Genomic DNA, 922,746 nt, shown 5'->3' on the forward strand with positions numbered 1-922,746 from the left:
CTAATTCGCTGCGCCCGTAACCGCCGCACTAGAATCTCTTCCACAAACGCACGCGGGCTGAGATTAGCCAGTTCCTGATTAAACGGCAGCAGCACAAGCTGCTCTATTCCCATTGACTGGAGCTGAAGTGCTTTCTCCCGCAGGGGCGTCAGTAACGCACGGGATTTACCCGTAAAAAATTCTTGCGGATGGGGAAAAAACGTCACTACCGTTGAGATCGCATTTCCCGGATTTACCGCATTCGCCACCTCAGAGTGAGTCGGAGAGTGAACCGGATTTTGATCAAGCGTTGAGGCGCAAGTCTGCGTTGACGAAGGCTGATCGGTGCCATTTGCCACCCACTCTAATTCTTCACTCCATTCCATACCGTCCGAAAAGCTGTAGCGTGGTCGTTCCCAGCTCGACAGGCACTGGAGCGGCTGCCGATGGGAGTCAGGCACGACAATGGGTGGTTTTGCTGGGACTAGCAAAACCGGCTCGATCACTCGTCGATGACCGCAGTGAACGCCGTCAAAGTTGCCGAGTGCGATCGCAGTTGGAGTTTTAACCGTTTGGAGAGAAGATGTTACCCACACGCTTTACATTTTGACACAATCCGCCGCGATCGCGTCTTTCGCTTTCGCATCAACTCGACCTGGCTAGTTCTTGTAGGTGGCCTCATCGGCCCCGCTTTACCGTTTCTGCGACCGTGAGGTATGCGTGTGAACTCATACCAGTTTTGGCAAGTAGCGCTCTGGATGAGGCCAGTGCTGAGTGCTGAGTGCTGAGGATCAATTTGTAGCCATAACGGAGAGCAGCGATATTAACCCGTAAGGACGGGTTGTGTTGATCAGTTTCGGGTCAAACCAATTACATTTCGGCTAAACCCGCCCCTACAGTTCAACGTAACCCGCCTCTACCGTGCAGGCAATATAAACCTATGCTGAAACCGTCTTGGTCGAAACTGATACAGCCGGATCGGTTTCGGGGCTAATATCAAGTACCATGCCTTCCTTGGCGACAACGCTGTTAGGGAAATGAGCTTGGGTGAGCCGCTCAATTTCATCCATAAACTCATCGCCATGAGCCGGATCGTGATGGAAAATCACCAGTTTTTTTACATTAGCGGCTTTAGCAACTTTGACGGCTTCTTGCCAGGTTGAGTGTCCCCAACCGACTTTGCTAGTTCGTTCGTCGTAATACTCAGCGTCCGTATAGGTGGCATCGTAGACCATCACATCGGCGTTGCGGCAGAGCCAGAGCACGTTTTCGTCCAGCCGATCATGAAAATGCTCGGTGTCCGTGATGTAGGCCGCCGACTGGCCGCGCCAGCTCACGCGATAGCCAACGGCTTCACCGGGATGGTTGAGCAACGCATTGTCTACCACTACATCGTCGATTTGAACTGACTCACCCACTTCGATATCGCAAAACTTGAGGTCGGCCCCCATGATTTGGAGCGGCACCGGAAAGTTGGGATGGAGCATTTGGTCGTTCAGCCGCTGCTCAATTGTGGAACCGTTCGGTGCGATCGCACCGTAGATCTTAAAGCGGTTGCCTTTGATGAAGGCGGGGGTAAAGAACGGAAAGCCTTGAATATGATCCCAGTGTGAGTGGGTGAAAAACATATTGGCATCGACGGGCATGCGAGAGAGCATCTGCTGCCCCAGAACTCGCAGTCCCGTCCCACCGTCAAAGATTAAATCATGATCGCCTACCCGCATTTCAATGCAGGAGGTGTTGCCGCCGTAGCGAACGGTATTTTCGCCCGGACAGGCAATGCTGCCCCGGACTCCCCAAAAGTGGATTGTGAACCGATTTTGTGTATCAGCCATGAGATCGTTTTACCAGGCTTCACCAAGGTTTTTCCGTTACACCATCTTTCAGCGGTCTAGCGCGTATTCAGCATCAGTTGGTGTGATTGTAAAGTTGGAGAGGCACCACAAGTCGAGAACTGCTAGCGATGATCGAATCGAGGGTAATGATTCGTAATCGTAGATAAAAATATTTCTCTATTTTAGTACCTCAAGAAAGCGATCGCTGAATGCGAATCCAGGTAGCCAAATCTTGCAACAAGTTTGGCTGATTTACAACAGGTTGACAACTAGAGTTTTAGAGTTGCTTGCTGTAGGGAACGAGGCTGGGATAGACGTATGTCTAATGCTCATGGTGCCCGCATTTGCAGCTTCTGCGACAGATTTGGCTGGTTGGCCAGAGTAGATGCGATGCGGTGATGCCGCCCCGTTAACGCATCCGTTGATTAAGAATCTGCTGTAGAACGTAATGTTGCTCCATCAAAAGCAACAAAATGTCTTGTTCCCAATTCGGCAACTCCTCTTAGACAGGTCAAATTATATTGAAGTGGCGTAATTGTGATGTAATTCTCGCGAATTGCATGTACATCTGCCGCTACCGTATTTTTCTTTATTGAAGCGGCTGACGGCGAATTCGGCTGTGATCTCAGTTCTGCAGGGCTGGAATTTAGATCATCTTCTGTTTCTTCCAGCAGTTCGCCAGCCAGCCAATAGTAGGTTTTGCCCCGTGGGTCAGTACGCTTCTCGAATAGATCAAAGTAGCGACGCACGCCCTGCTGTGTGACTTTGACGCCCTGAATGTCTGACGCTTCGATGGGAGGAATATTGACGTTCAGCAGCATGGGCTGCTCGAGCGGCTGCTGTTCCAGTTGAGCCAGCAGCTTGACTGCAAAATCGGCTGCGGGCTGAAAGTTTTGGTAGGCAAAGCTGGCTAGGCTAAATGCGATCGCAGGTATGCCTTCAATCAGTCCTTCCATTGCGGCGGAGACGGTACCGGAGTAAAGCACATCGGTGCCTAAGTTACTGCCGTGGTTAATGCCCGAAAGCACATAGTCAGGTGGCTCCGGCAAAAGAGCGCCCAGCGCGAGTTTGACACAGTCTGACGGTGTTCCAGAACAGGCCCAGGCTTTGACATCTGGATGAAATACATGATCCACCTGCTCAGCCCGAATTGGGTCATGCAGCGTCAAACCATGTCCCGTTGCTGAGCGTTCTCGGTCTGGACAAACTACGGTTACCCGATGCCCGGCTTGGGCTACGGTGTTGGCTAGAGTGCGAATGCCAAGGGCAAAAACACCGTCGTCGTTACTTACGAGAATATTCATCAAACTGAACTCAAAAGGGAATTGGCTAGTCTGACTGTAACAAGTTTGGGGGGCAGTTCTCAGATCGCGACGTTTTGCGATCGCAGGTTGTGAGGCTGGCGACGCTGCGATCGCAAAACGTCGCAGAATATCACAAACATCGCAGAATGGCGAATGTTCATCAACCTAGCCTACGTTCACGCAAAAAGCGTCTGTCCGAGATAGGCAGACGCTTTTTACTGAGACTTACTCACTTGCTGCAACGAGCTGCTTTTTTTGCTTTTCAGGCAGTTCCCTGTATTTTTCCACTAGAGTCCGGAATTCTTCACCTTCTAGGATTTCACGCTCCAGTAGAGCATCGACAATGGCATCGAGAACCTGGCGATTCTCACGCATGACTTGACGCGCTCGTTGGTAGCAGTGATTTGCGATCGCACGCACTTGATTATCGATCTTGGTGGCCATCTCTTCCGAATATTCAGAGCGAGGCATCAAATCGCGACCTAAAAAGACGGAATCATTACCGCTTTCTAGAGCAAAAGGCCCCAGCTCTGACATACCGTAGCGGGTTACCATCTCCCGCGCCAGATTTGCCACAACTTGAATGTCGTTACTCGCACCGATGGTTACTTCATCTTCGCCAAAAACTTCATGCTCTGAGGCTCGACCACCCAGAGCAATAGTGATGCGATCCAAGAGCCAACTGCGGGTATATAAACCGCTATCAACCATGTCCTCATCAAAACTCTGCTGAGCGAAACCACCAACGCCACCGGAACGAGGAATAATCGAGACCTTATTGAGTGGGTCAGAATTATCCAGCAGCGTCATCAAAATGGCGTGGCCAGCTTCGTGATAGGCAATAATGCGCTTTTTCTTGCTGTCGAGTAGGGGCGTTAAGGCCATCCCGGCGGTGATGCGATCGATAGCATCCTCAATTTCCCCCATGCCAATGGCATCTTTCCGCCGCCGAGCAGTCAGAATCGCGGCCTCATTAAGCAAGTTCGCCAAGTCTGCGCCCGAGAAGCCAGGGGTGCGACGAGCCACTGCCGCCAGCGAAATTCCCTCTTCTAGACGCTTATCACGGGCATGAACTTCCAGAATTCCCAACCGTCCGCTGTAGCCGGGTAGGTCAACCGTGACCTGACGGTCAAACCGGCCTGGGCGGAGGAGCGCCTGATCCAGGACATCAGGACGGTTAGTGGCGGCGATGATGATCACCCCTGCATTGCCCTCAAAGCCGTCCATTTCGGTGAGGAGCTGGTTCAGAGTTTGCTCCCGTTCGTCATTGCCGCCGCCGATGCCAGCTCCCCGCTGACGGCCAACCGCGTCAATTTCGTCGATAAATACGAGACAGGGAGCGCTCTCCTTGGCTTTGCGGAACAGATCTCGCACCCGCGATGCGCCGACGCCGACAAACATTTCAACGAATTCTGAACCGGAAATGCTGAAGAACGGAACGCCTGCTTCACCGGCGATCGCTTTAGCTAAGAGCGTTTTACCTGTTCCCGGCGGGCCAATTAGCAGCACACCTCGGGGAATTTTGGCTCCTACGGCAGTAAAGCGCTCCGGCTGCTTCAAAAAGGTGACAACCTCTTGCAGTTCTTCCTTGGCTTCCTCAATCCCTGCCACATCATCAAACAGAATGCCAGTCTTGGCTTCCATTTGGAAGCGGGCTTTGGATTTGCCAAAGTTGAACGCTTGCCCTGACGCATTGGCCGAACGCCGGAAGATGAGCACCAAGCCCAAAATGAGCACCAGCGCTAGCAAGGCATTAGTCGCCAGCCAGGTCAATGCACCGTTATCGGCTGAGGGCGTGACCTGAAACTCGATATTGTTTGCTCTGAGGACATCAGACAGCTCACTGTTGTCCGTATCAAAAAGCTGAACTTCTTCGGGCGGTTCCCCTTCTTCTTGAGTCGTCAAGGTTACCCGCGCTAGATCGCGGTTGGGATCTAGCTCAACCTTTTCGACTTCTCCCGCCTCTACTTTTTCGATGAGTTCACCATAGCTCAATGGTTCTTCTGTTTCTTGGGTCTGCGCGATCGCAGGTGTGACAGGCAAAAGGCTCTGCAACAAAAACCATCCAATCGTCAGCATACCGGCAGATGCCGCACCTTTAGCTGCGGAGCGAGAAGTCGCTGATGACTGAGCGTGATTGGTTTGAGAAGAAGGCTGAATCATCGATAAATGTCTTTCCTCTGATGCCGTGCGGATGAACTCGGTTGGAACTATCAGGTCAATACACAGTGAGTTGTGTGACTGAGTTGGACTAAACCTGTATTCTCAGAACGCACTTGGTTGAGCCTGAATACCGAGTCAAGTTCAATACAGTTTACTTCGATCTATTGTCTAGTGTAGCTTCATGGCTCAATCACTGCCTGAGGTGATCGGAAGGGTTTTTTAAGATACAGCAGCAAGATGCAGTAGCGGTCATAGCAGCATTACGCCTTGGGGCCGTAGCATATCGTGCAAATCCGCAATGGGTTCGAGTGCAACGGAAAAATTTTTCGGCCCGGCGATTTTTGACATACGTCTACACAATACGTCTACATTAATCTGCACATCATCAACGGTTTCACCAACTGCGATCGCAGTTGTCCCCCATAAATTCACACCATCATGGTTTTGAGCAATGTGGTACATCTTTTCGCCACATCCCTGCGGCGCACGCATGGTCAGTTGACGTATGAACTTGGAGCAGTATGGATGGTTAAACCGCTTGACCGTTTAACTGTGACAAAGTCTCTTCCTGCTGTCGGACAGCGGCTAGTAGTTCGGCATTTTGAATAATCACGCCGACTTGGTTATTGAAAATTTGCAGACATTTGCGATCGCTATCGTCAAAACTGGTTCGCAGGACGTCGGGCACTTGTCCCTGCTGCATGAGAGCGTAATCCGGTATGACATTGGCCAGCTTTTTATTAACCAGTTGCGTCACGCCGATTAGCTCACCATCCGAGTCCAAAATCGGCATACAGAGCAGGCTACAGGTGCGATAGCCGGACTTCTGATCGGTTCGCTTCGCCGTGGCCGCGTCGGGATGATCGTACAGGTCAAAGGGAATATTCAGCACCTCACCTGTAGCGGCGACCTGTCCGGCAAAGCCTTGGCCAACATTGACGCGGATCTCCTGATAATCCTCTGCACCTGTTCCGGTGGGAATTTGCGTCCAAAGCTGCTGCCGTGCTTCATCCAGCAGCCAGAGCGTCCCCCGATCGGCATTCATCAAGTCTTTGGCTGCATCGATTACTCGATCCAGCAGTTCAGCTGGATTCACTCCATTACCAGACAGGGAACGAGTCGCCGCCATCAGGGCCGCCGCTACCCGCTGACCCCGTGTCGTCTTGTGATAGGAGCAAAAACTTTCCAGGATAAGCTGAATGGCGGCAGCATCGTGGGTGATTTTCTCCACATCGGCTTCATCGAATCCATTCGGATCAATCCGTTCGGCTAATGGTGCCCAGTGATGCGAGTGGGGCTTGAGCTTGTTGAGCAGTTGCACCACCGCCACCAGCTTGCGCTTGGGATTGATCATCGGCAGCGCCAGCATGGTGTAGGTGCGGTAGTTGTGTTCCTGATCTAACCGTCGGGCCACCGTCGAACGCGGATCGTCATAAAAATCGTAAGGGATGTTAATTTGCGATCGCGTTGCCGCTACTTCTCCGACAATGCCCTGATCGGCAGGAACGCGAATTTCGAGATGATTGTGGTCGGCATCGGACTCGGCAATAATGGTCCAAAACTCGTTCTGTTCCTCATCGAGCAGGAAAATCGACGTGCGATCGGCTCCCACGGCTCGGCCCAGCTTGTTGGTAATTGAACGCAAGGTGGTGTCTAAAATCTCGTCGAATCCCTGAGCATCCATCACCTGATTCAGTAGCGCTAGGGTACGACTAACCACGCTTTGGGGATGATTGGCAGCCTGCTCCTTGAGGGCCGCAAACCGCTTGGCATTTTGAATGGCAACGCCAACTTGAGTGTTGAATACTTCTAGGTGCTTCTGGCTATTGCTGTCAAAGCTAGCTTTGGAACAGTCCGGCGCTTCCGGCCACTGAGCGGGGTCATAGTCAGGGAAATCACCCAAGCGCCGCTTATTCACCAACTGCGTCACGCCCAGCAGTTCACCATTGGGACTAAAAATCGGCATACAAAGCAGGCTACAGGTACGATACCCAGTTTGCTCATCGGTTTGACGGGCCGTGGCGGAGTCGGGATGATCGTACAAATCAAAGGGAATATTCAGCGTTTTGCCCGTGGCGGCGGTTTGGCCCACGTAGCCCTTGCCGACCGGAATGCGAATTTCCTGCATCACGCCATTGCTGGTGGGGATTTTTGTCCAGAGGTCGTTTTGCTCACTATCCAGTAGCCAGAGCGTACTGCGATCGGCATTCATCAGCTTTTTGGCTGCATCCATCACCCGCTTGATAATTTCGTCAGAGTCCAGGCTGCTCTGGGAAATCGAGTTGGCCGCTTCATTCAGCGCTTCGGATGCCTGTAACCGCTGGGTGAGGCGATAGCAGTACTGACAGCGCTCCAGCACCCGTTGAATCGGCGAGGCATATTCCTCCAGCAGTCGCTGATCGCTGGCGGTAAAGCCCTGGGGATTGAGCTTATCGATCAGCGGCACCTCGGCACTGCGACCGGGCTGAATTTTGTTGACCAGCTTTACAAAAGCCACAGGCATATTGTTCTGGTCGTACAGCGGCAAAAACAGCTCGTGATAAATACGGTAGCTGCCTTCCTGGTGCGGTTGAGCTGTAACCTGCTGTTCTTGCCACTCTTTAAACTCGGTAATGCGGCCCTGGGCCTGCTCATTGCTGAGAATCCGGATTTCAGGCCGTTGGCTGTTGCTTTTGGAGACAATCGACCACAGATCATTCTTTTCCGGATCGACAAACACAATGCTGACCCGATCGACGCTGAGCATTTCCCGCAGCTTGGCGACAATCGAGCTCAAAATTTCATCCAGAATGTAGTCAAACCCCTGCCCCTCCATCAAACTGAGCATGGACAGCAGCTTTTGCTCCTGCCGCGCCACGGTTTGCATAAAGTCAGCCCGGATGCTCGACAGCGCCTGCTGAATCCACACCGAGTTAAACACCACGGCATAAATCCGGTTATAGACCTGGAGCTGACCACCTCGCTTCACCACCAGTCCCGCCATCTGTAGCTCAAGCTGCTCACTGCGGTTGCTAGCTGGAACCGCACCCTGCTCCAAAATCTGCTGATAGAACCGCAGAACTGGCCCCGTCCGATGAGCCACCCGCAAAACGCGATCGCGGATTGTCTTTAAATGCGGCGGTTCATCTTGAGCTTCCCAGTTGTCGATAATCTTGTCGTAAACTAGCTGATCAACCCACTCAGTCGTGCTCAGGTTGGGAGAAATGCGCGGCTGACTGACCACAAATTGACAGAGCTTTTGGGTCAAAAATGGCTGTCCTCCCGTCCAGTCCAGGATCGTCTTGAGCACCTGAAGCGGATTTTCAACCCGTTCGGCCAGTCCGTCCGCTAAGGGCAGGGCTTCTTCTAACTGAAATCCATGTAGATCAATTGGGCGACCCACATTAAACGGCGTGCAGCGGCTGTCCTGAATCAGCTCAGACGGAGTGGTGACACCGAGCAGCGCAAACGTTAGCCGATCATAGTCATCGCAGGCTCGGATAAACACAAAGAAATCATCCAGGTTGAACGGTAAGCTGCGGACGCTGTCGATTTCGTCAATAAACACCACAATGGGCGACTGCACCTCAACCAACAGCACCTGCTCAATCAGTTCACTCAGCCGCTCAATCGGCGACAGGTAATCTCGCTCACTCAGCCAGGTGCGTAGTTGGATCGACAGGTGAAAACTGCTAACTAGTCGTCGCATCACGCCCGCATACCACTGATCGCGGGTGATGTCCTGACTGCCAATTTTGGTCAAATCAATCGCGGCACAGGCAACTCCCTCCTGCTTCAGCCGATGCATGGTGCGCACGCGCAAACTGGTTTTGCCCATCTGCCGCGAGTTGAGGACATAGCAGAATTCTCCGGCCTTGAGCGCGGTGTATAGCTCTTCGTCAGCTTGGCGGACAACATAGCTAGGCGCATCAAGGGAGAGATGGCCGCCGACTTTGTAGTGATAGTAGAGGGAGGGGGGCATGGGAAAGGAGTGAGGAGTGAGGAGTGAGGGTGAGAAGCAAGGCGTGAGGGATGAGGAGCAAGGCGTGGAAGTCCGGCTCCCCTCTCCCATAGGAGAGGGGTTGGGGGTGAGGGCTATTCAGAGGTGGAAGATGGGAGTTGGATGCGATCGCAGAAATAGCGGCGGTAGAGTTCAAAGCTGGGGACGGCACCGTTGCCTTGCAGGTGGACGAGGCCCATGCTGTGCAGTTTGAAAATTTGCTCGGAGTCAAGCGGGACGGGGGCAGAGGCGTGCAGGATGGTGCTGTAGGCGCGGGCTAGGTTAGGATACTGCTCGAACTGCCAGAGGTGACGGCGCAAGTGGTCGCTGTAGATGCCCGCTTCGGTGGGGGCGGTGTCGTGTAGCTCGGCCAGGGTGAGCTGATTTTGGGCGATGTAGTACATGGCCAGCCGCACGAGATAGGGATGGCCACCCACCAGGGTCATCAAACTGTGTACGTTCTGGTCTGTCCAGTTGAGCTGATGGCGATGAGCCAGGTCAGCCACCTGTTCAGCCGTGAACTCGGACAGCTCAATCGGCAAACCCACGTTAAACGGCGACTGATTCACGTCCAGCGGAATGTAGACTTCGGTGGAATGCACAACGACCAGCCGCAGTTTTTCCCAGAGCTGGCTGTCGTCACTGCCGTAGCTGGCTTCTTCATACCAAGCGCGCAGCAGACCGAAAAAATCGTCGGCAATTTGCGGATACTGGAAGACGGCATCCACTTCATCCAGACCGAGAACGAGGGGGCTGGCGATCTCGGGCAGCAGATACTCCTCAAAGTAGGTCGTGCAGTTGTCCTTACTGCCGTAGGTGTCGTCCCAGTAGGTTTCTAATCGGGGCGGCAGGTGCAGCTTGCGAGCAATCTTGGCGCAGAACCAGCGCAGCAGGCTACCCAGATCCTGAAAAATCTCCCGATCGGCATGTTGAAAACTGAGTGGAATCGCCTGATAGCCTTTCTGAGTTTGAGCATGGTGGATAATCCGCGCCATCAGCGAGGTTTTGCCCATCTGCCGGGGCGCTTTGATGCGAATCAGCATCCCTGGTCGGCCAATTTCGTCATAGCAAGCTGGTTCATAGGGCGCACGTTCGACGTAGAAGGCCGAAGCCAAACGCACTTGCCCCCTAGGAATTTCCGGTTCCGCCGTCGGCAGCGGATAGGACGATAGCGGTGCCACCTGAGCAGATAAAGCGTTTGAGTGATCCAGATCTGAATTTTGCTCAATCCCGTACAGGTTCAGGTTTAGAAGAGATTGATCCGCATCGAAGGGTAGGTTAACTACGTTCAAGCTGAACTGGGTAGGATGCTGCGTTCGGCTTTGCCGTCTCGAAGAGAATCGCGATTCAGTATCCACCGTTGGCGCATCTAGCAGAGCATCGGTTAAGCTCACTAAATCGGACAGTTCCCCTTGTTCCAGAAACTGCTGAATGGCTTGGGCAATCGATTGGGTATCCACAACAGATCGGCACTGCCACTGCACTGCGCCTTGCAGATAATTCCGCAAGTCATGATGTAAAGCAACGTCAGCCTCCGGATCGGTACGCACTACGACTAGAAGCGGACGATTGCCGTCCTGATCGCGCCACTGACGCAGCCGCCGTAGTTCTTCCATCACCATTTCACTCACGGCAGATTGTTGCGATAGCAGCAGAATGAAGCAATTGCAGCGCTTGAGTTCCAGGTCAATTTGCGCCAGGTTAGCCGTATCGGAAAAGGGTAGCGGTGCGATCGCATCTAAATCACTGGCAAATGGTAAGTAACCAGCGGCCTCAAACGACTGGTAAAGTGCCTCGGCCACTACTCGATCCAACTCACAGTTGCGATAGCTAATAAACACTCGCTTCTGCCGCAGATATAGACGCTCCAGCGCCCCTCGAATACGCTTTTTGGAAATTTTTTCCCCAAGGGCTTCTGACAGCTTTTGCCACAGCCGATAGCCCACGGTTTTCTCAATATATTCGGGATTGCGTGGGTAAATCTTTTCATAGGTTTGTCCTTGCCAAGAACCAATGAAAACCCGTCGCTCTAAATCATTAAGGTGCTTGTTGGTTTTGGCATAGAGTAGTCGATCGACTAGAGAGAGCGCATCTTGAACGTCCATTGCAATTGTTCAACATCCTGATAACCCAATTTGGAGTAATGCACCTGATTAAACTATTTGCAAACAGAGCTGGGATACATGGCTATAACTGAATTCAATAAACTAAAGTAAACCATCATCTATTAATTGATTTTGATTTATACTCGCTTTTTTGCAAAATAAAACTGTCACTAAAACTTTTGCGATCGCAGTATCAAATTCAATTTGATCTATGCACTATTACATCTGAAAACCGCTATGAAACCTGTTTGTTGAATTCTAATAGTTAATGCCAATCAATCCTTGAAGACATATTGATTAATATAATTGAAGACCAAATAAAGCATTGAATAGTTGATGGGTAAATCATGAAAACAGTTTTTGGTAGAGAAGCAATAAACTGCTGAAATAGCTCTTTACTAGCTTGATGATAAGCCTATATGCTTAAACTAATTGCGATTTAGATCACAAATGATAACAGGAATGTGTCACAACATTGTCAACTGTAAATCACAAGTAGAGATCTGGCGAAAAACTCAACCTAAAAACACATCAGAAAATTGAAGAAGTCTGATTAATTAGGGCTAAAGAGAGGTTTTATGAGGTTTTATGAGTTATGAGATTAAGTCCTGATCTACAGTGGTAGAGGTCTGTATCCGATAGTTAATTGACTGAAATGGGATCAGTTAATATCTTCTAAATTCATTTTTTATTTTGATGAGGTTTTCTGGTTGTAGTTTCCCAAGGCGCATCACACACTAAAAGCATAGGTAGTGAGAAGCTATCGATCTGGCTAACAGAACAGATTAGATATTTGCCTCGCCGCATCAGGAGAACACAGTCATGTTTACAGTTCTAGAGATTACGACAATCGACCTATTGGAAAAAATTAAAGCAACCTATTATCAGCTTTATGGCAACCAATCGACTCAATCAATTGTCTTTTTGATTGAAGCTGCAGAGCGAATTTTAGCTACTTTGGTTCAGGGCAATGCCCCCTATCACAATGTCGAGCATACGATTTTAGTGACAGCTGTTGGGCAAGAAATTTTACTCGGTAAGCAGCGACTGGACGGACAGGTCACACCCCATAACTGGCTACATTACACCTTGGCACTGCTATGTCACGATATTGGATACATCCAGGGCGCTTGTCTGCAAGACGTACCTTGGGAAAGTCAGTATTGGGTCAGTTGCGATTCTCTTCGAGACGGCAAAGCTGATCACACCATCATGCTCAACTCTGGCGCAACCGATGCTAGCTTAGCGCCCTATCACATTGAGCGCAGCAAGCATTATGTACACGAACAGTTCAGCACGTACTCTTTCATCAATGTGGAGCTGATTCAGCGCTACATTGAGCACACTCGCTTTCCCGTCCCGACCCACTGCGGCCATCAATCCACGTCAGATTACGCAGGGCTGACGCGGGCAGCAGATTTGATTGGTCAGCTCAGCGATCCCCGCTATTTGCAAAAAACGGTGGCGCTATTTGCTGAGTTTGAAGAAACGGGCGCAAATCGGCGTTTGGGCTATAACAATGCCGATGATTTGTGGCTTGGCTATCCCACGTTTTTCCGCAAGTTGGTTTATCCCTATTTAGGTGATGCTATTCGCTATCTACATGCAACGTTTGCAGGTAAACAAGTTGTCGCCAGCCTTTACAGCAACGTGGCAACTGCGGAAAAGTGGTCACGGCTCAATTAGGTTGTCTTGTTGACTCAAGAGGTACTTGCAATTTGGGTCACCTCCATGAATTGGACTCACTCTCTGTGAAGACAGAGACATGCCCTTTGCACAACGACAGCATCCTCAGTTTTCCTACTTTCGTTAAACGAACTCATTACGACTTTATGTTAGCATAAGCTTAACACATGTTCATAAAGGAATCGTTCAATTATGGTCAAGATTGTTGGTCTAGCCGGAAGCTTACGCCCTGAATCCTATAGCTACAGGGCGCTGCAAGTCGCCGCAGAACGAGCTAAGCACTATGGCGCAAACGTCGAAATTTTGGACTTGCGCGAAATGAACTTGCCGTTTTGTGACGGGACGGGAGACTATCTCGATTATCCCGATGTGGAGCGGCTCCGTGAGGCAGTTAAGCAGGCTGATGGTTTAATCTTAGCTACACCGGAATATCACGGTAGCGTCAGTGGAGTGCTGAAAAATGCGCTGGATTTGATGAGCTTTGAGCATCTGTCCGGCAAAGTGACGGGCGTAATTAGCGTTTTGGGTGGCCAGTCCAACAGCAATGCGTTGAATGATTTGCGGGTCATTATGCGCTGGGTTCACGCTTGGGTGATTCCAGAACAGGTTGCGATCGGACAAGCGTGGCAAGCGTTTAACGAGCAGGGTCAACTTAAGGATGAAAAGCTGGCAGAGCGGATGGATGGCTTTGCGAAGAGCTTGGTGGAAAATACTCAGCGGCTGACAACTCATTCTGTGGCACTCGCTAGCAGCAGCAGCAAAAATTGAGGCAATATGATGAGGATATTCGTTAAACTTGAGCGATTGTCCACATCAGGTTATGGCAGTATCCGTGGGAACAACCCTCCAGGGCGGCAAGTACACCCTTGACCAAGAACTGGGTCTGGGTGGATTTGGTGTGACCTATAAGGCGACACACCACTTTTTGAACCAAACCGTCGTAGTTAAAACGCTGAATGAGGCTGGCAGACGCGATCGCAACTTTGAAGATCTGCGGGACAAGTTCCAGGCCGAGGCGCGTCGTCTTGCGATGTGCGTCCATCCCAATATTGTGCGGGTCAGCGACTTCTTCACCGAAGACGAGATGCCCTACATGGTGATGGACTACATTCCAGGCCAAACCTTGGGGGAGATTGTATTCCCTGATCATCCTATGCCGGAGGCGACAGCGGTTCATTACATCCAGCAGATCGGCTCTGCTCTGGAGGCCGTTCACCAGAACGGGATGCTGCATCGAGATATCAAACCGCAGAACATCATCTTGCGCCAAGGAACCGATGAAGTCATTCTGATTGACTTTGGTATTTCTCGCGAGTTCACCCTAGGCCAAACCCAAACTCATACCAGCTTGATTTCGGTAGGCTACGCGCCCATTGAGCAGTATATGACCCAGGCGCAGCGGACGCCCGCCAGTGATGTCTATGGCTTGGCAGCGACGCTGTATGCGCTGGTAACGGCTCAGGTGCCGGTTGCCTCGATCCTGCGCGATCGCCAACCACTGGTGCCGCCCAATGAAATTCGCCCAGATCTCAGTCCTGAAATTAGTCGCGCTATTATGCGCGGTATGGCGATGGAAATTGAGCATCGGCCTCAAAGCGTGACGGAGTGGCTCTCGCTGCTGTCCGCTGTCTATCCCAATGCATCCGCACAGGCCACAAATAATTCCGCTGCTGGCATTCCCCAATTTCCCAGACCTGCATCAACAACGACTGTGCCGACGATGGCTGTGTCTCCTAAGGCCCGTCCGCCCCGTCGTTCTGCACCCTCGGCCGCGTCTGGTGCAGCGATGCCACCTCAATCTCGCAGTGCCGCTCCGGTTGGACAACGCGTTTCGCCCCGCCCCGTTCGACGGCAACAAACCCAGCAGCAAATGCCTTGGCGATTGTGGTTAGGTTTAATTGCAACAGCGTTAATTGTGGGCAGCTTGGCCGCACTCCTCTTCCGGCCTCAGCCGGAATCGACCACACCGGATGAAACTCAACCATCGCCTACACCAACAGAGCCGGAGTCTCGCCCTTCTGCGCCTGTGGATGAACAGGAGGTAGAACCCGTCCCTGAGACTGAAGAAGAGTCTGAAGCCGAGCCGACTCCGGAAGAAACTGCCCCAGTCGATGAAACCGATACTGAATCGGTTGAAGAACCATTTGAGCCGCCGCCGCCTGAGGACACAGTTCCTCCCGGATCGGGATCGGATAATAATACTGCTCCTGAGTCAGATACTAACGGCAATACCGATAGCAGTGATACTGACGCTGTCCCTGGATTTCCGCCCGGTACTTCGGAGGAGAAAATCAAAGATGAATTGGGGGAGCCCCAGGCCAGTAGCCCATCGGGATACTGGCCCAATACACGCTCAGTTCGCTACGAAGTCGTACCGGACGAAATTACGCTCGGCTATATTTACGATCGCGATACCGCAAAACTGCGTCAAACAGAGGTTTCTTTTGCCCAGTCCGTTGCGACATCGACGATGCTCTCAACGTTAGACGGAATGATGGCTGGACAAACGCCGCGAAATGTACAAACCGCGCTCGCACAAATTAAAGACCGCCAGCGGCAAGAATACCCCTTTGATGCCGGAGGCCTAAAGGGCGTGATTCAGCGCAATGCTCAAGACCGGATTTACATTGGCGTTTGGGATCGAGATTTGCATTAAAAACCGGAGAAGGGGACTTTGTCGCCGGTTTGGATCTTGAAGATGGCGATAGGATAGAAACCCATACTATTGCTGACTGTTGTCATGACGGCTGATTTGTCTGCGGATACACCGAATACGCCTGAGTTTAAGCACGTTCCCGTTTTGAGCCGTGAGGTGCTGGTTGGGTTGGCACCGCAGGCAGGCGGTGTATATTTGGATGCCACGGTGGGTGGCGGCGGTCACAGTCGATTACTCCTAGAAGCTCATTCCGATCTCCGTATCGTCGCTATCGATCAGGACGATCAGGCGATTGCCGCTGCGCAGGCGAATTTGGCTGAATTCTGCGATCGCATTCAGTTTTTCCACAGCAATTTTGCGCAGTATCAACCAGGAGAGCAAAAGTTCAACGGAATTCTCGCAGATTTAGGTGTTAGCTCAGCTCAGTTCGATATTCCTGAACGTGGCTTCAGCTTTCGCCATGAAGCAGAGTTGGACATGCGGATGAACCGCAGCCAAACTACCACCGCCGCCGAGATCGTGAATCACTGGGATGAAAAAGAACTGGCGGACTTGATCTACACCTACGGCGAAGAACGACTATCGCGCCGTATCGCCCGCCGCATTGTTGAGAAGCGCCCGTTTACCACCACGACAGAACTGGCTGACGCCATTTTTTATTCCGTGCCGCCCAAGTATCGGCATGGTCGCATTCATCCGGCGACGCGCACGTTTCAAGCGCTCCGTATTGCCGTGAATCAAGAACTAGAGGTCTTGGAAACGCTGCTGAAGCGGGCACCCGACTGGCTCAATCTTGGCGGACGACTGGCGATTATTAGCTTTCATAGTTTGGAAGACCGCATCGTCAAATATGCCTTTCGGGAAGACGAGCGGCTCAAGATTATTACCAAAAAACCGATTACCGCTGAGGCAGATGAGGTGGCGGAAAATGTGCGATCGCGTTCGGCCAAATTGCGAATCGCCGAACGAATTGAAACCGAGTAATTCCATCTTGCGGTAGACGAATCGCACGTTCGGATGATAGACGCGCATCTGTTTATTCTTCAATAAGCTAGAGCCGATGCAGCAGACGAGGTATTGGCGCATGAGCTTTGAAACTAGCCCAAAGGATCGCAAGCGGTATTGGCTGCGGGGCTTATTAGCCATTGTGATGCTAACGGGCATGGCGGCCTGTAATACGCCTGAGACTGAGGTTGAGGTTGAGCAATCAGAATTTGATGTTGAAACTCAAACTGAAGACCTGGGTGCAGCGGCACGGGACGATGCTCCAGGCGGTTTTGATGACGATCAGGTAGAAGAGTTTATCCAAACCCAGATGTCAACCGTGCCAGAGGTTGATCTGAGTGAAGTGACTGTTGAAGTGACAAACGGCAGCGCGATTCTGTCAGGTAGCGTCAATTCCCTAGCTGGCCGGATCGAAGCAGAAGAGATCGCCCAGCAGACGGAAGGAATTACGGCAGTCACCAACAACGTTGAGGTCGTGGCGGCGAATTTAGCTGATGGAGAAGTAACGGCATCCGTCTTAGAAGCGCTGGAAACGGAACCGCTGCTGGAACGCTACGAGATTTCGGCTGAAACCACCAACGGCAACGTTGAACTGATTGGTCTGGTGGATAACTATCTTGAGAAACAGCAGGCAACCAAAATTGCTAGCCGCGTTACTGGCGTGAGAAATATTGAAAACGAGATTTTGATTGACAGCGACAACAGTCAGTCTGATGCCGAAATCGAAGAGCAGATTGATGCGCTACTACAAGAGGTTGAGGACGTTGACCTGAGCCAAATCGATGTTGCGGTAGACAATGGCGTCGTTACGCTAGCGGGTAGCGTACCCACCCTCTACGCTCAAAATACGGCAATTGGATCAGCCCTGGTTGAAGGAGTAGAAGCGGTTGATGCTGAGAATCTCACGGTTGAACCCAGTGGATCGGTTGAATAAAGTTGAACAGGTTGAGTGAGTTCAGTTGTCAAATCTGCTTTAAACACTCAATAGACTTTATTGGAAATAAAGTTTTTGGGGTTGGAAATTGTTTTGTAGCGCGGCTTAGCCGCGCTACAAAACAATTTCCGATAAAGTCTAATAGTCACTTGATCTCAACGGCCACTCGATATTAACCGCCGCCTGATATCATCAGGCCGCCTGTAACCGCCAGCGGTAGTCGAACTGAGAAGCAAGTGCCTTGACCTACTGCGCTGGTGACTGAAATTCTGCCATTGTGGCGTTGAGTAATGGCTTTCACAATGGCAAGTCCTAATCCTGTACCGCCTTCTTGGCGCGATCGCGCTTTGTCAGCTCGCCAAAAGCGATCAAAAATGTGGGGTAGCTGGTCTTCTGCAATGCCGATACCCGTATCTTGCACTTGCATTAGGGCAATGCGTCCTTGCCGCGTGGCCTTGACATGAACGGTACCGCCATCCGGCGTGTATTGAATGGCGTTGTGCACCAAATTGGAAAACAAGCGGCTCAACTGCATCCGGTCGCCAATCACGGGCAGAGTGGTGTTGCAGCTAAACTTGAGGCCAATATCCTTCATTTCCGCTGAAGGGCCTAGCAGCTCAATCACCTCTTGCAGCAAATGCTCTAGATTGACCATTGCCTGCTCATGCGGAGAGCTTTCTAACGGTGCATCCATGCGAGCTAGCAACAGCAAATCCTGCGCTAGACGGCTCATCTGCGTTGTGGCACTGGAAATCGCAGCTAGCTTTTTGGCATCCTTGGGATGAATCCGTTCTGGATGGTTTAGGATTACGTCAATTGAGGTTTGAATTGCCGTCAGCGGACTACGCAGTTCATGCGAAGCATCGGCAGTGAACTGCCGCAGTTGGCGGAAGCTCTGCTCGATGGGCTGAACGGATTTGCGCGTCAGCCAGAGACCACCGAGTCCGACAAAGCCAAGTGCGATCGCACCTCCTGCCCCCAGCCCCAACAGCATTTGGCTCTGAGCTGTCGCAATATCTTCAGTGGACTGGCTAGCCCGAATGTAGCCCACCAAATTAGGTTCTTCGTTGTCAGATTGGTCTTTAAATACCGAAATTGTGACGCTGCGAATCGACTCAAAATCATTGCTGCTCGACGAGTCCGCTTCATCTGGCGACTGGGCCGTTACATCCGATGCGCCTTCGTTCGGGGGCTCGTTGACCACATCAAGATTGGCACCGTCTACATCCTCATCTACGGCGACTAATATGGGCTGCCGGATTGTCGCTGGGCCTAAGCTGGGCCGTGAGTGGATTTCTAGCGTTCCACGTCGCGCAAGCTGATTGCCTTCAGCGTCAAACCACTCTAAGCTTTGCCGATCGCGGTTGAAAATATCGCGCCAGGGCACTTCATCAACCTGCTCCAAGTAAGCATCACCATCGGACTTCACAGCCGAAAACGATGGTGTCGCCGACTGGGCCAGTGTCAGCAGTTTTTTATCAAGCTGTTGATAAAGATTACGGCTGACAAACATGTAGACACCGACCCCAAACACACCCAAAATTGAGGCCATGACTAGCAGTTGGTAAACCAGCAGCCGCCATCGCAGGTTTCGAAACATTGCACTTTGTCTCGGTGATGGATTGGACTTGGGGGAAAAATTCAGCAATTTTAGCGATCACCTAATGATTAACGTCAGCTGTTTCTTCAGCAGCAACATCCTGCTTGAGACGATACCCCAACCCGTAGACTGTTTCAATTAAGTCGGCGGGGGCACCTGCTGATTTTAGCTTTTGGCGCAACCCACGAATATGGGCTTTGACCGTTGCCTCGCCTGGTGTGCTTTCGAATGACCACAGCTGGTCAATAATCTGGGATCGGCTAAAGACACGCCGTTCATTCCGCAAAAATAGCTCTAAGAGGCTGTACTCTTTAGGGCTGAGGGGCAGCAGTTCCCCGTTGTAGGTGACTTCACACAAATTGGGATCGAGCTTGATTCCTTGCCACTCTAGGACAGGTGGCAGCATAGAATCGCCCCGTCGCAGTAGCGCTCGAAGTCGGGCTGACAGTTCCTGCAGATGAAAGGGCTTAACTAAGTAATCATCGGCTCCAGCATCTAAACCTAAAACGCGATCGCTAATCGTATCGCGAGCCGTCAACATCAGAACGGGAATGGTATAGCCTGCCGAGCGCAACTTGCGGCACAGGGTAATCCCATCCATCTTCGGCAACATAACATCGAGCAGGATCAGATCATAGGTAAAGCTTTCAATGCATTCCCATGCCATTTCGCCATCGCCGATAATTTCAACCACATGGTGCTGGTCTGTTAAGTCTTCGGCCAGGGCATCTGCAATTCGTTCGTCATCTTCAACCAACAAAATTCTCATACTCAAACTCAGCAGCGCTACGCACGAACACGGATAACCACGATTCTAGAAATGCGATGGCTATCACCTGCTCTGTTATGTATCTCAAAGCGGGATACTTGACATCCGCATGAGGTTAGAGGTTGGGCTAATCCGGTTGAGCTTTGGGCAATACACAAACTCTAGCTACCTAAATACTAGATATACCAATGCAATATCCAAATTAGCCAAATCTAAATTAGCCGACTCTAGCAACTATAGCTATTCTGACATCTGGTTTCAAAACCTAGAAGGGCCATTCTGCCACCGCAGGGCAGCGGCAAAATGGCCGTTTCGAATTCTAGATTGACCAAATTAAATGCAAGCTGTCAGGTTGTTACCTAGAGAGCAAACGCTAAGAACGAGCAGAGAGCAGAATTAGTTGGCAGGAACGCCAGTGCTGTCTTCGGGAACAGCCGTTGGGTCAGTCGCACTGTCATCCATTGGCTCTTCCATCGATTCGCTAGTCGGGTCAGCTGGATCAACTGGATCAGTGACGCTGGAATCTGGAGCGGTGCCAGGAGCTTCCTCGTAGGATTTGGTCGGATCCTCAGCAGCGGGATCGGTATTTTCGATAGCCGGATCAGTGCCTTGAGCCGGATCGGTGGGTTCGTTCTCTGCACTACATGCACCAATTACGGCAGTAGTTCCTAAAACAAGAGCGAGAGTGGCCAATTTGCGGTTAAACATGAGCGTCCTCCTAACGGATTGATGTTGATAGTTGATTTATCGTTTTTTTCGTTATCGCAGCTGATTGCAATGTGCGATCGCAGATTGAACCAACTGGGACGTAAACTCTTAACGATGTATATAACTTGAGAATAGAAGTAAAAAGTAAAGAAATCGATTATTTTTGAGTAAATCTAATTCTAATCAGCGACTTTCAGCAGTTAGAGATATATCCAACGGGATAATCGCGAAATATGCTTGAATTGGCTTCAATATAGCCAAAAAAAGGGTGCTGATATTCAGCACCCTTGATGTGTCATCCTTGAGAGCGTCGGGTATAGTGTAATACCGTCTTAAAACTAAGGAGTTCCCGTTGGAGCTTCTGCTTCCTCAGCCGATTCAGCAGCCGGATCAACGGCTTCCATTTCTTCGGTTGCCTCAGGTGCTTCTACCTCTTCAACAGATTCAGTTGCGTCTGTCTCAGTTTCAACTTCGGCAGCATCCTTGGTGGCATCGGTTGGATCGGTTTCGGCGGGTGCCGCTTCTGGCTCGGTGCCGGGTTCAACTTCAGTCGCAGGTTCAACATCCTCTACGGGCTGTTCTCCCTGAGTTGCATCGGTTGGGTCTGCACTGCAAGCACCAACCAGAGTCGTCATTCCAAACACGAGCAGTAGTGCAATAAATTTCGTTGACATGGCTGTATTTCCTCCTCACAAATTGAGATTTGACATCACACTTGGCATCACCATTCTTGACCTGGACTACTGATCCAGAGGTCGGGTTGATGTGATGATTAAAACCCCGATTGAATTCGAGAATACAGACAAAAAGTAAAAAATCCGGTAAAAGCAAACTAGTAGAATTTAGTCTGGAACAACTGGCTAATCTTCAAACCAGCTAGAGCGCCAAGCTGATTCTGCTTCTGCGATCGCAAGCTGCTGCTGCTTCCGTTTATACTTACGCGATAGTCCCTCAAGCTGCTTCACGCTGCCGCGAATTTTGGTGCGCCAAACCGATAGCGTCGCGGTGGTAAATTCGATTTCAGATAGCCGCAGATGAATTGCCACGAGTGGAGTAACAGGCAGGCGGAGCGGCTCATCCTCATCCTCGTCCTCATCCTCATTTTCATCATCGGCTTCATCCAGATCGCTAGTTGGGCTAGCGGTTTCCGCAACCTCGACTAAAAGACGCAGCAGGTTCGGTGGCCCGGAAGACGGCCCTTCCGCCGCTTCCCCAGCTTTGGCCGCTGCCGCAAAGACGGGTTCCGGAAGCTGCCTTGGCAAAATATCCGCCTTTTGCAACAACCGATTAGCCGCTTGAGACGCCCCCTGCAAAATCTCAGCAATAAAATACTCTAGCTTCTCTAAAATATCCACCAACTGCATTGGACTCAGTGGCTCACCAGGCTTAACAGCAGATGAGAACGGAGAATCCTGGCGACCTGCGATCGCAAAATCTAAGCTCAACGCACTCGACAGCGGCAAAATTCGCGCACTCAATCCCGCATCCGTTGCCAAAGCCGGATTTTTCTCGATCTCCTGTACAATCCGAGCCAACGCCTCCGGTGTAATCGTCTCTAGCAGCTCAGAATCTGGAGAATTTTCCTCCTCATCCTTCCCATCACCCTCGACACCCTCAGCTTCTGCCCCCTCGCTCCCCTGTTCCCCTACTCCCTGACTCCCCTGTTCCCCTGCTCCCAACTCCCGATCACCTAAAGCCTCGGCCTCAAGCTCCTCTAACTCCTCACTCCTCTCGCCTAACTCTTCACTCTCCCCCAAATCCGCATCCATTTCTTCTTCCACAGGTTCATCGGCTAACCCCAACACCTGCTGAAGCACATCAGTTTGCTCAATCAACTGCTGTTCAGCCTGCTTGCCCAAGCCCTTGATTGCCTGCTGCAGTTTCTGTCGCTGGCTAAAGGAGAGGCGCAAAAATCGCTCTGGATAATTCTGAGTGCAGAGATGATAGCAAGCCAGAATTAACTGCTGCCGCACACTCTGACCTAACGTCGTCAAATAGCGAGCATACAGTTCTGAAACCTCATCCGCGATCGCAGATGTTGTGTTTTCTAATGCTTTGATTTCTCGTTTGATTTGCTCCGTGGATGCAACCATCGGCAGATCGGTTGGGAATGGGTGGACAGGTTAATTATGCGTTGCGCTGTAGCAGTTTTAATAGACTTTATCGGAAATTGTTTTGTAGCGCGGCTTCGCCGCGCTACAAAACAATTTCCAACCCCAAAAACTTTATTTCCAATAAAGTCTAATAAATAGTGCTGAGTAAAGGGGGAAATGGGTGAAAGGGTGGATGGGTGAAAGGGTGGATGGGTAGATCAGTGATGATATGACAAAGCTATCTAACCCTGTCACTCTATTACCCTATTGCTCTGTTACCCATCTACCCATCCACCCATCCACTCCCTTTACAGCCCTTACTCCTCTCGCCTCACTTTTTCACACCTCAGCACTCAGCACTCCACACTGCTACTGAGGCGTGCGCTGTAGGTTGGGCTGTTCCTCTGGCAAAATCGCACCCTCGACGGGGCAGACTTGCAGACAGATGCCGCAGTCAATGCAGGTGGCAAAATCAATCCAGTACCAGTCCGTTCCTTTTTGATTTTTGCCAGGGCCTTCATGAATGCACGCCACTGGACAAGCATCTACGCAATCTGCAACCCCTTCACAGGTGTCGGTCACAATCGTATGCGGCACAGTATTTTTCCTCTCTCAATCGGTATTGAATCACGCTTTTCTAAGCTAACTCAATTCCTATGCAGTTTGAAGCGTCGATCACGCCATCAATCCAGCTTCTGTCGATTTCTACCCGTTTTATACGGTCAGGCTTTCGACCTCTGGAGGAGTTTCGGCTGAGATCCAAGCAATTTGGCCAATATTGCGATCGCGGGCATACTGCCGCACGTCGTCCATCTCTATTGATTCATCTAAGAACAGTTCGACGCGCGCCTCTACCGCTGACCGACGCAGTTTCTGGGCATAGGTAAACGCCTTTGCCTGGGCTTGAGGCTCTTGAGCGACAACTAACCACTCGCTGCGCGGCGTTTGGCTCGGTAACAGGCCCATCGGCAGCAGGGTCTGATGAATATCTTCGATGTTGAGACAGAAGCCGATCCCTGGAATCTCAGTCTCTTCATCGGGATGATACAGTCCCAGCAGTTTGTCATAGCGTCCACCCTGGCCCAGCACCCGCTGACCGCTCAGCGTGGGGCTAACCACTTCAAAGGTGAGGCCCGTATAGTAGCTGAAGTTGCGAATCAGGCTCAAATCCAAGACAAACTTGGGAATGGTGGGTGACTCACTGCTGGCGAGGTTCTCATGCAGCAAATCCACTAGCGACTTGAGCTGGTTGACGGCTGTTCGCTGCGGCTCGTTCAGGTCAAGCGCCGACACCTGTTGCAGGACATCGGCAGGCTGTCCCCGCAGATCCATTAAGAACAGCGCTCGTTCTTGGAGTTCAGGCGATAAGGGCAACTGCTCTAGTCGCAGCCGATCGAGATTTGCGATCGCAGCCTGCACCCGATCTCGAATCTCTTCCGGAAAAGGCGACAGCAACGACTGGGTCAGGCTGGCTTCACCCAAAATCAGCGACCAGTGCTGCAAACCAACCCGGTTTAGGCTATCGGTTAATAGCAGCAGGATCTCCGCGTCAGCCAAGACGCCACCGCTACCCAGCAGCTCAACCCCTGTCTGGTAAAACTCATACTGACTGCTGTGACTGCCTTTAGCCGCTTGGCGAAAGATATTTGCGCTGTAGTAGAGCCGTTGAGGAAACGGTGATCCGGCCATGCGGGTGACTGCCGCACGGGCAATTGACGCCGTCAGCTCTGGCCGCAGCCCCAGCCGATCGTCATCCAGGCTTTGCAGTTGGATGACGGTGGCGCTGTCGATTGCTCCACCCGCCATCAACGTACTCAGCCGCTCTACGGTTGAGGTAATAATCCGGTGATAGCCCCAACTGTGAAACCCTTCTTGCAGGCGCTTCTCAATCCAGCGTTTCTGGGCAACGTCGATAGGAAGCAGATCGCGTGCTCCCGTTGGAGGCTGATAAACCATTATTTCTTCTTACCGCCAAACAATCCGAATAAACCACCTTTGGATTTTTCTTGAGCGCTAGATTTTTGAGCCGTAGCCTGGCTCTGCTTCTTACTAGCCTGCTCAAGCAATTTCTTCCCTTCCAAGGCTAGCTGATTTTGGGGGTCATACTCTAGTGCTTTGCCGAAATGAATTTTAGCCATTGTGCCCTGCTTGGATTTTAGATAGACCTGGCCCAGGCGAGCATGACAATCGGCGCTGCGAGGATTTGTTTGTAAGGCTTCACGCAGTTCTCGAACGGCGCTTGTGTAGTCTTTACGCAGCTCAAAGTCTTCAGCTCGCCGAACATATTGCTCCAGCAGCGTCACAGAGCGAATCGGCTCCGATGGTTGACCCGCTTGAGGTTTATACGCTTTGGCTTTTTCACCTTTGGTCGCCTTGGCACTAGCAGCAGGTTTGGCAGACGGAGCGCTTTCAGGCTGATTTGCCTTAGCCTCCATCTTGCCGCCTGCAGTCCGCATTAGGTAGACCAGATTTAATTCGCTAATTTGGCCTGTGATTTCGAGGACGCGGTCTAATGACTCGTACTGAGCGGCGGATAGAGCCTTCAGCTCAGTTTGGTAAATGTGATCAACATTGGCAGCGGAGGCTAACTTGCGTGCGGCATCGGTAGCAAGCTGAACGGTTTCCCCCTGACGCTGAAGCTGTTGGCCTTTGAGCTTCAGCAATACCGAGTATTCTGCGACTTCTTTCTCGTTGGACAACATTTCGTAGGCGGGATTGACCAACTTAGAAAGCAGTTCACTGGCCTTTTGTTTGGCCTCGTCCCCTTCTGAGGCATAGCTATCGGGGTGTAACCGACGCACAATTTTGAGATAGGGTTTGCGCACCTGCTTGGCATCGCTATTTAAGGGAATGCCCAAAATAGCATGGTGGTCAATCATATCGAGCCTGAACAGTCCTTGATCGATCTGTAGAGTCATGCTGTGCCATCACCTCCGAGCCGTTTACGTTTTAGAGCCTTGGTCGGGCCTGCCGGGAATACTCAAACAGTATGCCGTGAGCGTGAGCTTTTCTCTACTATCCAAAGCAACCAAGGGCTGGCTATCAGTCTTCGCTGTTGAAGATGAACGCTGTAAATTGTGCCTCATGTAACATTCAGCCGGAAGTTCAGCGGCTTTGATAACTGGCGCTGCCGAGCCGAATATTCCCTAATTGATTTGAGATTTTGGATTTTAGCTGAACGGCTTGCTGGATTTGAGAGGTATAAAAGCTTCATTGGCAACCACTGGTTCGGACTCATGCACCAGCACTAGCATGGTGTGACGGTATGAATCTGAAAGACCCAACAGCTGTGCTGAATGGGTTTCCCTGGGGTGACAAGGCTTCTCCTACTCTAATTTGCCCGAACCGATTTGCGGATTAACAGAGTTTGTTCGCGATATTTCAGTAACAAATCGCAACTGAAGCTGTCGATGAACTGCGATCTCAACACTGTTCAGATTCTACTGCACAGTTTTCGAGAATGCTCAGAAGTGATATTAAACGCGTGCTACATGATTTCTACGCTGATTGTCAGGCAGTTTAACAAGCGAATTACGATAAATTCGGTAGGAGCCGCAGAGCGTTTGTTGCTAAACTCTGATCGATTTGATTGATTGCTGTATCGTTCGCCGTTTAGGGTCAAGACCCTCTAGAATCACATACAGTGCAGCTTTCTGACTGCACTGGCAAGGTGACTAGATGGCGCTGTAATCATTGCCTTAATCATTGCCCTATGGTCGGAAAACAGATGGATACGTCCGAACCCTCCAACTCGTCAAATAACCCTTTAGACGACGAATTAGCACCGCCTGCCGATCCGTCAACACCATCGGTCGATGATGATATCCCGACGGCTAAGCGCGAGAGCGCCAGTCCGACAGCGAAGCGTTCAATCGGCTGGCCGTTAATGATCGGGGGGCTAGGTGCGATCGCAATCGGCGGTTTGGCTATTTTTGGCTTCCAGTCTATCACCGCCTCCAACGGCACTCCCGATCCCGACATGGCCACGAGTGGAGACAGATCAGACGATACAACCGATACAACGGCCTCAGGGACATCTTCAGATCCCGCGCAGGAAAATAATGTAGATTCCGGTTCCGGCAGCACAACTGAAACCCCCAATCCATCGGCTACGGAAGACACAATTCTGGGCCACAAAGCCTATGATGAAGCGTCTCAAGCCGACTTGGTGCCGCTGCGATCCAATGGCGGGGTGCTGGTGCATCAGGCGGCGGCTGAGAAATTAGATCAAATGATTGCAGCGGCCAATGTAGACGGCGTGAATCTGATGGTCATTTCAGGATTTCGCACCTTTGAAGATCAGCGCTATCTGTTTTTTGATGTTAAGGCGGAACGCGGCCAAACTTCCCAAGATCGGGCCGAGGTCAGCGCTCCACCGGGCTATAGTGAACATCACACAGGCTATGCGGTTGACTTCGCAGATGGCTATTATCCTGACACCGATTTACAAATCGATTTTGAAGATACGCCCGCTTTCCGCTGGTTAGAAGATAATGCTGCCTATTATGGGTTTGAATTATCGTTTCCCCGCGACAATGAGCAAGGAATTAGTTACGAACCTTGGCACTGGCGCTTTGTGGGTGATCCAGACAGTCTAGAAACCTTCTATAAAGAAACGGTACCTGCGGAGTCCTCTGGTAATCCGCCCGGCAGCACTGCACCCGAACGTCAGTCTGCACCCTCCGAAGATAGCGAGGCAGATCAGGCAAATGACGACGATCGGGCAGACAGAGGAACCAACCAGGCTCTGATCCATTTTGGCGATCGCAACTCCCAATCCAACTGATATAGCGGTTCTAGATAAGAATGAGAGAGGAGAGTGCCTCATTCTGAGGCACTCTCCTCTCTCGTTTTCTGGAATCACTAGACTTTATCGGAAATTGTTTTGTAGCGCGGCTCCGCCGCGCTACAAAACAATTTCCGACCCCAAAAACTTTATTGGAAATAAAGTCCACTATAAAACTTATGTTTACCTATCATCGTGCAAGGGCGTTTAACCAGGACGTTTAAAACTGCTGGGCAATTTGCACAAATCGCTGCACGACGGGAGACGGATCGTGGTGTCGCCAAACCAGTAGAATAGAAGCCTGGGGCGTCTGGGTGTTAATGGAGCGATACTCAACGCCTGTCCGCTGCAAATTTTGAATCGATGCAGGGACAATCGCGATGCCCATTTCGGCTGCAACTAGGCTGATAATGGTCTGCATCTGGACGGCTTCTTGGGCAACGACGGGACTAAAGTTGGCCGTCTGGCACAGGCTAATAATTTGGTCATATAACCCCGGAGCTAGCGGGCGAGGAAAGAGAATGAACGGCTCGGTAGCTAGCGCATTGAGAGACACCGTGGTTTGTTTGACAAGCGGATGAGCGGCTGGTAAAGCAACAACGAGGGATTCTTGCAGCAGCAGTAGAGTTTCAAACTGGGCGTTATCTACAGGGGGACGCATGAGGCCAACGTCGATTTCACCGTCGCTGAGCTGCTGGATCTGCTGGTCGGTGGTTAATTCCGCCAGGGTCAGCGTGACGCCTGGGACTTGATTGCGAAAGGTTTGCAAAATCCGGGGCAGTACGTTGTACATGGATGAACTAACGAATCCAATCACTAGCTGCCCAACTTCTCCCCGACTAGCCAACTGGCCTCGCTGAATGGCCCGATCCAACTGCCGGAAAAGGGGGCGAATTTCATCTAGAAAAATCTGTCCCGCCTCGGTCAGTTGTACAACCCGCTTTGTGCGATAAAACAGAGCAAATCCTAATTCATCCTCAAGTTGCCGGATTTGCTGACTCAGGGGTGGCTGCGCCATGTGGAGACGTTCGGCAGCCCGACCAAAGTGCAGTTCTTCCGCAACGGCAATAAAGTAGCGCAAATGTCGCAGCTCAATCAAAGTTAGTGGTTTAAACCTCCTTCATTTCTCTAATTTCTATCTTTTGTTAGTGGCGTTAATTGTACGTTTTGAGGTTAGATGCGATCGCACTTGCTCGCTCTCAATGCAGCTTACAAATTAAACCTTCATTCCACAACGATCTATGAAACCCTTGGATGGACAAATTGCCCTCGTTACAGGCGCTAGCTCTGGTATTGGTATGGCGGTGGCCGTAGCACTAGCGGAAGCAGGTGCCAAAGTTGGCGTCAACTATTACAAAGGTGAGGAGAGCGCCAATCAGGTCGTACAGCAAATTCAAAACCAGGCCGGTGATGCGATCGCGATTCAAGGAGATGTCAGCCAGGAAGAAGACGTCCTACGCATCTTTCAAACTATGAAAGATCAGTATGGCACAATTGACATCTTGGTCAACAATGCTGGCATCCAAAAAGATAAACCATTCATCGAGATGACCATTGATGATTGGAACAAGGTAATTGGCATTAATTTGACGGGGCAATTTTTGTGCGCTCGCGAGGCGATCAAAGAGTTTCTACAGCGGGGCGTTGTGCCCGAACGTTCCTGTGCGGCGGGCAAAATTATTTGCATGAGTTCGGTGCATGAAGAAATCCCTTGGGCGGGACACGTTAACTATGCTGCATCCAAGGGCGGCATCAAAATGATGATGGAAAGTATTGCGCAGGAGTACGCGGCTCAGAAAATTCGCGTTAATAGCATTGCGCCAGGTGCCATTAAAACTCCAATTAATCAGGATGCTTGGGATACACCGGAAGCGAAAGAGAAACTACTACAGGTGATTCCCTATCAGCGGATCGGGGCTCCAGAAGATATTGGCCAAGCAACCGTTTGGCTGGCATCCGATGCATCAGACTACGTCACTGGCACAACGCTTTATGTTGACGGTGGTATGACGCTTTATCCCGGTTTCACTACGAACGGTTAATCGGACATACGGTTTTGATCTGTACCGATTTGATCAATACCGAAAAAGCGCCGTGTCCCCACGAAAACCGTTCCTTACATGTGCAATGCCCAATCCTCAGCACTGCCTCATCTGTAGCGCTCAATCTGTAGCGCTAACTTTGAGAACTGGTATTTTGCTACCACTCCCGAAGTGCGATCGCAACTCCCTGACCCAGCGTGCTGTTCTCATCCAACTGCTGCTGAAGTTCCTGCAATCGTGTAAAAGCGGCATTGGGATTGAGCTGCTTTAAAGCTGCGATCGCATGGAAGCGCACCGCTGAATTGGTGTCGGCTAGAAGCTGAATCAACGGTTCCAGGGCCGTATCTTGGTCAAGCTGTCCTAAACCCAGAGCTGCCGCCTGCCGCACCGTATCGGAAAAAGACGGGTGAGTCATGGCGTGAGCCAATAAGGGAGCGGCCTGCGATCTCAGGTCAGTATCCTGAATTTGACTCAGTCCCCGCACGATTTCGACCTGTACGTCGTCCTGCTCTAGCTTCAAGCCCTCAGCTAGCCCGTCTAGTGCCGTTTGCGATTCAATCCAGCTCAGGGTACGAGCCGCATCAACCCGTAGCGGCATCGGCGTATTGGGTGACAGCAGCACCTGCTGGAGAGCTTCTGCTGCCGCATCTGTGCCTAAGCGTCCCAGCGCAATCATCGCCTGACCGCACACGTCCAGATTCAGATCCAGCAAGCAGGGCTGAATGTGAGCCACTAAGTCAATCTCGTTCAGCAAATCGCGTCGCCGACTCAGTCCAACCAGCGCTTCTCGCCGCACGGTGGATGCCGTATCCGCCAGCCTCTTCAGCAACACGGGTGTCACCGCCGGATGGTGGAAACTGCCCAGTGCTTCAACTGCGATCGCACGAATTTGGGGCTGAGGTGAGTCCACAACCCGCAGCAGCGGCTCAATTGTTTCCACGGTGCGGATTTGTGACAGTGCCTGTACGGCTGACAACTGCACGTCAGGATGATCCAGTAGATCCGCTAACGACTGAATGGCCGTGGAGCCGAGATTCGCTAAAGCCGAAGCAGCGATGGTCTGAAGTTCGTCATCCTCCGCTGTTTGTAGCAGTTCCGCCAGCACAAGAACGACTTCTGGCGCGTTGAAGTCACCCAGCAATCGCGCGGCAAACCAGCGCACTTCATCATCACAGTCTTCGTCCTGCACCAGGTCAATTAAAGGTGCGATCGCAGCGTTACCAAACTTCGGCACTAGTTTGGCGGCATCCCATCGGGACTGAAAATCCCCATCCACTAAGCTCTGGATAGCCAAATCTAACGCGGTTTGGGTGTCGGCATCTTCGGCAGTCTCGCTATCGGGATTAGTGGGTTCAGGGGATGCAGACTCTCGCCCCGACCGCTCGGGAGCGATGAAGCGTTCTAAATACTGATTGACCAACGACCAGTCCTGCTGCTGAGCCGCGGCTTGAGCCTGCTGCAATCCATCAACCATGCAAGATTCACCTAAACCAAGAGCGCTCTTTATTTAATCCTATGACATTTGACTGGTGCTTGATGTAAAAACTGCATAAAAGTAATGTTTTTAGTGCAACTAAATTGACCAGATTGCGAAATTTAATCGAAATCATATTTCAGTTTTTTGTGCAGTTGAAATTTTGATTCCATAACAACGAATTTCAGGATAATCACTAACTCAGCGAGGGTGAATACTATTTACTAGAAGGAAATCTTGGTGGAGATACTTCTCATTTAGGATTTAGGTTTCGCAGTAGCTTGTTTGCAATGATTAGTCCAATCATTGCTTTTATTTTCCCCGAAATCGGTTGTTTGTAAAACGAATTATTTTGTATATAGAGCTACAAAATAATTTGCGATTGCGAATTTTATGCGATACCTGCATGAAGAATGTGCATTTTTTGCAAAACCCTATTTTTTTTGTACTTAACTATACGAAAGGTACTGAATTACTTTTATAACCTTATTGGTGTAATAACTCCCAAGAGCTACTAAACAGATAGTGTGAGCAGTTGGCGTATTCGCCAGTTGTAGCTACTTTCAGTTGGCGGCGCAATTTGACGTGGGAATTTTACTTGAAAATCAAGAGGTAGTATGAGTGCCTTCCTGTGTTCTTAGTGTCAGCTAACACTGTATCTATTCAAGACAAAATCAGAACTGCGAAATAGAAATAATTGCTTTTTGCAGATTTCCGTTGTTAATGATTAAGGGGAGCGGTCTCACTGATGACTACAAAAACGGGGTTACAGATAGAGCTGCTAGAGCAGAGTTTCGAAAAAATTAAGCCTCAAGCAAACGATTTTGTTACTAGTTTCTACGATAATCTCTTCACGGATTATCCAGCCGCAAAGCCGCTGTTTGCTCATACAAATATGTCTGAGCAAGGTAATAAATTGCTGATGTCTTTGGTGCTAGTCGTTGAGAATTTGCGTAAGCCAGAAGTACTGAGCAATACCCTAAAAGGTTTGGGCGCACGCCATGTTAAATATGGTGCGCTGCCAGAACATTATCCGTTAGTTGGCAACACATTGCTAAAAACGTTCGAACAGTATCTGAGTGAGGATTGGACACCTGAAACCAAGCAGGCTTGGGTGGATGCCTACGGTGCCATCACCGAAATCATGCTGGATGGAGCTGATTATTCCCAAGTTGAGGTGGATTTGGCCTCTGCGCCTGCACCTGCTGTGCCCGCAACGGATACTGAAACGGGACTGAAGGTGGAACTGCTAGAACAGAGCTTTGAGAAAGTGAAGCCGCAAGCTAATGCGTTTATTACTAGCTTCTACGACAATCTGTTCATCGACTATCCAGCCGCGAAGCCGTTGTTCGCCCATACCAACATGGCGGAGCAGGGCAATAAGCTCTTGGCCTCTTTAGTTCTAGTTGTAGAAAACTTGCGCAAGCCGGACGTACTGAGTGGCAGCCTGAGAGGTTTGGGTGCTCGTCATGTCAAATATGGCGCACTGCCAGAGCATTATCCTCTCGTCGGCAATACGCTGCTGAAAACTTTTGAGCAGTATCTGGGTGAAGACTGGACGCCCGCCACCAAGCAGGCATGGGCAGATGCCTACGGAGCGATTACCGAAATTATGCTTGATGGTGCCGATTACTCTCAGGCGGATGTCCAGCTTGATTCGGTTGATCCTGCTTCTGTTGCAGCGGCAATGCCGACTGTTCCAGACGCATCACCAGCCGAACCAGCCAGCGAAGCTGCACCGATGAGTAGCAAAAAACTGGCTGCCTTTGGTGCCGGAGCACTGGGCATTATCGTTCTACTCATTCTCTTTTTGTAGACATCTTGGGGAGCTGTCATGGCTGACCAGCGCCGCCGAAGATCCAGTTTGCGATCGCTATTTACCGTCAAGACCGCCATTATTTTCATCTGCATCGTGCTGATTGGCTGGGTTGGCACTGCCTTTGCGCTAGATAAAAAGACCATTTTTTTGCCAGGCGAAACGTCCGAAGGTCATTTTTTATTTGAAGCCTCCTGTTCCTCTTGCCACGAGGGATTTAAGCCCGTCAGTAACGACACCTGTATGCGCTGTCATGAAGCTGAAATGGCGGAGGATGCCCACGGCCCCAAGAAGTTTCGCGATCCGCGCTGGGCGGCTGAACTTGAAAAGTTGGAGGTACTAACTTGTACGACCTGCCACAACGAGCATGTTCACATGTTTGGTCGGGGGGTACATCTGCAGCCCGATCTCTGTATGACCTGCCACGAGGGCATTATCAGCGGCGATCTAAAAAGTCACGACGGCTTTACCGCCGATGGCTGCTGGACAGCCGGTTGTCACAACTATCACGATCACCGCTCGATTTCCACCGGATTCATCCGCCAGAATCTCGATCAGCCGATGATGTTGCCAACTCCGACTATGCCGGAACGCTTAGTAGAAGCTGAGTTAAAGACTGCACCAAGCCCGGATCTGAGTCGTGAGTTCTTGGCGGGAGGTGCACCATGATGCACTCTCCAAGAAGCTTAATATCCCGTCTGATTGCAACCCTGGCAGCGGCTCCCACCCGCCTACTCGCCTACCCTTCCACGTTCACTACCTTAGCGAGAAACAGTCTAATCCTCTCCTTCGCAGTCTTAACTCTCGTCTTCAGCCCTGCCGTCCCAGCTGCTGCCGATATTACCGATGCTGAATTGGAGGAGATTACTCAGCTTTGGCAAGATAGTGCCCACGCTTTAGCCGATGTCAACTGTTCGAGCTGTCACTTGGCCGAAGAAACGAACGCGCTGATTGCTCAGCCGACTCACGAGAGCTGCCAGTCGTGTCACGAGCAAGCGGTGGAAACCTTTCTGCTCGGCAAACACGGTATTCGGCTGCTGGAAGGACAGTCGCCGCTGACTCCGGCAATGGCTCGTATTCCGATGCAGCCAGCCGCGCACGGCAAGCCGATGAACTGCAACGCCTGCCACAACGTGCATTCAGTTGATACCTACCAGGCGTCGGTTGATTCCTGTCTCACCTGCCACAACGACACCCACTCGTTGAACTACAAAAATTCTAAGCACGCCCAGCTCTTTCTGGCTGAAGGCGAGCTTCCCCGCCCGTCATCTGCATCTGTTACCTGTGCCACCTGTCACCTCCCTCGCCATGAATCGGCATCGGGCACGGTGCTCGTGAACCACAACAACACCTTCACGCTGCTACCCCGCGATCGCATGGTGAAAGAGGTCTGTCTGAACTGTCACGGCATGGAATATGGCTACAACAGCATCTTTGATGACGAACTGGTGGAATCCAATTTTGCCCGTCCCCCTGATCAAACCCTCCAGACTCTGGAGATGGTGCGCGCACTGGAGGAAACCCGGTCGGGTAGCGCATCAGCCTCGGATTCTCAATCAGAATCTACTCCAGAATCAGGCTCATGAGGTGCCAAACCTCATGACCTAACTAGCGGATGCTCGCTCCCACACTCAAACACCACATTCAAACCGATTTTAGTCCTGAGGCTAAAAACATTAGGAAGGAGAACGACATGATTGCAAATCACTATTTAAGCGGCTGGACGAGATGGCTACGCACCAAGACCGTTGCGTTTATTGCCATTATCCTCAGCGTTTGCGTTATTGCTGTGGGCTGTAGCAACAGCACCGCACAGCAGGATTCAGCGGATGGAGTTGCCCCAGAGTTGGTGGCGGATTATATTCACACCGCACTGGCGGCAGACCGCACGGCCTACACCAAGCACGTCGTCAACCGGGCTAAAACCCTAGAGGGCAAAGTCAAAGATGATGGTGTCCTCGCAGTTGAAGCGACTGAAGGCTGGCAGCAAACCAATGGTATTCCCCTGCCTGCTCAGATGTTCCGTCTGGGTTCTGAGATCGCCTCAGAGGATGGCACCTTTACCTATAACCTGATTTCGCCTTGGAATATTAATGACAGCCAAGCTCCTAAAAATGAGTTTGAGCAAACAGCGATGCAGCAGGTTTTGGACACCGGAGAACCGTATAAGGACTATCAGGAAGTAGGTGGAATGCGCTATTTCTCGGCGCTGTATCCCGACATCGCGGTCGCGGAAGCCTGCGTCACTTGCCACAATACTCACCCGGTTCACCTCGAACGCTATCCCGATAAAGTGTTCGAGATGGGCGACGTGATGGGCGGCGTCATGATTAATATTCCTCTAGAAGGGGCTTAAAGTTTTCCACAGAGGAGAAGGCTAGCCTTCTCCTCTGTGGAATCACAGCAAAATTATTGCGATCGCACCTTTTTAATCTTTCAACTTTCTAACTTTCCAAATTTCGGATTGCCTTTCTCAACGGTGCTTCAATAGGCTTGACCCACGCCATGAAACCCAGATTTTCTACGCTGATCATTTTGACGCTGGTGACGGCGGCCCTACTCCTGCCGTTTGCCTTTAGTGCAGGCTATTTAGATGCACTGAGAAATCGCTCGGTCGATCTGCATCACTTGTTGAGAGGCGAACTCTACAAGCAGGCTACGGGTTACTTATCGTTGGCCTTTGTTGGGCTAGAAATGGCGTTAACGGTACGCAAACGCAGCCTCGGCTGGAAATTCAAAATTCGAATCCCTGGCTCAATACAGTTTTGGCGCAGCTTGCACATCTTCGCCGGAGTGGGTCTGGTTGCCTTGACGCTGGTGCACACGATTGGCTCGACGGGCGCTAATTTTAACTCTGTTTTTCTCTGGGTCTTTTGGGGCGTAACGCTATCTGCCCTAATCGGTGCAGTGGCCGAAACGGGCATCTTGGAATCTCCCCGCAAATACTTTGGCCTGGCCTCACCCAAAGTCGGAAGCTTGACGCTCGGTACCACCAAAGGCCCTCTCATCCGAGGTTTACGCGCTTTCTGGTTATCGACGCACATCATCCTCGTCACCGTCTTCTGCCTCATGCTCGGCGTTCATATTTTTCTGGCCTACTACTACCAGTGAACAGCAGTAACGTTATGCTAAATCGACTCAACACTCGCCTAACCTGGGCCGTCGGCTTAGTGGTTATGTTCATTGTGGGTACTCTATTCCTGACGCGCCCTTCCGTGTCAACCAGCAGTCTGTCGCCGGTTTCGGGGCTGATGTCGTTGCGGCAGATGGCACAGAGTTCGATGTTGTATGAAACTGCGATCGCAAATCAGAAACCGACGCTCGTCGAGTTTTATGCCAACTGGTGTACCACCTGCCAGGGACTGGCACCGACGCTACATGAGCTACAGCAGGATTACGCTAACCAAGTCAATTTTGTCATGCTCGATATCGACGATCCGCGCTGGGCAGCACAGGTCGATCAGTATGGGGTTACTGGAGTGCCGAAAATTGTCCTGCTCAAGACCGATCAGCAAGTTTCAGATACCTTTATTGGCAGACTGCCCCGCTCTGTTCTTGCTGAAGCCATTGGTCAACTGCTGCGGTAGTAAGGATTGTGGATTAAATAGCCTGTAAACCTTTCGATCTGTAGGGACACGGCATTGCCGTGTCCCTACCCCAAAGATTTCCACCTTATTAAATTCACACTCCTCAGTACCTAAATTCCCAACGCACCATTCTCCTGTAGCCAGCCAATTTGAGCCAGCGTCAGTCCCGTTACACCCCCAAACACCGCACCATTCACCTGGGCATCTGACAAATCGACGCCTTCCAGGACGGCATTTTCTAAATTGGCATGTTGCAAATTCGCGCCCGTTAAATTTGCATAGGACAAATTGGCATCTTCCAAACAGGTGCCAAACAGGCTGGCGTTGGTCAAATCGGTATAGCTTAGATTGGCATCGGTCAAGTTCGCCCAGTCGAACTGAGTTTCCGTCAAAATTGCGTGAGTCAAATCGGCATCTGAGAGGTTTGCACCCAGCAGATCCGCATCGGTCAGATTGGCGCTGATCAGACAGGCTGCCACTAAATTTGCGTGCTCTAAATCAGCTCCATAGAAAGATGCTCCGGCCAAGTTGGCGTTGCACCACTGGCTGCGGCGCAGTATGGCTCCGCCAAAACTAGCCTGACTAAAATCGCTGCCGCATAGATTGGCTTCAATCAAGCTGGCATTTTTAAAGATGGCATTGCGTCCTATCGCCTGACTCAAATCGGCTCGATCTAAGTCAGCAAATAGGGCGTGGACACCATTCAAAACCGCACCGTGCAAATTTGCTTGTGCGGCTGTGATACCTTCCAGATTGCTTTGCTCTAGGCGAGCCCGCGTCAAATTGGCTTTCTTGAAAATGGCGTGTTTGGCATCTACCCGGCTCAGATTCGCCAGGATGAGCGTGGCGCGGCTGAAGTCGGCCTTCTGGCAAGACGCGTAGGACAAGTTGGCAAATCGCAGATATGCCTTTGTAAACTGGCCGCGATCCAACTGCTTCCCGCATAAATCAATACGACTCAGTTCAGCCCGACGCAGCGATTTGCCATCGTGAACGCGAGTTAAGACTTCATCTAGGGTGAGTTGAGCCATAGCCAGTTCCAATTCAGTGTTCTAATTAACAGTTTAAGAAAATAATTTGTGTAATCCATTACAGAATATCGGCTCTTGCCGGTTTGAGCTGTCTTCTGTCAAGAAATCGCCACATAAGATGAGATTTGCTTAACAAAACGAAAAGTAATTCATATGGCTGTAGTCAGCTCTGTTAGGACACGGACATTTTTGTGGCGCGGCTTAGCCGCGCCACAAAAATGTCCTAAACCATGTGCAATATCTATGGAATTTAAAGGCCATGAAGGGCGGTCAAATTCGCATCGCGAATTTGACCGCCCTTCATGGCCTTTAATGAGCTGTTCTATGCGTCTTCTAAATCGGAGTCGAATAGCGAATCTGCGTCAGTTGTAGAAACATCGCCAGCAGCGACGAGTGCTTGCTCGAACTGCAGCCGCTGTTCTGCGCCACGGAGGAAGTAGCCGCTCATCATGGCGGAGGCGAGTAGACGACCGAGTTGCTCGCGGTTAGTGGTAATGGTTACATCAAAATGCTCTGGAGGCAGTCCTCCCAATAGGCCAATAATGTTGCGCTCCATCATTTGGAACGTTTCGGAGGATGCAGGTTTGGACAACTTGGCAATCGTTTCGGGTGCCATTGACTGCACGTATTGCATCAGTGAGCTATCGGAGGCTGCATCACCATTGAAAAAATTAGAAGTTTGCTTGGATGCGTCTTTCACGGGATACCTCGTTGCGAACCGTTGAGTTAATCACTTGCTTATTCACTTATTTAGAGTGTAACGAGAGAAAAGCCGTCTGACAGTCGGTAGAACCGAACTCTTAATAGACGGCACTCCGGATAGAGTCATGGCTGAGTTGAAGATTGGGCGCAATCGGTAGGGTGACGGTAAAGGTGGTTTTGCAATCGCAACTTTCCACCTGAATCTCACCGCCCAGATGATGCACCAGTTCTCGCACCAGGGCTAAGCCTAAGCCTGTGCCGCCCTGCTGCCATCGGTCTGTGCTGGGCACCCGATAAAACTTTTCAAAAATATGGGGCAGTTCTTGGGTTGGAATGCTGGCTCCCGTGTTGCAGACGGTGATCTGGAGCTGATCGAGCTGATTGCTGTGCTGCGGCAGGATAGCTACTAGTTGAATCTGTTCATGGGGCGGCGTGTACTTACAGGCATTGTGCAGCAGTTCACCAACAATGCGGCTGATGCCATCCTGATTCGATTCAATCATGGGCAGCGGTTGCGGAATTGCGACCTCAAGCCGAAGCTGACGGGCATTGACACGGCCCTGGAAGGAATCGGCCAGCGTGGGCAAGAGCAGATTCAGATCAACCTCTGCTAGTTCTAGCGGTTGGCGATTGGCTTCCAAGCGCTGCAAGTCCAGCAGGTCGTTCACCAAGTTAATTTCTTGCTGACATTCTGCATTAAGGATTGTGAATTAAATAACCTGTAATTCTGGTTTTGCTGTGTAATTCCATTGCGGCAGAAGCTCGTCGAAGACAATCTTCATGTTGGCTTTGAAGTCCTCAGCAACTTTACGACCCTTGTGATACGTTTTATCGAGAATCGTCGTAAAGACCTTGAGACCTGTGCGAGTGGTTGCCTTTTCCATCAGCTCTTTTACCATCTGGACACTCTCAAAAATTACCCCTTGACACCTGCTTGAGACGTGAGGAAACAAGCGGTGTTCAATTGGATTGTACTTGGAGGTATAGGGGGGATAGTGAGCAATGCGAATTTCAATCCCTAACTCGTTGACCAATGCTTGCAAGTCTTGCTTAAAGATGTAGTAGCGAGAACTGTTACTGCCCCCACCATCGCAAAGCAGCAAAATCGAGCCAGCTAGGGGATAGCGTGCTTTGCCATAGGTGTTCCACCAGTAGCGAATCGATTCGCAGGCAAACTCACTGGTATCATGACTCGTGCCGATCTGGATGTAGCCAATATTATCGCTCAAGTCGTACAGTCCGTGGGGAATAGCGACGCCTTCTGCGAGCGTTGCCCAATCATGGTCAAACACTTCGACTCCCTGCTCTTGAGTGTACAGTTGCCCCGCTCGATACAACTTGCCAATTAATTCTCTTTTTTTGTGTCCATACTCATGACGGGATTGCCAGCAGCTTGATAGGTGCCTTTCAACTGCTCAATCCGCTCAAATTGTTCATTGCGATGTTCACTCTCCCCAGTTGCCAGTCTTTTCACCGCTTTGCGTTTACGAAAGTTGTGCCGCTCCAACAACTGATCGACCACCGTCACACTCACGTCAATTCCGTCCTCTTTCAGCAAGGCCACAATCTCATGGCGCTTGAGATTAGTCCACTTCACCGTCTCATCCATGGGTGAACCCGCCGTGTGTTGCTCCAACACCTGCAGAAATGACGCATCTAGCCCTTCAATGGTCTCAAATGCTGACTTCCGTCCACCTCCCACTTGACGAATCCGTTCCCGTTTGAGAGCAGGTTCATCATCCAGTTCTGCCAGTCCCAACGCTAGGGTTGCATGATGGCATCCGAACAACTCTCGGATATAGGCTTGCCCACCATATCCGAGTTTGATCGCTTCAATGGCGGCATAGCGACGACGATCCTTCTCAGACAACGATTGATAATAGCGTTGCATTTGAGCTTCAATTGGCGCAGGGTAGGGTTGCATTCAGGTTCTGCTTCATCTTCTATTGCTCTAGCTTACAAATACAGACGGTAAAATTACATCTTATTTAATCCACGATCCTAAGGATTTTGAGATACTGAGCAATGCGCCGCACCAGCGATTCTGGATGAGCCGATAAATCTAGGTCGAGGGCTGACTCTGCGCGAGAATTAGCTGGTGTCGCTGTGTGGGATTTGCCATTAGAGCCTATCCGAAAACCTCAGATGAGCGAAATGTGATGACCGCACTGGCAAGTTGTAAGAACGCCAGATAGTTTTCGGGCTTCTTCTCCCAGCGGATCAACAGACGGCGAAACCGATTCATCCACGAATGAGTCCGTTCGACCACCCACCGTCTGGCCCGATAGTTGGGAATGTCGTGAATCACTAGGTCACCCTCGTTTTGAGGCGGAATATGCCCTTGATAGCCCCACTGCTTGAGAATCTGGCGCACCGGGTGATAGTCGTAGCCGCGATCCAGACAGAGATGTCTTGATTCCTCGTCCTCCACATCCGGTGGCACCAGCGGTTGAGCCTCTAAAGTTACCTCAACAAGTTTCATGTCATGCCGATTAGCGGGTGCGAGCACAAAGGCCAGTGGGATGCCGTTGCCATCGGTTAAAACCGAGCGCTTGGTGCCCAACTTGCCACGGTCAGTCGGGTTGGGGCCTGTCTTTTTTTCCCCCCAGTGGTGCTTTGACCATCGCACCATCCATCGATTGCCAATGCCAGTCCACTCCTTGAGTGCGGGCATACTCCATCAATCCCGCCTGCCAAAAGCGAGCAAACGTGCCGTTGGTTTGCCACTCTTGAAAGCGGTCATGCACCGTACTGGAGGCCCCTAAACACCGAGGCAACGCATTCCACTGACAGCCGGTGCAAAGGATGTAAAAGATCGCATCTAAGGCTTGGCGATCATCCATGCGAGGGCGGCCTCCCTTAGGCTTGGGTGGCTCCTCTGGAATCAGAGGATGCAGGCGCTCCCACAGCTCATCGGGCACCCGATAACGAGGGTCAATTTCGACGGTTGAACGAGGAGGCGTCACGGTAGACATCTGGGACTGCTCCTATGGCGACACCTTCACCTTAAGCACTCATCTCTCGAACAACATCGGTTTTCGGATAGGTTCTTAGTAGGATTCGGGGCATCGACTCGCGTGGAATCGATTTCGTCTTGCGGCGACAGATGGGTCATGACCAGTTGGCGGAGCGTCAAGTTGAGCATTTGCAGCGCCATTTTCATATTAGTAATCGGCGATCGCAACTCGTGGGACACCGTACTGAGGAAGTCATCTTTGAGCTGATTAAGTTGCTCAAGCGCTTCCACCTGCATTTGGGCAGCGGCAAACAGACGGGCCTGCCGAATTGCGATCGCACATTGATTGGCCACCTGCTGCGCGAGCTGAATCTCGGGCTGGGTGAAAATTTGGTTTTTGGGGCGAGTCAACCACAAATCGCCGAGGATGCCCTGATCGTCAAAAATCGGACAGGCCAGGAACGTAATTTCTCCCCGCACGGGATGAAAGTCCACAAACTGCACCCATTGCCGCTGCAGCAGTTGAGCATAGACGTCTTTGCGGCCCGACATCGGCCAAATCTGGTTGACTCCAGTGGGCACTTCAACCGTCGCGTATTCGTAGCGCACCCGTGACTCTTGGCGCTCCAGGTCGTAAAATGCCGTATCGCAGGTTTGAGCGTCTAAGCCAATCGCTAGATCTTTAACGACGGCCTGCATAATCTGCTGCTCATCCAGGCTGTCTCGCACGTTGTCGGTAATCCGCTTGAGCAGCGCGTCAAACTGGCGAGCCTGCTGCAGTTGAGCCGTTCGCTCCTGTACCTGCTGCTCTAGCTTTTGATTAAATGCCTGCACGTGACCATAAAGTTGGGACTGCTGAATTGCGATCGCAACTTGGCTGGCTAGCTGTTTCAACAATTCGATTTCCATCTCCGGCCAGGGACGCGGCTCAGAACACTGATTGGCCAAGAGTAGCCCCCACAGTTGCTGATCAAACACAATCGGCACCACTAAATTGGCCCGCACCCCGAACGATTCCAGCAGTTCGACATGGCAGGGGGTGAGATTCGCTTGATAAACATCCTGAATCGACTGAATTCGCCCCTGCTGATACTGCTCGACATACCGCTGGGCAAAACAGTGGTCGGTAATCGTGCGGCCCAAAGCGCTGAATTGCGACTGCATCACCGATTCCACAATTACCGTACCGCTCCAGTCAGCATGAAAGCGGTAGATCAGCACCCGCTCAATCTGCAAAAACTGACGAATTTCCGTGACCGTGGTCTGCAAAATGGTCTCGAGATCCAGCGATTGACGGATGCGCTGACCAATATCAGCCACGAGTTTCGTCTGTTTGGCCTGCTGCCGCAGCAGTTGTTCCGCCTGGATATGGACGGTGATGTCCTGCACCACACCATCCCGCCGGAGCGGATTGCCGTCTACATCGCAAATGAGATAACCGCGATCGCGCAGCCAGCGAATGGTGCCATCCGGACGAATGATCCGATAAATGGCTTCGCCACAGGGATTCTCGACCCCGATTTGGGCAAAGATCTGCTTTGTGCGAACCTGATCGTCGGGATGAATCACCTCAAACCAAAGATTAGGATTGTCAAAAAATGCCTCAACTGGATAGCCATATACGGCTTCAGCGACCGGATTCAGATAAATCATGTACGATTTATCGACGGCAGTTGACCAGACCACTTCTTCCAGCGAGTTTAAGATACTGCTCAGGCGAGCTTCACTATCCTGTAGCGTTTGCTCAACCGCTTGGCGAACCCGGATCTCATGCAATAGCGCCTGATTCGCAGCCGTGAGGGCGGCTGTGCGTTCCTCCACCCGCTGTTCAAGGGTTTGATTGAGCTGTTCAATTTCGGCTTTAGCGGCCTGTAGCGCCAGTTGATTTTGAACGCGGAGGACGACCTCTTGCGGGTCAAAGGGCTTGGTGATGTAGTCAACTCCGCCCACCTCGAAGGCCTTAGCCTTGTCGCCAATGCTATCTAAGGCGCTGAGGAAAATAATGGGAATATGGCAGGTTTCGGGTGCAGCTTTGAGCTGTTGACAGAAACTGTAGCCGCTAATGTCGGGTAATCGAATATCGAGCAGGATTAAATCGGGCGGAGCGGCTTGAATTCCCATCAGCGCCATTGAGCCACTGATGGCCTTGCGGATGTCATAGCCTTGGTCGCTGAGGGTTTTCGCGAGGAGCGACAGGTTCTCCAGCGAATCATCCACAATTAAAATATGCGGTTGGGATTGGCAATCGGACGAATATCCAGTCTGCCCTGTCATGTCAAATCTCCCTGCTCGCTCAAGTTCGTTCCTGAGTCAGTTCCACAATTCGATCAAATCGCACCTGTAACACCAAGTCTGTGAGTGCGATCGCAAGTTCTACCTGCTCTGTTGGCATGGCGTTAATCAGCGCAAAGACGCGATTCTCGTCAAGTTGAGTGGCAGCCTCATATAATTGGTGCACCCAAGCAGATGGCATAGTGGCAAGCTGACTGGTAACTTCTTCGAATTGCTCAGGCGAACGGAGGCTATTGCATGAGCTTGGATTAAGAGAAGACGGTAAGCTTAGCGAATGAGCTGGGGGTGACGCTAAGTTGCCATTGGTGCCCGTACTTGTAACATCAAGATTTTTGATATCAAGATTATAGACGTGTTGATCATAGACGTATTGAACATCTAAATGTTTGGCTAATATGTTGAAGATTGCATGAGCTAAAACAGGCTTTCGTAAAAAGTCATCACAACCCGCTGCTAGCACCACGGCTCGCTCTTCTTCAAACGCGCTAGCGGTCACTGCAATGATAACGGGTGGTGTCAGATTCATCTGCTTTGCCCGAGCTTTAATCTGACGAGTGGCCTCATAGCCATCCAGCTCCGGCATATGCATATCCATCCAGATCAGGTGTGGTTGCCAATCCTGCCACTGTGCGATCGCATCATTGCCATTGCTAGCCTCGCGCACCTCAAACCCCACAGGCTCAAGATATCGTCGCAGAACGAGGCGGTTGGTTGACCGATCATCCACTACCAACAATCGGTAGATGGGCTGTTCCGCCGCTAAGCCAATCACGTTGCGCTGCGCTTTGGGGGAGTCCTGAGGGCTGCAAAGATCTGGCACCACTGCAATTGTGAACGTTACAATCGTGCCTTCTCCCAGCGTACTGTGAATTGCAATGTCTCCCTGCAGCAGCTGCACAAACTTTTTACTGATAGCCAGCCCCAACCCAGTACCCTGCTGAGACCGCCGACCGGCTTCCGTTTGCATAAACGGCTCAAATAAACTACCAATGTCGGTGGCTGCAATCCCAATTCCTGTATCAATTACCTGGAAGCGAAGCATGATGGGCTCGTCTGTAGGGATGTCTGGTGGGATCGGTACAGCAGCGATTATCGTTGGCTCGGATATAGCAGACGGTTTCACATCAACCCGCAGCGTTACACTACCCTTCTGAGTAAACTTAACAGCGTTGCTGATCAAATTCAGCAGGATTTGGCGTAGTTTACGTTCATCGGTATAGATAAACTGTGGTACATCTGGCGCATACTGAACGACGAATTGTAGCTCTTTGGATGCAGCCCGGAGCTCCATCATGTCTTCGATGGTGCCGAGCAAGCTATACAAGTTAAAGCTTGATGCTTCAACGTCAATGCGACCGGCTTCAATCTTCGACATCTCCAGCACATCATTAATTAGCTCTAGCAGATGTTCGCCGCTGCGGCTAATCACATCCAGGTCTGACTTGTGGGGGGCTAACGCTGGCTCATGGCTGAGCAGTTGTGAAAATCCCAAAATGGCGTTCAGCGGCGTCCGGAGTTCATGGCTCATACTCGCCAAAAACGCGCTCTTGGCCTGGTTGGCGGCATCGGCTGATTCTTTGGCCTGCTGTAGGGCTTGAAACTGCTGAACCAGGCTAGCTGCCATCAGCTTCACGTTATTGATTAAAGAGGTAATTTCTGTGATGTGGCTAGCTGGCCACTGCACAGGGCGCTGATCCGATAGATGTTTGGGCAGATTGGTGGTGACATGAGCCAGCTGAGCGACCGGACGAACCAGTTGGCGGCTGAGCAGAAACGCTAGACCTAGTGCGCCAGTGGTGAACAGTAAGAGAATGGCCAGATTTTTGATGTTGATTTCTTGAATCGCAGTGACGTAGGGGGCGGCTGGTAGTTCGATAATCAGCGTCCAGGGGATGCCTTCAGCCAGCGGCGTTTCTTGGACAAACATGGATTGGGCCCAACGCTGCATAAACAGTCCTGCTGGTGGCAACCACTGATAGGCGATCGCTGAATCTGCAATGGGAATAACTGTTCCCGTTTGCTTTAAATCAAAGGGGTATCCTAAGTTGCGATCGCGATGGCTACTGGTCACAATCTGCTGATTCGCATCAACCAGCGTGGCAAAACTATCAATCCCTTGATTTTCGTTCTCAATCAGACTCTGTAACTGCTGTAAGCCAACGATACCTATGGCAAATCCTTGTAGCTGATTGGTTTGAATCGGCGCAGCAAAGACAAGCTCGGTTGGTTCTGCCAGTGTCAGTAACGCCGCGTGAGGTGCATCCGAGCGTAACTGAGAACGAATCTGATCGAGGTCACTGGTCGCTAATGGGGAGAAGGTGGCTGATCTGGCTACTTGGGAGCCAGATGCTGCTGAATTCGGTTGCGGGTCAAGCTGTGAACGAGCCAATACGCTGGCTGATGCAATGGGGGCATCAGCCACGATCTCTCCGTTATCGGTCAAAATCAACAGCCGATGAAAGCTGGGAAATAACCGCTGCACAGCTCCCAATTCGATCTGAAGCAGATTCTCTTCTGTTATCAAACTGGTTGAGGACGGCTTGTTCTCGGCGATCCGAACCAGTTCAGTAATGGCCACTTGATGCTGCTGTTGCCATGCTTCTAGCTCGTGCTGGAGATGATTCGAGATATTTTGCAATTCAACTTGCTTATCGGCCACAATATCGCTGACAACCTGGCGACTATCAATTGCAACGAGGAGCAGCGTTGGAAAAAAAACAAAGGCAACGAGTAGGTTGAACAACGTTTGCTGAAGCGAAAGCGCCTCAATGGCTTTGGGCCGCTGCACCCAGCGGTGGATGGGAGAATAGATTAACAGTAGGCTGGCAATCAGGGCATTAAAAATGCCGTTGGCTGATTGCTTCAGCATGATGATTTGGGTTTGTACCAGGTCTACCCCCATCGCCCCCCGATAAAACAGCCAAATCAACGGCATGCCGATACACAGCCAATACACCATATCGAGCAGGACTAGATTTTGCCGATAGTGCCAGTAAAACCAGCCGACGAAGATGGCCTCAGCCGCAAAGATCAGAATTGAGTAAGGGTGTCCCCACAGAAAAAACGTGCAGCTAGCGGCAAAAATGGCTGCCGTAATTCCCCAGCGGTAGCCATAGAGACACAGCACTAGCCAAACTGCGATCGCACCGAACAAAAAGTCAATGTGAAAGAACAGCGACCAGCGGAAATAGTTACCGAGGAAGCCAGCCGCCACCAGGAACGCTAATCCGACAGTCGACTGATGATGTCGTGTCACTAATAAGACCTTGCTCCATCAATACGGGGAAACTCAGCCACACGCCTTGATCTTAGTGTTTAACGTCTTCTACCTTTGGGTAGAACTGTCATTCCTGGTACAAATCTAAATACTTTTTAACCGGCTTAAGCAAACTGCAACTGGCTTAGGATGATAATCACGCTCAAGAGGTCGGTCTGGTAGGAATGAAATGCCCACGGCATGGGCTTTTGAGCTTATAGTTGTTTTGGGATGTTAGGATGCTTTCTGTATAATTAGTAACATTTGCGGTGCTAGTCATAGAGGTTGTCGCCAGCGTGATGAGTTGAGTGAACCGCTAGTCGCGTGCGATCGCAAGAATCACCTGACTCAAGATCCGACCATCTTCAAGCTGATAGAGATTAAATTCACCGCCAATTTCCTGCGTCAGCCTTTGGCAGATCGCGAGGTGCAGGCCGGGTGGCTCATTCAACGGTGATGGTGCCAGCAAATCATGGGGCTTGCCCTGCTGAAGCTCAGCCAGCAGTGTGTCATCAACAGAGCCGTTATCGGTAATAGACAACTCTAGCCAGCGCTGATCAACCAAACGACACCAGATATCAATCCGGCCACCGGAGAGCGATCGCAAACAGGCCGATTCCATCATTTCATGCAGAATAAACTCAATTTTGGCCACATCGCCCGCCACATCTAAATTGAGTTCATTATGCACCTGCGTCCAAAGCTGGCGCTGATGCACCAACGTTTCAACCCGCTCCATCATCCGCTTCAGCAAACTAGCAATCGGCACCGTCTCATCCTGGGGCTGGAGCTGCCATTCTTCCGTTTCAATCGGACGTGCGATCGCATCCAGTGTCCCCTCAGCCTGGCGCAAAATTTGCTGCAGCCGCATCACATTCATCGTGGCGCTTTGGGGTTTCGTAATCTGCTGGCTAACCTCGGTCAGTCGTCGGACAACTCCACTCAAATTCCGCTGCAACTCCTCTAAGAAATGCTGCTTATACCAGTTCAACTGCTGGAGATGCTGCCGCTGTCCCGACAGCTGATTGACCAACATGATGTAGCGGCGGCACCAAGCATACTGTCCAGCCAGCGTACTGATCAGATCCAGGTGGCGCTCTGACCAAACCCGATCCGCTCGATCTGCCACTAGCAGAATTCCCGCCGGATGATGCATCGGTGCAGTGCGTAGCGCTGTCAAGATAACGGTGCCAATGCCTGCACCAATCAGCCACTGACGAGAAGCGGATGGTAAATCGGTGGCCATCAGCGGCAAGATTCCCTCTGCCTGGATCGCCCATTGAATCACGGCTTCCTGCCCGACAAACAGCGTTGCCTCAGCATCAATCTGGTAAGCTTTTTCCTTCAACACAACCGCTTCAATCTGAGCCGTTTCCGATCCCTTCGCCCAGGTAATCAAAGCCGCTAACGGCGCTTGAACGGCTTGTAGAATCTGCTCTAGGGCCTGTTGATCGAGCTGATCTAAATGGTGAATCCGCTGTAGAGTTTTGGTGCCCCACTGAAGATTTTGCTGGAGGGCTTGCTGTTGAGCAATATCCCGCTGAAGCTGCCACTGGTGTAAGATCACCCCAATTTGCTGAGCTACCGTTTTCACCAGATCGCGCTCAACTCGAATCCAACTGCGCGTGGCGTCATGAGCGACGATAATCATGCCCTCTAGCGGTTTGCCAATGGCAGTGTTGCAGGTCAGCAAAGACTTGACGCCAATATCCAGCAGCGGCTGCCGCCAAGCCATTAACTTGAGATCATCGTCTAGATTCTCGATGCCAATCGGTTCCGCCGACTTCTCTAGCATCTTCCGATCAACGTCATTCAGTACGCTAAATGGTTGGCGAATATGCTGGCGATGGTTGGGATGATACTGATAGCTCACCTCATAGCAGTGCTGATCCGGATCGTAAATCAACACAAAGACATGAGTAATCTTGAGTCGGCGACACAGTTGCTCAGCACAGGTATTCAGCGCTACTTGCCAATCGTTATCACTACAAATGGCCCGCGAAATTTCCGCCGTTAACCCCTGATCTAGCTTAATTTGATCAATGGTTTCTTCCATTTCCGAGAGGGGAGCTGCTAGAGCGACGAGCTGAGCAACTCCTTGGACATATTGTTTTTCTTCCTCTGTCCAAATCCGTGCTTCTTTGCCCTCGACAGCCAGAAAACCCAGCAGCTCATCTTGAAATAAGATCGGAGCCGCAATTCAGCGATCGCGCATTGATCTGCTGCATTAAGCGAGTGGTGGTGTCGGCTTTGAGGGAGCTTTGGGCTTCACCAATCGCCACCAACTGATCTGCCGCCAGGGCTTTATAGAACGTACTCACTTCCTGGACTGGAATATGCAATTCGGGCAGGGGGTCTCGTGGTGTGGTGAGTGATTTATTGGGATTACGCGAACCAACGCGCCGCCAGAAATAGCGTTGCTCACGGGCAAACCAGTAGATGTTGGTGCGATCGGGCTGCACAAAACAGTGGGTTTCCGCCACAATCGCTTCCAACCGCTCATCCAAGTGATTGAGATTCCGCAACTTACCCAGGAGCTTAAACAGCGGCTGTTCCGGGCGCTTGGTTTGCCGGCGCTGCTGCTCAATTTCAGACTGATAAAGCGCTTCTGCTAGCGAACCGAGTAAAACGGACAGGCGAGCCTTTTCGCCAGAATGCGGTGAAACCCCCCAAAAGCGTGACCCCAGCAGTGCTAAACCAAAACAGCGATCGCGATGCCGAATTGGAAAGATCATCGTGCCCTGAATTTGGTAGGTCTGAGCCGCTTTCCGCCATTCTCCTGTCCGTGATTCTTCTCGCAAATCCGGAATGCCAAGCGGTCGCTGCTGAATTACCACCTGTTCTAAAATATCGCCAGGATTGAGCGAGAAGCGCTGTCGTAAAAAATTCGATTCCCCATTGGGTGTAAATCCCCCTTGCCCGATAATCCGATGGGACATCCGGTCGTACAGCCCAATCCAAACCAAGGCATAATCAAACCCTTCCTGCATGTAGCGGATCGCTGTCTCAACAAGCACAGCAACGTCCTCCTCCTCACGCAGGGTTTGGAGGACGCGCCCTAATGCTACAAGCTGCTGCTCGTAAGCCGTTGAATCATTCGGCAGGGACATGCGATTGTAAAATCAGTAAATTCAGACTAGATGGAACTTAACCGTAAATCAAGTTGCGACCTGTAGATGCAAATCCCCAACAATTCAGTCAAAAAATTAAACTAACCTCATATAGCGCGAGCTTGTTGGAGATAGGGCAAGATGAAACCCTGCTAAAATCTAGATTTTTGGTTGGATTGCTGGTGAAATATGTGCACGATGTACAGTCTGGTTAATTAACTTGCCAATTAAAAAATGGAATGACATAACAGATTCAAAGAGCTCCTGTACGTTATATTTCACAGGAGCAGCATGAAATGCGCATATTAGGGGCAATTCTGCTCTGTGCCTTATTGTATCGGTGGCAAGTTAGGTTGTGTGGAGATAGTAAAGATTTGCGCTGCTGGCCTTTTGCGGATTCAATATTTTAGATGTTCAATCCAATGTTCATCAATGTAGAACGCAGTGGAACGTATCTTGGTAAACGCTGACCTTTATCGGCTATTGGTTCCTTCCATCTTATTCGCCTGGCTCAAGGCCGATCCAGAGTGGTTACACCAGAAAACGATGCAAAGTTTGCACTGGTTAGCCCAGGCGAGCGTGGCTGATAACCAGACTCAGGCCGCGATCGCAACCGGAATTCTGACTAGATTACAGCAGTCTTTGGTTTGCCAAGACGATCGGCTTCAGCAAAATCACTGGGGATTGACGTTTCCCAATCCAGTTGGTTTGGCAGCAGGATTTGACAAAGATGGTGTAGCGGCTCCTCTATGGGCTAATTTCGGCTTTGGCTTTGCGGAACTAGGCACTGTCACCTATCACGCTCAGCCTGGCAATCCCCAACCGCGCCTGTTTCGCCTCTTAGCCGATTACGCAGCTTTGAACCGTATGGGGTTCAACAATCGGGGAGCAGCCGATTTGGCGGAACGGCTCACGCAGCAGTGGCAGCAGCATCAGCGGCAGATTCCCATTGGCATTAACTTAGGCAAGTCCAAAGTGACACCGCTAGAATCCGCTGTGGATGACTATGTCGGTAGCTTTCGGCTGCTGGAAGAACTGGGGGATTACTTTGTGGTCAATGTTTCTTCACCTAACACACCCGGTTTGCGATCGCTCCAGGCCATCGAGCAGCTTAAACCCATTCTGACGACGCTCCAGCAGGAAAACACAGCGCAGAAACCATTGTTTGTCAAAATTGCACCCGATTTAGCTTGGGATGATATTGCCGCTGTCGTAGATTTAGCGCGAGATTGTGATCTAACGGGCGTAATTGCCACCAACACCACGATTCAAAAAGAGGGACTGAAGACCCAAATTCTACGAGAAACGGGCAATCCCATTACTGCAGAAGCAGGGGGGATCAGCGGTGCGCCACTGCGCGATCGCGCAACGGACGTGATTCGCTTTATCTGGCAGCACACTCAAGGGCAATTTCCCATCATTGGCGTGGGCGGCATTTTTACGGCTGATGATGCTTGGGACAAAATCACGGCAGGGGCGACTCTCGTGCAACTCTATACGGGCTGGATTTACGAAGGGCCAGGCGCATTGCGCCGCATCAACCAAGGATTACTGGCCCATTTACAAGCCAATGGCTTTTCTAATATTTCTGAAGCCGTTGGCTCCGCACATTCTTGATTCGACCCTTAATTCTTATTCTCAACCCTGGTTCTCAAGCTCGGATCGGATTTCCTGATCGGATGCTTGGTTCTACTTGAGCGGACTGATACCGATTCAACTTATAGCGATAGAGCGATAGCCATATTGGCTAGGACATTTACGAAATTCAACGTTTAAGCGTTTGGATGGTTTCAGAATTTTCTAACGTCTTAACCAATGTGACTACTGCTATATATATTCAGTGTATATCAGTATTTATTTTTGTGAAAATCTACGAGATATAAGTGAAATCACGCAGAATTATTTTTGCTGTCATCCTGATTGACAAGATTGATTTAAGCTCGCCAGCCAAAGATTTAAGATTGCTCTTATAAGTATAAAAAACCGCAATATCACTGAAAGCCGCTGCTCTCAAAGGAGTTACTTTTAATACATATGACTCCTAGAGGCTAACATGATTTTCCAACGATCTATTCGCAAAACTCCCTGGGTGGCTCTACCGCTGGCCATTGCGATCGCAGCTGGTGTTTCAGGCCGTGCAGATGCGGCATCTTTTGGGGTTGCCGATGACTACAATGTGTTTGTCTTTGGCGACATGAATCAAAGCTCTGATGCCGAAGGACGCGTCGCAGTTGGCGGCAATGCTACGTTTTCCAATTTTGGCATCGGTGACCGCTTAAGCAACTCCAATGGAGCAGATACGCGTTTAGTTGTCGGCGGTGATTTGACGTATAACGGGGGCCAAATCTTCGGTGGTGGCGCTGTTGTCGGTGGTCAGGTTAAAACCAACATCAACTTCAACTGCACCCCTAACTGTGGCGTTACAAGCGGTAAACCAATTGATTTTGATGCCGCCAAAACTTATTTCACAGGTTTTTCTGATCAGCTGAGCGACTTAGGCGCAACGGGCAATACCGAATACAAATGGGGTGGTATCTGGCTCCAGGGCAACAGCTCCGCCGACTTGAATGTATTCACCATTGACGGCTCTAAATTTAATGGTTCCAGCTACCTTAACCTAAATGGCATTGGCAGCAGTTCTACCGTTGTATTTAACATCCTGGGGAATGCGGTTAGCATTGCCAACTTTGGGATGAATTTGGGTGGGCTTGATCCGTCGAAGGTATTGTTCAACTTTGTGGACGCTACTCAGGTTCAAACCACGGGCTTTTCATTTGCGGGTAGCGTACTGGCACCGAACGCCAACTTTACGTTCAACAACGGTAATGTTGAAGGTCAGTTCGTTGCAAACTCTGTATCCGGTAGTGGTGAGTTCCACAACATCAGCTTTGAGGGACAAGTGCCAGACTATATCCCCCCCGATCTACCTCCGGAGCCTGAAGAGCCCGGTAATGGTGGCCCAACCGAAATTCCTGAACCATCAGCGATGGTGGGGCTAGCGCTAGTGGGCGCTGCGTTGAGCCTGCGTCGTCGCGCACAGAATCTTCCAAACTAGTGGTGCGTCAACAAATAGATGACGGCCAGCTAAAGTAAGAAAAACACCTCTTACTTTCGGTCATGGTCAAGAAATACATCGTGGATTTGAGTGCTGAAGAACGGACTTACTTAGAACAGTTCGCGACAACGGGCCGTCGCGCGGCGGATCACATTACCCGTGCGCGCATTCTGCTCAAAGCCGACTGCAATCAACCCAACGGCAGTTGGTCAGATCAGGCGATTGCGACGGCCCTCGACGTCGGGGTTCGCACGGTCGAACGCGTCCGCCGTCGCTTTGTGGAGTTCGGGCTGGAGGCATCATTAGTGCGACGCACCGGGGGTGGACGCAAACCAAGCTGCTTGAATGGCGAACAAGAAGCCCATTTGATTGCCTTGGTCTGTAGTGAGGCTCCGGCGGGTCAGGCACGGTGGACATTGCGCTTGCTGGCAAGTCACATGGTGCAACTCGGCCATGTTGAGAGCGTGAGTCATGAAACCATTCGGCAAACGCTGAAAAAAACGAATTACAGCCTTGGAAACAAGACTGCTGGGTAATTCCGCCAGAACAGAATGCCGAATTTGTCTGCCAAATGGAATCCGTGCTGGAAGTTTACCAGCGCCGCTATCACCCTGACTTCCCCATCATCTGCCTTGACGAAGCGATGAAACAGCTCGTCAAAGAAACCGTCGCACCAGTGCCGGCACAACCGGGACAGCCACAGCGACAGGATTTTCAATATGAGCGCAACGGCACCGCCAATCTATTCATGTTATGTGAACCGATAGCGGGGTGGCGACACGTTGAGGTGACGCGACAGCGCACCGCTGTTGATTATGCTCATTTGCTCAAAGATGTTGTCGATCTGCATTATCCCGATGCCCTGCTCATCACGGTGGTGCAAGACAATCTCAACACCCATACACCCGCCTCTCTCTACAAAGCCTTTGAACCGGCCGAGGCGCGTCGCATTCTCAATCGCCTGGAATTTTGCTATACCCCTAAGCACGGCAGTTGGTTGAATATGGCCGAGATTGAGTTGAGCATTCTGGCTCGTCAATGTTTAGACCGACGCATCGCTGAATTTGAACCCCTGCAACGTGAAGTTTCAGCCTGGGTAGAGACCCGCAATCAGCAGCAAACGTGGATTGATTGGCGCTTCACCACCGAGGACGCACGCATTAAGTTGAAACGACTTTACCCGTCAATTAATTCTTGACTAACCACTAGGCTGCTAGCGTTCAATTCACTGTAGAGCCTCAGCGCTCACATGAGTCTCGAATATCAGAAATTGAACTTAAAAGGGAGCTGCGGCATGCCGCAGCTCCCTTTTAACGCTGAAGTTTAACGCTGAACTAGCTGATCCGCTTTAGAGATCGCCGCCTCGTGCAGCCAACAAGAAAATGACTACTGGGCCAGCAACCACAACCAGCGCCAACATTGTCAGCTGGGCGATCAGCTCAAAATTGATACTCGACAGAGCTCCAGTGATACCTGATAGAAATTCCATTAATCCTCCCAAGCAAAGCAGGCAAAACAGTCAGAAAACACTTGTATAGTCGGTTAGTATTTTATCCGGTATCTGGCCTGAAATTTTAAGTAAGTTTACAAAAATCCAATTAACTATATCAGCTTGGCTGTCTTTCTCATATTCCGGATATGCAGGCCCGTATTGAGCAAGCTGCTTAACAGGTGAAGGCTACGTTGGGCAACATGCATTAGCCAACAAAACTCGGCTTGGTACAGCATTTCATTAGACCTGATGCACTGACACGACCCGTTTGACTAGTGTGCTTAGGCTAATGGTGGGCGAATGACAACGGCTCAAACTATTAATGCTTGTTGAATAGAAGTCAAAGCTTGCCCACCATCTCAAAATCCTGCTATTCCCAAAAAGCAGATCAACAAGGGATCTGCACCCGGTCGTCCTTGATAGCCTATAGCCTCTGACAGCCTTTTCCTACCACCAGCGCAGTTCCAAATATCCTCGCTCCGGCTGATTCTGCTCTTCCTCCGTCAGCCAATCCACGGCCTTGTAGGTACCAAATATATGATCCCACCAATCTACGCCGAGGCCAAAGTTATGATGCCACATGCCGTACTTGTGGTGAACATAGTGGACAGGCATCTTCATCCAAAAGCACTTCTTGGGGTTTTCGTGCTGGAGCTGATGAGCATAGGCGGAAAACGCTGCGTAGATGATTGCGCCAATGGCCCAACCAATACCAGCCTCAAGCGAAACGAAAAATGGGATCACCATCAGGACTAAACTACCAACGATGTAGTCTCGGAATTCCCAAATCACACCTTGGCCTTCATTTCGGCGATGGTGATCGCGGTGTCGCTGCCCCACCCGCTCGGAGGCATGCATGAGACGGTGTATCCAATATTCGACTAAACTTGCGAGCACAAATGCGATCGCACAACAAATCACTGCAACCATATGGCTCTCCTCACAGAAGACGAAACGGGACGCATCCCAATTCTGTACCCTATTACAAATCGTAAAGTACTAATGCTCCCATTGTGCCACTGACTCCAACTGGATGCAGTCGAACAATAGCCAGATCTTTGAGTGAACACTAATCTCCCGCTAAACCATCAGCCCGCGCCGCATGTTGAACCGCAGCCGATACCGTTGCCGCCACTCGATCATCAAATACCGATGGAATAATATGCTCCGGCGTTAAGTCCGAGGGTTTAACTAGAGATGCGATCGCTTCTGCGGCATCTAGATACATGGTGGTAGTCATGGCTTTGGCGCGACAGTCAATCGCACCGCGCAGAATGCCGGGGAAGGCCAGCACGTTATTGATTTGGTTGGGATAGTCGCTGCGTCCGGTGGCCATCACGGCCACGTCCCCAACGACGAGTTCCGGCTGAATTTCGGGAATTGGGTTGGCCATCGCAAAGACAATTGGATCGCGCGCCATTGACCGCACCATTTCTGGGGTCACAACACCGGGAACGCTAACGCCCATGAACACATCGGCTCCCTTCATCGCGTCCGCCAGCGAACCGGACTCTTCCACGGCAAACTCTTTTTTCTGGTTATTCAAATCGGTGCGGCTGTGGCAAATCACGCCTTTGGAGTCGCACATCAGAATAGTTTGAGTCCCGGCCTTGCATAATAGACGTGCGATCGCAACTCCGGCAGCGCCCGCACCGTTAATCACGACCCGAATTGAGCCGATCGGCTTGTCCACCAGCTTGAGCGCGTTCATCAGCGCCGCCAGGGACACAATTGCGGTACCGTGCTGGTCATCATGGAACACGGGAATATCCAGTTCGCGCTGCAGCCGCTCCTCAATCTCGAAGCAGCGGGGGGCGCTGATATCTTCCAAATTCACGCCGCCAAAGACGGGAGCGATATACTTCACGGCCTTAACGATTTCGTCCACGTCTTGCGTGTCCAGACAGATCGGGAAGGCATCCAGTCCAGCAAATTCTTTGAACAGCATCGCTTTGCCTTCCATCACGGGCAGCGCTCCGGCTGGGCCTAGATTCCCTAGTCCTAAAACCGCACTGCCGTCGGTGACAATGGCCACTGTGTTGCTCTTGATTGTCAAGCTATAAACCTGATCGGGATCTTCTGCGATCGCAGTGCAAATTCGGCCCACACCGGGCGTATAGGCCATCGCCAGATCAGACTGGCTCTGCAGCGGAATTTTGGACTCAATGCTGATCTTGCCACCCCGGTGCAGGTTAAACGTGCGGTCGTAAACGCTGAGCAGCTTTACATCCGGCAGCGCTTTGACCTGGGTGACAATTTGCTCGGCATGTTCGGCGCTGAACGCATCCACCGTCAGGTCGCGCACCACCAGCTTGAGATTGCGCTCGACAAGACTAATCTGCCCCAGGTTGCCACCCGCTTCTGCGATCGCAGTTGTAATGGTGGCCAACATGCCGGTGCGATTGGGAATTTGCAGCCGCAGGGTGAGGCTAAAACTAGAGTTGGGAGTCAGATTCGTCATTGTTAATTTTGTGTAAATGATAAGTAGGATACATGGACAGCCCACACCAGCAATCCGAGAATCCTGTGAAATTGCTTAACAGCATAGGGGAATCCTAAGTAGAAAAGTGTACTGAGTCACACCGACAATCACCAAGCCCATGCCCAGCTTTTACACTGAAATCGAAATCAACGCTCCTATCGACCGCGTCTGGGATGCCCTTGTGCACAAAGAAGACTGGCGGTGGTGGAACACCTTTCTGTTTGACTGCAATGCCAAGCTGCCCTTTGAGCCGCAGCAGGAAGTTTGGCTGGCCATTTGCCGATTGCCAGGGGATGAGGAAATCGAGTTTTGGCCGACGGTAACGGTGGTGGAACCCGGCATCTGTCTCCAATGGCGCTCTCAAATCCCTGGACTGCACAACGAACACAGCTTTGAGCTACTCAGCAGTAGTCGCGATCGCACGAAATACGTCCACCGCGAAACCTTCTCCGGCTGGCTCACCAAGCTCTTTCTGCCCCTCATCCGCCAAGACGAACAAGTCGGCATGCGCCGCATGGCCACCGAACTCAAACAATACCTAGAACAACTTCCCCCTTCTCCCCTCCTAATGCCCTAGAGTTTCCGGTAAAGTGGAGGGAGAAAAGACACGCTAATCAGCATAAGCTGTAGGTTTCCACATTCGTAGACGGCCACACGGTTCAGTATGACTAGTTCCACCACCGATCCCGCTTCCGCAACTGATGCGATCGCAGAATTGAAGACACAGTTCCAGTCTGCTACACCCAAAGTGCAGTTGGAGCTTGTAGAGACTTTGTTCGAACAGGGCGATCAGGGGCTGCAAGCGCTGATGGATCTGTTGCTGGATCGAGCCAGCGATGACGCTGATCCAGTGGACGGCAAAATATACCAAATTCTCTGGAGTACAGAGCAGTCCTCCTTTCAGTCCCTGTTAGAAGCCAATTGGCCCTCTGGCCTGATCTCGCTTGATTCAGAACAGGGCGTAGACTATCAGCCACTGCATGATCAGCTCGTTGAGCAGGACTATGAACTGGCCGATCGCACCACCCTCCAGCTTATGTGTGAACTGGCAGGTGCGGCTGCCGCTCGGCGCAAGTGGCTCTATTTTTCCGAAGTCAATAATTTTCCGCCTACTGACCTGCAAACGATCGATCGACTCTGGCGAGTTTTCTCCGTTGGCAAGTTTGGCTTTTCGGTGCAGCGAGAGCTGTGGCTCGGCGTGGGCAAAGATTGGGACAAGCTCTGGCCCAAAATTAATTGGAAAACCGGCAATCGCTGGACGCGCTATCCCAATGAATTCACCTGGGATCTTTCGGCACCACGGGGACACCTGCCGCTATCGAATCAGCTACGCGGTGTGCGAGTTATGGAATCCTTGCTAACCCATCCAGCTTGGACTGAGTGACATCACGTTCGCGTATCAGAAACCCAATTTAACTTTTTGAGCGGCTGGCTGAGCCAGCCGCTCAAAAAGTTAAATTGGGTTTTAAACAGACTTCGTATGAGAGCGCGATTAGCAGTTTTCAATGAAGCGCAGAATTTCGTTCAGATTGGGTGGCTTGGTGGCCGTGTCAGCCGAGGGAGCTGAGCTGGTAGAAGATTTGCGATCGCTGACTGCGGAGCGACGCGAGCGGCGGCCAAATTCAGGATGTTGATACAGCTCAATGGCTTGATTGCTGGAATTGGTGACTCGCACATGAGTGGGAGCCTGAAACAGCGGCGACTTTTGGACAAATTTCGTCACCATCTGAGAAAACTCAACTGCCTGAGCCGCTTCCAAGCCCTGTCGCGCAATCAGTGCCACATGATGAGCACGAATGGACTCCACTTCAGATAAGTCCACATTGCTCTTGGCGTGGCTTTCGAGCTGTTCTACGATACTTTGAATGATACTCAAGACAACATCGCGAGATTGAAACGGCAGCGTCACGATGGCAGCAATGGGGAGTAATTGCTGATCGTCCTTGACGCGGAAAATCAGCCGCGTGCGCCGATTATCAAACTGAATTTCGGGCGCACGATTCAAAATATCGCTTTTTTGGGCAATTTGCTGGTAAGTGGCTGCCAACGCAAGATGAGACTCTGGATCAAGCTCAAAATCAATATCTAGGCACATGGTCGGCGGTGTTTCGTTGAAAAAGCGCTGTACCTCTTCCTCGGTAAACCGGACAATTTTGGAATGATCGCCACCTGGACTTAAATCCAACCAGCCACACACTAAACCCTCTGTCTCTAAATCAAACCGGGAAACGCCATAGAGTTTGGCTCCAGTTAGCTTGGCCCCAGTCAGATCAGCGCCGCGCCATTCCGCTTCGATTAAATTGGCGCGAGATAAATCGGCATGAACTAGTGTGGCTCCGCTCAAATCGGCTTGGCTCAAATCAACACCGCTTAGGGTCGCGCCACTCAGCTTAGCCCCGCGCAAATTGGCTCCACAAAGTTTGGCCCCGCTGAAATCGGCCCAGCGCAGATTGGCTCCGCTCAAATTCGCATCTGTGAAATTACCGCCCCGAAAATCTGCGTGGCGCAGCTCTGCTCCCCGCAGATCGGCCCCCTGCATATTCGTCCGCACCAAACTGGCTCGGGACAGATTGGCATCAGTTAGATTGGCATCAACCAAGTTGGCTTCCGTTAAATCAGCCCGACTCAGATTCGCCCCACTGAGATTGGTCTGCCGCAGTTTGGCTTCACGTAGAGTCGCCTCACTCAGGTTGGCCTCAATCAGTTCGGCCTCACTCAGATCGGCCCGCATCAGTTCGCCCCGAATCAGCGATGCGCGATTCAAGATGGCGTGATTTAAATCGGCCAAACTGAGATTGGCCACGTTTAGATCGGCTCCTGACAGATTGACGTGGCTGAGGTTGGCGCTACCGAGACGAGCTACATTGAGCTTTGCACCTTGAAGATTCGCATGGCTCAGATTCGCCCCACTAAAATTGACCAGACTCAGGCTGGACTGACTGAGATCGATTTCACTCAGATTTGCGCCGCTCAGATTCGCTTCAGTGAGACGGATAGCGGTAAACCCTTTTTCCCCTGAAGCGCGGCGCTGGATAAGTTCCTTGGCGGTGATTGAGGCAATCTGCGGCATAAATTTCAGCGATAACGGCAAGATGCAACAACCCAAACATCCCCAGGTTAGAAATCTGCAGTGATCCAGAGATCTGAGGATTTCTAACGTGACCGGGGCTGAGGTACAGGATGTGATTTACTCTTTTGCTTTAGTAGTTTTCCCGAATTGACCCAACTGCGATCGCAATTTGTCATTCTGGCTAACTCAGCATTCGAGCGAATCGGCTAGCAGAGTTAGGACTTACAGGATTGTTCTGATTATGTCAGCAAGCTTCACCAACCAAACTCAGTAAGATGACCCAATTCATCTATCTTCTAGGCAGAATTCCCAGAAGAAGATTGAAAGAGCGGCAGTGAGGTAATCCTCCATATCTCATAGGATGCCCCAGTTCGGATAAAAATCAGCGTTACTTCATGCAAAGCGATACAATCCTGACGGCTTAAACAAATTTTTGCAGCATCAATGTTGACCATTACAAAGCCTGTATGAAGAAGCACTGCGGAGCTTTACGAAGCATAAACGCAGGTTTGGAGGTCGTTTGAAGGGGAGATTGAATCATGAAGATTGGGATTGTTGGGCTGGGATTGATTGGGGGGTCGCTGGGGCTCGACTGGTCGGCCTATGGTTATACGGTGCTAGGCGTCAGCCGGAAACAATCAACCTGCGAAACTGCGATCGCACGTCGGGCTGTCGCCGATGCCAGTCCCAATTTCGCCATTTTGGCTGAAGTCGATGTGGTGTTTATCTGCACGCCGATTGGGTCAATTTTACCGATGATCAAGGCCATCGCACCTCATCTCAAGTCAACGGCGATTGTGACCGATGTCGGATCGGTCAAAGGGGCAATTGTGCAACCTGCGACGGAACTGTGGCCCAACTTCTTGGGTGGACACCCAATGGCGGGCACGGCAGAAGTGGGTATTGATGCTGCACTGTCCAACCTCTTCGTCGATCGGCCCTATGTGCTGACGCCCACGCCCCAGACTCCCAGCGATACCGTAGAGCAGGTTAGCCAGCTGGTGAAAGCGCTGAACGCTTGCTTAATCCATTGCGATCCGGCGGAGCATGATCAAGCGGTGGCCTGGATTTCTCACTTACCTGTCATGATCAGTTCAAGCCTGATTCAGTCCTGCTTGAACGAGACGGATAAGAATGTGTTGAAACTAGCCCAACAGCTAGCCAGCTCTGGCTTTCGCGATACCAGTCGGGTCGGTGGCGGCAACCCAGAATTGGGTCTAATGATGGCGCAGTATAACCAGGAGGCACTGTTGCGATCGCTGTTTGCTTATCGCGATCAACTCGAACAGGTGATTCAGCAGATTGAAGCTCAAGACTGGTCGGCGCTCCAGCAACAGCTGATTCAAACGCAGCAGGAACGACCATTTTTTGTAGAGTAATGCGCAATCCGATTAAAACCCAGTAATTTATTGGGTTCTGATACACGGACTTGATATCAGCAACTGGCAGAAACCTAAAGAGGACGGCTCAGCCGTCCTCTTTAGGTTGAACTGAATTCGACTTAATTTATATAGTGATTCCAGTTAAGAGTGAGAAAGCGAGAGGGGAGAGTGCCTAATCCTGAGGCACTCTCCTCTCTCGCTCTTATGTAGAACCGCTATAGCAACAATTTACAGCAACGGATGGGCTGAACCCGCCAACCAAGCAATAACGCCGCCCAAGAGTGCGCCAGCAATCACCTGCACGGGCGTGTGTCCCAGTAGTTCCTTCAGGCGATCTTCGTTGAAATCTTTATGCTCGTAGAACAGCTCATCAATGATTTGATTCAGAATGCGAGCCTGTTTACCCGCCGCTTGGCGCACACCAGCCGCGTCATACATTACAATCCCTGCGAAGATAGCCGCCAAGGCGAAGTCAGCCGTTTCCCAGCCTTGAGTTTGGCCCACTCCCACGGCTAATGATGTCACCAGTGCAGAGTGAGAACTGGGCATACCTCCCGTTTCGACTAAAACCCGGACATTGAATTTGCCGTCTTTAGCTAGCTCAAAAATGAGCTTGAGCGCTTGGGCAATCAAGCAAGACAAGAGCGCTACAAGCAAGACATAGTTATTGATCACTTCGCTGAAGTCGTGCATGGATTTGGATACAGAAAAACGAAAGCTTTGAGCAGATGTCAACCACAATGCTTAGAGTTAGGGCTAGGGGAGCAGTCGTCAAGCAACCTGAAGATAAACTTGGCGCATTCCAGCTTAGCGCAACGATCTAATGCTTTCGGGCTGTAATGTAATCTGCGATCGCAATCAGCGGTTGAGCCGCTTCTCCATAAGGAGCCAACTCTGCCTTGGCGGATTGGATTAGTTCTTGGGCACGACGCTGAGATTCTTCGATACCCAAAAAGCTGGGATAGGTCGCTTTTTGAGCCTCTACATCTTTACCAGCGGTTTTGCCCAACTCTTCTGCCGTAGCCGTGATATCGAGCACATCATCAATAATTTGAAACGCTAGACCAATGTTTTGGGCATAGCGAGTTAAGCGCTCCACATCAGTTTGGTTCGCACCTGCTAGCACGGCCCCGGATACAACCGAAACTTCTAGTAGCGCTGCCGTTTTATGCTGATGGATGAAATTTAGGGTTTCTATGGTGACATCGGGATTGCCTTCTGACTCCAGATCTACCACTTGGCCACCTACTAATCCGGCTGCACCGACAGCCCGACCTAACCGCGCAATCACGTCCAGCACTCGGTCGGCAGCAACCCCTTTCGTTTGGGTGGCAATCCATTCAAAGGCCAGAGTTAATAAGCCATCACCTGCCAGAATCGCGATGTCTTCACCGTAAACTTTGTGATTGGTTAACTTGCCCCGCCGATAATCATCGTTATCCATTGCGGGCAAATCATCGTGGATCAGTGACATGGTATGCACCATTTCCATCGCACAGGCTGTTGGCATCGCCGCCTCAATTGATCCTTCCATCAGCTCGCAAGCGGCTAGACAGAGAATGGGGCGCAGTCGCTTTCCTCCCGCCATCAGGGAGTAGCGCATTGAGTTGTAAATGGTTTCGGGATAGACAACGGCAATCGACTGATCCAGAGCAGTTTCAACTTGGATACGCCGTTCTTCTAAGTAAGCTGCCAGGTCAAAAGACGCTTGCGGGGCAGAACTACGATTATCTGTGGATACCATGATTGATCTCTATGAGCGCTGTTTAACTGGAACTGAGTGGGGAAAGCAATTGGCTAATCTGGCCTGTGTTTGTGCTTGTGTTTTGTGCCTATGATTTATGTCTGTGATTTGTACTGCAAAAAACACTGGGTAACGCCCAACGTCATGATGATAAACGTTGACGGTAACTCCATACCGTATTGTGCAACAGCATGGTTACGGTCATGGGGCCAACTCCACCCGGAACGGGAGTTATCGAGCCTGCTACCGGTTCAACGGAGTCAAAATCAACGTCGCCGACCAGCCTCGATTTACCGTTAGTGTTGGTCACCCGGTTGATCCCCACATCGATCACGACAGCGCCTGGTTTAACCATCTCCGCTGTGATCATCTGGGGGCGTCCCACTGCCGCTACTAAAATATCAGCGCTGCGGGCAATCTCCGCTAAATTTTGCGATCGCGAATGGGCGATCGTCACCGTCGCATTTTGCTCCAGCAGCATCATCGCCAGCGGTTTGCCTACTAAAATACTGCGGCCTATTACCACGGCCTGCTTGCCCTGGCAGTCGATATCGTAAGCCTTGAGCATTTCCATCACGCCTGCTGGAGTGCAGCTCCGCAGACCCGGTTCACCGCGCAGCAGCCGACCCAAATTCATTGGGTGTAGGCCGTCTGCGTCTTTATCAGGCGCAATTTGGTTGAGCAATGCCACGGAATCCAAATGAGCGGGCAGCGGCAACTGGATCAAAATGCCATCGACTTGATCATCCTGATTCAGGTCGTCAATCAAACGGCTGAGGGCTGCCTGATCGGTATCTCCAGGCAAGTGTTTACCAAATGAGGCAATGCCGACGCGATCGCAAGCTCGCTCTTTATTGCGCACATAGGCAGCGCTGGCCGGATTATCTCCCACCATCACTACGGCCAAACCGGGTGGACGCCCACCTTGTTGAGTTAGACTTGTGACTTGCTGAGTTAGATCAGTTTGGATTTGCTGAGCTAGAGTTTTGCCATCGAGAATCTGAGCCATAATGACAGAAAAAATTGATTGATCAGATGGGCGTCGTAGTTGAACATGTCAGTCAGAATTGGCATGATTCGGATCTCAATCTGCGATCGCAGCTGAGTCACCAATATGCTCTAACCAGTGTCTCAGAAAATTTGTCCCCTACCGACAGTCGTGTTGCATTCCGATATGGAATCGGCTATGAAATCTCAGCCCAATCCCGACTTGATTGTGAACGAGAGGCTGATACCATTGGCATTCCATTCAGCAAAGTTGATTTGCCAAATTGATTTTTAATGGATTTTCACTGACGGCTTCGATACAACATTCACTTGTGACTAGGATCTTGATCATGCTTCAGCCCCTTATCCGATCCCTACGATCCCGCCCTTCTGTCGCTGCCCCAAACCGATTAACTCTACCTGCGGATCCGGATCAGTCTTGCTTTCGGTTCATGAAACATTCAACTCCTGGTGGGTTAATAAGAAGTGGATTGATCAGCCTGTTCACCGGCCTGCTGGTCACAGCAAATCTCAGCTGCAGTTCATCACCAACCCTAAGCACTGAGCAGACCGATGCAGACAACACCATCACTGCCAGTTCATCCGAAGTCGCAGTGGCTCGGCCTCACCGCAGCAATATCCAGCCCATTGCCCAACTCCTCGCCGCCGATCCCACTACTATAGTGGATACAACGGTTCATCTCAGCGGCAAGATTGTGCAGCAGATCCCCTTAGTCGATGGACGGATCTACGAGCTACAGGACGAAACGGGCAGCATTTGGGTCATGGCTGCATCCGAATCTGAAGCGCTCATTACGGGCAACAACATCCAAATTCAAGGCATCGTTGCTTATGAAAATATTGCGATCGCAGGTCAAGAACAGGGTGAGTTATATATCCAAGAGCAACAAATCTTTGACTGATTTCGGCCAGAACATGATTTGATAAGAATACAGAGTTAACAACCAGCCAGTCCCTACGTTTACTCAATTGATTCACCAGTTTTTTGCATCGTTACAGCCACGAAACTTCAATGACATCGACTCCAGTAGAAGTCGCCATTGCCATCCTTTATCGAGCTGATCAGTTCTTGATGCAGTTGCGAGATGATATTCCGGGCATCGCGTATCCCGGCCACTGGGGTCTATTTGGTGGACATTTAGAGCCAGGAGAAACACCGGAAGTTAGCATGAAGCGAGAGTTAATTGAAGAAATCGGTCATACTCCTAACCATCTATCTCTTTTTTCTAGCTACCCAACTCCCACTGTGATTCGACATGTATTTTGTAGCCCATTAACGGTTGATCCAGCAGATCTAACTTTAAATGAGGGGTGGGACTTGGGTTTACTATCATGTAGTGATATTCATCAAGGATATGCTTATTCTCAGCAGGCCGGAAAGATCTGCCCCATCGGTCAGCCCCATCAGCAGATTTTGATTGATTTTATGACCCAACAATATTCACTGTCTTAGTTCGTAAATTTGGTCATCAATTTGACAATCTGATGGTAAGTCAACCCAACGTTCTGAACTATCGAGTCCGCGAAAGCCGCCGGGCCAAGCATGTCAGCATCCGCATTTCGCTGCTGGGCGAAGTAGAGGTTGTTGTGCCCAAAGGGTTTGATCAAAGCTGCATCCCCGACTTGGTACAAGAGCGGCGCACCTGGATCACCCGCACCGTCCAGCAGCTCAGAACCGAGCGACAGTCCGTCACCCCGGAAGCCGATGCTCCACTGCCGGATGAAATTATTTTGCGATCGCCACCTGAACGGTGGCAAGTGGTTTATCAACCGACTGGTCAATCAACTGGCTCTCAACCGACAAATACGCAAAAGATTAAGGTGTCGATCCTCCCTTCTCATTATGTTTTAGTGACTGGGGACTTAAGCGACCAGCGAGCTTGTCGGCAAGCGCTTCAGCATTGGCTACGGCAATATGCCAAAGCCAAACTAGTTCCCTGGCTAGAACAGGTGAGCCAAGAGGTACAGCTTCCATTTCAGCGCGCCTCCGTTCGAGGACAGCGCACTCGTTGGGCTAGCTGTTCTAACCAGCAAACCATTAGCCTCAACTACAAGCTGCTGTTTCTGCCACCAGATCTAGTGCGCTACGTTTTTATTCACGAACTTTGCCACACACAGCAGATGAATCATTCATCTGCCTTCTGGTCGTTAGTTGAAGCTAAAGAAGCAAACTATCGAGACTTGGATGCAAATTTGCGCAAAGCATGGCGTTATGTACCTGCTTGGGCTGAGCGCAAACCCTAGCTTGAATAGCTGCTGCACATATTGTTACCTATGGCAGATGATTAGCTCTGTCGAATTCCTTATAATTTGAAATCGCATCTTGTCATCAGGAGCTAGCTACCGTTGCCTGCACAGTTTATTGATCTCAGTATTTACCTCAATATAGATAATCAATCGTGACCTGGTTGGCTTCTTTGAGGTAACCATTCGAGATATCAAGCTGCTCTTCTCAAAGAGGACTTTAAATTTAGGCAGTAGATATCAAAGCATTATAAATTTTGCTAATAGCTAGATGAATTTGATTGTTGATGTGTTAGTTGTTGTACAGAATATGCCAGTTCAAAATAAACAATTTCCAGTTTTTGTAGATTCGATTTAGTCGTTATTAACTCATATAAGTATTTTTAGCTAGGAAATAGGAGCCAATTTCAGATTATTCACTGAACGTTCAGTTGCACAGGGTTTTACCCATACGAAGTTTCATTTGCTTTTAAGTGGTTACACGTAATTGAAATGTAATTAAAATTTAAGAAGGCAAGCAAATTACTAATGGTTATTCGATAGGTATTTTGCTTTTCCAGCGTTTTTACTTAATCAAGTCAGGTGACTTGAAAATAATAAAAAACCTCCTTGTATTTAAAAAATACTTTTTATTCTAATAGCTTTAATTTTTACCTAACATTAACTTGACAAAGTAAGCTTAAATTTCGTTTAGACTATTAAGACAAGCCTGGCAGTTTGACACCAGTAGTAACTTACACTTCTAAATTCTTTATTCATTTTAGTTTAATTAAATGAATCGCAATCCGTTAGTCAGTCAATGATATTAAGTCATCAATGCTGAGAGCGATTTGTTTATAACTCATTGTTTTTTCTGTTAGCACTTCGTTTGATGAAGGTATATGTTGTTGTTAGCACCAACTGATCGGGATGTCCTAGGCTCTATGACTCTTGACTGTAGTCCCAGCACAAAACCAGCCAAAATTTTGGTGGTTGATGACACCCCGGCTAATGTGCGGTTATTGGCTGAGATTCTGTTGAGTGAGGGCTACCAGGTTCTGGAAGCCTACAATGGTGAAACTGTACTTGTGATGCTAGAGGAGTATCAGCCTGATCTGATTTTGCTAGACATTATGATGCCGGGGCTAAGCGGCTTTGATGTCTGTGAGCGACTAAAGCAAAATCCTCAGAGCGCCCAGATCCCGATTATTTTTATCAGTGCGCTGCATGAAGTTTTCGATAAAGTAAAAGCATTTAATGCGGGTGGTGCAGATTACATCACGAAGCCCTTCGAAATTCCAGAGGTACTGACTCGAATTGAGCATCAGCTGGCGCTGTATGAGGCACGGCAGCAGATTCAACAGCTCAATGCTGAGTTAGAAAGTCGAGTTGAAGAGCGTACTCAGCAGCTTCAGCAGGCTGTCGTGCGCTTGGAGACGGAAATTGAAGAGCGCCAGCGCATTCAAGACCAGCTGAAAGCGATGACGCTGCAAGATGCTCTAACGGGTCTGCCCAACCGCAATCAGCTGATGCAGCGATTGCAGGAAGTACTGAATCAGCGAAAACCACGGGTCGATGCGGAATTAGAAACATTTGCAGTTTTATTCTTGGATTGCGATCGCTTTAAAGTGGTCAATGATTCACTGGGGCATTTGGTGGGAGATGAACTGCTCGTCCATCTCTCCCGTCGTTTGACTCAAACCGTGCCTGTGCCTAATTTGGTTGCTAGATTGGGCGGTGATGAATTTGCGGTTTTATTGACTGATTTGTCAATGCCTGAGTTAGCTGACCCATCAATCAAAAAGCTAGTTGAGTCGCAGCCCAACAGTGAAGATTATGGTGAGGCTATTTCACCAGATTGCGTGGGTAGGGTAACTCAAATTGCGGATGCCATCATTCAGCAGTTTGCCCAACCGTTCCACATTCAAGGGCATGAAATTTTCATCAATGCCAGCATTGGCATTACGTTTAGCCATCCGCACTACCATAAGCCAGAGCAGTTGCTGCGGGATGCCGATATGGCCATGTATCGGGCGAAAGCTAGGGGGCGTGCCCGATACCACGTTTTCGATGCGGCCATGTATGACGAGGCAATGGAGCGGCTGCTGCTTGAAACGGATTTGCGAAAAGCTATCGAACAGGATGAGCTATTTCTATGCTATCAGCCAATTTTGTCGCTTGAAACACAGAAGGTTATTGGTTTTGAGGCTTTACTCCGCTGGCGGCATCCGAGCCGAGGACTGATTTCACCCGCAACGTTTATTCCTCTGGCAGAAGAAACGGGCCTGATTGCTCCCATTGGATACTGGGTTTTGCGAACGGCTTGTATGCAAATGCGGCAGTGGCAAGCACAACATATTATTGATGACTCTGTTTCGATTAGCGTCAATCTGTCGATTCGCCAGTTGGCCGATCCAGCCTTTTTGCGTCAGTTGGATGGCGTTCTGGCCGATACTGATTTCTCTCCCAATTTGCTAAAGCTAGAAGTCACAGAAAGCATTCTTGCCAATCAGCACCAAGTAATTCAGCTACTGCAACAACTGCATGAACGCCAGATTCAGCTCAGCTTAGATGACTTTGGCACGGGGTTTTCGTCTCTGAGCTATCTCAATACACTGCCGTTTGATATTTTGAAAATTGATAAATCCTTTGTGCAACCAGTTTCATCGGACTCACAAAGCTTAGGACTCATTCCAGCCATTTTAGCGATCGCACAAACGTTTAATATGCAGGTGATTGCGGAAGGAGTTGAAACGCTAGAACAAGCGGAACACCTCAAGCAGCTCAACTGTCCGTTGGGCCAAGGCTATTTCTTTGCGAAACCATTGCCGGCTGAAGAGATTGAGACGTATCTACAGCAACAAGGTGGATAACGCAGAGTTCATTAATTACATGACAATTACAGCAATCGTCAAACTAAAAGCCGTTTCGCTGCACTGCAGCGAAACGGCTTTTAGTTTTCGGTACACTTCTTCGTATACTTTTACTTCTGTCCAGAGAAAGTTGCGATCGCACCTCTCTTTTATGATTCTTCTTCGCTTTCCTCGGCTACTTCGTCGTCGCCTGTAGCCATTGCATCTAGCGCAGCAGCAACAGATGGATCAGCGGGCTCTTCGGTCTCTTCTCCAGTCGCCTGCAGTCTCGGTGCCAGTACCGTAGCGACAACCCGTTGGGGTTCATCGGCAGCTTCTACGCCCTTAGGCAGAATCAGTTCATGCACATGAATGGCATCACCAATATTGAGGTGAGACACGCCAATTTCAATGGCTTCGGGGATGGATTCTGGTGCGCAATTGACCTGTAGTTCCGTCATGATCGTATCCAACGAACCCTGCTCATCGGTGACACCAACCGGCTCGCCCGTAAAGTGCAGCGGTACAGTCACTTGTACGCTATCTTGAGCCGCAATCGAGAAAAAGCTGATGTGATACAGCTCATTTTTCCACGGGTGAGTTTGAACTTCCCGTAGCAGAGCCTTACCACTCCACGACAGTTCAGGCACCTTCACCATGATCAGTGAGTTATTGATAGAAGCCTTACGCAGTAGCGTATCTGCGGTTTTGGCATCCATCGTCAACGAAAGCGAGTTTGTGCCATCATGGCCGTACAAAACAGCCGGAATATGACCTTCTCGCCGCAGTGCGTTCGCTTTCTTGCCGTCTGGGCGTTTTTGACATTCAACCGTAAGTTCCATAATCGTTCCCTCGTCGTTCCCTAATTGGACATGATTGTTGGCTGAAAAGCACAACTGCCAGATAAAACTGTTAGATAAAGCAGCTTATGCTCTCCTATGCTCCTAATACCTGAGCGGAGTTGTTGGTGTCGAGCAGCGCTCGTTTTGGCCCATGAATGGGATCTTCCACAATGATGGTTTGATCGCGGCTCGCGCCTAGCGACACAATGGCGATCGGTACATCCATCAGTTCTGCCAAAAACTTGAGATAGTTCAGCGCTTCTTTAGGCAGGTCTTCTAGTGTACGACAATCCTTCGTAGACTGCTTCCAACCCGGCAGGGACTTGTAGATAGGCTGACAGCGAGCAAACCGCTTAGCATTACCTGGCAATTCTAAGCACTTTTGCCCATCTAGATCATAGGCTACGCAGACTCTGATCTCTTCTACCTCATCAAGGACATCAAGCTTGGTAATGGCTAAGCAGTCCAAACCGTTGATTCGTACCGCATAGCGACCAATGACGGCGTCAAACCAGCCGCAGCGGCGTTGCCGCCCTGTTGTGGTACCAAACTCCGCACCGCGATCGCACAATAGCTGACCAATGCCATCCTTCAATTCTGTGGGAAATGGTCACTTCACCAACGCGAGTTGTATAGGCTTTCGCTACTCCAATGACTCGATCAATCACCGTCGGCCCCACACCAGAACCCACACAGGCTCCCCCTGCAACCGGATTCGATGAGGTGACAAATGGATAGGTGCCATGATCTAAATCGAGCAGCGTTCCCTGTGCCCCTTCAAACAGGACATTTCGCCGCTGTTGAATGGCCTGATAAATCTTGACTGAGCTATCAACCACATGGGGCCGCAACCGCTCAGCATAGCCCTGATATTCCGCAATCACCTCTTCTGGATCGAGCGGTTCTAGACCATGCAGCCGCTCTAAAATGGTGTTTTTGTACTGAATTGTCCATTCGATTTGGCTCCGCAGCGCATCCGTATCCATCAAATCAACAATACGAATGCCAGTACGCTCCGACTTATCAGCGTAGGTCGGGCCGATGCCACGGCCCGTAGTGCCAATCTTGTTACTACCACGCCGCTCTTCCGATGCCTTATCGATCAAGCGGTGATAGGGCATCGTCACATGGGCTGTCTCAGAGATGTATAGCTTATCGGCTGAGATGCCAAGTTCAGCCAGCTGATCCAACTCCTCAATTAAAACTTTTGGATCGATAACCGTGCCGTTCCCGATAATACATTCGGTATCGGGATAGAGAATACCAGATGGAATCAGATGCAGCTTAAACGTCTGGTCTTTGACGACAACCGTATGGCCGGCATTTACCCCTCCCTGGTAGCGAACGACAACATCTGCTGAGCGGCTCAGCAGATCAGTGATTTTTCCTTTTCCTTCGTCGCCCCACTGGGCACCGATGACAACAACGTTAGCCAAGGGTTACAAGCCATAAAGTTCACACAAACTACAATTATCAGCAGGCTGTGTCACGAGTGTCAACTCTAAAGGCAAGTTATAAAGACAATTATTTCAGGATTCTTTGATATCATGCTGCCTCACACAGCATCAAAACACCAAAATCCAGTGCCAACGGTTGGCTTTCTTTGAATAACCCCGTCAGCAGCAATGACTAAACCTTGTTCAGTCATCATCCAGCAATAATCTTTATCAATCAGCAAATCCTGAATATGGTAAAACAGATGAAAATAGTATAAGCAGGTATTAATACTCATCAAGCTGATTAACTTCTTATTACGTTTCGGCATCCAAAGTGAGTTCAATGTATGAGTTCTATGACGCTGACCCAAACTCCGCGTGTTTTGCTCGTTGAAGCCAACGAGCTATTAGCCCAGCACATTGGGAATGACTTGAAGGAGTCGGGTTATGAGATTTGTATTGCTCAGGATGCTGAAACAGGCTTAGCTCAGGCTCAGGCGTTCCAGCCCTCGCTGATTGTGATTGATCGGCTGTTAGCAGGTGAGTCTGGCGCATGGTTGTGCAGCCATCTTCGTAGTCAAGGTAACCGTACGCCAGTGCTATTGATGATGGCGCGGGATGCGCTGGAAGATCGGATTGCCTGTCTGGAAGCGGGTGCGGATGATTATTTTCTCAAGCCCTACCAAACTGAGAAATTTTTGAAGCTGGTTCATCTTTATCTTCAGCCGGTTGAGACGGAGGTGGAGCAGCTTCAGTTTGGCGATATGATGCTGAATTTAGCCAATCGAACGGTGTATCGTAATGGCCGCACGATTGATCTAACCGTTAAGGAATTTGAGCTGCTGCGCTATTTGATGGAGCATCCCCGTGAGGTCATGACGCGAGAGCAGATCTTGGAAAACGTTTGGGGATATGACTTCATGGGTGAGTCAAACGTAATTGAAGTCTATATTCGCTATTTGCGGCTTAAGATCGAAGATGAAGGGGATAAGCGGCTGATTCAAACGGTACGCGGTGTTGGCTATGTTTTGCGGGAATCGTAAGTAAAGTTTAGACCTCGAATCCGTTTTCTGGAATTTCATTCCGGGTTTCGCTTCATGACTGAATCTTTTTGGCAGCCATTTCGTCAACGAATTGGTTCGTCAAACTAGCTTCCGTCGAATAGCTCAATGTAGGTTGAGCTACGCTTAGCTTGTCGGATTTGAGTTTGGACATAACCTTTATGAATGTGCTCAATTCTATTCAGGATAAGTTGTTAGGTTTCGCGTGGCTCAACCCACCTACAAAATGACAGAAGTTGGGTCTTACAGTTTGAAGAATGGTGGGCAGTGCCCACCCTAGGACGTGCACTGGTTTTGAATTACTATGCTGAAATTTTCTCGCTTCAAGTTTGTAAATGAATCGCGTGTGGTTAGCCTTGTTCCAGTTTTTCTGAGTATGGGACTGAGCGTTTTGCTACTGGGTTGTGCTGAGCAACCGTCGTCAACGAGCGCGGCTGATTTATCGGCAGAAGAACCCAACGGTCCGTCTGAAACCGTTACTTCATCCAGTGAAGGCGGACAAATGCTACCGATTACAGCTGAAGCAGATATGAATGGAAAAATCATTCAGCTTGAGGTGGCTGAAACGCAGCAGCAGCAGGCTATGGGCTTTATGTTTCGCTCCGAGATCCCCGATAATCGCGGCATGTTGTTTCCCTTTGATCCACCGCGTCGGGTGTCGTTTTGGATGAAAAATGTCCGTGTTCCTCTGGATATGGTGTTTCTGCGGGATGGTGAAGTCGTTGAGATCGCATCTAATGTTTCCCCCTGTACATCTGATCCCTGCCCCACCTATGGTTCACCAGAGGTCATTGATTCAGTGATTGAGCTGCGGGGCGGTCGTGCAGCGGAGTTGGGCTTACAGGCTGGCGATGCGATCGCAGTTGAGTTTTTAGAGTAAAAACTCTGAAAACTCAACTGTGAAATTCAATTTTCCATTGTCCAGGAAAAATATTTGGTAAAGTGGCGTGTTTGCGGCGAAGAAAGCATATGCTTGGATTTACCTAAGTTTCCCTCTTATGGCGCTGAGAGTTTAGCCGCCTTCGGGGAATACTGTTAGCAGGATTCAGATATTGCTTGCTAAGGCGACTGTGCCATCCATGTGGAAGAAACTGAAACATATTGTCCATGATATTCAGGCGTACAGCGACCTTAGTCCTGATTGGGCCCTGCGTCATCGAGTCAATCAGTCGCTGCAAGATCGTTCGGCTTTAACCCTGCCTGCTTGGGCTAAGACTTTCATGGACATCTACCAGGTATCGTATGAGACAACTTCGTTTGTCTATCGACGGTTTCCCGATTACTCCGGTATAGACTTCAGCCGAGTCCGACCAGGAGATCGAATGACTGAGGATCTGCAATTTCCGCTCGTATGTTGGTTTGATTGGGAACAACAGCTATGTGAAGATTTTGAAGCAGAATTTGGGGCTGATTTACTGGATCAACTCGATGAAATTTCCCTTGCTTTGACCATTGATGATTTGATTGTGATGTTGAATCAGAACTATTCTTGGGTGCCGTAGTGTAGCGCTAAGGATTGTGGATTAAATAGCCTACAAACCGTTCCATCCTTAGTGAAACGGCATTGCCATGTCATTACCCCAAAGATTTTACCCTATTAAATCTGCGTTCCTAAGGATTGTGAATTAAATAACCTGTAATTCTGGTTTTGCTGTGTAATTCCATTGCGGCAGAAGCTCGTCGAAGACAATCTTCATGTTGGCTTTGAAGTCCTCAGCAACTTTACGACCCTTGTGATACGTTTTATCGAGAATCGTCGTAAAGACCTTGAGACCTGTGCGAGTGGTTGCCTTTTCCATCAGCTCTTTTACCATCTGGACACTCTCAAAAATTACCCCTTGACACCTGCTTGAGACGTGAGGAAACAAGCGGTGTTCAATTGGATTGTACTTGGAGGTATAGGGGGGATAGTGAGCAATGCGAATTTCAATCCCTAACTCGTTGACCAATGCTTGCAAGTCTTGCTTAAAGATGTAGTAGCGAGAACTGTTACTGCCCCCACCATCGCAAAGCAGCAAAATCGAGCCAGCTAGGGGATAGCGTGCTTTGCCATAGGTGTTCCACCAGTAGCGAATCGATTCGCAGGCAAACTCACTGGTATCATGACTCGTGCCGATCTGGATGTAGCCAATATTATCGCTCAAGTCGTACAGTCCGTGGGGAATAGCGACGCCTTCTGCGAGCGTTGCCCAATCATGGTCAAACACTTCGACTCCCTGCTCTTGAGTGTACAGTTGCCCCGCTCGATACAACTTGCCAATTAATTCTCTTTTTTTGTGTCCATACTCATGACGGGATTGCCAGCAGCTTGATAGGTGCCTTTCAACTGCTCAATCCGCTCAAATTGTTCATTGCGATGTTCACTCTCCCCAGTTGCCAGTCTTTTCACCGCTTTGCGTTTACGAAAGTTGTGCCGCTCCAACAACTGATCGACCACCGTCACACTCACGTCAATTCCGTCCTCTTTCAGCAAGGCCACAATCTCATGGCGCTTGAGATTAGTCCACTTCACCGTCTCATCCATGGGTGAACCCGCCGTGTGTTGCTCCAACACCTGCAGAAATGACGCATCTAGCCCTTCAATGGTCTCAAATGCTGACTTCCGTCCACCTCCCACTTGACGAATCCGTTCCCGTTTGAGAGCAGGTTCATCATCCAGTTCTGCCAGTCCCAACGCTAGGGTTGCATGATGGCATCCGAACAACTCTCGGATATAGGCTTGCCCACCATATCCGAGTTTGATCGCTTCAATGGCGGCATAGCGACGACGATCCTTCTCAGACAACGATTGATAATAGCGTTGCATTTGAGCTTCAATTGGCGCAGGGTAGGGTTGCATTCAGGTTCTGCTTCATCTTCTACTGCTCTAGCTTACAAATACAGACGGTAAAATTACATCTTATTTAATCCACGATCCTAAGTCAGTTCTGACAGGTGTTACTGGGCTACTTCGTAGTTAAACGTGAAGCGAATTGCCAGTGTTTCAGCTTCGTATAGCTCAGGTAGAGGATTAAATGGGGTTGCAGCACGGACAGCTGCGATCGCAGCCTCATCTGCTGCCGCTAATCCAGAGGACTCAGTCAGTTCGACATGAATCACATTACCCGCCCGATCGACTACAAACCGTACTTTTGCCTGACGTGAAACCGTTACCGGCACTTCTTGCCAATATTGCTCAATGCGCTGATTAATTGCTTGCTGATAAGCTCCCATGACCTGATCTTGGGCTGCCGCAATGCTGGTCGTATCGGGGCTAGATTGACTGGCACGGGGAGTGCCGCTGAGTCCTGCTCCATCAAAACCGGACTCGGCAGCTGGGGCTGGTGAGGGTGTCGCTTCAGGCAATTCGCTCGGGCTTAGTGAAGGACTGGGTGAAGGACTCGGTGAGGTCTCAGGTTTAGGCAGCGGAGCCATTTGAGGGGTAGACAGTGCTGTTGATTCGTCAGGCGGTTTCGGCAATGTGTTGGGTGCCGCAGGTGGAGGAGAGGCTGGAAGAGTAGGGGTTTGAGGATTGTTGGCAGGTGGGACAGCAGACGGTGCTTTGTCCGGATCAGGTTCTGATGAGGCTTTGGGCGCAGCAGAGGGCAATGGAGTGACAGACGGAACAGTTTGCTGAACAGGTTTTCGATTGGGCTGGGTGGCACTGATTGGCCGTGTTCCAGACGATATTGGTTTAGGTGTCGGATCAGTCGTGGCTTTCGGGGCCAAAGGAGAGGGTTTACCCGCATCTGGCTTTTGCGCGGTGACCTCTGGGGCGGTATCCAGCGTTGTATTGATGACCGAGCGCCGCTGAGTAGGGGGAGGAGACGATTGAGGATCAGGTGCATCAATGTAAACAAACTCAATCGGTACGACATCCTCTTCAGCCTTTGGCTCTGGTAATAATGCTTGTAAAAGGTTCACACCAACTGCGATCGCACCAAGATGCAGAACGACAGCCGTAGCTAAAAACAGTACAAAGCGATCGGCCTGTCGGGTCGTGAACTGAGTTCGATACTTTTGAGCCAGAGTCATAGAGCAGAAACTGCTGCAAGTCGCCAATTCGTATCAACCTGGAAGGAAACCTCTCAGTTCCAACGAAACAGGGTTTAGAGGAAATTCCCAACTTGGCTATCTAATCACACTTTGTATAATTTGGCGACCGATATTCTAGTACCGGACTGAATCAACTACATCAAGTACAAGATAAAACTCAACATGTCGCAGGAGTAGACTGCCAATTATATTTGGCTCGGTTCTAAGGGTTGATGTACGGCTCTATGCGGTGCTCACATTACCACTTCGATCTCCTAAGCTGCAAGGTGCAAAATATATAGTGATTCCAGTTAAGAGTGAGAGAACGAGAGAGAAGAGTGCCTCAGGATGAGGCACTCTTCTCTCTCGTTCTTATCTAGAACCGCTATAAATACGAATCGATTGCTACGATAAGCCTCAAACAGTAAATACCAACCTATGAGCGCAAAAATTTTACTTGGATTTGATCCCGGACGTGATAAATGCGGGATCGCCGTTATGGACACCGATCAAAAACTGTATGATCACCAAGTTGTGCTATCTGCGGCTGTAATTAAGGCGATTCAAGACTATCAGCGCCATTATGCTATTGGTCAACTCATCATGGGCAATCAAACCTCCGCTAATCAGTGGCAGCAGCGATTGCAAACTGAATTACCCAATCCACCTGAGATCGCACTAGTAGACGAACGCTACAGTAGCTTAGAAGCCCGCGATCGCTATTGGCAAATGTACCCAGCCCAGGGCCTGGCGCGCCTGATTCCCCAGGGAATGAGAACCATTTCGCGCCCTATTGATGACATTGTGGCCATTTTGCTGATTGAACGATATTTGGCGGCTCAATCGATCAAAGCTGGGCCCGAATCGTAAACCAGTAGTCTCCACCAGGTTCTAGCTGATAGTCACAGCGCTCTAAAAAACGCCCTAACGGTTCCTGGATCAGTGCCCGCCCGAGCGAGGGTTGAATCAACAGCTTACCCTGCCGAAATCGCCACTGAAACTGCCATTCATATTCGCTTGCCCGCACCTCTCCTTCAATACGGCCCTGGGGCCAAGACTGATGCGTGATACGAACATGGGCGGTTGTTTCGGGTAGATACTTTGCACTCACAGACAATTTACTCGTCGCTTCAAGAACCACTCAGGCTGCATAGTTGATCTGATTTCCATTTCACTGAGCGAACTCAGCGCTTAATGGCATGAGGTACAGGCATGAGGCATGAGGAGTAAGAGCCGTAAAGGGCTGCAAAGGCTACAAGGGGCTGTAAAAACTCAGAACCCAAAACCTAGAACCTAGAACCCAATACCCAGTAACCAGTACCCAAAACCTAACACTCAGTCCTCAGCACTTTACTTTTTAGTAACCGTAGCCATTTGTGTGTCTATTTTCATGTATCTATGCGATCTTAAGACACGCTACACAGAACTCGCCACGCCTTCAGTAGCCTGTGAGTCATCCATACTGATTGTGAGTCATCTACACCGTTTTTGTACAGATTGAATGCAAAACCAAGAGCGACATCGCTAGCGATGTCGCTCTTGAGCATGCTTTGCAAAGTACTACTGTGAAGTACTACCGCGAAAAATATTATCGTGAATTATTATCATCCCCTAGTGCTGGAACTGTTCTTTCCGCAACATCGGGATAAAGCTCAGCCCAGTCCTTCACAGCTTCTCCTGCTTCTTTCGTAATTCTTTTGGCTCTTTCAACAGGCTGACCTTCCGTTTCACGAGCTTCAGCATTCCATTCACCCGTTGTTTTCGGGCGATCAGAATCATCATCCCGCAGAGCCTGCTTAACATTACTAGGCAGTGTTTCACGATTCTGACCAGCTAAAGCGGCTGCAGGTGCCACCGTTAGCAGTGTCATCATACCAATGAGTAAAAAAGTAAACAGATTTTTGAACTTGATTCTCTGAAGGAATGTTCCCAAACAGTTGGTAAGAGTCGTTAAATTAATCATCATCACAAAAATTAGGTTGATTTGCACAGAATTATGCTAGCTATGGAAAGCTACAGGCTAATCCTTCGAGAGTCATAATCTGTAGCTGCAAAAGAGTGAAAAGTTCTATGATTTGCCCACTGAAAGTTGCAGAAGTTGGGTATTCCGCCATCGAAAGGTTGGCTGAAATCGTTAAACTGATAAGGAGCAAAGCTTACAGCAAAACGTTGAAAACAGAAGGTTTAGGTGTCACTGCATGGTTCTTTTTGGATTTAACAAAAAAACGTCAATGCCATCCTCCGATCAAGCATTGCCGGGACGGAGCGAAACAATGCCCGTACCCGATAAGCACTATGTCAACGGCAATTCGCTCACGCCTCCTTTTCCCGAAGGCATGAAGATGGCGCTGTTTGGCTTGGGCTGCTTCTGGGGCGCTGAGCGCAAGTTTTGGCAGCAGGACGGTGTTTACTCTACCTCCGTTGGCTATGCGGCTGGCTACACGCCTAATCCCACTTATCAAGAAGTTTGCTCTGGTCGCACAGGTCACAACGAAGTCGTGCGCGTTGTGTACGACCCTAATGTGATTAGCTACGAGCAACTGCTCAAGGTCTTCTGGGAAAGCCACAACCCAACTCAAGGGATGCGCCAAGGTAATGACGTGGGCACACAGTATCGCTCCGGCATTTATGTCTACTCCGACGAACAGCGTAAGCTGGCTGAAGCGTCGAAGCAGATGTATCAGGACGCACTGAAAAAAGCTGGCTATGGCGAAATCACCACCGAAATCCTAGATGCACCTGAGTTCTACTACGCGGAAGAGTATCACCAGCAATACCTGGCCAAGAACCCCAACGGCTACTGCGGCTTAGGCGGTACATCGGTAAGCTGTCCGGTTGGAGTTCAGACCGCTTAAGGTTGATCCGACCACATCGGATGCCAGTAGGTCTTGAATAGTTGAGAAAGGGAGATTACGTTGCTGTCATCTCCCTTTCTCGGTTCTGGAGTAAAAATGGGAACCTTTAGCACAGGCAGTGCGTCACGACGATTACGGTTACGACTATTTGTTCATCTTTGTTCATTCACACACCAAACGTTAAGGGGGAAACATGGCACAAATGCCACAATCTAACGGGGTGCGATCGCACATTCGCTGGATCGCCTTGGGCACCAGCAGCGCTTTAATCCTGGGCAGTACAGCGTTAATGGCCGGCTCGGTTGCTGCCCAGTCATCACAAACTGAAGCGGAAGACGACGTTGCAGCGGCTGAAACCACCACGGACAGCGAAGACAGCCCGCGTTTTGCCTGCCAAATGGTTAACGGGCAACATACCGTCATGTATATGCCAGAAAGCCAGCCCGGTGAAGCCTATGCCTGGGCTACGCCGACTGAGTTGGGTGGCGGTTGGACGGAAGAGCGGCGCTGCGGCGAAATTGCCCGTCGTTTGGAAGAGTATCGCCCCGATGGTCTAGTTGAGCTGCAAAACTCGGTTGAAAACGGCTATGACATTGTCTGCGTAACATCTGAAGATAATCCGGCTTGTCGCATTGTCTTTACCGTTCCCCCCGGTCAAGACCCTGTGCAAACCCGCGATCGCGTTTTTGATAACATTGCTTCGGCTAACAGCGGTGAAGTAACCCAGAGCGTTTATACCTTCCAAGATGCTAATCAGGGCGGCGATATCCTTAACCAAATTGGTGAAGCACTAGATATCAATCTGCCGGGTATGGGTAGCCTCGGTAATACCTCTGGTTGTTCCGGGGATGGTATTTATCTGAAGCCATTCCTTGATGCGTCTGATCGCGGTACGGGTGAGTTCTTGCAAGAAGGCCGTTCATCCGGTGGTCGTCAACTGAACCCCGATAGCTTCCGCTAAATTTTGCTTGAGTTTCGCTGGTGCAAAGCGCCATACGAACTGTTCTCCTGATCTGAAAAACGAGTTGGCATACTATCAGCTAGCTCGTTTTTTTACGTTTTTTAGATTGAGTCTATACCGAAGAACCCATTTAGGCTTTGTGTAAGGCCAGCCAGCCTTGCACAAAGCCTAAATGGGTTCTTCGGGTTTTAATTTGTATTATGCGTCTCTGATCCGTCAACGTTTACGCTTCAGCACTCGTACTAGAACTGCTAGAACTAGAAGCCTGAGATCGGCTACTACTGCGGGTTTGACGACTGCGTGTGGTGCTGCGAGTCCGGGATGCTGTGGTCTTACGCTGTGATTTTTGCAAAGCTTTTTGAGCGAGGGTGGCCACTTCAGAGGGAGTAGATGCGATCGCAACTTTAGCGGCTTTCATGGCTGCAACTTTACCATCTGCACTACCCAAGGACGATTCGATTAGCTCCACGGGCACAGAGCTAGCCATAGCCTGGGAGGCAATAATCGCGCCCAAGTGACCGATATAGGTTCCACCCGGCACATAGCGACCTGAGATATAAGCCACTACGGGCTTGTCAATTGCTTCTTTAATGTAGGCCGCCGCCTGTTCCTCGCTTTCGCCACCCGTTTCCCCGATTAGGACAATCAGTTCCGTCTTGTCATCTTCTTCTAAAATCTGTAACCACTGGGGAAAGGTCGAACCAATCACCGCATCGCTACCAAGTCCCACACAAATCGACTGGCCTAATCCCGCTTGGCTCAACTCAGATGCTACTTCAAAGGTTAGAGTGCTGCTGCGGCTAATAATGCCGACAGAACCCGGTTGAAAACAGAAGCGGGGATAAGTGCCCAGTAGAAGCTGATCCGGCACAATTAGCCCCGGTGAGTTAGGGCCAAGAATCAACGTATCTGTTTCCTCAGCCCGACGAATCAACTGCACCATGTCGAGGGGCGGAATTCCCTTGCTAATTAAGACAATTTGTCGAATTCCAGCTGCGATCGCTTCCAGTGCTGCATCCAACGCTAAATGCGGATCGGTGCAGATCACGGTTGTATCAATCGGGCCAAACTCGTCCACCGCCTGCCTGACTAAGTCAAAGACAGGAATCTCTGCCAAGCTCTCACCGCCATGCCCCGGACTAATGCCCGCCACAATCGGCGATCCATAGGCTTTCATCACAGGCGTATAGGCCAAGCTAATCGGCTCCATGATGCCTTGAATGAGTATTTTGCTGTCCGTGGTAAAGTTCATAGCGATAAATCCTCAGAAACACCCAACAGGTTGGTGGTGGTACAACAATCGACGGGATAGGTTGAACAGGTCATCAATACAAACACAATACAAACGCCAGTCGGGCACAGTCAGTCAGTTGATGAAGCTGGAATCAGTGGGACAAAAGTCAACCTAATTTGCTTTGTCGCCAAGCTTGACGGCTTGCTGGATGGCTTTTTCGAAGCTAAAGACAACGTCAATTCCCGCCGTTGCTAGTTGCTCTGCGGCCTCAGCTTGTTGACTGCCCGTAAGCCGCAAAATGAAGTGAGGCGATGAGGTAGATTGCTGCTTCATGTAGTCCAAAATGATGTCGGCTACGGTCGTGCAGTCCGGGATGTAGCACAGAAGGTTAATCAGAACGACTTCGGGAGAGCCCGTTTTGATCACCTGTTCCAAACCTTCGCGAACGCGATCGCAAAATCCCTCCGCATTCCAATCGTGGCTAAACTCATGGCCCAAATTCAGGCAGTTGGCGGGTTGGCCGCCTGCTTGATAGATGCCGTCTAGTGTCGCCATTGCCACTCCCGCACCATTACAGAGCACGCCGATCGTACCCTGTTCAAACGAGACGAGATGAACAGCACGCAGTTGATCTTCTACGGGTTTGCTGCCTGTTTGATGCACAATCTGGCTAGTCAGCTCAATGAGATCGGGATGACGGCGGAGAGCATAATCATTAACGCTGATTTTGCCGTCTAGCGCCATAATCTCCCCAGTGGCACTGACCGCTAGCGGGTTGATTTCAATTGCGTCTAAATCCTTGTCTAGGAATAAGCCATACATTTTTTCCAGAATGGCGCTGATTGACAGAATCAGTTCGCCCTTGAGTCCCATCTTGACAGCCAATCGGCGAGCATAAAAGGGTGAAAATTCTTGATTCACCACGACTCGCTGCATCGTATCGATGGCTTTATCCACGCCGATGCCGCCCTGCTGGGTGCCGAGCAGGACTGGACGACGCAGTGACCGATCCAGAAATACGGCCAAGTAAAACTCCTGCTCAGCATCGTACTTCGCCTCTGCCAGCAAAATTTCGGGATATTCGCCCAGAATGGGCAGGTTGAAAATGGCCTGAGCGGCTGCGATCGCATCAATTGTATTTTCAACAAAGCGAATTCCGCCGGCCCGACCCCGACCACCGCGCCGCACCTGAGACTTCAGTACTACTGGATATGGAATACGCAACCCCTTAATCTCCGCCGGCTGGCGAATCCGCTGTGCAGGCAACACCGGGATGCCCTGCTCTGCAAATAAATTTTTGGCTTGATATTCCAGTAAATCCATGTTTCAACAATTAAATGGCGTTGGTTCGGCTCTCGTAGTTCTCGTAATCTTGGCTTTGCTGGACTTGTACCGAATCCGCTCCTAAACACTAATCTTAAGGTTTCACAAAAGGCTGGTGCCGCAACCTGTTTGCAAAAACTAATCTTCGGGTTCTATCACCAGGTTCTATTTGATCCCGACTGATACTGAATCCGACTCAAAAGAACCCAAATTGCTTTTATCTTTGTGAACGTTAGAGATAGCCTAACGTTCACAAAGATAAAAACTGGTTTCTTGAGTGGATTCGTATGATTTGCATCGGCAAGATTTCTCAGTCTTGCAGTTCTGGGTTAAGTTTGCACTAAGACGACAATGTGCGCAGTGATCCCAATCTTAAAAGACAGGTGCCCCCCAACTTAGCATTCGCTGATACAACAACCTGCGTTATTCTGAAGCTTAATTCTCCTGCTGTCACCGTTCTGCTGGGATATTTATCGCGGCATGGATATCTATTTTTATCTCCACGGCTTTGCATCCAGCCCTCAATCTCAGAAGGCACAGTTTCTCAAGGCTTGCTTTCAGCAGCATCAAATTGAGCTGCAGATTCCCGACTTGAATCAGCCGAGCTTTCTTGACCTGACGCTAACGCGGCAAATTGAACAGGCTAAACAGATACTTGCTCCGCTAGCAGACCAAGCTGTAACGCTAATTGGCTCAAGCTTTGGTGGTTTGACGGCGGCTTGGGTGGCGGAACAGTGCCCCCAAGTGCAGCGACTCATTTTGTTAGCTCCAGCATTCGATTTTTTATCTCATTGGACACCCAAATTGGGGTCGCAACAAATGCGGCAGTGGCGTCAAGCTGGGCAGATAGAGGTTTATCATCACGGTTTTCAAACGACTCAGCCATTGCGCTACGATTTCATCAAAGACGCTATGCAGTACGACGAGGAGGATTTACAGCGATCGCTACCGACGCTGCTCCTGCATGGTCGTCAAGATGACGTAATTCCTATCCGATCCAGTCGCGATCATGCAGCGGCGCGATCTTGGATCCAACTGATTGAACTGGAGGGCGATCACGGTCTGGTTTGCGATCGCACTGCCATTTGGGATGCCATACAAGCCTTCTGCCAATTATGCTAAGCGGGTCGCGCTACAGCACCACACTACACCTTGGCCTTTAGATTCAGCTTATTCGGCGGACGACGCGCCATGCGGATTGTGCGGGGCAATACACCAACCAATAGAGCAAAGGCATCGTCTGTAACCTGCTCAATGGTCGAGTAGCCAAAGTAATTTTCGAACTGAATGAGCAACATTTGCGCTCGTTTCAAAGCCGTTGACTCATCGGTAAACTGCTGCGTCAGCTTAATCCACTGGCGGCGAATTAAAAATGCTTCTTGCCGCTCCTGGTGGGACTGGGGCTTCAACATCGAAATATCACCTACGGGTACAACCTGCTGGCAGTCTTGGTCAAAGGGCCCACCAACCGCTGCGCCTGGGCCAGCAAATTCAGCATAAAACGGCTTAATGATAATTAGACCATTTCGCCGCCGCCGATCGACCATCAGCAGTTCTCCCTGCTTCAGTTGCTGAAGAATTTCGGTTGGAGTGTCAATAGGCATGGGATTCAATGCAACTAATGGATGATCACTCTAGCGCTAAGACAACAGTTTTTTCTGTAGCAACAGCCGCTCTGGCTGACCCAATAACCAGGAACCCAATCCAGAATCGACTGCGTGATGCCGATAGTCTAGCTTGCGATATAGACTTCTGGCTTTCACATTGGTTTCTAATACATGCAGATAAATAAACCGAAAGCGCCAGGTACGAGCCATCTGCTCACACTGCTGCAACAGAGCCTGGGCAACACCCTGACGTCGATATCCCGCCCGCACCGCCAGGTTTGAAATGTAGAGACTATCAGATGGTTGGATCTGCCAAGGATAGGTTTGCTTCAAAGCGATTTCAACGGTGCCTAAAATTAGGCCCGAGGAGGAGGAGGGGGCAACAGCGGTATTGCTCACAGGCGTATCATTCAAAGCATGAGCAGCATGAGTGGCGACTAAACAGGCATAGTACGGCTTCTGCGATCGCAGTCGTCCCCGCAAATCTTCACGAATGCCAAAATACAGTAGCGGATATAGCCACCGAGTCATGCCATCAAATGGGGTATAGAAGCTAGAAATGAGCAAATCGGTGAGTGCATCAACATCCTGCCGTCGAGCCTGCTGGATGTGATACGGCATTTCATTAGGAGGCAAATTAGGATGCGAAATTTCTGAAGTAGACTCTGCCAAATTAATCGCTAGCTCACGAAACATTCGTTGATTACGCTAATTACTCTTACTGAAAGTAAAACGTTTTGTAACAATCGAGCTGAATAAGGACTGAATCAAGCTCAACTAACGGGAACCCAGTCAACAAATCTCAACAATCCTACTATAGCGTCATGACTCAGTCATGCTGTTAGCGGTTCGTCATCAGATAAATCAATCTTGTCGCGAGCAATTTGTCAGATGATCGCTCAATCGTCGCTAAATCTGTTCCTGGAATACAATCTAGAGCTTTGGCTTTTTTAACATACCGAGTATTTTGTATTTGTAATACTTATATTTTTAGCCAGTCGATGTAATTTGCTAAACGCTGAAAAGTCTTCTGTTGCAAGGCTCACAGGATTTCTTTGTAAAATCAAAGCGTGAATTCACTTAAATTAACATCCGAAATTTAGGATGGGAAATTTTGAATTGCGTATATGTGTGGACGCCGAAATGGATGAGATAAGCGATTATAGTAATACATCTGGAGAACGCACTCAGAGGCGCACAGCATTAAGGGGGCAATTTAATCGCTGTTGTGCTTCTGGCTAGGAAAGCGTCCTTACAGTGAGACTGCCTGATCCTGGGGGCTTTTAGGGATCAGGCTATTTTCTTTTTAAACCTATCTCTACGGCTTCCCCGATGATGCAGTGGGTGGCGAGGATGAGCTATAGCGCTGTCACATTGGTTTGAACATTGGGAAGTTCTGAAAACGCTCAAGCGCTCGAACGTTCAAACGGTTGAGTGCTTAAATGTCGATCACTGATGTGTCTCAACTAAAATAGGCGATCGCTATAGCTGTAACTGAACTATCTTCGCTTAAGCGCTAAAACCCTAAGGCTCAGTGGGCAGGGGCGAATGGGTGAGGCGACTTTTCGCTTCGTCAACGGCAAACACTTTAACCTGCATGTCTTCCACACCAGGTAACTGCTTGAGACTCGTAAAGATTGGGCCATCCAAATAGGCTTGGGCACTAGTAGCATCTTCGAAAATGTAGATACCGCCTAGCTCCGATGTTTCAGCGTTATAAATCCAGGTTTTCCAGCATAGACCCGCCACATGTGCGATCGCATGTGCCCGCTCCATTGCCGCCTGCTGATCCGCTGGGTTAGACGCAGTGGGATGGCGAAAGTTGACTTGTAGCAACGTGAATTTAGTGGAGTGGGTCATGATGAGTGATAACGATGGACGGTGGGATTAAGGTTGAATCTCGAACTCTAGGTGATGTGTCGTCACCAAATTGCAAGTTTGATGATCCACGATGTTTGTGTCGCTAAGTTCTAGGTTGTAAAAATCAACCGTATCGGCCTCAAAATAAGGGCCAGCGTGCCAGGTGCCAACTTCCAGCTTGATGAAGCAGTTCCCAGGTATCCGGAATGCCCGAAGTTGCTCTAGATCCGGCTGGGCCATTTCTCCCGATGGTGGGGCGACCGCAATATACCAGGTTTGTCCAGCTAGCGATCCAAGACACTGGGTACAGCGCTGATGGCGGGTAATCGTATGGAATCTCAGTCCCCGCTGATGCAGCCGCATGATGTAAAAGCGGGGTATACCCTGACTCAGTTCAAGCTGGGCATCTTCCTCCCCATAAGTTGTGCCGTCTTCAGAAGGGAAAATGACCTGACCAAACGGTTGGAAATTGCTGGCTGTAATTTCTTGGGCTGCAAGCTGACGGGTGACGTGCGATCGCGAAGCAGAATCAACCATGATTATGCAAAGCCTTGGTTCAAAACAAGCTGAGTATTGTCTGCACGGCACTGTGCAGCACTAATTGGCTAACGTTCAGCGACGATCCCTACATCGGCATCGTCGGATAAGCAAATGAACTACGGGAACGGCGCTTTTCTCGTTCTTGTAACCGCGATCGCCAACTGCGGATCTGAGCTGCTGCCCGTTGGGTCGGGGTATGATAACCATTCGCGACACCGCGTCCTCCACCTCCCATTGACGGAACCTCGTCAGCATAGATTTGGCTAGCAGCCACACGATTAGCTAGTGTCGGATGGGGTAGCGTATGCATACACTGAGAAAGCTGATCTAGATGAGATTCTAAATCTAGGGCACGCAGAATTTCATCGACTCGCTGATAGCGCTCAGATAGAGATACCTTCATCATCTTGTCGAGAATAGCCGCAAAGTGAGGCGTCACGCTAGCGAGTGAATGCCAGTCGATTTCGCCAGTTTCTGCGTCGTATTCAAACTCTAGCGGCGTTTTGCCCGTAAGCAGATAGAGACAGGTAACACCCAACGCGTAAATGTCACTGGCAAATGTTGGTCGCAGTGCCACCTGCTCTGGGGGCGCAAAGCCAACCGTGCCGATGAATTGAGTCGAAGCTGCTTTAGACAGTTCCATTTCAGCCGTATTTAGCTGATCTTTCACAGCCCCAAAATCGATCAGCACCAGCCGCCCATCATCCCGACAGCGAATGATATTGGGTGGCTTAATATCGCGATGAATCACGCCTCGGTTGTGGATGTATTGCAAAACGGGTAGAAGTTCACGCAGAAACTGCTTGACGGCTGTTTCTGAAAACAGGCCAGAGCGACGAACTTCACGAGTGAGAGTTGTGCCGCGAACGTAGTCTTGAACTAGGTAGAACTCATCGTCAATGGTGAAATAATCGAGCAGCAGCGGAATTTGAGAATGATTTCCCACCTGACTGAGGGTCTTCGCTTCCTGCCAAAATCGCCGTTTGGCTCGCTCAAGTGCGATCGGAGTACTGACTTTTGGACAAAGCTGCTTAACAACGCAAAGGGGTGCAGAGGGGAGCGTTGCATCTCGAGCTAAAAACGTGACGCCAAATCCACCGCGACCTAATATTCGTAAAATTTGATAACGATTATGAAGCAGAGTTTCAGAACCACACAAATGCGCTAGCTTGGAGTCTTTCAAAGCCTGGTGCATATTTGGCAGAGATGGGGTGGAGCTATCCATAGGGGTGGAAGGGCGACAAGTTAGTCTTTGCTTTATACAAACTTTACTACATCCTTATATGAAACTGGCTGCGTGAAACCGCCGGATCATCCAGACTTCAGGCAGTAGCTTCACATTTTGTGAACCTATTCCCAACTTAGACGAAGTGCTGCATTCAATCTGTTGCATGCTTGGCTTAAGGATTACAGTCATTATGCATAGTGACTCGAATCGCTGTACTGATACGGATCACAAGTACGGACACAGGGACTATCACAAAACCTGTCATGACCGTCATTCATACTGAACAGATATTGAATCGACCAGTGAATCAGCCAGCGGTAAAGTGGCAATTGGCGAGGTTGAATGGCTTATTCTGCCCGCTTTTCACGAGTTTCTCCTCACTAAATCGGGAGGCATATTAGAGTCCTGCTTCTTCCCCTACCTCTCGTTACCCTACTTATTGATTGTAGAAAACATCGTCATAATTATCATCATCCTGAAAGTCAGGCATAACAGTTGTGGCCGATGGATCGGTGATTCTGCGATCGCGATTAATGCCAATGCGAACACATCCTGGCCCATAGCGTTGCCGAATAACAGCTTCGATCCGCTCTGCAATGTTACGGACAACTGACATAAAGTCAGGATGAACATCAACATGCAGCTCTACGTAGATGTGTCGACCGACCACCCCCTGCGATTTTAAACAGCGGCAGCGGGTAATGCCTTCATACTGGCTGACTAACTGATTAATCACATCGGGTGCGATCGCAGTTTGCTGAACAAACAGCGGTATCTGCTGGCTCAAAACCTGCCAGAAGCTCTGTATTGCCGCAAGTAGCAAAATAATCGTTAGCGGTGGGTCAATCCAGTTCCATCCAGCGGCGACAGCGGCCAAACCTGCCACGCTGGCAAACATCAACCAGGCATCGGATAGAACATGATTGGCATTCAGCCGCAGCGCTTCACTGTGCAAAACTCTAGCCTCATGGCGCTCAAATAGCGCGAGGCAGATAGTCACAACCGCAACAACTAGAACTAGCTGAACCAGCGGCCAAGACGCATCCACTGACCATAACTGTTGGGACGCTTGAGCAGAGTTTAGCAGAACCAAGATTCGCTGGATTGCCCCAATCAGCAAGCTAATGCCGACATAGCCAAGAATCGCGACCAATAGCAGCGTACCGAAGACCTCAGCACGACTGTAGCCCAGTACAACCCGCCCTGATGTGCGTTGAGGAAACGCAACAGCAATCAGGCTGAGAATGATGCTAAATATATCAATAGTTGTATGCAGCGCATCTGCGAGCAGCACAAACGAGCGAGCCGACCAGCCTGCCCAGAGCTTGATCATGACCATTAAGATGGTGATCCAGAGAGCAGCCAGTAAGACAAAATAGCTGGCTCGATATTGACCCTGTACCTCATTCATAGCCCAAAGGCTACCATGTGAGGAGTATCTGACCTGAGGGGATTGACCCCTCTTTTGGGTTCTATTGCTGATTTTTCTTTGAGAAAACTAAATTTATTGAATTGATGATTGCTAATCACTGGAGTGTCGGCCAGGTGGTCGCTCAATCTTTAGACCGTTCCGGCAACGTGCAGGTATTACAGCGACTAAGAAGATGTAGCTGACTGATTGCGTTAGCCGTATGAACGCTATCTGGGCTGTTTGCTTAAGGTTTCAATAGAGTTGCAAGAAATTTAAATGCAGAAAGGGCACCGACGACTGGCCGTGTTTCGTCTCGGTGCCCTCACTGGTTCGCTCCTCACACACAACAATAATATATGCCATCTTTTTGCGTTTGTCACCCCCTATTACAAAAAATGTTGGTTGGCGTGTGTCAGGGAATCGGCTGATCGAATGATTTGCTGGGTGGATAAAGTTCTTAGCATTTGTTCATAGAGAGAAATATGCAGAACGCACAGAGATAATCATTCATGATCCGACCCGATCGCAAGCAGCAAATCCAGAATCATATTAATTTGACGGCCAATATCAAGATGGGGTACGAGAATGATACTAAGTTCGTGACGCCTAGCTCATCGAGCTGGCAGTCTTTGGCGTCGTCTTCAGCGTCATCTCCACCGACAAAGCAGCGGGTAATGGAGCATGTTAAACGCACGATGGGTTAAGTTGCTCTATCGTTTTTCAGTCTGCGCGATCGCATCCAGTACAATCGGGTGCGATCGCGCTCATAGGTTTATGTGATGAAATGGCTTTTTGCCTTAACAATTTCCGGTTTGATGGCTGGTGGGCTAGCTACAGCGGTGCAGGCCGCTAATCCTGACCACGTCCGCCAGTTTTTACGCACCAATGCCTGTGAAGGCTGTGATTTAAGCGGTGTTGATTTTTCGGGATTCGATTTCACGGGGGCTAATTTGAGTGAGGCGAATCTCAGTGGTGCCCGCTTTGTCCGGACTGATTTAACGCGTGCCAATTTTAGCGGGGCTGACTTGAGTCAGGTGGTCTTGACGGGAGCCAATTTGCGGGGGGCGATTTTAGCCGGAGCCGATTTAACCGATGCATACAGTTTAGATATCTGCTCAACGCCGGGATTTGCTCAGGTCAATTCCAGTGATCCAACCAGTTGCCTAACGTTTACACTGCTGTCCGTTTTAGGCACTGATTTATGCGATCCGTCCTACGAGTTAGAGGATTTGCTAGGGGAAGATCAGTTCGCTGCTTTTTGCGAGTCAGAAACAGAGCAGTATGAGTTTCAGCGAGCGCTGATTGATCAATTTGCTTTTTTCGAGCCGCTTAATCTGCAGGCCGCAGATTTGACGAATGCCAATTTAACCAATGCGTCTTTGCCAGGGGCTGATCTGCGATATGCCACATTCATGGGAACGCAAATGACGGGGGTGGATTTAACCAATGCGTTTCTGATCGATGCTGAACTGGAAGACTCGGCGGTAGACTCGCTGCAGACCGCACTTGTAACGAAGGCTGATGTGCGATCGCGCATGCAGGGAATTCTGCAACAGCAGCAGGAAGCTGCTCGCCAAGCTGAAGGGAGACAGTATCTGGGTACAGTGAATCGGGCGCAGCAGGCATACTATCTGGAAAATAACGAATTTGCTGATAGCCTAGAGGCGCTGATGGTTAGCATTCCGGGTGAAACTGAAAATTACCGATTTTCAGTCGTACCGCAATCGGATGCAGCCAGAAGTGTAGTTGCGATCGCGCAGGCCAAAATCGAAGGACTGAACAGCTATTCAGGAGCCGTCTTTTTAGTTGATTTACCTAGCTCTACTGGTTCAGGTGGGCCGGAACAAACTACCGTCGCGGTTTTATGTGAGACAGAAGAACCGTCTATGACTCCACCTGGCCCGCCGGAGCTTGATGCCGCTGGTGACAATTTTGCAACTGCAATTGCCTGTCCCGCTGGTTCTCGTCAAGTTCAATAAAGGGCGGGGCTTAATCTGAAGCCGGAATGATGTGGAGCAGCGCTCCACATCATTCCGGCTAAAAATCCAGCACTATCCAATTAACGCTTGATTATGCAAAGCCCCACGCCACTCTGGCGCGGGGCTTTACTATCGATCTTTCTCGTTTAGCAATGAGTTCACTATTGTAGCCATAGTCATATTGGTTAGAACCTTTTGTGGCGCGGCTTTGCCGCACTACAAAAACGTCCGTGTCCTAACAGAGCTGACTCCAGCATGTGATCGGAATTATGTGATCGGAAATCCGCTGATCGACCCCAATTTCTTTTCTGTGCGAGTCAAGACATCGCCTGACTTTCACAGAAGACAGTGCGGGTTCTTTCTTGGCGGATCGGGTGTGAACTATTACTTGTTAGGTTGAGGTGTCATCCGCAGGTAGGGCTTCACTTCAGTTACCCCTTTCGGGAACTTCTGCTTGGCTTCGTCGGTTGGAATAGTGGGGACAACAACGCAGTCGTCTCCATCTTTCCAGTTAGCGGGAGTAGCAACACTATAGTTATCAGTCAGTTGCAGCGCATCAATCACCCGCAGAATTTCATCAAAGTTCCGTCCAGTTGCAGGTGGATAGGTCAGAGAAAGACGCAGTTTCTTCTGAGGATCAACGATGAAGACCGACCGCACCGTCACTTTCGCGTTGGCGTTAGGGTGAATCATCTCATACAGGTCAGACACCTTCTTGTCAGCGTCAGCCAAGATGGGATAGTTGATTGGGGTGCCTTGAGTTTCCTCAATATCCTTAATCCAGCCCATGTGAGAGTCAACATCGTCAACGCTGAGTGCAATGACCTTAACGTTGCGCTTATCAAATTCTGGCTTCAGCTTGGCAACCATACCGAGTTCGGTGGTGCAAACTGGCGTATAGTCTGCGGGGTGGGAGAATAGCACAACCCAGCTATCTCCAATCCACTCATGGAAGGAAATTTTACCTTCACTTGACTCTTGTTCAAAATCTGGGACGACATCCCCTAGTAACAGCGACATAACACAATTCCCCGTTTAAACATCACAACAAAATTCAGTTGTCTTTCAATCCTGCCATAAAACCCCGGTTTTCCGGTCGGAGTTTAGATCTTTTTACGGTTGTTCTTCAGCAACTGTGCGATCGCACCTCAGCCGCAACCCGATCAATGCCCTGTCAGAAAAGGGTTCTCAGCATCTTCGCTTGGTCAGAAGGCACTGAGTAGCAGGATGAATTAATCTCCATCTTGAAACCGGGGATTTAATCTAACCTGAGAAGCGGATTAGTTTTATGAGAAACGGATTAATTTCACCGTTGTCTGTATCCTGCTCTTGTACCCCTCTCTGAGAGCTGCTGGAAAACAAACCCAAAGTGAACGTTATTGTATGAGATCGCAATTGTATGAGATTGCATCTAACGATAAGACAAACCCTGAGATTTCCTTAAGCTCTTAGGAGGAATTGCCCAAGCTGAGTTTGGATTAACATGATTAGTTGACTGTACTAGATTACTTGGTTTATGCTGCCGCTTATTCATCAGGTTGCGAATGGCTTATTTGACGGCTTACGCGCCATTTTGGGGCCGATGGGATTTGTTGTTGGGACTGGACTGATTGGCCTGATGGCGTGGAATTTGCTTTCCGTGACTCGCGATACGGTTGCGATCGCAAAGCAAATGCACGAAATCCCTTGCCCAAACTGCCAGTATTATACGGGGGATCATCGCCTCAAGTGCCCCGTCCATCCCACCAAGGCCGCCTCTGAACAAGCGATTCACTGTCAGGATTATCAACCACTGCCGAGGATTTAGGCGTGCTGTCCACCAAGCTCCATCGCTGGGCAATTCCGTGGTTCGGGGTGGCATTACTCGGTATATGGCTGATGGCGCTGATGCTGCGCTTTTGGGGATTGGGTCGCTTCAACGACCTGGTGTTTGACGAAATTTATTTTGCCAAATTTGCTCATCATTATCTGACACAAACGCCCTTTTTTGATGCCCATCCGCCGCTGGGCAAATATCTAATTGCGATCGCAATTTGGTTAGGCCAGTATTTTCCCGGTATTGAGCAGGCTCCGTCCCATGATTTAGCTGGATTCACGCTCACGCCGATCAGCTATCGCTGGCTGAATGCCCTGAGCGGCTCGTTCATTCCGCTAATCGTGGCTGGTATCGCCTATCAGTTAAATGCTCACGCGCCCAATCGTCAGCTCTACAGCGTTGTCGCAGGTGGGCTAGCCACTCTAGATGGCCTACTGCTGGTGGAGTCGCGCTATGCCTTGTTAAATGTCTATCTCCTTTTATTTGGCCTGTTCAGCCACTGGTGCATGTTGCGATCGCTAACGGTTCAGCAATCCAACCGATGGCTTTGGCAAGTGGCGACTGGAGTTAGCCTGGGATGTGCGATCGCAGTCAAGTGGAACGGCTTAGGATTTTGGCTTGGTCTAGTCGTGCTGTGGTCATTTGCCAAACTCAGCCACTGGTTGCGCTCAGAAGATTCTCCCGTCCAGCGCTCTATCTTGCCTCGATTAGGGGACTATTCGGCTCACGCCGTCGCTGTGTACTGGATTGCGCTGCCAATTATCATGTACAGCTTGCTCTGGATTCCCCACTTGCAGTTCAACCCACGTAGCTTTTGGCTGCTGCATCAGGAAATGCTGGGCTACCACCAGCGAGTCGGCGGCGGCAGCGAAACTCATCCGTACTGCTCGACCTGGTTTACTTGGCCGCTGATGCTGCGTCCCGTCGCCTATTTCTACCAGTCGTTTACCGCTGGCGAATCAGTGCCAACTTGGGCAGAGGGGCTTGACTTAAACTCAGCCATCCTGCAGTCCCCGAATATCGTCCGTACGATTGCCTTTGATGTCCATGCGATAGGCAACCCGCTGCTGTGGTGGTTTTCAACCGTGGCGATGCTGCTGATTAGTCTCCAACTGGTGCTTCGACTGGGCCAAATTTTTGGTCGCTGGCTGATGATGATGCCACGGGTAAACTATCCGATTGGCTTTTTCGGTACCGGCATTAACAGCATCACCACGTGAACCAGTGGATATTTATTGGTTAACTACATGGCCAACTGGCTACCTTGGGCTTTGGTTAGCCGCTGTCTCTTTCTCTACCACTATATGGCGGCTGCCATTTTCGCGCTGTTGGCCATTTCAGAGGTGATCACGCGCTGGCTATTGAGCCGCTATCAGGCTCGCCGGCTGGCTGGCCTAGTGTTAATCGTGGGAGTTGCGATCGCATTTTTATTCTGGCTTCCCCTCTATCTCGGCTTACCCCTATCACCAGACGCCCTCCAACAGCGCTGGTGGCTCAAATCCTGGATCTAGTACGGCAAACTTTAAGTTGATTATGAACAGGCCACCCCAGCGGGGTGGCCTGTTCATAATCAACCCTGTTCATGATCAACTTAGTTTACTAGCTATTCAATAGAGCTATAGAGCTATAGATTTACAAAATACACTGATGCTGCTGCAGATTGAAAAGAGTTCGATATACTGGCAAGCACAAATTTCTAGCACGATCTCAAACTCCGCTTGCAGATCGTCGCCTCTTCCAGCCAACCCACATTCAGTCGAAACTTACGATACGGCCAAAGGCCAGCGCTTACTATGAGAATCAATTCAGCCGTTGTTTTTACTTTCATTTTGCTCTCTCTCATGATTGGAGCCGGAGTTGTTAGTTCAGCATGGGGCTATCGGCTTGGTCGCGAAGCGCTAAAAGGCATTACCCAACCGGATACACGCCCGACCAACAACATGGCGCGACGGAACAGTAACGGTGAAGGAACCCTCGTTTTCTTAAAAGAAAGTGACATTTTGGCCGAAGTTCAAGCCCGCATGGAAGGCAGGACTGGCCCAATTACGGCTCAGCGCCAGCAGCAGGCTCAACAGCAGCAGCAAGCCGCAGCTCCAGTCGCAGCAGATGAGAGCGCTCCGGCTAATTCCGATCAGTTCCCTATCAAAGCGGAAGACCGAGGCGTTACCTTTGAGGTTCAGGATGTGCGGCGGCAGGGAGCCACGCTCATTCTCGATGTCAAAATGCAGAATACAGGCGTGGAACCCTTTGAATTCCTGTATAGCTTCATGAACGTCACCGACGAAAACGGCCAGTCTCTCAGCGTCAGTACTGAAGGGTTGCCGACTGAAATTGAACCTGAAAGCCCTGTCTTTGCTGGTGAGGTGCGCGTTCCTGCCGACCTCTTGCAAACGTCCAAGTCTTTATCACTCACGCTGACCGACTATCCCGATCAACGACTACGCCTACAGCTCGACAACATTCCAGTTGCGCAATAGCCATTCACCCTGTTAGCCCAACCTACGATAATTTTTTGCCCTGTGGACGTTCGTCGTTTTATTCCCTTTCTCGATCCTGCCGTCAAAACCTGGTCATTTGAAGCGAGGCTCTTGCAGTGGCTGACCTTTCTCTGGCTTTCGGTGGGACTGATCGTTCTCTTTTCTGCCTCATATCCGATCGCAGATGCCGACTTTGGCGATGGCCTGTACTACGTCAAACGCCAGCTGGTCTGGGTCGCCATTGGCATGGTTGGTTTTGGCTTAATTGTGCGCACGTCTGTGCGATACCTAATGGGCATTGCGGGCATTGGCCTGATTATTTGCCTGTGCATGATTGTTGCCACTTTGCTACCGGGTTCTGGTACGACAGTGAATGGAGCCACGCGCTGGTTATCTCTCGGTAAGTTCCTGGTTCAGCCATCCGAGCTGATTAAACCCTTCTTGATTTTGCAGGGAGCCTACGTATTCGGGAAATGGCATCGTCTCACGCCGCTGGTGCGGGGTTTTTGGCTCAGCCTATTTGCACTGACCCTCGGCTGCATTTTGCTACAGCCCAATCTCAGTACCGCAGCCCTTTGCGGTATGCTGCTCTGGCTGATTGCTCTAGCAGCTGATATTCCCTACTTTTACCTAGCCGGAACTGCGATCGCAGGTTTAATGCTAGCAATAATCAGCATTGGCAGTAATGAATATCAGCGGAAACGGGTCACATCGTTCCTCAATCCCTGGGCCGATCCGCGACAAGACGGCTATCAGCTTGTGCAAAGTTTGCTTGCTGTCGGCTCTGGCCGCATTTGGGGCACTGGCTTTGGCCTGTCGCAGCAGAAGCTGTTTTATCTGCCGATTCAATACACAGACTTCATCTTTGCTGTATTTGCGGAAGAATTTGGTCTAGTGGGCTGTGCGCTACTGCTCCTCATGCTGGTGGCTTACGCCACTGTCGCCTTAAGAGTTGCGCTCAAATCCCAGCAGCAGGTCTACCGCTTGATTGCAATGGGCTGCACGGTTCTACTCGTAGGACAAGCGTTCCTAAACATCGGTGTCGCGACTGGCGCATTGCCCACAACGGGCTTACCCTTTCCCCTGTTTAGCTACGGCGGCAACTCAGTTCTGGCGAGTCTGATTACAGCGGCTCTGCTCGTGCGAGTGGCACGTGAAAGTAACGAAGCTGATGTTGTTTCAATTACTACTCGCCGCCCTCGCCGTAGCCGAGAAGAACGCCGCTCAGCCGTCAAGGATGCCCTAAATGAACCTTCACCCTGGGCTCGCTAATCGTCGTTATTCCTAGTTTTCGCTTAAATCACAGCATCCCAACCTGCACCAGCCGAAGCCACAATAGAATTATCCGTCTTGACTCCATTGTCGATAAACCAGCTCACGGCATTGTAGTTTGACTCATTGAACCACAGCAGGTCATCAACCACTCCATCTCCATCTAGATCACTCACACCTTCGACTTCCCAACTCGTCGGAGCTGTATCAGTAAAAGTGAAGTTGCCAGTCCTCTGGGTGCCATCGGTCGTCCAAACCAGAGTCTGTCCCGTTTGATAGTTGCGCCAGACGATGTCGTCAATGTTGCCATCGGCTTCAAAATCACCCACACCCTGAGCTTTCCAAGCGGTGCTGACTGAGCCAAAGTCAATGTTGCCGACCCTTGTGGTGCCATTCATGGTCCAGACAATCGTTTTGCCAGTGGTCTGATTGCGCCAGAGGATGTCATCAGCAAAGCCGGAGTGGTCAAAGTCACCGACGCCTTGAATTTGCCAATCTGTATTTGTGACGGCATCGAGTGGAGTACTCCCAACTTTGTTGACACCATCCATGAACCAGACGACATTGCGACCATCTGCCGTGTTGCGCCAGAGGATATCGTTGCGCTGGCCATCGTTATCAAAATCACCGACTCCGACAGTTGTCCAATCTGGGCTGGAGACCGTATCACCGGCGGGGCCACCTCCTAGTTTTTCGGAGCCATCGGTAAACCAGATGTTGGTCAATCCTCGGCTAGCGTTGCGCCAGACAATGTCAGGCTGATTATCACCGTCGAAATCTGTGATGTTTGTCGCTGTTGATGTTGACTGAATCTCAAAAGCACCAATATCGATACCGGTACCTTGCGATCGCAAAAATCCATTACCGCGTTGATCTGTTGTCAAACTATTTGGGTTACTGCCCGCATCAATCGCGGGACTACTTGTGAGGAGCGCATGAGTCTGAGTTAAACCACCGTTATCCGCTAATGCACCTAAAACCGGATCGATAGGATTTGCCCCCGTACCGACCAAATCGCCGTTAGTTCCATCGGTAAAGCCGCTAGCCCCAGCTCCATTCCCGATTAAGTTGTTGCCATTACTTGTAAAACTTGCGCCGCCAATGTCGCTGCCATTCACATTGCCCGCAATGATCGTACTGGTGACCGTTGATGTGGTGGTAACCGTTTGATCGGCGTTATAAACTCCACCCCCTCCGGCAAACGCTGAATTGTTGGTAATCGTGCTATTGCTAATTGTGGCGTTACCCACAGTGTTAGCAATGCCCCCACCAACTCCAAGATTCGCGGTATTTCCGCTAATGGTACTGTTGGCAATAACAAGAATACCGTCGTTGCGGATAGCTCCCCCGTTACGAGCTGCATTACCGCTGAGAGTACTGTTCTCAATGGTTGTACTGGCCCCAACTGTGTTGATGATGGCACCACCACCACTGGTAACAGTCGTGCCTACGGAGCTGTTACCCGCTAGCGTGCTGTTACTGATGAAGAGGGTGCCGTCATTGCGGATGGCTCCGCCATCATCAGCGGACGTATTACCGCTCAGAATACTGTTATTGAGGATTAAATTTTCACGGTTCCAGATGCCCGCACCATCATTACTACCAGTTGTTACTCCACCCGTAATCGTTAGACCACTAAGCGTGATATTTAGCTGAGTATTCGTCCCGTCATTAATATTAAACACACGGGCAGCGTTGTTTCCGCTGACGGTCAGTTGATCAGCCCCTAAACCACTGATCATGATTGCATCACTGATCGTCAGCTCTCCACCAGTCAGTAAAATAGTTTGACCGCTGAGGCTAGCATCAAACGTGATTGTATCGGTTCCAGGATTGGTATTAGCATCTAAAATTGCCTGCCGTAAAGAGCCGATACCACTGTCATTTGTGTTGATAACGGAATAGATAGTCGCAGCCATGTGTGTAGGGAATTAAATGACGTAATCCTGCTTATAATTCCCTTCAAAATGAGAAACTGGCTGCTATCAAGGCTAATACTTCACAGTCTGCTCATATTTTTCGACAAATCTAGAGTTCCCCATCGACACGATCTAGGGTGGAAGAAGGCCAACTAGGTTAGAGTGATGGCATCGTGACCTGATTGAAGTTTTGAAGCTGCGTAAAGTTGCGTCGTTTTTATCATGCTGGAACTGCACTGCCACACAACCTGCTCCGACGGTACTCTGACTCCGACTGAACTGGTGCAAGCTGCGATCGCAGCCGGAGTTAGAGCGCTTGCCATTACTGATCACGACTCCATTGCTGGCTGGGAAGAGGCGAATCAGGCTGCGGGATCACAGCTCGAAATCGTACCAGGACTAGAGCTAAGCACGGTGTGGCAAGAGCGATCCTTGCATATTCTCGGCTTTTATCCCAATCCGGCTAAACTTCAGTCCCCCCTGCAGGAGCGTGTTGCAGGCCGAATTCGGCGGGCTTATCAAATGGCTGAGAAACTGGCGGCTTTGGGCTATCCCATTGAGGTTCCTCAACCCAAAGGGAACCTAGCTCCCGGACGTCCCCACGTCGCCGCCGCACTCGTCAAGGCAGGTTATGTCAAGACCAGTCAAGAAGCCTTTGAACGCTGGCTGCGAGACGACGGGCCAGCTTATGTCCCCTATGAAAAGTTTTCGGCTACTGAGGGAATTCAGCTCCTGCGCCAATGTGGAGCTGTTTCGGTATGGGCGCACCCTTTTCTATTTCGTGGTGGAACGGTTAAACAGGTCTTACCCGAGTTAGTTAAGGCTGGCCTAATGGGAGTGGAAGTGTATCATCCCAGCCACTCTGTCTCAGACGTCAGACAGCTAGAAGAACTTTGTCATGAGTATGATTTGCTGATGACAGGCGGCAGCGACTATCACGGGCCAAATCCCGATTCTCTTGGTGCTCAGACTCAACTAAACCAGATGCAGCTACCGCTTGACTTACTAGAGCCTCTAAAACAAGCAGCGGCTTCACTGGATAGGTGATACGAAAACCAGAGTAGGGTAGGTGAGGAGTGAGGAGCAAGGCGTGAGGTGTCAGGCTAATTCAATTGCACTCAGTCCCACTACTCAGCGCTAATCTCATCTGTAGCGCTCATTCCTAGCTCTCGGTTGGGGACACCCAACAAAAAAGAGCCCCTTATCGAGGGGCTCTTTTCGCTATTCAAGCACTAACACATTGGGCAATTAGCCGTTGATGGCAGGTGCTTGTAGAGCCACAGGCTCAGCCTCAACAGAGGCCAGGTCAAGCGGGAAGTTGTGAGCATTGCGCTCGTGCATCACTTCCATACCCAGGTTCGCCCGGTTGATCACATCCGCCCAGGTGCCAATCACACGACCCTGTGAGTCGATGATCGACTGGTTGAAGTTGAAGCCGTTCAGGTTGAACGCCATCGTGCTGATGCCCAACGCGGTGAACCAGATGCCCACTACAGGCCATGCCGCTAGGAAGAAGTGCAAGGAACGGCTGTTGTTGAAGCTGGCATATTGGAAGATGAGACGACCGAAGTAGCCGTGCGCTGCCACGATGTTGTAGGTCTCTTCTTCTTGACCAAACTTATAGCCGTAGTTCTGAGACTCGGTCTCAGTGGTCTCACGCACCAGAGAGCTGGTTACCAAAGAACCGTGCATGGCGGAGAACAAGCTGCCGCCGAAGACGCCTGCCACACCCAGCATGTGGAAGGGGTGCATCAAGATGTTGTGCTCTGCTTGGAACACGAACATGAAGTTGAAGGTACCCGAGATTCCCAGAGGCATACCATCAGAGAAGGAGCCTTGGCCCAAGGGATAGATCAAGAAGACCGCAGATGCGGCTGCAACGGGTGCAGAGTAGGCTACTGCAATCCAAGGACGCATACCCAGACGGTAAGAGAGTTCCCACTCACGACCCATGTAGCAGAAGACGCCAATGAGGAAGTGGAAGATAACCAACTGGTAGGGGCCACCGTTGTACAACCACTCATCGAGGGAAGCGGCTTCCCAGATGGGGTAGAAGTGCAGACCGATAGCATTAGAGGAAGGAACAACAGCACCGGAGATGATGTTGTTGCCGTACATCAGAGAGCCAGCTACGGGCTCACGGATACCGTCGATGTCGACGGGGGGTGCTGCAATAAATGCAATCACGAAGCAGGTGGTCGCGGTTAAGAGGGTGGGGATCATCAACACGCCGAACCAGCCTACATAGAGGCGGTTGTCGGTGCTCGTTACCCACTGACAGAACCGCTCCCACAGGTTGGCGCTACTGCGCTGCTGTAAGGTAGTCGTCATAGTTTATGAGTGCTATATATTTCTAAGTACAAGCGGAACGTTGCGCTCCGTATCCTTATATTAACAGATAGTGAAGTTTTGTAAAGGAAAATGAGATTAGGCCTGCTAATCTGTGTGATTAAGTCAGCTTAATAGTGTTCCTCAGTAGCAGGCAGATACCGAATCGATTCTTCTGCGTTATCGGGATTCTGCGTTATCGGGAATTGGTAGTGCCGAATTCTACATCAGGTGGGATTGGCGAACCTGCTTCATCAAGTGGATCAAGCTCGACTGGAGCCAATTGCGATTCTAAGCTTTGAATGAGCTGTTGGGCCGATTCGTAGCCAGATGTGTCGGACGGAATCCGTTTGGCAATTGCGATCGCATCTTCTGGATCTGATATAGCTTCTGCATTGGCCTGTCGTAACAATTCCTGGCTCCATACATTCCGCATTTGGTTAGCTTCACTGCGGCTACTGCTACTAGCAGGCACCTGATCAGCCAGCTGAATGGCATCGGCTAGACCGTTGATGGTACCGATACTGGCCGAGCGATAGGCATCCTGGAGCACCTGCTGCCCTCGGACTTGATTCCGCCAGCGGCGAATTTCACCTTGTGCCTCATCATATAGCGTTCGCCCCGAGGTAATTCGCTCTGCTGTGGCAATGGCGGCATCAATATTGCCGGAGCGAGCCAACATCTTAGCTTCCTCCAGAATGGGTTGATCTTCAGCCGTTTCGACTCGCTGACGCCAAGCCCGAATCTTCGTTTGCGCATCGTCATAGAGCGCACGTCCTGAGCGAATATTGCTGGCCTCTGCGATCGCATTTTTTAATGAATTTGTATCGCCATTGGTCGCAATCTGCTCGGCTCGGTCGAGATAAGGCCGATCTTCAATAATTTCGACTTGGCGTGTCCATTGAGCAATTTCATCCTGTGCTTCTTCCCAGCGGGGATTTGTACGCGGAATCAGTTGCGCTTCTGCGATCGCAGCCGTCAGATCCCCTAGCGTACCGGGAGCCGCTAATTGACGCGCCCAGTTCAGCCGCGCCAAATCCTGAATTTCCAGTTCCCAACGGCTGATCAACTGCTGAGCCTTGCTATATAAGGCACTGTTGGCAGCCAGCTGCTGAGCTTCCAAGATAGCGCGCTGAAGATCGCCCTGCTGTCCTTCCCCGGCTTGACGAACGGCTCTGGCTAAGATCAGGAAATCCCGCACCTTGGTTTTCATGTCGCCTTCCGCCGGAATCTTATTGGCAATGGAGATGGCATCGTTGGAGTAGCCCTGGTCAAGCGTATCAATTGCCAGAACGTACATCCGTTCGATGAACTCACCAATTGCTTTTTGAGCTTCCTCGTAGACATAGCTCTCGGGCTTAATAGCTTTGGCCATTTCAATCGCTTTGAGGATCGCATCGGCTGTATTTCGACGAGCCATGCTGCGGGCTTCGACCAGTTTTGCACCGTCGCGCCGCGCGGAGGTGATGTTGTTCGTCAGCTCCTGATAGCGGGTTGTGGCCCAGTAGTCGTTGCCCACTTCTAGGAGGTCAACGGAACGGGCAAAGGCTTCTCGGAAGTTGCCATCCCGTAGAGCGTCCTCTGCCTGTTTATAAATTGATTCGGCCTCCGACCAGATGGTTTTCCAGCGCTGAATCCGCTCATCTACGAGTTTTGCAGACGAAGTCTGGGCCGGGATGCGTTTGGCAGTTGCGATCGCAGTTTCTAGATCGCCTTTGTGGAAGCTTTCTTCGGCAAGCTCCAAAATATCAACTGACCACAGCTCTAGTTGATGATCAATTTCTTGCCGCATCGGATGGTCGTCTGGCAGATCTTCAATAAGTGCGATCGCGGCCAGTAAATCCTCAATCGTACGCTTGTCAGCGGCAACCTGGGCGCAGTAGAGCCGCAGCGAGGCCGAAGCCGTCGGTAAGAAAATCGCGGGACAATTGGGCAATCCCGGCAATCGCAGCAGATAGGCCGCCGCAACACCTGCCACGCCCGTGGTGGAGATCAAAGCCACGATGCCCCAAAACTGCCAGCGCTTGAATACGCCTAATGAGGGTAAGAATGCGCGGAAGAAGGTTCTAGAGCTCGATTCATTCACTGGCGGCTGTACCCGATAATCTGGCTGAGCATTGAGTGATGGATCAGCCTCATCTGGATCAGAATCTTCGTATTCGTCGTAATCAGCCTCATCCGACCAGTCCGCTTGCTCATGGTTGCCGTAACTGCCGTACTGGTTACCAGAGCTAGAATAATGGGCCGCGACTGGCTGAGGGGGGACACCATAATTGCCAGTCCCATTGCCAGCCACATAATCACTCGCACCGTAGCTCCCTGCTGTCTGTCCTCGCGTTGGATAGCCGATGGCTTGGGGATTAACGGGCTGGCGGTGAACCGGATTGACGTTCATGTTGTGACCATTTGGCCCATAACCGTTGACTGGCTGACCGTGAGGATAAGCTTGACTGGTGCTCTGTCGGTTTACGGTATGGCCTGCCCCGTAATTACCTGGCTGTTGTTGACCTGACTGTTGTTGCCCTAACTGTTGTTGAAGAGACGGAGCGCTATCGGCGTGATATCGATTCGTTTCGTAATTGCTCGTTGCATCATTCGTCTCGTAGCCATTCGATTCATACCCATTGAGATGAGGTAACTGCGGCAGACGTGGAGAACTGTAGTGTTGAGCTTGATAAGGTTGAGCTTGATGATGCTTAACTGGATGGCTGCGACGAGTCGCGGATTCATCTGCAGAACCTGAAGCCGTCGTATTCCACGGATCATCAACGGGTAATGGAGGCTGAGTCGCATTGCTCTTCTGACCGTTTTGAGCTCTGGACTGACCGTATCCATGACCATTGGCACGGTTTGAAGACGGCGATGGGGACGGTTGCCCTTGACGAGGGTCAAACTCTGGGTTTGATTGTCTACCACGTTGAGTCATAGAGTTGTCGTCCACCAAATTTTAGATAGGTAGAGGCTAATTAGAGGTTAATTGAATACAGACGGGATAGTGCATCCGGCCTAGGAACCATTGTGGCTAGTATAACGGTCGGTATCCGAGAATCGATTGGGGATAGTTGGGCTAGATGGATCCGGTCGCAATGAGTAACGGCCATTAAAGATACCAGGCTGAGGCAGATTTGAATGTATATGTTCGAAATTATTAAGCGTCCTGATTGCGTCTTAGGATTGCTCTCGCCAGCGCTGAATTTCTTGCTGAGCCTGATCATAGGCAACCGTATTGGCTGGAACCAGTTGAGCGGCCTGAATGGCAGAGGCAAACTGACCCTGAGCGGCTCTGGCCCGTGCGATCGCAAGCATATCGCGGCTCCACTGGCTGATCAGCGGTTGAGCTTGGGAATATTCCGGCTGTTCTGGTCGAATTGGCTGGAGCCAACGAATGGCTTTTTGATAGGTATTCGCCTGTCCGGGCTGAATCAACGCTTTGGCCTCAGCAATACGCGCCTGAGCATCCTTCTGAATTTGCCACTGAGAGATGCGGGCTTGGGCTTGCCGATAGATTTCAGCTTGATCCGGCGGCACAAGTTCAGCGGCTGCGATCGCAGCATTTAAATTGCCCTGCGCCGCCCGTCCCTCAGCCAAGTCAAGAATGACTTGACTCCAGCGCTGAATACTTTGCTGTGCTTCGTCATAGAGCGGTTGATTGGGGGGAATCCGCCGAGCAGCTTCAATGGCTTGATTAAAAGTAGACGCTTGATTTAAGCGAATGGGAGCTTTCGCCGCATTGAGCAGTGCTTGGTTGGCACGCGTCGCGCTTTCCAATTGCGCTGCAACCGATTGCCGCAGCACAGTGTAGGCTTCATCTCGCCGTGATTCTGGCACCTGATCTAACCAGTTGAGCGCGTCTTGATAGCGTCCCTCCCCAGCCGCAGCTTGAGCATTTTCAATCGCCTGATTGGGGCGGACGTTGTCATTCTCACCCCGGTTGAACAAATTAGTTAGCGATCGCAATCCACCTGTCTCGGATTCACCTGCTTCTGTTTCACCCGTTTCAGCGTCAGGATTGGACTGATCTGTTTCAGCCGTATCTTCAGCCGTATTCCCAGCCGCATCGCCATTGGTCGCCGAGGGATCAGAGGGGGGGATAGCCGTTGTGTCTTCAGTTGGAGCCGGACTTTGATCAGTGCCCTCACCCGTCGCTTCACTAGGTTCGCCGTCCCCAACTGGGGTGATGGGTTCAACGATATCGGCATCAGGTTCAGATTCAGGATCGGAAAAAATTGGGAAATTGCGGGCAATCATCAGGACTGCGATGATGAGCGCTACCCCACCCCACAGTAAAAGCTGCTTCCAGAGTCCGTCTGAAAGGCTAGTACTAGTGGGTTCAGCCGTAGATTCAATCGTTACTAATGCTGAACTTTGCTGGGGGGGCGAGTTGGGCGCAATCGGATTAGGTGGCACCGTTGGTATGCCGCCGTTAGCGCCATTGGGGAACGCTGGCCTAGAGGTAGACCCTCCAGCGGTCGCTCCTGCCCCAACCATGATTGGCACAGCACTTGGCAAGAGCGCCATCTTCTGAGTGTGAGTCGGAATCACTGTCACAGGCTCCTGGACAGGTCGCCAGTGATGCTGACTCAGCTCAGGCAAGCGAGCGCTTAAGTAATTGGTCACATTATCTAAAGTGGGTGGCTGAGATTGGCGCAGACTTTCCAGCAGCGCATGGGTGAATAATCCCGCCCGCAGCATGATGGTTTCATGGGAAAACTGACCAGGCTGGCAGGACAGGATAGTTGCAACCTGCTGCTGGTCGGCTAACTCTAGCGTTTGCTGACCGACCGGAATTTCATCAAGCTGGCCCTGGCTGCGATTGATATCCAGCACCAGCAGCCGATGAGCGGTTGGTAACTGCTGCAGCTGGTCGATCACGTCAGAAAGCGCGATCGCAGATTGAGGCAGGCGGTTGGGATCACCATCGATCGGCATGAAATAATCCTGTCCCTGCGATCGCACCCCATAGCCACAGAGATAGAGCCACACCACATCATCGGCTTGAACGGCACCAAGAACACGACCGATCCAATCCCGGATTGTCGTTTGCGATGGATAGGTCGAAATGTCGTTAATAGCTGGCGAAAAATCACTGAGGAGGATACAGCGATCGGCTGCAATCTCTCCCGCTTCTATCAAGAAGCGGTGCAGCGTCTGAGCATCTCGCTGTGCATAGAGCAACGGTTGTAGATGCTGATAATTATTGATTCCAACAAGAAGCGCCCAATGCTGAGTCATGGCCAACTCACTAGCAGTCTAATTTTCGAATAATGTGCCCAGACAATAACACAGACTGACAAACTCGGCAGGACTTCATGACGAAAAGCTAAAGATCGATATGTTGAAGTTCATCACAATCACTAGAAGGAGCAGTTGGCGATGCTGTCCGCCCGTAACTAGCCGAGCATTTTTAGCGCCGATAGGCCAGGGCAAACCGATCGAGTCCTGCATAGTCTGGGTGAATCTGAACCGTGGTGAACCCCTCACTTTGCTGCAAAATCTGGGCCACATCCTCACCTTGTCCCGCCATAATTTCGAACAGCAAGAGCCCTCCAGGTTTCAAGTAAAGCGCTGCCGTTTTCACAATATGGCGAATACAGTCCAACCCGTCTTGGCCCCCGTCTAGTGCCAAATGTGGCTCATGCTCAACTACCTCAGCCTGTAGCGTCAGCACCGTCTGACTCGGAATATACGGCGGATTCGACAGAATAGCCGTGAACTGTCCTTGCAAATGCACCAGCGGTTCGAACCAACTTCCCTGATAAAACTGAATCCGCGATCGCAACTTATACCGCTCAGCATTCAACTGTGCGATCGCAAGGGCTTCGCGGCTGTAATCCACGGCATGAATGTGAGCGTCGGGCATTGCTTCGGCTAGACCTAGTGCGATCGCACCGCTGCCCGTACCCAAATCGGCCCAGTGGCCTTGTTCGGGATTGGCTAATTCCGTTTGCTGAATGGCAGAGATCGCCAAATCGATGATCGATTCCGTTTCCGGTCGCGGAATTAAGACCGCAGGTGAGACCACTAGCTCAAAATTGCGCCAAGGAGCTGAACCGATCAAATACTGGAGCGGCATACGCTGCTCAACCCGCTGCTGCCAAATTTGGTCTAATTCGGCCAGTGAAACTTTTGCTTTAACTTCCGACTGCTGAACATCGGAGCCGAGCCGCAGGGCTAAGCGATCCAGGGCCGTGACTGACGTGAGTAACCAATCGAGTTCGGTGGGAGGGATGTCAAATGCGATCGCAGATTGACGGGCCTGCCGTCGCCACTGAAAAAGTGCTGGTCCTTCAATAGAATGCACCCATCCCTGATCCAACAGAGATGGGTGCTGAAACTCAGAATCTGAGTTGCTCATGACAATAGGATTACTGTCCAGATGGCCCTGACTGCAGCGAGCGAATATACTCGACTGAGTCAGCCGGTGGAATCAGCATAATCTGTTCCAAATCAGGATTATCGCTGCTTTCCATGGTTGCAATTACACCCTGTAGGCTCACAACCTGAATTTCAACATTACCTGCTAGATCACTTTGCTGCTGTTCAACTCGATCCAGTAGACGCTGGAGTCCTTCCCGCTCAAAGTAAACCGGGATCACCTGCTGATTTTCGCTGGTTACGGTCAAATATCCGCCATCAGCCGTAGAGCGAGCCAAAAATAGCGGCACGCCATTGAACTGTTCAACGCTAATCTCTTGGCCGCTGCTTTGTAAAAGCTCAACCGCCGATTGAATTTGCGAATCATCTGCAAAATAAGCAAATTGCAGACCTGCATTTTCTTGGCTGCTGCGCTGTGCAAGCTGATAAACTTGACCGAGTGAAACGGGCGTCACCTGAACGTTACCGGCCACTTCGGGATCTTGCTGGGTTACACGATTGAGAAAGCTTTGAGCATCCTCTTGGCTAAGAAATACACCAGCCACGGCACCCTGCCCTTCTCCATCTTGGGGCGATGCAACTAAAGGCGAACCTTGTGCATCCGTAATTGTGAATACAGGGACAGCGGCCAGCTTCTCAATAATCTGCTCTTGGGTTAGCGCCAACGCTTCCAAACCACTTGCGAGAAGAGAACAGGCCACAGCACCACCGATTAAACCTGCTGTTTTTCCCCACCGGATCAATGCTTTCATAAGTTCTCCTGATAACGATATTGGAAAAATCGTCTCAATGGTCTCAATGTACGATCGACAAACTCGATTCCTTGCATGTTAACTGTAACCAAAGTTTGCTTTGGCTAAAGTCGATTCATTTAAAATCCATCTTCTGGATGATAATGCAAGAAAACTGAGACTGACTGAGCAAGTCCTGCAATCTGAGGACTCAGATTAACACAATTTAATTGTGTTATACACCGAAGACTATGAATCGGCTGCCTGAGTTCCAGTGAAACAAATAATGGATTTGATTAATAAATCGGGATGACAGGATTTGAACCTGCGACATCCTGCTCCCAAAGCAGGCGCGCTACCAAGCTGCGCTACATCCCGTAACACGTCCACCAGTATATCACAGGTTTCCCTAGAACGTGCTTAGGGCTTTCTGGACTAGATTTGGCCTGATCTGAATAGCCTAGTGTCCCCACTAGGAACGATGGCAATCAACAAGGAAACAACCGTAAGAGTTGAGGTTAGCCTCTCCCATGAGGCCAAGGAAGCGCTAGCCGCGATCGCAGCTAAGCAGGGCATACGCTAAGTCTGCTGATAGCAGAAGCAGCCCTAGAACGGCATCTATTGAACTGTAAGTGGGGTAGATAACCCTATAAGGATGCTGAGTCAGCAGATAGCAGCATTAGAGGATCGACTTAAGGAGATACAGCCAGCACAGCCAGTACCAGAGAAGCCACCAAAGGCCGTTAGGAAGCGTTCTAGGGCTGATTATAAGCTAGGCTTCCTAGGAGCGATTGAGGCCGATCCGGTAGTGGCTATAGATGATCCGGTAGCAGCTAGCAACATCAGGAAGCCCTAGCAGAGGGTAAGCCGCTCCATATCGATAACCTAGTGATCCGGTTCGGTGGCGATCGCAGCCTTAAGGCTAGACTCTGCCAGCTAGGGGAGAGATGGGAAACTGTTTGAGGGCGATCTAGGGAAAGCCCAGAAGGTAGAGGCTGTAACCTCTGGGCTAGATCCGGATCGGCTTCCTTGGATGCCTACGGCTGCTGATAGGGGTTGGTGGGTGCAAAGGGATGCCCCAGGGTTTGTGAGGGAGATCCTAGACAACTAGGAAGGATGTACGATAGTACGGTTATAGTACGGCTTTCTCTACTAGGCAAAATAAAAGTCTTAGCAATAACCTAGCGGCTATATGCACATAACAGTGCTTTATGCAAACAGAATCGGATGAGGGCTAAATATGTATACAAATGATATTCCGAATAGCGATCCGCTTAAAGAACTGATAGAGAAAATCCAGGGTAAGGGCTGGGAACTTCCTAAACTGCCTCCAGATGAGCTGCTGCTATTCCGAAACGAGGCCAAGAAATGTATGGAGGAGGGCAGCGATCCTAAATGGGCTTATTGGCGGCTATTTGTAGCAGCATTTGATGGAGCTGAGGCTAGGCCAAGTAATGAACCTATACTTCTATCCAAACCAAAAGGTGGTAAAGATGTGACTGCTGAGGAACTATTACATCTTTTTTCCTATTACATCATCATGCCGCCATTAGCAGAAGGGTTTACAGAGGGCTTTTTTATTGCGATGTTCAAAGGATGGGTACACCATCTACAGAGAGTAAATAAAGTGTCACAGAAAGCCTTTAAAAGCGGGATAGCCATCTATTGATGCTTTCTGTGTTGTAAGCACTTCCAAGTCAACATCTATGTTTTGTAACCCTATTCAGTCTCTTGGATGGGGTTTCTTTTATGCTGCCAACGGTACACCTTTAGCGGTTCACGGTTCATAGATGGGTGTACTAAGGGTGAACTGCCTTAAACCCCTGCTGTGCGTATGTTTCACCCCTGGCGATTCACGGTTCACCCTATAAATGCAAAGACTTTCATTGTTGAACAACGGCTGAGAATCCGAGATCTGCTTGCTGATAGTCCAAGCCTTCGTTCCTGTTTAGCCGCTGAAGTCGATCACTGCTACGGCAACGCCTGTCAACTTGCTGCTGCTGAAACGGGTTTGACGTTAGAGACATTTGCCTCAAACATTCCCTTTTCGAGATCGGGCATTCTGGTCGATGAGTTTTTCCCAGATGTAAGCTAACCATCAATTTCGTAAAGGTACTTTACGAAAACCCTAAGATAACTGGGTTTCTTACCGATGGAGTTGCCTCGCGATAGACTGAAACATATGAGTCCATCTTCTAGAGCAAAACCACAGCCATCGGATGCGTTTCCCTGTCGGTATTGGCGCATTCAGAACTTGCCAGGTTTATCGACTGAATATCAGCAGCGGTTAATTGATATTGGCATTGAGAACACGCTTCAGCTGTTGCAGCGGGGTAAAACGCAGGCGTTGCGGCAGCAGTTGGCCAACCAGCTTAATCTGCATGTGCAACATGTCAATCGCTGGGTGGCACTGGCAGATTTAGCGCAGGTGCCTGACGTTGGCTGTCAGCACTGCGGGGTGTTGCTGCATTCCGGCATTGCGTCAGTACAGGTTTTAGCCCATACGTCTCCACAGCAGCTATTTCGGCAAACCCGCAAGTTCTACGTTGCCAATTTGCAGCGGACGGATTTGTGTCCCAAAGTTGAAGACATCAGCCACTGGATCGCTCAAGCGCGATCGCTCTGTCAATCCGCCTATTAATCCTTAAACCTTAAGACTAAACCTGAAGAAGGGGAAATGCATCGCACTTCCCCTTGTATTTGAATCAAGGTATTTGAATACAATCGGCGTCCCAGCTTAGTCAGGATACCAAAACATTCCTTTGATGCCTTCAGGGTCGGGCATAAAGCCAAGCTGCTTATAAAATTCCACAACGTGAGGATCGGCAAACAACGTAACATTGCTAATGTCTTCGCTGCGGAGCTTCTTAATCAGTTGTTTCATGAGCGCTTTGCCTAAACCACGTCCTTGAAAATCGGGATGAACAACAACATCCCAAATTGTGGCATTGAAGGCATGATCCGATGTCGCCCGCGAGAATCCAATCAGGCGGCGACGATTGCCCCGTACCTCCCACATCGATACGACCAAAAAGCTGTATTGAATCGCTTTTTTGACCTTACGCAGCGGGCGGCGAGACCAGCCAACTGCGTCACAAAGCTCTTCTAGGTCATACAGGTCGATGTCTCGTTCAGTGCTGAACACGATCCGAGCCTCATCGTTGTTGTCCTCAGCAAGCACTTCGTCGGTCAATGTTGGTATGGACGTAGGGGACGAGTCTGGGGTGGTGAATAAGCTTTTCCAAAAACCCATGCAGACGTACGTGATGATTAGGCGTTAGAAACACAGTACTAGCTAGTATATCCTCGAACGCTTCTATCACGCCGCTAGACTTGCGATTTTCGACCTATCCTGGAATCAATTGAGATACTGGATGTTTTCCCGGTTTGCCCGCTGCTTTGAGATTTAGGATAGATAAGAGTTATAGTGTTGCGATCGCAGATCCAGATCGGTTTCGGATGGGTGTTCTACTATATGGATCGCTATATTAGGTCTATCTACATTAGATATATACTACATTAAAAATCTGCATCCATCAGTGCTTGAGTTTGGGTTTGTAATTCGGTAGTGATATTCACCTTTTATGTAGTATGGGCAGAAGCCCATACTACACGACAGCATTCAGACTACCTGTGATATTTCGGTCGGTTTATTTGGCAAGGAAGGCAAGATCCCCATCATGGCTGCGGGTTTAAAACCAGTAACGCTAGATCTGCTAAAGCGCTTCAATCGGGCTTTTCCTCAGTTCTATGAGCAATTTGTCAGCAGCGAAATTCAGCTGCAAAATCTTCGTTTGGCCTATCAGCTCTACAAGCGAAAGCAAGCCGTCATTGAACTGAAGCCAGAAGGAAACAAAAGCGCGCTCCATTTTGCCTATCGCAATCAGTCCTTCCTGCTCAGTGACATCTTTGGGGTGCTGGCAGCCTATGGTTTAACCATTCACAGCCTCAGCCTCTATGGGCAAATTTATCCTCCGATGCTGGTGTTTATCAAGCTGGTGGTTTCCCGCAGTGGCAAAGCGCTGACGGACAAGACGGCTGACAATGTCTGCCGCGCCATCCGGGAGGCGCTGGCGGGACGGTTTGAAGTGGAAGAAATGCTAGCCGTCGAATTTAACCTGGATGCAGGTCTAGAACAGGTTGAGACAGAATTTTACGTTGATCCGGTATTTCACCTGCCGGCGCTATTGATCGAAGCAGACAACCAGCCAGGGCTGTTTTACAAGGTTATGTACGCCGTTTGGCAGGAAGATTTACTGGTTGTAAACGCTAACTTACTGGTTTGGCGGGGACGTACCCGCCTAATTTTGTATCTGCTGGGGCCAAACGAAAACTTGATCCCAGAGTATATCGGCCACAAAATTGCCGAATGCATGAAACAGCGGCTGCTGGCCCAGGATTATTAGTCAGTATTCAAGACGTGAGGAGGTGCTGAGTGCAGTGTGAGGCGTATTTTGTTCACTCAGCACTCAGCACTGGATCCCTCTGTAGCGCCCAATTGCAGAACTGGTACTCGTAGCTTTTTCAGCTACAAACGCCCGCCCAGCTTGGTATCAATGATCACATTCGCTTGGTCAGGACATCAATTCATGCAATGATCGGTACAATTGCTTATTTATTGTGATTGCATCGGAATCAATGCCAGTCATTACGGTCAATCAGGTTTCTCATACCTATGAGCGCTTCGGCGATCAGGCTGCTCCGGCGCTGATATTTGTGCATGGCTGGTTGCTCAGCCGTCACTACTGGCAGCCAGTTGTGCAGCAACTCGTGGATCAGTTTCAGTGCATCACCTATGACCTGCGCGGATTTGGCGAGTCTTTGGAAACGGCGACGAATGAATCTGGTGCCGAGGATTGCGATCGCAACTACACCCTGCAAGCCTATGCTAAGGATTTGAGCGGCCTGTTGGATCAGCTTAATATTACGAATGCCTGGATCATTGGACATTCCCTGGGCGGCAGCGTCGCCATTTGGGCCGCCCATCTTGATCCGGAGCGAATTCAGGGCGTGATTTGCATCAATGCTGGCGGTGGGATTTACCTGAAGAACGAATTTGAGAAGTTTCGGGCCGTTGGTCAACAACTGGTGAAATTTCGGCCCCGCTGGCTCAGCCAGATGCCGCTCATCGACTGGGTGTTTGCCCGCGATAGCGTCGCTCGCCCCGTGGCCCGTCGCTGGGGACGGCAGCGTTTGATTGATTTTGTCAAGGCCGATGCCGCAGCGGCACGGGGAGCACTGCTCACGTCTACAACTGAGGAAGAAGTGCATCGACTGCCGCAAATCGTGGCGGGTTTAGAACAGCCGCTCCACTTTATCGCTGGAGCACAAGATACGGTGATGGAACCGCAGTACGTACGGCATTTAGCTAGCTTTCACCCATCATTTCAGCAACAGGCTGCGAATGTGACGGAACTGGACAACTGCGGCCATCTCTCGATGATTGAACAGCCGCTTCAGGTGGCGCAAACCATTCGCTCAGTTGTGCAGCAGCACCAGCAATCTGAGCAGCAGTCTAATACGCTGTCGGCTTGAGGGGAGATTGTGAAGGTTGTAAAGGGCTGTAGAGGCTGTAAAGGGCTGTAAAGACTTAGCACTTGGAATGGTGAGGAGAGAGGAGTAAGGCGTATTCTGTCACTCAACACTCAGGAGCTTGGATTTAATGAAGCCGTAACCTGTAGGGGCGGGTTTTGCCGTCAACTCTATGACAAGGTGCAGATGTATCTGCTAAACCCGCCCCTACCAGATATCGAACTGATTTAATTCATAATCTTCAGCACTCAGTCCTCAACACTCGGCACTGTACCTCATCTTCAGCAGTTCTGAGTTCTTCACAAAACGGATGAGCCATATAGCTCCATCACGCGGGTGATATCCAGGCGGGACTGCACCGACAGGCTCAGCGGCGATCGATGGCCCTGATTGAAGTGATCGGCAGCGGCGCAGCCAATCATGGCGGCATTGTCCGTACAGAACTTGAGCGGTGGAAATAGAACCTTAAGCTGGTGTTCGGCGGCGGCCTGCTGGAGATGATGGCGCAGGCGACTGTTCGCGGCCACTCCGCCACCCACGGCAATTGTTTCTAGACCGTAATCCAGCGCACAGCGAATGGCCCGCTTCGTAAGCGATTTAGCAACGGTTTCTTGAAAACTAGCGGCAATGTCGGCCACAGGTAATGGTTCCACAGCCTCTCGCTCCAGCTTTTCCGTTAGCCGCAGCACGGCTGTTTTTAAGCCGCTAAAGCTGGAATCGTAAGGATGAAAGCCACCTTTGGGTAACGAAATGTTACCTTCGGGCAGGGGAAATGCGATCGCATTTCCTTCTTTCGACAGCTTGTCGATCACTGGCCCACCGGGATAGCCCAGTTTTAGTAACCGCGCCACCTTATCGAACGCCTCACCTGCTGCATCATCACGGGTTTGACCAATGGTTTCGTACTCACCACAGGCTTTGACATGAATCAAGCTGGTATGGCCACCCGATACCAGTAGGCACAAAAACGGCGGTGCTAACTCCGGCTCACTCAGATAGGAGGCGTAGATATGCCCTTCCAGATGGTGAACACCCAAAAACGGCTTTTCATGCACCATCGCCAGCGTTTTAGCCGCCGTGACGCCAACGAGCAGTGCTCCGATTAACCCTGGAGCACAGGTGGCTGCGATGCCGTCAATATCGGCCCAAGTGGCATCTGCATCGGCTAGAGCCTGTGCGATCGCATCATTAATTGTCTCCAAATGATGACGCGAGGCGACTTCCGGTACAACACCACCGTAGCGACGGTGAATTTCAATCTGTGACGCAACAACATTACTCAGCACTCGACGATCATCAACCAGCGCCACCGCCGTTTCGTCACAACTCGTTTCAAGTGCCAAAATTTTTGCCATTAACTGGTACGTTTTTTAATACGTGTTCTAATGCGTAAACTCTTCTTACAAGCTCATCTTTACGCAGATGGCTTAGAAGAGTATGATTACGGCGAAGTTCGCCTCTAATTGCGTACAAATAACTTAACGTTTTGTACACCAAACTTTGTCCTTTGTAATAAAAGGAAATATTTCTATGCGACGACTGTTTGCTGTATTACTCATTGTCTGTTTGTGGTTTGGATTTGCTCCATCCGCATCTGCTGATGTTGCAGGATTAACTCCTTGCAACGAATCTCCAGCCTTCCAACAGCGTGCTGCTAATGCGCGCAATGAAGCTGCTGCAAAGCGGTTCGAATTCTATGGTCAATCTAATCTCCTCTGTGGCGAAGATGGGCTACCTCATCTCGTTGTTGATGGACGGTTAAGCCATGCTGGAGAATTCATCATTCCCAGCCTCATATTCCTGATCATTGCAGGTTGGATTGGTTGGGCAGGTCGCTCTTATCTTCAAGCAATTCGCAATGAAAAGAGCCCTGAGGATAAGGAAATCATTATTGATGTTCCGCTGGCAATTAAGTGTTCATTAGCTGGAGCAACCTGGCCGTTAGCTGCCATTAAAGAGCTAACGACGGGCGAACTCCTCGCTAAGGACAACGAGATTCCAGTATCCCCTCGCTAGTGTTTAACTAGTCCACCTCTATTGTAGGAGAATGCTTCATGGATAATTTCCTCAAATATCTGTCTACGGCTCCTGTCCTGGCAACTATTTGGATGTTCATTACGGCTGGAATTCTAATTGAATTCAATCGTTTCTTCCCTGATCTCTTGTTCCATCCTTTGCATTAGTGCAAATTGATGCGATCTAACGATCTAAATCGAAGTGGATGAAACGGTATTTTGTGCCGGATTAACGATCGTAATTCAGGTTAACTGTAGTAATTAACTTGTATATGGTTCTGGAAATAAAACGCGCCGATCTAGCCCTGGACTTTTTAGATCTAGCGTTTTAACGTCAGTTTAAATTGCAGGTTGTGAGTGCAACTTTCTATCGTTTTCCTGGTGCGATCGCATTCTTTGTGAATGGGTTGATGATGATCAACACATTTATTCCATTGAATTGAGAGTTTTAGAACAGGAGACAACACGCTATGACGTTTCCCCAAGTGGTTGGCCCCGCTGATGATCCTCAGATTGGCAACCTTGCAACCCCTGTTAATTCATCTGGGTTCACACAAGCACTGATTAATAATCTGCCTGCCTACCGCCCCAACTTATCACCGCTCCGCCGCGGTCTTGAGATTGGAATGGCTCACGGCTATTTGCTGTTTGGGCCATTTGCGCTGCTTGGCCCGCTGCGGGACTCCGACGTTCCCTATCTAGCAGGTTTATTAAGCGCTGCTGGTCTTGTGGTTATTTTAACGGTTTGCCTATCTATTTATGGCAGCACTGGAGTAAACCCACCCGTTGCAACCATCACCAATCCCAATCCTCCCGATTCCTTGAGCACCGATGAGGGCTGGAGTGAATTTGCCGGTGGTTTCCTGGTTGGTGGTATCGGTGGTGCAACATTTGCTTACCTGCTGATGTCGAATTTAACCGTTCTCCAGAGCATTGCAAATAACATTGCATAAGGCACGGTAGCAGATAAATCTGCTGAAGCCAAATTTGAGGTTTACATCATTCAGCAGGAGATCCACATTGGATCTCCTGCTTTGCTTTAAAGCGAGAGCTTGAGTGCGAAAATACAAACAGAGAATTTTGCCCACGCTGTCGAAAAACGCCCCGTTTTATAGCTGTAGTCAGCTTTGTTAGAACACAAGTATGTTTGAGGCGCGGCGAAGCCGCGCCTCAAACATACCCTGACCAATATATGACTATGATAGGTAAAGCTATGAAGCCGCAGCGTTTTCGAATGGCACAACGCCTAGTTTCTGGCGCACCTCATCTAGAGGTGTTGCCCAATCAGACTCAATGTCCCATTCAATTAAGCGATCGGCTAATCGACCATAGCGAATAGCATCGGCAACTTCCCTCAGCGTAAACCGCCGCCGAAATAAACCGACCAGCACAATGATGGCGCTTGATGGACGAAAGACTTGAGCACGAGTAAAGGCTTGCAGAACAAACTCGTCATGTTCAGACGGAGAAAGCCCAGTTAAGACATGCCACACATCATGGGTGCGCTGAATCCAATCACCTGATTCAAACGGCGTGAAACCATTGTCATCATAAAACCGAGCAAGTTCGCGACCAAGCGTACCTTCTGGCAACTGACGTAGTGTCGCCAAATCAATTTCGATTTCACGATGGGGGGCAACTTGAGGATTGATGGTTTGAGCGAGCTTGAGGACAGCATTTGTACGATCGTCTTGCATGGTAGATACTCCGGGGGCAGAGTTAAAACATCAACTACGATCTTCAACAAAGAGGCTGTTGTTTATTTCGGAGATAAACTATTCAATTAACCCGTTAGGGATAGTTTTTAAAGAGATTGATTGACAGATAGAGTCTTAGGTGCTGAATGCGATCGCACCTGTACCTGCACCACAATGAAATTCAGTTTCCAACTCGCATGAGCTATCTTTCATTGTCTACAATTCCACATCAAGCGACTCGTATCGTTACTTACAGTCCGGCATACACACTAGTGCCAACTTACGAGTGCTTTAATCGCTGCCAATACTGCAATTTTCGGGCTGATCCCGGTCAAGATGCGTGGATAACGATTGCGGAAGCACAGCGTCAACTCGAATGGGCGCGATCGCAGGGTGTGATTGAAGTGCTCTTTCTCAGTGGTGAGGTGCATCCCAATAGTCCACGCCGCAGCGCCTGGTTTCAGCGAATTTATGATCTATGTGCTCTGGCGCTGTTGTTGGGCCTCTTGCCTCATACGAACGTGGGGCCAGTCAGTCGAACAGAAATGGAGCAGCTTAAATCCGTCAACGTTTCGATGGGTTTAATGCTGGAACAGCTGACGCCCAAACTATTAGAAACAGTTCATCGCCACGCACCCAGCAAACAGCCCGATCTGCGTCTTCAACAACTAGAGCAGGCTGGCGAACTTCAGATTCCATTTACCACGGGTTTACTGTTAGGAATTGGAGAATCGCAAGCAGACTGGATAGAAACGCTAACTGCGATCGCACAGTGTCATCAAACGTGGGGCCATATTCAAGAAGTAATTTTGCAGCCCCATCGCCCTGGACAGACCCAGAATTGGCCGGGTGAATCGTTTACAACTGAACAATTACTAGATGCGATCGCACTGGCCAAACAACATCTACCTGCCGAAATCACGATTCAGATTCCGCCAAACCTGATTACCGATCCCGAGCGGCTAGGCGACTGTATTGCGGCAGGTGCCCGCGATCTGGGTGGAATTGGTCCCAAGGATGAAGTGAATCCAGACTACCCTCACCCCCACGATCAGCAGTTAACGGCACGGCTGAATGACTTAGGCTGGCACTTAAAGCCGCGATTGCCTATCTATCCCGCCTATGATCGACTGCTGCCGGATCATCTCCAGGCTCACATTCAGTCTTGGCGCAACCGTTTATCCCCGTCACAGCCATAGCAGTCGTTATCACCTGACGTGATCAAACTAGGACAGGTAGTTTTTGAAAAGCCGCGCTGAGCGCGACTTCTCAAAAACTACCTGTCCTGTTTCTACGCGCGTAGTGCTATGCACTATAGCTCTTCCTTGCTCTCTTGCTCCCCCCTACAGATTCTCTGCAGTTCAATCTATCGGTTGTGAGCGATGGCTAGAAACTTGAACGTCTGACTTACACAGTTGCTCAAGTACCTGCTCTGCGGTTATCAGGCGCTTTAGCACAACCTGTCCAATCGTACGCCCTGCTGCATTCCGCACTGCTGTCGTGGGTTTCACTTCCAGCATGAGTACTGCATCTTCAACCTGATACAGCCAGAGCGTTTCGCCCTGTTCCTGAATACAGAGATTGAGTCGCTGTAAATGGGGTTCTCGTCGCCAGCCCAGCTCTTCCCATAGGCCACCAAATCCCCAAATGCGACCGACCGTCCATCCGTCAGTTAAAAAGAAATACTTCATTCGCTCTCACACCATATTTGGCTCATCTAGAAACTATGGGATTTCGTAGCCAGATTTCGTACTCATCATACGGTTCCTGCACTTTTGTTAGCCAAACATTCAGAGAACATTCAGCTTTCAATCGCTCCAGAATTAATTAGATAGATCTCTCGATATGGTGTTGTAATCCTTAAATTTCCGTAATAATACGCAGTCAATATTTCCTGATGTGGTCTCGCACCCCTCGTAACAAGGGGTAGTAGACAACCAATAGGGAACAGCAATCTATGCGTACTCTGCCACTAATCGGCATCTTAATGATGTTGACGGGGATGACACTCATTTCAGAATCGCAGTCCATCTCATCTGCGATCGCACATCGATTTTCTATTCAAAAAAATGCAAATGCTCCAGCTATCGCTGATCGTGGCAGTGGACGGCGGGAATCTCAGTCCTTTTTCTATCTAAAAGATCAGTCAGTGATGTTTGCCCAACGTGGTAGTGGCCGATGCAACGTCTAAGCCATGCTCTCGCTAACGGTATGACCAAGCCAAACAGGTTGATTTAATCTCTGTGGGTCTAATTCCCCGTGGCTTGCCACGTTAGTGGTAGCGCGGGAGTGCGTCCCGAAGGGCAAATTCCGTAATGCCCCGTCCGCTTGCGGCGGGGATAGGAATTTGAGCGCCCCGCGAGATTTACTCTGCGGCTGATCCAAATCATTTATTTCTGTGTCTAAGATCATTACATTCATGTGTCATAGATATGGCATGAAATGAGTAGTTGGTGTATCGTAGACAGCACTTTCAACACGATCACGGCTGAGTAAGTTCAGTGTAAATCATGATGATCTAGCAAAAGACCTCTTTCGATTTACAGTCATTAGAAAATTGGTCTATTTATGCTAGATTCGAACCACAAACCTTGTGATAAGTCGTAAGAAATGGTTTAAGCTGATTATGCTCAGCTAGACGGTGGCTTTTGGGGTTGGAAAACCCTGATAAAGGACAATTTCGCCCACTAAGGCTGTTTATCTAAGGAGTACCCCCTCAAGTGCGATCGCACATCGATATGAGTCAAGATACTAATCTGATTATCCAAAGATTACATCCCAGTTCGATTGATCAGATTTTGCTATACCTTGCCTTCGTGGCAATGCGTACCAGCGGTCATCGACACGGTGCTTTCCTAGATGCAGCGGCTACAGCGGCTAAATGCGCAATCTATACCACTTATATTGAGCAGGGCGAAAACCTGCGCATGACGGGCCATCTGCATCACATTGAACCCAAACGGGTCAAAGTGATTGTCGAGGAAGTGCGGGAAGCCCTAACCGAGGGCAAACTGCTGAAGATGCTGGGATCGCAAGAGCCCCGCTACCTGATTCAGCTTCCTTACTTATGGATGGAAAAATATTCGTGGCAGCCGGGACGCTCTCGCATCTCTAGCACCAGCCTGACGCTAGACGAAAAGCGGCAGATTGAAGAGAAACTGCCGGATGATGTGCCCGATGCTGAGATCATCAATTCGTTTCAGTTTATTGAGCTAATCGAGTTTCTACATGCGCGATCGCAGGAGGAGTTGCCGCCTGAGCGCCGCATGAACCTGAGTGAAGCGCTGGCTGAGCATATTCGCCGCCGCTTGCTGTATTCTGGCACTGTCACGCGCATCGATTCTCCCTGGAGCATGCCATTCTATGCGCTGACGCGAGCATCCTATTCTCCTAGCAGTGACGAAGAGCGATCCTACGTGATGATGGAGGATACGGCCCGCTTCTTCCGCCTGATGCAGGATTGGGCTGATCGCCGTGTCCATACAATGCGAGTATTAGAAGAACTAGAAATTCCATCTGACCAAATTGGCACAGCACTAGATGAGCTAGACGAAATTATTCGTGGCTGGGCCGATAAGTATCACGACAAAAATGGTGAACCGATTGTTCTGCAAATGGCAATTGGTAACCGCGAAAACGAAGTTTAGACGCCCCCTTTTTGTAAAAGCTTCGCGCGGCGGGGCTTCTACAAAAAGGGCTTTGGCTTTCGGTAGCAGATTGTGTATGACTATATGTTGACTGCTTGCAGGCAAGCTTTCACTTGGTCGCGATCGCAGTCTTGCACATTTTTGAATACAACCATTGCTCCGGCTGCTTTGAGCTGTTGCGTATAGCGTTCAGCATAATCAGCTTCCGTTTGAGCATGAGGCGGCAAAATACCAATTCCAATCCAGGTACGGTCTGAATAAGCTTGCTGAGCATTTTTGACGGTTTGCATATCCGCCACGGTATCACCCAAGTACAGCACAGGTAGGTTATTGGGCTGTGGTTCTGGCTGTGCTGTGGAATCGGTCAATGAAGAATTTTGCCAGGATGCCTGAATTTGCTGCACGGTATCCATCAGTCCATTCGGGTCAGGCTTACCAGGAGCATCATCCATTGCAACCAGAATTGGTGATTGTAAACCAAGGCGTTTTTCCAGAATATAGCTAGCTGATCCACGGGTAGCGCCACTGAAAAAGCCCCAGCCAATGCCAGCTTGAGTCAGATGCTGAAAATACTGTGGCTCTGTCAGCAACGGTTCACTGCAAATGTACCCGTTCCACTGATCGGGATTATTTGGGTCTTGACCACGATAGCGGCTCTGGAAAAAGTCCACCATTGCGGCATAGTCGAGATCGAGTTGCGATCGCGCTTTGCCCTGCGCCTCAAAATAGCGGTAGACCATCTCTTGAGACGCTTCCCAATCGTTATTCCAAATGCCCTCAGACTTGAGCTGATCGATATCTGCTGTCGTTGGCCGATAGGCCCCTTGGGTATAGGCTTCAACCGTATCTGCCAGTGCTCGACGATAGGAACCGCTGACATCCCGGATCACCCCATCAATGTCAAAAACGACTAAACTCCACAATTCAGTTTCAGCTTGCATAATTCTCATTCACTTGCGCGATTATCCGGTATGATAAAGGTTTGTAGTCTAACAGTCCAAAATGGCTCTGGAGGTATTCTTGTCAAGGTTCGTACTCAAAGTGCTTTGGCTCGAAGAAAACGTTGCGTTAGCAGTGGATCAGGTTGTGGGAAAGGGCACTAGCCCCCTCACGTCCTATTTCTTTTGGCCGCGAAATGATGCATGGGAACAGCTCAAAGCTGAATTAGAAGGCAAGTCTTGGATTAACGAGACTGAAAAAATTGAAGTCCTCAACAAGGCAACTGAGGTGATTAACTACTGGCAGGAAGAAGGTCGGAAGCGCCCGATGAACGATGCCCAGCAGAAGTTTCCCGAAGTGATCTTCACGGGTAGTTCGTAACCCGTAATACACCTATTTTAGAGCAACGGTATACCAACAGGGAGCGGCATCAAAACCGCTCCCTGTTGCGTTTTGAGCGCTTAAAGTACAAATAAACTAGCACTAATCGGCACTAATCAAACATAATTAATCACTGTTTTTTAGGCCAAAATTTAGTCCAATGCTTGAGGGAAAGATTTCACAGGCAAACGGTAGGCTCAAATCAGCCAAGGTTGGAGTACGGATTGAGCAACGCGGATCGATGCTGGTTTTGCGGGCAACTCTGCCGCCAAAACCAACCAGCAACAAATCCAAGCCCTATCAGCAGAGGTTAGCGATAGGCATCCATGCAAATCCGGCAGGACTCCGGCAGGCAGAGAAGGAAGCGAGAAAAGTAGGAGCGCTGCTGGACTGTGGCGAATTTGATTGGAACGAGTATTTCTCTCCGGCCTCACCAGTGGCACCGATGATCGGTGATGAGATACGGAAGCTTGAGAGACAGTACTTTAAGGACGGTGGAACAATCACCACATGGAACGCAAACTACCAGAGAGCATTTAGAAAACTGGACATAGAACAGCCGCTAGATGTGGCGTATCTAGCGGCTGTGGTGGAGAAGTTGGAATCAGACTCAAAGACCCGTAAGCGTTGCGTGATGGCGTTCAACCGATTATTGAGAAACGCTGGGATAGAGTCTAGCATCTCACATTTAGCGGGAAAGTATTCCCCAAAGCGAGTTAGCCCCCGTGACCTACCCAGCGATGAACTGATTTCGATATATCGCTCAAAGATAGCAAATCCTGGTTGGCGATGGATCTACGGCATGATGGCGACCTATGGCTTGAGAAATCATGAGGTCTTTCATCTGGACTTGAGCGAATTTCCGATCGTGCATGTCATGGATGGGACAAAGACCGGATCGAGAGCGGTTTGGCCGTGCTATCCCGAATGGGCTGAGGATTGGAAGCTAGGCGATCGCATTTTCCCCAATGTCAATTTAAATCGTTTAAATGAGCAGCTTGGACGTGCAGTATCGGCGTATCTATCGCCCAAGCTGCCTTTCAAGCCGTATGACTTGCGACATGCTTGGGCTATCCGAACGGCGATCTTTTCATGGCCTAGTGAGATGGCAGCTCACCAGATGGGGCACAGTCTGAAGGTTCACACCCAAACCTATCAGCGGTGGATTACTGCGAACCATCATCAACAGGTTTATGAGCTACTGGTTGCCAGAGCCGACCGACCGCGCCCCCCAGAACTCCCATCGCTGAATCCATGACGGCTGCCGGACGGCAAAACCAGCTTGCCAGTGCTGGAGCAGTTCGAGGATTCTGGCATCTCGTGTCTCTGAAAGGGTTTCACCGTCTTCAAGAATGAACTCTATGCCAGCAGTTAAACCGCTGTGGGGGCTGGTGTATTCGCGTTTGTAGGCTGCGTTCATAGTGGCGTTACTCCTTGGCTTTGTGAACCCCAAGAAAACTCCCAATCTTCAACCCATTCGGGTTTTGGAATACGTTGGTTAGGGCAATACTGCTCTAAAACATCAGAAAGCTTAAATAAATGTTCATCGCCCGCCTTGGTGAGAGGTTTTAAAACGACTTTTACCTCAAAACCATCGGAAAGAAAGGAATGCAATCTCAAATGAATTCGATGCGGGTCTTTAGCAGGATCCAGGTAAACCACAGACAAATTAACCTGACCAAAATCTAAAGGGAGAGTAGTAGCCTGACCTGTAGAGAACAGAGTAAGTTCATTGAATAAATTGGCTGCATCAGCAGGCTTACGCTCTCTCTGTTCGGCTAGCACTCCAAAAGCCTGCACAATTCGCAGTGGATTTCGCTCTACAAATCGAAGATGAAAATCTTTCAGCATTGTTTAAAAGTCCTCAGTAGATAGCAGTTTCTCGATGTTTTTGACGTGCCATTGGTAGGTAGGCCGGTAGGCTTTGGGGTTTTTGTTGCGGTAGTGCGTGCCAGCTCGAAACAGTTTGGAGCTGTTTCTCAGCAGGAACTGGGGAGAAACACCCACAGCAGCGGCTGCGGCTGATGTGCTGACCCACTGCGATCGCTTAGTCATCGGTTACACCCTCTACCGTCACAGGTGAACCGAAACGAACGTGATTCATCGGGATTTCGTATTTTTTGCCCTGTATCTCTACTCGTGCCCAGACACCCAACTTGCCGCTGTCGGGCAAGATCTTCATGTTTTGGCGTTCGCCTAAAAATTTGGCTCGGTACCAACTGCCGTTTATTTTCGCTTCACAGTTGTGATCGCGATCACTGGAGAGATGATCGGGGTGATCTGGATGATCTGATCGGGTTGGAGGGTGATCATGAGGGTGATCACCTGTAGAACCCTGATTATTAGGTGAGTTTGGGGGTAAGTGATCAGTGATCAGTAGATCTCTAGGATTTTCTTTTGTATTTTCAGGAGATCCGCTGATCAAGCGATCACTTCTATCTGTAATCCTTCCTGTGTCTTTATTACAGAGAGTGATCGGGGTGTCACTGTGACAGTGATCACCTGCGATCACATTTAACGTTTCTTTACAAGCCAAGTAGTAAGCATATCCATTTTGGGTCTTGACACGCTCTACTAACTGCTTCGCATAAAGTTCATAAACTCGTCTACGAACCGTGTTGGAGTTTATCCCGGTCAACTCCGCCAGCTCCCTCGCTGTGAATCGACGGTTTTTATTTTGGTCTTCTCCTAGCCAGAGCAGTAAGCGATCGCTTCCCGCGCTGTCCTCATCTCCCTCTAATCCGAGGTAGTCAAAAGTCAGGGTGTCTTCGTCGAACTCTAGGGAATAATTCCCCGGCAACATTCCCGTTCTCGTTTTGTCCACAACCAGCTTGCGCCTATTGAGTACGTCTCCCTCCCTGAGATTCCAGACTGCATTGGCACTGTTTCTGATTGCGGTTGTGCCCCTCGCTCTCCCCAGTGCGCTGCTGTGATGGATGAGCAGGCAGGTACACGCGAGACGATCTAGTACGTCCGCCAGGTGAAGGAGAGGCCGAGCATATTCTGTGTCATTCTCTGAAAATAGGCAGTTGCGGTTAATGCCAGTTAGGGAGTCAATGAGTAAGAACTCGATCTGCTCTCTTTCTAGGAATCTTGCCAGTAGGGGTAGTTGCTCGATTTGCCACTCGTCCAGTACATCCAGTTCGCCAGACATATCCCTGAGATCTAATCTCTCTTGATACGTCCGCTCTGGCTCGTCTAGCTGTACTAATGCGCATTTGTGGGGGGCCAGGGGAAAGCCCCACAGGTCTCCCCCCTTCATGACTTTCTCTAAAATCTGATAGCCCAGTAGAGTTTTGCCGCTGCCGCCGTCGCCATGTAGAAGGATGAGTTCTCCTTTCACCATCCAACCTGGTACCAACCAGTTAGTTGTGATGTTCTTTTTTCGGATATCCTTCAGCTTTTTAACCTTCAGCTCTCCTTGGGCCAGTAGCGATTTGTTGAACGCTTCCAGCAACTGAGCAGGCGATCGCCTAACCTCTCTGGCCATCTGCTGAATCTTCCACGCCTGGAGGCCCGGATCTTCGATGTTTTCGTAGATGGACTTGATTCGCTCGACTGTTTTGCGGTACTTCACCGCGTCGGCATCAACGCCCAGTCGCTGACCAACGAGCCGTTTGGCGATGCCCTCCACCACTGACGTGCTAACGCCGAATGATTTTGCGATCGCACCTAATGACAGCTCAGGATTTCTGGAGGAGATGGCGGCCTCGAAGATCTCCTTCTCCATCGAATCTTCAATGTGCGATCGCACTGGGTTCGGTTCAAACGCTTGGGCTATCTCCTGAGTTTTGCGGTTGTGTTCGTCCAACCATTGCTTAGCCTCTGCAATTTCTTTATCTTGTCTAGACATAGTTCCTGCTCGAAGTTCACAAAAAAAGCCCCTGGTGGGGCTGCTGTAGGTAGAATTGAGTCCTCATTGAGGATTAGCTCTCAGTGGGTGGTTTGATTGACTTGAGAGAGGTTGCAATGTGTTCAAGGCGTCCTTTATCGGCCTCTGGAAATTTGTAGACCTCTCTCATCACCAGAATTAAAGAATTCTTGAGTGCTATGACTTGCCTCTCCAGTCGCTGAATACGTTGCTCAGGTGTCATCGTTTAGCCCACTAGCTCCATCGGTTTGAGTGCTGCATTCAGAGAAATGCAAGGGGTGACAATAAACGCTTCGTGGCGACAGTGGCCAGGGTATTCGTGCCAATCTGGATCGATGCTGATCGCATAGGTTTCGTTGATGTTGGGAATCAGAATCGCCTGAGTGGGAATGCGCGGCAATGTCGCCACGATGCAGTTGGCGAGCCGGTTCATTTCTCGCTCGATTAGCTGCAAGTCCTTTGGGTCTAAGTCGGGGTGACAGCTCTGGAAATAGAGACGGGAGAACCCCGTTAACCAGGATTTGAGATCTGCTGAATCATGGTTGGTCATTTCTAAAATTGCAAGATCGTGAAACAACTCAATCATGCTACATGAGATTGCATTAACTTGCAATCTCCCTTTTTTCTTCGGCTACATATTCCGAAAAACAGCGTACTTGGCTCCATGTCTAGCTTTTGAGCTAGCTTGTTTAATGTTGGCTCAGAGATGGGGTTGCCATTAAAGTATTTACTCCAGCGTGTTTTATCCATGCCTGAAGCCTCTGATAGCTGGTCTAAAGAGGCTGTTAGGAATTCTGCTAAGTTCATTTCAAGATACTGCAACAACTTGTTAATTTTAGTGCAAGCTTGCAATATGTGTAAGTTGCAAGTTAGTGCAACCCGCTCCATCATTGATCTACTAGATGGAGCGGTAAAAATGGATCAACGTGCTGCTTTGAATCAAACGATAAAACTCTTTGATATAAAGGCTTCTCAGCTCTCTACCCTCTCTGGAGTGGGGGAGAATCAGATCAGCCGTTTTCGTCAAGGAAAAGCCAGCTTGTATGCTGAGACGTTGCAGGCTATTGTCAACGCTCTCCCCGACCAGGCTAGAGCGTACTATTACATGCTTCTGCTATCCAACGGCTCGAACCATCATAAGGATGTTGCGTCCTGATGCAACTAGGGCACTTTAAATCAGATGTTTCTGATTTCGAGTAGACATGGAATTTCACCCGTTAAAACCTGATGTGGTTGTGTCTTATAAAGGCAGTGCCCGACTGGTTTCTGCTCAAACTTTTACTATTGAGGAGTTAAACAAGGTTGTCAGAAGCAATAGAGGGGTTCAGTATGATCAGTGGTTCGACGGCGGAATGCCCTGCACAGTGCTCCGGCCTGGTCAGGGTTGGCAAAAAGGACGATTGAGAATCACTGTTGAGTTTTGCCCAGATGAGTCGGTTACCATTGACGAGTAGCGTTTGACGACATCGTATAGAGAACAGAGCGATCGCACGGGGAAAACTGCGATCGCTCTTTTTCAGTTTTGGTCTTCAAAAATAAAACTTAAGGTTTTGTTCGGAACGCGGCATTGTACTTGGTAATCTGTCGATAATTTGCAGTTTGGATCGTCCAAGATCGATGAAAATTGATTTGATTCTCTTAGGGATACGTTTTGGGCACATCTCCACTTATCCGCATCCCAAACATAAAGCCCTAAAAAAGCGACACCCAGACACTGAATATCTGCCGTTTGTTTATCAATTGGCTGGAGTGTCCACATGTAAGGATGTAACCCCTTTTGCCACTCCCACGCCACCACCCCTAGCACCGCTAATCCGGCAGCAGCAAGTAATCCAAAGCTAAGTAGTTTAACTGTTCTAGTCATCAGTTCTATAATTAGATACTCATTACGGGTTTTCTAATTATGTCAGAACCAACGCTTAATGATGTCTTCGGTACTGGAGCCCAAAGGTTAGCCAGTGGAGCAACAACAACAGAAGCCGGGTTGTTCATACCTGCTTCCTTTTTTATATCTGCGCCCTCTCCTGTGTCTGACTTCTCCACCGCAAATGCAGAGGCTCTTTTTGTTAGCTTACTTACACATCAAACTAATAATTTAAATGAATCTCAGCGCGGTTTAGATACTGTCAATCGCCAAGTTGCAATTGAATATACGGGATATGACATTATTGAAGATGACTTAATTCAAAGCACATATGGCCGCTATTCTTTTGCTGTTTTGTTGTATGAATCGGTAACAATTCCTTCAATTAATGCTGATAATTATTAATTGATATGCAGTCTTGCCCATGTGGTTCTGAGCCTAAATCAAACGCGCCTAGCTCTGTAACTATTTATCTCTCTGAGATGCTGGTTCCGCCATTTATTCAAAGAGTAACGGGTTTTGGCCCTCGCCAAAATGCTCGGCTAGGTGGCAGTTTTCCAACACGAACCTATCAAAATACATTAGCTCTTCAGGGAGCATGGGATATTCTCACTTTTTGTGGGAGTCCAGCGGAATCACATCATAGAGTTACAGGATCTAATCCTGTCTACAGGACTTTAGACCAAATGTTTAACTCTTGGGTTGATTCAAAGTGGAGGCGATTTTGTCAGTGTAAGAAATGCCCACCCAAAGAAGGCGCTTGTATTATTCCGTATGATGTGACAATTTTCTTTCAAGCTTCACGTAGCTTCTCTTGCGCGACTCAAATTAGATCCCTGACTAGGACTGTTTGGGGGCCGGTCACAGATATTCGTTGGGCATGGACAGAACCCCCTCAAACTAATAGAAGATTTGCCATCTATTTCACTCACGGGGGGACAGGTTCTACTCCTATTGCTCCCGCTGAATATGTTTTTAATAACGCTACTAATACTGGGAATAATTGTCCCGATCCTGTAATTGTTGATGTCAATATACAGAGAAACGATGGTTTACCCAGTGATACCCCCTGCCCTGGTCAACCACCACCACCACCACCGCCGCCGCCAATGCCGAGATATCCAAATCCATGCACGTTTTGCGAGTGTAAACCAGAAGTGAAGTATGTTCGAGGGCCAAGAGGCCCGAAAGGAGAAAAAGGTGATCAGGGTGAGCCAGGCCGCAGAGGGCGGAGAGGATTGCCAGGCCCAAGGGGAGAGAAGGGGCTGCCAGGGGAAAAGGGAGAACAAGGGGAGAAAGGAGAAAAGGGTGATGGAATCAAATCCATTAAAACTAGCTTGTCTGTTAACCGTGGCTCTGGCCCAACGTTCCGAGCTGTAAAAGAGGGGCCAGGAAAATTCAGATTAGATCTCAAGTTGCGGATACCAGAGGTGAAAACCTCTCTCTCGATTGCTCCAGCCGGTAGCGATGGAGCCCCAAGCTTTACGGCATCGCCAGAGGGCTTTAACACTCGTCTAAATTTGACCTTGCAGGCAATCGACCTGATCACATCCCTGTCAATTTTGCCGTCTGACTCTGAAGAGAGACCAAAATTTGAAACCTTTAACCAAGGTCAAGGTATCTGGCTCTTAGCGTTGACTCTAAAGGATTTCGACATGAAGCTGATGCGCCGCATTTACGAGATATTAGGTGGCGATGCTTGGTTTGACGAGTCAGAATCTCCCTCGCTGGAATTCAACCCTGAGAGCAGAATCAGGGAATCACGGTTAGCTCACTATGATGACGATGACCAACTCGTCAGCGACACTCGCATTGTCACCAGCTTGTTAGGGCTGCTTAGCTCTCTTTCTGCCGTCGATTACCATCGGCTAGGACATCACCGACTACCGGCGCAAGTGCCAGAAGACATTGCAGATCCAAACACCAATAACATTCGGATCTATGACCATCTGAGCTGGCAAGAGTGGCTATTCAAACAGCTAGACCAAACCATCGGAGCATGGCCGCTAGAGATTGACTATAAAGACCTCTCAGGAGAAAAGCAGACGCTGAAATTTGGCAACTCATCAGAGGCCCTAGCCGAAATATTGGGGCTATTGCTGGCTAATTCATCAGAGGCCGATATCCAGACCGAGCTGGCATTCAAAACCATCACGGAAGTGATCGCTACTCGCAACGTGGCAACTCAAGCCTTTGACTATGCCAAAGGAAATGCCGAGTATCTTGGCTACAAGGGCAATGAGCGGAATAAGCCGGTGAAATACACCATTAACCCTGGTGCAAGGTCTCTCAGCGAGGCTATGAAGGAGTCTACAAAGCGGATGCCCAGATGGGAGAACCAGGACAAAGCCACCATTGCAGATCTGTTAGCCCGAACGCTGATCGCCGCCGAGATCATTAAGTCCGCATTCATGCGTAATCTCAATCCAGGAGACCTGGTTTATGGAGAGGGAATAATAGACCAGGTTAAAGCCGATAGAGCTGCTAGTGAGGAAGGCTGGAGAGAGTTCCTTGACGAGATAAATAACCCGACTGGCGCACGGGTTAACCAGCGCTACCCACGGCCAGAGGTGGACAACCTCGCACAAGAGGAGAATGACCAAAGCTAATGTCTGTTATAAGCATCGCTCGATCGGCTCTCAAATCGCAGGTAGTTCGTCGCGCCATTGGTGAACGGCTGATCGACGTGTTTGCTTCACTGACGGATGTAGAGCAAACCAACGAAGACGGCATCGTTAGCCGAATTTTGGGCATCGGTCGCCGTCTAATTGGTTTCGCCCTTGGCGTGATTAAGAATGTAGTCCGCTGGTTGCTCCGGAATCTGTGGGACATCATTCTTACCTTGAGCTTTGAGATTGCCTATTTCGACTGGAACCAGACAGACGCGCAAATTCAATCTCAGATCAGAGCTAACAATCTGCAGATTGTGGGGCAACTGGGGGAACTTCTCGGAGTGGGGACGGTCTGGTTCGCTTCAATTGCGATCGCCGGTCTGGCCACTCTTAAATGGCCGGTCTTAGCCGGTAAGGTCTTTCTAGACCTGCTAGAGGAGGGAACCGACGAAACTAGAGCCGAATTGAGGGCATTCCTTAGTCAGACCCGAAACAGTCTTGTCCGTAATTTTGTTCTCAGTACGCTCCTATTCGCTCGCAGGCGGGAATTATTCGGGCTGAAGCCGATCACCCAGCAGCGGGAACCGTGGACAATTGCGGGCGCAATTGAGGAGAAGATCGAAGAAATCGAGAATGATTATGTCCGAACCTTCGTAGAGAACTTTGTAGAGGGAGCCGTAGACTCCCTGATTGAGATAGGCTATGTCGTCACCTATTCAATTGAAGACTTCTACCGCTCACAGAAGCTCGCTCAAGAGCAATATCTTGGCCCCCAACGAGGCGTTAAGCTTACTCCCGACAATAGAGCCCCAAATGCCAATATCGTGCTGACAGGGACACAGGAACTCGCAAAACAGAACATTGAAACGACACTTGCTCTCTCCCGTGCTGTCTACGATCGCGATATTGGGCAAGTAGTTGGTATGCCGCTGCCGGATTTTCTGCGCGGAGGAGTCCAGCGCCGGAAGCTAACCATCGTGTGGAAGTCCGTCGAGCGTCCACCGTGGACACCTGCGCCAGGCGCTGAAGGGGTTAAGGAAGTGAGCTACACCATTCCAGAAGTCGAGGTGGGACTAACCTGGAATGAGATTAAAACCGCTGCTAAGTCGTGGACTTGGGGCCGCTGCCGCTGTACTGCCAATCTGGAAGGCGGCCGGCAGATGAGCGTCTATGGTGCAACCGAAACAGAAGCAGAAGACAAACTGAGGGAACTCCACCAGCTCTGCACCAAAGAAATCCTCACCATCTCGGTTTCTAGAGAAGGCGATCGCCATCCCAACTTGAGGAAGGAAGCGGTACGAATGTATCCGGCCTATGCAACGTTGGTAGTGAGGCGACCGACCAGCGACACAGGGGGAATCAAAGACTTATCAGGGCAACCTTATAGTACAGAAACGGTCAGGATTGAACTCTGGCCGAGTCAAGAGCCGTTCGACTTCACACCTATCCCATGAACTTAATTCTTTATCCAAAACTTTCTACATGCAGCCGTCGCGCAATCCGGAAAACTAAAACCAGTTTTGGTAGGACATATTTTTATAAACCTAGAGGCCCGTTGCTAGAGCGGCTTTCCAGAGAGACTGGTTTAGATATTGAGGCGGTTTATAACCAGCTCATGAAAGAAAGGGCCTACTTGGTAACAAACGTGTAAAGAATTGTTAACGGTAAATGCCATGTCTTATTGCCGCGCCCTTAGGGTCGTCTCTTAAGACATACGTATTTATACGTGATTGACGCAGGCTGAAACCCTTGCCTAGAGTTAATTTGCACACCCAAGCAACCCAATCAGGGGGCATCTACTCATGGCAGCAATTATTCCTACTCAACTGTTTCCCGGTTATGAAGAGGTAGCCGCAGGCGGCACCGTAACGGCTGAGTCTATCGTTATTCCCCTATCGGCACTTGGCGGACTAACTTCGGCTGAAGCAAACGCCACTACGGGCGACGGTCGCAAAGTTGCCTTTGAGCTAGCAAAGGCGATGCACACCAATATTCAAGCATTAGCCGAGAATGCTCGTCCTGCTCAAATGCTGACTTCTGAAAGTACCCCGACTGGACAAGGGCCAAACGAAGTTCGCAAGAGCTACACCATGACCTTTGATGTCAACATCGCATCTGTTGATGTAGCAGACGAACCGGCTTAATTACCCCCTAATTTGGCGTTTTAGTTAATAGTTTCTAACACCAATTAGGAGGGTGATTTCTAATGCCAAGTACAAACCAATATGATCCAACACGGGCTGTGTATGTCCAGCCCTACAACGGTTCTCCAATTCTTTATGGATGGAAAACTAATTGTAAAGCAGCTACATCTACAGCTTGCGGACATACTGACGTTAACTTTGCTGCATTGCCTCAAAATTTGATTTTTGGCGCACGCGCTCCTAAACCCGGACGAGCTAGCAGGTTAAACGCAGACGAATACGAATCTAGTTTTTACTTTCACGCGAACTATGCCGCGTTAAAAGCTGATGGTTGGGCAACAACTAGACCGTTTGTTCGTCGGCCTTCAACCTCTAGCCGATCTATCACGGTTTCGGTTTCTACTAACGCAGATGGGAACGCAACTGGGCCAATTAAATATGCCTGGAACATGCCAATTGCCCTCTACAACAAAATTGAGGCTGATTTGGCTGGACTGGGAATTGAGATTCCGTCAGCGGGAGCAACAGATCTAGTGTTTGGGGCTAATTCCCCACGGCCTCCACGGGCAAGCCGGACTTATGCTGGCGCGGGTGGAAATGACATCGTTACCACGTTTGTGGCTCCAGCTCGGTTTGATTCACTCCCCGAAGGTTGGGGCCCGGCTGGCGGTTCTCGTCAATATATCGCGGTAGGTTAATGAGCCAGCTTTTGCTACCAGGTGATCCACTATTCGATGTGGTGTTGTCTACGCCGCTGGATTGGATGCAACAGCATTACTCCAATGGCATAGGGCAACAGTGCGCGATGGTAGCTGATGCAGAGTCAGGCGTTTTGCGTCCTGCCTCTGCATCGGAGCTGGAAGATTACCTCTACGGTGGAGAGTATGACGAGCGCATGGCTGACATTGAGGAGGCACATTAATGCCGTCCTACGTGCCTATGGGCAGTCTCACCCCTTCTCTTGAATGGCAGTTGTGGGATTTGACAACTGACTTAGAAGTATTTCGCATCGCTCAAATTTGGGATGTAAATCCGCAATGGAGGCCGAGAGGAATTATCACTCAGGTCTTTGACGATGATTTTGTATCCCCTGGAATCAAAATCTATGCAAAAGAGGTCACTGAAGATTTAGTAGAGCTGCCGATTCCAAACGCTTACAAAATCTCTGGAGTGACGCTTAGAAAAATTGGTTTTTTGATGTTGCCACCGTACCGACGCTGGATAGTCTCTACTGGTAACTGGCAACTTTACTTAGAAGCTTATGATCCAGCCTGAGAGCTGAGAGGACTTGAGCCAATGGACAACGCAGCAACTGCGATCGCACTCGTCATTTCAATCGCATCGTTTTTGGGCGGGTTAATCATGTGGTATCGCGGATCTGTTGAGAAGCGATATGCAGCCGAGCGTGATTTCAATCACCTAAAACGGAATTATGAGCAACTGGCGGCCAGTCTAGCGGCATTGATGCAAGCTGAAGATGAGCGCTTTGATGAGATCCGGCTCAGGCTCAACAACATAGAGCAGGACATTGAGCGCTACGCTCCCCCAAAATCACACCCCTAACAGCAGAATATCCGGCTTGCTCGTTAGGGTTTCAGCAGTGGGCACAATCAGCAATAGGTGGTCTTTATCAGAGGCTTCATTATTTAGAAGAGCGGATATTTAAGGGGCAAAATCAGCCCTCTCATGAATGGGAATGATCAGCCCTATTTAGGCTAAAATTTAGGCCATTAGTTTAGGCCAAACCTCAAAACGCTTACAGCAAACAGGTTACAAGGTACTATAAGTGGGTAGTTCGTAACCCTTTGGTTTGTAATCCTGGGTGACTATGAACACCGTTGACAGTTAAGCATTTGCAAGATGGGTTAGCGATCGCATAACCCATCATTTGTTAAATAGAGCGACTCAACAAAGCAGAAGCGGGCAGATATCTGCCCGCTTCTTGCCTTTAAACCCATAGGTTTATGAGCCGTAGACTAGACTCTAACCATGCCGCCAGCAGCCTGAAGCCGAGCTCTGGCCCGCTTCATGGCCTGAGTGGCTTGAATCTTAGCCTGACGATCATCGTCGCTGACGCTGTTTAACTTGTCCGTTGCAGACTCAAAGTTTGAGCGAGCTTCCTCAACGTTAATGTTGCTGCCGCGTTCAGCGCTGTTAACCAAGATGGTGACTTCGTCATTTTCAACTTCAGCAAAGCCACCCATGAGCGCGATCGCAACCCATTCTTTATTCTCACGCACCCGCATAACGCCAATATCCAGCGCGGTTAACAGCGGAGCGTGACCTCCCAAAATACCAAGCTGCCCCGTTGTGCTGGGCAAAATCACCTCTTCAGCGGGTGAATCCCAGATCGTTTTATCGGGTGCAATGACACGAACTGTTAATGCCATGATGAATTTGCTTCCAATGTTTGCCAGTGTTTGACGGATGAGTGCTGTGTCGTCGGTTGCAGGAAGTGTGACGCTATTTCGCGATCACACTCCCTACAGCTAACTTGAAGGGTTCATTATCTAGCTTTTAGATATGCCCTTAGCTCTCTTTCATCTTCTCAGCAGCTTCTTTCACCATGTCGATGTTGCCCTTGAGGTAGAAGGCTTGCTCAGGAATATCATCCAGTTCACCATTAAGGATCATCTGGAAGCCCTTAATGCTTTCCTCTAGAGAAACATACTGACCCTGCATACCTGTGAAGACTTCAGCCACGAAGAACGGCTGGGACAAGAAACGCTCAATCTTACGAGCGCGTGAAACGGTCAGGCGGTCGTCTTCAGACAGTTCATCTAGACCCAGAATTGCAATGATGTCCTGCAGTTCTTTGTAACGCTGTAGAGTTGCCTGTACTGCACGAGCGGTGTCATAGTGCTCTTCACCCACAATATCCGGCTGGAGCATGGTGGAGCTAGAATCGAGTGGGTCAACCGCCGGATAGATACCTTTGGACGCCAAACCACGGGATAGTACCGTTGTTGCGTCGAGGTGAGCAAAAGTGGTGGCCGGAGCAGGGTCGGTCAAGTCGTCCGCCGGAACGTATACCGCCTGAATCGAGGTAATGGAACCTTCAGTGGTAGACGTAATCCGCTCTTGCAGGTCACCCATCTCAGTTGCCAGAGTGGGCTGATAACCTACCGCAGATGGCATCCGGCCCAGTAGCGCCGATACCTCAGAACCCGCCTGTACAAAGCGGAAAATGTTGTCGATGAACAGCAGAACGTCCTGCTTGTTGACATCGCGGAAGTACTCAGCCATTGTCAGCGCAGACAGGCCAACTCGCATCCGCGCACCGGGTGGCTCGTTCATCTGACCATAGACGAGCGCTACTTTGGACTTGCTGAGGTCGTCAGCATTGATTACGCCAGATTCGATGAATTCGTTGTAGAGGTCATTTCCCTCACGAGTCCGCTCACCCACACCGCCGAACACGGATACACCACCGTGCTCCTTCGCAATGTTGTTGATCAGTTCCTGAATCAGAACTGTTTTACCGACACCCGCACCACCGAACAAGCCGACTTTACCACCTTGACGATAGGGTGCCAGCAGGTCAATAACTTTGATGCCAGTTTCAAACACCCGAGGCTTAGTTTCTAGCTCAGTCAGCTTAGGAGCACTGCGGTGAATCGGAGAAGTTTTTTCCGTGCTGACAGGCCCTTTCTCGTCTACGGGTTCACCCAGCACGTTAAAAATGCGGCCTAGGGTCGTTTCACCAACCGGAACGCTAATTGCGGAGCCGGTATCAGTCACTTCCATGCCACGGATTAATCCGTCCGTAGAACTCATCGCAACTGCACGGACTTGACCGTCGCCGAGGAGTTGCTGCACTTCGCAAGTCACAGCAACGTCTTGTCCAATCTCATTCTTTCCTTCGACCTTCAGAGCGTTGTAGATTTCGGGCAGCTTGCCGCTGGGAAACTCAACGTCAATGACAGGACCGATGATCTGTGTGATATAGCCAACGTTTGTTTTCTCTGCAGTGGTGACCATGCTCGCGCCTATCTCGTGATTAGCTTATCTATGATTTCTTCTCAGACAAATACTGCTATACGGAATCCGATTTGAAAAGCCCCAAGTGATTTCCGAGCGAAATTCTCGCAGTGCAAGACTTCCACACCAGGAAAGCAGATTTAGCTTTTATCGGCGGATTCGGTAGTAGACCTTCTCAAAGCAACTTCGCGCGGGAATTCTGCGTTTTCGACGCTTTGGCTGCATCAGTTCATCAGTAAATGAATGATAATGATGTCCTTTGCCAAACACGCGGAGCCATATATTCATGGCCGAACGCCACTTTAAGAATCATTTCGATTTTGATTTGCCATTTTATAGAGTATCACTGAACGAATCCCTATTTGAAACGATTCTGCTCTCATTCCGCTCTTTTTAGATCTAGCAAAACACTTCAGTTCGGGAACCCGTACATCGGACTGAGTTGCGATCGCAACTGGGACTTCGCTAAATTAGCACTCAGAAAGCAAGAGTGCTAAATTCTACGCTTCGATATATGATTCGTTCGAACTTAGCACTGACGAAACCCTCTGTACGCGGTTGTTCTTAACGGTTAAGTTACGTTTTGAGTTGCTGGTTCAGTGGGTTTTAGTTTGCGAACAGGCAGCTTTGGTCTGCAACCAGAATTTTGTTCAGTTACTGCAAGTTAAAGAGTTTGGAGAGTTTTTATGGCAGCTGTATCTCTAAGCGTGTCTACCGTGAAGCCCTTGGGCGATCGCGTTTTCGTCAAGGTTAGCGCATCCGAAGAAAAGACCGCTGGTGGCATTCTTCTTCCAGATTCTGCAAAGGAAAAGCCCCAAGTTGGTGAAGTCGTTCAGGTTGGCCCTGGTCGTCGCAATGATGACGGTTCTCGTCAAGAGCTAGAAGTCAAAGTTGGCGACAAGGTTCTCTACTCCAAGTACGCTGGCACCGACATTAAACTAGGCAACGATGAGTACGTTCTGCTTATGGAAAAGGACATCCTGGCTGTTGTCAACTAAGACATTAGGACTTGTAATTGTCCCTCTGATTTTATGTTCATGTTGAGCTGACTTGCACTAATTAGCTCGTATAGGGTCTGCTGACTGATCCAGTAAGAGCGATTTGTACTAGTTGATCTCAATTTTTTGCTTCATCCAATCCAATCTGGTTATTTGTCCACCTATTTGTCTACTTGTACAAAAGGAACGCTGAAAATCTATGGCTAAGCGCATCATTTACAACGAAAATGCTCGTCGTGCTCTCGAAAAGGGTATGGATATCCTGGCTGAGTCCGTAGCCGTTACCCTTGGACCTAAGGGCCGCAACGTTGTTCTCGAAAAGAAATTCGGTGCACCTCAAATCGTTAACGACGGTGTCACCATTGCTAAAGAAATCGAACTGGAAGACCACGTTGAGAACACGGGCGTTTCTCTGATTCGCCAAGCTGCTTCCAAAACCAATGATGCTGCTGGAGACGGTACTACCACTGCAACCGTTTTGGCACACGCAATGGTCAAAGAGGGTCTGCGGAATGTTGCCGCTGGTGCAAACTCCATCTCCCTTAAGCGCGGTATCGACAAAGCAACCGGCTTTTTAGTTGAGAAAATTGCTGATCACGCTCGTCCCATCGAAGATTCCACCAGCATTGCTCAAGTTGGTACGATCTCAGCTGGTAACGACGAAGAAGTGGGCCGCATGATTGCCGAGGCCATGGACAAAGTCGGTCGGGAAGGCGTCATCTCTCTAGAAGAAGGCAAGTCTATGACGACTGAGCTGGAAGTGACTGAGGGGATGCGCTTTGAAAAAGGCTATATTTCTCCCTACTTCGCAACTGACACCGAGCGGATGGAAGCGGTTCTTGAGGAGCCTTTCATCCTGATCACCGACAAGAAGATCACCCTGGTACAGGATCTCGTTCCTGTGCTGGAGCAGGTTGCTCGCGCTGGCAAGCCCCTCCTGATCTTGGCTGAAGATATCGAAAAGGAAGCCCTGGCCACCCTGGTTGTTAACCGTCTGCGCGGTGTACTGAACGTTGCGGCTGTTAAGTCTCCTGGCTTTGGCGATCGTCGTAAGGCCATGCTGGAAGACATCGCCGTTCTGACTGGCGGTCAGGTGATCTCCGAAGATGTGGGTCTGAAGCTCGACAGCGCTAAGCTCGACATGCTGGGCCAAGCTCGTCGCATCACCATCACCAAGGACACCACCACCCTGGTTGCTGAAGGTAACGAGGCTGAAGTGAAGGCTCGCTGCGAGCAAATCCGTCGTCAGATTGAAGAAACCGAGTCTTCTTACGACAAAGAGAAGCTGCAAGAGCGCTTGGCTAAGCTCTCTGGTGGTGTTGCGGTCATCAAAGTAGGTGCAGCAACCGAAACCGAAATGAAGGATCGTAAGCTGCGTCTAGAAGACGCGATCAACGCAACCAAGGCTGCGGTTGAAGAAGGGATTGTTCCTGGCGGCGGCACCACGCTGGCACACTTGGCTCCTTCTCTGGAAGAGTGGGCAACCAACAACCTGTCTAGCGAAGAGTTGACGGGGGCAATGATCGTTGCTCGGGCACTGACTTCTCCTCTGAAGCGGATCGCTGAGAACGCAGGTCAAAACGGTGCAGTCATCGTTGAGCGCGTAAAAGAAAAAGACTTCAACGTTGGCTACGATGCGGCTGACAACCAGTATGTAGACATGTTCGAAGCGGGTATTGTTGACCCTGCCAAAGTAACTCGTTCCGCAGTTCAAAACGCAGCTTCTATCGCAGGCATGGTTCTAACTACGGAGTGTATCGTGGTAGACAAGCCTGAGCCGAAGGAGAATGCTGGCGCTGGCGCTGGTATGGGCGGTGACTTTGACTACTAAGACGACTACTAAGACTGAGGATGTCAGTTAGTTAGTTGAGTCTAGGCTTGAATAGGTAAATTAAAAGGGGCTGTCAAAAGTTGGCAGTCCCTTTTTGGTTGATAGTTGGTGGTTGATGAGGGTGCGATTGCACCCCCATCAACCACCAACTCTTAACTAAACTCCCTATATCGGCGACTTGTTGAGGCTGAGCCAGGCTTTGTAGTCCAGTAAAATTTGAGCGATTTCCTGGGTCGGGATGTCGTAGCGATCTCGGATTTCGTAAATTGTGCGGGTAAAGTTGGAATCTCCTTGGAAGCCGCTGTGTTCTTGGAGATAGTCGTACAGCACGTTTTCAATAGCGGCTCGATCTAGATCATATTTAAGGGCCAGCAGAACGATTCGTTCTCGGACGGGTGCTGGATTAGCTCGTCTAGACAGATAGGCGATATCGGCAATTTTGGCTTGCTCTTCGCTTGATATTTCTAGATCAACTGGTTTTTCTGCATCTCTTGCAGTAGAGTCGGGCTGAGCGTCAGTAACCTCCGCTGTTTCGGTCGATCCCGTGGCATCCGAGTCGGCTGAGCGAGGCCCCAAGCAAGCTGAAAGCGCGATCGCACAGATGCAGATCAGTACAATCAAAACGCGGTGGATTCGTCGCATCTTCAACACCGTAGTGCTAGCTATGCTTCTATGCTAGCGATGCAGTACGCTCGGGACATCACCAGTTCGTTAGAACTTACGGAACTTTATTCCTTATACCGAATCCAAATAGAAAGAACCCAAGTTATTTTTTGTGAACGTCAGGCTCTGCCTGACGTTCACAAAAAATAAAAACCAGTTTTTATGAGAGAGAGCCTAATCGGCTATCGAATCTGTTCAATCAGCGCCAGCGTTTGCTGGTGGCCTGCACGATTGCCTTGGGATTGGAATAAATCTGCGGCGAAGCGTAAGTCGGAGATGGCGCGACGACGGTTGCCCATTGCGTAGTGAGAGAGTCCACGCTGCCCATAGATCTCGGCGGCATTGGGCTGAATTTCTAGCGCATTGGTGAAATCTGCGATCGCAGCCGGATAGTTTTCCAGGTTGTAATAAGCCATGCCCCGGTTGTAGAGTGCTTCACTATAGTTGGGTTTCAGCGAAAGCGCCTGTGTAAAGTCAGTTACTGCGGCTTGTAATTCACCCTGCTGCGCACGAATAATGCCGCGATGGTTCATTGCTTCATAATTACTGGGATCAAGCTGGAGTACCTGTTCCACATCAGCTAAGGCCGCTGCGTAGTTTTCAACCTGTACGTAGGCTAATGCCCGATTGCTATAGGCTTCCAGTGCATCAGGTCGCCGCTGAATAACAGTTGTAAAATCTGCGATCGCGCCAGCAAAGTCGCCCTGGCTGACTCGCTGCAGACCCCGATTAAAATGCTCATCCACCGTCATCCGACCGTTAGATGCGGTGTATATCATAGGATTCCGACGATCCGCTGGTGTGGCAGCCTGCACTGCTAAGGGCAACCCCCACAGTGAAGCAATCACGGTTGCTGTCAGCAAAATTCGATAAAAATGGCGGGATTTCGCTATCGGTTTGGCAACCGGAAGGCGGGGTGAAGGATACACAAAAACAGATGGATGCGTCAGCAATTTCATAAGGCAAGATGAGAAAACCAATCGGCACCGAGGGTACTCGCTAATCATGGTACAAAGTTTGACCTGAGAATCGCCACACTTGTTCCAGATACCGAAACGTCATAGCAAGTAAACTGCCAATTCTCCGTAAAATTTGGGAATTTTTTAGACAATTCGCAATCAGACTCATTGGGACGGGAACGATGAATATAGCAAACTTGAGCTACTGATTCATCCTAGTCCATCAAGTCGATATCGGTTTACTCACGGCTTGCACCTTGCCCATCCAGATCCCAAGCAACGGATACTCGTGCAAGCTGTGAGCCTAGGTATTTCTTCACAGACACTTCATGGTCTAAGGGTGTTCAATTGGGAGCTGATCCTTCATAACAGAGTTAGAGCAAGCTGATGCAATCGCTCTACTCGCTCTATCCCCTTCGTGCTTGAACTATGAGTTATCCCGCGACGAATAACCCGATGAGCCAACCTGCGACTGCACCTATTCCGTTTGTTGATTTGTCCTGTATGCATCAGCCCATTGCTGATCAGATTCAGCAGTCCATCCAGACCGTGATTGAACAAGGCGATTTTGTCCTGGGCAAGGCTCTAGCCAAGCTGGAAACGGACTTTGCCAGCCTCAGTGATACCCAATATGGAGTCGGTGTCGCATCCGGTACAGATGCGATCGCACTTGGGCTATCGGCCTGCGGGATTGGGCCAGGCGACGAGGTAATCTTGCCTGCCAATACGTTTATTGCCACGCTAATCGGCATTCTCCGCACTGGGGCAACGCCCGTGATGGTGGATTGCGATCCGGCAACTGCGCTGATTGATCTAGCCGCTGCCGAAAAAGCAATTACTAGCCGGACGCGAGCCATCATTCCGGTGCATCTCTATGGCCAAATGGTGTCGCCCCGCCACTTATTGGATTTAGCCAGCACCTATGACCTAATTGTGTTTGAAGATGCCGCCCAGGCTCATCTGGCCGAGCGGGAAGGCTATCGAGCGGGTTCGGTCGGTGTTGCTGCTGCATTTAGTTTTTATCCCAGCAAAAACCTGGGTGCATTCGGTGATGGCGGCATGATGCTGACCCGTGATGCGGATGTGGCTCGCCTGGTGCGATCGCTACGGAACTATGGAGCTACTCGCAAATACGTCCACACCGAAGGCAACGGTACGAATAGTCGCTTGGATTCGATTCAGGCCGCAGTTCTCAACGTTAAGCTGCCTCATCTAGCCACCTGGAATGCTGATCGCAACCGGATTGCCCGTCGCTACGACGAACAGCTCGCGCCCTTGCGATCTCAGGGTTTGCTCCCGATTGAAAATCACAGTGAGGCGGGGCATGTCTATCATTTATATGTGGTGCGCGTAACGGCGGACTGCCCCATCGATCGTAACCAGCTCCAGGCTCAACTGGCCGAACAGCAAATCAGCGCAGGCATTCATTATCCAATTCCCTGCCATCTGCAACCAGGTTTTCAAGAGTTAGGCTATGAAGCTGGGCAGTTTCCCCAGGCGGAAGCGCTCAGTCGAGAAATTTTATCATTGCCAATGTATCCAGGATTGAAGGATGCTCAGGTCGATCGGGTTGTGGATACGATTAAGACAATTGTCGCGACTGCCGCAGAAACTCAAACACCTTGGTCATCAATGGCCGGATAAAAACAATGATGCATCTGAAACGGAAAGTCCCCATCGCCATCGAGCGCTACGCCTTGGATATTGCGATCGCAGCTTTGCTGGTGATCCTCTATGCACCGCTATTGGTTCACTGGGTACATGGCTGGCTGGTTAAAAACTCGATCAGCATCCAGCATGAGTACTTCAGTCATGGGTTAATTGGCCTGCCCTTTGCCGCCTATATTGCCTGGAATTTGCGATCGCGCTGGCGCAAGCTGTCGGATGCCACCCATCCTCTGGGCATTGCCTGCCTCGTTTTAGGTGGCATCTTTTACCTCAGCCGCCTGCCGGATTTGATTAACTTTTCGTTTCCGCTCGTGCTGGCGGGACTGTGCCTGTCACTGAAGGGCTGGGCCGGATTTCGCTTACAAGGTTTTCCGCTCTTACTGGTTTTCCTAGCGACGCCTAACCAGTTGCCTTATTTAATTGAGCCGTACATCTTACCGCTGCAGCGCTTCATTGCCGGAACTGCTGGATTTATTCTGCAGCAGGCGGGCATTCAAGTTCATATTGAGCAGATTTATTTATACGTCAATAACAACTTCAACAGTCCTGTCGAAGTAGCTCCCCACTGTGCTGGGCTAAAGATGCTGTTTACCAGCCTGTACGTGGGCTTAATGCTGCTGTATTGGACGGGTACGCTATCCTCGCGGCTCAAGAGCGGGCTATTTCTGGGCGGAGTTGTCGTCGTCAGTGTATCGGCCAATATTGTGCGAAATGCGGCGCTGACCTATTTTCACGGTACGGGACGTGAAGGTGCGTTTCACTGGCTGCACGAAAGCTGGGGCGGCGATGTCTATTCGGCTCTATCCCTCCTTCTCCTAATCGTGCTGTTGCAGTGGATTGATCGACTGATTCCAGACAACACACCTACCGAATCGACTCAAACGTCTCTGTAAGGGGGAAGGGCCATATAGCCCTTCGGGAATGGCTACGCTACTGCCCTTACAGCACTTCGATAGATATCACGATGAATATCACGATTTCTGCACAATCACTCTGAACAGTAACATAACCCTTTAATCGGGCCATAAGAACAGGCAATGACTCAACTTCCGGCCAAGCCCCAGCGCGCCATTCAACAGTTTCCCATCCGCCGCCTTGCCATCGTGGTGGCGTTTATCCTAATTGCGTTAGTTAGTGCCATTCCGCACTATTTCAACGGTCAGTGGGCCTGGTCCGAAGATCCGAAGGTGCCTCAAATTGAACAGTTGCGATCGCTGCGGGACAACGGCCTAGATCTGCCCAATTGGAATGAGGTTGAGCAAGCTGTGCTGCCTGTGGGCAATCACAAATGGTCATTTCAAAATATGGAGGCCGATTCACCAACGGCCACCCCATCTCAATTTTTGCTGTTTATTCTGCCGCAAGACTGGCACGATAAGCAGCCGCAGGTGGAATGGATTGACCTGAACGGATTTTTGGGGCGAGCCTTAAATCGACAAACACAAGCGCCAGATTGGAAAACCGATTCGGTGCGGCGACTCCAGTTTTCGGTCGATGATCCCACCCGCGATCGCACTGTCACCGTTAATGCACGTTACCTGCGAGGTTGGAACCAACAGGCCACTTACGCGCTTTTGCAGTGGTACGCTTGGCCGGATGGCGGCAGTGCTTCAGCCAAGCCCTGGTTCTGGGCCGATCAGCGCAGCCAACTTCGTCAGGGGGAGCGTACACCTTGGGTGGCTGTAAGCATAATCCTGCCAATTAAGCCATTTGGTAATTTGGACGACTACCGCACCCAGATGAGTGAGCTGGGTCAAGCTATTCAGGCTCAATTATTGGAACAATCCTTGAATCCATCCGCGTCTTGATAGACAATACAGCGAATCACTGCCGCCTCTTTGCCCCATATGAGAAGACATACGTGCTGGCTGAAATGTGCAACTTCAGTTTTAATCAACGCAACGCTGATTTGGCTGGGGTTTGCGCCAATTGTTCTGGCTGCCGGATTGCAGAACTCACAGACTGAAGCTGCGATCGCACCTAACAACATTTTTCCCTCATCACCTTCATCAGATGGATTAGACGAGAGGTTAGACGAAAATTTAAACCAGATTGCAGACGAAAGTTCATCAGACGATAGCGGGGTGGACGAAAATTCGGGCGAGGATTCTAATGAGAATTCCAATCAGATTTCTGATGAGATTTCTGACGACAGTTCGCCAGAAGAACTATTTACAGAACCCTCGCTGCGTCCGGCTGATAGCATTCTGCCGGCTGCGCCCAACATTAACTACTCTGATGATCCGATCAATCTGCCACCCGATCCTCGCTATCAAATTTTTCCGGTGCCAGTCCCAGCAGCTCCTGCTCTCAATCCTTATGAGTATCAACAACCGGGACAAAATGCTTTTGATGTGTATCGGCTTGGTCCTGGTGACGGCATTTTTGTCAGCGTTCAACGCTTCCCTGAACTCAGCGGTCAAGTCACTCTCGACTTAGAAGGCCGCGTGATTCTGCCCATTCTCGGTGCAGTTTCGTTGGAAGGACTGACACTGCGAGAAGCCCAGGAGCGTATTCGCTTGGCCTATAACCGCTATGTGGTCAATCCAGACGTAACGCTGACGTTAGTGGCTCAGCGCCCCGTACAGGTGACAATCGTAGGAGAAGTGGTGCGCCCAGGCTTTTATCCGCTACAGGTGCCCCAAATTTCCACAGCATTGCTCTCAGCAGGGGGCACAACAGGTACAGCCGATCTGCGCCAAATTGAAGTCCAGCGCCGCTTACCCGATGGCTCTCTTCTAGAAGAAACCGTTGATTTGTTTACGCCGCTTCAAGAGGCAGAAGCGCTGCCAGAAGTACGGCTGCAAAATAATGATGTCATCATTGTCAATCGGCTCAATCCATCCGAGGTGCCGCTCTACGATCGCGCGTTGGTCGCTCGCTCTACGATTGCTCAGCCGCAAATCAACGTGCGGATTTTAAGCTATGCCAATCGACGCATTGGCAATTTACCGCTGCCGAACGGAAGCCGCTTTGTCGATGCACTGGCGGCAATTGGTCCTGATCCGGATGTCGCCGACCTAGGAGACGTCAGCCTGATTCGATTTGACCCAGAACTGGGACGAGCCGTCACGATAGAACTCGACGGTAAGGATGCGCTGCGGGGCGATTTATCTCAAAATCCTCCTCTGGAAAATAACGACGTAATCGTTGTTGGCCGCAACTTTATTAATCGCATCACCTATGCGCTCAATACCGTCACACAGCCATTCCGCGATATTTTAGGATTCCTGTTGTTCTTTGAATCTTTACAAGAGGGAGCATCCGATCTCTTTGGGCCATAACAGCGTAAGTCGGCTCGCATGGCCGCCAAGCATTTCCTTAGACTTCTGACGTGAATGGTTGTGTAGCACCGCTGCACAACCATTCACGCTCTCAAGCAAACATGCAGGAGCGTCGTAACGTCACCTAAAAATGCGGTATCACAAGCCTTTCCTTTTCTAAAGGAAGGCTTCAGATTTGGATTTCCAGATTCCGTTATTATGAATTGCGCCACGAGGTGCAACTTTGACGACATGACAAAATTGATTTTAAACAATCCGGATAGAATGAATTTCACCTTATTGACAGTCTTAGCATTACAGCCAACATTGCCAATTACAGATCGAAAACACAGTTTGTTTGCTAGCTCAAGCGGCTCTCCCTCATGATTAGGGATTGAGTAAATAGCTGATGATTCCGATAGAAACCATCAGCCGAAACTGCCTGTTAAAATGTCAACAAATTTCCAATAATTTTGCTTGCACCGAAAGCGCTATTCATTCAGCCGCAGCTGCAGCAACTTTAGTCATGCAATTTCCTTTTACTACAGTTAAAGACTTTAACAAGTTACTATGCTGTCGTGCTTGATTCACGCCAATAACCGTATATGTCTGAGATTCTTCAGTTTGGAAAACATCTCCCAATGTCATTTTTTTCTCGGACTTGAGCGTACCCAAAAAGCGCTGATGAGAATCGACAAGTAAGTATTGCATAATGGCCTCAATGTTTACACTGCAAGGAATAGAGCGAACAGAGCGCAGGCGCAACAAACTAACACAAGCCATTGCAACTATGTGCGATCGCAGGCTGGCGCTCCAAGAAACAACACGGTGATGTTGAGTTAAGCCTCAACAGCCGTCATCAATTTCAGAGATTTTTTGTGATGCCAGTTATTCAGGTAAGCAACGATAACTATCCAACAATTTTCTACCTTTTACTGAATAACTGACTGCAACATTCTTAGACAACCATATTGATTAGTACGCGTGAATTAATCACGGCTTATGGTTTTGATGTTGACACCCTTGTTATATCACCATGTTTTTCAAAAGCAACGATTTTAACAATCCTTAAAAGAGGACTGCATAACTTCAAGCGAACGTATCTTATTGTTCCAAGAAATTGCCGTTGTGCCGAGCGTAGAGAAGATTGTGAATGGAGGTGATTGTTTGGTAATACTGTACCTGCATTCGATATCTGCATCCGACATGTTGGCATTGCGTAGATTAACATCGGTGAGTTGGTATCGGCGAAGCATTAGCATGAACCGTAGGCAAGGATTAATCTCAATGCTCAATCGGCTTACGGGCTCCTCGCATTAATGAGTGAGCTTACATCTTGCACAAAAATCCAAAGCGGCAAGATAGTCGTTCGGTTTCTGATCCGCAAAGCGAAAATCAATGAAGCGGTGGGCCAGCACAGCCTGTTTCATCGCTGATAACTTCCGTTCGGGATTGCAGTAGCTAAAGAAAACTAGCCAAAATGCTTGTGTCGTTCAGTTAGACAGGTTAAGCTTCTACTGCTTTAGGATGCTGGATAGGATCGGCAACTCTCGTTAGCATCATCGGCTACGGTTGTTCCAGCGTTTGACAAGGCTTTGTCAAGCCAATCGGTCAACCGGTATTCTACGGATGGATTTGCGATAGTGTCAGCAACAGTACTTGATTTCTAGATTGTTATTGCACGGATCAGCTGCACCGATATGTTTTATCGTCTTCACTGGATTGCTCTGAGCTTAGGAGCCGCGATCGCACTTGATGGTTCCACTGCGATCGCACTACCTTCATCATCGTTGTCTAAGCAGCTAGAGTCCTCCACTCAGGAATCACAGAGTGAGCCACTTCCAGCACCGGATGCTACACTCTTTGCTAAAAAAGGAGCTTTACTTGATTCACAGCGCGAATCACAACGCTCAGATGCGGCATCTGAGGCCAGTAATGCAGATGATTCAGATGAACAGGCAATTGCTCAAGCGGATTCAGATACAGACTTAGATTCAACCGAGTCAACCGAGTCAACCGAAGAATCAACTACGGATGAATCGATTGCCGAGGACTCTGCTGAAGTAGACGAATCGCCCAACGCGTCTACTGATGTTGATACTGAAGGGGCCAACGCAGCAGCGGACGAGTCAATCGACATAGAGGACGCGATTGCTGAAGGTTCCACTGAAGCGGAAGAATCGACCGAAGTCGATGTCGAGACCACAGATGACGACGATGAGCTACTGATTCCGGAGGTGGATGTCGAAGCAGAAGACGATATCGACGTTGAGGACTTGGTGCCCACGGTGGATGAAGATATCGATGATGACTTTGAGCTAGAGCCATTAGTAGATGAAATCAATCCGCCCGATTACTTGAACGCCGATCCGAATCCGCTCCTTTATCCAACTCAGCCCGAAGAAGTTGAGATTATTGGAAATCAGCCAATTACCCTCGAAGAAGCCTATGCGATCGCACTTGGTAACAATCGCGATTTGCAAAGAGTCCAGCTAGAGCTGGAGCAGGCTGAAGCAGCACTGCGAGAGGCAAAAGCGGATACTCTACCCACGGTGCAAGCAGAAAGCAGCTTCTCAGCCTCAGAAAATACGCAGGAAAGCAACCCGCTTTTTAATACCAGCTCGGACGATATCAATTTGGACTTGTCTGGTACGGTTGGCTTAAGCTACGACCTCTTTACCTCTGGGAGGCGCTCATCCCAAATTGAAGCCGTAGAAACTCAAGTTCGCATCAGCAAACTCGAAGTTGAACGAATTGCTGAGGATACGCGCTTCGATGTCGCGGATCGATACTATGACTTGCAGCTAGCCGATGAACAAGTTGGAATCGCGGCGGCGTTTTTAGATGAAGCCCTGCAAAGTTTGCGAGATGCTCAGATCCGAGAACGGGCTGGTGTCGGCACTCGATTTGACGTGTTGCAGGCAGAAGTACAGGTCGCGAATGCGCGGCAAGAACTGACTCAGGCCCGCAGCAGTCAAATTATTTCCCGACGTGCATTAGCGGAAATTCTCAGCATTCCTTCTAATCTCTCTCCCCAATCGGTTGCGGTTGAAGTCGTTGAGGATTGGCCGCTATCGCTCGAAGAAAGTATTGTTTTGGCATTTCAAAATCGAGCTGAACTGCAACAGTTTTTGCTCCAGCGCGAAATCGCGCAAGAGCAGCGAGATATCGCGCTTTCAGCGTTAGGCCCTCAGGTTAGTCTCTTCGCTAACTACAACATCAACAATCGACTGAATGACGAAAGTAGTGGATTTCGGGATCAGTACACATTTGGGGCACAGCTGAACTGGCTGCTGTTTGATGGTGGTGCAGCACGGGCGCGGGCCTCACAGGAGGACAGTAACATTGAAATTGCTGAAACTCAGTTTGCCGATACGTTAGAGCTCATCCGACTACAGGTTGAGCAGTCTTTTTACGATCAGCAGGCGAATCAAGCCAATATTGAAACTGCTGAGATTGCCGTGAATCAAGCTCGTGAAGCATTGCGGCTAGCTCGATTGCGTTTTCAGGCAGGTGTGGGTACGCAGTTAGAGGTAATTAATGCCCAGGCGGATCTGACCCAAGCAGAGGGTAATTTAGTGCAGGCGGTAATTGGCTACAATCGTGCGATCGCAGCTCTGCGCCGTTCAATTAGTAACCTACCTGAAACCCGCCTAGTTGACTCGCTGGAAATTCCGCCAGCGTCTGAGTTTGTTTTCCCGCTTGAACTGGGCGAATAGGGCAGTATTTTTACTTAAATCTTTGGTGGGATTTTGTTCGAATCTCACTGTGTTGAGATGCTTTTTTAACTCTCATTGGTATACCTTGTGTCTCTGACTGGAATTTGTCACCTTAAAATAAAGGCATGTCACATTCAGAACACTCTTACCGTTTATTCGCCCAAAAACCGTGAGTACTCCCAAGCGTCCGACTGATGAGCAGATGAAAGCCGACCGTAAGCAAGATGTCCTGTTGTTGTTGGAGCACCTTGCTTATAACGAACAAACGACTATTCGCTTAATTCTGGACTGTCTGTACGACATTGGGGCGACCAATCTGATTAACGAAAATATTCGAGTTCGTCCGCTGAATCGAGCGACGAGGGGAGTAGCACGAATTTCAAAACCCGTTTTTCGAGCCTATGCGCTGCGCTGGTTTCAGAAAAACTGCCCTGAGCTCATTGCCAATTGGCTGTTCAAGAAGGTGGAATTCACCCAAAAGGTCAAAAAGAAGGCCAAGCCTAAGGTTCAGCACTTGGAAGTGATTAATCCAGATAACTATGAATCAAGCTCCCCGCCGCCGTCGGCTCAAGTCCCTGCCCCAACGACCGCAGCCACTCCAGTCGCCGCAACCGTCGTGTCTCCAGAAGCGAAACTGCTCGATCAAGAAGTTCGCCAATTGCGAACTCAGGTGAAGCTGTTAACGGGAACGCTGGTATTTGCGATCGCAGCTTTGGGAGCCACCGTAGTCATCATGGGCGGCAATGCCCGCTTTAGCGGCTATCCCTTCGTGGAAGATCCCCATACGGCTCAGCTAAAAACCGTGGGCAGTCATACATCAGCAGCTTGTCCGACTTCTGGTGAGGATTCGAAGTTGACGAGTGTGAAATAGGGAAGGTAAAGAGTGAGGCGAGAGGCGAGAGGCGTAAGAAGCAAGGCAAGTTTTACGGCATTTTGAGTACCCGATCCTCAGTTCTCAAAATCCAAAATCCAAAGTCCACAGCACTTTTCACTAATTACCACAATCCCAAACAGCAACAGGTTGCCCGCCTTGGTTGAGTGAGGTGGTCAGCGCATTGAGGATACGAACCAGATCGGCACCGATTTCTCCGGGGGAGATTTGAGAAGGTTGCGATCGCAGTATGCAGTCTACAAAATGGTCGCAGACTGACCGCAGGGGTTCGGCGGCTGGAATGGGAAGTACTTCCCGGTTTTGATTGATTGGATGATATAAGCCATCTTTAGCTTGGAAGCTACCGTGCTGGAGCGTCAGCATATCGCTGGCGAGTTCGTCGAAGATCAGTGTTCCTTCGCTGCCGACGACGCAGAGGCGGCGCTGCTTATCGGGATTACACCAGCAGAGATGAATTTTGGCCTGGAAGCCACTGGCATAGGTTAATGTCACCCAAACCAAATCGGATAGCCCGTTGGGGAAAAAGGTGGCATCGCCAGCATCGGGCTGGAGCCAAACCTGCCCTTCAGCCTGTACCTGAATGGGAGAATCGCCTAGCCAAGCATTGAAAATTGCAATATCGTGAATCGCCAAATCCCACAGTGCATCGACATCCCAGCGGACGGGACTCAAGTGCGATCGCGTTGCATAGCCATAGCGGGGCTGGCCTAACGTGCCGTTTTGCAGAACGGACTGGCCAGTACGGACTGCTGGATGAAATAAATAGGTGTGGTCAATTACCAAAAGTCGCTGCTGCTGTTTCGCTAAGGCACAGAGCGCCTGGGATTCCTCTGCTTTTAGAGTTAAGGGTTTTTCAGCCAGCACGTGCTTGTTTTGCTTCAGCGCTGTTTCTATCAACCAGTAGTGCGTAGTGGCAGGCGTGGCGATGACGACGGCATCAATTGTCGCCAATGACAGCACTGTGTCTGGATCAGTGGTCAGTACAACTTGGGAGTTGAGCTGAAATTGATCTGCGATCGCACTTAGCCGCTCGGCTGACGGATCGACAACGGCAGTAATGTTAACCTGGGGATGAGCCAGAAAATTGCGCAGCAGATGGGTGCCCCATCGACCCACTCCGAAGATGGCAATAGCAAGTTGGGCAGTCATTTGGGCTGTAAAGGCTGTAAAGGGCTGTAATACGAAGTTCGGCTAAAACCCGATAATTTATTTTGTTGGGACACGGCATGCCGTGTCCCAACAAAATAAATTGGTTCTTACAGGCAGACTTGATACAAGGGCTGTAAAGGATGGTTGAGCTCATAGTAGGTGCCAAGGCACCTAAGTGGGTACGGGCTGAAACCTGCATCTGTGTAACTAAATGTAAACAAGAGGTAAACCAATTGATGGCTATAGCCTTCGAGTTATTTACAAATCTCAATATGGCGTAGTTTTTCTACCCCAACCTACTTACTACGCACCTACTACAGTGAAAATCACCTAGCGTTAGTCTGCCCAGTTTTTGGCTCGCTGAACGGCTTTGAGCCAATATTGGAAATTAGCCTGTACTTGTTCGCTGTGTTCGCTGGGTTCAAAGACCCGATCCACTTTGCGATCGCGCACCAGATCGTCGTAGCTTGACCAGAAATCAGAGGCTAAACCTGCGGCAAAAGCGGCACCTTGAGCGGTGGCGTCAAGGACGGCGGGACGCTCGACCGGGATACCGAGCGCATCGGCCTGAAACTGCATCAGAAAATTATTCTGGCTGGCACCACCATCGACCTTGAGCCGTTTAATCGGCGTACTGCCGTCTTCATTCATTGCCTGCACCACTTCGGCCACTTCATAGGCAATCGCTTCCAGGACAGAGCGCACCATGTGCTCTCGCTGGACACCGCCTGTGATGCCGATAAATGTCGCGCGGGCGTTCATATCCCAGTGGGGTGCGCCCAAACCGCTGAGGGCAGGCACAAAGTAGACGCCGCCGTTATCTTCTACCTTTTTCGCCATATCTTCCGTATCGGCAGCGCTAGTAATCAGTTGAATGCCATCTCGCAGCCATTGGATACAGGCTCCAGCGGTAAACATGCTGCCTTCGAGGGCATAGCCTACTTTAGTATCACCACCAGTATCACCACCGTTGCGTCCTGCTTCTGTCCAGGCGACAGTGGTGAGCAGGTTATTGTGCGATCGCACAATTTCTGAGCCGGTATGGGACACCAGAAAGGCTCCCGTCCCGTAGGTACACTTGAGCAAGCCAGGCCGATTACAGCCATGAGCAAACAGAGCGGCCTGCTGGTCACCCAAGATCGCCATAATCGGAATTTCGGCCCCCATGACCTCCGGATCGGTAAAGCCAAACTTGCCCAAACTGGGACGAATTTCTGGCATGATATGGGCTGGAATGCCAAAGATCTCCAGCAGTTTCGGATCCCACTGCCGCGACTCAATATTGAGCAGCATGGTGCGGCTGGCGTTGCTGTCATCCGTCGCGTGAACTTTGCGCCCGGTCAAATTCCACAGCACCCAGGTATCGATGGTGCCCGCTAGAACATTCTCAATTTCAAAGGGCGGATCAAGCTGCTCATTTTGCACCCGATCGAGCAGCCAAGCGAGCTTGCTAGCCGAGAAGTAAGCATCCAGCACCAGTCCAGTACGCTGTGCAATTTCGTCGGCCAGCCCTTTTTGCCGCAGTTCGTTGCACAAGGGAGCCGTCCGCCGATCCTGCCAGACGATTGCATTATGCAGGGGTCGCCCACTGCTTTTATCCCACAGCAAGCAGGTTTCCCGCTGTACCGTCAGCCCAATGGCGGCAATTTCATCGGGTTGAATCCCGGCTCTTTGAATGGCGGTTTGAATAGCCCACTGGGTATCCTGCCAGATTTCGCGCGGATCATGATCCAGCCAGCCCGGTTGGGGATAATACTGGGTTAGTTCCTTATAGGCTTGTCCGGCGATTTCTCCTTCACGATTAAATAGAATGGCTCGATTCCCCGTAGTGCCTAGGTCTAGAGCCATGATGTAATCTTTATTTGCCATCTCAATATCAATAAAACTTCCAAATCAACATGTCCCACATGGGTTGCTTGAAACCACAATGTCTGGGATCAAGGGCTGATATCTATCCCAGGTGTCATTTGCACCCTAACACTTCAAATGTCTGTCCCAAAAACTCCAAAAGTTGGATTCACTACTAATTGAGACCAGATCGCTCGGCGGGACAAGGTCGGATTCTTTTTCGGTTGTAAATACAATCTGTAATATTTCAGCAACAGGTGACGACTGCTGAGCTTCTAAAATCGGCTATTTTTTGAGGGGTCGTCCGAAAATAGACAAAAAAAAGCCGGCAGAGGAAGTCCACCAAGGTACATCTGCCAGCACAGTCTCACCATGTAATGTTAGATATGTCAGATAACTCGTTCGAGTTATTTGGCATATCTCTCAATATTATCAACAACAACCTGATTTGATCAGCTCTATCTAAAGATAGATCTTAAAAAAGATGAATTTTGTTTTCCAGGATATTATTCCGAGCCAGTAACCATCGGCTAAAACAGCTCTGTTTTTTTCTACAGAGAAAGCCAATATTGTCAGGAAAATCAGGAAAAGTTGATATCGCTGTAGCTCTATTAGATAGCTGGTGAACTACGTTGATTATGAACAGGCCGCCCCAGCGGGGCGGCCTGTTCATAATCAACGTTGCTATAGTCATTAGCTGTTACAGACTGTAACAGGACGATAACAGGACAGTAGCTTGTTGTTGAAAGACACCTCATTCACTGCCATAAGCTGATTGGGCAAACGGTAGCTCATTAATCCGGTTCCAGCGATAAATGCGATCGCGGAACGCCTTCCACTCTATATAAATCTCTTGGAACGTCCCGTCCTCCTGCGCCATTTGGTCGTAAAGCGCCAACGAAGCCTCTTCTGCTGCCGCTAAAATCTCAGGGCTATAGGCAACCAGTTCCACCCCATCAGCCTGCAATCGCTCCAAAGCTTCTCCATTGAGCGCATTGTACTGGGCCAGCGTAGTCAAGTTTGTCTCATAAGCGGCTGTGGCGAAGGCGGTTTGATAACTGGTGGGTAGTTCATCCCAAGCCGATTGGTTGACCAATGCTTCTAGCGTAGCGCTAGGTTCCCACCAGCCCGGATAGTAATAGTATTGAGCCGCTTTTTGCAGTCCCAGCTTTTCGTCATCATGGGGGCCGACCCATTCGGCAGCATCGATTGCGCCCCGCTCCAGTGCCAAAAAGATTTCGCCACCGGGTAGCACCTGCACACTAACACCTAGCTCCTGCATGATTTTGCCGCCCATGCCTGGAATGCGCATTTTTAATCCACCCAAATCAGAAATTGTTTGGACGGGTCGCTTAAACCAGCCACCCATTTGTGCCCCAGTGTTTCCTGCCGGAAAATTGATGATGCCAAAGTCAGCATAAATTTGGCGCAGCGCCTCTAGTCCGCCGCCGTAGTAGAGCCAGGCATTTTGCTGATCGGCCATCAAGCCAAAAGGCAATGCTGTGCCAAAGGCCAGCGCCGGATTTTTGCCCGTGTAGTAGTAACTGGCGGTATGGCCGCATTGAACAGCTCCGTTCTGCACAGCGTCTAAGACTTCCAGCCCTCCGACCAGCTCACCCGCAGAATAGGGTGTAATGACAAACTGACCATTGGTCATTTCAGAAACCCGTTGACAGAGCTGTTGGGCAGAACCGTATAACACGTCCAGCGCTTCTGGCCAGCTTGTCGCCATCCGCCACTCAACCGACGGTTGGCTGTTAGTCGTATTGGAACCCGATTCGGGTGCAGATGCAGTACAGCCATAGAGCAATGTCGTAGCTGCGGCACTTGTGGTAGCCGTACTGAGAAAGGATCGGCGTTTCATTGTGATGTCGAGAAATGGTGATATTGAGAAGTGATAAACGTAGCTTCGCTGTGAATGATTGAGCGATGAACGATTGATCGAATAGTAGAAGAGGATGGTAAGCCTTCCAGCGTATAGTTCGAAAGCTTTACATTCGCAGCATTTTGCCGATCGCATTTTAGGAAAACTGGATTGCTGCTCACAGGTGGCGGGTTTGCTGCAGCGAATGCTAGTTTTTTGTGGAACTACCTCAACATAAAAATCCCAATCCAAGTCACTCAAGGATTGGGAAATTTGGTGTCAAACCAAGCAACATTAGAGAGTTGACCTTATGATGCCCGCTTAATTTGGATGCCGCACAAAAACGCGCGGTTTTTCATCTTTTTGTAATTAAACGATACATACAGCGCCATGTTATCGTCATCTATCGTTTTTATCGTAATAAAACTCCTACATAGGGACTAGCCAGATTGGAAAATGATCGCTAGCCTGACGGTGAAGTCTGAGGTCATTCCCCTATGCAGATACACACTCCAGATTGGGTCAAACACGCCGTTTTTTATCAAATTTTTCCCGATCGCTTTGCCCGTAGTAGTCGCTCCCATCCAGATTCGATTCGTGAGATCACATTTGAAGACTGGGATGTTGACCCTACGCTCCAGGGCTACAAGGGTGGCGATCTGTGGGGTGTTGTGGACAAGCTTGACTATCTGCAAGACTTAGGGATCAACGCCATTTATTTCACGCCAATTTTCCAATCCACCGCCAACCATCGCTATCACACCCACGACTACTATCAGGTTGATCCAATTCTGGGTGGTGACCCAGCCTTTTTTGAACTGCTCGAAGCGGCCCATCAGCGCGATATTAAAGTTGTGCTAGACGGTGTGTTTAACCACACGGGGCGAGGGTTTTACTTTTTCAATGACATTCTCGAAAATGGCCCCTATTCTCCCTGGCTGCACTGGTTCAAGATTGAGGGTTGGCCCCTATCTGCTTATGACGGCAATTTCCCGGCTAACTACGTCGGCTGGGTCGGCAATCGGGCACTGCCAGAGTTTAATCACGACAATCCAGCGGTGCGCGAGTACATTATGCGGGTGGGAGAATACTGGGTTAAGGCTGGCATAGACGGCTGGCGATTAGATGTGGCGTTCGAAATTGAAACGCCTGGATTTTGGCAAGAATTTCGCGATCGCATTAAAGCCATCAATCCCGAAGCCTATATCGTGGGCGAAGTCTGGACCGATTCGCGCCAGTGGCTGGACGGCACCCAGTTTGACGGCGTGATGAACTATCTCTTCACAGGCCCAACAATGGCCTTCACTGCTGGTGATCGAGTCCAGCGAGAATACGTTGAAATTCCCGATTATTATCCTTATCCAGCTTTGGATGCGGCTGGCTATGCCGATAAGATTAAATCGCTCCTCCAGCTTTATCCGTGGGAAATCCAGCTCACTCAGCTCAATCTACTCTCTAGCCACGATACGGCTCGCATCCTGACGATTGTGGATCACGATCATGCCAGTGTAGAGCTGTCCACGCTATTGACGCTGACATTTCCCGGTGCGCCCAGCATTTACTACGGCGATGAAGTTGGCCTGCCCGGTGGTCTTGACCCCGATTCACGTCGAGTCTTCCCGAAACTGGAGAAATGGAACCACGATTTATACAGCTGTCATAAGCAGCTTATTGCGCTGCGTCATGCCCATCCGGCCCTTCGGACAGGCGATTATCATGTCCTGATAGCAGACGGACTGCTGTATGTCTTTTTGCGATCGCTACCTGACGAAGAAATCATCGTCGCCGTTAATGCTGGCACTGAAACCGCAACGGCATCGGTTGCAATCAAGAATTTGCCGCTCAAAACCCAGCCCAGCCAAACCCTGTACGGAAAAGGGCAGTTAACCTACACAGACGACAGCGGGGAAACGCATTTGAGTGTGGAGGTTGCACCAAGAGCCGGGCTGATTGTTGGGTAGGAGTAAGAACTGTAGAAGCAGTCTGTACGGGTTGTAGAGGGTGCCATGCTAAAGGGTGTCAAGGAAAAGGGAAGTAAGGATTCAAATGTCCGAATCCCGTTTACCCATCTACTCTCCCACCCATCTACTCTTTCACCCATCCACCCATCCACTCATCCACCCTCCCACTCACACAATCCACAAATAAACAACCGATTCCTCTTCCGTCTGAGTCATGTAAATTACCTGATCGGGTGTCCAACCTTCGATGTCGAAGTGATGGGAAACGATGCGGGTGCCGGGACGGAGCTGTTTTAGCTTGGGTTGCAACCGCAGATTTAAATGCGGCAGCAAGTACAGGGTGATAACCGTGGCATCCTGAAAATCTGCTTCGAATAAATTCTCTTGGCGGAACTGGATGCGATCGCACATGCCTGCCTGTTGCGCTGCCCTTTGGCACTGCTGAATGCGCTCTGGGTCAATGTCGATGCCGACACCCCGTGCGCCGAATCGCTGTGCGGCTGTAATGAGGACGCGTCCGTCCCCACAACCCAGGTCATAGATCAGATCATTAGATTCAACCCCTGCAACGCTCAGCATCATATCAACGGCAAGCTGTGGTGTCGGAATATAGCCGATATCAGGGCGCATAGACATAGTCAAATCTTTTAGCAAAATACACTAGGATAATTACGCAACAAATTGCAAAAAAAGAAAACATATGCCCTAAGTAAATTTGCTGGTCAAAAATGATTTCAGTATATATACTGAAATCATTTTTTAGTACCTTGAGAGTTTATTTGTCTTTCTCAAGGCACTTGTTTAAAGTATTCAGCACAAACCCTCGTTGGCTTGAAAACCTTTCTGCAAAAAGATTCCGCTCTTTCGTTTGGCATACTCTTTCCTTGTGAGACCATGCGTTACAAAATGTGTTGAGACCTATCATGAAGTGATTTCTCGGTTGTTGAACCGATTTGTCAAGAGGGTTTGAAGACTGCGAGTAATAGTAGCTATTTTTACCAAAGGTGAGATTTGATGGAGTTAATGATAGCTGAGCAATCAGCGATCGCACTTTACGCATGTCGAATGATTTGCGTCTGTCCGATGTCTTCTATAGCTGTAGCCACTTAGGTTAGGACATAAGCTAGGGTTAAGAGGTAGTATTTTGCGCTTGGAATTGGATGGCTCAACCCTACAGCGAAGATTTTCGGCAAAAAGTGATCGACGCGATTGAGTTAAACGGCCTCAAGAAAAGTGAGGTGAGTGAAGGATTTGGCATCAGCCGCAATACAATAAACCGCTGGTATCGGCAAAAGGCTGAACTAGGGCATCTCAAAGCCAACGTCAGGACAACTGCCAATCCAAGAGCCAAAATCAAAGACTGGGATGCCTTTCGCAGCTTTGTCAAGCAGCATCAAGACAAAACGCAAGCGGAGATGGCCGCCTTGTGGCCCGACCCCATCAGCCAACGAACGATGTCTCGGGCATTGCAAAAGATTGGCTTTACGCGAAAAAAAAGACCTATGGCTACGGCCAACGAGACGAGGGGAAACGGGCTGAGTTTCAAGCTCAACTCGGCGATCCAAAGGCGACTCATTTAGTCTATGTCGATGAATCGGGCATGGATGAGCGCGACGACTACGGCTATGGATATGCCCCTATCGGTGAACGAGTTTACGACCTCAAATCTGGCCAACGCCACGGGCGAGTCAATATGATCGCGGGCTATCGAGGCTCTGAGCTGATTGCTCCGTTTACCATTGAAGGAACTTGTAATCGAGTGGTCTTTGAGACCTGGCTTGAAACTTGCTTAATTCCGACCTTGCAGCCAGGGGACTGGGTGATTGTGGATAATGCCACCTTTCACAAAGGCGGACGGATCGCCGAACTGATTGAGGCCGCCAACTCTCACCTGGTTTATCTTCCCCCTTATTCTCCTGACCTCAATCGCATTGAGAAGTGTTGGGCTTGGTTAAAAAGCCGCATTCGAAAGCGTCTCCCCTCCTCAACCAGTTTACGCCAGGCAATGGAAGCGGTTCTCAAGCAAGCGGCGTCCTAATGAGAATGGCTACGGCTATACCATTTTCCCCTTGAAATTCGGTACGAACGGTCACGGATAGCACTTGAATTTCAATGGAGGTCTCACACAATGCAAAAAATTACGTCTAAGTTGATTGGTGCATCTATCGCTGTCGCAGCAGCTGCCGCTTTGGCTCCTGGTGCCAATGCTTTGACCCTTAATGGTCATAGCTGCACAAAAGGCACGGTTACAGGAACAGTTTCCTGCGAAGGTGCTTTTAATGGCAACAACAGTAATCAGGATCTTGATGGTCTGTTTGGCTTTGATTGGGGCGATGAGGTTCTTAAAGCTGAAGAAGACAACGGCTTTATGGATGGCGATTTGGATATCGATTTCGCAGGTGGTGAAACGGTTGGAACATGGGATCTGAGCGGTTTTGACTTTGGTCTCTACGATCAGCTGATGTTTGTCGTTAAGGGTGGTACTACCTTTAGTGCTTATCTATGGGATGGAATGGCAACCTCCGGCACTTGGAATACTTCGGGTATTGTCAATGGTGGTGGTAGGACGCCAGGTTTATCCCACTTCTCCGTTTACGGTATTAAGGGAGATGGGGACACAGCAGATGTGCCTGAACCTTTGGCTACTGTTGGTTTGCTAGCCATCGTGGGTGGTGCAGCAGCATTGCGTCGCCGCACCAACTAGCTTGAACAGGCGCTGCTAGCCTTCTAGAGGAAATTTGAGTCGTATAGCCCTATTGTTGCCTGAATGTTCTCTATTGAACATTCAGGCTTTTTCAGTTCAACATCCTTCAAGATTAACTAACGGCATCTGTTTTTACCGTTCAATACGGCCTTGCCACTCCAGTTTTTTCTCGGCTGAGTTGTTGCCTAGTGATCGTCTCGCCACCACTTCAATCTCAACATACGTACCAGGCGTTAGATACTCTGCATCAATCGGCAAGCGACCAATGTCAATCACAAAGCGGTTGTGGTTGCGCTGCACCAAATCGGCGGGAACGGTTCCCTCATACCGCGTACGATAGCGGGACGGGCGACGACGGCCACCTTCTCCAACCCGGTAGCTGACGGTGAAGTCCGTTGCCACGATATTGGATTTGCTAGCTAAATCCACTACTGCAAACGAAAGATCTTGGCTCCAGCCGCTGACCTCGGCAATATCGAGATCCGTTGCTTCCTCAGCCCGAATCAGATTTGCGATCGCAACCGTGGTCAAATTACCGTCGCTCTCCGTCTGCGCATCAACCCACAAATCATCGGTAAAGTCTACAAAAATCTGCTGGTTTTCCGTCAGCTCTACCGTCGCATTCTGGTTAAGGTAAGGAGTGATGGACTGATCCGTATCCCAAACCACCTGCACCTGCTTTTCCACCCGTCCAGCAAACTCGCGATATTCGTCATTCACCACTGAACCAGAAGCCAGCAGTGCCGCTGCGCCTCGCTGCGTTCGCCAGAGATTCCGGGACAGATTCAAAGTGCGATCGCTTAGGTCACTCAGCCGAATTGTTTGAGTCGGGGCATCAGCCGCCAGCGGCTCAAGCTGATTGATCACCGTCAGCATTCCCGCTCGTCCCCGTGCCCCGTCGCTCCCCATCCGACCATCGCGCCCATCCTGACCATCCGTACAGGTGTAGCGTTCTGTCCGACAGTTGCCGTTATTACAGGTTTCCACTTCCCAACTGCGGTCATAGCAGTTACAGCCATCGGTGCCGCGTCCACCGCGCCCACCGCGTCCGCTCACGCCGCCTTCGGCCTGAACATAGACCCGTCGTAGCGCACTGGGGTCGTTGTAGTAAACGGTAACGTTGCCGCCGCTGCCGCCATTGCCGCCACGACCACCATCGCCGCCATTACCACCATCGGCTGCCCGCAGGTTGTAGCGCACCCCGCTAGCTTGCCGCTGACAGTTGGGATAGCCTGCATCTTGACCATCACTGCCATCGCTGCCTGCTTCTCCCATCGTTTCCACACGAATATCGCTGCCATTAGCCGTCACGTTGCGTTCCGAACCAGATCGTCCATCACGACCTTCCCGACCATGATTTCCATCCCAGGCATCTCGCCCAAATTCACGGGTTTCCTGCGCCCAAGCAATACCAAAGCAACGTAAGGTCGGCGATGCGATCGCAATCGAACTTGCAACAGCCAACAGACCAGCCGATGCAGCCAGCGATTTTGTCCAGCGGTTCATACAGTCTTTCTCCTCTTCTATGGCACAGCCGTCTAGGCTGTCCTCCTTTGGTGAGTAAGGTCATCCTCTTAGGTTCAGAGCACGCTCTAAACCCAATTGATCATTCCCAAATTGTCTAAGTAGGTTGGCATAAATAAACGCATCTAGAAAACCGGGGGAGCACCCCTCCGGGGTGCTCCCCCGGTTTTCTAGATATGCATTTATTTATATGCGGCTACTTAATCAATACCAAATCCGACTAGAAAGAACCCGAATTACTTTTTGTAAAAGCTGGTTTCTCCGAGTGGATTTCTTTCATGTAATGACGCAGTCTCTATTTCAAAAGATCCATCGCAGCGGCAGCCTTACCGGAAAATTTGCTTTCAGGCTTTATGATTTTTCCACTGAAAAACGCCGTGACTGTAAAAGACGGCAACAAAATGGCACAATGCGATTTTATTGGGTAGGTTGAAACGCTCATGGATTACGCCACTGCTCACGATTTCATCCTGACTCAGGGTGCTGACTTCGAGAAATCGACTGAAACCTTTCTGCAACGGCTGCGACAGGGCCAGCCACCGATTCCGGGGCAGGTCACCTCACTGCTGCTAGCGCTTAAGGTCATGTTTGAAGGATTGCAGCAGGCTGAGCAGCTGGATCGCAGGTTGGTGTATGGCCTCTATATGCTGGCCAATGAAAGCCGCTATTTGTATGAACAGGGCAAGCGTCAGGGGGTAATTTGGCCTCCGCTGCTGGACGAAGATCTGGGCCGAATTGCGAAGGCGGTTCGGAGCATCTTCTCTGGAACGTGGGAAAGCTAGCAATAGGTGCTTATGTAATAGGTACTTACTACTTACATAGATGGCCCGTCCGTGTAATGGTGATTGATGTAGCGGTTCGAGTACATTGCAATTGTTACAGTAGGTTGGAATAGATTGGCGACCAGTCGTTGACCCACTGGATTGACTCGGTTTCCATCGCTGATTTCGATTAATCGATTTCGTAGATGTCACTCAACTAAACGCTCAAGATTTGTGAACAAGATTTTAACGATTGTCCATCAAGAAACATCAAAACCTGGATTAGTCGGTGAGGTTCTGATCCAGCGCGGATATGAGTTGGAGTCGCGCTGTATTGCAATCGGAGACTCGCTACCGCAGACCGTCGATGAGTACGCGGCGGTAATCGTCTTCGGTGGGCCGATGAGCGCTAATGATGACCATGAACCCTATATCCGCGCTGAACTGGACTGGATTCCGACCGTTTTGGCAGCGGATAAGCCCTATTTGGGCATTTGCTTAGGAGCGCAGTTGCTTGCACGGGTACTCGGAGCCAACGTGCGGCCTCATCCCCACGATCAGCGAGAGATTGGCTATTATCCGATTTCGCCTGCCGCCAAGGTGCCTGAGTTTCGGCAATCGATGCACGTCTATCACTGGCATGGCGAAGGGTTTGAGCTGCCTAAGGATGCGGTGCTACTCGCTCAAGGCGGCGAGGCGTTTCCTAATCAAGCATTTCGCTATGGTCGACGGGCTTACGGCTTCCAGTTTCATCCCGAAATTACAGCCGACATGATTGACTTCTGGACAACCAATGGAGCCGATCAGCTCGATTTACCCGGTGCGCAGCCGCGCGATTTGCATTTCGCCAACCATCAGCAGTATGGTCATACGGTTGAACGCTGGCTCCATGCGTTTTTAGATCGCTGGTTAGGAATTGCCACCGATACGTCGGCTCATTCTCCCGTTACGATGCGATCGCTGCGTCAATCTGCTTAAGCAAGTCGTCAACATTAGTGCGATTGTCCAACACCACATCGGCCTGAGCCATTTTCTGCTCAATTGGCATTTGGCTCTGAATCCGCGATATGGCCTGCTCCTGAGAAAGTTGATCTCGCTCCATTAACCGCTGGATCTGCTGGCTGCGATCGCACATTACCACCCAAATTTCCGTTACCAAATGGGTCAAGTTGGCTTCAAATAGCAGCGGAATCGACATGACGATGGCGGGTTGATCGGTCAGATCCTGGGCATCCTGCAACATGCGATCGCGCACGTAGGGATGAATCTGCTGCTCCAGCCAGCGGCGCTCGTCCGGCTGCTGAAATACGATATCCCCCAATTGCCGCCGATCTAAACTGCCGTCTGGCTGAAGGATGTTTACACCATAGTGCTGGGCAATCTGCTGCAAAATGGGTGATCCAACTTCAACCGCTTGCCGCGCGTAGAGATCGGCATCCAGCACGGGTAGATGATACTGGCCGGCCAAATAGTTGGAGACGGTACTTTTGCCCATCCCCACGCCCCCCGTCAATCCAATGATCCGCTGACTTGTCATTTCAACTACTAGTCTGCCAACTGTATTTTGATGGGTTGTGATGGTTGATGGGCCGCGCTTCGCGCGGCCCATCAACCATCACAACTTATTGGGCATAGTACTACTTCTGGTGAAACCGTCGATACAGCATGGCCTGAATGGGTTGACCATCCCGCAAATGACGTTGAACAATGGCAGGCACTTCTGCGACCTGCACCCGTTCGTACCAAATTTGATCCGGCAGCACCAGTACCATTGGCCCGCTGCCGCACTGTCCCAAACAGCGGCGACCTTCGAGTTCAACATCAACGTCGGCATCTGCGATCGCAGTTTCAAATGCCTTGAGAACATTGGCTGACCCAGCCTTGCGGCAGGCGGTATTTTGACAGACGATTACTAGTTGCTTGTTGAGATCGCAGTTGGGATTGGAATTAGAGTTGCAGGTGGAACTGCGATCGCGGTCTGTCTCGCGTTGGCTGAATGGCTCAGCAGCAGCCATAGTTGTACGCCTCAAAATCCAGCATCATTGGTCAGCGCCAATCATCAGCGCGATTAAATACGCGCATGGAAAACGCTATTTGATATACGCTCGACCAATTTCGGGCACTTCTAAATTGCGGGATGCCAGCCACTCGGCGCTGTATAAGCGGGACTGATAGCGACCGCCCCCGTCACACAGCACGGTCACAATCGTATGTCCCGGCCCCATTTGCTTGGCGAGTTCAACCGCTGCGCCAACGTTAATCCCGACCGAACCGCCCATGAACAAGCCCTCTTCATACAGCAGCCGATAGATCACCTCTAAGGCCATTGGGTCATCAACTTGAATGGCATCGTCGATCGGAACGCCTTCCATGTTGGCCGTAATCCGGCTGTTGCCAATTCCTTCCGTGACGGAGCTGCCTTCGGTGGAAATTTCCCCGGTTTTGACGTAGCTGTAGAGACCGCTGCCCATCGGGTCGGCCACCACGCAGCAAATATTGGGGTTCTTCTCTTTCAGAAACAGGGACACTCCGGCATAGGTGCCACCCGTTCCTGTTGCAGCAACCCAGCCGTCAACTTTTCCGTCGGTTTGCTGCCAAATTTCCGGCCCAGTAGTGGCGTAATGAGCTTGGCGATTGGCCAGATTATCGAACTGGTTGGCCCAAATGGCGTTTTCCATTTCCTCGGCCAGGCGACCGGACACCTTCACATAGTTATTCGGGTCGCGATAGGGCACGGCAGGCACGGTTTTTACTTCTGCCCCCAGGGTTCGCAGCATGTCAATTTTTTCCTGAGACTGGGTTTCAGGAATCACGATCATGCAACGATAGCCTTTGGCATTGCAGATATGGGCAAGACCAATTCCGGTGTTCCCTGCCGTGCCTTCCACCACCGTGCCACCGGGCTTGAGCAATCCCTTTTCTTCGGCATCTTGAATGATAAACAGCGCGGCCCGATCCTTGACTGAGCCGCCAGGATTAAGAAACTCGGCCTTCCCTAAAATTTCGCACCCCGTTTCCTCGCTATACCGATTGAGGCGAATGAGCGGGGTGTTGCCGACTGTGCCAACGAAACCGTCCGTGATCTGCATTACTCAAGCACTATTGATGGACTACGACGTTAAGTGTTCTCACATCTTGCATCAAAAACCCAGGAGGATTATTTTGCCGCCGCATCGCGGCGGCAAAATAATCGTTTTGGGTTCTCGATTAGCAAGGTGCAAGATATGAGTATTCGAGCGATCGCACCTAACTATAAGTTTGCGACCTGCTCAGCGTTCCCTTCCTATCCTAAAGGCAAATTGAGCAAGGGATAACGCCATCCGGTTTTGATTGTACTGATATCTGGCATTGAGCAAAACCAAAACCCGGAGAGACGCCTGCCTCTCCGGGTTTTGCCAAGTGTTGTTGTAATTGATTGGGGTACAGTTAGCAGTTATGCAATGGAACTTGCTTGGGGTTGATGAATTAACGGAATATTCAGCTTAAAGGTGGTTTCCCACAGATCATCTGCGATAACGGTACTCTCGACGGTAATTTTGCCGTTTAGCTGCTGAACCAAACACTGTACTAGTGCTAATCCTAATCCCGTACCCTGAATCGCCTGCTTCAGCGCCGCCTGTCCCCGTCGAAATTTTTCAAATACGTAGGGCAATTCTTCGGCTGGGATCCCCGTGCCTCGATTGGTCAGCGTCAAATTCATCACGGCTACATCATCAATTGAGATGGGCTGGATTTGCAAATAAATGGCTTGTCCCCGCTGGGAATACTTGCTGGCGTTGGTCAGTAGCTCCCGCAGGACGCGGTGCAGGCTGGTGACATCGGTTCTCATCATCAGCGGCTGCTCCGGCAAATCGACCTGTAGCTCAACGTTTTTGGTATCCCATAGAGGACGATTAGCCCGGATAATGTCCTGAACGTAGGCATTCAAATTAATTTCTTGCAGTTCAGCCTGGAGCGGCTGCGATTCGATACTCTGAAGCGCCAACAGGTCATTGATCAGGTCAGTTTCCTGGGAACACTGCTGCTCCAAGATATCCAAATACGCCTGTCGGCGTTCCGGCGGCAGGTCAGTTTGGCGCAGCATCCGAGCAGCCAGACGCATACTGGTCAGCGGTGTCAGCAACTCATGACTAATCGTACTGAGAAAGTCGTCTTTCAAATGGTTTAGACGGCGCAGTTGATCAATTTGGCGGCGGGTTTGCTCATAAAGCTTACCCTGCACTTCGATGCTCCGTTCCAGTTGGGCCGTGCGCTTTTCGACCATTGACTGAACTTGGCGCAGGGTTTGCACCTGCAAAATGGCTCCACTGAGTTGAGTGGCAACCGTTTCAACCAGCGCACATTCGTCATCGTGCCAAGACCGCGCTCCTAAATCGTGTAGGACAATAAAGCCCAGGATCTTGCCCCGATTCTCAATCGGCGTGATCAGTAAGGCACTGTCCACTTGGTCTTGATACCAGTGCTGAAAATATAAATCCTCGACTGGATTGAGCTGAACCGTTTGGTCAGCAGGCTGAGCCTGAAGTTCGGTAGCAGAATGACTGGCTAGATGAGCAGACTGGATGGGGGTGGCCTGTCGCGACTGCACAGCTAACGACCGAGGCGCAACTTGAATCGCTTGCTGAATAATGTTGCACTTCGACACCGGAAACATTTGCGAGTTGTAGCCACTTGCGGTTCGGGCAGCGTTGGGGGGAGTCGGGTTTGATGAAGATGAATAAGTAGCCTCAGCCGACCAGGTATGAGCCAGCCGAAACCGAATATTCGTGAAATCAGAGAGGGACTGCTGGAGCACGGGCTGAGAGTATTTCAACAGCAAAATTGAAGCGTGCTGAAGCGCAAGACTCTGTCCCAAGCCATCCAGCGCGATCGCAAAAATATGATCAATTTCAGTGGTATTACTGATACTCTGCGCCAATTGATAAACCAGTTGCTGCTGGTGGATTCGCTGTTCGCAGGTTCTCTGGTTGAGCAACTGAGTCAGAGTGGCTACCGTGGGCACTAGCAATTCCTGGGCCTGCTTTAGCTCAGCTTGGCTCCAATTGCTCGGAGTAGAGCGAACCAGGATAAACTGCGCCTGCCGAGTGGGTGTAATCTGAACTGGAGCTGAAAGCGCGATCGCAGTTGAGGCCGATGTATTCATGAAAACATCAGCATCGAGTTGACAACTGCTTAACGTGATCTCAAAGTTTGCTACGTCTGAATATGAAATATTGGGTGAAGCGGCTTGTCCCCGCGCAATTTCAGGATTTGAGGCGCTGCCTGATGCGTTATTTGATCTGCCGATCTGACCGATCATTTGCCGTACCATTGCCAAGCCTGCAACAATAGATGCGTCAGATGCGTCAGGTATGTCATCCACCTTCCTATCGGTAGTTGAATGCCATTGAACACAGCGTTGAGATGGCGGTGAAGTTGTCAGATGCTGGGAGTCTTCTAAAACCACATAGACAGATTGTACCCGCAGTGCTTGGCCGAGTAGCGCAACAGCGGGTTGAATGGATTGCAAATTTTGACCCGCTGCAACAGTCTTCATTGGCCAAGATAAAGGGGATGGGATGAACATGGGGCACCGATACGCTTGAATTCAGATGCCTAGCTGTGGCTAGAAACGCCACAGGCCACATACTGTCTACAGACTACTATTCCCAAGTTGGCTTCGATATCCGTGTTTTCCCTAGATATCAGTACTCCTATCAACAAACTCTTGCTAAAGATAGAGTCTCATTTATGAGACGACTAACAAAAATCATTTTTTACGACGAAGTAATGAAGAATGTACTGATTCAGCTAGATGCTGCTGTCGAGTAACCGTCGCTAATGCCGCTTTCTAGCTTTCCAGGTGCCGCCATAGGTGTAATGCGGGTTGTGATGACGGACATCGGGCCAACAGCGATCGCAGATGAATTTCCATTCGCCTGTCTCGTCGATTTGCACTCGATACAGAATCAACCCTGGCTGATAACAGCGATCGCACATTTTTTCTCGAATTCGTCCCATGTCTATCACCTCTCAGGCACCTCTCAGGGCATTCCAGTTAGTCTCAGTTAAGCGCGGATGTCATCTCAATCACAGTCTGTGTATTCTAGAAGACTAAGATGAGCATTAGACTTTATTGGAAATAAAGTTTTTGGGGTTGGAAATTGTTTTGTAGCGCGGCTTCGCAGCGCTACAAAACAATTTCCGATAAAGTCTATTGATTTGCATTGGCTAAAGATTTGCATTGGGTAAAGATGTGAGGCGACATAGCAAGCAGAGACTGGAGCAAACTGTACTGCCACCGTTGGAATCAGCAACGGAACCATCATCAACTTCTTTGATGAAGTCGTTTTGGCTGATGGTAGGAGCATTCCTATTGAGCTTCGAGATTGCTCGTCTGCTGATGCCCAACCTGCGCGAGACGTTTTGGCTGTCACCAGCAGAGGGACAACTGATTGAAGTGCTGGCGATGGTGCTCTATGCCGTTGGCTTTGGTTGGGGGGTGCGATCGCTGTTGCGTTTGCCCAAAGCAGCCCGCTGGCGCTATTTGCCTATTCCTATTCTAAGTTTTTTGGGCTTTTGGGATGAGCTGAGCTTTACTGAAAGCGTATTACGGATTCCGGCAATGGACATTTACGGCGTTCGCTTCGATGCCCTGCACGATGTGCTTGAAATTGCCTATGTCGCGAGCCAGGAACATCGTTGGATTGCCCATAGTGCAGTGGGTCTAGCCCTAGCAGGCTTAGCCTTAATTGCGCTCAGGCATCGGCAGATCTGGCGCTTTTTAGTTCGCTATCCGGCCTATCGGTTTGTTGCGATCGCGGCTGTGCTGTTAATTATCCCTATGATTATTGACGTGATGTTTCCGCTCAATGCCGCTGTCAATCATTTTGAGGAACTACTGGAAACGAGCGCAGCACTGGCGTTTGTGTTTGCGGCTGCGAGTTACGGCGTTCACCGCTAATGTTGCTACCAAGGGCTACCCACCAAGGTAAAGGCTGACCAGTAAAACGGATGCGATAAATCGGAATTACCGACACTCTCTTGACCCTCCTGCCTATCGAGCGGTGGCGAAAAGCCGAATTCCTGGGCTTCCTCAATTGTCCTCTCGTCTATCTGCACTTGGCCTTGCAGCATCGCGATCTGGGTTTGGCGGAGCGCTTCTGCTTTGATGGGTGAGGTTTGCAGCTGATTGTAAAACTCTGTCATTAAAGCCAGTGTTCCCTCGTCGCTGACGTACCAAAGGCTAGCAAGGGCCGATTTGACTCCCGCCTGGAGCGCTAGCCCTGCAAAACCCAGTTCAGCATCTTCATTGCCAATAGCCGTGCGACAAGCGCTGAGCACCAAGAGTTCAACGGGTGGCTCATTTAAGCCCAGTTCTCGGAGTTCACTGAGTTTGAGCCGCTGGTCATTAAACTGAATAAACGAATTGCTGGGATCACCAGGCAGAAATTCGGCGTGACTGGCAATGTGAATAATGCCAAATGGCGTTATTTGCCGTTCCTTTTTCAAGTTATCGATGGTGAACGCCTCGTCTACTAGCGTTTCACCTGTCCACGTGTCGCCGATGGCCGCGAGTTCAACGGGGACAGCAGGCAAAGCCGGTAAATCCTTGAATTTATCAGTGCCCATTGCCAATACTTGACTGTTACGCACATCTTCATAGCGTGTGTCGATGAGATTCAGGCTCGGCATTAGCCCTAAACTGTACTGCTCAATCAAAAATTGCTGACCATCATATAGGGCTGCGACGGGTAGCGATCGCAACTTGGAGGGCATGATGAAGGCAATATTTTCAACTTCCTGAGCGACCAAATCAGCTTGCAGTGTGCCGATGATCCACTGATAAAGCTGCTGAGCAGACTGACGATAAGCCGTGGATTGAATGAGGCGTGGATCGGTCAGTTGAGTTTGTAAATCAACGGCTGCGGCTTCTACCTGTTGACGCGTGATGCCTGGAACCCGACGGCGCACGGGAGGCTGATTGGCAGTCACCAACAGCAGTTCGAGTTCATCGGTAGGCTGAGGTGCCAGATCGAATGCAATGCCGCGAGACTGGTCTGAACGATTCAAATAGTTGGCAATTTCCTGAGAAGCGGTTGCTTCCAACTCCGAAAATCCTGGATTGACTGCTAAGGTTGCGGGCAAATAGTTGACATAGATCAGCGCGGGCTCGATGCCCGTTTTGTCGGCGATATCCTGTAAGACTGCTTGAGCTTCATCAATGGTAATCGGCGGTAGTACCTCGCCTCCCGAAGGATTTTCATCGACATCTAAGGGCGGTTCCCCTCCGCAGAATGGTGGACACACCGGATCTTGAAACGTGATGTCTTCGGGTTCGGGTTTCGGTTCAGGGTTCGGGTTTGGGTTTGGGGTCGGGTTTGGTTCGGGTATTTCTCCAGTTTGGAAGGTGATGTTAACAGCTGCCGAATCTGCTAAACCATCATTCACAACCAGCGTGAATGCATCAATCGCCGTTGTGGCTGTCCCAGCAGGCACATAGATTAGCGTTTCGCTCTCGGTGACTGTATCACCTGCTAGCACGGGCGTAACACCATCCGCTCGGAAGAGTTCACCGTCCAAAATGCTGTCAATCTGATATGTCAAGTTGTCGGCGTTGCTGTCGCCAGTAGCGGGAGTAAAACTCGCAATCGTGAACAAGATAGGGGCATTGGTTGGCGAGGACAGACTATTTGTTGTTGTACTGAGATTGGGAGCAATGTTATTAAATGTGATGCTGATGGTGCCATTGGTAGCCGTTTCTGTTCCCGCATTTGGGAATGTGGCTAGAGGTGCGATCGCATCTGCATTGGTGACGATATCACCTGCGGTTCCATTGGTTGACGCATCACCGACTGTAAACGGCACGTTATCCGGGCCACCGTCATGGGTAATGGTAACAGTGCCGCCTGCTGTTGAACCTTCAGCATTAATCGTTCTGCCTAGCAGATCTTGCCCTGTCCCTTGTACCGTGCCGTCACTTGCGGTAACGGTAACGTTATTGGCGATGCCAGGGCCAGCAAGAGAGGTTGCGCTGGTATCAATCCGAGTAAATTGAATGTTGCTTTGCCCCGGCGTTGCGCCAGCAATGAGTTGAACGGCTCCGGCTTCTGCCGTTGACGCTGGAGTGAGAGCGGTTGCGACAATGTTGGCTGCTGTAATACTTTGTCCGGCTTGGACAGTTATGTCACCTGCGATCGCATTCAAAGTAGACTCAACACCTGGTACAAAACCAGGATTCATTTCAGCGGATGTATCCAAGTCACCAACCGTAACCGAACCCGCCGATGAAATAATTTGAATCTCTCCACCCTGGGAAAAAATGCCAAAGTCGATTTGAGGATCTGAGACCACCAGTGTTGTGATTGCTCCATTCGCCGTGATGTCACCACTGGCCTGTAGGGTTACGTCTCCACCTTCGCCGCCATAGGCATTTAAGGAAGAAGTATCAATGGCAGCCACTTCGATTGCGCCGCTTGGGGCCAGAATCGTAACATCACCGCTGGTATCTGGCCCAAACTCCGAATCGGTACCAGTGAGAATGGTGCCGCCGATGTCTACATTTCCGCGCGCATCGACCACCACATCACCACCATATCCACCAAACGGCGATGATGTATCGATGGTGCCGCCAATGGTGATATTACCGCCAGCGACGGCATTGGGGGCATATTGAGTCGTTAAGAAAACCTCAGTGAGATTATTGGGGCTAAACGGAGCAACCTGAATATTGCCGCCAATCGTGATGTTGGCTGCTGTTGGTGCAGCGGTTAGGACAGGATTCCCAGGCGTAAAGCCGGAACCGGGTGGTGGAATAAGGGGCGCACCTCCTATTGCTGTTGTACCAGCCCGAATATCCAGCGTTGGCACACTGGCACCATCAATGTTAATTGCCGTGCCGTTGGACAAGCCAATATTGTTTTCAGTAATTGAATCGACTGCATCCGGTGCATTAATGGTGATGTTGCCTGTAACTGTGACGCTTCCACCCGCAAAGATATGCAGGGAAGCTCCAGTGTAGCTATCAAACGAGACGTTACCTGCCGAGCGAACAACCGGATCATAGGGGCTGAACCAACTGCCCTCGCTGCCATCTAGCGTTTCAATTTGGAAGTTGCCGCCTGACCAGTAATGAGCGTCGCCACCAACGGTATTGGCCGATCGCAAAGTTAAATCATTACCTGCAACGAGGCCACTTTGGTCATGATTAAGGGCAAAAATATCGATTTGCTGATTGCCCTGAACGGTTAAGTCATTGCCTGCCGAGAGTAAAACCGGATTGTCTACCGTATCGCGAATCTGTACCGTATCGCCAGCTTGCAGCGTCAGATCGCCTGTCGTAACAACGGTACTTTCCGGCAAAAATAGGCTTTGTTGGGCAGAGAACAAGGCGCGATCGCTGTTGGCCGATTGCACCATCACATCACCTGCATTAACTGAGGAGCCACTAGCGGCCAGGACAACTTGACCCTCGCTGGTGATTTGAATCTGATCGGCATCCGCAAACTGTCCAGTTAGCAACTCTGGCAGGGAGAGAACGGGTAACGTCCAGGTATTATCTGCGCTGGGAGAACTGGTGAGAGGCTGAACTTCTAAACTGAGTAAGTTTCCGGGCTGGCTAATTTGGACTAGGCTTTCACCCGGTACGGCGGCAACGGTTAGCGCTCCATTGGGGGCTGATAGCTTTCCGGTGCTGACGACAGAACCACCGAGAAGCGTTAGTGAGCCATTCGTTACCGTTAAATTGCCGAGATTTGCGATCGCACCTGGTTCTGCCACTGTAAAACGATAGCCATTCGGTTCACCCACCAAGCTGCTGTAGTCATTGGTGCCAATCGCATTCCACCAGCCGTTGCCAAACCGTAGGCCATCTGCGGTGGAGACAGTTAGCGAACTAGGCAAATCGAGCCTTGCATTGGCTCCAAATAAAATGCCGCTGGGATTAATCAAATACAAATTGGCGTTGCTACCCGTAAGCTGAAGCAAACCATTGATCACCGACGCATCGCCGCCCATAATTCGGCCCAAAACGTTCATCGTTTCGGGTGGAGCAATGAAGTTCGCGCTTTCGTTGGACTCTAGGCCAAACCGATCAAAGCTGTGGAACAGGTTAGCGCCATCGCTGGAAGATGAGCCGCCCGTAATTTGATACTGACTGCCACTGGGCGAAACGATCGTGCCCGTACCATCAGCAGCGGGCGTGATGGACTGTGCGATGAGGTCGGTGTCAGAAGTTAGTTCCACTGGATTGAGCGTATTGCCCCAGGTTGGGGTTGCCCAGCCGAGCCAAGGAAGTGCGATCGCAGCTACAGCCGAAGCCGCAACGGGTAATGCACGGCGGCGTACTCTAGCAGGTTGATTAACCCGATCAACGATGAGCCGCTGTCGTCGATTCAGCGCTTGTTCCACCGCACAAAAGGCCCAGTGGGTTTGCTCTGCGGCTTTGCGGTGAGAATTATTGGCCACGTAATACCGATAGAAATAGAGCGGCTTTTTCAGCGGATAAACATCCGTCACTTCCGACAGCCTTAAGCAAAGATCGTAGTCATAGGCGTAGGGAAAGGCGAGATTAATGCCGCCAATTTGGTCATACACCGAGCGGCGCAGCAGCCGGAAGTGGAAGGTGATGAACTTGTGCAGCAGGGCTTCTCGCGAATAGGGAATCTGGCAGCGAGAGCCGAGCCCGGTCACTTGACTCTCGGCGTCCATCACTAAATGGTCGGTGTAGACCATGCCGACGCGGGGATGGGATTCTAGGACGGCTACCGTTTCGGCCAATGCGGTCGGTGCCAGGATGTCGTCGCTGTCTACCCAGCCGAGGTAGCGTCCAGTTAACTGTGCGATCGCAGCCGTGCGGGAGCGAGGAATACCCTGGTGTGGTGCGGCGATTACCCGAATTCGCTGATCCTGTGCTGCAAACTGCTGGGCAATCTCGACGGAGCGATCGGTTGAGCCATCGTCCCAAATAATCAGCTCAAAATCCGTAAACGTCTGAGCTAACACACTTTTAATTGCCGTTGCCAAGTAGCGATCGCGGTTGCGATTCGTAATCAGCAGCGAAACAAGTGGTGAGACAGGAGCAGTCGTCATAACCAGGAAACCACGAAAGATCAGCTGAGTATTCTAACGCTACGCGATTCGACTCTTCGCATCAGGAAATTGCAAGAAAATTTAGGGGATAGGCAGCCACCTAGGCGCGCCACCAGTGGCACAATTGCCAAATCATCCTACGCACGGCTACGACACTCGATTCAATCCTGATACGCTAAACTCAGGCTTTAATGCATTTTCGTTATCAGCCTAAATACATCGGTCATTAGCAACCATCTCAGAGTGTTTCGATTTGCCCATGAAGTCCTTATTTTTCAGCGTTGTCATTCCCACCTATAACCGCAAGCCAATTCTGGAAAAGTGCTTAAGGGCGATGGAGCAGCAGGAGATCCCCGCCAATAGCGCGATCGCAGAGTACGAAATTATCGTGGTCGATGATGGGTCAACGGACGGAACGGTGGCGTGGCTGACGGAATCCGCATCGGAGTTTCCCCATGTGCGCCTGTTTCAGCAGGAACACCTTGGCCCGTCTGCGGCTCGCAATTTAGGGGTTGAAGCGGCTCAGGGTGACACGATTATCTTTATCGACAGTGATTTAGTTGTAACCGAATGCTTTTTGCAGTCCCATGCCGATGCACTCCAGCAGGGGTACGCTCAACTCGGTTGCGATCGCTGTTTCACCTATGGCGCAGTGATCAATACCTGCAATTTTGACAGTCCGACCGCTGAACCCTACAAGGTGACTGACTTTTCAGCCGCCTACTTTGCGACGGGTAATGTTGCGATCGCAAAACACTGGCTAGAGGAAGCGGGACTGTTTGATACCGGATTTCAGCTCTATGGCTGGGAAGATCTGGAGCTGGGCGTGCGGCTGAAAAAGCTGGGGCTAAAGCTGATCAAGTGCCCTGCCGCTGTTGGCTATCACTGGCATTCCCCGTTTAAGCTAGCGGATATTCCTAATTTGATTGATAAGGAAATTCAGCGCGGTCGGATGGGCGTTTTGTTCTATCAAAAGCACCCCACCTGGAACGTCCGCATGATGATTCAAATGACTTGGCTGCATCGAGTGCTGTGGGGGTTGCTCTCGCTCGGTGGACGGCTAAATGAACGGACAATGGCCCCACTTTTGCAATGGCTGATTAATAGTGGTCGGCCTCAGCTTGCCCTAGAACTAGCACGGGTATTTCTCAACTGGTACAACGTTCGGGGTGTCTATGCTGCCTATGCAGAAATGCAGCAGAGTCCAGTAAATAAATAACAACAAGCCGTCGCCTGGCTACCAGGCGACGGCTTGTTGTTATTACTCAGCGATTAAGCGCTAATCGTAGACTTGTACATTGCTTCGCGGGTGGCGACCATACCCTGGACGAGGCGATCCATTTCCTCGCGGGTGTGGAGCGCATTCGCAGTCACGCGGATGCGGGGCTTGGCAATGAACCAGATGGGAGAAACCCAGATGCCGTGCGTGTCCATTAGCTGGCGAGCAAAAACCTTGGGATTAATATCCACAGGTAGCAGAATGGGTAACACATTGGTTTCACCAATGACTTCGAAATCATTGGCCGCAAGCTGCGATCGCAGATAGCGAGTATTTTCCTGCAGGCGCTGCACCAGTTCCGGGGACTGACGCACGCGGCGAATGCTCTGGAGGGCGGCTGCCGTTAGCGGTGGCGCGAGAGAAATCGTGCCAATCGACGTAGGCGATACGTTCAATAGCGGCTTTAGCTCAGCGGTAGCGGAACTAATCGCAGCCCCAGCAGACGCGGCAAACTTCGAGAATGTGGTCATGATGATTGGCTCAACGCCGCGATCTAGCGCATATTGAGGCGTGATGCCAAAGTGCTCATAAACACCGCGTCCAGTTGCACCAATGGCTCCACTAGCATGGGCTTCATCCATCACTAAAGTTGTATCCTCATAGGCCGAGAGGATATCAATCATCTCCGGCAGGGGCACAACGTCCCCATCCATTGAGAACACAGCGTCAGAAATCACCAAAATGCGATCGCCTGGTCGAGCATAACGCTTCAGCTTGCGGGCCAAATCTTCCATATCGCAGTGGCGGTAGGCCCGCACCCGTACCCGTGGGCTATGGCCAAATAGCTTGCCAGAGCGTGTACCTGCGTTTGTAACAGCGGAAATAATGCAACCGTGGTTGAGCACATCCGTCAAAATCAGCGTTTCGCGGGTGTGCTGAAATCCCGGCACGGGAATGGCTAAATGACAATAGGCATCCATCAGCGCCTGTAGCGCCATCCACGCATTCAAAAATAGCTGCGTGTGCGGTAAATGCTTAAAGTCCGAAATTTCATCTTCGAGTTGGCGATGGAGATCGATGCGACCGCTCAAGACAGAGCAAGAGCTATTGGATGTCCCGTAGTGCTGAATCGAATCAATTGCAGCTTGCTGAACGGATTTGTCTTGAACTAACCCGAGGACATCGTTGGTGCAGAAGGTCAGCACGCGACGCCGGATGCCAGTGGCAGATTCCTCAATATCGACGATGTTGCCATGTTTGGCATGACAAATGTATTCGTCCGGATCAAGGCCACTTTGATACCACTTTTGGACGTATTCTTTAACAACTTGCACAGCTCACTCCTCTCACCTAGTTCCTCAATCGCCAAGCTCTGTGTTTCATGAAATCCAAATCGTTTCAATGTAATGAGATCGCTCGGTATTCTGCTCTAACGTATCGGATGATATCCCGCTTGGATCAGGGTGATCCTACAGATTTTTAACTGGCACACCACTTATCCAAAGGCACATGCTACAAAGCAGCTTGCTATAGAATGCCCCTTATTTCCCAGAGGGGTAGAACCCTGTCAGAGTAAGCACCAATTATAGAACCGGACGATTGTATCAATCCTTTCTGGCTTCTTTACAAATGTCAACTATTGCTAAGCATACGCTGATTTCGACCGATAGGCTATAAAAGGCCCGAATTCGGCGGGATTACGGTACTTATCAGTGTTCGATCCAGCATGACCATCTTCCACGGTTGTCTTTTATTTATTTCTTAAGGTGTAGCTATTGCTTAGCCGCAGCGTGGGTCATAAACCGTATGACTAAACCCTAATCAGCGGATCAAGTAGGAGATAAAGCGGCTTTTGCCAGCAGAACTTCTATCGCCACAAGAGGCATAGCCAGGGATTGTAAATTGTAATCACACCTGCACCACCCAGATCAAAATGTTTAATATTGATCGAAACGGCGCAATTTGAGGGAGATATCATGTCGTCTGATCCGACTACGCCTACGCCATCTGCTGCTACAGGTGTAAACAACCCAGCGCAGGCTGCGACGCAATATTACGACTGGCGCGGATATCGTTGTGCCTACAGTGTTCTGACCTGCGATCGCACTTCAAATTTAAATAGCCTCAGTACTCCCGAGGCGTCGGAGTCCCATCAGCCCGCTATTTTACTACTTCACCCTATCGGCGTTGGTTTGTCGCGCCAATTTTGGCATCGGTTTGCCGAGGCTTGGTTTGACGCCGGAGAAACGATCCCTCTCTACAATCTTGATCTATTGGGCAATGGTGAGAGTGACATGCCCCATGTGGCTTACTCTCCAGCCGATTGGGCCGAACAGCTAGAGTACTTTATTCAAACGGTGATTCGCCGCCCCGTTATTTTGATTTCCCAAGGGGCGCTGTTTCCAGTTGCGATCGCGCTGACTCAGCGATCCAACAGCCTAGAACTTATCCAAGGCTTAATTCTGGCTGGCCCTCCGGCCTGGTCAATCATGACTACTCCCTCACCCACATGGCAAAATCGCCTGCTGTGGAGTCTATTCGATTCTCCCCTGGGTCAGGCGTTCTATCGCTATGCCCGCCGCGAAGAGTTTTTGCGCTCCTTTTCAATTAAGCAGCTTTTTGATGATGCCGCCGATGTCGATGCTGAGTGGCTCAACATGCTGCAAGCGGGTGCTACCGACCCAGCCAGCCGTCATGCTGTCTTTTCCTTCCTAGCAGGCTTTTGGCGGCGAGACTACACGGAAGCGATGCAGCGGATTCCGCAGCCAACGCTAGTTGTCTTTGGTGAAACAGCCTCTAGTATTAGTCGCTCGGGTAAAAACGAATCGCCGCAAGATCGAATGACGGATTATCTCAAGCATTTACCCCATGTAGAAGGACGATTTATGTCAGGGCGCAATGTGCTGCCTTATGAGCGGCCAGTTGAATTTGTGCAAACGATATCATCCTTCGTTCACCAGCTTGCTCAAGCCTAGATTGTCTATTCTTTCTCGATGCTGACGCGATCAGTTTCGATATGTTTTGTCCCATCGACCTGGCGAACAACATCTATAACGTGATCCAGTTCGATTCTGCTGGGAACCTGTCCTTCAAAAATGACGGAATCGCCGAATTGAATTAGCCGCAGTTGCTCTAGGTCAGACGCAACTGGATCATCTTCAAGTGCGATCGCGGCTCGCTTGGCCAATCCACTAGGATCATATTCCCCATTCAGGCCCATGAACTCCGGCGGTGGTGGTGGCATGTGAGTCCCCGCATCTTCCCGGAGCTGAGCATTGTAGTCCTGCCCAAAGCCCGGCTGCATGCGTGATTCCGCATCGAAATCGTGGGTCGGCTGCGTCAATTCCCCAACTTGTTGCACATAGGCGCGCTGTAACCAGGTCATAACTTTGTCTTAAATAAGATACTGCTTCTCTATTACAGCGTGGATACATTGCCCCTACATCATCCCAGTGTGATAGGTCAAGTCAACTTGATGGCTTCAAAAGGGAGAAATATAGCGCCGCCATTTTGATTGCAGTATTTAAACCAAATCCAGGTTGAAAAGTAGAGCTTTCCCTAAGGGAAAGCTCTACTTTTCAACCCTGTTGGGGTTTATACAATCTGATGTTTCAACATTTGAAATTCAACAGTTGAAAATTTTCTATTGGTTTTCTGTTGGTTTGATTTTGGAGCGCTGCTTATCTGTCACTTTACAAACAGTTTCGCAGTATGAATTTTGAGTATTACCTTTTTGTCAATGTAGCGGATTATACGAAGCGGGATCAATGATAGTAATTATTGCCCTTGGGAATAATAATTGAGAACGCTAGTTTTACCGAATTAAATCGCCTGCATCTGCTCATTTCAACTGACTATCAGCCGACTGTCAGTGATTCGGTATACGAGATTAAAGTCGTTTGCATAAGAGTAATTACGTAGAATGATGTTAGGCCACTCTTTCAGTCACACCACTATTCATGAAGCGATTGAACACCAAGCGCGCCAAACACCGCAGGCTAAAGCAATCATTTGGCAACAAACGAGCTTAACCTATGCAGAACTTAATCAGCGGGCCAATCAGTTAGCCCACTATTTAATTCATTCAGGTGTTCAACCAGAATGTTTTGTAGGAGTTTGTTTAGAGCGATCGCTTGATATGGTGGTGGCGCTGTTGGCGATTCTTAAGGCTGGAGGGGCTTATGTACCTTTGGATCCCACCTATCCTTCCGATCGCCTCGCTTTCATTATTGAAGATACTCAGCTTCCTTTGGTCATTACTCAAGTGAGCCTGCAACCGTGTCTACCGGAGTATCAGGCCAAAGCTATCTATCTAGATACCGAGCAGTCAACGCTGGAGCAGTTTTCGATCCAAAATCCAGACACTTGGCAAAATCCGGCTCAGGGCGTGAACCCTCACAACCTGGCTTACGTGATTTACACCTCTGGGTCAACTGGCCGACCCAAAGGTGTCGCGATTGAACACCGCAATGCGATCGCACTGATTGACTGGGCACGAGAACTCTATACTTCTGAACAGTTGGCTGGCGTACTGGCCGCAACGTCACTCTGCTTTGATTTGTCGATTTTTGAACTGTTCGTTACGTTGAGCTGTGGCGGCACGGTGATTTTAGCCAAGGATGCTCTCCAGTTGCCCCGTCTACCGGCTGCGAATCAGGTGACGTTAATTAATACAGTGCCATCTGCGATCGCAGAACTGTTGAGGATTGACGGTATTCCAACTTCTGTTAAAACCATTAATCTTGCGGGCGAACCACTACAAAATACGCTAGCCCAGCAGCTTTATCAGCTTGACCACGTTCAGCAAGTTTATAACCTATATGGGCCGTCCGAAGATACCACCTACTCTACTGTCGCCCTAGTCCAAAAAGGCGCAACAACTTCGCCCTCAATTGGCCGTCCGATCAGCAATACCCAAATTTATCTGTTAGACAGCCGCCTCAACCTGGTGCAGGAAGGAGCGGAAGGCGAAATCTATATCAGTGGAGCAGGCATTGCCCGGGAATATCTCAACCGACCGGATTTAACCGCTGAACGATTTTTGCCCAATCCCTACAATAAGCAAGCACCCCATGATCGACTCTACAAAACCGGGGATTTAGCGACTTACTCTGCCGACGGCACACTCAACTACTTAGGGCGAATTGATCATCAAGTCAAAGTGCGCGGTTTTCGGATCGAACTGGGTGAAATTGAGTTTGCGCTGAGCGAGTATCCCGACATTCGTCAGGTTGTCGTCGTGGCCCGAGGTGATGTACCAGACCGCACGAATAAGCGATTGGTTGCCTATGTTGTACCAGATATTGTACCAGAGACAAATGAGCATCTAACAAGCATCACACCTCGAAGCTTACGAGACTATCTTCAGCAGAAACTCCCAAACTACATGATCCCGTCAGCGTTCATGCTGCTGGATGAGATGCCTTTGACCTTAAATGGCAAGGTCGATCGACGGGCTCTCCCTGTTCCAAAATGGTCGCGTATGGAAGAAGGCACCTATGTTCCTCCCAGTCGTCCACTAGAGATTCAACTGGCGTACATTTGGTCTCAGCTACTGGGTGTGGAGCACATTGGCATCCATGACGGATTCTGTGAGTTAGGTGGGCATTCACTCCTCTCGGTTCAGCTCATGGCGCAACTCCAGCAAACTTTAAATGTTGAAGTTCCGTTGGAAGTCTTTTTAGAAACTCCAACCATTGCAGGACTAGCCCAAGCGATTGAATATCTTCAGCAAGGCCAGCAATTATTCACTTCGATTGATAGCATCGAAGCCAGTATTCAGCTTGATGCAAGGGTTCAACCTCAGCATCAGTTAACTGCACCCGTTATGAACTTCTTTTTAACAGGTGCAACTGGTTTCCTAGGTGGTTTTATTCTGCATGAGCTGCTTGAACAGACCCATGCCGATGTTTATTGTTTGGTGCGAGCCGATAGTTTGGAAGAGGGCCGAGCCCGATTGCAACAGGTGCTTCAGCGTTATTACCTGTGGGAAGAAGCCTTTGACTATCGCATTATTCCGGTACTGGGAGACTTGAGTAAGCCAGAACTCGGAATTGAGCCTGCTCTGTTTCAGCGGCTGAGCGAAAAAATTGATGCCATTTATCACTGCGGTGCTTGGGTCAACATGGTTTATCCCTACGCCACTCTGGAGCCTACCAATGTTAAAGGAACGCAGGAAGTTTTGAGACTAGCCAGTCAAAGCCATCCTAAGCCCGTTCACTATGTCTCTACGACCGATGTGTTTTCTACTGCTGCCCGAGTAGGTCTGCATCCAGTTTGTGAACTTACCCCCATTGGGCCAGCTAAGGCTCTGTATAGCGGCTATGCTCAAACGAAGTATGCGGCAGAACGTCTCGTCATGGCAGCGCGCGATCGCGGTTTACCGGTTGCGATTTATCGACCTGGAAATATCATTGGTTCTCAACAAACGGGGATCTGTCAGACCAGTGACTTCGTCGCAAAGCTACTCAAGGGCTGCCTGCAAGCCGGAGCTGCTCCCCAGATTGAAGCAAGTTTAAACCTGTCGCCGGTTGATTTCGTCAGTCGCACCATCGTGCGGCTATCTTGCCACACCCTCCCGCAGGGACAAGCATTTCTGGTCGTTAATCCTGATTCGTTGTCCTGGAGCCAATCTATAAACCGGTTGAGACAAGCTGGATATTCTTTGCAAACCCTACCCTATGAGGCTTGGTACAGCCTCCTTCTGAAGCAGATTGCTCAAACCACTTCTATAAAAGACCCCGATAGTAACGTATTGGCTCCTTTGGTTTCACTTCTCACTTACCAAGGCTTTGTACAAAAGCTGTTAGGAGCCCTTGAGTTTGATCAATTGAGGCAGCTTAGTCAATTAACTCGCTATGCGATTGAGTATCCTCCATCAGCCATAGATTCACTCGATTTATATATTTCTTACTTGAGTCAGTGTCGTTTCCTCCCCAAGCCAGTGCTTTCTAGCCAACTCATGGCTTGAGCTTTCTTCAATGCAACAAGCTAAAGCTTTACTTACTGAGACATCACAGCAGTCAGTAAACCTTTTTCCAAACACTTTTGAATCTCTTGGGGTCCATTCCCCGCCGCTCTGCGGCGTAAGATCTAAGAATGAGTGAGTACATCCACAAGAGTCATAACGTAACAGTTTTGCTATACCACTTAGTGTTTCCAGCAAAGTATCGACGGGTTGTGTTTGATGAGCAAGTAGATGCGGTTCTGCGAGAGGTCTGCCTCGAAATCGAGAAACGCTACGAGGTGAAGTTTGTCGAAATTGGAGTGGACAAAGACCATGTCCATTTTCTAGTGCAGTCCGTGCCGACCTATAGTGTGACCAAACTGGTAACGATGCTGAAAAGTTTAACTGCACGAGAAGTCTTCAAACGATGCCCTCAAGTGAAGCAGAAACTTTGGGGAGGCGAGTTTTGGAGTGATGGATATTTTGCGAGTACAGTAGGCCGCCACGGGGATGAAGGAATGATCGCCAAATATGTTCAAGCCCAAGGCAAAGATTACCTCAAATTGCATCGGGATAATCAACTTGCTCTTTTTTGATTCTGATACCCCGTCCGCTTGCGGCGGGGTATTTCATTCCAATATTTACCGATATTTATATGCGGCCAAATAATTTTCTCTGCGCAATGTTATTTCAAAAGTCAACTTGGGTACTTTGAAGGTGAGCAAGAGAGCCAGTTGATGCAGTGGCTCAAGCCCATGCAAGGTATCAACTGAAGCTTCATACGAATAAAAGTTGAAAATAACTTACCGAGTTTGTGGCGTAACCATGAAAAAAATCGGCTTTTCAAAAGAGAATTGGGACGGAATCCATAATGCCCAGCAATATAAAGGATCCATCACTCGAAAGACTCTGGTTACGACCGCTATCAGTATCAGTGTTGTGATCGTTGCTTCTACGGGCATCGCCTATCGGCAACTTGTTTCAAGGATCACAGATGAAACCTTAGCTCAAGTTGAAAAGTATGCTCAGCTCCGAGCAGAACGGGAACGAGCCGTTTTTCAACTAGCAGAAGATAACCATATTTTGCTCAAAGAGGCTTTACTCACCGAGCTTGAACAAAATCGCGATCGCGCCAGTAGCATATCTGCATTTAACCAGCTTTTTGAAAGACAGGCAGACGGTACATTTCGCAATCGAGAAGAATTCTTTAACGTCGAAGAAACCCCTGGTATTTTCTTAGGTGCCAACGTTAACGTTGACCAAAATATGCAGCACCGAGTTATCTCATACTTCAATGTTCTAGAAGCCTATGGGCCAGCTTGGCGAAACCGGTTTGTCAATACCTATATGCAGATTCCAGAGAATGGAATTGCAATCTACATGCCAACCTATCCCTGGGTTCAAAATGCGCCATCTGATCCTGCATTTAGAGTTACGGATGATGAGTCATTCTATATCACGGACAAGGAACATAACCCAACTCGCGAGACAGTATGGACAGGTATTTACTATGACCAAGTTGCACGTGCTTGGATGGCATCCTGTGTAACTCCAGTTGATGTGAATAGTCAGCATATCGCCACGATTGGGCACGATATTCTAATCACTGAACTGCAAGATCGAACGATTAATGAAACCCTAGAGGGAACTTACAACATGATCTTTCGGGCAGATGGTCGTTTGGTGGCCCACCCCGAATTAATGGATGAAATTCAACAGAGCCGAGGTAAATTTAATATCTCTCAGTCTGACGATCCTCGGCTTCGCCAAATCTTTGAACTTGTAACTCAAAAGTCAGATGGTCAAATCATCTTAGATCACGTTGAACATGATGAATACTTAGCTGTTACTTCAATTGAAGGCCCCGATTGGTATCTCGTGACGGTTTTTCCAAAGGCTTTAGTTCAGCAACAGGCATTCATAACAGCACGCCTAGTTTTACTCCTCGGTTTCTTTTCGTTATTGATTGAAGTCATAGTTATTTTCTTCATTCTGCGACGCCAAATTTCCACACCGCTTGCTAGTCTAATGGCAGCAACTGAAAGTGTTGCTAGTGGAAATTTGGACATCGATCTCAATACAGATCGTCAAGATGAGCTTGGTCGTTTGGCTTTTCTCTTCAACAAAATGGCCCAGCAGTTAAAGGCATCATTTGAAAAGCTAGCCAAATCAAATGAAATACTTGAAGCTCGTGTTGAAGAACGTACGGCTGAATTAAAGCAGGCTAAGGAAGTGGCTGATGCTGCTAATCAAGCCAAGAGCGAGTTCTTAGCAAATATGAGTCATGAATTAAGAACACCGCTAAATGGAATTTTGGGCTATGCTCAAATTTTAAGACGTTCTGATACATTTACGGCTGATGAAAAACAAGGATTGCTAGTTCCACCCAAGTTTGTGTTGAGTAGAATTGAGGCAGAGAGTTCAGCAGGCCAAAGCCGATGGCTCAGCAACGACGCAAGCGTGGCACAGCAGGCGATAAAACGATTTGTCTGCCCATTGCAGACGACCTTGACTACGAGGTCTTAGTAGAAGACCGGGAAGCCTTTCGCCAGTATCTCAACGAGCAGATCGCATCCCACCCGGAACTGTTTCCCGACGGGATTGAGGCAGGCTATCGCTTTCACGGATGGGTCGAGTCCTCTCGTCAACAGCTCAAGACCCGGCGGATTTTGCTGCCGAGTACCGGAGAGGCTTATCAACTGCGTCCCGATTTGGTGATGCCGTACATGAGCGAGACGGCGGAGATGGCCGACAAAGCGCTCTATTTAAGAAAGCATGGCCTGTCGTATGAGGGGATTGCCTATGTGCTGGGCCGTTCTGAGATGCACTGGTATCGGCTCTGTCAGTCGTTCGGTCGAGCCTCGATTGTGGGCAGTACCCTCAAAAGGGAAACGGCGCTCCCCCCATCTAGTTGCCGATGAGAAGCATTGTGATTGGCACGGGCAGCGAGTCTATCTGGCAGTGACAGCGGCGCAAGGGTGCGTCCTGGGAGCCAGTCTCAGTGCCAATGCGGGTCAGGATGGATTAACCGCAGCCTATGGGGTATTCCAGCAGGAAGCTGCCCATCATGTTCCCGACTATGCGCCCGAGACGGTGACGACTGATGGTTGGGAGGCCACCCGAGCCGCTTGGGAGGAGCTATTCCCTGGCCTGGTCTGGATTCTGTGCTTCCTGCATGAGGTGATTAAAATTCGCGATGGGTGCCGCTCTAAACCAGTCCTGGGTCAGCAACTAGCCGACAAGCTTTGGCATCTGTATCGGGGCCAGAGCAAACGTCACTTTGCTCAACGGTTGCGTCGGTTGCTGGAGTGGGTGAACACCCACGCGTTGCCCCAGGCCATTGACGCTCGCTTGCGACGCCTCAACGACAAATCTCACGTCTTCCAACGCGCCTTTGACTTCCCTGACGCCTATCGCACCAGCAATCAGGTTGACCGTCCGATGAACTATCTTGACCGCATCTTGTATGCCATGCAAGATTTTCATGGATTCTGGGACTCGGCGGAACAGTCGGTGCGCTCGATGGCCTTACTCTGGAACTTCCATCCCTTTTGTCGCAAGACTCGCAAAGCAATGGGCGGGTGCTTATGCCCCTTTGAGCAACTCAACGGCTTCCGCTATCACGACAACTGGGTTCGCAATTGGCTGATTGCCTCATCGTTGAATGGCAGAAGACCATTGCTCAGGAACGCTGACACAAAATAAGTTGGAACTAGGATTGAATATTATCTATCAGTGTGGATCGCATCTGTTAACGTTGATTAACGATATTTTAGATCTTGCAAAAATTGAAGCTCGAAAGATGGAGCTACATCCAACTCATATTCATTTTCCATCTTTTCTTCAGGGTGTATACGAAGTTTGTCAGATCAGAGCTCAGCAGAAACAGATCGATTTCACTTATCGGTCTGATCCAAATCTGCCAACTGGTATTTTATCCGACGAAAAACGACTCAGGCAGATCCTGATTAATCTCATCAGTAATGCAATTAAGTTTACAGAGTATGGCTCTGTCGTATTTAGCGTACAAGTTATCGATTCCGTTGCTCAATGTGCCAATAGTCCATCTCAATTGAATCCAGAAATAGCGGCTGTAAATAAATCTACAGATCAAAGCGATATATTGAAAGACTCAAATACGTTAAGAATTCGCTTTGAGGTGCAGGATACTGGCGTCGGTATGACCGATGAACAAGTGCAAAAAATCTTCTTGCCATTTGAGCAGGTTGGCAACGTTAAGAAGCAATCTGAGGGGACTGGTCTAGGGCTTTCTATTAGTCAAACGTTTGTTCAAATGATGGGTGGTTCATTGAATGTTAGGAGTCAGCTAGGGCAAGGTAGTACGTTTTGGTTTGACGTTGACTTTTATGAAGTTGAGGCATGGGATGAACAGTCAAAAATCACATCGAAGTTAGGCAGGGTTACTGGCTTTGAAGGATCTGAGATACCTATCTTGCTCGTTGATGATCGGTGGGAAAACCGAGTTGTCATTCGAAAACTCCTGGAACCACTCGGATTCAAGATTACAGAGGCTGAAGATGGTCAAGAGGCTTTAGAAAAAGCAGAGCATTTTCTTCCTCATTTAATTATTACTGATTTAGCTATGCCAGTTATGGGTGGATATGAGTTGTTAAAAGCACTTCAACAAACTGATGTATTAAAAGATATACCTGTCATTATTTCTTCTGCAAGCGTTTTTAATTCAGAACAATATAAAAGTATGAAAGCAGGTGCAAAAGCCTTCTTGGCTAAGCCTATTCAGGCGGAAGAACTATTTGATACGCTAGAAAAATATCTAAACATTAAATGGATCTATGAAACCGAAAATCCAGCACTAATAGGTCAAGCAGATCATCCTTGTTCTGATGTTTTTAGTATTGGAGAGGATGTTTTAATTCCATCTCATGAAGAACTTATTCAGCTTTATGAATATGCTCAAAAAGGTCGCATACTGAATTTAGAGCAGAGAGTTGAAGAGCTAAGATTGGAAAATCAAGAACTGGCCGCATTTGCCAGTCAAATTCGTATGTTAACTCGGAACTTTAAACTAGAAAGGATTCAAGATTTGTTGAGGGATTATCTCAATGTTGATCCGAAATAGTGCCGTGAAGCAATTTTTAAGTGTATCCCTGCTGAAAGATATTCTGATGAATGAAAATAAACATAAAGTTTGGTGGATAGCATGGTTGATACCGTATGTGATCTTATTCTAATCGTGGATGATAATCCTACTAATCTTGAGGTTCTCTCTAAGTCAATTAGTAGCACAGGTTATTCTATTGCCGTTGCTACGAGTGGTGAGAATGCTCTTAAGCAGATAGGTTACGAACGACCGTCTCTCATTCTGCTAGATGTCATGATGCCTGGTATCGATGGCTTTGAAACTTGTCGTCGCCTTAAAGCCGATCCAACAACCAGTGCTATTCCAGTTATTTTTATGACGGCTTTATCAGATATTGAAAACAAAATTAAAGGTTTATCTTTAGGCGCAGTTGATTATATTACCAAACCTTTCCAGCAAGAAGAGGTCATTGCTCGGATTAAAATTCATTTAAAGATTCAAACGTTAACTCAAACCCTTGCCTGTCAAAATGAACTGTTGCGACAAGAAATTCAGCATCGAGAGCAGGCTGAGGCACAGCTGCAATTACTTAATCATGAATTAGAAGTACGAGTTGCAAATAGAACAGCAGAATTATCTACTGCGCTTCATCAGCTACAGCAAACGCAGGTACAGCTTGTCCAAAAAGAAAAGCTATCAACACTGGGTGAACTGGTTGCAGGAGTCGCCCATGAAATTAACAATCCAATTGGTTTTATTGCCAATAATTTAGAACCGGCCATGGAATATGTGGCGGATATCGCGCAGGTTATTCGCCTTTATCAACAAAATTATCCGAATCCAAGTATTGAAATCTCCCGATTTGCAGAAGATATTGATCTTGATTTTGCTTTGGATGATTTAGCAAAGCTTTTAGCTTCTATGCAACTTGGGACAGAGCGCATTCGGGAAATATCGATGTCCCTGCGCAATTTTTCTCGCTCGGATACAAAGTGTTTGATGCCTGTTAATATTCATCAGGGATTGGATAGTACACTGCTGATTTTGAAACATCGATTAAAAGAAAATGAGTATCGGCAGGCTATTAGCGTCGTTCGGAATTACGGAAATCTGCCCGAAATAACGTGTTATCCGGGGCAGATTAATCAGGTTTTTATGAATCTTTTATCTAATGCAATTGATGCATTAGATGAAGGTAGTCAATCTAATCAAGTTGTCACCAATACCAATTCAACTCATATCTTACCGATTAGTTCTAAGTCTTTAGAGCCCACTATTTGCATTAGCACAGAGTATGCTGGCGGTAATTGCGCCACAATTCGCATTATCGATAACGGCCCTGGGATGGCAGATACCATTCGCGATCGCTTATTTGAGCCTCTATTTACTACTAAAAAAGTAAATCAGGGTACTGGTTTAGGACTGTCGATTAGCCGTCAAATTGTGGTTGAGCGACATGGGGGGCAGTTGACGTGCCAGTCTCACCCTGGCAAAGGCGCTGAGTTTGTGATTGATTTACCAATCAATGCTGAGGTTGCAGCCAGTCAAGCACTACTTGTTTCTTAGGCACCGAGAATTTGTTCGTCTAGGGAGAAGTCAACCTCAGCTTGATCTCGGCCAGATGAAAGATAGTCGTTCTGGAAAGAATCCTTTAAGCCTGAAACGAGATCAAACTGGGGTTGCCAATTGAGTTCGGTTTGAGCTTTGTAAATATCGGCAAAAAAGTGTTGTACTCGCATTGGAAATGCTTTGCGCTTGCCAAAATCAAACTGCTTCGGATCGTAGTGAACCAGTTTCAGCGCAGCGGGATCTTTTCCGGCTGCGATCGCACATGCCTTTGCTAAACCATCAAAGGTCACGTAGCGATCGCCAGAGATATTGTAAATCTGTCCAATAGCTTGAGAATTACCGAGTACAGCTGCCATTGCTTGGGCTAAATCCTGCACATGGCCGAGCTGAGTGATGTGCATACCGTTGCCGGGAATGGGCACAGTGCGATCTCGGACAACCCGGTCAAAGAACCAGGCTTCGACATCGTTGTAATTCTGTGGGCCGTAGATGTAAACCGGACGAACAGAGGTGAAGGGGATCTTCTGTTCCGCTAAGTATGTTTCAGTCTCGAATTTTCCTTTGTGGCGACTGTTCGGATCGACGGCATCGGCTTCCCGATGGGGTAACTGGTCGGTCTTGAGATACACACCCGCAGAACTAACATAGACAAAATGCTGTACCCGATCGCCGAACAGTTCAACCAAAGGCTTTGTGTCGCTCAGTTCTCGCCCGTTGTTGTCAAAAATGGCATCAAATGATTGGCCGGATAGATTATCTTTAAGCTGTGCTGCATCTTGGCGATCGCAATGAATTTGCTGGATGCCCTCGACTGGAGCAGGCTTGTTGCCACGATTGAGTAAAACAACCTCATGGCCTTGCTCAACCAAGATCCGAGTGAGGTACACACCAATAAAGCGAGTACCACCCATAACTAAAACTCTCATCCGGCTATCCTCCCAGCGATCACTGCTTTTCATCTTATACCGTTGCGTGATCCGGCCAAATGTCTACTATATTGGGAATCCTAATACCAGCCCTATAGAAAACGAGCGCTATGGACGAATTCAGTGCTGAGTGCTGAAGACTGAGGGGCAGAAATACGCTTACGCCTCTCGCCTCACGTTATCGTGAGACAGCGTGACGCCTAATTTCTGAGACAGCCACACCTCAGTATTACGAATCAGGTACTTGCGGGGCATTTGGGTTGGGTCAACCATTGGCTCGACCAAAATGGTATACATGCCTAACCGATTGCCAACTAGCACGTCCGTAAACAAGCGATCGCCCACCATGCCAACCTGCTCAACCGGCAAACCTAACTCCTGTAGAGCCAAGCGCACCTTGCGCCGCGATGGCTTGCGGGCACCAAGAATATAGGGCAGATCTAATGCTTGAGCAATCCGACCAATCCGAACCTGACTCAAATTGTTGCTAACAAGCCAAATACCCTTGAGATGAGGGCGCAGATCGGCTAACCAATCTTTCAATTCAGCCGTAATCTGGGATGAATTAAATGGCACCAGAGTTTCATCCACATCAAGCACCAGGCCATTTAAACCGCTACGCTGAATGGTTTCCGCCGTTAGGCTGAGAATACTGTCTCCCAGAACGAGATCAGGCTGTAATAACTTCCCCCAGGTCATGCCAGTGCGCGCATTTCACAATTTATCGAGTTGAACTATCAGCTTACACCGAGCCTACAACTTTACTCGCGATTTGTCGAAAACCGACATGTCCTGTTACCGACCTACGAATTATCCGCACTGTCACCCGATTGACTACGAGCCTCTACCGCGTCGCGAATGGCATTTTGAGCGGCTTGATGTGCCTCTAGCGTTTCGCTAAATACATGCGTGCCGTCGTAGCGAGCCACGAAGAAGAGATAGTTTGTATCGGCGGGATAGAGTGTGGCTTCTAAACTGGCTAAACCGGGACTTGCGATCGCAGTTGGCGGTAAACCCGCATTCATGTATGTGTTATAGGGTGAAGGCGTTTCCACTTGGGCAAAGGTCAGCGGCTGCTCAACGGTTTGGCGAATGCCTAGAGCATATTCAACGGTCGGATCGGCTTCTAAGCGCATTCCTTCGCGCAAGCGATTGGTAAACACACCAGCAATAACGGATCGCTCATCGGCAACGACCGATTCTTTCTCAACAATACTGGCTAGTGTGACCCATTCCAGCAGACTCAAACTAGTTTGATCTTGGCCCTCTTGATACAGCGGTAAGGCGACTTGCTCAAACCGGCTGAGCATTTGATTAATAAAGGAGGTCGGTGAGACCACGTCACTGGCCAACTGGTAGGTGTCGGGATATAAAAAGCCCTCTAAATGGGGCAAATCGGCAGGCAGCCAAGGATACTGATCGTAAGGAATTTGACGAGTGGCTGCCTTAAACTCCTCCGCTGAGAAAAAGCCCTGCTCCTCAAAGGACTCAGCCATCTGATCGATCGACCAGCCTTCTGGTACCGTAAAGCTAGTTTGCAGTACATCGCCTTGCCAGATCTGATTGGCAATTTCTTCCATTGACTGATTGGGAGACAGCTCATAAACCCCAGCCTGAAAATCCCCTGTCCGATTTGAAAGATGTTGCCAGCGTGTCCACAAATCCCAGGCTGTTGCGGAACGGATTAGACCAGTCGTTTCCAAATTCTTTCCAATTTGCTGACCCGGTGTACCGGGCGGAATTTCAATCTGAATTTCCGCCTCAGTGCCATCTGCCGGGCTTTCCGCTGTACTGTTTGACTCCGATTCGGCAGCCGTGACTGGGGCACTGGCCCAACTCCACCACGCCCAACCTTGCCAGGCACAAACGCCTAGCACAGCCGCTCCGAAGAGAAGAAATAACAGTCCTTTAAAACGCGATTTCATAATGCTAGCCGTGAGTAGGGGACTATTAGCACAACCCAAAGTTAGCCTGTCGGATTGATGCCAACCGCAATAGTATCAATCCAACCTCAATTAATCATCTAGTACATCAAATAGCTGATCTTCGAGTTGTGGTCGCATCTGCTGAAACTCAGTTGGTGATAATAACCTTGGCTTTCCAGTTTCATCTAGCCGGGCAAAGAATAGCAGCGGATCAAGCGGCGTGCACGCGATATACTCTTGGTCCTGATAGTAAAACGTGGTCAGCTGTTGAAACTGCTCTAAGTCAGCCTCACCTTTACCTTCGTCTTCTTCTTCAACATCAAGCGAAATCACCTCGTCTTCGTCAACCTCTGGTAAATCACCCGCTGCAGTTAGTGTCAATGCTGTCCGATATAGCCGTAAATCCTGTTCGGCCAGCACAGCTTTCGCGGTTTCGAACACGCTGTCGATTTCTTCCTCTTCGACATCAACCAGGAATTCTTCTTCGCCCGTTTCATCGTCTTGCCAAGCAAATATCTCGATGGGGGCATGAACTGGCATGAGCAGCAGATAAGTTTCACCGTCGATCTCGAAACTGCGCTCAACATAGCACGGCAAATCTCGACCGGCTTCATCCGTTAACGCCACCGTCGGCATATCTAAATCTGTATCGTCGTCGTGCATGCTTGCTAAACCTTTGTTTGATCAACCTTACTCATCAATCCTTATAGCAGTTTATGAGCAGGTTCGGGTAAAGCATACCTTTAAACCCTAACTGCTACATGGAGTTTAAATGCTGGGCACTACCGTTGGTCAAGCCACTGCTGCAAAATGATGGCGGCAGCTTTGCGGTCAATTAAAGCTTTATGGTGAGCAGGAGATCTCCGTTCCGCCTGCAACAGTTGCTCCGCTTCATAGGAGGTCAATCGCTCATCAACATACTCAATTGGCAAATTGAGCGCCTGGGATAATCGTTCCGCGACTTTCTGGATCTGTCGTGCCTGATGCCCGATCGTGCCATCCATTGAGTAAGGCATACCGATCACAAGCAATTGAACCTGGCGCTCATTGACCAGTTCTTGGAGTGCTTCAACTAAATGATCAAACGATCGGCGCTGAATCGTCGTCAACCCTGTCGCGATCAGTCCCATGCCATCGCAGCCCGCGACACCGACCCGCTTGCGGCCAATATCTAATCCCAATGCTGAAACACGCGACGCTGCCATATTTTTGTTTAACCAGACGACCCATCCTGAGATAGATCAGGGAAATTTCGCCCCGGTTTGGGTCGATTGGGTTCAGAGGCCGAATCGCGATCGCGATTTTGCCCTCCGCTACCATTACCGTTGCCGTTGCCACCTACTTCAGTATCCGGCAGAGCGGTTGACTCGTGATACGGAAGCAAGGGTTCGGACGACGGCGACATCCGCCAAGACATCCGACCGGGTACAGGCTTGCGTGAAGGCTGTAATCCTTGCAGCATATCCGATAGCTGAAGCGCATCCAACGAAACAGGCTTCGATTCCCGCAGCTTGTGCCACACCGAACGAGACATCATTAGCGTTTGCTCAATCGGGCTAGCCTCAATCCGCGTTAGGTACTCTTCTCGCTCTGGCTGATAATCCGAAGACGACAAATGCAGGGTCTGCTCAGGAAAGGTTTGGACAATCCGCGCCATTTGAGAAACCAGTTCTGGATACAGCCAGGTATAAGCCGGATGTACCGTTAGTTTGGCTCGATGGGCGCGACTGCCATCGCGACAGCATTCCACTCGGAAATAGCCGATAGCAGCCTTGCGCTGTGACTCAAACACATAACCGCTGACTACTTCAGTGCGATTGAGCCAGTGGCGCATCGTGTCGATGCAGGAACTGAGCAATCCCGTCTTAAAATCTTGGATTTGATGGTCAAAAACCTGCCGTACCAGTGGCGGCATGGAAGCGGTGTCGAGTTGATATAGCAATTGAGCATCGGCGTTACTCACTGGCAGCAGATTAGGTAGAGTCGGTTCCTGCTCAGCGAGAGTCTTGAGCTGCTCGGGTTTGAGCGCCCAATAGGTCAGATGGGCTAGGGGTTGGAATCCGTTTTGCCGATAGAGAGCCAGCGAATCTTTGTCGTTGACGCTAACTTCTAGCAGCCAAGTCCGAGCTTCCCAAAAGGACTCAAAGCAGTGCCGCAGCAGCAATGAGCCAGCATCCGATGCCAATTTGAGCTGTTCATCACCCGACCCGTTTAACTTGGTGGAATCAACTGCCACTTGATCTACTCGCCACGTGCTGCGGGTGCGGTTGAAGGGAGAAACCTGGATTAACCCGCAGAGCTGGTTGCTCTGAACCACCACATATGTATAGAACAATTGCTTGATCGGGCGCGGCATCAGGCTGAGGAACTTCAGCGGTACATACCACCGCCGCATTTGCTCAAATCGCTGGTGGGTCGGCATATCCGGATAGAGCTGGTTGGCAACGCTACCGTCCTCTTCTTTCTCAAAGAACGACTCAAGTTCGTCCAGATCTTTGTACTGAACTGGACGAATAACAAAGGAAGTGTTTTGGGAGGTTGCTAAGGCCATTGGAGTCCAACCTAAATACAACGGACGAGCCAGACACCCAAAGTACCCTTCTATGAAAGACCCTTGCTACTTGGTCAGAGTTGGCGCAACAGCGGGGCGAATTAAAACGAGTGGCGTTTGCTCATCTGCATTACCCGCTGGATTGTCAATCAAAGCCCGTTCCAGTAAGGGAAGGGATACGTCAGACGTTGCTGCCAATATCTTAACCGCTTTTAAGTCGTTCACGTCTACGATCGCAGCCGCGAGACCTGTTTCGGCTCGGATTTGGTCAACAACCTGCTGTGGATTATCTGGACCCAGTACGATGAATTGATCATAGGGGGAAGAGTTCCCGTGACATCATCAATTAGGCGGGCTTGTTCCCCTGCTAGCTGATAGAAACCGCCTCTATATCTAAAGAATAGGCGCATTAAGCTGCCGCCGATAAATGCAAAGGCCACCCGCCACGCACCGACTTGATCCACCAGCGTTTGCATCCCACAGGCGGTTGCCAAACTGGACGTAGGTAAAAAGTAATAGCAAATGTGTCGCGCCAGCCAACCCGGTTTAACGTCTGTCGGATGCCGCCAGCGCCCCTGCATGATAGCAACTGGAGTTTCTCCCAGCGTGACGATATCGCCCGGTTGAGCATAGGGTGCGACGTAGCGCTTTACAATTTCAACTGGAGTGTCGAGGTGCGTCAATAAATGGGTGGGAATGGGCAAGATATCTGCATCAGCCGTGGGACGCCAAGCAGCCTGATTGGGATCAACGGTGGGAAATTTCAGCGGCACCACCACGTGTTTGCGTTTGGGAATTCGTCCTTGCGGACCGTAAGTGACGTATTCAATTCTCACCCAGAGGGCTTTGAGGTTCCGCAGCTCTGGGCCACTGATCTCGATTTCGATTTCAAGATGGGTCGTTTTTGCGCCTTTGACAATGTATGCAAACCAGTAGTCATCGGGCCGAGACGACATATCGGGATGATTGGGACGGAGGCGCGCGGTATGCGTCGTCTGAGTTAAAGAACTGCCGGATAGCAGAGTTGCTTCGGCATGTACCTCGGGTACCATAATCTCTAACTTACGGGTCAGGTTTTGAAACTCTAAATCCCCCAATATGCGGTAGTAATCTGGCTCGTAAGCCTCAATGTTCCAGTCGCCAGAGGTCAGCGCCAAGGCATTTCCCTGACGTCGGCGATACTGAAGCTCAAACAGCACTAGCCCTAGAATCACCAGGAGCACTAGAATGCCAATGCCAATGCCGATTAATGCCATAGTCTTATATCCTCAAGTTGCCTCATTCGAGAACTACCATGCACGATTCCTTTAAGAGACTATCGAAAAATGGCTCGGTCGGAATGATTTTTTGCCCGGATTTTGCGAGGGTATGTAGTTCGGAGGTGCGATCGCACTTCAAATCCAAACAAGCTCAAAGTTTACAAAACTTATAAGTTGCGGCACGATGTAGAGAAATCTGAGTAGCAAAAGAAATCTAAGCGATATTGCTGCGAGTGGCAGTTGGGGAGAATTCAGTCATGAATCGGTTGATAGTTGCAGAACGGTATTGTCTAATTGGGCATATTGTGTCGATGGCATTTGGCCTCGCAGGTCTGCTGTTGGTGGTGCCCCATCCAGAGTTTTTAGATCACGTCCCAGCCGGACATACGATGTTTAGCTGGAGTATGGCGGGTGGTGGCGTGTCCTACATTCTGCTGGGTGCGATCGCAGTTGCCATCTATGCCTATCGCAATTTGGGCACGAAAATCTGGCTGGCGTTCATGATTCCAGCGATTTTGATTTCACTGGGTAGTGAACTATTGGGAACCAGCACGGGCTTCCCCTTTGGCGACTACAGCTATCTGAGCGGATTAGGCTACAAGATTGCTGGACTTGTCCCCTTCACCATTCCCCTCTCCTGGTTTTACTTGGGCCTTTCCGCTTACCTGCTGGCACGGGGCGGTCTCGCGCGCGTGAGCAACGGTGTCACCATTCCAATGGGCGTTGGTCGTCAGTTGATCTGTATTGGGTTGGGTGCCCTGCTGCTCACCTCTTGGGACTTTGTGCTGGATCCAGCCATGAGCCAAACAGGGATGCCGTTCTGGTACTGGCATCAGGAAGGGGCATTTTTTGGTATGCCCTATCAGAACTTTGCCGGCTGGCTCGGCACAGGTGCAACCTTTATGACCATTGCCGCACTGTTGTGGCGCAAGCGGGTCTTTGCCTTTACTCAAACGCAATTAACGCTGCCCTTGGTGATTTATCTGAGCAACTTTGCCTTCGCCATGATCATGAGTTTGGCGGGTGGCATCATTACTCCGGTACTTTTGGGACTGGTATTGGGTGCGGTTCCTGCCGTTGTTTGCTGGTATTTGACACCTAAAGTTGCCGTTGCGCCATCACTGGCTGAGGCACCTGTGATGGGTACGGCTCCGCAAGAACTAGGTTCTGAAGTAACCACAACAACAGTCGGTGTTTTGAAATAAATGGCATCGGTTAGACATCATTGGTTGGATGGGGTGGCACTGCCCACCCTACAGAGGCACGGTTAATCTGAAGAATTTGGGTAGGCGCAGGTTTGGCAGGATTTGAATTCGGGATTAATGCGATCGCACTTGTGATTCTGGTGCTGCAAGTACCTGCGATCGCAGTTTTACTGTCGCGTTTATTACAAGGGCCAAAGCGCAAAGCGCCGATATCTCCCCAACCTCCTCATCCAGGTTTACTCGGTCAGGTCAGCGTCGTAGTGCCAACGCTGAATGAAGTGGAGCGGATTCAGCCTTGTCTAGACGGCCTCAGCCAGCAGAGCTATGAACTGCGAGAGGTGATCGTCGTAGACAGCCGCTCTCAGGATGGTACGCAAGATTTAGTCAAGCAGCAGCAGCGACGCGATCCCCGATTTCGGCTGATTGAGGATGATCCCCTGCCTGCCAATTGGGTGGGTCGTCCCTGGGCGCTGCATACGGGCTTTTTGCACGGCAGTGAGCAGAGTCAATGGGTGCTGGGGATTGATGCCGATACGAAACCCAAGCCAGGCTTAATCGCAGGTCTAATCACTGCTGCCGAGTCCGCTGGTTACGATTTAGTCTCACTTTCTCCCCAATTCATTTTGAAAACCGCCGGAGAATGCTGGCTTCAGCCCGCGCTATTGATGACGCTGGTCTATCGCTTTGGGCCGTCTGGGGCAGGTGAGGGTACGGCTGAGCGAGTGATGGCCAATGGCCAGTGTTTCCTCTGTCGGCGCTCTGTATTGGCAAGTCTGGGAGGCTACAGCAGCGCTCGCCAGTCCTTCTGTGATGACGTGACGCTGGCTCGCTATGCGGCGGCCAATGGTGCCAAGGTCGGGTTCTGGGATGGAGCCAAGCTGATTCAGGTGCGGATGTATGAAGGGATGGCGGAAACCTGGCGCGAATGGGGCCGCTCGCTAGATTTGAAAGATGCCTGTTCCGTCGGTCAAAAGTGGGGCGATTTGGGTTTTCTCACAGCGGTTCAGGGATTACCGTGGATTCTCACGCCTATATTTACTGGCCTCTATGCGTCGGGCTATGAGAGCTTACCTGTGCTGGCCGTTGGTCTGAGTAACGGGATTTTGTGCCTGATTCGATTTGCGCTACTAGCTGCGATCGCACCTTCCTATGATTTCACTGAAGCAAAAGGTGCATGGGCATTCTGGCTCTCACCTTTGGCTGATCCGCTAGCGGTAATTCGGATCTATCTTTCATCCCTACAGACGCCGAAAAACTGGCGAGGCCGCATTTACAATTGGTCTAGCGAATGGTCTCACTAAATTTGGAATCAATCATCGAAATCAATTGTGAACTTAACTTGAGATTTAAATCGTGGAATCAAATTCCATCATCTGGCTGGGACTACTCGCTAGTTTCGTCGCAGGTCTAGGAACTGGCGTTGGCTCACTGCCTATCTTATTTCTGCGGCAAATTTCTAAGAATGTACAGGGCATCATGCTCGGCTTTGGTGCGGGCGTCATGCTGGCGGCATCGGCCTTTTCGCTAATCGTTCCCGGTGTGGAAGCCGCAGTTGAAGGCACGGGCAACGAGCTACTATCCGCCCTAATTGTGGCAGCAGGCGTGATCCTAGGTGGCGTTTTTCTCTGGCTGAGCAATCGCTACTTTCCCCACGAACACTTTATTAAGGGGCCGGAAGGTTCCAACATTCAAAACCTACGGCGCGTCTGGCTGTTTATCATCGCGATTACCATTCACAACTTTCCGGAAGGCTTAGCGGTCGGAGTCGGTTTCGGTGGGGGGGATGTGTCCAACGGCATCGCGTTGGCAACGGGCATCGGTCTGCAAAACATACCAGAGGGGCTGGTCGTTGCCCTATCTCTCATTACGGAACGCTATTCTCGCTTGAGCGCTCTGGGCATTAGCCTCGCGACTGGGCTCGTGGAACCTATAGGCGGACTGATCGGGGCCGCAGCGGTTTCCGTGGCGCAGCCGATTCTTCCTTGGGCAATGGGCTTCGCCGCTGGCGCAATGCTGTTTGTGATCAGTGACGAGATTATTCCAGAATCAAACCGCTTGGGCTATGAACAGGCAGCTACGGCAGGTCTGATGACGGGCTTTGTAGTGATGATGGTGCTGGATGTTTCGCTGGGTTAGGTGTGTTTGGGTTATCTCACATCTTGCACCTTGCAAACCAAAGACCCAGAAGGGTGATTTTGCCGCCGCGACGCGGCGGCAAAATCACCTCTTCGGGTTTGAGTGCAAGATGTGAGGTTATGGGATCACTGAGAAGTATCACTGTATAAACTGGCTAGCTCATCTAAACCAATTGTTGACAACGTGCTGAGCCAGAGCGCATCGGCTTCTTCCTGTTCACTGGGCGGTAGAGCTGCGATCGCATCTAGATAGTCAAACCAAAGGCCGTTGGTGCCGTAGATTTCGATTCGTTCTTCTAGATCCGCATCGGCCAGTTCAGCGGCAACTTCAGAATCCAGCATCATCCGCTGCACCCAGCCCATGATGTTCAGGTTGCCCGCCGGATTTTCGACATTACAGATCAGATCGACTGACCAGCGATAGGTGCGTCCCATGATCAGCGGTTGTGCTTCCCCGGTTTGCGGCAGCGTTAGGCTGACCATACCGCCTTCAGTCGGTGCAGGCTGTACGGTTTCGTAGATCAGCATGCCCTCGGAATCCGTTCGATTGGGATCAGCCGCGTAAAGTTGAAAACGCATGGCCTCAGCGTTGGACTGGGGTACATACCAGCGAAAGGTCGGAAATGCCTGGGTGGTTTGTCCCACGTTGCTATCGGGCAGTAAGGCAATTAGGTTTGATGGGCGACCTACGGCACAGCCGCCACGGGTGCCGCCGCTGGCTCGTCGTCCCGGTAAACCCGCATCAGGCGGTACAAACTGCGCTGCTGCTGGCACTGTCCAGAGCGGTAAAGTTAAGCACAGGCCACCAACTAACAATCTAAATTGTCGGCGTAGCCATGCTTGAGGTGACTTGACGGTCGCAGCGAGGGGAGTGCGATCGCAAAACGGGCGAAACCAAAACGAACGAATCATAACAAGATAAGGGGGATATAGCGAATACAGGTGGGCAAAACTGCATCCAGCCTACTTTGTTTTTTCAGCAAATCGCTATGGCTATCCGGAACAAATGCGATTTTGCGATCGCAACTTCAACTCTTGACAGTAAGGCTTAGCTGTATGGCTAGCTGTGCCGTGCCCAACTTGAGCAAATTCACCATAACCAGGTTGATCAATCGGCAGTTTCGCTTTAGAACGTAGAGGGATCTCCATGAACCTGACTACAGGTGAGGGCCCACCGCACAAATGTAGCCTTCGTCTTTTAGTGAAGAAATCACCCGTAACGACCGTCACGCTTTGTTCGTCTTGATCTAAGTAAGGCACCTACTCATGGATTTTTTGTCAGATAGCATTGTGCTGTCGCGGATGCAGTTTGCGATGACAGCCATTTTCCACATGCTCTGGCCTGTGTTGACCACTGGTTTAGGCATTTATCTAGTTGTCATTGAGGCTATATGGCTGAAAACGCGCAATCCTGATTATTACTATCACGCCCGCTTTTGGTCAAAGCTCTATATTTTGAATTTTGGCATCGGCGTGGCCACAGGCATTCCGATGGAGTTTCAGTTCGGCACCAACTGGGCCCCCTTTTCAGAAGCCGTGGGCAACTTCTTTGGTAGCATCATCGGCTTTGAGGCGTCCTTTGCCTTCATGCTGGAGGCCGCGTTCCTGGGCATCATGGTGTTTGGCTGGGAGCGCGTCAATCCCGTTATTCACTTCTTGGCGACGATTCTGGTGGCCTTTGGTGCCAATCTGTCTACGTTCTGGATTTTGACTGCCAACTCTTGGATGCAGACACCAGCCGGAGGCGAATTTGTTGACGGCAAATTCATCGTTAGCGATTATTTTCAGGCAATTTTGAATCCGTTCATGGCCGTGAGCATTTCCCACATGTTCCTGGCCACGCTGGAAACCTCGCTGTTTGTGATTGGCGGCATCAGCGCCTGGTACATCATCAATCGGCGCAATCCAGCGTTCTTCCAGAAAGCCTTCAAGATTGTGCTGGTGGTTGCGATTGTTGTGGCTCCTTTGCAGATATACGTGGGACACCTGAGTGGCGAGCAGGTCTATCGCGAGCAGCCGACCAAGATGGCCGCTATGGAAGCGCTCTGGGAAACTGTGCCTGCCGGAGGCCCTGCCGACTGGAGTTTGGTTGCATTACCGAATACCCAAACCGAGCGCAACGACTGGGAAATCAAAATTCCCAATGCTCTGGGCTATATCCTGGAACTGAAATCCGATTTGTCAGAACCCGTGCAGGGGTTGAAAGAGTATCCACCCGAAGATCGACCCAGCATGGTGGGACTGGTCTACTACTCGTTTCGGATCATGATTGCCATTGGCTTCTTCTTGGCCGGACTGATGGGATTAACCTTACTTCAGTGGCTGCGAGGCAAATTATCAGCAGATGCGATCGCAGATCAGCGCTGGCTGATGCGAGCTTGGATTTTCTCAGCACCGCTGGGATATATCGCCGTGGAATCTGGCTGGATCGTTCGCTGTGTGGGACGGCAACCCTGGGTTGTTTACGGTGAAATTCGCACCGTAGACGCGGTCTCAAACTTACCACCTGCTGATATCTTGGGTTCGCTGACGGGCTTCGCTGCCGCCTACACTATTTTGTTTATTGCCGCCCTCTACTTCGGTAGCCGCATTATCCGCCGAGGGCCAAGGCTCGATCTACCCATTCCCGGTATCGAAACTAAACCCGCCGTCAATACCGAACCCGCCGAATTTGTTCCCGATGAACGCCCCGTCGAAGCCAAGCAATAGCAATTATCTATTCCTATCCATGAACACATTGACCTACTTCCTGCCCCAGGTTTGGTTTGGCATTCTGGCGTTATTCCTCTTCCTCTATGTCATGCTGGATGGCTTTGATCTGGGTGTAGGTATCCTCTCACTCACGTCATCCTCCGAAGAACGCCGGGGCTTGCTCATGACCAGCCTCAGCAACATTTGGGACGCAAACGAAACTTGGCTAGTCTTGATGGGAGGTGCTCTGTTTGGCGCGTTTCCCTTGGCGTATGGCACCATTCTCAACGCGCTATATATCCCCGTTTTGCTGATGATCTTTGGATTTATCTTTCGGGGAGTCGCCTTTGAGTTTCGAGAACAGTCAAACCGTAAGCTGTTTTGGAACTATTCATTTGGGATTGGCAGCTTGCTGGCCGCGACTGGACAAGGTTTTGCGCTAGGGGGAGTATTAGCGGGGATTCCGGTTGATGAAAGCGGCCATTTTATCGGCAACACACTGGAGTGTTTCAACCTGCCGTCTGTGCTGGTGACGCTGACGCTGATTCAAGGCTATGTGCTGATTGGTTCCACCTACCTCGTGTGGAAAACGGAAGGCGAACTGCAAGAGACCCACTACAAAACGGCTCGCATTGCAGCAATCACGACCTTAGCAGGCGCGATTCTAATTACGATCGCAACTCCAATTTTTTATGAATATGCCCGCACTCGCCTGTTCCAAGCGCCGCAGGTTTATATCTTTGCAGCCATTCCTATCTTGGGCGTATTGCTGATCACGCTGCTGCTCAGAAGTCTGAACAAAAAGCAGGAACGCTGGCCATTTGTCTGGACGATCTTGCTGTTTGTGCTGACGTTTCTGGGCCTGGCACTGGTAGTGTTTCCCTATATCATTCCGACGCAAATCACCATTTACGAAGCCGCTGCCGATCCCAGTGCGCTGGTGTTTATGCTGATTTTTATTGGTGGTCTGATTCCGATCATGCTGTTCTACAACGTTTATCAATACATCGTCTTTCGCGGCAAAGTCACCACGGATGTCTATGGTGGCGAATAAGCGAATAGGCCAATAAAGGTCAGCTTGTGCCGCTGCATCGCAGCGGCACAAGCTGAATCCAAGTTTTTAGGTGAGCTGCAACTATAGGAAAATGTAGGGAGCAAAACTAAAATCGTCGCGTCTGTGAACCTATTGCGTCAAAGATAAAGACCATGAAACAGCAGTGGACACCAAACTGGATGAAGCGGTATTCAAAGCCTCTTTCCCTAGTGCTTTTAGCGCTAGCAGGAACAGCAGCACAATCATTTACTAACTTGCCCCAATCGTCCTACTCTCAATCGCGATCGCACCTTCCCATCGCTACAGATCAAATCCTAGTCAGCCAGGTGCCAGCCGGAGGGCGCACGGGCCTCATTCAAGCAACAACGGGCAGCAGCTTTATTGCCGATGCCGTCGAACAAGTTGGCCCCGCCGTTGTCCGGATCAACGCCTCGCGCACCGTTGAAACGCAGGTGCCCTCTGTCTTTCGCGATCCCTTTTTCCGCCGCTTCTTTGGCGAGATTCCCGACATTCCCTCAACGCGGGTCGAACGGGGTACAGGCTCAGGTTTCATCATTGATCGTGATGGCTTAATTCTGACCAATGCTCACGTGGTTGAAGGTGCAACCGATGTGACCGTGACGTTGAAAGATGGGCGCGAGCTACAGGGACGTGTGTTAGGCCGCGATCCGCTCACCGATGTGGCTGTGGTTCGGGTGGAAGAAGGCAATCTGCCCGTTGTTAACCTGGGCGATTCGAATCAGCTTCGGCCTGGAGAATGGGCGATCGCAATTGGCAATCCACTGGGATTGGACAACACCGTAACCGCAGGCATCATCAGCGCCACGGGTCGCAGCAGTTCCCAAGTGCGCATTCCCGACAAGCGAATTGACTTTATCCAAACCGATGCGGCAATCAATCCGGGAAATTCCGGTGGCCCGTTGCTGAATGAGCGGGGCGAAGTAATCGGCATGAACACCGCAATTATTGGTGGTGCCCAGGGCCTCGGTTTTGCCATCCCAATTAACGAAGCGCGTGAGATTGCTGATCAGCTCATCGCCACGGGTTCAGTCCAGCACCCTTATATCGGCATCCGGATGCAGACGCTAACGCCGGAACTGCGCGACGCCATCAACCGTGATCCTCGCTTTAACCTCCGAGTGCAAGATGATGCGGGCGTAATTGTGATTGCTATCGTTGAAGGCTCTCCCGCTGCCAAAGCAGGACTGCGCCCCGGTGACGTAATTCGACAAATTAACGAGCGTGACATTGCTCGCGCTGAAGACGTACAGTCACTGGTGGAACAGTCTTCCATTGGCGACACGCTCCAGCTTGAACTGCGACGCAATGGTCAAAATGTGACGGCATCGATCCGCCCAGAGGCGCTGCCGGAGCAGTTGCTGAACTAGCGCTCCTTCAGGATTATTTCTCTTCTCCTCTGGATAGACCGAGTAGGGGAGCGAGGGGACAAGGGAGAGCGCGCGGGTGTCATTAGTGGCTGAATTTGAAAACGTTTGAACGTTGAAACGTTTTGAACGTTCAAACGTTTTCAAATTCCCTAATGTCTTAACCAATGTGGTTGCTATATCGTGGTGTTGGTCTGTTTATGTGAACTGCGATCGCACCTGATCCGCCGCCAGCCCCATAATCCTGCCAGTGAGATCGCGCTGTAGGCTAGCTCAACTCGAATAAATTCTAGATGTCCCCAGTAGAGCAGTCCTTCTGAATGATGCACGGATGGAAAAAGGGGTTGAGCGGCTTGAAAATATTGATCTGAAAACGGCTGCAAGAGCTGCATACCGGGGCCACCTGCCGTGAAATAGTCCAGCAGCAAATGGCTACCATATACAACTAGCGTCAGGCCACAGCTCATCATCGCAATTCTCATCAAACGATGACGATTGAGCCGATAACCTATCTGGAAACCAACAAAAAACAGTAAACCTGCGATTGCACTGACGACCAGCATCGCCATCAAACTATGGCTAATGCCGCGATGCTTCCCCAGGCCAATCATCTGCCCTAGGAAATCTAGATCTGGTAAATTGCCGACCAACACACCGTACAGTCCTAGCAATCGGGCCGAAGCTGAGCGAGTGAAGGGCGATACTGCTTGAACGATACGCGGCGGCAGTAAACTTGCGCAAATATAACCTGCAACAGAATGTGCGATCGGAGAGGGCATAGTGGCTCAAAATCTAAACAAGTTAATCGTGTTTAAACCAAATCCAGGTTGAAAAGTAGAGTTTTCCCTCAGGGAAAACTCTACTTTTCAACCCTGTTGGGGTTTAGAGTCCTGTTTTTGTAATAACTGAATAATGTTGATACTGCTACTCTTCTGTTGCTCCACTCCAGATACAGGGGAACACTGAAACCATCTTATTTGGAGCAAATTCTTGCGTCCAAAATGCCTGTTTTGGGGTTTAATTGCAACCTTGCAAAATTAAGTCTTCATATTTATCTGTGCATTGCTGCTAAAGCATAAACTTTGGGACAAGAAGCCGGAACGCTGTGCAGATAGCTGTATTACTGCACAGTGCCAGGGAAGTCTAGTAATTAGGATAACCAATCAGGTTAGTGTCTACGTCACGTTAAACCACCGCACTCCGCTCACTCTCACCATGTCACCTTCGGCTCATGAATCTTTTAGACGATACAGCGGTTCGACAAGTTGCCATTCCAGGAATTTTGGGTGGGCTTGGCCCCCTTGCCCATATTGAATTTGAGCGACGTCTGCTGTCGGAAAGCACCAGACGAGGGGCGCGCTGCGATCAAGACCATCCCACTTGGCTACTCGTTAATGCCACGGCTATCCCCGATCGCAGTCGCAGCATCGCCGGAGAAGTTGAAGATTGTACGCCTTGGCTTGTGAGATATGGCCAGCTGCTGGAATCAGCGGGTGTGAGTTTTCTAATTGTGCCCTGTAATACGGCCCACGCCTTCTACGACCGAGTCCAGCCGCAGCTCAACATTCCCTGGATTCACCTCATGACCTGTACCTCGAAACACATTGTGGAGACTTATCCGACTGCGCAGCGGATTGGTGTCCTGGCTACCGACGGCACCTTGAAAACAGGCTTATACAGCAGAAGTTTAGCCCGTGCAGGTCTAATTCCCATCATGCCTGCACTCGATTCGGACATTCAGCAGAAAATCATGCAGGTTATTTATGACCCAAATTGGGGAATTAAAGCATCAGGAACTTGGATTTCTGATCAAGTCCTAACTCTTCTGGAGGACATCTCAGGCTGGTATGCCAGGCAAGGAGCCGATTTGCTGATTGCTGGCTGCACTGAGCTATCCGTTGGTTTCGCTCGTGCTCAAAACTTGGCCGTACCGTGGGTTGATCCACTGGATGCGGCTTCCAAAATCACGCTGGATTTGGCATTTGGTCTGCGTCACATCCATTCGTTTGCCGCTTAGGAGAAACTCAATGTTCAAAAAGACAAGGCAATCCGCCCACAAAACCTTGCTGAGGTTAGGACTACTGACGGTGGTTGGGCTATTCATCGTTGGGTTCTCCCAACTGATCCCGCTGAAGGCTGTGGCGACGACCAGCCCATCTGCGCCAGCGGTGGAAATGACAGTGGCGCAAGCTCCAACTAATAACGTGACCGATAGCGTGACCGATAGCGCGATGGGCAGCACGGATGATACCAATGCGCCTCAACAAACGCTACGGGTCGGCAGCCGGGGTGAAGCGGTTAAACAACTGCAAACTAAGCTCCAGCAGCTAGGCTATTTTGCTGGCACTGTTGATGGTGTCTACGGCAACGCAACTCGTCAGGCTGTTCTAGAATTTCAGACGGCAACTGGTCTGTCAGGTGACGGCATAGCTGGAGCTGAAACTGTTGCTCAGTTACAGACGGCCTCTCCTAAACCAACCCGTGAGCCGGAGGCAAGCGATACGGAAGTTGAAATTGCGATCGCAACCTCAACAAACTCAACTTCAAACCCAGCACCTGCCGCAGTTCCAACTCGTGCAGAAGATACAGCCTTGATGCCACCGGATCTCCAGCGGATTCTCGACCGGGGCAAACTAATTGTGGCGGTTTTAAATGAAGACAATCCACCCTTCTTCATGGCTGGCGAGAGCGACGCACTGGATGGTTCTGATATTCAACTGGCCCGCGATATCGCTCAACAGCTTGGCGTAGACGTGGAATTTCAGCGCGGCGCACAAACCTTCAATGAAGTCGCCGATACGGTTTATCAACGCGACGCCGACATGGCAATCTCGAAACTCAGTCGCACCATGCAGCGGGCGCAGCGAGTTCGATTTTCACGCCCCTATCTCAACATGCGCCACGGTCTGCTGGTCAATCGGCTGCAAATGGCTCAGCAAGCGAAAGGCCGCAGCATGACCGAGGTGATTCGCAATTTGGAAGGTCGTGTCGGCGTGATTGAAGGCTCGTCCTATGTTGGCTTTACCAAACAGAAGTTCCCCAAAGCCGAAGTCGTCGAATACCCATCCTGGCCCGCTGTCGTAGAAGCCGTGACCCAAGGTGATATTTTGCTGGCCTACCGCGATGAGCTAGAGGTGAAGAAAATCGTTCGCAGTCAGCCCGACGCCGCCCTGAACTTTCAAACTGTGGCTTTAACTGACACCAACGATTTTATTGCGATCGCAGTTCCTTGGGAAAGTACTCACCTTCTTGCCTTTGTTGATCAGTACCTCGAAACCTCTAGCACCACCTATACCGCAGATTCCCTGCTAGAGCAGTATTCAGTCTATTTTCAACCCAAGCCCGCTGAAGAATCGTGAGACGGAGTGCAAGTGAGTGCTCAGTAAATTGCTGAATGCTGAGGTCTGAGTTAAAGAGAATTTCGCCTCACGCCTCACTTTCTTTATAACCCGCTACAGCCCTCCTACCCATCCACCCATCTACCCATTCACCCTCCTACTCTCCCACCCTTTCACCCCAAAACATCATGACTATCGCTAGCCGCTTTAAGCGTCCGCCCAGCTTCTCGATTCACTGGCTCCGCAGCCCTTGGGCTATTCTCATCAGCGTCATTTTGGGAGTCTACATTGGCACATCCCATCACGGCATCGCTGATCTGATTACACCGATTGGGGAACTGTATCTTGGCATATTGAAAATGTGCGTCATGCCCATCCTGCTGGCCGCTATCACCACCAGTATTGGGCGGCTCATGGGCACCAGCAATGCCGGACAGTACATCCGCCGCATTTTGATTGTGTTTCCGGTTAGCCTGCTGCTGATCAGTACCTTGTCCCTGGTAATTGCCATGATTACTGGGCCGGGTCGCAACTTGTCCGTCTCCACGCTGGAAACGCTGGGAGTGCTGGTCAATAACTCCGGCATCGATATGGAGATCTCCCTGACTGGCCCGATTCAAGAGGCAGAAGAAACCTTGGGGCTGACTACCTTCTTTTTGAATATGGTGCCAGAGAATATCTTTACCGCTTTGAGTGAGGGCCAAACGCTAAAGGTACTGGTTTTCTCAATTGTTTTTGGCGTTACGCTGGGCTTGATTCAGGAGCCGATTACGCAATCCGTTTTTGACGCCTTGGAAAGCATTTATAAAGCGTTCAACCGAATCATTCACTGGATGACCTATCTGCTGCCCTTTGGTTTGTGTAGCTTGCTGGCGCATCAGCTCTCTCAACTAGGCTTGGATGTGATGTTCTCCATGTTGAACTTTATCCTAGTTGCGATCGCAACCTTTGTCGCCATCTATATCCTCTGCACACTTATCATCTGGTACCGCGCCAAGGTTTCTCTACTCAAGGTGCTATCAGTGGTGAAAGAACCGACAATTCTAGCTTTAGCCACCTCCAGCAGCTTGGCCTGCTTGCCCTCCGCCATTTCAACGCTGCATGAAGAACTGAAATTCGAGGCGCAGGCCACCAGTTTAGTTACCCCGCTATCGATTACGATTGGTCGCTTTGGTTCAGTGATTTACTTTGTGCTGGCTTCCGTCTTCGTTGCTCAACTTTATGATGCAGAACTCGGTTTACCAGGATTATTTGTGATTATCATTGGTTCTATCTTCGCAGGAATGGCCACCTCCGGTGTGACTGGCATTCTCACCCTCACCATGATGGGACTGGTGCTCGAACCGCTGAAGCTGCCGCTCGAAGCGGTACTCGTTCTATTTATTGCGGTTGACCCCATCATGGATCCCTTCCGCACATTGGGTATCGTGCATACTGGCATGGCTACAACTGCAATGGTTGCCGATTTAGAACCTTAACTACCTAGATTATCCCCTTAGATTAATTCCCCCTATCCTCTTTCTCACCGTTTTCCTATGCCACGTTCTTCTTCTCGCCAGCGTTCAAATACGCGATCTCGCTTTGGCCTCAAAACCACCCTTGTGGGCGCTATCTTGCTCATCGTCAGCGCCACGGCCACGGTCGTTTATATTCCTTGGTGGTTGATGTCCCAAAGAAATATCAAAACTATCGTCAACCAGGTCAACAAAGAAATCATTCAGGGTACCTCCCAAGAAGTGGAGCGTCTATTTGCTTCCAACGAATCTGCCCATCAGCTTATTCTCAGCAGCATCAACCGCAACTTGCTGACGCTAGATCGGGCTGAAGAGCGAGAAAACTATTTAATTAGCGTCCTAGAGGCCAATCCAAACTTTACTTGGGTGCAGTTTGGCTATAGCAATGGCGATTTTATTGGGGCCCAGCGTACGACGGATGGACTAATCAAGTATCACAATCGAGACTGGAATCCAGAAACTCAAAAAACGGTTGCTACAATCCGCACGTACCAGAATGATGAAGGCAACCTGGAACTGCTGGATCAGGAAATCGCCGAAAGGAATCCGCCCTACTATGCACCGGATCGTCCTTGGTATCAGAATGCCGTCGAGAAACAGGGTGAAACAGCCTGGACTATCTACATCTACAGTTCGAGTAGCACTCCGGGCATGGATTCGAGTGTCGTGCTTGAACGAGATGGTGAGGTACTTGGCGTCATTGGTGTTGGGATGGAACTGACCCAGCTATCTGAGTATTTATCGCGACTCCAAGGCGATCGAGCGGGTGAAATTTTCATCATCAATGCCCAGGAAGAGCTGATTGCAGCAAGTAACCCAGCTGCTGTTTTGCCCGAAGCTGGGATGGAAACCAATATGCAGCAATTCAACAATACTGATGATTTAATGCTGCAGTTGGCTTACCAGGGGTTTCAGACCGAGAATATTACAAACCAGCTGGTTAATGAGCTAGAGAAAGGTGAGTCACAGAAATTTGTCTACGCTGACCCCGACTCCGGTGAAAAGTATTTAATTTCATTTGCTCCCATTGGGCGAAACAACTGGGTTTTGGGGACTATTATTCCTTCTGATAGCTACTTGGCCACTATTCGTCGCAATCAGCAGATTCTACTGGTAGCGATTCTCATTTTTATTGTTGGTGCGGCTGGCGTTGCCATTTTGATCTCCGATCGCTTGATTGCTCGCCCGATTCTCAAAATTGCTAATATGGCCGCAGATATTGAAAACAGCCAGTTTGAAGTCAGCCAGCTTTCAGAAGTCGCCGAACGTGGAGATGAACTTGGCCAACTTGCGCGTGTTTTCCAATCAATGGCCCAGCAAATTTACGATCGGGAATATAAACTACGGCAGCAAATTGAGGAATTGGGCTTAAAAGCCGATCAAGCCGAATTTCAACAGCTGAACTTAGATCAAGTCGATAATTACCAGCAGCTTTTGCTCAAATCGCGCCGCCTGCGCGGCAGCCTTCATCAAAAGCGCTAAGGATGATGACTTAATTAGCCTACCAATCATTCCATCCGTAGGGCACGACATTGCCGTGTCCCTACCCCAAATGTTTCACGTTACCAAATCCGCTTTCCTAAGCTGACGACGCCTGCTCGATCGATTCGGTCGATTCTGCTTCAGCATGGGGCTGATAACCATCGGGAAAGATTGCGCCTTCGAGTTGAGCATCGGCAAAGTCTACTCCGCTGAGGCTAGAGTTACTGAAATCAGCTCCATGCAGCGTCGCGTGACTAAACTTGGCTCCATCTAAGTTCGCGCCGTTGAAGTTAGCCTGAATCAAATCTGCCCCGCTAAAGTCTGCGCCACTCAAATCGGCGCTACTAAAATCAGCCCGGATCAAACTACTGCCCGTAAAAATCGTGCCGATCAAATCCGCACCCGTAAAGTCAGTTTCAATCAGGCTGGCATGGCTCAAGTCTGCCCGAATCAGTGCCGCGTAGCTGAGATTGGCATGGCTAAAGTCAGCTCGACGTGAATCCGTTTCAATTAAATTGGCGTGGGGCAGCTCGGCTTCGCTGAGATCTGTCTTCCTCAGTTCTGCACCGCTCATGTCAGCTTCTGACAAATCTGCTTGACTCAAATCAGCCGCAATCAAGTCATTGCGGTGCAGGTTCGCATCTGACAAATCGGCACCGCTGTAGTGCCCTCCCCGCAAGAGACTCGCACCACTCAAATCGGGCCGAATATCTTGGTGCTCTGCTCGCCACTGATTCCACTCTTCAACGTCCTGCTGGATCAAAGCAAGATGATCTGGATTTGCCAAAATGCCTCCTTCGGCAATAGCCTACGCCATTCATACTCAATGACTAAACGTCAGCATATCTGGCCTAAAGTGCGATCGCATCCATCCCAATCTAGATTCTCATCACTTTTTCAATCCCCAAACAGTCTCCCTCTGCCGCTCGGACAGTGTCACCTGCAAATACGGCAGTCCCTGGTGAAACGATGTGGCACTGCACAGCTCCGGCCAGCGCGGTTGGTGAGAGGTATAAGCGAAAAAGACGGCAACGCGCTCCGTTTGCGGCACTCGTCCGTGGTGAAACACTTTAGCGGTGTCAGTGAAAATAACGGTTCCGGCTTTGCCCGTGCAGGCTTGCCACAGCTCCGGCGGCACTACCTGGGCCATGTCATGATTAGAGATTTGGTAGTTCACGGCCTTGAACTGCCTGTAGGAGAGCGATTGCGGCTTGGGGATGTACTCGAAGGGGCCATCATTCTCGCCTACATCTGTTAGATAAATAATGATTTTGATCACGTGGCGATCTTCGCCATCGCGGTGCCAGAAACGAGTGCCAATCTGCTGCCCATCCACCACGTCCCGCCGCAGATTCACACCCTGGCAAGCAACCGGAGCCTGCATGTAGACTTCCAAAATATTCAAAATGCGATCGCACAATCCCCAGGTAAATAGGGCTGGATAATCCCGAGCAATCTGAACTGGGCTAGCGGGGACGGCATGGCTGAAGGCGTTCTGTCGATCATGGGGTCGAGGTGCGATCGCAGGTTGCGTTTGTAGCTCGGCCATCAGCGCTTGAGCGGCTTGCATAAACTGTTCGGTATCTGGGATTGCCAGTTCAGCTAGCGAGGAAACCGCTACACCGTCTTGTTTGATAGCTGACACAATTCGCTGATCAACCGGATGGAGTAGCGCCCGCTGTGTCTCAATCTGAGGTGCATAGCGCTGCTGTTCCAGCCAAAACTTGACCTCCGACTGAGCCACCTGCCACTTGCGCCGAATCTTTTGCGGGAGCGTCTGAAGCATTTGCGAAATTCCTCAGCGTTGACTGAACTAATCTATAGATAGCGCACTCAAGATAGCGCACTCAAAGCTTAAGAATCGGCTGGATTGCGCGATAAGGTTGCGCCGATGGCGGCTAGGGTGACCAATGCGATCGCAACTACGGATCTCATGGTCAAGACCTCGTGTAGGAATAGAAGACCGACTAAAGCTGCGATCGCAGGTTCGATACTCATCAAGACACCGAATACGCGGGGCGGCATCCGCTTGAGGGCGTTGAACTCCAGCGAGTAGGGGATGACAGTGCCCAAGACGGCCACGCCTAGCCCAATCAGCAAGGCTGGGGGACTGAGCAAGGCGGTACCCGCTTGCCCAATGCCAAACGGCATCAGCAGCAAGGCGGCAATCGTCATCGCTAGCGTTAGGCCGACTTTGCCAGAAAAGGCTTGTCCCACGGCTCGCGACAGCAGGATATAGCCCGCCCAGCAGGCTCCCGCGATCAGCGCTAGGGCAACCCCAACTGGATCAAGCGTCATGGAGTGTAGGGGATTGAACAGCAGTACCCCGGTAGTGGCTAAGCCAGCCCAGAGGAAATCGAGCCGCTGCCGTGAACCGAGAATTGCCACGCTCAATGGCCCCAGGAATTCCAGCGTGGAGGCGACACCCAGGGGAATCCGGTCAATGGCGCTGTAGATGGCCAGGGACATGCTCGCCATTGTCAGTCCCATGAGGCCAACCAGTAAATAGCTGCGGCGCGAGTAGTCCCAGCGATAGAACCGACAGGTGGCCAGCAGAAATAAAGCTGCGATCGCTTTATATAAAAATGAGGCTCCCACCACGCCCAGCGTCTCGAACATGGACTTGGCAAAGACGGACGCGAGCTGAATGGCAAAGCTGGACAGCAGCACCAAACCGCTGGGCGGCATGGCTCCCGCTAGGCGCTGAAGAGTTTGAGCCGGACGGGTAACGGCGACCGACCAATCGGAACGAATGGGGTAAATCACGATAGATGTGCGGATAGGTTATTGCTTGGATTGATCATCATAGGATGTGGGGGGTGTTGGGAGATAGTGTTTAGGCAAGGGGTTTGAGGCTGTAGAGGGGAGTGGGGGAGTGGGGAGTAGGGGAGTAGGGAGTAGGGGAGTGGGAGAGGGAAAGAATGTGGGGAGTCGAGGGGGTAGGTGTGAGGGAGCGGCTTGGATGGGTGAACGTTAGAATAATTTGGGTAGATTTACTGCTTTGTTTTCGACTCCTATGACGCAAACTGCCGCGATCGCAGATTCTAATCCTAGTCCAAACTCTAATTCAGAAACCTATTGGACGTGGCGTGACCAGCCGATTCACTACGTTAAAGCGGGTTCGCGTGCTGACCGTCCGCCGCTGCTGCTGATTCATGGCTTTGGCGCTTCGACCGACCACTGGCGCAAGAATATCGCTCAGCTCCAGCATGAGTTTGAGGTGTGGGCGGTTGACCTGCTGGGCTTTGGACGTTCGGCTAAGCCGGACTGGCAATATAGCGGTGATGTCTGGCGCGATCAGCTCCATGATTTTGTGCAGCATAAAATTGGTCGCCCGGCAGTGCTGGCGGGCAATTCGCTGGGCGGTTATGCCTCGCTTTGTGTGGCGGCACAGCGACCGGAATCGGCGGCGGGTGTGGTGCTGCTGAATAGTGCTGGCCCGTTTTCGGAACCCGTCCCGGCTGGGGCCGAGTCGGAGCAGGTAGCGAAGTCGAATCCGCTCCAGCAGGCGGTTCGCATGTTTATGCTACAGCCGTTGCCGAGCTGGGTGCTGTTCCAGTACACGCGGCGGCGCTCGACGATTCGGCGGGTGCTGAAGCAGGTGTATCTGGACGAATCGGCGGTGACGGATCAACTGGTGGAAGATATCTATCGGCCTTCCTGCGATCCGGGGGCGGCGCGGGTGTTTGCGTCGGTGTTTAAGTCGCCACGGGGCGAAACGGTGGACAAGCTGCTGGAGCAGTTGGAACAGCCGCTGCTGCTGCTCTGGGGCGAGGGCGACCCCTGGATGAATGCCCGCGATCGCGGTGCCAAGTTTCGCCAATATTATCCTGACCTGACGGAGCATTATCTCCAGGCAGGGCACTGTCCCCACGATGAGGTGCCGCATCAGGTGAATGAGCTAATCACCAATTGGGTGTTGCAACACTATAGGGGATGAGGTCGATCATGGGTATGCCATGTGTTGTGAACAGCATTCTGAAGCTCAATCCCGTTCAGGGTTATCCAGAAAAACTGGAACAGGGCAAACGACATCAGGCGCAAAAGGAGGGCTACCGAATTATGCCGATGGATGTGCCGATTCAGTTGGTAGATGGGGACTGGATAGCCCATGCAGATGTCAGAATTTGCAGACTGATTTGGGAAAATGGGGTAACCAATATTGAGTTTGAGATCGACCGCATCTACTCTACTCCTTTTTCAGCGAAGGATAGGGTGGTGTGAAAGATGCGATCGCAAGTCAGTAGCCCGATGAGTTTTGAGGCATTCCTGGAGTGGTATCCAGAGAATGGTCGTTGCTATGAATTAATCGAGGGGGTTGTGGTTGAAGTGTTACCAACAGGCCCCCATGAAGATGTCGCTGGCTTTTTGGCGGCGGAGCTGAACTTCGAGATCCGGCGCAGTCAGTCGCCCTACTCGATTCCGCGCACCTGCCTGATTAAGCCGCAAGCCGAAGGTTCGGGGTATGTGCCGGATGTGGTTGTTCTGAACCGTGAGATGTTACTGCAAGAGTCGCTGTGGCCAACGGCTTCGGTGATTCAGTCAGGTGCAACGGTGCCGCTGGTGATTGAGGTGGTGAGCACAAACTGGCGCGATGATTATGGTCACAAGCTGGTTGAGTATGAAGCAATGGGCATTGCTGAGTATTGGCTGGTTGATTTTCGCGCTCTGGGTGCGGTGCGGCATATTGGTAAACCGAAACAGCCCACGATTACCATTTGTCAGCTTGAAGACAATGAGTACCAAATGCGGCGATTTGTGGCTGGGGATAAGCTCGTTTCAGGTGTGTTTCCTCAGCTTGATCTGAGCGTTGATGCAGTGTTTGCAGCAGCAGGTTGAGTTGGAGTTGCGATTGCACGTTGCCCTCTAAATCTGGCATTGCCACCCTACCATCTTGAGGTTTTGAATAGATATTGTGGTTGTCGTCTTACTCTAAAGATTAGTTGAAGCCAGCATTTGGGGTTGTCCTGTGACTAAATGGGGAAAACTATACTCAGGATAAAGAAATGCCCAAATTGAATGATTCACTATGGCTATGCGTAGAGGCGACCGACACGACGATTCCTACGATAATTCACTCAATCATCCAAAATCGCACCAGCAAGAACCACTCTCGTCTCATGAATCAAAGCAGCTGATTCTAGGTTTGCGTGCAGATAAGCACGAGCTACAGGAGAAAGTTCAAACGATTCAAGTACAGTATGAAACGGTGCTAGTTGAGCGCGATCGATACATCACGCTCTATAACGAGGCTCAAGATCAGCTTAAGTTTGAACGGCGTTCCAAGGCAGGTATTAAAGGTTGGGAGACTCGCCGCAAGCGAGAAAATGAAAAGTTAAAGCAAGAAATTGCCGAGATGATGGTTTTAATGCGCGATTCTCTAGCAAGAGAAGAAACTGCGATTGGCAACCTTGAAGAAATGGCAACTCGGATGGATCGAATTCAGCATTTAGTTGATTCAGTAGAAGACGATACAACTGACGGTAATCCAATTGGTTTGCTGCAAAAGTTTCGGCGCATCTGGCAAGCCATTCAAGACATTCTTGCAGAGTAGAGCGATCGCACTATGAGTGACAATTCAGCTCCCCTAACTCCTTCGAAGCGATCATCTAAACTTGGCGATCGCATCCGTGATATTGCGAGTCAACTTCGGCAGGAAAAAGAAATTCAGATTCAAGGCACTGCACGTATTTTAGGCGCAGCGGCGAAGCTAGCAGCGAACCAAGATCAATTAATTGATGAAGTGGTAGAGATGGTTGAGGAGGATTTAGATCGTCAGGATCAATTACCTAGACCATCTCAGGCAATTGGCTACACGGTTAATCAGCTAAAGAAGCAATTTAGTTCCTTAAAGGCAGCCAAGGTGCATTTTGGTCTTAAGGCAAATAGCTGGCAAGCATTGGCCGACAAACTCAATGGCTCCGCGACAACTTCAACAAAGGCTTCATCTAAACCTTCAAATTCTGTTGAGCAACGTTTAATCGCCATTGAACAAGAACTTCAGCTAATGAGAACCGATATGCGCCAAATGGTCGAGCTACTAGAGGTTCTGGTGATACAGTTGCAAGCTGATTAAATATTTTTTGCAGGTTGGATTAAGCAACGAAATCTAACCTAAAAGATGTGCGATTACAGGACATGAAATTATAATGGCTTTACATTGGTCATCAACAAAGCAAAAACATAAAGTTTATGTCAAAGTTAGTTGCTAGAAATGTTTTCATTGATGCATCTATATTTCGTCGAGAGGGCTTTAATTGGAATAACCATAAACTTAGGACAATATATGAAATTGGAAATCTTGGACAGATCACTATTTGTTTCACTGATATCACCTTAAGAGAAACTCAAAATTTGTTAGATGAAGCCATTGAAGAGATTAGATCGCTTCATTCAAAGCTGGCAAAAAAGATGGATCCTTTTCAAGACAGCAAAAAGAAATTGCTTGATGTCAGCAGTGATGAAGAGATGGAATCAATCTTTTGCGAAATGAAGAGATCCTTGCAAAGATTTGTAGAAGGAACCGATCCAATTATATTGGACGTAGGCAAGGTTGACATTGTCAAAATATTTGATTCATATTTTTCACAAGATCCCCCTTTTAATAAGGGCAGAAAGAAATCTGAATTTCCTGATGCCTTTTCTCTTTTTGCTCTTGAAGATTGGTGTAGAGCCGAAAATCAAAAAATATATGTAGTAAGTGCCGACATTGATATGCAATCATACTGTGGCAAATCAGAAAGATTATTCTACCTTCCTGATCTGTCACACTTTTTAGATCTTATAAACTCAGAAGATAATACGGTTTCTGATGGATTGAAGTTATGGTATCAGGATCATAAACATGCTGTGCTCGAAAGAATATCTTTTATCTTAAAAGATAGGATCGAAAGTGGTCAGATTTCTGTGGCTAATACATCTGAAGCGGTGATTGAATTTCATGATATTGAATTAAAACGAGATATTTATTCAGTATTGATTGATCAGTGGTACGTCTATGGTTCTACCGAAGTGGAAATAAACTTCACTGCGCATGGTTTATGCCCGTATCTACAGATTCAAAATGTTGAAATAAATTTTGATAGAACAATAGCTAATAAAATTGTTCAGTTTGAAGCCCACTGGTCAGTATTGTGTGAGATCGAAGTTGAACTGGAAAGAGGGTCAAAAACTCATGATTTGAGTTTATTGAATGCATATCTACTTCAACAGTCCGGACAGTTTTTGGGAGAGTGCGAAGAAAGCTATCCACCGTGTAGAGTGCGAATGTACCTAACATGTCGCACCAATGGATAGCCTCAATCGGATTCTAACCGGTTTGCTGGAGACAGCAGGCCATTTGGTAAACCCCAACAACAGTTTTTGTTGACCTTGATGACCACAATTTTCGTGGTCTGTGGCAAGGTGAACTACGCCAACCTCAGTCGTTACAGTGACTTAAGCGAGCGAAGTTACCGTCGACACTTCGAACGGGGCATTGGCTTCGAAGGACTCAATCAAGCACTGATAGAACCATTAAGACGAGACGAGGCGGTTCAGGTCGCAGTGGTCGATTGCACCTTTATGGAAAAAAGTGGACGGCACACCTACGGTCTAGACCAGTTCTACAACGGTAAAACCCAGCGTCCAGAACGGGGCTTAGAACTGTCAGTGGTGGCGATTGTCGATCTGGAGCAGAATACAGGGTACACGCTGTCTGCCCAGCAAACCGAGGCAGACTTACCTCATTTGAGAGCGTCTTCGAAACAGGGAAAGGGCGCGAAGGGCAACCGGATTGACTTCTATCTGGGGCATCTGGCCTACTGCCTGACGTTCTTCCCCACTTGGATTCGCTACATTGTCGCCGACGGGTTTTACAGCAAGTACAAGTGGGTCACTGGCGTGGTGCAACTCGGGTTTCATGCGATTGGCAAACTGCGCTGTGATGCCAACCTCAAGTTCCTCTATGAGGGGCCATACCAAGGGCGAGGTGCTCCTCGACGCTTTGACGGCAAGGTCAACCTGCAAGACCACCGACGATTTCAGTTGGTCAAACGCTTGGACGATGGAGTTTATCTTTATAGAGCTGATTTGACATCTTTATAATTAGACTTGAAGAAGCTAAACCTCTTAAACCGAACAACGATGAGCTATTCGAGCAGCCTGAGTGATACAGAATGGGAGATTTTTGAACCGCTGTTGCTCCAGATGTTACCCCAGAAAAAGCGAACCCGACCGTGCAATTGGAGCAAACGGGCAATCGTCGATGGCATTCTGTACCAACTCAAAAATGGCTGTAATTGGGAAGACTTGCCCAACGACCTTCCCCCCTCCTCGACGGTCTATTGGCACTACAAACAGTGGCGCAATGCTGGAGTGTTTGAGGAGTTGATGCGAGTGCTCCATGAACAGATCCGTGAACAAGTTAAAAAAAATCGAAGTGGACGACTCTGATCATCATTGATTCACAAGCGGTCAAGAACACCTGCACCGCTAGTGTGGACTCCAAAGGGTTCTGTTTCTACAAAGCCACCAATGGGATTAAACGGCACCTGGCGGTCGATACGCTGGGGTTCCCCTTCTTTACCCACTGCACCAAAGCCAATGTTTCCGATGATGTCGGATTGATTGAGATGCTGACCTTGAACATTGACTATTTCAAGTCAAAACCGGTCAATATTCCCAAGATCACCATCCTGCTTGACCACGGCTATCATATCGATTTTCTCATTACAGAACTGGAGAAAATTTATCCCCAGATCATGACGAAAATCCGGTTTCAGTTGTCAACTAAGCCCTCCAAGCAAGAAAAGGCCGCACAAGGGAAATCTGGTTTTGTTCCGGCGGTTGCTCGTTGGGTGATTGAACGCTCCAATGCCTGGATGGAGCGCTGTAAAATCCTGGTTAAGAACTTTGAGAGAACCTTGGACAACGCCACGACCAAAATTAACCTCTGCTTTGTCAGGCTAATGCTTAAGCGCCTTGCTGCCTCTCCTTGAGATCTCAAATGGGTTCTATACCGCCATCGTTTGGTCGGTCAGCCTCAAGCGCAACATCCGGTTGGCCTATCTGCTCAAAGAGCATCGGGGTCGCCGCAGTTATGTCGTGCTGTTTTCTACCGACCTCAACATTGACCCGTTCCTCCTTTACCGGTGCTACACGGCCCGATTTCAGATTGAATTTATTTTCCGTGATGCTCGTCAGTTTACCGGGTTAGTGGACTGTCAAGCTCGCTCTGCCGAAGCGATAGACACCCATGTCAATGCCAGTTTGATGGCACTGAACCTGGCTAAAGTCGCGTTGCAAAACAACCAGAAAGACGATGATTCGCTGAGCTTCTCGCTCGCCTCTTTCAAACGACTGGCCCTCAACCAACATCTTTTAGACCGATTTATTGACCAGTTTGACTTGGAGCCGACTTTAATTAAATCCCATCCTAATTACCAAAAGCTGCTTGATTACGGGGCGATAGTCTCCTAAATCTGTCCGGAGTGTTGCTACTTGGAAATATTGAACTAAATCTGAAAAATGCTAATAAACTTATAATTATTAATTAGGTTGCCAAAATTTGAGTCTTCGAATTGGATATTTGATGAGAGAAGCATCGCATGGCTTTTGCCGGCGAGTTTAGATTAGATCTATTAGAATATATCCAGTACTACGAGACGTAAGTTGTTTGGCAACTATTGTTCGTATTAAGTTACCGGGATTTAGAGTTGCCTCGACCAATTCTAAGCCACTGCCTCTGACCTTGCTGAGAATTTGGAAGTGAGGAATAAAGCTTTGCTAAATAAATCAGGTTGGAGCGCATCTATTTTCCTATTTGTAAGTGAGATCGCACCCAAACCTCTGTAATCATATTTGGCGTTTCTGCGATCGCAGTTTTCCGGTTTCTGCAATGGAGAAGCGCGATCGCACCTTAACCATCTGTAATCGCATCCGATACATCTGCGATCGCAGTTTTCCGGTTTCTGGAGTGGAGAGGTGCGATCGCATTCACGACCTCTGCAATCACATCCGACCTCTCTGTTGCCGCTACAGACTTCTCTGTTGTTGTTCCAGACTTCCCTGTTGTTATTGCAGACCTCTCTGTTGTTGTTGCAGAGGAGTCTGATCTGGCAACAGAGATCCCTGCAACGCTTCCCGACAAGTCTGTAGCCATTTCTCAAGCTTGCATTGCGAAAAGTGCAATTCGCAAAGGCGCGATCGCACCTCACCGCGTTTCTGTCAGTGAATTTAGATTGACTCCACAGGCCAGATCCCGTACTGTGAAACGTTAAGTTGCCGTGCAACTATCACCTGCACTCGGCAACTGGATACCAAAAATCTAGTCAGCGCGACCCAGAATTGATTGCAGCAACTCTGAGCCGCTAACCGCTACGTTGAGCCAGCAACGCAGGGCTCAGGAGATTATAACGCTCCTGTAGCCCCCCTGCTTTGCGCTTCAAATCGCGGGGGGGCTAGATTTTTGGCTTTCCTCTCGAAAGTCAAAAACAGGAGAAAACAATGACATACTTAATCTCTGGTGCTGCCTCCGATGCAGCGCCACAGTCCGGTGCGCCTAATCCCAACAGCTCACAGCGCGACAGTCGCCATCCCCTGCGGATTATCCTGCTCGGCACCCGCCCCGACATCATCATCACCGTCAAAAACCTGCATCGACGCGGCTTTGCCGAAGCCAACGAATGGAGCCAGCCCATTCCCTGTCCCAGTGCAGGCGACGTGGCTCGGCTCCTGCCTCGTCACCCCGATGATCAACTGAGTATTCTGACTCGCTATCTGAGCTGATTGCCCTCACCCTAAATCCCTCTCCCACAGGAAAGGAACTTCCGATCCGGCTCCTCTTCTCCTGCGGGAGAAGGGGCTGGGGGATGAGGGCCAACGATTTGTCGGTGCAACAAGTGCGATCGCACTATAATTCTCAATCAGAAAGCTGTTCAAGGGAAAACTCTACGGCATTTCAACTCGGACAAATAAGGAATACCAACGAAATCCCCCATGTGCATCAACGAAATCCCCCATATGCGTAGGGAGATTTAGCTCTATAGGACTGGATATTGTAAAAACAGCTAATATCCACACTTTGAGAGGATTCACAATGCTGAACGTATTCAATCCTAAGTCCAAATCTGCTCAGGTCAAGCCTTCGCTTGAGCAGAATAGCTGTTTAGTTGAAGAGATTTCTGAAACTGAGCAAAGCGTAGTCTCAGGTGGTCACCACCTCAAGTTCTTAGGAGAGTGGATTTACAAAAACGGTTAATTGCAGCACCGCGATTTAATGATTTTTCGTTGCCCCTAGTAATGTATTGATTGCTGGGGGCAGCGCCGATCTTGAGTATGTGCGATCGCATTAAGAAGCGTCAATTTCGTACGGTGAAGTTCTTGGCGTAGGGACACGGTACGCTGTGTTCCTACAGGTGGGATGATTCACAGGTTATTTAATTCACTATTTTAAACAGAACTCCGTTTCCAGTGGGGAGCCGTTTCTAACCTGCGGAAGTCGTTCTAGATAACGCCCCTACATAAGATCGGGGCAATAGATTGAAACAGTGAATTTCCTCAACGTCATGACCGATTGGATCAAGTGCATATCTGACCTGATGGACGAGATCAACGCCCAGTGGGACGCCGCCAAAAGCTCTATCAACCAGCAACTGGGTATCCAAGATCCAATCCACATCATGCCCTACTGTGGCTATGGCACCCCCCAGAAAATTTATCTGAAAGGGCGAGTTCTGCAAGACGAAGGCATTGCCCTACGGGAAGAAGACGCGCCAATCTGGAAAAATCTGCTAAACATGTATCGTCGGTTCGAGACCGATGAAGTGCCCGGTGTCCCGGTGCGAATTCACGTTGGCGAACAGCAGCAGGACGTGACGACCAATGACGAAGGCTTTTTCAATATTGAAATTGAGCTAGAGCCAAACTGGACGAATTGCGATCGCATCTTGCAGCCCGTCCAGATGGAGCTACTCACGGATGAGTATCCCACCGCATCCGACTCAACTGAAGGGAATGTACTGGTCGTGTCCGATCAGGCCGAATTCGGCGTGATCAGCGACATTGACGACACGATCATGCACACAGCCGCAACGGACGTGCTGAAGATGATCCAGATTGCATACCTGGGTAATGCCCAAACCCGTCGTCCTTTTAATGGCGTGCCGGAGTTTTACCAAATGCTCCAGCAGGGTCGAACCGGAAAGGCGGGCAATCCCATCTTTTACGTCTCCAGCAGTGCCTGGAACATGTATGACGTGTTTGCCAAATTCATGGAGCTGAACGACGTTCCCAAAGGCCCGATTTTGCTGCGGGACATTGAACTCTCGCCCGCCAATTTGCTGAACTTTGACCACGAATCCCATAAGCGGGAGCTGATTCGCCCCATTCTGGAGCAGTTCTCTGAATTACGCTTCATTCTGATTGGTGACACTGGCCAAAAGGATGCCGAGATCTATCATCAGCTTGCCCAGGATTATCCAGGCCGGATTATGGCCATCTATCTGCGCAACGTCACGCCCGATAACAAAGAGCGTTTGCAGCGATGGGAAGCTCTCGGCGAATCGCTGAAGGCACAAGGAATTGAGTACCTGATTTTTTCTGACACCTTAACCCTCGTCAACCACGCCACCAATCAAGGTTGGATCGCGTAGGGGTAATGTTTTGACTAATTACAACGAAGCGTCAAGAAGTATTTCAATTATTTGAGCAGAAAGTGCGATCGCAGTCTGCCAAAATCGCTACGCATCAATCACTTCAGCGATCTTTACTCTATTTATCGCGCTTCATTTCGCTTAACAGTAATAACTCATATCGTCAGCCTGTTTGAGACAATCAAATTCAACCTCAACAACATGCCTCAACAACATGACTGATCTCTGATTTAGGCTTTTTTACCTACTTTAAAACAGGGCAGAAAACCTATTCAGCGTGGCCTATTAACCAAGCGATATTTAGAGAACACTAGGGAGAATTGTGTATGAAACTGGCTTATTGGATGTATGCAGGCCCCGCCCACATTGGCACCCTCCGCATTGCCAGTTCCTTCAAGAACGTCCACGCAATTATGCACGCCCCAATTGGTGATGACTACTTCAACGTCATGCGCTCCATGCTGTCGCGGGAGCGCAACTATACTCCTGTAACCACCAGCGTCGTCGATCGCAACGTGTTGGCGCGGGGTTCGCAAGAGAAAGTGGTGGACAACATCACCCGTAAGGATCAAGAAGAAAATCCTGATTTGATTGTGCTGACGCCGACCTGCACCTCCAGCATTTTGCAGGAAGACTTGCAGAACTTTGTTGAGCGGGCCCAAATCGAGTCCAAAGGCGACGTGATGCTGGCCGATGTCAATCACTATCGCGTCAACGAGATTCAGGCAGCAGATCGCACTCTGCAGCAAATCGTCCAGTACTACACAGAGAAAGCTCGCAAGAAAGGCGAATTGCCTGAAGGCAAGACCGAAAAGCCGTCGGTGAATATTCTCGGCATGACCACGCTGGGCTTCCACAACAACCACGACACCACTGAGCTGAAGCGGTTGATGGCTGACTTGGGGATTGAAATTAACGAAATCATCCCGGAAGGTGCGTCGGTACATAACCTGAAAAATCTATCTCGTGCCTGGTTTAACCTGGTGCCCTATCGCGAAATTGGCCCGATGACGGCTAGCTATCTGCAAGAGCAGTTCGGTATGCCCCATGTGGATATCACGCCGATGGGGATCGTGGAAACGGCCCGTTTTATCCGCACCATTCAAAAGCTGCTGAACGAGCAGGGCGTTGATGCCAACTACGAGGAGTACATCGACAATCAAACCCGGTTTGTCTCCCAAGCGGCTTGGTTCTCGCGTTCGATTGACTGTCAGAACCTGACGGGCAAGAAAGCCGTGGTGTTTGGTGACAATACTCACGCTGCTGCCATGACCAAGATTCTGGCGCGGGAGATGGGCATTCACGTGGTGCTGGCTGGCACCTACTGCAAGTACGATGCCGACTGGTTCCGCGAGCAGGTGGGTGAATACTGCGACGAGATTCTGATCAGCGATGACAACGGTGCGATCGCAGATAAGATTGCCAAGGCTGAGCCGTCTGCTATCTTTGGCACCCAAATGGAGCGCCACGTCGGCAAGCGGTTGAACATCCCCTGCGGCGTAATTGCGGCTCCGATTCACATTCAGAACTTCCCGGTGGGCTACAAGCCGTTTGTGGGTTACGAGGGTGCAAATCAGATTGTCGATCTGGTCTACAACTCGTTCACCCTGGGCATGGAAGATCACCTGCTGGAAATCTTCGGTGGTCACGACACCAAAGAGGCGATCACTAAAACCATGTCCGCTGACTCTGACCTGATGTGGACAAAGGATGGTCTGACTGAGCTGAACCGGATTCCCGGTTTCGTGCGCGGCAAAGTGAAGCGCAATACCGAGAAATTTGCCCGCGATCGCGGCATCTCGGAAATCAGCGCTGAGGTTCTATACGCCGCCAAGGAAGCTGTCGGAGCTTAGCTTATCGTCAAGTTCCCTGATAGATAAGTTCGATATGCTGGGGATATTCCAACGGGATATCCCCATTTTTCGAGTCTGCTAATTATGACGCTGCTGACGTTGGACTTGCGCCCCATATTGCACCTCACGCATGAGCAATTTGAACAGATTGCCCTTGCCAATCCTGATGTGCGTATTGAATTAACGGCTGATGGAGAACTTGAGCTGATGCCACCAACAGGGGGCAATACTGGACGACGCAACTCTGACTTGACCTATCAAGTCACGGCTTGGAATCGTCAAACCCAACTCGGGGAAGTCTTTGATTCATCGACGACATTTCGGCTGCCCGATGGCGCGGAACGCTCACCGGATGTTGCCTGGGTCAGTTGCGATCGCTGGTCTACATTATCAGCAGAAGAACAAGATGCGTTTCCGCCACTGTGCCCTGATTTTGTGATTGAACTGCGTTCCAAAACCGATTCACTCAAAAAGCTACAGGCCAAGATGCAGGAGTATATGGAAAATGGTTGTCAGCTTGGCTGGCTGATTGATCCAACAAGTCGCACAGTCAGGATTTACCAATCCAATCAAGCACCAAAAGTTCTGGCCTCACCTCTAACGGTTTCGGGTGAATCGATTTTACTGGGCTTCGAGCTAGATACTCAACGAATCTGGACGTAAGTATTGCAGTAGTGCTTTGTGCTCAGCAGACTATCACTAACATGGCATAACCATCTTTAGCAGCATCAATCGTTACTTGATTTGTCGCCGAAACGGCTTAGTCATAAGCGAGCTATGCAGATGTTTCTACATAATCAGCGAAAAAATCGGTGAACTCAATCCTTTAAAATACTAGGGCGCTCCAATGATTCACCGGATGTCCTTATGCAATCGTTTCGTCTTGATCCCTATTTATGGATTCACCTGGCCGGATTGGCCGCATTGCCCATTCTGCTGGAGGTTTGCCTACTGGGTTTAGCGGTTGGTTATCCTCTGCTGCCGCCCGTCCTAGAAGTGGCCATTCTAGCTGCGATTGGGATTGCGCCGATTCTGTGGATGCAGTGGACGCGTCCGTTTTACATCTTTAGCTTAATGGCCGTGGCGCTCCAGCCGGAAAAGCTGAGCGACCAGCAGCGGCAAATGCTGCGCTTTTTCAAAACGCCAGTGGCCAAGGCTTTTACCCTGATTGCACCCGTAATCTTGATTTGGGTGCTCTGGCAGCTCTACAAGCTAGCTCCTATTGCCGCTGACTTTACGCCGATTTCGTCTCAGTTACGGATTGTGGGATTGCTGGTAGCCGCGATCGCATTTTTGGCTTGCAACTTGTTCCTGCAAGTCCCCCTCAGCGTGCTGCATGTGCTGCTGGTTTCACCCCAGTCAGTCGAAAACGCAGAAGCCTACTCAATCGCCGAGATTCCGCAGAACTTTACGCTGATCGGTCTGCGAATTCCCAAAATTTTGCCAACACTGAAAGCTGAGCCGAAGACTGCGCCAGTTGATTTGCCGAGACGGGATGAGGAGCAGGAGGAGCAGGAGGAAGGACTGGTTGAGCCAGAGTCTGCTGATGTTTGGGAAGAAGATACGATTGTTGAGGACGAGGGAGAAGGTGCGATCGCAGATTTATCAGACTCACAACTGACGGAACCCGAGCGAACGGCATCTGAATCTGTAGATAGAGAAGAGGTGTCGTCTGCATCCGATGCATCAGATGAACTAGACGAAACCGCTGGTGAAACGGATGAAGTGTATACAGCCGTCGATGAATCGATTCAAGTGACGGATCAGGCGGTTGAAGAGACGGTTACAGAAGTGGAATCGGACGCAACGGATGAATTAGAAGATGAAGCATCGGATGCGGAGGCTGCATCGGAGCGAGAGCAGGCACCAGAACTATCTGTTAGTGAGGCTGACATAGCTGAAGCTGCGGAGGCTGCCGATGCTGAGTCAGAATCTTCTACTCCCGCAATGGCAGTGAGCGAAGACGAGGCCACTGAGGATAAAATCGCTGAAGATGATGATACGAATACAGCGGAACCAGAAACCGCGACAGACATTAATGAGGACGATAAAGACTGAGTAGGGTCAAATCTGCACTGAATAAGCTAGCTTAGATAACTGATGAGCGCGTGAGCCTCCCAAATCTTCCTAGCTCCTTCGCTTTCTTGTACAGACCTTTACAGCTCTCCCTTTCCTTATCTGCTGATTCACCCAACCGACACCCGTGACTCAACCTGAAGTTATCAAACAGTTACTCGAAGCCGTTGCTCAAGGAGCCGTTGATCCTGATGTGGCACTGGAAAAGCTGAAGCATTTTGACTTTGAACAGATCGAGGAATACGCTCGAATCGACCATCACCGATCGCTGCGGACGGGCTTCCCGGAGGTGATTTGGGGGCCAGGTAAAACGCCAGAGCAAATTGTCGGCATCATCAACGCCATGCGCGATCGCAACCCAATCGTAATGGCCACGCGGATTGAGCCGGAGGTCTACGCCAAGCTGCAGGCGGAGATTCCAGAGCTGCACTACTATGCTCAGTCGCGCATTTGTGCCTTGATTGAAACGGAAATTGAGCCACGCTATCCGGGTGTGATTAGCATTTTGTCGGCGGGAACCGCAGATTTAGCGGTGGCAGAAGAAGCGGCGATTACTGCAGAGTTGTCGGGATTTGAGGTGAAGCGGCTCTGGGACGTGGGCGTGGCTGGAATTCATCGCTTGCTGAGCAATCGCCATGTGGTGCAGTCAGCGGACGTGCTGATTGTGGTGGCAGGCATGGAAGGTGCACTGCCCAGCGTGGTGGCGGGCATGGCTGACTGTCCGGTGATTGCAGTGCCGACGAGTATTGGCTACGGTGCGAGTTTTAATGGTCTTGCGCCCCTGCTGACGATGCTGAACTCCTGCGCGGCAGGTATCGGCGTGGTGAATATTGACAACGGCTTTGGCGCTGCGGTGCTAGCTGGACAAATTTTGCGGACAGCAGCAAGAGTTGCAGTGAAGGCACAGGCAAAAGGATAGAGTGGTTAGCTTTCTGGCTCACGTGGTTCTAGAAGAAGATTTAGACCGTTCAGACTGGATCGCCTAAATCAACCCAATACACATCACCTTAATTGATCACCACTCGCCCTCAACTAGCTTGCGATGGCTCGACCTCATTTCCCGTTGAACTGCTTTTTCTTCGTCGTCCGGGCTGTCGGCATAGGCTGAGTTGATAGCTTCTAGCAGTTTTATTGGGATCGTCATACTGATCGATTTCAGCGTAACGCTCCAGCGCCTTTAAGACAGCTTCTTGAGCAGTTTGGCCTGTTTGCTCCAGCTTGACCAAGAGAAAATGGGGATTTCTATAGTTGGTGTTTCCATTGTTATTCCAAACGTGTGAGGCGATTTTAAAACTAAAATAACACTTCGAAGATGAGAAAACTGAACTGGTGCCACAACCCTTGTGCTAAAACTGAGTAAGATCAATATCCTTAGCCAATTCTATAGAACAATGATTCTAGAAGCTTTAGCCGCCAAAGCAGTTGAGTATATCCTGTTACAAATTTCTAATGGTGCCCTAGAAAAGTTAGGTGCTGATGCTAAGGATTACTTACAAAGAATGATAGGTCTAGTAACAACTCAGTTTTTTGGAAGATCTGAAGTTCAACAAGTACAAACAGATCCAAAATCGCTAGAGATACTCCTTATAGAGGAATGCAAGAAGGATAACGAATTTAGATCAGAGTTAAATTTATTGGTTTCTAAATTAATGGAACTTGAGAAGAAAAACTCTGGGCATATTTCACAAACCTCATTTGGGGCTGGAGCAGTAAATGTAGCTGGCTCTATCGGAGGCGATGTTGTAATGCGGGATCAGTACAAATTTCGTAACAGTTAAAGTTTGCCAAGGGATAGAAGATCCAGAAGCAAATATCCCTGAAGACCTCAATTTTAAGTCCGTTAGACAGAAGATTTGTAACTACATCAAAACATTTCTTATTCTGCTTAAATCCACAGTTGCTTGGAGTATTCTTGGGCTAGGTGCTAAACATGCCTTTCCTAAAGACCTGTCTGAATCATTACTTCAATATTCGTTAAGAGGTTTTACTAAAAGCTTCAAGAAATCAGAGGGTGGATTTGACCAATCCTTCTTCGACTTGTGGTGTCAAGCGATCAGCTTTTTAGAAGAGCTGTATTTGCCTGAGACTATACCTATAACAGGTGATAGGGTAGAAGCAAGAAGATTAAATGAATTAGATTCAAAATATTGGATTTTATTACAAACTTTAGGCACGCTTCAGACTAATAGCTTTGAATCTGACAGTATTTTATGGACTCTGAGAGAGATAGACGAAGTCAGAGAAGCTATTTCTGAAAGATTAAAACCTCTTAAAAGAAAATATTATCCTTTCATGCTTGGCACCCAGATCTTTTATGAAAAGATTCGGGATTTTCTACTATTAATACCTAAGATTAGAAAGGAGATTCAACTATATAGAAACATGAAATCACTTTTGATCAAGCTGGACAAACATTATGTTTCCTCCGATAAGCCTTCTGCATTCAAAGTCAAAAAAATGCTTGAAGACTTAGAGCTACAGATGACTCAGCAATCTAATTCAAAAGTTTTATATAAAACATGGAAATTACTAAATTGGGTATTTACGGTTCAGGATCGTGTATCTGAGCAGTCTGACGCTGAATACCCACCAATTAGAGCGTATCACGGTAGACAAAAGTATCATATTCGAGATGGTTGCCCTTCCTATCCTCGGATAGAAAAACCTGGTGATGATGCGAAATATCGTTTTTTTGAGACCGAGGAAGAAGCGAGTAAAGCTAATCTAACGATGTGTGGTAAATGCGAAGCTAAAAGTGGAAGGAATAGCAGAAACAGTGAAGTAGATGAACAAAATTCTTTATTTTAAGTGAGCTATTACCAAGCTTTTAGAATAGAACGAGTGTTCATCACAAATCCAGGCAGCACGTCTTCACCTGACGACATCCCAGGTTTTTCCAACACCTCAACCGATTGTTCCTGTCGATAAACCGCAACTTGTTGAGTCAGTGGATCAATTAGCCAGCCTAAGCGACAGCCATTCTCTTGATACTCCTGCATCTTGGTCAAACCCGTTTGCCAATCATCCGTAGGCGACAGTAGCTCGATTACAAAATCAGGACAGAGCGGTAAAAAACGGCGACGTTCTTCCTGTGATAGAGCATCCCATCGCGATTGCGGAATCCAGGCTGCATCCGGCGAACGGATTGCCCCATTCGGCAACCGAAATCCCGTCGAAGAATCAAACACAACTCCTAGTTGAGACTGACGATTCCACAGCCCCAACTCCAAATTGATATCAGAATTGCGCTTGCCCGTTTCTCCGCCCGTGGGTGGCATGATCACCAGTTCTCCCGTTGCTGTGCGCTCCAATCGTACGTCAGGATTTTGGGCACACAGTTGATAAAACTGCTCATCCGTCAGCGCAACGATTGAATTGAGGTCTAACGTTAGCCCGCTCATATCTCACCATCCCATTCTCAGCTCTTGCCGCTCTCGTCTCCCCAAGTCTTCTAGCTCCTCAATCAAATTGGGCAGATCCAGCTTTTCCCATGCCTGGTGTTTTAGCAGGTCAGCCTGCTTCTGCGTCCAAGCATAGAAATCCGTGTCGTACAGACTGGCCATCATCGTTCACCGTTGAGGAATGAAGAGAACTGCGATCTCACCCAATGAAACTGTTTACCTGCAATTTCCCGAATCAAAGCTGATTTCGTTCATCATAATCTACCCACTCAAACTCAGAGATTCGTTCACTAACACGCCATATATTTCTGCTGTAATGAAGGTTCCGTTGTTCGATCCGGCGAATTTTTGTCAAGATGAAGCCAGTACCCTGTATATAAACGTATGCCAGTTTCCCAATTTCCCGTGATCAACCCCAGCACAGGAAACGCGATCGACTATTTACGCATTAGCCTGATTGATCGCTGCAACTTCCGCTGCCAGTACTGTATGCCAGAGGGAATGGACTTGCAGTACGTCATGCAGCAGGATTGGCTGACGCGGGAAGAACTGCTGCTCCTACTGAGCGAAATCTTCGTACCACTAGGGTTTACCTGCTTTCGGTTGACGGGTGGAGAACCGCTGCTGCGACCTGACATTGTCCAAATTGTGCAAGATATTGCCGCCATGCCCGAAACGCAGGACTTGGCCATGACGACCAACGCGTTTTTGCTGGCTGACAAAGCACAATCGCTCTATGATGCTGGACTGCGACGCATCAACATCAGCTTGGATTCGCTTGACCCCGATACGTTTCAGCAAATTATCGGCGGCAAAGGTCAGTCGCGCTGGCAGCAGGTATGGCAGGGAATCCAAGCGGCGCATCAGGTAGGATTTTCGCCGCTGAAGTTAAATGTAGTTGTCATCCCAGGCATCAATGATCACGAAGTGTTAGACCTGGCCGCACTCTCGATTGACCGCGAGTGGCACGTGCGCTTTATTGAATTTATGCCCATTGGCAACCAGTCGCTGTTTGAGCATAAAGGCTGGATTGATTCAGAAACGCTGCGGCAAAAAATCTGCGATCGCAATGGCTTAGAACCCGCCTACGTCACAGGCAATGGCCCTGCTGATGTCTTCCGCATTCCCGGAGCCAAGGGCACCCTAGGGTTTATCAGTCAAATGTCTGAATGTTTTTGCGATCGCTGTAATCGAATGCGCCTCTCTGCCGATGGATGGCTGCGTCCTTGCTTGCTGAATGAAACGGGACAGATTGATCTACGCACAGCATTACGGCGTGGTCAACCGATTGCCGAAATTCGGGAGCAAGTTGGAGCGTTATTGCTAAGTAAACCCGAAATCAACTACAAGCAACGGGATTCGGGCACAACCGGAGCCTATAGCCGCACCATGTCGCAAATTGGCGGTTAACCCAGTTTCTTTAAAGTTTTGATGTGGGACTAGGATATTGACTAAACTTCCCAAGTTCTGCATCAGTCTTTGGTCGTAAAAATTATATTTTGGGCAATCTAACCATACAAGAAAAGATCTTCCAAGAGGAAAATTTTTTCTCTTGTCGTTTTGAGATGAATGTCATGGTTAGTCAGACGATTGCTCTCGGTCAATCTTCACTGATTGAAGCTTCTACCTCATTGAGTTCTTCAAAAGTCAAGACTCTAGTCTTTATTGATCCCGGAGTAAAAAACCATCAAGTAATTGTTGATGACATCCTGAACCATCAGAACGCTGAAGTCTATATTCTTGACCCACAACGGGACGGAATTGAACAGATTACTGCTCTGATTCATTCTTTCCCAACTTGCCAAACCTTGCACCTCATTACTCATGGTGCACCTGGAACACTGCAAATATGCGATCGCACATTTGATTTGCAAAGTCTAAATGCATACTCGTCGCTTTTACAATCCTGGCGCAAGTTCTCGTTAGAGCTACTCATTTACAGTTGTCAAGTTGCTGACGGTCAGGTTGGTGAAACGTTTATCCAAAAGCTGCATGAACTCACAGGTGCGCATATTGCCGCGACCAAGACCCTAACGGGCAATCCCCAATTGGGCGGTGATTGGAATTTAGAAGTCCAACAAGGCACAATTCGCTCCACAGCAATCGTCTCTAATTCATTTGCCGGAGTCTTAGCTCTCGATTTCACAGCCTCAACTATTTTTGAGACCACAACAGGCACCAATAGTTATGGTGTTTCACATACGCAAGCTGCGTTTGCTGATCTTAATAATGACGGCAAGCTTGACGTTATCCTAGCTCGCGATTTGCTGACTGATTTAGTCTTTCTGGGTAATGGGAACGGCACTTTCAATCAAGGTGTAACAATTAATTTTAGTAGCGTTCAGCCAGATTCTACTCCTGGTAATCGTTCAGTTGATTATTTCTTAAGTGATCTAAATGCTGATGGCAATATTGATGCCATCGTTACTTTTTTGGATGAAGAGACTCGTGTGCTACTTGGTAATGGCAACGGGACTTTCACAGACACGAATCAAAATATAGGTTCTGCAACTACATATAAAAATGACGGTACTGCCATTGGTGATATCAATAATGATGGCAATATTGATATTTTTCAGATTATAGAAGGTGGTAGCAAGGTCTATTTAGGTAATGGTGATGGAACTTTTACTGCGACAGGTTCAACTATCTCTGCTCCCTCTGATTTGAGATCAACGAGCAACAATATTGACACATTTTTAGATGCCGGATTAGTTGATCTAAATCGTGATGGCAATCTAGATCTAGTTTTGGTTGGTGAAGAAAAGACCGCCATTTTTAGTGGTAATGGTACTGGAGGATTTACTGATACGGGTAATCGGATAGCAACTGTCTACTCTGGGATAGTTAGCGTTGCAGACTTCAATAATGATGGATTTGACGATTTTTTCGTCAATGCAGCAACAGGAGACAGCACCAACGGCCCAACAAATAACGGATTTTATTTCAATAACGGCACGCTCAATCCTCCCGTAACTTTGGTTTCAACAAGTATTTCTCCCTATGACGTTATAGCCAATATTGACAATACGAATGGATTAGATTTCTTTGACGGTAGCTACTTTGGAGATGCTTCCTTTTTCCTGAACAATGGTAGTGTTCATTTACACAAGATAGTTATATATTTGATGTCCCGGTACCAAATGGTGAAGGATATCCCTACACATATGTTATCGGTGCAGGAGATGTAGATGGCGATGGCGATCTGGATGTGATTGCCTCTGGCTCTGACTTCACAAATGATGGAAATTTTAACACTATCATTCGAGCCCAACTGTTTATTAATAATCTAGCTAGCGCCAACAGTCCACCCAGTTTTAATGATGGAACTAGTACTACTCTCACTTTGAATGAAGACAGTCTAGCTGCTAGTATTAATAGCCTGCTCGATATTACCGACACCGACACCGGCAACTCGCTGACTTGGTCAATATTAAGTGGGCCTAGCAATGGTTCACTGGGCGGATTTAATGCGGCTGGCACCAGCAATGGTGGCATTGTGACGCCGACAGGTCTTACTTACACACCGACAGCAAACTACAGCGGCTCCGATAGCTTTGTTATCCGAGTCTCCGACGGAGCCGCGACGGACACGATTACGGTCAACGTTACAGTTAACAATGCTCCTGAAGTGAGCAGTATTAACCGGAGCGGCTCTAACCCAACCAGTGCCGATAGCGTTACGTTCACTGTCAACTTTTCTGAAAGTGTGACGGGAGTGAATGCTGGAGACTTCAGCCTTGCCACAACTGGCACAGCATCCGGCAGTATTGCGAGCGTTTCGGGTAGTGGCAGCAGCTATACCGTAACAGTCAACGGTGTTTCCGGTGACGGTACCCTGGGGCTGAATCTGGTGGATAACGACAGCATTGTCAACGGCAACAGCGTTGCTTTAGGTGGTGTCGGTACATCAGGGAGTGGCAGCGGCAGCTTCACGGGCCAAACCTATACGATTGACAACACTGCACCAAGCTTTACCAGCATTACCCGACAAACCCCAGCCACAGGCTTCACAAATGCTGACACGTTGGTATTTCTAGCAACGTTCAATGAAGCGGTGCAGAACGTTGATGCCACAGACTTCACGGTAACAGGAACGACGGCTGGAATTACCAATGTCAATCCGGTCAGCGCTTCAACCTATGCAGTCACAGTTTCTGGAGGAGACTTAGCCAACCTGAACGGTACAGTTGGCTTAAATTTGGCTTCAGGACAAAACATTCAAGATCTAGTCGGTCAAGCTCTGCCCAGTGGTGAGCCAACAACAGACGAAACCTATGGTCTAGAGAACACGCAACTGGGCGACATCGTGATCACTGAGATCATGCAGAACCCAGGGCTTGTATCTGATGCCAACGGTGAATGGTTTGAGCTGTACAACGCTACAGGCAGCGATATCGACATTAACGGCTGGACGATTTTTGACAATGGTGCTGATAGCCACGTTATCAACAATGGTGGATCGCTGATTATCGCGGCAGGTGGCTACCTTGTTCTGGGTCGTAACGCTTCAACTGCTAGCAATGGTGGTGTGGCAGTCGATTATGCCTACGGTTCAGCCATTACGCTGGCCAATGCTGACGATGAGATTGTGCTGACGAACCGTGCTGGCGTTGAAATTGACCGTGTCGAATACGATGGTGGCCCCAATTTCCCAGATCCTACTGGGGCATCAATGGCCCTGCTCGATCCAGCGTTGAATAACAATGTCGGCAGTAACTGGGCCACATCGAACACACCGTTTGGCAATGGCGACCTGGGAACTCCGGGTGCGGCAAACGCCTTTCTGCCGACGATCAGCCTTACCACGAGTGATGCATCGGCTACGGAAGGCGCAGACACGGCTGTCTTTACTGTTTCACGCGGTACGGATACGGTGGGTGACCTGACGGTACTCATTGATCTGAGCGGCGATGCAGCAGCGATCGACTACAGCTTTAGCACGGGCACTGTTAGTAACGGTCAGTTGAGCGTTGTGATTCCGGCTGGTCAATCGAGTCTAGCCGTGACAGTTACTGCGGCTGATGACGGCTTAGTCGAAGCGAATGAAACCTTAACGCTCGATCTTGCTAGTGATGCTGCCTATGTCATTAACGGCACCAACAACAGCAGCAGCATTACGCTAGTTAGCGATGATACTTCTCCGGTGGTCACAAGCATTACCCGTGTCGGTACGGAACTAACCAATGCGAGCAGTGTTGATTACACTGTTACATTTAACCGGGCGGTTGTGGGTGTAGACGCCACCGACTTTACGCTAACCACGACAGGCATCACAGGGGCTAGCGTTACCAACGTTACTACCAGCGACAACATCACCTACACCGTTACAGTCAATACAGGCACAGGTGACGGCACCCTACGTTTAGATCTCAGTGACGATAATTCGATCACTGACAGCAGTACCAATCCGCTGGGTGGAGCTTTAACAGGTGACGGGGACTTCACCATAGGCGACAGCTACACGATTGACAAAACGGTTCCAGCATCGCCAGTAATCGTCGGCATTACAGATGATACAGGATCATCTAGCACCGATGGTGTGACGAGCGATCTAACACTCATTTTTAACGGTACGGCAGAAGCCAATAGCACCGTTGAAGTTGTACTGGATGGGAATTCGCTGGGCACAACGACGGCTAATGGCAGCGGCGACTGGAGTTTTGACTATACGGGGACAACGCTGGGCGAAGGAACATATGGATTAGTTGCGATCGCAACTGATGCAGCGGGTAATGAATCCGATCCGACCACAACCTTCAATTTCACAATCGATACTACGGAACCCGGCACTCCGACAATTACCAGCATCACCACGGACACAGGCACCTCCAGCAGTGATGGTATTACTAGCGACACTACCTTAGTCTTTACAGGCACAGCCGAAGCAGGCAGCAGCGTTGAAGTCTTTATTGATGGTGGTTCCATCGGGACGACGATGGCAGATGGCTCGGGCAACTGGAGCTTTGACTATACGGCAACAACTCTCAACAACGGCACCTATATTCTGACCTCTGAAGCGACCGATGCGGCTGGCAACCTCTCTGCAACATCGACGGGCTTTGAATTCACAGTAGACACCACTGATCCATCGGCTCCCGTTACGGTTAGCATCACCACTGATACGGGGCTGTCCAGCACCGATGGCATCACCAGTGACACCACGCTGATCTTTGTGGGAACGGCAGAAGCTGATAGTACCGTTGAAGTGTTGATTGATGGCAGTTCCATTGGCACGACGACCGCAGATGGATCGGGCGATTGGAGCTTTGACTATCAGGGCACACCTCTCGCTGAGGGCACCTATACCGTTACGGCGACAGCCACCGATGCGGCTGGTAACGTTTCGACGGCATCCACAGCCTTCGATGTGACTGTAGATACTACTGCGCCCACGGTCACAGCCATAACGTCCAATCTGGCGACGATTCAAGATAGCAGCGTTGGCACTGGCACCTTCACCCTCACCGTAGATTTCAGTGAAGAGATGGATACCTCGGTCAATCCGACGCTGTCTTTCCCGACAGCTGGTGAAGATCCGACGAACACAATTACGTTTGACTCCGGCAGTTGGCTCGACAGCGATACCTATGTGGCCACGTACAGCGTTGCCGATGTTAACGAAGTCATTAGCAATATCGATGTGCGGGTAGCGGGCGCGCAGGATATGGCTGGCAATACGCAAACCGCTTCAACGCAAGCCGATGAGTTTAGCATCTTAACTGCATCAATAGTTGAGTTTTCTGCCGTTAACTTTGTTAGTGACGAAACGGGCGGTACCAGCAATGCCGTGACGCTCACTCGAACCGGAGATACGAGCAGCACATCAACCGTTCAAGTCAGTATCACCGGAGGCTCGGCGACTGGAAACGATACCGACTACACCAGCAGCAGTTTTCCGCTGACCGTCACGTTTAATCCCGGTGCAACCAGCCAAACCATTGCCATCCCCGTCATAGATGACAACCTGGTTGAGGGCGACGAAACCATCACGCTGAATGTGGCCAGCAGCAGTAATGCCACAATCGGCACGCAATCTGCAACAACACTCACCTTGCAAGACAACGATACGGCGACCGTCAGCATTACAAGTACAACTAATGCGGCGGAACCTGATACCGATTGTCAATTCGTCCTCTCACTGACTAACCCCAGCAGCGTCGATACCATCATTAACTACACAGTGACGGGTAGTGCTACGAACGGGAGTGACTACAGTCAGCTCACGGGGACGGCTACAATTTTGGCCAATCAAACCAGCACGACAATTGATATCGCGATGCTGGATGACAATCTGGTGGAAGGGAATGAAACGATTGTTCTTTCATTACAGAGTGTTTCCAGCAGCAATTCTGCCAGTATTCTGGTTGACTCGACGCCTGCAACCGTCACGATTACTGACGATGCACGCCTGTTCCAAACGACCGACGTAAATGGTGATAATCGCACGGATATCATCTGGCGAAATACGGCAACCGGCAGTAATTCGCTCTGGACGATGGAGGGAGCGGTGCGAAAAAGCGCTACGTCCGTCTTAGCGGTACAGGATACGCGCTGGGAAATTGGTGCGATCGCAGATTTTGATAAAGATGGTCGCAATGACGATATCCTTTGGCGGCAGCGGGGCGAAGGCAAGCAAGTAATCTGGTTTATGCAGGGGGGCACCCGGGTCGGTACGGCTCCGATTACCACCTCAACCGGAGGAGCATCGAATGCGCCCAATTGGCAGGTGCCCGACAATTGGGAAATTGTTGGTGTGGGTAATTATGACGGTCAAGAGTTCAGCGATGATTTAGTTTGGCAAGATCGCCATACGGGTGAGGTCGGTATTTGGCTGATGACAGGAACGCTGCGGACATCCATCACGCGGCTCGATTCGAATCCTTCATCAGCTTGGACACTGGCTGCTGTGGGCGATTTTGAGAACACCGGCATCTCCGATGATTTTATCTGGCGCAATCATCAAACCGGACAAACTAGCATCTGGATCATGGATGGGACAACGAAGAAGCGGGTTCAGTCGCTCGATACGCAAAATCTGTCAACGGCCTGGGAAATTCAAGGTGTTGGTGATTTTGACGGGCCTTTTCAATCCTATGCGGACGATATTTTCTGGCGGAATACGCAAACCGGACAGTCATCAATTTGGTTTATGCAAGGAACAGGCCGGGCGGGGACAGCCGCTCTTGATCCACAGGTGCCAGACACCAATTGGGTTCCGACTATGTAGTAAACCAGTTGAGGTGTGTAAGAACCTAACTTATTTTTTGTGAAATGCTTGTTCAGCAAGCATTTCACAAAAAATAAATCATGGGTTTTCAACCAGACTTGATATATAGCGGTAGACATGTCCGTGTCCTAACCTAGCTGACTACCGCTATAGCGCTCTTCAATGACTCTAGGTAGAGGAAATATTTTGTAGGATTGTAGTTGGAACTCCCCGAAATTGATTCATGAGCCGGATGAGCATCTGAAAACCTCGCGCCAGTTCGGGAATCGGAAACACGTCCAGCCAAGGTTGTAAACGATTTGAACTCACCCAAGGCAAGAGAATTAACCGTAGGTTATTGAGCCAGTTCTTCCATCCGTTGCCCATATTCCAATCTGAATGCTGCGTGAACGAAGACACCACAATCGAGTCATCCTGTTCCGGTGGAATCGCCCCCTGAGGACGCATCGGGGGGGTGTTTAAGGTGACCATCAAATAGGCACTCATCACGACTTCCCACCACTTTTCAATTACAGCATAGTCGGTGACGCGAAAGTCCGCCCAGCCCAGTTCATTTTTGCTTTGCTTGAGACCATATTCCACCCAATTTCTTAGACCATAGAGGTCTCCAACCTGGTGGTAAGAAATGTCCTTAACCCACGTCATCACCATCCAGGTTGACGCGCTAGGTAACGTTTGTGGATCCGTTGTCAATTCCCAGTAGCGCTGGGAACGACGTTGGCCATAAATAATCTCTCGAATGAAGCGAGTTTCACAACGACCATCACTCAATGTTCGCTGATACTGACGCCAGCGATTGCTTCTGACCCGTTGCTCTTTGGGCAAGAGCACCGCATGGTTTGAGCGAATAGCCAACACATACGGGAGCTCTAATTGATGTAATGTCCGCACAAAGCTGCTGCCGCTTTCTCCATAGGCACTATCGGCCAAAACAAGTTCAAACTGAAATCCCAATTCACAGAGTTCTTGAACCATTGCTGCCGCAATTTCGGGTTTGGTGTGATGAGAGTCTCCTGCTTTTAATCGCTCTTTCGGCTTGTAAATTCTAAAACTTAACGGGAAGGTCAAATTGTCAATTACCCCATAAGCATCCACCGAAACAATGCCGTTTTCGATCTTACCTAAGTTGCCGATGTACTGTCGTTTCACATAGTCGGTGGTCTGTCCCTTTTTGCGGTCGCCCGTTTCATCAATGACTAGGATCAATTTTTGTCCCCCTAAGAGACCTAAAATCAGCTCAATGCGTCGTTGCCTGAGGTCTTTAGCCTGCCAAGGTGAGCTGACTAAAAACTGTTGTAATGACTGAGCATTGGGTAGTCCTGTAACCTTAGCAATGGTTGGTAGCGACTTACGCTTGACTTCCGATATCATCCCGACATGCAGATGCTTAAAGGCTTCAAAGCTTCTGACTTCTGCAAACAAGTCTTGGTAATAGTCACAATATTCATCAATGAACCGGACGGTTGGCTTGGCTTGTCGGGGAGCTACCATTGATTCTCTCTACCATTCAGCCCTTTTACTCTAATTTATCTCTGCCTAGAGTCATTGAAGAGCGATAACTTACGGGTTGTGGCTATATTAATACCGCTCTAGCAGCAGCTTCACTTCGGCTTCTAGGTCGTAGTCTTTCATGCCTTGCCACTCGGCTTGGCGGACGGCGAGGATGGCTTTGGTGAGTGGTTCGCCCAGAGCCGTTTGTAAAACGGAATCGGTGGCAAAGGCATCAATGGCCTGCTTGAGCGATCGCGGTAGGGGAGAAATAGAATGCGATCGCAGTTCATAATCAGGTAGCGTACCGGGATCAATCGCGGCTGGATCGGGTAGGTGCAAATCCTGTCGAATGCCCTCCAGGCCAGCGGCAATAATTCCGCCCAAAGCGAGATAGGGATTAGCGGAGCCGTCTACGGTTTTGACTTCGATGTGAGTAGGACTGGGCGGAGCGGGATTGCTGGGGACGCGAATGGCGGCTTCGCGATTGTCGAATCCCCAGGCTTGAAATGCGCCGCTCCAGAGGTGGGGCTGTAGGCGGCGGTAGGAGTTGGTGCTGGGTGTGGTTAGTGCCATCAGGGCAGGCAAGTGGGCTAGGATGCCAGCGGCGAAGGATGCTGGGATGGGTGGAAGAGTGGGAGAGTGGGAGGATTGATTGGTGTTGGTTAATAGATTCGTGTCGTTGCGCCAGAGGCTGAAGTGGAGGTGGCAGCCGCTGCCTGCGCTGTCGGCAAAGATTTTGGGGACGAAGGTCGCGGTTAGACCATGCTGAGCGGCGACAGCACGCACCGTTTCGCGAAAGACAATGTGCTGATCCGCCGCAGTCAGGGCATCGGTGTAGCGCACTGAGATTTCCTGCTGACCTGGCCCCGATTCGGGATAGTACTGCTCAATCTCAATATCTTGCGCGACTAACGCATCTGCGATCGCATCAATCACGGGCTGCTGCATATCCATTGCCGCAGTGGCCGCAAACACGGTTGGATCGGCGGGCGTAATTGTCACAGCATCAGGATCGGACTGAGTTTTTAGCAGGTAGAACTCTGGCTCAAATGCAGCTTTAATTTGCAAATCCATTTCCGCCGCTTGGGCAATCATGCGCTTGAGAAACTGGCGAGAGCAAATCGACCAGGGCTGCTGCTCCCGCACCATCTGCCCTATGACGCGGGCATGGCTGGGACAGTAGGGCAAAATTTGCAGCGTTGACCAATCGGGCTGGAGCCATACTTCCCCCACGGGGCCAAGTCCACTATCGAGCGCCGGAGCGTCGTACATGACCGGGATGGCCTGCTGCGCCACCGATAGCCCCACGCCATGCTCACCATAGCGAGGCAGCGCCCCAATATGAATCGCCTTGCCTCGAATGATGTTGGCGTTATCGCACCAAATCACCCGCACGAAGCGAACGTTCTGCTCTTCCAGCGTTTCAATCACAGACGGCCATGTGTGGGACATCCTGCTTACTCCTCACTCCTCACTCCTCACGCTTTAGCCCGATACCAGTGGCTCATCTCTCGTTTAGCATATCCATGTAGTCTAGAGTTATTCAGACGACTCAAAATTTACGATGGATATTACCGCAGCTCTGCCGACGTTTGTGATTACTCTGCGCGAGGGGGTTGAAGCCGCCCTCGTCGTCGGTATTGTGATGGCCTATCTGAAGCAGGCTGACCGCACGTCGCTCAATCGCTGGGTGTTTGGCGGCATTGGCGTTGGTCTACTCGTCAGCGTTTTAGTTGGCGTTGGCTTTAATCGGCTGATGGCGTGGCTCCAGGCGTCGGATCAGCCCTATGCAACGGTGGTGGAACCGCTGCTAGAGACGACGTTTGGCATGGTTGCGATCGCACTGTTGAGCTGGATGCTGGTGTGGATGACGCAGCAGGCCAAAGGGCTAAAAGCAGAGGTGCAGGGCGCAGTGGATGACGCGCTGGAGCAGTCCGGCGGTGCAGGCTGGGCAATTTTTACGCTGATCCTAATTGCCGTGCTGCGGGAAGGCTTTGAAACGGTGGTGTTTATCTCGGCTCAATTTCAGGATGGCTGGACGCCTGTAATGGGTGCGATCGCAGGTTTGCTGGGTGCAGTTCTGATCGGCATTTTGCTGTTCCGGCTCGGCGTGCGAATCAACCTGAAGCAGTTCTTTCAGGGCATGGGCGTATTGCTGCTGCTGATCGTGGCGGGTTTAGTGATTGGGTCGCTGCACCATCTGGATGAAACCGTCTTGGCGCTGGCGCAAGTGGCACCGGAACGTGTCCCATTTTGCAGCCCAGGTCAGGAATCCTGTCTGCTGGGCATTCAGCTTTGGGATTTGTCGGGCATCTTGCCGGATCGAACCTTTCCGGGTGTCTTACTGAAGGCACTCTTGGGCTATCGCGATCACCTGTATGCCGTGCAGGCGGTTGCCTATCTCGTCTTCCTAACCAGCGTTGGCGGCATGTATCTGCGCAGCCTCTCCGATAACCTGCCGTCTGAAGCGTCAACAGCGGGATAAGATCGTTGCTGAAAAGCGTGAGAAGTGAGGCGAGAGGAGTGATATGTCAGACGAATCCAATCCAAAACAGTTTTCAGTTGGCGATCGCGTGCGGCTTGCGGTGCGTCCACCCTATATCAAAACGGCGGATACGATGCCAATGCTGCGCCCGCCGGATGTGCTACCTGTTGGCGAAACCGGGATCATTACCGAAGCGCGGCTGGCGGATACCTGGAAGGTGAAGTTTAACCGGGGATCGTTTTTGCTGGATGCCAAATATATTGAACTGGCTGATCAATCGACGTAGACGTCAGCCAGTTCGATGAACGAGGAAGAGTAAACACTAGTTCTGAAAACTATTGAGGACGGCTTCTGGCCCCAGTAGGGAGATATAGGGCTGCTGGAAATAGCGACAGGCAACCTGCTGGGCGTCTTCGATACTGATATCTGCGATCGCAGTTTGAAAGGTCTGGTCAAATTCCAGTCCTAAGCCCAGGGTTTCATACCAGCCGTAAACTTGGGCAATTTGAGAATTGGTTTGCTTACCCAACGCATACTGACCCAGCAGCTTGTTCTTAGCCGCCTGTAGCGCCTCGGCTTCCAGCGGAGTCGTGCACAATTGCTCTAGCTCTGATCGCAAACCCGCTAAGGCAACCGCTGTATTTTGTGGAGCTGTACCCATGTAGGCCACAAAATGGGACGTATCGAGCCGCGTAGGATAGAAGGCCGACACTTCGTAGGCTAAACCCTGCTTTTCCCGCAGTTCTGTGAATAGCCGACTCGATAGGCCGTTGCCCAAATAGGTATTGAGCAGCTTCAATACAACGTAGTCTTCGTTATGTACCGATGTCGCTGGATATCCCACCATAATGATTGACTGCTGGGTTTCCTGAGCCTGCAAAATTAGGGTCGGCTCATCTGGCACATTCGGTAGTGCAGGCAGAACTGGACGGTCAGGGCATGGGGTGGTGGGTTGCCAATCGCCAAACGCCTGTTCAATCGATGCGATCGCATCTTCAATCCCAATTCGACCCACCAGGCTGAAGATCATGTTGTCGGGGCGGAAATAGGTTTGATGGTAGTGCTGGAGCAGATCCCGGTCGAACTGCGTGATCGTTTCCTCCGTGCCTAATCCCGACAAGGCATAGGGGTGATCCCCATAGAGCGCCTGCCGCAGGTTTTGGTAGGCCATCGCAAACGGCTGCTCGTGCATTGAACGCAAACTTTGTAGCGTTAGCCGCTTTTCTAGCTCCACCTCGTGCTCTGGAAACGTGGGAGTTCGCAGCAACTGCGCCACTAAATCCAAAATATCGGGATAGTCGGCAGAAACAGTCTTAAAGCTGATCAAGCTATAGTCGGAAGCCGTATCGGCTCCTAAACTGGCTCCAATGGACTCAACCCGCTCAGCAATGTCCATTGACGAAAGCTGTTCGGTGCCCTTGGTCAAAACTGAGGCGATTAGATTAAACACGCCAGCATGGTGGCGAGGTTCATAGCTGCTGCCTACCCGTAGAAACAGGCGTCCAGCAATGATATCGGCGGTTGGATTCTCAAAGACAATCACAACCATGCCGTTTTTTAGAACCGTTCGATGGATTGTTTGCTCTTGAAAAGTTAGTGTCACCAATGAATTCTCAAAAATTTTAATTAACAGTACAAAAAGGTGTCCCTCAGCGGTATCCCGTTCGACGTTAGCATTTCTGGGACATTTTCATCATCTCAAAATCTTGTTGCTGGTGAGGTTGCTAATGCGATCTCGATTTGCAGTGGAGACTTTAAACAGTGTTCCCAATAGATTCTGTTCGATGATCTGGGGGATCGAATGCTGGAGATTGCGATCGCAGATTACTAGATGGTGCAATATGCAATCGGACTCGTTAGTTTACATTAGCTTCACATAATCAGGCGCATGGCCTCGCAATCGCTGAATGGACTTGGTCAACTCAGACTGGAAATATATTGCCTACATAAAACTTTACGGGTATTTACGGGTATCTTTGTGAGATTTATGTAAATTCACAGAGATGCTAAAAGCTGAAATTACTAAATCCGGATAAATTTACCGTAAAGCTACAGAATTTTGCATTGCTGCCACAATTGTTCGATGTAAACATTGTGACGGAATAATAAAGAACACAGATCTTCAACACGCCTCTGTTGACTATCGGCAGAAGAGTAGTTTCTCGTCAGTTTTTGCACAGTCACATTAAACTACCTAAAAAATATGACTTCTCTATTTAGTTCCCCTCGCATCAAAGCAGCCGCCGCTGGAGCATTAGCACTAACGATGCTCGGTGCCCTCATTCCCGAAGATGCTGAAGCAAGACGAGTTCGTGGATTTCGGCGTTCAAATAATGACGGTACATTTACGATATTTGAAGCCGATGATGCCTTGGGTGAGGAAGGAATCGATGCTTTAGTCATCTTTGAGGGAGATCAAATTAGCGGATCTGATGAAGCTTTATTCACCAATGGGAATTTGTCGCTCAGCGAAATTCTTGCCAGCTTAAGCGAATCTCCACGTGAATCCTTCTTAGGTCTAGCCAGTGATAGTTCCTCTGATGGTGACGTAAGCATTGGTTCGAGCCCAGTTTCTGCTGACTCAGTTGTAGATACGCCATTGGTCATTGACGGAGAAACAATCAACCAGTTTTTTGTATATGAATCCAACTTCTCAGGTGGTGATTCTAGTGGTGGCTTCACTCTGAGGCTGTTTGCTCCTGACTTTTCTGGAGATGGTATTGGTCTCGGCGATGTGACAGATGCGCCAATTTCCTATTTAGCGTCCTTACCTAGCGGAGATGAAATCATTCCAGGTGAACTGAAGGGCATGTCGTCCTTTTTTGACTTTGATCTCTTGGATGACGGCAACGGCACAAAGTTTGGTGTAGATGGACAAAGTGCTCCATTCACAATAGTTGATGTGAATGAAGTCCCCGAACCTGTCTCAGTGGCAGGGTTGCTGGTGCTAGGAGCTTTAGGAGCTAGTTCTATTGCTCGTCGCAAAGCCCAAATCAACTAAATCAAGCCCACCATCGCATGTGAAATCTGAATTAGTTTTGTTTGAGCCAGCTAGAGGTTTATCTAGCTGGTTATTTTATTTCTGTAAATAAAGCGGTGTAGTAATAGTGGCAACTCGGTAGCATGAAAAGACCGTAGTGGCTCAACTATGTTGGTAGATTCAAAAATATGTGTTTTCCATCTGTCCAATGTACGTTCCTGTGTTTGAGCAGTTTAATTGTGCTGGCGCTACCCAAAGCGACATCTGCTCAAATTATTCCAGATACAACACTACCAACGGATTCTGCTGTTGCTCCCGGCTGTACGATTTGTGAAATCACCGCAGGCACAGAACAAGGTGGCAACTTGTTTCACAGCTTTAGTGAATTTTCAATCCCAACGGGTGGAGAAGCCTACTTTAATAATTCTGCAACTGTTGAAAATATCATTACGCGAGTTACGGGAAATAGCATTTCCGATATTAATGGACTGATTGCCGCTAATGACGCCAACGTATTTTTGATCAATCCCAATGGCGTATTCTTTGGGCCAGATGCATTTCTTGATGTTGGTGGCTCTTTTCTGGCCACAACGGCAGAGCGAATGACGTTTGCCGACGGGACAGAATTTATTGCTAGCAGTACGCAAACAAATCCATTGCTAACCGTCACGGCTCCAGTTGGTTTGGGATTTGGTAAGAATCCTGGCAGCATTAGCGGCGATTTTGCTGCTTTATTTGTTGATCCAGGTGAAACTTTGGCATTGATTGGTGGTGAAGTATCTCTAGCTGAGGTATTTATTGCCACCGAATCGGGCCGAGTAGAGTTGGGTGGAGTTGGTAGTAATAGTACAGTCAGCTTGAATCTAAGCAATCCGGGAATTGTACTAGACTACACGGATGTTGAAACGTTTCAAGATGTGACGCTCTCAGTTGCCACATTCATTGATGTCAGTGGCGAAGGTGGTGGAGATGTTCAGATTCAAGGACAAGCAATCAGCTTAATTGAAGACTCGTTTATTTCCTTTGTTTCCCCACAGACGTTCGGGAATGAATCAGGTGGAACTATAAATATTGCGGCAACAGAAGTTTTTGCAATGAGTGGAGACATTACAGGTATTAGTTCAGGCACAGAAGTAGATAGCGCTACAGGAAACGTTAGTTTAGCTGCTCCTAGAGTGCGCCTGGAAAATGGTGCATTCATCTCGGCAGGCAATATTACTGTGATAGCTCCACAAAATTTTGAGTTAATTGGTACAACATCAGATGGCTTTTTCCCTACTGCACTCGGAGCTGAGTCTCAAGATGCCATGAATCAAAGTGGCTCTGTTTTTATTCAAACAGGGCAATTAGTTCTTCGAGATGGTGCACAGATCTCAACCACGACATTTGGTTCTAGTCAGGCAGGAAACTTAACGGTTATTGCAAATTCAGTAGAATTAATTGGAGAGTCAGATTACTTTCCGAGTGGTTTAGGTGCAACTGTTGATTTCGGAGCTACTGGCGACGGTGGAAATATAGGTATTCAAACTAGTCGCCTAGTTGTGCGAGATGGTGCTCAAATTGCAGTGAGTACATTTGGGGATGGGAAGGCCGGAAACCTAGATGTCACAGCAACGGAATTTATTGACCTATCTGGTGCATCTCAGTTTGCCACGTTGGATCTGGGCAGTGGTGGTTTATTTGTCTCAGCAGAAGATGGTTCTACTGGTGACGGTGGTGATTTATTTGTGACGACACCTCAACTGACGGTGCGGAACGGGGCGAAGATCTCTGCTGACACGTTTGGATCGGGGCAAGCTGGTTCAGCACGGCTAGAGATAGGACAGCTTTCGGTTGAGTCTGGAGGGCTAGTTCGAGCTGGGTCGTTTAGCACAGGCGATGGGGGCACGCTGACGATTGAGGCATCAGAACTTGTGCAGGTGACAGGTAGCGGCTTTATTGGTCCTGATTTTGTCCCCAGTTCGATTTTTACTGCCGCAGAAAGCTCTGGCAATGCAGGTAACTTATTTTTGACGACACCACAGCTTTTAGTGACAGATGGCGGACGAATTACCGTCAGTGCGCCAAATAGCGTTGCGGGAAACTTGACCGTAAATGCTGAAGATATCCGCCTCAATCAAGGGACGCTATCGGCTGTAACTGGGCTAAGCGCTGATGCCGCAGGCGGTGCAAACATCTTCCTGCGTGACACACAGCTACTTCTGTTGGAAAACGAAAGCCTGATATCAGCCAGTGCATTCGAAGACGCTAATGGCGGCAACATTAATATTGAGGCGGAGTTTGTAATCGGTTTGGCTCCTACAGGTGAAGATGGCAGTGACATCACGGCAAATGCCGTGCGCGGTAATGGTGGTGCAGTCACCATCACGACAACGTTGCTAAGCGGTCTTGCGTTTCGCCCAGCACTAACCCCTGAAAATGACATTACGGTTTCTTCGCAGTTTGGTCTAGCCGGGACGTTTGTGCAGAATGATTTAGACGTTGATCCAACTCAAGGGCTGGCTGAATTGCCTGCTAACGTCGTCGATCCGACTGGATTAATTGATCGTTCCTGTGATTTAGCGGCTCAAGACCGACCGAGTGAGTTCATCGTCACAGGCCGCGGCGGCTTACCGCCAACGCCCAGCGATCGCAGTTTTACCAATCCGCTTCTAGACGATCTCGGCGAATGGAGCCAAACTGAATCAGTACCGTCAGACTCGTCAGCTTTACCTGATTCAGCCAACCCGACCTCAACATCGGAGGCTCCTCATTTACAGGAAGCTCAAGGCTGGATGCGCGATCGCAACGGCAGATTGCATCTAATCGCTTCGATCCCAACCGATACAAGAGTTGAACAATCTGTAGCGACTTGTACTGTGGCAAACTAACTCAAGCCGCAGGCCGCATCGCCACCGCTGCATAGCGCAGAGGCGATAGGTATCGCTGAGCTAGTTTTTGAAGATCATCGGCCTGGCAGGCGCGAATGTTTTCGGGATAGGCAACGGATAGTTCGGGGCGAGCAACCGTGCCGTAGTAGCCGTAGAGGCCAGCCAGTTGGCCTGCTGTTTCGGTGGAAAAGGCATAGTCATTGCACAGCAACCGATGTCCCCGTTTCAATTCGGCTTCGGACACGGGGGCATTGGCAAACTCATCAATGCGATCGCAGATGATGGCTTCAACGATGTCTAGATCGGTGGCATCCAACCAGGCGCTGAGGGTGAATAAGCTGGAATCCCGCTGGAGGGAAAAGCTGGTGTTGATATCTAATACTAACTGCCGTTCTTCTCGCAGTTCCTTGACCAAACGTGAGGTGCGACCATCGGCCAGTAAAACAGAGATTAAATCTAAACCGCAGGCTTGATCCAGTTGCTCCACTCCTGGCCCCTGCCATGCCATCAGCAGCCGCGCATGCTCCAAGCGGGGCACCTCTAGCACCTGGCGACGAATACCCGTCATTGGCGGTTCGGCATCGGCCTGACCGCGTGGACAAACGGCGGGTTCTACAAACGGATCAAAGGCTTGCTGTACCAAATCCAGCGCCTGATTGCGCTCAATGCCGCCCACGACGACGACCGTCATGTGTTCGGGCTGATAGTGACACTGGTGAAAGCAGCGCATTTCCTCTGGAGATCGCTGCTGGAGAATATCTTCGGTACCTAAAACAGAGCGGCGATAGGGATGCTGCTGATACACCGTTTCGCTTAGGGTTTGAAATCCCACCCAGTCCGGATCGTCATAAGCTTGGCGAATCTCCTCCAGCACCACATTGCGTTCACGATCAAACTCATCGTCGGGAATCGCTGCATTCAGGAGCAGTTCCGCTAGGTACGGCAGCACCTCCGGCAGATGCTCACTGTACGAGACGACAAAGTAGTGAGCGTAGTCGTGGCTGGTAGCCGCGTTGGTAATGCCGCCCCGCGTTTCAATTACATAGTCAAACAGTCCGGGCGGGATGTGTGGCGTTCCCTTGAAAATCATGTGCTCTAGAAAATGAGCCATGCCTGCCCATTCATCCGGTTCTGCGATCGCACCTGCTTTCACCCAAACATCCGTCACCACTACTGAGGTGGTCGGCACGTACTGGTGAATCACCGTCAGGCCATTGCTGAGTTTAGAAATACTGGCAGGAAAAGTGGAAACAATCAAAGCAGTTGTTCAGATCCAACGTAATCGTTTCGGTAGATAGATCCTATCGCTACTCGTCAATTTCGTATAGCAAAGTTTAGAGATGCTTTGGAACGTTGAAACGTTGAAACGTGCACGTATTTAGCGTGGCACTCCGCTAGATCCCCCTAAATCCCCCTTAAAAAGGGGGACTTGGAGCTAGTGTTGGCATAGCCCCTTTTTTAAGGGGGCGGCGACAGCGGGGGATCAGATAACTGCGCTAAACACATACTGAAACGTTTCAACGTTAGCTTGGTAACTGTTTCAACCCCAACGGTGAACGGCCATACTAATTCGCCTCACTCCTTACTCCTCACGCCTCATCTTAAAAACAAAGCTCCCCTGCCCAAAGGACAAAGGAGCCTTATGCTTGTGTTCCCCGCAACGCCGTCTTACCTCAGCTTTCGACCTGGAAAAACCAGGTGGGTACCTTTTCCTCAATTTTAAGTTTCCGAGTGACAGGGTAAAGCACGAAGCCCTACGCAAGCTCGGTATACTGCCATCGAGACTTTTGGTTCCCTTTCACATAAAGCATAGATCGTAAAACATTGTTGGTAGTCACCAACGCCGCAGTGGAACTGTTCGACATCATAGCGAATTTCAGGGGGGCAGTGACAAGGGGTAAACCGAATTTTTTTGGGTTCAACCGGACGGTTCTTCCCACTGGTCTACCCCATAAAGACTAAATTTTCAAGTACAGCCTGTGAGTTCTCCGAAAAAGAGGGAACTTTGTCTGTAGAGCATTCGTATAGGGAAATACGAAGTTGGTTTTACGGTTTCCCCTGTTCCACGCATCGCTGGAACTGAGTCACACTAGAGCCAATTCCCAAGTATCACGTTAGTTGAAACATTCAGGATTAGGGTAAGGCGGCAAAGCCGTCTTGCTCCACTGTTTGGCGTTCAATTGAACGGGATTCACCCAGTTAAAACGAAGAACACATTGATTGTGATGATTTTGAAAATTTGAGGTTTAGCAATGTTTAATCCCACACATGTTTTAGTTTCCCGCGCTCGCAAAACCCCAGTACAGCTTGTGCCCAAGGCAAACGGCTTCGACATTCTGACCGAGATGGAGTGGCAGAAAAAGCGCAAACCTGCCTTTGAAGTGCGACCCAAGCAGGGCATTTTTTGTCAGGGCATGTCGGTTGTGGGCTATCATCTTGAACCGATAGCCGCGAATGTAGAACCTAAATCTGAAGCAAAAAATTCAGAATCATTTGCAGCATCTGCATCTGCGATCGCACACGCATCAGCATAGCTCCATCCCCTATGCAGAGGCACAATAATCTGGGCAGGGGCTTACGCGCCTCATGAATTCCCTGCGTAAGCCTTAACTGCTTTATACTGAAAAGCCGTGTCGATTATGACCTGCTTTCTAATCAGTGCCAACGCGTGCCCAATATGACTCAAGCGTCCTCTCTTCAACCAGCCGTATATATTGTTGGAGCGGGGCCAGGCGACCCAGAACTGCTGACGGTTAAGGGACAGCGGATTCTGGCTCAGGCTGAGGTTGTGCTTTACGCCAATTCTCTCGTGCCGCCGCAAATGCTGGACTGGGTTAGTCCAGAGGCCGAGGTGATTGGGACAGCCAACAAGACATTAGAAGACATTTTGCCCTTGATGATCGCACGGGTACGAGCCGGAAAATCGGTTGTGCGATTGCATTCGGGCGATCCAAGTTTATACAGCGCCATTCACGAGCAAATGGAAGCACTGACGGAAGCAGATGTTCCGTTTGAAGTCATTCCCGGTATCAGTACATTTCAGGCGGCAGCAGCGACCCTACAGGTTGAGTTGACCATTCCCAACCTTGTGCAGTCGATTATCCTGACTCGCATTAGTGGTCGCACTCAGGTTCCACCGACTGAAGAGCTGTCCAGCTTGGCTGCCCATCAAGCCAGTTTGTGTTTATATCTCAGTGCCCGCCACGTCGAAGCCGCGCAAGCGAAGCTACTAGAACACTATGCGTCGGATACCCCTGTGGCAATTTGTTACCGTTTAGGCTGGCCAGATGAGCGGATTGTGATGGTGCCGCTGGCGCAAATGGCAGAAACGACTCAGCAAGAAGATCTAATCCGCACGACGCTCTATGTCATCAGTCCTGCACTGCGGCAAAATCGCGGACTGCGATCGCGCCTCTACAATCCAGAACATCAGCATTTATTTCGACCAAAAGCCAAATAGGTGGTGGAGGCGACGATGGCATGTTGTATAGCTCAGGTTGCCCCATTGCGGCGGCAGCCTCCCTCTGCTGGGATTTAGTCTATTGAATGCCAGATGAAATGAAAGTCATCCGAAATGGTTCAATAGAAATATTGCAATTTTAGATTTTGGTATCAACGAGGACTCGATTCATGGCTGTTGTTGTTTATTTTGTTTATCTTGCGATCGCATTTGCGGCGGCAATGGGTCTTTACTTTGGCCTAAAGGCTGTCAAACTCATCTAAGATGGACTTCGAAAATCCAGCAAAACAGAGAACGGGAGAGAAATTGCTAGCAATTTCTCTCCCGTTCTCTGTTTTGAACTTATCCAAACTTAAAATGCTCATTAACAACTCGAAACAGATATTTATCTCTGCGATTCAACTGCTCCGCTATATCTTAATTTTTCTTTGTGTCCAAACCGGATAGCTCTGTTAGTATGTGGAAGAGATTGTGGCACTCTACCTCATCTGTAGGTGGAGTGGCGGCACTCCTTCGGGAGCTATGTCAATCCATGCATCGTCAGATGCACTGCGGAGAGGTAGGTTCAAGTCCTGCAATCTCAATAACTTCACTCGAAGTTAGCTATAGGACAAACCTTGGACCTTACAACTGAATAAGTTAGCTCAGCGGGTCAGCCATTACTGCAATGTGCTGGCCCGCTAAAACGTTTGGGACTTTCTCTTTGGCACCTCTTTGGCACACCTGTACAACGCCATCGAACGCTGTCGCAGGCGCGTAGCCGTTAAACTGTGGGTCTAAGTTCAGAATCGGTCAACAAAATCCGCTTCTCGATATGACCTATTTCCCCTGTGGATCGCTCAGAATAAGCTCAAAATAAAAGGACGGCAGTGCCGCCCTTTTCCGTGGGGTTTTCGGGATAAAGCTTAACGATACGCCTGATCTAGCTTCATCAGTGTATAAAGCAATACATTTGCGCCCTGCGTACACTGTTCAGGTGACGTATATTCGGCTTCCGAGTGGCTAATCCCCTGGTGACTGGGTACAAAAATCATGCCCATGTCGGTAATGCGGCCCATTTCCATCGCGTCATGTCCGGCGCGGCTGGGTAAGTGACAGTAGCTGAGGTTCAGTTCCTGACAGGTTTGCTCAATCACGTTCTGCACATGCTGCGCGGCTGGTGAGGGTTCGACAACCAAGATTGGCTCAATTTCGATTTCTGTATTGGTCTGCCGCGCAATTTCGTTCAGCGCCCGATGCAGCCGCTTCGTCATCAATGCCAAACAGTCCGGCGACAAATCACGCATATCCACCGTCAGCTGTACCTGCCCCGGTACGATATTGGCAGCGTTAGGAAAGACTTCTAGCGACCCGACGGTTGCTACTGGAGCACCTGGCGCATCCAGCGCCAGCTTCTGCACCGCGAGGACAATCTGCGACGCTGCAACCAGGGCATCCTGCCGCTGATCCATCGGCGTTGTGCCAGCGTGATTCGGCGTGCCTGTGACCCGAATCGCATAGCGATGCATCCCGACGACACCCAGAACAACACCAATCGCCTTATCTTGACTATCGAGAACGCCGCCCTGCTCCACGTGCAGCTCGACAAACGCCGCCATGTTATCCCGCGATCGCACAGCGGTATGAATCTGGTTCCAGTCACCACCAATGTTCTCTAAGCAAGACTCAATCGAGCCTTCATCATTGGGCGGATGGATATACTCAGCCGCTTTGACCGTGCCAGCCATGCCCTGTGCGCCGATCATGCTGCTTTCTTCATCGGCAAACACAATCACTTCCACCGGATGATTGAGCCGAATTCGGTTTTCATTCAGCGTCCGCACCACTTCAATCCCGGCCAGAACGCCTAAAACACCATCGTACTTGCCGCCGAGCGGTACGGTGTCGATGTGGGAACCCGTTGCCAGGGCAGGTGCGTGGGGAATTTTGCCTTCGTAGCGCCCGATCAAATTACCCGCCGTATCGATGCGAACAATCATGCCCGCTTCCTGCATCCAGCGCTGCACCAGAGCGCGCGCCTTTTGGTCTTCTAGCGTAAAAGCCAACCGCCGAATACCGCCCTGAGAGAGCTTTCCAATTTCAGCCAGTCGCTCAATACTGGCATTGAGGCGATCGCCATTGACGTCTAACGTTAACTGTCGGGTAATTGCGACCATGATTTGTGTGTTCCCTCCCCTAGTTTGCTAATGGTGTGTTGAAACGTGATTTGAATAATCTCGATTGAGACAATCAATTGGTAATTAAGTGAGAAGTTGACCTAACGGTGAGTCAGTTGACCTGTTTTAGTAAACCTGCCGTTCATTCTGAAGCCTGATGGGAACTAGTCGATCGTCCTGCCGTAGTGATTTGAAATCATCAACCTCTGCATAGATTTCGCTCAGACAAATCCGTTCAATCCGATTCGAGCAGGTTTGACCATTCTAATCCGCCTTTTGTATACAGTATTCAGTTAATCTGCGGATAAAGTGTGTACGCCTACACATTTAGCGGGTGATTCCTCCTTAACAATGCTTGAGAAATAAAGCAGGTTGTAAGGTGTATTCCTATAGCTGCTAGAATTCCCGGTTGAAGGCGAATCCATGCAGATGGCTTCAGGCGAGACGGCTGAGCGTTCGGACGGATCACGGTGCCGTTGATCACAGTATCCATGAAGAAATGTAAACCTGCGCCATTTATATCAAGGATTCAAAACATTTGAAAGGAGTACCTATGTCTGAACCAACGGCAGCAACGAAGCGGATTTTTATTTGTGGTTCTGCCCTGCGGGGACAGCCCGATCACGAAAATCTGGGGAACGCCACGTTCATTAAAGAAGCCAAAACGAAGCCCCTCTACCGCCTCCACGCCGCAGGTGACGGTTGGCACCCCGCCATTTATCAAGTCGAAACCAACGGCATCAGCATTCCCGGCGAAGTCTACGAGCTGACCCTGGCCGAATTTGAGTATCTGCTGGCCAACGAACCACCCAACATGTACCCCGCTGACGTAATTCTCGAAGACGGCGAAGTCCTCACCGCCATGCTCTACCCCCAAGAACTGGTCGAACAGCACAACTGGCCCGATATCTCCAACCTCGGCGGCTGGGCCGCTTATAAAGCCGCTAGTGTAAGCAAATAAACTTTGTAGGGGCGAATGGCCATTCGCCCCTACACCCGTGTCAACATTACATCGATCGCTTTGGCATCTGTTCCACAATTCGCTGCGACACAAACGGCAGCAGCTCCTCCGACTCACTCTGGGCTTCCCCTTCCGTAAACACCACTAGCAAATACGGCAACTGTTCCGGCAGTTCAACGTAAATGGCATCATGCCGCACCTGACTTGTATGCCCCGCCTTTGACCAGAGCCGCGCTACGGGCGGGAGTCCGGCTCCCAAAAAGCCCTTGACCTGATTGAGCGGATTCGCCGCCAAGTCTGCCGGATGCAGACTGCGATACATCAACTGCATTATCAGTTGCGATCGCACTGACGAAACCGCCACGCCACCGACGATGCTGTGCAGCAATCGGGCTGTGGCGTTAGTTGTCAGCATATTGCGCTGCTGCATCAGTTCGCCCAGAAAAATGCGCTCCCGCCCGTAGGCTCCATCACACCAGGTTTTCTGATTGACATTAATCGTTGCCAACTCCGGCCACTGTAGCGATTCGTAATAGCGATTGACAATATTGCGCTGATATTGCCAGGTTTCAAAGGGGCCAGGCGGTAGCTCCGGGCCGCTGGTGGTGCCCGATAGAACATCGACGACTAGACTCGTTGCATCGTTACTGGAGTCTACGATCATGTCCGTCACCGCCCGATCCAGTTCCGCAGACGACTGAATCATATTGGTTTCCAGCCATTCCTGCACCGCCACCAAATAAAACAGCTTGACGATACTGGCCGGATAAATGCGCTCAACCCCGCGATAAACGGCTCCTCTGGGCTTATGCTGCCAAAATTCATTAGCGCTAAGGGCACCGCCCGTATTTACAATCACAGGTTCGTCATACACAATCCAGGTAGCTGCAATCTGGTTTTCGGCCAAGGTTGAAAACTCAGCCCAGGTTTCATTTAGGATAGTTTCTAATGACTGCTGAAGATCTGGGTCGCGCTGAAAAAAGGTCATGGTGTCACAAAACGGGCTTATCTGACGGTTATTTTATGGTTACACTCTCTGAACTTCAGCTTAATCAGTCCTATCGGTGTTTGGCCAATCTGAATCTCTACAAAACTCCAGATTTGCCGACTGAAGCAAACAGCCTCGTCACCCAAGCCGCCCAAAATCGCCAATTCCGCGTTGAAAAAATGCCCGCTGAATCTCCTGGCAGTTCCACCAACCATCAACCCTATCTCTACGTCCGCTTCGAAGAAGATGGCTATCCCGGCTGGTTATTAGTTGAGGATCTAGAGAAAGTTGCGATCGCACCTGCTCCGTATCAACCCGCTGTCTACGACCGAGAGGATATCGCCGCCCGTCTACCTGAGGTAATTGCGTTCACTCAAGCGGCCATGAACCAACCCAATGAATATCTCTGGGGCGGCACGGTTGCGCCCAATTATGACTGCTCCGGTCTGATGCAGGCCGCTTTTCAGTCCGTGGACATTTGGATTCCCCGCGATGCCTATCAGCAGGAGGGATTTGCCGATCCAATTGAACAAGCGGAGGTGCAAGCAGGCGATCTGGTCTTTTTTGGCCCCCCGGAAAAGGCCACCCATGTCGGGTTATGCCTGGGTAACAATGAATATATCCACAGTTCAGGCCGCGACCAGGGCCGCAACGGCATCGGCATTGATCAGCTCTCAATGGAGGGAGATGCCGTGAGCCGCACCTATTTTGAACAACTGCGCGGCTTTGGCCGCGTTATTCACAATTATTGTTCGATGTAGCGGTTGATTTTGCGTACCTAGTAATATCGAGTCTGTGTATAAGAACCCAATCTATGTTTTGTGAACCGTTTGTGGAGCAAACGGTTCACAAAACATAAATCATGGGTTTTCAACCAGGCTTGATATATAGCGGTTTGCAAAATTATGCAGTACGCTCGTTTGTACTGCTTTGGTCATGCCTATGCGTCCCCACTCCGCTGATTTACGTCACCGTATCGTCACCCTTTACGAGCAAGGTGAAGGATCCATTCGACAATTAGCCAAGCGCTTTCAAGTGAGTCAAGATAGCGTCCGTCTGCTTGTGAAACAGTATCGAGCTACCGGAAGCATCGCCCCCAAACCCTATGTCGGCGGTCCTCAACCCACGCTTCAAGCCAGTCACCATGAGGTGTTACGGGAGCTAGTAGAAGCGGATAATGATGCCACGTTGGCCCAACTGGCTGAGCGCTTAGCCGCCCGAACCGGCATCCAGGTGAGCGGTAGCACCATCAGTCGCACCCTCAGCAAACTGGGCATCACGCGAAAAAAAAAGTCTCAAGGCCAGTGAGGTCTATAGCGAAGCAAAACAGCAGCAACGCTATGACTACTGGCAAAGCATTCGGAATGTAGCCGTCGAAGATTTGGTGTTTCTTGACGAAACGGGAGTTAACTTGGCCATGGTGTTGCTGTATGCGCGCGCTCAACGAGGTCAACGGGCCTATGCCCAGCAACCGAAAGGCCGTGGCAAAAACCTCACGATCCTCGGTGCCATGAGCCTCAAGGCTGGGTTCCTTGAGGGCCTCAGCTTTACGGGTGGCACGACAGGCGATGTGTTTTTGTGGTTCATCGAAACGCTTCTCTGTCCACTCCTATGGCCGGGAGCGGTCGTGGTGATGGATAATTTGCCTGCCCATAAAGTGGACGGCGTCAGGCAAGCCATTGAGGCCGTGGGGGCACGAGTGATTTATCTGGCTCCTTATTCCCCAGATTTCAATCCGATTGAAAACCTGTGGTCAAAGTTGAAAGGGTATTTGAGAGCCGTTGAGGCACGAACTCCGCAAGCCTTGCATGAGGCGATCGCTCAGGGGCTTTCTCTGATCACCTTAGAAGATGTGCGTCACTGGTTCACCTACGGGTGCTACTGTGCTTAATCAATCTGCACACCGCTATAAGAGCGGATGGCCATTCGCCCGTACCGAGATTGAACAGAACTCAATTATTCCACGCGACAACCTGCTGATAGGCGGGTGGGACAACCTCTGGCGTTGCTACTGCGCGAGCCGCGAGGGTGGGATTGGTCTGGACTGACGAGGTGCGAATCATGATCCGACCGTTATTGGGGGAAACAGTGCGAACCTGACCCGTAGGCGCGATCGCAACGGGCATGCCAATTCGATGGCAGCCGGGTGTCATAATCACCACTGGCCCTTTTTGTGACAGTCGGCTGTAGGCTCGCACAGTTGAAGGAGCCACCATATTTTGAAAGTGATAGCGGGCGGCGTTTTGGTCAACGGTGCAGGTCGAAACTCGCAGGGCATCGTATTCGGCAAAGAACCCATCTAGATCTTCAGCCGCTGCTGGATTTTGAGCAATTAGGCCCCCCAGGACGGATAAGCCAAGCAGTACAGATGGTGATTTGTAAGAAATTCCCATATTGAAAAGAGTCGGTGAATTTGGATATTACCCACTCTTTACGGTGAACGTCGCGTTAATCCTGATGGTTTTAGATTTTGCGCTGCTGAATTCTGTACTCCAACCAAGAGTCAAGGTGTCCAGATGCGTTGGACTTGGCCCTGAACCGTTTGGTTGAGCCAGGAGGTATTGGAAGATTGCGATCGCAAGCTTCCCTCATTGACGACCCAGGATTTAGCCGGATCAAATAGCACCAGTTCGGCTGAGGCGTTAACCTGTGCGCGAGCGGGTAACTGGTGTAAACAGTTGGCCGGATTAGCGCTCAAGGCTCGCCAGAGTTCTAGTGCCGATAGAGTTTGGGATTCCACCAACTGCTGCCAGAGTAAGGGTAATGCCAACTCTAAGCCAATGGCTCCTGGTGGCGCTTCGTTGAAGGCGACCGTTTTTTCTTCGTAGGTGTAGGGGCTGTGGTCAACTGCGATCGCATCGATCACTCCAGCTTTAACGCCCTCAATTAGCGATTGCTGATCGGCGGGTGTGCCCAAGGGCGGCTCAAGCCGCAGATTGGGGTCATAGGTCGCTAAATCCCCGGTATTGCACAACAAATGCAGCCAGGTTGTGCTGGCAGTAATCGGCAATCCCCGCTCTTTAGCGGCATGGATTAGCTCCACACTGCGAGCGGTGGAAACACGCATGATGTGAACCGGGGTGCCAATGGCCGCAACGCATTCCAAAATGGAGGTCAGGGCCACGGTTTCCGATAGCACCGGATTGCCAGGCAGACCAAATCGAATCGAATCCAACCCTTCCCGAGCCGTACCATCGCCGGACAAAGTGCGATCGCAACTCCACAGCGCAATCGATTGCTCAAGTGGCTGCAAAAACTCAAGTAATCGTCGCAGCAGCACCGGATTCTGAATCGGATAGCCATCGGCAAAGCCAACCGCACCCGCATCAGCTAGTTCTGCAAACTCAACTAGTTGCTCTCCGTTGACACCGAGCGTCAATGCGCCCCAGGGATACAGCCGGGGCTGATTGGCAGTAGCTGATCGTGACCACTGGGCTTGCAGGGCCGCTACTTGGCTCGGCTGATCGATGGGCGGATCGGTATCTGGCAAAACCGCAATCCGGGTAAAGCCACCAGCAGCGGCAGCGGCTTTGAGCGAAGCTAAGGTTTCTCGACTTTCAAAACCGGGTTCTCCACTGTGGCTATAGAGGTCAACCAAACCGGGGGCAAGAATGCATCCTTGGGCTGTGATAATCTGTGTCGAATCGGCTGCATCAGGAAGCAGTGAAGGTGCGATCGCAGTTATAACGCCATCTTCAATCAGCACGTCTGTCACCTGATCCGTATCCGTTAACGGATCAAGCAGTCGCACCTGTTGTAACAGTTCACGAGTCATGCACAGTTCCTTACACGTTATCCGCGAAAAATACGCCCTGCCGTAGGGGCGGGTTTCGTTGTCCCGGTTTGACTCAGCAGCAGCATGACTGGGCTAAACCCGCCCCTACAATTAAATTCACCTGGCATCCTAAAGTGCTCCGGCTGCGGTGGTATCCAACACGCTGCCGAAGTGAGTCGTAATGTTCGATGCCCGCAGGATGGGGTGACCGTTCAGACCTTGGGGATAGTCAATCACGCTGACGGCACCGTTGCCCTGTTTGAAGACCCAGAACGCTTCTGGCCCTAACCCCACAACATCACACAGGATGGCCTTATTCACCGCATCGTGAGCAACGACCAGTAGGGTCAGCAACTCCTCTGGATCGCCGCAGTCTTTAATGTGGTTCTGCCAAGAAATCATCACTCGTTCCCAGACCTGCTGCAGGTTTTCACCTTCCGGCATTTGCACCACTTCGGGCGTACTCTGCCAGCGCTCGAGTTCGCCAGGAAACTCGGCTTCAATTTCCGATTCCAGCTTGCCTTCCCACAAACCGTGGCTGATTTCCCGTAGCCCGTCATCTAGCGCCAGCTCCACATCGGCATGATGCTGCAAAATCGCTTCCGCCGTTTCCTTGGGCCGCAGCATCGGACTGCTGACGGCTCGATCAATCCGAATCGTCTTCAGGAAGTCGGCCACTAGCTGTCCCTGCTTGCGACCGTTATCGTTCAGCGGCACGTCGATCTGACCCTGGAACCGCTTCTGGCGATTCCAGTCCGTTTCGCCGTGGCGCACGAGTAAGACACGAATGCCAGAGTGTGATCGCCGAGGCCGAGGCACAGGCTGCCCCAAGTGTCCCGTCAAGTTCATCGACTCGATCTGGACATTGCCACTAGCCGAGTCGTAATTCAAAATGCTGATGCCGCAGTTGGACTTGTAGAGCGAGGAGAACCGCTCAATGCCAAGGCCAATTAACGTGCTAATCAAGGCCCGATTAATGGCGCTGTGGCCGACAAGCAGAATGGTTTGGCCTTCGTGCTGGGACAGGGTGGCATCCCAAAAGCGCTGGGCTTGCACATACAGCTCTGGTAGTGGCCGAAATTCGACAATGCCATCTGGCTGCTCAACCTGTAGCACCAGCTTGTGGGTTTCCTGCCGCCAAATTTTGTACTCAGCGGGATACTGGGCCTTCACCTGATCAAAGGTCATCCCCTCCCACGGCGGCAGGTTCACCTCTTTCAGGTCATCTGAGAACGTGGGCGCAGGCGCATTGGTGTGAGCCACAATCAGCTCAGCCGTCTCTTTTGCCCGTTTGAAGGGACTGGCATATACGGCATCAATTTGAATGCCTTGCAGTGCCTGAGCCGCTTGAATTGCTCCCTGTCGCCCTGTTTCAGTCAGCGTGGATTCGTCGCAATGTCCCTGGATACGGGACTCAATATTGTAGGTACTTTCGCCATGCCGGACGATGATAATACGAGTCTTCAGCGGTCTGCCCTCCTGTTAAGCCAGAAGAATTCTACCGTGTCTTGCGGGTGGCGTTTTGCTTAATTTGGCGATGTCGCTGAGCAGCCGACAAAATGTAGAGTTTCACTTCATAATGTTCCAAGGGCAACCCTGCCTGATGTCAAATCTGGTTAAAAAACCACAATTATTTTTGTGAACAGTTTACGATGTCAGCCGTTCACGAAAATAATCGGTTTCTAGCCCACGACTTGATAGACAAGAGAACGTGTGGAGAGCGGTATGGCCGATTACGATAGAGGATCTGGTTTCAGAGCAATTAAACTTCTTATCCTAGCTGCACTAACGATCCTGATAGCGATTCCCATTGTCAGTACGTTAGTCGGTAGCCTCAACGAACCACAGGTCACGAGCCGTCTACAGCTCTACCAAACTGACTTGCTGCTGCAGACCACTGAGTGGCAAGGCGGCGATCTGGTTGAACCCGAAGAAGCCGCATCCTTTCGGCAGGCTTTGGTCGGTCAAAAGCCGCTGGAAACGGCAATTGAGCAATATGAATCGGTGCGCGAGGAAGCTGAGAAGAACCTAGTGCGATCGCAAACTCAGCTTGAGGAATTGGCTCCCGTTGCCCCTGCCGAAAGTGGGCTGGAACCTACCACCTCTAGTCCACGCCAAATTCTGCGCTCGATTCAGCAATTGCAGCCATTAATTAGTCAGCTTGATCTGCGCTTGGGGATTCTCAAAACCGAAACCGAGCAGCGACAAGAGGCACTCAAGATCTGGTCACAGATCGAACCCGGCGATGCCAATGATGCGTCAGGTTCTGCGGCAAATTCCGTTGAAACAGCTCAGGTTCTAATCGGGCTATGGAGCGACCCCGCCCAGATTGCACCGGACGCCGAAGCCGTTATTCAGCAGAATTTAGACGGTTGGTTTCGCTACCGCGCTCTCGAGCAGCTTTATGAACTCCAGCAGCGACAGGATGCGATTGCCGAACTGGCCACCGTTGAGCAAACCGTCGCCCAGCAAACCTTCATTAAACTGCTCTTGATCGGTGCCTTACCTGTGCTGGGCAGCATGGCTGGCGTGGGTCTGATTATTGGCTTAGCGGTTCAGTGGCTGATTAAGCGGAAGCAGTCCATCCTGGCCTACCGCAGCAACGAGCAGTGGCAAGTTCCGTGGAACTGGGAGACGATCTGGCAAGTTTTCGTGGTCGGATTCTTTTTTGTTGGACAGTTCCTGCTGCCGATTCTGCTGGGGATTGTGGGCGTTAACGGTAGTCAGTTTTCCGGTCGGGAACGCGCGATCTACTCTTTGGCCTATTACTTGCTGATGTCGGCAGGCGGTATTTTCGTCCTCTACTGGTCAATTCGCACCTATGTGCCACTACCCGCTGATTGGTTCAAATTCAAGCTATTTAACCGCTGGCCGCTGTGGGGCGTTGGGGGTTACTTAGTCGCGCTACCGCTGATGATTGGGGTGTCGCTGGTTAACCAGCAGATCTGGAACGGTCAAGGCGGCAGCAATCCTCTGCTGCAAACGGTGCTGGAAGAAGGCGATTCAGTGGCGCTGATTGTGTTCTTCCTGACGGCTGCGATCGCAGCTCCGCTGTTCGAAGAAACGCTATTTCGCGGCTTTCTGCTGCCTTCTCTCACCCGTTATATGCCCGTCAGCGGTGCGATTCTGGCCAGCAGTCTCCTATTTGCCATTGCCCACCTCAGCTTCTCGGAAGTTCTGCCGCTGACGACACTCGGCATGGTGCTGGGATTTATCTATTCGCGATCGCGGAATTTGCTGGCTCCCATGTTGCTCCATAGCCTCTGGAACAGTGCCACCATGATTAGTCTCTTTATTCTGGGCAGTAGTGCTCGTTAGGACGAAGTGCTGAGTGGCTGAATGCTGAGCGCTGAGGGTCGAAAACTCGTTGTCTTCGGATTGACAGAGATTGTCGATAAAAATGGCAAACCGCTCGCAGTGCGAGCGGTTTATTTGTTTAGGGGCTGAATTGTTTAGTTCCAAGACATGCGATCGCGCGATACCGTCTTTTTCAAAACGATGGTGATAACTCAATTCTCAGCACTGACCTCTATTAGACTTTATTGGAAATAAAGTTTTTGGGGTTGGAAATTGTTTTGTAGCGCGGCGAAGCCGCGCTACAAAACAATTTCCGATAAAGTCTATTATTAAGTGCTAGGACTCAGGACTTGCGACTGATTGGTGTTGGTCTCGCTCTTTTCAGCCATCTGCTTCAGTCGCTGAATCCGATCGGCTGTTGCGGGATGGGTCATGAATAGTGTCATCAGTCCTTCTTTGGAAAGGGGATTGACGATAAACAGGGGGGCAAAGGCGGGATTGCCGTGGATGGGATTTTTCTGTCCCATAGCTTCTAGCTTTTCTAGCGCCCGCACCAGCGCGAGGGGATTGCCCGTAATTTCAGCCGAGCCTGCATCAGCGGCATATTCTCGCGTTCTCGAAATGGCCATGCGGATCAGACCCGCTGTCAGTGGTGCGACGACCAGCAGAAACAAAAGGGCAATAGGGTTATTGCCGCGCCGTCCTCCGCGCGTAACGGGAAAATACAGCGCTCCCAATGTGAGAATGCGGCCCAGATAAGTCAGCGATCCGGCTAAAGTACCCGCTACGGCCTGGGTGAGGGTGTCACGATTGCGCACATGGGTTAGCTCGTGGGCAATTACGCTATCCAATTCATCAGCAGGCAGTAGATCAATAATTCCTTTGGTCAGTGCGATCGCAGCATGGTTTGGATCACGCCCAGTCGCAAAGGCATTCGGGGTGTCCGACGGTACGACGTAGAGAGCCGGTGTGGGAATATCAGCGCGATCGCACAATTTTTCTAGCCGATCATACAGCTCAGGAGCCTCTTCACGAGGAGTAGGCTTAGCCTGAAATGCTGCCAGTGCTGCCCGATCAGAGTAGTACCACGATCCAAAGCTGCTCAATGCCGCAAAACCCAGTCCGTAATACAGCCCTTGCTCATTACCCACTAATAAATAGCCTGCCAGCACAATTAACCCACTGAGAAATGCCAGCAGCGCAAACGTCTTGAACAGATTCATCCCAGCCATAAAAGATCCCGAAAATTGTAATATCACTGCTATTTTTTATTTCACCAGCTTCGCAGAGGCAGCCCCGGCGGAGATCTATCTGGGGAAAGAAAAGTCGGATGCACGGCGGCTGCCGCTTGGTAGAAATGAGATATTAGGTGCTGAGTTATTGGGTATTAGGTGCTCTGTAGGGTGGCACTGCCCACCATTAGCTTACTGTCCTGGATTTAAGGTTCTGGTGGGGCACTGCCCATCCTGCGCTGTGAATAATTCAGGCTAAGTTTTTGTAGGATGGGTGAGCGACGTGCAACTCATGGGGATGTGGGTTGCTTTTATCAACCTAACCGATAAACTTCATGTCTCTGCGAATTTATGGCAACCGTACGTTGAAAACCCTGCCGGGACAGGTCACTCGTCCGACTCCGGCACGGGTACGTGAGGCGCTGTTTAATATTTGGCAGGGGCAGATTAGCGGCTGTCGCTGGCTGGATCTCTGTGCGGGCAGTGGAGCGATGGGAGCCGAAGCCCTGTGTCGTGGAGCAACTGAGGTGATTGGCATTGAGCAGTCTAGTAAAGCCTGTGGTGTGATTCGGCAGAACTGGCAGCAGGTGGCAAAGCCAGAACAATCGGTTCAGATCCTGCGGGGCAATGTGGTGGCGAAGCTCAAGGATCTGGCAAGCCAATCGTTTGACCGCATTTATTTTGATCCGCCCTATGCTGGGGGACTGTATGAACCCGTTTTGACTGCGATCGCACAACTGCAACTTTTGGCACCGGATGGCGAACTGGCGGTTGAACATCAGCCCGATCTGTGGCAACCCCAAAGCTTTTCAGGGTTAGAGTGCTATCGACAAAAAGTCTACGGCAATACTGCGATCGCATTCTATCAGCGCAGTGCGCAGGACTGAACCTTAACCAGAAAGGGGGCCGCTCAGCGGCCCCCTTCTGATTGTTAGAGATATAGAAATGCCTATTCGATGTCGAGCTGATTGCCCCGACGGTACTGCAAGTAAGCAGCGACGAACAATCCAGCCAGCGTAACCGGAATCAAACCTAAGACAATGCCAGATAGTAAAGGCTCAACCACGTCGTTTCTCCTAAATCGTGAACACAGCGGCGGCAAAATGTAAAAAGAGTTTAAGAATTTTGCCCAATATCTAATATTACTAGGTATCTTAGCCCACACAAGGCTCTAAATGTTGAGCAATTTTACAAACAGAACACCAGCTTTTTGCTGAAAAATAGGGGGTTCTCCCCTGTTTTGGGGATTCGCTGCCCTAAGCTCTAAACTTTAAGCTATGTTGTTGTTGTGTGAATAAATATTGTTTACCGCATTAATTTGGTTACAAACTTGATTGAGAAACCCTTGGATAATCAGTCGCTCACCATAGAAAATATCATCCAGCGGGTTGCGATCGCATTTGTGGTTATTTCGATGGCAATTTTGGCGGTGATGTGGGGAATTGGGCAGGCGCAGACTGCCGATCCCTATATCAAAGCTGTGATGAACCAACCTGGCGACGCTGATCGCGGTTATGCAATTTTTCAGATGAACTGCGCGAGCTGTCACGGTGTCACCGCCGATGGTCGTGTTGGCCCCAGTTTGCACCACATTTCTGAGCGCAAATCAAACGTCGGTCTAATTCATCAGGTTACCAGCGGCGAAACGCCACCTATGCCGCAGTTTCAGCCCAGTCCTGAAGATATGGCAGATTTGCTGCGCTACCTTGAGACGCTCTAGCTTCGGCAAATTAGTGCTGCGTGAGGGGGTAGATGGGTGATCGCGTAACTGCTTGGCAAAGCTAATCTAATCCATTACTTTGTCCCCCTTATTACCTATCCACTTCATCAAGTTCTTCAATTCCCCTTACAGCCCTTTACAGCCTCTACAGCCCTAGAAACGGTGCGTTTCGCTTCACTCAACATATCCTACTGACTCCTCACTCTTCTCGCCTTACTCCTCACCTCTGCCAAACTGCTGAGCATAGAACTGGGCATAGCGATCGCCCTTGGCCAAAAGTTCGGTATGGGTGCCTGACTCCACAATGCGGCCCTGCTCTAGTACCAGAATGCGATCGGCGCGGCGCACGGTGGCTAGACGATGGGCAATGATGAACACGGTTTTGCCGACCATGAGTCGCTCTAGGGCTTCCTGCACTAAGGTTTCAGACTCCGAATCAAGTGCTGAAGTCGCCTCATCCAGGATCAAAATGCGGGGATTGAGCAGGACGGCACGTGCGATCGCAATTCGCTGTTTTTGACCACCGGATAGGTTGACGCCGCGCTCGCCCACCCAGGTTTGATAGCCGTCAGCAAATTCGCTGATGAACTGATGCGCGTTGGCGATTCTCGCTGCTTCTTTGACCGCTTCTAAATCAAATTGCGCCTGTCCAAAGGCGATGTTTTGGGCAATCGTACCGGAGAACAGCACCGTTTCCTGGGGCACAATGCCGATTTGGCGACGCAAGCTTTGAATGGTGACCGTGCTGATATCCTGACCGTCGATCAGAATTTGGCCGCCTTGGGGGTCATAAAACCGGGGCAGCAGATTGACCAGCGTGGTTTTTCCGGCACCGGATGGGCCAACCAGCGCAATCGCCTCTCCGGGAAAGGCCAGCAGATTTAGCTCTTGTAGCACGGGTTGATCAGCCTGATAGCTAAAGGTGACGTTGCAGTATTCAACTTTGCCCGTCACGGGTGGAAGTGCGATCGCATCGGGCGCTTCCACAACAGCAGGCCGAATCGCCGTTAGCTCAAACACGCGATCAACTGAGGCTTCTCCCTGCTTGAATTCGTTGTAGTTTTCGGTCAGGTGGGCAATCGGGTCAATCAGCAGTCCCACGGCAGCGACGAAGCTGCCGAACTCTGGCCCGGTCAGGTTGCCCTGGGAGATCTGCCAACTGCCGAGCAGGAGCAAGAGTAAAACGCTAATCGCCTGTAGAAAGCCGACAACCGGAAACTGCACGGCTCGTAGCCATGCGGCTGAATATTTGGCCTGTCGATTGCGCTCAGCTTCGTAACTAAAGCGCTCAATCTCATAATCTTCAGCAGCAAAAGCCCGAACCAGCCGAATACCGCTAAACACCTCTGTCAGCAGCGATGATAAATCAGAAATGCGGCTTTGACTGCGGCGAGAAAACTCCAGCAGCTTTTGACCGAACCAGCCAATCAGCACCCCCATCAGTGGCGCAACAATGAACGTCGCTAGCGTCAGTTGCCAGTTGAGATAAATCATGTAGCCCAGCACGACGATGAGCTGCAACACGCAGGGCGTAAAGTCGTGAAAAACTTTGTTGATCACTTCGCCAATCCGGTCAATATCCTCGGTCATCCGATAGGACAGGTCGCCTGTCTTGGCGGTTTCGAAGTAGCTGAGGCTGAGCCGCTGGAGATGGGTATACACTTTTTTCCGCAGGTCAAGCGCGATCGCAAGTGCCGCTTTCGCCATCAGTGCATCTTGACCGTACTGAGCAATTTTTTGAATCAAAAAGCCTGCTGCGGTGATTGCCGCTAGCCGAGCTAGCGCAGCCACTTGCCCCTGCACCAATACACCCAGCATTTCGCCTGCTAGCCAAGCCAGAATTGGCCAAAATGCGGTGAAGAAGACCGTGCAAACAAGAGCCTGGGCAATGGTGGGCCACTGCGGATGCAGATACGGTATGAGCTGCCAGTAGCTAGAGCGGTTTTTCAAGCGAGAATCCTATGCCATCTTGTCATTACATTGACTTAGGCTATCAGCTTTCCGTTCCGAGGCTAAGTGCGATCGCATATCCATGAGATCTCTACAACAGGAGTTCTCGTCATTAAGTGAATATGCATATCGCGCCGCGATCGCTTCCATCACAATTGGGGGCAGTGTGAACTGGTCGCCTTGCTTTTGGATGTGCGATCGCACTTGTAGTGAAGCAATTGCTTGCAACAAATCCCGCATCAGGGGTGGCTCAATAAATTCCTGTTGTAAATCCGTCAGGGAAACCGGGACGCGGTTAATGGCTAACCAGGTCAGGATCGACTGTTCCAGTTTCGGCAGTCGCTGCACCTGATCGTCGATCAACTGGCGAATATCGTCCAGGATAAACGGTTCTTGCTGTACGCACTGGAGGAATTTAGCCAGATTGCTGTCGAAGCAATCACGAATCATCGAGGCAACCATAGTCAGCATCAACGGATTACCTGCGTAGCGCTCAGTCAGTGCCTGCCAGTCTGAAGTTGATCCGACAAAATCACCTTTGGCCTGTAGAAGGAGCTGAATATCTGTTGCTGGCAGTCCCGCCAGATTCAAGCTTCGTACAGATGACTCCCGTCCAATGCGAAACCCAATTCCCTTGGGTAACTCCCGCGATGTCACCAGAATCTGGCTTTGATGCGGTGCGTCACTTAGCGATCGCAACAGTTGACCGTAGCCTTCAAAGCCTGGACGATAGGCTCCTGTGCGGCTACCAGGCTGGAGTACAGATTCCAGATTGTCAAGAATCCACAGGCAGCGGTGCTGCCGCAGCGTTTTGAGCAGCCAGTTTATCAAGCTGTCTAAATGCGGCGGCAGTTGGGATACCGACTGAGGCGCAAGCGTGGCAATGCAGGTGTGAATCACGGATTCAACCGTTGGCGCATTGCGGAGCGACTGCCAGATAATCCCACCAAATGCGGGTTGGGACAGGCGCGCATTGTGAACGGCCAGAGCCGTTTTGCCCACGCCGCCCGTACCCAACAGCAAAATTAGACAACAGGTCTCATCCTCTAGCCACTGACTCAGCGTTTGCAGTTCCTCCGCGCGACCAACAAAGTTGAGAATTTCGGGGGCATCGGCCCAGTCGGTCTGGAAGCCAGTAGTCCCAATTGGAACGGGGGCAACCGATACGGTGTTCAGTGGGATTGGACTGACGGGATCAGAGGTGACGTTTAGTTCGGCAACTGTCTGCCAGTCCACAGATACAGCTTTGCAGATGGAGATAAAGGTTTCGCTGCGAATCGGCTGCTGCCGCCAAAAGCGGTTCAGCGTGGCGCGAGAGGTAAAGGCCGCCATGCACCAGGCTTCTGAGGTTTTGTGCCAGTGCTTGAGGCGGCGGGCTCGCTCCATAATCTGTAGTCCGCTATCAGACATCCTGAGTGAGTCTGCCATGATCCACTCCGTGCGCTCACTTTGCCTGTTATAGGGCCTGAAGCTGAGAACTAACTGAGAATCGCAAAATAACTGAAACAACTGAAACGCAAAAGTGCGATCGCAGTTTTTCAGAAGTATGCTAATTGTTCCCAAATCACGCCTTACACGATTGGACAAAATCTGTATCTGAATGGTGAATAAATGCAGTCTGAGAATTTGCTGAAGCAGTCTTGAAATTGTCTTCAGATAAGGTTTTCGAGAGGTTGATTGATATCACAACTCGCTGGAAATCGGCTCAAAACTGAGTAATTCATAGGGGCAATATCCGGCATGCTAAACACAAGCGCACAGAGAACAAGTTGAACTGAATCAGCTCAATTCACTGCTCTCAAGATCTTCAAAATCCGGATTTTGGCATCTTCGCGTTTTCGACACCCCCATCGATAACGAGGCGATTTCCAATGGCAAACCAAACTATTCCCAACGGCCAAACTCAGCAAACTGGCGTTGTCCTCTCAGAATTTGAGGAGCGTCTGCGAGTCAATGGCACCTTACAAACTATTGGCGACGAAATTGGCGTTCTCACCCAAGGGTTTAACAATGACGTTCGCGTGAATCAGTCAGGCGAAATCTTATCCGAAAGTACGGCAATTCGAGTTGAGGGCTTGAATACTGAAATTGATAATCGTGGCCTAATTAGCGGTGACTTCAACGGCATTGATGTCGCCAATGGGGACGCCGCATTTGCCCAAATTTTTAATCGGCCCCAAGGCATCATCACCAGTGAAAGCCGAGCAGTCAATATTGGCGGCATTGGTGCGCTGTTGGACAATCGCGGTTTGATTACCACCTCAGCCGATCCGCGCAACGGTACGGTATACGGCGATGTTACGGCGCAGAACATCTTTATCGTGAATCGCAATAGCGGCGTAATCGACGTTGGCCACGGCAACAACGGCGACGCTATTTCGCTGGAGCTAGGCTCAACGGTCAACGGTCTGATCCGCAACTCTGGTGTCCTTCAGGGTCGGGGCGTCGCGCTCGGTAACAACCAAGCGGCAGCGGTGCGCCTCTACTGGGTGCCTGACGCTGGCCCCACCTCAACCTTCAACGGCGATATTGAAAATCTCCGGCGTGGTTTACTCGCCGCCGAAACTGGCCCAGCAGTTGTCGTCGAAGAATATGTGATTCTAAATGGCGATATTCGCAATGATGGACGGATTGAAAGCCTCGATCCCGATAACGGTGTTGGCATTCGGATTGAAGATGGCGCAACGATAAACGGCACCATTTTTAACGGTCGGCGGGGCGAGATTAGCGGCGGACGCACGGGCATCGATGTTGGCAACGGTGGAACTGCGATCGCAACTATCGTCAATGAAGGACTGATCGAAAGCACCAGTCGAGCAGTGAATTTGGGCGGCAATTTCAATACTCTGATCAACTCCGGCACAATTCTCACCACTGATGATCCGCGCAATGGCACCGTCTACGGCGACGTTACAGCGCTCAATATTGAGATTGAAAACAGCGGCCTGATCGATGTTGGCCACGGCAATAACGGTGATGCCATTGCTCTAGAATTGGGCGCAGTCGTCAACGGCAGCATTCTCAATACGGGTTTAGTGCAGGGGCGCGGCACGCCCGTTCCCGACACCAACACGGCATCGTCAGCAATTCGGCTCTACTGGGTGGAAAGCGCAGGCGCACCCGTCTCCCAGTTCAACGGTGACATCATCAACCACGGTGAACTCGCAGCGGAGCAAGGCGCAACGCTACTGATTGACGACCGGGTGGCGCTGAATGGCGTGATCACCAATAGCGGCTTAATCACGGGCGGACTCTCTGATTCCTTCAGTGGACAGTTGGCAGTGGATACCAGCGGTGCCGTTAGCCCAATTACGCTAATCAACACGGGCGAGATCGTTGGCGATGTGCGGCTAAGCCAGAACAATGATGTATATGTCGGGACTGATGGCACAGCTAATGGTTCTGTTGACGGCGTCGTGTTTGGCAACGGCGGCAACGATCAGCTAATTGGCAGCGACGCTGATGATATCTTCGCAGGCGGCACAGGCGATGATTTTATCCTCAGTAACGACGGTGATGACTTAATTTCCGGTGGCTCTGGCAATGATTTCATTGATGCGGGCGCGGGTAATGACACCATCAATGCTGGATCAGGCGTGAATTTTGTCCTCACAGGCGCGGGACATGACACCGTCGTTCTTTCCGACCAGGGCTTTACGGTTGTGGCGGATTTCACCGTTGGCCAAGATTCCCTTTCCCTCAGTGGCCTAGATGTTGATGACCTGGAAATCAACAGCCTGTTTAACAGCACGGTGATTATCTCGAAGACGACGGGAGATGCGATCGCATTTCTTCCCTTCGTCGATGCCGCTTCTCTGGACACAAGCAGCTTTACCCATCTGCCGGACAATCCCCTGTTAGGCGGTACGGTTAATGGTCTGCCGACGGTGAGTGTCTACCCAGATACCGATGCGTTCCTTTCTGAAGCGGATCAAAACAGCGGCAGTTTCGTTTTCCAGTTGTCGGAACCCGCACCTGCTGGGGGATTAACCATTAATTTCCAAGCAGGCGACACTGATCCTGTGGCAGGAGATGTGGATGTGGAGATCAGCGGCGAAAATATTAGCGATTTCACCGTGCGTCCCATTCCCGGCTTCGTCTCATCAGTCACGATTGAAGAAGGCGCAACCGAGGCCCGGCTAACGGTCACGCCCTTCCCTGGCGATACCGAGCTGGAAGCCGATGAGGTGATTTCCTTGGATCTGCTGCCGGGTGATGGCTATACGGTTGATCCGGGGAATATCCAAGCTGGTTTTACGCTGCTCGACGAATTGACCGCTGCCAATCCTCCCTCTTTTGGCCCCGTCATTTCTGGAACACCTGACAATGACGTTCTCAATGGTACCGATGGACGCGATCAGATTTTGGGTGGCGATGGCAATGATGTCATCAGTGGCCTGGGCCGTCGGGATCTACTCAACGGTGAAGATGGCGACGATATTTTGCACGGTGGCGCTGGTGCTGACGAGCTGAGCGGCGGGAACGGCACGGATTTACTCAACGGTGGCGCTGGTGACGACTTGATCGACGGTGGTTCCGACAGCGATGCGCTGTTTGGTGGCGCTGGTGCTGACCAATTCGTAATCAGCCCCACCTCCGGTGTCGATATTGTCTTCGACTACGAGGCTGGCATCGATCAGGTGGTCTTAACCGATGGCCTAACGCTGGGACAGGTTAGCGTCGTGCAGTCGGGCAGCGATGCGCTGCTGCTAACCACTACAGGAGCGCCATTAGCTGGCTTTGTCAATGTGCAGGCGAGCGATTTGTTCGCAGATTTGACCGTGAGCTAGAAGTTAGCTTGACGGTTCTGGCTTAAAGGTCTTCTTGACCACAACTAATCACAATTCATGATGTGTAGAGTGCATGATCCAGGGGCAGTGATGATGCACTCTTTTTCTTCTATAAAACTTACCAATCTTCTTCTTCTACGCCTTCAAAAGACAGCATTCCTATAGTGATTCCAATTAAGGGTGAGAAAGCGAGAGAGGAGAGTGCCTCATCCTGAGGCACTCTCCTCTCTCGCTTTTATCTAGAACCGCTATATATGTGGATGGCTCAGAGTAAGCAAACCATCTCTCTAGTTGAAGATATGTCTGAGCGCCGGGATACGGCGCAACAAGAAGTAGTCCAGCAGCAGCACGATCACGAGCGACAGGCCGACTAAGGGAAACGCTAATCCTAAAACCGCAACAATTGCTAAGGGAACCCGCCAACTTTGCACATGAGCAGGCATCGCTGGCGCACCGATGAGGCCGCTTTCGCGGGGACGGTGCTGCCACCACATAATGGCTCCGGTAATCGACAGCAGCACAACAATCAATGCTGTCACCGCATCAGCAGTTGGTTAGCTAGGCCAAAGTATTTGCCCATGTGAATCGCAGTCCCCATTTCGACCGCTTTAGGAACCAGGCCATAATCCTGCCAGCGCACATCTGCCAGCACTGCACCGCTGTACTGATCAATGTGCATCGTTACTTCCTGAGTCGGATCAGCCGGAAAGGCGGAAACAGTATAGACGCCTGTTTCATCCTGGGGCAGAGAAACGCTATAACCCGGAGGCGCACCGTTAGCCTGAGCCAGTTGAACTACAGAGTCGAGGCTAATGCGATCGCGATCGCTAGTTGTCAAGCCTGCATCGCCATGACCAGAGTGATTGCTGCTGACCAATACAGCCGATTGGGGTATAGACTGGGGCATGGGTAGCTGCTCAACCGCCCAAGGTACAACCTGTCCACGCTGATTGGGGGAACCCGTCAGCACAGTTGATTGAGGCACGTTGTCCCACATCTGGTCAGGAAATCTGCCCCAGACTTGGGCGAAGGTGTCTCCCCAGAAGCCTGTCCAGGGTAGACCTGTGAGAATCAGAAAACCAATCAGCAGAATGCCATAGAAGCCGGGAACGGCGTGCAAGTCGCGCCAGAATATGCGTTTGTTTTGACTCCATAGACGAGGAACCAGAGTGCCCAAGACCGCAAACCGACGGCGCGGCCACCACAAGTACAGCCCTGAAATCAGCAAAACCAGTCCCCAGCAGGCCGCTAGTTCAACTAAATAGTCGCCCAGCTTGCCAATCAGCAACTCGCCGTGAATCTGGCGCGCCATCGCCTGTAGGTTGTTATCTTCATTGCGATCGCCCAGCACTTGAGCTGTGTGCGGATCAACAAACACCATCAGGTTTCGTTGATCCGCCGTTGTAATCAGCACTTCCGTACTGCGGTTGTTGGCAATGCTCGGCGTGATTTGAGTCACCGCTGCGTCAGGATAGGCGCTTTCAACGGCCTGCACCTGCTCGGTATAGGGCAGGGTGGACGCTGTCGGAGTCACAAACATCAGATTGGGATACATGGCCGCATCCAACTGCGGTTTAAACAGATAGATGATGCCTGTGATCGCCAAGATCAGCATGAAGGGAATGACAAACAAGCCAGCATAGAAATGCCAGCGCCAGACAGTGCGGTAGAACCGATTGCCTGGAGGCTCTGTGGTGGGTGTCGGGTTAGATGCGATCGCAGCGTTTTTCATATCAGCGCCTTTTGCTAAAAACAAAGAGCCTGATTAATATGTCGCACCAGACAAAATCTCGTCAAAAGACAGGCTGTCAAACTTTGAGAAATGAAACACTGGCGTAGGGGCATACCCTTACGTCGGGTGACACATGCCGTGCCCCTACAGGTATGACACTACAAAGGTTATTTAAGCTCCGCTCCTAAGCCTTCAACTGTGAGCCTCCTAGCCCGATTTAATCCAGGCATAACAGACTCTTTAAAGTCTCCCTGTTGCATTTCGCAAAATATAAGATATCTTCAGATTGGCCTCTAACCAAGAGCCAATCAGGGTTCAGTACAGTTAAGTTATCGATTTAACTCTTGCGTTTACGCATATTTCCCCACCCAGTAGAACCGTTCGCTCCGCGAGCGGTTCTGATGTGATTAGCCTCTTACTCAGTACGGTATTCAACGGTTTTGACGCGGATATGTCAGATTTACGCAGAATGTTCCAGCCAGCTCGTCGCGGTTTTGTCATGCTCATGGGCATTGGGCTACTCAGCACCAGCCTCACGAGCAGTACTGAGTCCCTAGCACAGACACAAGAGACTGAACAACAGCCTTCCATTTTGGAGTGTTCAGCCACTCGCCAACCTTCAGTTGCCGCCTCTGCGCCTTTGCAACTGGTGAGCCAGCTCGTTACCCCGCAAACCCAGATTGAGCGGGTTTTGAATCAGATTGGGCCAGTGGTGATGGCCTATGCCAAGCCGCAGCCGTGGCCGCAACTGCATCCTCGCTCGGAAATGGCGCGAGTACCCGTGATTATGTATCACGATATTCTGCCAGAAAAGGAAGTCTTCTTTGACGTTACTCCCGAAGAACTGCGGGAAGACTTTGAGCTAATTCGCGATCGCGGTTTGACTCCGATTAGTCTCGACCAGTTGGTGGCACATCTGCGGACTGGAATGCCGCTGCCCGAAAGGCCCGTTCTGCTGACGTTTGATGATGGTTACGTGGGCCACTATGAGCACGTCTTGCCGATGATGGAAGAATTTGGCTATCCTGCCGTCTTTTCTATTTTTCCGGCCAAGCCCAATGGCGATATCGCGGGACGCTCCACGCTCACCTGGGAGCAACTGCAAGAAATGGCTCAGAACCCGCTGGTGACGATTGCTTCCCACAGCGTCACTCATCCCCGTGACCTACGAGAGGTTGAGGGAGATGATTTGGTGCAAGAAGTGGTGGACTCCAAGCAAGAGCTAGAGACTAAGCTGGGCATTCCGATTCGCTACTTTACCTATCCAGAAGGCAAGTACGACAAGCGAGTGCTCAAGGTCGTGAAAGAGGCAGGCTATACCGCTGCACTGACGATGGATGACATCGACGAGCGGTTTGCCGGAGAATCAGAAAACCTGCTAGCGATCTCACGCTTTGGTCAGTCTCAGCTTGAAGAGGTCGTCGAAGAAGCCTGGGGTGGGCCACCCGCTCCCACCTGGGGCCAGAACTTTGACTTTGATGCAGATGTGCAGATGGAGCAGACGGAAATCGAAGAGATTCCGCTGGTTCTTGTCTCTGGCGGCAAACCCGTCACCATTCATGCCGATAGTCGCTATCAGGTGCCGGAAATCATTGCCGGAACCGATGCGATCGCAGCCGTTGATGGTGGCTTCTTCTCGCTCAAGTACCTCGATTCCAACGTGATGATTGGCCCCGTGCTCAGTCAGTACACGGGCGAGTTTGTACCGGGCTATGAGGGCGAAATTGGTAAGTTAACGGGTCGGCCCCTGGTGATGATTAGTGACAACACCGTCAAGTTCATTGAGTTTGATCCGCAAAAGCACAATACCCTCGATGGTGTCCAGGCAGAACTACCGGATGTGACCGATACCTTTGTGGCGGCGGCCTGGCTGGTTAAAGATGGTCAACCGCGATCGCCGGAAACCTTCAATGGTCTGTTTGATTTCGATGCCTATCGCCACCGGGCATTCTGGGGCATCAATCAGGCCGGACAGCCCGTCATTGGTGTGACCGCTGATCGAGCCGATTCCGTTTCGCTGGGTCAAGCTCTCGTGAAAGCCGGACTGCGCGATGCCGTCATGCTGGATTCGGGAGCCAGTACGTCGCTGGCCTATGCCGGACAATCAATGGTGGCCTACGAGCCGCGCCCTGTGCCCCATGTAGTTGCACTAATTCCGCCAGCGTCCAGCCGCAATTGCCCCCAAATTACTGCTCAACAACCCTCTATCTATTCCCAAAATTGACATATAGCTGTAGTCAGCTCTGTTGGGACACAGACAATTTTATGACTATGGCTATAAACAACTATTGAAAACCCAAAGAGGCGATTTTGCCGCCGCATCGCGGCGGCAAAATCGCCTCTTTGGGTTTTCAGTGTGGAAAAGTACGGCGAACTGGGTTCGGTTAGTTCGGTGTAAAACTACTCCATTCTTATCGGTTCCCTCCACTAGGAGCAGGCTGAAAATTGGCGCATTATAGGAAATGTAAAGAGATTGCACTGACAAAACACATCGCACTTCTCCTTTTCAGAACGAGAGAAACAGCGATTTTCTAGGAGGTTTAAGAGCATGATTGTTCGCCGTCGTTACTTAGATCCATTCACTGAATTCAACGCACTTCGTAGTCAGATTAATGAAGTATTTGGTGAGCTAACCGAGAACGCCACCAAAGCAACTTGGACACCTGCCATTCGCTTAGTTGATCAGGGAAATGAGTTCGTTCTCACAGCGCAACTAGCTGGCGTCAAAGCGGAAAATTTAGATATTCAAGTCAGCAAAGACGCCATCTCTCTCTCCGGTGAGCGTCGCGCTGCTGAAGCTGGCGAGGGAGTTGAATTGCTCTATGACGATACTCGCTACGGCAGCTTCTACCGCGTGATCAATCTGCCCGAAATGGTTCAGAACAACAGCGTTCAGGCTGACTTTAACCACGGCGTGCTGACACTAACGCTGCCCAAAGTGATTGAGGCCCGCAACAAAGTTGTGAAAATCAATCTTGGTCAAATGAATGGAGCAGAAACGCCTCAAATTGATACAGCAACTGATGCAAATGCATAAGCGTTCTGTGAATTTCTGGGAGAGCTAACGTTAGCTGATTTTGATTCATTAGCTCATTGCTAGAGACGGCTTAGTTGCCATTGGTTAATCAAATCCTACGTTTCAAAGAGCCGCGTATGCGGCTCTTTTTATTGCAACATTAAGGCTTGTTGGAAATGCGATCGCACCTCAAATTACCACTTTCTATTCTTAATTTGAAGATTGTGATCAATCAATCGCATTGGCAAAGATAAAAAGCCGAATTGGAAGTTTAACACTGCCCATTTCCCGTCCCTCTCAGATTCGACCAATAACCTATAAACAGTTGGGTTCATGGATAGCGTTAGCTGATGTTTCTACAGTTGGTCAAGCAGCAGATCGTATTCTGCATGGGAACCAACCCAGAACCAAATGACGGTATCACCCTCTAATTGACCGACAGCACGATAATCTTTGTTGATGCGTGCAGAATAGATTGGCAATTTTGGATGAACCTTCTTAAATCGCAGGCTTGGATAGTTTGGATCTTCTTTGAATTGTCGATAGGCTTTGCGAGTCTGCTCTTGAATAGGCTCTGGGAGGTTAGCAAACATCTCCCGGAAACGAACAGTGGTACGAGACTTCACAACGTTTCCGGATCTAATTCTTGAGTTTTATCGGCTCGATGTTCTGCCATTGCTTCAGTTGCCAGTTTAGCCAACAAGTCCGGTGAGCGGGCAAAGGAGTTATCCCATCGCTGTTCTTCTTCGAGTTCTTCCAGAATTAAGGTTGCGATCGCATCTTGCTTGTCGGTCGGCAAAGTTTTTAGCCGGGCAATCACTGATTCGAGTAATTCAGTCACAGCTTATGAACTCCCAAGAGCGCAGCATTACTCCATTATTACTTAGCGTAGCAAGAGGCCGTTAAAGTTGTAGAACCCATTACTTAACAAACTCGAACTAAAAGACGGTAACTTGTGTTGCGGTGGTTATTATCGGTTCACAGCATAATGAGCTAGCTTAAAATTTACCGTTTCAGCGCTCCGTCTATGTCTCAGCCGCTTCAGTTTTCTTTTAATGGTCAACCCTGCACCACTACCTGTGCCCCTGGTACTAGCTTGTTGACTGTACTGCGCGATCGCAACTTCACCAGTGTCCCTTGCACCAGCGTCCATCGAGTTTGCGAAACCGGAGACTGCGGTAGCTGCACCGTCTGGGTGAATGACCAAGCCGTGCATAGCTGTATCTATCCAGCTCAACGGATTGAGGGCACAGAGATAACGACCGTTGAGGGGCTGGCCGAGGCTGAAATGCTAGCACCGATGCAGCAGGCGTTTCTGGATAAGCAGGGATTTCAGTGTGGCTACTGCACTCCCGGCATGATTCTGTCGGCTGAAAAGATGGCGGAGCGGCTACAGGCGGAGTTGGAGCCTTTGGCCGAGGAAGGTACTATTAGCAAAACTCAAATTGAAGCCAAAATTCGGCAACTGATGGACGGCAATATCTGTCGCTGCACGGGTTACGAGGCGATTGTGGAGAGCATTGCCCAGGGAATTCAGTATCGCCATCGCCAGCAGCCGGAGCGGGATCATGCCGTTGGGATTGAGGCGGAGGAGAACGTGCGATCGCAGGTTAGTCAAATTGGCCAGAGCGTTCCCAAACAAGATGGGCCAGCTATCGTCACGGGTCAGCCCATTTATACTGCCGATTGGCAGCCAGCGGAACTGCTGCACCTAAAGGTGTTGCGATCGCCCCATGCCCACGCGCGGATTCGCGATATTGATACGAGTCAAGCCGAAGATCTATCTGGAGTTCATGCGGTGTTGACCTACAAAGTTGTGGAGCGCCAGCCCTACTCTACGGCGGGACATGGCGAACCTGTGCCCGATCCGCATGACCATTACTTGCTGGATAACAAAGTGCGATTTGTCGGCGATCGGGTGGCGGCAGTGGTGGCGGATTCGATTGCGATCGCAACTCAAGCTTGCCAGTTAATTCAAGTCGATTACGAGATCTTGCCGCATGTGGTTGATTCGATAGTGGCAATGGGCGAACGAGCGGCGGAAATTAGCGCCTGGTCAGCTTCTGAGCTGCCGAGCAGCACCGCACCTGTGGCTCAGATTCACGATGAGCCAGAGTCGTTTCAGATTAAAGACGCGGCGCACAACATTGCGGGCGAGGTGCAGATTGACAAGGGCGATATTGAGGCGGGTTTGGCCGAGGCTGACCATATTTTTGAGCGCACCTATCACCTGCCTGCGGTGCAGCACTGCCACCTAGAACCCCATGTTTCAATCAGTTGGCTGGAGGAGGACGGTACGCTGGTGTTGCGTTCCAGTACGCAGGTGCCGTTTCATGCGCAGCGGGTGATTGCTGATTTGCTCAACCTGCCGCGAGAGCAGGTGCGGGTGTTCAAGCCAAATATGGGCGGTGGCTTTGGCAACAAGCAGGAGATTTTGACGGAAGACCTCTGTGCGCTAGCGACGCTGAAAACGGGGCGTCCCGTCCAGTGGGAATTCAACCGCCAAGAAGAGTTCAGCGCCACTACCAGCCGCCACGCCATGACGATTCACCTGCGTTTCGGTGTGAAGCAGGACGGCACCCTAACTGCAATGGAAATGCGTGCGATCGCAAATACGGGAGCCTATGGCAATCACGGTGAACAGGTGGTATTTCTGACAGGCACGATGCCGCTGGGCCTATATCGCTGCGACAATCAGCGGTTTCTGGGCCGATCGGTCTACACGAACGTCATGCCAGCGGGGGCGTTTCGCGGGTATGGCGCGACGCAAGGAGTGTTTGCCGTGGAGTGCCTGATGGATGAAATTGCGGCGCATCTGGGCTTGGATTCTCTCGCAATGCGGCAGCGGCAGTTAGTTACGCCTGCGGATCACCTGCTGATTGGGCGTGACCATCATTTTCACTTGATGAGCAGCGACGGGCTGGATAAGGCGGTGCAGCGGTTGCGGCAACAGTTTGGCAGCACTCCAAATCCAGTAACAGCAGACGATACCGCGAAAACTCGGCGCGGGGTGGGATTTGCGATCGCAATGCAGGGCAGCGGTCTAGCTAAAATCCATTTGGCTAAAGCCAAGCTTTGTCTGAAGCCCGGCGGTCGCTACGAACTCCGCACAGGTGCAGTGGACGTGGGTACGGGTTCGGATACGACCCTGCGCCAAGTGGCGGCTGAGGTGCTGAATACAACGGTGGCTCAAATTGATTTGATTGCCTCGGATACGCACCGCACTCCATTTGATGCGGGGTCGTACGCCTCAGCGACGCTCTATATTTCCGGGCAGGCGGTGAAAAAAGCAGCGGAAAAGTTGCGATCGCACCTCCTCCAATCCGCATCGGCACAGCTACAAATCTCGGTTCCAGAATTAGAGCTAACAACCCAATCTGTACAATCCCATCAAGCCAAGTTAGATTTGGCGACGCTAGGACAACTAACCGCGATCCGCGACGTCTGGGCCGAAGCCGAATATGCAGCGAATGAATCGACGCTGACGTTTGCCGCTCAGGGTGCAGAAGTGGAAGTGGACATGGAAACGGGGCGGGTTAAGGTTTTGCGATGCTTACAGGTGTTGGACATTGGCAAAGCCGTCAATCCCCGCATTTGCCGAGGGCAAGCCGTGGGCGGCATGGCGATGGGGTTGGGCTATGCGCTTCAAGAGGAGCTGCTGCGAGACGAGATGGGGCAGACGCTCAACCCGCTGGTACGAACCTATCGCCTGCCACTGGCCAAAGAAATGCCGCTGATTGAGGTGGAGTTTTTGGAAGATCCCGATCCCTATGGGCCGTTTGGAGCCAAGGGGATTGGCGAGATTGGCACTAACTGTACGGCACCTGCGATCGCAAATGCCGTAGCTCAGGCAACCGGACATCGGTTTTATCAGCTACCGCTGACCCCGGAGCGGGTCTGGCAAACTTTAACGGCCACTTGATGCAACGACCTGGATTAAAAATTCGGTGGTCATCAAAATTATTACCTGAATACCACTACCCAAAATTCAAAGGGGGAGTATTTGCCGTCGCCGTGTGACAGTAAATAGTCCCCCTAAATTTACGTTAGCTCAGCACTCAAAACAGCGAGAAATGAGGAGAGAGGAATGAGAGCGGGGAAGGGCTTAGAGGCTGAAAAGGGCGGCAAAGACCAGTACCTAGTACCTAATCCCAATACCTAACTCAATACCCAAAATCCAGCCCTCAGCACCGTCTAACAAAACCTCTACTCGCGAATATCACCGTTGTAATCCACAGTGATATCTCCTGATTCGCTGACTGTAATCACGCTTTCAACCGTGTAGGTTGATGATCCCGGTGGGCCACCTTGGAACGTAAACGTCCAAGTGCCATTCTCGTTGTCAACATACGGCGCATTCGTCACTGGCCCGTGCATCGCTGGTTCGGCTCGATAAGCGCCGAGTCCACCATTGATGCGTTCTGCTGTTTGGCGAGCCAGGTTTTTAGCGCGACTGGTGCTAACCCGGTTTAATGCTGAAGAAACGTCATCATCAATCGGGGCTGGCTCCGGAAATACCGTCGTTGCCCGGATGGGGCCGTTATATTCGACTGCGATGTCTCCACTGGGGGAGACATTGACGACGCTCTCAATCGTATATTCTGATGCTCCGGGTTCGCGTCCCCGGAACGTAAATGTCCAGGAACCATCGCTGTTCTCCACATACGGAGACTGACGAGCGGGGCCATGCATCGACGGCTCGGCTCGATATTGGCCCAGACCACCATTCAGTTCTTCCGCCGCTTGCCGCGCTAAATTTTTGGCTCGGCTGAGATCAATGCCTTCGACCACTTGAGCCAATAAATCAGGAGTCGCCAACGCTGGCAGGAAACCAGCTCCCAACCAGCCTAAAGTCGCTAGGCTTAAGGTTGCGGAAACAAAAACTCGCTTCATAAAAAATCCCAAAAAGACTTTACTTGCAAGACATATCGCTATGACCTATCCCAGTGTGATCAGACGTGAAAATCGCTGATCAGTTCCCTAATTAGCGTTATTTTCCGTCTCACCCAGGGCGTTTCGCTGAGCTGTCATTAATTCTGTGATCCCTTTTTCAGCTAGGTCAAGCATTTGGTTGAGCTGATGACGGCTAAAGCTTTGTTCTTCGGCAGTCCCCTGAATTTCAATCACACTAAGATCGCCGTCTAGCACAATATTGCAATCCACTTCCGCCTTGAGATCTTCAGGATAGTTTAAGTCCAGATAGGCTGCTCCCTCGATGATGCCAACGGAAACGGCTGCCACCTGCTGTTTAATGGGAGATTGCTCTAGGTCACCCTGCTGGATCAAATGTGCGATCGCATCTTGCATCGCCACATAGGAACCCGTGATCGCTGCCGTGCGCGTGCCAGCATCAGCCTGAAGAACATCGGCATCGATCCAGAGTGTCCGTTCACCCAACAGTTTCATATCAAGGGCTGCCCGTAGGCTGCGTCCAATCAGCCGCTGAATTTCCTGCGTGCGACCGGAAAGCTTCATCCACTCGCGGGACTGTCGCTGGGGCGTTGCGCTAGGTAGCATGCGATATTCTGCCGTCAGCCATCCCTGCCCCGTATCTGCCAAAAATCGTGGTACCCCAGGCTGAATCGACACTGTACAGAGCACCTGCGTGTTGCCACAGTGAATCAGAACAGAACCGGGAGCAAATTGGGTGAAGTGGCGATCGAATTTGACCGGACGGAGTTCATCAGGTTTGCGATCGTCTGGTCGTTGCCAAGCCATATAAGTCTTCCTAGTGCAATGCCTCACTCAGGATACAGCAGACTAGAGAATCCATTGCAGGCTTCTGCCCACTCATAGCAAACCTAAATGAGTGGTGCAAAGTGTGAGTGAACGGACTTCAGTCGGCGAGAATACCGTACATTTTTGTAAATGCGTTTCTTTCTGAAGTTCTATTGACGTTCTGTATATCTAGTGTTTTGATAAGGAGGAAACAGAGCATTTACGCTATATATCAAACTCTGCTTAGAGCATTTCGCTTCTTGGCTTCGGTATTTAAAGTCGCTTAGTTTTTATATCCTCTTTTAGATTTTGTTTCAGTGCGTCATGCGTCAGAACAGTGGCAAAGATGATGATACGCTTGTATCAAGCTGAGTGCTGTTCCGGCTCGTCCGTTTTCGTTCAATCCCTTATCGCTTGCCTCTATGGTTTCTCAGCTCGGAGCCCCATCAACCGCCGCCAAGCCTCAGGTTTCCTCAAACCGCCGCTACCTACATGTGATTAAAGGCAGTATCCAAGTCTTCACCAGTCCTCACCGCAGTTTTTTTACCAGCGTGATGTCGCAAGCGCTGCGGGCTGCGGGGCAGGGGATGCCTGTCTTGATCGTTCAGTTTCTTAAAGGCGGGATGAATCAAGGCGTTGATCATCCCACTCAACTCAGCCAGCACCTTGACTGGTATCGTTGCGATCTCCCCCGCTGTATCGATACACCACAGGTAGAGCCGCAAGAGCAATCAGCTCTGCAAGAGCTGTGGCAGCATACTCAAGATATGGTGATGCAGGGGCGGTATGGATTCGTCGTCCTGGATGAACTCAGCCTAGCGGTGCATTTTGGCTTGATTTCCGAAGCCGAAGTGGTGGCTCTGCTCAAAAAGCGTCCGCCTCATATTGATGTGGTGCTAACGGGGCCAGAGGTTCCGGCTGCAATTCTGGACTTGGCCGACCAAATTACCGAACTGCGTCGCCATCCATTTATCTAATAGGAGTGATGGAGGTGGGATGCGATCTCACTTTCCATTGCACCTTCTCCATCACATAAAAAGCCACCACAGCATTCAGAATTGGACACTATCTGTAGCGGCATTCCACGGATACAGTTTTTGTACCTAACTCGGAATTGTTTCTGTAACAATTTCCCAGAAATCAGCGTAATATTGCCAAGTCAATCCATAAGTTGCGCTATAAGGTTCACTCACTCAGCGCCCTAGTTTTAAGTTAAGCCGATGATTAAAAACGACACCTGGATTCATCAAATGTCCACACGGGGCATGATTTCGCCCTTTGAACCGTCTCTCGTGCGCCGCATTTCAACCAATGGCTCGGCCAATTCTGGACAGCCCGTAATTAGCTACGGCTTGTCCTCCTATGGCTACGACATCCGCCTCTCGCCATCGGAATTCCGCATTTTCCGCCATATTCCCGGTCGGGTTGTTGATCCGAAAAACTTTAATCCTGAGAACTTAGAACCGACTTCGCTACACGAAGATGCAAGCGGCCAGTTCTTTATTTTGCCCGCGCACTCCTACGGTCTGGGCGTTGCCCTAGAGCGGATCGAGGTGCCCGACAATATCACTATCATCTGCATCGGCAAGAGCACCTACGCCCGCTGCGGCATCATTGCCAATCTCACTCCGGCTGAAGCCGCTTGGCGTGGTCATTTGACGCTTGAATTTTCTAACTCATCCAGTGCCGACTGCCGCATCTACGCCAACGAAGGAGTCGTGCAGTTGCTGTTCTTGGAAGGCGAACCCTGCGCCGTCAGCTACGACGCTCGCCGAGGCAAGTATCAAGATCAGCCGGAGCAAGTCACGCTAGCGCGAGTATAAGTACTCTGTAAATTAAGTTTTAATGGGTTTTGATGGTTGATGTGCTGCGCGGAGCGCAGCACATCAACCATCAAAACTTAATTTACAGAGTAATAAGTCTAGCCCTGTGGGTTTGGTGCTGAGTGTTCAGCCTTTACCACCTTTACAGTCTTTACAGCCTTTTCTTCCTCACGAGAATTGCGCTTTTTCTCGACTTGCACTAGTTTTTGTGTTGAGAGGTGACTCAGCAAGAGCAGAGCAACCAGTATTGAACAGAGGTCAAGTGGCGTTATGGCAAAAGCAGCAAAATCAGAAACAGTGCCCAAGGCGATGCAGGAAAAATTTGACAGCATCACGGCCATTACTGATGAGTTTGCCAAGCAGCATCTGAACGATGAATATGCGCTGCTCATTCGTCAGGCCACTGCTGCGCTGTGTCGTAAACGGCCTTCTCCGCTTATGAGTGGTCGAGAGAAGACCTGGGCTTGTGGGATTACGCATGCGATCGGGATGGTGAATTTTCTGTTTGACTCCTCCCAAGAGCCGCACGTGAGCGCCAGAGATTTGTATGCACTGTTTGGTGTCGGTGCCAGTACGGGGCAGGGTAAATCGAAACAGGTGCGGGACATGTTGGATATGCACCAGATGGATCCCAACTGGAGTTTGCCGAGCATGATCGACCAAAATCCGCTGGCTTGGATGATTTCAGTGGATGGCCTGATCTTGGATGCGCGCTCGGCTCCTCGTGCGGTGCAAGAACAGTTGGCTGCGGCTGGAATGATTCCCTATGTACCGAACGTTGAGGGTGGCGATTCGACCGCTCAGGGGTTAGGGCATCAGCTGCAAAAAGTAGAGCGACCAACGATTGAACGTGAGCCAGATACGCTCTACGTTTTAGACGTGAGTGTGATTGATGGGCCAGTCACAGAAGAGTTTATGCAACGTAATCCAGAAGTGACGCGCACGATTGAAATTAAAGGCAGTCAGACGCTAGCAACCTTACATCAGATTTTATTCAAGGCATTTGATCGAGAAGACGAGCATATGTATGAGTTTCAGGTTGGTGGCAAAGGGCCGCAAGATCCGGCTGCGCTGCGCTACGGTCTCACGTCACCATTTAAGAATATGGATGACGACATAGATGGTGCGGTTGAGCAGACGACGATCAACGATTTGAACCTGACAGAGGGCGAATTCTTCGGCTACTGGTTCGATTTTGGTGACGACTGGTGGCATGTGGTTGAGGTGAAAGAAATCGGCAAGAAGAAGGCAGGAAAAGGTAAATTTCCTAAGATTACCAACCGAATTGGTGCGAGTCCGCCGCAGTACGCTGACTTTGAAGAGGTTTGAATAGGGTCGATAGGTTGAGATTCAGAGCTATACTGCTGTTGGGCTTTGCGTTGCTCAACCCAACCTACTGAACTATTGGATTCACACCCCGATAACCATGACTGCGTCTCAAACTACTCCTATTCCCTCCCTGGTTGAAATTGCTCAGCAGACTCGGCAGGCCGCTCAGCAATTGGCCGTCATGTCTACTGAAGCCAAAAAACAGGCGATTTTAGCGATCGCAACTGCTCTGCAATCCCACACGCCAGAAATTCTGGCCGCCAATCAGGAAGATTGCGAAGTAGCTGAGCGGGAAGGACTAGCCAAGCCGCTCTACGGTCGCCTAAAGCTGGATGAGGTGAAGCTGCAAGGTGCGATCGCAGGCGTGCAGGACGTGGCGCGACTGCCCGATCCAGTCGGTACGGTGCAGATTCATCGGCAGTTGGACGATGGCTTGGAGCTGAAGCGCGTCGCCTGTCCGCTGGGGGTACTGGGTGTAATTTTTGAATCTCGTCCCGATGCCGTGATGCAGATTTCGTCGCTGGCCATCAAGTCCGGCAACGGCGTTATTCTCAAGGGCGGCAAAGAAGCCGTGCGTTCCTGTCAGGCATTGGTCAAAGCGATTCGTGACGGATTGGAGCAAGCTGGAGTCAATCCTGCTGCGGTGCAGTTGCTGACGACGCGTGAGGAAACGGCGGCGCTGCTGGAACTGGATGAGTATGTGGATTTAATCATTCCCCGTGGCTCTAACTCCTTTGTTCGGTTTGTGCAGGAGAATACCCGCATTCCGGTCTTGGGTCACGCAGACGGTATTTGTCACCTCTACGTCGATCAGGCCGCAGATATCGATCAGGCGGTCGAGATTGCCGTCGATGCCAAGACGGGCTATCCCTCAGCCTGCAACGCGATTGAAACACTGCTGGTGCATCGTGCGATCGCAGATCGGTTTTTACCCGCTGTAGCAAAAGCTCTGGAAGCCAAAGGCGTTGAACTGCGTGGTGATGCTCAGACGGCGCAAGTTTTGCCCAGCGTAGTGCCAGCGACTGAAGCGGACTGGCAAACGGAATACAGCGATTTGATTCTATCGATTCGTGTGGTTGAGAGCGTGGATCAGGCGATTGAGCACATCAACACCTACGGTTCTCGCCATACCGATGCCATTGTCACGACTGACGATGCGGCGGCAGCTCAGTTTATGAATCAGGTGAATGCCGCTGGGGTCTATCGCAATTGTTCCACCCGCTTTGCTGATGGCTTCCGCTACGGTTTTGGTGCAGAGGTGGGCATCAGCACTCAAAGCCTGCCGCCGCGTGGCCCGGTGGGACTAGAAGGTCTGGTGACGTATAAGTATCAGGTGGAGGGGCATGGCCACATTGTTGCCACCTATTCCGGCGCTGATGCTAAGCCCTTTAAGCATCAAGATTTGCTGTAAGTCGAGGTTTCTAGTTCCTGAATAAGAATGCCCTCAACGCTGAACGTCGGGGCCTTCTCATCCAAAATCCGCTCACAAGAACCAGTTCTTATTGTTTGTGAAAGCTAGGTTGTGTCTGACTTTTGCAAATAACAATTCGGACTTTTTCCTAGTCGGATTCGTATCATCTGTAGCTAAATTACAGCCATCTTAAATTGATTATGAACAGGCCGCCCCAGTGGGGCGGCCTGTTCATAATCAATTTAGTTCATCAGCTATTTGAGAGCGCTGTGCTAGCTGTCTAGATTTTCGTTGCGGGCATCCTTAAAAGTGTCGTTTAACTGATTTAAGGTTTCGAGCCGTTCCTGTTCAAAGCGATCTGACAGGCTGTTGAGCGTTTCGATTCGCTCTTGCTTGAAGCGCTCCGATAAACCTTTATTTAGGACATCCTCACGGGATTCCTCAAACCGATCGGTGAGCCGATTGAGCGTTTCAATGCGTTCAGTTTCAAAGCGGTCGCTAAGTTTGGATTGAGGATTGATTTCAGATGCATTCGCAGCAGGGACAAAAACGTTGGCAGCGATAGCGAGTACGGAAAGGTTGGCAAGTACGAAACGTTGCATGGTGGGGGCTCCTTGAAAGAATCAAATGGTTTGCTTTCATTGATTCCTATGGTGCAAGGTCAGCCTGAATCTGCTCTGAATCGAGTCTGAAGTTCGCTTAAGGCTTAGATGAGAAATCTGAGCCAGTCTCTCAGACTAATTTCAGGATAGTGGTGATATGGCAATCAGCTTGTAGATGAGGATATTCATTTCTGGGAAAATCGCGCGGAATGTGTGATTTTTCCAAAAATATTGGTTTGACTTAAGCACGTAGCGCTGTGTCAGCTTTGTTTTGATAGTTCCCAGGGTTGAGGAGTCGCGCCTTGCGCGACTCCTCAACCCTGGGAACTATCAAAACAAAGCTGACAGACTAGTAGCGCTATCTCAGCAAATTCTAGGGACATGCAAAAAGGGGCAAATCTCTATTGGATCTGCCCCTCAGCCTAAAGGATGTGAGATGAGAATGGCGTGGCTCTAGACGGCCAGCGCTAACACAACGAGAAATGCGCTGAACACATAAAATGCAGCGACAACCTGAAGTTCAGACCAGCCTGTTAACTCTAAATGGTGATGGAAGGGAGCCATCTTGAATAGGCGTTTGCCAACACCGTTGCCATCTTTTGTGGCTTTGTAGTAAGCCACTTGAGCAATTACAGATAAGCTTTCGCCGAAGAAGATGAGGCTGAGAATAAACAGGCCGAATAAGTTACCGCTGAGGATGCCAATTCCTGCCAGTGCGGCACCCAGGCTCAATGAGCCTGTATCTCCCATGAAGACTTGGGCTGGATTGCGGTTGTGGATCAGAAAACCTAAGCAGCCACCGCTCAAGCAGGCGGCAAACGTCATTAAGTCGGGATGAGTTGGTGCAACCAGCGCACCTAAACCAAGCAGTGAAATGGCTACGGAGCCTGCGGCTAAACCATCTAAGCCATCGGTCAAATTGGTAGCGTTGCTCTCAGCAACAATCACAAATCCAGCGAGCGGCCAGAAGAGAAGACCCAGTGGCAGAACAAGCCCAAGCGGTAAGGCCACTGTTGTTAAATCGCCGCCGAGCTGACCCGCAAGCCACATGCAAAATGCGATCGCAGTTCCAACCTGAAGAGCCAACTTCATGCGGGGAGAAATCCCTTTATTAGAGCGGCGCTGGAGTACCTGCCAGTCATCGATCCAGCCAATAGCACCATAGGCTAAGGTCAACGCCGAAACAACCAATGCGTTGGTTGAGAAGCCAGTGACTAAAAGCGCGATCGCAACGGCTGCGGGCACAAAGAAAATACCACCCATCGTCGGGGTACCGGCCTTCTTCTGGTGGGCTTTCGGCCCCTCTTCACGGATAAACTGTCCAGTTTTCCAAGCCTTGAGCAGAGGTACCACACCAAATCCCAGAGCACCGCTGACCAGCGCTGCCAACCAAAACGGTAAGGTCAGCGATTCGCTTAAGGTCAGATTGTGGCCTAGAACCCAGTCCAAACCTAGAGCAGCCGCACTGAGACTCAGTCCTAATAGCCAAAGGAGACGAACCCCGGATAGCGCTAGTGATTTATCAGAAAAAAACTTCGCGTCCACAAAGAAACCACACTACTCACACCACAGACTTCACAGATTTCAGCCGGAATTCCAGCCAATCTGGATATTTATACTCAATCGAAACAATAAAGCAATTTTCTGCTCTAGTCCAAACTGATAGCCAAAACTAATCGTTTACCTTACACCGATCCGGATTTAAGTTATAAACCGTAACGATTCTCTGAAAACGCTGATCTATCTGGTTTCGATTGCTTGGAATGATAACGGAAATGATGCAAGCTGAATAAATGATCAAAATTCTTCATATATCTAGTATCTAGCATCTACGGAGTCAGAACTAAACCTAGTAAAGGTTGCCATTCTGCGGCGACACAATACTAGGTTTAGGGACTAGGTTTAGGGCGCTAGGTATAGGACTCGGTCTAGACCGTAACGCTAGATGTGAGACTAATCCTCAGAGACTAGTCTTCATCATCGACATCATCGAGATCATCATCTTCGTCATCGTAGTTCTCGCTACCCATGAGTGCCGTGATTTCTTCTTCATCTTCTTCCTTGGTTTCGGTTTCTTTGGTATCCCGTTCAATGAGGCGACCGCTGCTTTCGAGCCACTCCAAGACAGATGGACTAGTTGACGGTGGAAGAACAGGCGCAACTTGGTTGCGTCGATATTCATGTAGAGAAGGGTTATACATAGATCTGGCACCTAGCAGAGGAGTGTTGTTGATTTAAGTTATGGAACAGTCATCGCTTTGAACTGATGAAGCTGTGGAAATAAACGCTAGACGTTTTACAGCGCGTCCTAAAACGATCCTGATCAAGTTTACATCGCCAACAGTTAGCTTATGTCTATCACTCTGTCAATAAATAAGGGTTAAGAAATCCCCCAAAAGGTTACAGCTTCGACACTAACACCAGCGAATGCCCAATAACCTGCCGGATTCTAGAGTTTCACAGGGTACCAGACGCGGTATGACTAAGGTGCAAGATATCGACAAGATGTCTATGAGGATGCTAACTGAGGACTCACTATGTTAGGAAAGGCTGAACTGCTCGAAACCATTGCAGGCAAGAATCGGGGTTTACTCGCATCAGAATCGCAAAAGCAAGCCATTCTATCTGCGATCGCACAATTAGAAGATCGCAACCCCACGGCCCGCCCCCTAGAGGCCACGGAACTACTCGATGGCAATTGGCGACTGCTCTACACCACTAGTCAAGAACTGCTGCGCCTCGATCTGATTCCCTTTAGTCGATTAGGCCAAATCTATCAGTGTGTGCAAACGGCTACTGCTCGGATTTACAACATCGCAGAAGTCGCTGGCGTTCCCTACCTAGAAGGTTTAATCAGCGTCGCAGCCCGATTTGAACCGTCCTCTGAGCGGCGAGTGCAGGTCAAGTTTGAACGGGCCGTGCTCGGCTTACAGCGGTTGTTGAACTACACACAGCCGGATGATCTGATTCAGCAGATCGAACAGCAAAAATCGTTAAAAGCTATTGATTTCAAAATCGATAGTGAGAATCAGCAGGGCTGGCTAGATATTACATATCTGGATGCTGACTTACGAATTGGACGTGGTAATGAAGGTAGCGTTTTTGTTCTGACTAAAGCTTGATCGGCTTAAATTTGCGTGATCCGAGTGATCGTAAATCTCTATTTTTGTTTCTTTACAAAATTTAGTTTAAAAATCTCAGGATAGCTTTTGTAAAGGTTGGTGCTCTGCCCTTTCGCGCAGAACTAAGATTGATCTCATCTAGCGTTGATCAACATCGATTTTATCAACGTGCAAGATTGAGTTTGCCAAACTGTCCGCTCCAACTTGGCTAGCGTACCGAAATTCCAACAGGATTTTGGGCAGATGGACGCTGCATCTTCATTTCGCCCAAAATCGCATTTCAGATTCATGGCAAATTCTGCCTCGTATTACTGTCACGATTTTATGTGACCAAAAGCACCCCGACAGGTGCCGTCAGCTCAGGGATTGCGCTGCCAGGATAGAACCGAACCTGACCAACGGTTCCTATTCAAAAGCAGTGCTTTAATTAGCCTCATAAGGAGTTTGTTATGCGCGATCGCAGACTTGCAGCCCTCGAAGTCCGTCGTCAAGCCGCCGAACTCGCCAGCAATCGGCCTCACCCCAAACAGGTCGGCAATGGTGATGAACTGCGCTACCGGGACGAAAAGAATAAACCTACTCATATTGCCAACTATACAAAAGGTTTACCCCATGACGATAAAGGGCTGTTGGCGAATGCCGATGACTATCAGCAGTTTATTCGCGGCATTGACTCAGGTGATGTGCGTGACTTTAAAGATACGCCCCTTGGCCCTCCAGGACAGAATGGAAACGCCAATCCGACTTGGAAATCGCAAATGGCGCAAGCCGTTGATGCCGATAAGCGGGCGATGAAAATGGCGTCCGTCCGAGCCTGGGAAAGTGCTGGAGCAGGCAACACTTTTGACTTAGAAGGCCCGGATGCGCAAGCGGTCACAATGCCACCCGCACCGAATCTGGACAGCGACGAACTTATTGCAGAGATGGCTGAACTTTACTCAATGGCGCTGCTGCGAGATCTGCCCTTTGCCAAATTTGATAGTGATCCGGAACTCCAGGTTGCAATCGAGCGCTTGAACCGAACCAAGTGGATTAACAATCCTGGCGATGACCTGACGGCTGCTGAGCAGTCTCGTCTGCGTGGCCCCTTCACGCGGCAAAATGTTTTCCGGGGTATAACCAAAGGGGATAATGTCGGCCCTTATCTCTCCCAATTCTTGCTGGTCGGCAACAAGGGTCTGGGTAAAAAACACGAATTGTCCGATGGTTTTGTTCAATACGGTTCGATTCGCATCGATCAGCGTGTGCGCCTGGCTGAACCCTGCAAGGACTATATGACCACCTGGGAAAGCTGGCTTGATGTGCAGAACGGAGCTGACCTGCGCGGCACTGAGCTGTATGTCGATGATCCCAAGACCAATGAGCCGATTTATCGGTTTATGACCACACCGCGCGACTTGGCTACGTATGTTCACTATGATGCGCTGTATGAAGCCTATCTCAATGCCTGTTTAATTTTGCTCAGCATGGGTGTGCCATTCGATCCGGGCATTCCGTTCCAGCGGGGTGATCATCTCGATAAGCAGCAGGGCTTCGCTCAGTTTGGGGGACCCCACATTTTGTCCCTCGTCACTGAAGTGGCTACTCGGGCACTCAAAGCCGTGCGCTATCAAAAGTTCAACCTGCATCGTCGGGCTCGTCCGGAAGCGCTAAGTGGATTAATTAACCGCTACTGCAATAACGATAAGGAAAACATCGCGGGCATCATGGCCTTGACAGAAGGCATTGATGATGACTTGCTGCATGATGTCGCCACTCACAATGCACTGCAAAACCAAAGTAGCGATCGCATGAATGATGCTAACGGTGGCTACAGTAATTCCTTCCTGCTGCCAATGGCGTTCCCCGAAGGTTCGCCTATGCATCCTGCCTATGGTGCAGGTCATGCTACAGTTGCTGGCGCTTGCGTCACTATCCTGAAGGCGTTCTTTGACCACGGCTATGAGCTGCCGTTCTGCTATGAACCCTCAGTGGATGGCTCTCGTTTAGAGACTGTCAAACTGGATCGGCCACTCACCGTCGAAGGTGAACTAAACAAGCTTGCGTCCAATATCTCCATTGGTCGCAACTGGGCGGGTGTTCACTACTTTACCGACTACATTGAGTCGATTCGGCTCGGCGAAACAGTCGCTCTCGGCATTCTGGAAGAGCAAAAGCTAACCTACGGCGAAAACTTCTCAATGACGATACCGTTGTTCGACGGTGGCACCCGACGCATTTAGACGCATTTAACGGTTAGCCGCCGTAATTAAAAGTCAGCTGTCGCCGTATCGCGGCGACGGCGACTTTTGATGTTCGGTATTGCCAGACCTTTGTTGCTGGTAAGCATCAAGCACACACGAACTCTATAAAGCTCACCCAACCATCTTTGCTGAAACTTTACGGGAGCTTTGCGGATAAGTCTCTGGAATGTTCGCATTAGGGAATGTAGTTCTTCTTACTTCATGTCTTCAAGCACTTAACTATTTCTGTTCATATCCGTTAGCTGACATTGTTTTCTAACGATGCTTTCTAACGATAGGACAGTCGGATCAGCCGACAAGACATAGAACTCCATTCACCTCTCAGCTTATGCGCGTTTATAACCGAACTGTTAAGGAACTCAAGCCCCTGTTTCGTAGTCAATAAATTTGGGCATACTACCGTCAGATAGCATTCCCGAAGTTCGCGCGCTCTGTACCCAGACATAGTTGATCGTCATGCCAGTACAACCTTTTCAACCTGATACCGCTGAACTGAATTCTTATTCATCGCCTGATGAATCTGCTGATGATTTGAATTTGGACAGCGAAGAACCAGATATCTCCTCAGACGATTTGGTTCGCCTCGAAATTGATTTTGATGATGACAGCTCTCAGGCTGCTAAGTTATCAAAGGCTGGACGTCGCACGACCGACCTTGTGCGTTTATATCTTCAGGAAATCGGTCGAGTCCGTCTACTCGGTCGTGATGAGGAGGTTTCTGAAGCACAGCGGGTTCAGCGATATGTGCAACTGCTCGAACTGCGGGAAGAAGCCGCTGAAACAGCCGGTGAGGCTTTGCAAAAATACGTCAAGTTAGTGGACGCTCGCAATCGCTTAACGGCGCAACTTGGACATCGTCCTTCTCTAGAGCGTTGGGCCAGAGAAGCCGGAATTGAGGTGTCAGAGCTGAAGCCGACTGTGGCAGAAGGTAAGCGTCAGTGGGCCGAACTGGCGGGACTCAGCCTAGAAGAGTTGGAGCATATCCAGAAAGAGGGTATTCGCGCTAAAGAGCACATGATCAAGGCCAATCTGCGGTTGGTTGTGTCGGTAGCGAAGAAGTACCAAAATCGCGGATTAGAACTGCTGGATCTAATTCAAGAAGGAACCCTCGGTCTAGAGCGGGCGGTCGAAAAGTTTGATCCCACCAAAGGCTATCGGTTTAGTACCTACGCGTACTGGTGGATTCGGCAAGGAATCACACGTGCGATCGCAACTCAAAGCCGCACGATCCGCCTACCGGTTCACATCACCGAAAAGCTGAACAAAATTAAGAAAGCCCAACGGAAAATCTCCCAAGAGAAGGGCAGCACTGCCACAGTAGAAGATGTGGCACGCGAGTTGGATATGACTGCACCCCAAGTGCGGGAAGTCCTGATGCGCGTCCCTCGTTCCGTTTCTTTGGAAACCAAGGTTGGGAAAGAGCGCGATACTGAACTCGGTGATCTGCTGGAAACCGATGATGCATCGCCCGAAGAAACTCTGATGCGGGAATCTCTGCGGCGCGACCTGCAACAGCTGTTAGCTGACCTAACCAGTCGTGAGCGCGACGTGATCCGCATGCGTTTTGGGTTAGGAGATGGCACTCCCTACTCCTTGGCGGATATTGGTCGTGCTCTGGATCTGTCCCGTGAGCGGGTGCGCCAGATTGAGGCCAAAGCGCTGCAAAAGCTGCGCCAGCCCAAGCGCCGCAATCGTGTGCGCGACTATTTGGAAGCGCTCGGCTAAAACTTATTTGCCATTAAATCGGCTGATACCGGATTCAGTATCGATCCCCCCAGCCAGTGATCAAGTACCAACCTGTTAATGGGTGAAACTCCACGATATGCGAAAGGGCATGCGAGAGTTTCACCCATTGGTCATTGAGAGCGAATTTAGTGTGACAAACCGAGAGCTGATCTTCATAAAAGTTTGCAAACCTAGCTTTTATGAAGATCGGCTCTCGGCCTTCTTTTCATGCTGTTTTATCTATGATGGCAATGCCAATTATTCTCAATAGTGATATCTTCTTGCACATTAGCTCAGGATTCGTTATCATTCTCATTAAGAAATGATTCTTGAGAATTAGAGCCATGCCGATTTACAGTGCTGCTTCGCTGAAATCTGAATTGAATGAGAGAGGCTGGCGTTTAACTCCTCAGCGTGAAACCATTCTGCAAGTTTTTCAAAACCTGCCGAAAGGTAATCATTTAAGCGCAGAGGACTTGTACAATCTGCTGCAAGAGCAAGATGAACCCATCAGCCTGTCAACGATTTATCGCACGTTGAAGCTGATGGCACGCATGGGGATCCTGCGGGAACTTGAGCTTGCAGAAGGTCACAAGCACTACGAAATAAATCAGCCTTATCCCCACCACCACCATCATTTAATCTGCGTCCGGTGTAGTAAAACGATTGAGTTTAAGAATGACTCGATCTTGAAAATTGGCACCAAGACATCGCAGAAGGAAGGATATCATCTGCTGGATTGCCAAATGACAATTCATGCGGTATGCCCGACTTGTCAGCGAGCCCTGTTGCCTAACTAGGTTGCACCAGTTCTGAAAGGGTAATGATACTCGTAACCAAGTTTGGTTAGAAAGGAGCCAGTTTTTAGTTTTTGCAAAGGTCTACAGCCTGACCTTCGCAAAAACTAACCTGGCTTTATCAGGTACTGTTTTGGGATTGTATGGCAATGCTCATCCAGCTCCAAAATGCACTGTCTGAGAATTACCTTGCAAAGTGAGGATTACAGGTTACAGATTGTAAGCGCTAAGTGCTCTAGCTTGCTGTCGCATGGCGATGGGCTGAGTGCCGAGAATTGGTGTGTAGCCCTAGTTTTGGGAAATAATGTCTAGCTATAGCCATATTGGTGAGGACGTTGAGAGGCAGGCAACGCCTACTTCTCAACGTTCATAACGATACGAATAGCAATCCGTTTGAGTGATGTTCAGGTTATGCCATGAGACGGTACAGCGCAATGGCTTGCTTCTGGAGATTGTGCATGTGGTGAAATAGCTGCCAGCGATACTCTTCAGGTAGACCACAAGTCAATGCTCCTCGCATGACAACATCAAAGTACCAGTCGTTGGGTGCAATTTCAGTGGTTGGCTTTTGGCTGACGGTATAGGTACGGATTTTGGTGTATCGGCGATCATTACACTCAACCGAAATAGCATGGCGACGATAGCCCTCTTCTCGGGCATCGAGTAGAGGACTTAGGCGCAGAGGCAACTGATATAGAACGCCATACACCGTTGAGGTTTCGTCCGGCATGATATCTAGTACGCCACACTGGCGCAGCCGTGATCGCCGATAGAACCCCAAGCGATAACCGGACAACTTGGCAGCCCCAACCACGTAAGGATGGGTGGCTTCACCCAGAGAACGCTTGAGATCCACTGGGCACATACATGAACCGTAGGCAAAGTAGTAAAACGCTGATTCTACGGCAGGGACAGAAACGGATGAGTTGATTGTCAATGCGTGGTTTGGGTCAGAGTGATCTGAATGAGGCATGTAGCTAAGTCTGGTCGAAAATGCGATCGCAAAATCTATGCAACTCACAACTCAAAAATTACAAACTACGACCTAAATGGCCTGGCTTTGCTCTGTGACCGGGGGATCAGCATTCGGATCCCAACCTTGGTTGACCGCTTTAATGAGCTGCCATGCGACTATACCAACAATAATTAATGCGACTAGAGCTGCTAGCAGGGAGAAGAGTTGAGCGACTGCACTTGGATCGTTAGAAACGGGTTGACTTTTTTGCAAACGAGAACGGGAAGGCCGACGTGATTTGTTTGCCATAGTGCCAGAGCGATTACTACTCGTACGTGGAATTGTTGTAGATTGTCCGGATCGAGCCGTACTTAATCCAGAATATAGGTCTGATGCAGGATACGGGTTGATATCAGACCGAATACCGGAAATAGGGCCGCTGCCTACCTCCATTGGCTGCAAGCCACCCGCTTTCATCTGCTGCCAGTGCTGCATGACTGAAACAGGGCGTCGTCCATACTGTGACCACTGTTGTAATGCCGTCCCCGTAATGCAGCAGAGGTTGGGAACTTGTAGCGCTTGAATTCGCTGAATTTGCGGCTGGTCATTTGTGGCCAAGACAACCATACGGGCTGGATACCGTTTGGCCACACCATAGGCACAGCGGGCAACCGCTAGCGACAGGCGTGCTTTTTTGCTGATGGCTCGGCCCTCCGGTCCCTTCAAGAGTGGATGGCTAGCTATAATTTCCGTCGATTGCCATTGATGAGTGGCTTGAAACCGATGAAATTCTTTCGCTACACGCTCCAAATCCGGATCGACCGCATCTTTGAAGAGCAGATGCATTTCGTCGGCCACAGACTGAGGCAGAATGCAGGAGCCAACAGAGGAGTATTGATGCCAATCACGCAGATTGCTCGTTACTAAGACATTGATGTCAAGTAGCAGCAAAACAGGGGGCAGGGGTTTAGCTACAGTCACCATAGTGGATGGACTAAACGTAGTTAATCTATGTGGAAATCAAATTGGAAATCAAAGTCGCGATCACTCGTAACAAATCAAAAATTTAGCAGGACACCCTTCACGTTTTAAGACTCTATCTTTAAAGAAAGAATTTTATTGATTTAAGTATATAACTCCGTTAGGGAGCGATACCCTTTCAGACTACAGCGTCATTGTCTCAATCCTACGGGCTGCTAGAAAAAGCCATCTTGAGTTTTTTGTGAAAGACATACGCCGCATCCCTTTCACAAATCACAGTTCTGAGGCTTGATTGTGGGATTCGGATTGAAACAGTCACTTGAAACAGTCACATAAATACGAGCCTAGTACTAACGATACTGTTTGACTATCTTTTTTACCTATCTTAAGTCGTCATTTCGATCATGATCACAGATCTTACATTTGCTCCCAAAACCCAAAGGAGGGATTTTGCCGATGCATGATGGCCGCAAAATCCCTCCTTCGGGTCTAAGTTGTCATCCGATTGGGATTTTCGGGAGGATTCCCTAGGACATGGAGTGGACGGTATCGGCAAATCTGCGATCGCACCTCCACATCTATTTGTTCATAAAACTCTACAATTTACGGATTAGCTAACAAGATTAGCCAATGCCAAGCCGTCCGGCCAAGCTGGGCGTTAGCGGTAGCAGCGTCGCAATCATCAGAAATAGGGCTAGTAAACCAATGGCTGCGCGGGCATCATCCGGTTCCGTCAGCTCTTCTAAACTGGGCCGTTCTAGGTCGCGCTGGAGGAAGAGGATGAGGATAGCCCAGTAGAGGGCCAGTGGATTCACTAGAGAGGCCAAACCGAGAATAATCAGGGTGGCAAAGGTGGTGCGGCGGGCAGTGGTGCGGCCATAGATAGCCTGGACAATGCGGCCCCCGTCTAGTTGTCCGGCGGGCATCAGATTAATGGCAGTAATCACCAGACCCAGCCAGCCAATAATCATCAGCGGATGAACATCAACAATTGGTGTGGTGAGAGCATCGCCCAGAATCACTTTAGCCAGGGTACCCACCAGGATGGAACCCTGGAAAAACTCCACCGGAATCTGAAATAGGCTGCCGGGATGAGACAGCACCAGTCCAGCGATCAGCATGACCAGTGAGATCAAACCGCCTGCGGCAGGGCCTGCGATCGCAATATCAAATAAAACGGTGCGGTTCGGCAAAAGCGACGTAAAGCGGGTGATTGCCCCAAAGGAGCCGATCTGAATCGCGGGAATAAAAAACGGCCAGGCTAGCTTGACCTGATTGCGCTTCGCCAGTACCCAGTGGCCGATTTCATGGGCAACTAGGATGAGCAAGACGCTAATGCCGATGGGAGCTACTTCTGGCCAGCGATTGGGCGTTTCAAATAAATCAAAGCCCAGCAGAAACGCACAGGTTTCAAACACAGTGACCAGTGTTGCGATCGCAAGGCCAACTGCGATGCCCTTTTGCAGAGGAGAGAGGGGTTTGGGGTCGTTGCTGCTGGGTAAAACGATTACGACTGGGCGCTTTTCAACCCCTTCCACTAGAAACAGCCGATAGCGATCGCTGAGCCGTTCTGCCAGAGCGTTGGTCAGTTCGTGATGTACCTCCGCTGGCTCGCCGCGCAGATTGCCCTTAAAAATTGCTCCGTCCTGATAGGGAATGGTTTCCGTGCTGAAGAACGTATCGACGCCGAAAATGCCCTGAATTGCAGTTAAATCTTCGGCTGGAATGGGATGAATTTCCGGCAGTTCCAGCTTCGGCTCTGCTTTATCCTTAGGCGGCTCAGTTGCACCACCCTCGCTTGGAGTGGATCGGGTCTCTGATTCAGATGGCTGAGTTGATTCTGTACCTGCATCCGTCTCTGCTTTAACGGATTGAGCCTCGGCATCATAGGTGGCTGGACGGCTCGTTGCCCCTTTGACCGCTGAGTGACTGGGGGATGCGGTGTCAGATGATGTCGCGCTGCCAGTCTCGGTCAGGGAAACGGGCTGATTGGTTTTCGGTAAGTTGGCCCCTGCTTTGCGGAGCTGCCGTCCGATGAAGATATAGATCCCGGTGGAGATCAGCAGCATAAATAGCACGGTGGCCAGGTTGAGGAACAGCCCGAAAGCGGTTAAACCAAAAAACAAGAGCCAGGGCAGCATCAGCACCACAGACTGGAGCCAAGCCAAAATACCCAGCTTGCCATAGGGCAACGCCCGATAGAGTCCCCAGCCCAGAATAGCTAGAGCCGCCAGCAAGATCAGAACAGTAATCATAGGTGTATGAACTCAAAGAAGGGGGCTTGATTAGCGAGGTGTACAACTCCGGTCGATTCAGGCACTCGACTAATCTGATGATGCGGCAACTGAGCCGGATTCTAACGCTTGACGCAGATTGCCTTGGTGGTCGTCTAGCAGCCGTTCGGCTTCAGCGACGGGGACGCCTGACCAGTGCATCAGCAGAGCCAATTTGACCCGATTGCCGCTCTGATCCAGCAGCGTTTGGGCCGCCGTACGGTCGAGATCAGTTAAATCTTGGATCATGCGCAGGGCGCGATCGCACAATTTGCTGTTCGTCACTGCCACATCGATCATGCGATTGCCGTAAACCTTGCCTAATCGCACCATCACGCCTGTAGATAAGATATTCAGTGCCATTTTGGTGACGGTGCCCGCCTTGAGCCGCGTGGAACCCGCCAAAATCTCTGGCCCAACCAGCAGCCGAATGTCAATATCGGCGATCGACGACACCTGCTCAGATGGGACGCAGGCGATAAACACCGTCGTTGCGCCGCGTTCCTGGGCAGCATGGAGCGCTCCGTGGACGTAGGGAGTCGTCCCTCCCGCCGTGATGCCCACCACCACGTCCCGGTTGGTAATGTGATGATGCGTGATCGCACTGGCTCCGTCCTCGGCCCGATCTTCTAAACTTTCGGAACTGCGCACCAGGGCAGCGGCTCCGCCAGCAATAATCCCCTGTACCTGTTCCGGGTCGGTGCAGAAGGTGGGTGGACATTCGGCAGCGTCCAGCACGCCCAAGCGGCCACTGGTGCCTGCGCCGATGTAGAACAAGCGTCCGCCCTGTCGCAGGGCTTCAGCGGTTTGGTCAATTGCGATCGCAAGTGGAATGCGCGCCTGGGCAATGGCCCGCAGCGTTTGGGCATCTTCCTGATTAAACAAATCCACCAGTTCCAGGCTTGAGAGCTGATCGAGATTGTGGCTGTTGGGATTATTCTGTTCGGTCAGCAAATGACCCCGCTCTGGAGCAACTGGATTGCGCGATTGAGCGGATAAATCCTGCTGGATCGGGACATTTTGGTTCACAGTAGCCCCTCCAACTGACGCCGAATCCGGTCGAGTTCTGATTCGGGCATAGTCTCAGCGCTGTCTGCTGCGTCCGCCGCTTCGACGGGCCGACCAGATTCAGAGGTCGCTGACCGCTGATCGGGATTCCAGTCCGTTTGCTCCACATTCTCCTCTGGCGGCACGGCCAGCATCCCTTCAGGAATGAGCTTCGCCTCGTAGCCCGCTCCCTGGCAAAACTCTTCAATCTCTTCTGTAAAGAAGGCTTCAACTGAGCAGGACGGAAAATCCTGCGCTTCCAGCATGAGGCCAAAGCGGGTGGCATCATCCTCGCTCTCAAACATCAGAATGGTGTTGCGACCGTTGACCTGGAGGCTGTGAATGCCCTCATTTTCTGTACGGGCGTTAAATAAAATGACAAAAACCTGCTGCTGCATCGGATGTCACAAGACGACTTCACGTTTTCTTCATCCTACCTGTTCACGCTGTGAAATTGGTCAGGACAACTGGGATGAGTAGGAGCGCAGAAATTGACGATGGTGCGGTTAACTTCCTCTGGGCAGTCGGAACTCGTGTCATGACCGCAATGTGCGATCGCACAAAAATGAGAATTTGGTAGCTGATCGGCCAACCGTTTCCCTTTGTCAAGGGAAAACTACTGATCCTGTTCTTCCCACATGACTAACGTTGAATAGGTAATTTGAGGCAATCTCTGCTCAAGCCGATAGAGCGGCCCGGTCTGGCGATGACGAGCCCGGATTTTTGCATGGGAATACCATTACTCTACTGCTGAGATAGAAGGTGAGTGACATCCGCTGGGGGAGGAGCATCTACTGTTATAAAACTTACGTATGAAAGAGATAGAGAATGAGGTGCTAGCCTAATCAGAGATCAATTTCTGCCAGCCCTGTCCAAGTGAAATTGGTGTTGTATGGATGAGTTCTAAATGTGGCACATTTGGCCCCTGATCTGCGTCCTAAATGTGCGTCCTGTGCCTCTGAATGCGTTCCTGCCTGTGATCCCTGAGTTTTCGTCAGTCTAAATGCTGGTCTCACCGCGCTTGCCTAATTGCGTCACACAATACTGGCTTATTTGCGATCGCGCCATCGGTCATCTTCTCGCTACGGCTGTAACGACTCTTAATGTCTCATTCTGCTAATTCCGAAAATTCTGAACTCAGACCACAGCCACCGAGAACGCCTCGTTCTCGGTGGCTCATCAAAGTATTCTTAGGTACCAGTGCGATCGCGGGTTTGGGGGCACTGGCTGGCGGTTGGTGGGTTTCCAACTATGTCAACGAACGCCTCACGCCCCAGGTTGAGCAATCCCTCGAACGGTTGATTAACCGTGAGGTCGAAATTGGCGACGTTCAGTCTTGGTCGTTCAGCCACATTACCTTTGGCGAATCCACTCTACCCGCCACGACGACCGATCCAGATACGCTGACGATTGAATCGCTGCGCGTTCGGTTTAATTTGCTACAAGTTGTGTTCGAGCGCAAGTTGTCGATGAACCTGCATTTGCAGGGAGCACAGGGCTATTTTGAGCAGAATGCGGATTTAGACTGGCTTGATCTGGAACTGACGCCGCAACCAGCGGGAACGATCGAGTTTGAAGTGGCTGCGGTTACTGTTCAAGATAGTGCGCTGACGCTAGAACCGTTTACGCCGCCGGAGGCCAATCCTTACGAAGCGATTCAACTGACGGACATTGTCGGACGGGTGCGGCTACGGGATACCAGCGAACAGATTACCTTCAGCTTGGCCGGACAGGTGCGGGAAGAAGGCGACCTCAAGATTCTCGGTTCCTTTCGTCGCGAACCGCAGGTGCTACGTGTATCCATTCAAGCCAATGATTTACGCACGAAAGATATCAGCCATTTAGCCCAACTACCGCCCACGCTGGATTTTCAAAGCGGCCAAATTGGTGGCAACGTGATCATTTTGAACCGCGAGGCTCACCCGCTGTTGCTACAGGGGGTGGCGCGGATTGAGGATGCTGACTTTGCCATTCAAAATGTGCCCCAGTCCTTCAGCGATGCGACGGGGCTGATGCGGTTTCAGGGACAAGAAATCCAGTTCGACCAGGTGGCGCTGACCTATGGTGAGCTGCCGGGCATTGTGAATGGTGCCATTCATCTGAAAAATGGCTACGACCTGCAGGCGAGGCTGGAGGATGTGCCCATTGCGTTGCTGTGGGATACCTTTGGCTTTGAACCGCCCGTTGCGACCGAAGGAAATCTGCAGGCCGACTTGAGCTTAGAAGGCGCATTAAATCTTCCGCTTCTTTCCGGTGCCGTTCGCAGTCAGGGTCTTGCTCAGGTTGATCGCGTTCCCTTTCAGCAAGTTGCAACCGAGTTTGCCCTGCGCGGGCCAGAGTTGACGTTTACCAATATTCAAGCCCGTCCTCAAGCGGGTGGACTGATTACGGGCGATGGCCAGATTCTGCTGGGTGAATCTAGGGGATTGGTCTTTGACTTAGCCGGACAGGATTTACCCGGTGATCCCCTGGCCCGCACCTATGGATTTAACAGTTCTGCGATCGCACTTGGCGCAGTTGACGCAGATGTTCAAGTTTTCGGGCCGTTGGGCAATCTGGAAACCATAATCGACTGGCAGGCTCCTACTGCTACCTATCCGGGCCAGGGTGAAATTGCGATCGCAAACGGCGTTGTGCAGTTGCGGAATACGGTGCTGCAAGTTGCAGACGGGACTATCCGAGGTGGAGGACGATTAGCTGAGGGACTGTGGGAAGCGGATGTGCAGGCGGAAGGGGTGCAGCTACGCCGCTTTTCACCGATGCTACAGGGCAGCTTGGGCGGCGATTTGCGGCTGACGGGTTCGCTGGATCAGGCAAGTGTCGCCAACACGCGAGCCGAGGGCACAGTGAATTTTTCCGATGGCCTGCTCAGCTTTTCAGAACTGCTGGCCGATTTCAACCAGCCGCTGACGGCAGAGGTGGTCTGGGATGGCGAAAAGATTCAGGTTCTGGAAGCCAATGCCGATCGCGTCACGGCAGATGGGGCGGTCTACGTGCAGCTTCAGGGTGAGGGTGCGCCAGCGATTGAACGCTTGGATCTCAACGTCGATGCTCAGGGCTATGCGCTGACATCGCTACCCGTGTCGCTGCCCTACGCCAATCTGACGGGTACGGCAGACTTTGAGGGACAGGTGACTGGGCCGCTGTCTGCCATCAATTTGGTCGGTGATGTGCAGCTCAATCAGGCCCAGGTCAATAATCTAGCCTTTGATCCGACACTGGTGGGCACGATTCGCTATGGCCTAGGTAGCGGTCTGGATCTGGATCTGCAAGGGCCAGCCGATAGCGTTCTGCTCCGGTTAGCCGCTGATAATCGGCCCCAGGAGTTTCGCGTGGTGCTAGATGATGCGATCGCAACAGGCCGATCCAGTGGCGACGATTTGATGATTGGGCTTGAGAATCTGCGCTTGGATCAGCTGGCGCTGCCTCCGGCTGGTTACTTGGGCAGTTTGGGCGGAGAGGTCGATGCACAACTAACCTTCAACTGGCTGGATCGAAGCCTAGCTGGTTCGTATCAAGTTGTCGCTCCCCGCATTGGCTACATCGAACTTGACGACTTGCAGGGCGGTTTTCGCTACGCCGATGGCTCGCTGTTTATTCCCACGACCACTCTGAGCCAGGGTGAAAGCGTCTACCAGCTCCAGGGCCGCGTCACTCCCGGTGCGGAACCGCTGGTGCAGGGCAGTATCCAAATCGAGGAAGGCCGCTTACAAGATGTCCTCGCGGCGCTGAGAATCTTTGAGCTAGAAGATCTCCAGCGGGGGCTGCGTCCTCCTATCTATGACGGTGCAGCCAGTTTGGATTTAATTGGTGTTGGCTTCCCTGGCGACGTGCCCATCTTGCGCCAGTTGCGCCGACTGGCGGAAATTGATGCGCTCCTGGCGCAGCAGCGTCTAGAAGAGGCTAATGCCTCTCGCTTGCCGCCCCTGTCGGAACTGACTGGCGAATTCTCTGGCACGATTGAAAACATTGCCTGGTCGCCGCGTCAGGGCTTACAGATGGAGTTTGACCTTGATGGCGAGAACTGGGTTTGGGATCGCTATCAGATTAACGATGTGGTGGCGCAGGGCAATCTGGAGCAAGACGTGTTGACTCTGCAACCGCTGCGGCTTGTCGGTGAAGATGACTTGCTGCTGTCGTTCCGGGGACGCATTGGTGGGGAGGATCAGACGGGGCAGCTAGAGGCGCAAAACCTACCCGTTGCTCTGGTGCGAGATTTTGTCGATCTGCCCGTTGATTTAGAAGGCGATTTTGGCGTTCTGGCCAACTTGAGCGGCAGCTTTGACAATCCCAACGTGGTGGGCAGTGCTAACCTGAGCGATGCCTCGATCAACGACACTGAGATTCGTATGGGAGAGGTGTCCTTCCGCTATGCCGATGCGGTGATTGGAGCCAACGGCAACGTCGTGGTCGGCAAGTCTAAGGAACCCTTGACCCTGCAAGCTCGCATTCCCTATCAGTTTCCCTTTGTCAGCGTTGCACCCGCTACCGATGAGGTGTTTGTCCAGGTTGACGTACGTAACGAAGGCTTGGCCTTCCTGAATGCCTTTACCGATCAGGTGGAGTGGATTGAGGGACAAGGGCTGGCCCAGTTGCAGATTACGGGTGCGTCAACCGATCTCTCGGTTCTGGGCGATATTGAAGTGCAAGATGCGGTGTTGGCCTCGCAAACCTTTCCCGCTGAACCGTTTACCAATGTCGATGGTCAAATTCAGTTCAGCCGCGATCGCATTATGGTCGAACAGCTGCGGGGCGACTTCAGCCAGGGCGAAATTTACGCGGCTGGGGTGATCCCGCTTTTCAGATCTCTACCCGAAGGCGATCCGGATCTGGCCGATCCGCTCACCCTTGCCATGCGGGACATCGATATCAACTTTAAGGGACTCTATAACGGTGGCGTAGGTGGTCAGGTCTTTCTGCTAGGAACCGCGCTGGCTCCCCAACTGCAGGGAGATGTTATCTTGTCGAATGGTCAATTTTTCTTACCCGATCAGGCGGCAAATGGAGCTGCGACTGAAACGGCTGCCAATGGCTCAACGCCGGACGGTACAGATGGTACAGATGCCAATGCCAATGCTGCCGATGCTGGATTGACCGATCCAAATGCGACTGCGTCGCTGCGGTTCCGCGATCTCAACCTGCAGCTTGGCGACAATGTGGAAATTCGCAAAGAGCCAATTCTGGCGTTTATCGCCACTGGCAATATTCTGCTCAATGGCAGTCTGAATAATCTGCAAAGCCTCCGCCCAGAAGGCACGATTGAGCTGCAGCGGGGGCAGGTTAATCTGTTTACCAGCCGTTTTCGCCTGACTAACGACTATCCTCAAACGGCCACGTTTCGACCGAACTTGGGTCTTAATCCCCTGCTGGACATTCAGCTGATTACCTCAGCTACAGAGGTGACTCGCGCGCCGATTCAGGACACCACCTCACCAACCTGGCAGGGCGCAATTCCCTTTGCCTCAACCGAAGTGCAGGATGTTTCCCGCAATAACGTGGGTGAACTGCAAACGGTGCGGATTTACGCCACGGTGACGGGGTTGGCCAGTGAACTGTTTGAAAATATTGAACTCACGAGCAGTCCCTCTCGGAGCGAGGCTGAAATTGTCTCACTAATCGGCGGTGGCTTTGTCGATACCCTGGGCCGCAGCGACAGTACACTTGCGATCGCAAATCTAGCGGGTTCGACTCTATTTGGCGGCATCCAAGATGCGATCGGTACAGCCATTGGCCTCAGCGAATTTCGCCTATTTCCCACCTACGTCACGTCAGATGACTCACAGACTTCGGCGCTAGCGCTGGGGGCTGAACTCGGTATCGACATTACCGATGATTTATCCGCGTCCGTAGTGCAAATTCTTACGGGCAGCGAAGACGCCACCCGCTTTGGCCTGCGCTACCGGATCAACGACGAGTTTCTCCTGCGCGGCTCAACCAACCTGGACAACGACAGCCGCCTCATCCTGGAATACGAAACTCGCTTTTAGAGAATTCGTCATTCCCGGACACATGCGCTACACTGAGTTGCTAGGCACCACGTTGAGCAAGCTGACTCAGCATTAGGTCGCCAGAGGAAGTGGGGATTCGCCCACTTTTTTTGTTGTTTAGGGATGTTTAGTCCCAGCGCACCTGCAAATAGTGCATATAGTCGTATGGTTCATCCACTCGTTCCCAAAGTCATCGATATTGCTGACCCCATCGCCCAAGAGTTGGGCTTAGAGGTGGTTGGTGCCACGTTCTACACCAACCAAAAGCCGCCCGTATTGCGGATTGACGTTCGCAACCAGGCCCAGGATACGGGGTTGGATGACTGTGAGCGCATGAGCCGTGCCTTAGAAGCTACCCTGGACGAGGCTGATATCATTCCGGGAGCTTACGTACTGGAGGTTTCCAGTCCAGGCACGACTCGCACCTTAGAGAGCGATCGCGAATTTGTCGCCTTTCGCGGCTTCCCGGTTGTGCTAATGCTGAGTGAACCCCACGACGGCCAGGATCAATGGACAGGCCAACTGGTCAAGCGAGACGAGGATGCCATTCATCTATCGCTCAAAGGGCGAACCATCGCCATTCCGCGTCAGCTCGTTTACCGAGTTCAGCTTGAGGACTAGCCACCAGAATATGGATGCTATTTAATTCTCGTTCCTAAAAATTAATCGTTAAGTCTAGGTCGTTTAGGGCTGATTGCCCGCCATACCGTTACAAGTAAACGAATTCACGCTCGCAACTCACACCTAACTGGAGGTTTTCTATGTCAATGGTTCCGCTGCCGGGATTACAAGACATGATCGACAACATTAGTCGAGAACGCACGTTGCCCAAACATGCCGTGCAGGCGGCCCTACGTGAGGCGCTGATGAAAGGCTATGAACGCTACCGTCGCGCTCAGCACCTCGACAGTTTTGAAGAAGAGTATTTCGAGAATTTTGAAGTTGAGCTAGATGCAGAGGAAGAAGGGTTTCGCATCCTAGCTAATAAAACCATTGTGGAATCCGTCTCTGATCATGACCATCAAATTGCCTTAACGGACGTGCAGGAAGTGGCACCCGAAGCGCAGCTTGGCGATACGGTGGTGTTAGATGTGACGCCGGATCGGGGCGAATTTGGCCGGATGGCTGCGATTCAAACCAAGCAGGTTCTGGCCCAGAAGCTGCGCGATCAGCAGCGCAAACTGATTCAAGAAGAATTTAAAGACCTAGAAGGTGAAATCCTCCAGGCCACCGTGCGTCGCTTTGAGCGGCAGTCGGTGATTATGACCGTCACCAGCGGTTACAACCAACCGGAACAGGAAGCGGAACTGCTCAAGCGCGACCAGTTACCCAACGACAACTACCGCGCCAACGCTACGTTTAAGGTCGTTCTGAAGAAGGTTTCAGAAGGTTCCCATCGCGGCCCACAGCTGCTGGTTTCCCGCACGGATGCCGCCCTCGTGGTTGATCTGTTTGCCACAGAAGTACCTGAGATTGAAGATGAAGTGGTGCGGATTGTCGCTGTGGCGCGGGAAGCAAACCCGCCGTCGCGCTCTGTTGGCCCCCGCACCAAAATTGCCGTAGACACAGCAGAGCGGGATGTTGATCCAGTCGGTGCCTGTATTGGCGCACGCGGATCGCGGATTCAAGCCGTTGTGAATGAACTGCGGGGCGAAAAGATTGACGTAATTCGCTGGTCGCCCGACCCCTCCACGTATATCGCCAATGCCCTCAGTCCGGCACGGGTGACAGAGGTGCGGCTGATGAATCCCGAAGAGCGACAGGCCCACGTCTTGGTACCAGAGGATCAGCTCAGTTTAGCGATTGGTAAAGAAGGCCAGAATGTGCGCCTAGCGGCTCGGCTGACGGGCTGGAAAATTGATATTAAAGATGCCGCCAAATACGACTATGCTGCCGAAGATCAAAAAGTGGCTGAGCTGCAGGAAGCTCGTCGCCAAGCTGAACTAGCTGAGGCAGAAGCAGCGGCGGCCCTAGAAGCAGAAGAGGCGGCAGCAGCAGCCTTAGAAGCGGAGGAAGCAGAGGCAGCGGCTTTAGCGGAAGCCGAGGCTGAGGCAGAAGCGGCTTTAGCAACTGAAACGGCGGATGAGATTGATGAGACGGATGAGATTGATGAGGTAGATGAGGTGGAAGAAATGGATGAAGAAGATGCGATCGCATCTACATCTGACAGCACCGAAGCCGATGCAGCCGACAATGAAGCAGATTTAGAAGTAGAAGCGGAAGCCGAAACCGATACTGACTACGAAACCGACGATGAGACTGATCTAAGCGAAGAAGAATAGTCGTTTTGAACTTAAAGCGGCAAGAGGTTGGCACATTGTGCCAACCTCTTGCCGCTTTTTCGTTAGATTGAACAGAATTCTCTTAATCAATCAGATCAAGGATGGCTTCTGTTCGTTCAATTCCAGCTTCGTTATTGGCAGCTTCGTACAGCGATAAAGCGGTTTCAAACTCTTCGATCGCTTCTGCGGTGCGGCCATGACCCCGTAGCGCCAACCCATAGTTATAGTGCGCTCCTGGATCATTGGGCAGCATTGCAATGAGCCGCTCATAGACGATGACAGCCCGGAGAAACTCCTCATTTTGCAGCAGTAAACTGCCGTAAGCGGCTTGCGCTTCGGGTAATTCGGGAGAAAACCGAGTGGCCTGTCGGTAGTGTTCCAGCGCTTTCTCCAAATCGCCCTGGGCTTGATAGATCTGGCCAACGCTGAGGTGAACCGCTCCATCCCAAGGTTCTAGCTCAATGGCTTTTTCCACCAGCGGCCAGCCCTGATCGGGCCGATCGAGATTAATCAGGGCAATTCCTAGATTGAGGTTAATACTGCCGTTATAGGAGGCTAGGCTCTGGGCCTGCTGCAGAAACTGCAATGCACTAGCGTAGTCGCCCTGCTGCATGTAAACCGTGCCGATGGCCTCTTGAATTTGGGCGTTGTTGGGCTGTTGACGAGCGACAGCTTGATAAGCCTGAACGGCTTCATCATATCGGCCCAAACGCGCTAGGACGATACCGAGTCCCAACTGCGTTTCGACATCAGCGGGATCGAGATTGGCCGCTTGCCGATAGGCATCTGCTGCCGCTTCATAAGCTTGTGTATTCGCGAGACTGTAGCCCAAGGCGTAGTAAAAGGCAGCATTGTCATTGTCAAGTTGAATAGCCGTTTCGTAGGCATCAACGGCTGCGGCATAGTTGCCCTGCTTTGTTTGCAAATAGCCAATGCCAGAGTAAATACGGGCATTTTCGTTATCCAACTGGGCCGCTCGTTCATAGACCGTCAGCGCTTCGCCATAGTTGCCTTCAATGACGAGTTCCTGCCCACGAGCCAGCAAATCCTCTAGTTCTTCTTCACTAGCAGTGGGGTTAGATTGGCTTACCGTTTGTGCGATCGCAGATGGAGCGATGACGGTGGACACGATGCCACCTGTTAAACCACCTAGGAGCGCCATTACCAGCAAAGTTTGCTTATACACGACCAAATTGTCCTACCTGCGTTAACGTCAACAGAAAAATCACAGTAAAGTTGGAGTGTGTGAACATTTATTGAGTGGAACAATCCATGATTGTATCAACAACTGATGTGCTTCAGGGAGTCACCATCGATCGATACCTGGGTGTGGTGACCGCTGAAGTGGTTTACGGTAGTAATGCTTTACGGGATTGGTTTGCCGGAATCCGGGATATTATCGGCGGTCGGACGGGCAGCTATGAGCGGGTTTTTCAGCAGGGACAGCAGGCCGCGATTGATGAGCTGAAGGAACGGGCAGCGCAAATGGGCGCAGATGGTGTAATCGGCATTTCGGTTGACACGGGCACGATTAATATTGACCAAAAAGGCGCTCTACTACTGATTACGGCAACGGGTACAGCGGTGAAAATTGCCTAAACATGAGCCACCGTAGAACCGGTAGGGGCGAGTTTTGGTGTTAGGAAATCGGTTGAAGCCGACAACGTATCGGCTAAATCTGCCCCTACACAGCGTTTAGACCAGTTCGGGGAGTTTGAGCCAGTGATGTAGATGCTGTTTGACCTGCTGGGTAAAGTGCGATCGCAACTCATATTTATCCGTTCGCACGGGTTTGCGCTCCTCGTTTAGCACCCAGCCGTAGTCGCTGCTGAGGCGCAACTGATCTTGCCAATCGGCAATCGACAGAATGAGCTGCGGAGACGGTGAATTATCGTAATCTTTGACGCGAAAGACGTAGTTGAAGGTATTCTGGCTGGCGGCGGCCACGGTGGACGATTGACCAAACTCTTCGACTAGCTGTGCTTTTACTCTGCGCGTCAACTCCGGCTGATTGATATCTTCCAGTTTTCGCACCGATAGTGTAATCGCGAAGTAAAACTCTTCAACTGGAATAAACTCAAGCTGCATTGCGTTCCGTTCACCCACTCGACATCGCTTAATTTGGTTATCATGCCATGTCAATGCACTTGTAGCTAGAGCGTTAAGGAGTAAACCCCATTTCCAGTAGCCCCTGGCGAAGGCGCTGCGCTTCGGCGGGGTTGTGCTGATCGTGAAGGGTGATGGCTTGACGGAAGGCGTCTAGGCTTTCGGGGACTCGACCTAGCTTGAGGTAGACGACCCCTAGATTCTGATAAGCATCGGCATAGCTAGGATTGAGTTCTAGCGCTCGTTCGTAGGCTGCGATCGCACCTGCCAAATCGCCCAACCCTTTACGCACCATGCCTAAGTTGTAGTGCCCAGGCGCAAACGTCGGGTCAACCTGAATCACCTGCTCATAAAGCTGTCGGGCTGGCGTGAGCTGACCTGCGGCTTGCAGAATCGCGCCTAGATTATTCAACGCGCCCAGCTTGAGTGACGGCAAGATCCGCTGCTGAATCGCGGTCTGATAGTGCTGCACCGCTCGATTTGGATCGCCCTGCTGACGGTAGGCAATGCCCAGATGATAGTGCAGCTCGTAGGCAACGCCCGGATCAAGCGTGACGGTATCCTGCAAGCCCCGTTGCAGTAGCTCCACGCCGTCTTTAACCTGTCCCTGCTGGACATAGAGTGCGCCTAACTTGCTGCACACGTAGGCATCGTTGGGATGGTCAGCCAGATAAGAACTCATGGCAGCTTCGGCGCGGGCGAGCTTGTCGCGACTTGCGATCGCACCAGGCTGATACCCTTTATGCAAAATGGCAATCTGCGGCAGGGACTGGATTTGCCACTGGGGTTCCCGCTGCAAAATCTGGGCCACGCTGTCGTCAATCATGGCGTGGTAGGGGCGAGTGAAGTGAATCTTGGGATGGTTGCGAAACAGGCGGGAAACCAGAGAGTAGGGCGATTGGGTTGCGCCGATTTCTTGGCGGATTAAGTTGACGACGAGGGTACTTTCGGACTGAATGGCGTTTTTAATGGCGGGAATCGCCTCAGGGGCAAGCTGTTCGTCGGCATCAAGAACTAACACCCAGTCGCCCGTGACGTGCTGCAGGGCGGCATTGCGGGCAGCGGCGAAGTCGTTCACCCAGGTAAATGAAGGTGCGATCGCACCCCATTCTTCAGCAATTTTGACCGTCTCGTCAGTAGAACCTGTATCTAGCACAATCATCTCGTCCACTAGGTTTTGCACGCTGGCCAAACACTTGGGCAGCGCCTCGGCTTCGTTTTTGACAATCATGCACAGGCTAAGTTTCACTGCTATGTAGCAATAAGAGTTAACTAATTTGTCAAACAAAATTCGACTGCAAACGAGGTTTATATTGCAGGGGCACCAATCTGTAATCATGAATCTGTGTCATGAAACCTTGGTTGAAGTTTGTCAGCACATTACTAAAGGCTTATTTAATTAGACAATAGCGCCCTTAGGTTTCTGTATTTATTCAATATTTTCAATCTAATATCTCTCCTGCGTTTTTTCCCAAAAGGCGAGTTGTAAATGTAGCTTTTGATTTGACCATCTTCGATAACTTTTAATAGCTCAAGCTCCCTAGCGTTCTCTGCATATCTTGAATAATTATCAGGAATATGTTTAGGCATTATTTCTCATTCTCCACAATAAATCACAAGTTTTACTTTGATTGAATAACCAATCGGGAGCACGTCATCCGCTGGCGAGAGAATAAAGGTTGAGCTGGTTGTTCAGGTAAGCGCAGCGGAGCGCCAGAATTTGAGGAACATTCTGAGGGTTCCACTGCGCACCTGCGACCTGCACTCTGGCATCAATCTGCTTGATGAGTGATTCGACCGGGCCTGAGCCAATCGGCATCCCCTCTTGCTGGTAGTACCTGTAGTTGACAATCCGAGCGCGATGTCGCTCCAGATACCTCCCAAATCGTTGAGACTGCTGAGAGTTGAGCCCCGCAAACAGGGCACTGGCCTCATCGACCTGACCGTGCCACAGAAGGTGTCTGGCCTGGTTGAGCCGTTGAAGGGAACCGCCCACTTTATACAGGTTCTCCATCAGGTGATACCAGTCCAAGACCTCCTGGCGAGTGAGCCTCTCCATCTGTTGGTAGAGCGACCAAATGCCGCTGTGTCCGTCTCCTAAGCAGAACACAACACTGGCCCAGCAAAGGCTCCTGAGCCAGGCCAACAGCGCATCATTGTCGTCAAACCAGGCCATACCCACACCGTCACCGTCCAGCCGCACCGCCTTGTACTGCTTCCACTCGCTGGGCTCTCCGCTCGGAGTCACTAGGCGAACCATCCCGCCATCGAGAGCCATCTCCTTGACTGTCTCCTCTGGAGCCGATGACTCAATCGGATTGCGCCCTACGATGCGCTCGACACTCTTGGCGCTCACGGTGACCCCGGTGAGCAGTTCAACATCCCGACTCGCCTGCACGAAGGACACCGTTGCTCCCATCTGCAGACAACACAGCTCGACCAGGGGGCTGAACTGGACTCTGGGCTTGACTCCAAGCCGCTTGGCCTGCTGTCGGCCAACCTGCAATATGCCAAGGATGCTGGTTAGCTTTCGGGTTTCTCCTTCATCTTTGCCGACGCTTGTGTCGATAAAAAAAGACCTAAGTTGGGTGACACATGACGGTGCACTTGCTCACGGACCGTTTGCTCGATTTCGCCTAAGCTCGTCATCCTCATCCCCTGTTCCTTGGCGTCGTCATAGAGGATCTGTGCTAAAGCGTTGACGTGATGCTGCATTTGGTCGCGCTGGTCTGGAGTCATGTCAGGATCCGATAAGGGCACTCACTCCATTATATTTTTATCTCCTCAGCGGATGACGTGCTCCCTAACCAATCTTCAATATCAGCATGCAATTTCTGGTCTGTCAAAACAGCGAGATCCCTGGCTTCAGTTGTATCAACTGCAATCAAACCAATAGTTGTATTTTTACTGTAAGAAACTGCAACAGTTACCAGTTTTATATCAGGTTCAATTAAATTTCGGTTACGCCCCTGCAAGTCAACATATTCGCTCGGCAATGTATGAGGATCTGATACATTCAGAACACTTACATTGTGTTGGTTTAAGCCTAAGATTATTGAATTTGTAAATGCTCGGCCTATAACTCCTTCATCAAATCTAAATTCAGCTCTTAACTCTCGATCATCAATATTTTTTGTTTTGCCTACCATACATAACCGCCACTGTAACATGCTTCTTCTAACAGGTATCCATATTGAAGCCCTAACATTTTCAGAGAATTGATATCTTTGCTTTAGAGAGCGATTAATAAAGTTGCTTAAATCAGTCTCTATCCTAGGTACGACAAACTCTCGAGATATTTCGGCAATTTCATTTGCTTCTCGACTTTTTCGACAATTATCTATCACTAAAATTGCTAAGTAAGTTAAGGCGATAAAGGCTATTGATAAAATTTTGATATTCCTAGGGTTCTCTAAGAAAATAATATTTTGAGGAACAATACTTGCTTCGCCAATGAAGAAAGCTTGAGTGTCAGCCAAACTTAGAACTAATATTTGGAGTATTGAAATTGTGTGGATTAGTACCTGGTACAAGTAAAGCTTTTTGCACCAATATTTAATTTCAAAATAGCAATTAGTTCTAAACCATATCCAAACTCGAATTATTTGGACGAAAAGCAAGTTTACTGTTTTCTGCCACATGAAACCTCTTGATTTAGCCATGTCTTACTTTAAGGGAAGAGGATTTTCAAGAACTCTAGTAATCCGAAAGCAGACTTCTGTAACTTGGTTTTCCCATGTTAACTTCTCAACTACAACGTCAGCTGTAAAAAGCCATGAATCATTTACAAGAGGAATTGGAACATCACTAGTTCCACCCAAGTTTGTGTTGAGTAGAATTGAGGCAGAGAGTTCAGCAGGCCAAAGCCGATGGCTCAGCAACGACGCAAGCGTGGCACAGCAGGCGATAAAACGATTTGTCTGCCCATTGCAGACGACCTTGACTACGAGGTCTTAGTAGAAGACCGGGAAGCCTTTCGCCAGTATCTCAACGAGCAGATCGCATCCCACCCGGAACTGTTTCCCGACGGGATTGAGGCAGGCTATCGCTTTCACGGATGGGTCGAGTCCTCTCGTCAACAGCTCAAGACCCGGCGGATTTTGCTGCCGAGTACCGGAGAGGCTTATCAACTGCGTCCCGATTTGGTGATGCCGTACATGAGCGAGACGGCGGAGATGGCCGACAAAGCGCTCTATTTAAGAAAGCATGGCCTGTCGTATGAGGGGATTGCCTATGTGCTGGGCCGTTCTGAGATGCACTGGTATCGGCTCTGTCAGTCGTTCGGTCGAGCCTCGATTGTGGGCAGTACCCTCAAAAGGGAAACGGCGCTCCCCCCATCTAGTTGCCGATGAGAAGCATTGTGATTGGCACGGGCAGCGAGTCTATCTGGCAGTGACAGCGGCGCAAGGGTGCGTCCTGGGAGCCAGTCTCAGTGCCAATGCGGGTCAGGATGGATTAACCGCAGCCTATGGGGTATTCCAGCAGGAAGCTGCCCATCATGTTCCCGACTATGCGCCCGAGACGGTGACGACTGATGGTTGGGAGGCCACCCGAGCCGCTTGGGAGGAGCTATTCCCTGGCCTGGTCTGGATTCTGTGCTTCCTGCATGAGGTGATTAAAATTCGCGATGGGTGCCGCTCTAAACCAGTCCTGGGTCAGCAACTAGCCGACAAGCTTTGGCATCTGTATCGGGGCCAGAGCAAACGTCACTTTGCTCAACGGTTGCGTCGGTTGCTGGAGTGGGTGAACACCCACGCGTTGCCCCAGGCCATTGACGCTCGCTTGCGACGCCTCAACGACAAATCTCACGTCTTCCAACGCGCCTTTGACTTCCCTGACGCCTATCGCACCAGCAATCAGGTTGACCGTCCGATGAACTATCTTGACCGCATCTTGTATGCCATGCAAGATTTTCATGGATTCTGGGACTCGGCGGAACAGTCGGTGCGCTCGATGGCCTTACTCTGGAACTTCCATCCCTTTTGTCGCAAGACTCGCAAAGCAATGGGCGGGTGCTTATGCCCCTTTGAGCAACTCAACGGCTTCCGCTATCACGACAACTGGGTTCGCAATTGGCTGATTGCCTCATCGTTGAATGGCAGAAGACCATTGCTCAGGAACGCTGACACAAAATAAGTTGGAACTAGGAACATCAATCGGCAAAATTCGATATCCAGACTTTGTAGCTTGAAACTTTTGATCTAGCCTAAGTTCGGCAGGATAACCCTGTTTACTGCTAAGTTTCAGAATGCTATTTACTTCGCAAGGCATGCCCATTGTTGATATTCTCCTTATGTCAATGAATTCAACTAATTACGATAGTTGCAATAATTTGATCTGGTTAAGGTTAATTCAAAAATTTTGAGTAGTATTCATACATACATGATAGCGAAATGGCGTTAGTTGACTTTTCATCTATACCTATACTTCCCCTAGCAATAATCCAAGGATCTTCCCTGTGAGTTAAGGATTCGAGATGTCTTGCACTGAGATCCCCATACACCCTCCACACCTCTTCCATGACTTCTATTTCATCTACACTGAAAGAATCCATACTTTCACTAGGTTCTGGAATCGAATTATATTTATACTCGCGGAACTTTTGCCATACGACTTTAATGACTGGACCATGCTTCCATGCTTCGATCTCTTCACTGAAAAGAGGCTGATTTCGAAGAACTAGGCTCCATGCCTGAGAATAATAAAGCAATTTTTGGAGTTTCAGAGGAGAAATGGATTCTCCTTGCAGCCTATCTACTTTCTTTAGGAAAAAAGTGGCACAATCAAGAGCGCTTTGCATAGTTATTTAACCGCTTCTTTTTTACCCTAATATGTTTTTTAACACAGCCTAGCTTCACTATATTCTAATATTAATCTGTGTAAATCTCGACCGCAAATATAGCAAGTTAGAATCAGATTGAGTCTCGCGTGTATCAAATTAAATATACGGTTTGCGTGGATAATTAGCTTCTAAGGCTATGCTGCTTTGTGTTGTAGTTCGATCTAGTACTATTCGATGTATAAATTGAACGTTTGAACGTTTAAGTTAACTGAAGTTAAACATCTCATTGTTGGTTTAACTCAATAAAGCTAAACGGTACTATTTTGGAAGGCGAATTCTTATAAAAAGTACTTGCTCATCACACATCTAACCAAAGCAGGACAACATGGGATATACGCTCATTACTGGCGCATCATCTGGCATCGGGGCAGCCTTTGCTCGTAAGTTGGCGGCGCGGCAAGCTAACTTGATTTTGACCGCTCGCTCAGAAGAGAAGCTGATGGCGCTGGCGCAGGAACTGCGCGATCGGTTTCAGGTTGAAGCCCAGGTGATTGTCAAAGATTTGACGGCTCCAGGTGCGATCGCAGAGTTGTGGCAGCAGATTGAAACCCAGGGTTGGGAGATTGATCAACTGATTAATAACGCAGGCTTTGGGGACGTGGGCGAGTTTGCCAGTTCCGATCTACAGCGGCAGTTGACGATGGTTCAGCTCAACATTGCTGCGGTAGTCGAGCTTACCCACCGCTGTTTGCCCGCTATGCAGCGGCGCAGATCCGGCAGCATCATTAACCTCTCGTCTATTGCTGCTTTTCAGCCGATGGCCTACTGGTCGGTCTATGCGGCATCAAAAGCTTTTGTGCTGAACTTCAGCGAAGCACTGTGGGCTGAGAACCAAGACACCGGGGTTAAAATTCTTGCCCTCTGTCCTGGGCCAACCGAAACGCAGTTTTTCAAGGAAGCCGGACTGAACGAATCCGGTACGCCAAGTTCCGGCCTGCAAATGACGCCGCCCGAAGAAGTGGTGGAAGAGGCGTTGAACGCCCTGGCTCAAGGCCAATCATCCGTCGTCACGGGTGGCTTACCGAATCAGCTGATTGCCAATGTGCCCCGCTTTTTGCCGAGAGATGCGATCGCAAAGCTGGTTGAAAAGCAGTTCAGGTCAACGAAATAAATCCACAAAATCAATCCGCAAACTGAGAGGGAGCATTGTGTCATAATGCTCCCTCTTTTTAGTGCAAACCTAAAGCGATCTAACTTGCTTTAACGACTGTCGGGAATCGGTTAGTCGTCATCGTCATCATCATCGTCGTCGTCATCATCGTCATCGTCATCGTCATCATCATCGTCGTCGTCATCATCATCATCGTCGTCGTCATCATCGTCATCGTCATCATCGTCGTCGTCACCATCAATATCCACATCCACATCAGTGGTGATGGTCTGTTCTTGCTCGATTTCGATGGTTTCCAGGCCAACAAAGTTGATGCTGTTCACGATATAGGCAGACTGAATGCGTTCAACCCGACCCAGATAGGCCAGCGTCTGATACATAAACGCACAAGCTTCGGAACGAGAGACAACTTGGGTCAGATTTAGCGATCGCACCTGGGGATAGTTCACCAAAATGCCGCGCTCAACCAAAGCCGCGATGATCACTCGATACTGACTGGGAATTTCGTCAGCGTCATCAAAAATGCTCAGCAGTTGGTCAACGGACTGCCCAGAGGAAACCTGCGTAATCCCCAGTCCTCTGGCGAGCATCACCAGCATGTCTAAGCGAGTCATGCCGCTGTCAACGTCAATGCTGCCGTTATCTAAATCCAGAAAGCCCATTGAGTAAGCAGTTTGAATCGCCTCATACGCCCAGTAGCTGCGGGATAGATTACGAATCGACACAAGCTGCCGCGTCGCTGGCATATCAAACGCTTGGGCAATCATCGCCGCATATTGCGCTTTCGTAAGTACTGCGGATGGGCGGAATTCATCATCGGGAAAACCGCTGACCACCTGAATTGCCGACAAGCGGTAGATGAAGTCACTTGCCCAGTAGTTAGAACTCAAGTCGGTGTAGCGCACCTGAGTCACACTGGTTTGGCCAACGGTCGTCTGGCCCAGGATAATCTCGCCGCCTTCTGCCTGATCGGCGGTGTCAACCGCGATCTCATCCAGCAGTGAGTCATCCAGCAGCCAGTTTAAGTCCTCAATCGGGCCATTGACGGTTCCGCCTGCATTTTCGCCTGTGGCCAAGGAAGCGGGTGCAAAGCTGCCGCCGATTAGTGCCGCGATCGCAACAGCAGACAAGGGTAATGTACGTCGTAATGGAGTCCAGCGAATATGTTTCATCAGTTTGCTCTCTATTTTCTCTACAGAATCAGAATCATCCAGATCAAATGGCGACGCACCCGATGAAGTACCAAATTGGCGTAAAGCGGCTTTTAGCCGTTTCAGTTCAACAAAAGCAGCAAAATTGAGCCGATTAGCGGCTTTTTCAACTGTTTACAGACTCGCATGACTATTTAAGTCTCGTTTAGGTGGCACAACCTTGGTAACCTCACGAGAACTTTGTCAACTGGCTCTGAATGTGTAGATTGAATGAAATAGGGGAACTGCGTTCTGTTGCGCAATTGCAGATTTAAATGCTGCGGGTAAGAGCGATTATCTTAAAAGTCAAGTCGAAAGGAGGTCAATTACGTCATAGCAGCCTCCGGTGGTTGCCAGTGCGTGCCGTGCTTGAGCATGGCATTGAGGATCGTCAGCAGCTTGTGCATAGCGGCAATGCGGGCGACTTTGGCTAACTTGCCACGCTGTTGCAGCCGCTCATAAAAGGCTTTGATGACAGGGTTGTAACGAACTGCAACTAGAGTGGCCATGTAGAGCATCTGCCGAACGGGTTTGCGGCCACCAAAGATCGAGCGCTGCCCTCGCTTTTGCCCACTATCGCGATTGAGCGGAGCCACCCCAACGAGAGCGGCAATTTGACGGTGTGAGAGCGTTCCTAGCTCCGGCAGCAGAGCCAACAGGGTGTTGGCAACCACCTGACCGACACCTGGAACAGAGGTCAGTTGAGCCTGGTGCTGCTGCCACTGTTGGTTGTGTTCCACTTGCTCATCAATCGCTTGGTCAAGGTCGCTGATGCGGTCTTTGAGCCAGTCGATATGGGCTTGAACGTCTTCCTGAGCGGGACCTCGCAGTCCAGCTAAACGGTTGCGCTCCATGGTGAGCATCTCCACTAATTGGCGGCGACGGGTCACCGCATCCTGTAACTGTTGGTGAGCCTCACTGGCCAACGGTCGTAGCGGAGGCTGCATCGCTTCGCCAAACCAGGCGAGGATCGCCGCATCGATTCGGTCGGTCTTAGCCAGTTGATTGGCAGCTCTGGCAAAGTTGCGAGCTTGCTTGGCGTTGATCACCGCTAGTGCATAGCCCTGCTGCTGTGCTGCAAGCGCGATGTGTCGCTCATAGCCACCTGTGGCTTCAACGATGATGCGACCCACCTGCGACGGCTTGGCCAACCGACGGGTTAAATCCTCAATTCCCTCACTGCTGTTGCTCACTCGGAAGTTCTCTCCAGACGGTCTAACATAAACATCCAGCCACCGTTTACACACATCAATGCCGACCCACTGCTTGACGGCTGATGACCTTGAGTCGGTTGATTGCGCGCACATAGTACTCTCCTTGTAGCGAATTCTAGATGGACGATACACACAACTCAGCCTTGCGTCATTCGGGATCTCTTTGTCCCTGCCGATGATCCGAGTTTGGGGTATCAAGTTGAGAGGCGACCCTGGCTCTCGCACGATGTCTCGCATCTCAGGAGGGTCGGTCTACCTCTCTTCTCTCAACATACAAGGAGGCAGAGTGTCATCTTTACTCAAGATAGCGATCGCAAAACTGCCGAAGCTGAAGTTTGCACTGTTGTGTCCAATCAGATCCGGCTCCAACCGCATGAGCGCAGCGCGTGCCATAGGCCAGGGTGTAGACCATTGCGGCACCGATGGCGATCTGCTCCTCTGCGGTAAACTGCCAACCTCTAGCGGTTTCGTACTCGCGAATAAACGCCTCGGCATCAGCAACGGTAATCGTTCGAGCAGGTGGGCCAATGCGCCAATCGTGAGCATAGCAACGAGCCGCACCACCGACGAAAAACGCTTCTGGCCCTACGCGCAGGCTGTCCCAGTCAAAAACGCTCGTAATTTGCCCTCGCTGAAAGGCCATATTTTGCAGGCTCCAGTCGGCATGACCGATTATCCAGGGCAGTTTAATATCCAGTAGCAACCGTTGAGCGCGAGTTGCGATCGCATCAATCCATTCCGCTCCAGCGGCTGTTTTCTCGAAATCAAACAGAGTATTGTGCGGCGTCGGCCAAAGCGGTTTCACCGTCTCCCCATCTAGCCACGGCATCCAAGGTGCTAAATCGAGCGGTGCGTCCCATGAACGGGTGTGGTGAATCAGTTCCGCTAGCTTAACGGCCATGCGTTGCCGTACCTGTGAATCAAACGGTGCAGCGGTTTCACCTGGATCGCAGTAGCTTTGGGCGACAAACAGGGTGCCGTCCTGGATCTGCGATGCAGCGAGAATGGCGGGACAGGAAAATCCGGCTTGTGCTAGTTTGGCCTGAACTTGAAAGCTGCTGCACAGGGCAGGCGGTCGCAGAGCGGGTAGACCATGCTCAGTCCCGTAGGCTTTGAACACAACGACCTGCGCGTTTCTGAGCCGAACGACGACCGTTGCCCCCACTGAAACATAAGCAAAGCTGCAGCTCTCGATATCAGACTGAAGGGATGTGCGAGCAAATTGAGCAAAAGCGGCACTGATGCGCCCTGGATCAGCTGTGCCAAAGATGCTGTGGGTGATGGGGCAATCGTCCAGCTCAAGCTGCTGAATGTGATCGGTGAGAGACTGCCAGTTCATTGGCCGAGCGCTGCACTGGAATTTGAATGATAAATTCTGCTCCGTGACCGGGTGAGGAGGCAACCTCTAATTTGCCGCCGTGCTTCTCGGTGATGATTTGATAGCTGATCGACATGCCCATGCCCGTGCCTTTGCCGATTGCTTTGGTCGTGAAGAACGGGTCGAAAATGCGGCTTTGTACTGCTGGCGGAATGCCTGGGCCATTATCTGCGATCGCAATTTCCACCCACGTATTCTCGATCAGGCTGGTACGGATGGTGATTCGGTAAGGCGGCTTGCCCTTTTCCTCCAGCGCATCCATGGCATTGGACAAAATGTTCATCACCACCTGATTGAGCTGACCGGGATAGCACTCAATGGGTGGTAATGTATCGTACTGGCGAACAACCTCAATCGCGGGCCGATCGCTCTTGGCTTTCAGGCGATGCTGCAAAATCAGCAGCGTGCTTTCAATCCCTTCATGAATATCAACGGCTTTGAATTCAGCCTCATCCATGCGGGAAAAATTGCGCAGGGACAGCACAATTTGCCGAATGCGATCGCTACCAATCTGCATCGAATGCAGAATTTTGCCCAAGTCCTCCTGCAAAAATTCCAGATCCATCTCATCGGTCGCGTCCAGAATCTGATCCGGTGGCTCTGGATACGCCTGCTGGTACAGCTCCACTAAGCGCAGCAAGTCCCGAGAATAGGTTTCAATATGCGTCAAATTACCGTAGATAAAGTTGACCGGGTTGTTAATCTCATGCGCCACACCTGCTACGAGTTGACCAAGGCTGGACATTTTCTCGGCCTGCACCAGTTGAGTTTGAGTACGCTGCAAATCGGTTAGCGTCTGCTCAACCTGCTCTCGCGCTTCGGTGATGGCGGCAATTTGGGGCAAACTCGTCCAACATGCGATCTCAACCCCAATAAACGCTACCGTCACCAGCAAAATGCTAAACAGCGCCGCGTGAGTGGTGAGATCTGTGCGCTCCAGCCTGGCTCGCGCTAGCCAGCCAATGCTGACGGCTGCACAAATTAAGGCAATCAAAATCGTCACCTGTAGCGCCACCCAGTCGGCTTTGGCATTAATCGAACGCGGCATCTGATCGCGCTGCCACCACCAGCTTGGTTGCAGCACCCGCAGCCGCAAGCGAGGCAACTGAGTCGCGACAGTACCCACGATTAAAGGCATCGCCAGCCCCATCATCCAGTCCTGCCAGCCCCAGGCAATGCCGCCCCCAATCAGCACAATGCTCTCCAAAATGAAGAAGCCCAACGAGAGCGTTTGCCAACGGGTTTCGATGCGATCGCGACTCACCCATTCGCCCAAATGAATCGCCATCATTGAGGTCAAGTAGCCCGTCCCCGTCACCATCACCACCCGCGCCACATCCCCCCAAATCAGCGACAGCAAGCTCAGCGCAAAGGTAAATAACAGACCCGGTGCCAGTACGGATCGGCGAGAAATCACGCCGAACACGGGCGGAATGTATTTATCCTGAGCTAACTGATAGAGCAAACGCGGACAGTTAGCGACTGCCGTTGCTGAACTGAGCAAGCAGCCAGAAGTAATTAAAAACGTGACGAGCGCTGGCCCCATGCTGCCCCAAAAGGGCTGACTAGCAGCAACCAGGTTTAAGTATGTGCTATCTGCTGCTGCCGCATCGGCAGCCAGACGCATGACGACCCAAGAGCCACCGATATAAACAATGGGAATCAGGCTGGCCGTCACTGCCAGACAGCGCAGCGTTACCTGTGGTCGCCGACTATCGGCCACAAACGAAGACGCGGTTTCACAGCCATACACGGCGTAGACGGCAATATAAAACCATTTCAGCCAATCAACTACATTAGGCGTCGGCCAAACATCTGGCAGTAAACCGGGACTGGCAGGCGACGTGCCCAGCCAGGACATCCCCTGTAGACAAAAGGTCATCAAGAAGCCGATGGCCGGAAACACGAAAAAGGTGTGGAGAATGCCAATCGTGCGAGTGCCGCTAAAGGCAACGACAAACGGCAGCGCCAAAAAGCAAATTCTCAGCAGGGTGACGGGCACATGAAATCCCAGTGGCACCAGATTAGATTCAATCAAATCCGCCAGAATGATGGCATTCATGGCCGGAACGGAAATCCAGCCCAAAAAGTAGCCCATCGCGGCGTATTGGGCCAAAACTGGAAACCGTCGCAGCAGGTGAGTGGTGTAGTTGGGTGTACCACCGGAAACGTCTGGAAAGTAGGTGCCGAGGCGTTTGACCTGGAGGTTCAGCAGGATACCAATCACGGCACCGGGAATCCAAACGAGCAGCGCATTTGGCCCCAGCGCGGTATGCATGGCAGGTGCAGTTCCTAGCCACAGCAACAGTCCGCTAAAGCCAAACCCCCAGGTTTCTAGCGACGATAAGCTGCGAGGCAAATGGAACTTTAAATTGGTGGGTGGATTCATGACTTGGGATGGCTCTAGCAGGAAACACTCCGCTAGTTTGCCCAGCGGGGCGAAATTCTATCAGTGACTAATATACAGAGCGCTATTTGTCACTAGTCCACTAGGGGAATATTTACGATAACTCCAGCATGAAATTGGGTGAAATAGGCTCGCACTTCGGAATATTAGTGCCGAATCCTTTGGTAAGAATCCGTTTACGTTTATCGCATATCTATAGAGATCTCTAAAACCAAGAGTTTTCGTTCTTAAGTGAACATCCATTTCAAATAAGAAATCTTATTTAATACAGCCATGATTCCAAATCGCAGGTTGTTTATACTGAACGCTTTCACCTAATCACCCCTATAGGGGGATTAGGCAGAAAATTTCCCTCTAAATAATAGTTATACGGCTTCGATTTATCGGTGGGGACGTTACCTAGAAGTTGTCTATCAGTAACCAGCGTTAAGTGAGCTATCAATGTCAGAATCCTCACAAGAAACTCTGAATCTCTTTTTTCCACAATGGCAGGGTTCAGCAAGATTTGAACTTTATGAAGGTGCTAAGCTTCTTTGTGAATCTCTGTGCAATAAAATTTCTTTTACGCAGATTCCGACCTCTCTAACTTACTCACTAGTTGCCGATAAAAATATTATTGGATATAGCCAAGTTTTTTCTCAACTCGTAGATGCTTGTAGAGTGATCCAAGATCACAACCCATAACGTATTTTGACCATTGGAGGAGATTGTGGTGTTGAACTTGCTCCGGTTTCATTTCTCAACAAAATATACGCCCAAGCTTTAACTGTTGTCTGGTTAGATGCTCATGGAGATTTAAATACACCTAGTTCATCTCCTAGTGCTCATTTCCACGGAATGCCGTTACGTGCCCTACTTGGTGAAGGCGACGCAGACATTGTAAACTGTACCTTCTCAACATTACGTCCAGAGCAAGTGTTTCTTATTGGAGCAAGGGAATTTGACTTACCAGAAAGAAGGTTTATTCAGCAAAAAGAATTATCCATCTTCTCTGCTAAAGCAATAAACGATGGAGATTTTGATCGGTTATTTGCAATGCTAAGTAAAGCTGGTTCTAATAAGCTTTACATCCATCTTGATTTGGACGTAATCGAGCCTGAAGAATTTCCTCATGTTGCTTGCCCAACATCAGGTGGAATACATATAAACAGACTCAGTGACTTATTAGCTAGCTTAGGAAGTAATTTTGATGTAGTTGGCTGTAGCGTGCTGGAGTTTTTACCTTCTGGATCTAAAAGCTCAGCAGCCCTAGAAGTTGTCAGATTACTTAAAAGTGCTAATCTGCCGCTTCTTGCATCCGTATAACCATTGCAATGTAGCAGACGGAAGAACACCGCTACGACTCAATTTCGGGTTCTTTGCCGCCGCTGCACTTCACCGTTAGCGAAATCATTGAGAGGGATCGCCTTTCACAGGATATCGGATCTGATGTTTGATCTACTCGCATTAATCGATACGGAAAAATGGGCGAGATCGCACTCAATAAACTACCCTTGCAAAATATGAGGAAGCAAACTTAACCAACTGCATGAGGGTGTAAACTGTCGCTTAAATTTCGAATGCAGCCCCAGTACAATATCAAAAGCTGAAACCCATCTCCATCAATCTCTCAACCACAGACTTCTCCATTCCGTTGTTAAGGCACCCAAAACCAGTTCTACTAGGATCAATTGGTTGGGTAGTGCGATCTCAGCGCATAATAATCCCATCATCCAACTGCTTCCCCTCATGGGCATCATCAATCCTCATGGCATCTGGCCTGCGCTACTGTTTCTGCTCTTGCTCACTGCCTGCAACGACGTAGCCGAACTCCTCCCCCATCCCGAAGACACTACAGCCGTCACTGAAACGGCACTCAACCTCCCTAACACCGCTCAACTTGCCACCGAGATTGAAGATCTAATCGAACCAACCCTGGTTGAAAACGGGCCAGGAGTCGCTATCTTAGTCCTGTCCGAAGGGGAAACGATCTATGCCCAAGGCTATGGTCTCAGCGACATCGCCAGCCAAACCCCCATCACTCCAAATACCGTATTTGACCTGGCCTCCGTATCCAAACACATGACCGCGATCGCCGTCCTCAAGCTCATGGAGCAAGGGGCGCTGAATCTAGACGATCCTGTTTCTCAGCACCTCCCCGACTTTCAAGATGCCTATCCCAACTATCCCGTTACCCTGCGCCATCTGCTGTATCACACCTCAGGCTTAGCCGACTACACCAGCGACGCTTGGGACGGCAGCGATCGCGAATTTGCCAACCTGGACTTAGAAGCCCATCTCGTTTGGCTGAACGATCAAGCCGCGATTGCTGAGCCCGGCACCACCTTTGAATACAACAACAGTGGCTATGCCCTGCTAGCACTCGTCGTTCAGCGGGTGTCAGGACAACCCTTTGCCGACTTCATGGCAACGGAAATCTTTGTCCCAACAGGCATGAACAACACGCTGGTGTACCGAGAGTTGGGCCAGTCCATCCCCAATCAAGCCACCGGATACGCAGTGACGGATGACGGCGAGATTGAACCTGCCTCATTTCCCTCAGTCATTGCAGGCGACGGCAACGTGTTTAGCACCCTCAACGATCTGGCCCGCTACGATAACGCACTGCGTCGGAATACCCTCGTCTCCGCCGAAACCCTCAACACCGCCTTTAGCCCTGGCTACTATGACGACGGTAGCCTGATTGACGACGACGGAGAAGGCTACGGCATGGTCTGGCAAATTGCAGACACCTATATTCACCACAGTGGCAGCTGGCTGGGCACCAGCACCTATTACCGCCACTACAAAACGCCTGGCCTGTCGATTGTGGTGCTCTCCAACGATGAGGCTTATGATGTGGAGGCGATCGCAGATGAGATTGCTTCAAGACTAGTGAGATCGCTGTCGCCGTAGGTCAGGCTGAGGTACGAAACCCAACATCCACAGGTTCTGCCAGTCGTCAGATCGCACTGTCCAGCTTGTGCATCACAACATCGGTTGAAAGTGCCGCTTTGATTAATTCAGGATTGCCATTTGCGATCGCATTTTCTGCTGTCACCGCTTTCACATCAAACTAGACAAAACACTAAAATCCTCGCTTTATCTGATTAATCACAAACAGCACGAAAGCCCCATTCTTGGTGGGCTGGCATCTTGCGCCAAAATCGTGAGAGGTCTAGAGTTGCAGAATGCAAAATGTCAATCGTTTAGCTCTTCAGTGCCAAAAAGCGAGCATTCTAGCCAACGCTGTACTGGCCTTAAAATATACTGCAAGAGGGGAAAATTGGCTTTTGACTAGAATTATTTCCGAATGGAAAATTCAAGACGAGCAAGTTGAATGGAGTGATATGGCTGAACCGAATCCTGAATTTATGCAAGCTGCGATCGCACTTTCGCTGAAAAGTGTTCGAAATCAAAATGGTGGCCCTTATGGTGCGGTGGTCGTCAAGGATGGCAAAATCATTGGTCAAGGCAGCAATCAAGTTGCGCCTTCCAACGACCCAACAGCTCACGCAGAAATGATGGCGATTCGAGAAGCCTGTGCCCATTTAGGCAACTTTCAACTTCAGGGCTGCGAACTCTACACCAGTTGCGAACCCTGTCCTATGTGTTTAGGGGCCATCTACTGGTCACGCTTGGATCGCATCTACTATGCCAACACCAAAGAAGATGCGGCCAAAATCGGTGGCGATAGTCAGATAATTTATGACGAAATGTCTGTACCGCTTGACCAGCGCAAAATTCCGATGATTCCCCTCATGCGCGAAGAAGCTACGATCGCATTTGAAGAGTGGAATGCCAATCCCGATAAGGTAAGGTACTAGCTCAATTTGGATATCAACTCTTGACGCGGTTCATTTGCAACAAAAAGAGAGGCCAACAGCCTCTCTTTTTAACATCATTTGAAGGTATCAAACGTAGCCCACATTTCGCATCGTTATCGATGCACCAATCAAAATACAGACCTGATAGCGTGAGCATTTCTCATTATGTTGAATGAGAAAATGCTGCGTCTAGATTTTTACCAGTCTTGGTCTTGTCTATTAATGAGCGAACTTGCGCTTTAGGAAAGCTGCACCACCCACCAAGCCCAAACCAAGTAGCATGGTAGGCTCAGGTACGTCAGACGGTTCTTCGAAGCGCTCAACACTGGTACCAACGAACTTCCAGTCAGGACCGTTGTAACCGCTCTGGCTGAAGAAGCGAACGCTGGAAACCGGACCGCTAACGCCTAGATCAGCCATGAAGTTGACACCGAAAGAACCGACTTTCTGAGCGCCACCAATTTCGAGCGTATCGATGCTGTAGCCAGCGGAAACCCAGTCGGATCGGCTAATCTTCAGGTAGTTACCAATCAGATTGCCATCAGCATCCAGCGCTTGAATTCCCAAGTCGCTGTTCATGCCGCGCTCCCAAACCAGCAGATTGTCCATTGCTTTGTCAAAATGCAGGTCAATCTGGAATGAACCGCTATCTTCCGTATCAATGATGTTATTGAGGTTGTTGGTACCTAAGTTGAAAGCAATGTCCTCAGCGGAAGCATCTTCTACTTTGATACCAGTCGTCGCATTGTCGCCTTTGTCTGCACTTGCAGCACCTGTGTTGCCACCAGTGTACTGATCGTTGCTGACGATGTTAGCGCCTTTAATAAAGGAGAAGTCGCTAACGATTTCACCGTCTTCCAACGTAACAGACTTGAGGAAGACATCGTTCTTACCTGCAGTGCCCTCGTACTGGGTGGTGAAGGTAAACGCACTGGCGCTGCCAGCGAAGGAGAGTAGTGCTGCCGAAGCCGTACCGGCTGCGATCGCATATTTCAAAAATTGAGGTTTCATAGGTGTGATAGCCCCGTAACGACATGTCGAACTATATGCAGGCTAACTGCCTCCTCATTGCAGCAACGACGGGAAAGACACGGAATGTTTTTAGCGCCAAAGGAGAGGAATTTGATGTTGCGTTTAAAGAAGCGAAAGCAATATAAATACAACCCAATTCGCAACCGTAAATTTACGATAGAGGTATTTTTTCTTGGATGAGATTGAGGTAAATACGGCTATTCCGTAGCAATCATTTACTGGTTTTCACTGTGCTAGCTTATACGTATATCTCTCGGCAGAACTCTGATATCTAATGCTTATATCGGCCTGTGCGATTCTTGAAATCCTACCAGGCGTTAGCTCTCAAAACGGATGGTTTTGGGCTTTTAAGCTTGTCCAGACCTAAAATTATGAGACGCTTTCCCATTCCCCCGATACAGGTGAGATCAGTTTGGGCATTCTAGGGTGACATTCGTCGTTCATAATCTGTCTTGTCCGCTGGCTAAAGGAAATTTGCTGATGAGTTCAACCTCCTTACCCAATTTCATCGTTTTTGGGGTGCAAAAGGCTGGAACAACATCCATTTATAACTATCTCAAACAGCATCCCGAAATTTATATGAGCCCAGTCAAAGAAACCAATTTCTTTGAACGAGATTGGGCGACGGCACCACCGGAAACATTGGCCAAGAAGCGCAACGGCATTTATACCCTTGAGCAGTACCAGCAGCTTTTTGCAGGAGTGACAGATGAACTCGCCATTGGTGAGGTGTCTCCCAACTACTTATTTCACCATGATGTAGCGGTGCCGCTGATTCAGCAGTATGTCCCCCAGGCCAAGCTAATTACCGTTTTACGGAATCCAGTTGACCGGGCTTATTCCGACTATTTAATGCACATTCGTGACGCCATTGATAGTGATGCCGAAATGAGCCTAGCGGAACAGGTGCGACAGCGCCCCGATTCATCATTCACCCTACTAAAAGGTCGTTATTACCAGCCGCTCAAGCAGTTTGTAGAAGCTTTTGGAGCGAATCAGATTCAAATTTGTCTGTACGATGATCTGAGCCGTAACGCTGTGCAGACCATGCAGACGATGTATCGATTTCTAGGCGTGAACGACCAGTTTGAACCGGACACGCAGCAGCGATCGCAAGTTGCTAAAGTTCCCAAAAATAAAACTGTTAATTCCCTGATGCGAACGCAGAATCCCATTCGCTCCACTGCCGCTACCGCGCTAAAGCTGATGATGCCAGAAGCTGCCCGCAAACAACTGCGCGATCTCATTTTGGCCTTGAACTCGACCGACAAGAGCAAAATGCCGCTGAAAGCGGCAGATCGAGCGCTCTTGCAGGACTATTATCGCGACGATATCCTCCAGCTCCAGGATTTAATTAACCGCGATTTGTCTGCTTGGTTGGCCTGATACTCTATTCCCCATCTTCACCAACACCAATTCACCATCATCTAAGCCCATCACCCTGGGTAGCCGCTTGCCGCCAATATCCGCTATCGTGGTTAGTTGTCCGGTACGTTAACGGAGGATGCCATGACGGTTATTGCAGTCATCGACTACGACATGGGAAACCTGCACTCAGCCTGTAAAGGGCTAGAGAATGCAGGGGCCACCACCAAAATTACTGACTCCGTTGACGATTTGCACCAGGCGGATGCTGTAGTACTGCCGGGAGTTGGCGCATTTGATCCAGCGGTGCAGCATTTGCGATCGCGGGATTTAATCAGCCCAATTCGCGACATCATTGCCAGCGGCAAGCCGTTTCTGGGCATATGTCTTGGTCTCCAAGTTTTGTTCGAAGGTAGTGAAGAGGGCAAAGAGGCAGGCTTGGGGGTGGTGCCAGGATACGTGCGCCGCTTCCGTTCCGAACCCGGAATTACCATTCCTCACATGGGCTGGAATCAACTCAATCTAACGCAGCCTGATTTACCGATTTGGCAAGGCTTGCCAGCTAATCCGTGGGTGTATTTTGTCCATTCGTTTTATGCTGAACCCACTCATGCGGCAGTCAATGCGGCAGTGATCACACATGGCAGTCAAACCGTAACAGCTGCGATCGCGCAGAATAATGTCACAGCGGTTCAATTTCACCCCGAAAAATCTTCTACGGCTGGCCTGAAGATTTTGGCTAACTTTGTCCAGCAGGTTAAAACCCCAGAATTGCAAATGCAAGCTTAGTTTCTGTGTATTAGCTCTAGGTTGCAGCTATATGCATGTTGGTTAGGACGTTTTTGTGGCGCGGCTCAGCCGCGCCACAAAAACGTCCGTGTTCCAATAGAGCTGACTACAGCTACAGCTCCATTAAATAGCTGGTGAACTAAATTGATTATGAACAGGCCGATCCGCCGGATCGGCCTGTTCATAATCAATTTAAGATTGCTGTATAGCTGTAGGGTTAGGTGCCACTTGCTAACGTCAATGTGAAATATAGCCGTAGCCATTCTCATTAGGACGCCGCTTGCTTGAGAACCGCTTCCATTGCCTGGCGTAAACTGGTTGAGGAGGGGAGACGCTTTCGAATGCGGCTTTTTAACCAAGCCCAACACTTCTCAATGCGATTGAGGTCAGGAGAATAAGGGGGAAGATAAACCAGGTGAGAGTTGGCGGCCTCAATCAGTTCGGCGATCCGTCCGCCTTTGTGAAAGGTGGCATTATCCACAATCACCCAGTCCCCTGGCTGCAAGGTCGGAATTAAGCAAGTTTCAAGCCAGGTCTCAAAGACCACTCGATTACAAGTTCCTTCAATGGTAAACGGAGCAATCAGCTCAGAGCCTCGATAGCCCGCGATCATATTGACTCGCCCGTGGCGTTGGCCAGATTTGAGGTCGTAAACTCGTTCACCGATAGGGGCATATCCATAGCCGTAGTCGTCGCGCTCATCCATGCCCGATTCATCGACATAGACTAAATGAGTCGCCTTTGGATCGCCGAGTTGAGCTTGAAACTCAGCCCGTTTCCCCTCGTCTCGTTGGCCGTAGCCATAGGTCTTTTTTTTCGCGTAAAGCCAATCTTTTGCAATGCCCGAGACATCGTTCGTTGGCTGATGGGGTCGGGCCACAAGGCGGCCATCTCCGCTTGCGTTTTGTCTTGATGCTGCTTGACAAAGCTGCGAAAGGCATCCCAGTCTTTGATTTTGGCTCTTGGATTGGCAGTTGTCCTGACGTTGGCTTTGAGATGCCCTAGTTCAGCCTTTTGCCGATACCAGCGGTTTATTGTATTGCGGCTGATGCCAAATCCTTCACTCACCTCACTTTTCTTGAGGCCGTTTAACTCAATCGCGTCGATCACTTTTTGCCGAAAATCTTCGCTGTAGGGTTGAGCCATCCAATTCCAAGCGCAAAATACTACCTCTTAACCCTAGCTTATGTCCTAACCTAAGTGGCTACAGCTATACTTACCAGGCCAGGGCTATTGCATTCTAAATAGAGACTTGAGAGTGCTAAGTCCAAATCCAGCCCGGCGTTGAGCTTGAGCCATATTCTCAAAGCCATGATTGCGATATAAGTTCAGCGCAAAATTACGGGCCAGTGCCCAATTTTGCACCAGAGGAGGGGTTCGAATGCGGGAGGCATCTTCCCCTTGAGTCACATCTCGGACATAATGCACCTTGTTTTCTACGCCCCAATAGCCTCGGATGCGTTGAGCAAAGGCTTGGACACTCTCACAAAAGGAAGCCACGTAGTAACGGGTGTCGTGAGACACCTCAACGATGTCGGCTCGATGCACCTGGCGCTCGGATTGAACTCGAATCAGCGTCTGCAATCCCGGAAACTCGGGCATGTTATCCAGGATGTGACTCATGCTGATCGTTCGTTTTTCAATGCGACCATGCCCTTTGTTGAGCTGTTGGACGGTTTGCTGCGCCTGAAAATGAGTCGTTACGGCCTGGAGCAGCCCAGATTGGTTGCCTTTGAGTGCCCCCAGATAATGGTTGCCACTGCTGAGAATCACCTCAGCCGTTTTTTTTGAGTACTGATCGCATCAAAGGCAAACACCACTCCATTGAGCGCCAATTGTTCAATGAAGATGGGCAAGGCTGTGATTTCATTGGTTTTGGACTCCACCTCATAGGGCTCCAGGATGAGTCCTCGTTCCACAATGTAAGCGCTGACCAGCAGAATTGCTGGATGCGACTCGACCTGTGGGTCATCGCTGAGCGCTTCATAAGACCCCCGCACAACTTTGCCATCAGTCGCAATCGTTTCTCCAGGCTGAGGATGAACGCCGAAAAACCGAGATAAACAGGCGGCATACTCGTGATAATCCACCCGCAAGAGCGTTCGTCGAATGGTGCTGTAGGAGGGTAAACGGTCTTGAGGAGGCGAAAACAACGCCACTAATTCATCGTGATACGCCTTGAGCCAATCCCCGATCGCCAGAAATCCCCGATTCCCTGCCGCAACGGCCAAGGTGAATAGGGCTAAACATAAGGCTTGGCTATGTCGTTGTCCGGCTCGACGGCGGGTATCGGGTAAGTCGACAAAGGCTTCTACAATCGCAAGTTGAGTCATCTGAACCTGTAGATGAGCGTCAGCTTCGATCCCATATTAGGCTACTTGTTTAGAATGAAATAGCCCTGCTTACCAGGCAAGCATTTCACATTGATAAGTTATAGATTTTTAGCCGGATTTCATATTAATATGGGTACTGATTTTTTCAGTGCTGATCTTTATTGAAAAGTCAGAAGATATTGATATTTCAGACATTTCTACAATTAATACGTAGCAAGAGATACTTATTCATCCATTGCCTGCTGATAGAAATGTATGGGAAGTAATTAAAGAAAAACAGCGATTTTTCTACAGCTTTCGCCAGTTCTATTTAGTTACTTCAAAACAACCAGTCTAAGATTTTGCATCTAGGGTTCCAGCCTAAAAGCTAATTAGGTGTTTGGTCCAAGAGATGCAGCCAGCCTAGGTATATCAGTGCCAAGCTGGTTCACGGAGGGATAAAAGCCCGGGAGAAGCATGCTGGCCTTTGTTAGGTCATCAGCTTTTCCCTGGGCTTTTGTTGTAAGTAAATTGGCATAAATAAACTCAAACTAAAAACCGAGAAATAGCCCTGGTAGGAACTTTTCGTTTTTTGGATTTTGGCCCTATTGCTTGCCGACACTTCACGACTGGTGCGAAATTGCAATGTTGAATTTGGAAATTGACCAATGGAACATTCAGCTTTTTCCTATGGAATTATTACTTTTCTGTTGGGAACGTTAGGTATCGGTGTCTGGGCTTCTAAACAAATAAAAGGAGATAGCGTCAATTTTTTAGTCGCTGGACGAGGGCTCGCATTGCCATTAGCTGCGGCTACTTTAATGGCGCAATCGGTAGACTCTAATGCTACCTTGGGAAATACCGATTTGTCTTCAGAATTTGGCTTTTGGGCTGGAGCTGCTCTACCAATTGGTTTATCGCTCTGTTTGTTTTTGACTGGCACATTCTTAGCTAAACCCATGAATCGCATGGGGCTGATTACAATTCCTGATTTTTATCGAGTCAAATACGGTCGCAGAGTCGAGTTGATTGCTGCTTGCATTATGTCGGTCAGCTTTTCATTTTTACTGGCAGGCAACCTGGTTGCCGGGGGCTATATGTTCCAAACCTTTTTGGGCACTAGCTACGTTGGTGGCATTCTCTTACTGGCAACTCTTGTTTTTGCTTATACTGTGTCTGGTGGTCTGTTTGCTGTGGCATACACTGACGCAATTCAAATCTTGATTGCTTTAGTTGGTGCGTTAGGACTGCTGACTTATGTTCTAGTTAACTTTGGGCTCAACATTGCTCCTGGCACTGGTCACTTTCGCCCTAGAGCAGTTGACATCCGTCAGTTCAGGAGCGGCAATTAACTGGGCCAGCATCTTAGCACTAGGATTAGGCAACATGGTGGCAATTGATTTCATGGCTCGTATTTTTGCGGCCGATAGCCCAGAAACAGCTCAGAAAGCCTGCTATGTCGCTTCTGCTGGCACGTTGATTGTGGGGCTACCGTTTTCCGTCATTGCGCTGTCAGCCAACAGTATTTTTGAACAAGTTGGGGTGGTGGGTGATGGCCCAGTGCTATTTACACTGCTGCTGAATGTCGTTCCGCCCGTACTAGGTTTGCTAGTGCTGGCCGCAATTTTGTCGGCTTCGCTTTCTACGGCAGATGGAGCCATTTTAGGTACATCTTCAGTTTTGGCCCACAATGTTTTGGGGATTCGACATGGAGTAGGCGTGGGCCACGCTAACGGTGGTGATCGCTTACTGCTAATCACTCGACTCATGGCGATTGTGATCACTGTACTGGGTGTGTTTCTGGGGCTGCGGGTACCTCAAACGGGCGTGCTGCTGCTGCTGGGATTTGATCTAGGATTTGCTGGACTGGTGGTGCCACTGCTGGGCGGTTTATTCTGGACGAAATCGACTCGACAGGGCGCATTGGCTTGTATCATTGCGGGTTCTATCACCCGGCTGATTTTCTTTGCTCTAATGCCAACCATGTTTGGCATTGAGAACACGCTGTTCTATCTCCCAAATGGGTTCTTGACCGCCGACTTTGATGGATTTCCCACGTTAATTAGCCCTTTGGTCGGGTTAATTGCGTTTGTAGTCGTGTCCAGACTGACTTATAAGCCGCTGGAAGCAGAAGCACAACTTCTCAAGCTCCAGGAAGAAGTTCGTACCCTGTAAAGTCCAGCGATTCAAGATCAAGGTTTAGGGATGCCTTAAACCGCTCAACAATTGCTATTGAGAGAGAGCTTTATGGTAGCCATCGGGGATAGACGCCAGTCAGTGATAGCGCTTCAGGATCGGCGTTAATCAATTGACCATTTTCGTCTTGCAGCAGAGGGAGAAACCAAAGCTGACTGGCCGTGATTACGCGGCCATCTTCCGTTTGCGGTAAAGCCTCATTGGTTGCATTATTAGAAGCGACCGACTGATCAAATAAAAGTCCTAAGCCATCGGGGGCCACGCTCATTTGCACCGACTGCTGTTTTGGCAGCAATACTAAATCTGTTCGTTCTGTTGATTCCATATCAATTGCAGTTAAAAATGGCTGCTCCACATACTCGTCTCCCGGCAGCAGCGTGGTAAGAACACAGTAAAGGGTCTGATTATCTGGCGAAAACTGAGCATCGAGAACAGAGCCTTCTGTACGCAACAGCTCGATTTCTTCGCCTTGGTTGGTCACGACAAACAGCGATCGCGTATAGTCGGTGTTGAATTTCACCATTGCTGCTGCCGAACCGTCGCGGGCAAAGTTGAGCACCATCCCGAACTGAGGCAAGAAATCTAGCGGTTCGGTTTCCGGCTGGAGGGGCAGGATAGCCAGCCCTTCTCCCTGGGCTAACACTAGTGCGGTGCTATCCGGCGTAATCAGGAAATCGCCACCGGGATCGGTTTCAATAGGCTGAGGCTGCTCACCCTGACGAATGATCCAGGGGCCAAAATCGGCTGGGTCATTCTGATTGACCCGCTGCACCACAATGGTTTCACCATTCGGGGACAGGTCAAACTTTAAGTTTTGATACTGCTGGTTGTCGAGGATTTTTTCAATGCTGCCCGATTTGAGCTGTGTCGCTGTGTTGGACTTGCGCCAGGGCAGCCACTGCCAACCAGATTGTGAGGATTCAGCATTTAGGCCAGTGGTGACGGTATAGAGTTCCTGGCTGAGAATGCTGTTATCACCAGTGGATTTATCCACAGCGGAGAATAAAATGCGATCGCCTGCCGGATAGGCTTCAAAATCTAAAACCGACAGGTTTTCCGGTGTCAAAAGCTGGCTGCTCTTTTGGGTCAGGTTGTACAGTACCAGTCGTCCAGCTTCGCTGCCTTCGGTGCCGATAAATGCAAATGCGCGATCGCGACTTTGAAATGTGGTTTGAAACGGTTCAATTTCCGGTCGATCGGCTTGGGTCTCACTGTAGCGATCGGTGGCGTTGGTGAGAGTAAGCTGAAAAGTTTCACCGTAGGGAGCAGGATTTTCCAGCGTATAGGCCATGCGGCGACCTGCCCAGCTAAATTTACCCGGCAGTTCCGGCTCAATTTGGAGGTTAGACTCGACGCTTTGCCGATCCATGGGGCGGTTGAACGTCAGGATAAAGGCCGTATCCTCCGCGCCGATGCGCTGGCCGTCCCAGCTAAACTGCCGGATGCGGGGGGTGGAATGCTCACCACTGATTAGCACAATCCCGATTACGACGATGAGGACAGCCATAATTGCGATCGCAATTCGATCCAGCGGTTGCACCCATGATTGTTTGAGGCGATTAGTAGTCATAGGGATTCTCCGGCTCCGGAATTTCCGTTAGGGATTCAGCCTGAACGACTAGTGTGCGCTCGCCGTTCAAGGTTTCTGAGATCATCTGGCCTTTCACCTGGAACCACTGATCGGGTGGATAGGCGGAGCGATTGTCCGGCAGCTTGATCGGCAAGCCAACCGGGTAAACATCGGCAGCGCAGCAGGTGATGATAAAGCGAGCCAGGGTAAGGTAGTTGTCCGGTAAATCGGGATTGTGAATCACAAAACCGTCAATATTCACGGGCTGTCCGGCATACTCATCCGGCTCTGGATACACTGTCAGCGTCCGAATCCAGCCCACTAGAGACCGCTCTTCGGGTTTGGTGAAATTGCCAAACTGCTGCGGCTGGGCGCGGGTGGCTGGAATGCCTTCGGAAATACCCCGTGCCATCGCCGTTTCGCTAGCAAAGGGCCGAGGCGTAAACAGCAAACCGAATACGGCGATGCCTAAGAGAATAGCGCTACTGATTCCGGGTGGAAACAGACTGAGGTGGGGCAGGGAGGGCGGTTGTGACTTGCTGCGGAGGAGCTGCACCAGCTTGAGCAACCCCATTGCAATCAGCACCACGCCCGCACTATTCGACAGCCACATGTAGTCGGGATGCAGCAAAATGTTGATCTTGCCCGTCCACCAAAAGCGCAGCAGCATGATGCCCCAGGTCAGCAAGACCAAAATATCGACGATTGATCGCCAATGGAGCCGCCTTGGACCAACGGGCCGTTTCCGTTTGATAGAGCGCTGTTCAGCAGCCGTTTGATTGGGTTCAGTCTTCATAGGTGTGTAGGAGCCAAAACGGATTAGGCGTTAAAAAGTCAGAGTGAGCCGATCTGGGCAAGTTCGGAGTTGAACACTATTAACCATGAACGATGAACAGGAAGTAAATGGTTGATGGGTTAGGAGCGGAATGGTTCGCAGTGATTGGTATAGAAGGCGAGTTGTGAACCTGCCGATATCCATCACACAACCCTAGCTAATGTAGGAACTGAGCAAGAGGGTAAATAGGAAGGTGAGTAAGCCGGCCAGGGCAAATAGATAGAAAATGGCGCGCCATCGGAATACCGTCAGCAACAGACCAATATTTTTGACATCCACCATTGGCCCAAAGACTAAAAATGCCAGTAGTGAGGCGCTGGTAAAGGTTGAAGCGAAGGATAGAGCAAAGAAGGAGTCTACCGTCGAGCAAATCGAAACGACCCAGGCCAGAATCATCATGGCCAGGATAGACAGCACCGTACTTTGCCCCAAGCCCAAAATAATCTCGCGGGGCATGGCAACTTGGACAACAGATGCGATCGCAGCTCCAATTACCAATGCCCCACCCAGTTCTCGCAGCTCCTGCACCATGTTGTCTACCAGGAGTGACAGCCGTTGGAACATCGGCAAGCTGAGGGCGGGATTGGCGGCGAGGGTTTCGGCAGTTGCAGGATTGAAAGGAATGGGTTCTCCGGGTTGACCAATGAGAAACGTGCCGGATTGCAATAAAGGAGAAGTGGATTGTCCTGCGCTGGAACGTGGCTTTGCCGTCGCTCGCTCACGCTCCGGCATCATTTTGGCCACATTTGGCTGCATGAATGGACGCAGATCGTCTTGAAAGCTGAAGATCCAGGCGACTAAAACCGCAATCAGCAGCGACAGCCCGATGCGGAGAAAGACCATTTCCGGCTGATCGCGAAAGGCAATCCAGGTGGCCCAGAAGACGATGGGATTTACCGTTGGTGCGGCGAGTAAAAAGCCAATGGCGACGGAAGACGGTGCGCCCTGCACTAGGAGTCGTCGCGCAACCGGAACGTTTCCGCATTCGCAAACGGGGAAGAGAAAGCCCACTAGACTTCCGGCTAGTGCCCCCATCAAGGGGTTTTTGGGCATGGCTTCCACCAATCGACGCTCGTTGATGAACAGCTTCAGAATGCTAGAGAAAGCAACCCCCAATAACAAGAAGGGCATGGCTTCCACCAGTAGGCTCATGAACAGCGTCAATGCGCTATTGAGTTGATTCATGCAGACACAGCGCCTTCGCTGGGAACACGACAGTATAAAAGGTATCCAGTCGAAGTCTTGGTGGCAGAGGGTTACGGCTTGGCCGAACCCCTCTGACGGTGACTATTGCTGGGTCAGAATGTGCTTTTTGTACTCAAAGGTTTTATTTTAGCCGAGTAACAAAAGGTTGCGTCAAGCGTGGGGATCAAGCTGGGATCATGCGATCGCAGATGTAAAAAGCCCAGAAGATGTCTGCTAAATACCGTCTTGGATGGCTTTTGGGGTTTGCTTAAACGCTCAATCTTATTCATCCAGCAAGACCTGAACCCACTGTGGCGGAGCAGGCATTGAAATTTTTAATCGCTCCAATAATAGCCACGCCGCTAGGTGAACCGTAAAGACATACACAATATTGCTGATGAGAACCAGAATGAGCATGACGATTTGGATCAGCATCAGACTTGGTTCGCCCAGGGCACCCACGCCGAGTAGACCAAAATTGACCAAATGTGTCGAAACCCATTCAATCAGCTGTGTGACCTGGGTAGTAATGTAAACCCACAGATCCTCTCCCAGCAAAACCGAGAGTAGCCACAGCCGGAAAAAGAAGCCAAAGCTGCCGATGATTGAGCCGATAGCAATGGAAATTGGCCAACCTGACCGTCGTCGCCACATGCCGCCGAGCTGGACGCCCAGTAACCCATAGGGAATAAAAAATAATAAGCTGCGCGGTGGCCCCATCAGCACAGAGAGGAGCAGCCCAGATACGAGGGCTGACATCCAGGCCGAGCGTCCGCCCCAGCGCAGATAGACCATCGAGATCGGGAGGGGAAAGAAAATACGGAGCAGTGGGCCAGCGGGAAAGTAATAGTTAACGAGCCAAATCAGGCTGGCTGTACTGGCTAAAAAAGCAGTTTCCACCATTGCCAGCGGGCCAATGGGCGAAACCGAACGACTACTGGGCGGTTGACTTGCCGAACTAGAGGGTTGATTCGAATTGCGATCGCGGGCGTTGGGCAAAGCTGCCTCATCACCTAAGTAGTCATCATTGGTTGGATAAGTCATTACTGCATCATCGGCAATCGCGTTCCTTAGACATCTTAGGCTACCAAATTGGGTTTGTAGTGGTTATTGAGCCTCACCTTATTAAATCCGCGCTTCTTAGCCGGATGACTGAATTGAATCGATTACGGTCGAGGTAAGCAGCATTCCAGCCGAGTCAGATTCGGCCATTCATCGCCAGCCAACGGATCTGGAGCAGACAGAACCGCGAGATTGTCCTTTACATGTGTGATCGGTGTTTGCAGAACAGCCAGTTTGCCGCCCATACAGTGCAACGAGATGTAGTTCATCAGCAACCCCAGACCCATTGAAGGATGCAGGCTATCGCCAGTTTCAGCCAGGATTTGTTCAATCACGGCCGGAACAACTTTTTGATTCGCTTGAATGGACTGGATCGATTGGTCGCTGGCATTTAATAAATCAAACGCTTCATGCCAAGCGGATACGGGTCTTTGATCTTCCAACCAAATGCGCACGGGTTCAGTGGGTGCTGACGGGTGAACACGCAGGCAAATTTGCCCACTGTCCATGTGGGAGATCGCCGTATCCAGCAGGCTAACCAGAACTTGTCTCAGTTGTTTCCAGTCAGCTAGAACTTCAACATTGACTTCTGGTACGACGACCTGCAGCCGCAGATTGCGATTTTCGGCCTGTAAATGAACAGAGGCTTGCACTTCCTTGAACAGTTCTGCGAGCTGGACTGGCTCTAGACACAAGCTGCCCGTTCCGTATTCGATCTTGGAAATGGCAATCAGCTCATCTAGTAGCCCTAGCGTCTTGAGCACTGAGGTATGGGCTTGCTGCAGAAAGTCGCGCTCTTCCTCTGGACTATCGCATAGATCGGCCAGAATGAGCTGATGCATGCCAATTACGCCATTGAGGGGCGATCTCAGTTCGTGAGAGGTGCGGGCCAGAAATCCAGCCTTAAACTGACTCAGTTCGAGGGTTCGAAAGTAGGTCTGCTGTAGCTCAACCAGTTGGCGCTCCAGTTGTTCAGCCTGCTTGATTTGCTCGGTGCAGTGGGTTAATGCTGAGTCCTTGGAGGTTTCCTTGGGGGTTCCCTTGGCTAATTTAGGCTGAATTGAGCCAGAGCGAGAGGGGACGAGGGGAATCACCGGCGACGTGAGGCGCGATCGCAACAGGAGAGCAGTACTGACTGCTCCACATCCAAGCCCAAGCACCAGGCTTATTAGATGACTCCAATCCATGCCAACCCCTTTTTCTAAATCACACGCTATGAATTTTGCGTTAAACACACCATACCCAAATCATCCACGGTTCAATCGCTTGGCGGGCAATTGCCGCTAAGTTCTTTAAATTTTGTTTAATCAGGCTTTATTTATCAGAACTATCAGAACTTATTTGGCACACCCGGTTGGGCACAACAGTAGTGGTATTCAGGTAGTGATTGTTTGAGGACTGCTAACGAGTCCTATTTATTAAAGTCGTATGACAAGAGATTTTGTTTCAGAGTTAGGACAAAATTATGTTCTCTGAGCCAGCTAGCAAAATCATCCAATAAATTAAATTCTTCTTGACCGAAATTAGAGACTTGATACATTCCTTAACGCTAAACCTTAAAGAATAAAAACAATCTATACGTTTACCGTGAATTCCACTGGCCATATTGGAACATAGAAGTTAGGCAGCATCCAGCTTTCGCACTCGTTGAGCGTCTCAGCCACAGTTGGTAAATGTCTGCCAGCATCTAGAAAGAGACGAACAATTAAGTAATTAAGTCGCGGATCTTTATCAACAGTTTTTAGATTATTCAACTGATTAAAGTGCGGAACAAACGATTCGTTGTCTGACAGCATGAACTCTGTAATTTAGCCAATATGGCTAGGTTCAAATGTTGACTCAGATCGTTGCGCGATACTAGGAGATCAGGTCATGGCAATTGCAAGCATTAATCCGGCCACGGGAGAAACGATTAAAACCTTCGAACCACTGCCAGCTCAGGAGGTTGAACAGCGAATCGCTAAGGCGCACGCTGCATTTGAAGCCTATCGGCTGATTGATTTCAAAACGCGATCGCAATGGCTGCAAAAGGCGGCGCAAATTCTGGAAGATGAGCAGCAGCGCTTTGGCGAAATCATGACCCTGGAAATGGGTAAGCCAATTAAATCTGCGATCGCAGAAGTGAAGAAGTCGGCCTGGGTCTGTCGGTTCTACGCCGAACATGCCGAAGAATTTCTCAGCGATAAGGTCGTGGAAACCGACGCTAGCCGCAGCTATGTGTCCTATCAGCCGCTCGGTGTTGTACTAGCGGTAATGCCCTGGAACTTCCCGTTTTGGCAGGTGTTCCGGTTTGCCGCTCCGGCTCTGATGGCGGGTAACGTGGGGCTACTAAAACATGCGTCGAACGTGCCGCAGTGTGCGCTGGCAATTGAGGAAATCTTCAGCCGGGCGGGCTTCCCAGAGGGCGTTTTCCAAACACTGCTGGTTGGTGCGAGTCAAGTTAGCTCCATTGTGGAAGATGACCGAGTGAAAGCCGCTACGCTGACAGGCAGTGAAGCTGCTGGTGCGAGTCTGGCCGCTACTGCGGGACAGCAGATTAAAAAAACGGTGCTGGAACTGGGCGGCAGCGATCCGTTTATCGTGCTAGAAAGCGCGGATTTGGATACAGCTGTGGATACAGCGGTCACGGCTCGGATGTTAAATAACGGCCAGTCCTGCATTGCCGCCAAGCGGTTTATCCTAGCAGAGGGCATCGCCGAAGCCTTTGAAAAGCGTATGTTTGAGAAATTCAGCGCGCTAAAAATGGGTGACCCGATGCTGGAAGACACGGATCTAGGGCCACTAGCGACTCCTGGCATTCGGGACGATTTGGATCAACAAGTACGGGCTAGCGTTGATCTGGGCGCACGGGTGCTGATTGGCGGCCAGCCGCTAGATCGGACCAGGTAACTACTATCCGGCCACGATGCTGACCGATATTCCCGTCGGCAGTCCGGCAGACATCGAGGAGTTCTTTGGCCCGGTGGCGCTGCTGTTCACCGTTAAATCCATTGACGAGGCCATTGCGATCGCAAATAAGACCTGCTTTGGTCTAGGAGCCAGCGCCTGGACAACTAACGAGGACGAGCAAATGCGGCTGATTCGCGATCTGGAGGCCGGAGCGGTGTTTATCAACGGTTTGGTTAAATCTGATCCGCGCATGCCCTTTGGCGGCATCAAGCGGTCAGGCTATGGCCGCGAACTGGGCAGCGAAGGGATTCACGAGTTCGTCAATATCAAGACGGTTTGGGTGAAGTGAGGCGAGGGCTAGTTTTGTAATCCTCGTTACAGTCTATTGAGATAACGGTGCTAGTTCGCTCCAGATGGGCAATCTAGTAGCACAAGCCACAGGGTCGGAAACCTGGCAATCGTATATTCACTGCATCCGCCACGATTGATCGCAAATTAAGCCTCATCTATTGCGATCGCACACGCTACACAATTGGCTACTACCCACTGCCGATACCTAACTGTGAGGACATACCTAGAGAGGGAATCTAATGAATACGGCTGAATTGCTAATTCAATGTTTGGAAAATGAAGGTGTTGAGTATATTTTTGGGCTACCGGGTGAGGAGAATTTAGCGATTCTCGCCGCATTAAAAAAATCATCGATTCAGTTCATCACGACGCGCCATGAGCAGGGGGCGGCGTTTATGGCTGACGTATATGGTCGGCTGACGGGTAAGGCCGGGGTTTGTTTGTCCACGCTTGGCCCTGGGGCCACGAACTTGATGACGGGTGTGGCCGATGCAAACCTTGATCGCGCTCCCCTCGTCGCGATTACCGGACAAGTTGGGACGGATCGGATGCATATTGAGTCGCACCAGTATCTGGATTTGGTGTCGATGTTTGCGCCTGTGACCAAGTGGAACGCGCAGATTGTCCGACCGAGCAATACGCCGGAAATTGTCCGCAAGGCCTTCAAACTGGCTCAAACCGAGAAGCCGGGAGCCGTTCATATTGACCTGCCGGAAAATATTGCCGCTATGCCTGCCGAAGGGCATCCCCTGAAGCGGGACAGTCGCGAAAAAACCTATGCCTCGCTGCAAAGCGTCCAGCAGGCAGCCGTTGCCATTTCTCAAGCGACAAATCCGCTGATTCTGGTTGGCAATGGGGCAATTCGAGACAATGCCAGCCACGCTCTGACGGAATTTGCTACCCAGCTCAATATTCCTGTCACTAACACGTTTATGGGCAAGGGTCTCATTCCCTATACCCATCCGCTCGCTCTGTGGACAATGGGCTTGCAGCAGCGCGACTACATTAGCTGTGGCTTTGATAGTGCCGATTTGGTGATTGCGGTGGGGTATGACCTGGTGGAATATTCGCCCAAACGCTGGAATCCAGATGGCCAGATTCCCATCATTCACATCGGACTGACGCCTGCCGAAATTGACAGCAGCTATATTCCTCGTGTTGAAGTTGTCGGCGATATTGCGGATTCACTGACGGAAATTCTGAAGCGGGCTAATCGACAAGGACGGCCTGCTCCCCGCTCCCTTGAACTGCGAGAAGATATCCGCTCGGACTACGAGCAGTATGCCAACGACAATGGTTTTCCAGTGAAGCCGCAGAAGCTGATCTACGATCTGCGGCAGGTGATGGGCGCAGAAGATATCGTGATTTCCGACGTGGGCGCTCACAAGATGTGGATGGCCCGCAATTATCACGGCGCATCGCCCAATACCTGCATTATTTCCAACGGATTTGCGGCAATGGGTATTGCCATTCCAGGTGCGATCGCAGCTAAACTGGTTCACCCTAGCCGCAATGTCGTCGCGGTGACCGGCGATGGCGGTTTTATGATGAACTGTCAGGAGTTGGAAACGGCGCTGCGAGTGGGGACAGCCTTTGTTACCATCATCTTCAATGACGGTGGCTACGGTCTGATTGAATGGAAGCAGCTTAACCAGTATGGCGAGTCTGCGTTTATTCACTTCACCAATCCAGACTTTGTGCGCTTCGCGGAAAGCATGGGACTGAAGGGCTACCGGATTGAGAAGACGGAGGACTTTATCCCGACGCTGCAAGAAGCACTTCAGCAGGATGTGCCAGTGGTGATCGATTGTCCGGTAGATTATCGCGAAAATCTGCTGTTTACCCAGAAGTCAGGCGATTTGAGCTGCACAATTTAAGTCGTTGATGCACGTTTACCGTAGGGGCGGGTTTAGCCGATCAATTGTGGGTTCTAATCAAATTAGTCAACGAAACCCGCCCCTTGTATATGAGGGAAGATAAAAGACAAGGAAACCCCAGACGAAGTAGTGACTCTGGACCCGCCCCTGAGCGAATAGCTCGCGAGGTAGATTATAGTAGCCTGCGATGGAGTTTTCCTTGTCTCTTCCCTGCTTATCGACGAATCTGAACCCAGTATCAAGGGGACTGTCAGTAGAACAGCCACCCCGCATTGAACAAGGACAGTATCGTTGGATGGAGGGTTAACGGTTGAGGAACGAGTGATGAATCAGACTGGCTTGCCGATTCTCGGCATTGACGTGAGCAAAGCGAAATTGCATGTGGCCCTGCAAGTGGATGGTCAGCATCGGCCTAAACGCAAAGTGGTGACCAACAATCTAGCGGGCTACCAGCAGTTGAGTGAGTGGTTGGAGCGACAAGGAATTGAGCGGGTGCATGGTTGCCTGGAAGCGACCAACACCTATGGACAGGGAGTGGCGACCTACCTGTATGAGCAAGGCCATCAAGTGAGCATCATCAACCCCCTGTGCGTCAGTGGGTTTGCCCAGAGTGAATTGCAACGCAGCAAAACCGATGGAGCTGATGCCGCTCTGATTGCTCAGTTTGGCTGGCAAAAGCGTCCGGCCCCGTGGACACCACCGCCCGCTGAACTGGAGCAGTTGCAAGCGCTGAGTCGTCGCTTAGAAGACCTGCAGCAGATGATCACTCAGGAACGCAATCGGCTCGATACGGTGCATGAGGCGCTGCGCGAGGAGATTAAGTCTCATCTGCGCTTTCTCCATCAACAGGTCGATGCCCTAAAAAAGTCTATCCAGGAGCATCTTCAGCGCCACCCAGCGCTGGCCGCTGAGGTGAAACGCTTAGAGACCATTGTAGGCATTGGGGCTCTCTCTGCAGCCTGTATTCGAGCTGAAATTGGTTCGCTTGAGCGCTTTCGTTCTGCTCGGCAACTCGCTGCTTTCAGTGGCCTTACTCCTCAAGAGCATCAGTCTGGCACCTCCGTGTGTGGCAAGGTGCGCCTCTCTAAACTGGGCAATGCTCACTTGCGCCATCACCTCTATTTCCCCGCTTTAGTTGCGATTCGTCGCTCCACAGCGATCGCACACTGGCGCTCTGAGCTTCTCGCTCGCGGTAAAACCAAGATGCAAGTCGTCGGCGCGGTGATGCACAAACTGCTTCGCATCTGTTTTGCTGTTCTCAAGTCGGGCCAATCCTTTGACCCAGCTTTGCTGGGCCAACGTTCTTGACTTCAGCTAGACAAAACAGTATCTACAAAAATGTAAAACGTGGTTGGCAACTGGATTTTGAACCGTATGATGTAAATCGGTAACAGCGGACTGCTAGATGCGGTTCGCTGTTTTTGTTTAGGATTTACACGGGACGTAGAAGCCTACGTCCGTAATTGCTCAACTCGGTTGACCCAAGCACGGCTTTGAGAGAAGATGATAAGCTTTTGCCATGACAGAACTGCCCCCACTCGATGGATTAAGCCCCGCCGAAAAAGATGCCCTGATTCAAGGGCTGTGGCAGGAGCTGCAACGGTTGCGAGCAGAAGTCGAACAACTGAAGCAAAAGCGGGTAAAGAAAACGTCGCGCAATTCGAGTTTGCCTCCCTCCAAGGGCTTCAAACCCAATCAGAGCCGCTGTGAACCCATGGCTAGTCCATCGGAAGAAACGGGAAGCCACCGTGACGGTGGGCGAGAATTAAGTCAACAGCCCAATCAAGTGGTGGTGGCACAAGCCAAGAGCTGTCCCCACTGTGGAGCTGAGGTTGACCGTTCGGCGCAGCGCTTGAGCGGGATTTACGAGCGGATTGAATTGCCTCAGCTCACCCCTGACATCACGCGGGTGGAACGCTATGGCGGGGTGTGTCCGTGTTGTCAAAAGACGTATGAGGCTCCCGTTCCAGTTGGGTTGGAACCCGGTTCTCCCTTTGGCACGAGTGTGGCAAGTCTAGTCACCTATCTGCGCTACCGTCATGCCATCAGCTATCAGCGGCTGAGCCAGTTGATGAGCGACCTCTGGGGTCTGAGCTTGTCGGAAGGAGCCATTGCCAATCTACTGAAACGAGTGCAGGCTCAACTTCAATCCCCGGTGGCCCAGATTGTGGAGCGCTTACGCAGTGCTCGTCTAGTCGGCAGTGATGAGACGGGGGCACGGGTAAATGGAGTCAACCAGTGGGAGTGGGTGTTTCAAAACGAGCAGGTCTGTTTGCATGTGATTCGTCCGAGCCGAGGAAAAGCTGTCATTGACGAGGTGATGGACGGTCATCGGCCTCAGGTGTGGGTCTCGGATTTGTTCAGTGCTCAGACAGCCCATCCGGCAAACGAGTGGCAAGTGTGTTTGGCCCATCAACTGCGTGATTGTCAGTATGCCATCGATGCTGGCGATGACCTATTTGCTCCTCGGATGAAACGGCTGTTGCTCAAAGCCATTGCTCTGCAACGACGACGACACACTCTGGCGGCCTCGACCGTCGAGCAGTATGGCGCTCGATTTCGCGGTTCACTGCGGGAGATTTTGAATCTCAACCCTCAATCGCTTGAGGGGCAGCGGTTGCTCAAACGTTATCGAAAGATTCGTTCTCATCTGTTGCTGTTTTTGACCGATGAGACCATCCCGCCGACCAATAATGCGAGTGAGCAAGCGTTGCGCTGGAGTGTGGTCTTTCGCAAGGTGACTAACGGATTTCGATCCGACTGGGGAGCCGAGTTGTTCGCTCAGGTGCGATCTCTGATCAATACTGCACAACGTCAGGGCATGTCTGCCTTTGATGCCATTTCTCGTGCCCTTACCTCTCAGCAGTCCGATTGGCTACTGGGTTGAGCAATTACCTACGTCCTTCTTAAGATGGTGGATTCAACAATCTGTAGATTATCCAACTCGTAGGGGCACGGCATTGCCGTGCCCCTACCCCAGGAATTTCAGCTTATTCAATCTGCCTTCCTCAGTTGGATTGGTATTGCGATCGCACTTCTCACAATCTTGTATGACACACTATTTTGCTACGGTAGCGCGGGGACTGGAAGAGTTAGCGGCTGAGGAACTGCGGCAGTTGGGCGCAGATGCCGTAGAACTGGGCTTTTGCGGCGTATCGTTCACAGGCGATCGCACCTTGCTGTATCGGGTTAATCTCTGGGCGCGGCTGCCGTTTCGGATTCTGCTGCAAATCGCGGAATTTTCCTGTCGCGATGCTGACGAGCTTTACAGCGGCATTCAGCAAATCGACTGGGCACTCTATCTCACCCCAGCCCAAACCTTGTCAGTACGAGCCACAGGCAAAACCCAGCAGTTGAACCATACCCACTTCACCGCGCTTCAAGCGAAGAATGCGATTGTGGATCAGCAGCAGCGGCAGTTTGGCGAGCGCTCCAATGTCGATACCGAAGCTGCCGATGTGCAGATTAACCTGCATCTGCATCGCGATCGCGCAACGGTCAGCCTCGACAGCTCCGGCAGCAGTCTGCATCGGCGCGGCTATCGGCCAGCCGTCGGCGCAGCACCGCTCAAGGAATCCCTGGCTACAGCGTTGATTCAACTCTCCAAGTGGCAAGTGGATCAGCCTTTTTTCGATCCGCTCTGTGGTTCAGGAACACTGCCGCTAGAAGCCAGTCTAAAATCCCTGAATATTGCGCCCGGTCTATTTCGCGATCGCTTTGGCTTTCAAACCTGGCCTGATTACGACGCTGAGCTGTTTGACCAGTTGGTGGCCTCTGCTCAGGTTGCTCGCTCTGAGCAACTGGCAAGCTGGATTGGTGGCTGCGATCGCAACTCCGATGTCATCCAGCAGGCTCGCACCAATGCCAAAAACTGCGGCGTTTCCGACCGGGTGCAGTTCAGCATTGCTGAACTGGCCGACGTGGAAGCACCTGCCGATAGTGGCATCCTGATGTGCAATCCGCCCTACGGTGAGCGACTCGGATCGGCCAAGGAACTGGGCGCATTCTATAAGCTTCTGGGAGACGTACTCAAACAGCAATTCAAAGGCTGGACAGCCTTCGTCCTCAGCGGCAACAAAGAGCTGTCGAAAACGATTGGCCTCAAATCCGCCCAGCGCTTTCCGGTCTACAACGGCTCACTTCCCTGCCAACTTATGAAGTATGAGTTGTATTAATCTGATTGGTCAGAAATTTAAACCACCGTGTACCGTATCCGTCCCTATGCAACAACGGCAGATCAAGCACAAACAGCGCAGAACATGGAGCAGAAGAGTTGCGATCGCAGCTCTGAGCACTATCCTATCCACCAGCTTCACATCCCTTGGTCGCTGTCTCCCTCCACCCGAAGATACCCCCGAAGAAATTCTCCGCACCGAAATCATCACCGAAGCGCGATCGCCCATTGACGGCGAACTGCTCACCGCTGCCGAATACGCCGAACTCCAAGCCCTCTTACAAGAAGACCCCACCGATCCTGTCGTCGCCGCCCAAATTCAAGAAATCATTGTCCTCCTCCGCCTCCGCCGCGCCATCCGCACCTTCTTTCCGTTTCTGCTGAAATAAAGCGCAAAGCGCTGGGGATTTTGGATTTTAGATTTTGGATTTTGGATTTAGAGAACTAAGGCTTGAGTGCTAAGTACTGGGGATTTTGGATTTTGGATTTAGAGTGCTGAATGCTGAGTGTTAAGGACAAGTAGGTCTGAGCCTTACAGCCCTTTTTACGCCTCACTCCTCTCGCCTCACTTTCTTTACAGCCCTCCCACTCCCCCACTCCCCCACGCTCTCCCACCCTCTACAAATCCACCCTCCGATTCTTCCTCTCCGACTCCCAACGCAATAGATTATTTGAGTGTTCCCCGTGAATTTGATACGGTTTATTGCAGTTCTTTTAACAAATGTTGCCAGCGACGCTGTATTTTTAAGCCAGCAACCATTTTCTCAAATCAGCTTAATCAGGCTAGGAAGGTAGATTCTATGGTGATGTCCGTTGCTCCAGACCAAATCGATCGCATTGTTTGGAACCATCATCATGATCCGTTTGAGGTACTGGGTCCGCATCGTATTCAGGAAAATGGCCATTCGGTTTGGGTTGTGCGAGCCTATCAGCCCGAAGCCAGCGCCGTAACGGTTGTTTGCCCAGAAGAGCGGCAAGAATTCCCGATGCAGTCTGTTCATCATCCCCACTTCTTTGAGTGTGTTATCGAAGACTTCGATCTGAAAAACTATCAGCTTCGCGTCAAAGAGGGAGAACACGAACGCACCATTCACGACCCCTATGCATTCCGGGACTGCCAGTTCCAGGAAATGGATTTCCATTTATTTGCAGAAGGCAATCACCATCGGATCTACGAGAAGCTCGGTGCTCACGTTCTAACCATTGATGATGTCAAAGGTGTTTACTTTGCGGTTTGGGCACCCAATGCTCGCAATGTATCGGTTTTGGGTGACTTCAATTACTGGGATGGTCGTAAACATCAGATGCGCAAGCTCGGCAACGGCGTGTGGGAACTCTTCATTCCTGACCTGGATTACGGCACTCACTACAAGTACGAAATCAAAAACTACGCCGGACACATCTACGAAAAATCCGATCCCTATGGCTTCCAGCAGGAGGTTCGGCCCAAGACGGCTTCCATTGTGGCGGACTTAGATTCCTTTGAATGGCATGACCAAGAGTGGCTAGAGCAACGGCGCGATCGCGATGCGCTCAAGCAGCCCATTTCAGTTTATGAAGTTCACCTTGGCTCCTGGATGCACGGTGATTGGGACAATCCCGGTCGTGATGCCCACGGCAACATTATTCCGCCTGTTGCAGCGGCAGATTTGAAGCCGGGTGCGCGATTCTTAACTTATCGGGAACTCGCCGATCGGTTAATTCCTTATGTGAAAGAACTGGGCTTCACTCATATTGAAGTCTTGCCCATTGCCGAACACCCGTTTGATGGCTCCTGGGGCTATCAAGTGACAGGCTACTACGCCGCCACCTCCCGCTATGGTTCGCCGGAAGACCTGATGTACTTCATTGATCAGTGTCACCTAAACGGTATTGGTGTGCTGGTGGACTGGGTACCGGGTCACTTCCCGAAAGATGGGCATGGTCTAGCGCTATTTGATGGAACGCACCTTTATGAACACGGCGATCCGCGCAAAGGTGAGCATAAAGAATGGGGTACGCTGGTCTTTAACTACGCCCGCAATGAAGTGCGTAACTTTTTAGTTGCTAACGCTCTGTTCTGGTTCGACAAGTATCACATCGACGGTATTCGAGTCGACGCAGTGGCATCCATGCTCTATCTTGACTACCTGCGGGACGAGTGGCTTCCCAATGAGTATGGCGGTCGCGAGAATATTGAAGCGGCAGATTTCCTCCGACAGGTCAACCACGTTATTTTCAGCTACTATCCTGGCTCGTTGTCAATCGCAGAGGAATCAACATCCTGGCCGATGGTGTCCTGGCCAACCTATGTGGGTGGTCTTGGCTTCAACCTGAAGTGGAACATGGGCTGGATGCACGACATGCTGGACTACTTCGCGATGGATCCTTGGTTCCGCCAGTTCCATCAGAACAATCTGACCTTCAGCATCATGTACGCCTTCAGCGAAAACTTTATGCTGGCGCTCTCCCATGATGAGGTGGTACACGGCAAGAGCAACATGCTGGGCAAGATGCCGGGCGATCGCTGGCAGAAGTTTGCCAATATGCGAGCGCTCTACACTTTTATGTTTACCCACCCTGGCAAGAAAACGCTGTTCATGAGCATGGAGTATGGCCAGTGGAGCGAGTGGAATGTGTGGGGTGATTTGGAGTGGGATATGCTCCAGTATGAGCCGCACCGAAAGCTCAAGAAGTTCATGACCGACCTCAACCACTTCTATCGCAGTGAGCCATCCCTCTACATGGATGACTTCTCCTACGATGGTTTTGAGTGGGTTGATTGTAATGACAACAGCCACAGCGTGATTTCCTTCATGCGCAAGGTCAACGGCTACGAAGAAGACTTCACGGTCACAGTCTGCAATTTTACGCCGCAGCCCCACAGCCATTACAAAGTGGGCGTACCGCTACCGGGCTATTACAAAGAGCTGTTTAACAGCGATGCCAAAGAGTACGGCGGCAGCGGTATGGGCAACTACGGCGGCAAGTGGGCTGATGATTGGAGCGCACACGGACACTATCACTCGTTAGATGTTTGTCTACCTCCGCTGGGTGTGGTGGTCTTCAAGCTCGATCGAGAGAAAACACAAGCGGCGTTAGCAGCAGCGGAAGACTCCGAATAATATCCAAGCCTAGTTGAAAACCCAATTTATTGTTTGTGAACCGTTTGCGAAGCAAACGGTTCACAAACAATAAATTGGGCTCTTATGTAAAGACTTGATACAACCGATCAAAAAGGGGCGCATCGCGCCCCTTTTTAGTTGGAGATCACCTAGGACTGAAGGATCAGCCAAACTGCTTGAAATCCACCGATGATAAAACCGAGTACACCCCCCAGGTTCACAATGGCCTGTAGTTCGTTTTTCACGATTGTCTGAACAGCCACTTCTAAATCTTTAGGTGAGGTTGATTTCACCCGGTCAATGATCACCTGGTCGATATTCAAAATGGGAATGGCTTTGGCGACGATATTTTCCAGATCTCGTTCTAGATATCGCTCTAGTACCAGCGCTAGTTCTTGACTAACCGGATCGAGGGAGCTGTTCACCACTTCAGACTGCTGGAGACTGTTGACCACTAGGGCAGCCATATTTTCCCAATCAATTGATTCACCAAGGCTTTGCAGCACATCCGATCCGCGATCGCGGATATAGGCCCTGACCGTTTCTCTCACCGTTTTCCGGAGCTGGCGCACGGTAGAAACCGGCAGGGATTGCAGGGTGAAGTTTTGCAGCCATTCCTTCAGCCGATCTTTGACGCCCAGGGATTGAATTAATTCAGCAATCCGGGCGTTGCTCTCTTCCCGGTCGTCTAAACAGAACGTGCGTAGACGGGTCAGGGCATTTCGCAGGCCGAATAGATTGGCAACAACCCAGTAGGTGCCGCTGGTGCGTTCACGGAACCCTTCGTCAATGGTTTGAATATTGCGATCGGTCAGGAAATCAACAATAGCCTGCCGAATCGTGTCCGGTGGCAGCACCACCTGCAAAATCCAGATGGAGAGCTGATCGGCTTGACGATCGCTGAGCTGAAATTCCAGCAAAACCTGATCGAACAGCTGATTGAGCTGATCTTCAAGAAAATCGCTGCGACGGGCCAGCACCTTCAGCAGACGCGGCAGAGATTCGCCAAAGAAATCGCGCAGAATATTGGCAATCACCTGCACCGTGCGATCTTTGGAACTGGTTTGGATCTGCTCGCGCACCAGTTGCAGCAGCCAGTAAATGGCGGCCTGCATCCGCTCGGTTTGCAGCAGCCGCCGCGCCAGTCGCTGTAGCTCCTCTGGCGTGAGCAGCGAACCCATAATCGTGTCGGCAACCCGCTGCGCTAAGCGTTCTTGGTTGCTGGGAATTAAGCCAGGGGTGAAGGGTAATCGTCTACCCGCAATGTAAATCGGGCGATAGGGTCGAAACAGCATCTTGAGGGCGATGTCATTGGTGAAATAGCCAATTACACCACCAATCACAGGGGGACCTACCAATAACCAAAGGTTCGGAACAGCCAACGTTGAATACCTACATGCGGCACAGTGGAGCGGTTTAGATCCTAGCGAAAAACTCCCGCTATCAGGGCAGAAACTTTACAGCTATTTTTGAGTCCACCGTTTGTTGGCACAATTGTGCCGAGATTTTGGATTTGGAGATACCGATTTTGGATTTTGGGTTTTGGATTTTAGATTTTGAGCGGCAATGCGTAAGTTTATGCGGCTCGGTAAGTGCGATCGCACTGATGAAAATAAACGTGATTCCAGGGCTGATAAGCGTTTAACACGTCTTGCAGGCGGGGGATGTCGCCGCTGTTGTAGACGCGGAATTCGCTGGCGACGGTGGCGCGTTGGGTGCGGACGGCCTGATTCAGCACCAGGGAGCCATTGGGATCAGACACGGAGCGATGGAACGTTCCTGGTGGAATTCTTAAAATATCCTGATTGGCATCCAGTCGCACAATATGCACGGGCTGCTCCCAGGCCAAATTGACTAGGCAGAAGGTGCGACCACCGCTGAGGGCAAGCAGATTGTCTTCCTGATTGGGATGCAGGTAAAACTGCCAATGGCCTATTTCTGAGTTGTTGGGGCTGGTGGCTGGGCCGTCGTGAAAAACTAGATCGCGGGCGTTGGAGCTGGAAATCGTGATATCAAAAAAGCGAACGTTGGGCGTATCGCGGAATTTTTCAAAGGGTATTAACTCGTACATGATTGGATTGGCCGCCTTGTTAAATGTAAATAAAAGTCAAGAATTTCACGGGTAGCTACACGCTAACCTGGCGGTTTCTCGAAGATCAAAACTCTTGGCGGTTCACATCTATGCAGAAAGCGAATAGATAGCCTAGATGAACATTTTTCACCTGCGGATTCTTTTGGCGGTTGTCAATTGCGGCAGCTTTTCCCTGGCGGCTCAGACGCTGGATCTGTCCCAGTCAGCCGTCAGTCGTGCGATCGCAGCTTTGGAAGACGAGTTAGGTGTGGCGCTGCTGTCACGGGGCCGATTTGGCGCACGTCCTACACCGATTGGTGAGCGGGTGATTGCCCATGCGGAGCAGATTGTGCAACTGCGGGACAGCATGGAGCATGAGGTGAATCGTGAGAAGGGTCTGCACGGTGGGCGGGTGCGGATTGCCTCGATTCGCAGCGTTGCCACCCATATCCTGCCGCAGAAAATTGCTCAGTTTTGTCATCGGTTTCCCACCGTAGAAGTGGAAATCGTGGAAAACGATCCGGCAGGGATTGAGCAAGCGCTGCGGGAAGGCCAGGTCGATATTGGCCTCGTGCCCCTGCCGCGATCGGACGAGTTTGATAGCTGGGAAATTGTACGCGATGAATATGTGGCGCTACTGTCAGAAGCCGCTGGTCCCGTCCCCGACCTGCTGACCTGGCAGGCTTTGGCGATGCACTCGTTTATCTTGCTCAACTATGCCGAATGCACCTCTGCCGTGCGCGAACACTGGGCTAGGTGGAATCAACCGCTGACCGTGGCCTACACGATTAAGGAAGATTCCACCATTGTCAGCATGGTCGCTCAGGGACTGGGAGCTGCCATCTTGCCTCGTTTGGCTGCATTACCGATTCCCGACGGGGTGCAAGTGCGATCGCTACCTGTACCACTCGAACGCGTCATCGGTGCTGTCACACTGTCTGATACACTGCTCTCGCCCGCTGTCTTCATGTTCCTGGACTTGCTGCGCGGACATGGGATGTTTCGGCAAGCATCATGAGAAGAGGTGAGGGCAATCAGCTCAGATAGCGAGTCAGGATGCTGAGCTGATCCTCGGGGTGACGGGGCAGGAGCCGCACCACGTCGCCTGCACTGGGGCAGGGAATCGGCTGGCTCCATTCGTTGGCTTCGGCAAAGCCGCGTCGATGCAGGTTTTTGACGGTGATGATGATGTCGGGGCGGGTGCCGAGCAGGATAACCCGCAGGGGATGGCGACTGTCGCGCGGTGAAACGCTGGGATGGGTCGCAGCAGGCTGTGGCGCTGCATGGGGTGCAGCACCGAGGATGAAATATGTCATTGTTTTCTCCTGTTTTTGACTTTCGAGAGGAAAGCCAAAAATCTAGCCCCCCCGCGATTTGAAGCGCAAAGCAGGGGGGCTACAGGAGGGTTATAATCTCCTGAGCCCTGCGTTGCCTATGCCAACGTTGGGGTTAGCGGCTCAGAGTTGGCGCAAACAATTCTGGGTCGCGTTGACTAGATTTTTGGTATCCGGTTGCCGAGTGCAGGTGATGTTTGCATGGCAACTTAACGTTTCACAGTACGAGATTTGGCCTGCGGAGTCAATCTAGGTTCACTGACAGAAATACTAGGTCAGTGCAATCGCACTTTTTCCAAATATCAGCCTCACCTCAGATTTAAACAGAAAAGGCGTTACATTCCATCAATGCACTCTGCAAAATTTGCAATCGCGCTGAGACGGCTGCATGGAGTGAATACATATTGAGAGATACTAAATAAGCTCTAAACAGCATGAGTTTGGAATTGTGGGGTGGTTATACTGAATTTTTCAGCTTAATCGCCCAATGAGGAATCTTATACAGAAAGATTCAGTCTAATAATTGTTAGACCGATATTTATGTGTAGGAGTTAGAGCAAAGTAAAATCCCTTTATTGTATTTTGCCGACGTAGGTGGGAAATATATGACTATCTACTGAATCTTTAAGTCTATGTCTCCTCTTTACCTAAAAATAATGGTTGGTGTGGCTAGATATCTTACTTACCCACAACGTGTTTACCATGCAGTGAGAAGTTCCCAAAATCCTAAAATTAGGATGCTTTCTCCTTTGGTAATTCCTATAGTCCTGTTAGTCTCTTTGCCAGCGTTTGTGGTTATGACTATCACGATGTTTTGGGAACAAAGCGGATCACTGCGACAGCAAGCATCTGATTCAAGCCGAACTTCAACTGATATTGACGAGGATGCTCAAAGTTCAGATTCTCATAACGATAAAGAGTCAGAGTAATTTTACTTACTAGAGATTCATGACAAATATTGAAGATACTCAAGTCCTAGACTGTCCCCGAACTTGAGAGAACATATTGATCATAAGCGATTGGAGAGAACGTTCTAACAATCTCGTTGCACGCCAACCGTACCAAGGAACGTGGTTGAGAACGAAAGGCTACTAGCGGCGGGTGAACGGGGGCGTTATGTGTAATTTGCCCACAGGCTGTAGAAGGGGTTTTGATGACTGATTATTTCGGTTCTTGCCTGTGTGGCACTGTGAGGTTTGAGGTACAAGGCGACTTCGATAGCTTTTACCTGTGTCATTGCCAGCATTGCCAAAAGGACACAGGTTCTGCTCATGCGGCAAATCTATTTTCACAGTCAGCTAAATTGATCTGGCAGTCGGGTCCCGATGCTGTGACTTCCTTTACGCTTCCGGGCACTCGTCACAATAAAAGTTTTTGTAAGTTGTGTGGTTCAGCATTGCCAAGCACTCAGATCGCAGGTTTGCTCGTCGTTCCCGCAGGGTGTTTGGACACTAAGATCTCTATGTTACCAACAGCGCACATTTTCACATCTAGCAAAGCTGCCTGGGATGGAGAGTTAGGGGAAGTGCCAAAGTTCGAGGGTCTGCCAGAGTGAGCTACCATCACAGAACCAGTGGCTGTTGGCGGACGCACCTACGCTGCGCTCCGGTACGCCGCAAAGCCAAGCGTTCTGCGGTGCAGCCGCGCGATCGCAATTCAATGCACAGATACATTCCCATTGCGAACCATGCCAGTTATAGCACCGCAAGTGAGATCGCAGTCTCATGAGCAAGTGCGATCTCACTTGCATCCGCAGGGCTCTATAACTTTGACGAGAGCAAAGAGACGGATTGAGACATAATAAGTGATGCAGTAATCATCTGTGGCTGGCTGTGAGAACCCGTGCCCAAGCCTTACTCCACTTATTCCAAGCGCGTCTATCGCGGCGGATTGTGCTGTGGGTATTTGCCAGCATTGTCGTGATTGAAGCCATCATTCTCATTCCCTCCGTTTATCGGAGAGAGCGAGAGTTACTGGACTATCTAGAAGAACTCTCAACCGCCGAAGCCTCTGGGATTCTCAGCCAAAGTGAACCCGCGCTATCCGGGGTCGAACTGCTAGAACGACTCCAGCAACTTGAGCAGATGCCCAACGTCAAAGGGGGCGCACTGTATGAAGCCGATGGCGATTTAGTCGGCACCTTTCTCGAACCGCCCCAGCTATCCATTCAGGATATTGTGCAGAATGGCCGCACGAATTATCTGAATCGGGCCGATCGCCGTTACGATTCTGTGTGGGAAATGTCGCCGCTGGACGGACGATACATTCTGGTCGTTCGCCACGATGCCTCCGGCGTGCGGCGGGAAGTCTATCTGTTTATTGCCCGGATTGCGGGACTGGTGCTGATCATCTCGCTGTTTGTGACGATGGCGACGCTGATTGTGCTAGAGCCGATGCTGATTACGCCGATTCTGCTGCTGCGCCAGGATTTGCTGCGGGCAGGGCAGGCGGCACGACAGAATCACCCTACGCCGGAGTTCAACTCACTGCGGTTTCGGCGTCAGGATGAGCTGGGCGACATGATTGCCGCCTTTGAGCAGATGTATCAGCAGGTGACAGATGCGATCGCAGAACGGGATCGGGCTGAAGCCAGCCTGCGGGCATCGGAAGAGAAGTTTTCTAAAGCCTTTCGCTCCAGTCCCAACCCGATCATCATCAGCACCTTAGAAGCCGGGAAAATCATCGAAGTGAATCAGAGTTTTCTGGCCCTGTACGGGGCAGAACGCGAAGACGTGATTGGTCAAATGTCCTGGGCGCTTAATTTGTGGGTGAATCATCAAGATCGAATTGAGATGGTGCGGCAGGTTCAGGCCGAGGGCATGGTGTTTAATCAGGAATATCAGTTTTGCGATCGCAACCATCAGCTCCACACTGTTTTATTTTCGGCAGAGCGGATCACAATTAATCAGCAGGACTGTATTCTCTCGGTCGTGAATGACATCACCGAGCGCAAGCAAATGGAGGAAGCGCTGCGCGGTAGCGAAATGCGGTTCCGTGCCCTGGTTGAACAGGCTGCCGATGCCTTTTTTGTGGTGACGCAGGCGGGAAAAATTGCCGACGTGAATCAGCAAGCCTGCCAAAATCTGGGGTACTCCCGCGAGGAACTGCTGCACATGTTCGTTACCGACGTGCAGCAGGAAATTACGCTGGCGGAATTTGGGCAGCTTTGGCAGCGACTTCAACCGGGAGTGCCAATTACACTAACGGGCACCCATCGGCGTCGGGACGGTTCCGTTTTTCCGGTGGAAGTGCGGGCAGGTCGATTTGCCGCCTGTGGCGAGTCGTTTATCTTAGCGCTGGCCAGGGACATCACCGAGCGCAAGCAGACCGAGCAGGCACTGGAGCGACTGGCCGAAATTGGCGAACTGGCGGCCATGATCGTGCATGAAGTCCGCAATCCGCTGACCACCGTGTGGATGGGGCTGAACTCGTTTAAGTCGTTGGACTTGTCGCCGCGATTTCAAGCGCGTCTGGAACTGGCGCTAGAGGAATCAGAACGGCTCCAGCGGTTGCTGAATGAAATTTTGCTCTATGCCAAACAGCAGCAGTTGGAGTATCAGCGACTGGAACTGAATCAGTTTTTGGAAGAAATTCTCATGCCGCTGCGGGAAATGCCTGCTGCGGTTGAACGACTCATTCAGCTCATTCCGTCTGATCAGCCCGCCTGGGTAGAGTGCGATCGCGATAAGCTGCATCAGGTGTTTATTAACATTATTAGCAACGCCTGCGAAGCCGTTGCGCCTCAAACTTGCGTCACTTGTACCGTCAGCCTTAACACCGCTAAGCAGCAGATTTATGTCGATGTGTTCAACGCGGGTCAACCGATTCCAGCCGAGACGCTGGCCCAGTTGACCAAACCATTTTTCACCACCAAATCCTCCGGCAACGGTTTGGGCTTGGCCATTACTAAACGAATCATTGAGGCTCACAACGGCATGCTGACGATTCAGTCATCAGATGCGCTTGGCGGGACGCAGGTAACGGTAAGATTGCCGCTGAAGCCCAATTTTTAGCGATAAATTCGGTACGTCTATGTCATTTCGCCAGCCCCTTTCCGATGACGAATTGTATCAGTACTTTTTGGCCCAGGAAGCGGAATTTAATGCTGCAAAGCTGGCCTTTTTGGATCGAGGCATTGAACAATCACCCTACCGCACTGCCGTTGATGCTTACAGCAATCGGCTTCGGTCGCGATCTCAGATTCCGACTCGTCAAGATGTGCGATCGCAACCCTATCCGCAGATCAATGTGCGGCCTGTGATTGAGCCGGAGGGCTTAGATTTCCTCCATCCCGATGTCAAACAGGCTTGTTTATGCCTGGGGATGGCGGTATCAGAAGCGGAACCCATCCGCACCCAGTGGTTTGGGCGGCAAGCGCTGAGCAACGTGGAGTTTTGGAGTACGACCAAAATTGTGCCGCTGCTGAATCTGATTATGCGCGCCAATCGCCTGTTGCCGACTACGCCGATTGATCAGCTCCAAATTCGCGATCGCGGCAGCGCGAGCAGCTATCAGTTTTCTCAACTGGCCGATGACGTTGTCACCTATGCCGCCACTATCGGCAGTTCCAACGCCATCTCTGCGGGCCTGAAGCGCTTCAACACGCCGCTGAGTCTCCAGCAGTGGCTGCGGGAGCTGACGGGTAATCACCAGCTCATGTTTCAGGGCCGCTATGGGGAACCGCCGTTTTTTCAGCAGCCGGAACTGGTCAATCCCGTGACCAATCGAGTTGTGTTGACAACACCGAATGTGGAGCATCGCGGCAACAACGCAATTTCTGCCTACGACCTGACGCGGCTAATGACGATGCTGGGCTGGCACTGGCATCTGGCCGCCACCAGTCGCCTACCGGGAGCGCAGTGGCATAGTCTCTCCAGCCTAGTCACGCCGCTGGGTCGAGATCCGGCTCGCTATGTAGATCTGGCCTTCAAACAATTGGGCGTTGAACCTGTCCGTCCAGTTATCCTGTCCAAGCTGGGCTTTGGCCGTAGCCAAATCCGCGATCGCACTGAACTCAGCTACACGGCCTTTGTTCAATTTGGCTTGCCCGTCTCCGGTACGGCGCACAGCTTCAGCTTCACGCTGCTGGTGGCCCAAGCCCTTAGCGATCCCGATGAAGAAGCCCGCCGTGCCGATGCCCGCATGGCAACGGAGGTCACGCGCCTGATTGATAGAGTGCTGGATCAGCGAATTTAATGCTGGGTTAGGGGCAAATGGCCATTTGCCCCTACATAACGTTTATCCTGGCCCAATTAAAACGAAAGCGGACAGCAGTGCTGTCCGCTTTCGTTTTGTAAAATTGAGTGCTGCTAGCGTTTCTTAGCTGACTTCGGTAGAGGAAGACCCCGAGTGGAGTGAAAATCTTCCTGGACTTTGTAGGTCAGACGGCGGGAAACCTGACGGACAACCTGATTCAGCAGCTTGTCGCCCGTCGACTGAATCAGCGACATCGGCAGTGCCCGGATAAAGCGGGGGAATTTGATGTAGACCTTGAGATCTAAATCCCACTCGACATGGGTGGTAATCTCAATGCCCGTACTGGGTTCTGGTGTGCCCTCCTTGAGCTGTAGCGCAGCCTGGAAGTCAACGTCGTATCCAGGTGGTTCATAACCGGGAACGGGAATAGTTTGAATCCGATACACTCCTTCGTCTTGAGGGAGTAAGTGTAGACCAACTTTGGGTTCGACCTCGTAGCCAAATGAGCCGTAGCGACCAATGGTGATTGCATAGCCATTAGTTGCGATCGCATCTACGGTCATCGGATGAGCGCAGCGGTGGAACCATTCCTGATGAACGTCGAGATATTTGGCGACGGTGTCAGGATCGGCGTTCATTTCCATGCTGCCAATGTAGCTGCCGTGGAACTGAATCGGATCGGATGCAACCTGAGTCGAGACCTCTTGCTGATTGACCTGACCTGCATCGATAACACCTGCATCGGGAAAAAATACAGCGTCGGCAGTATTTACTGAGCGGGGATTGAAGGACGATTGCATAGAACTTTTGATAACGGGAGTTCTGATTGTGGTCTGATTGGTGGAAAACGATAGCGTACAGAGAACAGGAAAATCAGAGTGAGATAAAAATCGACGAGCAGCTAAGCTGTTGAAGTCGAAGTTACTAGGTTAGCAGGAACGGCTGTGTAGCTGCACAGCTAGAGTGTCACTCTGATAATCAGCATATCCTGAGTCTATAGAAGGCATCTACAGCTAATTCACGGAAAGACCACCTCAAATCTAATTGCGTGACTGCTAATTCATTCAGTTTCATCCCGTATATTCCAGGATTCTTGTAGATTTGTAACATTATGCTGAAGACTGGGGCAAATCGTTTCTTCTTGATAACAAACCATGTCTACAGCAGGTGCATCACTGGCTACAGTTCGCTATCTTGCACCTCAGCTTATATAACGTGCGAATAAGACTCAGTACTCTGTAAATTAAGTTTTGATGGTTGATGTGCTGCGCTCCGCGCAGCACATCAACCATCAAAACCCATTAAAAACAAGTTGACAGACTACTCAAAAGGGTGACTTGGCCGCTGCATTGCAGTGGCCAAGTCACCCCTTTGGGTTTTGGTGCAAGATGTGAGTAGAAAAAGTTGTGGGAGTAATCGAGATGAAAGTACTAGTCGCAGGGGCAACAGGTCAAACAGGCCAACGTGTTGTAGAACTGCTGGTCGAGCACAATATCCCCGTGCGGGCACTGGTTCGTAATTTAGAAAAAGGTCAGCGGCTCTTACCAGCGGCGGCGGAACTGGTCGTCGGTGATGTTCTAAAACCGGAAACATTAGAGGCTGCGATCGCAGATTGCACGGCCATCATCTGTGCGACGGGTGCAGCGCCTAGTTTTGATCTCACTGGCCCCTACAAAGTCGATTTTGTTGGCACTAAGCATTTAGTTGATGCGGCAAAAGCGAAAAATATCCAGCCGTTTATCCTTGTGTCGTCGCTGTGCGTCTCCAAGTTCTTCCATCCGCTGAATCTGTTTGGTCTGATTTTGGTTTGGAAAAAGCAGGCCGAAGAATATTTGGGGCGGAGTGGTTTAACCTACACGATTGTGCGTCCCGGTGGATTGAAAGAGGAAGATAACGCCGATCCGATTCTGATGTCTTCGGCAGACACGCTGTTTGAGGGCAGTATTCCCCGTGCCAAAGTGGCTCAAGTTGCCGTTCAGGCGTTGCTCCATGAAACCGCTAACAACAAAATTGTCGAGATCGTCGCCAGCCCCACCGCACCCCAGCACGACATTCCAGAACTCTTTGCCAGCGTCTGATAGGAAATCCGCTTGAGAACCCACTGGTTATTTTTCGTGAAATGTTTGCTTGGCAGACATTTCACGAAAAATAAACTCGAAAAGCTAATATTGCCGTCGCATCGCGGCGGCAATATTAGCTTTTTTAAGCAGGATGTGAACATACATACAAGTTAGGAATGCCGTACCTTTCAATTCAGCACGCGTCTCCTATGCTAAGAAAAGGAGTATGGCATCCGGCATCCGGATTCCGTACGCAATGCGCGATCGCATCTTTCAACTTCAAATCGCGTACTCGATTGGATCGTAAGGAGTCTGCCCCACCGTGAACCCCAATAACTTTCGCAATGTGCAGTTCAATTTTTCTGGCCTTGGCTGTTGGATCGCTCTGTTTGCGATCATCTGGCTGCTGGGTTCCGTGGGGCTAGGTTGGCTGGTCAAGTCGTTTTTTGTGCTACTGGCCTTCATTATTCTGGCTCCTGTTTTCGCGTTCCTGGGCTTGCAGTGGTGGCTGCGCCGCAATTTAGTGGAAGACAACTGCCCCGTTTGCGACTATAGCCTCACAACGATTAATAATGCTCAGTTTCGCTGCCCAAGCTGCGGCGAACCCCTCAAAGCCGAATCGGGCGAAGTTCACCGCCTCACGCCACCGGGCACAATTGACGTAGAGGTTGAAACGGTAGATGTCCAAACCATTGATGTCGAACCACCTCAGATCGAAGAAGGCAAGTAACAACTTTCTTTAAGAGGGATAGGTTGCTGCCGCATCGCGGCAGCAACCTATCCCTTTTGGGTTTCAAAGTGAGATCGCAGATTGGTAGATTGAGTGATGAGCAGCCTGATCGAATTCGAGACCGTCCCAGAGACATACATTAATATAGTGATTGCACCAATAACGGTTGGAGAGTGACGATGAGCATTCTTTTGGGTAGTGCGATCGCGACTTTTTCTCTAAATTTGCTCCACAGTGCGCCTTGTGAGAACTAGATGGCGGAAGAAAAGCCTATACGGACTCGATTCTTAAGCACACTTCTTAAGCGGGTTCCGTCTGCTCATCAGTATCCCTATCCCACACTGTTGGGTGGGCGAATGTTTTCGCTCAGGTGGTATCTTATTCTGCTGGTGGCAGGAACATTGCTACCCATCGTATTGTTTGCCGTTATTGTCGTCTATCAACTAGCCAATCAGGAACAGGACGCCTCAGAACGACGAATGCTGCAAGCTGCTCGCACCCTGTCTTCGACGGTTGAGCGCGAACTTTCAAGCACCACTCATACCCTTCAGGCACTCGCAGCCTCTGAACAGCTTTACCAAGGCAATCTAAAAGGATTCTATGACGAGGTGAGGCGAGTCACCCAGACAGAACCAACTTGGTTGACTGTGATTCTGCTATCACCCGATGGGCAACAGCTCATGAACAGCAGACAACCTCTGGGTAAGCCTTTACCTTCCGTGAATGAGCCAGCCAGCCTGCAGCGACTGATTGAGACGAGACAACCCACAGTCGGCGATCTGGCCCGTGGGCAAATTGGACAAAATCTGGCTTTTCCGGTGCGGGTGCCCGTGGTACATGAAGGCGAGTTGCAGTATGTTCTGACAGCTGCGATCGCACCTCAAGCTCTCGCTGATGTCGTGGATGAGCAGAACCCAGTCGATGGCGAATGGACGCGCACAATTGTCGATGGTCAAGGCATCGTTGTTGCTCGCACTCGCGATCCGGAACGCTTTGTCGGTCAGCGTGGCACACCATCGTTTCTGGAAAATATTGGCAAAACAACCGAGGGAATCTTTCGAAATAAGACACTAGATGGGGTAAAAGTGTATGTCGCCTTCTGCCGAGTGCGCGATCTACCTTGGACAGTTGCCGTCACCGTACCCGTTGATGTGATTCAGCAACCCACTCAAAAGGCAATGGGCCTAGTGATTGGGTCTGGTTTGGCCCTCCTTCTGGTCAGCGGCATTGGAGCTTTGATTCTCTCCCGCCAGATTTCTCGCAGCATCACCTCAGCAGCTCTAGCGGCGGAAGCATTGGCTAGAGGTGAACATCCGCAGGTCAGTAACTCCTCGATTCGAGAAATCGTTGTATTAGGACAGTCGCTGGAATTTGCCGCTAATTTGCTATCACAGCGAGAACAAGAACGAACTGAAAACTTAATGCAGGCGGAAGCGGCCAGAGAGGAAGCTGAATCGGCTAATCGCGTAAAAGATGAATTGTAATTGCTCAACCCAGTAGCCAATCGGACTGCTGAGAGGTAAGGGCACGAGAAATGGCATCAAAGGCAGACATGCCCTGACGTTGTGCAGTATTGATCAGAGATCGCACCTGAGCGAACAACTCGGCTCCCCAGTCGGATCGAAATCCGTTAGTCACCTTGCGAAAGACCACACTCCAGCGCAACGCTTGCTCACTCGCATTATTGGTCGGCGGGATGGTCTCATCGGTCAAAAACAGCAACAGATGAGAACGAATCTTTCGATAACGTTTGAGCAACCGCTGCCCCTCAAGCGATTGAGGGTTGAGATTCAAAATCTCCCGCAGTGAACCGCGAAATCGAGCGCCATACTGCTCGACGGTCGAGGCCGCCAGAGTGTGTCGTCGTCGTTGCAGAGCAATGGCTTTGAGCAACAGCCGTTTCATCCGAGGAGCAAATAGGTCATCGCCAGCATCGATGGCATACTGACAATCACGCAGTTGATGGGCCAAACACACTTGCCACTCGTTTGCCGGATGGGCTGTCTGAGCACTGAACAAATCCGAGACCCACACCTGAGGCCGATGACCGTCCATCACCTCGTCAATGACAGCTTTTCCTCGGCTCGGACGAATCACATGCAAACAGACCTGCTCGTTTTGAAACACCCACTCCCACTGGTTGACTCCATTTACCCGTGCCCCCGTCTCATCACTGCCGACTAGACGAGCACTGCGTAAGCGCTCCACAATCTGGGCCACCGGGGATTGAAGTTGAGCCTGCACTCGTTTCAGTAGATTGGCAATGGCTCCTTCCGACAAGCTCAGACCCCAGAGGTCGCTCATCAACTGGCTCAGCCGCTGATAGCTGATGGCATGACGGTAGCGCAGATAGGTGACTAGACTTGCCACACTCGTGCCAAAGGGAGAACCGGGTTCCAACCCAACTGGAACGGGAGCCTCATACGTCTTTTGACAACACGGACACACCCCGCCATAGCGTTCCACCCGCGTGATGTCAGGGGTGAGCTGAGGCAATTCAATCCGCTCGTAAATCCCGCTCAAGCGCTGCGCCGAACGGTCAACCTCAGCTCCACAGTGGGGACAGCTCTTGGCTTGTGCCACCACCACTTGATTGGGCTGTTGACTTAATTCTCGCCCACCGTCACGGTGGCTTCCCGTTTCTTCCGATGGACTAGCCATGGGTTCACAGCGGCTCTGATTGGGTTTGAAGCCCTTGGAGGGAGGCAAACTCGAATTGCGCGACGTTTTCTTTACCCGCTTTTGCTTCAGTTGTTCGACTTCTGCTCGCAACCGTTGCAGCTCCTGCCACAGCCCTTGAATCAGGGCATCTTTTTCGGCGGGGCTTAATCCATCGAGTGGGGGCAGTTCTGTCATGGCAAAAGCTTATCATCTTCTCTCAAAGCCGTGCTTGGGTCAACCGAGTTGAGCAATTACGATGAATTTTTAGCGGTGCTCTCGCATGAGTTGCGGACGCCACTTAATCCCATCCTCGGCTGGTCTAGATTGCTTCAGGGTGGAAAATTAGATGCGGCCAGAACAACGTTTGCCTTAGAAGCAATTGAGCGAAATGCCAAGCTGCAAACTCAGCTGATCGAGGATCTCTTAGATATTACTCGCATCATGCGAGGCAAACTGAGCCTCAATATGGCTCCGGTTAACTTGGTGCCGATCATTGAATCTCTTGGGGTCCATTCCCCGCCGCTCTGCGGCGTAAGATCTAAGAATGAGTGAGTACATCCACAAGAGTCATAACGTAACAGTTTTGCTATACCACTTAGTGTTTCCAGCAAAGTATCGACGGGTTGTGTTTGATGAGCAAGTAGATGCGGTTCTGCGAGAGGTCTGCCTCGAAATCGAGAAACGCTACGAGGTGAAGTTTGTCGAAATTGGAGTGGACAAAGACCATGTCCATTTTCTAGTGCAGTCCGTGCCGACCTATAGTGTGACCAAACTGGTAACGATGCTGAAAAGTTTAACTGCACGAGAAGTCTTCAAACGATGCCCTCAAGTGAAGCAGAAACTTTGGGGAGGCGAGTTTTGGAGTGATGGATATTTTGCGAGTACAGTAGGCCGCCACGGGGATGAAGGAATGATCGCCAAATATGTTCAAGCCCAAGGCAAAGATTACCTCAAATTGCATCGGGATAATCAACTTGCTCTTTTTTGATTCTGATACCCCGTCCGCTTGCGGCGGGGTATTTCATTCCGCGATTGAAACAGTGCAATTAGCGGCAGAAGCGAAGTCCCTCGAAATTGAAACTATCTTTGATCAAGCGGTGGGGCCAGTTTTGGGAGACACGATTCGCCTACAGCAAGTAGTCTGGAATTTGCTCAGCAATGCCGTGAAGTTCACGGATGAGGGTGGACGAGTTGAGGTGAAGTTAGGGCAGATTGAGGGAAAGAGTAGGAGCGTGGGAGCATGGGAGCGCGAGGGAGTAGGAGAGTGGGAGAGTGGGAGAGTGGGAGAGTGGGAGATACCCCATCTACTCGCCAACTCACCTTCCCACCTACCTCTCCACCCGCTTATGCTCAAATTATCGTCACAGACACTGGCAAAGGTATTCACCCTGATTTTCTGCCCTATGTGTTTGAATATTTCCGACAAGAAGACGGGACAACAACGCGCAAGTTTGGCGGCCTGGGGTTGGGGTTGGCGATTGTGCGCCATTTAGTGGAGCTGCATGGTGGCACCGTTCAGGTGGACAGCCCAGGCGAGAACCAAGGCGCAACGTTTACGGTTCGCTTGCCGCTGTTCAGGAAAGAGATCCAAAAATTTTAGAAGTCTATCAAATGTCAAGCTTTTGGCGTGACGCGACAGCTAGATAGGCGAATCCGTCAGTTGAACCGTTGCCGATGAATAACGGAATGAATAATCGATCATAGCTGTCACGACAGCTATGATCGCTGACCAAATGAGGATTAAGCCTGAGATGAAGCGTGAGCGGAGCGCGTCGCGGCCGACCGTTTGCGATAGCTATCGGCCTGCATTTCAACAATCAGAGCATGATGAACCAGCCGGTCGACAGCGGCAACGGTCATCATGGTGTCGGCAAAGACAGCGTCCCACTGACTGAAGGGCTGGTTCGCGGTAATGAGCAGACTACGCCGCTCATAGCGATGAGCAATCAACTCAAAGAGGACAGAAGTTTCGGCTTCTGACTTTTTGACATAGCCGAGATCATCAATCACCAGCAAGTCAAAGCGGTCGAGTTTCTTGAGCAAAGCGGGCAGTTGCAGTTGTAATTTAGCCTGCTGCAACTGCTGAACCAAGGTGGTTGCGGCAAAGAACTTAGCCCGCTTGCCCAGTTCCACAATGGCGCGAGCGATCGCAGTTGCTAGATGGGTTTTACCCACGCCAGAGGGGCCAAAGATCAAACAGTTTTCGGCTCGCTCCAACCAGCGGGTGTCGGTGGTCAGTTGCATCAAAGGAGCCGGATTGAGCTGGGGAAGATGGTCCCACTCAAAGTTGGAAACCGTTTTGGCCGGGGGCAGTTGGGCCTCTTGTAGGGCGCGTTGGAGGCGCAGGCTCCAGCGCCGCTCCACCTCCAATTCGCACAGTGCCAGCAAGAATTGAGCGTAAGACCACTGGTCTTGCATGGCTTGATGTTCGAGGCTTTCCCAATGCTGGAGCATGTGAGAAAGCCGCAGTTGTTTGAGGTGCAGACTCAGGCTCTGGTAAGGACTGATCGGTGGCGTCGGCTCGGAGGAGTTGGTCATAGTCTTGGAGGTTATGTTGTTGCACCTGGATGTTCGGCAGGACGGACTCGCTCAGGAGTTGAAAGTGTTGACGCAGCGCGCTCAGCGTTACTGTGCCAGCGGCTAATTGCGCGTCTAGATACTGAGCCACTGCCGCTTCTCGGTTTTGCGTGGCCGCAATGTAGAGTGCTTCAACCATTAACCGAGCGGCAGAATCGCGGTCAAAAGACGTCTCCAGTTGGTGCCATAGAGAGCGATAGTGGTCATTGGGCAATAAGTCGTGCTGCCATGTGCAGTAGAGGAAGGCGCGGGGTTTGCGCCTGAGACCTTCGATAACATGGCGATAGTTGACGCACCGGGCGCGCCGTTTATCGTTGGCCGTCACGCGCACCCGTGGCAGTTCCACCACCAACTGGCGCTCCAGGTAGCCACAGATGCGGTCATGATACAGATGCAGTTCGAGCTGACGACCAATTAACCGGGAGGGCACCGTGTAGAGGATGCAGCGCACGTCAATGGTGCTGCGCGTGCTCACGCGGGCGGTGAGGACTTCATAATCAGCCACCCGATGATTGGGCAGGGGCTGTAAATGCTTCTGCTCTTCGGTAAACTTGGCTTGGTGCTGCTGATTGAGCTTATCAACCGAAGCCGCAATGAACGCTTGATAGGCGGCCACATTCTCAAAGTCATGGCTGCCCCGCAGATACAACGCTTGGGTGATGCGGTTTTTCAGATGGCCATGCGGAGACTCAATCGCGCCATTCTCGTGAGCAATCCCTTTGTTATTGCGCGTCGGTTCTAGACGGTAGTGGTGGCACAGGTCATCATACAGGCGAGTCAACGGTTTGCGACCTGTGCCACCGGTATTGCGATAGGCGGCGCTCAGGCTATCGGTGCGATGCTCCTTGGGGGCTCCACCACTGGCAAACAGCGCATTCTGCAACCCTTCCGATAAAGCGATAAAGCTCTCGCCCCCTTGAATCACTTGGGCATAGCGCCAACCGCTATAGGCCAAGCGGTAGTGGTAGAGCAGATGCTCAAACGGTTGACCGTTAATCGTAATCTCAACGCCTTTGAGTTCCGTGAAGTCGGAGATGCCCATCACCCCAGGCTCGTGGCGTAGTTCAAACATCACTTCCGGTGCTTCACCATACAATGCTTTCCACGTTTTCACTCGCCGTTGCAGGGTGCGCAGCACTTGCGGATATTGACCGGGATAGCGCTCTTGTAAGTACTCGAACAACGTCATTGGCTTCAGTCTTGGCTCACGCCGCAACATCGGTTCCAACTCGTCTTCCCATACCCCAGCTAACGGGTCGGCGCTCGTGCGCCAATCCCGCAAGCGACCTCGATTGGGTTGATGCGTCCCTGCTTCAATTCGTTGACCGGTTCGGTCTGAAAAGTCGGCAATCGCAGCTGCATCACTCTGCGTTAGGCCGAGGTCTCGCGCTTTCTTATACACTTTGATTTGATAACTTTGAATAGTTTGTTTGGGCACTGGTGGCTTCCCCACATTCTTGGGAGATGCCTCTAGTGTCTTTTTCTATGACGACAACTGGAACAGGTGATAAAAAATGGTGCTCTCTACCCGGCTGTGTAACTGTCGTCGGCAGGTCTCACCCGCCTATGTCATTGTCGTCTAATAGAAGTCATCAGTTTTTAGTGGCAGGGATGTCAATTCAATGAAACTTGATGGTAAGTCTCTCGTCGATACATCAAGTTTCGTTGAATAGCGGCTTGAACGTTGTTCGATTTTCTCCGGCTTCAGATCGTTGGACTGTCAAGAAAGCAGGAGCTGTGTGCCTCTGACCTGTGCGATCGCTATAGTCGTCGCTACTTGCTTGAGACAATGACGCAATCTAACGTTCAGACGTTAAAACGCTAGAACGTTTTTATTGTCTCCCAACGTCCTGGCCAATATGACTACTGCCATCAAGATTTAGCAGTTAAACCCTTCATTTTATCTCAAGACGATGAATTCAACGGTTAAGTTTAATGAAGCAGTTTGACAACGTATTCTGCATTGCTTGATCAAATCAAAAACATTTGATTTGATGGTAGGCGTGGCTCACACCTGCCCTATGCCGACCCGTAGGGGCGAAGCATTCTGGCAATACGTCTGTAATGAATGCAAAAGATTGTGGCAGAATGCTTCGCTCCTACAACCGTTGATGGCGTTTATGGCAGCGATTTCCGTATTCACCTGGGATTAGAGGTTGTATGACACAAGTTGCGATTAACGGATTTGGTAGAATTGGTCGCTTGCTGATGCGGGCGGTCTGGGAGTGGCCGGAACTAGATTTTGTTCACATCAACGAGGTCAAAGGAGGAACCGCTGCTGCGGCTCACCTGCTCAAGTTTGATTCTGTACATGGCCGCTGGGCACCGGACGTCGAAGCGGCGGGCGAAGACCGCATTCTCATCAACGGGCAACCGATCAGCTTTAGTGAATACTCAGCTCCCGGTGATGTGCCCTGGGATGAGCTAGGGGTCGATATTGTATTGGAATCTTCCGGCAAGTTCCGCACGACTGAGCTACTTGATCCCTACTTCAAACGCGGCGTTAAAAAGGTGATTGTGGCCGCTCCCGTGAAGCAAGGGGCGCTCAACATCGTCTACGGCATTAATGATCACCTCTACAATCCTTCAGAACATCACCTGTTAACCGCTGCATCCTGCACCACGAACTGTCTCGCTCCAGTCGTGAAGGTAATCCATGAAGGACTGGGGATTAAGCATGGCGTGATTACAACCATTCACGACAACACCAACACTCAAACAATTGTGGATGCGCCACATAAGGATCTGCGGCGGGCACGAGCAACCAGTTTGTCCTTAATTCCGACAACGACCGGATCGGCAACCGCGATTGGCCTGATTTATCCAGAGTTGAACGGCAAGCTGAATGGGTTGGCGGTGCGGGTGCCGTTGCTGAATGCCTCACTGACGGACTGCGTATTTGAAGTTGAGAGTCCCACCACTGTTGAAGAGGTGAATCAGCTCCTGCGAACCGCTTCTGAGGGAGAGCTGAAGGGCATTCTCGGCTATGAAGAGCGTCCCCTCGTCTCGATTGATTATAAAGATGATCCTCGTTCGTCCATTATTGATGCCCTTTCCACGATGGTGGTGGACGGCACTCAGGTGAAAATTCTGGCCTGGTATGACAACGAGTGGGGCTATGCCAATCGGATGGCGGAATTGGTGCGCAAGGTCGCGGTTTCGTTGGCGTAATCATTGATCCGGCGTGTAATTGTTCACATCATCCGATCAACCTATGGAATCCTCTACCACATTTGATAAAGCTGGGGTTCGCAACTACGCTCTTGTGACAGCCGCTTACTGGGGCTTCACCCTCACTGATGGGGCGCTGCGGATGCTGGTGCTGCTCTACTTCTATACGATTGGCTACTCGCCCTTTGAAGTGGCGATGCTGTTTCTGTTTTACGAGATCTTTGGCATTGTTACGAACCTGTTCGGCGGCTGGATTGGGTCACAGTTTGGTGTAAAACTCACCCTGTACGGCGGCATTGCACTGCAAATTGGCGCATTGCTGCTCATGACACCCGTGAATGAATCCTGGGCGCTGGCGTTGGCAATTCCCTATGTGATGGCAGCGCAGGCGCTATCGGGGATTGCTAAAGACCTGACCAAGATGAGTTCTAAAAGTGCCATCCGCCTGGTGATTCCGCAGGATGCTCAGTCATCGCTGTTTAAGAGCCTATCCGAAAACCTCAGATGAGCGAAATGTGATGACCGCACTGGCAAGTTGTAAGAACGCCAGATAGTTTTCGGGCTTCTTCTCCCAGCGGATCAACAGACGGCGAAACCGATTCATCCACGAATGAGTCCGTTCGACCACCCACCGTCTGGCCCGATAGTTGGGAATGTCGTGAATCACTAGGTCACCCTCGTTTTGAGGCGGAATATGCCCTTGATAGCCCCACTGCTTGAGAATCTGGCGCACCGGGTGATAGTCGTAGCCGCGATCCAGACAGAGATGTCTTGATTCCTCGTCCTCCACATCCGGTGGCACCAGCGGTTGAGCCTCTAAAGTTACCTCAACAAGTTTCATGTCATGCCGATTAGCGGGTGCGAGCACAAAGGCCAGTGGGATGCCGTTGCCATCGGTTAAAACCGAGCGCTTGGTGCCCAACTTGCCACGGTCAGTCGGGTTGGGGCCTGTCTTTTTTTCCCCCCAGTGGTGCTTTGACCATCGCACCATCCATCGATTGCCAATGCCAGTCCACTCCTTGAGTGCGGGCATACTCCATCAATCCCGCCTGCCAAAAGCGAGCAAACGTGCCGTTGGTTTGCCACTCTTGAAAGCGGTCATGCACCGTACTGGAGGCCCCTAAACACCGAGGCAACGCATTCCACTGACAGCCGGTGCAAAGGATGTAAAAGATCGCATCTAAGGCTTGGCGATCATCCATGCGAGGGCGGCCTCCCTTAGGCTTGGGTGGCTCCTCTGGAATCAGAGGATGCAGGCGCTCCCACAGCTCATCGGGCACCCGATAACGAGGGTCAATTTCGACGGTTGAACGAGGAGGCGTCACGGTAGACATCTGGGACTGCTCCTATGGCGACACCTTCACCTTAAGCACTCATCTCTCGAACAACATCGGTTTTCGGATAGGTTCTAAGTGGGTGGCTATCCTGACTGGATCAAAGAATGCCCTGAAGGGGGTTGGCTTTTTTATTGGCAGCGTTTTGCTAGCGGCATTCGGCTACGTGAATGCGCTGCTGATCATGGCCGGGGGGCTTTTTCTGGTGCTGCTGTCGAGTCGATGGCTGCCGTCCGGCATGGGCAAAATTAAGGCCAAGGTGAAGTTTCGCCAGCTTTTTTCTAAAAGTCGAGAGATCAACATTCTCTCTGCCGCTCGATTCTTCCTATTTGGAGCCAGAGATGTTTGGTTTGTCGTCGGTCTGCCCGTCTTTCTCTACAGCGAGCTGAACTGGACGTTTGAACAGGTGGGCGGCTTTCTGGCCATCTGGGTGATTGGCTACGGTATCGTACAGTCCCTAGCCCCGACAATTCTCAAACGCTGGGGATCTGGCCAACCACCAACCGCTAAGACCATTCGCTTCTGGACTGGATTTTTAACGGCGATGCCTGTTGCGATCGCACTTGCCTTGCAAACGGGTCGTCCGCCTGGACAAACCATTGTGATTGGCCTGATGGCGTTTGGCATTGTGTTTGCGTTTAACTCAGCGGTGCATTCTTATCTGGTGTTGGCCTTCACGGAAGACGATAAGGTAGCGCTGAATGTGGGCTTTTACTACATGGCAAATTCGGGCGGACGATTAGCCGGAACGGTGTTGTCGGGTCTGATCTTCCAATTCTTTGGCCTAGTGGGCTGTCTGTGGACATCAGCACTGTTTGTGCTGCTGGCGGAACTAATTACGTTGAAGCTACCCAACCCCAGAGCCGGACGAGACATTGCCTGGAAATCGGGTGGTGGTGACTGATCCCGTCGTGAACATCGGTGCAGGGGAGCAAGGGAGCTAATTTGTTGTCGCAGTTTAGAGAATCGGTGGACGTATGACAAAAGAGTATCGGAATGTGCAATCCAAAGCCGTGCAGGCTGGCGGACAACTGAGCGTCTTTGAACGATATCTAACTGTTTGGGTCATCCTGTGCATTCTGATTGGGATTGCGCTGGGGCGCGCGTTTCCTAATCTCGCCGAGGCTCTGGATTCCATGAGCATCTATCAGGTGTCTGTGCCGATTGCCGTCTGCCTCTTTTTCATGATGTATCCCATCATGGTCAAGATTGATTTTTCTCAGGCCAAGCAAGCGGCCCAAACGCCCAGACCCGTGATGTTGACGCTGGTGGTGAATTGGCTGATCAAGCCGTTTACGATGGTGGCCTTTGCCCAGTTCTTTCTGGGTTGGCTGTTTCGTCCACTCTTGGAGAGTACCGAAATCATTCGCGGCGTTGAAGTCTCGTTAGCCAATTCCTACATTGCTGGCGCGATTCTGCTCGGCATCGCCCCCTGTACGGCAATGGTGCTGATGTGGGGCTATCTGTCCTACAGCAACCAGGGGCACACGCTGGTGATGGTGGCGATTAACTCGCTGGCGATGCTGTTTCTCTATGCGCCGCTGGGCGGCTGGTTGCTCTCGGCTAACGATCTAACGGTGCCGTGGGAAACGATTGTGCTGTCGGTGCTGGTTTATGTGGGGCTACCGCTACTCGCAGGAGCGATCTCGCGCACCTGGATTCTGCGCCATAAGGGGAAAGCCTGGTTCGATCAGGTCTTTCTCAAGTACCTGAGTCCAGTTGCGATCGCAGCTCTCCTGATCACCCTCATCTTGCTCTTTGCCTTTAAAGGCGAACTGATCGTCAACAATCCGCTGCACATTCTGCTGATTGCCGTTCCCCTGTTTATCCAGACCAACTTTATTTTCCTGATCACCTATGTCGCCGCCCAGAAGCTGAAGCTGGTCTACGAAGATGCTGCCCCCGCTGCGCTGATCGGAGCCAGTAACCACTTTGAAGTTGCGATCGCAACGGCAGTGACGCTCTTTGGCCTCAACTCCGGTGCAGCACTCGCAACCGTAGTTGGTGTGCTGATCGAAGTCCCCGTCATGCTGATGCTGGTCGAAGTTTGCAAACGAACCGCCTTCTGGTTTCCCCGTGAACCAGAAAAAGCTACGTTGCCTGATCCTCGATGTATTAAGCGGTTTGGGGAAGCGGGGTTTTAGGTTTTGGGTGTTGGGCACTCGTCTACCTATCGACTCGTAACAAGTTATTGCCATGAAACACATTATGTTTATCTGAGATCGCAACCTTCGCTGCTCGCAGATGCAGATAGATTTACCCGCTATTTCAGGAATAAGTTCGTTAGTGATGGAATCGCGAGGTTACTATGTCCCATATTTTAATAATCGGTGGTAGTGATGCGGGTATTAGTGCTGGCCTGCGGATCCGGGAACTTTCCCCAACCACCAATGTCACAGTCATGCTGGCTGACAACTATCCTAACTTCAGTATTTGTGGGTTGCCTTTCTACCTTAGTGGCGAAGTACCTAACTGGCGCAACCTGGCCCACCGTACCCAAGACGATCTTCAGCGAGAAGGTATTCATCTATTGGTGAATCATCGGGCAACCCACATTGACCCAATAGAGCAAGTTGTGACCGCAATTAAATCCAGTGGCTCTGAAGTCAGAGTCTCCTACGACAAGTTAATTTTAGGAACTGGAGCGCTCTCTCGGTATCCCCAAATCGATGGGCTGGAATTACCCGGCGTGTATTTTCTCCGTTGGATGGGTGACAGTTTCCATGTTCATCAACACCTGACAGAGCATAGTCCGAAATCAGCCATTATTGTCGGTGGTGGCTATATTGGGTTAGAAATGGCCGATGCTCTCACTCTGCGTGGGCTTCAGGTAACGCTGGTGGAGCATTCTCCAACCGTTCTTAAAACAGTTCATGCCAACTTTGGTGAACGGGTCGCGGACGAGTTACAGCGGCATGGCGTAACCGTTGTAACCGGAGTTGCAGTTGAGCGCATCAAATCCGTAGGAGACCAGCTCCAAGTCACTGGGACTCCAAGTTTCTCAGCGACAGGAGACTTGGTCTTGGTGGCTGTTGGTGCCGTACCCTCGACGGAGTTAGCGCAAACAGCAGGAGTTGCCCTGGGGTCACACAATGCAATTCAGGTCAACCAGCACATGGAAACCAATGTCTCGAATATTTACGCCGCTGGAGACTGTGTTGAAACGTGGCACCGTCTACTGCAAAAGGATGTCTATATTCCATTGGGGACAACTGCTCACAAGCAGGGGCGAGTCGCTGGGGAGAATGCCATTGGCGGCAATCGAGAATTTCAAGGGACGTTGGGCACTCAGGTCGTGAAAGTATTTGATCTGGCGATCGCCCGTACGGGTTTACGAGAAGCTGAGGCAATAGAAGCTGGCTTCGAGCCAGTTACCGTTGAGTTTGAAACTTGGGATCACAAAATCTACTATCCCGATGCTCATCCCATCCGTATTCGTGTGACGGGAGATACCAAAACTCGACAACTCTTGGGGGCACAAATCATTGGTCACTATCAGGGAGAAGTGGCTAAGCGAATTGATGTTTTTGCCACAGCCCTCTTTCATCGAATGACGGTTGACCAGATCAGTGACTTAGACCTGAGCTATACCCCGCCGCTGAGTAGTCCCTGGGATCCAGTTCAAATGGCCGCTCAGGCTTGGTCAAAGCAGGTTACTCAGCCATCCTTAGCTTCGGTTTGAGTTTTTAGTCGATTACCACTGAATGGATTGTAAATCTCTGAGCCAAACTCTGGCTCAGTTAGATGTCTTCCACTTGACGATTCAGCTTATTCAGGAATTCATCCATGACTACTAATGTACTGACACGCTTCCACCGCAGCGTACGGCACTTCGATAAAGTGGCGCTTGCGATCGCCCTCATTCTCTTAGCCTTGGCGATCCTTGTACCGTCTCAAGTGTCTGCCACGCTTACGTTTACGCTCAAAAGTTTATGGAAAGTTGCTCCATTTCTGCTGCTGTCGATTGGGATTGCGGCCTATGCTTCAGCCAGTGGTGCCGACAACCTAATTTCTAAAGCATTCCAAGGGCGCGTCGCCGTCATGATTCCTGTGGCAGCGATATTTGGTGCGTTCTCCCCCTTCTGCTCCTGTGGTGTGATTCCCTTAATCGCAGCGCTGCTCTCGATGGGAGTACCCGTGGCCGCCGTGATGGCCTTTTGGCTCTCATCGCCATTGATGGATCCGTCTATGTTTGTATTGACGGTTGGGACATTAGGGCTTCAATTTGCGATCGCAAAAACGATCGCGACTGTTGGCATTGGTTTACTCGGTGGCTTTGGCACATTGGCCTTGATGACATCAGGTTGGTCATCCACCGCATTTACCGATCCGTTACGTGAAGGTGTTGGCAACGGCGGTTGCGGCGGTAGCCGAGTGCGTAATCCGAAACCTGTTGTGTGGCAATTTTGGACACAGCCGGAGCGACGACAAAAGTTTTGGGCAGGAGCGGGTAAAAATGCTTGGTTTCTTGGTAAATGGTTAGCGCTGGCGTTCGTGCTGGAAAGCCTGATGTTAGTCTACGTGCCGGACGGATGGATTCAAGCGATCGCAGGTGATGGCGGTCTAGTCTCGGTTTTTGGTGCGGCACTGGTTGGCATTCCTGCTTATCTCAATGGCTACGCTGCCTTACCTCTGGTGAACGGGCTCATTCAGCAAGGCATGTCACCGGGTGCAGGTATGGCGTTTCTCCTAGCTGGTGGAGCGACCAGCATTCCCGCCATGATTGCAGTCTTTGCTTTAGCCCGCCGTCCCGTGTTTCTGGCCTACCTCGGTTTTGCCTTTCTTGGCTCCGTGATGGCTGGATTGCTCTACACGATCTGGTTGTGAGGTTAACCATGCATCCCATCGCATCTCTACCCAACGTCGCACTTCAACCCCTTGGCATCATATCCAAACAGTTTCTTCAGCGGGGACTGCAAACGTTCCATGAAGCCTGTCAGTGGACAAAGGATTTGTCCTATGGGCCTAACTCCAACACCAACGATTCTTTAATCCTATTTGAGGAAGGCCACGGTACCTGTACCACTAAGCATGGTGCGATCGCACGCCTTGCCCAAGAACATCATCTACCAATAGACCTCTTGCACGAATAACTTGACTGGTTGAGAGCACCTGACAGAGACTCATAAAAGCCCTTAGTTCCAACCGCAATGACGTACGAACGGATCAGCCAACTCAAGCCGAATGACTTTCGCCGCTACTGCGGGGTCAGCCCCGAGTCCTTTGCCACAATGGCCAAAACCATTGCCCCTGGACTTCCTCAAGCCGGTCAGCGTGGAGGACAGCCCGGTTTCAGCGTGGAAGACCAACTGCTGATGACCCTGGAATACTGGCGAGAATATCGCACCTTCTTTCATCTGGCCGTGAGTTGGCAGACCTCTGAAGCAACGGTCTGCCGCACCATCACTCGAGTGGAAAATGAGCTGGCTGCCTGCGGTTACAGCAAGTTGCCGGGGCATAAGAGTCTCACAGAGGAGACAGACGCCACCTCAGAGGTGATTGTCGTGGATGTGAGCGAGTCACCGATTGAACGTCCGAAAAAAAACAGAAGCACTACTTCAGTGGCAAGAAACGCAAGCATACCTTAATGGTGCAGTTAGTCATCGACTTGGCCACATTGCAGGTGCTGCACACGGTCTATGGCAAGGGGCATGAAAACGACTTTGGTCTGTACAAACGCTCGAAATTACAACTCAATGAGAAGTTGGAGTTGCTGGCTGATAAGGGATACCAGGGAATTGCAAAGCTTCATAGCAAGAGTTTCATCCCCTGCAAAAAGCCACCCGGTGGGAAGCTGACTCCGACGCAGCGGGCTTACAATCGGGAGCTGGCCAAACTGCGTATCAAGGTCGAGCATGTTATCCGTCGGTTGAAAATATTTCGCATCTTGGCAGAACGCTATCGCAATCGTAGGAGACGCTTTGGGTTGAGGTTCAATCTGATTGCTTCGATTTACAACTGCCAGCTTGCTCAAACCACCGCTTAGATTCGTGCAAGAGGTCTAATCCACAAACATCTGGGATTTTATCGATTGAATGATGAAATTGTCACCGGAGTCAATGCGTTGCTAGAACCCTACGGTCTAGATTTCATTCCTCAGATTCACTGCTTCTTAGTCTATGAAAACTGCCGAGTCGATCTGACGGAAGGTAACTGCAATGGCAAGAACAAAACGATTGAAGACTATGATTTCGTCGTAAAGGTTACGCCAGATCTATCCCATGAAGAACATCAAGCCTACTATCGGGAGTACCTGCAACGGTACGCTGGCTTGTCAGCACAGCTAGCAACTTTAAGCGAAGCTAGCATCATGGACATCCTCGCCAAGTGCGATCGCCAACTCAAATATCAGTGTTCCATTATGACCAATACGTTATTAGAGACTAACGGCTAAAGCTAAGTTTCAGGGACATGCACGCAGTCCCTTTTTCTAAGTTTGCACAGAAATACTGTGTGGCTCCGCTATTCAGCCGAGCCACGTTTACACAGCGCCCTGCTCCACTTCGTTACGCACCGCGCATCCTAAAAAATTCGCAAGCAGGGGTGTTATGGGTGCTTGCGAAAAGTGCGATCGCACTTTTACACCGCAAAAGCTTATTGTGCTCGGAGTAACAGGGAAGATAGGTGAACGCGAAGACTCACTGCTTTGATTTCGTCTGAATCGAGCAAGTTGAGATCGTCTGTATCTGTGACCAACTGTGTTACAAAATCACTATCTCCTAGTTCAGCTTTTTTGCCGTCGGTGTACTCTCTCAAAAGCTTAGTTACGACTTTCATTCCCTTTCCGGCATTGAGTTTTTTCAATATACTCAGCACTTGCTTGCGCTCAATCCCGTCGGGAAGAGCGCTTAAACCTTTGATACGTTGCTGAATACGATTGAGGCGAGCTGATGTGATGCTGATGTTTTCAATGGTTTCCTCACTAGTCAACTGCTGGGAGCGCTGTTGTTTCAGCTCAACAAGCTGCTGATATAGGATATCGGCCTGAGTGAGTAGCTGCTGAGTTGATAAAACGGATGAAAACTGAGGCGTTTTGACCGCAGTTGCGATCGCAGTTCCGTAACCATCCCGTTCTTCAGTTTGATCATTCCAAAAGACCTGTTCCTGTTTATCGGGAATGAATTCTCCATTAGGTCCAAAATATTGAATTGTGAGAGCGACCAGACTGCTCGGATCTTGATCTGCTTCTGCACGGAGTCCCAAGGCAATGGGATTCGGTAGATAGTCATCACCTAATTCTTTAAGGCGTTGACTAATCTCTTCTGTAAACAACAGTTCTTGCTGTGAGTAGAGATCTTGACGCGCTTCTTGCTGCTGATAGACCCGCTCCTGGAAGCTCTCCTGTTCCATCTGTCGGGCTTTGGTCAGTTTTTCGAGAAACTCAACATATCCGGGCAGGATTGTGTCATCAAACAGCGTATCACCATAGATCGAAGCACCCAGGCTATCCAAGCTGCTGAGTTCACCAATGCCCTGATCGTCCTTTACCAGGTCACTGCCCACCAGCTTCTTGTTCAGATTAGAGAGGCGACTGGCTTGACGGAGCAGTTGACTTTCGCTATTAGCATAGTAGATGTGGATATATTCCACTGGACGCTGTTTGGGTCGGTCAATCCGACCGATCCGCTGCTCTAGCGTCATAGGATTCCAAGGCAGATCAATATTGATTAGATAATCGGCATCTTGCAGATTTTGACCGACCGATAGCGTTTCTGACCCAATCAGGACATTGATTTCTTCATCCGGTTGAGGACGATCCTCCGGTTTACGACAGGTGGCATTGGGCGCAAAAAGACGAAACAATTCTTGCCGTTTTAGCCCCGTTTGTTCCTGTTGCCCTTTCAGCCGGTTATGGGGTGAAACGCGAATCGTGCGATCGCTATTTGCTGGGTAGTAGGTTTTGGTGGAGCCAATGGCGATACCAATTCCCTGCTGACGAATCGCATCATCTTGCCCCATATAACGGTAGTAGTCGATGACGGTATCCGAGAATGTAGAGATTAACAGTACCTTGTGCCCCTGGCTAACCAGCGATCTCACTTGGCTGGTGACTTTTTCGCGCTTATGGTCTTTGACAAATTCTTCCGCTAATAGCTCTTGAATTTCGTCTAGTTGCATAAGATCGCCTTCACAGGCTAACCACATGTGGTCATACACCCGCCGCGCCTCAACTGGATCAGCCTGTAAGCGTTCAATAGATAGCTCAATCGTGCGACGGAGCTGCTGCCGCTTTTCGGCTTGATCGGTATCTGGTTCTTCGTCTTCTTCCTCTTCGCTTTCCAACCAATCGTCATCCCACGCTTCCCGGTCGTTTGGGTCAAACAGAGAGCCCTGCTCGTCTCCTTCTGTTTCAAAGTCATAGTGAATCAGGAGGAACTCATATAGACCGTTTGCCGTTGGTTCAACGTTCTTCAGTCGTTCTTGCATGAGCAGAATCCGGCCTCGGAAGTTTTCGATGGTGCGCTTCAGGGCATACATGCTGGATTCAGCCCGCTGGAGGAAGAACCGGCGCTGGTTTTTGAGCAGCGATCGCTGTTCTGCGTCTCCGCTGAGATAGCGGACTGGATCAGCGAAGGGAATATAGAGTTCCGTTTCAAACTGCGTGAAGATCTGCTCTAGCGCTCGCTCAGTCCTATCTTCAAATTCAACCGGCAACCACTCCGCTTTTCGTTTGGCATAGACGGTCAGATCGGGCATTGCCTCGCGTAACATCTGACGAGTACGTTGCAAGAACAGCTCACGATAGGTGCGACGGAACCATTTGTCATCATCGGTGAAGCTCTCAACTCCGCCTTCGCGAGTCTCAAACCAGCGAGCAACTTGAGGTGGAAACTTGAGCTCTGTAAAACCGTCAGGACGAGTGATAAACGGAGAAAGCAGATTATAGATGTCTTCGCGTCGGTTGTTCCAGGGGGTAGCGGTGAGCAAGAGGAAATGGCGCTGTCGATTGTTGTGTTGATCCTGGGTGCGGATTTGTAAACACAGCTTATGGATGCGGTTTTTGTAGTTGCGGATGCCTTCGTGGGCCTCATCAATGATCACTAAATCGGGGCCGCCGTAACGGTTGAAGTCGTCTAGGAAACCGCTGCCTTTGCGACTCATTAAGTTTTTGTTGTACAGTTCGTATTCATTCCCTCTAAAGCCAACTTCAGCCATTTCTCGCTCCCAGTTGGTGTGGAGCTTTCGAGCGGCAATGATGGCAATTTTGGCTTGGCCTTCGTCTTGGCGATAGAGCCGTGCAACGGCGGCTGCCAATCGCGTTTTACCGAGACCAACGGCATCGGCACAGACGGCAACGCCGAAATCCTGCATGACGCGCAGACAGTGTTGTGCACCGGACTTTTGATGCTCAAACAGGATGTCCGCATCCACGAGTTCATCCAGCAGATCGCTTTGCTCAATCCGAAACTGACGCGGTCGCTGCTGGGCACACCAGTAGAGAAAATCATCGGGTGTACCATATCCACCGGCTTGGATGAGTTCAATCGCCTCTCGGAAGCCCTCAATCTCGGCATAGTCTGGAATGACTTGAGTAGGTGCGACGCGGAGCGCCGTGTTGGGTGACACGATGTAGGGAGTCCCTTTGGGATCTTTCAAACTGAAATCGCCAATCGGTTGCGGTGGATGGTAGGGCGAGACGGTTACATCGGCTGTGAGTTGATTGGGCTGTTTGTCGGTGATGTTGACATCGATGAGTTCGTTATCTGCGATCGCAATTTGATCAACCTGATCCAGGTGTTCACCAGTAACGGTGACTTCGGTTGTTTCACCGGGGGGTAGCTCATCTGGTGTGATCGTTTCAATCTGGGGCTGGTTGAGTTTGGCGCGGCGATCGCGTTCTTCGAGTACCTGGTGCAGGAATTCTTGACTCAGATCAAACGTCAAGTCATCTCGCTGCCATTCCTGATCAAACTCTTGGATGCTCTGCATCACGGCTTCGTTATCGAGCTGTTGCCAGGAGAAAAGGAAGGTGACGCTTTCGGCATTGCGCGAGTGGGCTGCACGGGTAAAGTTATCCGATCCTTCGTGCTGCACATGGTTATCCATTGCATCGCTGAAGATGCCGGTTTTTTTGTGGTAGATGGCGCGATTTTGTCGCATTTTGACCAGACGAATCTGGAGAAAATCAAGCCGTACTAGCTCAGCCAGGATTTCAGTACTGTTAAAAGCACCATCATCTAGTCCTTTGAGGAATTCAGCCAGGGTACGTTTGGCATATTCAGCCCGATAGTCTGGATCATGCAGCCGTTCCAGTTCGGCAATATCGGCTCGTTTGGTGAACCCCTGCCAGTCCATGAGCAGGCGGATTTTGCCATCAGTCTGAATAATCTGCTGGAGAGGTTCTTCGTAGAACTTGAGCACTCCGCTATTAAAATAAGCGGTGGAACGACGATAGATGCTGCTGCGCTCCAGCAGTTGGCTGATCACCTTATCGTAGGGAGCCAGCTGATCCGGCAGGTTATAGCGGCGTTTGATACCCCGAACTTCCCGCAGGCTACCTTCTAGGAGGGCTGATTCTTTGCGGCTGTTTTCAAGGAAGAGGAAACGTTCAACAACTTTTGGAGTAGCTGTCCGCAGGAGGGTGGTGCTGGGGATATCGCCATCCTGCCGGGGGCTGTAGATGTAAACCTTGGCAGTATCGAGATCGATGCGGATGATCCGATGGCTGGGTGGTTTATGTTTATCTTTGAAGCCGAGTAGGGAGGCAATGCCGGTGAGGAGGTTGCCTGATTTTTTGTAGTCCCGATGCTGGAAGATCAACCAGTATTGTCGATCGATCCCTTTGATTAGCTTTCCTTGGGGCAGATAGTAGGGACGCTGTTGACGCTGTAGGTCTTGGATGACGGCTTCTAGCATAGTGGCATGGGAGAGGAGGTGGATATTGCTGTTGGCTATTCAATGATTTCTTCAAACTTGTTGCCATTATCCGCTTGTTTATGTTTTCGCATCTCAGCGAGAAAGTCATCACTGGATAGTTGATCTAACCATTCATGGCGTTCTTTTGTGTAGTCACCAAAACCGGGGCTGAAATGCCGAATAAACCGAATTGCATCGACAACTCCTAGCGCATCAACTAGGGCTTTATATCCTTGATCGATTAATTCATTTTGGGTTTTCATCGGTTGTTTCCTCTTGTTGCATGATCTGGGAAAGCCATTGTGCTGGGTTATCAATTTTGACCTTAATTTGATCTTGAAATCGTTTTGCTCGGCGCAGTAAGCGATCGTCTGTGGTTAGGAAGGCATCAGCTTGGCTGCGTTCAGCACTGGCAAGGTGAGCAGCATCATAGAAGGTAAAGCCGAATTGAGTGAGGTCTGTGATTCGTTGCTCTAAGGCATCACTGGTTTGAACCTTAATGGTGGCGATCGCCAGCAGGTCTTGCACTTGTATCAAGCGAGTTGGGTTTGGGGTTAGCCCAATTTCCGCCTCAAGCGCATTGCTGGTCACCAGTTTCCAGTCTCCAGTTTGGCATTTATTCAATAGCAATAAGACCGCTTCGGCTTCTAAGCGAATGCGTGGCTGTGCCCAATCGTCGAAGGGACGGTTGAGGCAACAGACATCAAGGTAAATCCTGTAGGGCTGAGTCATGGTGCCATGCCTCACTCAATCGGCCAGGAGGGAATGGCTTCGTCAATCTTTTGCATCAGGGTGATGGTTTCTTTGAGTGCCACGACGATGCGTTGGTAGTGCAGGATGTCGTCATCGCTGAGGGTGCGACCTTTGCGGTCTTTGAGCCACTTGTGACAGACCTGATAGCCACCAACGTAGAAGTTCCAGACTTCTTCAGGAACTCCAGTAAAGCCGTCGCCTTGTTTGTTAATGATGACCTTGCCGTTTTTGTATTTGGGGTGACCAGGGGCAACGGTGCGGCTATTTTCTTCTTGGAATTGAGTTATTAAATTGCCAAGAGCTTCTGATCGCATGAGATGCAGCTGAACAAGTTCTTGCCCAAAATTAACTAGACTTTGAAAAAGCCTTTTATTACTCGTAATAGGTATTCGAGGATAGTCAATTTTTAGGAATTCGGCATAGCGCTCCCGATAAGTTGGAGAGTGTAACAGTGCGTATATGTAAAACAAGATACTCTCGTCAGAAATTTTATGGCCTAACAATTTGGAGAAATCTAAAATGAATGCTTGATCAAAGTTGGTGATTCTATCAACTAAAAGTGATTTTTGTTCTGAGGACTCATTAGGGTACTGATAAAGTGGAAAATAATAGTTAAATTCTCTAGACTTTATGGAAATAGCATTGCAATCTCCCAGAGAATCTGTGATAAAAGCATGACTGAAGCCTACCTCTGCTTGTTGACGACATAAAATCAGAGCTAAATTCTCTTTGGTCATGTGATGCATGACTTCTACGACTGGTCGTTTCAAAACTCGTTTGCTAAAGTAAATATTGCGAACATCGAAAGGACGATAAAAGTAAGGTTTTAAGAGAGAGTTGTCCAGTTTTTCCTGAATGGCTAGCTTTCGCTCAGCTTCAAATCTCCATCCTGCTTTATCCTTTAGACTAAACCGCTGTTGTACTTCTGAGTCGCTCAGCTCGTTTGAAAAGAAAACTCGCATCCTAGCTTTTAATTCTTTATCAGACTCAGCAACTGCGAAATCATCATGACCTGACTGAATACCATTCTTTGACACAAGGAATATATCTGAAACGGAAATATACTCTTCATATTCGGATTGACGTTTCAGATTTTGAAGTGTGAAAAAATAATTTGGGCTAGAGACATCTATTTTGGTCCAATCTGTATTTTTTAGGTTTTGAATTCTTAAAAACTCATACTTTGATTCTCTATCTCCCCATAAATCTGATCTAAAAACCTTATGCTCTCTTGTATTAGAACATTGCCCTCTCTTAATATTTATAGATATCCCAACTCCCTGCCTAATGTCGAAGACATTTTGATCCACACTTACTTCTTTCGGGCGGCTTTCTGCAAGAAGTGAATTTCCATGAAGATCTAAAATTCTGATTTCGTCAAAGGTTTCAGCTAAGCTAGACCTTACTCCTCGATGAATGAGACCCTGAAAATAAGAGCTATTAGTTATGAATGCTAAAATTCCATATCCGGTCTTCTCAATTTGATGATGTGCAAAGCAAATAAATTTGAGATAGTCATCGCTTAATGGCTGAATGTTTCTCTCACTCCTAACGCTTGCCTTGTATCGCTCCATTAAATCTTCAATATATTTGCTTTTGTTGGACGAACTAATAGAGTATGGAGGATTACCCACTACAATCATGATGGGCTTTTCTCTCTTGATAGAAGCTGCTTGATCAGCCTCTAAAGCGATAAATTCTTCAAGCAAGGTTTCTGACTTTTTGGCGACATCTTCTAAGGTGTTTGTCAGATATATACCTAAGCGTTTGCCACCATCAAAGCGATATCCTGTCTCTTCCAAAAACAGCCCTAACTTCAAGTGAGCAATGGCATAAGGAGCCATCAACAACTCAAACCCAAAAATACGCGGCAACAACCGCTCCTTCACATAGCCCGACCACGACTTATCCGCCAACTCCGCCGTCAACGCCTCCGGGTTCTCCTCAAACCGCTGATGAATCAGTTGAAAAATCCACAGCAAAAACGTCCCCGTCCCGCAGGCCGGGTCCAAAATCATCACCTCCGGATCAGCCAACCCCAACGGCTTGTCAAACTTCTCCTTCAGCAAAATGTCCACCGATCGCACCATGTACGACACCACCGGCTCCGGCGTGTAGTAGACCCCCCGCCGCTCCCGCATCTCTGGCCTATATGCCGCCAAAAAGTCCTCATAGAACCGGATCACAATGTCCTCCCGGTTCATCTTCGAGCGGAAGTCCTCTAAGATGGCCTCCATCTTTGCCGCCCGCAAAATGCTGAACACCTCCGAGATGGCATCCCCCAGCTCATCCCCCAGCACCTCAATCGGCTGCTGCGACACATCCCGAAACAGCCGTCGCAAAAACGGGTTCGTCTCCGGCAGCAGCTCCCACGCATTCTGCCGATTAAAGTCGCGTTCTCTTCTTCTTCTCCCCTCTCCTGTGGGAGAGGGGCCGGGGGTGAGGGCCTCCCGCTCATCTACCGTGTAGCTAAACACCCGCGCCGTAAACAGCCCATAGGCAATCGTCTGGGCATAAATATCCGCAAAGCTGTAATCCTTCGATGTTTCCGCCTGGAGCTTCAGCGTTGGCAGCAACTCCCGCTGAAAACTCCGCAGCAGATTATGGAGATAGCCGTCAGTCCCCTCCGCATCATAGACCGTCGGAATCGCCGCCTCAATCTTCCGCGACACCTCTGCTAGCTTCGTCGCCAACTCCTTGGCCGTTTCAATCGGCTTGTAGAACGCCCACTCAACTAAAGGCACAACCGATAAAGCCGTTTCCTTAATTCGGTTAGTGCGCCGCAGAGTTCCCTGTTTCAGCTTGTTCAACGGGTTCTCAAGCTTTTCCGAGTCCCAAGCAAACGTCTGAATCTGACGCTGCCGCAGCTTTGTCTCCGTCGGCAAAATCATCGCCACCGTGCCGCAGCGTTCCCCCTCCGGCAACAGCAAATACATCACTGGCTGATCCGGAATCGTTCGGTTGGTGTAGTGACCATAGATCTGCTGCTGTTGCTCAGTATCTGTTAAGAAGCGAGGCACCTCCCGCCGCTCCATATCATCCAGCTCAGCATAAAAGCCCACCGCGATTGGGCAAGTAAACTCCGCTTCCTCATCATCATCCCCAGGCCGCAAATACCAAAACCGAGAGCCACTTGGGTCACGCTGCTGAACGGGATAGCCCAAATATGACTTCAGTGCCTCCACTCGCTGCTCAGGAGCACCCGTCATCACCGCCTGAAACTTACCCGTCATGGTCGTACCTGCTCAACTGCTCGCGTTCTATCGTCTTAACTCATAGGGAGATGTCCGCGCAATGACCTTCAAATTTGGTTAACGCGATTCAAACTTTTGTGCTCATCAATGAAGCTATGTTGTTTCATGTTGCCCCAATTGCTTCAACAAATGCACGTCAGTTCCTGAAGTACACACTGCGATTCTCTTCGAGACGGCGGAGCCGAACGCAGTTTCACCCACCACTTAAACATCTGCGATCGCACTTCCAATCCGCGATCGCACGTTAACATCCGTATGTCCTCACTAGCTTAAGAGTGCGATCGCAGTTTTGATTTGTGGGTTAGGAAGTGCGATCTCAGATAGATAGGCCAGGTGACTAGCTGCGGACTCCCGCAATTAGTCAACGCGAGAGTAGGAGTTACAGCCGATAAAAACGCTTCAGATCGGCTCTGTACTACTGGATTTGTGATCGATCTAGTCCAGAGTTAGGCCAGTGGGTGTACTAAGTGCGATCGCACTTCCAAGCACCTAAACATCTGCGATCGCACCTTTCACCAATCTCTCCTATGTATCGCGATCGCACTTCTCACGTTAAGTACTCACAAACCTGCTTATTCGATGTTCTAAACGTGCAACCAAATCCAAAATCACCATCAGTCCCATTGCTTGTTGCTGCCTTCTTCGATGATGTGTTGGGCTTCTTCAACAAGATAGCCGTATCTATCGGTAAGGATTTGAAGCAATTTAGGGTTGTCGCAGTCACGATATGGATCAATGCCTGTCATCTGAGCTGGTAAGGCTATGCCGCAAAGATAAGGCTGCTCCTCTCCAACTAATTGCTCATTTAGATCTTGCACATTATGCAAATTAGTCGCGATTAGCAATGCTTCGCTGAAGTTGGCAGAGCTGAGATCTGCAAAGCGAAGGTTGGCAGAGAGGAGGAAAGCTTCGCTGAGATCGGTACTGTCGAGGAAGGCAGAGCGGAGGTTGGCATGGTAAAGATCAGCACCGGAGAGAACAGCGTTATCGAGGACGGTAGAGCGGAGGTCGGCATGATAAAGATCAGCACCGGAGAGAACGGCAGAGCGGAGGTCAGCATGGGAGAGATCAGCATCGGGGAGGTTGGCAGAGCGGAGGTTGGCAGAGCGGAGGTTAGCATAGCGAAGATTGGCTTCGCTGAGGTTGACTCCCAGAGAAAATTCAACCTTCTCCAAGGAACGGGTATGTCAAATAGATTGTGTCAAAGGTAAAAACTCAAGTTGGAAAGCGATCGCTGAATTCAATCGCGAAGCGGTTGAGAGCGGGTTTCCAGTCGCGAATGGGCATGGTCCACTTTTTGGCAATATTTTGAATTGCCAAGTAGATAACTTTTAGGGCAGATTCATCGGTTGGAAAAGCTCGGTGGTTTTTAATCACCTTTCTAAGAGTCATATTCATCGATTCAATCGCATTGGTCGTATAGATTGCTTTACGAATCTCCGGTGAAAAAGCAAAGAAGGGAATAATCCGCTGCCAATGATGAAGCCAAGACCTGCTAATGGTTGGATATTGCTGGTCCCACTGCTCGGCAAACTCAACTAAGCGCTGCTCTGCTTCAGTCTCAGTGCTGGCCGTGTAAATCAGCTTGAGGTCTGCTGCAACCGCCTTACGGTCTTTGTAGGACACATAGCGGAGTGAATTTCGTACCATGTGAACAATGCACAACTGCACCTGGGTTTGAGCAAAGACCGCTTCAATGGCATCGGGAAAGCCAGTGAGGCCATCACAGCAAGCGATGAAGATGTCTTTGAGACCCCTATTTTGCAGCTCTGTGAGCACTTGAAGCCAAAATTTGGCAGACTCGTTCTGGGTCATCCACATCCCCAAGAGTTCTTTGGTGCCAGACAAGTTAACCCCAAGCGCCAAGTGAATCGCTTTGTTGATCACCCGCCCGTCTTGTCTGACTTTGACCACGATGGCATCAAAATAGACGATGGGATAAACCGGGTCGAGCGCGCGATTTTGCCAAATTTTACGCTCCGTTTCAACCGCATCCGTGACGTTCGAGATCAGCCCGGCTGAGACCTCAACGCCATACAGGTCTTGCAGTTGAGCCTGAATGTCACGGGTACTCATGCCCCTGGCATAGAGGGACAAGATCTTGTCATCAAAGCCCTCGAAGCGGGTCTGCCCCTTCTTGACGATGATGGGTTCAAACTCACTGTTGCGGTCACGGGGAACATTGATTTGAGCTTCTCCAAACTCCCCTTTGATGGTCTTCTTGCTGTGGCCGTTGCGGCGGTTACGAGTTGGCTTGACGTCGCTTTCAGGCTCCGCCTGTTGCTCGTCCAGATGGGTTTTCATTTCCGCATTCAAGCAGCGTTCCACCAAAGCCGCCGTGAGCTGCTTAAGAATCCCTCCATCCCCCAGCAGGTCTTCGGGATTCTGATAGCCTTTAAGCAATTCATCCAGGAGTTCAGGTCGAAAAGTCATAGTACGAGTCTCTTAGGTTCAATAGTTCATTAGATCTCATCTCTGACCTTTGACACAATCTAATTTACAATCCCCAAGGAACGACAATACTGTCGAAGCAACCGTTCACTGAGATATCCAGTTTTACGACCAAATCGCTGTCCACAATGCCGAGTTAGAAACAGCGCGCTTTCCCGCTCGGCGATCTGACCTCCTCCATTGAACTTGTTGTAGTATTGCTCAATCTTTTGAATGTGTAACGAGTAGTCCACAACTGGCAGCAGCAAAATCAATCCACTGGCGATCTTCGCTCGATTCCACCGCCGTTGCCACACACTCTTTTGAATAAAAAACTTCGCCGGCTCAGACAGCGAAAACTGCTCTGCTTGCTTCTCCTGAAACTGCTTCGCTTCAATCAGCGGCAATCCCTGTAGCAAATAGCCCTTCGACCTTCCGTTTTCCTGCCACATGACTGCACTCGCTTCAATCCGTCGCTGTTGCCGCAGTAAATCTCGGTTTTGTTCAATCCACTGCCGCAATAGCTGCCAATGGCGAATCAATGCTTCATGGGCTACATCTACAATTGCCAATCGTTCGGCATCGTTGCCTTTACTGACTACCTCACTCGTCACCAATAGCCGATTCTCTGGCGCTGCCAATGTGGCAATTACCTGATTCACCTGTGCCGCTGGATGCTGAGGTTCAGCAATCAGGTTGTTGAGAAACACCCGTCGCCGTGTGTCTTCTGTTCCCTCGCCCAACTGGGTCAACTGCTGAAAAATGTGTTGCACTGTGCGCTGTTCAGAGGGAGAAAAGCCGTCGTAGAGATCGGTTGCTCGTTTATCCAACGTGCCATCAATGCCGCCCAGCTTTTGATAAGCCGAGAACACCAGTTGATTATCTTGTCGCTGCTGCCAGAGTTCCTTCAGCGTGTACTGCAACAGCGGCAGATAACCCGGAGAACCTTTGATATCGTTGAGTATCTCGGTCACGAGAGCACTTTCCACCTGAAGGCCAACCTGTTCGGCTGGTTTACAGATAGCGGCTTTAAGTTCATCTGGATTCATCGGCAACACGCTGATCATGTGCTGCTGCACCTGCTGTGCTAGTCCGCTGTAGTCCCGTTCCAGACACTTGCCGACAAAATCAGCCCGCATAGCGATAATCAGGCAGAGCTTGTTTCCAGTTTCTGCTAGTGCTCCCATCAGGCAGGCAAAGAACTGCTCTCTCTCCTCAATTTCTTCACAGCGAGTAAACACCTCCTCAAACTGATCGATGACTAGTACCACACGGGGAGTCATGGCAGCTTCTACTAAGCGGGCTAGTCCTAGTGCACCATCGCTGAGATGTTTCAATACATCAGCTCGCTCTAATTGGGAGCCATCTTCGGGCAAGAAAGCATTGGCCAAACTTTTCATAGGTTGCGCATCGGGCCGCGCAATCAAAATTTGCCACTGGTCACTCTCTGGGAGTCGTCCTTCTTGAAGCTGATGTAACAGTCCTGCCCGCAAAACAGAAGATTTTCCATTCCCTGAGGCTCCCACTAGCGCCATAAAATTTTCTGTCCGCACATGATCTAGCAGTTGATCCGTCAACTTTTCCCGACCAAAAAAGTATTTCGGATCTTCGGCATTTAGGTCAAAAAATTCCAAACCTTTGTAAGGACAAATCCCCGCATCAATAGTTATTTTCGCCTCTGCCAGCTTGACTTGCTCAGAGCAAGTTAGATTAATAGCATTACCAAAGTAGTAGCAAACTGGTGATTGCGGTTTTTCCCTCATTGTTTCTTTGATGTGATTGACCAACGTTTGGGTATTTATCCAGCTTTCTGGTGATCTCGTAGGATCTAGACCATCCAATAAAGCTTTGGTCAGCACACTATAGGAACTATTCAAATCCTGCCAAGATGTTTCGTAGTCAAGAGACGAGGCGATAAAACAACGGTTTCTACAAGAATTTTGTCCAGGATTAGCGGCATCAATATCGATTAAGAGGCCACCACTATGGCAGCAGTCCAGCCAAATAATTTGATTCTCGATTGGGCTTCGAGACACCAAATTCCGTAACCAAGCAAGAGATATTCCAGACCTTGGCTGATTTGGATTAGTATCGCTGGTTGCTAGATAGCCTTTATCCAGTCCATAGCCTCCGTCAGGATCACGTAAACCATGTCCAGAGAAATAAAACAATGCTGTATCTGGGCATTGAGGACTATCTGGATCAAAAAATAGCCGTAGTTGCTTCTCCAGATCTACTTGAGTGACAGACAGGGTTTTGCCAACGGTCGGTATCCGTTGATCGTCCTGCTGAACAATTGCTTCCGGTACGCGAATCACGCGAAACTCGCCATCTTGCTCTAATCGATCTGCGATCGCATTTGCATCGGCTGCGGGTGCATTCAAACTCCGTAGCTGTAGATGAGTATAAGTGTTGATGCCAACGACAAGCGCCTTTCGATTCATATTAATACCTGAAACGGTGAGGTTTAAGCCTGACTATCACCAGAGCTGAGACTGGACTACTTAATGAATCTATGCCAATTTCAACTAAATATATGATCAGAGAATAACAATGAAACAGTTGATTCCGATCCAGCTCGATGCTGACACAACCATCTATGTGGAATCAGAAGATGCGATCGCAATTCCGCAACCGCCAGTCACACCAACATCGGGAGAAGCAACCCGTGGCAGTCTGGGCCTTGATGAGAAAGGTATAGCAGAGGTCACGGCTCAACAGGCAATGCAGCGATTCTTAGCGCTAGAGAATACGTTGAAGACCTATACCAAACGCACCCTGAAAGCGTTCAAAGAACTGGGTGATGCCAACGTGGATAAAGTGACGCTGGAGTTCGGCATCAACATGGGCGGCGAAGCTGGCGTTCCCTACGTCACCAAAGGCACCGCTGAATGTAGCCTCAAAGTCACCGTTGAGAGTTCATTCCCAAAGCAATCTGCTGAGTCTAAAGGTGAGACTAAAGCTGGTGATCAAAGCTAGGAAATCTTAAACCTGCGATCGCAGATTTGAACTTTGCGATCGCAACTTCCCAAACCGAAACATTTTGCACTTAAACTGTGTGGCTCCGCTTTCAGCCGAGCCATGTTTACACAGCGCCGTGCTCCGCTTCGCTCCACACCGCGCATCCGAGCCAATTTCGCAAGCAGGGTTGTAGCGGCTGCTTGCGAAAACAGTCTAATACCAGATAGCCACGACACATTAAATAGATGTCCGATCAGCGTATGGGCGGCTGGGAGTCTGCTATCTCAAATGCTGTCATCTCCCAGTAACACCCGGCCAGGGCTTGAGCTAGTTTGTGAAGCGCTACCAGTTCCTGCTGAAATCCGCCCCGGCCACCCAGCCGCCGAGGTTTTTAAAATTCCAGTTTTCCACCATCCCACCCCGCACCCCCACCCACCGCCCATCGAAGAGAAGAACCGGGAGGTTGCCGCTGCCGCCGCAGGCGGCTAGCGGCTCAGCCGCTACCAGGGCAAAAATTCGCCTGGGGTTTGGCTGCCGTGTTTTGGAGGTGGCGGAAGCCAGGCCAGCAGATCCGCCGAATTGCCGCCAACGAGTAAAACAGCGGCTTGGCCTCGGTCTTTGGCGTAGCCTGCGAGACGCCAGCCGCGAGAGAGCAGCCAAGGAGCCAGCCCAAATGGTAGAGGCTCCGGTATAGCAAGAACGACCCCTATTCTTTGATAAGCAGGGCGTGCCCAAAAACAGCCTTTGAGTTCAGGTGGTCTGATTTTAAGTTGCTTCATAGTTCTATCTGAGTAGGATGGGCAGAGTGTCTTAGAAACTCCGTTGCTCTGCCCGAAAACGCTTCCCTGGCCTTGGGTTGCGGTGGGTTAATGCGGCTAGGCTCAACATCTCGACTTACCCGACTAACGGTTCAAAAACCTGCGGCGCGATCAAAGGCTTTACCCCGCCCCGATACATAAATTATAGCAAAAAATATAACTAAACATAGCAAGAACTTGCTACAATAAAGGAGTAGGTGAAACCTACACAAATAGCCCCCCCTGGTGGTGCAGGGAGGGCTTGTACACCCAAAAAAGGATGTAACTCACATGGATAATGTAGCGCATACTGGCTTGATTGAAGCCGAGGCCCGTTCAGTTGGGGATTGGCTCGATAGCTTAGATGACATTGCTGATGAGCATATTGAATCAGATCTCTCTGATCTCAAGGATGCGATTGATCAGTATCTCCGCTGTTTGGATCGTGATGATCCAGAGCTGGATGAGAAGCGGCTAGAGATGGAGAAGCTTTTGGCCTCTGTTGTCTGCGATATGGGGATGTTTCAGTACACAACCGAGCTGTACGAACGCCACTATCCAGAAGCAGCAGCGGCAGCAGCTAAGACTAAACAACTCTTTTAATTACCGCTAACTCACTGGGGGCACCTTGCCCCCTTCCTTACTCATTCACTACGGAGACACGATTAATGACAGCACCCCATACACCTCAAAAGCCTAGTCTTTCACTTGAAGACTATCCACATGCGATCGCAAAAGTTCGGGCGACCATTGCCCGCTGCGATCAGAAGATTACCGAGCTAGAGGCCAACATCGAACGGCGCAAGGCCCGCTTTGATCTGGCTGTTGCCGAGGATGCCAATCTGCGAAACGACACTCAACGCCGCGCAGCGTGGAAAGAGTACGCCTTCGCCGATGATGAGTATCAGGGCTGGCTCGACCTCGTGCAGAACCAGCAGCAGATCCGCACTCAAAATGAAATCAAGCTGGAGCTGTTGCGTAGTTCCTTTTCAGTGGCAAAACTGCAAGTCCGTAAAGCAATCGCCGATGCGATCGCAGGTGGTGATGGGTTGGCTCTAGTAGCCTAACTTTATTCGGGCAACCGTTCGGCTCAGCGGTTGCCCATCCTAAACCCCAGAGGGAACCGGAGCCGCCGCGCAGCGGCCACGTTGCGGGTTAAAGCTCCATCTGTACGAGAAAACTTCCATCCAAAAATATCCGGCAGTCGGGAAGGTGGGAGTGAAAAGCTTGCCTTTTCATCTCCCGCCAGGGTGGTACTCGGAGATGATAACGGTTGAGTCTCCTGCAGTCCCCGGCTGCCCATACGCTGTGAATTGAGAAAACCGATCTCACCGATCGTTTCATCTGAGCTTGTTTTAATCAGCTATAGTTTATAGCAAGTATGAGCTTTACCTATGGCTATGGATTTAAAAAAAATTCTCAATGAGCGGCTGACAGAGTTGGGCATCACCAAATATGAGCTGAGTAAACGGGTTGCCGAAAGAAGAGGAGCCGAAAAAGTTACGGATGTGTCTTCGATGGTATCTAACACCTTGGATACTCCAGAGAATCGCCGCTTCTCTAATGTGTTTGAAATCATCGAAGCATTAGATGGTGACTTCGTGATCCGCTGGCATGATATCAAAGAAAAAAAGCTTGATCGGACTAACTAAGCATCGTTGCATGTGATTTAACTGAACATCTACATAAAAAGTGCGATCGCAGATTGAAGGTGCGATCGCACTTTTTTAGTGTCTGTGTTTGCCCCAGGACTCAATGAGTCTTAGGAGCTGATCGAGTGAAGCACCCTGTCGGAGATGGCGACAAACTTCAGTTGCTCTAGCCTGTACCGTTGGCCTGTCAGAGTTACCTCCTGGGATGTGCTTATATCCATCAACCACATGACCGTTACCCCATTGGAGCCGGAAGTATCGCTTTCCTGCTGATGGATATTCGTAGACCTCAATCCAAAACTGTGACTGCAACTCGGAGTTGAGATCACAGCTCATCATTCATGTTCGGCATCTACTTCTTCAAAAGCCAACTGCTGAAGTTGCTTTAGTTCAGTAATTCGTTGCTCAACTTTGCCTTTTTCTCGTTGATACCATTCGATGCACTCCTCGACTTCTCCCAGCCGATCCTCAGCATCAGTGATCAACTGGGTAATAATTCCCCCAAGGAGGAACTTGCAGGTGGATTCAGCTCGCCGCGCCCCAGCTGTTCCAGATACTCGTTGAGTGAAATTTCCAGTTTTTCGGCTTGCTTTTTTAGCCCCTCCTTCGCTGTTTTGGATAATCGTGCTGCCAGAGGCTGATCCTTCGGTTCGTCCCGGTGCCGTGCCTTCCTTGCTTTTGTCATGTTTTTCATCATTCATGGTGTATCACCTAAATTGTATAGAAGTTTCACTAGGAAAGAAGCTTTAACTATAGAAGATCTTAACGAAATCCTCTATACAAACTCAAAAATCTTCAATACAATTTGAGTATCGGTAGCGCGATCGCAGTTCTGTCGTCTGCTCGCCAGGTCACTGCGATCGCATTTTTTGGAGCATGAACCTCCCAAGCCTTACCCAGGGCATTCACGATCATCCTGAGTCGTCTACATAAATTGATCAGACGTTTGGAGGCCAATCGATCCCGCTATGGCATTACAGCAACAGGACTGGGAGCGGCATTGTCTAGTTGAGTTAACTGACTTGGCACATGCGATCGCAAACCAGCATTTAACGCTCAATGAGGTGATGTATCGGCTCAACACGCTCGGCAAAGACCTAACCGTTTACTTTGCGGAGGAGCCACATGTTAAACCTTGAACTCGATCCAGTAGTCACAATGGCTGTTGCTCATCACGTCCTGGCCCTCGATAAGGCTGTGGAGATGGTTGTGACTCGCTGTAACAGTGACATCGACCAGGACACGCTCACAAAACAACTGCTCCAGCACGGTATCCAGCGCTATGAGCAGATGAGTAATGAGGATGTACACGCTCTGCTCAATCGATTCGGTGTGTACCTATCTCAAATCATGCCGCCCCGGTTGGTTTACTGGCAGGACGAAACCAGTGGTCAAGTCGCTGCAGCAGTACAGGACTACCTGACAGGCACAGAACCAATGCGGCCTGAGAGCATCAGCGCTTTGGCTCACTATCTGAAAATTTGGATTGATTACCCGTGGCCGACTCCGCCACCGGACGAGGATCACGCTGGAATGCGATCTCAGTTAGAAACATTGCGCCAGTCCTTTGATGCGATGGTGCGCGATGGCAGCCGGGAAACGATTGGTCAGTGGTTAGAGCAAGCGTTAGTGATTGGAATCGATCCGCTATGAGAGCAGTAAAACGATACAGTATCGCAAGACTATGGCTCAGGTACGGAGCAAGCCTAAATAAGCAAGGCATTTTGATAGGTAGCCAGCCGTGGAACGAGATGCAGAAATCGTTCTATATCGGAGTGCTTGAAGTGTTGATCCTGCTTCGAGATGAACTGAGCGAGTTACCAGAAGAGACAGCCTCTGCACACCTGCAAGGAATGGTAGACGAAGGAGTAGAAGTACTAGAGCGAGGTTTCAACATCAAGGCTCAGCTCAATCGATTCCCACCTGAAGAGAACTAGTTGGCGACTAGTCGAAACTGCCTCCGGGCAGTCGTGGGAAGCTTCCAAACCTTCTCACCTGAGAGAGGAACCTTACTCAGCTAGTGGGGACATCAATATGCCCCTCAGACACTAGTAGGAACCACATAGAGAGAACCCTCGACGGCTAAAGGGCTCCCTCTCAGTACCAACATAAGACACCTTGAGATACAAGTGGGCACCCAAAGGGAAGCCCTTAGACACTAGTGTTCAGTCAATTAATAATTGACGGGTAAAGTCTATGTAATTTAACCCTGGCATCGGCTGTTGTAAACCGCCAATCAATCCAGGTTTCTTCGTGATTACGATTGTCCTGCCAGGCATCAACCTCGGATTTGAGCGTCTCCAAATCAGGAATACGACGATCTAAACATTGACGACTGAGAATACTCAATTCGATTTCTGCCATATTCAACCAACTTCCATGCTTGGGCGTATGACAAAAGTCCAACCGACTCAAGATTCGCTGTGCTTCTTGTGGCTCAAACGCTTTGTAGAGCGATGCGGGCGAATGGGTATTGAGATTATCTTGAATCACAATCAGTTTCTCTGCCTGAACATAATCTGAATCAACCAACGTTTTGAGCAAGTGAGCATAATCGAGTGCCGTGCGGTGCTGCGTCACTTCCACCCGCCGCCATCCCACCATTGGCTCACAAATCATAAACAGATTCGCTGTACCATTGCGTTCATATTCATAATTGAAGCGTTTGGGGTGTCCCCGTTCAGCAGGAATGGGAACCAGGGTTTCTTTGACTAATTGTTTGGTTGCCTCATCAATGCAAATCACAGGAATCTTGGGATTGTAAGCTGTTTGATACACCTCCAACACGCATTCCATGCGCCAGACAAACTCGGCTGATTGTTCAGGCGGAATTACCCAGCACTCTTGTCGCCAGGGTTGCAGTTCGTTTTTTTCAGCACTTGTCGCACACTCTCATGGCTCAGTTGCTCAACATAGTTCAACTCGACCATCTGATCTGCTAGCAACCGCAATGTCCATCGCCCCTTTCCCTTCGGAACCTCGCTACAGCGCAATGCAATCAAATGCGCCTCAACCTCGCCATTTAATTTCCGTTTTCGACCGCCACCGGGACGGCACTTCAGCGCCGCTTCCAGTCCTTCCTCGACAAATCGCTGACGCACCCGCTCAATCGTTCTGATACTCATGCCAAAGGCATCTTTAATCTCCTGGTCACGCCAACTCCCACTTGGTTGATTGCAATCTGCTTTCAGGAGAATCCGGGCATGATTGATCGTATAAGCCGCTCGTTTGCCCGTTTTAACCATTTGTTCGAGTTCTTGTCGTTCTGCTTCGCTTAAGCTTACGATGTACTTTTTGACCATGTCAGCACCTTGATTGCACTGACTTCATCTTACTCTTTTACCCGTCATCCTTTTATTGACTGACCACTAGTAGGAAAGATTCTTATGCAGAAACAAAATATTACCGTACTTGGCCTAGATATTTCTAAGCTGAGTGCTTCAGCATGGTTGCTTTCAGAGATTCCCGAAAATCCCAAACGATTTGCGCGGCAGCATAAGCAGACTTCACTGAGGGTTTCGAGTGAGGGTAGAGACGCACTCTTATCGCTCGATTTCGATTTTGTAGTGCTCGAACCCACCGGAGTTTATAGCCGGATATGGCGACACTGGTTGAGACAAGCTGGCCGGGCCTATCGTCTGGTGGGTCACAAGGAGTTAGCCAATTACAGAAACAGTTGGCAACTCCAAAAAACTGACAAGCTCGATGGGTTGGCGATGGCGATGTATGGATTGGAGAGGTGCGATCGCAAATCTTTCTGGTTAGTAGAGAAAGACTACCAGCTTTCAGATTTGACGCATTATCACTGGCATCTCAACCGTCAGAAGAACGGATTTATCAACAATCTCCGCAGTAAGCTAAGCTGGCAAATTCCCGAATGGTACAAAAAAGCCATCCAGCGCCCCTATGGATCGGATCGGCTTCCGGGCATCCTCAGCTACATTGCAGGTGAATCCGAAAAGGCCAAGTGGGAAACAGAAGCAGCTCAATCAATTGGATTAGGTCTGAGCTTTGAGAGCAGCAGTTTAGCCCGCATCCTGATCCAGATTGAACAAGAGGAAATCCTCACCGAGCAGTGCATCCTTGAGGAGTTAAGTAAGCCGCAGTATGCATCGTATGTAGAAGCTGCTCAGCAGTGTGGATTCAGTACTAGGCTCACAGCTCTACTGATTAGCTGCATTTACCCGCTGGAGCAGTATCTTGACGACGGACGGCAGCGCATTATCCATCATCCAACCAAGGAAAAGGGTAAGCGAGTCCGCAAGAATGAATCGCTCAGAGCTTTTAAACTCGCTTGCGGTGTGGGCCTCATCTGGCATCAGTCTGGAGATTTTCAAGGCTGGGTCGCTGGTGGAAGTGGAATGACTCGTGAAGCGCTCTACACATTTGCGATCTCAACCTACCGATGCAGCAAAAAACACGGCCTCAATGATCCTCACCTCAAATTCATCAAGCATGGATTTGACAAGCAAGGCATCATGAAGTACGCACGGAAGAAGGTAGAGGATTACTATTACGCTCTATATCGAGCGGTAGCGACCTAAGCGTTTTTTAGAGACACTAGAAACAGGATAAATCCCTGTTAGTTAAAGCATCGAATAGCCATCAGCATGCATCGTTGCCTTGATCTAATCAGTGCAATGTTCTGAGTGTCATGCCACCCATCACGGATCGTTCGCCAATCCTATGTCTCTGCATAAGTTTCCTCTGACTGCTATTCAGAAAATCCAGCAGCATATTCGTCAGTCTCTAACTTTGCCTGATTCAGAACGACGTTTAGAAGCCTGGACTTTTCCAGACGACATGGATGAGTTGCCCATTCCTGAATCACTGGATGATTTAGGCGATTTATTCAAATTTGGTAGTCCACTCTCAACCGAATCGGCTGGATTTGATGAAGAGGGCCGCTGGCTGATCAGCACCGTGAATCCAGCCGCAGTACTGCTACAAATTCCGAGTTTGCAACTGCGCGAGGGGTGGCGCTGGGTGACGTTTTTGCATCGGCGTAAAACGGGTGGCATTAATACAGTTTGGGCTGTACCCGAAGAGATGGCAACGGTGACCCAACTGGAATTGGCTATGGAAAATGCCAGCGATCGCGGACATCCGCCTCAGCCGGAACAGGGTTTAGATGATCCAATGACAGCTTTAAGAGGTGATCGATCGCCGATGTCTTTTGTGGTGGCCTCCATTCTGCGGCGGGAACTGAAAGAGTTTGGTGCGCTAGGTGCAGACTGCAAATGGCAAAACCACCGACCGATTGAGACAATTCCTAACCAGATGAAGTGGCAGTGGAAAGGCGATCCACCTAAGGATTTGGTGCCTAAAGTCAAGGTTTTTCCAGACGGTCGAGTTGCGGTTGAATTCTTCACCTGTCGTGTGAAGCCACCGATTGTGATTTGCCGTCACATTGACCAGTACGACAAACGAGATGACTATGTGGCTGCTAGTTCTGATCGTGCGATCGCACTAATGGCCACCAAAGTTCAACAAGCCTCGAAGTAAAAATCCCAATTCTATAGGGGTTCTAGATAAGAACGAGAGAGGAGAGTGCCTCAGGATGAGGCACTCTCCTCTCTCGTTTTCTCACTCTTAACTGGAATCACTATAAATTGCGGCCAAAGCTTGCAGCGCGAGCTTTGGCCGCAATTTGAATAAACAGTCAGACTACACAATTGGCTGCTTGCCGCTCACGGCTAACCGAATAAACGACAGCAGCAAAATCACCAAGAACAGCACCAGACCAATCGTACAGCCGTAGCTAATGTCAAAATTTTGGGGATCGAATGCCTGCTCGTAGACATAATACACAATCGTCTTTGAGCTGTTTAGCGGCCCACCCCGCGTCATCACGTAGACTTCTTCAAAGACCTTGGTAGCTGAGATGGCCGAAATGACCGCTACGAGAAACAGATAGGGGCGCATCAGCGGCAGTGTAATATCCCAATGGCGTCGCCAACCGTCGGAGCCATCGATAGATGCGGCTTCATAGAGATCATCGGGAATAGACTGTAGCCCAGCTAGATAGATCACCATGTAGTAGCCCAAGCCTTTCCAGATAGTGACGGCGATGACGCTGAATAGAGCCAGATTGGGACTGGTTAACCAGGGGACACCCGCTTCTGAGAGGCCCAGCCAACGCAAGATTTGATTCAGCAGTCCCGTTTCGGCATAGAGCCAGCGCCACGCGATCCCGGCCACTACCATCGAAATCACCACGGGCACGTAGTAGGCCACCCGGAACCAGCGAATGCCGCGCAGTTTTTGGTTGACGAGAATCGCTAAGCCCAAGGGGGCAATCACCAGTACTGGGACGGCGCAAATCAGGTAAATCAGCGTATTCTTCAGCGTTTGCCAAAAGACGGCATCTGTTAATAAACGCTGAAAGTTATCGAGCCCAACCCAGGTCGGTGCAGCCGTTAGATCATAGCCGTAGGTCGTAAAGCTGAGGTAGAACGCTCGTAGGGCGGGCCAGAAAACGCTGATGCCCAGAACAAAAAGAGCGGGTAGCAAAAAGCCGTAGGGAACAAGCGTCCGCTGGAGTTTAGACCAGTCTTTAACCGCTCGTGGAGAAAGGTTGATTTGCATAGCGTAAGTGACCGGAGGAACACAAGCAACAAGCCGACACGTAAAATTGTCACCCCAAATTGTTACCTGTCAACCATAAAAACAATCCTGCTGAGCGATAAGGCCTCTCACCCAGGGCAGACGAATGCTGTTTCAGCAGCTTCTAATGTGGGCAGTGTAATCATCCACTGTGCTTTAGGTTCATGCGTCAACTGACTATTCGCGCACCGCAAGGATATGGCGAAAAGATTTATCACATCGCTCACGATCAGGGTGGCGTAAACTTGTCATGGTCATCTGCGATCGCAGATGATCAGCCTGTTGATCATGTAGAAGCCTATATTGAAAATCGTCGAGTTGAAAACTTTCTCTCCGAACTCGAATCGATTCCGGAGCTGCATGTTACGCTCCATCCACGGGGCGTCATGCCGCTGCGACCACCACCGTCGGAAGCGCCCCAAAAGCTGACTGATGTGACTGCCCGCAGTCCGCTGGAAATTTTTCTAGCGGGTTTGCAGAGTGTCGGCTCGTGGAAAGGCTTTTTAAGTTATTCCGTTGTGGCTGGCGTCGTTGTCTGGATTGGATTGTACACCAATACCAACTATCTGCTGGTGGCGGCGATGCTGATTGCGCCGTTTGCTGGTCCCGCCATGAATGTTGCGATCGCAAGTGCTAGAGGTGACCGCGATTTACTCACTCATGGTCTGCTGCGCTACTTCAGCGCGATTTTAGTTACAGTCGTGACCTGTTTTCTGCTGAGCATTGCATTTCAGCAAGAGATTGCTACTGCCTTGATGGTCAGTAGCAGTCAGATTTCGACTGTATCGGTTTTACTGCCCCTTGCCGCTGGAGCCGCAGGCTCACTGAACCTCGTGCAGTCTGAGCGCAGCAGTTTGGTTTCAGGGGCCGCAGTCGGTATTTTGGTAGCTGCGTCTCTAGCTCCTCCGGCAGGACTCGTTGGCATGTCCGCTGCCATCGGTCGCTGGGCAATGGTGCAAAGCGGCCTCTTTCTACTATTACTCCAGCTTGTCGGCATTAATTTATCCGCTACCCTGATCTTTCGTTTCTATGGTGGGTTATCACCCCAAGGCGCTCGCTATGACCGGGGAAAACGCTGGGTATTTCCGGCTAGTTTGGTGACGACAATAGGTGCGATCGCGGTTTTGCTCCTGTGGCAATTTGGCGGTTCGCCCAATCTCCAGCGATCCAGTAAGGCTCAACGGGCCACGGCTGAAATTCATCGAATTGTTGACCAAAGTTCAGTGGTTAGCTTAGTCAAAGCAGATGTAGAGTTTACCCGAGCGAATATTTCCGATCAAAATTCGTTGCTATGTAACTTATATGTGCAGCGCCATGCTGATGTGAATTTGTCAGATGAAGCGATTCGCCAACAGCTTAGCCAAACTATTCAAACCGAATTAAACGCCAGAGGATTTAATGTAACTCCACTTGTTTCAGTCACCGTTTTTGATACTCCGGATCAGTAGTCAATAAACTGAAATTTGACAGATGCTTCCTTTCTATAGAGCGCTGTTGAATGCTTATGTCTCCTTTGATTGATTTGAATCTCTTGGGGTCCATTCCCCGCCGCTCTGCGGCGTAAGATCTAAGAATGAGTGAGTACATCCACAAGAGTCATAACGTAACAGTTTTGCTATACCACTTAGTGTTTCCAGCAAAGTATCGACGGGTTGTGTTTGATGAGCAAGTAGATGCGGTTCTGCGAGAGGTCTGCCTCGAAATCGAGAAACGCTACGAGGTGAAGTTTGTCGAAATTGGAGTGGACAAAGACCATGTCCATTTTCTAGTGCAGTCCGTGCCGACCTATAGTGTGACCAAACTGGTAACGATGCTGAAAAGTTTAACTGCACGAGAAGTCTTCAAACGATGCCCTCAAGTGAAGCAGAAACTTTGGGGAGGCGAGTTTTGGAGTGATGGATATTTTGCGAGTACAGTAGGCCGCCACGGGGATGAAGGAATGATCGCCAAATATGTTCAAGCCCAAGGCAAAGATTACCTCAAATTGCATCGGGATAATCAACTTGCTCTTTTTTGATTCTGATACCCCGTCCGCTTGCGGCGGGGTATTTCATTACAAATTAAAAATTGTTAGCTTCAGATCTAGTTTGCATACACTATAACTCAGCAGATTAACTCATAATGACTATTACTCCAAATAAAATTCCACCCCAGAGCCAATCTCGTCAACCAGCTTTAGAATCGGAAATGAACCCCAAACCAGAGGTCATTTCGGATAGCTATAAAGGTAGCGACAAACTGAAAGGAAAAGTTGCTCTAATTACGGGCGGCGACAGTGGTATTGGCCGTTCAGTTGCTGTACATTACGCCCGTGAAGGTGCAGATGTTGCGATTGTCTACCTAGACGAGCATGAAGATGCTAAAGCAACCAAACAAATGGTTGAACAAGAAGGGCAGAAGTGTTTAATTATCGCTGGCGATATTAGCGGTGAAGAATTTTGCCAGCAGGCCGTACAACAAACAGTTGACCAACTTGGGCAACTTGATGTCTTGGTTAATAACGCAGCTGAACAGTATTTAGAAGAAGATATTAATGTGATTGATTCAGCTCGCCTGGGTTCAATCTTTAGTACTAACATCTTCTCAATGTTCTACTTTGTCAAAGCGGCGTTAAAGCACTTGAAGAAGGGAGCATCAATCATTAACACAACATCAATTAATGCCTATAAGGGTAACGGTAGTTTATTAAGCTACTCCACAACTAAAGGCGCAATTCTCGCGTTTACCCGTTCGCTGGCTCAGCCCATGCTTGAAAAGGGAATTCGCGTGAACGGTGTTGCTCCTGGCCCTATTTGGACACCCTTTATTCCTGACGCATTTCCCGCTGAAGGTGTAGAGGGATTTGGCAAGCAGGTGCCCATGCAGCGTCCGGGGCAGCCCTGCGAAGTCGCACCCAGCTTTGTTTTCTTGGCGTCTAATGATGATTCGTCCTACATCACAGGACAAGTGCTTCATCCCAATGGTGGCGTCGTGGTTGGCGCTTAATTTATAACCAGTTGACCAGCTTTTTAAGCCTGAAGACGGATTCATGATGCATGAGTCCGTCTTACTGTTTGGTAGCCATAACTTGTATCTAGCTATACCTTGCCCATAACAATCTAATAGTTTTCGAAAGCACCTAAATAGCTCAAGCTAATGCAATTACCTGAAAAAGCAACGCCAGTTTTTCTTGCCATTATCACCACAATTTTGGTTATTGCTGCACTGAAATATACTCGTCCGATTACGATGCCTCTGGCGTTTGCGTTCTTCATTACCGTTTTAGTTCATCCGTTGCAGCGCTGGTTAAATCGTTATGTGCCGCGTTGGTTAAGCCTGATCATCGTATTGGCTGTGTTAGCAGGCATATTAGGATTGGCGGTTGGGGCTCTGTCGTTAAGTGCTGAAATCATTGAGCCTAAACTACCTGGATATTTGGATCAAATTCAGCAAATGGCTAATACGGCTAGAACATGGGCTAGCAACTTTGGTCTTCCAACAGAGCAGCTTTTTTCATCATCTCAAGGTTCATCAAATCAGGTTGTCCAACAAGCCATCGGCGGTTTAAGATCCCTGCTCTCAGCGCTTAGCTTGTTTGTTTTAGTTGTGTCACTATTAGTACTGGAGTTTAGACTAAAGAGCGAAAGAAAATCGCGGTCGTGCTAGGCACGAACCGCGTTATAGCAGAAGCTGAGACAATACCACTCACCTCAGCAACTGCTATGCCCTACGATAGCCTGTACGGATTCCGCCAGCGCGCCCATCAATATTTGGGACGAGCGCATGATGCGACCTTTGAACTCATTGACGCGGTGTTGACGACACGGCAAGCGCCCAGCTTTGTCGAGCTCTCGCGCTCCCCATTCTTTCGTCGCCAATGGCCGAGTATCTATAGCGCTGTACATGACAGCCGACCGCAGCGCCGCCGACTGATGCAGCTGTACCTGGAGCAACTGCCCCAGGAGGAGCCAGTGGTGTTGGCTGGCGACCATACGGCATGGCCCCGTCCAGACGCGAAGTGCTTACCCGAACGGACGTATGAACATCAGGCTCAGGGTGTGGGAGGAGGGGGGCCGATTACCGTCGGTCAAGGCTACAGTACGTTGGCCTGGATTCCACCCGAGTCAGGCAGTTGGGCCTTGCCTTTGCGGCATGAGCGAATTACCAGTTGGGAGAGCCCATTAAGCAAAGCTGCATTTCAACTGCGGCAAGTGTGTAAAGAGTTATCCTGTCGTCCCTTGACGCTCTGGGACAGTGAGTATGGCTGTGCTCGCTTCGTGCTGGAAACCGCTGATATTGCCGCCGATAAACTCATGCGTCTGCGCTCTAACTTGAACCTCTGGGGAGCACCGCCGCCCTACAGTGGACGAGGACGTCCCAAAGTCCACGGCGACAAATTCAAACTCAATGACCCCGACACCTGGTGGTCAGCCGATGAGACAGCAATTCTCGAGCATCCCAAGTTGGGGACAGTGCGGGTGCGCTGTTGGCACCAGTTGCATTTTCGGCAAGCCGCTGCTCATCCCATGCGGCTGATTCAGGTGCAACGCCTTGATGCCACCGGACACCCTCGCCCCGCTCGCCCCCTCTGGTTGGTGTGGGTTGGCGAGAGTCCACCGCCCTTAGACACCCTCTGGCAACGCTATCTGCAACGCTTTGCTATCGACCACTGGTACCGCTTCATCAAGCAGCGACTGCATTGGCTCTTGCCGAAACTGGCAGACCCCAAAGCGGCGGAACGCTGGAGTGACTTGATGCCCTTAGCCACCTGGCAGTTATGGTTAGCGCGTGATCTCGTCCAAGACCAACCCTTGCCCTGGCAAAAACCTCAAGCCGCTCTGACTCCTGGACGAGTGGCTGATTCCATCGCTCCACTTTTCGCTCAGTTGGGCACACCGACTGCACTTCCCAAACCCCGAGGAAAATCACCGGGCTGGCCGACTGGCACCCCTCGACCCCCCAAACCCTACTGCCCCACCATCCGAAAACGAGGAAAACGCTCTAAAAAACAAGCCACATCTGTCCCTTAACCCCGCCATTCGGCTCCTGTTACTCCAAACATGCGCCACTGTCACAGGTGGTGCAATTTGGCCTTAGTCTAAACTCCAGTTAGTACTTTTGCTACTAGAAGTAAGTCAGTATCATCACAAAGTTGAACAGGCATTTCCATCAACAGCGAGTCGTCGTTTAGTTCATGCCGTTTCTAACACAAGCGACAAACTGCGTCGCTACTTAGGTGTGATGGCGCTTACGAGTTTAATAACTGGATTATTAACTATTGCTTGGTGCTTTGTACTCAGGGCTATTGCATTCTAAATAGAGACTTGAGAGTGCTAAGTCCAAATCCAGCCCGGCGTTGAGCTTGAGCCATATTCTCAAAGCCATGATTGCGATATAAGTTCAGCGCAAAATTACGGGCCAGTGCCCAATTTTGCACCAGAGGAGGGGTTCGAATGCGGGAGGCATCTTCCCCTTGAGTCACATCTCGGACATAATGCACCTTGTTTTCTACGCCCCAATAGCCTCGGATGCGTTGAGCAAAGGCTTGGACACTCTCACAAAAGGAAGCCACGTAGTAACGGGTGTCGTGAGACACCTCAACGATGTCGGCTCGATGCACCTGGCGCTCGGATTGAACTCGAATCAGCGTCTGCAATCCCGGAAACTCGGGCATGTTATCCAGGATGTGACTCATGCTGATCGTTCGTTTTTCAATGCGACCATGCCCTTTGTTGAGCTGTTGGACGGTTTGCTGCGCCTGAAAATGAGTCGTTACGGCCTGGAGCAGCCCAGATTGGTTGCCTTTGAGTGCCCCCAGATAATGGTTGCCACTGCTGAGAATCACCTCAGCCGTTTTTTTTGAGTACTGATCGCATCAAAGGCAAACACCACTCCATTGAGCGCCAATTGTTCAATGAAGATGGGCAAGGCTGTGATTTCATTGGTTTTGGACTCCACCTCATAGGGCTCCAGGATGAGTCCTCGTTCCACAATGTAAGCGCTGACCAGCAGAATTGCTGGATGCGACTCGACCTGTGGGTCATCGCTGAGCGCTTCATAAGACCCCCGCACAACTTTGCCATCAGTCGCAATCGTTTCTCCAGGCTGAGGATGAACGCCGAAAAACCGAGATAAACAGGCGGCATACTCGTGATAATCCACCCGCAAGAGCGTTCGTCGAATGGTGCTGTAGGAGGGTAAACGGTCTTGAGGAGGCGAAAACAACGCCACTAATTCATCGTGATACGCCTTGAGCCAATCCCCGATCGCCAGAAATCCCCGATTCCCTGCCGCAACGGCCAAGGTGAATAGGGCTAAACATAAGGCTTGGCTATGTCGTTGTCCGGCTCGACGGCGGGTATCGGGTAAGTCGGCAAAGGCTTCTACAATCGCAAGTTGAGTCATCTGAATCTGTAGATGAGCGTCAGCTTCGATCCCATATTAGGCTACTTGTTTAGAATGAAATAGCCCTGGCTTTGTACTAGGTGTTGACCTTGCATTTGTGTGGGGATTAATCGCGTTCGTTTTGAACTTTGTCCCAACCCTCGGTTCGATCATTGCCGTCATCCCACCAACGCTTGTGGCCTTAGTCTTTCAGGGTGTTGGTAAGGGGATTGCAACACTAGTTGGATTGGCGGTTATCCAAGTTATTATGGGAAATTTCGTAGATCCCCGCTTACAGGGCAAATCTTTAGAGCTATCCCCATTTGTAGCACTGGTTTCAATTGTATTTTGGGGATGGGTGTGGGGCATTCCTGGTGCAATATTAGGAGTGCCAATGACAATCGCAATCGTACTAGTTTGCCAGGAGTTTAAATCAACACAGGGGATTTCGATTTTACTGAGCGAGTACAAGAGCTGATGTTTCGTTAAATAACTTGTATCTCAGTAGCCCAGGAAAGGCTATATTACTTCATCAGTTGAAGCCAATAAAGCAAAGCACTGGCTGCAGCCAGTGCTTTTTAAGAACTGTTTTGAAATTAATTATCGGGAGTCGGTGCCTTGGTTGGGGCTACCAGGAACCTTCTCGTTCTTATTGCTAGGTGCTTCAGTTTTAGCGCCTTCACGCTCGTCTCCCTTGGAGTCTCGGGGCTGTTGACCCGTCCGGCGAGATATTCCTTCAAGAGGAGTCTGCTTATCTGTTGGGTTTTTATCGGTAGTCATACTATTTTAAGATTGAGTTCAACAAAAGAGGCTTTAGTGATGTAGTTGAACATGAATTTGCCCTTCAGCAATTTTTCAAGATAGAAAATGCTGTCAAAGCAAACAACTGTTCAGTCACACCATTTGCCTGTACTACTGCTGTAAACTTCAAGCGCTTTTGAAAATGATCAACGCTGTTGTCAGTCAAGCCTTGATCGACTTCTAATCGTTGAAAACTTTTGCAGTAGCGAGTAGCAGAAAGTTTAACTTTCTTACTTTAGAAATCGTATCGGTTGAATCTAGTTAATCACTCCATCAAGAGACGTAAACGCTCTAGCCATTAGAGTTAATTGGGGCGGAGAGAAAACGGTTGAGTCGGCAAGTTAAGCACCCATTGACTGGCAATTGGCATCCGCCAGCCTGTGCCAAAGGCGCGATCGGTGATTTTTAGGCCAGGAGGAGCCTGTCGCCGCTTAAACTCAGCCCGACGTACGAGATTAAATACCCGCTGTACAGTGGCTGCATCATGACCGGATTCAACAATTTCGCGAGGCGATTGATGTTTGTGAATTAAGCGATCCAAAATGTCGTCCAAGATGTCGTAGCTCGGCAGCGAGTCTGCATCCTTCTGATCAGGCTTCAATTCGGCGCTGGGCGGTTTCTCCAGGATGTTGAGCGGGATGATCGGTCGGTTGAGATCTAAGTCCTGATTTGATTGGGGTGATGTAATAGGATAGGGAGTCAAGTGAGTTTGAACCTGCCGAATCTGAGCTGCGTTCTGATTTAGCCACTGACAGAGACGATAGACTTTTGTTTTTGGCACATCTGCGATCGCAGCTAATCCACCATTCATATCGCCGTAAAGGGTGCAGTAGCCCACGGCCATTTCAGACTTGTTACCCGTCGAAACCAGCAAATAGCCAAACTTATTGGCGATCGCCATCAGCAGATTGCCGCGAATGCGAGACTGAATATTTTCCTCCGCTACGCCAAACTCGGTGCCAGCAAACAGATCGAGAAAGGTTTTGTCGTACTGCTTCATCAGGGAACCGATAGGCAGCGTCTCCGTCCGAATGCCAATATTGCTGGCTAAATCCAGCGCATCGGTAATTGAGTGCTCCGAGCTGTAGGGCGACGGCATGAGGACACCCAGTACTTGGTCGGTGCCGACGGCTGCGGCTGCGATCGCAGCGACTAACGCTGAGTCAATGCCGCCACTCAGCCCCAGGACAATTTTGCTGAAGCCACACTTGCGGGTATAGTCGCGCACGCCCATCACTAAGGCCGACCAGATGGCGGCTGATTCACTATCCAGTACGGGAGTGATATCTGCGATCGCTAAATCCTGCTTATCCGGATCAAACGTAAGCGGTATCAAATCCGGCTCAAATGACCGTCCTCGACTGACCATCTCGCCTTGCCGATTAAAGGCGACACTGCTGCCGTCGAATAGTAAATCATCGTTGCCGCCCACCTGATTGGCATAAATGACTGGACAGTGATAGCGGCTGGCCGCATGGCTCAGCATGGCTTCCCGCAGTCCCTGTTTGCCAACGGTATAGGGCGACGCCGAGAGATTGACGACTAGATCCACATTTTGCTGGGCTAGCGACTCGAAGGGATTAATTTCGTAGTTACGCTGCCCCCAAAACTCCTCATCGTTCCACAGATCTTCACAAACGGTGACGCCGATGCGCAGTCCAGCTAGCTCAAAGCAGTTAGCCAGATGGCCCGGCTCAAAATAGCGGTCTTCGTCAAACACGTCGTAGGTGGGCAGCAAACGCTTATGAAAAATCTGCTGAATTTTCCCCTGATGCAGCAGCGCCACGCTGTTGTGCAGTGGCTTTTCACCCTTCTCAGCGGCGGCTGGATTGCGCATTGGCAACCCCACCAACACGCTCATCTGAGACGGTAAGGCTTGAGCGAGTTCCTGAAGCGTCTGTGCGATCGCATCTAAAAAGCTGGGCTGCATCAGCAGATCGCGCGGCGGATAGCCACACAGCGACAGCTCCGTTGTAATCAGCAATTCCGCACCCTGTTCAGCGGACTGTTGCGCTGCCGCCAAAATCTGCTGAGCGTTGTGCTGTAAGTCGCCAATCGTCGGATTGAGCTGTGCGATCGCAATTTTCATATTTTTTAGACTCCAACAGCAGGTCTTTTCTAGCGTGTCAAACTGGCAACGTCATTAGTCTGATGCATCTGTCGCGCTGCTCACTATACTGGTTGGTTGACGGGGTGCTCAATTCACAGCCTTGTCGCTTCTTCAAAAGGTCATTGCTCTTTATTCTACGCTCACCAGTTTGATGGTAGGTGCTCTGAGCACCTCACGCCTCACCTTCTACCACGACCTCCACCCGTTTCTCGTGCATCTGTGCAACCATAGCAAGTATGGCGATCATCTCAGTTCAACAGCTTAGTAAGGTCTATCCTGTCGCAGTTAAGCAGCCAGGATTTAAAGGAACACTGGCTCATTTCTTCCAGCGTAAGTATCGGTCAGTGAATGCAGTACAGGATGTTTCCTTTGAAATTCAGCCCGGTGAGGTGGTTGGATTTCTAGGCCCCAACGGAGCAGGCAAAACGACGACGCTGAAGATGCTGACGGGTTTGATTCATCCATCGGCGGGACGGGTGGAGGTAACCGGACATGTGCCCTTCAACCGCGATCGCACTTTTCTGCAAAACATTACCCTGGTCATGGGCCAAAAGCAGCAGTTGATCTGGGATTTGCCGACGCTGGATTCGCTGCGGATTAATGCGGCGGTGTATGGCATCGAAGACCGTGAGTTTCGCTACCGATTGGCGGAACTGACGGAAATGCTGGACTTGTCGGAGCAGTTGACCCAACCTGTACGCAAGCTTTCCCTGGGTCAGCGGATGAAGGCGGAACTGTTGGCAGCACTGCTGCACCGTCCGAAAGTACTGTTTCTGGATGAGCCGACGCTGGGTTTAGATGTTAACGCCCAGGTGGCGGTGCGGGATTTTCTACGGGAATACAACGAGCGCTATCAGGCGACGATTCTACTCACCAGTCACTACATGGCCGACATTACGGCGCTGTGTGAGCGGGTGCTGCTGATTTACGATGGCCAGTTGATTTATGACGGTCAGCTAGAGGCACTGCTGGAGCGGTTTGTGCCCTATCGGGAAGTGACGGTGGAGCTAGAAGAGTCTTGCGAACCGCTGGATTTGGCTCGCTATGGCGAAGTTGAACATCAGGAGGGCTGTACGGTGCGCTTTATTGTACGGCGAGAAAAGCTGACGGAAACGGTTTCTCGTGTGTTGGCTGACCTACCCGTGCGGGATTTAACTGTGGCCGATCCGCCGATTGAAGAAGTGATTGGACGGGTATTTCAAACAGGTTCAGTAGAGTAGTTAAATATGCGCGATCGCACTTCTAACCGCTTACCCCTTAACTTATCCAATGGCTTCGGCGGATTTCGACGTTTAGTCCAGGCGCTGATGACGGTTTACTATGCCTATATGACCGAGTATCGGGCGGAACTCGTGTTCTGGATGCTGTCGGGTACGTTGCCCTTAATCCTGATGGGAGTTTGGGTACAAGCTTCAGCGAGTGGCGATTTTGGCCTTTCTGCCTTGGATTTTGTTCGCTACTTCATTGCCGTTTTTGTAGCGCGCCAGTTCACGGTTGTCTGGGTAATCTGGGATTTTGAAAAAGAGGTGGTGGAAGGTACGCTGTCGCCGCAACTGCTTCAGCCGCTCGATCCGGGCTGGCACCATTTCTTTGGTCACTTGGCTGAGCGCGTTGTGCGAATGCCGCTGGTGATAGTTATTGTGGGCCTATTCTTTCTGCTCTATCGGGAAGCGGCTTGGTGGCCGACCTGGCCGCGTTTACTGCTGGCGTTAGGCGTCATTCTCTTGGCCTTTGTCCTGCGATTTTTGATGCAGTATACGTTTGCCATGTTTGCCTTTTGGGTGGAACGGGCAACTGCGATCGAACAAGTCTGGTATTTGTTCTATCTGTTCCTATCGGGCATGATTGCGCCGCTGGAGCTGTTTCCGCCTACGGTACGCGCTGTCGTGGAGTGGACACCGTTTCCCTATTTGATCAATTTTCCGGCCAGTATTCTAGTTGGATTTGAGGTGGATATCGTGAAGGGGTTGCTGGTCATGCTGGGTTGGATCGCGATTTTCTTCGGCTTAAACCGTCTGCTCTGGCATCTGGGGCTGAGGCAGTATTCGGGAATGGGAGCTTAGATACGGGCTTTGCAATTAATGGTAATCCTCTGTCTGAAACAGAGCTATTACCTGTGCATCTGAAAGTTCATCGCCCTCCCAAACTCGAACGGCACGGGCGTTAGCAAATTCATTAACCCTCAAAAACAAATCTTGCAGAATGGCAAAGTCGTACCCCCAACTCTGAATATCAAAGGTGTTAGCACTATTAACAAGTTCCAAAAACAGCGTTTTTTCGAACGGGCTTAATCCTCCTTCGGTATAAGCCAGCGGATGAACAACAACCTTAGGACTAACCCATCTGTGCTTGTCTAAATTAACCTGCTTGATCGCTGCCCTAGCCAAAGACAAGGCAGGCTCGAAATTGCCGATCAGCAATCTTTCGGTAGTGAACGGCTCATCGGCAATCAATTCCACTACTGTTTGCCCCTCCAGTTGTTTAGCCCATATCTTGTTGATGTCAATCTTGAGATAAACATGGGCGCGTTTGAAGATCATACTTAAAGTCCTTAACCTGCACTACTCTCTTAACGGTGCGATCGCAGTCAATGAGAATCCTTTTTCTGAAACAGGGCTATCACCTGTGCATCTGAAAGTTCATTTCCCTCCCAAACCACTGCAGAGGCGTTTGCCAACGCAATCAGGTCATGAAACATCCTTTTTTCGACTGGACTTAATCCTCCTTCGGTATAAGCCAGTGGATGAACAACAACGTTAGGAGTCACCAGTCTTTGCTTGCCTAAATTAACCTGTTTGATTGCCTTCTTAGCTACAGATAAAGCCGAATCAAAATTGCCGATCAGCAGCCTTTCTGTAGTAAACGGCTCATCAGCAATTAATTCCACTACTGTTTGCCCCTCTAGTTGTTTAGCCCATATCTTGTTGACATCAATTTTGAGATAAACATGAGTCTTGATGTACATACTTAAGTTTTAACGTGCTTGATTTCCTCAATAGGTTTCCCTGAGAACCTAGCAACTCAACAGGATATGGGTTAAATTAACTGGCTTCTACGGGCATCCTAAGCACATAGATAGGTGGTGAGCGGGATTTCTAACTATGTCAGTCTTTTTTACAATTCTTCTGGAAAGCGAAACCTGGATGCAGTCTCTACCAGAAGCTTCAAGTGAAAATCTACCGCTAGTTTGGAACACATTAGATCAAATCGCAGAAGAAAAAGGATTAACTCTGCTGAGTCGATTTATTACTACTGATAAGGAGTACTACCAAGAAGAATTAGAGGCTGAACTAGCAGATCCAAATCCTGATGAAGTTGTTTCTGCTGAACCTGTGCAACAGTTGCGGGAGAGAATCGCAGAATTTTCAGATCAACCTGAGTGGTTTAGTGCCGAAGATGCTGGTCAAGCAGCGCAAATCATGCAGAGTCTTGTTGAGCACCTACGCGATAATCCGAATCTATTTAGTGAATATGGTGATGATGCCCATGAAGTATTTGTAGATGAGCTTGAGGGCACCGCACGATTCCTTAATAAAGTTCAGTCAAGAAATATTCGGTTCAAGTTTTACATGGAGTAGGTAAAGCTAAACACTAGCGGTAGCTAAAAAACTGAGGGCGGCTGAATCCTAGCCTTCGTATTCCGTATCAATCTCAATATCTAAGGTATCTTCGTCAATCCGAATGTAGAGAATGTTGGGCCGACAGCACACCTGGCAGTCTTCCACGTAGGACTGCTGAGTGCCTGCGCTGGGGTCAACAAAGGTTGAATTGGGTTCGCCACAGTAGGCGCAATAGTATTCGGCATTATGCATTGAGAAAGCCTCTGGGGTTTATGCAGATGGGGTGTCAGCCAGTTTTTTGTATAGTAACCATGATCGCACCTCTCGCGTAGGGCACATTAAGCATTGCTGTAACGCACTACAAGATCTGCGATCGCACTTACAGTTATATAAACCAAGGTGATTATCTATGTCTATCTTGACAACACTCCGGACAGATTTAGGAGACTATCGCCCCGTAATCAAGCAGCTTTTGGTAATTAGGATGGGATTTAATTAAAGTCGGCTCCAAGTCAAACTGGTCAATAAATCGGTCTAAAAGATGTTGGTTGAGGGCCAGTCGTTTGAAAGAGGCGAGCGAGAAGCTCAGCGAATCATCGTCTTTCTGGTTGTTTTGCAACGCGACTTTAGCCAGGTTCAGTGCCATCAAACTGGCATTGACATGGGTGTCTATCGCTTCGGCAGAGCGAGCTTGACAGTCCACTAACCCGGTAAACTGACGAGCATCACGGAAAATAAATTCAATCTGAAATCGGGCCGTGTAGCACCGGTAAAGGAGGAACGGGTCAATGTTGAGGTCGGTAGAAAACAGCACGACATAACTGCGGCGACCCCGATGCTCTTTGAGCAGATAGGCCAACCGGATGTTGCGCTTGAGGCTGACCGACCAAACGATGGCGGTATAAAGATAAACTCCATCGTCCAAGCGTTTGACCAACTGAAATCGTCGGTGGTCTTGCAGGTTGACCTTGCCGTCAAAGCGTCGAGGAGCACCTCGCCCTTGGTATGGCCCCTCATAGAGGAACTTGAGGTTGGCATCACAGCGCAGTTTGCCAATCGCATGAAACCCGAGTTGCACCACGCCAGTGACCCACTTGTACTTGCTGTAAAACCCGTCGGCGACAATGTAGCGAATCCAAGTGGGGAAGAACGTCAGGCAGTAGGCCAGATGCCCCAGATAGAAGTCAATCCGGTTGCCCTTCGCGCCCTTTCCCTGTTTCGAAGACGCTCTCAAATGAGGTAAGTCTGCCTCGGTTTGCTGGGCAGACAGCGTGTACCCTGTATTCTGCTCCAGATCGACAATCGCCACCACTGACAGTTCTAAGCCCCGTTCTGGACGCTGGGTTTTACCGTTGTAGAACTGGTCTAGACCGTAGGTGTGCCGTCCACTTTTTTCCATAAAGGTGCAATCGACCACTGCGACCTGAACCGCCTCGTCTCGTCTTAATGGTTCTATCAGTGCTTGATTGAGTCCTTCGAAGCCAATGCCCCGTTCGAAGTGTCGACGGTAACTTCGCTCGCTTAAGTCACTGTAACGACTGAGGTTGGCGTAGTTCACCTTGCCACAGACCACGAAAATTGTGGTCATCAAGGTCAACAAAAACTGTTGTTGGGGTTTACCAAATGGCCTGCTGTCTCCAGCAAACCGGTTAGAATCCGATTGAGGCTATCCATTGGTGCGACATGTTAGGTACATTCGCACTCTACACGGTGGATAGCTTTCTTCGCACTCTCCCAAAAACTGTCCGGACTGTTGCTCAGTACTCTGTAAATTTAAGTTTTGATGATTGATGTGCCGCGCTCCGCGCGGCACATCAATCATCAAAACCCATAAAACTTAGTTGACAGACTACTCAGTTGGGATTGAATAATTTAGCGGTTCAGCTATGGCTGTTTTTACGGTAGACCAAGTTTTAGACCAAATCCAGCAGGGGCTATCTCTGCAAAGAGCCGAGCTGAGCCATATCGACCTACGGGGCCAAACGCTCGACAATGCCCAGTTTCAGCGGGCTTACATGCGGGCAGCCAATTTGTCCTACGCATCCTGTCGGCAGACCAATTTTCAAGCTGCCATTCTGAATCGAGCGCAATTTACGAAAGCGATTTTAGACGGAGCGCAGTTTGACCAAGCCCAGCTCACTGCCGCGCAGCTCGATCAGACGATGCTGCGCTACATCAAAGCCACAGGAGCCAAATTCCACAGTGCCATTCTGACCGGAGCCGATGCCACTGCGGCGCTGTTGAGCGAAGCCGATCTGGCTGAGATTGATGCGGTAGGACTCAATTTACAGGAAGCCATTTTATTTAAAGCCAATCTCAGTGCGGCCAACCTGCAAGAGGCTAACTTCGCTAAAGCTAAGGCCAGCGACGCGGTTTGGATTGATGCCGACCTGACCAAAGCCCAGTTTCCAGCGGCGATGCTGCAGCGATCGCGGTTTACCTATGCGTGCTTATACAAAGCCAACTTAGCGGAAGCCGATTTAGTTGGAGCTGATTTGTGTCAGGCCAACCTGCGCCAGGGACTGCTCTGTGCAGCTATGTTTGACCATGCCAATCTGAGTCAAGCTACGCTGGCCGAGGCTAATCTGAGCCATGCCTCGCTGTTTAGTGCTGATTTGGAAGGCGCTGACCTATCGGATGCCGATCTTTCTGAAGTGAATCTACGCGATGCCAATCTAGAGGGTGCAATTCTCAAAAACGTCGATTTTTCGCGTAGCACAGTTCATGGAGCTATCTTTACTGAAGCTCAGGGCATTGCCGACGAACAGCGCGCGTTTCTGCGCCGCAATGGCGCGCTGAATGTACCTAAATAGCTTTTCCAATCGGCTAAAAGCTACTGTTTATACATAAGTCTCCTAGACTTCGTTTCAACGTTGAGATCCCCCCTTGCCCCCTAGGGCTGATTCTCTAGCAGAATAATAATTCTGTAACTCCCAATTTATGGTTCTTTGCCAAAACGGGTTGAACGAGGAAATAGGACTTACGAGCATTTTCTTTTTTTAGAGAATCAGCCCTACCCTTGCCCCCTTAAAAAAGGGGGAATTGGCTCAAAGTTCTCCTTTTTAAGAGGGATTTAGGGGAATCAGTCCGGGATTTAGAAGGACTATTCAGGCTGTGTATAAGCAGTAGGGCCAAAAGAGAGGCGGCTATTCTGACCAAGCCAGGATAGCCGCCTCTCTTTTTAGCGAAAACGGGACTAATCCAAGTCGCCCAGTTTGCGACGAAACTTGAGCTGGCTGCGGTGGTTGGCCACCGATTCCACCAGCCCTAAGGCAATAAAGTTCGTCAGCAGCGCCGATCGTCCGTAGCTCATCCAGGGCAGCGGAATTCCAGTTACAGGAGCCAAACCAATCGTCATGCTGATGTTGACGATCACCTGAAACATCAGCATCGATAAGACGCCGATTGCTAGTAGTGAACCGAAATTATCCTTAGCGTTCTGAGCAATAATCACCAATCGGAGACAAATTAGCCAGAATATACAGATCAGTGCGATCGCACCTATAAAACCCAGCTCTTCGCCCACTGCCGAGAAGATAAAGTCCGTATGCTGCTCTGGGATGAAGTTGAGCTGCGTTTGCGTTCCGTGATTGAGGCCTCGGCCCCAAAGCTGCCCTGCCCCAATGGCAATACGAGACTGAATCAGGTGATAGCCCCCACCGAGGGGATCTTTAGCGGGATCAAGGAACAAAATCAGGCGGTCTTTCTGGTAGTCATGCAAAATGCCCCAGAATACCTTACCCAAGCCACCGGACACCAGATTTAAAACCGCCGCGCCGAGTGCGCCCAATAGGGGCCAGGGCAGGGTGCGCCAGCCAATCAGCATCATCAACGCTGTCCAGATAAACCAACCGGGCAGCAAGAGGCTAAATAAGAGGGCTGCGACAACGGGTGAAACCATCAGCACAATCCAGCCCAGTTTAGCGTTGGCCCAGTAGAGCATCCCTAGCGTAATTGCCCCGTACACCAGCGATGTCCCCAAATCGGGCTGCAAAAAAATTAAAACCCAAGGTACTGCGGTAACCAGCAGCGCATTGACAACTGCCGGAATGGTCGAAGCGGTACGCCGATGCAGCAGTGCGGCCAGCGTAATGATCAAGCCTAATTTGGCAAACTCTGACGGCTGGATTGTTAACCCACCAATCGAAATCCAGCGCTGTGCCCCTAAACCTACCGTTCCGATAATCATGACGGCGACCAGAGAGGCATTCACCGCGCCGTAGATTATCCAATACCACTGCAGTAAACCTTCGTAGCGACTGCGGGCGATCCACATCGCCAGAGCAAAGCCGATACCTCCTATAAACCAGTGGCTATACCAATCCACCAGCCCATCTTGGAGTTCCGTACTGCGGATCATCAAGCCGCCGCCAACCGTTAGAACAATTGTCAACAGCATGAGCAGCCAGTCCATCTGTCGCCACGGACGGATGATGGCACGCCAGCTAAATCGCCGAATGGAATTTTGCAGCATATACGTTCTTGGATGTGTTTCTAGAAGGTTTCCAGTGGGTGCGATCGCAACTATTCAATAAACGTTTGATTCATGATTAACGTTCCGTAGGGGCGGTTTTGGCCGTCCAGTTATGGGATTCCATCAAACTTGGTCTACTAAACCCGCCCCTATACACAATACCTATTGTGTAGATCCCGCTTAAGTCAAGGCAGCCACAGATACCCGTGCCGCAATCTGCTGGGCAATGCTCATCAGCGCTTTGGCCGAAGCTGAATCAGGGCTGTGCACCACAATGGGAATACCGCGATCGCCGCCTTCGCGCAGCGGCAGTTCTAGCGGCACACAGCCGAGCAGAGGAATGCCCAGTTCTTGGGACGTTTTTTCGCCGCCGCCGGAACCAAAGATGTCGTATTGCTTATCCGGCATGTCGGGCGGAATAAAGTAGCTCATATTTTCCACAATGCCCAAAACTGGCACCTGCATCTGCTGGAACATCCGCAGTCCACGCCGCGCATCGGACAGAGCCACGTTTTGCGGCGTAGTCACAATCACCGCTCCGGCCATGGGTACGGCCTGAGCCAGCGTCAACTGGGCATCTCCGGTGCCTGGTGGCATGTCCACAATCAGATAGTCTAAATCGCCCCACTCAGCTTGATAGAGAAACTGGCGGATCACGCCATTCAGCATCGGGCCACGCCAGATCACGGGCTGATCCGGGTCAATCAAAAAGCCCATTGAAACTAATTTGACGCCGTGATTGAACGCGGGTTCCAGAATTTCTTTGCCGTCTACCTGGCGCACCATCACTTGGGCATCTGCGAGACCCAGCATGGTTGGCGTATTTGGCCCATAGATATCCGCGTCAATCATGCCGACTTTGGCTCCGGTTTTGGCCAACGCCACGGCCACGTTCACGGCCACGGTGCTTTTGCCGACACCACCTTTGCCGCTCGAAATGGCGAGAATATTTTTAACACCGTCGATTCCCTGCCGATCCGGCAGCGATGCCTTTTGCTGGGGCGTTTCTGCTGTGACTTCGACATCGATCTGTTCCACTCCCGGTAGCGATCGCACCGCTCGCTTGCAGTCATCGACAATGAATTCCCGCAGCGGACAGGCTGGAGTCGTCAACACCACGGTGAAGCGCACTTGCCCATCCTCAACCTGGACATTACGAATCATGTTGAGTTCGACCAGGCTTTTTTGCAGTTCTGGATCTTGGACAGGACGTAGAACTTCTAAAACGGAATTAGCATCAAGCGTTGTTGACATTCTTTTCTCCCCCCACCTTTGATGCTGGGGCTCGCAACAGGGTTTATCTGGATCGGTTAGTTTGTGAGTTGCGATCGCACTGCGATTCCAGTTGCGATCGCTCTCTAGAAATCTTACAAAACTTTTCGTAACGAAACGGAAATAAAGCGCAGGAAAGTTTTGTAAGCACACCAAAACATCCCTTTACCTCATATCTTGCACCTTGCACTTTGAGAACCCGAAGAGGTTGTTTTGCCGCCGCGATGCGGCGGCAAAACAACCCTTCTGGGTTTTGGTGCAAGATGTGAGTTTACGAAAACTTACAATGTTAGGCTGACCCAGTCTGATGGCAGCTCTCAAATCACGGTTCAACTTTCAAGGAAAATCTGTCTTGTGCTCAAACGAAATGTTCTGATTGCCCTATGCTGTCTTTTGTCCAGCGTGTCTGCCGCTTGTGCTGTCTCATCGACTAAATCGACGGAGAGATCAGCCCCGACTGATCCAGTTAATCAGTCACTGGCAGAACGACCGGGTGTCACTCCCATTGCAGTGGAACAGCTACCGGATTTAGTGATGGGACAGGTGGTTTATGTTCCGATCTACTCAGAGATTTACGATTCTGACCCCAATCAGACATTTCAACTTACTGCAACTCTTAGCCTGCGTAATACCGATTTGGACAGCCCAATCATAATTGAGACTCTAGACTACTACGACTCTGGAGGAGCAAAGATCAGCACGTATCTAAGAACTCCCATTCAGCTAGCGCCCTTAGCCTCTTTGGAAATTGTGGTTGCGAGAGAAGACAGCTCTGGCGGATCTGGGGCGAACTTTATTGTGGAATGGCGAGCAAATGAAACCGTTAGTGAGCCGATAGTTGAAGCGATCATGATTAGCAGTGCGTCTCAGCAAGGCATGTCGTTTGTGAGTCCAGGGCGAATTATTCAGGAACGACAGCCAGACGATTCACTCTAAAAGATTCACTCTAGAAGATTCGCTCTAAATGTAAGCCTGAAAACTATTTGGGATCAAAACTCGTCTCAATGTCATTGAATTTAGCGTCCTGTTGTCAACTGTCTAGAGCACATAATTGGTTGGCCAATACACCGAGCGCCTCTCCCCTAGAGCCGTCCCTGCCGCTGCCAACAGAAGGGTTCACTGGGCTGGTGAGTGCCCTGATTGTGCTGCTGCTGGTTGCGACGGCTGTTGCGCTTGTGACGCGGCGGCTGCGCATTCCCTACGTTGTCGGCTTAGTCCTGGCCGGATTAGCCATCACCAAACAGGCTCTGCCCGAATCTGTCGGTCTGAATCCCGATGTGATTCTGAATTTATTTCTACCGATTTTGATCTTTGAAGCGGCGATTAATACTGATATCAGCCGTCTGCGGAGCACGATTAAACCGATTGCACTCTTGGCTGGGCCAGGGGTGATGCTTTCAGCCGTGATTACGGCGGTACTCCTTCAAACTTGGCTGGCTCTCGCCTGGATCACGGCAGCAGCAGTGGGCGTCATTCTCACGATTACAGATACCGTTTCGGTGATTGTGGCTTTTAGAAGCGTTCCAGTTCCGGCGCGACTCACGACGATTGTGGAGGGCGAGAGCTTATTTAATGACGGTATTGCGCTGGTGCTGCTCAGTCTGATTACGACCATTCATCTGCAAGGCTCGTTCAGCTTGAGTGATGGGATTCAGCAGATGGTGATTGCCTTTGTTGGCGGTGGGGCCTTGGGGGTTGGGTTAGGGTATCTCTGTGTCGGGCTATTTCGTCAATTGGACGATGCTTTGAGTAACATCCTGCTGACTGTTGCGGTGTCGTTGGGCACGTTTCAAATCGGGCAGGCGTTGGGCGTATCCAGTGCGATCGCAGTTGTGGTGGCAGGGTTAGTGATTGGTAATTTAGGCTTTCGCAGCACTTCGGCTTCAACTCGTGTAACCCTGTTGAACTTCTGGGAGTATGCCGGATTTGGCGTTAATACCTTTATCTTCTTGCTGGTTGGGATTGAGGTGGAACCCCAAATTCTGCTGCAAACGGTTCCGGCAGCTCTGTTAGCCATCCTGGCCTATCAGATCGGTCGCATTTGCTCGATTTATCCGCTGCTCTTTCTACTGCGTTCCGTTGATCGGCCACTGCCCTTACGGTGGCAGCATGTGTTGATTGCCGGAAACGTCAAAGGCTCGTTATCAATGGCGCTGGCGCTCAGCTTGCCGTTTACGCTGCCGGGTCGCTCCGATGTGATCACGCTCGTGTTTAGCACCGTCTTAGTGTCGCTCGTTGGTCAGGGGTTGAGTCTACCCTGGCTGGTCAAACGTCTACGTCTGTCTACTCCCTCCGAGATCCGGCAGCGGATGGAAATGCTACAGCTCAATATGATTACGGCCAAAGCGGCTCAAGCGGAACTGCACCATCTCCTCAAGTTTGGCAGCTTGCCTAAGCCTCTCTATGAAGAACTGTTTGCCACCTATCAGGCTCGCATTGCGTCCTCCGAACGAGAGCTGCGTGATCTCTATAACCAACGCATCGCCGATGGCATGAATACACTAGAAAATCAAGGCTATCTGGACGGCACCCTGCGCCGTCTCTATCTGGCCGAAAAAGGAGCGATCAATGATGCGGTTCGTCAAGGCTTATTGTCCGATGAAACCTCGCAGTCATATCTGCGATCGCTGGATGAAAAGCTGCTATCGCTGAAGGATGATTAAAAGGAGAATTAGGGCGAGCACAGTCCCATAAAGTCCAGCATTTTTCGAACGAGTTCCGGTTTTGTGACGGCCAGAATCGTGGAACCACTTTCCAATAAGGTGCGGCCATTGGGGATGACGAGATCTTCGTGGGGATGGGCCTGATAACCAATGATCAGCGTGCCAGCAGGGAACCGAGGATCTTGGGCAATTTCGGCCAGGCTGCGGCCCACGATGTAGCACTCTTGCGGGATAGTCAGCTTCAAGACTTCGATTTGTCCCTGTTCAAAGTGCATCATGGCATCGACTTGGGGATATTCAATCGCATTGACAACGCGGTTAATCGCCAGTTCTGTCGTGCTGATGATGTGGGTGGCTCCGGCCAGCAGATAGGGTTCAGCAAAATCGCGATCGCGCATTCGCACTACAATCTGTGGCACTTGATAGTGCTTTGAGAGCGTCACCAACGCCAAATTGAGCGCATCTTCCCGCAAGGCGGCAATCACCGCTCCAGCTTTACGAATTCCCGCTTCCAACAGCGTTGTTGTGTTGACAGCACTGCCCTCAAACGCCATCACGCCAATTTTTTCACGGGCATACTGACAGGCCAAGATGTCTGTATCCACCACTGCAACGGTGTGTCCCATGTGCAGCAGCGTCTTCGCTAGCTCTAAACCCATCATGCCAGCCCCACCAATCACAACGTACAAGTTTCTGCCTCGTTAACTGCGTTGTACCCTTACATCTCGCACCTTGCACTTTGAGAACCCTTCTGGGTTTTGGTGCAAGATGTGAGCTTCCGAACTAATATAAAGCACCCTGAAACTGCGATCGCAGGTTTCACAGCAGTTCCGACAGGAATAGCCAGATTGGTTAAGCACAGCAGCCTTGCTTCTGCGCTGGAGGATTGTCCAGAGAAAAATTAACGTCAGGACTGGTATCAGCAACTTTGAGCACAAAAATTTCCCAGCGATTTTGATCCGGATCAGTGACCCAAACTTTGTCCTGGAGGGCATAGCAACATTCGGTATCTTTCTCTTCAAATGTCGCTAGTCCGGCAGCTTGGAAACGTGCGATCGCAGTTTGCACAGCCTCTACACTATCCACCTGAATGCCCAAGTGAGAGAGCGATCCGGGACTGGTGTTGTCATTGCTGACATTGAGCGTCAGGTTTAATCCTGGATTATCCAGATCAAACTTGGCGTAGTCAGCCTTGTGCTTGACTGGCTTGGTATTGAATAGAGTTTGATAAAACGCGATCGAACGGTTCAGATCGGCAACCTTTAAGGCGATGTGGGTTTTGAAGGGGGACATGATTTTCTCCTTTGGTATTTAGAAAAATATCGAAATAAAGACGAAATTTTTTTGTTTAGTCTCATTTATGTCTCGTCACAGCAGCCCGTTGATGAGCTGTCTACCGCACTGTCAGTAACCTCTAGCTCTCCAACTTCAATCACCTGATTGCGGGTGCAGCACTCTTCAAATAGAAAATCAATGAGGGATTTGAGGGCTTCTGACCGCACGCTGTACCAAATCCACTGCCGATCTTTTTCAGCGGAGACGATGCCTACTTGGCGCAGTTTGTCGAGGTGGTGCGAAAGAGTTGGGGCAGAGATATCCAGTTCTTTCTGAATTTCTCCGGCAGGCAACCCTTTGGGGTAAGCCGATAGCAGCAGCCGCACAACCCGCAATCGGGACGGTTGACCCAACGCAGCAAACGCGGCGGCGATGTCATCAATGGCAGACTGGGAGGAGTTTCTTATTTCCATATTTCGACAATATTCAAAATAAGTTTATCCGTCAAGTGCAAAGCAAGTACAAAGTTAATAGCGCTAAATCGGTTGCACTCCGGAGGGCAGCGTTCTCCTATATATAATCCAGAGGAGATACCTGCTTGTGCAACTGTTTAAATTCAATGGCTGACCGTGATTTGTACTCCGGGCTGATTCGTCTTCATATTCTTCACCATGCTGTTCACGAGCCAATTTTTGGCCTGGGCATCATTGAAGAATTAGAGCGTCACGGCTATAAGCTGAGTCCGGGTACTCTATATCCCATCCTGCATGGGTTAGAGCGTAAAGGTTATTTAACTTCCTACAACGAACGGTCGGGGCGACAGTCCCGAAAATTCTATCAGGCGACGGCTGAAGGTAAGGCCGCGCTGGACGAAGCGAAGGAGAAGGTTCGCGAACTATTTGGTGAGCTGTTTGAGGATGAAGCTTGACGCGTGCGCTTTTTGGAAAGCGGTACCTTACAGCATTATCTGTGGTGTATTCTGCACTATAGTTCTTCGTTATCGAGATGCGATATTGTGTTTCTAATCAATTCTGTTCTATATCGCTATTACTCGGTTAAGCTATGGCTGCTCCAGAATCTCAGGAATCGAGAAGTCAACCCGACGACAAGAATTCTGCACCTTTTTTAGCGCTGAGTCCGACACAGCAGCAGCAACGATTGAAGGAACTAGCGGCAGTATTCTTTCGACTGGGTTGCATCGCTTTTGGTGGCCCAGCCGCCCATATCGCCATGATGGATGATGAGGTGGTCAAGCAGCGACAGTGGATGAGCCGTGAGCAACTGTTGGATTTAATTGGTGTCACCAATCTGCTGCCAGGGCCAAACTCTACTGAGCTAGCCATTCATATTGGCTACGAACGAGCGGGCTGGAAAGGGTTGTTTGTGGCGGGGAGCTGTTTCATTCTGCCCGCTATGACGATTGTCTGGATTCTCGCGGCACTTTATGCCCGCTATCAAACTGTTCCCCAGGTGGAGTGGCTGCTGTATGGGATCAAACCTGTCATTATTGCGATCATCTTGCAGGCTCTCTTTAAGTTGGGCAAAAAAGCAATTAAGGATAGACCCACAACCATCGCGGCGGTCGGCGTGATCGTGGCGTACTTTCTGAACGTGAACGAGATTCTGCTGCTGCTACTGGCAGGGCTGGCGGTAATGTTGATCAAGAACGTGCGACAGGGAGGTATTACAGCCTTGTTGCTGCCGCTTTCGGGAACGCTGGCGCAAACGGGTACCCCGACAGCAGCCACAGCAATTGCCGCACCAAGTTGGATTCAAGTGTTTCTCTTCTTTCTCAAAATCGGGTCAGTACTCTACGGGAGTGGCTACGTGCTGCTGGCCTTTCTACAGCGGGATCTGGTGGAGCGTTTGGGCTGGCTGACCTCTCAGGAATTGCTGGATGCGATCGCAATTGGCCAGTTCACTCCTGGGCCTGTGTTTACCACGGCAACCTTCGTGGGATATTTATTAGCTGGTAATGCGGGCGCGATTGCGGGCACTGTCGGTATCTTTCTGCCGGCGTTTTTACTCGTGGGAATTGTCAATCCCTGGGTGCCTGCGTTGCGCCGCTCTCGCTGGTTTGGCGCTTTTCTGGATGGAGTCAATGCGGCCTCACTAGGCTTGATGGCAGGTGTCGTGTTTACCTTGGGACGCACCGCTTTGGTGGACTGGGTGACAATTGTGTTAGCGATTTTAGCTGCGATCGCGGTTTTTCGCTTTAAGGTCAACTCCGCCTGGATTGTATTAGCTGGCGGCATTGTAGGGTTCGTTGCACAGCAACTGATAGGTTAAACGAAGTTTTAATGACGCGACAAACTCTAGAGCAATACCAGATTTGGTTGTACCTAGTAGCGTTGTCACTTGGCAGTGCACTCGGTTGGCGATCTGCTGCTTTCTCAGAGGGTTTAGAGTATGGCATCTGGCTTACACTTGGCATTTTGTTATATGCCACCTTTTGCCAGGTACCACTCATGCATCTAGGGCAGTGCTTTCGCCATCGTCGCTTTATGGCAGCATTGCTAACGGGCAATTTTATCCTCGTACCCTGTGTGGTATGGGCGTTAGTCAATTTGTGTCTCAGCGATCCAAAGCTCCAGTTTGGAGTTTTTTTGGTGTTGCTGGTGCCCTGTACCGACTGGTTTTTGACCTTTACCTATTTGGGACGGGGCAATTTGCCGTTAGCCATTGCTTCTACTCCTGTATTGCTCTTAGCACAAAGCCTCTTACTGCCCTTGTATCTATGGTTGTTTACAGATAGTCAACTGAGGGAGCAGATTGACCCAACTGTGTTTGTGGGTGCTTTAGTGAGTTTAATTTTGCTACCCCTGGGTTTGGCATTGCTGACCGAGCAATGGGGTAAGATTCATGTCCTAGGCCAACGCTGGTTAACAGTCACCAGTTGGTTACCGATTCCGCTACTCGCATTAACATTGCTGTTAATTTCTGCCTCCCAAATACAGGCGATAGTGATGGAATCACTCTATGGGATGGGACGCGTGGTACTCATTTTTGTGGCCTTTTTGCTAATCAACGGTTACTTATCATGCTGGATAGGACGGCTATTTCAGCTAGAAACAGTGGTGAATCGCACGTTAACCTTCAGTTTGGGCACCCGAAATTCATTTGTGGTGCTGCCTTTTGCCCTAGCGCTACCTGATACTTGGTCGGTAGTGGTAACGGTAGTAGTGCTACAACCCTTGGTAGAACTAACAGGCATGATTGGCTATCTATGGTGGGTGCCCCAGAAATTGCTAAAAGATACCCGTTCTTGACAAGAGCTTCACCAGGATTTGAGTCGTATATTTTGAGATACAAAACGCCCTTCAACTGACACAACTCAATCGCTCGTCAAGCTGGTCAGCGCTACTGTACCCCAGGATGGATTCAAGTGAAATCTTTGGGGTAGGGACACGGCATTGCCGTGTCCCTACGGCTGGAATGATTGACAGGCTATTTAATTCACGCTCCTAAGCAAGCATTTCATAAAAAGTAAATGATGGGGTTTCAACCGAATCTCATATAACTCGTTTCATGATTCTCTCCCGGTTAGGTGTCGTATTTTAGGCAACGAGGATCGGGCAACGTTGCCTTCTCTGGCTGACGGGGAAACCAAAAGGCGGTTCGTTTGCAGACTTCGACCAGCATCAGCATGACGGGGACTTCAATCAGCACTCCGACCACGGTTGCAAGTGCAGCACCGGAGTTGAGGCCAAACAGTGTGACCGCCGTTGCGATCGCAACTTCAAAGTGATTACTCGCGCCAATCAGCGCAGCAGGTGCAGCATCTTCATAGACCAGCTTCAGCTTCTGGGCGGCGACATAGGTGATCAGGAAAATAAAGTTGGTCTGGATAAACAGGGGAACGGCAATCAGCAGGATGTGCAGCGGATTACTGACGATCAGTTCGCCTTTGAAGGCAAAGAGCAAGACTAAGGTGATTAGGAGAGCTGCGATCGCAACTGGACTCAGGTACTTGAGAAAGACCTGATCGAACCAGGCTTTCCCCTTATGGCGCAGAATCCAGGTGCGCGAGATCGCTCCTGCGAGTAGCGGTAGCCCCACATAAACCAGCACCGACAGCACAATCGTTTCCCACGGCACCGTTAGATCGTTAGCCGAGAGCAACCAGCCGCCCAGCGGCGCATAGAGAAACAGCATCGCCAGCGAGTTAATCGCCACCATCACCAGCGTGTGCCCCTGGTTGCTGTAGGACAGATAGCCCCACATCAGCACCATTGCCGTACAGGGGGCGATGCCGAGCAGAATCGCGCCAGCAATGTAGGAATTGGCTAACGAGACTTCAACGCCGCGAATGATTTCGGTACTCTCCAAGAGTGGACGAAACAGCCAACCCAGAAAGAACTGGGCAAAGGCCACCATCGTAAACGGCTTGATCAGCCAATTCACCACCAGCGTCAACATCACGGGTCTGGGCGTTTGGGCCGCTTGCTTGGCCTGAGAAAAATCAATCTTGACCATGATGGGATACATCATGAAAAAGAGGCAGACGGCAATCGGCACAGACACCTGATAGATGCTCATGGAATCCAGAGCCTCGGCGAGATTAGGAAACGCGCGCCCCAGCGCAATCCCAATCAGAATGCACAGGATGACCCAAACAGTTAGATATCGTTCAAAGACGCTCAGTTGTCCGCCAGCCTGCACGGCTTTGGATTGCACATTCCGATACTCTTTTGTCATACGTCCACCGATTCTCTAAACTGCGACAACAAATTAGCTCCCTTGCTCCCCTGCACCGATGTTCACGACGGGATCAGTCACCACCACCCGATTTCCAGGCAATGTCTCGTCCGGCTCTGGGGTTGGGTAGCTTCAACGTAATTAGTTCCGCCAGCAGCACAAACAGTGCTGATGTCCACAGACAGCCCACTAGGCCAAAGAATTGGAAGATCAGACCCGACAACACCGTTCCGGCTAATCGTCCGCCCGAATTTGCCATGTAGTAAAAGCCCACATTCAGCGCTACCTTATCGTCTTCCGTGAAGGCCAACACCAGATAAGAATGCACCGCTGAGTTAAACGCAAACACAATGCCAAACGCCATCAGGCCAATCACAATGGTTTGTCCAGGCGGACGACCCGTTTGCAAGGCAAGTGCGATCGCAACAGGCATCGCCGTTAAAAATCCAGTCCAGAAGCGAATGGTCTTAGCGGTTGGTGGTTGGCCAGATCCCCAGCGTTTGAGAATTGTCGGGGCTAGGGACTGTACGATACCGTAGCCAATCACCCAGATGGCCAGAAAGCCGCCCACCTGTTCAAACGTCCAGTTCAGCTCGCTGTAGAGAAAGACGGGCAGACCGACGACAAACCAAACATCTCTGGCTCCAAATAGGAAGAATCGAGCGGCAGAGAGAATGTTGATCTCTCGACTTTTGGAAAAAAGCTGGCGAAACTTCACCTTGGCCTTAATCTTGCCCATGCCGGACGGCAGCCATCGACTCGACAGCAGCACCAGAAAAAGCCCCCCGGCCATGATCAGCAGCGCATTCACATAGCCAAATGCCGCCAGCAAAACGCTGCCAATAAAAAAGCCGACCCCCTTCAGGGCATTCTTTGATCCAGTCAGGATAGCGACCCACTTAAACAGCGATGACTGAGCATCTTGCGGAATCACTAGGCGGATGGCACTTTTAGAACTCATCTTAGTTAAGTCTTTGGCAATACCTGATAGCGCCTGCGCTGCCATCACATAGGGAATTGCCAGCGTCAGCGCCCAAGTTTCATTCACAGGAGTCATCAGCAGCAATGCGCCAATTTGCAGCGCAATGCCGCCGTACAGGGTGAGTTTTACACCAAACTGCGAGCCAATCCAGCCGCCGAACAGGTTCGTGACAATGCCAAAAATCTCGTAAAACAGAAACAGCATCGCCACTTCAAAGGGCGAGTAGCCAATCGTATAGAAGTAGAGCAGCACCAGCATCCGCAGCGCCCCGTCAGTGAGGGTAAACCCCCAGTAAGCGGCTGTCACAAGAGCGTAGTTGCGAACCCCAGCTTTATCAAATGTGGTAGAGGATTCCATAGGTTGATCGGATGATGTGAACAATTGCACGCCGGATCAATGATTACGCCAACGAAACCGCGACCTTACGCGCCAATTCCGCCATCCGATTGGCATAGCCCCACTCGTTGTCATACCAGGCCAGAATTTTCACCTGAGTGCCGTCCACCACCATCGTGGAAAGGGCGTCAATAATGGACGAACGAGGATCATCTTTGTAGTCAATCGAGACGAGGGGACGCTCTTCATAGCCGAGAATGCCCTTCAGCTCTCCCTCAGAAGCGGTTCGCAGGAGCTGATTCACCTCTTCAACAGTGGTAGAGCGCTCAACTTCAAACACACAGTCGGTCAGTGAGGCATTGAGTAGCGGCACCCGCACCGCCAACCCGTTCAGCTTGCCGTTCAACTCTGGATAAATCAGGCCAATCGCGGTTGCCGATCCGGTTGTCGTCGGAATCAAGGACAAACTGGTTGCTCGTGCCCGCCGTAAATCCTTGTGCGGCGTATCCACAATCGTTTGAGTATTGGTGTTGTCGTGGATGGTTGTAATCACGCCATGCTTAGAGCCTATCCGAAAACCTCAGATGAGCGAAATGTGATGACCGCACTGGCAAGTTGTAAGAACGCCAGATAGTTTTCGGGCTTCTTCTCCCAGCGGATCAACAGACGGCGAAACCGATTCATCCACGAATGAGTCCGTTCGACCACCCACCGTCTGGCCCGATAGTTGGGAATGTCGTGAATCACTAGGTCACCCTCGTTTTGAGGCGGAATATGCCCTTGATAGCCCCACTGCTTGAGAATCTGGCGCACCGGGTGATAGTCGTAGCCGCGATCCAGACAGAGATGTCTTGATTCCTCGTCCTCCACATCCGGTGGCACCAGCGGTTGAGCCTCTAAAGTTACCTCAACAAGTTTCATGTCATGCCGATTAGCGGGTGCGAGCACAAAGGCCAGTGGGATGCCGTTGCCATCGGTTAAAACCGAGCGCTTGGTGCCCAACTTGCCACGGTCAGTCGGGTTGGGGCCTGTCTTTTTTTCCCCCCAGTGGTGCTTTGACCATCGCACCATCCATCGATTGCCAATGCCAGTCCACTCCTTGAGTGCGGGCATACTCCATCAATCCCGCCTGCCAAAAGCGAGCAAACGTGCCGTTGGTTTGCCACTCTTGAAAGCGGTCATGCACCGTACTGGAGGCCCCTAAACACCGAGGCAACGCATTCCACTGACAGCCGGTGCAAAGGATGTAAAAGATCGCATCTAAGGCTTGGCGATCATCCATGCGAGGGCGGCCTCCCTTAGGCTTGGGTGGCTCCTCTGGAATCAGAGGATGCAGGCGCTCCCACAGCTCATCGGGCACCCGATAACGAGGGTCAATTTCGACGGTTGAACGAGGAGGCGTCACGGTAGACATCTGGGACTGCTCCTATGGCGACACCTTCACCTTAAGCACTCATCTCTCGAACAACATCGGTTTTCGGATAGGTTCTTAATCCCCAGTCCTTCATGAATTACCTTCACGACTGGAGCGAGACAGTTCGTGGTGCAGGATGCAGCGGTTAACAGGTGATGTTCTGAAGGATTGTAGAGGTGATCATTAATGCCGTAGACAATGTTGAGTGCCCCTTGCTTCACCGGAGCGGCCACAATTACCTTTTTAACGCCGCGTTTGAAGTAGGGATCGAGTAGCTCAGTCGTGCGGAACTTGCCGGAAGATTCCAATACAATATCGACTCCTAGCTCATCCCAAGGTACATCACCAGGAACTGAGTACTCACTAAAGCTGATCGGTTGACCATTGATGAGAATCCGGTCTTCGCCCGCTGCTTCGACGTCCGGTGCCCAGCGGCCATGCACAGAATCAAACTTGAGCAGGTGAGCGGCGGCAGCAGTTCCTCCTTTGACCTCGTTGATGTGGACAAAATCCAGTTCGGGCCAGTCCCAGGCCGCCCGCATCAGCAAGCGACCAATCCGGCCAAATCCGTTAATCGCAACTCGTGTCATACAACCTCTTAATTTTGAATGGGCGATTGACCTGTATTGCCGTGTCTTAAAATTCGGCTTCTCGCTTGAGCAGTTCTTCAATCGTTAGATCGAAGCGAGCCTCACCCTCAAATACAGTGCCGACCTTGCGATTCTTGAGGTGATCATGTGCGATCGCATGGGCTTCTTCTGGCAGCGCGGTATACCCCACAATTGGCACCAAATAGCGAGCATTGGTGAGGTAATAGTCAACAAATGCCTCTAGTTCAGGCTTTTGCTCTAATGCATCAACACTGACGTAGATAAACAGCGGACGGGTCAACGGCTGATAGTCACCACTGCTTACCGTTTCATCTGACGGCAACACTGGCCCATTCCCACTATCAATACTCAGTGCCTTCAAAGCCGTTTGGCTCTCTTCGTAATAGGCATAGCCAAAATAGCCCAGACTGTTTGGATCGGTGCGAACGCCCCTAACCAACTCGGTATCGTCTTCGCTGGCAGTATAGTCCATGCGACTCGCACCGGACTCTCCCATAATTGCTTCAGTGAAGTAGTCAAACGTCCCTGAATCTTGTCCTGCACCATATAAATTAATTGGCTCATCCGGCCAGTCTGAGCGAATTTGATTCCAGCGGGTAATCTGCCCTTCTGCCGCTGGCTCCCACAGCATTTTCAACTCATCAACGGTGATGTCCTCAGCCCAATCGTTATCTTGATGAACGACGACCGTTAATGCATCAAAGGCAACAGGCAACTCGATATATTCCACGCCCGCGTCCTTGCACGTAGTCATCTCATCTTGGGTAATTGGCCGAGACGCACCAGTGATATCAATTTCTCCCGCACAAAACTTTCTGAATCCACCCGTTGTACCGGAAAAAGCCACGCTGATTGGGGGTGCAGCCTCCGCTTTTTCAAATTGATATTCCTGCGCCACTTCATCTGAAATGGGATAGACCGTACTGGATCCGTCAATCATAATCGTGGTCAATGAAGATGACGGATCGATCAGCTCAGACTGCGGGGATTCAACTGAAGCAGAACAGCCAACGGTTGCGAGCAACAGACCAAAGGTAACTACGCAACGGCTTTTGTGGAATATTTTCCCTTGTGCAACGGGTCGATGTGGAGCAGGTGTAAACATAGCTACAATGTCTCCTGTGAAGACGCTATGCTTACATCAAATCAAATATTTTTGATTTAATCAAGTAATGTAGAATACGTTGTCTAACGGTTTCATCAAACTTAATTGCTAGATTCAGCATCGGAACAGACCCTTGATGGTAGCATCGGACTGAAGCGCCGGAAGTCCGAAAGGTACTGTTCTAGTACAGCAAACTGCGGCAGATTCAAGCTGTAGTAAACCCACTTTCCCTGTTGCCGTGACCTCAGCAATTCAGCATCTTTCAGCGCCCTGAGATGAAACGAAAGTTTTGACTGCTGAACATTTAAGCGATCGCACAGATCACAGACACACAGTTCCTGCTCTCTCAACAGTTCAATGATCTGGAGCCGGAGCGGATCAGATAGTGCTTTAAATCCTGATTCAACTAAAGTTGATTTGTTGGTCGGAGACTTAACCATCAAGTTTGCTTAGAGTAATACCCCTATCATATCGATAAAAAGGATATGGCTGTTGTTGACCAAATTCGATTTGCTCCTGAAGAGGCTTTGAAATTTCTCGATCGTTTGCCTAGATAGTTAGGTGAGTTGTGTCGAGCTGCAGCTAATCATCTGGCTTACTAACTTGCGATCGCACTTCCTAACCCACAAATCAGAACTGCGATCCTCTTCAAGACGGCGAGCCGATTGCACTTTCAAACTTCCCAATCTTCAATCGCCAGTCCATCTATTCGGTCGGCTGCGGCTGCGGTTCTCTCACCAAAGGTTCTCCCTGCCATGCGCCAGCCGCATCTAGAAAGGCTGGTGACCATTGCCGCTTAGCCTGTAGCTGAATCGGCTGATACACCACCAACACTTCAACCTCTTCATCCTGGCAATCCGGTAGCTGAACCTGAAGCAGTCCATCCGGCCCAATGTGCGTTCGGCTTTGCCGTCTCGCAGAGAATCGCAACTGAATACTTTTCATCTTGAGTGCCTCTTCTGCTCTCTCAATTATGATTCACCTTACTATCCCTATGCTCTCTTGATTGATGTGCGATCGCGGGTGTTTATGTGGTGGGTGGAAGTGCGATCGCAGTTTGGAGATGCGATCGCATCTGTAAACCAAAGTTTTTCTAATACAACGCTCAAGTAGGTTAAACGAGTTGGCAGCATGACAGAAAGCCGATCGCACTTTTCCCCTCTTAGTCATCATCCTCTCGCCGCTTGAAGCCGTGTTTCTCTAGATAGCCTTTGAGCTGATCGACCTGGGCTGTCAGTCGCCTAACCTCTTCACTCATCCGGGCGTGAACTTCCGTATTCATCTGCTGAAACCGCTGTGTCCGATGGTCAATCAGTTGCGTGTTGGCATTGGTGCGATATTCCAGCAGCTCAATCTTGCCGCTCAGCTCCGTGCTAATCCGATCGACCTTACCCATCGTCTCGGCATCGACTCGACTCTGGTTGTGCTGCACCGACTCAATCCGATGGCTGAGCTGCTCAAATTTGCTATTGACCCAGTTTGCGATCGCAAATATCCCGCCGATGAACGGCAATAGTCCGGCTATCAGTGCGAATAATGTTTCATAGTTCATAGTAAGCGGGTACTATTTGATTGGTATCAACATGATACTTCTCAATCTCGTATGGAGACTTACTTGCTCATGAACATTACCCAATGGATCGCCACCCCTGGCGCACCGGATATCACCGCTCTACTCGCTGACCAGGGCATCACCGGATCTGATCCAAAGGCAGTCGATCAGCTGCTGCTGAATTTGATCCGCCATGCCTCCAATGTGGAAACAGCAGTCAACGCGGGTTTAGACGCTGCATCTCGAACCAACTTCTACGGCAACTCCATTAGTGAGTCCGGCGAGTTTCGCGGTTCGGTTCGTCTACCTGTGGCGGTGTCTAACATCACCGTCGCTCCGTAGGTTTAGAACCTGCTGTTGTCGTTCTAGGGTTGCATCGCAATGGTTACAGTTTCTCAATTCAACGCTCTACCCGATGCCCCACCTCTTCCGGCGGGGTGGACGGGCACTGTGGATGAGTACATGATGGAACTCTTCAATCATTGCGATGCGCTCATGCAGCAAAAGGTAAATGGGCAATATACGTATGGCGACCAGGAGCGGGCGGCCTATCGGTTTAAATTGGTTTGGCCCTATCTCAATTTGATCCTCTACTGCGACCTGCGGCGAAAATATCGCGTTAAGTTTGCGATCTCAGGTTCCATCACAAATGAGTACAAATACATTGCTCAGCCTGTTGCCGTCGATAACACCTATACCGGAGGCATCTCAACGCCTCGCACCTCCACTGTTATCCCGATTGGTCAGTTCAACTTCGGCGAGCGGATCAACGTAGAGTACATCAGCAGTACGCATCCCCTGCAACTGGTAATTCAATCTTCTGATGGCGAAGCCTACAACGAAGGCTACTATCCCGACGATGCGCCAAAAATCGTACATGAGTACTGCTACAACTCGGAAGCTCAATACACCATCACAATCAAGCCCTATCCCTATGGCAGCACCAATATTATCAGTGCCTACAGCAATCACAAATAGGTAATGAACGAGGGAGAATAGAATAAAGAGTTATCCTCACCGAAGTAAATCAGCCATGACCTCCCTGGAAGAATTTATCCAAAGTAATCCCTCTGCCCAAGAACTGAAACGCGCCTTGGCCGTGCAACTGCACCAGAGAGGTCAAAGCTATCGGGCGATCCGAGATATCCTACAGGTTTCTCTGGGATTTATTAGTGCGAGTCACCAGCGCTATGAAGAGCGAGGAGTCGAGGGACTGAAATCCCACTACTGGGGCACCCAAGGCTATTTAAGCGCCGAGCAGAAACAGGACATCTTTGAGTGGTTGCAGCAGAAAAACTGGTGGACACTAGAGGAGCTTGTTGAGCAGATTGAAGAGCGCTATGGAGTGCTCTATCGCTCAGCCCAAAGCTATACCCAACTGCTCAAAGACGCAGGGTTTAGCTGGAAGAAATCCCACTCGGTGCATCCGGGCCAAGAGGAGGCCAAAGTCGAGGCAAAAAAGCCGAGATTCAACAGTTGCTGGTCCAGTGGCGAGCCGAGATCGCCAGTGGGCAGGTGCGAGTGATGTTTCTCGATGAGTGCCATCTGCTCTGGGGAGACCTCCGTGGATATGGATGGAGTCGGCGCAATCAGCGAGTGGACATCCCCATTGCCTCCATTCGAGAGCGGCAGACCTACTATGGAGCCTTGGACTATTTGAGCAAGAGCTTTGTTATTCATGAGTATGAGGCAGGCAATCAGCACAATACCGTGGCCTTTCTGAAGTATCTTCAATCTCAGTATGATGAGTCCACTCGCTTTTTCATCATCTGGGATGGAGCCAGCTACCACCGTTCCAAGGTGGTTCGCAACTACCTGAGTCAACAGAATCATGGTACTCGAGAGCAGCACTGGAAACTCACTTGCATTCAGCTTGCGCCTAATGCACCCGAGCAAAATCCGGTCGAAGATGTTTGGTTACAGGCCAAGCGATTTAGTCGTAAATTTGCCCGCTTGTGCCACTCCTTTCGCTCGGTCAAACTCCTCTTTTATCTGGCGACTCATCTGCAAACCTTCATCTTTGAGAAAGCCTTCATGTATGGTTACTGTTCATGTCCTGTTTGAGATTGCTGTATGAGCTGCGGGTTTCCTCAGAAGTGGTTGAATTAAGTGCGATCGCAACTCGCGTTGAGACACATTCCAACGTCTATCGCCACATCTACAAAATTCCGGCTGGAGCCAGCTTGATTTCAATTACCGCTGGTGAGACTCCCCGTTCTAGCCTCTATGATGCCGACGGCAACGAACTCCGCTCGATCAACAGTCGTTCATTTGCCATCAATCCCGGTGAGGAGTGGATCGCGTTCGAGTTCAGCCAGTACACCGTTTACTACTTTGAAGTGAGGGCGATTTAATGCAGGTATCCGAGTTCAAATCATTAGCGGGCGCTCCCGACCTGCCGCCAGAGCTAGCCGACACCGACCTGATTGAAGACTACTTAATTCGGCTTTTCCTACATGGCTCCCGTGCAGAATCCGCTTACCTGGGCGAAGATTCTCCCAATCGCCGCTGGAAGTTCTACATCGATCAGTCTGGTGTCGTCAGAGGCGAAGTCAAGCTTCCGGTTTCTGTTGATGTTCAGGTGCAGTAAATGAATCGCAATCACTGGTTTATTCAAGGCGGCGCACCCGATGAAAATATTCCCCAGATTCCGGCATCCGTCAGCACAACCGATCCCTATGGCGTTGAGAAATGGCTGATTTCAGTGTTACGTCATGCCGCTGCAGTCGAAACTGCGATCGCACCTGGGCAACAGGGCCAATGGGGAGAAATCAACCGAGTTAAATGGACACTATCTGGTAACGAACTTTTGCTACAGTTCAGAATGCCAATCGAAGTTAGAGAAGTGATCTTCGATCCGGCTGTATCGCTAGCGAGTTTATAAAAGTTTGGTGCATCTACTAAAAACCATCCCCAGTCAGCGAACCAGGGAGGATTTTTGTTGAGATTTTAGCGTACCCATCTAGAACCGCAAGAGATGATGACTTCTAGCAGAACTTAATTAGTTTGTAAATTCACATTTTGCACAAAACCAGAGAGGCCAGTGTTTCGCCGCTGGCGTAGAACACTGGCCTCTCTATGCTTATGACCGTCACCATCTCGTGGCGCGCTGTTTACGCAAGCTGATGCTCTTCGGCTTCGAGCTGACGCAATAGTGCCTCATTGCCCTCTGCCTTTGCCACTGCAATCCGGTGGCGGAGCTTGCGATAGATAGACTCTTGGTGAGCTTGGTAGGTCTCAAACAAGAGATTGCGACGCACAGCCTCAACCGACCGAGTTTTGATAACCTGATCGACAGTGGTTGCCTGGACGGGTTGGGTAGGTGCGATCGCAGGCTTTGCGACCTGAGTTGGAGTGGAGCCGTCATTCCGATAGGCTACTCCTCGATACTTCGAGTCATGTACCATCGTTGGTGCAGGTACGTGACGGGGATATTTGAATTGAACCGTTTGTCCCCGATAGCGGCCATAGAGATTGCTATCTGTGGTTTCGAGTACAGTCGGTTCGTAATCGTATTGGATACCGCGATAAGTCAGCTTCATATTTCGCCTCCTGAAAATGCATGAGAAGTGAGGCGCGTTCCTTCGGACATTGGTTAAGCCCTACTTCCGTCTGTTCGCTTCGCTCTGGTATGGAGTAGTAATTTAGACAGCAATGTCTACTGTGCGGGCAACGTCCGGACAACAAAAATACTATCTTTAGAAAACTACCCTGTACCGAACTAATCTTGGTCAGCTAATCGGGATCAAATCAAGATTGGATGATCAGGACTAGTTGAAGCGAAAAGATGAACGATATCGTAAAACTTCTGTATACAATTTTACTTTTTATAGCTAGTGTCGTCAATCTGTGACATGCATCACTTAATTCTTGTAACCCTTTACCAGCAAGGAATTCAAGCCCTGTACCTTTTGCGCGAAGATCTCTCTTCAGAAAGATTTAAGCTTTAGGCGTCTATTCCCAAAGATATTTCTATTTGCTTTATGCTGAAGGGAGTTCCAGTTCACACAAGTTAACAGTTGCAGGACTTATGAAATGTATTATCAATCGGCGGGCGCAGTTTTCGGCCAGCCATCGCTACTGGCTGCCAGAACTTAGCTCTGAGGACAATCAGCAGCGATTTGGCCGATGTGCGATCGCGCCAGGGCATGGTCATAACTACGTCCTGTACGTCTCGATGCTGGGCGATCTGGATGAGTACGGCATGGTGCTAAATCTAGGCGATGTCAAGCAGGTGATCAAGCGGGAAATCACCAGCCAGCTTGATTTCTCCTACCTGAATGACGCTTGGCCAGAGTTTCAGGCTACTTTGCCGACCACCGAAAATATTGCACGAGTCATCTGGCAGCGGCTGGCTCCCCATTTGCCAATTAATAATATTCAACTGTTTGAACATCCTGAACTGTGGGCAGATTACCGAGGAAATGACATGGAAGCCTATTTGACAATTAGCACTCACTTCAGCGCCGCGCACCGACTCGCTCATCCCAAGCTGAGCTATGAAGAAAACTGTGAGATCTATGGCAAGTGCGCCCGCCCCAATGGTCACGGTCACAACTATCATCTCGAAGTGACGATTAAGGGCGAAATGGATGAGCGCACGGGCATGATTGCTGACCTAGTGGCGTTTCAGGAAGCGGTAGACAAGCACGTGGTGGAGCCGTTTGATCATACGTTCCTCAATAAAGACATCCCCTACTTTGCCGAGGTGGTGCCGACGGCTGAAAATATTGCTGTTCACATTCGCGAACTGCTGCGGCAGCCGATTCAGGAGATCGGGGCGACCTTGCACAAGGTCAAGCTGATTGAAAGCCCCAATAATTCGGCTGAGGTTTACTGCACTGATGCTGAGACGATGCAGCAGGGTGAGCAAAGTGCTGCTGAGCGGGAACTGGCTCAAGTGTAGACTTTATATCGCTTCTTCAAAATCGGACTACAGAACAAGGGGCTTAAGCCGCCTTGTCTACCGAGATTATGTGTAGTTGCAATTTGGCAAATCAGTATTAGGAGCCGAAAAGCCTCTTGCCTGTAGGTTCTATAGTGCTTTGTGCTTCAGCAAAAACAATATTTTGGGAAAGTCACGCGGAGCGCGGCTTTCCCAAAATATGTGCTATCGGATGGGGTTAACTGCGACCCAACCGCGATCGGTGAGCTGACGCACTTCAAAATGGAGGTGGGGACCGGTGGAATTGCCCGTGCTGCCGACTAAACCAATCACCGTTCCGGCTTCCACCCACATACCGGGCGGAACCAGAATTTGAGACAGGTGGGCATAGAGAGTTTGCTGATTGTAATCGGCATGATCCAGCACCACCGTTGCGCCGTAGCCGCCAACGTAATCCGCGATCGCAACTTGTCCTGAGCGAGCGGCGACTACAGGTGTACCCGTTGGTGCGCCAAAGTCGGTGCCCGCATGGAAACGATGCTGTCCTGAAATTGGGTGAATTCGCCAGCCGACAGGCGAGGTAATCGGCGCAGGAATGCTGAGCGGAAACTGGAAGCCGGATACGCCAAAGGCCGGAGTGGCCAGAACTTGTCCGCCGATCGCGCTGGTGACGATGGGATAGCAGTCGGTTGTCTTGGGCGATAGGTTATTGGGATCAAATGTTTCAAAGGCTGAGCTGCGATCGCTAACCAGTTGGCCCTGACCGCCAAGACTGCCGCTGGGTGGAGCCGGAAGCGCTTTGGCTGCTGCCGCTGCGGGTGAGATTTCACCCTTGGCGTTGCCTGTTTTCTCACCGTCGGGTTGGGTGATGGCGACGATTTTGTCGAAGATGTTGAGTTTTGCGATCGCGGTTTTGCCCAGGTCGGACGCCACATAGCGCAGACTACCGGACGGATTCGCCAACCCAATCGTCGAAACGCCCAACTGCTTGAGGTTCAGAATCGGATCAATAGTGGCATTTCCCGCAACGTAGTACTGGAAGGGTTGCTGATCGGCCTCCAGCAACGTTGCCGGAGCCGTGTAGGTAACCTGCGGCACCGAAAAGCGGGAATCAGTGGCCCAGCTATAGTTGGAATTGCCCAAGCCGTTGCGGTTCAAGAACGAGAGGTCAAGCGGTGCCGACACATCGCGGTTGGCGATTGATTTGGCGGCATCGCGGTCGGGCTGACTTGCGACAGCCTGAGTGTCATCAGTATTGGGTGCCGAGGCCGAATTCGCGGTTGGTTGAGCGCAGGAAAAAGCGGCGCTGTAGGTGGAATTCAGATAGGCGATGCGCGGCAGGGGCGACAGTGAGCCGTTTATGCTGCGACCGTGGCCCACATTTAGCTGATTCAGGCCAAAGGTTTCAAACGAGCCTTGCGGAACCAGAGCGGTTTGGCTTTCAGTCGTTTCCGTTTCCGTCTCTGCGGTTTCGTCTGTTGCTGCCTCACTCGCGTCAGCTAGCGCAACTTTGTTGGGTTTAGTTTGCTCTGCGGCAAGCTCAGGATTCGCAGCATCCTCTGAAATCTCTGAGTTGGCTGAACTGACAACCAGCTCGGTCAACTGGCGCTGGAGTTCCTGCTGCTGCTCAACGGACAGCGACGGATCTTGAGCAATCAAGTTTGCAGCGTCAACATCACCAGCGGCGGCATAATCCAGCGCAATTCGCATCAAGTTCTGAGCGATTTCCTGCTGTTTCAGAGCGCGCTTATCGTCTTGTAGGGCAGGGGTAGACGGAGTTGTCTCTGAGGCATCTGAGATCGCAGCCGTTTCCGTCGCAGCCGTCTCATCTTCAGGTCTGCCAGCCGACGCTCCTAGCGTACCCGCAGACGAAGCAGTAGCAGTCTGCGCCTCTGCTTCGAGTTGCTGAATGTCGGCTTGCAGCGCTGCTTGCAGCTCAACGGGTAGAAACGGGTCTTGAGCAATCAAATACGCTTGGGCAAAATTGCCGTTTTGCGCCTGCTGCTGAGCCGAGACGATTAGCGTTTCTGCGATCGCAGTTTCTCTATCCTCCAAGTCGTCCAGTTCGGCTATATCAGCATCAGTTGAATTGGTTGATGGCGCTGCGGCATTGAGTTCATTCGCTGCTGGGTTGGGCTGCTGCGCAATTTCCAACTGCTGAATTTCAGCCTGGAGCCGCTGCTGGATATCGAACGACAGCAGTGGATCTTGAGCGACTAGATACGCCTGCTGGAACTCTCCCGCCTGCGCTTGCCGACGAGCAGAGGCAATCATCGTTTCTGCGATCGCATCAACCGTCTCGGCTGGCTGGCTGACCTGATTGTTAGCGACAGCGCGATTGCCTGGAGCCGGATTGGTGGCGTTAGCACGAGCATTGGCGGCATTGGTTTGAGGGGTCGAGCCTGCCGACGCGACATTGGACTGCGCCGCTGCTTCAAGCTGACGGATTTCGGCTTGCAGCGCGGCTTGGACATCTCCGGGCAGCAGTGGGTCTTGAGCAATCAAATACGCCTGCTGGAAATTGCCCTGCTGAGCCTGCCGCCGTGCCGCCGCTGCTAGGCTCTCGATTACGAATGATTGCTTGGCTACCTTGGCCGGATTATTGCTGGTGGCTGAGGCTGTGACACCGTTTGTACTCGCCTCTGCTGCGGTTGAAGCTGAGGCTTCCGATGGTGCTGTGACCGTCCTCGTAGCGGTTGCTGTTGATCGAGTAGCTGGATTCGTGGTCGTAGCGGCTGGTTGAGCATCCGCAGAATTTTCATTTTGGGCTGTTGCCGTAGGCGCACCTGCTGTTGCGTCACTGGCTTGGGTGTCAGCTACCGCTTCAGATGCCGAAGGCGCTGGTGTTGCGTTAGCTGACGCAGGAGATGGTGAAGCGACAGGTTCAGTTGGCACGACATAGTTGGCGACTGGAGCGTCCTTTGTGGGTTTAGAAGCTTCAGTTTGGACAACAACAGAAGTTGAGGGAGCCGGACTGGACTGAACGGGCAACGATTCGGGTGGAGCGACGGCGGGATCCGCAGGGGAAGCCGCTGTTGATGCCTCAGATGCTGACGGGGTTGTCTCCACAACTGAAGCGGTTGCCTCTGGTTGCGATCGCGTTTCGTCTGCTCTAGCGGTTAAGTAACCTAAATTTAGAGAGGCGGATGTGAAAACAGCGGTCGTTAGGATTTGTCCAGTGGGTCGAAGAAAACGCTTCATGCGGAATACAGAAACTCTCGTCTACACCTAGAAGGAAATTACGGAATTCTCTTTTGCAGCATACGGTGGAATCACGTATCTGTCAGGACTAAACCTGAAGAAATTCATTAGAACTACATCGGATAAATCATAAACTTAAACCTGATCCTCTGCCCAAATCCATATTTTTTGTACAGCGCTCCGCGCTTAGGAGCATGAATTTCACAAATCTGCTGTAGGGGCGGGTTTAGCAGACCAATTTGCATCGTGTCATAGAGTTGACGGCGAAACCCGCCCCTACCCAATATGAAATTTAATTCACAATCCTTAGAACCAGGCAGATAGGCCATACAGCGTTTTGTACAACATTTGCGACCAAAACCAGATAATAATTTTTGTACTGTCATAACCCATCAAATATCGCCTTCTCCCTCATACAGGGTATCCAGCGACATTGCGTTCAGGTGATAGGTTTCCTGAAGATAGCGGGACAGGACATCGTTTTGGCCGTGGGTCACATAGACGGTCTGCGCTCCGGTTTGTTGCACCGTATTGATTAAACTGGGCCAATCGGCATGGTCTGACAGCACAAAGCCCCGCTCGTAGCCGCGCCGCCTGCGGGCACCCCGCACGGCCATCCAGCCAGAGGCAAAGGCCGTCTGAGGATGCTTGAACCGCTTCATCCAGCTCGAACGATGGCCCGACGGCGGCGACAGCACTAGTTCGCCCTCATAGCGGTGGTTGCGCGGCATATCGGACGTTGGAATCGTCTCCAGCATGGGAATCCCCTGCTCCCGGTAAATCTCCGTCAGCGCCTGAATCGCACCGTGCACATAGACGGGTCGATCCGTAAATCGAGTTAGCTCACTCAAAATCCGCTGCGCTTTACCAAAGGCATAGCAAAACAGGATGGAAGCGCGATCGCAATCTTGCTGCCACCAGTCGTAGATTTGTTGAGCAAGCTGTTCGCCCGTTTCCCATTTGTAGATCGGCAAGCCAAACGTAGCTTCAGTAATGAAGGTATTGCAGGGAACGACCTCAAACGGGGCGCAGGTCGGATCGGCATCGCGCTTGTAATCGCCAGACACGACCCAGACATCGTCACCCTGTTCCACCCGAACTTGGGCCGAACCGAGGACATGCCCTGCCGGATGAAAGGATACCCAAGTATCACCTAGCTTGAGCCGCTCACCATACTGCACGCCCTGTAAATTAATCTCTTCTCCCAGTCGCCTTTGCAAAACTCCAGCCGAGATCTGGGTGGCGATATACTGCTGCGAACCGGCCCGAGCATGATCGGAATGAGCATGGGTAATCAGCGCCAGATCCACCGGACGCCACGGATCAATATAAAATCCACCCGCTTCGCAATAAAGTCCTTCGGGGCGCAGGGTAATTAGTGACATAGAGAATAAGTGCTGGACTGGTATTCATAGGTTGGATTGAGCAACGCGAAACCCAACGCAGCTAACAAGAATTGATGGAAGAAGCTCAACGCATTCAGGATCGTCGGGTTTCGTTATCACTCAACCCAACCTACACAGTTAAGCTGCTTGGCCAGAATACGCCTCACTCCTCACTCCTCACTTTAAAGGATCAGATTTCGCCTCAAAATTAGGATAGACAAATTTTTCGAACAACTGCTGCACGTCGGCAACGGCTGTGGGATGAATATCCTGCATCAGGTTGTGCTGGAGACGGTTTTGGTAGTCGGCGCGTACGGGTACATTGTAGGTGGCGGAACGGGGCTTGATTTCGGGCAGCCAGGTGGAATGAATCGTCAGTCCTAGTTTGACCTCTGGGTGAACCAGTTTGCAGACGGGGCCTTGCTGCAAATTGGCGGCGTCAAAAATCCAAAAGTCAGTCTGCGTCGGGCGATCGCTGGTGTTCACGACGCAAACGATATAGCCGTCCATTGATGGGTCAATCGCGTTATTTACCGACCCTTCAGCCTCGCTACCAGAATGCTTCCTAGGTATAAACTGAGCCGAATAGCCAAAGCAGCCGGGTGGAAACTGATAGCTGTCGGCTACCTGCATTTTTTCGGTATCGACGCGACAGAGGTTAACCGGAATGCCGCGCTTGGTGATGTCTTGCACCTGCTCGACGGGCACTTCCCGATAGCGGTAGTCGGTGTAGGACTCTTGGATATACTTTGTCAGCAGATCCTGCCAGCAGCCCCAGGAATTCCAGTAGATGTTCTTGAACTGGCGCGGAGGCTGCAAACCGTCAAAGGCGTAGATGGCGGTCATCCAGGTATGCTCAAAATCCGTCAGCAGCACTGATTCACAGAGTTCTCCCGTTTCGCCATCCACCACGTAGCGGCCAATGTGGTTTACGTCCATGCCCGCCACCGACATGCCGTAGAGCGGCGGATCTTGCCCCAGAAAGTCATCGTAGGGCCGCGTCCATTCCGAGGGATCCCAAGCGGTGTTGTGGGCTAGATGCAGCGTGATTTTGTGATTCGGATTGTCATAATCTGCCAGAAAGTGAGCAGCACCACGGGGAATCGTCGCTTGCTTGGCCGTTACCTGCGAATTAGCCGCAGTTAAATCGGCGCGGCGCACAATGTAAATAATAGTGTCAGTAGATTCCCGAAAGTCCAGCACATCGCGCAGCAACTGCTCGATTTTGGGATGCTGCGGCAGTGGGCTAGTGAGCAACTGCTCGGCTCCCAGCTTAAAGACCGTGTCCATCAGCACCACGTAGTCCTGAGTGACGGCGATTTGGTGCATACTTTGACGGATGGAAATTGGCTGCGGCCCCTTTGCTGTTTCCACCAGCACGCGCCACTTTTGCAGATTGCCTTGGCCATCCCACTGAATCAGATCGACAAAATCGGTCATCTCTTCAGCCGCATCGATCAGCCTTTTCAAAATCGGGATCAGATCGAGGATATCTTTCACCAGCGTCAGCAAATCTTCGGCACCGGCGTCAAACTCTTCCTCCAGCAGACTGGCAAAATCGCGCACAAAGTCGTGATAGGGCAGCGGCACGTTTGACCAGGGCAAATAGGGATCGATTTCAGCGGCTAGATGATGAAGGATTTGCAATACCTGTTTAACAATTGGTTTTGCGATCGCATCCCAGGCATCCTGAAACGGCTGGATCAGCGGCCACTCGTTGAGCAATGCTTTATCCAGTCGAATCAGCGTCTCCAGCGGCACTTTAATTAGCGTCAACCGCTGCTCGATTGCTTCAATCAGCGTTTTCAGATCTGACCATGAGAGCCCTAAATCCTGATTGAGAAAGGGTTCAACCGCTGTGGGAATGGATTTGCCGTAGTTGAGCGTAAACAGCGTTGCCCCATCCGGAGCATATGGGTCAAAAAAGGCATGGGCGGTAGTGGTGACAATGCCGAAGGGTAAATCGATGTTGATCTGCTCTTGCCACTCATCGTTGCGACCAACAGGCGTGGCGATTTGCAGTGTATAGGGGTCGATCTCGTAGGGCCGTCCGGCATCCCAGGTGATGATTAACCGCGTTCCATCGTCCTCGGAAAACTGCATGGGAATCAGAGCCGTGTTCACCTCGTTGCGAAAGCCGCAGAAAACCGACAGGCGAGCCAAACCGTGATTGTTGTAGCCCAAGTGCTGCTGCGGCTGTCCAGCCAAAGTGGCCTGATCGGTGTAGTAGCAAGGCGTTTTGGCCAGATGATTGGTGAGGTAGACGCGGCTTTCGGTGGCTACGGCATCAAAATCTAGCCGATAAATCATGGCATCACCATTGAAAATCGGCGTTCCGTCCTCAGTGGGGCGCAAAAGCGGAGTGCCAGGTATCGGAGCGTTACTCAGTGAACCCGCAGGGCCAATCACGAACGCATGTCCCTGCAAATCCGATGGCAGCGTGCCTTCAACCGCCAGCGGCAGCCGATCGTGTTCTGTACGGCTCAAAATCAGCATCGACTGAGGAAAGGGCACAGCAAAGGGATTACCAATCGGCTCGCTCATCTTGTTTTACCGTCTCATTACAGGGTGAATGTTGCTGAACTGACCGCTTACACGAAACCCAAAAGTAGTGGGTAGTGGTATTCAGGAATGATTTTTGGATGTGTGGGCTCCGCCCACACATCCAAAAATCATTACCTTTTGAGAACTACCAAGTAGTGATTGCGCCGCATCGCGGCGATATAGTCACTCCTTCAGATTCTGAGTGCGCCAGTTGCAAGACATGAATCAACATATCGTGCTTATCTGGGTGGAGACTGAGGGCTGTAATACTTTGCAGAAGAAAATCATGAGCAAGCAGCCACAAATCTTTGCAAATCTTAAGGTGCCGATTTGCCCGACACAGTCTGTGCTTTTGGACACAACTTATAAAGGCTAAATAATTTTGTAGAAAGAAAGTTGGGCCTGCTGAGTAGATGGGCACAATCACAGTAGTCGAGGCGATTTAGATCTTATTCAATCCGGGAGTGTAAGGTGCGATCGCACCTTATACTCCCGGATTAGGAATTGCATACAGTGCTAAATCTGTCCTAAAAATAATCAAGAGAATAACGGTTGCAAATTGTTCTCGGTACGGTCTCGCTCATACAATCTCGCTCATACAATCTCGCTAACCCAGTTTCGCTAATTTCGTTAATACGGTTTCGTTAATCCAGTCTCGCTCCAGAATATATTTATCATCGGCCTGTTTTGCAGAGTGCATCTCGGTCGTTTTAACCATAAAACCTTTTCATACTACTGCTTTAAGAAAAGCTGATGAACCAAACCGCTGACCATCAGTTTGACGAATTTCCTTTCGTTCCTCAGCCCAATGAACTAGCCACTGCGATCGCTTGTCGAATTCAGGCCGATGGCACCACGCTGGCCGTGAATGCTGCGATTGAGCCACTGGCTGGATACCAGCCAGATGAGCTAATCCATCGTCACTGGTGGCAAATCCTCCATCCGGGGGAAGAGGCGCAGCATGAGCGACTACTGAACGCATTGAGCCAAGCTGGGTCTGTAACGGACTACGAATTAACTCTGGTTACGAAGAATGGACAAGCTTACACAACCTGCTGGAACTTCATGGCTGTTCCCGATGCGCAGGGACAGATCGCAGAAATTGTTGGGTTTGGTTATCTCCAGAGTTGTTCCCAATGTCAGCTACAGGCACGTCCCCAGCACATGGAGACGAACCGCGAACGACTGATTCACCACATTAATCAGCAAATCCATCAATCCCTTGATCTGAGCGAGATTCTGCAAACGACCGTTAGAGAAGCGCGGCAGTACCTGGAGTGCGATCGCGTTATTGTCTATCAGCTTCAGCAGGGCAAGGCCGGAGTTGTCCTAGCCGAATCGGCTGACCCGCACTGGCCTTCGATCCAGTCCCAAACGATTGAAGACTGTGACTTTACTAATCAGTATGCTGAGCAGTATGCCCAAGGCCGCGTCCAGGCCATCACCGATGTTCAAACAGCGGGCTTAACGCCCTGTCATCGCGACATGCTGCTGGGCTTGCAGATCCGGGCCAATTTGGTCGTATCAATTGTGCAAAATCAGCGGCTGTGGGGACTGCTGATTGCCCATCAGTGCAGCAATCCGCGTCAGTGGCAGCCTTCTGAAATTGAGTTTCTCACCCACATCGCCACCCAGGCTGCGATCGCAATTCAAAAATCCCAGCTTTATCAACAGGCTCAATCTGAACTCCAGCATCGGCAACAGACTCAAACCACCCTCAGTCTGCGGCTGCGTCAGGAACGACTGCTGGCTATCATCACCCAGCGGATTCGCCAGTCGCTTGATCTGGATGTGGTTTTACAAACCACCGTGGCTGAGGTGCGGGAGTTCATTCAGACCGATCGAGTCATTCTGTATCAGTTCAATCCTGATTGGAGTGGCGTCGTGGCCGTGGAGTCGGTCTTGTCGCCCTGGATGTCGCTGTTGAATATGACCATTCACGACCCCTGCTTTGAGAAAAAAGAGCATACCGCTCGCTACCAGCGGGGAGAAGCCTACACAATTAGCGATATTTATGCAGAGGGATTAAATCGTTGCTACCTGAACATGCTGGAGAGTTTTCAGGTGCGCTCCAAATCTTGTCGTGCCCATCTTGCAGGATCGAAATTTGTGGGGACTGCTGATCGCGCATCACTGTCGTGCGCCGCGCCAGTGGCAGTCTTGGGAAGTTGATCTGCTGCGGCAATTGGCCGATCAGGTTGCGATCGCACTACAGCAGGCTGAACTCTATCAGCAGGTACAGATGCTGAACAGCAATCTTGAGCAAACCGTCATGCGCCGCACACGGCAGCTTCAGCAGGCGCTCAAGTTTGAAGCTCTGATTCGCCGCATCACCGATATCGTCCGCAGCAGTTTGGACGAAGACCAGATTCTCGCAAACGCCGTGCAAGAATTGGGTACGGCCCTGGATGTGATTGCCTGTAATACCGGCATCTATGACAGTACGCAGCAGTCGATTTTCATTAGCCATGAATATACGAATGTTCTGCCCCCCATTCAGGGCACGGTACATCCGGTCAGCGAGGCGAACTATTTGGACTATCAGATGCTGAAGGGGGTAGCAATCCAAGCCTGCGATTTGGGCTCCGATACCATCCGTCATCTGCAGCGCCAGTATACGATTTTGGCTTGTCCTATGGCCGATGACCAGGGTATCTTGGGTAGTCTGTGGCTGTTGCGATCAGCCAATGAGGTGTTTGAACCTGAGGAGCAGCGACTGGTACAGCAAATTGCTAACCACTGTGCGATCGCACTGCGGCAGGCTCGGTTGTACAAAGCGGCCCAAACGCAGGTCGAAGAACTCGAAATGCTCAATCAGTTGAAGGACGATTTTCTCAGCACAGTGTCCCATGAGCTGCGGACGCCCATGTCCAGTATTCAAATGGCGACTGAGATGATTAATGTCTATCTGAGACAGCAGGGTTTACTCAACGACGAAATCACCAAACAGCCCACCACGCAGCTGGATCGCTATTTGGCCATTTTGTATCAAGAATGTCAGCGGGAAATTAGCCTGATCAACGACTTACTAGACCTTTCTCGCCTTGATGCCCAGACCGAACCGCTGGCGCTGATGACGATTCAGCCGCAGTTTTGGCTAGCGCACATCGCCGAACCGTTTATTGAGCGCACTCGCCAAAATGGACAACAGCTGCGGTTTATGCTTCCCGACCATCTACCCGGTTTGGAAACCGATGTGTCTTACTTTGAACGGATCTTTTCAGAACTGCTGACCAATGCCTGCAAGTACACACCACGGCAAGATACGATTTTGCTGGCGGCCCACGCCACCGACAACGACTTGGTTGTGCACGTCGAAAATTCAGGCATCGAAATTGCAGAAGCCGAACGCGATCGCATTTTTGATCGGTTTTATCGCATTCCCAGCAGCGACCCGTGGCGACATGAAGGAACAGGGTTGGGATTAGCCCTAGTGAAAAAGCTGGTGGAATATTTGGGCGGCTCAATCCGCGTCGAGAGCGGCAACCAGCGCACTTGCTTCATTGTCGAGCTACCGCTAACGACCCCTCACACAATTGCCCTGCAGTCTACAACACCTCAAATGCCGTAAGGTCGAGCCGAATCTCCCCATAGTCAGGGATCCAGGCCAGCCACTGATTCGCATCGCGGCACAGGAGTAAGGCGTCCTGACTTGCGATCGCATCTAAGTCATGCTGAATCTGTACCCACATATTGGGTTGCGGCGTTACGCCTTCCGGGATATAAGGTTTAATCTGCCAGCAGTTCTGGGGTAAAACCGCAGCAGACTGGGAGATCTGACCATAGCAGATCCCAGCATCACTGCGATCGCATCGTATATCCGCCATTGCAATCCCTCAATTTCGAATCCAAACATCACGCACCATCAAGCCGCAACTGTTTAGCCTGCTTGATTAACGTGATAAATAAATTCTGTATCAGAAAATACCGTTTGGACAAGGATTCAGTGGCGAATGATACAATTTTCAACCATTAGGAGTAGTTATGGTCTAAACCGTGCCTCCCTTCAGCATGATCGCAAGTTCATTCGGACGCGGCGACGCTTCTAATGCCGTTTCTTCCGTAATTCGGCCTGATTCAAACAGCTGATAAATTGACTGGTTCATTGAACACATGCCGTAGAACGACGAATCCGGAATAATCTCTTCAACCGCCTCAATATTGCCGCGCATGATGTAGTCGCGTACCGTATCGGTATTGATCATGATTTCGTGAATGGGGGCGCGACGGCCATCGGTTGTCCGCACCAGCGATTGCGCAGTTACAGCCACCAGCGCTTCAGCCACCTGTACCCGCATGACATCCTGCTCTTCCGGGTTATACATGTTGAGAATCCGCTCAATCGTCTTGACGGCGCTGTTGGTGTGCAGCGTACTCAGAACGAGGTGACCCGTCTGGGATGCCTTGAGCGCAATATCCAGTGTTTCGCGATCGCGCATTTCCCCGATTAGAATCACATCTGGATCTTCCCGCAGCGCAGCCCGTAGAGCTTTTTCAAACTGTAGGGTGTGGGTACCCACTTCCCGCTGACTGATCACCGATTTCACATCCTGATGCACAAATTCAATCGGGTCTTCAATCGTAATAATATGCTTAGGCATTTCGTGATTGATGTAGTCCATCATGGCCGCAAGGGTCGTGGACTTACCAGAACCCGTCGGACCAGTGACCAGCACCAAACCCCGCTGCTGATGGCAAATATCTCTAAAAACCGGCGGTAGCTCTAGTTCCTCAATCGTCAGAATCTTCAGCGGAATTAGACGCAACACCATCGCCGATCCCTGAATCGTGTCAAAGATATTGATCCGGACGCGGGCGAAGGGCAATTGTGCGCCACCGTCGAAGTCTAAGGTTTCCTGAAACGAGCGAATGTCGTCTTCCTTCAGCAGTTCCCGCAACCAGCGAAAGAACGTCGATTGGTCTACGGGCGGATAGGGAGTATGTTCCATCAAGCCACGATTGCGGAAATGGGGCGATTTGCCAATCGCAATGTGAACATCGGAAAAGTTTTTTTCGTGGGCTTCTTCAATCAGTTGCGTGAGCGTGAGTTCACCTGTGGCCGTGGCTGGAGCTGAAGCGACGGGAGGTGGGGCGCTAGGTCGATAGCTGGCTGGAGGCGGAGCAGCAGCAGCATGCCCATTGCTGTCAAGAACCTGAACGCCGAGTTCAACTCGCTCTGCACCCAGTGCGATCGCAAGATGATGTTCACCAGGCTCTTGAAACGACAGTCCAACTTGCCACAATCCATCTGGAGACACAGGCGGCCCTGTAATTTTGAGCTGATTATCGATATCGAGAATTAAATGCTTGCCCGCGAAGGTCGGATCGGCACTACCTGCCACCGAAAATTTCTGAAGACCTTTGATGGGTTCCTTCGGAGCATGGGAAATTTTCAGCATAGTCATTAACCAGTTAAGGATTGAATCGTCACAGGGCAAGTCGCTACATGAAATTAAGGATATCGAAAACCAAATCAATCGGGGAGACCTACTCGATATCCTCTAGTTCAGCCTGATTCTACGCTAGCTTTTGGCTAACTGTCTGCTTATTTTGATGAAAGTAACGCTTTAGTTTAATAAAGCGACAGGATTAGGCCTGCCGCACCACAATTAAAGATTGATAAACCGTAGGTTGCCATAAAAGCTGAAAAGAACAGGTGAAGCAAAACGCTTTGACCAACCGCGATGCTAACACCGCTTACTCAAGCAACTCCTATTTTCATAAGCTGTTTATGGATCTTTTTCTGTCATAAGCAATTTCTGCTGGCTACGTCAAGAAACGTGAATAGGATAAGTTTTGGAACAGGATAAATTGTGGGTTGCGATCGCAGCTCTTAAATAAATGGCCTGTAGGAATGCGATGCATCCTTACAGGCCTAAATCAGCACTGATTGCTCAGCAGCGCTCGTTCTTATCCCGCATCTAAATAGCCAGAACCTAGCCTATTTTTCATGAAAGTTAAGCTGTGCCTGACTTTCATGAAAAATAAAAACTGGTTTTTATGAGCAGATTTTGGATTAGCTCATCGCCGTTTCATAGGATGCCGCTGGCTGGGCAGATGCTTCCGCCTGAGAGTGAATCTGCACCGTTTCCGGCTGCGCCCATAACACCAGCCTCAGATCATAGGGGCTGCTCAAATAAGGATGGTTCGGCATCACCCGTAACGATAAGCCCTGCAACCCGCTGCTGTTGTAGGCAATTTCCGTTTCATACAGGCAGTATGCACCTTTACCATTGCCATCAAACTGGCCAACATAGGTCATCGGCGCAGCCTCTCCATCGTGAATCTCACCATCAACGCCCACCATCCCCTGATAGAGTTCGACCTGTACATCTGACGGACTCATATAATCCAGCGTGATGTGTGCTTGCACCTTCATCGACTGATAGACCTGAATCTGAGACGGCTCAAAGATATGAACCTCTTGAATCTTAATTTCATACCAGTGCTGGAATAGGCGGGACTGCCAATGCGCCAGTTCCTTGGCCGGAGTATAGTTCTCCTCCGACAGTTTCAAACAGCGATCGCTAATCGGGAAGTAGGCGCGAGTGGCATAGTCAGCCAGCATACGCGACGTGTTGAATCGCGGACAGTTGAGCCGAACCGCATTCTTCATCTTCTCGACCCAGCCACGCGGCACACCCTCCGCATCGCGATCGTAGAACAGCGGCACCACTTCTTTCTCTAGCAGGTCGTAGAGGGCATTGGCTTCCACATCATCCTGATAGTCCGGATCGTCATAGTCTTCACCGTAGCCAATCGGCCAGCCCGTTTTGACATAATCCGCCTCATCCCACCAGCCGTCTAATACGCTGAGATTAGGTAAGCCATTCATAGCCGCCTTCATACCGCTGGTGCCGGAAGCCTCACGGGGACGACGGGGCGTATTCAGCCACACATCACAACCCGCTACCATCTTACGCGCCACATTCAGGTCATAGTTTGGCACGAAGACAATTGAACGGGTCAAGCCTTCTTCACGCGCAAAGTGAATAATCTGTCGAATCAGCTCTTTGCCTGGAATATCCTTGGGATGGGCTTTTCCGGCAATCACCAACTGCACTCGCTTACCGTCCACGCCGCCCTTAATCAATGCTTTAATCCGCTCTGTATCCCGCAGGAACAGAGTCGCGCGCTTATAGGTAGCAAATCGACGAGCAAAGCCAATTGTAAAGACTGATGGATCAAGAACATCTTGCGCTTGATCTAATTCCAGCGGTGACGCGCCCCGATCCAGCAGGCTCTTGTGCAGCCATTCCCGCACCGACACAACCAAGTCAGCCCGGCAGCGCTCGTGCGTCCGCCACATCTCTTCATCAGGAATAGAATCAATGCGCGACCAGAGCGCCTGATCGGCTGGAGCTTGCGACCAGTTAGGGCCTAAATAACGCTCATAGAGTTCCTGATTGACTTTGTGAACACAGCTATGGGCATGTACCCCATTCGTAATTGAGGTAATAGGCACCTCCGACAGCGGAATATCTTCCCAGAGATTACCAAACATCTGCCGCGAAACGGCGCCGTGTAGCTTGCTCACACCGTTGACGAACGAAGCCAGCTTGATTGCCAAAATCGCCATACTAAACGGTGCCGCGAAATCGCCCGTATCTTTGCGACCTAGGGATAAAAGCTCTTCTTCCGAGATGCCGAAATGATGGGCATACTGCCCCAAATAGTGCAGTATTTTATCGGGCGGGAACAGGTCAATGCCCGCCGGAACAGGGGTATGGGTCGTAAACAACTGGCTGTTATGGGCCACCTGCAGAGCTTCTTCAAAACTTAAGCCCTGCTCCTGCATCAAGATGCGGATGCGTTCTAAGGCAAGAAAGGCCGAATGCCCCTCGTTCATGTGGTAGACAGTGGGTTTGAGGCCCAGAGCTTCCAACATGCGAACACCACCAACGCCCAGCATGATTTCTTGGTGAATGCGCAGATCAATATCACCACCGTAAAGCTGGTCAGTAATATCTTGGTCGTACTGGTTGTTCGGCTCAATATTGGTATCCAGCAGATAAAGAGGAACGGTACCCACCTGCACTCGCCAAATGCGGGCGTATACAGTACGTCCTGGGTAATCGACTGCAATTCGGATTTCAGACCCGTCAGGATGGCACTCCAGATGCAGCGGCATGTTGTAGAAGTCATTAATCGGATAGCGCTCCTGCTGCCAGCCATCCGCGTTTAAGTACTGGGCAAAGTAACCTTCCTGGTAGAGCAAGCCCACGCCCACCAGCGGCAAACCTAAGTCACTCGCTGATTTTAGGTGATCACCTGCCAAAACACCCAAACCACCGGAGTAAATCGGCAAGCAAGAGGTCAGGCCGAACTCGGCTGAAAAGTAAGCATAACATTCGGTCGGTGTATCCTTACCCCGATGCCGACGATACCAGGCCCGGTTATTGAGATAGTTATCGAGCTGCTCTGCCGCTCGCTCCATGTGGGCGATGAAGCCTTCATCTTCGGCAACTTCCTGTAGGCGAGTTTGACTAATCGTCCCGAGCATCAGGACGGGGTTGTGTCGGCTTGACTCCCACAGATCCTGATCGAGGCGGCGGAATAGATCGGTCGTAGTGCTATTCCAGTCCCAATGAAGATTGTAGGCAAGAGTTCGCAATGGCTCTAACCGAGAGGGTAGAGCGGGCGTAATGTTAAACGTGCGAATAGGGCGCATGATAATTTCAACCCGTAATTCCAGCTATAGCATTACAGCTATTGTGTATGCTGTGGGTTAAAGAAGGGTTGGTCTTAAGACTGTCTTTGGGCTAGAGAACGAAAATTAATGATGCTACCAGTACCAAACTAGCTAGACCGCAGCGCAGGGCGGAGCTTGTGCGATCGCATCTCGTACGGCTTCAAACACCCGTTGACAGTGGTTGTTGCGCTTGAGCGGCAGTTCTTCGTTTTTGACGACTAAGTCCACGTCAATCTCACTGCCTGTGCGGCTGCGCTGGGTCGAATTGATCAGGACTTCGATGGTCGCCAGCTGCCAATAGGAAACCTGGCCTGGTTTTTCTTTGGCTACCAGGTAGTCGTTCGTTTCGTAAATCAAGTTCAGATTGCAAGATCTGAGGGTATTTGCAATCGCCGCCTGCAAATCCCGTTCGGCGGTCGATACCGTAAATTGATTCGTGTATCGTGCCATAAAACCCTCAAACAAAACTTCATTAAACGATGTCTCTATGACTATCACATCTTTTTCAGGATGGAAAGTCAGCGATGAACAGAATAGGTATAAACCGTAGCCAACGCAGCAACCGATTATCCTTACTAAACTGATATCAAATCGATATCAAGCTGTTCATGAACGTTAATGATAGTGATTAAAAGTGAAATTCTGGTAAACACGCACTTCCATGAAAAGAGATCTGGAGAGATCTGGAAAGGGACTCGATAAATGAAGTTCGATGTTTTGGTAGATTTTGATAGTTGATATGCCGTGCAAAGCGCGGCATATCAACTATCAACACTTACTTGACACCGCACTAGGTTGATGTCTGAAGCTGATCCTGCAGTTGCTGTTGCAAGTACCGTTTACCTTGGAGCTGTTCCTTGACGGCAGGATCAACACTGGTGCAAAGGTCAGCTAGCTCACAGCGATCGCACATGGGTTTACGCGCATCACAAACTGCTCGACCGTGATAAATCAACCGAATTGACCAGTTTTCCCAGTCTTCTTGAGGCAAGAGCTTCATCAGATCCCGCTCAATTTTCTTGGGATCAGTATTCTTCGTTAATCCCAGACGGCCACTCAGCCGCTTAACGTGGGTGTCTACTGTAACACCTGCATTAATGCCAAAGGCATGAGCTAGCACCACATTCGCCGTTTTGCGAGCCACACCAGGCAGTGTGAGCAATTCTTCCATTGTCTTGGGAAGCTGACCACCAAAGTCTGACACAATCTTTTGGCAGGCTCCCTGAATATTTTTCGCCTTGTTGCGGTAGAAGCCTGTGGAACGCACCAATGTTTCGAGTTCTTCCCGGTCTGCTGCCGCTAGTGCCTCGGCTGTGGGAAATCGGGCAAATAGCGCTGGTGTGACCATATTGACCCGTTCATCGGTACATTGAGCCGAGAGGATTGTTGCCACTAGCAACTGGACTGGCGTTTCGTAATCTAGCGAACAGGTTGCATCTGGATAGAGCCGCTTCAGGCGCACTAAAATTTCGAGCGCTTTTTGCTTCTTGGAAACGCGACGGGTTTTAGTCATTGTGTTTTAGTCATTGATAGATCTTCTAAAAAACAAGCTCTCTATAGGAACGGGTTTATTGGATATTTTCTGCCATTTCACAAGTGTAGGGGCAGGTTCTGTTCGCCAATCTGGGTGGAACCCAAGATTTAACAACAAAACCCGCCCCTACTACTGAATGACGTGTGGGTAGACAGTTACTGCAAAACAGTTATTGCAAGAATTGCTGGAATACTTCCAGTTGCGTTGTATCTCGCACAATCAGGAAGACACCTAACCCCAGGAGTAACACCAATCCAGTTTGCATAACGTTTTCCTGAATACGCTGGGGTAGGGGCTTACCGCGCAGTCCTTCAATCAACAAAAAGGCCAGTTGACCGCCATCCAGTGCAGGTAGCGGCAGGATGTTAATAATGGCGAGGTTGATACTGATAATTGCGGCAAAGGGAAACAGGCTGGCTGCATTGTTTTCGGCGAGGCCAGCACCCTGCTCAACAATTTTCACAGGACCACCAACTTGGCTAGCCACCTGGGAGAAATTCGTGGCTAGCGAAACAAAGCCTTGAACCACATCAATCAGCCGCGCCTGAAACTCAGCCGCTGCCATCGTAAAGATCTCAAATATGTTGTCTGCTTTGCGATACTGAACGGAACCATTCGGAATCAGTTGCACACCAATGCGCGATACGCCATCGTCTTCTACAGTCGGAGTGACCGTTACTGGCAACAGGCGGCTGCCTCGCTGCACCACCATTTTGATGGGTGCACCAGGGTTATCCTGAATCTCCTGCATAAAGGTCTTAATTGCCTGTTGGGAGGCATCGAGTTCTTGACCATCAATTTCCAGGATGACATCGCCAGCTCGGATACCTGCTTCAGCCGCAGGGGAGGATTCAGAAACTAACTGCGGCACCATGACGCCGGGTTCGTAGTTGAAAGATTCCGGCACGCCCACGCCTGCAAACTGGACGACGAAGACAAGGTAAGCAAAGACTAGATTGGCAACGACTCCGGCACTGATCACAATGGCGCGATCCAAAATGGGGCGATTTCGCAGCAAGTTAGGATCATTGGGTGGAATGTCGCTGTCGGGATCATCATCCGGGAAGCCGACAAACCCGCCCAGGGGAAACGCTCGCAAGGAATATTCGGTTTCAGCGCCCTGATACTTCCACAGAATGGGGCCAAACCCAATGGCAAAACGATTGGCGTGAATTCCCTGTAGCCGAGCGGCCATGAAGTGGCCTAGCTCATGGACAAAAATCAGAAGTGCAACAACTGCGATCGCGGCCAGTACGGACATAGTCTTTCTTTAAAGTTGCTATACGGTGCTGATAATCTTATCCATTCTACCGTTCGGAGATTATAGGTGTAGGAATCTGGGTGGGGTTGTGTCTTTGGGCAGAGATTATTTTGGATTTTGGATTGCTGATTTTGGATTGACGATTGGTGATTTTAGATTGAACCGAATTCTGTGTCTTAGCGTTTCAAAATCTAAAATCCAAACTCTAAAATCACTCACAAAGATCGATAAAAATCCAAAAGCTGCTTCGCCAAGGCTCGGTTAGTGTAGTGAACCATAGCTCGCTGATAGCCACGCTGACCGATTTGGTTGGCAAATTCGGTATCGTTCATCAGTTGCAGCAGGCGATCGCGCAGTTCTCCAGCATTTTGTTCAGGAAAGACGAGTCCTGCGTCTTGAATCACATGGGGAATTTCGCCGGAATCTGAACCAATGACAGGGACGGCGCAGGCCATCGCCTCAATCAGGACGTGACCAAACTGCTCTTTCCAGCCTACTGATGTCAGCGTTTTAAATTCCGTCAAGTCCGTCTCAGACGGCAGCACCAGCGTGTCCATTGCGTTGATGTAATCGGGCACCTGATCGTGAGCAACGCTCTCGACCCAAATAATGCGATCGCAGATTCCGGCTTTAGTCGCTGCTGCTGTTAACTTCTCTTTCAGCGGCCCTCGACCCAGCATCAGCCATTTCCAGGGCCGATCGGTCAGTCCTGCTAGCGCTTGGCACAGCGTCATCAATCCTTTTTCGGGGACAAAGCGCCCGACAAAGCCAACGACAAATTCGTGATCTTGAATGCCTAGACTAGCGCGGAGTTCGGGCTGTGGCGCTGGTCGAAACAGTACTTCGTCAACTCCCAACTGGGGCATAACGGCAACCGGGCCAGTGTAACCGCGATCGCGCAGAATATCAGCACCATCCTGATTGCCAACAACCAGACCATCAGTATGCTTCAGGTTATAGGCTTCTAGCAGCGACACGGGAAACTTGAGGTCGTAGGGCAAGTTCCACCAGGTGAAAAAGACGTTCTTTGCACCCAAGCCCAAAATGCGATTGAGCGTGATGGTTTCAATATACGCTAGCGATTTGGAGCCCTGCTCCACCTGAATAATATCGGGCCGAAACTCTCGCAAAAGCGTCATTAAATCGGCACCAAAGCAGAGCATCCCCTGATTGTTTTGGCTGAAGTTGGAGACAGGCACAATCCGAAACGCGCCTTCATTGCGTGGCTCAGGTTCAACGATATCTTTTTGGACGCCGCCCGGTCGCCAGCGTTTGGGAACAACGACTGTGACTTCAATATCGGGTTCAAGCTGCGCCAGCGATCGCAGTTTTTCGCAGTTCAAATCAACGATATAGGTATGGCTAGCAACGAGAATTTTCATGTCACTTTGGCTCGTTTTCGCGATTGACGTTTTTTCTTTTTACGCTTTTTAGCCGCTTTGGGATCTTCGACCGGACGGGGATTTAACCGCTCCTGCTCCTCCAGCTTGGGCAAGCTGAGAATAATGCCAACGGCAAACCAGAAATACACTGCCACCGGATCGACATCGAGCGGATAGTAGTAAGGGAAATAGCTGATAAACAGCACAAACACCCACAAACAGGCCCCGTAATTCCGCAGCTCATGCTGCTTCACTGATCGATAGACCTTGAACGTTGAAACCACCAGCGTAGTAAACAGTCCCAGCAATGCAAACAGACCCAGCGGGCCAATTTCGTACAGGACTTTGGGATGATAGGTCTCTACTAATGCAGTCTTCCCAAACGTCCGGGCAGAATTGGTAGCCCGACCCAATCCTCGTCCAAAAATTCCTTCTTGCTGCGAAACGGCCCACTCAATTTGCTCTTCAATAAAAGCCGTTGGTGGCGAGGCTTGCCAGCGAGATTGAAAACTCTCAACCCGTTCTTGGACAACGGCAGGATTATTGGCCATCGCAATTCCCAAGATCAGCGCCAAACCTACCCCCACGGGGATGAAGCGTTTCAAGTTAGCGATTTGACCAGACAAAATGAGCTGAATCACAATGGCCACGGGCACCAGCGCCAGCGCAATTCGCTGCCCAGACAAAACTGCCATCATGAACGTTACAGCGAGGGACACCAAACCTGCAATCCGCCAGTACCATTTCGGATCGCTAAAAGCGACGGTAAAGCCAAAAAACGCACTGGAAATGAGAAACCAGCCCCACTGCCACGGGGCCACAAACGTTCCCGGCAAGCGAATTTGGCCCTGTTCGGGCGTATAAAGCAGCGCCCCACCCACAAAACAGCGGGCCTCAATTGAGGCTTGGAACAGATCTGCACCCGTTCCTGTTGTGCCTTGGCAACGCCCAGTTTTGAGGAACATGTACTGCACGAAGGCCAACGCACAGCAGGTAATGATCAGCCCGACCTGCATCCGCAAGAGGAGTTCTAGATCTTTGCGATCGCGAATCAGATAAAACGTACAGGTAATCAGCGGTAGATAGCCAATCAGCACTTTCAGACCCAAAATGCCCATCAGAATAGGCTGTTCGCCTTTGCTGGTCAGTTGCTGTAGGCCATTCACAAACAGCAGCGTCGCAAAGCAAAACGTCAGCAAAATGCCCAGCGGCACCTGAATGGATTTGGGGATCACAAACGGCTGCTTTTGCTTAACACACAGCATAAATACGGCAATGCAGGCCGGGATGTAGAACGCATCCTTAGCCAACTGCAGCACCGGACTACCGGATGACGAGAGGGTGTAGGTGACTGTGCCCGAAAACGGCATGTAGAGAATAAAGCCATACAGCGCCGCCCGAGGAAACTTATAGGACAGCACTAAACAGATGATGCCCGCAGCCAGTCCGGCCCCGATAAATGCGCCGCCAATCAGGCCGACAATAATGCCCAGCAGTACCGACCCAAATACAACAGACAGGATAAACTGAGTATTCTTTTTACGAATCCGTTTGGCTTTGCGCTCTAGCGCCAGCCGTTCTTTCAAACTCAGTTCAGACGGCGGCACCGCTGCTGCAGCGGTCTGTTTAGATTTCGTTTTGGGCATGGTTCATGATGGGCATGGTGGGCATGGATCGATATGTGCTTGATAATTCCGAAAACTGAAGATGGATGCCCCTTCTGTTCGCCCTCTATTTTAAGCAATAGACCTTGAGCACAATCGGCTCACTTGGTTCCACAATGCCCACTCTCGGCACAAAAACGAACAGCACAGTCTGAAATAATCAATCTGAAATAATCAGACTGTGCGATTAGGAGTTCCAGGGATCAAGCATCATGTCAATACTAGCCAACCGCTTTGCGGCCATTCGCTCAGTCGCTCGATCTCAATCGGCTCCACGCAGCTTGACGGTTGATTTATTAAGGGCTGGGGCATTACTCTACGTCGTTGGCTTTTGGCACTTGTTTGAATATGCCGATGCACTCAATTTCCATAAAAACTCTGTCACCAGCTTAGAGCCTATCCGAAAACCTCAGATGAGCGAAATGTGATGACCGCACTGGCAAGTTGTAAGAACGCCAGATAGTTTTCGGGCTTCTTCTCCCAGCGGATCAACAGACGGCGAAACCGATTCATCCACGAATGAGTCCGTTCGACCACCCACCGTCTGGCCCGATAGTTGGGAATGTCGTGAATCACTAGGTCACCCTCGTTTTGAGGCGGAATATGCCCTTGATAGCCCCACTGCTTGAGAATCTGGCGCACCGGGTGATAGTCGTAGCCGCGATCCAGACAGAGATGTCTTGATTCCTCGTCCTCCACATCCGGTGGCACCAGCGGTTGAGCCTCTAAAGTTACCTCAACAAGTTTCATGTCATGCCGATTAGCGGGTGCGAGCACAAAGGCCAGTGGGATGCCGTTGCCATCGGTTAAAACCGAGCGCTTGGTGCCCAACTTGCCACGGTCAGTCGGGTTGGGGCCTGTCTTTTTTTCCCCCCAGTGGTGCTTTGACCATCGCACCATCCATCGATTGCCAATGCCAGTCCACTCCTTGAGTGCGGGCATACTCCATCAATCCCGCCTGCCAAAAGCGAGCAAACGTGCCGTTGGTTTGCCACTCTTGAAAGCGGTCATGCACCGTACTGGAGGCCCCTAAACACCGAGGCAACGCATTCCACTGACAGCCGGTGCAAAGGATGTAAAAGATCGCATCTAAGGCTTGGCGATCATCCATGCGAGGGCGGCCTCCCTTAGGCTTGGGTGGCTCCTCTGGAATCAGAGGATGCAGGCGCTCCCACAGCTCATCGGGCACCCGATAACGAGGGTCAATTTCGACGGTTGAACGAGGAGGCGTCACGGTAGACATCTGGGACTGCTCCTATGGCGACACCTTCACCTTAAGCACTCATCTCTCGAACAACATCGGTTTTCGGATAGGTTCTTATTCACCCACGTCTGTTTAGGGCTGTTCGTGTTTATATCAGGATTTGTTTTGGCGCAGCGCTACTCATTTACTAATTGCGATCGCATCTGGACATTCTATTGGCGGCGCTGGCGGCGAATTTACCCTATGTATTGGATAGCGCTAACTGGATTCTGGCTCTTGCAGCAAATTGATGGGCTGACCTATCTGCGGGCCACGTTTTTGACCACAGCTCTTCCCTTTCTGCCGCTGACAACACTGTGGTTCATTCCCGTGATCATGATTTACTATGCGCTGACGCCGATTTACTTATATAGATATCAAAATCAAAATCAAACTAAATTTGCGATCGCGCTGACGCTCATTCTCTATATCGTGCTCCTGCTAGTCTTTTTCGTAACCAATGCCGTTGATCTGCGTTTAATTCTCTACTTACCAGCCTTTGCCTCTGGCATCACACTGGGACAGCAGGCCAAGCTGCAGCAACTGCTCCATCACAACTGGATCATTGGGATCTGCCTAGCCGGGTTTGGGGGACGGCGCTTCTATACTCCAAGCTTGAATTTGGCTTAGCGCACATTTTAGTGACAGATGTTGCTATTGGCTTGGCCCTTCCAGTCTTGTGGTATGTGGCCGATGCGATCGCATCTCGGCTTCAACATCCTCAATTGCTGCATTGGGTTCACGTCATTAGCTACGCCAGCTTTGCCGCTTACTTAATCCATCGTTTAACGTTCCATCTCGGCCAAGTCCTCTATAACCCGACAACAGTGTGGGGCTCCCTGCTCTACTGGATGGGCATCATGCTCCCCCTAACGTTTATCATCGCCTATGGATTTCAGCGACTCTACGACCGTGTCATGTTGTGATGAACGAAGTTTCGATGATCGAAGTGCGTTCCATACGGCACTTCAATCATCAAAACTCAGCAAAATGCACCGACTCGTAGTTATAAACCCCAACAGGGTTGAAAAGTAGAGTTTTCCCTGAGGGAAAACTCTACTTTTCAACCTGGATTTGGTTTAACTATCTCATTTTTGACTTAGGTCAAGGCATCTTCCGCTCGATTTTCTTAGTCTGTAAACATGCACTGGATCGTTTTCAAGCGAGATCACAATGACAACTACAGTTTTGGCCATGCAACCCGCTGCCCTCCAGATTCATGATCTGCTGGAATATCCGCAGACAGGCATTTTGAGCAAGGTGCTGCTACAAGATAGCCATTGTCAGTACACCCTATTTTGTCTAGCCACAGGCACAGATATATCGGAACATACTGCTAGCCGCAATGCCACGGTTCATGTTTTAGCTGGGCAGGGCACACTGACACTGAACGGTCAGGATATTCACCTGGAACCGGGCACATTTGTTGTTATGCCAGCCCATGCGCCCCACGCCCTCTCTGCTACCGATAACCTAGCTTTTCTGCTCACTTTTTCCGAGTCTGCTTCTGAATCTGCCTCGGCCTTGCGATCGCAGGAGCAGGCCGCGCAGTGACCACTTCAAAATCCCACCCGGATCAAGCCACCCCATCAACACCAACGCCAACTCAACCACCAATTCAATCCACCTCGCGGACTTCCGCCTGGTATCGTCCCACTGTCTCTCCTGAACATGGCGTTTACGTGGTGCTACTTGGCTCATTTATAACGGGTGCTGCCGCTGCTCAACACTGGACATCCGCCACGACACTGGCTCTAATTTGCGCGATCGCCGGATTTCAGGCTGAGCATCCGTGGGTACTGCAAATCAAGCAGCGCAGCAGTTGGAAACCCCGTTTCCTGGTGTGGAGCAGTCTCTACACCAGCATTGCTCTTGGCATTGCGATAGAGCTCTATCTGCAAACTTCACTGCTGTTGTGGCTTTATCTAGGGGCGATCGCAGCGTTTGGGATTGATGCGATCGCAGTTTTTCACCATAAACAAAGGGCGATACCCAATGAGCTAATTACGTTTGCAGCAGTTTGCTTAGCAACCCCCTTCGCCTACGCAGCGACAATGGGCACAATCACAACATCAGTAATGGGACTGTGGCTATTGAACACGCTCGTTTTCAGTAGCGCCATTTTTACGGTCAAACTCCGTAAGCCCAAAACGCAGTCGGTGCTGCCAGGATTGATCTACCACAGCATTGCAAGCCTACTTGTGGCAGGCCTTTGGTACAGTGGCGGGCTCGCCGCTATCCCTGCCTTGGCATTTGGCGTAGTGCTGTGCAAATTCGGCGTAATTCTTGGACGGCGCACCTGGTATCAGACAACTCGCATCCAGCATGTGGCTCTCCTCGAAACCGCTTCCGCCCTAATCTATCTGACAATTGCTGCGAGTTCTCTGATCGGCTTTATTCACTAAACTGTTTTGCTAAACTGCTTTGCGTTTTCCCTCGTCAAACCGCTGCCGCATCGGCACATCACATCCGCACGTCAGGGCTAATTCCCCAAATTGGTACTACTTACATCTTGCACCTTGCACTTTGAGAACCCGAAGAGGTTACTTTATCGCCGCATCGCGGCAACCAAATAACCCTTCTGGGTTTTGGTGCAAGATGCGAGTATTACAGGTCGCAGTAAGATGAACCGCGAAACTGGCTGAACGCGATATGATGTCTGCAATTTGGGACAAACACCCAAACTGCGGGATACGTCACCAGTTTTGGGTGTTTGACTGCTGATCAATTTTGTTGTGTCATTTCTAAACCGTTTATAACTGTTGCTGCTATGCCAGAAATTTTTGTAACCTGGCCAGATTACCACCAGAAAATTGAGCATCTGGCAAAACAGATTTATGACTCCAGGTGGGAATTTAATCAGGTGATCTGCCTTGCCAAAGGTGGTTTGCGAGTTGGCGATATCATTGCTCGGATTTACGATGTGCCCCTAGCTATCTTGGCCACGTCATCCTACGGCGGCACAAAGGGGCAAACTCGTGGTGCTATTACCTTTGCCAATGATTTAACTAAAACGACCGCAAATCTAGGCAGCCATGTTCTGCTGGTGGACGATTTAGTCGATTCCGGAATCACGCTGCAAAAGTCGCTGGTTTGGCTGGATCGTCGCTATGGCTTTTATGTGGAAGAAGTCCGCACCGCCGTACTTTGGTATAAAGACTGTTCGGTGATTGAGCCGGATTATTATGTCGATTTTCTACCGAACAATCCCTGGATTCATCAACCTTTTGAGCCGTATGAGCACATGCAACCTGCCGATTTACAGACAGCTCCCGTGCAGGCCACCGAATAGCACTCACTTAGCTTGCTTCAGAATTGCCATTCAGTCAGTCCTATCGTAGGGTAGACAATGCCTGCCACTCTTCAAGCAAGTCCTATTGTGAGGGTGGGGCAATGCCCAGTATGCTTTTCCCTTGCTTCCTCATAATTCCCAGTCTGATCCAGACCTACAGGACAGATTAAACGGGATACAATTTGTATTAACTATGATGAACACTGACTCTGGGTTTCAATTTGATTCGATTGACGCCGCGATCGCAGATTTAAAGGCGGGGCGTTCTATCGTGGTCGTAGACGACGAGAATCGCGAAAATGAGGGCGATGTCGTCTGCGCCGCACAGTTTGCCACACCCGACATGATTAACTTCATGGCGGTCGAGGCGCGGGGATTAATTTGTCTAGCCATGACGGGCGAGCGGTTGGACGAACTGGATTTGCCGCTGATGGTTACGGCTTCGTCGTTTGAAGACCAAAACGAGCAAACGGCGTTCACCGTCAGTATTGATGCCGCCCTCCATTTAGGCGTCACGACGGGAATTTCTGCCGACGACCGGGCGAAAACCATTCAGGTTGCGATTAACCCCAGCGCTAAGCCGATGGACTTGCGCCGTCCCGGCCACATTTTTCCGCTGCGGGCGCGGGACGGCGGCGTGCTGAAGCGGGCTGGCCATACGGAAGCAGCGGTTGATTTGTCACAGCTAGCGGGTTTATATCCCGCAGGCGTAATTTGCGAAATTCAAAATCCCGATGGCTCGATGGCTCGACTGCCAGAGCTGATCGAGTACGCCAGAACCCACAATCTGAAGCTGATCAGCATTGCCGATCTGATTTCCTATCGGCTCCAGCGGGAGCGGTTCATCAAGCGGGAAACCGTAGCGGATTTGCCCACCCAGTTTGGCCATTTCCACATTTACGCCTACCGCAACTATCTGGATAATACGGAACACGTTGCTATTGTCAAAGGCGATCCCGCCACGTTCCAAGATGAACCTGTGATGGTGCGGGTACACTCCGAATGTCTGACGGGCGATGCCTTGGGATCGCTGCGCTGCGACTGCCGGATGCAGCTCCAGGCTGCACTGAAGATGATTGAGAATGCTGGCAAAGGCGTTGTCGTGTACCTGAAGCAGGAAGGTCGCGGCATCGGCTTGGTGAATAAGCTGAAAGCTTACTCGTTGCAGGATATGGGACTCGATACGGTTGAAGCCAACGAAAAGCTAGGCTTACCTGTGGATCAGCGCAACTACGGTATGGGCGCGCAAATCCTCAACGACATCGGCGTCAAGCAGTTTCGCCTGATCACCAACAACCCTCGTAAAATTGCTGGACTTAAGGGCTACGGCCTGGAAATGGTGGATCGGGTGCCGCTGCTGATTGAAGCGACGGTGCATAATGCCGCTTACCTGACCACCAAAGCCGAAAAGCTAGGCCACTTGATGATTCAGACTTATCTGGCGACGGTGGCCATTCAGTGGCAGGATGATCCCCAGTCTGTGACCGAGCGCTATGACCGCCTGGAAAAACTGCGCTATCTGGTGCGGGAGCATGATTTGCTGATTCAAGAAGAAGCGAGATCGCTAGCGGTTGCCCTCTTCGGTCGCTCCTCTTTGACGGTACATTTGGGGCTCGATCAGCCCTTCTTAGCCTCTGCAGACTGGTATAAGGATGCTCATCATCCCTATGTGGAAGCGATTGTGAAAATTCTGGATGAGCTGGCTCAGTGGCCGTTTGTGCAGCAAATTGAGTTTCTGATTTCCAGCGGCGCTGATCCTCTGACTAATCTACAGGTGCAGCTTAATCGGCAAATTTTCCGATTGGATGCCGCATCCGATAGCGATGCACTGATGCCCTCTGACCTGCGGAACCAGTTAGAAATGCAGCGCATCTACGTATTTTCACGTCATACACCAACGGATTAGCGTCCACTTCACACAGAATGTAGGCGGACTGTTAACAATTCGATTTAGGGCTGAGAGTCCTGCTGTAGAAGTGATCTCAACCATAAGAAACGTTCATAACGTGCCATTTATCCGCACTTTGTAACGCAATATGTTGACCCTAGAATGATTGCGTTAGGATGTTGCGGGCAAAGCGCGATCGCAACTGTGAATTACTATCCGACTGCAATGCGTAAAACCCTGATGAAATCTAGCCGATCGCTATGTTTTGTTAATTTCAAAATCAGTTGATTTATCCCATTTAGCGTTTCGACCTCTGTTGTGGACTTCTGACAGATGGTTGGGCAAACTTCCGCAATCCTACGCTGGATGATTGAATCCATGCTTTGGCACAGTCGTCTACAGTGACAACTACCGCAACTGTCATGAATCATCGTATGAAATTGCTCCTCAACACTGTTGCATCCGGGCACGGCAAATTAGGAGAGATAGATGTGAAACAACAGTTTCAATGGTGGACAATCGCCATTCTACAAGTCGCGCTGCTGGCTTCAGCGCCCTTAATGATCAAGCTGCTCTCGCAGCTTCCGTAGCTAGCTATTCATCAAAACTGAATCGATACGTTTGCGACCTACAGTTCTACATGCCTAATATTAAGTCCGTGTCTAGGAAACCTGTTTATTTGTTGTGAAATGCTTGCTAAGCAAGCATTTCACAACAAATAAACAATGGGTTTTCAACCGGATTTCATCTAAGTTATGCGCTTAAGTAAAGTCAATATTTTCAGGAAAGCTACGCGCAGCTTTCCCGAAAATACACGTCCTAACCTACGGGCGTAGTGTCATTATCAATCATTGTTCTAGAGCAGATGGTTCTAGAACAGATGCTCGTTCTAGTTGTGCTTCAGGGTTAATTGGCGTCTGGTCAACCGATGGCATCGTCTTTACAGCACGCGCATCTAGCGGTGACAGATTCACCGGACGACCGGGTTGAAGACCAAGCAGGAGCTTCATCACTCGCCAGACGATAAACGGCTGAAACAGGGCTGTTGGCGGTTTAACCATGTGAAACACCTCCAACAGTATGCGCTGAATGCGGGGACTGTCGGTAACCGCAATAAACAGCAGATCCAAGTAGCGATGCATCATTCGTACTAGGCCACTGGGCTGTGCGCCTACGGTGGTCGGCCAGCGAAAATCTTCGCTGGTGGCCATCATCCACGGCTCCTTGAGTAAACGACCCAATTTGCGGCGGAACTGGCGATCCAGTGTTGTCAGCGATCGCAGTTTTGTGTCCTGGTTTCCATTCAACGGATGCTGCTGCAGACAATCTCCCAGTAGCCTGGCACTGAGGGCGGCCACAGTCATGCCCTGACCGTAAACGGGATTAAATGCACAGACCGAGTCACCCAGCGCCACCAGTCCTGCTGGAAAACGCGACAGCGCTTCATAATGACACCAGCGATTTTCGGTGCGGCGATAGGCATAGATGGGGCTAATCGGGTCAGCCGTTTCTATCATGTCTGCGATCGCAGAATGGCGTAGACTCTGGGCAAATTCCATAAATCCAGCCTCATCAGTAGGCGGATAATCCCCACCCATACCCGCCAGCAGCAGCGCCCACTGATCCCGTTCCACAGGGTAAAGAATGGCCGCACGAGAATGATGAGGTGGTTTGGCCGAGATCATGGCCACTTTCCAGTCTTGAGTCTGAGCCGCTGGAATCCTATACCAGCGTGTGCTGTAGCCCAGGAAGGAGTTAATTTTGGTTTCCTCCGGTGGCGTATAGCCCAACTCAGTCAACCACTGCGGCAGTTGTGAATTGCGCCCGCTGGCGTCAATCACCAAATCCGTTGCCAGGGCTGAATCCTGATCGCTGTCGAGATGATGAAGCTGCACGCCAACGATCTGCGATCGCATTGTATCCGTCAGCAAGGTTTTAACTGTGGTGCGCTCCTGCCAGTCAATGCGAGGATTCTGGTGCAATCGCTGGCGCAGGTGCCACTCTAGGCAAATGCGGCTACAGGTGCGGGTCGTCAGCCCAGAATCGCTGCGTGGCATCCAGCCCTCTGGTCCCAACCAAAGGATATCCGCTGTCCAGTCCACAGCGGGCGCACCGACATCAGCCAGCTCTTGCATCAGTCCAGGAAATAAATCTTCCAGCAGGCGCGATCCCTGAGTCAGCAGGACGTGAATCTGGCGACTTTGAGGCGTACCGGGCCGAGCCTGAGGAGCGCTAGAAATGCGATCGCGCTCCACAATCGTCACTCGATCAACGTGATCGATCAGAACGCGAGCCGCCAGTAGACCGGCAATACCGCTACCAATAACGACAGCGTGAGAGGATTGGGGGAAATCAATTGATGGGGGCATAGAATACAGTCCAGATGAGTTCGGTGAGAATCTGATGACCTGATGGCTGAGTATGCCTCCAGTTTATGCGCTAGCTTGAGCGCCTGATCTACCCCCCACGCGCCATTCTGTTGCATCTAGTTCAAGTAATTCTGCCGGAAAAGCTGGTAAATACATGTTAGAAAGTGTGCTTTGGATTTTGTTGATGGGCTTCTTTGGCGGTCAAATTGCCCATCGTTTAAAAGCTCCGGCACTGGTTGGCATGGTGCTTGTCGGAATTTTGCTGGGGCCACAGGTCGGCAACGTCCTCAGCGCAGGCGTTCTCAATGCCGCTGACGATCTGCGCACGATTGCCGTCATGGTGATCCTGATGAAAGCAGGTCTCGGTCTGGATCGCGAGAAGCTAGTTCAGCAAGGTTCGGTGGCGCTGCGGCTGGGCTTTTTACCCGCTGCTTGTGAAGCGGTTGCGGTTGCGATCGCAGCCGTTATGCTCCTCAATTTCAACTGGCCCACAGGTTTACTCCTGGGCTGCATCATCGGCGCAGAGTCGCCAGCGGTGATCGTTCCCGGTATGCTGCGACTGAAGAGTTTGGGCTGGGGCGTGACCAAGGGCATTCCCGACGCGATTTTGACCGGGAGCGCCCTGTCAGATGTGCTGATGCTGCTGGTATTCAGTTTACTGTTATCGTTTTTGTCCCAAGGTGCGATCTCAGGTATCACGCTACCCGGTGGCGTTACGCTCAGCAGCGTACAGTTGCTACCAGTTCAGGTCATTGTCCAAATCGCTTTGGGCTTAGTCCTAGGCTGGCTGCTGGCACGATTGCTCGTGTCCCTACTGGCCAAGCAGAACTGGACGCAAAATGCGGTACAAGATGCGATTGTGGCGGCGAGTTTGGCACTCCTGCTAGTTGTCTTTGCGGAACAGTTTCCCTGGTATTCCGGCTACTTGGCAGTGATGGCCGCCGGATTTTTCCTGATTGAACTGGATGCTCCCCTGGCGCGACGACTGCGGGGTGGCTTCGACAGCTTGTAGATAGTGGCACAAATCATTCTCTTCGTTCTGCTGGGCGCAAGCATCCAAATTCAAGCGCTGGAAGAAACATTTCGGGTGGGACTGCTGATTCTGGCGATTGGGACGCTGATTGGTCGGACGCTCGGCTGGTACCTGTCCACGCTGGGCAGTAACTGGAACTGGCAAGAACGCTTGTTTCTGCTACCCGGCAATTCCGCTAAAGCAACGGTGCAGGCCGCAATCGGTGCGATTCCCCTAGCCGCTGGTGTGGATGGAGGAGAAGAAATACTTGCGATCGCAGCCCTTTCTATCCTGATAACTGCTCCGCTAGGCGCGTGGGCCATTCCCACGTTTGCACCCAGGTTACTGGAACGCGGCGATGTTGACCCTACAAAAGTGACAGTTACATGCCAAGTAACGCTGCTGGCCGCCGTCGATACCTCACCACTTGCGCCAACAGTTCTCAAACAAGCAGCAGATTTGGCCCGCCGCAGCGATGCTCAGGTGGTGGTGCTGCACGTTCAGCAGGTTGACGATCCCGAAGGACTGGAACAATTACGAAACCACACCCAACGACTCTTAGGCGATATCCGCTATCAGTTTGTCACAATTACGGGATCAATTCCGGAAGCGATTAATCAAACCGCTCAAGACTGGAACGCCACCGAAATCATCATCGGCAAACGTGGGCATCGTCCGCTAGATGAGCTATTTGTCGGATCGGTGTCGCAATCGGTTTTAGAAACGAGTCCGATTCCGGTGATGATTGTTGACGATATTACTGTCTGATAACGTCAGCAATTTTCAAATTTAGTTTGCTCTAATCCTTTCTCTAGCAAACGGCCTGCTTCACAACTATTTACAGGTTTTGAGAACAAGAAACCTTGCCCATAATCACATTTTCGCTCTTTAAGCCAGGTCAAATGACGGATTTTTTCTATACCTTCTGCGACCACTTTCACCTTAAGGCTATGTGCTAATCCAATGATCGATTGGGTGACATTGAAGCTAGTATTTGGATTATTATCATCAATCTCAGAAATAAATGATTTATCGATTTTAAGAGTGTCGATTGGAAGCTTATTGAGATAGGTCAAAGATGAATAACCAGTGCCAAAATCATCAATAGCTAGCTGTATCCCTAAATCTTTCAGTTGATGAAATATTTTGATAGAGTGCGATACACTTTCCATGATTGTACTTTCTGTAATCTCAAGCTTGAGCTTGTAAGGATTAATATCATATTTTTGAATAACTTCTTTCACCTGCTCGACTAGCTCAGCACCTACTAGCTGTTTAGTAGAAACATTGACATGGATTGAACAGGCAGTTGAAACATTGAGATTTTGTTGCCAATAGTTTAGTTGTTTACAGGCTTGATTAAGCACCCAACCACCAATATCGCAAATTAAATTTGTCTCTTCAGCAATGGGAATAAAAACTTCAGGGCTAATGAAGCCAAGCTCTGGATGATTCCATCTAATTAGTGCTTCAAATCCAACAATCTTATAATCATAAAGGGATACAATTGGCTGATAGTAAAGCTGTAGATCCTGATTCTTTGCAGCTTTTCTTAAGTCGTTATCCAACTGGAGGCTTTTGATAGCCTGTTGATGCATCTCTTGATCGAAAACAACAAATTTTGATCTGCCCGTGGTTTTGGCACGATACATTGCTATGTCTGCATCTCTCATGAGTTCTTCTACAGATTGATAGTTAAGGGAACTCATGGCTAAACCAATACTAATACTGCAGTAAAGCTCATGCGAATCGATTTTTAATGGCCTTGTTAAATAGTCCTGCAGTCTCTCTACAATAGTGATAGCTTGATCCAGCGTTTCTAGCTTGTCGAGTAATATTGCGAACTCATCGCCTCCTAAACGCGCAACCATATCAGCATTACGTACAAACTTACCCAGCGCTTGGGCAATCTGAATTAAGAACTTGTCCCCTATCAAATGTCCCAAGCTATCATTGATCATCTTAAATCGATCGACATCAATGAAGAGAACGGCGAAATTATGATTTTCTTCTATATTTTTTCTAAACTCTAATGTTCTTTTAACTCTAATGAAATACCCCGCCGCAAGCGGACGGGGTATCAGAATCAAAAAAGAGCAAGTTGATTATCCCGATGCAATTTGAGGTAATCTTTGCCTTGGGCTTGAACATATTTGGCGATCATTCCTTCATCCCCGTGGCGGCCTACTGTACTCGCAAAATATCCATCACTCCAAAACTCGCCTCCCCAAAGTTTCTGCTTCACTTGAGGGCATCGTTTGAAGACTTCTCGTGCAGTTAAACTTTTCAGCATCGTTACCAGTTTGGTCACACTATAGGTCGGCACGGACTGCACTAGAAAATGGACATGGTCTTTGTCCACTCCAATTTCGACAAACTTCACCTCGTAGCGTTTCTCGATTTCGAGGCAGACCTCTCGCAGAACCGCATCTACTTGCTCATCAAACACAACCCGTCGATACTTTGCTGGAAACACTAAGTGGTATAGCAAAACTGTTACGTTATGACTCTTGTGGATGTACTCACTCATTCTTAGATCTTACGCCGCAGAGCGGCGGGGAATGGACCCAAGAGATTCAAAAAAGATTCTCTACTGGCAAGACCAGTTAGTTCATCGATAAACGGATTTTTTTGTGTATGAGTAGAAGTTGTTTCTATAGGCTCTTTTAGGTTAACATTTTCGCTTTTCAAGTTATGAATAGACGCACCTGACACAAAAGAAACTAGATTAGAAACGAAGTTTTCAAATAGCTGATTTTGTTCTAGGATCAACTTTTGATCAAAAAATATTGCATGAACTCCTTTTTGAAAAGTGACTATATCGAGCTGGTTTAATTTATGAACTAAAACCCTCTGACCGTTCACAAGCAAACCATTTGTACTCGTGCGACCTTCTAAATCACCGTCGATTATCCACAGGTAGCCATCGGAAAAGTAAACAGTTGCATGACATCTTGATACACCTTTGGATGTGAGAGTTATATTATCTTTTATACTGCGGCCAATAGTGAAGGGAGTATTTTTTATTTTTTCAATATAATTCTTTTTGCTTTCTTTTACGACAAAAAAATAGTTATAGTCATTCATGGCGCAGATCAAATAGGTTCAGATCAGTAAAGCTCTGAGCTAATGCAATGTTGAAATCGATGCACTTACGTTTTGATTTTTGATTAGGTCAAGAACTGAAGATCATTAGTTCTGTTTATAGCTCATAGCTTAGTATTCCCATAATGCTGTAACTGATATCACGAGCGATACAAGCTAAAGCTAGAAACCAATAAATTTTACTGTTGTTGATTCAGCGCATCCTGCCGCACTTTATCTAGCACCTTGATTTGTGGTTTTGATAGACCCGCTTTGATTAAATGACTGAGGTAAGACTTATCGCGATATCGGTTATCACGAAACATCGCCCGATCATAGGCTGCCTGAGCCGCTGCCATGTCGCCGCCGCCAGCTTCGGCCAAAGCCAGCGCTACCCAGGTATGGGGATTGTAGGCTTCTAGCTCGGTAGCACGCTGAGCATGTTGAATTGCCGCATCGTAATCCTTTAGCCGCTCATAGGCCAAGCTGAGATTGTAGTGAGCAATTTCGTTGTATTCATTGAATTTAAGCGCCTGGGTATGAGTTGCCACCGCATCGTTGAGCGCACCCTGCACCAGGTAAACAATCCCGAGCGCATTCAGAGCCTCAACATTCGTCTCATCGTACTGAAGGGCTGTCTTCAGAGTGTTGGTCGCCTGCTCACCCTGCCCCGCCAAATGCTGCGTCCAGCCCAGCACTACATAACCGTAGGAGTTAAACGGATCAATTGCCACAGCCTGCTTCAGAGTTGCGATCGCATCCTCGAAATTTCCCTGCTCCCGATAATCTAGCCCCCGCTGCCGATAAATGCTGGCAGTGGTTTCATCAATCAAAAAATCGGGATACCGCAAAACCGTGACGCTCTCAGTAGAAATTTCATGGGTTTGGAACGCCAATGGAGTCTCTTGACCACAACCCACTACGAGCAAGCATCCACTCAAAATCGCCCGAAATCCCCACCGTGCCTGATGTGTCAGCACCATCTCAACTGCCTACTGCATTCTATGAACTCCATTCCCAATTTTTGCAGTAATCAGCCGCCCCTCGTCTACTCCTCTACGTCAAATTTTTGAAACTCTCACAGCACTCTTTGCGCCAGCGACTTTTGCAAAAACCACAGGCCAATCGTTCCAGACGATGCAATCCAGAGATTGACGCCTAACTGCGATCGCCCGCTGATCATGCACAGACTGCCAGTGACGACCAGAAACGCCGACATCGTGCCCGCAATTCCCACCATCAGCCGCATCATTGACTGCGCCTGCATCACCCACTCCAGCAGCTCCTCCGGCTGATCCAACGGTACATCGGCCCGTTGAGCCAGTTGAAAGGATTGATACTTCGTTGCCTCAATGTGGTAGTACGTACCCAATTCCGGATCGCGCAGGCTGGCATCCGACTCCAGACCAAACTGCTTGGCCTGTGCGATCGCAGCCCGGATTTGCTTTTTAGTGGCCAGCGGCTGTAGCGCTTCAAACACGGATTCACGGTAAACCCCCGTCTTCGCCATTGCCAGCACCCGTTCAGTCAGTTCCATCTCTGATAGCTCTGCTCCTGCCGCCGTCCCAGATTGCGATCGCGTCGTTGTGCTCATAGTAGTACTGATGCCAATGCTGCGATAATAATTCTGTACTAATTTGCTTATTGTAAAGCGTTTTGTCCCAAGTGGAGCACTTTAGTTTTCTGCCACAGGTTTACCCTCACGCTTCACTCCTCACACCTCACGCCTCACCTCCTCCCCCGCTTGTAATCCCCTCCCCCAAACCGCTACGCTAAATGCGTGAGTCTTGGATGTTTGAGGATTGATATGGCTGGGTCAACGATTCGTGTCGCGGTAGTTGGAACTGGATTTGGACAAAAAATTCACTTGCCGGGGTTCCAAGCTCATCATCGGACTCAGGTGGTCGCGATTTGCAATCACGACTTAGCGAAGGCCAAAGACATTGCCCAGGCGCATGATATTCCCCATGCCTGTCAAACCGTTGAAGAAGTCGTAGCGCTGCCAGATGTCGATGCGGTGAGCATCACCACGCCGCCCTTTTTGCACTATCCGCAGGCGAAAACCGTTCTGGAAGCGGGCAAGCATGTGTTGCTAGAGAAACCAACCACGCTAAATGTGACTGAGGCGCTGGAGCTGTATTGGTTGGCTCAGCATAAAAATGCGATCGCAGGTTTAGATTTTGAATTTCGATTCGCTCCCTCCTGGCAGCGGCTACATGAACTGCTGCGAGAGAACTACGTCGGTACGAAGCGGTTTATCAGTATTGATTGGCTGGTGCCCGGTCGGGCCGATCCGAACCGCAGTTGGAACTGGTACGCCCAAAAGGAGAAAGGCGGTGGCGCACTAGGCGCGGTCGGGTCGCACATTTTTGATTATGTAGACTGGCTGTTTGGCAGAGTTGATCGGCTGTCGGCGCGCCTGAAAACAACCATTACGCAGCGTCCCGATCCGGAGACAGGCGAGTGGAAAGCGGCGGATTCGGATGATGTCTGCTCGATTCAAATGGATTTAGCAGATGGAACGCTCTGCCAGGTCAATCTCAGCTCTGCCACCTATGCAGCACGAGGACACTGGGTAGAAGTCTATGGCGATCGCGGCACCTTGGTTCTCGGCAGCGATAACCTCAGCGACTACGTCCACGGCTTCAAGCTCTATGGCGCACCAGTCGGTGAGGAACTGAAGGAACTCGAAATTCCGGAGCGGCTGCACTTCCCAAAAACCTACAGCGATGGTCGGCTTGCACCGTTTATTCGCGTCGTGAATCACTGGGTTGAGTGTATCGACGCAGGCCAAATGACCGCCCCATCGCTGCGGGAAGGCGTTTACTCGCAATTACTGATGGATTTAACTCACCGCTCAAATGAAACAAATGCCTGGATCGAGGTGCCGTCCTTTGAGCAATTTATTGGCAGTTAAGTAAAGCTTCATGAAGTACGACTTTTGGCATGACTTCATCATCGAAGGACAGAAGATTACGTTGGGCTATGGCAAATTATTGGTGGACTGAAAGAAAAGTTTCCGCAAGCAAATTCTGCAGAAATTCGCTCAATGACTGTTGAAGCCATTCGAGAGGTTCTTGAGACGGGCTTCATGCATCTTGGCATGTTTGAATCCAAGGCAGAAAAGATCCCGGAAGCGAAATCTCGCACCTACTCAAGCAGCGACGGTAATCCTCGTGAGGCTCTTCAGCAACTTTGGGAACTGCACAGCGGCAAGAACTTAGAATACAAAGTTTGGGATCTCGATATCGATAGCAACATTCAACGAATTGAAACAGAATGGGATGAACTTGGCAGAGAGCCAAATATTGGCGAAATTGCTTGGTTGGAAACCTCAGAAAAAGGTGAGAAAGAGGCGGAACGTATCCTGGAAGCGAGAAAAGCTAGCACGGATTAACCTAACGCGCTCAACTATTCAAGCTGCCTTCTGCATCAATTCCTCTAGTTGGAAGACGCTAGCCAGTGATATTGATGGGCTAAACAGTCGGCCACTTCTTGAGGGGTCGTTTGTGGGAAGTCTTGATAAAAGCGGCTGACGCTGAAAAATGGGTCGGGCGTGGCCAGAATGATACTGCGATCGCACCATTCGTCTAGCGTGGGCAAAATCTGCGGCGGAGCGACGGGTGCGCCCACCCAAACCTGGGCTGGATGCTGGGCACGGATTGCTTTAATCGCAGCGGCAATCGTCATGCCTGTGGCGATGCCATCGTCAATGATGATGGCGATTTTGCCCATTGGGCTGACCTGGGGCCGCAGGTTCATGAACTTATCCTCTTGTGCTTGAGCCGTTGCCTGAGCTGCCGACAGCGCAGTTTGCCAAGCGCTCGATTCCGTATTTAGGCCAATTCGTCGCGACGGATAGACGACTTGGCCGCTGGTGGTGACGGCTCCAATCGCTAACTCTGGCGCGCTAGGTTCGGTGATTTTCTTGGCGACCACAATATCGAGCGGACAGGCTAAACGCTGTGCTACCTGTTCCGCAATGGGGACGCCACCTTTGGGCAATCCATAGACAATGGGATCAGTCCAAGCTGCCCGCGCGATCGCAGCTTCTCGTTCAGCCCAAATCGCTGCTGCCAAGCGCAGTCCGGCATCGACGCGATCTTTAAATAATGGTTGGGACATCAGGTTCCCCCTCGCTTATCGCCTTGGGATTACCTTCATCATGCCAAGTTTTTGCCCCATTTTCCTCTCGCAGGAGGTGGAAGCAAACTAAACTAAAGGTTTTACAATAATGGCGACTTGTTTGCGAAATTGCGATCGCAGCATCTATCCCTGTCCGTACTGACCGTCACATCATCAGACTCATGGCTGACGAACAAATTAATCTATTTGGCGCTTCAGAAACCGCCGTATCCCCCACCGACATCGACCTGGATCAAATTCCCACTAGCGCCAGCGTCCCCATCCCAGCGGGTACCTACGATGACCTAGAGCAGATTGTCGTTCACTGCAATATGTGCCATCGCTGCGATTTGGGCGCAACCCGCACCTATGCCGTTGTCGGTCGCGGTAGCCCCAGTGCGCCGATCATGATCGTCGGCGAAGGCCCAGGCCAAAACGAGGACGAAACCGGACAGCCCTTTGTCGGACGGGCGGGACAACTGCTGGAAAAAATTCTGGCAGCGGTGCAGTTGGATAGCTCAAAAGACGTATACATCTGCAACATCGTTAAGTGCCGTCCCCCCGGCAACCGCACTCCCACAGCTGATGAATCTGCGGCCTGTCTGCCCTATCTGATGGAGCAAATTCGCATGGTTGATCCCAAAATTATTCTGCTGACGGGCGCAACCGCCGCCAAAGGCTTAATCGGCGAGAAGCGCGGCATTACCAAAATTCGCGGTCAGTGGCTTGAATGGGAGGGACGGCTCTGCATGCCGATTTTTCACCCCGCTTACCTACTGCGGAACCCATCTCGTGAGAAGGGCAAGCCCAAATGGCTGATGTGGCAAGATATTCAGGCCGTTCGCGCCAAGCTGGATGAGATTCGCGGCACCTCATTGACGTAGCTCTGGGAGACAAATCCAGAGACTAATGATAATCTCTGAGGGAAAACGTAATCGTTGCAACAAAATGCTCCTAGCCGACAGTGCTAGAAACGGTTGTGCTAGTGAGCATGGAAAAATACGATAATTCAGGAGCTTCAAGGGCCATATGAAAAAAATCGAAGCTATTATTCGTCCTTTTAAGCTAGACGAGGTCAAAATCGCCCTCGTTAATGCTGGCATTGTGGGTATGACAGTGTCTGAGGTGCGTGGTTTTGGTCGTCAGAAAGGTCAAACCGAACGGTATCGCGGTTCTGAATATACCGTTGAGTTTTTGCAGAAACTCAAAGTCGAGATTGTCGTGGAAGAAGACCAAGTCGATATGGTGGTCGATAAGGTAATCGCCGCCGCTCGTACAGGCGAAATCGGAGACGGCAAAATCTTCATCAGCCCTGTAGATGAGATTGTGCGGATTCGGACAGGTGAAAAGAACTTGGAAGCGATCTAATCCGCTGATATAAACCTGAGCCTAATTTTTACGAAAGTTCAGCGACACTGGTCTTTCGCAAAAGATTAAAGCTTTTCTAAGCAAATTCGCTTTCGGCACCAACTGTAAGATTTGAGTATAAAAAGAGTTTGAAAAAGGCTGAACAAGAGTGTTCAGTCTTTTTTGTTGTCGCACACCACCCTCTACAGTCAGGCTGGATATTACCCTATGGGCATGACTAAACCAAAGCGCTAGCGTAACCCAGCAAACCATCGATGGTGTCGGTTTTTGCGGTGCTCAACCCAACCTACTGAGAAACCACCCTCGACTCCCTTGACCTCCCCTTACAGCCTCAAACCCCTTTACAGCCCACCTACCCATCCACCCATCTACCCTCCCACTCATCCACTCCTCACTCAAAATTCTGGGATAAGCTCTAATTAGACTAACTAGATCGATCGTCCGAGTGAGTTACGAGACCAACATGAGTTCTTTTTGGCAGCGCGCCTTTCGCTTACCCCAAACCTACTTGCTCCTCGTTGGAGCGGGTTTAGGCTATTTAGCTTTGCTGGTGTGGGTTGGCACTAGACCATTAGTCATTTTGATCGGAGGCGCGATCTCACTTGCTATGATCGGCCTCTGGTTTCGGCGACTGCGGCCTCAGAACTTCTCCAACGAAGTAAACGTGCTGGATGCCGATGTCTTCTTTGCCCGACTCAAAGCACTCGAAACCAAAACCTCTCCCAGCCAAACCAAACGCCGCGAATGGCTCGACTCCTACCGCTGGACGCAAGCCTGCCACCAATATGCTACAGGTATCGCTCAGCGCAGCCCTACCTTGTCATCTGATTTAGTCGAAACCCTGTATACCGTCTTGGGACTCTTCGACCAAGTCGTAGAATCACTTAACGCCCTCGAACAGGTCAAAACCGACGAGTACCGCCAGATCACCACGCAGCATCTACATGCCAGTTGCGATCGCTTACACGAAACCCACAATCAGCTCCAGCAACTGCAAGACCAAATCCTCATCTCCGGCCTCTCCCGCGAAGCCCTCGGCCAAGATTCCAACCTGCCGATGCGCCTGCGAGTGGTGATTGACGCTAACAAGACTGCGTTGCAGCCACCGCCGTCTAGAGAGTGAGGAGTGATGGGGTGGATGAGTAGGAGGGTAGATGGGTAGGTGAGTAGATGGGCCGTAAAGGCCATAGATGACTGATGCAGTTCGGCTCCATTTCGCTCTGCCTAACAGCGCCCCTACCTCTCCCGCTCATCCACTCATCCACCCTCCTACCCTCCCACTCCCCCTTCATAGTTCCCTCAACTCCTCTACAGCGCTTTACGCCTCACCCCTACTGCATCTTCCTCGCCTCAAAGAAATCCTCAAAGAACCCGCCGTACGCCTCCATGCCGTGCTCACTGATGTCTAAACCGCGTACTTCCTCAATTGTGGACAGCCGGATGCCGATGGTGACTTTTAGGGCTAACCAAACAATCAGACTCGTGACGGCAGTAAAGCCAAAAACCGCGATCGCACCCACCAACTGAGCGAACAACTGCTGTAGTCCACCGCCGAACAATAGACCTGCGAGCGGGCCATCGCTATACCAGGAGTAGATGCCGGGGCCAACGCTGAACAGACCAACGGCCAGGGTGCCCCAAATGCCGCAGATTAGGTGGACGGAGATGGCTCCCACCGGATCGTCCACTTTCAATTGATCGACGGTTGTCACGGAAAAAACGACGATGATGCCTGCGATTAAGCCAATCACGGCTGCACTACCGATGGCGACAAAAGCGCAGGAAGCGGTAATGCCAACCAGACCAGCCAGAACGCCGTTAATAATCATGGTTAGGTCAGGCTTGCCGAGATAAATCCACGAGGTGATGGCGGCACTCAGTCCACCTGTAGCAGCAGCCATATTGGTGGTCAAAATAATGTGGCTAATGGCTTCGGGGTCAGCGGACATGGTGGAACCGGGGTTAAAGCCAAACCAGCCCAGCCAGAGGATGAGACAGCCCAGAGTCGAAATCGCCAAGTTATGCCCCGGCATGGCAATGCTGTTTTGGCCCTGATAGCGACCGTAGCGGGCACCCAGCAAGATCGCACCGACCAGTCCGGCACAGCCACCGACGGAATGGACGACCGTTGAACCCGCAAAATCTGAAAAGCCCAGTTCCGACAGCCAGCCGCCGCCCCAAACCCAGTGTCCGGTGATCGGGTACGAGATACCCACCAGAATTAAGCTGAAGATGACAAAGCTGATGAATTTTACCCGCTCGGCCACGGCTCCAGAAACGATGGTGGCGGCTGTTCCCGCAAAGGCGAGCTGAAAGAAAAACTTGGCATTGAGCGGAATACTGACCCAGTCTAATGCGGCAAATACGCCTTCGTAGTCAGCTCCTGTAGCGGGGCTGTTGTCGAGTCCACCGAGGAAAAAGCCATTGGCTCCGAAGAAGGGCGTGCCGTTGCCAAACATAATGGCGAAACCAATTGACCAGTAGGCAATAGTGGACAGGGCGAATACAATCAGGTTTTTGGCCAGCAGATTAACAGCGTTTTTACTGCGACAGAATCCCGTCTCCAACATGCAGAATCCCGCATTCATAAAGAAGACCAAAATACCCGCGAACAAGACCCACAGAGTATCAACGACAACGCGCCAGCTTTCCACACCTTCAGCGACTTCGGGTTCCAAGATATCTGCGGTTTGAGCCACAACGCTGGAGCCGCAAGCCAGCAGGATGCCAATCGTAAATAGCAACAGCAAGACTGATGTAGAGGATAAGCGGCTGAATTGCCCGATAGACCCCATAGATTGAGTAGATTGGGGTTTAGGTTCGGGATGAACAGGATAGTTGGGATTCGGGTAGATACGATGAGAACAAGAATTGCGATCGCAAGTTGTCATATGAAGTAGATGAACATTCCAAAACAGCATCATGCACGCTGACTAGCGGTAACACTAGCGCCACTAGCACAGTATTATTCATCACCTCATACACTGAAACTGCACTGCATGCGACTGATCGGCACCCAACTTGTTAAAGTTTTTGAGAACTGCCCAACTAAGCGACTGGGCGATATGAAACATTACTTATATAATGTGAACCCAAAGCAACAATTTACATAAATTAATGTCAAATTTCACCCCAGGCAAGCTAAGGAATGCTGCTGATTATGTCCAACAGGGGATTTGAATGTCCAGGCTGATCCCCGAGAATATGAACAGAAACACAGGTAAGCGTGTTATCGGAACTGTCATCTGCGACGGAAACTGTCTGTAATAGGCCATAACCTGAATTAAATCTGGGTTATATCCAAATTAATATCCACTTAAATCACCTATCCAAGACCCATCTAAGACCCAGTGGCTGGCGAATACGGTTCTCCCTACTGCCAGTTCCAGAGAAATCTTAGTAGATTAGTTTTAGACAGTTACAAATAGTTACAAGCGCTTAAGAACATATAAAGGCGTGCTTGGCCTCTCGCCAACAGCCTGTAGCAACATCGGCTGAGGATATCTAACGAATGTTTGAATACTTCACAGACAAAGCAATAGCAGTCGTCATGAAGGCACAGGAGGAGGCTCGGCGACTTGGTCACAATTTTGTGGGAACAGAGCAAGTTTTACTTGGTTTAATCAGCGTCTCAAATGGGATTGCGTCTCAAGTGCTCGACCGACTGGGGGTACGCTTAGAAGCTGCCAGGGTCGAAGTTGAGAGCATCATTGGTCGCGGCGCGGGACGCGTCCCCTCCGAAATTCCCTTCACTCCCAAAGCTAAGCGAATTTTTGAGCAGGCTGTTGAGGAATCGCGTCGGCTGGATCATCGCTACATTGGGCCTGAGCATTTGCTGCTAGGACTAACTCGCGATCCAGAAACGGTAGCCGCTCGGGTGATGCAGAATCTGGGCGTAGAACTAGCAGAAGTGCGACGCCAGGTGATTCAAGCTATTGGCGAAGAACCGGCAACGGCTGCTGTCGGTAGTCGCGCAGAACAACGCAACCCATTTGGGCGTAGTCAGCGCTCCAACAAAGTTTTGGCGGAGTTCGGAGTCGATCTCACTGAAAAAGCCGCTCAAGGCAAATTAGATCCCGTTGTGGGTCGTCAAAAAGAAATTGAGCGCGTCATCCAGATTCTAGGCCGACGCACCAAGAATAATCCCATCTTGATTGGTGAACCTGGCGTCGGTAAAACTGCGATCGCAGAAGGACTAGCCCAGCGGATTATCAATCAAGATGTCCCCGAAACCATGCAGGATAAGCAGGTAATCCAGCTTGATATGGGTCTGCTGGTTTCTGGTACCCGCTTCCGGGGCGATTTTGAAGAGCGTCTGACCAAAGTTCTGAGTGAGGTACGCGAATCTGGCAACATCATTTTGGTGATTGACGAGATTCATACCTTGGTTGGAGCAGGTTCGCTAGACGGTGGTTTAGACGCATCAAACATGCTGAAGCCCGCTTTAGCACGAGGTGAACTCCAGTGCATTGGTGCCACGACGCTAGATGAGTACCGCCAGCACTTTGAGCGTGACGCAGCCCTAGAGCGCCGCTTCCAGCCTGTAAAAGTGGGTGAGCCGACGGCCCAGGAAACCCTGGAGATTCTCTACGGTCTCAGAGGTCGCTACGAACAGCATCACCGCTTAACCATCTCCAATGAAGCCTTAGACGCCGCCGTCAAGCTGGCTGACCGCTACATCACCGATCGCTTTCTGCCCGATAAGGCAATTGACCTGATTGATGAAGCGGGTTCGCGCGTCCGCTTACGCCACGCGAAGAAGTCCGCTAAAGGCGAACTGCGGCGCGATCTGCGTAAAGTCGCTAAGGAACTGAACACAGCCGTGCAGGTGCAAGACTTTGAGAAAGCCAGCGAACTGCGCGATCGCGAAATTGAACTGCAAGGCCAGATCCAGGCTGAGACTCAAGCCTCAGAAGCTCCACCTCAAGTCATGCCCGTAGTGGACGAAGAGGACATCGCTCACATCGTCGCTTCTTGGACAGGCGTTCCCGTTACGCGGTTGACAGAATCTGAATCAGCCATGCTGCTGCATTTGGAAGATACGCTGCATGAGCGCCTAATCGGACAGAATGAGGCTGTCTCTGCGGTAGCTCGCTCCATCCGCCGGGCTCGCACAGGCTTGGGCAATCCAGAGCGGCCAATCGCCAGCTTTATCTTCTCTGGCCCTACAGGTGTGGGCAAAACCGAGCTAACCAAAGCCGTAGCCGCTGCTGTCTTCGGCTCAGAGGACGCGATGATTCGCCTCGACATGTCCGAATTCATGGAGCGCCATACGGTATCCAAGCTGATTGGTTCGCCGCCGGGATTTGTCGGCTATGACGAAGGTGGTCAGCTCACAGAAGCCGTCCGTCGTCGGCCTTACACAGTGCTGCTGCTCGACGAAATCGAGAAAGCGCATCCAGACGTGTTCAACACGCTGCTGCAACTGCTCGATGATGGCCGCCTGACAGACGCTAAGGGGCGCGTGGTCAGCTTTAAGAACACGATTGTAATCATGACCTCCAACATCGGTTCCCGCGTCATCGAGAAGGGTGGCGGTGGTATTGGCTTTGACTTCACCGATTTGGATGCCTCTGAAACTCAGTATCGCCGTATCCAAGAAAAAGTGAATGAGGAGCTAAAGCAGTACTTCCGACCTGAGTTCCTCAATCGACTGGATGAGATCATTGTCTTCCGTCAGTTGACCAAGCCAGAGGTGACTCAAATTGCCGATCTGCTGCTGGATCAGGTGATGAACAATATCACCGATCGCAATATCACGCTGGAAGTCAGCGATGCTATGAAAGAGCGGATTATTGCTGAAGGGTATGATCCGAGTTATGGCGCTCGTCCGCTCCGCCGTGCGATCGCACGTCTCATCGAAGACAATCTAGCAGAAGCCCTGCTAGAAGGTCGCGTCAACGACGGTGATACAGCCGTTGCAGATCTCGATGATGATGGCAACGTGTTGATTCGGTCCGCCAAAGAACCCGCCTTGATTGGCGCACGTCAGCACTAATGCCCTAGAAACTTACGGTAACGAAAAGGGACGCGGTATCCGCGTCCCTTTTGCTTTAGTTTTTCTCAACGGTTTCAAAGGGTTCGGAACCGAGAGGACTAGGCACCCAGCCTTCTATGGTTGAACGTTGAGCCAGCAGCGGCTGTGAGTGAACGATGGGAATTCGCACCGCTTCTTCAAATAAGATTTCGTCTACTTCGGCGTAATACTCTTGTCGAGCTGCTTCATCGCTTTCAGCCCGTGCCTGATTGAGGAGTTCCACCACGCGGGGATTGCTCCAGTTGCTCAAGTCAGCCGTCGCTCCCGGCCCAAAGTGAGCATAGTAGAAGTTGTCCGGGTCGCCATAGTCACCAGTCCAGCCCAGCATAAACGACTGGAAACCGGGTGGCGTATTGCGGTCTTCTAGGTACGCGCCCCAGTCTTTGGTTTGCAGATTAACGTTGATGCCAATGGCGCTTAGTTCAGCCGCAAAGGCTTCAGCAATCGGCTTGGGATTTGGGAAATAGGGGCGACTGACGGGCATGTACCACAGGTCTAAATCAAAACCGTTCGCATAACCCGCATCTGCCAATGCCTGTTGCGCCGCTTCGGGATTATACTCATAATCCGTTACGCTATCGGACTGATAATCAGTCATTGAGGGCGGCGTGAAATGGCCGTCAGTTTGACCAAGTCCCTGCCAGAACGCTTCAACAATTTCGGTTTTATTAATGGCTTGAGCAATTGCCTGCCGCACGGCTGGTATCGCCAGCGGTTCATAACCGGGATTAAGCGATAAATACCCGACGTTGAACGAAGGTCGTAAAACCGCTTCCAGATTGCTATCGGTATTGATTTCAGCTTGCTGATCGGGCGTCAGCTCAACTGTAAAGTCAATCGTGCCCGCCCGCAGCTGGGCTAGACGTGCCGCCGGATCTTCGACAAACGTGATCACCAGCTGTTCCACTTTGGGCAAATCGGCTTTCCAATAGTCGGGATTCGCGCTGAGGGTAATCCGGTCGCCTGATCGCCAGTCTTCAAAGACAAATGGGCCAGTACCCACTGCCACGGATGACGGTGTGCCATAGTCAGCTCCAGCAGATTGAATCGCGGTGGGGCTAGCGATACCGAAATAGCCAGATGCGATCGCAGCCGGAAACGCCGCAAACGGCTGCACTAAGACAAACTCAATCGTATCTGGATCAACGACCCGCAGCTCTTGCAAAATCGACTCTGCCGTTCCTTTAAACCCACCGAAGAGATACGCCCAAATTTCGTAGGTCTTACCGCTGTCTCGATAGCCATACTCAAACCCTGGATCCCACCAGCGATTGATGTTAAAGGCTACGGCATCGGCATTAAACTCCGTGCCATCGTGAAACTGTACGTCCGATTGTAGATTCAGCGTCCAGGTCAGGCCATCATCCGACACTGACCAGTCGGTGGCCAAATTCGGCTCTAGCTCAGCCGTACCCGGTGCAAAGTCAATCAGCCGATTGTAAATTTGCTCCTGGACAATGATCGAGTTGCCGTCGGTAATGTTGCCCGGTTCTAAATTCACGGGCTGACCAGCAGAGCCAAAGACCAAGGTACTTGTCGCCGCAGTTGAGCCTGCACGGCCAGAGCTGTCGCTCGTCGGGGGTGTGCCATCACAATTGGTGAGTGCGATCGCAACTGCGAGAGTCATTACTGCGATCGCAACGAATCGAAATCGTTTGAATAAAGCCATAGCGTTGAGGTCGAGTCCGGTAATAGTCTTCCTTCGTGAATGCTGTACGGCGGTACTGCCAACCCTTCACCCCCTCATACCGCAGCCATGCAGGAAGCCTAATGAAAACTAATTTTATTTTTGTAAAAGACAGACGTTGCACGCGTTTCACAAAAATTGGCTTTTAGTGGCTGTTAGATCGAGTGCTGCTGACGCAGTGATAGTGCTCGTCGCCCCAGTGACCCAATCGTTTTTACCCACTGCTTGGGTGGACAGTAGCGCACAAAGGTATACAGCAACGGTGGCAAGAATAAATGAGATTTCTTGTGCAACAGTGCATAACTTAGACCGCGCAGGCTCTTCAAGTCGAGTCGTTTTTGCTCAACTGAAAAGTCGTTATACAGCACCACATGGGGAGCCACGTAGGACTGAATGCCAACCCGATTCGCTCGCATCATCAGCTCAGAGTCGGCATGATAGTGGGGCAGCAGCCAATCATTATATAAGCCAATGCGGGTAAACACGCTGCGATGAATCAGGACGCCATTGCCGGGCAGCGCCTCAACTTCCCGCACAGGCTGCGCCCAAATTTCAGCCGGAACATCCGCTTCTCGCACATCACAATAGGCCAGCGTCAAAAAGGCGGCACTGCCCCAGTTGGAATAAGTACCCAGTGACCAAATGCGATCGCGTTCAGCCAGGTAGTTAATCCGGTTGCCCAAAATTAGGCAGTGATGGGTCTGCGCCAGTCTGACCAGCTGTTCGAGGTGATCGGTCGCGAAAACGGCATCGTCATTAACCGTGAAAACATAGTCACAGTTGGTCTCTAGAGCATGGCGCGCGCCGGCATTGGTCGAGCCTGCCCAGTAGCACTGATCGCTCACTTCAATCACAGTGACATGGGGAAAATGCTGACACACTCGTTCCGGCGTCCCGTCCGATGAGTGGGCATCTACAATAATCACCTGCAAGTGGGGATAGGTCTGATCTGCGATCGCACTCAAAAACCGCTGTGTTTTCAGCCAGCGGTTGCGCGTCGGCACCACAACCCCGACTTTGGGCATTACCAACTCTGAATCAGACGGAGCAGCCGCAAATGAGTTCATCCTCTTATTTCTCCAGCGTTATTTCTCCAGCGTTGCCACAATCGTCTGAATCTGTTCAACTAGCTGGTCAAGTTCAGATTCCAGCGTGAAGTAGTGCACACAGGCTCGTACACAGTTTGGATCCAGAATGGTTCGCAGCATAAAGCCATTTTGTTCCAGCTGGCTGACCAGTTGCGTATGTAAACCAGGCGCACGTTCGGGTGTAGTTTGAACTTGGAACGACACAATCCCGGCTGCCGGTGCGGCCTCCCGCAGACAGTGAATCGCCGGAATCTGCTGCAATTTTTGCCAAAGATAGCGGCTCAAGTCGCACATCCGCTGATAGCGTTCTGTGGCGGTCCCCATTGATCGTGAGTTGCGATCGCACTCACCAATGCCGGATAAAGCGCATAGTCAGAAGTTGCCACTTCATACTTCTCACCCGAATCCTTCCAGCCCGTGGGATGACCTGCCGAATTCTTGATCAGGCCACGCCAGCCAATATAGGTTGGATGCAAATGCGATCGCGCTTCGGCGCTGACATACAGACCACCCAGCCCCGCAGCACTGCACAGCCACTTGTGGCCCGTAAACGCATAAAAATCAACTCCCGTCGCATCTAAATCAAGCGGCAAGGAGCCGACGGACTGGGCCGCATCTGCAAGAACTCGCACTGGCTGACCGAGATAATTTTGATGCTGGTGGCAGACTCGCACAATTTCCGTCAGCGGCAGCACCTGTCCGGTATTCCACAGCAGATGGCTAAGCGCGACGAGGCGAGTTTTAGGCTGTAGATGGTCTGCAATCACCGTCGCCGGATCACCTTGATTGAGCGTATCCATAATTGGGCAGGTGGTTACCTCAAGGTCAAAACGCCGCTGGAGTTCTTGAATCGTGCCCAAGACACTGGGATGTTCGCAGTCAGTGATCAAAATATGGTCGCCTGCCTGCCAGTCAAACCCCCAAAGCGCAATATTGCAACCGACGGATACATTTTCGGTTAGCGTCATTGTCTCTGGAGAAACGCCCAATAAATCGGCTAACGCCTGCCGCAAGGTTTGAGTTTGCTGACTAATCCATTGGAACACTTCAGCGTTAAAGGGGCCAGATCGCTGAATCTCTAGATGCCCAGCCTGAATCGCATCAAGGGCTAACTGAGGCATCGGGCCTTGGCCACCGTAGTTAAAGTAGGCTTTATTGGCAAGAGCCGGAAACTGCTGACGATGAGAGGTCAAATTAGAAATAGCAGTCGGTGAAGTTGGCATATTGGCTGGCATATGTATTACAAATTGTGAAAGTTTAAGACTTGCTTAGTTACGCTACCGTAGTTTTCTGCTGCTTGTGATGCCCCTTTCGATCTAGGATATTGGTTACTGAATCAGCCAAATAAGAGGCTGAGATTTGATGTTCCCAAATGGCTGGATACCTTGATTTAACGGCACTATCGCCGCCCAAGGTCAGCAGCGAAACTTGTTTCAAGGGAGCTAGAGCTACAGGGTTTTCGCCGTTACTAAATCGACAGCATGGTCATCAGTCGGCATCACGACGTGTAGAGGATAACAGGCAAAAATTGTAGAAGTACGCTATCTTCTGAGATAAGTGGAATAAATTGGCAATTTTGTCAATTCTAGAAAAGTCGATTCCTAACGAAACCGCTAGGTTTTGATATAAAAGCTCTGAACTATACGCTGAAGTACAAGACTTTTGTGATGCAGGTTGGCTGTCTACACTGCAATTTAAATATGGTACGGAGGTTGAAACGGTCGCGATTATGGCAACCGCCGTTTCCCTTCTTTGGGGCTGTCCATCGGACTGCGACGATCAGTCCTCAGCATCTTGTCTGTTAGTCCCCAGCCGTTTAAAGACCGAGAAGCTGAGTCCCGCATCTCGGCTTCATACTTTCCCCTGCGATCGCTACAGGCTTGTCCCTCTTCTCCCCCTTCAATTGCTGATCTGTTCGACCTGCCGACCACAGCAAAGCGCTGGATCACGCACCACCTTCTCTTTCATTTTCAACGCTGCGATCGCAGAGCGTTTCTTGACCTTTACGGCGACCCACAGCAGCAAGATCCACCCAGCGATTATCTCGCCAAAATCAAACAGGACAGCATAGCCCATCGGCAAGCCGTTTTTGAGCAGGCTCCCATCCAGCGACCGCAATATCAGCAGGGTGACTGGCTCACCGGCGCAGAAGCCACGTTTGGCCTGATGCAGCAGGGTGCCGAACGCATCGCTCAAGCCGTCCTGATCAGTCCCGGTTTTGACAACAATTTACCTCTAGTCAGCGTGCCAGATTTGCTTATCAAGCAACCTGGCACGTCGATTTTTGGTGACTGGTACTACGTTCCGGCTGATATTCGCTATGGTAAACGTCCCAAGCGGGACTACCAAATCACGGCTGCCTTTCATGCTCATTTGCTGGCAGCGATTCAGCGTCGCTGGCCCGAGCAAAGCTGGCTAATTTTGCGGGAACAGCGCTGGTATGCGGTAAATCTAGAAGATGTTTTACCGCGGCTGTACGAGGTGCTAGAAAGCTGCATCGAAACAATTCAGACACCACACACCGCGCCAGAAGTCTTCATTGCTCATAATCGCTGCGACCTCTGCCGCTGGTATAGCCACTGCTACGAAACTGCGATCGCAGATCGCCATCTCTCCCTTGTTCCCGGCGTAACGCCCAGCCGCTATACCCAGTTGCAAAAGCTGGGCATCGCAACCCTGGCTGACTTAGCCGCTACGTCACCGGCACTGCTCACCCCAATGCCGGGATTTGGCGCACCTGTGGCGCATAAAATGGTCGATCAGGCCCGTGCCAGCTTGGAGAACCGAGCCATTGCCCATACGATGACATCCGAGCAGCCCCATTTTCCGTTGGCCCCCAAAGATCTTCCCACGGCAGATGTGGAGCTATATTTTGATATTGAGTCTGCACCAGAGCACGATCTGGTCTACCTACACGGTGTTTTAGAAGTCAACCGGGCCGAAAATCGCCAAATCTTCCACGCGCTGCTGGCAGAAACAGCTGCAGAAGAAGAACAGGTGTGGCAGGATCTGCTTGACCTGTTTGATCGGCATCCCTACGCACCGATCTATCACTTCTGCCCCTACGAAGCCCAAACGATGCGGCGATTAGCGGAAAAGTACGATGCCTCACCCGCTCACATTGACTGGATTGTCGATCGCTTTGTTGATTTGCACCAGCTTGTCACGACAACGGTGACGCTTCCTGTCGAAAGCTACGCGCTGAAACACATTGCTCGCTGGATCGGCTTTGACTGGCGCGATGCCGATGCCAATGGGGCTCAGTCCATCTGCTGGTACGCCAACTGGCTAGAGACTTGCGATCGCACTTACCTCGAAGCCATCCTCCGCTACAACGAAGACGACTGCCGCGCTACGTATCATCTCAAGGATTGGTTGGTCGGTTTTGCCCAGCAATTTTGGCCAACAGAACATGAAAGAGCAGCCATTCAATCCATCAAAATATCGTAGCCATCTCCATACGGCAGAATCCAAACCAGTTGAGCCCGTCTTCCATAGGGGCTTGAAATATCTGAATAGCTATGGATCCAAATCCGCTTGATTCTTTGGATGAAGCAAACGGCTAATTGCCCCTACCGAAATTTTTCGGTTCATTCGGCAAATTGGGATAGATGATGTAATACATGTTGCGGCGTGACGCCTCATCGATAAAAATTTGAACTAATTTCTATCCATCGGCATACGTATTTTATTGAATTCAACCAAAACTCGCATGTAGCCAATCTGCTCGTGAACCGGACTGTTTACGACGCTGCTTTGTACCAATCCAAGCATTATCTATTCAAAAAGCTGACAGAGAAGCATTTTAATTTCTAGCCTTGAACGTTTAATGGCTTGGCCAAATGAAACTAGGAGCTTAAGGACTTCGGGCATTTTTATTCTTGATGGAGGTAGACAGGATTAATTTTGGTTGTTATAACTATAAATAAGATCAGCATTTTTATCTGAATCTAAACAGCATCTTTGGGCAGCGTGTTTCTCAACCGCACGCCTTCTCAACCGCACGCCCAATTTGCCATCACTTGCTACACGCCGAGGACATCCATTATGACTCCTTCCCTCGTTGTTACCCCACAGGATTACAGCCTGCTCACCGACCTGTATCAGCTAACAATGGCTGCTTGCTACGTTGGCGAAGGGTTAGATCAGCGCCGTGCTAGCTTCGAACTCTTCACGCGTAAGTTACCCAATGGGTTTGGCTACCTGATTGCAATGGGTCTAGCCCAAGTGATGGACTACATCGACCATCTTCATTTTGACGCCCAGCAAATCCAGGCACTACAGGAAACGGGCCTCTTCGATCAAGCTCCTGATGATTTTTGGGCAAAGCTAGCCGATTTTCAGTTCGGCGGCGATGTTTGGGCCATGCCGGAAGGAACGGCAGTTTTTCCCAATGAACCCTTGTTACGGGTTGAAGCTCCGCTTTGGCAGGCGCAGCTTTTGGAAACCTACGTGCTAAACACGATTAATTACCAAACACTAGTTGGGACACGGGCCGCCCGGATGCGCCACGTCGCAGGTAATGATGCCAAAATCCTCGAATTTGGGACGCGACGAGCCTTTAGTCCCCAAGCCTCCGTGTGGGCAGCCCGAGCTGCGATCGCAGGTGGCTTAGATTCCACATCCAATGTTCTGGCAGCCATTCAACTGGGTCGTAAACCCAGCGGCACAATGGCCCATTCCCTCGTCATGTCTCTCTCTGCTTTGGCAGGCACAGAATCCGATGCCTTTGACGCCTTTCAGCGCTATTTTCCCACCGCTCCGCTGCTGATTGATACCTACGACACGATAAATGCTGCCACAGAACTAGCGCGACGGGTGCGAGAAGAAGGACTGCAGGTAACAGGTGTACGGCTCGATTCTGGTGATTTAGTTGAACTCTCCCAAAAAGTGCGATCGCTGTTGCCCGATATCACCATCTTTGCCAGCGGCGACCTCGACGAATGGGAAATTGCCCGCCTCAAAGCGGCCGAAGCCTCGATCGATGGCTACGGTATCGGCACCAAACTGGTCACAGGCGACCCCGTCAACGGTGTTTATAAAATCGTCGAAATTGACGGCATCCCGGTCATGAAGCGCTCCACCGACAAAGTCACCTATCCCAGCCGTAAGCAGGTTTTCCGCCAACTGCAAAACGGTAAGGCCATCGGCGATCGCTTAGCCCTGATCGACGAAAGTCCCAATGCTAACGAAATCCCCCTGCTGCAACTGGTGTACCAAAACGGTCAGCGAATTCAAGCACCTGACCCACTAGATGCGATCGCACAGCGCACCGCCGCCACTGTCGCCAGCCTCCCCGAAGCCATTCACCGCCTAGATAATCCCGACCCATACCCCCTCCAAATTTCTGATGCTCTAGAAACCTGCACTACCCAAACCCGCCAGCACACCGAAAAACTAATGAGCTAATCAAACAGGTTACGTAAGGGCGAATAGCCATTCGCCCCTACTCCCCCCATCTCCCCTGCTCCCTTCACAGCCCTTCCACTCTCCTACCCTCCCTCTAACCTCCGACTCCCATGCTCCACATCGCCCTCTTCGGAACCAGCGCCGACCCCCCGCATCGCGGCCATCAGATGGTCTTGCGGTGGCTCGCCAATCGATTCGATCTTGTGGCCGTTTGGGCATCCGATAATCCCTTCAAAACTCACCAAACACCGCTGGCCGATCGCAAAACTATGCTGCGGCTGCTGATTGCCGAGCTAAACGAGCAAACCTCTGGCAAGATCGGTCTGTATCCAGAACTGAGCCATCCTCGTGCGATCGCAACTGTGGAGCAAGCAAAAGCACATTGGCCGGAGGCTGAATTTAGTTTTGTAATTGGGTCAGACCTGCTGCCACAGTTACCGCGCTGGCATCGGATCGAAGATCTCGTCCATCAGGTTAAGTTCTTAATCATTCCTCGTTCTGGTTATCCCATTCACGACCATGATCGGAACAGGCTAGAACAAATGGGCGCTCAACTCCAGATTGAAGATATCGTTGGCCCCGATATCTCCTCTACCCGCTATCGAGAAGCCGGAACCGAGGAGAGCGTCACAGCCCCCATCCAGGATTACATTCAACAAAATCAGTTATACGCATGCCAGGATACCTCGAACAAAAGAACATCAGTGCGGTAACGAAACCGCCGCTTGCCGATTTCAAGGTAGGTGTGGATAATGTCATCTTTTCAGTAGATACCAGTCAGAATCGGCTGATGGTGCTGCTGGTCATGCGGCATGATGATCCATTTTTTGGCCAATGGAGCTGTCCCGGCACTCTAGTCCGTCAAGGAGAATCGCTGGAGGATGCCGCCTATCGGGTGCTATCCGAAAAAATCCGCGTTCACAATCTCTACCTGGAACAGCTTTATACCTTTGGCGGTCCCGATCGGGATCCCCGCGAAGAAATCTATGGAGTGCGTTATCTATCAGTCAGTTACTTTGCCTTGGTGCGGTTTGAAGATGCTGAGCTAATCGCTGATGGCGTGGGCGGTATCGCCTGGTATCCGCTAGAGCAAATTCCTCAGCTCGCATTCGACCATAACGAAGTGGTGGCCTACGGCTATCGTCGCCTACGCAACAAATTGGAATATAGTCCCATTGCCTTTGATGTACTACCGGAACGGTTTACGCTGGGGGATCTCTATCAGCTTTACACCACAGTTCTAGGCGAAGGATTTTCTGACTATTCCAACTTCCGTACCCGGCTCCTGAAGCTGGGTTTTTTAACCGATACGGGTGAGAAGACGTCCCGAGGGGCTGGGCGACCAGCAAGCCTCTATCAGTTTGAGGCAGAAGCGTTTGCAAAAGTGAAGGATAGGCCGATGGTGTTTATTTAAAGAGAAAACGGGCAAGGTGTTGTGGTAGGCATGTCTACCACAACACCTTGCTACTAACGAAGGGGGATCGGACAGGGTCAATAGTGCTCACCTATGGGGTTTCCAAGGCTGTTGTTGCTTGAGGTTCAGTGGTTGAAATAGTCAACACCTGTGGTGGGGTTGAATCGGGAGGATATAAGAACTGTACCTTGACTAACCGAGTTTCATCGGGTTCCAAATTGAGCTGAATTAGGGGATCGCCCTGCTGCCCCTGACGCTGCGTCAAATGGATGTACTTAACCTGCGATCGCCCGTCATCATCCTCATAGAGAAACATGACGGTGCCCCGGAAAAAGACATTGGGATTGGGCGGCTCCAAAAATGCCAAACCATCTTCTAGCTCTTCATTTTGCAGCGGCGTTTCCACCGATAACATCACGGTTTGGGACTGATCGGTATCGTTGTGCAGCGGCAAGTCCAAATCATATTCAATACCGTAGTTTCCGTGGGCTCGATGAGCTGTATCGGGATAGCGCACCAGCATGGGCGCACTTTGCACCTGCCCTGTGCCAAACGTATTGCGATCAACGGTGCTCAGGACATAGGAAACATGATCGCCTGCATCCGGAATCGCCAGCCGATCATCCTCGGTCGTCAGTGTTCCCTGCCAGTGCGAGCCTTCAGCGACTCCAGCCACACGACCATATAAAAATGGATCTGCATCTTCATCGTCCGGATCAGTGGGTGCCCGATCGCGAGGGCCAGCTAGATCTCCCTCTTTGAGGAGGGTCAGCCACTCGCTGAGACTCGGTACTCGTTCAATCCCATCTTCGTCGAGGGGCGCAAACATCGCCAGGCTAGCGATATGCAGCGGCCCATCACTACGCAGTCGCAGTAGCGTCGAACGAGCATTAATGCGCGTCACATTGGGGTTGGCTTTGGTTAAGTCTGCTGGCGGTAAAAGCGCACTGCCTTCGGCTAAGGAACCATTGACGGCCACATCAAGCTGCCGCAGCGGAATCGGCACATTCATCAGCAGATGATTCTCACCCGGCGGAATTTCGATTGTTTGGAGCCAGTACCGCTGACTGCGATCGCGCAGCATGTCATTCATTAAACGGCTACCGGGGCCAGAAAACTGCGTTCCCAATAAATTGGGTTCCGTATCATCCAGCTCATGCCAAGGAGACTCTTGACTCAGATAGCTGGCCCCCTCCGTGATCACTAGTGTGACGGGTTCATCGCTGGGATTGTAAATTACGACCCCTTGGTAGAGGGTACGCATGTCACCTGGACTGGCATTGCGCACAACGTGGTGAGCAAACAGATCAAATCGCCCTTCAAACACGTAGTCCAAATGCGCTTCAGGAGCGTCCATGTCGTCACCTGGAAAGGTAGACAACAAAATTCCTTCCTGCTGAACCAGCTCTGGACTATTACTGTTAAACACGGGAACATCATCCAGTTCTCCTGGCAAGGCATATACCTCTTGTTCCCGAACAACAGTCTGAGCCTGGGCTACGAGCTGCATCTCAAGATCAATCAGAGCCGGTGTACTCGCTACCAAACCCAACAGCGGTAAAAACGAAAGCATAACCTCAACACCACACCACGTTAAGCAAAAATGCTGCTGTCTACCATACCATCCCTTTTGCCTTCTTATAGAATGATTAAGCAGAACGGCAATTCATTCTTCGGGATCAGGAATTAGACACACGCGAATTCGCTACGATAAAGGCGAAAAGACACCATACTGCTCTCACTCATGCCAAATCAACTTCCGGATGAATCGCCCTACACATCGAATGGTCAGCCAACTCAAACTGATCAGTATCAGCTCAACGGTAAAGGTTTAAATCGGAATTCCACAGAACAAGAGGATAAAAAACTCCAGGGCTTTCAGCAGCAAACGAAGCGAGTTCTCTTAACGCTGCTGGCTGCTGGACTAATCGTTGGCGCACTGCTTTCAGTGCTGATTATTGGGGCAATGCAGCGTTTTGACTTATTGGACAATCAACCGCAGATTGAGCAGGGGGAGTGAGCAAGTGTCAGGCTGCAAAGGGCTGTAAACGGCTGTAGAGGCTGTAAAAGAAAGTACAAGATAGAAGAAAAAGGAAAAAACGGGGCGAGGGGACTTTAAGAGGGCTACAGTATTGTGGTGCGGCATACATAAGATTGGCAGATAAGAAACCAGATAAGCCACTATCAATTGCGATCGCACAAGCTGGTAACTCGTTACAATCCCGGTCTACACATTTATTGATCCGAATATGGTGCAGGAAAAGTCAATCAACGCTCAAGACCCTTCAACGACTGATCCGTTGGAGGGATTGTAAATTAGATTGTGTCAAAGGTCAGAGATGAGATCTAATGAACTATTGAACCTAAGAGACTCGTACTATGACTTTTCGACCTGAACTCCTGGATGAATTGCTTAAAGGCTATCAGAATCCCGAAGACCTGCTGGGGGATGGAGGGATTCTTAAGCAGCTCACGGCGGCTTTGGTGGAACGCTGCTTGAATGCGGAAATGAAAACCCATCTGGACGAGCAACAGGCGGAGCCTGAAAGCGACGTCAAGCCAACTCGTAACCGCCGCAACGGCCACAGCAAGAAGACCATCAAAGGGGAGTTTGGAGAAGCTCAAATCAATGTTCCCCGTGACCGCAACAGTGAGTTTGAACCCATCATCGTCAAGAAGGGGCAGACCCGCTTCGAGGGCTTTGATGACAAGATCTTGTCCCTCTATGCCAGGGGCATGAGTACCCGTGACATTCAGGCTCAACTGCAAGACCTGTATGGCGTTGAGGTCTCAGCCGGGCTGATCTCGAACGTCACGGATGCGGTTGAAACGGAGCGTAAAATTTGGCAAAATCGCGCGCTCGACCCGGTTTATCCCATCGTCTATTTTGATGCCATCGTGGTCAAAGTCAGACAAGACGGGCGGGTGATCAACAAAGCGATTCACTTGGCGCTTGGGGTTAACTTGTCTGGCACCAAAGAACTCTTGGGGATGTGGATGACCCAGAACGAGTCTGCCAAATTTTGGCTTCAAGTGCTCACAGAGCTGCAAAATAGGGGTCTCAAAGACATCTTCATCGCTTGCTGTGATGGCCTCACTGGCTTTCCCGATGCCATTGAAGCGGTCTTTGCTCAAACCCAGGTGCAGTTGTGCATTGTTCACATGGTACGAAATTCACTCCGCTATGTGTCCTACAAAGACCGTAAGGCGGTTGCAGCAGACCTCAAGCTGATTTACACGGCCAGCACTGAGACTGAAGCAGAGCAGCGCTTAGTTGAGTTTGCCGAGCAGTGGGACCAGCAATATCCAACCATTAGCAGGTCTTGGCTTCATCATTGGCAGCGGATTATTCCCTTCTTTGCTTTTTCACCGGAGATTCGTAAAGCAATCTATACGACCAATGCGATTGAATCGATGAATATGACTCTTAGAAAGGTGATTAAAAACCACCGAGCTTTTCCAACCGATGAATCTGCCCTAAAAGTTATCTACTTGGCAATTCAAAATATTGCCAAAAAGTGGACCATGCCCATTCGCGACTGGAAACCCGCTCTCAACCGCTTCGCGATTGAATTCAGCGATCGCTTTCCAACTTGAGTTTTTACCTTTGACACAATCTATTTGACATACCCCCGTTGGAACGAAATTCAGAATTAGACAACGAACTAGATAGCCCAGCATTGAACGCGATCGCACCTCCAGCCTCTTCATCTCTCCCGCCCCCCAACCGCATTCGCCAACTCGGCATTAACCTCAACCACTGGTACGTTGTCGCCCAACGGAAGGAGCTTCAGCAGCAGCCCATTGGCATTACGCTTTGGTCTCAGGAAATCGTCCTCTATCGCGATCGCAGCGGGCAAGTTCATGCGCTCGAAAACCGCTGTCCCCATCGCCACGTCAAGCTTAGCCACGGTCAGGTTGTTACTGACCACCTAGAATGTGCTTACCACGGCTGGCAGATTGATGCAGATGGTCACTGTGCCCATGTGCCCTATCTGGCCGACAATCAAAAGCTGCCTACCTGCCAGCTCCGCCGCTATCCGGTGCGGGAGCAAGATGGTTTTATTTGGCTCTTTCCAGGTGAGGTTGACTTGGCCGATCAGGTTAAACCGATGGGCCTGCCCGAGTGGGATGAATTGAATTACATTGCCTCGTTTGCCGTGATCGACACGCAGGCGCACTATTCATTCCTGATTGAAAACCTGATGGATATGTATCACGGCCATCTGCACCAGGACTATCAAGCCTGGGCTGATCCAGTATTACAGGACATTGACGTAAGTTGCGATCGCGTTGATGCCCATTACCAAGCGCAGAGCTATTACAAAATCGACAAAATCTGGTCAATTTCCCAGCTCTTTTTCCCCAGCCTGCGTCGTTTGCATCCCGAACCGCTAGATGTCAGCTACGTTTATCCTCACTGGGCATCGCGTTTGGGCGACGATTTCAAGATTTACTGTTTGCTGTGTCCAATCAGTGAAACTCACACTAAGGCTTATCTGGTTCACTTCACGTCGCTGAACGCTTTTCACCGACTGCACAAGTTACCGATTCCGTTTCGTCGATTTGTGCGTGACAGTTTGTTCGGCTCAGCACGTAAGCTGCTTGAAGGACTCATTGAGCAGGACATTTTGATGATTGAGGAGGAGCAGCAGTTTTTTGCAAAGCACCCCGAGCAATGCGGCTATGAGCTGAATCGAGCGTTAATTCAAGTGCAAAAACTGATGCAGCAGCAAGCTTTAGCGACAAAATAGAGGCATCGAAAACGGCTGCTTTAAAGTGCGATCGCACCTACTCACCCTAAATCACAAAGATTTTAATCTTGAGTGCGATTGCACTTGCGAAACCAAAACATCGCAATGGACGCACGTTTGAATCGCTAGGGTTACGTCCAGAGCAATTGATGATTCTACACTTTAAACTAATATCACCCGATGCAAAAACTGAAGTGGTTACGGTTTAGGTAAGAGTCATGTATATAGAGATGAATGGTTAACATGTACTTATTACATACAACCTCTTGCGCATAAGATGAACCGTATCGAACTATTAGAACTCATAAGAAAAGCACTCGATCTTGCTCTGACTTCAGATGTTACGCTTCAACATCTGATTGAAGTTGCAGCCAGAGTAGCCGAGCATCTTGATGATCTAGAAGCCAAAATTTGGCTTATCACAGAAAGAGATACATTAACTGAAGAGGAACGCAAAAGATTTAGGATGCTACTTGCTCAGAGATTGGGCGAGCAGGAAGCTAGCATTCGGTGGGAGCAATGCATAGAAAAATACATTTCATCACGTAAGATTGAGGATTCTGAGGCTGAACTTATGAAAGTTCAAAAGGGAATGTCTTTAGGAATGAACGTTGTAGAAATTGAAAACTCAATTCAGTTTCTTGAAGCAAAAGTGAGCACAATCAACAGATATTCTCCAGCAAATATCTCTCCCGAAATGGCTCAGAAATGGTTTATGTCGAACTTAGAAAGTTTTGACACATGTAACCTTTCGATTCTTTTTCGTAGAAAGGTTCTCGGACGTATCAGGAGAAAAGTGATTGATTACCTCACTGTAAGCGAGGCTAAGCTTTGGTTTGCTGCCGAAGCGGAAAGTATTTTTGTTGAGCCAAGTAAGACAATGGAAAATTGGCTTGAATCAAATGCCCCGCAGGGGCTAGAACAACTCAAAACTTCGCATCGGCGATTAGAAGAAGGAACTTCAGAAGCACGATCACATGCTCTTACTTCTTTGCGTCGCCTGATCAAAACCGTTGCAGACTTTCTCTATCCACCTAAGGAAGAACCTGTACAATGCGCCGATGGTAAGATTCGAGAGTTGAGTGATGATAAATATCTCAACAGGCTACGTGAGTTTGCTGCTGTACGCATAAACTCCAAAACTTCTAAAGAGCTGATATTTAGTGCTTTTGACGATCTAGATCGCCGATTAAACCTTGCGTATGATCTAGCTTGCAAGGGTGTTCATGCTGATGTAACAGAGTTTGAGGTCAGGCTATGTTTTATGCAGACTTACTTTTTACTTGGAGAAATGCTTGCATTGCAAGAAAGTGAAGCAATAAATGCATAGCTCTAAATATCATGCAATCTTCCGAAACGATATTAACCAATAATCAAAACCCCCTCCGGCGAACCGGAAGGGGTTTTTAGTTATCTAACTAAGATTAGTTAGGCTAACCGAATCGAGCAGTGGTCGAAGCGATTAGGAAGGCAGCGTAGGTCAAGACATATCCCACCGTAAAGTGAGCTAGACCAACTAAGCGGCCTTGAACGATGGACATAGCAACTGGCTTGTCCTTCCAGCGAACCAAGTTCGCCAGAGGAGTGCGCTCATGAGCCCAAACCAGGGTCTCGATGAGTTCTTGCCAGTAACCCCGCCAGGAGATCAGGAACATAAATCCAGTTGCCCAAACCAGGTGTCCGAAGAGGAACATCCAAGCCCAGACCGACAGATTGTTCATGCCGTAGGGGTTGTAGCCATTGATTAGCTGAGAAGAATTCAACCAGAGGTAGTCACGCAGCCAGCCCATGATCGTCACAGAGGACTCATTGAACTGAGCGACGTTGCCCGACCAAACGGACAGGTGCTTCCAGTGCCAGTAGAACGTAACCCAACCAACCGTGTTCAGTGCCCAGAACAGCGCTAGGTAGAAAGCGTCCCATGCGGAGATATCGCAGGTACCGCCCCGACCAGGGCCATCACAAGGGAAGCTATAGCCGAAGTCCTTCTTGTCCGGCATCAGCTTGGAGCCGCGAGCATCCAACGCACCCTTCACAAGGATCAGAGTGGTGGTGTGCAGACCCAGTGCGATCGCATGGTGAACCAAGAAGTCACCAGGGCCAATCGTTAAGAACAGCGAGTTTGCACCGCTATTGATGGCTTCCAGCCATCCATCCAGCCAAACATTGGCATAGTTTGGATACGCTGTGTATGCCACACTGTCAGGATTCGACAGCAGCGTATCAAAGCCATACAGCACCTTACCGTGAGCACCCTGAATCCATTGTGCGAACACAGGTTCGATCAGGATTTGCTTTTCGGGAGTACCGAAGGCTTGCATTACGTCATTGTGGACGTACAGACCAAGGGTGTGGAAACCCAAGAAGAGAGAAACCCAGCTCAGGTGAGAAATGATGGCTTCCTTATGCTGGAGAACCCGATCCAAAACGTTGTTCTTATTTTGCTCTGGATCGTAGTCCCGGACAAGGAAGATCGCACCGTGAGCGAATGCGCCAACCATGATGAAGGTGGCAATGTACTGGTGATGGGTGTACAGCGCAGCCTGAGTCGTAAAGCTCTTCGACATGAAGGCATACGGCGGCATCGAGTACATGTGCTGAGCAACCAGCGAGGTAACAACTCCTAGAGAAGCCAGTGCCAAAGCGAGCTGGAAGTGTAGAGAGTTGTTTAGGGTGTCATAGAGACCCTTGTGGCCTTCACCAAGCTTGCCACTAGGTGGCTTGTGGGCACTCAGGATTTCCTTAATGCTGTGGCCAATCCCGAAGTTGGTGCGGTACATGTGACCGGCAATGATGAAGATCACTGCGATCGCAAGGTGGTGGTGAGCCATATCCGTGAGCCACAGGGACTCAGTTTGAGGATGGAAGCCACCCAAGAACGTCAAGATAGCCGTTCCCGCACCTTGAGACGTACCAAACACATGGCCAGCCGTATCAGGATTTTGTGCATACACGCCCCAGTTCAAGGAAAAGAAGGGGCCTAAGCCAGCGGGATGAGGCAATGTAGACAGGAAGTTATCCCAACCCACATGCTGACCGCGAGACTCAGGAATCGCAACGTGTACCAGGTGTCCCGTCCAAGCCAAAGAGCTGACGCCGAACAGACCAGCCAAGTGGTGGTTCAAGCGAGATTCAGCGTTCTTAAACCAGCTCAAGCTGGGGCGGAACTTAGGCTGTAGGTGCAACCAGCCAGCGAACAGGAAGATGGCCGACAGAATCAGGAGGAAAATAGACCCCATGTAAAGGTCGCCATTGGTTCGCATACCGATGGTGTACCACCAGTGGTAAACCCCAGAGAACGCGATATTCACGGGGCCAGAAGCGCCAGCTCGGGTAAAGGCATCTACCGCAGGCTGACCGAAGTGAGGATCCCAAATCGCATGGGCGATGGGACTAACATTTAGCGGATCAGTGACCCACTGTTCGAAGTTTCCTTGCCAGGCGACGTGGAACAGGTTGCCAGAAGTCCACAAGAAAATGATGGCCAGATGACCGAAGTGAGAAGCGAAAATCTTTTGATAAAGATTCTCCTCCGTCATGCCATCGTGGGTCTCAAAGTCATGAGCAGTGGCAATCCCGTACCAAATCCGACGAGTAGTCGGATCCTGAGCGAGGTCCTGGCTAAATTTGGGAAATTTAGTTGCCATAAGTCGTTATCAATCCTCCTCGCCCTTATCCTACTGCAATTATCCGAGCCAGGAAGAACGCCCATGTAGTGACGATTCCTCCTAGGAGGTAATGTGCAACTCCAACTGCCCGACCCTGAATGATGCTCAGAGCACGAGGTTGAATAGCAGGAGCTACTTTGAGCTTGTTGTGAGCCCAAACGATGGACTCGATTAGCTCTTGCCAATAGCCGCGACCACTAAACAAGAACATCAAGCTGAATGCCCAAACGAAGTGTGCGCCTAAGAACAGCAGACCGTAAGCAGACAGAGCGGAACCGTAGGATCCAATCACCTGCGTTGCCTGTGCCCACAGGAAGTCACGCAACCAACCGTTAATGGTGATAGCACTTTGAGCAAAGTTACCACCCGTGATATGTGAAACCGTACCGTCGGGTGAAACCGTTCCCCATACGTCAGACTGCATCTTCCAACTGAAGTGGAAAATTACGATAGACAAGGAGTTGTACATCCAGAACAGACCGAGGAATACGTGGTCCCAACCAGAAACCTGGCAGGTGCCGCCCCGACCAGGGCCATCGCAAGGGAAGCGGAAGCCCAAGTTTGCCTTATCTGGGATCAGGCGAGAGCTGCGAGCGAACAGAACGCCCTTCAGCAGAATCAGAACAGTAACGTGAATGGTAAACGCATGGATGTGGTGCACCAAGAAGTCTGCCGTGCCTAAGGCAATCGGCATCATGGCAACCTTGCCACCCACAGCAACCACATCACCACCAAATGCAAAGCTCGCCGGGGAGATCGCATTGGGAGCTGTGTTACCGGGTGCTAGGGTGTGCAGATTCTGCACCCACTGAGCAAAAACAGGCTGAAGCTGAATCGCCGTATCCGAGAACATGTCCTGGGGACGACCCAAAGCCCGCATGGTGTCATTGTGAACGTATAGACCAAAGCTATGGAAGCCGAGGAAGATACAAACCCAATTCAGGTGGGAAATAATGGCATCCCGATGACGGATCATCCGATCCAGCAGGTTGTTGACATTATTGGCTGGATCATAATCCCGCACCATGAAGATGGCTCCGTGAGCGCCAGCGCCCACAATCAAGAAACCACCGATCCACATGTGGTGGGTAAACAGCGAAAGTTGTGTTGGATAATCAGTCGCCAAATAGGGATAAGGCGGCATGGCATACATATGCTGAGCAACAATGATGCTCAGAGAACCTAGCATCGCCAAGTTAATAGCGAGTTGAGCATGCCAAGAGGTGGTCAGAATTTCATACAGACCTTTATGACCTTCACCTGTGAAGGGACCTCGGTGATTTTCCAGGATCGTCTTCATGCTGTGACCGATGCCCCAGTTGGTGCGATACATGTGGCCTGCCACGATAAACAGAACCGCGATCGCAAGGTGATGGTGCGCCGTGTCAGACAGCCAGAGACCGCCCGTAACCGGATTGAGTCCACCCTTAAAGGTGAGGAAATCTGCATATTCAGCCCAGTTCAGCGTGAAGAAGGGAGTCAGGCCCTTCGCGAAGCTGGGATAGAGCTCTACCATTAAGCTCTTATCCAAGATGAATTCGTGTGGCAGCGGAATGTCTTTAGGTGCAACCCCAGAATCCAAGAGCTTATTAATTGGCAGAGAAACGTGAATCTGGTGACCTGCCCAGCCTAAGGAGCCTAGACCCAACAAGCCAGCCAAGTGGTGGTTCATCATGGACTCAACATTCTGGAACCATTCCAGTTTGGGAGCCCGTTTGTGATAGTGGAACCAACCGGCAAACAGCATCAAGCCAGCCATTACTAGACCGCCTATTGCGGTGCAGTACAACTGGAACTCGTTGGTGATACCAGAAGCACGCCAGAGCTGGAAGAAACCAGAGGTAATTTGAATACCCTGGAATCCACCGCCGACATCAGCATTCAAAATATCTTGACCGACGATGTCCCAAACAACCTGAGCACTGGGCTTGATGTTGATGGGGTCGCTGAGCCAAGCTTCATAGTTTGAAAACTTAGCGCCGTGGAAATACATGCCACTCAGCCAAATAAAGATAATGGCGAGATGACCAAAGTGAGCGCTAAAAATCTTACGAGAGATATCTTCTAAGTCGCTGGTATGACTATCGAAATCATGCGCGAGAGCGTGAAGGTTCCAAATCCAAGTTGTGGTTTTTGGACCTCGCGATAAGGTGCGGTCGAAGTGGCCGGGTTTTGCCCACTTCTCAAAGGAAGTAGGAACCGGGTCGTTGTCGACCACTACCCTTACCTTCTCCCGCTCCTGTGGAGTAGTTGTCATGGAGACTCTCCTCTCTAGACAAGGAACGAGACGACGTCTCACCCCAAGAGCATTTGACCTGATCAATGCGTGGAGAGCTTAGCAGTGTTTCCACCCCTCTCTCCAGCGCAAAAGCTGAGTACATCCTTACGAAAACCTTATAGATAAGTTTTGTAAGTCGTTTGTAAGACAAAGTTATGTCATTTAGTTATTCCAACCGTTCGAGTAGTCCAAGAAGTTGAACTCTACAAACAGAAGTCGCTTGGGGTGTTCTCTCGAGCATTATAGACTTGCGTTTGAAACCGCTTTGATGCGCGTTAACAATAATTCAAGTTGGGAAAGGCTTGATCTGACTGGGATTGGCTTATTGGGTCTGTGCAAAAGTCAAGTTTTTTACCGCATTTTTTACAAAACGAAATGACTTTTAGGTGAGATAGCTATTTGGCTCAACTCCAGATCAGCCCTAGGCGAGATCCCCTATCTGTAGCTGCTTTGGGCGATCACGCAGCTCGATAATTGCGATCGCAACTTTCCCTGACAAACTGCAACAAGCTGTCATTGAGTCTCACATTTCGGGTATCGGCTTATTAAATCTGACGCTTCGCATAGAGAAATATAGAGAACAAATTGGGATCACTATTCCAAACGCTTATAGACGGATTCACAGATAGAAATCAAAAGCAAGCTGCTTACCTTAAACGAGCAATCTGTCAATTAAATTGCAATTTATTGAAATCTATTGAAACAATTGATCACGATTTTGCACTGTAGTTCCAGTTGCAGCCAATTGTTGTAAACCTGACATAGATTCTGCCTTTGCCGCATGTCGATCTGAAATCCAGCAGCGTGGGCAGGCTTTCCGCTATAGTCCGAATGGAGCGTTTTAGGACGAATATGACTGGGTTTCGAGCAGGGTTTAAGTGGATCAAGTCGATGGCTGCCGTTAGCCTCAGTATCATCCTGTGTGTAGTGGGGATTGGCCTAACAGGATGTGGCAACCGCGATCGCACTGTGGATGTCAGCCAGGTCGCGCAGGGCAAACAAGCTCAAGCCACCATCACCAAGCGGCTTTACGAGGTTGCTCCGCCCCAAGCCATCCAAGATTTGGGCCAGCTACTCACCGCTTATCAGCCGCAGGTAAAAATCCTCAGTCCCCAGCCCAATCAGGTTTTGCAGTCTACCGAAGTGTCCGTCAGGCTCCAGGTGCGCGATTTACCCCTATTCAAAAACGAAACTTTTGAAATGGGGCCACACCTGCACGTCATTCTGGATAACCAGCCCTATCAAGCGGTTTACGACACAAGCAAACCGCTGGTCTTTTCTGACCTAGAACCCGGTACCCATACCCTGCGCGTCTTTGCCTCCCGTCCCTGGCACGAAAGCTTCAAAAATGACGGAGCCTACGACCAGGTTACGTTCCATCTCTTTAGTCCCACGCTGGACAACTCACCCACAGTCGGCATGCCTCAGCTCACCTATAGCCGCCCCAAGGGCAGCTACGGCGCGGAGCCAATCATGCTGGACTTTTATCTAAAAGACGCACCGCTGCACTTTGTGGCACGGCAAGATAGCGAAGATGACATCAAAGATTGGCGCATCCGCTGCACGATTAATGGTGAAAGCTTTTTGTTTGATCAGTGGCAGCCCGTTTACTTGAAAGGCTTCAAAACAGGCCAAAACTGGCTGAAGCTGGAGCTGCTGGATGAGGATGGCAACTTAATCAGCAACGCCTTTAACTCGACGATTCGATTAATCGACTATCAGCCTGGCGGTGAAGACACGCTCTCCAAGCTAGTGCGGGACGAACTGACTGCGGCTGATGTACAGGGTATTGTTGACCCCAATTACCTGCCGCCTGAACCCGAATCTGAAATCGAACCCGAAGTTGAGCCAGAAGTTGAGCCGATAACGCCTGTACCAACCGAGCCGCCTGTAGAATCCCCTGTTTTGGAAGAACAGCCTACAGTCAACGAATTCGACGACTTTGCCGAACCCACCGAAGATGAAGAAATCCCTGATGAGGAAGAGCCTGAATTGGCGATTCCAGAAACTCTCCCTGCCAGCCCAGAAGAGTCCAGCGACGAATTGAACATCAAGCTACCTACGGTAGACGAGCGTCAGACAGAACCATCCGAAGCTCCATTCAAGGCAGTTGAACCGGAATCTGCACCCGTTCTAGAAACCGATCAAGACACTGATCAGGTTGATAAACAGCCCGAAATCTTGGAGCCAGAGCTGATTCCCCAGCCAAGTGAAACGACACTGGATCAGCTCAAAGGAACGTCTACCGATTCAGCAGGTGTTACCAAAGATGAACCAGAACCAGAACCGATTGAAATCACTAAACCCACTCCCAAAGCCGTGATCAACGACGTTCCAGGGCTCATCGATGAAATTGATGCGGTAGATGAAGACGATGCAGGAGAAGCGGAGGATGCGATCGCACCTCCTCCCTCCTCAACAGAACAACCGACTGAACCCGAGCCATCTGAAACCGTTGAAGAAATCATGTCTCCCACGATTGAGGAACCGGATGGGACTATCCCAACCGTTCAGCCCTCGAGAACACCGGGGTCGCCCATGCCTCAAGCGGCGAAAGACGACATTTTCAACCAATCTCGTCAGCGTTTGGGTCGATTCTTTGAGCGGTTCCGTCAGCCAGATGCGGAGGACAAGAACGTGCCGCCCACGCTGCCGGAAATTATCGACGAACCCAGTCTCAAATCTTTGGAGCGCGATTTGAAGCTGGATAACGAGCCGCAGTTCAATCCCCTGCCAATTGAACCCGACCAGCCGTTTTCACCGTCCACTCCAGCCTCGCCCGATCAATCGACGCTGACCGAGTAGGACGACTGAACAACCATGCCGCCTCGCGTCCGAGCACCCCAGTTTCCCCGCGATCTCACCTGGCTGAATACGCCCAATTCCCTATCGCTGCGAGATCTGCGGGGAACAATCGTGCTGCTCGATTTTTGGACGTACGGCTGCATCAACTGTTTGCACGTTTTGCCGGATTTGGCGTGGCTAGAGCAAAAATACGCCGATCAACTGGTGGTGATTGGCGTTCATACGCCCAAGTTTGCCCATGAGCAATCTGAAGCCGCCGTTCAGCAGGCTATCCAGCGCTACGACATCCAGCATCCCGTGATCAACGACTGCGATTGCACTCTGTGGAATCAATACGCGGTCAGGGCGTGGCCAACGCTGGTAGTGATTGATCCAAATGGCTACATTGCGCTTCAGGTTTCGGGTGAGGGCCATCTTGACTGGAGTTTAGACTAAGGCCAAATTGCACCACCTGTGACAGTGGCGCATGTTTGGAGTAACAGGAGCCGAATGGCGGGGTTAAGGGACAGATGTGGCTTGTTTTTTAGAGCGTTTTCCTCGTTTTCGGATGGTGGGGCAGTAGGGTTTGGGGGGTCGAGGGGTGCCAGTCGGCCAGCCCGGTGATTTTCCTCGGGGTTTGGGAAGTGCAGTCGGTGTGCCCAACTGAGCGAAAAGTGGAGCGATGGAATCAGCCACTCGTCCAGGAGTCAGAGCGGCTTGAGGTTTTTGCCAGGGCAAGGGTTGGTCTTGGACGAGATCACGCGCTAACCATAACTGCCAGGTGGCTAAGGGCATCAAGTCACTCCAGCGTTCCGCCGCTTTGGGGTCTGCCAGTTTCGGCAAGAGCCAATGCAGTCGCTGCTTGATGAAGCGGTACCAGTGGTCGATAGCAAAGCGTTGCAGATAGCGTTGCCAGAGGGTGTCTAAGGGCGGTGGACTCTCGCCAACCCACACCAACCAGAGGGGGCGAGCGGGGCGAGGGTGTCCGGTGGCATCAAGGCGTTGCACCTGAATCAGCCGCATGGGATGAGCAGCGGCTTGCCGAAAATGCAACTGGTGCCAACAGCGCACCCGCACTGTCCCCAACTTGGGATGCTCGAGAATTGCTGTCTCATCGGCTGACCACCAGGTGTCGGGGTCATTGAGTTTGAATTTGTCGCCGTGGACTTTGGGACGTCCTCGTCCACTGTAGGGCGGCGGTGCTCCCCAGAGGTTCAAGTTAGAGCGCAGACGCATGAGTTTATCGGCGGCAATATCAGCGGTTTCCAGCACGAAGCGAGCACAGCCATACTCACTGTCCCAGAGCGTCAAGGGACGACAGGATAACTCTTTACACACTTGCCGCAGTTGAAATGCAGCTTTGCTTAATGGGCTCTCCCAACTGGTAATTCGCTCATGCCGCAAAGGCAAGGCCCAACTGCCTGACTCGGGTGGAATCCAGGCCAACGTACTGTAGCCTTGACCGACGGTAATCGGCCCCCCTCCTCCCACACCCTGAGCCTGATGTTCATACGTCCGTTCGGGTAAGCACTTCGCGTCTGGACGGGGCCATGCCGTATGGTCGCCAGCCAACACCACTGGCTCCTCCTGGGGCAGTTGCTCCAGGTACAGCTGCATCAGTCGGCGGCGCTGCGGTCGGCTGTCATGTACAGCGCTATAGATACTCGGCCATTGGCGACGAAAGAATGGGGAGCGCGAGAGCTCGACAAAGCTGGGCGCTTGCCGTGTCGTCAACACCGCGTCAATGAGTTCAAAGGTCGCATCATGCGCTCGTCCCAAATACTGATGGGCGCGCTGGCGGAATCCGTACAGGCTATCGTAGGGCATAGTAGTCGCTGAGGTGAGTGGTATTGTCTCAGCTTCTGCTATAACGCGGTTCGTGCCTAGCACGACCGCGATTTTCTTTCGCTCTTTAGTCTAAACTCCAGTCTTGAGCAAATCAATACTGTGATTGCCGCACTGCTAGGGCAGGAGCCTGAGTCTATGCCAGTACTGGCAGCAGCGCTGCCTCAGAAAACTCCGCCCAGTCATTTACCTACAAAGGGGCAGAACCTGGAGTTATCCTTTCCCGGAGGGATTCGGGTAGATGAGCTGTGCGATCGCATGTTCATCGCCGACACGGGTCATCATCAAGTTGCGATCGCAACCCTGGACGGCAACCTGCAAGCAGTTGTTGGAACAGGTCAATCCGGCTGGCAAGATGGCGATTTTGCAACGGCTCAGTTCAACATGCCGCAAGGATTAACGTTCGATGCCGTCCAGCAGCGGTTGTACGTGGCCGATACGGGCAATCATCTGATTCGCTGCATTGATCTAGAGCAGGAGCAGGTTCATACCCTGGCGGGCACAGGTCGCCAAAGCCGCGTGATTTACCCTCATGGCGGTCGAGCGACCGAAGTTGATCTCAATTCGCCTTGGGGATTGGCGCTGGTTTATCCCCATCTCTACATGGCGATGGCCGGATCGCACCAAATTTGGGTCTTGAATCTTGAGACAAGCCAGGTTAGTACTCTAATCGGTACAGGAGCCGAAGCCTGCGTGGATGGTTCACCTGCGATCGCAGCTTTTGCTCAGCCCAGTGGGTTATGCATCGATCAATGTACCGATGTCTGCACCGATCGCCCTAATCTTTACGTCGCTGACTGCGAATCCAGTTCGATCCGGCAAGTTGATTTAGCAACAACCAGCGTTCAAACCCTCTGTGGCTCCGGCGGACTCTTCGACTTTGGTGATCGGGACGGTGTTGGTGATCAGGCGCGGCTCCAGCACTGCTTAGGCGTCTGCGCGATTGACAATACGCTGTGGATTGCAGACACCTACAACCATGTCATCAAGCAGTTGAACCTCAATACGCGGAAATGTGTCACCCGCTGGGGAACGGGACAGCCAGGGTATCGAGATGGGAATGGGATGTGCGATCGCAACTCTCCACAAAACTCCCCACAAAACTGCTCACAGCCAGCCCTATTCAACGAGCCCACCGTCCTCAGCGCCACGTCAACTCACCTGTACGTTGCCGACACCAACAATCACGCCATCCGCCGCATCAATTTGTCAAACAATCACGTTTCGACTCTGATTTTGTAGATTAGGTTGAGCTTAGCAACGCGAAACCCAGCAACTGTAGAGGCTGTTGAATCTCATAGGTTTAACGCCAACTTACAAGGAAGACGAATTCTCAGACGACGACAAAATTTGCAAGATTTTCTGCATGTCGTCCAAATCCCCAACAATGCGTCTAGCGGGTGGCGGCCATACCTTCAACAGCGTTGGAGTCGCCGCAATATGGTCTGCTTCCACCTGTTCGGGATGCTGATGCACGTCAATTACTTTGAGCGTGTAGGGCTGATTTAGGAACTGCTCCAGTGACTGATGTAAATTTTTCAGAATGCGTTCGGTTGCGCCGCTGCGTCCAGAAACAAACAGGCGTAGCACATATCCAGGACGAGCATTTGGTAAAGGATTGGCCGGAGACCAAGCCAAAGACGGAGTAGGTTGATCGGTTGCCGATATGGCAAAGGATAGGTCACAGCGCAAAATTAGCTCATGATTTTCCCAGAGCTGGGGAAACTGCTGCTGATAGGTTTGAATGACAACCGGATTGCAGGTTTCAGGCAGATCATGAATCACCTGCCACGGCAAATCGTCGTCTCCAAAGATGACATTGAGCAGCGCTCGATGACGCGCCACCAGCGGATACAGCTCAGCGTAGGTTTGCACCGCTTGAGTCTTGCTGTCAAACCATCGATCCACCGTGGCTGTATAGCCAGGTACCAGAAAATGAGGTGGCTCTGGCAGATTCAACACATCCTGCAACACGGCGCAAAGCTGCATATGCCAGCGTTTTTGCTTGTCAGGATCGACACAATAAACTAAATCTCCCCCAGGCGTAAATAGGGCAATGCCCTTAAAAAGCTGGGGGAGAGGAGTGACAGAATGATTCACAGCAAGAAAAGGTTTCTAGACGCGACCTCGTAGCATCTGAGCCATCTCGTTTTGTTTGGGAGCCATCTCCAAAGCTGTTTCTTCAGTGATGCGACCCGCTTCATACAAGGCGTAGAGAGATTGATTCATAGAGCACATGCCGTCAAACGTACACTTCGGAATGATGGCTTCTACTTCGTCAATCTGACCTCGCAGAATGTAATCCTTAATGGCGTCAGTATTAATTAGGATGTCATGGAATGCCGCTCGCTTGCCATCCGTAGTCCGACACAAACCTTGAGCAATGACAGCAACTAACGATTCTGCGATCGCAACTCGAATGGGAGCCTGCTGCTCCGGCTCATACAGGTTTAGGATACGCTCAATCGTCTTAACCGCGCTGTTGGTGTGTAGCGTTCCCATGACCATGTGGCCGGTCTGGGCTGCCTTCAAAGCGGTATTTACCGTTTCCTTATCCCGCATTTCACCCACTAGGATGATATCGGGATCTTCCCGCAGCGATGCCTTCAGCGCATTGTCAAACTTGAGCGTGTGCATACCGACTTCCCGCTGTTTGATCAGAGATTTGCGGCTGGTATGCACAAATTCCACCGGGTCTTCAATCGTCACAATATGCTTTGGCATATTGGTGTTGATGTAGTCGATCATCGCCGCCATCGTAGTAGACTTACCAGAACCCGTTGGCCCGGTTACGAGTACTAAGCCCTTGTGATAGTGGCAAATATCGCGAAAGACACTCGGCAAATTCAACTCTTCCATCGTCATGATTTTGACGGGAATCAGTCGCAGAACCATCGCTGGCCCCCGCAGGGTATCGAATACGTTAATCCGGATCCGGGTGAAGTCAAACTGAGCGGCCCCGTCAAAGTCCAGCGTTTTTTCAAACTGCTGAATATCTTCTGGCTTCATGATTTCGTTCAGCCAGCTCATGAAGGTTTTGCGATCGGTAACGGGCCATTCGGTCGGATCGATTTCGCCTCGATTTCGGAAACGCGGCACTTCATTCACGCCCAGGTGAACGTCAGAATAGCCTTCATCAAACGCTTTTTTAACAATTTGCTCTAGCGTCGGTTGGCCATTGGAGCGCACAGACATGGTCGGCGGTGCAGGGGCGCGATTTGGAACAGCCGGAGCCGCAGCCGGACGGGCTGACTGCGCTGGCGCTGTTTGAGCTGCAGGTGCGGGCTGTGGCGGAGGAGGTGCAGCGGGTGCAGCGGTTTTGACTTGAGTTTGCTCGGGCTGGGCAGCTCGGGCCTGTGTCGCTTGAGCGGCTGCTCGCGTTTGGGCTTGTTGAGCTTGAGCCGCTCGCATTTGGGCTGCTCTCGCAGCCTGCACAGCTTGAGCAGAAGGTTGAGGTGCTTGTCCACTGGGGCGAGCTTGAGTTGGTTGTCCGCTAGGCGGTGGCGTGGCCGGACGAACTCGATTCATAGGCGGTTGTCCACTACCTGCCCCCATTGGCATAGCAGCGGTTTCATCTTCACCCGGAGGGCTAAACGGATTAGGAATGGCAGGACGAGATTCTGTCATAGCTTTTGAACCGAATTTCTTGCGTAGGACGTTGCATTAGGAGAAATCATGAAGGGGATACTGTTGCTGAGCTAGCGTCCGTTGCACCCGTTATCAGGCAGCAAGGAGTTAATCCCCTACTCTACTGGCTAGTCTGCCCAAGTTGCGATCGCGACTAACGGAAATCAGACAAAATCGCCCCAAACACCGGCTTTATGTCCATTTGGGATAGCTCATTTAAGGTCAACTAATGTATGAGGCTTGGCTATCTTCATCACTCTTGTTTGAAATGGTTTCTTTCAACAAAGATAATTGGTAGTGGTATTCAGGTAATGATTTTTGGGTGTTTGGGCGGTGCCCACGCATCCAAAAATCATTGACTTTTGAGGACTACCAGATAATTTAGTTGAAAATTCGAAACAAACCGTAAAGAGTTTCGTAGAGATAAATAACGACCTATTTGAAATTCGATCTTCAACTCGTAAGATAAAGGTAAGGCAGTATAGATGGAGTTTGAGGCTGATCCAAAGCCCACCAGAAGGGTTTACATCAGAGCATCTTGCTCTACACAAATGGAGCTCAAAATTCACAACATCGCTTCATTTGTGCAAGCTCACAAACTGAGCAAAATAGTCGTAAGCTTTGCCATTTATAAATACTGACGCATCTGTATATATTTGGCACTGTTCTGGTCTATTTTCTTCAGCCTCCAATTGTCTTGCTACTGTCGGTACAAGTTAAAAACAAATTGCCTTCATCAAATCACTGGATTTACCACCAAGCTCTATCGCATTGATCCGACTTTTCTAGATATCTGCATTAGTAGATCCGTTGTTTGATTCTGAGGCTACAACGTCATACTTAAAGCGAGGGAAATCATGAAAGTTTTAGGCATGGTTAACGACGTTATTCAGTATTTGTCCGAAGCAATTGCTCGCATCTTTGGCCCACGCGATGATGCTTATCCTGAAACGGGCGTACAGCCGTTCAGCGGCGATATCCCTCTAGCCAATAATGAAGAAGCTGAACAGTATTAGATTCTGAATTTTATTCATTGGAGGGGTGGGTTTGACTCATGAATCCAAACTTATTGCCCGAAGCCAATGATTAAATTCAGTAGTCAAGCTTGGGAACGTGGATTGAATCAGGTGAAATCTTTGGGATAAAAACGCGGCAATGCCGTGTCCCTACGGATGAAACAATTTACAGGCTATTTGATCCACAATCCTTGGAAATTAGCTTGGCAGCAAAACACGCTTAAACATCCATTAAATGACTTAGACTCAATGACTCAAAAGGCTAGGAAATAGCATTTCCTAGCCTTTTGTAAATTATTTCTGAAATTGCTCTGAAATTGCCGATTCGTGAGCAGCATTAAATCGTATTAATTTCAGCCCTATTTGAACCGCATAAAACGACAAAACCATTCGAACAAATTGAGTTCACTACGCATTTGGACTAATTCGAGCTGATGTTGTTGGGCGGTTGTGTGATACCAGTGGCAGTGTTGCCGAAAAGCGTCTCGATACTCAACTTCTTGACGAAACTCGTGGGCAATCTGATTCAGTTCTAAAACGGATTCAACTTCAGAGGTGGTGGGATTGAGCTGATTCAATTCGTCATTAAACATACTGACGCGCTCTGAGAATATCGCTGTTCTTTAGATTGTACCGACTCGATTGTACTGACTGCCGAGAAGCGGAAGAGTGACGATTCTGACATCTTTGGGGCATAACACGGCTTTCAGCGTCGCAGGACAACTTTGTAAACCGTTCTGTAAACCGTTCATTGAGTTTGTTTAGAGTTTGTGCGATCGCAGATTTAGATCAGCGCTATCCTTATGTGAAATATTTGTGGGGAGTGTGACCATGATGAACTGTTTGATCAAGCTCAAGCCTAGAACCATTGGGCATTTGACTGTCGTTCTCACGTTTTTGATCATTGCAGGCTGCGGATCATCATCCAACCCAACCGACGATTCGGCCAGCGAAGTCAAAACCGATACCGAAACGGTGGCTGAAAGCAGTTCTGACTCGGATATGATTAGCGATTCAGGTTCACTTGAGGATAAAGCCGTAGCCGAATCACCCAGCCCGAAGGCGACGACTCCATCCTCACCCGCCAGTGCAGAACTCGTCAAAAACACCCAGGCAGAAGCCCGTCTCGCCCAGCTTGAAACGGGTCGCTATGATCCGTTTTCGGGAGTTGTTGCTCGCCGTCAGCCTGCCCCTGCCGCCCCACAGCCTGCTCCTGCAGCTCCGAGCGCGTTACCCACTGCACCCACCGGGCAGCCTTCGGCTCTCCCTCAACCAGCGGCTACACAGCCATCACCAATTCCCGTTGTCGCAACTAGTCCCATTAATCCGGCTCAAGCGGCATCTGGTACGCTGCCCAGCGTACTCATCCCATCTCAGCCAACTCCAGTTGAGGCGACACCCATTGCCAGCCGGATTGAAATCAGCGGCGTCGTTCAGGTCGATAATCGAACAGTTGTGATCGTGTCCGTTCCCAATGAAGCAACCAGCCGCTATGTCGGCGAAGGCGAAATGCTGGCCAATGGTCAAGTCAGAGTGAAACGAATTGAAGCTGCTCCAAATCAAGAACCACTCGTTATCTTGGAACAAGATGGGCAAGAGTTTTCGCGCACCGTCGGCAGTTCGTCCAATAACCTTTCCTAGCGATAGACCAATCTAGTCTCGGCTACGACTTGGCTACTGATTACCGACTGACTATCGACCTCGTTAGAAACCTCATCTACCCATCTACTCGTCCACCCAGCCACCCATCTACGATTCTCACCTTCAGCCTGGCCAGTATTAGCGCTTCCAATGCCAATCATGCGCCTGATGATCTCTTTAAGTTCGTATGACCTACCATTCTCCATCACCGGATTCCAATCCATTGCCGTCCGCTAAAGGTGAGCGGTTAGCGGTTCCCGCTGGCTCGTTTACATTGGCGGGTACCTATCCCTGCCCTGTGTGCCGACATGGTCAAATTCAAACGCTGACTCTCATGGATGCGTTTGCCTGCGACTTTTGCCGACATATTTTTACGCCCAACCTAGCGGAGCAGACGATTCAAGTAGTCGATAGCTCTCAGCCCATGAGCTGGCGCTGGATGGGAAGGCGCTGGCGACCCGTTTATCAGGATGACTTCAATCTCACGTTTGTGATCTGGAGTATTGGCATTGCTCTGGTGGTGCTGCCACCTGGATTGGTTTGGATGTCGTCCCATACTTTTCCACCGCTGGAGGGCAGTCGATGGAGCTGGTTCCCGTCGGTGTGGGTTGGGGTTACGTTGATTACCCATCTCCTGCTAGTAGGTTGGTTGCTGGTGGAACACTATCAGTTTCCGTTTTATGTGGCGACGAAGGTGCGGCTGCGGCAGTGGTTGGGAGCGCGTTGAGGGGGGATAGGTGTTGGGTTTTAGGTTTTAGGTGTTGGGTTTTAGGTTTTAGGTGTTGGGTTTTAGGTGAATAGGTGACAGGTGGGTGGTTGATGGGTGACGGTTGGTTAGGAGGTGGGTGATGGTGGATAGTGGGATAGTGGGTTAGTGATTGTTACGTTGCGAGAAGTTGTGGGAGAGAAGTTAGAGTGACGAGGACACGGCAGGCGGGCAATCGGGTTATTATGCGTTCTGCCAAGATTGAACTGCGACGCAAGTTGTTAAAGGCAAGACAGTCGATTCCGGATGATGTTTGGCGGCAAAAGAGCGATCGCATTTGTGATCACCTGCTCAACTGGTCGGTTTTTCGAGAGGCGCGAGTGGTGCTGGCCTATTCCAGCTTTCGCCATGAACCGGATCTGAGTCCGCTGTTTCCGTTGAAACCGGCTTGGGGTCTGCCCCGATGTGAAGGAAAATCGCTCAACTGGCACCATTGGCATTCTCGGGGTATGCCGCTGCAAGCGGGCAGTTACGGTATTCTTGAACCGCATCCTGAGACGCCGCTGATTCAGGCTAGCGATGTGGATTTAATTTTGGTGCCTGCCGTAGCTTGTGATGTGCAGGGCTATCGTCTGGGCTATGGTGGCGGTTTTTATGATCGGTTTTTGAGTTCGCCCAGTTGGGCCAAGGTGCTGACTATCGGTATTGTGTTTGAGTTTGCTCGGTTGCCGCAGGTGCCGCGTGAAGCGTGGGATAAGCCGCTACAGGGAATCTGTACAGAAAGCGGATTGTTTCTTAAATAGTTTAAATAGTTGGTCGTCTTCAAAAGGTCATGATTTCGGGGTGTGGGCGGTGGATGCCGCGCCACAATAACGTCCTAACCGATATGGCTATCGCTACAAGTAAATGGATCGCATTTTGATATACGGAAAAATATCAATGGTGCTGTCGGAAAAGGAATCTGTCTCCTAGAATGATCAATGATTAAGAAAACATGTTTAGTTCCCTGAGAGCATACTGATCTCAACGCATCATGAACGATTTTTGGCAAAACGTATCCCGCTATCCCCGCTTTCTCGTCACCATTATCTTGGGGATCTTCTTTGCTTTGGCACAGCCGATCATGCCGTTGCTGGAAAAACCAACAACGGCTATTCCCTTGATTGGTCTTCTCGTTGCAGGTTTTGTCTGCTTGTATTTCACGCTGCGGGCAATGTTGGGCTTAGCCTGAAAATAGGCTGGCGATCGCAGATACCAACATTTCAATATCGAATGGTTTAGCAATATGGCGCTGAAATCCGGCTTCTATGAAGCGTTTGGTGTCGCTGGTGGCTGCGTAGCCAGTGAGCGCGATCGCAGGTACATTTCCTCCCTGCTCCGGCGGTAAATCGCGGATCCAGCGAATCAAGGCAAATCCATCTTGATCCGGCAAGCTAATGTCGCTGATCAGCAGGTCGGGCACCTCTTCTGTGAACTTATTCATCGCGTGTCGCACTGAGGTCGCGGTAAAAACCGTCGCATCCTGCATTTGCAGCGTTAGTTGCAGAATCTGTAGGCTGTCCTCATCATCTTCCACGATGAGGATGCGGAGGTCAGAGAAGTCAGGATCAGTCGTGTCGCTGACTGGCAATACGTCAGTTGATTCAACGGATGGAGCTTGAGTCATCGTTAGGGGCAATGTAATCATCAACGTGCTGCCCTGGTCGATTCCAGGGCTGGTAATGGCAACCGTGCCGTGGTGGGCTTCGGTGAAGTATTTTACGATCGCAAGTCCCAGGCCAAGTCCTCCATATCGACGGATATTGGAGCTGTCGGCTTGACGAAAGCGATCGAAAACATAGGGTAAAAATTCCGGATCGATGCCGTCTCCGGTGTCTGTTATGTCAATCTGAGCCTGATTGTTGGTGTAGGTCAGATCGACGCTGATTTGTCCACCGGGAGGCGTAAACTTAATGGCATTAGATAAGCCATTCAAGAACACTTGTTGCATCCGGTCGGGATCGACATTCAGCCGCTGAGGCGAGTCAAACAGCGTTCGATTGATCTGGATATTTTTGGCTTCAGCCATTGGCTGTATGGTATCAATAACCAGATTCAGCAAGTCAGTCAGGTTAACGGCCTGTCGCTGCAGCGAGAGCTTGCCTTGAATAATCGACGAAACCTCCAGCAGATCGCTGATGATCCGGGTTTGGGAGTGGGTACCGCGCTCAATGCTGTTTAGCGCTTGGGTCAGCAGTTCGGGCGTGATCCCCGAGAATGGCTTGCGTTGCAGAATGGTTGTCCAGCCCAAAATGGAATTGAGTGGCGTCCGCAATTCGTGAGATAGCACTGACAAAAACTCATCTTTACTCGCATTCGCCGCTTCGGCTTCGGCCCGAGCAATCTGTTCTTGAACAAGCTGAATACGCTCAGTCTCAGCCTGTTTGCGCTCGGTGATATCTTCAATCGCGAGCAAAATTAGTTGCTCCCCAAAGGGCTGCTCAATTTCGCGGGCGTTGATCAGAATGTATCGAGTACCCAAGCGAACAAAGTCGTGGCTGAACTCAAAATCTTGCAGCAGTTCTGGATAAGCCAGGCAATTCTCTAAGCGCGATCGCAGATCTGTAATATCCCACTGACCACTATCGATATCAAAAAACAGCCGCTCTTCAACTTCAGGTTCTGTTAATTGAAACAGCTCGTAAAAGGCTCGATTGGCCGTTTTGATCCGCAGCTCGCGGGAAAGCACCACCAGCGGCTCCCGCACGGTTTGCACAATACTCTCGGCATACAGACGCGATAGCTCAAGCTGGCGCATGGTGCGCTTAATGTCGTCAATATCGACCAGGGTAATCACCGCCCCGTCGATTTGGTTCTCAGTAGTGCGATAGGGCCGAATCCGCAGCCGATACCAGTGGCCCGCCTGATCCTGCACCTCATGCTCTTGAGTATCCAGCATTTCGATCACTCTGGTAATGCGCGCTTCCAAATCAGGCACATCGACATTCAAGCGAATGTTGTTAATCGGACGGCCAACGTCACTAGGAATCAGATTAAACAAGCTCTCAGCCGCAGGCGTAAAGCGACGAATCCGTAGCTCATTCGACAGCATCACAATTGGAATATTGACATTGATCAGCAAATTTAAGAGATCGTCATTGATCGATCGCGCTTCGACATTGCGGCTCTCTAGCTCTTCATTGGTGGTTTTTAGCTCTTCATTAGCCGCCTGGATTTCTTCTTTGGCCGTTTGCAGCTCTTCGTTCGTGCTCTGGAGTTCTTCGTTACTGGATAAAATCTCTTCATTGGCTGTCGTCAAGCGCTGATTAATCGAGTCCTGCTCCTCAACCGTCGCTTGCAAATAGGCTTGTGTATCCAGCAGCTCCTGTCGAGTTGCCGCCAGTTCCTGCTTCAAGCGCTCAACTTCCGGCCCATTTGCTGGCTGCCCATCCGGCTCAGTCGCGTCACGGTTCTCAGCCGATTGGGGCTGAATCAGAGAACCATTTTCAAAGAGCAGCAAATAGCTAAATTCCTGCGACAGCGGATTGCGAATCGGCGTCACTTCAATGTTGATATAGCGCGGATTGCCTTCAACCTGTAGCCCTTCCCGTCGGGTAATGGTCTTTTGCGTCTTGGTCTGTTCCAGCACAGAGCGCACTTCAACCAGCAGGCTTGGCCTAATCATTTTGAGCAGATTGAAGCTAGGTTCACCGGGCGCAGGCCGAACGTAGAGGCTGGTGTCACCACGAAAATGAATGATCTCTAGCTGCTCATTCACGATCACACAGACGGGTGCATATCGATTCAGCACAATCTGATCCGCTTGACGTTGCACATTCGTGTAGCTGGATGTTTCTTCTACAAAATTCTGGCGCTCAGGCATTCGATTTGGATTCAGAGCCAAATAGTCGCTGGTGACAAAGTCGAAACTCAAGTGGCTGGCAACCGGATTGCGGCTATAGACCCGATGTTTTTTATCCACCACTGAAAATAGCTCGGAGGTTTCGCCTACGCTTTCGGAACTGCCGAGCCAGAGAAAGCCATTGGCGTACAGCGCATAGTGAAAAATCGCCATCACCCGCTTTTGCAGGGCGGGCGTAAAGTAAATCAGTACGTTGCGACAACTGACGAGATCGATATTGGAAAACGGCGGATCGCTGCCCAAGTTTTGGCGGGCAAATACGCACATCTCACGCACGGCTTTGCTGATTTGATATCGGCCTTCGTTGCGGGTGAAAAAGCGGCTGCGGCGTTCGGATGAAACTCCTGCCATCTGATTTTCGGAGTAGATGCCTTGGCGAGCAATATTAATTGCCTCTTCACTGACATCCGTACCGAAAACTTGAATTGAAAGGTTGGCATCCTGAGCAGACAAGCACTCTAGCAGACAAATCAGTAGCGAATAGCATTCTTCGCCCGTGGTGCAACCCGTTACCCAGATGCGAATTGACGCATTTGGCGCTTTTTGCTCAATTAATGTTGGGAAGACGGATTCCTTTAAGAAGGCGAATGAGTCGGGATCGCGAAAAAAGCTGGTCACAGTGATGAGTACGTCATGATAAAGGGCTTTGACTTCTGATAAATCATTCCGCAGATAATCAACGTACTCTTCAACAGAATTGAGCTGATGGAGCACCATGCGTCGGCGCAGTCGCCGCTCGAAGGTGGTGCGTTTGTACTGCGTGAAGTCTACCCCAGTGGTGGCTCGCAGCAAATTATAGATGACGGACAGTGAATTTTGTTGCAGAGGTCGGTTTTCTGGCTCTTGTTGAGGCAAATTTTGATCCGGTTCAGTATCAGATGGGTTCGTTTGCGATCGCAACGGATGATTCAGGTAGGGATGCTGGGCAATATCGGCCAGCGTTTGAGCAATTTCAGCGGGTGCCAAGATGAAATCAACAAAGCCCGTTGCCACCGCACTATTCGGCATACCACTGTGTTGAGCCGTACGCCGGGTTTGAGCAAAGGTAATGCCGCCCACCGTCTTAATACATTTCAGTCCTTCGGCTCCATCGGAATCTAGCCCGGAGAGTACAACCCCGATTGCTCGATGACCATACTCATCCGCTAGGCACTGAAAGAACAGGTTAATCGGCATAAACGGTCGTTGTGCCGAATCTCTCGGAGCTAGCTTGAGTTGATCATTTGAAATAGTCATCCGCTTGTCTGGCGGAATCACATAAACATGATTCGGCTGCACCGTCAAGTTATCAGTAACTTGCTCGACTGGCATCTCCGTTACCCGTGCCAGAATTTCGCTCAGCATACTGGGAGTATCTGGTTTAAGATGCTGAATCAGCACGAACACCATGCCGGAGTCGGTCGGCAATTCCCGAAGCAAGTCGGTATACGCTTCTAAGCCACCCGCAGAGGCTCCAATTCCGACGATTGGGAAGGTGCTGCTGGGGCTTGGTTGGGTAGTGGTTGGAGATTGTTCAGACATGATTGTCAGTCCGGGCGTGGGCTAAATCGGGGGATTAGAGCAGAGACTCCGTTGATGGGCGATAGGTGAGATAAATCAGTAAGTGCAACTGGGTGCAAGAGGTGCGATCTCGCATTCACTCGCGAAAAAGAGGTTAGGGGAGGGCGGGCTCTTGCCCGCCCTCCCCTAACCTCTTTTCGGATTGCTATCAAAATAATGGCTTGACAACGATTTGAGAGAATTTTATGTCAGCAATCCAATTGCCGTAACTAACTTAAGTAAGGTTGATATCCGCTCATAAATCTCACTTCAGCCTCAAACTAGCGGTAAACCCTAAAATCCAAAGGATTCCACTGCGATCGCAATTTATTCGCTAGCCCATCTCAAGTGTTGCGTAATGTTGCGCTACCCCTGTCATATTCGCCAGAACCTTTAATCTATCGGAGCGATTTAGAATAGTCTGGGAGAACGCTAACGATTGTTTTGAGGAAAGAAGTATGGCGACTAATCGTCGAGTCGCTCGTGTAGCCGAACAGGTCAAACGAGAAGTGAGCCAAATGTTGATCTCTGGCATCAAAGATGACCGAGTCGGTTCTGGCATGGTCAGCGTTACACGGGTTGATATGTCGGGCGATTTGCAACATGCCAAGATTTTTGTCAGCATCTACGGAACCGCTGAGGCCAAGTCGGAAACAATGGCCGGACTAGAGGCCGCCACCGGGCATGTGCGCCATGAACTCGGCCAGCGGATGCGCCTGCGCCGCACTCCGGAAGTCCGCTTCGTGGAAGATCGGGCCTTGGAAGAAGGCACCCAGGTAATTGACCTGCTGAATCAAATCAGCCGCCAACGGGAAGCCAGCGCATCCAATGACGAGGATTTCGAAGATGATTTTGCCACTGACGATTCTGAAGAGTAATTACAGATAGCTTGGGTTGAGCAGCGCGAAACTCAGCGTTTTCAGGTCTTGTAAAATTCACTCACCTGAATCCAATTTACAAATTGCACGATCCCCCTAAATCCCCCTTAAAAAGGGGGAACTTTGAGCAGGTTCCCCCCTTAAAAAGGGGGGCTAGGGGGGATCTTACAGAGCATAGAACCCAGTAAGTACGTGGGCATTGCCGCCCAATGCAAGACTTAAAAATACAGCAACCAAGGGAGCAAGCAGCCATTGATCGCGAGTAGTACCGTTAACCCATCGCTCCCCGAAGTGGAGTCCTTGTCATTAGCTGAACAAGTGGCTCAAATGGTCGTCGTGCGTACCACAGGCCATTTATTCGACCATCAGCGGCAATATCCCCACATTGAAGCCAATGCCGCTCAGCTCAGCAAATGGCTAGGAGATCTCGGCGTAGGCGGCGTCATTCTACTCGGCGGCAGTGCAGGCGAAGTGGGTCTACGCACCCAGCTGCTCCAGTCACAGGCATCGATCCCCTTACTAATCGCTGCCGATATCGAAGAAGGCGTGGGGCAACGCTTTGCTGGGGCAACTTGGTTTCCACCACCGATGGCGCTCAGTACGATCGCAGATCAAAACTTGCCCCAAGCCCTCCAGCTTGCCGAGCAAATGGGCAGCATCATCGCCCGTGAAGCTCTGGCCATTGGCCTCAACTGGATTCTGGCTCCGGTCGTGGACGTAAACAATAATCCGGCTAATCCGGTGATCAACGTGCGCTCCTTTGCCGCTGATCCCGAAATCGTCAGCCAGCTTGCCACGGCCTTTATTCGCGGTGCCCAGCAGCAGCCCGTGCTGACCACGGCCAAGCACTTTCCGGGACATGGCGACACCGCCACGGATTCGCACCTAGAGCTACCCGTTATTCCCCACGATCTTCAGCGGCTCGATCAGATTGAACTGCCGCCGTTCCGATCTGCGATCGCAGCCGGAGTCGATGCAGTGATGACCGCACATTTGAACTTACCGCAGCTCGATCCCACCTATCCCGCCACACTCTCACCTGCCATCCTGACCGGAATGCTGCGACAGGAGATGGGCTTCAACGGCCTGATTGTCACCGATGCTCTGATGATGGGTGCGATCGCAAATCGCTATGGCGATGGCGAGGCCGCTGTTCTCGCAGTCGAGGCGGGCACCGATATCCTCTTGATGCCCACTGACCCAGAAGCGGCTATTCATGCCGTCTGTGATGCCGTAGCAGACGGTCGCCTGACACGGGAGCGGATTCGCTATTCCGTGGAACGGATATGGCGAGCCAAGCATAAGGTGGGATCAGCCCTCACAACTGATGCCCCCTCACGCCACGCCTGGGAGCATTTGCCACCACCACCGATCCGGCTGGATCAAGTCGCTCAACCCGATGCGCTGGCCTGTGCGACTGCAATTTCGCAGCAGTCAATGCAATATTCACAGCGAGATCAGGCGTTACCAATTACCATCGATCCCAACGTCACGAATCGCCGGAATGTGATCTTGGTTGATCAGGTGCTGGACTGTCCGTTTTTGAGTCGTACCGCACCTGCGATCGCATATCCCCGCAGCTTAGGCTATGCAACTAAGCTGATCAGCACTCAGGATGCTGACAGCGCCGCCCTTCCAGCAACGCAGGTGCAAAACAGCTATGCTGAGCCGACACTATTGCAAATCTTTATTCGCGGCAATCCGTTTCGCGGCAGTGCAGCGCCCACACAGATCGCCCAAGACTGGCTGCAAGCGCTGGTACAGGCCGAAAACCTACAGGCGCTCTTGATCTACGGCAGTCCCTACGCAATGGATTCCTTGCTCCCGCAGCTACCAGACGAGATCCCCTACGTCTTTTGCTATGGGCAAATGCCCAGCGCTCAGCGGGTTGCGTTGACCCAGCTATTCGGCCAGGTCGCAATCGATCGGTTGGAAAACTGCGATCGCACCTTCACCACCTGATACTGCTCATCCAGTAACAACCGTAGGAACGAATGGCCATCAACAACAAACGGTAGGGGCGAATGGCCATTCGCCCCCACGTAAGCGGATACATCCTGACAGACCCGACCAGCTCTTCAGCAGCTTAGTTTTGGTCTGACAGCAATTGAATCCTACGACTGCCCGCTGAACACAGGTCGAGGATTAATCCCTAAAAAATCCGTACGCTCATCGTAAATGGTGTATTCCGTTGGCTTAGCGCGCATGACCTCTTGGCTGACAATAATCGCATTCTCACCCTTCAGGTCTTCGATGAAGCCAAACTGCTCAGCTTCTGCCTCAGATTTGCTGTCGTAAGGCCCAAAGTAGTAGGTGCATTCGGGATCATCCGTCACTACCTTGATCCACCAATCCAAGCCAATGCCAAGCGACTCTAATACGTTTGTCAATAAATTCTTCATAACTATTTGCCAGCTACGTCCTTGTGATTACTCCAGCGTATGAACGAGAACGAACACAGGTCTTTAGTGCAGCTCTCACGATTCAGGTTCAAATTTCGTTATACTCTGTTGCATTTTTTTTTGCAAAGACTTTAGGTCGAGTGTTTTTATCCATCTTTGGCGATAAATCTCGTACAGTGCCATGCCTGCCGCAACGGAAGCGTTCAAACTGGGAGTGTGCCCCTGGAGGGGAACAGAAACCAAAACGTCACAGCGCTTCTGAATCGACAGTCCTAAACCCTCTCCTTCAGAACCAATAACTAATACAGTCGGTTGAGAAAATTCTGCTTCGTATACGGGCTGACTACCAGTTGATTCAGCTCCGTAAATCCAAAATCCACTTTCCTTTAAATTCTCTAAGGCTCGCCCCAGATTGACAACCCTTGCGACCGGAAAATTTTCTAAAGCACCCGCCGCAACTTTGACCACTGTAGACGTGATCCCCACGGCTCGGCGCTGCGGGATCACGATCCCATTTGCTCCCAGCGCTTCAGCCGTTCGAATAATTGCACCTAAGTTATGCGGATCTGTAATACCGTCAGCGGCCACAATGACAGGACGTTCTGACTTATTGAACGCCTGCTGAATCAAATCATCCAGTTCTGTATAGTGATGCGGCGAAATTTGAGCCACGATCCCCTGATGATTTGCCCCTTGAGTCATCTGACCCAGCCGCTGATGATCAACTTCATCAACAACCGTGCCGCTGGCCTTGGCCTCATTCAGCAAACTGTGAAACTGAGGATCGTAGCGCAGTTTGGTCTGCACCCAGATTCGGTTGATGTTGCGATCGCTCTCCAGAGCCGCTAAGACGGGATGACGACCATAGATCAAATCATAATTTTCATCCTGCCTTGAGTCATCGAATGACCGCTCAGAGCGAAATCGCTGAGGTTGATAATCCCGGTTTCGATCGCCTTGATCACGGGATCGAGAGGGCTGAGCACGGTACTTGTCCCCCCGATTATCACGATTCTCTGACCTACGCGGTTCGGATCGGCGGGTATCAGACTTGCGCGGCGATTCGCTCCGAGATGATGAGCTGCGTGATGATGAGCTGCGTGATGACGATGAATTCCGCTTCGGCTTCGGCGTATTTTTCCGGGGATAGCGGGAGCCGTTTCCTGATTTCTGATCTGCCATGTCAAACCCTGCCTCTCGGCCCATAATTGGCCAATAATCGAACTGAAGATTTTAAAGAGAAATGAACTTGAACTAAACCTGAGCTTATTTCTACTTATATATCTACTTTTTATATGTCTACTTGTTATACGTCTACTTACTTAATCTCTGCTTATTGATCTAAATGCTCTAAATGCAAGAACCTGCACACACATCACAATCTTATTAACAACCTATTAATGATTGGCCTAATCAACCTATAACTTCTGACCCAATTGGCCTCTGACTGACGAACCATTAATCCTGGTATCCGTTACCGATTCGCACACCCATTCAGCCAACCATCAACAATGAATCTCCCTCAATGCTCACTGCGAACTTAGATAACAGAATGATCCTAGCGATCTCCTTCTGTCCTATCCAATTCCCGCAAATACGCAAAGATCAGATTCATGAGTTGTTCCAGACGATCTAAATCTGTGAGATATAAATATCCAATCAGTGTTTCGAGCGCAGTAGCCTGCTGATAAGCCTCTGGATTAGTGCGGTTAGGCCGTTTAGGAGCGGCATTACGTCCTCGCCGGACAATGTCCAATTCGCGATCGCACAAATGGGGTAAAAGCTGCTGCAAATATTCGGCTTGGCGGTCGGCGTTGACCTGTTCAACTACCTGCTGATGATAGGCACGGATGCGGCGACGAGGAAACAGATGATGAGTCCGCATATAAAGCTCGTACACGGCATCACCCACATAGGCTAACGCAACGGGTGAAAGCTGCCGGATCTCACCTGCCGACAAACTCAGGGGGGGGAAGCGCGAGGGCAACATGGCATCAGCCACTACCTGGGAAGTGTTTGACACAGAGGGCTGATTCGTAGTGGTTTCGTTCGCAGGGGGTTGATTGCGATCGCACGTGGCCAAATTCACCTCCTTGCGAAGTTCAGCTCAATTGACCAAATAAAAAAGAGCGTAGCTACAGGAAAGATTCCCTAAACGCCCTTTCATATCTTGACTATAAATCGACTGTAAATTGACTGATAGGCCGTCTAAACGGATGGGTTTAGCCCATTCTTGGCCCATTGAAGTATCAGAAACTACAACCTATCGCCTGAGGCTCGTCGCCTGAGACTATAGGCATTCTAGGTATCTTTCAGATTTTCAAGCGCTTGGTCAACGGAAGGCTGTAGGGACAAGAACTTTTCAAGCCGAACCAGCTTGACGGTCTGCGTCACCCTTGGATTGGTGACTAGCTGCACACTGCCTTCTTTCGTTTGGGCTTTCTTAACCAGCTGAACCAGTGCTCCCAACCCAGAACTATCCACAAAGTCAATTTGAGACAAGTCTAAGATGATGTTGCTTGGCCCTTCATCTACGTACTTGCCGAGAGCTTTGCGGAAATTGGGCTCCGAGAATGCATCCAGCAACCCTGTGAGGCGAAAAATTTGGCAATTATCCCTAACATCGCGTGTGCCTCTCAAACTAACAGTTAGGGTTAACGTTTCAGGAATAGTTGCCTCCTCGTCCTTCGTCCAAGATCTTCAACGTTCGGGGAATAAGTATAGGTCAGGTTAAGACTAAATCGCAAGTCAATTGTGGAATAACCTGCTGCGGGATGAAAGATGCCCTTATATTCGGCTACGGATCTCACTGGGGTTGACTCACCCATCTGGTATCAAATCCAACCATTATTCTATCCTCGAATCATTTTGCCTGACTTTGCTCCCCTACAACCATACACTGCCCGGATTGACGTAATCTTTAACAATCGCTGTTCTGCCCTGATTATCCGCTCTTAACGTCCGTTTCCTATGATGAGCGAATAAAAAATACGTCGATGGGGATAGGGCAACAAAAAATCATGGCGGATTGGGGAATTTATACACTGGCAAATGATCTGGTGTACGACCAGTTAGTGGCGCTGCTGAACAGTATTGAGATTCATATAGGGAATTCGATCCCGGTCTACATTATTCCGTTTGACTCGCAAATAGAGCGGGTGCAGCAGGAGGTGAAAGTGCGATCGCAGGTCTCCTTGTTTGACAACTGGGATGCGATCGGGCGCTGGCAGCAGTTTGCCACTCAGGTTTGGTCGGCCTATCCCAAGGCGCAGCGCAAGAAGCTGGCTCCTCCTGGCTGGTATCGCTGTCACCTAGAACGTAAGTTTGCCGCGTTTGATGGGCCGTTTGAGCGATTTATTTTCATCGATGCTGACAGCTTGGTGATGAAACCGCTGGATGGCGTGATTCAAAAGCTGGATCAGTATGATTTTGTGTTTGACGATTGGGAACACCAGAAAACGGGTGATCAAACGGCGCTGGATCTAGACAAAATTGAGCAGGCCGGAGCCTATCGAGCCGCTGATGTGCAGCCCAAGCTGCACTGTTCCAGCTTCTTCGCCGCTAAGCGCCGGACGTTTACGGCGCAGGATCTCGCCGATTGGCAGGATCGGCTGGTTATCGATCAGGAAGTGAGCTGGATTCGAGAGTGGTGGGATGATGCCCAGTTATTTAACTATTTAACGCTGCGCTCTGAGCGCCCCATGTTTAACTACACCCAAAGTCTCGATCCCGCCGAGCGGACGGGCAACTGCGCGGGGGTCGATCCGTTTGTGGTTCAGGATCACGTCCTTTACAACCAGGATGGCCTGAAACCGATCCATCGGCTGCACTACATGAGCTACAGCTCGCGGTTGTTTACCCGCCTCTGCCAGGGTGAGGCAGTGAATCTTCCCCATCGCGACCTGTTTTTGCACTACCGCTACTGGCATCAGCCGGAACAGTATCCGCTCAGTCTCCGATACCCCAGTTGGTTGGAACGGGCAAACCGCCGGATCAGTCACGGTCTGCACCGCATCAGTTGCCGGACGCGCTATATGTGGGAGCAGCAGGTTGCTTCTTGGTTCTTGCCGATGGGGCTAATTGAGGAGCAAGGGCGAGGAGGCAAGAGAGCAGAGGGAGCAAGTGTTTCCTAGTTAGGGAAAGATAGAATAGCCTAGGATGAGGCGAATCATGGATTTCCATCGGCTTGATTGGCGAAGGGCGAAGCAATTGCTATGAAGCTGTTCTACTACCAATTTCCAGCGCAGCGCTATCCCAAAGGATTGAGCAACTTTGGCGATGATCTTAATCCCTGGCTCTGGCAGCGGCTCATTCCGGAGTATTTGAATGACGACCCCCGCCAAGTGTTTGTCGGTATTGGTACGTTACTGAATCGGGGACTCTCCAAACGCTTTGCTAGCACTCCGCATCTGATCGTGTTTAGCTCTGGCCTGGGTTATGGCGGCGGTTTGCCAACGGTGACACCTGCTTGGCGAGTCTACTGCGTACGCGGCCCGCTCACAGCGCAGGCATTGGGCTTACCCGATCGCAAAATTGCTACAGACGGTGGAGTGCTGGTGCGACAGGTGTTTCAACCCGCCCGACGGAAGCGGTTTCGCTACAGCTTTATGCCCCATGTGGAACATGCCGATCTGGGCGGACGGGTTTGGAATAAAATTTGCGATCGCATTGGCTTTCACTACATTGACCCCCGCTGGCCCGTAGAAACGGTATTAACCGCAATTGGCGAAACCGAGGTTTTACTCACCGAAGCGATGCACGGTGCGATCGCAGCTGATGCCTTTGGGATTCCCTGGATTCCCATTCGCACCAGCAGCCGAGTTTTAACCTTCAAGTGGGAAGACTGGTGCGGTTCGCTGGGCCTGACCTATGAGCCGCAGACGATTCTGCCGCTGTGGGATCTGTACCGCTTTGCGCCAGGAGTGCGCTCGTCGTTGCGCTACTGCACCGATTGGTTCAAACAAGATCGACTCCGATCTGCGCGATCGCTACTAGCCGATCCGGCTAAATCTGTGTCTACCCAACTGGTGAGAATTGCCAAATCAGTACGACCGACATTAAGCGATCGCAAACAGCTTAACTACAGAATTGAACAGCTTGAGGAACACCTACATCAGTTCCGCACCGATGTCCAAGTTGGCCGCTTTGATTGAATAGACTCCCTTTTGCAATTTATTTGGCAGGGGCGGGGCTAGTCCTAAATTAGGGTTACTCAATCCATCCTGATCCGCGAAACCTGCCCCTACAGCAGCGCTGCATTCTGGCGCGCGTGTTTCAAACTGCCAAATCACCCAATTTTTTTATCGAAATGTCCTGATGGAATGACCATAACTGAGTAAACGGTAGTGGTAGATGCACCCTGATTAATCCCTGGCCTTCGGGTCGGGGATTTTTTTTTGGAAGAGGTGAGGAGTAATCAGTCCTCAGCATTTTACTTTCCTTGCCCAACCGATCCAAGCTCCTGCCAGCAGCAGAAATGAGATCGCACTGGACTCTGGCACGGCTACAGGAGACGCAAAGGTGGCGCTGAATTCGGTGTAGTACAGGGCAGTTGTGCCTTCAAAGCCGGAGTCGGTGCCAAAGTATAACCAAGCGCTGCCGCTGTCATCGGTTTTGAATCGAAACGGATTGGCTTGATTATCACGGCGAATCAGTGAGTAGTCCCAGCTATCATCCCCAATGGGTTTCGCCAAGTCACCCAGCAGCACGGCATCGCGGCCAACCTGACTCTGATTGCCCTTGTCGATATTGAGCCGCAGAAAGTCTTCGTCTGGATCAACCAAATTCGGCAGCGGTTCAATTTGAGTCGCCCCGGCTTTGAGATAGACGCTGGTGGCGGGACTGCCGCCAATGCCGAAGCTGTCGGCTGGTGCATTACTGGCCAGTTCCAGATCAAACGTAACGTGGTAGCGCGTGTTGGGTGCTAACCCCGTCACGAACTGGCGAAAGTACATAAACAGGTCATCGCTGCGGTTGTCGCCCGTGATGAATAGAGCTTGATCGCCGCCCAGGTTGAACGGTCGCGATCGCACATCGGCACCTAACCGATAAAACGCTTCTTGACCGGGAGGATAGTCAGCAAAATCGGCTTGCCAACTGAAAGCATCAGCGGTCGAAAAATCCCAGCTAAACGTTTGAAACGCTTGATTGTTCATATTCTTCCATTATTTTTCCGTTGCGAAAACGTGGATTCTCACCCTAGATGGTTGGTTCAGACGTTTTTGTGGCGCGGCTTCGCCGCGCCGCGAAAACGTCTGTGTCCTAACCGAGTCCTAACAGAGCTGATATATGTAACACTTTGCGAGGGCAGACTGGCAGTTCTGAGCAGGGTGCGATACGCTTTCGCCATTGTCTGGTTCCGGGTGATGTTTTACCCGGTTTTTACCGAAAAATTCTATAAACTAACGCGACAAAATAGTACGACGAGTTTGACCAAACGAATTGCGATCGCAACGTCAAGCTTTTACGCTACAATCGCTGCCCAAGACGACGCTAAATTGTCTCGTTCGCCTTCATGCTACTGGATAGTTTGGAATCCATGAACACATCAGTTTGTCAACGTCCCTTCGCCCAACTTGAAACTAGCCTGCGGCAGGTTTTACAGGCACAAGCCGTTGACTTTGAAGATCTCGAACTGCGCTGTGCAGTCCGTCGCCAAGTGCTGATGATTTTGGCTCAGCATCCAGCTTATGCCGTGGCCGATCCGGAGCAACTGCTGGATGACCTGGCAGCAGCGGCGACCCATTTGCCGCTCAGCCTGATTCATACCTGCATCACAGCGACAGGTGCCCTGGATGACGCGGAGGAATCTAATCAGGCTGCGTCATCGTCGCCAAGATCGCCCTTCATGGATGGTGTGCCAACGCTGAGTGGCGAAATCGAGGACTTTTACCCACCTTACGCACCGTCCGCATCGCAATCTGACTCCCAATCCAATGCGCCAACCCAGTCATCTCAGTCCTCAGAACCGGAATCGGGTGCGATTCCGCTCCAGTTTTTTCTCCGAACAACAGATCAAGCGCGGCCCTATCAAACCCGGCGCTACTGGCTGATTCCATCTACCGAATCAACATCTGATCCTCAATCAGAAGAACCGGATCTGGAGCGCATTTTTGAGGAAGCCGAGTTTCGCCTCGAACGGGTCGATCCTGTAACGGCTAACTCCGCCACGCCCGACCAGACAGCAGGTCATACCGATGACGCTAATCAGGCTGATAATGCTGGCGATCCTGAATCAGCCAATCAGAGTTTTGCGATCGCACCATATGCCAATCCTCAGCAAAACGGACTCGCAGAGGCATCCTCAGATGCTCTCAGCCCGGAGATGGCGGCGTCAGAGTCAGCGACCGATGCCAGTCCCCCAACTGCCAGTCAGCCAGCCTGGTTGGCAAAGCTTGAAAGCTGGCCGATTGGCATTCTAGCGAGCGGCGTTGTGGGCGTACTGGCCTTTACAGGCGCGTTCTATGCCCTGACTCGACCCTGCGTGATTGGCGGCTGTTCAACACTGACGGATGCGGAAGCGTTGAGCCAAGCGGCTCTGGGTGAGCTGACCGAAGATCCAACGGCGCAAACAGTGCAGCTCGTGCATTCCGATATTCAAAAGGCGGATCGGCTGCTGGAGTCGATTCCCTTCTGGTCACGCTATCACAGCCAAGCCGAGGATTTGCGGGCTTCGTATCAAACTCAAGCTCAAGAACTTGACCAAATCATGTCGGCCCAGCGGTTTGCCACGTTAGCGGCGGAGCAAAGCCAAAATCCGCCCCATCCCGTTAGCCAGTGGCAGGATATTCGCAATCTGTGGAGTCGTGCGATCGCAGAATTGGATGCCATTCCGGCCAATAGCGACCTCAGTGTATTCATTGCTCGCAAGCGAGGTGAATATCAAACGAACCTCAGCGCCATCGATCAGCGCATTGCCGCCGATCAGCAGGCCGAAAATCACTTCAACCTAGCCGTTTCTGCTGCCGAAGCAGCTCAACTGAGCGAAAGCACTGCCGATTCACTCTCCGATCGCAAAGCCCTTGTGAACAGTTGGCAGCAGGTAATCAATCACCTCAACCGGATTCCTCAAGGCACCCTCGTTCACAGCGAAGCCCAGCAGCTTCTGCAAACCTACGAGCAAAAGCTGGCTGATGCTAAAGTTCGCTACACCCAGGAACAACTGAGTGTTGATGCCTATGAACGAGCCAATCGCTATGCTGACTCGGCTCGCAGCTATGAGCAGCAGAATCAATGGACAATGGCGGTTACAACCTGGCGACAGGCGCTCAGCAACATTCGCCAAGTGCCGGAGTCTACTGCCAACTATGAAGCAGCGCAGCCTCTGATCGGCAGCTATCGCACAGCACTAGAAAAGGCTGAAGGACAACTGCGCTCAGCCGTCTCTCGCCAAAAAGTCGCTCAAGATTTACAGAAAGCCTGCGCTGGATCGCCGACCATCTGCACCTACACGATTTCGCCCGATTTGATTGAGGTTCGCCTGACTGCCGCATACGATCGCACCATTCAAGACAGCATGGTCAACGCTGCTCTAAAAGGGGACGCCGCGAAGCAGGCTCAAATTCGGCAGCACGTGGACAGCCTGTTACGAACGTTGACCGTCATTGGGCAGAATGCAGGCATGTCTCTCCAGCTCTACGATGCACGGGGCGCGTCTTTGGGGCGCTATACGCCCGGTCTGTAGTAGACAGTCCAAGTGATTTTCTTTGTTCCTGAAAGTGCGTGCTTATGGATCGGTTGGGTTTTCAGCAATATTTGGGGCTAACGCTTGGTCTGGCTAATTTCCGTGCAAAGTGGCGACGTTGGCTACAGGCGATTCTGCTAGGTGGGTTGACCTTTGGGCTAATTATGAGTGGGATGGGTAATGGATCGGTGGTGCGATCGCAACCTGCTTCTACCATTGCTCTAACAACCTCTCACTTGATTGCCACCTCTGTTGACGACCTGCGCCAGAAACAGCAGCAAATTGACAATGAACACCAGCGAGTCCAGTCTGAGCGGGAACGGCTGAAAAACCTGGAAGAATCCGCAGAAGATCGGCTCGAAGGGCTTCAGCAAACGATTCAGAGCACGACGGTTCAAATTAAAGACAATGAGTATCGGCTAGAACTGGCTACCCAGCGACTGAAGCATTTGCAGGCTGATTTGTTGGTAGCCGAGGAAACCTACGATCAAATGCAGCGATCGACCGTGGCGCGGCTGCAGTTTCTCCAGCGTCAGCAAGGAGTCAAAGGTTGGGCCGTTTTGCTGCAAAGTCAAAATCTGAATGAGTTTTTAGATAAGCGCCGCCAGTTGAAGCTGGTCTACGAAGCCGATCAGCACATGCTGGGCAAGCTGGATGAAACCGCCAAGCAGTTGGAGCAGCAGCGGCTTGAGGTAGAAGTTCAAAAAAATGAAATCGCTCTCATTGTGCAGCAGCTTGAGCTGGAAAAGCAGCAGTACGAAGCCCAAGCTCAAACCCAAACGACGCTCGTCGATCGCCTCAGAGTGGATCGACAAGCGCTAGAAGCAGCAGAAGCCAAACTTGCCAAAGACTCGGAGGGGGTTGCTGACCTGATTCGTCAGAAACTTGCCGAACAAGAAGCGGCCCGTCTCGCTGCCGATCGCAACCGCATTATCACCAGCGGCTCAGGACAATTCAGCTACCCCGTCAGCGCCAGCATCACCAGCAGCTTTGGCACCCGTATACATCCTATTTTGGGCTATCGTCGATTCCACGCAGGCGTTGATTTTGGCGCATCCCACGGCAGCACGATTCGCGCCGCTGACTCAGGTACGGTCATCTTCTCTGGCTGGTACGGAGGCTATGGCCGTTCAGTGATTATCAGCCACGGTGGCGGACTGACCACACTCTATGCTCACGCTAGTGCAACCTACGTAAAAGAAGGTGCTAGCGTCCAAAAGGGAGAACCGATCGCCGCCGTTGGCTCTACTGGGCTTTCCACTGGGCCTCATTTGCACTTTGAAGTTCGTAAAAATGGCGAACCAGTCAATCCAATGAGCTATTTGTAATCTTTGATTTTGATGCAATCTATGAGGAAGTGCTACAATCAAATGGCCGCATAAGGGCGCGTGGCTCAGTGGATAGAGCATCAGATTCCGGTTCTGAGGGTCGCAGGTTCGAATCCTGCCGCGCTCGTTGAGCAAGATCCTAATTGATTAAGGCAAAAGCTGCGCTGAGCGCAGCTTTTGCCTTAATCAATTAGACTAATGATTGAATTTTTCAGACAAACGACCAACCCACTCCCGTCTGTCTTATCATGACAGTATGAAGATTACATTTTGTAAAGTATTTTGACCTCGGCATTTCAATCCACTCATGATGCCATGCTGCCAACGGCATGGCATGCACTAGAGCCAATTTGGGAAGGCGGTGAAACAGTCGTTCGGCGAGGACTGCCTCACGATCAGCTAGCTCCAGCTTGGCAAATCCTGCTGCTGGGCGATGGTTCACCCACGCGACATCTACAGCTTTTGACGAGTGAACGCACTGAAGTTGATGTAATTGACATGTCTTTAATTGGCATGTCGCCGGATGGTGCGCCTGATTTGATTGCGCGAGTTCCTGGCCCTCGACTGCGCCGCCAAGTCTGGTTGCGTACGGCATCCGGTCAGCGGCTCGCATATGCAACCTCTTGGTGGGAAGCTAGCCATGTGGATGAATACTTACAAAATCGGTCACTACCGATTTGGGCCAGCCTATCCCGGTTGCGAACTGAACTCTATCGGGATATTCAAGGCATTCACTACGGGCACTCAGCGGCGTTGACAGAAGCTTTTCAGGAAGATGGCCCATTCTGGGGGCGACACTACCTGTTTTGGCATAATGGCCAGCCACTGACTTTGATTTATGAGGTTTTCTCTCCTTATTTATCCAAATATCTCGGGCCAATGGGTGCGACCTCTTGAGGAACGGTAGTGTTGTGCTTGCCAATGTCTTGAAATAAAGGGCATTTGGGGGCATATTAAGCATAATTGCCTGTTCGAACACTCTGCTTTTGATCATCTTCAAGGGTAGTGAATTGGAGTTGTGTGAGTAATGCTTAGATAACTCAGAATTGCTACTTCAAAAAATTCATCTATCGCAGTAGCCGCATTTATTAGAACGTTGGGAAACTCTGGAAACGTTCAAGCGTTTCAACGTTGGATTCTGTAACTGTCTCGACCGAAATGGCGACGGCTACGAATCTTGCATCGATCTCTAGGAGGGTTACTTTGTCACAATGTGGCGGCAAAGTAATCCTTAGGGATGCCAATTTTATAAGGCGCAAGAGATACGAACCTGCTCTTTCATTCGACTTAACCTCGTTTTGTCCAAACCGAATCGCGAACATTATTACGCCAACTTCTACTGAAATAGATGGTCGCTTTACTGCAAATTTGGGTTGCAATTGAGCCTAGTTGTGATGAGCGATGGACGTTACCAGTTATCCATAAATCACTGGTGCATCTGTAGCTTTGATACCAGAACTTTTGCACAAAAGCTCTGATACAAGAGTTTCTTGGCCTGACTATCGTACTTGTGCAAACATTTGTGATCCTTGTGACCCTGTAAGGGTACATTCAGTCGAGGCATTTTGGCGCAGACATAAGATTTAAGTGGTCAATCCATTTCACTCAACGGCAGGTCGAACAACAGCAACGAGTAAGTAGGCTTATGACAAGAAAGAGTTTAAATATTTCTCTCTCGGCGCGAATTTCTTGTCTTGGAAAGCCATTGCCGTCAATCGGCTCGCTCGCAATCGGATGTCGTTCGTGACTGCATTCTGCATTATTTGGGCGAACAGGGGAGTAGTTCAAAATCGCCTTCTAGAGATGAATTGCTGCGGCAGGTTTGCCAATTGCAGCATCAGCTGCAAACTCTCCAGCAAGAGCGCGATCAGCTGCTGCAACAGCTAAATCTTGAGCCAAAATCGTCATCGGTTGCAACCGATGATCAGAATGCTCAACCCGTGGAGATGCGATCGCACTCCTCGCAACTCCAACCCCGTACACCACAAACTAACGCACAGCAGCAGGATCGCCTCCTGGATGCCTTACCCACTCCCGTTTTAATCTCGCGCATTGAAACGGGAGATATCCTCTATGCCAATTCTGCCTTGGGGAAAACCATTGGGCTGACCTGTGCCGACTTACTCAACCGCAAGTCACTGGATTTTTACAGTAATCCTGCCGATCGAATGCAAATTTTGGAACTGCTGAGTCAGCAAGGCTATGTTCAGGGTTATGAGCTACAGGTGCAAAAAGCCAATGATGAACTGGCCTGGCTGGACTTATACATTCAGCCACTGGAGCTCAATGGTGAACCAGTTTTGCTAAGTGTGGTTTTGGATATCACTGAAAAAAAGCAGGTAGAGCAATCGCTTTATCAGCAAGAGGAGCATAACCGAGCGGTGCTAGAGGCTATTCCTGACCTGCTGGTTCGAGTGCGGCGGGATGGCACTTGTCTGAATGTTATTCATCCCCAGTCCAATCAAGCGGGTCGTTTCCTACCGCTAGAGTCTTATTTAAGTGAAGTCCTGCCGCCCAGTTTGCTCCAGCAGCAGATGAACTACATTCACTATGCGTTGACGAGTCGTCAAATGCAGATCTATGAGCATCAGCTAGACAAGTATGGCCAGCGGGTGTTTGAGGAGGTGCGCGTTGTCCCAGTCACCGAAGACGAAGCGCTGCTGATGGTGCGGGACATCACTGAGCAAAAACAGGCCGAAGAAGAACGCGATCGCTTTTTTGATCTGTCAATCGATATGTTTTGTATCGCGGGTTTTGATGGCTATTTTCAGCGGCTGAATCCAGCCTGGGAAAAAACGTTGGGCTACCCTCGCGCGGAGCTCTTGGCGAATCCCTATCTCTCGTTTGTGCATCCAGACGACATTGCTAAAACCATCGGAGAAGCCCAGCGGATCGCAGAGGGAGCCAACACGCTTGAGTTTGAAAACCGCTATCGCTGCAAGGACGGCAGCTACCGCTGGCTGCTCTGGAACTCAATTCCGCTCATCGATCAGGGAGTTATCTACTGCGTGGTGCATGACATTACAGAGCGTAAGTTAGTTGAAGAAAATCTGCGCCATAGTGAAGCCACCAAGCAAGCCATGATTGCCGCCGTGCCGGATCTGATGATGCGGGTGCATCAAGACGGTACGTATCTAGATATTTATGGCCAACGTAATTTTCCCATTCATGCCCCTGAGAACCTACAGGTTGGTGGACACATCTACGACGCATTACCGCTAGATCTGGCCCAGCGCTGTCTAAAACTCATCCAAAGAGCTATTCAAACCCAAGTCATCCAGCAGTACGATCAAACTATCGCGGTGAATGGTGAACTGCGCTATGAAGAAGTGCGGATCGTAGCGCTAAATGAAGATGAAGCTCTGGTAACCGTGCGAGATATGACCTCGCGTCGTCAGGCAGAAATTGCCCTCAAGCAGGCCGAGCGCAGCTATCGCAGCATTTTCGAAAACGCATTTAGCGGTATTTTTCAATCGACTGCTGATGGCCGCTACCTACGAGTCAACCGGGCAATGGCGAGTTTGCATGGCTATGAATCGCCCCAGCAAATGCTGGCGGAGGTTCAATCCATTGCCCAGCAAATCTACGTCGATCCAGCCATTCGGCAGCAGTTCACCCAGCAACTTGAAGCACAAGGTGAAGTTTTGGGGTTTCAGTACCAAGCCTATCGACGGGATGGTATTAAGATTTGGTTGGAAGAAAACGCCAGAGCTGTGTGCGATATCAACGGGAATTTACTGTATTACGAAGGTAGTGTGGTCGATATTACCCAGCGGAAGCAAGACGAGGAAGCCTTAAAACAACAATTGCAGAAGTTGCAGGTTGAGGTGGATTTGCAAAAGCGCGATCGCGATGTGGCCGATATCGTCAACACTGACTTTTTTCAAGCCCTACAGTCTGAAATTGAAGAGCTGCGCAGAGACGACGCCCCTTAGTTTGACCGTATGCGATGTTGAGTTCGAGTAAGTAATGCCGAAGATTATTGCTGTCCACTCTTATCGAGGAGGAACTGGAAAATCCAATCTCGTTGCTAATTTAGCAACACTTCTAGCTGCCCAACGATTTCGAGTCGCGGTGATTGATACCGATTTACAGTCACCGGGTGTGCATAACATTTTTGACCTAGATGAAGATCGGGTTCAGCAAACGCTGAATGACTACTTGTGGCAGCGATGTGAGATTGAAGCCACCGCTTATGATGTGAGCCATACTGCAGGAGTGGAAAATCGAGGTCAAATTTGGTTAGTTCCAGCCAGTATCAATCCCAATGAAATTGCCCGGATTTTGAGTGAAGGCTACAGGGCCAGCCACCTCAACAGCGGGATGAATCGGCTGATTCGCCAGTTTGATTTGGACTATTTACTGATTGATACCCATCCCGGTTTGAGTAAGGAAACGTTTTTGTCGATTGCCGTGTCACATTTACTGCTGCTGCTGCTGCGTCCGGATCGGCAAGATTTTCAAGGTACGGCGGTGACGGTCAATGTGGCGCGTCAACTACAGGTACCCAAGATGCAGCTGGTGGTAAATAAAGTGCTGCCTAATATCGATCGCGATGATCTGGTCACTCAGCTTGAGCAAACCTACGATACGCCTGTGGCGGGCATTCTGCCTGCAGCTCAGGAAATGATGCAGCTTGGCAGCGAGGGCGTTTTTTGTCAGCACTATCCGGCTCACCCGTGGACAGAAGCGATGAGCGCCTTGGTCAGGGGAATTACTTAAGTGATGACAGTGATGACAGTGATGACGCGAAATGGACTGGCCAGCCAGTCCATTTCGCGTCATCACCTCAAATATTTATTAAAGGCCAGCCTTAACCATAGCGCCTTGGCTATCGAGTTGAAGTACTTTCACTTGTGGCTGCACATCTGCTTTTTGCCACGCTTGCGTCATGGCTGCCGCGACATCGGGGGCGGTTGCAGGAGATGAGATCGCAAGTAGGGTTGGCCCAGCACCGCTGATCACAAGACCATAAGCACCCGCTGCTAGAGCTGCTTTCCGCACAGGCTTGTAACCATGAATCAGCGTTTCCCGATAGGGCTGATGAATGCGGTCGTGCAGCGCGGCTTGCAGCCAATCGCCGTTGCCGCTGGCTAAAGCTCGAATCAGCAAGCCCAAGTGGGCGGCGTTAAAAATGGCGTCGACGCGAGCATATTCAGTGGGTAGTACCAAGCGCGCTTCGGCAGTAGACAGCTCAAAGTTGGGAATGCCTAAAACGGGCACAAAGTCCGCGTGCCAGGGAATATCGCATGTTACCGAAGCATCTTCCTCGGCATTGGTGGCGGTTAATCGACAGCCGCCGAGCAGAGCCGGAACCACATTGTCGGGATGGCCTTCAATTGCGATCGCAAGTTCAGCGACCTCTACTTGGCTCAGGGGCGATCCGGCCATTTGATTGGCACCGAGCAGCCCACCAACGATGGCGGTGGCGGAACTGCCCAAGCCCCGCGCCAGGGGCACGTCCATTTCAATGTGCAGCGAGATGGGCGGCGGTGGCTGATTAATGTGGTGATAGAGCTTCAGAAACGCCTGATACACCAAGTTGCTCTCATCTGTCGTTACCCGCTCGGCATCGGCCCCCGCGACGTGAATCGACAGGAAGCTGCCGCGCCCAGGGGAAAAGCGAAACCGATTATAGAGCGTTAATGCTGCACCAATGCAGTCAAACCCTGCGCCTAAGTTTGCGGTGGTGGCGGGGACAGTTACCGTAATGCTAGAAATGGTCGTTCTCCTTCATCAAAACCGAATTTTTTCTGATAGGGCGGTAAAGCCGCCTATCAGAAAGACTGTTCTAGAAATCGCGGCGATCTGCGATCGCAGTTGCCAGTTGATCAATCGCTTCATCAACGGGCATCGCACCCAGTTCACCGGATGCCCGTGTCCGCATACTGAGGGTTTGAGCTTCCAGTTCCTTATCGCCGACGATGGCCATCACCGGAATCTTGCCCTTTTCGGCGTTGCGGATCATCTTACCTAAGCGATCGCTGCTCAGGTCGGCTTCAGCCCGGACGCCTTTCGCCAGCAACTTTTGCACCACTTCCTTGGCATAGGGGACATGATCTTCAGTCACCGGCAGAATCCGGAACTGGGTGGGAGCCAGCCACAGCGGAAAGTCACCCGCATACTCTTCAATTAGGATGCCGACCAATCGCTCCAGTGAGCCAAAGGGCGCACGGTGGATCATGACGGGTCGCTGACGGGAACCGTCTTCAGCCACGTATTCCAGGTCAAACCGCTCCGGCAGGTTGTAGTCCACCTGCACCGTCCCCAACTGCCACTCCCGATCCAGGGCATCGCGGAAGATGAAGTCCAGCTTCGGCCCATAGAATGCGGCTTCACCCACAGCTTCAAAATGATCCATGCCCAGAGTTTGCACCGCGCGGCGGATCGCATTTTGGGAAGTTTCCCAAACTTTGTCAGAGCCGATGTACTTGTCCGAATCCGGATCGCGAAAGCTGAGCCGCGCCTGGAAGTTCTCCAATCGCAAATCGCGGAAGACCGACAGAATCAGGTCAACCACTTTGATGAACTCATCATCCAGCTGTTCCGGCGTGACAAACAGGTGCGAGTCATCCACGGTAAAGCCGCGCACCCGCGTCAGACCGCCCAGTTCACCCGACTGCTCGTAGCGATAAACCGTACCGAACTCAGCCAGTCGCATGGGCAATTCCCGATAGGAACGCAACTCACTCTTATAGATTTGAATATGGAACGGACAGTTCATGGGCTTCATGACAAAGCCATGCTCTGCCGCCCGCTCTGCATCATCCTCAGCCATCAGCGGAAACATATCTTCCCGATAGTTCTGCCAATGTCCGGAAATCTTGAACAAATCGACGCGGGCAATGTGGGGCGTGACCACAGGCAAATAGCCCCGCTTGGTCTGCTCCTCGCGCAGGAAATTCTCTAGGGTTGAACGCAGAATGGTACCTTTAGGCGTCCAGAGCGGTAAACCTGGCCCCACATCATCGGAAAAGATAAACAGACCCAACTCGCGGCCTAGCCGACGGTGATCCCGCTTCTTCGCTTCTTCCCGTCGCCGCTTGTACTCTGCCAGTTGCTCTGGGGTTTCCCAAGCCGTACCGTAGATCCGCTGGAGCTGCGCCTTGGTTTCATCACCGCGCCAGTAGGCACCCGCTACGCTTTCCAGATCAAAGGCTTTGGGATGCAGGTCGCCAGTCGTCGCTACGTGTGGCCCCGCACAGAGATCCCACCAGTCTTCGCCCAAGTGATAGAGGGTGATCGGCTCCTTTAAATCTTCCAGAATTTCAAGCTTGTAGGGTTCGCCGAGCGCTTCAATCCGCTGCTTGGCCTCTGCACGACTGACCTCTTCTCGCACAACGGGCAGATTCTTGTTGATGATCTTGATCATCTCTTTCTTGATCGCCTTCAGATCCTTTTCGGTAAAGGGTTCTGGGCTATCGAAATCATAATAAAAGCCGTATTCGATCCAAGGGCCAATCGTTACCTGAGCCTTGGGGAATAGCTTTTGCACCGCCATCGCCATCACGTGCGACATCGTATGGCGGATGCGCTTCAGATCTTCAGACTCACTAGTACGAGGAAGATGAATCTTTTCGGGCTGTTCAACCACGGCAGAGGAACCAGACATTGTTCAAAACACTAAATGAGCAATCTATCTATCTTATCGACTGGTGGCGAAAGACGACTAGCCTTAGCCCGATAACACCTGTTCGGATTCAACTAATTTTGCACAAAGATTACCGTATCTCTATCTATAGTCAAAAGTTTTGTAACGATTCGGCCTGCTCCATACCGACTGAACCAAGAAGCCGATAGGATGCTGGGTGGAGAAATTGGCTAGTGTAGTGGCATGAACAGGATTGCGATACCTAAGATGTAGTCGTAATGCAATGCATGTGCTACATTAGTCAAGGATATATACTCTCTGGTGCCAACCAAGCTTCGTATGCGGGCGCTAGATTCCATTCCTTAAAAGAGTTGACAGAGTATAAAAAGTATTTCAAAAGCGAATAGAGGTTTTATGAGCCAACAGGTTATGCACCCGATGGTGAAATTTCAGCGACAAGTGCGATCGCTTGTCCGTTCCGGAGCAGTGAAATCAGAGGATCGTCTCTGGAAAATCGCGCTGCTGTTCGGTGACGAATGGGCCCATTGGAAGGCTGAGCTAGAAGAGTTTGACTTTACTATGCAGGATACGATTGGCGATTTGCTAGCCGTTGAAAGCTGGGAAGAAGACGAAGAGCTGGTTAGCTAAGTTAAATCAAAAACTCAAAATTGCCGCTGGGCTGTCGCATCGCGGCAGCCCAGCGGCAATTTTAATGATCAGCATTGTGCGATCGCACCGCCGCGTCGTTCATCACCAATGCCGTGAAATGCGCCATCGGTTGTACGGGTAACCGCATGGACGCCGCCAAAAAACATGCTGCGCTGGCTCCAGTGAATGATTTCTTGGTTGGCAAACTGGGTTCGCTCTAAGCTCGGCTCAACCTGGAGCGGCGGTTCGAGATGAAACTTACCCCTTTCCCAATGTACGCGGGGAGCATAGACGGATTCTTCAATCGGCAGTTGGAAATCGACCAGATTAGAAATTACCTGCAAAATCGCGGTTCGAATTCGATTGGAGCCGCCAGAACCTAGAACCGCTTCTGGACGACCGTTCTTCAGCAGGATGGACGGAGCCATCATCGACGAGATCCGCTGATTCGGTTGCCACTGATGAAAGCCGTTGGGATTGAGGTCTTCTTCGCCCAGCATGTTGTTCATCATGATCCCCGTACCGGGGATGACATAGGACGAGCCTTCGCCATTGGAAGTCGTGATACTGGCTGCATTGCCCGCCTCATCCATGACGCTGATGTGGGTGGTGCTGCCCCACTTGTTGCAGGCTGTTTCCATTTGGGGTAGGTATTCTGCTAGGTGAGCATCCGCCAAAAATCGCTGAGCAACATCCGGTTCATACAAGCGGGCATCGTAGCCATCGCGTCGCGCCAAGTTCGTCAACCGCATCACCTGGGCCAGTTTGACGAGGTGATCCGGACTGCCAAATTGGTCGGGCGAAAGATCCGTGTGTCCTAACAGCTTCAGTGCAAAAGCGATCAGCGCACCGCCAGAACTGGGAGGTGGATTGGTCAGTAAAGTGCGATCGCGATAGGCAACCTGCAAAACTGGACGCTCAATCACCCGATACTGGCTCAGGTCATCACGGGTTAGATATCCACCCTGTTCGTGGCAATCGCGGGCAATCTGCTTGGCAATATCACCGTGATAAAACGCCTCAAAGCCTTCTTCGACAAGAAATTCCAGCGTATTAGCAAAATCAGGCAGCCGCAGCGTATCTCCGGTAGCTAGTAGGTTACCGTTGGGCGCGTAAATTGCGCGCGCATGAGGAGTAGCTTGCAGGATGGGGTGCAAAATTTGAATGCAAAAGGCGCAAAACTTGTCAACCAGAATGCCGTGTTTAGCATAGCGAATGGCAGGCTCAGCAATCACGGCCAGCGGTAGCGTTCCCAGTTGGCGATGAACCTCCCCGAGTCCGGCCAACACTCCCGGCACAGCCATTGATCCCAGGCCGATGTGAAACTCTTGGGTCGTATCGCCAAAGTCAGCCTCAATGGGATAGAAATCAATTTCTGAAGCCGATCGTTTATGGCGCGGTGTTTGGCTGAAAAAGTCAAAGAGCTTACTGTCTCCACTGGCCGTATGCGCCAGCAGAAAACCGCCACCCGCGACGGATGTCAGGGTTGATTCCGTGACGCAAGCCGCTAACGCCGCTGCGATCGCAGCATCAAAGGCGTTGCCACCCTGTTGCAGCATTTCAATGCCAGCTTCGGCAGTTAGCGGATGTCCCGCTGCGATCGCACCACGAGTCACACGAGTCATCAACCTAAATCTTGCTCCAAAATTTTTGTATTGTATAGCACTCTGTGCAGGTAAGAACCATCAGCAAGCGTTGTCCCATGCTGGTTTCACTCAGTGTTCTTGATTTTGGATATTACTTTAGGCTGATTTTTTATATTCACAATTATCGTAGCAAATTGACATCTAAAAATTGAGATGAATGGATTGGCTACTTGCTTGGCCATAAAATTGAAACGGGTTCAATAAATAATTGGCTTTATTTAATTAAGTTCACGCTATGTCGTTTAGTTAGTTAAACATTAAGAGAATCACAAGAAGCTGCAACATAATGATTGCAATGATTAATTTTTGAAGCTTTGGGTATCCCCTCCCCCCGCATTTACCAGCCTAAAATCTAGTGATAGCGTTATCAAGATAGTGATGGAATTCCCGCAAGATTGGGAAGCACTGATAGTTTCTTGTCTGCTTTTTACTTGGGTTTTCACCGCAGCCATCTCAAAAAGCAGTTACGTTGTCTTTAATATTTAGGATGAATTATGACTAGACTAAATGCTTTAGTGCTAGTAGGAGTAGTTAGCCTAGCGCCGGGTCTCTTGCTGGGTTGTGCAAGCCAAACATCAGAAGGAGACGGTGCAGAAGACACCACAGCTGCCGATGTGTCTAGTGCAGCAGATCCGTCAGAGAGTGCGACAGAGGCTGGCGAAACGAGCGGCACGGGTACACTACTGGTGCGGGCTAATGGCGAAGACTTTGTGCGCCAGGGATTCACGACCAAGGACGGATGGGAAATTAGCTTTGATAATGTCTACGTCAATTTGGCTGATGTGAAAGCGTATCAAACCGATCCCCCCTACGATCCGAGTATGGGAGCAGAATTGAAGGCACAAGAAACAGTGGATGTGGCTGCTGCGCAAACTGTTGATTTGGCCGCAGGTGATGAGAACGCCGATCCAATCTTAGTGGCTGAACTGCCCAATGTACCTACAGGTCGCTACAACGCCATTTCTTGGCAAATGAGTCCGGCAACCGACGGGCCAGCCGCAGGTTATACGTTGGTAATGGACGGGACAGCTCAAAAAGATGGGCAAACCGTTGACTTCGTCATTAACTCGGCACAGACGATGGCCTATACCTGCGGGGAATATGTCGGCGACCAGCGCAAGGGCATTCTGTCGGATGGGGAACAAGCTGATTTGGAGGCAACGTTCCACTTCGACCATATTTTCGGTGATGGTGAGGCACCCAGCGATGATCCGATTAATACCGGAGCATTGGGATTTGAGCCATTGGCAGCACTGGCCGAGAATGGGCAGCTAGAAACTGATTTGGAGCAACTTCAGTCTTCCCTCTCTGCCGAAGAGTACGCAACGCTGGAAGAAGCGATGCAGGGCTTGGCTCACGTGGGTGAAGGGCACTGTGAGCAAACGTCAGCTCCAACGACTTAAACGCTATAGTTAGACGCCACAGGAGGAAACACGAACTGAAGCCTGAATTAAAGGCGCTGGATTAGGTGCACTGGATAAGGTGCGATCGCACCTTGTCACAGCCCTATTAGCTCTACCTGATAAGTCTCTATGCCTATTATTGAGATCTAAGATTAATCAGACTCTAATTCTACTGATTTAATTTATGCCTCTAAAGCAATCTCAAAGGATAGAGAAGATCACGCCCAAAAGCATTTAATCTAGATGTTCAGTTCGTGTTCATCAATCTCTCGCAGATTGCACATAAACGGTCTACTTCTTTTCACCTATTTTATCTAGATAGATGGCTGCAAGTATTCAGTCTATGTGCTCAATCTAAACCTCTAACTCACCTCTTTGTCACACTTAAAATTACAGCCTAGAACTATTTAGACCTGTAATTTGCTTCTTAATTCACCCATCCAACGTTCACGTGTTACAGAACATCAGACCATCAAAATACATGGCTTCAGCATTTTGGTCATCCGGATTGCCAACTGCATTACTGCTAACATTTGGCTGGCAGGCCGCTAGTCAAGCCCACGGTGTCGTCATCGATTACACTCCCGTTTCGGCAGTTCAGCTCACTGCCACCTATGACAACGGTGACCCGATGGCAGAAGCGCAGGTCAATGTCTATGCACCTGAGAATCCCGCTGAAGCGTGGTTGACGGGACAAACCGACGAGCGAGGCCAGTTCATCTTCACGCCCGACGCAGCCCAAGCTGGTAACTGGGAAGTACAGGTGCGTCAGGCGGGACATGGTGATATTGTCAATATTCCGGTCAACACAGAAGCCGATGGCTCTGTTCAGGTTACCGATGCGATCGCAAAACGCACCAGCAATGGCTACAGCACTCCGCAGATTGTGCTGATGGGAGCTGCTGGTATTTGGGGATTTGTGGGTACGGCACTGTTCTTTTCGCGAGAGAAATAAATGCATTTGCCTGATGGATTTTTGCCTGCGCCAGTTGCGATCGCAGGTTATGCAGCAACCGGGTTCGTCACCTGGTATTCGCTGCGTAAAATCAAACAGTCCCCCAATCCCCAAGCCCAAGTGCCCAAGGCATCGCTCCTCACAGCCGCATTTTTCGTAGCCTCTTGGATTCATGTCCCCGTCCCCCCCACCAGCGTTCACCTAATTTTGAACGGTCTATTGGGTACGCTACTGGGCTATTTTGCCTTTCCAGCCATCCTGATTGGACTGTTCTTTCAGGCCATTATGTTTCAGCACGGCGGCCTCTCCACACTGGGCGTCAACGCGATCATGATGGGCGTACCAGCCCTTGTCGCCTACCACGTTTTTCAACTGCGCCACCTGTTCAAGCGCAGCAATCGCGTCTTATTAGCCACATTTGGCTTTTTGGCGGGAGCAATTGGGCTAGGTTTAGCCGCTCTTATCTTCTTTGCGCTACTCATGACAAACTTGCCCGCCGATCTCGATAGAGTAACGGAAGGCCAAGCTGTTTACGCTCTGACGCTGGCTCACATTCCGCTGATGGTCGTTGAAGGATTTTTTACCGCTTTACTCGTGCTGTTCTTTCATCAGGTGAAGCCCGAGTTACTGGAGGTCAAATAGAACCAATGAGACTGCGTTTAGACGACTATGCCCACCTCGATTCGCCGCTGCACCGTTGGGAACCGCGATATAAGCTAATTGGCTTAGCGGCTCTGATTATCGCTTTTTCGAGTGTCCAGAATCTGTGGCTATTGCCAGCCATGCTGATTGTGACGGGGTTTCTATATTGGCTGTCGCGTTTGCCGGGATCGTTTTTGATTGAGCGGCTGAAGCTACCGGGCTTTTTTCTGTTGGGCATCGCCATCATGCTGCCGTTCTTCGCAGGGGATACCGTCTTAGTTCAGCTTGGCCCGCTAGCTATTCGCGAAGAGGGGGTTCTGTCGCTGATTCTGATTGCCACGCGGTTTCTGTGCATTTTGACCATCGGTATTATTCTGTTTGGCACCGTGCCCTTTATCCGCAACATTCGCGCAATGCGATCGCTCGGTCTTCCCTCTCTTCTCGCCGATATGGTGCTGCTGTCCTACCGCTATATTTACGAAATTGGCGACTATCTTGGCACGATGCGGACAGCGATGAGATTACGGGGATTTCAGGCCCATCGCTTTAGTTTCCGCAATCTAAAAATGCTGGCTTCTCTAATCGGCAGCTTACTGATTCGCAGCTATGAACAGTCCGAACAAGTCTATAAAGCGATGACGCTGCGGGGCTACGGGCAACCGCAGATGGCGCGGGTTGAGCAGTCGGCCCAAACCCAGGATTGGATGGCGCTGGTGGGAATTTGTGCGATCGCAGTTGGCTTTATTAGTGCAGAGCTATTTCTTTAAGTAATTTTGGATTTTGGATTTTGGATTTAATACTTTAGATTTACGCTTTTATAACGAAATAACCCTGAATACTCTCTTAAGGTAGGCATTAAGCACTCAAATTTTCGCTACTACTAATTATTACGTCCTCTTGGATCTCCCTGCTATGCAATTTCAGGTTCAAACTTCGCCTCAGACCACGACACAAAGCGTGATGCAAATCAGCGGCTTGTGCTATTCCTATCCCGATTGTCCCAACGTTTTGCAGAACGTTAGTCTCTACATAAAAGCAGGCGAACGTGTGGGCATTGTCGGGCCAAATGGTGCGGGCAAAACAACGCTGTTTTTGTCCATGTGCGGCGTATTGGAACCGAGTAGCGGTGAGATTATGCTGTTTGATCGACCCGTGCGCCCCAACGAATTTCGGCCTGAACTGGGATTGGTGTTTCAAAATCCTGCCGATCAGCTTTTTTCGCTGTCGGTACGAGACGATATTGCCTTTGGCCCGATGAATATGGGACTGTCAGAACCGGACATTGAAGCGAGAGTTCATCGCGCTCTGACGCTAACGGGACTGCTTGAACTTGCGGATCGTCCACCGCATCACCTATCTGGTGGACAGCGCCGCATGGTGGCCATTGCCAGTGTCCTGGCCATGCAGCCGCAACTGGTAATCTACGACGAACCCAGCGCCAATCTGGATATTCGCGCCCGCCGCCGCCTGATTCAGTTTTTGCAAAATTCCGAAGAAACGCTGCTGGTTTCCTCTCACGATCTCGAACTGGTACGCGAGGTTTGCGATCGCATTATCGTCCTCGACGAAGGCCGCATCATCACCGAAGGCGAAACTGACGAGATTATGAGTAACGAAGAATTAATGGAAACTCACGGACTGGAAGTCCCCCACTCTCTCCGCTTCCACCGCGATCAGCATCATTAAATGGCGACTTCTCACACTGATCTCACACTGATCGGTTGCGGCTACATCCCCAAATGCAAACGGATGTGACAATGTTCGCAGCGATCAATACCGTTGTACTGTTGTCTGAAATAATGGATTAAATAGCGCGATCGCACCCTAAATCTCCACTATTTTGGCTCTCTCTACCTCTCCCACCCCAACGGTTTCTACAATTCCGCCCCAGCCCTTTCTGAAGTGGGCTGGCGGCAAAGGTCGCCTACTGCCGCAGTACGAAGCGTTTTTCCCGACGGACTACACCACATATCACGAGCCATTCTTGGGTGGGGGAGCCGTATTTTTTCATCTCCATCCACCCCAGGCCATTCTCAGCGACGTTAATCCCGCCTTGGTCAACGTCTACCGCTGCATCCGCGATCAGGTAGAGGCTGTGATTGAACGCCTCGCCGAGCATCAACAGCAGCATAGTAAAGAACACTATTATCAAGTGCGATCGCAACACAGCGGCTCCGATATCGACCAAGCCGCTCGTCTGCTTTACCTCAACAAAACCTGCTTCAACGGTTTGTATCGGGAAAATTCCAGAGGCGAATTTAACGTCCCTATCGGTCGCTACAAAAATCCCACCATCTGCAATCCGACCTTACTCCGTGCAGCTTCTCAGGCCCTGCAGCGAACTGAGATTCAGGAACAGTCATTTGAAGCAGTTTGCGATCGCGCCCAGTCCGCCACCGATTTTGTCTATTTTGATCCGCCTTATCACCCCATCAGCACCACCAGCCGCTTCACCTCCTACAGTCGCTACTCATTCCACGTTGAAGAACAAATTCGCCTGCGCGATGTCTTCGCCGAACTCGCCCAGCGCGGCGTCCAGGTCATGCTCTCCAACTCTGACTGCGACTTTATTCGCGATTTATATCAGGGCTTCGAAATCCACACCATCTGGGCCGCCCGCATGATCAACTCCAACGCCCGCCGCCGCGGCAAAATCCGCGAAGTCCTCGTCACCTCATACCCAATTGCCCCACCCTAATCGGTTACACATGCAGCACCCAAAAGTGAGACGAAGCGTGAGGCGTGCAGCGTGAGACGTAAGACCAATTCCATTTCCATCAGCCCCAGCACCCAGTACCTCGTATCCAGCACCCAGTACTTAGGAGTGTGAATTTAATAAGGTGGAAATCTTTGGGGTAGGGACACGGCAATGCCGTGTCCCTACAGATCGAAAGGTTTACAGGCTATTTAATCCACAATCCTTAGCACCTTGCATCCCGCCCTACAAGATCGCAAATTTCTTCGGAATTAATCAAGAGACTAGATCCAGAATCGCTAGAATAGAAATCACTAGTCCGCTCTGCTAGCGGCTCAATTGCAGACGTTTTTGACCATTGCCCTATGACATCAGCCGTTACTTCTCAGTCCACGCCTAACATGGATGAATCTAAGCGGGGTTTACCCGTTACTATCATCACTGGATTTCTCGGCAGCGGCAAAACAACCCTGCTGAATCATATTCTGACCAATCAAGAAGGCTTGAAAACCGCCGTTCTGGTCAACGAGTTTGGTGAAATCGGCATTGATAATGACCTGCTCATTAAAACCAACGATGACATGGTGGAACTGAGCAACGGCTGCATTTGCTGCACCATCAATAACGACCTGATGGAAGCGGTATACAAAATCTTAGAGCGGCAAGATCAAATTGATTATCTAGTAGTTGAAACGACGGGGATTGCCGATCCGCTGCCGATTGCGCTCACATTCTTAGGTACAGAGCTGCGCGATCTGACTCGACTCGATTCCATCGTCACTGTCGTTGATGCCGAAAACTTCAGCATTGACTTATTCAATAGTCAGGCCGCCCAAAACCAAATCGCTTACGGCGATATCCTGCTGCTGAATAAAGTTGATCTGGTAGACGAAGCCGATGCCGATCTGCTGGAAACTCGACTCCGCGACATGAAGCCCGATGCCCGGATCATTCGCACCTCTCAGTCACAAGTGCCCCTACCGCTGATTCTCAGCGTTGGCCTGTTCGAGTCAGACAAATACTTCGGCGCGGACTCAGCCGACGCGCATGATCACGAGCATCATGATCACGAGCACGGCCACGATCACGATCATTCAGCTCATGCTGACGATGCCCACGCGCATGATCATCACGACCATGATCACCATGATTGCGGCCACGATCATGATCACGAACATCACCATCACCACTCGAATCACCTAGAGCAGGACGGATTCACATCGGTGTCTTTCCAGACCGATAAGCCGCTAGCGATTCGGAAGTTCCAGCATTTTCTGGATAACCAGTTGCCGTCCACGGTATTCCGGGCCAAGGGGATTCTCTGGTTTGATGAAAGTCCTAAGCGTCATATCTTCCACCTCAGCGGCAAGCGCTTCTCCTTGGATGATGATGAATGGGGCGATCGCACTCCTAGCAATCAACTTGTCCTCATCGGTCAAAACCTCGATCATGACCAGCTAAAGCGGCAGTTAGAGGACTGTGTCTGCAAAGTATCCAGCGCTAATCGCGGTAAGGGATTTGTGCGCGCGTAAGTAGGTATAGGGTCAACGTAAACAGCAAGCTCAGGTTGAATGGCGATTCAAGTTCATTTTTTACCGGATGATGTCACTGTTGAAGCGGAGGCAGGTGAACCCCTGCTCCAGGTTGCAGAACGGGCTGGCATCTCAATCCCGACTGGCTGCTTGATGGGTTCCTGTCACGCTTGCGAAGTTGAGATGAATGGCGAAGATGTTTGCTCCTGCATTACAGCAGTGCCAGAGGGTCGATCGCGAATTACGATCGACCTATTTGTTGATCCAACCTGGTAAATCCAACTTGGTAGACCAAACGCAGAGTTTGTCAACATCATCTAACAAAATCATCCCGCCAAGCAAAAAAGAATAGAGAGTATATATCTCAAGAGGCATATCGTAGGAACTATATCTTCCTACGATTAAGTCATTATGATTGAAAACGTCGAGTTCCTTATTTGGGGCTTTATTCTCACAACGGACTCCCAATAAGCTCAACAAACCTGTTTTCCGTTTGTTTAAGAGTATCCGCAGGTGCATCGATCGCAGATAGTCAGTTCAAGCCAATTGCTGCAATAGCGGGCCAAAGAGGCAAACAGCAGAGTTGTGCGTTTACCTAAAGTCTTGAACTGGACTGGATTTCAGATCTCAGTAACAGGACGGACACTAAACATGTATTACCTAAAGTGGCTGCTTGCTTTGACTGTTGTAGGAACTGTCAGCACGGCTCTATCAGGTTGTCAGGACATCTCGGGAAATGAGCTGGTTACGTCAATTGCTGAGTTGACGTTTGCCAACAATGAAAAGCCAGAAGAGGAAGAATCAGCCGATTCGTCTTTTCCAGAAGTTTCAGCCCAAGTATTCGATAACACGCCGAACGGGGTGGTAAATGTGGTGATGGATGCCATCAACCACGGCGATGCAGCTACTTTGGCTAAATATATGGCAAAAAGTAGCGATGATCCGATTCAAGCAGCGGAAGCTGCGATCGCAGATTACCAAACCTACTTTCTCAACAGTCGCCTAGTTGGGTTTCAACCCATTGATGCCGCTGATGCCGCTGCCGCAACTGGAGCGGATAGCACATCGCGTTATGAACTAATCAGTGAAGCTGGCCTGACCAAAGAGATTACCGTTATTCAGCAAGCCGATCAGATTCAGGTATCGGATGAGTTTCTGGATTATTCAGGGATGGCAAAAGCGCGGATGTCCAGCTTTGTCGGAGCGCTCCAGAACCAGAATGCGGAACAACTTGCAGCCGCCTTGTCTACGCCTCAAGCGACCTATTCAACGGCCTGGGCTGAACGTGCGATCGCGCTGTACCAAGACCGGATGAATTTGGATACGTTGGCGTTTAAGTTTGTTGATCTCGAGCCCTTTACCCAGCAGTTTACCTATAGCGTTGTGTCTAAAACGCCTGAAGGCTATGAGCTTACTCATGATGTCACCGTCACCTTTGGTGATGAACAAGTTGAGATCCAAGACTCGTGGATTCCCTGACGGGAGAAGGTTACACCACTACATACCTCGTTCGAGTTTTACACCAACTGATGTTTTACACCAACTGATATAGCGCCTGAATCATCTCCGAGGACACCGACTGAGATGGCGCATCAAAGACAATTTCGCCTTGCCGAAGACCAACCATCCGCTGGCAGTGGCTAAAGGCAAATTCAATGTCGTGCAGGCTGATAACCAGCGTTTTATTTGTGGTTTCGCACAGATGACGCAGCAAATCCATCAGATCCCGCGATCGCTCTGGGTCAAGACTGGCGATCGGCTCATCGGCCAAAATAATTGCCGGATCTTGGACGAGTACTCGCGCCAGCGCCACCCGCTGCTGCTGACCACCGGAAAGCTGATCCGTACGAGCATAGAGCTTTTCCGGAATGCCCACCTGGGCCAGTGCGTGACTGGCAGTTTTCACATTTAACGGTCGAATCAGCGACCAGGCCGCCTGCCCAATCGACCAGCGGCCCAAATTTCCAGCGTTGACGTTGTGGATCACCCGCAGATTCGGCACCAGATGATGCTGTTGATAAATCGTGCCAATCTGCCGCTGCAGCCGTCGCCGCTGCTGTCCAGTCGCCACCGAAAACGCCTGACCAAACGCCCACACTTCGCCCGCAGTAGGATACAGCGAACCGTTCATCAAGCTCAGCAACGTACTTTTTCCCGCCCCACTAGAACCAACCAACGCAACTCGCTCTCCCGGCTGGATCGTTAAATTAATATCCGATAGCGCTTGAAAATCACCAAACCGCTGCTGAATATTCTGGAGCTGCAAAATTGGCATTCTAACTCACCTTCGATAACTGCCGCTGCGGCACCGCATGAATCGGCACCCGTCGTCCCACTGCCTGAGCCACGGGGACCAAACTCTGCACCAACTCCACCATCTCGTCTAGCGATAGCGCCTGCCGCGCATCGGAAACGGACTTCTCGGGTTCCGGATGACATTCAATTAGTAAACCATCTGCTCCAGCTGCGATCGCAGCTCGTGACAAACCCGCTACTAACTCCCGCTTGCCTGCCGCATGGCTGGGATCAACCAGTACGGGCAAGTGTGTTAACTGCTTCAGCGCCACCACTGCGCCTAAATCCAGCACGTTACGAGTGAATGAGTCGAAGCTGCGAATGCCCCGCTCACACAGCACAACCTGGCTGTTGCCGTGGCTGAGGATATATTCTGCCGCCATCACGAATTCTTCAATCGTGGCAGCCAGTCCCCGCTTCAGCAAAACGGGCTTGTTTGCTTGACCGACCGCTTTTAGCAAATCGAAATTCTGCATATTGCGGCTACCGATTTGCAGCATGTCCGCCCTATCTGCGATCGCATCAATTTGAGAAATCGCCATTACTTCTGTGATCACGGGTAGACTGTAGGTTTGGCTGACCTGAGCCAAAATGTCGAGTCCCGTTTGCCCCAGTCCCTGGAAAGCGTAGGGCGACGTGCGCGGTTTGAACGCACCACCCCGCAGTGCCTGCACCGATCCGGTTAGATGATGGGCGACCGCTTCCATTTGCTCCAGATTTTCAACGGTACAGGGGCCACCGACAATGAACAAATCCTGACCGCCAATCGTGGCACCGGGCAGCGTGACGACTGTTTCGTGATCGGCGTGGGCTTTAGAGGCGAGTTCGGCGTGAACCATGATGTTTCTCCTAGTTTCCTGATACTTGGGTGATTTTTGAGCAGTACTTGAACGCTTAAGCAATTAAAAAGCCCGCTACCTTGGGGGGCACCGGGCAGAGGTCGAGAATTGTCGCACCATCAACTTACCCGGAGGATTGGCCGGTAAAAAAGTAAAAGCTATAAAACCATCGAGCGCTGGCAATCATAACGGGTAGGTTGAGGGTGAGGATTGACAATGGAATGACGATTAAATAACGAGTGAAATGGACAATAAAAAAACCGCAGAGCCTTGTCTGCGGTTCACTGAAAGTTTCCATCACAACGTGGATTCACTTCCAGTGAACCTTGATAAACCAAAAATAAAAGCTAGAGCTGTATAGCATGGCTTGAAGCTGCCGGGAGTTCCGGTCGCGTGTTGTGAATGGATTTCTATTTGTCAACGCTAACAGGGGAAAATCCTGCCGTCAAGTACCTATTCGGGTGATGGGGCCAAAATCACGCCCAAATGTCACCAAATCTAGGGTTTTGTACACACCACTGTAGGGACGAATGGCTATTCGCCCCTACGGAATCTGGATTGGCAACAGAAATGTTAATTAGAAATTACGGCAATGCATTCAATTTCGACCAGAACATCTTTGGGCAAACGCGCCACCTCAACACAAGCGCGGGCGGGAGCTTGCTCATCACCAAAATGCTCGGCATAGACGGCATTCATCGCCGCAAAATCGTTCATGTCCTTCAAGAACACGCTGGTTTTCACCACGTCGTTTAGACTCGCTCCGGCTGCTTTTAGGATGGCAGTCAAATTTGCGATCGCTTGTTGCGTTTGCTGCTGAATATCCCCTTCGCCCACAATTGTGTTCGTCACTGGATCTAAGGGAATCTGCCCTGCCACAAACAGCATCTGACCGGAAGCTGCGATCGCTTGATTGTATGGTCCCACCGGAACCGGAGCCTGATCGGTTCGAATGACATGACGTGACATTAATCTAGTCCTCACCCAAATTACTCGTGCATCGCTAAATCACGTAACCAGTAGACTTTATTGAAAATTGTTTTGTAGCGCGGCGGAGCCGCGCTACAAAACAATTTTCAACCCCAAAAACTTTATTTCCAATAAAGTCTAGTGTAAATCTTACGTTGACAAGAGCCGAGCGTCTAGAACCGCTCAGTTTACAGGCGCGGACGCAACCCATAACTCCGATAGGTCAAATAATCCCGCAACACTTGGTCGTGATCAAAACAAAGATTCTGAGGAATTTGCCACATATCAAATACCTCCAGGTGCTTAGCGTCATCTGCGGCTTGAGGAGTACCCGTGGCCGTGGCGATGAAGACTAGACTGATCGTGTGCTGACGCGGATCACGGTCGGGATCAGAATAAACGTGAAACTGCTCAACCAAGTTGACATCTAGTCCTGTCTCTTCTTGAGCTTCGCGGCTCGCTGCGGTTTCCATCGATTCCCCATAGTCTACAAAACCACCCGGAATTGCCCATCCATAGGGTGGATTTTTGCGCTCAATTAAGACAATCGGACGATGAGGCCGATCCACAAGTTCGATGATGATATCAACGGTTGGACTGGGATTTCGATGAGTCATAAACGCGATGAATTTGGAAAAAACACTAAAGTTGGCGTCTCATTAAGCTTATCGAACAAGTTGTTGAGAACCTTCTGCCAAAGATGATCCCATCGCAACTTTACTTCTAGACTGATCGTGATAGAGTCTAGGCAACTTAAGGCTTTACCCAACTGATTGCTGTTCACTAGTTTGTCTTTTTATGGATCTTTCTCGTTCTTGCGGAGTTCTACTACACCCCACCTCCTTTCCCAGCCGATTTGGCATTGGTGACCTAGGGGAAGCCGCCTATCGCTTCGTTGATTTCTTAGCGGAAACTGGACAGCAGCTTTGGCAAGTTCTGCCACTGGGTCCGACCGGATACGGGAACTCGCCTTATTTGTCATACTCCTCAATGGCGGGAAATCCAGTCTTGATTAGCCCAGATGTGCTGATTGGACATGGCTTGTTAAATCATGATGATTTGACCGATGTGCCAGGGTTTCCGACTGACCATGTAGATTACGATAAAGCGATTCGCTACAAAATGACTCTGCTTGAGAAAGCGGCTGAGCGATTCAAGCATCAACCCAATCCAGAAGCGCACCAAGCCTTCGCCAAATTTTGTGAAGACCACGACTTCTGGCTGAATGAATATGCGTTTTACATGGCGCTCAAGCAAGCGCACAATGGCAGCAGTTGGTATGAATGGGGAGAGGGTTTAGCCCGCCGCGATCCGGAGGTCATGCAGCAATGGCAGAAAAAGCTATCCGGTGAAATCCTGTACCATAAGTTTCTCCAGTTTGAATTCTTCCGCCAATGGGTTAACCTCAAAACCTATGCTAATGAGCGTGGTATTGCCATCATTGGCGATATGCCGTTCTATGTGGCTCATGACAGCGTTGATGTTTGGGCATTTCCGCACAACTTCTTGCTTGACCCAGAAACGCTACAGCCGTCCAAGATTGCCGGTGTTCCACCCGATTACTTCAGTGAAACGGGCCAACTGTGGGGTAATCCGGTCTACGACTGGGATGCATTACGAGAGCGAGATTTTCGCTGGTGGCTCCAGCGGCTCCATGCGATGCTCGACTATGTTGACCTAATTCGGATTGATCATTTCCGAGGCTTTGAAGCCTATTGGGCTGTTCCGGGCGGTGAAGACACGGCTATCAACGGTGAATGGGTCAAATCCCCTGGAAAAGAGTTCTTCAAGGCGGTGCGAGCCGAGTTGCACAGCCTACCCATTCTGGCAGAGGATTTGGGATTGATTACGCCAGAGGTAGAAGAACTGCGGGATATGTTTGACTTCCCAGGCATGAAAATTCTCCATTTTGCCTTTGGCTCTGGCCCAGGAAATCCATACCTCCCGTTCAACTACGTCCGCAACTGTATGGTCTACACCGGCACCCACGATAACGACACAACTGTAGGTTGGTGGGAAAAACTGTCTGAGCATGAAAAAGGCGGTGCTCTGGCCTATTTGGGCGCAATCAGTCCAGAAGGAATTCAATGGGATTTGATTCGACTGGCTTTTAGTTCAATTGCCGATTATGCCATTGTGCCGCTCCAGGATTTACTGGGATTGGGTTCAGAAGCCCGCATGAATACCCCTGGCCGCGCAGAAGGCAACTGGTCTTGGCGCTATCGAGCTGAAGATTTGACTGAAGAACTGCGCGATCGCATGCGTAACCTGACCGTTACCTATGGTCGGGCACCGTCTCACTGGTATTAATGGCAGGATTCGCCGCATTTGGCGTTATATGAGCGTGGGATCAGTTTTTTCGGGTGCAGGGATTGGGCTTGGAAGATACACTTGAAATTACCCAAACTGTCCATCTTATTGACTGCTCTGTCCTCATCTATACATGCCAGCTAGCGCCAATTTTGTTGCCTTATGCCAAGCTCAGTTGAATCTCCTAGTCGATGGCCTGGGAGCGGCGGCTAGCGCTGTTTATTTGGCAGAAGAAACCGCCACGGGTCAGGACATGGAACTGACGCCCGTGGCTAGCTATCCAGCGGACGCACTGCAAACATTGCGATCGCACAATGAATCGTTATTTACTCCCCAGCTACCGGATGCGGCGAATCAGCCACTACCCAGCTATGGCTATCTAGCAGAATCGGCAACAGCAAAGCAGGTAGAGGAGTTTCCCAGACGCGATCGCACGACAGAGCGCATCACAGAACTTGCGCCTGAGGCGGAAACTCGCGATCAGCGCCGGTCATCCTACTCAGCTCAGTCTGAAACTGCTGAGGGGCCAAGAACGGTTAATCCATTTGCCGACTCATTTGCGACCTCAGATGCTGACTTTGAATCCACCGTTGAAGCTAGGGTCGAAGCCGATAGCTGTCCGCTGCCGCTGATTAATCAGGTGGTCATTCCGCTGATTCATGATGAGTTAGTGATGGGTATTTTGGTCGCTGCTCGCCCGGAGCAAACCTGGAGCGCATCCGAAAAGAAACAGCTCAATCACATTGCCGATACGCTGGCTATTGCCTGCATTATGGATCGGCAGGAACACTGGATGCAGGACTACAGCCAGGTTCAATACCAGCGCGAGGTGCAACAACATGAAGTTGCCCACGATTTTCTACATCAGTTCCGCAATCCGCTGACAGCTATTCGGACGTTTGGCAAGCTCTTGCTCAGGCGGATGCAAGCGGATGATGCCAATCATTCCGTCGCTGAAGGGATCGTGCGGGAAAGCGATCACCTCAGGGATTTGTTTGAAGAATTTCGCCAGGTCGTCGATCAAGAGCATGAAGACTGGCTGAAACAAAATCTACCTCGGCGGAACCAAACCTCTGCCCTGCCCGCTGCGGACTCAGCGGCATGGGTCTCGGCGGCATCCAACACTGCTTCTCCAGAGCGAGCCGCTGCACCAGATCAGCCACCATTGGCTTCGCTTCATTTATTGCCGCCCAGTCCCTCTCGCCTACATCCCAGCCTGTGCTCGTTGATGGATGTCATCGATCCGCTGCTGGTGACTGGATCTGCGATCGCACAAGAACGCAATCTAGACTTCTGGACAGAATTGCCCAATACCGATCCCGTTGTCTGGGCGGATGCCAAAGCACTGCGGGAAATTCTAGGCAACATTCTCGACAATGCACTGAAGTATGCGACACCAGATGCGGCCATCTTGATCCAAATTCCGCCGCTGTCAGCCATTTCATCCATGACAAAGCCAGCTGATGACGACGCAACGCACATTGCCGATCAGCTCCAGCAACAGCAGCAGGCCATCCTCATTGCCGATACGGGGCCAGGAATTCCCGTTTCGGATCTAGAGCATGTGTTTGAACGGCATTATCGAGGGGTTCAAACCCAAACGGATATCCCCGGCACAGGGTTAGGACTTGCGATCGCGCATGAGCTGATTGAGCAAATGCAGGGCGTGATCCAGGTTTATAGTCCCTTATCGGCTTGCCCAATTCAATCCCAGCGCTTCCGTCAACTTGCAGCCTCGACAACACCAGAGTATCCCGGTACGGCCTTTGTCGTTTGGCTTTCAACAATGGCACCCCAACCTGCGGTTTACGGTGTATAGCCCGCTAGCGCGAGTTCTTCTTGCAAAACATCCCAATAAATATCCGGCAGCGCACTCGTCATCGAATTGCTTTCGATGCCATAGCCCAAGCTCGTCCAAGTGCCGGAGAGCAGTTCCAGCACCTGATAAATCTCTCCCTGTTGCAGCAGGGCCGAAATGTCATAGCCGCCCCAGGCGTAGGGGTCGCTGAGCCACGCATAGACGACCTGGTCTTGGTATTCCGGTTCGAAACTGTAGGTGCTCCAAGGGGTATACCAGGCGGGGGGTTGGGGATGATACAGCTCAGCCTTTTCTTTCCAAGTGGTGGTTAAAAACTGATAGCGTCCTGCCGCTGTGGTGCAGTTGCCGATGTTTGGCCCCACTGCAATCGTTAAGCAGCGATCGGGATGGTGATTAAAGTTTTGAATCAGATCGCCCCCGTACAGCATGGCATAGGGCTGATCGCTGTTCGATTCGCTGGCCGAAATCGTCCGCATCAACGCCCGGATGTAAGGATCTCCCCCCTGCATGGCGAGCGGTAAAGGACGCGAAACCGGATTAGCTGTAAAGAAGCGCTGGACGGCTTTGGATTTGAGAGCTTCGGGTGAAGGAGGGGATGTGTAGAGAAATGCCAACAGACCACCTACCACCAAAATGAGACTGCCCGTCAAAAACCGACGACGCTCTAGCTGGCGCTGCTGGCGGCGACGAACTCGGCGTCGAGATGGATAGGAAGACGGATTGACGGAGTGCGGGGATGTCACAGAGGCTGAATGGTTAAGGGGCTAAACCGTGTATTCTAAAGCATTGCAGTTATGCCAATGGTTGATTTAAGCGATGCGATCGCACCTGAGCACCATGACATAACTTAAAACTCAACGTTCATCTTTATACCCATATTGCACCACTGCGCTCCTAGAATAGCAGACGATCCCCATTTCGCACTTGCCATTCATTGGGCTTTGGACTAATGCTTTGTCAAATGTATTTTGAGAGGTCGAAGCATTTTGAAAAAGATGACTCGGGTTCTTCTAGTCGGATTTGGGATGAGATTACTGGGATATAAACGGCGTGAAATCGATTTTGGCGACTTGATTTTCAATGTAAGCTCGCTGATCGGCGTTAAATAGCTGGGTAAACTTGGTGGAATTCTGGTTTTGAATCGGCTGATGTACACTAGTTTTCCAACGTTCAGAGCTAAGCCTAACCTGCTGAGCCGTTTCACGATAACCATCTAGCATGGTCGATTCATAGACTATACCGATACGCTGACAGAGGGTTTCTAGAGCTTGGGCGGGGTTCGCAACTAAGTCTTCATAGCGAACAAAGTGGTGATTAGGTCGCCCCTGATACCGCAGACTAATGCGGAGATCGCGTAGCCAGCGAGCCGTACAGAGCTTAACATCGGCAGGTTCGTCCGGCCACTGATCAGGATAGCGCTGGCGCACGTCATACAGCGATGCCACTACATCGGTACCGTTGCGCACAAGGTGAATAAACTGTGCATCCGGCACCTGCTGCACGATGTAGTCAAGATAGTACAAATGCTGAGGTGTTTTCTCTAGCCAAATTGGCTGCTGCTGCCGCTGGGCAACTTGATCGAGGACATGAAAAAAGGCCTGCGTATACTGCCGTTTAGTTGCGATCGCAGCTTTGGGCAACTCCTGCTCTAGATCAGGCTGGTTGATGTCCTGGAGAAACTGGCGCAGGTGCGATCTCAATCGGGCTAACGCCATGCCAAAGATTAACTTTCGTGCTGCCAGCTTAAACAGGGGACGAGTCAACGCTGTTTCAAACGGCCAATCAGTAAACTGCTGCGCCTTGTCGGCACTGAACAAATAGAGAAAAAATTGCGATTCTGGAAACGACTGCACTTGAGAATGGCTGGCCAGCAGGCTCTGGAGCAGTGTCGTACCCGAGCGGGGACAGCCGACAAGAAACAGCCGTTTTTGAATTGATGACTCAGATCCGTTTGCCATAAGTGCCTTTCGTGGGTGAGCATGGCCCACCTTCTAGTATCGATATGAATCTATGTGAGAGCCAACACGAGCGCTAACTCTCATACGTTACAGTCGCCGTCGAACTGCTTTCCACACTAACGCTGGGGAAAAGAAGAATGCCTGCACCAGTAAATAATAAGCAAACAGCGGCTGGCAATTTGCTTCCCGTAGTTTACGGGCAATATTCATTGACCAGCGGCTTTTGGCGGTGTGGCGCAGATGCCGATAGGGTTTTCCTTCTGGCGTGTCGAGAAAACTGTCAACCGATTGAATAACTTCTTTGGCATAGAGCCGAATGTTTTGGGTCAGCCCATCCGCTTCTTGGACTCGGATCACGAGCGCTTCTGGGACATGCACGTAGTCGCCATAGGCCAGCAGGCGCAAATACAGCTCGCGATCGTGGCAAATTTTGAGCGCTTCGTTCAACAGCCCGGTTTGGAGCAGACAGCGACGCCGTGCGACAACCAACGACATTGTCCAAATCAGCGGACTCATCAGCATATGCTGCGTCGCATCGGTATACATCGGCCACACTTTTGACGATACGACCACCTGTTCCACTCCAGCTTCACCACTTTGATTTGCACCAATTTGATTCATAACATCACAGGCACTCAGCGCGGCATCGGGATGAGCAGCCAGTGCGTTTGCATGGGCTTCCAGAAAACCGGGCAACCACTGATCGTCAGAATCCAAAAACGCAACCCAGTCTCCTTGCGCCTGCGCGATCGCAACATTACGCGCCCCAGCAGCCCCCCGATTGTGCGATAAGGCAATCACCTGAAGTTGGGGATATTGCGCGGCAGGATAGGTGTCATGTAGCCATTCCACCGTGCCATCGGTTGAGCAATCATCGGCAATCAGCAGCTCGTAGTCCTGCACGGTTTGCTTAAGGACACTTGCGATCGCAGTCGGCAAGCAGCGTCGCCGATTGTAGGTGGGCATGATGATTGAGAACTTAGGAGCCGCCATGGTGGGTTTCTGGGTTAATTCGATGGGTGGGGTGTTGGGTGTTGGGTGCTAGGTATTGGATGCTGGGTGCTGAGAATTAAGAATGGAAAATTAAGAATGGAGGATTAGGGACTGGGATTAATCTTCAGGCAGTGAGAGGCTCTAACAGGACGATAGTACTCCTATCAGGGCAATATTATTTCTCTGCGATAAAGTTGCTTAAGGAGGAGTGCTTCGATTTGACTGACTGTTTGATTGAGGCTGAAGTGGTGGGCAACGTGTTGACGAGTGCGATCGCACAGGGTTGGGTCGTGATCTCGCCAGTCCAGCCAGTTGATGATTCGCTGTGCTAGTGCTGCCGCATCGCCGGGAGGAAACAGTCCGGCTGCAAATTCGCCAGTCAGAATTTCAGGAATGCCGCCGACATGGCTACCTAGGGCTGGGGTGCCGCAGGCCATTGACTCGATTAATGTCCGACCAAAGGGTTCGGCGTAGGTGCTAGGTAAAACCGTTAGGTCGCTCTGCTGATAAATCGTCAATGGCTGAGACTCAAACGGACGAAATTTTACAACTGACGCGAGTCCTAAACGATCGGCTAGTACTTGCAGCGATTCAACATATGCGGCTGCGGCTGCGGGCGAGGGGTGCAGAACGGGCCGACCAATAATCCAAAGCTTGAGAACGCGATCCGGTTGCGCTTGAACGACTTTGGCCACAGCTTCGATGAGCGTCTCCAGCCCTTTGCCCGGATCGAGGCGACCCAGGTAGGTAATGATGCGCGTCTGGGGAGATAGCTCAGCTTGCTGTTGGATTTGAGCCGGATCACCAGGAGTAAACCGCTTCACATCAATGCCATTGTGGATGACTTGGATGCGATCGCAGTCTAAACCAGCCTGGCTCCAGTCCTGCTTCATCTGCTGGGATACGGTGATGTATTGCTGGAAGCGGCGCATCGGCCAGCCATACTGGTAGGGCATTGGCTGTACGACGGGCTGCCGAATGTGAAATACCACGGGCCAGTTTCCCCATCGCCCCAGACCATACGCAAACAGACTGAGCATGTGATCGTCGATATACAGCACAGTAGGGTCTGCATCTGTTCTGCCCTGCTGGAGAGCTTTCATCGTCTGGCGCAGGCTCTGGCCAAACTGTAGAACCGACTGCCAGCCCTTGCCCTTGTTAATATCATGAGCCTGCACCTGAATCAGCCGACGACAAAATGCAGCGTAGGACTGGCGCAGATCGCCATCTTTCAAGAACAGCAGGTCAATGGTGTGGTTGCGATCGCACAGGCTGCGACAGACATCGAGCATCGACCGCTGCTTGCCACCGCGTGAGACATCTAATTCCGTCGTAAAGGCAACAATCCGCATGGCATCAGGGCTTCCGCAACCGCCAGCAAATCCACGGGCTGATCACGCTTCCCCAGTGAAACGCCAGTTCTGTGCGCAGAGCAATATCTTGATAGGTCTGGTAGCGATGAGTCAGCAGCAGCAGCAGCGATCGCTTCAAACCACCCAGCACGGTTCGCAGCATGATTTTGGGTGCTTGAGCCGCAGTGGCAGTGACCAGTCGCAGTTGGCAGGTCGCTAAGCCGCAGGCATAGGCTAGACGAATCAAGTAATCGCGCTCAAATCGCTGGGCCGATAGCTGGTGATGAGTTTGTAAATCGGGCGTGTACCAAATTTCCCAGCCGGCTTTGTGCAAATAGAGCAGCGGCTCATAGTCATCCCCTTGAACAAAGAAACCAGGCCGCTTGCCGCTCAGCGTCGGCAGTTTAGGAACGCTCTCAATCCAGGCTTGTTTACGAATTACTAGCGAGGCCGCTGGCGGCAGCAGCAGGTTATCTGGATCAAAGGCACAAGGCTGATGACCGTGATCACGAATCGCTAGGTAAATGGCAATCCGATTAAAGTCAGACGGCACTGAGGCATCCGTCGCGAGACGAATCCGACCACTAAATGCGCCGAGCCGAGGACGATGATGGCGAAACTGAGCAGCAACGCTCAGCCAATTTGGTTCCGGCCAGTTATCGTCGTCCAGAAAGCCAATCCACTCGCCATTCGCCGCACCAATTGCCGTAAGGCGCGCATAGGCGGCTCCCTGTTGCGGTTCAAAAGCATAGCGAATCGGCACTGGAAACGTTGCGTCTGCCTGGTACTGCTCGACAATCTGGCGCGTGTTATCCGAACTATTGTTATCGACGATCAAAATTTCCCAGGCAAGCTGATCCACCTGGGTTTGCGATCGCAATTTTTCTAACAGGGCCGGAATGCGATCGCCACCGTTATAGGTCGGAATGGCGATCGTGAAATCTAGGGTCATTCACTTAGGTTGGGTACTGAGCTAGCACTTAATTCTGTCGTCTTAGCACCAGTTTGCCCCAAATGTACCAGGGACTCATCAAGCAGGCGATTAAGAATTGAGTCTCACAAGCAGCCACAAGGTCAGTGAATGAACGTCGCCGATAGCACAGCAGATGCCAAATTAATTTTTGTAAATCGCTCAGCCAAAACAGTAGGACAAATACGGGCCGCTGCCATACGGGAATGCTGAGCATGCGCGTTACATGTCGGCTCAGTCCCGTGCCGCGCATAAAGGGGATCAAATACTGCCGATTCAGTCGCCAGCGGGGAATCTGATGCACAATTTTCATCGCTGGATTGTGCCAAACTTCCCAGTTGTGGCACTGGAAATGGGCCAAAACCTCCAGGTCTTCGCCTGTTAACATGCTGGTTTTGGTGCGCCCAGTCAAAACGGCTCGCTTGGGAGTCGATTCCAGCCAAGCCTGTTTCCGCACCACGAGTCCTGCCGACGGCGGCAGCAATCGCTGATGCCGCCAATAGGGACGGGGTTCGGTGCCTAAGTTGGTAATCGCCAGAAACGGCTGAATCCGACCAAATTCTGGTGGCGGAGGAATTTCGTAATTACCGTCGATGTGGCTACCATAGGCTCCCACCTGGGGATGCTGCTGAGCAAAGGTGTAGGCAGCGGCAATCCAATGCGGGTCGGGATGATTGTCGTCGTCCAAAAAGCCGATCAGTTCGCTGTGGGCGTTTTGGACGGCGGTTTTACGGGCGTAGGCCGCGCCCTGACAGGTTTCACAGATGTAGCGAACGGTGCAGTTGGGCGTGAGCTGAGGCTGGTACTTCTGAACAACGGCGGCAGTATCGTCAGTGCTGTTGTTGTCAACGACCAACAGTTCCCAATGCAGATGTTCGATGCCCTGCTGCGATCGCAGTTTTTCCAACACGGCGGGTAGGCGCTGTGCGCCGTTATAGGTTGGAATCGCAACTGTAAAATCAACCTCGTGATGCTGTTCATGAGGGGTAGACATGGGAATGGGGTCGGCCTGGATTAAGGTCATCTCAGCTTTAAGACCACAGCAGCAAATGGCACCTGCCAGAGTTGTAATTGCAAGAAATGTCGGCAACCTCAACTAGAGGAATCCGCTACTTGGCGGTTGCAAACTCGCTTAAAGCAAGCTTAGGTTACCCAATATTAGGTGCTAATTCCCGTAGGCGGATTTGGAGTTGTCAGAAATTCACAGGCAAGCGAATGCTTCTTAAACGATTCTTGAAGAAACCATGATGCGACTTGACAGGAACAATTTAAGTCTGGCATCAATCCGCCGCCGACTGCAACTCTGCAACAAGCTGAATCTCTTCTAGGAACTGGAGTCGTCCATCTTCCAAGTCAACTGTAATTGTGCTGCCTTCGGTAAATGAGCCTTCCAAAATCTTGGTGGCAATTGGATTCTCTAACTCCCGCTGTAAGACTCGCTTGAGCGGACGGGCACCGTATACCGGATCATAGCCAGCATCGGCCAGATGATTCTGTGCCGCAATCGACAATTCCAGTGTGATTTTCTGGTCGGCCAGCAGATTGTGGATGCGCTGGAGCTGAATTTTGACGATTTGGCGCAGTTCGCCCCGGTTGAGCGGGTGGAACAGAATCACATCGTCAATCCGGTTGAGGAATTCGGGCCGGAAGTGCGATCGCAAAGCATCCATCACCTGAGCGCGAATCGCCTCAAACCGATCCTGATCGGCTTTTTGCTCCGCCTGAGCCTGCATGGCTTCATGAGCAGCGGCTTTGCCGTTAGCTGCATCCGGTTCATCCGGGCCTTCATCCTGGTTATTGATCGCCGCATCGATCACGTCAAGGGCTGCTTGAATGGTGGGGTCAAGCTCCTCGCGATCCAGATATCCGCGACAGTTGGTTTTGAGCAGCTCTTGCAGCTTCTTGCGGGTTTCGCTGTAGGGCTGAGCAGCGGTGGCGGCAGGTAAGTTCAAAATGCGATCGCTACCGATGTTGCTGGTCATGACGATTACCGTGTTGCGGAAATCCACCGTCCGTCCCTGGGAATCGGTGATCCGCCCGTCATCTAGCACCTGGAGCAAAATATTGAACACATCGGGGTGCGCTTTTTCGACCTCGTCGAACAGGACGACGGAGTAGGCATGTCGCCGTACTGCTTCCGAGAGTTGCCCACCTTCCTCATAGCCGACATAGCCGGGAGGCGCACCAATCAGCCGCGAAACGGAATGCTTTTCCATGTACTCGGACATATCCAACCGAATCAGCGCTTCGTCGGTGTCAAATAGCGCTTCAGCCAAAGCTCTGGCCAGCTCCGTTTTACCGACCCCAGTTGGCCCCATGAACAGGAACGAGCCGATTGGACGACCGAGATCTTTCATCCCAGCCCGTGCGCGGCGAATGGCGGCGGATACTGCCTCGACGGCATCTTCTTGACCAATTACCCGCTGGTGCAGATAGTCTTCCAAGTGCAGCAGCTTCTGCCGCTCGGACTCCATCAGGCGGTTGACCGGAATGCCTGTCCATTTAGCAACAATTTCGGCAATGTCGGCCTCCGTCACCTGCTCCCGCAGCAGCGCTAGCCCGTGGGACTGAATCTCCAGCAGACTTGCTTCTTTCTCTTCCCGCTCCCGCTGCACCGTTTCCAATCGACCATACTTGAGCTGCGCGGCGGTGTTGAGGTCATACTTGCGCTCAGCCTGCTCAATTTGCAACCGGAGCTGATCTTCTTCTTCCTTAAGGGTGTTAATTGCGCCGAGGATTTCCTTTTCGTTCTGCCAGCGGGAGTTGAGTTTTTCCTGCTTTTTGCGCAGCGCGGCAATCTCAGACGTAATCCGCACCAAGCGCTCTTGGGAATCGCGATACAGCCCACCTGCGGCAGGAGATGAACCTTCGGCCTCAATCGACAGCTTTTCCATCTCAAGCTGCATCACCCGCCGATCGATATCCTCTAGCTCAACGGGCTTGGAGGTAATCTCCATCTTCAGCTTGGCAGCAGCTTCGTCTACCAGGTCAATCGCTTTGTCCGGCAAAAAGCGATCGCTAATATATCGATCCGACAGTGTAGCCGCTGCAACCAGCGCAGAATCGGCAATCTGCACGCCATGATGCACCTCGTAGCGCTCTTTCAGACCCCGCAGAATCGAAATTGCGTCTTCCACCGAGGGCTGACCAACCAGCACCTGCTGGAACCGTCGCTCCAGTGCGGCATCTTTCTCGATATGCTTGCGGTACTCATCTAGCGTCGTTGCACCGATACAGCGCAGTTCACCCCGCGCCAGCATCGGCTTCAGCAAATTCCCGGCATCCATCGTGCCTTGGCCTGCGCCGGAACCAACGACGGTGTGCAGTTCGTCGATAAACAGGACAATTTGGCCGCCGGAACTGGTCACTTCTCGCAGTACCGAGCGCAGACGGTCTTCAAACTCACCGCGATACTTAGCGCCCGCAATCAGCGCTCCCATATCTAAGGAGATCAACTGCCGATTTTTCAGCGAGTCCGGCACATCGCCATTTACAATTCGCTGGGCTAGCGCTTCTGCGATCGCAGTTTTACCCACCCCTGGCTCTCCAATCAGCACCGGATTATTCTTGGTGCGGCGGGACAGCACTTGAATCACGCGGCGAATCTCTTCATCCCGTCCGATTACGGGGTCGATCTTGCCGGAACGAGCCGCTTCTGTCAGATCGCGACCGTACTTATCCAGCGCTTCGTACTGTGCTTCTGGATTCTGATCGACAACTTTTTGATTGCCGCGTACCGATTTAATCGCAGCCTGAATTTTGGATACATCCGTGTTGAGCGATCGCATTATTCGTCGGCCAACGCGATCGTCTTCGGCAAATGCAATCAGCAAATGCTCAACCGAAATAAACTTGTCTTCCAGGTTTTGCCGCGCTGCTTCAGCTTTATCAAGCAGCAGATCTAGACCGCGCCCTAGATACAACTGGTCACTGTCGCGCACCTTGGGCTGACGACTGGTAAACAGTTCTAGCTGCTGCACCACTTTTTCGGGATCAACTGCCGCTTTTTCCAGCACCGAAACGGCTAACTCACCCTGCTCTAGCAGCGAAATCATGACGTGTTCGACTTCGAGCTGCTGCTGGTTGAAACGTCGGGCGACATCTTGTGCTTTGACAATCGCGTCCCAGGCTTTCTCCGTAAACTTGCTGGAATCGGTGGGCTGCATGTTTTGAGGTTACTTCTACAAACTAAATAACGTGGACTGAAAATTGGGCTACGCCAGCAAGATAAACGTCTATTGCGCCGTTGAACGTTGGTGGCTCTGCCAACTTACAATTAAAGCCTAGCCAAACGGTCTATTAAACTGAAGATCCGGAAACCGAACAAGCGTTTCTTTAGTTTAAGGCTGAGTTGATGGATGTCAGCTAGCTTACTTACCTTTGACTGTATCTTTAAATCCTATGACACCCCAAGAGTCTAAATCGTCTTCTGTTGAGCCGAAAGATACCGCAAATCCTAAGCCCAAAGATGGAGATAAAACCGAAGATAATATCTCACCGCTACGCTGCTTCTCTGGGGCGCTGATGTCGGGTACATTAGCCATGTTGATGTATCGCATGATGAGTGCGATCGCAGAAACCTATGCTAACAAACCCATTCACTCGACTAACGTCACCGCCATTAATATTGCAGCAGCAGTGCGGACACTAGTGGTAGGCATCGTAGCCCTAGGCGCAGGCATCTTCGGCATTGCGGCGCTAGGACTGACGCTGCTGGGGATTCAGGTTTTGGTTCAGAAGCTGTTTGCGGAAGGGAAAGCCGAGGGGTAAGGGTTGTAGAGCACGTTGTCACTAGCCCAGATTCGTAGCACTAGAAACTTTTCTCCTCATGACACCCACTCCCCCCTGGATTTATTTGGCTGGCCCGCTGTTTACGCAGGCGGAAATGGCGTTTAACCAGTCGCTGGCTGATGAGTTGCGATCGCACGGCTACCGCATTTATCTCCCGCAGCAGGAATGTATGGGCACAACTGACCCCAAGGAGCTGTACCGCCGCTGTATGGTGGGGTTAGAGCAAGCTTGCCTGGTGCTGGTGATACTGGATGGTACTGATGCGGATTCGGGGAGCTGTTTTGAGATGGGCTATGCCTATGCAAAAGGGCTGCCGATTGTTGGCCTGCGGACGGACTTTCGCGGCAGCGGCGAGCATCTGGGCCTAAACCTAATGCTGACCAATAGCTGCACGCACCTGATTTTGAGAACGACGGATACGGATCGGGCCGAGCTAGATACGGTGACGTATATCGGCATGGACGCTGAGATTGCGGCTGAGGTGCTGCTGCGACTGTCCTATATTCCGGGGGCGGAACAGGCCAAAGGTTAAAACCATACACCACCTGTAGGGGCAGGTTTTAATAATCACGTGGATTTTCAGTCTCATAGGTTGATCGCTAAACCTACCCCTACGATGCCTAGCCGCCTCGACATTAACCGTGTCAATTCATTACCGCTTTCGGGCTAGCGTCACGCCGTCGCCAATGGGAACTAAACTGAGCGATACCCGCTGATCCTGATGCAGCTTGGCGTTGAATGCCTGAATCGTGCGGGTGCTGGGTGCGTCCGTCTGCGGATCGGCTACTCGGCCTGACCACAGTACGTTATCCACCGCGATCAGTCCACCGGGTCGAACTAACTCTAGTGCCCGCTCGTAATAGGCTTCATAGTTAATTTTGTCAGCATCGATAAAGGCAAAATCGAAGGTGTTGGCCTTGCCCGCCGCCAGCAAATCCGCCAGCGTATCTAGGGCGGGCGCAATTCGCAGATCAATTTTGTCTGCCACACCTGCCTGCTGCCAGTAGCGCTGTGCGATCGCAGTATATTCCTCGCTCACGTCACAGGCGACCAGTTTGCCATCCGGCGGCAACGCCAAGGCCACACTCAAGGCGCTGTAGCCCGTGAATACGCCAATTTCTAACGCCTGTTTGACACCCAGTAGCTCCACCAGCAATCGCATAAACTGCCCCTGCTCCGGCGCAATTTGCATCTGCGATCGCGGATGCTGGGCGGTTTCTTCGCGCAGTTGGCGCAGGAGTTCTGGTTCCCGCAGCGAAATCGAGAGGAGATATTCGTAGAGTTCGGGGGTAAGATTGAGGGTTTGGTTGGTCATGAGAACAGCATACAGAAATAGTGAATCCTACTTATTCTTGACAATTATTGATGATAGATAGTCCGAAACCTCCTTTTGCTCTGCTTCTAGAGCATGTTCCAGCGCCGTTTTACCATCCCAATCCTCAGCATGTAAGCTTGCACCTGCTTCAACTAACACCTTTACTATTGCTAAATCCCCATTCGCTGAAGCAACCATTAAAGGTGTGCTGTCGTCCTCAGTACTACTAATACTTGGATTTGCACCATGAGCAAGGAAAAGATTGACTAAATCAATTCTCCTACTGGATGCAGCTAGCCATAGGGGTGGATATTCACCACAACTATTTGGATCTGCACCTTGCTCTAACAGAAAACTGATGATTTCTAATTTTCCTTTACCTATACCTCCAGAATCGATAGCCCATTCTAATGGCCAGCTCGCATATTCTTCATTGAAGGCATTAACATCAAAGTCGAGATTTTCTTGAAAAAACTCTTGAACTTTTTTCAGGTTTCCGTCCTCAAGATATTGAAAAAGCATAGTTTTTAGAGAGAAATATTCAAGGAGTTGAGAATTGAGGGATGGACTGGTTGTTTACCTGGAGTTCAGGAAGGACATCTAACAAATCTGGGGAAACTCGATCAGCGAGATTGAGGAATTCGATAATTTCTGAGATTTCGTCGTTTAGGTTTTGAGGAATAGCCTCCAGTGAACTATCCTCTTCGCTGATTCCGGATTCTGGGTGAGATTGGAGATTGCGATCGCGGATCTGCTCCTGAATCGCTTCAATCTCGGCCCAAGTTAAATCACTTTCCACAAATGCCCGCACCAGTTGAATCAGCTGAATTATGTCGTCTGGGGCAAGGCCACCGATCATCAATTGGCGTGGCAGATCGAGCATTGTCGCAACACGGTGATACCAAGTTTTGGGCTGGCGCTTCACGACCTGTTGAAAGAGATCGGTCGTATCGGTCAGGTCTAAAGCCCGCTCGCTTTCGCTAGCCAGAATCAGCATCGGGGCAGCGGCCTGCTGCTGACTGCGCTCTAGCACCCGCTGCCCCAGTTCTTGAATCACCTGAAGCGTAGGCAGCGGAAATCCGGGATAGAACGGCGTTTCAGCTTGTATCTTGTCGGACATGACTGAGGACATAGAGGCATCAATCCATGTGCAATAGTCGTCCTGCTGCTGCACAAAGAGATTAAGTACAGCCTGACTATTCGCCAAATAGGGCGCGAATAAAATTGTGCGGTGAATCGCCTTCGGCTGGTGCGTCGCCAGCCATGCCGCCAAGGTGCCGCCGCTGCCTACTCCGCCCACAATCACCTGCTGGCCCATTATTTGCGCTTGTCGCAGCCATGCGATCGCAAATCGCTGATAGGTTTCGGACTTGAGCGTGAGCGGTGGGGGTTGGTCTGCATACCAGCTCCCGGCGCGTCCATGTCCCGGCATCAGCGGCACCAGCACGTTATAGCCTGCCTGATACAGCGCTTGGCCGATGGTTTTGAACTCGTAGGGAGCCGCTGTCCAGCCGTGAAACAGCAGGCAAACTTTCGCAGTGGGACGGCTATGGAGAAAGAATCGCGAACGACTGTGCTCACTGCTAACGGGTAGCGCATCTTCGCGCGCCTTAATATTGCGTTTAAGAGCGGCTACAGTGGCGGCATAACTTGCCATAGGACGGTTCTCCTGACCCGGATCTCCCATGTTATAGCGCCAGCCATCAGGATGGCCGCGTATTAACACTCCTTCAGGGAATCTCCCCGTCTGTCCCCCCATCTCACTACAATTAAAACGAAAACTAAAATTTTGAATTTTAAAGGCTCCTCCGGAGGAACTCAGTTTGACTTTTTCAGCAGAAGATTTTGCCAAAGCGCTCGAAGAACAGAGCTTTGATTTTCAGAAGGGAAGCACCGTGCGTGGTGTAGTCTATAGCCACGAATCAGAAGGCGCGTACGTTGACATCGGGGGCAAATCCGCTGCGTTTTTGCCCTTGCGAGAAGCGGCTGTCGAACAAATTACCGCTGCCGAAATGAAAGAGCGGCTTCCCCTGGGCGAGAAGCAGGAATTTATGGTGATTCGCGACCAAAACGATGAGGGTCAGGTGGTCGTCTCCATTCGGCGCATGGAAATCGAGCGCGTTTGGAAAACCCTCAAGGACATGGCCGACAACGACGAGTCGATCACCGTCAAAGTCACGGGTACGAACAAAGGTGGCGTCACCGTAGATGTGAAAGGACTGCGGGGCTTCATTCCGCGATCGCACTTGGTGGATTCGTCCGACATGGAATCGCTGATCAAGGCAAAAATTACCGCCAGCTTTTTGGAAGTCGATCGCGATCGCAACCGGGTTGTGTTGTCTCAACGAGAAGCCGCCAAGACGGAAACGATGCGAGCCTTGGAAATTGGTCAGCTCGTCGAAGGCACGGTGGTCAACATCAAGCCCTACGGCGCATTTGTGGAATTTGGCGGTACGACGGGTTTGCTGCACGTCAACCAAATCAGCCGCAAGCGCGTCGAATCTGTCGCCAATCTGCTCACGATCGGGCAGGAAATCAGCGTTGTTGTGGTCGATGTGGATGAGCTAAAGGGCCGCATTTCCCTCTCCACGCGAGTCCTGGAAAAACATCCCGGCGAAATCCTGGAAAATATGCAAACTGTGATGGACGAAGCCCCAGAGCGCGTCAAACAAATGGACAGCGTTTTGGCCGATCGCGACTAACAGTACAAGACCCAAAGAGCGGTTGAGCCAAACGTGCGCTGCGTGCCTGGCTCAACCGCTCTTTGGACTAAGCCCCAGCAATTTCTTATTCTTGCTGTTTGACTAAACTCGCCACTGCCTCAACTAATGTGTTGGGGTCTACGGGCTTTGGCACATGCTTCTGGAAACCGGCTGCAACCACCCGCTCATAGTCTATTTCTGAGGCATAGGCGGTGAGGGCAATAGCCGGAATCTGGCCACCCTGCTCAGGCGCTAAGGTGCGGATCTGCCGCATCAGCATGTAGCCATCAATATCGGGCATACCAATATCGCTGACCAATACTTGGGGTTGGGTCTGTTGTAAAACCGTCAGTGCCTCGTTGGCAGACGAAACGGAGACAACACGGGCTCCAGCTTGTCTGAGGATAAACCTGGTAATATCGCGGGTGTCCGGCTCATCATCCACGACCAGAATGCGGACATCCTGTAAATCCAGCAATGGCTTCTGCGAGCGACTTGCATGTCTAGCTGTTTGTTGCGCCGTCAGGGTCGGCAGGGTGACGACAAAGGTTGCGCCCATGTCCTTGCCAAGACTACTCGCCTGGATCGTCCCACCATGCAGTTCCACCAAATGGCGCACAATCGCCAATCCTAAACCAAGGCCGCCGAACTGACGCGTCGTGGCGCTATCAGCCTGACGAAAGTAATCAAAAATATAGGGCAGGAAGTCGGGTGTAATGCCTGTGCCCGTATCGCTGACGGTAAGTTGAGCGTAGGCGGGCGGATGAGTCGGTGGGTTCTCTGCCACTCTGCCACTCTGCCACTCTCCGACATTCCCACGCTCTTCTCGACTAACCTGTTCCAACTTCACATCTACCTGACCACCATTCGGCGTGAACTTGACGGCATTAGAAAGGAGATTCCAAACAATTTGCTGTAGGCGCGTCGCATCACCCGACACCGCCCCCACATCCCGATTGAGATTCAGGTTAATTTGAATCGATTTGGCTTCTGCCGCCAGGCGGACAGTTTCAGTGGCGGCTTGAATGGTGGCGGCTAGGTTAACTGGGCGGACGGTAATATCCAGCTTGCCCCGCAGCATGCGGGAAATGTCGAGCAGATCGTCGATTAGCTCGGTTTGCAGTTTGGCGTTGCGCTCAATTACGGCCAGCGCCTTTTGAGTCTTGGCCTCATCCAAAACGCCGTTTTTGAGTAAGGTTGACCAGCCCAGAATCGGGTTCAAGGGCGATCGCAACTCGTGGGAAACCACGGCCAAAAATTCATCTTTGGTGCGATTGGCCGCTTCAGCCGCTTCTCGTGCCGCTTGTTCTCGCTCTAACAGTTGGCTGCGCTGCTGTTCCAGTTGCTTTTGCTCTTCGATGTCAGTGGCCGTACCAAACCATTTGATGACTCGGCCCTGTTTATTCTTGAGCGGAACGGCCTGATGGAGGTGCCAGCGATAGCCACCACCCATCTGGCGCATGCGGCCCTCAGCTTGATAATCGGTGCCCGCTTGCTGCGCCATTGTCCATTTCTGGTTGAGATTCGGAATATCCTCCGGATGCACCACGGCTTGCCAGCCGCCAATTTGGGCTTGTTCAAGCGACAGGCCCGTGAACTCCGTCCAGCGCTGGTTGACATCCAAGAGCCTGCCGCCTGCGTCAGCTGTCCACACCAGTTGCGGAATCGATTCAGCCAGATAGCGATAGCGTTCTTCGCTTTGGCGCAGAGCGGCTTCCGCTTGCTTGATCGCGCTAATGTCATTGACCAGGGCAACAAATCCCTCAACCATGCCCTGTTTATCAACGCGCGGCACGTAGGTGGCGCTGACGTGGCGAACGACACCGTCCTTGTACAGAACCTGTCGTTCAAACGTCACTTGCTCTCCGGCCAAAACCTGTTCCACATAGGGCCGAATTTCAGCATAGGTCGCTTCACCTACCACGTCCCGAATATGCTTTCCGTAGATGTCCCCTACTGTTGGCTGAGCAAACCATTCTTCGTATCCCTGGTTGGTGAAACGGTAGCGCTGGTCGGCATCAATAAATGAGATTAGAGCGGGCACCGAGTTGGTCACTAGGCGCAGTTCAGTTTCGCGCTGCCGCAGGGTTTCTTCGGCCCGTTTGCGATCGCTAATATCCATCACCGAGCCAATGTAGCCCCTAAATTGGCCATCCACACCAAACCAGGGGCTAGCGGCATCAATCGCCCAGCGATATTCTCCATCCTTGCGCCGCAGCCGATACTCAAACTGGAAGGCTTCCTGCCGCTGATTGGCCGCCATAAAGATGGTGCGAGTGATGTCTTGATCCTCTGGATGAACCGCATCTACCCAGCCGAATCCCAGCCCGGTTTCCTCGGTTTGACCAGAAAAGTCATACCAGGTTTGGCTGAGGTAGGTGCAATAGCCAGTCGGGTCAGACACCCAGACCATAACGGGGGCATTGTCAGCCATACAGCGGAACCGCTCCTCGCTCTCCCGGAGAGCTGCGTTTGCTTGCTTCTGCTCGGTCATATCGCGGGAAACCACAACCAGTTTGACCACCTGCTCGGTAGCATCGCGCAGGGGCGTAACGACCACATCCCACCATTTCGGTTCGCCGTTCAGCGTGGGGCAGTAGCCCTGCATCCGACCAACGTTACCCGCTTTGGCATCTGCGATCGCAACAATCGCCTGCTCTCGTTCATCGTCCTGCCAAAAATCAATCCAGTTACGGTCGAGAACTGCAGCGAGATCATTCGCTTTAATCGTCAGCAGCCCACCCCGGTTCATGTAGAGAATTTGGCCCTCCAGCGTCAGCACTTTGATGCAGTCGTTACTACTGTCGAGAATCCGCTGCGTCAATTCTTCGCTCTCTCTTAAGGCCGCCTCTGTGGATCGACGATCGGTGATATCCAGCGCGGTACCCCAAAGCTCGACCGCTTGCCGCTGGTTGCCCCCTCCCGTAAAGATAGTCTGTCCGTTAGCGGCGATCCAGCGCTCAGTACCGTCATCCCAGATAATCCGGTAGTCAATTTCATAGGTGCCGGATGAGGTTGGATCAAGAGCAGCGCTGATCCTACTCGCCACCCAGTCCCGATCCGCTGGGTGAATCCGCTCGATGGCCTGAGTAAGCGGCAACTGTACTGCATCCGCTGGCTCACCCCAAATACCACGCATGCGCACATCGAACTCCACTAGAGCCGTTGCAGGGTCATAGCGCCAGGTTCCCAACTGGGCAATTTGCAAAGCCAGTTGCGATCGCTCTTCGCTGCGGTGCAGAGTAGCGTCAGCCTCTTGCCGCAACTGCACTAGCTTCAGTACCGCCTCAACCCGAGCCAGCAGCTCACGGGCAGAGAAAGGCTTCACAAGATAATCATCGGCTCCTGCTGCCAAGCCTTCAATTCGAGACTCTTCACCAGCCCGTGCCGACAGCAGGATCACAGGTAAGCCTTGGGTCTGCGGATCGGTACGCAACTGCCGCAGCAACTCAAAACCATCCAGTTCCGGCATCATGACGTCACTCAGCACCAGATCGGGCCGTTCTTGACGAATTGCCGCTACTGCTGCTCCACCATCCCTGACCGCCTCTACGTCATACTGGGGGCTCAACAACCGCTTTACGTAGTCAAGCATATCGGTATTGTCGTCAGCCAGCAGGATTTTAGGTCGATGGGTGGATGGGTCGGTGGGTGAATGGGTGGATGGGTCGATGGGTGAATGGATAGATGGATGGGTGGGTTGGTGAGTCGGTGAGTTCTCTGCCACTCTGCCACTCTGCCGCTCTCCTACCCCCTTACCCGCTCCTGGTAACCAGCGCAAGGCTTCTTCCACATAGGGCGTAGCCCCTGTCGCGGTTGAGGTCAGCGTCCGATCGGCATTAATGCGATCGCAGGGTAAATGAGCCGATCCGGTCGGAATCGCAGCGGTGAACCTCGTTCCCTGGTCGATGACACTACTCACCTCAATCGTGCCACCATGCAGACGAACCAGCTCCTGCACCAAAGCCAGACCAATCCCCGATCCCTCATAACTGCGGCCTCTGGCTCCCTTCACCCGATGAAATCGCTCAAAAATATGCGGCAGTTCTTCAACGGGAATTCCGGTGCCAGTGTCTTGGACGGTGAGGATGAAACGGGAATGGGGAGAGGGAGAGAGGGGGGGATGGGGAGATGAGTGATCGGACACGCCCCCTGGCTCCCTGACTCCCTGACTCCCCTGCTCCCACTCTCCCACGCGCAAGCTCACCCGAATCTCTCCCTCAAACGTGAACTTAAACGCATTCGAGAGCAGATTGAGGACAATCTTTTCCCACATTTCCCGGTCTACGTAGGCGGGTTCGGCTGAAGGTTGGCAATCAACCTGCAGGTTTAGGCCTGCCCGTTCAACTGCTGAGCGAAATACACCAGCCAAATCGGTCGTCAGGGCGGCCAGATTAGTCGGCTGATAGACAGCTTCGATCCGTCCAGCTTCAATCCGCGAGAAATCCAGCAGTGTGTTAACTAGCTTCAACAGGCGCAGGGCGTTGCGGTGGGCGAGGTGGAGTTGGTGTTGCAGGGCCGGCGGGTAGTTGAGTAGATGAGTGGACGGGTTCTCTCCCACTCCGTCACTCTCCAACACTCCTAAATCCGCGATCGCATCTTCCAACGGCCCCAACAACAGCGTCAGAGGCGTACGGAACTCATGGCTGACATTGCTGAAAAAGGTGGTCTTAGCTCGGTCAAGTTCAGCGAGGGCTTCGGCCCGCTGCCGTTCTTCTTCATAGGCTTGCGCATTGGCAATACTGGCGGCAATCTGGTTGGTCGTCAGTTCAATAAAGCCGCGATAGTTGTCGTCAAACAGTCGGAACGGGTTTAAACCGGCCACCAAGATGCCTGCTTTACCAGTGGGACCAGCCGGGGCAATGGGTACCGCTACGGCTTGATGGGGCGATCGCGGCCAAGCTCCCAGTGGCAGTTGCTGAAGCTGCGATTCCAAGTTAGGGATGATCCGAATTTGCTGGAATTGAAAGACTGTAGCAATAGGCCACACCGATTCGTCATCAAACGAAATGGTCGCGGGAGCTAGAGCATGGCCTCGCTCAAGACCACTAATTCCGGCTAAAACAGCGCGCTGCTGGTCAGGATCGACCAGGTAAATCATCGCAAACGGGAAATCGTAGGGGTTAGTGCCCAGACAGGTGGCGCTGAGAGTACAGGCATCGTCAAACGTACGAGCATCTGCGGTTTTGGCCGCCAGAACTCGCAGCAGCGTCAACTGGCGCTCATCAATAATGTACTGAGTATCGTCTGTGTTAGCGCAGAGAATACCGCTTGTCTGTCCCTGATCGTCAGGGACTGGGCTGTAGGAGAAAGTGTAGTAGGTCTCTTCCGGGTAGCCGTTGCGCTCCATCACGAGCAGCAGCGCTTCGTCGTAGGTGCCTTCATTTTTGAGCAGGGCTGATTCGGCACGGGGGCCAATTTGATCCCAAATTTCATGCCATACAACGGCAGCAGGTTGTCCAAGAGCCTGCGGGTGTTTACCGCCCAGAATGTCACGATAGGCGTCGTTGTAGAGATTGATCAGTTCTGGCCCCCACCAAACAAACATGGGCTGGCGGGAGGTCAGCATAATTCGAACAGCAGTTTTGAGGCTTTGAGACCACTGCTCAACCTTCCCTAAGGACGTTTGCGACCAGTCCTGCGATCGCATTAATTCTCCCATCTTGCCGCCGCCAACAAAGATGTCTCGGGCATCTGTTGCCTTCATGTCCTAAATTACGGTCTCCATCTTGCAATCTGCGGGTAATACATTGTGGTTGTCTGGACAAACGCCCACACAACCACAACGGATCGTCTTAAATACCGCCAAGACCCGGCCTTGAGACTACTTTTGAAAGTATTGAGCAAGCAGAGCTTGACCTTGTTGGCGTACGGTCGCTTTCGATGAGTGGCTCATCTGATGCAGCAATGTTTCAATCTGCTTTAATGCCAAAGCGGATGGTACGGTGTGACCGTTTTCCCAGCGGTTGACAGTACGGAATGAAACGCCCAGTTTAGCAGCGAACTTTTCCTGGGATAAACCAAGTTGTTGCCGAAGTTGGCGGATTGAATGAGCAATTTCCAACGGCATAATCGATGACCCTGCTAAAAACTTTTTTTAATCCTTTTCTTTGTAAGTTGATGACGACTAAATCCACTCGTAAAGATCAACTTCAGTCTTAGGTCAGAAGTACGCACAGCGAACTTTCCACCCAGATCATGTTGATACTTGACAGCCAGATTCAGTATGGGGCTGCATGGTTGTAGCGATAACTCAACACGGCATTAAGTCCGATTAGAATAAGACAGGTGCCCTATGGTTCGTCTCCATCTTGAGAGCGAAATTTGTTGAAATTCACTATCTTTAAAACTTGGCATGAAGGGGCTGCGAGTTAGTTCTGAAACCAACTTCTTTGGAACGAGCAGCGACAGGAAAACAAGCTCAATCTGTTGATTTTTTTGATGCTTCGGCGTTATGGGCAGGTGTGGCCCCTGTACTGCGTACCCGCACGGCTTTACTGAGCAAATCGAACCAGAAAGACGACCCCATCGACAGAGCAATGCCCGTCACTAACCAGCCCAGAAACCGACGCGGCAACCAGAAGGGCCATAGTGCCTCATCCTGACGCTGCTGATCTAAAACAACGGGGCTACGCCCCAGCGGAATCGGTAGATCACTGGTCAATTCGTTCACTCGCTGGCGAATCGTGGCTGGATCAGGTTCCGCTTCTGGATTGGCCTGCTGCACCAGTTCAAGGCTGGCTTCTGAAATCAGCGATCGCACTGCCGGATCGCGAGCCAGCCGACTGGCCATATAGAACGTATCGGCATTGACGGTAACTGCGATCGCCAGGCCCAGCAAAAAAGCCACACCCCGCGCATTGCGGCGATAAACACCGCTGGCTCTGGTCATTGAGCGATCAAACCAAGTAGCCACTTCTGCCTGAAACTGTTCTAAGCGATTTTCCAAATCATCTGCCTTGATCTCGGCCCGTTCCGCCAGTCGCAGCAGGCTGTCCCGCAAGCGCACGGGGAGCTGATTCGGATCAAGCTGTTCCAGCGCCGCCTGCAAATCCCGCAGTGTTTCTGGCGCACCTTGCCCCTGGCGCAAAATCTGCACGCATTCCCGATAAAAGCTGCTCTTGCGGTCGAGCACGGTGATCAGCTCCGTCAAGCTTGGCTCAAGCTGCTTGATCAACGCGATGCGATCGCTGTCTGTTCCATCCAGCACCCGCTTCAGTCGCTGGAGCCGATTGATCACGGTTTCCGTTAAGTATTCCTGTCCCGGCAGTTGCTGACCAGCATCGGCAATAAACAGCTCGATTTGCCGCAGCAGTCGCTCCAGCGTAGCGCTGAGATTAACCCGACCTTTTTCCAAATCGGCAATAATCTGGTCGAAATTCTCTTCTAGCGATCGCAGTTCGTCCTCCAGCAAAAACTCGTCTGCCAAACTCGCTCGCAAATCGGCCACGATGTGCCGAATCGGATCGCGCAGATGGGCATTCACAAACTGCTGAAATCGCGCATTGGCCACCAGTCGCCCCAGATGATTAAACCCCAGCGTTCCGAGCAGCGTACTGGCAAAGGTTTCAGACGGAATGTAGGACGGGCCGCTTTTCTGATCGCCAAACGTATTCCGCACGCGAAAAATCCCGCGATAAATGGCCCCAATTACCTGCGTAATCTGGCGAAAGAGATGGGCAATCGGGCCACGTCCTTCTTGATTCAGTCCTCGAATCAGCGGATTGCTGTAAAGCTGATTAGCTAATGCTTCCGCCTGTTGAAGTTGACTGTCGTTTTGGCCCGCCAGCAATAGCTCCACCGACCGCTTGAGATGCTCAGCCCGCCACTGGAGCAAGGTGCCAATGATTTCTTGAATCTCGGAGGCTAATAAACTCAAGATCAAGTAAATAAAAATTAAGCCAACAGCAACTTCTAAAACGACAGGAATACTCATATTCAGTTTCAATCGCAGTGGTGAAGCACCGAAAGTATAGCGTTACCCGCTCAAATTGCAGCAACATCCGTAAAAGTCCCAGGGCATTACTGTAGGGTGCATTCGCGTAGCAATGCACCACATTCAAAAAGTGGTAGCAATGCACCACAACCAAAGAGTTACTACAGCATCTTAGTTTTCGGAAAGTTCATTGAATCAGCGATTTGAATTCGGGGTGCTGCTGGAGATTGTTGAAGCTGGCATCCGTGCGAGCCATCATGCGATAGAGGCCAGGGCTGAGGTCGATGGCTCGTCGGAGGTTGCAGATGGCCAGGTTAACTTGATTGCAGAGTGCGTAGGTGCTGGCCTTGCCGTACCAGGCATTGGGATTGTGGTGCTTGTATTTGAGGGAACAGTCGAAGCTTTTCAGCGCTTCTTCATAAGAACCAAGGCGATTCAAGACGACGCCGCGATAGTTCCAGGCGTAGTAGCAGTCCTGCTTGATCATCACTGCTGTGTCGAGACTGTGCAGCGCTTCCCGATAGCGGCGCAGGGCTGCCAGGGCGATGCCTCGGTTATACCAGGCCCGGTAATTTTGGGGCTTGAGCGCCACTGTTTTGTCAAAACTTTCCGCTGCTTCCCGATACTGATAAATCCGAATCAGCGCGTTGCCCCGGTTGTACCAAGCCTTTGGGTCATCCGGACGATATTTGAGCGCCTGATCAAAGCATTCAATGGCAATTTTGTACTGACCCAACTTGGCCAGGGAAATTCCTTTACCGTGCCAGGCCAGAGCATAGGTGGGCGAAATTTCTAGGCAGCGATCAAAACTTGCGATCGCAGCGTCGTAGGATTCCATCTCGTAGAGGGCATATCCTCGATTGTTCCAAACCTCGTAGTTAGCGGGTTCAACCTCTAAAACCTTGTCAAAGCGGGAGATCGCTCCTTCGTAGCGTCCCAGTTCGTACAGCGCATTACCATGACTGCACCAGGCTTGAGAGTCTGTGGCCGTTTGGTCTGATTGGGTTGAGGTCGAAGAATCAAACACAGGAGATCCCAAATAGTAATGTAACGCCCTTTCTGAGTCCAGTGTTCCCAGTTTTTATCAATGCTTATAAAGTATCGCTGTAGAAAAAGATAAGCAAGGGTAAAGCTCAATACATGGACTAAATTTTATCCAGTTGAACCCAAATCGAGCTGGAAATGCGGTTAAATACACGACTCAAAGCCCATTTACCAACTGGATTCTGCTGCCATACACTGTCTCAATTAGCCCCAACGACGCTATTTAAATCTAATTAACAAAGAACGTTGACTTACTAACGAAAAAATACGCTGTAAATCTAGCAAAGTTACGGATTTTTCCTCCCTAGAAGAGGATGCTTTAGGTATTTCTGCTATTTGATATCAGTACTTTTAGCTAAAGCTTTAACCCGAAAGCTTTTATTTATTTATTATTTAAGTGTCCCACACCGTATATCTTTCAGGCAATAGCTCGTTTGCTACTCAAGCAAACATTCAATCTGCTTAATTTTACGTAGAGACCTCACGTTAATTGCTGTAACTGTGGCTACAAATCAAGGTGTTGCTGAATCTACGAATTGATCACTCTTGACCGTGATTTGATGTGAGGTTTAGCGTGTGACATCACCGATGATAGCGGGCGCAGTGAACGACTCTGTTTCAGGTGATTCAGGGTGCGCTGGATGCGGGCGGCATTAACTTCATCCTGCTGGGCTACTAGGCATGCAACGGCCTGTTCCAAATCCGCGATCGCATCCCCAAGCCGCTCCAGCTGGTGATAAATGGCGCTGCGGTAGCAATATAAAAAAGCCTTGTCGGGAGCCTGCTCAATGGCGTGGCTAATATCTGCGATCGCGGCTGAGAAATGGCCCTGCTGCTGATAAATTCGGCCCCGGTAGAACCACGCGATCGGCGAATTGGGATTGATTTCGATGGCGGCCTCAAAGCTCGTCAATGCGGCAGCCCAGTTGCCCTGCTCCATTTGGATCTTGCCTTGGTTACAGTAGGGCACGATTTGATAAGGCTGACACTGAATGGCTTGGCTGAGGTCGGCTAAGGCTGCAGCGAGATGGCCCGAGTCGTAATAGGCTAGTCCTCGATTGTTGTAGGCCACGGCATCCCGTGGATAAAGGTGGATTACCTGAGTGAAATCGGCAATGGCTCGGGACTGATCGCCTAAGTCGTAGTGGGTAACGCCGCGATTAAAAAAAGCGGCAGCATCCTGATCATCAATTCGAGAATGATGGAATCGCTGGATAAGCCGTCGCACAACGGTTGGATCGGTGGTTTGCAGCTTCAAGCCGACATTGGGAATGACGGCAGATTGGGTCAAAATGCTGTGCAAACCGAGGACTGCAAAAGTGCGATCGCAGACCAAAAAATTCTCATCAGTGCCCAACACTTTGAAACGGAATCGATCGGCATAGCGCTGCTTCAAGGGCAGGAGCTGATTGAGCATCGATTGGAGATGCTGACGATGGCGCGGATAAGTATGCCACTGCTGCTGGATGGGAGCTAGCCAGCGGCCCTCTCTGCGATCGCCACGATGGCACCAGCCAATTTCAACCCGCACCCGTCGTTCGAGCAGCTGCTCTAGTTGGTGAATCACCCCAGCATCCAGTCCGTCTTGGTCTGACCACGGCCAAACCAGCAAAACCTGATTCTGAGCCTGGGCCAAAATCGATTGCAGCATCTCATGGCTTGCATCGCTAGACGACTGCGCTGACTGATCCGCTTTCCCCCGGTTGATCACGCTGGCAAAATCAAACAGTAGTTGATGACGGTGGGTCTGCGCGAATTGCTGTTTCGTATTGAGCAATTCTGTTTCCGTATCGTCTACCCGTGACGAGAGAACCTGCACCTGCTGCTGAAGAGCAGCCATATCGAGTGCCGTCGGCAAATGATGAGCGATTTGCTGCATGATCGTCTGGACAATGGCTTGCTCTGTCCCCAACTGCGCTTGCTGCATCAGCCCATCTAGTTGGGTTTGGAACTGCACAATTTCGGCCTGTAGACGATCAAACTGGATGGATGGAGCCCCCACCACATCAACCATACGCAGCTTTTCATTTAGCATGACCATTGCCTGCTGCAAATCATGCTGTTGCAGTTGTAGATTTTCGAGCTGATGGTTAAGGGTCATGAAGTCTCGCTTTGGCACCAGCTCGGTCAGAGACTTGATAATTTCAGTCACTTCCTGCTGCACCATGGTTAAGTCATTGGTGCGAATGAGCCGCTGAAGTTTCAGCCCCAGATCATCAATTTGATCTTGGAGGGGATGAATTGTGTTGCGAGCTTCGTGACTGACGCTTTCTAGCCCAACCCGGATTTGCACCGCTTCCATTTGCAGCTGGGTCAGAACCGCTTCTAAATGCTCTAGCCGTGACGGGGCTGGAATTTGGTGCAGTCGTGAGTGAACTTGTTTAATGCTCCATTCCAGCTGGCTGTAGCGGTCTTGCAGATGCTCGGTTTCTTTGTGAATATGGCTGAGGTCAAAATGCTCCAGTTCCCATAAACAGCGATTCACCTGCTGCTGCAAATCGTCAACCCGATGCATGGCATCCTCCAGGATATGCTGATTGCGGTGGATGATGGCCTGCTGAAACTGATGAAAGGCTTCTGAAGAGGGCGAATCTTCCACCTGAGTTTCAACTTGTATCAGTCGCTGGAGCAGGTTAGCTTCGGTGTTGGCCAAACGGCCTCTGGTCTGAAATAGTGCCTGCTGCTGAAAGCGCTGGCGATTGGCGATGTTGCACCCAGCCAGCAGCGCTAGGGGTGCGATCGCAAACACCACGTTATGCAACACAACGGCAAGGGTGGTTCCTATTCCTGTCAGCAGGAGCAAGATGTATTCAGTCCAGTCTAGCCAGTGGCGCTTGCGGAGGATCAGCATGGGAGTGGGTGAGGGGTAGATATGATGGCTCTTTTCCCTCTTTCCATCCCGCCACCGCACATCAGGATAAGCGACTTAATTTACCGAAAAACACGGAGAAAACTCAGCAACAAAGCGCAATAAAACTTGCTAAGCATCTCAAGTCTGCGTATGAGAATCCAGGAAATAGTCCCACCTTTATTAGCGCAAAACGCAGGGTGGTTTCGTTTAGACAGAGAATAATTTAGAACGATAAACGTTGCGTAGGGGCGAATGGCCATTCGCCCCTACCAGATCCGTGAAATGGCGACTTTAGAATTTATTTTGCAAAATGAAACCACCCTGCTTATTAGCGCAAGAAGCGCTATGGGATCAGATCAGCAAATTGAACTCTTTGAGCGCGGGTAGAAAGTTTTTGTTTTCGTGGCTAGGGCGACTGAGTTTAATCAGCGCAAATCGCTGCAGCGGTGTGAGCGACTGCCACTGTGATAGGTCAATCTGGGCATCAAACTCTTCAGCTTTCGCCTGAGTTTGCGGGGGAACGGTGGTGGCATCTAGCCAGTCTGGATTCGGATCAATATCCAGTGTTTTGGCCGGACTGCCGTTGTACTGTTCCACTAACGATTGGGTGCGATCGCAATAATCCTTCACTTCCCCCGGTGTTTCACAGGGCAAATTCACCAGCATTTCTCGTTCAGCCTGACTGAACTGGTGCCAGTGTTCCAGCTTCAGCTTCACACCACAGGTATCGAGCTTGTAGCGCACCTGCATCGGAATGCAGCGGAGAGATTCAACAAAATCAGATTCAAACTTAAAAAATTCAGCCATCGGTTTCAGTCTTACTTCATCGAACGTCGCGGACTTGTGGCTCGAATGATCCAGTAGCTGATTGATAGAGCAAAAATCGCGACCGCAAGGCCAATGATTTTGGTTCCAGGCGTATTGTCAAAGTCCAGCACAATAATTTTTCGCGCCACGGCAATCAGTGAAGTTGCCACTACTAACTCCACATGAATGGAATGATCACGCAGATAGGCCGTGACATTTTCGAGAATTTCCAGCGCAATCAGGATATTGAGAAACAGCCCAAAAATAGTGATCAGATCAACCGAAAATTGTCCATAGGGTACAACTAACAGCTCTTTCCCCAGAAAAACTATTAAGTTGATTACCGCCCCGATCAACACCAATACCATCGCAATCGAGAGGATCTTGGAGACAATTACCTCTACAGTTTGCACCAGGCTTAAAAACGTCTGATTGCGGGTTGCTCGACGGAAATATCGATAGGGAAGTCGCCATTTCATGGTGGATTCAAAGCGGAATAGTACGGCAAAGGCTGCAACTATCCAACTTTACATGGAATTTGCCGACTCTTAATATACGAAACGATTAACCTAATCATTAGCCACAGCATCAATGGAAGTCTCTGGCTATTGAGACCTCCACTCCATCAGTCACCTGAGCGGGGTCACCAGATTGGAACGCGAAATTGCCGCTTCCTCCTCTTTCTCTTGGTAATCGTCTCGATGGGTACTTAGCGGCACAAGCTGCACCGCGCAAGCTTTCAGCTCTGGCTGCAGGGAATCGGGACAGGCAGCAGAATGGGTCATGGCATTCGCTTCGGCATAATCGGCCCACAGTGCGCCCCAGTGCATCGGCACAAATACCGTTCCAGGCGTAATCGCTTTGGTAACTTTCACCTCAAAGCGGCCAAATCCGCGCCGCGATCGCACTTCGACCCAATCCTGATCGTCTACATGAAGCCTATCGGCATCCTTGGGATGAATCTCAATAAACGGCTTCGGGTGCATTTTGGTGATCTTCTCGATCCGTCCGGTGCGGCTCTGGGTGTGCCAGTGGCCGTAGAGCCGTCCCACGGTGAGCACAAAGGGATAATCCGGATCGGGCGGTTCCGCTAAACCTTTGGCGTGATAGGCACCAAATTTAGCTCGACCATCGGGCGTCAGAAACTGTAAGTTCGTGTAGAGCCGCTTCGCACCTCGCGCTGCTGGCGTTTCGTCTTGGGTTGAACTATCGGGACAGGGCCACTGAATCGGGCCTTCGCGCCGTAGTCGTTCGTGGCTGAGTCCGGTCATATCACAAATGCGATCGCGGGTTAGTTGCACAAACTCAGCATAGACTTCGGCACTGGAGGTGAACCAAAACTCTTTTTCGAAGCCAAGACGCCGACCGATTTCAGCAAAAATTTCCCAATCTGCCTTGGCATCACCAACCGGATCGCGAAACGCCGGACAGAGCGTCACCATTCGTTCTGAATTGGTCATCACGCCCGTTTTCTCGCCCCACTGCGCCGCTGGTAAGAGCACATGGGCATAGTCAGCGGTTTCGGTGGGATAGTAGGCATCCTGATAGATCGTGAACGGCGACTGGCGCAGGGCAGCCTGTGTCCGCTTGATGTCGGGCATACTGACGGCGGGATTGGTGGCCGCAATCCAAAGTGCGCCAACGGTGCCGTCCTCCAGCCCCGTAATCATGTCCCAGGCAGTGAGACCAGGAGTGGCCGGAATGCGGCCTTCCGGTAAACCCCAAAGCTGCTCCACCTGGCGGCGATGTTCCGGATTTTTTACCACCCGGTACCCCGGCAGAATGTGCGACAATCCGCCCGCTTCCCGTCCGCCCATTGCGTTCGGTTGCCCCGTCAGCGAGAATGGCCCCGCCCCTGGCTTGCCAATATTGGAGGTCATCAGGTGCAGATTAATCAGCGTCCGAACCTTGGCAGTACCCTCGCTCGATTGGTTAATGCCCATTGACCAGAGCGACAGCACCCGCTCCGACTCAGCCCAGTAGCGAGCCGCTTTTTCTAAATCACTCATGGAAATGCCGCACTGTTGCACCACCAGTTCCGGCGGATAATGACGGATAATCTCAGCGTAGTCTGAGAAACCCTTCGTACATTCATCAATAAAGATTGTATCCAGCGTTCCCCATCGCATCAGCAGGTGGGCGATACCGTTAAGTAATTGAATATCCGTACCGGGTTTAATCGCCAGATGTAGGTCGGCGGCCTCGGCGGTTTCGGTACGGCGCGGATCAACCACAATCATTTTGACGCTGCGGTTTTTCTTGTGGTGCCGCCGCAGCCGATTAAACACAATTGGGTGGCACTCAGCCGTATTGGTGCCAATCAGAAAGGCACAGTCCGTCTCTTCCAAATCGTCATAGGTACAGGGCGGGCCATCGGTACCGAAGCTCTGGATATATCCAGCCACAGCAGATGACATGCAGAGTCGCGAATTGGCGTCAAAATTATTGGTACCGAGACAGCCTTTCAGTAGCTTCTGTGCGGTGTAATAGTCCTCGGTTTGAAACTGGCCAGAACCATACATACAGATGGCATCTGCACCCTGAGTATCGAGCACCTGACGCAGCCGAGTGGCGATGTGATCATAGGCTTCTGCCCAGGACACGCGCTGAAATGGCTCATCCAGCGAATAGCGCAGCATTGGGTACTTGAGCCGATCTTTATCGATAGATTCGGCAATGGTGGCACCCTTGACGCAAACGAGTCCCTTGCTCGATGGATGGTTGCGATCGCCCCGCACCTGCCAGGTTGGATTACCTTGTTTATCGCGATTGACGGCTTTCCCCGGTAGTGCTGGGGGCAAAACTTCCAAACCACAACCAACGCCACAGTATGGACAGAGAGTTTTGGTCGGGGTGGGTGCTGTCATAGTTCCTCCGCAATAACCGATGCAGCTTTCTGATATCTAATATCTGATATAAGTAAGTTGGCTAACTAAATGCAGCTACTTATGAGACTAAGAGACTGGAGCCTAGACTATGCCAAGCCCCAGTCCGATGGAGTTCAACGCGAACGAATTGCACGAGGCATCAAGTAAAACGTTGATAGAACGGTTCGTAAACGCTCACTAAATGACGCGAGACTCGCCATCTGCAAAGGCAGGTACGCTCTCAGGATGATACTCTTCCTCGCCCTCGTGGAATTCTGCGAAGGAACCTTTCGGCTCGTTCAGGACGAATGCACAGAGGAAACCAACGATCAGCGAGGCAATCCCTAGTGTCTGGAAGAAGATAGCGTTACCAACCGCACCTTCAGGCAGGAAGCTGTAGAGCGTCAGGTAGCAAACCGCGCCCACGTTACCGTATGCACCGACGTTACCCGCAATCTGGCCCGTGACGCGGCGCTTAATCAGCGGCACGATGGCAAAGGTGGAGCCTTCACCCGCCTGGACGAAGAAGGAGCAGGCCATCGTCAGCAGTACCGCAGCGGGCAGCCACCAGCCGGAACCCACGCTACCCATCATCAGGTAGCCGATACCCATACCTAGAGTGAGAACCGCCATTGTCCATTTGCGGCTACCTAGCTTATCAGAGATTAAGCCACCACCCGGACGAGACATCAGGTTCATGAACGCGTAGCTAGCCGCAATCATCCCGGCAGCCGCTTTGCTCAAGCCAAAGGTCAACTCAAAGAAAGCGGGCAGCATCGAAACAACGGCTAGCTCAGAACCAAAGTTGACGACGTAGGTGAGTTCGAGAATAGCAACCTGCTTGAACTGATAGCGATCTTCTGCTGGATAAACTTTGCGACCCGTCATCAGGTCACTGTTTACGCTCCATGCCTTGTATGCCTGGAATGCGTAAAGAGCCGCTAAACCAGCCCAGATGACGTACAGCGTTCCTTGACCATAGAGTCCAACTTTGGTTAAGCGCCAAGCCAGGAGAGCCAACACGCCGATTAAAGGTACATTCATGGCTAACAGGAACCAGAAGTCGCGCTTGGAGGTGACTTCCATGCCGCCGTGACGACTGGGGCGCTGATAGGTGCGGCCTTCGGGGGTGTCACTAACGCTGAAGAAGTAGAATACACCGTAGAGAGCAGCGATGATACCTGTACCTGCGATCGCAGCTCGCCAGTTGAGCAGAGCTTCACCACCAGCCGCCGGAGCGCCGAACGCCAGCCAAGCCGCAATGGTCGGGAGGGTGAATGCCGCAGCCGCTGAACCGAAGTTACCCCAGCCGCCATAGATGCCTTCCGCAGTTCCAATTTCCTTGGGTGGGAACCACTCTGCAACCATACGGATGCCGATTACAAAGCCTGCGCCGACGATACCCAACAGCAGACGGCCAATCACCAAGCCTGTGAAGTCCTGAGCCGCTGCGAAGATGAAACAGGGAATCGCCGCATAAACCAGCAGGACTGAATAAGTAATTCGAGGGCCAAACTTGTCCAGCAGCATCCCAATGATGATCCGGGCTGGGACTGTCAAAGCTACGTTACAGATAGCTAGAGTCCGAATTTGGGTAACTTCGAGGCCCATATCTTCAGCAACCGCAGTTGCCAATGGCGCAAAGTTAAACCAAACAACGAACGATAAGAAAAAAGCAAACCAAGTTAAATGTAAGACGCGGTAGCGACCGTGCGTCGCTCTCGTTACTAGCTCCGTGAGCATGTCACACCTTCCTAAATCATCAGCGAGCAAAACAGTGAGTACTAGGGGCAAATCCTGCTCGAAAACTTACCCCGTGCGATTGTGCTGTCCTATTGGAGAAGTTAGGCTTCCACCATTTCCTGCTTAGGATGAGCATCAAACTTTTCGATCAGTAAATCTCGGAGCAGAGGCTTCAAGTCCTCGCAGGGAATCCCTTTCATCACACAGGAACCAAGTTGAGCATCCTTGCCCACTTTGCCGCCCATGTAAATATCCACTGCTTCCACGGTCTTGCCGTCCTTACGAGTCTTGGTTCCCATGAGGCCAATGTCAGCAACTTGAGGCTGACCGCAAGAGTTAGGGCAACCTGTCCAGTGAATGCGGACAGACTTGGGTACATCTAGCTCCAGATCCAGCTCATGCACCAGCGCCAGCGCCCGATTCTTGGTTTCAATCAGGGCAAAGTTGCAGAACTGATTCCCTGTACAGGACACCAAAGCCCGCTCCAGTGCAGGTGGATCGATGGTGAAAACCTTGAGCAGTGGCTCTTTGAGCAAGTCCTCTAGTCGAGAATCTGGCACGTTGGGAATAATCAGATTTTGCTCAACCGTGAGCCGAATCTCGCCATCGCCATAGACTTCTGCAATCCGCGCCAGCTCGAACATGTCCTTGGCATAGAGCCGACCGATGGGGACATGCAGCCCCACGTAGTTCAAGCCATCCTGCTTTTGCGGATAAACGCCGACGTGATCTCGCTTTTCCCAAGCGATTTCGTCTTTTTCAGCTTCCGGCTGGAGGGGTTGACCTAACTGCTGCTCAACCTCGGCCCGGAATTTATCCATGCCCCATTCGTCAATCAGCCACATCAGCCGCGCTTTTTGCCGATTCGAGCGCAAACCGTTGTCGCGGTAAACTTCCAGAATGGCGCGGCTGAGGTCAACCACCTGATCCGGTGTTACCCAGGCATTGAGTGGCACCGCCGCTTCACACCGCTTAGCGGAGAAGAAGCCCCCCACTAAAACGTTGAAGCCAAAGGTGCCATCCTTGAAGGCCGGAACATAGGCGATGTCGTTGATTTCAGCGTGAACCGAATTATCCCGACAACCTGCGATCGCAATATTGAACTTACGCGGCAGATTGGTAAACGCTGGGTTGCCTTCACCGCCGTTGGTGATCATGTCCTGCACTTGCTTGACCAGATCACGGGTATCCATCAGCTCATCAGCATCAATGCCCGCCACAGGCGAACCTGTGATGTTGCGAACATTGTCCATGCCAGACTGAATGCTCGTCAGGCCAACCTGCTCAAAGCGGCGGAAAATATCCGGCACATCCTCAATCCGAATGCCGCGCAGTTGGAGATTCTGCCGCGTGGTGATATCGGCATTACCGTCATCACCGTAGCGCTGAACAATTTCCGCCAGCACCCGCATTTGAGCGCTGTTGATGATGCCACTGGGCATCCGCAGACGCAGCATGAATTTGCCAGGAGTCACCGGACGGAAGAAAACGCCCAGCCATTTCAGCCGATGATCGCGATCGTCGGTATCAATCGCTTCCCAGCCAATCTGAGCGAAATGGTCAAGCTCTTGCTTAACAGCCAGTCCATCCTTCTCAGCCTTAAACTTCTCGAATTTATTAAGCCCGGTTGTCGGTTTTGTGCCTACGTTGGTCACGATACTAACCTCTATCCCTACTGTTGGGCTTTGCTTCAAATACAAAACCTAGATTTCAAAAACCTAGTACGGTTAATTTTGGAGCTATTTTAAGCAATCAATTTTCTCATCAATGTTCAATTTGAACGTCTAAATTCCACATTGCAACTGCCCCAGCACTTTGATTGAGAAATTCAAGAACTCAAGCCATTGCAACGTCAAACGATTACTCAAATGCTGCTCAACAAGCTTCCACATCTCAAAAAACAACTACGCAAAAAGTTGGGCTGGCTTTATTTAAATTCTTCCAAAGGAATGATTCTATTTTTAGTCACCAGCCTCAACACTTAGCTGTTGAAATCTACAAACGCAGGATAAAAATTTGAATAAATTGATCTCCTGAAGTTCTGTAGTAATGATGTCTGGAATCAAGTTATTCAAAAAGAAAGTTGCTTTTTGTAACTTCCACTACCGTTTTCGTTTTCTGTCGCTTTTTCCGCATAGGGCTTATGCACAAACCGCATTATGCGAGCAAATTTGGCGATACAAAGCAGGCTCAAATAGCCTGATTGTGGGCTTTTTAGCGATTTCCGATGCTGCTTAGGCAGCAGATGCGATCGCAAACTTATCGCTTCATCTAGCGTTCTGAGACAGTTTGAACCACATCAAGGGCAAATTCAGCACTTTTGTCCAATAAACAGCAATAATCCACTAAAACAACAAATTATGGACTTTTGAGGTTGACGTTTGAGATTCAGCTGAAATATACCTAGAGATCTGGAGAGCAACAGTTGATTGATTTAGGCTCAGCCCAACATCTGAAATCATGACATCGGATTAGTTTTCTTAATTCAACTGTTCAAGCTGACTTAATTCAAAGAAGCAGAAGATTTTAAAGTCGATGGCAAATTTTGTAACTCCACAAAATAATTAAATTAGCCCAAATGTATAGACAAGATGCAAAAGCTGAATGACTAGCATTCTCTTTTTGCATTTCAGCCCGCAATTTTGCAACTTTAGTCACAGAAGAAAACAGAAACCGTATTCAACCTAAAGAAGAGAGTTTTATTTGCACCACGCGATTTTTGCTTATGGTTGCCTCGCTTCTTCGTTTCATGGGTTCAATCCGATTAGCCGTGCCGCTGCTAGTTGCGATCGCAAGTATCCTAGTTTGGGCGACATTTTATGAAACCCAAGTCGGCTCAGCCACGGTGCAGCAGCAGATCTACAAAAGCCCGTGGTTTGGCGGACTGATGTTTCTGCTGGCCGTGAACCTAGGTATTTCGGCGCTGAGCCGCTATCCCTGGCGCGGTGCCCGCAAGGTCGGCTTTGCCCTGACCCACATGGGATTGATTGTGCTGATTGCGGGATCGGCAGCGGTGATTCACCTGAGCGTAGAAGGGATGCTGCTGGTGCGCACCGACAGCCTAGCGAACAATCGAGTGCGGGTGGAAGGTGAACTGCTGGAAGTCGCATCACCAGGGCAACCGACCCAGCAAGCAACCATTTACATCAAGCCGGACAATTCGGTGTCACCCGATCAGTTTGCGGGCTTCAAGCTGCTGAACTATCAGGAAAACACAATCAAATCGGTCAGCTTTACCAATGATGGCGAGGTGGAAAATCCAGCAGTGCGGTTGAGGTTGAACAGCGATCGCATGGGCCAAACCCTAGAGCGTTGGCTGGCCTTAGCGCCCAGTGGCTATCGACAAATGGAGATTGGCCCAGCCCAGTTGGAGATGGTGCGAGCTGAGGATGAGGTGGCACTTCAGCAGTTACTCACGGCTCCCCAGGAATCGGCCACGGGGCAGTTTGGCGTTTTGAGCGTGAACAGTCCAACTACGGCTCAAACGACGCAAACAATTGACGTACAGCAAGCGCTACAGAAATCCCTTAGCATCGGCAATTTGCAGATTAAGCTATTGGGTTTCTGGCCCGATTTCCGCCTCAATGGTCAGAACCAGCCTGCAACCGCATCTCAACAGTTGCAGAATCCGGCAGTTCAGCTTGAGATCAGCCAGGGTGAGACTCTAGAGCACTGGTATGTGTTTGCCAAACCTGATTTCGAGCCAATTCGGACGCTGGTTTCCGGCGAATCCCTCGACGTGCAGATTGATTACACCGTTGAACCGCAAGATCCAGCCGATTACTTCCGGGTGATTGTCGCACCGGATGACACGCTGTACTATGCCGCGCGTTCCTCCAAAGGCTTCCAATCCGGTCAGCTCACGGTCGGCCAATCCGTCACACCGGGCTGGGCCGATTTTCAGATTTCGCTAGCGGACTATTTAGACCACGCGCAGGTCAATCGCCAAATTGTGCCCGTTCCGCCTGAATTTGCGGCAGGCAGTCCGGCGCTGCTGGTCGAAGCACCCAACGGCCAACAGCAGTGGCTACCCTGGGGCGAACCCACTGCGATCGCAACTCCTGATCAGGCTCAAGACTATTATGCGGCCTTCAGTCCCCGCATGTTGGAACTGCCGTTTGCGGTCAAGCTGAAAGATTTCATTGTTGAACGCAACGAGGGCAGCGAATCCGTCGCCATGTGGACGAGCCAAATTCGCATCGATGATCCGCACAACGGTCGCGTTGAGCACCGCAATGTCTGGATGAATCATCCCACGTGGTATCAGGGCTGGAAGATTGCTCAAGCGTCTTGGAATCCCGGTGACTTAGAACAATCCACCCTCCAGGTGAAGCGGGAACCGCTTTGGGTGACGGTGCTGACCTGGAGCGGTTCGGCCTTGGTGATTGGCGGGATTGCGGTGATGTTCTATGGGCCAGGGCTGATGAAGTCGCGTAAATCTCGTAAGGAAGCGGTTAAAGGTGAGGGTGTTGAGGGTGCGATCGCAACTTCTAAACCTTCCGCCAAACAGATTCCGCATGAAACACCAGACATTACACAACCGGACGAATCCCCCGTATTAGCGGGTCGCAATTAACCGATACGTAGGGACGAATGGCCATTCGTACTTGTTTAGCGTAGCCATACGATCCCCCGCTATCGCCGCCCCCTTAAAAAAGGAGCTATTCCAACTCTGACTCAAAGTTCCCCCTTTTTAAGGGGGATTTAGGGGGATCTATGCAGAGTGTCACGCTAAACAAATACGGCCATTCGCCCCTACAAGAGTGTCGATTTGTGTGCACATCGCGTGACAAATACATCCGATACGTTGGGTCAGGGCAAATGGCCATTTGCCCCTACAGACGCAAATTCCACACCATACACGCCATCAAGACGGAACGCCATAAATCATGATGAAAGCGCTGAAATACTTCATTGGTCTTTGCCTGGGCATTTTGCTGATTGTGCTGCCGCTCAGCCAGTTTCAGCCCTCGCAGACAGAATCACTGCAAACGCTAGCCGTTCAGCTCGATGGCCGCAAAAAGCCGCTGGATACCGTCGCTCGTGAAACCGTCGCCAAGATTCACGGTTCCACCCACTACACCTTGAGTAGTGGGGAAAAGCTGGACTATCAGCAAGCGTACCTTTCCATGTGGTTCAACAACCGCGATTGGAACGATGAACCGTTTGTGCTGTTCAGCTACCGCCCGTTAAAGGAATCGCTAGGCTTAGACGTAGAGCGCAAGTATTTCAGCTTTAAGGAACTGGCCTATTCGGGACTGGGTGAGGTCATCTTAACCGCCCGTCGCAAGCAGCTTGAGGACGAAGACCCAACCCGCGATGAGCGCGAGGCGCAAACGATTGAAGAGCGTTTAGATTTGATGCTGCGGACAGTCGGCACAGGGAACTTGCCGCTGGTGCCCCATCCCAGTGACATCAAGGGCAAATGGGTCAGCTTGGCCGAGGCCACCGAGTACTACTCACCAGAGCAAACGGCGGCACTGCAAGCCCAGTTTGATCAGCTCAAGCAAGTTTATAACCTGAGCGATCGCAACACAGAAACCATCAACGCGATCGCATCAGAACTGCACCAAAATCTGGTAAATCTCAGTCCCGATGTTTATCCTGCGCCAAGTATTCTCTTGACAGATTCGTTGGAACGAATTTTAAACTGGTTGCACCAAAATAAGCCATCATTTGCTTCATCTTTACAACCCGGCTTAAGCGAAATTGAAATTCGAGAGATGTTAGAAGAATATGAATTTCCTCTACTTTTATCTCGTGAATTTTATGAACTATATCAGTGGCGAAATGGTGTGCCCTATGGAGATGAAGAAGTCATAAGTTTTTTGCCTGGTTATGCCTTCAATTCTTTGGAATATGCTTTGGATCAATACGCAGATTTAAAGGAGTCTTCTGATTTTTGGAAAGCTGAATTACTTGACTCGTTGCCTATCTTTACACGAGATAGCGAAGAGCATCTCTATATTAGAGGAAGTGAAGAGCGGTTAGATTGTGCTCCTGTTTTACATCACTATGCGGAATTTGGAGAGCCTACAATTTCATATCATAACCTTACAAGAATGATGCAAGTAACTGCAGAATGCTATGAGACAGGAATATATTATATTAGTGAATACGGAGACTTTGAAATAGATGAATTTAGAGCACGGGAAGTTTATCAACATTATACAACACTCCGGACAGATTTAGGAGACTATCGCCCCGTAATCAAGCAGCTTTTGGTAATTAGGATGGGATTTAATTAAAGTCGGCTCCAAGTCAAACTGGTCAATAAATCGGTCTAAAAGATGTTGGTTGAGGGCCAGTCGTTTGAAAGAGGCGAGCGAGAAGCTCAGCGAATCATCGTCTTTCTGGTTGTTTTGCAACGCGACTTTAGCCAGGTTCAGTGCCATCAAACTGGCATTGACATGGGTGTCTATCGCTTCGGCAGAGCGAGCTTGACAGTCCACTAACCCGGTAAACTGACGAGCATCACGGAAAATAAATTCAATCTGAAATCGGGCCGTGTAGCACCGGTAAAGGAGGAACGGGTCAATGTTGAGGTCGGTAGAAAACAGCACGACATAACTGCGGCGACCCCGATGCTCTTTGAGCAGATAGGCCAACCGGATGTTGCGCTTGAGGCTGACCGACCAAACGATGGCGGTATAAAGATAAACTCCATCGTCCAAGCGTTTGACCAACTGAAATCGTCGGTGGTCTTGCAGGTTGACCTTGCCGTCAAAGCGTCGAGGAGCACCTCGCCCTTGGTATGGCCCCTCATAGAGGAACTTGAGGTTGGCATCACAGCGCAGTTTGCCAATCGCATGAAACCCGAGTTGCACCACGCCAGTGACCCACTTGTACTTGCTGTAAAACCCGTCGGCGACAATGTAGCGAATCCAAGTGGGGAAGAACGTCAGGCAGTAGGCCAGATGCCCCAGATAGAAGTCAATCCGGTTGCCCTTCGCGCCCTTTCCCTGTTTCGAAGACGCTCTCAAATGAGGTAAGTCTGCCTCGGTTTGCTGGGCAGACAGCGTGTACCCTGTATTCTGCTCCAGATCGACAATCGCCACCACTGACAGTTCTAAGCCCCGTTCTGGACGCTGGGTTTTACCGTTGTAGAACTGGTCTAGACCGTAGGTGTGCCGTCCACTTTTTTCCATAAAGGTGCAATCGACCACTGCGACCTGAACCGCCTCGTCTCGTCTTAATGGTTCTATCAGTGCTTGATTGAGTCCTTCGAAGCCAATGCCCCGTTCGAAGTGTCGACGGTAACTTCGCTCGCTTAAGTCACTGTAACGACTGAGGTTGGCGTAGTTCACCTTGCCACAGACCACGAAAATTGTGGTCATCAAGGTCAACAAAAACTGTTGTTGGGGTTTACCAAATGGCCTGCTGTCTCCAGCAAACCGGTTAGAATCCGATTGAGGCTATCCATTGGTGCGACATGTTAGGTACATTCGCACTCTACACGGTGGATAGCTTTCTTCGCACTCTCCCAAAAACTGTCCGGACTGTTGATTATAATGAAGCATAAGATAACTACATTTATTTCAGCCCAACCATCTACAGCGATCTCACCTTTCGCGTAGGGGCGTTAAACATTGCTGTAACGCACTACAAGATCTGCGATCGCACTTCAAGTAATTAGGAGTAATTAAGGTGGTAAATCCGTATAACCCTTCTGAACCCTCTCTAGCAGAAAAGATAGACGCTTTACGAGAATCTGGAGACAGAGACTTGCTAATCATGGCTATGGCCGACGTCATAAGGGAGGCTAGAGCCAAAGGAAAAGCTTTCGATGCAGATCCCATAGCAGTGCTCGAAAAGCTACTAGAGAAATACATCAACGCGAAATACTTTGAAATCAATAACAAATAGCCTTAGCAGTTGCACATCTCGCATAGAGTGCGTTAAACATTGCTGTAACGCACTACAAGATCTGCGATCGCACTGATGCGATAAGATGGCAAACGCCCTGCCCTTAGCGCCAGTCGATGAAAACCGACACCCTGTTTTATGCTCTCTTTCAATCCATGCCCAGTCTCTTGTTTGAGCTGATGGGTCAGAGCACAGCCGAGGCCGTCGGATACCAATTTGCCTCCATCGAACTCAAACAAAGCGCCTTTCGAGTCGATGGCGTCTTCCTGCCGCCTGAGTCCACCCCAGATGCACCCGTCTATTTTCTAGAAGCTCAGTTTCAGCGAGATGCACTTCTGTACCGCCGACTGTTTGCTGAAGTCTTTCTATACCTAAAACAGAATCCCAACGTACGTCAGTGGCAAGCCGTCGTGCTGTATCCCAATTCCACTATCGAAGTGAATGAGTCAGACACCTTTGGCGCATTGCTGAACTCGTCCCATGTGCAAGTCATTTACCTAGATCAACTGGGTGCGATTTCAGATCTAACACCCGGTTTAGGCATTCTCCGACTATTGGTCGAACCTGAGACAACGGTACCTGAAGCCGCGCGAGGACTCATTGAGCGAGTGCAACAGTCTCCTCTGGCGACTGCGGATCAAGGAAAGCTCGTAGAATTGATAGAGACGATTGTTGTCTATACGTTTCCCCGGCGAACGCGAGAGGAGATAGCTGCTATGTTAGGCATCACCGATTTGAAAGAGACCCGTGTGTATCAGGAGGCTCGCGAGGAAGGTCGCGAAGAAGGTCGCCAAGCAGAAGCCAGAACACTGATTCTCCGACAGCTCACGCGCAAGCTCGGTGACCTGCCGGAGGCACTGCAAAACCAAGTGAATCAACTCTCGCTAGAGTCCCTAGAGGTGCTGGGAGAAGACCTGTTTGATTTTGCTGATGTTTCGGAGTTAGAGGCTTGGTTCGTTCAGCGGGATGACCCAAGTCAACCCAACTCTGATTAGCTCAGCAAGCTGGCTAAGGTGCGATCGCATTAGTCACATTTCATGACGGTTATTGAGTCCAGGTCATAAAGTGCGATCGCACTTCTCTAGCCACTGACCCATTGCCGCAGGGCTAAGCAATCCTCGATATTATGAAGGAAGTTTAAGAAAATCCAGCTTACGTTTTTATATATGACTTCTCACGCGATCGTAGTGAACCCGCTCGAAAAGCTGTCCTGGACATGGCGCGGGCATCAGATTTGCTACACCGTCCAGGGCACTGGCGAACCACTGGTTTTAATTCACGGCTTTGGCGCATCCATCGGCCACTGGCGCAAAAATATTCCCGTTCTGGCTGAAGCTGGCTATCGAGTTTTTGCCGTTGACCTGCTCGGCTTTGGCGCATCAGACAAGCCCAATTTGGACTACTGCATCGAACTGTGGCAGGACTTGCTGCATGACTTTTGGCACGCGCATATCCAGCAGCCAGCCGTCATGATCGGCAACTCCGTTGGCGGGCTGCTCAGCCTGATGATGCTGGCCGATTATCCTCACATTGCATCGGGCGGTGTGTTGCTCAACTCCGCTGGCGGTTTGAATCATCGTCCCGAAGAGCTGAACCCCATCCTCGGCTTGATCATGGGCACCTTCGCTAAAGTGGTCAACTCCGACTTAATTGGCCCCTTTATGTTTGATCAAGTCCGTAAACCCCGCCGCATTCGCAACACCCTCAAGCAGGTTTACTACGATCAATCTGCTATCACTGACGAACTCGTTGATATTCTCTATCAGCCTTCCTGCGATCCGGGTGCCCAAAAAGTATTTGCCTCCGTCTTAGCCGCTCCGCCGGGGCCGAAGCCAGCCGAGCTGCTGCCCAAGATCGAACAGCCGCTACTCGTCCTCTGGGGCGACAAAGATCCCTGGACACCGATTAAAGGAGCCGGGATTTATCAAGACCTCAGTGAAAAGTGCGATCACATTCAGTTCCACCCCATCCCCAACGCCGGACATTGTCCCCACGACGAGAATCCAGAGACGGTGAATGCCTATATTTTGGAGTGGTTGGCGCAGCGTTGAAGAGGTGAGAAGTGAGGAGTGAGGCGAGAGGAGTGAGGCGAATTGCCAAGCTACTCAGTCCTCAAAATCCAAAATCCAAAATCCAAAATTCACAACACTTGGCACGCTTAAAACTGCGATCTCAGCCACATTCCCAGCAGTCACATTCCAAAATGATTGGGTACAATGCCGGAATAGCATCTGTCTATGTTGATTATTCTGTCAGCCTATATCAAGTCTGTGTGTAAGAACCCGATTTATTTATTGTGAAACGTTTGCTCCGCAAACGTTTCACAATAAATAAAATAATGAGTTTTCAACCAAAATGGGTTTTCAACCAAACTTGATATTGATCGTTACTGCCCACCGTTTGTCGGTTTGAAGGCTCGTTGTATGTCCTCTCCCCAACCTCCCCAACCCCCCAAGCAGACACCGCCCAAATCAACGGTCTTGGGTGCGCTCACTCAGGCATTTCAGACGGTTCAGGCCAAGGTTGATTTCTCCAAGCTGGCGCTGAGACCGGATTCTCAGGTGGCTAAGCTGCTGATTCAGGATGACCGCAACCAGAAAAGCGAAGAATATCCGCTCCTGGGAGATTACTACGTTCTCGGTCGCAGTTCGCGCTCCTGTGACATTGTGGTGCGTAACCCGATTGTCAGCCAGGTTCATCTCTCGGTAAGACGCGAGGGACAGGGGCGGCATCGCTATGTGCTGCATGATGAAAACTCGACCAACGGCATTTATCGCGGCAAACAGCGCGTGGCCGAGGTGCCGCTGCGTCATCAAACTAGCTTTACCCTTGGCCCACCGGAACTGGCCGAATCGGTGCGGGTTCAGTACCTCGACCCGCCGCCGTGGTACCTCAAAACTCTGCGCTATGGTTTATACGGAATTTCAGGTCTGACCGGACTAGCCGTGCTGCTGATCGGCGTGGAATGGACGAAATTTTCCACTCGCCCCATTCCCAACTCGGTGCAAGGCCCAGTAATTGTCTACGCGCGGGATGGTGAAACGCCGCTGCGGGAACCCAACACCCAAGTTCACGTTGAATTTCCCCGACTGTCAGACTATTCTCCCTATTTGCCCCAAGCCGTGATTGCGTCGGAAGATGCACGTTTCTACTGGCATCAGGGCGTTGATCCGATCGGTATCGTCCGCGCGTTGGTCACCAATATTCGGGATGGTGAGATTCGCGAGGGGGGGAGTACTGTCACCCAGCAGCTAGCCCGCAATATTTTCCGGGATTACGTTGGCACCCAGGATACGGCGGGGCGTAAACTGCGGGAGGCGATCGTGGCGCTGAAAATGGAAACGTTTTACAGCAAAGACTCGCTGATGCTGACCTACCTCAATAGGGTCTACCTGGGCAGCGGCAACTACGGGTTTGAGGATGCTGCCCAGTTTTACTTTGGTAAGTCCGCCAGAGACTTAACGATTTCAGAGGCGGCGACGCTGGCAGGAATTTTGCCTGCGCCGAATGCGTTTAATCCGGTGCGTGACTATCAGACCGCGATTGATCTACGCAATCGGGTGATCAATAACATGTTGAAACTCGGCATGATCAGCCAAGAAGAGGCACAGCGGGCACGGCGATCGCGGATTGAGATTTCGCCCAGGGCACGGGAAGACTTGGAAAGTACGATCGCACCCTATTTCTATGATCAAGTCTTCGCTGAAATCGAAGATTTGCTGGGGACGCAAGTAGCCCAGGAAGGCAATTTCATTGTCGAAACCGAACTAGACCTTAACATGCAGGCCCAGGCCGAAGCAGCACTGGAAGAAGCCGTGCAAACCGATGGTCGCAGCTACGGGTTTAGCGAAGGAGCCGTGGTGACGCTGGATTTCACGGATGGCAGCGTCCTAGCCATGACGGGCGGCACAGACTATAACCAGAGCCAGTTTAATCGCGCGACTCAAGCGCTGCGACAGCCTGGATCAACTTTCAAGATTTTTGCCTATGGAGCAGCCCTAGAGCAGGGCATTTCGCCGGGAGCAATGTTTTCCTGTTCACCTCTGGTGTGGCAAGGGCAGCAGTTTGAGGGCTGTCGGACGGGCGGCGGCAGCATTGATATGTATGCTGGGTTAGCTCAGTCTGAAAACGTTGTCGCTCTCCGCATTGCTCAGGAGACTGGCCTGAACAGCGTGATTCAAACAGCGCGGCGACTGGGCATTGAGTCGGATTTGCAGGCGGTTCCAGGGCTGATTTTGGGTCAGAGCGAGGTGACGTTACTGGAATTGACGGGTGCGTTTGGTGCGATCGCAAATGAAGGTCTGCGCAATCGTCCCCACACGATCAGCCGCATTCTCGACGGTTCCGACTGTGAAAATGCGGAAGATTACACCACCTGCCGCGTTATTTATGACCAGGAGCTAGACAGTGAGGCCGATGTACCCGTGCTGTCAGCAGAAGTGGCCGATACGCTGATCGGTCTGATGCAGGGCGTTGTGCAGTATGGCACCGGACGCAGTGCCGCTTTGGGATTAGGTGAAGGCGGCAAAACCGGAACCACCAACGACAACCGCGATCTCTGGTTTGTTGGCTTTGTGCCCGGTCGTGATCTGGTGACGGGCGTGTGGCTGGGCAATGATGACAATGCGCCGACAGATGGCAGTAGCGCCCAGGCCGCAACCGTTTGGGGCGATTACATGAATCGTGTGGTTCAGTAGACTGAAGATAATGATACTAGAGGATCTTGCCGGATTTTCTCGGTTGTTTACTTCCACTACCTCAGCCGAATTCTGAAAGACCTGCAAAGAAATCCAGGGATCAGCTGCGTTATTCTGTAACGTAGGGTTGCATTTAATGTGCTGTAACTCCTGGGCAATTAATGTCAAGTCTGTGTATGAGAACCCAATTTATTTTTTGTGAAAGCTTGGCCTGGCCAAGCTTTCACAAAAAATAAATTATCGGGTTTTAACCGGATTTCGCATTTAGAGAACCGATTTAGAACCGATTTAGAACCGATTTAAGGAGCCTCCCTGATGTCTTGGAATGAGTCTACGCCAGTTCCCGATCGCATTTTTAGCTGCATGGCTTACCTGCTGCCGCTAGCCGACGGCATTGTGTTTGGTATTCCCCTGTTTAAGCAGTTTCCGATTTTGGCAAACCTGCTGATTCCCGTTTCTCCTGTCCTAGTGCTTTACAACACCATTCCATTTGCGGGCATTGCCATTTTCTTTGCTCTATTCTTGCTGGTTGTCCGCAATGACAGCGTCAGCCACTTCATTCGCTTCAATGTGCTACAGGCGATTCTGCTGGACATTATCCTGATTGTTTGCCGCCTGATTCTAGGCATTTTGATTCCGGCGGTTGGTCAAGGTTTGTTGATGGAAACCTTATTCAACACCGTCTTCTTGGGACTAACGGCCTGTATCATTGCATCGGTTGTCCAGGCTATTCGGGGCCAGTATGCTGAAATTCCAGCGATTTCAGATGCTGTCAATGCCCAACTCCCTCGATAACTGCGATCGCAGGTTTTGCTTGCGTTGATTCAGGAATAGTTCATTTAGGCATACGTAGTTTAGAGACACGTAGAGGAACTCATTACTTATGGTTTGGCGTGGGCGTAATAATGCACTCGATCGGTTTTGGTCTTGTCTCGTATATCTACTGCCGCTAATGGAGGCACTTGCATACAGCGACCCTTTCTTTAATATGTTTCCAGCCGCTCGATTTATTTTGCTTCCTCTGCTGCCATTTTTCAGCATTTATGGGGCGATTAGCCAAGCAATTCCGTTTGGCGGATTAGTCATTTTCTTTGCGCTTTTTTTACTCGTGGTGCGAAACAATCGCATTCTTCACTTTATCCGTTTCAACACGATGCAGGCCCTCCTAATCGGTATTGCTCTCTCGATCGTCGGTTTACTGTGGTCGCTGTTGCCAGCTAGAGCTATCCCTGCCCTGATTACGGAAGTCGTGTTCAATACCCTTTTCCTGGGAGCTGCGATCGCAGTTATTTATTCGATCGTGCAAACCATTCGGGGCTTATACGCCGAAATTCCTGTTGTTTCGGAAGCAGCCTATGTGCAGACGCGCCATTGACGCATTGTCGTATCGTCACATTCCCAATTAGCAGCTAAATCCCCCAAAGTGTATGATCCATGCACTTTTGGGGGGGGTATTACAAACTACGGAGCATCTGGAGCTGTCTCCGTATCTGCCAAATCGACTGAATTTGTTACGGGCTTGCGCGTTTGCACCGGATTTTCTAAGCGACCGATGCCTTCAATCTCAATGCTGACATAATCGCCATCTTCAATCGATCCAACACCTTCAGGTGTACCCGTTAGGATGACATCACCGGGAAACAGCGTCATGATTTGGCTAATGTATGAAACCAAAAACGCTGGCGAGAACACCATCTCGTCTATCCCAACTGATTGCACGGGTTCTTCTTGGTCATTCAAAAACGTTTGTAGTCGCGCCCCAGGGCTGACTTCCCGCACAATCCAAGGGCCTAGCGGACAAAACGTATCGAAGCCCTTTGCCCTCGTCCATTGATTATCCCGCCGCTGAAAGTCGCGAGCCGTCACGTCATTGGCAATGGTATAACCCCAAATGTAGGAATAGGCTTCTTCAATTGAGCAATCAACGCAGCGCTCACCAATGACTAAGGCCAATTCACCCTCGTAATCCACCCGCTGCGACTGGGGAGGGCGCAAAATCGGGCTGCCGGACGCGATTACGGTAGTAGAGGGCTTTAAGAATAAGAGTGGCTCTTGGGGCACTTCCCCGCCCATTTCGGCGGCATGCTTCACGTAGTTTTTGCCGACCGCGACAATTTTAGACGGAGCGCAGGGAGCCAGCATAATGTAGGTGTCTGGTTCTAAGACCAAGCTGGTTGGTTGACCACCAAGCCAGGGGGGAGCGTCCAGCGTTTTAACCTGTCGATCAGGCTGGAGCAATCCGTAATGCAGTTTTTCCTGCTCCTTGGTTTGTACCCGGACATAACGTTGAGCCATAACACCTGCCAATTTATTGTTATGATTGTAAGTCCTTGCCTCTTTTTTAGAAGCGGCTCACAAAATTTTTAGGTTTGCTGATTACCCTCAAAAAATCCTAGATTTTAAAGCTAGCACTGGAAGAGGCCACATTCGTGTCCATAAGGAGAGTTTGTTTTCCATGAACCAGTACGAAACAATGTATATCCTCCGATCTGATCTCGGAGAAGAGCAAGTTGATCAGGCAATTGTTAAGTTTCAGGATATCTTGAAAGAGCAAGGTGCCAATATTCTTGATACTCAGCACCGCGGTAAGCGCCGCTTGGCCTACGAAATTGATCGCCAGCGGGAAGGTATCTATATTCAAATGAATTATGAAGCTCCCGGAGATGCGATCGCAGTTATGCAAAAGGCAATGCGCTACAGCGGCGACGTACTGCGCTATTTAACTCTCCAGCAAGAACTACCCAAGGAAGAAGCAGAAGCGGTTTAAGCTCCAGTTTCAATCTAAAACCCAAAAAGAGAGGTTCTGAACCAGAACCTCTCTTTTTGTTGTTTCACGGTGCAGATATACAGACCAATTGTAGGGGCGGGTTTAGCCGACAAGTTGTCGGTTCTCAACCAAACTGATCAACAAAACCCGCCCTTACAGGTAGAGCTAAAACCGATGACGTTTCGTAGGGGAGAATGGCCATATAGCCCTTTGGGCATGGCTACGCTAACGCCCCTACAAGATGGTTTTCAGATCTTCATCAAACTGATCTTACGCTTCGTCTAATGCTGCGATACCCGGCAGTTCCTTGCCTTCAAGCAGTTCGAGGCTAGCACCGCCACCCGTGGAAATGTGGCTCATTTGGTCAGCAACGCCGACTTTCTCGACTGCCGCAACTGAGTCGCCACCGCCGATGATGGTGATGGCATCTTTCTTGGTTAGGTCAGCTAGCGTATATGCGATCGCTTCTGTGCCCTTGGCAAACTTGTCGAACTCGAACACACCCATTGGGCCGTTCCAGATCACGGTCTTGCAGTCAGCCAGCGCATCTTGGAACACTTTGATCGAGTCGGGGCCGATATCCAGACCCATCCAGCCATCGGGAATGGCTTCAACGCTGACCGTTTGAGCATTGGCATCAGCGGCGAAGTTGTCAGCAACCACAACGTCGGTGGGCAGCAGCAGCTCGACGCCTTTCTCTTTTGCCTTGGCTTCCAGAGACTTGGCCAGTTCCAGCTTGTCTTCTTCAACCAGAGACTTACCGACGCTCAGGCCACGCGCCTTGTAGAAAGTGAAGATCATGCCGCCGCCGATCAGCAGCTTGTCTACCTTGTCGAGCAGCGTCTCGATTACGCCAATTTTGCTAGAAACTTTGGAACCACCGATGATGGCAGCTAGCGGCTGCTTAGGAGATTCGATCGCGCCCTTGAGGAACTTCAGCTCCTTCTCGATCAGGTAGCCAGCAACAGAGGGGCTGAGGTAGTGGGTCACACCCTCGGTGGACGCGTGAGCCCGGTGAGCGGTACCGAATGCGTCGTTGACGTACAGGTCAGCATTGGCGGCAAGCTGCTTAGCAAATTCGGGATCGTTCTTTTCTTCACCCGCGTAGAAGCGCACGTTTTCCAGCAGGGCCACTTGGCCGTTAGACATGCCGTTGATGGTGGACGATACTTCATCACCGATGCAGTCGTCGCACTTGATCACGTCCTGACCAAGCAGTTCAGACAGACGCTTCGCAACCGGGGTCAACCGCATGCTGTCCTTGACTTCACCCTTGGGACGACCCATGTGGCTAGACAGGATCACCTTTGCCCCTTTGGATGTTAGATCCTGAATCGTCGGCAGTGCAGCCCGGATGCGAGTATCGTCGGTGATTTCGCCTTGGTCATTTAAAGGAACATTGAAATCAGCACGAATAAACACTCGCTTACCGGATACATCGGCTGCCGACAGGTTTGCCACGGTTTTCTTAGCCACGAATAAATCCTCCTGGTTGCGTCTAAGCAAAAATACCTATTAAATATCCCAATCATCTCATAATGCGATCGCAGATGCACGACTAACCCCCAAAACATCAGCGAGTCAGCTGCTTCAGCACAAACGGCATCACAAGCAGCCGCAGAACAGTCATGGGCCTGAATTTGCCATTTCAACACATTCAAGCAACGTGACTGCGGCCACTATTGGGCATATCCATAATCATCTTTGTGTAAGGCTATGATTGAAACACTCATGCCTTGCCAAGCCACTCGCATTCTACCGGAAATGGGGATCGCCTCAGTTCACGGGCGATGAATTGCTTGAAATTCTGGAGAATGCCAGACAACCTGTGAAAAGATTGATTGATAACTGTGTCCTAGTGGCCGTCAGGCATGGTACTCCATAGTTATCTGCTCTAGAAATCAGCAGGTTTAGGACGGGGGAATACACAATGTTTGACAAGATCTTGTTCCCAGTTAATGCAACTCGTGAGTCACGGGAGGCCGCTGAGCTTGTCGCTGAGATGGCCAAGATCCATAATAGTCAGCTGCACGTGCTGACCGTAGTCGAAGAAAACGCTGCTGAGCGTGATCCAGCCCATTCACCAGAAGTAATGGCGCGTTTACTCGAAGAGGTTAAAGCCTTCTTTACCAAAGCTGGTTTGTCGGCTGAAGGTCAAGAGCGCCAAGGGCTACCGGCCTTTGTGATCTGTGATGTAGCGGATGAATTAAATGCAGATCTCATCATCATGGGATCGCGCGGCATGGGACTGATTGAAGATGGCGCTTCGGAAAGCGTTAGCAATCGAGTGATTAACCTATCGCCTTGTCCTGTTTTGATTGTTCCCTAGTATTTAGAATCCATGATGCAAACTCCTCCAATTCAGTGGTATCCAGGCCACATTGCCAAGGCCGAGAAAGCACTAATGGATCAGCTGAAGCGGGTGGACGTTGTACTTGAAGTTCGTGATGCCCGCATTCCCCTAGCGACTCATCACCCAGATGTGGTGCGATGGACTGAGGGAAAAGAACGAGTCCTGGTACTCAACCGCGTCGATATGATTCCCGGTGACGTGCGCGACGCTTGGACAACCTGGTTTCGCGAGCAGGGAGAAGTGCCATACTTCGCCAATGCCAAACAGGGTAAGGGCACAAGATCTGTGGCGAAAGCGGCCCAAACCGCAGGGGAATCGATGAACCAGCGCCGCCTCGATCGCGGTATGCGTCCCCGTGCGGTTCGAGCCGTGGTCATCGGCTTTCCCAACGTTGGCAAATCAGCTTTGATTAATCGACTCGTCGGGAAGCGTGTCGCCGATAGCGCCCGTCGAGCAGGCGTCACACGACAACTCCGCTGGATTCGCATTTCTGATGAGCTGGAATTACTGGACGCGCCGGGAGTACTACCGTCTCAGTTGGAAGATCAGGAAGCCGCCGTCAAACTAGCGCTCTGTGATGACATCGGTGAAGCCGCTTACGATAACCAACGAGTTGCCGCAGCGCTGATTGAACAAATTAAAGCGTTACAGGCAAGAGCCGAATGGATGCCGCCCGATGTGTTGCGATCGCGCTATGAACTCGACTCAACTGATCTCACCGGGGAGTCCTATTTAGCGGAATTAGCAGAACAGAAGTATCAAGGCGATGTGGAGCGAGTCGCTCGCCAACTGCTGAATGATTTTCGGAAAGGCACTTTAGGTGCGATCGCGCTTGAACTTCCACCGAATTAAAATCTTCACAATCGTTAATACTGTGTAGCAACTCTTAAGGTCTAGAGCTTCATTCCACTCCAAGAGCTTGATAGACTGAGGTTCATGGCAATAAATGCCAATTCGTCTATTTATCCATCGGCACAGATTAAAAGCGCGTAAAACGACTCATGGTAGATTCCCTCAAGAAACCTGAATTTAATGAGATCCGGCCTGGTGTTAAAGCTCCGGCTCAGGACACCATTCTGACGCCTCGTTTCTACACCACTGACTTTGAAGAAATGGCTCAGATGGATCTTTCCGTCAATGAAGACGAACTGCAAGCCATTCTGGAGGAGTTTCGGGCTGACTACAATCGCCATCACTTCGTACGCAATGACGAGTTTGCTCAATCTTGGGATCACATCGATGGAGAAACCCGTCGTCTGTTCGTTGAATTTCTAGAGCGTTCTTGCACAGCAGAATTTTCTGGTTTCTTGCTCTACAAGGAACTGGGCCGTCGCCTTAAGGATAAGAATCCTACCCTGGCAGAGTGCTTTTTGCTGATGTCGCGAGACGAAGCGCGTCACGCTGGCTTCCTCAACAAGGCGATGTCCGACTTTAACCTACAGCTTGATTTGGGCTTCTTGACTAAGAGCAAGAAGTACACCTTCTTCAAGCCCAAATTCATTTTTTACGCGACCTATCTATCTGAAAAGATTGGTTACTGGCGCTACATCACCATTTATCGCCATCTGGAGTCCCATCCAGAAAACCGGATTTATCCTATCTTCCGCTTTTTCGAGAACTGGTGCCAGGATGAAAACCGCCACGGTGACTTCTTCTCAGCTCTGATGAAGTCTCAGCCCAGCATCCTCAACGACTGGAAAGCAAAGCTGTGGTGCCGCTTCTTCCTGCTGTCGGTCTTTGCCACGATGTACCTGAACGACATTCAGCGCAAAGATTTCTATGCTTCTATCGGTTTGGACGCACGGGACTACGATATTCTCGTCATTCAGAAGACCAATGAGACGTCTGCTCGCGTCTTCCCTGTCATCCTCAATGTGGATCATCCCGACTTCTTCAAGCGGCTCGACAAGTCCACCGAGCACAACGCAGCCTTAAGCGAGATCGGCAAGTCGAATCAGCCTGCACCGATCAAGCTCCTGCGTAAGCTGCCTCACATCCTGGCCATCGGTGGTCACATGCTGAGCCTCTATCTGATGAAGCCCATTGATGTCACCCAAACTCGCAACACTGTTCTCTAAGACTGCTATCTAAAAGACATCCTCCGTAGGAGCGGATTTCGTTGACCAGTTTTGATTTAAGGCAAAAATGGGTCGGCTAAATCCGCCTCTACAGCTGGTCTATTTTCGCGGTTTCTCAAAAACGATCTGCCATAGCTATAACGGTTCTAGATAAGAACGAGAGAGGAGAGTGCCTCAGGATGAGGTATTCTCCTCTCTCGTTCTTATCAGTCTTAACTACTAAAATCACTATAATTACTAAAGGTCATGACGTTCCGGGTCGTATCATGTACTGCTTTTTAAGCCTGCTTTACTGAAGCGAATCATCTTCCAACGACCAGACAATGGCATAACCTGGTCTCACACTGATACGATTTTGGCTTTGCTGCAGCGAATCACCAGGTCGTATACCCAGTTCTTGTTGGTCTCGCGGCCTCCTGCGAAAGATCGCTTCTCCACCCGAGACGCGAGTTTCTGAACTAAGCCCAACAGCCAAGCTACTTCCCATCGGATCAAACCGAATTTGGTTGGGTTGGCGATTATGATCAAAGCGCTGTAGCACCTCATTTGTATTGACATCAAAGACTGCAACGTTGCCATTGTCGAAGCCAACAGCCAGTCGATCACCAGTTGCGCTGAGAGCTGTTGCAGTTACTTGAATATCTTCTGGAGCCACAGATGCGACCAGTGATCCATCGGTTGTGTTCCACACATAAGCTCCGCCTGCTCCGCCCGCCGCTAGCAACGAGCCATCGGCGCTCAGATGAATCGACGTTGCATCGACATCATTAATCGTGATGCCATTGCTGATCTGCTGTAACGGCCAAACCATGAGTTGGTTATTGACAAAGTTATAGGCGGCAACATAGTCTCCTGTGTTAGAAGCCGCAACGTGGTTGATGCCTTCCCCTTCAATGATGCGAGCGATTAGCGAACCATCTGCATGACGAATTGAAACACCAGCTTTTTCAGCGATTAGAAATCCCTTCACTAGGGGCACTGTTGCCACATCACGTACAGATGTCTCTAAATCAGGAAGCCAGCTTCGCACCAGTTTTCCGTTCCAGTCGAAAAATTTGACGTGATCCTGACGATACGCCACAATTTCACTGCGATCGCCAGAGACTCTATAGCGGTGGTTCTCGCGGCTATTATCTAAGCGCGTTATTGTGCGGCCATTGGTTGCATCATGAATCATGGCACTGCTAGTACCGTTGGTGAGTAGCTGGCTTCCATCACTAGAGAACCCAATAATTGCTACTTGTCGCCGACCGTTGACAGCAGTGTATAAGCAACCTGCGGATCGATTGCAGCCTCCCAAAGAGGCCATCCGAGGTGATATCACTTGTTCAAACAAAATATAGATCGAAAATCCGGCCAGAACAAAAGCTGCAGGCAAAAGACAACCCGATTTCAGAATTGTCTTCATGTTGCTCATAGCTCACCTTTGATTAATTGCGTTGGATTTGGAGTGCTGTCGCAAGTGAATAGGTGTCTGTACTTTCTGCCCCGCTGCGTGTAAAAGGATACCAGTCAAACTTGCCTCTACATCGTATCTACGGACTATCTGCAAATCAAGGCTATTTAGTGAAAGTTGTGCGATCGCACTCAAAGCTTAATCTGTGCGTAAGATTTTGCGTTGAAGTGGCATGATTCAACCTTTGAGACCACTACCCGATTCAGTCGGCACAATAAACTGCTGAAGCGCTACAAAAAACAGAATCACAGGCGCAATCGAAATCACTGAACCCGCTGCAATTAAGCGCCAGTCCAACGAAAAGCTGCTGCCCGAAAGCTGAGCAATCCCTAGCGGCAACGTATAGTAATCCACATCATCCAGCACAATTAGCGGCCAGAGAAAATCGCTCCACGAGCCGATAAAGACAAAAATTGCCAGTGTCACCAACGCCGGACGTACCGCTGGCAGCATTACATGCCACCAAATCCCTAATTCTGAACAGCCATCAATCCGAGCTGCCTCTTCCAGTTCCTTCGGCACACCTAGGAACGCCTGCCGTAGCAAAAAGATGCCAAAAGCCGATGCGATTGCAGGGAAAATAACGCCGATGTAGGTATTTTTCAGCCCCAAATTCACCGTCAGCACATACAGCGGAATCATCACAATCTGAAACGGAATCAAAATCGTTGAAACAATCAGGCTAAACAGAAACTCTCGCCCCTTAAACGTTAACCTTGCTAAGGGATACGCAGCTAGGGAACAGAAGAGTAAATTTAGCCCTACGGTCAAAACTGCAATAATCGTGCTGTTCCAGAAATAGCGACCAAAAGGATTACTGCGCCACACCTCAACATAGTTTCTAAACGTTGGCGCTGCTGGTATCAACTGCGGCGGCACCTGAAAAATATTTTCGCTGGGTGACTTAAATGAGGTGCTGACCAGCCACAGCAACGGTAGCAGCATGACAAGTGCGATCGCACCTAACAGCAAATAAGTAACCAAAACTTGGGTGCGTGACTTGTGCGATCGCAAATTTTGACGCTGTAGATCTGACATCAATAACTGATCCTAGACAACGCAAAATCGTGCATGATTTCTCAGTACTTTGGCCTCAAACTTCTCCAGCCAAGCTGAAAACTGACGATTCTGAATCAACTTTAAACTCGTATCATTATGCGGCATTAACAGCGCAATATAATGATCACGCTGCTTGACGACCACCGCGCAGTGTTGCGTCGTACGAATTGCCGCCTGGCGAAAACCATCTACCCGCAAGGACGACATCAACAACGACTTCAATCCCAGAGACTGAAAAACGGTTTGAACCCAGTTCATGCTGTTACTTTCAGGGGTTGTGAAATACTCCCTCGGTAAGCCATTCACATCAAAAATGGCAACGCCTAGAATATCGTCGATATAGGAGTGTTCCGAACCTTGAGATGACACTGTAGCAGGAGCTCCAGATTGAACAGCTAAAGTCATTACAACATAAAGGTAAAGATACGTTGGTGCCAAGACCTTCTATCTATCCTAGCGAGAGGAGTTTCCCCTCATAAACCGAGAAAATGCTCGAAGTTAGACAAATCTCATATGAAGGCACAGCTGTACAGACCTTCCAAGCAACTATAGCTGGTTTTCCTAAACAGATAACAAACTTGAAAGGTTAATCGACAGAACCTGGCGGTCAGCCAGCAAAAGAGGCCAAAACTAAGTTAGCTTTGGCCTCTTTGTTAATTAGCAAGTGGGGAATCTATCGTCGATTAGTCAACCGATCCAGTAAAACGACCCGTAATATAGGACGGTGACAAGTCAGACCAGGACTGTTTAACCAAATCTGCATCTGCCTTTACGCTGCCCAAATAGTTACCTGCTGGCAAAGACGGGAAGCGCTTATACGGTACGACATCTTCACCAAAGAAGCGTGCGTATTCAGCTCCATTTACCATCGTCTCAACTGCAGCTCGCAATCCTTCATCTGCCAAAAGCTTGTTGTACTGGCGGATTTCGCCTTGCGTGGCTGGAGCCCGACCCAGCAAGTGACGGAACAAGAATTCAATCACTTTAGTATTGGGGTAGGGAGTATAAAAGCGACGGCAGTAAATGTCAGAACTTGCGAGTTCGCGAACGAATTCACGTACTGAAATTTCGCCATTTCGCAAGCGGCTATCCAGAGCCGATACACGTAGGTCTTCTGGAACTTGTCCACTGAAGATGTCCATCACCTGGCAGTAAGCTGCATTAATAACCACCTCGGTTTCGGTCCGGTTTGCATGTTGGGTTAGGCGATAAATACGCGCTGGCTTGCGGCGTGTTGTACCTACACCAACCTCAACGGACTGGCCTTCGCCTTCAGGCAGGAATGAGCGGCCTAGTTCTACGAACAGAGGCTTACTCTTATCCATTTGGCGAGCCTGGGATTGCACATCAGCCATTGACTTGGACATCAGTGGCATCTTGGTATTATCCATTCGAGCTTTAACTGGCTCAAAGCTGGGAACAACCAGATCCTTATTTTGCTTGGTCAGCTGGTTATACAGACGCTCAGTATTCGGGAAGTTAGCGGCTGGTAGGGTCGGGAAGCGACGGTATGGAACAACGTCCTCACCGAATACCTCAGCATATTCAGCGCTACCAACCATCGCGTTGATAAAGCTGCGAATACCCTCAGACGCCAAAATCTGATTGTACTTCCGAATTTCAGCCTGATCGCGGGGTGCCCGTCCCAAGAAGTGCTTGGTACCCAATTCGATTACTTTCGTGTTTGGATACGGCGTGTAGAACTCCCGAACGTAGAGTTCAGAATTACCTAATCCTTCAATGAACTCTTTAACTGTGATTTCGCCGTTGCCTAGTTTACTTTCTAGTTTTGAGAACTCATTCTGAACAATGTACGGAGCAATATCCCGCTCAAAGACTTGACGGTAAGCTGCACCAACCACAGCTTGCAGTTCAACCTTGCTGGTTGTATTTGTCAGCTTGAAAACTTTCGTCTGTTGACGCTGCTGGCTTACACCTTGGGCAATGCGGAACTGAACATCCGGTGCTGTCCGATTATTCGATTCGGGTGTACCAAGTTGAACAAACCGTGGCGCAACGTTTTTCTCAACCCGAGCACCCTTATCTTGAATGGAGCCAACCCGAACGGTGCGGAGGGAAACGCCAGCTGGGGTTAAATAGCGCTCGTAAGGAACGGTATCTTCACCAAAGGACTGGTTGTATTCATCGCTGTCGATGATGGCATCAATCAGCGCATAAAAGCCCTGCTTCGCACAGAGATCAAAATAACTGTTGATTTCCTTACGTCCATAGGTGGGACGACCTAGCAGTCGGCGATGAATGTACTCAACGGCCTTCGTTACATACAACGATGTCCAGTACATCTTGCGGAACAGATTTGATTTGGCTAGTCGGCGAATAAACTCGCGTACTGTGATTTCACCGTTCTCTAGCTTGATTTCATCAACCTTCAGGCGCTGACCGTCGTAAACGTCACGGCCAAACACCTGTAGGTAGGCAGCACGAATAACTGCTTGGGTAGAGCTTTCAGCAAACTTGACGTTTGCGCCACTGCCACCGCCTCCGGGTAGCTGATCTAGCTTAAAGACTTTGGGGCCTAGTGAACCCGGAGCAACAGGTCGCGCAGCAGGATTGCTGAGCTGATTGTAGATACCAGGGCCACGGCGAATCAAAATCCGGCGGGTGTCTTTACCAAATGGAGCAGGGCTGGCACTCGGATTCTTGGTTTCTTTCGGGAAGATTGCACCGAACTGAATTTCTAACGGGTCGTTACCAGAACCATAGACATGCTGATCGGGTAAAGGCTGTCCGTAAGCCGCAAAGGTAGTGATGAACTGGGGAATTTTGCGGAATGGAGCACTGTAGTTAAATAGCTCCTGCTGTGGCCCCCAGTTGCGGCACTCTTGAGCTTCCTGGCCGAGTCCGCGCAGGTAAGGAACGGTTTCTTCCCCGAAGTAGTCGGAATATTCCTGCGAATCTACTAGGGCGTCAACTAATGCAGGTAGTCCACCTTCAGATACGATCGCAAAATACTTTTGCACCTCTTCCCGTGAACTTGGGCCACGACCGAGGAAATGACGGAAAGCCAACTCTAGGGCGCGGCTGTTGATATAAGGCTCATAGAAGTTCTTACGGTAGAGCGGTGACTTCCCGAGGCGGCGAACAAACTCCTTCATGGAGATTTCGTTGTTCTTGACCTTCGATTCGAGATCAGAGATACCGAGAGAATACGCTCTGATAATGTCGCGCTCAAAAACCTGGCGATAGGCAGCCTTGACAATTTCGGTTTTCTCAGTCGAGGACAGACCCGGCTTCATTGCATACTTCGGACGACGCTCTGCCGCATTGAAGTAAATCTGAGGAAGCTGAAGTCCTTGAAGATCGGCTGAAGGACGCTGCCGCAGTTTGTCTGAAGGAGCTGGAGCCTTAAACTCGTTAATCAGAACTTCAAAGTATTGAGCAACCGTTGCGCTGGCATCTGCATCCTGACGGAAGAGTCTCAACGCACCCTGCCGCATTTCCTGTAGTGCAACAATAGTTGCTTCGCCAGAACAAGCGTTCTCAATAATTTCTCTGAGTCCTCGAACGTTGACGGAGATGATATTGGGGTCGCCAGCCACGATCGCATAGGTAACGTAGCGCAAGAACCAGCTCAGGTCGCGCAGCGACTTCTGCATGTTGCTGGGGCCGTAACGAGACACATTGATGGGACGGAAACCAGCCGGAACAGGCCCAGCCGATCCAGCACTGAAGAGAGAACGAATTCCCTCTAAGAAGCCGCCACCGCTCTCAATATAGGTCGCGGTTCCTAGCTTCATCGCTTCCTGTGTGTTCAACTCCGTTCCACCGACAGTCATCATTGGAACGGCCTCTTCCTCTTCCGGCTTTTCGAGGAAGGACATGGGCGAACCACCCGTAAAAATACGGTTGGCGGCCTGGGATACAATCAGCTCTGAATTGCTGGTGATTGCCTGCGCAATCTCTAGGCGTCTAAAACCCGAGCTGAAATAATTCGATAGTTCTGCAAGTTCTCCACGCTCTAAATAACGATCTTGCTGTTCCGCTTGTGAAATCGTTGACGTCGCGAGAGTTTGATAGAGTTGCGGACGTGCAACAGAGCTTCCACCACTTGCTTTAACACTCATTGGATCTCAAAAGCTCCCTTCAGAAGTTTCAGTAACTGCATTAGACCTGGAACGCTCCAGCCCACCGCTGTTTTCTCATATATCAAGGCTTGTAGATACAGAGCACGTAGATATAGAGCAAACAGTAAGCAGGGATAAATAACAGTCCAGAGGTCGCTAGCTTTAGTGTTTTTAGATTAAAACGTTTCAGGGTCGTAACACTGATTTATTAAAAACTGTGTAGTTCCCTATTTCTTAATTCCTCTAGGTCATCATAGGGGATGAAAGTAGATTTCCTGAGAGAAGTGATAAGTTTTGTTACCTTGATCGTCGTCGTTCAGGACTGACATGGCGATATAGACATTGATTAAGCATTGATTAAGGGCAACCTGGAGCGATCCGGCGTTGGCTCAGAATTTATGAACTTCCGCGCCAGTGCTTCTCCAATCATGACCAATGCTCAAGGCAGCGCTTAACTTTTGTTGTAAATATTAGAATCGAATGCATTTTGTGAACGGCATGCGTGAAATCCATAGTCAAATTAGTGATGCGGTTGCCAAACTTTACGATACCTATCCGTTTCCGCCTGAACCCTTATTAGACGAACCGCCTCCGGGGTACAACTGGCGGTGGAACTGGACTGCAGCCTACAGCTTTTGCACAGGACGGACGCCTGAAACTGAGGATGTGCGAATTTTGGATGCGGGCTGTGGCACGGGTGTTAGTACTGAATACTTAGTACATCTCAATTCCAACGCACAGGTAGTGGGTATTGATTTGAGCGCAGGCGCGATCGCAGTTGCTCAAGAACGATGCCAGCGTTCCAAAGCCGAGCGCGTCGAGTTTCATCAACTCAGCCTGTATGACATTGACCAAATTCCGGGCGAGTTTGATTTGATTAACTGCGTTGGTGTGCTGCACCATTTGCCGGATCCGATTAAAGGCATTCAGTCCCTGGCACTGAAACTGGCTCCCGGCGGCATCATGCATATTTTTGTCTACGCCGAACTGGGGCGTTGGGAAATTACCCTCATGCAACGTGCGATCGCACTTCTCCAAGGTGATCGTCAAGGAGATTATCGCGATGGTGTTCAGCTAGGTAGACAGTTGTTTAGCAGCCTGCCGGAAAACAATCGTCTCGTGCGGCGGGAAAAAGAGCGCTGGTCAATGGAAAACCAGCGGGACGAATGTTTCGCTGACATGTATGTCCATCCCCAGGAAATCGTTTACAACGTAGACACCCTGTTTGAGCTGATTGATGCATCTGGACTGGAATTTGTCGGGTTCTCAAATCCCAACTATTGGAGCCTGGAACGGCTGGTCGGCAATAACCCAGAGCTGATGCAGCGGGCTCAACAGCTCAGTGGACGGGAACGGTATCGGCTAATTGAACTGCTCGATCCGGAAGTCACCCACTACGAGTTTTTCTTAGCGTGCCCACCGTTTTCTCGTCAGGATTGGTCATCGGACGAAGTCCTGCGACAGACAGTCCCCCAACTCCATCCCTGTATCGACGGCTGGCCGAGTCAGTGTCTCTTCAATGCGGATTATGAGATTATTCGGCTCAGCGATCGCGAATTTGATTTCTTGAAGCAGTGTGAGGCCAATCAAACCAAAACACAGAAACTCATCGATATTTTGACGCAGATCCCCATCAGTTTGGATGATGTTCGTTCTTTACATGATCGCCGCTTAATCACGTTGACCCAGCCTTCGAGCTAGTCTTTGGCTGAAACTGCAGCCCTCTATTCAGTTTTATTTCATTTAACGAATAAAACATAGAAATCATGAATCCCAATATCTTGGCAACCCGTTAAGTATTGTTACCCGCTGCGTGATATGATCTCTCCTGGTCTGTCAAATATGGGACTCAGCCATTTGTTTAACTGGTGCTCAGCCTTGTGAACTCAAATAACGAATTGCCCATTGCAGAATCTGATGAATTGCAGGAACAGGAAACTCCAGGCTTGTTGCCTGAAGAGCCTGATCCGTCAATGTCTGAGTATTACGAATTGCAGCAGCTTTTACTTCGGTTTACTGTTGCGATCGCAGTGATTGTTTTTCCATTCATTTGGATTGCCTATTCGCTGGACACATCACTCAGTTATGTCATCGGGGCGTGCGCTGGTGTGATTTACTTAAAGATGTTGTCAAGGAATGTAGCTCAGCTTGGCAGACAGCGAAAGAATTTAGGAAGCGGAAGACTAGCCGTATTTATCGGCTTAATCTTGATTGCTACCCAATGGCAGCAATTAGAGGTTATTCCTGTCTTTTTAGGATTTCTCACCTACAAGGCAGCTCTAATTGTCTATACCCTTCGGGTCGTTTTCTTGCCTAATTCAACTCAATCCTAGATTGCTTTCGACAAAATTTGTTTGCATCTGTTGATCCCTGGGGATTGTTTAGATGGCGATACTAAGCGGACTAAGCGAAGCCTTGGGTTCATTTCCCTTGGCGGAGTTAGAAGTAGGCCAACATTATTATTGGCACATTGGGAATTTAAAGGTTCACGGCCAAGTGTTTTTAACATCTTGGTTCGTTATCGCGATTTTAGTGATAGCCACGGTTTTAGCAACCCGTAATATTCAGCGCATTCCATCTGGTCTACAGAACTTTATGGAATACGGCCTGGAATTCATTCGTGATCTTGCGAAAAACCAGATTGGCGAGAAAGAGTATCGACCTTGGGTTCCCTTTGTTGGTACGCTCTTTCTGTTTATTTTTGTCTCGAATTGGTCTGGAGCTTTAGTACCCTGGAAGCTATTTTCACTACCAGCGGGAGAATTGGCTGCACCAACGAACGACATTAATACAACCGTAGCCTTGGCTCTATTAACGTCATTGGCTTATTTTTACGCTGGATTTAGCAAGCGTGGCTTGAAATACTTTGCTAAATACATCGAGCCTACTCCAATTTTGCTTCCTATCAATATTTTGGAAGACTTTACTAAGCCCCTCTCCCTGAGTTTCCGTTTATTTGGAAATATCTTGGCAGACGAACTCGTCGTTGCTGTATTGGTGCTGTTGGTACCTCTGTTTGTACCTTTACCCGTAATGATCCTAGGGTTATTTACGAGTGCGATTCAGGCATTGATTTTTGCAACACTCGCTGCTGCCTACATCGGTGAGGCAATCGAGGGGCATGGTGGAGAGCATGAGGAACATGCATAACTCCCTCATGAATCCAGCTTGAACGAGTGCGATCGATCATTAAGATGTCGTGCGTTCAGGCTTGAGGGTCGGATTTGACCTGCCAACTTAAGTGTGCATACGTGTACATAGTTTGTTCTGTAAGTACCAGTAAGGAATATCAATCATGGACTCATTAACTTCTGCTGCTTCTGTCTTGGCTGCTGCTTTGGCCGTCGGTTTAGCTGCTATTGGCCCTGGTATTGGTCAGGGTTCTGCATCAGGTCGCGCTGTAGAAGGTATTGCGCGGCAGCCTGAAGCTGAAGGAAAGATTCGCGGCACCTTGCTACTTAGCTTGGCATTCATGGAAGCGCTAACAATTTATGGATTGGTTGTTGCGCTCGTTCTGCTGTTCGCCAATCCCTTTGCATAAGGGTTAGAGAGATGGATTTTCGTAGAGATGAATTTAGTTTTTGGCTATCATCTCTACGGCCATCTCAAATGTAGTCCTAGATCAATAGGCCAGTGGCAAGATTAGGCTCATTTTTGACCATCTAAATGTATAGGTTGTGGAAAGCCTTTAGACATGATGTTTCATTGGACAGCACTGTTTGTAGCGGAAGCGGCTCAAGAGGGCGGCCTCTTTGATTTTGATGCCACACTTCCGTTAATGGCAGTTCAATTTTTAGTGTTAGCGGCTATTCTTAATGCAACTTTCTACAAACCTCTAGGCAAGGCGATTGACGAGCGTGACGGTTATATTCGCAGTAATCAAACCGAAGCTCGTGAACGTCTGGCGAAAGCTAAGCAGCTTGAACAGCAGTATCGACAAGAACTAGCAGATACCCGCAGAAAAGCTCAAGAAGTTGTCGCTACCGCACGAACAGAGGCTCAGAAAATTGCATCTCAGAAGATGGCCGAAGCCCAGCAAGAATCACAGGCTCAACGGGAGCAAGTGCAAGCTGAGCTTGACCAGCAAAAACAGCAGGCTTTTTCTTCTCTTGAGCAGCAAGTAGATGATTTAAGCCGTCAGATATTAGACAAGTTGCTAAATGTATCTGCATAGATAACGCCTTGGCCGGATTGGTGACGTTTTTATGCTGCTGATTTAGAGTTAAGCGCTTGATTTTGATGCAGATTGACTGGAGGCAAATTGCACAACGCTTAGTAAGCGGATTGTCAGTTAACGCAAGTTAGGCAAATTAGCGCTGAGTGAATGTGCCGTAAGGCAACGCAACAATGGACGAGAATCATGGGAATCTGTTTACAGACAGCTTTACTCATTAATAGCTTTTTGGCTGAGGCTGGTGAGGAAAGCGGTTTTGGATTGAATTTCGATATTTTAGAAACTAACCTAATCAATCTTGCGATTGTTATCGGTGTTCTGTTTTACTTTGGACGCAAACTACTGGGTAACATCCTGGGAGAGCGCCGATCTCGTTTAGAAACAGCCATCCGGGAGGCAGAACAACGCAAGCAAGAGGCAATGTCTGCTTTGGCTGAGCAGCAGCAAAAGCTGGCACAAGCGCAAGCTGAGGCAAAGCGTATCTTGGAAACCGCTCAAAAGAATGCGGAAAGCGCAAAGGCAGAGGTTCTAGCTCAATCCGAAAAAGATTTAGAGCGTTTAAAGGCTTCTGCAGCGCAGGATTTGAGTTCTCAGCAAGAGCGTATCGTGACTGAATTACGGCGGCGGATTGCAACTTTGGCACTTGAGAAAGCAGAGTCCCAGTTGTCTGATCATTTGAATGATAATGTGCAGCAGCAACTCATCAGCCATAGTATTGATCGACTGGGAGGAATGTAGATGCAGGATAGCATTATTACGTCTGAAGTCATTGAGCCTTATGCACAGGCTTATATGTCGTTGGCCAAAGAACATGATCTTGTTGATCGATTCAACGACGATATGAGTGCAATTCTACAGTTGCTCAGCGAATCTGAGGATCTACGCGGATTCGTCGAGAGTCCTATGATCAAACCGGATGTCAAGAAATCTGTGATTAGGCAGGTATTCGGTGAGCAGCTTCATTCCTACACGCTGAATTTCTTGCTGCTTCTAGTTGATCGGGGTCGTTTGCTGTTCTTGAGCGGAATTTGTCGCCAGTATCAGGCTCTTGTACGTAAGCTGAAGGGAATTGCTTTAGCTGAAGTAAAGGCGGCTGTGCAACTGACTGCGGATCAAGAGGAGCAAATTCGGCAGAAGGTTCAATCATTTACGGGTGCTCAGTCAGTTGATCTGGAAGTAGAGGTTGATCCTAACTTGCTGGGAGGAGTCATCATCAAAGTTGGCTCTCGGGTGATTGATGCAAGTTTGAGGGGACAACTGCGCAAAATTAGCAATCAGCTGATGAAGTCTTCTGCCTAGTCTAGGCGTTCTTACGTTTACCCAGTTTCCATTTCCATCGTTGTTCATTAGTTATTTGAGACAGCAATTCCCATGGTAAGCATCAGACCTGACGAAATTAGCAATATTATTCGCCAGCAGATCGAGCAATACGATCAGGATGTCCAGGTTTCCAATGTTGGAACTGTACTTCAGGTTGGTGACGGCATCGCTCGGATTTATGGCCTTGACCAGGTTATGGCCAGTGAGCTGCTTGAGTTCGAAGATGGCACAGTTGGTATCGCGCTTAACCTGGAAGAGGATAATGTTGGCGCGGTTCTAATGGGCAGTGGACAAGAAATTCAAGAAGGTAGTTCTGTTAAGTCGACGGGACAGATCGCGGCAATTCCTGTTGGGGATGCCTTGGTTGGTCGGGTTGTCGATCCTCTGGCTCGTCCGATTGATGGTAAGGGCGATATTCAAACTAGCGAAACCCGCTTGATTGAATCACCTGCTCCTGGCATTATTGCCCGTCGTTCTGTGCATGAACCGCTGCAAACGGGTATTACCGCAATCGACGCGATGATCCCCATTGGACGGGGCCAGCGTGAGCTGATTATTGGTGACCGCCAAACGGGTAAGACTGCGATCGCAATTGATACCATCCTGAACCAGAAAGAAGAGGATGTGATCTGCGTTTACGTTGCGATCGGACAGAAGGCGTCTACCGTTGCGCAAATCGTCAGCGCATTGGAAGAGCGCGGCGCACTTGACTACACCATCGTTGTAGCTGCCAATGCGAGTGATCCGGCTACTCTACAGTGGCTTGCTCCTTATGCGGGTGCAACGATCGCTGAGTACTTCATGTACAAGGGCCGTCATACCCTCGTGGTTTATGATGACTTGTCCAAGCAGGCTCAGGCTTATCGTCAGATGTCCCTCTTGCTGCGTCGTCCACCCGGACGTGAGGCGTATCCTGGTGATGTATTCTTCTTGCACTCCCGTCTGCTAGAGCGTGCCGCTAAGCTGAATGACGAACTCGGTAGCGGTAGCATGACAGCACTGCCCATCATTGAAACCCAGGCTGGTGACGTTTCGGCTTACATCCCAACCAACGTTATTTCCATCACAGACGGTCAGATTTTCTTGTCGTCTGACCTGTTCAATGCGGGTCTGCGTCCTGCTATTAACGCGGGTATTTCGGTATCTCGTGTGGGATCTGCGGCTCAAATCAAGGCGATGAAGCAGGTTGCGGGTAAGGTCAAGCTGGAACTAGCTCAGTATGCAGAGCTGGAAGCATTCTCTCAGTTTGCGTCTGACTTAGATAAGGCCACTCAGCAGCAGCTAGCTCGCGGTGAGCGTCTGCGTGAGCTGTTGAAGCAGCCTCAGTACTCTCCGCTGTCAGTCGCTGAGCAGGTTGCCATCATCTACGCGGGTATCAACGGTCATTTGGATGATGTTCCGGTTAATAAGGTGACAACCTTTACGAAGGGTATCCGCGAGTACTTGAAGACCAGCAAGCCCAAGTTTGCTGAACTCATCAAGTCTGAGAAGAAGCTGACCGACGAGGCAGAAACGATTCTCAAAGAGGCGATCACTGAATTTAAGCAGACCATGATGGCCTCTGCGTAAGAAAGCAGGTTGAGATGCCACCGAGCAGTCTGTTCCCATACAGTTCTCGGTGGCTCGATGTTGTGGACGTACAGAATTATGGCAAATCTTAAATCAATTCGCGATCGCATCCAATCCGTTAAAAATACCCGCAAGATTACCGAAGCCATGCGCCTTGTGGCCGCAGCCCGAGTTCGCCGTGCCCAAGAGCAGGTTACAGCTACTCGTCCCTTTGCTGATCGTCTAGCCCAAGTTCTCTTTGGATTGCAGGCGCGTCTCCGGTTCGAGGATGCAGATTTGCCTCTGCTCAAAAAGCGGGACGTTCAGACGGTTGGGTTAGTCGTTGTTGCTGGCGATAGAGGTCTTTGTGGAGCCTACAACAGCAACATCATCAAGCGAGCAGAAAATCGGATCAAAGAAGTTCAGGCGGAAGGGCTGGACTATCGTTTAATCATTATTGGTCGTAAGGCGAATCAGTATTTCCAGCGGCGTGAGCATCCCATTGATGCTGTGTTCACTGAGCTTGAGCAAATTCCGACCGCTGATGAAGCGTCTAAGATTGCAGATGAGCTGCTATCGCTGTTTCTCTCTGAGAAAATCGATCGCGCAGAGCTGATTTACACTCGCTTTGTTTCTCTGGTTAGCTCTCGTCCTGTAGTACAGACTCTGCTGCCTTTAGATCCTCAAGGATTAGAAGCTCACGATGACGAAATTTTCCGTTTGACCACTCGGGGTGGGCAGTTCGACGTAGAGCGGGAAACCGTTCAGAACACGGCGCAAAGCTTGCCGAAGGATATGATTTTTGAACAAGATCCGGTTCAAATTCTAGATGCTTTGCTGCCGCTTTACTTGAATAACCAGCTTTTACGGGCATTACAGGAAGCAGCCGCGAGCGAACTGGCTGCACGGATGACCGCAATGAATAATGCCAGCGACAACGCAACTGAACTGATTCAGAATCTCTCGGTTGTTTACAACAAGGCACGTCAGGCTAGCATCACGCAGGAGATCCTCGAAATCGTTGCAGGAGCTGAAGCGCTAAGCGGTTAAGCCAAGAAACACATTCGTGTCTTGCTCAGTAGTCAGATTACGAGCAATAAGCAAGAACCAAAAAGAGTCGTAAGCTAGCTTACGACTCTTTTTGGTTTTGTTTTGACTCCGTTAACTGTTATCAGCGTCCTGTGGTGGGGCAGAATCATCAAGCAAATTTTTCTTCGAGCGCTTTAATGATTTCCACATGCCTTTAATTTCATCATAAGCAACGTTTGGATCGAGCTTTCCAGCATTTTCGAGCGCACAAATGAATTCAACGCGCTGAGCAAATTCTTGCAAGTTAGCGTCAAACGCAATGTTTTGGGGAGTAAACTCCCCTCGATAGCGTCGAATTGGATACAGAAAGTTTTGCTTTGGATCGTCTGATTCTGACATGGAGTATGTCCTCACAGAACTAGTCGGTCTTTGAGCCGCTAGTACGTCTTTAGGCCATTATGCTAAATATCGACTAGAGATCCAAGCTAACTGGATCACATGCATCAAATTGTCAGAGCCATTACATCTTGCACCGAAACCGAGGAAAGTGATTCTACTGCCGCATTGTAGCGATAGAATCACCTTCCTAGGTTTTAATTAGTCAGACACCAGGTATAAGCTTTTAACATTTGGTTGTTTTAGTGCGATCGCACATCACACGAATTAGAACGAACTAGCCGCTTTACCCTTTAAATCTCGAAGAACTCTCCGTTCGCACTAAAAATAATTTCGTTGATTTGATAATCTGGATTGGTCAATAGTGTCTCGCGGATAGACTCAAAGAGTGCCACTTGGTTAGCGCTGCTAAGGCTGTAGAACACTCTACCGTTCCGTTCGCTACTCACATTAAAGTTGACGCGGGCGATCTGATTTGGCTGATCAACTGCAACGTCATACCCTTCAATGCCAACGTCTTGACCGCTATAAGAACTAATGATCTGGCCCACAATGCCAGCAACAGGTGCATCGCCGTCTATCGGAACAGTCTGAGGTACAAGCCGATACGTTTCTGGGTCGGGCAAGTAAATCGTGGTGGGAATGTAAGTTCTGGTTAAAGAACTGTCAATTTCGTCAGGAGCGACGGCAACCACTTCTAAACTGTTATCTTTCTCTGAATTCTTAACTGAATCAGCGAAAGATGGATAGGCTGCGGTTAACGTCACTAAACTGACACCTAAGCAAATACCGAACCGGAGGAGCCTGTTATATACGCCATTTGTTGCGGTATTTCTGTCACTATGGTGATCTGGTTGATAGAAGCATTGTTGATCAAAACTCGATCTCATCATTTGCCTCCTCCTACGTTCACGAAAAATAATTTAATTAAGGTTTAACCTTTTATCTCAACACTATTTTTAATGCTTTATATCTCTATGCTACTCAAGTTCAGGGGATGAGAACGCTATCAGAAGGGAGAAAATCCAAATATCTTATGACATAGAAACCTGAATTAATAATCTTAATTTGAGCCAGTTTATTAACCCTAGTTCCACCCTCTGTTACTTTTTTTACTCCTGATTAAACTGGATACCAGGGTCGGCTGATTTGAGGTGTTGCGATTATTAAGTTAGGTGCTGGATTGTCCATATATGGTGCCATTAATGGAGTAGCAAGTTTAAATACAGCACCAACTGATCAGTTTACGGATGGCTGAAGCTGATATTTTCCACTTAAAACCCATCGAGCCATCTAATTACCCGATTACAGTGACAAGATGACCAGAAAACTTTCTAATTGGATGCTTGATTAAGAGCTTGAATTATCGTGCAGCACTGACACGTGACAATTTACGCAAAAAATCTGAACTTCGGATTTTCAGCTTTGCAGCGGGGGCGAAAGGATATGGTGGATGAGCCTGATGGCTTGGGAACAATCGGCTGCGATATGAATTTGTGACCCATTCAGAGTTTGAAAAAAGGAACAGGCATCGGGAGGAACCTGCAATAGAATGACTGGCCGATGGACTTTTAGTGCGATCGCAATTTCTGAAGTGGTGCCTGCACCTAATCCACAGGCTACAATCACTTGACTGGAGAGAACATTGACAACATTTCGGGCATGTCCTAATCCTGTCAGAATGGGGATGTCCACTGCGGCGGACATGGCAGCAGTCGAGTCTGCTGGCAAAATCCCGATAGTTAACCCACTGGCTGATTTGGCTCCCCGACAGGCAGCATCCATTACGCCCGCATTGCGACCACCGGTCAACAATACCCATCCTCGTTGAGCAATTTGTTGACCCAACTCATAGGCCATTGCCTGTAAGGTGGGTGAGGCGCTTTCACCGGGCCCCATCACGCCGATAATAGTGTTGGGCATCTTGGCAGGTTAACTGTAGAACGATGGGATGGATAGAGATAGTATTACTGAACAAAAGTCTATATCACACGGCTGCTTGAGGCTTGCCAAGGATACTTCAGGCGTGCCTAAGACTCTAAAACGACATAGCGCAGCCAAACCTTGGGGCCAAACACAACAGTGTCGCCATTTTCTAAAATGCGATCGCGACATTCTTGACCGTTAACAATCAAGCCGTTCGTGCTCTGTTTCCCTTTCCCATCTCCGTCCTGGATTGTGTAACCGTGGGGCTGAGAAGCATTCAACACAAGTACCGCATGCTGACGAGAGGCATATTTTGAATAGAGGCGAATATCGCAACTAGCGTCTCGACCGATTGAGTAAAACGGTTCATCTAGAACAATCCGGCGTAAGCCCTCGCTATCTTGAACCAAGATCATAAACTGGGTCTTGGTTCGAGTAGAAATCGCAGATCGCTGCTCGTCTGGATGAGTTTGATTTGAGAGCGCCTCTTTTTGGATCAGCGTGTCGTATTGAATCAGCGTCGCCACAAAATTGGCCGGATCGTCAAGGCTTTCTTGAGGAGCGGTCGGCACAGCCGAAAGCTTTTCCCAGTCGAGTTTTTCATAGACGTCCTGATTGATGCTGGGATCATCGCTAAGCTGGCTAATGATCTGCATGCGAGCCTGCTGGATCACAGCATTATCTGGAGTTAGAGCAAGGGCGCGGTCGTAGTTGGTCAGGGCGGCGTGATAGAAGCCGAGTTCTGCCAGCGCATTACCCCGGTTATACCAGAGCAAGTCGTAGCTGGGATCGATACTCAGCACCTGGTTATAACTTGCGATCGCAGCATAAGCCTGCCTCAACCCATACAGTTGAGCACTGCCGCGATGGAACCAGGCATCTGCACAGGAGCGATCGATTTGAATGACCTGATCGTAGGCTGCGATCGCTGTGTCGTATTCTCCTAGGCCGTAATGTAGCGCGTCGGCTCGGTCGTACCAAATACTAGCGGCATCATCAGTCGGCGGGGCAAGCTGTAAGGCTGCCTGATAATTTGCGATCGCATCTTGATACCGTCCCAATGCTTGTAGAGTCAGGCCACGCTGATACCAAATCTGCCAAAAGTCGAAGTCAGACTGCATGACTCGTTCTAAGTAGGCAAGTGACTCTGCAAAATCTTGCTGCTCAAACGCCTGAAGGCTAGCCTGAAAGTAAAGGTCAGCCTCCTCTGAAGACAGCTTGATGATTGACAGATCTGGCTTCATTGATTTAGCAAAGGCAATAGCAGTGAATAAAGCGACGAAGCAAATTGCTGCTGAAATCTACTGAAATCTATGTTGTACCCGCTTATGGTCATATCCGCTTATGCTAGAGTTGGCATGCCTTCAAGTTGAATTGACTTCGACCCAAACGCTAGATCTAGTGAAATACTAGCTAGATTGTTTGAGATTTCTTGATTGACTACCAACAATCCTATAAAAGCACTAATAGACTAACATCAATGGTGCTTAGGCGTAGTGCGTAAAACGACATAGGTAGAAAGACATAAATCATGGGTCTAAGCAAACGATCTGCAAAGCCAGCATTTAACTTAGCCTAGCCCTACATCTGTCTTCTATCTACATCCTAAAGAGTTATCCTGAAGTCGCAAAATGTTGGTATCAAATCTTGAACTATAGTTGGTGCAAGTTTGTGCGACCTAGGCGACTCGGATAGACCAGGCGACTCGCATAGACTATCTACCACCATATTCTAGGAACCAGCGTATTTCTACACTACGGTTTGCTATAGGATCAGAGATAGCTCAAGTATTCCGGTTTTGTTATTGACCTACTACTGAGTTGATGTGTATCAGCTAGTTTCCTCATGACTCTCGGCAACCTACGCGATCTTTATCAACAGGTTATTCTGGAACGCTATAAAAAGCCTCGCAATCGGGGCAAGGCCGATCCAGTACACCGCTACCAAAAAGGCCATAATCCCTCCTGTGGCGACACGATCGAGTTGACGCTGACTTTAGATGAAGCCAATGAACACATAGAATCGGTCAAGTTTGAGGGTGAGGGCTGCGCGATTTCAATGGCTTCCGTGGATTTGATGGCCGAAGCATTACAGGGTAAATCCGTGGAAGAAGCCCTGGCAATGGTCGAGCGGTTCCAAAAAATGATGCGGGGTGAGGCTGAATTTCCGAAAGAGCAGCGCAAACTGAACGTAATGCAGGGCGTGGCGCAGTTTCCTGTGCGGATCAAGTGTGCCAATCTGGGCTGGCATACCTTAAAAGCCGCCTTGGAAGCTGCTGAAGTCTCTGAACCGTCTGAGTTTGTCAGCAACGAGAACGACTAGTGGTTAGTTGATCACTGGGGAAGAAAGGGAGAAAGAAGGATTTATTATGCCAACGCCGGCTGAGTTTTTAGATTTTACAAAGTGGTCTGCCATTATTACCCTGGCATTTGCGGCGCTAACTGCGATCTCATTTTTCCTGCAGTGGGGGCTGCGGTTTCGGTTAGTGGGCGCGACTGGCTTTATGGGCGTGTTAACCGCAGGATTGTTTGCGCTCAGTGTTGTGCCGATCATGCGTACAGTGATTCCCGGTGCGGTTCAATACACCACGGTTTATGATTCGGGCGCAACTCAGGTTGTAATTAAGGTCAATCCGGAGATCAGCCAATCTGAACTAGAGGCGACTCTTGCCCAGGCAGCATCAAACTTGTTTGGGCCAGGACGCTTAGGATTACCAGGAGAATCGCCCACGATTCGGGCTCGCACCATTTTGCATCCTGAAGATAACGTTTCAAAACTGGTCTACCTGGGAGAAGTGCAGCGATCTCGATCGGCTCAAGCTGATCAGAAATATGAGGTCACGCTTTATCCAGATGGCTTAGCAACTTTGGCCAAAGCTCAATCTGCGACATCAACCTCGTAGCCCTTTCTTGTAGTCCTTTGCAAAACCGATGGCAGAAACGGGTCGCTTCGCGCTGTTGTGAGGCGACCCGCTTCTTTTGGGTTTTGTAATTGCAAGATGCGAATATAAGCATTGTTAGGCATTAATTTTGTGGAAATCGCGATATGAAGGCTCAGGTTTTTCGAGGAGTGAATCAACTCAACTTTGAGGATGTGCCCGTGCCCAGCTTGGCAGATGATGAGGTGTTGGTGCAGGTGCGCGTGGTTGGGTTGTGTCAATCGGATATCAAAAAAATCCGCTATCCGCTCTATGAACCGCCACGCATTTTCGGTCACGAAACGGCGGGTGTGATTAGCGCAGTTGGCTCCGCAGTCAAGGATTATCAAGTCGGTCAGCGCGTTGTCGTGATGCATCACATTCCCTGCATGCACTGCGACTACTGCATGAACGACAATTTTTCCATGTGTAATGTCTATAAGCAGGTGACCACAACGGCAGGCTTTGCACCCAGCGGCGGTGGCTTTGCCGAATACGTCAAGGTGCCCGGACATATCGTGCAGCATGGTGGCCTGATTCCCATTCCCGATACCATTACCTTTGAGCAGGCTAGCTTTGTCGAGCCGACAAACTGCTGCCTGAAAGCAGTGAAGAAGGCCAATATTCAGCCGGGACAAACCGTATTGGTAACTGGCGCTGGTCCCATTGGTCTGATGTTTGTCATGCTTGTGAACTATTTTGGCGCAACTGCGATCGCAACTGATCTGCTCCCGACGCGGATTGAAAAAGCCAAACAGCTTGGAGCCAAGGCGGCATTTGATGCCCGCGATCCCGACTTAGTCAGCAAGATTCACGACTGTACGAGAGGGTTAGGGGTTGATACTACTCTGCTAGCCGTACCCAGTGATAAAGCCTTCTTCCAAGCGCTCGACTGCACCCGTAAAGGTGGCAGAATTCTGTTCTTTGCGGAATTCCCAGATGAGATTGAAATTCCTATCAACCCCAATGTGCTCTATCGGCGCGAGATTGATCTTATGGGCAGCTACAGCTCGTCCTATCGACTACAGAACCTCGCTGCCGACATCGTGTTTAATCAGCGGATTGACGTTGATGCTCTAGTTAGCGATCGTTATCCCCTAGCCGATCTGATGAAAGCAGTAGATCAGGCTGTTGCTCCAACTCCAGAAACCTGCAAAATCTTGATCTATCCCTAAATACGAAGTCTGCTGATAAACCCAGTTCTATGCTGTGAGAGTTAGGAAAACCTAACTCTCACAGCATAGTTTGGACATGACCGAGTCGAATTTGGCATAGGCATCAGGGACAGTCTGAACACTGGTACGATGTAAGGTTTTCGAATGAGAAGGCGATCGGTAGGATGAAGGGGAAGCTTTTTCTGCTGAGGGTGCCCCAATAATTCATGGCTTCGATCGCGCGTAAAAACCTGTTTGAGGACATTCCCCGCCTGTTGGTGGCTCAGGCTGGCATCATGTTTGCTGTCAGTTTGGTCACGATTCAGACGGGTATCCTAAGAGGCTTTGCCCATTCAACTACCCTGCTGCTGGAACAGTCGCAGGCAGATGTGTGGGTCGGTTCTGAAGAAATGGTCAATTTCGAGCTGACTGAGCCGATTCCCTATGCCTACTACAACCAGTCCATCGGTCTAGAAGGGATTCAGCGAGTTGAACCGCTGATTATTGGCTCAGGGCGTTGGCAAGCTGATGATAGTAAGCCAACGCCCTTGCGTATTTTTGGCTTTGATCCGCAGGGGAGCTTATTCACGCCTGGTGAACTGCTACAGGGCCAAGTTACAGATTTAGCTCGTCCCTATACGGTTATTGTGGATGAGACGAATCTCAAATCGTTTGGCGTTGACCAAGTTGGGGACACGGGAGAAAATCGTGCCCTGCCAGCAGAAGTCGTTGGCATTACTGAAGACACGCAGTCTATCGTTTCCAGCAAATTCCTATTTACGTCACTGGAAACTGCCAATGTTTATGTCACGGCGGGTTTTACAACTCAGCTAGATTGCCGACTTCAGCCCAATGGTGGATTGCGGTGTATTAATGCCTATGAGCGTAATAATCCAGCCGATCAAACCATTCCAGAGGTCGAGCCGCTTCACGCGACTGATCCCATAACCTATCTAATGGTGAAGGCTACGCCTGGTACCGATCCCAAAGCGGTTATTAAGCGGATTGAGGCAGAACTGCCAGGTACTCGCGGCTATACAACGGTTGAGATGATTGAAAAAACTCAATCCTACTGGCAAACCCAAACGGGAATTGGTTTCATCCTTGGTTTAGGGGCAACCGTAGGGGTTGTGGTTGGTATGGTGATTGTCGGCCAAATTCTGTATTCCTCGGTCTCTGACCATATCAAAGAGTTTGGAACCCTAAAAGCGATGGGCGCGTCAAATTGGACTATCTACAGCGTGATTTTGGAGCAAGCGCTGTGGATGGCGGTATTAGGCTATTTGCCGGGCATGGCTTTATGCCTGGGATTGGGAACCTGGACGGCTGCAACTCAAGGAATTGTCATTTTAATCACACCGCTGACGGGATTTGGGGTTTTCGGCGTCACGATTGGGATGTGTACAATGTCGGCTGTGTTTGCCATTCAAAAAGTGACGCGTGTTGATCCAGGCATTGTGTTCAAAGCATGAATTGCGCGGTTGAAGATAGGGCTGAAATATAAAGACTCCTTAAAGGTCTTTGACTGTTGTCCGCCTTGGGTATCCTAACCACAGAGAGGAGTGTAAATGAAGTTGGTGATGACGTTTACATTTTGCAATGTTGGCATACTAGAAGATGTAAGGGGCAAACTGGCTCGGTTTGGCTTGCTTCGTTGGCCAGATAATCACTCAGCAAGTTCTTATCTGGAATCTAGTTAATGTTTATTTGGCCGTTTTAGTATCTGGAGTAAACCCGAGCTAGGCTGAAGTTAGAAGCAGAATACTGAACGCAAAGCCGTAACTCGTTTGATTAGCCTATTTTGTTGGATTGTCTCAGAGGCGAAACTACGTGACTGTTTCTCGATTAAACTTTACGAATACTCCGACCTATCAACCATCAGTTGATCACAGTGCCAGCTACGTGCAAAATGCACGAGTTGCGATCGCAGCTCGTGAAATTGAAATGGTGTTTCAAAACGGAGCGCAGCTCTTCAAAGCGCTCAAAGGCATTGACCTTGATATTCCGGCTGGCCAGGTGCAGTTGCTGATGGGGCCTTCTGGCTCTGGAAAAACAACGCTACTGTCGATTTTGGCCGGAATCTTAACGCCCACTAGCGGCCAAGTCCGCCTGTTGGGACAGGATATTACAGCGATGTCTCGCGCTGAGTTAGCTAAATTTCGCCTTGATTACATTGGCTTTATTTTCCAAGGGTTCAACCTGTTTCCGGCTCTGACGGCGGTTGAAAATGTTGAACTGGCTTACAACATCAAGGGCATTCGGGGCAAACGGGCCAAGCAAGAATCTCTCGAACTGCTGGATCAGGTTGGCCTGGCCGATAAAGCAAAAAATAAACCCCGCGATTTGTCCGGTGGTCAAAAACAGCGAGTTGCGATCGCACGTGCCCTAGCCGATCATCCCAAGCTGATCATGGCCGATGAGCCAACGGCGGCTCTGGACTCCCATAGCGGTCATCGGGTGACTGAAATCCTGCACGACCTAGCCAAAAAAATGGACTGCACGGTTCTGATTGTCACCCATGATCCCCGCATTATGGACATGGCCGATAACATTGTTTACCTGGAGGACGGGATTATTCAAAAGCCCCGTTTGCCCCAATATGATGGGCTAGCTCATCGATCAGCCTAGTTACGACATCTGTAGGTAGGGGCGATGCATTTGGTCGATACGTCTCGGTTTTGACGATAACGTTCTAACCAAATGCATTGCCCCTACAGGGTGTTGTTCTCGATAACCAAATTCTGGCCAAATGCATCGCCTCTATGGGTTGTTTTTCTGGGACAACTATGTCCGAGCCAGATGCATTGCCATTACGTTAATCCCAAATCGACGGCGATCCGGTGGGCGCAGGCGAATCCGGAAAACGCTACAGCGTTCAGTCCTTGCCCAGGGAACGTACTGTCGCCCACACAATACAAACCGGGAACCGACGTGCGGTTAAACGGCATTCCCAACAGACCCATCAGCTTGCGGCTGGGAATGGGGCCATAGGTGCCGCTATCGCGACCTAAAAAGCGGCGATGGGTGCGTGGCGTGCCGACTTCTTGATAATCCAGCGCATCGGCTAATCCCGGAAAGATCGCTTCTAACCGATGGATGAGGCATGTCGCTGCCGCCTCTTTTTTAGCTGCATACTCACTGGGAGATAAATTCTGCCAGTCTTCCATCCAGCTGGGCGTAAACGTATGCAGAATGTGATGATCCGGTGGCGCGAGGCTTGAATCAAGCAGCGTCGGGATTGACAGAAAGATCGTCCCTTCTGGATCTTCCATGTGCTGCCAGTCTTCTAGTAGAATGTGGTGGCACTCCGTCCCTTTCGGTAACGCGTCCGCCCGAACGCCCAGGTGCAGACTGAGGAAGCTGGGCGATTTTTGATAGCGCTTCTGCCAGCGCTGTTCGGCAGGTGGAATTTGCTCTGTTGGCATCAACTGCTCAAACGTATCCCAGCGAGTGGCATTAGAGACAACGCGCTTAGCCCGATAGGTTTCACCCGACGCCAGCTTGACGCCAACCGCTCTGTTGCCCTCCATTAGAATTTCGGTGACGCGGGCGCGGTATTGAATTTGGCTGCCTGCTTTTTCCAGTCCCTCCACCAGTTTCTGCGCAATTTGACCGACGCCGCCCTTCGGATAGTTGATGCCGCCATAGTGACGATCGGAGAACACCATACCCGCATTGATCATTGGCGTCAGATCTGCCGGGACAACTGACCAGCAGTAGCATTCCATATCAATGAACTTGAGCAGATCAGGATCGCTGATGTAGCGACGGGCGATGTCACCGACATTTTGCGGCAGATATTTCACCAATCCTAAACAGGCCATCGGATGCTGAAAGAAGACGCGGGTCAAGTAGCGTGGTTCTTCCAGAGACAGCAGTTCCATTGCGTTCAGGCAGTTGAACACTTTCCAGCATTCGTCATAAAACTGATGAATACCCTTCGCCTCGTGGGGAAAGCGATCGCACAATTCTTTCAAAAACGCGCTGTAGTCACGATGGACTTTCAAGTCTAAATTATTCGGCAGATGATAGTGAATCTGCACCGGGTCAGGAATCGTCTCAATGCTGACATTCACCGCTTCTAGAGCACGGGTGAGCAGATTCGTCGTGCCCCGTTTGCCAAAGCCGAAAATCATGGAAGCGCCCACATCGAAGCGATAGCCGTTGCGCTCAAAGTAGCCTGCGCTGCCGCCTGGAATTAGGTAGCGTTCCAAAACCAGCACCTTGGCACCTTTGGCCGCAAGCTGGGTAGCGGTGACTAAGCCGCCAATGCCTGAACCAATCACAATTACATCAAAGGTTTGCGCCGAGGAATTTGCGGTTGATTGAGACTGCTGAGATGCAACTGCCATGAACGCTCCAAATCAGAATGTAAATGAATCCTGACTTCTAGTGTCTATCAAAAAATGAGTTGCTGTAAACTTTCTCAGAATTTTATAGCGTCAGTCATTGAGTAGTTCTACCAGTTCAGCAAGGTTTAGGCTACCAGTACTGCTCAAGAACTGAGATTGCACTCGCACTGATTAGCTTTGATAAGTTCAAGTTCGGGCTTTGATTGATGGCTCAAATCAATCAGTCTTGCAACTTCAGTTAACAAAGTGTTACATTATTGTTACACAAGTTAATAAACGAGGTTTTTATGACTTACGCATCCGACACCACCGTTAATACCGCTGTTGATTTTGCATCGATCGCTCGTGAACTGAATGCTAATCGCGGTCAGAACCTGAACATTCGTCGCGAGTTGGTTCCGGCTGAAGCTCAGTCCCGGATGCAGCGAGAAGGTATCAACTTCCGTCGCCCCACTTCAAATGGCGTAACGGTTGACCAAGAAGGTTTGACCAACAACTATGCGGTGGAGCCAGAGATGTACGCTGCGGTCTTCCCTTCGCCTGAGCAAGCACGTCAATACGCGCTGCAAGCTGCCGCTGCTGCTCTGTTGGTTGTGGGTCTAATTGCAACCTCTGCGGCTATCAGCTAGTGGCGTGGCTGGCTCGCTCCGCGTGGGAACTTGAGAGTGCTTTGTAATATCAAGTCCGTGTATCTTACATCTTGCACCAAAACCCAGAAGGGTTGTTTTGCCGCCGCATCGCGGCGGCAAAACAACCTCTTCGGGTTCTCAAAGTGCAAAGTGGAAGATATGAGTGTATCAGAACCCAATTTGTTTTTGTGAAAGGCTTGCTTAGCCAGCTTTTCACAAAAAATAAATCATCAGGTTTTAACCGGATTGCGTATAAGAGTACCGATTGAGACGATCTAGAGAACATCTAAGTATTGGGCATTCTGCGGGGGCGGGATGCCTTTTTTATTTGAGCGGGTTTGAAGCCTGTAATCTCTTGCAATGCACGACTTGGAGGGCTAATCATCAGCCAAATAAAGTGGCCAAACTAAATTAGCAAACTAGTAGTCGTTGATAGAGCGGAGGGGAAGTCAGTACACTAAAGTAATATGGTTTAGATTTTTTTAATGTAGTTTTGTTGATTTTGACGTGGCTTTCATGATGACGATAGAAACTGCGATCGCACCTCATGCGGCGTCGGGTGCGCCAGTGGTGACTCCTGAAAAGACAAGTCAAACTGTCAAGAAGCCCTATCCAAACTACAAGGTGATCGTGCTGAATGATGACTTCAACACGTTTCAGCATGTGGCGGAATGCCTGGTGAAATATATCCCCAATATGACCAGCGACCGAGCTTGGGATTTGACGCATCAAGTCCACAATGAAGGACAGGCAACGGTTTGGGTGGGGCCACTGGAGCAGGCTGAGCTGTATCATCAGCAGCTTAGTCGGGCGGGTTTGACGATGGCTCCACTCGAAAAGGCGTAGGGGGGATTTATGACAGGACGGCTCGTTTGGAATCATTCAACTCATCTGCCTGGACTGATTCCCGTTTTGGAGCGACTGGTCGATGAAGATGGGATTCGGACAATCACGCCTGCGGTGCTGAGTCGGACGCGATCGAATGCGCCTCAGTTACGCATTCGGGTGTCGGTGCCGATTCCGGGTGGATTTAAGCTGATTGCTCGCAAGGGTAAAACGACGCAGGAAGTATTTGTAATTACTGAACTGGATAAGGCGGCTTTGGAAGAGGCCATTGTGCGATCGCAACGTTAATCCGCTTCACTAGCTCCTCATCCCCTAGCCCCTTCTCCCAGAGCGGGCTACTGTGTACACACAAGTCTCTAGACTCCGTTTCAACGTTGAGATCCCCCTAAATCCCCCTTAAAAAGGCAGGGCTGATTTATTGATGAGAGAAAAAAGATAATGAGATAGGTAACCATTTTTGCACAACAACTAAACCATGAGCCTCATCAGCCATCTCAAGCAAATTCCAGACTTTCGAACTCAACCGCGATATCCCCTGTGGGTCGTGCTGCTTTTGATCATCATGGCAACGATGAGTGGGTGCTTGGGTTACCGAGCGATTGAAGATTTCGTCGAACGGCATCAAACGGTGTTGCTGGACTGTTTAGAGCTGCCTCACACCCGACTGCCCGCCTACTCAACGATCCGCAAGGTGATCGTGCGAACCAACTTTGAACACCTGAGTCAAGCCTTCAATGACTGGGCAACAACGGCATTTGCGCCCCAAACCGGAGAACAACTGGCCACCGATGGCAAGAGTATCAAGGCAACCGTCACAGACTATGACCAAAGTTATCAAGACTTCGTCAGTGTCGTCTCTGCCTTCAGTGTGCAACAAGGGGTCGTGGTTGGACTCCAATCGATGCGAAACCAACAGCAAAGTGAGATTGTCACCGTGCAGACCTTGTTAGATGTCTTGCAATTCAAAGGAGTTTGCTTCAGTTTTGATGCGTTGCACACTCAAAAAAACGGTTGAGCAGATTATTGCCAGTGGCAATGACTACCTGATGGCCGTCAAGCCGAACCAACCTAAGCTGTTTGAGCATCTGCGAACCCAGTTTGAGCAATCGTTACCCACCAGTTCAGATTGCCAAGTTGAACGAACGCGTGAGCGCCAAACAAGTCGTACCGTCAGTGTTTTGGAATCAGTCGCAGGGATAGACCCCGGTTGGGTTGGAGTCGAGCGCATGGTTCGAGTCGAACGAGTCGGAACTCGTGACAACCAGCCTTACACTCAGACCATGTTCTACATCAGTTCACTCCCGTTGGATGCCGTAGGCTTTGCTCAGCACATTCGCTCTCATTGGCACATTGAGAATCGATTGCATTGGCCAAAGGATGTCGTGCTTCATGAAGATCACGCCCCTTTGTGTGATGGTCATGCACCGACCAATTTTGCGATTGTGCGAACGATTGCGGTCAATCTGTTTCGCCAAGCCGGATTTGCCTCCATCACCAAGGGACTGCGGCATTTAGCCCACGATATCCCCCGTCTATTTTCCTTTTTTCAATAAATCAGCCCTGCCTTAAAAAGGGGGAACTTTGAGTCGAATGGCACTGACATAAGAGAGCAAAAAAGGCTTCAAGCGCCTGATTTGTCAGAATCAAACCGTTGAAGCCCATAACCTTGCCTCTATGATGCCGAATCGTGCGGACGTTCTCAAGGCCAACTATCAGAGCAGCATCGGTCTACCCTTTGCTGAGATGCTGCCGGAAGCAGAGATTGAAACTGTGCTGAGCGAGCAGGGAATCCGATATCGACAAGTCCTCTACACTCCCATGGTCGTCCTGTGGAGTTGGCTCTCCCAAGTGCTGGATGCCGACAGCAGTCTCAGCCATGCAGTCAAGCGAGTGGTGACCTGGATGAGCGTGTCGGGATTGGAGGTGCCCTCAGCCGATACCGGGGGCTATAGTAAAGCACGAAAACGCCTTCCCGAGTCGATATTTCCGCCCCTGTTCGAGCGGGTGGTGAGGGCGTTGCAGCGCCAAGTCTCCCCAGAGCAACGCTGGTGTGGCCGTCCGGTTAAAGCCTTTGATGCGACGACGGTCTTGATGAGTGACACGCAGGCCAACCAAGCCGAGTATCCTCAACACAGCAATCAGAAAGAGGGCTGCGGCTTTCCGATTCTCAAACTCCAAGTGTGGTTTTGTGTCACCACGGGAGCGGTTATGGCCGTGGCGATGGCTCCGTTGCGGGTGAGTGAATGGCGTCTAGCCCGCCAACTCTATCAGAAACTGCGCCCCGAGGATGTGGTGGTGGCCGATTCAGCCTATGGCACCTATGTAGATTTGGCCTGGGTCGCCCGGATGGGAGCCGATGCTGTCTTTCGCAAGCATCATCAGCGCCGCTGCGATTTCAGACGGGGCAAAAAACTGGGCATTGGCGATCACATCGTCCGCTGGCAGCGCCCGAAGCAATGCCCTCAAGCCCTCAAGCCGCAGGAGTTCGAGGCTCTGGCGGCATCCATTGAGGTGCGGGAAGTGTATCTCTTCATTCAGGTTCCTGGGTTTCGCCCGACCAACTTTGTGGTGGTAACGACGCTACTCGATCCCAACCGCTATCCCAAAGCTAAACTTGCCGAACTCTATCAGCTCCGCTGGCAGGCCGCCGAAGTTAATCTCCGGCATCTCAAAACCACCTTAGCCATGGAGATGATTGCTGCCAAAACACCCACCATGGTGAGCAAAAGTATTTGGGTGCATCTGTTGGCCTACAATCTGCTTCGCACCCTGATGTGGGAGGCGACAGCCGACGGCGAGGTCGGGGTGTTGCGAGTCTCTCTACAAGGTGCTCGGCAACAGTTCAATCACTTCCGGCCTGAGTTGCTGCATCTAGCTCCATCCGAACGACGGCGAGGCTACCAGGCCTTGTTAAACGTGGTGCGAGAGTTGGTGATTCCGTTTCGACCCAACCGTTCAGAACCCCGAGTTGTAAAGCGCCGTCCCAAACCGTTCCCAAGAATGCAGGAACCTCGCTCCGTCTTGAAAGCCAGGTTGCTAGCTTGATACAGCTTATGTCAGTGCCATTCAACTTTGAGTCAATTCCCCCCTTTTTAAGGGAGGCAAGGGGGCTCATTACGGGGTTGAAAGACAGTGATCAAGATGTGTGTACACGGTAGCCCAGAGCGGGAGAGGGAGTGGTGGGCAATCAGTTCAAGTATCGAGTCAGAATGCTGATGTGATCATCGGGATGGCGCTGGGCGAGGATGCGGGCGACATCTCCGGCACTGGGGCAGGGGATGGGCTGACTCCATTCGTTGGCTTCGGCAAAGCCGCGTCGATGCAGGTTTTTGATGGTGATGATGATGTCGGGGCGGGAGCCGAGCAGGATCAGCCGCAGGGGATGGCGATTGTCGCGCAGGTTTTGGCCGAAAGTGGGCGCACCGGACTGTGGTGCTGCATCGGAGGCAGCACCTTGAATCTCTTCGGGTCCATTCCCCGCCGCTCTGCGGCGTAAGATCTAAGAATGAGTGAGTACATCCACAAGAGTCATAACGTAACAGTTTTGCTATACCACTTAGTGTTTCCAGCAAAGTATCGACGGGTTGTGTTTGATGAGCAAGTAGATGCGGTTCTGCGAGAGGTCTGCCTCGAAATCGAGAAACGCTACGAGGTGAAGTTTGTCGAAATTGGAGTGGACAAAGACCATGTCCATTTTCTAGTGCAGTCCGTGCCGACCTATAGTGTGACCAAACTGGTGACGATGCTGAAAAGTTTAACTGCACGAGAAGTCTTCAAACGATGCCCTCAAGTGAAGCAGAAACTTTGGGGAGGCGAGTTTTGGAGTGATGGATATTTTGCGAGTACAGTAGGCCGCCACGGGGATGAAGGAATGATCGCCAAATATGTTCAAGCCCAAGGCAAAGATTACCTCAAATTGCATCGGGATAATCAACTTGCTCTTTTTTGATTCTGATACCCCGTCCGCTTGCGGCGGGGTATTTCATTGAGATATGACATTATGTTCTCCTGTGGGTTTGACTTTCTGAGGAAAGCCAAAAATCCAGCCACCCCGCATTCGTGCAGCGCAATGCAAGGTGGCTTTAGAGAAGGTTATAATCCCTCAAGCCTCCGCGTTGCCGTTAACAACGTAGGGGGTTAGCGGCTCAGATGTTGTTGCAGCAACTCTGGGTCGCGTTTGGCTAGATTTTTGGTGGCTGCTGCACGAGTTGTGCTCAACTACAGCAACTTAACGTTTCACAGTACGGTATCTGGCCTGTGGAGTCAATAAGCGTTCGTTGACAGAAATAAAGTGAAGGGGATTATTGGGTTTCATTCTTCAACCCAACCTACAAGATTTGCGATCACGCTAAAAGTTTGCAGCATGTCCTACGGCAGGATAGGCACACTCCACTCGTTCCAAGAATCACCATTGGAGACTATACTTCTCTCAAGACCCGAAAGATTTCGCTCTATTTTCTCCTTGAGTTCATGAGAATAAACACTGCTGTCCCATGATCTCTGAAGCCCGCTTCCCGAGCCGCCAAGTTTAACCTGCTGATAGTAAGTAGCAAGGCTACGACAATTTTCATTTTCCCATGCTAGTTTTTCAAATAGGGAGAAAATCAATGCACCTAATGGCCTAAAGTGAGATAACTGGTTTCCGACCTTATTTGTGTGGCCCATATATGAAGTAGTAGCCATTAGTACTCGACCAGATTGATTGTTTTGGGATTCTAAGAATACACGTATACCTTCAACAGTACGTTGATTTGGCACTAAGAGAGGTTGCTTGTCGGCATTCCAAGTCCCAAGATCTGCTATACAAACTAAGTCGATCATTTTTCTTGGGTGATTGACCAACCTATAATCTTCTTCTATCAGTTTATTTTCAATATTTTCAATAGGCTTAGACTGTTCACTCTTCCAGGAGTGAGAGTGGGCTAACAGCCCGTATATTATTGGAGCGTTTATTTCTCGGTAGGGGGAACCTTTCCGTGGTGAAAATAGTGATTTTATTGCAACACAATTTTCTAAGGCTTCAGTGATATGAGCTGCTTTTAGAGTGACTTTGCACTCAAAAGCAGCAGCCACGCCTGCTGCAAGATAAACTTTCTTATTAAGTAGCTTTTTAGGATAAGAAGAATTTATTACAAGTACATCAACTTGAGGACTGGTTTCACCAGATTGGTTGATGATTCTACCTTTTGTTACGACTTGATAAGTAGATGGTAGCCAATCTCTCAGCAATTCCGCCCAGTTTTCTTCTCCTTGATCTCCAGCAGTTCCCGGATCTTCTGTAGCTCTTTTTTGAATACGTTCGTATTCTGAAGACATTTCTTGGCTGATCTGTGACATGAAGTCAAAAAGATCGTGCTTCTTGTCATTTTTATTACTACACAAGCTTTTTGCCTCCTTAAACTACGTATGGTTGGATTTCTTAATAATGCGATCGCAACTTAATGCAGAATACGTTCCTTGTTGCAAACTCCGATATCGCTTAGCCCCAACGGTCACTCCATTTTACTCACCCCAAACAAAATGCGATCGCACTTCCGGCATCGAGTAAGACAGTCAAGATAGCCATCCTACAGCGTTAGCAAAGTGCGATCGCATGAGTATAGAAACCAAGTTTCTGGGTTAGATAAAACCTTGAACGTTGAACTAGGCAGGCACGGCAACTTGTTCGCGCAGTTGCTGAATGATGTCGCTCAGGTCATCTTCGTCCAAGCGATAGCTGAGCGGATGAGCAATTAAGCGAGCCGTACTTTGATAAAGCACCTCTAGCTCCAGCAGATTATTTTCGCGCAGAGTGCGCCCGCTGGAAACGAGGTCAACAATGGCCTCCGACATGCCCGTAATTGGCCCAAGCTCCACCGAACCTGACAGCGGCACAATTTCCACAGGCAGATCAATACTTTCAAAATACTCACGGGCGCAATTGACAAACTTGGACGCCACCCGACAGTGCATCGGCAGCTCCAGCGCCGAGCGATAGGGACTTGTTGCCTTCACCGCCACCGATAGGCGACAGTGGCCAAACCCCAAATCGACGAGATGCGCCACAGCGGGCTGCTTTTCCCGCAGGACATCATAACCCGCAATACCAAGCTGAGCCTGACCATATTCCACATAGACAGGCACATCGTGAGTTCGCACTAACAAGCCTTTTGCCCGTCCGCTGGTGTCAGTAATTTGCAGTTGGCGATTTGACGAATCCAGAAAACCGCTAAAATCCAGACCAACGGACTTCAGCAGATTAATACTGTCTTTGAGTAAAGCACCTTTCGGCAGGGCAACGGTCAACATAGATTAGCTGGATAGACTCCTAGTTAAAGATAAACCGTCTCTGACATTCATGGATCAGTTTCTCAATGGGACGGCAAAAATGAGCTAGCCGAGCCACTAAGGGTGAGGTGGGGCAGCAGCACCACAAACGACACCTCGTTTTCACCACTTTCGACAAAGATCTTGCCCTGTAGCCGATCCACCAACCGCTGCACCAGCGCTAATCCCAGGCCCGTCCCCCCTGATGCCACTGGTCGAGAAAAGGCAGCCGATAGAACTTTTTGAAAACATTACCCAGTTCTGCTTCTGGAATTTCGGTGCCTGAGTTGGTAATCCGCAGTTCAAACAAATTGGCTTGATAGAATGCAACGACTTTAATCTGCTCGTGGGGTGGCGTATATTTACAAGCGTTATTCAGCAGTTCACTCAGAATCCGCGTCAGGCTTTTGGCCTCCGTGATCAGCGGCGGCATCGCTGGAGCACAATCCAACGTTAGCTGCTGCTGGCGCTGATGGGCGCGAATTTGAAAGGGTTCAACCACCTGTCGCAGCGTCGCTTCAAACGACACTGCTTCTAGTTTGAGCTGCACCACTTCCGTTTCCAACCGCTGCAAGTCCAGCAGATCGTTGATTAGGTTAATCTCCCGCTGGCATTCGGTCTGCAAGATGTTGAAGTAGTGCTCCAGTTTAGAGCTTTTGTCGCTGGGCAGTGCCGAATTCGCGGCGAGTTCCGGGGCCAGAATGTGCTTGAGGCTCAGTCCCAGCATTTCAATAGCAACTTTGATGTTGGCTAGCGGACTGCGGAGTTCGTGAGAAACCGTATTTAAAAAGTCATCTTTGAGCTGGCTAATGCGCTCCATCTCTGCCATTTGCTGCTCTAGCTGTTGTGCTCGCTCTAGCGCGATCTGAGTAGCCTGGGCTTCTCGTTGCGATCGCAGATCGCGGCAGGTGATCACCACCCCCACGGTATCCCCCTGATTGTTGCGTACGGGGGAGGCATGAAGATCGATGGGGATTTCGGACGGAAACTGTGCCGGATGAGCTAGCACCAATAGAACTTGATCCGTGAGGTGCAGGCTAGTTTGAGTTTGGAAGAGTTGTAGAATTTGCGGCCACAGCGAAGTGCGATCGCGCTCATGCAGCAAATCAAAAATCTGCTGACAGGGCTGGCCAACAGCCGCCATTGTGGTTGTGGTGAGGGTTTGGGCCGCCGGATTGAGCAGGGTAATGATTCCGGCCTGGTCAACGGCGATGATCGCATCGCCCACGCTGTCGAGCAGCGTTTTGAGCCACTGTTCGCGTTCGACCAGTTGATTCTCAATTCGACTGCGGTAGAGCGCAACTTCAATACTGGTGTGCAGTTCTTTTTCCCGAAAGGGTTTTGTGAGATAGCCAAAGGCCGAAGTCGCCTTAACCCGCTTCAGGGTTTTGTTGTCGGTGTGGGCCGTGAGATAGACGATGGGAACGTTGTAATGCTGGCGGATCTGCTGAGCGACCTGGGTGCCATCTAGCTCACCCTGTAGACGAATATCCATCAAAATCAGGTCAGGTCGCTGCTCCAGAGCAATTGCGATCGCATCTTCTCCACAATCTGCGATCGCAACGACTTGATAGCCAAAATCTTCAAGTACATCTTGTAAGTCATACGCGACAACGCTTTCGTCTTCGACAACTAAAATACGCATGTCGCTAGATGTAAGAGATAAATCGAGATCCATACAGTCAACAGGGTTGAGTGGCGCAATGACACATCAGTCACGCCTCAGCACTAACAAATTCGAACACTAAGCAGCATTTTCCTCCTTGCATCTCATGCGAGAAAGAAATGAAATAGTAGGAGAAATGGCTGTTCCCCTTAGAGAAGATCAATAAAATATCAATGAGCTCAGATATCTTTTGCAGTCAGAAAGCTGCCTGATTTTTCTGCAGTAAAGGAAATAAAGGCGAAATAAGCTAGCGCAAAGCTGTGAATTATAAGACGGTTTTTTGATCACTAAAATCCATCTTATTGGTTCAAACAAGATATTTGCAAGCCATATCAATTTTACAAAACAGCACTATCGATGAGCTGAGTGCTGTAGTTTGCTCTATGTATAGCCGTTGCCGTTTTGGTTAAGATACTTGAAATTCAACCTTTTAACCAAACGTTCTAACGTTAAAACGTTCTAACGTTAAAACGTCTTTAGACTTTTCCAGCCTCTTAATCCATCTGGTTACTACTATCAAATCGTTTCAGATAGTACTCATATTTTTTCTACAGATACTTGTAAACCCTTTAGGTGTCGAATTTTAGCTTGCTGAGGTTTATTGAATCGATAAAATACTTTACACATCATCTGTAAATTGAACGATATAGGTTGTGCCAAGCGCTCGATCAATCTTGATTTCGCCGCGTAGCTGACGAACTAGTCCTCTAACCAGTTTTAGCCCTAGCGAATGAGTTGTCTCAAAATCAACGTTTTCTGGTAGACCAATGCCATTATCTGAAATGATCAGCCAATACTGATCGCTTATATCTTTATCACAATGAAACTGGATTGAAACCACAGATGTCGATGATGCTTCATGTGGTGGAAAGGCATACTTCATTGCATTAGAAACGAGTTCACTAATAATTAAACCGCAAGGTATGGCTGAATTGATTTTTAATAAGGAATGATCAATTTGTAGTTCAACTTTTTGCTGGCCAGAACGAGAGTCGGTGCCAAATCCGTACGAATCCTGTAAGTTGCTGACTAAACGACGGATATAGCTAGATATTGAAATTCGAGATAAATCACTTGATTCATATAGGTGCTCATGCACAAGCGCCATTGAGAGTACTCGATTATGACAATCGTTGAGCGCTTCTGCAATGTGGACATCGGTTGCCCGTCGAGCCTGTTGCCGCAACAGACTGTCAACGACCTGTAAGTTGTTCTTGACGCGATGATGTACTTCCTTAATCAGCACTTCGGTTTCGGCCTGGCTATGTTTAAGCTGCTGATGCAAGATAGTATTTTTTAAGTCTATGGCGGCTTCAATCTCATAGGATTTCCAATGAGCAGATTGCCCTTTTACAGATTCTTGCCAGAGCTGAAATGAAAAGTTGGGATGCAGAGTATAGCCGATTGCCGCTTCGACTAATGGACAATTTGGATCGCCGCCCCAGTGAACTTGAGCTGTAATTTCAGGCCGAAACCAAATTAAGAAATCAGCCCGAAATCGGGAGAGCGATATGACAAAAATGCCGCTAGCTAATGCCCGCTCTTTTTCCATATCAGGGCGGCAGCTTGCGAGATGATGCGTGTAAAAAATGCCGTTTTCAATTTGAGGATCAAGCCATTTAATTAAGCGTTGAACGGTTGTGGCGGAAGGTGTTGAACCAAAGTAATGCTGCTTGCCGTTAATCTGCAGGTAGGCTCCATAAGCGCCCATCAGTTCAAGTAGATCAGTTTCCTGCTGTTTTAAGCTGTCGAGCAGCACCTCGGCTCGCGTGACGGTGTCAACCAACCGCGATCGCAACTGGTTAACCTGTTGGTGATGCACCTCATCTTCTGCCTCTGCTTTAATCGATAGTTCGAGTGCAATCACCTGGCTGAGCAGATCACAGGCGGCTTGCACATCGTGAGGAATTTGCTTTGGTCTGCGGTGGTGACAGGCAATCAGCCCCCAAAGCTGGTCTTCTTTGACCAAAGCCAGGGTGAAAGAGCTTTCTACGCTCATATTGCGCAAATACTGTAGGTGACAATCGGCTACCGAACGCAACCGCGACTGGCTTAAATCAATAGATTGAGGCGAATCGCTGTCAGGTTCTAGCGCAGGGACTAGCGGAAAAGGTACATCATTAATATCGATGATCATGCGCAGAGAAATGAGCGAAAACATCCGTCGCGCCATCGGTGGAACATCGATAGCAGGAAACCGCATTCCTTTGTACGAACTGCTCCAGTCAGCGGCCCTAGCTTCTCCGACGACGATGCCGCTCCAATCGTCATCGAACCGATAAATCTTGACGCGATCGCAACCCGTCAACGCTCGAATTTCTTGGGCCGCTAGTTGATAGAGCACATCGAGATTATGAGCGCTCCGCAAACGTGCGATCGCAAACTGCACGAGCCGATATAGCTCCATTGAATCCGTTATCGTGCTGATCTGTATGGGTTCTAACTCCAGCACCAGATGTGACGCATCAGCCGCATGCAAATAGCCATAAACGGCAATTGGTTCATCGGCTGATTGCAGCGTGAGTGACACAGGCGAAGGCGATGCCGTCAACGGAAAGCGAGATAATGCCTTAATCAATTCGCTTTGGCTATGGGCATCAAAGAGCTTGGACACAGGCTGATCAATCAATTCATCTAGAGGCCGATGGATGACATCCGGTAAATTGGCGCTGACCTGAAGGATGACCAGGGTTTCGATATTCAGGACAACTAGATAGCCGTAGGACTGAATTGAATTGATGAACTGAATTGGTTCTGTGCAACACTCGGGCGTAGCCAATCCCGAGTCATTGGCCTCAAATGCAGAATTAGATGCAGAATTGGACATGATGTCAGGCATGGCAAGTTGTTGAGGTGGGTGTGCCAACGACTCCAGGGAGAACGCAGGTAAATTGAGTTCTGATATGAAATTCGCCTAAAAAACGGTTTTATTTTTTGTAAAAGTGAGGCTACGTCTAGCTTTCATGAAAAATAGTTCGGGTTCTTTCTCGTCAGATTCAGTATGATACACGGACTTGATATGATAACCATTTTTGGGTTTGGCCAAATGATGCTGCACGTTTAGAACCTGAAGTATTGCAGTCGTCACATTGGTTAAGACAGTGGGAAACTCTGAAAACGGGCAAAGGTTTAAACATTGGATTTCGTAAATGTCTCAACTCAAATGGCAACGGTGATCACGATTCACTTACCGCAACAAATCATGACTGATAAGTAGCTGAGCATCGTTAACTATAAAATTTCAGACCCTGCGCCGCCCGCTGCACGGGCGGCGCAGGGTCTGAAATCTGGTTTTTAGTTATGCCCAGGTACTTAACCAAATACAGCGCTAGATTGAAGGGATAAACAAGAGGATCGAACCATGACACTGACCCAGGTTTGGGGTGCATTCATTGTCATATTGATTTGCCCGCTTGTGGGTAGTATGCCCATCACCTATGGGCTAATCCGTGTTCTGGCTAAGAAGAATCTCGCCCAAGTTGGTACCGGTAACATCGGTGTCTCAGCAGCGTTTTACCACGGGGGGCGCTGGGTTGGACTACTGGCTGTCATCGTCGAGGCATTAAAGGGTATTGGTGTAGTGCTAGTCGCCCGCTACTTTTTTGCTGACGATCCAACTTGGGAGCTAATCGCTATGATGGCGCTGGTGATTGGCCGTTACTGGTCGGGGCAAGGAGCAGGCACAACTAACGTCACCTGGGGCTATGTGGTACATGATTGGCGCATTTCGGGTATGACGCTGTTTCTCAGCGGTATCAGCTTTACCCTGCTGCGTCAGCGTAAGTTAGGCAAATACATTGTGCTGATTCTGTTGCCGCTGTTAACGCTGTTGCTATATCCCAATAATGAAGAACGCATTATAGCCGCAGCGGCATTAAGTCTGTTGATGGCTTGGATTTATCAGCGCATTCCAGATGATTTAGATTTATCTGAGCAAGAAGCTTCAACCCATTCAAAAGGTATGTTTCAGTTTTTACGTGGCGATCGCTCGGCTCGATCGCTCCAGCAATCCCTCCAAGCGGACAAAGTGGGCAGCAAAGCGGCAACATTGGCGCAGCTTTATCAGTGGGGCTATCCGGTGCCGATGGGCTGGGTGCTCCAGGCGGGAGACGACCCAGCCGCTGTGGCCGAAGCGGCTCAGCCATCGGGCAGTCAGCCTGTTGTTGTTCGCTCGTCCGCTGTTGGTGAGGACAGTGAAACGGCATCGGCGGCGGGGCAGTATCAGTCGATGCTGAATATTGCCAGCCCAGAAGCGCTGCAAGATGCGATCGCACGCTGCCTGAATTCCTACAATGCACCATCGGCAATTGCCTATCGGCAGGAACACGATATTCCCGACGCGCAAATGGCGGTGCTGGTGCAGCGGCAGATTGATGGAGCATTTTCCGGTGTAGCCTTTAGCCGCGATCCGATTACCTGTCAGGGCGATGCGGTGGTGATTGAAGCGCTGCCAGGGGGAGCGTCACGCGTCGTTTCGGGTCGGGAAACCCCAGAGCTATATCGGGTGTGGATCACTCAGGATGACTTTGATCAGGCTAGTGCGATCTCAGCGGCTGCTGACTCGCCCGACTGGTTTCTGCCAGAAGAGAGCCGCTTTGACCTGGAGGGCGAAGGAGACGTACCGCCGCGCCTGATTCAGCAAGTCGCTTTTCTGGTGCGCCATCTGGAAGCCTGCTATCACGGGGTTCCCCAGGATCTGGAGTGGACGTTTGATGGGCAGAAACTGTGGGTGCTGCAAAGTCGCCCGGTGACAACGCTGCTGCCGATCTGGACGCGCAAAATTGCCGCCGAGGTGATTCCCGGTACGATTCATCCGCTCACCTGGTCCATTAATCGTCCACTCACCTGCGGTGTTTGGGGCGATTTGTTTACCCTGGTTTTGGCAGATCGGGTACAGGATCTCGATTTTGAGCAAACGGCCACGTTGCACCACAGCTACGCTTATTTCAATGCGTCGCTGCTGGGCCAAATTTTTCGCCGCATGGGACTACCTGCCGAAAGTTTAGAGTTCCTCACCCGAGGCGCTAAATTTAGCCGTCCACCACTGCTTTCGACGCTGAAGAATTCAGCCGGACTGTGGCGACTGCTGCGCCGGGAAATGCGGTTGCCCGAAGATTTTGAGCGGGACAATCAGCAGCAATTTCAGCCGAAACTGGCAAAACTCAGCCAGGATGAGTTAGACACCTTATCGCCAGTTGAACTTTTGACCCGGATGGAAACGCTGCTGGATTTGCTGCGCAGCTCAACCTACTACAGCATTCTGGCTCCCCTCAGCCTAGCGGTGCGGCAAGGTGTTTTCAACGTGCCCGATGCGGTACTCAATCGCCAGCAGTCGCCAGAGGTGGAGTCAATTCGAGCCTTACGTGCGATCGCAGATGAAAACCGTTCGTTAGTCTTGCGGATTGCGCCGGACTGCGAGCATAGCTCCTCGGTGTTTGCGGCTCTGGCGGAGTCTCCTGACGGTCAGGCGGTGCTGAATCAGATCGATCGCTTTCTGGCTGACTACGGCTACCTCAGCGAAGTGGCTACCGATATTGCCGTGCCCCGCTGGCAGGAAAATCAGCATGCCGTGCGCGAGATGTTCACTCAGTTCGTTCTCGATCCGCAAGATGAGGTGACTCACGTACAGCCAGAAAAAACGACCCGGCAAATACGCAATGTACAGCAGCGACTGGATCTAAAGGGGCAGGTAACGCAAACATATAGCCGCATCCTGGCTGCGCTGCGCTATACCCTGGTGGCACTGGGCCGTCATTGGCGCGAGATTAAAACGCTGGATCAAACCCGCGACATTTTCTTTTTAGAACTCGATGAGGTGCGCCAGCTAGTTGCGGATCCTTCTGAAGCATTGGTGCAACAAATTCAGCAGCGGATTGCCGTGCGGAAAACTCACTTTGCCGCCGATCAAGAAATGACCACTGTTCCCAATCTGGTCTACGGCAATGAGCCGCCCCTGTTTGTGGCTTCCCGTCCGGTCACGGGCAATACCCTGCGCGGGATTGGAGCTAGTCCCGGTCAAGTGGAAGGGCAAGTGCTGGTGCTGAAGTCGTTTCAGGCGATGCCAACGATGAATCCGGAAACGATTTTGGTGGTGCCCCATACGGATGCGGGCTGGGCACCGCTGCTCGCGCGGGCGGCTGGATTTATTGCTGAGGTGGGCGGACGCCTATCGCACGGCGCAATTGTGGCCCGTGAATATCGCATTCCAGCGGTAATGAATGTGCAGGATGCAATGAATCACCTCAAGTCTGGACAGTGGGTACGGTTAGACGGCTCACAAGGCACGGTGGAGATTTTGGATAACCCGTCCGCGGGCAAAGAGTAGTCGTATTTCCCTATGTTCACGTACAGATTGAGATCCTAGGAGCGTCGGAACAAGGGAGCTTTGTTTGTATCCGTAGTCAGATTGATTAGGCCGTTGGAAAATCCTGAAAACGCTCAAACGTTCAGACGTTCAAACATTAGATTTCGTAAATGTCTCGCCCAAAGTGGCGACGGTCATACAAAATTGCGTAGGTTAGATCGTCGTGGAAAATGTAAATAAGAAAAAGGTGCTAAGCAAGCTGCAGCACCGATAATCGGGTGCGATCGCAAACTTGGTTAACACCTTCTTTCCCTAGTGATAACGCTTTATTGACAAGTCACTTACCAAGCCTGACGAGAGGCCAGCTTTTCTACATCAGCTTGCGCTTGGTGTAGAAGAGCTTGACGGCTATCGGCAGAATGGTGGAGTCCTGGAACTAGATTGCGTGCTTGTAGCGCCATATGAAGTTGAAGATGGGCAACATAGTCACGAAAATCTTCACGAGATGCAGTTGATAGATCAGCGATCGGATCGGTAATGGAATGGTTAGAAGACAAAGGCATAACAGAACTCTAGTCTCTATCGAATGACGTTTGAACTGTTTGGCAACGATACTGAACTTAACATGCTTAATGGGTTCTGGCAGATAGAACTTTAAAAGTTGAAATGAAGTTTAATCGTTTTTGCAACCTAAGCGGGATGGATTTTTAGAATTGCGATCGCAATTTTCCAAACTTACCCATAGATAAAATTGCTTAAAAGACCTATCAGGTTGGCATCCGAGGCAATTGGGCATCAGCTCAAGTTGACCAAGTGCGATCGCGCCTGTCGCAGCTTGATTCCTCATTCAGTTCATTCATCGTTACAAAATCGCCAGGTCACGCTTAACACGGTTTGCCCATGGGTTTGCCCATGACGACCAGCTTGGCAGATGCAGATGGCTACAGCAGCTTGAGAATGCGCTTGGCCACCTCTGGTTCGATGGGCATGACCGAAAGCCGATTACCGCGTTTCACCACCTGGAGTTCCTCGGGATCAAACTTTTCTTTCAATTGGTCAAGCGTAATCGCATTGGCAAAACGTTCGACAAATTCCATCCGTACGGTTTGCCAGCGCGGGTTGTCAGGTGTGGACTTGGGGTCGTAGTACTTACTGCTAGCGTCGAACTGAGTTGGATCGTCGATATTGGCTTCAACAACCTGCATCAGGCCAACGATGCCGGGTGGTTTGGTATTGGAATGGTAGAAAAAGGCCTGATCACCAACTGTCGCTGTCCGGAGAAAATTACGGGCCTGATAGTTGCGCACACCGTCCCAGAGGGTCGTGCGATCGCGTTCTAGGTCGTCAATGCTGTAGGCATCGGGTTCCGATTTCATTAACCAGTACTGCATAGCGCGTCGCTCCTTTCGCTGTCGAGTGATGACTAGCCTCGCATCATACCAGCAGAGATTCGAGTTTGTTGATTGTCTACACGACGGGCCGAGTTCATAAGACATCGCTAAAGCCGATGTCTGCTGCAATATAGCGGACATCGGCTTGGTTCATTCCGAGCAAGAAGTGCTTGGACTGTAGCCTTTCCTAGGCTACTGAGGTACAAGTTATTTTTTGAAAGCCACGCTTCGCACGGCTTTCAAAAATTCATCTCCCTTTACTAGCGCAAGAAGCGCTACATTCTGACTTAGTAAAACTCTTGACTGTGCGAGGCGGAATGGGCGCGACGCCGGGTTAGCAGACGGATGCCGCGCGTAACGGCGTACCAGATGACGAAGACGACCAAGCCTAACGCCAAAATGGGAGCTGCGATCGCAAGCCAGGTCATGATCATGGCGCTCAGATTTTCCGCCGTGGATAGAGCGGGATTGGCGAGGCCTCCCGTCGTTGCAGTTGAAGCGAGACGCGTGACGACCGTTGCCCCTTCCGTTGCGGCTGCGGTGCCACCCCCGACGATCGCTGCGGCTGTCCACAGAATCAGCGGACTGAGTTCGGGAAAGCTGTCTGTCACGGCACCGGACAGCATGCCTGCCGTTAGAACTGTACCTGCGATCGCGGCTAAAGGCACTTCTACCATATCGAGCAGATTGTCGATCCAGGGGATGTAGTAGGCGATGACTTCAACTGCAGTGGCTCCGGCAAAGGCCATCAAGGCGGTTTGAGTCGCCATCCAGGCTAGTTCGTTCGGTGGCGTATAGTGCCCCGTAACGGCAGCCGCGCTCATTAGCAGCGGTGGAATAAAAATGCGAAACCCAGTCGCTGCACTAAGGCCAATCCCAATACACAGCGCGATTAAAATATCCATTTTGGTCAAGGTTGAGTGTGGGATGAGGGCAACGACCCGTTGGGTGACAACAGCAGAATCGTGCTCTAATCGTGCTTAAGTTCCAGTGTAGCAATCCTTAAAATCCGATACCTTGGTTGAGATGTAGCTAAAGATTTGACACAGCAAATTTACCAGTGAATTTGCACTGTAAATTTGGGGTTTAATCAAGTCTAAATTCAGGCTTAAAGTTCGCGATTCCAGACATTGCTCTGGACTATGATCAATTTCTACCGACGGCGTTTGAGTTCGGGTTCAGAACGGTTTTGGAAATGGATGCTGAGATTCGCACTTGTATTAAACAGACACCCAAGGGCTGGATATTGACTGTGATTGAGTCTGCACCGGCTTACACAGATCGGGTTTCGCCCTATCGCTATCGCATCGATCACTTTTTGACCTCCTATCAAGATGCGATCGCACTGCAAAGTTCTTATACGGCGAATCAGGCTGGCGCAGCTGTTTAGATGATGCAGGTTAAAACTAAATTAGATAGATCAAACGGGTTCGGTCAAAACCTGCTCAAATGCCTGATCGATCACCTGGCGCTGTTCAGCATCGTATCCCCAGCGATCCAGAAATTGAGCATAGTCGCCCTGTCCGCCTTGGGCGCTAGTCTGTAAGGCTCGGGCTCGCGCTGCAAGGTCGGCGATGTCCAACTGCTGCATTAGATGTTGAGTACGTCGCTTCACTCGTTCAGAACCTGCTGCCAGTTCCTGCTTCTCGTTTCGTCGATGGGCGACTGCCATAGCCGAGGACATCGCTAAATTTTTTACCAACAGTTCGGCCACAATCTGTGGTGACTGTTCTAGTGCGGTCAGAATGGCCGGAGTGGGCTGATCGGCCAGCGGGCTGTCTCCAGTGAGATAGGTAACGAAAAAGCCTCGTGCGCCGTTTTCGCTAGCCACTAAAGTTGCGATCGCGGTTTGCAGTTCGGCTTCTGAATAAGCATGTTGATCGGCTTGGTCTAACAGCTCCTGGCTGATACTAATCGCCTGTTGAAACGTCATTTCTTCAGGCACAATGGGCGGGGATTGAGCCATAACTGTCTTCCAACCTGTGCTCAGAACGAGGGCTGATTGCGTCACTATCGGTTAGTGTAACAAAGCCACCCGGATCCAACGTGTCTTGCGACGGCAATTTCGGTCTTCTCTGCCGAATTCTGCTCTATATCTGGCTTCTGGCAGATGATTTAAGACAGATGCTAGTGCTAATTCTAGAAATATCTCTGGTGTGATGGTGCTAGAGCCTCGGTCAAAAATAAACAATTTGACGCAGTTCTAGACGGAAGGTTGGCGCGTCGATTATCGTCTAATACGGTAATACGGATATCTAGTCGGTTCCAAAAAGGTGATGGTTGGCTGTATGGGCAGAGCCCACACCATTGGCAATCAGTTGGCAGTTAGTTGGCAGTCACAACTGGCTGTCTAACTAGCTATTTAACTGGCCATCATTATTTAAAAACACGACTAGATTCTGACAATATCCTTTAAGGAGATTCTATGACCCGCGCCATTATGGAAACGGAAAAGGGCACCATCAATCTGGAACTGTTTGACCAGGACGCGCCAAATACCGTTCAAAATTTTGTCAAGCTCTCTGAATCGGGATTTTATGATGGCTTAAATTTCCATCGTGTTATCCCAAATTTTATGATTCAGGGCGGCTGTCCCCAAGGTTCGGGCAGAGGTGGTCCTGGCTACACCATTAAGTGCGAAATCAATCAAAACAAGCACTTGGCCGGAACGCTATCGATGGCCCATGCCGGTCGGGATACAGGTGGCAGTCAGTTTTTCATTTGCCATAGTCCTCAGCCGCACTTAGACGGTGTGCACACCGTGTTTGGTCAAACCGAGGATATGGATGTCGTGAATGCCATTCGTCAGGGTGACAAGATCCTATCGGTTAAAATCGAGCCGTAAATCAACCATCAATTGAGCCATTAGTTGAGCCAAAACGTTAACTCATGCTGCTTTTCATCATTGCTGCAATTGCGATCGCGCTTGGGGCCATCATCTTTGCCCTGCAAAATCCCGATCCGGTCATCGTGAATTTCCTAGCCCTCCAGTTTGAGAATTCTCTCGCCCTGGTGCTGCTGGTCACGCTGGCGATTGGAGTATTAGTCGGTTTGCTAGTTTGCATCCCCGCCATTATCCGGCGCAATTTGCAGGTATCCCATCAGAAGCGACACCTGGAGCAGGCCAAGGAAGAAGTCCGCAATCGAGAGCGAGATTTATCCAAGCAGGGACAGATGGTGGATGAGCTACAGCAGCAGGTCAAAACTCGGCTGGATGTCTTTGGTTTGATTGAGCCCGTCACAGGCTTGATGAGTCAAAGTACAGTACCGCAAGTGACGCAGTATTTGCTGCAGCGGATGAGGCAAGAACCGGACAATTCTCGCTACCAGTCACTCAGTATTCTGGTCATTCGCGTTAACCAAGTGCAGGCAGAAGATGGCCATAGCACATTGCCTGTTACTGATCCGGTGCTACATGCGATCGCACAGGCCATCGAGTCCAAGTCCTACCCTGAAAGCTGGCTGCACTGCGATGGTCGGCAGCAATTCACCTGCATTACACCCGGATTAGAGGCTGAGGTGGCCGCTGACTATGGGGAAATGCTGCGGGCAACCTTGAATGAGTTATCGATCACGCTCAACAATGGTGCTAGGGTTCAAGTCAATGCCAGTGTAGGCGGTTCCTTGGCCGATACCACGCATCCGGTTGAAAGTTCGGCTCAACTGCTAGATTCGGCGAGAGAAGCCTTAGACAAAGCGGGTGAGCGCGGCAAGGATCGATTTGCCTGGTTCCGACCAGGGCTGGATCGGCTGATGTGGAACTGATTGGGACAAGACCTAATTTTTCATAACTTTTTCTCACAGCCATTTCAGATAACTGTTTTTATCGTGATGATTGATGGCTTAGCCGGATTTTAGGCGTGTTTAGTCATTCTAAAGTTTGGCAACTCCACAACAAGTGCTGAGTTACCTGAAGGAACGATGGATCAGCAGCCTAGCCCCCTTGGCTGATTTGAATCATTCGTTCTAGGAAACAGCCGCTCAGCCCGTTTTAGCTAATCGCTACTCGGTTTAAGGGGCGGCTTTGCCGCCCTATCGGCGTGTCCTGCCGAGTGGCGACGCTTGATGTGAATGTAGCCAGTGCAGTCTCACTAACCCTATTGAACTCGCAGAAAGAGCGAAGGCATCCGCATTGCGGATGCCTTCGCTCTTTCTGCGAAATGTCTTTGAAATGAAACTTGATGACTAGCGTTTGTGCTCACGCATGGTTTGAACAAACTTCTCAAACAGATAGTCTGCATCATGCGGGCCAGGGCTAGCTTCTGGGTGATACTGGACTGAGAAAATCGGCAGGGTTTTATGCTGAATGCCTGCAACCGTGCGATCGTTCAAGTTTAAGTGGGTCACTTCTACCTCGGCATCAGCAATCGAATCTGCGTCAATGGCAAAGCCGTGGTTTTGGCTAGTAATTTCGACCCTCTGAGAAAGTCCGCAGGGCTGATTGAGGCCGCGATGGCCAAACTTTAGCTTGAACGTCTTGGCACCCAGCGATAGCCCTAGAATTTGGTGCCCCATACAGATGCCGAACATGGGTTTCTGACTTTCCAGCAGCGCTTTCACCGTCTCCACCCCTTCTGTTACTGCTGCCGGATCGCCAGGGCCATTCGAGAGAAAAATGCCGTCGGGCTGGTAGCTGAGAATTTTTTTGGGTGGCGTATTCACGGGTACCACGATGACGCGGCAACCATAGCTGGCAAGGCGACGGAGAATATTGCGCTTTACGCCGAAGTCAATGGCGACGACGGTTAGTGGTTTAGCGTCTGGACTGGAGGGGACAGGGCCAAATTCCCAGATTGTATCCGTCGGATCAGACCACTCGTAAACGTTCGTTGTCGTCACGTCGTTGACCAGATTCAACCCTTCCATGTTGGGTGTATCTTGCAACTGGCGCAGCAACTCATCTGGATCAAGAATCTGGGTGGAAACGGCACCATTCATCGAGCCAGATGAACGCAGCTTGCGCGTTAGGGCACGGGTATCGATGCCGTAGATGCCGGGAATATTGTGCGTTTTCAAATAATCTGGCAAGGACTGGGTGGATCGCCAGTTGCTAGGCCGATGGCAGACATTACGTGCGATCGCAGCTACAGCTTGGGGAGCCTGAGACTCTTCATCTTCGGGATTAACGCCTGTATTACCGAGTTCTGGATAGGTAAATGTCAGCAGTTGTCCTCGATAGCTTGGATCGGTGAGTACTTCCTGATAGCCAGTCATGCCGGTGTTGAAGACCACCTCGCCCATAACGGTGCCCGATGCACCAAACGACCAGCCTCGATAAACGCTACCATCACTTAAGACCAACAACGCCGGGTCAGCATTATGAAGGGGCATAGACAAATGACCTCAGGGAATTTTTAGATACGCTTAATTACGCTCGATTAGCGGTACTATCCTACGACTTGTGGGCAGGATATGGGTAGGATTTTTGCTCAACAATTTCATCAGCTTGTGACAAAAGTTTGTGAGTCAGCCGTTTCTCCGAAAAGAGGCAAATCAACGTTGTGGCTATAGTTTGTATCCAGAATGTATGGCCATAGCTTAGCCAGCTTAGCATTCCGTTCAGCACCTTTGTACTCCACCACGCACCGACTCCTAATAATCCCATGTTCTATCGATTCTCTCGTTCTGCCCTGTCGTTTATCCTGTTTGCTGGATTTGCGATCGCGACTTCAGGCTGTAGTCTGACTAGTGATTCTACAACTGAAATTGAAGCTTCTGCGAATATCACAGCTTCCTCTGAGGCAGAAGCGGCAGCGGAGCCAGCGGAATCATCCACCACATCGACAGAATCAGAGACTGCGACGGAGGTGCCAGCAGCAGATCCGGGAGCCGTCGCTTACTACCAAGGAGTCAATCGGGCGTCGAGTGCATTTAGTATTTCCCAAACGGCCCGCACACCGGATGATTGGAAACTCGTTGCCAGTCGCTGGCAGCAAGCGATCAATCTTTTGACAAAAGTTCCCTCTAGTAGTGAATCCTACGGTGCGGCCCAAAGCAAAATTGCCGAGTACAACCGTAATTTGCAAGTCGCACAGGCCAAGGCCAATGATTCACAGGTCTCATCGGTGACCAGCCAGGGCGAAAAACGAACGTTTCGGGCTCGCGTTATTGGTCGAGCTGGTGGAACACCTGTTATTTTGGTGAATTTCAACGGCGGCAAGCTCTATCCGATGATTGTGGATACGGGAGCCAGCGGCACGGTGATTACCACCCAAATGGCCAATGAATTGGGTGTAGTGCCTGCTGGAGTCGTTCGGGCGCAGGTGGCTGATGGTCGGATTGTCGAAACGTACGCGGGTTATGTGCAGTCGGTAGATGTAGCGGGAGCAAAAGCGGATAATTTACAGATCAGCGTTGCCCCACCCGCAATGGATATTGGTCTGCTCGGGAATAACTTTTTTGCTCAATACAATGTCACGTTTGAACAAGATTGGGTAGTTTTCCGTGAACGCTAATACAGTAAAAGCTGAAAGGCGGCCTGCGCTTAGCGCAGGCCGCCTTTCAGCTTCTTGACTTGACATCGATTCATAGACTTGAGATAAATTGCTGCGCGGTATTGCCGCGCAGCAATTTATCTCAAAATCCAGCCATTGGGAAGCCTAGTGATGATGGTGGTGGTGATCACCGTGGTGATGGTGGCCGTGATCATGCACGTGGTGATCATGAGCGTGGGTGTGACGCTCAAAGGTTTTCGATTGAGTAGCCGCCAAACTGGGTGTAACCGCTAGTGCCTGCTCAGAGAGCAGCGCTTCGATCTGGGGATGTGCCCAGTTTGCCGCCATTTTCAAAAACTCTGGGTCATCGTTGACGCAGGGCATTTGCACGTAGGTGACATCCGGTCGCTTGCGGCGCAGGGCCTGGATGATGTGATCCACATCCAGCAGCGTTTCATGGTTTTCGGTGGCGAAACCAATTGGCATGAAGACCAGCGATGTTGCGCCCAGATCCATCAGGTTTTTAGCCGCTTGGGTGACATCCGGCTGTGTCCACTCAATCAGCGGCGTATCGTGATTCAACCAGCCCACCGAAATCAGCGGATAGCGGTGAATCAGCCTTGCTCGAACCAGTTCATAAAGTGCTTCGCTTTCGGCAATGCCAGAGGTAAAGCCTTTGGCCTTGTGCGGACAGCCGTGATTCATCAGGATAATCCCAGTTTGGGACGGTAGATGAGCCACCGCTAAGTAATCGTCGATCTTGTCTTCGACCATCTTGGCTAAGCGGTCGATATAGGCAGGTTCGTTGTAGAACGACGGGATGTAGCGCATGCCTTTGACCCAGTGTTCGCTGCCCGGATCAGCTAGCTTGGCTAGAGCATTATTGACCTGCTCTACGGCGATGCCGCTGGTAAAGATGGAGTCTACCACCAGTAGCGGATAGATCAGAATTTTGTCAAAGCCCTGAGCCTTGATTGCCGCCAACACCTGCTCCGGCAGATGGGGGGCACAGAAGTTAAATGCTTTGAAAACTTTGACCTGCTCACCCCAGCGATCCTGGAGAGACTTTTCGATACCGGCGCGCTGGTTCTCGAAAATGGCGTTGTGGGGAGAAATAAAGTTGCCGTGCTGGTGATTCCATTCATGCAGATCAAACACAGCCAGCAAACGTGCGATCGCAGGATAAATCCAGGTCGGTACTGGGGCAAATTTGGCAGTTAGCAGATTGAGTGCTTGTTCGTTGTAATTGGCAAAATCGTCATAGCTTTCTACTTCGCCATAGCCCATTAGCAAGACCGCAACGCGATCGCGACTAGTTTGAGCGGGAGATGTAGATGCTTGTACGGTTTCGGGGGTAGTGACCACGTTGAACTCCTCTAGCAGTGTGTCAGTTAGTTCAGTGTTGATAACGGGTTGGTCAACTGGTGAATTAACAATTAGCTTGTGATGTTTAGCGTTGAATACCGAATTTGTAGAAACCTAGCTCATGTTTAGCAAACAGCCTGCGCCGCAGGCTGTTTGCTAAACACCACGATGGTTCTTTAATTCAGACGAGATATGAAAGATAAGGATCAATCAGGTTTAAACGCAAAGTCACAATCGATTATTCATTGCGACCTTGCAACCGTTAGTTAAGTGCACATTTCTCCGGTTCAACCCATGAGTTGAAGCGATGAAATGGGCAGTCAACGCCTCCCTATCTTGGCAAAACAACCCGGCTAGGCAATCTGCGCTAGGTCAGATTTTGGACATACGCCTATTGGTTAGCAGAGTCATTAAAGAATCTAGCTGAAAGACTATGAGCAAATCTCTGAAAAGTATGTGATGCATAGCTTTCAGAAAATGAGCTTGATCTTAACCAGCGGATTTTTTTAGTGCCATATTGGTTTCGTAGTATAACGTATATCCCCTGGAGGGGGATTGACTGAAGCTATCTCTCTAGTTTGTCTTAAGCATTGGGAAATAAGGCGAGAGGCGTAAGGTGTGAGTGCAATTCAGAGGTAAAGTGCTAGCCCCACAGCCGACGACGGGCTAGTCACTTGGAGACGGTCGTGGGTATCAAATAGCAATCTGGGAATCTCAAGCTGTTCGGGACAGCGGGGCAGGCAGTCACCGCATTCGGTGCAGCGGCTGGCCTGTTTGCCGGGGAACCAGTGCCCGGCATTTTCAAACATGCGGTAGCGGTACTGACCAAAGGTGGTCATATCGTAGGCTACGGCAAGATTCCGCAGTCGTAGCACTTCGGGGATGTTGATCTCCTCCGGGCAGGGTAAGCAGGCGTGACATTGCTGGCAGAGATCGCAACCTAGAGCGTCAGTTTGGGCTTGATCTAGCTGTTGGAGCGTTTGTTGTTCGAGTGGCGTTAAGGGGGCGAGGGTGTCCGTGCGATCGCAAATAGCCAATGGTTCATAGAGTTCGTCTGGAGTGGCGGCTCCGACGCTGAGGGTGGTAATGCGAGGATCGCTGAGCAGAAAGCGGTAATTGAGTTCTAAGGGCGAATAGGGCTGACAAAGCTGACGGAGCTTGTCGGGAGGCGTATAGAGCTGTCCGCCTTTGTCGGTTGGGGAAATAATAAAGATACCCATATCCCGCTGGTGCGCCAGTTCTATGGCCGCTGCGTGGCGCTGAAAGAAGAGGTAATAGTGCAGGTTGACGAAGGCAAACAGGCCCGTTGCGATCGCATCTAGAATCAGCTCCAGCGAGCCATGAGTCGAAAAGCCCACATGGTGAATCTGACCTGCCTGTACTGCTTCCCGTACTGCACTCATGCAGCCCTGTTCTGCTGTGACCCACTGGAGATGCTCTGGGGTGTTGATACCGTGGATTGCCAGATTGTCGATATACCCCATGTCCAGCCGAGCCAGCGACTGTTCAATCTGCTGCGCCATTGTCGCGGCATCGGGCGTGGGGGGGATTTTGGTCGTGATATAAAGTTGCGATCGCGGAATATCTAACTCACGTAACGCTTGTCCCAAATAAACTTCGCTCTGTCCATAGCCAATGGCCGTCTCGATATGATTGATGCCAGAGTTCAGCGCCTGCCGAACCGTTTGCGTGAAGATATCCGCTGAGGCTAAACAGCGCATTGTGCCGAGCGAGAAGACTGATAGCTGCTGCTCGGTTTGACCAAATCGTCGATAGTGCATGGGTTAGGAGCAAAACCAAATTTAGCTTTTCGCCAACCCCTCGCACCGCGAGGGGTTGGCGAAAAGCTAAATTAGTCTTTTTACAGTAAAACGTTGGACAAGTACAGTTTAGAGACAACGATCTAGAGACAAAAATAGCCATCGGCAGAGCTGATGGCTATTTTCTCGATTTAACGTTCCATTACGAGGTTTCACTACCGCCCGTAAATCGGTGCCGCTGTTGGGCAAAATCTTCGGGACGGATGTCAGAGACGAAGTCCTTAAATGCTTTCCGCTCAGCTTCGTCCGCTTCACGATCCACTGGGATCGCCGCTTCTAAGACCACTTCTTCCATTACCCAGATTGGGCTATCTAACCGGATGGCAATTGCGATCGCATCACTGGGGCGAGCGTCAATTTCCTTCTTGACTTCACCTTGCTTAAGGGTCAAAACAGCATAAAACGTGTTGTCTCGCAGCGAGTGAATCACAATCCGCTCCAGCGTCATGTCCCACTCTTCAATTAGATTGACGATCAAGTCGTGGGTGAGTGGACGAACAGGAGTCTGGTCTTCAAGCGCATTGATGATCGACTTTGCCTGCTCTTGCGCGATGAAGATAGGGAGTTGGCGACGGTCAGCAGCATCCCGGAGCAGCACAATCGGACTGCGAGAGAGCGCATCCAGTGCAATTCCAGCGACCTTCATTTCAATCATGGATTTGGCCTCTAGATTCCATTGGGCAGAGGTGGACGATAAGCCTTTGGGAGTCCAAATGCTGAAGGTAGGAGCAATCTGCGCCTGCGGTTCAATCTAGACCCTAGAAGACCTATCGCAAGGGATCGGTATCTATCAATCCGAGCTCTTATCCGACTAGCCTGTGAATGCCTAATGCAAATGTCTAATCAGATAGTCTTACTCTAGTCCAATCGTATCCAAAATGGGGGAACCATTTCGCGATGCCTAGAGCGGACTTTGCCGATCCTAGCCTGCACTTAAGTATGCCCTGACATGGACGGTAGATCTTACGCTCTTTCCTAAGAATTTAAAGAAACGATAGCGTAGGCCAAATTTGTAACACTGTTCAACAGTATGTATGGGTTCTTGTCGGTTTTTTAAGGATCGTGGATGGGGGAAGGCTGTAGATACCCAATCCTTAGGGGCGATGCAATGAAATATCGGTGTTTTTACGGAATGTGGTGAAATTCCATATCGTAGCGGTAGAGGGCGACTGGATGGTTCAGGGCCTTGAAATAATCAGCATCTTGGGACGACAGATAAATCGCGGTGATTTGGTCAGCGGTGATGGGGATATCGGCTTGGGGATGATAGGTATAAGCCGTCGTCGTTTCGACCTGATTGAAATAAAGCTGGGGCGCACCGCGAAAAACTTGCTGAAACACTTCAGTTGTCAAAAAATGCTGATCATCAGGCGTTTCAATGGCCCGACCCGTCACTGTGGAGGTGATCTGCCGATTGCCGCGCAGCAGCGTAATTTGGCGATTGGGTGAGTCTGGATCGACCTTGACATCAACCACAGCCTCCTTGCCCAGATAAGCTGTCGCGAGATTCAAACCGTTAAATGCTCGATCGGCCACAATCTCATGCTGTGTGTCGGCTGAGAATGCGGCAGGAGCAAGCTGAGGCAGCGGCAAAAAGCGGGAAGCAGGCTGGGCTACATCATTCGGTTTGAACCGGACGTGAAAAGCGACAGGCTGGTTCAGGTACTGCCGATTGCCTTCAAATCCTGGGGTTGTCACCTCTGGAGCGAGGGGAGCAGTCAAATCTACCAGTGTGGTAGTGACGATCCACTCTCCCTCGATCCAGTTGGGATAGGCTAAATCTCCCTCAGCCGATTCCACAGGCGGTTTGCCTTGCCAGTTGGGATAGTTGGAAATGCGATCGCAAATCTCTCCCGCCTGAGCCGCACCCGTACAGAAGATCCACACCAGCCCCAGAAAGATCAGAAAGACCCAAACCCGTCGTGGATTGTAAGGTTTACGCTTTTTTGACCGATAGTTACCCATAGCTCACAATGCTTCAACTGGGGCTGGCTGCCACACCTCGCCGTACTCGTCTCGTAGCTTTTGCCACGCTTCTACCTGACCGGGAGCATATTCACCGGGTTTGCCCCACTGCAAAAACAGGCTGAGGGCGTTGTTGCCGTCGCCATCTACGAAGCGAATGGCATAGGTGGTAAAGTTGCCCCGCTTGGCCTCGCCTTCTTCAAATTTCACTTGCTGAATCGCGTCCATGTTCAGGTGGAACTCGAAGCCCTCTTGGTGCATGTTGGCATACTTGCCTTTGGGTAATTCGGCGTAGAACAGCTTTTCGATGTTGCCTCGCGCCTCCAACACCGCTGCGCTACTGGTGACAATCAGGCGCAAGAGTCCCAGTGATTCACAGGCTTCTAGAAATTCTTTTAGAGTTGCAGCCATCAATTTATGTAATTTATGTCAAAACTACAGGTACTCCGAGATCTTACCTGACGACTCTCACAGGATCATGGATAAATTGAACAGCGCCGTCTAGAGATTACGTCCGATCGAGCCAAATCGCCTGTAGGCCAGCCGCACAGGCTCCTTCATAGTCCATTGAATGACTGTCGCCAATGTGCAGGGCGGCGGCTGGGGGACAGTTATGCTTTGCGATCGCAGTTTCAAAAACTTTGGCATCGGGTTTGGCGGCTCCGACTTCTGTGGAGATGGTCACAGAGTCAAACCAGGGTGCTAGCTCTAGCGCTTCTAGGACGGGATACAAGCGGGAGTCAAAGTTGGACAGAACACCGAGGGGAATACCCTGTTGCTGCCAATGCTTCAGCGCCTCCCAGACATCAGGATAGACGAACCAGGGTTTCGCTGTTTTGAAATGCTCGTATAAATCCGAGAAAAAGGCATCAAAATCAGCAAACTGATCCAACAGGCCCACTTGTTCAAAGGTTTGAACTGCGATCGCAGCCCACCAGTCGTACTCTTGCTGCGGAATCTCATCGGCATGGGCATCTGGAAAGGCCATTGAGGGAGCTGCCCGAAAGCTAGTGATAAAGGCCGTATTCACCTGTTCAGCATCCGCTTGGACGCCAAACCGCTCAGCAATTTGACAGTAGGCAATGCCCACACTATCGCGCACACCAAACAGTGTCCCGACCGCATCTAGAAAAATGACTTGCGGACGGTTATTCGTGGCAAAGTCGATGGCTTTTAGGGACGAAACAGATTGGGTCGAGAGATTGGATGGCATAGCAGCTGAAGTCAAATTGATGTAAACGCCAGGGTTACGCAGAGCAGGGGCGAATAGCCATTCGTCCCTACGTAATATCTCATTTTTGCCGATAATGTGACCTAGCAAAAACTAAATCACCGTTGCAAAAAGAGCCGCGTTGCGACTTTTCCCAACGGTGATTTGTTTTTGATTGAGTGTTTTGAACCTGCTATTTGTTTATTCGTTGTTGGTGCTATTGCCAATCATTTGTGGACAAGCGGCAGCGCGGACAGCTTGGAGATACTGGGCGCTACGAGATGATTCATCAGTCACTTGAGCGGCTTCACGTAGAGCGTCGGCCCAGAGTTCTTGTTCGGCGAAGAAACTGGTGCGAGCCAGTGCGATCTCATCTTCAGACGCATTTTCAGAGACAAGCTCAGTTTCCAGTTCTGTGAGTGCAGCTGCAATTTGGTCATGTTCTGCGGTTTCAATCAGCTGGAACGGAGCAGTAAATATCAAAGTGCCACGCTGGTTATACAGCGCCCACTGATAAACCGTATTGGGGGTAAGGGGTTCACCGCTGTACGTAACCTGCAGCTCACCTGCCGTGGGTTCGTAGCTCCACAGGACAGTGTCGCGATCATCATTGGGGGTGACTTCAATCCGGCTGATATTGCCTGCCCAGAAGAAAACAGGATTTGCGCTCCAGATGGTGGAAACCTGGCGCTGAGGCAACACTGGAGCAACGATGCAAAATAATGGATCGCGCGAACCGCCAGCACTGGGGGGCAGATTAGGTTCATCCCCTCTGGCAACCATTGGTGCGCCAATCACTAAACCCAGCGTTAAGGCGGCAACTCCACGAACAACTGATGTCAAAACAGTGCGATTAACCATAAGTCTTCCGTTGAAAAGGGGGCAGAGGAAACACATAGAGCCCCATCGCCAAACTGGGCAGCAGCCACGGTAGTAAGATGCCAGCGCTCACAAATAGCTGAAGGCTGAACAATCCGTAAGTGCCTAAACCCGCTACAGTTATCATCCGCCAGCGGTGGCGATGGGTTGGATCACGTTCGATGTAAACTGCGATCGCTTTTCCTAATACGAGAAACAGCCCCACCAGCCACAAATCCGGAAGCGGCACGATTAACTTATGATTCAGTAACCCAGACATGATGTAGGCATGGACTTCTCCCCCTGGCATCAACCAGCGTGGATCGGGTGGATTTTGTGCTTGCCGCCAGTAGCGGGTGGCGGGTGGCAGCGACAGATTATCTGCGCCCATTGCGTCTACTCCCGCTTCTTCATAGCCACCGGGCATAATCAAAATTGTTCGCTGTCCATACTGCTGCTCAAAATCTGCAGGGGACAGCCGCAAAAACTGGGCCGAGGGAATCCGCTGATATACCTGCTGGGGCGGAATCGAAAAATCAGTGATCGGCTGGAGCCAAAACTGCTTCCAGGCATACGACCATAGGGTAATGTCCGACAGAACAGCGCGAGATGATAGGGTTTGAGCAATCTGAATGTTCTGATCGGTCTGCGTCATCTGTGCAAACGCGCTGGGAGACAAATCGGGCTGCTCACCGCGCAACTGGTGCGCTAAGGCCATTAGATGCCCCAACGGCAGGGGTTTGGGACTGCGTGGCAGAATCGGCACATACAGCCCTTCCCCCCACATGCGAATATCGCCGAACCATTTTTCGTCCTGCTGGGTCGCTTCTGACCCAATCGGTAGCCAGGTGCCAGTATCGTCTTTGACGGCAGCTTGGATGAGCCATGCTCCATGTTCTTTGGTTGCCATCTTGACGGACTGATCCAAGATAGGATCGGCTTCTGCTTGGGGGCGATCCAGAACATAGTCCAAGCCGATGACGTTTATCTCCAGCTGGGCGGCTTGGTCGATGAGACGGGCCAGATAGGTGCGGTCAATCGGACGCGGATTGCTGATACCGTCTGCAATTAGGGATGGATTGTCAATTTGAACCAGCAGAATGGGTGGAGCGGTCTGAGGAATTTGCTGAGTGACGTGACGGTAGACGGATTGGGTGAGTAACCGCTGATGGGTGAGCCAGGACTGGACAGGCAGCGGCCAACTGATGCCAAGCAGCAGTGCGATCGCAACGGCTTCCCACGGTTTAGGCGCAAAATTAACCAGTCGCTTCTTCCAGCCAATAGGCTGGAGCTGAAACAGGGTGGAACCCGGATGGCGGAACAGCGAAGGCACTAGAGAGGCTGACGGATACGCTAAATTTTGCTGGTGTCGCAGATGGGTACAGGCGGCCAGTAGCGCATCATGGACGTCGTTATGGCTAGCCAAAGCCGCCAAAAACTGCGCCAAAAAGACCTGTGCCACCTGGTTGTGGATCGGTTCCCGCATCACCGCTACTTGGCTTAATCCCAAATCGATCAGCGATTCGGCCAGGTGCAAGCCGCTACAGGAGTTGAACAGGGCAAATCGTAAACCGTTGACCTTGGCCGTTTGCAGATGAGGCGCAAGTTCGCGAATTGCGATCGCAACTCCGGGTGCAATGCTGATTTCTCCTCCGGTACTCGCAGACTCGTTGCTGTGTCCGGCAAAAAACAGGATATCCCAACCTTTCGGATCGGCAATCGTGTGGCAAATTTTAGCTTTCCAATCCGTGGCAGACTGCCCAACTTGCCAATGGATGAAGTGAACATTGGCCAGCCGATTTAGCGATCGCACGGCTGTCTGCTCAACCTGAAAATCTAGCCCGGTGTTGTCGCCCAAGATGACTAGAATGCGAGGCTTCATGCGGCGAACGTGCGTGACGGCGGCATCCGCATGAATATTTGCAGGAGCCCGCACAATTCGAATCGAGTCGGACAGACCAAACTCCTGCCCCAAATCCCAGGTTTCCCAAGGGAAACGTGCCATTTCCAGTGGCGTACAGGTTAAAAACAAGTCCAGATGCGGCTCAGTTAACTGGCGGCGCTGCTGAGCAATCGTGGAGCGAATGTCAAACAGTTCTGCACTACGTAGCCAATGGTGAAACGCATCGAGCAGTTTCGCTTCCGCCTGTACCAGTTGACGATGCCAATCGACCATCGGTGCAGCGAAATTTCCGGTACTGACAGCGCGTCCCCGCAAACTGGAATCGTTATCTGCTTCTGGGGACGGCTGAATCGCTCGATTCAGAGATTTATAAAAATTAAGATAGCTACGGTGCCATTCTTGATAGAGCGACGTGAGCTGTGCCGGATAGGGCAGTGTAGCCGATATATGCTGTCCGTATCCCCAGGCCAGTTCGAAGGTGCATACGGTTTCGATCTGCTGAATTCGAAGACGCAGTGGGAAGCGCGAAGTCATAGGATAGCTTAGGTCGCCAAGACGAGTGACGAGCGGATTGGCTGAAATCTAGACAATATTACCGTGACCGTATTGTATCGCTCTGCTTTGGAATCCCACAGTGCTGATGGCAACTGGCTTAACAGATCGAAACAGCCCCCGATCCACACAGGATCGGGGGCTGTTTCTTTATAGGAGGTTCACTATAGAGAGTACGTATATCATCGGACAACTCAATACTGACTTAACCGCAAAAAGAATGAACGAACTGGCTGATATGTTCACTAGAAGTTCGATAAACTTCAGCTAACGTAAACTCTTAATTAACTGTGACGGTTAATCGTGACGGTTAATCAAGATTACAGTTAATCAAAATTGCGACAATTGCTTAGGAAGGCGGATTTAATAAGGTGAAATCTTTGAGGTAGGGACACGGCAATGCCGTGTCCCTACAGATGAAACGGTTTATAGGTTATTTAATCCACAATCCTTAACCCAAAAAGAGCCGCAGCACATCCGGTACACGACGATGCCAGGACACTTCTGAATGCTCACCCTGTGCGTCTTCCACGACAAACAGATCCTGGTTGAGCGTATAGCCATATCGGCTAGTTAATAAATCGCGCAGTTGCCGCCCCCGTGTGGTGGTGCGGGCTTCGATGAAATTGTTGTGGAATTGACCATCGCGAATTAACCCCCAATCCATATAGATTTTGGGATGGAGATTTGGTTGGCTCAGCGTCGGTTCTGATAAGCGGATCAATTTAGACGAGCTGATTGGGCGCAAAAATGGTAGTGCCAAGGGATTGGAATCTAATCCAACCCACAAGGACGGTGAAAATGCGGCAACATTACCAACGACTTTGGGGTTGAGCATGCCCATTAGATAAGCGGCCAAACCTCCGTGGGATGCGCCGATGATCAGCGTTTGGCTCGCATCAGGCTGAGTCCGATAGTTGCCGTCGATAAACGCTTTCACGTGATTCGTCACGTAGTCTGTGTACTCTTCGATGCCGCCGCCGCGACTGGTGCCGATATTAGTGTGGGTATATTCATATTCGCGATCGCGGGGATGGATTGCCACGACGATCACGGGCTGAATTTGGTTGGCCTGGTACAAATCACTCAGCACAGAGCCAAGATACCAGGATTCATTAATCGCACCGCCGCGAAAAAACGCCGTATCGCCATCATTCATATAAATGACTGGATAATGCGCTTGGCTGGCTTCATAATCTCGCGGGATGAACACATGAACCTTATGGGGGGCATCCCTAACGGTGAGAGGGTCGTAGGTATGGAAAACGCCAGCCGGATCGCCCTCGTCATGGAACCAAGCGGTCTGCCCACCTTTTGTAAACGAATTACCCATAATGCGTTCTGGATAGGAAGAATGTAGTAATTGATTTCTTGACAAAATATTTGCGTGGCTTCAGCTTAACTCAAACCCCACAGCGGTTTCATGGCCCAGCAAGGTCATTATTTTAAATCTATAAAATTTTCGGTGAGCGAGCATCAATACTCAATTCCGGCCTGAGCTTTCACGTTTTGTTCCCGGAACGGATGCTTTACCAGCTTCATTTCCGTGACTAAATCGGCTCGTTCAATGAGGGGAGCAGGAGCACCACGTCCAGTCAGAATGATATGGCTATTCGTTGGTTTATCTTCTAAGCCAGCTAGCACCTGCTCCATAGTGAGATAACCCAGCTTCAGAGCCACATTAACTTCGTCGAGCAGAACTGTGCGGAAATCTGGATTGCGGATGCACTTGGCTGCCTGTTGCCAAGCCACCTGCGCCATATCTGTATCTCGCTGCCGATCCTGAGTTTCCCAAGTGAATCCCTCACCCATCGCATAGAACTCAATTTGATCGCTCCAGTGTTCCAATACCCGCTTTTCGGCAGGTTCCCAGGCTCCTTTAATGAACTGAACGATGGCAACATTGTAGCCATGACCCAGCGATCGCAACACCATGCCCAGAGCAGCGGTTGTCTTTCCCTTACCGTTGCCCGTGTGGACAATCACCAAGCCTTTCTCGATCTTGTCGGCTAGCCGCTGATCCTGTACTTCTTTGCGACGCTGCATCTTGCGTTTGTACTGTTCCTCATCTAGCCCAGACAAGGCTTCCGTATTTTCGGTCACGGTAAATGACTCGTCGTGAAGAGTGGAATCAGCGGTCATGTTGCACCTCGTTTGAACCTGTTCGGGCGGCTGCCTCTGTCATGGTATAGCAGTTGTCGTGCGAATCAACTTTAAGCTTTACGATTCAAGCTTTACGATTCAATCCGGCAGCGTCCGGCGGCATCGCAATCTGCCGACTGCTGCTGACGATTGGCCATGATAGTCGCCAAGTCAGGTCGTCCAGTGAGCTTTAACCGCCAGTCGGCCCAGATACCGTAAAGAAAATCTGCGATCGCACCTAGAACGGGCACTTTCGTAATTGCATACACCCAGCCCATGCCGAGAATTTCATACACTCGGCGAAAGACTTCTACGTTTTTAATCACTGTGCCATCGGGCAACACCGCATGAATCCGACCCATCGCCGCTTCAAAATCAACGCCGCCATTCTCAGCCGCACTGTAGTCATCGGCAGCAATATCGACAAACTTGACTAACCCGCGTCCGGCATCCCGCTTTTGCAGAAAATTGACCTCCCGCATACACAGCGGACATTCACTGTCGTAGAGCAGCTTGATTTGCCAGGTTGGGGAGTGAGGTTGAGTGGAGGTTGTTGGGGTGGGGGTGGGAGTTGTGGTCATGGGGGATGGTTGATAGTTGATGGTTGATAGTTAATGGTGAATTGGTTTGGTTAGGTAGAACGTGATTTGTCTTGCTTCTATTTTAGAAAACTTAACAAATCCTGCATCTAATCTCACCCTCGACTCCCTCGACAGTCTCCACAACCGTCTTACAACCCTCAACAAATCTCTTAGCTCCCTCGACTCCCTCGACTTTCTTTACAGCCCTCTACAGCCTCAAATCCCTTTACAGCCCTTCCCCCTTCTCCCTCACCCTCCGAACCGCCTCAATCAATTCCGCCTGACCAAACGGCTTAGACAAATACTCTGCAAATCCAGTGGCGAGGGCTTGTTGTTGTTCGTCCGTGCTGTCGGATGCGGTCATTGCGATCGCAACAATGGCTCGTCCTGCTTTTTGAGTCTGAGCGGCTTGAGCTTGGATGGCGCGAATGAGCGTGAATCCATCAGCACCGGGCATTTTGAGATCACTGATCACCACATTTGGTCGAAAGGAGTCCATATAAGCCAGAGCTTCCGGCACAGAGGCTGCGATCGCAGTGGTGGCTCCAACATCTTCTAACGTGAGGGCAACGAATTCTCGAATGACGGGTTCATCATCGACGACGAGAATTCTCAGACCAGAGAGTAGATTGGGATCAGCTTCATTCATTCAAATACGAGCAAATACAAGATGCGATCGCGGATTGACAGCTAGACCGATCAGGCGTTGCTGTCAGAGGCTCAGGATTTACCGTGAACCAATCAGCATTAGGCCGATGGCGCTCAGCTAACTACTTGATTAACTGAAAATTAAGAAAACGCTAAGAATTAATATTCTACTGAGACAAGTTGATGAATTATCAATTGATTTCAACAGTCCGGACAGTTTTTGGGAGAGTGCGAAGAAAGCTATCCACCGTGTAGAGTGCGAATGTACCTAACATGTCGCACCAATGGATAGCCTCAATCGGATTCTAACCGGTTTGCTGGAGACAGCAGGCCATTTGGTAAACCCCAACAACAGTTTTTGTTGACCTTGATGACCACAATTTTCGTGGTCTGTGGCAAGGTGAACTACGCCAACCTCAGTCGTTACAGTGACTTAAGCGAGCGAAGTTACCGTCGACACTTCGAACGGGGCATTGGCTTCGAAGGACTCAATCAAGCACTGATAGAACCATTAAGACGAGACGAGGCGGTTCAGGTCGCAGTGGTCGATTGCACCTTTATGGAAAAAAGTGGACGGCACACCTACGGTCTAGACCAGTTCTACAACGGTAAAACCCAGCGTCCAGAACGGGGCTTAGAACTGTCAGTGGTGGCGATTGTCGATCTGGAGCAGAATACAGGGTACACGCTGTCTGCCCAGCAAACCGAGGCAGACTTACCTCATTTGAGAGCGTCTTCGAAACAGGGAAAGGGCGCGAAGGGCAACCGGATTGACTTCTATCTGGGGCATCTGGCCTACTGCCTGACGTTCTTCCCCACTTGGATTCGCTACATTGTCGCCGACGGGTTTTACAGCAAGTACAAGTGGGTCACTGGCGTGGTGCAACTCGGGTTTCATGCGATTGGCAAACTGCGCTGTGATGCCAACCTCAAGTTCCTCTATGAGGGGCCATACCAAGGGCGAGGTGCTCCTCGACGCTTTGACGGCAAGGTCAACCTGCAAGACCACCGACGATTTCAGTTGGTCAAACGCTTGGACGATGGAGTTTATCTTTATACCGCCATCGTTTGGTCGGTCAGCCTCAAGCGCAACATCCGGTTGGCCTATCTGCTCAAAGAGCATCGGGGTCGCCGCAGTTATGTCGTGCTGTTTTCTACCGACCTCAACATTGACCCGTTCCTCCTTTACCGGTGCTACACGGCCCGATTTCAGATTGAATTTATTTTCCGTGATGCTCGTCAGTTTACCGGGTTAGTGGACTGTCAAGCTCGCTCTGCCGAAGCGATAGACACCCATGTCAATGCCAGTTTGATGGCACTGAACCTGGCTAAAGTCGCGTTGCAAAACAACCAGAAAGACGATGATTCGCTGAGCTTCTCGCTCGCCTCTTTCAAACGACTGGCCCTCAACCAACATCTTTTAGACCGATTTATTGACCAGTTTGACTTGGAGCCGACTTTAATTAAATCCCATCCTAATTACCAAAAGCTGCTTGATTACGGGGCGATAGTCTCCTAAATCTGTCCGGAGTGTTGTGATTTGCAAATGATTTTTAGAATTAAATCCGTTGCCGTCCGGAATGGGAATTAACCATCTTGTAGTTGACGAAGTCTATTGCGATGACCATTTGTTTAGTCAGCAAACTGATTAATAAGCAGGAAAAAAGATAGACAATTTTGTATCACTTGTGTATTATTTGTAGTATCACCATCCAATTTGAATCACTCTGCGTTGATTCACTTGGATTCAAGCCTTTGATTAATCACTGAATCATTATTTAGATTCGTCTTTTCATTCATTACGCTATCAGCCCACCTAAGGTTTACGGTTTCAAGATTTAAGTTCAAATCAAGTAAACGTTCACATTATTCTGAAGTACTAACCTTTTCCCATGAAACGTTTTCAGCCCTTATTCCATCTCCTCAATCTGCTCGTTCTCCAGCGAACGGGCACGGTTGGCGGCATGGAATTGGGCTGTTTTGGTGTGAGCGATCGCAACGGCCAACAGCGCATTCAGGAAGGTTATTTAACCAGTCGTGTCATGAGCGGCACGCATCGAGATTGGATGCGATCCATAGGCGGATTTTTGGGCAATGGCTCGATGCAGCTCAGCCTCAGGACTGCAGCAAGACGGCTCGAACTGCTGGCTCAAGCGGCAGGTGCAGCCACTATTGCAGGCGTGATCGATGCAGCCAATGCAGCCAATGCAGCCAATTTGCGCGATCGCCTAGAAGCTGGCTTATCGAGCATCGCGCTCCAGTTTAGCGATTGCCCGAGCATCAAAACATCAGAACCCCGATTGAAAGGCGGAGGGAGTAGGCGTTTATACGTCGCCTCTACATAGAACTCTCGTTCAGTTCTACTTTCCCCCGCATCTCAGTTGGCAGAGCGGGGGCTTTTTATTGGCTTTCGTTCCCAACACAGCAAATCTTCGTCTTGGTAAGGGATGGACAAGCCATGTTGAAGTTGACCTATGTTGAAGCGGATTTATTTTTAGAACGGTTAGACTACACGCTCGAAACCTTTGTGGCGGAGCGGGTTGTGCTGGCGGTGCGGTTAGGACAAGAGCTACAGGTGCAGCCTAGTGGCGCGTCCTTCTTGCTACCGACTGATTTGCCGAAGCTGTCGATGCTCGAAGCCACCATTCGGCTAGAGCAAACCCAGGCGTTGTCTATCACTCCAGTGGATGAAGACTACGCCGAGGTCAGCCTGCGGGGTACCTGGGTTGCTACCGATACCGAGGCGCATTCTGGCGTATTCGTTTGTGCGATCGCACCTGCAATCGAGGGACTGATCACCGAACTCTGGGAACTGGCCCACCGCCATGTCTCCTACTTGCGGTGATGATCCGTTTTGCACTGTGGGCGCAGGTTTCGTTATCATCTGGTTTGCACTGTAGGGGCAGGTTTAGCCGATCAATCATGAGTTCTAACCATAAATTGATCAGCAAAACCTGCCCCCACCGCTGTGTTTAACGAGATTAGATAGGTGACATCATCGTGAAGGTTGCATTTATTGGCATGGGGACAATGGGCGCACCGATGGCGCTGAATCTCCTCAAAGCGGGGCACGACGTGACCGTGCATAACCGCACCCGCGATCGCGAATTGCCCGTTGCCGAAGCGGGAGCCAGCCGCGCCGAAACGTCCCAAGCGGCATCAGTTGGTGCGGAAATCATCATCACCTGTGTCAGCGACAGCGCCGATGTGGCAGCCGTCATCCTGGGTGAGCAAGGCGTGATTCACGGTGCCGAAGCTGGGGCGCTAGTAATTGACATGTCCACGATCAGCCCGATTACCACTCGGCAAATCGCCGCAGAGTTGGCCACTCGCCAGATCAAAATGCTGGATGCGCCCGTGTCCGGTGGTTCTGAAGGGGCGAAAAACGGCACGCTGTCGATCATGATCGGTGGCGATGCGGCAGACGTGGAGCGGGCTAGACCTGTCCTCTCTGCAATGGGTCAAACAATCACCCACGTTGGCGGCACCGGGGCCGGACAGATTACCAAAGCAATTAACCAAATTATCGTCGCGGGCACCTACTGGTCAATTGCCGAAGGCATGGCGCTGGGCCTGAAAGCCGGACTAGATATGGATAAGGTTGTGCAGGCGGTCGGTGGTGGTGCGGCAGGTTCCTGGGGTTTAACCAATCGCTCTGGCAACATGATCAACAACACCTATCCCTTGGGTTTTCGGGTACGGCTCCACCAAAAAGATCTCAAAATTGCTCTGGAAGCGGCACGCGAATTTGGCGTTACTCTACCTGTGGCAGCCTATGTTGATCAAGTTGAAGTTGGCTTGATGGCACAGGGTTATGGTGATGAGGACATATCTGCGATCGCACGTGCCATTCGTCAGCAGTCCGGTATTGATTCGCAAGATTAGTCTCTTTACGAAGAAATACTATAAATCTTTGATGAAATTCCTGCCCTTTGTTCAGCAGTAAACAGCCAGTGTTACCACGCTTCAGTATCGTTACGGAGTCCTTCTACTTCATCACCGTCATCTTGATGAACATCACCTCTTTCATTCGACGCAGTACCCCAGCTCTCTGTTTGGGCTGCGTAGTGGGGCTCACTGCTGGGCAATTAGATGCCAATGCAGCTTTGCTGGTAGGCAACACCGAAACCAGCAATATCGTTTTGTTCAGTGAAACAACCGGCAGCTTTTTGGGAGAATTTATTTCAGCTAGCGTTGGGTTAGATCGGCCAGATGCAATAATTTACGGGCCAGACGGCAATCTATACATCAGCAGCGGCACTACACCTGAAAATTCCGCGATTTTTCGCTTTGACGGCAAAACAGGTGAATTTATTGACAAATTTGCCACTGGTGGAGGACTGTATCGTCCCTATGGCATTGCATTTGGCCCCGATGGTTATCTCTACGTCAGCAGTTTTCTGAGCGATGAGATTCTGCGTTATGACGCGGTCACAGGCAAATTTGTCGATGTCTTTGCAGCAGGTGACGGTACTGCGAGCGGCTTAAATGGCCCCAACGGTTTACTGTTTGGCCCTGATGGATATCTGTATGTCACCACGCAAGGCAGTGTTGCAACAGATGGTGAACCTGTTTATCTGTTTCCCAGTGAAGTCCTGCGCTATGACATTACGACTGGTGACGGCGAGGTATTTGCCGAACAGCCACCGCTGCCAGATGTTAACTTTGGCTTCTCTAGCCTACTGGGCTTAGCGACGGGGCCAGATGACAACCTCTATGTGAGTGACTATGCCACAGGTATTCGCAGTTACGATTTCATGACTGGCGAAATCCTAGAGTACTTTGACACGAACTACACTGATCCACCAAGCAACTTCATCGGTAGCCTAGTTTTTGATCCAGACGGCAACCTCTACACGGTTGGATTTGACTTTTCGAACAATAACATCGGCTCAATTTTGCGCTACGACCCTGGCAGTGGCATTGATTTTGCCATATTGGCCGATGCTAATCCGCAGCTCCAGCGCTCCATTGGCATCACCTATTATCCTTACGCTGTGCCCGAACCTGGGGCAGCCGCTGCTCTAGGCGTATTGGGAGCCGGATTTGCGATCGCACGCCAACGCAAATCATCAACCTAAATTTTCAACCTAAACAAACGAAGGCAGGACCGCCTGCCTCACCTTTCTTACGCTTCGCGCCTTACGCTCCACCATCTGCGATCGCACAACAATTTTTTATCCGGCACAACCTGTCACTTTTCGCTAAAGATATGGGTTTAATAAAAGATAGAGATGTCAAACGAAATCTTACCCAGGGTGGAGTGAAATTTAACCAAAGTTGTGCGGTTTCCCCACCTGATTAATGGATGAGTTGCGATTAACATCGGTATATCGACTTCTAAAAGCAATGTTTCAAGCAGACTAAATTCCATAACTCATGAGACTAGGTTATGGAATTCGGCTAAATCGCCAGAAAGTTTAATAAAAAACTAGCAGGGTAACGTCTGTGTCTCTTGATACAATGCTGTAGAAGTCAGTTAACAATTCTAAACATTGACCAGACAACTGGTGTTTAGGAGTACAGTTTGGATTTCTTCCAAGCTTCAAGAAACAACGGAACTCAAGTAATTTGAGTGCAAGCCGACCTGTGGGAGGGTCGGCTTTTTATTTGGCGATAGTTATCAATAAATTTATGATTGTGTGCTGTGTGGGCTGCGGTGGCAGATTCCCTCTTTAGGGGTTTGACGCAAGGCGTGAGTTATTCGCCGTTTCAGGCGTAAGTATTTTACGATACTGAATAGAGGCCAATCTGCTTCTTAATGAGTCCAGTAGCCTTTTTCCCACCCTATTTCTAATCTCACAGCAACTAAACTCTATGCCACGATCGTCTCATTCTGCGTCTCACAACGCATCAGATTCAATGCAGACTTCTGCCAGTGCCGGATGTGCAACTGCCAATTTACCGCCGCTTGCGATCGCACCCGGACAAGTACATCGCGGTTCAGGCATTTTGGCGGCAGCGGGAGATGCGATCGCACAGCTGGGAGCAAGGCCTCTGGTAATTGGGGGAGAGCATTCGCTGCCGCTGGTTGAGGAGACATTAAGTGCGATCGCAAAAGAGCATGGTTTGACGTTAGTTCAGGCGACCTATCAGCCGGACTGTAGCGAATCATCCCTTGCGACGCTGCGGCAAGCTGCCGAGCAGCATCAGGCAGATGTGGTGATTGGTGTCGGTGGTGGTAAAGCGCTGGATACAGCGAAACTGCTGGCCTATCAGTGCAAGGTGCCTGTCGTGACCGTACCCACTTCCGGCGCAACCTGTGCGGCTTGGACGGCGTTGTCGAATATCTACTCGAACGAAGGCGCATTTCAGTACGATGTGGCGCTGGCTCGCTGCCCAGACTTGCTGATTTTGGATTATGACCTGGTGGCTACGGCATCGCGGCGGACGCTGGTGGCTGGTATTGGTGATGCCCTGGCGAAGTGGTACGAGGCTTCCGTGAGCAGCGGCCATTCGGCGCAAACCTTGCTGATTGCCGCCGTTCAGCAGGCGCGCGTCCTGCGAGATATCTTATTTCAAAAATCAGCAGCGGCATTAGCGGAACCTGGTGGCGCAGAATGGCGCGAAGTTGTGGACGCAACGGTGCTTTTAGCTGGCGTAATCGGTGGCGTCGGTGGCGCACAGTGCCGTACGGTTGCGGCTCATGCCGTGCATAATGGCTTAACCCATGTCAAAACGACCCAGAAAACGCTGCATGGCGAAAAAGTGGCCTATGGCATTTTGGTACAGTTGCGGCTAGAGGAACTGGTGCAGGGCAATCAGCTTGCAAGTTCGTCGCGACAGCAGTTGATTCGGTTCTACCGAGAGATTGGGTTACCCTGTACGCTTTCGGATTTGGGTCTTCATCAGGTAACATTGGCAGATCTGCAACATGCTGCCGAGCTGGCCTGTGATCAGCAGTCTGATATTCACCGTCTGCCGTTTACAGTCACACCGGAACAGCTTCTGGCAGCTATGGTATCGACCACCGTAAGCGAAACGGCTTCTCGCACCTCTGAGGTATCGGCATGACATTAGATTGGATTCAACCGGCAGATCGGCTTAAAACGCTACCACCCTACGTATTTGCGCGTTTAGATGAGCTGAAAGCAAATGCCAGGGCACAAGGACTCGATCTGATTGATTTAGGCATGGGCAATCCCGATGGCCCAACGCCTCAGCCTGTGGTTGAAGCTGCGATCGCAGCGATTCAAAACGTGGCAAATCATGGTTATCCGCCGTTTGAAGGCACGGCCAGCTTTCGGCGTACCATCACCGATTGGTATCGTCGCCGCTACGATGTCAACCTCGACCCAGATGGGGAAGCTCTGCCGCTCCTGGGTTCCAAGGAAGGTATTGGCCATCTCTCAATGGCTTACATCAATCCGGGCGACACGGTTTTAGTGCCCAGTCCAGCTTATCCGGCCCATTTTCGCGGGCCACTAATTGCCGGGGCAGACATTTACGATGTGGTGTTGACGGCTGAGAATAACTGGCTGATTGACTTTGGCTCAATTCCCGATGCGGTGGCGGAACGGGCTAAAGTTCTTTACTTCAACTATCCCAATAACCCGACGGCAGCGACGGCTCCCCGCGAGTTTTTTGAAGAAGCAGTAGCCTTTGCCCAGCGCTACGAAATCATGCTGGTGCATGATCTCTGCTATGCGGAGCTGGCGTTTGACGGCTATCATCCCACCAGTTTGTTGGAAATCCCTGGCGCGAAGGATATTGGCGTTGAGTTTCACACTCTGTCGAAGACTTACAACATGGCGGGCTGGCGGGTCGGCTTCGTCGTCGGCAATCGCCACATCATTCAGGGCTTGCGGACGCTGAAAACCAATCTGGACTATGGTATTTTCTCTGCGCTGCAGCAGGCAGCCGAAACGGCACTGAATTTGCCGGATTCTCACTTGGAAGAAGTGCAAAACCGCTATACCACTCGTCGCGATTTCCTGATCAAAGGCTTAAGCGAACTGGGTTGGGATGTACCCAAGACCGAAGCGACAATGTATCTCTGGGTACCCTGCCCTCCAGGTGTCACGTCCACGGATTTTGCTCTGTCGGTGCTGCAGCAAACGGGCGTTGTGGTTACACCCGGTAATGCCTTTGGTGAAGGCGGTGAAGGTTACGTCCGCGTTAGTCTGATTGCCGATTGCGATCGCTTAGGTGAGGTGCTGGATCGGTTCCGGCAGGCGAATATCCGCTTTCGGTCGGAACCTGTGCCATCGGCTCATTAACGGTTGCTGGCACTATCAAACTTGTGAGCGTTGGGTTACGCTAACTCAACCTACGGCTACGGCTCATTAACGGTTGCTGTTGATTTGTTGGAGTAAATTAGCCTGTGACTTTGCGTGCGATCGCAATTCCGCCCATTCATTCTGCCGAAACTGAAACCCCGTCTCATCTGTTTGTTGGACTGCATGGTTGGGGAGCTAATGCCCAAGATTTAGCGGGTTTGGCTCCTTACATGAATTTGCCGGACTGCCAGATGATTTTTCCTGATGCGCCGTTTCCCCATCCCCAGGCACCGGGAGGCAAGATGTGGTACGGCTTTCCGGCTGGCTATGATTTCAGCGATGTGCATAACCTAGAGCAGCAGGCCGATTTGCAGAGCAGTCGGGAGCAGTTACGCAATTGGTTGCGATTGCTGGTTGATCAGACGGGAATTCCTCTATCGCGCACGATTTTGGCGGGATTTTCTCAGGGTGGCGCGATGACACTGGATGTGGGGCTGTCGTTACCGTTGGCGGCGCTAATTGTGATGAGTGGTTATCTGCATGGATCACTCCGAATCGAAGATAGTGCAGAAACTCCGCCTGTGTTTGTCGTACATGGACGCTTTGATCCGGTTGTTCCTCTATCCGCTGCCCACCAGACCCGCGATCAGCTCCAAAAAGTAGGGGTGGCGGTTCAGTATCACGAATTCGATATGGGTCACGAAATTCAACTGTCCGCACTTGCACAAATAAGAAGTTTTGTACAGGATATTGGGCCAAAGGCTGGTGAAACAGCTTAGTATGAAAGGTAGAGCATACGGTAATTTGTCTCGGCTAGTTTTATACTCAGTCTGATCGGGGAATTACCGTTGCTTCCTAGCGGAATAAGGGGTAAGGAGGCGTGAACATGGTTACGATGCACATCTCGCAGAAAGATGTTTCGAGCATGACACCAGAAGCGGTCGCGCAGCTTGCGAATCGGCTGGAACAGGATGACTACGACAGCGTGTTCGATGGCCTCAACGATTGGCATTTGCTGCGGGCAATTGCATTCCAGCGGCCAGAATTGGCAGAACCCTATACCTATCTACTCGATTTTGAACCGTTTGACGAAGAGTGAGTCAGATTCTGATCGGCGTTGGCGGCGGCATCGCGGCTTATAAAGTCTGCGAAGTGGTTTCGAGTTTAGCGAAAGCTGGGCACCAGGTACGGGTTGTAATGACCGATGCGGCTCAGCAGTTTGTTTCGCCGCTGACGTTTGCAACCCTAGCTCGTCATCCAGCCTGCTGCGATCGCGATTTTTGGCAACCTACTCATTCTCGCCCACTCCACATTGAACTGGCGGAGTGGGCAGATTTGTGTGTCTTGGCTCCCCTGACGGCTAATACATTAGGCAAACTGGCGCACGGGTTAGCAGACAATCTGCTGACCAATATGGTGCTGGCTTCGACCTGTCCCATTCTGCTAGTGCCCGCCATGAATACCGACATGTGGCAGCAGCACTCGGTTCAGCGCAATTGGCAACTGGTGCAGCAGGATTCTCGCTACCACTCAATGGAACCGGGAGCGGGTATTTTAGCCTGCGATCGCATCGGCAAAGGTCGCATGGCTGAACCACCTGAAATCCTGGCGCATATTGAATCGCTGCTGCACACCCAAGGCCAGCGGGATTTTGGTGGCAAGCATGTTCTCATCAGCACCGCCAGTACCCGTGAGTATTTAGATCCGGTACGCTTCATCGGCAATCCCTCAACCGGAAAGATGGGCATTGCGCTGGCACAAGCGGCGCAGCATCGCGGGGCAGCGGTCACGCTGGTGCATGGGCCAATGGAATCTCATTTGCTAGCTCTAGTGCCAAATGCGCAGAAGATTGCTGTCACCAGCGCTCACGAAATGCACCAAGCTATGCGCTCAGCCCTACCCCAAGCCGATTGGATCATCATGGCCGCCGCAGTCGCTGATGTCCGTCCCGCTCAAACCGCTGCGGCAAAATTACCCAAGTCCGAGCTGCCGACCGCTTTACCACTGGAATTTGTGCCCGATATTGCCGCCGATTTAGGCAAGCAAAAGAAGTCGCACCAAGTTCTGATTGGCTTTGCGGCGCAGACAGGCGATATTGTCACCCCTGCCTTGCGGAAATTGAAGGAAAAAGGATTAGATGCGATCGCAGCCAACCCCATTGACCAGCCTAACAGTGGCTTCGGCACGGATTCTAATCAAGCCATCTTCATCAGCGCCATAGGCAACCAACACCAAATCGCCCCCTGCAGCAAACTCAAAATGGCCCACCAGCTCTACGATTTTGTCCAGCAAATAGCAAAATCTCAGAGCTGATTTATAGCTATTAAAAATGGCCCTTTTGGTTTTCGTAAAAGCTTCAGGATGTAAGTTTATGAGAACATGTTAGGATACTTAGCAATTCTTGAAGTCTGTGTTGGAGAGGTAGATCAATTCATGGAAGCAGCGCTGCTATTGGCGAAATTGCCAGAAGCCTATCAAATCTTCGATCCACTGGTTGACGTTCTGCCAGTTATCCCTGTCTTCTTCCTGCTGCTAGCATTCGTCTGGCAAGCCGCCGTTGGCTTTAAGTAAGTCCAACTCTCTGCGCTTCAGGCCATTTCCGGTTGAAGCCTAGGCAACAGTGACAGACAGAAATCGTTTTAACAAAAAAGCGAAAAATAATGAAAGGGGAAGCATGCAACGCACACTTCCCCTTTTTTTAGTAACACCCGATCATCCCCAGCAAAGCGAAGCGACTCAACACCACCCACCGATCACATCATCCGTGGGGGCCTGGGGCGACGGCACGCACCAGTGGGGGAGTCTGAGGGGGTAGTCCCCTCAGAAGCAACCCTCCATCACAAAACAGACTCCGCCAACCAACCCAAAAACTGGCAAACACTACTCACCTTGCAACATCGTCTTCGACACAATTCGCGTCTGCTTGCGATCGCTCTCCGACAACTCCCCACCCGACTGTAACCGCGTCGCATTCTCTTGCAGCACCGTCGCCGCACTCTGATCACCCATTTGAATCGCCGTTTTCGCCGCCGACTGCAACATCGTCGCCGCTCCCGCCCGATCACCATCCTTCAACTTCTGCTCCGCAATCTGCGTTTGACGATACTTGGCCAGCGCCAGCACATGCGTCTGCACCTCCGGCTCTGGTGCAGGTTGAAACACCGTCATCGCCTGAATCATCACAGGCAGCGTATCTGTCGTTTGCTCCTGCTGCCCCAAGACCGGATCATCGTAGCGAATTTGCACCTGAGCAATTTCATGAGTTCCAGCCGCCAACTGACCAATGTAGAGATTCACCAGCACCACGCGCGGCACGTCAACCATCAGGTCACCAATCCGCACCATGCACTGATCGCCATCTTGAATCAGCGGCAACTCAACCGTATCCGGAGCTACCTGAGCCACAGGCTTCAGCTCCGCCAATCGCACATCCGGACTGAGCCGGAGATATAAATGCGCATTCGTCAGCACCACAGACTGCACCCGAGTCAGTAACTTATTGAATTCATCAACCGCAGCTTCCGGTTTTTGAATATACGTCAATGCCCCACCCGCGGCATCGGCGATTTGCTCCAGCACATCCTGATTCCAGTGGTCGCCAAAGCCCAGCGTATTCAGCGTAATGTTGTAGCTGGCAGACAGATGCGCCAGTTTCAAGCAGCGCTCATTATCACCATGCTCATTCTCGCCATCGGTGAGCAAAAAGACCTGAGACACCCGATCATCCTTGCCCTTAATTAACTCCTCAATGCCCAGCTTCATCCCTTCATCGATGCAGGTGCCACCCGTTGCCTTAAGCTGACTAATCGCAGATTTAATGGCAGCAGGGCTGTCTACCGCCTGATTCTCAACAATCACCTTGGCTCGGTGGTCAAAACCAATGATGGAAATCCGATCGTGAGGCGACAAATTTTCCACCAGTTTGATCGCCGCTTGCTTCACCGTATCCAGAGGTCGCCCGTGCATTGAGCCGCTGTGGTCGAGTACTAGGCAGAGATTGAGCGGAGCGTGCTGTTGTGAATGTGCGATCGCAGTCATCGACACTGCCAGCTGCCGCTGACTATTGGCTTGAGCAGCATCCAAATTGGCATCACTTAAAACCGCCCGTAGCGCCACTCGCATGGTGAAACTCCTTAAATCTTGCAAAACTATTTCCAACGTAAGTAGCGGTATATCTAAAAAACCGGGGGGAGCGCCCCGGAGGGGCGCTCCCCCCGGTTTTTTAGATGCGTTTATTTATATCAACCTATTTATTTCGGGATACTTGGCAGGATGACTGGTCAGATTGAACCCAATCCCGAACGAGGTGCGGAGATCACTGCCTTCAATCCGCGTGAGAGACTCAGGCTCGCGTTACTATGTTAGAACTTACATCTTTACACCTAAACCTAAATGGTCTATTTTGCCGCCGCCTTGCAGCAGCGAAATAAACTCTCCGGGTTTCAGGTTGGTAAGGTGCAAAATGTGAGTGCACACAATGCCACGGTTAGAGGCAATCCCAGAGCATATGACTTCACAGATTAAAGCAGTTCAGACCCAAGCATACGGAGACGCATACTACCGCACGCCGCCTCCTGACTTGCCGTCGCTTCTCTTAAAAGAGCGGATCATTTACCTGGGGCTTCCACTGTATTCCTCAGACGATATCAAACGCCAAGTCGGTATTGATGTAACTGAGTTAATCATTGCCCAACTGCTCTACTTGCAGTTTGATGATCCCGACAAGCCTATTTACTTCTACATCAATTCCACCGGAACTTCCTGGTACGATGGCGACGCAATTGGCTTTGAAACCGAAGCGTTTGCCATTTGCGACACCATTTCTTACGTCAAAGCCCCTGTTCACACTATTTGTATTGGTCAAGCGATGGGGACAGCGGCCATGATCCTGTCGGCAGGTACCAAAGGCTATCGAGCTAGCTTACCGCACGCCACCATCGTGTTGAATCAATCCCGCAGCGGCGCACGGGGTCAAGCCACCGATATTCAAATCCGGGCTAAGGAAGTTTTACTTAATAAGCAAACCACCATCGATATTCTGGCAAAAAATACTGGGCAAGACGCCAAGAAAATTGAAAAGGATACCGATCGGACGTTCTATCTGACACCACAAGAGGCCAAAGAGTACGGTTTAATTGACCGTGTACTAGAAAGCACTAAGGAACTGCCTACACCCGTGCCAGCGCTTTAATTGCTGGGGTTGAACCTATCTAAATCAATTCTTGAATTAATATTCGTCTGCGCACACTTAAGGGTAAGCCCCGTTTTGTCAATTAGCTAAATTCATCTAGAGAGCAAGTCAGAATTATGCCTATTGGTATTCCAAAAGTTCCATATCGCCTGCCGGGTAGCCAGTTCAGCCAGTGGATTGACATCTATACTCGGCTGAACCAAGAGCGCATTATTTTCTTGGGTCAAGAGGTCACCGATGCGCTGGCTAATTCAATCGTGGCGTCGATGCTGTATCTCGACTCTGAAGATCCCAGCAAGCCGATTTATCTGTACATCAATTCGCCTGGTGGTTCCGTCACGGCGGGGATGGCCATTTACGACACGATGCAGTACATCAAGTCCGACATCATCACCATTTGCGTTGGCTTGGCGGCCTCAATGGGTTCATTCCTGCTCGCAGCTGGCACCAAAGGTAAGCGGCTGGCGCTGCCCCACGCTCGGATCATGATTCACCAACCTCTCGGTGGCACAGGTCGGCGTCAGGCAACAGATATCGAAATTGAAGCGCGCGAGATCCTGCGCGTGAAACAGCAGCTCAATCAAATGCTAGCCGAGCGCACGGGCAAAACCCTAGAGCAGATCGAGAAAGATACCGATCGCGACTACTTCATGTCTGCTCAAGAAGCGGTTGAGTATGGCCTGATTGATCGGGTCATTGAAGAAACTCCGACATCTACTTAAGAATCTGCATCTGTCACAATTTCTAGACGGAATGATTCAATTATGTAAATCAATGGCAGAATCTGATTGATTCTGCCGTTTTTATTTGGGATGAACCTGATCGATTGTTACCGAGCGTTAGGACTCCGAACCGGAGCACCATTTGCCGATGTGAAAGCGGCCTATCGTCGGCTGGCTCGACGATATCACCCAGACGTGAATCCGGGCGATCAGCAGGCCAAGGATAAATTTATTGAGTTAACGGAAGCGTATCGCACGTTAAGTCAGGCGTTGCCTCATGACGGTCTAGATTCTGCTGAAACTTCAACAGAGTCGGTTGCCAACTCGACGGCAGTACAGACTCAGCGGAAAAGCTCAGCTAGCAAGCGTCAAAATCAGACCAAGCCAGCGCCACCGAAACCTGAGTATCCAGAAGTTCAGAAAAATCCCGATTTGTCTCAGCTCGAACAAAAGCTGAAGCAAGAATCTTATAACCAGTTGCAGACACTGCTGCAACGCCGAAAATTTCCACGTGCGATCGCACTTGTGGAAGGATTAGCTCAGCGGATTCCTAATGATGATGAAGTGCGTCAGTGGCAAGCCATCACCTATCAGCGCTGGGGCCGCCAGTTGATCAATGATGGCCAATTTGCCAAAGCCCAGATTTACCTGAAAAAAGCATTGCAGACTGATCCCTACAACAAATCCCTCCATCAGGAAGTTAACCAAGATTTTCAACGGCTAAAGCAGGTTTTTTAAGGCATGGCGTCAGCGCTATACTTTCCAATGTGCCAGACTAGAAGTTCACGCTTACGTCGCTTTGCATCATGACCAAACAACGGATTCGAGACATCGTTCGCCAAGGACAGCCCGATCAAATCGTGACCATTCAGGGCTGGGTTCACACTAAGCGAGAATCCAAGGGATTTGCCTTCGTCAACGTTAATGATGGGTCATCAATGGATGGTCTCCAGGTGGTGGTTGATAGCAATCTGACCGATTATGAGGCCACAATGGCGCGGATTAGCACGGGCGCTTCCGTTGAGGTGACGGGCAAGCTGGTGCAGTCTCCTGGCAAAGGGCAAAATCTGGAAATTCAAGCGCAATCCATCACGGTTTACGGTGAGGCCGATGCCGAAACCTATCCACTTCAGAAAAAGCGCCATTCATTTGAGTTTCTGCGCACGATTGGTCATCTGCGATCGCGCACCAATACTCTCGGAGCTGTGTTCCGCGTCCGCAACGCCTGCTCCAATGCGATTCACCAGTTTTTCCAGGAGCGCGGGTTCATGTGGGTGCATACGCCCATTTTGACCGCCAGTGACTGTGAAGGCGCAGGCGAAATGTTTGCGGTCACTAGCCTGGATATGGGCAACGTGCCCAAGACCAAAGAACAGGCGGTGGACTATGTGCAGGACTTCTTTGGTAAGCCTGCCTTTTTGACCGTCAGCGGTCAGCTCGAAGCCGAAATTATGGCGATGGCGTTTTCGGACGTTTATACCTTTGGGCCAACCTTCCGGGCAGAAAACTCCAACACCTCACGCCACCTAGCCGAATTCTGGATGGTGGAGCCGGAAATGGCTTTCTGCGATTTAGATGGCAACATGGATTTGGCCGAAGCGTTTCTCAAATACGTGTTCAAGTCCGTGTTTGAAACCTGCGCTGAGGACATGGAGTTTTTCAACCAGCGGATTGACGAAAACGTACTGGCGACGGCGGAGAATATTATCAATAACGAGTTTGAGCGGATTACGTATACCGAAGCGATTCGTCTGCTCGAAAAAAGCGATCGCACATTTGAGTTCCCAGTTTCCTGGGGACTGGATATGCAGTCGGAGCACGAGCGCTATCTGGCCGAGGAACTGTTTAAGAAGCCTGTGATCGTCACAGACTACCCCACTGAAATCAAAGCCTTCTACATGCGGCTAGGCGACGATGGCAAGACCGTACGAGCGATGGATGTGCTGGCCCCCCGGATTGGTGAAATCATTGGCGGCTCTCAGCGGGAAGAGCGGCTAGACGTACTGGAACGGCGGATTCAAGGGGCTGGCCTGGATCTGGAAAACTACTGGTGGTATCTCGATCTGCGTCGCTATGGTACCGTGCCCCACTCGGGTTTTGGCCTTGGCTTCGAGCGTCTAGTGCAGTTTATGACCGGAATGACTAATATCCGCGATGTGATCCCCTTCCCCCGCGCTCCCCAAAGCGTTGAGTTTTAGGATAAAAACCTTGAGCGGCTGCACTGCAGCCGCTCAAGGTTTTTGTCGGTTTAATTCAAGTTTTCAAGTTATGGAGTTGTACTGAATCCTCTCTAATCGAGTAGCTTACAGATCAAAACGCCTGCGCCCTGTGCTTCAAAGGGGACGACCGTTCCATCTTCGCGGATGCGGATTCGTTGACGACAGTTATAGATTTCCAGTGGGCGCTGCTTGCCATCAACACTGACGACAGCTCGATATTCCCAATAGTTTTTGGCGCTGCGTTTCACATCAAGCAGGCAAACCTCATGTTCACCAACCGTGCGACAGTAGTTGAGCGCTTGGGCAGCAGGTGCGATCGCAGTTACACCCAGCGTCAATGTCCCGATCATAACGACCCATCCAACTGCTAGCCGAACCAGCAATCGACGCCACTCTCTCCCTCGATCATGCAACACCACTAGCGGACTGACTTGAGGCTATCGACTTTTTCGACAAATAGGTCTGTAAAGATAGAAATTACTCGCCGCTGTCGAACGCGAATATTAGTGTTAACTGACATACCAGATTGGAGTACAACTTCTGCTCCATTGGCATTGATCACCTGCCGATCCATGCTGATTTCCACTGGAAAGCGATAGAACGGATAGATTTCATCCGGCGGCAGCGCATCCGAGCCAATCCGCAGCACTTCGCCTTTGATATCGCCAAATTCGCTATAGGGGAATGAGTCAATTCGCACATCAACCGGCATACCAACTTTGATGAAACCAATATCTTGGTTGGTGACAAAGACACGAGCCACCAAGCTATCTTCCGGCACAATTTTCATGATTGGTTCGCTGGTATTTGCTACATAACCTGGAGCACTGGACTGTAAGTCAAATACCGTACCGTTGACGGGCGATTCCAAAACCTGATACCGCAGCGTTAGTTCCGTTTGCTCAAGCTGACTGCCGATTTCTTCAATTTGCTTTTCATTTTCGACGATTACCTTTGCCAGTTGGCTATCAATCTGGGCAATCTGCTGTTCGTTGGCTTCAATTCGAGCATACAGATCCGAATCGGTTGCTGAAATCGCATTTTGCTTTTCTTGACGAGCTTGGTCAATATCTTGCAGAACTCGCGCCCGTTCCTCCGTGAAGCGCTGCACATCAGAACGACTCGTAGAAGTCTCCTGCTCTTGCTGTACGTATTGCAGTTCAGCTACGCCCCCTTCTTCGTAAAGCGTTTCCAGCCGAGCCAGGATCGTTTCGTTGGTACCCAAAACTTCCCGTGCATTGCTCAACTGAATGTCAACTTGATTCAGCTGTCGCTCAAGCTGTTCAATTTCTAGTTGGGCAGCCTGCACTCGGCTCGAAACCTCCGACCGACTGGCCGCTAGTCGATCCAACTGCCCTGCCGTTAAACCTTCCGTTGAACCGCCCAAAAGTGACCGATACAGCTCGATCTCAGATGCTAGAGCCGCTCGATTGCTTGTGAGAGAGATAAGACCGGGTGGCAGGTCGGTTAGCGTAAAATCAGCAGGAGTATTATCCCCTCCCATTTGAGAGCGGTAGTACTGATTTTCAGCCATCAAAGCCGCCCGTACTTCCCTCAAAGAGCGGGCTTGAGCCGTGGCAGCAGTTTGGTCAAGGCTCGCCAGATCTTCCCCAGCTTCAACCCGCTGCCCTTCTTCGACATATACTTCCTGGACAACGCCGCCCAGTGGCACCTGGACTTCTTTCACGGATTCTTGGGGTTCCAGCTTACCTTGGGCTTGAACAGCCTGTTCGATTTTGGCAAAGGATGCCCAGAGGACGCCGAATGTGGTCACACCCGCAATCGTCCAGACAATCGCCTGCGTCCAAACTGGCGTCTGTCGGAGAATGACCGGACTGTCAAATTGGGGCTCTGGCGGAGTTTTACCATTGCCGTTGCCATTGCCGTTCAGAGAGGAGGCTCCATTGGATGAGAGCGTAATTTGGCGGGGCTGAGAGTTACCGCTGTTAGCAGGATTCATAGGTCAAGATCTCAAGCAATTTTGCAACGAGGAATTCAGTAACTAAGGATTAATGTCTTGTTGGACAGTCGGTCGGCAGTCGGTCGGTGGTTGCTGGGCAGTTCTACGGCTGCTAGACGGAGTCATGCTGGACTGCCGTTTATTGAGTTCATGAGTGCTGTCAACAGGCCACCCAAACGCAGATTAGAGCTGGGCGTCTTGCTGTTGATAGAGACAGTAGTAGCGACCCTGGAGTGCCATTAGTTCCTCATGGGTGCCTTGCTCCACGACAGCTCCCTTATCCATCATCAAAATCAGGTCAGAGCTGCGAATGGTGCTGAGTCGGTGGGTAATGAAGAAAACAGTGCGGCCTCGGAATGCTTCGGCTAGATTTTGGCAAACCTGTCGTTCGGTGTCATAGTCCAAAGCGCTAGTAGCTTCGTCCATGATCAGCAGGCGGGGATTTTGCAGAATGGTGCGTGCGATCGCAATTCGCTGTCGCTGACCACCGGAGAGATTTGATCCCCGTTCTCCTACTTGACTATTGTAGCCACTGGGCAAATCCATGATGAAATCGTGGGCACAGGCGATTTTAGCCGCTTCGATAATCTCATCGGTGCTGGCATCGGGGTTTGTGAGGGAAATATTTTCCTGTACCGTCCCTTCAAACAGCAAGCTGTCCTGGGGGACAATGCCGATTTGCCGCCGCAGGGAATACAGCTCCACCTTGGCAATGTCGTACTGGTCAATCAGAATTCGTCCCGCCTGTGGCTCATAGAGCCGGGGCAGTAGCTTCATTAACGTACTCTTACCGGAACCGCTCTGGCCGACAATGCCGATAAACTGGCCGGGCGGGAATTCCAGATTGATATTGAGCAACTGCATCGGCCCGGTCGTGCCGAACCGGAACGACAGATTTTCGTAGGTGACAGCGCCCTGCATAATCGGCATCGGAATCTTGTTTCGATCGTCTTCATCCGATTCCTGTGGTGTATCGATAATGTCGCTCAAACGCTCCAGCGACAGAGCCGTTTCCTGGAAGTTCTGCCAAATTCCGGCCAGCCGCAGCAGAGGCCCTGTCACGTAGCCGGAAATGATTCGGAACGCGATTAGCTGACCGAGGGTCAGTTCCCCTTCCAAAACTAGGTAAGCACCGGCCCACAGCACCAGTAGGGCGGAAAGTTTGTTCAGGAAATTATTCGCCGATCCGGCTGTGGTCGAGGTGAGCACCGTCTTGAAACCAGCGGACACGTAGCTGGAATAGAGTTCCTGCCACTTCCAGCGCGATTTCAGCTCAATGCTCTGCGCTTTGACGGTTTGAATACCGGAGAGTACTTCTACCAAGTGAGACTGAGTGCGGGCATTGCGTTCGGCCTTCACCCGCAGCTGTCGCCGCACGATGGGCGCAACAATCAGCGTCAGTCCCACAAACAGCGGAATCGTCAGCAGCGCCACAATGGTCAACTGCCAGCTATAAAACAGCATGACCACGATGTAGATCACCGAGAACACGGCGTCAAGAACCACCGTTAGGGCAGTACCCGTCAAGAATTGACGAATGTTTTCCAGCTCGTTAACGCGGCTGGACAGTTCACCCACAGGTCGCCGCTCAAAGTAGCGCAGGGGCAGTCGCACCAGGTGATCGATGATTTCTGACCCCAGGGCCATATCGATCCGGTTGGTGGTATCGACAAATAGGTAACTTCGTAAGCTATACAGAATGGCTTCAAAGATGGCAACAATCACCAGGAAGAAGCCCAGCACGTGCAGCGTGTCCGGGCTATTTTGCACAATCACCTTGTCAATGATTACCTGAATCATCAGGGGATTGGCTAGGCCAAAGAGCTGCACGAAGAAGGATGCAATGAAGACCGCGACCAGCACCTTGCGGTAGCGCATCAGTGATGGCCAAAACCAGGACAGGCCAAACTTCTGCTGCTGGGTGCGACTGGTGCGCTGGAGCAGCAAAACTTCGCCTTCTTGACCCCAAACAGAGGCAAATTCAGCCGGGGTGCGTCGAATCACGCCGGATTCTGGAACGCCTAGCACCACTTCCTTTTGGCTAGTTTCGTAGACGACGGCAAACGTGTCGTTCCATTGAACTAAGGCAGGTGGTTCAATCCGGTTAATGGCATTGGCGGGCATTTTCACCAACTGGGCCCGCAGCCCCATCATTTCCGCGACTGCGCCGCAAAGCTGAAGCGAGAGTCCACCTGTCCGATTCTGCTGTTCCACTAGAACGCGACGTAGAATATCCCGCCGAAACGGCATTTCCAGATGCTGGGCCAGCATTTGGAAACAGGCCAGCGTTGCGTTGAGAATGCCGCGTCCCCGCACGTGGGGATAGTTGATGCGGCCTGGAGTTCGAATCGGAGCCGTGATCTGATCACGAATCAAATCTTCGTCATCCGGTTCGGGTGGTCGTTCCGGTGCGTAGGGAATATCGATGGGCACCTGGTTCGTACCGTCTTCCGCCAATTCTGCGATCGCAGAATTTTGAGCTGGCGGCGCTTCGAGTAATACCTGTGGGAAACCGACTAATCGAGTTGGTACCTTGCTCTGGACATCCACCACCCGCTGTTCCAACTGAAGCTGGGATTTAACCGCATGCTTGGCGACGACCCCGCCACCACTGATAAACCAGGCATATTTTGGATCGAGCGCATCCAAATTGGCGGTTCCCGGCTGGAGATACTGAACCTTGGCCTGGTTGTAGCAGTCCGCCACAATCTGCTTCAGGTCGTAGCCCGTCTCAGCCCGTGATTGGTACAGGTCATTGAGAATATCGCTGACTTCTGCGATCGCAGGCTGCTGCCGAAAGATATCCGCCATCTGCGGATAGTTTTTCAGCAGTTCTAGAAAATCATGGGCAGGGAGAGTGGCACAGACTACCTCGCTAGATGCGATCGCGGTTTCACAGGGAATCCCCCGCATTAACCCAATCCAGCCCAGTACATCACCAGGCTGCAAAATCTTCAGCGTGAAGGGAAACTGGTTGCTGCCGGGACGATAGCCCAAGAGGCGCGCCTGCCCCTCCATCAAAATTGCAATCTGGTATGGCAGCGTTTCATGCCGCAAAATCGACTGCCCCATGCGATAGCGCAAAAGCTGAAACCGATTAGCCACGTCATTTAAGACAGAGGCAGGCAATTGCTGAAAAGGGGATAAATCAGCTAGAAATTCGCGAATAGAGGGTTTTACGTAGGTCATAGCGTACTATTCTTCCTCCTGGGCTGAGGAGGTCAATGTGGGTTCAGGGGGTAAGGGGTGGATGGGTGGATGGGTAAGGGAGAGGAGAGGGTAGATGGGTAATGGTTAGAGGGTTGAGGGTTCGGATTGTTTGGTGGGTTGGTCGGCCCAGGGATCGGTGGGGTCGGTATTTGGAGTTGCAGATTGGGATGGAGCTGTTTGGGATGAATTGGATGAATTGCCGTTGCTGTCGGCGGGAGGACTTGGATTCAGCGGTTGGGCAGATAGCTCGGTGGGGGATGATGTTGAATCGGGAGATGCGATCGCATCCGTAGTCTCATCCGCCGTCTTATCAGCGGCATCAGCCGTAGTGATCGACACCTGCTGGAGCTGCTCTTGCAGCCAAGCAGTGAATAGCTCATCTAGAAGCTGCTTGCGCATTGCATCATCGAGTTGTGCAGGTAAAAACTTTTCCAGCCGCACGATGATAAACCATTCGCCCAAGGGGGTCGGTGGCCAAAGCTGGCCGGGTTGGCTAACGCTCAACATGCGAGCCAGGGCCGGATGTGGCGTACCCAGCGGTACGGGACCAAGCAGTCCGCCTGTTTCGGCTTCTGGGCCTTGAGAATAGGCGCGGGCCAGCTCATCAAATGCCTGCTGATCGTCCACCAATCGAAAATACAGTTCTTGTGCGGTGCCTGCATCTTTCACTCGCAGCAATGAATAAATGACGCGATCGAGCCGCCCTTTGCGCTTAAGAAAATAGGATTGTAGCCTGTTGTCCCAGGTGACTTGCTTGTATTTCTCGGTCTTGAGCTGGCGCAGAACCGTTTGCTGCACTTGCTCCATCGTCATGCCCTGAGATCTTAGCCAGTTCTGGCGATCGGCTTCAGAAATCGCCTGCTGCTGCTGAAAAAATTGCTCGGTCGCCTGCTCCAGCTCTTTCTCGCTATAGGCAATCGTTGCGATCGCACGATCAATGATCACCTCTCGTGCCAGTTGGGGGATCAGGCGATAGCGCGCCATCAGCGACACAGCCTCTGCGGCTGTAATCGTTTGGTCGCCAATTTTGATCATCGGATCGGCTCTTAAATCTTGCATCTCAAACTTTTTTATGAATCAACATTGCATGGCAGGAAACACGCTTCATCTTGGCTTTTATGCTCAACTTTTATGAGTTATGTCTAAACCACCGCAAATGATGCAGCTTTAATATCTAAGACTAACGGTAGATATCCCTAAAATCAGCGAAAACTCGCAAATGCAAAGAGGTTTTTACATTTTGCCTGGGAGTAGTACTAGGTGAACCAGCACATTAATCCACGAACAGCCTATCGTGGGACGAGCTAAGCCGTAGGAGATAGAAGATTTATCTTAATCCTTGGCTTAACAATTCCCGATGAGTAGCTGACTGCGGAAATTGCTGACTGAAAGACGGCGAATTTTGAAGACTTTGCACTCACGTTGTCTATAGTGCCCATCCTAAGCAAATTGTTTCAGCCTAATGTTTTATCTCAAGTTGTCGTGTTGGTGCTGAACAAGAACCCATACCAACGAACTGCGCGTTTGAAGGCTGAGCCAACCACACAGCAAAAAAGGAGAGCGCAATCGCTCTCCCTCCCTAAATTTGTAGATTCAGCTATTAGCCTGAGCCCGCATAGCCAAAATAGTCATCCTCGATTAATTCTATGACTAACGGCTAACCACCAATTTGTGGTGCTTGCAGCGGTTCAGCTACTGCCACAGGTTCGGTCGCTTTTCGCTCGGCCACTGTTTCAACTGCCGATCGCAACCGCGCCGTTAGCTGATTCGTGGTTGCGTCATAAATCTGGGTCAGCAGTTTTGGATAGAAGCCGATGCCAATGATTGGGATCAGCAGACAGGTGATGATAAACACCTCACGCGGCTCCGCATCAATTAGCACCTCATGCTCAACTAGTTCTTTGTTCTCTGGCCCATAGAAGATTTCCCGCAGCATCGACAGCAGGTAGATCGGCGTCAGAATCACACCAACCGCCATCAGCAACACGGTAATTAGCTTGAAGGTGAAGCTGTAGGCATCGCTGTTAGAGAAGCCAACGAATACCATCAGTTCCGCCACGAAGCCGCTCATCCCCGGTAACGCTAACGATGCTAGAGAGCAGGCGGTAAACATAGCGAAGATCTTGGGCATCTTCTGACCGACGCCACCCATTTCTTCCAGAATCAGCGTATGGGTGCGATCGTAGGTTGCGCCTACCAGGAAGAAGAGGCTGGCCCCAATCAAACCGTGAGAGACCATTTGCAGCACCGCACCGCTTAGTCCCAAGTCGGTAAACGACGCTACACCGATCAGCACAAAGCCCATGTGCGAGATTGACGAGTAGGCGATCTTCCGCTTTAAATTGCGCTGGGCAAACGAGGTCAGTGCCGCATAAATAATATTGACGACGCCGAGAATCACAAGCACGGGCGCAAAGCTGACGTGGGCATCCGGCAGCATCCCGGCATTCATTCGTATCAAGGCATAGCCACCCATTTTCAGCAGAATGCCCGCCAGCAGCATGTGAACTGGAGCCGTTGCCTCACCATGTGCATCCGGTAGCCAAGTGTGCAGCGGAAAGATCGGTAGCTTTACGGCATAGGCAATCAAAAATGCCGCATAGATCAGCAGTTGAAAGTTCTGGGCGTATTCTTTTGTCGCCAGCAGCCGCATGTCGAAGGTGATGGTGTCACCATAGAAGGCCATTGCCAGAGCCGCCACCAGGATAAATAGCGAACCGCCAGCGGTATACAGAATAAACTTGGTCGCTGCATACAGCCGTCGTTTTCCGCCCCAAATCGAGAGCAGCAGGTAGACCGGGATCAGCTCCAGCTCCCACATAAAGAAGAAGAGCAGCATATCCTGGACGGCAAATACCCCAATCTGACCGCTGTACATGGCCAGCATCAGGAAGTAAAACAGCCGAGGTTTAAGTGTTACGGGCCACGAGGCCAAGATGGCCAGGGTGGTAATAAATCCGGTCAGAATGATCAGCGGCATTGATAAACCGTCTGCGCCAACTGACCAATTTAAGTCCAACTGGGGCACCCAGCTATAGCTTTCGACCAGTTGAAGCGACGGATTCGAGAAGTCGTAGTTTTGGTAAAAGGCAAAGACAATCAGAACAAAGTCGATCAGGCCGATCACCAGCGCATACCACCGCACTTTTTTGGCGGTTTCCACTTCTTTGCCCTCTTCGTAGGGAAAGAGTGGAATAAACAGGGCGGCCACGATCGGAAACAGAGTGATTGTCGTCAGCCAAGGAAAGTCAGTCATATAACGTTTGGTTTAAATGCTTTCAAGAGGCTTTCTAAACTGGATGTCATACAAGCGAGAAGTACGACGGCTGATGGTTGCAAAATAATGCCTGCTCAAAATTTGAATTGAAATTCAAGTAGGCGTTGTCTGCTTTTATACGTTTTACGCGATCGCAAAACCTTAGTTAAGAGCCTAACGATAGAGGTGACAGAATTGACTGGATTTTCAACTTTTTACAAGTTTTGCCGCCAATCTGCTGGGGTCGCTGGCTGATAGTAAACTTATAGCGAGAAATTTTAGGTCAGCCATAAGTTAACCTCAATAGGCAAAGCGCGATCGCACATTCATCAGCATTACGTCATCAAATCGTTCGTATGAAAAAACATCCCGCGATTGTCGGTTAAGCACAATACACGAGATGTTCTCCAACGTAATCAGGCTTAACCTGTAATGCCCGATAGTAAGACGAGTCCCAACACCGCACCGAATACAATCAGCGCATAGAACTGTGCCCGCCCGTTTTCTAGATATTTTAAGCCTTCGCCCGTTACCAGTGTCACCAGTCCGGTCAAGTTGACCAAACCATCCACGATGCGGATATCCACTTCTAGCACTTGACGTGCTAGGCGGCGGCTACCCTTGACAAAGACGCGATCGTAAATGTCGTCGATGTACCACTTATTCTTCGAGAGTAGATACAGCGGTTGGAACCGATTTGCGATCGCGGCTGGATCAATTTTGTGGGTGCGATACATCAGTGACGCGATTGTGATCCCGATGAGGGCAATGCCGACGGAATTACCGCCCATAATCAGAAATTCAGTCAGATCAAATGCTTCTGCTGCCTCGGCAACTTCTGCGATCGCCTCAGTTGGTGGATGGATAAATTCCTCGAAATAATTGGCAAACGGCGTCCCGACTAAACCAATCAGCATCGACGGAATTGCCAGCACCGCTAGCGGCAAGGCCATTGAAATCGGCGACTCGTGTGGCTCATGGGCGTGATGATGGTCATGACCATGCTGATCGTGATCCCCAGCTTCGTCTTCCGCTTCAGCCGTCAACTCCTGTGGATTCATCGCACCAGGGCCAAAGGCTAGACCCATATTCTGTAACTTTTCCAGCTTCAGCTTTTCTTTGATGGAGGCGTCGTTGCCCCGGAATGGGCCTTCGAAGGTCATGAAGTACATGCGGAACATGTAGAAAGCCGTCATGCCAGCTGTCAGCCAGCCAATCATCCACAGCAGAGGACTCACTTCAAAGGTCGATCCCAAGATTTCATCTTTTGACCAGAAGCCCGCAAACGGCGGAATACCACAGATAGCCAGCGTACCGATTAAGAACGTAATCGCCGTGACGGGCATGTACTTACGCAAACCACCCATCAGCCGCATGTCCTGAGCGTAGGCCGGATCATGTCCAACGACAGCTTCCATACCGTGAATCACAGAACCCGATCCCAAGAACAGCATCGCTTTGAAATATGCGTGAGTCATTAGGTGGAACAAGCCTGCACCGTAGGCTCCGACACCCATCGCCATAATCATGTAGCCCAACTGGGACATGGTGGAATAGGCGAGACCTTTCTTGATGTCGTTCTGAGTTAAGGCAATGGTCGCTCCCAAAAAGGCCGTTACCGCACCCGTCCAAGCCACTGTGCTCATCGTAGTTGGCAGTCCCTCAAATACAGGGAACATACGCGCCACTAAGAAGACGCCTGCCGCCACCATCGTTGCCGCGTGAATCAGGGCCGAAATGGGGGTCGGGCCTTCCATTGCGTCGGGTAGCCAAACGTGCAGCGGAAACTGAGCCGACTTTGCCACTGGTCCTAGAAAGACCAAAATAGCAAAGAATGAAGCCAAGCCAGCACTCAAAGCACCACTTTGCACCAAGTCCTGCAGCCGTTCGCCAATTACATCAAATTCAAAGCTGCCTGTTGCCCAGTACAAGGCTAGGATGCCAAGCAGCAAGCCAAAGTCCCCGACCCGGTTAGTAACGAATGCTTTTTGGCACGCATCGGCAGCAGCCTTACGGTCAAACCAGAAGCCGATGAGCAGGTAAGAACACATGCCGACCAGTTCCCAAAAAATGTAAATTTGAACCAAGTTAGGACTAATCACCAGCCCCAGCATTGAGGAGCTAAACAGGCTCAAATATGCATAAAAGCGAACATAACCGGGATCATGCGCCATGTAGCCATCGGTGTAGATCATCACCAAAAAGGCTACCGTTGTGACAATGACCAGCATTAGGGCTGTCAGATGATCAATGGTATATCCCATTGATAAATGAAAATCCCCGGCTGAAGCCCATTCAATCATGCGGAGATAAGGCTCATGACCTTGGAACTGATCCCAAAACAAGGCAAAGGACAGCACCATTGCCATGCCAGTTAGGGAAACAATAAAAATGGCGCTCGGCTTGCGCAGCCGATTAGTCACGTCATTGTAGGAAATAAGGCCAATGCCAACGACTGTTGCTCCCAGTAACGGAAGGACAGGAATCAGCCAGGCATATTGGTATATCGATTCCATTGCTTATGCCTACATCAAGATTTCTTCATAAAATTTGGCAAAACCGCCTACATTGTGACACAGACATTGCATTCGGCTCATTATTTTTAGTCGGGATTTAACCTGCGTTCAAGTTGCTCTACTGATGGTGCAATGCCCGTAATTGCCGCTGAGCAGGGATATAGCGCATGCTCCCAAACAGGCTTACTACGTCAGAAAAAGCTCAAAAATCTGCCATTCTGATTAGAACGTATTGCCGCAATATTCACGGCACACAAGCATTCCCTTCTAACTCAGGAAATCCACCATTCACAGCGAAGTTTGCTTTCGCTGCACCTTATATCGTTCATCTCAGTCATTCAGCCTTTAGTCATTCAACCTAAGCTTATGCCACCAAAATTGGCATCGCCGCTTAATGACCATTATCTATGAACAGCTTGAACGCAATGCCATATAGGCATACTGAGCTCATGCTCAAACGGGTTGTGTATCTTGCTAAGCTCAATTATCTAGGACTAGAAGGCCCGTTGTCCTCCTCAAAGGGTTATACCTTATACAAAAACTTATGTAAAAGAAATCGCCATTCCAGGAGGGGATCTGGAGCGAACTTTCAGGCTGTATAAGTTGCGATCGCATCAACTAAAATCCAAGTTTGCCGTTTAGGTCAAATCTCAGCAAGATTAGCCTAAATAGCAAACTTGGTTCTATACACTTGATACTGTAAGAGCCTAATAAATTACTCGTTGAGTTTATGCTATGGGTTGTCGGGCTTTATTATGACGAAGATGTAGTCGCTTGAGGTCGAACGGATGAGCTTTGTAACACGCTGTCCAGAGCCATACGTAGATCGTCGCGGCCCCGGAAGCTGTCAAAGCGGTGAATGACCTGGCCGTCTTTGAATAAAATTAATGTCGGTAACGTGGTTAGTCGGTAGTTATTGGCTAATTTGAGGTTTTCATCGGCATTGATCCCAATCACTCGAATTTGTCCTGGATGTTCAGTTTGGAATTGAGTGAGCAAGGGCTGAATCATTCGACACAAACCGCACCAAGGTGCCCAAAAGTGAACAAGGACGGGGATCGAGGAGTTTAAAACTTCTTTTGTAAATTTTTGCTGGTTAAACAACGACACCGCTATACCCCTAAATAATTTTTTCTTTAAATCCTATTTGGGATCATTTTAGGGGACTGGGGGATGTCGTAAAAGACTTATTCGATAGATTTTTGCAAGATTTTTCACTCTTTTTTCAGCCTGTTATCAGCCTACCAACGGATTTGGCTAGTCGATTGGATGAGTAATGGATGCGCCCACCAAAATAGCAGTACAAAAAGTGTGACTCCAGCATAAGCCGGACGAATGAATTCTTGGAGTTTCAGAGTTTGTCGTCCTCTGACGATGGCTGAAAAAGGCACAATAGAAGTGCGTGATTTTACGGTTTCAAATGCTTCTCCATACCGATTTTGTAATCGGCGATCACCATGCCAAACAGCAAAGAGATGGTGCAGGATCAATCCGGCTGATGTGACCAAAGTAAATGTTGTGCCCAACCAAAGGGTATGGGCAACACACCAAATCACCTGTCCCACCATTTGGGGATGGCGGGTAATGCGAATGATCCCCGTTTCATAGAGATGAACCTGAGGCTTTTCGATGGCCGCGATTTCCAGCAGATTGAAGGTAGCGGGATAGAGAAACAGAAATGAGATTGCTGACAGTATCCAAACGGTAGTCTCAATGCCTGGTACACCCTGAACATTCCACAGACGAACCCCGTCGTAGCGGTGGTTGATGAAATAAGCAATTAACGTGACGGCGAGGGGCAAACTGACCAGAGCAAACAGGATACGATAGGCACGAGGCCCAATATACTGCTCGCCGCGAGGACGTAGTGCAGCAAGACCGCTATGCGCGATCGCAAATGTCAACAGCAGCCCCAGCATGATCCAGTGGCTCGACGTTAATCCTTCCATTTAGCTTTTGTCGGTTGTATAGGTGGAGTAGTTCAATCTTTGTGGAGTAGTTCAATCTTTGTGAGGGGCGGGTTTAGTAGACCAATCTGCACCTTGTCACAGATTTGACGGCAAAACCCGCCCCTATAGTTTGCGGATCTATTAAATCCACGGTACTTAGAGCCTATCCGGAAACCCTCTCAAACCCCCAATGTGGCGTGGCCAAATCGAGGTATTCGGATAGGTTCTTAGGCTAGAGACGGAGCTGAACGGGGATAACGCTGCATCAATTCGCGCACCTGCTCCGCATGATAGGAACTGCGGGTCAGGGGAGAAGACACGACCTGTAGGAAGCCCATCGACTCACCCATTTGTCGCCAAGCGTCGAACTGTTTTGGTGTGATGAACTCTTTCAGCGCTAAATGCTTTGGTGTTGGCTGAAGATACTGCCCAATCGTCAAAATGTCGCAGTGAACCGCGCGGAGGTCTTTCATCACCTGCTGCACTTCAGCATCGGTTTCGCCCAGTCCTACCATGATTCCCGATTTGCTGTAGATCCAGGGTGCTTGATGATGGATACGCTGGAGTAGTTCCAATGTGCGATCGTAGTCACCTTGAGGGCGAACTCGACGATAGAGGCTAGGAACCGTTTCGGTGTTGTGATTCAGAACTTCGGGCTGAGCCGCCAAAATGATGTCGAGGGCTGCCCAATTGCCGCACAAATCCGGGATCAGCACTTCCACAGTCGTTTGAGGCGATGCGGCTCGGACGGCCTGAATACATTTGGCAAACTGTTCCGCTCCACCATCCGGTAAATCATCTCGGTTAACGGAGGTGATCACGACGTGGTTCAGCCCCATGCGACGTACGGCTTCAGCTAACCGATCGGGCTCTGTGGGATCAAGCGCTTTAGGCTTTTTCTCAAAATCGATATCGCAATAGGGACAAGCCCGCGTACAGGCTGGCCCCATGATCAAAAACGTTGCCGTACCGTGGCTGAAGCATTCTCCAATATTGGGACAGGACGCTTCTTCACAGACGGTATTCAGTTCTAAGTCCCGTAGAAGAGACTTTACATTTCCCACCCGTTCCCACTGCGGTGCTTTGACCCGCAGCCAATCTGGCTTTAATGTCACGATTGATGCCAATTTCCGAAACGCTAATTACTCTTGCTTGTTTTTACGTGGACAAGAGATCTACTACAACACCTTAGCAAAAAGAAGCTGCGATTCCTTCGACACGACTAAGCCAAACGAACTTTTATTCTGATGATTTAGCGGCTGCAGATTCAGTGATCAAGCAGATTACTAAGCTACATGATTAAGCTGCTGGAATCGGAGTGTTGTCTAAGTCTCAATCAACCTTTAACTTTTATATGATAGGGCTATTGATCCCAGCAAACTTGATGGTTAAGTCTCTCACTAATAAATCAACTTTAGTTGAATCAGGATTTAAAGCACTATCTGATTCTCTCCGGCTCCAGATCATTGAACTGTTGAGGGAGCAGGAACTGTGTGTTTGCGACCTATGCGATCGCTTAAATGTCCAGCAGTCAAAACTCTCGTTTCACCTCAAGACCCTTAAAGAGGCAGAGTTGCTGAGGTCACGACAGCAAGGTAAGTGGGTGTATTACAGCTTGAATCTGCCGCAGTTTGCTGTACTAGAGCAGTACCTTTCGGACTTTCGACGCTTCAGTCCGATGCTGCCATCACGGATCTGTGCGGATGATGGATCCAGCAATTAAGTTCAGTGGGACAGTTTAACAGCGCATTCTGTCTAACTTGACGAATCAAAAATATTTGAACTGGCTGTGAAATATAGCGATAGTCGTATTGGTTAAGACGGTGTTGTGGCGCGGCGATATCGCGCCACAACACCGTCCGTGTCCTAACTTAGCTGGCTACAGCTATAGTGATTTCAGTTAAGAGTGAGAAAACGAGAGAGGAGAGTGCCTCATCATGAGGCACTCTCCTCTCTCGTTCTTATCTGGAACCCCTATATATACTGGAGTTTAGACTAAAGAGCGAAAGAAAATCGCGGTCGTGCTAGGCACGAACCGCGTTATAGCAGAAGCTGAGACAATACCACTCACCTCAGCGACTACTATGCCCTACGATAGCCTGTACGGATTTCGCCAGCGCGCCCATCAGTATTTGGGACGAGCGCATGATGCGACCTTTGAACTCATTGACGCGGTGTTGACGACACGGCAAGCGCCCAGCTTTGTCGAGCTCTCGCGCTCCCCATTCTTTCGTCGCCAATGGCCGAGTATCTATAGCGCTGTACATGACAGCCGACCGCAGCGCCGCCGACTGATGCAGCTGTACCTGGAGCAACTGCCCCAGGAGGAGCCAGTGGTGTTGGCTGGCGACCATACGGCATGGCCCCGTCCAGACGCGAAGTGCTTACCCGAACGGACGTATGAACATCAGGCTCAGGGTGTGGGAGGAGGGGGGCCGATTACCGTCGGTCAAGGCTACAGTACGTTGGCCTGGATTCCACCCGAGTCAGGCAGTTGGGCCTTGCCTTTGCGGCATGAGCGAATTACCAGTTGGGAGAGCCCATTAAGCAAAGCTGCATTTCAACTGCGGCAAGTGTGTAAAGAGTTATCCTGTCGTCCCTTGACGCTCTGGGACAGTGAGTATGGCTGTGCTCGCTTCGTGCTGGAAACCGCTGATATTGCCGCCGATAAACTCATGCGTCTGCGCTCTAACTTGAACCTCTGGGGAGCACCGCCGCCCTACAGTGGACGAGGACGTCCCAAAGTCCACGGCGACAAATTCAAACTCAATGACCCCGACACCTGGTGGTCAGCCGATGAGACAGCAATTCTCGAGCATCCCAAGTTGGGGACAGTGCGGGTGCGCTGTTGGCACCAGTTGCATTTTCGGCAAGCCGCTGCTCATCCCATGCGGCTGATTCAGGTGCAACGCCTTGATGCCACCGGACACCCTCGCCCCGCTCGCCCCCTCTGGTTGGTGTGGGTTGGCGAGAGTCCACCGCCCTTAGACACCCTCTGGCAACGCTATCTGCAACGCTTTGCTATCGACCACTGGTACCGCTTCATCAAGCAGCGACTGCATTGGCTCTTGCCGAAACTGGCAGACCCCAAAGCGGCGGAACGCTGGAGTGACTTGATGCCCTTAGCCACCTGGCAGTTATGGTTAGCGCGTGATCTCGTCCAAGACCAACCCTTGCCCTGGCAAAAACCTCAAGCCGCTCTGACTCCTGGACGAGTGGCTGATTCCATCGCTCCACTTTTCGCTCAGTTGGGCACACCGACTGCACTTCCCAAACCCCGAGGAAAATCACCGGGCTGGCCGACTGGCACCCCTCGACCCCCCAAACCCTACTGCCCCACCATCCGAAAACGAGGAAAACGCTCTAAAAAACAAGCCACATCTGTCCCTTAACCCCGCCATTCGGCTCCTGTTACTCCAAAGTTGCGCCACTGTCACAGGTGGTGCAATTTGGCCTTAGTCTAAACTCCAGTATATACCGCCTTGCTGGAAGAAGCCTATACGAGGAATAGCGGTTGGGGTGTGTTGTATCTAGGAATATGCTGCTTAAATCCTTGATGTATTTTGTTTTAGCTGAGTTGTTCGAGATTGGCGGTAGTTATTTAGTGTGGGTATGATTACGCAAGGGGAAGGGTTTTCCGGTTGCGATCGCAGGTTGGCCGCTCCTTATCCTGTACGACATCGTTCCTACGCTATAACCCGCTGATTTTGGCGAGTTTATGCCGCCTATGATGGTGTTTTTGTTGTGCTGTCGCTGCTGTGGGGATGGCAAATTGATGGTGTTCGTCCAGATCGTTTCGATTGGTTGAGTTGCCTGTTCGTTGCAGCGGGTGTGCCGATCATGATGTATGCTCCGCGCCCATAGCCGTCACTGAAGCAGCACTAAACAGATCCCTAGCTGGCAAACTCTGCCAAATGAATCTGATGATAAATATTGTCGATGCTTTCAAGAGCCGCCGCTTCTCCGCTGTAGTCTCCGACCGCACGTAGCACAGAGAGAGATTGCTGATAAAAATCGAGGGCTTTGGCTGCTTGACCCATTGCTTCATAGATTTTGCCCAGGTTACACAACACTCTGCCAGTGCCTTTTTGGTTGCCGAGCAGTTGAAAGATGGCTAAAGCCTGCTTGTCACAATGAATAGCCCAATGGAATTGGCCCATTTGGCGATAGATGCCTGCGATATGTCCCAACGTTGTTGCTTCGCCAGCGCTATCGGTATTGGCTTGCCGTATCCATAAGGCGCTGTAGTAATAGTGCAGCGATGCTAGCGGATAGTTGAGATAGCGGTAGGTGAGTCCTAGATAACTCAGAGACATGGCGATGCCAACAGCATCGTTGATCTGCTGACGCAGAGTAAGTGAAGCATGGAACGAAGCAATGGCCTGGTTGTAGCGGCTGAGTTTGAGACAGGCAACGCCTAAATTGTGGCGGGCAGCGGCTTCTCCGGCATTGTCATTGGCATCTTGTAGAATGCTGATGGCGGACTGAGCCAGAGCTTGGGCACGGCTGTATTGTCCGATTGCACTGTAGACGAGCCCTAAGTTGTTCAACGTGCGACCCATACCGCGCAGATCATCTGCCTGCTTAAAAAACTGAAGCGCTTGCTGATAAAGCTGGAGAGCGTCATTGAATTGACCAAGACGGCGATACATTTCGGCAAAGTTGCTCAACTGATGGGCCATTTCAGTGGCGTTGCCTTCTAGGTTTGGGTCCATGCATAGTACGGTCTGGCCTGTAGAGAATTCAAAGCTTGGGCTAGAGGGCGTGGTTGCTTGGGCACGAGTTTGTATCAAGCGAATGCAGTTGAGCAAATCGCTCGCGTTAGCGTGTCGTCCCGATTGCCGATAGATACGCAGGACAGCTTGGAAGGTTGCGATCGCAGCCGCATACTGGTGACGACTATATTGCTGCCAGCCTAATTCAGTCAATACTTCAACGTCTGCATGACGCTGATCTTGAACCCGATGCGTTGAGGACGGATGAACGTTTTCTGTACAAAGCGCGAGTACGAACGGAGAGAGAGTGGAGAGCAGCAAGAGGTAGAAGTGACACATAACTTTGAATCTTCCTTGAAGGCAACAGGGGCACCAAGTATTTACCGTAGTTGCACGGATATATGTCCCAGTCGAACAAGGTTATGCAGAAGCTTGTTACATTACTTAATGAAATGTTCACATCATGCTTTTCTTGTACTCAAACAATGAATACCGACCTGATTTGCTTGCTAATTTTGGCACTCTGGACTGTTCCCCTGAATCATGTTCCAGCGCTGGCGCGTTTGGCAGAAGCTGGGGTTGGATGGGGACTGAGTAACCGCGAAAAAATGCCCGACGTGCCGCCTTGGGTTGGGCGAGCCGATCGGGCGCAGCGTAATCATCATGACAATTTGGCGCTGACTGCTACGGTGATTTTCATGGCTCAGATAACAGGTAACGCGGATGGCATCACTGCGATCGCATCCATTGTGGTCGTCACGATGCGCGCTCTCCACGGCATTTTCTACATGATTGGTATTCCGGTCTTGCGATTGCTGGCTTACTTTATCTATATCTTGGCGCTACTGACCATTGTATGGCGCTTATTTGCCTAAGGAATCGCAAACCGTTTACCAGGGCGGGTTCTACATCAAGTTATTGCCATTTATTGCTTTACTAAATAGCTAGTGAACTGAGTTGATTATGAACAGGCGGCCCCAGCAGGGCCGCCTGTTCATAATCAACTTAAAATTGCTGTATCACAAATTGATTCGCGAAACTCGCCCTTACGAAGGGCTAATTTACAATTCATCAAGTGCGATCGCACCTGTGAACACCATTTGAGCTGGCCCCGTCATATACACATGCTGATTAGCTTCTGACCATTCAATCAGCAGAGGGCCACCGGGAAGCTCCACCGTCGCCTGCCGCTGGCAGTTGCCCGTCAGGACTCCAGCAACGAGTGAGGCACAGGCACCTGTGCCACAGGCCAGCGTTGCGCCTGCGCCTCGTTCCCAGACGCGCATCTTTAAATAGTCAGGCCGCATAACCTGGATAAATTCAGTGTTGATCCGCTGCGGAAAGGCTTCATGATGCTCAAACTGAGGGCCAATGGTGGCAAGCGAAATCGTATCCACATCTTCGGCAAAGGTAATGCAGTGTGGATTGCCCATGCTGACGCAGGTGACTTCCCAGATCTGCCCAGATACATTCAGCATTCGATTGATCACCTTGTCGTCCAGTCCGGCCAAGGTGGTTGGAATTTCTTTTGCTAGCAGACGCGGTGGCCCCATATCAACTTTGACCTGCCCGTCAGCTTGAATTTCTGGGGTGATCAGACCACCAAGGGTGTGAATTTGATAGGCGAGGGGATGAGATATGGTGCGACCATCCAGGACTTCTAATTCTTCTAAGAATCGTGCCAGGCAGCGAATGCCGTTGCCGCACATTTCTGGCTCAGAGCCATCGGAATTGAAAATCCGCATAGTGTAATCAGTGCCATCCTGTCCCGGCAGCGCAAAAATCACGCCGTCTGCGCCAATGCCAAAGTTGCGATCGCACATGTGAATCGCCTGTTCCGGCGTCAGCATTGGCTCAGTCTGGTGCCGATTGTCGATCAGCAGAAAGTCGTTTCCCAGCCCTTGATATTTCGTAAAAGCAACTGTCATGGCGGTCTGTCATGATTAATTTGAGAATTTCATTTTACTGCGAGTGGGTTGAACCATTCACCCGTCTGTAGTCGATATATTCCTGAATGTTCCTGAACGTTATGGCACTACGCCCGCAGGGTAGGACATGTATTTTTGAGAAAGCCACGCTGAAGCGTGGCTTTCTCAAAAATACTGACTTTACTTAAGCGTGTAACGCTATCTTCACTGAACGTTCGTAAACCATTTCACAGACCAAATCAGACTGCTATATCCTTAAACAGTATTGACGCGGAGTTGAGGAAATTTCATGGCGCTCGAACTGGATACCTCTCTGCCTAGTGTGCGACAGATGCAAACGCTGATTCGCGAAGGCCAGGAAGTCGAAGCAAAGCTGGTCACCGATGATTTGCTGGTGGGAAAAATTCGCTGGCAAGATACGGATTGTCTTTGTCTGGTCGATCAGTATGATCAGCCGACGATTATTTGGCGACAGGCTCTGGTCTATATCAAGCCCAAGCGGTAAGTCTCTGGTCGTCTAAACTCCAACGGTTCATTGCTATTTCTTCGTTACTGTTTCTCTATAATCTTTACTCATTCTCACGATTGCCTATGATTTGGCCTCAACTGCGATCGCGATTTTCTGCAATGCGTCGTTGGTCCTGGCTGGGAACTGCGATCGCAATTAGCATCGGTATTATTCTACTGGCGACGCCTAGCTCAGCCTACGAAGTCCAGATCAATCCGCCCAATCCCCACTTGGGCGACACGATCTCAGTCATCGTCCAGGCGGAAAATCCCCAGTCCACGACTCCACCGACTGTCACGCTGGGAGAAACGGAGTATCCCTCCTATCCGATTGGTGGCAACCGCTACCAGGCGTTGCTGCCCACGAGTCCGCTCGATCCGCCAGGGGAAAAGCTGGTGCGAATTTTCGGTCAGGAAGACACCCGCAACTTCACGGTATGGCTGCGGAATCGCGATTTTCCCACTCAACACATTAATTTTTCACCTGGTGTAGCTGGGATTGAAGGGACAGACTATGAGTTCGATCGCGTCGATGCCTTTAAGCAGCTCGATACCCCCGAGCGCTACTGGAATGGCCCCCTGCTGCGGCCCAGCAATGGCTCGGTTAGCTCCGTCTACGGCGTGCGGCGCTATTACAATGGCGAGTTTGCTGAAGACTACTACCACCGTGGCGTGGACTACGCAGCGGGTACGGGTAGCCCCATCTCTGCCCCAGCGGCAGGACGAGTCGCCCTAGTGGGACGGGTTGAAGATGGCTTTGAGCTACATGGCAACACGGTCGGGATCGATCACGGTCAAGGCGTACTCAGCATCTTTATACACATGAGCCGGATTGATGTGCAGGAAGGCCAAATGGTGAATTCCGGACAGGTTATCGGGGCCGTTGGCTCGACTGGTTCATCAACGGGGCCACATTTGCACTGGGGTTTATATGTGCATGGCGTTGCGGTTGATCCCGTTCCCTGGCGGGAAACGGGCTTTTAGCGGCTGATGCCGGCCTATAACCATGATCTAAACTAGAGGTTTATTCGATCAAAATTTCTCTGTAACCCTTCGGGTATACCTTTCTAAAAAAGGCCGACTTCAAGCTAGCGTTGGAATAGCCCCTTTAATAAGGAGTGGCGACAACGGGAGATCGAAATAACTACGCTAAACACATGCGTGATGGGCATTCATCAAACTGATTAATCTAGCCAGCATATTAAAATATAAAAAAGGGATTTTCTTCTACCCGTTGCAATGACTTTACTGGCCTAACCCCATTTCCTATGAATCGAACTACTCAAGCTGACTCTAAAATCTGGATCTACGACACCACACTCCGCGATGGCTCTCAGCGCGAAGGGCTGTCCCTGTCGATTGAGGATAAACTACGGATTGCACACCAGCTTGATGAAATAGGTATTCCGTTTATTGAGGGTGGCTGGCCGGGAGCCAATCCTAAGGATGTCCAGTTTTTCTGGCAAATTAAGGAAGAACCGCTCAAGCAGGCTGAAATCGTCGCCTTTTGCTCAACTCGTCGCCCCGGCACAACGGCGGCAGACGATCCGCTCTTGCAGCCAATTTTGGCCGCAGGCACCCATTGGGTCACCCTTTTTGGCAAGTCCTGGGATTTACACGTCACGGAAGGCTTACAAACGACTCTGGACGAAAACTTAGCGATGATTCGTGATACCATCTCCTACCTGCGCAGTCAGGATCGGCGGGTGATCTACGATGCCGAGCACTGGTTTGACGGCTACAAAAATAATCCTGAGTATGCACTGAAGACACTCCAAGCGGCCTATGAAGCGGGGGCCGAGTGGCTCGTTTTTTGCGACACCAACGGCGGCACGCTGCCCCATAAAATCAGCGAAATTGTCAAATCCGTCGATGCTTGGTTAGAGGAACAACCTGGTACAGTTAAGCCGCAGTTGGGTATTCACACCCACAATGACTCCGGTACGGCAGTGGCCAATGCGCTCTATGCCGTTATGGGAGGGGCACGGATGGTGCAGGGTACAATCAACGGCTATGGCGAACGCTGCGGCAACGCCAATCTCTGTACGCTGCTGCCCAATCTGCAAATCAAGCTAGGCTACGACTGCTTGGCTGACGAGCAGCTACAGCGGCTGACGGAATCGAGTCGTCTAATTAGCGAAGTTGTCAATCTTGCTCCAGACGATCACGCGCCGTTCGTGGGCCTGTCGGCCTTTGCCCATAAGGGCGGCATCCACGTCAGCGCTGTTGAGCGTAATCCGCTCACATATGAGCATATTCGCCCTGAACAGGTGGGTAATCGTCGCCGCATCGTCATTTCCGACCAGTCTGGTCTGAGTAACGTGCTGGCAAAAGCTCGCAGCTTTGGTATTGAGCTGAATAAGAATGACCCCAGCTGTCGGCAAATTTTACAGCGGCTCAAATCTCTGGAGCATGAAGGCTATCAGTTTGAAGCGGCAGAGGCCAGTTTTGAGTTGCTGATGCGTGAGGCTATGAATCAGCGACAGCAGTTCTTTGATCTCAAAGGATTTAAGGTCAACTGCGATACGGTGCCCGGTTCTGATTTGAGTCAAACCTATTCGCTGGCGACCATTAAAGTGGCTGTCAATGGTCAAGATATTCTAGAAGCGGCGGAAGGAAACGGGCCCGTCTCTGCACTCGATGCTGCGCTACGCAAAGCGTTGCTCAACTTCTATCCGGAAATCGCCCAGTTTCACTTGGCTGATTACAAAGTGCGTATTTTGGACGGTAAAGAAGGTACATCGGCTAAGACACGGGTACTCGTCGAATCCTCAGACGGACATCGACGCTGGACAACAGTTGGCGTTTCGACCAATATTATCGAAGCGTCCTACCACGCCATAGTCGAAGGGATCGAGTACGGCTTGAGGCTGGCCCGACAGCCTCAAGCCGCTGCCCTGACGCACTCATAACTTGTGCAACCTCAAGATTGAAAATCAAAGTTGGTGGCTTTATTGCCTATGGGCACCTTGATCAGTTACATTGCGCAAATTGACTGCGGATACCGGGCCATTCTCAACAAGTATCCCTATTCTTAGAGGTGCCTATATGTATTTCACGGTTATTTCAAAACTCATTCAAAAAGATCTGGATGAATTTTGAGTGTTTCGAAGGAAAAGATGCCTTCCCCTAAATTATTGAAAGCTTTGCTCCGTCTTGCTTTTAACTAAGTAGAGCGGGGTTGAAAAAAGAAGGTATGTGAAGTTGAATAAAGGGACTCACTGCCAGTAGGAGATCAGGAGCAATGGGAGCGCGCTTACGAGTCTTTTTGACAGGGGCAGAAGACCGTACCCTCTTTGAGTTACGCACCGCCACAACCGTGCCGCAACGAGTGAAAGACCGAGCAGAAGTGATTCGGATGAGTCACCAAGGGCTGTATGTTGAGCAGATTGCCCGGTTCTTCGGGTGGAGAGAGCGAACGGTCAGAGAAACGCTGCATCGCTGGCAAGAGGGTGGATTAGGAGGACTCTGGGATGCACCGCGACCGGGAGCGCAACCACGTTGGCAACCGGAAGATATGGAGTATCTGGAAACATGTCTACGCCAGGAGCAACGAACTTATAACAGCCGTCAGTTAGCGCGAAAGCTGGAAGAGGAGAGACATATCAAGTTAAGTGCGGCCCATCTGCGGGACGTACTCAAAAAAAGGGAATCATTTGGAAGCGCACTCGACACAGCCACCGAGGGAAACAAGACCCAGTTGAGAAAGCCCAGAAGGTAGCGGATTTGGAGATGTTGCAATGGGCGGCCGCCAGTGGAGAGATTGACCTCTCCTATCTTGACGAGGCAGGCTTTTGTCTCTGGATGCCCGTCAGCTACAGCTACTTTTTCGAAGGCGAGCAAAAGCGACTGGAGCAGACTCACCGCAAGGGCAGGCGACTGAGCATCCTCGGTCTGCTCCAACCGTTCGTGAGTTTCGCGTATGGATTGGTGATTGGCAGCTTCAACGCCGAGCGCTACATCCGGCTAATGGATGAGCAAGCCCGTCAGGCCAAGCCCCGGTTTAAGGCCAATGGATGCATTCGAGTCATTGTTCAAGATAACAGCCCCATTCATACCAGTCGAGCTGTGCAAGACAAATGGGCAGACTGGCAAGCTCAGGGACTTTACCTGTTCTTCTTACCCAAATATTGCTCGGAGCTCAATCCGATTGAACCCGAGTGGCATCAGGTGAAAACCCATGAGTTAAATGGGCAGATGTTTGAAGATGAATTGGATTTAGCCTATGCCGTTATCGACGGCTTTGAGGCGAGAGCTGAAAAAGCGGGATACTCCGTCGAGCGATTTCGATTTCCGTCTCAACTCGCTTCTTCATCATCTGTTATATAGATGCGCGTTTTTACCTTTACCTACTTACCTTGAAAGAATCCCAAAGAAAGATGTTGACAAATCTGTTTCCGGGTCGTTATATTGATAAAGCGCTGGAGGAGAGAGCGTTTGTGCTGAGCTCCTTGAGCGAGAAACGGAACCTCGACATAAGAATAGTTCAGAAGCCAAGAACATCACATCTCGTCAAGGAAAAGACAGATGGTGGGCTAGTTTAGCAAAGCTTACCAAATTTTAATATATTCCGGATACGAGTCGATACGTTTCTTAACGTAAGAGAATCGTATTTGGAGCCAAAAAACTTTCTAAGTTTTTAACACGGAGAGTTTGATCCTGGCTCAGGATGAACGCTGGCGGCGTGCTTAACACATGCAAGTCGAACGCAGAACGCCCTTCGGGGTAAGTATGAGTGGCGGACGGGTGAGTAACGCGTGAGAATCTGCCTTCAGGAGGGGGACAACCACTGGAAACGGTGGCTAATACCCCATATGTCTACGGATGAAACAGTTTTCTGCCTGAAGATGAGCTCGCGTCTGATTAGCTAGTTGGTGAGGTAAGAGCTCACCAAGGCGACGATCAGTAGCTGGTCTGAGAGGATGATCAGCCACACTGGGACTGAGACACGGCCCAGACTCCTACGGGAGGCAGCAGTGGGGAATTTTCCGCAATGGGCGAAAGCCTGACGGAGCAACGCCGCGTGAGGGAGGACGGCCTGTGGGTTGTAAACCTCTTTTCTCAGGGAAGAAGATCTGACGGTACCTGAGGAATAAGCATCGGCTAACTCCGTGCCAGCAGCCGCGGTAAGACGGAGGATGCAAGCGTTATCCGGAATTATTGGGCGTAAAGCGTCCGCAGGTGGCTATTCAAGTCTGCTGTCAAATTCCAGGGCTCAACCCTGGTTCGGCAGTGGAAACTGGATAGCTAGAGTACGGTAGGGGCAGAGGGAATTCCTGGTGTAGCGGTGAAATGCGTAGATATCAGGAAGAACACCGGTGGCGAAAGCGCTCTGCTGGGCCGTAACTGACACTCATGGACGAAAGCTAGGGGAGCGAAAGGGATTAGATACCCCTGTAGTCCTAGCTGTAAACGATGGATACTAGGTGTTGGACGTATCGACCCGTTCAGTACCGTAGCTAACGCGTTAAGTATCCCGCCTGGGGAGTACGCACGCAAGTGTGAAACTCAAAGGAATTGACGGGGGCCCGCACAAGCGGTGGAGTATGTGGTTTAATTCGATGCAACGCGAAGAACCTTACCAGGGCTTGACATGTCCAGAATCCTCGGGAAACCGAGGAGTGCCTTCGGGAGCTGGAACACAGGTGGTGCATGGCTGTCGTCAGCTCGTGTCGTGAGATGTTGGGTTAAGTCCCGCAACGAGCGCAACCCTCGTTTTTAGTTGCCATCATTCAGTTGGGCACTCTAGAGAGACTGCCGGTGACAAACCGGAGGAAGGTGGGGATGACGTCAAGTCAGCATGCCCCTTACGTCCTGGGCTACACACGTACTACAATGCTTCGGACAAAGGGCAGCCAGACCGCGAGGTTGAGCTAATCCCATAAACCGAGGCTCAGTTCAGATTGCAGGCTGCAACTCGCCTGCATGAAGGAGGAATCGCTAGTAATCGCAGGTCAGCATACTGCGGTGAATACGTTCCCGGGCCTTGTACACACCGCCCGTCACACCATGGAAGCTGGCCACGCCCGAAGTCGTTACCCCAACCGTTCGCGGAGGGGGACGCCGAAGGCAGGGCTGGTGACTGGGGTGAAGTCGTAACAAGGTAGCCGTACCGGAAGGTGTGGCTGGATCACCTCCTTTCAAGGAGACCTACCCTACTTAGACGTGCGAAAACTGATAGAGCACCTAAGTAAGGTCATCCTAGGTCGGTCGAGATGATTATTATTGGTTTCTGAACTATCGAGGGGCCGGATATGGGCTATTAGCTCAGGTGGTTAGAGCGCACCCCTGATAAGGGTGAGGTCCCTGGTTCGAGTCCAGGATGGCCCACTCGTGGGGGTATAGCTCAGCTGGTAGAGCGCCTGCTTTGCAAGCAGGATGTCAGCGGTTCGAGTCCGCTTACCTCCACCAGATTTAATAATTCAGCACTATTTCTAAACTACTGAGCAGACAAGCTATCAGTAGCTAGAAAGGCTGCTGGATTAGACCAGCAAAGAACCTTGAAAACTGCATAGAGAAAAGAGATGTCAGGTAGATGTTGACGAAGCTATGAATCAGCAATGATTGATGGTTCAGTCACGAACAGACACCAATGTAAGTAAATGGTCAAGCTATCAAGGGCTTACGGCGGATACCTAGGCACACAGAGGCGATGAAGGACGCGGTTACCGGCGATATGCCACGGGGAGTTGGAAGCAAGCAGTGATCCGTGGGTTTCCGAATGGGGCAACCCTAAGTACGGCCAGTTGAATCCATAGACTGGCACGAGCCAACCCAGCGAATTGAAACATCTTAGTAGCTGGAGGAAGAGAAAGAAAACTCGATTCCCTGAGTAGCGGCGAGCGAAACGGGAAGAGCCTAAACCAGTGGTTTTTACTGCTGGGGTTGTGGGACGGCAATGTGGACTAGAAAGGTTAGACGAAGCAGCTGAATACTGCACCAGAGGGGGTGAAAGTCCCGTAGTCGAAAACTGAACTAGCCTAGCCGGATCCCGAGTAGCACGGGGCACGTGAAATCCCGTGTGAATCCGCGACTAACCACCTCGTAAGGCTAAATACTCCTGTGTGACCGATAGTGAAACAGTACCGCGAGGGAAAGGTGAAAAGAACCCCGGGAGGGGAGTGAAATAGAACATGAAACCGTAAGCCTACAAGCAGTCGGAGTCCGATTTAACGGATGACGGCGTGCCTGTTGAAGAATGAGCCGGCGACTTATAGGCACTGGCGGGTTAAGGCGGAAATGCCGGAGCCAGAGGGAAACCGAGTCTGATAAGGGCGACTATGTCAGTGTTTATAGACCCGAACCCGGGTGATCTAACCATGTCCAGGATGAAGCTTGGGTAACACCAAGTGGAGGTCCGCACCGACCAATGTTGAAAAATTGGCGGATGAGGTGTGGTTAGGGGTGAAATGCCAATCGAACCCGGAGCTAGCTGGTTCTCCCCGAAATGTGTTTAGGCGCAGCGGTAACGATTATAACTGGGGGGTAAAGCACTGATTCGGTGCGGGCTGCGAGAGCGGTACCAAATCGAGTCAAACTCTGAATACCCAGTGCACACGTTGCCAGTGAGACGGTGGGGGATAAGCTTCATCGTCGAGAGGGAAACAGCCCAGACCACCAGCTAAGGTCCCCAAATTAACACTAAGTGGGAAAGGAGGTGGGAGTGCAGAGACAACCAGGAGGTTTGCCTAGAAGCAGCCATCCTTGAAAGAGTGCGTAATAGCTCACTGGTCAAGCGCTCCTGCGCCGAAAATGAATGGGACTAAGTGTTATACCGAAGCTGTGGACTTACTACGTAAGTGGTAGGGGAGCGTTCTGTAGTAGTTAGAAGCATTAGCGAAAGCAGGTGTGGACGAATCAGAAGTGAGAATGTCGGCTTGAGTAGCGAAAACATTGGTGAGAATCCAATGCCCCGAAACCCTAAGGGTTCCTCCGGAAGGCTCGTCCGCGGAGGGTTAGTCGGGACCTAAGGCGAGGCCGAAAGGCGTAGTCGATGGCCAACGGGTTAACATTCCCGTACCGACGTTAGATTGTGAAGAGGGACGGAGAAGGCTAAGCCAGCCGGATGTTGGTTACCGGCGTAAGTGTTCAAGGTGATGAGGGTCGGCGAAAACGACCTGAGCTGAGGCACGAGTCCGACCCGCTACGGCGGGGAAGTGGTGTATGTCAGGCTTCCAAGAAAAGCTCTATCCACGTTAATCTAACGTTGCCCGTACCCGAAACCGACACAGGTAGGGAGGTTGAGAATACCAAGGGGCGCGAGATAACTCTCTCTAAGGAACTCGGCAAAATGGCCCCGTAACTTCGGGAGAAGGGGTGCCACCGAGAGGTGGTCGCAGTGAAGAGTCCCAGGCGACTGTTTACCAAAAACACAGGTCTCCGCTAAGTCGCAAGACGATGTATGGGGGCTGACGCCTGCCCAGTGCCGGAAGGTTAAGGAAGTGGGTTAGCTTCGGCGAAGCTCGCGACTGAAGCCCCGGTGAACGGCGGCCGTAACTATAACGGTCCTAAGGTAGCGAAATTCCTTGTCGGGTAAGTTCCGACCCGCACGAAAGGCGTAACGATCTGGGAGCTGTCTCGGAGAGAGGCTCGGCGAAATAGGATTGTCTGTGAAGATACGGACTACCTGCACCCGGACAGAAAGACCCTATGAAGCTTTACTGTAGCCTGGAATTGGGTTCGGGCTTTGTTTGCGCAGGATAGGTGGGAGACTATGAAGCAGTCCTTGTGGGGACTGTGGAGTCACTGGTGAGATACCACTCTAACAAGGCTAGAATTCTAACCCTTACCCGTTATCCGGGAAGGGAACAGTTTCAGGTGGGCAGTTTGACTGGGGCGGTCGCCTCCTAAAAGGTAACGGAGGCGCGCAAAGGTTCCCTCAGGCTGGTTGGAAATCAGCCGCAGAGTGTAAAGGCAGAAGGGAGCTTGACTGCAAGAGCTACAACTCGAGCAGGTACGAAAGTAGGCCTTAGTGATCCGACGGTTCCGCGTGGAAGGGCCGTCGCTCAACGGATAAAAGTTACTCTAGGGATAACAGGCTTATCTCCCCCAAGAGTTCACATCGACGGGGAGGTTTGGCACCTCGATGTCGGCTCATCGCAACCTGGGGCTGTAGTAGGTCCCAAGGGTTGGGCTGTTCGCCCATTAAAGCGGTACGTGAGCTGGGTTCAGAACGTCGTGAGACAGTTCGGTCCATATCCGGTGCAGGCGTAAGAGTATTGAGAGGATTCCTCCTTAGTACGAGACGAACCGGGAGGAACGCACCGCTGGTGTACCTGTTATCGTGCCAACGGTAGACGCAGGGTAGCCATGTGCGGAGAGGATAACCGCTGAAAGCATCTAAGTGGGAAGCCCACCTCAAGATGAGTACTCTCACTGGGTTAGCCAGGTAAGGTCACGGGAAGAACACCCGTTGATAGGTTCTAAGTGGAAGTTCAGTAATGGATGAAGCTGAGGAATACTAACAGACCGAGGGCTTGACCATATCTACATTTGGGTCTGAACTTGACATCTTTCTATGCAGTCTTCAGGGTTCTTCCTTCTCTACAGGAAGCTCAACCCAATCAGTTTCCTGGTGCCAATGGCGCACTGGCCCCACTCCAACTCCATCCCGAACTTGGTTGTGAAACGGTGCAGCGGCGAAGATACTTTGGGGGTTGCCCCACGGGAAAATAGCTCGGTGCCAGGTCAATCATTCAAGCAGAAAGGAGCTCATCAGCTGATGAGCTCCTTTCTTGTTGTTGGTAAGTTGTTAATGGATAGTCGCAACAGACACAAAAAATAAAGCCCGCCCATAGGCGGGAGGGCTCGGAGTTCCTGAAAATCGTCATCTCTAGAATGATGGCAGGTTTACCAGATATGACGCAAGGGGGAATCACCCCTCATGAGTGATTGTATTGGTTAGTCTGCCAGCATGTCTGCCAGCAGTGATTGATCTTGGATGGTTTGCCGTTCTTCTACGGGGGTGTAGGGACGGTTACGAGCACCAGTGTAGATTTGAGTGGGGCGGAAAATGCGGTTTTCGCCAAGCTGTTCTTTCCAGTGGGCTAGCCAGCCAGCAACTCGCGCGATCGCAAATACGGGTGTAAATAAGTCAGTCGGAATGCCTAACTTCCTGTAAACCAGGCCAGAATAAAAGTCAACGTTAGGATAAATTCCTTTGTGACCAAGCCTATTCCCAACTACACGTTCGAGCTCAACTGCAATATCGTAGTATTCGTCTCTGCCGACTTTTTCAAACAGCTTTTCGGCTAAGCTTTGCAGAATGTTGGCTCGTGGGTCTTTGACTTTGTAGACACGATGGCCGAAGCCCATGATCCGCGATCGCGTTTCCATGCATTTATCAACATAGGCTTCTACATTTTCGACCGAGCCAATTTCTTCGAGCATAGCGATTACTTCTTCGTTGGCACCACCGTGGAGTGGGCCTGCGAGGGTTCCAACTGCTGAGGCTATTACGGCATATGGATCTGTGAGAGTTGATGCCGTAACCATTGCAGAGAATGTTGATGCATTGATTGTATGTTCGGCATGAAGCGTGAGACAAACGTCGAAAATGTGAGCTGCTAGCGGATCAGGTTCCCGCTCGTTCAGCATGTATAGAAAATTGGCAGAATAGTCCAAATCATCGCGGGGCTGAATGGGGTCATTCCCCTTTCGCATCATTTGGAATGCTGCCACCATTGTGGGAATTTTAGCCAGTAGACGTACGACAGCAGCACGGATGTAGGCTGGATCATCTAATGCCCGCTTCGAGTAGAACAACCCTAATGCAGCAGCACAGGCTTGTAGCGAGTCCATTGGATGTCCACTTTCAGGGAAACACTTCATCATGTCCCGAATGCGATACTTGAGTCGCCGATGGTAGCGAATTTCATGCTCAAAATCAGCTAAGTCCGTTTTGGTTGGCAAATGCCCCCAAATCAGAAGATAGGATGTTTCTAAAAACGTGCTGTATTCTGCAAGTTCTTCGATTCGAATGCCGCGATACTCAAGAACTCCTTGCTGTCCATCAACAAAGCTAATGCTTGATTGGGTTGCAGGAATGCCCTCTAGACCAGGTTTATATTCACAAAAAGTCATAGATTCTAACGCTCGCTCACTCTAAAACCCGTTTGGGGTTTACCAGCCTTTCAGATTCATTCAATAAACGATCCGACAGGAATTTAAATTATGAACCAACCTATGCCCCAAGCGGAGAAATCATATTGAACATTCAAGATTCCATCCAGCATTTTAAGCTAGAGAGTCTCGAAGAAGAGTGTTGAGCGTGAACTTCTCATCTTAAATCGAACTTAAATCTAATGGAATCGCAACTTTAAAGTCAGTCCACTCGTCATTTTGCCCCAAAACCTAGGCAAGTAATGATGAACTGTTAAGTTTGGGCCTGAATTAAAGATTTAGCAGCGTCTAGAGTATCGGCTTCTGCTACGGGTTTATCGTGTCGCCAGCGCAGAATACGAGGGAAGCGGACAGCGATGCCAGATTTATGCCGCTTGGATTCAGTAATACCTTCAAAGCCAATTTCAAATACATGAGTTGCTTTGACCGATTGGACAGGGCCGAATCGCTCGATTGTGTGGCGACGAATCCATTTATCGAGCTGGTTGATTTCGTCATTATCGAGTCCAGAATAAGCTTTGGCGAACGGAACAAGTTCTCCGTCATGCCAAAGGGCAAATGTGTAGTCTGTAAACAGATTAGCGCGCTTGCCTGTGCCCGCTTGGGCATAAATCAATACGGCATCAAGGGTCATGGGGTCAACTTTGTATTTCCACCAATAGCCGCGCTTACGACCGACTAGATAGGGGCTGTCTTGGGCTTTGAGCATCAGTCCTTCGGCTTGTTCATTGCGCGATCGCAATCTCAAATCTTCCAAATCAGCAAATGACTGGAATTTGAGTGGTAAAGATTGAGTCAATAGATTAGAGTCAGCTTCTTGTAAAAGATTGGCGAGATGGGATTTGCGATCGCGCAGTGATAGTTCCCGAATATCTTGTCCTTTATGCTCCAGCAAATCGTAAGCAATGAAGTGCGCTGGGTATTCCGCCATTAGCTTTTTGGATACCCGTTTGCGGCCCAAGCGCTTTTGTAGGGCGTTGAAGTTCATGGGCTGACCATCTTGCCAGCACAGAATTTCGCCATCGAGGACGTAACCGTTAGGAATGGCCGATAGTGCGTAATCGGCTAGTTCCGGAAACTGATGGGTAATTAAATCTTCTCCCCGTGACCAGATGAAGACCTGATCGTTGCGCCGAATAATTTGGGCGCGGATGCCGTCCCATTTCCATTCTGCTAACCAGTTGGAGAAATGTTCCTCTGCTTGGAATTGTTCTGGTTCAATCTGAGATGCTAGAAAGAACGGGTAGGGTTGGCTCGGAGCCGTTTCAATCTTATCGGGACTGATGAGTTGCTCAAAAAACTCAACGGTTGGCTCAAAGTTGCCCATCAGGCGGTGGGTGAGGACGGCAGATGGCAGATCGTATTCAGCTGCTAGTGCTCGGATTAGTAGCTTGCTGGATACTCCCACTCGAAAGGCTCCCGTCAGCAGTTTGTTGAGAACAAAGACTTCAAACGGTTCTAGTGCGGCCCACCAGGACAGGACGAGTGCGCGGATTTCTTCGTCTGTCTCCATCTGTTTGACTTGAGGAATTATCGATTCCATCCATTCATGCAGCGGCAGATCAAGCGCGTCTTGTTTCTCCAGTGGCGTATCTTGTAGGAGCAGCGCAATGGTTTCGGCAGTGTCACCTACGTGGCGATAGCAGTCGTCAAACAGCCAATCGGGAATTTGGGCGACCGATAAGTAAATATCTTGCAGCACACGAGAGGTAATCAGCCGTCGTCGGGTTTTGCCCAGAAATAAATAGATTGCCCAAACCGCGTTTGCTGGGGATTCATCGCGAAAATAGGCTTGCAGGGCGGCAATTTTGGCATTGGTGGATGTCGTCGCGTCGATTTGCTGGAATAGTTGAGCGAATCGTTTCATGTTGAATTAGTCAGTGGGAGGGAGTAGGGGGAGAAAGGGAGTAGGGGAGAAAGGGAGCAGGGAAGAGAGGGTTGGATTGTTTCTTTTACTGTAGACAATGATTTGGGGAGGTGTCGGGATTGGTGTTTCGTCGTCTCAACAGCATCAAATCAGTACTCTAAATCGCAGAGCGCCTGCAACAATGGGAAGGTCGCCAAGGATTCTGAGAATTTTGCTGAATACGTTTGGGTTACTGCCACTTGAACTGAAACAGTGGCTAGAGCAAATTGAAATTGTCTCCAGCTCTATTGCTGAACGGCTTGACCAGGTTTTATTTTTCAGTGTCGGTGGCATGCCGCTGATTATTCTATGGATTGTTGGGGCGGCTGTCTTCTTTACGCTGAGACTCGGATTTATCAATTTGCGAGCGTTTGGTCATGCGATCGCAGTTTTACGGGGACAGTATGACGATCCGGACGATGAAGGTGAGGTTTCGCACTTTCAGGCGTTAGCTACGGCATTATCCGCGACTGTTGGATTGGGCAATATTGCCGGAGTTGCGATCGCGATTTCTCTAGGTGGGCCGGGTGCTGTGGTGTGGATGACGCTGGGCGGGTTCCTGGGCATGAGCAGCAAGTTTGTTGAATGCACGCTGGCTCAGCAGTATCGCCAGGTGCGGCCTGATGGCACCGTAGCTGGTGGCCCGATGTATTACCTGTCTGAAGGATTAGCAAAGCAAGGGTTTCCGCGCGTCGGTAAAGTGTTAGCCGGAATCTTTGCGCTGCTAGCTGTGGGCGGTGGTTTTGGCGGTGGAAATTTATTTCAAGCGAATCAGTCCTACAGCGTGATTGCTCGTGTCATGCCTACTCTGCCGGATTGGGGCTACGGTTTAGGGTTAACGCTGCTTACTGCACTGGTGATCTTGGGCGGGATTACCCGCATTGGTCGAGTGGCGGCAGCACTAATTCCGGCTCTGTGCGCGGTATATGCGATCGCAGCTCTATGGGTACTGATCGTCAACGTCACAGCAATTCCGGCTGCTGTGGCTACGATTATTCACGGCGCATTTTCACCAACAGCGGTCGAGGGGGGAGCCATTGGCGTGATGGTGCAAGGATTACGTTGGTCAGTATTTTCCAACGGGGCGGGTACAGGATCGGCTGCGATCGCGCATGCGGCAGCTCGGACGAAAGAGCCTGTACGAGAAGGCATTGTTGCCATGCTAGAGCCGTTTATCGATACCGTTGTGATCTGCAACATGACGGCACTGGTGATTATTACGACGGGTGCCTATGCTTCACCAGCAGCGGCTAATTTAGAAGGTGCAGAACTGACGGCGGCAGCATTTGGCAGTGTGATTAGCTGGTTTCCCAGCGTACTTGCGATCGCGGTTTTCTTTTTCGCTTTCTCCACCATTATGTCCTGGGGCTACTACGGCGAACAGGCGTGGGTCTATCTATTTTGCGATCGCGGCATTCCGATTTACAAAATGCTCTTTCTAATCACAGTTTTTCTCGGAGCTACCAGTACGGCTGGTGCCGCCATCATGATTGGCAATAGTCTAACGTTGGCTATGGCTGTGCCCAACTTATTGGGTGGCTATTGGTTGCTGAGTCAAATTATGGTCAGCCTAAATGACTATACGAGTCGTCATCACAAAGGAGCAACACAAGCTATTCGACCTTTAGCTCAACCTAAACATGACGCAAAATAGTTCAACGTGATGAGCTGAAATAGCCTATTTGTTCTATGAATTTTCTTTGTGCTGTTTCATGATCCGTGCAGCCTGTCTTGTCCAAGCCAGAGTATAGCTATTGTTAAATCGTTCATGTAGAAGCTTGATCTGAAACCAGTACTTTCTGGCTAAAAGATACTGAATTTCTGACGGGATTTCTTGCTCGTTTTTGTGAGATGCATTAACCTTTGCCTTTAAATCATCATAATGCTGATATTTTTCGAAGTTGACACCAAGAAAACGAAAAATATCAACAATAAAATTTCCAGGCCGATAGATGACATCTTCATAAAATCCAATAAAAATTTGCTCTTTTGGAAAAAGCTGTTCCCACTTTTCCAAAATCTGTAAATAGTTACCTCGCATGGATTGGGTTGGGCCGTTAATTAATCCTTTGACCTTTTCTAAATCATTAATGCCCTGAAAGCGTTTTTGTAGAGCCTCGTAGCAGATATAAGACCAGGCCCGATCCATCGGATTGCGCAGAATCAGAATGATTTTGATATTTGGGAAAAGTTCCTTGATGTGGACAATATCATCATTGTCTAGTATTGAATATGCAGGTGTGATATCTCCTTTGATTTTGTCTTTTCCGGGCTTGAAGAGAGATTGATACCAGTTATCATCAACTTGCCCAAATAAATATTTGGAAAACCATTTGATTGTACCCCAATCCTTATTAGATAGAGCTTCAGGCATGGTTTCAGTTAAATGCCTTTGCAGAATCCGCCGAAATTTTATGTTGTGATGATCTTTGTTGAACGCCCGGCTGAAAAAGTATTTTTCTGACAAATAGCTGGGTGAGTGGTATTTGGGAGAACGGTCAAAATAGTGGAGTTCTTTAACAGGAGGAAGCCAGATGTCAGGATGTTTGCGTAAGTTTGACCATAACCAAGTTGATGCACCTCGCTGGACACCAATTCCTAAGAAATCTACTGTGATTTGAGCCATCGTAAGCTAGATTCTGACCGTTATTTACTCATTATTTCAACCTGTATTATACGGACTTCTGTCCCCCTACTCACAATCTTCGCGTCGGGCCTCAATTCTTGCCCTTAATTCCTCTGTGATTCCCAACTTTGCGGTTCGATACAACCGCTCAAACTCTCGCTCATAATGTGCTGCTACGGTGGGGCTGCCAATGACGATCAAGTTTTCATCGTTACTTTGATTGGCCGCATCGCTAAAATTTTGGGAACCAATGACTACCGTTTTCCCATCTACTATGCCAAATTTGTGGTGCAGCACATCCCCCGGTGCTAGTGTTGGCACTCCCACTGTTGAAATCGGGGTAATCCAAGGCCGATTGTCCTCCTCATACTTACAGCGATTATTTGGCATCGCTGTTCCCAGCATGTCCAGCGCTTCGCTATAGTCTCGATAAGCAAATCCGGGTTCAATCAGCGCTCGTACTTCAACCCCCTGCCGCGATCGCATTTCCAATTCATCAGCAATGGCCTGATCTGAAAACACAAACAGCGCCAAATCAATCTGATCTTGTCCTGACCGGAACGATCGCGCGATTAAACCATTCACGCTTTCTTGCCAGTCGCGGCTTGATGATGTGGGCGAAAACTGCACATCCACCGTTGTTCCGTTAGGCAAAGTCACCCGCCGTGCTGGTCGAAATGGCTTTTGTAAACCAAAAAGACTGTCCGCCTCTCCGCCTGGGCCATCACCCCAGAGATAGGCAAACTCCTGTGTAAAGATCTGCGCCACTTCTGTGCTGTTAATGACTACAATACTATTGGCGTTGCCCAAGCTAGCGGCGGAGTCAGGGTCGCCGTGCGTGCCGCTAGTTGTAAAATTCGTCGATCCCGTCAGCACTGTTTTACCATCCACAATGATAATTTTGTGGTGCATTAGGTCGCTGCCCTTAGAGCCGTCTGCCGTGTCATCAATTAGCGGCACATTGGCATCTCGCAGAATGCGCAGGGCATCGAATTCACTGCTTTCCTGCTCGCTCACCTGGCCGTCCTGATTTTGATCTGCCAGTAGAACAAATTCTTCATACTTGTTGCGATCGCGATCGGTCAAATCAGCCAAATCCGCCTCGGTGACATCACTCCAGGCGCGACTGTAGTCATGCTCAATCACGACTCGTACCCGCACACCAGCTCGATGCTTATCCCGCAGCGCCTGTGCCACGCGAGGAAGCCTTATTTCCTGAATGGCGATATCGACAGACGTTTCCGCCTGATTGATCGTGTCAACAATTACCTGTTCCAGGTCGTCGCCAAAGCGCGTCTTGCCGCGATAGGGTTCTGTGTAGACATTGGCCTCGGACTGGTTGAAATACACCTGCACATAGGGATCTTGCGGCAGCGGTTCCACCAGAGGGGCCAGTGTCGCCGCCTCTGGAGCCTGTCGCCAGAGCATTGCTCCCCCAATTAGCGCTGCTACTGCAACCGCTGGTACTCCTGCCCGCACCGCATACTGACGAACCTGATTCATAGCTAGACCCTGATGTGTAAAGGCTTTAGGTTAAACGTCTCGCTATATGTCAAGTTGCGATCGCAGTTTTAACCTGATGCTTGTATACCCAATTTCCTCTACAGAATCTCTAACGGTTTCGCCTCGCCGTAAACCTGCTGATAGTAATCCTGATACTTCGCTGATAGCAGCGGCTGCCACCAGTCTGGATGATCCAAATACCACTGGATTGTGCGACTGATCCCCTCCGCCAGCGTTACCGTCGGCTGCCAGCCCAATTCTGTCTGAATCTTGCGGCTGTCGATGGCATAGCGGCGATCATGCCCAGGACGATCCTTAACGAACGTGATTAGCGATCGCACGGGTTGCACGGGTAGCTCATCAGCCAATTCCGTCATGCGATCGCACAGTAGTTCCACCAAATCGATATTCTTCACCTCACTATTGCCGCCCACCGCATAGGTTTCGCCGATGCGACCCTGATGAATCACCCGATCAATGGCGCGGCAGTGGTCTTCCACATAGAGCCAGTCGCGCACGTTCTGTCCATCCCCATACACGGGCAGCGGCTTGCCCAGCAGCATATTGATGCACATCAGCGGAATCAGCTTTTCTGGAAAGTGGTACGGCCCATAGTTATTGGAGCAGTTAGTCATCAGCGTCGGCAGGCCGTAGGTGTGATGATAGGCCCGTACCAGATGATCGCTGCCCGCTTTCGAGGCCGAGTAGGGACTGTTGGGTGCGTAGGGCGTCGTTTCGGAAAAGGGTGGATCGGTGGGACTCAAACTGCCGTAGACTTCGTCTGTGGAAACGTGATGAAAGCGATAGCGATCCGGCTGGTTCGCGTTCAACCAGTGCTGGCGAAACGCCTCCAGCAGCGTAAACGTGCCGACTACGTTAGTTTGAATAAACGCGCTTGGCCCCAAAATGGAGCGATCGACATGGGATTCGGCAGCAAAATGAACCAGGGTATCGATTTGTTCGGTTTCTAGGAGGGAATTGAGGAGAGTGCGATCGCAGATATCTCCCTGCACGAAACGAAACTGCGGCAGGGTTTCCAATTCGGCTAAGTTAGCGCGATTGCCTGCATAGGTCAGCGCATCCAACACCACCAGTTGATCCGTGGGATACTGTTGCTGCCAATAATGCACAAAGTTGGAGCCAATAAACCCGGCTCCCCCCGTAACCAAAACCCGTCGCTGTTGCCTACTCATGCTGTTGCTCATGCTCTTCTACGATTTCAGTTGAGATGTTGTGTTGGGGGTTTCACACCCAACACAACATCTCAATCTTTAAGGACTAACCCATGATCTACTTTGTCACGGTTAATTACTACTCCACCGAACTGATTAAACAACTGCTGGCGTCGCTGCGGGTGACAGCGGATGATCGGTGCCAAGTGGTGATTGTCAATAACTCACCGGATGATCGCTCGGTGGATGGCTTGGCGGAACCGGGTTGGGTGACGGTGCTAACGGCAGAGCGGAATCTGGGGTTTGGCGGTGGCTGCAATCTGGGTATGCAGTATGTGTACGAACAAGATCCGCAGGCCGTGATCTGGCTGATTAACCCCGATGCGGAACTGGTGTCGGATGCGGTGGCCTATGTGCGGCAGTGCTTGGCGGCGGAACCGGACATCGCCATTTTGGGCACGCGCATTCAGGATCTCAACGGTCGCCTCTGGTTTAGTCGCGGCACATTTAATCCCTGGCTCGGCACGCTGAAGCATCGATTTGAAGATGTAGACACGGCAGCGCAACCCCCGGTAACGGAGGAGACGGAATGGGTATCGGGCTGCAGCATGATTTTCAATTTGGCGGCGTTTGAAGACTGTCCGCTGTTTGATCGGCAATATTTTCTGGACTACGAAGACGCGGAAATCAGCTACCGCTATCTGCGACAAGGCAAACGGGTGCGGTTAACGCGAGCGGTGCTGGTGCATCATCAGGTGTCAGCAATCACAGGCCGCAATATTAGCTTCAAGTTTCGCCACGCTACGTTTAGCAAGCTCTATTTTCTGCACCAGCATGGAACACCGCTAGCGCTGGGCTTGAATTTGGTCTACACGCTGGGGAAGGTATTGTTACGCTTACCAAGTCAACCGCAGATTGCGCAGGGACGCTGGCAGGGTCTACTGGAGTTTTTGAACCGTTGGCGACAAGGATTTCCATAGAGATCTCGTTATAATTCCTCTATACTCCTCACTCTCAACAGATTTGTATGACTCCTCGACAGATTGAAGAACGCTCTGAACAGCTTGAAGCACGAGTTGCGACTTTGGAGGCAGAGTTAGCGCAACTTAAGCACATGCTGTCTGGGGTGTTGCAAAAACAAGTTCCTTGGTGGCTAAAGGTTGCAGGTAGTTTTGAGGATGATCCAACCTTTGATGAGGCGGTTCGGCTTGGTCAAGAGTGGCGTCAGTCGGCTGAGTGAGTGACCAGATCACGTAATGTATATCCTTGATACCGACCATCTCAGCCTGATTCAGCGCAATGGACGAGATGGAAAGCAAATCTTGGCAAGGCTCGCAGCGATTGAAAATCCTGAAGTTGCTGTCACAATCATTACCTACGAAGAGCAAATCAGGGGTCGGCTTAACTTTTTATCTAGGGCGAAAACGCTGGATGAGCAAGTCTTGGGTTATCGAGGATTACAGCAACTTGCAATAGACTATCAATCGGTTGTAATTATCCCTTTTGATCGTGCAGCCGTTTTGGAACATCAACGCTTACGAAAAGCCTATCCTCGGCTTGGAAATATGGATTTAAAAATTGCGGCGATCGCATTAATCAATAACGCAACTTTACTTACTCGTAACGCATCAGATTTTGGGCAAATCGAAGGCTTGCAAGTAGAAGATTGGACGAAAGCAAATCCCCTAACCTCGAAAGCAAATCCCCTAACCTAAAGAACTGGCCAACGTTTCGGCGTACCTACTAAGCTGATCAGTCCGGTTTTATTTTTGGAAGCCGTCGCCGACCTCTTTGAAACAGGTCTGGACTCCCCCAGTACACGCCCAATGAAATCCCTTCCATCAGTTCTGGCAGATTGGAGAGTGCTCACGCGGGAACCCAAACCACGCGAAAACCAACATTGTTGTTGATGTTGTCGCGCGAATTATGATTCCGATTCGCCGAACGGCAGTTATCAGGATTGTTGATCCACGAACCGCCGCGCAGTTTAGCTGCCTGCCTCAACATCAGGTCTCAACGGGTGAGAATTCTGACGCATCGCTACTTTAGCGCCGTTTGGGCTAAATGCATAAAATCGCCAAAAAATTTTACGCGCTTCGCGCAGTAGAGGAAAAAAGGGAAAAGATTAAGAAGTGTAAAGGGTAAAAGGGCAAGAGGGAAAAGGGGAATCCTCACGCGGGAACCCAAACCACGCGAAAACCAACATTGAAGTCGATGACGTCGCGCGAAAAACGATACCGACTCGCCGAACGGGTATGTCAAATAGATTGTGTCAAAGGTAAAAACTCAAGTTGGAAAGCGATCGCTGAATTCAATCGCGAAGCGGTTGAGAGCGGGTTTCCAGTCGCGAATGGGCATGGTCCACTTTTTGGCAATATTTTGAATTGCCAAGTAGATAACTTTTAGGGCAGATTCATCGGTTGGAAAAGCTCGGTGGTTTTTAATCACCTTTCTAAGAGTCATATTCATCGATTCAATCGCATTGGTCGTATAGATTGCTTTACGAATCTCCGGTGAAAAAGCAAAGAAGGGAATAATCCGCTGCCAATGATGAAGCCAAGACCTGCTAATGGTTGGATATTGCTGGTCCCACTGCTCGGCAAACTCAACTAAGCGCTGCTCTGCTTCAGTCTCAGTGCTGGCCGTGTAAATCAGCTTGAGGTCTGCTGCAACCGCCTTACGGTCTTTGTAGGACACATAGCGGAGTGAATTTCGTACCATGTGAACAATGCACAACTGCACCTGGGTTTGAGCAAAGACCGCTTCAATGGCATCGGGAAAGCCAGTGAGGCCATCACAGCAAGCGATGAAGATGTCTTTGAGACCCCTATTTTGCAGCTCTGTGAGCACTTGAAGCCAAAATTTGGCAGACTCGTTCTGGGTCATCCACATCCCCAAGAGTTCTTTGGTGCCAGACAAGTTAACCCCAAGCGCCAAGTGAATCGCTTTGTTGATCACCCGCCCGTCTTGTCTGACTTTGACCACGATGGCATCAAAATAGACGATGGGATAAACCGGGTCGAGCGCGCGATTTTGCCAAATTTTACGCTCCGTTTCAACCGCATCCGTGACGTTCGAGATCAGCCCGGCTGAGACCTCAACGCCATACAGGTCTTGCAGTTGAGCCTGAATGTCACGGGTACTCATGCCCCTGGCATAGAGGGACAAGATCTTGTCATCAAAGCCCTCGAAGCGGGTCTGCCCCTTCTTGACGATGATGGGTTCAAACTCACTGTTGCGGTCACGGGGAACATTGATTTGAGCTTCTCCAAACTCCCCTTTGATGGTCTTCTTGCTGTGGCCGTTGCGGCGGTTACGAGTTGGCTTGACGTCGCTTTCAGGCTCCGCCTGTTGCTCGTCCAGATGGGTTTTCATTTCCGCATTCAAGCAGCGTTCCACCAAAGCCGCCGTGAGCTGCTTAAGAATCCCTCCATCCCCCAGCAGGTCTTCGGGATTCTGATAGCCTTTAAGCAATTCATCCAGGAGTTCAGGTCGAAAAGTCATAGTACGAGTCTCTTAGGTTCAATAGTTCATTAGATCTCATCTCTGACCTTTGACACAATCTAATTTACAATCCCCGCCGAACGGCAGAAATCAGGATAGCTGATCCACGAACCGCCGCGCAGTACCCGGCTATCCTGCTCTCCGCCTGCCATCCATGCCGATCCATCGGTTGGAGCACCTTCGTAATTACTATGCCAAACGTCTTGGCACCACTCATAAACGTTCCCGTGCATGTCGTATAGACCAAAGACATTAGCCGGAAAACTACCAACATCTGTTGTTTGCGCTCGGCTGGTTCCTTTTGGGCCAGAACCATAGGTATAGTTGCCGTTGTAATTGGCTAAATCCGTTGTAATTGTTGCACCAAAGTGAAAGGGAGTAGTCGTGCCAGCCCGACAGGCATATTCCCACTCTGCTTCGCTGGGTAAGCGATACGTACGACCCGTATGCTTAGACAACACTTCACAAAACTTTGTCGCATCATCCCAAGAAACTATCTCGACTGGTCGATTCGCTCCATTCTCAGAAAAACTACTGGGATTCTCGCCCATCACAGCCCGATACTGGGCTTGAGTAACTTGAAACTGCCCCATAAAAAACGTTGGCACCGTTACTTCATGCTGTGGCCCTTCAGCATCACTACGACCTGCTTCAGAATCTGGCGAACCCATCAAAAATGACCCACCTGGAATTTGCATCATCACCAGTTCAATTTCGTTGCCTAAACTTTCAACAAAATAGCTAGCTGATTTCGTTTGGCGATCATTAATTTCTCCTGCGTCGTTGACTGTCACCACCTCAAAGTCTTTGGTTGGCAAATTCTCCAAATCAACTGCCACAGGTTCAAGTGGTTCAGATAAGTATATCCATGATGTAAGTGTTTGAAATACTGGTCGTACTGAAGCAAATACAACCAAACCTCCTCCACCCCATCCCGCCCAAGTCAACAGCTTGCGACGGTTAATCTGATTTTCGGTCTGAGATACAGACTTTGGTTTAAGTGGCTGAGCTTGAGAAGGTTTTGGTATTGATTTCGGCTGTGTCAGCGTCGGCTGTGGCTCTGTTCTTAATGCAGATATCAGTTCTGGACTAAGGGTTGGTGCTGGCTCTGACGATGCTGCTGCTGTTCGATTTGATGGCGAAGATGGCGCTGGCTTCGGTGCCGAAATTGGAATCCGGGCATGAATCCGGTCTACATCCTCATCCCGTAAGTTCAATAACCGCTGCAAGTCCCGCAACTCCTGTCGAGTTCGTTCTGGTAAACCAGAGTAATATTCAACTGCCTCTCGATAGGCTGCTTCATACTCTCGCAAATGATTACGCCGTGTCCGCAGCGGTCGCAATTCTGCATTAAGAATCTCCTCTGCTCGCTTTAAATCAATGCTGTAACTCAATGCGAGATTTTTTAGATATCGCTTGCCTACTGGCGTAATTTCTGCGGCTTCAGCATCAATGTAGCGTGCAATTGCTTTACGAAGTTTTAGCTCTGGATTGCCAATCACCACCTTCGCCAGCGTAATCCTTTCACCCTGCCGAGCGTTAAAGATGGTCGGACTCATGGTAGGTGCTGCTGTCTGCACCTTTGCCTGCACATAGTTGTGCAAATCTCTCACATAAACGTAGTCTTTACCCTCCTGCGCCGCTGCTCCCGTCTTCAACCCTTCCACCAAATAGCGGGTATACACCGACAGCGGTTCTCCCTCCTGCTCCAGCGCATAATTCCGTGCCGTCGCTGCCGTCAGCACCACCCAACCTTCACCCCCCAGATCCGCCTCCACATCCACACTGCCATCGTCCATCGTCAGAAAACCCTCCGCAAACGCCGCCCCAAAGCAGCAGTCCAGGATAATTACCTTGCGCTGGGCATAGCAATTGCGAAAAATACCTTGTACAAACGATCCAGGAACAGCAGTGCCCGCATTTACTCGATTGCCAATAAACGTCGTATCCGCCGTCGTCAGGTAAAAATCCCCGCCCATATCCTTGATGCCGTGCCCCGTGAAATAGAGCAACACCAAATCATCCTTGCTCACACTGGGATACGTAAAAAACTCACCCATGCGTCGCTGGAATGTGCCCAAGTCTGGATTAATCAGCGACTCCACTTGATCAAATCCACCAATTTTGGGATTCCGCAGAATTGCCTCTAGCTCTGCTACTCCGTTTTCCGGGCACTGCAACGCTGGAAACTTTTCATTATTGCCCTGACAACGACCCACCCCTACTAGCAACGCAACCTTCTTGCCCATGCTTCCCCGCTAGTCCTCCGCCAGTTCCTTTGCAGCAGCCACTAGCTTATCCAGCGTCGCCTCCAAATCATCCGGGCGCAGATTCTTCACCGTCACTTCTTTCTCGCCCGACTTAATCGTGAACTCAATCGGCTTTCCCGGTAAACGCTCCTGCACTTCCTTGCCAATCTGCTTCAGGCCATCAACCGTTATTTGTGCCGTCAAAATACTCCACAACCAAGCCGCCCCCATGCCACCATCCGGCACATCCGGATCAGCCACTCGATCCACCTGTTCCACGCCATCTAACACTGAAAGATCTTGAAGCAACGCTTCCGTTTGTCGCTCTTGCAGATTCTCCGGCATATCTAATTCTGCTTGCCGCCAATCAATGGTGAGAGTAACCGTTTTTGCCATTTCTATTGATTTTGCTCTTAATGTGGCTTATTCCCATATTTTGGCGACACAGTCCAGTTTCCGCCACTCATAGCCACTAAATTTCAAGGTAGGCATAGAGCAAAATGTGATGGGTTGATCTGGCTTTATCACTTTTGGTGTGAAAGGCGATCTACTGACTCACCTTTTACTATACAAATATTCCCTACAGTGGATTACCGTCACGGTACTGACCGCGCAACAAGTGGCAAAACCTCATGCCCAAGAACTCAGCTTAGGACTGCGAATTAAATAGCCTGTAAATCGTTCCGTCCGTAGGGACACGGCATTGCCGTGTCCCTACCCCAAAGATTGCACCTTATTGAATCCACGCTCCTTAAGAGCAACGAATCGGCAATGGAAAGCTCACTTCGGTACTTTACAGGAGCCAGAGCTTTGGTTCCTACACCAGAAGAAACTGCCCAACAGACGCAAGCCCAAGCCCAGCAAGCTGAAGCTTGAGCAGTCCGTTTAGTGGAACAACAAGGAGAACTGGGTGTCAAACCAAATGACATCTAAAGGTTCGCGAAGGTTGCAACTAATGGTGTAGTTCTCCGAAATGCTGCGACTGTCCTTAGGCTCAGCTACAGCGGACGGTAGACCCTGTAGTTAATATTGGGAAAGATATTGTCGATGGCTTCCACTTTTTGTAGCCAGCCTGAGTCAATTTTGCCTGCCAGAATCTCATCGCGCAGCTTGTTAAACCGCATCAGGTGAGAGCGGGTGCGGCGCACCGCGTAGGGCACCATCGTGCCCGTTCGCATAATAAATGCCCAGTCCGAGGATTGCGCTAGCAGCAGTTCTCGTGCCGCTTGATTCAGCGCTCGCTTCTCTAGCTCATCGGCGGCTTCTCGTTCGGATAGTTCAATCATCCGCTCTGCCGCTTTGTGCAGGTGGGGATAAATCCAGGAATTGGTTTGGTTGAGCCAGTATTCATGAAAGCCTTTGTAGCCCCAGCTTGACTGTGACGGACGACAGACCTGCTGGGTGGGATGGTGCTGTAGGTACTCGGCCAGATGAGTCATGGTGTAGGTGCCTTGGTCGTACCACGACTTGCGGAACAGATAGTCAAGGAACCAGGGGCCTTCATACCACCAGTGACCGAACAGCTCCGCGTCATAGGGCGACACGATGATTGGGGGACGCTGCATCATGCTGTGCAGGTGTTCAACCTGACGCTCGCGGTTGAACATAAAGTTGCCCGCATGCTCTGCCGCTTTCTCCCGTGCCCAGTAGGGATCATAGAGATCCTTATCGGAGAGTCCCAAGCCTTTGCCCGTGATCTTGTGATACTTAATGCCCACATTTTTGCGCTGACCGTTGGGCATGACGTAGGGCTTGATGTATTCGTATTCGGCATCCCAGCCCAGATCACGATAAAACTCACGATATTCTGCTGCGCCAGGATAGCCGACCTGGGACGACCAGACCTGCTGGGATGATTCATTGTCGCGACCAAAAGCTGCTACACCTGCTTCTGTGAAGATGGGGGCATAGCTACCGAAGCGGGGCCGCGGACGGGCATAAAGTAAACCGTGTCCATCAGTGAGGAAGTAGCGCAGTCCAGCATCGGCGACCATGCGCTCTAGCCCTTCGTAGTAAGCACATTCAGGTAGCCATATACCTTTAGGAGGCCGACCGAAGCTTTCTTCGTAATGTTCACAGGCCACCTGGAGCTGTGCCCAGACGGCTTGTGGATACATTTTCATCAGCGGCAGATAGCCGTGGGTGGCACCGCAGGTAATAATTTCTAGGTTGCCGCTGTCGAGGAACTGTTTGAATCCTGCAACCAAGTTACCGTCGTAGCGCTCCCACACTTCTCGTACCTGGCCAAATTCCTCGGCGTAGAATTCAGCCAGGTACTTCATGTGGCCGTGGTGCAGGTTGCGCTCAATTTCCATCTCGGTCAGTTCTTCGAGCTGAGCCAAGTGGACATCGTAGCGCTCTTGCAAGAGGGGATCTTGGAGCATCGACACCAGCGGCGGCGTCATGCTCATGGTCATCTTGAAGTTAACCCCGTCGCGCTTTAGTCCCTCAAACATGAGCAGCAGCGGCACGTAAGTTTCTGTAATTGCCTCGTAGAGCCACTCTTCTTCTAGGACATAATCACTCTCTGGATGACGCACAAAGGGCAGATGGGCGTGTAAAACCAGGGCTAGATATCCGATACTCATAGAAAAATCCTGGGCTAGACAATTACAGATACAGACGGGTCAAACAATTTCGTCTGACCTTTGCCACAAATTGTAAAGCAAAAATAAAACAAATCCGATTCCATCTTGGGCGGTCAGTAGGATGGGTTAGTGGGTGAGGGAGTGAGAGGGTGGGAGAGTAAGAGGGTAAGGAGTTGGGGAGCAGGGGGACGAGGGAACAGAAGAAACTTGTTTTTTATAGATTTGTAGATGCCATTGAGCAAATTGGGCTTAATGAGTTGGGCGGTTAAGAACGATATTTTGATTTGAACAGTCTGCGGGGCAGTGCATGAGTAATTGGCAGTAATTGGCAACTAATCATAGTGAGACATGGGTTGAATAATCGGTCACGGCAGTCACATCATCCAAATTGGCGATCGCACTTTTTCTCTCCACAAGATAGGCCATCTGCTCGATATCGCCACCAGTCTACAATTCGTCGCTGGTTGGGGCTGATTGCGATCGCACTTTCAGTCCTGTCGCTGCTATTGTATGGAACTCATGACAAATGGATTGGAGGAAGGTTTCAAGCCGTTCAATCCTCTGAGCCAGCGGTGCTGCATGTGGTGGAGGCCAAGTCAGCCAATCGCGATCGCACGGATACGAAAACTAACGACAGCATTGGCCTATCGTTTGAGCTACCAGCGGCAGAGAAACCCTATTTAGGAGCTTCTACACCGACCGTACAGACGGCTGATCCGATGCAGCAGGCGTATGATTACGCAGCCGATGCGGTGAGTCTCAACCGCTCGGCCCATGCGCTGAACGATTGGCAGCTGGTGGCAGAACGGTGGCAATCTGCGATCGCGCAATTGCAAACCGTGGCGACGGCTGACCCGAACTACGACAAAGCTCAGGCTAAAGTCTCCGAATATCAAAGCAACTTGGCTTACGCTCAGCAGCGAGCCAGCCGATTTTCCGGTGATTACTTTCTTTATCCGGTGGAACTACCAGCGATTCAGCCTGCGGCCTCGGCAGACCTAGCCTGCACACCCATAGGTGCTGTAAATGAAGCCCCCTTGAGCTTTACTCAACTTGGCTTTCGCGCGATGGATAGTGGGCGGCAACTGATTGGCTGCCTGACCAATCACGCTGATCAACCTTTAACCCATATTGCGCTAACCTATCAAGCCTCTTCGGATCGAGACCAAGCATTTTTGCAGGCCGGGTTCGACTATCTGCAAGTTGGCGTCCTGCAACCCGGTCAAACGGCTCCGTTCCAAAGCCAGTTTGCCCTACCCAGCCACGTCACCCAGCTTCACCTCAGCCGCGTCGCTTGGCGATTAGCCAATCAGGGCAACGAGCCAATGCCTGAAGTTGCGATCGCAAAAGATCTGGCGCTTTAGAGCGTGCGGAGGAATGAGTGCTGAGGACTGAGCCTAAACAGAAGCTGATGCCATCGGCTGCAAGAACTTTCGGTCAAACGGATGGAGTACCTGATCGAACCAGTCGCGCTGAGCCTCGCTCAAGTAGTCAGATGCCATTAACTCGGTCATCTTTTCACGGAACTGGCGGTACTTGTCGGCACAGTTATCGCTTTCGAGCGAAACAAGCGAGCTGTCACCGCTTAAGCTTTGTCGGAAGTCTTCGAGCGTCGGTAGATTGTAGCGATCCTGATCGGCGGCATCAAATGCATCGACCAGTAAGCGAATCAACAGCAGGCGAAAATGCTCATCGATAAACGTTTGGCTTTGCTGCTGTGCCTGGATGAACAGCCGATAGGTGCGAATCACGTGATTGAAATGGACGAAGCCTGCTCGACCTTCAAATAGACCAATCTCATCAGGTTGAGAAAGACACTGGGTATAGCAGGTAATGTCGAAGCTGTGCTCACCAGGCGGCAGCGTTGCCACTTGGCCGCGATGCATAAACGGTGCAAACCGACGCATCCAGGTTTGGCTGCACATCATCTCCCAGGTAGCGACGAGATGACCGTAATTGCTTTGGCGATACCACTCATCCCAAACCGGATTGACGCCAATGACCGAGAGATCGCGGCTGGTACACTGCTGATAGTGGCGATCGAAAAAGTCATCAGAGGTAGCAAAGGCATCGGCGTCGTGGATTAAGAAGTGGGTACTTTTGGCCTGTGCCGCCCCATTAATCATTTGCAGGAACAGCTCTTTGCGATCGCCAATTCGACGGAAGAACTGATCCTTCTTGCTCATTTCCACCAGCCGGATCTGCTTTTGCATGGTGGGATTGAGGGAGGCTACCACCTGCTGATAAACCTCGCGAAAGGCAGCGGTTGGCGCATCGGGAATCACCAAAATTTCGCGACGATGCTCGGCCTGCTGGCGCTTAACGGTTTGAATGCCGAGTTTGAAGAAAACGGGTAAATCACTGGGGACAGGTAGTAGAACGCTGTAACCGGGCTGCCATGCGGATGAACCCGACCAATGAGCAAAGCCCCATTCCCAAATTTTGTCCTTGATGTTACCCATCCCACTCCTCTGTTGTAATTTCAAGATTTTCCTGAAGATTTCAGTGTTTTGCTACATAGGGTGGGCATCGCCCACCAATCCGGATTGGGACATCCAATCGTCCTTGCAATCCTTTAAAGTTGGGTTTCGCGCTTCCCTACCCAACCGACACAACTACGATTTTGTATTGTTCAACAGTAAAAATACGGTGAGCCACACTTCAGTGTATGACAACGTTCTGAGAAGCATAGCGGTGGCACGTTTGATCTTTATCGCTTCTTCAAACCGCCATTTCTCGATTAAAGTTTCTAAACTCACATCTTGCACCTTGCACGTTGAGAGCCCGAAGAAGTTATTTTGCCGCCGCATCGCGGCGGCAAAATAACCCTTCTGGGTTTTGTTCAAGATGTGAGTCAAGCAGTGCTGTACTTTGATGCCTATAGAACCCATTTGAGATCTCAAGGAGAGGCAGCAAGGCGCTTAAGCATTAGCCTGACAAAGCAGAGGTTAATTTTGGTCGTGGCGTTGTCCAAGGTTCTCTCAAAGTTCTTAACCAGGATTTTACAGCGCTCCATCCAGGCATTGGAGCGTTCAATCACCCAACGAGCAACCGCCGGAACAAAACCAGATTTCCCTTGTGCGGCCTTTTCTTGCTTGGAGGGCTTAGTTGACAACTGAAACCGGATTTTCGTCATGATCTGGGGATAAATTTTCTCCAGTTCTGTAATGAGAAAATCGATATGATAGCCGTGGTCAAGCAGGATGGTGATCTTGGGAATATTGACCGGTTTTGACTTGAAATAGTCAATGTTCAAGGTCAGCATCTCAATCAATCCGACATCATCGGAAACATTGGCTTTGGTGCAGTGGGTAAAGAAGGGGAACCCCAGCGTATCGACCGCCAGGTGCCGTTTAATCCCATTGGTGGCTTTGTAGAAACAGAACCCTTTGGAGTCCACACTAGCGGTGCAGGTGTTCTTGACCGCTTGTGAATCAATGATGATCAGAGTCGTCCACTTCGATTTTTTTTAACTTGTTCACGGATCTGTTCATGGAGCACTCGCATCAACTCCTCAAACACTCCAGCATTGCGCCACTGTTTGTAGTGCCAATAGACCGTCGAGGAGGGGGGAAGGTCGTTGGGCAAGTCTTCCCAATTACAGCCATTTTTGAGTTGGTACAGAATGCCATCGACGATTGCCCGTTTGCTCCAATTGCACGGTCGGGTTCGCTTTTTCTGGGGTAACATCTGGAGCAACAGCGGTTCAAAAATCTCCCATTCTGTATCACTCAGGCTGCTCGAATAGCTCATCGTTGTTCGGTTTAAGAGGTTTAGCTTCTTCAAGTCTAATTATAAAGATGTCAAATCAGCTCTATAGATCGATGTCGGTTTGATCGATCTGGGTTGCGATCGCGGCATTATAACTCAAGCAACCAGAAGTGATTCCCCATGCTAAAACCTTTACTCGCATCTCTCACCCTGACAACGGCTATCGTCACCGGATTGGCGCTGTCCACTGAAGCTCCCTCGGCCCTAGCCGGAACCTGCGCCTCAAACTGCGGCAGCAACGCCATTCAGTTCACGCCGGGACAGCGCATTCGCGTCCAGGTGCAGAATCGCACTAATGTGCGGCTGCGGGTTGAGCAAGTTGTGCCAACGGAACCCATTTCCCTCGCGCCCGGACAGGAAGTGGAATTGAACTTTTGGGAAGGGACTCTGTCTAACGTGTCGCTCCTGTTTTGGGGGGAAGAGGGAGAACTGCCGTTACGAGCTATTACCTCTAGACCAAATGCAGAAACCCTGCGGGTTGAGCTGATTGGCGGATCACAGCCACCAGGAGATCGCTCGGTTTATGTCCTAAATGACGGGCGCGTACTGGTTGAGTAAAAACATCCCAAAGTCTGTCAACTTTGTTTTAATAGGTTTTGGTGGTTGATGTGCCGCGCGGAGCGCGGCACATCAACCACCAAAACTTAATTTACAAGTATTCAGTAGCTCGTAGCCAAAATAACTGAGTAGCTCTTCATGTTGACCGAGTACTTGGTTAATTTCTGCAATTTGAGACTCTGACAGGTTTTGGATTTTGAGCGCATTCAGATTTTGCAGATGAGTAACGGGGCGTCCTGTCACGTTATGGGATGATACCTTGGCATCTGGCTGAAGACTTTCTAGCTCTGGCAAAAAGGCAACAATTTTCTGGGTGACAAACTCAGGCTGATCCATAATTTCCTCATACGTAAAAAGCAGGGTATGCTCCAAGGTCTGTAGGTTACGGCGTTGGGCATTTGCAACATGCACCCAAAATTTAGCCGCCTGACTGGCCGTTGCGGGTGGGGCTTCACTGGACTGAGGTCCAAACTGACCAAACGGCCATTTTCGCCGTAGCAGTCCTTCTACCAGTGCATAGGGATTACGGATGGTGATCAAAAAGTAGCTGGGCTGAAACGTTTGCTCAAGCTGGACTGCACGAATGATATTGGGCGGAGACTTTTCAAACCGAATTCGCCTAGATGGCCACCAGTAGGAATAGAAGATTGCTTTGAGTTTTTGCCAATTAGGTGTGTAATCAGGATTCCAACGTTGATCGACCAGCAGTAAAGGTTGGGCTGCTGGTAGAAACTGACCTTCTCCTTTGTTCGGGAAGACAGTGACGTGAGGCGAGGTGGCCATCAGTTGTCCAATCACGGTTGAACCCGACAGTGGTGGAGACAGTAGGAAGAGATGAATGGCATCTCTGCGCAACTGATTTCCAAGCGAAAAGGCACGGCGCTGCAGTGGTTTCGGCAGTTTGCGCGCCACTTTTGTCCATAGGTTCAACATAGATGCAGAGTGAATCAGAATGGTGGTTAGCTAGAAAAACCGCTCAACACACCATAAATACCCCAAATCGCCATTGGCCTTAGGTAGTGGCAGGCACGAAATGTCCCGTTAGCCGTAATTGCCTCCGGCGTGCGGAACTGCAGGCCATTATCATAGATTTGATGCACAACCGCTTCAGTCAACTGCATAGCTTCCTCGGTCATACCCATCTGTACCAAGAAGGCCGCGAGGCCAAAGTTAATTCCTGTCCATACTTCCAGCGGGTGGGTGTCGTTAGGATTTTGCGGTGAACCATCGGGCATTAAGCCATTGGCAGCGCCAAGTTTACCGTCATGGAAGTTCAAAAAGCACGATTGATAAACCGTTTGCAGCGCCGAACGAGCAGACTCCTCGGCAACGACATCCGGTAGACCCAGCAGCCGCGCATAGAACTGCCCACAGAGCTGATCGGCCATCACCACGTCCGAACCACTGCCTGTATCCAGTCGATAATACTGCCCATTCCACAGGCTGTCGTGATAGCGCGATCGCGATTGAGCTAGCCAATCTTGATAGGTGGCAATCGAGGTTTCAATCGGTTCACTGAGCAGCGCATTTTTATCAATCATGCTCAGCGGATGAGTCGCAGGATAGCTGAGCAGTTGCTGGCCAAGTGCGATCGCAGCTTCGAGGGCAGCAATCCACAGGCCGCCACAGTAGGCGCTGATGCCCTTGAGCTTCCAGTCATCAAAGGTTTGATCCGGTGCTCCAGCGTTTTCGGGAATGCCGTCATTGTCTAGATCAAACGTCTTCAAATAGCCCAGTGCTGCCGTCACCGCAGGCCAGCAGTCCCAAATAAACTCCCAGTCTTCTTTGCCTGTCAGGACAAAATCGCGATAGACCTGCAAGACAAAATCGCTGCCTAAATCTTTCCACTGGTTGCAGTCCTGGTAGGCCGTGTAGTTGGTCAACTCCCAAGGATGTTCGTTGGGCGCACCTAGATCGTGGGGCGTGGCGTTTTGCACTTTGCGCAGCGCTAGGGGACTTTCTTCGCCAATCGTGTAGTAGTAGCCAATTACCCGTTCGCGGTTGTCGGCAGCGGGGATGGCGCGGGCAAAGGCTTTCAGCACCGCCTTATCTAGCTCTGGCCACAGCATCAGCAGCGCAAAGGAGCCGTAGAGCCGCACGTCTAGGCTCTCGTACCACTGATAATCAAAGCATTCCAGCACCGCAAACTGGCCCAGCGGATCGCGGTCATCCCCAGCGCTCCACAGCGTACCACCGCTAGCGAGGTCATACAGCTCATTGAACAGCGCCATCTTGAACCAGTCGGGCAGGTCTTGCTCCAGCACCGACTGCTGCCAGTCGATCACAGATTGCTGCCACTCGGCATGGTGCTTCAGTCCCTGGCTGGCAATCGTCCAGGCAATCCGACCGCTCCAGCCGAAAAAGTCCGTATAGCGACGGTAAGATTGCATGCCCGCTGCAAACTCCGTCACCGGAAAATCCCAGGTCAGAATGAACGGAATCTGGCAGGTTTCGCCCGGTTGCAGCGTGAAGCGAAGTGCGATCGCACCTCCCACCTGTTCATCCATCCGGGCTGGCGTTTGATCGTGAATATCCGGCAGTGTGCCGTCCTGGGCAAAACTGTTCCACAGATCCGAGCCATCGCCCGCCGGATTCCAGCGGGTATGATAGGTCGTCTTCACACCCAGCATCTTGGGAACTGCGATCGCCCACTGCCCATCGCCCTCAATCGGCTGATCGAGGCGATTCATCCGATCCATCAGCAGCCCCAGCCCGCTTTTGCTCTGAATCCACTGGGTAAAGTTGCCCGTGCTGTCTCCGATGCGCGGCACGTAGTCATACACGGGACTACCATCATCGCGCAGCGTCACGTCCGGTGACTTATTGGTATTGGTAAACCAGCCCGTGATGTTCTGCCAGCTCAGCATAATACTGAGCGTCAGCGGCTTATCTCCTGGATTGTGCGCCGTCCATTCAAACACGGCAGCGGGATAGCTGGCTTCCACATAGTTCTGTGGCCAGATGGGGGAAAACTGCTCACAGGTGAGCTGCGATCGCAAGACGTTTTCATAGACAAACCAACTGCGCGGATAGAGCGCGTGATAGCAGCCCGTCTGCGATGCTTCCGTTGAAGCCGGATACCACTGCCATGCACCTAACGTTTCCTCTGGTGCTTCCGTACAGAGTGCGTAGGCTTGGCTCGCTTCTCCCTCAACCTGCTCAAATACGCTGAACTGGCAGCCCGGAATCGACTGAAAAACATGCTCTCCGCCATCCACATGCCACAGATTGAAATCCCCCCGTGGCGAACGGCCAACACAGCCTGCGCCAAAGCCACCCAATGGCATCCCGTGCCACGGCCCATCGTCTAAGTTACTGGCATATCGAACGGTGTAAGGTTTTTCCCACCCCAAACCTAACGGACGGCTCCACGCGCAGGAGGGAATCGTAGACATACGCTCTCGGTACCTTCAAACATCTCACTCAAACGATTGTAGGGGGATATGAGACGGAATATTTGACTGATAAGCGGGGCGTATCGGTACGCCCCCTTGGCAAAAATCATTCCGTTATACCGTGCAATCAGGAGAAGGCTGTTATAGTTATGCTCGTAATTGTCTAGATCCGTTTTGCGATCGCATTCGTTACGACTTTGTTGCTATGCAGTTGTCCCCTCAAGAAAAAGACAAACTCCTGATTTTCACAGCGGCGTTGGTGGCAGAGCGCCGTAAAGAGCGAGGCTTGAAGTTAAACCATCCCGAAGCAGTTGCCTATATTTCTGCCGCGATTTTAGAAGGGGCGCGCGATGGGCGTTCGGTGGCAGAATTAATGACCTACGGGACAACCTTACTCAGCCAGGATGACGTAATGGACGGGGTCGCGGCCATGATCGATGAAGTGCAGGTCGAAGCCACATTTCCCGACGGCACGAAGCTCGTCACCGTGCATCACCCCATTCGCTAAACGTAATCTAATCCAGTCAAACGTTTGGTAGGGGCGGGTTTAGCCAACCAATCGTAACGTTGACCTCAAACTGGTCAACAAAACCCGCCCTTACAGCAGGACATAATACAGGAGCATGTCGATGATTCCCGGAGAACTGTTGCCCGCTGAGGGTGAGATTGAACTCAACGCCGATCGCGAAACCGTGACGCTGACGGTAGCCAACACAGGCGATCGCCCGATTCAGGTCGGTTCTCACTTTCACTTTTTTGAGACGAATGAAGCCCTCCAGTTTGACCGCGATCGCACTCGCGGTATGCGTCTCGATATCCCAGCCGGAACAGCCGTCCGGTTTGAGCCAGGCGATGAAAAAGAAGTCACGCTGGTACCCTTCGTCGGTAGCCGTCAGGTGTATGGCTTTAATGCCCTCATCAACGGTGCTCTTGATTCATAACCTATGCCCCAACGAGCTACTCGCCGTCACCACTGGTTTCGGGATGCCTTTCAACTGCACGGTTCCGTTGTTTTGGCGACGCTGCCTCGCGTTGCGCTGTGTGGTGGGTTTGGCGTTTTAGTCTCTGTTTTGTATCAGCTTGGTTGGCCGTTATCCTGGCCAATTGAAAGCGGCATTGTGCCGAGTATTGTGCTGGGTTTACTGCTGGTATTCCGCACCAATACCGCCTACGAACGCTTCTGGGAAGGTCGTAAGCTGTGGGGTGCTTTGGTCAATACGGTGCGTAACCTGGCTCGTCAAATCTGGGTCGCGGTTGACGAACAGCAGCCATCAGATCGGCGCGATAAAGAAGAGACATTATTATTGCTGCCCGCATTTGCGATCGCAACTAAACTCCACCTGCGCCAAACTCCGCTCAACCACGAACTCAAGCAGGTGTTATCTCCTGACCGCTTCGACCATTTGCAGCACATGAACAATCCACCGCTGGAAATTGCCTTTTGGATTGCGGATTACTTGCAGCACCAGCGCGATCGCAACTGTCTCAACACCTATCAGCTTACGGCCATGCTGCACCTGCTTGATTTGATGGTTGACGTGCTGGGCGGCTGCGAACGCATTCTCAAAACGCCCATTCCCTTTGCCTACACGATTCACCTCAAGCAGCTCTTGCTGATTTACTGCCTATCGTTACCGTTTCCAATGGTGGGAGATTTGCAGGCGTGGACAGGCGTTGTGGTGGCGCTGATCAGCTTTACCGTGTTTGGCATTGAAGAAATCGGCATCGAAATCGAAAATCCCTTTGGTCTTGACCCCAACGATTTGCCGCTGGATGACATCTGCAACACGATGCAGCGCAATATCCACGATTTGATTACGCTCGCTCCCAGCGTGCGACGCCTCGATTCCCAATCTGATGACTGGACGCCCCTGCCACCACTGATTGCCGACGATTAGCTCATATCTTCCAAAACGATCGATAAGGCATTAGTTGAAATCGATACCTCATACAGCGAATAAATTAACGATGTAGCTAGGGACAACACGCTCAGTCCGAAGAAGATTTCCCCTAATTGCTCCAACTGCAGAAACAGCGAAAACATGGATGCCGTACAGAGCAAAAAGCTGACGACGCCAAAGACCTGCATTTGCTGAATTAAACTCACTCGTTGTCGCAGTCCGGCAATTTGGCGCGAGATTAAGTGACGATTGTCTTCTTCGCGGCGAAAGCTGTGCAGTTGCCGAATCAATTGCGCCAAGACAAGAAAGCGATTTGTGTAGGCCAACAGCAGCAGTGAGATTGCCGGAAAGAGCAAGGCTGGAGTCGTGATCTGCATTCACTTAAGCCGGAACGGTAAGGGGTTGACCATTATCGGACGGTTGGATGTTCAGCAAAAAATCAACGGCCTGCTGTTGCCAGCGCTTTAACGGTGTGTAACTAGCAGCCGCATCGCCATAGCACTGCTCTAGCATTTGGGTGTGAATGATGCCTGGATTGAGGGGAATGGCGGCCATGCCGGGCGGCAACTCCTGGGCCAGCGAACGGGTTAAACCTTCAATCGCCCATTTGGTAGCGCAGTAGGGTGCAACTTCAGGTGACGCAGAACGGCCCCAGCCGGAGCTGAAATTGACGATGATGCCCTTTTGCCGCTCTACCATGTCGGGCACAAAGTGGCGAATGGTATTGGCGACGCCTTTGATATTGACATCAATGACGGCATCAAAATCTTCTGCCGGAATCTCCCAAAGGGGGCCAAGTGGATTAATAAGTCCAGCGTTGTTGATCAGCATATCTGGGGGGCCGCCGTTAGAGATGAGGCGATAGCTCCAGGCTTTCACTTGGCCCTCATCGGCAATATCAACCACTGAAAAGCTATGAGGTTCGTCGTAAAGCTGCTGGAGTTCTCGAATCACTTCGGTGCTGCGAGCACAGCCTAAAACTTGATGGCCCTGTTCGACAAAACCTTCGACCATTGCCCGACCAAGGCCACGGCTTACACCAGTAATGACAATTCGCATCGATATGTTGGATAGAATTTGTTCGACTGTTGTTTAGTAGACTTTATTGGAAATAAAGTTTTTGGGGTTGGAAATTGTTTTGTAGCGCGGCTCCGCCGCGCTACAAAACAATTTCCGATAAAGTCTAGTGTATGGTAATCCTTGGTGGGACGACAGATTGGATTGGGGGGATGTGCCGATTGGATGACACGGACTGGGAGTTGGGTTGATCGGGGGTTAGTCTAAGCGGTGGCCTGTTAGTTCCACGAAAATGTCTTCTAAATTTGACGGACGAATCATCATGCCCGTGCGATCCGGTTGACGGTCAAGATACTGACTGGCTTCTTCCATTGTCGGGAAAAACTTGTAGTCCCAGCGATCGCCATCTTGAATCATCACTAAGCCCTGACCGTGCTTCTGGCGCAGTTCGTCAAGCGTACCCATTTCAATCAGCTTGCCGTTGTCCATAATGCCGATGCGATCGCACAAATATTCCACTTCTTCCATATAGTGCGTGGTTAGCAGCATCGTCATGCCGAGCTGCTGGTTGAGTCCCTGAATGATTTCCCAGAGGCGGCGACGAGTTTGTGGATCGAGTCCCACAGTCGGTTCGTCGAGGAAGAGAATCTTGGGCTGGTGCAGCAGGGCGCGAGCAATTTGCAGACGCCGCTTCATACCGCCAGAGAGGGTTTTGACCAGATCCTCTTTGCGATCAACCAGTTCGACGTATTCCAGCCAGCGCTGAATTTCGTGCTGACGCTGCGGGTTAGGCATGTGGTGCATCCGCCCGTGCAGCTCCATGTTTTCCCAGACGGTGAGGTCGCCATCGACGCTGGTTTGCTGGAGGACGACGCCAATTTGTTCGCGCACTTGGAGCCGCTGCTGGTTAACATCAAACCCAGCGACGACAATATTGCCCTGAGTAGCCTGCGTTAGGGTGGTTAACATACGAATAGTGGTGGATTTGCCTGCGCCATTGGGGCCAAGCAAACCGAAAATTTCGCCGGGTTGAATGGTCAGCGATAAATCGTTAACAACGCAGACGTTGTTGTAAACCTTGTGGACATCCTGCAAACAAACGGCAGCAACCATAGCGTGAATGAAACCTGTAGTGAATCTAGGTTTAAATTCTAAACCCGAATTTTAAAGAAATTCTAAGCTTAAGGTGGCATTTGAGTTCGGTTTGGCGACAGGGTATGGGGTTATGAGTGTGCAAACGACGATTGTGATTCTCATGGGGGTGTCTGGCTCAGGTAAAACCGTAGTCGGTAAAGTATTGGCTCAGCAGCTAGGCTGGATCTTTTACGATGCAGATGACTGCCATACTCAGAGCGCAAAGCACAAGATGGCGCAAGCGGAACCCCTCACCGATGCAGATCGCGAACCGTGGCTAGAACGATTGCGCCAGCAGATTGAGCAGTGGTTAGCTAGTGGCACATCAGTTGTCCTGGCTTGCTCAGCGCTCAAGTCCGCTTATCGGCATCAGCTCAAGCAGGATAACCCACAGGTGCAGTTTGTTTATCTGCACGGTAGCTGGGAGATATTGTGCGATCGCATTTCGCAGCGCGACGACCATTTTATGCCCAGCGACTTACTCAACAATCAGCTTGATACGCTAGAAGAACCTGAACCCAATGAGGCGTTCTGGGTGGATATTAAGCCCTCCCCATCTGCGATCGCAGCCACTATTGCCAACTGGATTGACCAAACCCAACGCCTATGCACCTGATTCTTTGCCACATCACAGCCGATTTTGACACCGTGGGCGCAGCGGTGGGTCTGACGCGACTGCTGCCGGGGGCCAAGATTGTGCTGACGGGGGGCGCTCATCCAGCCGTACAGGATTTTCTGGCGCTGCACCGCGATGAGTATGCGCTGATTGAGCGGCGGTCGGTCAATCCGGAGCAAATCCGCACGCTTACCCTGGTGGATGCCCAAACCCGCGATCGCATTGGCAAAGCAGCGGAATGGCTGGATTTACCCAATATCACGGTTAATTTATATGACCATCATCTTGGTGCAGCCTGCGATATTCCCGTCACCCAGGCTTACGTTGATGATGTTGGCTCCACCAGTACGCTGATCGCCGAAAAGCTCCAGGCGGAAGGCATTGAACTGACCAAGGCCGAAGCGACGGTGATGGCACTGGGCGTTCATGTAGACACCGGATCGCTCACCTACAGTCAGGCTACTCCCAGAGATGCGATCGCACTGGCCTGGTTAATGCAGCAGGGGGCCAGTCTGCGAGCGATTGCCGATTACGTCGAGCCAGGGTTATCGAGTTCACTGCAAGATATCCTGTCGGATGCGCTGGAGGAGCTACACACCGAGCTGCACCACGGCTATCGGCTGTCCTGGGTAATGGTGACGACCGAGAGCTACACGCCCGGCATGTCCAGCGTCGCCTCGCGACTGATGGATTTGACCGACAGCGATACGCTGCTGCTGTGTAATCGATTCAAAACGAAGGAAGCAGGCGATCAGCGGCTGACGGTAATTGGTCGCTCTCGCACGCAGTCTGGCAGTACCTCTGAAGGAGTTAATTTAGCCCAGCTTTTTCACCCCTTGGGCGGCGGCGGACATCCGACAGCGGCGGCGGTGACGCTGCACGTCGAGGATCAAGACGAAGCGGAGCAGGTTGTTTCTCGGCTAATAGACGAAGTGCGATCGCAGATTCCCCTGCCCTTAACCGCCCGTGAATTGATGTCGTCTCCCGTTCGCACGATTCGCCCCGGTACAACGATTCAAGAAGCTCAGCGGATTTTGCTGCGCTACGGTCACTCTGGCCTGTCTGTGGTGGATCGACAGGATGATCTAGTGGGCGTGATCTCTCGCCGTGACTTGGATATTGCGCTGCATCACGGATTCAGCCATGCGCCTGTAAAGGGCTACATGACGACGAATCTGAAGACGATTACGCCAAATACGCTGCTGCCGGAAATTGAGTCGCTGATGGTGACCTACGACATTGGGAGGCTACCTGTATTAGATAACGGTGATCTGGTGGGAATTGTCACCCGCACCGACGTACTGCGCCAGATTCATCAAGAGCAATCAGCGGAGCAAACGCCCACGACTGAGACATCAAATCAATGTCCCCTGCCCAATGTCCTGCGCGATCGCTTACGCAATTGCCTGCTGCCGGAACTCTGGGAAGTTTTGATGACCGCTGCCGACGCGGCGGAACAGCGTGGCTGGCACTTGTATATCGTTGGTGGTGCGGTGCGGGATTTGCTGCTAACCCGCGCTGACGATCCGCCGCTGCTGGCCGATATTGATCTAGTCGTCGATGGCTTCCATCGGGCGGCCCAGGCTGGGGCAGGTGTAGAACTGGCGCAGGTGTTGACGGAGCAATATGCCGCGTCACGACTCCAGGTTCACGGTCGCTTCCAAACCGCCGCGCTGATCTGGCACAAAGATCCGGTGCTGGATTCCTTGATGATTGATATCGCCACGGCCCGTACCGAGTTTTATCCCTACCCTGCCGCCAATCCCGAAGTGGAAGCCAGTTCGATTCGGCAGGATCTCTATCGGCGCGATTTTACGATTAATGCGCTGGCGATTCGGCTCACTCATCCCCGGCAGGGCGAAATGCTGGACTATTTCGGTGGCCTGATTGACCTGAAGCAGCACCAAATTCGCGTTCTGCACGCCAACAGCTTTATCGAAGACCCAACCCGCATTTTTCGAGCGGTGCGGTTTGCGGTGCGGCTCGGCTTTGAAATCGATGCCCAAACCGAGCGCTACATTCGTCACGCTATCGACAGTGGCATCTATCGCCAAATTCAAACGCAGCTAGAGAAAGCTCCGGCACTGCAAACTCGGCTAAAAAATGAGCTGAAGTATATTTTGCAGGCTCCCTATTGGAAAGATGCCATTCGCCTACTGGCCGATTTGGGTGCCTTGCAGTGCATTCATCAAAGCCTGGAATTCAGCCCAGAACTGTGGTGGCATATGCGACTGGTGGATCGCTGGCTGCGGCGGTTCGATGCCCAGCAGCAGATTCCCCACTGGGAGATACTGTTGGAGGTGCTGCTGGCTCACGTTGAACCCTCAGAACGGGGCACGGTTGCCCAAAATTTCCAGCTCACCCAGGACAGCATTGATCGCCTGAGCCAGTTGAAAGATCTGCGATCGCACTTCACCACCTTCTTATCCAGCACCGATACCTGGCAACCCAGCGACTGGGCTAAACAGTTCCGCGCCTACGCTCCTCAATCTCTGATCCTGGTCGGCATTTTTAGCGATCGCACATTACGCCGCCTGATCTGGCGCTATTTAACGGAATGGATCAATGTCAAGCCTGCCCTGGATGGTTCCGATCTAAAGCGCATGGGCTACAAACCCGGCCCCCAATTTAAGGAAATGCTGGAAGATTTGTGGGCAGCCACACTGGACGGCAAAATCTGCGATCGCGCTCAAGCTGAGCAGTATATCTGCGATCGCTATCCAGTTCATTGAGGCATATTGCCCTACTCTACGAGTTTGCAATAATAAAAGCATTGTTCCTTTGAGAGTGGCTGCAATGTCTCATTTGAGTGAGCAAATTTTGCAAACTGTTGAAGCGTTATCAGCGGAAGATCAGCAGCAAGTTTTGGATTTTGTCGAGTTTCTGAAAGCCAAACGGCAAAAGCTTAGGGCTACCCCATCTGAAAATGCCCCCAAATCCTTTTTTGAGGTTGCCCAATCTGCAATCGGCGCTGGAGAAGGCCCAGGTGATCTTTCAACTTTGCAGGCTATGAGTACTCAGTTTGGGCAAGGGAACACACTTGAGCAATTGATCAGCACTCAATCTCCTACAACGGTTCATAACATTGATGATCTTGTGGCTGACTTTTGGCCTGAGGAAGACTCAGTTGATGATTTTTTGAACTTTCTAAAACAACAACGTCAAGAAATCGTTTGATGAACATCCATGAGTCTTTTACTAATTGATACGGACATTGCTTCTTTTATCTTCAAAGGGAGCGCGTATCTTGACCCTTATCGCTCTATTTTGAATGGACAGGAGTTAGCACTTTCCTTTATGTCTGTTGCTGAATTGTTTCAGTGGGCAATTCTCCGTAATTGGGGAGAGCGCCGTATTATGCAGTTAGAGCGGTATTTGGCGAATTGTGTTGTTATTCCAGTTGATCAAGCTCTCTGTCGTCAATGGGCACAAGTTCGCGCTGATCGTCAACGCATAGGACGAGCAATTGCACCGCAAGATGCTTGGATTGCAGCAACGGCTCTACGCTACGATCTGCCACTCGTGACCCATAATATTAAAGATTTTCAAGAAATTCCCAATCTGCGTTTGATGGCTACATCGCCTTAGTATCACTTGCGGATTTCCGCATCTGCTGACAAACCGAAAAATAACTAGCATCTCCCAAAAGAAACTGGTATAACTCTCCTCAGATTTGTGTCTGTTGATCGCTATCATGCGATATGACGCATAAATACCTATCGTGAGTGAACTACCAGTAAGTCACATGCTAGAGGTCGGGACTACTCTCCAGGGCAAATATCAGATCCAATCACCGCCCATCATCAGCGGCTTCACGATTGGTTATCGCGCCATTCACACTGCCACCCAGCAGAACGTGATGGTCAAAATGCTGCATCCAGAACTGCGCGATCGCAATGACTTCATGACGCTCCAGCACCAAAGCATGGAGCAGATTCGTCGCCTGGCTCAGTGCAATCATTCCCACCTGGTACGGGTGCTGGACACATTTACCTTAGACCATCCTCAGATGCCGATTGCGGCCTGGGTAATGGATGACAGTCCGGGGTTGACTTTGACCGACTTGGTGCAGACCACTGGCCCTCTGCATGAAGGCGTGGCCATTCGCTACATTACGCAAATTGGTAAGGCGCTGGCGGAACTGCATCGCTGCGGCATTGTGCATGGCAGCGTTCAGCCACAGAATATTCGGCGGCTGGCGAGTACGGAAGCCGTGGTGCTCACCGATATTGGCTTATTGGGAGATACATTTGCCAATTTGGGGGCCACGCATCCTGAGCGGTTGGCCTCTGGCTATGCTGCCGTTGAGCAGTATCATGCGCCCGTTACCTGCACTCCCGCTACCGATCTTTATGGTCTAGCCGCAACGCTCTACTACACGATTAGTGGTCACGTGCCTACGCCCGCTTCTTTACGAGAGCAGATCGAACTGCCGCCGCTGCGCAAGTTTCGACCGGAGCTAACGCTGCAAACTGAGCAGGCTGTTTTCTCCGGTATGGGGCTGATGGCGACTCAGCGTCCGGTTGCGATCGCAGAATGGCTCCAGCTTTTACCCCACGGTAAACCCGCCAAGAAACCTGTCAGCTTACCGCATACAGCGACTCAGAACACCACTGCCGCCACGGTGGCGGTTGCGCCTGCTGCCCAACATAGTCAAAACGGGTATCAAAATGGTCACAGTGGCCGAGTCGCAATGGCAGAACCGACGGTGATGCCGCCAACCAGGGCGAATTCTGCCGATGCTTATCGCGTTGATCCTCAGCAAGAGCAGGGAACATCGAAACCGAAGCGCTCCAAGGCTAAGCGTTGGCCAGTGGCGCTGGGCTTAACCGCGATCGCGGCTTTGGTTTCCGGCAGCGGTGTGGGCTTAGCGCTGCGGTTTCAGGCACCTGAGTCAGGCCAAAATAGTCAGTTGGGCTTGGGCAGTGAGCAGTCTTTTCCGGAATCTGAGAATTGGCCGGGGTCGGATAATCCCGACGAAGTTTTCTTTGAGGATGCCGATCGCGCTCGACAGCGAAACCGCGATCGCAACCAGCCCAGTGAGTGGGTTGATCAACCCGCCGAAGGACGGGCCGATCCGCCGCCGATTATTGAGGATGCACCCGCAGCGGAACCCGTTAAAGCGGCTCCTCCGTCTGATTCCAACTTTGGAGGCAGTGAACCCTTCATTGATTCAGACTCAGACGATTTCGATTCGAGTAAGCCGAGCCGAATCGAACCGAGCCGCCCAGAACCGGAAGCGGCGAACCCACTGGATGATTTGGCCCCCGTCGATGATTTAGTACCCGCTCCTGCTGCCCCCGTTGCCCCTCCGGCAGAGTCATTTCCTAGTGAAACCGCTAAGCCTGTCGATAAACCCGATGATGGCAAAGTTGTGGTGCCGACTATTCCAGCCCCCCAGGCCGCACCGCAATCAGTCGATCCGAGCCCTGGCTCATCGGACGGCAACACCTCTGAAAATCCAACGGGTGCGCCCCGCAAGTCGCCGGTTTTATAAAAGTCAGCACGTTGCATCGTCGAGTCTCTCATTTTGGGAGGTTGCGGGACTCCACCTAAATGAGAGGCTTGATTTGCTCATATCTTGATTGTCTGGGCAAATCTAGAACCCAAAGAGGGCGTTTTGCAGAGATCATCACGCTATAATTTGGGCTGAGACGTAAGTTAACGAATATTTACAACCCTCATGAGCAATCCTCTAGTCCATGCCTTTTTCCTCGGTCGCGCCTTTGCGGAAGCGGTTAGCGAAGAGGTGGAAGTTGCTGTTACGCACTCTCTGAGCGACTTAGGCCGATTTGATGCTGAACAACGAGAGCGACTTCGCCAGTTCGTTGAGCGCGTTCAGAACAAGGCTAATGCAGCAGAAGCGGAAGCCACGACGGGTGATTACGCCCCTAGCGGTAACTCAGTCGGGATGCCGAACGTCGGCTCAACTGACCTACAAGCTACTATTGATGAACTGCGGGCTGAAATTGCACAGTTGCGATCTGCACTGCAACAGTATCGCAGCCAATCTAGCTAGCGGATTGGGCTAGCGGATCTGGATGAGTCAACCGGATCAACCAGACTCGCTCCAGATCAACTGAGATAAATTGTTGATGCCGCTGTTGTCATTAAGCTGTAATTAAGCCCGGAGTACGAGTGTCTGCTGTCCCCGATAATCGGATTCCCAACTCCCTAAAAGAATCAGAGGTGATGCCAGAGCATTACCCTGATGCTCATGCTGCGATCGCACCTCAGGATCCAACCGTAGACTTTGGGCCGAAGTCGTCTCAAATCCAACAGGGATTTGAGCAGGCTGCCCATTCAGGTTTGAATTTAACGGTCGATGCTGCAAACGATTCGTTCGATTCATCAACATTACCTGCCAAGACCTATACTGCCAACGACTACCGCTGGAGCCGAGGACGTTACTCTCGCCGCCGCCGCTTTATCGAAATTTGGTCGTTTGTGCTGCGGTTTCTCTCGTCTCAATGGCTCTATGGCAAGGACTGGAGCTATCGGGGTGGCGTTACAGACGAGAAAAAGGCGCTCAGACGCCGCAAGCAGGCGATTTGGATTCGGGAAGAGTTCCTAGATCTGGGGCCGACGTTTATAAAGTTAGGCCAGCTTTTCTCAACTCGGGCTGATTTGTTCCCGATTGAGTACGTTGAAGAGCTGTCTAAGCTGCAAGATCGGGTACCTGCCTTCAGCTACGAGCAGGTCGAGCAGATTATTCGCGAAGATTTCGGCAAGACCATTCCGGAGCTATACAGCAGCTTTGACCCGATTCCAATGGCCGCCGCCAGCTTAGGACAGGTGCACCGCGCTCAGTTGCGATCGGGCGAAGAGGTGGTGGTCAAAGTTCAGCGTTTGGGCCTGAAGAACCTGTTTGAAATTGACCTGTCGATTCTCAAGGGAATTGCTCACTACTTCCAGCGCCATCCCAAGTGGGGGCCAGGGCGAGACTGGATTGGGATTTATGGGGAGTGTTGTAAAATTCTCTGGCAGGAGATAGATTATCTCAACGAAGGCCGCAATGCCGACACCTTTCGGCGCAACTTTCGGCAAGAAGACTGGGTGAAAGTGCCCAGAGTCTACTGGCGCTATGCGTCGCCGCGAGTTTTGACGCTGGAGTACATGCCTGGTATTAAAATCAGCCACTATGAAGCGCTGGAGGCCGCTGGACTAGATCGGAAGCGACTAGCCAATTTGGGCGCAAAAGCCTATCTGCACCAGTTGCTCAACGATGGCTTTTTTCACGCTGACCCGCATCCCGGTAATATTGCCGTGAGTATAGACGGCTCTCTGATCTTCTATGACTTCGGCATGATGGGTCAGGTGCAGCCTGTCACGCGTGAGAAGCTGATGCGCACCTTTTTCGGCATCGCCCAGCGCGATGGCGAGCAGGTGATGAACTCGCTGATTGAGCTAGGGGCTTTGACTCCGGTGGGCGATATGGGGCCGGTGCGGCGTTCCATCCAGTACATGCTCGACAACTTTATGGACAAGCCATTTGAAGAGCAGTCGGTGATGGCCATTAGCGATGACTTATATGAAGTCGCCTACGGACAACCGTTCCGCTTTCCGGCTACTTTTACCTTCGTTATGCGGGCCTTTTCGACGCTAGAGGGGGTTGGTAAAGGTCTAGATCCAGATTTTAACTTTATGGAGGCGGCCAAGCCGTTTGCAATGAAGCTTATGAACAACGGCACACCATCCGATACGAGAGGGCTATTTGATGAGTTAGGGCGGCAGGCGGCTCAAGTTAGTTCGACGGCATTGGGATTACCGCGCCGAATTGAGGATACGATTGAGAAATTAGAACGAGGCGATATTCGCGTCCGAACTCGCTCAATTGAGTCCGATCGCATTCTGCGGCGGGTGGCCAATATTAATCTGGCAACCAACTACAGTATTGTTTTAGGCAGCTTTACGCTAACGGCGGCACTGCTGTTGATTAACGAGTTCATCTGGTTGGCCATTGCCTCAGCTGCGATCGCAGCGTTTATGGCCATCTCACTGATTCGCCTCTTACTCAAAATCGACCGTGATGAGAAAATGTTTTGATGCCCCTGCCTTAAACCTGTTTTAAAGTATTGGTTATTCGTATTGCCCTGTGGTTAGCCCGCATCATGGAATGAAGCCGTTATTTGCCGGTTCAAGCGATCCCGGTCTACTGCGACCAACAAATCAGGATGACTACTATGTCGATCCGGATGGTCGTCTATTTATTGTGGCTGACGGCATGGGCGGTCATGCAGGCGGACAAGAAGCCAGCCGGATTGCCACAGAAACAATTCGAGATTACGTATTAGCCAACTGGGCAAGCGACAAACCGTCTGCGCAGCTGCTTGAAGAAGCAATTTCCAAGGCTAATCAAGCCATTATTCAAGACCAACGCACCCATCCAGAACGCTCAGACATGGGCACAACGGTTGTTGTTATCCTGCTCCGCGATCAGGATGAACAGCCGTGGTGCGCTCACGTTGGGGACTCCCGTCTTTATCGTTTACGGGGGGCCAAACTCGATCAGATTACAGAAGACCATACGTGGGTTGCCCGTGCCCTGCGGGAGGGAGAACTCAGTGCCGATCAGGTGCGCTATCACCCCTGGCGTCACGTGCTGTCTAAATGCTTGGGACGAGAAGATTTATACCGCAACCAGATCGCGATTCAGCCGATAGAGGTGCAATCAGGCGATCGCTTGTTGCTGTGCAGCGACGGGCTGACGGAAGAACTGCCGGATTCCCTGATTGCCTATCAATTAAAGTCTATCCGCTCCTGCAATAAGGCTGTGCAGTCTCTCATTGATCTGGCCAAGGAGAAGGGTGGCCGAGACAACATTACAGTCGTTGTGCTCAATTTTCAGGCTTAGTCAAAAGCATTTGTGGGAGATCTCCAATCAGCATGTCTGGAGGAGCTGGAAGTGCGATCGCACTTTCTAAAGTTGTGATTCAATCTAGCTTATGTAGCTGTGAGAATTAGAGTCCTTAATTATCCCAGAGTCTCAGATTGAAGTTTCATGCAAAAGCGTTGAATTTCGTATCAATCTCTGACGTTGGAGGACAAATTGAGCAATTTGATTTTGCAACTTTAACAACCAGTAATATCCTATAGAAGAGGGTTAAACCTCGAATAAATCTCAATCTATATACGTAAATCATTCTACGGCCTGTGTTTCTAATAAATAAAAACCGGATTGGCTCTCTCTCCAGCAAGAATTAACGCCTGAGCAGGATTTAATTCAACCCGCTTGGAGTTTAGTTTAATTACAGCTTGAGAACGTGAAGTCTTAAATTTTGAGACAGGAACTCTGCAGGCATCGCAGTTTGAAACCTGCCACACAATCTTAGCCTTCGTCAGCAAGCTATCTTTACTCAATATTCGCCAAATTTAATCCAGTTATTTGCAGTGTTATTAGACAGCTTAAAGGGTCGGGTGAGGTAGTTACTATGAAAATGTCATCAGTTGTTCGAACGAGTGCAGCGAAGCTAGCTGCAGTTGCAGCCAGCTTAATGATTCTGGGCGTTGCGCCAGAAGCCTCTGCGCAAAGTGTTTGTTCTCGTTACGTCTGCTATCGATTTGGTGATGTCGGCGCAGTGGTTTCCCAAATTCAGGTGGCCTTGGGCTTACGACCGACTGGATTCTATGATGCATTTACCGAACAGGCGGTTTATAACTATCAGTCGCGCAACAATTTAGTGTTTGTTGATGGTATTGCTGGCCCTGAGACACTGTTGAATTTAGGGATTGCAACGGCTGGTGGCGGTGGCGGTGGCATCCCAGTTGACCCGTTTGATCCTTTTCCGACGGTTCCAACGATTCCACCAATTGATGTTGCCACACTGCCCTATGCAGTCGTGGTTCCAGGTGGAGAACTGAGACTCCTGCGCGAAGTTCAAACCTTCGCTCCCAGCGCCTTTATTCGGACAGACTCCTCGCGGGGAGCATTTATTCAGGCTAATTCTTACCGTGAGCGCTCTTTTGCAGAAGGGTTTGCCAACTACCTACGTGGGCAGGGACTGGATGCGCGCGTCGCATATTATCCATAGTATTTGGAGCCATAGATATTGTTTTAGACGTTTCTGTGGCGCGCCACAGAAAAATCTGTGTCTTAACAGAGTTGACTACAGCTATAAATTCCAAATTGCTCAAAAGGCCATCTTGCCACATCGATGCGGTAAAGATGGCCTTTTGAGCTTTAAGTACGAGTAAACCTATTCTGACCTATTCTGTAACGGTGTCTGTAATGGTGCCGGTTAAGGGTGAGCTGGCGCTTGCGTAGCCTTTAACCGGAATCCGGCCTGCTAAATAAGCGAGCCGTCCAGCTTCGGTTGCCATGCCCATTGCCCGTGCCATCGCTGGCGGATTTTTAGCTTGTGCGATCGCAGTATTAATCAGTAGTGCATCGGCTCCCAGTTCCATCGCTTGGGCAGCTTCGCTCGGAGTTCCAATTCCGGCATCAACGACGATGGGAATTTGCGCGTTCTCGATGATGATTTGGATATTGGCGGCGTTGCGAATTCCCTGGCCGGAACCAATGGGCGAACCCAGCGGCATCACCGTTGCACAGCCCGCTTCCTCTAAGCGCTTAGCGAGTAAGGGATCGGCGTTGACATAGGGCAGTACCGCAAAACCTTCTTTCACCAACTGTTCCGCCGCCTGTAGCGTCCCGATGGGATCTGGCAACAGGTATTTAGCATCGGGAATGACTTCTAGCTTAATAAAGTTGTTGTCCTCTTGGCCCAGCAGTTTGGCCATTTCTCGACCCAAACGCGCGACGCGAATCGCTTCTTCAGCGGTTTTACACCCTGCCGTATTGGGCAGCATCCAGATTTTACTCCAGTCGATCGCTTCGGCTAAACCTTCATGACCGGGCGCGTTAGTCTGTACCCGCCGTACAGCTACGGTGACAATTTCACAACCGCTGGCCGCAATACTCTGCTGCATTTCGGCCAGTGAACGGTATTTACCCGTACCCGTCATCAATCGCGATCGGAATGTGCGATTGGCGATCACTAACGGCTGATCGAGGGCGTTTAATGTCGAAGCATTGGTTAGCTCTGTAGCTTGAGTCGTAGCAGGATGAAGCGTTTGCATAGCAGTATAAGTTTGAGCGTCAGTAGAAGAATTCGTCTGTTGAGGCGTCTCCGGGTTCAATGGTGGAGCCACAGCCAACTGTTGCCGATTCGATGGCGATACTAATTGAGATCGAGATTGCGAGGTCGCTAGAGTGGAATAGAAACGCTGCCAGCTAAATGCGTTCAGCAGCGTTTGCGCCGCATTGTCCAGCGTTCCCAAAATGTGATTGGTCAAGAGAGCTGCCGTGATGGGAGCCAGCAAAATGCCATTACGATGATGGCCCACAGCCACGCTGAGATTGTCACAGCGGCTAGAGCCAAGAATAGGCAACTCATCCGGTGTAGATGGACGGAAGCCCCACCACATGTCTTGAATGGGTTGATGGCTCAGATGCGGATAGAGACGCATGGCTGCTGCCAGCAACTGGTTGACGCCTTCGGGTGTGTTGCCGGGAGTAAACCCTGCTAATTCTACCGTTGCACCGAGGACAATGCGGCCATCTTGACGCGGCACAATGTAAATCTCTTGGCCAAACAGAATCTGTCGCAGTTGGGGAAGAGTATGAGCGTAGTTGGGCTGCCGCAGCAGCAGCATTTGGCCCTTCACGGGGGTTACAGGGACCGGCAACAGTGACGATGACCATGCGCCCGTTGCCAGAATATAGTGATCGGCCTGAAATTCGCCCACTGAGGTGCGAACGCCGACGACATGCCCCTGTCGCTGCTGGATCGCGTCTACCTGAATGCCTTCTCGGAAATCAACGCCTGCTTCTTGTACGGCAGTTCTCAGGGCCTGCATCAGCGCTCGATTATCCACTTGGGCATCGTCTGGGAACCACCAAGCTCCTGTCACCTCTGGACTCAATCCGGGCTGATGATGCTGTAGTGCGATCGCATCTAGCCAGTGGGCCATAGGTTCAGCCTGCTGCCGTTGAGCAATCTGCGCGGCAGAAACGTCATCATAGTGAGGAGCTAGTATCCCACAAGGCCAATAGCCAGTATCTACCCCCGTCAGCGTCTCCAGCTTTTGAATCCATTCCCCATAGCGATCGCGACTTTGCAGACACAATTGCTGCATGGCCGGATAGGTGAGCTGCTCGGCCTGAGGGGCTAACATACCGGCGGCGGCGTGCCCCGCTGCCTGTTGCCAATCGCGGTTCAGAACGGTCACGTCAGCGCCCCGCTGCCGTAGTTCCAGCGCGATCGCCAGTCCGATGATGCCACCGCCAATGACTAAGATGTCGGGATGATTATTCGAGTGATTAATGTTGCTGTGATCGCTCATGCCCTCATTCACTTTTCCACTATATGAGCCGTACCATTTGGCAGTGCCCCATTTAAATCAATTAAATCAATCAGCCAAACCATCAGCATTAACCAGCCCTACCAACCTGCTGGAATGGGAGGTGGTTCCGGCGTAAATGTTGGTGTGGGCCGAGGTGGCTGGCTCGGTGCAAGCCGCTCCAAGCCTCGCCCAGCATCCCGCAACACCGTTTCGACAGAATCCCCGCTTGCCTCGCTATTCCAAAATGGCAAGCCAAAGGACAAATTTTCGCCATTCACCGCGCGCCAAGCTAGTGCGATCGCAACGATCAGCAAAATCAGAGCGATAACCCGATTAAAAACGTCACTGGACATAGTTGCTAGGATTGCTAGGACTCAACAGGGCAGCAGGATGATGGAGATTGTATTGTACGGATATTGCCGGACAGATTTTCAATCATTCAATTCAATCATTCAATTCAAGATGCCAACCATATTGAATCGGCTCATTGCATCGTCTCGTTTATCCTAGCGGAATCAAGCGGCTACCAAACTGAGTTGTTACCTTGTCCCCAAAATCCGTCGTACTTCTTGACGGTGATATCGCCTAAGACTTGGGTTTGGCAGGCAAGACGTAAGTTGCGCTCTGAGGTGTGGGGCGGCAATGAGCGACGAGTGAGATCGCGCCAGTTGGGTTCCGACACCTCGCCCTCAATCTCGACGGCACAGGTACCACAGCTACCGATGCCGTGGCAGTTAATCAGCTTCGCCTGACCGTTGTACAGGTCAATCCCTGCTTTAAGTAGTTCCTGTCGCAGATTGGCATTGCGATCGCAGGTGATGGTTTTGCCTTGGGCGGTAATGGTGGGCATGGTTGTTTATCCTCTGCACAGACCTGATCGAGTCAATTCGAGCTGTTAGCTGCGAGTTCAGCTGAATGATTAGTAATTATCTCGTAAAAATTATATTTTTTCCCTAGTACAGCCGAACCTTCACTTGATAAGTGCCCGTCATCTCTGTACAACCCAATCGAGCCAATATGCGTTTTACAAGTAGCTCCATCGCACATTAACTGATCAAGACGGACGACCCGATAGTTTTTATGACTAATATTGTCGAGAAACTGATAGACCATGCTCCGGATCTGAGACATCTCATCTTGTTTAAAGTCGCATTTGGCTAACTCTATACCTTGCCAATCCGCACTAGCTAAGCATCGGCCTAAGTCAATACCGTTAGCAGGGGGTGGTGAAAAAATAACGGGTATAATGCCCATTGACTTTAACTCAGTGAGCGTCTTTTCGAATTCCTCTAATACGAAATCTGCATTGACTGTCACATGTACACCATTATGTAGGACTAGAATTTTGTCTTCCTTCAAATATTGGAAAAAGGGCGACGAAAGTACAGCATATTTAACTGTCTGATTGTTCTTCAGCCACTGCCTAACTTCTTCTGTAAAGACTAAGCATTCCTTTGACCAACGAGGTGGATAATCTGGTTCAGAAACAGGAGCAATATCAAAAAAGGGGCCACAAACGCTCATTGTCATCTGAATAATCTGGGCGTTTGGATTTGATGCCATAATCCCTGGCACTAAGTGCATTGCAAAGGAATCGCCCCAGATTAGTATTTCTGGCTCGTCACTGGTTCTACAATCGGCAGACCAGGTAAGAGGGCCATCACACTTCATACTGAAGTCATAGTTATAACTTTCTGAAGGATCTTGATTTGGTTCTGGAACAGTATTGAGTTGTGAATAATGATTTGGGTTTGGACGATCGGCAGTTTGACCCAAATAAGCCAGTTTTGTCTGTTCGATAGCGTCCAATGCTACCAACTGCGCGAGCGAATTTAGCTGTTGAGTTGGATTTAGATTTATCTGTCCTATTAAGCGTTCTATGGGCTGTGCTTCTTCTGGAACCCGGCTAACAAAACCATCCGTTATATAGCCAGCTATTCCTACTTCTACAAAGATTACTGAACCAACTAGCCAAAATAGAAATATGGCTTTCTTACTGATTCGACTGGTTGATCTAAAGGGTTTCTCAATATACTTCCAACTCAGATAAGCCAACGGAAACACCAGGATGATCAGCATGATGATGAGGAACTGGCTCGGTTCAGTGAGGCTTCTGTGGCGAGCAAACACAAAAAGCGGCTGGTGCCAGAGGTATGCACTATAGCTAATTAGGCCAATCCCAACTAGATACTTTGTGCTTAGTAACTGACCTACCTGAGTTTGAGATGTTGTAAAAAGGATGATTAAACCTGTACCAACTGTCGGAATTAAAGCGAAAAAGCTGGGAAAAGGGACAGTTTCATCAAAAACAATAACTGAATAGATAATGGCTGTTAGACCAATCCAACCGAGCGCTTCATTGACAATGTTCTTCTTACATAAGTGTGAGTAAACAGCCTGTTTCTGTAATACAAATAAGGCAAGACTGGCTCCCAGAGCTAATTCCCACCATCGAGTAGGAAGCAAGAAAAAGTTGGCTGAAGGTAGATTGTAGGCTCCCCATTGCGAAAGGACAAAACTAATTGCGGTAATGAACAATAGGGAATTAAACAACTGGCGCTTATGAAAACGCCAAATTAACATCAAATATAAAGGAAAGATAAGATAGTATTGTGCTTCAATTGCTAAGGTCCAAGTGTGCAGCAAGGGCTTCAGTTCGTTGGCCGTGCCCCAGTATCCTGATTCAAGCCAAAAAAGAATGTTGGACAAAAAGTAGGGAATGGCTATCAAGCTTTGGGAAAAATCCTTCATATCTGGAGGACGTAGCCAAAACCAAGAAAATATTAAGGAAACAAAGACAACTAGAAACAGTGCAGGCAGAATACGTCTAGCTCGCCGCTCGTAAAAATTGATTAACGAAAAAGTATCCTGCTCAATCTCAGACACCACAATAGTTGTGATCAGGTAACCGCTGATGACAAAGAAAACGTCAACACCAACAAACCCACCGCTGAAATATTTATAACCCGCATGAAACAGAATGACGGAAATTACGGCTAGCGCTCTTAGACCATCAATTTCAGCACGATACTTCATGATTATCAGTTAGCCCTAGTGTTCAGTCAATTAATAATTGACGGGTAAAGTCTATGTAATTTAACCCTGGCATCGGCTGTTGTAAACCGCCAATCAATCCAGGTTTCTTCGTGATTACGATTGTCCTGCCAGGCATCAACCTCGGATTTGAGCGTCTCCAAATCAGGAATACGACGATCTAAACATTGACGACTGAGAATACTCAATTCGATTTCTGCCATATTCAACCAACTTCCATGCTTGGGCGTATGACAAAAGTCCAACCGACTCAAGATTCGCTGTGCTTCTTGTGGCTCAAACGCTTTGTAGAGCGATGCGGGCGAATGGGTATTGAGATTATCTTGAATCACAATCAGTTTCTCTGCCTGAACATAATCTGAATCAACCAACGTTTTGAGCAAGTGAGCATAATCGAGTGCCGTGCGGTGCTGCGTCACTTCCACCCGCCGCCATCCCACCATTGGCTCACAAATCATAAACAGATTCGCTGTACCATTGCGTTCATATTCATAATTGAAGCGTTTGGGGTGTCCCCGTTCAGCAGGAATGGGAACCAGGGTTTCTTTGACTAATTGTTTGGTTGCCTCATCAATGCAAATCACAGGAATCTTGGGATTGTAAGCTGTTTGATACACCTCCAACACGCATTCCATGCGCCAGACAAACTCGGCTGATTGTTCAGGCGGAATTACCCAGCACTCTTGTCGCCAGGGTTGCAGTTCGTTTTTTTCAGCACTTGTCGCACACTCTCATGGCTCAGTTGCTCAACATAGTTCAACTCGACCATCTGATCTGCTAGCAACCGCAATGTCCATCGCCCCTTTCCCTTCGGAACCTCGCTACAGCGCAATGCAATCAAATGCGCCTCAACCTCGCCATTTAATTTCCGTTTTCGACCGCCACCGGGACGGCACTTCAGCGCCGCTTCCAGTCCTTCCTCGACAAATTGCTGACGCACCCGCTCAATCGTTCTGATACTCATGCCAAAGGCATCTTTAATCTCCTGGTCACGCCAACTCCCACTTGGTTGATTGCAATCTGCTTTCAGGAGAATCCGGGCATGATTGATCGTATAAGCCGCTCGTTTGCCCGTTTTAACCATTTGTTCGAGTTCTTGTCGTTCTGCTTCGCTTAAGCTTACGATGTACTTTTTGACCATGTCAGCACCTTGATTGCACTGACTTCATCTTACTCTTTTACCCGTCATCCTTTTATTGACTGACCACTAGTTGAAATAGATTGACTGCGTCATTGCGAGAGCAATAATAGACAGAATATAAATGATTACATAAGTTTTAACTTGATAAATATTAATATAGCTGTCATCTTAGCCAAGATTCCTGCTGATAAATTTTATTATTTTCTTTAGCCTGTTTCACACCTTGATTGAGTAATAGATAGGAAATATGCGATCGCACCTGTAATAGCTCTCTAAAGACGCATTACTCTATGGAATCTATAGATCCACAAATTCAACAAATCCAAGACCAAATTGAGGCCTACCAAAATATGGCTCGGCAGGAGTACAACGTGCCGACGGAGCAATCGCTACCCATTGCCTCTCGTCCTGATATCGCCTTTCGGCCTAACTGTGCTCAACTGGAGGCAGTATGGGAAGCCGAACAAACGGCCTGGGTATGGGAAGGGGAAACTCTCTACAAAACAACGGGTGCAGTCACAGCGACCAATGAGATGCTGTTGAATTTGCAGTCTGCCGGAATATGCTCGGCTAGTCCCCACGCTCAAAACGTGTCGTTGGTGATGACTGATGAAGTATTGATCAAATTACAACTGTTAAAGTCAGAAGCTGACGTAACCTATCCCCAGGGGGTACAGCCGGTCGTCAGTCAGCTTATTTCAAAGACAGCCGTAATCTTCCCATTGAACAATAGCTGGCTATTGTTTGTGTTGGCACCTATTCCTATGATTGGTATAGCTATTGGCCTGATTGTTTTAGGTCGATTTGAAAAGAGAAAGAACTCGAAATGAGGTATTTAAACTTATGCGCTGACTCGGTATTAAACTACTGTTGTTCAAATGGTTGGCACCGTTGCTCAATCAGTTCTGAAATAGCTGCGTACCAGGTATTAGCAATTTTGTCATAACCTGTTGCATTAGGATGAACACCATCGGCTAAATCGAGTGGAGTTAATGCACTGTAGATATCTACGTAGTGGACTCGTCTTCCCGCACGTGTGTAAGCGTCAACAATATCGGGGATTTGTGAATTAAACAACCTAGCGCGATCGTTAGCAATTGGATCGCTCAGTCTAGGGACGGATGCTACTAATAATTCTGTTTCTGGCAAGTTTAAGGTGATACTTTGAATTAGTTCGCTTAACTGTTGAGATGCCCCTGGAAAATCATGGGCATTGGGATAAAGGATATTATTAGTGCCAATCATTAACAAAATAACTTGGGGCTGATTAACGTTTAACCAACCCGTGATTTCTTCCTGAAGGTATTGAATAGCTTTACCCGGATGCCCCTCATGATCACGATCAATGGTTAAGGGGCCATTAGCTTCAGAACCTACAAAATTGATTTGTCGATTGGTCTCTAAAAATCGGTTCCAAAGACCAATCCGATATCCTCCTTCAATGGCCGATCCGTGCGTGATGGAGTCACCAAGGGGCATGATGCTTAACGTCGGGGAATAGCAATAGGATTCGTTTCTGGGGGGATTAGGAATTGAAGGGGCTTGAGGTTGCTCCACCGTTACTGTCCAATCAGTGGTGCTGGGTTGCTCGCCTAGAGGCGTGCGATCGCGAATCTCAACGGGTGCTTCCTGCGCTTGAACTTGAGGTTCCAAACGAATTTCGGTTGCATCCGCATTGGTGCGAACAATCCAATCTCTTTGCCCGCTGGTGACTGTGACTCGCCAACCATCCGTTTGAGCTGAAGCACAGCTTTCAACGGGTTCAGGAAGCCCCATACAGGTATCTGGCCATTGTTCAGGGCTAAAGTCTGTAATGCGTAAACGGGACGTACCAGCTTCACGAAACACAGATCGATAGACCTCCCACTTAACTTGATTGGGCAGACGGATCATATGCGGACGAGTGTGCCGCGATCTGGAAAACTCGCGCCCCTGAGCGATAGATTGGCCTTGCACGGTTGCGTGATCCGTTGCTGCGGGAGCGAAGTGCGATCGCACGTCTGCCATTCCTGGCCTTTGGCTGATGCCCAACCCCAAAAAGCTGCTGAGCAGCAACGTTGAAACCAGCCGTCTGGATAACCGAGAAGAACTCAAAATTAATTGTAGAGAAATACGAAGAGCCATAGAGAACGACTATTTGGGTAGGAGTTTAATAGGTATACAACAAACTCCAGCGTTTAAAAATCAGTCCTAATCTAATCGACTCGTTTTACACATTCGAGTTCCGTTGTTGCTAATTGTATAGCTGTAATCAGTTCGGTTGGGATACGAACATTTTTGTAGTGTGACTCCGTATCTGTTTAGCGTAGCTGTGCGATCCCCCGCTGTCGCCGCCCCCTTAAAAAGGGGGCTATTCACAGATTGATTCAAAGTTCCCCCTTTTTAAGGGGGATTTAGGGGGATCTATGCCCAGTGTGGCGCTAAACAAGGACGCGGCTCCGCCGTGCTACAAAAATGTTCTGCTCAACAAGGCTACCGCTATCTTGATTGCTGGATCACGATTGATGGGCAATCGCTCAAAAATGACAAGAGTCACGCTGAGCGCAACTCTTGTCATGATGAATACCCGTTTCACCGTTGCAGCCTTATTCGGCTGTCGCGTAATTGGCTAGAATACGTTCTTGAATCTTGTCGGGAACCTCTTGCAGATGGTCGAACTGCCAGCGATAGGTGCCAATGCCCATCGTTAGCGATCGCAGTTCCACAATCAGATCCTGCATTTCCACCTGCGGCAGGTAGGCCGTGACATCATCCCAGTTTTGCCAGCCTGGTTTGGCGGTGTAGCCAAGGATTTGGCCGCGACGACCGCTGATCAACTGCAGCACGTTGGATGTGTAGTCAGTTGGCACAGAAATTGTTACCAATGCAATCGGTTCAAGTAAGGCTGGTTCGCAGGCTGCCATTCCTTCTTGCATGGCCAGTCGAGCCGCCTGCTTGAAGGCTTGCTCAGAACTGTCCACCGAGTGGTAGGAACCATCCGTCAGCGTCACAGATACATCCACAACTGGGAAGCCCAGTGGCCCGTGTACGAGATACTCCCGCACACCCGTTTCAACGCCAGGAATGTACTGCTTGGGCACTACGCCACCCACAATCTTTTCCGAAAAGCTGAAACCGCTGCCCCGTGGCTGAGGTGCAATATCCAGATACACATCGCCAAACTGGCCGTGACCGCCCGTTTGATGCTTATAGCGACCGTGAATGTGCTCCCGCGCTTTGCGGATTGTTTCCTTGAACGGCACCTGGGGAATGTGGGTAGACATCGGCAGATTGTACTTGCGCCGCAGCCGATCCATCGCGATCTTGAGGTGAATTTCGCCCTGGCCCCAGAGAATCACTTCGTGGGTGTCACCGTGCTGCTCCCACATCAGGGAGGGATCTTCCTCAACCATTTTGGTCAGAGCTGCACTGAGTTTAACTTCATCACTGCGTTTCTCAGGTGCGATCGCAAGTGCATAAACCGGATCGAGCGATTCAGCCTTCGCCAATAGTTTGGTGGGGGCATCGCCTTCAGTTGTGAGCGTATCACCCGTCTTGATCGTATCCAGCCGTGCGATCGCAACAATGTCACCCGCTTCGGCAGATTGAATACTTTCTAGCTGCTGACCCATCAGCCGATAGAGTCCGCCAGGGCGCTCACCATTGACGGCACCATTTTCAGTCAGGGTGCCCTGCCAAACCCGCACTAGCGACAGCTTGCCACCTTGGGGCGTGTAGTAGGTTTTAAGCACTTGAGCTAAACCCGCTTCAGCAGATTTCAAGCCGCGATGCTCAGCCGTTTCAATGTCATCGGGGGCTTCTTTGAGCAGAGCATCCAGCAGTGGACGCGTACCGTAGTCCTGCTCGGCAATGCCAATAAACACGGGCACAATCAGGTCTGCGCCTAAATCTTTCTTCAAATCCTGCAAAATCTCATCTTGAGGCGGATCGATTTCTTCCAGGAGTTCTTCCAGCAGATGATCGTCAAAGTCGGCCAGAGTTTCCAGCATTTCCTCGCGCGCCTGATGCTCTTCATCTTTGAGCGAATCCGGCATTGGTACTGGATCGGCAGCGGCACCGGGGTGATAGTGATAGGCTTGCTCAGAAATCAGGTCAATGTAGCCAATCAGGTCTTGTCCCTGGCGAATTGGGTACTGTTGCGGCACCAGAGGACGACTCGATACGGTCTTCAAGGCTTCTAACACTTCGCGGAAGGGAGCCTTGGCCCGATCCATCTTATTAATCATTACCACGTGGGGAATTTCCCAGGTGTCTAAAAACTGGAACAGAGGCGATAGAGATAAAACTCGATCAGCCGCTGCTTCACACACCACGATGGCGGCATCAACCCCAATCAAGGCATTGTAGGTTTCCTGCACCAGTTCAACCGAACCGGGGCAGTCTAAAAATGTAAAACGAATGCCGCCATACTCAGTATAGGCGGCATTAATTTCGACAGTCATTTGGCGATCGCGGGCTTCCGGCGTACCATCCCCAACCGTGTTGCAGTCTGCAATCCGGCCTTTCCGAGAAATAGCCCCAGTGACAGATAAAAGGCTTTCTAGAAGGGTGGTTTTACCACTGGAATACGGACCCACAATCGCCACATTTCGTGAGCCCGACAACGCTTTACCACTCATAATCCGTTCTCCAAATACGTAACGGCAAGGATGAACTTTGCATCATCCTTTTGTTGGTTCAAGCAGCTTTTTTAGTGCGTCAAAAATATCGATTTTCACCGACCAACTAATATCAATTCGGTGTTTGAAGCGCAAAGAAACAGAGACAATCTTGAATACTAATCGTATCGATGCTGTATCGGAACGTACTATTTGCTGCTCTTGCTATTAGATTAACCTGACAATAACCTGCTTTTATCAACGGATTTGGAAAAGTTCACGTAAACAAACGTGACCGAATTTCTTAAGGCTAATTTAATTTTTTGCGATTGTTTTATGTTGTAGCGATAGTGCGATCGCAAATCTTGCAGATGGCGCGTTTGCTTGTTAGCAACACAATCTACGCAAAAGGTGCGATCGCGCTTGCAGAACAATTGCAGTGACTGAGCGAAGCTAACTAACGGCACCCATCACCCGCCACAGACAACCTTGAACACTCAATAGATCACTTCTCGGCGGTCGGTGTGCATTAGGGTTGTTAGGCCGTGGCAACTACATATTAGCTGAAGAACTATTCATCTCTGGTAAAGAATCAGGAAGGCTATTCCTAGTTCCACCCAAGTTTGTGTTGAGTAGAATTGAGGCAGAGAGTTCAGCAGGCCAAAGCCGATGGCTCAGCAACGACGCAAGCGTGGCACAGCAGGCGATAAAACGATTTGTCTGCCCATTGCAGACGACCTTGACTACGAGGTCTTAGTAGAAGACCGGGAAGCCTTTCGCCAGTATCTCAACGAGCAGATCGCATCCCACCCGGAACTGTTTCCCGACGGGATTGAGGCAGGCTATCGCTTTCACGGATGGGTCGAGTCCTCTCGTCAACAGCTCAAGACCCGGCGGATTTTGCTGCCGAGTACCGGAGAGGCTTATCAACTGCGTCCCGATTTGGTGATGCCGTACATGAGCGAGACGGCGGAGATGGCCGACAAAGCGCTCTATTTAAGAAAGCATGGCCTGTCGTATGAGGGGATTGCCTATGTGCTGGGCCGTTCTGAGATGCACTGGTATCGGCTCTGTCAGTCGTTCGGTCGAGCCTCGATTGTGGGCAGTACCCTCAAAAGGGAAACGGCGCTCCCCCCCATCTAGTTGCCGATGAGAAGCATTGTGATTGGCACGGGCAGCGAGTCTATCTGGCAGTGACAGCGGCGCAAGGGTGCGTCCTGGGAGCCAGTCTCAGTGCCAATGCGGGTCAGGATGGATTAACCGCAGCCTATGGGGTATTCCAGCAGGAAGCTGCCCATCATGTTCCCGACTATGCGCCCGAGACGGTGACGACTGATGGTTGGGAGGCCACCCGAGCCGCTTGGGAGGAGCTATTCCCTGGCCTGGTCTGGATTCTGTGCTTCCTGCATGAGGTGATTAAAATTCGCGATGGGTGCCGCTCTAAACCAGTCCTGGGTCAGCAACTAGCCGACAAGCTTTGGCATCTGTATCGGGGCCAGAGCAAACGTCACTTTGCTCAACGGTTGCGTCGGTTGCTGGAGTGGGTGAACACCCACGCGTTGCCCCAGGCCATTGACGCTCGCTTGCGACGCCTCAACGACAAATCTCACGTCTTCCAACGCGCCTTTGACTTCCCTGACGCCTATCGCACCAGCAATCAGGTTGACCGTCCGATGAACTATCTTGACCGCATCTTGTATGCCATGCAAGATTTTCATGGATTCTGGGACTCGGCGGAACAGTCGGTGCGCTCGATGGCCTTACTCTGGAACTTCCATCCCTTTTGTCGCAAGACTCGCAAAGCAATGGGCGGGTGCTTATGCCCCTTTGAGCAACTCAACGGCTTCCGCTATCACGACAACTGGGTTCGCAATTGGCTGATTGCCTCATCGTTGAATGGCAGAAGACCATTGCTCAGGAACGCTGACACAAAATAAGTTGGAACTAGGGCTATTCTTTTCATCTTGGGTATATTCTGGCAACAGATACTGGTGAGAAAGCCCCATATCTCCTGACCAAGGATATGTTGCAACAAATTTCCCATCAGCAGCAAAAAACATCGGATCAATATCCCTTCGAACAACTTCTCTAAACCAATTTGCCGCCTTTGTTGCATCGATGACAAGCTGATGGCACTCTTCAACCCACATATCAAATTCTTCGCTCAATTCCGTATTCCACTCTAGAATCTCATGAAACTGAACGCCATCGTAATATAGATTGCCATTACCATCCTCCTTAATTTGGCAATGTTTCTGAAAAACTCTGGCAGCTTTGTGAAGTAGAATGCTTAGGGTTTTCACTGCTCTCTCTAATTCTGTTAGCGTACCAGGGAAATCAGTACTAAACACCTTTTGACGAAATGAGAGAAAGTCTTGAGGTAAGTTATAGGGCCACCTTGGAATAGGCTCTAGAGGTCCAAACGTCCATTGCTTCCATTCAGATAGGTGGCAGTATTCTACTGCTGAGCCAATTAGACTTGTGTAAATAGGATCTCTCATTAAGTTCAAGAATCTTATCAAATTCTAGAGAGTCAGACTCTTCTTCAGTGAATTCTTCAGCAAATTCTTTAATGAATTGAACTAGTAGTCGATGTTGCACTCCGTCTCTATCAGCGGGTGCTGCGATTGTGCAATGGTCTGAACCAGGAACCTTAAATGATTTTTCAAAATACTTTGCACCAGAGAAAGGTTCAACAACCTGCCTCTTTATCAATCCTTTTACATATAGTGGCAAATCTTCAATTAGTTCTTTTCCTTTAATTCGCAAACTATTATTTTCTTTGAGATTGATAAAATCTTTGTCTAAATCATTTAGCCATACATTGTCCTGAGAAAATCTCAATGTGCTAGCTTGAGTATGTCCCATCGCACGTGCTACAAGACCTAACATATTTGCATATTCTGACCCCAAAGAAGGTGATGCCACTAAAAACAACCCAATCTTATTAAGTCCTCTTTCTAATAACATTGAATGTTGGTTTACGAGAAAGCGCCTTGCTACGATTCCTCCCATACTATGACAGACAAATATAACTCCTGTGCTACTAATCAAATCATCCAAGACGAAGTATTCTCTAAGAGAATCAACGCTAGTTCCAACTTATTTTGTGTCAGCGTTCCTGAGCAATGGTCTTCTGCCATTCAACGATGAGGCAATCAGCCAATTGCGAACCCAGTTGTCGTGATAGCGGAAGCCGTTGAGTTGCTCAAAGGGGCATAAGCACCCGCCCATTGCTTTGCGAGTCTTGCGACAAAAGGGATGGAAGTTCCAGAGTAAGGCCATCGAGCGCACCGACTGTTCCGCCGAGTCCCAGAATCCATGAAAATCTTGCATGGCATACAAGATGCGGTCAAGATAGTTCATCGGACGGTCAACCTGATTGCTGGTGCGATAGGCGTCAGGGAAGTCAAAGGCGCGTTGGAAGACGTGAGATTTGTCGTTGAGGCGTCGCAAGCGAGCGTCAATGGCCTGGGGCAACGCGTGGGTGTTCACCCACTCCAGCAACCGACGCAACCGTTGAGCAAAGTGACGTTTGCTCTGGCCCCGATACAGATGCCAAAGCTTGTCGGCTAGTTGCTGACCCAGGACTGGTTTAGAGCGGCACCCATCGCGAATTTTAATCACCTCATGCAGGAAGCACAGAATCCAGACCAGGCCAGGGAATAGCTCCTCCCAAGCGGCTCGGGTGGCCTCCCAACCATCAGTCGTCACCGTCTCGGGCGCATAGTCGGGAACATGATGGGCAGCTTCCTGCTGGAATACCCCATAGGCTGCGGTTAATCCATCCTGACCCGCATTGGCACTGAGACTGGCTCCCAGGACGCACCCTTGCGCCGCTGTCACTGCCAGATAGACTCGCTGCCCGTGCCAATCACAATGCTTCTCATCGGCAACTAGATGGGGGGAGCGCCGTTTCCCTTTTGAGGGTACTGCCCACAATCGAGGCTCGACCGAACGACTGACAGAGCCGATACCAGTGCATCTCAGAACGGCCCAGCACATAGGCAATCCCCTCATACGACAGGCCATGCTTTCTTAAATAGAGCGCTTTGTCGGCCATCTCCGCCGTCTCGCTCATGTACGGCATCACCAAATCGGGACGCAGTTGATAAGCCTCTCCGGTACTCGGCAGCAAAATCCGCCGGGTCTTGAGCTGTTGACGAGAGGACTCGACCCATCCGTGAAAGCGATAGCCTGCCTCAATCCCGTCGGGAAACAGTTCCGGGTGGGATGCGATCTGCTCATTGAGATACTGGCGAAAGGCTTCCCGGTCTTCTACTAAGACCTCGTAGTCAAGGTCGTCTGCAATGGGCAGACAAATCGTTTTATCGCCTGCTGTGCCACGCTTGCGTCGTTGCTGAGCCATCGGCTTTGGCCTGCTGAACTCTCTGCCTCAATTCTACTCAACACAAACTTGGGTGGAACTAGAATCAACGATATCACTTAAGCTATAAAAACCTGTATTGATTCCAGTGCGATATGAGAATACATAAATCCCAATGTCAACCAATTCGCTTTCATCCTCAAGTAATGTGGGCCAGAAAGACCCATTCTTATTCCTCCAGCAATCCTCGCCAGAATTTATGCCATGAATAAATATAATGTTCAACCTGTTTTTGGCCTTTCTTACCCATCTACCTTGATTCATAGTGTTCCATTCTTATATGGTTTTGAACAATATCAAACGGTAAAAAACAAGGATTGTCTGCCTAACAGTTCGGGTCAGCGGTTGCCAAAGGCTTTGCATCAACACAGGTGGCTTCGGTCAATCCGCTACACCCAAATTGTTAGGCTACGATTTTGACTGCAAAAAAGTAAGTATTTACCAGGTTAAACAGAGCTTTGCCTAACCTGCTTATGCTTAGGTTGCAAATAAATTAAGTAAACAGTTGAAAAAACAAGTGCGAACACTGCGAAACTCTTTAGGACTAAACCTAAGCCCCCTTTGAAGGGAATGACAGCACTTACTCCAGCTAGTGAAGTCCAAAAATCAACAATTGCGAATGTTGTACCAATCAGGATTATAGTAACAGGCGCAATAGAATTCGCAATGATTTCCACCCACTTTCCTTGCTCAACTTTTGATGAAAACCCTCTAAATGGAGATGCAATTTTCTCCTCAATTGCTGGTGCAAGCTGATCTCTAGATATGAGTACAACCCATAAGAAAATTCCGGCCAAGACTAAGCTCATTGCAATAGCTGGAAATCCTGTTAGATCAAGGGCATACGAAGCAATGCCGTAGGTAGTAGTCATAAAATCTAACAGAGCTAAGGGGTAAGCAAGACTATTCACGAGATTAAACTGCCTTAAAGCGCTTAGATCAATCTTGCTAGATGCATCTTGGTCTTGGTTCGTCATAAATCATCCTTCCGGTTGGTACGCATTCCTCTATGTCCAGTATTCCCATAGCAGCCTTAAGCTCAACTCTTGCAGGCGAGATGAATATGCTTCGCTACTACTCAATTCACGTATTTTGAAACAGGGGCTTCATAGGGATAAAAGCCGCATAACTATTGTTTAGACGGAAACAGTCTACCTAAACACCCCATCTAGCGATTTAGATAGCAACATTCAGTATAGCCACCCCCCAATTTGAGATGACGACGGTTTAGTGCGATCTCACTGCAAATAAGTTACATGGTGCAGGCTGCGACCGCGTTAACAATTAGACGGAGTGATGAATCATGGGTTAGCCTAATGGTTAAAAAAATGTGATAAATACATGGTTCGGAATTTCAAATTTGCAGTGATTAGCGATCCGCATATCGCTCTGCCGCATACCATTTGGGATCATCCCAGCCGATTTCATTTAGTTGAAGTGAGCATTCCCGCGCTGGAGCAGATTTTGGCGCATCTCAGTGCGTTGGATTTAGACTTTCTGCTGATGCCAGGAGACTTGACCCAGCATGGCGAACCAGAAAATCATGCTTGGCTGGTGCAGCGCCTCAAACAGCTTCCGTTCCCCGTCTATGTCGTTCCCGGTAATCATGATATTCCCCAGCGAGAAAAGTGCGATCGCAGTATTGGCTTAGCCGAGTTCCCCCAGTACTACACCGATTTCGGCTACAGCGATCCGAATCAACCCTATTACATTCAGTCTCCATTACCGGGACTACAGATCATTGGGCTGAATTCCAACTTTTACGAAGCCGACGGTCAGCAACTCGATATGGGACGGCTAGATGAGATCCAGTTCAACTGGTTAAAAGACATTCTGCCGACGGTTCAGGATGACTTAGTGCTCGTAATGGTGCATCACAACGTGGTGGAGCACCTGCCGAATCAGCTCCAGCATCCCCTGGGACGACGCTACATGCTGCAAAATCAGGCGGAACTGCTGGCGCTACTAGAAGAGTTTGCGGTACCGCTGATTTTCACGGGGCATCTGCACGTACAGGACATCGCGCCGCATCGCCATCTGTACGAAATCACCACTGGTTCCCTGGTCAGCTACCCGCACCCCTACCGCATTTTGAACTACCGCACGTTAGCAGACGGTCGGGGCATGCTGACGGTTGAGACTCAGCATGTGCAGTCGGTTCCCGGCTGGCCCCAGTTGCCAGAAGCCTCTCGTGAGTGGATGGGCGATCGCTCGTTACCGTTTATGCTGCGACTGCTGACCCATCCGCCGCTGTGTTTACCGGAACCCGAAGCGAAGTCTTTGGCCGATGATTTGCGCTATTTTTGGGCCGATGTGGCCGAAGGAGATGCGACGTTCGATTTCTCGCATTTTCCAATCGCAGCACAGCGTTATTTTGAGGCTTTTAGCGCCACGACTGCGACTGGAGAACTCTGCCTGATTGACAATGCCGTAACGCTAAAGCTGTAGGCTTATATCAAACCTGTGTATAAGAACCCAATTTATTTTTTGTGAAATGCTTGCTCCGCAAACGTTTCACAAAAAATAAATTATGGGTTTTCAACCCGACTTGAATCTCTTGGGGTCCATTCCCCGCCGCTCTGCGGCGTAAGATCTAAGAATGAGTGAGTACATCCACAAGAGTCATAACGTAACAGTTTTGCTATACCACTTAGTGTTTCCAGCAAAGTATCGACGGGTTGTGTTTGATGAGCAAGTAGATGCGGTTCTGCGAGAGGTCTGCCTCGAAATCGAGAAACGCTACGAGGTGAAGTTTGTCGAAATTGGAGTGGACAAAGACCATGTCCATTTTCTAGTGCAGTCCGTGCCGACCTATAGTGTGACCAAACTGGTAACGATGCTGAAAAGTTTAACTGCACGAGAAGTCTTCAAACGATGCCCTCAAGTGAAGCAGAAACTTTGGGGAGGCGAGTTTTGGAGTGATGGATATTTTGCGAGTACAGTAGGCCGCCACGGGGATGAAGGAATGATCGCCAAATATGTTCAAGCCCAAGGCAAAGATTACCTCAAATTGCATCGGGATAATCAACTTGCTCTTTTTTGATTCTGATACCCCGTCCGCTTGCGGCGGGGTATTTCATTATTAGAGGCTCGATGCAATCGGCCAAGTGGTTAGCACGAACACGACGACAGCTAGGATCGCCAGTAGCCCATCGATGAGATTGCCGATGACGGAGCCGATTACTGTACCAATACTGGCTTTGAATGCCGTTTTTACTCTCGACTCTCCCTCTAACTGCCGACGCGATAGATACTCTCCAATGAATGCACCAATGAACGGCCCAACTAAAACACCCAGGATCGGCCCACCGATTGGTAGGGCTGGCATCAGTCCGAGAAAACCAATTACTAAACCTGCGATCGCACCAAATTGACCCCATTTACTGGCACCAAATTGCTTAGCTCCCCAGTATGCTCCTAAAAACTCAATGGCGGCACTGAGAATGAGGATGGCAAACACAACCACAATCGGCCAGCCAATCCCGGCAAACTGAGTCACAACTGACCAGACCAGGATTGCGGCCAAGATAACGCTTGCACCGGGCATCCCTGGAATGAGTTCTCCAATTGCGCCAAGCAGCATGATGGCAACGAGTATCCAGTAGAGGGTTATAAGATCCATAAAGTTAGTCACTTGGAATGTCAGAGTTTGGCTCTTGAATCGAGACGCTACGTAAGGCTCGCGCTATGACTTGATTGCCTCTTAGTTGGTATTGAAACGGATCTGAAAGAGATCAAGGCAGCCTGGGAGTAACTGTTTCGCTAAATTCCTGTTCTCCTTCAACCAGAGGTTCTGGAACACCGCTGGGATAAGCTGCTTGAATCAGTTCCTGGAGACGAGCCACGCGGTTACCGGGATTGGGATGAGTACTGAGAAATTCTGGTGGTTGGCCACGGGATTCAGACGATTCGAAGATTTGCATCAGCTCAACCAAGCCTTCGGGGTTGTAGTTTGCATCCGTCATGAACTGAAATCCCAGCCGATCGCTTTCTAGCTCATCTTCACGGCTGTAGTTTAAACTGACCAGCTGATTAACGGCTTGGGCAATAACGGCGGCTTGTCGCCCGCTGTCGTAATTCTCGCTGGCGGCAATCCCAATTGCATTGACCAAGATGGCACCTAGCTGCTGCCGAGCCAAATGTTCCGCACCGTGGCGAGCAACGACATGGCCAATTTCATGACCCAGAACCCCGGCAAGCTGTGACTCGGCATCCAATGTCTCTAGTAACCCGGTCGTGATGAAAACCTGTCCACCCGGTAAGGCAAACGCATTGACGGTATTTGGATCATCAATTAAATGAAATTCAAACGGATAGGGAGATTGCGATGCTTGGGATGCTTGCAAAACCTGCTGCCCAACCTCGTCAATGTAAGCTTGCAGCGTTGGATCAGGATAAAGCCCGCCCATTTCGGCCAGCACTTCTTGCTGTCCTTGCTGGCCGAGAACAATCTCTTGCTCTGGCGATAGGGCAACCCGCTGCTTTTCGCCTGTAATCGGATTTTCTGAAACGTTGCCCCAATAGTTGAAGAGCCCAAAGATCACAAATAGGAGTCCTAAACCAAGACGTACAAGTAGGCTGCCCACTCCTGAATACCCATAAACAGTTAGAGCAGACGATACGGTGTTTCATCTATATCTGACACCTAGCTCAGGGATGAAATTGACAAGCCGATGAAAAGTGGGATGGAAAGTGCGATCGCATATTCGTATTACTTTCTGTGGGGGTTGTGAAATTCTTAATAGAAGCAGGTGCAGATCCCGATATAAAGGTTGATACCGATGGCTTTACTCGTCCGCTTGAGGCTGCGGCTTATGAAGGGTGTGAGGAAGTTTACGAGTATCTGTTACCCTTAACAGCGGATGAGGAGGTGATCGAGTTCGCACAAAAAGAGCTAACCGAGGAAAGCTACAGGCAGAAAGCAGCGAGAACATCTGGGATAGCAGCGCAAGCTATCCCATTATTAGTACAGTGGGCTGTGATTTGATCATGGTAAGGTTTTGTAATGTCAACACTTGCAGAGGCGTTGCAACGCATTGAGGCTCATTCTGAATGTTGCTTATCGTATTGGCGACCTCAACTGACATATGAAGAGATCAACGCAATCCTCCACGATTATCCTTTCAATTTGTCCAAAGAAGTTTACGAACTTTATCTTTGGCGCAACGGAACGCTACCCATACCTACAACAGAGGAAGATGAGCCAGTTCTAGAATGCTTCAATTTTGGGTATCACTTAGCTGGCATGGCTTACGACATCGTTCTTCTGCCCTTAGAGGAGGCAATGTTTTGGTGGCAGGCTAGGGATGAGTGGCATCGAGGATCTCTAAGCTATGAACCATCTAATGTATTTCCCCTTTTCTGTGCTGAGAAAGGCGAAATTGTGGTGTTAGGCAGTGATGTTCAGCAGAACTTCTCTCCAATCTATTGGACTGATGATCTTACAATTTATCCAGATCAAGCCCCCCTTTATCCCAGTCTCACTCACATGATGTTGGCAATTGCCGAAGTAATTGAATCAGGTGCAAAAGTTTGGAAGTTTGGTGGGATTTGCGATCGCTTCGTCTATGAAGAGAGTTGTAGAGCAATAGATAAGAAGTATGGACGTAGCAAAAGGTGGTAGTAGAAGTCATCCCGTGCTGGTTGTGACGGCATAGCTAAGTAAATGCAGCATCATTTAGCAGGCGAAACCAAATAGTATGAGGAGCGAGCCAGTGGTAGCCAGTGACGACCCCAATTCGCAGCGTTTCTATCACGGTACGAAGGCCGACCTGAAGCCGGGAGACCTGATCATACCTGGCTATAACTCCAACTACGGTAGAAGGAAAAAAGCGGCCTACGTTTATCTGACCGCCACCTTAGATGCGGCTATCTGGGGAGCTGAACTGGCTCTCGGCGAAGGAACTGGCAGAATCTACATCGTGGAACCGACTGGTCCGATTGAAGATGACCCGAATCTGACCGATAAGAAGTATCCCGGCAATCCAACGAAGTCATACCGCTCTCGCGATCCGCTGCGGGTCACGGGCGAAGTCACGGATTGGCAGGGGCACTCCCCCGAACAGCTCAAAGCCATGCAGGACAACCTTGAGCGACTGAAGCAACTTGGCATTGAGGCAATTGAGGACTAAGTTTGGCTCGTCTGTCCAATATAATGCCTCCAGCCCACCCAAAAACTGCTTTGCGATCGCAGTCGGCTGAGTTTCCGTCGTTAGTCACTAAAGACAGCCCATTATGAAATTCCAGGTGCGTGAGGCACGCCAATCAGATCAGCAAGCTATCTTGCAGGTTGTCATTGCGGCATTTGGAGATGGGCAAGGGCCAGAAATTGCGAATTTAATCACTGATTTATTGGGCGATCCCAGTGCCTATCCTTTGTTGTCGCTAGTCGCGACGATTGATGATCGCGTTGTCGGGCATATTCTATTCACCAACACAACCATCAAACAGGCTCAGCGGGCAGTCTCTTCAGCCATCCTGGCACCGTTAGCAGTACACCCAGATCATCAAAATCAGGGGATTGGCGGTCAGCTAATTCAAGCCGGACTCAAGCAGTTGCAATCAGCGGGCACAGAATTGGTATTCGTCTTGGGCTATCCGGACTATTATCCGAAGTATGGCTTTTCCCCTGCTGGCGTAAAGGGATTCGACGCACCACATCCTATCCCACCTGAACATGCTGATGCCTGGATGGTGCAGGAACTCCGTCCAGGCATCCTGGGACAGGTAAGTGGACAAGTAACGTGCGCTAACGTACTCAATGATCCCAAACATTGGCATGATTAGAGATTGAATCTCTTTAAAATGGTGTCAAGGTGTCGCAAGAGGGCAACTGTATGCAAATCACCCTGAACTTACCAGATAGCCTTAGCCAAACCGAGACTTTTAACCAGAGCGATTGGCTCCGAGAGATTGCCATTGCCCTGTTTCAGCAAGAGCGGATTTCTCTGAGTCGTGCCAGCAAAATTGCCGGAATGGAAGTCATGGATTTTCAAAAACTGCTGGCCGATCGGGGCATTTGTGTCCACTACGATGTGGAAGACCTTGAGCAGGATGTTCAGCACCTGCACGATCGGGGCTGGCTATGATCGTCGTTAGCGACACCTCTGCGCTCTCTAATCTTGCTATTGTCGATCATCTTTGGTTGTTAAAAGCCATTTATCAAACTGTAGTTATTCCTGATGTTGTTGCCAGCGAATTAGCCGCCGCCAGCAATCCCACCATTTCAGCCATTCTGCAGCTAGGCTGGATTCAACCCCAAATCCTCGCCAACTCTCAACTTGCTGATCAACTGCAACAAAAGCGGGGACTTGATGCCGGGGAAGCACATGCTATAGCCTTGGCGCTTGAACTACAAGCCGATGATCTGCTTATTGATGAACGCTTGGGACGACAAGAAGCTGCTCAGCTTGGACTGCCCATCATTGGCATTCTGGGGGTGCTGCTTATTGCTAAGAAAAGAAGTCTTATTCCTCAAGTTCAACCTGTTATAGATGCTTTGATCAACCGGGCTGGTTTTCGCGTCAGTGCCCAGCTATATCAGCGTGTCTTAGCTCTTGCTCAAGAACCTTCAAATTAGGCCAATCTATATCTTGCGCCTTGATCAACATAAGGAACAGATTTTGATGTCCCAATCAGTCAATTTAGGCTTACAGCAAAAAGCGATCGCAGTTCACAATTTACTCTGCACTGAATATGGATGCCCCATTCCCTACTTTCATACACTCGATCCGCTGAGTGAGTTGGTTTCATCGCTGCTGTCTCACCGCACCAAAAATCGCGATTCAGGTCAAGCATTTAAGCAGTTAACTGAGCAGTTTCCAACTTGGGCAGCGGTACGGGATGCACCCACAGCAGATATTGAACATGCGATCGCACCCTGCACCTGGCCAGAGCAAAAAGCTCCGCGTCTTCAGCAAGTGCTGCGGTTAGTCAGTGAATTGACCAATGGTGAATGGTCGCTCGATTTTCTCAAGGATATGTCGGTTCCCGAAGCCCGCGCTTGGCTGGAAAAACTGCCGGGAGTGGGGCCAAAGACCAGCGCAGCGGTGCTGTGTTTTAGTCGGCTGCGGCGTCGGGCACTACCAGTCGATAGCCACCATCATCGGGTCGCTCAACGATTGGGGCTGATTCCTCAAACCCTATCGGTTGGGCCATCCCACGCTCGACTCGAAGCGCTCTTGCCCGATGAGTGGGACGCCCAACAGGTCTACGACCACCATGAAGTGATGATGCTGCACGGTCAGCAATGCTGCTACTACAAAAATCCCAACTGCGATCGCTGTGTAGTTTTGGATTTGTGTCCCTATGGACAAGCTAGAACGAGCAGTGAAAACTGAATCGCTAATCCGATTGGCCGAGTGCCCCTGGCGCACCGACCAGGGTTCGCTTGGGCGAGCAGGTGATGATCATAATGATCAGCGTCAGTACATAGGGAGCGGCGTTAAACAGGTAGTAAAACGCGTCGATACCAACGGACTGAAACGCTGGCCCAATCGACTGTGCGCCGCCAAACAGCAGCGAGGCCCAGAGGCACTGAATCGGGTTCCACTTGGCGAAGATCACCAGCGCTACCGCCATTAAGCCTTGACCGCTGGAAATCCGCTCTGTCCAAACGCCAGGATAGTAAAGCGAGAGGCAGGCTCCACCCATTGCCGCTAGGAAGCTGCCAGCCACGATGCTGAGCATTCTCACCTTGAAAATCGAAATACCCATTGCCCGCGCGGCTTCCGGGCTGTCGCCGACGGCACGAACGTACAAGCCCCAGCGGGTTGACCGAAAGAACCACTGCATAATTGGCGCTACGGCCACGCCAATCAAAAACAAGGGACTGAGCTGGAGGGCTGACTGCACTTGGGGAATGCTGATCCAGCCGCCGATATCAATCGTCTGTAACTGAGGCGCTTGGGGTTGAATGAACGGCTTGCCTAAGAAGAACGCCACGCCACTGCCGAAGATGATCATGGCGATGCCTACGGCGACATCATTTACCCGTGGCTGCTGTGACAGCCAACCATGAATGCAGCCCAGCAGCATACCGGAGATGCCTGCCACGAGCACGCCTAGCCAGGGTGCTAGCTCTGCGCCTACGATGCCCTGCGTCAAGTAGGAGATGCCGTAGGCGCTCATGGCTCCCGTGAGCAACACGCCTTCTAGGCCCAGGTTAATCTTGCCGCTTTTCTCGGTAAGGCATTCTCCCAAGCTGACGAATAAAAACGGCGCACTGCCGCGCAGTGTTCCGGCCAAAATGCCCAGGGGGACGCCCCACCAACCCAATGCTTCTGCTGCCATAGTGTTTTACTCAAAAATTGCGGTGTTACACGAGTGTTGTGGAGAGGGAAAAGGTTAGCTGCTAACGGCTGTTGTCGGCGGCACGCTGGTTGTAGGAACGGGGCGCTCTTGAAAGAACGCGAAGCGTCCGTATAGGGAATCGCTGTACAGCACGCAGAGAAAGACAATTCCCTGGAATAGGAGTACGGTTGCATCGGGTAAATTGTGCGATCGCTGTAGGATGCCGCCACTGGCTAGAATGCCACCCAGTAAAACCGCTACCAGCACCGCAGCAAGGGGATTATGTTTTGCCACAAATGCCACCAGAACCCCGCCATAGCCATAGTTGGCATTGAGTGACTCATTCGCTCGCTTCTGCACAGCGGCGACTTCCACCATGCCTGCTAGACCTGCCGCTGCACCACCGAGGAAGCAAATGGCCAGCGTCAGCTTACCAACGGGTAATCCGGCAATTTTGGCGGCTCGAACATTGCCACCAGCGGTTCGGGCCGCAAAGCCAAAGGTGGTGCGCTGAATCAAAATGTAGGCCAGGATACAGGCGACGATGCCAAAGAACAGACCGTAATGAATCCGGCTACCGGGCAGATTGCCGAGCCAGTACGCTTCTGGAATCTGAAAGCTAGAAGGCTTGGTAACAAAATCCGGATCGCGCATCGGGCCTTCAACCAAGTGGTTCATGAATGCGATCGCAACATAGTTCAGCAGCAAACTGCTAATCGTTTCGTTTACACCTCGGTAATAGCGCAGCGCCCCCACAGCGGCGATCCAAATTCCGCCTGCGATGATGCTGGCAACTGCCATCAGTCCCAACACGATCAGCGGAGACAGTCCCAGCGGCATGGCAAGGCCAACAATCACGGCAGCTAGACCACCAATGATCAAAGCCCCCTCGTTACCAATAATCACCAAGCCCAACCGAGCGGGTAATGCCGTACACAGCGCCGTCAGCATCAGGGGAGAAGCCCGAATCAACGTATTCTGCCAAGCGCTCCAGCTGCCAAAGGCGGCCTTGTAGACCGAGGCATAGACGCCAAACGGATTCGCACCCGCAAAGGCACAAAATATGCCGAACACAATTAGCGCAAATAGGATTGCGCCAACAGGCAGCATAAACGATTCCAAAGACCGTCGCCAGTTATGACCAATCAACATAAAAATCAGCTTGTACTACGAAGAGTAGGAATGAAGACGAGGAGAGAGGTAAGGTTGAGGTGCGACTCAACTTGCATCTCTTCACCAAAGACAAGTTCAAACCAGTCCAGCATCCCGTAGGGGCAGGTTTAGCAACAAATGTATCGATCGAGATCTCAACTGATCGCAAAACCTGCCCCTACAAGGGCATTCGTGATGAAAGGCTCTAGGAGGAAACCGATCCATCAACTCCCTCAATTAGGTAGTCCATCTTCTCCAGTTCAACGTCTTGCTGCTTGTATTCCTGGCCTTCCGGCAGCACATCTTGTCCTGCGTTCGACTTTAACGGCCCTTTGTAAATTACAAGCTGCTCACTCATAATCGCCTCTTTAGCCGCATCAGCCGCCGTTTTGGCCTCTTCACTCACTGCTGGCCCATAGGGCGACATTTTACAGAACTTGGCTGACAGTCCGCCTCGCATAATATGAGGGATGTCACCATTCATCAGGGTTTTACCCGCCAAGAGATCATTGGCAAACTGTGTATAAATGCTGCTCCAGTCCCACTCAGCCCCCGTCAAATAGCCCTGGGGCGCGAGATCAGCTTGATTGGCGTGATAGCCAGAGCTATAAATACCCCGCTTTTCCGCCGTTTCGATTACGACCTTGGGGCTGTCTACATGGCAGGTGACAACATCAACGCCTTGATCCGCCATACTATTTGTCGCTTCGGCTTCCTTAACTGGAAGTGCCCAATCGCCCGTGAAGATGACCTGGGTGGTAATTTCGGGTTTTACCGACTTGGCTCCCAGCGTAAAACTGTTGATGTTGCGCAACACCTGGGGAATCGGTTTGGCCGCCACGAAGCCTAGCTTGCCAGACTGCGTCGCATGACCCGCCACAACGCCAGCTACATATTGCGCTTCATCGATGTAGCCAAAGTAGCTACCGACATTGTCAGGATGGGTGCCTTCCTGGTAGAGTCCACCCGCATGGAAGAACTGCACGTCTGGGAACTCGGCGGCTAACTCAAGAATGTACGGATCGAAATAGCCAAATGAGGTGGGAAATAGAGCTTTTGCGCCGTCAATTTCGATCATGCTGCGCATGGTTTCCAGCACGGCGGTGGTTTCCGGTACGCTGGCTTCTTCAATCAGCTTGATGCCTGCGACCTGAGCCATTGCCGCTGCGCCTTCAGCATGGGCTTGGTTGTAACCGTAGTCATCTTTGGGGCCAACGTAAATAAAGCCGACGACTAACGGCTCTCCACCACCTTCCCCACTGCTAGCGGTACCGTTACCAGTAGGGCTACAGCCTGTACCGAACTTTGCGACTCCAAATGCTGTGGCAGCGAGCATTCCTCGCATGACTTGGCGTCGAGATAAGAGAAAGGAACGCCTGTGATTCACGTCAACTACCCTCCGCAGGAAAATCGGGAACGTTTTAAATTACTGCTGAGCGTAGCAAGGACAGAGAACTTTAAAAGATAAAAATGTTACTTAATTAACATAATTTGTCTATTTGTTTCCTTCAAACAGTTTTCAGATTAAACAGTTGTTGAATTCGTTTACGGGCCCAATCAACTGGATTACGCTCATCTTCTTGCTGATCCAGCAGTCCCCGCCGACGTAGTTCTTGCTGACGCTGATGCAGTTCGTCGCGGTGCTGACCAAATTCCTGAATAATGGATTCAGCCAAATTAGGATAATCCTGCAGTAGTTTCGAAAAACTGCGGCTATTGATCACAAACAGTAGAGTATGGGCCGTTGTTCGCACAGTGGCTGTGCGGGGAATGCCCAGCAGTAACGAGACTTCTCCAAAAAACTGACCCGCTTCCAGAATCGTGAGCCGCTTTTGGAGGCGTTCCGCTAGCACTTCGACCTGTCCCGAGAGGATGACATAAAAAGCATCACCAGGATCGCCTTCGCGAAAGATCAGTTCACTGGGGGCAAATTGGGTACGATAGCCAATCTCAATCAGTTGCCGAATGTCTATTTCAGATAGGTTTTCAAAGTAGCGCACCTGTCGCAGCAATACGCTCAGAGTGTTAGCCCGATCCGTTGATTGCGAGAAGATGCGTTCGGCTTTGCCGTCTCGTAGAAAATTGCGGTTCTGTGTGACGCCTAACTCATTAATCTGACGGTTTGGATCCTGATTAAGTTGATGATCGGTGTTGGTTTGATCGGTGTTGGTTTGATCGGTGCTATCGAAACGGCTGCCGTTTGGTGCAGCTTGACCGTTATTCAAACGAACTGTATGGAGACGATCCGAATCAACGTTGATCGGTTCAGTTATCGGTGGTGTCCAAGCTGGCCCGTAACGAGTTGAGCCATTGGGAACGTAGGGGAAACTGCTTGTGTCTCGCAGCCACACATCACGCTGGGGAAATGGGATTCGAATGCCCTGCTGGCGCAGATTGTACTCAATCACGAAGTTTAGTGAGCTGATAATGTCATCTCGGCGGTCGATTTGGCTGACCCAGACTCGAACTTCAAATCTGAGAGCGCTGTCGCCGAAACCAATGAAGTTGATGCGCGGCAGCGGTTCCCGCAGCACGTTTGGTTCCATATAGGCTGATTTGAGAAGTGTTTCGGTTACCAGTACCGGATCGCTGCCGTAGGCGACGGCGACTGGAATCCGCAGTCGCGCTGTAAAGTTGTCGTAGCTCCAGTTGAGAATGCGATTTTCGATTAAATGACTGTTCGGCACCACTACATCGCCGTCATCTAGCGTCCGAATGATGGTGGAGCGCAGCTTGACCTCTTTGATATAGCCCGCTAGTCCATCAAACTCGATGAAGTCACCGACTTTAAGCGTGCGCTCAAAGAGCAGCGTCAGCCCGCTGATGAAGTCATTGGTTGTATTTTGCAGCCCGAAGCCGATGCCAACGCCTAGACCGCCCAGAATCAAACCAACAGAGGCGAGGTTGAACCCAGTGCTTTGGATGATCACCAAAAAGCTAATTGCGCCCAAAAAGTAGCTGATCATGGTTGCGATCGCTTCTTGATTGCTGGCATCGATCTTGAAGCGGCTGAGCAGATGGGTTTTGAGAAAACTCTTGAGCAGCCGGATGACCAGCAGCACGATCAGCAAAGCGGCCCCCAGTTTCAAGAGCAGCAGGACCGACACAGCGGTGCCGCCCAGGTAAAACATGGGAGCCGTAAAGAGCTGAATCAAATTGGAGAGTAAGGTCTGAATGACCAGGATCATAACTCCGGTGGGACAACAGCGAACGGAACTCCTGCAATGGATTCTAGCCCGACTGAGGTCAAAAGCTGTTGCCAAATTTCCGGCTGTGTTTCTCGCAGGGCTGCTGCGATCGCAACTGTTTCGGGCCACAGTTCAGCATTGGCGTAAAGTTGCGCCTGTGCGATTGGATCATCGGCTTCAGCGAGTGCCACCGCTAACTCTGCGTCGGCCTCAACTCGACTGATCCAGCCCTCTACAAATGGATTCAAGTTTAAGCGTTCGCGATCGCAGATAGGGCTCAGCTTCCAGCTGTAGACCTGATCGGACTGCAGTTCTAGATCTGACGGCAACTGAAGACTCACAATACTGGCTTCGCCAGATAGCTCGATGGTTGTGCTGTAAATCAGTTCACCCGCTGACTCACGCAGTTCAAATAGCGCTTCTGCTGCTACGGTTGGCGGAACATACCAAAACAAGTTTGATTCCTCGCCGACAGTCTTGATCCAGTTGTTGGTCGGTGCGATCGCGGTGAGTGGTTCAGGCACTCTGGCAATACAGTTTGGCCCGCTGCGTGTACCGCCCCCTGCCGTCCGAATTGGCCCCCTGCGATCGCCTGTCGGCGGAAATTCGATAATTTGGGCCATCGCCGATGGGCTTGATAACAATAAACTGGCCACAATCAGTCCCACCTTGACCCAGCAAACCCCTTTCTTAAAGCTAATGTTGACCACGATTTTCAGCTCCTTGAGTGCAGTTAAACCCAATGCAGTCAGATTGGTTGTGACGAACCATGAATTGAGTGCCCGCCGTTTTGGGAACGCTCATCCTAAAATTTGCACCTAACCGTTTATGGCTTGACCAAAGCGACAATGGCTACACATGCTTAACACGACTTAACTCTTGATAGCTAAGAGTTATGCATTAACCAAGGGGGCAAAGTTCTATCGGTTTTATCTAACGAATGCTGGTGAAGAGCTGGGGACTGGGTGATGGATATTGGTTGCTATAGCGGTTTGCAACCGCATTAAGTACAAAAACGGTGATGTGGGGCATACACGCCCCACATCACCGTACTGAACCAATGTGCATAGCGCTGTAGGTACTGGGTACTGGGCTGCTCGCTGAGTGCTGAGGATTGAGTACTGGGGGGATGGTATGACGCAGAAACGCTACTCCATCACTCTCTTACTCTCCTACCCTTCCATCCTCTTCATTGAAAAAGCATGTGGGGCAGTTGCGCTAAACGCAACTGCCCCACATGCTTTTGTTCAAATGCAATACTGTCAATTCAATTGTCGGACAGAATTGTGTTTTAAGCTTAGTAGTCTGTCAGAGTAGAGATGAGGGGTAGAAAGATTTTGAAAATTCTTCTACCCCTCAAAACACACTTGACAAAGCATTAGGTTTCAGATTCGGACGTAGAAGAGGCTGAGAAGTACGGTGATAGGTAAGCCACTAAAGCTCCAATCGCAAATCCGGCAATGTTACGAATTAGCGGCAACAAATCGCTGGTGCGAGTTACAACCGGGCCAATGCCGAATGCGATAAACAAAATGCCCCACAGGGGAGAGAAGATTAACGCCCACTGCCAAGCAAAGACCTTGCCGTTACGAGGCTGAGCCGCGAAGCCGAAAATCGCACCACCCAAGATTGATGTCACCAGTGTCAGAACCCACTGTTCCTGTGGCAGACCCGGCACAACATTGCAACCACCCTGCTGGAGGCATCCTTCAATGGAGTGGAGGGCTGACAAAATTGAGAGGTCTTCGCCATTGTCTCGAACAAAAAACTGATTACCGTAGCGAGTTTGCAGCTCAATCCAGAAGGTGCGCGGCAGTAACTCATAGGCTGCATCACCCACGCTAAAGTTGAGCAGATTACCGCCACGCGGATCAGCAATCAGCAAAATACTTTTGTCATCGAGTCCCCAGAATTCCTTCACCGCTCGTCCTGGAGTTTGATCAAACTGGGTCAGGACTCTCAGTTTCCAGCCTGTTGCAGTTTCAAACTGTTCCAGTTCAGCATTGAGGTCGGATTCCTGCTGGTTGCTGAGGGATTTAGCTAAGTCAATTACCGATGTGGCTTCTTCGGGTAGAAGCTCAGGATTGTCATATGCCTGAGCAGCTGGAGCGATGGCCCAGACCGTCACTGCGAAAATAATCGCAACCAAAGCTTGCAGGACATTATGAGCAGGAAGAATACGACGCATCGGCAACCTCACCAAAAACTTTTAATAAAGATATAGAAACGCTATCGGAGCAGCTCACTAGCGTCACTGCCTAGCGATTATGAGAAGATCGTAAACGTTTCTTTACAGTTCTTATGTTAAGTCTAATAATATTGATTTTTTGCGCAAACCGTCAATCTTTGGTTACATAACCTGTGAATGCAGGTTTTGAACTATACGGCTTGGCTATGTGGCTGAGACCTATAGCTACATGGGGCTTGTGATCAGACTTTTAGTATGGATTTTGTGCGGGTGGCTGCTCGTGAATTCCATTTGGACTGCCATCTGGCGCAGAAAACTGTCGCAGAAAACTGTCGCAGAAAACTATTACCGGAAACTATTCAGGGAAATCTTGTCTTGGGTCAGAGCGAGATGGATCAGGATGAGCAGCGTGAAACATTGACTGGTCGGGTTGTGGCTGTTCGTACTGTGACTGTCTGGGGAGGCTCATGGGTTGAGAGCCTGCGGGTAAATTTCGTGGCGTGCGATAGCTTGAACCGGTAAATGTTCGCCAAGCAGTTCGTGCCCCTACCCAAACGCTGCGGGTTGTAATGCGAGCTTGGCGCGTTTGATGTCTAAGTGTTTTCATGCTTTCATCAACCTGCTGAACAACTCGTCCGGCGCTTTGCACTCCTTCGTTCATATCGTCGGTCAAGTCGCTGATCTCCATGCTGGTTAAGCGAATTGATTCGAGGGTGGGCGGTAGTTCTCGGCTCAGCGTGTCGCAGAGTTTTTCTACACTGCGAGCGGCACGGGCTAGCTCATGCAGCGTCGGCAATGCCACCACAAAGACGGCAACCAAACTGACTGCCAGTAACAGAACGGAAATAATCAGCCAGAGAAGCGGTTCAAACACAGGCAGTGGGAGGTTGAAACGAGGATGAGGGCAAATAAGCGCAGGTAATCTTTAGGCAGAATTAGAGGTTTCAATGTCGCGGCTGTCATCGCGATCGCGCATTTCACTCCCGGAGCGGCGATTTACCTGATCATATTGATCGTATTGTTGCAAAAACTGGGCTTCTTCTTGCTGCGCCATCTGTCCAGCTGCGATCGCATCTCGTAAGCGGATCAACGTCTCATCCCAGCGGCGCAGTGCTGAATCCGAGAGCCGTCCAGTCTGCAATTGAATGCTGGTTGAGAGATCTTCTGCCAGTTCAGGTAAAGCATCGGCTGACTTTTTCAGAATTCGCCGGGTTTCCCGACCGGTTTTCGGCGCAGTCAGCAAGCCGGTAATCGCTCCAACTGCAGCTCCTAGCACCATACCGGTTATAAAAGCGCCTGTACGTTTTTCTGACATAGTGATTTAACGTAAAAATTCGATGCCTTCGTCTGGATTGTAGTTTAATTGTGCCTACTCTTGCATCTGGCCAAACTGGAATTCACAACCATTGTGATGAAGCTAACTGGGTGCGGCGAGATGCGGCAAGTTTATGTTCGGTTGGAAACTACAGCTTAAGCGTTTGGGGCAAGTCGCAGGCGTCTTCCTCCTGCTATTAGTAGGGGGGTATAGCATTTTACTGATTCGGCGTCCGCCCCGTACAGATACGGGACGCCCGCTATTTCAGGGCGTTCACTATCGGCGGCAAGTGCTTTCACAGCCTCGCCCACTCATGGTGCATGTGGTTTCGTTAGACTTGACGGCACCCGGCTTGCAGCTCGTCGTCACTCCATCTGAACTGTCTGGTGTTGCTGATCATCAAGCCCTTCAGGATCAATACGACACGGTCGCTCAAACTACGTCGGATGCCCTGCAGCGCTACCAGTTCCAGTTGGTCATTAACGGTAGCTTCTTTTACCCCTTCCATGAACACCATCCACTAGATTTTTATCCCCGTTCTGGTGATCCGGTTAACGTGGTTGGAGTTGCGATCGCAGATGGCCAAATCTATTCAGATCCCCAACCTGACTGGGCTGCACTCTGCATCCAGGGGCAGCAAGTTTCAATCACTCAGCAAATTGATTGCCCAGCAGGGACAGACTATGCGTTGACTGGTCGAGAAATCGTAATCGAAACGGGCCAACCCGTTGATTTGAATCCCGATAGCGACCAGGATCGCCTGTTTCCGCGCACGGTAGTTGCCATCGATCAATCACAGCAAAAGCTATGGTTTGTCATCGTGGATGGTCGCCAACCCAGATACAGCGAGGGGATAACGCTGGCTGAACTGACGCCTTTTTTAATTGAACTTGGAGCCGACACGGCACTGAATTTAGACGGTGGAGGTTCCACCACACTCGTGATTGAGCGGTCTCATGCCAATCGATTGTTTGCAAACGAATACATGCTGCTGAATTCGCCAATTCATACCCGTATCCCAATGCGTCAGCGACCAATTGCCAATCATATTGGTGTCTATGCGCAACCGCTTCCAGCCGAGCCTTAATTTCTGCATCTCTGCTCTGTATTTATATCCCATCCTTGTGTCCTTACTAAAACCCCAAGAGAAGGTTTGGCCGCCGCAACGCGGCGGCCAAACCTTCTCTTGGGGTTTTGATCTGAGATGTAAGCTGCTCGCATTTGCTCTTAATATTGATGAGATTAAAACTCTCTCAACTTTCCGCACGGCAGGGCGAAAATTCGCTAATGTTAAGACACTCAAACGTTGTCACTTAACACCCAAATCAAAATCATACGTTTAGTTACATTATGAATAGCTGCATCTTAGCCGTTGAGATTATTCAAGACCCGCAACTGCGCTACACCTCCGACACTCAAACTCCCATTGCCGAAATGATGGTTCAGTTTCCGGGGCTGCGTTCTGATGATCCGCCATCTGCAATTAAGGTAATTGGCTGGGGAAACCTCGCTCAGGAAATTCAAGAGAAATATCACAGTGGCGATCGCATTTTGATTGAAGGTCGCCTCAATATGAATACCGTTGAGCGACCAGAAGGCTTTAAGGAAAAATTGGCTGAATTAACGGCTCAGCGAATTCATGCTTGGGGCGGCACGTTTGAGATGGATAGTTCTGCTGCTCCGTCTATGTCGGAATCCGCTAGAACGTATGCTGCACCGACCAGCTCACCGAGTCCAGTCGCTTCGGCCAGCGATGAACAACCAGATTATGACGATATTCCGTTTTAATCTCTAGCGGGTCAAATTCCTCACGACTTGCCGCGTTCCTTAGTCGTTTTAGTCGTTGTGGGAGGTATGCACCGCATACCTCCCACAACGACTGTTAGTAGGCTCCGGTGCGATTTAGCAGAATGCTCAGCGTTTTAGCAATAATTTGTAGGTCATACAGCCATGTCCAGCGTTCCTGATAGCGGATATCAAGCTGCACAATTTCTTCAAAATCGCTGATTGAGGAGCGTCCATTGACCTGCCATTCACCCGTCAGTCCAGGCTTAACGGCTAGTCGCCGCCAGTGATGCGGTTCGTATTTTGCCACCTCATCCCCTGTGGGTGGGCGCGTGCCCACTAAACTCATATCGCCGATCAGCACGTTCCAAAACTGAGGAAACTCATCTAAGCTGGTGCGACGTAGAAATTGACCGACACGGGTAACGCGTGGATCATTTTGATTTTTGAAGATGAGGCCCTTGGCTTCGTTCGTCACCTGGTGCTTGAGTAAGTCCGCATCTGGTACCATTGAGCGAAACTTACGCAGAGTAAAGGTGCGTCCACCCAATCCATATCGCTCTTGGGCATATAAGATGGGGCCGGGACTATCAAGCTTGATTGCGATCGCAATTGGCAGAAAGATGCAGGCCAGCAAAAACAGCCCGATCAATGCTCCACAGACATCAACAGCACGTTTTATGAAAGATGATGCTGACGGATGAGGAGCGGAGAAGCCAGTGGTTTCTAATGGTAGAGTGGAATTCGTCATAGTGCACTATCATCCGGTTGCAGCCCTGTTTCAACTAGCTTCAGTGCGCAATTTCAACCAAGTGAATAATGTAGCCTTGGCTACGTAAAAACACTTGTACCTATCTGTTAAATCGCTACCTTGGTTTATGCGTGAAATCACCAAAAAGCTCTGATCAACGATAAAGGTCTCCTGATATATACGGACTCATCTCACGCAGGAGCTTCGCAAAATCTTTTTAATTATCGGGGTGTTACCGCTGTTTAATAAAGTTTTGATGAAGTGAGGGGAAATGGTGGAAAAACAGACGCCAGATCTAGTCAGTGTCGTAGAAAAAATTGGAGAAGCCGTTCTGGCAACGACAGATACAGTGGAGCAACTAGCCAATCGAGTTGATAACGTTGTCCATCAGGTACAGCAACAGGGCTATCAAATTTTTGCCCTCAGTGATGCAATTCAAACCCTGGCTGAGAATCACGATGCCACGTTATCGCAATTGTCACAATTGACAGAATCACTGCGTCATTTAGTTGCAGCTATCGAAGAAACCGATAACATCGAATCATGATGATTCCCCAACCTGGGTGACGCATTCTGCATCCCTTTGCTTCATACTAAATTAAAAATCTAGCTGTACGATTTCCTGCAATTGATGGTTTCAGCTGAAGACATCGAAAAAGATTGGCACTCCCGCATCCAGGATGACTATCCAGCCCTAGACGATGCGACTCGAACCAGCATTGTCAAATGGCTGCTGGGTGATGATCCAGATCGCTTTAATGCCTTTGAAGAGCATGAACTGGATATTGCCAATCGTGCAATGGATTATCGCTATCGGATTTTGCAGCAGCGTTACTTAGGCGTGAGTGCGGATCAGGCTTACTGTCATTTGATTCAACGCTTAAGCAGCCTGTTTTTAATTCGCAACAAAATTCGCACCTGGATCGCGCTTAGTCGCGATCGCCAACGGACGGTGCGCGATGTCCTGCAAGAAGTGATCCAGGAGATGCTGCTGCGGGACAAGAATTTGCGGGAGCAGGTAGCCTGGATTCGGCAGTGTACTCCTTCTAGCCAACTTCGTAACGTCCTGATGTTGGCAAGTACAGAAGAGTATTGTCTGCGTCCCATTCGCAATCAGCCACTGTTGGTTTATCGCTTTGTCAATTATTTGCGCCGTTCTCAGCAGGGGGGCATGACTCAGGTGCCCAGCGAGGAGCTGATTCGTCTGGTTTCCGATGAAATTGGCACCGATGAGTCCGATAGCACGATTAGCCTGATCGATAATCAAGCGATCTCAGGTTACCAGGAGCAAGAGTTTCTGGAGGAGCAGCAGGTTGTTCGGGCTGAGGTGAAGCAGTCGTTTGCGGATTATCTGCGCGACAAGCTGGATGAAACCGCCGTGCAGTGGCTGGAGCTACATCTACAGGGCTATAGCCAGGACGTGATTGCTCAGCGGATGAATTTGCCGGTCAACGATGTCTATCGGCTGCGGGAAAAGATTAGCTATCATGCCGTCCGGGTGTTCAGCCTCAAGCATCGGCCTGAATTAGTCATGGGCTGGTTGGGGACAGCGCTGAAGGAAAATAATTTGGGTTTAACGCCCGATCAGTGGGAAAAGTTTCAGGCTGATCTCACGCCAGAGCAGGCATTTATTTTGGATAAGCTGCGGGCTGGCCAGGACTTTGATGCGATCGCAAAAGCTCTCAACAAACGCGTCAATCAAATTACCAGCGAATGGAGTAAGCTTTATCTCGCTGCCCAAACGCTGCGCAATGCAGGTGCATAAGAATGGGTCTAAAAAAGCATGATGGTCATTGCGCCTCGCGCAATGACCATCATGCTTTTGGGGTAGATTTCGTCAGATAGCTTAGGCTAATCCGACCAGCTTTTCGCTCAGTACCCAGAGACGTTCAGCCTTGTCATCGTCCAATGCCTCGTTTGACATTTCCTGAATGAAAGACTTGCGGCCTTCTTTCTGGCGGTTACCCCAGCTCCAGTAGGCTCCAGACGGCTTATACTCTGGATCAGCCGTGACAGCCGCAACGCGCTCACCTGCTACTTCCTGCGACACATAACCGCCAGTAATATTCTTTTGGAACCACGGGAAAATGGTGCGGAACAGCGAATAATGGTTGCGGAATAGCGGCGTATCTGCGACACAACCTGGATAGAGAGAGCTAAAGGTGATGCCGGTTGAGTCATGATAGCGGCGGTGCAGTTCGCGCATCGTTAGGACATTGCACAGCTTGCTATCTTTATAGGCCTTACCAGACTTAAATTTCTTACCGTTAATCATTGAGATTGGCGCTTTGAAGCCTGCCTCCAATCCGCTCATGTCACCCAAATCCGGTGGGGCTGGGATGGGGATCTTACCGCCAAGTTCCTTGGGATTCGCCGTAACGGTGCCCAAAATCACCAACCGCTTGTCCTCTGCTGGCGAATGTTTCAAGTCATCCAGCATCAGGTTGCACAGCAAAAAATGGCCTAAGTGATTCGTTGCAACGCTCAGTTCATATCCATCAGCGCTACGCAGCGGCTCTTTCTCCAGCGGCAGATACACAGCAGCATTGCAAACTAAAGCATCCAGTGATTTACCGCTTTCCCGAAACGTGTTCACAAAGTTGCGAACGCTGTCTAACGACGCTAAATCTAACGGCATAACGGTATAGCTGCCAGGTGCCATACCAACAGACTGAGCCGCTTTCTCGGCTTTTTCAAGATTGCGGCAAGCCATTACCACATGCCAGCCTCGTTTAGCTAACGCTTTGGCCGCATATAGGCCGACGCCGGACGAGGCTCCTGTAACTACAACTGTTGACTTTTGTTCTACCATGCTACTTTCGCTCAACCCATCGCTAACTGGTAAAGATGGCTAACATGTTGCCCGAACGGTTAGCCCTTTAGGGTTATCAGTATATTTGGAAAGGTTTTCGCTTTGAGATGAATTGTTATATTGAGCAATATTTTGATTGCATCCGTAATATTTCTGCATGGAATTAGAATCAGCTACTGTCGCTGGCGTTTTGGCCGCTGACGTTTTGGCAGAGAAAAAGCCTACGCGATTGTCGATGAGCCAAAATCGGGCGGTACATCCTGTAGCCGCCCCTGTCCCACTGCCTGCACGGCTTCTTTCAGCGACACCGCATTGGTGTACAGCGCTCGGCCAATAATCATGCCCGAAACGCCAACGGGCACCAGCGAAAACAAGCTCAGCACATCCGTTAGTGAACTGACACCGCCCGACGCAATCACGGGAATCGAAATTGCGCTTGCCAGTTCCCGCAGCGCTTCTTTATTGGGGCCTTGCAGCGTGCCATCCCGGTGAATGTCGGTGTAGATAATTGCGGCTGCACCTAACTGGGCCATCCGCTGCGCCAGCTCTGCTGCTAGCACTTCTGAGGTTTCCAGCCAGCCGCGCGTTGCCACCTTGCCGTTACGCGCATCAATCCCCACCACAATCTGGCCCGGAAACTCCTGGCAGAGTTGCGCTACCAAATCCGGTGATTCAACCGCCACTGTGCCTAAAATCGTTTGCTGCACACCCAGGTCTAGGAGCGTTTTGACACTGTTGCGATCGCGCAATCCGCCGCCGACCTGCACGGGCACCGCCACCGCCTGTACGATCGCTTCAATGGCCGCCTGATTGACTGGATGACCAGCCTTAGCTCCGTCTAGGTCAACTAAATGAATTCGAGGTGCGCCCTGATCGACCCACTGCTGGGCCACTTCAACTGGATCATCGTTGAAGACTTCCGACTGGTTGTAATCGCCCTGATAGAGTCGGACACACTTGCCGTCTAGTAGATCAATAGCGGGAATTACATCCATGTGAGTTGAGCCTCCAAGCACAGTAATCGATTGTATGGATAGGAATGGTTATGATACCGAATCCGTGGGGCGTAAGGATAGTGTGTACCGTCTTCTCAAAACACCTTCAACCGCTGCAGGGCCTGCTGCACGGCTGGTACCACTGCGGCGGGCCAAGTGGCTTCTGCGCCGCGTTCCTGGAGCAAGATGAACCGCAGATCGTAGTTATCTGGAAATCCTTCAACCTCGACCCAAATTCGCTCTGTCTCTGCTTCGCAGGCAATCCGTTCCTCGTCCATTAGCTCAGCGGCCATTTGCGCGATCGCAGTTGCGAGTTGGGTTGATAAGCGACAGAGATCGTCGATTTCTGGCTCAGTCAGTTCCAGGGACCAATCCTGCCCAGCGACTAATCCTCGATAAGTTGCCGCTTCTGGATTCCAGCCAATTCGCCAACCGTCTCCTGCTTGAATTTGACGCGTCATGTTTGCCCAATCCTAATTTTCTAGGGCTTGATGCACCATTTTGACCGCTTCGGCGCGGGTGACGTTGCGGAACGGTTCAAAGTCATTCCCGTTGGTCGGTGGCGCGATGATGCTGGCCTGAATTGCACTTGCGATCGCACTTTTCGCCACTGCCGGAATCTCGCCCTGATCCGCAAAATCATTCACAACTGACGGATCAGCAGCAGGCAAGTCGAGTCCGGTCACTAGAGACGTAACCACATCTAGCCGTGTCGTATAGGCATTGGGTTTGAATGTGCCGTCTGGATAACCAGAGAGATAGCCACCCGCATAGGCTTGTGCGATCTCGGATTTAGCCCAATAACGGTCAGACACGTCGCTAAAGTCAATCGGTGGCCGTTCTGCGGCGGGATCAAACACATTGGCAACTAGCGTGGCATATTGAGCACGAGTCAACGGTGCATTGGGGCGAAATGCACCGTCGCTATAGCCAGAAATCCAGCCTCGCGCCGCCAGTGCCTGAATCGCGTCTGCGGCCCAGTGGCCTTGGATATCGGTAAAGATCAGCCCCACTTGTTCCGGCTGCACAATGTAAGCGGATGCGATCGCAGGTAGTCTATCCTGATGCACTAAGGCTTGATGCACCAGCGCCGCGACTTCCGCGCGGGTGACGGCCTCAGTTGGCCGCAGCGCATTCACCTCCGGATGATTGACCACCATTTGCCGCTGGGTGGCCGCCGCAACTTTCGCCGTCGCGTAACCCGGAATCCGCAGCCGATCCCGGTAAATCCGCAGTAAATTTCGGCTACCGTCCACCAGTCCTAAACCGCTCGCCAGCGCAACAATTGCCTGCACCCGGCTCAGTTCCTGATTTGGTTGAAAACGCCCACCGGGATATCCGGTTAGAAATCCCATGCGAGTCGATTCTGCGATCGCACCTGCGGCCCAGAAGTTGGGCGGCAAATCACGAAACTCAATTGCCTCATGGGTTAGCGGTTGATCAAAGGCTTGGGAAATCAACGCCGCAAACTGCGATCGCGTCATTTTGGTGTCGGGCTTAAACGTGCCGTCTGGGAAACCTGTGATGATCTCACGTGCGACGAGAGCTTGAATAAAGGGTGCAGCCCAGTGACCCTGAATATCGGGCAGATTCACCGTCAGCGTGTCGGATTGGGACGGGGGATCTACTTCGTCGCTGCCAGTTTCGTCACTATCTATTTCATTACTATCTATTTCATTACTATCTATTGCGCCGCTGTCGGTATCGCTGTCGGTATCGCTGTCGGTATTAGTGGCCTCATCATCGGTAGCGTTATCAACGTCGGTACTGGTATCGGTTTCGGTATCAGTGCCCGTGTCGTCAGTGTCCGTATCAGCATCCGCATCGGTTGTCGTGTCAGCATCGTCTGGACTCGTATCGGTCGTATCGTCGGCATCTGGGCTGGATTCGGTATCAGTGCCAGCGTCAGTCTCTGTGTCTGTCCCTGCATCGGCATCAGTTTCAGCCCAGGGATCGGCGCTGTCCGTATCGGTTCCTGTATCGATATCCGTCTCGGACTCGGTGATGGGTTCGGGCTGCTGATTGTGCATCAGCTCAACTAAGCCCTTAATTTTCGACAGTAAGACCTGATTACCAATCGATACGAGTCGATGCGAGGTGGCGTTTTGCAAGTCGTAGCCACCGTTTTCCCGCAGAATGTTTTGGCCAAAATCAGCAGCCGTGCCCAAGTTCGGTAGCGCTTCACCGATCACGACTAAGCCGTCATCCGTATTGCGCTCAATTCGGTTCTGACGCAGCACTGGGCGGGCATCATTGCTGAGAATAATGCCTGTGCGATTTTGGCTAACAACGTTATCGACCAGTTTCGGAGCCGCATCGCCCCCGACAGCCAAACCCGTTCCCGTATCGCGACAGATATTTTGGCGAATTTCGCCCCCCGCTTGGCCCAGCACCCAAATCCCGTAGGAATCGTTGCCGACACAGAGATTGTTGATCAGCTTGGGTCGTGCTTGCCCCGTCACGCGAATGCCCTCGCGCTTGCAGTCTTTCAGCGTGCAGTTGGCAACAATGGCAACGGCAGTTTGCAGCCAAACCCCAGTGCCGCGAGTGGCCGGATTCGTGACGGTAACGCCCCGCAGTTCCGCATTCTTATTCAGCCAAACGGACACTTGCTGCGTACCATCCAGCGTTAGCTTTTCGCCACTGCCGCGAATCATGTAATCCTTGCCGCGACTGGTTTCATTGCCCATCAGCACCACGCTGGCCGGGATCTTGAGGGGAAACTGCTCACCACTGTCTGCTGAGTAGGTGCCCGGTGCAAGCTGGATTTTGCTGCCAACAGCGGCCTGACTGAGGGCATGGCTAATCGTGCGGAATGGAGCCGACTGACTCCCGTTTGCAGCGTCGTCACCGACCGATGGATTGACGTACAGCATGAACGCACTCCTGGAGATTCACGTTGGGCAAATAATGTTCTCCATTGTTTCGCAAATTCGCGCCGAATCACGGTGATTTACACAAAGCGCAATTTGAGCGCAATTTGAACGTTAACGAGTGGTGATACAGTCCTCAGCGCTGTAGTCAACGTGTATATCAATGGCGTATAGCCTGGGCGTTTCAGTCAGTGGCGACTTGAATGGGAACTCCATCTGCTCCACCAGCTCAAGAGCACGCTGATTCAGCCCGAGATAGCCCGTACTCTGGAGTAGCTTCGGCTCCGTTTGGATTGTTCCCGCAGAATCAAGCGCCAGCCCTACGGTTGCCGTATTCGGTTCGTGAGACAAACAGGCCACCAGCGGATAGGACATGGTGATGGACTCCTGCACCAGTTCTAGCGATGAACTGGGATCAGAAAGTGCGATCGCACTTTCTGCCTCTAGTTCCCGCTGCCAAGTTGCGATCGCTTTTAATCGCAGTTTGTCAGAAATCGTATTGGGTTTGTAGCTATAGCGTTCCTGGAGAGAGCGGACGTAGTCGATCAGGGCTTGGGGAGCATCGGCAGGGAGGGCGCTGATTTGGCTGGGAGGAGTAGGAGAGTGGGAGGGTAAGTTAGAGGATTGGTTGGTGGTTGATGGCGTGACTTGGGGGAGAGGAGAGTGGGAGGGTGAGGGGGGAGGAGGATTAGAGGATGGGGAGATGGTTGATGGGGTGATGGGATTGGTGGGTGCGATCGCAGTTTTGGGATTCGTTTGTTGAGAGGTCGTTGAGGGTGTGAATGTTGGTGTGCTCTGGTTATTGGTCTGGTTGGCAGTAGATGCCAGGTAGGTTCCGGTTTGGGGTTGGGCAGAGGTAGTATCGGTCGCTGGTAAGAGTGCGGATGCTGTATCGGCTGGAGGGGATGAGCTAGGATTCGTGTCAAATTGCGATCGCGCTGTGGTGTCATCTGCAATGTCGGATGATCCCGAAGAACTAGTGGACGATTCCGATGAGGAGGAGAGCGGCACAAGCAGGAAAACTCCATGTGCGACCAGAGAAATCAGCACAACGGGATGAAAGAGCCAAATGAGCGGTCGAAAAGGCTGTTTCTTTCGTCCTTTTACGGGATCTACAGACGTATTCATAACTTTTACCGTTTCTCTGTGTGGCTACAAAGCAATTTTCAACACTCGAATAATCAGCCCTCAACTCTCACCCTACCCTCCCGTTCTCGGATCAACATTCCACAGCACCAGAACCGTGGAACCTTCTAGCGGCACTAGGCTGAGGTGAAAAACAAGTTGTCCGTCGCTGTTGCTCATTTCATAGAGTGGCTGATTTGCGTAGTTCGGTGTCGCTTCTGTAAACGTGTTGCCTTGGGAACCGTAGGCGGACTGAAGCTGTTCTAGGGTTTCCGATACGCCCTTGTCATAGAGCCGATATTGCACAATCCCCGGCAGAGTCTGAATGCCACCCTGAGCGATGCCATCTGCGGTAAAAAACGTGCCGACTAAGCCCTGATACTTTGGCCCATCGCCACCCGTCAGATAGTTGTAGATGACGTTGGCACTGAGCTGCTCCGGATAGGATTGCTGGCTGAGATTGTCTAAACCAGAAATTGCCGCTTGCCGATCCGCTTGTGGATCGTATGTGGGCGTGGGTTGCGGTGCAGGAGTCGGCGGGGTGGTTGGAGCTGGTTCAGTGGGTGATGCTTGGGGAGTCGGTTCTGCTGGAGCAGGTGCGGGGGGCGTGACGGTGGGGGGTGGAGCAGGTGCGGGAGCAACAGCTTGAGGCTGGGGGGACGGTGCGACAGGTGGCGGTGCAACCTGCGGTGTTGGCTGTGGAGAGGATGGAGGTGGCTCAGGCGGAGTCAGTTCAGCCAGTCCCAGTAAATCAACCGGAGCCTCCTCTTCAGTTTCGGCATCTTCTTCGACTGAGGACTCAGGCGTTGAAGGAACGGGAGCCAGCAGAAACAGGCCATGTAGCACAACCGAAATGAGTACGAGCGGATGATACAGCACCCGCAAAATCCGCTGTGGCCACGTCAACTGTGTCTGTGAATCATCTACGGTCTGCTGATTAAACGGAACCAATCTTCAAAATCTCCCAATTCCAACCTTTAACCAGAACGGCATTTCGCCCTCAAATCTCACAAAACGAATCAGTGAAGGAAAGCCTTGGAGCGGTCGATCCATCTCCAAGGCTTGTTGTCCCATAAATTTGATGAATTGTGATCAATCAAATCTATTCCTATGCAGCAGGTGATGGAGCTATCGACGGCTCTTACAGACCAGCCATTGCCTCGGCATAACGCTCAGCCGATAGCGGTATGTAGCCAACTTCAGCCACCAAGTCCGGTGCAGTTTCTAGGTAGAACTCAACGAACTCACGCACTTCAGGCCGAGACTCTAATGCATTCTTGCTGACATAGATAAACAATGGGCGAGATAGCGGGGTGTATGCGCCACTCTCAACAGTTTCGGGGGAGGGTGCAACGGGGCCATTACCGCTGTCAACTGCAACCGCTTGAAGCTGGTCGGCATTCTCGATGTAGTAGGCATAGCCGAAGTAGCCCAAAGAATATTCATCGCCTTCCACACCCAACACCAAAACGTTGTCGTCTTCACTGGCGATGTAGTCTGTCCGGCTTGCACCTTCTTCCCCGACAACTTCATCGGTGAAATAGTCAAACGTACCGGAATCGGGGCCAGGGCCATAGAGCGAAATTTCTTCATTGGGCCAGGACGGATCAACGTCGCTCCAGGTGGAAATTGTTGAATCCGGTTGCCAAATCATCTGGAGCTGCTCCATAGTCATCTCGGTGGCCCAGGTGTTGGCTGGGTTCACCACAACCGTCAGCGCATCGGTCGCAACTGGGATTTCGAGATATTCAATTCCTGCTGCCGAGCAAGCTTCCATCTCTTCTGGCTTGATGGGTCGGGAAGCATTGGAGATCACTGTTTCACCTGCACAGAAGCGGCTGAAACCGCCACCCGTACCGGATACGCCAACGGTAACGTTAACTTGTCCCGACTTGTCCTGCATGAATTCTTCCGCTACAGCTTCGGTCACTGGAAAGACTGTGCTGGAACCATCAATATCAATACTGGGCGTTTGTGCGATCGCAACTGTAGAAATTCCTACAGCCGCAGATAATCCTGCGATCGCACCTGCCAAAAACTGCTTTGTATTCACCACCATGATACGCTCCCTAGCGTTCTATGTTTGCCACAATTTAATTAATGTCAATTGATGCAAACCTAATCCAAAAATACACTAGGAGAAAATAGTTAAGAACAGTTAAATGATAGGTTTTAGAATTACTTATGGTTGGGTTATTTGCAGGTTAAACTTTAGTGGATTTACGGATAAATATTTATGCAAAATTTGATTGAGATTCGATGATCTATTTTTAGGTGAAAAGCTGTTCGATTCAGCTTTTCACCTAAAATAAATTGGGTTTTTATATATAGCACTCTTAAATTGATTGCTATGTTACTGAGGTGAATCTACTGCTAGCAGCACTTTGGCACCACCAACTTCCTGTAACCGATTGAGCAAATTCACCACTTCTTTATACGGAAGCTGTCGATCTGCTTTTAATACGACATAACCATCTGGATTTTCATTCAGATAAGTTTGAGCCGCTTTCAGAGCTTCTTCTTGACTGATTGGCGCTTGCTCTAGAATTAGCTGTCCAGAGGCATCAACGCCAATGATGAGCGAGTTTTCAATTACCTCATCTCCATCGCGGCTTTGTGCCCCTTCCTCCACTTGCGGCAAGCTGACACCTGCAATTCGCTGGCCCGTCAGCGTCATTGAAATGATGATAAAAAAGGTCAACACGGTCATCAAAACGTCCATCATGGGGACAAGATTGACCGTTAGCGATCGCGACTGCTGACGCTGGCTTTTGAACTGCATAATTTATTCAGTAAATAAATTACTCTTCACTCCTCACTTCTCGCGCCTCACCAAATTGCTAAATGTAAAAACTAGTTGGCATCTTCAGCTTGAGTAATAGCAAGTGAAACGCGATCGCCGCCGATTTCTCGCATTGTGCCTAATAGCTGAATGACGGGTTCATACATTAAATCTAAATCGGCTTTTAGTGCTACAACACCTTCGGAATTATTAGCTAAATAAGCCTGCATTTGCTCAATCAAAATTTCTTCAGTGACAGGCTGATCGTTGACTAGGATTTGCTGCTGCGGATCGAGCTGCACAATCATCGGTTCGGGCGTATCGGTCTGTGCCGGATCGGCATTTTTATCTGGTAATTGAACATCAACGCTTTGCTCAATGGTTAGCATCATGGTGATCATGACGAAAAAGGCCAAAATCCCCATCATCACGTTCAGCATTGGGATCAGGTCAACTTCCGGCAGTTGTGAGTCAGAGGTTTGTTTAAACCGCATGGCTACTCCCGCATTTGGATTCGCAGTACGCCTTCCACCGGGACGGTTCCCGATGCTGAGACTTCGACCTGAGGCGGATGGCTGCCGTTGTGCAACTGGGGTTCGTACCAAAGCTGTCGATAAATTAGCTCCAGCTCGCTGCCCACATCGGCAAAATAGTCCACCTGGCGAGCTTGCAGCGTCACAAAAACGCGAAAAACCGCCAGCGCTAGAATCGCCACAATCATCCCCGCAGCGGTGGTAATCAGCGCTTCACCGATTCCAGCGGCTGCCTTGGACGCTTCGGCAGTTGTGCCACCTTCGCCAATGTTCAGATTATTAAATGTGCCAATCAGTCCCGTTACCGTTCCCAACAGTCCCAGCAGCGGCGCGATCGCAACTACTGTTTCGAGTAATTTGTCGCCTTTACGCATTTGGGCAAACTCACGATCGCCCTGGGATTCCATCGCTAACCGAAAAGTTTCCGGTGACGGACGGTTCAGCTTCAGCGGCGATAGGAGAAATCGACCAATCGGCAAGTGAATGGCTTGATGTGCGATCGCAGCTGCTTCTTTTAAATCATGGCGAGCTGCCGCCAGCACATCATGAACAATGCGGTCTTCCTGCTGCAAAAGCCGAAACCAAAACCAGGCTCGGTCTAAGGCACAGGCAAACGTCATGATAGACAGCGCCAGGATGGGCCACATCACTGGCCCGCCTTGCAGAAACAGGTCGTACAGTCGCGTCATATCTGGCTGAAGGGGCTGAATAAAGTAAGCTCAGTCGCATCGTACCGAAGCCGTTAGCAAAAGCTATGTTGTCTGCACGACATTGTCTTAAGGGTAGGACTCGAAAAACGATTTGCAGACAAAGGCGGAACAAATTCGCTAATCTAAACAACGGTAAGGTTTAGTGCTGCGCGTAGATAAGGACATTACGGTGTTGAGTGAACAAACGAGCGATCAAACCAGTGATCAAACTGCTCAAACCGCTATCCAGCGTTTGAACCAGCGTTTAAGACAAGTTCCCCGCAAGTATTCTTGGGCCATTGCCTCTAGTCTGAGCCTGGTGCTGGTTGGCACTGGATTTGCGTTTCGTAACTTAGACAGTCCCGATCTCTCAGCTAGCTCCTCGGCGGCCTCCACGACTGCACCGCTGACCGCCCAATTTTCCAAGCGAACGCTGAAGCGAATTGCAGCCGTCCCCCATCAATTTGAAACTGCGATCGCAACTCGTCCAGCCCAGGCGGAAACCGAAAAAACAGCTCAAGATTCAGCTAAAGGTTCCAGTAACAAAGCTTCAACTACGCAAGCTCCAGCCGAAAGCAGCGACGCTGGCAGCAAAGCCGCATCGGCTCCCATCCCGGCACCTGTCCAGCTAGCGGGGATGACCATTGATGACGTATTAGAAATGCGCATCGCCTTGGCCAAAGAAGTTGGCAGCCTCAACACAGGAACGTCAACCGCAGGTGCAGTCGTCGATATGAATGGCCAAGTTTTGGCTGAGCTATCACCGGAAACGGGTTACGGCATCCAGGCGACCAACTCTGGCATGAGCCTCGATGGCATGGCGTTACCCACCGCAGTTTGGATCGAACCAACTGAAGCCTCAGGGTTTGTGGCCGTTGGCGATCGGTGGTATCGCGGTCGGCTGCTGCTGGTGCGGCAGGGAACAGGTGTCTACGCGATCAACTACGTGCTGCTGCGAGAGTATCTTTACGGTGTTGTTGGTAAAGAAGTGTCCCCCAGTTGGCCAATGGCCGCGCTTAAAGCCCAAGCGGTAGCCGCTCGCTCCTATGCGCTCACCCACAATATTCGTCCCGCTAGTGACCTGTACGACATGGACGATACGCAGCGTTTCCAAGCCTACGGCGGCCTCTCCGCCGAGTACAACACCACTCAGGATGCCGTAGATGCGACATCCGGCGAGTTTATTAGCTACCAAGGCGGCATCGTAGAATCGCTCTATGCCGCCTCGGATCAAATTGTCCAGTCGGTGCACGGTGGGTTGGGCATGAGCCAGCTGGGCGCGCTCGATTTTGCCCGCCAAGGATATGGCTACGGACAAATTTTGGCCTATTACTACCCCGATACAGCCATATCCCGTTTAGACATTGGCCCTGGCGGCGAGTAATATCAAGTTCAGTTGAAACCGAGAAGGGCAATTCTTCCCGCATTGCGGGAAGAATTGCCCTTCTCGGTTTATAGAAACTATAGAAAAAAGCACCCCTTGCGGAGTGCTTGACTATCCAGCATTAGACCTATCGCGAAATCAAGACGCAAAGTCTAATTGTGATGGAATATCTGTGATGGTTGAGTTTGAGCAAATTATCCTCACTTGGTAGAAGTGGGTTAATTGATCCTCAGCCTACCCATTAGCTAAGAGTTGCATGGCTGCGATCGTACGTTGCCCAAAAAGACGGATGAACCTTGCCTTGAATGTGATTCCAGTACTTGGTTACATCAGCGGTTAAACCAACTTCATTGGCTAAACGAGCCAACATGACCTGCTGACGACGCTTAACATTGCGATGATGGCTCATCATTAATGTGCGTGCCCGGTCTTCAGATTGAGAAGCTTGTGCTGCAACAGGAGCCGGAGCAGTTTCGCCACCGACTTGATAAGCTGCGCCCCGATACTTGAGATTTAGTGTTTGGGGAATAACAGCAGGCTTAACCGGATTCCGGAACCGAACGTCGAGTCCGCGATACTTGCCCACACTGGGAGCATCACTGGTTTCAACAGCGGGAGGATTGTAGTCGTAGCTTTGTCCGCGATATGTCAATTTCATGAGGATTCGCCTCCTAACGTCATTTACGTTTCAGGTTTACAGAGGCGCGTTCCTTCGGGATTTCTCCCTACTTCCGTCCCTCGCATGAGACCAACTGCTTTGATGACCCCTGTCGAGAGATGAACGATTTCTTTGTTTCTTTCTGTATTATACGATACGGTTTCGGGTTGATGTCAGGGGGTAATGAACATTTACATTAGAGAAAAGACCGAACAATTGGTTCGGTTTACCGTCTTTTCGCCGATAGGATGCTGACGAACGGGCAAATAAACAACAGCGTCTTGAGCTAAATAGACGGGCACTACTCAAACGACTGCCCTACTCTCCTATACTTTGGCCGATGTCATATCGTATGGATATTCTATGGTGATCAGTAAGATCCCAAACCATGCCGAACTGCCAAATCATGTCACAGCACCTAGCGTCTGAACATCGTCTATCACAAGTGGTCGTAACCGCTGAGCAGATGGCGGCTATCGAGTCGCGTATGTTTGAAGCGGGGATACCCGTGGCGGCACTGATGGAAAAAGTGGGACAGCGGCTGACCCTGCGATCGCAAGATCTATATCCCCTAACGACTCATTCCCATGTTGGCGTGATCGTTGGGCCAGGACATAACGGTGGCGATGCTCTCGTGATGGCGCGAGAGCTGCATTTTCAGGGGTATGAGGTCAAGGTTTTTCGACCGATTGAGAAAGCCAAAGATTTAACCGCCAGTCATCTTCGGTACGCTCAGAGTTTGGGAATTCCGGTCAGCAACCAAGTTGAAACGCTGCAAACCTGTGATTGGGTGATTGACGGGCTGTTTGGCTTTGGCTTAGAGCGACCCTTGGAAGGTGCGATCGCACATGCCGTCCAAACCATCAACAACAGCCAGATTCCCGTTTTCAGCATTGACATTCCCTCTGGACTGCATACCGATACTGGGGAAGTGCTGGGCACTGCGATTCGGGCCACTCATACCGTTTGTTTAGGACTGTGGAAGCTGGGCTTTTTGCAAGACAAAGCGCTGGAGTATTTGGGACAGGTGGAGCGGCTTGATTTTGGTATTCCCTGGGCGGATGTCAGCGCGGTACTCGGCGAAACACCACAGTTCCAGCGGATTACGTATCAGTCGGCACTGCAGGCGATTCCCTTACCGCGTCCGGCTTCGACCCACAAGTACAAGATGGGGCACTTACTGCTGGTTTGCGGGTCGCGGCAGTATATGGGCGCGGCCACGTTGTCAGGGCTGGGGGCACGCAGCAGCGGCGTCGGCATGTTGACCATTGCCGTGCCGGAAACGTTGAGACTGGATTTATCCGCCCGCATCCCGGAAGCGTTGATTGTTGGCTGTTCAGAACAGGCCAATGGTGCCATTGATCAATTTCCAGATGGATTTGAGTTAGATAAATATGATGCGATCGCATCTGGGCCAGGGATGACCAAAGCGGCAAAACCACTTATTCAAAAGCTTTTGGGCACCGATGCGCCGCTGGTGCTGGATGCGGATGGCTTAAATATCTTGGCGGATTTGGGGCCGATTCCGACCTGCTCGAACCGCAGCGCTCCGATGATTCTGACGCCGCATCCCGGTGAGTTTAAGCGCTTGTTTCCCGATTTGGCGCAGCAGGATTCTACGGTCGCTGTGCAAACTGCCGCTCAACAGAGCCAGGCGATTGTGTTACTTAAAGGCGCACGAACTGCGATCGCAGATCCAGGCGGCACCGTCAGCTTTAATCCAGACAGCACTCCGGCACTGGCACGGGGCGGCAGTGGTGATGTGCTGACGGGCCTAATCGGGGGATTGGTGGCGCAGGCCGTATTGCGATCGCAACCCTTAGCACCGACCGTTAGTGCCGCTGTTTGGTGGCACGCCCAAGCGGGAATTCTAGCCGCTCAGGAACGCACGGAACTCGGCGTCGATGCCCACATCCTGAGCAAATATTTATCGCCTGCCCTTGTGCATCACCGATCGAAATAAATGTAGGGGCGATGCATTGGGTTAATTAATTTGAATTTCCAACCGATGACATGTTGGCCCAATGCATCGCCCCTACGGATAGATCGTTGAATCACCTAAAACTGGTCTTTGCGACCGCGCAAACGGGCAAATGTGCGTACCGGATCGCTCATGTTGACAGCCGCTTGTAGAGCCGGTTGATCACAGCGCAGAAAAGGATTCGTCTGTTTTTCGATCCCCAATAGAGAAGGAACCGTCGCCTCATTTCGCTGACGGGCCGTTTGTACCTCGCGCATTCGTGCCTGAAGTGCCGCATTTTCGCCATCGACCGTCAGGGCAAACTTGAGATTCTTCAGTGTGTACTCATGGGCGCACCAAACACGGGTGTTATCCGGTAGCGATCGCAGTTGTCCCAGCGACGTTACCATTTGCTCCGGCGTTCCTTCAAACAAGCGTCCGCAGCCTCCGGCAAACAGCGTGTCACCGCAAAACAGATTACCGGGTTCGTCAACTTGAGCAGGCGGAAAATAGTAGGCAATGTGGGCTTTGGTATGACCGGGGACGAAGAACACCTCGGCGGTTTGTCCGGCAAACTCAACTGTGTCGCCTGCTTGAAGGAAATACTGCTGACCGGGAATTCGCCCGCGATCGCGTTCGCCGCCGTAGATCGTCACATTGGGAAACTGTCGCATCAGTGCCTGATTCCCGCCTACGTGATCGGCATGGTGGTGGGTGTTGAAAATAGTCACCAACTGAGCGTCGAGTTCCTGTAATTTTGCCAACACAGGTTGCGCCTCAGCCGGATCAACCACAGCAGCGATATTGCGATCGCAATCATGCAGCAGAAAAATGTAGTTATCGCTCAGAGCATTCAGTCGATAAATATTCATTGTTGATCAGGTGTATTCATCGGGTGTTGGTCAAGAATATTGGCTTCATTGGGCTTTTTTGCTTGTTCGGAAGAAAATCAGGGTAGAGTTTGAATACAAGCTCAGCACTGAACCTAACCCTGGCGCTGTGACTGAGTAGCATCGGTTTCAGTTGGGCATTCTAGCGTATGCTGTGAACCGGATTAGCCTACTGAAGGAGAGAAATCCGTAAATTTCGGGAGGCAATTGCCAAATTAGGCAAATTAATGCCGCTAAGATTCATACAGTCTTTACAAGATAATCATCGCGGCTTTGCCTAACGGCTCTTACTTTTTCTGACAATAGGTATAGAACGATACGCAGTGCCAAGGCATTGTTCACGTTCCAACCAATCCTGATTATCGTCAATTTTATCTGTTGTAGAATCCTATGTTTCGAGTCGCTAAAGGTGATAAATCGTTAGGTATCCGCTCATTGGTTGAGCAAATCATCTCTTCCGGCCAAATGAGTCAGCAGCAGCATTTACTGCTCACTTCAACGATTTTGGCGGGTCGTCACATCAATGAGGAAGATCGACGACTGATTAATCGAGTATTGGACTATATCCAAATTGGCCGAATTCAGCTGATTGAAGAGCGATAGGTGCCAAGTCTTAGGGTGTTTCTTCCTGTATGTTTGGGGGTTTGGGGGTGTTACTGCACCCCCATTTTTTATCTCTCATGACAGTTTTTATTGAACCCAGAGGCGAGATTTTGGTATTCCGTCGCGAGGGCAAAATCTCGCCTCCGGATTTAGTAAACTTCCGTGACTCCTCTTTAACAAGCTGACATAACATTTAGAGATGTGGGCATTCTATGCGCAGTAGCACACTACCTATGGAGTGCTTTAGCCGAAATTTGGCAATCAATCCCCAAATTTTTTGTGAAAGATGTGCGATGTGTACCTTTTACAAAAAAGGAAATCGGTTTGATGAGCGGATTGGGTATTAGTAGTAGAGGAGAAAAGGGTCATGGCTAGAATTCGTACAGCGATCGCATTGCTCAGTTTCACCGCATTGTTGAGCGGTGTGTCCCCCATGACTTGGGCGCAGACGGAGCCCATGTCAGAGACGGCTACTCCGACCGAAGCCACGGAAGAAGCTGAGGAGGACTATTTTGAGCTGTACGAAGAGGGCATCGAAGAAGTTGAAGATGAAAATTATGCCGAAGCGGTGGGCCTGTTTAATCAGGTGTTGGTGATTAATTCAGATTATGCGCCTGCCTATTTATATCGGGGATACGCGAAGGGCAAATTAGGCAATTTTGAGGGTGCGCTCGAAGATTTTGATGCTGCGATCTCACTTGATCCAAACTATGCGGAAGCCTATTTCAACCGAGGCGATATTTACTATCAGATTGGCGATAATGTAGCCGCATTGGAAAACTTTGATCAGGCGATTGCGCTCAATTCAGACTATGCCAAAGCCTATATCTATCGAGGTTTTGTGCAAGTACTTCTAAGTGATGGGGGGCAGTCGGGTCTGGATGGGCCGGATGAGTTTAGCGTGCCCATTGAAATGTCTGATGGCCCGATGACGCAGGATTTGACACCTGCCCAGCAGTCTGCTTTGGCTGATTTTGAAAAAGCGATTAGCCTCGATCCCATGAATCCTCAAGCCTATGTGCATCGGGGAGTGATTCGAGCGGCACAGGGTTTGGAAGAAGAAGCGATCGCAGATTTTAACCGGGCGATTGATCTGGACGATGGCTATGCCGAAGCCTATCTGAATCGCGGCACGGTCTATTTCAACTTGAATCAATATTTGACAGCGCTGGAAGATTTGACTACGGCTATTGATCAAAAGCCGTCCGCGACCGCTTACTTCAATCGGGGCTATATCCTCGCGTCTCAGCGCTTTTTTGAAGAAGCCTATGCCGATTACAGTCGCGCTATTGCGCTAGAGCCAACCTTTACCGAAGCCTATCTGAATCGGGCGTTTGTGCTGTCGCAGTTGGATAGCCAGCAGGCAGCGCTGATTGACTTGAATCGAGTGATTGAACTGGAAGCCCGGAGTGCTGAAGCCTTTCGGCGACGGGGAGATGTGCGGTTAGCTGCCGGGGATGCTAGCGGTGCGATCGCAGATTACAGCGAGGCCATTCTCATCCAGCCGGATTATACTGCCGCCTATATTGGTCGGGGTAGGGCGCGCTCGGCGGATGGCGATTTTATCGGGGCAGAAGAGGATTTTTCAACTGCGATCGCGCTGAATCCAAATGCGCTGGAAGCCTACCGGAATCGGGCTGCTCTGCTGATCGAACAGGGCGATCTAGATCGAGCATATGCGGACTATTCGCGTTTGATTGCAGTGGATAGCACCGATCCCAACTACTATTTCCAGCGGGCCCGCTTGCGGCTAGCGTTAGAAGATTATGCTGGTGCGATGGAAGATTTCCAGCAGGCAGCGGACTACTACCTTGCCATCGGCGATGCGGAAGGCTATCGCACCACGTTAGCGGCGATGCGTTCGATTCAGTAACTTCGATTCAGTAGAACTATAGCGGTTCTAGATCAGAACGAGAGAGGAGAGTGCCTTAGGATGAGGCACTCTCCTCTCTCGTTTTCTCACTTTTAACTGGAATCACTATAGTTCGACAGGAGACGGGGACGTAATGCGCTACCGTCTCCTGTCGTATTAGTTCTTTTGTGTGATCAACTGGAAGCGCTGGTGTAAAACCGCAGGGCCAAGCGCCAAAATCCTTGTGATGCCACAAACAGTAGAGCCGCAAGACCCATTGAGCCGATTGTCCAGCCCCAGCTAATTTGGTCGAGCATGGTTTGGGCTGGCACAGTGGTTAGGAACGCCACGGGGACAATAAACGTGAAGAAGATTCGATAGAGGGCAGGGTAAGCCGCAATGGGGTAGCGACCTGCCTCTAGCAAACCGCGCAGTACCTCCGTAACGTTATAGATTTTGACAAACCAAATGCTAGTTGCGCCCAGCATGAACCAGAGGCTGTAGAGACTGACAAAGCCAAACGCAAGTGGAATGAGGCTGAGCAAATAGTTCTGTGGTTGGAGGCCAAGCTGACTGCCACTGTAGAGAATGACTAACAGACCGAAGGCCAAATCCGGTAAGCCCCAGGGGGACACCGTGCGGGTTGAGAGCCAAAACTGAGAGCTGATCGGCTTAAGCAACACAAAGTCGAGCGTGCCTTCCTGCACATGGCGCACAATTTTGTTGAGATTTGGGGCCAATAGTGTGGCCGAGAATCCCTGTAATAGTGTGAATGAACCAAGTACCAATAGTGCCTCTTCCCAACTCCAACCCTGGAAGGTATAGCCCGTTCGGTAGAACAAAAATAGGCTAAAAATACTACCAATCAGATTGCCAAAGCTGCTGATCGCTGCGAGCAAGAAATTTACCCGATACTCTAATTCAGCTGCGATCGCAGCACTCCAAAATCGCTGAAGAACCGTTAAATAGCGCCTCATGGGTTCAATCTCGTCCGTGTTATCTGCATCACTTAAATGGGCTGAAAATCAGGCATAGTCATGAAATCATGGCAAAAATTAAGCAAAGCTGTAATCTATACGTTGATTCAGACTTGGGTCAGAGATATTATCGGGCCAAGTCCACTATATTTGACTTAATTACATTCAAATAATTTTTGGTCGATAACAAAATGTCCGAATAATAATGACTACATCCAAACGAAGAATTTCACCCAAAGAGCAATCTAAAACTCAATCAAGACCTTTTTACTCACCTTTAACATTTTCACAGTTTAAATCTCAGTCTAGTCCCGAGGAGTTAAGAATACGCCTTGAATTTGGGCGACCTGATTTAACAATTTTAGATGTCCGCGATTGCAAAAGCTTTAACCAAGAGCATATTTCAGGTGCTATCCCAGCACCATTGAATCAGCTACCTGGATTGGTTCGCACTATTTTGGAACCGGATTGGGATATTTATCTCTATGGTGAATCCGATCAAGAAACGACTTTAGCGGCTAACAAGCTGCGGTCAGCTGGATTCAACCGAGTATCAGAACTCATTGGTGGGCTGCCAGCTTGGAAAGCGATTGACGGAGCAACAGAGGGCTACACTGACTGGTAACGGATGGCTGCAAGGTCAAAACGTCTGTTGGTGCAAATGCCCAAACGCTGATTAAGACTATTTTTAGAGGGATCTAACCGTCTCTTTGAAGGTAGTCTTAATGCTGTGTACCGAATGCGATGAAGAACCCACTGTCCTGTTGTCAGAGGCTGGTGACGCAAGCTGATCGCAATCGGCACGATTTAATGCTGACTGCGATCGCAGAATCGCGCCTTCAAAAAATCGGTCAGTAGCCGAACTTTAGTGGATAAATGTCGATTGGCTGGATAAATAATGCAAATCGACAGTTCAGCCGAGCGATAGTTGGACAGTACAATCTGTAGCTGGCCTGCGACAAGCTGCTGCTCCATTAAGAAGGCAGGTAGCATGGCAATCCCTAGTCCCTGTAGAGCCGCATCTCGTAAGACTTCACCATTGTTGGAACAGAGTACACCGCTAATCGTTACAGTGTGCTCATTGCCATCGACATCCCGTAGCTTCCATTGATTGCTGGTACTGAGATAGCCGTAGTGCAGACAGGAATGGTCGCGCAGATCGCTAGGTTGCTGTGGCAGTCCATGCGCCGCTAAATAGTCCGGTGAGGCACAGAGTAGCAGGGGGACAGGCGCAATCACATGCACGATCAGCCCGGCTGCCTCCGGTGGATAAGAAATGCGTACGGTCAGATCGAATCCTTCTTCAATTGGATCAACTAAACGGTCTTCCAGCGTGAGCTGAATGCGCAGGTCGGGATACTGAGCCGCAAATTCTGCGATCGCAGGCGCTAGATGCAACGTGCCAAAGGACATAGGTGCATTGATGCGTAGATTTCCTTTCGGTTCGTCATGAATTTGTGAGACGGCCAGTTCCGCTTCGGCCAAATCGGCCAAAATCGCCATACAGCGATCGTAAAAGCCCAAACCAGTCTCGGTCGGCGTGACTTGACGAGTCGTGCGATGCAGCAGTTGCACCCCCAGATCATCTTCTAGATTGATCACTAGCTTATTGACTGCCGAGCGGGAGACATTCATTTCCCGCGCTGCTGCGGCAAATCCGCCTGCTTCTACCACTTTGGTGAATGCGCGAATACTTTCAAACTTGTCCATGCATTGTCATCTAAATAGAGACAGTGCGTATATTATATTGACTATTGTCTTTTTATGAGAACCAATTCATAATGAATACAGTTAATTGTTTCGTCTTGGTTCACAATTCGTTCAATCTCATCTCATCAGTGCCATAACGCTCAATTTCATAACGCTCAATCACAAGCCCAACCACGGGAGGTGAAACAATGATTACGCTACGTCCCGCTAACGAACGCGGTGTTGCTAATTTCGGCTGGCTCGATAGCCGCCACACATTTTCATTCGGCAACTACTATGATCCCAAGCATATGGGCTTCGGCACCCTGCGAGTGATCAACGATGACAAGATTGCCCCCAGCGGCGGCTTTGGGACTCACGGTCACCGCGATATGGAAATCGTGACCTATGTCCTCGATGGCGCACTGGAGCACAAAGACAGCATTGGCAACGGCTCCATCATCCGTCCCGGTGACGTACAGCGGATGTCTGCCGGAATAGGTATTATGCACAGCGAATATAATGCCTCAGATACCGAGCAGGTCCACCTGCTGCAAATCTGGATCTTGCCGGAGCGCACGGGCATTGAGCCAGGATACGAGCAAATCCATATTTCGGAAGCCAAAAAGCGTGGCCAGCTGAGGCTCATCGGTTCACGTGACGGTCGTGACGGTTCGGTCACCATTCACCAAGACATTAATCTGTATGCGACTCGTCTGGCAGACGGTGAACAGGTCGAACATGCGATCGCACCTCGTCGGTCGGTTTGGCTACATGTCGCTCGTGGGGCTGTCCGACTCAACGACCAAGAACTTTATGCCGGAGATGCTGCGGCCATCACAGAGACGGAAACTATTCAGCTAACAGGTCTCTCGGATGACGCCGAAGTTCTCGTCTTCGACATGGCATAACCGTGTAGCATACTCGTTCCAACCAGTGGAGCGTTGGGCACAGTCCCAACGCTCCACTGGTTAGTGTCTGTACGTGCCTTTTCTTGCTGCCGAGACTCCCAAACCCTTTGCAGTCTCTACCGCCCTTCCCCTAACAACCCATTCAATCTCCCCTCTCGATCCAACCGATACAAATCATCACACCCACCCACATGCTGATTGTTGATAAAAATTTGTGGCACTGTCCGTCGGCCATTGGCACGCTCAGCCATCTTGACTCGCGCGGCACCGTCACCATCGATTTTGTACTCCGTAAAGTTAACGCCTTTCCACCACAGCAGTAATTTGGCTCGAATACAGTAGGGACAAGTTTGCCACGTATAAATTTCTACATTGGCTTGTACCTGCTCCGGATGGCGACCCAATCGCTCTAATAATGGATTGAGAAAATCAAGCATCGTCAGCGTTCTACCGTTTTGATCGCAACGACTTCATCTTAAATAATTTGCATCTTGAATTGTCTTTAATTGTGTTGATTGCCCGCGTTGATCCCCAGAAGCATTTTAGAGGGTGCCTGCATTCTGATAGACTCTAAGACTGAGATAAGTCTTTTGAGCAGAGACGCATATCAGCCGTTGGAGGATGACTTCGTGGAGAGCACAATCGGATTAGAGATTATTGAAGTAGTAGAGCAAGCCGCGCTTGCATCTGCTCGCTGGATGGGAAAAGGTGAAAAGGACACTGCCGACCAAGTGGCGGTTGAAGCCATGCGGAATCGCATGAACCAAATCCACATGCGGGGTCGCATCGTGATTGGTGAAGGGGAGCGCGATGATGCACCGATGCTCTACATCGGTGAGGAAGTTGGGATTTGTACCCGTCCGGATGCAAAGGACTTTTGTAATCCAGAAGAACTACTTGAGATTGACATTGCAGTTGATCCCTGTGAAGGGACCAACCTCGTTGCCTATGGTCAGCCGGGATCAATGGCCGTATTGGCTATCTCAGAAAAAGGTGGCTTGTTCAACGCGCCTGACTTCTACATGAAGAAGCTAGCTGCACCTCCAGCTGCCAAGGGCAAAGTTGACATCAACAAGTCTGCGACTGAGAACCTGAAGATTTTGTCAGAGTGTCTCGATCGCGCCATTGAAGAACTAGTCATCGTCGTCATGAAGCGCGATCGCCACACTGACCTGATCAAAGAGATTCGTGAGGCGGGTGCTCGCGTTCAGTTGATTAGTGATGGTGATGTTGGTGCAGCACTGAACTGTGCATTCGCTGGAACCAACGTCCACGCGCTGATGGGCATTGGTGCAGCACCGGAAGGCGTGATCACGGCTGCGGCCATGCGCTGTCTGGGTGGACACTTCCAGGGTCAGTTGGTTTACGATCCGGCGGTTGTGAATACCAAAGAGTGGGCCAACAACACCAAGGAAGGTAATTTGGCTCGTCTTCAAGAGATGAACATCACCGATCCTGATAAAGTCTATGAGACAGATGAGCTAGCTTCCGGTGAGACTGTTCTATTCGCAGCTTGCGGCATTACCAGCGGCAACCTGATGAACGGGGTGCGCCTCTTCCACGGTGGCGCAAGAACTCAGTCTCTGGTTATTTCGACCCAGTCCAAGACGGCTCGCTTCGTTGATACAATTCACCTGTTTGATCAGCCGAAGTACATTCAATTGAAATAGTCGTATATCAGGTTTCTCAAGCCTGATGTATGAAATAACACCTTGACAAATCGCGTTTACGAGATCAGCATCGCTAATTTCGTAAACGCGATTTATTTTTTGAGTTTATTGTTGAATTTGCGGTTCGAGTAGGTGATGTTTTGCAGGTTTGCTGTTGGCAACTCTGACATTTGTTCTTTAGCAATTCCGGAGCACGTCCTGAAAAGTTGCCTGAGGCAAGTGAGCAAGAGCTAGTCTGTCTGCCAAGCCAACCTGGAAAGCGTTAAGTTAGTAGAGGATTCGATCTACTCGCGAAAAATATTACGGCAAGTGAACTTTGTCTAAGATTTTTGGGTAAGCGTTTCGTTGCACGGTTTAATCAGTAGAGGGCTTGATTGGCGTATCTCACAGTTCATGCTTGGTTTCAGGTATTAATGCAATCCTGCACTGTTGCGATCGCAATTAACTCCATGAAACGTTTGATAAGGAATATCTCACGGAGCAATCTCTCAATCGAGGTTCAGAGAATCGATATCAAATAAAAGTGGAACTGTGTGGAATAAGCAGTCAAGCCATTTTAAAAATCTTGTAATTTAGGACTTTGGCCAAATTGCTCTTGTAGTCTTTAAGAGACATTATCAATGTGGTAGGTTTCGCCATTGGGCTTACCTTAAAATAGTGTCTCTGCACTAAAGCAACTGAATTAAAGAGCCATTGAAACGGCCATTGAAACGAGCGCCATTCTGGATTGAAAAATAATTTGACAGTGCTTTGTTGCAATTTGTAGTCATACAGATACATTTGATCTTGCTTGATGGACTCAAAAGGAGTGAATCCCAAACGATCAGGATGACTGATCATTGTCTAGTTGGGCATTAAGCAGGGTTAAACACAAAATCATTGGGAGGAGACATGAATATCGCGGTTGTTGGTGTTAGTCACAAAACGGCTCCAGTGGAGGTTCGTGAAAAGCTCAGTATTCCTGAGCCGCAAATTGGTGAAGCTCTAGCTGAGTTGTGTAGTTATCCCCATGTTGAAGAAGCAGCTATTCTCAGCACTTGTAATCGCCTCGAAATCTATATCGTGACCGAAGAGTCGCGCAACGGCATTCAGGACGTGACTCAGTTTTTGTGCGATCGCGGTAAGTTTTCGGCTTCCCATTTGCGGCCCCATCTCTTCATGCTGCTGCATCAGGATGCCGTCATGCACTTATTCCGCGTAGCTGCTGGATTGGATAGCTTAGTATTGGGTGAAGGCCAAATTTTGGCGCAGGTGAAGCAAACCCACAAGCTAGGACAGCAGCACAATGGCGTTGGCCGTATTCTAAATCGTTTCTTGAAGCAAGCTATTACCGCTGGTAAGCGCGTCCGCACTGAAACCAGCATCGGCACCGGAGCGGTTTCGATCAGCTCAGCTGCTGTTGAACTGGCCCAAAACCACTTAGAAGACCTGTCTCCCTGTCGCGTTACGATCATTGGCGCAGGTAAGATGTCGCGTCTGCTGGTGCAGCACCTGATTGCTAAAGGCGCGAACCATATTTGCGTCTTGAATCGTTCTCTGCGGCGGGCGGAAGATCTGGCGAAGAAGTTTGATCACGCTGGCCTGCACACGGGGACGCTGGAGGACATGTTGACGACGGTCGCTGAGTCTGACCTGGTGTTTACCAGCACGGGCGCAACCGAACCCATTCTGCACCGGGAAAATCTAGAGCCCGTGCTGAGGTTAGATCGGCGCTTAACCCTGGTTGATATTTCCGTGCCGCGTAATATTCACGCCAGTGTGACTGAGCTGGAAACCATTCAGTGCTTCAACGTGGATGATCTCAAAGCCGTTGTAGCCCAGAACCACGAAAGTCGTCGGCAAATGGCAATGGAAGCCGAAGTGATCTTGGAAGACGAAGCCGAGGCGTTTGATGTTTGGTGGCGCTCGCTAGAAACAGTTTCGACAATTAGCAGCCTCCGTAACAAGGTGGAAACCATTCGGGAACAGGAGCTAGAGAAAGCGCTTTCCCGCTTGGGTTCTGAGTTTGCTGAAAAGCACCAAGAAATCATTGAAGCACTGACGCGCGGCATCGTTAATAAAATCCTGCATGACCCAATGGTGCAGCTTCGAGCTCAGCAAGATATTGAAGCTCGTCGCCACGCGATGGAAACGCTGCAAACGCTGTTTAATCTTGAAGCGATGTCGAACGAGAAATATAGCTAGTCTCTCCTGCCCAGCTCTTTTCTAAGGAGAAAGGAGCGCTTTTGCAGTCCCTCTCCTGCTGGGAGAGGGATTTTTTTGGGTAAGAGTGGGCTTAGTTACAGGAACTACTGGATACAGAAGCTGCTTCGATAAAAATTCGTTTGACTTCTTGATGGGACTCACGGATCGTGTGTTCGATTCTGCAGATGGCGGTTTCAATGTCATCTGACGAAAGACCATCATTAAATTCAATATTGAGAGCCAACAAAATGTCGCTGGGGCCGAGATGAAGCGTGATCGGAGAGCCCATTTGGGAGACAGATTCATCGGACTGAATAATTTCGCGGATACTGGCTTGAACTTCGACCGATGCACTTTCACCAACCAGAAGCCCTTTCGTTTCGGCAACTAGCACGATTGCGACTCCAGTCAGCAACAACCCGATCACGATGGAGGCAATGCTGTCATATAGGCCATTGTGGGTGAGCTGACTAACAAGGACACCCGTAAATGCGATCGCTAATCCAATGAGGGCCGCGAAGTCCTCAAAAATGACCACAAATGCACAGGGATCTTTACTCTTGCGGAGGCTTCGCCAAAGGTTTTGGTTTTTAGTGGGATAGCTTTGTTTAAATTCGTGTAGGGAGATCAGGAGCGCTGTGCCCTCAAACACTGCCGCTGCGGCTAAGACCGCATAGCTAACGAGTGGATTACGCGATAGTTCAGGTTCATGTAGACTGTGCAACCCTTCATAAATTGAGATTCCACCGCCCAAGCCGAAGATGAGCACGGCCACGATGAGTGACCAAAAATAGAGTTCTTGACCGTAGCCTAGCGGATGGTCATCATCTGGCTCTGCTTGGCTTCGCTGTAGGCCATAGAGTAACAGCACCTCATTGACTGAGTCAACAACGGAGTGGACGCCTTCTGATAACATCGCGGAGCTACCGCTGATTGCCGCTCCGATGAACTTGGCAATTCCAATAGCGATATTGGCAGCCATTGCTGCATAGAGAGACAGTTTTGATGATGTTGATTCAGCCATGTGATTCACAGGTTTGACAGTTTATTCTAGACCCCGTTTATGCTGGAGACGATAGGTTTTTTGGGGTGGGACACCTTTGTCTAGCATAAGTCTGGTTTAATCTATCTTTAGGTGGTTGTTACTTTATGGGGCACCGAGTATGTTCAGGCGATAATTTATTGAGTGATTCAACGTTCTCTCATTCTCAAGTTATGGTAGTGCCGCTAGGGATCTATTGCACAGATTGGAGCTACACAATCATTTCGTTGAGTTCTTTGGCTGGGTTGGGTCGCCGCTATATTTTAGTTGCCTTCACGTCTTGGTTCGCAATTAGTTAAGGAGGATATTTGTGGATACAAGGCCCACTGCTGGTCAGCTAGAGCGATCGCTCTCGCAACAAATACAGGCACTTTACCGTGAAGAATTAGGACACTGTCCGAAACGGATTATTTGTCAGTTGTTTGAAAGCAAGCTGGCGATTATCTTAGAAGGATCGATTACTCAGCCGGAAAAGTTTTTGGCCAATGATGGCCAGAAAGAACTCGCAGGGCAAGTGCGCGATCGCATTGATGAAGCTATCCGTCCCCAATTGAAAGACTTAGTTGAAGAGGTGCTTGGTGTGCCCGTCGTGGATATTCTCAGTGATGCAACTTTAGAGACTGAGCGAACTGGCTTAATTGTTGTCCTTGATGAAATTCCAACGGTTCGAAACGCCAACTCAATTCCCAAAGTCAAATTGCCTAACAGCCAACAGGATAATTAATTACCTCGACCCACTACCCCAAAAACATTTCGGATCTGGGAATTGCTGATTTTAAGTATGAATCGTGATGTGGGGGTACTGCCCCCGCATCACAATTCATACCCAGATTAAGCAACGCCGGAAATAAACTCTCAAACGAATGATGGCAAGCATAGACTAGCTGTGTTTGCCATCATTCGTTGCGGGTTTTGGTTTTCCTTAAAACGATGAACCAGGCTGTTGAAGAAATTCGGCTTCTGCTGGAGTGGTTTCGCGGCCTAGAATTGTATTGCGATGGGGAAAGCGGCCAAACTGAGCGATAACGTCTCGATGGCGAACGGCATAATCTAGTGTCGAGGCAAATTGGGGTTCAGCTGCAGTTAACTGCTCAAACAGGCGTACGGCCTCGGTTTGGTGCTCTAGGTTTTCACTGTGCTCTAAAGGTAAATAGACAAAGATTCGTTCAACCGGGTGCAACTGCTGGTCATAATGATGTGCGATCGCAAATTGAGCTATGGCCAAAGCCTGATCATCAGTCGCGAACGCTTGAGCCGTACCGCGAAACATATTACAGGGAAACTGATCCAGCAGCAAAATCAGCGCTAGGCAGGAGTGCGGTTCCGTCTGCCAGGATTGGAGTTCTCCTTGAGCTGCAGCTTGATAGGTAGAAAAAAAGCGATCGCAAATGGTTTGGTCAAACTGCGGATCTTTGCGAAACCAAACCTGACGCTGTTCTCCATACTCACTATTTGGGTCTTCAGGATCACCAAACCAGAACCGGAGAATATCCTCAATCGATGCCATTGTCTTGCCTATGCCTTGCCTAAGGTACATGAACTGCTGACTATTCCTGATTTCTATCCCCTTGGCGGCTTGTCAACGCTGTTTGGGTAGGTTTCTTTGGTTGGGATACCGCGCAAAGCACGGCCTCTTAACCAGAGGAGAAATTAGATTTGACGCAGCATTAGTCTGAAGCACGCTTCTAAAGTGTGCTGATCAAACAAGTAGGAGGATTATCTGAAGATTTCAGTACAAGTGATGCAGAGATGCCTGTTGCAGTCAAACGAATATTAAGTATAATAGTTAAGCTGTCGGGCGGATGGCGAAATTGGTAGACGCACCACACTCAAAATGTGGCGACTTCGGTCATGAGGGTTCGAGTCCCTCTCTGCCCATTAAATTGGTTTCAACAATAGTGATTCTGGCACGACGCACGTATGACAGAATCACTATTGTTGATTAAGTTTTGAAGCGGCGATACCATGCAGTAACCAGCATGTAGCCCGCATAGGAAATAAACCCAAAAGCCACAATCGCTAAGACGACTGTACCTAGTTCACTGCCAGCCAGTCTCGAAAGTACTCCACCCAAGCCATCGACTTGTTTGGCGTCCGAGAGGAGGGCGGCTTTGACCAGAAAAAAGCCAATTAGAACAAACACAAACCCTCGGGCTGCATAGCCAAAACGGCCAAACTGAATGGCCCAGTGTTCAAACATGCTGTCGAGCTGTTCCGACTGCAAGTCACTTAAGTAGCGCTTGCTGTAGCCTCCATACATGTAGGTCAGGCCAACTCCAATTACGACAAGACCACCAATACCGATTAGCCACTCGCCAAACGGTTTCAAGATTAGCCATTCTGTCCAAACCTCGGCTGAGTCTTCGTTGGTTATGTTGCCTAATCCAGTCAAGAGCTGGATCGCGGTGTAGGCTACGCCTGCGTAACTCAAGCCGCTCATGGCATAGCCCAAGCGCTGCAAGAGCCGAATCGGCCTGTAGGAATCAGAGTGTTCTGGGTCGAGAATGGCCTGGATAAATCGCCATAGAGCATAAAAGCACAAGCCAATCGCTAGAATCGTTAGCAGCACTTCTCCGAACGGCTGAACGATAATTTCGATGAGCGCTTCTTCAGTGTCGGCAGTATCACTGGTGACATCGAAAGCCGCTTGTTCTGCCAGCAAGCCAATGACCAAATAAACGATTCCTTTCGCCGCAAAGCCCAAACGGATGAATCCTTCCATAATTGGATGTGCGATCGCACGTTTGGATTTTGCCACCAGTTCGGCAGCCGATTCCTCTAGATCGTTTGGTTCAGAATCTGGCTCTTTAAAGGGCTGTGAATCTGAGCCGGGATGCGATTGATCATCAGAAGCGGGTTGAATTGGCATTAGATCGTTTGAAGACAGATGGTGATGAAGATGGATATTACCAGGCAATCGGTTTGCGATCGCGGAAGAAGCCACCCGTTGCGCCATCATCCGGCAGAGTGGCTAACCAGATTGCTGTATCTGCTCCTTCTTCTGGGCTACGGGGAGCCTCTTCTCCACCCATGTTAGTTCTGACCCAGCCAGGACACATGGAGTTAACCAAAATATTAGTGCCTTCCAGCTCAGCGCTGAGGATGCACGTTACCGCATTCAACGCCGTTTTTGAGAGGCGATAGGCTGGAGAACCGCCACCCATTTCTGAAAGTTGTCCCATACCTGATGAGACATTCACAATTCGTCCATAGTGGTTGCGCTTCATCAATGGCACCAGGGTCTGGCAGAGCCGAATCGGGCCATACACATTGGTTGCAAGACCCTGCTGAATCGTTTCAACCTTAGTCGTCATCAGCGTGTTGCTTTGGGCAGACGTGTCAGGAAAGATGCCCGCATTGTTTACTAAGACATCTAAACGACCGTATTTGTGATCCATAAATTCGCTGAGTCGCTGAATATCTTCAGTGCGATTGACATCCAGTGGGGCATAGGCAACATCAAATCCTTGCGCTTGGAGGTCTTCTGCATTGGCATTCCCTTTATTGGGATTGCGTCCGGCTAAAACGATGCGCAATCCTTCTTTCGCCAATCCCTTGCAAATGGCAAGGCCAATTCCACCGTATCCCCCGGTAACGATGGCCACTCGCGTATTGCTATCCATTGGTTTCCTTACTTGTTCGAGTCCTACACCAAATCCGCGTCGAGCGTGTTGGATCTTTGACGAAAGATACGCGCAGCGTGCCTTTCGCCAAGGATCTGTCTGGGATTTATCGCCGAATGTTGTCCAAATCTCACTCCTCACACGGTGTGTTCTACCTATGACAGTCTCATGAACACACCTGATTAGCGTCCCTCAGGAGAAGGAATTTGATGACCACCTGCGTCCAGCTTGCTTATTGAAGTCAACAGAATTTGCCCCAAACGTTGGGTTAAATAGCTACATTTTCATGCTGATGTCGAGCCAGGGTGAGCGGGTAATGGGGGCGCTACTGGAAATGTAGTCTACTCCGGTTTCGGCGACGGTGCGAATAGTTGCCAATGTAATATTGCCAGAGGCTTCAATCTTGATGCGATCGCTGTTGGCCCGAATTCGCTCAACTGCCACTCTCATTAAATCTGGGGCCATGTTATCCAGCATGATAATGTCAGCTCCATGGGCCAAAGCCTCTTCAACCTGCTCTAAAGTTTCAGTTTCAACCTCAATTGAAAGTGGATAAGGCATGCGCTGGCGAATTTGTGCGATCGCAACTCTGATTCCTCCGGCTGCTGCAATGTGGTTGTCTTTAATCATGACTCCGTCATCTAACCCCAGCCGATGATTGACGGCTCCCCCAGCGACGGTGGCATATTTCTCGAAGATACGTAATCCAGGCGTTGTTTTGCGGGTGTCAACTAGCTGGGCGGGCAAGTCGGCAATTTTTTCGACATATTGGCGCGTCAGTGTTGCTATACCGCTGAGCCGCATCACCAGGTTCAGCGCTGTCCGTTCACCCGTCAGTAAACTACCGATTGCCCCTGATAGTTCTGCGATCACCTGACCCGTCTGACAGGTGTCTCCCTCTGCGATCGCAGCATTAAATTGAATGGTTGGATCGAGCAGGTAAAATACGCGATTTGCGATCGGCAGTCCTGCGACCACGCCATCTGCTTTGGCTACCCATTTAGCCGTACTGTTCATCTCCGTGTTGAGCAATCCTTGTGTTGTGCGATCGCCCCGACCGAGATCTTCGCTGAGCCAACTGCGCAAGAGCGGGTCTAAAACCACCCACGGCGGTAATTCTGTAGAAATCAACTGCGTCTTCTTCATGGTTACTTTGGTTGATGCGTTGGAGCCAAATTCGATATTAATGCAAAAGAAAAAGACACACTCGATGACAAAGTGTGTCTTCATGCAGAACGTATCAGGAGTTTTTTGAATCAGCTAAAACTGATTAAGCAAGATTGATGTCAAGGAGAATCGGCAATGACTCAGTCGGGAGACGATAGATGCTGAGACTCGACTGAGACTCGACTGAGGTTCAAATACTGGGGAGTCTTATAAAGATTAGCAGGCACCCTTGCGGTGGAAGACAACCCAGATTGTTTTAAAGATCAGCTGCAAATCATATAGAACAGACCAGCGAGCTTGATAGAGGATATCCATCGCAACGATATCTTCGAAATCCTCAACCGAGGAGCGACCATTGGCCTGCCATTCGCCTGTGATTCCAGGCTTGACCCGCAAGCGATTCCAATGATGAGCGGAATAGTGCTGCACCTCGTCTACCGTGGGCGGGCGGGTTCCGACTAAGCTCATGTCGCCCATCAAAACATTCCAGAACTGAGGAAATTCGTCCAGGCTCGTCTTGCGGATAAAGCGACCGATGCGAGTAATGCGCGGATCGTTATCGTTCTTAAAGATGTGTCCTTTGGCTTTGTTTTCAACCGTGTGCCGAATCTGGTCGGCATTGCTGACCATTGAACGGAATTTCCAAATCCGGAACTGCTTGCCACCGACCCCACAGCGAATCTGGCTGTAGAAAATGGGGCCAGGGTTATCCATATAAATTGCGATCGCAAGTGGAACCAAAATAATCCCAGTGATCCAAAGACCAACAATGGCTCCAAGGATATCTAAAATTCGCTTGGCTGGACTGTTAACTGACTCGTGAACGCGAAAGTACCCTTGCGGCGGCACAAAGGTCTGGGGTTCGACGGGCATTGTCTTTGTTAGTTGCTCAGAACTAGTAATCACAGGCGCAAGTAAGTCTTTATAACGGTTTTCAAGAGCTCTACCGTCAATAATACGGATCACTATAGATATGTGCCCAGCGTCCCTCCGGGATTTCGCCTAATCTTTGAACTGAGCGAAGCTTGTATAAAGATCTGAACAGGTGCAAATTTAGCTACCTTTAGATGGATGTAATCACCCTATCGTCCTGTTTTACTGAGTTCCAGCCGTTTCCTGGCCATTAAATCTACCCGTCGAAATGGGTTGGGTGCTATCGACTCGACTGGATGATTTAAGCAGGGCCGATCATACAGCATCTATAAGAACTCTGGGCGTATGACAAAAGTGGTAAATTTGCGCAATTTGATCTGATTTGCATTACAATAAATCGAACTTGATGGACAATGACTTTCGGCGAAGCCCATCACATGGCTAAATAGTTGCTGCAATTTGACAGCATTACGAAAGTTCTAACCCCGGCTTTGCTTCAGTTATTGTTCGGTGTGAGGAAATTACGTCAGCGCGTAGAGCTCTAGCCACAGCAGTTTGCTGTTTAGGGTAATGGATCGGCTGCTTTAACTATTTAGACTCGAACCTGGATGCCCTCGTCCCAGAGGTTTCAGGTTGAGTTGAGCTAAATCGGTCTTATCGGATCGATGTTACTGATGAGCAGGCTGCTGCATGTTGCGATAGATTTCGCTGACTTTACACTGACCCCAAGGTTGAGAGGCACCCAATACAGTCTGCTTGTTTGCCTCTCAACTCTGCGGCGATACGCGATCGCAGGCTTGAGCTGACGTTCATTCCATTGACGGCGCGCCGACGTTTGGGCCCAATTCAAGGTCACAAATGTGTAAGAACATCGGTAGAAACTTTAAGAATCGGTAAGGACACATTACAGATTGGCACGAATTTAGTGCAGTTTTGGTCAAAATGGGGCACAATCGCTCAACAGCCTTTTAAAGCTGTGCGCCCAGTGTTCTACTGTTCGACTACAGTGATAATCTGAGAGCCGGAGTGAGCCTCCAAATCTCAGTTTTAGAATCCCATCAGGGAGGTGAATATATTTGATGAAACCAAGCAACTACAGTCAACTGATTAATTTCTTACAAGAGGAATTATCGCTTTCCTCTTCTTCAATTGCGATCGCACTTCGTCATTGTGAGCAAGATCCAGGTCCGTTACCGATGATCTTGTGGCAGTACGGTTTAGTGACACTGGAGCAATTGGATCGGATCTATGACTGGATGGAAACAACCTAAAATCCCTCTATTGCCTGTAATAGGCTACTGGTCTATAACCAGACTGACAAAGAAGGGGCGATGGTCACCATCGCCCCTTCTTTAATGGTTTGTTGTTGAACGGTTTATGATGAATCGGTTTCTGTCTTAACTCACGGTTTCAATAATGCCCATCATGCCGAGATCTTCGTGATCGAGTACATGGCAGTGATACACTGTTTTACCGCTGAACTGACGGAACGGCACGCGAATGCGCACTGTCTCATAGGCTTTGACGAGGACGGTATCTTTCCAGGCAGCGTAGGGTTCGGGTTGACCGTTACGGCTAATGACCTGAAAGGGATAAGCGTGTAGGTGAAAGGGATGATCGAGGCCAGCCTGGTTAATAATCTCCCAATCTTCCGTTGTGCCCAATTGCACTTGCGTATCGACACGATGATGATCAAACGCTTTATTGTTGATTAGAAACCCTGAACCGGAGTGGGGACTCATGCCGTGATCGAGTACGAACTGGCGCGTTTGCTGAGCAGCCGGGAGCGTTTCAACTGGAATTAACTGTTTGGGTACAGAATTGGTTAAAGAAGTCGGTACGGTAGCTGTGCGATCGCGCCCATTGTCGCTGTATTGTTTTTTGTACTGAAGAGTTGCCAGCGTCTGTGGCTCCCGATTAATCTGCAGCAGGTGTTCATGACCCTGCATCATGCCGCCCATCATGTTCTCCGCTAGGCTCATAAAGCCGCGATCGTAGGGTAAGTTGAGTAGTCGATAGCTTCCAGATTTGCGATCGCATTTAATCAGCACATCGGCACGTTCTCCCGGAGATAGCAGCAACTCCTCTAGCTCAATTGGTGCGGCCACTGCGCCACCATCGGTTGCAATTAAATAAAACGGGTGGTCATCCAGCTTCAGGCGATATATTCGTGAAGCCGATGCATTCAGCAGACGTAGCCGCGCTAGACCCGCCTCTGGCAGTGCTATCGCTGGATTAATTTGACCATTGACGGTGAGCAGCGAACCTTCCCGTCCCCACATGCGATACATGGGAGACGGAGTGGCAATCTCGCCATTCCGCGCCAGCTCTACATCCTGTAGCACGAGAACAGATTCCTGGGCGGCTTGGATTTCTGGTAGTTCATCCAGTGGGCCGCGCACTAAGATCAGACCTGCTAATCCACCGAACACCTGCTCTGCTACCAAACCGTGATAGTGGGGATGATACCAGGCCGTAACAGCCGGATGGTCGGCAGCTAATTCAAACTCATATTCAGCCGTTTCTCCCGGTTGTACCGTGCGAAATACATTATCGGCTTTGCCCGTTGGCGGAATCATCAGTCCGTGAAAGTGTAGATTCGTTGGCTGCGCTAGCTGATTCGTGAACTGAATGCGGACTTGATCGCCTGGTCGTAATTCGAGAATGGGACTTTGCTGCTGTTCACCATAGGTCAATAGTTTGGCCGACTGCCGACCGAGCGAAACAGTGTGTTGCTGTGCGGTTAACGCAATATCAAGCTGCCCATTTTGACTAGTCAGACGTGGCCAAGCGGCGGTTGCATCAGGAGATAGATTGGTGGTGCTGAGCGTGCAGCGAGAGAGCAAAACTGTTCCAGCGGCAGCAGCCATGCTCGATAAAAAGGTACGACGATCCATTCTGTAGAAGGTTTGATATAGATTTTAGGATGACGATTGATGTGTTGTTTATCGCTGGCTACACGTAAGGCCATTAGTTCTATGCTATCTGAACAAATTGGCATATTGAACTCAAACTCAGGGAGTGACGATATCGCCACGACGCGGCACAATCACTCCCTGAGGTTTTAATCGGCTTTAAATCGAAACATCGAAACTACGCTGAGTGGGACGGCACGGCTACCGATGACTTCGCTGGTTTGGGATGGCTAGGGGTGAGAGTGCGACGCATTGCCTCTACAAACTGGCTAACCCGAATTGGATCAATCGGTTGCTCAATTTGTCCTTTCCGTTTGAGTGAGCTGGACACAATGACGCCATCTGCGGCCTGAATTAGCTGAGGAATATTTTCCCAGTTGGCCCCACTGCCAATAAAGACAGGCGTACCATTGGCCGCAGCGCTAGCTAGCTCTAGATCCTCCAAACTAGGCGGACTCCCTGTCGCCCAGCCAGAGAGGATAATGCCGTCGGCTAAACCCCGTTCAATCGTTTCCTGCACAGCAGTCGTTAAATTGGGCGACCCTAGCGGTCGGGCATGTTTAACCAGCACATCGGCCAAAATTTGAACATCGCTGCCGAGTTCACGCCGATAGCGCAGCAGCTCATGAGCCTGTCCTTCAATCAAGCCTTGATCGGTAGCCATCACGCCCGTTAGGACGTTAACCCGAATGAACTGCGCCTGAATGCAAGTTGCGATCGCCATTGCACTAGCCGCATCGTTGCGTAAAACGTTAATGCCAATGGGTAAAGTCACAAGCTGCTTGAGGTGATGCACCACTAAACTCATGGCGCTGACAACAGCTGGATCGACTCGGTCTTTGGGAAATGGAGCATCAAAGAAGTTTTCGACAATAATGCCGTCTACTCCTCCTGAAGCTAATGCCGTAGCCTCTTGCTCGGCTCGATCAATAACGGCAGCTAAATTGCCGCCCCATCGTGGGGAAGTGGGCAACGGCAAGAGATGAACAACACCAATAACAGGGTTTGCGGTTTTGAAAACTTTCTTTAAGTCCACGTGTCTATAACAACTGGGCTGAGTGCGACAAAAACGATATCAATACTACAGTAGACGGTGTTCTGGCAACACACAGTCCTATTCCATTACTTTAACAGTCTGCGTTCCCCTCCAGTGGTAGCGGGGGGCAAAATGGTTAACGTTTATTCATGTTGATTGGTCAGGTGCAACATTGAGGCGTAGGTTTCCTTCAGTTGCTGACCGACAGTTGCCCAGTTATAGCGATCGCAGCTCAGTTTCCGGCCATTGCGCCCAAGCCGATGGCGCTGGTCAACCGATTGCAGCAGCGTGGCTAAAGCCGATTGCCAAGCGGGTAATTCTCCGGGAACGACTAGGCCAGCGTTGGCAGTCTGCACATCATCGGCAATTTCCACCTCTGGCGTGATCACTACGGGTAAGCCTGCGCCCATCGCTTCCGCTACGGCAATGCCAAAGTTTTCGCCATAAGATGGCAACGCGAAGACATCTGCCCCGTAGAGTGCCATTGCCTTGTCTTCGCCTCGTAAGAAGCCCGGTAGCGTTGTGCGATCGCACAGCTCCCAGTGCTCGACCTGTGCTTTGACGTACTGAACATAATCGGCCTCACCGTCTCCGGCCAAAATGAGATGAAACGGCTGCTGGTCTTTCAGTTGATGCAGGACTTCCAGCAAGAAATCTGGACGCTTTTTGGCATGAAAGCGGGACAGGAAGAGAATAATCGGTACATCGGCAGGGATGCCATAGCGATCGCACAGCTGCTGCCGCGCATTGGCTACCGGAGGCGGGATGGTGACACCGAGCGGAATGGTGAATGTGGGAGCCTTGATGCCAAAGTGCTTGACATTTTTCGCTTCTGCCGTCGTTGTGCAGTGAATTCCCGCAGCGCGATCCAGATTGCCCTGCTCAAAAAGCGTGTTGTAAATTTGCTTCTTCGCCCGCTTTTGTTGAATTACCCAAGGGGCAAAATGGCCGTGGGGCGAAATTACATAGGGGACTTGCCGCTGTCGCGCAATCCAGCCTGAAGTGGTACAGACATAGGAAAACAGTGAGTTAATTTCAACTAGGTCATACTCGCGAATATGCTGCCAGAGCCAGCGGCTGTGCTCCAGCGAAATAGCAAACTCGGACACCGCATGGGAGCGCGGCGAAAACCGAGGAAAAAACGTGACGGGTACTCCTTCAAATTCGATGGTTTGGTAGAGCGGCACATCCAAGAGCGTTGCCCCACTGTCGTTGGTGGTGACAATTTCCGCCGCCACACCGCAGTCGAGGAGCGATCGCACCGTTTCCAACACAGCCACCGTCGATCCACCCCGAATGGGGCTAACCGATGGCACAACGTGTAGTACCTTCATAGACAGTTGGGGGAGTCGATAGCATTGAGCGAATCTACGCCTGAGGCCTCACTCTTGGCGATCGCGCGATCGCAGGTTTGATCATCTGGCACATCGAATGGTGTTACCATTTCCCACTCGGCAATTACCTGTTCGTACTGTTCGACATAAGCCGCAATCATGGTTTCTGGCTGAAAGCGGTGGGCATTGGCCAGACTATCATGAACGCGATGGGGTAAGTCAGGCAGATCAGCAACAATCTGAGCGGCAGAGGCTCTGATATCTTCTGGATCTATATAAATTGCGGCCTCACCGCCGACTTCAGTCATGGGTGCTCGATTAGAGGTAAATACAGGGCAGCCACAGGCTTGCGCTTCAATAATTGGCCAGCCAAATCCTTCTTGAAATGATGGAAAGAGCAGCGCCGTTGCACAGGTATAAATGGCCCGCAAATCCTCGTTGCTGACATCATGGGCTTCAATCACCCAGGGACGTAGTTTATACTCATCGATCCAGGCATGGATGTCTTCGGGTAGCGATTGTCCGGCAATGACCAGGTATAAGTCGTCGGGCTGACCAAGTTGCGATCGCACTTCGGCAAACATCTGGACAACCCCCATACGGTTTTTGTACCAGTGGTTGCCGCCGACATGCAGCAGGTAGCGCCCAGCAGAGGGGATCCCCAACTGGCTGATGCGATGGCGAGCTGGTGTCATGGCCATTGGCGTATAGGGGTAGTTTAAGCCCATATAAACCTGTGTAACAGCTTCCGGTGGTAGCTGACAGAGCCGCAGAAAATCCTGGCGGGTTTGCTGGGAAATACACACCGCTCGCTGCGCTCGATTTAATCCTTTTAGAATTAACTGTTGAAGCTGCTGTCCCGTCCAAGCTGTCTGATTCTGTGGAATTTCGCCTAGGGCCGACCGTACCGCCAAGAGGTCATGACAGGAAACCAAATGGGGCACATTCTGCAAGTAGCGTGTATACAGCGCATTGGAGTGATCACAAATATGCACCACATCCGCCCATGCGATCGCGCGGCGTAGGCTCAGGGGAAAGACTAAAAACTTGTCAATATAGCCCAGCCATTTGCCCAAACCACTAGCTGATGGCTTCAGTCGTCCAACTACCTGTTCTGGACGAACAACCCGCACTTCATGTCCGGCTTCGGTTAACCCCGTTTCCATCAGTTGGGCAAACCGCTGCATACTCTGCTGACCATCGGTTAGGTAATTGGCAAGCAATACAACTTTCATAGTTTGACGACTAGCAGCCTCATAATCGCTATTTCTATGTTGATCATTCCCACTTTCAGGCGGGTTGCAACACTGACTTATACCCCGCAATTTTCATACTGGCGCGCTCTTGATTTGCACGTCTGTGCCTGTTGCTAGTTTCGGACGTTGCTAATTGAGTATTCAATTGAGTAACTGAAATTCGATGTAGGTATGAATGCGGCCACTGGATTTATATCTGGATTTATACGATATGAAATCTGGATTTGTATGCAGATGTGGAAGATGTATACCCAACGCTTTACGCTCTTGGTTCTCTATACCGATGGCCATGGGGGGGTATCCGGGCACTACGCTTTCGCTTTACCGAAATTTTATCGAGCTATACAGATTCTTTACGTTATTTCTGGGGGTTGCACAAAGATTCCATGAAGACGATCTTAGGAAGAATAGCTTCTGATAAAGGAGGTGTTGGATCACTACCACTTCTACCCTGTGATCGTTATATTGCAGTTATATTGCAAGTAGAAAGTGTTGCTAGCTACAGAAAAATACGTGAAGTCTCTATTTGGTAATGGCTGGTTGTAGCAATATTCAAACTGCATGAATGTTGTATAAACTGATAGCGCTCAATGGAGCATCATGACTGAATATGACGCAGATAAAGCTTCTCTGAAGCAAGAGGTTACACTTCTGACGTAAAACGACCGTATATCTACTGAGCTGCCTGATTGGCTGAGATATCTCAACTTGTATCGTAATCAGGTGTTCACATCGCTTTACGAGAAGGCACACAAAATGCATGCTGCTTAAAAATACATATTGATTGTATTTCGTAAACTCATCGTGCTGGCTTTGATCGTTCGATTCAATCTTTGGGGTACTGCATCTTACGTTCGTATTTTTATACCAGAAATTAGCAGCCATTCTACTGCTTCGCTTGAACTGTTTAATCACACGCATCTGTTTTGTTAGGAGAAAAGCCCCATGGCTCTTGCCTACTTCCTTACTATTAACGGCAGCATTTTTAAGGCTCCCGTAGTTGACACATCAAACGCAAGTGCGTTGAATATCGAAGCTGGCTCAACTCTGGATGTTGAACCTCTAAATGCTGAACCAGGTGCTGATATTGCGATCGCAGCTGTGGATGATAGCGCGATCATGAATAGCACGGATATTACCAGCGCCACGGATACAGATACTGCCAGCACCGATATGATTGACTCAGATCCTATCGGTGATACGGGCAGCAGCTCGGATAGTGCTACAGGTACGGATAATCAAGCTACTCGGGATGCCAAGGCAACGAGTACTGATCAGCCTCCTGCTGTCGATACCATTGATCCTGCCAGCGTCGAGACGGACAGTGCTGTTGCGCTGCCAGGTGCGAGCGATCCTGTTGTTGTTGACGTTGAGGCTGTCAGCGCAGCTACTGATGTTGGCATGGATAGTGATAGCGCCGCAACTAGTAGCACTGAGATCGGCAGCGTTGAGATTGGCGGTGCTGGAATAAGCAGCGTTGAAGCTGTAACTGCTGATCAGGCCGAAACTAGTTTCCCGCTAGCTGTGCCGACAACCGCCGCAAGCGACTACACCGAGGAACTGGCCTCCTTCTCGCTCATGGGGACATTGCTCTATGAGCAAGGTGCGATCGCATCTACGACCATCAATGATGTCAACGAGCAAGAATTTGTTCTCAATGTCGGTAATCCCTTTGATGCGACACTGCAAACGGGTGAACTGAATCTGGTTAGTAATACGGCTCTCTATAGCTACTTCAACTTAGGGACACCCGATACTGATGTTGATCTGGTGAATTTAACGACTGCGGTTGATCCGCTTACCGGCATGGAAGAGGTCAGTATTACGTTTGACGCGACTGTCGCTGATGCGGCTGACTACAACTTTTTCTATCCTTTCCTGGCGATGGTTCCGTACGATCTCGCTCAAACGATCGAAGTCACGGGTGGGGAGATGCTGTTATCTTTTTCGTCCGATTCCTTCTTGGTGGAAGGCTCAATCAATATTTACGGGACGGATGGCAAGACGAACTACTTGTACAGTGCTGAGCTGACTGGTTTTGCAGGATCTGAATATGTAGGCTTGGCTGAGAGTGGGCCACCTATAACCTCTTAAACTGAAGTTGAGGCTTAAATCTAATCTCAAATGACCTGTGTAGCAACAGATGTGCCCTCCGCTTAGCGGAGGGCACATCTGTTGCTACACAGCACAAACAACCATTATTTGGCGTTTAGTAGCAGATTTTGGATGAGGCTACTTGTGTTAGTAGTTCCGCTTGAAGGAGTTTAACCACTCCCGCAGTTGTTCAGCCGCGACATCGCGACCGCCAAGGCCAAAGGACAGGGCAATCGCAACTGCGATCGCTCCCACCAACAGGCCAAACGCCAAGTTGACAATATCAGTCGCCACGCCCATTTGCTGAAGCGCCATTGCCGAAATTAGCGTAATAATGGCAATTCGAGCCGTCTGGCCCAAAATGCGAGCCTGACGCCCACCACCACGGGTAATCAGCGAGAAGGCTAGATTCGCCAGATAAAGACCGACGCCAAAGACAATCAAACCAGCCAGAATCCGACCTGATATGACCACAATGCCAGAAATTAGCAGCGTCAGCGCCGGAATTTCTAGGATATTGATGGCAGCCACAGCCGCAAATAGCATCACGCCGACCCAGACAATGATGCCCACGATGTCAGACGGATTGGACGGAGTCTGCTGAGTTGCCGAAGGCGGAACATCACCTGCGGGGGGAGCCGCTGGATCAGATATGTAGGGATCAGTCGGTGATGGCGGTGCAGGCATTCTATCCGCCTGAGACTGTAACCCCAACCAGGTTAGTAAGTTATCAAAGCCGATGCTGGACAGCAGAGACGAAACCAAATTGGACAGGAATTTACCCACGTAGAACGCGAGGGCCAGGATTAGGATCGCTGTCGCAATCTTGGGTACGGCTTCCAGAACCTGGTTGAGCATGTCAATTGCAGGTTCAGAGACCGATTCGATACTGAGCGTATCCAGGGCAGAGATTGCCACTGGAATCAGAATCAGCACATAAACGACTGTACCAATTAGGCCAGACAGCCGCATTTCTCCGACTTCATCGCCAATGCCCAACCGATAGCCCAGCCGATCAATCTGACTAGCTGCTAATAGGTTGGTGACGATGCCACGCACAATGCGCGCCACAAACCAGCCAGCCACAGCAATGATAATTGCGGCAAAAATTTCCGGCAAAATGCCTAGAAACTGGTCTAGCAGATTTTCAACCGGCTGGAGTGGACCTTCCAGATCCAGCGTGCTGAGAATGGACGGTAAGAAAAAGAGGAAAACGAACCAGTATAAAACGTTGCCTAGCGTTTCGCTGAGGCTGAAACCCGTGCCGGTTGCATCCGGTGTATGTTCTGAACTGGCTAGCCGCTCATCAATATGGAGTGCTCTCAACCCACGAGTGGTAACGAGCTTGACAATGGTGGCCAGTATCCATGCGATCGCAACTAAAATCGCCGCTCCTGCCAACCGTGGCAGATAAGAAAAGACTTCGTCTAGCAGCGTATTCAGCGGTTGCGATACCGCATCTAGTCTGAGTGCCTGGAAGAAGGCCACTAAGACGAACAGCATGATCAGCCAGAACACAATGCTGCTGATCCATTTTTCAACTGGAGGAGACGTTCCTTCTCCTGCAATCCAGGTTGCTAAACGATTATCGAAATTCGTGCGATTTAAAATGCTGCGGACAATCGCACTGACAATCCAGGCAACAATAAAGCCAACTACAAGGATGACAACCGCCTGAATCAACGGTAAATAAGGATTTAGATTAAATCCTGCGATTTGTACACCCTCCGTCTCCTGCGCAATTAGAGGAGGGATGTCTAATAGGCCAGCCACAGGTTGTGGCAATATGCCTTGTGATGCTCCTATCACAGTTATTGCGACTCCTGATTTTTTTATGACGACACAAAATTGAGCCTTAAAGAATAGAGTTCAGCTTAGTAGCGCATCCGCTAATTTTCATCTTCCCTTATGAAGATTTAGGTAATTAGGACAGTTTATTTGCAGATTTCTAGAGTTAATCCACAGATTTTTCGGTAAAACACCGGACTTTATGGATTTATGGTGATGAAACCACAACTTCACTCAGTTGATTGCAACATCAAACTGACGGTTGTGAGCCCCCACTGAGTGGCAACATATCGATTTTTCGATATAGAGAGTAAAAATTAGCGTTGCCTGCCAAAACCCGGTGTTTTAATGACCTGAGCCATAAGACGGCTAAGACTGAACCACCTTTATGTCGGCTCTTTACGAAAGATTAGCCCTCAGTCACGATGGTGGTGTTAGATTGCAATCTAACCACTTTCATGCCTAAGTGCTAAGTTCGAAACAGGTGTATGGTACACCGTCAAAGCTGATTTCCCAAGTTCAGGGCAAATTCGTCCCAAAAATTACGTATGTCTCAAGTGTTCGAACAATCCATTCAAATCCGTGCGAGTGCAACCACAGTGGAACAGTGCATTACCGATCGCGAGTTGATGCATCGCTGGCTGAATCCCGCTCTCCGCTGCGATCCGATTGGCAGCTGGTCAACGGATTTGGGTAGCCGTAGTCGATTTATCATCCAAGTTCCGATCGTACAGCCCAGCCTAGAGAGCGTTGTTGTTGAGCGCGAGCCGGGACTGATTGTGTGGCAATTTAAAGGTTTTTTTAACGGTTGCGATCGCTGGGAATGTCAGCCGCAGGGCAACGGGACGCTGCTGATTAATCGATTTGAGTTTAAGATTCCGAATCCGGTTATCCAGTATGGATTTGATCTGGTTGCGGCCAAGTGGACGAAGCAGGACATGCAGGCGCAACTGCGACGGCTGAAGCGGGTCGCAGAAGAACAATATATGCGGCTAGCCGTGTAGTGGTGGGGCAATGCCGTTAATTATTGCAGGTGAACGGAGCGGTGCAGGTAAAACCACCGTTACCTTGGCTATCTTGGCTGCGCTGCGTCAGCGTTCGTTGCAGAATAAGCAGAATCAGTTGAAGTGCGATCGCATTTCGTCTATCCAGTCATTCAAAGTGGGGCCGGATTATATTGACCCGATGTTTCACCAGGCGATCACCCAAGTTCCCTGCCGCAATTTAGATCCCGTCTTAACCTCGGAAGCCTATGTGCAGAAGTGCTTTGAGCGCCATGCTCAGCAGGCCGATTATGCCCTGGTCGAAGGAGTAATGGGTCTATTTGACGGGGCCACAGGTGAGAGTGATTTTGCGAGTACGGCCCACATTGCGCGATTGCTGAATTTGCCAATTTTGCTGGTAATTGATTGCAGTCGGCTGTCCCGATCCGTAGCTGCGATCTCGCATGGTTACCGCACGTTTGATCCTCGGCTTCAGTTTGCTGGGGTGGTGCTCAATCGCGTTGGTAGCGATCGACATTTGGACTTACTCAAGTCGGCACTGACGGCGGTGGATTTGCCGATTCTGGGTGTGCTGCGTCGCGATGATCAGATTCAAATTCCGGATCGGCATTTGGGACTGGTGCCGACAGCGGAGCTACCTGCGCTACAGGGCATCTTGGATAAGCTGACTCACATTGGCGAAACCTGTTTTGACTGGCAGCGATTACTGCCTCTGTTGAAAGTTGAAAGATCCCCCCTAAATAAGGGGACAAAAGACACTTCCCCTGCCCCCCTTTTTAAGGGGGGTGGCGCTAGCCGGGGGGATCGTACCCGTGGCGCTAGTAATAATAATCTTTCACCTGCATCATCTCAAATTCAAGCGACTGCTCGATCCTCCCTAGCCCCCCTTGATAAGGGGGGAAAAGATTTGGTGCGGATTGCAGTGGCGTGCGATCGCGCTTTCAGCTTCTACTATGCTGATAATCTGGAAATCCTAGAACAGCTTGGAGCAGAGCTACTGTTTTGGAGTCCGCTAACGGAATCTGTGCCGGAAACAGTTCAGGGTTTGTACTTTGGCGGCGGTTTCCCGGAGATGTTTGCGGCGGAGCTGAGTGGAAATCAGGCGGCGATTCACAGCGTACAGCAAGCGATTCAGCGAGGATTACCAACCTATGCAGAGTGCGGCGGACTGATGTATCTCTGTCAGCAACTTCAAGATTTTCAGGGACAAACGTGGCCGATGGTGGGGGCGTTGCCAACGGCGGCAGTGATGGGCAAGCGGCTCAGCTTGGGCTATCGACGAGCGACAGCGCAGCAGTCAAGTTACTTACTGGATGCGGGAGCAACCGTTTGGGGACATGAGTTCCATCGATCGCATTTGGCGGAGTTGCCAGAGCCACCTATGTGGCACTTCCAGCGTTACGACGCAACGGATGTGATTGGCGCAGAAGGCTGGAGCGTGGACAACGTATATGCATCGTACCTACACATGCACTGGGGCGAGCAGTTAGGCATCGCGCAACGATTTGTTGAGGCTGCAAAGGAATCCAGGAAAAGCTAATCGTCTCGTTGCCAAGGTGGGGTTTCTTGGGTGTAGTCAATTTTGCCCCATCGATCAAAGGGATAAATTCGCCATCGCAGTTCACCGAAGATTTCATTACGCGGAACGATAAAGCTTGTAGGGCGAATTATGCCTTCATCGTAGAAGTTACGAACTAGGTAGTATTCGTCTTCAGATAGCTGGACTGGGCCTTCTAAATCATGTTCAGCAGGAAGTTGGGCATAGTCTTCTTGTAGGGGTCGTCCATTGATGTAGATTTGCTGGTCTTGAATAGTAACTGATTCACCTGGTAGGCCAGCTACCCACATTAGGAGGCTGCCTTCAGGGACAGTTCTCAAGAGAAGATCGCCTCGTTCGGCGCGTCCAAAGCGAGTTGAAACGATATCCGAAATTGCAATCTCACCATTTTGGAGCGTAGGACTAAAGGAATCAGAAATTGCAGAGTTAATTGGTTGGAAGCTGCTAGACAGCAATCCGATAAACAAACTGATCAGGGCTAGCTTCGAAATTAAAGTAAACCAACTTTCAGATTTTTTAGTTTTATTCGGAACTGGGATATTACGACTAATCAAATGCTGGCGAAGCAAATCGTGAATGAAGCGATAGCGTCCACCAACGCGATACAGTAGCCGCAAATCAACACCGTAGTCTAAAAGCGGGGTGTAGTGTTTAGGGATCTTGCCACTCATTAACAAAATAAGCCGCAGAACAAAATGCTGCACTAGAAACAATCCGCCACCTACCCAAAAGCCAAATAAGAGTCCACCCCCTACGGCATAAAACGGCACATTGCTCCAGTCAAAGCCGCGTCCTTGCACAACATCCAAGGCTGAAAACAGGACTACTCCCCCTGGACTAGTGAGCAGCGATAACAAGACAAAATTTTTCTGTGAGTCACGAATTGCTTGGTCGGGCCGTGTTCGTAGCCGAACATCTTGTCGTTGCATTCCGACAATCAGCCCGACAATCAGCCCGGCAATCAGCCCTCCAATCAGCCCTCCAATCAGCCCGAAAATCAGCCCTCCAATCAGCCCGAAAATCAGCCCTCCAATCAGCCCTCCAATCAGCCCGAAAATCAGCCCTCCAATCAGCCCTCCAATCAGCCCGAAAATCAGCCCTCTCTGTAGTCCTGACGGACTCCAATCGAGAGGCTCGGTAGGCGATATGCTATCCAGCCCGAAAATCAGCCCGGCAATCAGCCCTCCAATCAGCCCGAAAATCAGCCCTCCAATCAGCCCGAAAATCAGCCCTCCAATCAGCCGATACAGCCACCGCTGCCAGGTGGCTGTGAGCCAGTTGGGTTGTAAGTGCTCAAGCGAAAATTCTGTGCGGTTGTCGGCTTTGAGCTGAACGGCTAGCCAGGTTAAATAGTGTCGGGTTTGGTTTGGTTCAAAGGGGGGGGCGTTGTGTTTTTGTTGATAACGAGTAAAACGCTGTTGAATGTAAGCTTCAAACAGATCCGATTGACTGCGAATGGGGGTGTTTTCCTGTCGCGCAATCACCAACATCGACAGCAACAGTGGCGATCTTAGACCAGTTGGTTGTCCAGTTGTGGGATCAAAGGGTTCATCTAACAGGGCTTTTAATTCGGGTGATTGCTGAATTTCATTCCACACATATCCCCGCTGAATATCCTGTAAAAACCGTTGAATTTGCCCATCACTCAATGCTTGCAAATATACAGCCTGATCAAGGGCATTTAGCAATTCACCACCAATTTCAAAATCATAACGACGGCAGCAAACGATCAAATTTGGATAATGCTCTTTTGCAACAAACTGATTAATTCGCTCAATGGCTTGCCGCTGCCCAACATAGCCCAGCTCATCCAAACCATCGAACAACAGCACCAGTTGCCGAGTTTCTAACCAGCGATAGCCAACAATAGGCGGAATATTGTATTTATCTTTAAGCTGCAAAACGACCCAATCTGGCAGCGATAGCAAAGCGGTTTGCCAAGCCGATAGCTCCAGCAAAATAGGAATTCGAGCTTTATTATCTGCCTCTGAAACTGATGATTGCGCCTGCTCCAGCAGTGTAACGGCCATTTCAGTCAGCAACGTAGTTTTACCAGATCCGGGTTCGCCCAAAATCAGCAAGCGTCTGACTCGATTTTCTGCGACTGCTTCAACCAGCGCTTGAAACGAAAGATCTTCTAAGTTCTTGGGGAGTTCGAATGTTGAACTGCCTGTCGAACGGCCTAACAGAGAAGCCGGAATTTGCTTAATCCGTGACCACAACTGTTGCCATCCGCGTTCCAGTTGCTGCTCAGCAACATCCCTACTAACGTCTGAATTTGCTTCAGCCGGAATATTTCTAAATTCACCAACTCGTTCTGGCTGTTCTTCCGCTGCAAGATTCGCCAAACCAACCGATGAATTATTTGAATCTCTTGGGGTCCATTCCCCGCCGCTCTGCGGCGTAAGATCTAAGAATGAGTGAGTACATCCACAAGAGTCATAACGTAACAGTTTTGCTATACCACTTAGTGTTTCCAGCAAAGTATCGACGGGTTGTGTTTGATGAGCAAGTAGATGCGGTTCTGCGAGAGGTCTGCCTCGAAATCGAGAAACGCTACGAGGTGAAGTTTGTCGAAATTGGAGTGGACAAAGACCATGTCCATTTTCTAGTGCAGTCCGTGCCGACCTATAGTGTGACCAAACTGGTAACGATGCTGAAAAGTTTAACTGCACGAGAAGTCTTCAAACGATGCCCTCAAGTGAAGCAGAAACTTTGGGGAGGCGAGTTTTGGAGTGATGGATATTTTGCGAGTACAGTAGGCCGCCACGGGGATGAAGGAATGATCGCCAAATATGTTCAAGCCCAAGGCAAAGATTACCTCAAATTGCATCGGGATAATCAACTTGCTCTTTTTTGATTCTGATACCCCGTCCGCTTGCGGCGGGGTATTTCATTTCAAACTTTCAATCAAGCTTTCTCGCAGCGGCAAATTATTGCGACGGCGATCCCGAAATTCATCCGTCAGTGCATTCAAAAGGTCTTGCCGATAATCTCGTCCCGCTTCAGTTGCTAAATCTTCTGCTAAACGAGAGTTACGCCTTGTCCACCACAACTGACCAAGCTGGCCAATCTCAACCACCAGCAACGTACCAAAAACAGCACACCCTAGTCGCAGCCACTGTATTAGTTCTGGCTTGGCATCCATCGCAGCCAGAATAATGCCTAATGCCGTCACCCAAACCAACATCCGCAGAATGCGCCAATTCCGTCCGGGTAGATCCCGCAATTCAGGCAGTTGATTGATTAAATAGCCAGATACAGTGGTAAATAATCCCACCAGAATGAGCGCAACTAAGTCGGGCATGGGCGATGCTTTCAGACCAACACTAACTCTCTTGTGTAGTTATCCCTAAAACACCACCCAAACCGCCAGTTTTTTGCCGTAGGCTTAATATTTCTGCATTTCCTTGGCTGTTGTCCCCGATGCTGTGGCGTCGGCGTACTTGGCGTAGGCTTGGATGTGGAACTCGGCGGGCTGCATCGTTTCCTGCATGACCGGATGAGCCTGCATGGTTTCCCACCACTGCTGGAGCATTGTGCATTCATCGGGAATCGAGACGTTGCGATAATGTGCGATCGCAGGCCATCGCTCAAACCAGGGAGCAAAGGAAATATCTACCAAACTCAGGTCAGAGCCGAGCCAGTAGGGGCCACCGTTGGAAAATTTGCGGAGTCCTTCGTTTTCCATAAACCGCAGATGGTTTTGCAGCTCGTCACTCCATTCCTGCTGTTTAGCCGGATCTTGCGAGAGCAGCAGCTTGTAAAACGCCGTGGTGAATTTGGAGTTAGCGAACTCAATCCAAATGCGCGCCAGTGCTCGCTGACCGGGATCGGTGGGCATCAGGTGCGGTTTTGGAAAGACTTCATCTAGATATTCATTGATGATGGCGGATTCCCAAATCCGGTTTTCGCCGTGTTTTAGGACTGGAACCTTGCCATAGGGTGAAATGTCCAGAAAATCGGCGGGTTTGTTCTGCAAATCAATCTCATTCAGGTCAAAATCGATTCCTTTAATCATCAGCGTCATGCGGCTGCGCTGAGCATAGGGACAGACGTGAGCGCTATAAATTTGCACAGGTGCCATCAGAAATTGCCTCGCGGATTTCAGTGTGAACAGGTTTCTCCCTTTACAATTTATCTGCTGAGTTCACATTTGCCCGGTCTGCCCCATGACTGATATTGATCTCAAGGTCACAACGTATGAGCGCGATCGCACATCGATTAACACCATTCGCACCCAGGTTTTTCAGCTGGAACAGGGCGTTGATCCGGCATTGGAGTTTGATGGGAAAGATGAAACAGCGCAGCATGTAGTGGCCTACGTGGACGGACAACCCGCCGCAACGGCGCGGATTCGGCAGCTAACCCCCCATTTGGCCAAGCTGGAACGGGTGGCGGTTCTCAAGCCCTTTCGCGGTTTGGGGCTGGGTAAGCAGGTGACGCTGAAGGCGCTGGAGTGGATGCGATCTCAATCGATTTCGACCGTCAAGATTCACGCTCAGACCCCCGTGCAGGGATTTTATGAGAAGCTGGGGTTTGTGCCGCGCGGCGCGGGGTTTGAGGAAGCGGGCATTCCTCACATTGAAATGTTTAAAGTGCTGACACCGCGCATCGTGTCGCTGATTCCCAGTGCGACGGAAATTGTGGACTGCTTGGGTTTGACGGATTATTTAGTGGCGCGATCTCACGAGTGCGACTATCCGGCTGCGGTGCAAAATCTGCCTGCCTGCACTCATCCTAAGTTCAATCCCAAAGGCACCAGCGGCGAAATTCACGACCGGGTGACAAACCTGCTGCAAACTGCACTCAGCGTCTACCAGATTGAAACCGATGTGCTGGAAACGCTCCAGCCGACACACATTTTGACCCAGGCCCAGTGCGAGGTTTGTGCAGTGAGTCTAGCCGATGTGGAGCAGGCGGTGGCGGATTTGACCCACAGTTACGCGCAGATTATCTCGCTCCAGCCCAGTACGCTGGTCGAGGTGTGGCAGGATATTCAGCGGGTGGCGGATTGTTTGGGTGTAGGGGATAGGGGGAGAAGTGCGATCGCAACTCTCCAACACCGAGTTACTAGCATTCAAACCCAAACTCAGAACATTCCAAAATCCGACCGTCCCCGCATCGCCTGCATCGAATGGACAGATCCGCTGATGGCAGCAGGCAACTGGATTCCAGAACTCGTCGATCTCGCAGGCGGAATCTCTCTATTCGGCACGGTTGGCGAACACTCACCCTGGCTGAACTGGGAGGAGCTAATCGCGGCGAACCCAGACGTACTGGTAATCATGCCCTGCGGGTATGATTTGCATCAAACGCAGCAGGACGCGGAAAACCTGCGCCGCCATTCGGCCTGGTCTTCTCTGACCGCTGTGCAATCGGGACAGATTTACATTACAGACGGCAACCAGTACTTCAACCGCCCAGGGCCACGCCTAGTTGATTCACTGGAAATCTTGGCCGAAATCTTACACCCGTCGCGATTTCAGTTTGGTTATGAGGGTAAGGGCTGGCAGAAGCTGGTGTAGATTGAGCGTCAGTATGTAAGACCGAAACAACGCTTGGAAATGTTAGATTTCGCGGTGTTCAACCCAGCCTACAACTTCTCCCTCTCCCTAAATCCCTCGCCCACGCTTGGGAGAGGGACTTTACATGCTTGGCTCCCCGGCTCCCTTGCCCCCTTGCTCCAACGCTTCACTCCTCACGCCTTACCAACTTACCGACTCGCCCGATTTAAGGCTGTAATCCGTTCTGCGTTGTTAAACACATCCCGACCATGCAGCTCAGGCAGCGGCGGACTGGCTTCGATTTTGAGTACGTTTTCCACGTTGACGAAGACCGTTTGCTCAGGGAGGTGGAAAATCCACCAGGGCGATTCTAGAAAATGCCGAATGTTCATGTGAAACTGCTGTCCAGTAGCGGCTTCCTCACCCACGGGCTGGTGAACCATGAAAGATTCACTGTGCCCGTCTTTATAGTAGATGGTTAGCTGAGTTGGGTAAGTTTGGCTCTCTTCGCTGTACACGGGTTTCTTATCTCCTCTGCGTTCGGAATGATTCACGCTGCTGATCATAACGAGGAGCGATTTGGCTGCTAACAATGAGACAAATACTGTTACATTGCGCCGTTAGCGAACCTGTCTGGAACTGGAAACGATTTGATGACAGCTTGCACAAGAGCCAACCTGCACGGGCGTTTCAAATTCAACATCTGGATGAAGCGCTTGGAAAAATCGCGATCGCGCCACTCGATAGGTTAAAGGTTCATTGTCTTCATATAGTCGAGAAAAGGTTTGCAGATATTCCCACATGGCCTGCTGTCGGAGACTATCGGGCAGTTGAATCTGCCGCCCATAGTGTTGGGAGGAGGTAATAATTTCTCGCCACGCCTGACTGGGAAGCACCTGAGGCGGCAACGCGACATGGCAGCTTCCGCACTGCTGAACATACACTTCTGCGCCAAGCTGATACTGTTCAGGGATCGGGTCAACGGGCTGGGCAAACTGCTGGATATCGGGCTGAGCAATTGAATCCAGTTGAGCATGAGCGAGCCCCCAGCCTAATCCGCCGCTCCATAGCAACACCGCCGTGAAGAGAACGACGGGTGCGAGCTGAAATCGCTGCTGACTAGGTTGGAGCGTAGATTTGAACACCGATATAAGCTGAACCAAAAAACGCTGTAGGCGACGGATCATGGGTTGAATCACAGAAAACGGTACTCCTCAGAATGTCATGATGCCACGAGCTTTTTACTTAGGACATACTTACAGTCCTGAATTTTCAGATTATCCTGATTAGAGATGTGGGCTTTACAGTTATTAATGTGGGGCCACTCCTTTGCACCGTACTGGAACCCTTTTGGATTTTGGTACAGGATGCGAGGCTATCAAGATTGGGTATCGACATGATGATTATGCAAGCTTGGACGATGTAAGTCGGCCTGAAGTTTCAGCAATTGGCCCGCTTGATGGTGTTTTACTAATCACGTTTTACTGATTGCGTTTAATTAAACAAGCGTTTGTGTTAAAGGGAAATCAGCCAAGCATGGATTGTCGTCATATTCAGTTCCAATACAGTCAGTCGGTATCGGATATTCCTTTAGACCAGCTCCAAGCATTGTTTCAAACAGCGGCATTTTGGGCCAAGCATCGCGATATTCCAGGACTTGCGATCGCAATTGAAAACAGTAATCCCGTTGTCACCGTTTGGGATCATCAGCGGCTGATCGGCTTTGCCCGAGCCACGTCTGACGGTATTTACCGGGCGACGATTTGGGACGTGGTCATTCATCCGGACTATCAGGGTGCTGGACTCGGTCGCAAGCTGGTGCAAACGGTGCTCAGCCATCCCAAGGTCAGCCAGGTTGAGCGTGTGTATCTGATGACGACCAACCAGCAAGAGTTCTACAAGCGCATTGGCTTTGATCTCAATGCCACCACGACACTGGTGCTGCACAATCAGCCGATGGAAGAACTGCCGACGCCCGTATCAACCGAAATTTCGCACGGCTCATAAACTGAAAACATCAAAGCGAGTCGCCGCATCGCGGCGACTCGCTTTAAAGAATGGACGTGATGTTATTCGCCGTAAAAGTGGCCGTCGGGTAGAACGGTAGTGCGATCGCAGATTGCTAGTTCGAGAGTAACTCCCTTGGCCCGGAACAAGTTGCAGTTTTGCATCTGGGCTTGCTGTAAAACTGCGCCCTCTAGATTAGCCTCTTGCAAATCGGCTCCATTCAAATTGGCCCCGCGTAAATCGGCTCCCCGTAAATCGGCCCCCCGTAAACTGGCACCTACCAAATCTGCATATTGCAAGTTACTGCGCTGCAAAATACAGCGAAACAAGTTGGCCTCCGCCAGCTTAGCCGCACTCAGCACTGCGCCATACAAATTAGCGTTGCTCATTTCAGCCCCAGATAAATCCGCCTGACTCAAGTTCGCTTGACTGAAGTTTGCATACGCAACATCTGCTTGCCGGATACAGCTCTGCGTCAGATTAATCTGGCGCAAATCGCGATCAAACAGATTGCAGTTCACAATTTCCAAATTGGAAAAATCGCGCTGCCCATCACTATAGGCTTGTATAAGCTGTTCCGCACTAATTTGGCGCATATGCAACATGCAAGAAGATGCCACGACGAAATCGCCCAACAACATACGCCACAAAAGGCGCTGGTCGCTAGGCTGAGCATATATACTCAGTACATTCAGATCCTATGGGGTAAGTTGCGTTACAAAGCGTTACTTAATGTTTTTTTCAAAATCTGAAAGGCCGAAGCGTAGGTAATGTAAGGGTTTAAGAAAACTTATACTTGTATAAAGTAGTCTAAATCTCATCCCGCTAGGAACGTGGCTTCAATAAATCGGCAAACTGTAGGGGTGGGTTTAATAGACCAATCTGCACCTTGTCATAGATTTGACGGCAAAACCCGCCCTGATCAAATATTGAACGTCTTCAATTCACAATTCTAGGGAATCTGCACAGTAAATTGCCCCGGACTGAGCACGGAAATGACGCCGCCCCACGTACACATACATTTGCAGTTGTTATTCAGTGCTGGGAAATTATTGATCAGGACAGTGGGGGAACCCGGTATCCAAGGAGCAGGCGTCACCGGAATGCAGGGCATTGGCGTTAAAACACCCAATGCGGCGGCTGTGGCAGCAGCAACGGTGGGATTTGTAACTGTGGTACACATGCCAAACGGCAAGATATTCACGATCGGTGCATGATCCATAATCGTGGCCGCCAACGGCCCCCCATCCATCACCGGCATACCTTTGGGAATAACCATCAGGCTACTGGGAGCCACGCCAAAACTGCACTGCAAAGTCGCACCCATCACAACTTGAATCGCCATTGTGCTTACTCCTCTAGTTAATCTTGACTAGACTGCCTTTGACGTTGGTGATGCCGCTGGCCTGAACGGTGACAATGGCTCCTTCAAAATTGGCGGTGCCTGTTGCTTTGGCTTTGACTTGTAATCCCGTAATTTCGACACCGGAATTGCTAATCACAATTTTGTTGTTGCCGACCTTCAGCGTGATATTGGTCGTCGCCTCAATCGTGATGTTGCCGCCATTAATATTGATGTTGTTTGACGTGCCGCTGCCGCCTGATTTGACGTTGATTTTGCCCTGGGATGTCCAGTCACAGGTTGAGCCATTGTCATCTAGCAGAAACTCATGACCGCCCTGGGTCTTAATTTGAATCTTTTTATTCTGGTCATCCAGCTTCAGAAAGTGACCCTCTTTGGTTTTCAGCTCTGCATACTTTTCGGTGTCATTCAAGCTGAGCTGATGGCCGTAGACAGTTTGGGTATAGACGCCTTTTTTGATAGAGTCTTTATCCTCTTCTACAAAGCGGAGAATATGTCCGGTGCGCGTTTTGAAGGTGCGCAGCCGCACTTTGCCACCCACCACACTGTCTGCCACCGCTTCGGGCGTGGCATCTTTACCGTTCCAGACGCCACCGATTACGAAGGGGCGGTGGATGTCACCATGCTCAAAGGCAACCAGGACTTCATCGTTAATCTCCGGCAGACAGTCAAAGCCGCGACTGCTGCCTGCGCCCATGTTGACAACGCGCGCCCAGTTGCTCATGTGTTCTTCGGTCAGAGTGGGAAACTTAACGCGGACGCGGCCCCAACCTTTGGGGTCATTATTATCAGCCACAATGCCAATCATGCAGGTTTGCCCTGGATGAAGCTGGGTCGGCGGCGATAGCGTTTGCAGCAGATCGCCACCCCGTAGTCCCCGCACGCTGAACTCGGTGATATAGTGCCGCTCGTGAAACAAATGACGAGTTTCCGTCACATAGTACGTGCCGCTGTACTTGCCCATGTTGGCCAGTTCAACTAGCTTGCCGGGACGAATTAGAGGATTGCCTTCGCTGCGAGCATCGGCATGAACAAACTCGCCGCCAAGTTCGTTACACAACGCAGTTGCGATCGCTTTTGCTTCGGTAGATTGTGAAACGGGTCGATCTACCACAATCAGCTTGGGCGAGGACGGTTTGCCCTGGAAGCTGCTGCTGGTGCTGCTGCCTTTCCCTGTTTCAGTGGTGGTAAAAACGGTATCGGGACTGCTAATGACTTCTGAGATCGCTTCCTTTTTGCTGTAGTCCCAGCCGCGCACCTCGACGCTGCTCACCTGCTCGGCGCTGGTGACGCGCACCCGGAAGCTGTGCAAATCCTTCAGCCATTCCAGGGATACAGTGCTCCCTTTTTGTGGCTTGCGAAAGTTGAGCTTACCGTCCTGTACAAATAACTCGTAGCCATTGCGCGCGGCGCGATCGCGCAGGAATTCCATATTGGTTTGGTTTTCCTGAAACACATAGCCACTGGCCCCGCCAATATCGCCATAGCCGTATGGCCCACCCGTGCTGTCGATCGTCCCCGTCGCGATGCCAACCTCTCCAGCAATTTGATTAACGATATCGGTGTCGGTCTTGTTCTGAAATGAGCGGTTGTAGCGCCCTCGATGCAGCCGATGCGAGGCATCATAACCCCTAATGATCAGGGGAGCCTGAGAACCGCTGGTGAAGTGGGTTTCAATGGCGGTGATTTCACCCTTTAGGACATTGCCCTGATCGGCTTCATTATAGTCATCCGACTCGGTGGCGCTGGAAATAAAGCCAATTTCAATTGTTTTGCCAATTTCAAACAGCGACTCGTGTTTCCAGGCTTCGTCTTCGTCTCGGCCCGGAAAGTAGTCGTTCTTGATCACCAGCGTAAACATGCCAGGTAGATGCAAACTTTCCTCAACTGAAATTTGCAGGATATCCTCCAGCAGGTCGGCAGAGGCATCCTGGCCATCAATTTTCAGGATTGGCTTGGCGATATAAGACGTTGCAGTTGGCATAAAGCAAAGACGGCAGCAACACAGTCGGTGACTAAAAGGTGATGGGAGGCCAAAAGTCAGAAATTTCTGACCGTTGGTTGTAAGTCCTTCTGTTGGGGGATTCTATGCAACCTGCTCAGTCAATACCATTCGACAAAGGTCGAATACGCATCTGGGTTGGCCGCAGTATGGAAAAGTTATTTGTCAGGGGCACAGTCTACCCAATTGAGGACTATCTGCCTAAAAAAAATATTGCCGATTCACCGCTACAGAATCGTTGGAAAGTTTTATTCAGACAGCATTTTGCTCAAATTGTCCCCGTTTTGGGTACAGCTGCTGTGGCAGGATTAGTGCTTTTTCCTATATGGCTGATGATGGCCTCGACTTTTGCTGACATAGACAAATGGGCGCTGCTACAGCGCTACTGGGTCGGTTTACTTGGCGGCAGCTTGATTGTAGTTGCGATCGCAAATTTAGCTGCCCGCTATCTGCGTCCCGTTGGCATGTTTCTCTACACCGTTGTTGCCTCATCGCGCCCTCTTCCCTTCGATGTTGCACAGTGGCAATCAGCCAGCTATCGCAACGACCGTCATAATCTCAAAGACACCGCACGAGTCCAGATGGTAGACGACCTGCTGCACCAGTACGATTTTGTTGGCTCACCCTCTACGGCTGTGTTTGCACTGCTGGGACAGCCAACCGAAGTTTCCCTCTTTTCAGAATGGGACATCCTCTACTTTCTAGGCCCCGAACCCAGCTTATTCAGTACATCTCATCTCTGGCTAGGGTTTCAGCTTGATGATCAGCAGCGAGTGACCAATTGTCAGGTGGTGTCTGACTAGGTGAGTTGGGGGAGTATGGTTGAGTGCTGAGTACTGGGTTTTAAGTTTTGGGTACTGGTTACTAGTGGTCAGTCAATAAAAGGATGACGGGTAAAAGAGTAAGATGAAGTCAGTGCAATCAAGGTGCTGACATGGTCAAAAAGTACATCGTAAGCTTAAGCGAAGCAGAACGACAAGAACTCGAACAAATGGTTAAAACGGGCAAACGAGCGGCTTATACGATCAATCATGCCCGGATTCTCCTGAAAGCAGATTGCAATCAACCAAGTGGGAGTTGGCGTGACCAGGAGATTAAAGATGCCTTTGGCATGAGTATCAGAACGATTGAGCGGGTGCGTCAGCAATTTGTCGAGGAAGGACTGGAAGCGGCGCTGAAGTGCCGTCCCGGTGGCGGTCGAAAACGGAAATTAAATGGCGAGGTTGAGGCGCATTTGATTGCATTGCGCTGTAGCGAGGTTCCGAAGGGAAAGGGGCGATGGACATTGCGGTTGCTAGCAGATCAGATGGTCGAGTTGAACTATGTTGAGCAACTGAGCCATGAGAGTGTGCGACAAGTGCTGAAAAAAACGAACTGCAACCCTGGCGACAAGAGTGCTGGGTAATTCCGCCTGAACAATCAGCCGAGTTTGTCTGGCGCATGGAATGCGTGTTGGAGGTGTATCAAACAGCTTACAATCCCAAGATTCCTGTGATTTGCATTGATGAGGCAACCAAACAATTAGTCAAAGAAACCCTGGTTCCCATTCCTGCTGAACGGGGACACCCCAAACGCTTCAATTATGAATATGAACGCAATGGTACAGCGAATCTGTTTATGATTTGTGAGCCAATGGTGGGATGGCGGCGGGTGGAAGTGACGCAGCACCGCACGGCACTCGATTATGCTCACTTGCTCAAAACGTTGGTTGATTCAGATTATGTTCAGGCAGAGAAACTGATTGTGATTCAAGATAATCTCAATACCCATTCGCCCGCATCGCTCTACAAAGCGTTTGAGCCACAAGAAGCACAGCGAATCTTGAGTCGGTTGGACTTTTGTCATACGCCCAAGCATGGAAGTTGGTTGAATATGGCAGAAATCGAATTGAGTATTCTCAGTCGTCAATGTTTAGATCGTCGTATTCCTGATTTGGAGACGCTCAAATCCGAGGTTGATGCCTGGCAGGACAATCGTAATCACGAAGAAACCTGGATTGATTGGCGGTTTACAACAGCCGATGCCAGGGTTAAATTACATAGACTTTACCCGTCAATTATTAATTGACTGAACACTAGGTACTAGGTACTGGTCTTTTGTAGCCTTCTACAGCCCTTTTAACCCTCACTCCTTGTATGTTGAGAGAAGAGAGGTAGACCGACCCTCCTGAGATGCGAGACATCGTGCGAGAGCCAGGGTCGCCTCTCAACTTGATACCCCAAACTCGGATCATCGGCAGGGACAAAGAGATCCCGAATGACGCAAGGCTGAGTTGTGTGTATCGTCCATCTAGAATTCGCTACAAGGAGAGTACTATGTGCGCGCAATCAACCGACTCAAGGTCATCAGCCGTCAAGCAGTGGGTCGGCATTGATGTGTGTAAACGGTGGCTGGATGTTTATGTTAGACCGTCTGGAGAGAACTTCCGAGTGAGCAACAGCAGTGAGGGAATTGAGGATTTAACCCGTCGGTTGGCCAAGCCGTCGCAGGTGGGTCGCATCATCGTTGAAGCCACAGGTGGCTATGAGCGACACATCGCGCTTGCAGCACAGCAGCAGGGCTATGCACTAGCGGTGATCAACGCCAAGCAAGCTCGCAACTTTGCCAGAGCTGCCAATCAACTGGCTAAGACCGACCGAATCGATGCGGCGATCCTCGCCTGGTTTGGCGAAGCGATGCAGCCTCCGCTACGACCGTTGGCCAGTGAGGCTCACCAACAGTTACAGGATGCGGTGACCCGTCGCCGCCAATTAGTGGAGATGCTCACCATGGAGCGCAACCGTTTAGCTGGACTGCGAGGTCCCGCTCAGGAAGACGTTCAAGCCCATATCGACTGGCTCAAAGACCGCATCAGCGACCTTGACCAAGCGATTGATGAGCAAGTGGAACACAACCAACAGTGGCAGCAGCACCAGGCTCAACTGACCTCTGTTCCAGGTGTCGGTCAGGTGGTTGCCAACACCCTGTTGGCTCTGCTGCCGGAGCTAGGAACGCTCTCACACCGTCAAATTGCCGCTCTCGTTGGGGTGGCTCCGCTCAATCGCGATAGTGGGCAAAAGCGAGGGCAGCGCTCGATCTTTGGTGGCCGCAAACCCGTTCGGCAGATGCTCTACATGGCCACTCTAGTTGCAGTTCGTTACAACCCTGTCATCAAAGCCTTTTATGAGCGGCTGCAACAGCGTGGCAAGTTAGCCAAAGTCGCCCGCATTGCCGCTATGCACAAGCTGCTGACGATCCTCAATGCCATGCTCAAGCACGGCACGCACTGGCAACCACCGGAGGCTGCTATGACGTAATTGACCTCCTTTCGACTTGACTTTTAAGATAATCGCTCTCGCCTCACTCTTTAAATGCTGATATCTAGATTCAATGGCTGGGAACTTCTAATGTAAAGCTGATTGCAAACCGAGAGTGTGCCGAAAAGTACCCTCTCGGTTTGTATCTACAGTTTATGCAACTAATTCTCAACAAATTTATTGCAAGTCTATTGCAATAGCTCCTTTGGTCAGTTATGCTCGTTAGTGTTGGCTTGCATCTAGAGCAGCCCGGTCAGTGCGTAAAGCGACTGACTTATTCTTTGCCTAATTTTGGGTGCGATCGCAGTAGTTTTACCGATTGCAGCGGTTACTGACGGTTTGGTCTAGCTTATCCTGAGCCAACTGAGCCTGGTTCTACGCCTAGCTGTCGCTCAAAGTTGAGAATTACTAGCAGCTAATAAGTCAAAATACCACAACATGCTCATTAAAGCCCACGTCAAATCCATGCACCATCAGCCTGCACCCGTAGGTCATCGTCTGTACGCTGTATTCGAAACAGCAGAACAGGATGTTTTAGGTATTTGGACGAGCATCAAATCTCAGGACGTGCTTCAGGTTGGCGATCAGGTACTGCTGGAACGGAACCGCTCTGGACACTTGCGCTTAGCATTAAGACCTTTACCCTATGCAGCGCAGCTAAGTATTTTTGGTTTTCTTAACCGCACTCTGTTGCGATCGCAACAGGCGGCTTCCTACGTTGATCCAGCCGACCCAGCATCCATGCAATCTCAACCCTCTGGTTGGCGACGAGATATTCGATGACGTTACCAGCGTTATGAATCTGACGGTACTGAAGAATTTAGATTGTTAGAGCCCCTATGGATTTTATAGATACTAATTTTCAAATCAACAGCGTTTCTCAAATTGAGTGGATCGAACGCTGGAATATTTATAACCGATTGCAGGAGCTAGCCATTCCCTGCACCTGTAGCATTGGACAACCCCTGCGCATACAGGTTGAAACAGCAGGAGCAGCCGTTCAGTTGTGGAGCGTTGTGCAGCAGTTTGTAGCTCCTCGCTTAGACAAGATTGATTATTTAGAGCGATGTTGGCAACAGTGCAGACCGTAAAGCATAGGCCGCATGAGCATTCGTGCAACACGCATTCATAACCATACAAACTTTTACAAACAGTACCTATTTACACTTATCTACCCAGTAACAGCAACTAATCGTGATGCCTACAACAGCAAACCCCCAAGCCGCATATGCACCGCAAGGACAGGTCTTAAAAGGACAATATGTCGAAGCCTTCCGCTCTAGCAAAGGCAAAATCAAGGGCTTATGGCTACAGAATGGAGAGCAAAAATGCACCGTTCAATTGCCCAAGTACTTACGACCGATGCTGGTGCGCGAACTCGAACCGGGTGCATATATCCAAGTTTGGGCCTATCCAGATGAGGGTAACTGGCGCGGGATTCATATCCTACCCCTCACTCCACAGGAAATTGAAGCGCTGCCGATAGAGGATATCAGCCTGCCCAACTACACCGCTTCTGCTCCGCCTACCTGCCAACGCATCAAGGTTTGCGGCAAAGGAAGCTGTTGCAAGCGAGGCGGTGGCGAGATTTTTCAGGCGCTCCAGCAAGAAGTTGCAGCGAATCCCAACTTGCAAAACATCGAGATTGAATCAACAGGATGCTTAAAGGCTTGTAAGCGTGGCCCTAACATAAAACTGCCGTCGGGCGAAATCGTCAGTTTTGCTCGACCCGAAATGGCCAAACCGCTGCTGGAAAATCTAGCTAATTCAACACCTTATCCTAAAAAATCCTTGCGAAAGGCAGACTAATCTACCCCTTCGCAAGGATTGGCAAAAGCTAGGTTAATTGGGATGCAGTTTATTCAGGCTGATGCAGCGATTACCAGCCTAGTTTGAGACTATCCTGAGTCAGGAAATGATCTAGATGATAAGCTCGTTCTTCCGTTTTCAGCAGAATCTTTTCATACAGATAGCGAGTTGCGCGATCGCCCAAACTTTCAGCCTGAGACGCTTGCCGCCGCAATAGCTCAATGATGGACTGCTCAGCCTTGAGATCATGCTCAATTATTAAACGGCAGCGGAAAACATCATCGAATTCCTGCTCAAAACAGCACAGCTCGGCAAGTTTGCTGAACGTGCTAGCTGGAACGCCCCCTAAACCATGTAATCGTTCACCCACATCATGGGCGTGCTCCTGTACCTCTTCATAACTTTCTGAGAAGTAGTTGTGGAGCATGTAGTATTCAGAACCCTCAACTACAAAATGATGCTTTTGATACTGCAAGTACAGACCTAAAAAACTGGCATATGCAATTCCTAGTCCCTCACAGATGGGTTCTGTAATATTCTTTTCTAACAGAATAGGGTTGTCAGCAATTTCGTTAAAGGACTGTAATAGAGTCTCAGTAATCGGCATATATTCTTTCCTCGACTAACAGCAAACAGGAGTAGTAGGTCATGCCTAAACAATCTTTTTGAGCTTAGCGTTAATTTCAAAAATTAGCTGTCAATCTTTTCTTAAAAACAGAATTCAACGTCAGTAACTCAGTAGCTAGTAAGCCCTAATTGAGAATTGGTTTCGATTTTCGAATTTTTGGAATTTTTTAGAATTATCTTAGCAAACGGACATCTTGTATGAGTTTAGTTGAAAATTTCTTTCATTAGCTTTCATCCTAAATTTTGGGAGGACGCATGAATTTATATTTGCTAAGGCAATTAACTTTGAAAAACTCTATTCTATATTTCGCAATATTCACAGCATTAACTCAAGTTTAGCAATGCAAATATGAAAACCTGATCGAAATAAACTTCATTATAAACTTCATTACTTTAGAACTTAGTTGATGATGCAAAATCAAAGCGCTGTCTCAATGATGTCAAATTTCCCAGAAGACGAAAAATTGTTTAGATCCCTACTGAATCAAGAGGGATTCCGATTTACGATTCAGCGCCAGCGGATTTTAGACCTCTTCAAAACTTGTGATGAAGGGCAGCATTTAAGTGCGGAAGAAATCCATCAGTATTTGTCTAATCAGGGAGCAAGTGTAAGCCTCTCAACCATCTATCGAGCGCTGCACGTCATGGTTGACTTGAATTTGCTGCGAGAACTAGAGCTAGCTGAAGGCAAAAAATACTACGAACTTAGCGTCTCTCATTCCAGTAATCACCACCATCTTGTTTGTGTGGAGTGTGGTGCTGTCGTTGAGTTTGAAGAAGATTTAATGGCTCAAATTGGCTCTAGCCAAACGGAAACGCGGGGGTATGCGCTATTAGACTGCCAGTTTACAATTTATGGCATTTGTCCTAAGTGCCAGTAAGCCACTGTGTTGATTTTGGATTTTGGATTGGCGATTTTGGATGGGTAATTTTGAATGGGGTGGCGTGTACTGTACAGAGCATCATAATAAACCCCACTATATAAGTCCTGCTTGGGTTAGGAACTTGATGAAATTGCGCTTTCGTTTGTAATTTGTGCTCATTTCAGTCAATAACGTGTCGAATTCGGTTTGGCGATTCAGTCTCGCCATGAGGTCTTTGATCTGCACCAGCAAATCAACAGCTTGAAGGTATGCATCGTTGTTAGTTTGATTAATTAACGGTTCAACTGCAGGCAAGTAAACGGATAACGCATCTTCAGGATGGTCAGCCGCCCGCCGCTCAGCCAGTCGCATCCAGAGATTGCGATGACAACCACCCGTTAGAGCTGCTTGCCATGCCTGATCGATATTGCTTTCCCACAGATAAATCTCGACCAACAGTGAGTAATCCCTGTGGCTGTACCCGAATCGTTGTCCGTAGGTGCTTTGCTTCGATTGCCGAGCCTCATCCGTCTTTTGCTGAACCTGTGCTAGGGCTTGCGATCGCAGTTCCGGCCACTTATTGGCCTTCTCAGCCTGCCGTTTCAGCTTTTGATAAAGAGGCAGCGAAGGACTAGAGGTGAAATCTCGCCAGACGATGTTCACCGCATCATCGACTCGTCCCTGCTGTTCGTAGGCCGTGACTAAAAAATCGCCCAGTTGACCTGTCAAATAGTCATTCTTAAAGGCTTCTAGTCCTTCTTCTGCCCATGCGATCGCATCTTCAGTTCGATTAGCATCTTGATACAGTCGGGCGATTTGCAGATAGCGAGAGGATTGGGAGAGGTCTTTCGCGATCACAGTGACTAAATCCTCTAGGTTACCAGTGTGGGCAACCAGCGTTTCTTTCATCCGGTTTAGCTGTGAGCGGCGATAGTTAAAGCTGTGACGCTCCGACTGGCTAATGGGTGGCAGTTTCTCCCATTCTTCATCGACCAGCTCTTGATAGGCCTCGCGCCCCGCTTCACCCAGGATGTCGGCGTAGGTTTCCAAAGCGTTATAGAAAAAGCCATATCCCGACGCTAGCTCCATGCGAAACAGGCGCTGGGCCAAGGCGCGCGGATTGGGCTTCGCCCGTTCGCAAGCCCGGTAGTGCAGCTCTTGTACCTGATCCATAATGGTGCCGAGGTAGCCGGAGGAGTCATCAACCGAGTTCAGCGCATCGTCCAATAAATCCATGGCCTCTTCGCTCAGCTCAATGACTTCACTGGCATAGCCCGCTTCGAATAGCTCCTCTAAACCATCAACTGCCGATTGCACCTGATTGGAGTAATCATAGGCGGCATAGTAATCAACGAAGTCGCCAACTGCGATCGCATTTCTCAGCACCCGGCGAAAGGTGTTGATATCCGCTCCTGACCGCTGTTGAAACGCGGCTTTCATCAGCAGTTTTTCTCGCCAGTGGCTATCTTCCATCGCCTGATCGAGAATCATTTGTACCAATGTTTCTCGATCGTGCTGCGCTAAATAATCATGCACGTCCTGCATGGTGGTTCCAGTTTTGGCGGGTGCATCACCAGCGGGACGATAAGACGGCGGTTCGTCAATCCACGATAGAGCGACCGCGACACAGTGTTTACAGAACCAGCCCTCTACTCCCACTGGACAGGTGCAGCGATGCTTCAATTCTGCATCTTCTAACCAAAGCTGAACCTGATAGGCTTCCGTGCCGTAGACATCAGCAGTAATGCGATCGCCATATTGAGCCAGAGAATGAACTGCGCCCCGCTCGAAGTAGTCAACACCTCGCTCATAGGATTGCTGACCTGCCACCTTGAGCAGCAAATCATCGTCCAGAATGTCGCTGAAGGTCGTCATGGCTGGATTCCTAACGCACACCTAGTTCCATCTTGCCAGAAAGTTAGGTGGTGGAGTTGGAGGTGCGATCTCAACTTCAGGATCAATAGGATCAATCATCAATCATCCTGTTGAGTTGAAATGTTTAAATCCCAAAGGCTATGCTACAAATACTACATAGTGCTGTATTTTATCGTGTCTCAAAATCAAGCCCCAATCAACCTCATCCTGCCTGTCGGTACACAAGTTGTAAGTCGTGTTGAAGTCAAAGGCGCGACGGGTGAAGTGGTGTGTTTGCGCGGCTCGGTAGGAGTGATTCTCAAATCGCCAACCGATAATTCCCACAGCTACCAGGTTGAACTGTTAAACGGAGCGGTCATTAGTCTAAAGCGGCTTGAATTCAGCATTCGGAAGCATTTTCAAAAAGCTGGACTAGAGACACCTGAAACGGCATTAGATGAATTGAATCTGTTTGATTATGTCATCTACCGTTGCGTCGTTGGTTCTAGAGCGTATGGCTTGGATGATGCTCACTCTGATACCGATCGTCGCGGTATTTATCTCCCTCCAGCAGAGATGTACTGGTCGCTTTACGGTGTTCCGGAGCAGATTGAGCATAAAGAAGCACAAGAGTGCTATTGGGAACTTCAGAAATTTTTGATTCTGGCGCTCAAGGCCAACCCAAACGTTTTGGAATGTTTATATACCCCTCTGATTGAAACAGCAACACCACTGGCTGAAGAGTTGTTGAGCATACGGGATGTCTTTCTCTCACAACTGGTTTATCAAACCTACAACAGCTACGTGCTGTCTCAATTCAAAAAGATGGAGCAAGATCTCCGCACCAGAGGCACTATTCGCTGGAAGCACGCCATGCATTTGATTCGCCTGCTGCTATCGGGTATTACGATTTTGAAGCAGGGGTTTGTACCTGTTCGAGCAGAGGATTATCGCGATCGCTTGCTTGCCATTAAATATCAGCAAATGTCTTGGGATGAGGTTAATCAGTGGCGTTTACGTTTACATGCCGAATTTGACCACACGTTTGCCACAACGCATCTACCCGAACGACCTGATTACGAAAAGGCCAATGCGTTTTTAATTCATGCAAGGCAAAGCATGGCGAATGAATGCTTGGCCTAGAAATTCTATGGATGAATATCTATATGAATACGCATCAAACCGATCCTCGGATCGTTCATGTTATTTCTCAACAGCCTTATCCACTGCTGTTTGTAACCATTAGTGGTGCCCACCTATATGGATTTCCTTCGCCTGACTCTGACTCTGACCTGCGAGGAATCCACCTGCTGCCTTTATCTGAACTTGTTGGTTTGAGGATAGGACAAGAGACCATAGAAGTGTCTTGTTTAGAAAAAGAACTGCAAATTGACTTAGTGACCCATGAAGCCAAAAAGTTTTTTAAGCTGTTGCTCAGACGTAATGGGTATGTGCTAGAGCAGCTATATTCACCCTTAGTTGTTCAAACAACAACTGAGCATAATGAACTCAAGCAAATTGCTAAAAGTTGTATTACCCGTCATCACAGTCATCATTATCTCGGATTCGCCAAAACACAATGGCGACTTTTCGAAAAAGAAAATCCCCCGCGAGTGAAGCCGTTACTGTACGTTTATCGTGTACTGCTTACCGGCATTCATCTCATGCAGACTGGAATGATTGAAGCCAATTTAGTCACGCTAAACGAGAAGTTTCAACTACCCTATTTAGCTGATTTGATTCAGATTAAGGTGACAGGGGGAGAGAAAGCTACGTTGACCGCCGATGCTGTAGCCTTTCATCAGCAAGACTATCTTCGGCTCTGCCAAATGCTGGAAGCAGCAAGCCAGTCGAGCTATTTACCGAATGAGCCTTCTGCCCAGTCAGATTTGCATGATTTGCTACTGCGATTGCGGTTAGGATAGTCATCTCACTGCCATTGTCCGTAAACCTGTGTCTTCATCTGTGATTGAACTCGAAGTCCAAATTCCTTATATCAAACGGTTAGATCGCTGGTTGGCTGATCAACTGCCAGAGCATTCGCGATCGCGATTACAAAAACTCATCGAAGACGGCTGGGTGCAGCTCAATGGAGCTACCTGCACGACCAAAAAAGCACCCATTCAAGCGGGCGATCGGGTGCGGCTCGAAATTCCGCCAGCGGAACCGACGGAGCTGAAGGCACAAGAAATTCCGCTGGATGTGCTGTACGAAGACGAATCGATGCTAATTGTCAATAAGCCTGCTGGCTTAGTCGTGCATCCTGGCCCTGGCCATACGGATGGAACGCTGGTTAATGCACTGCTGGCCCACTGCCAGTCATTCGCCCAGCTATCGAGCTTAAACATCGGCGGCGAGCAGCGTCCAGGCATCGTGCATCGGCTGGATCGGGATACCACAGGAGCGATGGTCGTCGCGAAAACCGACGCCGCATTGCGCCATCTGCAAGATCAAATTCGAGCCAAGTCAGCGCGACGAGAATATCTCGGTGTGGTCTACGGTGCGCCCAGTTGCGATCGCGGTTCCATTGATGCCCCGATTGGTCGCCATCCGGTAGATCGTAAGAAGATGGCAGTTGTGGACAATGACGAAAAAGGCCGCAGAGCCGTCACCCACTGGCAGGTTAAAGAGCGTCTGGGCAACTATACGCTGATCCACTTTCAGCTTGATACGGGACGAACCCATCAAATTCGGGTACACAGCGCCCACATCGGCCATCCCATCGTCGGTGATCCAATGTACGGCTCCGGTCGTTCGATTGGCGTCAACTTGGAAGGACAAGCGCTGCACGCTTGGAAGTTGAGCTTAATTCACCCAGTCTCAGAACAGCCGATTCAGGTCACAGCCCCGCTACCAGAAGAGTTTGAGCGCCTATTGCAAATTCTGCGACGGCGAGCCGCATCATCTTAATTCGTCGTAAAGTGCGATCGCAACTGCCCTATAAATACTGTAGGATAGCCGTCTTGACTAGTACTTGTTTAGCGAAACACTCTGGCAGATCCCCCTAAATCCCCTTAAAAAGCAGGGTGGTTTTATTTAGGCAGAGAATAATTTAGAACCATAAACGTTGCGTAGGGGCGAATGGCCATTCGCCCCTACCAGATACGTGAAATGGCGACTCTAGAATTTATTTTGGCAAAATGAACCCACCCTGCCTAAATCCCCCAAAAAGGGGGGCTTCGAGCTAGTGGTGGTATAGCCCCTTTTTCAAGGGGGCGGCGACAGCGGGGGATCGTACAACTACGCTCAACACATACCAAAAATCTTGAAAGAGGTTGAATTGACTGAATTTTCTCCCGAAACGCCCCAGCATGAATCCATGCAAGCTTATCTTTGTGAAGCTTGGCAGCTCAATCCGGAGTGGATGCCCAGTGATGAGCAGCAGCGGCAGTTTTTGCGACTGTATGACTTGATTTTGGAGGCCAATCAGCAGTTTAACTTGACCCGCATTACAGAACCCGCCGACTTTTGGGAGAAGCACCTGTGGGATTCGCTACAAGGCGTGGCGCAATGGCTTGATCCATCCAGCCTTGATCGGCTAGAAACGACTGACTTGCCTCAAATTCAGCGCGTGATCGACATCGGCACAGGTGGCGGATTTCCAGGCATTCCAGTTGCGATCGCACGTCCGGATTGGCAAGTGACGCTACTGGATGCGACCCGTAAAAAGGTGAATTTTCTCAAGTCGCTGTGCCAAACAATGGGGTTGGATCAGGTGAAAACAATCTGCGATCGCGCCGAGACTGTTGGACAAATGGCGCAGCAGCGGGAAACTTATGATCTGGCGTTAGTTCGGGCGGTTGGCCCCGCGTCAGCCTGTGCGGAATACGCGCTGCCGTTGCTAAAAATCGGTGGTGTAGCCGTTCTCTATCGGGGGCAGTGGTCAACGGAGGAAGCGGAAGCGCTTCAGCCTGCGGTGCAGCAGCTTGGCGGCAAGGTGCAAGCCGTCGAGCAGTGCCAAACGCCGCTCACCCAGGGCATTCGCCACTGCATTTATCTCAAGAAAGTTACCACGACTCCCATCGAGTTTCCCCGTGCGGTCGGGATTCCAGCCAAAGCACCGCTCTAGCAGCCGAAATTAGTCATAGGGGCGGGGTTTAGCCATTATCTACGGGTCTCAGTTAAAGCTTCTGGGCGAAATTCGCCCTTATAGCCGAGCAGTTCCGCTACAAGATGACAGTCAGCGACCAGCGCTATATTGGACAAGGTTCGGTTTGAAATTTTGATTTGAACCGTTGAATTTGCATCGTCATCTATGCGCTCATCTCACGTTCGCCCCCAATCTAGAACGAATCAATTGTCGAGGTTTCGTCTATTCTTTACGAGCCTGGGCTTGTGTAAGCTGGCCGCAATCGCCACATTACCTGTGATAACGATTGGTAATTTTGTGGGAGTGCCAACTGCGATCGCACAAGCTCAAGACGCAACCGCTCCTGCTGCTCCATCACCCGCCGAACTCTGCGAGCGACCCGCACTAGAGCGCGTGACGACTCACCGGATTGCCAGCGGTGAAACGCTGGAAAGTATTGCGAGTCAATATGGGCTGATTCCGGTAACGCTGCTGGGCTTTAATCCCTCGCTGCGCAGTGGATCGCTGCCCGTCGGAGCCACAATTGAGATTCCGCCCTACAACGGGGTTCGTGTCTCGCTTCCATCGGGGCAAACTTGGCAGGACGTTAGCTCAACCTATAACGTCAGAGCCGATGTTTTATTTGAGGTGAACGGTTGTCGAGATCCAGGCCGCACAGCGTTTATCCCTGGTGTCAACTGGTCGCCCAATGAGCCAACTCCGAGCCAAAGCTCGACAGCGGCTCGGCATCCGCTTAATGGTTATCCTCTACCCAACACGGCTCCGATCATTGTCAGTTACGGTTGGCAGTCGCATCCCACGGAGGATCGAGCAGTATTTAGCAACGGAGTCGGGTTGACCGCGTCGGCTGGAACCACGGTGCAAGCCGTGGGTGATGGGACGGTGGCATTCGTTGGCGATCAGGAAAACTTTGGTCAGGTGGTGGTGATTAATCACGCGCAGGGATTGCAGACCCGCTATGCTCAGCTCAGTAACGTGACGGTTCAAGCTGGCCAATCAGTGCGACAGGGTACACCGATTGGTCAAGTGCGATCGCTGAGATCAAGATAGCGCCTACCTCTACTTTGAGATCCGCTCAAATTCTCCACTAGGCTGGGTTGCAGAAGATCCCCAGCGCTATATTCAAAGCCTGGGTGTTCAGTGAAAACCGCTTGCTGCCGCAATGTAGCAGCAAACGGCTCTCTTTCGTTTCTCGTCTTGCAACATACAAGCGTCGTCAATAGGCAAGTCTAGGCCGCTCGGTGATTGAGCCAGCGGCGTCCTGCCATTCCTACAGTTGCAGTCGCTAATAATCCTAGAACGCCGATTGGTTCAGGAACAGGAACGGATTGCTGCTCCTCAACCAGAGCATTTACCTGGGCAGATCCAGCAATTGCCCCCGTGACATCCGGTTTACCCAGGCTTAACAGTACGGTTGCAAACTCGGGTGAGACAGCTAGATCTGATCCTAAAGCCAGATTCTGACCATCGAAATTAAAGGTTGTTACGGGTGCCGTAATATCAAACAAAATAGTATCCAGGTCGATATTATCTTGCACAAAGAAGCCAGTTACTTCATCAGAAACTCGACCCGCATCATAACCAATTGTGAAATCTCCAACCGTAACGTTGGTGGTTTCTTCCTCTCCAGTCATGATGCCCAGTGTGACCGATCCTGTGTGTTCAATCGTGCCACCCAGCGGCGTAAACCCATTCTCATCACTGAAGGTTAAATCAGTTTCTGGCGTAATGGTGAAACCAACCTGAAAAGGCCCAGATGCTGGATCTACAACGCCATCAGCACTTACTAAACCAATGCCTAGGGCTGGTTCTAATACATTTTCAAAATCCAGAAATACACTGGTCACACCAGATTCAACCTCAAACGTAGCGGCTTGAGCTTTATCTGCCATGATTGACGCTGAAACTAATGCTGCCGTGGCTATGCTCGCCGCTACATTAAACGTATGCGATCGCATGATATGGAGTTCTCCTAATAATTCAACACAAAATTGATTCTCGTGCCCAGATACTGATGTCAACAGCACTTGGAGAATAGAGGACCATGCTATCGAAGCAAAAATCTTCTGTCAGTAATCCCAGAAACAGTTTGTAAACTTTTCTAAAGTTTTCTTAGTAGGAGTGCATTGAGACAGGTGACTGTCCTGTAGCCATACTGCGATACTGCCAAATAGCCGCATATAAATAAACGCGTCTAAAAAAACTGGGGGAGCCTCCCCAGTTTTTTTAGACGCGTTTATTTGAGCCGACCCACTTAAAGCGACTCGACTCGTTCTAGCACCGTGTGTTTCGGATCGATAATTTTCTGTCCCATCCCCGGAAACTTAATCGCCAAGCAAATTTTATTACCTGCACCAAAGATATGGGTGATTTGACCGGGGCCAAAGGCTTTATGCACCACCTTTTCGCCCACATTCCAATCCTGCTCATGGGTGCCGGGGGCGTCGGACGGTAAACGCTCTGAGCGTTTGCGGCGCTGTTTGACGGCGGCAATCGGCGTAGAAATACGCTCTGGGATAGCAGTGGCAGTGTTCGTCACCAGCAGATCGCGAGGCAGTTCGCTCAGGAATAGGGATGGACTGGCGATTTCCAGTGAACCGTATAGACGACGGGCACGGGCATGGGTAATAAACAGCCGATCCTGAGCACGAGTAATGCCGACATAGCAGAGCCGTCGCTCTTCTTCGAGAGAAGCGGGATCTTCCATTGAGCGGAAGTTAGGGAATAAACCCTGTTCAAGGCCAACTAGGAACACGACAGGAAATTCCAGCCCCTTCGATGAGTGCAGCGTCATGAGGGAAACAGCCTTTTGATCTTCGCCTAGATTATCCAAATCGGAGGCTAGCGATGCATTTTCCAGAAACCCTGAAAGTGATCGATTTTCAGCATTTTCTTCTTCATATTGCAGGACCGCGTTGTATAGCTCCTGCACGTTTTGAAAACGGTCTTCCGCTTCGTCCGTCCCTTGGGCTTTTAAGTCCTGTAAATAACCGGATTCTTCCAAAATTTCTTGCACGATGACCGAGGCTGGCTGCTCGTCAAGCTGCTGCTGGCACGTCTGGATCGTGCGGGCAAATTGAATGACAGACCTAGCGGAGCGACCCGCTAAAGTTTGTACTGACGTTTCATCGCTGATGATTTCCCACAGCGGTACGCCGAGCTCGTTGGCCCCAGATTCCAGCTTTTCAATCGTGGACTTACCGATGCCGCGTCGGGGGGTATTAATGATGCGCTTCAGGCTGACGGTGTCGGATGGATTAGCAATTAGGCGCAGATAAGACAGGACATCTTTGATCTCTTTGCGATCGTAGAACCGCAGGCCACCGACCACCTGATACGGAATGCCGCGCCGACTGAGCACTTCCTCAAACGAGCGAGACTGAGCATTCGTCCGATACAGAATGGCAAATTCGCCCCAGTCTAGCTCTGGGTGCTGCTGTTCCAGCGCAGTGATTTGGCCAACGACAAATTCAGCTTCCGAGCGCTCATCGTCAGCGTGATAGCAAAAGACGGTTTCGCCCGTGCTGCGGGTCGGGCGCAGCACTTTATCGATCCGCTCGGTGTTGTTCTCAATTAGGTAGTTGGCGATCTGGAGAATATTCTCTGTGGAACGATAGTTTTCTTCCAGCTTCACCATTGTGCGCGTATCGTCGTCGTGTAAGCCGTCGCCAAAATCGCCCTGAAAGTCCATCAAAATCGTGAAATCAGCCGCCCGGAACGAGTAGATAGACTGGTCGGCATCGCCGACGACAAACACGGAGCGATGCCCCCAGTCTTTAAAGTTGGCGGCACTTTCACCATTGGTTGTCAGCAGTCGAATTAAGTCGTACTGGGTGCGGTTCGTATCCTGATATTCGTCCACCAAAATATGGCGGAAGCGCTGGTGCCAATAGGCCAGCACCTGCTCGTTCTGCTTGAAAAGTTGAACAGGTACGCGAATCAGGTCATCGAAATCTAGCGCATTATTTTCTGCCAGCGCCTTTTGATAGGCTCGATAGACTTCCGCCAGCACCCGACCGCGATAGTTGTTTTGCTCCTGCTCAAGTTCCTGCGGTGTCAGTCCCTGGTTCTTGGCGTTGCTGATGGCGTAGCGAACGGAGCGAGGATTGAATTTCTTATCGTCCAGATTGAGCTGGCGGGTGACAATCTCTTTTACCAGACTCTGAGCATCCGACTCGTCAAAGATGGAAAAGGTACGTGTCCAGCGATAGCCACTTTCATCCTGATACTTTTCAATATCGAAGCGCAGGATGCGCGAGCAAAGGGCGTGAAACGTGCCGATCCATAAATGCTTGGTAACGGCTTTGTAAACTTGCGATCGCAACCGCGTTTGATCCACCATTGGTAAGGTCGATAAAGGCTGGCCAAACTGCGACTTCGCTTCTTCTTCGGCAAAGAGCTGCTCAATCCGCTCTTTCATCTCCCGTGCAGCTTTATTGGTAAATGTCACCGCCAGGATGTTTTCGGGATCAATCCGGTGGTGCAGTACCAAGTTAGCGATTCGATAGGTCAATGCTCGCGTTTTGCCTGAACCCGCTCCGGCCACCACCAGCAATGGCCCACAGAAATGTTCAACAGCCTGTCGCTGAGAGGGGTTGAGATGACCTAGAAAATCGGCGATTGAAGAGGTTGGAGACATAGAAATTGATTAAGATCTGCGATCGCAAAACACACGCATTGGGATAGTGAATCCGTCTAGGGCTCACCACCTTGTTTAGGGTATCGCAACTTTACTCGTTATTTAGTTTGAACTCACGACAAAAAGCGATATCCCGTGAGTGCCAATAGAAATAGACATTCACAGGATATCGATCAAACGCAACTTAGTGGGTAGTAATAATCCGATAGTAATTTTGAGGATTACCACTCACTGGCTGAACAGCTTAGACAACGGAAGCAGAGAGAGTGCGGGTTGATTCGCGCAGGATTTCTGCTTTATCCGTTTTCTCCCAGGGTAGATCGAGGTCATTGCGGCCAAAGTGCCCGTAAGCTGCAACTTCCTGATAGAACCGGCCATCCCGATCTTTAGGTAGCCGCTGGAGGTCAAAGGCTTGAATAATACCAGCCGGACGTAGCTCAAAGTTGGCCTTAACCAGTTCCAGGATTTTCTCGTCATCCACCGTGCCTGTCCCGAAGGTTTCAACCATAATGCTAACGGGACGAGCCACACCGATAGCATAGCTGAGCTGTACTTCGCACTTTTGCGCTAAGCCAGCAGCAACGATGTTCTTAGCCACATAGCGGCAGGCGTAGGCCGCGCTGCGGTCTACCTTTGTGGGATCTTTACCAGAGAAGGCACCGCCACCGTGACGAGAATAGCCACCGTAGGTATCCACGATGATCTTACGTCCCGTTAGGCCAGAGTCGCCCTGAGGGCCACCAATCACAAACTTACCCGTGGGGTTGACCAAGAACCGGGTTTGATTATCAGGCTTCACGTCGATGTCGTGGAAAACAGACATAACCACCTGTGCCCAAAGGTCTTCTTTGATCTTGGCTTGTACCGCTGCATCAGTGTTCAAGTCGCCAATCGTCGGCGTGTGTTGGGTAGAAACCAGGATCGTGTCAATGCCAACGGGCTTACCATCCTCATAAGCTACCGTCACCTGCGTCTTGCCGTCAGGCCGCAAATAAGGGAGCTGACCAGTCTTACGGGCAATGGAGAGTTGGCGAGAGATCCGGTGCGCCAGGCTAATCGGCAGCGGCATTAGTTCTGGGGTTTCGTCGCAGGCAAAACCGAACATCAGCCCTTGGTCACCTGCTCCGATTTGGTCAAGCTCTTCATCGCTCGACATTTCGCGGTGTTCATGGGCTTTATCCACACCCTGAGCAATATCTTTTGATTGCTCATCCAGCGCCACCATGACCGCACAGCTATCAGCAGAGAAGCCGTTACCAGCGTCGGTGTAGCCAATCTCAGCAATTTTTTGTCGGGCAACGTCCACATAATTCACCTGTGCTGTGGACGAAATTTCGCCAGTGATCAGCACTAGTCCTGTGTTGACGACCACCTCAGCCGCAACGCGGCTTTCTGAATCCTGAGTGAGCAAAGCATCTAAAATTGCATCTGAAATTTGGTCACAGACTTTATCTGGATGACCTTCTGTGACAGATTCCGAAGTGAAGAGATAACGACGAGACAATGACAAATCCTCTCTCTAAATTCAATAAAACAATTAATCAATCAGACGATGTGGTGAGGTGTAATGAGCCTGTTAACGACACATTGGCTACTTTCGTTCCTCTACCATATTTGAATTCCCATCCATTCATTATTTCAGATGAATGTCAGATCAATGCCAAAGCAGACAACTCAGGATACTTAATCGCATAAAAACTAACCTCAATCAGGTATAGATTATCCAGGTATAGATTATCGAAGGATATTACTGAATGAACCACTTTTGCAAGATTCTGAATCACCTAAGCCTCAACCGTCAAATCTTGTAAACCGTGAATTTGAGCATCTGCCTGTGCAGCCAGAATTGTACTTCCGTCCCAGTTTAATGCCACAAATCCCGCTGCACCAGCCGCCCTAGACATCTTTAAGTCCATCAACGAGTCACCTACACTGAGGGTTTTGGCTGGTGACGTGCCTAATTTTTCACACGCTCGGTAGAACAGATCTGGATCAGGTTTAGCTGGGGTTTGTTCGGTGCCCATACAGAGATCAATGAAGGGGTGCAACTGGTGAGTTTGGGCAAATTCTTCCACATTGGCAGTTGTATCGGATGACAAAATGCCAATTCTTAAACCCGCATTGTCCAGAATTTGCAATGCATCCCGTAGCGCTGGAAAAGGCAGTGTATGAGCTGCTTTAGGTTTTAATGATTGATCGGCTTCCTGAAACGCAGATTTGGCAATTTCCAAAGCTTCTGGCCAGTCTCGTCCATTTTCGGCAAGATATGTTGCCGCCGCGATTTCATTTTCGTAGCGAGTTCCAACGGCGAGTAGACCATTGGGAGAAATGCGATCGCGCTCTAGGCCAAAGGCCATCAGCAACGGTTCTTGTACGCCGGGAACTTGTGCATCTAGCAAGCGCGATCGGCGCTGCCCAAGCTGGCGCAAGAAGTCCATTGAGTCCGCTAGCGTCCCATCCTTATCGAAAATAACCGCCTGAATATCATGGAATATTACATCTCCACAGCGTAGCGTAACCAAGACAATGTCCTCCACTTACAAAAAAAGAGGAGAATCTATCTCCTCTTTTCATCAAAGTTTGCTTGATTGATCGATTGGCCGTCTATTCGGCAGAGTCACTAGGAGCGCTGCCATTCAGCTCATCTGAAGCAACAGATCCGTTGTTCTCCTGCGCTTTCTGAGCCATCTGCTGACGATACTTCTCAGCCATTTCTTCGGCTTTGTCATAAACCAGGTCTGGGTTCTTGACCATATCCCCTGGTTCCGGCTCTAGCTGCTTGGTGGAGAGCGAAATCCGACCGCGCTCAGCATCCAAGTCAATGATCATGACTTTAATCTCATCATTGACGTTAAAGACGCTGTGAGGCGTATCGATGTGGTCGTGCGAGATCTCGGAGATGTGCAGCAGACCGCTGACACCACCGATATCGATAAACGCACCGTAGGGCTTGAGGCCACGAACGGTACCCAGCACGACTTCGCCCACTTCCAGGCGGTTCATCTTCCGCTCAACCAGTGCCCGACGGTGGCTGAGAACGAGACGATTGCGGTCTTCGTCAACTTCTAAGAACTTTAGCGGCAATTCTTCACCGACCAAGTCTTCCTTCGGCTTACGGGTGCTGATGTGAGAGCCAGGGATAAATCCGCGCAGACCCTCAATGCGAACGAGCGCACCACCACGGTTGGTTGCGAATACACTAGAGCGAACAGTGGCATCTTCTGCCTGGAGCTGGCGTACCCGCTCCCATGCCCGCATGTATTCAATGCGGCGAATAGATAGGGTTAACTGACCATCTTCATTCTCATCGGTGAGGATGAAGAACTCACGGGTTTCGTTAGACTGCAGCACCTCATCCGGATCATCGACCCGGTTGATCGACATCTCCTGAATGGGGATGTAAGCAGCGGTTTTTGCGCCAATGTCAATCAGAGCGCCTCGTGGCTCTAGGCTAAACACCGTTCCCGGAACGATATCTCCAGGACTGAAGTGATAATCGTACTGATCGAGAAGAGCGGCGAAATCTTCGTGAGTAAAGCCAATTTCTGGCGCAACTTGTAATTCCTGATTGACCATGCTGTCTGTTTCCTAGTCCTTATCTCCGTAGTTAATGTTCTCCTATCGATGCATTGGCATACAGGGCATGCGCTCTACACCTATCCTTGATAAAAGCCTTTGGATTAAAATCCCTGACCGGATAAATCAAATTTTGAGTGTAGGAGAGTAGGGTTTAAAAATTGTCCCCAGACGACCTATATTACCTCATTTAATAGAGAAGTGATCCATCTGGCTTAAGGTTTATTTTGCGATCTTTATGATAATTGGTTTGCGCAAAGATAACCACTGCACTAGAGGGTTATACCAAGTGGGGCAAAAAACAGCCTGTTGAGGGTGACTAGGCTGGTGTTTTAAAACCGATTGGCAGCAGGTGCAGGCTGGGTAACGTCACACCTCGACTTGATCGCTCTCTACAGCCTCACACCCCTTTCCTGTTCCAATGTCTAATGCTCTAACGTCTAATGCTTCAACACCAAGCGATAGGGCGGTTTTTCGGTTTCCAGTTTATGCAGCGCGTCGTTTACCTGATCAAAGCTAAACAGTTCAATCACGGGAGCAATATTATGACGAGCAGCAAAGCCTAGCATTTGAGTAATCGTAGCTGGACTGCCTAATGGGCTGGCCGTAATTGACTTCTGCCCATCAATGAGTGGAAAGACGTGGGTGGCAACCGGATTTGGGGCAACACCCACAAAATGGAGACGACCTTTGGGCCGCAAAGCTTGAATGTAGGTGTTCCAGTCTAAATCGGCATTGGCAGTGCAGATGATCACGTCCATCGTGCCTGCGATCGCAGCCATTGCCGCTTGATCCTTTGAGCTGACGAACTGATCAGCTCCCAGCTTTTTGGCTTCCTCTGCTTTATCTGGGCTGGAGGAAAAGGCAATCACTTCACAGCCCCAAGCGTTTAAAAACTGGAGCGCCATATGGCCGAGTCCGCCAATACCAATTACACCGACTCGATCCGTGGGTTTGATGTCCAGTTGGACAATCGGATTGAAGACTGTGATGCCGCCGCAGAATAAGGGGCCGCCTGTTTCCGGCGGAATTTTGTTGGGGATTGGAATTACCCAGGCTTCATGAGCCCGAACGCGATCGGCAAAGCCACCATATCGGCCTACGATCGTACCGACTGCATTGCGACAGAGATTGTGATTGCCTGACATGCACCACTCGCAAACCATACAGGATTGGGCGTACCAACCGAGTCCCACGTGCTGTCCGGGCTGCAGTCGTTTCACCTGGCTACCGACTTGCGAAACTGTACCAATTACCTCATGTCCAGGCACAAATGGGTACTGAGTGATGCCCCATTCGTTGTTCAACATGCTGAGATCGCTATGGCAAATCCCGCAGTATTCCACTTGGATCTCAACGTCTTCAGCCCCTAATTCCCCCGGATCATATTCAAACAGTTCGAGTTTACCGCCCGCTTCCTGAGCCGCGTATGCCTTAATCATGATTGCTCCTGCTGCTGGTTTTGAGGGTTGATTTGGAGTAGCTTGCCTCGTATTGTAGGCAAAAATTATTGGTGCCGCACAAAGTGCCGTCGAGCTTTTCACACACTAGATTTCAAGCGTTGCATCTTTGGCATAACCGCTTCGATAAGATAGCGTTGGTCAGATCGACGGAGATTTTGCAATGCCTCAGCTTCGAATCGTTTTCTTTGGGACACCCATTTATGCCGTACCTAGTTTAGAGCGACTAATTGAGCATCCCGATATCGATGTGGTGGCTGTGGTGACACAGCCGGATAAGCGACGCAGTCGAGGCAATCAGCTCAATCCCTCACCTGTGAAAACTGCTGCAGTGGAACACGATCTTCCTGTTTGGCAGCCGAAACGAGTCAAGCGTGATGCCGAAACGCTGGAGCTATTGCGTACCAGTAACGCCGATGCCTTTGTTGTAATTGCCTACGGGCAGATTTTGTCCCAGGAAATTCTCGATATGCCGCGCTTAGGCAGCATTAATGCTCACGGCTCCTTGCTGCCCGCTTACCGAGGGGCTGCGCCGATTCAGTGGTGCCTGCATGACGGAGTGCCGGAAACGGGCGTGACAACAATGCTGATGGATGCCGGGATGGACACGGGCGACATGCTGCTGAAAGGCACTACCCCAGTACATCTGCTGGATAACGCGCTGGATTTGGCTAAGCGGCTGTCGGTGCTCAGCGCAGATTTGCTGGTGGATACGCTGTTCAAGCTAGATGAGGGGACGATTCAGCCAGAACCCCAGCAGGATGAGGCCGCGACATATGCTCGCCTGATTCAGAAAGAAGATTATCAACTGGACTGGCAAAAGAGCGCGATCGCACTTCACAACCAAATTCGCGGCTTCTTTCCCAACTGCTTCACGACATATCGGGGCAAAGCTCTGAAGGTCACGGCGACTGTGCCTCTGGATGGAACACCGCTACCGGATGAGCTAGAAAATGAGCTGAAAACTGCGATCGCAGATTGGCAAACTATCCAGGCCCAGCAGGAACAAACGCCATTTGTGGGGACAATTGCCGCTGTTTTAAAGAACGAAGGGCCAGTGGTGCAAACGGCAAACGGGGGACTGCTGTTGCGTCAGGTGCAGTTGGCTGGTAAGCGATCGCAGTCGGGTTGGGATTTTGCCAATGGGATGCGGTTGGAGGTGGGGGAGAGGTTGGGGGAGTAGGGAGGTGAGGGACTGGGAGGATGGAAGAGTAGGAGGGTGGAAGAGTAAGGGAAAAGGAGCGAGGGGAGTGGGCAAGAGTAAAAATAATGAATAAAAAAACAAAGCCACGCTGGGGTGGCGCGGCTTTGGGTAAGATGATTGCGTGAGGCACGCGGTGCGTGCCCCTTAGGAAAGTTCTGGGTTATGAGGATGCCTGAGCAGCTTCGCGATCGCGCATGTCGGAGTATTCCTGTAAGCGAGACATGATGTTGAACTCGGATTGGCCAGGTTCCTCATGTAAGGATGCGCGACCTTCGGTGGGGCCAGCGATATCCATCCATGCACTCAAGCCACCTTCGATGATGGCAACTTTTCTAAAGCCAGAGTTGCGGAGATCTTGAGCAGCTTGGTGCGCTTCCTGGTCGTTGGCACCGTAAATATAGATGTCGCGATTGGCTTCTAAACTGCTGATCTGCGCAGGGGTGGAACCTTCTAGCATTGGAGCTGCAATGGCACCCATGATGCGGAGATCATTGAAGGATTCGCGATCGCGCACGTCAAGAATGGTTAGTCCAGGCTCACCCCACAGAAGGCGGGATTTCACATCGAATGCGGTAGATTGAGTCTTAAATTCCTTGGCTTCAGGAGCCGGATTCGGTATGCTGCTTTTCACATTGCTGATGGTGCGCTGTACAGCACCTTCAGTGTTTTCAACCGCAGCTTGCATCTGAGCCTGAGTTTCACGAGCTGCATGCTCAGCGCCTTCAGCAGCTTGCTGAACCTGCTCGCGAGTCTCTTCAACTGGATTTTGATTATCGAAGTTTTGATTGTGTTGATTTTGGTCAGCCATAAAATAAATTGAATTCATCTTCCCTTAACGTATCGAAACGTTTACGGCGAACCGTCTCCCCTGCGAGGGAGCGCTAGCAAAAATCCTACTGTCGAAGGATCATCACTTGAAGCGTGTCATTCTTAAAGGTGAGAACTTTTAATGCTGTTTGATCTCGGCAAATTCCTTTAGACGGATGGTTGCTGACCTGTGGGCTTAGCTGTGGTGCTGTAGATGTGTGAGTGCTGAGTGCTGCGGAGTGAGTATTGAGGAGGGGTATGTCAAATAGATTGTGTCAAAGGTAAAAACTCAAGTTGGAAAGCGATCGCTGAATTCAATCGCGAAGCGGTTGAGAGCGGGTTTCCAGTCGCGAATGGGCATGGTCCACTTTTTGGCAATATTTTGAATTGCCAAGTAGATAACTTTTAGGGCAGATTCATCGGTTGGAAAAGCTCGGTGGTTTTTAATCACCTTTCTAAGAGTCATATTCATCGATTCAATCGCATTGGTCGTATAGATTGCTTTACGAATCTCCGGTGAAAAAGCAAAGAAGGGAATAATCCGCTGCCAATGATGAAGCCAAGACCTGCTAATGGTTGGATATTGCTGGTCCCACTGCTCGGCAAACTCAACTAAGCGCTGCTCTGCTTCAGTCTCAGTGCTGGCCGTGTAAATCAGCTTGAGGTCTGCTGCAACCGCCTTACGGTCTTTGTAGGACACATAGCGGAGTGAATTTCGTACCATGTGAACAATGCACAACTGCACCTGGGTTTGAGCAAAGACCGCTTCAATGGCATCGGGAAAGCCAGTGAGGCCATCACAGCAAGCGATGAAGATGTCTTTGAGACCCCTATTTTGCAGCTCTGTGAGCACTTGAAGCCAAAATTTGGCAGACTCGTTCTGGGTCATCCACATCCCCAAGAGTTCTTTGGTGCCAGACAAGTTAACCCCAAGCGCCAAGTGAATCGCTTTGTTGATCACCCGCCCGTCTTGTCTGACTTTGACCACGATGGCATCAAAATAGACGATGGGATAAACCGGGTCGAGCGCGCGATTTTGCCAAATTTTACGCTCCGTTTCAACCGCATCCGTGACGTTCGAGATCAGCCCGGCTGAGACCTCAACGCCATACAGGTCTTGCAGTTGAGCCTGAATGTCACGGGTACTCATGCCCCTGGCATAGAGGGACAAGATCTTGTCATCAAAGCCCTCGAAGCGGGTCTGCCCCTTCTTGACGATGATGGGTTCAAACTCACTGTTGCGGTCACGGGGAACATTGATTTGAGCTTCTCCAAACTCCCCTTTGATGGTCTTCTTGCTGTGGCCGTTGCGGCGGTTACGAGTTGGCTTGACGTCGCTTTCAGGCTCCGCCTGTTGCTCGTCCAGATGGGTTTTCATTTCCGCATTCAAGCAGCGTTCCACCAAAGCCGCCGTGAGCTGCTTAAGAATCCCTCCATCCCCCAGCAGGTCTTCGGGATTCTGATAGCCTTTAAGCAATTCATCCAGGAGTTCAGGTCGAAAAGTCATAGTACGAGTCTCTTAGGTTCAATAGTTCATTAGATCTCATCTCTGACCTTTGACACAATCTAATTTACAATCCCTTGAGGAGCCGAAATCCGTTTTACTGCTTACGCCTCTCTCCTTGCTGCTTTAAGTGCTGCATGCTGGGAATTGCGGGTTGAATCTTTATGAAAGAGTTGTAATGGGTGGACAGACCCACTTCTCTCAACGACTGCAAAATTGCTATATAGCTTGAATAGGCTAGTGTGCAGTATTACCGTCTAGTGTTGTAGATGTTGCGATATGAATTTAGCATGATTGATTTGGACTGTTAGGTGTGCTGATTGGTGTTTTTCTTGGTAGAACTGCTCGCAATTTTGTCTATTGCAGCGGCAAGCGGTATGCGAATTGCGTTGCCCCTGCTGCTGATTGGCCTATTGCAAGGAGAGCCGCTCTGGTCAAACGTACCGCTACTCAGACACATTCCGCCTCCGGTTGCGCTCGGAATCCTGGTTAGCTGGTCGCTGTTTGAGATCTTTGCCTTCCGCGATCGCATTGGTCGCCGGATTATCCAGACAACTCAGGTGGGATTTGCACCAGTTGTGGGTGCGATCGCAGCATTGGCGATTGCCGCAACAATGGATGTGGACTCCTGGCTAATTGTTCTGTTTGCCCTAATTGGCGGTCTACTAGCCTTAGTGATTCAACTTGTGCAGCTTGGCCTGTTCTATCGCATGCCAAAACTGCCGTTTTGGACTATCCTGCTCCAGGATTTTCTCTGTATTTCGCTGGTGCTGTTTGCCTTTGATGCACCACAGCAGGGCGGCATTATTGCGCTGTTGTTGCTCTGGTTAGCGATTCGTTCGTCCCAAACTTGGCGACGCTGGTATTTGGCCCAAGCGCAACGAGATCAGGCGAATCCTCGTCGTCAGAAGCGAGATCCGGATTGACGGGCTAGCAACGGCATCAGGGACAGAAAAAACAGGAAGCTGGATGCGATCGCAAAGGGCCACCAGTTGCCGTGCTGAAAGGCTTGATGTCCGGTGACGCCAAGCCAGGTGTAGGCGATGGTGCCGGGGATGATGCCAATGAATGTACCGAGGGCGTAGGCGCGGAGAGAAACTGGAGTCAGGCCAAACAGAAAGTTGGCTAGGTTGAACGGTGAAATGGGCGCAAATCGGACGGCTAGGACGCAATGCAGAGAATTGTGGCGCAGGATTTGCTGGAGCTGTTGCAGGCGAGGGGACTGCTGGAAGCGGTGATTGAACCAGTCGTGTAGTAGATAGCGGGACAGCAGAAAAGCTGCGATCGCACCTAAGGTCGCCCCAATCACCGATAACAAACTGCCCCAAACCAGGCCGAAAACAGCTCCTCCGGCGATGACGAGGACGGTGCCGGGGACGCCCAGCGTGGTGGCTACGATATGAGCGGCTAGGAAAGTTGCGATCGCCCAGGTTCGCTCCAGCATTTCCAGATAGTCGAACACCACCCGATGATCGAGCACGTGACGAATGGGGGTGGCCAGAATGACAGTCCCTAACGCCGTCAGTCCGGCAATGAACCACAATTGTTTGGATTGCCAACAGTTGTTCATTGAACGGCCATCCTTAATATCGTTGCTTGTTGATGACAAATTAAGATGGTGCAGGGGAGCGAGGGAGCTGCATGTGTGGCCTTGGATTTGGTGCAACCGAACGTTGAAGGGTGCTGTAGGGGCGGATTTAGCCGCAGATGATAGTGCTGAATGGAAACGTGTTGATCAAAACCCGCCCTTCCCCAGGATTAGCAGCAGATACCCCAAGAATTGTGGATTAAATAGCCTGTCAACCGTCCCATCTGTAGGGACACGGCATTGTATGTGTTTAGTGCAGTTATACGATCCCCCGCTGTCGCCGCCCCCTATAGCCCTTCGGGCATGGCTTCGCTTAGAAAAAAGGGGCTATGCCAACACTAGCTCCAAGTCCCCCTTATTAAGGTAGGGCTGATTCTCTAGCAGAATAATAATTCTGTAACTCCCAATTTATGGTTCTTTGCCAAAACGGGTTGAACGAGGAAATAGGACTTACGAGCATTTTCTTTTTTTAGAGAATCAGCCCTACCCTTATTAAGGGGGATTTAGGGGGATCTGGCAGAGTGTCACGCTAAACAAATACCACGGCAATGCCGTGTCCCTACCTCAAAGATTTCACCTGATTAAATCCGCGTGCTTAAGCAGAGGCTTCTGGTTGTTCAGACGATTGGGCGATTTCGGGGGCGGCTTCGTTGAGGGCTTTGCGGGCAATCTTGGTGACGTACACCGTGACGGCTACAGTGGCGATAAATCCGACGATGCGAATCGTCCACTGCACGGTGGGATTACTTGGTGTGTCCCCGGAGCCAATCATGGCGATGCTGCCAGCCAGCGAGCCGAGATAGACGTACATGATGGTGCCGGGAATAATGCCTGCCGTGCCCGTCACGTAATCGGGTAGGGAAATGCGAGTCAGCCCCATCGCGTAGTTGAGCAAGTTGAATGGGAAGGCAGGCGACAGTCGTAGTAAAAGCAGAATTTTGCGGCCTTCGCGACCAATGGCATCATCCAGCGCCTTGAACTTGGGATTGCGGTTGACCTTCTTGCTCACCCAGTCTCGCGCCACGTAGCGACCGACGATAAACGCCGCCGTTGCGCCCAGCATCGCGCCAATGAACACAAACAGCGCTCCTTTGACGACGCCAAACACCACGCCTGCGCCCAGGGTCAAAATCGAACCGGGCAAAAATGCCACTGTCGCCACAATGTAGAGCACGATAAAAGCAAATGGCCCCCAGAAGCCCAAGCTGTCTACCCACTGCAGTGCCGCCTGCATCCAGTCCTGCGGGTTGAAGCCGCTGGTGGTCTGTGCCAGTGCTGGAGAGGAGAAGAGGGTTGTCGCGACAGTTGTGAGAGTTGCGATCGCACTAAAAGACATAATCCGGTTCCAAACTTTAGAACGAAACGTAGAGCGAAACGACAGGCTTTGGTGAGAAGTGGACTTGGACATGGGGATTGAACCTCATAAAGGGCTATAACAGGGCACCACCACAGCTTGACCCGCTACCAGCCGTGCAGCCGTAGCAGTAGGGCGCGGTTTTCACGGTCTCAATCAAATCCAGCGCACCCGCCTCCAGTAAGCGCTGCACCGTCACAGGCTCGCCATCAGCCGTCCGAGCAGGCAGATTTTCCATTTGGTTAAAGTCGCAATCGTAAACATTGCCCAAGTAGTCAATCGACAACTCATTGCGACACATCAAATGCTCCACCGTACTGGCATTAAAGTTCGCTTCCAGAAATTCCAAATACGGCTGATGCAGCTGGCGGTGCTGGAGATGAAACTTCGTGCGGCCAATCGGCAAATTGGTAATCGTGAACAGATTGTTGAACCGAACGCCAAAATCCTCAAACAGCCGCGTCTGATAGTCACCCTGAAGCTTTTGCTGATCCGGCGTCAGTGAAAAATTGGTGGTTGACGGGATCTGCGGGTTGTAAACCAAATCCAACATCAAACTCGGGTCTTGGGCATAGCCCAGTTCATTCAACCTCTGCAACGCCCGAATCGAACCGTCAAACACGCCCTGGCCGCGCATCTGATCCACATTCTTAGCGCTGTAACAGGGCAGAGACGCCACCACCCGCACCTGCTGCTGCGCCAAATATTCCGGTAGATCCTCATATCCCGGCTCAAAGAAAATCGTCAGATTGGAGCGCACGATGACCCCTTTGCCAGTCCGGCGCGCCGCCTCCACAATAGGCCGAAACCCATAGTTCATCTCCGGCGCACCCCCCGTCAGATCCACCGTTTGAATCTGCGGAAACTGCTCAATCAGCGAAATAATGCGATCGCACACCTCTGGCGACAGCTCCTCCGTCCGATGAGGCCCCGCCTCAACATGACAGTGGCTACAGCTCAAATTGCAGCGTCGGCCTAAATTAACCTGCAACACCGTAATCGACTGCTTCATTAACGGTTGCCCCAGCTTCCGCTCAAACGGCGTAACGGGAGACTTACCCACTGACGCTTGAGACAATTGATCCGGATTGGCGGCTGTAAAATCGGGCGATTGAACCATGAGTTTTCCTTAGTCGAGCGTTCTACTAAACATTGCAACCCAGTGCAACGCAAACGTTTCAACTGTAGACGATTTGTTTAGAGATAGTCGGCTATCAATTTGCTGAAATTGCCACTGAACTTGTTAGCCCGACAACCTTCAACTCACTCGATTAAACTCACCCTGCCTGAGTTTCGGCTGAGAAAACTCTGGGAACAGCCTAAAAACTTACAACCAACACCCGATCCCCCCCAGCAAAGCGAAGCGATTAAACATCACCCACCGATCACCTCGTCCGTGGGGGCCTGGGGCGACGGCACGCACCAGTGGGGGAGTCTGAGGGGGCTAGTCCCCTCAGAAGCAACCTCCAATCACTCAACTAAAAAATAGAAAAAAGAGGAGGATGGCACATGTAATTTTGGATTTTGGATTTTAGATTAGCAATTATCGCCGTAAAACCTTTTGGCGTAGGCGCTCAATCAAAACCTGCATCTCCGGAATCCTAAACAGCAGCGCCAATCCCCCAAACGCCAGTAGTCCCAAACCACCTGCAATACATAGCTCCAGCAGTCGAATCAAGAACCCTTCCGTTCCCAATACAATCTCGCTACCGCGCAGGGCTAGCCAGCTAATCAAACCTGCGATCGCACTACTCACCATCAATATGCCAAACGGACGGCTCCACTCCAACCAGGGAAATCCGCCCAGCCGCCGATCCAGCAGCACCAAAAATACCACCATTGAAACTAAATTCACGCCCACTGTTGCCAGTACCAAACCTGGTGCCCCAAACGGTTTTACCAGCAGAAAGTCCAGCAGCGCATTCAGAAAAATATTGAACACGCTCACCCGAAACGGCGTATCGCCATCCCCCAGCGCATAAAATACCCGCACCAGCACGTCTCGACCCAGATAAACAAACATGCCAATGCCATAAGCAATCAGCACTGCTGTCACCGTCTGCACCGCATCTTCGCCAAAGGCAAAGCGCTCGTAAACCACCTGCACAATTGGATAGGCCAGCACCACAAACAGCGCACTCATCGGCAGCATCGTCAGCGCCGTCAGCATCATGCCCTGCCGAATCCGCTGCTTCAGCGCTGGCCAATCCTGCGGATCAGCCAGTCGCGAAAACACAGGCAGCATCGGCACCAGGATGACATTGGAAATAATGCCCAGCGGCGTTTGTACCAGCAGGTTAGCGTAGCCCAACGCCGCCGCCGCTCCCGGAATGCCCGACGCGAAAAACAAGTCGGTGTAGACATTGATCTGCATCATGCCCGACGAAAACGTCGCAGGCCCCAGGATCTTGAAGACATCCCGCACACCCTCTTGACGGAACTGAAACCGCAAACGCGGTCGTCCCAGTCCCGACTTCCACTGGGCAGGCACCTGCGCCAGCCACTGCAAAAACGCTCCAGCCAACGTACTCCATGCCAGCACCAAACCGCCCAGCAGCGCATATTCCGGTGCCGTCATCTCCCGTCCCAAGCTCAGCGCCAGAACGCCTAGACCGACCAGCACCGTCAGGCTGGAAAATAAGGGACTAATCGACGGCAGCCAGTACTGATCCGCCGCATTAAGCGTCCCGAAACCAATCCCAATTAGCCCCGCCAGCAGCGCCATTGGAGCCATGATGCGTAACTGCTGAATTGCGATCGCACGGGTCTCCAGCCCCACATCGGTGGTACTCAAACCGGGGGCAACCAAATCAATCAGCAGCGGCGCTAGGGCAACAATCCCAACTGTGGCAACCAGCAGCGCTAGACCCACCAGCGTAGAAATGGTTTCCACCAGCGGCGCAATGTCTTCTTTCTTGCGCTTGGCGATCACGCTGACGATGGCGCTGTGAAACGGGCCATTGATGCCGCCCAGCAGCACCAGCAGGAAACCGGGAATCACGTAGGCGTAACTGTAGGCATCGACAGCGGGGCCAACCCCAAAGGCCGCCGCGATCGCTTGTTGACGAAAGAGGCCAAATACCTTACTTAATAGAGTTGCGATCGCAACAATCCCGGCAATGCTGGCCAGGGAACGGGTAGGTTTAGACGAATCAGCTTTGGGAGAATCAGCCACAGCCTGCTACGGTTGCCACAAAAACAAACATTACCCATTTAATCGCGAATTGGATCAAGAGGTATCGACATGACGCAAGCGCTTCCCACTCAAACCTGGATTTATCCTTATCCGTCCCTACAACCGGGCATTCTGATTAAGCGGTATAAGCGCTTTTTTGCCGATATTGAGCTGGATTCCGGCGAAGTGATTACGGCCCATTGTCCCAATACTGGCCCCATGACGGGAGTTTGTACTTTGGGCAGCCGAGTCTATGTCTCTCAGAGCGACAATCCCAAGCGCAAGCTGGCTTATACCTGGGAATTGATTGAAGTTGAGGATACCGAGCCGACTTGGGTGGGCGTGAATACCGGATTGCCCAATCGCGTGGTCAAGTCAATCCTGGAGCAGCGGTTGATTCCGGAGTTGGGTGAGTATGATCTGATTCGCCCCGAAGTGGTTTATGGGTGCGATCGCAAAAGTCGAATTGATTTTCTGCTCCAGTCTCAGGATGAAACCGTGCCGTCCATCTACGTCGAGGTGAAGAACACGACCTGGGCGAACCAAACGCTGGCCATTTTCCCCGATACTGTCACCACGCGCGGTCAAAAGCACTTGAAGGAGTTGACAGCATTAATTCCTGAAGCCCGTGCTGTGATGCTCTACTTTATCAATCGCGGCGACTGCACCCACTTTGCCCCAGGGGATGCTGTTGACCCGGAATATGGTCGATTATTGAGAAGTGCGATCGCGCAGGGTGTAGAAATCCTCCCCTGCCGCTTTGCTGTCTCACCTCAAGGCATTCAATATCTGGGCTTAGCGGATTTGCAGCTACTGGCATGAAAGCCGCAGTTGCAGCCGCTAGCCACCCCAGACTTTTTCCAGAATAGTTGATGGTCGAATATCAGTAACGGTATTTGACGGTGACTGAATTCCTATGAACCGCTCGCTTTCCGGCAGCAGCTTCTTCGGGTCAGCCTCACCAAATAGCGCCAGGGTGTAGACCTTCAAGGCTACGCCCAGCTGCATCGGCACGCTAGCCGGACAGAGCAGCAGGTTTGCGCCAGCAATCATCGCCGCTAGACGACGGAGTGAACTTGGCCGGACAACCTTTATGTCCGGGCAGACCTGACTCAGTGCGGAAACAAACGTAGCGTTCCCTGCCCATTCTGCAACCACAACCGGAATATCGGGCTGCTTTTCTTTAAAGCTGGCAATGATTTCCTGCCAATACTCAACCGGATACTGCTCACCCGCATCCAGCGATGCTAAGGATGCCTGATTGGAGCCGCCGTAAATCATTACATAGCCCGTATCCTTGATGCCCATCTGTTGCTGTTGGGCTTCGGCCCAGTCAATATGTCGCTTGGCAATGGTGATATCAATTTCTGGACAGGCGGTCGAGGAAATATTTAATCCCTGGAGCAAGTCATGGTACTGATGGGCCAGATACTGCTCAGGTTTCAACGGAACTTTGTGGGTCAAAAAAAGCTGGTTACTGCCGCCAGCATAACCTACTCGAACTGGGCTGCCCGTCAGCCAGAGCAATAGGCCAACGCCCCAGCCACCGCCAGCCATAATCGACGCATCGTGTGTGCGATCGCGAGCGATCCCCAACAAGTTAGCCCAGTCGGAGAGGCTATTTCGATCGACAAAGTCGAAGGGAATAATCTGATTAACATACTTGCAAACCTCGTAGGCGCTTTTCGCACGAGGTTCGACCACAACATCAATTTCTGCATTGGGCAGCGATCGCTTGAGCGTTTCTAGAGTTGGGAACAACAGAAGCTGCTCAGTAATGCCGCCGGGAACAAGGGCCAGTATCCGCATAACATTTGTTTACGCTTACTCGCTCCATATTCTGTAGGAAAACTGCGGGAATTACAACTCCTAATTGAGTAAATGACCCAGATTAAATCTGTAATTTTCGTTGGGTTTCTGATTCGCACTGCCGATTTCCTCCATTCCAACTGGGATAACAGTGCGATACGTTGGGCTATACTGACGGATTAAATCGGTGTCCTCAAAAGGTCTGAAAATCATTACCTGTATACCACTACGATTAAATCTATATGGCCTCACTAGCTGCCCATTAGACCTACCTAACGAGCAGAATTAGCCATTTGCTCCTGGGCATGTACTAGCACCCCTTCACAAGCATCTAGCAGTAAGTCAATTACATAGTCAAAGCCATCGGTACCGCCGTAGTACGGATCGGGCACTTCTTTATCAGTATGGTGCTGACAAAACTCGCAAATTAGCTGCACCTTATCAGCATCGGCTGGACTACGCGTGATGGCCATAACGTCGCTGTAGTTTTCCCGATCCATGACCAGGATGAGATCAAACCGCTCGAAATCAGCTGGAACCAACTGTCGTGCTTCCCCCTTGAGTTCAATTCCCTGACGCTGGGCTGCAGCGCGCATCCGCCGATCCGGTGGGCTGCCGATGTGATAGCTCGATGTCCCTGCCGAATCGCATATTACTTGCCCATCGAGCTGATGTTGGCGAATCAGATATTTCATAATGCCTTCAGCCGAGGGGGAGCGGCAAATATTACCGAGACAAACAAACAAAATGCGATAGGTCATGTGAATTTCGTGGATTTCAGACTGTAAGCGATAACTGTTGCGGTCAATGAGTGTCAATAAGAGTTAACATCTAAATCCGTTTGAAAAACCTGATGTTGTGCTCATGGAAGACTCACTGCTACCAGTTTTTCACAAAAGTGTTTGAGGTTGCTATGGTCGGATCATCTGATCAAAATGGGGAACTGAGACAGGTTTAGTGCGTCGTTGGACGATGGGCAAGGCAAGGGAACCCCCGGCAGTTTAGCCTGTTCCAGTATTAAGCATCGCCCCAAATCATGTTAAGCTCATGCCTGCCTTTGATCCCATCCCAAAGAGTAGCGGTAAAGGCTGTGGCTTGATGCATAGAGAGGAAACAGTTGATGTTTAGGCGTCGGCGTAGCACATTCGGAAAATCCATTTATGGCCGCTCCAGTCGGCGTAAGTCCAGGCCATTACGTCCTGCGGCTTGGATTGCGATCGCAATTGCGGTTGTCGTTGCTGCCGAACTCTTGCTGCGTGCGATCTCGGGTTTAGGCGGCTTTGGCGGTGCGCTGAGCAGCTATCAAGGCGAACCAGCTCACATTTCGGCCTATCGGCTGCAGTTTCTCAGTAATGACCAGCAGCATTATGACGGTTTGCCGAATACGGGGCAACTGAAAGCGACCTACAGCCCGTTAACGGGCTATCGGCTGCTACCCGATCAGCAAAATGAGTATTGGACAATCAATGCCCAAACATTTCGAGATGATGAACCCATCACGGTAGATAAAGCGGCCAATGAAATTCGCATCGTCATCCTAGGGGGATCAGCGGCATTCGATGAGCTGAGCGATAATAACCAGGCAATCCTCAGCAATCGCCTAGAAGAACTGCTCAATGGCCGCATCGCGCTCCAGAATTCGCAACCCGATCAGTTTCAGCCAGAGGTGCTGCCGTTCCGTCTGGATCTGACAGAACAGGCACTAGCCCGCCAGCCGCGCATTACTGGCGGCCAGTATCGCGTAATTAATGCTGCCGTGCCTGGATATGCCTCTGGCAACGAATTGGCGCGATTGACCCAAGATGTCATGGCCTATAAGCCGGACATTGTGATTGCCCTGCACGGCTATGCTGATTTGCTCTTGCCCAGTTCTTACGAAGCGGCTGAGATTCCGGGACTGGAACCGTTCATGACCAACTCCTTCAAACACTTCACCACGGATGTGATGCAGCAGGTCAAGGGATTCTTTAGGCAGTCCTATCTGATTCGAGCCATTCACTATTGGATAATCCAGCCTCAGCAGAAACCGGCCCCGATTCGACTGATTACCCCCAATCATGATGAAGCGTTGGCCGATCAGTTGGCAGCAGATGAGACTGAGTTGCGATCGCGCATCCAGCGCTATCAGCGTCATCTGCGCGAAATGGCCAGAATTACGACCAACGCCAATATCCCGTTCATCATTGCGCTCCAGCCCGAAATCACTGGACGTCAAGCCGAAAGCTTGACTGAGCAGGAACGAGAAATTGTTTCCGTTTTGGGTTCTACCTATCAGGAACGAATTGCTACAGGTTATGAGGCATTAGCCGCTGCGGCTAGCCAAATCCGCAAAGAGCTACCCCAGTCGCGTGCACTAAACTTGTATACTCTTTACGCATCTGAACCTGAGGAGATGACTTTCCAAAGCCCAATTCATCTCACAAAAGAAGCTCGTGAACGCCTGGCTAGTCGGCTATACGATGCCGTAGTGGAAACTCAAACCATCGAGCCGATCCCGTTTAACCAGTCCAATCAGTAATCCCCTCCAATACCAATAGCGAGACAAAAGAAGGCCTGGCACTGCCAGGCCTTCTTTTGTCTCGCTAGTTTTTATGCCGCTAATTTCAACTACAGACCAGGTAAATTCAGCCCACCTGTCAATTCTTCCATCCGCTCCCGCATGGTTGCCGTGGATTTGTCATAGGCATCTTTCATCGCAGCAGTAACTAAATCCGACAGGACTTCAGCCCCCTCAGAGAGGGCGTCTGGAGAAATCGTGACGTTGCGAGGCTCTTGGTTGCCGCTGAGCACAACCTTAACGAGGCCGCCCCCCGCTTCACCTTCGATCTCCATCATTTCGAGTTCTTCTTGCAGCTTCTTGGCACCTTCTTGAACCTGCTGTGCCTTTTTAAATGCATCAGCAAGTTCTTTCATCTTGCCCATGCCGAAGCCAAATCCTTGCCCTTTTGTCATAAGTGATTATCTCTAAATGTGACCACGGATTACGAAACTACTCAATATTACAGTAAGCCTTTCAGAACAACACGTCGAATTCTGCCTTCTCGGCTTTAGTGTAGGTACACCGCTTTCCGTATACCGTTTCTAGGCAATGGAGAAATCGCCTAACATTTTAACTTCCGGCTTGAGCTGTACAGACCAGCGTTGCTCCACCTGTTCCTGAATATGAGAAATTAGCCGAAAGACATCAGCAGCGGTTGCGCCGCCCAAATTCAAAATAAAGTTGGCGTGTTGCTGAGCCACCTGTGCTTGGCCCAGTTGATATCCTTTCAGCCCTGTTTTTTCGACAAACCAGCCAGCGGCTTGTGACCCCGGATTGCGAAAAACGCTGCCACAGCTCGGCAAATGATAGGGCTGTGCGGTGCGTCGCTGGTTGAGATCCTCCGTTGTGTCTTTCAGAACCGCTTGGGGATCAAATCCTGGCCGCAGCTGAAACGTTGCTTGGGTGACAAGCTGCTGCTGTCCCTGCAGGCTAGAGGTACGATAGCGGAAGCCCAATTCGTCAGGCAGCAGAACAGTCATTTGATTGTCCGGCTGAATGACATGGGTATGCACCAAGATGTTGGCGGTTTCAGCACCGTGAGCACCTGCATTCATCACCACCGCACCACCAACCGTGCCGGGGATGCCAACGGCCCACTCCAACCCTCGCCAGCCGCGCTCAGCGGCTTGCCAAGCCAGCCGCGCAATTGGAACTCCAGCGCTAGCGGTCACCTGCCCTGTTTCGGGATCAAACGAAATATCGCGTAAGTGCCGCATGCCAATCACCAGTCCAGGCAAGCCGCGATCGCTAATGAGCAGATTTGAACCTGCGCCTAAAAAGGTGATTGGAATTTGCTGTTCACGGGCCCAGATAATCCCGGCCTGAACATCGTCTAACCGACGCGGGGACAAGTACCATTCGGCTGGTCCCCCAATCCGTAAAGAGGTGAGCCCCGCCAGCGATACTTGCGATCGCAGTTCACAATGAGTACCGGGAATATGGGGGGCAGCAGGTGACGAAGCCGTTATCGCTGGTGCAGAGCTGAAGCGGGATTCTGTACCGTTAATCGGACTAGATGCAGTAGGGCTAGAGGTCGGAGATTTGCCAGCCGGTTTGGCAGACGAACGAGAATCAGGAGGATTAAACGAGAGTGTCATAGTATTTATTACTGCTTCTTCTGTGAAAAATCGCGACGATGAGCAGAAATCTCGATAGCGGTAGCAAATGTCTCATAGGTTATGAATGTGAGCCAATCTGCAAACCAGCACGTCACCTAAACTGCCTCTACAGTTGTCATTCACAACTGATATTGGCAATATGACTGCTGTTAATCAAGGCTTTCTAACCTGTTAATCGAACTAGCCAGACTTCATCAAGAAAATCATCGGATTGAATTCGGATTGAATGACAGATTCTCAAACCGACTGAGCGTCTAGCCCCGCATAGTATTCCATCACGTCAGGGATCATCTGGTTCAGATTACCTGCCCCTAAGAATAAAACCACATCCCCTGGACGGAGAATTTCGGTTAAACATTGATACACCCCTTCAAGTGGGGCATGATAAGCCACCTGAGCATGGTGCTCAGCGACCTTCTCTGCTAAATGTTCCCCAGTAATGTGAGTTGTATTCACTTCACCCGCACTGTAAATGTCTGTTAAGACAACGCTGTCCGCATCCGTAAAAGCACTGGCAAATTCATCCAGTAAAGCACGGGTGCGGCTATAGCGATGGGGCTGAAAAACAGCAATAATTCGCCGCTGTTCAGCCGTGTCAGCAACAGTATTAGGGGAGGGGGGAATCGTGGCCTGGACTTGCTGCCGAGCAGCAGCTAATGTGGCTTTGATTTCACTGGGATGGTGAGCGTAGTCGTCGATGAAGGTGATGTTGTGGTGGATGCCCCGACATTCAAATCGGCGTCGGGCACCTTGGAAGGTGGACAGTGCTTGATTGATGGTCGGAAAATCGATACCAAGATGGCGACCCACTGCGATAACTGCAAGGGCGTTACTCAAGTTGTGGCGGCCCAGCAGCTTGAGCTTGAGCGAACCGAGGATTTGGCCGCGCTCCCAAATGCGGGCGATGGTGCCATCGGCTTCGTACTGCACGTTATCGGCCGTGTAGTCCGCTTTCGCTTCGGGAGATAAGCTATAACTAATATCTAGGGGAATGTGCGATCGCACATTGTCGCAATCAACACAACCAACCAGCGTTTGGCAGTTTTCGCGAAAGGTTTTGAACGTACCAATCACATCGTCAAGGCTGTGATAGTGGTCGGGGTGATCGAGTTCAATATTGGTGACTACGCCGATGGCAGCCGATAGCTTCACAAGCGATCCGTCAGATTCATCTGCCTCAGCGACAAGGTGTTCTCCATCACCAAGCCGGGCATTGCCTTCCCAAGCCTCTACTTCCCCACCAATCACGATAGTGGGATCTAATTGAGCCTGAAACAACAGATAACCGATGATGCTGCTAGTGGTCGTTTTGCCGTGGGTTCCGGCAACCGCAATACTGTGATAGTGGCGGATTAAGGCGGCCAGCAGATCAGAGCGATGAAAAATTGGACAGCCCAATTCGACTGCCGCTCGATACTCTGGATTTTGAGTGCTGATGGCAGTCGAGCAAATGATCTGTGGGAGTTGGAGGACAGCCGCTTCAGCTTTGGGAGCTTCAACAACAGAAGTGGTAGCCGTAGCCGTGCGTCCTGCTGACTCATCTTGCCTGACTGATGGCGGCACATTTGCTTGTTGCTCTGCCGCATGCGGTTCAGGCCATGCGGCTATCGACTTTGACTGAAAAAACTTAAGGTTGGATGCGTCTTGGCTCCAAAAAATATGGGCTCCAGCATCTTGTAATCGCTGAGTGATGTGATTCAAACGCACATCGGATCCAGAAACTGGCAGTTGCCACCTAACCAAAATATGAGCGAGAGCAGACATTCCAATTCCACCGATGCCGATGAAATGGAACGGTCTCCCGCTGAAATCTATAGAGTTCAGCATCGTAACTCCTCACGACCACACCACACCAATATCACGCGATATCATACCAAGAATCGCTTTCAAGCAACATTTTTCCCACTGAATGCTGGAAAATTCAACAGTAGTCTGTGCCAAAATGCGAACTGATTGCGAACCGGTATTGGCTCAAACAATAATTCCGAGATCCGGAAACTGTCAATCATTCGCAAACATTTACTGCTGCGGGATGAGCAGATTCAATGGTCGCAACAACTTTGCTAATTGCTTAGCGTATAGGGTAATCGCTGAACTCAATTAATTCCATATTTGATGGGAATATTTACAGCCGCCTCATGCCTATTTCTGATTCACAGCTACCCAATAGACCTCTTGCACGAATAACTTGACTGGTTGAGAGCACCTGACAGAGACTCATAAAAGCCCTTAGTTCCAACCGCAATGACGTACGAACGGATCAGCCAACTCAAGCCGAATGACTTTCGCCGCTACTGCGGGGTCAGCCCCGAGTCCTTTGCCACAATGGCCAAAACCATTGCCCCTGGACTTCCTCAAGCCGGTCAGCGTGGAGGACAGCCCGGTTTCAGCGTGGAAGACCAACTGCTGATGACCCTGGAATACTGGCGAGAATATCGCACCTTCTTTCATCTGGCCGTGAGTTGGCAGACCTCTGAAGCAACGGTCTGCCGCACCATCACTCGAGTGGAAAATGAGCTGGCTGCCTGCGGTTACAGCAAGTTGCCGGGGCATAAGAGTCTCACAGAGGAGACAGACGCCACCTCAGAGGTGATTGTCGTGGATGTGAGCGAGTCACCGATTGAACGTCCGAAAAAAAACAGAAGCACTACTTCAGTGGCAAGAAACGCAAGCATACCTTAATGGTGCAGTTAGTCATCGACTTGGCCACATTGCAGGTGCTGCACACGGTCTATGGCAAGGGGCATGAAAACGACTTTGGTCTGTACAAACGCTCGAAATTACAACTCAATGAGAAGTTGGAGTTGCTGGCTGATAAGGGATACCAGGGAATTGCAAAGCTTCATAGCAAGAGTTTCATCCCCTGCAAAAAGCCACCCGGTGGGAAGCTGACTCCGACGCAGCGGGCTTACAATCGGGAGCTGGCCAAACTGCGTATCAAGGTCGAGCATGTTATCCGTCGGTTGAAAATATTTCGCATCTTGGCAGAACGCTATCGCAATCGTAGGAGACGCTTTGGGTTGAGGTTCAATCTGATTGCTTCGATTTACAACTGCCAGCTTGCTCAAACCACCGCTTAGATTCGTGCAAGAGGTCTAATCTTTCGCTAGCCCAATCCAGCACTGTCGATTTCGATTCTTCAGCCGCAGTTGGTATTTTGGGCGGCACATTTGATCCGGTTCATCAAGGGCATTTAGCGCTGGCGATCGCAGCTATCCAGCAGGCCGATCTCGATCAGCTGCTGTGGGTGCCTGATCCCCATCCTCCCCACAAAGCAAAATCGAAGGTTACATCATTAGAGCATCGGATTAATATGATTCAGTCCGCGATCGCACCTTTGCCGTGCCAACAGGTTTGGCAAATGCCTCAGGATCATGAAAGTTCTGCACCATCATTTGCGATCGCGACGCTAAACGCCCTGCAACAGACCCAACCGAATGGGCGTTGGCACTGGATTTTAGGCTTAGATGCATTTTGTACATTACCCAAGTGGTACCGCAGCGAAGAGTTGGTTAGCCAATGTCAATGGGTCGTTGCACCGCGATCCGAAAGCACGAGCAAAGCGGCAGAGGAACAGTGTAGGCAGGTTGTGGCGCATTTTGCGAGTTGCGATCGCAGAGTCCAGTATCAGCTACTCAATCTCGATTCATTTCGACCGATCCCCGCAGCGTCTAGTGTGATCCGCAGACAATATCAAAATCAAACGCAACGATCCCCTGATCATCCCTCCGATCATCACGCCTCTGGTCACAGAGTTCAGCAAAGAAATCAAATTAAAGATGGACAAATTGACCAGTGGCTTCCTCTGGCAGTCCAACGCTACATTCAGCAGCACCAGCTTTATTCGTCACGCCCATAGTCGCTCACAGTATCGTCCCGCAACTTGTATCCAACCTGGGACGGACATTTTGTACGCTGCAAGACATAAAAAATTGTCATTAATCAAAGATCAAATCCGGATTCTGATATAGGGCTTTGAGTAGATCTCACTAGCGTGTATGATCAGGGTCATTGAGTCCATTAATTTTGTTTGAGCATTACAGAGGGTTAAGACGCAGTGATTAGAGTAGCAATTAATGGTTTTGGACGGATCGGCCGCAATTTCATGCGCTGTTGGTTGACTCGTGGTGATGATACACAGCTAGACATTGTAGCCATCAATGACACATCTGATCCCCGGACGAACGCCCATCTACTCCGGTATGACTCTATGCTGGGGCGACTTGATGGAGTTGACATCAGCGCTGATGACAATTCCCTTTATGTCAATGGCAAAACCATCAAGTGCACGTCTGATCGCAACCCCAACAACCTGCCTTGGAAAGACTGGGAAATCGATTTGATCATTGAATCTACTGGTGTTTTCCGGACCGATGAAAGCGCAGGTCGCCACATCGAAGCGGGTGCCAAGAAGGTGCTGATCACTGCGCCGGGTAAAGGAAACTTGGGTACCTATGTGGTTGGTGTTAACGATAATGACTACAGCCACGACAAGTATGACGTGATTAGCAATGCGAGCTGTACAACCAACTGTCTCGCTCCCATCGTCAAGGTGCTAAACGACAAGTTCGGCATCATCAAGGGCACCATGACGACCACCCACAGCTACACGGGCGACCAGCGTCTACTGGATGCTAGCCATCGTGATATCCGTCGGGCCCGGGCTGCTGCGATCAACATCGTTCCTACCAGCACAGGTGCGGCCAAGGCCGTTGCTCTGGTTATCCCTGAAATGAAGGGTAAGCTGAACGGTATTGCGCTACGGGTTCCAACTCCGAACGTATCTGTTGTTGATTTGGTGGCTCAGGTTTCCAAGCCGACCATCGCTGAAGAAGTAAATGCCGTTCTGAAAGAGGCTGCTCAAGGGCCAATGAAGGGCATTCTGGGCTACAGCGAAGAGGAACTGGTCTCCAGCGACTACAAGAAGACCAACTATTCTTCTGTTGTAGATGCTAGCCTGACCATGGTTATGGATGGCGACATGGTGAAGGTTGTTGGCTGGTACGATAACGAGTGGGGCTACAGCCAGCGGGTTGTTGACTTGGCTGAAGTCGTTGCCAAGAACTGGAAGTAAGTTCAAGTAAGTTTGCGATCGCAACTTTATAACGAATCAAAAACAAATCAAAAGGGGCTGGCACTGCCAGCCCCTTTTGATTGAAGGGTGAATTTTACTGGTCGATCAGCACCAAATTGTCACGGTGGACAACGGTTTCTGCACCGCTGTAGCCCAGGACTTTAGCAATATCTTCCGAGTGGCGACCCCGAATTTGCTGAAGTTCGGTGCTGTTGTAATTGACGATGCCGCGAGCGATTTCTTGGCCGTTGCGATCGCACAATTGCACCGCGTCTTGAACTTGAAAGGTACCCTCGACCGTTTGAATACCAGCGGCCAGTAGCGATTTCCCAGATTGCTGAATCGCGTTAACGGCTCCCGCATCCAAATACAGCTTGCCCGCCGGAACCAGATGATGGGCAATCCAGCGCTTGCGGGCGTTGATTGGTCGAGGCTGGGGCTTGAACTGTGTGCCCAGTGGCTTACCGTCTAGAATTTGCATTAAATTATAGGGCGTTCTGCCGTCGGTGATAACAGTGCGAACGCCGCCGCTGGTGGCGATTTTAGCAGCTTGAATTTTGGTGATCATGCCGCCCGTGCCCCAGTTCGATCCGCGATCGCCCACTTCGATTTCCAGTTCAGCCAGCTGCTGCATGGTATCGACTGTTTCAATTGGCTGAGCATCGGGATTTTGGCGGGGATCAGCGGAATAGAGCCGATCTACATCTGTGAGCAAAAACAGCCAGTCCGCTTCAATCATGCTGGCCACCAGAGCAGACAGCGTGTCGTTGTCACCAAATTTCAGTTCGTCCACCGCCACTGTATCGTTTTCATTCACGATCGGGATCACGCCTAACTGAAAGAGCTGACGGAAGGTTTGGTAGGCGTTGACGTAGCAACTCCGCTGCACCAAGTCGCTACGGGTCAGGAGAATCTGAGCAATCGGCTGCTGGAGTGATGTAAATAAATCATCGTAGACGCGGATCAGCCGTCCCTGCCCAACTGCGGCCACGGCTTGCTTAAGCGCCATCAGCTTAGGACGTTCAGCCAGTCCCAACCGTCCACAGCCGACACCGACTGCTCCGGACGACACCAGCACAACGTTATGCCCAGCTTGACGCAGGCTGCACAGAGTTTCTACGAGTGCCGCAATGGTGGATAGAGCCAAACTCCCGGTTTCAGGGCGAGTCAGGCTAGAAGTGCCAATTTTGATGACTAACGTTTGCGGCATACTTTCTCAAACTGTGACTTTCACAAAAATAGCTTGGATCAGGTGTGTTTGGGCTGTCTTTCCTGCTGACTTAGTTGGAATTAGGTGTTGTCGGAGGGGGCAGGTAAGGGAGTGGGAGAGTAGGAGAGTAGATGGGTGAAGGGGTGGATGAGTAGAGGGGTAGATGGGCGGTTGACGGGGTGTTGCGTGTGGCTGCTGGTTTAGTGCCTCATTTTATAGATATGGCGATAACTGAATATGGCGTGAGTTTCGCTATAACCTGCTTTAAGATCGCTAGAAAGAAAAAATGTCCTACAGTTTTTAGCTGGATAAATCTGGTTTAGCAATTACCTCAATGCAAAACTTGCCCTCAGTACTCACCGAATATCGACAAGCCTTACAGCATCTCAAAACAGTTTCTCAGCCGAAACCTTCAGACGTGCTGGATGTGCTGACGCTGCGCGATCGCATTCAGGACTATTTAGCCACGGATGAACAGGAGATCCCCAGCGATGCCTTACTGCGCATTCACGAATTGGATCAATTACTGAAGCAGCAGACACCTACGGTCGTCAATACGTTGGACTTATCCGAGTGGCAAACCCTACTCCAACCGCCGACCGAAGCTTGGTGGTGGTATCTGGAACTGCCACCTGAAAAGCGCTGGTGGAATCAGTATGACTGGTTTTGGAACGCGATTACCATCGCGGCTCTGACCGCTGCCGCCAGTATTTGGATGGATACGACGATGCGCTTTTTCAAGAGCGGTATCAACACGATGGGCGCATTAGCGGTGCTCTCCGAATTTGTATTAGCGGGATTGACCGTTGCCGGAACGCTGACCCAAAAAGGCCGAGAAATCCTGTATAGCTTTTACCAGCGGCTGAAAATTCCGTCCTACTACTGGCAGGAAATGGGCAGCTTGTTGGCCGTTCTGCTGTTTGTTGTCGTTGCTGCCGTCCATAGTGCCCTGCCTCGAATTGCGGAGTACGTAACCTGGCGCGGTGTTGAGCAGTATGAACAGGGCCAATTTGACAGCGCCATCACAGAATTTCGACATGCGATCGCACTTCGGCCTGATTATCCCCCGGCTCATTTTCAACTCGGTTTGGTCTATACCGATCTCCAGCAGTACGAAGAAGCAACGGCTCAGCTCCAGCGGGTGGCTCAGCCGGATACCAAAATCAACGATCCGGTGTTGTGGCTACACGCGATGAATCAACTGGGTAAGGTCGCTCTGCGCCAAGACGATGCCGAAACAGCGGTTATGGTTTTGGAGCAGGGCTTAAATGCGCTGTCCAAACTTCAGCAGCGCACCGATATTGAAATAGCTCCCAATGAATTGACTCCCGTGCGATATGAGTTGCTGTCCCACTTGGCTCAAGCGCGGATTGGGCAAGAGCAGTATGCCGAGGCGGCAAGTTTAGCCCAAGATGCGATCGCACTTGATGACACTCAACCAGAAGCGCACTGTGTTCTTGCTCATGCCTTGGGTTTTCAAGATCAGATTCAACCTGCAATTTCGGCTTTCCAAACTTGTGAGCAGGCCATTGATCCCAACGATCTCAATCAAAATCGGCTGCTGCAAATGACCTTAGAACAACTGCGACAGAGCGGCATGGAGATGTCACCTGCCGCTACACCATAGAAGGGGCGGGTTTTGTTGATCAATTTTGATTTGGAATCAATAATTTGACGGCCAAACCCGCCCTTACGGGATGCGAAAACTGATTTCTAGCTGAGCTGCACCACTGCCTGATCGGTTAGCAGCAACTCATTGGTCAGCAAATCCTCGACTGTGATTCGCAGAAATCGCTCCTGATCGACTCGAAACTCGACGCGAATGCGATCCTGTCCCGGAAATCCAGGTGGATTGAGTTGAGCAATCGAACGTGCGCCCTCTTTATCATTCAGCGGCTGCACCTGAGTTTGTGTAGCTGCGATCGCACGGATCACTAAGCGACTGCCGTCAAAGAAAACCTCTTGCTGACTGGCTTGCTCACCAATTTCGCCCATGATGAGCTCGATACTGGCTTGATTATTAGTGGAAGCTCCTAACACTAGTTCAACGGGCTTTTCCATTGGGTAAGGTTGTCCGCGCGAGACAATGGCGTGCCAGTCATGACACTGATTGCGCCGATTCCAGTAGCGAATGCCGTAGCTGTGATAGAGAAAATCCTTGACTTCAATATTGGTTTGCAGCTGTAGTGCACCGTGAGCAACGGCTTCAAAGGGTTTGTCAGCGGCAATTTTCTCGGGCTTGAAATGAGATTCCAGCCAGGTTCGGACTGCCGGAATGCGAGAGGTGCCGCCGACCAGCACCACGGCTTCAATGTCATCTGGCGTGTAGCCCTGCCGCTGAGCCTGCTGGAGCGTTTGGCTCAAGGTTTCATCTAGCCGCTCAAAAAAGCCGTTGTCTCTCAAAATTTGCTCGAAGCGATCGCGGCTCAGCTCCAGTTCGTAGCTGTCTAACGTCTCATCGTTGAAATAAACCTCGGTCGCCTGGGTCTGAGACGAAAGCTGAATCTTGAGTCGCTCAACTAAGCGCAGCGTCAGTGGACTGACGGTTAATCCTTGCGTCTCTGCGAAATAGTCAGCCAACCAGGAATCAATATCCGATCCGCCCAAGTTTTGTCCCGCTTTAGCCAGTACCCGTGCGGTTTTGGTTTTTTGGGCGGAATTTTTTGCCAACTGACGTTGACCGAATTTGAGCAGAAATCCGAGTGGCGGCTGATTCTGGCCCTGTACTGCTCCCAAATCCACCAGGGACATATCCAGCGTGCCGCCGCCCAGGTCAACCACTAGAATGGTGCTTTGTTCCGTCAGGCCATATCCAAGCGCTGCTGCCGTCGGTTCGTCCAAGATGCGAACCTGATTAATGTCCAGCGACTGGCAAAGCTGACCCAACCAGTTGCGATAGGTTTCAAAACTGTCAACGGGCACCGTCAGGATCAGGGACTCAATCGGCGTGTAGTCGGCGGGAATTTGCTGAATAACCTGCTGGAGATACCACTGACCAATTTCTTCAAACGTCATAGCTTGGTCATCCAGGACGGGCAGGAAGCCCTGAACGCTGCTACCGATACCTCGCTTAAAATTACTGAAAAAACGTGGATCTTGGCTGAGATCTAAGCCCTGATCCCGCACCTGCTGGCCGACAACGCCCTGTTGCTGCTGGGCATCTTTGACATATAGCAGGCTGGGAATGATGGGTGGATTATTCGCCACTGATACGCTCAGGTTGGGAATAGCAATGGTTTCCGGAGCTTGGGTGACGGGATTTAAGCGAGCAACAACGGTATTGCTGGTGCCAAAGTCAATTGCGATCGCCATATTGGCTGAGGTTGCTGAGGTTACAGAATTATTGGAATCGAATTCATACTCATTAACCCATCCTGCCGGGTCGGAAGCAAGTTCAACAATTCTCGAATCCCTCCGTGTAATCTGCTAAATCTTGGCTTTCTGAGATTTTCCGATAGTTTTCAGGGCATTCTAAACTCAAGCAGAATAACTTGGACTACGCTTTAACCAGTCAATGAGCTCGCCAACGGACGAGAACGTTGATGCGATCTCAAAATCGCGCTCAGTGATTCCTCCATGACTGGAAACCGTTTCCGGTTATCTCTGGTCTCACTCAGTTTTAGTTAGCCTCCTTTGACGAATGACACCTTTCACCTGGATGGAATTTGTGCTGAATACAGTGACCGATGCGGTCGTCATGCTCGATGTTGAGGGGGCTATTCAATGGTGCAACTTGGGTTTTGCCCGCCTCGTGCATCGGGAACAGGGTCAGTTACTCCAGCAGCCCTTTGTGCCCCTGTTTCCGTTACAAGCTTTGGATGGCGCAAATCAGATGGAAAAGCATCCGATTGAACTCGCGCTAGTCGAAAAAACAAGTGGAACAGGCCAATATATCTACTGGGACGGTAACAGTCCTCAACCGCTTCACCTGAGCTGGGACTTTTATACATCGGAGAACAGCAGCACGCTAGAGAAAGCCCTAGAACACAAGCAGGACGGTTCCACAAGTCTGGTTTTGGTTTGCCAATCAAGAATGAACGCCCGCACTAATAACACTCAGCAGACGGAAGCTTCGACCCAGTCCTATCCGATTCTGCCCAGTGACCAAACTGAAGCCCACATTCTAGAAGCGCTAGGGGCGTATGATGGCCTGTGGGATTGGCACTTGGACTCTCAAAAAATTGCCTTTTCGGCCTACTGGCGCACCATGCTCGGAGAGCAACATGATCCAGTCTGGGTGGCGGTTGAGGATTGGCTCGATCATGTGCATATCGATGATCGAGCGGCATTGAAAGCCGCACTGGAACAGCATTTGCACGGACAAATTCCCTACTTTCGCTGTCAGTATCGCATTTTGGCCGAAGGGTCTTATCGCTGGATGCTCAGCCGTGGCTTGGCGTTTCGCGATGGAGACGGCACCGTTCATCGAGTCGTGGGCTTACAGACGGACATCACCGAGCAAAAAGAGCTCCAGGAGCGGTTGGTGCATGATGCGCTGCATGATGATTTGACGAGTTTGCCCAATCGCCTTTGGTTCCGCGATCGCATCACCAACTTAGCCAACCAAGCTAAATCAAACCCCCAGCCATTTGCCGTCTTAATCTTTGATGTCGATCGGTTCAAAGTGGTCAACGATAGCCTTGGCCCAGTGATTGCGGATCAGCTCATTATCAAGATTGCCCAGCGAACCATCGAAACGGTGCAGCCCGGAACCGTCGTGGCGCGTTTAGGTGGTGATGAATTTGCAGTCTTGCTAGACAATTTAACGTCTGAGCAGGAGGCGACTGAGCTAGCACAGCAGCTACAGACCCAGCTTTCGCAGCCCTGCCTACTGGAAGGCCACGAGGTGATTGTCACCATTAGTATCGGCATCGTATTTAGCGATCGCACGTATGAACAGCCGGACGATCTGCTGCGTAATGCCGATATCGCCATGAATCGGGCCAAGCAGTTGGGCCGATCGCGCTATGAAGTGTTTGAAACCAGCATGCATCGGCGGGCCATGACCCTGCTGCGGCTGGAAAATGACCTGCGCCGCGCCATTGAGCGAGAAGAATTTGAGGTTTACTATCAGCCGTTTATGGCTCTAGCGACCGAACGCGCCACGGGATTTGAGGCTCTCATTCGCTGGCATCATCCTGAACAAGGCTTTGTGTCACCCGGCGACTTTATCCCGATTGCCGAAGATACAGGGTTAATCGTGCCGATTGGCTACTGGGTACTCCGCCAAGCCTGCCAGCAGATGCACCAATGGTTGATGCAGCATCCCGTTCTCGATCCGCGTTTTAAGGTCGTGATCAGCGTCAATTTATCCAGCCGTCAGTTCACTCAGCCGGACTTAGTTGAACAAATTGTCACCATTCTGAAAGAGACGCAGCTTGAAGCCCGCTATCTGAAGCTGGAAATCACCGAAAGCGTGATTATGAGTAATCCGGAGACAACTGCCAAAATGCTGAATCGACTCAAGGAAGAAGGTATTCAGGTTTCCATTGATGACTTTGGCACGGGCTATTCGTCCCTCAGCTACCTGTATCGCTTGCCGATTGATACGCTCAAGATTGACCGCTCGTTTGTCAACAGCATTGATGTAGACGGTGAAAAGCTGGAGCTGGTGCGAACTATTGTCTCTCTGGCTTGGAATTTGGGTATGGACGTGATTGCCGAAGGTGTGGAAACCGCCATGCAGTTAGCTCAACTAAAAGCGCTTCGCTGTGAATCGGCTCAGGGTTACTATTTTTCAAAACCGCTCAAGGCTGAAGCGGCTGGCCTCTTCTGGCAAGAGCATCGTTAGATATTGGATTTTATTGGAAATAAAGTTTTCGGGGTTGGAAATTGTTTTGTAGGGCGGCTCCGCCGCCCTACAAAACAATTTCCGATAAAGTCTATTGATTTGAAGGCGTGAACAGTCGCAGTTGTGGCGGTTCACTTTTTTGAGGATGAGTCGTTCGGTATTCGCAACCGTTGGGCGATAGAATTTCGATACAATAAAGCCTGTAAAGCTTCCATCGTTAATTGATATCGTTCGCATTCGGTACGCCTCATGACAACTGCTGCTCCTGCAAAGACTCAGTACGAAGCTGTAATCGGTTTAGAGACCCACGTTCAACTGAGTACAGAGACTAAAATTTTCTCTGCTAGCTCCACCGAATTTGGAGCAGAGCCGAATACGCATATTGACCCCATTTGTCTGGGGTTGCCCGGTGTGCTGCCCGTGCTGAACCAGAAGGTGCTGGAATACGCCGTGAAAACGGGTTTGGCGTTGAACTGCAAGATTGCGCCCTACAGCAAGTTCGATCGCAAGCAGTATTTTTATCCTGATTTACCCAAAAACTACCAAATTTCTCAGTACGATCTGCCGATCGCAGAACACGGCTATCTGGAAATTGAACATACCGATGACAAGGGCAAGCCGCTGCTGGATGAAAACGGCAAAGCCTTGACCAAAACAATTGGGATTACCCGTCTGCACATGGAAGAAGACGCAGGTAAGCTGGTTCACGCGGGCAGCGATCGCTTATCGGGTTCGACCTATTCGCTGGTTGATTTCAACCGCGCGGGTGTGCCCCTGATGGAGATTGTGTCTGAACCGGATATGCGCTCCGGTCAGGAAGCGGCTGAGTATGCGCAAGAAATGCGGCGGATTGTCCGCTATCTCGGCGTCAGCGATGGCAACATGCAGGAAGGCTCGATGCGCTGCGATGTCAATATCTCCGTGCGTCCGGTCGGTCAAAAGGAATTTGGCACAAAGGTGGAAATCAAAAATATGAACTCCTTCAGTGCCATTCAAAAAGCAATTGATTACGAGATTGAGCGGCAAATTCAGGCGATTGAAGACGGTGAGCCACTTTATCAAGAGACTCGTTTGTGGGAAGAAGGCAGCCAGCGCACAATTAGTATGCGGAGTAAAGAAGGCTCCAGCGACTACCGCTATTTCCCGGAACCCGATCTGCCGCCAATTGAGGTATCGCCCGCACAGCTTGAGGAATGGAAGGCTGAGCTACCGGAACTGCCCGCCCAAAAGCGGCACCGCTATGAGGAAGAACTGGGTCTGTCCGCTTATGATGCACGGGTGTTGACCGATGATCGGACTGTGGCCGAGTACTTTGAAGCTGCGATCGCAGCTCAGGCAAATCCCAAGCTAGCTGCCAACTGGGTGATGGGCGATATTGCAGCCTATCGCAATGCCAATAATATTGACATTGCTGCATTGGCCCTAACGCCACTTGTACTGGCTGAAATGATTGAACTGATTGAAGCGGGTACAATTAGCAACAAAATTGCTAAAGATATTCTGCCAGAGCTATTGGAAAAAGGTGGTTCTGCGAAAGAGCTGGTTGAGAAAAAAGGTCTCACCCAGATTTCGGACACGGGCGCACTAGAAGCCGAAATTGATGCAGTGCTGGCTGAAAATGCCGATAAGATTGAACAGTATCGCGCTGGTAAAACGAAGCTGCTCGGCTTTTTTGTTGGTCAAATCATGAAGCGCACCAGCGGACGAGCTGATCCGAAACTCACGAACGAAATGCTGGCGAAAAAGCTAAACGCTTAGATATTTTGCATTTCATAAAAAAGAATCAGACTTTTTGTTACCGCTAAGCGATAGCAAAAAGCCTGATTCTTTTTTAACGAGATATACCCCGCGTAGGTCATGTTGATGGATGATTGTCTAGAACAAGATAGAAACATCGATGTTCTAGGTGATTGCTATGACGACTGAAACTCATAACTCTGACTATAAAACTGAAGAATATAGCTACGATGCTTACGACAAGTACTACAAACGGGCTTGTGAAGTCTGCGTTCCAATCATCATGAAGGTGCCAGTTTATGTGGCTCCGATTGTGATTGAAAAAGAACCCAAGTGCGTTGAGAGAAATGGCTACTAAATAGCTAGATGGCTTGTCGAGCTGATGTTGAAGCTGTGCATCAAACCTGTTTAGTGCTCATGGGATATCTGCTGTATGGATATCTCATGGGCATTATTCGGATATTCACACGCTTACGTTTATGGCGTTTTATAGCAGTAGTCCCATTGGCTAGGATGTTGGGACACTCTGAAACTGTTCAAACGTTTCAATATCGTTTAAATATTGGATTTGATAGATGTTTCGACCAAGGTGGCGACGGCTATAGTTGGCGACGTTTTTAAATTGAACGGTGCGATTTCTTGACGTCTAAATTCATGTATTTAAGGCATCACCCTATGCGCTATTCCAGACCTTATCAATACGAAATCACTATTCCAATTAAATTGAGAATTCCGATTTATATTGAACCAGTCGTTATTGATGCTTCACACATTCCAGCGTCGAATACTGACGCTACAAAAGTTGATCATGCAGCTCAAGCCTACAGCGCTACTCAGACTGCTGCGGCTGATTTTCAACCAACTGCATCTAACGTGAATGTGCAAGTTCAGTCTGAATATGTTGAGCAAGAATTGATTTTGACCAGTCAGGTACAGGTTCCTCTTCTTGCTGAAGCGGTTAAACAGGTAACAGCCAATTTAAATCTCGAACAGGTGCTTAGGATCGTGGATTAAATAAGATGTAATTTTACCGTCTGTATTTGTAAGCTAGAGCAATAGAAGATGAAGCAGAACCTGAATGCAACCCTACCCTGCGCCAATTGAAGCTCAAATGCAACGCTATTATCAATCGTTGTCTGAGAAGGATCGTCGTCGCTATGCCGCCATTGAAGCGATCAAACTCGGATATGGTGGGCAAGCCTATATCCGAGAGTTGTTCGGATGCCATCATGCAACCCTAGCGTTGGGACTGGCAGAACTGGATGATGAACCTGCTCTCAAACGGGAACGGATTCGTCAAGTGGGAGGTGGACGGAAGTCAGCATTTGAGACCATTGAAGGGCTAGATGCGTCATTTCTGCAGGTGTTGGAGCAACACACGGCGGGTTCACCCATGGATGAGACGGTGAAGTGGACTAATCTCAAGCGCCATGAGATTGTGGCCTTGCTGAAAGAGGACGGAATTGACGTGAGTGTGACGGTGGTCGATCAGTTGTTGGAGCGGCACAACTTTCGTAAACGCAAAGCGGTGAAAAGACTGGCAACTGGGGAGAGTGAACATCGCAATGAACAATTTGAGCGGATTGAGCAGTTGAAAGGCACCTATCAAGCTGCTGGCAATCCCGTCATGAGTATGGACACAAAAAAAGAGAATTAATTGGCAAGTTGTATCGAGCGGGGCAACTGTACACTCAAGAGCAGGGAGTCGAAGTGTTTGACCATGATTGGGCAACGCTCGCAGAAGGCGTCGCTATTCCCCACGGACTGTACGACTTGAGCGATAATATTGGCTACATCCAGATCGGCACGAGTCATGATACCAGTGAGTTTGCCTGCGAATCGATTCGCTACTGGTGGAACACCTATGGCAAAGCACGCTATCCCCTAGCTGGCTCGATTTTGCTGCTTTGCGATGGTGGGGGCAGTAACAGTTCTCGCTACTACATCTTTAAGCAAGACTTGCAAGCATTGGTCAACGAGTTAGGGATTGAAATTCGCATTGCTCACTATCCCCCCTATACCTCCAAGTACAATCCAATTGAACACCGCTTGTTTCCTCACGTCTCAAGCAGGTGTCAAGGGGTAATTTTTGAGAGTGTCCAGATGGTAAAAGAGCTGATGGAAAAGGCAACCACTCGCACAGGTCTCAAGGTCTTTACGACGATTCTCGATAAAACGTATCACAAGGGTCGTAAAGTTGCTGAGGACTTCAAAGCCAACATGAAGATTGTCTTCGACGAGCTTCTGCCGCAATGGAATTACACAGCAAAACCAGAATTACAGGTTATTTAATTCACAATCCTTAGTCTGCCGCCTGCACATGCGCCATCGGCTCGGCCTCGGCCATTTTCCCTCTTTGCCACTGCGTCGATGTCTGCAGCAATGGTGCAGGTTTTGTCATGGACATTTGGCCAAATTTGCCCACCTATATCCCATGACTCGTTGCTGCGCATGGGGCTAAAAACAGGGCATCCAGCACTATTTCGGTCGGTTCCCAATGATGAGAGCGTCATGGAAATTGGGACGGTTAGTTGAATTGTTTATGGCTTGCTACGTGAAATCTCACTTCTGTTTCGGTACCGTATACCCGTAGAATAGGGGGCGTTGATCTTTAAATTTGTAAGTACCTGTTGGCAACTATCCGTGAAATTTTTTGTTTACCATACCCCCGAAGCAACACCTGTTGATGCTCAGCCTGAATGCGCGATCGCAATTGATGTCCTGCGCGCGACGACAACTATTGCCAAAGCACTGTCGGTAGGAGCGGAGGCGATTCAAGCCTTCAGCGATATTGACCAACTAATGCAAACTAGTGAGGCGTGGGCTGCTGATAAGCGCATCCGAGCAGGTGAACGGGGTGGAAAAATGGTAGACGGTTGCGATTTGGGCAATTCGCCGCTTGACCATACGGAGGAAATAACGGGCGGCAAGCGCTTGTTCATGAGCACGACCAACGGCACTCGCTGCCTGGAACGGATTCAGCAAGCCCAAACGGTGGTAACAGCAGCGTTAACCAATCGTCAAGCGGTGGTGGATTACTTGCTGCGCCAACAGCCGGAAACGGTTTGGATGGTCGGTTCTGGTTGGGAAGGTAGCTATTCCCTTGAAGATACGGTTTGTGCAGGTGCGATCGCAGATGCGGTTATGCAGGCAACTGGCCAACCGTTTGAGCAACTGGCTGGTAACGATGAAGTTGTGGCGGCGGTTAGCCTCTATCAGCAGTGGCAGAACCAACTGCTCGATTTGCTCAAAATTGCCAGTCACGGTCAACGGCTGCTGCGGCTGGGCAATATCGAAGATCTAGAATATTGTGCCCAACTGGATATTCTCAAAGTTTTACCAACCCAACGCGAAGCTGGTGTATTGGTTGATCAGCTCAGTTAAAGGTCGGCAAATCCAATCTTTTGTGTCATAAACCTGAAGGCTCCTGTGCTGCTGCCATGCAGAACCAGGAGCCTTTAGATTTGAGTTCATGTTGTTTCACTTTTGTTCCCCGTGCAGTTTGTAAGCCGTAGATGCGGTAGTACTGGGTAGGTTTAGTTCACCTCAAATACTCTCTGTCTTAGGTCTAATGACACCGACTATGCAAGGTGCAAAATGTAAGGTATCCCAATTAACGGATGCCAAAGTGGAGCTGAAAAATGGAGCCTTTTTCTTGAAAAGCGCGTTTTTCGTCCTAAATGATTCTGCTTGGCAATTGAGTAATTAAGATTAAAAAATTAAAAAGTTAGTTCAAGCATCTACGCTGCCACTAATTATTGAAGGAGTGAACACACATGTCTCTGATAAAAGAAGTTTTTGCGATCGCAGCTATTTTCTCCGTCGGGATTGGCGTTGCCCAGCCTGCAGCCGCTGATAATCATGCGACGATGACGGAAGCTGACATGATGACGGAAGAGGTCATGTCTGAAGACGCCATGACCGAAGAAGCGATGCCAGCGGCTGAGGCCGAAACGATTAGTCAGGTTGATGAAACAGCAGAGACAACCGTTGTGAGCGGCACCGTTGTTGATGTCGTTGGCAACGAGGTACGAGTTCGAGATTCTGAAACCGGAGAGACCTCTTTCTACGACATTCCTCGCGAATCTCAGATTCAAGCCGGTATTGAAGAAGGTACTGTCATCGAAATGGTGTTAATGGATGACATGGTTGTAGCCGTGACTGGCCCTGGCGGTGAGTCTGTGCAAATCGTAGAGGTTGACGACGAAACCGTTGTTGACGAAGAGGTCGTCGAGGAAGAAACGGTTGTCGAAGAGGAAGTCGTGACAACGGAAGAAACCGTGACGACCGAAACGGAAGTTGAAGAAGAACCCATCGTGGCTCAGCCAGAAACGGAAACCGTTGAAACCACTGAAACCACTGCTCCAGTTCGCGCCCTCTGGTAAACTTGAATTTACCATCTTGTATTGTTAAAAAAACACCCCCATGCCCAGCACGGGGTTTTTTTTTAATTTGCATCAAGTGCGATCGCATCTAACAGCACATCTTGCTGGTCGAGCATTTCCTGCAACCGCTCCTCAGTTGGGTGATCCCAGCCCAGCAGATGCAGCAGCCCGTGGGTCGCTAGCCAAGCCAGCTCCCAACGCAGTGAATGACCCCGTTCAGCCGCCTGTCGCTGGGCGGTATCGACGGAAATAATGATGTCACCGAGATTGAGCGGAATTTCGTGTCGCAACATTTCTGAGACTGCGCCTTCCGTTTCTAAGGCCGCAAACGACAGGACATCAGTAGGTTTATCCTGGTGGCGAAACTGGGCATTGAGCTGCTGAATTTCCGCATCATCGGTTAGCAACAGACTCAGCTCATAGGCGTTAATCGGCGACAAATCCAGGTCTAGATGGGCCAACCAGGTTTGGAACCAGGATTGCCAGCAGTCGATTGCAATCACTGGCGATTCTAAAGCAAAGTTATCCTCGTTTCGATATTCGACAGTGACATCTACGTCCGGTAAAGCCGATTGTTCTAGAGTTTCAATCGCCATTAAGGGTTACCAGAATTACCGGGTGAGATAGGCTAAGCCGACTAGTACCGCCAATAGGCCAACACTGGTCAGTGCAAAGTGAAAGAGCGACTTGCTGCCCTTTTTCACCATGTTGCGCATGGCCAGCTTGACGTAAGAAGGGGGGGGTTCGCTAGTTGGAGATGCAGTTGATGGAGATTGATCTGCGATCGCGGTTTCTGCTGTCGAGTTATCCGTTGAGTGATCGGTTGTTGGTGTAGATTGGCTCATCAATTTGGTGATCGACTATTCAAAATGGGTTGCCTATTCATTCAAGATAGCGGATTATCTAACTTCCGTCAGACCTCCATCAAACAAAGTCATTGCGGTTGCCAAGCTGCTACAAACTACAGACGGATTTAAGACTTCTGGCCGCGATTTCAGCTTAATCTGTATTAAAAATCTATATCAGGATAAAGGGGTGGGTATGACATCACCACGTCGAAATGGTTTTCTGCACGATTTTAGGGAGTTTATCGCGCGGGGCAACGTCGTTGATTTAGCGGTCGCCGTCATTATCGGTGCCGCCTTTGGCAAAGTGATCACGTCTCTGGTCGAGGACATTATCATGCCGGGGATCATTAACCCCGTGTTGAGTCAGACAGGAAACGGCTGGCGCGAGGCCACAATTGGCCCTGGTATCCGCATCGGCAGTTTTTTGGGAACGGTTGTCGATTTTTTGATTATCGCCTTTGTTATCTTCCTGATTGTGCAAGCGTTTGAAAAGTTCAAGCGTAAGAAAGAAGTGGTCGAAGCTGAAATTCCTACCCCTGATCCGGTGGCGGTCGAGCAGGAATTAACCAATGCCATCGTTCGCCTGACCAATACGATCGAATCCCGCAATTCTCTCTAGTGCTTTGTCAAGTGTGTTTTGAGGGGTAGAAGAATTTTGAAAATATTGCTTCGCAATATTTTCAAAATTCTTCTACCCCTCATCTCTACAAAGCATTGATTAAAGCACAGTGAACCACTGACTCACTTGCTGCAAGTCAACGTTGCCGCCGCTGATGATCACACCGATGCGCTGTCCAGCGGTCGGTATTTTTTGCGCCAAAACCGCAGCAGCAGCGAGACAGCCTGTTGGTTCGACCACGATTTTGAGCCGCTCCCAGAGATATCGCATCGTACGCAGCACCTCAGTATCGGTCACGGTTTTCATGTCGTTGACATAGTGCAGAACCAAAGGAAACGTCAGCTTGCCCAAATGTGGCGTCCGTGCCCCATCACAGATCGTATCGGGATTGTCCACCGTTTGCAGCGTCCGGGTTTGAAATGAGCGGGTGGCATCATCAGCGGCGGCAGGTTCCACGCCAATGACTCGACAGTTGGGCGAAAGGGTGCGAGTTGCGATCGCACATCCTGATAACAATCCACCCCCACCGCAGCAGACAAGTAGTTGATCCAGTTCACCGACTTCTTCCAGCAATTCTTGGGCAACGGTGCCCTGTCCAGCAATCACATGGGGGTGATCGTAGGGATGAACAAATGTCAGATTACGCTCAGCCAGAACCTGGTAAGCCAACTGTTCGCGATCGGTTGTAGCGCGGTCATAGAGAATAATTTCGGCACCATAACCAGCGGTTGCCTCGCGTTTCACCGTAGGAGCATCAGACGGCATCAAAATGGTGGTTTGAATCTCCAAAAGCTGACCGGATAAGGCTACAGCTTGAGCGTGATTACCGGAAGAGAGGGTGAGGACACCCTGCGATCGCAGTTCATTATCCAACCGTGACAAAGCGTTGTACGCGCCCCGAAATTTAAACGCGCCCATCCGCTGAAAGTTTTCGCACTTAAAAAAGATCTCGCCACCCGTTTGACGATTGAGAGTGCGCGACGTTAACACGGGGGTTCGATTCGCCACACCACTGAGCCGCTTCGCCGCTGCGATAATGTCCGCGTAGGTGATATTCGGTAAAGTCGCTGGATTGGCTGCCGTCATCATTCATCCTCGGCGTAGGCTGTTCCGTCCGCATGGGTAAATCGGTATCCGGTTGGCGTGTCGGTTGCCAGCAAATCAACATTGGGATAGTGGGCCTGATCACCGGATGTGCGATCGCCAATTTCGAGATAAACAGCGGGTTGACTGCTGCGATTAATCAGGCAGTGACCGTTGGGTTTTCCAGCGGCAAATCCGGCCATCATTCCCGGTTGCAAAACCTGTTCGCCATCATCCATCACCAGCGTCAGTTCGCCTTCAACAACGTAGATAAACTCGTCTTGGCAAGTGTGCCAGTGGCGCAGAGCAGAGGCGCTTCCCGGCGGTAGCGTGACTAAGTTAACGCCAAAGTTGGTCAGCCCTGCTGCGTTGCCAACTCGCTTGCGACTGCGACCTGCCACTTGAGCGCGAAACGGTGCGGGATAACCTGTGCCTGTCGAATCGGGTACCTGATGCGGATCAATAATCATCGGCAGTCATCGGCAAATATTATATGAAGTCCGGTTGAAAAACCATGATTTACTTTTTGCGAAACGCTTGCTCAGCAAGCGTTTCGCAAAAAGTAAATTGGGTTCTTGTAAGAGGATTTGATATTTAGAGATCGATACTCGCTATCTTGCCGGATTTTTCTAAATTTGAACATGCAGGTTTTTGATGCAATTTGATTAAAGCTACTCAAGCTGAGAACTGGCCTTCTGCTAAGAATTCTTATCCAGCATTTGCCAAAACAAGCAATAAGCTGGCAAGATTCGCAAATTTTGGCGTTACCCGTTTCTTTTGATAGAGGAATTGCCTATAAACCCTCACTAAGCTCTAGCTATGTTGAGTCAATTGCCATTCTGATACGAATTCTGATGTGGATCAGGGTTGCCTGTGTCTCTGTGGTGAAACAGCAAATATTAGAGCTGAGGGTATAGCAGTGAAATCAAACTACCATCTAAAACATGTCTCTGTTTTCATCAGCGCGATCGCAATGCTGTTCGGAGCAGCACCACTCGCGCAGGCAGAGACTCTGACGTCATACGTCTCATCCAAGCGATCAGAACAATCTGCATCTGCGATCGCAGCTAATGTTTCCTTTAAAGAAGCTAATAATCAAATTAAACAAAGCGTTTCGACTCGGGCTGTAGATTTATTGCCAACCAACGATCCAAAAGTGGCTGAGTCTACCGTTACGTCCTCAAATTTGTCTGCCACTTCTCCTGCAACTCAGTATTCGTTGACGCCGCTCACCTCTACTGAACAAGCAACTGAACAAGCAGCGGTTGCTACGCCCAGTAATGAATCTGTTTTTGCAGATGTCGATAGCAGTGTTACAGCTAGCGATGTCACAGTGGATCAAACTAACTATTTATCCCAAGTTGATACCGACGATGATGACGGTCTGCTCGATGATGATCCAGGCGTTTTGGATAACAATAACGATGTCCTAAATGATGAGACCTATGAAGAAGAGGCAGATGACGAGAACTTAGGCCAAGACGATGGTCTGTTCGACGATGATCCAGGCGTTTTTGACGACGATAACGATGTCTTGAATGAAGATGAGCCATTAGAGGAAGATGATGGTGTCTTCGAATCGAATCCGGAAGCGGAAGATACCTACGAAGCCGATCCCGATGAAGATGTTCTCGACGGTGATGACGGTGGCTTATTCGAAGATGAAGACGTGGATGATGGTGACGGCGATGACGTTTTTGAAGATGCAGTAGAGTCGATTTCTCCCGGTCGCGCCACCCGTTCTGGGCCAAGCTATATCGGCATTGGCGGCAACATTGGCCTCGGTGATGGCGAAACGGCACTGGGGGAAGGCAGCTTTGCGGCCTTCAGTAAAATTGGCCTAACCCGAAATATCTCTGTGCGCCCGTCTGTGCTGATTAATGACAATCCGACGATTTTGTTGCCCGTCACGTTTGACTTTGTTCCTGGTGTGACTGAGGTAACAGAAAACGTTTCGGAAGAAATTGGTTTCCGGGTATCTCCCTTTATTGGCGCGGGTGCAGCGATTTCCACGGGCGATGATGGTTCGGTTGATTTTCTGGCCACGGGTGGCGTTGATGTTCCCCTCGGCGATAACTTTACGGGCGTTGCAGCCGTAAACGTTTCGCTATTTGATGATCCGGCAATTGGGCTACTGCTCGGCATTGGCGTTAACTTCCCGGCGCTACGATAAATCTCTGTATCAATCAACAAGGTACTCATCAACAAGCGATTTGCTTCCACAGTGCGGAGGCAAATCGCTCTTGTTTGAAATGGAAAGGAAAACGCGATCGCACTTTTTTGGAGTTGCGATCGCGTTGAGGAGTTAAGGGAGTTCAGCGTGTGATGTGGTGTGTTTTAAACCCCAGGAGAAAGTAGCAATTAGCGGAGACAAAAACTTTTAGAAAAGCGTTGAGAGCAATCTTTAGAGAAGGAAGGATGCTGGCAACACACGAATGAGGTCAAGCTACTAGAAGCCGCTCGGCCGGGTGGCGAGGCAATCTTTTAGAGAAGGAAGAATGCTGACAACACACGGCTGCGGCCAGCATCACCGAAACGTCTAACTCGAAACTCGATTTAAACTTAACTGGAGGATCGGGGAAGCATCCTGATGGGCAATCCCCGATCGCTGTTTTCAACTAGCTATCTGCTTCCTCAACTGCACACTCAATCATGCGCAGAGTAGCAGCAGCAGCATAGTTCCGCAGAGCTGCCGAATCCGGAGAGAAGCGGTTGCCAGACTCATTCATGGGAGATGCAACGCCACAGTAGGAGGACATTTCATTGACCGTTGCCTGTGACCAGTGACCCGCCGTATCGCCGAAGTTGGTTGCTGCTTGAGTCGAGATCAATGTGGTCGGCTTGTTCTGCAGCTCTTGAGCATATTCAGCCGTGCGGCGCATGATGGACATCAGTTCAGCCCGTGTAACCGCTTGAGTTGGACGGAAGTTGCCATCGCCATAGCCTGCAACGATGCCCTCTTGTTGAGCAAACTGAATCTTGGCAGCACTCCAGCGAGAGGTGGCTACGTCACGGAAGGGAGCGCGGCTGACGCTGGTTGGCAGATTCAAGTTAGCATTTGGCACATTTTCCAAAGACTCTAGCGCCATCGAAACGACCTGCTCACGGGTCAGAGTTGCACGAGGTCGGAAGGTATTGTCTTCCGAGAAGCCTGCAATAAAGCCCATCGCTACAGCTTCCTGAATTTCAGACTGGTAGAGGTCGCCACTGATGTCAGAGAAGGAAACGGGGGTGGGATTGACGACCACGCCGCCATTACCACCTGTGTTGCCGCCCGTGTTACCACCTGTGCTGCCCGTGTTGCCACCCGTTGTACCACCTGTGGTTCCACCAGTGCTGCCGCTTAAGGCTGTTGCCGCCAGATCACCTTCATAGGTTAGGTAGACGTGACCCAGCGTTTGACCTTCGTAGGTACGCTTGGTGAACCGCCAGCCATCTTTGAGGTTGAGCTTCGCAAAGTTGTTGGTTGTGCCATTGGCGCGGGCGATTTCGAGCGTTTGACCCCGACCACCAAAGGGCACACCAACTAGAACCATGTCGCCGTTGCGCTGCTGAACGCGCAGGCTGTACTGCAAACCTAAATCTTGACCGTTGGCGCGAATCGAGTAGCCGTTGCTATCGGTAGAGCGACCGCAGATACCCGTAAAGTCAAAGCTCAGCAGTAGGGGATCAACAATCGTGGGTGCATTGCCACTCTCGCCCCAGCATTTCTTGGTGCTGGAAATCTGCTCTAGTACCAGTAGCTGATGGGAACTGCCGTTGTTAACTGGAGATGCGATCGCAGCAAACTTAGTTTGATCCACTTCTTTTTGACCAAAGGAAGCTGCAACGGACGAGCTAGAGATAACAGTACCAAAACCAACTGCTGCGGTAGCAACGGTAGCGAGAGCCGCGATGGAACGACGGAAGATAGATTTCATGACAAGTCCTCAACTGATTCTGTGGAAAGCAAATGCACCGGATTCGTTAGGTATGAGAAGTCGCGGTGCTCTGGTATGTCCACATCTTGCGGTGAGGATTGTCACAAAAGTAATGTGACGGTTTGACTTTCCCAACTGTCCTGAGGTGGCACAGCCGATTGGGGGGTGCGATCGCAGATCCAAAATCGCTAAAGTACCTTGTAAATTAAGGCATTACCATTGCTGCCCTCACTGGAACGGGTACTTTTTTCAGTTCCCCCCCGTGTAGCAGTTGAAGAGGTGGCTCTTAGCCGGGAACTAAAATGGAAGAACTATTGTGCGTTGCGTGACCAAGAGAGATTCACAACATGGGTATTTACTCCAACCTCATCTTTCCACGCTTATTGGATGCTGCCATGTCGGGAGAACCCTGCCCCCGATATCGGCAAGCCGTCCTTTCCCAAGTTTCAGGAAATGTTTTAGAGATTGGCTTTGGGACTGGGCTGAATTTGCCTTATTATCCCGACTCGATCAAACAGCTGACAATCGTTGATCCGAATCCCGGTGCAACTGCGATCGCGCAAAAACGGATTGCCGCCTCTCCTATTAATGTTAAGGTTCACGTTCTTAGCGGTGAAAACCTTCCATTTGCAGAGGCCAGTTTTGACACCGCCGTCAGCACATGGACGCTCTGTAGTATTCCCAACATTCAGCAAGCGCTGAGCGAAATTTATCGCGTTCTTAAACCGGGTGGCCGCTTCTGCTTTGTTGAACATGGTTTAAGTAAAGATACCTCAGTTCAAACCTGGCAAAATCGGCTCAATCCAATTCAAAAAGTAATTGGTGATGGCTGCCATCTCAACCGCAACATTGCTAATTTGGTGCAGCAGCAGTTCGACCGAGTCGAAATTGAGCAGGATTATGCTGAGAGCCTACCCAAATTCATTGGCTACACCTACCAAGGCACCGCCTGGAAAACCTAACCAACCCAGCAGAACAGACCACCACTATCTTCTTGCCCCCCTGCTCCCCACTCCCCTACTTCCTACTCCCTTACTCCCCAACCTCCCGACTCTCAAAGCTCCATCAACGCCTCAACTCCCAACCCCTCTTCCAACAGAATCCTCATCAGTCTCTGCGTAATCTGCACCAAGCCCAGCCGAGCCTGAGCTAATTCAGGTGTCCGCTCAGCCACATCACCAAAAATTTGGCACTGTCGATGAAATTGTTCAAAGCTTTGAACCAGTAGATGAAGTTGGCGATGAACCTGCTGTGGGGTGTAGCTCCCCTGACGCTCTTGCCACTCATCCGTTAGCGTTATAAAACACCGAATTAGCTCCCATTCGCTTGAATGCTGTATTCGCAGCTGTTCCTGCTCAGTGAACCACGGATAGCGATGTGACGGAGGCAGACATGCGCCTTCCGCACCGAAACCAAAGCAAGTAGCCCCAATCTCTAAATTGCTTGATGTTTTATTCGTTCTTAGCGGCAGCAGCCCTTCTCGGCCTGCTAACTGGAGCAGGCTAAACGTTCGATTATGAACATACTGTGCGGCCCAAATTGTTGGCCAGTCTTGCGGCCAACGCTGACTCCAGGCTTCTGGTCGTAGTTTCTGCGGTACAGTTGTTAGGCTTGGAACGGAATGACTGGTTACAGGTGAGCCGCCTGCTGCTTGATGACCGTCATGATGATCGCGGCGGGTTGCTCGAATAGTGGTTAGATGCTCTAACCAGATCGCAATGCCCAAATCTGTAAGGTTTAAGTAAATCCACCCAGACTCATTTTGTCGGATCGTAAAGTGTAACCAGAAGGGAGGTGACAGTGGTGTGAGGGAAGACAGGGTGTCGCAGTTATCACGCAAATCCGTCATCTGGTGGGTGATGAAGGTTGCAACTTGGATTACAGTTAAATTCGTTTTTGCAGCGAGCTTTAATGCCAAGGGGCTGGTGTAAAAAATTGGTTCCCACCCTTTACCAGTTTTTGACCCTAATTTTATATCCTGGTGGCTGATCAAGTTGCTCAATGAGCTCAGCTCTGGCAAACTTGCCTCGAACGGAGCAGGGTCAACCACAATTGATGGCAGCCCACTTGCTATTGCAGTCTGAAGGTTTCTGAGTAACAGAAATTTGAGAGACAGTTGTGTAATATACAGTACCTCCCTGTACAAAAAACATCGGTAGATTTCAGTGAATCTTCTTAAAGGTTTTATGAAGATTCATACCAGATCGGCTTCAGGTGTACGGTTGCATTGCAGTATCAGGCGTAAAGCTTGCTCAGATGTTATCTAGTTAAGCCAAGTATCATCTGACACTAATAGTTTGCAGGGATAGTTTGCAGGGGATTTTAATCAGGCAGGAGGGGCCGCATTAATTTCTAAATTGATTCGTTTTTCGTGCATTTGTATAGAGAATTCTAAATTAAGGATTCCAGGCTGTTTAAAATACGGCTTTTTCCATTTCTCCAGTGTGCGTTAAAGTATTTGCGTATTTAGCGTTTGATATAGAAGTGTTTGGTATAGATTTATTTATGGTGATGCTATGTTCTATCGCCCTTACGGTGACTGATAGATTCGCTGATTTGGTCTAGCAAAAAACAAACTGCTATTGCACTGTTATTGTCTTGATTCTGTTCCCATCCGTACAGCTGGCTAGTGTTTGCCACCAACGCAAGTTCATCAGCAACGTTTAGTATTTTATTATGTATTCGGAATCGTCATCACAACCTGAAGCGCCCCGCCCTTTTCTGACTTGGCAGCGAATTTTAGACTGGGCTCAGGAGCACTATCGTTGCCGCACCTTCAGTAAAGATGAGCGAATTCCGGCTCGTCCTGGAATTTTATATTTGGTACAGCGAGGAGCCGTGCGACTGGTGGGGAACGCTCAGGTGAGTACCAGCATCGCTAAAGGTGAAGAGGAGGGAGCAGAGCTAGAAGAGGCGTTTCTTGGATTTGTTGGAGCTGGGCAACCGTTTGAAATTGTGGCGCAATCTCCATTTACGCTACAGAGTTTTGCTCACGTGGATCAAACGACGGTTATTTGGCTGTATTGGCATGATTTGGACAACTGGCCTCACTTCCGGCGAGAAGTCTTAGATGCGTTTCGTTATCAGCATCAGCGCAAGCTGCTCTGGTTAAGCACATTAGGTCAGCGACGGACGATTGATCGCCTTCTGGGTTTTCTCACCTTGTTAATTGAAGAGTATGGTCAGCCCTGTGATCAGGGTTATTGCTTACCTTGGGCCTTAACTCATGCTCAAATCGGTAGTGCCATTGGTTCAACTCGTGTAACGGTTACGCGGCTGATGGGTAAGCTACGGCAGCAGGGTCTTATCCAAAACTATGGGGACGGTCTGTTGTGTTTGCCTGCGAGTAGTGCGGATCAAAAGCAGTCATAAGCAGTCTTAAATGCTACCTGGAGGGAGGGTTTGGTTGCCGGATTGCGATCGCAAAATTACAACTCCCAATTACAACATTTAAGATTCAAGTCTCTACAAGTAAAAGAACCCGCTTTCAGATTGAGTCGTCTCATCTTGAGTCGTCTCATCGCTTGTACCGAAATCGCCTCTTCGGTTTTTAACGAGATCGGATGCTAGCTGAGAAGAGTCCGAGAAATCATTACCTTTTGCGAACTATCGTGTATCCCGCTATATCTCGCTTTGGCCAAGTTCCAAGCTCGAACTGGAAAAAGCAAAAGCTGAAATTCGCTTGATTGTCTAACATAGGGCTAGTTAAAGTTTTGGGGCGGCAGTGGTCACTTCTGTTTAGCAGGCAGTTGATGCTCTATCGCAGGACATGGCGCTATAAATAGGCAACAGTTGTTTTAATCTATCTGCGAAATCAGGCGATTTGACATGTTTAAACGGACTCCTCAGCCCTCAAAAGGCCGCCAAGTGGTGTTAATGTCTCTGGGCATAACTGCCATGCTGGCTGGAGCGGCGGTTTCGACGTTGGATATGTTGGGTGTGATTGACTTTAGTCAGTTTCACCAGCGGTATTTGGAACCCATTGCCGAAATCGGGTTTGGATCGCGACAATCCAATTCACTGACATTGCGTCAACCGTCTGATTCGTTTGTGAAGACGCTGGCACTGATGTCGCCAGATGCGCGATCGCAACAGCTAGAAGCGATTGCCACGCAAAAAGAATCTGCCGAGCGGGCGCGGGCCCGCTATTTATTGGCAACAGACCTGATTCAGCAAGGCAAGGCTGGCAGTGCGATTCAGTGGCTAGAGGGGCTGGAAGCGGATTATAAAGTCTTGCAACCCTATGTGAGGCTAAAGCAGGCGCAAGCCTA

The 922,746-nt window shown here is 50.5% G+C and carries 808 protein-coding genes, 5 tRNA genes, 3 rRNA genes, 1 other RNA gene, 16 pseudogenes and 2 riboswitches (2 of these 835 running past the window's edge); of the genes and pseudogenes, 425 read left to right on the forward strand and 408 right to left on the reverse strand.

From position 1 onward, the window contains the following. The 7 genes from AC286M_RS11320 to AC286M_RS11350 all read right to left on the reverse strand — a co-directional run. A protein-coding gene (locus tag AC286M_RS11320; RefSeq protein ID WP_488204490.1) for a bifunctional riboflavin kinase/FAD synthetase crosses the window boundary here: on the reverse strand, positions 1-575 show its 5' end (the start). It extends 601 nt beyond the left edge of the window; 575 of the gene's 1,176 nt are visible here — the first part of the coding sequence; it begins with the start codon at positions 573-575; its stop codon lies beyond the left edge, outside the window. Between the two features lie 342 nt (positions 576-917). Beyond that, positions 918-1,814 carry an MBL fold metallo-hydrolase gene (locus tag AC286M_RS11325; protein WP_488204491.1) on the reverse strand — a complete coding sequence of 299 codons (897 nt, stop codon included), beginning with the start codon at positions 1,812-1,814 and terminating at the stop codon, positions 918-920. Positions 1,815-2,239: 425 nt separating this feature from the next. Then, entirely contained in the window at positions 2,240-3,118 is an 879-nt protein-coding gene (gene surE, locus AC286M_RS11330; protein ID WP_488204492.1) for a 5'/3'-nucleotidase SurE, read from the reverse strand. Between the two features lie 225 nt (positions 3,119-3,343). Next, positions 3,344-5,281 carry an ATP-dependent zinc metalloprotease FtsH gene (gene ftsH / locus AC286M_RS11335; protein ID WP_488204493.1) on the reverse strand — a complete coding sequence of 646 codons (1,938 nt, stop codon included), beginning with the start codon at positions 5,279-5,281 and terminating at the stop codon, positions 3,344-3,346. 249 nt (positions 5,282-5,530) lie between these two features. Beyond that, entirely contained in the window at positions 5,531-5,773 is a 243-nt protein-coding gene (locus AC286M_RS11340; RefSeq protein ID WP_488204494.1) for a hypothetical protein, read from the reverse strand. 37 nt (positions 5,774-5,810) lie between these two features. Continuing rightward, the gene (locus tag AC286M_RS11345; protein WP_488204495.1) at positions 5,811-9,242 is read right to left on the reverse strand and encodes a GAF domain-containing protein; all 3,432 of its coding nucleotides are present in this window, start codon (positions 9,240-9,242) and stop codon (positions 5,811-5,813) included. A gap of 113 nt (positions 9,243-9,355) precedes the next feature. Further along, complete coding sequence (locus tag AC286M_RS11350; RefSeq protein WP_488204496.1) at positions 9,356-11,365, reverse strand: AAA-like domain-containing protein; 2,010 nt, start codon at positions 11,363-11,365, stop codon at positions 9,356-9,358. A gap of 822 nt (positions 11,366-12,187) precedes the next feature. On the opposite strand from AC286M_RS11350, the gene AC286M_RS11355 reads away from it, so the two are divergent. From AC286M_RS11355 to AC286M_RS11375, 5 genes are all read left to right on the forward strand, one after another. Next, positions 12,188-13,051, forward strand: a complete 864-nt coding sequence (locus tag AC286M_RS11355) for a metal-dependent phosphohydrolase (RefSeq protein ID WP_488204497.1) — start codon at positions 12,188-12,190, stop codon at positions 13,049-13,051. A gap of 192 nt (positions 13,052-13,243) precedes the next feature. Beyond that, positions 13,244-13,819 carry an NADPH-dependent FMN reductase gene (locus tag AC286M_RS11360; protein ID WP_488204498.1) on the forward strand — a complete coding sequence of 192 codons (576 nt, stop codon included), beginning with the start codon at positions 13,244-13,246 and terminating at the stop codon, positions 13,817-13,819. A 52-nt stretch (positions 13,820-13,871) separates the two neighbouring features. Continuing rightward, entirely contained in the window at positions 13,872-15,707 is a 1,836-nt protein-coding gene (locus AC286M_RS11365) for a serine/threonine protein kinase (protein WP_488204499.1), read from the forward strand. A gap of 84 nt (positions 15,708-15,791) precedes the next feature. Then, positions 15,792-16,691: a 16S rRNA (cytosine(1402)-N(4))-methyltransferase RsmH gene (gene rsmH / locus AC286M_RS11370; RefSeq protein ID WP_488204500.1), complete on the forward strand. Its 900-nt coding sequence runs from the start codon at positions 15,792-15,794 to the stop codon at positions 16,689-16,691. A 100-nt stretch (positions 16,692-16,791) separates the two neighbouring features. Beyond that, on the forward strand, positions 16,792-17,646 hold the full coding sequence (locus tag AC286M_RS11375) for a BON domain-containing protein (protein WP_488204501.1): 855 nt from the start codon (positions 16,792-16,794) through the stop codon (positions 17,644-17,646). Between the two features lie 172 nt (positions 17,647-17,818). On the opposite strand, the gene AC286M_RS11380 is transcribed toward AC286M_RS11375, so the two are convergent. The 8 genes from AC286M_RS11380 to AC286M_RS11415 form a co-directional block, all read right to left on the reverse strand. After that, positions 17,819-19,246, reverse strand: coding sequence for a sensor histidine kinase (locus tag AC286M_RS11380; protein WP_488204502.1), 1,428 nt, complete (start codon positions 19,244-19,246; stop codon positions 17,819-17,821). Positions 19,247-19,307: 61 nt separating this feature from the next. After that, positions 19,308-20,015, reverse strand: coding sequence for a response regulator transcription factor (locus AC286M_RS11385; RefSeq protein ID WP_488204503.1), 708 nt, complete (start codon positions 20,013-20,015; stop codon positions 19,308-19,310). A gap of 396 nt (positions 20,016-20,411) precedes the next feature. Beyond that, on the reverse strand, positions 20,412-20,723 hold the full coding sequence (locus AC286M_RS11390; RefSeq protein WP_488204504.1) for a hypothetical protein: 312 nt from the start codon (positions 20,721-20,723) through the stop codon (positions 20,412-20,414). A gap of 338 nt (positions 20,724-21,061) precedes the next feature. Beyond that, positions 21,062-21,397: a hypothetical protein gene (locus tag AC286M_RS11395; RefSeq protein ID WP_488204505.1), complete on the reverse strand. Its 336-nt coding sequence runs from the start codon at positions 21,395-21,397 to the stop codon at positions 21,062-21,064. 186 nt (positions 21,398-21,583) lie between these two features. Further along, positions 21,584-22,816: a hypothetical protein gene (locus AC286M_RS11400; RefSeq protein WP_488204506.1), complete on the reverse strand. Its 1,233-nt coding sequence runs from the start codon at positions 22,814-22,816 to the stop codon at positions 21,584-21,586. Between the two features lie 369 nt (positions 22,817-23,185). Continuing rightward, complete coding sequence (locus AC286M_RS11405) at positions 23,186-23,413, reverse strand: ferredoxin family protein (RefSeq protein WP_488204507.1); 228 nt, start codon at positions 23,411-23,413, stop codon at positions 23,186-23,188. Between the two features lie 117 nt (positions 23,414-23,530). Continuing rightward, on the reverse strand, positions 23,531-24,772 hold the full coding sequence (locus AC286M_RS11410) for an ATP phosphoribosyltransferase regulatory subunit (protein ID WP_488204508.1): 1,242 nt from the start codon (positions 24,770-24,772) through the stop codon (positions 23,531-23,533). After that, the gene (locus tag AC286M_RS11415; RefSeq protein ID WP_488204509.1) at positions 24,772-25,734 is read right to left on the reverse strand and encodes a J domain-containing protein; all 963 of its coding nucleotides are present in this window, start codon (positions 25,732-25,734) and stop codon (positions 24,772-24,774) included. Before AC286M_RS11415 ends, AC286M_RS11410 begins: the two co-directional genes overlap by 1 nt. 794 nt (positions 25,735-26,528) lie before the next feature. On the opposite strand from AC286M_RS11415, the gene AC286M_RS11420 reads away from it, so the two are divergent. Further along, positions 26,529-27,602 (forward strand): M15 family metallopeptidase, encoded by a 1,074-nt coding sequence (locus AC286M_RS11420; protein ID WP_488204510.1) that lies wholly within the window; start codon positions 26,529-26,531, stop codon positions 27,600-27,602. Between the two features lie 220 nt (positions 27,603-27,822). On the opposite strand, the gene AC286M_RS11425 is transcribed toward AC286M_RS11420, so the two are convergent. After that, positions 27,823-28,701, reverse strand: a complete 879-nt coding sequence (locus tag AC286M_RS11425) for a LysR family transcriptional regulator (RefSeq protein ID WP_488204511.1) — start codon at positions 28,699-28,701, stop codon at positions 27,823-27,825. A gap of 142 nt (positions 28,702-28,843) precedes the next feature. Between AC286M_RS11425 and AC286M_RS11430 the strand changes: the two genes are divergently transcribed. Further along, entirely contained in the window at positions 28,844-29,644 is an 801-nt protein-coding gene (locus AC286M_RS11430) for an SDR family oxidoreductase (RefSeq protein ID WP_488204512.1), read from the forward strand. Between the two features lie 157 nt (positions 29,645-29,801). Here AC286M_RS11430 and AC286M_RS11435 read toward each other — a convergent pair whose 3' ends face one another. Further along, positions 29,802-31,118, reverse strand: coding sequence for a HEAT repeat domain-containing protein (locus AC286M_RS11435; RefSeq protein ID WP_488204513.1), 1,317 nt, complete (start codon positions 31,116-31,118; stop codon positions 29,802-29,804). 748 nt (positions 31,119-31,866) lie between these two features. Between AC286M_RS11435 and AC286M_RS11440 the strand changes: the two genes are divergently transcribed. The 6 genes from AC286M_RS11440 (at position 31,867) to AC286M_RS11465 (ending at position 36,521) form a co-directional block, all read left to right on the forward strand. Beyond that, positions 31,867-32,934 carry a globin family protein gene (locus tag AC286M_RS11440; RefSeq protein ID WP_488204514.1) on the forward strand — a complete coding sequence of 356 codons (1,068 nt, stop codon included), beginning with the start codon at positions 31,867-31,869 and terminating at the stop codon, positions 32,932-32,934. Positions 32,935-32,952: 18 nt separating this feature from the next. Continuing rightward, entirely contained in the window at positions 32,953-33,603 is a 651-nt protein-coding gene (locus tag AC286M_RS11445; protein ID WP_488204515.1) for a cytochrome c3 family protein, read from the forward strand. Continuing rightward, a complete protein-coding gene (locus AC286M_RS11450) occupies positions 33,600-34,520 on the forward strand; it encodes a cytochrome c3 family protein (protein ID WP_488204516.1) in 921 nt (306 codons plus the stop codon). Before AC286M_RS11445 ends, AC286M_RS11450 begins: the two co-directional genes overlap by 4 nt. A 107-nt stretch (positions 34,521-34,627) precedes the next feature. Continuing rightward, on the forward strand, positions 34,628-35,290 hold the full coding sequence (locus AC286M_RS11455; protein ID WP_488204517.1) for a Tll0287-like domain-containing protein: 663 nt from the start codon (positions 34,628-34,630) through the stop codon (positions 35,288-35,290). 149 nt (positions 35,291-35,439) lie between these two features. Then, on the forward strand, positions 35,440-36,045 hold the full coding sequence (locus AC286M_RS11460; protein ID WP_488204518.1) for a hypothetical protein: 606 nt from the start codon (positions 35,440-35,442) through the stop codon (positions 36,043-36,045). A 14-nt stretch (positions 36,046-36,059) separates the two neighbouring features. Beyond that, on the forward strand, positions 36,060-36,521 hold the full coding sequence (locus AC286M_RS11465) for a thioredoxin domain-containing protein (protein WP_488204519.1): 462 nt from the start codon (positions 36,060-36,062) through the stop codon (positions 36,519-36,521). A 110-nt stretch (positions 36,522-36,631) separates the two neighbouring features. On the opposite strand, the gene AC286M_RS11470 is transcribed toward AC286M_RS11465, so the two are convergent. From AC286M_RS11470 to AC286M_RS11510, 9 genes and pseudogenes are all read right to left on the reverse strand, one after another. Then, positions 36,632-37,552 carry a pentapeptide repeat-containing protein gene (locus AC286M_RS11470; RefSeq protein ID WP_488204520.1) on the reverse strand — a complete coding sequence of 307 codons (921 nt, stop codon included), beginning with the start codon at positions 37,550-37,552 and terminating at the stop codon, positions 36,632-36,634. Between the two features lie 322 nt (positions 37,553-37,874). Continuing rightward, complete coding sequence (locus AC286M_RS11475) at positions 37,875-38,252, reverse strand: DUF760 domain-containing protein (protein WP_488204521.1); 378 nt, start codon at positions 38,250-38,252, stop codon at positions 37,875-37,877. A 100-nt stretch (positions 38,253-38,352) separates the two neighbouring features. Continuing rightward, positions 38,353-38,922 carry a sensor histidine kinase gene (locus AC286M_RS11480; RefSeq protein WP_488204522.1) on the reverse strand — a complete coding sequence of 190 codons (570 nt, stop codon included), beginning with the start codon at positions 38,920-38,922 and terminating at the stop codon, positions 38,353-38,355. Positions 38,923-38,964: 42 nt separating this feature from the next. Continuing rightward, positions 38,965-40,178 (reverse strand): annotated as a pseudogene (locus AC286M_RS11485) (ISAzo13 family transposase). Between the two features lie 204 nt (positions 40,179-40,382). Beyond that, a protein-coding gene (locus AC286M_RS11490; protein ID WP_488203451.1) for an IS5 family transposase occupies positions 40,383-41,229 on the reverse strand; the annotation gives its coding sequence in 2 pieces (ribosomal slippage) (positions 40,383-40,853 and positions 40,855-41,229; 846 coding nt in all). 26 nt (positions 41,230-41,255) lie between these two features. Next, a complete protein-coding gene (locus tag AC286M_RS11495) occupies positions 41,256-43,484 on the reverse strand; it encodes a GAF domain-containing protein (protein WP_488204523.1) in 2,229 nt (742 codons plus the stop codon). Between the two features lie 19 nt (positions 43,485-43,503). Next, complete coding sequence (locus AC286M_RS11500; protein WP_488204524.1) at positions 43,504-46,758, reverse strand: ATP-binding protein; 3,255 nt, start codon at positions 46,756-46,758, stop codon at positions 43,504-43,506. A gap of 316 nt (positions 46,759-47,074) precedes the next feature. Continuing rightward, a complete protein-coding gene (locus AC286M_RS11505; protein WP_488204525.1) occupies positions 47,075-48,814 on the reverse strand; it encodes a sensor histidine kinase in 1,740 nt (579 codons plus the stop codon). A gap of 115 nt (positions 48,815-48,929) precedes the next feature. Then, positions 48,930-49,868: a GAF domain-containing protein gene (locus AC286M_RS11510; RefSeq protein ID WP_488204526.1), complete on the reverse strand. Its 939-nt coding sequence runs from the start codon at positions 49,866-49,868 to the stop codon at positions 48,930-48,932. 444 nt (positions 49,869-50,312) lie between these two features. On the opposite strand from AC286M_RS11510, the gene AC286M_RS11515 reads away from it, so the two are divergent. The 3 genes from AC286M_RS11515 (at position 50,313) to AC286M_RS11525 (ending at position 54,121) form a co-directional block, all read left to right on the forward strand. Then, complete coding sequence (locus AC286M_RS11515; protein WP_488204527.1) at positions 50,313-51,485, forward strand: quinone-dependent dihydroorotate dehydrogenase; 1,173 nt, start codon at positions 50,313-50,315, stop codon at positions 51,483-51,485. Between the two features lie 436 nt (positions 51,486-51,921). Beyond that, positions 51,922-52,923, forward strand: coding sequence for a choice-of-anchor A family protein (locus tag AC286M_RS11520; protein ID WP_488204528.1), 1,002 nt, complete (start codon positions 51,922-51,924; stop codon positions 52,921-52,923). Between the two features lie 62 nt (positions 52,924-52,985). Beyond that, a protein-coding gene (locus tag AC286M_RS11525) for an IS630 family transposase (protein ID WP_488204529.1) occupies positions 52,986-54,121 on the forward strand; the annotation gives its coding sequence in 2 pieces (ribosomal slippage) (positions 52,986-53,418 and positions 53,418-54,121; 1,137 coding nt in all). Positions 54,122-54,271: 150 nt separating this feature from the next. Here the strand turns inward: AC286M_RS11525 and psb30 are convergent. From psb30 to AC286M_RS11540, 3 genes are all read right to left on the reverse strand, one after another. Then, positions 54,272-54,412: a photosystem II reaction center protein Ycf12/Psb30 gene (gene psb30, locus AC286M_RS11530; protein ID WP_488204530.1), complete on the reverse strand. Its 141-nt coding sequence runs from the start codon at positions 54,410-54,412 to the stop codon at positions 54,272-54,274. Between the two features lie 450 nt (positions 54,413-54,862). After that, positions 54,863-55,345 (reverse strand): sterol desaturase family protein, encoded by a 483-nt coding sequence (locus AC286M_RS11535; protein ID WP_488204531.1) that lies wholly within the window; start codon positions 55,343-55,345, stop codon positions 54,863-54,865. Positions 55,346-55,484: 139 nt separating this feature from the next. Continuing rightward, the gene (locus AC286M_RS11540) at positions 55,485-56,876 is read right to left on the reverse strand and encodes a malic enzyme-like NAD(P)-binding protein (protein ID WP_488204532.1); all 1,392 of its coding nucleotides are present in this window, start codon (positions 56,874-56,876) and stop codon (positions 55,485-55,487) included. 139 nt (positions 56,877-57,015) lie between these two features. Here AC286M_RS11540 and AC286M_RS11545 point away from each other — a divergent pair, with 139 nt between their 5' ends. Together AC286M_RS11545 and AC286M_RS11550 are read left to right on the forward strand one after the other, a co-directional pair. Further along, positions 57,016-57,474: an SRPBCC domain-containing protein gene (locus AC286M_RS11545; RefSeq protein ID WP_488204533.1), complete on the forward strand. Its 459-nt coding sequence runs from the start codon at positions 57,016-57,018 to the stop codon at positions 57,472-57,474. An 87-nt stretch (positions 57,475-57,561) separates the two neighbouring features. After that, positions 57,562-58,281 carry a GUN4 N-terminal ARM-like repeat domain-containing protein gene (locus tag AC286M_RS11550; protein WP_488204534.1) on the forward strand — a complete coding sequence of 240 codons (720 nt, stop codon included), beginning with the start codon at positions 57,562-57,564 and terminating at the stop codon, positions 58,279-58,281. Positions 58,282-58,389: 108 nt separating this feature from the next. Here the strand turns inward: AC286M_RS11550 and AC286M_RS11555 are convergent, their stop codons facing one another. Then, a complete protein-coding gene (locus AC286M_RS11555) occupies positions 58,390-59,967 on the reverse strand; it encodes a pentapeptide repeat-containing protein (RefSeq protein ID WP_488204535.1) in 1,578 nt (525 codons plus the stop codon). A gap of 539 nt (positions 59,968-60,506) precedes the next feature. Between AC286M_RS11555 and AC286M_RS11560 the strand changes: the two genes are divergently transcribed. Next, entirely contained in the window at positions 60,507-61,346 is an 840-nt protein-coding gene (locus tag AC286M_RS11560; RefSeq protein ID WP_488204536.1) for a prephenate/arogenate dehydrogenase, read from the forward strand. A gap of 231 nt (positions 61,347-61,577) precedes the next feature. Here the strand turns inward: AC286M_RS11560 and AC286M_RS11565 are convergent, their stop codons facing one another. From AC286M_RS11565 to folD, 3 genes are all read right to left on the reverse strand, one after another. Continuing rightward, positions 61,578-62,042, reverse strand: coding sequence for a divergent PAP2 family protein (locus AC286M_RS11565; protein WP_488204537.1), 465 nt, complete (start codon positions 62,040-62,042; stop codon positions 61,578-61,580). A 127-nt stretch (positions 62,043-62,169) separates the two neighbouring features. Next, positions 62,170-63,093, reverse strand: a complete 924-nt coding sequence (crtE, locus tag AC286M_RS11570) for a geranylgeranyl diphosphate synthase CrtE (RefSeq protein WP_488204538.1) — start codon at positions 63,091-63,093, stop codon at positions 62,170-62,172. Between the two features lie 142 nt (positions 63,094-63,235). Next, a complete protein-coding gene (gene folD / locus AC286M_RS11575; protein WP_488204539.1) occupies positions 63,236-64,102 on the reverse strand; it encodes a bifunctional methylenetetrahydrofolate dehydrogenase/methenyltetrahydrofolate cyclohydrolase FolD in 867 nt (288 codons plus the stop codon). A gap of 430 nt (positions 64,103-64,532) precedes the next feature. Here folD and AC286M_RS11580 point away from each other — a divergent pair, with 430 nt between their 5' ends. From AC286M_RS11580 to AC286M_RS11595, 4 genes are all read left to right on the forward strand, one after another. Next, positions 64,533-65,003 carry a hypothetical protein gene (locus AC286M_RS11580; RefSeq protein WP_488204540.1) on the forward strand — a complete coding sequence of 157 codons (471 nt, stop codon included), beginning with the start codon at positions 64,533-64,535 and terminating at the stop codon, positions 65,001-65,003. Positions 65,004-65,113: 110 nt separating this feature from the next. After that, a complete protein-coding gene (locus AC286M_RS11585) occupies positions 65,114-65,554 on the forward strand; it encodes an NUDIX hydrolase (protein ID WP_488204541.1) in 441 nt (146 codons plus the stop codon). 32 nt (positions 65,555-65,586) lie between these two features. Then, positions 65,587-66,345, forward strand: a complete 759-nt coding sequence (locus AC286M_RS11590; RefSeq protein ID WP_488204542.1) for a M48 family metallopeptidase — start codon at positions 65,587-65,589, stop codon at positions 66,343-66,345. Between the two features lie 923 nt (positions 66,346-67,268). Then, a complete protein-coding gene (locus AC286M_RS11595; RefSeq protein WP_488204543.1) occupies positions 67,269-69,197 on the forward strand; it encodes a two-component system response regulator in 1,929 nt (642 codons plus the stop codon). Positions 69,198-69,346: 149 nt separating this feature from the next. On the opposite strand, the gene AC286M_RS11600 is transcribed toward AC286M_RS11595, so the two are convergent. The 4 genes from AC286M_RS11600 to AC286M_RS11615 form a co-directional block, all read right to left on the reverse strand. Next, positions 69,347-70,018, reverse strand: coding sequence for a 50S ribosomal protein L25/general stress protein Ctc (locus tag AC286M_RS11600; RefSeq protein ID WP_488204544.1), 672 nt, complete (start codon positions 70,016-70,018; stop codon positions 69,347-69,349). 94 nt (positions 70,019-70,112) lie between these two features. Then, positions 70,113-70,589, reverse strand: coding sequence for an adenylosuccinate synthetase (locus AC286M_RS11605; protein WP_488204545.1), 477 nt, complete (start codon positions 70,587-70,589; stop codon positions 70,113-70,115). Beyond that, positions 70,525-71,454, reverse strand: coding sequence for an adenylosuccinate synthase (locus AC286M_RS11610; RefSeq protein ID WP_488204546.1), 930 nt, complete (start codon positions 71,452-71,454; stop codon positions 70,525-70,527). Before AC286M_RS11610 ends, AC286M_RS11605 begins: the two co-directional genes overlap by 65 nt. Before the next feature lie 119 nt (positions 71,455-71,573). Beyond that, positions 71,574-71,783: a hypothetical protein gene (locus AC286M_RS11615; protein WP_488204547.1), complete on the reverse strand. Its 210-nt coding sequence runs from the start codon at positions 71,781-71,783 to the stop codon at positions 71,574-71,576. Between the two features lie 18 nt (positions 71,784-71,801). On the opposite strand from AC286M_RS11615, the gene nblR reads away from it, so the two are divergent. The 3 genes from nblR (at position 71,802) to AC286M_RS11630 (ending at position 74,017) form a co-directional block, all read left to right on the forward strand. Beyond that, on the forward strand, positions 71,802-72,497 hold the full coding sequence (gene nblR / locus AC286M_RS11620; RefSeq protein WP_488204548.1) for a response regulator transcription factor NblR: 696 nt from the start codon (positions 71,802-71,804) through the stop codon (positions 72,495-72,497). Positions 72,498-72,819: 322 nt separating this feature from the next. Next, the gene (locus AC286M_RS11625) at positions 72,820-73,395 is read left to right on the forward strand and encodes a DUF192 domain-containing protein (protein ID WP_488204549.1); all 576 of its coding nucleotides are present in this window, start codon (positions 72,820-72,822) and stop codon (positions 73,393-73,395) included. A gap of 199 nt (positions 73,396-73,594) precedes the next feature. Further along, positions 73,595-74,017 carry a hypothetical protein gene (locus AC286M_RS11630; protein ID WP_488204550.1) on the forward strand — a complete coding sequence of 141 codons (423 nt, stop codon included), beginning with the start codon at positions 73,595-73,597 and terminating at the stop codon, positions 74,015-74,017. Between the two features lie 123 nt (positions 74,018-74,140). Here AC286M_RS11630 and AC286M_RS11635 read toward each other — a convergent pair. Further along, positions 74,141-75,354 (reverse strand): annotated as a pseudogene (locus AC286M_RS11635) (ISAzo13 family transposase). A 98-nt stretch (positions 75,355-75,452) separates the two neighbouring features. After that, on the reverse strand, positions 75,453-76,529 hold the full coding sequence (gene tolA / locus AC286M_RS11640; protein WP_488204551.1) for a cell envelope integrity protein TolA: 1,077 nt from the start codon (positions 76,527-76,529) through the stop codon (positions 75,453-75,455). A gap of 438 nt (positions 76,530-76,967) precedes the next feature. Between tolA and AC286M_RS11645 the strand changes: the two genes are divergently transcribed. Next, a complete protein-coding gene (locus AC286M_RS11645) occupies positions 76,968-77,399 on the forward strand; it encodes a pre-16S rRNA-processing nuclease YqgF (protein ID WP_488204552.1) in 432 nt (143 codons plus the stop codon). Here AC286M_RS11645 and AC286M_RS11650 read toward each other — a convergent pair. Beyond that, a complete protein-coding gene (locus AC286M_RS11650) occupies positions 77,377-77,640 on the reverse strand; it encodes a DUF3146 family protein (protein WP_488204553.1) in 264 nt (87 codons plus the stop codon). The two genes, AC286M_RS11645 and AC286M_RS11650, sit on opposite strands and share 23 nt — an antisense overlap. A 477-nt stretch (positions 77,641-78,117) precedes the next feature. Beyond that, positions 78,118-78,519, reverse strand: a complete 402-nt coding sequence (locus AC286M_RS11655) for a hypothetical protein (RefSeq protein ID WP_488204554.1) — start codon at positions 78,517-78,519, stop codon at positions 78,118-78,120. A 241-nt stretch (positions 78,520-78,760) separates the two neighbouring features. Here AC286M_RS11655 and msrA point away from each other — a divergent pair, with 241 nt between their 5' ends. Together msrA and AC286M_RS11665 are read left to right on the forward strand one after the other, a co-directional pair. Then, positions 78,761-79,384: a peptide-methionine (S)-S-oxide reductase MsrA gene (gene msrA, locus AC286M_RS11660; protein ID WP_488204555.1), complete on the forward strand. Its 624-nt coding sequence runs from the start codon at positions 78,761-78,763 to the stop codon at positions 79,382-79,384. A gap of 193 nt (positions 79,385-79,577) precedes the next feature. After that, positions 79,578-80,345, forward strand: a complete 768-nt coding sequence (locus AC286M_RS11665; protein ID WP_488204556.1) for a COP23 domain-containing protein — start codon at positions 79,578-79,580, stop codon at positions 80,343-80,345. A gap of 223 nt (positions 80,346-80,568) precedes the next feature. Here the strand turns inward: AC286M_RS11665 and AC286M_RS11670 are convergent, their stop codons facing one another. Together AC286M_RS11670 and AC286M_RS11675 are read right to left on the reverse strand one after the other, a co-directional pair. Then, complete coding sequence (locus AC286M_RS11670) at positions 80,569-81,597, reverse strand: succinate--CoA ligase subunit alpha (RefSeq protein ID WP_488204557.1); 1,029 nt, start codon at positions 81,595-81,597, stop codon at positions 80,569-80,571. Between the two features lie 153 nt (positions 81,598-81,750). After that, positions 81,751-82,902 (reverse strand): ATP-grasp domain-containing protein, encoded by a 1,152-nt coding sequence (locus AC286M_RS11675; protein WP_488204558.1) that lies wholly within the window; start codon positions 82,900-82,902, stop codon positions 81,751-81,753. A 480-nt stretch (positions 82,903-83,382) separates the two neighbouring features. On the opposite strand from AC286M_RS11675, the gene AC286M_RS11680 reads away from it, so the two are divergent. Continuing rightward, positions 83,383-84,024 carry a YqiA/YcfP family alpha/beta fold hydrolase gene (locus AC286M_RS11680; protein WP_488204559.1) on the forward strand — a complete coding sequence of 214 codons (642 nt, stop codon included), beginning with the start codon at positions 83,383-83,385 and terminating at the stop codon, positions 84,022-84,024. 23 nt (positions 84,025-84,047) lie between these two features. Here AC286M_RS11680 and AC286M_RS11685 read toward each other — a convergent pair whose 3' ends face one another. The 6 genes from AC286M_RS11685 to AC286M_RS11710 form a co-directional block, all read right to left on the reverse strand. After that, positions 84,048-84,506: a hypothetical protein gene (locus AC286M_RS11685; protein ID WP_488204560.1), complete on the reverse strand. Its 459-nt coding sequence runs from the start codon at positions 84,504-84,506 to the stop codon at positions 84,048-84,050. Between the two features lie 36 nt (positions 84,507-84,542). After that, on the reverse strand, positions 84,543-85,205 hold the full coding sequence (locus tag AC286M_RS11690) for a GNAT family N-acetyltransferase (RefSeq protein ID WP_488204561.1): 663 nt from the start codon (positions 85,203-85,205) through the stop codon (positions 84,543-84,545). Between the two features lie 828 nt (positions 85,206-86,033). Next, entirely contained in the window at positions 86,034-86,369 is a 336-nt protein-coding gene (locus tag AC286M_RS11695) for a YdhR family protein (protein ID WP_488204562.1), read from the reverse strand. A 27-nt stretch (positions 86,370-86,396) separates the two neighbouring features. Then, positions 86,397-86,906, reverse strand: coding sequence for an ureidoglycolate lyase (locus tag AC286M_RS11700; RefSeq protein ID WP_488204563.1), 510 nt, complete (start codon positions 86,904-86,906; stop codon positions 86,397-86,399). 88 nt (positions 86,907-86,994) lie between these two features. Beyond that, positions 86,995-88,134, reverse strand: coding sequence for a protein kinase domain-containing protein (locus AC286M_RS11705; protein WP_488204564.1), 1,140 nt, complete (start codon positions 88,132-88,134; stop codon positions 86,995-86,997). Positions 88,135-88,573: 439 nt separating this feature from the next. Beyond that, positions 88,574-89,548, reverse strand: a complete 975-nt coding sequence (locus AC286M_RS11710) for a cation diffusion facilitator family transporter (RefSeq protein WP_488204565.1) — start codon at positions 89,546-89,548, stop codon at positions 88,574-88,576. A 509-nt stretch (positions 89,549-90,057) separates the two neighbouring features. Here AC286M_RS11710 and AC286M_RS11715 point away from each other — a divergent pair. Then, on the forward strand, positions 90,058-90,252 hold the full coding sequence (locus tag AC286M_RS11715; protein WP_488204566.1) for a hypothetical protein: 195 nt from the start codon (positions 90,058-90,060) through the stop codon (positions 90,250-90,252). Positions 90,253-90,327: 75 nt separating this feature from the next. Further along, the gene (locus AC286M_RS11720) at positions 90,328-91,527 is read left to right on the forward strand and encodes a pentapeptide repeat-containing protein (RefSeq protein ID WP_488204567.1); all 1,200 of its coding nucleotides are present in this window, start codon (positions 90,328-90,330) and stop codon (positions 91,525-91,527) included. 384 nt (positions 91,528-91,911) lie between these two features. On the opposite strand, the gene AC286M_RS11725 is transcribed toward AC286M_RS11720, so the two are convergent. Then, positions 91,912-92,547, reverse strand: coding sequence for a peroxiredoxin (locus tag AC286M_RS11725; protein WP_488204568.1), 636 nt, complete (start codon positions 92,545-92,547; stop codon positions 91,912-91,914). 496 nt (positions 92,548-93,043) lie between these two features. Between AC286M_RS11725 and AC286M_RS11730 the strand changes: the two genes are divergently transcribed. The 4 genes and pseudogenes from AC286M_RS11730 (at position 93,044) to AC286M_RS11745 (ending at position 97,092) form a co-directional block, all read left to right on the forward strand. Continuing rightward, the gene (locus tag AC286M_RS11730) at positions 93,044-93,334 is read left to right on the forward strand and encodes a hypothetical protein (RefSeq protein WP_488204569.1); all 291 of its coding nucleotides are present in this window, start codon (positions 93,044-93,046) and stop codon (positions 93,332-93,334) included. 80 nt (positions 93,335-93,414) lie between these two features. Continuing rightward, positions 93,415-94,854 (forward strand): annotated as a pseudogene (locus tag AC286M_RS11735) (phospholipid carrier-dependent glycosyltransferase). A gap of 282 nt (positions 94,855-95,136) precedes the next feature. Continuing rightward, positions 95,137-95,820, forward strand: a complete 684-nt coding sequence (locus AC286M_RS11740; RefSeq protein ID WP_488204570.1) for a hypothetical protein — start codon at positions 95,137-95,139, stop codon at positions 95,818-95,820. A gap of 42 nt (positions 95,821-95,862) precedes the next feature. Beyond that, positions 95,863-97,092, forward strand: coding sequence for an FtsW/RodA/SpoVE family cell cycle protein (locus tag AC286M_RS11745; protein WP_488204571.1), 1,230 nt, complete (start codon positions 95,863-95,865; stop codon positions 97,090-97,092). A 23-nt stretch (positions 97,093-97,115) separates the two neighbouring features. Here AC286M_RS11745 and AC286M_RS11750 read toward each other — a convergent pair whose 3' ends face one another. Beyond that, positions 97,116-99,011, reverse strand: coding sequence for a choice-of-anchor Q domain-containing protein (locus AC286M_RS11750; protein WP_488204572.1), 1,896 nt, complete (start codon positions 99,009-99,011; stop codon positions 97,116-97,118). A gap of 222 nt (positions 99,012-99,233) precedes the next feature. On the opposite strand from AC286M_RS11750, the gene AC286M_RS11755 reads away from it, so the two are divergent. Continuing rightward, on the forward strand, positions 99,234-100,058 hold the full coding sequence (locus AC286M_RS11755) for a PHP domain-containing protein (protein WP_488204573.1): 825 nt from the start codon (positions 99,234-99,236) through the stop codon (positions 100,056-100,058). A gap of 201 nt (positions 100,059-100,259) precedes the next feature. On the opposite strand, the gene psbA is transcribed toward AC286M_RS11755, so the two are convergent. The 6 genes from psbA to AC286M_RS11785 all read right to left on the reverse strand — a co-directional run bounded on the left by psbA (position 100,260) and on the right by AC286M_RS11785 (position 108,823). Beyond that, entirely contained in the window at positions 100,260-101,342 is a 1,083-nt protein-coding gene (gene psbA / locus AC286M_RS11760; protein WP_488204574.1) for a photosystem II reaction center subunit D1, read from the reverse strand. A 193-nt stretch (positions 101,343-101,535) separates the two neighbouring features. Continuing rightward, complete coding sequence (locus tag AC286M_RS11765) at positions 101,536-104,265, reverse strand: coiled-coil domain-containing protein (RefSeq protein WP_488204575.1); 2,730 nt, start codon at positions 104,263-104,265, stop codon at positions 101,536-101,538. Between the two features lie 242 nt (positions 104,266-104,507). Then, positions 104,508-106,571 (reverse strand): caspase family protein, encoded by a 2,064-nt coding sequence (locus AC286M_RS11770; RefSeq protein ID WP_488204576.1) that lies wholly within the window; start codon positions 106,569-106,571, stop codon positions 104,508-104,510. A gap of 172 nt (positions 106,572-106,743) precedes the next feature. After that, a complete protein-coding gene (gene prmC / locus AC286M_RS11775; protein ID WP_488204577.1) occupies positions 106,744-107,694 on the reverse strand; it encodes a peptide chain release factor N(5)-glutamine methyltransferase in 951 nt (316 codons plus the stop codon). A 10-nt stretch (positions 107,695-107,704) separates the two neighbouring features. Next, positions 107,705-108,466: a Tic22 family protein gene (locus tag AC286M_RS11780; RefSeq protein ID WP_488204578.1), complete on the reverse strand. Its 762-nt coding sequence runs from the start codon at positions 108,464-108,466 to the stop codon at positions 107,705-107,707. Between the two features lie 283 nt (positions 108,467-108,749). Next, a tRNA-Pro gene (locus AC286M_RS11785) sits at positions 108,750-108,823 on the reverse strand. An 862-nt stretch (positions 108,824-109,685) separates the two neighbouring features. Here AC286M_RS11785 and AC286M_RS11790 point away from each other — a divergent pair. The 3 genes from AC286M_RS11790 (at position 109,686) to AC286M_RS11800 (ending at position 111,086) form a co-directional block, all read left to right on the forward strand. Then, positions 109,686-110,114, forward strand: a complete 429-nt coding sequence (locus tag AC286M_RS11790; RefSeq protein WP_488204579.1) for a hypothetical protein — start codon at positions 109,686-109,688, stop codon at positions 110,112-110,114. Between the two features lie 165 nt (positions 110,115-110,279). After that, positions 110,280-110,540 (forward strand): DUF29 family protein, encoded by a 261-nt coding sequence (locus AC286M_RS11795; RefSeq protein WP_488204580.1) that lies wholly within the window; start codon positions 110,280-110,282, stop codon positions 110,538-110,540. Between the two features lie 87 nt (positions 110,541-110,627). Then, positions 110,628-111,086: a DUF4332 domain-containing protein gene (locus AC286M_RS11800; protein WP_488204581.1), complete on the forward strand. Its 459-nt coding sequence runs from the start codon at positions 110,628-110,630 to the stop codon at positions 111,084-111,086. Positions 111,087-111,182: 96 nt separating this feature from the next. Here AC286M_RS11800 and AC286M_RS11805 read toward each other — a convergent pair whose 3' ends face one another. After that, positions 111,183-111,698 (reverse strand): GNAT family N-acetyltransferase, encoded by a 516-nt coding sequence (locus AC286M_RS11805; RefSeq protein WP_488204582.1) that lies wholly within the window; start codon positions 111,696-111,698, stop codon positions 111,183-111,185. Positions 111,699-112,125: 427 nt separating this feature from the next. Between AC286M_RS11805 and AC286M_RS11810 the strand changes: the two genes are divergently transcribed. Together AC286M_RS11810 and AC286M_RS11815 are read left to right on the forward strand one after the other, a co-directional pair. After that, entirely contained in the window at positions 112,126-112,851 is a 726-nt protein-coding gene (locus AC286M_RS11810; protein ID WP_488204583.1) for an ACT domain-containing protein, read from the forward strand. A 232-nt stretch (positions 112,852-113,083) separates the two neighbouring features. Beyond that, positions 113,084-113,980 carry an alpha/beta fold hydrolase gene (locus tag AC286M_RS11815; protein ID WP_488204584.1) on the forward strand — a complete coding sequence of 299 codons (897 nt, stop codon included), beginning with the start codon at positions 113,084-113,086 and terminating at the stop codon, positions 113,978-113,980. Between the two features lie 296 nt (positions 113,981-114,276). Here AC286M_RS11815 and tsaD read toward each other — a convergent pair whose 3' ends face one another. Then, positions 114,277-115,332: a tRNA (adenosine(37)-N6)-threonylcarbamoyltransferase complex transferase subunit TsaD gene (tsaD, locus tag AC286M_RS11820; RefSeq protein WP_488204585.1), complete on the reverse strand. Its 1,056-nt coding sequence runs from the start codon at positions 115,330-115,332 to the stop codon at positions 114,277-114,279. Positions 115,333-115,507: 175 nt separating this feature from the next. On the opposite strand from tsaD, the gene AC286M_RS11825 reads away from it, so the two are divergent. From AC286M_RS11825 to AC286M_RS11835, 3 genes are all read left to right on the forward strand, one after another. Beyond that, a complete protein-coding gene (locus tag AC286M_RS11825) occupies positions 115,508-115,993 on the forward strand; it encodes a Photosystem I reaction center subunit III (RefSeq protein WP_488204586.1) in 486 nt (161 codons plus the stop codon). Between the two features lie 38 nt (positions 115,994-116,031). Beyond that, entirely contained in the window at positions 116,032-116,160 is a 129-nt protein-coding gene (gene psaJ / locus AC286M_RS11830; protein WP_488204587.1) for a photosystem I reaction center subunit IX, read from the forward strand. A gap of 302 nt (positions 116,161-116,462) precedes the next feature. Further along, entirely contained in the window at positions 116,463-116,945 is a 483-nt protein-coding gene (locus AC286M_RS11835; RefSeq protein ID WP_488204588.1) for a photosystem I reaction center subunit XI, read from the forward strand. 258 nt (positions 116,946-117,203) lie between these two features. Here AC286M_RS11835 and AC286M_RS11840 read toward each other — a convergent pair whose 3' ends face one another. Beyond that, entirely contained in the window at positions 117,204-117,689 is a 486-nt protein-coding gene (locus AC286M_RS11840; RefSeq protein WP_488204589.1) for a Coq4 family protein, read from the reverse strand. Between the two features lie 212 nt (positions 117,690-117,901). On the opposite strand from AC286M_RS11840, the gene cofG reads away from it, so the two are divergent. Then, positions 117,902-118,888, forward strand: a complete 987-nt coding sequence (cofG, locus tag AC286M_RS11845; protein WP_488204590.1) for a 7,8-didemethyl-8-hydroxy-5-deazariboflavin synthase subunit CofG — start codon at positions 117,902-117,904, stop codon at positions 118,886-118,888. 162 nt (positions 118,889-119,050) lie between these two features. Here cofG and AC286M_RS11850 read toward each other — a convergent pair whose 3' ends face one another. Then, complete coding sequence (locus AC286M_RS11850) at positions 119,051-119,380, reverse strand: hypothetical protein (protein WP_488204591.1); 330 nt, start codon at positions 119,378-119,380, stop codon at positions 119,051-119,053. A gap of 266 nt (positions 119,381-119,646) precedes the next feature. Here AC286M_RS11850 and AC286M_RS11855 point away from each other — a divergent pair, with 266 nt between their 5' ends. Beyond that, positions 119,647-119,880: a hypothetical protein gene (locus tag AC286M_RS11855; protein ID WP_488204592.1), complete on the forward strand. Its 234-nt coding sequence runs from the start codon at positions 119,647-119,649 to the stop codon at positions 119,878-119,880. Between the two features lie 547 nt (positions 119,881-120,427). Then, entirely contained in the window at positions 120,428-121,336 is a 909-nt protein-coding gene (gene hetR, locus AC286M_RS11860) for a heterocyst differentiation master regulator HetR (protein ID WP_488204593.1), read from the forward strand. A gap of 80 nt (positions 121,337-121,416) precedes the next feature. Here the strand turns inward: hetR and AC286M_RS11865 are convergent, their stop codons facing one another. Continuing rightward, complete coding sequence (locus AC286M_RS11865) at positions 121,417-122,277, reverse strand: TIGR01548 family HAD-type hydrolase (RefSeq protein WP_488204594.1); 861 nt, start codon at positions 122,275-122,277, stop codon at positions 121,417-121,419. Between the two features lie 79 nt (positions 122,278-122,356). Between AC286M_RS11865 and AC286M_RS11870 the strand changes: the two genes are divergently transcribed. Both AC286M_RS11870 and AC286M_RS11875 read left to right on the forward strand, forming a co-directional pair. Further along, on the forward strand, positions 122,357-122,656 hold the full coding sequence (locus AC286M_RS11870) for a 30S ribosomal protein PSRP-3 (protein WP_488204595.1): 300 nt from the start codon (positions 122,357-122,359) through the stop codon (positions 122,654-122,656). Between the two features lie 160 nt (positions 122,657-122,816). After that, complete coding sequence (locus AC286M_RS11875) at positions 122,817-123,914, forward strand: site-specific integrase (RefSeq protein ID WP_488204596.1); 1,098 nt, start codon at positions 122,817-122,819, stop codon at positions 123,912-123,914. On the opposite strand, the gene AC286M_RS11880 is transcribed toward AC286M_RS11875, so the two are convergent. The 5 genes from AC286M_RS11880 to AC286M_RS11900 form a co-directional block, all read right to left on the reverse strand. Next, positions 123,855-124,076 carry a hypothetical protein gene (locus AC286M_RS11880; RefSeq protein ID WP_488204597.1) on the reverse strand — a complete coding sequence of 74 codons (222 nt, stop codon included), beginning with the start codon at positions 124,074-124,076 and terminating at the stop codon, positions 123,855-123,857. The two genes, AC286M_RS11875 and AC286M_RS11880, sit on opposite strands and share 60 nt — an antisense overlap. Beyond that, on the reverse strand, positions 124,073-124,507 hold the full coding sequence (locus AC286M_RS11885; RefSeq protein ID WP_488204598.1) for a hypothetical protein: 435 nt from the start codon (positions 124,505-124,507) through the stop codon (positions 124,073-124,075). Before AC286M_RS11885 ends, AC286M_RS11880 begins: the two co-directional genes overlap by 4 nt. Positions 124,508-124,510: 3 nt before the next feature. After that, positions 124,511-124,711: a hypothetical protein gene (locus tag AC286M_RS11890; protein WP_488204599.1), complete on the reverse strand. Its 201-nt coding sequence runs from the start codon at positions 124,709-124,711 to the stop codon at positions 124,511-124,513. Further along, on the reverse strand, positions 124,704-126,509 hold the full coding sequence (locus AC286M_RS11895) for an AAA family ATPase (protein WP_488204600.1): 1,806 nt from the start codon (positions 126,507-126,509) through the stop codon (positions 124,704-124,706). The genes AC286M_RS11890 and AC286M_RS11895 overlap by 8 nt, the downstream gene beginning before the upstream one ends. Positions 126,510-126,753: 244 nt before the next feature. Further along, complete coding sequence (locus AC286M_RS11900) at positions 126,754-127,104, reverse strand: hypothetical protein (protein WP_488204601.1); 351 nt, start codon at positions 127,102-127,104, stop codon at positions 126,754-126,756. Positions 127,105-127,212: 108 nt separating this feature from the next. Between AC286M_RS11900 and AC286M_RS11905 the strand changes: the two genes are divergently transcribed. Further along, positions 127,213-127,683: a helix-turn-helix domain-containing protein gene (locus tag AC286M_RS11905; protein WP_488204602.1), complete on the forward strand. Its 471-nt coding sequence runs from the start codon at positions 127,213-127,215 to the stop codon at positions 127,681-127,683. Between the two features lie 46 nt (positions 127,684-127,729). Beyond that, positions 127,730-127,981, forward strand: coding sequence for a KGK domain-containing protein (locus tag AC286M_RS11910; protein ID WP_488204603.1), 252 nt, complete (start codon positions 127,730-127,732; stop codon positions 127,979-127,981). 62 nt (positions 127,982-128,043) lie between these two features. Here the strand turns inward: AC286M_RS11910 and AC286M_RS11915 are convergent, their stop codons facing one another. Beyond that, the gene (locus tag AC286M_RS11915; protein ID WP_488204604.1) at positions 128,044-128,391 is read right to left on the reverse strand and encodes a hypothetical protein; all 348 of its coding nucleotides are present in this window, start codon (positions 128,389-128,391) and stop codon (positions 128,044-128,046) included. 39 nt (positions 128,392-128,430) lie between these two features. Between AC286M_RS11915 and AC286M_RS11920 the strand changes: the two genes are divergently transcribed. The 8 genes from AC286M_RS11920 to AC286M_RS11955 all read left to right on the forward strand — a co-directional run bounded on the left by AC286M_RS11920 (position 128,431) and on the right by AC286M_RS11955 (position 134,710). Next, the gene (locus AC286M_RS11920) at positions 128,431-128,796 is read left to right on the forward strand and encodes a hypothetical protein (RefSeq protein WP_488204605.1); all 366 of its coding nucleotides are present in this window, start codon (positions 128,431-128,433) and stop codon (positions 128,794-128,796) included. Between the two features lie 1,025 nt (positions 128,797-129,821). Further along, positions 129,822-131,000 carry a hypothetical protein gene (locus AC286M_RS11925; RefSeq protein ID WP_488204606.1) on the forward strand — a complete coding sequence of 393 codons (1,179 nt, stop codon included), beginning with the start codon at positions 129,822-129,824 and terminating at the stop codon, positions 130,998-131,000. Then, complete coding sequence (locus tag AC286M_RS11930; protein WP_488204607.1) at positions 131,000-132,457, forward strand: hypothetical protein; 1,458 nt, start codon at positions 131,000-131,002, stop codon at positions 132,455-132,457. The genes AC286M_RS11925 and AC286M_RS11930 overlap by 1 nt, the downstream gene beginning before the upstream one ends. Before the next feature lie 348 nt (positions 132,458-132,805). Next, positions 132,806-133,147, forward strand: a complete 342-nt coding sequence (locus tag AC286M_RS11935; RefSeq protein WP_488204608.1) for a hypothetical protein — start codon at positions 132,806-132,808, stop codon at positions 133,145-133,147. A gap of 62 nt (positions 133,148-133,209) precedes the next feature. Further along, positions 133,210-133,845 (forward strand): hypothetical protein, encoded by a 636-nt coding sequence (locus AC286M_RS11940; RefSeq protein WP_488204609.1) that lies wholly within the window; start codon positions 133,210-133,212, stop codon positions 133,843-133,845. Beyond that, complete coding sequence (locus AC286M_RS11945; protein WP_488204610.1) at positions 133,845-134,069, forward strand: hypothetical protein; 225 nt, start codon at positions 133,845-133,847, stop codon at positions 134,067-134,069. The genes AC286M_RS11940 and AC286M_RS11945 overlap by 1 nt, the downstream gene beginning before the upstream one ends. Beyond that, the gene (locus AC286M_RS11950; RefSeq protein ID WP_488204611.1) at positions 134,069-134,422 is read left to right on the forward strand and encodes a hypothetical protein; all 354 of its coding nucleotides are present in this window, start codon (positions 134,069-134,071) and stop codon (positions 134,420-134,422) included. Before AC286M_RS11945 ends, AC286M_RS11950 begins: the two co-directional genes overlap by 1 nt. A gap of 21 nt (positions 134,423-134,443) precedes the next feature. After that, positions 134,444-134,710 (forward strand): hypothetical protein, encoded by a 267-nt coding sequence (locus AC286M_RS11955; protein WP_488204612.1) that lies wholly within the window; start codon positions 134,444-134,446, stop codon positions 134,708-134,710. 413 nt (positions 134,711-135,123) lie between these two features. Here the strand turns inward: AC286M_RS11955 and atpC are convergent, their stop codons facing one another. Together atpC and atpD are read right to left on the reverse strand one after the other, a co-directional pair. After that, the gene (atpC, locus tag AC286M_RS11960) at positions 135,124-135,537 is read right to left on the reverse strand and encodes an ATP synthase F1 subunit epsilon (protein ID WP_488204613.1); all 414 of its coding nucleotides are present in this window, start codon (positions 135,535-135,537) and stop codon (positions 135,124-135,126) included. A gap of 139 nt (positions 135,538-135,676) precedes the next feature. Further along, complete coding sequence (atpD, locus tag AC286M_RS11965) at positions 135,677-137,128, reverse strand: F0F1 ATP synthase subunit beta (protein ID WP_488204614.1); 1,452 nt, start codon at positions 137,126-137,128, stop codon at positions 135,677-135,679. Positions 137,129-137,814: 686 nt separating this feature from the next. Between atpD and groES the strand changes: the two genes are divergently transcribed. Further along, positions 137,815-138,126 carry a co-chaperone GroES gene (gene groES / locus AC286M_RS11970; protein ID WP_488204615.1) on the forward strand — a complete coding sequence of 104 codons (312 nt, stop codon included), beginning with the start codon at positions 137,815-137,817 and terminating at the stop codon, positions 138,124-138,126. Positions 138,127-138,325: 199 nt separating this feature from the next. Beyond that, positions 138,326-139,957: a chaperonin GroEL gene (groL, locus tag AC286M_RS11975; protein WP_488204616.1), complete on the forward strand. Its 1,632-nt coding sequence runs from the start codon at positions 138,326-138,328 to the stop codon at positions 139,955-139,957. Between the two features lie 165 nt (positions 139,958-140,122). Here the strand turns inward: groL and AC286M_RS11980 are convergent, their stop codons facing one another. Beyond that, entirely contained in the window at positions 140,123-140,599 is a 477-nt protein-coding gene (locus tag AC286M_RS11980; protein WP_488204617.1) for a hypothetical protein, read from the reverse strand. 203 nt (positions 140,600-140,802) lie between these two features. Continuing rightward, complete coding sequence (locus tag AC286M_RS11985; RefSeq protein ID WP_488204618.1) at positions 140,803-141,579, reverse strand: tetratricopeptide repeat protein; 777 nt, start codon at positions 141,577-141,579, stop codon at positions 140,803-140,805. A gap of 429 nt (positions 141,580-142,008) precedes the next feature. On the opposite strand from AC286M_RS11985, the gene AC286M_RS11990 reads away from it, so the two are divergent. The 4 genes from AC286M_RS11990 (at position 142,009) to AC286M_RS12005 (ending at position 146,531) form a co-directional block, all read left to right on the forward strand. Continuing rightward, complete coding sequence (locus AC286M_RS11990; protein WP_488204619.1) at positions 142,009-143,223, forward strand: DegT/DnrJ/EryC1/StrS family aminotransferase; 1,215 nt, start codon at positions 142,009-142,011, stop codon at positions 143,221-143,223. A gap of 5 nt (positions 143,224-143,228) precedes the next feature. After that, a complete protein-coding gene (gene crtB / locus AC286M_RS11995; RefSeq protein ID WP_488204620.1) occupies positions 143,229-144,140 on the forward strand; it encodes a cyanoexosortase B in 912 nt (303 codons plus the stop codon). 144 nt (positions 144,141-144,284) lie between these two features. Next, on the forward strand, positions 144,285-145,055 hold the full coding sequence (locus AC286M_RS12000) for a cyanoexosortase B system-associated protein (protein WP_488204621.1): 771 nt from the start codon (positions 144,285-144,287) through the stop codon (positions 145,053-145,055). A gap of 39 nt (positions 145,056-145,094) precedes the next feature. Continuing rightward, complete coding sequence (locus tag AC286M_RS12005) at positions 145,095-146,531, forward strand: polysaccharide biosynthesis/export family protein (RefSeq protein WP_488204622.1); 1,437 nt, start codon at positions 145,095-145,097, stop codon at positions 146,529-146,531. A 474-nt stretch (positions 146,532-147,005) separates the two neighbouring features. Here the strand turns inward: AC286M_RS12005 and AC286M_RS12010 are convergent, their stop codons facing one another. Further along, positions 147,006-147,221, reverse strand: coding sequence for a hypothetical protein (locus AC286M_RS12010; protein ID WP_488204623.1), 216 nt, complete (start codon positions 147,219-147,221; stop codon positions 147,006-147,008). Between the two features lie 989 nt (positions 147,222-148,210). On the opposite strand from AC286M_RS12010, the gene AC286M_RS12015 reads away from it, so the two are divergent. After that, positions 148,211-150,229 (forward strand): TolC family protein, encoded by a 2,019-nt coding sequence (locus tag AC286M_RS12015; protein ID WP_488204624.1) that lies wholly within the window; start codon positions 148,211-148,213, stop codon positions 150,227-150,229. A gap of 169 nt (positions 150,230-150,398) precedes the next feature. Continuing rightward, a complete protein-coding gene (locus AC286M_RS12020) occupies positions 150,399-151,100 on the forward strand; it encodes a hypothetical protein (RefSeq protein WP_488204625.1) in 702 nt (233 codons plus the stop codon). A gap of 120 nt (positions 151,101-151,220) precedes the next feature. Here AC286M_RS12020 and AC286M_RS12025 read toward each other — a convergent pair whose 3' ends face one another. The 3 genes from AC286M_RS12025 to AC286M_RS12035 form a co-directional block, all read right to left on the reverse strand. Further along, positions 151,221-152,270, reverse strand: a complete 1,050-nt coding sequence (locus AC286M_RS12025) for a Gfo/Idh/MocA family protein (RefSeq protein WP_488204626.1) — start codon at positions 152,268-152,270, stop codon at positions 151,221-151,223. 336 nt (positions 152,271-152,606) lie between these two features. Beyond that, positions 152,607-154,139, reverse strand: a complete 1,533-nt coding sequence (gene glpK / locus AC286M_RS12030) for a glycerol kinase GlpK (RefSeq protein ID WP_488204627.1) — start codon at positions 154,137-154,139, stop codon at positions 152,607-152,609. 733 nt (positions 154,140-154,872) lie between these two features. Then, on the reverse strand, positions 154,873-155,982 hold the full coding sequence (locus tag AC286M_RS12035; RefSeq protein ID WP_488204628.1) for a TRAP transporter substrate-binding protein: 1,110 nt from the start codon (positions 155,980-155,982) through the stop codon (positions 154,873-154,875). A gap of 497 nt (positions 155,983-156,479) precedes the next feature. Between AC286M_RS12035 and AC286M_RS12040 the strand changes: the two genes are divergently transcribed. Then, positions 156,480-157,943, forward strand: coding sequence for a glycoside hydrolase family 13 protein (locus AC286M_RS12040; protein ID WP_488204629.1), 1,464 nt, complete (start codon positions 156,480-156,482; stop codon positions 157,941-157,943). Positions 157,944-158,111: 168 nt separating this feature from the next. On the opposite strand, the gene AC286M_RS12045 is transcribed toward AC286M_RS12040, so the two are convergent. Then, positions 158,112-158,579 (reverse strand): class I SAM-dependent methyltransferase, encoded by a 468-nt coding sequence (locus AC286M_RS12045; protein WP_488204630.1) that lies wholly within the window; start codon positions 158,577-158,579, stop codon positions 158,112-158,114. 524 nt (positions 158,580-159,103) lie between these two features. Between AC286M_RS12045 and AC286M_RS12050 the strand changes: the two genes are divergently transcribed. Together AC286M_RS12050 and AC286M_RS12055 are read left to right on the forward strand one after the other, a co-directional pair. After that, positions 159,104-159,981, forward strand: a protein-coding gene (locus AC286M_RS12050; protein WP_488204631.1) for an IS630 family transposase whose coding sequence is annotated in 2 segments (ribosomal slippage) — positions 159,104-159,433 and positions 159,436-159,981 — 876 coding nt in all. Because the reading frame shifts where the segments join, the coding sequence is not laid out codon by codon here. A 90-nt stretch (positions 159,982-160,071) separates the two neighbouring features. Continuing rightward, positions 160,072-160,647 (forward strand): PEP-CTERM sorting domain-containing protein, encoded by a 576-nt coding sequence (locus AC286M_RS12055; protein WP_488204632.1) that lies wholly within the window; start codon positions 160,072-160,074, stop codon positions 160,645-160,647. Between the two features lie 132 nt (positions 160,648-160,779). On the opposite strand, the gene AC286M_RS12060 is transcribed toward AC286M_RS12055, so the two are convergent. Further along, on the reverse strand, positions 160,780-162,153 hold the full coding sequence (locus AC286M_RS12060; protein ID WP_488204633.1) for a hypothetical protein: 1,374 nt from the start codon (positions 162,151-162,153) through the stop codon (positions 160,780-160,782). 313 nt (positions 162,154-162,466) lie between these two features. Continuing rightward, entirely contained in the window at positions 162,467-162,613 is a 147-nt protein-coding gene (locus tag AC286M_RS12065; protein ID WP_488204634.1) for a hypothetical protein, read from the reverse strand. On the opposite strand from AC286M_RS12065, the gene AC286M_RS12070 reads away from it, so the two are divergent. Together AC286M_RS12070 and AC286M_RS12075 are read left to right on the forward strand one after the other, a co-directional pair. Beyond that, positions 162,612-162,953, forward strand: a complete 342-nt coding sequence (locus AC286M_RS12070) for a Dethiobiotin synthetase (RefSeq protein ID WP_488204635.1) — start codon at positions 162,612-162,614, stop codon at positions 162,951-162,953. The genes AC286M_RS12065 and AC286M_RS12070 overlap by 2 nt on opposite strands. Positions 162,954-163,166: 213 nt before the next feature. Further along, positions 163,167-163,910 (forward strand): glutamine amidotransferase-related protein, encoded by a 744-nt coding sequence (locus AC286M_RS12075; RefSeq protein ID WP_488204636.1) that lies wholly within the window; start codon positions 163,167-163,169, stop codon positions 163,908-163,910. Here the strand turns inward: AC286M_RS12075 and coaE are convergent. The 5 genes from coaE to AC286M_RS12100 all read right to left on the reverse strand — a co-directional run bounded on the left by coaE (position 163,879) and on the right by AC286M_RS12100 (position 168,932). Then, on the reverse strand, positions 163,879-164,469 hold the full coding sequence (coaE, locus tag AC286M_RS12080; RefSeq protein WP_488204637.1) for a dephospho-CoA kinase: 591 nt from the start codon (positions 164,467-164,469) through the stop codon (positions 163,879-163,881). The two genes, AC286M_RS12075 and coaE, sit on opposite strands and share 32 nt — an antisense overlap. 100 nt (positions 164,470-164,569) lie before the next feature. Then, a complete protein-coding gene (locus AC286M_RS12085; RefSeq protein WP_488204638.1) occupies positions 164,570-164,947 on the reverse strand; it encodes a (2Fe-2S) ferredoxin domain-containing protein in 378 nt (125 codons plus the stop codon). A gap of 75 nt (positions 164,948-165,022) precedes the next feature. Continuing rightward, entirely contained in the window at positions 165,023-166,021 is a 999-nt protein-coding gene (locus AC286M_RS12090) for a cysteine synthase A (protein ID WP_488204639.1), read from the reverse strand. Between the two features lie 344 nt (positions 166,022-166,365). Further along, the gene (locus tag AC286M_RS12095; protein WP_488204640.1) at positions 166,366-168,468 is read right to left on the reverse strand and encodes a GAF domain-containing sensor histidine kinase; all 2,103 of its coding nucleotides are present in this window, start codon (positions 168,466-168,468) and stop codon (positions 166,366-166,368) included. Between the two features lie 281 nt (positions 168,469-168,749). After that, positions 168,750-168,932, reverse strand: a complete 183-nt coding sequence (locus AC286M_RS12100) for a DUF8622 domain-containing protein (RefSeq protein ID WP_488204641.1) — start codon at positions 168,930-168,932, stop codon at positions 168,750-168,752. 235 nt (positions 168,933-169,167) lie between these two features. Here AC286M_RS12100 and AC286M_RS12105 point away from each other — a divergent pair, with 235 nt between their 5' ends. Next, positions 169,168-169,875 (forward strand): hypothetical protein, encoded by a 708-nt coding sequence (locus AC286M_RS12105; protein WP_488204642.1) that lies wholly within the window; start codon positions 169,168-169,170, stop codon positions 169,873-169,875. A gap of 5 nt (positions 169,876-169,880) precedes the next feature. Here AC286M_RS12105 and AC286M_RS12110 read toward each other — a convergent pair whose 3' ends face one another. After that, positions 169,881-175,001, reverse strand: coding sequence for a CHAT domain-containing protein (locus AC286M_RS12110; protein WP_488204643.1), 5,121 nt, complete (start codon positions 174,999-175,001; stop codon positions 169,881-169,883). 259 nt (positions 175,002-175,260) lie between these two features. On the opposite strand from AC286M_RS12110, the gene AC286M_RS12115 reads away from it, so the two are divergent. Beyond that, complete coding sequence (locus tag AC286M_RS12115) at positions 175,261-176,220, forward strand: glycosyltransferase family 2 protein (protein WP_488204644.1); 960 nt, start codon at positions 175,261-175,263, stop codon at positions 176,218-176,220. 53 nt (positions 176,221-176,273) lie between these two features. On the opposite strand, the gene AC286M_RS12120 is transcribed toward AC286M_RS12115, so the two are convergent. Beyond that, the gene (locus AC286M_RS12120) at positions 176,274-177,554 is read right to left on the reverse strand and encodes an aminotransferase class I/II-fold pyridoxal phosphate-dependent enzyme (RefSeq protein ID WP_488204645.1); all 1,281 of its coding nucleotides are present in this window, start codon (positions 177,552-177,554) and stop codon (positions 176,274-176,276) included. Positions 177,555-178,196: 642 nt separating this feature from the next. On the opposite strand from AC286M_RS12120, the gene AC286M_RS12125 reads away from it, so the two are divergent. Further along, entirely contained in the window at positions 178,197-179,195 is a 999-nt protein-coding gene (locus tag AC286M_RS12125; RefSeq protein WP_488204646.1) for an alpha/beta fold hydrolase, read from the forward strand. A 5-nt stretch (positions 179,196-179,200) separates the two neighbouring features. Here AC286M_RS12125 and AC286M_RS12130 read toward each other — a convergent pair whose 3' ends face one another. Next, positions 179,201-179,605, reverse strand: coding sequence for a hypothetical protein (locus tag AC286M_RS12130; protein WP_488204647.1), 405 nt, complete (start codon positions 179,603-179,605; stop codon positions 179,201-179,203). Positions 179,606-180,142: 537 nt separating this feature from the next. On the opposite strand from AC286M_RS12130, the gene AC286M_RS12135 reads away from it, so the two are divergent. From AC286M_RS12135 to AC286M_RS12165, 7 genes are all read left to right on the forward strand, one after another. Then, positions 180,143-183,190 (forward strand): amino acid adenylation domain-containing protein, encoded by a 3,048-nt coding sequence (locus AC286M_RS12135; protein WP_488204648.1) that lies wholly within the window; start codon positions 180,143-180,145, stop codon positions 183,188-183,190. Positions 183,191-183,318: 128 nt separating this feature from the next. Next, a complete protein-coding gene (tnpA, locus tag AC286M_RS12140; RefSeq protein ID WP_488202591.1) occupies positions 183,319-183,762 on the forward strand; it encodes an IS200/IS605 family transposase in 444 nt (147 codons plus the stop codon). A gap of 229 nt (positions 183,763-183,991) precedes the next feature. After that, complete coding sequence (locus tag AC286M_RS12145; RefSeq protein WP_488204649.1) at positions 183,992-185,692, forward strand: histidine kinase dimerization/phospho-acceptor domain-containing protein; 1,701 nt, start codon at positions 183,992-183,994, stop codon at positions 185,690-185,692. After that, positions 185,605-186,087, forward strand: a complete 483-nt coding sequence (locus AC286M_RS12150) for a hypothetical protein (protein WP_488203899.1) — start codon at positions 185,605-185,607, stop codon at positions 186,085-186,087. Before AC286M_RS12145 ends, AC286M_RS12150 begins: the two co-directional genes overlap by 88 nt. Positions 186,088-186,127: 40 nt before the next feature. Next, the gene (locus tag AC286M_RS12155) at positions 186,128-186,871 is read left to right on the forward strand and encodes a hypothetical protein (protein ID WP_488202632.1); all 744 of its coding nucleotides are present in this window, start codon (positions 186,128-186,130) and stop codon (positions 186,869-186,871) included. Continuing rightward, positions 186,831-188,267, forward strand: coding sequence for an ATP-binding protein (locus AC286M_RS12160; protein WP_488204650.1), 1,437 nt, complete (start codon positions 186,831-186,833; stop codon positions 188,265-188,267). The genes AC286M_RS12155 and AC286M_RS12160 overlap by 41 nt, the downstream gene beginning before the upstream one ends. A gap of 81 nt (positions 188,268-188,348) precedes the next feature. Next, on the forward strand, positions 188,349-189,794 hold the full coding sequence (locus tag AC286M_RS12165; protein WP_488204651.1) for a hybrid sensor histidine kinase/response regulator: 1,446 nt from the start codon (positions 188,349-188,351) through the stop codon (positions 189,792-189,794). Here the strand turns inward: AC286M_RS12165 and AC286M_RS12170 are convergent. The 8 genes from AC286M_RS12170 to AC286M_RS12205 all read right to left on the reverse strand — a co-directional run bounded on the left by AC286M_RS12170 (position 189,791) and on the right by AC286M_RS12205 (position 196,455). Continuing rightward, on the reverse strand, positions 189,791-190,723 hold the full coding sequence (locus AC286M_RS12170) for an NAD-dependent epimerase/dehydratase family protein (RefSeq protein ID WP_488204652.1): 933 nt from the start codon (positions 190,721-190,723) through the stop codon (positions 189,791-189,793). The genes AC286M_RS12165 and AC286M_RS12170 overlap by 4 nt on opposite strands. Positions 190,724-190,882: 159 nt before the next feature. After that, positions 190,883-191,422: a YqeG family HAD IIIA-type phosphatase gene (locus AC286M_RS12175; RefSeq protein WP_488204653.1), complete on the reverse strand. Its 540-nt coding sequence runs from the start codon at positions 191,420-191,422 to the stop codon at positions 190,883-190,885. 104 nt (positions 191,423-191,526) lie between these two features. Further along, positions 191,527-192,648 (reverse strand): endolytic transglycosylase MltG, encoded by a 1,122-nt coding sequence (gene mltG, locus AC286M_RS12180; RefSeq protein WP_488204654.1) that lies wholly within the window; start codon positions 192,646-192,648, stop codon positions 191,527-191,529. 90 nt (positions 192,649-192,738) lie between these two features. Then, entirely contained in the window at positions 192,739-193,311 is a 573-nt protein-coding gene (locus AC286M_RS12185; RefSeq protein WP_488204655.1) for a DUF3727 domain-containing protein, read from the reverse strand. Positions 193,312-193,430: 119 nt separating this feature from the next. Further along, entirely contained in the window at positions 193,431-193,853 is a 423-nt protein-coding gene (ruvX, locus tag AC286M_RS12190) for a Holliday junction resolvase RuvX (RefSeq protein ID WP_488204656.1), read from the reverse strand. 8 nt (positions 193,854-193,861) lie between these two features. Further along, a complete protein-coding gene (locus AC286M_RS12195; RefSeq protein ID WP_488204657.1) occupies positions 193,862-195,199 on the reverse strand; it encodes a GNAT family N-acetyltransferase in 1,338 nt (445 codons plus the stop codon). Positions 195,200-195,265: 66 nt separating this feature from the next. Next, on the reverse strand, positions 195,266-195,397 hold the full coding sequence (locus AC286M_RS12200) for a hypothetical protein (protein ID WP_488204658.1): 132 nt from the start codon (positions 195,395-195,397) through the stop codon (positions 195,266-195,268). A gap of 29 nt (positions 195,398-195,426) precedes the next feature. Next, positions 195,427-196,455: a F420-0:Gamma-glutamyl ligase gene (locus AC286M_RS12205; RefSeq protein WP_488204659.1), complete on the reverse strand. Its 1,029-nt coding sequence runs from the start codon at positions 196,453-196,455 to the stop codon at positions 195,427-195,429. 260 nt (positions 196,456-196,715) lie between these two features. Between AC286M_RS12205 and cruF the strand changes: the two genes are divergently transcribed. The 3 genes from cruF to AC286M_RS12220 all read left to right on the forward strand — a co-directional run bounded on the left by cruF (position 196,716) and on the right by AC286M_RS12220 (position 199,799). Further along, complete coding sequence (cruF, locus tag AC286M_RS12210; RefSeq protein WP_488204660.1) at positions 196,716-197,663, forward strand: gamma-carotene 1'-hydroxylase CruF; 948 nt, start codon at positions 196,716-196,718, stop codon at positions 197,661-197,663. A 92-nt stretch (positions 197,664-197,755) separates the two neighbouring features. Beyond that, positions 197,756-198,964: a 2'-O-glycosyltransferase CruG gene (gene cruG, locus AC286M_RS12215; protein WP_488204661.1), complete on the forward strand. Its 1,209-nt coding sequence runs from the start codon at positions 197,756-197,758 to the stop codon at positions 198,962-198,964. A gap of 52 nt (positions 198,965-199,016) precedes the next feature. Next, the gene (locus tag AC286M_RS12220) at positions 199,017-199,799 is read left to right on the forward strand and encodes a ZIP family metal transporter (RefSeq protein WP_488204662.1); all 783 of its coding nucleotides are present in this window, start codon (positions 199,017-199,019) and stop codon (positions 199,797-199,799) included. Positions 199,800-199,924: 125 nt separating this feature from the next. Here the strand turns inward: AC286M_RS12220 and AC286M_RS12225 are convergent, their stop codons facing one another. Together AC286M_RS12225 and AC286M_RS12230 are read right to left on the reverse strand one after the other, a co-directional pair. Then, positions 199,925-200,710, reverse strand: coding sequence for a DUF928 domain-containing protein (locus AC286M_RS12225; RefSeq protein ID WP_488204663.1), 786 nt, complete (start codon positions 200,708-200,710; stop codon positions 199,925-199,927). 81 nt (positions 200,711-200,791) lie between these two features. Continuing rightward, positions 200,792-200,947 (reverse strand): hypothetical protein, encoded by a 156-nt coding sequence (locus tag AC286M_RS12230; RefSeq protein ID WP_488204664.1) that lies wholly within the window; start codon positions 200,945-200,947, stop codon positions 200,792-200,794. 117 nt (positions 200,948-201,064) lie between these two features. Here AC286M_RS12230 and AC286M_RS12235 point away from each other — a divergent pair, with 117 nt between their 5' ends. From AC286M_RS12235 to AC286M_RS12245, 3 genes are all read left to right on the forward strand, one after another. Further along, on the forward strand, positions 201,065-202,507 hold the full coding sequence (locus tag AC286M_RS12235) for a cytochrome ubiquinol oxidase subunit I (RefSeq protein WP_488204665.1): 1,443 nt from the start codon (positions 201,065-201,067) through the stop codon (positions 202,505-202,507). A 19-nt stretch (positions 202,508-202,526) separates the two neighbouring features. After that, positions 202,527-203,543, forward strand: a complete 1,017-nt coding sequence (gene cydB, locus AC286M_RS12240; RefSeq protein ID WP_488204666.1) for a cytochrome d ubiquinol oxidase subunit II — start codon at positions 202,527-202,529, stop codon at positions 203,541-203,543. A gap of 152 nt (positions 203,544-203,695) precedes the next feature. Further along, positions 203,696-204,931, forward strand: coding sequence for an HhoA/HhoB/HtrA family serine endopeptidase (locus AC286M_RS12245; RefSeq protein ID WP_488204667.1), 1,236 nt, complete (start codon positions 203,696-203,698; stop codon positions 204,929-204,931). Between the two features lie 173 nt (positions 204,932-205,104). On the opposite strand, the gene AC286M_RS12250 is transcribed toward AC286M_RS12245, so the two are convergent. Next, a complete protein-coding gene (locus tag AC286M_RS12250; protein WP_488204668.1) occupies positions 205,105-205,707 on the reverse strand; it encodes a metal-dependent hydrolase in 603 nt (200 codons plus the stop codon). Positions 205,708-206,159: 452 nt separating this feature from the next. Here AC286M_RS12250 and AC286M_RS12255 point away from each other — a divergent pair, with 452 nt between their 5' ends. From AC286M_RS12255 to AC286M_RS12270, 4 genes are all read left to right on the forward strand, one after another. Beyond that, on the forward strand, positions 206,160-206,945 hold the full coding sequence (locus AC286M_RS12255) for an aspartate/glutamate racemase family protein (protein ID WP_488204669.1): 786 nt from the start codon (positions 206,160-206,162) through the stop codon (positions 206,943-206,945). Positions 206,946-206,955: 10 nt separating this feature from the next. After that, the gene (locus tag AC286M_RS12260; RefSeq protein WP_488204670.1) at positions 206,956-208,287 is read left to right on the forward strand and encodes a transporter substrate-binding domain-containing protein; all 1,332 of its coding nucleotides are present in this window, start codon (positions 206,956-206,958) and stop codon (positions 208,285-208,287) included. 167 nt (positions 208,288-208,454) lie between these two features. Further along, positions 208,455-209,744: a dicarboxylate/amino acid:cation symporter gene (locus tag AC286M_RS12265; RefSeq protein ID WP_488204671.1), complete on the forward strand. Its 1,290-nt coding sequence runs from the start codon at positions 208,455-208,457 to the stop codon at positions 209,742-209,744. A 57-nt stretch (positions 209,745-209,801) separates the two neighbouring features. Next, complete coding sequence (locus AC286M_RS12270) at positions 209,802-211,262, forward strand: cache domain-containing protein (RefSeq protein ID WP_488204672.1); 1,461 nt, start codon at positions 209,802-209,804, stop codon at positions 211,260-211,262. Positions 211,263-211,359: 97 nt separating this feature from the next. Here the strand turns inward: AC286M_RS12270 and AC286M_RS12275 are convergent, their stop codons facing one another. The 3 genes from AC286M_RS12275 to AC286M_RS12285 form a co-directional block, all read right to left on the reverse strand. Further along, entirely contained in the window at positions 211,360-212,049 is a 690-nt protein-coding gene (locus tag AC286M_RS12275) for a pentapeptide repeat-containing protein (protein ID WP_488204673.1), read from the reverse strand. 102 nt (positions 212,050-212,151) lie between these two features. Further along, the gene (locus tag AC286M_RS12280; protein ID WP_488204674.1) at positions 212,152-213,048 is read right to left on the reverse strand and encodes a phytanoyl-CoA dioxygenase family protein; all 897 of its coding nucleotides are present in this window, start codon (positions 213,046-213,048) and stop codon (positions 212,152-212,154) included. Positions 213,049-213,116: 68 nt separating this feature from the next. Then, positions 213,117-214,028 (reverse strand): EamA family transporter, encoded by a 912-nt coding sequence (locus AC286M_RS12285; RefSeq protein ID WP_488204675.1) that lies wholly within the window; start codon positions 214,026-214,028, stop codon positions 213,117-213,119. A gap of 250 nt (positions 214,029-214,278) precedes the next feature. Here AC286M_RS12285 and AC286M_RS12290 point away from each other — a divergent pair, with 250 nt between their 5' ends. The 10 genes and pseudogenes from AC286M_RS12290 to AC286M_RS12335 all read left to right on the forward strand — a co-directional run. Beyond that, complete coding sequence (locus AC286M_RS12290) at positions 214,279-215,202, forward strand: alpha/beta fold hydrolase (RefSeq protein WP_488204676.1); 924 nt, start codon at positions 214,279-214,281, stop codon at positions 215,200-215,202. 8 nt (positions 215,203-215,210) lie between these two features. Then, positions 215,211-215,486, forward strand: coding sequence for a DUF2584 family protein (locus tag AC286M_RS12295; RefSeq protein WP_488204677.1), 276 nt, complete (start codon positions 215,211-215,213; stop codon positions 215,484-215,486). A gap of 3 nt (positions 215,487-215,489) precedes the next feature. Continuing rightward, positions 215,490-216,101: a Uma2 family endonuclease gene (locus tag AC286M_RS12300; RefSeq protein WP_488204678.1), complete on the forward strand. Its 612-nt coding sequence runs from the start codon at positions 215,490-215,492 to the stop codon at positions 216,099-216,101. A 190-nt stretch (positions 216,102-216,291) separates the two neighbouring features. Then, the gene (locus AC286M_RS12305; RefSeq protein ID WP_488204679.1) at positions 216,292-216,816 is read left to right on the forward strand and encodes a DUF3450 domain-containing protein; all 525 of its coding nucleotides are present in this window, start codon (positions 216,292-216,294) and stop codon (positions 216,814-216,816) included. 12 nt (positions 216,817-216,828) lie between these two features. Continuing rightward, positions 216,829-217,338: a hypothetical protein gene (locus tag AC286M_RS12310; protein ID WP_488204680.1), complete on the forward strand. Its 510-nt coding sequence runs from the start codon at positions 216,829-216,831 to the stop codon at positions 217,336-217,338. A gap of 116 nt (positions 217,339-217,454) precedes the next feature. Beyond that, positions 217,455-218,558 carry a PIN domain-containing protein gene (locus AC286M_RS12315; protein ID WP_488204681.1) on the forward strand — a complete coding sequence of 368 codons (1,104 nt, stop codon included), beginning with the start codon at positions 217,455-217,457 and terminating at the stop codon, positions 218,556-218,558. A gap of 78 nt (positions 218,559-218,636) precedes the next feature. Next, complete coding sequence (locus AC286M_RS12320; protein ID WP_488204682.1) at positions 218,637-219,347, forward strand: transposase; 711 nt, start codon at positions 218,637-218,639, stop codon at positions 219,345-219,347. A 39-nt stretch (positions 219,348-219,386) separates the two neighbouring features. Beyond that, the gene (locus tag AC286M_RS12325) at positions 219,387-219,695 is read left to right on the forward strand and encodes a transposase (protein ID WP_488204683.1); all 309 of its coding nucleotides are present in this window, start codon (positions 219,387-219,389) and stop codon (positions 219,693-219,695) included. Positions 219,696-219,739: 44 nt separating this feature from the next. Beyond that, positions 219,740-220,240, forward strand: coding sequence for a transposase (locus AC286M_RS12330; protein WP_488204684.1), 501 nt, complete (start codon positions 219,740-219,742; stop codon positions 220,238-220,240). Continuing rightward, a pseudogene (locus AC286M_RS12335) lies at positions 220,236-220,721 on the forward strand (IS4 family transposase); the annotation flags it as partial. The gene AC286M_RS12330 and the pseudogene AC286M_RS12335, both read left to right, overlap by 5 nt. 375 nt (positions 220,722-221,096) lie before the next feature. On the opposite strand, the gene AC286M_RS12340 reads toward AC286M_RS12335, so the two are convergent. Beyond that, complete coding sequence (locus tag AC286M_RS12340) at positions 221,097-221,237, reverse strand: hypothetical protein (protein WP_488204685.1); 141 nt, start codon at positions 221,235-221,237, stop codon at positions 221,097-221,099. Positions 221,238-221,747: 510 nt separating this feature from the next. Here AC286M_RS12340 and AC286M_RS12345 point away from each other — a divergent pair. From AC286M_RS12345 to larB, 7 genes are all read left to right on the forward strand, one after another. After that, positions 221,748-222,029 carry a hypothetical protein gene (locus AC286M_RS12345; RefSeq protein WP_488204686.1) on the forward strand — a complete coding sequence of 94 codons (282 nt, stop codon included), beginning with the start codon at positions 221,748-221,750 and terminating at the stop codon, positions 222,027-222,029. Between the two features lie 310 nt (positions 222,030-222,339). Further along, complete coding sequence (locus tag AC286M_RS12350; RefSeq protein WP_488204687.1) at positions 222,340-222,501, forward strand: hypothetical protein; 162 nt, start codon at positions 222,340-222,342, stop codon at positions 222,499-222,501. 307 nt (positions 222,502-222,808) lie between these two features. Next, positions 222,809-223,894, forward strand: coding sequence for an App1 family protein phosphatidate phosphatase (locus AC286M_RS12355; protein ID WP_488204688.1), 1,086 nt, complete (start codon positions 222,809-222,811; stop codon positions 223,892-223,894). 326 nt (positions 223,895-224,220) lie between these two features. Next, positions 224,221-225,747, forward strand: a complete 1,527-nt coding sequence (gene bchB / locus AC286M_RS12360; protein ID WP_488204689.1) for a ferredoxin:protochlorophyllide reductase (ATP-dependent) subunit B — start codon at positions 224,221-224,223, stop codon at positions 225,745-225,747. 84 nt (positions 225,748-225,831) lie between these two features. Next, on the forward strand, positions 225,832-226,410 hold the full coding sequence (locus tag AC286M_RS12365) for a Uma2 family endonuclease (RefSeq protein WP_488204690.1): 579 nt from the start codon (positions 225,832-225,834) through the stop codon (positions 226,408-226,410). 204 nt (positions 226,411-226,614) lie between these two features. Continuing rightward, a complete protein-coding gene (locus tag AC286M_RS12370) occupies positions 226,615-227,805 on the forward strand; it encodes a low-complexity tail membrane protein (RefSeq protein ID WP_488204691.1) in 1,191 nt (396 codons plus the stop codon). A 145-nt stretch (positions 227,806-227,950) separates the two neighbouring features. Next, positions 227,951-228,742, forward strand: a complete 792-nt coding sequence (gene larB, locus AC286M_RS12375) for a nickel pincer cofactor biosynthesis protein LarB (RefSeq protein WP_488204692.1) — start codon at positions 227,951-227,953, stop codon at positions 228,740-228,742. 109 nt (positions 228,743-228,851) lie between these two features. Here the strand turns inward: larB and AC286M_RS12380 are convergent, their stop codons facing one another. Further along, positions 228,852-229,049, reverse strand: coding sequence for a hypothetical protein (locus AC286M_RS12380; protein ID WP_488204693.1), 198 nt, complete (start codon positions 229,047-229,049; stop codon positions 228,852-228,854). Between the two features lie 165 nt (positions 229,050-229,214). Here AC286M_RS12380 and AC286M_RS12385 point away from each other — a divergent pair, with 165 nt between their 5' ends. Together AC286M_RS12385 and AC286M_RS12390 are read left to right on the forward strand one after the other, a co-directional pair. Then, entirely contained in the window at positions 229,215-229,601 is a 387-nt protein-coding gene (locus tag AC286M_RS12385) for a hypothetical protein (RefSeq protein ID WP_488204694.1), read from the forward strand. 259 nt (positions 229,602-229,860) lie between these two features. Next, positions 229,861-230,631: a hypothetical protein gene (locus tag AC286M_RS12390; RefSeq protein WP_488204695.1), complete on the forward strand. Its 771-nt coding sequence runs from the start codon at positions 229,861-229,863 to the stop codon at positions 230,629-230,631. A gap of 8 nt (positions 230,632-230,639) precedes the next feature. Here AC286M_RS12390 and AC286M_RS12395 read toward each other — a convergent pair whose 3' ends face one another. Together AC286M_RS12395 and AC286M_RS12400 are read right to left on the reverse strand one after the other, a co-directional pair. Then, positions 230,640-231,224: a Uma2 family endonuclease gene (locus tag AC286M_RS12395; RefSeq protein ID WP_488204696.1), complete on the reverse strand. Its 585-nt coding sequence runs from the start codon at positions 231,222-231,224 to the stop codon at positions 230,640-230,642. Between the two features lie 3 nt (positions 231,225-231,227). Further along, positions 231,228-231,389 (reverse strand): DUF29 family protein, encoded by a 162-nt coding sequence (locus AC286M_RS12400; RefSeq protein ID WP_488204697.1) that lies wholly within the window; start codon positions 231,387-231,389, stop codon positions 231,228-231,230. Positions 231,390-231,608: 219 nt separating this feature from the next. On the opposite strand from AC286M_RS12400, the gene moaA reads away from it, so the two are divergent. The 3 genes from moaA to AC286M_RS12415 all read left to right on the forward strand — a co-directional run bounded on the left by moaA (position 231,609) and on the right by AC286M_RS12415 (position 239,454). After that, positions 231,609-232,634 (forward strand): GTP 3',8-cyclase MoaA, encoded by a 1,026-nt coding sequence (gene moaA / locus AC286M_RS12405; RefSeq protein ID WP_488204698.1) that lies wholly within the window; start codon positions 231,609-231,611, stop codon positions 232,632-232,634. A 164-nt stretch (positions 232,635-232,798) separates the two neighbouring features. After that, positions 232,799-234,415, forward strand: coding sequence for a DUF4347 domain-containing protein (locus tag AC286M_RS12410; RefSeq protein WP_488204699.1), 1,617 nt, complete (start codon positions 232,799-232,801; stop codon positions 234,413-234,415). Between the two features lie 20 nt (positions 234,416-234,435). After that, positions 234,436-239,454, forward strand: coding sequence for a beta strand repeat-containing protein (locus AC286M_RS12415; RefSeq protein WP_488204700.1), 5,019 nt, complete (start codon positions 234,436-234,438; stop codon positions 239,452-239,454). A gap of 168 nt (positions 239,455-239,622) precedes the next feature. Here the strand turns inward: AC286M_RS12415 and AC286M_RS12420 are convergent, their stop codons facing one another. Beyond that, positions 239,623-240,945 (reverse strand): IS701 family transposase, encoded by a 1,323-nt coding sequence (locus tag AC286M_RS12420; RefSeq protein WP_488204701.1) that lies wholly within the window; start codon positions 240,943-240,945, stop codon positions 239,623-239,625. Positions 240,946-241,032: 87 nt separating this feature from the next. Continuing rightward, positions 241,033-242,397: a glutamine synthetase family protein gene (locus AC286M_RS12425; protein WP_488204702.1), complete on the reverse strand. Its 1,365-nt coding sequence runs from the start codon at positions 242,395-242,397 to the stop codon at positions 241,033-241,035. A gap of 112 nt (positions 242,398-242,509) precedes the next feature. On the opposite strand from AC286M_RS12425, the gene AC286M_RS12430 reads away from it, so the two are divergent. After that, the gene (locus AC286M_RS12430) at positions 242,510-243,430 is read left to right on the forward strand and encodes an FTR1 family iron permease (protein ID WP_488204703.1); all 921 of its coding nucleotides are present in this window, start codon (positions 242,510-242,512) and stop codon (positions 243,428-243,430) included. Positions 243,431-243,473: 43 nt separating this feature from the next. Then, positions 243,474-243,716, forward strand: coding sequence for a regulatory protein SipA (sipA, locus tag AC286M_RS12435; RefSeq protein WP_488204704.1), 243 nt, complete (start codon positions 243,474-243,476; stop codon positions 243,714-243,716). A 36-nt stretch (positions 243,717-243,752) separates the two neighbouring features. Here sipA and AC286M_RS12440 read toward each other — a convergent pair whose 3' ends face one another. Next, the gene (locus AC286M_RS12440) at positions 243,753-245,033 is read right to left on the reverse strand and encodes a M16 family metallopeptidase (protein WP_488204705.1); all 1,281 of its coding nucleotides are present in this window, start codon (positions 245,031-245,033) and stop codon (positions 243,753-243,755) included. Positions 245,034-245,633: 600 nt separating this feature from the next. Here AC286M_RS12440 and AC286M_RS12445 point away from each other — a divergent pair. Further along, complete coding sequence (locus AC286M_RS12445) at positions 245,634-246,431, forward strand: PEP-CTERM sorting domain-containing protein (protein WP_488204706.1); 798 nt, start codon at positions 245,634-245,636, stop codon at positions 246,429-246,431. 167 nt (positions 246,432-246,598) lie between these two features. Continuing rightward, the gene (locus AC286M_RS12450) at positions 246,599-249,280 is read left to right on the forward strand and encodes a two-partner secretion domain-containing protein (protein ID WP_488204707.1); all 2,682 of its coding nucleotides are present in this window, start codon (positions 246,599-246,601) and stop codon (positions 249,278-249,280) included. 1 nt (position 249,281) lies between these two features. On the opposite strand, the gene AC286M_RS12455 is transcribed toward AC286M_RS12450, so the two are convergent. Then, complete coding sequence (locus tag AC286M_RS12455) at positions 249,282-250,538, reverse strand: M16 family metallopeptidase (protein WP_488204708.1); 1,257 nt, start codon at positions 250,536-250,538, stop codon at positions 249,282-249,284. Between the two features lie 390 nt (positions 250,539-250,928). Then, positions 250,929-251,135, reverse strand: a non-coding RNA gene (gene ssrS, locus AC286M_RS12460) — 6S RNA. 397 nt (positions 251,136-251,532) lie between these two features. Here ssrS and AC286M_RS12465 point away from each other — a divergent pair. The 3 genes from AC286M_RS12465 (at position 251,533) to petL (ending at position 253,003) form a co-directional block, all read left to right on the forward strand. After that, positions 251,533-251,814, forward strand: a complete 282-nt coding sequence (locus AC286M_RS12465; RefSeq protein WP_488204709.1) for a hypothetical protein — start codon at positions 251,533-251,535, stop codon at positions 251,812-251,814. 143 nt (positions 251,815-251,957) lie between these two features. After that, positions 251,958-252,740 carry a precorrin-4 C(11)-methyltransferase gene (gene cobM / locus AC286M_RS12470; RefSeq protein ID WP_488204710.1) on the forward strand — a complete coding sequence of 261 codons (783 nt, stop codon included), beginning with the start codon at positions 251,958-251,960 and terminating at the stop codon, positions 252,738-252,740. 170 nt (positions 252,741-252,910) lie between these two features. Then, positions 252,911-253,003 carry a cytochrome b6-f complex subunit PetL gene (gene petL, locus AC286M_RS12475; protein WP_488204711.1) on the forward strand — a complete coding sequence of 31 codons (93 nt, stop codon included), beginning with the start codon at positions 252,911-252,913 and terminating at the stop codon, positions 253,001-253,003. Positions 253,004-253,645: 642 nt separating this feature from the next. On the opposite strand, the gene AC286M_RS12480 is transcribed toward petL, so the two are convergent. Beyond that, positions 253,646-254,896, reverse strand: a complete 1,251-nt coding sequence (locus AC286M_RS12480) for a Zn-dependent hydrolase (RefSeq protein WP_488204712.1) — start codon at positions 254,894-254,896, stop codon at positions 253,646-253,648. 553 nt (positions 254,897-255,449) lie between these two features. On the opposite strand from AC286M_RS12480, the gene AC286M_RS12485 reads away from it, so the two are divergent. Then, positions 255,450-255,857, forward strand: a complete 408-nt coding sequence (locus AC286M_RS12485) for a gamma-glutamylcyclotransferase family protein (protein ID WP_488204713.1) — start codon at positions 255,450-255,452, stop codon at positions 255,855-255,857. A 46-nt stretch (positions 255,858-255,903) separates the two neighbouring features. Here the strand turns inward: AC286M_RS12485 and AC286M_RS12490 are convergent, their stop codons facing one another. Then, positions 255,904-256,845, reverse strand: coding sequence for a serine hydrolase (locus AC286M_RS12490; protein WP_488204714.1), 942 nt, complete (start codon positions 256,843-256,845; stop codon positions 255,904-255,906). Between the two features lie 35 nt (positions 256,846-256,880). On the opposite strand from AC286M_RS12490, the gene AC286M_RS12495 reads away from it, so the two are divergent. From AC286M_RS12495 to AC286M_RS12505, 3 genes and pseudogenes are all read left to right on the forward strand, one after another. After that, positions 256,881-257,606: a C40 family peptidase gene (locus tag AC286M_RS12495; protein ID WP_488204715.1), complete on the forward strand. Its 726-nt coding sequence runs from the start codon at positions 256,881-256,883 to the stop codon at positions 257,604-257,606. Positions 257,607-257,781: 175 nt separating this feature from the next. Beyond that, entirely contained in the window at positions 257,782-258,153 is a 372-nt protein-coding gene (locus AC286M_RS12500; protein WP_488202941.1) for a helix-turn-helix domain-containing protein, read from the forward strand. A gap of 22 nt (positions 258,154-258,175) precedes the next feature. Continuing rightward, a pseudogene (locus AC286M_RS12505) lies at positions 258,176-258,736 on the forward strand (IS630 family transposase); the annotation flags it as partial. A gap of 61 nt (positions 258,737-258,797) precedes the next feature. On the opposite strand, the gene AC286M_RS12510 reads toward AC286M_RS12505, so the two are convergent. From AC286M_RS12510 to AC286M_RS12520, 3 genes are all read right to left on the reverse strand, one after another. Next, on the reverse strand, positions 258,798-259,238 hold the full coding sequence (locus AC286M_RS12510) for a hypothetical protein (protein WP_488204716.1): 441 nt from the start codon (positions 259,236-259,238) through the stop codon (positions 258,798-258,800). Between the two features lie 110 nt (positions 259,239-259,348). Next, positions 259,349-260,620 carry a dihydroorotase gene (locus AC286M_RS12515; RefSeq protein ID WP_488204717.1) on the reverse strand — a complete coding sequence of 424 codons (1,272 nt, stop codon included), beginning with the start codon at positions 260,618-260,620 and terminating at the stop codon, positions 259,349-259,351. A gap of 129 nt (positions 260,621-260,749) precedes the next feature. After that, positions 260,750-262,087 (reverse strand): histidine phosphatase family protein, encoded by a 1,338-nt coding sequence (locus AC286M_RS12520; protein ID WP_488208830.1) that lies wholly within the window; start codon positions 262,085-262,087, stop codon positions 260,750-260,752. A gap of 258 nt (positions 262,088-262,345) precedes the next feature. Between AC286M_RS12520 and AC286M_RS12525 the strand changes: the two genes are divergently transcribed. Further along, positions 262,346-263,938: a CPBP family intramembrane glutamic endopeptidase gene (locus AC286M_RS12525; protein WP_488204718.1), complete on the forward strand. Its 1,593-nt coding sequence runs from the start codon at positions 262,346-262,348 to the stop codon at positions 263,936-263,938. A gap of 308 nt (positions 263,939-264,246) precedes the next feature. Here AC286M_RS12525 and AC286M_RS12530 read toward each other — a convergent pair whose 3' ends face one another. Further along, positions 264,247-265,149, reverse strand: a complete 903-nt coding sequence (locus AC286M_RS12530) for a M48 family metalloprotease (protein WP_488204719.1) — start codon at positions 265,147-265,149, stop codon at positions 264,247-264,249. Between the two features lie 335 nt (positions 265,150-265,484). Between AC286M_RS12530 and rsmD the strand changes: the two genes are divergently transcribed. Continuing rightward, positions 265,485-266,036, forward strand: coding sequence for a 16S rRNA (guanine(966)-N(2))-methyltransferase RsmD (gene rsmD, locus AC286M_RS12535; RefSeq protein WP_488204720.1), 552 nt, complete (start codon positions 265,485-265,487; stop codon positions 266,034-266,036). Positions 266,037-266,098: 62 nt separating this feature from the next. Here the strand turns inward: rsmD and petG are convergent, their stop codons facing one another. Further along, complete coding sequence (gene petG, locus AC286M_RS12540; RefSeq protein WP_488204721.1) at positions 266,099-266,215, reverse strand: cytochrome b6-f complex subunit V; 117 nt, start codon at positions 266,213-266,215, stop codon at positions 266,099-266,101. Positions 266,216-266,479: 264 nt separating this feature from the next. Here petG and AC286M_RS12545 point away from each other — a divergent pair, with 264 nt between their 5' ends. Further along, positions 266,480-266,869, forward strand: coding sequence for a c-type cytochrome (locus AC286M_RS12545; protein WP_488204722.1), 390 nt, complete (start codon positions 266,480-266,482; stop codon positions 266,867-266,869). Between the two features lie 213 nt (positions 266,870-267,082). Here AC286M_RS12545 and AC286M_RS12550 read toward each other — a convergent pair whose 3' ends face one another. Next, the gene (locus tag AC286M_RS12550; protein WP_488204723.1) at positions 267,083-268,819 is read right to left on the reverse strand and encodes an ABC transporter ATP-binding protein; all 1,737 of its coding nucleotides are present in this window, start codon (positions 268,817-268,819) and stop codon (positions 267,083-267,085) included. Positions 268,820-268,828: 9 nt separating this feature from the next. Continuing rightward, positions 268,829-270,247, reverse strand: coding sequence for an NB-ARC domain-containing protein (locus tag AC286M_RS12555; protein ID WP_488204724.1), 1,419 nt, complete (start codon positions 270,245-270,247; stop codon positions 268,829-268,831). Between the two features lie 443 nt (positions 270,248-270,690). Here AC286M_RS12555 and AC286M_RS12560 point away from each other — a divergent pair, with 443 nt between their 5' ends. Further along, positions 270,691-273,609, forward strand: a complete 2,919-nt coding sequence (locus AC286M_RS12560) for a hypothetical protein (protein ID WP_488204725.1) — start codon at positions 270,691-270,693, stop codon at positions 273,607-273,609. Between the two features lie 287 nt (positions 273,610-273,896). Here the strand turns inward: AC286M_RS12560 and AC286M_RS12565 are convergent, their stop codons facing one another. Beyond that, positions 273,897-274,148, reverse strand: a complete 252-nt coding sequence (locus tag AC286M_RS12565) for a hypothetical protein (protein ID WP_488204726.1) — start codon at positions 274,146-274,148, stop codon at positions 273,897-273,899. Beyond that, positions 274,145-275,365 carry a PepSY-associated TM helix domain-containing protein gene (locus tag AC286M_RS12570; RefSeq protein ID WP_488204727.1) on the reverse strand — a complete coding sequence of 407 codons (1,221 nt, stop codon included), beginning with the start codon at positions 275,363-275,365 and terminating at the stop codon, positions 274,145-274,147. Before AC286M_RS12570 ends, AC286M_RS12565 begins: the two co-directional genes overlap by 4 nt. A 379-nt stretch (positions 275,366-275,744) precedes the next feature. Here AC286M_RS12570 and AC286M_RS12575 point away from each other — a divergent pair, with 379 nt between their 5' ends. Both AC286M_RS12575 and AC286M_RS12580 read left to right on the forward strand, forming a co-directional pair. After that, positions 275,745-277,565: a polysaccharide deacetylase family protein gene (locus AC286M_RS12575; RefSeq protein WP_488204728.1), complete on the forward strand. Its 1,821-nt coding sequence runs from the start codon at positions 275,745-275,747 to the stop codon at positions 277,563-277,565. A gap of 324 nt (positions 277,566-277,889) precedes the next feature. After that, complete coding sequence (locus AC286M_RS12580) at positions 277,890-278,378, forward strand: Hsp20/alpha crystallin family protein (protein WP_488204729.1); 489 nt, start codon at positions 277,890-277,892, stop codon at positions 278,376-278,378. A 335-nt stretch (positions 278,379-278,713) separates the two neighbouring features. On the opposite strand, the gene AC286M_RS12585 is transcribed toward AC286M_RS12580, so the two are convergent. After that, a complete protein-coding gene (locus AC286M_RS12585; RefSeq protein ID WP_488204730.1) occupies positions 278,714-278,983 on the reverse strand; it encodes a ParE family toxin-like protein in 270 nt (89 codons plus the stop codon). After that, positions 278,980-279,198 carry a hypothetical protein gene (locus tag AC286M_RS12590; protein WP_488204731.1) on the reverse strand — a complete coding sequence of 73 codons (219 nt, stop codon included), beginning with the start codon at positions 279,196-279,198 and terminating at the stop codon, positions 278,980-278,982. Before AC286M_RS12590 ends, AC286M_RS12585 begins: the two co-directional genes overlap by 4 nt. 186 nt (positions 279,199-279,384) lie before the next feature. Between AC286M_RS12590 and AC286M_RS12595 the strand changes: the two genes are divergently transcribed. Then, positions 279,385-282,279 carry a molybdopterin-dependent oxidoreductase gene (locus tag AC286M_RS12595; RefSeq protein ID WP_488204732.1) on the forward strand — a complete coding sequence of 965 codons (2,895 nt, stop codon included), beginning with the start codon at positions 279,385-279,387 and terminating at the stop codon, positions 282,277-282,279. A 284-nt stretch (positions 282,280-282,563) separates the two neighbouring features. On the opposite strand, the gene AC286M_RS12600 is transcribed toward AC286M_RS12595, so the two are convergent. Together AC286M_RS12600 and rph are read right to left on the reverse strand one after the other, a co-directional pair. Then, a complete protein-coding gene (locus AC286M_RS12600; RefSeq protein ID WP_488204733.1) occupies positions 282,564-283,250 on the reverse strand; it encodes a hypothetical protein in 687 nt (228 codons plus the stop codon). An 87-nt stretch (positions 283,251-283,337) separates the two neighbouring features. Further along, positions 283,338-284,075, reverse strand: coding sequence for a ribonuclease PH (gene rph, locus AC286M_RS12605; protein WP_488204734.1), 738 nt, complete (start codon positions 284,073-284,075; stop codon positions 283,338-283,340). A 422-nt stretch (positions 284,076-284,497) separates the two neighbouring features. Between rph and AC286M_RS12610 the strand changes: the two genes are divergently transcribed. The 4 genes from AC286M_RS12610 to AC286M_RS12625 all read left to right on the forward strand — a co-directional run bounded on the left by AC286M_RS12610 (position 284,498) and on the right by AC286M_RS12625 (position 288,638). Then, positions 284,498-285,052: a P-loop NTPase family protein gene (locus AC286M_RS12610; protein ID WP_488204735.1), complete on the forward strand. Its 555-nt coding sequence runs from the start codon at positions 284,498-284,500 to the stop codon at positions 285,050-285,052. Positions 285,053-285,295: 243 nt separating this feature from the next. Beyond that, a complete protein-coding gene (gene dcd / locus AC286M_RS12615; RefSeq protein WP_488204736.1) occupies positions 285,296-285,898 on the forward strand; it encodes a dCTP deaminase in 603 nt (200 codons plus the stop codon). A 270-nt stretch (positions 285,899-286,168) separates the two neighbouring features. Next, positions 286,169-287,227 (forward strand): DUF6398 domain-containing protein, encoded by a 1,059-nt coding sequence (locus AC286M_RS12620; protein WP_488204737.1) that lies wholly within the window; start codon positions 286,169-286,171, stop codon positions 287,225-287,227. 97 nt (positions 287,228-287,324) lie between these two features. Next, positions 287,325-288,638: a glutamate-5-semialdehyde dehydrogenase gene (locus AC286M_RS12625; RefSeq protein ID WP_488204738.1), complete on the forward strand. Its 1,314-nt coding sequence runs from the start codon at positions 287,325-287,327 to the stop codon at positions 288,636-288,638. Positions 288,639-288,910: 272 nt separating this feature from the next. Here AC286M_RS12625 and AC286M_RS12630 read toward each other — a convergent pair whose 3' ends face one another. The 3 genes from AC286M_RS12630 to AC286M_RS12640 all read right to left on the reverse strand — a co-directional run bounded on the left by AC286M_RS12630 (position 288,911) and on the right by AC286M_RS12640 (position 291,441). After that, the gene (locus AC286M_RS12630; protein ID WP_488204739.1) at positions 288,911-289,240 is read right to left on the reverse strand and encodes a hypothetical protein; all 330 of its coding nucleotides are present in this window, start codon (positions 289,238-289,240) and stop codon (positions 288,911-288,913) included. A gap of 453 nt (positions 289,241-289,693) precedes the next feature. Then, entirely contained in the window at positions 289,694-290,785 is a 1,092-nt protein-coding gene (gene mraY, locus AC286M_RS12635) for a phospho-N-acetylmuramoyl-pentapeptide-transferase (RefSeq protein ID WP_488204740.1), read from the reverse strand. 422 nt (positions 290,786-291,207) lie between these two features. Beyond that, positions 291,208-291,441, reverse strand: a complete 234-nt coding sequence (locus tag AC286M_RS12640; RefSeq protein ID WP_488204741.1) for a DUF3134 family protein — start codon at positions 291,439-291,441, stop codon at positions 291,208-291,210. A gap of 336 nt (positions 291,442-291,777) precedes the next feature. Between AC286M_RS12640 and AC286M_RS12645 the strand changes: the two genes are divergently transcribed. From AC286M_RS12645 to AC286M_RS12660, 4 genes are all read left to right on the forward strand, one after another. Continuing rightward, complete coding sequence (locus tag AC286M_RS12645) at positions 291,778-292,362, forward strand: PAP/fibrillin family protein (protein ID WP_488204742.1); 585 nt, start codon at positions 291,778-291,780, stop codon at positions 292,360-292,362. Positions 292,363-292,811: 449 nt separating this feature from the next. After that, complete coding sequence (locus tag AC286M_RS12650) at positions 292,812-294,584, forward strand: vanadium-dependent haloperoxidase (protein ID WP_488204743.1); 1,773 nt, start codon at positions 292,812-292,814, stop codon at positions 294,582-294,584. A 477-nt stretch (positions 294,585-295,061) separates the two neighbouring features. Continuing rightward, complete coding sequence (gene sigC, locus AC286M_RS12655) at positions 295,062-296,330, forward strand: RNA polymerase sigma factor SigC (RefSeq protein WP_488204744.1); 1,269 nt, start codon at positions 295,062-295,064, stop codon at positions 296,328-296,330. 344 nt (positions 296,331-296,674) lie between these two features. Then, a complete protein-coding gene (locus AC286M_RS12660; protein ID WP_488204745.1) occupies positions 296,675-297,130 on the forward strand; it encodes a ferric uptake regulation protein in 456 nt (151 codons plus the stop codon). Positions 297,131-297,536: 406 nt separating this feature from the next. On the opposite strand, the gene AC286M_RS12665 is transcribed toward AC286M_RS12660, so the two are convergent. From AC286M_RS12665 to AC286M_RS12685, 5 genes are all read right to left on the reverse strand, one after another. Next, entirely contained in the window at positions 297,537-298,064 is a 528-nt protein-coding gene (locus AC286M_RS12665; RefSeq protein ID WP_488204746.1) for a gamma-glutamylcyclotransferase, read from the reverse strand. Between the two features lie 108 nt (positions 298,065-298,172). After that, the gene (locus AC286M_RS12670; protein ID WP_488204747.1) at positions 298,173-299,066 is read right to left on the reverse strand and encodes a PIN domain-containing protein; all 894 of its coding nucleotides are present in this window, start codon (positions 299,064-299,066) and stop codon (positions 298,173-298,175) included. 620 nt (positions 299,067-299,686) lie between these two features. Beyond that, a complete protein-coding gene (locus AC286M_RS12675; protein ID WP_488204748.1) occupies positions 299,687-301,318 on the reverse strand; it encodes a site-2 protease family protein in 1,632 nt (543 codons plus the stop codon). Between the two features lie 69 nt (positions 301,319-301,387). Further along, complete coding sequence (gene murQ / locus AC286M_RS12680; RefSeq protein WP_488204749.1) at positions 301,388-302,365, reverse strand: N-acetylmuramic acid 6-phosphate etherase; 978 nt, start codon at positions 302,363-302,365, stop codon at positions 301,388-301,390. Then, the gene (locus AC286M_RS12685; protein ID WP_488204750.1) at positions 302,362-302,781 is read right to left on the reverse strand and encodes a DUF3110 domain-containing protein; all 420 of its coding nucleotides are present in this window, start codon (positions 302,779-302,781) and stop codon (positions 302,362-302,364) included. Before AC286M_RS12685 ends, murQ begins: the two co-directional genes overlap by 4 nt. Positions 302,782-303,486: 705 nt before the next feature. Here AC286M_RS12685 and AC286M_RS12690 point away from each other — a divergent pair. From AC286M_RS12690 to nusA, 3 genes are all read left to right on the forward strand, one after another. Beyond that, the gene (locus tag AC286M_RS12690; protein ID WP_488204751.1) at positions 303,487-308,370 is read left to right on the forward strand and encodes a translocation/assembly module TamB domain-containing protein; all 4,884 of its coding nucleotides are present in this window, start codon (positions 303,487-303,489) and stop codon (positions 308,368-308,370) included. Between the two features lie 165 nt (positions 308,371-308,535). Further along, positions 308,536-308,991: a ribosome maturation factor RimP gene (rimP, locus tag AC286M_RS12695; protein WP_488204752.1), complete on the forward strand. Its 456-nt coding sequence runs from the start codon at positions 308,536-308,538 to the stop codon at positions 308,989-308,991. Positions 308,992-309,131: 140 nt separating this feature from the next. Then, on the forward strand, positions 309,132-310,652 hold the full coding sequence (gene nusA, locus AC286M_RS12700; RefSeq protein ID WP_488204753.1) for a transcription termination factor NusA: 1,521 nt from the start codon (positions 309,132-309,134) through the stop codon (positions 310,650-310,652). 82 nt (positions 310,653-310,734) lie between these two features. On the opposite strand, the gene AC286M_RS12705 is transcribed toward nusA, so the two are convergent. Continuing rightward, the gene (locus AC286M_RS12705) at positions 310,735-311,838 is read right to left on the reverse strand and encodes a tetratricopeptide repeat protein (protein WP_488204754.1); all 1,104 of its coding nucleotides are present in this window, start codon (positions 311,836-311,838) and stop codon (positions 310,735-310,737) included. An 86-nt stretch (positions 311,839-311,924) separates the two neighbouring features. Between AC286M_RS12705 and AC286M_RS12710 the strand changes: the two genes are divergently transcribed. Next, positions 311,925-312,251, forward strand: coding sequence for a YbjQ family protein (locus AC286M_RS12710; protein WP_488204755.1), 327 nt, complete (start codon positions 311,925-311,927; stop codon positions 312,249-312,251). Between the two features lie 96 nt (positions 312,252-312,347). On the opposite strand, the gene AC286M_RS12715 is transcribed toward AC286M_RS12710, so the two are convergent. The 4 genes from AC286M_RS12715 to AC286M_RS12730 form a co-directional block, all read right to left on the reverse strand. Next, entirely contained in the window at positions 312,348-312,740 is a 393-nt protein-coding gene (locus AC286M_RS12715; protein ID WP_488204756.1) for a hypothetical protein, read from the reverse strand. A 73-nt stretch (positions 312,741-312,813) separates the two neighbouring features. Continuing rightward, positions 312,814-313,989, reverse strand: a complete 1,176-nt coding sequence (locus AC286M_RS12720; protein ID WP_488204757.1) for a tetratricopeptide repeat protein — start codon at positions 313,987-313,989, stop codon at positions 312,814-312,816. A 423-nt stretch (positions 313,990-314,412) separates the two neighbouring features. Then, a protein-coding gene (locus tag AC286M_RS12725; protein WP_488203071.1) for an ISKra4 family transposase occupies positions 314,413-315,497 on the reverse strand; the annotation gives its coding sequence in 2 pieces (ribosomal slippage) (positions 314,413-315,311 and positions 315,311-315,497; 1,086 coding nt in all). A 29-nt stretch (positions 315,498-315,526) separates the two neighbouring features. Further along, the gene (locus tag AC286M_RS12730; protein WP_488204758.1) at positions 315,527-316,237 is read right to left on the reverse strand and encodes a hypothetical protein; all 711 of its coding nucleotides are present in this window, start codon (positions 316,235-316,237) and stop codon (positions 315,527-315,529) included. A 390-nt stretch (positions 316,238-316,627) separates the two neighbouring features. Here AC286M_RS12730 and AC286M_RS12735 point away from each other — a divergent pair, with 390 nt between their 5' ends. Both AC286M_RS12735 and AC286M_RS12740 read left to right on the forward strand, forming a co-directional pair. Next, complete coding sequence (locus AC286M_RS12735; RefSeq protein WP_488203899.1) at positions 316,628-317,110, forward strand: hypothetical protein; 483 nt, start codon at positions 316,628-316,630, stop codon at positions 317,108-317,110. Positions 317,111-317,150: 40 nt separating this feature from the next. Next, complete coding sequence (locus AC286M_RS12740) at positions 317,151-317,894, forward strand: hypothetical protein (protein ID WP_488202632.1); 744 nt, start codon at positions 317,151-317,153, stop codon at positions 317,892-317,894. Positions 317,895-318,105: 211 nt separating this feature from the next. On the opposite strand, the gene AC286M_RS12745 is transcribed toward AC286M_RS12740, so the two are convergent. Then, entirely contained in the window at positions 318,106-318,558 is a 453-nt protein-coding gene (locus tag AC286M_RS12745; protein WP_488204759.1) for a Panacea domain-containing protein, read from the reverse strand. Positions 318,559-318,925: 367 nt separating this feature from the next. On the opposite strand from AC286M_RS12745, the gene AC286M_RS12750 reads away from it, so the two are divergent. Then, positions 318,926-319,711 carry an SDR family NAD(P)-dependent oxidoreductase gene (locus tag AC286M_RS12750; protein WP_488204760.1) on the forward strand — a complete coding sequence of 262 codons (786 nt, stop codon included), beginning with the start codon at positions 318,926-318,928 and terminating at the stop codon, positions 319,709-319,711. 110 nt (positions 319,712-319,821) lie between these two features. On the opposite strand, the gene AC286M_RS12755 is transcribed toward AC286M_RS12750, so the two are convergent. The 4 genes from AC286M_RS12755 to AC286M_RS12770 form a co-directional block, all read right to left on the reverse strand. After that, complete coding sequence (locus AC286M_RS12755) at positions 319,822-320,883, reverse strand: S-layer homology domain-containing protein (RefSeq protein WP_488204761.1); 1,062 nt, start codon at positions 320,881-320,883, stop codon at positions 319,822-319,824. 344 nt (positions 320,884-321,227) lie between these two features. After that, positions 321,228-322,208, reverse strand: coding sequence for an IS110 family RNA-guided transposase (locus tag AC286M_RS12760; RefSeq protein WP_488202946.1), 981 nt, complete (start codon positions 322,206-322,208; stop codon positions 321,228-321,230). A 202-nt stretch (positions 322,209-322,410) separates the two neighbouring features. Beyond that, on the reverse strand, positions 322,411-323,454 hold the full coding sequence (locus AC286M_RS12765) for a phosphotransferase (RefSeq protein ID WP_488204762.1): 1,044 nt from the start codon (positions 323,452-323,454) through the stop codon (positions 322,411-322,413). Continuing rightward, complete coding sequence (locus AC286M_RS12770; protein ID WP_488204763.1) at positions 323,414-325,882, reverse strand: ATP-binding protein; 2,469 nt, start codon at positions 325,880-325,882, stop codon at positions 323,414-323,416. The genes AC286M_RS12765 and AC286M_RS12770 overlap by 41 nt, the downstream gene beginning before the upstream one ends. Positions 325,883-326,590: 708 nt before the next feature. Here AC286M_RS12770 and AC286M_RS12775 point away from each other — a divergent pair. The 3 genes from AC286M_RS12775 (at position 326,591) to AC286M_RS12785 (ending at position 329,706) form a co-directional block, all read left to right on the forward strand. Then, entirely contained in the window at positions 326,591-327,205 is a 615-nt protein-coding gene (locus AC286M_RS12775) for an arginase family protein (protein WP_488204764.1), read from the forward strand. A 369-nt stretch (positions 327,206-327,574) separates the two neighbouring features. Then, positions 327,575-328,795, forward strand: coding sequence for a serine hydrolase domain-containing protein (locus AC286M_RS12780; protein WP_488204765.1), 1,221 nt, complete (start codon positions 327,575-327,577; stop codon positions 328,793-328,795). 377 nt (positions 328,796-329,172) lie between these two features. Then, complete coding sequence (locus AC286M_RS12785) at positions 329,173-329,706, forward strand: nucleoside deaminase (RefSeq protein ID WP_488204766.1); 534 nt, start codon at positions 329,173-329,175, stop codon at positions 329,704-329,706. A 219-nt stretch (positions 329,707-329,925) separates the two neighbouring features. On the opposite strand, the gene AC286M_RS12790 is transcribed toward AC286M_RS12785, so the two are convergent. Further along, positions 329,926-330,717: an exosortase-dependent surface protein XDP2 gene (locus AC286M_RS12790; RefSeq protein ID WP_488204767.1), complete on the reverse strand. Its 792-nt coding sequence runs from the start codon at positions 330,715-330,717 to the stop codon at positions 329,926-329,928. A gap of 501 nt (positions 330,718-331,218) precedes the next feature. Between AC286M_RS12790 and AC286M_RS12795 the strand changes: the two genes are divergently transcribed. After that, positions 331,219-332,124, forward strand: a complete 906-nt coding sequence (locus tag AC286M_RS12795) for a sulfotransferase family protein (RefSeq protein WP_488204768.1) — start codon at positions 331,219-331,221, stop codon at positions 332,122-332,124. 123 nt (positions 332,125-332,247) lie between these two features. After that, positions 332,248-332,892: an imidazole glycerol phosphate synthase subunit HisH gene (gene hisH / locus AC286M_RS12800; protein WP_488204769.1), complete on the forward strand. Its 645-nt coding sequence runs from the start codon at positions 332,248-332,250 to the stop codon at positions 332,890-332,892. 268 nt (positions 332,893-333,160) lie between these two features. Here hisH and AC286M_RS12805 read toward each other — a convergent pair. Together AC286M_RS12805 and AC286M_RS12810 are read right to left on the reverse strand one after the other, a co-directional pair. Further along, a protein-coding gene (locus AC286M_RS12805) for an IS630 family transposase (RefSeq protein ID WP_488204631.1) occupies positions 333,161-334,038 on the reverse strand; the annotation gives its coding sequence in 2 pieces (ribosomal slippage) (positions 333,161-333,706 and positions 333,709-334,038; 876 coding nt in all). Between the two features lie 84 nt (positions 334,039-334,122). Then, a pseudogene (locus AC286M_RS12810) lies at positions 334,123-335,225 on the reverse strand (ISAs1 family transposase). Positions 335,226-335,561: 336 nt separating this feature from the next. Then, positions 335,562-335,679, forward strand: a riboswitch (guanidine-I (ykkC/yxkD leader). 193 nt (positions 335,680-335,872) lie between these two features. Between AC286M_RS12810 and AC286M_RS12815 the strand changes: the two are divergent. Beyond that, on the forward strand, positions 335,873-336,556 hold the full coding sequence (locus AC286M_RS12815) for a sodium:solute symporter family transporter (RefSeq protein ID WP_488204770.1): 684 nt from the start codon (positions 335,873-335,875) through the stop codon (positions 336,554-336,556). Next, positions 336,525-337,379, forward strand: coding sequence for a sodium:solute symporter family transporter (locus AC286M_RS12820; RefSeq protein ID WP_488204771.1), 855 nt, complete (start codon positions 336,525-336,527; stop codon positions 337,377-337,379). The genes AC286M_RS12815 and AC286M_RS12820 overlap by 32 nt, the downstream gene beginning before the upstream one ends. Positions 337,380-337,449: 70 nt before the next feature. On the opposite strand, the gene AC286M_RS12825 is transcribed toward AC286M_RS12820, so the two are convergent. The 5 genes from AC286M_RS12825 to AC286M_RS12845 all read right to left on the reverse strand — a co-directional run bounded on the left by AC286M_RS12825 (position 337,450) and on the right by AC286M_RS12845 (position 343,239). Continuing rightward, positions 337,450-338,970 (reverse strand): hypothetical protein, encoded by a 1,521-nt coding sequence (locus tag AC286M_RS12825; RefSeq protein WP_488204772.1) that lies wholly within the window; start codon positions 338,968-338,970, stop codon positions 337,450-337,452. After that, a complete protein-coding gene (locus AC286M_RS12830; protein WP_488204773.1) occupies positions 338,960-339,766 on the reverse strand; it encodes a TIGR03943 family putative permease subunit in 807 nt (268 codons plus the stop codon). Before AC286M_RS12830 ends, AC286M_RS12825 begins: the two co-directional genes overlap by 11 nt. 192 nt (positions 339,767-339,958) lie before the next feature. Beyond that, complete coding sequence (locus tag AC286M_RS12835) at positions 339,959-340,990, reverse strand: permease (RefSeq protein WP_488204774.1); 1,032 nt, start codon at positions 340,988-340,990, stop codon at positions 339,959-339,961. A 282-nt stretch (positions 340,991-341,272) separates the two neighbouring features. Beyond that, positions 341,273-342,034 (reverse strand): DUF2232 domain-containing protein, encoded by a 762-nt coding sequence (locus AC286M_RS12840; protein ID WP_488204775.1) that lies wholly within the window; start codon positions 342,032-342,034, stop codon positions 341,273-341,275. 122 nt (positions 342,035-342,156) lie between these two features. Beyond that, complete coding sequence (locus AC286M_RS12845) at positions 342,157-343,239, reverse strand: sensor histidine kinase (protein WP_488204776.1); 1,083 nt, start codon at positions 343,237-343,239, stop codon at positions 342,157-342,159. Positions 343,240-343,924: 685 nt separating this feature from the next. Between AC286M_RS12845 and AC286M_RS12850 the strand changes: the two genes are divergently transcribed. The 8 genes from AC286M_RS12850 to glgB all read left to right on the forward strand — a co-directional run bounded on the left by AC286M_RS12850 (position 343,925) and on the right by glgB (position 354,447). Then, a complete protein-coding gene (locus AC286M_RS12850; RefSeq protein WP_488204777.1) occupies positions 343,925-344,941 on the forward strand; it encodes an aldehyde dehydrogenase family protein in 1,017 nt (338 codons plus the stop codon). A gap of 16 nt (positions 344,942-344,957) precedes the next feature. Then, positions 344,958-345,290, forward strand: a complete 333-nt coding sequence (locus AC286M_RS12855; RefSeq protein ID WP_488204778.1) for an aldehyde dehydrogenase family protein — start codon at positions 344,958-344,960, stop codon at positions 345,288-345,290. 241 nt (positions 345,291-345,531) lie between these two features. Continuing rightward, complete coding sequence (locus tag AC286M_RS12860) at positions 345,532-347,169, forward strand: acetolactate synthase large subunit (protein ID WP_488204779.1); 1,638 nt, start codon at positions 345,532-345,534, stop codon at positions 347,167-347,169. Between the two features lie 291 nt (positions 347,170-347,460). Continuing rightward, on the forward strand, positions 347,461-348,477 hold the full coding sequence (locus AC286M_RS12865) for an IS110 family RNA-guided transposase (RefSeq protein ID WP_488203685.1): 1,017 nt from the start codon (positions 347,461-347,463) through the stop codon (positions 348,475-348,477). 211 nt (positions 348,478-348,688) lie between these two features. Further along, positions 348,689-350,056 (forward strand): IS66 family transposase, encoded by a 1,368-nt coding sequence (tnpC, locus tag AC286M_RS12870; protein ID WP_488202877.1) that lies wholly within the window; start codon positions 348,689-348,691, stop codon positions 350,054-350,056. A 163-nt stretch (positions 350,057-350,219) separates the two neighbouring features. Beyond that, positions 350,220-351,344 (forward strand): THUMP domain-containing class I SAM-dependent RNA methyltransferase, encoded by a 1,125-nt coding sequence (locus AC286M_RS12875; protein ID WP_488204780.1) that lies wholly within the window; start codon positions 350,220-350,222, stop codon positions 351,342-351,344. Positions 351,345-351,390: 46 nt separating this feature from the next. Then, positions 351,391-351,732, forward strand: coding sequence for a hypothetical protein (locus AC286M_RS12880; protein ID WP_488204781.1), 342 nt, complete (start codon positions 351,391-351,393; stop codon positions 351,730-351,732). A gap of 411 nt (positions 351,733-352,143) precedes the next feature. Continuing rightward, the gene (glgB, locus tag AC286M_RS12885) at positions 352,144-354,447 is read left to right on the forward strand and encodes a 1,4-alpha-glucan branching protein GlgB (protein ID WP_488204782.1); all 2,304 of its coding nucleotides are present in this window, start codon (positions 352,144-352,146) and stop codon (positions 354,445-354,447) included. Between the two features lie 149 nt (positions 354,448-354,596). Here glgB and AC286M_RS12890 read toward each other — a convergent pair whose 3' ends face one another. Together AC286M_RS12890 and AC286M_RS12895 are read right to left on the reverse strand one after the other, a co-directional pair. Continuing rightward, entirely contained in the window at positions 354,597-355,805 is a 1,209-nt protein-coding gene (locus AC286M_RS12890) for a DUF445 domain-containing protein (RefSeq protein ID WP_488204783.1), read from the reverse strand. 218 nt (positions 355,806-356,023) lie between these two features. Continuing rightward, a complete protein-coding gene (locus AC286M_RS12895) occupies positions 356,024-356,518 on the reverse strand; it encodes a redox protein (RefSeq protein ID WP_488204784.1) in 495 nt (164 codons plus the stop codon). Between the two features lie 136 nt (positions 356,519-356,654). On the opposite strand from AC286M_RS12895, the gene AC286M_RS12900 reads away from it, so the two are divergent. After that, positions 356,655-357,536, forward strand: a complete 882-nt coding sequence (locus tag AC286M_RS12900; RefSeq protein WP_488204785.1) for a LysR family transcriptional regulator — start codon at positions 356,655-356,657, stop codon at positions 357,534-357,536. 16 nt (positions 357,537-357,552) lie between these two features. Here AC286M_RS12900 and AC286M_RS12905 read toward each other — a convergent pair whose 3' ends face one another. Beyond that, complete coding sequence (locus tag AC286M_RS12905) at positions 357,553-357,834, reverse strand: hypothetical protein (RefSeq protein WP_488204786.1); 282 nt, start codon at positions 357,832-357,834, stop codon at positions 357,553-357,555. A 1,171-nt stretch (positions 357,835-359,005) separates the two neighbouring features. On the opposite strand from AC286M_RS12905, the gene AC286M_RS12910 reads away from it, so the two are divergent. Continuing rightward, positions 359,006-359,407: a GFA family protein gene (locus tag AC286M_RS12910; protein ID WP_488204787.1), complete on the forward strand. Its 402-nt coding sequence runs from the start codon at positions 359,006-359,008 to the stop codon at positions 359,405-359,407. Here the strand turns inward: AC286M_RS12910 and AC286M_RS12915 are convergent. Next, on the reverse strand, positions 359,369-359,578 hold the full coding sequence (locus AC286M_RS12915; protein WP_488208884.1) for a hypothetical protein: 210 nt from the start codon (positions 359,576-359,578) through the stop codon (positions 359,369-359,371). The two genes, AC286M_RS12910 and AC286M_RS12915, sit on opposite strands and share 39 nt — an antisense overlap. Positions 359,579-359,684: 106 nt before the next feature. Here AC286M_RS12915 and AC286M_RS12920 point away from each other — a divergent pair, with 106 nt between their 5' ends. Both AC286M_RS12920 and AC286M_RS12925 read left to right on the forward strand, forming a co-directional pair. After that, on the forward strand, positions 359,685-361,865 hold the full coding sequence (locus AC286M_RS12920; RefSeq protein ID WP_488204788.1) for a PAS domain S-box protein: 2,181 nt from the start codon (positions 359,685-359,687) through the stop codon (positions 361,863-361,865). 19 nt (positions 361,866-361,884) lie between these two features. Next, on the forward strand, positions 361,885-363,048 hold the full coding sequence (locus tag AC286M_RS12925) for a hypothetical protein (protein ID WP_488204789.1): 1,164 nt from the start codon (positions 361,885-361,887) through the stop codon (positions 363,046-363,048). Between the two features lie 113 nt (positions 363,049-363,161). Here AC286M_RS12925 and AC286M_RS12930 read toward each other — a convergent pair whose 3' ends face one another. Then, complete coding sequence (locus AC286M_RS12930) at positions 363,162-363,848, reverse strand: DUF1997 domain-containing protein (protein WP_488204790.1); 687 nt, start codon at positions 363,846-363,848, stop codon at positions 363,162-363,164. Positions 363,849-364,469: 621 nt separating this feature from the next. Between AC286M_RS12930 and AC286M_RS12935 the strand changes: the two genes are divergently transcribed. The 3 genes from AC286M_RS12935 to AC286M_RS12945 all read left to right on the forward strand — a co-directional run bounded on the left by AC286M_RS12935 (position 364,470) and on the right by AC286M_RS12945 (position 367,322). Further along, positions 364,470-365,126: an SDR family oxidoreductase gene (locus AC286M_RS12935; RefSeq protein ID WP_488204791.1), complete on the forward strand. Its 657-nt coding sequence runs from the start codon at positions 364,470-364,472 to the stop codon at positions 365,124-365,126. A gap of 304 nt (positions 365,127-365,430) precedes the next feature. Beyond that, a complete protein-coding gene (locus AC286M_RS12940; RefSeq protein ID WP_488204792.1) occupies positions 365,431-365,838 on the forward strand; it encodes a hypothetical protein in 408 nt (135 codons plus the stop codon). A 254-nt stretch (positions 365,839-366,092) separates the two neighbouring features. Further along, positions 366,093-367,322: a cache domain-containing protein gene (locus AC286M_RS12945; protein WP_488204793.1), complete on the forward strand. Its 1,230-nt coding sequence runs from the start codon at positions 366,093-366,095 to the stop codon at positions 367,320-367,322. A 4-nt stretch (positions 367,323-367,326) separates the two neighbouring features. Here the strand turns inward: AC286M_RS12945 and tnpC (AC286M_RS12950) are convergent, their stop codons facing one another. Beyond that, complete coding sequence (gene tnpC / locus AC286M_RS12950) at positions 367,327-368,694, reverse strand: IS66 family transposase (protein WP_488202877.1); 1,368 nt, start codon at positions 368,692-368,694, stop codon at positions 367,327-367,329. Positions 368,695-368,742: 48 nt separating this feature from the next. On the opposite strand from tnpC (AC286M_RS12950), the gene AC286M_RS12955 reads away from it, so the two are divergent. The 3 genes and pseudogenes from AC286M_RS12955 to AC286M_RS12965 form a co-directional block, all read left to right on the forward strand. Further along, on the forward strand, positions 368,743-369,051 hold the full coding sequence (locus AC286M_RS12955) for a sensor histidine kinase (RefSeq protein WP_488204794.1): 309 nt from the start codon (positions 368,743-368,745) through the stop codon (positions 369,049-369,051). Further along, a complete protein-coding gene (tnpA, locus tag AC286M_RS12960; RefSeq protein ID WP_488202591.1) occupies positions 369,044-369,487 on the forward strand; it encodes an IS200/IS605 family transposase in 444 nt (147 codons plus the stop codon). The genes AC286M_RS12955 and tnpA (AC286M_RS12960) overlap by 8 nt, the downstream gene beginning before the upstream one ends. Positions 369,488-369,623: 136 nt before the next feature. Next, a pseudogene (locus AC286M_RS12965) lies at positions 369,624-370,099 on the forward strand (sensor histidine kinase); the annotation flags it as partial. 140 nt (positions 370,100-370,239) lie between these two features. Here the strand turns inward: AC286M_RS12965 and istB are convergent. Both istB and istA read right to left on the reverse strand, forming a co-directional pair. Further along, on the reverse strand, positions 370,240-371,037 hold the full coding sequence (gene istB, locus AC286M_RS12970; protein WP_488203569.1) for an IS21-like element helper ATPase IstB: 798 nt from the start codon (positions 371,035-371,037) through the stop codon (positions 370,240-370,242). A 379-nt stretch (positions 371,038-371,416) separates the two neighbouring features. Then, a pseudogene (gene istA, locus AC286M_RS12975) lies at positions 371,417-372,529 on the reverse strand (IS21 family transposase); the annotation flags it as partial. A 707-nt stretch (positions 372,530-373,236) separates the two neighbouring features. Between istA and AC286M_RS12980 the strand changes: the two are divergent. Then, positions 373,237-374,247, forward strand: coding sequence for an ArsJ-associated glyceraldehyde-3-phosphate dehydrogenase (locus tag AC286M_RS12980; protein WP_488204795.1), 1,011 nt, complete (start codon positions 373,237-373,239; stop codon positions 374,245-374,247). A 43-nt stretch (positions 374,248-374,290) separates the two neighbouring features. Then, positions 374,291-374,755, forward strand: a complete 465-nt coding sequence (locus tag AC286M_RS12985) for an MFS transporter (protein WP_488204796.1) — start codon at positions 374,291-374,293, stop codon at positions 374,753-374,755. Here the strand turns inward: AC286M_RS12985 and AC286M_RS12990 are convergent. Further along, positions 374,735-375,581, reverse strand: a protein-coding gene (locus tag AC286M_RS12990; protein ID WP_488203451.1) for an IS5 family transposase whose coding sequence is annotated in 2 segments (ribosomal slippage) — positions 374,735-375,205 and positions 375,207-375,581 — 846 coding nt in all. Because the reading frame shifts where the segments join, the coding sequence is not laid out codon by codon here. The two genes, AC286M_RS12985 and AC286M_RS12990, sit on opposite strands and share 21 nt — an antisense overlap. Before the next feature lie 82 nt (positions 375,582-375,663). Between AC286M_RS12990 and AC286M_RS12995 the strand changes: the two genes are divergently transcribed. The 8 genes from AC286M_RS12995 to AC286M_RS13030 all read left to right on the forward strand — a co-directional run bounded on the left by AC286M_RS12995 (position 375,664) and on the right by AC286M_RS13030 (position 381,975). Next, positions 375,664-376,485, forward strand: coding sequence for an MFS transporter (locus AC286M_RS12995; RefSeq protein WP_488204797.1), 822 nt, complete (start codon positions 375,664-375,666; stop codon positions 376,483-376,485). A 73-nt stretch (positions 376,486-376,558) separates the two neighbouring features. Then, positions 376,559-377,725: an ACR3 family arsenite efflux transporter gene (gene arsB, locus AC286M_RS13000; RefSeq protein WP_488204798.1), complete on the forward strand. Its 1,167-nt coding sequence runs from the start codon at positions 376,559-376,561 to the stop codon at positions 377,723-377,725. Positions 377,726-377,889: 164 nt separating this feature from the next. Beyond that, on the forward strand, positions 377,890-379,263 hold the full coding sequence (locus AC286M_RS13005; RefSeq protein ID WP_488204799.1) for an FAD-dependent oxidoreductase: 1,374 nt from the start codon (positions 377,890-377,892) through the stop codon (positions 379,261-379,263). A gap of 104 nt (positions 379,264-379,367) precedes the next feature. Next, on the forward strand, positions 379,368-380,408 hold the full coding sequence (locus AC286M_RS13010; protein ID WP_488204800.1) for a permease: 1,041 nt from the start codon (positions 379,368-379,370) through the stop codon (positions 380,406-380,408). A gap of 8 nt (positions 380,409-380,416) precedes the next feature. Beyond that, positions 380,417-380,674 (forward strand): hypothetical protein, encoded by a 258-nt coding sequence (locus tag AC286M_RS13015; protein ID WP_488204801.1) that lies wholly within the window; start codon positions 380,417-380,419, stop codon positions 380,672-380,674. A gap of 57 nt (positions 380,675-380,731) precedes the next feature. Next, positions 380,732-381,169, forward strand: coding sequence for a transposase family protein (locus AC286M_RS13020; RefSeq protein WP_488204802.1), 438 nt, complete (start codon positions 380,732-380,734; stop codon positions 381,167-381,169). Then, positions 381,169-381,567: a transposase family protein gene (locus AC286M_RS13025; protein WP_488204803.1), complete on the forward strand. Its 399-nt coding sequence runs from the start codon at positions 381,169-381,171 to the stop codon at positions 381,565-381,567. Before AC286M_RS13020 ends, AC286M_RS13025 begins: the two co-directional genes overlap by 1 nt. Before the next feature lie 45 nt (positions 381,568-381,612). Next, positions 381,613-381,975 carry a hypothetical protein gene (locus AC286M_RS13030; RefSeq protein ID WP_488204804.1) on the forward strand — a complete coding sequence of 121 codons (363 nt, stop codon included), beginning with the start codon at positions 381,613-381,615 and terminating at the stop codon, positions 381,973-381,975. Between the two features lie 200 nt (positions 381,976-382,175). Here the strand turns inward: AC286M_RS13030 and AC286M_RS13035 are convergent, their stop codons facing one another. The 7 genes from AC286M_RS13035 to AC286M_RS13065 all read right to left on the reverse strand — a co-directional run bounded on the left by AC286M_RS13035 (position 382,176) and on the right by AC286M_RS13065 (position 395,319). Then, positions 382,176-386,438, reverse strand: a complete 4,263-nt coding sequence (locus tag AC286M_RS13035) for a helicase-related protein (protein ID WP_488204805.1) — start codon at positions 386,436-386,438, stop codon at positions 382,176-382,178. A gap of 35 nt (positions 386,439-386,473) precedes the next feature. Then, the gene (locus AC286M_RS13040) at positions 386,474-386,701 is read right to left on the reverse strand and encodes a hypothetical protein (protein WP_488204806.1); all 228 of its coding nucleotides are present in this window, start codon (positions 386,699-386,701) and stop codon (positions 386,474-386,476) included. Beyond that, on the reverse strand, positions 386,685-387,170 hold the full coding sequence (locus tag AC286M_RS13045) for a PIN domain-containing protein (protein ID WP_488204807.1): 486 nt from the start codon (positions 387,168-387,170) through the stop codon (positions 386,685-386,687). The genes AC286M_RS13040 and AC286M_RS13045 overlap by 17 nt, the downstream gene beginning before the upstream one ends. Before the next feature lie 11 nt (positions 387,171-387,181). After that, positions 387,182-390,424: a type ISP restriction/modification enzyme gene (locus AC286M_RS13050; protein ID WP_488204808.1), complete on the reverse strand. Its 3,243-nt coding sequence runs from the start codon at positions 390,422-390,424 to the stop codon at positions 387,182-387,184. A gap of 635 nt (positions 390,425-391,059) precedes the next feature. Continuing rightward, on the reverse strand, positions 391,060-391,620 hold the full coding sequence (locus tag AC286M_RS13055) for a pentapeptide repeat-containing protein (protein ID WP_488204809.1): 561 nt from the start codon (positions 391,618-391,620) through the stop codon (positions 391,060-391,062). A 40-nt stretch (positions 391,621-391,660) separates the two neighbouring features. After that, the gene (locus AC286M_RS13060) at positions 391,661-392,878 is read right to left on the reverse strand and encodes an IS256 family transposase (protein ID WP_488202914.1); all 1,218 of its coding nucleotides are present in this window, start codon (positions 392,876-392,878) and stop codon (positions 391,661-391,663) included. A 59-nt stretch (positions 392,879-392,937) separates the two neighbouring features. After that, positions 392,938-395,319, reverse strand: a complete 2,382-nt coding sequence (locus tag AC286M_RS13065; RefSeq protein ID WP_488204810.1) for an nSTAND1 domain-containing NTPase — start codon at positions 395,317-395,319, stop codon at positions 392,938-392,940. Between the two features lie 109 nt (positions 395,320-395,428). Here AC286M_RS13065 and AC286M_RS13070 point away from each other — a divergent pair, with 109 nt between their 5' ends. Together AC286M_RS13070 and AC286M_RS13075 are read left to right on the forward strand one after the other, a co-directional pair. Next, the gene (locus AC286M_RS13070; protein WP_488204811.1) at positions 395,429-395,854 is read left to right on the forward strand and encodes a CU044_2847 family protein; all 426 of its coding nucleotides are present in this window, start codon (positions 395,429-395,431) and stop codon (positions 395,852-395,854) included. Positions 395,855-396,124: 270 nt separating this feature from the next. Further along, a complete protein-coding gene (locus AC286M_RS13075) occupies positions 396,125-396,325 on the forward strand; it encodes a hypothetical protein (protein ID WP_488204812.1) in 201 nt (66 codons plus the stop codon). 11 nt (positions 396,326-396,336) lie between these two features. Here the strand turns inward: AC286M_RS13075 and AC286M_RS13080 are convergent, their stop codons facing one another. Next, complete coding sequence (locus tag AC286M_RS13080) at positions 396,337-396,615, reverse strand: hypothetical protein (RefSeq protein ID WP_488204813.1); 279 nt, start codon at positions 396,613-396,615, stop codon at positions 396,337-396,339. Positions 396,616-396,924: 309 nt separating this feature from the next. Here AC286M_RS13080 and AC286M_RS13085 point away from each other — a divergent pair, with 309 nt between their 5' ends. From AC286M_RS13085 to AC286M_RS13095, 3 genes are all read left to right on the forward strand, one after another. After that, positions 396,925-397,236, forward strand: coding sequence for a hypothetical protein (locus tag AC286M_RS13085; protein ID WP_488204814.1), 312 nt, complete (start codon positions 396,925-396,927; stop codon positions 397,234-397,236). A gap of 65 nt (positions 397,237-397,301) precedes the next feature. Next, positions 397,302-397,700: a hypothetical protein gene (locus AC286M_RS13090; protein WP_488204815.1), complete on the forward strand. Its 399-nt coding sequence runs from the start codon at positions 397,302-397,304 to the stop codon at positions 397,698-397,700. Between the two features lie 327 nt (positions 397,701-398,027). After that, positions 398,028-398,285 (forward strand): hypothetical protein, encoded by a 258-nt coding sequence (locus AC286M_RS13095; protein ID WP_488204816.1) that lies wholly within the window; start codon positions 398,028-398,030, stop codon positions 398,283-398,285. A 335-nt stretch (positions 398,286-398,620) separates the two neighbouring features. On the opposite strand, the gene AC286M_RS13100 is transcribed toward AC286M_RS13095, so the two are convergent. Continuing rightward, positions 398,621-398,986: a hypothetical protein gene (locus tag AC286M_RS13100; RefSeq protein WP_488204817.1), complete on the reverse strand. Its 366-nt coding sequence runs from the start codon at positions 398,984-398,986 to the stop codon at positions 398,621-398,623. A 267-nt stretch (positions 398,987-399,253) separates the two neighbouring features. On the opposite strand from AC286M_RS13100, the gene AC286M_RS13105 reads away from it, so the two are divergent. The 3 genes from AC286M_RS13105 to AC286M_RS13115 all read left to right on the forward strand — a co-directional run bounded on the left by AC286M_RS13105 (position 399,254) and on the right by AC286M_RS13115 (position 400,222). Further along, positions 399,254-399,424 carry a hypothetical protein gene (locus AC286M_RS13105; protein WP_488204818.1) on the forward strand — a complete coding sequence of 57 codons (171 nt, stop codon included), beginning with the start codon at positions 399,254-399,256 and terminating at the stop codon, positions 399,422-399,424. Next, complete coding sequence (locus AC286M_RS13110) at positions 399,411-399,938, forward strand: hypothetical protein (protein ID WP_488204819.1); 528 nt, start codon at positions 399,411-399,413, stop codon at positions 399,936-399,938. Before AC286M_RS13105 ends, AC286M_RS13110 begins: the two co-directional genes overlap by 14 nt. A 98-nt stretch (positions 399,939-400,036) precedes the next feature. Continuing rightward, the gene (locus AC286M_RS13115; protein ID WP_488204820.1) at positions 400,037-400,222 is read left to right on the forward strand and encodes a hypothetical protein; all 186 of its coding nucleotides are present in this window, start codon (positions 400,037-400,039) and stop codon (positions 400,220-400,222) included. 232 nt (positions 400,223-400,454) lie between these two features. On the opposite strand, the gene AC286M_RS13120 is transcribed toward AC286M_RS13115, so the two are convergent. After that, positions 400,455-401,587 (reverse strand): IS630 family transposase gene (locus AC286M_RS13120; RefSeq protein ID WP_488203093.1). Its coding sequence is split into 2 segments (ribosomal slippage): positions 400,455-401,161 and positions 401,161-401,587, totalling 1,134 coding nucleotides; the frame shifts between segments, so codons are not numbered across the junction. Between the two features lie 84 nt (positions 401,588-401,671). Between AC286M_RS13120 and AC286M_RS13125 the strand changes: the two genes are divergently transcribed. Continuing rightward, entirely contained in the window at positions 401,672-402,829 is a 1,158-nt protein-coding gene (locus AC286M_RS13125) for an IS110 family transposase (RefSeq protein ID WP_488204821.1), read from the forward strand. 142 nt (positions 402,830-402,971) lie between these two features. Further along, positions 402,972-403,790 (forward strand): hypothetical protein, encoded by an 819-nt coding sequence (locus AC286M_RS13130; RefSeq protein ID WP_488204822.1) that lies wholly within the window; start codon positions 402,972-402,974, stop codon positions 403,788-403,790. A 162-nt stretch (positions 403,791-403,952) separates the two neighbouring features. Here the strand turns inward: AC286M_RS13130 and AC286M_RS13135 are convergent, their stop codons facing one another. Further along, positions 403,953-404,873, reverse strand: coding sequence for a carbohydrate ABC transporter permease (locus AC286M_RS13135; RefSeq protein WP_488204823.1), 921 nt, complete (start codon positions 404,871-404,873; stop codon positions 403,953-403,955). Positions 404,874-405,055: 182 nt separating this feature from the next. Between AC286M_RS13135 and AC286M_RS13140 the strand changes: the two genes are divergently transcribed. From AC286M_RS13140 to AC286M_RS13160, 5 genes are all read left to right on the forward strand, one after another. Next, on the forward strand, positions 405,056-406,339 hold the full coding sequence (locus AC286M_RS13140) for a TIGR00341 family protein (RefSeq protein WP_488204824.1): 1,284 nt from the start codon (positions 405,056-405,058) through the stop codon (positions 406,337-406,339). Positions 406,340-406,464: 125 nt separating this feature from the next. After that, on the forward strand, positions 406,465-406,908 hold the full coding sequence (gene tnpA / locus AC286M_RS13145; RefSeq protein ID WP_488202591.1) for an IS200/IS605 family transposase: 444 nt from the start codon (positions 406,465-406,467) through the stop codon (positions 406,906-406,908). A 104-nt stretch (positions 406,909-407,012) separates the two neighbouring features. Further along, a complete protein-coding gene (locus AC286M_RS13150) occupies positions 407,013-407,876 on the forward strand; it encodes an SDR family oxidoreductase (protein ID WP_488204825.1) in 864 nt (287 codons plus the stop codon). A gap of 150 nt (positions 407,877-408,026) precedes the next feature. After that, entirely contained in the window at positions 408,027-408,536 is a 510-nt protein-coding gene (locus AC286M_RS13155; protein WP_488204826.1) for an AI-2E family transporter, read from the forward strand. A gap of 56 nt (positions 408,537-408,592) precedes the next feature. Next, entirely contained in the window at positions 408,593-409,900 is a 1,308-nt protein-coding gene (locus tag AC286M_RS13160; protein WP_488204827.1) for an NF041680 family putative transposase, read from the forward strand. Positions 409,901-410,172: 272 nt separating this feature from the next. Here the strand turns inward: AC286M_RS13160 and AC286M_RS13165 are convergent. Beyond that, positions 410,173-411,275 (reverse strand): annotated as a pseudogene (locus AC286M_RS13165) (ISAs1 family transposase). A gap of 85 nt (positions 411,276-411,360) precedes the next feature. Here AC286M_RS13165 and AC286M_RS13170 point away from each other — a divergent pair. Then, positions 411,361-411,732, forward strand: a pseudogene (locus AC286M_RS13170) (AI-2E family transporter); the annotation flags it as partial. Between the two features lie 627 nt (positions 411,733-412,359). On the opposite strand, the gene AC286M_RS13175 reads toward AC286M_RS13170, so the two are convergent. Further along, a complete protein-coding gene (locus AC286M_RS13175; RefSeq protein ID WP_488204828.1) occupies positions 412,360-414,144 on the reverse strand; it encodes an NAD+ synthase in 1,785 nt (594 codons plus the stop codon). 257 nt (positions 414,145-414,401) lie between these two features. Here AC286M_RS13175 and AC286M_RS13180 point away from each other — a divergent pair, with 257 nt between their 5' ends. Together AC286M_RS13180 and AC286M_RS13185 are read left to right on the forward strand one after the other, a co-directional pair. Continuing rightward, positions 414,402-415,385, forward strand: a complete 984-nt coding sequence (locus AC286M_RS13180; RefSeq protein WP_488204829.1) for an ABC transporter ATP-binding protein — start codon at positions 414,402-414,404, stop codon at positions 415,383-415,385. 6 nt (positions 415,386-415,391) lie between these two features. After that, on the forward strand, positions 415,392-416,228 hold the full coding sequence (locus AC286M_RS13185; protein ID WP_488204830.1) for an ABC transporter permease: 837 nt from the start codon (positions 415,392-415,394) through the stop codon (positions 416,226-416,228). A gap of 15 nt (positions 416,229-416,243) precedes the next feature. Here the strand turns inward: AC286M_RS13185 and AC286M_RS13190 are convergent, their stop codons facing one another. Next, positions 416,244-416,705, reverse strand: a complete 462-nt coding sequence (locus tag AC286M_RS13190) for a hypothetical protein (protein ID WP_488204831.1) — start codon at positions 416,703-416,705, stop codon at positions 416,244-416,246. 47 nt (positions 416,706-416,752) lie between these two features. Continuing rightward, positions 416,753-417,130: a hypothetical protein gene (locus AC286M_RS13195; protein ID WP_488204832.1), complete on the reverse strand. Its 378-nt coding sequence runs from the start codon at positions 417,128-417,130 to the stop codon at positions 416,753-416,755. 136 nt (positions 417,131-417,266) lie between these two features. Here AC286M_RS13195 and AC286M_RS13200 point away from each other — a divergent pair, with 136 nt between their 5' ends. Beyond that, positions 417,267-417,743, forward strand: a complete 477-nt coding sequence (locus AC286M_RS13200; RefSeq protein WP_488204833.1) for a hypothetical protein — start codon at positions 417,267-417,269, stop codon at positions 417,741-417,743. A 48-nt stretch (positions 417,744-417,791) separates the two neighbouring features. Here AC286M_RS13200 and AC286M_RS13205 read toward each other — a convergent pair whose 3' ends face one another. Together AC286M_RS13205 and AC286M_RS13210 are read right to left on the reverse strand one after the other, a co-directional pair. After that, complete coding sequence (locus tag AC286M_RS13205) at positions 417,792-417,977, reverse strand: CPXCG motif-containing cysteine-rich protein (protein ID WP_488204834.1); 186 nt, start codon at positions 417,975-417,977, stop codon at positions 417,792-417,794. A gap of 187 nt (positions 417,978-418,164) precedes the next feature. Further along, positions 418,165-419,313 carry a transposase gene (locus AC286M_RS13210; RefSeq protein ID WP_488203420.1) on the reverse strand — a complete coding sequence of 383 codons (1,149 nt, stop codon included), beginning with the start codon at positions 419,311-419,313 and terminating at the stop codon, positions 418,165-418,167. A 298-nt stretch (positions 419,314-419,611) separates the two neighbouring features. Between AC286M_RS13210 and AC286M_RS13215 the strand changes: the two genes are divergently transcribed. Next, positions 419,612-420,538, forward strand: coding sequence for a pentapeptide repeat-containing protein (locus tag AC286M_RS13215; protein ID WP_488204835.1), 927 nt, complete (start codon positions 419,612-419,614; stop codon positions 420,536-420,538). A 383-nt stretch (positions 420,539-420,921) separates the two neighbouring features. Here the strand turns inward: AC286M_RS13215 and rodA are convergent, their stop codons facing one another. Together rodA and AC286M_RS13225 are read right to left on the reverse strand one after the other, a co-directional pair. Next, on the reverse strand, positions 420,922-422,199 hold the full coding sequence (gene rodA / locus AC286M_RS13220) for a rod shape-determining protein RodA (RefSeq protein ID WP_488204836.1): 1,278 nt from the start codon (positions 422,197-422,199) through the stop codon (positions 420,922-420,924). Between the two features lie 180 nt (positions 422,200-422,379). Next, positions 422,380-423,453 (reverse strand): Mrp/NBP35 family ATP-binding protein, encoded by a 1,074-nt coding sequence (locus AC286M_RS13225; RefSeq protein WP_488204837.1) that lies wholly within the window; start codon positions 423,451-423,453, stop codon positions 422,380-422,382. Between the two features lie 372 nt (positions 423,454-423,825). Here AC286M_RS13225 and AC286M_RS13230 point away from each other — a divergent pair, with 372 nt between their 5' ends. Then, positions 423,826-424,407, forward strand: a complete 582-nt coding sequence (locus AC286M_RS13230; RefSeq protein ID WP_488204838.1) for a DUF3124 domain-containing protein — start codon at positions 423,826-423,828, stop codon at positions 424,405-424,407. A 119-nt stretch (positions 424,408-424,526) separates the two neighbouring features. Next, positions 424,527-426,134 carry a cation:proton antiporter gene (locus AC286M_RS13235; RefSeq protein ID WP_488204839.1) on the forward strand — a complete coding sequence of 536 codons (1,608 nt, stop codon included), beginning with the start codon at positions 424,527-424,529 and terminating at the stop codon, positions 426,132-426,134. Between the two features lie 8 nt (positions 426,135-426,142). Here the strand turns inward: AC286M_RS13235 and AC286M_RS13240 are convergent, their stop codons facing one another. The 3 genes from AC286M_RS13240 to AC286M_RS13250 all read right to left on the reverse strand — a co-directional run bounded on the left by AC286M_RS13240 (position 426,143) and on the right by AC286M_RS13250 (position 427,882). Continuing rightward, on the reverse strand, positions 426,143-426,814 hold the full coding sequence (locus tag AC286M_RS13240; RefSeq protein WP_488208831.1) for a potassium channel family protein: 672 nt from the start codon (positions 426,812-426,814) through the stop codon (positions 426,143-426,145). A gap of 172 nt (positions 426,815-426,986) precedes the next feature. Next, on the reverse strand, positions 426,987-427,427 hold the full coding sequence (locus tag AC286M_RS13245; protein WP_488204840.1) for an ArsI/CadI family heavy metal resistance metalloenzyme: 441 nt from the start codon (positions 427,425-427,427) through the stop codon (positions 426,987-426,989). A gap of 65 nt (positions 427,428-427,492) precedes the next feature. After that, positions 427,493-427,882, reverse strand: coding sequence for an ArsR/SmtB family transcription factor (locus tag AC286M_RS13250; protein WP_488204841.1), 390 nt, complete (start codon positions 427,880-427,882; stop codon positions 427,493-427,495). 146 nt (positions 427,883-428,028) lie between these two features. Here AC286M_RS13250 and AC286M_RS13255 point away from each other — a divergent pair, with 146 nt between their 5' ends. The 3 genes from AC286M_RS13255 to AC286M_RS13265 all read left to right on the forward strand — a co-directional run bounded on the left by AC286M_RS13255 (position 428,029) and on the right by AC286M_RS13265 (position 430,678). Next, the gene (locus AC286M_RS13255) at positions 428,029-428,337 is read left to right on the forward strand and encodes a PadR family transcriptional regulator (RefSeq protein ID WP_488204842.1); all 309 of its coding nucleotides are present in this window, start codon (positions 428,029-428,031) and stop codon (positions 428,335-428,337) included. A 134-nt stretch (positions 428,338-428,471) separates the two neighbouring features. Beyond that, entirely contained in the window at positions 428,472-429,698 is a 1,227-nt protein-coding gene (locus AC286M_RS13260; protein WP_488204843.1) for a chromate transporter, read from the forward strand. 11 nt (positions 429,699-429,709) lie between these two features. Next, on the forward strand, positions 429,710-430,678 hold the full coding sequence (locus AC286M_RS13265) for a bile acid:sodium symporter family protein (protein ID WP_488204844.1): 969 nt from the start codon (positions 429,710-429,712) through the stop codon (positions 430,676-430,678). Between the two features lie 274 nt (positions 430,679-430,952). Here the strand turns inward: AC286M_RS13265 and arsB (AC286M_RS13270) are convergent, their stop codons facing one another. The 9 genes from arsB (AC286M_RS13270) to AC286M_RS13310 all read right to left on the reverse strand — a co-directional run bounded on the left by arsB (AC286M_RS13270) (position 430,953) and on the right by AC286M_RS13310 (position 438,107). Continuing rightward, complete coding sequence (arsB, locus tag AC286M_RS13270) at positions 430,953-432,107, reverse strand: ACR3 family arsenite efflux transporter (protein WP_488204845.1); 1,155 nt, start codon at positions 432,105-432,107, stop codon at positions 430,953-430,955. Between the two features lie 73 nt (positions 432,108-432,180). Next, positions 432,181-433,446 carry an organoarsenical effux MFS transporter ArsJ gene (arsJ, locus tag AC286M_RS13275; RefSeq protein WP_488204846.1) on the reverse strand — a complete coding sequence of 422 codons (1,266 nt, stop codon included), beginning with the start codon at positions 433,444-433,446 and terminating at the stop codon, positions 432,181-432,183. Positions 433,447-433,489: 43 nt separating this feature from the next. Next, positions 433,490-433,996, reverse strand: a complete 507-nt coding sequence (locus AC286M_RS13280; protein ID WP_488208832.1) for a hypothetical protein — start codon at positions 433,994-433,996, stop codon at positions 433,490-433,492. Beyond that, a protein-coding gene (locus AC286M_RS13285) for an IS5 family transposase (RefSeq protein ID WP_488203451.1) occupies positions 433,993-434,839 on the reverse strand; the annotation gives its coding sequence in 2 pieces (ribosomal slippage) (positions 433,993-434,463 and positions 434,465-434,839; 846 coding nt in all). Before AC286M_RS13285 ends, AC286M_RS13280 begins: the two co-directional genes overlap by 4 nt. A gap of 26 nt (positions 434,840-434,865) precedes the next feature. Beyond that, entirely contained in the window at positions 434,866-435,429 is a 564-nt protein-coding gene (locus AC286M_RS13290; protein ID WP_488204847.1) for a glyceraldehyde 3-phosphate dehydrogenase NAD-binding domain-containing protein, read from the reverse strand. A gap of 46 nt (positions 435,430-435,475) precedes the next feature. After that, positions 435,476-436,555 carry a PstS family phosphate ABC transporter substrate-binding protein gene (locus AC286M_RS13295; protein WP_488204848.1) on the reverse strand — a complete coding sequence of 360 codons (1,080 nt, stop codon included), beginning with the start codon at positions 436,553-436,555 and terminating at the stop codon, positions 435,476-435,478. Positions 436,556-436,656: 101 nt separating this feature from the next. Beyond that, the gene (locus AC286M_RS13300) at positions 436,657-436,995 is read right to left on the reverse strand and encodes an ArsR/SmtB family transcription factor (protein ID WP_488204849.1); all 339 of its coding nucleotides are present in this window, start codon (positions 436,993-436,995) and stop codon (positions 436,657-436,659) included. Positions 436,996-437,260: 265 nt separating this feature from the next. Further along, positions 437,261-437,500, reverse strand: a complete 240-nt coding sequence (locus AC286M_RS13305; protein ID WP_488204850.1) for a hypothetical protein — start codon at positions 437,498-437,500, stop codon at positions 437,261-437,263. Positions 437,501-437,717: 217 nt separating this feature from the next. Further along, positions 437,718-438,107 carry a hypothetical protein gene (locus AC286M_RS13310; protein ID WP_488204851.1) on the reverse strand — a complete coding sequence of 130 codons (390 nt, stop codon included), beginning with the start codon at positions 438,105-438,107 and terminating at the stop codon, positions 437,718-437,720. 69 nt (positions 438,108-438,176) lie between these two features. Here AC286M_RS13310 and AC286M_RS13315 point away from each other — a divergent pair, with 69 nt between their 5' ends. From AC286M_RS13315 to AC286M_RS13345, 7 genes are read left to right on the forward strand one after another with little or no spacing between them, the layout of a single operon-like run. Further along, positions 438,177-438,449 (forward strand): hypothetical protein, encoded by a 273-nt coding sequence (locus tag AC286M_RS13315; RefSeq protein ID WP_488204852.1) that lies wholly within the window; start codon positions 438,177-438,179, stop codon positions 438,447-438,449. A gap of 39 nt (positions 438,450-438,488) precedes the next feature. Then, positions 438,489-439,085, forward strand: a complete 597-nt coding sequence (locus AC286M_RS13320; protein WP_488204853.1) for a hypothetical protein — start codon at positions 438,489-438,491, stop codon at positions 439,083-439,085. 55 nt (positions 439,086-439,140) lie between these two features. Then, the gene (locus AC286M_RS13325) at positions 439,141-439,632 is read left to right on the forward strand and encodes a helix-turn-helix domain-containing protein (protein WP_488203724.1); all 492 of its coding nucleotides are present in this window, start codon (positions 439,141-439,143) and stop codon (positions 439,630-439,632) included. After that, positions 439,584-440,171, forward strand: coding sequence for a transposase (locus AC286M_RS13330; protein ID WP_488203438.1), 588 nt, complete (start codon positions 439,584-439,586; stop codon positions 440,169-440,171). Before AC286M_RS13325 ends, AC286M_RS13330 begins: the two co-directional genes overlap by 49 nt. Further along, positions 440,159-440,461 (forward strand): hypothetical protein, encoded by a 303-nt coding sequence (locus AC286M_RS13335; protein WP_488204854.1) that lies wholly within the window; start codon positions 440,159-440,161, stop codon positions 440,459-440,461. The genes AC286M_RS13330 and AC286M_RS13335 overlap by 13 nt, the downstream gene beginning before the upstream one ends. Further along, complete coding sequence (locus AC286M_RS13340) at positions 440,461-440,697, forward strand: hypothetical protein (protein WP_488204855.1); 237 nt, start codon at positions 440,461-440,463, stop codon at positions 440,695-440,697. The genes AC286M_RS13335 and AC286M_RS13340 overlap by 1 nt, the downstream gene beginning before the upstream one ends. Beyond that, positions 440,698-440,991: a hypothetical protein gene (locus AC286M_RS13345; protein ID WP_488204856.1), complete on the forward strand. Its 294-nt coding sequence runs from the start codon at positions 440,698-440,700 to the stop codon at positions 440,989-440,991. A gap of 229 nt (positions 440,992-441,220) precedes the next feature. Here the strand turns inward: AC286M_RS13345 and AC286M_RS13350 are convergent, their stop codons facing one another. Further along, a complete protein-coding gene (locus tag AC286M_RS13350; RefSeq protein ID WP_488204857.1) occupies positions 441,221-441,649 on the reverse strand; it encodes a DUF4278 domain-containing protein in 429 nt (142 codons plus the stop codon). A 488-nt stretch (positions 441,650-442,137) separates the two neighbouring features. On the opposite strand from AC286M_RS13350, the gene AC286M_RS13355 reads away from it, so the two are divergent. Then, complete coding sequence (locus AC286M_RS13355) at positions 442,138-443,013, forward strand: 6-carboxytetrahydropterin synthase (protein ID WP_488204858.1); 876 nt, start codon at positions 442,138-442,140, stop codon at positions 443,011-443,013. Between the two features lie 204 nt (positions 443,014-443,217). On the opposite strand, the gene AC286M_RS13360 is transcribed toward AC286M_RS13355, so the two are convergent. From AC286M_RS13360 to AC286M_RS13370, 3 genes are all read right to left on the reverse strand, one after another. Continuing rightward, complete coding sequence (locus tag AC286M_RS13360; protein WP_488204859.1) at positions 443,218-446,193, reverse strand: M23 family metallopeptidase; 2,976 nt, start codon at positions 446,191-446,193, stop codon at positions 443,218-443,220. 392 nt (positions 446,194-446,585) lie between these two features. Further along, positions 446,586-447,578, reverse strand: a complete 993-nt coding sequence (locus AC286M_RS13365; protein WP_488204860.1) for a ligase-associated DNA damage response exonuclease — start codon at positions 447,576-447,578, stop codon at positions 446,586-446,588. A 177-nt stretch (positions 447,579-447,755) separates the two neighbouring features. Continuing rightward, positions 447,756-450,122, reverse strand: coding sequence for a carotenoid oxygenase family protein (locus AC286M_RS13370; RefSeq protein ID WP_488204861.1), 2,367 nt, complete (start codon positions 450,120-450,122; stop codon positions 447,756-447,758). A 753-nt stretch (positions 450,123-450,875) separates the two neighbouring features. Here AC286M_RS13370 and AC286M_RS13375 point away from each other — a divergent pair. Beyond that, complete coding sequence (locus AC286M_RS13375; protein ID WP_488204862.1) at positions 450,876-452,294, forward strand: GAF domain-containing protein; 1,419 nt, start codon at positions 450,876-450,878, stop codon at positions 452,292-452,294. Further along, on the forward strand, positions 452,215-453,693 hold the full coding sequence (locus tag AC286M_RS13380; RefSeq protein WP_488204863.1) for a GAF domain-containing sensor histidine kinase: 1,479 nt from the start codon (positions 452,215-452,217) through the stop codon (positions 453,691-453,693). Before AC286M_RS13375 ends, AC286M_RS13380 begins: the two co-directional genes overlap by 80 nt. Here the strand turns inward: AC286M_RS13380 and AC286M_RS13385 are convergent. The 8 genes from AC286M_RS13385 to hpsL form a co-directional block, all read right to left on the reverse strand. Further along, positions 453,671-453,949 carry a hypothetical protein gene (locus AC286M_RS13385; RefSeq protein WP_488204864.1) on the reverse strand — a complete coding sequence of 93 codons (279 nt, stop codon included), beginning with the start codon at positions 453,947-453,949 and terminating at the stop codon, positions 453,671-453,673. The two genes, AC286M_RS13380 and AC286M_RS13385, sit on opposite strands and share 23 nt — an antisense overlap. A gap of 162 nt (positions 453,950-454,111) precedes the next feature. Further along, the gene (locus AC286M_RS13390; protein ID WP_488204865.1) at positions 454,112-455,521 is read right to left on the reverse strand and encodes a type IV pilus twitching motility protein PilT; all 1,410 of its coding nucleotides are present in this window, start codon (positions 455,519-455,521) and stop codon (positions 454,112-454,114) included. A 617-nt stretch (positions 455,522-456,138) separates the two neighbouring features. Continuing rightward, positions 456,139-458,793 carry an alpha-glucan family phosphorylase gene (gene glgP, locus AC286M_RS13395; protein ID WP_488204866.1) on the reverse strand — a complete coding sequence of 885 codons (2,655 nt, stop codon included), beginning with the start codon at positions 458,791-458,793 and terminating at the stop codon, positions 456,139-456,141. Positions 458,794-458,925: 132 nt separating this feature from the next. Next, entirely contained in the window at positions 458,926-459,264 is a 339-nt protein-coding gene (locus tag AC286M_RS13400; RefSeq protein ID WP_488204867.1) for a hypothetical protein, read from the reverse strand. Positions 459,265-459,604: 340 nt separating this feature from the next. Then, on the reverse strand, positions 459,605-460,327 hold the full coding sequence (gene nth, locus AC286M_RS13405) for an endonuclease III (protein ID WP_488204868.1): 723 nt from the start codon (positions 460,325-460,327) through the stop codon (positions 459,605-459,607). A gap of 190 nt (positions 460,328-460,517) precedes the next feature. Then, positions 460,518-461,609 (reverse strand): RIP metalloprotease RseP, encoded by a 1,092-nt coding sequence (rseP, locus tag AC286M_RS13410; protein WP_488204869.1) that lies wholly within the window; start codon positions 461,607-461,609, stop codon positions 460,518-460,520. Between the two features lie 215 nt (positions 461,610-461,824). After that, positions 461,825-462,991: a hormogonium polysaccharide biosynthesis glycosyltransferase HpsO gene (gene hpsO / locus AC286M_RS13415; protein ID WP_488204870.1), complete on the reverse strand. Its 1,167-nt coding sequence runs from the start codon at positions 462,989-462,991 to the stop codon at positions 461,825-461,827. Continuing rightward, positions 462,988-464,637 carry a hormogonium polysaccharide biosynthesis protein HpsL gene (hpsL, locus tag AC286M_RS13420; protein ID WP_488204871.1) on the reverse strand — a complete coding sequence of 550 codons (1,650 nt, stop codon included), beginning with the start codon at positions 464,635-464,637 and terminating at the stop codon, positions 462,988-462,990. The genes hpsO and hpsL overlap by 4 nt, the downstream gene beginning before the upstream one ends. Before the next feature lie 230 nt (positions 464,638-464,867). On the opposite strand from hpsL, the gene AC286M_RS13425 reads away from it, so the two are divergent. Further along, positions 464,868-465,083, forward strand: a complete 216-nt coding sequence (locus AC286M_RS13425; protein ID WP_488204872.1) for a hypothetical protein — start codon at positions 464,868-464,870, stop codon at positions 465,081-465,083. Here AC286M_RS13425 and AC286M_RS13430 read toward each other — a convergent pair. After that, positions 465,052-465,898, reverse strand: a protein-coding gene (locus AC286M_RS13430; protein WP_488203451.1) for an IS5 family transposase whose coding sequence is annotated in 2 segments (ribosomal slippage) — positions 465,052-465,522 and positions 465,524-465,898 — 846 coding nt in all. Because the reading frame shifts where the segments join, the coding sequence is not laid out codon by codon here. The two genes, AC286M_RS13425 and AC286M_RS13430, sit on opposite strands and share 32 nt — an antisense overlap. A gap of 6 nt (positions 465,899-465,904) precedes the next feature. On the opposite strand from AC286M_RS13430, the gene AC286M_RS13435 reads away from it, so the two are divergent. The 7 genes from AC286M_RS13435 to AC286M_RS13465 all read left to right on the forward strand — a co-directional run bounded on the left by AC286M_RS13435 (position 465,905) and on the right by AC286M_RS13465 (position 471,668). Beyond that, positions 465,905-466,528, forward strand: coding sequence for an acyltransferase family protein (locus AC286M_RS13435; protein WP_488208833.1), 624 nt, complete (start codon positions 465,905-465,907; stop codon positions 466,526-466,528). An 11-nt stretch (positions 466,529-466,539) separates the two neighbouring features. Further along, on the forward strand, positions 466,540-466,824 hold the full coding sequence (locus AC286M_RS13440; RefSeq protein ID WP_488204873.1) for a hypothetical protein: 285 nt from the start codon (positions 466,540-466,542) through the stop codon (positions 466,822-466,824). A 247-nt stretch (positions 466,825-467,071) separates the two neighbouring features. Continuing rightward, on the forward strand, positions 467,072-467,452 hold the full coding sequence (locus tag AC286M_RS13445; RefSeq protein WP_488204874.1) for a cupin domain-containing protein: 381 nt from the start codon (positions 467,072-467,074) through the stop codon (positions 467,450-467,452). Continuing rightward, on the forward strand, positions 467,449-468,303 hold the full coding sequence (locus AC286M_RS13450) for a YwiC-like family protein (RefSeq protein ID WP_488204875.1): 855 nt from the start codon (positions 467,449-467,451) through the stop codon (positions 468,301-468,303). The genes AC286M_RS13445 and AC286M_RS13450 overlap by 4 nt, the downstream gene beginning before the upstream one ends. A 365-nt stretch (positions 468,304-468,668) precedes the next feature. Continuing rightward, positions 468,669-469,190, forward strand: a complete 522-nt coding sequence (locus AC286M_RS13455) for a phosphoribosyltransferase (protein WP_488204876.1) — start codon at positions 468,669-468,671, stop codon at positions 469,188-469,190. A 193-nt stretch (positions 469,191-469,383) separates the two neighbouring features. Further along, complete coding sequence (ribBA, locus tag AC286M_RS13460) at positions 469,384-471,096, forward strand: bifunctional 3,4-dihydroxy-2-butanone-4-phosphate synthase/GTP cyclohydrolase II (protein WP_488204877.1); 1,713 nt, start codon at positions 469,384-469,386, stop codon at positions 471,094-471,096. 404 nt (positions 471,097-471,500) lie between these two features. Continuing rightward, a complete protein-coding gene (locus tag AC286M_RS13465) occupies positions 471,501-471,668 on the forward strand; it encodes a hypothetical protein (protein WP_488204878.1) in 168 nt (55 codons plus the stop codon). A gap of 258 nt (positions 471,669-471,926) precedes the next feature. Here AC286M_RS13465 and AC286M_RS13470 read toward each other — a convergent pair whose 3' ends face one another. Continuing rightward, on the reverse strand, positions 471,927-473,447 hold the full coding sequence (locus AC286M_RS13470; RefSeq protein WP_488204879.1) for an FAD-dependent oxidoreductase: 1,521 nt from the start codon (positions 473,445-473,447) through the stop codon (positions 471,927-471,929). 184 nt (positions 473,448-473,631) lie between these two features. Between AC286M_RS13470 and AC286M_RS13475 the strand changes: the two are divergent. Further along, a pseudogene (locus AC286M_RS13475) lies at positions 473,632-474,759 on the forward strand (cation:proton antiporter domain-containing protein); the annotation flags it as partial. Positions 474,760-474,834: 75 nt separating this feature from the next. After that, the gene (locus tag AC286M_RS13480) at positions 474,835-475,227 is read left to right on the forward strand and encodes a universal stress protein (RefSeq protein ID WP_488208834.1); all 393 of its coding nucleotides are present in this window, start codon (positions 474,835-474,837) and stop codon (positions 475,225-475,227) included. A gap of 5 nt (positions 475,228-475,232) precedes the next feature. On the opposite strand, the gene AC286M_RS13485 is transcribed toward AC286M_RS13480, so the two are convergent. The 5 genes from AC286M_RS13485 to AC286M_RS13505 all read right to left on the reverse strand — a co-directional run bounded on the left by AC286M_RS13485 (position 475,233) and on the right by AC286M_RS13505 (position 479,137). Next, a complete protein-coding gene (locus tag AC286M_RS13485) occupies positions 475,233-476,549 on the reverse strand; it encodes a putative bifunctional diguanylate cyclase/phosphodiesterase (RefSeq protein WP_488204880.1) in 1,317 nt (438 codons plus the stop codon). After that, positions 476,546-476,989, reverse strand: a complete 444-nt coding sequence (tnpA, locus tag AC286M_RS13490; RefSeq protein WP_488202591.1) for an IS200/IS605 family transposase — start codon at positions 476,987-476,989, stop codon at positions 476,546-476,548. The genes AC286M_RS13485 and tnpA (AC286M_RS13490) overlap by 4 nt, the downstream gene beginning before the upstream one ends. A 2-nt stretch (positions 476,990-476,991) precedes the next feature. After that, positions 476,992-477,546 (reverse strand): FHA domain-containing protein, encoded by a 555-nt coding sequence (locus tag AC286M_RS13495; protein WP_488204881.1) that lies wholly within the window; start codon positions 477,544-477,546, stop codon positions 476,992-476,994. 197 nt (positions 477,547-477,743) lie between these two features. Next, on the reverse strand, positions 477,744-478,526 hold the full coding sequence (locus AC286M_RS13500) for a tetratricopeptide repeat protein (RefSeq protein WP_488204882.1): 783 nt from the start codon (positions 478,524-478,526) through the stop codon (positions 477,744-477,746). 95 nt (positions 478,527-478,621) lie between these two features. Beyond that, positions 478,622-479,137, reverse strand: coding sequence for a hypothetical protein (locus tag AC286M_RS13505; RefSeq protein WP_488204883.1), 516 nt, complete (start codon positions 479,135-479,137; stop codon positions 478,622-478,624). Positions 479,138-479,350: 213 nt separating this feature from the next. Between AC286M_RS13505 and AC286M_RS13510 the strand changes: the two genes are divergently transcribed. Both AC286M_RS13510 and AC286M_RS13515 read left to right on the forward strand, forming a co-directional pair. Continuing rightward, the gene (locus AC286M_RS13510) at positions 479,351-480,460 is read left to right on the forward strand and encodes a Gfo/Idh/MocA family protein (RefSeq protein WP_488204884.1); all 1,110 of its coding nucleotides are present in this window, start codon (positions 479,351-479,353) and stop codon (positions 480,458-480,460) included. A 132-nt stretch (positions 480,461-480,592) separates the two neighbouring features. Then, the gene (locus AC286M_RS13515; RefSeq protein WP_488204885.1) at positions 480,593-480,940 is read left to right on the forward strand and encodes a hypothetical protein; all 348 of its coding nucleotides are present in this window, start codon (positions 480,593-480,595) and stop codon (positions 480,938-480,940) included. Positions 480,941-480,984: 44 nt separating this feature from the next. Here the strand turns inward: AC286M_RS13515 and AC286M_RS13520 are convergent, their stop codons facing one another. Continuing rightward, complete coding sequence (locus AC286M_RS13520) at positions 480,985-481,668, reverse strand: phosphoribosyltransferase (protein WP_488204886.1); 684 nt, start codon at positions 481,666-481,668, stop codon at positions 480,985-480,987. A 182-nt stretch (positions 481,669-481,850) separates the two neighbouring features. On the opposite strand from AC286M_RS13520, the gene AC286M_RS13525 reads away from it, so the two are divergent. The 3 genes from AC286M_RS13525 to AC286M_RS13535 all read left to right on the forward strand — a co-directional run bounded on the left by AC286M_RS13525 (position 481,851) and on the right by AC286M_RS13535 (position 484,159). Further along, entirely contained in the window at positions 481,851-482,552 is a 702-nt protein-coding gene (locus AC286M_RS13525; RefSeq protein ID WP_488204887.1) for a uracil-DNA glycosylase, read from the forward strand. Between the two features lie 145 nt (positions 482,553-482,697). Then, positions 482,698-483,036 (forward strand): P-II family nitrogen regulator, encoded by a 339-nt coding sequence (locus tag AC286M_RS13530; protein WP_488204888.1) that lies wholly within the window; start codon positions 482,698-482,700, stop codon positions 483,034-483,036. A gap of 463 nt (positions 483,037-483,499) precedes the next feature. Next, on the forward strand, positions 483,500-484,159 hold the full coding sequence (locus AC286M_RS13535; protein ID WP_488204889.1) for a hypothetical protein: 660 nt from the start codon (positions 483,500-483,502) through the stop codon (positions 484,157-484,159). 208 nt (positions 484,160-484,367) lie between these two features. Here the strand turns inward: AC286M_RS13535 and AC286M_RS13540 are convergent, their stop codons facing one another. Further along, positions 484,368-485,831, reverse strand: coding sequence for an ammonium transporter (locus AC286M_RS13540; protein WP_488204890.1), 1,464 nt, complete (start codon positions 485,829-485,831; stop codon positions 484,368-484,370). A gap of 716 nt (positions 485,832-486,547) precedes the next feature. Here AC286M_RS13540 and AC286M_RS13545 point away from each other — a divergent pair. Continuing rightward, positions 486,548-489,034, forward strand: a complete 2,487-nt coding sequence (locus AC286M_RS13545; RefSeq protein WP_488204891.1) for an ATP-dependent Clp protease ATP-binding subunit — start codon at positions 486,548-486,550, stop codon at positions 489,032-489,034. A gap of 55 nt (positions 489,035-489,089) precedes the next feature. On the opposite strand, the gene AC286M_RS13550 is transcribed toward AC286M_RS13545, so the two are convergent. From AC286M_RS13550 to AC286M_RS13565, 4 genes are all read right to left on the reverse strand, one after another. Beyond that, positions 489,090-490,742: an ABC transporter substrate-binding protein gene (locus AC286M_RS13550; RefSeq protein ID WP_488204892.1), complete on the reverse strand. Its 1,653-nt coding sequence runs from the start codon at positions 490,740-490,742 to the stop codon at positions 489,090-489,092. 173 nt (positions 490,743-490,915) lie between these two features. Continuing rightward, positions 490,916-491,827, reverse strand: a complete 912-nt coding sequence (locus AC286M_RS13555) for a glycosyltransferase family 2 protein (RefSeq protein ID WP_488204893.1) — start codon at positions 491,825-491,827, stop codon at positions 490,916-490,918. Between the two features lie 18 nt (positions 491,828-491,845). Continuing rightward, positions 491,846-492,172, reverse strand: a complete 327-nt coding sequence (locus AC286M_RS13560; protein WP_488204894.1) for an aminotransferase class V-fold PLP-dependent enzyme — start codon at positions 492,170-492,172, stop codon at positions 491,846-491,848. Then, the gene (locus tag AC286M_RS13565) at positions 492,130-493,071 is read right to left on the reverse strand and encodes an aminotransferase class V-fold PLP-dependent enzyme (RefSeq protein ID WP_488204895.1); all 942 of its coding nucleotides are present in this window, start codon (positions 493,069-493,071) and stop codon (positions 492,130-492,132) included. The genes AC286M_RS13560 and AC286M_RS13565 overlap by 43 nt, the downstream gene beginning before the upstream one ends. Before the next feature lie 571 nt (positions 493,072-493,642). Between AC286M_RS13565 and AC286M_RS13570 the strand changes: the two genes are divergently transcribed. From AC286M_RS13570 to AC286M_RS13585, 4 genes are all read left to right on the forward strand, one after another. Further along, positions 493,643-495,298, forward strand: a complete 1,656-nt coding sequence (locus tag AC286M_RS13570; protein ID WP_488204896.1) for a TM0106 family RecB-like putative nuclease — start codon at positions 493,643-493,645, stop codon at positions 495,296-495,298. A gap of 597 nt (positions 495,299-495,895) precedes the next feature. Continuing rightward, positions 495,896-497,257, forward strand: a complete 1,362-nt coding sequence (locus tag AC286M_RS13575) for a nicotinate phosphoribosyltransferase (RefSeq protein ID WP_488204897.1) — start codon at positions 495,896-495,898, stop codon at positions 497,255-497,257. Between the two features lie 110 nt (positions 497,258-497,367). Further along, positions 497,368-497,970, forward strand: a complete 603-nt coding sequence (locus tag AC286M_RS13580) for a nicotinate-nucleotide adenylyltransferase (protein WP_488204898.1) — start codon at positions 497,368-497,370, stop codon at positions 497,968-497,970. Then, the gene (locus AC286M_RS13585; protein ID WP_488204899.1) at positions 497,931-498,671 is read left to right on the forward strand and encodes an NUDIX hydrolase; all 741 of its coding nucleotides are present in this window, start codon (positions 497,931-497,933) and stop codon (positions 498,669-498,671) included. Before AC286M_RS13580 ends, AC286M_RS13585 begins: the two co-directional genes overlap by 40 nt. A gap of 91 nt (positions 498,672-498,762) precedes the next feature. Here the strand turns inward: AC286M_RS13585 and AC286M_RS13590 are convergent, their stop codons facing one another. Continuing rightward, positions 498,763-500,244, reverse strand: a complete 1,482-nt coding sequence (locus AC286M_RS13590; protein ID WP_488204900.1) for a DUF3370 domain-containing protein — start codon at positions 500,242-500,244, stop codon at positions 498,763-498,765. A gap of 171 nt (positions 500,245-500,415) precedes the next feature. Here AC286M_RS13590 and AC286M_RS13595 point away from each other — a divergent pair, with 171 nt between their 5' ends. The 4 genes from AC286M_RS13595 to AC286M_RS13610 all read left to right on the forward strand — a co-directional run bounded on the left by AC286M_RS13595 (position 500,416) and on the right by AC286M_RS13610 (position 504,755). Next, positions 500,416-500,691 carry a hypothetical protein gene (locus AC286M_RS13595; protein WP_488204901.1) on the forward strand — a complete coding sequence of 92 codons (276 nt, stop codon included), beginning with the start codon at positions 500,416-500,418 and terminating at the stop codon, positions 500,689-500,691. A gap of 359 nt (positions 500,692-501,050) precedes the next feature. Further along, positions 501,051-502,268 carry an IS256 family transposase gene (locus AC286M_RS13600; RefSeq protein WP_488202914.1) on the forward strand — a complete coding sequence of 406 codons (1,218 nt, stop codon included), beginning with the start codon at positions 501,051-501,053 and terminating at the stop codon, positions 502,266-502,268. Positions 502,269-502,306: 38 nt separating this feature from the next. Further along, positions 502,307-503,425 carry an aromatic ring-hydroxylating dioxygenase subunit alpha gene (locus tag AC286M_RS13605; protein ID WP_488204902.1) on the forward strand — a complete coding sequence of 373 codons (1,119 nt, stop codon included), beginning with the start codon at positions 502,307-502,309 and terminating at the stop codon, positions 503,423-503,425. A gap of 277 nt (positions 503,426-503,702) precedes the next feature. After that, entirely contained in the window at positions 503,703-504,755 is a 1,053-nt protein-coding gene (locus AC286M_RS13610; protein ID WP_488204903.1) for a hypothetical protein, read from the forward strand. Between the two features lie 103 nt (positions 504,756-504,858). On the opposite strand, the gene psaB is transcribed toward AC286M_RS13610, so the two are convergent. Together psaB and psaA are read right to left on the reverse strand one after the other, a co-directional pair. Next, entirely contained in the window at positions 504,859-507,072 is a 2,214-nt protein-coding gene (psaB, locus tag AC286M_RS13615) for a photosystem I core protein PsaB (RefSeq protein ID WP_488204904.1), read from the reverse strand. Between the two features lie 25 nt (positions 507,073-507,097). Further along, entirely contained in the window at positions 507,098-509,350 is a 2,253-nt protein-coding gene (gene psaA / locus AC286M_RS13620; protein ID WP_488204905.1) for a photosystem I core protein PsaA, read from the reverse strand. A gap of 873 nt (positions 509,351-510,223) precedes the next feature. On the opposite strand from psaA, the gene AC286M_RS13625 reads away from it, so the two are divergent. Beyond that, the gene (locus AC286M_RS13625) at positions 510,224-512,176 is read left to right on the forward strand and encodes a hypothetical protein (RefSeq protein WP_488204906.1); all 1,953 of its coding nucleotides are present in this window, start codon (positions 510,224-510,226) and stop codon (positions 512,174-512,176) included. 15 nt (positions 512,177-512,191) lie between these two features. Next, the gene (locus AC286M_RS13630; protein WP_488204907.1) at positions 512,192-512,611 is read left to right on the forward strand and encodes a thioredoxin-like domain-containing protein; all 420 of its coding nucleotides are present in this window, start codon (positions 512,192-512,194) and stop codon (positions 512,609-512,611) included. A gap of 63 nt (positions 512,612-512,674) precedes the next feature. Here AC286M_RS13630 and AC286M_RS13635 read toward each other — a convergent pair whose 3' ends face one another. Continuing rightward, positions 512,675-513,982 (reverse strand): NF041680 family putative transposase, encoded by a 1,308-nt coding sequence (locus AC286M_RS13635; protein ID WP_488204827.1) that lies wholly within the window; start codon positions 513,980-513,982, stop codon positions 512,675-512,677. Between the two features lie 156 nt (positions 513,983-514,138). Here AC286M_RS13635 and AC286M_RS13640 point away from each other — a divergent pair, with 156 nt between their 5' ends. Further along, positions 514,139-515,242: an NHL repeat-containing protein gene (locus AC286M_RS13640; RefSeq protein WP_488204908.1), complete on the forward strand. Its 1,104-nt coding sequence runs from the start codon at positions 514,139-514,141 to the stop codon at positions 515,240-515,242. A 72-nt stretch (positions 515,243-515,314) separates the two neighbouring features. Here AC286M_RS13640 and AC286M_RS13645 read toward each other — a convergent pair whose 3' ends face one another. After that, positions 515,315-516,100, reverse strand: a complete 786-nt coding sequence (locus tag AC286M_RS13645) for a circadian clock KaiB family protein (protein WP_488204909.1) — start codon at positions 516,098-516,100, stop codon at positions 515,315-515,317. A gap of 15 nt (positions 516,101-516,115) precedes the next feature. Next, on the reverse strand, positions 516,116-517,627 hold the full coding sequence (locus AC286M_RS13650; protein WP_488204910.1) for a type IV pilus twitching motility protein PilT: 1,512 nt from the start codon (positions 517,625-517,627) through the stop codon (positions 516,116-516,118). Positions 517,628-518,499: 872 nt separating this feature from the next. On the opposite strand from AC286M_RS13650, the gene AC286M_RS13655 reads away from it, so the two are divergent. Continuing rightward, positions 518,500-518,643, forward strand: coding sequence for a hypothetical protein (locus AC286M_RS13655; RefSeq protein ID WP_488204911.1), 144 nt, complete (start codon positions 518,500-518,502; stop codon positions 518,641-518,643). Between the two features lie 359 nt (positions 518,644-519,002). Here AC286M_RS13655 and AC286M_RS13660 read toward each other — a convergent pair whose 3' ends face one another. Further along, positions 519,003-519,236, reverse strand: coding sequence for a hypothetical protein (locus tag AC286M_RS13660; protein ID WP_488204912.1), 234 nt, complete (start codon positions 519,234-519,236; stop codon positions 519,003-519,005). A 238-nt stretch (positions 519,237-519,474) separates the two neighbouring features. Here AC286M_RS13660 and AC286M_RS13665 point away from each other — a divergent pair, with 238 nt between their 5' ends. From AC286M_RS13665 to AC286M_RS13680, 4 genes are all read left to right on the forward strand, one after another. Then, complete coding sequence (locus tag AC286M_RS13665; protein ID WP_488204913.1) at positions 519,475-520,284, forward strand: hypothetical protein; 810 nt, start codon at positions 519,475-519,477, stop codon at positions 520,282-520,284. Positions 520,285-520,471: 187 nt separating this feature from the next. Further along, on the forward strand, positions 520,472-521,011 hold the full coding sequence (locus AC286M_RS13670; protein ID WP_488204914.1) for a hypothetical protein: 540 nt from the start codon (positions 520,472-520,474) through the stop codon (positions 521,009-521,011). A gap of 188 nt (positions 521,012-521,199) precedes the next feature. Beyond that, complete coding sequence (locus AC286M_RS13675; protein ID WP_488204915.1) at positions 521,200-521,793, forward strand: 5-formyltetrahydrofolate cyclo-ligase; 594 nt, start codon at positions 521,200-521,202, stop codon at positions 521,791-521,793. Between the two features lie 230 nt (positions 521,794-522,023). Then, entirely contained in the window at positions 522,024-522,221 is a 198-nt protein-coding gene (locus tag AC286M_RS13680) for a DUF751 family protein (RefSeq protein ID WP_488204916.1), read from the forward strand. On the opposite strand, the gene AC286M_RS13685 is transcribed toward AC286M_RS13680, so the two are convergent. Further along, positions 522,213-526,412, reverse strand: a complete 4,200-nt coding sequence (locus AC286M_RS13685) for a chemotaxis protein CheB (protein WP_488204917.1) — start codon at positions 526,410-526,412, stop codon at positions 522,213-522,215. The genes AC286M_RS13680 and AC286M_RS13685 overlap by 9 nt on opposite strands. A gap of 476 nt (positions 526,413-526,888) precedes the next feature. Between AC286M_RS13685 and rbfA the strand changes: the two genes are divergently transcribed. Further along, complete coding sequence (gene rbfA / locus AC286M_RS13690) at positions 526,889-527,308, forward strand: 30S ribosome-binding factor RbfA (RefSeq protein ID WP_488204918.1); 420 nt, start codon at positions 526,889-526,891, stop codon at positions 527,306-527,308. A gap of 252 nt (positions 527,309-527,560) precedes the next feature. Beyond that, a complete protein-coding gene (locus AC286M_RS13695) occupies positions 527,561-529,270 on the forward strand; it encodes a glycoside hydrolase family 3 N-terminal domain-containing protein (RefSeq protein WP_488204919.1) in 1,710 nt (569 codons plus the stop codon). 152 nt (positions 529,271-529,422) lie between these two features. Here AC286M_RS13695 and AC286M_RS13700 read toward each other — a convergent pair whose 3' ends face one another. From AC286M_RS13700 to AC286M_RS13715, 4 genes are all read right to left on the reverse strand, one after another. Further along, positions 529,423-529,698 (reverse strand): DUF1816 domain-containing protein, encoded by a 276-nt coding sequence (locus AC286M_RS13700; RefSeq protein ID WP_488204920.1) that lies wholly within the window; start codon positions 529,696-529,698, stop codon positions 529,423-529,425. An 87-nt stretch (positions 529,699-529,785) separates the two neighbouring features. Further along, complete coding sequence (gene rlmB / locus AC286M_RS13705) at positions 529,786-530,892, reverse strand: 23S rRNA (guanosine(2251)-2'-O)-methyltransferase RlmB (RefSeq protein WP_488204921.1); 1,107 nt, start codon at positions 530,890-530,892, stop codon at positions 529,786-529,788. Between the two features lie 376 nt (positions 530,893-531,268). After that, positions 531,269-531,733 carry a Mini-ribonuclease 3 gene (locus AC286M_RS13710; RefSeq protein ID WP_488204922.1) on the reverse strand — a complete coding sequence of 155 codons (465 nt, stop codon included), beginning with the start codon at positions 531,731-531,733 and terminating at the stop codon, positions 531,269-531,271. Positions 531,734-532,011: 278 nt separating this feature from the next. After that, on the reverse strand, positions 532,012-532,350 hold the full coding sequence (locus AC286M_RS13715) for an STAS domain-containing protein (RefSeq protein ID WP_488204923.1): 339 nt from the start codon (positions 532,348-532,350) through the stop codon (positions 532,012-532,014). Positions 532,351-532,730: 380 nt separating this feature from the next. Between AC286M_RS13715 and AC286M_RS13720 the strand changes: the two genes are divergently transcribed. After that, complete coding sequence (locus tag AC286M_RS13720) at positions 532,731-533,843, forward strand: Npun_R2821/Npun_R2822 family protein (RefSeq protein ID WP_488204924.1); 1,113 nt, start codon at positions 532,731-532,733, stop codon at positions 533,841-533,843. Positions 533,844-533,924: 81 nt separating this feature from the next. Continuing rightward, positions 533,925-534,863 carry a polysaccharide pyruvyl transferase family protein gene (locus AC286M_RS13725; RefSeq protein WP_488204925.1) on the forward strand — a complete coding sequence of 313 codons (939 nt, stop codon included), beginning with the start codon at positions 533,925-533,927 and terminating at the stop codon, positions 534,861-534,863. Positions 534,864-535,133: 270 nt separating this feature from the next. Here AC286M_RS13725 and AC286M_RS13730 read toward each other — a convergent pair whose 3' ends face one another. After that, positions 535,134-535,865 (reverse strand): hypothetical protein, encoded by a 732-nt coding sequence (locus AC286M_RS13730; protein ID WP_488204926.1) that lies wholly within the window; start codon positions 535,863-535,865, stop codon positions 535,134-535,136. A 383-nt stretch (positions 535,866-536,248) separates the two neighbouring features. Between AC286M_RS13730 and AC286M_RS13735 the strand changes: the two genes are divergently transcribed. The 6 genes from AC286M_RS13735 to AC286M_RS13760 all read left to right on the forward strand — a co-directional run bounded on the left by AC286M_RS13735 (position 536,249) and on the right by AC286M_RS13760 (position 544,443). Further along, positions 536,249-538,393, forward strand: a complete 2,145-nt coding sequence (locus tag AC286M_RS13735; protein ID WP_488204927.1) for a hypothetical protein — start codon at positions 536,249-536,251, stop codon at positions 538,391-538,393. Positions 538,394-538,437: 44 nt separating this feature from the next. Then, complete coding sequence (locus tag AC286M_RS13740) at positions 538,438-539,721, forward strand: murein hydrolase activator EnvC family protein (RefSeq protein WP_488204928.1); 1,284 nt, start codon at positions 538,438-538,440, stop codon at positions 539,719-539,721. A 54-nt stretch (positions 539,722-539,775) separates the two neighbouring features. Beyond that, positions 539,776-539,848: transfer RNA gene (locus AC286M_RS13745), tRNA-Arg, on the forward strand. 155 nt (positions 539,849-540,003) lie between these two features. Beyond that, positions 540,004-540,618 carry a chorismate lyase gene (locus AC286M_RS13750; protein ID WP_488204929.1) on the forward strand — a complete coding sequence of 205 codons (615 nt, stop codon included), beginning with the start codon at positions 540,004-540,006 and terminating at the stop codon, positions 540,616-540,618. A gap of 797 nt (positions 540,619-541,415) precedes the next feature. Continuing rightward, complete coding sequence (locus AC286M_RS13755) at positions 541,416-543,656, forward strand: PAS domain S-box protein (RefSeq protein ID WP_488204930.1); 2,241 nt, start codon at positions 541,416-541,418, stop codon at positions 543,654-543,656. Between the two features lie 34 nt (positions 543,657-543,690). After that, positions 543,691-544,443: a MinD/ParA family ATP-binding protein gene (locus tag AC286M_RS13760; RefSeq protein ID WP_488204931.1), complete on the forward strand. Its 753-nt coding sequence runs from the start codon at positions 543,691-543,693 to the stop codon at positions 544,441-544,443. Between the two features lie 78 nt (positions 544,444-544,521). On the opposite strand, the gene thrB is transcribed toward AC286M_RS13760, so the two are convergent. Together thrB and thrS are read right to left on the reverse strand one after the other, a co-directional pair. Continuing rightward, a complete protein-coding gene (thrB, locus tag AC286M_RS13765; RefSeq protein ID WP_488208835.1) occupies positions 544,522-545,442 on the reverse strand; it encodes a homoserine kinase in 921 nt (306 codons plus the stop codon). A gap of 70 nt (positions 545,443-545,512) precedes the next feature. After that, on the reverse strand, positions 545,513-547,333 hold the full coding sequence (gene thrS / locus AC286M_RS13770; RefSeq protein ID WP_488204932.1) for a threonine--tRNA ligase: 1,821 nt from the start codon (positions 547,331-547,333) through the stop codon (positions 545,513-545,515). 393 nt (positions 547,334-547,726) lie between these two features. On the opposite strand from thrS, the gene AC286M_RS13775 reads away from it, so the two are divergent. Continuing rightward, complete coding sequence (locus AC286M_RS13775; RefSeq protein WP_488204933.1) at positions 547,727-547,960, forward strand: DUF4327 family protein; 234 nt, start codon at positions 547,727-547,729, stop codon at positions 547,958-547,960. Positions 547,961-548,028: 68 nt separating this feature from the next. Here AC286M_RS13775 and ggt read toward each other — a convergent pair whose 3' ends face one another. Next, positions 548,029-549,585, reverse strand: a complete 1,557-nt coding sequence (gene ggt / locus AC286M_RS13780; protein ID WP_488204934.1) for a gamma-glutamyltransferase — start codon at positions 549,583-549,585, stop codon at positions 548,029-548,031. A gap of 515 nt (positions 549,586-550,100) precedes the next feature. On the opposite strand from ggt, the gene AC286M_RS13785 reads away from it, so the two are divergent. The 9 genes from AC286M_RS13785 to AC286M_RS13825 all read left to right on the forward strand — a co-directional run bounded on the left by AC286M_RS13785 (position 550,101) and on the right by AC286M_RS13825 (position 558,312). Continuing rightward, positions 550,101-551,009 (forward strand): DUF4382 domain-containing protein, encoded by a 909-nt coding sequence (locus tag AC286M_RS13785; RefSeq protein WP_488204935.1) that lies wholly within the window; start codon positions 550,101-550,103, stop codon positions 551,007-551,009. Between the two features lie 481 nt (positions 551,010-551,490). Further along, positions 551,491-551,964 carry a peptidase associated/transthyretin-like domain-containing protein gene (locus tag AC286M_RS13790; protein ID WP_488204936.1) on the forward strand — a complete coding sequence of 158 codons (474 nt, stop codon included), beginning with the start codon at positions 551,491-551,493 and terminating at the stop codon, positions 551,962-551,964. Continuing rightward, the gene (gene cbiM, locus AC286M_RS13795) at positions 551,965-552,606 is read left to right on the forward strand and encodes a cobalt transporter CbiM (RefSeq protein WP_488204937.1); all 642 of its coding nucleotides are present in this window, start codon (positions 551,965-551,967) and stop codon (positions 552,604-552,606) included. A 5-nt stretch (positions 552,607-552,611) separates the two neighbouring features. Then, entirely contained in the window at positions 552,612-553,373 is a 762-nt protein-coding gene (gene cbiQ / locus AC286M_RS13800) for a cobalt ECF transporter T component CbiQ (RefSeq protein WP_488204938.1), read from the forward strand. A gap of 145 nt (positions 553,374-553,518) precedes the next feature. Beyond that, positions 553,519-554,292, forward strand: a complete 774-nt coding sequence (locus tag AC286M_RS13805; protein WP_488204939.1) for an energy-coupling factor ABC transporter ATP-binding protein — start codon at positions 553,519-553,521, stop codon at positions 554,290-554,292. A 154-nt stretch (positions 554,293-554,446) separates the two neighbouring features. Then, positions 554,447-555,304: a DNA adenine methylase gene (locus AC286M_RS13810; RefSeq protein WP_488204940.1), complete on the forward strand. Its 858-nt coding sequence runs from the start codon at positions 554,447-554,449 to the stop codon at positions 555,302-555,304. A gap of 362 nt (positions 555,305-555,666) precedes the next feature. Continuing rightward, the gene (locus tag AC286M_RS13815) at positions 555,667-556,833 is read left to right on the forward strand and encodes a CobW family GTP-binding protein (RefSeq protein ID WP_488204941.1); all 1,167 of its coding nucleotides are present in this window, start codon (positions 555,667-555,669) and stop codon (positions 556,831-556,833) included. Positions 556,834-556,872: 39 nt separating this feature from the next. Continuing rightward, positions 556,873-557,109, forward strand: coding sequence for a 2Fe-2S iron-sulfur cluster-binding protein (locus AC286M_RS13820; RefSeq protein ID WP_488204942.1), 237 nt, complete (start codon positions 556,873-556,875; stop codon positions 557,107-557,109). A gap of 375 nt (positions 557,110-557,484) precedes the next feature. Further along, a complete protein-coding gene (locus AC286M_RS13825; protein WP_488204943.1) occupies positions 557,485-558,312 on the forward strand; it encodes a hypothetical protein in 828 nt (275 codons plus the stop codon). Between the two features lie 55 nt (positions 558,313-558,367). Here AC286M_RS13825 and AC286M_RS13830 read toward each other — a convergent pair whose 3' ends face one another. The 4 genes from AC286M_RS13830 to AC286M_RS13845 all read right to left on the reverse strand — a co-directional run bounded on the left by AC286M_RS13830 (position 558,368) and on the right by AC286M_RS13845 (position 561,553). Continuing rightward, positions 558,368-559,108: a phosphonate ABC transporter ATP-binding protein gene (locus tag AC286M_RS13830; RefSeq protein ID WP_488204944.1), complete on the reverse strand. Its 741-nt coding sequence runs from the start codon at positions 559,106-559,108 to the stop codon at positions 558,368-558,370. Between the two features lies 1 nt (position 559,109). After that, positions 559,110-560,030, reverse strand: coding sequence for a 3-deoxy-7-phosphoheptulonate synthase (gene aroF / locus AC286M_RS13835; RefSeq protein ID WP_488204945.1), 921 nt, complete (start codon positions 560,028-560,030; stop codon positions 559,110-559,112). A gap of 510 nt (positions 560,031-560,540) precedes the next feature. Then, positions 560,541-560,936 carry a Rid family detoxifying hydrolase gene (locus AC286M_RS13840; RefSeq protein WP_488204946.1) on the reverse strand — a complete coding sequence of 132 codons (396 nt, stop codon included), beginning with the start codon at positions 560,934-560,936 and terminating at the stop codon, positions 560,541-560,543. Positions 560,937-561,124: 188 nt separating this feature from the next. Then, on the reverse strand, positions 561,125-561,553 hold the full coding sequence (locus tag AC286M_RS13845) for an NUDIX domain-containing protein (protein ID WP_488204947.1): 429 nt from the start codon (positions 561,551-561,553) through the stop codon (positions 561,125-561,127). Between the two features lie 181 nt (positions 561,554-561,734). Between AC286M_RS13845 and malQ the strand changes: the two genes are divergently transcribed. Next, complete coding sequence (malQ, locus tag AC286M_RS13850) at positions 561,735-563,246, forward strand: 4-alpha-glucanotransferase (protein WP_488204948.1); 1,512 nt, start codon at positions 561,735-561,737, stop codon at positions 563,244-563,246. A 133-nt stretch (positions 563,247-563,379) separates the two neighbouring features. Next, a complete protein-coding gene (locus AC286M_RS13855; protein WP_488204949.1) occupies positions 563,380-565,065 on the forward strand; it encodes a GAF domain-containing sensor histidine kinase in 1,686 nt (561 codons plus the stop codon). On the opposite strand, the gene AC286M_RS13860 is transcribed toward AC286M_RS13855, so the two are convergent. The 9 genes and pseudogenes from AC286M_RS13860 to AC286M_RS13900 form a co-directional block, all read right to left on the reverse strand. Then, positions 565,053-565,808, reverse strand: a complete 756-nt coding sequence (locus AC286M_RS13860; protein WP_488204950.1) for a glycoside hydrolase family 24 protein — start codon at positions 565,806-565,808, stop codon at positions 565,053-565,055. The genes AC286M_RS13855 and AC286M_RS13860 overlap by 13 nt on opposite strands. Positions 565,809-566,096: 288 nt before the next feature. After that, positions 566,097-567,023 carry a sulfotransferase family protein gene (locus AC286M_RS13865; protein ID WP_488204951.1) on the reverse strand — a complete coding sequence of 309 codons (927 nt, stop codon included), beginning with the start codon at positions 567,021-567,023 and terminating at the stop codon, positions 566,097-566,099. Positions 567,024-567,110: 87 nt separating this feature from the next. After that, entirely contained in the window at positions 567,111-568,016 is a 906-nt protein-coding gene (locus AC286M_RS13870; RefSeq protein ID WP_488204952.1) for a glycosyltransferase family 2 protein, read from the reverse strand. Positions 568,017-568,180: 164 nt separating this feature from the next. Continuing rightward, entirely contained in the window at positions 568,181-569,368 is a 1,188-nt protein-coding gene (locus AC286M_RS13875; RefSeq protein WP_488204953.1) for a glycosyltransferase family 4 protein, read from the reverse strand. Between the two features lie 4 nt (positions 569,369-569,372). Continuing rightward, on the reverse strand, positions 569,373-570,320 hold the full coding sequence (hpsE, locus tag AC286M_RS13880; protein ID WP_488204954.1) for a hormogonium polysaccharide biosynthesis glycosyltransferase HpsE: 948 nt from the start codon (positions 570,318-570,320) through the stop codon (positions 569,373-569,375). A 28-nt stretch (positions 570,321-570,348) separates the two neighbouring features. Continuing rightward, the gene (gene hpsE / locus AC286M_RS13885; protein ID WP_488204955.1) at positions 570,349-571,362 is read right to left on the reverse strand and encodes a hormogonium polysaccharide biosynthesis glycosyltransferase HpsE; all 1,014 of its coding nucleotides are present in this window, start codon (positions 571,360-571,362) and stop codon (positions 570,349-570,351) included. 256 nt (positions 571,363-571,618) lie between these two features. Further along, positions 571,619-571,954, reverse strand: coding sequence for a ClpB D2-like domain containing protein (locus AC286M_RS13890; RefSeq protein ID WP_488208836.1), 336 nt, complete (start codon positions 571,952-571,954; stop codon positions 571,619-571,621). Next, positions 571,943-574,201 (reverse strand): annotated as a pseudogene (locus AC286M_RS13895) (ATP-dependent Clp protease ATP-binding subunit); the annotation flags it as partial. The pseudogene AC286M_RS13895 and the gene AC286M_RS13890, both read right to left, overlap by 12 nt. Then, positions 574,181-574,504: pseudogene (locus AC286M_RS13900) on the reverse strand (Clp protease N-terminal domain-containing protein); the annotation flags it as partial. The pseudogenes AC286M_RS13895 and AC286M_RS13900, both read right to left, overlap by 21 nt. 235 nt (positions 574,505-574,739) lie before the next feature. Between AC286M_RS13900 and AC286M_RS13905 the strand changes: the two are divergent. Further along, positions 574,740-575,108 (forward strand): DUF3082 domain-containing protein, encoded by a 369-nt coding sequence (locus AC286M_RS13905; RefSeq protein ID WP_488204956.1) that lies wholly within the window; start codon positions 574,740-574,742, stop codon positions 575,106-575,108. Between the two features lie 58 nt (positions 575,109-575,166). Further along, positions 575,167-575,661 carry a nucleoside 2-deoxyribosyltransferase gene (locus AC286M_RS13910; protein ID WP_488204957.1) on the forward strand — a complete coding sequence of 165 codons (495 nt, stop codon included), beginning with the start codon at positions 575,167-575,169 and terminating at the stop codon, positions 575,659-575,661. Positions 575,662-575,781: 120 nt separating this feature from the next. Here AC286M_RS13910 and AC286M_RS13915 read toward each other — a convergent pair whose 3' ends face one another. Genes AC286M_RS13915 through AC286M_RS13925 form a run of 3 tightly spaced genes read right to left on the reverse strand, consistent with a single transcriptional unit; the run spans position 575,782 to position 578,101 of the window. After that, positions 575,782-576,444, reverse strand: a complete 663-nt coding sequence (locus AC286M_RS13915; protein WP_488204958.1) for a class I SAM-dependent methyltransferase — start codon at positions 576,442-576,444, stop codon at positions 575,782-575,784. A 27-nt stretch (positions 576,445-576,471) separates the two neighbouring features. Further along, positions 576,472-576,966 (reverse strand): ankyrin repeat domain-containing protein, encoded by a 495-nt coding sequence (locus AC286M_RS13920; RefSeq protein ID WP_488204959.1) that lies wholly within the window; start codon positions 576,964-576,966, stop codon positions 576,472-576,474. 19 nt (positions 576,967-576,985) lie between these two features. After that, positions 576,986-578,101: an alpha/beta hydrolase gene (locus AC286M_RS13925; protein ID WP_488204960.1), complete on the reverse strand. Its 1,116-nt coding sequence runs from the start codon at positions 578,099-578,101 to the stop codon at positions 576,986-576,988. A gap of 166 nt (positions 578,102-578,267) precedes the next feature. Here AC286M_RS13925 and AC286M_RS13930 point away from each other — a divergent pair, with 166 nt between their 5' ends. After that, positions 578,268-579,146 carry a S1 RNA-binding domain-containing protein gene (locus tag AC286M_RS13930; protein WP_488204961.1) on the forward strand — a complete coding sequence of 293 codons (879 nt, stop codon included), beginning with the start codon at positions 578,268-578,270 and terminating at the stop codon, positions 579,144-579,146. 85 nt (positions 579,147-579,231) lie between these two features. Here AC286M_RS13930 and AC286M_RS13935 read toward each other — a convergent pair whose 3' ends face one another. The 10 genes from AC286M_RS13935 to AC286M_RS13980 form a co-directional block, all read right to left on the reverse strand. Next, positions 579,232-584,853 carry a PAS domain S-box protein gene (locus AC286M_RS13935; RefSeq protein WP_488204962.1) on the reverse strand — a complete coding sequence of 1,874 codons (5,622 nt, stop codon included), beginning with the start codon at positions 584,851-584,853 and terminating at the stop codon, positions 579,232-579,234. Between the two features lie 117 nt (positions 584,854-584,970). Continuing rightward, positions 584,971-585,216 (reverse strand): helix-turn-helix domain-containing protein, encoded by a 246-nt coding sequence (locus AC286M_RS13940; protein WP_488204963.1) that lies wholly within the window; start codon positions 585,214-585,216, stop codon positions 584,971-584,973. Between the two features lie 351 nt (positions 585,217-585,567). After that, complete coding sequence (locus tag AC286M_RS13945; RefSeq protein ID WP_488204964.1) at positions 585,568-587,082, reverse strand: hypothetical protein; 1,515 nt, start codon at positions 587,080-587,082, stop codon at positions 585,568-585,570. Between the two features lie 187 nt (positions 587,083-587,269). Next, positions 587,270-588,109 carry a tetratricopeptide repeat protein gene (locus AC286M_RS13950; protein ID WP_488204965.1) on the reverse strand — a complete coding sequence of 280 codons (840 nt, stop codon included), beginning with the start codon at positions 588,107-588,109 and terminating at the stop codon, positions 587,270-587,272. A gap of 546 nt (positions 588,110-588,655) precedes the next feature. Then, positions 588,656-590,977 carry a tetratricopeptide repeat protein gene (locus AC286M_RS13955; RefSeq protein ID WP_488204966.1) on the reverse strand — a complete coding sequence of 774 codons (2,322 nt, stop codon included), beginning with the start codon at positions 590,975-590,977 and terminating at the stop codon, positions 588,656-588,658. A 351-nt stretch (positions 590,978-591,328) separates the two neighbouring features. Beyond that, positions 591,329-591,784: a nitrate reductase associated protein gene (locus tag AC286M_RS13960; protein ID WP_488204967.1), complete on the reverse strand. Its 456-nt coding sequence runs from the start codon at positions 591,782-591,784 to the stop codon at positions 591,329-591,331. Positions 591,785-591,795: 11 nt separating this feature from the next. Further along, on the reverse strand, positions 591,796-592,263 hold the full coding sequence (locus AC286M_RS13965; RefSeq protein WP_488204968.1) for a phosphate-starvation-inducible PsiE family protein: 468 nt from the start codon (positions 592,261-592,263) through the stop codon (positions 591,796-591,798). Between the two features lie 150 nt (positions 592,264-592,413). Then, positions 592,414-594,651, reverse strand: a complete 2,238-nt coding sequence (locus AC286M_RS13970) for a molybdopterin oxidoreductase family protein (protein ID WP_488204969.1) — start codon at positions 594,649-594,651, stop codon at positions 592,414-592,416. A 198-nt stretch (positions 594,652-594,849) separates the two neighbouring features. Next, positions 594,850-596,394: an MFS transporter gene (locus tag AC286M_RS13975; RefSeq protein WP_488204970.1), complete on the reverse strand. Its 1,545-nt coding sequence runs from the start codon at positions 596,392-596,394 to the stop codon at positions 594,850-594,852. Positions 596,395-596,495: 101 nt separating this feature from the next. Next, a complete protein-coding gene (locus AC286M_RS13980; RefSeq protein WP_488204971.1) occupies positions 596,496-598,049 on the reverse strand; it encodes a ferredoxin--nitrite reductase in 1,554 nt (517 codons plus the stop codon). A 1,094-nt stretch (positions 598,050-599,143) separates the two neighbouring features. On the opposite strand from AC286M_RS13980, the gene AC286M_RS13985 reads away from it, so the two are divergent. Then, complete coding sequence (locus tag AC286M_RS13985; RefSeq protein ID WP_488204972.1) at positions 599,144-600,970, forward strand: cytochrome c biogenesis ResB family protein; 1,827 nt, start codon at positions 599,144-599,146, stop codon at positions 600,968-600,970. A 313-nt stretch (positions 600,971-601,283) separates the two neighbouring features. Then, the gene (locus tag AC286M_RS13990) at positions 601,284-602,642 is read left to right on the forward strand and encodes an SMI1/KNR4 family protein (protein WP_488204973.1); all 1,359 of its coding nucleotides are present in this window, start codon (positions 601,284-601,286) and stop codon (positions 602,640-602,642) included. Here AC286M_RS13990 and AC286M_RS13995 read toward each other — a convergent pair. Beyond that, positions 602,583-603,731 (reverse strand): transposase, encoded by a 1,149-nt coding sequence (locus AC286M_RS13995; protein WP_488203420.1) that lies wholly within the window; start codon positions 603,729-603,731, stop codon positions 602,583-602,585. The two genes, AC286M_RS13990 and AC286M_RS13995, sit on opposite strands and share 60 nt — an antisense overlap. 310 nt (positions 603,732-604,041) lie before the next feature. Between AC286M_RS13995 and AC286M_RS14000 the strand changes: the two genes are divergently transcribed. The 6 genes from AC286M_RS14000 (at position 604,042) to AC286M_RS14025 (ending at position 610,332) form a co-directional block, all read left to right on the forward strand. Next, positions 604,042-604,260: a hypothetical protein gene (locus AC286M_RS14000; protein WP_488204974.1), complete on the forward strand. Its 219-nt coding sequence runs from the start codon at positions 604,042-604,044 to the stop codon at positions 604,258-604,260. 116 nt (positions 604,261-604,376) lie between these two features. After that, positions 604,377-605,255, forward strand: coding sequence for an Rpn family recombination-promoting nuclease/putative transposase (locus AC286M_RS14005; protein ID WP_488204975.1), 879 nt, complete (start codon positions 604,377-604,379; stop codon positions 605,253-605,255). 171 nt (positions 605,256-605,426) lie between these two features. Beyond that, positions 605,427-606,311 (forward strand): alpha/beta fold hydrolase, encoded by an 885-nt coding sequence (locus AC286M_RS14010; protein WP_488204976.1) that lies wholly within the window; start codon positions 605,427-605,429, stop codon positions 606,309-606,311. Between the two features lie 372 nt (positions 606,312-606,683). After that, positions 606,684-608,957, forward strand: a complete 2,274-nt coding sequence (locus AC286M_RS14015; RefSeq protein WP_488204977.1) for a PBP1A family penicillin-binding protein — start codon at positions 606,684-606,686, stop codon at positions 608,955-608,957. Between the two features lie 315 nt (positions 608,958-609,272). Then, positions 609,273-609,752 carry a Tic20 family protein gene (locus AC286M_RS14020; protein WP_488204978.1) on the forward strand — a complete coding sequence of 160 codons (480 nt, stop codon included), beginning with the start codon at positions 609,273-609,275 and terminating at the stop codon, positions 609,750-609,752. Between the two features lie 88 nt (positions 609,753-609,840). After that, a complete protein-coding gene (locus AC286M_RS14025) occupies positions 609,841-610,332 on the forward strand; it encodes a Tic20 family protein (protein ID WP_488204979.1) in 492 nt (163 codons plus the stop codon). Positions 610,333-610,418: 86 nt separating this feature from the next. Here the strand turns inward: AC286M_RS14025 and AC286M_RS14030 are convergent, their stop codons facing one another. Beyond that, positions 610,419-611,252, reverse strand: coding sequence for a fumarylacetoacetate hydrolase family protein (locus tag AC286M_RS14030; RefSeq protein WP_488204980.1), 834 nt, complete (start codon positions 611,250-611,252; stop codon positions 610,419-610,421). A gap of 160 nt (positions 611,253-611,412) precedes the next feature. Between AC286M_RS14030 and rpsF the strand changes: the two genes are divergently transcribed. Continuing rightward, complete coding sequence (gene rpsF / locus AC286M_RS14035; RefSeq protein WP_488204981.1) at positions 611,413-611,724, forward strand: 30S ribosomal protein S6; 312 nt, start codon at positions 611,413-611,415, stop codon at positions 611,722-611,724. A gap of 270 nt (positions 611,725-611,994) precedes the next feature. Here the strand turns inward: rpsF and AC286M_RS14040 are convergent, their stop codons facing one another. Beyond that, complete coding sequence (locus AC286M_RS14040; protein ID WP_488204982.1) at positions 611,995-613,200, reverse strand: phosphoglycerate kinase; 1,206 nt, start codon at positions 613,198-613,200, stop codon at positions 611,995-611,997. Positions 613,201-613,654: 454 nt separating this feature from the next. On the opposite strand from AC286M_RS14040, the gene AC286M_RS14045 reads away from it, so the two are divergent. From AC286M_RS14045 to acsF, 3 genes are all read left to right on the forward strand, one after another. Next, on the forward strand, positions 613,655-614,053 hold the full coding sequence (locus AC286M_RS14045) for a universal stress protein (protein WP_488204983.1): 399 nt from the start codon (positions 613,655-613,657) through the stop codon (positions 614,051-614,053). A gap of 12 nt (positions 614,054-614,065) precedes the next feature. Continuing rightward, positions 614,066-614,929 carry a ribosome biogenesis GTPase YlqF gene (gene ylqF, locus AC286M_RS14050; RefSeq protein ID WP_488204984.1) on the forward strand — a complete coding sequence of 288 codons (864 nt, stop codon included), beginning with the start codon at positions 614,066-614,068 and terminating at the stop codon, positions 614,927-614,929. A gap of 149 nt (positions 614,930-615,078) precedes the next feature. Then, positions 615,079-616,155 (forward strand): magnesium-protoporphyrin IX monomethyl ester (oxidative) cyclase, encoded by a 1,077-nt coding sequence (gene acsF / locus AC286M_RS14055; RefSeq protein ID WP_488204985.1) that lies wholly within the window; start codon positions 615,079-615,081, stop codon positions 616,153-616,155. 289 nt (positions 616,156-616,444) lie between these two features. On the opposite strand, the gene AC286M_RS14060 is transcribed toward acsF, so the two are convergent. From AC286M_RS14060 to AC286M_RS14075, 4 genes are all read right to left on the reverse strand, one after another. After that, positions 616,445-617,563 carry a WD40 repeat domain-containing protein gene (locus tag AC286M_RS14060; RefSeq protein ID WP_488204986.1) on the reverse strand — a complete coding sequence of 373 codons (1,119 nt, stop codon included), beginning with the start codon at positions 617,561-617,563 and terminating at the stop codon, positions 616,445-616,447. Positions 617,564-617,788: 225 nt separating this feature from the next. Continuing rightward, positions 617,789-618,649 carry a carbohydrate ABC transporter permease gene (locus AC286M_RS14065; RefSeq protein ID WP_488204987.1) on the reverse strand — a complete coding sequence of 287 codons (861 nt, stop codon included), beginning with the start codon at positions 618,647-618,649 and terminating at the stop codon, positions 617,789-617,791. A 12-nt stretch (positions 618,650-618,661) separates the two neighbouring features. Continuing rightward, complete coding sequence (locus AC286M_RS14070; protein WP_488204988.1) at positions 618,662-619,075, reverse strand: hypothetical protein; 414 nt, start codon at positions 619,073-619,075, stop codon at positions 618,662-618,664. Positions 619,076-619,353: 278 nt separating this feature from the next. Further along, positions 619,354-622,755 (reverse strand): phycobilisome rod-core linker polypeptide, encoded by a 3,402-nt coding sequence (locus AC286M_RS14075; RefSeq protein WP_488204989.1) that lies wholly within the window; start codon positions 622,753-622,755, stop codon positions 619,354-619,356. A gap of 498 nt (positions 622,756-623,253) precedes the next feature. On the opposite strand from AC286M_RS14075, the gene AC286M_RS14080 reads away from it, so the two are divergent. From AC286M_RS14080 to AC286M_RS14120, 9 genes are all read left to right on the forward strand, one after another. Beyond that, positions 623,254-624,456: a class I SAM-dependent methyltransferase gene (locus AC286M_RS14080; protein ID WP_488204990.1), complete on the forward strand. Its 1,203-nt coding sequence runs from the start codon at positions 623,254-623,256 to the stop codon at positions 624,454-624,456. A 167-nt stretch (positions 624,457-624,623) separates the two neighbouring features. Then, positions 624,624-625,088, forward strand: a complete 465-nt coding sequence (locus tag AC286M_RS14085) for an ATP synthase subunit I (RefSeq protein ID WP_488204991.1) — start codon at positions 624,624-624,626, stop codon at positions 625,086-625,088. Positions 625,089-625,140: 52 nt separating this feature from the next. Beyond that, positions 625,141-625,905 (forward strand): F0F1 ATP synthase subunit A, encoded by a 765-nt coding sequence (gene atpB, locus AC286M_RS14090; protein WP_488204992.1) that lies wholly within the window; start codon positions 625,141-625,143, stop codon positions 625,903-625,905. Between the two features lie 145 nt (positions 625,906-626,050). Further along, the gene (atpE, locus tag AC286M_RS14095) at positions 626,051-626,296 is read left to right on the forward strand and encodes an ATP synthase F0 subunit C (RefSeq protein WP_488204993.1); all 246 of its coding nucleotides are present in this window, start codon (positions 626,051-626,053) and stop codon (positions 626,294-626,296) included. 153 nt (positions 626,297-626,449) lie between these two features. Next, positions 626,450-626,929: a F0F1 ATP synthase subunit B' gene (locus AC286M_RS14100; protein WP_488204994.1), complete on the forward strand. Its 480-nt coding sequence runs from the start codon at positions 626,450-626,452 to the stop codon at positions 626,927-626,929. A 186-nt stretch (positions 626,930-627,115) separates the two neighbouring features. Further along, on the forward strand, positions 627,116-627,667 hold the full coding sequence (locus AC286M_RS14105; RefSeq protein WP_488204995.1) for a F0F1 ATP synthase subunit B: 552 nt from the start codon (positions 627,116-627,118) through the stop codon (positions 627,665-627,667). After that, on the forward strand, positions 627,668-628,228 hold the full coding sequence (atpH, locus tag AC286M_RS14110) for an ATP synthase F1 subunit delta (RefSeq protein ID WP_488204996.1): 561 nt from the start codon (positions 627,668-627,670) through the stop codon (positions 628,226-628,228). It abuts the gene before it with no gap. 72 nt (positions 628,229-628,300) lie between these two features. Further along, complete coding sequence (gene atpA, locus AC286M_RS14115) at positions 628,301-629,818, forward strand: F0F1 ATP synthase subunit alpha (RefSeq protein ID WP_488204997.1); 1,518 nt, start codon at positions 628,301-628,303, stop codon at positions 629,816-629,818. A gap of 78 nt (positions 629,819-629,896) precedes the next feature. Continuing rightward, entirely contained in the window at positions 629,897-630,847 is a 951-nt protein-coding gene (locus AC286M_RS14120) for a F0F1 ATP synthase subunit gamma (protein ID WP_488204998.1), read from the forward strand. Positions 630,848-630,958: 111 nt separating this feature from the next. On the opposite strand, the gene AC286M_RS14125 is transcribed toward AC286M_RS14120, so the two are convergent. The 4 genes from AC286M_RS14125 to AC286M_RS14140 all read right to left on the reverse strand — a co-directional run bounded on the left by AC286M_RS14125 (position 630,959) and on the right by AC286M_RS14140 (position 634,392). Next, positions 630,959-631,225 (reverse strand): DUF7219 family protein, encoded by a 267-nt coding sequence (locus AC286M_RS14125; protein ID WP_488204999.1) that lies wholly within the window; start codon positions 631,223-631,225, stop codon positions 630,959-630,961. Between the two features lie 290 nt (positions 631,226-631,515). Further along, positions 631,516-631,989, reverse strand: a complete 474-nt coding sequence (locus AC286M_RS14130) for a hypothetical protein (RefSeq protein ID WP_488205000.1) — start codon at positions 631,987-631,989, stop codon at positions 631,516-631,518. Between the two features lie 652 nt (positions 631,990-632,641). Beyond that, positions 632,642-633,145 carry a TIGR00725 family protein gene (locus AC286M_RS14135; protein ID WP_488205001.1) on the reverse strand — a complete coding sequence of 168 codons (504 nt, stop codon included), beginning with the start codon at positions 633,143-633,145 and terminating at the stop codon, positions 632,642-632,644. A gap of 107 nt (positions 633,146-633,252) precedes the next feature. Then, on the reverse strand, positions 633,253-634,392 hold the full coding sequence (locus AC286M_RS14140) for a tetratricopeptide repeat protein (RefSeq protein WP_488205002.1): 1,140 nt from the start codon (positions 634,390-634,392) through the stop codon (positions 633,253-633,255). A gap of 601 nt (positions 634,393-634,993) precedes the next feature. Here AC286M_RS14140 and sufU point away from each other — a divergent pair. From sufU to AC286M_RS14165, 5 genes are all read left to right on the forward strand, one after another. Continuing rightward, a complete protein-coding gene (sufU, locus tag AC286M_RS14145; RefSeq protein WP_488205003.1) occupies positions 634,994-635,470 on the forward strand; it encodes a Fe-S cluster assembly sulfur transfer protein SufU in 477 nt (158 codons plus the stop codon). 46 nt (positions 635,471-635,516) lie between these two features. After that, positions 635,517-636,050 (forward strand): Ycf51 family protein, encoded by a 534-nt coding sequence (locus tag AC286M_RS14150; protein ID WP_488205004.1) that lies wholly within the window; start codon positions 635,517-635,519, stop codon positions 636,048-636,050. A 143-nt stretch (positions 636,051-636,193) separates the two neighbouring features. Further along, entirely contained in the window at positions 636,194-637,240 is a 1,047-nt protein-coding gene (locus AC286M_RS14155; RefSeq protein ID WP_488205005.1) for a zinc-dependent dehydrogenase, read from the forward strand. A gap of 206 nt (positions 637,241-637,446) precedes the next feature. Continuing rightward, positions 637,447-638,691 carry an FtsX-like permease family protein gene (locus tag AC286M_RS14160; RefSeq protein WP_488205006.1) on the forward strand — a complete coding sequence of 415 codons (1,245 nt, stop codon included), beginning with the start codon at positions 637,447-637,449 and terminating at the stop codon, positions 638,689-638,691. A 358-nt stretch (positions 638,692-639,049) separates the two neighbouring features. Continuing rightward, positions 639,050-639,847 carry an ABC transporter ATP-binding protein gene (locus tag AC286M_RS14165; protein ID WP_488205007.1) on the forward strand — a complete coding sequence of 266 codons (798 nt, stop codon included), beginning with the start codon at positions 639,050-639,052 and terminating at the stop codon, positions 639,845-639,847. A gap of 182 nt (positions 639,848-640,029) precedes the next feature. Here the strand turns inward: AC286M_RS14165 and crtH are convergent, their stop codons facing one another. Continuing rightward, a complete protein-coding gene (crtH, locus tag AC286M_RS14170; RefSeq protein ID WP_488205008.1) occupies positions 640,030-641,571 on the reverse strand; it encodes a carotenoid isomerase in 1,542 nt (513 codons plus the stop codon). A 287-nt stretch (positions 641,572-641,858) separates the two neighbouring features. Between crtH and psb34 the strand changes: the two genes are divergently transcribed. From psb34 to tnpA (AC286M_RS14205), 7 genes and pseudogenes are all read left to right on the forward strand, one after another. Then, positions 641,859-642,200, forward strand: a complete 342-nt coding sequence (gene psb34, locus AC286M_RS14175) for a photosystem II assembly protein Psb34 (RefSeq protein ID WP_488205009.1) — start codon at positions 641,859-641,861, stop codon at positions 642,198-642,200. Positions 642,201-642,716: 516 nt separating this feature from the next. Then, the gene (clpS, locus tag AC286M_RS14180) at positions 642,717-643,046 is read left to right on the forward strand and encodes an ATP-dependent Clp protease adapter ClpS (protein WP_488205010.1); all 330 of its coding nucleotides are present in this window, start codon (positions 642,717-642,719) and stop codon (positions 643,044-643,046) included. A gap of 9 nt (positions 643,047-643,055) precedes the next feature. Continuing rightward, positions 643,056-643,334, forward strand: a complete 279-nt coding sequence (locus tag AC286M_RS14185) for a DUF2103 domain-containing protein (RefSeq protein WP_488205011.1) — start codon at positions 643,056-643,058, stop codon at positions 643,332-643,334. A 187-nt stretch (positions 643,335-643,521) separates the two neighbouring features. Then, positions 643,522-644,599 (forward strand): annotated as a pseudogene (locus AC286M_RS14190) (ISAs1 family transposase). Between the two features lie 121 nt (positions 644,600-644,720). Further along, entirely contained in the window at positions 644,721-646,091 is a 1,371-nt protein-coding gene (locus tag AC286M_RS14195; protein WP_488202900.1) for an IS4 family transposase, read from the forward strand. 100 nt (positions 646,092-646,191) lie between these two features. Continuing rightward, positions 646,192-646,542, forward strand: a complete 351-nt coding sequence (locus AC286M_RS14200; protein WP_488205012.1) for a hypothetical protein — start codon at positions 646,192-646,194, stop codon at positions 646,540-646,542. Positions 646,543-646,551: 9 nt separating this feature from the next. Beyond that, complete coding sequence (gene tnpA, locus AC286M_RS14205) at positions 646,552-646,995, forward strand: IS200/IS605 family transposase (RefSeq protein ID WP_488202591.1); 444 nt, start codon at positions 646,552-646,554, stop codon at positions 646,993-646,995. Positions 646,996-647,414: 419 nt separating this feature from the next. On the opposite strand, the gene AC286M_RS14210 is transcribed toward tnpA (AC286M_RS14205), so the two are convergent. From AC286M_RS14210 to AC286M_RS14230, 5 genes are all read right to left on the reverse strand, one after another. Further along, on the reverse strand, positions 647,415-648,383 hold the full coding sequence (locus AC286M_RS14210) for a DUF6602 domain-containing protein (RefSeq protein WP_488205013.1): 969 nt from the start codon (positions 648,381-648,383) through the stop codon (positions 647,415-647,417). Between the two features lie 306 nt (positions 648,384-648,689). Then, a complete protein-coding gene (gene hisG / locus AC286M_RS14215) occupies positions 648,690-649,334 on the reverse strand; it encodes an ATP phosphoribosyltransferase (protein WP_488205014.1) in 645 nt (214 codons plus the stop codon). A gap of 62 nt (positions 649,335-649,396) precedes the next feature. Further along, positions 649,397-649,564 carry an ATP-binding protein gene (locus tag AC286M_RS14220; protein WP_488205015.1) on the reverse strand — a complete coding sequence of 56 codons (168 nt, stop codon included), beginning with the start codon at positions 649,562-649,564 and terminating at the stop codon, positions 649,397-649,399. Next, the gene (locus AC286M_RS14225) at positions 649,534-651,030 is read right to left on the reverse strand and encodes a response regulator (protein WP_488205016.1); all 1,497 of its coding nucleotides are present in this window, start codon (positions 651,028-651,030) and stop codon (positions 649,534-649,536) included. The genes AC286M_RS14220 and AC286M_RS14225 overlap by 31 nt, the downstream gene beginning before the upstream one ends. 607 nt (positions 651,031-651,637) lie before the next feature. Beyond that, positions 651,638-653,845 carry a histidine kinase dimerization/phosphoacceptor domain -containing protein gene (locus AC286M_RS14230; protein WP_488205017.1) on the reverse strand — a complete coding sequence of 736 codons (2,208 nt, stop codon included), beginning with the start codon at positions 653,843-653,845 and terminating at the stop codon, positions 651,638-651,640. 534 nt (positions 653,846-654,379) lie between these two features. On the opposite strand from AC286M_RS14230, the gene AC286M_RS14235 reads away from it, so the two are divergent. Beyond that, positions 654,380-657,343, forward strand: coding sequence for a glycerol-3-phosphate acyltransferase (locus AC286M_RS14235; RefSeq protein WP_488205018.1), 2,964 nt, complete (start codon positions 654,380-654,382; stop codon positions 657,341-657,343). 320 nt (positions 657,344-657,663) lie between these two features. On the opposite strand, the gene AC286M_RS14240 is transcribed toward AC286M_RS14235, so the two are convergent. The 3 genes from AC286M_RS14240 to AC286M_RS14250 all read right to left on the reverse strand — a co-directional run bounded on the left by AC286M_RS14240 (position 657,664) and on the right by AC286M_RS14250 (position 659,618). Continuing rightward, positions 657,664-657,885 (reverse strand): hypothetical protein, encoded by a 222-nt coding sequence (locus AC286M_RS14240; protein WP_488205019.1) that lies wholly within the window; start codon positions 657,883-657,885, stop codon positions 657,664-657,666. Between the two features lie 378 nt (positions 657,886-658,263). Next, on the reverse strand, positions 658,264-658,713 hold the full coding sequence (locus tag AC286M_RS14245) for an EVE domain-containing protein (protein ID WP_488205020.1): 450 nt from the start codon (positions 658,711-658,713) through the stop codon (positions 658,264-658,266). Between the two features lie 287 nt (positions 658,714-659,000). Further along, the gene (locus AC286M_RS14250; RefSeq protein ID WP_488205021.1) at positions 659,001-659,618 is read right to left on the reverse strand and encodes a DUF4126 domain-containing protein; all 618 of its coding nucleotides are present in this window, start codon (positions 659,616-659,618) and stop codon (positions 659,001-659,003) included. Positions 659,619-659,908: 290 nt separating this feature from the next. Here AC286M_RS14250 and AC286M_RS14255 point away from each other — a divergent pair, with 290 nt between their 5' ends. Then, positions 659,909-660,103, forward strand: a complete 195-nt coding sequence (locus AC286M_RS14255; protein WP_488205022.1) for a hypothetical protein — start codon at positions 659,909-659,911, stop codon at positions 660,101-660,103. Between the two features lie 30 nt (positions 660,104-660,133). On the opposite strand, the gene AC286M_RS14260 is transcribed toward AC286M_RS14255, so the two are convergent. Continuing rightward, the gene (locus tag AC286M_RS14260; RefSeq protein ID WP_488205023.1) at positions 660,134-660,679 is read right to left on the reverse strand and encodes a sll1618 family protein; all 546 of its coding nucleotides are present in this window, start codon (positions 660,677-660,679) and stop codon (positions 660,134-660,136) included. Between the two features lie 459 nt (positions 660,680-661,138). On the opposite strand from AC286M_RS14260, the gene AC286M_RS14265 reads away from it, so the two are divergent. Together AC286M_RS14265 and AC286M_RS14270 are read left to right on the forward strand one after the other, a co-directional pair. Next, a complete protein-coding gene (locus AC286M_RS14265; protein WP_488205024.1) occupies positions 661,139-661,558 on the forward strand; it encodes a peptidylprolyl isomerase in 420 nt (139 codons plus the stop codon). A 44-nt stretch (positions 661,559-661,602) separates the two neighbouring features. Then, positions 661,603-662,478: a GGDEF domain-containing protein gene (locus AC286M_RS14270; protein WP_488205025.1), complete on the forward strand. Its 876-nt coding sequence runs from the start codon at positions 661,603-661,605 to the stop codon at positions 662,476-662,478. A 420-nt stretch (positions 662,479-662,898) separates the two neighbouring features. Here AC286M_RS14270 and carA read toward each other — a convergent pair whose 3' ends face one another. Then, positions 662,899-664,044: a glutamine-hydrolyzing carbamoyl-phosphate synthase small subunit gene (gene carA, locus AC286M_RS14275; RefSeq protein ID WP_488205026.1), complete on the reverse strand. Its 1,146-nt coding sequence runs from the start codon at positions 664,042-664,044 to the stop codon at positions 662,899-662,901. 272 nt (positions 664,045-664,316) lie between these two features. Here carA and AC286M_RS14280 point away from each other — a divergent pair, with 272 nt between their 5' ends. Next, positions 664,317-665,168: a retropepsin-like aspartic protease family protein gene (locus AC286M_RS14280; protein WP_488205027.1), complete on the forward strand. Its 852-nt coding sequence runs from the start codon at positions 664,317-664,319 to the stop codon at positions 665,166-665,168. A gap of 144 nt (positions 665,169-665,312) precedes the next feature. On the opposite strand, the gene AC286M_RS14285 is transcribed toward AC286M_RS14280, so the two are convergent. The 12 genes from AC286M_RS14285 to AC286M_RS14340 form a co-directional block, all read right to left on the reverse strand. Next, positions 665,313-666,512: a ferrochelatase gene (locus AC286M_RS14285; RefSeq protein ID WP_488205028.1), complete on the reverse strand. Its 1,200-nt coding sequence runs from the start codon at positions 666,510-666,512 to the stop codon at positions 665,313-665,315. 629 nt (positions 666,513-667,141) lie between these two features. Continuing rightward, on the reverse strand, positions 667,142-668,293 hold the full coding sequence (locus AC286M_RS14290) for an aldo/keto reductase (RefSeq protein WP_488205029.1): 1,152 nt from the start codon (positions 668,291-668,293) through the stop codon (positions 667,142-667,144). A 181-nt stretch (positions 668,294-668,474) separates the two neighbouring features. Beyond that, entirely contained in the window at positions 668,475-668,987 is a 513-nt protein-coding gene (locus AC286M_RS14295; RefSeq protein ID WP_488205030.1) for a bifunctional nuclease family protein, read from the reverse strand. A 470-nt stretch (positions 668,988-669,457) separates the two neighbouring features. Then, positions 669,458-670,297, reverse strand: coding sequence for a DUF6816 family protein (locus AC286M_RS14300; protein ID WP_488205031.1), 840 nt, complete (start codon positions 670,295-670,297; stop codon positions 669,458-669,460). A 3-nt stretch (positions 670,298-670,300) separates the two neighbouring features. Further along, positions 670,301-670,708, reverse strand: a complete 408-nt coding sequence (locus AC286M_RS14305) for a ChuX/HutX family heme-like substrate-binding protein (RefSeq protein WP_488205032.1) — start codon at positions 670,706-670,708, stop codon at positions 670,301-670,303. Positions 670,709-670,805: 97 nt separating this feature from the next. Beyond that, on the reverse strand, positions 670,806-671,510 hold the full coding sequence (locus AC286M_RS14310; RefSeq protein WP_488205033.1) for an HAD-IA family hydrolase: 705 nt from the start codon (positions 671,508-671,510) through the stop codon (positions 670,806-670,808). Positions 671,511-671,708: 198 nt separating this feature from the next. Beyond that, positions 671,709-672,368, reverse strand: coding sequence for a hypothetical protein (locus AC286M_RS14315; protein ID WP_488205034.1), 660 nt, complete (start codon positions 672,366-672,368; stop codon positions 671,709-671,711). After that, entirely contained in the window at positions 672,361-674,802 is a 2,442-nt protein-coding gene (locus AC286M_RS14320; RefSeq protein WP_488205035.1) for a CHASE2 domain-containing protein, read from the reverse strand. Before AC286M_RS14320 ends, AC286M_RS14315 begins: the two co-directional genes overlap by 8 nt. A gap of 469 nt (positions 674,803-675,271) precedes the next feature. Then, a complete protein-coding gene (locus AC286M_RS14325; RefSeq protein WP_488205036.1) occupies positions 675,272-676,153 on the reverse strand; it encodes an alpha/beta hydrolase in 882 nt (293 codons plus the stop codon). Positions 676,154-676,296: 143 nt separating this feature from the next. Then, a complete protein-coding gene (cobO, locus tag AC286M_RS14330; protein ID WP_488205037.1) occupies positions 676,297-676,962 on the reverse strand; it encodes a cob(I)yrinic acid a,c-diamide adenosyltransferase in 666 nt (221 codons plus the stop codon). Positions 676,963-677,054: 92 nt separating this feature from the next. After that, positions 677,055-677,543, reverse strand: coding sequence for a thiol-disulfide oxidoreductase DCC family protein (locus tag AC286M_RS14335; protein ID WP_488205038.1), 489 nt, complete (start codon positions 677,541-677,543; stop codon positions 677,055-677,057). A 226-nt stretch (positions 677,544-677,769) separates the two neighbouring features. Further along, positions 677,770-678,192: a response regulator gene (locus AC286M_RS14340; RefSeq protein WP_488205039.1), complete on the reverse strand. Its 423-nt coding sequence runs from the start codon at positions 678,190-678,192 to the stop codon at positions 677,770-677,772. 369 nt (positions 678,193-678,561) lie between these two features. Between AC286M_RS14340 and AC286M_RS14345 the strand changes: the two genes are divergently transcribed. The 11 genes from AC286M_RS14345 to AC286M_RS14395 all read left to right on the forward strand — a co-directional run bounded on the left by AC286M_RS14345 (position 678,562) and on the right by AC286M_RS14395 (position 688,981). Continuing rightward, on the forward strand, positions 678,562-679,710 hold the full coding sequence (locus AC286M_RS14345; RefSeq protein WP_488203420.1) for a transposase: 1,149 nt from the start codon (positions 678,562-678,564) through the stop codon (positions 679,708-679,710). Between the two features lie 373 nt (positions 679,711-680,083). After that, the gene (locus tag AC286M_RS14350) at positions 680,084-680,536 is read left to right on the forward strand and encodes a hypothetical protein (RefSeq protein ID WP_488205040.1); all 453 of its coding nucleotides are present in this window, start codon (positions 680,084-680,086) and stop codon (positions 680,534-680,536) included. Positions 680,537-680,649: 113 nt separating this feature from the next. After that, positions 680,650-681,036: an alr0857 family protein gene (locus AC286M_RS14355; protein WP_488205041.1), complete on the forward strand. Its 387-nt coding sequence runs from the start codon at positions 680,650-680,652 to the stop codon at positions 681,034-681,036. A gap of 155 nt (positions 681,037-681,191) precedes the next feature. Further along, positions 681,192-682,076, forward strand: coding sequence for an NAD(P)-dependent oxidoreductase (locus tag AC286M_RS14360; protein ID WP_488205042.1), 885 nt, complete (start codon positions 681,192-681,194; stop codon positions 682,074-682,076). 68 nt (positions 682,077-682,144) lie between these two features. After that, on the forward strand, positions 682,145-683,272 hold the full coding sequence (locus AC286M_RS14365; protein WP_488205043.1) for a Vgb family protein: 1,128 nt from the start codon (positions 682,145-682,147) through the stop codon (positions 683,270-683,272). A 736-nt stretch (positions 683,273-684,008) separates the two neighbouring features. Further along, on the forward strand, positions 684,009-685,205 hold the full coding sequence (locus AC286M_RS14370; RefSeq protein ID WP_488205044.1) for an iron-containing alcohol dehydrogenase family protein: 1,197 nt from the start codon (positions 684,009-684,011) through the stop codon (positions 685,203-685,205). Continuing rightward, positions 685,202-686,410, forward strand: coding sequence for an aspartate aminotransferase (locus AC286M_RS14375; RefSeq protein ID WP_488205045.1), 1,209 nt, complete (start codon positions 685,202-685,204; stop codon positions 686,408-686,410). The genes AC286M_RS14370 and AC286M_RS14375 overlap by 4 nt, the downstream gene beginning before the upstream one ends. 104 nt (positions 686,411-686,514) lie before the next feature. After that, a complete protein-coding gene (locus AC286M_RS14380; RefSeq protein ID WP_488205046.1) occupies positions 686,515-687,189 on the forward strand; it encodes an alpha/beta hydrolase in 675 nt (224 codons plus the stop codon). Positions 687,190-687,296: 107 nt separating this feature from the next. Further along, entirely contained in the window at positions 687,297-687,509 is a 213-nt protein-coding gene (gene isiD, locus AC286M_RS14385) for a protein IsiD (RefSeq protein WP_488205047.1), read from the forward strand. After that, the gene (gene coaBC / locus AC286M_RS14390; protein ID WP_488205048.1) at positions 687,506-688,723 is read left to right on the forward strand and encodes a bifunctional phosphopantothenoylcysteine decarboxylase/phosphopantothenate--cysteine ligase CoaBC; all 1,218 of its coding nucleotides are present in this window, start codon (positions 687,506-687,508) and stop codon (positions 688,721-688,723) included. The genes isiD and coaBC overlap by 4 nt, the downstream gene beginning before the upstream one ends. 120 nt (positions 688,724-688,843) lie before the next feature. After that, positions 688,844-688,981, forward strand: a complete 138-nt coding sequence (locus tag AC286M_RS14395; protein ID WP_488205049.1) for a photosystem II reaction center protein K — start codon at positions 688,844-688,846, stop codon at positions 688,979-688,981. A 309-nt stretch (positions 688,982-689,290) separates the two neighbouring features. On the opposite strand, the gene AC286M_RS14400 is transcribed toward AC286M_RS14395, so the two are convergent. Then, complete coding sequence (locus AC286M_RS14400) at positions 689,291-690,532, reverse strand: vWA domain-containing protein (protein ID WP_488205050.1); 1,242 nt, start codon at positions 690,530-690,532, stop codon at positions 689,291-689,293. Positions 690,533-690,917: 385 nt separating this feature from the next. Here AC286M_RS14400 and AC286M_RS14405 point away from each other — a divergent pair, with 385 nt between their 5' ends. From AC286M_RS14405 to asnS, 4 genes are all read left to right on the forward strand, one after another. Then, positions 690,918-691,601: an ATP-dependent Clp protease proteolytic subunit gene (locus AC286M_RS14405; protein WP_488205051.1), complete on the forward strand. Its 684-nt coding sequence runs from the start codon at positions 690,918-690,920 to the stop codon at positions 691,599-691,601. Between the two features lie 116 nt (positions 691,602-691,717). Further along, positions 691,718-692,323: an ATP-dependent Clp protease proteolytic subunit gene (locus tag AC286M_RS14410; protein ID WP_488205052.1), complete on the forward strand. Its 606-nt coding sequence runs from the start codon at positions 691,718-691,720 to the stop codon at positions 692,321-692,323. 90 nt (positions 692,324-692,413) lie between these two features. Further along, complete coding sequence (locus AC286M_RS14415) at positions 692,414-693,061, forward strand: J domain-containing protein (protein WP_488205053.1); 648 nt, start codon at positions 692,414-692,416, stop codon at positions 693,059-693,061. A 68-nt stretch (positions 693,062-693,129) separates the two neighbouring features. Next, positions 693,130-694,521 (forward strand): asparagine--tRNA ligase, encoded by a 1,392-nt coding sequence (gene asnS, locus AC286M_RS14420; RefSeq protein ID WP_488205054.1) that lies wholly within the window; start codon positions 693,130-693,132, stop codon positions 694,519-694,521. Positions 694,522-694,613: 92 nt separating this feature from the next. Here the strand turns inward: asnS and AC286M_RS14425 are convergent, their stop codons facing one another. The 9 genes from AC286M_RS14425 to lipA all read right to left on the reverse strand — a co-directional run bounded on the left by AC286M_RS14425 (position 694,614) and on the right by lipA (position 708,548). Next, a complete protein-coding gene (locus AC286M_RS14425) occupies positions 694,614-694,892 on the reverse strand; it encodes a hypothetical protein (RefSeq protein WP_488205055.1) in 279 nt (92 codons plus the stop codon). A 68-nt stretch (positions 694,893-694,960) separates the two neighbouring features. Beyond that, the gene (locus AC286M_RS14430) at positions 694,961-696,502 is read right to left on the reverse strand and encodes a beta-barrel domain-containing protein (RefSeq protein ID WP_488205056.1); all 1,542 of its coding nucleotides are present in this window, start codon (positions 696,500-696,502) and stop codon (positions 694,961-694,963) included. A gap of 183 nt (positions 696,503-696,685) precedes the next feature. Continuing rightward, the gene (locus AC286M_RS14435; RefSeq protein ID WP_488205057.1) at positions 696,686-699,691 is read right to left on the reverse strand and encodes a peptidase domain-containing ABC transporter; all 3,006 of its coding nucleotides are present in this window, start codon (positions 699,689-699,691) and stop codon (positions 696,686-696,688) included. A 105-nt stretch (positions 699,692-699,796) separates the two neighbouring features. Continuing rightward, positions 699,797-700,771 carry a peptidylprolyl isomerase gene (locus tag AC286M_RS14440; RefSeq protein WP_488205058.1) on the reverse strand — a complete coding sequence of 325 codons (975 nt, stop codon included), beginning with the start codon at positions 700,769-700,771 and terminating at the stop codon, positions 699,797-699,799. A gap of 598 nt (positions 700,772-701,369) precedes the next feature. Further along, positions 701,370-702,968, reverse strand: a complete 1,599-nt coding sequence (locus AC286M_RS14445) for an NAD(P)H-quinone oxidoreductase subunit 4 (protein ID WP_488205059.1) — start codon at positions 702,966-702,968, stop codon at positions 701,370-701,372. Between the two features lie 422 nt (positions 702,969-703,390). After that, complete coding sequence (locus tag AC286M_RS14450) at positions 703,391-705,484, reverse strand: NAD(P)H-quinone oxidoreductase subunit 5 (RefSeq protein ID WP_488205060.1); 2,094 nt, start codon at positions 705,482-705,484, stop codon at positions 703,391-703,393. 753 nt (positions 705,485-706,237) lie between these two features. Further along, positions 706,238-706,594, reverse strand: a complete 357-nt coding sequence (locus AC286M_RS14455) for a thioredoxin family protein (protein ID WP_488205061.1) — start codon at positions 706,592-706,594, stop codon at positions 706,238-706,240. Positions 706,595-706,725: 131 nt separating this feature from the next. Next, positions 706,726-707,433 (reverse strand): NnrU family protein, encoded by a 708-nt coding sequence (locus AC286M_RS14460; protein ID WP_488205062.1) that lies wholly within the window; start codon positions 707,431-707,433, stop codon positions 706,726-706,728. 227 nt (positions 707,434-707,660) lie between these two features. Then, positions 707,661-708,548, reverse strand: coding sequence for a lipoyl synthase (gene lipA, locus AC286M_RS14465; RefSeq protein ID WP_488205063.1), 888 nt, complete (start codon positions 708,546-708,548; stop codon positions 707,661-707,663). A 269-nt stretch (positions 708,549-708,817) separates the two neighbouring features. Between lipA and AC286M_RS14470 the strand changes: the two genes are divergently transcribed. The 3 genes from AC286M_RS14470 (at position 708,818) to AC286M_RS14480 (ending at position 711,297) form a co-directional block, all read left to right on the forward strand. Further along, complete coding sequence (locus tag AC286M_RS14470; protein ID WP_488205064.1) at positions 708,818-709,156, forward strand: ArsR/SmtB family transcription factor; 339 nt, start codon at positions 708,818-708,820, stop codon at positions 709,154-709,156. 361 nt (positions 709,157-709,517) lie between these two features. Then, on the forward strand, positions 709,518-710,825 hold the full coding sequence (locus AC286M_RS14475; protein WP_488204827.1) for an NF041680 family putative transposase: 1,308 nt from the start codon (positions 709,518-709,520) through the stop codon (positions 710,823-710,825). Between the two features lie 352 nt (positions 710,826-711,177). After that, positions 711,178-711,297: a YnfA family protein gene (locus tag AC286M_RS14480; RefSeq protein WP_488205065.1), complete on the forward strand. Its 120-nt coding sequence runs from the start codon at positions 711,178-711,180 to the stop codon at positions 711,295-711,297. 29 nt (positions 711,298-711,326) lie between these two features. Here the strand turns inward: AC286M_RS14480 and AC286M_RS14485 are convergent, their stop codons facing one another. Continuing rightward, complete coding sequence (locus AC286M_RS14485; RefSeq protein ID WP_488205066.1) at positions 711,327-712,487, reverse strand: tetratricopeptide repeat protein; 1,161 nt, start codon at positions 712,485-712,487, stop codon at positions 711,327-711,329. A gap of 146 nt (positions 712,488-712,633) precedes the next feature. Here AC286M_RS14485 and AC286M_RS14490 point away from each other — a divergent pair, with 146 nt between their 5' ends. After that, positions 712,634-713,023, forward strand: coding sequence for an MAPEG family protein (locus AC286M_RS14490; protein ID WP_488205067.1), 390 nt, complete (start codon positions 712,634-712,636; stop codon positions 713,021-713,023). Positions 713,024-713,209: 186 nt separating this feature from the next. Here the strand turns inward: AC286M_RS14490 and dapF are convergent, their stop codons facing one another. Continuing rightward, positions 713,210-714,076 carry a diaminopimelate epimerase gene (dapF, locus tag AC286M_RS14495; protein ID WP_488205068.1) on the reverse strand — a complete coding sequence of 289 codons (867 nt, stop codon included), beginning with the start codon at positions 714,074-714,076 and terminating at the stop codon, positions 713,210-713,212. Between the two features lie 289 nt (positions 714,077-714,365). On the opposite strand from dapF, the gene AC286M_RS14500 reads away from it, so the two are divergent. The 9 genes and pseudogenes from AC286M_RS14500 (at position 714,366) to rrf (ending at position 724,271) form a co-directional block, all read left to right on the forward strand. Beyond that, positions 714,366-714,581 carry an Hfq-related RNA-binding protein gene (locus AC286M_RS14500; RefSeq protein WP_488205069.1) on the forward strand — a complete coding sequence of 72 codons (216 nt, stop codon included), beginning with the start codon at positions 714,366-714,368 and terminating at the stop codon, positions 714,579-714,581. Positions 714,582-714,667: 86 nt separating this feature from the next. Next, positions 714,668-715,567 carry a M23 family metallopeptidase gene (locus AC286M_RS14505; protein ID WP_488205070.1) on the forward strand — a complete coding sequence of 300 codons (900 nt, stop codon included), beginning with the start codon at positions 714,668-714,670 and terminating at the stop codon, positions 715,565-715,567. 284 nt (positions 715,568-715,851) lie between these two features. After that, positions 715,852-717,495 (forward strand): citramalate synthase, encoded by a 1,644-nt coding sequence (gene cimA / locus AC286M_RS14510; protein ID WP_488205071.1) that lies wholly within the window; start codon positions 715,852-715,854, stop codon positions 717,493-717,495. A 332-nt stretch (positions 717,496-717,827) separates the two neighbouring features. Further along, positions 717,828-718,912 (forward strand): annotated as a pseudogene (locus AC286M_RS14515) (IS630 family transposase). Positions 718,913-719,224: 312 nt separating this feature from the next. After that, positions 719,225-720,724 (forward strand): 16S ribosomal RNA (locus tag AC286M_RS14520). Between the two features lie 115 nt (positions 720,725-720,839). Then, positions 720,840-720,913 (forward strand) — tRNA-Ile (locus AC286M_RS14525). A 5-nt stretch (positions 720,914-720,918) separates the two neighbouring features. Next, positions 720,919-720,994: transfer RNA gene (locus AC286M_RS14530), tRNA-Ala, on the forward strand. Positions 720,995-721,187: 193 nt separating this feature from the next. Next, positions 721,188-724,067 (forward strand): 23S ribosomal RNA (locus AC286M_RS14535). A gap of 86 nt (positions 724,068-724,153) precedes the next feature. Beyond that, positions 724,154-724,271, forward strand: a 5S ribosomal RNA gene (gene rrf / locus AC286M_RS14540). The 16S, 23S and 5S rRNA genes sit together here with 2 tRNA genes alongside, the layout of an rRNA operon. A gap of 212 nt (positions 724,272-724,483) precedes the next feature. Here the strand turns inward: rrf and AC286M_RS14545 are convergent. Both AC286M_RS14545 and AC286M_RS14550 read right to left on the reverse strand, forming a co-directional pair. After that, complete coding sequence (locus AC286M_RS14545) at positions 724,484-725,665, reverse strand: citrate synthase (RefSeq protein WP_488205072.1); 1,182 nt, start codon at positions 725,663-725,665, stop codon at positions 724,484-724,486. A 292-nt stretch (positions 725,666-725,957) separates the two neighbouring features. Next, a complete protein-coding gene (locus tag AC286M_RS14550) occupies positions 725,958-727,571 on the reverse strand; it encodes an ATP-dependent DNA ligase (protein ID WP_488205073.1) in 1,614 nt (537 codons plus the stop codon). Positions 727,572-727,782: 211 nt separating this feature from the next. Here AC286M_RS14550 and AC286M_RS14555 point away from each other — a divergent pair, with 211 nt between their 5' ends. After that, complete coding sequence (locus AC286M_RS14555; protein ID WP_488205074.1) at positions 727,783-729,264, forward strand: alanine/glycine:cation symporter family protein; 1,482 nt, start codon at positions 727,783-727,785, stop codon at positions 729,262-729,264. A gap of 33 nt (positions 729,265-729,297) precedes the next feature. Here the strand turns inward: AC286M_RS14555 and AC286M_RS14560 are convergent, their stop codons facing one another. The 3 genes from AC286M_RS14560 to rfbB form a co-directional block, all read right to left on the reverse strand. Then, complete coding sequence (locus tag AC286M_RS14560; RefSeq protein ID WP_488205075.1) at positions 729,298-730,236, reverse strand: sulfotransferase; 939 nt, start codon at positions 730,234-730,236, stop codon at positions 729,298-729,300. A gap of 66 nt (positions 730,237-730,302) precedes the next feature. Continuing rightward, positions 730,303-731,739, reverse strand: coding sequence for a phospholipase D-like domain-containing protein (locus AC286M_RS14565; RefSeq protein ID WP_488205076.1), 1,437 nt, complete (start codon positions 731,737-731,739; stop codon positions 730,303-730,305). 98 nt (positions 731,740-731,837) lie between these two features. Beyond that, complete coding sequence (rfbB, locus tag AC286M_RS14570) at positions 731,838-732,932, reverse strand: dTDP-glucose 4,6-dehydratase (protein WP_488205077.1); 1,095 nt, start codon at positions 732,930-732,932, stop codon at positions 731,838-731,840. Between the two features lie 92 nt (positions 732,933-733,024). On the opposite strand from rfbB, the gene AC286M_RS14575 reads away from it, so the two are divergent. From AC286M_RS14575 to AC286M_RS14585, 3 genes are read left to right on the forward strand one after another with little or no spacing between them, the layout of a single operon-like run. Continuing rightward, positions 733,025-733,891: a glycosyltransferase gene (locus AC286M_RS14575; protein WP_488205078.1), complete on the forward strand. Its 867-nt coding sequence runs from the start codon at positions 733,025-733,027 to the stop codon at positions 733,889-733,891. 47 nt (positions 733,892-733,938) lie between these two features. Further along, positions 733,939-734,151: a hypothetical protein gene (locus AC286M_RS14580; RefSeq protein WP_488205079.1), complete on the forward strand. Its 213-nt coding sequence runs from the start codon at positions 733,939-733,941 to the stop codon at positions 734,149-734,151. Between the two features lie 16 nt (positions 734,152-734,167). Continuing rightward, on the forward strand, positions 734,168-734,626 hold the full coding sequence (locus tag AC286M_RS14585) for a type II toxin-antitoxin system VapC family toxin (RefSeq protein WP_488205080.1): 459 nt from the start codon (positions 734,168-734,170) through the stop codon (positions 734,624-734,626). A 151-nt stretch (positions 734,627-734,777) separates the two neighbouring features. Here AC286M_RS14585 and AC286M_RS14590 read toward each other — a convergent pair whose 3' ends face one another. The 5 genes from AC286M_RS14590 to AC286M_RS14610 form a co-directional block, all read right to left on the reverse strand. Continuing rightward, positions 734,778-734,918, reverse strand: coding sequence for an SUMF1/EgtB/PvdO family nonheme iron enzyme (locus AC286M_RS14590; protein ID WP_488205081.1), 141 nt, complete (start codon positions 734,916-734,918; stop codon positions 734,778-734,780). Positions 734,919-735,197: 279 nt separating this feature from the next. Beyond that, on the reverse strand, positions 735,198-736,415 hold the full coding sequence (locus AC286M_RS14595) for an IS256 family transposase (protein WP_488202914.1): 1,218 nt from the start codon (positions 736,413-736,415) through the stop codon (positions 735,198-735,200). A gap of 59 nt (positions 736,416-736,474) precedes the next feature. Beyond that, on the reverse strand, positions 736,475-738,664 hold the full coding sequence (locus AC286M_RS14600; RefSeq protein ID WP_488205082.1) for an SUMF1/EgtB/PvdO family nonheme iron enzyme: 2,190 nt from the start codon (positions 738,662-738,664) through the stop codon (positions 736,475-736,477). A gap of 9 nt (positions 738,665-738,673) precedes the next feature. Continuing rightward, positions 738,674-739,060 carry a hypothetical protein gene (locus tag AC286M_RS14605; RefSeq protein WP_488205083.1) on the reverse strand — a complete coding sequence of 129 codons (387 nt, stop codon included), beginning with the start codon at positions 739,058-739,060 and terminating at the stop codon, positions 738,674-738,676. A gap of 602 nt (positions 739,061-739,662) precedes the next feature. Next, positions 739,663-741,252 carry a glycoside hydrolase family 57 protein gene (locus AC286M_RS14610; protein WP_488205084.1) on the reverse strand — a complete coding sequence of 530 codons (1,590 nt, stop codon included), beginning with the start codon at positions 741,250-741,252 and terminating at the stop codon, positions 739,663-739,665. 353 nt (positions 741,253-741,605) lie between these two features. Here AC286M_RS14610 and AC286M_RS14615 point away from each other — a divergent pair, with 353 nt between their 5' ends. Then, the gene (locus AC286M_RS14615) at positions 741,606-742,616 is read left to right on the forward strand and encodes a hypothetical protein (protein ID WP_488205085.1); all 1,011 of its coding nucleotides are present in this window, start codon (positions 741,606-741,608) and stop codon (positions 742,614-742,616) included. A gap of 33 nt (positions 742,617-742,649) precedes the next feature. Here the strand turns inward: AC286M_RS14615 and AC286M_RS14620 are convergent, their stop codons facing one another. The 4 genes from AC286M_RS14620 to AC286M_RS14635 form a co-directional block, all read right to left on the reverse strand. After that, on the reverse strand, positions 742,650-743,714 hold the full coding sequence (locus tag AC286M_RS14620) for a hypothetical protein (protein ID WP_488205086.1): 1,065 nt from the start codon (positions 743,712-743,714) through the stop codon (positions 742,650-742,652). A 153-nt stretch (positions 743,715-743,867) separates the two neighbouring features. Then, the gene (locus AC286M_RS14625; RefSeq protein WP_488205087.1) at positions 743,868-744,098 is read right to left on the reverse strand and encodes a hypothetical protein; all 231 of its coding nucleotides are present in this window, start codon (positions 744,096-744,098) and stop codon (positions 743,868-743,870) included. Between the two features lie 53 nt (positions 744,099-744,151). Further along, positions 744,152-744,652, reverse strand: a complete 501-nt coding sequence (locus AC286M_RS14630; RefSeq protein ID WP_488204684.1) for a transposase — start codon at positions 744,650-744,652, stop codon at positions 744,152-744,154. Positions 744,653-744,696: 44 nt separating this feature from the next. Then, a complete protein-coding gene (locus AC286M_RS14635) occupies positions 744,697-745,005 on the reverse strand; it encodes a transposase (protein WP_488204683.1) in 309 nt (102 codons plus the stop codon). A 138-nt stretch (positions 745,006-745,143) separates the two neighbouring features. Between AC286M_RS14635 and AC286M_RS14640 the strand changes: the two genes are divergently transcribed. After that, entirely contained in the window at positions 745,144-745,581 is a 438-nt protein-coding gene (locus AC286M_RS14640) for a hypothetical protein (RefSeq protein WP_488205088.1), read from the forward strand. Between the two features lie 72 nt (positions 745,582-745,653). Here AC286M_RS14640 and AC286M_RS14645 read toward each other — a convergent pair whose 3' ends face one another. Both AC286M_RS14645 and AC286M_RS14650 read right to left on the reverse strand, forming a co-directional pair. After that, positions 745,654-746,514 carry a sulfotransferase family protein gene (locus tag AC286M_RS14645; protein WP_488205089.1) on the reverse strand — a complete coding sequence of 287 codons (861 nt, stop codon included), beginning with the start codon at positions 746,512-746,514 and terminating at the stop codon, positions 745,654-745,656. A gap of 26 nt (positions 746,515-746,540) precedes the next feature. Further along, positions 746,541-748,976, reverse strand: coding sequence for a GH116 family glycosyl hydrolase (locus AC286M_RS14650; protein WP_488205090.1), 2,436 nt, complete (start codon positions 748,974-748,976; stop codon positions 746,541-746,543). Positions 748,977-749,181: 205 nt separating this feature from the next. Between AC286M_RS14650 and ureA the strand changes: the two genes are divergently transcribed. The 3 genes from ureA (at position 749,182) to AC286M_RS14665 (ending at position 750,874) form a co-directional block, all read left to right on the forward strand. After that, positions 749,182-749,484, forward strand: a complete 303-nt coding sequence (gene ureA / locus AC286M_RS14655; protein WP_488205091.1) for an urease subunit gamma — start codon at positions 749,182-749,184, stop codon at positions 749,482-749,484. A gap of 115 nt (positions 749,485-749,599) precedes the next feature. Beyond that, positions 749,600-749,917 (forward strand): urease subunit beta, encoded by a 318-nt coding sequence (locus AC286M_RS14660; protein ID WP_488205092.1) that lies wholly within the window; start codon positions 749,600-749,602, stop codon positions 749,915-749,917. A 3-nt stretch (positions 749,918-749,920) separates the two neighbouring features. After that, positions 749,921-750,874, forward strand: a complete 954-nt coding sequence (locus AC286M_RS14665; RefSeq protein WP_488205093.1) for a bestrophin family protein — start codon at positions 749,921-749,923, stop codon at positions 750,872-750,874. On the opposite strand, the gene AC286M_RS14670 is transcribed toward AC286M_RS14665, so the two are convergent. The 3 genes from AC286M_RS14670 to AC286M_RS14680 form a co-directional block, all read right to left on the reverse strand. Continuing rightward, positions 750,871-751,254 (reverse strand): DUF2721 domain-containing protein, encoded by a 384-nt coding sequence (locus AC286M_RS14670; protein ID WP_488205094.1) that lies wholly within the window; start codon positions 751,252-751,254, stop codon positions 750,871-750,873. The two genes, AC286M_RS14665 and AC286M_RS14670, sit on opposite strands and share 4 nt — an antisense overlap. Before the next feature lie 4 nt (positions 751,255-751,258). Further along, positions 751,259-751,936 carry an SDR family oxidoreductase gene (locus AC286M_RS14675; RefSeq protein ID WP_488205095.1) on the reverse strand — a complete coding sequence of 226 codons (678 nt, stop codon included), beginning with the start codon at positions 751,934-751,936 and terminating at the stop codon, positions 751,259-751,261. Between the two features lie 216 nt (positions 751,937-752,152). Then, complete coding sequence (locus AC286M_RS14680) at positions 752,153-753,007, reverse strand: ABC transporter ATP-binding protein (protein ID WP_488205096.1); 855 nt, start codon at positions 753,005-753,007, stop codon at positions 752,153-752,155. Positions 753,008-753,119: 112 nt separating this feature from the next. Here AC286M_RS14680 and AC286M_RS14685 point away from each other — a divergent pair, with 112 nt between their 5' ends. The 9 genes from AC286M_RS14685 (at position 753,120) to AC286M_RS14725 (ending at position 763,675) form a co-directional block, all read left to right on the forward strand. Then, positions 753,120-753,644 carry a gluconokinase gene (locus tag AC286M_RS14685; RefSeq protein WP_488205097.1) on the forward strand — a complete coding sequence of 175 codons (525 nt, stop codon included), beginning with the start codon at positions 753,120-753,122 and terminating at the stop codon, positions 753,642-753,644. Next, the gene (locus tag AC286M_RS14690; RefSeq protein WP_488205098.1) at positions 753,635-756,376 is read left to right on the forward strand and encodes a CBS domain-containing protein; all 2,742 of its coding nucleotides are present in this window, start codon (positions 753,635-753,637) and stop codon (positions 756,374-756,376) included. The genes AC286M_RS14685 and AC286M_RS14690 overlap by 10 nt, the downstream gene beginning before the upstream one ends. A gap of 64 nt (positions 756,377-756,440) precedes the next feature. Continuing rightward, on the forward strand, positions 756,441-756,821 hold the full coding sequence (locus AC286M_RS14695; RefSeq protein ID WP_488205099.1) for a hypothetical protein: 381 nt from the start codon (positions 756,441-756,443) through the stop codon (positions 756,819-756,821). Between the two features lie 9 nt (positions 756,822-756,830). Then, the gene (locus AC286M_RS14700; protein WP_488205100.1) at positions 756,831-757,232 is read left to right on the forward strand and encodes a type II toxin-antitoxin system VapC family toxin; all 402 of its coding nucleotides are present in this window, start codon (positions 756,831-756,833) and stop codon (positions 757,230-757,232) included. A gap of 133 nt (positions 757,233-757,365) precedes the next feature. Continuing rightward, entirely contained in the window at positions 757,366-759,141 is a 1,776-nt protein-coding gene (locus tag AC286M_RS14705; RefSeq protein ID WP_488205101.1) for a serine/threonine protein kinase, read from the forward strand. 186 nt (positions 759,142-759,327) lie between these two features. Beyond that, entirely contained in the window at positions 759,328-759,663 is a 336-nt protein-coding gene (locus tag AC286M_RS14710; protein WP_488205102.1) for a DUF6825 family protein, read from the forward strand. A gap of 119 nt (positions 759,664-759,782) precedes the next feature. Beyond that, a complete protein-coding gene (locus tag AC286M_RS14715; protein ID WP_488205103.1) occupies positions 759,783-761,690 on the forward strand; it encodes an ABC1 kinase family protein in 1,908 nt (635 codons plus the stop codon). 70 nt (positions 761,691-761,760) lie between these two features. Continuing rightward, positions 761,761-762,498, forward strand: a complete 738-nt coding sequence (locus AC286M_RS14720) for a PP2C family protein-serine/threonine phosphatase (RefSeq protein ID WP_488205104.1) — start codon at positions 761,761-761,763, stop codon at positions 762,496-762,498. 577 nt (positions 762,499-763,075) lie between these two features. Then, positions 763,076-763,675: a peptidoglycan-binding domain-containing protein gene (locus AC286M_RS14725; protein WP_488205105.1), complete on the forward strand. Its 600-nt coding sequence runs from the start codon at positions 763,076-763,078 to the stop codon at positions 763,673-763,675. Between the two features lie 175 nt (positions 763,676-763,850). Here AC286M_RS14725 and thiO read toward each other — a convergent pair whose 3' ends face one another. The 5 genes from thiO to AC286M_RS14750 form a co-directional block, all read right to left on the reverse strand. Further along, positions 763,851-765,989 carry a glycine oxidase ThiO gene (thiO, locus tag AC286M_RS14730; protein ID WP_488205106.1) on the reverse strand — a complete coding sequence of 713 codons (2,139 nt, stop codon included), beginning with the start codon at positions 765,987-765,989 and terminating at the stop codon, positions 763,851-763,853. A gap of 98 nt (positions 765,990-766,087) precedes the next feature. Further along, positions 766,088-766,342, reverse strand: coding sequence for a hypothetical protein (locus AC286M_RS14735; RefSeq protein WP_488205107.1), 255 nt, complete (start codon positions 766,340-766,342; stop codon positions 766,088-766,090). 170 nt (positions 766,343-766,512) lie between these two features. After that, positions 766,513-766,839, reverse strand: coding sequence for a 2Fe-2S iron-sulfur cluster-binding protein (locus AC286M_RS14740; RefSeq protein WP_488205108.1), 327 nt, complete (start codon positions 766,837-766,839; stop codon positions 766,513-766,515). Between the two features lie 32 nt (positions 766,840-766,871). Next, on the reverse strand, positions 766,872-769,025 hold the full coding sequence (locus tag AC286M_RS14745; protein ID WP_488205109.1) for an acyltransferase family protein: 2,154 nt from the start codon (positions 769,023-769,025) through the stop codon (positions 766,872-766,874). A 26-nt stretch (positions 769,026-769,051) separates the two neighbouring features. After that, positions 769,052-770,184 (reverse strand): IS630 family transposase gene (locus AC286M_RS14750; RefSeq protein ID WP_488204380.1). Its coding sequence is split into 2 segments (ribosomal slippage): positions 769,052-769,758 and positions 769,758-770,184, totalling 1,134 coding nucleotides; the frame shifts between segments, so codons are not numbered across the junction. 290 nt (positions 770,185-770,474) lie between these two features. On the opposite strand from AC286M_RS14750, the gene AC286M_RS14755 reads away from it, so the two are divergent. Continuing rightward, positions 770,475-771,014, forward strand: a complete 540-nt coding sequence (locus tag AC286M_RS14755) for a hypothetical protein (RefSeq protein WP_488205110.1) — start codon at positions 770,475-770,477, stop codon at positions 771,012-771,014. 34 nt (positions 771,015-771,048) lie between these two features. Here the strand turns inward: AC286M_RS14755 and AC286M_RS14760 are convergent, their stop codons facing one another. Together AC286M_RS14760 and AC286M_RS14765 are read right to left on the reverse strand one after the other, a co-directional pair. Continuing rightward, positions 771,049-772,278 (reverse strand): SGNH/GDSL hydrolase family protein, encoded by a 1,230-nt coding sequence (locus tag AC286M_RS14760; protein ID WP_488205111.1) that lies wholly within the window; start codon positions 772,276-772,278, stop codon positions 771,049-771,051. Positions 772,279-772,769: 491 nt separating this feature from the next. After that, complete coding sequence (locus tag AC286M_RS14765) at positions 772,770-774,803, reverse strand: elongation factor G (protein WP_488205112.1); 2,034 nt, start codon at positions 774,801-774,803, stop codon at positions 772,770-772,772. Positions 774,804-775,451: 648 nt separating this feature from the next. On the opposite strand from AC286M_RS14765, the gene AC286M_RS14770 reads away from it, so the two are divergent. Together AC286M_RS14770 and AC286M_RS14775 are read left to right on the forward strand one after the other, a co-directional pair. Continuing rightward, positions 775,452-775,925: a hypothetical protein gene (locus AC286M_RS14770; protein WP_488202633.1), complete on the forward strand. Its 474-nt coding sequence runs from the start codon at positions 775,452-775,454 to the stop codon at positions 775,923-775,925. Between the two features lie 50 nt (positions 775,926-775,975). Continuing rightward, positions 775,976-776,719 carry a hypothetical protein gene (locus AC286M_RS14775; RefSeq protein ID WP_488202632.1) on the forward strand — a complete coding sequence of 248 codons (744 nt, stop codon included), beginning with the start codon at positions 775,976-775,978 and terminating at the stop codon, positions 776,717-776,719. On the opposite strand, the gene AC286M_RS14780 is transcribed toward AC286M_RS14775, so the two are convergent. The 5 genes from AC286M_RS14780 to AC286M_RS14800 all read right to left on the reverse strand — a co-directional run bounded on the left by AC286M_RS14780 (position 776,669) and on the right by AC286M_RS14800 (position 780,146). Further along, positions 776,669-777,085: a hypothetical protein gene (locus tag AC286M_RS14780; protein ID WP_488205113.1), complete on the reverse strand. Its 417-nt coding sequence runs from the start codon at positions 777,083-777,085 to the stop codon at positions 776,669-776,671. The genes AC286M_RS14775 and AC286M_RS14780 overlap by 51 nt on opposite strands. A gap of 136 nt (positions 777,086-777,221) precedes the next feature. After that, on the reverse strand, positions 777,222-777,845 hold the full coding sequence (locus AC286M_RS14785) for a lipase family protein (RefSeq protein WP_488205114.1): 624 nt from the start codon (positions 777,843-777,845) through the stop codon (positions 777,222-777,224). 39 nt (positions 777,846-777,884) lie between these two features. Beyond that, on the reverse strand, positions 777,885-778,628 hold the full coding sequence (locus AC286M_RS14790) for a hypothetical protein (protein WP_488202632.1): 744 nt from the start codon (positions 778,626-778,628) through the stop codon (positions 777,885-777,887). 40 nt (positions 778,629-778,668) lie between these two features. Continuing rightward, complete coding sequence (locus AC286M_RS14795; RefSeq protein ID WP_488203899.1) at positions 778,669-779,151, reverse strand: hypothetical protein; 483 nt, start codon at positions 779,149-779,151, stop codon at positions 778,669-778,671. A 464-nt stretch (positions 779,152-779,615) separates the two neighbouring features. Next, the gene (locus AC286M_RS14800; protein ID WP_488205115.1) at positions 779,616-780,146 is read right to left on the reverse strand and encodes a hypothetical protein; all 531 of its coding nucleotides are present in this window, start codon (positions 780,144-780,146) and stop codon (positions 779,616-779,618) included. A gap of 364 nt (positions 780,147-780,510) precedes the next feature. Here AC286M_RS14800 and AC286M_RS14805 point away from each other — a divergent pair, with 364 nt between their 5' ends. Together AC286M_RS14805 and tnpA (AC286M_RS14810) are read left to right on the forward strand one after the other, a co-directional pair. Next, positions 780,511-781,617, forward strand: coding sequence for a metallophosphoesterase family protein (locus AC286M_RS14805; protein ID WP_488205116.1), 1,107 nt, complete (start codon positions 780,511-780,513; stop codon positions 781,615-781,617). A 151-nt stretch (positions 781,618-781,768) separates the two neighbouring features. Then, the gene (gene tnpA, locus AC286M_RS14810) at positions 781,769-782,212 is read left to right on the forward strand and encodes an IS200/IS605 family transposase (RefSeq protein ID WP_488202591.1); all 444 of its coding nucleotides are present in this window, start codon (positions 781,769-781,771) and stop codon (positions 782,210-782,212) included. A 39-nt stretch (positions 782,213-782,251) separates the two neighbouring features. Here tnpA (AC286M_RS14810) and AC286M_RS14815 read toward each other — a convergent pair whose 3' ends face one another. After that, the gene (locus AC286M_RS14815) at positions 782,252-782,791 is read right to left on the reverse strand and encodes a DUF456 domain-containing protein (protein WP_488205117.1); all 540 of its coding nucleotides are present in this window, start codon (positions 782,789-782,791) and stop codon (positions 782,252-782,254) included. Positions 782,792-782,903: 112 nt separating this feature from the next. Further along, on the reverse strand, positions 782,904-783,755 hold the full coding sequence (locus AC286M_RS14820) for a M48 family metalloprotease (protein WP_488205118.1): 852 nt from the start codon (positions 783,753-783,755) through the stop codon (positions 782,904-782,906). Between the two features lie 134 nt (positions 783,756-783,889). On the opposite strand from AC286M_RS14820, the gene AC286M_RS14825 reads away from it, so the two are divergent. From AC286M_RS14825 to AC286M_RS14855, 7 genes are all read left to right on the forward strand, one after another. Then, positions 783,890-784,156, forward strand: coding sequence for a hypothetical protein (locus tag AC286M_RS14825; protein WP_488205119.1), 267 nt, complete (start codon positions 783,890-783,892; stop codon positions 784,154-784,156). An 18-nt stretch (positions 784,157-784,174) separates the two neighbouring features. Then, a complete protein-coding gene (locus tag AC286M_RS14830) occupies positions 784,175-784,792 on the forward strand; it encodes a hypothetical protein (protein WP_488205120.1) in 618 nt (205 codons plus the stop codon). A 76-nt stretch (positions 784,793-784,868) separates the two neighbouring features. Continuing rightward, a complete protein-coding gene (gene arr, locus AC286M_RS14835; RefSeq protein WP_488205121.1) occupies positions 784,869-785,300 on the forward strand; it encodes an NAD(+)--rifampin ADP-ribosyltransferase in 432 nt (143 codons plus the stop codon). 103 nt (positions 785,301-785,403) lie between these two features. Beyond that, positions 785,404-785,955, forward strand: a complete 552-nt coding sequence (locus AC286M_RS14840) for a GNAT family N-acetyltransferase (protein WP_488205122.1) — start codon at positions 785,404-785,406, stop codon at positions 785,953-785,955. A 50-nt stretch (positions 785,956-786,005) separates the two neighbouring features. Beyond that, the gene (locus AC286M_RS14845; protein ID WP_488205123.1) at positions 786,006-786,257 is read left to right on the forward strand and encodes a UPF0175 family protein; all 252 of its coding nucleotides are present in this window, start codon (positions 786,006-786,008) and stop codon (positions 786,255-786,257) included. Beyond that, positions 786,254-786,748 (forward strand): PIN domain-containing protein, encoded by a 495-nt coding sequence (locus AC286M_RS14850; protein WP_488205124.1) that lies wholly within the window; start codon positions 786,254-786,256, stop codon positions 786,746-786,748. Before AC286M_RS14845 ends, AC286M_RS14850 begins: the two co-directional genes overlap by 4 nt. Positions 786,749-786,794: 46 nt before the next feature. Then, the gene (locus AC286M_RS14855) at positions 786,795-787,508 is read left to right on the forward strand and encodes an endonuclease III domain-containing protein (RefSeq protein WP_488205125.1); all 714 of its coding nucleotides are present in this window, start codon (positions 786,795-786,797) and stop codon (positions 787,506-787,508) included. A gap of 4 nt (positions 787,509-787,512) precedes the next feature. Here the strand turns inward: AC286M_RS14855 and AC286M_RS14860 are convergent, their stop codons facing one another. The 8 genes from AC286M_RS14860 to AC286M_RS14895 form a co-directional block, all read right to left on the reverse strand. Beyond that, positions 787,513-788,460: an ABC transporter permease gene (locus AC286M_RS14860; RefSeq protein WP_488205126.1), complete on the reverse strand. Its 948-nt coding sequence runs from the start codon at positions 788,458-788,460 to the stop codon at positions 787,513-787,515. 54 nt (positions 788,461-788,514) lie between these two features. After that, positions 788,515-789,612, reverse strand: a complete 1,098-nt coding sequence (locus tag AC286M_RS14865) for an ABC transporter permease (protein WP_488205127.1) — start codon at positions 789,610-789,612, stop codon at positions 788,515-788,517. A 205-nt stretch (positions 789,613-789,817) separates the two neighbouring features. Then, on the reverse strand, positions 789,818-790,957 hold the full coding sequence (locus AC286M_RS14870) for a BMP family ABC transporter substrate-binding protein (protein ID WP_488205128.1): 1,140 nt from the start codon (positions 790,955-790,957) through the stop codon (positions 789,818-789,820). A 163-nt stretch (positions 790,958-791,120) separates the two neighbouring features. Continuing rightward, positions 791,121-792,800, reverse strand: a complete 1,680-nt coding sequence (locus tag AC286M_RS14875) for a mechanosensitive ion channel domain-containing protein (RefSeq protein WP_488205129.1) — start codon at positions 792,798-792,800, stop codon at positions 791,121-791,123. After that, the gene (locus AC286M_RS14880) at positions 792,797-793,510 is read right to left on the reverse strand and encodes a DUF928 domain-containing protein (RefSeq protein ID WP_488205130.1); all 714 of its coding nucleotides are present in this window, start codon (positions 793,508-793,510) and stop codon (positions 792,797-792,799) included. The genes AC286M_RS14875 and AC286M_RS14880 overlap by 4 nt, the downstream gene beginning before the upstream one ends. Before the next feature lie 668 nt (positions 793,511-794,178). Then, a complete protein-coding gene (locus AC286M_RS14885) occupies positions 794,179-794,988 on the reverse strand; it encodes a TPM domain-containing protein (protein WP_488205131.1) in 810 nt (269 codons plus the stop codon). Positions 794,989-795,343: 355 nt separating this feature from the next. Further along, positions 795,344-795,862, reverse strand: a complete 519-nt coding sequence (locus AC286M_RS14890) for a DUF948 domain-containing protein (protein WP_488205132.1) — start codon at positions 795,860-795,862, stop codon at positions 795,344-795,346. Between the two features lie 51 nt (positions 795,863-795,913). After that, the gene (locus tag AC286M_RS14895; RefSeq protein ID WP_488205133.1) at positions 795,914-796,303 is read right to left on the reverse strand and encodes a YtxH domain-containing protein; all 390 of its coding nucleotides are present in this window, start codon (positions 796,301-796,303) and stop codon (positions 795,914-795,916) included. Positions 796,304-796,436: 133 nt separating this feature from the next. On the opposite strand from AC286M_RS14895, the gene AC286M_RS14900 reads away from it, so the two are divergent. Both AC286M_RS14900 and AC286M_RS14905 read left to right on the forward strand, forming a co-directional pair. Then, complete coding sequence (locus AC286M_RS14900; RefSeq protein WP_488205134.1) at positions 796,437-797,390, forward strand: phosphodiester glycosidase family protein; 954 nt, start codon at positions 796,437-796,439, stop codon at positions 797,388-797,390. A gap of 263 nt (positions 797,391-797,653) precedes the next feature. Next, entirely contained in the window at positions 797,654-798,091 is a 438-nt protein-coding gene (locus AC286M_RS14905) for a single-stranded DNA-binding protein (RefSeq protein WP_488205135.1), read from the forward strand. A 94-nt stretch (positions 798,092-798,185) separates the two neighbouring features. On the opposite strand, the gene AC286M_RS14910 is transcribed toward AC286M_RS14905, so the two are convergent. Then, on the reverse strand, positions 798,186-798,839 hold the full coding sequence (locus tag AC286M_RS14910; RefSeq protein ID WP_488205136.1) for a sugar transferase: 654 nt from the start codon (positions 798,837-798,839) through the stop codon (positions 798,186-798,188). Positions 798,840-799,110: 271 nt separating this feature from the next. Here AC286M_RS14910 and AC286M_RS14915 point away from each other — a divergent pair, with 271 nt between their 5' ends. After that, positions 799,111-799,386, forward strand: coding sequence for a hypothetical protein (locus AC286M_RS14915; RefSeq protein ID WP_488205137.1), 276 nt, complete (start codon positions 799,111-799,113; stop codon positions 799,384-799,386). An 84-nt stretch (positions 799,387-799,470) separates the two neighbouring features. Next, complete coding sequence (locus AC286M_RS14920) at positions 799,471-800,604, forward strand: HetZ-related protein 2 (protein WP_488205138.1); 1,134 nt, start codon at positions 799,471-799,473, stop codon at positions 800,602-800,604. 81 nt (positions 800,605-800,685) lie between these two features. Here the strand turns inward: AC286M_RS14920 and AC286M_RS14925 are convergent, their stop codons facing one another. The 10 genes from AC286M_RS14925 to AC286M_RS14970 form a co-directional block, all read right to left on the reverse strand. Beyond that, positions 800,686-801,651 carry a protochlorophyllide reductase gene (locus AC286M_RS14925; RefSeq protein ID WP_488205139.1) on the reverse strand — a complete coding sequence of 322 codons (966 nt, stop codon included), beginning with the start codon at positions 801,649-801,651 and terminating at the stop codon, positions 800,686-800,688. A gap of 221 nt (positions 801,652-801,872) precedes the next feature. Beyond that, the gene (gene hisA, locus AC286M_RS14930) at positions 801,873-802,646 is read right to left on the reverse strand and encodes a 1-(5-phosphoribosyl)-5-[(5-phosphoribosylamino)methylideneamino]imidazole-4-carboxamide isomerase (RefSeq protein WP_488205140.1); all 774 of its coding nucleotides are present in this window, start codon (positions 802,644-802,646) and stop codon (positions 801,873-801,875) included. A 95-nt stretch (positions 802,647-802,741) separates the two neighbouring features. Beyond that, the gene (locus AC286M_RS14935) at positions 802,742-803,107 is read right to left on the reverse strand and encodes a DUF1818 family protein (protein WP_488205141.1); all 366 of its coding nucleotides are present in this window, start codon (positions 803,105-803,107) and stop codon (positions 802,742-802,744) included. Positions 803,108-803,119: 12 nt separating this feature from the next. Beyond that, entirely contained in the window at positions 803,120-805,522 is a 2,403-nt protein-coding gene (locus AC286M_RS14940) for an S-layer homology domain-containing protein (protein ID WP_488205142.1), read from the reverse strand. A 111-nt stretch (positions 805,523-805,633) separates the two neighbouring features. Next, positions 805,634-806,647, reverse strand: a complete 1,014-nt coding sequence (locus AC286M_RS14945; RefSeq protein WP_488205143.1) for a hypothetical protein — start codon at positions 806,645-806,647, stop codon at positions 805,634-805,636. Positions 806,648-806,719: 72 nt separating this feature from the next. Next, positions 806,720-807,595 (reverse strand): hypothetical protein, encoded by an 876-nt coding sequence (locus tag AC286M_RS14950; protein ID WP_488205144.1) that lies wholly within the window; start codon positions 807,593-807,595, stop codon positions 806,720-806,722. Between the two features lie 190 nt (positions 807,596-807,785). Beyond that, positions 807,786-808,703, reverse strand: coding sequence for a PstS family phosphate ABC transporter substrate-binding protein (locus AC286M_RS14955; protein ID WP_488205145.1), 918 nt, complete (start codon positions 808,701-808,703; stop codon positions 807,786-807,788). A gap of 294 nt (positions 808,704-808,997) precedes the next feature. Further along, positions 808,998-809,426 (reverse strand): ExbD/TolR family protein, encoded by a 429-nt coding sequence (locus AC286M_RS14960; RefSeq protein WP_488205146.1) that lies wholly within the window; start codon positions 809,424-809,426, stop codon positions 808,998-809,000. Between the two features lie 71 nt (positions 809,427-809,497). Continuing rightward, positions 809,498-809,920, reverse strand: a complete 423-nt coding sequence (locus tag AC286M_RS14965) for an ExbD/TolR family protein (RefSeq protein ID WP_488205147.1) — start codon at positions 809,918-809,920, stop codon at positions 809,498-809,500. Positions 809,921-809,922: 2 nt separating this feature from the next. Continuing rightward, positions 809,923-810,648, reverse strand: coding sequence for a MotA/TolQ/ExbB proton channel family protein (locus tag AC286M_RS14970; protein WP_488205148.1), 726 nt, complete (start codon positions 810,646-810,648; stop codon positions 809,923-809,925). 163 nt (positions 810,649-810,811) lie between these two features. Between AC286M_RS14970 and AC286M_RS14975 the strand changes: the two genes are divergently transcribed. Further along, on the forward strand, positions 810,812-812,032 hold the full coding sequence (locus AC286M_RS14975) for a SpoIID/LytB domain-containing protein (RefSeq protein ID WP_488205149.1): 1,221 nt from the start codon (positions 810,812-810,814) through the stop codon (positions 812,030-812,032). 241 nt (positions 812,033-812,273) lie between these two features. Here AC286M_RS14975 and gifA read toward each other — a convergent pair whose 3' ends face one another. After that, positions 812,274-812,690 (reverse strand): glutamine synthetase inactivation factor IF7A, encoded by a 417-nt coding sequence (gifA, locus tag AC286M_RS14980; RefSeq protein ID WP_488205150.1) that lies wholly within the window; start codon positions 812,688-812,690, stop codon positions 812,274-812,276. Between the two features lie 43 nt (positions 812,691-812,733). Continuing rightward, positions 812,734-812,818, reverse strand: a riboswitch (Glutamine riboswitch). Positions 812,819-813,096: 278 nt separating this feature from the next. Between gifA and AC286M_RS14985 the strand changes: the two genes are divergently transcribed. Beyond that, on the forward strand, positions 813,097-814,653 hold the full coding sequence (locus AC286M_RS14985; RefSeq protein ID WP_488205151.1) for an NAD(P)H-hydrate dehydratase: 1,557 nt from the start codon (positions 813,097-813,099) through the stop codon (positions 814,651-814,653). A 95-nt stretch (positions 814,654-814,748) separates the two neighbouring features. Here AC286M_RS14985 and gloB read toward each other — a convergent pair whose 3' ends face one another. Beyond that, positions 814,749-815,522 (reverse strand): hydroxyacylglutathione hydrolase, encoded by a 774-nt coding sequence (gene gloB, locus AC286M_RS14990; protein ID WP_488205152.1) that lies wholly within the window; start codon positions 815,520-815,522, stop codon positions 814,749-814,751. Between the two features lie 408 nt (positions 815,523-815,930). Between gloB and AC286M_RS14995 the strand changes: the two genes are divergently transcribed. After that, positions 815,931-816,143 carry a hypothetical protein gene (locus AC286M_RS14995; protein ID WP_488205153.1) on the forward strand — a complete coding sequence of 71 codons (213 nt, stop codon included), beginning with the start codon at positions 815,931-815,933 and terminating at the stop codon, positions 816,141-816,143. A gap of 367 nt (positions 816,144-816,510) precedes the next feature. Beyond that, on the forward strand, positions 816,511-818,016 hold the full coding sequence (locus AC286M_RS15000) for a tetratricopeptide repeat protein (protein WP_488205154.1): 1,506 nt from the start codon (positions 816,511-816,513) through the stop codon (positions 818,014-818,016). Between the two features lie 173 nt (positions 818,017-818,189). Here the strand turns inward: AC286M_RS15000 and AC286M_RS15005 are convergent, their stop codons facing one another. Then, positions 818,190-818,972: an ABC transporter permease gene (locus AC286M_RS15005; RefSeq protein ID WP_488205155.1), complete on the reverse strand. Its 783-nt coding sequence runs from the start codon at positions 818,970-818,972 to the stop codon at positions 818,190-818,192. Positions 818,973-819,177: 205 nt separating this feature from the next. Here AC286M_RS15005 and AC286M_RS15010 point away from each other — a divergent pair, with 205 nt between their 5' ends. Then, the gene (locus AC286M_RS15010) at positions 819,178-819,597 is read left to right on the forward strand and encodes a rhodanese-like domain-containing protein (protein WP_488205156.1); all 420 of its coding nucleotides are present in this window, start codon (positions 819,178-819,180) and stop codon (positions 819,595-819,597) included. A gap of 182 nt (positions 819,598-819,779) precedes the next feature. On the opposite strand, the gene AC286M_RS15015 is transcribed toward AC286M_RS15010, so the two are convergent. Next, the gene (locus AC286M_RS15015; RefSeq protein WP_488205157.1) at positions 819,780-820,682 is read right to left on the reverse strand and encodes a LysR family transcriptional regulator; all 903 of its coding nucleotides are present in this window, start codon (positions 820,680-820,682) and stop codon (positions 819,780-819,782) included. Positions 820,683-820,870: 188 nt separating this feature from the next. On the opposite strand from AC286M_RS15015, the gene AC286M_RS15020 reads away from it, so the two are divergent. Continuing rightward, on the forward strand, positions 820,871-821,572 hold the full coding sequence (locus AC286M_RS15020) for a pirin family protein (RefSeq protein WP_488205158.1): 702 nt from the start codon (positions 820,871-820,873) through the stop codon (positions 821,570-821,572). A gap of 116 nt (positions 821,573-821,688) precedes the next feature. Here AC286M_RS15020 and grxC read toward each other — a convergent pair whose 3' ends face one another. Further along, positions 821,689-822,009 carry a glutaredoxin 3 gene (grxC, locus tag AC286M_RS15025; protein WP_488205159.1) on the reverse strand — a complete coding sequence of 107 codons (321 nt, stop codon included), beginning with the start codon at positions 822,007-822,009 and terminating at the stop codon, positions 821,689-821,691. A gap of 192 nt (positions 822,010-822,201) precedes the next feature. Between grxC and glpX the strand changes: the two genes are divergently transcribed. Both glpX and AC286M_RS15035 read left to right on the forward strand, forming a co-directional pair. After that, the gene (gene glpX / locus AC286M_RS15030; RefSeq protein ID WP_488205160.1) at positions 822,202-823,242 is read left to right on the forward strand and encodes a class II fructose-bisphosphatase; all 1,041 of its coding nucleotides are present in this window, start codon (positions 822,202-822,204) and stop codon (positions 823,240-823,242) included. Positions 823,243-824,133: 891 nt separating this feature from the next. Next, positions 824,134-825,426, forward strand: a complete 1,293-nt coding sequence (locus tag AC286M_RS15035; protein WP_488205161.1) for a glutamyl-tRNA reductase — start codon at positions 824,134-824,136, stop codon at positions 825,424-825,426. 91 nt (positions 825,427-825,517) lie between these two features. On the opposite strand, the gene AC286M_RS15040 is transcribed toward AC286M_RS15035, so the two are convergent. Continuing rightward, entirely contained in the window at positions 825,518-826,450 is a 933-nt protein-coding gene (locus AC286M_RS15040; protein ID WP_488205162.1) for a cation diffusion facilitator family transporter, read from the reverse strand. A 328-nt stretch (positions 826,451-826,778) separates the two neighbouring features. On the opposite strand from AC286M_RS15040, the gene AC286M_RS15045 reads away from it, so the two are divergent. Further along, on the forward strand, positions 826,779-827,192 hold the full coding sequence (locus AC286M_RS15045) for a Na-translocating system protein MpsC family protein (RefSeq protein ID WP_488205163.1): 414 nt from the start codon (positions 826,779-826,781) through the stop codon (positions 827,190-827,192). Between the two features lie 198 nt (positions 827,193-827,390). Here the strand turns inward: AC286M_RS15045 and AC286M_RS15050 are convergent, their stop codons facing one another. Further along, a complete protein-coding gene (locus AC286M_RS15050) occupies positions 827,391-827,975 on the reverse strand; it encodes a DUF924 family protein (protein ID WP_488205164.1) in 585 nt (194 codons plus the stop codon). 289 nt (positions 827,976-828,264) lie between these two features. Here AC286M_RS15050 and AC286M_RS15055 point away from each other — a divergent pair. Next, positions 828,265-828,346, forward strand: a tRNA-Leu gene (locus AC286M_RS15055). Between the two features lie 64 nt (positions 828,347-828,410). Here the strand turns inward: AC286M_RS15055 and AC286M_RS15060 are convergent. The 4 genes from AC286M_RS15060 to AC286M_RS15075 all read right to left on the reverse strand — a co-directional run bounded on the left by AC286M_RS15060 (position 828,411) and on the right by AC286M_RS15075 (position 832,131). After that, positions 828,411-829,427: a DUF1206 domain-containing protein gene (locus AC286M_RS15060; RefSeq protein ID WP_488205165.1), complete on the reverse strand. Its 1,017-nt coding sequence runs from the start codon at positions 829,425-829,427 to the stop codon at positions 828,411-828,413. Further along, positions 829,375-830,091 carry an SDR family oxidoreductase gene (locus AC286M_RS15065; RefSeq protein ID WP_488205166.1) on the reverse strand — a complete coding sequence of 239 codons (717 nt, stop codon included), beginning with the start codon at positions 830,089-830,091 and terminating at the stop codon, positions 829,375-829,377. The genes AC286M_RS15060 and AC286M_RS15065 overlap by 53 nt, the downstream gene beginning before the upstream one ends. A 276-nt stretch (positions 830,092-830,367) precedes the next feature. Next, on the reverse strand, positions 830,368-831,237 hold the full coding sequence (gene nadC, locus AC286M_RS15070) for a carboxylating nicotinate-nucleotide diphosphorylase (protein WP_488205167.1): 870 nt from the start codon (positions 831,235-831,237) through the stop codon (positions 830,368-830,370). Positions 831,238-831,474: 237 nt separating this feature from the next. Next, the gene (locus tag AC286M_RS15075; RefSeq protein ID WP_488205168.1) at positions 831,475-832,131 is read right to left on the reverse strand and encodes a sugar transferase; all 657 of its coding nucleotides are present in this window, start codon (positions 832,129-832,131) and stop codon (positions 831,475-831,477) included. Between the two features lie 1,079 nt (positions 832,132-833,210). On the opposite strand from AC286M_RS15075, the gene AC286M_RS15080 reads away from it, so the two are divergent. Then, on the forward strand, positions 833,211-833,402 hold the full coding sequence (locus AC286M_RS15080) for a DUF2949 domain-containing protein (protein WP_488208837.1): 192 nt from the start codon (positions 833,211-833,213) through the stop codon (positions 833,400-833,402). A gap of 126 nt (positions 833,403-833,528) precedes the next feature. On the opposite strand, the gene AC286M_RS15085 is transcribed toward AC286M_RS15080, so the two are convergent. The 4 genes from AC286M_RS15085 to AC286M_RS15100 all read right to left on the reverse strand — a co-directional run bounded on the left by AC286M_RS15085 (position 833,529) and on the right by AC286M_RS15100 (position 838,651). After that, positions 833,529-835,028 carry a multicopper oxidase family protein gene (locus AC286M_RS15085; RefSeq protein ID WP_488205169.1) on the reverse strand — a complete coding sequence of 500 codons (1,500 nt, stop codon included), beginning with the start codon at positions 835,026-835,028 and terminating at the stop codon, positions 833,529-833,531. 196 nt (positions 835,029-835,224) lie between these two features. Next, positions 835,225-836,082 carry a photosystem I biogenesis protein BtpA gene (btpA, locus tag AC286M_RS15090; RefSeq protein WP_488205170.1) on the reverse strand — a complete coding sequence of 286 codons (858 nt, stop codon included), beginning with the start codon at positions 836,080-836,082 and terminating at the stop codon, positions 835,225-835,227. Positions 836,083-836,225: 143 nt separating this feature from the next. Continuing rightward, a complete protein-coding gene (locus AC286M_RS15095) occupies positions 836,226-837,416 on the reverse strand; it encodes a glycosyltransferase (protein ID WP_488205171.1) in 1,191 nt (396 codons plus the stop codon). Beyond that, positions 837,413-838,651, reverse strand: coding sequence for a glycosyltransferase family 4 protein (locus AC286M_RS15100; RefSeq protein ID WP_488205172.1), 1,239 nt, complete (start codon positions 838,649-838,651; stop codon positions 837,413-837,415). The genes AC286M_RS15095 and AC286M_RS15100 overlap by 4 nt, the downstream gene beginning before the upstream one ends. 966 nt (positions 838,652-839,617) lie before the next feature. Between AC286M_RS15100 and AC286M_RS15105 the strand changes: the two genes are divergently transcribed. After that, a complete protein-coding gene (locus AC286M_RS15105; protein WP_488205173.1) occupies positions 839,618-840,766 on the forward strand; it encodes a hypothetical protein in 1,149 nt (382 codons plus the stop codon). Between the two features lie 147 nt (positions 840,767-840,913). Here AC286M_RS15105 and AC286M_RS15110 read toward each other — a convergent pair whose 3' ends face one another. Continuing rightward, positions 840,914-842,539, reverse strand: coding sequence for a mechanosensitive ion channel (locus AC286M_RS15110; protein WP_488205174.1), 1,626 nt, complete (start codon positions 842,537-842,539; stop codon positions 840,914-840,916). A 563-nt stretch (positions 842,540-843,102) separates the two neighbouring features. Here AC286M_RS15110 and AC286M_RS15115 point away from each other — a divergent pair. After that, positions 843,103-843,558: an SRPBCC family protein gene (locus AC286M_RS15115; protein ID WP_488205175.1), complete on the forward strand. Its 456-nt coding sequence runs from the start codon at positions 843,103-843,105 to the stop codon at positions 843,556-843,558. Positions 843,559-843,568: 10 nt separating this feature from the next. Then, positions 843,569-845,098 carry a cobyrinic acid a,c-diamide synthase CobB gene (locus AC286M_RS15120; RefSeq protein ID WP_488205176.1) on the forward strand — a complete coding sequence of 510 codons (1,530 nt, stop codon included), beginning with the start codon at positions 843,569-843,571 and terminating at the stop codon, positions 845,096-845,098. On the opposite strand, the gene AC286M_RS15125 is transcribed toward AC286M_RS15120, so the two are convergent. Next, positions 845,095-847,464, reverse strand: a complete 2,370-nt coding sequence (locus AC286M_RS15125; protein WP_488205177.1) for a S26 family signal peptidase — start codon at positions 847,462-847,464, stop codon at positions 845,095-845,097. The genes AC286M_RS15120 and AC286M_RS15125 overlap by 4 nt on opposite strands. A gap of 68 nt (positions 847,465-847,532) precedes the next feature. Between AC286M_RS15125 and tnpA (AC286M_RS15130) the strand changes: the two genes are divergently transcribed. Further along, a complete protein-coding gene (tnpA, locus tag AC286M_RS15130) occupies positions 847,533-847,976 on the forward strand; it encodes an IS200/IS605 family transposase (RefSeq protein ID WP_488202591.1) in 444 nt (147 codons plus the stop codon). Between the two features lie 33 nt (positions 847,977-848,009). Here the strand turns inward: tnpA (AC286M_RS15130) and AC286M_RS15135 are convergent, their stop codons facing one another. Then, positions 848,010-848,423: a hypothetical protein gene (locus AC286M_RS15135; protein WP_488205178.1), complete on the reverse strand. Its 414-nt coding sequence runs from the start codon at positions 848,421-848,423 to the stop codon at positions 848,010-848,012. 84 nt (positions 848,424-848,507) lie between these two features. Further along, positions 848,508-849,203 carry a glutathione S-transferase family protein gene (locus tag AC286M_RS15140; protein WP_488205179.1) on the reverse strand — a complete coding sequence of 232 codons (696 nt, stop codon included), beginning with the start codon at positions 849,201-849,203 and terminating at the stop codon, positions 848,508-848,510. 85 nt (positions 849,204-849,288) lie between these two features. On the opposite strand from AC286M_RS15140, the gene AC286M_RS15145 reads away from it, so the two are divergent. Beyond that, entirely contained in the window at positions 849,289-850,644 is a 1,356-nt protein-coding gene (locus AC286M_RS15145; protein WP_488205180.1) for a GNAT family N-acetyltransferase, read from the forward strand. Positions 850,645-850,832: 188 nt separating this feature from the next. Here AC286M_RS15145 and AC286M_RS15150 read toward each other — a convergent pair whose 3' ends face one another. Further along, the gene (locus AC286M_RS15150; protein WP_488205181.1) at positions 850,833-851,141 is read right to left on the reverse strand and encodes a hypothetical protein; all 309 of its coding nucleotides are present in this window, start codon (positions 851,139-851,141) and stop codon (positions 850,833-850,835) included. 102 nt (positions 851,142-851,243) lie between these two features. Then, the gene (locus AC286M_RS15155; RefSeq protein WP_488205182.1) at positions 851,244-851,822 is read right to left on the reverse strand and encodes a hypothetical protein; all 579 of its coding nucleotides are present in this window, start codon (positions 851,820-851,822) and stop codon (positions 851,244-851,246) included. A 337-nt stretch (positions 851,823-852,159) separates the two neighbouring features. Between AC286M_RS15155 and AC286M_RS15160 the strand changes: the two genes are divergently transcribed. Further along, positions 852,160-852,630 (forward strand): GNAT family N-acetyltransferase, encoded by a 471-nt coding sequence (locus AC286M_RS15160; protein WP_488205183.1) that lies wholly within the window; start codon positions 852,160-852,162, stop codon positions 852,628-852,630. Between the two features lie 62 nt (positions 852,631-852,692). Here the strand turns inward: AC286M_RS15160 and AC286M_RS15165 are convergent, their stop codons facing one another. The 3 genes from AC286M_RS15165 to AC286M_RS15175 form a co-directional block, all read right to left on the reverse strand. Then, the gene (locus AC286M_RS15165; protein ID WP_488205184.1) at positions 852,693-853,226 is read right to left on the reverse strand and encodes a pentapeptide repeat-containing protein; all 534 of its coding nucleotides are present in this window, start codon (positions 853,224-853,226) and stop codon (positions 852,693-852,695) included. A gap of 356 nt (positions 853,227-853,582) precedes the next feature. Then, on the reverse strand, positions 853,583-853,975 hold the full coding sequence (locus AC286M_RS15170) for a DUF4280 domain-containing protein (RefSeq protein ID WP_488205185.1): 393 nt from the start codon (positions 853,973-853,975) through the stop codon (positions 853,583-853,585). A gap of 13 nt (positions 853,976-853,988) precedes the next feature. Beyond that, on the reverse strand, positions 853,989-855,977 hold the full coding sequence (locus AC286M_RS15175) for a VgrG-related protein (protein WP_488205186.1): 1,989 nt from the start codon (positions 855,975-855,977) through the stop codon (positions 853,989-853,991). Positions 855,978-856,144: 167 nt separating this feature from the next. Here AC286M_RS15175 and AC286M_RS15180 point away from each other — a divergent pair, with 167 nt between their 5' ends. The 6 genes from AC286M_RS15180 to AC286M_RS15205 all read left to right on the forward strand — a co-directional run bounded on the left by AC286M_RS15180 (position 856,145) and on the right by AC286M_RS15205 (position 861,100). Continuing rightward, the gene (locus AC286M_RS15180) at positions 856,145-856,798 is read left to right on the forward strand and encodes a hypothetical protein (RefSeq protein WP_488205187.1); all 654 of its coding nucleotides are present in this window, start codon (positions 856,145-856,147) and stop codon (positions 856,796-856,798) included. Positions 856,799-856,929: 131 nt separating this feature from the next. Beyond that, positions 856,930-858,062 (forward strand): IS630 family transposase gene (locus tag AC286M_RS15185; protein ID WP_488204380.1). Its coding sequence is split into 2 segments (ribosomal slippage): positions 856,930-857,356 and positions 857,356-858,062, totalling 1,134 coding nucleotides; the frame shifts between segments, so codons are not numbered across the junction. A gap of 248 nt (positions 858,063-858,310) precedes the next feature. Continuing rightward, on the forward strand, positions 858,311-859,291 hold the full coding sequence (locus AC286M_RS15190) for an IS110 family RNA-guided transposase (protein WP_488202946.1): 981 nt from the start codon (positions 858,311-858,313) through the stop codon (positions 859,289-859,291). Positions 859,292-859,729: 438 nt separating this feature from the next. Further along, positions 859,730-860,074: a hypothetical protein gene (locus tag AC286M_RS15195; protein WP_488205188.1), complete on the forward strand. Its 345-nt coding sequence runs from the start codon at positions 859,730-859,732 to the stop codon at positions 860,072-860,074. 56 nt (positions 860,075-860,130) lie between these two features. Beyond that, a complete protein-coding gene (locus tag AC286M_RS15200; RefSeq protein ID WP_488205189.1) occupies positions 860,131-860,382 on the forward strand; it encodes an Asr1405/Asl0597 family protein in 252 nt (83 codons plus the stop codon). A gap of 106 nt (positions 860,383-860,488) precedes the next feature. Further along, positions 860,489-861,100 carry a (2Fe-2S) ferredoxin domain-containing protein gene (locus tag AC286M_RS15205; protein ID WP_488208838.1) on the forward strand — a complete coding sequence of 204 codons (612 nt, stop codon included), beginning with the start codon at positions 860,489-860,491 and terminating at the stop codon, positions 861,098-861,100. 70 nt (positions 861,101-861,170) lie between these two features. Here AC286M_RS15205 and dpsA read toward each other — a convergent pair whose 3' ends face one another. Next, complete coding sequence (gene dpsA / locus AC286M_RS15210; RefSeq protein WP_488205190.1) at positions 861,171-861,707, reverse strand: DNA starvation/stress protection protein DpsA; 537 nt, start codon at positions 861,705-861,707, stop codon at positions 861,171-861,173. 484 nt (positions 861,708-862,191) lie between these two features. Between dpsA and AC286M_RS15215 the strand changes: the two genes are divergently transcribed. Beyond that, the gene (locus AC286M_RS15215) at positions 862,192-862,608 is read left to right on the forward strand and encodes a Fur family transcriptional regulator (protein ID WP_488205191.1); all 417 of its coding nucleotides are present in this window, start codon (positions 862,192-862,194) and stop codon (positions 862,606-862,608) included. Between the two features lie 96 nt (positions 862,609-862,704). Here the strand turns inward: AC286M_RS15215 and AC286M_RS15220 are convergent, their stop codons facing one another. Then, entirely contained in the window at positions 862,705-864,465 is a 1,761-nt protein-coding gene (locus AC286M_RS15220; RefSeq protein WP_488205192.1) for an SWIM zinc finger family protein, read from the reverse strand. A gap of 174 nt (positions 864,466-864,639) precedes the next feature. Here AC286M_RS15220 and AC286M_RS15225 point away from each other — a divergent pair, with 174 nt between their 5' ends. The 5 genes from AC286M_RS15225 to AC286M_RS15245 all read left to right on the forward strand — a co-directional run bounded on the left by AC286M_RS15225 (position 864,640) and on the right by AC286M_RS15245 (position 869,584). Next, the gene (locus AC286M_RS15225) at positions 864,640-865,587 is read left to right on the forward strand and encodes a nucleotidyltransferase domain-containing protein (protein WP_488205193.1); all 948 of its coding nucleotides are present in this window, start codon (positions 864,640-864,642) and stop codon (positions 865,585-865,587) included. A 23-nt stretch (positions 865,588-865,610) separates the two neighbouring features. Further along, positions 865,611-866,369, forward strand: coding sequence for a nucleotidyltransferase domain-containing protein (locus AC286M_RS15230; protein ID WP_488205194.1), 759 nt, complete (start codon positions 865,611-865,613; stop codon positions 866,367-866,369). Between the two features lie 28 nt (positions 866,370-866,397). Then, positions 866,398-867,354, forward strand: a complete 957-nt coding sequence (locus AC286M_RS15235) for an RluA family pseudouridine synthase (protein WP_488205195.1) — start codon at positions 866,398-866,400, stop codon at positions 867,352-867,354. Positions 867,355-867,724: 370 nt separating this feature from the next. Beyond that, the gene (rsmG, locus tag AC286M_RS15240; RefSeq protein WP_488205196.1) at positions 867,725-868,513 is read left to right on the forward strand and encodes a 16S rRNA (guanine(527)-N(7))-methyltransferase RsmG; all 789 of its coding nucleotides are present in this window, start codon (positions 867,725-867,727) and stop codon (positions 868,511-868,513) included. 264 nt (positions 868,514-868,777) lie between these two features. Beyond that, positions 868,778-869,584: a LysM peptidoglycan-binding domain-containing M23 family metallopeptidase gene (locus AC286M_RS15245; protein WP_488205197.1), complete on the forward strand. Its 807-nt coding sequence runs from the start codon at positions 868,778-868,780 to the stop codon at positions 869,582-869,584. A gap of 179 nt (positions 869,585-869,763) precedes the next feature. Here AC286M_RS15245 and AC286M_RS15250 read toward each other — a convergent pair whose 3' ends face one another. The 6 genes from AC286M_RS15250 to ahr all read right to left on the reverse strand — a co-directional run bounded on the left by AC286M_RS15250 (position 869,764) and on the right by ahr (position 878,191). After that, complete coding sequence (locus tag AC286M_RS15250) at positions 869,764-870,492, reverse strand: hypothetical protein (RefSeq protein ID WP_488205198.1); 729 nt, start codon at positions 870,490-870,492, stop codon at positions 869,764-869,766. 296 nt (positions 870,493-870,788) lie between these two features. Further along, positions 870,789-873,173, reverse strand: a complete 2,385-nt coding sequence (gene pcrA / locus AC286M_RS15255) for a DNA helicase PcrA (protein ID WP_488205199.1) — start codon at positions 873,171-873,173, stop codon at positions 870,789-870,791. A gap of 244 nt (positions 873,174-873,417) precedes the next feature. Continuing rightward, positions 873,418-874,677, reverse strand: coding sequence for a methionine adenosyltransferase (gene metK / locus AC286M_RS15260; RefSeq protein WP_488205200.1), 1,260 nt, complete (start codon positions 874,675-874,677; stop codon positions 873,418-873,420). A gap of 280 nt (positions 874,678-874,957) precedes the next feature. Beyond that, complete coding sequence (locus AC286M_RS15265; protein WP_488205201.1) at positions 874,958-875,695, reverse strand: HAD family hydrolase; 738 nt, start codon at positions 875,693-875,695, stop codon at positions 874,958-874,960. Positions 875,696-875,777: 82 nt separating this feature from the next. Further along, on the reverse strand, positions 875,778-876,749 hold the full coding sequence (locus tag AC286M_RS15270; RefSeq protein WP_488205202.1) for a 30S ribosomal protein S1: 972 nt from the start codon (positions 876,747-876,749) through the stop codon (positions 875,778-875,780). A gap of 440 nt (positions 876,750-877,189) precedes the next feature. Beyond that, positions 877,190-878,191, reverse strand: a complete 1,002-nt coding sequence (gene ahr / locus AC286M_RS15275) for an NADPH-dependent aldehyde reductase Ahr (RefSeq protein ID WP_488205203.1) — start codon at positions 878,189-878,191, stop codon at positions 877,190-877,192. 181 nt (positions 878,192-878,372) lie between these two features. On the opposite strand from ahr, the gene fmt reads away from it, so the two are divergent. Then, entirely contained in the window at positions 878,373-879,392 is a 1,020-nt protein-coding gene (gene fmt / locus AC286M_RS15280) for a methionyl-tRNA formyltransferase (protein WP_488205204.1), read from the forward strand. A gap of 181 nt (positions 879,393-879,573) precedes the next feature. Here the strand turns inward: fmt and AC286M_RS15285 are convergent, their stop codons facing one another. Beyond that, entirely contained in the window at positions 879,574-880,221 is a 648-nt protein-coding gene (locus AC286M_RS15285) for a rhodanese-like domain-containing protein (protein ID WP_488205205.1), read from the reverse strand. A 288-nt stretch (positions 880,222-880,509) separates the two neighbouring features. After that, a complete protein-coding gene (locus AC286M_RS15290; protein ID WP_488202914.1) occupies positions 880,510-881,727 on the reverse strand; it encodes an IS256 family transposase in 1,218 nt (405 codons plus the stop codon). A gap of 320 nt (positions 881,728-882,047) precedes the next feature. Between AC286M_RS15290 and AC286M_RS15295 the strand changes: the two genes are divergently transcribed. After that, complete coding sequence (locus AC286M_RS15295; RefSeq protein WP_488205206.1) at positions 882,048-882,650, forward strand: DUF4126 domain-containing protein; 603 nt, start codon at positions 882,048-882,050, stop codon at positions 882,648-882,650. On the opposite strand, the gene AC286M_RS15300 is transcribed toward AC286M_RS15295, so the two are convergent. The 4 genes from AC286M_RS15300 to murJ all read right to left on the reverse strand — a co-directional run bounded on the left by AC286M_RS15300 (position 882,629) and on the right by murJ (position 887,841). Then, a complete protein-coding gene (locus AC286M_RS15300) occupies positions 882,629-883,294 on the reverse strand; it encodes a TVP38/TMEM64 family protein (RefSeq protein WP_488205207.1) in 666 nt (221 codons plus the stop codon). The genes AC286M_RS15295 and AC286M_RS15300 overlap by 22 nt on opposite strands. Before the next feature lie 613 nt (positions 883,295-883,907). Next, positions 883,908-884,720 (reverse strand): TVP38/TMEM64 family protein, encoded by an 813-nt coding sequence (locus AC286M_RS15305; RefSeq protein WP_488205208.1) that lies wholly within the window; start codon positions 884,718-884,720, stop codon positions 883,908-883,910. A gap of 22 nt (positions 884,721-884,742) precedes the next feature. Continuing rightward, a complete protein-coding gene (arsS, locus tag AC286M_RS15310) occupies positions 884,743-885,786 on the reverse strand; it encodes an arsenosugar biosynthesis radical SAM (seleno)protein ArsS (protein WP_488205209.1) in 1,044 nt (347 codons plus the stop codon). Between the two features lie 423 nt (positions 885,787-886,209). Beyond that, on the reverse strand, positions 886,210-887,841 hold the full coding sequence (gene murJ / locus AC286M_RS15315; protein ID WP_488205210.1) for a murein biosynthesis integral membrane protein MurJ: 1,632 nt from the start codon (positions 887,839-887,841) through the stop codon (positions 886,210-886,212). A 69-nt stretch (positions 887,842-887,910) separates the two neighbouring features. On the opposite strand from murJ, the gene sfsA reads away from it, so the two are divergent. Then, positions 887,911-888,663 carry a DNA/RNA nuclease SfsA gene (sfsA, locus tag AC286M_RS15320; protein ID WP_488205211.1) on the forward strand — a complete coding sequence of 251 codons (753 nt, stop codon included), beginning with the start codon at positions 887,911-887,913 and terminating at the stop codon, positions 888,661-888,663. Positions 888,664-888,681: 18 nt separating this feature from the next. Here sfsA and AC286M_RS15325 read toward each other — a convergent pair whose 3' ends face one another. After that, positions 888,682-889,650: a glycosyltransferase family 9 protein gene (locus tag AC286M_RS15325; protein WP_488205212.1), complete on the reverse strand. Its 969-nt coding sequence runs from the start codon at positions 889,648-889,650 to the stop codon at positions 888,682-888,684. 272 nt (positions 889,651-889,922) lie between these two features. Continuing rightward, entirely contained in the window at positions 889,923-890,468 is a 546-nt protein-coding gene (locus AC286M_RS15330) for a low molecular weight protein-tyrosine-phosphatase (RefSeq protein WP_488205213.1), read from the reverse strand. Positions 890,469-890,770: 302 nt separating this feature from the next. Between AC286M_RS15330 and AC286M_RS15335 the strand changes: the two genes are divergently transcribed. After that, a complete protein-coding gene (locus tag AC286M_RS15335; protein ID WP_488205214.1) occupies positions 890,771-892,168 on the forward strand; it encodes an SGNH/GDSL hydrolase family protein in 1,398 nt (465 codons plus the stop codon). A gap of 89 nt (positions 892,169-892,257) precedes the next feature. Here AC286M_RS15335 and AC286M_RS15340 read toward each other — a convergent pair whose 3' ends face one another. The 3 genes from AC286M_RS15340 to murC all read right to left on the reverse strand — a co-directional run bounded on the left by AC286M_RS15340 (position 892,258) and on the right by murC (position 895,635). Further along, entirely contained in the window at positions 892,258-892,602 is a 345-nt protein-coding gene (locus AC286M_RS15340) for a YbaB/EbfC family nucleoid-associated protein (protein WP_488205215.1), read from the reverse strand. Between the two features lie 129 nt (positions 892,603-892,731). Beyond that, complete coding sequence (gene murB / locus AC286M_RS15345; protein ID WP_488205216.1) at positions 892,732-893,787, reverse strand: UDP-N-acetylmuramate dehydrogenase; 1,056 nt, start codon at positions 893,785-893,787, stop codon at positions 892,732-892,734. A 258-nt stretch (positions 893,788-894,045) separates the two neighbouring features. Next, positions 894,046-895,635, reverse strand: coding sequence for a UDP-N-acetylmuramate--L-alanine ligase (gene murC, locus AC286M_RS15350; protein WP_488205217.1), 1,590 nt, complete (start codon positions 895,633-895,635; stop codon positions 894,046-894,048). 417 nt (positions 895,636-896,052) lie between these two features. Between murC and AC286M_RS15355 the strand changes: the two genes are divergently transcribed. The 4 genes from AC286M_RS15355 (at position 896,053) to AC286M_RS15370 (ending at position 898,882) form a co-directional block, all read left to right on the forward strand. Then, positions 896,053-896,490 carry a transposase family protein gene (locus AC286M_RS15355; protein WP_488204802.1) on the forward strand — a complete coding sequence of 146 codons (438 nt, stop codon included), beginning with the start codon at positions 896,053-896,055 and terminating at the stop codon, positions 896,488-896,490. Further along, on the forward strand, positions 896,490-896,888 hold the full coding sequence (locus AC286M_RS15360; RefSeq protein ID WP_488204803.1) for a transposase family protein: 399 nt from the start codon (positions 896,490-896,492) through the stop codon (positions 896,886-896,888). The genes AC286M_RS15355 and AC286M_RS15360 overlap by 1 nt, the downstream gene beginning before the upstream one ends. Before the next feature lie 77 nt (positions 896,889-896,965). Next, positions 896,966-897,667: a nicotinate (nicotinamide) nucleotide adenylyltransferase gene (gene nadD / locus AC286M_RS15365; RefSeq protein WP_488205218.1), complete on the forward strand. Its 702-nt coding sequence runs from the start codon at positions 896,966-896,968 to the stop codon at positions 897,665-897,667. 198 nt (positions 897,668-897,865) lie between these two features. Beyond that, positions 897,866-898,882, forward strand: coding sequence for a type I glyceraldehyde-3-phosphate dehydrogenase (locus tag AC286M_RS15370; protein ID WP_488205219.1), 1,017 nt, complete (start codon positions 897,866-897,868; stop codon positions 898,880-898,882). 94 nt (positions 898,883-898,976) lie between these two features. Here AC286M_RS15370 and proB read toward each other — a convergent pair whose 3' ends face one another. Further along, on the reverse strand, positions 898,977-900,092 hold the full coding sequence (gene proB / locus AC286M_RS15375; RefSeq protein WP_488205220.1) for a glutamate 5-kinase: 1,116 nt from the start codon (positions 900,090-900,092) through the stop codon (positions 898,977-898,979). 334 nt (positions 900,093-900,426) lie between these two features. On the opposite strand from proB, the gene AC286M_RS15380 reads away from it, so the two are divergent. Next, a complete protein-coding gene (locus tag AC286M_RS15380; protein WP_488205221.1) occupies positions 900,427-901,719 on the forward strand; it encodes a tetratricopeptide repeat protein in 1,293 nt (430 codons plus the stop codon). Positions 901,720-901,805: 86 nt separating this feature from the next. Here AC286M_RS15380 and AC286M_RS15385 read toward each other — a convergent pair whose 3' ends face one another. Beyond that, positions 901,806-903,404, reverse strand: a complete 1,599-nt coding sequence (locus AC286M_RS15385) for an Hsp70 family protein (RefSeq protein ID WP_488205222.1) — start codon at positions 903,402-903,404, stop codon at positions 901,806-901,808. Positions 903,405-903,732: 328 nt separating this feature from the next. Between AC286M_RS15385 and AC286M_RS15390 the strand changes: the two genes are divergently transcribed. The 5 genes and pseudogenes from AC286M_RS15390 to AC286M_RS15410 all read left to right on the forward strand — a co-directional run bounded on the left by AC286M_RS15390 (position 903,733) and on the right by AC286M_RS15410 (position 909,912). After that, on the forward strand, positions 903,733-905,883 hold the full coding sequence (locus tag AC286M_RS15390; protein WP_488205223.1) for a sensor domain-containing protein: 2,151 nt from the start codon (positions 903,733-903,735) through the stop codon (positions 905,881-905,883). Positions 905,884-906,132: 249 nt separating this feature from the next. Continuing rightward, a complete protein-coding gene (gene gatB, locus AC286M_RS15395; RefSeq protein ID WP_488205224.1) occupies positions 906,133-907,641 on the forward strand; it encodes an Asp-tRNA(Asn)/Glu-tRNA(Gln) amidotransferase subunit GatB in 1,509 nt (502 codons plus the stop codon). A gap of 157 nt (positions 907,642-907,798) precedes the next feature. Beyond that, complete coding sequence (locus AC286M_RS15400; protein WP_488205225.1) at positions 907,799-907,978, forward strand: hypothetical protein; 180 nt, start codon at positions 907,799-907,801, stop codon at positions 907,976-907,978. 317 nt (positions 907,979-908,295) lie between these two features. Beyond that, on the forward strand, positions 908,296-908,634 hold the full coding sequence (locus tag AC286M_RS15405) for a hypothetical protein (protein ID WP_488205226.1): 339 nt from the start codon (positions 908,296-908,298) through the stop codon (positions 908,632-908,634). A gap of 379 nt (positions 908,635-909,013) precedes the next feature. Continuing rightward, a pseudogene (locus tag AC286M_RS15410) lies at positions 909,014-909,912 on the forward strand (ISAzo13 family transposase). On the opposite strand, the gene AC286M_RS15415 reads toward AC286M_RS15410, so the two are convergent. Next, complete coding sequence (locus AC286M_RS15415) at positions 909,909-910,133, reverse strand: hypothetical protein (protein ID WP_488205227.1); 225 nt, start codon at positions 910,131-910,133, stop codon at positions 909,909-909,911. The pseudogene AC286M_RS15410 and the gene AC286M_RS15415 sit on opposite strands and share 4 nt — an antisense overlap. Before the next feature lie 130 nt (positions 910,134-910,263). On the opposite strand from AC286M_RS15415, the gene AC286M_RS15420 reads away from it, so the two are divergent. Further along, positions 910,264-911,004, forward strand: coding sequence for a 2-phosphosulfolactate phosphatase family protein (locus AC286M_RS15420; protein WP_488205228.1), 741 nt, complete (start codon positions 910,264-910,266; stop codon positions 911,002-911,004). 392 nt (positions 911,005-911,396) lie between these two features. Next, the gene (locus AC286M_RS15425) at positions 911,397-912,005 is read left to right on the forward strand and encodes a hypothetical protein (RefSeq protein WP_488205229.1); all 609 of its coding nucleotides are present in this window, start codon (positions 911,397-911,399) and stop codon (positions 912,003-912,005) included. A gap of 62 nt (positions 912,006-912,067) precedes the next feature. Here the strand turns inward: AC286M_RS15425 and ybeY are convergent, their stop codons facing one another. Beyond that, on the reverse strand, positions 912,068-912,601 hold the full coding sequence (ybeY, locus tag AC286M_RS15430) for an rRNA maturation RNase YbeY (RefSeq protein WP_488205230.1): 534 nt from the start codon (positions 912,599-912,601) through the stop codon (positions 912,068-912,070). A 15-nt stretch (positions 912,602-912,616) separates the two neighbouring features. After that, a complete protein-coding gene (locus AC286M_RS15435) occupies positions 912,617-912,850 on the reverse strand; it encodes a DUF3285 domain-containing protein (protein WP_488205231.1) in 234 nt (77 codons plus the stop codon). A gap of 7 nt (positions 912,851-912,857) precedes the next feature. On the opposite strand from AC286M_RS15435, the gene mscL reads away from it, so the two are divergent. Then, entirely contained in the window at positions 912,858-913,472 is a 615-nt protein-coding gene (gene mscL, locus AC286M_RS15440) for a large conductance mechanosensitive channel protein MscL (RefSeq protein ID WP_488208839.1), read from the forward strand. Positions 913,473-913,571: 99 nt separating this feature from the next. Here the strand turns inward: mscL and AC286M_RS15445 are convergent, their stop codons facing one another. After that, positions 913,572-914,561: a threo-3-hydroxy-L-aspartate ammonia-lyase gene (locus AC286M_RS15445; protein ID WP_488205232.1), complete on the reverse strand. Its 990-nt coding sequence runs from the start codon at positions 914,559-914,561 to the stop codon at positions 913,572-913,574. Next, positions 914,558-915,025 (reverse strand): cupin domain-containing protein, encoded by a 468-nt coding sequence (locus tag AC286M_RS15450; protein ID WP_488205233.1) that lies wholly within the window; start codon positions 915,023-915,025, stop codon positions 914,558-914,560. Before AC286M_RS15450 ends, AC286M_RS15445 begins: the two co-directional genes overlap by 4 nt. A 449-nt stretch (positions 915,026-915,474) precedes the next feature. On the opposite strand from AC286M_RS15450, the gene AC286M_RS15455 reads away from it, so the two are divergent. Beyond that, the gene (locus AC286M_RS15455; RefSeq protein ID WP_488205234.1) at positions 915,475-916,728 is read left to right on the forward strand and encodes a hypothetical protein; all 1,254 of its coding nucleotides are present in this window, start codon (positions 915,475-915,477) and stop codon (positions 916,726-916,728) included. A gap of 445 nt (positions 916,729-917,173) precedes the next feature. On the opposite strand, the gene AC286M_RS15460 is transcribed toward AC286M_RS15455, so the two are convergent. After that, positions 917,174-918,475, reverse strand: coding sequence for a DUF3747 domain-containing protein (locus AC286M_RS15460; RefSeq protein WP_488205235.1), 1,302 nt, complete (start codon positions 918,473-918,475; stop codon positions 917,174-917,176). Between the two features lie 347 nt (positions 918,476-918,822). On the opposite strand from AC286M_RS15460, the gene AC286M_RS15465 reads away from it, so the two are divergent. Further along, positions 918,823-919,437: a class I SAM-dependent methyltransferase gene (locus AC286M_RS15465; protein ID WP_488205236.1), complete on the forward strand. Its 615-nt coding sequence runs from the start codon at positions 918,823-918,825 to the stop codon at positions 919,435-919,437. A 92-nt stretch (positions 919,438-919,529) separates the two neighbouring features. On the opposite strand, the gene AC286M_RS15470 is transcribed toward AC286M_RS15465, so the two are convergent. Continuing rightward, complete coding sequence (locus AC286M_RS15470) at positions 919,530-920,324, reverse strand: DALR anticodon-binding domain-containing protein (protein WP_488205237.1); 795 nt, start codon at positions 920,322-920,324, stop codon at positions 919,530-919,532. A gap of 827 nt (positions 920,325-921,151) precedes the next feature. On the opposite strand from AC286M_RS15470, the gene AC286M_RS15475 reads away from it, so the two are divergent. Both AC286M_RS15475 and AC286M_RS15480 read left to right on the forward strand, forming a co-directional pair. Next, positions 921,152-921,847: a Crp/Fnr family transcriptional regulator gene (locus AC286M_RS15475; RefSeq protein ID WP_488205238.1), complete on the forward strand. Its 696-nt coding sequence runs from the start codon at positions 921,152-921,154 to the stop codon at positions 921,845-921,847. Positions 921,848-922,303: 456 nt separating this feature from the next. Beyond that, positions 922,304-922,746 carry the start of a transglycosylase SLT domain-containing protein gene (locus AC286M_RS15480; protein ID WP_488205239.1) on the forward strand. 1,822 nt of this gene lie beyond the right edge of the window, so the window shows 443 of its 2,265 coding nt (coding positions 1-443); the start codon lies at positions 922,304-922,306; its stop codon lies beyond the right edge, outside the window.

This window comes from Thainema salinarum CENA647 (assembly GCF_057732415.1).

Excerpts from the sequence above, each read along its gene's own strand:
- AC286M_RS11325 (WP_488204491.1), bottom strand. The coding sequence starts at position 1,814 with ATGGCTGATACACAAAATCGGTTCACAATCCACTTTTGGGGAGTCCGG.
- surE (WP_488204492.1), bottom strand. The coding sequence starts at position 3,118 with ATGAATATTCTCGTAAGTAACGACGACGGTGTTTTTGCCCTTGGCATT.
- ftsH (WP_488204493.1), bottom strand. The coding sequence starts at position 5,281 with ATGATTCAGCCTTCTTCTCAAACCAATCACGCTCAGTCATCAGCGACT.
- AC286M_RS11340 (WP_488204494.1), bottom strand. The coding sequence starts at position 5,773 with ATGCGTGCGCCGCAGGGATGTGGCGAAAAGATGTACCACATTGCTCAA.
- AC286M_RS11345 (WP_488204495.1), bottom strand. The coding sequence starts at position 9,242 with ATGCCCCCCTCCCTCTACTATCACTACAAAGTCGGCGGCCATCTCTCC.
- AC286M_RS11350 (WP_488204496.1), bottom strand. The coding sequence starts at position 11,365 with ATGGACGTTCAAGATGCGCTCTCTCTAGTCGATCGACTACTCTATGCC.
- AC286M_RS11355 (WP_488204497.1), top strand. The coding sequence starts at position 12,188 with ATGTTTACAGTTCTAGAGATTACGACAATCGACCTATTGGAAAAAATT.
- AC286M_RS11360 (WP_488204498.1), top strand. The coding sequence starts at position 13,244 with ATGGTCAAGATTGTTGGTCTAGCCGGAAGCTTACGCCCTGAATCCTAT.
- AC286M_RS11365 (WP_488204499.1), top strand. The coding sequence starts at position 13,872 with ATGGCAGTATCCGTGGGAACAACCCTCCAGGGCGGCAAGTACACCCTT.
- rsmH (WP_488204500.1), top strand. The coding sequence starts at position 15,792 with ATGACGGCTGATTTGTCTGCGGATACACCGAATACGCCTGAGTTTAAG.
- AC286M_RS11375 (WP_488204501.1), top strand. The coding sequence starts at position 16,792 with ATGAGCTTTGAAACTAGCCCAAAGGATCGCAAGCGGTATTGGCTGCGG.
- AC286M_RS11380 (WP_488204502.1), bottom strand. The coding sequence starts at position 19,246 with ATGTTTCGAAACCTGCGATGGCGGCTGCTGGTTTACCAACTGCTAGTC.
- AC286M_RS11385 (WP_488204503.1), bottom strand. The coding sequence starts at position 20,015 with ATGAGAATTTTGTTGGTTGAAGATGACGAACGAATTGCAGATGCCCTG.
- AC286M_RS11390 (WP_488204504.1), bottom strand. The coding sequence starts at position 20,723 with ATGTTTAACCGCAAATTGGCCACTCTCGCTCTTGTTTTAGGAACTACT.
- AC286M_RS11395 (WP_488204505.1), bottom strand. The coding sequence starts at position 21,397 with ATGTCAACGAAATTTATTGCACTACTGCTCGTGTTTGGAATGACGACT.
- AC286M_RS11400 (WP_488204506.1), bottom strand. The coding sequence starts at position 22,816 with ATGGTTGCATCCACGGAGCAAATCAAACGAGAAATCAAAGCATTAGAA.
- AC286M_RS11410 (WP_488204508.1), bottom strand. The coding sequence starts at position 24,772 with ATGGTTTATCAGCCTCCAACGGGAGCACGCGATCTGCTTCCTATCGAC.
- AC286M_RS11415 (WP_488204509.1), bottom strand. The coding sequence starts at position 25,734 with ATGACTCTACAGATCGATCAAGGACTGTTCAGGCTCGATATGATTGAC.
- AC286M_RS11420 (WP_488204510.1), top strand. The coding sequence starts at position 26,529 with ATGGTCGGAAAACAGATGGATACGTCCGAACCCTCCAACTCGTCAAAT.
- AC286M_RS11430 (WP_488204512.1), top strand. The coding sequence starts at position 28,844 with ATGAAACCCTTGGATGGACAAATTGCCCTCGTTACAGGCGCTAGCTCT.
- AC286M_RS11435 (WP_488204513.1), bottom strand. The coding sequence starts at position 31,118 with ATGGTTGATGGATTGCAGCAGGCTCAAGCCGCGGCTCAGCAGCAGGAC.
- AC286M_RS11440 (WP_488204514.1), top strand. The coding sequence starts at position 31,867 with ATGACTACAAAAACGGGGTTACAGATAGAGCTGCTAGAGCAGAGTTTC.
- AC286M_RS11445 (WP_488204515.1), top strand. The coding sequence starts at position 32,953 with ATGGCTGACCAGCGCCGCCGAAGATCCAGTTTGCGATCGCTATTTACC.
- AC286M_RS11450 (WP_488204516.1), top strand. The coding sequence starts at position 33,600 with ATGATGCACTCTCCAAGAAGCTTAATATCCCGTCTGATTGCAACCCTG.
- AC286M_RS11455 (WP_488204517.1), top strand. The coding sequence starts at position 34,628 with ATGATTGCAAATCACTATTTAAGCGGCTGGACGAGATGGCTACGCACC.
- AC286M_RS11460 (WP_488204518.1), top strand. The coding sequence starts at position 35,440 with ATGAAACCCAGATTTTCTACGCTGATCATTTTGACGCTGGTGACGGCG.
- AC286M_RS11465 (WP_488204519.1), top strand. The coding sequence starts at position 36,060 with ATGCTAAATCGACTCAACACTCGCCTAACCTGGGCCGTCGGCTTAGTG.
- AC286M_RS11470 (WP_488204520.1), bottom strand. The coding sequence starts at position 37,552 with ATGGCTCAACTCACCCTAGATGAAGTCTTAACTCGCGTTCACGATGGC.
- AC286M_RS11495 (WP_488204523.1), bottom strand. The coding sequence starts at position 43,484 with ATGACAGGGCAGACTGGATATTCGTCCGATTGCCAATCCCAACCGCAT.
- AC286M_RS11505 (WP_488204525.1), bottom strand. The coding sequence starts at position 48,814 with ATGGAAGAAACCATTGATCAAATTAAGCTAGATCAGGGGTTAACGGCG.
- AC286M_RS11510 (WP_488204526.1), bottom strand. The coding sequence starts at position 49,868 with ATGTCCCTGCCGAATGATTCAACGGCTTACGAGCAGCAGCTTGTAGCA.
- AC286M_RS11520 (WP_488204528.1), top strand. The coding sequence starts at position 51,922 with ATGATTTTCCAACGATCTATTCGCAAAACTCCCTGGGTGGCTCTACCG.
- psb30 (WP_488204530.1), bottom strand. The coding sequence starts at position 54,412 with ATGGAATTTCTATCAGGTATCACTGGAGCTCTGTCGAGTATCAATTTT.
- AC286M_RS11535 (WP_488204531.1), bottom strand. The coding sequence starts at position 55,345 with ATGGTTGCAGTGATTTGTTGTGCGATCGCATTTGTGCTCGCAAGTTTA.
- AC286M_RS11540 (WP_488204532.1), bottom strand. The coding sequence starts at position 56,876 with ATGACGAATCTGACTCCCAACTCTAGTTTTAGCCTCACCCTGCGGCTG.
- AC286M_RS11545 (WP_488204533.1), top strand. The coding sequence starts at position 57,016 with ATGCCCAGCTTTTACACTGAAATCGAAATCAACGCTCCTATCGACCGC.
- AC286M_RS11550 (WP_488204534.1), top strand. The coding sequence starts at position 57,562 with ATGACTAGTTCCACCACCGATCCCGCTTCCGCAACTGATGCGATCGCA.
- AC286M_RS11555 (WP_488204535.1), bottom strand. The coding sequence starts at position 59,967 with ATGCCGCAGATTGCCTCAATCACCGCCAAGGAACTTATCCAGCGCCGC.
- AC286M_RS11560 (WP_488204536.1), top strand. The coding sequence starts at position 60,507 with ATGAAGATTGGGATTGTTGGGCTGGGATTGATTGGGGGGTCGCTGGGG.
- AC286M_RS11565 (WP_488204537.1), bottom strand. The coding sequence starts at position 62,042 with ATGCACGACTTCAGCGAAGTGATCAATAACTATGTCTTGCTTGTAGCG.
- crtE (WP_488204538.1), bottom strand. The coding sequence starts at position 63,093 with ATGGTATCCACAGATAATCGTAGTTCTGCCCCGCAAGCGTCTTTTGAC.
- folD (WP_488204539.1), bottom strand. The coding sequence starts at position 64,102 with ATGGCTCAGATTCTCGATGGCAAAACTCTAGCTCAGCAAATCCAAACT.
- AC286M_RS11580 (WP_488204540.1), top strand. The coding sequence starts at position 64,533 with ATGAAACATTCAACTCCTGGTGGGTTAATAAGAAGTGGATTGATCAGC.
- AC286M_RS11585 (WP_488204541.1), top strand. The coding sequence starts at position 65,114 with ATGACATCGACTCCAGTAGAAGTCGCCATTGCCATCCTTTATCGAGCT.
- AC286M_RS11590 (WP_488204542.1), top strand. The coding sequence starts at position 65,587 with ATGGTAAGTCAACCCAACGTTCTGAACTATCGAGTCCGCGAAAGCCGC.
- AC286M_RS11595 (WP_488204543.1), top strand. The coding sequence starts at position 67,269 with ATGACTCTTGACTGTAGTCCCAGCACAAAACCAGCCAAAATTTTGGTG.
- AC286M_RS11600 (WP_488204544.1), bottom strand. The coding sequence starts at position 70,018 with ATGGAACTTACGGTTGAATGTCAAAAACGCCCAGACGGCAAGAAAGCG.
- AC286M_RS11615 (WP_488204547.1), bottom strand. The coding sequence starts at position 71,783 with ATGCCGAAACGTAATAAGAAGTTAATCAGCTTGATGAGTATTAATACC.
- nblR (WP_488204548.1), top strand. The coding sequence starts at position 71,802 with ATGAGTTCTATGACGCTGACCCAAACTCCGCGTGTTTTGCTCGTTGAA.
- AC286M_RS11625 (WP_488204549.1), top strand. The coding sequence starts at position 72,820 with ATGCTGAAATTTTCTCGCTTCAAGTTTGTAAATGAATCGCGTGTGGTT.
- AC286M_RS11630 (WP_488204550.1), top strand. The coding sequence starts at position 73,595 with ATGTGGAAGAAACTGAAACATATTGTCCATGATATTCAGGCGTACAGC.
- tolA (WP_488204551.1), bottom strand. The coding sequence starts at position 76,529 with ATGACTCTGGCTCAAAAGTATCGAACTCAGTTCACGACCCGACAGGCC.
- AC286M_RS11645 (WP_488204552.1), top strand. The coding sequence starts at position 76,968 with ATGAGCGCAAAAATTTTACTTGGATTTGATCCCGGACGTGATAAATGC.
- msrA (WP_488204555.1), top strand. The coding sequence starts at position 78,761 with ATGCCATCCTCCGATCAAGCATTGCCGGGACGGAGCGAAACAATGCCC.
- AC286M_RS11665 (WP_488204556.1), top strand. The coding sequence starts at position 79,578 with ATGGCACAAATGCCACAATCTAACGGGGTGCGATCGCACATTCGCTGG.
- AC286M_RS11670 (WP_488204557.1), bottom strand. The coding sequence starts at position 81,597 with ATGAACTTTACCACGGACAGCAAAATACTCATTCAAGGCATCATGGAG.
- AC286M_RS11675 (WP_488204558.1), bottom strand. The coding sequence starts at position 82,902 with ATGGATTTACTGGAATATCAAGCCAAAAATTTATTTGCAGAGCAGGGC.
- AC286M_RS11680 (WP_488204559.1), top strand. The coding sequence starts at position 83,383 with ATGGATATCTATTTTTATCTCCACGGCTTTGCATCCAGCCCTCAATCT.
- AC286M_RS11685 (WP_488204560.1), bottom strand. The coding sequence starts at position 84,506 with ATGCCTATTGACACTCCAACCGAAATTCTTCAGCAACTGAAGCAGGGA.
- AC286M_RS11690 (WP_488204561.1), bottom strand. The coding sequence starts at position 85,205 with ATGTTTCGTGAGCTAGCGATTAATTTGGCAGAGTCTACTTCAGAAATT.
- AC286M_RS11695 (WP_488204562.1), bottom strand. The coding sequence starts at position 86,369 with ATGACCCACTCCACTAAATTCACGTTGCTACAAGTCAACTTTCGCCAT.
- AC286M_RS11700 (WP_488204563.1), bottom strand. The coding sequence starts at position 86,906 with ATGGTTGATTCTGCTTCGCGATCGCACGTCACCCGTCAGCTTGCAGCC.
- AC286M_RS11705 (WP_488204564.1), bottom strand. The coding sequence starts at position 88,134 with ATGGATAGCTCCACCCCATCTCTGCCAAATATGCACCAGGCTTTGAAA.
- AC286M_RS11710 (WP_488204565.1), bottom strand. The coding sequence starts at position 89,548 with ATGAATGAGGTACAGGGTCAATATCGAGCCAGCTATTTTGTCTTACTG.
- AC286M_RS11715 (WP_488204566.1), top strand. The coding sequence starts at position 90,058 with ATGATCCGACCCGATCGCAAGCAGCAAATCCAGAATCATATTAATTTG.
- AC286M_RS11720 (WP_488204567.1), top strand. The coding sequence starts at position 90,328 with ATGAAATGGCTTTTTGCCTTAACAATTTCCGGTTTGATGGCTGGTGGG.
- AC286M_RS11725 (WP_488204568.1), bottom strand. The coding sequence starts at position 92,547 with ATGTCGCTGTTACTAGGGGATGTCGTCCCAGATTTTGAACAAGAGTCA.
- AC286M_RS11730 (WP_488204569.1), top strand. The coding sequence starts at position 93,044 with ATGCTGCCGCTTATTCATCAGGTTGCGAATGGCTTATTTGACGGCTTA.
- AC286M_RS11740 (WP_488204570.1), top strand. The coding sequence starts at position 95,137 with ATGAGAATCAATTCAGCCGTTGTTTTTACTTTCATTTTGCTCTCTCTC.
- AC286M_RS11750 (WP_488204572.1), bottom strand. The coding sequence starts at position 99,011 with ATGGCTGCGACTATCTATTCCGTTATCAACACAAATGACAGTGGTATC.
- AC286M_RS11755 (WP_488204573.1), top strand. The coding sequence starts at position 99,234 with ATGCTGGAACTGCACTGCCACACAACCTGCTCCGACGGTACTCTGACT.
- psbA (WP_488204574.1), bottom strand. The coding sequence starts at position 101,342 with ATGACGACTACCTTACAGCAGCGCAGTAGCGCCAACCTGTGGGAGCGG.
- AC286M_RS11765 (WP_488204575.1), bottom strand. The coding sequence starts at position 104,265 with ATGACTCAACGTGGTAGACAATCAAACCCAGAGTTTGACCCTCGTCAA.
- AC286M_RS11770 (WP_488204576.1), bottom strand. The coding sequence starts at position 106,571 with ATGACTCAGCATTGGGCGCTTCTTGTTGGAATCAATAATTATCAGCAT.
- prmC (WP_488204577.1), bottom strand. The coding sequence starts at position 107,694 with ATGAGCAACTCAGATTCTGAGTTTCAGCACCCATCTCTGTTGGATCAG.
- AC286M_RS11780 (WP_488204578.1), bottom strand. The coding sequence starts at position 108,466 with ATGAAAGCATTGATCCGGTGGGGAAAAACAGCAGGTTTAATCGGTGGT.
- AC286M_RS11790 (WP_488204579.1), top strand. The coding sequence starts at position 109,686 with ATGTATACAAATGATATTCCGAATAGCGATCCGCTTAAAGAACTGATA.
- AC286M_RS11795 (WP_488204580.1), top strand. The coding sequence starts at position 110,280 with ATGTTTCACCCCTGGCGATTCACGGTTCACCCTATAAATGCAAAGACT.
- AC286M_RS11800 (WP_488204581.1), top strand. The coding sequence starts at position 110,628 with ATGAGTCCATCTTCTAGAGCAAAACCACAGCCATCGGATGCGTTTCCC.
- AC286M_RS11805 (WP_488204582.1), bottom strand. The coding sequence starts at position 111,698 with ATGGGTTTTTGGAAAAGCTTATTCACCACCCCAGACTCGTCCCCTACG.
- AC286M_RS11810 (WP_488204583.1), top strand. The coding sequence starts at position 112,126 with ATGGCTGCGGGTTTAAAACCAGTAACGCTAGATCTGCTAAAGCGCTTC.
- AC286M_RS11815 (WP_488204584.1), top strand. The coding sequence starts at position 113,084 with ATGCCAGTCATTACGGTCAATCAGGTTTCTCATACCTATGAGCGCTTC.
- tsaD (WP_488204585.1), bottom strand. The coding sequence starts at position 115,332 with ATGGCAAAAATTTTGGCACTTGAAACGAGTTGTGACGAAACGGCGGTG.
- AC286M_RS11825 (WP_488204586.1), top strand. The coding sequence starts at position 115,508 with ATGCGACGACTGTTTGCTGTATTACTCATTGTCTGTTTGTGGTTTGGA.
- psaJ (WP_488204587.1), top strand. The coding sequence starts at position 116,032 with ATGGATAATTTCCTCAAATATCTGTCTACGGCTCCTGTCCTGGCAACT.
- AC286M_RS11835 (WP_488204588.1), top strand. The coding sequence starts at position 116,463 with ATGACGTTTCCCCAAGTGGTTGGCCCCGCTGATGATCCTCAGATTGGC.
- AC286M_RS11840 (WP_488204589.1), bottom strand. The coding sequence starts at position 117,689 with ATGCAAGACGATCGTACAAATGCTGTCCTCAAGCTCGCTCAAACCATC.
- AC286M_RS11850 (WP_488204591.1), bottom strand. The coding sequence starts at position 119,380 with ATGAAGTATTTCTTTTTAACTGACGGATGGACGGTCGGTCGCATTTGG.
- AC286M_RS11855 (WP_488204592.1), top strand. The coding sequence starts at position 119,647 with ATGCGTACTCTGCCACTAATCGGCATCTTAATGATGTTGACGGGGATG.
- hetR (WP_488204593.1), top strand. The coding sequence starts at position 120,428 with ATGAGTCAAGATACTAATCTGATTATCCAAAGATTACATCCCAGTTCG.
- AC286M_RS11865 (WP_488204594.1), bottom strand. The coding sequence starts at position 122,277 with ATGCAAGCTGAAACTGAATTGTGGAGTTTAGTCGTTTTTGACATTGAT.
- AC286M_RS11875 (WP_488204596.1), top strand. The coding sequence starts at position 122,817 with ATGCTTGAGGGAAAGATTTCACAGGCAAACGGTAGGCTCAAATCAGCC.
- AC286M_RS11880 (WP_488204597.1), bottom strand. The coding sequence starts at position 124,076 with ATGAACGCAGCCTACAAACGCGAATACACCAGCCCCCACAGCGGTTTA.
- AC286M_RS11885 (WP_488204598.1), bottom strand. The coding sequence starts at position 124,507 with ATGCTGAAAGATTTTCATCTTCGATTTGTAGAGCGAAATCCACTGCGA.
- AC286M_RS11890 (WP_488204599.1), bottom strand. The coding sequence starts at position 124,711 with ATGACTAAGCGATCGCAGTGGGTCAGCACATCAGCCGCAGCCGCTGCT.
- AC286M_RS11895 (WP_488204600.1), bottom strand. The coding sequence starts at position 126,509 with ATGTCTAGACAAGATAAAGAAATTGCAGAGGCTAAGCAATGGTTGGAC.
- AC286M_RS11910 (WP_488204603.1), top strand. The coding sequence starts at position 127,730 with ATGGAATTTCACCCGTTAAAACCTGATGTGGTTGTGTCTTATAAAGGC.
- AC286M_RS11915 (WP_488204604.1), bottom strand. The coding sequence starts at position 128,391 with ATGACTAGAACAGTTAAACTACTTAGCTTTGGATTACTTGCTGCTGCC.
- AC286M_RS11920 (WP_488204605.1), top strand. The coding sequence starts at position 128,431 with ATGTCAGAACCAACGCTTAATGATGTCTTCGGTACTGGAGCCCAAAGG.
- AC286M_RS11930 (WP_488204607.1), top strand. The coding sequence starts at position 131,000 with ATGTCTGTTATAAGCATCGCTCGATCGGCTCTCAAATCGCAGGTAGTT.
- AC286M_RS11935 (WP_488204608.1), top strand. The coding sequence starts at position 132,806 with ATGGCAGCAATTATTCCTACTCAACTGTTTCCCGGTTATGAAGAGGTA.
- AC286M_RS11940 (WP_488204609.1), top strand. The coding sequence starts at position 133,210 with ATGCCAAGTACAAACCAATATGATCCAACACGGGCTGTGTATGTCCAG.
- AC286M_RS11945 (WP_488204610.1), top strand. The coding sequence starts at position 133,845 with ATGAGCCAGCTTTTGCTACCAGGTGATCCACTATTCGATGTGGTGTTG.
- AC286M_RS11950 (WP_488204611.1), top strand. The coding sequence starts at position 134,069 with ATGCCGTCCTACGTGCCTATGGGCAGTCTCACCCCTTCTCTTGAATGG.
- AC286M_RS11955 (WP_488204612.1), top strand. The coding sequence starts at position 134,444 with ATGGACAACGCAGCAACTGCGATCGCACTCGTCATTTCAATCGCATCG.
- atpC (WP_488204613.1), bottom strand. The coding sequence starts at position 135,537 with ATGGCATTAACAGTTCGTGTCATTGCACCCGATAAAACGATCTGGGAT.
- atpD (WP_488204614.1), bottom strand. The coding sequence starts at position 137,128 with ATGGTCACCACTGCAGAGAAAACAAACGTTGGCTATATCACACAGATC.
- groES (WP_488204615.1), top strand. The coding sequence starts at position 137,815 with ATGGCAGCTGTATCTCTAAGCGTGTCTACCGTGAAGCCCTTGGGCGAT.
- groL (WP_488204616.1), top strand. The coding sequence starts at position 138,326 with ATGGCTAAGCGCATCATTTACAACGAAAATGCTCGTCGTGCTCTCGAA.
- AC286M_RS11980 (WP_488204617.1), bottom strand. The coding sequence starts at position 140,599 with ATGCGACGAATCCACCGCGTTTTGATTGTACTGATCTGCATCTGTGCG.
- AC286M_RS11985 (WP_488204618.1), bottom strand. The coding sequence starts at position 141,579 with ATGAAATTGCTGACGCATCCATCTGTTTTTGTGTATCCTTCACCCCGC.
- AC286M_RS11990 (WP_488204619.1), top strand. The coding sequence starts at position 142,009 with ATGAGTTATCCCGCGACGAATAACCCGATGAGCCAACCTGCGACTGCA.
- crtB (WP_488204620.1), top strand. The coding sequence starts at position 143,229 with ATGATGCATCTGAAACGGAAAGTCCCCATCGCCATCGAGCGCTACGCC.
- AC286M_RS12000 (WP_488204621.1), top strand. The coding sequence starts at position 144,285 with ATGACTCAACTTCCGGCCAAGCCCCAGCGCGCCATTCAACAGTTTCCC.
- AC286M_RS12005 (WP_488204622.1), top strand. The coding sequence starts at position 145,095 with ATGAGAAGACATACGTGCTGGCTGAAATGTGCAACTTCAGTTTTAATC.
- AC286M_RS12010 (WP_488204623.1), bottom strand. The coding sequence starts at position 147,221 with ATGCAATACTTACTTGTCGATTCTCATCAGCGCTTTTTGGGTACGCTC.
- AC286M_RS12015 (WP_488204624.1), top strand. The coding sequence starts at position 148,211 with ATGTTTTATCGTCTTCACTGGATTGCTCTGAGCTTAGGAGCCGCGATC.
- AC286M_RS12025 (WP_488204626.1), bottom strand. The coding sequence starts at position 152,270 with ATGACTGCCCAACTTGCTATTGCCATCTTCGGAGTGGGTCGATGGGGC.
- glpK (WP_488204627.1), bottom strand. The coding sequence starts at position 154,139 with ATGGCAAATAAAGATTACATCATGGCTCTAGACCTAGGCACTACGGGG.
- AC286M_RS12035 (WP_488204628.1), bottom strand. The coding sequence starts at position 155,982 with ATGAAACGCCGATCCTTTCTCAGTACGGCTACCACAAGTGCCGCAGCT.
- AC286M_RS12040 (WP_488204629.1), top strand. The coding sequence starts at position 156,480 with ATGCAGATACACACTCCAGATTGGGTCAAACACGCCGTTTTTTATCAA.
- AC286M_RS12045 (WP_488204630.1), bottom strand. The coding sequence starts at position 158,579 with ATGTCTATGCGCCCTGATATCGGCTATATTCCGACACCACAGCTTGCC.
- AC286M_RS12055 (WP_488204632.1), top strand. The coding sequence starts at position 160,072 with ATGCAAAAAATTACGTCTAAGTTGATTGGTGCATCTATCGCTGTCGCA.
- AC286M_RS12060 (WP_488204633.1), bottom strand. The coding sequence starts at position 162,153 with ATGAACCGCTGGACAAAATCGCTGGCTGCATCGGCTGGTCTGTTGGCT.
- AC286M_RS12070 (WP_488204635.1), top strand. The coding sequence starts at position 162,612 with ATGGATTACGCCACTGCTCACGATTTCATCCTGACTCAGGGTGCTGAC.
- AC286M_RS12065 (WP_488204634.1), bottom strand. The coding sequence starts at position 162,613 with ATGAGCGTTTCAACCTACCCAATAAAATCGCATTGTGCCATTTTGTTG.
- coaE (WP_488204637.1), bottom strand. The coding sequence starts at position 164,469 with ATGACAAGTCAGCGGATCATTGGATTGACGGGGGGCGTGGGGATGGGC.
- AC286M_RS12085 (WP_488204638.1), bottom strand. The coding sequence starts at position 164,947 with ATGGCTGCTGCTGAGCCATTCAGCCAACGCGAGACAGACCGCGATCGC.
- AC286M_RS12090 (WP_488204639.1), bottom strand. The coding sequence starts at position 166,021 with ATGCAGATCACGGACGGTTTCGTTGGCACAGTCGGCAACACCCCGCTC.
- AC286M_RS12095 (WP_488204640.1), bottom strand. The coding sequence starts at position 168,468 with ATGAAGACTGTTGCAGCGGGTCAAAATTTGCAATCCATTCAACCCGCT.
- AC286M_RS12100 (WP_488204641.1), bottom strand. The coding sequence starts at position 168,932 with ATGGGACGAATTCGAGAAAAAATGTGCGATCGCTGTTATCAGCCAGGG.
- AC286M_RS12110 (WP_488204643.1), bottom strand. The coding sequence starts at position 175,001 with ATGACGACTGCTCCTGTCTCACCACTTGTTTCGCTGCTGATTACGAAT.
- AC286M_RS12115 (WP_488204644.1), top strand. The coding sequence starts at position 175,261 with ATGAAGTCCTTATTTTTCAGCGTTGTCATTCCCACCTATAACCGCAAG.
- AC286M_RS12125 (WP_488204646.1), top strand. The coding sequence starts at position 178,197 with ATGTCGTCTGATCCGACTACGCCTACGCCATCTGCTGCTACAGGTGTA.
- AC286M_RS12130 (WP_488204647.1), bottom strand. The coding sequence starts at position 179,605 with ATGACCTGGTTACAGCGCGCCTATGTGCAACAAGTTGGGGAATTGACG.
- AC286M_RS12135 (WP_488204648.1), top strand. The coding sequence starts at position 180,143 with ATGATGTTAGGCCACTCTTTCAGTCACACCACTATTCATGAAGCGATT.
- tnpA (WP_488202591.1), top strand. The coding sequence starts at position 183,319 with ATGAGTGAGTACATCCACAAGAGTCATAACGTAACAGTTTTGCTATAC.
- AC286M_RS12145 (WP_488204649.1), top strand. The coding sequence starts at position 183,992 with ATGAAAAAAATCGGCTTTTCAAAAGAGAATTGGGACGGAATCCATAAT.
- AC286M_RS12150 (WP_488203899.1), top strand. The coding sequence starts at position 185,605 with ATGGCTCAGCAACGACGCAAGCGTGGCACAGCAGGCGATAAAACGATT.
- AC286M_RS12160 (WP_488204650.1), top strand. The coding sequence starts at position 186,831 with ATGGCAGAAGACCATTGCTCAGGAACGCTGACACAAAATAAGTTGGAA.
- AC286M_RS12165 (WP_488204651.1), top strand. The coding sequence starts at position 188,349 with ATGGTTGATACCGTATGTGATCTTATTCTAATCGTGGATGATAATCCT.
- AC286M_RS12170 (WP_488204652.1), bottom strand. The coding sequence starts at position 190,723 with ATGAGAGTTTTAGTTATGGGTGGTACTCGCTTTATTGGTGTGTACCTC.
- AC286M_RS12175 (WP_488204653.1), bottom strand. The coding sequence starts at position 191,422 with ATGACCTGGGGGAAGTTATTACAGCCTGATCTCGTTCTGGGAGACAGT.
- mltG (WP_488204654.1), bottom strand. The coding sequence starts at position 192,648 with ATGAAATCGCGTTTTAAAGGACTGTTATTTCTTCTCTTCGGAGCGGCT.
- AC286M_RS12185 (WP_488204655.1), bottom strand. The coding sequence starts at position 193,311 with ATGCACGACGACGATACAGATTTAGATATGCCGACGGTGGCGTTAACG.
- ruvX (WP_488204656.1), bottom strand. The coding sequence starts at position 193,853 with ATGGCAGCGTCGCGTGTTTCAGCATTGGGATTAGATATTGGCCGCAAG.
- AC286M_RS12195 (WP_488204657.1), bottom strand. The coding sequence starts at position 195,199 with ATGGCCTTAGCAACCTCCCAAAACACTTCCTTTGTTATTCGTCCAGTT.
- AC286M_RS12205 (WP_488204659.1), bottom strand. The coding sequence starts at position 196,455 with ATGGCATTAATCGGCATTGGCATTGGCATTCTAGTGCTCCTGGTGATT.
- cruF (WP_488204660.1), top strand. The coding sequence starts at position 196,716 with ATGAATCGGTTGATAGTTGCAGAACGGTATTGTCTAATTGGGCATATT.
- AC286M_RS12225 (WP_488204663.1), bottom strand. The coding sequence starts at position 200,710 with ATGATTCGTTCGTTTTGGTTTCGCCCGTTTTGCGATCGCACTCCCCTC.
- AC286M_RS12230 (WP_488204664.1), bottom strand. The coding sequence starts at position 200,947 with ATGGAGATCCCTCTACGTTCTAAAGCGAAACTGCCGATTGATCAACCT.
- AC286M_RS12235 (WP_488204665.1), top strand. The coding sequence starts at position 201,065 with ATGGATTTTTTGTCAGATAGCATTGTGCTGTCGCGGATGCAGTTTGCG.
- cydB (WP_488204666.1), top strand. The coding sequence starts at position 202,527 with ATGAACACATTGACCTACTTCCTGCCCCAGGTTTGGTTTGGCATTCTG.
- AC286M_RS12245 (WP_488204667.1), top strand. The coding sequence starts at position 203,696 with ATGAAACAGCAGTGGACACCAAACTGGATGAAGCGGTATTCAAAGCCT.
- AC286M_RS12250 (WP_488204668.1), bottom strand. The coding sequence starts at position 205,707 with ATGCCCTCTCCGATCGCACATTCTGTTGCAGGTTATATTTGCGCAAGT.
- AC286M_RS12255 (WP_488204669.1), top strand. The coding sequence starts at position 206,160 with ATGAATCTTTTAGACGATACAGCGGTTCGACAAGTTGCCATTCCAGGA.
- AC286M_RS12260 (WP_488204670.1), top strand. The coding sequence starts at position 206,956 with ATGTTCAAAAAGACAAGGCAATCCGCCCACAAAACCTTGCTGAGGTTA.
- AC286M_RS12265 (WP_488204671.1), top strand. The coding sequence starts at position 208,455 with ATGACTATCGCTAGCCGCTTTAAGCGTCCGCCCAGCTTCTCGATTCAC.
- AC286M_RS12270 (WP_488204672.1), top strand. The coding sequence starts at position 209,802 with ATGCCACGTTCTTCTTCTCGCCAGCGTTCAAATACGCGATCTCGCTTT.
- AC286M_RS12280 (WP_488204674.1), bottom strand. The coding sequence starts at position 213,048 with ATGCTTCAGACGCTCCCGCAAAAGATTCGGCGCAAGTGGCAGGTGGCT.
- AC286M_RS12290 (WP_488204676.1), top strand. The coding sequence starts at position 214,279 with ATGACGCAAACTGCCGCGATCGCAGATTCTAATCCTAGTCCAAACTCT.
- AC286M_RS12295 (WP_488204677.1), top strand. The coding sequence starts at position 215,211 with ATGGGTATGCCATGTGTTGTGAACAGCATTCTGAAGCTCAATCCCGTT.
- AC286M_RS12300 (WP_488204678.1), top strand. The coding sequence starts at position 215,490 with ATGCGATCGCAAGTCAGTAGCCCGATGAGTTTTGAGGCATTCCTGGAG.
- AC286M_RS12305 (WP_488204679.1), top strand. The coding sequence starts at position 216,292 with ATGGCTATGCGTAGAGGCGACCGACACGACGATTCCTACGATAATTCA.
- AC286M_RS12310 (WP_488204680.1), top strand. The coding sequence starts at position 216,829 with ATGAGTGACAATTCAGCTCCCCTAACTCCTTCGAAGCGATCATCTAAA.
- AC286M_RS12315 (WP_488204681.1), top strand. The coding sequence starts at position 217,455 with ATGTCAAAGTTAGTTGCTAGAAATGTTTTCATTGATGCATCTATATTT.
- AC286M_RS12320 (WP_488204682.1), top strand. The coding sequence starts at position 218,637 with ATGACCACAATTTTCGTGGTCTGTGGCAAGGTGAACTACGCCAACCTC.
- AC286M_RS12325 (WP_488204683.1), top strand. The coding sequence starts at position 219,387 with ATGAGCTATTCGAGCAGCCTGAGTGATACAGAATGGGAGATTTTTGAA.
- AC286M_RS12340 (WP_488204685.1), bottom strand. The coding sequence starts at position 221,237 with ATGCGATCGCACCTCTCCACTCCAGAAACCGGAAAACTGCGATCGCAG.
- AC286M_RS12345 (WP_488204686.1), top strand. The coding sequence starts at position 221,748 with ATGACATACTTAATCTCTGGTGCTGCCTCCGATGCAGCGCCACAGTCC.
- AC286M_RS12350 (WP_488204687.1), top strand. The coding sequence starts at position 222,340 with ATGCTGAACGTATTCAATCCTAAGTCCAAATCTGCTCAGGTCAAGCCT.
- AC286M_RS12355 (WP_488204688.1), top strand. The coding sequence starts at position 222,809 with ATGACCGATTGGATCAAGTGCATATCTGACCTGATGGACGAGATCAAC.
- bchB (WP_488204689.1), top strand. The coding sequence starts at position 224,221 with ATGAAACTGGCTTATTGGATGTATGCAGGCCCCGCCCACATTGGCACC.
- AC286M_RS12365 (WP_488204690.1), top strand. The coding sequence starts at position 225,832 with ATGACGCTGCTGACGTTGGACTTGCGCCCCATATTGCACCTCACGCAT.
- AC286M_RS12370 (WP_488204691.1), top strand. The coding sequence starts at position 226,615 with ATGCAATCGTTTCGTCTTGATCCCTATTTATGGATTCACCTGGCCGGA.
- AC286M_RS12385 (WP_488204694.1), top strand. The coding sequence starts at position 229,215 with ATGATTCTAGAAGCTTTAGCCGCCAAAGCAGTTGAGTATATCCTGTTA.
- AC286M_RS12395 (WP_488204696.1), bottom strand. The coding sequence starts at position 231,224 with ATGAGCGGGCTAACGTTAGACCTCAATTCAATCGTTGCGCTGACGGAT.
- AC286M_RS12400 (WP_488204697.1), bottom strand. The coding sequence starts at position 231,389 with ATGATGGCCAGTCTGTACGACACGGATTTCTATGCTTGGACGCAGAAG.
- moaA (WP_488204698.1), top strand. The coding sequence starts at position 231,609 with ATGCCAGTTTCCCAATTTCCCGTGATCAACCCCAGCACAGGAAACGCG.
- AC286M_RS12410 (WP_488204699.1), top strand. The coding sequence starts at position 232,799 with ATGGTTAGTCAGACGATTGCTCTCGGTCAATCTTCACTGATTGAAGCT.
- AC286M_RS12420 (WP_488204701.1), bottom strand. The coding sequence starts at position 240,945 with ATGGTAGCTCCCCGACAAGCCAAGCCAACCGTCCGGTTCATTGATGAA.
- AC286M_RS12425 (WP_488204702.1), bottom strand. The coding sequence starts at position 242,397 with ATGTCCCACACATGGCCGTCTGTGATTGAAACGCTGGAAGAGCAGAAC.
- AC286M_RS12430 (WP_488204703.1), top strand. The coding sequence starts at position 242,510 with ATGGATATTACCGCAGCTCTGCCGACGTTTGTGATTACTCTGCGCGAG.
- sipA (WP_488204704.1), top strand. The coding sequence starts at position 243,474 with ATGTCAGACGAATCCAATCCAAAACAGTTTTCAGTTGGCGATCGCGTG.
- AC286M_RS12445 (WP_488204706.1), top strand. The coding sequence starts at position 245,634 with ATGACTTCTCTATTTAGTTCCCCTCGCATCAAAGCAGCCGCCGCTGGA.
- AC286M_RS12450 (WP_488204707.1), top strand. The coding sequence starts at position 246,599 with ATGTGTTTTCCATCTGTCCAATGTACGTTCCTGTGTTTGAGCAGTTTA.
- AC286M_RS12465 (WP_488204709.1), top strand. The coding sequence starts at position 251,533 with ATGTTTAATCCCACACATGTTTTAGTTTCCCGCGCTCGCAAAACCCCA.
- cobM (WP_488204710.1), top strand. The coding sequence starts at position 251,958 with ATGACTCAAGCGTCCTCTCTTCAACCAGCCGTATATATTGTTGGAGCG.
- petL (WP_488204711.1), top strand. The coding sequence starts at position 252,911 with ATGGCTGTTGTTGTTTATTTTGTTTATCTTGCGATCGCATTTGCGGCG.
- AC286M_RS12480 (WP_488204712.1), bottom strand. The coding sequence starts at position 254,896 with ATGGTCGCAATTACCCGACAGTTAACGTTAGACGTCAATGGCGATCGC.
- AC286M_RS12485 (WP_488204713.1), top strand. The coding sequence starts at position 255,450 with ATGTCTGAACCAACGGCAGCAACGAAGCGGATTTTTATTTGTGGTTCT.
- AC286M_RS12490 (WP_488204714.1), bottom strand. The coding sequence starts at position 256,845 with ATGACCTTTTTTCAGCGCGACCCAGATCTTCAGCAGTCATTAGAAACT.
- AC286M_RS12495 (WP_488204715.1), top strand. The coding sequence starts at position 256,881 with ATGGTTACACTCTCTGAACTTCAGCTTAATCAGTCCTATCGGTGTTTG.
- AC286M_RS12500 (WP_488202941.1), top strand. The coding sequence starts at position 257,782 with ATGCCTATGCGTCCCCACTCCGCTGATTTACGTCACCGTATCGTCACC.
- AC286M_RS12510 (WP_488204716.1), bottom strand. The coding sequence starts at position 259,238 with ATGGGAATTTCTTACAAATCACCATCTGTACTGCTTGGCTTATCCGTC.
- AC286M_RS12515 (WP_488204717.1), bottom strand. The coding sequence starts at position 260,620 with ATGACTCGTGAACTGTTACAACAGGTGCGACTGCTTGATCCGTTAACG.
- AC286M_RS12525 (WP_488204718.1), top strand. The coding sequence starts at position 262,346 with ATGGCCGATTACGATAGAGGATCTGGTTTCAGAGCAATTAAACTTCTT.
- AC286M_RS12530 (WP_488204719.1), bottom strand. The coding sequence starts at position 265,149 with ATGGCTGGGATGAATCTGTTCAAGACGTTTGCGCTGCTGGCATTTCTC.
- rsmD (WP_488204720.1), top strand. The coding sequence starts at position 265,485 with ATGTCTCTGCGAATTTATGGCAACCGTACGTTGAAAACCCTGCCGGGA.
- AC286M_RS12555 (WP_488204724.1), bottom strand. The coding sequence starts at position 270,247 with ATGGCAGACTCACTCAGGATGTCTGATAGCGGACTACAGATTATGGAG.
- AC286M_RS12560 (WP_488204725.1), top strand. The coding sequence starts at position 270,691 with ATGGCAAACCAAACTATTCCCAACGGCCAAACTCAGCAAACTGGCGTT.
- AC286M_RS12580 (WP_488204729.1), top strand. The coding sequence starts at position 277,890 with ATGATTGTTCGCCGTCGTTACTTAGATCCATTCACTGAATTCAACGCA.
- AC286M_RS12595 (WP_488204732.1), top strand. The coding sequence starts at position 279,385 with ATGTCTCAGCCGCTTCAGTTTTCTTTTAATGGTCAACCCTGCACCACT.
- AC286M_RS12600 (WP_488204733.1), bottom strand. The coding sequence starts at position 283,250 with ATGAAGCGAGTTTTTGTTTCCGCAACCTTAAGCCTAGCGACTTTAGGC.
- rph (WP_488204734.1), bottom strand. The coding sequence starts at position 284,075 with ATGGCTTGGCAACGACCAGACGATCGCAAACCTGATGAACTCCGTCCG.
- AC286M_RS12610 (WP_488204735.1), top strand. The coding sequence starts at position 284,498 with ATGGTTTCTCAGCTCGGAGCCCCATCAACCGCCGCCAAGCCTCAGGTT.
- dcd (WP_488204736.1), top strand. The coding sequence starts at position 285,296 with ATGATTAAAAACGACACCTGGATTCATCAAATGTCCACACGGGGCATG.
- AC286M_RS12620 (WP_488204737.1), top strand. The coding sequence starts at position 286,169 with ATGGCAAAAGCAGCAAAATCAGAAACAGTGCCCAAGGCGATGCAGGAA.
- AC286M_RS12625 (WP_488204738.1), top strand. The coding sequence starts at position 287,325 with ATGACTGCGTCTCAAACTACTCCTATTCCCTCCCTGGTTGAAATTGCT.
- AC286M_RS12630 (WP_488204739.1), bottom strand. The coding sequence starts at position 289,240 with ATGCAACGTTTCGTACTTGCCAACCTTTCCGTACTCGCTATCGCTGCC.
- AC286M_RS12640 (WP_488204741.1), bottom strand. The coding sequence starts at position 291,441 with ATGTATAACCCTTCTCTACATGAATATCGACGCAACCAAGTTGCGCCT.
- AC286M_RS12645 (WP_488204742.1), top strand. The coding sequence starts at position 291,778 with ATGTTAGGAAAGGCTGAACTGCTCGAAACCATTGCAGGCAAGAATCGG.
- AC286M_RS12650 (WP_488204743.1), top strand. The coding sequence starts at position 292,812 with ATGCGCGATCGCAGACTTGCAGCCCTCGAAGTCCGTCGTCAAGCCGCC.
- sigC (WP_488204744.1), top strand. The coding sequence starts at position 295,062 with ATGCCAGTACAACCTTTTCAACCTGATACCGCTGAACTGAATTCTTAT.
- AC286M_RS12660 (WP_488204745.1), top strand. The coding sequence starts at position 296,675 with ATGCCGATTTACAGTGCTGCTTCGCTGAAATCTGAATTGAATGAGAGA.
- AC286M_RS12670 (WP_488204747.1), bottom strand. The coding sequence starts at position 299,066 with ATGGTGACTGTAGCTAAACCCCTGCCCCCTGTTTTGCTGCTACTTGAC.
- AC286M_RS12675 (WP_488204748.1), bottom strand. The coding sequence starts at position 301,318 with ATGATTACTGTTCTGATCTTGCTGGCGGCTCTAGCTATTCTGGGCTGG.
- AC286M_RS12685 (WP_488204750.1), bottom strand. The coding sequence starts at position 302,781 with ATGCAGCAGCAGGTTTTTGTCATTTTATTTAACGCCCGTACAGAAAAT.
- AC286M_RS12690 (WP_488204751.1), top strand. The coding sequence starts at position 303,487 with ATGTCTCATTCTGCTAATTCCGAAAATTCTGAACTCAGACCACAGCCA.
- rimP (WP_488204752.1), top strand. The coding sequence starts at position 308,536 with ATGGTTCATCCACTCGTTCCCAAAGTCATCGATATTGCTGACCCCATC.
- nusA (WP_488204753.1), top strand. The coding sequence starts at position 309,132 with ATGTCAATGGTTCCGCTGCCGGGATTACAAGACATGATCGACAACATT.
- AC286M_RS12710 (WP_488204755.1), top strand. The coding sequence starts at position 311,925 with ATGATTGTATCAACAACTGATGTGCTTCAGGGAGTCACCATCGATCGA.
- AC286M_RS12715 (WP_488204756.1), bottom strand. The coding sequence starts at position 312,740 with ATGCAGCTTGAGTTTATTCCAGTTGAAGAGTTTTACTTCGCGATTACA.
- AC286M_RS12720 (WP_488204757.1), bottom strand. The coding sequence starts at position 313,989 with ATGATTGTCAAAAACGAAGCCGAGGCGCTGCCCAAGTGTTTGGCCAGC.
- AC286M_RS12735 (WP_488203899.1), top strand. The coding sequence starts at position 316,628 with ATGGCTCAGCAACGACGCAAGCGTGGCACAGCAGGCGATAAAACGATT.
- AC286M_RS12745 (WP_488204759.1), bottom strand. The coding sequence starts at position 318,558 with ATGCAAAGCGCTCTTGATTGTGCCACTTTTTTCCTAAAGAAAGTAGAT.
- AC286M_RS12750 (WP_488204760.1), top strand. The coding sequence starts at position 318,926 with ATGGGATATACGCTCATTACTGGCGCATCATCTGGCATCGGGGCAGCC.
- AC286M_RS12755 (WP_488204761.1), bottom strand. The coding sequence starts at position 320,883 with ATGAAACATATTCGCTGGACTCCATTACGACGTACATTACCCTTGTCT.
- AC286M_RS12760 (WP_488202946.1), bottom strand. The coding sequence starts at position 322,208 with ATGTGCGCGCAATCAACCGACTCAAGGTCATCAGCCGTCAAGCAGTGG.
- AC286M_RS12765 (WP_488204762.1), bottom strand. The coding sequence starts at position 323,454 with ATGAACTGGCAGTCTCTCACCGATCACATTCAGCAGCTTGAGCTGGAC.
- AC286M_RS12770 (WP_488204763.1), bottom strand. The coding sequence starts at position 325,882 with ATGAATCCACCCACCAATTTAAAGTTCCATTTGCCTCGCAGCTTATCG.
- AC286M_RS12790 (WP_488204767.1), bottom strand. The coding sequence starts at position 330,717 with ATGAAACCTCAATTTTTGAAATATGCGATCGCAGCCGGTACGGCTTCG.
- AC286M_RS12795 (WP_488204768.1), top strand. The coding sequence starts at position 331,219 with ATGAGTTCAACCTCCTTACCCAATTTCATCGTTTTTGGGGTGCAAAAG.
- hisH (WP_488204769.1), top strand. The coding sequence starts at position 332,248 with ATGACGGTTATTGCAGTCATCGACTACGACATGGGAAACCTGCACTCA.
- AC286M_RS12815 (WP_488204770.1), top strand. The coding sequence starts at position 335,873 with ATGGAACATTCAGCTTTTTCCTATGGAATTATTACTTTTCTGTTGGGA.
- AC286M_RS12825 (WP_488204772.1), bottom strand. The coding sequence starts at position 338,970 with ATGACTACTAATCGCCTCAAACAATCATGGGTGCAACCGCTGGATCGA.
- AC286M_RS12830 (WP_488204773.1), bottom strand. The coding sequence starts at position 339,766 with ATGAAGACTGAACCCAATCAAACGGCTGCTGAACAGCGCTCTATCAAA.
- AC286M_RS12835 (WP_488204774.1), bottom strand. The coding sequence starts at position 340,990 with ATGAATCAACTCAATAGCGCATTGACGCTGTTCATGAGCCTACTGGTG.
- AC286M_RS12840 (WP_488204775.1), bottom strand. The coding sequence starts at position 342,034 with ATGACTTATCCAACCAATGATGACTACTTAGGTGATGAGGCAGCTTTG.
- AC286M_RS12845 (WP_488204776.1), bottom strand. The coding sequence starts at position 343,239 with ATGGATTGGAGTCATCTAATAAGCCTGGTGCTTGGGCTTGGATGTGGA.
- AC286M_RS12850 (WP_488204777.1), top strand. The coding sequence starts at position 343,925 with ATGGCAATTGCAAGCATTAATCCGGCCACGGGAGAAACGATTAAAACC.
- AC286M_RS12855 (WP_488204778.1), top strand. The coding sequence starts at position 344,958 with ATGCTGACCGATATTCCCGTCGGCAGTCCGGCAGACATCGAGGAGTTC.
- AC286M_RS12860 (WP_488204779.1), top strand. The coding sequence starts at position 345,532 with ATGAATACGGCTGAATTGCTAATTCAATGTTTGGAAAATGAAGGTGTT.
- tnpC (WP_488202877.1), top strand. The coding sequence starts at position 348,689 with ATGACAGAACTGCCCCCACTCGATGGATTAAGCCCCGCCGAAAAAGAT.
- AC286M_RS12875 (WP_488204780.1), top strand. The coding sequence starts at position 350,220 with ATGACACACTATTTTGCTACGGTAGCGCGGGGACTGGAAGAGTTAGCG.
- AC286M_RS12880 (WP_488204781.1), top strand. The coding sequence starts at position 351,391 with ATGCAACAACGGCAGATCAAGCACAAACAGCGCAGAACATGGAGCAGA.
- glgB (WP_488204782.1), top strand. The coding sequence starts at position 352,144 with ATGGTGATGTCCGTTGCTCCAGACCAAATCGATCGCATTGTTTGGAAC.
- AC286M_RS12895 (WP_488204784.1), bottom strand. The coding sequence starts at position 356,518 with ATGTACGAGTTAATACCCTTTGAAAAATTCCGCGATACGCCCAACGTT.
- AC286M_RS12900 (WP_488204785.1), top strand. The coding sequence starts at position 356,655 with ATGAACATTTTTCACCTGCGGATTCTTTTGGCGGTTGTCAATTGCGGC.
- AC286M_RS12905 (WP_488204786.1), bottom strand. The coding sequence starts at position 357,834 with ATGACATATTTCATCCTCGGTGCTGCACCCCATGCAGCGCCACAGCCT.
- AC286M_RS12910 (WP_488204787.1), top strand. The coding sequence starts at position 359,006 with ATGACTGATTATTTCGGTTCTTGCCTGTGTGGCACTGTGAGGTTTGAG.
- AC286M_RS12915 (WP_488208884.1), bottom strand. The coding sequence starts at position 359,578 with ATGAGACTGCGATCTCACTTGCGGTGCTATAACTGGCATGGTTCGCAA.
- AC286M_RS12925 (WP_488204789.1), top strand. The coding sequence starts at position 361,885 with ATGTCATTTCGCCAGCCCCTTTCCGATGACGAATTGTATCAGTACTTT.
- AC286M_RS12930 (WP_488204790.1), bottom strand. The coding sequence starts at position 363,848 with ATGCAATCGTCCTTCAATCCCCGCTCAGTAAATACTGCCGACGCTGTA.
- AC286M_RS12935 (WP_488204791.1), top strand. The coding sequence starts at position 364,470 with ATGAAAGTACTAGTCGCAGGGGCAACAGGTCAAACAGGCCAACGTGTT.
- AC286M_RS12945 (WP_488204793.1), top strand. The coding sequence starts at position 366,093 with ATGGCGGAAGAAAAGCCTATACGGACTCGATTCTTAAGCACACTTCTT.
- tnpC (WP_488202877.1), bottom strand. The coding sequence starts at position 368,694 with ATGACAGAACTGCCCCCACTCGATGGATTAAGCCCCGCCGAAAAAGAT.
- tnpA (WP_488202591.1), top strand. The coding sequence starts at position 369,044 with ATGAGTGAGTACATCCACAAGAGTCATAACGTAACAGTTTTGCTATAC.
- istB (WP_488203569.1), bottom strand. The coding sequence starts at position 371,037 with ATGACCAACTCCTCCGAGCCGACGCCACCGATCAGTCCTTACCAGAGC.
- AC286M_RS12980 (WP_488204795.1), top strand. The coding sequence starts at position 373,237 with ATGACACAAGTTGCGATTAACGGATTTGGTAGAATTGGTCGCTTGCTG.
- AC286M_RS12985 (WP_488204796.1), top strand. The coding sequence starts at position 374,291 with ATGGAATCCTCTACCACATTTGATAAAGCTGGGGTTCGCAACTACGCT.
- arsB (WP_488204798.1), top strand. The coding sequence starts at position 376,559 with ATGACAAAAGAGTATCGGAATGTGCAATCCAAAGCCGTGCAGGCTGGC.
- AC286M_RS13005 (WP_488204799.1), top strand. The coding sequence starts at position 377,890 with ATGTCCCATATTTTAATAATCGGTGGTAGTGATGCGGGTATTAGTGCT.
- AC286M_RS13010 (WP_488204800.1), top strand. The coding sequence starts at position 379,368 with ATGACTACTAATGTACTGACACGCTTCCACCGCAGCGTACGGCACTTC.
- AC286M_RS13015 (WP_488204801.1), top strand. The coding sequence starts at position 380,417 with ATGCATCCCATCGCATCTCTACCCAACGTCGCACTTCAACCCCTTGGC.
- AC286M_RS13020 (WP_488204802.1), top strand. The coding sequence starts at position 380,732 with ATGACGTACGAACGGATCAGCCAACTCAAGCCGAATGACTTTCGCCGC.
- AC286M_RS13025 (WP_488204803.1), top strand. The coding sequence starts at position 381,169 with ATGGTGCAGTTAGTCATCGACTTGGCCACATTGCAGGTGCTGCACACG.
- AC286M_RS13035 (WP_488204805.1), bottom strand. The coding sequence starts at position 386,438 with ATGCTAGAAGCCGTCATCCAAGACCTACAGCGTCAACAGCGTCCCTAC.
- AC286M_RS13040 (WP_488204806.1), bottom strand. The coding sequence starts at position 386,701 with ATGAAAACCCAAAATGAATTAATCGATCAAGGATATAAAGCCCTAGTT.
- AC286M_RS13045 (WP_488204807.1), bottom strand. The coding sequence starts at position 387,170 with ATGACTCAGCCCTACAGGATTTACCTTGATGTCTGTTGCCTCAACCGT.
- AC286M_RS13050 (WP_488204808.1), bottom strand. The coding sequence starts at position 390,424 with ATGACGGGTAAGTTTCAGGCGGTGATGACGGGTGCTCCTGAGCAGCGA.
- AC286M_RS13060 (WP_488202914.1), bottom strand. The coding sequence starts at position 392,878 with ATGACTTTTCGACCTGAACTCCTGGATGAATTGCTTAAAGGCTATCAG.
- AC286M_RS13065 (WP_488204810.1), bottom strand. The coding sequence starts at position 395,319 with ATGAATCGAAAGGCGCTTGTCGTTGGCATCAACACTTATACTCATCTA.
- AC286M_RS13070 (WP_488204811.1), top strand. The coding sequence starts at position 395,429 with ATGAAACAGTTGATTCCGATCCAGCTCGATGCTGACACAACCATCTAT.
- AC286M_RS13075 (WP_488204812.1), top strand. The coding sequence starts at position 396,125 with ATGCTGTCATCTCCCAGTAACACCCGGCCAGGGCTTGAGCTAGTTTGT.
- AC286M_RS13080 (WP_488204813.1), bottom strand. The coding sequence starts at position 396,615 with ATGAAGCAACTTAAAATCAGACCACCTGAACTCAAAGGCTGTTTTTGG.
- AC286M_RS13085 (WP_488204814.1), top strand. The coding sequence starts at position 396,925 with ATGGATAATGTAGCGCATACTGGCTTGATTGAAGCCGAGGCCCGTTCA.
- AC286M_RS13090 (WP_488204815.1), top strand. The coding sequence starts at position 397,302 with ATGACAGCACCCCATACACCTCAAAAGCCTAGTCTTTCACTTGAAGAC.
- AC286M_RS13095 (WP_488204816.1), top strand. The coding sequence starts at position 398,028 with ATGGCTATGGATTTAAAAAAAATTCTCAATGAGCGGCTGACAGAGTTG.
- AC286M_RS13100 (WP_488204817.1), bottom strand. The coding sequence starts at position 398,986 with ATGAATGATGAAAAACATGACAAAAGCAAGGAAGGCACGGCACCGGGA.
- AC286M_RS13105 (WP_488204818.1), top strand. The coding sequence starts at position 399,254 with ATGGCATTACAGCAACAGGACTGGGAGCGGCATTGTCTAGTTGAGTTA.
- AC286M_RS13110 (WP_488204819.1), top strand. The coding sequence starts at position 399,411 with ATGTTAAACCTTGAACTCGATCCAGTAGTCACAATGGCTGTTGCTCAT.
- AC286M_RS13115 (WP_488204820.1), top strand. The coding sequence starts at position 400,037 with ATGCAGAAATCGTTCTATATCGGAGTGCTTGAAGTGTTGATCCTGCTT.
- AC286M_RS13125 (WP_488204821.1), top strand. The coding sequence starts at position 401,672 with ATGCAGAAACAAAATATTACCGTACTTGGCCTAGATATTTCTAAGCTG.
- AC286M_RS13130 (WP_488204822.1), top strand. The coding sequence starts at position 402,972 with ATGTCTCTGCATAAGTTTCCTCTGACTGCTATTCAGAAAATCCAGCAG.
- AC286M_RS13135 (WP_488204823.1), bottom strand. The coding sequence starts at position 404,873 with ATGCAAATCAACCTTTCTCCACGAGCGGTTAAAGACTGGTCTAAACTC.
- AC286M_RS13140 (WP_488204824.1), top strand. The coding sequence starts at position 405,056 with ATGCGTCAACTGACTATTCGCGCACCGCAAGGATATGGCGAAAAGATT.
- tnpA (WP_488202591.1), top strand. The coding sequence starts at position 406,465 with ATGAGTGAGTACATCCACAAGAGTCATAACGTAACAGTTTTGCTATAC.
- AC286M_RS13150 (WP_488204825.1), top strand. The coding sequence starts at position 407,013 with ATGACTATTACTCCAAATAAAATTCCACCCCAGAGCCAATCTCGTCAA.
- AC286M_RS13155 (WP_488204826.1), top strand. The coding sequence starts at position 408,027 with ATGCAATTACCTGAAAAAGCAACGCCAGTTTTTCTTGCCATTATCACC.
- AC286M_RS13160 (WP_488204827.1), top strand. The coding sequence starts at position 408,593 with ATGCCCTACGATAGCCTGTACGGATTCCGCCAGCGCGCCCATCAATAT.
- AC286M_RS13175 (WP_488204828.1), bottom strand. The coding sequence starts at position 414,144 with ATGAAAATTGCGATCGCACAGCTCAATCCGACGATTGGCGACTTACAG.
- AC286M_RS13180 (WP_488204829.1), top strand. The coding sequence starts at position 414,402 with ATGGCGATCATCTCAGTTCAACAGCTTAGTAAGGTCTATCCTGTCGCA.
- AC286M_RS13185 (WP_488204830.1), top strand. The coding sequence starts at position 415,392 with ATGCGCGATCGCACTTCTAACCGCTTACCCCTTAACTTATCCAATGGC.
- AC286M_RS13190 (WP_488204831.1), bottom strand. The coding sequence starts at position 416,705 with ATGATCTTCAAACGCGCCCATGTTTATCTCAAGATTGACATCAACAAG.
- AC286M_RS13195 (WP_488204832.1), bottom strand. The coding sequence starts at position 417,130 with ATGTACATCAAGACTCATGTTTATCTCAAAATTGATGTCAACAAGATA.
- AC286M_RS13200 (WP_488204833.1), top strand. The coding sequence starts at position 417,267 with ATGTCAGTCTTTTTTACAATTCTTCTGGAAAGCGAAACCTGGATGCAG.
- AC286M_RS13205 (WP_488204834.1), bottom strand. The coding sequence starts at position 417,977 with ATGCATAATGCCGAATACTATTGCGCCTACTGTGGCGAACCCAATTCA.
- AC286M_RS13210 (WP_488203420.1), bottom strand. The coding sequence starts at position 419,313 with ATGACCACAATTTTCGTGGTCTGTGGCAAGGTGAACTACGCCAACCTC.
- AC286M_RS13215 (WP_488204835.1), top strand. The coding sequence starts at position 419,612 with ATGGCTGTTTTTACGGTAGACCAAGTTTTAGACCAAATCCAGCAGGGG.
- rodA (WP_488204836.1), bottom strand. The coding sequence starts at position 422,199 with ATGCTGCAAAATTCCATTCGGCGATTTAGCTGGCGTGCCATCATCCGT.
- AC286M_RS13225 (WP_488204837.1), bottom strand. The coding sequence starts at position 423,453 with ATGTCAACAACGCTTGATGCTAATTCCGTTTTAGAAGTTCTACGTCCT.
- AC286M_RS13245 (WP_488204840.1), bottom strand. The coding sequence starts at position 427,427 with ATGTCCCCCTTCAAAACCCACATCGCCTTAAAGGTTGCCGATCTGAAC.
- AC286M_RS13250 (WP_488204841.1), bottom strand. The coding sequence starts at position 427,882 with ATGGAAATAAGAAACTCCTCCCAGTCTGCCATTGATGACATCGCCGCC.
- AC286M_RS13255 (WP_488204842.1), top strand. The coding sequence starts at position 428,029 with ATGGCTGACCGTGATTTGTACTCCGGGCTGATTCGTCTTCATATTCTT.
- AC286M_RS13260 (WP_488204843.1), top strand. The coding sequence starts at position 428,472 with ATGGCTGCTCCAGAATCTCAGGAATCGAGAAGTCAACCCGACGACAAG.
- AC286M_RS13265 (WP_488204844.1), top strand. The coding sequence starts at position 429,710 with ATGACGCGACAAACTCTAGAGCAATACCAGATTTGGTTGTACCTAGTA.
- arsB (WP_488204845.1), bottom strand. The coding sequence starts at position 432,107 with ATGACAAAAGAGTATCGGAATGTGCAATCCAAAGCCGTGCAGGCTGGC.
- arsJ (WP_488204846.1), bottom strand. The coding sequence starts at position 433,446 with ATGGAATCCTCTACCACATTTGATAAAGCTGGGGTTCGCAACTACGCT.
- AC286M_RS13290 (WP_488204847.1), bottom strand. The coding sequence starts at position 435,429 with ATGACACGAGTTGCGATTAACGGATTTGGCCGGATTGGTCGCTTGCTG.
- AC286M_RS13295 (WP_488204848.1), bottom strand. The coding sequence starts at position 436,555 with ATGTTTACACCTGCTCCACATCGACCCGTTGCACAAGGGAAAATATTC.
- AC286M_RS13300 (WP_488204849.1), bottom strand. The coding sequence starts at position 436,995 with ATGGTTAAGTCTCCGACCAACAAATCAACTTTAGTTGAATCAGGATTT.
- AC286M_RS13305 (WP_488204850.1), bottom strand. The coding sequence starts at position 437,500 with ATGAAAAGTATTCAGTTGCGATTCTCTGCGAGACGGCAAAGCCGAACG.
- AC286M_RS13310 (WP_488204851.1), bottom strand. The coding sequence starts at position 438,107 with ATGAACTATGAAACATTATTCGCACTGATAGCCGGACTATTGCCGTTC.
- AC286M_RS13315 (WP_488204852.1), top strand. The coding sequence starts at position 438,177 with ATGAACATTACCCAATGGATCGCCACCCCTGGCGCACCGGATATCACC.
- AC286M_RS13320 (WP_488204853.1), top strand. The coding sequence starts at position 438,489 with ATGGTTACAGTTTCTCAATTCAACGCTCTACCCGATGCCCCACCTCTT.
- AC286M_RS13325 (WP_488203724.1), top strand. The coding sequence starts at position 439,141 with ATGACCTCCCTGGAAGAATTTATCCAAAGTAATCCCTCTGCCCAAGAA.
- AC286M_RS13335 (WP_488204854.1), top strand. The coding sequence starts at position 440,159 with ATGTCCTGTTTGAGATTGCTGTATGAGCTGCGGGTTTCCTCAGAAGTG.
- AC286M_RS13340 (WP_488204855.1), top strand. The coding sequence starts at position 440,461 with ATGCAGGTATCCGAGTTCAAATCATTAGCGGGCGCTCCCGACCTGCCG.
- AC286M_RS13345 (WP_488204856.1), top strand. The coding sequence starts at position 440,698 with ATGAATCGCAATCACTGGTTTATTCAAGGCGGCGCACCCGATGAAAAT.
- AC286M_RS13350 (WP_488204857.1), bottom strand. The coding sequence starts at position 441,649 with ATGAAGCTGACTTATCGCGGTATCCAATACGATTACGAACCGACTGTA.
- AC286M_RS13355 (WP_488204858.1), top strand. The coding sequence starts at position 442,138 with ATGAAATGTATTATCAATCGGCGGGCGCAGTTTTCGGCCAGCCATCGC.
- AC286M_RS13360 (WP_488204859.1), bottom strand. The coding sequence starts at position 446,193 with ATGAAGCGTTTTCTTCGACCCACTGGACAAATCCTAACGACCGCTGTT.
- AC286M_RS13365 (WP_488204860.1), bottom strand. The coding sequence starts at position 447,578 with ATGTCACTAATTACCCTGCGCCCCGAAGGACTTTATTGCGAAGCGGGT.
- AC286M_RS13370 (WP_488204861.1), bottom strand. The coding sequence starts at position 450,122 with ATGAGCGAGCCGATTGGTAATCCCTTTGCTGTGCCCTTTCCTCAGTCG.
- AC286M_RS13375 (WP_488204862.1), top strand. The coding sequence starts at position 450,876 with ATGAACCAAACCGCTGACCATCAGTTTGACGAATTTCCTTTCGTTCCT.
- AC286M_RS13385 (WP_488204864.1), bottom strand. The coding sequence starts at position 453,949 with ATGGCGGATATACGATGCGATCGCAGTGATGCTGGGATCTGCTATGGT.
- AC286M_RS13390 (WP_488204865.1), bottom strand. The coding sequence starts at position 455,521 with ATGCTGAAAATTTCCCATGCTCCGAAGGAACCCATCAAAGGTCTTCAG.
- glgP (WP_488204866.1), bottom strand. The coding sequence starts at position 458,793 with ATGCGCCCTATTCGCACGTTTAACATTACGCCCGCTCTACCCTCTCGG.
- AC286M_RS13400 (WP_488204867.1), bottom strand. The coding sequence starts at position 459,264 with ATGGCACGATACACGAATCAATTTACGGTATCGACCGCCGAACGGGAT.
- nth (WP_488204868.1), bottom strand. The coding sequence starts at position 460,327 with ATGACTAAAACCCGTCGCGTTTCCAAGAAGCAAAAAGCGCTCGAAATT.
- rseP (WP_488204869.1), bottom strand. The coding sequence starts at position 461,609 with ATGTCCGTACTGGCCGCGATCGCAGTTGTTGCACTTCTGATTTTTGTC.
- hpsO (WP_488204870.1), bottom strand. The coding sequence starts at position 462,991 with ATGAAAATTCTCGTTGCTAGCCATACCTATATCGTTGATTTGAACTGC.
- hpsL (WP_488204871.1), bottom strand. The coding sequence starts at position 464,637 with ATGCCCAAAACGAAATCTAAACAGACCGCTGCAGCAGCGGTGCCGCCG.
- AC286M_RS13425 (WP_488204872.1), top strand. The coding sequence starts at position 464,868 with ATGTCAATACTAGCCAACCGCTTTGCGGCCATTCGCTCAGTCGCTCGA.
- AC286M_RS13445 (WP_488204874.1), top strand. The coding sequence starts at position 467,072 with ATGACAACTACAGTTTTGGCCATGCAACCCGCTGCCCTCCAGATTCAT.
- AC286M_RS13455 (WP_488204876.1), top strand. The coding sequence starts at position 468,669 with ATGCCAGAAATTTTTGTAACCTGGCCAGATTACCACCAGAAAATTGAG.
- ribBA (WP_488204877.1), top strand. The coding sequence starts at position 469,384 with ATGATGAACACTGACTCTGGGTTTCAATTTGATTCGATTGACGCCGCG.
- AC286M_RS13465 (WP_488204878.1), top strand. The coding sequence starts at position 471,501 with ATGAATCATCGTATGAAATTGCTCCTCAACACTGTTGCATCCGGGCAC.
- AC286M_RS13470 (WP_488204879.1), bottom strand. The coding sequence starts at position 473,447 with ATGCCCCCATCAATTGATTTCCCCCAATCCTCTCACGCTGTCGTTATT.
- tnpA (WP_488202591.1), bottom strand. The coding sequence starts at position 476,989 with ATGAGTGAGTACATCCACAAGAGTCATAACGTAACAGTTTTGCTATAC.
- AC286M_RS13495 (WP_488204881.1), bottom strand. The coding sequence starts at position 477,546 with ATGAATGACTATAACTATTTTTTTGTCGTAAAAGAAAGCAAAAAGAAT.
- AC286M_RS13500 (WP_488204882.1), bottom strand. The coding sequence starts at position 478,526 with ATGGTGCTGACACATCAGGCACGGTGGGGATTTCGGGCGATTTTGAGT.
- AC286M_RS13505 (WP_488204883.1), bottom strand. The coding sequence starts at position 479,137 with ATGAGCACAACGACGCGATCGCAATCTGGGACGGCGGCAGGAGCAGAG.
- AC286M_RS13510 (WP_488204884.1), top strand. The coding sequence starts at position 479,351 with ATGGCTGGGTCAACGATTCGTGTCGCGGTAGTTGGAACTGGATTTGGA.
- AC286M_RS13515 (WP_488204885.1), top strand. The coding sequence starts at position 480,593 with ATGACTGTTGAAGCCATTCGAGAGGTTCTTGAGACGGGCTTCATGCAT.
- AC286M_RS13520 (WP_488204886.1), bottom strand. The coding sequence starts at position 481,668 with ATGTCCCAACCATTATTTAAAGATCGCGTCGATGCCGGACTGCGCTTG.
- AC286M_RS13525 (WP_488204887.1), top strand. The coding sequence starts at position 481,851 with ATGGCTGACGAACAAATTAATCTATTTGGCGCTTCAGAAACCGCCGTA.
- AC286M_RS13530 (WP_488204888.1), top strand. The coding sequence starts at position 482,698 with ATGAAAAAAATCGAAGCTATTATTCGTCCTTTTAAGCTAGACGAGGTC.
- AC286M_RS13535 (WP_488204889.1), top strand. The coding sequence starts at position 483,500 with ATGAGTTCTTTTTGGCAGCGCGCCTTTCGCTTACCCCAAACCTACTTG.
- AC286M_RS13540 (WP_488204890.1), bottom strand. The coding sequence starts at position 485,831 with ATGGGGTCTATCGGGCAATTCAGCCGCTTATCCTCTACATCAGTCTTG.
- AC286M_RS13545 (WP_488204891.1), top strand. The coding sequence starts at position 486,548 with ATGTTTGAATACTTCACAGACAAAGCAATAGCAGTCGTCATGAAGGCA.
- AC286M_RS13550 (WP_488204892.1), bottom strand. The coding sequence starts at position 490,742 with ATGGCTTTATTCAAACGATTTCGATTCGTTGCGATCGCAGTAATGACT.
- AC286M_RS13555 (WP_488204893.1), bottom strand. The coding sequence starts at position 491,827 with ATGAACTCATTTGCGGCTGCTCCGTCTGATTCAGAGTTGGTAATGCCC.
- AC286M_RS13560 (WP_488204894.1), bottom strand. The coding sequence starts at position 492,172 with ATGGGGACCGCCACAGAACGCTATCAGCGGATGTGCGACTTGAGCCGC.
- AC286M_RS13565 (WP_488204895.1), bottom strand. The coding sequence starts at position 493,071 with ATGCCAACTTCACCGACTGCTATTTCTAATTTGACCTCTCATCGTCAG.
- AC286M_RS13575 (WP_488204897.1), top strand. The coding sequence starts at position 495,896 with ATGACTCCTTCCCTCGTTGTTACCCCACAGGATTACAGCCTGCTCACC.
- AC286M_RS13580 (WP_488204898.1), top strand. The coding sequence starts at position 497,368 with ATGCTCCACATCGCCCTCTTCGGAACCAGCGCCGACCCCCCGCATCGC.
- AC286M_RS13585 (WP_488204899.1), top strand. The coding sequence starts at position 497,931 with ATGCCAGGATACCTCGAACAAAAGAACATCAGTGCGGTAACGAAACCG.
- AC286M_RS13590 (WP_488204900.1), bottom strand. The coding sequence starts at position 500,244 with ATGCTTTCGTTTTTACCGCTGTTGGGTTTGGTAGCGAGTACACCGGCT.
- AC286M_RS13595 (WP_488204901.1), top strand. The coding sequence starts at position 500,416 with ATGCCAAATCAACTTCCGGATGAATCGCCCTACACATCGAATGGTCAG.
- AC286M_RS13600 (WP_488202914.1), top strand. The coding sequence starts at position 501,051 with ATGACTTTTCGACCTGAACTCCTGGATGAATTGCTTAAAGGCTATCAG.
- AC286M_RS13610 (WP_488204903.1), top strand. The coding sequence starts at position 503,703 with ATGAACCGTATCGAACTATTAGAACTCATAAGAAAAGCACTCGATCTT.
- psaB (WP_488204904.1), bottom strand. The coding sequence starts at position 507,072 with ATGGCAACTAAATTTCCCAAATTTAGCCAGGACCTCGCTCAGGATCCG.
- psaA (WP_488204905.1), bottom strand. The coding sequence starts at position 509,350 with ATGACAACTACTCCACAGGAGCGGGAGAAGGTAAGGGTAGTGGTCGAC.
- AC286M_RS13625 (WP_488204906.1), top strand. The coding sequence starts at position 510,224 with ATGACTGGGTTTCGAGCAGGGTTTAAGTGGATCAAGTCGATGGCTGCC.
- AC286M_RS13630 (WP_488204907.1), top strand. The coding sequence starts at position 512,192 with ATGCCGCCTCGCGTCCGAGCACCCCAGTTTCCCCGCGATCTCACCTGG.
- AC286M_RS13635 (WP_488204827.1), bottom strand. The coding sequence starts at position 513,982 with ATGCCCTACGATAGCCTGTACGGATTCCGCCAGCGCGCCCATCAGTAT.
- AC286M_RS13640 (WP_488204908.1), top strand. The coding sequence starts at position 514,139 with ATGCCAGTACTGGCAGCAGCGCTGCCTCAGAAAACTCCGCCCAGTCAT.
- AC286M_RS13650 (WP_488204910.1), bottom strand. The coding sequence starts at position 517,627 with ATGACAGAATCTCGTCCTGCCATTCCTAATCCGTTTAGCCCTCCGGGT.
- AC286M_RS13655 (WP_488204911.1), top strand. The coding sequence starts at position 518,500 with ATGGTTAACGACGTTATTCAGTATTTGTCCGAAGCAATTGCTCGCATC.
- AC286M_RS13660 (WP_488204912.1), bottom strand. The coding sequence starts at position 519,236 with ATGTTTAATGACGAATTGAATCAGCTCAATCCCACCACCTCTGAAGTT.
- AC286M_RS13665 (WP_488204913.1), top strand. The coding sequence starts at position 519,475 with ATGATGAACTGTTTGATCAAGCTCAAGCCTAGAACCATTGGGCATTTG.
- AC286M_RS13670 (WP_488204914.1), top strand. The coding sequence starts at position 520,472 with ATGACCTACCATTCTCCATCACCGGATTCCAATCCATTGCCGTCCGCT.
- AC286M_RS13680 (WP_488204916.1), top strand. The coding sequence starts at position 522,024 with ATGAACGATTTTTGGCAAAACGTATCCCGCTATCCCCGCTTTCTCGTC.
- AC286M_RS13685 (WP_488204917.1), bottom strand. The coding sequence starts at position 526,412 with ATGTCTGAACAATCTCCAACCACTACCCAACCAAGCCCCAGCAGCACC.
- rbfA (WP_488204918.1), top strand. The coding sequence starts at position 526,889 with ATGGCGACTAATCGTCGAGTCGCTCGTGTAGCCGAACAGGTCAAACGA.
- rlmB (WP_488204921.1), bottom strand. The coding sequence starts at position 530,892 with ATGGCAGATCAGAAATCAGGAAACGGCTCCCGCTATCCCCGGAAAAAT.
- AC286M_RS13720 (WP_488204924.1), top strand. The coding sequence starts at position 532,731 with ATGGCGGATTGGGGAATTTATACACTGGCAAATGATCTGGTGTACGAC.
- AC286M_RS13725 (WP_488204925.1), top strand. The coding sequence starts at position 533,925 with ATGAAGCTGTTCTACTACCAATTTCCAGCGCAGCGCTATCCCAAAGGA.
- AC286M_RS13730 (WP_488204926.1), bottom strand. The coding sequence starts at position 535,865 with ATGAACAATCAAGCGTTTCAAACGTTTAGCTGGGATTTTTCGACCGCT.
- AC286M_RS13735 (WP_488204927.1), top strand. The coding sequence starts at position 536,249 with ATGAACACATCAGTTTGTCAACGTCCCTTCGCCCAACTTGAAACTAGC.
- AC286M_RS13740 (WP_488204928.1), top strand. The coding sequence starts at position 538,438 with ATGGATCGGTTGGGTTTTCAGCAATATTTGGGGCTAACGCTTGGTCTG.
- AC286M_RS13760 (WP_488204931.1), top strand. The coding sequence starts at position 543,691 with ATGCCGAAGATTATTGCTGTCCACTCTTATCGAGGAGGAACTGGAAAA.
- thrS (WP_488204932.1), bottom strand. The coding sequence starts at position 547,333 with ATGTCTGGTTCCTCTGCCGTGGTTGAACAGCCCGAAAAGATTCATCTT.
- AC286M_RS13775 (WP_488204933.1), top strand. The coding sequence starts at position 547,727 with ATGAGCCAACAGGTTATGCACCCGATGGTGAAATTTCAGCGACAAGTG.
- ggt (WP_488204934.1), bottom strand. The coding sequence starts at position 549,585 with ATGACTCGTGTGACTCGTGGTGCGATCGCAGCGGGACATCCGCTAACT.
- AC286M_RS13785 (WP_488204935.1), top strand. The coding sequence starts at position 550,101 with ATGACTAGACTAAATGCTTTAGTGCTAGTAGGAGTAGTTAGCCTAGCG.
- AC286M_RS13790 (WP_488204936.1), top strand. The coding sequence starts at position 551,491 with ATGGCTTCAGCATTTTGGTCATCCGGATTGCCAACTGCATTACTGCTA.
- cbiM (WP_488204937.1), top strand. The coding sequence starts at position 551,965 with ATGCATTTGCCTGATGGATTTTTGCCTGCGCCAGTTGCGATCGCAGGT.
- cbiQ (WP_488204938.1), top strand. The coding sequence starts at position 552,612 with ATGAGACTGCGTTTAGACGACTATGCCCACCTCGATTCGCCGCTGCAC.
- AC286M_RS13805 (WP_488204939.1), top strand. The coding sequence starts at position 553,519 with ATGCAATTTCAGGTTCAAACTTCGCCTCAGACCACGACACAAAGCGTG.
- AC286M_RS13815 (WP_488204941.1), top strand. The coding sequence starts at position 555,667 with ATGACATCAGCCGTTACTTCTCAGTCCACGCCTAACATGGATGAATCT.
- AC286M_RS13820 (WP_488204942.1), top strand. The coding sequence starts at position 556,873 with ATGGCGATTCAAGTTCATTTTTTACCGGATGATGTCACTGTTGAAGCG.
- AC286M_RS13825 (WP_488204943.1), top strand. The coding sequence starts at position 557,485 with ATGTATTACCTAAAGTGGCTGCTTGCTTTGACTGTTGTAGGAACTGTC.
- AC286M_RS13830 (WP_488204944.1), bottom strand. The coding sequence starts at position 559,108 with ATGCCAATTTTGCAGCTCCAGAATATTCAGCAGCGGTTTGGTGATTTT.
- AC286M_RS13840 (WP_488204946.1), bottom strand. The coding sequence starts at position 560,936 with ATGTCACGTCATGTCATTCGAACCGATCAGGCTCCGGTTCCGGTGGGA.
- AC286M_RS13845 (WP_488204947.1), bottom strand. The coding sequence starts at position 561,553 with ATGACTCATCGAAATCCCAGTCCAACCGTTGATATCATCATCGAACTT.
- malQ (WP_488204948.1), top strand. The coding sequence starts at position 561,735 with ATGGATCTTTCTCGTTCTTGCGGAGTTCTACTACACCCCACCTCCTTT.
- AC286M_RS13855 (WP_488204949.1), top strand. The coding sequence starts at position 563,380 with ATGCCAGCTAGCGCCAATTTTGTTGCCTTATGCCAAGCTCAGTTGAAT.
- AC286M_RS13865 (WP_488204951.1), bottom strand. The coding sequence starts at position 567,023 with ATGGCAAACGGATCTGAGTCATCAATTCAAAAACGGCTGTTTCTTGTC.
- AC286M_RS13870 (WP_488204952.1), bottom strand. The coding sequence starts at position 568,016 with ATGGCGGCTCCTAAGTTCTCAATCATCATGCCCACCTACAATCGGCGA.
- AC286M_RS13875 (WP_488204953.1), bottom strand. The coding sequence starts at position 569,368 with ATGCGGATTGTTGCCTTTACGACGGAATTAGATGTCTCACGCGGTGGC.
- hpsE (WP_488204954.1), bottom strand. The coding sequence starts at position 570,320 with ATGACCCTAGATTTCACGATCGCCATTCCGACCTATAACGGTGGCGAT.
- hpsE (WP_488204955.1), bottom strand. The coding sequence starts at position 571,362 with ATGACCTTAATCCAGGCCGACCCCATTCCCATGTCTACCCCTCATGAA.
- AC286M_RS13905 (WP_488204956.1), top strand. The coding sequence starts at position 574,740 with ATGACACCCCAAGAGTCTAAATCGTCTTCTGTTGAGCCGAAAGATACC.
- AC286M_RS13910 (WP_488204957.1), top strand. The coding sequence starts at position 575,167 with ATGACACCCACTCCCCCCTGGATTTATTTGGCTGGCCCGCTGTTTACG.
- AC286M_RS13915 (WP_488204958.1), bottom strand. The coding sequence starts at position 576,444 with ATGACCAACCAAACCCTCAATCTTACCCCCGAACTCTACGAATATCTC.
- AC286M_RS13920 (WP_488204959.1), bottom strand. The coding sequence starts at position 576,966 with ATGCTTTTTCAATATCTTGAGGACGGAAACCTGAAAAAAGTTCAAGAG.
- AC286M_RS13925 (WP_488204960.1), bottom strand. The coding sequence starts at position 578,101 with ATGGCAAGTTATGCCGCCACTGTAGCCGCTCTTAAACGCAATATTAAG.
- AC286M_RS13935 (WP_488204962.1), bottom strand. The coding sequence starts at position 584,853 with ATGAAGGCAACAGATGCCCGAGACATCTTTGTTGGCGGCGGCAAGATG.
- AC286M_RS13940 (WP_488204963.1), bottom strand. The coding sequence starts at position 585,216 with ATGCCGTTGGAAATTGCTCATTCAATCCGCCAACTTCGGCAACAACTT.
- AC286M_RS13945 (WP_488204964.1), bottom strand. The coding sequence starts at position 587,082 with ATGAGTATTCCTGTCGTTTTAGAAGTTGCTGTTGGCTTAATTTTTATT.
- AC286M_RS13955 (WP_488204966.1), bottom strand. The coding sequence starts at position 590,977 with ATGCTGATCCTCCGCAAGCGCCACTGGCTAGACTGGACTGAATACATC.
- AC286M_RS13960 (WP_488204967.1), bottom strand. The coding sequence starts at position 591,784 with ATGGCTGAATTTTTTAAGTTTGAATCTGATTTTGTTGAATCTCTCCGC.
- AC286M_RS13965 (WP_488204968.1), bottom strand. The coding sequence starts at position 592,263 with ATGAAATGGCGACTTCCCTATCGATATTTCCGTCGAGCAACCCGCAAT.
- AC286M_RS13970 (WP_488204969.1), bottom strand. The coding sequence starts at position 594,651 with ATGACAGCACCCACCCCGACCAAAACTCTCTGTCCATACTGTGGCGTT.
- AC286M_RS13975 (WP_488204970.1), bottom strand. The coding sequence starts at position 596,394 with ATGCTCACGGAGCTAGTAACGAGAGCGACGCACGGTCGCTACCGCGTC.
- AC286M_RS13985 (WP_488204972.1), top strand. The coding sequence starts at position 599,144 with ATGGGTTCAATCCGATTAGCCGTGCCGCTGCTAGTTGCGATCGCAAGT.
- AC286M_RS13990 (WP_488204973.1), top strand. The coding sequence starts at position 601,284 with ATGATGAAAGCGCTGAAATACTTCATTGGTCTTTGCCTGGGCATTTTG.
- AC286M_RS13995 (WP_488203420.1), bottom strand. The coding sequence starts at position 603,731 with ATGACCACAATTTTCGTGGTCTGTGGCAAGGTGAACTACGCCAACCTC.
- AC286M_RS14005 (WP_488204975.1), top strand. The coding sequence starts at position 604,377 with ATGAAAACCGACACCCTGTTTTATGCTCTCTTTCAATCCATGCCCAGT.
- AC286M_RS14010 (WP_488204976.1), top strand. The coding sequence starts at position 605,427 with ATGACTTCTCACGCGATCGTAGTGAACCCGCTCGAAAAGCTGTCCTGG.
- AC286M_RS14015 (WP_488204977.1), top strand. The coding sequence starts at position 606,684 with ATGTCCTCTCCCCAACCTCCCCAACCCCCCAAGCAGACACCGCCCAAA.
- AC286M_RS14020 (WP_488204978.1), top strand. The coding sequence starts at position 609,273 with ATGTCTTGGAATGAGTCTACGCCAGTTCCCGATCGCATTTTTAGCTGC.
- AC286M_RS14025 (WP_488204979.1), top strand. The coding sequence starts at position 609,841 with ATGGTTTGGCGTGGGCGTAATAATGCACTCGATCGGTTTTGGTCTTGT.
- AC286M_RS14030 (WP_488204980.1), bottom strand. The coding sequence starts at position 611,252 with ATGGCTCAACGTTATGTCCGGGTACAAACCAAGGAGCAGGAAAAACTG.
- rpsF (WP_488204981.1), top strand. The coding sequence starts at position 611,413 with ATGAACCAGTACGAAACAATGTATATCCTCCGATCTGATCTCGGAGAA.
- AC286M_RS14045 (WP_488204983.1), top strand. The coding sequence starts at position 613,655 with ATGTTTGACAAGATCTTGTTCCCAGTTAATGCAACTCGTGAGTCACGG.
- ylqF (WP_488204984.1), top strand. The coding sequence starts at position 614,066 with ATGATGCAAACTCCTCCAATTCAGTGGTATCCAGGCCACATTGCCAAG.
- acsF (WP_488204985.1), top strand. The coding sequence starts at position 615,079 with ATGGTAGATTCCCTCAAGAAACCTGAATTTAATGAGATCCGGCCTGGT.
- AC286M_RS14060 (WP_488204986.1), bottom strand. The coding sequence starts at position 617,563 with ATGAAGACAATTCTGAAATCGGGTTGTCTTTTGCCTGCAGCTTTTGTT.
- AC286M_RS14065 (WP_488204987.1), bottom strand. The coding sequence starts at position 618,649 with ATGTCAGATCTACAGCGTCAAAATTTGCGATCGCACAAGTCACGCACC.
- AC286M_RS14070 (WP_488204988.1), bottom strand. The coding sequence starts at position 619,075 with ATGACTTTAGCTGTTCAATCTGGAGCTCCTGCTACAGTGTCATCTCAA.
- AC286M_RS14075 (WP_488204989.1), bottom strand. The coding sequence starts at position 622,755 with ATGAGTGTTAAAGCAAGTGGTGGAAGCTCTGTTGCACGTCCGCAACTC.
- AC286M_RS14080 (WP_488204990.1), top strand. The coding sequence starts at position 623,254 with ATGCGTGAAATCCATAGTCAAATTAGTGATGCGGTTGCCAAACTTTAC.
- atpB (WP_488204992.1), top strand. The coding sequence starts at position 625,141 with ATGGCGATACTAAGCGGACTAAGCGAAGCCTTGGGTTCATTTCCCTTG.
- atpE (WP_488204993.1), top strand. The coding sequence starts at position 626,051 with ATGGACTCATTAACTTCTGCTGCTTCTGTCTTGGCTGCTGCTTTGGCC.
- AC286M_RS14100 (WP_488204994.1), top strand. The coding sequence starts at position 626,450 with ATGATGTTTCATTGGACAGCACTGTTTGTAGCGGAAGCGGCTCAAGAG.
- AC286M_RS14105 (WP_488204995.1), top strand. The coding sequence starts at position 627,116 with ATGGGAATCTGTTTACAGACAGCTTTACTCATTAATAGCTTTTTGGCT.
- atpH (WP_488204996.1), top strand. The coding sequence starts at position 627,668 with ATGCAGGATAGCATTATTACGTCTGAAGTCATTGAGCCTTATGCACAG.
- atpA (WP_488204997.1), top strand. The coding sequence starts at position 628,301 with ATGGTAAGCATCAGACCTGACGAAATTAGCAATATTATTCGCCAGCAG.
- AC286M_RS14120 (WP_488204998.1), top strand. The coding sequence starts at position 629,897 with ATGGCAAATCTTAAATCAATTCGCGATCGCATCCAATCCGTTAAAAAT.
- AC286M_RS14125 (WP_488204999.1), bottom strand. The coding sequence starts at position 631,225 with ATGTCAGAATCAGACGATCCAAAGCAAAACTTTCTGTATCCAATTCGA.
- AC286M_RS14135 (WP_488205001.1), bottom strand. The coding sequence starts at position 633,145 with ATGCCCAACACTATTATCGGCGTGATGGGGCCCGGTGAAAGCGCCTCA.
- AC286M_RS14140 (WP_488205002.1), bottom strand. The coding sequence starts at position 634,392 with ATGAAGCCAGATCTGTCAATCATCAAGCTGTCTTCAGAGGAGGCTGAC.
- sufU (WP_488205003.1), top strand. The coding sequence starts at position 634,994 with ATGACTCTCGGCAACCTACGCGATCTTTATCAACAGGTTATTCTGGAA.
- AC286M_RS14150 (WP_488205004.1), top strand. The coding sequence starts at position 635,517 with ATGCCAACGCCGGCTGAGTTTTTAGATTTTACAAAGTGGTCTGCCATT.
- AC286M_RS14155 (WP_488205005.1), top strand. The coding sequence starts at position 636,194 with ATGAAGGCTCAGGTTTTTCGAGGAGTGAATCAACTCAACTTTGAGGAT.
- AC286M_RS14160 (WP_488205006.1), top strand. The coding sequence starts at position 637,447 with ATGGCTTCGATCGCGCGTAAAAACCTGTTTGAGGACATTCCCCGCCTG.
- crtH (WP_488205008.1), bottom strand. The coding sequence starts at position 641,571 with ATGGCAGTTGCATCTCAGCAGTCTCAATCAACCGCAAATTCCTCGGCG.
- psb34 (WP_488205009.1), top strand. The coding sequence starts at position 641,859 with ATGACTTACGCATCCGACACCACCGTTAATACCGCTGTTGATTTTGCA.
- clpS (WP_488205010.1), top strand. The coding sequence starts at position 642,717 with ATGATGACGATAGAAACTGCGATCGCACCTCATGCGGCGTCGGGTGCG.
- AC286M_RS14185 (WP_488205011.1), top strand. The coding sequence starts at position 643,056 with ATGACAGGACGGCTCGTTTGGAATCATTCAACTCATCTGCCTGGACTG.
- AC286M_RS14195 (WP_488202900.1), top strand. The coding sequence starts at position 644,721 with ATGATGCCGAATCGTGCGGACGTTCTCAAGGCCAACTATCAGAGCAGC.
- tnpA (WP_488202591.1), top strand. The coding sequence starts at position 646,552 with ATGAGTGAGTACATCCACAAGAGTCATAACGTAACAGTTTTGCTATAC.
- AC286M_RS14210 (WP_488205013.1), bottom strand. The coding sequence starts at position 648,383 with ATGTCACAGATCAGCCAAGAAATGTCTTCAGAATACGAACGTATTCAA.
- hisG (WP_488205014.1), bottom strand. The coding sequence starts at position 649,334 with ATGTTGACCGTTGCCCTGCCGAAAGGTGCTTTACTCAAAGACAGTATT.
- AC286M_RS14225 (WP_488205016.1), bottom strand. The coding sequence starts at position 651,030 with ATGGATCTCGATTTATCTCTTACATCTAGCGACATGCGTATTTTAGTT.
- AC286M_RS14230 (WP_488205017.1), bottom strand. The coding sequence starts at position 653,845 with ATGTCCAATTCTGCATCTAATTCTGCATTTGAGGCCAATGACTCGGGA.
- AC286M_RS14235 (WP_488205018.1), top strand. The coding sequence starts at position 654,380 with ATGACACTGACCCAGGTTTGGGGTGCATTCATTGTCATATTGATTTGC.
- AC286M_RS14240 (WP_488205019.1), bottom strand. The coding sequence starts at position 657,885 with ATGCCTTTGTCTTCTAACCATTCCATTACCGATCCGATCGCTGATCTA.
- AC286M_RS14245 (WP_488205020.1), bottom strand. The coding sequence starts at position 658,713 with ATGCAGTACTGGTTAATGAAATCGGAACCCGATGCCTACAGCATTGAC.
- AC286M_RS14250 (WP_488205021.1), bottom strand. The coding sequence starts at position 659,618 with ATGGATATTTTAATCGCGCTGTGTATTGGGATTGGCCTTAGTGCAGCG.
- AC286M_RS14255 (WP_488205022.1), top strand. The coding sequence starts at position 659,909 with ATGGATGCTGAGATTCGCACTTGTATTAAACAGACACCCAAGGGCTGG.
- AC286M_RS14260 (WP_488205023.1), bottom strand. The coding sequence starts at position 660,679 with ATGGCTCAATCCCCGCCCATTGTGCCTGAAGAAATGACGTTTCAACAG.
- AC286M_RS14265 (WP_488205024.1), top strand. The coding sequence starts at position 661,139 with ATGACCCGCGCCATTATGGAAACGGAAAAGGGCACCATCAATCTGGAA.
- AC286M_RS14270 (WP_488205025.1), top strand. The coding sequence starts at position 661,603 with ATGCTGCTTTTCATCATTGCTGCAATTGCGATCGCGCTTGGGGCCATC.
- carA (WP_488205026.1), bottom strand. The coding sequence starts at position 664,044 with ATGCCCCTTCATAATGCTGACCCGGCGTTGTTGGTCTTAAGTGATGGT.
- AC286M_RS14280 (WP_488205027.1), top strand. The coding sequence starts at position 664,317 with ATGTTCTATCGATTCTCTCGTTCTGCCCTGTCGTTTATCCTGTTTGCT.
- AC286M_RS14290 (WP_488205029.1), bottom strand. The coding sequence starts at position 668,293 with ATGCACTATCGACGATTTGGTCAAACCGAGCAGCAGCTATCAGTCTTC.
- AC286M_RS14295 (WP_488205030.1), bottom strand. The coding sequence starts at position 668,987 with ATGATTGAAATGAAGGTCGCTGGAATTGCACTGGATGCGCTCTCTCGC.
- AC286M_RS14300 (WP_488205031.1), bottom strand. The coding sequence starts at position 670,297 with ATGGGTAACTATCGGTCAAAAAAGCGTAAACCTTACAATCCACGACGG.
- AC286M_RS14305 (WP_488205032.1), bottom strand. The coding sequence starts at position 670,708 with ATGGCTGCAACTCTAAAAGAATTTCTAGAAGCCTGTGAATCACTGGGA.
- AC286M_RS14310 (WP_488205033.1), bottom strand. The coding sequence starts at position 671,510 with ATGCCATCCAATCTCTCGACCCAATCTGTTTCGTCCCTAAAAGCCATC.
- AC286M_RS14315 (WP_488205034.1), bottom strand. The coding sequence starts at position 672,368 with ATGGTTAATCGCACTGTTTTGACATCAGTTGTTCGTGGAGTTGCCGCC.
- AC286M_RS14320 (WP_488205035.1), bottom strand. The coding sequence starts at position 674,802 with ATGACTTCGCGCTTCCCACTGCGTCTTCGAATTCAGCAGATCGAAACC.
- AC286M_RS14325 (WP_488205036.1), bottom strand. The coding sequence starts at position 676,153 with ATGGGTAATTCGTTTACAAAAGGTGGGCAGACCGCTTGGTTCCATGAC.
- cobO (WP_488205037.1), bottom strand. The coding sequence starts at position 676,962 with ATGACCGCTGATTCCACTCTTCACGACGAGTCATTTACCGTGACCGAA.
- AC286M_RS14335 (WP_488205038.1), bottom strand. The coding sequence starts at position 677,543 with ATGACCACAACTCCCACCCCCACCCCAACAACCTCCACTCAACCTCAC.
- AC286M_RS14340 (WP_488205039.1), bottom strand. The coding sequence starts at position 678,192 with ATGAATGAAGCTGATCCCAATCTACTCTCTGGTCTGAGAATTCTCGTC.
- AC286M_RS14345 (WP_488203420.1), top strand. The coding sequence starts at position 678,562 with ATGACCACAATTTTCGTGGTCTGTGGCAAGGTGAACTACGCCAACCTC.
- AC286M_RS14350 (WP_488205040.1), top strand. The coding sequence starts at position 680,084 with ATGAAACGTTTTCAGCCCTTATTCCATCTCCTCAATCTGCTCGTTCTC.
- AC286M_RS14355 (WP_488205041.1), top strand. The coding sequence starts at position 680,650 with ATGTTGAAGTTGACCTATGTTGAAGCGGATTTATTTTTAGAACGGTTA.
- AC286M_RS14370 (WP_488205044.1), top strand. The coding sequence starts at position 684,009 with ATGCCACGATCGTCTCATTCTGCGTCTCACAACGCATCAGATTCAATG.
- AC286M_RS14375 (WP_488205045.1), top strand. The coding sequence starts at position 685,202 with ATGACATTAGATTGGATTCAACCGGCAGATCGGCTTAAAACGCTACCA.
- isiD (WP_488205047.1), top strand. The coding sequence starts at position 687,297 with ATGGTTACGATGCACATCTCGCAGAAAGATGTTTCGAGCATGACACCA.
- AC286M_RS14395 (WP_488205049.1), top strand. The coding sequence starts at position 688,844 with ATGGAAGCAGCGCTGCTATTGGCGAAATTGCCAGAAGCCTATCAAATC.
- AC286M_RS14400 (WP_488205050.1), bottom strand. The coding sequence starts at position 690,532 with ATGCGAGTGGCGCTACGGGCGGTTTTAAGTGATGCCAATTTGGATGCT.
- AC286M_RS14405 (WP_488205051.1), top strand. The coding sequence starts at position 690,918 with ATGACTTCACAGATTAAAGCAGTTCAGACCCAAGCATACGGAGACGCA.
- AC286M_RS14410 (WP_488205052.1), top strand. The coding sequence starts at position 691,718 with ATGCCTATTGGTATTCCAAAAGTTCCATATCGCCTGCCGGGTAGCCAG.
- AC286M_RS14415 (WP_488205053.1), top strand. The coding sequence starts at position 692,414 with ATGAACCTGATCGATTGTTACCGAGCGTTAGGACTCCGAACCGGAGCA.
- asnS (WP_488205054.1), top strand. The coding sequence starts at position 693,130 with ATGACCAAACAACGGATTCGAGACATCGTTCGCCAAGGACAGCCCGAT.
- AC286M_RS14425 (WP_488205055.1), bottom strand. The coding sequence starts at position 694,892 with ATGATCGGGACATTGACGCTGGGTGTAACTGCGATCGCACCTGCTGCC.
- AC286M_RS14430 (WP_488205056.1), bottom strand. The coding sequence starts at position 696,502 with ATGAATCCTGCTAACAGCGGTAACTCTCAGCCCCGCCAAATTACGCTC.
- AC286M_RS14435 (WP_488205057.1), bottom strand. The coding sequence starts at position 699,691 with ATGACCTACGTAAAACCCTCTATTCGCGAATTTCTAGCTGATTTATCC.
- AC286M_RS14440 (WP_488205058.1), bottom strand. The coding sequence starts at position 700,771 with ATGCAAGATTTAAGAGCCGATCCGATGATCAAAATTGGCGACCAAACG.
- AC286M_RS14445 (WP_488205059.1), bottom strand. The coding sequence starts at position 702,968 with ATGACTGACTTTCCTTGGCTGACGACAATCACTCTGTTTCCGATCGTG.
- AC286M_RS14450 (WP_488205060.1), bottom strand. The coding sequence starts at position 705,484 with ATGGAATCGATATACCAATATGCCTGGCTGATTCCTGTCCTTCCGTTA.
- AC286M_RS14460 (WP_488205062.1), bottom strand. The coding sequence starts at position 707,433 with ATGGAAGGATTAACGTCGAGCCACTGGATCATGCTGGGGCTGCTGTTG.
- AC286M_RS14470 (WP_488205064.1), top strand. The coding sequence starts at position 708,818 with ATGGTTAAGTCTCTCACTAATAAATCAACTTTAGTTGAATCAGGATTT.
- AC286M_RS14475 (WP_488204827.1), top strand. The coding sequence starts at position 709,518 with ATGCCCTACGATAGCCTGTACGGATTTCGCCAGCGCGCCCATCAGTAT.
- AC286M_RS14485 (WP_488205066.1), bottom strand. The coding sequence starts at position 712,487 with ATGTGTCACTTCTACCTCTTGCTGCTCTCCACTCTCTCTCCGTTCGTA.
- AC286M_RS14490 (WP_488205067.1), top strand. The coding sequence starts at position 712,634 with ATGAATACCGACCTGATTTGCTTGCTAATTTTGGCACTCTGGACTGTT.
- dapF (WP_488205068.1), bottom strand. The coding sequence starts at position 714,076 with ATGACAGTTGCTTTTACGAAATATCAAGGGCTGGGAAACGACTTTCTG.
- AC286M_RS14500 (WP_488205069.1), top strand. The coding sequence starts at position 714,366 with ATGGCGCTCGAACTGGATACCTCTCTGCCTAGTGTGCGACAGATGCAA.
- AC286M_RS14505 (WP_488205070.1), top strand. The coding sequence starts at position 714,668 with ATGATTTGGCCTCAACTGCGATCGCGATTTTCTGCAATGCGTCGTTGG.
- cimA (WP_488205071.1), top strand. The coding sequence starts at position 715,852 with ATGAATCGAACTACTCAAGCTGACTCTAAAATCTGGATCTACGACACC.
- AC286M_RS14545 (WP_488205072.1), bottom strand. The coding sequence starts at position 725,665 with ATGACTTTTTGTGAATATAAACCTGGTCTAGAGGGCATTCCTGCAACC.
- AC286M_RS14550 (WP_488205073.1), bottom strand. The coding sequence starts at position 727,571 with ATGAAACGATTCGCTCAACTATTCCAGCAAATCGACGCGACGACATCC.
- AC286M_RS14560 (WP_488205075.1), bottom strand. The coding sequence starts at position 730,236 with ATGGCTCAAATCACAGTAGATTTCTTAGGAATTGGTGTCCAGCGAGGT.
- AC286M_RS14565 (WP_488205076.1), bottom strand. The coding sequence starts at position 731,739 with ATGAATCAGGTTCGTCAGTATGCGGTGCGGGCAGGAGTACCAGCGGTT.
- rfbB (WP_488205077.1), bottom strand. The coding sequence starts at position 732,932 with ATGAGTAGGCAACAGCGACGGGTTTTGGTTACGGGGGGAGCCGGGTTT.
- AC286M_RS14575 (WP_488205078.1), top strand. The coding sequence starts at position 733,025 with ATGATCTACTTTGTCACGGTTAATTACTACTCCACCGAACTGATTAAA.
- AC286M_RS14580 (WP_488205079.1), top strand. The coding sequence starts at position 733,939 with ATGACTCCTCGACAGATTGAAGAACGCTCTGAACAGCTTGAAGCACGA.
- AC286M_RS14585 (WP_488205080.1), top strand. The coding sequence starts at position 734,168 with ATGTATATCCTTGATACCGACCATCTCAGCCTGATTCAGCGCAATGGA.
- AC286M_RS14590 (WP_488205081.1), bottom strand. The coding sequence starts at position 734,918 with ATGTTGAGGCAGGCAGCTAAACTGCGCGGCGGTTCGTGGATCAACAAT.
- AC286M_RS14595 (WP_488202914.1), bottom strand. The coding sequence starts at position 736,415 with ATGACTTTTCGACCTGAACTCCTGGATGAATTGCTTAAAGGCTATCAG.
- AC286M_RS14600 (WP_488205082.1), bottom strand. The coding sequence starts at position 738,664 with ATGGGCAAGAAGGTTGCGTTGCTAGTAGGGGTGGGTCGTTGTCAGGGC.
- AC286M_RS14605 (WP_488205083.1), bottom strand. The coding sequence starts at position 739,060 with ATGGCAAAAACGGTTACTCTCACCATTGATTGGCGGCAAGCAGAATTA.
- AC286M_RS14610 (WP_488205084.1), bottom strand. The coding sequence starts at position 741,252 with ATGAGTATCGGATATCTAGCCCTGGTTTTACACGCCCATCTGCCCTTT.
- AC286M_RS14620 (WP_488205086.1), bottom strand. The coding sequence starts at position 743,714 with ATGGGTAACATCAAGGACAAAATTTGGGAATGGGGCTTTGCTCATTGG.
- AC286M_RS14635 (WP_488204683.1), bottom strand. The coding sequence starts at position 745,005 with ATGAGCTATTCGAGCAGCCTGAGTGATACAGAATGGGAGATTTTTGAA.
- AC286M_RS14640 (WP_488205088.1), top strand. The coding sequence starts at position 745,144 with ATGCTAAAACCTTTACTCGCATCTCTCACCCTGACAACGGCTATCGTC.
- AC286M_RS14645 (WP_488205089.1), bottom strand. The coding sequence starts at position 746,514 with ATGTTGAACCTATGGACAAAAGTGGCGCGCAAACTGCCGAAACCACTG.
- AC286M_RS14650 (WP_488205090.1), bottom strand. The coding sequence starts at position 748,976 with ATGTCTACGATTCCCTCCTGCGCGTGGAGCCGTCCGTTAGGTTTGGGG.
- ureA (WP_488205091.1), top strand. The coding sequence starts at position 749,182 with ATGCAGTTGTCCCCTCAAGAAAAAGACAAACTCCTGATTTTCACAGCG.
- AC286M_RS14660 (WP_488205092.1), top strand. The coding sequence starts at position 749,600 with ATGTCGATGATTCCCGGAGAACTGTTGCCCGCTGAGGGTGAGATTGAA.
- AC286M_RS14665 (WP_488205093.1), top strand. The coding sequence starts at position 749,921 with ATGCCCCAACGAGCTACTCGCCGTCACCACTGGTTTCGGGATGCCTTT.
- AC286M_RS14670 (WP_488205094.1), bottom strand. The coding sequence starts at position 751,254 with ATGCAGATCACGACTCCAGCCTTGCTCTTTCCGGCAATCTCACTGCTG.
- AC286M_RS14675 (WP_488205095.1), bottom strand. The coding sequence starts at position 751,936 with ATGCGAATTGTCATTACTGGTGTAAGCCGTGGCCTTGGTCGGGCAATG.
- AC286M_RS14680 (WP_488205096.1), bottom strand. The coding sequence starts at position 753,007 with ATGGTTGCTGCCGTTTGTTTGCAGGATGTCCACAAGGTTTACAACAAC.
- AC286M_RS14685 (WP_488205097.1), top strand. The coding sequence starts at position 753,120 with ATGAGTGTGCAAACGACGATTGTGATTCTCATGGGGGTGTCTGGCTCA.
- AC286M_RS14690 (WP_488205098.1), top strand. The coding sequence starts at position 753,635 with ATGCACCTGATTCTTTGCCACATCACAGCCGATTTTGACACCGTGGGC.
- AC286M_RS14695 (WP_488205099.1), top strand. The coding sequence starts at position 756,441 with ATGTCTCATTTGAGTGAGCAAATTTTGCAAACTGTTGAAGCGTTATCA.
- AC286M_RS14700 (WP_488205100.1), top strand. The coding sequence starts at position 756,831 with ATGAGTCTTTTACTAATTGATACGGACATTGCTTCTTTTATCTTCAAA.
- AC286M_RS14710 (WP_488205102.1), top strand. The coding sequence starts at position 759,328 with ATGAGCAATCCTCTAGTCCATGCCTTTTTCCTCGGTCGCGCCTTTGCG.
- AC286M_RS14720 (WP_488205104.1), top strand. The coding sequence starts at position 761,761 with ATGAAGCCGTTATTTGCCGGTTCAAGCGATCCCGGTCTACTGCGACCA.
- AC286M_RS14725 (WP_488205105.1), top strand. The coding sequence starts at position 763,076 with ATGAAAATGTCATCAGTTGTTCGAACGAGTGCAGCGAAGCTAGCTGCA.
- thiO (WP_488205106.1), bottom strand. The coding sequence starts at position 765,989 with ATGAGCGATCACAGCAACATTAATCACTCGAATAATCATCCCGACATC.
- AC286M_RS14735 (WP_488205107.1), bottom strand. The coding sequence starts at position 766,342 with ATGTCCAGTGACGTTTTTAATCGGGTTATCGCTCTGATTTTGCTGATC.
- AC286M_RS14740 (WP_488205108.1), bottom strand. The coding sequence starts at position 766,839 with ATGCCCACCATTACCGCCCAAGGCAAAACCATCACCTGCGATCGCAAT.
- AC286M_RS14745 (WP_488205109.1), bottom strand. The coding sequence starts at position 769,025 with ATGAAGTATCGTGCTGAAATTGATGGTCTAAGAGCGCTAGCCGTAATT.
- AC286M_RS14755 (WP_488205110.1), top strand. The coding sequence starts at position 770,475 with ATGGAATCTATAGATCCACAAATTCAACAAATCCAAGACCAAATTGAG.
- AC286M_RS14765 (WP_488205112.1), bottom strand. The coding sequence starts at position 774,803 with ATGAGTGGTAAAGCGTTGTCGGGCTCACGAAATGTGGCGATTGTGGGT.
- AC286M_RS14770 (WP_488202633.1), top strand. The coding sequence starts at position 775,452 with ATGGCTCAGCAACGACGCAAGCGTGGCACAGCAGGCGATAAAACGATT.
- AC286M_RS14795 (WP_488203899.1), bottom strand. The coding sequence starts at position 779,151 with ATGGCTCAGCAACGACGCAAGCGTGGCACAGCAGGCGATAAAACGATT.
- AC286M_RS14800 (WP_488205115.1), bottom strand. The coding sequence starts at position 780,146 with ATGACGAACCAAGACCAAGATGCATCTAGCAAGATTGATCTAAGCGCT.
- AC286M_RS14805 (WP_488205116.1), top strand. The coding sequence starts at position 780,511 with ATGGTTCGGAATTTCAAATTTGCAGTGATTAGCGATCCGCATATCGCT.
- tnpA (WP_488202591.1), top strand. The coding sequence starts at position 781,769 with ATGAGTGAGTACATCCACAAGAGTCATAACGTAACAGTTTTGCTATAC.
- AC286M_RS14815 (WP_488205117.1), bottom strand. The coding sequence starts at position 782,791 with ATGGATCTTATAACCCTCTACTGGATACTCGTTGCCATCATGCTGCTT.
- AC286M_RS14830 (WP_488205120.1), top strand. The coding sequence starts at position 784,175 with ATGTCAACACTTGCAGAGGCGTTGCAACGCATTGAGGCTCATTCTGAA.
- arr (WP_488205121.1), top strand. The coding sequence starts at position 784,869 with ATGAGGAGCGAGCCAGTGGTAGCCAGTGACGACCCCAATTCGCAGCGT.
- AC286M_RS14840 (WP_488205122.1), top strand. The coding sequence starts at position 785,404 with ATGAAATTCCAGGTGCGTGAGGCACGCCAATCAGATCAGCAAGCTATC.
- AC286M_RS14845 (WP_488205123.1), top strand. The coding sequence starts at position 786,006 with ATGCAAATCACCCTGAACTTACCAGATAGCCTTAGCCAAACCGAGACT.
- AC286M_RS14850 (WP_488205124.1), top strand. The coding sequence starts at position 786,254 with ATGATCGTCGTTAGCGACACCTCTGCGCTCTCTAATCTTGCTATTGTC.
- AC286M_RS14855 (WP_488205125.1), top strand. The coding sequence starts at position 786,795 with ATGTCCCAATCAGTCAATTTAGGCTTACAGCAAAAAGCGATCGCAGTT.
- AC286M_RS14860 (WP_488205126.1), bottom strand. The coding sequence starts at position 788,460 with ATGGCAGCAGAAGCATTGGGTTGGTGGGGCGTCCCCCTGGGCATTTTG.
- AC286M_RS14865 (WP_488205127.1), bottom strand. The coding sequence starts at position 789,612 with ATGTTGATTGGTCATAACTGGCGACGGTCTTTGGAATCGTTTATGCTG.
- AC286M_RS14870 (WP_488205128.1), bottom strand. The coding sequence starts at position 790,957 with ATGCGAGGAATGCTCGCTGCCACAGCATTTGGAGTCGCAAAGTTCGGT.
- AC286M_RS14875 (WP_488205129.1), bottom strand. The coding sequence starts at position 792,800 with ATGATCCTGGTCATTCAGACCTTACTCTCCAATTTGATTCAGCTCTTT.
- AC286M_RS14885 (WP_488205131.1), bottom strand. The coding sequence starts at position 794,988 with ATGCGTCGTATTCTTCCTGCTCATAATGTCCTGCAAGCTTTGGTTGCG.
- AC286M_RS14895 (WP_488205133.1), bottom strand. The coding sequence starts at position 796,303 with ATGTCAGAAAAACGTACAGGCGCTTTTATAACCGGTATGGTGCTAGGA.
- AC286M_RS14900 (WP_488205134.1), top strand. The coding sequence starts at position 796,437 with ATGTTCGGTTGGAAACTACAGCTTAAGCGTTTGGGGCAAGTCGCAGGC.
- AC286M_RS14905 (WP_488205135.1), top strand. The coding sequence starts at position 797,654 with ATGAATAGCTGCATCTTAGCCGTTGAGATTATTCAAGACCCGCAACTG.
- AC286M_RS14910 (WP_488205136.1), bottom strand. The coding sequence starts at position 798,839 with ATGACGAATTCCACTCTACCATTAGAAACCACTGGCTTCTCCGCTCCT.
- AC286M_RS14915 (WP_488205137.1), top strand. The coding sequence starts at position 799,111 with ATGGTGGAAAAACAGACGCCAGATCTAGTCAGTGTCGTAGAAAAAATT.
- AC286M_RS14920 (WP_488205138.1), top strand. The coding sequence starts at position 799,471 with ATGGTTTCAGCTGAAGACATCGAAAAAGATTGGCACTCCCGCATCCAG.
- AC286M_RS14925 (WP_488205139.1), bottom strand. The coding sequence starts at position 801,651 with ATGGTAGAACAAAAGTCAACAGTTGTAGTTACAGGAGCCTCGTCCGGC.
- hisA (WP_488205140.1), bottom strand. The coding sequence starts at position 802,646 with ATGGATGTAATTCCCGCTATTGATCTACTAGACGGCAAGTGTGTCCGA.
- AC286M_RS14935 (WP_488205141.1), bottom strand. The coding sequence starts at position 803,107 with ATGACGCGTCAAATTCAAGCAGGAGACGGTTGGCGAATTGGCTGGAAT.
- AC286M_RS14940 (WP_488205142.1), bottom strand. The coding sequence starts at position 805,522 with ATGCTGTACGTCAATCCATCGGTCGGTGACGACGCTGCAAACGGGAGT.
- AC286M_RS14945 (WP_488205143.1), bottom strand. The coding sequence starts at position 806,647 with ATGAATACGTCTGTAGATCCCGTAAAAGGACGAAAGAAACAGCCTTTT.
- AC286M_RS14955 (WP_488205145.1), bottom strand. The coding sequence starts at position 808,703 with ATGGTGGTGAATACAAAGCAGTTTTTGGCAGGTGCGATCGCAGGATTA.
- AC286M_RS14960 (WP_488205146.1), bottom strand. The coding sequence starts at position 809,426 with ATGCAGTTCAAAAGCCAGCGTCAGCAGTCGCGATCGCTAACGGTCAAT.
- AC286M_RS14965 (WP_488205147.1), bottom strand. The coding sequence starts at position 809,920 with ATGCGGTTTAAACAAACCTCTGACTCACAACTGCCGGAAGTTGACCTG.
- AC286M_RS14970 (WP_488205148.1), bottom strand. The coding sequence starts at position 810,648 with ATGACGCGACTGTACGACCTGTTTCTGCAAGGCGGGCCAGTGATGTGG.
- gifA (WP_488205150.1), bottom strand. The coding sequence starts at position 812,690 with ATGAAATTGACATATCGCGGACAAAGCTACGACTACAATCCTCCCGCT.
- AC286M_RS14985 (WP_488205151.1), top strand. The coding sequence starts at position 813,097 with ATGTCACAGCACCTAGCGTCTGAACATCGTCTATCACAAGTGGTCGTA.
- gloB (WP_488205152.1), bottom strand. The coding sequence starts at position 815,522 with ATGAATATTTATCGACTGAATGCTCTGAGCGATAACTACATTTTTCTG.
- AC286M_RS14995 (WP_488205153.1), top strand. The coding sequence starts at position 815,931 with ATGTTTCGAGTCGCTAAAGGTGATAAATCGTTAGGTATCCGCTCATTG.
- AC286M_RS15000 (WP_488205154.1), top strand. The coding sequence starts at position 816,511 with ATGGCTAGAATTCGTACAGCGATCGCATTGCTCAGTTTCACCGCATTG.
- AC286M_RS15005 (WP_488205155.1), bottom strand. The coding sequence starts at position 818,972 with ATGAGGCGCTATTTAACGGTTCTTCAGCGATTTTGGAGTGCTGCGATC.
- AC286M_RS15010 (WP_488205156.1), top strand. The coding sequence starts at position 819,178 with ATGACTACATCCAAACGAAGAATTTCACCCAAAGAGCAATCTAAAACT.
- AC286M_RS15015 (WP_488205157.1), bottom strand. The coding sequence starts at position 820,682 with ATGGACAAGTTTGAAAGTATTCGCGCATTCACCAAAGTGGTAGAAGCA.
- AC286M_RS15020 (WP_488205158.1), top strand. The coding sequence starts at position 820,871 with ATGATTACGCTACGTCCCGCTAACGAACGCGGTGTTGCTAATTTCGGC.
- grxC (WP_488205159.1), bottom strand. The coding sequence starts at position 822,009 with ATGCTTGATTTTCTCAATCCATTATTAGAGCGATTGGGTCGCCATCCG.
- AC286M_RS15035 (WP_488205161.1), top strand. The coding sequence starts at position 824,134 with ATGAATATCGCGGTTGTTGGTGTTAGTCACAAAACGGCTCCAGTGGAG.
- AC286M_RS15040 (WP_488205162.1), bottom strand. The coding sequence starts at position 826,450 with ATGGCTGAATCAACATCATCAAAACTGTCTCTCTATGCAGCAATGGCT.
- AC286M_RS15050 (WP_488205164.1), bottom strand. The coding sequence starts at position 827,975 with ATGGCATCGATTGAGGATATTCTCCGGTTCTGGTTTGGTGATCCTGAA.
- AC286M_RS15060 (WP_488205165.1), bottom strand. The coding sequence starts at position 829,427 with ATGATGGCGCAACGGGTGGCTTCTTCCGCGATCGCAAACCGATTGCCT.
- AC286M_RS15065 (WP_488205166.1), bottom strand. The coding sequence starts at position 830,091 with ATGGATAGCAATACGCGAGTGGCCATCGTTACCGGGGGATACGGTGGA.
- nadC (WP_488205167.1), bottom strand. The coding sequence starts at position 831,237 with ATGAAGAAGACGCAGTTGATTTCTACAGAATTACCGCCGTGGGTGGTT.
- AC286M_RS15075 (WP_488205168.1), bottom strand. The coding sequence starts at position 832,131 with ATGCCCGTCGAACCCCAGACCTTTGTGCCGCCGCAAGGGTACTTTCGC.
- AC286M_RS15080 (WP_488208837.1), top strand. The coding sequence starts at position 833,211 with ATGAAACCAAGCAACTACAGTCAACTGATTAATTTCTTACAAGAGGAA.
- AC286M_RS15085 (WP_488205169.1), bottom strand. The coding sequence starts at position 835,028 with ATGGATCGTCGTACCTTTTTATCGAGCATGGCTGCTGCCGCTGGAACA.
- AC286M_RS15095 (WP_488205171.1), bottom strand. The coding sequence starts at position 837,416 with ATGAAGGTACTACACGTTGTGCCATCGGTTAGCCCCATTCGGGGTGGA.
- AC286M_RS15100 (WP_488205172.1), bottom strand. The coding sequence starts at position 838,651 with ATGAAAGTTGTATTGCTTGCCAATTACCTAACCGATGGTCAGCAGAGT.
- AC286M_RS15105 (WP_488205173.1), top strand. The coding sequence starts at position 839,618 with ATGGCTCTTGCCTACTTCCTTACTATTAACGGCAGCATTTTTAAGGCT.
- AC286M_RS15115 (WP_488205175.1), top strand. The coding sequence starts at position 843,103 with ATGTCTCAAGTGTTCGAACAATCCATTCAAATCCGTGCGAGTGCAACC.
- AC286M_RS15120 (WP_488205176.1), top strand. The coding sequence starts at position 843,569 with ATGCCGTTAATTATTGCAGGTGAACGGAGCGGTGCAGGTAAAACCACC.
- tnpA (WP_488202591.1), top strand. The coding sequence starts at position 847,533 with ATGAGTGAGTACATCCACAAGAGTCATAACGTAACAGTTTTGCTATAC.
- AC286M_RS15135 (WP_488205178.1), bottom strand. The coding sequence starts at position 848,423 with ATGCCCGACTTAGTTGCGCTCATTCTGGTGGGATTATTTACCACTGTA.
- AC286M_RS15140 (WP_488205179.1), bottom strand. The coding sequence starts at position 849,203 with ATGGCACCTGTGCAAATTTATAGCGCTCACGTCTGTCCCTATGCTCAG.
- AC286M_RS15145 (WP_488205180.1), top strand. The coding sequence starts at position 849,289 with ATGACTGATATTGATCTCAAGGTCACAACGTATGAGCGCGATCGCACA.
- AC286M_RS15160 (WP_488205183.1), top strand. The coding sequence starts at position 852,160 with ATGGATTGTCGTCATATTCAGTTCCAATACAGTCAGTCGGTATCGGAT.
- AC286M_RS15165 (WP_488205184.1), bottom strand. The coding sequence starts at position 853,226 with ATGCGCCAAATTAGTGCGGAACAGCTTATACAAGCCTATAGTGATGGG.
- AC286M_RS15170 (WP_488205185.1), bottom strand. The coding sequence starts at position 853,975 with ATGGCGATTCAAGTTGTGATGGGTGCGACTTTGCAGTGCAGTTTTGGC.
- AC286M_RS15175 (WP_488205186.1), bottom strand. The coding sequence starts at position 855,977 with ATGCCAACTGCAACGTCTTATATCGCCAAGCCAATCCTGAAAATTGAT.
- AC286M_RS15180 (WP_488205187.1), top strand. The coding sequence starts at position 856,145 with ATGGAAAAGTTATTTGTCAGGGGCACAGTCTACCCAATTGAGGACTAT.
- AC286M_RS15190 (WP_488202946.1), top strand. The coding sequence starts at position 858,311 with ATGTGCGCGCAATCAACCGACTCAAGGTCATCAGCCGTCAAGCAGTGG.
- AC286M_RS15195 (WP_488205188.1), top strand. The coding sequence starts at position 859,730 with ATGCTCATTAAAGCCCACGTCAAATCCATGCACCATCAGCCTGCACCC.
- AC286M_RS15200 (WP_488205189.1), top strand. The coding sequence starts at position 860,131 with ATGGATTTTATAGATACTAATTTTCAAATCAACAGCGTTTCTCAAATT.
- AC286M_RS15205 (WP_488208838.1), top strand. The coding sequence starts at position 860,489 with ATGCCTACAACAGCAAACCCCCAAGCCGCATATGCACCGCAAGGACAG.
- dpsA (WP_488205190.1), bottom strand. The coding sequence starts at position 861,707 with ATGCCGATTACTGAGACTCTATTACAGTCCTTTAACGAAATTGCTGAC.
- AC286M_RS15220 (WP_488205192.1), bottom strand. The coding sequence starts at position 864,465 with ATGACGACCTTCAGCGACATTCTGGACGATGATTTGCTGCTCAAGGTG.
- AC286M_RS15230 (WP_488205194.1), top strand. The coding sequence starts at position 865,611 with ATGAATACGCATCAAACCGATCCTCGGATCGTTCATGTTATTTCTCAA.
- AC286M_RS15250 (WP_488205198.1), bottom strand. The coding sequence starts at position 870,492 with ATGCGATCGCATACGTTTAATGTAGCGGCGAGCATAGCCACGGCAGCA.
- pcrA (WP_488205199.1), bottom strand. The coding sequence starts at position 873,173 with ATGTCTCCAACCTCTTCAATCGCCGATTTTCTAGGTCATCTCAACCCC.
- AC286M_RS15270 (WP_488205202.1), bottom strand. The coding sequence starts at position 876,749 with ATGGTCAATCAGGAATTACAAGTTGCGCCAGAAATTGGCTTTACTCAC.
- ahr (WP_488205203.1), bottom strand. The coding sequence starts at position 878,191 with ATGATTAAGGCATACGCGGCTCAGGAAGCGGGCGGTAAACTCGAACTG.
- fmt (WP_488205204.1), top strand. The coding sequence starts at position 878,373 with ATGCCTCAGCTTCGAATCGTTTTCTTTGGGACACCCATTTATGCCGTA.
- AC286M_RS15285 (WP_488205205.1), bottom strand. The coding sequence starts at position 880,221 with ATGGCTGACCAAAATCAACACAATCAAAACTTCGATAATCAAAATCCA.
- AC286M_RS15290 (WP_488202914.1), bottom strand. The coding sequence starts at position 881,727 with ATGACTTTTCGACCTGAACTCCTGGATGAATTGCTTAAAGGCTATCAG.
- AC286M_RS15300 (WP_488205207.1), bottom strand. The coding sequence starts at position 883,294 with ATGAACAACTGTTGGCAATCCAAACAATTGTGGTTCATTGCCGGACTG.
- AC286M_RS15305 (WP_488205208.1), bottom strand. The coding sequence starts at position 884,720 with ATGTCCAAGTCCACTTCTCACCAAAGCCTGTCGTTTCGCTCTACGTTT.
- arsS (WP_488205209.1), bottom strand. The coding sequence starts at position 885,786 with ATGGTTCAATCGCCCGATTTTACAGCCGCCAATCCGGATCAATTGTCT.
- sfsA (WP_488205211.1), top strand. The coding sequence starts at position 887,911 with ATGACGCAAGCGCTTCCCACTCAAACCTGGATTTATCCTTATCCGTCC.
- AC286M_RS15325 (WP_488205212.1), bottom strand. The coding sequence starts at position 889,650 with ATGCGGATACTGGCCCTTGTTCCCGGCGGCATTACTGAGCAGCTTCTG.
- AC286M_RS15335 (WP_488205214.1), top strand. The coding sequence starts at position 890,771 with ATGTTTAGGCGTCGGCGTAGCACATTCGGAAAATCCATTTATGGCCGC.
- AC286M_RS15340 (WP_488205215.1), bottom strand. The coding sequence starts at position 892,602 with ATGACAAAAGGGCAAGGATTTGGCTTCGGCATGGGCAAGATGAAAGAA.
- murB (WP_488205216.1), bottom strand. The coding sequence starts at position 893,787 with ATGACACTCTCGTTTAATCCTCCTGATTCTCGTTCGTCTGCCAAACCG.
- murC (WP_488205217.1), bottom strand. The coding sequence starts at position 895,635 with ATGCTGAACTCTATAGATTTCAGCGGGAGACCGTTCCATTTCATCGGC.
- AC286M_RS15355 (WP_488204802.1), top strand. The coding sequence starts at position 896,053 with ATGACGTACGAACGGATCAGCCAACTCAAGCCGAATGACTTTCGCCGC.
- AC286M_RS15360 (WP_488204803.1), top strand. The coding sequence starts at position 896,490 with ATGGTGCAGTTAGTCATCGACTTGGCCACATTGCAGGTGCTGCACACG.
- proB (WP_488205220.1), bottom strand. The coding sequence starts at position 900,092 with ATGCCGCAAACGTTAGTCATCAAAATTGGCACTTCTAGCCTGACTCGC.
- AC286M_RS15380 (WP_488205221.1), top strand. The coding sequence starts at position 900,427 with ATGCAAAACTTGCCCTCAGTACTCACCGAATATCGACAAGCCTTACAG.
- AC286M_RS15385 (WP_488205222.1), bottom strand. The coding sequence starts at position 903,404 with ATGGCGATCGCAATTGACTTTGGCACCAGCAATACCGTTGTTGCTCGC.
- AC286M_RS15390 (WP_488205223.1), top strand. The coding sequence starts at position 903,733 with ATGACACCTTTCACCTGGATGGAATTTGTGCTGAATACAGTGACCGAT.
- gatB (WP_488205224.1), top strand. The coding sequence starts at position 906,133 with ATGACAACTGCTGCTCCTGCAAAGACTCAGTACGAAGCTGTAATCGGT.
- AC286M_RS15400 (WP_488205225.1), top strand. The coding sequence starts at position 907,799 with ATGACGACTGAAACTCATAACTCTGACTATAAAACTGAAGAATATAGC.
- AC286M_RS15405 (WP_488205226.1), top strand. The coding sequence starts at position 908,296 with ATGCGCTATTCCAGACCTTATCAATACGAAATCACTATTCCAATTAAA.
- AC286M_RS15415 (WP_488205227.1), bottom strand. The coding sequence starts at position 910,133 with ATGACGCTCTCATCATTGGGAACCGACCGAAATAGTGCTGGATGCCCT.
- AC286M_RS15425 (WP_488205229.1), top strand. The coding sequence starts at position 911,397 with ATGTCTCTGATAAAAGAAGTTTTTGCGATCGCAGCTATTTTCTCCGTC.
- ybeY (WP_488205230.1), bottom strand. The coding sequence starts at position 912,601 with ATGGCGATTGAAACTCTAGAACAATCGGCTTTACCGGACGTAGATGTC.
- AC286M_RS15435 (WP_488205231.1), bottom strand. The coding sequence starts at position 912,850 with ATGAGCCAATCTACACCAACAACCGATCACTCAACGGATAACTCGACA.
- AC286M_RS15445 (WP_488205232.1), bottom strand. The coding sequence starts at position 914,561 with ATGATGACGGCAGCCAATCCAGCGACTTTACCGAATATCACCTACGCG.
- AC286M_RS15450 (WP_488205233.1), bottom strand. The coding sequence starts at position 915,025 with ATGATTATTGATCCGCATCAGGTACCCGATTCGACAGGCACAGGTTAT.
- AC286M_RS15460 (WP_488205235.1), bottom strand. The coding sequence starts at position 918,475 with ATGAAATCTATCTTCCGTCGTTCCATCGCGGCTCTCGCTACCGTTGCT.
- AC286M_RS15465 (WP_488205236.1), top strand. The coding sequence starts at position 918,823 with ATGGGTATTTACTCCAACCTCATCTTTCCACGCTTATTGGATGCTGCC.
- AC286M_RS15470 (WP_488205237.1), bottom strand. The coding sequence starts at position 920,324 with ATGACGGATTTGCGTGATAACTGCGACACCCTGTCTTCCCTCACACCA.
- AC286M_RS15475 (WP_488205238.1), top strand. The coding sequence starts at position 921,152 with ATGTATTCGGAATCGTCATCACAACCTGAAGCGCCCCGCCCTTTTCTG.